This is a genomic window from Corynebacterium kutscheri (assembly GCF_000980835.1).
Lineage (GTDB): Bacteria > Actinomycetota > Actinomycetes > Mycobacteriales > Mycobacteriaceae > Corynebacterium > Corynebacterium kutscheri.
This window is the reverse complement of the sequence record NZ_CP011312.1, coordinates 1-922,746: the sequence shown is the minus strand read 5'-3', so window position 1 is coordinate 922,746 and position 922,746 is coordinate 1. Positions and strand designations below refer to the sequence as shown.

The window sequence follows — 922,746 nt, the reverse complement described above, 5'->3', positions numbered from 1 at the left end:
TTTGAGATGTTAATATCATGACATGGAACAGATTAACACAGTTTTCGCCGCACCAAGTAACACCACCAGTGGAATCAAAGTTCTCGACCGCGCCGTGCTCATTATGCTTACCATTGCAGATAGGCCGCGTTCACTCAGCGAACTATGCACAGCTACCGGTTTGCCTCGCGCTACTGCGCACCGATTAGCCACTGCATTAGAAACACACCATATTCTTTCCCGAACCCAAGATGGGAAATGGGCAATTGGTGCCGTACTTACTTCATTGGGCGCTTCCGGTTCCACTAAGCTTATCGACGCCGCGACCCCTATTATGACCGCGCTCATGGACGAGACCAAAGAATCTGTCCAGCTTTATCAACTAGCTGGTGCAACACGCGTCTGCATCGCCGCCCAGGAACCAGCAGCGGGTTTACAAAATACTGTCCCCATTGGTAGTCGACTCCCACTTTCAGCCGGGTCTGCCGCCAAAGTTTTTCTCGCTTATTCTGCGCCAACACTACGCGATAAAATACTTGCCGATAACGCTCATTTCACGCTCACAGATTTAGAACAGGTACGCAAACAAGGATATGCGGAGTCCATTGCCGAACGAGAAGCTGGCCTCGCTTCCTTATCCGCACCCGTTTTTGATTCTGAAGGGCTTTTTATCGCAGCACTTTCCATCTCCGGACCTGCCGAAAGACTAAAACCTACTCCGGCAACACTGTGGTCACAACAACTAACAAAAGCTGCCGCCGAACTCAGCAATAAACTCTAAACCCGATGTTTAACTACACAATCAGCCTTAACATAGCACCGGTTTAAAAACAGCTGTGCACTAATCGTCGAAAAGCAAACTGCGAGAACATTATTGTTTTTCCTCTCACTTCTTCACACACGTCTTTCGCACAGAGACACAAAGTAGTGCTAGTGCTAGCGTTGAAGCAGTGCGAACAAGTTTGACAATTTTTCGTCGAGATTTTCTACGTCTTTTACGAACAATACGAGTACGGGTCATCGTTATCGGAGTCATGCTCATCCCAGCACTATATTCCTGGGTAAACATTAGTGCTTTCTGGGATCCTTACTCTAATACGGAAAATATTCGTGTGGCAGTAGTCAATGAGGACACCGGAGCACGCTCTACTATTACCGGACCGCTTAATATCGGTGGTCAACTTGTTCAACAGCTTCACGATGACCACCAATTGGGCTGGCAATTTATGTCAGCCTCACAGGCTGAAGAGGCTGTACGCAGTGGCGATGTTTTTGCCAGTATCCGCATTCCAGAAGATTTTTCGCACGATTTCATCAGCATGTTCCAGGGCACCTATTCTCAGCCCACGTTAATTTATGAAGTCAATGAAAAACTCAATGCAGTTGCCCCCAAAATCACCGATCAAGGCGCATCTGGACTTGATAATGCAATCAGCACGGCTTTTAAAAAACAAATTGCTACCGCAGTAAGCACACAGTTAAAAAACTCCGGTGGCACACTGAGCAAAAAGTTTAGGGAATCTTCTACTCATTCTGCCGATGCTTTTAATAATGCAGCGAGCACAGTTGATTCTGCCAGCACCCAAATTACAGAACTTCAAAACAGTATTAGCGCACTACGACCAACTGTTGAGCAAGCGCACGCCACCCTTGATGCAGTAGAACGTACCCTCATAGACGCCGCCAATACGCTGACACAAGTACAAAAACTATCCGATGATGTTAATAACGAAATTCTTAACTTCAGCGGCGATATTACCCACGCCTATGTCGATGCGACGACCGCGCTAACCCAGGCAACAACAAACGCACAAACAACAGTAACAAACATTAATAGCCACATCGCTAACGCGACCAACCAAATCAATGCCTCCACACAAGGGTTACATGTTCTACTAGAAAACAGCGATAACACCCTAACTCAGCTTAATTCTGCGTTGAGTAATCCAGCTCTTCCCGCAGAAATCACCAGCCCGCTACGTCAAACATTAAGCGACCTTCAAGCACAAAACGCCGCCCAAAAAGCAGCTCTTAACGAACTTGAAACTGCTCGCAACACCACTAGTGACACCAGTTCCTCACTGCTCCAAGCAGCAGAAAACTTTGCCCAGATCGGACAGCAAGGAACAACTGCTACTCAAGAACTGCGCGACTTAGTACATGCTAACGTTCCCCGCTTAACTAGCGGATTACAACAAGTTAATGCTACCGCTGGCGCACTTTCTGCGTCTTTGTCAGCACAACAGGTATTAGTTTCTCAGGCAAAGCAACTACTTTCTGGGATGACCGAGCAATTCTCGCAAACAAATAATGTTTTAGAGAGTTTTAAAAATAATCTTTCTGGTATCCAACAAGGATTATTAACAGCACGTAGCGATATTCTTGCGCTATACCGCACTATCGAAGGCGATGAAGCACTCAATACCATTAGTAGCCTTAATACGATGGAAGTCTCTACTTTCCTTGCTACACCTACCCAGCTAGAAACACATGCCATTTTTCCTGTTAGTAACTACGGTTCCGGTATGGCCTCGCTTTTTAGCAATCTTTCACTCTGGATCGGTGCTTTTATGTTGTTGGTCATCTTCCGCACCGAAGTTGATCCTGCTGGGTTAAAAAATCTTACCATTTCTAGCGCCTATCTAGGCCGGTTTCTCTTATTAGCCGTATTTGCAATAGGTCAGGCAATTATTGTTTCTACCGGCAACCTCATCATTGGTATTGATAGTGTCAATCCTGTTGTCTATATCGCAACAACGATAATTATTAGCCTGTGTTACCTCAGTATTGTTTTTGGTTTGGTAAGCACTTTTGGTCATATTGGACGTGGACTAGCGGTAGTACTCGTATTTATCCAAATACCTGGTTCTTCCGGACTTTATCCAATAGAAATGACCCCACAATTTTTCCAGGTAATCTCCCCGTTACTGCCATTTACCTATGGCATTTCCGCTATGCGAGAAACCGTCGGCGGTTTTTATGGACACCATTACCTTCATAGCTTAAGCGTGCTGACGATTATGGCAATCATTGCTTTTCTTAGCTGCATTATTTTGCGACGACTGCTCTCCCACGTCAATATGTTAATCAATGAAGAACTAGCAGCTGGTGGTCTGATAGTTAATGAGCCAGTGCGCATCCTCGGCAGTAAATATAAAGTTACCGACTTAATTTACGTGTTAAAGGATCGAGAAGGTTTCCAAGAAAGTACTGCTAATAAATGGCGCTGGGCACGGAGAAATTATGGGCTTTTTATCCGATTAAGTATTGCTAGTGGATTAGCAACGGTAGTGATTCTTGGCGTGCTTTCTAGAATTTATCCTAATGAGAAAGTTATTTTCTTTGCCTTAGCTTGTCTGAGCACATTAATCGTCGTCACGATTATTTGTGGCTTGGAGTACATCAAACAATCCATAAACCGTGATCAACGCCTAAGCGAATTAAGCGCTGAGGAACTAGAACAGCAACTCAGTGAACACAGTAAGAACCCGCGCAAATATATCGTAGAACAAGCTCCGTTAAACACAGCTCACGTAGTAATTAAGGAAGAAGAGAACTCATGAAGAATATTTGGTTAATTTTTCGCAATGATCTCTTCGCCATCAAAAATAATGTCATGACCGCTGTTACCATCTTTGGTCTGATCATTATTCCGCTGATCTTTATTTCTTTTAATGTGCTTGCGAGCTGGAATCCTTTTGACAACACCGATCGACTCAAAATTGCGGTAGCTAGTAATGACGCCGGACACCACAGTGATGTGATTTCTATGCGGATCAATCTAGGCGATCAAGTACTTTCCCAATTAAGTCGCAATCACGATATTAATTGGATCATCACCAGTGAAAACCAAGCGATCGAAGGCACACGTTCTGGGGAATACTATGCGGCTATCGTATTGCCAAAAACTTTTAGCGACGACCTACTTACCTTCTATCTCGAGGGTACCCAGCCAAGCACTCTCGAACTGTACACAAATCAGAAAAAGAATGCGCTATCAACAACACTTACCTCACGTGGAGCAAATGCCGTTACCCAAACAATTGACGACAACTTCAATAAAGTAGTTACCAACATTGGTCTCGGCGTCATTTCTTCTCTTGATCGCTATTTCACTGACAATAATGCCAGTCAAGCATTGGAGACTATCCACACCAGAATTACCACCACACAACAACGAATCCTTGCTGGTTCCCAAACTGCCTATGCAGCTGCCGGACTTATTGACTCGACTATTCCGCTTATCGACGGCGCAGATTCCATTCTGCATACCGCAAGCACCCAAACTACTTCTAGCCCTGAAAATACTGAAACTAATGGTGGCCAGGGGGCTCAAGCTGTTACTTCCCTAGCCGATACGCTCAGTCAGACGACACAATCATTAACCACCGCACTTGATCGCACTAGTACTAGCTATCAAGCAATAAGTGACCAGCTCGATCCACTGCTTAATACTTCAACCGTACTAAGTACTAGTGGTAGCCAAACCTACCGAGAATTAGCTAATGGAGTAGATACTCAAATCCACAATTTTCAAGGATTAAAAGTAAACCTCAATAATCACATACGCACTATTTTGCCTACGACGACAGCACCCGGCTATGACCTTGTTATCGCACAACTGGATGCAGTAATTAATCAGAGCACTATGCTTCGAGATTCGCTACGCAATACCGCTCATGCTTTAGAAACTGGCCAGGAATCAGCAGATGAAAGCCGTCGAAACGCACGTCAAGCGATAGAATCAGCTATCGCGGCTGTACGCAATATAAGCCAGACTTATCAGAACACGCTCCAACCGCAACTTCTTGCCTTGGGAGAGAGCGTAGATACCTTAGCTCAAGATATTGCAATCGTGCGTAACGATATTCAAGGGGTTCGTAGTGCACTATCTAGCAACGATAATTCCCCACATACAATGCTTAACAGTGCAAGTACAGCAGTAAAACGACTAGCTTTTAACCTAGAACAACAGGCACAAAAATTCTCAGAGCTAGCTAACACCATAGAAGAAGCTAGCCAAAGCGGAGATTTAAGTAAGCTCAAAGACATTGCTAACCGCGACCCAGAAACACTTGCCGCACAAATTGCCTCGCCAGTAGCAGTAAACCGCCAACCGGTCTTTTCAGTGGTTAGTTTTGGTGCTGGTATGGCTCCGCTTTATACCGCATTAGCGCTATGGGTTGGTGCATTATTAACTGCTGTACTTATGCGTTCTAAAGCTCAATCACTATACCCAGATTTAAGCGGCACACAAACCTTCTTCGGTCGCTTATTAACTTTCCTATTAGTAGGTCTGGCCCAAGCAACACTTGTTGTATTAGGGCTGATCGTCTTTATCCAAATCGACGCGGTACACCCCCTACTTTTATTATTAGCTGGCTGGGTTACTTCAACAGTATTTATGACCATTATTTATTCACTAGTTATTACTTTTGGCAATGCTGGAAAAGCTATTGGGGTACTTCTACTAGTGATCCAAGTATCTGGTGCCGGTGGTGCTTATCCACTTCAACTACTACCAAGTTGGTTCCAAAATATCAGCCCCTGGTTACCAGCAACCCATGCAATCAATGCTTTCCGAAGTGCTATCGCAGGTATCTACCACGGCGATATATACAAACAACTCGCGATTTTATTACTCTTTATTATCCCTGCACTACTACTCGGGCTAATAATCCGTCGGCTAACCGAAGACAACATTAAAAAACTATCCACTGCCATGGAGTCTACAAAGGTGATGGCAGCGTAAAACTATGGATATAGAGAAAATATGAAAATGCACCCACCCCGTAGAGCCAACGAAAACACTACCGTAGCCTAAACATTATGGGCTAAAAGACAAACATCGCGCCCTCGTATGAGAGCGCGATGTTTATTTTTGTACCCCGTACGGGATTTGAACCCGTGTTACCGGCGTGAGAGGCCGACGTCCTAGGCCGCTAGACGAACGGGGCATAGCCGTTACTACACAATTGTGCACTGCGGACTCAGCTAATAGTAAGAGAAGCTGAGAAAATTAACAAATCCGCAGTATACAAACTTTTCTAGAGCCTGCCAGGCTAACAATCAAAGACAATGCGTATCAGTATTACAAAGAAGACCTACGTGTTGCCAACGGATTCTTTTAAGTACTAGGCAAATTTTATGCCACTATACTTCTATCTATATATCCATAAACTGCTGGCTCTCGCCCTCCGCAACGAGAGCCTAGCGAATACGCGTCGGGATCGTCGTTAAGCAGATTAAGCCCACTCAGCGGTTTCTGGATCAACCCCACACTTTACTGCTCGTGCATCAATAGAATCTTTAAGCCAGGTAGCTAACCCTTGCGCATAGTTATCATAGTGCGCACGGAAACGCGGATCTGCTACATAACCACGTGCAATAAGAACCTGCTTACTATGAGTCACAGGAAAATAGCTACTGAGCCATTCCCGATGACGTTCTACCAGTGCATCTGCGGTTTCCGAACCGGGTGCCACATCTGCTAGATATGCCGCCGAAAGATCTTGATCAAGCTTATCTTGCTGTTGTTGAGCGTCCTGCCAATCAGCAGCGCTTCGTTGCGAAATAGTGCGTTGACTAATTTCCCAATCTTGCGTATCACCCCAGTTTTTTTTCGGCTTCCTCTTGGTAGGCTGCGAAATTAGCCTCGCCGAGGATCTGAGCTATCTCTTCAACGCTGAGTTGAGACTGTTCACCTTGTGAATGTTCTTCTGACATAGACATAAAATTCTCCTCCGATAGGTTCTGCTCCTCGTACTCCCGGTGACCAGTAGGCTTTTCATAATCTCTTGTCACTGAGCGTTGAGCATCTGTTAAAAGCACATCAATTGCGTTAAGCATTTGTTGTACTTCAGCCTGTTTTTCTATGAGTAATGTGCGCTGTTTACGAAGATGCGTAATCCGCATCGAGTCCTGCGACAGCACATCTATAATTGCGCTGATCGACATGCCTGTTGCTTTGTAAATCATTACCAGCTGTAGCCGTTCGATATCCGCAGTCGAGTACAAACGATAGTCCGCAATACTTCGGTAACTAGGAACAACCAAACCGCGTTGCTCCCAATAATGAAGAGTTCGAACCGAAAGTCCTAATAGCTGCGCTACCTCACCTACGGTGCGTAATGTTTGATCGCAATTACTCATAGCCCTATCGTGCAACCTCACGTTGCGTTAGAGTCAAAACATCATCTTGTTTTAAAAATTATGCTTTACATTTTCTTATATTCTTCTGCATAAATTTCCTAAACTAAAACCTGTTCGGAATTCATTTCTCATATTTCCTAAAACCAAAAATCCTGCCTTGTTTCCATAACTATTTATCGAAAGATCATTTATGCATTTCCCTCATAAAACGGTATTCTCGCATATATCTCCCCTCATACGAGGGGATGATCCGTTAGTAGTTTTTCGGATACTCGTTGTCCCCATGCAAGTGGGGTTTATCAATGGTTGTTTTTTACGTATGTACTAAACAACCATTTTTATTATTTTTCGAAATTACCTGGCTAAGGTCGAGAAATCACAGAATCCGCGCAATCTTGTCCCTTAACCCATTTTTACTACGCATACAGATAAATAGAACATTTATTCCCATTTTCCCTTTCTGTGTCCAGGGTCTATGTCAAAATCTATCTATTCATACATTTATCCCCTAAATAAAAAGAAATCATAATGCCTGACACATTGCGCATAAATCTACAAGAACCACCGTCTAATCTTGACGCTCTTATCTGGGCAAAGTCCCAGAATAACGGTGAACAATCCCTACCTCTGTGGGCACATCTCGATGATGCTGCGTGCGTTGCAGATTTGCTCTGGGATAATTTTCTTTCTCACCACACCCGAAACATACTCGCAGATGATTGTGGCTCTATTGAGCGCGCACGTAAGCTGGCTATTTTTCTTGCCGGTGGACACGATATTGGAAAAGCCTCACCACACTTTACTATGCAGGTAGGCGAGTTAAAAAGGCGACTCGAGGATGCAGGAGCCATCTTCCATCATCTCGACAAAAGTTCACTACGGCCGCATTCATTAGTAAGTGCGCAAAGCTTACACTATTGGCTTAGCCAACAAGGAAAAACTAATGTCGCCTTACCTTTAGCTCTTATCGTCGGTGGCCATCATGGTGTTTATCCTGCGAGCATCATCAGTTCCGAAGCAAAAGGTTTAGGCAAAACTGAAGCTTCTCTGTGGCATGAAATACGCCAACGATTATGGAATCGTGCAGCTGCCACTGCTGGTATTAAACCAGAAGATTTTGATTTCCTTGCCCAGGGATCCTTCCGGGCAGAAAGTCAACTTATCCTCACTGGCTTTATCATTGTAAGCGATTGGATAGCATCAAATACTGATCTGTTTCCTTTGGAAGTAGAAACAAACACAGATAACCGTCTTCGTCGAGCACGTCATGCTATACAAAAACTACAATTACCTAAACCATGGCGACCTAATCCACCAGATAGTATCAATGAACTTTTTCGCACTCGTTTTGATTTTCCCGATACTGCGACACCACGCCCGGTTCAAGAATCTGCAGCTGAAATCGCTTCTTCTTTAGAATCACCAGGTCTTATGATTATTGAAGCACCAACTGGAGAAGGAAAAACTGAAGCAGCACTTGCTGCTGCCGAAATTTTTGCCGATCGTTTCCAACTAGGCGGACTTGCTTTTGCACTACCTACTTGTGCAACTAGTGATGCGATGTTCCCGCGCCTTCTATCCTGGCTGGATACAACCATTTCCCCTGATCAGCAAGCCAGCGCAATATTAAGCCATGGTAAAGCAGAATTCAATGAGGACTATAAAAATATCTTTCCAAGACGATACAATAACTTTTCCCCGCTTTACGACGAATCATCTGGATCCACATCATCTTCGGTAACGGCGCATTGGTGGTTACGCGGACGAAAAACTTCCGTTTTAGCTGACTTTACTATTGGAACAATCGACCAAATTCTCTTTGCTGCTTTAGCCTCAAAACATGTCATGCTTCGCTATTTAGGTTTAAGTGGAAAAGTAATAATTTTCGACGAAATTCACTCTTCCGACCACTATATGTCGGTGTATTTGAATCGCATTCTCGAATGGTTAGGGGCTATGAATTGTCCAGTAATCGCACTTTCTGCCACACTTGCACCCCGTAAACGTGCTCAACTCATTCAATCCTATCGCCGCGGGGTAATGAAACGAGCTGGTGAGCGGTATAACAAGAAGCTGGAACAACAAGATGAAAAAACTTCCCTTGCTGCGTGCGGCTACCCGCTTATAACCACAGTTACTACCAAAGGTATTACTTTTACAGCACCTGAACAATCATCGCGTTCTTCAACAACCAAAGTCGAATTTATCGGCGACGATACCGACGACGTGTGTAACATTATTAATAAGGTCTTCGCCCAAGGAAATGGTTGCATTGCCGTCGTGCGAAATACTATTAATCGTGCTCAAAAGACATTCCAGGCGTTAAAAGAAACTCTTGATGGCGTCGAAGTTATCCTCCTGCATTCTAAATTTATCGGCCCAGATAGACGTGCTACGGAAAAAATGTTGACCACTCGACTTGGCAAAAATGCCAGTCAACGCCCTCACAAGTTGGTTGTGGTTGCTACCCAAGTTATTGAGCAATCATTAGACGTCGATTTTGATCTCATGTTGAGCGATATAGCCCCTATCGATTTAATTATCCAGCGTATCGGCAGACTACACAGACACGAAAGCAACCAAACTTTCCGGCAACCAGCTCTTGCTAATCCGCTTCTTTTTATTACTGGTACCGATCTCAAAGCAGCAACCCCGAATCAGCTTCCACAGGTAACTCCAGCTCTCGATAAGGATTCTGCTCATGTTTATGGTGAGAGTTCGCTACTTCGATGCATCGCTACCCTTTTTCTTTATGCTCGAACAGACTCTTTACGTATTTGCTCACCAGACGATATAGCTGCCCTAGTCAGTACCGCGGATGAACCACATTTTTCTGCTCCACGAGGTTGGGAAGAAAAGTGGAATAAGGCAGAAAATGCCGAAAAAGAGAAAATTATCGGCAAAAAGAATCGTGCACGAGGTTTCCTTGTTCCCTCATTAACTGCCTCTAGTGATCTTCTTTCCTGGGCAAATCAAAGAGGCAATGCATCAGAAGAACCTCAACAAGGCTATGCACAAGTACGAGATAGTGAAGAAAACATCGAGGTCATTCTTGTTCAGCACATCAATGGCACCATAAGAACTCTTCCGTGGCTTAAGAATTACCCCAGTGAACAAGTAGATTTCGCTACCGGTATTGATAGTGAAGTAGCCCGCGCTACTGCACAGTGTTCGGTACAATTGCCTACTTTCCTCGCTAATAACTCTCATGCCGACAAAATCATTTCCGAATTAGAAAAAAATGGAATTGAATCATGGCAAAATTCACATTGGCTAAAGGGCCAATTACCACTAATACTCGATGAGAATTTATGCGCCACAGTATCTAATTTCACTTTCATTTATGACCCAGAGACCGGTTTACACTACAAACAACAGAAAAAAGATTAATTTAGTAGTTTTTCTAGAATTCTTTTGCTACAGTATTTACATAAACACAAATATCTCTTTTAAAGCACGCAAAAGGAAGGTTGTATCTTAATAGTGGAATCACACTTTAATCTCTTAGATGAAAAATGGATCAAAGTTATTGATATCAATGGTATTGAAGCTGAAATCAGTATCCACGAACTACTTAGCAATAGTTCGCATTATCAAGCCTTTGCCAATGAATTACCCACCATCAATTTCGCCATTCTTCGACTTCTCTTAGCTATTCTCGAGGCAGCACTTTTAGAAGAATATGAAGATGATGAATTAGTAGAAGAATGGAAAAATATTTGGGAAACCGGATCATTACCGATAGATATTATCGATGATTACCTCACCACATATCGTCATCGTTTCTACCTTATTGATGAAACTTATCCATTTTTACAAGTACCTACCCTAGCTACCGCAAAAAATGAATGGAAAAAGCTCGATCTTATTGTTATCGATTCCCCCGGAGAAGGATCTTTATTTACCCGACGTACTGCCAATGTACTTGATTTAGCAGAAGCTGCCCGCTGGCTTGTTCACGCCAATTCATTTGATTTTTCTGGCATCAAATCAGGTGCAGTTGGCGATGACCGGGTCAAAGGAGGAAAAGGGTATCCCCAGGGCATCGGTTGGTGTGGTTGGCTAGGTGGCACCACAATTATTGGGCGCAATCTTTTTGAAACTTTAATGCTGAATTTTGTTGCAGAAGGGGATTTTTCAAGTCTAGATAAACCCATCTGGGAAGAAGAACCTCTTACTGCTGCCGCACGGCCTTACGCACAACCACATGGACAAAAAGGTCTTTTTACCTGGCCGCAGCGTCGTATACGTCTAAAAATCGAAGAAAACAAAGCCACAGGCGTTCTTGTTTGCAATGGTGACCCCATTGATTACACCAATCAATTAGCTCATGAAAACATGACTGCATGGCGCTATTCTGAACCACAATCAAAAAAAGCAAAGAAGCCCGTATATATGCCACGTGCATTACAGTCGGAGAAAATGTTGTGGCAAGGGCTAAGCACACTGCTGCCCTCTGACAATGCTGAGTTAGTCGATAAAACCGGTATTCTTAAATTTAAACCAGCAAAAAATGTTGAATGGGTAGGAAGACTAATCGAACGCGGTGTACTCCCCTATGATTATCGTATCCAGCTTGACGTTGTCACTATCGAATACGGTACTCAAAACGCTTCGGTAGAAAAGGTTCTTCATGATTCCCTACGAATGAGCGCCGCTCTTGCTTCAATAGATCAGCAAGAATTACAAAGTTGGGTACAAGATGCAGTTTCTTATGCAGATAAAACAGCACTGGCTGTTACTAACCTGGCTGCTGACCTCATTATTGCTGAAGGCTATTCTGGTGACAAAATAGCAAAAAAGCGTAAGCAAACGTATGCAAAAATGCTTGCTGCTATCGACCCTCAGTTTAGAAACTGGCTATCACAACTTTCTATTGATTCTGATGGGGTAACCCTACTTCAAGAGTGGATAATGTACCTACGACGATTAGGCAACCAAACCGCACAGCAGCTTCTTCAAACAACTTCAAGTAAAGCATGGTCGGGGCGAAAACATAATGATCACATCGTTAATGTAGGCACTGCAGCAAGTCGTTTTTCGTTTTCTCTAGCTAAAATTCTTCCCACTACTAATCCACTACAATCTTCAAACAATCAGAAAGGAGATAGTCATGACATCATCAATAAGTAATAAAATTGCTTCACATGTTTACTCAAAAATCGGTCCGCTTCAAACTAATTACCTAGCCGACTATAGTTCAGCTAAGGCTGAGCTAGCAGAGTTGCGTCGATCAGCAAATAATCCTAAGGCATCTTTTAAAATATGGTCGCTTGTCTTCGATAACCTTGATGAAGAACTTATTGGCAAAGGTGATCGCTTTAACCGCGCAGAACGTGCATTGCTTACCACCTTTCAGCTCTATGCGATTCACCAACAGTCATCAAACAAACCCATGCACGTGACCGCAAAAACAACCGGAGCTGAACAATCTTTTCCTCAAGGATTAGGCACCGCCGTGCGCAGGATCGCTAATCCCAATGACTCAGACGATTGGGAACAAGCAATCTTACGCAGATTTTCTAGCGTTGTGAATGCAAGCACTTTTGAAGGGACAAAACATCACCTTCGAGGACTTATCCAAATATTTCGTGCTAAGGATATTCCACTTAACTACGGCTTGCTTGCAAAAGATCTTTACCGTCTGCAATTTCCAGAAGCAGTTCAATCTGTTCACCTCAGATGGGCGCGAGAGCTTTATCAACGCTCTCCTGAAACCTCTAAAACAGCAGAAGTCTCTGCTTAAAACACTTCATCTATAATTTTCCTATTGAAAGGATTTCCCATGTCACGTATGTTCATCGATATTCACATTCTTCAGACCATTCCACCATCAAACGTTAACCGTGATGATACTGGAGCTCCTAAAACTAGTATTTATGGCGGTGTACGCCGTGCTCGGGTCTCGAGCCAAGCATGGAAAAAAGCCACCCGCGAAAGTTTCAAGGAGTACCTTGATGCTACCGAACTAGGTGAACGCACGTTCTACGCTGTTGATCGTATCGCAAAATCCATCATCGAATCTCGACCAGATCTTGCTGACAAAGCAGTATCTCTTGCTGAAGAGATCTTTAAAGTAGCAAAAATTAAAATTAGTCCTGAGAAAAAGAAAAATAATGATGAGACAGCTTCTCCAAAGTCAGTCACCTCATATCTTCTTTTCCTGTCACGGATACAAATCAGTAACCTTGCGCAATTAGCAATTCAGGCTCATGATACTGGTGAATCATTCAATAGAAAGACCATCAATAAGATCATACAAAGTGATAATTCTATCGATATTGCTCTTTTTGGGCGAATGATCACCGACTCACCAGACCTTAATGTGGATGCTGCGTGCCAGGTATCTCATGCTTTTTCCGTACATCCTGCCGAAATTGAATTTGACTACTTTACCGCTAGCGATGACAACAAGGAAAATGACACTTCTGGTGCAGGCATGATCGGCACCGTCGAGTTTGTAGCCCCCACACATTATCGTTACGCCACTATCAATACTGAAGGTTTAATCTCAAACCTTGATTCGGTTGAAGCTGCTGCGCGAGCAACTGAAGCATTTTTACGCTCATTTATTCTCTCCATGCCTACTGGAAAAATGAATACTTTTGCAAACAGAACGCGCCCTGAACTTGTTCTGGTTCAAATTCGTCAAGATCAGCCAGTAAACCTGGCTGAAAGCTTCGAAAAAGCTATCACCACCACCACTGGACGCATGGCCAAAGCTACTATTGAATTGGCTTCTAGCGCCAAAAATGCAGATGAAACCTACGGCAGTGCAGCTAAAGAAAGCTTCTATCTGGCTACAAATAATGCCGACACCCCTGAAACACGTGCTGAACTCGATGCCATAGGAACACACGTTACTTTCGATGATCTTATTTCCTTGGTTGGAAAGGCTGTTCGCTCGCGTGCGGAGAATAACGCATGAGTGTCCTGCTTCTAAAACTCGCTGGACCATTACAGTCATGGGGTGATCACAGTCGGTTTATGCACCGAGATACACGCCGTGAACCCACCAAAAGCGGTGTAATAGGTTTGTTAGCTGCTGCTCAAGGACGATTGCGAACTGATACTATTACTGATTTAGCTGAACTAAGGTTTGGGGTTCGTACCGACCAAATTGGTACTGTTATCTCTGATTTCCAAACAGAAATCGATTGGCGCAATCGAGAGGCAGAACCGCTCACCCACCGTGATTATTTGGCGGATGCAATTTTTGTTGCTGCTGTCGAAGGATCAACTTCAGTTATTACAGAACTAGCTGAAGCCGTGAAATCCCCTAAATTTCCGCTTTTCCTAGGCAGACGGGCTTGTCCACCATCTGGCCAACTACTCATTGGAATAAAAGAAAACTCCCTTGTGGAGTGCCTGGAAAATGAAAAATGGCATGCTTCTTGCTGGTACAAAAAGAAGCAACCCAAAAAGGTACAACTGCGCCTTTCCTATGATGCGCACGGTGACGATCCAATATCGGAAATGGTCTCTGATGTACCTAAAAGTTTTGATCTAAAAAACCGTGAATATGGGGTAAGGGCTGTTACCCACCGTTTCACTTCTGACATAGATAATCCAAAAGGATGGGAAATGAAAGATCATAACCCCTTTACTCTTTTGGGAGATGCATAATGACTTTTCTATCTGCAATAGATCTCAACCCTTATCGCAGAAAAACTGCGTTATTTGCGAGTAATCCCAGAACACTGCATGCAGCGGTTATGAACTGCTTTTCGCCTGATTTACATGCTAAAGAAAAGCGAATACTTTGGCGTCTTGATCAAAGCACAGATCGTATTAGCTTGTTAGTTCTTAGCGAAAACCGACCATGCTTTGAACATATTCAAGAGCAAGCAGGTTGGAGCAATCAACCATCATCAAAAATTCGAGATTACAACCCACTGCTGGAAGGGCTGCAACCTGGGCAACAATATCGCTTCCGCCTAGCAGCAAATCCCACACGTATTGTTACCCAATCAGATGGTAAAAAAATCCGGGCTGCCCACGTAACCGTTAAACATCAAAAACAATGGTTAAGAGATAAAATCACTGCACATGGATTTTCCATCTATAACGGAAACACTACCGATGATGAAACCGAGATGCTCCTAGTTACTCGACGTGATCGTTTACGTTTTAACCGAGAAAAAGCTCGAGTAACACTCAATAGAGTTCAATTCGACGGAGTTCTCACCGTAGAATCACCAGAACTGCTGCGCAACGCCATGCTCAACGGCATCGGACGTGGCAAAGGATACGGTATGGGACTACTAACCCTGAGCGCGAGTTAAAAATGAAAAATAGTGGTTTTCGTCCCAGCACCCCGGCCGAGCTTACCCGTGTTAATGAACGAATTAGTTTTATCTATCTCGAACATTGCACAATTGGCCGCGATGCAAACGCACTCACAGCCACTGACGAACGAGGTGTTATTCATATACCTAGCGCCTCATTGTCAGTTCTATTACTTGCCCAGGAACACGAGTTACTCACCAAGCTATGACAGTTATCGCAGATAGCGGTGCCTCCGTAGTTTGGTGTGGTGAAAACGGAGTCCGTTATTATGCGCATGGTCGTCCAATTGGACGAAACACCACTTTGCTTGTAAAACAAGCGCAACTTGTTTCTCATACGCGTAGTCGTCTTGCCGTAGCACGTGCCATGTATAAAATGCGTTTCGACGATGAGGCTGTTGATAATCTCACTATGCAGCAACTCAGAGGCAAAGAAGGCGCACGAGTGCGAAATATTTACCGTCAATGGGCAGATAACACTGGTGTGCAATGGAATAAACGCACCTATAACCCAGAGGATTTCTTTGACAGCGACCTTATTAATCAAGCGCTATCTAGTGCTCATATATCACTTTACGGACTCGTACACTCCGTAATCGTAGCCTTAGGGCTCTCTCCCGGTTTAGGCTTTATCCATACTGGACACGATCGTAGCTTTGTCTATGACATTGCAGATTTATATAAAGCCGAAGTCTCTATCCCGATTGCTTTTGAGTCAGTCGCTGCTGTTGAAGCTGGAAAGGTTTCCCCAGGAGATCTACCCCAGTATGTCAGACGTCAATGCCGTGATGCATTCAAGACAAATAAAATACTGCCGCGCATTGTATCTGATCTCAAAGAACTACTGTTAGATGATTCAGAAACATCTTCTGATAGTTTCTCTATAAAAAACAAAGTCATTGAGCTATGGGATGAAAAACTAGAACGCGTCAGCGGAGGATATAACTGGGATGACTCTTCAGGAGATGATTACCCTTGATTACAATTGTTCTCACAGCATGTCCAGCTGGGCTCAGAGGTCAGCTTAACCGCTGGTTATTCGAAATTTCCGCAGGCGTTTTTGTTGGGCATGTCTCAACTAGAATTCGTGATCGCTTGTGGTCGATTATTGTTTCCGAACTTAAAAATGGTCGTGCAATCATGGCATTCTCTACCTCCAAAAATGAGACAGGGTTTGAAATTAAAGTACACCGCCATGATTGGGAAATCATTGACTCTGATGGCATACCCCTCGTATTAAGACCAACACGTTCTAACCCAGAAAGTCCTTTACGGAAGGGGTGGTCAAAAGCATCACAGCGTAGACGTAAAAGAAAGTGAAGATATAACCCATAATCGGAACAGATCTTTGCTGGTTATTAAGTGTTGTCCCCGCGCGAGCGGGGATGTTCCCCGAACCCCCTAGGTGTTTTCCTAGGGGGTGTTGTTGTCCCCGCGCGAGCGGGGATGTTCCAGCATCATCGAAAAACCATCACAAGAGAAAAAAGTTGTCCCCGCGCGAGCGGGGATGTTCCGAGCGCGCCCTTCAAGCCTGTCGATACTGACCGGTTGTCCCCGCGCGAGCGGGGATGTTCCTTTTTCTAGCTATTGCGTCACGATCATCAGCCACAGAGCCGCCACCAGCACTATCAACTTTTGGCGCGCCCTTAGAGGTCTTCTTTTCCGCCCATGCAACTAGTGCCTGCGCGGCGGCTTCTAGCTCCTCACTGTCAGCTGTTACTGGAAGCAGCTCTACAGGAACCCCGTGCTTGGCAGCCATACCAGAGCGCGCGGCTTCGATGGTTTTGCGCTGTTCGCTAGCCTCAAGCTCAGCGATACGCTCCAGCGCTTTATCAAGCTCGGTCTTGCTTTCCTCTTGCTGCTTTTTAAACTGCGCTGCAAGAGGCTCAATCTCTTTGAGCTTTGTGCGATAACCAGCGGCTTCGCGGCGTAGCTTTTCGACATACTCACGGTCAAACATCTCAGGCTGTGTATCCTGATTCTTTGCCTCGGTAGTTTTTGCTGCTACGTCGTTTGGGGTTGGTGTTTCATGTTGGCTAGTGGTTGTTTCTGTCTGATCCATTAGCTGTATCCTCCTGGGAAATTGTTTTGGGTAGCACAAAACCCCATTACCATCCCCTAGTAAAAGGGGGTGGTAATGGGGTTTTCTTATGTTGTGCTCGCACGCCGCCGGGGCTCAAACCCGGTAGGCCTATCAAAAATTAAGCGGCGCTCTGTTTCATTTGAGCAGCTATGTACTCCAGTGTTATCGCGACTGTGCCGTGCTTATATTCCGACGAAACAAAATCTATTGCATTTTGGGGGAGCTTCCCTGATAGAAAAGCCTCCGTTAAGAGGTCGGCTATGGCGTCTTCATACTCACAGTGAAGCAGCTCGTGTTCTGCATCATCTCTATCGACTTCGACGGGGATCATAGCATCAACACGCCTGTAAATCTCAAGATCGGTTAGCATTTCTCTTAGCCTTCTTCTTTATCGTTTTCGCAGGATGCGCGGTGTTAAACACCACTTTACCACCCGGTAGTATGTCGTAGGAAACTTCAATAAGTACGCCGTCTATTTCTCGCCACACAGCCCTTCTGGTGTCTTTCGCAAAATAGAAGCTAGGGTTTTCCAACGTATCACGGACGGCATCCACTATTTTTTGATCCGTCCATGCTTTAGGAAACTTTGACACGCCCTCACGCTGAGAATCCCACCTATGCCCATCGGCAAGGCTTTCATCATGCGGGCGACCGCTACCATCTCTAGCGGGGTGTTCACGCCACCCATGTAGCACATGCCCCGGCATTTTCCTCAAAGGGGGTAATTTCCTCCCCCTCAAACACCACAGACTTACCACCGTAACGGTATGTAGGGATGCGCGCGTATTTTAGCTTAGGCCAGTCGGTATCACCGCCATACTGTTCACGCATGGCCGTGATCGTATGCCGCCAATCTTTAAACTCTAGCGTTCCGCCGTGGCCTTGTCTGGTTTCCTCCCACAAATCAGCTAGATCACGATTAAGCCTAGGTAGCTGTGATTTGTTCTTTACCTCAATGGCCAAACACCTGCAATTATCATGATACCGCCCAGTGTCACCAAAAACAGTACTATCGCTATACACCTCACCACGCGCGGCAAGCATCAAACAAAATGCGCACGCGCCCGGTTCAGCAACACGAGCATACGCCGTACCGGCCTGCAACACACCCAACCCCACAGTATCGCGGGCTGGCTGTACTACAAGCCGATTCAGTACACCCTGCAGTTTCCGTTTCGCTTTCTCACGCTCTGCAAGAGAATCAAGGTCTTTCACCCACATCGCGCGACGAAACGCCTTCTGTGCCTGCACAAACCCAACCGGATCAGCAACCTCCGGGTACTCCAGGCCTTTCAACGTGTCATCAAGCGAGCGGGTTAAAAACAGATAGTTATCCCCGCGCGAGCGGGGATGTTCCGACCAGATGTATAGCAAAAGATCGTACCCCGGTCTGGGATATAGATGGTTATAATGATTTTTCCAAACTCATAGAGATGTTCACACGGATAGCAATCATAAAAGCCTCGCTCTTAGCGATGGCGCGCAAACCTGGGATGAGGTGCTATCAAACAACCTCACAGATCTGCATGTCACTACTGAAAGATCTAAAAAGTAAAAAACGTTTCAGGAGAAAGTGTGTACTGTTAGTAAGTTAGGGATGAGTAGCTATAAAATTACGCAGGTCACCAGCTATAACACGGCAATTATTAAACGCTTACTTAAATAAATCCCAACAGTATTATGTCGTATTATTATGCTAATTTTACTTAAAATATAATTAGTTGACTTACGAAACTAGCTTCATAATGTTACTATGTAATCCCCCCATGGGGGAGAAAGCCTCCATCATCTGAAAGGCACAGTTGTCCCCGCGCGAGCTGGGATGTTCCTGTATCTAATGTACTAGGTCTTCGTTGTCCCCGCGCGAGCGGGGATACTTTCATAAACGGCTCCACCTCAGCTAAAACTGCGGTGCTACTTCCTTAGCTTGAATACATCAGCTCAATCTTCACTTTATCAGCAAAAACCGCGTCTCCCCTTAAAAAGGAAGGCGCGGTTTTCATTTGTACCCCGTACGGGATTTGAACCCGTGTTACCGGCGTGAGAGGCCGACGTCCTAGGCCGCTAGACGAACGGGGCATAGAACTAAGATGAGTGGTTTCCCACTGCTGGCCTACCAGGACTCGAACCTAGAATGACGGTACCAGAAACCGTAGTGTTGCCAATTACACCATAGGCCAATGTTTACTTTGCACACCTTTAAGCAATGCGCTGTACAACGGAGAATACTATAACCATAACTACCTTGCACTAACAAATCCGCAGGTAAATTATCGCTCCCACGCGAGTCGCATATTACACCTCTAAAGCACTCTGTGTTACCGCGCTAAAAACGACCAAACTTCCCAAGCCGCATTGGGTTCAGTATTCCAAATGTGAGCTTGACCAAGGGCTTTAATATGTTGAGTTTCCGCTGCACAATTCTCAAATTCTTGACGCTCTACCCCAACCCCCACAAAAGTTGTTCGCGGTGGCGTATTAGTACAAGCATTACGTTCGGCATAACTAGCCAACATTTCAGCAACAGGGAAATAATAAGCCTCATGTCGCTGACCACCCTCATAGTGCACCACATCGTCGTCAGTTCCATGAATAAATAAACTAGGAATGCTTATCGACGAACAATTCTGATTCACCGGCGTGTAATATGCACCTGAAACCATTGCAATACCGGCAAAAAGTTCCGGTACATGGCAGCCAAGCAGCGCCGCCATACCACCACCATTAGACATGCCCGTAGCATAGATGCGCTCACGATCGACGGTATAATGGTGCGCAACTTCGTCGATAATTTGTCGAACAAAATTGATATCCTGCTCCTGGCTAGTAAGCGCATAAGGTGCACCTGCCCAAGCATGCCCAACACCTTCGGGATAAACAATAATTGCCTCTTCGCCAGCTATTTCATTAAGTCGGGAATAATCTCGGAAAACCTCTGGACTATTATTCCAACCACCAAATGCAAACAACACCGGAACAGCGATCCCTGAATCATAGTTAACGGGTACCGAAAGCAAATACCTACGCGACATGGCGTCAGCAGTAAGTGTTTCTATACTCATAGTTTGTCCAGCAACCACAGGCAATTCTGGCACATCTAATACAGTAACAGCATCCTCTACTGGCGCCTCGATAATTTCAGCCTCAGCTACATCACCCGCACCTTCAAGCAATACGGATACCGAGTTATCTTGAACATAATTTTCTTCTGATTCCTCCAAAATAGAATCAGCTACTTCTTGCGCCGAAACTACTGGAATAACGCTCAAGATAAGAACAATACTTAACACAGCAGCATTTAATGCATGAATAAAACAACGAAGCGGAAAAAATATGTTCACAACTATTAATAATATTCACTTTTATCGCAATAGTCACTAAATAATACATAAAAGTAAACGAGGAATCTTTTGCGTAGTTTTTAATCGCAAATTCCGCTTCATCTAAATGCCAAATAGAGAACATCCATGACTAAGAATCTGTTCATACATTTGTAATGGAACTTAACTCACAACCTAGATACAAAAGAAAGTGATTGTATAATCCGTAACGAGAGCCAATTCTTACTGGTTATCAAGTGTTGTCCCCGCGCGAGCGGGGATGTTCCCCTTGAGTTAAATTATGCTCATGAAGAACGCAAGGTTGTCCCCGCGCGAGCGGGGATGTTCCGGCGTCGGCGACATCTTGATCTGTGATGCGCCTGTTGTCCCCGCGCGAGCGGGGATGTTCCCCCTCCGACAGGATACCCACAGTCTCCCAGTCGGTTGTCCCCGCGCGAACGGGGATGTTCCTCATTAACACCAGCGTCGTAAACCCGTTGTTTGGTTGTCCCCGCGCGAGCGGGGATGTTCCCCAAGACTGTTTTTTACCCCACACCCTAAAACTGTTGTCCCCGCGCGAGCGGGGATGTTCCGGTATCGCTGATGCTTTTGAGGCTGTTGGTGTAGTTGTCCCCGCGCGAGCGGGGATGTTCCTATTGCCGTTTTCTTTAGCGGCGGCCACTAGGTGTTGTCCCCGCGCGAGCGGGGATGTTCCGACCAAGATGACCAACTCCCCGTCGTCAATCTCGTTGTCCCCTCGCGAGCAGGGATGTTCCCAGTGCAAAATATCTGCAAGGATGAGACGGTTATGCTCCAGGAACTTGGCCCACGATCGATTCTTACTCCTATGATTAAGGAAACCTGTTTCCAGAATCCTAAGAAAGGGGAAGACCTTTGAGTGCGCAACGAACAAAGAATCGTAGTACCGCTGCGCTGCGACGGAACATGAGCGTAAAGGAATTCGATGCTGGTTACTTTTACGCTGCAGAGCTGAAACGGTTTGCCCGGGAGATTGGCATTTCTGTAGGAAACCGTAGAAAGTTCGAGGTTGAAGATCTGATTAGATCGTTTCTTGAAACAGGTGTTGTTCCAACTAGTCAGCCGACCTTGCCAAGAAACAAAGGCGAAGAAAGAGACAGACTAGTTCTGGATGAACAGGTCCGAAACTATGTGGATGACAAGGAAACCAAGGAGTTTCTTCTCGATGCGGTGCGCAGTTCCTCACCAGGCATCAAAAAGAAGTCTGGTCAGTGGTACTGGCTCAACGACTGGAGGAGAAAACAGCAGGAACGTCACGCGGTCTTTACATACCAAGACGTGGTCGATCACTTGAGCCAACTCATGCATCAGGAAGGAAGGCTGCCGCAGGTTCCTTCTGCACGGATGAATAACTTCATTACGGATCTGAGAGCTGACCCGGTAAATAGGGAAATGACACGAGATGAGGTTCAGCAAGAGTGGCGATGGCTAAAGAAACAACCTGGCCCCAAGACGTACGCGGAATACAAGCGAAGGAAAAGGCAGCAGGACTAACGGATCAAAATACATGCAAAACCGCCATTCATTTCCAAAAGGTGAATGGCGGCTAAAATGACCCAATTAGCAAACTATATCTGGTATAAACCAGCTATACACATCGAACTAAGAAGCTAAAAGATTTCCGATTCAGGGCTTACTCAGTAGTGCTAAAAGGTGTTTTCTCCCGTGCAGAACGGAGGCGCTTTAGCGTGGATTCTTTACCTAAAAGCTCCATGGATTCAAACAGTGGTGGGGAAACTGCTTGGCCAGAAATTCCGACTCGTAAAGCGCCATAGGCAACGCGTGGTTTTAATCCGAGATCTTCAATGAGCGCTTTAGAAAGTGCAGCTTCAATGTTGGCCGTACTAAAATCATCTACTGCTTCAAGAGCAGCAATACCTACTTCTAAAGGCTCAATTGCGGTCTCTTTAAGATTCTTCTTCGCGGACTTTTCGTCGAAAAGCAGGTCTTCGTCTTCGGTAACTAGGAAGCTAAGTAGTCCCCAGGCCTCTGAAAGGGTCTTAATCCGTGTTTGTACTAACTCAGCGGCGAGGGCAAATTTCTCCGCTGGATAATCTTCTGGGAAATCGTAGTATTCGCTTAAGTATTCGCGCAGACGGGTAGTGAAATCGTCAAGGTCAAGCAGGCGAATATGATCAGCGTTGATCGCTTCTAGCTTCTTTTGATCAAAACGTGCAGGGTTGCCCAAAACGTTTTCAACCTGGAAGTTTTCAATCAGTTCGTCCATGGAGAAAATATCTTTCTCACTAGAAAGCGACCAACCCAATAGTGCTAAGTAGTTCAGCATCCCCTCAGGGATAATGCCATTATCACGGTGATTAAACAGGTTCGACTGTGGGTCACGCTTACTGAGCTTCTTATTACCTTCACCCATCACAAATGGCAGGTGACCAAACTCAGGCGTTTGTTTTGCCACCCCAATAGCGATCAATGCTTCATATAGCGCTAGCTGGCGTGGAGTGGAAGGCAAAAGATCTTCGCCACGCAGAACATGGGTAATGCCCATAAGCGCGTCATCAACTGGATTAACTAGGGTATAAAGTGGCGCACCATTAGAACGTGCCACGACATAATCTGGCTGGGTGGCATTTTTGAACTCGATTTCACCGCGAACTAAATCAGTCCACTTCCAATCTTTATCTGGCATACGCAACCGCCAGACTGGTTGACGACCTTCGGCTTCAAAAGCGGCGATCTGTTCTTGGCTAAGCTCACGATCAAAATTATCGTAGCCTAGTTTCGGATCACGTCCAGCAGCCTTATGTCGCTGCTCAACTTCTTCAGCAGTAGAATATGCAGGATAAACGAAACCGGCTGCTTTAAGTTTTTCTAAAACCTCTGCATATATATCCATCCGCTGTGACTGACGGTATGGTTCATGTGGGCCACCAACAACAACGCCTTCGTCCCAGTCCATGCCTAACCACGTCAAAGAATCAATAATGGCTTGGTAAGACTCCTCAGAGTCACGGGCAGCATCAGTGTCTTCAATACGGAAAACCAGTTTGCCACCAGTGTGTCGAGCGTGCGCCCAGTTAAATAAAGCAGTGCGCACCATACCCACGTGCGGGGTGCCGGTTGGTGAGGGACAAAAACGAACGCGTACTTCAGTCATAGCCACCATCCTAAACCACCTCGCGCCCACGCAATAACACGCCGAGTGCCTAAACCGCTATGCTGACTAAATATGTCTAGCTCACCTCCTGCTTCCGCACCCGATTTCCTGCTTTCTAGAGGGCACGGTTCTGTGCGAACCCAAGGAGCACAACAACACCTCGATAATATCGACGATGCAGTTGATTTATTGCGGGCAAAAAAAGTTGACATGGTTGTCGGTGCCTTAGCTTTTCGACGAGACCACAAGGCAGCATTAACTGTTCCGGTTTCAATTATTCGTGAAGATGGTCCATTAGAACCTCACGCTTATTACCGCCACGGATCAGGTGCTATTTTACGGGCGCAGCTGGCAAAACTTATTCCAGATATAGAAGAGCACCACATTCGGGTACAAGCTGCCATTGATACTATTTCCCGCAGCGAGCTTAAAAAAGTGGTACTTGCTCGTGCTATCGACATTGACTTTTCACCACCGGTTGATCCACGACTTGTTGCTGCGCGATTAATTGATCTTTCTTTTACCAAAGATGGCTTTATTGCCGATTTAAGTCCTGCTGGGGAAGATTTTCTTGGACACACTCTTGTCGGATCTTCTCCGGAGGTGCTGATTAAAAAACAAGGCTCAACGATTAGTGCTTATCCTTTAGCAGGTTCTGCTGCCCGCTCAATGATTCCACGTGAAGATAAATTGCGTGGCGAAGAGCTACGCCGCAGCAGCAAGGACCTTGTAGAGCATCAGTTTGTCGTAGAGCATCTTCGCCGATTGTTAATCCCACTATGTAGTACCTTAACTATCCCTGACTATCCTGAGCTCACCTGTACTAATGAAATGTGGCATCTAGCCACTCCCGTGGTCGGTACCCTTAAAGACCCTCATTACACGGCTCTAGAATTAGCAAGACTTATTCACCCTACCCCAGCTATTTGTGGTACTCCGACCGATGCTGCAGAGGAACTTATTGCACTCGCTGAAGGCGATCGACGCTTCTATGCTGGAGCCGTAGGCTGGTGCGATAACACCGGCGATGGCGAATATATGGTAGCTATTCGTTGTGCAGAGATCAATGCTGAAGGAACCCATGCTCGCGCCTGGGCAGGCGGTGGAATTGTTGCTGAATCTGATGCTCACGCTGAGGTGGCAGAAACATCTGCGAAATTACGTACGATCGCCAAAGCACTCGGATTAAAGATCTAAGTTTTATCCGACTAACTTAAGGTAGCTCATAACATTAGGCGTCGAAAAGCAAAAACTGCGTACCTTATGCCAAGCTACGCAGTTTTGTTTTTACTAATTCTTATCCGGCTTCAACTGGATTACCTAGTTTACCGATACCAGGAATCTCGATCTCAATATAATCCCCCGGAACCATTTCTGCGGTACCTGCCGGCGAACCGGTACAAATAACATCACCTGGCAGCAAGGTCATGGATTGAGTAATCATCTCAATGCATTCACCAACAGTTTTAATCATCTGATTAGAATTAGAATCCTGCTTGGTCTCAGTTACTCCATCGTGGGTTAAATGAGCCTTAATCGGCAGGTTACTCGTATCAATAGAATCAATATCAGTTTGAATCCACGGGCCAAGTGGCGCAAATGTATCAATACCTTTTGCTCTCGCCCACTGACCATCAGAAAACTGTAGATCGCGAGAAGAGACATCATTAATGATGGTGAATCCTAGTACTACAGATTTCCAGTCTGCAGCCTTAACATTTTTACATGGTCGGCCAATAACAACTGCTAATTCACCTTCAAATTCAACATTAGTAGCAAAAGGTGGGATTTTAATCGCAGCTTCTGGGCCAACAACTGCTGTTGGCGGCTTAAGAAATAATGTTGGTGGCAAATGTTCTGCACTCTTTTGAAATACCTCGGCTACATGGTCAGCGTAATTGCGACCAACGGCAACAATTTTCGACGGTAACATAGGAGCTAGCACACGAACCTCGCTGAGCTTATATTCTTTTCCAGTAAAAACTGGTTCTTCAAAGGGGGTACCAGCAATGGCTCGACATACTTCTTGGCCTTGTTTTCCCTCAACAACACAAAAACTTAAACCATCCGGGGTTGCAATTCGTCCAAAACGCATGACGGCAATACTACTATTTCCCTAGCTCTTATCAATTTTTTAGCACCATCCAAATATTAAATTATTTATTTCACCTGCTTAATCCATACTTCATGCAGTACGTTTAAATTCTTGTCAGCCCACAACAATAGCGTTTAAAAACTACCTCGTTTTTCTTTGATCTTAAGCAGTATGTACTCCCAACCAGGAAAACAACTCACTACGCATTTATTACATAAAAAACTGTTAATTTTATCGCATTAGAGCTATCACAATTTTCCCCAATAAGACCGTTAAAGATAGCCTATACTCATGATTTCTTCCGCAGAACGCGGCCATGCACCTGCCACCACCCGTCGACGTGGCACCTCAGGGCGTCGAAAAGCCCTCGGCCTTTTGGCACTTATGCTCAGTCTGACACTGTTATGTATCTGTTCAATGGTACTCGGTGCAAAAGCAACCAACCTAGCCACCATTAACCAAGCCTGGCCTTATGCTCTAGATATTCTTTTCGGACACACCAATGTCCCGCAGTTAATCACAAACGGAATGGAGAGCGACCTTGCTGATACCGCAGGGATTATCGCTAGTTTGCGCATTCCTCGAACAATTTTATCTATCCTTATCGGAATAGCCCTCGGACTAGCAGGTGCAGTTATCCAAGGACTTACCCGCAACCCACTTGCAGATCCAGGCATGTTAGGTGTTTCCAGTGGAGCAGCTCTTTTTGTTGCTGCTGGTATCTTTCTTTTTGGCCTTAATACAATAACTGCACACCTATGGTTAGCATTTTTAGGCGCTGGTCTCGCCTCACTATTAGTTTTTGGAATATCTTCCACTTCGGTTGGAAAAGGTGACACCCTTGGGCTAGTACTAGCTGGCGCAGCACTTTCAGCATCATTTTCTGCGATCACCTCCGGTATTGTTTATATCGACCCTAATGCACTTGATACGCTGCGTTTTTGGCAAGCTGGTTCGGTCACTGGTCGAGGTTTTGACATTATTATTCCTGCCTTAGTGCCTATTCTTATCGGCGCAATATTGGCGTTGCTTTCTGGCCCTACTTTAAATGTTTTAGGCCTTGGCGCAGAAACCGCCCAAGCTTTAGGAACTAATGTAGTACGAGCAAACTTTATGGGACTTATTACCATTACGCTTCTTGCTGGTGCAGCCACGGCCGCTGCCGGCCCGATTGGTTTTATTGGCCTGATGGTGCCGCATATTGCTCGTTCGATTACCGGTCCAGATTATCGGTGGATTCTTCCTTATTCTGCCTTAACCGGCGCAGTAACACTTCTTGCCGCAGATATTATCGGCCGTCTAGTTATGCGTCCTGGTGAGCTACAAGCCGGTATTGTTATTGCTCTTCTTGGTGCACCAGTATTTATTTGGCTTGTGCGCAATCGAAAGATGGTATCTCTATGAGCCAAATAAAAAACCTTTCACTAGGTTCAATCAGCTTTTTAGTACACCGGCGTACCAGCTTGTTTACTGCCTTCATCTTGATCGCATGCTTTGTCGTATGGCTTATTAGCTTACTGACTGGCGATTTTCCTATGTCGTTTAACCAAATAATTGCTGTTCTTAGCGGTGGCGGAACACCTTTGGAACGTACTGTCATTATTCAATGGCGTCTTGCCCGCGCACTGGTCGCAGTTACTATTGGCGCAGCCTTGGGCATTTCTGGCGCAATCACTCAGCGCATTGCTCGAAATGGTCTTGCCAGCCCCGATATTCTTGGCATTAGCCGTGGAGCTACCTGTGCTGCCGTAGCACTTATGGTCTTTAATGGTGGCGCAAGTAGTGCAATTACTACTTATGTCGGTATTCCACTTGCCGCAGTAATCGGTGGTTTGTTTACTGCTGCTGTTATTTGGCTACTATCAGTACGCAGCGGGCTGGATATGTTCCGCCTGGTATTAGTAGGAATTGGGGTTAATGCTGCCTTACAAGCAGTGATCACCTATATGTTGGCTGCTACTGATCTTAATACAGCAGCCGCTGCTAAAGTGTGGATGATTGGCACCATTAACGGGCGCACTTTTGAACACCTCTGGCCAACATTAATTGCCCTGATTATTGCACTTATTGTTCTTATTCGTATCAGCATCCACCTCCCTATTTTAGAGCTTGGCACCGATGCTTCTCTCGGTCTGGGCGTGCCACTAAAACGTGTTAATACATTGTTACTTATAATTTCGGTAGCTTTAGCTGCTATCACGGTCTCTGCAGTAGGACCAGTTGGTTTTGTTGCTTTTGTTGCCCCGCAAATTGCCGCCCGACTCGCTCAAGTCGGTGCACCACCTATTACTTTGTCTGCAGCAATGGGTGGCTTCTTGCTCATTAGTTCCGATCTACTAGCTCGCAGCCTATTTCCCTGGGAAGTGCCAGTAGGCATTGTCACTTCTGCTCTTGGCGGTCCATTCCTGATTTGGCTCCTGTTACGCCAATCCAAGATACACAGTCGATAAATGCTGGTCATAGCTTTACTTAATCACAATTAATTCCAGCAAGGCTTAACGACGTATACAACCACCACATCAAAGCCCTGTTATAACCAGCAAACATCTAATTGAATGAGTTAAAAATCAAACAAAAGTGTAATACATAAACCAAAAGAATTAGTTAGAAAAGAATAACCTAAGTTAAGATGTCCCCTATGCGTAAAAATATCCACCAGATTTTCACCCACACCACAACTCGCCGTGGTTTTCTCGGATTGGCTCTTGCCGGTGGTGCAGCAGCTCTTGCAGCATGTTCCAACTCTGGATCTTCTACCAACAGCTCTAGTACCAGTAGTTCCGCAGCAAAAAGCAGTACCACAGCAGCTAATGAGCAACGCATCGTAGTCCTCAACACTGGCCAATTGGACAATATGCTTACCCTGGGAATTTTACCAGTAGGTGCAGCCAAGGCTAAGGGTGGTCAGGTAATCAATGAGTATCTTCGCGATGCTTTTGGTAGTGATTTCGACCTTGATTCCATTACAGACTGTGGCGTACGTGCTAACCCAGAGCTAGAAACAATCGCTAGTTTAAACCCAACGCTTATCTGTGCCAATGATCGTACCGATGAGGCTATTCTTAACCAGCTTAAAACGATTGCACCTGTGGTTACCGGATCTGGTGGTGGTGAAAATTGGAAGAAAGATTTTGTTACCATTGCCGAAGCAGTAGGTAAAAAATCTGAAGCCGAAGCACTTATCGCTTCTTATGAAGACGAATGTAGCACTTTCGGCAATTCCCTTACCACAGTACCTACCGTGAGCTTCCTGCGCACCAAAGATGACGCATTCCAAGTCTATGGTGTTAATTCCATGGCCGGTACCGTTGCTGCCGATTGCAAGCTCAACCGTCCTAGTTCCCAACAGTTTACTGATACTGCCGGGGTGAATATTTCTGCAGAACAGCTCTCTGAAGCCGATGCCGATTGGTTGTTCTACGGAATACAAGATGGTGCTACCGACCCAACTACTACTTCTACCTGGAGCACGCTTAACGCGGTAAATAACAACCAGGCAGTTGAGGTTGATTACGAGTCCTGGTACACCAATGCCTCTTATTTATCGGCCACCATTATCCGTGACTCATTAAAGGAACACCTCGCTTAACCATGTTGGAATCAGCCCGTCTTCGCGCCACTAATATTTCTGTGGGCTATGACTCGACCGTGATTAATAAAGATGTCACTGTTGACATCCCTAATGGGAAAGTCACAACAATTATTGGCGCGAACGGCTGCGGAAAATCGACACTGCTGCGCGGCCTATCACGACTTTTACCGCTTCAAGCCGGCAGTGTCACCCTTGATGGTCAAGAATTATCCTCATATAAGCATAAAGAGCTTGCTCGCAAAATTTCCATGCTTCCGCAATCTCCTACCGCCCCACCGGGGCTAACTGTGGCAGATTTGGTCGCCCGTGGCAGGCATCCACATCAAACCTGGTTACAACAGTGGTCACCAAGCCATTCAGAAGCCGTCGATAAGGCTTTAGAGCTCACTGGTATTAGTGATTTTGCCGAGCGCAGTGCCGATTCTCTTTCTGGCGGTCAGCGTCAGCGAGTATGGATTTCCATGGTTCTTGCCCAAGATACCGACATTGTTTTCCTCGATGAACCCACTACATATCTCGACTTAGCGCACAGCATTGAAGTTCTTGACTTAGTGCGCACGCTTAACAAAACTCAGGGAAAAACCATTGTTATGGTACTCCATGATCTTAATTTAGCTGCACGCTATTCAGACGAATTAATTATTATGCAAAAAGGGCAGTTAGCTGCCCATGGTTCGCCAAAAGACATACTTAATGAAACTGCGCTTTTTGACGCTTTTGGCTTGCGTTCTAGGATTATCGAGGATCCCTGCGCTGGTGGGCCACTTATCGTTCCTGAAGCTTAACCATTTTTAAAGTGGCAGGTATACACCTGCCACTTTATTTTTATCCCCGCACTATTTTTTAAGCAAATCAACTACTCGGTCACCAATTGCTGTGGTGCTCACACAACCACTACGAGTACTTATTTCTTCTAACACCGCAGCTTCAATACGCTGTGCATGAGCGGTATCACCTAAATGATGCAATAGCATAGCTGCAGAAAGAATAGCCGCAGTAGGATCAGCGATCCCCTTACCCGCAATATCTGGCGCTGATCCATGTACCGGTTCAAACATCGAAGGATACGTGCCCGTGGCATCAATATTGCCCGAAGCAGCTAAACCAATACCACCAGTAATAGCACCAGCAAGGTCAGTTAGAATATCGCCAAAAAGGTTATCGGTAACTATAACGTCGTAACGCCCAGGATCAGTAACCAAATAAATGGTGGCCGCATCAATATGATTATATTCCACGGTAACCTCAGGATATTCTTGGCTTACTTCCTCAACAGTGCGATGCCATAAAGAACCAGCATTAACTAACACATTAGTTTTGTGCACCAGTGTGAGATGTTTACGTCGATGCTGTGCGCGTGTAAAAGCATCACGTACTACTCGTTCTACGCCATAGCGGGTATTTTGAGAAACCTCACTAGCGATTTCCTGAGCAGTACCTTTCCGCAAAACGCCACCATTGCCACAATAAAGACCTTCTGTCCCTTCTCGCACAACGACAAAGTCAATATCACCTGGGTTAGTAAGTGGTGATTGTGTAGACGGATAAAGTTTTGCTGGGCGCAAATTGATGTGATGGTCGAGAGCAAACCGCATTTTGAGCAGCAAACCACGTTCCAAAATTCCCGGTGGAACCTGATCCGGTGCTCCAATCGCACCTAATAAAATAGCGTCATGTTCTTTAAGTGAAGCTAAATCTGCCTCGGTAAGCAACTCACCGTTTTTTAGGTAGCGACGTGCTCCTAGATCATAATCAGTTATTTCAATATCGTCGCGAACACTGCACAGCACTTTCAATGCTTCGGCAGTTACCTCAGGCCCGATGCCATCACCACCAATCACAGCGAGTTTCATATTATGGAACCTTTCTTCTCGCTATATGAACTAAAGTGAGTGTAACACACCGAGAAATAAGTACCTAGGAAATTACTATGCTCAATAAACGAAAAACCTTGCTCAAGGACCAATACGCTCTCCCATGAGCAAGGCTTAACTTAAAACATCTAACCAAGATCAACTTGTATAGCAGTCGCCCCCAGACGCGCAGCAATCTTTTCGACCAGCTCACTGGAAACTTCTCGCTCCACACGCAAAATTAAAATCGCATGATCACCCTTAATTGCTTGGGTTAACGCAGCCGCCTCAATATTAATATTTGCATTACCGAGTTCAGAGCCGACCACTCCTAAGGCACCCGGCACATCAGTATATTCAAAAAATAGGTTACGCCCAGTGGCACGCAAATCAACACCACGGCCATTAATACGCACTACTTTTTCCACGCGTTCCAAGCCAGTTAAGGCACCAACCACAGATATTGTTTCACCTTCTGAACCAATAACTTTAACCTCGACGACCGAACGGTGAGTAACAGATTCACTTGTACTCGATACGGTCAATTCCACACCACGTTCTTCGGCAATACGCGGCGCATTAACAAATGTCACAGATTCTTCCACGAAACCCGAGAAAAGCCCACGCAATGCAGACAAGCCCAAAGACTCAATGTCTTCCGTCGATAGTTCACCACGGGCTTCTACTTCCAACGCAACCGGTGCCGCACCAAGTAATCGACCAGCAACTAAACCTAATTTACGTACCAAATCCAACCAACGAGCAACTTCCTCACCAACACGCCCACCAGAAACATTAACTGCATCAGCAACGAATTCACCAGCAAGTGCTTTTAATACCGAGGAAGCAACATCGGTACCGGCTCGATCCTGTGCTTCTAATGTCGATGCACCTAAATGTGGTGTTACTACTACTTCCGGCAAATTAAAAAGTGGTGAATCAGTACATGGCTCCGTCTCAAAAACATCAAATCCAGCACCACGAATCCGACCGGAAATAATTGCTTCTGCAAGAGCTTGCTCATCAACAAGTCCACCCCGAGCAGCATTGATAATAATTTGCCCCGGCTTTGCTTGAGCCAATAATTCAGCGTTAAACATGTGCGTCGTCTCTTTTGTCTTAGGCAGATGAATAGTTACAAAATCTGCCCGAGCCATAAGTTCCTCAAGTTCCACCAGCTCTACACCAAGTTGTCCTGCTCGCGCCGGATTCGCATAAGGATCAAAAGCAATAATCTCAGTTTCAAATGCAGCAAGACGCTGAGCAAAAAGCTGACCGATATGCCCAAAACCAACAATACCGATAGTTTTGCCAAAAATTTCTACCCCCAGGAAATGCGAACGCTTCCACTGCCGCTCACGCAAACTCGCATCAGCTGCGGGGATCTGACGTGCAGTAGCAAGTAGTAATGAAATAGCGTGCTCACAAGCAGAATGAATATTCGAGGTAGGGGCATTAACTACCATCACGCCACGCGCGGTAGCAGCAGCAATATCAACATTATCTAACCCCACACCGGCACGGCCGATGATTTTAAGTTTCGCCGCAGCAGCTAATACTTCTGCGTCAACTGTGGTTGCTGAACGTACCAATAAAGCATCAGCTTCTGGTACAGCACCAAGTAATTCCACACGATTAGATCCATCAACCCACTGCACTTCTACTGCATCACCAAGTGCGTCAACAGTAGACTGCGCGAGCTTATCAGCAATTAATACAACGGGACGATCATGTGGGCTCACGACGCAAAACTCCTGGGGTTAAGATTCCTCGCATCTTTGATATAACCACATCAAAAATACGGCTATACACCCTCATAACGGCATATAACTGCCAATAGTTTAAACCACTTCCCCACCTTTATCTACTACTCGACAGTTTTTCACCGCTTCTCGCCGCAATCAACTATCTTGAGTAAATATAAAGCACTGGATGAGGCAAAAACTGCGTTACATAATCCACAACAATGTGTGCTACTGACTGGTCACTCGGAAGTGCCACTGCGCGATGTATTGTTTGTATAGCAGCATCGGCAAAAGTCGTGGCATATATTTCCTGTGCTCGCACATGGTTGCTCTGTGCTGCTAAATCAGAGTACATCACAAAAGATAATCGCAGACTGGCTAAATCTAATCCGTCAATCTGCTGGGCAGGTAGCACTACTGCTTTCTGTGGTAATGCTCGCTCATCGACAAAATGATCCAACCAATTAATCGCTGCATTCAGTTCTATCGGATTACGCTTATCGACGATAACCCCAACATTTTCTTGATTTAATGCTTCTTGATAGTAGTTCAGTGTTTCTTCTACTAGCTGTTCAGCACCGATATAGGCAAAAACATATCCGCCAACGTGCGCCATTGTTTTAGCCCACTTCACTAACACTGCTGGATCGGCTGTATTATCAACAACTACTGTCGGCACTAATTGATTATCACTACGATGAGTGTAATCAGAAATTTTTGCTTCCAGTTCTCTCGTTATCTGATAAGGATCCTCATCACTAACACGCAGTGCAATCATAGTTCGTCCAGGAAAGACTAAACTACCGCCACCAAGAATCTGGGTAGGAATTTCCTCACCCAGACGAATTTGTTCTGCAAGCTGCGCATCAGTGCCAAAATGATCACCTAAAGCAATAAGCGGCTGATCATAAAGCCCCGCCACCATTTTCATATTATTTCTGCTTATCCTGGGATCGGGATAATCCATCACTCGCACGTCTGCACCATAACTTCGTGCTGTTGCAATTGCGGCAATACTTGATTGCCCATCAGCTATAACAATCGGTGCTATTCCGGCATCACGCTTTGATTGTGCAGGAAAAGCGGCTGCTTTATTTTTCTTATGCCCGTCATCGTAACTATTAGTTAGTATTTTTTCCTGCATATGCGGATCCCATCCAGGAAGCAATAATTCTGGGGTATCACTATCTAAATGGGCTACCTCCCGAACAACATTGCCAGCATGGGTAATATAATGCGGGTGAAATTGCACCGCGGTCATCTGCCCTAGTGCAGCAAAATTACCGGGATCATGTTGTACGACCATTCCACCCGTCGATGCAGCTATGTCCACCGAACCTACCGTAAGTATATAACGTGCACCTAAGCGCACAATTTCTTCCAGAATACTCATGCGCTTTCCTTCAATCAGGGTCAGCATTGGTGCATGAGATACAACCGCGATACTTGCTGCACGTAATTGATCCTGAACATTATCAGCAGCAATGACCACAGTATCTGAAGCATCAAAAAAGAGCTGCGAGGCAGCCACACCTGTGTTTTCATCACCACCAATTACGCGCGGAGTAGCTGCAAAAGATTGGGAAACATGTCGATTGAGATTATCCACCCGAGCTTCTAGATAAGGATCGCTACCAGTACGACTAATACCCGCCCGTGGATCCTTATCCGCTGGTGTACAAGCAACTATACATCCCATAATTGCTAGTACTGCTACCCAGTTCCTACGCACTTCGTAAAACCCCCTTACAACTATTCACGAAGCACTTTACTGGATAAACGCGTTAGGGCCTTCCTCACCACCGGCAAGATCATATTCATCAACGTCGTGGATAGCAGGTTTACCCATTGCTTCCTCAATCATCGTTACGAAACGCCGACGTCGATCACGGAAAAAATTATTTGCATCCGCATTAAGAATCAACTTTGGATCAAGCAGATGTCCTTCTAAGATCGCATCGAAATCTGTATCGTCAAGAAGCGACTTTGACTGCATCCGAATCAAATACCGCGCTGGTGAAGAATCTTCTACCATGACATGTGTACGCCGCGACATTGGGGTACGGTTAAGCACGCTTTGCGCAAGTACTGGATCAATATCATTCATTTCACACCACATGGCCGGGAAGATCTGCCTAAAATGCACACCTAGATACGTAAACGTAGCAGCATTAAAAGGTTGTGCGGTACGCCAATCTTTTGCACCACGACCCATAATGAGTGCATAAATACCCTTATATAATCCAGAATTATGCCCGGCAGATAATAAACGCGACTCCACAAAACGCGCCTGGTGAACCGATTTAGGAGTCAAAGCTGCCACATCTTGAGAATAGTCGCCCAGCTCATTAGCTGCGGCGGCACGAATCCAAGCACTTACTTGATCAACATCTGCACCCGAGCGCGCCTTAATTGAAGCTGCGCCATAAAGCTCACCAAATACGCCACACCAAAACCATTGATTGAGCCGATCCCAGGCACTACGCGTGGACAACACTCCATGTTCTTCACTCAAGCTAGCAACAATAACTGCAAGTGGAATCAACTGTGCGGTATAAGGGACTTGATCGGTGGTAATAATGCACCGCTCAGCCATAAAATGTGCCGCTGCCCGGAAAGCAGCACGCATCTTTTCTGCCGCAGGAATATACTCAGCCAAAGTTAAACGCAAAATAGCTTCCCGATGTCCACGTGCAGCGCCATTTTTTGCAGTGACATATAGGGCAACTGCGGTAAGAAAATCAGTCTGGCAGATACCATCTAACGCTGGGAATTTACGCAGTACCGACTCAGTTTTCGCCCAATCCTCTTTGAGTGAAAACTCTGGGTCTTGAATACCAAAAACAGCGGTAAGAAGCTCGAATACATCCATTTGCAATCCGCTGGAATTAGCTTGCGCAAAAATAGAACCGATGCCAGCTTGTGCAGTTTCTCGATCCAATCGAATCATAGGAACTCGATAGCGCACCAAAGGTTTCAAGATTTGATTGTGGAAACGCTTGGTTAATTCAAGAACTTCTGAGTCGGCATGAGCTGCAAAATCAAATAGAAGATCCGTTCCGCTATCTGAGAGCAATGCCGATAACGGTAAGAAACCTGCCGCCACAGCTTGTTCCATACTAGTTATTCCACCGGCAATTTCTGGCCCATAGTGAGACTTCACTTCACCATTTTGGTTCACAGAAATAACAGCTTCATCGGGCATAATATCCGATTCCACGGCTTTACGAATATCAATGAAATAACGACGCTGGACGCGTTTTTGCCTAAAATCTACACTCTGCACCATGCCATCACCACGTAGAGCTTGATACAAAGTAGTCAGCCGCTGTTGCCCATCAAGAAGCAAAAGACCTGGTGCTTCCCCGGTATCAGGAGCACCTTCTACCGGACGTGGTTTAAAGCGCATAGGTTCGTTTCTGGTATCAAGCGCCATAATTGATCCCATTGGGTATCCACGTAGCACGGTGACAATCAGCGAACGAATTTGATCAACATCCCAGCGAAAAGAACGTTGGAAATCTGGTAACTGCAAATCACCGCGATCAATACGGTGGAAAAGGTCAATGAGATCATAGCTTGGCGTAAGAAAACCCATAGACCTTATCCTAGTCTGGTTATACCCACTTAGCTAAGCCTAATGTGGAGAACATACTTCTTCGTGTTCGAGATGTCCTTTTTCTTCTAACTGAATAGTCGAATGCCCAATGCCTAATTTACGCAGTTCAGCCTGGGCAGTATCAAGCACTACCCCAGGTGTTACATTTTCATCAAGAATCAAATGGCAGGTGGCCAAGGTCTCGTTTCCATCAAGCGACCACACGTGCAAATCATGAACCGATTCCACCCCCACCACAGTTTTAAGAGCATGCTCAACTCGCCTCATATCCATATTGGCAGGTGCATGCTCCATAAGCACCATCGTTGTTTTTTTCAATAACTGGAAAGAACGCGGCAAAATCATTCCGGCAATAATCAAAGACCCAATGGTATCCACCCAGGTAATTCCGGTAAATTTCAATACAATTGCCGCGACAATCACTACGACTGACCCAAATAGATCCACTAGGACGTGCAGATAAGCGCCTTGTAGGTTGACACCTTCGTCTTTATGCCGATGTAACACCAAAGCGCCAAAAATGTTTGCGGTCAAGCCAATAATGCCGACAACAAGCATCATGGTGGAATTGACTTCTTCCTGACTGCGCAACCGCGAAATTGCCTCAATAACAATCCATACTGAAATAGCAGTCACCGTCACCGCATTAATCAAGGCGGCCATCACCTCAACGCGCCGGTAGCCAAAAGTCGCAATAGAATTTGCTTTTCGACAAGCAATCAACATTGCCACCAAAGCAACAATAAGACCGGTGGAGTCACTAAGCATATGCATTGCATCTGATAGCAATGCCAATGAACCACTTAATAAGCCACCAATAACCTCAGCTAAAAATACTGCCGTAGTAAAACCGATGACAGCAATAAGGGCTTTAAGACTACTCGGCACATGCGCATGATCATGTCCATGGCTGTGACCGTGACTGTGATCATCTCCGTGATGATGACCGTGTCCCTGGTGGTCATGGTTGTGCGCATGATGGTCATGAGTATGTCCCTGATGGTCATGAGCATGTTCATGTACCGCATGTGAGTGAAGATGCGCAGCATGTGCTGTAGTTTCACCGCGTGCTGGAATATATTGCGGAACACGTTGGTTTTGATAAAGCTTACGGCGGTGCGAATCTGGTGCATTGGTCATAGTTTAGGATCATAGCAAGATTTTCAATAATTTCACTTAATTGAAAACAAAAAATAGGTCACACTATGAAAAAACAATTCCTAAAGAAAAATGCCCCTACCGTTAAGCAGGGACATTAGTTCATTCTGTCTACTTCGCCACGTTATCAAATCAAGCAGAAAATAAAACCAACTTTTCCGATAACTAATCTCTAAGTAGCTAACCCCTAAGCGGTTTCAGAACGGGCATCAACTTTAACCCAGCTCATCATATCTCGCAGCGCAGCGCCAGTCTTTTCAATCTCATGATTAGCATATTGAGCACGCAGGGTTTCTAGTTCCTTATTGCCACCTTCTACGTTTGCTACCAAGCGCTTTACAAAAGTGCCATCTTGGATATCAGCTAGAATTTCCTTCATCCGCTTCTTGGTATCAGCATCAATAACCCGTGGGCCTGCCAGATATCCACCAAACTCCGCGGTGTCAGATACCGAGTAGTTCATATTGGCAATACCGCCTTCAAACATAAGGTCAACAATAAGCTTCATCTCATGTAAACACTCAAAATATGCCATTTCTGGCTCATAACCAGCCTCAACAAGAACCTCAAAACCAACTTTGATAAGTTCTTCCACGCCACCACACAGAACAGCTTGCTCACCAAAAAGATCAGTCTCAGCTTCAGCTTTAAACGTAGTAGGAATAACTCCCGCACGAGCGCCACCAATAGCAGCCGCATAGGACAAAGTTAACGCTTGTCCTTCGCCTTGGGGATCTTGATCAACAGCAATAAGCGTCGGCACGCCTTTGCCATCAACAAACTGACGACGAACCAAATGACCTGGTCCTTTAGGCGCAACCATACCTACCGTGATATTTTCCGCCGGTTTAATCAAACCGAAATGAATGTTTAATCCGTGGCCAAAAAGCAAAGTATTACCATCACGTAAGTTCGGCTCAATCTGCTCAGTGAAAATAGCTGCCTGAGAAGTATCCGGAGCCAAAATCATAATGACATCTGCCCACTCAGCCGCCTCAGCAACAGGCAAAACCTCAAACCCAGCCTCTTGAGCTTTCTCGGCAGACTTTGATCCTTCACGCAAACCGACGACTACCTCGACACCTGAATCACGCAAATTCTGTGCATGGGCATGCCCTTGCGAACCATAACCAATAACTGCAACCTTACGCTGTTGAATAAGCGATAGATCCGCGTCTGTATCATAAAAAACTTCGATTGCCATAAAAATACCTTTCTAAATTGGAATATCTTATATGTACCACACAATGAGATTAAAACCGGTATTAATCTCATTTAATGGGAAGTTTATCGGCTTTGCCGGGGAGCCATTGTTTTAGGTCCACGGTGTAGTGCGATCTGCCCAGAAGAAATCAATTCCCGAATACCAAAAGGCTCAAGAACATCCAGCAGCGCATTAAGCTTGTCTTTAGTACCTGTCGCCTCGATAACAACTGAATCTGGCGCTACATCAACAACTCGTGCCCGAAAAATATTGGCAGCATCAACAACCTGTGGTCGATCAGAAGCATCAGCATTAACTTTGACCAGCATGAGTGCTCGTGCAATTGTGGAATCTTCTTCCAAACGCACCACTTTCAACACCGGAATCAACTTATTCAGTTGTTTAGTAATCTGCTCCATATTGAGTTGGTCAGCATCGACAACAATTGTTATTCGATTAATACCCTTATTTTCCGTACGTCCGGATACAAATGACACCAAACTAAAACTACGACGGGTAAACATAGCAGCTATACGCGAGACAATACCGTCAACGTCTTGTACCAAAACACTCAAAATATGACGAGTGACAGTGCTATTCGTAGTCATTTTCTACTCTCCTGCCGCAGTATGGGAATTATGTTTTTGAGCCTGCTCCATGCTTTCGTCAATGACAGCATGAATACTTTGGGGTTCCTCGCCTGCTGATTGATCAGCTTCAAAGAAAGGACGTAAACCACGGGCATATTGAATCTCTGAATTAGATGCCCCTTGAGAAACCATCGGCCATACCTGTGCATCTTCACCAACAATAAAATCGATAACCACTGGACGATCATGAATTGATCGAGCTTTTTCAATTGCCGGAATAATTTCTTCCTCTTTGGTTACCCGGAGGGCCACACAACCTTGAGCCTCAGCAAGCTTCACAAAATCTGGCATATACTCATCTTGCTCACGCAACTTGGTATGCGAATAGTGGCGATCATAAAACAGCGTCTGCCATTGACGCACCATGCCTAGATTACCGTTATTAATCAAGGCGACTTTAATAGCAAAACCTTCTATTGCAGAGGTAGTTAGTTCTTGATTGGTCATTTGAAAACAACCATCACCATCAATCGCCCATACTTCCTTATCCGGCGCGCCAGCTTTTGCTCCCATAGCTGCTGGTATCGCATAACCCATGGTTCCTGCCCCGCCAGAGCTTAACCACGTGCGTGGCTGTTCAAAATCAAGGAATTGCGCTGACCACATCTGGTGCTGGCCCACACCAGTACAATAAATCGCATCCGTGCCCACAGTTTCGGCAATGGCGCGAATAACCTGCTGTGGCTCTAGTAACCCATCATCGCTGCGATCATAACCACGTGGAAATTTCTCTTTAAGTTCAAACAAATAATTACGCCACTGGGAAATATTTATGCCACTAGCTACCCGTTTTTTAAAGGTAGTCAATAGCGCTTCTAATACCTCGCGAGCATCGCCAACAATAGGGACATCTACTGCACGTAATTTACCGATCTCAGCAGGATCAATATCTGCATGAATCACCTTCGCCTCTGGAGCAAAAGTACTTAATACGCCAGTAACCCGGTCGTCGAAACGCGCACCAATGGTAATCAAAAGATCAGATTTTTGCATTGCTCCCACTGCAGCAACCGTGCCATGCATACCTGGCATCCCCATATGTAATGGATGAGAATCAGGGAAGGAACCCAATGCCATCAAAGTTGTAACAACTGGAATCCCAGTATGTTCGGCAAAAGCGAGTAGTTCCCGATGAGCTTCTGCCTTAATTACCCCACCGCCAATATATAAAACCGGCTTCTTTGACTCTGCAATTAATTTAACTGCTTGTTCAATAGGGCGATTATGCGGCACAGTAACCGGCTTATACCCAGGTAGATCAATAATTGGCGGCCACGAGAACTCCATCTCCGCTGCCTGAATATCTTTAGGAATATCTACCAAAACTGGACCGGGACGGCCAGTACTTGCCAGATGAAAGGCTTCTGCTATTGCTTGCGGAATCTCTTCCGGGGTAGTGACCATAAAATTATGTTTGGTCACTGGCATCGTAATACCGCGAATATCAGCTTCTTGGAAAGCATCCGTACCAATAAGGTGACGCCCAACCTGACCAGTAATAGCCACCATTGGTACTGAATCCAAGTATGCATCTGCAATCGGAGTAACAAGATTGGTTGCACCCGGTCCAGATGTTGCCAGACATACCCCTACCCTACCGGTAGCCTGAGCATATCCAGTTGCCGCATGACCTGCGCCTTGTTCATGGCGCACCAACACGTGACGTACCTTCTTTGAAGCATAGAGCGCATCATAAAGCGGCAAAACTGCGCCGCCTGGAAGACCAAACACTAGGTCAATTCCCAACTCTTCAAGCGATCTCACAATTGCATCAGCACCGGTCATACGTTGTGGTTTTGATGGTCGTATACGCTGTGCAATTGTGGCGGGACTGGGGTGAGTGGAAGCTGCCACGACTTCAAACTCCTTGGGTTAAGAAACGTGCATCAATAATTGTTCAAAACCGCGAATGGATGGGGGTCACCCGCATTCTCGTTTTCGAACGCTCCATAGTCATGTGGATAAGCCATGAAAAAACCCTCGCGAAGCACTTGTGATGCTTCCGAGGGCGCTTGACATTGACGACTTATAGGTTAAGCCGCGGCCGGCAAGCGCCGCGCGGTAATCACTACAAGTCGAATAATGTTCATAAGCAGTCATGCTACACCGTGCATTATGTTTTCTGCATCTCGACAGCTATTGCTGGTTACCCCCACCATAGATAACCGGGGAAAATATAGCAAAAATCACATTTTTATTTCCCTTTTACCCTTATCTCATTCTTAACACCCCATCAATAAACATGTACTCAGTACACTAGTGACACATGCCGTTGAATTACATTGCATCTGCATTATGGGCTTGGGTAGCCACCACCGGAATAACGCTTGCTTTACTCATAACTGCCGCATTTCTAGTTCCGCGTGCCGGCCGCCTAGTTATGCGAATTATTGAACGCAAGGTATTAGCCGAAGACACTGATGAGTCCAAAGCCTATCTTGCTATAGCTGGTGTGGCGATCTATGTCAGTCAGATCATTGCCTACTTTCTTATTTTCGCTTTCATCTTGCAGGCACTTGGCTTCTCTCTATCCTCTGCTGCACTGCCAGCAACTGCAGCTTCAGCAGCAATTGCGTTAGGTGCTCAGTCAATTGTTGCTGATTTCCTGGCTGGTTTTTTCATTCTTACTGAAAAACAATATGGTGTCGGTGACTGGGTGCGCTTCGAAGGTGGTAAAACCACTGCTGAAGGCACAGTTATCCAAATCACTATGCGTGCCACTCGAATCCGTACCCTTGCTGAAGAAACGGTTACCATTCCTAATTCCTCTGCCGGAGTATCTATTAATAATTCCAACTATTGGTCTTCAGCAGTCGTGGTTATGCCCATCCCACTACTAGGATCGCACTCTATTTATGATGCTATTGAGCGCTCCACACGAGCTGCTCAGCGCGCACTAACCAAAAAAGAAATCGCTTCTGAAATACTTGGTGAACTCAGTGTGCACGAATCAACCGCAATTACCGCCCCAAGCACAGTCGGTATGCCATGGACAGTAAATATTCGCTTTATTTGCCAAGTAAAACCTGGCAGTCAATGGCGAGTTGAACGTGCTATTCGCACCAGCATTATCGACGAATTCTGGCCACAGTACGGTTCCATCCCTACTGCTACTGGTCTTCCCGAACCAGGAAGCCAATTTCTTGACAGCGTCAACCATGACATGTCTCGCCGATTAACTTCTGATCCAGCCCACACACCATCGACTTGGCCGGATCATACTCAAGCTGATAAAACTGACGCTAATAAGCTCACCAGGTCTATCAAAAAGCACAATGACCAAGCACAGGCTAAATCAACTATTGTTGCTCAGGCAGCTACTGAAACCGAACCTCAAGTAGTCACTCTACCTAGCAGTGATGCTCAAGATCCGGCACGTAAGCACGAGGCACACAATGATCCTGCCGCTACGCAACCTCGATTTACTGCTAATCAAGAAAAAAACGACCAGGATCACACTAAGCCAGCAGTTTCAACTGAGCAATCAACCTGGCACAAAATGCTTACTCTTGGTGGACGAATGCGTGCATCGACAGCAGTGCTCTTACTTATTTTTGGTGTTCTCATTATTTTGCGTGGTTTAACCTTCGAGACAAACCATGCGGATACCAATGGGGTACTTGCACCTGCACCACAAAACCAAGTGGTTTCCCCAACTTCTGTGCCACCAACATCGCCAGTTATCGAAACTACGCAGGCACCGTCGACAAGCGAAATAATCCCAGAGGAATCTCTGGTGTCTACTCCTGTGTTAACCACAGAGCCTAATACTGCTGAGGAAAGTACAGACAGTAATGTCTCGATTGAAGAAACACCCATAGAATCGGCTGCTCCCACTACAGATCACAATACTGATGCTACGCAATCACCACAGGAACCAGATAACCCTCAAGTTCAAAATCCGACGCAATAGTAGCTAGGATGTACTGCCATGAGCGCTCACCCCACATCTGCACGCGAAGAAAAAGATTCAGTGGTTTTTTCCCCTGATCGAACTCACCTACTAGCTGCTGGTTTGATGACTATCATGATGATTCTTATTCTTGCCAGCTTGCCCTGGTATTTCATGGTGGTTACTGCGCTTCCGCTGATTTTTATTCTATGGGTTCTGCGCGCCAAAACAGTGCTTAACGACGAAGGCATTAGCGCCACATATCTTTTTAAAAGCGCCCAACAAGCCCACTGGAACGAGATCTCTGGGGTGGGTTTTCAAGGTGCTAAAGCTTTTGTTGAGCGTAACGACGGTACTAGCTTTTCTCTTCCCGGAGTAACTTTTAATTCTTTGCCTGCTTTAGAAGAAGCTTCAGCCGGGCGTATTCCCGATGCTTTATCTCAAGGGCTTGCTGCTGCTAACGATAAGGTTCGAATTGTGCGTCGCGATGGTCAAGAAATTTTGATCAGCAAACAAGAATATGAGGCACTACAGGCGAAGAAACAATCAGATACTGAATCTGCTTAAAGTTCGAGTTGACTTAGATTTTTTGTATCTTCACTGCTTTAATGAGTACTACGCCACAAGCGAATCGCCGATAACGACTCTCACCCGGAGTCAGATAACTTCTCTAACCAGCCCACTTATAACCAGCTCACTCGAAAGTAAACATGTTTCCGCTTCGATCTAAAGCAACAACCATCAGCCGCAATGCTTCAGGTGCCCGTGCACTATGGCGTGCTACTGGAACTCAAGAGCATGAGTTCGGTAAACCCATTGTGGCTATCGTTAATTCTTATACCCAGTTTGTTCCCGGCCATGTGCATTTAAAAAATGTGGGTGACATTGTTGCCCAAGCGGTACGCCATGCAGGCGGGGTACCCAAAGAATTCAATACCATTGCAGTTGACGATGGTATTGCAATGGGTCATTCTGGAATGCTTTATTCTCTACCTTCGCGGGAAATCATCGCCGATTCCGTTGAATATATGGTTAATGCGCATACTGCTGATGCCATGGTGTGCATTTCAAACTGCGATAAAATTACCCCAGGTATGCTCAATGCGGCTCTGCGACTAAACATTCCGGCTATATTTGTCTCCGGTGGACCAATGGAAGCCGGAAAAGTCGTTGCAGTCAACGGTATCGCTCATGCTGCTACTGATTTAGTTACTGCTATTACTGCTTCAGCTAACACTACAATTTCGGATAATGATCTCACTGCTATTGAGGCTTCAGCATGTCCTACCTGCGGCTCATGCTCAGGCATGTTCACCGCAAACTCAATGAATTGTCTTACCGAAGCACTTGGACTTTCGCTTCCTGGTAACGGAACCACCTTAGCTACGCATACGGCACGTAAACAGCTTTTTCAAGAAGCTGGAACAATGATTGTTGATATCTGCCAGCGCTATTACGGTGAGGAAGACGAATCTGTCCTACCACGTAATGTGGCTACAAAAGATGCTTTTATCAATGCCATGGCACTTGATATGGCCATGGGGGGCTCAACAAATACTATTTTGCATACTCTTGCCGCAGCACAAGAAGGCGAGATTGATTTTACGCTTTCCGATATTGATGAGTTGTCCCACCGAATTCCGTGTATCTCCAAGGTGGCCCCCAATGGTACTTACCATATTGAAGATGTCCATCGTGCCGGTGGCATCCCAGCGATTTTAGGAGAACTGCGTCGCGCTGGAATGCTGAATGAAGACGTACACACCCTTGCCTATGACACTGTCGATGGCTGGCTTAATGATTGGGATATTCGTGGCGGTAAAGCAATCGACCGAGCCATCGAGCTCTTTCATGCGGCTCCTGCAGGAATACGTACTACCGAAGCATTTTCACAGTCCACACGCTGGGATTCGCTCGATCTAGATCCAGAAAATGGTTGTATTCACGACACCGCACACGCCTATAGCGAAGATGGTGGATTAGTTATTCTCCGAGGCAATATCGCTCCAGATGGTGCGGTATTAAAAACTGCCGGTGTAGAAGAAGAACTGTGGGAATTCTCTGGTCCAGCTCGAGTAGTTGATAGCCAAGAGGCAGCAGTATCTACCATTTTGAACCGTGAAGTACAACCAGGTGAGGTTGTGGTTATTCGTTATGAAGGACCTTCCGGCGGTCCTGGTATGCAAGAAATGTTGCACCCAACCAGCTTTCTTAAAGGAGCAGGTTTAGGTAAAAAGTGTGCATTAATCACCGACGGTCGTTTCTCTGGTGGTACCTCAGGTTTATCTATTGGCCATATTTCTCCTGAGGCGGCTCATGGTGGGGTTATCGGTCTCATTAAAAATGGGGATCCGATTAGTATCTCTGTGAGTAATCGAACTTTGAATCTCGATGTATCGGATGAAGAAATCCAGCGTCGTCGTAAAGAAATGGAACAATCAGATAATCCCTGGACCCCGCAGCGTAACCGAAAAGTCTCTAAAGCATTGCGTGCCTATGCGGCAATGGCAACCTCTGCTGATAAAGGCGCTGTTCGCCAAGTAGATTAACCGTTCCTAGAAATAACCTAATCTCAGTGTGCGTTTGCCTGTATTTTCCCTGCGTTATTTTCCTAAAAACGCAGGGTTTTTACTTACTCTGTACAGTTAATAGCTTTTAGTGCTGCAGCCGCCAGTACAAGTAAACAAAAACCGGACACGTTTTTGTTGCGTGTCCGGTTTTCCCCAGAAATATTTATGTGCTGTAGTTGCGCTCTAGCGTTAGATACTTTTTAGAAAGGGTTAACTCCAGCGCCAAACCACCATAATGCCACTGCCGCAGCAATACCAAGGATGGAAAAAATCCAAGAACTTACCAGTGGTCGACGAGCCCAACTACGAGAAATATCGAATGAATAAATACCTGGACCGGTAAATTGCAGTGCGAGTGCAATACCGGTGACCACCAATGCCAACCATATTCCATCAGGAAGATTAAAATAGCTAGTCAACGTGGTTGTATCTAAGGTATGGAGGGCACTAAAAATAGTTACTACTGTGGCTACCGCTGCTGCCACGGGAGTAAGTAGGCCAAAGATAAGAAATACGCCCGCGGCTAGTTCTAATGCTGGTATCCCTACCGCAAGCACCTCAGCCATCGCATAGCCATCCATGCTTGCTTGAAAACCATTAAGTCCGCCGCTATTACCAAGTCCAAAGAAAATTCGTACCGAATCACTAATGAGATAGATTGCCATCACTACGCGTAAGAGTGCAAGGCCAAAATCGATAGTTCCACGTTTTGCTTGTACCACTAGCGCTTCCGATTCCATAGCTGGAACAGGTACCGGTTGCTCATAGCTATTAAGCGGGGTGGCTACTGTAGTAGCCGGCGCTAACGGCTGTGCTGGAGCAAAATCCTCATCGTTGTAATGCGAAATCGGCGCGTCTGAGGCAAGCCGCTGGTTACGATCAGGGTGTTCAAAAACTGTAGTCTCTTGTGCCACCGGGGAAAGTGTTGGTTCTGGGCGTTGAATCACCGTCGTTTGAGTGTCCTCAACAGCTGGTTCCTGCTTTTCGACGGAATGTGCTTCTGCTTGCTTCGAAAATTGGGCAGCTTTAAACTCGGTGGTTACCGCATCGCTAACATCAGTTACTGCCAATACGTCTTGTTCTGGATCAATCGCCTGCGGTGCCGCGCGCCCGGCGCGCTGGTAAAGGTTATGTTCCTTAGCGTCATATGTGGGAACATCGTCTAACTCGTCAAATTCAGTAGCACGATCTGGGGTATTCTTTTCGCTCATGCATCCAGGGTAAGCGACTTTTCAATTTCGCTAGGAACCTTTTCGGCGTGCCTTATGCAGAAATCGCGTCTAGGTCACACTGAACAGTTCTGCAATACCTCGCGTAGTATCTCGCGTTCTAATTCCGTGACCGCGAGAGTGTAACTGCTTTTCACAGTGACTACTCGCTGTGCAAATGTACATTGATACTCGGTTATTGGTAGCCATTGTTCAACAGTATGAGCGCTTTTTGCTTTATTAGCACTCTCGGTTGTTGCTTGGAGGTTTAATGGATCATTAGCAAAATTTCTTCGTTTATCCTCATCCCAGGCGTATGCTCCAAAATACCATGCTTGTGCCAAGGCGACGATGTGGTCAATGGGTACCAATGCTGAGGTGTCATTTCCACGCTGAAAATAGATAGTTTCGCCAGTATAAACATCGTCAAGTATTCCGCTTTGTACCACGCAATCTCGGGTTTCTGGTTTATAGGTCACCTCACGTAAATCTCGTTTGAGAATGTCATTGCGGGTATCGCACCCATTATGTCCATACTCTACTGTGACATCATCGCTCCAGCGCTGACCAAATTGAGCGCGTTCATATGTTGGTATAAGTGGCGAGTATTCAAAACTAGGTAGGTTTTCTAGCAGCTCTAATATTTCTAATGAATTATTTGGTTGAGTAGTTTTAGGCTGGGTTAACCGGCCGTAGCCTAGCTCAGTATTCGTGTATACCAGCGCAATAATGGCCACCAGTGCTACCAAAGAACTAAAAATAACGATTATTTTTTTCATATCTTCACTACCCTAACAATCAGGGTGGACATGATCTTTTGTAGAGTCAGTTCATACTCTACAATTGTTGATATGACAACTTCGTCCGAGTGGGTAGGTTCTGCCCGTTATGCCAGCGCCGGTGAGTTTATTCGCGATACCAACTACATTGACGATCGCATTGTAGCCAGCGCCGATAAACCTACCGTAGAACAAGATAATCGCACCTTATGGCCAGTCGAGCCACACCGTTATCGTCTTGTTGCCGCACGCGCATGTCCCTGGGCGCATCGCACAGTAATTACTCGTCGACTTAAAGGACTCGAAGGGGTTATTTCCTTAGCTTTAGCAGGACCTACTCATGATCAACGCTCATGGGCTTTTAATCTCGATCCTCACGGGGTAGACCCCGTACTTGGTATTGCACGCTTACAAGATGCTTATTTTGCCCGATCCCCACACTATCCACGTGGTATTACTGTTCCTGCCATTGTTGAGGAAAGCACTGGTGTGGTGGTGACCAATGATTATCCCAGTATTGTTGTCGATTTTAATGAGCAGTGGCACGCTTATGAACGAGACAATGCGCCCGATCTTTATCCTCAGCAGCTACGTGCAGAAATAGATCCACTTATTCGCACTATTTTCACTGAAGTCAATAATGGTGTGTATCGATGTGGGTTTGCAGGTACTCAAGACGCCTATGATGCAGCGTATGCTCGACTTTTTACTGCTTTAGATTGTTAGAGCAACGGCTTTCCACTCGTCGTTATCTCGTTGGTGATCACATCACCATTGCTGATATTTATCTCTACCCCACTTTGGTGCGTTTCGACGCTGTATACCACGGACATTTTAAATGTAATCGTAATAAGATCACCGAAATGCCAGCGTTATGGGGATATTTACGTGATTTGTATCAGACTCCTGGTTTTGGCGATACAACTGATTTCACGGAGATAAAACAGCACTACTACATTGTTCATAGCGATATTAACCCCACTCAAGTTGTTCCTCAAGGACCAGATCTTAAAGGACTTTTCACCCCGCACGGGAGAGAAAAACTAGGTGGTAACCCTTTCGCACCCGGTGTTAGTATGCCAGGACCAATTCCCACCGGTGAAGAGGTAAAAAACCCGATAATGCCCTAAAGGTATTACCGTAATTCTTTAGCTGCGTTTAAAACTGCACTAGTTAGTTGTTCCAGCGCTGGCGATTCTAAGCGCCAACGCTGCCAATATAAGGTTGTTTCTACAACTGAATCATCCAAGCGCACCACATCACCAGCATCAACTAAAGCCACAGCATCCTCTTCTGGTAGCAGCGCCCAGCCTAACCCTACTCGAGCAGCTTCAATAAAGGCCTCGGCACTAGGAATTTGTGAAATTCGACGTTGCCGCACCGGATGTGCTACCCGATTACGTAAATCCTCTGATTGCAAACTGTCGCGCGGGCCAAAACGTAACGCCGGCATATACTCCCAATCTATTTTTCCTGCAGTGGTGTATTGGGCGAGTAATTGAGGATGCGCTACGGAAAAATAACGCATTGTGCCTAACCGAATAGATTCGCAGCCACTTACGGGAGCTTCTTCCCTCGTTACCGCACCAAGCACATCCCCGCGGCGCAATAGCGTCAATGTTGCCGACTCATCTTCAATACGCAAATGCAAAGAAGCATTATCGATACGAGCTACCTCAGCTAATACCGGTTTAAACCAAGTAGCCAAAGAATCTGCGTTAATAGCTACTGCTAATGGGATTCGCGCAAGTCTGCCTTGAAGTTGTGCTTCTGTTTCTGCTTGCAAGAGCGCCATACGCCGAGCGGCTTGCACCATCACTTCACCTGCATCGGTTGTTGTTACTGGGTTGGCCCGACGAAGTAATACCCGACCGGCACTTTTTTCCAATGCTTTTACTCGCTGGCTTACCGCGGAGGCAGAAATTCCCAGCACTAGTGCAGCCGATTCGAAGCTTCCTTCGTCGACAATTGCTAACAACGTATGCAAATGAAGCGGGTTCATGAAGCTATTCTAAACTAAGCTGAAAAACTTTTATTTTACTTCATTAGTCAAGGAGCGTAAAAATACTCACATGAGTATTGCGCTATCGGGGTTCTTAGTTGGACTCTCCCTCATTGTTGCCATCGGACCACAAAATGCGCTCATTATTCGACAGGGCATTAAACGCGAAGGCATTATTGCGGTCATACTAGTTTGCTTGATCAGCGATATTATTTTGATCTTTGGCGGCACCCTCGGTGTGGGCGCGCTGGTCGAGCAAGCACCCATTGCGCTTACCATTCTTAAATGGTGCGGCGTAGCGTATCTAGCTTGGTTTGCATTCCATTGCTTTAAAGATGCGTTCAAAAAGGATGTCGAATCTATCACTATTGATAGCGTTTCCCCACAAAGCACTGCTTTTGACTCCAACCAAGCCACTAGTCTAGCACCGGTAACAACCACTACCCGCCCCGTTACCTATACTTCACCTCAAACACGCAGCTGGGTTAAACCAATGCTTGCCGCTCTCGCTTTTACGTGGCTCAACCCAGCTGCTTACATTGATGTATTAGTTATGCTTGGTGGAATTGCTAACCAACATGGCCCTGATGGCCGCTGGGTATTCGCTGCTGGTGCACTTGCTGCTAGTTTCCTATGGTTTCCTTCGCTAGGGTTTGGTGCAGTGTATTTCTCAAACGTGCTTAGCAAACCAAAATCTTGGCGAATTATTAATTTCTGTGTAGGCATCATCATGATTATTATGTGCCTTCGTCTGCTCATGCACTAAAGCATAAAACCTAAAAACCTGTGCCACTGCAGATAATTTTCACAGTAATACAGGTTTTTATTTTTAACGTGTTATTCCATAAAAAGATCCACCAAAGTCTTGGTGTACTGATCACGCTGTACAGAAAAAATATCTTTCGCTTCAAACCTATCGACGATTTTTCCACTACGCACCACGCAGATCTCATCGGCAAGCTCATGCACACAGGCTAAATCATGAGAAACAAAAATGAAGCTGGAACTACCTTTTAGCTCTTGAAGTAACTGCATTACACTTGCTTGTACCGTCACATCTAAGCTTGCAGTAGGCTCGTCGAAAAGCACAACTTTGGGCGTAGTACTTAAGGCACGCGCAATAGCAACCCGTTGTAACTGGCCTCCAGAAAGCTGACTAGGATAACGATCAAGAAGCTCAGGATCAAGCCGAACACGTTGCATCAACTCGATAAGTAACTGCTCACTGATATGCTGACGACGAATTGACAACGGCTCACTTAGACTACGGCGGATACTTAACCGAGGGTTTAATGAGCCCGCCGGGTGTTGGAACACCATTTGCACATCATCAAAACCAATTAGTGAACCACGATCTGGTCGTAACATTCCGGAAAGAATTTTTAATAAAGTAGATTTTCCAGATCCAGATTCACCCACAATACCTAAACAGGTACCCTCATTCATCTCGAAGCTCATTGAGAGCTGAAATTCACCACGATCAACAAAAAGATCATCTGCGCGCAACACCATCAGATATTATCCTTTCGAAGTGTTTTTACCGCACTAATAAGCTCACGAGTATAGGGATGCTGTGGGTTATCCAAACTCTTACGCCCACCGGCTTCAACAACCTCACCACCACGCATCACTGTTACATAATCAGCATATCTGCGCACCACTCGTAGATCATGGGTAATAAATAAAACCGCAGTTCCTTGCTGACGCATAATATCGATATGTTGCAGCACTTGTTTTTGGGTTACTGCATCTAATGCAGTAGTTGGTTCATCGGCAATTAGTACCTTAGGGTTGAGCATCATTGCCATTGCTAAACTTGCACGTTGAAGCTGTCCACCAGATAATTCACCAGGAAATCTCCTCATTAACTGCGGATCAAGGCTCACCTTTTCAAAAGCTTCTGCTACATCCATGGTGCTCTTATGGGCACGCAAAGTCTCAGAAATTTGTGCCCCCAAACGCAAATATGGAGTGAACGCGCTTGCTGGGTCTTGAGCCACATAGGCTACTTCTTTGCCAAGGTGATGCCGTAATTTTTTCGCAGAGAGGTTCAACCAATTTTGTCCATCAACAAGAATTTCCCCGGCGGTAGTGCTAATGCCATAAGGCAGCTGACCAATAATAGCTAATGCTGTCATTGTTTTACCACTGCCTGATTCACCAATAAGTGCCGACCAGCTACCAGCAGAAACTGCTAAATTTAAGTCTTTTACCAACACTTTATCTGCAGTAGCTACTGCTACATCCGTTAATGTCAGTACCGGATTATGATTCATCGACGACCTCCCGAAAAACGGTGGGTTAATTGATCGCCAGCAACCGAGGTTAATAACACCACTAACAAAATAGCTAATCCTGGATAAATCATTAACGATGGCGCTTCGACAAAGTATGTGCGTCCTTCGCTAAGCATCGCGCCCCATTCTGGCGATGGTTGAGGAACTCCTAACCCCAAAAAGCTCAGTGAAGCTACTAACAGCACAATCTTGCCCATATCCAAAGTAGCTAACGCAAGCACCGACCCAGCAATATGCACAAGTAAATGTTCGCGCACAATACGCGTGCTACTAGCACCAGAAATCCGCGCCGAAATCACATAATCTTTATGCTTTTCTTCCATCACAATCGAGCGCGCCAATCGCGCATAACCAACCCATTTAACTACCACAATGGCAAAAATCAGATTTAATACACCAGGTCCCATGATGCCAGTAATGACAATGGCAATTACATACTCCGGGAACGACAGAAAAGTATCAGTGACCCGCATTAAGGTCCAATCGCGTCCCTTCGAACCAATACCGGCATACATACCAATAGGAACCCCAACCATAGTGGAGAAAAGCAGTGCCACCATTGATAATCCGACCGTGGTGGGCGCACCAGTAAGCAGTCGGGATAAAACATCACGACCTAAATTATCAGTACCTAGCCAATTGCTTGTTGATGATCCCTGCAACGCATGAGAAAGATCAACTGTATAGGGATCCTGTGGCGCAAGAAATGGTCCCAAGCACAATAGCAATAACAAGACAAAAATAATCAATACTTTTTTCATGCTTGCCTCCGCAAACTAGGATCCACTAGTCGGCAAAGTAAATCACTAAGCTGCATAATCAGTACAATGGCGATACCTACTAACAAAATCACACCACGGATAACCGCATAGTCGCGATTAGTAATCGCATCCATAGTTAGCATGCCTACCCCAGGTAGAGAGAAGACAATTTCTACCACGATAGAACCAGAGAGCAGGCTGCCAAAACTTACTGCCAACATGGTAATCACAGGGATAAGTGAGCCACGAGTAATATGTTTTGCAATAATCAGTCGCTCACTTACTCCACGAGTACGCGCAGAACGAATAAAACCCATATCGGAAATTTCCACAAACCGATTACGAAAAATCTTAATAAAAGGTGGTGCAATTGCTACTACTAAGCAAATTACCGGCAGCCATAATCCTTTGCCGCCCTTCCATCCTGATGCAGGTAGAATTCCCCACTTCACAGCAAATAGGTTGATAAGAACTAGTGCTAACCAAAAGGTTGGCATTGCCGAACCAAGATAGCAGCCAGCCATAATAATTTTGTCAGGCAAGCGACGGCGAAATAATGCAGCTACAGTGCCAGAAAAAAGCACCACTAAGATAGTCACTGCCAGAGAAACTATCGAAAGTATAAATGTTGCCGGCAACGCTTGTGTAAGTTCGGTAATTACCGGTTTTGAAGTAATTGCCGAAGTACCTAAATCGCCTTGCAACAGTCCACCAAGATAGCGGGCATACTGGATCAAGATATTGTCATTAAAGCCAAGTTCTTCTCGAAGTGCAGCAATCTCTTCCTGAGTCACTGCCACTTCATCAATCCGCAAAAGCTTTAATACTGGATCACCAGGGGCAAGATAAACTATACCGAAACTAGCAATAGTGAGAATCCATAAATTAAAAAGGATTCCACCACAGCGTGTTGCAACGCTTGATAATTTAGGATTCAACGTCCAAATCCTTGGTCACCATTGCAAACTCAAGATCGTTACTAGGAGTTACCCAACCGCGCACAGTGTTTTTAAAACCGGCCGATTCGTTAATAAACAGCACATAAGAGCCTAATACGTTATCGCGGATATAGGCGGCAATATCTCGCATACGCTGAATACGTTGCTCAGGATCAATAGTGGCATTGAACTGCTCAATCATAGCGGTCAAAGCTGGATCATTGACTTTGCCGTAATTAAGGGCACCGTCTGGCAAGTAAGAAGAGTTCACAAAATAAGAACCATCACCGCGGGTAAGCGTGGACATCGAATACGTTGCGATGTCCCAATCACCAGCAGCTAAGTATTCATCAATATTTTCCGATAGAACGATCTCCATACTCATACCAAGATTTTTAGCTGCATCCTGGATTGTTTGGGCGATTTGTGGCAACTCTGGACGAGAATTATAAGTAGCAATCTTGAGATGAAGTGGCTGTCCTTTATACATGGCTACGCCATTATCAAAACTCACCCCTGCGGCTTCAAAGAAAGCACGCGCCTCAGATTCTCCATAAACAGGCTTTACAACATCTGGAGTTACTGGGAATCCTTCCGGCATAGGGCTGGTTCCAATCTCGCCATTGCCCTTCAAAATGGTATTAACCATAGATTCGCGATCAAGTAAAGCATCAATGCCTTTGCGGAACTCAAGTTTATTAAAAAGTTCCCCATTAGTACTACCAGCTAGGTTATACATTAAGTCATAGGTACGAGTTCCAGGGACGGTTTCGACCTCAATACCGGCAATGTTGCGCAATGAATCAATATTTTCCAGACTTAACCGATGCGCAATATCTACCTGACCGGACTGTAATGCTAATAGCCGGGAATTCACATCCTCATTCGCGCTCAGGGTGACTGAATCTAGTCGTGCAATGCCATCCCAGTAGTCCTCGAAACGCACTAATTCGGAATCACCAGTCGTTGAAAAACTCGTGAACTTAAACGCTCCGGTACCCACTGGGTAGCTTTCATTAGCATTAGGATCAACTATCACCGCATTGTAATGAGCAAATTGCGATGGTAACGAAGCATACTGAGTAGTTGTGGTGATCTCTAGTTTGTGCCCCTGGGCAGTCATTGACTCAATATTAAGAGTTTTAGCTAATGCTGGATTAGCGGCAATAGCAGACTCAATATTTGCTTTAACTACCTCGGCATCCAATGCGGTGCCATTATGAAAAGTTACATTTTCCCGGATTTGAAAAGTCCAATGTTGTGCATCTTCGCTTTCCCAGGAAGTAGCTAGCTTTGGTTCAATTTCTTTAGTATCTGGGTTAACAGCCACCAAAGTTTCTAAGGCACCCGAATTTAAGAAAAAAGGATAAGCTACCAAGTGTGGATCTTCGGTGTTCGCATGATAAACAAGCTCTAGATTAAGGTGTTTGCCATCACTATTTGAGCTGACGTCTTCGACACTGCAAGCGCTCAGCGCTACCGCAGCACTTATAACAACTGCGGTGATAGCCTTCATTGACTTCTTCATTTTTTCTCCCACTAGTTCAAAATGTGAACTGGGCAAAGAAAAATGCGCAGGCACTCCCCTTGCTCCAGTGCCGCGCATTTTGTCGAGCATCATTAGAAAGAACCACCACGTACACAAGCTGTCTTGCTGAAGATAGCACCGTCTAATCATCTACTTAATAGTGTTTCCACGCACCACTAAGCGATAAAAAGTCGATCCCCAAGACAAACTCTTATCCTAAGATCTCGATAGTGCTCCAGCAGTTCTCCTGGCTTTAAAGGTCAAACACATACCCACTGCCTTCCCAGCTTAATTAAAGCCAGTGGCTTATGATCACTTTCTTGTGCGTATGCTTCCTTTTAACAGTGGCGGGACCGCTTCGGATTTTCACCGAATTCTCTCTAGGCTGATCAATGCACCAGAGCACTCATGCGCTAGCATGCGATACTGATAACATATCGGTACCGTTACATGCCAACATTACAAAGGTACCTCAGTTTGTGTAAAAGTGGCCGTTTTCAACTATTTATTAACTGAAAACGGGTGGATAAGTACAAATCTTGTAGTTCTATATTCAGGGGTATTTTTTAACAAAAATCCGGTAAAAAATACCCCCAACAGCTTAAAACGCAATCCAAATTGCGTTTACAAGTACGTAAGGGCGTAATAAAAAGTGAGCTAATCCTCACCACTTAAAGGGGTAATATTGAGCTCTTATCAGGATTAAAACTTTTCCTTATTACTATCGGCTACCGGAACCTGTCCACGCTCAGGCTCGCCATGGACAGTAAACTCCACCACTTGGCCTTGCGCGTCGGTCATATGATATTCCGCAGAATGTATTTCTTCTCCACCGAGTTGCTCATCTTCCTCGACTAACGCCTCATCAGGTAAATCTTCTTCGGAGACAAAACTGGTTGTATCGGTTAACTCTTCAACCTGATATTCATCAGATTCAAACTCGTCTAAGCTAAAGTGCACTTCACCATCACTATCAAGACTTTGAGAAACTTCATTTAAAGCAGTATCGAAAAGTTCCTCATCTTCTAGATTGGATTCCTGCATAATTGCCCCCAATTCTTCAGCATTTTCTGCGGTGTAGTGACGATCTGGGCGCAGACGCAAACTTAGTAGTGCTCGAACTCGGGCTCGACGCTGTGCTTCTTCTTTGATCTGACTAAATCCACGTAACCAGGCAGCCATTAACACGATAATAAGCGCAATGCCGATATACCCTAACACTGGATATACATACTGCATGAGCACTTTAAACCCTGCAAAACTAATAGCAAAACCAGCCAGGCAACCAATGATGAAAATCTTCCGGTAGTTTTCTGGTTTACGTGCAGAAAGCCTACGACCGAGAGCATAAAACATGCCGATGGCGGTATTAAAGATCATCAGATAAATAATGATCGCCATAATGATGCCCAAGATCGGATGGATCTCATTAACTATTGCTAATAACGGCATATCCGCGTTGCCAACAATATTAATATTGACCAGCAAAGAGAAAGTGGCTACAGCCATAAGCAGCGCATACATAATCCCGCCAAGTAAGCCACCCAGGCCTGCTTCTTGGGGATTTAAATTGTCGCCGCCGATAACAAGAGACATTGATACGGCTAAAATGAGCGCTAAACCAGAGTAATTCAGTGCTGAAATCCACCAATTAGGCAATGGCGATTCCATCGCTTCTGCTACCTGGAATACCTCGCCAAAATTACCCGGTAGATGTAGCAGCGAATAAATTCCAACTACTAGCACCGCAATGATAATCAGTGGCGTAATTCCGCCGATAACTCGGCTAACCTTATCAACATCTAACATGCCACATGCCAGCACCAATATCAGCATTAATGCCGATCCCACCCAGGTAGGAAAACCCCATTGCTGCTCAAGATTGCTACCAGCACCGGCCAACATAACAAAACCAATAGAAAAAAGCGTGACCACAACTGAAAAATCGAGGAATTTGCTTACTACCGGGTGAGCTACCGAAGAAAATACTACATTGTGTTCACTAGCCTGGAAATAGCTTCCCAACTGCAAAAATACAGTTCCAGCTACTGCCATAATGCTACCAGCTAACAGCATGCCCCAAATTCCACTGCTGCCAAAAGATACAAAATATTGCATTACTTCTTGGCCAGAAGCAAAACCAGCCCCTACTAGTAGGCCAACAAAAGACAGGGATATTCCAATCGAACGTGCGATAGACATAAAAAGAAAACGATCCTTGAACTATTCTCTTTGATGTTCTTTTCTTTTTCGCCACAAGCGCAGACTCTCTGCGAGGGCGAGCCTATGGTGTTACAACCATGGGGCGCTTTAATGCACAGGTTCCGAAATATCTCATCTCGGTTACTACTGGCACAAGATGTGGGATAACCACATGAAAAGAGCAATCAATAATCAAGGATAGCGAAAAATTCGTCGCTATGCCTAAGTTACCTGTTCAACATATAGATAGCGAATCTACTACTATCAAGCTTGCTTCGGTGTATCTAACCGAAAAAGGTTAGTACCTATTAGGTTGCCAGTAGGTACTAACCTTTTATTGTTAGAGTAATTGCTTATCGACGATCCCAATCCATGGCATCGTTGTATAAGAATTAGGCTAATTTTTCAGCAATGAGCTTGTTAACCTGTGCGGGATCTGCCTTGCCCTTGGTTGCTTTCATTACTGCACCAACGATTGCGCCAGTAACCTTGGTATTTCCTGCCTTGTACTTTTCGACGATATCAGGATTTGCTGCCAAAGCTTCTTCAACAGCTGCCTCAATAGCGCCATCATCACGAACAACTTCCAGCCCACGTGCCGCAATAACTTCAGTAACACTACCTTCGCCAGCCAACACTCCATCAACTGCCTGACGAGCTAGTTTATTAGTAAGTTTGCCGGCCTTTACTAGTTCTGCCACCTCTGCTACTTGTAGCGGAGTAATTGGCAGGGTTTCAAGTTCTACTGAACGCTCATTAGCTTTTTGGGAAAGATACGATACCCACCAGCTACGCGCTTCAGCCGCAGATGCCCCAGCCTCAGTGGTCTGAATGATCAATTCTAGTGCGCCAGCATTAACCAAGTCACGCATTTCTTCATCTTTCAGACCCCACTCAGCTTGGATCCGAGCACGGCGTACCCAAGGCAATTCCGGCAAGGTAGCGCGAATTTCTTCCACCCATTCTCGAGGCGCGATTACTGGTGGCAAATCAGGATCATTGAAATAACGGTAATCCTCAGCAGTTTCTTTAGGGCGTCCTTTAGAAGTTGTGCCATCAGTTTCTTGATAGTGACGCGTCTCTTGAACAATCTCACCGCCATCTTCTAGCACCTGCGCTTGACGCTGCATTTCAAAGCGCACTGCTTGTTCCACAGATTTTAGAGAGTTAATGTTCTTAGTTTCGGTACGGGTACCAAATTCTTCTTGACCAATAGGACGCAGAGAAACATTGGCGTCGCAACGCATAGAACCTTGATCCATGCGAGCATCAGAAACGCCAAGAGCCTTCATAAGATCACGGAGCGCGGCCACATAGGCACGAGCGATTTCTGGTGCCCGATCACCAGCTCCAATAATCGGCTTAGTAACGATCTCAATTAATGGAATGCCGGCACGGTTGCAATCCACTAAGGAAGCAGTAGCACCATGAATTCGACCACCGGCACCACCTAAGTGAGTTAATTTTCCGGTGTCTTCTTCCATATGAGCTCGCTCAATCTCAACTCGCCAGGTGCTACCGTCGTCAAGCACAACATCGAGGTAGCCATCATAAGCAATTGGCTCATCATATTGGGAAATCTGATAGTTCTTTGGCTGATCAGGGTAAAAATAATTCTTCCGTGCAAAACGCGAAGACTCAGCAATAGAGCAATTAAGCGCTAACCCGATCTTGATAGCCCACTCCACACCTTTAGCGTTTACTACCGGCAGCGCACCTGGCAGACCCAAAGATACCGGATCAACATGAGAATTCGGCGCTGCCCCAAAGTGTGCAGAAGGTGCGGAAAACATCTTGGTCTCGGTAGCCAGTTCAACGTGAACCTCAAGTCCCATTACTGGATCAAATTTTTCGATAACCTCGTCGTAGTCCATCAAGTCATACATAGCAGCAGTCATGGGTAAAAATTATACATACCCAATGAGTAGGCAGAGATACTCAAACCGAAACTAGAAAAATAAAACGTCGTCGATAGTTACTTTTACTATCGACGACGTGAGGACTTGCTGGAAAATTTTAACCAAACAATGCCCGTGCAGTGCGGTAACGTCCCTCAGGTACAGTCTTCAAAGTGCCAATGGCCTCCTCAAGCGAGATCAACTCAATGTGTTCGCCTTTAAGCGCCACCATCTTGCCAAAATCACCGGTGTGGCAGGCACGTGCTGCATGCACACCATAGCGAGTAGCAAGCACCCGATCATAAGCGGTAGGAGTACCACCGCGCTGAATATGACCAAGTACTGAGGTACGAACATCATGTCCAAGACGCTTTTTAATCTCTTCGCCAATAACTTGGCCAATGCCATTAAAAGTCTGGTGTCCGAATTGGTCTACACCACCTTCTTGGAAGTTCATAGTGCTTTCCTTAGGCAGTGCGCCTTCAGCGACTACGATGATCCCGTATTTTTCCCCCATTTGGAACCGGCGTTCCATCTTCTTACAAATTTCTTCAATATCAAAAGGCTGCTCTGGGATCACAATGTAGTGTGCACCACCGGCCATACCCGCATGTAAAGCAATCCAACCAACATGGCGACCCATAACCTCAACGATCATAACGCGATTATGAGATTCAGCAGTGGTATGCAAACGATCAATCGCATCTGTTGCAACAGAAACTGCGGTATCAAAACCAAAGGTGTAGTCAGTGCCATTAACGTCATTATCAATGGTTTTTGGCACGCCTACAACCGGAATTCCATTATCAGAAAGCCACTTTGCGCCCTTAAGGGTACCCTCGCCTCCGATCGGGATTAACGCGTCAATACCAGCATCAGCAAGGTTGGCTTTAATCTGGTCGATACCATTTTTGAATTTATCCGGGTGCAGTCGACCCGTTCCTAAGATTGTGCCACCACGAAGCAAAATGCGGTCGATGTTCTCATCGTCGTAAAGCTGAATGCGCTTATCTTCCATAAGGCCTACCCAGCCGTCTTGGTATCCAACAACGGTTGAGCCATATTCGGAACTCGTACGAACGATGCCACGGATCACTGCGTTGAGGCCCGGGCAGTCACCACCTGAGGTCAATGTTGCAAGTCGCATGAAGCTCAGTTTAGCGCTTATGTTGTGATCATGCCCGTTCGGACTTATGTGACCTACACATCAACGATGGCTTAGCTAACAAAACCAATCAGCTACTGTGCAGTTCAATCCCCTAAGGAAGATGTTTCTGTAGCAAAAGATGTGATCTTTCTATCAACATCTTTGGTATTTGAATCATTGTGAATAACCCGTAATCCCACAATCAATGCCACTAAAGTAATAGCGGCAAAAATGAAACCGATTGCCAATGCAATGGAATAAATATTCATAAACCCTAAAGCAATAGTCACGAATGCAAAACCAATCGGCGCTGCGAATTCACCAATCATCATAAACACCGAGAACGCCCGCCCGCGTACTTTATCCGGTACCAACTCAGAGATCCAGACAGTTTGCAGGGGCGCCATAAGTCCACCGGCAATACCAGCGATAAAAGCACCACCAAAAATTGCCACATTAGACTGGAAATAAGAAAACAGCAGTAAACCAATACTGTCGCCAAGCATAATAAGTACCCAGAGCCGACGACGATTTTTCAACCCAATAATCGAAATTACCCCAGAAGCTGCGATCATACCGACCGAATACATCGAGAACACAAGCCCATAAGAACGCGGTGTATTTATCGCTTCATAATGTGCCGGAAGTAAAATAATCAGCAATGCTGGCACAACAATTTGCCCTACTGCTGATACCACTGCCAGCAGGCGAATTTCTGGTTCCTTAAGCACTTCCAACCAACCACGCAGTTCGATTTTCTCGGCAGCATATTCACTAGCTGGTAAGCGAACAAAAATAGTTAATACTGCAGCCAAAAAAGAGGATCCAGCAGTAAACCACAGCACCACGTGGGTAGGAAAATACCCTAATAAAATACCGCCAACGGCTGGTCCAATAAGAAATGAAATACCGGTAATTGCACCTAATAAACCAGAAATTCGCTCTAGGGAAAACACATTTTGACTTTGCGCTACGTCATTAACCAATGCATTACGCGCAGCCATACCGGGAATATCACCAATTGCACCCAGAATTCCTAACACAATAAACCATGCAACAGTAAGATCACCATATTGATCCACCATAATGAGTGCTACCACGCTAGCGGCACTAAAAAAGTCAAAGATAATGCTCATTGGTTTTCTACCAAAAGAATCAATGAGCTGCCCACCAACAAAAGCAAATAGTACGGATGGAACCGTAGTAAAGGTGGCAACGATACCTGCCGCCTTTGGATCACCAGTAACAGCTAACACCAACCATGGCCACACAACCGAAACCACAGCGTTGCCGAACATTGATGCCCCAGCGCTTGCAAGATACAAAATCGGATTACGCATACTCACCCTAAAAAATTATTTGTGTATTCATACCTTTTCTAGGGTTAAGAAAATCACTAGAATGGCACTACCTTCTTAGCAAAAAGACTGTCCAACGATGTTATAGGGAAAGTATGAGCAGTATTAATTTAAAGAAACCGCATGATGTCTCAACGGCAGCAACCACTACTGTCGGCCTCGTCGGAGGTTGGCTAATTGCCCGCGAAACCGGTATTCGACCACTCGGTGGTGTTGTCCTTGCAGCTGCCGGTGCCTGGTCTGCCCGCAGTTGGTATGCCAAAGGCAAAATGCCACTGACACTTGGTCTAACAAGCGCCTATGTTACCGTCTTTGGACTTTCTCATCCGTTAGCAAAAAAGATCGGAGCATGGCCATCGGTTTTTATGGTTACCGCAGGAGTAGCTAGTGCTGCACATCTTCTTAGCGACAGTAAATAATTCCTCTTTAACACAGTTGCACTAAACTTTTTGACGCTACCTAGTAGGTATTTTTCACATACGCAGATACCTATTAGGTGGCATTTTTTTATTTTCTTCCCCCACTTCCAGCAAAACAAGCTAGGCTAGGCTGTCATGACTAAACCATCACGCCCGCCACTAGAAGCTTATGAAGCAACCGTTATCGCACACACCTGGATAAATAAGGAACTAATCCGAATTAGCTTCTTGGCTCTGGCAATTACTAATAAGAAACTTGATTTTAGCGATCACTATGTCAAGCTCCTTTTTATTCCACCTGAGGCACAGTACAACTGGCCATTTGATTTAGCCGAAATAACTAGGACTCTCCCCCGCAAGTTACAACCAATTAAACGCACCTATACCTTATGCAATATTGATCAAAAAGCTGGTACTTTTGACATTATTTTTCTTGCCCATGGTGCCAATGGTTTTGCTGGTGTCTGGGCTCAAAAAGCCCAAATCGGCGATGTATTACCTTTTGTTGGTCCTGGTGGCGCCTGGGCACCTAGCCATCATAAACATTATGTTCTTGCTGGTGATGAATCTGCTATCCCCGCCATCATGGAAGCCACCCACCGCCTCAATGGTGCTAGTGCCGATGTGTTCTTAGAAGTTTCCTCAGCCACATCACATTTCGATCTTCCTCAAATACCTGGTATCGCTATTTACTGGGTAGACCGTAATGGTGCCACTCCTGGAACCATGCTTGTTCAGGCACTGCGCTTACTACCTGATACTAGCTTTAACTCCGATACTGGTTGGTTTATTCATGGCGTAGCCGAAATGGTAAAAGATGTTCGCCGACTTTTATTCGTCGATAGGCAAGTAGCAAAAAGTGATGTTTCAATTTCTGGCTACTGGCGTCTAGGGATGACCGAAGATGAATGGCAAAGCTCCAAGATAGTTTTCAATCGCGACAACGAAGCCGAAGAAGAAAAACTAAGACACTAACCAAAATATTTTTATCCCGTCACCTAGCTGCGCTAATCTGAGCTTCAAACAAACAATAATTATGCACAATTGTTGGGATATATAAGGGGTACGCATGAGTAGACGCACACGACGTCCACCGCAAAGACGCCCGCGTACAAGTACACCAGATGGTCGCCCCTATATTCCCCGTACCGTCACAACAACTAACACTTCGCAAAAATCACGGCCACAACAACCTTCTACCCTGCCGTTGCCGCAACGGCTTCGGCGCGCATGGAAAATCAGCGTCCCGTTCCGCATACTAGTTTCGGTACTAATAATTATTCTCCTGATCACGCTGAGTTTTATTTTCGTTATTTCACGAGAAACAGAATCGAGTAATGCCCTACCCGATACTGAACAATCTGGACTGATCACTGAGGGGATCAACATAGAAAATAGTCCAGCAGTAGAAATGTACATTCCGCGTCTTAACCTCCGCGCGCATTTTGAAACCGAATCATGCCGTGTCAAAGATGGCGCAATTGATCCCGATACCTTAACCAAGGCATGCACATATACTGCTGCAGATAAACCTTATGTACTTCCTGGCACTCATGCTGAAGATATCGTAGTTATCGCTGGTCATACTGGATCCGGAATTTCTGCGGTTTTTAATAAGTTATATAATGGCAGCGCCGATACACACACAGTGCATGTCAACGACCGGTTATATCTTCGCACCGAAAAATCTGGTCAACAGTGGCTCGTCTATGCTGCTACCGATTTGCATTCCCCTGATCGCGAAGGTCTTTCTAGCGACGACAGTGTCTGGGGCACCGATCCCACGCCAGGAAGGTTATTAACTATTAGCTGTATCCAGCCAGCAAACCCGCTAGCAGAAGCAGTGCGTAATACAGTGGTTGGCTGGCAATATCAGGGCGTCCTTAATAATAGTGCTGCACCAATAGTGTAGCGACACGCCGAATAGCCCCATATAGGGGTATGGTAACTTTATTTACCGTTTATAATATTTTCCCTGTTTAAATGGCGTTTTCTTATCCTAATTTAAGTATTCTCAAAAACTATCAAGTAAAACTTGAGACTTTTTAGCTATCAACCATTGCCTTTGGCCTAATTGTTACTATTATTACGAATGTTACGAATGTGACTGGTGGGAGATTTGTGAACTCACTGGCCCTTCTCATCGTCTTAGGAGAATTTTCATGAAGCGTCTTGGCATTGCCGTGACCACTATCGCATTAGCTACCGCACTTTCCCCTCTTGCTTTTGCTTCTGATTCAGAAACAGCACCCAAGGTTCCTAGCCTCAGTACCACCAACACCACCACAGTAGAAACCCCACCACCGCCAGTAACCACCACCAACACCGTGCCTTATGCACCGCCTACCCCACCAACTACTACTTCTCCTGCGATACCACCAGCTGGTAACACCACCACACCATCAATTCCGCCAGCTTGTGAGACCACACCTCCTGGTTCCAATTCCAATGAGTGCCGCACTAGCGAGACTCGTGGCATTCACGCTCGCACCGGCTCTAATACTTTTGCTCGGATTATTTTTAGCATCTTCTTAATCAGTGCCCTCACAGGAGCTGGAGTATTCTTGCGCCGCCGTAGCAATTAGTGCAGTCACAACAAGCTTTAATATGACGATTAAATAAATCCAAATAAATTAAGGTGCGTTCTTTTAAAAGAACGCACCTTAAAATGTTTCAACTTCAGGCTAGGAAATTAATCGAGATATAGCAGTTAACTTAAAATGTTTCTGTATCAATAACAAATCGGAACTTTACATCACCAGCAACTACTCGATCATATGCCGCATCAACCTCAGCCACACTGATTTTTTCTATAACCGCACCAATACCGTGCTCAGCACAAAAATTAAGCATTTCCTGGGTTTCTGGTAAACCACCAATATTTGACCCAGTAAGCACCTTGCCACCACGAATGAGTGAACCCATACGCAAAGATAACGCCTCTGGTGGCAAACCAACCACACTCATCACACCGCGAGGTTTCAACAGACTCACATAGCGGTCAAGTTCAATTGGCGCCGAAACTGTATTCAAAATGAAATCAAAACTACCACGATTCTTTTTAAAGAAATCCTCATCACTTGTTGCTAATACATGATCTGCACCAAGCTTTTTAGCCATTTCTTCCTTAGCTAATGAACGCGATAGCACAGTTACTTCTGCGCCTTTAGCTTTCGCAATTTGAACACCCATGTGGCCTAGACCGCCCAAGCCAAGCACTGCTACTTTATCGCCAGACGATATACCCCAACGTACAATCGGTGAGTACGTAGTAATACCAGCACAGAGCAGTGGCGCAGCTACATCAAAGTCAATTCCATCAGGAATGGTACAGACAAAATTCTCATTGACCACTACTTTTTCAGAATAACCACCCTGGGTAATGCTGCCATCAACATCGGTAGAATTATAGGTTCCCACTGAACCACGTAAACAGTTATTTTCAAATCCAGCTACACAGTATTCACATTCACCGCAGGAGTTAACTAAACAACCTACCCCGACACGATCGCCTACTTTAAATTTGGTAACCTTGTCACCTACTGCTGAAACAACACCAGCAATTTCGTGTCCAACAGTCAAAGGGAAATGCGCGTGACCCCATTCATTGCGAATAGTATGAATATCGGAATGACAAATGCCCGCAGCCTTAATATCAATAACTACATCATCTTCGCGAGGATCACGACGCTGAATAGTAGCAACCTGAAAAGGTTGATCAGGGCCGGTTTTTTGCAACGCTTTAACACTTATCGTCATATCCCCACCCTAGACCTTTTCATTCCACCATGCTTAATAAAAACCTATCTCATTTATAAGCGATAAGCGCGCCACGCAGCAAGAGCACCAATAGCAAGCACAATGCCAGCTAAAAGCATAGACTGCCCATAAGCTGCTCCTGCATCACCTGCGCCAATACGCCATTGAAGCACCGCGCCAATTGCTGCTGAACCAGTCACTGAACCTACCTGACGCGCTGTGTTATAAACACCTGATCCTACCCCCATGCTTAATGGCGGCAGGTCTCGCATCGTCGCCGTAGAATTAGGCGACCACACAAAACATGTCGATACGCCCAAAAGAAACATCACGACTGGGATAGTCCATAAATCAGCATGTACTGTCATCACAATAAAAAGTAAAAACATAACCACAGCTGATGTTCCAAAACCAATCGTGGCCAAAACATTAGGTGAATAATGATCAGCCATCCGACCCACAATTGGTGAAAGGATAATTCCAACCACTGCCTGTGGAACAATCATTAGTCCTGCAGACAAAGCACTAAGACCATGAATCTGTTGTAAAAATAGCATCAGCGGCAAAGGTGTGCCCGCAACCATAAACCCCATAGTGATAATGCCAATTGTGCCCATAGAGAAATTTTTCATGGTAAAAAGACTCAATGGCATCAGCGGATCATTGCCACGAAGTTCAGCCTGCGATTGTTGGCGCACAAATATGTACGACACAGCAATACCTAATCCAAGTAATGCCCAAATCCACCATGCCCAATTGGCTTCTTCACCTTGTTGTAAAGCAAAAACAATAGTGAATACCGCAATAATTGATAAGGCAATACTCAGCGGATCAATTTTTCGAGTTGTTTTTAAGAAATCTGGCACCAACCACCACACCGAAATAACTGAGACTACACCAATGGGCACATTAATGAAGAAAATCCATTCCCACCCCAAGGTTTGAGTAATAAATCCGCCTAATAAGGGACCAGCTAACGAAGCTAAACCACCAACGATTCCCCATACCCCTAAAGCAGCACCACGGCGTTGTCTGGCAAAAATACGGTTAATAACGCTCATCGTCTGTGGGGTTAATAGTGCTGCACCTACGCCTTGCACTACACGAGCAACAATCAAGACATAAATATTTGAAGCAAAGCCACAAGCTAATGAACTAATCGTAAAAATAACCATGCCTAAGATATAAATATTCTTTGGCCCATAACGATCCCCTAGCCTGCCAGTAACCAATAACGGAACTGCAAAGGTCAACAAATAGGCACTGGTAACCCAAATAATCTGGTTATAACTAGCAGAGAAACTTTCTTGCAGCATTGGCGTGGCCACTGCCACGATAGTTTGATCCAAAAGGATCATAAAAAAACCTATACATAAAGCAATAAGCGCCGGCCAAGCGTCTTTTTCTGGCATCGGTAACGCTGGTATTTCTTTTACACGTGCCATCCTTGGTTTTCCTTCCATCCCTTCTTCATGATTCACCATAAGCTGAATACTTATTGCTTCTGCTCTAGTATCGGTGTCTATGAGTGAGATTACCCTTATCCCCACCACGGAATCAGATCGTAGCTATATTGCCCGACTTAATTTTCTTACCGAAGTTTTTGGGGACGAGCACGCCGAGTTAACTGATCAAGAAATGAAACGATTCCATGAAGACTTCGAATATTATGTTCGCCAATGGGAACCAAATAATGGTGGTTTCATTGCTTGGGATGGTGATATTCCAGCCGGTGGAGTGTGGTTAGTCTGGGGAACCGATCAACAACACGGCTACGGCTATGTGGATAGCCGACTACCTGAGCTGGCTATCGCCGTTGAACCGCGCTATCGAAAAGGTAAAGGAGTCGGTACTGCCTTAATCCAAGAAGTACTAGAACTAGCCCAAAAACAGCAATGGGCGGGTGTTTCGCTTAGTGTAAGCGAAGACAACCCGCGTGCCCATGCATTATACCGACGGCTTGGTTTTAAAGATGTGCGATATGATGCACCCACCAAACACTATGTCTTAGAACAGCGCTTTCCAGCTTAAAACCTAGCTAAAGTACTCTTGGCCATCCAAAGACTTTGGAAGTTCTAGCTGAGTTTTAATATCAGAGGTAGGCTGCAAACCGAACTTTTCCAATCCTTTACGAACATGTTCAGCTGCATCAATATTTAACGCACTTGATGTCCACATTGCATAGGAAAGGTTAATAAAACGCCCTTCTTTAACTGCTGGCAAGTCCTTAGTGGCTGGATGAGATTTTAAGACCTCAACCTTATCGGCAAAAGACTGACCTGGGTAATCAACAAAAACAAAGGCGTCTGGTGATTCAGTAGCAAGTTTCTCCCAGCTTACTTCTACCCAGGTATCTTCGATATCGTCAGTAGCTAATTTGCCACCTGCTGCTTCGATAATAGCCTTAGGGCCGCCAAAGGCACCAGAGGTAAATATGGCTTCAGTTCCAGAGTCAAAAACAAAGATATTTGGTGCTTTTTCTGCCTGTGGTGCTTTTTCTAGCTCAGCCAAGCGTTCTTTCATATCGCTGACCACTGATTCAGCCACAGTTTTATCACCGTGGATAGTGCCCAAATTCACCAGATCCTCATAGACAGCTTCCCATGGATCAGTGGTACCGCGAGCAGTTGATCCTTCTTGACGGCATGATTCAGTGAGCAAATAACTAGCAATATCTTGTTCTGCCAAGATTGCTGGAGTGAGATCACGGCTTTCACTAAAACCATAATTCCAACCAGCAATCATAAGATCAGGTTGAGCAGCAATGATTGCTTCTTTACTTGGATACACATCAGAATCTGGATTGAGCGCATCGATAACATCTGCACCATATTTTGCAGCCAAAATATCGCGATCTTGCTCTACTGAGGAAACCCATTTGACATTATCGCGTGCACCAGCGGCCAAAGCGATAGAGATGATGTTGCCATCATTAACCCACCAGTTTCCACCGACTTTGTAGTTCACTTCAACACCACAGTTGGTAACACTAACTGTGTCTTCACTAGCAACAACGGATTCTTCGGTTTGGCTAGAGCAGCTAGCAACCAAAGCTCCTACTGCGAGTAAGCCAATAATCTCTTTTTTCATTATGAATCAGTCTTTCTCTTCGATAACAAGATGAGGATAAGAACCATGAACTTCCATAGCATGCACGCCAAAAGTAGCGGACACATTATTGGTAGTTAATACTTCTACGGGTGTACCAGAGGCATGAATAGTTCCTCCATGAACCAAAATAACCTGGTCAAAATGGCTATACGCTAGATCGAGATCATGGATAGTAGAAACAATTGTTTTACCAGAACTTCGCAATACGTCTAGTAACGATAATTGATGCTGCACATCAAGATGGTTGGTAGGTTCGTCAAGAAACATCACCGGAGTATCTTGAGCAAACGCTCTTGCAAGAATAACGCGTTTGCGCTGACCACCAGATAGATCAGAACACATCCGATCGCCCAAACCTGCCAAGCCGACTTTCACGAGTGCTTCATCAATAATCACACGTTCTTTTTCAGCCCCAAGCTGCCATGGTTTTAAAAATGGCAATCGACCTAGTCCTACTGCTTCAGCAACAGTCAAATCGGCAGGTGGTTGATCTTCCTGACCAACAAAACTAAATTGCCGTGCCCGCTGTTTAGGATGAAGGGTAGAAATTTCTATTCCATCGATACGCACACCCATTGGTGGTGTTAGCGCAATGGTGCGCAACATAGTTGATTTACCGGCACCATTAACTCCCACGATTGCGCACATTGTGGCCGTAGGAACGCTAAAACTGACTTTATTAAGAATGACTGTTTTGTCAATTAAACAATCAATACCAGTTATTTCTAAACTCATTGCTCACCGCCAAATGCATAGCGCTTGCGTCCCATAAGGATCAGGAATAACGGTGCACCAATAATTCCGGTAACCACACCCAATGGGATTTCTTGCGGCGGTGCGGCGATACGGGCAAGCATGTCTACCCACAATAAGAATATTGCGCCCATCAGTGCAGCAACCAGAACCAACCTACGGTGTAAAGAGCCAACAAGCATACGTGCTAAGTGTGGAATGACTAGACCCACAAAGCCAATGCCGCCGGCAACTGCAACCATCCCGCCAACTACAATAGCTTGTAGTGCGAAAAGCAACCGTCGCAACGCATCTACTCGCACGCCCAGACTCATAGCGGTATCTGGACCGGCTGCTAGTGCATCACATTGAGAACTGAGCAACATAAGCACAATCACGGCTGCAATAACCAAAATCAAACCAGGAATAAGATTATCCCAACCTGCACCGGCAACTGAACCTAACATCCAAAACATTACTGATTGTGCTGAACGTGCATCGGAAGAACGGAAAACTAGAAAGCTTGCCATCGCCGAAAAAGCAGAGCTAAGTACCACACCGGATAAAATAAGGCGAAGTGGACTCAATGATCCTTGCGCCAAGGTAATGAAATACACGGTCGCTGTGGCAGCTAACGCACCAACAAGTGCGCCGAAATTCAATGCATAGATACCAAAACCAGAGAACACACCCAACGCAATGACTGCAGTGGCACCAACCGAGGCGCCTGAAGAAACACCCAGTAAATAGGGATCAGCAAGTGGGTTGCGCACTAGAGTTTGCACAGTTACGCCAGCGATTGCCAGACCTGCCCCCACAATTAACGCAAGCAGCCCCCGAGGAACTCGGATTGCCCATACAACAGCATCGAGGCCTTTATCGCTAGGAGTTGGTCCACCCATAACGTGGGCGTACACTACACTCCACACATCAGATAACGAAAATTGCACTGAACCAATGGTCAATGAAACACAAAAACTTACTGCGGCAACAGCGATCAAAACCAATGAGATCAATGCTACCGGCGGCCGAAATTTTCTCACCGCAACCAAAAAGAATCCTTAATATAAAATCCGAGTACCTTAAACCGCGAAGGTTAACTCGTTAACAAAAGGCCAGCAGATATTCGGACTTGAAGATCATTCCTGGTTTCCTTCCTTCCCAGCTCTATGCCAGTGGCTATTAGAAAACCGGTCCCTTCTTACCGCTGCGCGTCAGTTTTGGCTTTTCACCAAATTCCCATACTGACCTTCTCAACAAAACATAAGCCTACCGGGTACCCAAAAATGACCGTTAAACGAGCATCCCAGCAATCACCCTATTTCGGGTAAACAAAATTACCCCATAGATACGAAAAATAGCAGCTCTCAAGCACTATCGCTGAATCTATGGGGTGATTTATATCTCCAACAAAGCTAGCTTCTGCCACTTTCAAAAGCGGCACCGACTCGGTAAAGTCGATCATCAGCAAAAGCTGGTGCCATAATTTGTAATCCTGTCGGCAAGCCGGTGTCTTTAGCTAAACCAGAAGGCACAGACATACCGCATAAACCAGCCAGATTGAGTGGCAAGGTACACAAGTCAAAGTTATACATTGCCAACGGGTCAGAAACCTTCTCCCCCAATTTAAAAGCAGTCGTGGGGGTAGTTGGTGAAATCAAAACATCAACTGACTCATATGCTTTGGCAAAATCCTGCGCAATCAAAGTACGAATGCGTTGTGCTTGCAAATAATACGCATCATAGTAACCCACGCTGAGTGCATAAGTTCCTAAAATAATGCGGCGCTTAACCTCCGGACCGAAACCAGCAGCGCGAGTAAGTGCCATCACTTCTTCTGCAGAATGCGTACCATCATCGCCAACGCGCAAGCCATAACGCATGCCATCAAAGCGTGCGAGATTACTAGATACTTCGCAAGGCAAAATCAAATAATACGCGGCTAACGCATCATCAAAATGTGGACAATCAACTTCAACGATCTCGGCACCTTGGGCAACCAATTGTGCTACTGCTGCATGGAATTGGTCGAGAACTCCTTGTTGATACCCCTCACGGTCGAACTGCTTAACGACACCAATCTTCACACCTTTAAGATCACCGTGCCCACCTTCACGTGCTGCAGCTACCACCGGTGCAACTGGACGATTGACACTCGTCGCATCATATTTATCAAAACCAGCTATAACCTCATGCAACAACGCTGTATCAAGTACAGTTCGCGCAGTAGGTCCACCTTGATCCAAAGAAGATGCACAGGCAACCAAACCATAACGAGATACGGTTCCATAAGTTGGCTTTACCCCAACCGTATTAGTCAATGCCGCGGGCTGACGAATAGATCCACCAGTATCAGTACCGATACCTAAGGGTGCTTGACCAGCGGCTAAAGCTGCTGAAGTGCCGCCACCGGATCCACCTGGAGTGCGATCAATATCCCATGGGTTACGTGTTGGTCCATAAGCCGAGTTCTCAGTTGATGAACCCATAGCAAACTCATCCATATTGGTTTTACCCAAAATAGGAATACCGGCTTCCCGGATACGTTTGGTTACGGTTGCATCATAAGGGGCAACATAGCCCTCAAGAATTTTAGAAGCACACGTAGTTGGCGCATCCGTAGTTACAAATACATCTTTAAGCGCAAGCGGAACACCAGCAAGCGCAGAAACTGGTTTTTCTCCAGCATCAAGTTGCTGATCTACCACATCAGCAGCAGCAAGTGCTTCCTGAGCGCCAACATGAAGGAACGAATGCAGCGTGCCATCTGTCTCGGCAATTCGATCAAGGTGAGCTTGTGTAACTTCACGCGAGCTTACCTCGCGACTATGGATTTTTTCTGCTAACTCAACAGCTGACAAAGAAGTAAGACCGGTCTCCGGCACTAAATAAGTACTCATTAATCTTGTTCCCCCAGAATTTGCGGCACAACGAAACGCTGGTCTTCGACCGCAGGTGCTTGATCAAGTGCCTGCTGCGGAGTAAGAATCTGCTCTACAACGTCAGCACGCATACTCGTGGTAATGGCATGTGGGTGGCTCATTGGCTCAACACCTTTAGTGTCAACGTTTTGCACTGCCGACACATTGCCAATAATTCCATCGATCTGCTCAGCGAAACGATCTAATTCATCATCGCTAAGTGCAAGACGAGCCAACTTGGCCAAGTGAGCGACTTCATCGCGCGAAATCTCAGGCACTTTAACTTCCTTCCAATGTTGCTTATTACCCGAAATAGCCTACTGCACTTTCTCAACAGAGACGAAGGGGCTGTCCATATAGCCTGGGAGTTTAGCAGCTTTTATTCATCACCTAATACCCCCATTACTCACATCAAACAGATCAAACAGTCAGGCAATACTAAAAAGCAGCGAATTACCTTTCCCTTAATAGGCAACACTAGGTAATCTCAGTAGGTATATCTCCCATTGTCACTATTGTCATAGAAACTTATTGCATTAGTTCACATTCCATAATCTTTTCTTTGAAGGAAGTTCCCGCTCATGGATCCTATTATTATTGATAAAGACACTGGTGAAGAACTTTGGACAAGTCAACAATGCGCCGCATATTGCAATCTCAGCCCAACTGCATGGAGTAATTACAAGACTGCACATCGTATTCCCTCACCAGTCGGAGTCATTCTTGGTCGAACCGCATTATGGCGTCCAGCCGACATTAGACGATGGAATAAAACGCGTATCGACGGTGCCCCCATAATTCGACGGCGTCGGCAACGCTCAAAATACAACGGCACATAGTGACACATAGTGATAACTGCCCCCGAAAAATCCCGATAAGACCTATCCAACTAAGTACTTAAAAAGTTTTAGCTCTCGCATATCATCTATGCTTCAGGAAGTTTTTACTGCTAACCTTTTTGATTCATCGTCTCTTCAAAAACCACTGAGCAATTTTGTTACCTCACCGGTCAATGCTTGCCAATACCTGCCTAAAATGCCATCTGCTTGTTATCGCAAGCCGAGAATAAAATTCATACCCAGAAGTACCACAACCACTACACCATTAATCTATTTATGAATAGATATTCACAATCTTTATGATCCTTCCGTATGATGGACACGTTCCACACTTCTTTCAATAGATCAGGAAAGGTAGAAACCATGACGTACCTGATCCGCGTGCTCCTTCCGAATCTTCCGGGCAGTCTCGGCAAACTTGCTGAGGCTATTGGTAAGGCCGGCGGCAATATTCATTCTGTTGATATTGTTCAGGATTTTCCCGATGGCACTGTCATGGATGATATGGTCATTGAGCTGCCGGCTGGCGCTATGCCAGACACGCTTATTACTGCCGCACACGGTGTTGATGGAGTCGAGGTTGATTCGATCCGCCCCTATTCTGGTCGTGTTGATCGTCGCGGACAAATTAAGATGCTAGCCTCTGTTGTCGGCACTAGCACTCAATCAGAAACCTTAGCCAATATGATTGATGCCCTGCCTCAGGTACTCACCTCTACCTGGGCAATTTTGTTACATACCGACTCTGAATTCACCCGAGTTGCCGCCTCACCTGCTGCTCCTAAAGACGATGGATCGGCGCCAACTGGGGTCACCGTAGATCGCGCCCGCCTCTTACAACCTGATTCAGAAACGTGGGTGCCTGATTCCTGGGGCGTACTTGATAGTTCGGTTGCTGCCGCTCCACTTGTAGGAACCGATCTTATTCTTGTTATCGGACGCGTAGGCGGACCAGATTATCTTGCCAGTGAAGTCGAACATATTGGACATCTCAGCGCTATTCTCGGACGGATTATTCGTACTGCATAGCATCACATAAGTGAGTATGTGCGTGGCTTATGTATAAGTCGCGCACACGCTGCATGCTTTTCGACGAATCAATTACTCTTCGCGCACGTGTCCGTCGATAAGCAATTGTTCAAATTCAGCTTCATTCAAAATAGTCAGGCCCAATTCCCGAGCTTTTGTTTCCTTGGAGCCAGCATTTTCGCCAACCACCACAAAATCTGTTTTCTTAGATACTGAACCACTAGCTTTACCGCCTCGAGTAACAATGGCTTCCTTAGCGGAATCACGGGTGAAATTAGCTAAAGAACCAGTAACTACAATAGTTAAACCAGCAAGCACCGGCGCTGGTGCCTGACTACTATCATCAGCCATAGTCACCCCTGCATTAGCCCACGCGTCTACAATCGCTTGATGCCAAGGCACTTCAAACCACTCTTTAAAACTCTGTGCGACAATCATGCCTACGCCTTCGGTTTCAGCAAGGTCTTCAACACTAGCTGCCATCGCCACATCTAAACTGCGATAGCGAGTAGCGATTGCACGCGCAGCGGTAGGACCAATATGGCGAATAGATAACGCAACAATTACCCGCCATAATTCCACATTTTTCGCTGTTTCTAGGCTCTTTAATAAATTCTGTCCCACCTTGCCTAATTTTCCATCGTCATTTCGATAAAAAGCAGTTTTTAATAGATCCTCACTAGTGAGATTAAATAGCCCAGACTCATCAATAAGTACCTGCGAGTGAATTAAGTCGCGAGCGGCTTTTTCACCAAGGCCGGCGATGTCAAATGCTCCTCGCCCGGCAATATATTCCAACCGAGTAGCAAGCTGTGCTGGGCAACTCTGGGTATTAGGGCACCGCCAATCTACATCGCCTTCTTTTTGTGGAGCCAGGGTATACCCGCAGGAGGGACATTGACTTGGGAATACAAACTCGCGCTCACTACCGTCACGGTCTTCGACAACAGGTCCAAGAACCTCTGGAATTACCTCTCCTGCTTTGCGGATAATCACGGTGTCGCCGATTAATACTCCTTTACGTTTCACCTCAGTTTGGTTATGTAAGGTAGCTTTTTCCACAGTCGATCCAGCCACAAATACCGGTTTCATCACTGCAAAAGGAGTTACTCTACCGGTGCGACCAACGTCTACCTGAATGTCTAGCAATGTAGTCATTACTTCTTCGGGTGGATACTTATAGGCAATTGCCCACCTAGGAGCACGTGAGGTAGCACCGAGTTCACGCTGTTCAGCTAATTCATCAACTTTGATAACTAGGCCATCAATCTCATGAGCAACATCATGACGGTGAGCATCCCAATACCGCACTTGCTCAATAACCTCGGTTACCGAAGAAACTTTTTTAGTATGCGGGCTTACTGGTAAACCCCAGGCAGAAAGAGCCTGATATGCCTCATATTGACTGCTAAAAGTTGTACCGTCGGTAGCACCAATGCCATGGCAGATCATAGTAAGCCGACGTTTTTTCACTGCTTCTTGATCTTTTTGCCTTAAAGAACCAGCAGCAGCGTTACGTGGATTAGCAAAAGGCTTAAATTTAGCCTTGGACTTGCTATTTTCATGCTCGCGCTGACGCTGCGCATTCAACTCAATAAAATCAGCCATGGTAATAAAAACTTCGCCGCGCACCTCTAATAGGCTCGGTACTGGGTATTGGGTACTATCAACCAACTGGTGTGGAATACCATTAATAACGCGTGCATTATCGGTGACGTCTTCGCCTATCCGACCATCACCACGAGTAGCCGCACGCTCTAAACGCCCATTTCGATACACCAAATCCAGCGACAAACCATCAATTTTCAGCTCGGTTAAATACCCATTTGTCGGTGTGCGAGCCAACCACTCGCCCAATTCTGCTTCATCAAAAACATTATCCAGACTAAGCATGCGTTCAAGGTGCGCCACTTTGGCGAACCCAGATTCTTCTGCTACTGGTGCGCCCACGGTTGCGGTAGGACTATCTGGGGTGGCAAGACCTGGATATTCTGCTTCAAGTTGTTGTAATTCTTGAAAAAGTTCATCAAAGGCTTGATCGGTAATCGTTGGGGTGGCGTTATAATAAGCGTCCCTGTGTGTACGAATCTGATTAGCCAGGTCATCCCAGGTGCGACGAATCTCAGTAGTAATGGTTTTAGCGTGGTTCACCCTGGCTATTCTAATCATGTCCGGTACGACAGTTATGGTTAGACTATGAGCAACACAGCATCGAGCTTTAATCCCATGAAAGTACTGAGTTTTGATTTAGAGACCACCGGCGTTGATCCACAACAATCTAAAATCGTTACCTCGGCACTTGTGCGTATCGACGACACGGGAGCACATCCTAGTGAGCTTTTAGCTGATCCAGGCATAGAAATTCCAGTAGAAGCCACCAAAGTACATGGTATTAGCACTGACTATGCCCGCCAATATGGTCGCCCTCATGATGAAGTCCTTGCCCAAACAATCACGGAAATTAATTCCGCCTGGGAAAAGGGCTACACACTGATTGTTTTTAATGCTGCTTATGATCTTTCAGTACTTCGTGCCCTTGATCCTAGTTTCGTTGTTTCTGGCCCAGTCTACGATCCTTATGTTATTGATCGGGGCTTCGATCGTTATCGTAAAGGCAAGCGCACATTAACCAGTTTATCTGAGCATTATGGAGTTAAATTAGAAAATGCTCATGAAGCTACTAGCGATGCTCTTGCCGCTGCGCGTATTGCCTGGATACAAGCCAAACGAACCTTTAAAAAAGAACTCAGTGAACTCGATATGACGGCACTTATGGAAAAACAAGCTGTGTTTTATTATGAAATGCAATCAAGTTTAAAAAGCTATCTTGCTGGCCGAGGCGAAGATACAAGCAGTATTAATATGGCCTGGCCAATGCAAGCCTAGGATTGTCAACCCAGCAAGGTAGCATATCAGTACCCCCCACCAAGTCTTTCCCGCAGCTAGTTTTTAAAGATCACCGACATCTTTTTCTAGGATCTCGGCAATCTTTTGAGCATGTGCTAACACTTGAGCTGCTTCAAGTAGATTAAACTGGTCCAGCTGCCAACGGGGATAAATAATATGGTGCAGCAAATTTGTCCGGGGAAAACCTAGTTCATCCCATAACTGTGCTAAAAAGACAGCGCTCTCACGTGGTTTCGTTAAACCTGCGATTTGGATGCCTAACTGTTTTTTCTGAGCTAATAACTGGGCAAGATTATCTTTATCCTTGACACTTAAATAATCATGTGGTGAAACAATGCTAACGTGCGCAGATATGGTTTTTAAGCTGGCAAGCGGACTGAACATATGACAAGTTGCGCTCATCGATAATGCTGCCACCGTATGGTGGAGGCGTTCTGTAGCATTTCTCATGGGATGAATATGGTCAAAGTCTGTTGTTGCTTTTATGCTACCCGTCATAATTGCATCCAGCTCTGGTTCTTGAATTATGACATGTGGTTGAGCACCAAAAATCCGGTGTAGATAAGTGAATTTTTCTTGTAAGTTACCAATAAAGATCTCATTAATATCATTGACTGCACCGGGATCACTAATTGCTCGGTGCCCATTAGCTAACTCAATTCGGGTTGCCAAACTCAGCGGCCCTAATACCGCAATACCTACGGCATGAAGAGTTCCCCAAGCTTCTTCCAACTGATCAAAGTCTCGTTGCTGATCATCCCACAACCGATGGGTCACAATGTGTGGGCGAGCACTTAGCCGCCATGACCTAGGACCGATTTCAATAGGAAGTTCGGGTAATAATCTCATAGTGGAGGCTTCTATCTGTCCGCGTATCCCGCGCTGAGGCAAAATAGGTATCACCGGTAAATCACCAGTTTCGCTAAGAACAACGTCCGCGGCGGCAATAAAATCATTACCGGGCATAAATCCTAAATGTGTTGCCTTAGGTTGAGGCGAAATTAGCCCATCAAGCACTTCTTTAGTACCAGCAGCACTCATGATCGGGTTCCACAAATAGTTCCAGAACCAGCAACAATATCGCCAGCTGGATCTGGAAGATAAATCACCGCAGCCTGTCCGCGAGCAACACCAGAAAGTGGTTGGTAAAGATTGATACTCATATAATCATTGCCCCGATCAACGGTAACTTGGCATTTCACTACACTACCGTGCGCACGAACCTGTACCTCAGCGTCAAAAGTTCCATCCATTTTCGGATGTAAATACTTCAGGCGATCTGCTTCAATATGGCTCACTGCCAAATCGGCACGTGATCCCACAGTTACAGTTCCACTCCGGGCATCAATATCAGTGACATAACGCGGCTGTCCGTCGGCAGCTGGTTGTTTAATATCAAGTCCTTTACGCTGACCAATCGTGTAATTCCATGCTCCATCATGTTCTCGGAGTTGCTTGCCTTCAGTATCGACGATCATTCCCGGCCGTAAGCCAATCCGTGCACCTAAAAATGCCTGGGTGTTGCCGTCAGGAATAAAGCAAATATCATAAGAATCTGGCTTTTTCGCTACCGCAAAGCCTTTTTCCGCAGCTTCTTGACGGATCTGTGGCTTTTTGGTGTCTCCCACTGGAAACATACAATGCGCAATTTCATGTGCACCGAGTACACCTAATACATACGATTGATCTTTGTCTGGATCAACTGCTCGTCGTAAGTAACCATCCCCACCGTCGATAGGCTGAGTCAATTGTGCATAGTGTCCAGTTACTACGGCATCGAAGCCTAAGGCAATACCGCGCTCTAATAATGCAGCAAATTTGATCTTTTCATTGCAGCGCAAACAAGGATTGGGGGTTTCCCCACGCGCATAGGAATCTACAAAATCGTCGATAACGTCTTCTTTAAAGCGCTCGGAAAAATCCCATACATAAAAAGGAATACCGAGTTTATCGCAGACTCGACGAGCATCAGCAGAATCTTCTAAAGAACAACATCCACGAGCAGATTCACGCACCGACTGTGGATTCCGGCTTAATGCAAGGTGGACACCTACTACTTCATGTCCTGCGTCAACAGCGCGCGCGGCGGCAATGGCGGAATCAACTCCACCACTCATAGCTGCTAATACCCGCATCATTATCCTCCTTGCTGGTTTAAGCCCCATATGTTTTCTTAAGTTCTGCTTCGCAGCTAGCAATAATTTCAGTAGTTCATTATTGATGAGTTACTAGGCGAAGAGTACTCATGCGACTCAACACCTTACAACGCAGATAAAGACCACGGCTATTTCATCAACAATCGACTGACTAAACTAGCAATAATTATGAGGTCAACAAAAAAGAAGAATAATGCTTTTGCTGGCATGTATCCCACTACTACCGGTGAAGTAGAGCTACGCCCCGATTCTTTTCAATCCGGCGCCTGGGAAATACTTGTCAATGGTGTTCCTTCTAGTCATATTGCTGTTGACCCACTTGATCTACACTATGAATATATGCGGTGGATTGCCGCTGCCATTAGATACTTTGTAGATTCGCACCTTGATCCCCAGCAATTACGCATTACTCATCTTGGTGGCGGGGCATGCAGTATTGCCCGCTATTTAGTAGCCACCTATCCACGATCACGAAATACTGTCGTAGAGCTCGACGGCGAACTGGCACGTCTGGTTCGACTATGGTTTGATCTTCCACGCTCCCCACAATTAAAAATCCGACAAGGCGATGCGCGTGATATAAGCAATAAATTCTTAGCTCATAGCCGCGATATTATTATTCGAGATGTTTTTGCCGGTTCAACAACTCCACTAAGCGTATCGACGGTTGAGTTTTTCCGTACTGCCGCAACAGCGCTTGCTCCCAACGGTTTATATATTGCCAACTGTGGTGACCGCTCTAATTTAGCTAACGCACGAGCAGAATTAGCTGGAATGTCTGAAGCATTTGCCCATATTGCCTGTATCGCTAGTCCTAGCATGTTAAAAGGTCGACACTCTGGAAACATTATCCTTTTAGGTTCTCAGCTCCCATTGCCTGAACAACCAGCACAATTGACTAAATTATTGCTCGCAGACCGAGTACCGGCACACTATAAAAATGAGCTATGGACAAGGAAATTCTTCACGGGAAGCAAGCCCTGGTTCGATCATAAAAACTAAGTATTTTCCATGAGAAATATTAATTTTTAGTAAGAAAAACTGCGTGGCGGATTCAAGAATTGTCTACAAAACACTTTTAATTTGATAAAGTCCATACTCATTACCATCAATTTTCGAAGGACCTTAAATATATGCGCACCCGTTTTCATGGTCTCACACTATGTGTCGCTCTAAGCGCCAGCATATCTCTTCTCACTTCCGGCACTGCGGTGCTTGCCGAAGAAAAAACTGAGCAACCCACTCAAGAACAAACTACCAAGCAGGAGAATACTGAAAAACAATTTACGGAAAAAAATCTAGAATCCGATGTCCTACCCAATAAGGATATCGACAACGGCATTTCAGCCTCAGAGCTTCTCAATGCATTACGTGCAACTGCGGAAGACCAAACTCCCGAAGATCTCACTCCCGTTGATGTTCCCGAAGAACTCAAGAACGTTTTCAAAGGCAAAGCTACAATCGAAAACAAGCAGTTGCCACCAGAATTCTCAGATGAAAATTGGCGTGAGCTAATCACAGAGTTCAATAAAAAGAATCCAGGTCGGGTTGAAGAAGTAACCGCTTATTCCCCATCAATGGAGCGTGAAATTCCACTAGTGCTCATTAAGGCTTCCAAGCCTCATCGTCCTACCATTTATCTTATGAATGGTGCTGGTGGCGGAGAGCAAGCAGTGAACTGGATTGAGCGTACCGACGCCATGGAATTCTATACTGAACGTGATGTGAACGTAGTAATTCCTATGCGCGGCGCATTCTCCTACTACACTGACTGGATTACCGAACCTCAAGGTAATGAGTACCTTAAAGGCAAGCAATACTGGGAAACCTTCCTGTCTAAGGAACTGCCTGAACCTATTGAAGATTATCTCAAAGCTAATGGCCAGCGCGGCATTATTGGCATGTCCATGTCTGCCACCTCTTCCATCTTGATTGCTGAGCACAACCCAGGTTTCTATAACGCCGTTGGTTCGTTCTCCGGCTGTGTGGCTACGGCAAGACCACTGCCACGCTTGTATGTTAACTCCGTACTCAAAGGTGATGGTGTTACCCCTGAGCAAATGTGGGGCACACCCGATAGTGAAGTCAGCAAATATAACGACGGCATTATTAATGCTGAAGGTTTGCGTGGCTCTGAGATTTATGTAGCTAATGCCTCTGGACTAATATCTCAGGAAGAAATGTTTAATAAGCTGTACCAAGAAGAGGGCGAAACTATTTCACAAACATTAATTACCTCTTCGGTGCTTGCTGTCGAAGGTGGAGTTATCGAGGCTGCTTCTAATGCCTGTACTCATCACTTCAAAACCAAGCTAGATAAACTAGGTATTCCAGCTGATTTCAATTTCCGACCAACTGGTATTCACACCTGGACTTATTGGGAACGCGATCTTCGTGCTTCCTGGCCAACCTTTGCCCGCGCATTCGGTTTAGAAAATGAACCACTCAGTGAAAAAGACCAAAAAATCGCGGAGTCTTCTTCCTAAAAAAGAACTGTCCTAGCAAAATCTTCTAGGACAGCTAAAAATGATTGCCTGGCTTTAAGAAGCTATCATCACAGTTTTTTAAAGCTAGGCCATCCCAGCTTGACGTGCTAGGCGAGTCACTTCACCAATATGCTGTAGCACCAAGTCGATGTCTTCGTCTGTGGTCGTGCGTCCTAAGGTAAAACGCACTGCACTGCGGGCGGTTTTTTCATCTATTCCCATGGCCAATAACGTTTCGCTGGCCGAATTTACTCCGTTATGGCATGCCGATCCTGTGGAAACTTCAATCCCACGCTGATCAAGCAGCATAATCAAGCTATCGCCTTCAGCACCGGGAAAAGCCACATGTAGATGACCAGCTAAATTATCATTCATTGGGGTAAACCGACGAACCTCGGAGATAGTACTTATTTCCCGCCACAATTTATCGCGCAATGTACTAAGACGCTTTCGTTCTGCGGATAATTCAGCACAAGCTTCTTCTAAAGCAATAGCAGTGGCATAAGCACCAGCAACGTCTACTGTGCCCGAGCGAATCCCACGTTCTTGTTTACCACCAAAGCTTACTGGCCCAGGTGCAGGCGAACGTTTCGCTAAAAGTATGCCTACTCCCCGAGGACCACCAAACTTGTGTGCACTAGCAGCAAGTGTCGTGGCACCAAGCGCTGAGAAGTTTACAGATTCATGACCAACAATCTGTACCGCATCAACATGAACTGGGATGGTAATGCCACTTTCTTTAGCTAAGTTTTCAGCAGCAGCTACCACTTTTTCTATGGGTTGAATCGCACCAGTTTCATTGTTTGCCCACATACAACACACAACATCGGCAGGTATCTCAAGCGCTGATAAATCGGTAACTACACCTTGGTTGTTAATACCTAAATAGGCTATTTCTGCCCCTTTTTGCTGAGCATGACTCACCGCTTCCGCTACCGAAGGATGCTCAATCTCGGTGGTCACAATACGACCACCTCGATAAAAACCCAACACGCCAATGTTATTGGCTTCTGTACCTGAGCTAGTGAAAATCACCTCAATGGGTTCACAGCCTAGCGCAGCAGCGATCTTTTCCCGCGCGGTATCAAGATAGCTGCGAGCTTTTCTCGCCGAGGCGTACTGGCCAGCTGGATTCACACACACTGCAGCTTCCAACCACGCCTGGCGAGCCACCTCACGTAAAGGTGTGGTGGCTGCGTGATCGAGATATACCAACTTAGCTGAGTTCATTCATTAATAGTGGCACAATTTCGTGTACATCGCCGACTACACCTAAATCAGCGATCTGGAAAAATGGAGCATCCTCGTCGCTGTTGATAACAATGATCTTTTTAGCGGTTTGCATACCCGAAGTGTGCTGAATAGCACCAGAGATACCCAAACCAATATAAATATCTGGGCTAACAGTAACGCCAGTTTGGCCAATTTGGAATTGTTGTGGGTACCAACCCAAATCAACAGCATCACGGGTTGCCCCAACTGCCCCACCTAGAGTGTCGGCAAGTGGTTCAGCAAGGTTCTGAAAACCTTCTTCTCCATCAAGACCACGTCCACCAGCAATAACCACCTTTGCTTGCGCAAGATCCGGCCGATCGCCAGCTTCTGCCGGGCTAAAGCTTAAAACTTGGACATCTTTTACCCCAGCAGATGGTAGATCAAAATTACTGAGTGCACCAGCACCAGGGGTTGGGTCAGCGGCAATAGCTCCAGGACGAAGCGTGTAAATAGGGCTGGTTCCACCTACGGCGGCAGAAATCTCAATACTGTCGCCAAAAATAGACATCTTTGCGCTGCGATCAGGATTAATGCCAACTACATCGCAAAGCACTCCAGAAGCCAAACGTGCGGCTAGTCTGCCGGCGATCTCATTACCAGTAGCTCCCGCAGCAATAATAATTGGCGCTGGGGTTTGAGCGGCAAGGGCGTGTAGCGCATCGGTTTCTGGTAGCACTAATCGCTGGTCAATATCAGCACAATGTGCACCAACGATGCTACTTGCACCTAGTTCACGCAGCTGTTCCAGATAGGGTGTAGCATCACCGACAACAACTGCGGTGACTTCACCAAAAACTTTGGCTGCCGTAATAAGTTCACCGGTAACTGGAGAAAGCGTACCTGCTAGGTGCTCAACTAAAACATAAGCATTCATAAGTATTCCCCTTATCCCAGTTCACTAAGGTATTCGGCAATTTTCTTAGCTGCGGTAGCAGCATCTGCTCGTACCACTTCACCGGCAACACGTGCTGGACGTTTAGTTGCTGCTACCACTGCAGTTGCTGCATGAGCCAAACCAACGTGCGCAGGATCAACGCCAATATCGGCAAGAGTAAGCTGTGTGACCTCTGCTTTTTTAGCTGCCATAATGCCTTTGAAATTAGCAAAACGCGGTTTATCGGCTTTATCCGTTATGCTCACAATAGCAGGCAAGGTAGCGCTAAGCTCATAATCGCCAGCAGCAGTTTCTCGTACACCGGTAATAGTTGTGCCATTCACCGCTACTGATTTTAGTGAAGTTAACGCTGGCTGTTGCCGATATTCGCTAATAATACCGGGCAGTGCGCCCATAGAACCATCCGAACTAGCCACACCACTAATAATCAACTGTACGTCTTCGATGGTATTAATTGCATGTACCAATGCCCACGCAGTACCTAGTACATCTGAGCCGGCTAATGCTGGATCGTTAAGGTGTACGGCTTGATCCGCGCCCATTGCTAAGGCCTTACGTAGCGCCTCATCAGCAGCAGCGCCACCGGCGGTCAAAGCCACCACGCGGTATTCCGGGTGTGCTTCTTTAATACGCAGTGCCTGTTCTACACCAAACTCATTAACCTCGTCGATAACTTCATCAACGCCTTCTCGGTCAAGGGTGAAATCGGCCTCAAGAGTGCGTGTAGACCAAGTGTCTGGTACATGTTTAACCAGAACCACAATTGCGGGCATAAAAGCACCTTTCCAAGTTTTTTCTAATTCCGTCTTGAGAGTCTAATGGAACTGCTACGGCAACGGAACAGCTGCTGTACGTGAATTACAAATCATAGCTACCGCCGAGTGAGCAATTCGAGCAATCACTACTGCCATTGCTCGGTTTCCAGAAAGCTTCAGCTTTTTGCGGAGTTGATCGGGATCAATATAGACTCCCCGAACCAAAATTTCTAGGCTACCACACCCATGGGCAGCTAAAGCCGATTTAAGTTTTTTCAATGAGACAGATTCAATGAACTCAAATCCACTCGTGCCAGCGGGTAATTGATCACCAGAAAGATAGGCAATGTGTTCATCAAGCATCCATAGGTTCTCTCGGTGGCCATAATGTCGCACCAACCCAGCACGCACAATTGCACCATCAGGATCCACAATATATTTTCCAGGCTTATCGACGATAATCTCATCCTCATAGCTATCGTCAATACGATACTGCCCGGATACTTTTATTACTACAGCTTCCCGACGTAACTTATCAGCCACCAGTTCTGGTGAATATAAGCAAGCTTCTTTTACTCCACCATCAACACTGACCAGACTCACGAGTCCATTCCAAAATCTAAAATCTAATCCCGGCGCGCATTTAATAGCCATAGGTGTCGTGCCCCAAGCGTCGATAAGCGTTGGTAATGGTGGTAATAGATCTTCGGGTGAGCTAATACGCCGACCATGGCTGCGGCGAGCAGGATCTGCAATAATAACCTCTGCACCTGATGCTGCCGGTACAGTAGCATCGGCGCAACTGTATAGGCCGGCGGGCACATTATTTCTAGCCATGAGTATTCGCGAAAAATCTAGATCGCTTCCGTGGTATTCAAGTCCAGCTGCGGTAGCTGCTGCACCTTCGGTACCAATAGAGCAGGTCACATCGTGTACGCGGTGGGTATACTGCGCTAGGCGCTGCATGCGTATCTGAGCGACTGCTAGTGCGGTAGCTTGTTGTGCTGATTCATGGCACATAAGCCACTGCTTAGGTAGTTTTGTTGCGGCTTTTTTACGTGCTTGAATAAGCTCCATAACTGCTCGGGCGTACTCACCAAAACGGCTTCGTAGCTGATCAAGATCTTTTAATTGGCTGTGTGAGCTTAATTCTAGTTGCTCGCTTATGGCCTGAATTTCATTTTTGTGTGCTAATAAAAAACGAACCTCGTGTGGGGTATAGCTCATATTAAAACCGCCTCACTGGAGTATGGGTGAAAAACTCTTGGTAGCGTGCATCCTCTACTGGGGTACCGATTATTGGGGTGAGGTCAAAAGTAGGTGTATCGGCAATAACCTCAGCAACACATGTGTAGTGAGAAAGTTGTAATAGTTGTGCCCACGTGGGTAAGACCAAGTTAAGCAGGCCAGCACGCCAACCGTCTAAAATAAGTGCTGGTGGAAACCAACCGGTGGATGAAACTTCTCGGTTATTTCCATCAGGTTCTTGGCCAGGTACTTGAATTGCTAGCAGGCTATAGACATCAAAGTGGTGATTTTCTTCTACCCCAGATACCCAACGGGCAAATGGGAATAAAAGATCAGAACGAATAATGAGATTATTTTCGGCTAGCATCTGTACCAATGATAAGGAATGATTTTCTAGTGCCACGCGCTGTTTATGGTATGCGGTAGCATCATCAATGAGTCGACCATCGGCATGGGCGGCGACCAAGGTACCGGTTTCTTCAAATAGCTCACGCACCGCGCCGCCAATTAATCCACGTGCATACTCATTGGTGGTGTGAAGCCGGTTCGCCCATTGCTCAACGTCTGCTTTACCCCAAATGTTATACACGCTACCGTCACTACAGTATTGTTCCTCAAAGTCACGTAGATCTACCCCACCGCCGGGAAATACCGTTGTGTTAGGAAAAGTAGGCATCGATGAAACACGTTCTTGAACGTATACCTCTAATCCATGTGCGGTATCGCGGATCATAAGTACTGTTACGGCGAGCTTGCGCCCGCCAAGGCCTTGAACTGGCTGCATTGCCGACATTGTTCCTATCCTATCGACTTTTATCTACAACGCAGACATGGTTCATGCTTATCGACGATGTTGGCCAGGGATCCTACTGCGGCGGGCAAAATATCGTCCGTCAATCTTATCCACGGCAATCTGCTGGTGGAAGGCTTTAGTAAGGTTTTCGCTTGTCATCACATCATCGATGAGCCCTTGAGCAACCACGGTTCCTTCATCTAAGAGCATGGCGTGCGTAAAACCTTCTGGGATTTCTTCCACATGATGGGTAATCATCACAATCGCTGGTGAATCCGCGTCAAGGGCTAGTTGATTGAGATAACTAACTAGATCCTCGCGTCCTCCAAGATCCATACCTGCGCTTGGTTCGTCGAGAAGCAAAAGTTCTGGGTTTGCCATTAATGCGCGAGCTACTAGCACCCGTTTGCGTTCCCCTTCGCTTAGTGTTCCCCAGTTGCGATCTGCGAGGTGGAGTGCACCAACTTGTTCTAGGATGTTGTTTGCTCGATCAAAATCAAGTTCCTCATATTCTTCACGCCAGCGCCCTAAAATGGCATATCCTGCTGAGATAACTAAGTCTTTTACTCGTTCAGTATCTTGAATGCGATTTCCTAAAGCTGCTGAAGACATGCCAATCATGGTGCGTAAATCGCGCATATCGGTTTTTCCTACCCGCTCACCCATAATCCAGGCTTTACCTTTCGACGGATATTCTTCTGCTGCCGCTATGCGGATCAAAGTGGTTTTTCCTGCCCCATTAGGACCAATAATGACCCAGCGTTCGTCAAGCTCTACTTTCCAATTGATCGGCCCTAAGATTTTATTACCGCTACGGATAAACTCCACTTGTTCAAAATCAATAAGTAGATCAGGATCGCGTTCTTCATCAACAAAGCGCGATACATAAGGCTTCGGGGTAGCAGAATTCGTGGCAGTCATGTCTCCAATAATGACCGATAGCTACGCTTTCGTGTGGAAGTGACACAGCGATTCCTTATGACAGTGCTCTTTATATATTTTTTATTGGGTAAACCAGGGGTGAAACACCACAAATATACTGATAACTATCGTCGATAAGCAGTTTTACTGACGGATTCCTCACTAATCCGGTGTATATCCGTTTGCTTGACTATCCTCATGTTCAGGTTCACATGTGTTATGCGCATAAAGAGATCACGACAGATGTAAGGAAGTACCCCTGTGACCGGACGCCTCGCTATCGAAGATATTCGTCCTACTATTTCCCACGGCTCTACCCCAAGTAAGGCTGTTGTTGGCGAATATATCCCTATTTCTGCACTGGTATGGCGCGAAGGCCACGATGCCATCGCTGCCACTTTAAATGTGACCGGCCCAAAGGGATCTCGTTTTGAAAAAACAGTGCGCACCACCATGGTTGTTGATGAATACGATGTTGATCGTGTCTACGGTGGTTTTGTTCCAGATATTCCAGGCGAATATCGTTTCCGTATCGACGCCTGGAGTGACCCCATGGCCACGTGGCGACACGCGGTAATTACTAAAATTGAAGCTGGCCAAAGCCCGGCAGAATTAAGCAATGATCTAGCACATGGCGCACAACTTTTTGACAAAGCGGCCAACAATGCCAAAGCCAAAACTACGCAAAAAACACTTGCAGAAGTTGCTCGTTCTTTGCGCAGCGATAAACCGCTAAGAACGAGAGTTGCACCCGCATTAAGTGTTGAGGTTTTAAGTATTTTAGCGCTCACTCCGGTGCGTGAGCTACTGACAAAAGGCCCGGAATTAAAAATAAAAACCGATCGTCGTACTGCTCTTTTTAGCTCTTGGTATGAACTTTTCCCGCGTTCAACTGGCGGCTGGGATGATAATGGAAACCCAGTACATGGCACTTTTTCTACCACAGCAGCAGCATTAGACAGAGTGGCTGCTATGGGCTTTGACACCGTATATTTCCCACCGATTCATCCCATTGGCGAAATCAATCGAAAAGGGCGCAATAACACGCTTACTCCAGAACCACATGATGTAGGCTCCCCGTGGGCAATAGGTTCTGCGGCAGGAGGCCATGATGCAGTTCATCCAGAACTAGGCACCATTAAAGACTTTAAAAAACTGCTTGCCAAGGCAAATTCTTTAGGGCTAGAAGTTGCTCTTGATCTAGCACTACAAGCAGCTCCCGATCATCCTTGGGCGCATACTCATAAAGAATTTTTCACCGTGCTAGCTGATGGCACTATTGCTTATGCAGAAAATCCCCCCAAAAAGTACCAGGATATTTATCCGCTTAATTTTGATAACAACCCTCAGGCAATCAAAAAAGAACTACTACGAATAGTTCAATTCTGGATTGATCTTGGGGTAACTACATTCCGCGTAGATAATCCGCATACCAAACCTACTAGTTTCTGGGCGTGGTTGATTGATACTATCCATCACCGTCATCCTGAGGTCATTTTCTTAGCTGAAGCATTCACCCGCCCGGCGCGTCTATATGGTTTAGGTAAAGCTGGTTTTAGTCAGTCTTATACTTATTTCACATGGAAAACCACTAAGCATGAGCTGCGTGAATTTGCCCAAGAGATTGCTGGTTTAGCAGATGTCTCACGACCAAATCTTTTTGTTAATACACCCGATATTTTGCACGAATCCCTTCAATATGGCGGGCGTGCCATGTTTGCAATCCGAGCTACATTAGCTGCTACTATGTCGCCGCTGTGGGGTGTTTATTCTGGTTTTGAGCTCTATGAGCATCAAGCCGTGAAACCAGGTAGTGAAGAGTATCTTAATTCAGAGAAATATGAACTCCGCCCACGTGATTTTGAAGCGGCAAAAGCAACTGGTGATTCTTTGGAAGATTACTGTGGTTTGCTTAATCGGATTCGGAAAGAAAATCCGGCTCTTCAGCAGTTACGCCAAATCACGTTCCATGACACAGCTAATGATAAAGTTTTGGCTTATTCTAAGGTGGATCCTGTTTCCGGTAATGCAGTCTTGGTGATTATTAATCTTGATAGTCACTGTATGCAAGAAACAACAGTGCATATGGATATGGCTGCTATTGGGCTTCATCAACATGATGTTTTTGAAGCCAAGGATTTAATAACTGGTCAAACTTTTACTTGGTCAGAGAATTTTTATGTTCGTCTCAATCCCACAGCAGATGTTGCGCATATTGTGTCTCTACCGCAGGTAGGAGTCAATCAGCGGATGAAGATTGCTCAGCGAAACCAGGTGGATTATGTGAATTAACCTTATATACTGGTTGTCAGTATCACATATAAAACCAAAACTTTTCGGCCACCATATTAGGTACCCTCGACAAGCGAGTATCCTGCTAGTGGATAGGAATATTCACTAGCGCACTATCTTTTTTAAGGATCGTATTCCTATGTCTTTTTCTTCTGATCTTCAACTCAATGACGACGATCGTCGCCGGCTTACTACCTGTTCACACCACGATCCACATGGACTATATGGTTGGCACGCTACCGAGCAGGCTGCGCTTATTCGTACCCGACAGCTTGGTGCGCAGAAGGTCGAAGTTATTATCGGTAATAGCCGCCATGAAATGTTTCCTATTGGCGATGGTATCTTTGAGCTGGCACTATCTGATACCACCCCGATTGATTACCGGCTTTACGTTACTTGGGATGATGGCACAACCACTGAAATTGCCGATCCTTATCACTTCTTGCCAACCATCGGAGAATTCGATCTTCATCTTATTGGTGAAGGCCGTCATGAAAGCCTATGGACGGTATTGGGTTCGCATATCCGCAGTTATGATACTGAACTAGGCACGGTTACCGGTACTTCTTTTGCGGTATGGGCACCCAATGCCGCCGGTGTTGCTGTTGTTGGTGATTTCAATGGTTGGAATCCAAACCAGCATCCTATGCGTTCGCTAGGGCAATCCGGTATCTGGGAATTATTTATCCCTGGTATCGGTGTGGGTGAGGTATATAAATTTGCTATCCATACCCCAGAAGGCCAGCGCATAGATAAAGCTGATCCGCTAGCTCGGCAGGCAGAGGTTCCTCCAGCAACGGGTTCTATTGTCACCGAGTCTCAATACACGTGGTCGGATCAAAAATGGCTTAGCCAACGCGAAGAAAAAGACTATAACCGTGAGCCAATAAGTATCTATGAGGTACACCTTGGTTCTTGGCGGCAGGGATTAAATTATGAACAGCTTGCTCAAGAATTAGTCGAGTATGTTTCGCAAATGGGTTATACTCACGTCGAGTTTATGCCAGTTGCAGAGCATCCTTTCGGTGGTTCTTGGGGTTATCAGGTTTCTGGTTATTATGCTCCCAGTGCACGCTTTGGCAGTCCGGACCAATTGCGTGCGCTTATTGATGCCTTCCATAATGCTGGTATTGGTGTCATTGTCGACTGGGTGCCAGCACACTTTCCTAAAGATGATTTCGCACTGGGTCGTTTCGATGGTCGAGCACTGTATGAACACCCTGACTGGCGTCGTGGTGAGCATAAGGATTGGGGCACTTATATCTTTGACTTTGGCCGCAATGAGGTACGTAACTTCCTTGTCGCCAATGCTTTATACTGGCTGGAAGAATTCCACATCGATGCTTTAAGAGTCGATGCTGTTGCTTCCATGTTGTACTTGGATTATTCACGTGAAGAAGGTGAATGGGAGCCTAATGTTTTCGGTGGTCGAGAAAACCTAGAGGCGGTGCAATTTATCCAAGAAATGAATGGCACTGTACACAAGCACTATAGGGGTGTGCTAACTATTGCTGAGGAATCTACTTCTTGGCCGGGAGTAACAACTCCTACTGAGCATGGTGGGTTAGGTTTCTCCATGAAATGGAATATGGGGTGGATGAACGATACCCTCGAATACTTCTCTCACGATCCGATCCACCGCAGCTATCACCACAATGAGATTACTTTCTCTATGGTGTATGCCTATTCCGAGAATTTTATTCTTCCGTTTAGCCACGATGAAGTAGTACACGGTAAAGGCTCGTTATGGACACGTATGCCTGGCGACGCATGGAATAAGGCCGCAGGTCTGCGCACTCTCTACGCTTATATATATGCTCACCCAGGTAAAAAATTGCTCTTCCAAGGCCAGGAATTTGGCCAGGTCATGGAATGGAGTGAAGCACGTTCACTTGATTGGGATGACACGGTAGGTTGGGAAGGTGAATATCACGATGACCTGCGACGACTAGTTATTGATCTTAATAACCTTTATAAACAGTCCCCTTCCCTTTTTACTCAAGACCATGATCCTGCTGGTTTCAGTTGGGTTAAATCTGATGATGCCGCTAATAATATTCTGGCGTTTACCCGCTATAGCGATGACGGGGAGAAAATGCTCTGTGTATTTAACCTCGGCGGCACCAGTCAACCGCACTATAAGCTGGGCGTGCCAGCCGGCGGCAATTGGGAATGTGTCTTAAACACCGATGCTGGAGTATACCAAGGCGCAAACAATACTCTAGAAACTCACGTTGCTGCCTGGGATACCCATTGGGATGGCTACAACCACTCCCTTACCGTGCATATTCCAGCAATGAGCGCACAATTCTACCGCTGGGTTGCCTAACAATAATGCATCTGTTGCATTAACTAAAGGGGTTAGTTCTATTACGGACTAACCCCTTGTGACATATCTTAACTACCAGTGTTTATAACACCATGGCGGCAATCCAACCGGCTGCAATCAATGGTAGATTGAAGTGGATAAAGGTTGGAATAACGGTGTCACGAATATGGTCATGCTGACCATCCACATTAAGCCCTGAGGTTGGCCCTAAAGTAGAATCCGATGCTGGTGATCCGGCATCACCTAGTGCACCGGCTGCACCGATAATTGCCACGGTAGCGGCAGGACTAAAGCCCATTGTCATACACAGTGGTACATAAATGGTTGCAATAATTGGCAGCGTCGAAAAGCTAGAACCGATTCCCATGGTGACGATCAAACCGATCAGCAGCATCACAAATGCACCCACTGCCTTATTATCACCAAACAAAGCCGCAGAGGTACTGACCAAAGATTCCACTTCGCCGGTGGCCACCATTACTGAGGCAAAACCCTGAGCGGTAATCATAATAAAACCAATCAGCGCCATCATTTTCATTCCAGCAGTAAACACATCATCAGCTTCGCGCCAATTTACTGCACCGGTAAGCATAAAAATTGCTAAACCAGTAAGCGCCCCAACAAGCAGGCTATCAGCATCAGTATCGGTGGCTTGCATAATTACCTGCACGGCAAAGGTTGCCACAATCGCTACTAGGGCAATAATAACCTTATAGCGCGAGACCTCTTCTTCTGGTGCCTGATTAACCTCAACGTAAGCATAATCGCGGGGTTTCCGATACGAAAAGAAAATAGCCACGAGTAAACCCACAACCATACCCAGTGCCGGTATCGCCATGACATGAATAACGTTGATATCAGAAATATCCATACCAGCAGCAGAAATATTTCCTAACAAAATGCTATTTAAGAAGATCGCGCCAAAGCCTACTGGCAAGAACATGTAAGTGGTAACCAAGCCAAAAGTAATCACACATGCAATCAGCCGGCGATCAATACGCAAGGAGTTCATCACTTCTAATAGCGGCGGAATAATAAGTGGAATAAAAGCAATGTGGATAGGGATAAGATTTTGGCTCATAACCGACATCGCCAAAATGCCTGCTACCATCAACCATTTTGCCGCAACAATTGTTTTGGGACCAGCTTGATGGCCTATTTTTTTACTAATCCAACGTGCTAATACAGTCGGTAACCCCGAACTTGCTACTGCCATAGCAAAAGCCCCTAATAGGGCGTAGCTAAGCGCAATTTTAGCTCCCCCGGAAAGCCCTTCTTGAAAGGCAACCATAGTGGCATCCAAGCCAAGACCAGCAAGTAAACCACCAACAAGGGCGCTAATAAATAGGGCAAGTACAACATGTACCCGCATAACCGCCAAAACGATCATGAGGATAACAGCAATAAGGACTGCATTCATAGCGAATACTATACGCAGACGTGCTTAATTTTACCTATTGGATATTAGTTATTGCGGTAGTTTGGGGGCAACTTCACATTTGCTGACCGCACTAACGCTTTCTTCAAGGTCTTATCAAATATTTCCCACTACGCTTATTGTTTTCACTGACCGCTTGTCACTTCATGAACACTCAAAATGTCAAAAATACTGTCTACACCACAACATAATATGCAAGGTATTTTTAATCGAGCTGAACCTCAGATGCTTTATTAATGCCCACCTTTTAAGCTAATCTCATATACATTTAAGCAAACGTAGCTGTGTTTTACCGGGTGCGATCGCGTTTTTCAAAGCCTAATCTGGCACGATATCCCTCTGGGTGACGTAACTGTGCTACCGCATCACCAATACATAATCTAAACCTAGGCTGCATAGGCGGCATCTGCATTATTGAAAACCAACGCACATCAGTAGATTCATCATCACCGACTATTGGTTTATCTTCACCAATGACACTGCATCGCACAGCAGTTTCCAAAAACTGACATTGATCGCCATTCGGATAGGTCACTGGTTCTATCGCACCCACGCCAAGCAATGCTTCTACGCTAACCTCAAGCCCAGTTTCTTCGGCAACTTCCCGCACGGCAGCACTATGAGGTTCTTCACCAGGATCAATAATTCCAGTCACTGGTGTCCACTCTCCAGTATCGGCACGTTTAACTAATAACACCTGAGGCACCTCAAAAACAGGTGCACCAGGGGGAACGTCTTTAATCACAATGGCGGTAACGCCAGCAAGGAATAAGGGATCATGGCCAATCTTTTTACGCAGTTCTACGATGAACTCTGGTGTGGCCATTAGTTTTTCTCTTCCCCACTGTCTTCGGTTATCGACTCCGGTGTTAATTTACGTGCGGCTTTCTCGGCAGCTGCTTGTTGTTTAATCATCTCCGCGAATTTTTCCGGATCGAAATCCGTAAAATACTCTGGTCCGGCGAATTGTTCCTGTGCCATGATCTTCTCCTTATACTTCAAGTCTTTTAACTATGCATAGCTATAAATTGCTTCACAGCATGCACGTCATTAGCAATATCAACGACTGTGCGTTCTGCTTGCATAATTGCAGCAAAACGCTCTGGTGTTTCTGGGGTATAACCAATAGCTTCAGTCATTGTCTCGGCAAATTTCACTGGCAATGCTGTCTCGAGAACAATAATTGGGGTTGTAATCTCTTGCACCCATTGACGTGCTACTTTCACGCCATCAGCAGTGTGTGGATCAATAAGAACACCCAAACGATGATGACAATCCGCAATAGTTTTTATGCGATCAGCATGCGTCGACTTACCGGATAGAAAACCATACTTAGCGGATACATCTGAAAACGCAGGATGCTTTGCCAAGGAGAATCCACCTTGAGGCACTTGAACAGCAAATAAATCTGCTACCTGTGCAGCATCGCGGTCAAGCAAATCAAAAATAAACCGCTCAAAATTGCTAGCTCTCGAAATATCCATTGATGGACTCGAGGTTTCAAAAGTATCTGCCGAGCTTCGTACCCGATATTCTCCGGTACGGAAAAATTCGTCTAAAACATCATTTTCATTTGTTGCCAGAATAAGCTTATCAATGGGTAATCCCATTTGCTTTGCGACGTGTCCAGCACAAATATTGCCAAAGTTTCCGGTGGGCACACTAAAAGACACTTTTTGCTCGACACTATCTGTTGCCCTAATCCAGCAAGCAATGTAATAAACAACCTGGGCTACTAGCCGCGCCCAGTTAATAGAATTAACCGCACCAATATGCTTTTCTGCTTTAAACTCTGCATCATTAGAAATCGCCTTGACTACATCTTGACAATCATCAAAAACCCCATCAAGCGCAATATTAAAAATATTTGGATCATCAAGCCCAAACATCTGTGCCTGTTGGAAAGCAGTCATGCGCCCCTTTGGGGTAAGCATAAAAACTTTAATTCCATTGCGTCCACGCATCGCATATTCAGCGGCCGATCCAGTATCACCACTGGTTGCTCCAAGAATATTTAATATTTTACCACGCCTAGCTAGTTCATATTCAAAAAATTCCCCTAGTAATTGCATCGCCATATCTTTAAAAGCGGCGGTAGGGCCTTGTGAAAGATGCCCAATAAAAATACCCTCTTCTAACTGGGTTATTGGAACAATATCTGGGCTAGAAAATTTCGGATAGGTATACGCACGCGCAGCAATTTCTTGAAGATCTGTCTGCGGGATGTCATCAATAAAAAGAGCCAAGACTTCCGCAGCAAGTGCTGCATAACCGTCGTTATTAAGGATCTCGCGCAAATAGTTAAGCTTTTCTACATCTAACTGTGGATATTCCACCGGTAGATAAAGACCGCCATCAGCAGCTAAACCACCAAGCAAAATATCACTAAAAGATTTCTGAGTTTGAAGACTATCGCGCGTAGAGATGTAATGCATGGCTACTACAATAACCTTTTTGAGGAAAGAAAAAAGAAGTTTTAGTCACACCGAAAATAAAAGGAGCGCCCGGTGACGGCGTCGAAAAGCACGATAAATCAACTAAGCAAGCGAGCAATAATTGTTTGGCTTAGCGCATGCGGTGTTTATATCGTTGCAGTTACTGGACGGACAAGCTTTGGAATAGCTGGTGTTTTTGCCATCGATCGCTTCCATATTGATGCATCCAGACTTGCCTTTTTCACTTCGGTACAGCTCGGTGTGTATGCGATAAGCCAAATCCCGGTAGGACTGCTTATTGATCGTTATGGCGCGCGCCGTATTTTACTTTTAGGTGCTTTGGTTATGACAAGTGGTCAATTTATTTTAGGAATTGCCACAACGTATCCCCTAGCTATTAGTGCACGAATACTTATTGGAGCCGGGGATGCCACCGCCTTTTTATCGGTACTGCGTCTACTACCAGTCTGGTTTCCGGCTCGGGTTAGCCCACTATTTGCTCAACTTACTGGTTGTTTAGGACAAATCGGGCAATTCCTTTCCGCTGTTCCCTTCTTATGGTTGCTTAATACTTATGGCTGGTCTATTAGTTTTATTTCTCTTGCTGCAGTAGGAGTACTAATAAGTTTTGCCGCAGTTATCTTTGTTTCCAATACTCGTGCCGAACCACGAGTACATTTTTTCCATCGCACCCGCGAATCTATAGACCAGCCTGGATCAGCAACTCCAACCCGCACCTATGCCATACTGTCGCACGTGATAAAAAGCCCCCTGGTATGGCGGGCACTTTTTATCCATTGGACAAATATGGCACCGCTGAATGTCTTTCTACTGCTCTGGGGCACACCCACAATGACTCTCGGCATGAATTTCACTGCGGCTCAGGTGGGAATCGTATTTACTTGCGTGACAATAAGCACCATCATCGCTGGTTTTGGTCATGGGTTTCTTTCCGCACGACTTAGTCACCGACGCGATATTTTCGCCAGCAGTACCGCCGGTATAAATATTACTTGCTTAACTTTATTATATGTGATTCCAACAACACCACCGCGCCCTGTAACAGTAATTATGCTCGTTATCTGCGCATCATTGCTTATTCCTAGTGCTAACTATGGTTTTGATAGCATTCGCGAAAAAATGCCGCTGCCAGTGCTAGCCACAGCAACCGGCTTTGCCAATATGGGTGGGTTTACTGCGGTCATGCTATCTGCACAAATAATGGGTGCGCTACTCGATAGTCGCGGCGGTTATTCCTGGCCTGATTTCCGCTATGCCTGGACTGGGCTTCTTTTGGTCTGGATTATCGGCATTATTGGTTTTTGTGTTGCTCACTGGAAAATAACTCACAGCACAACTAGCGAGGCCACCACGTAACCTTAACCTGGCCTCGCTTATTATGGGTTTACTTCTTATTCGCCGCGCTTAGAAATCAATGCATCAATAATCGAATTCAGCGCCACGTTTCCAATAGCTTGACCATCAATTATAGTCTCATTTTTCGATGGTGAATTAAAGTGGGCAGCTTGGCCGTGCGATTGGGTAATAGTAGCTACCAAATGGTTATCTTCTACTTTTAATACACTCACCGGTTGCGCCCCGGAGGATTCCAAAGCACGCACAAAAGTCTGCAATTCAGCAACAGTACATCCATCAAGATTCAACGAAACAGTAATAGGCATTTTATGCTCCTTAACTAACGTGTTTTTCCATCCACCCTAGAGCAACTTTTGTGTGATGTCATCGTCTACTTATTAACAAACCTCTTTATTGCTTTAGAATCTCATAGTTCCAAGATATGCCTATGTCCCGTATTGCAGACTTAACTTAAGTCAGACCAATACGAGACATTTGGTTCTAGTTATCTGCCGACATATTATGTCGGCACTAAAAAGTTTTTAATTCTTTTCTAACTCAGCAAAGACCCGATGATTAAAACCAAAAGCACGAGCAGCTTCAGCCAATAGAATCTCAATTTCTTCTTCAGAAAATTCTTCAGCAAGTCCATCAAGTTTCTCACGGTAGAGATCCTTATATGGTTTGAGTTTTCCAATCTCTGCAAAATCGTAGAAACTTACTGCCTCTGGATCTACTCCATAATGGCGTTGCATCATACGCCCAATCGCCTGACCGCCAGAAAGATCACCCAAGTAACGCACATAATGGTGTGCAATCAACCGAGGCGCATCTTTGTTATCCCGAATCTCTTCTAGCGCTGCAACATAGTTTTTAGTAGCTGGAAGCGCATGCACGGTATCATGCCACTGAGTCGATCCGTGCAAAACATTAAGATCATGCTCTAGCGCAGCGCTACGGTTTAATCGAGGATCAAGAAATTCGATACACCGTCCGCTTTCACGTACCGCTTCAACTGCTTCTTCCAATGCGCGATAAAAAAACCAGGATTGCTCTTGTAAAGCAATAAAAGCATCTTTATTTAGTTCCCCCTCCATAAGGTGGCTCATAAAATAAGAATGCTCAGCATCTTCATGAGCTTGCGCAGTGTAAAGCTTCAAGTCAGCAGCAATACTACGAACGGCGGTCGTCATCATAGGGCCTTTCAATTCTTAAGGCGCCACAGCGCCACATCATTTCTTTAGCCCCTCAAGAATAAATTAGGATAGCCTTGCTAAGAATCAATCAGATGGTTGATTTTTAGGTAAGCCTAAGTCGGTTTTCTATATCGTCATTAGCAACGATAATCAATACTTTTAGACTTCATGCTCACCTACTGGCTCACCCCAAAACACCTCATCAACTACTTTTCTAGCGTGTCGGGTGATCTTCAAATAATTTTCTAAAAATTCCTGATAATCATTAGGGTTCCACCCCGCTGCCCCCGCAACCGCTGCTAGTTGAGGACCAGGTAGAGGCAATTGATCAGCGCGTTTTCCACGCACTAAAACAATTGCGTTTCGCGCTTGAGTAGCAGTAAGCCATGCCTTGATTAAGATATCTACTTTTTCTGGAGCAATTAATTTTTTATCTTTAATTGCCTCTAATACCGTCAGCGTCGAAGTACTATGCAACTGCTTATGCTTGTGCGCATACATCAAGGTAAGAAGCTGAGCAGTCCACTCAATATCAGTTAAGGCTCCCCGGCCTAATTTAGTGTGCGTATTTCGATCCGCACCACGAGGTAGACGCTCATTATCTACTCGAGCTTTCATCCGTCGCACCTCTTGAATCATCTTCTCATCAGCGCCTGCTGTGGGATACCGAAACTGATCAATCATTTGACAAAACCGCACCCCCAAATCAGTATCCCCGGCAATCCAAGTAGCCCGTAAAAGAGCTTGAATCTCCCATACCTCCCCCCAACGCTTATAGTACTGATAATAGGAATCTAATGTTCGTACTACCGCCCCAGAACGACCCTCTGGACGCAAACCAAGATCAACTTCTAATGGTGGATCACCGCTTGGTTTAGCCAACCGAGTGCGCATGCGTTCGCAAATCTCACTCGCCCACCGTACTGCCGTTGTATCATCAACCCCATCCGCAGGCTCACAAACAAACATCACATCCGCATCAGAGCCAAACCCTAATTCAGCACCACCTAAACGCCCCATACCAATAACTGCGATGGTTGCCGGGGCTAGTTTCCCTTGCAATGAAAAACGAATCTCAGCGTGCAACGCTGCTTCTAATACGGCATCCCACACAATAGATAAACCGTGACAGATTTCTTTGACTTCCATAAGATTCAACAAATCTGCCGCTGCTAGACGGGCTAATTCCACTCGTCTTAAACTGCAGGCTACAGAAATAGCTTTTTCTGGGTGCTCATGCCGCGAAGCTGCCCGTACTAAAGATCGCGACACAGTTTCTGGATTTATCTCCAATAATTTTGGTCCGTGAGTACCATCGCCAAACTGTTTTACACAATCTGGAGCAGAAATAATCAACTCAGCAGCAAAAGGAGAATTGCCTAAAATCCGCATTAACCGCTGGCCGACAATACCTTCATCGCGCAACATTCTTAAAAACCACGTGCGATCATTAGCTGCATCAGATAATTTTCGATAATTTAATAATCCAGCATCCGGATCAGCAGTGTGAGCAAGCCATTCCATCAGCATCGGCAAAAGCATTGCTTGAATCTTTGCCTTCCTACCACTGCCTGCTGCTAATGCCCTAAGATGTTCAAAAGCACGATCTGGATATTGATATCCTAGTGCCCCAAGCTGTAATTTTGCTGCTACCGGGGTGAGTTTAATAGTGCCAGCATCCAACTGTGCCACTGAGTTAAGCAATGGTCGATAAAATAGCTTGTGGTGCAGGCTCAAAATAGTGCGTCGTACTGTGCGTAACTCTTTTTTTAACTTTTCGGTGCTGCTGACCCCATCACGCGGCAAAAAACCTGCACTTCTAGCTAGCCACCGCATATTATGCTCATCATCATAGGCTGGAAGCGTATGAGTTCGTTTCAACTTATGCAGTTGCAAACGGTGCTCTAGAAGACGCAAAAACTCATAATCAAAAATAAGCTCCGCACCATCTTCTCTGCCTACATAACCACCATCAATAAGTGCAGTTAAGGCATCGACTGTAGCCAGCGTGCGCAAAGATTCATCTGCCCGACCATGAACAAGTTGAAGAAGTTGCACTGCAAATTCAACATCGCGCAGCCCACCGTCGCCAAGCTTAAGTTCTCTATCGCGCATTGTGGCAGGAACGTTTTCAACAACTCGTCGGCGCATGATTTGGACATCACTGACAAAAGAATCGCGTTGACTAGCCTGCCAAACCAATGGGCTTAATGCATCAAGATAATCCTGACCTAGTGCTAATGATCCCGTCATCGGTCGGGCTTTCAATTGTGCTTGAAACTCCCAGGTTTGTGCCCACCGCTGGTAATACGCCAAATGAGATTCAAGAGTACGCACTAATGCACCACGTTTTCCTTCTGGGCGCAAAGCAGCATCCACTTCGAAATAACATCGCGACCCAATTCGGATAAATTCACTGGCCAACCGAGTTATTCTGGTTGTCACTGATCCAGCAACAAAAATAACATCGACATCAGAAATATAATTGAGCTCACGGGCACCACATTTGCCCATTGCTATCACGGCAAAAGTGCTATCAAGTGGTGTTTGTCCATAAATATTATGTACTGCTACTGCTAAAGCTGCGGTTAAAGCCGCATCAGCTAAATCGCTCAATGCGTGCACAACAGTACTAAAACGCAGCGTCTCACCACCTTCATGCCGTCCATTGTCAGCATAGGTACCAGCAAGATCTAATGCGGCAATTCGCAGCAACAAGGTGCGATATTCCAAGCGGAGAATTCTTTCTGCTTCAATTCCACCTATTTCAGCACAATAGGTACCAGCAGTGGTGCAATCTACTTGCGCTTGATCGACCGCATTAGCACCAAGCCCTACGGCAGTATCATCTAAAAAGTGCGCTGGTTGTGCTGCTACCGCAGAAAGCAAAGTCACAAACATCTCTTCCCGGGAAGGAATACCGTAGGTAAGAGCTCGCCATTGTTGTGGATTAGCAACTAAATGATCAGCAAGCGCTGCCGAACCACCCAAAAGCGCAAATAATCGAACCCGAAAAACAGCATTTTCTCGTAACTCTTTATCAAGTTCGATATGACTACCTTCAGTATCGTCAAGCATATGAGCAAGACGAACAATAGAGTTAAGTGCTAAATCAGCATCTGCTGTTCCTGCCAAGGCCCATAATAAGTCAAGACTTGCTAAGTTGTACCAGCCCAGCCACTCAAGATCTTCTTGAGCATTGCGTCGATGTAAATCCAACCCTGCCATCGTAGGCAGGCCGCCCCTATTGGTACGAGATGATTTCATAAAAACTCATCCTTACGCGATAAACGTAGCCAGCTTAGTTATAACGATGGGTGCTGGTTGGCTAATACTCAAGATTATTCTTTAATTCCCATGGCGTGATCTGGCTTTGGTAGTCATGCCATTCGCGCCATTTATTACGCAAAAAATACTCAAAGGCTTGCTCACCGAGCACTTCAGCTACAAATTCAGATTTTTCCATTTCCCGTAAGGCTTGATCCAAACTCGTGGGTAAATCCGTATACCCCATGGCTAGCCGCTCACGTCGCGAAAGGGCAGCAATATCATCTTCAGCTGGGCTCATTAATTCATAGCCCTCAGAAATCCCTTTCAAACCAGCAGCTAACAAAACTGCTAAAGCAAGATAAGGGTTACATGCAGAATCTGGTGAACGCACCTCAACCCGGCGCGACTCAGCTTTACCCATGCGATACGTTGGGACGCGTACTAAAGCAGAACGATTCGAAGCACCCCAGGTGGCAGCGGTAGGCGCTTCATTGCCAAATAAAAGCCGTTTATAAGAATTCGTCCATTGATTAGTGATTGCGGAAAATTCACGCGCATGACACAAAATTCCAGCAATAAACTGCTTAGCCGTCAGCGACAAGTTAAATTCACCATCGGGATCATGAAACGCATTAGTATCTCCTTCAAAAAGAGATATGTGTGTATGCATTGCAGACCCACTATAATCCACAAAAGGCTTGGGCATGAAGGTGGCTCCAATGCCATTGGCTAAGGCGACTTGTTTAGCCACATATCTAAAGGTCATAATCGAGTCAGCCATAGTCAAGGCATCAGCATGACGCAAATCAATTTCTTGTTGCCCAGGTGATGCCTCGTGATGGGAAAATTCAACCGGAATACCCATATCTTCTAATGCAATCATGGCTTGTCGACGAAATAACGGCGCTTGATTATAGCTAGCTTGGTCAAAATAGCCACCGTTATCGGTCGGAACCGGTGGAGTACCTTGTGTTTTTAGTGTTTCTACGAGGTAAAACTCAATTTCTGGGGCTACCATACATTGGAATCCCTCATCAGCTGCTAGTTGTATCTGGCGACGTAACACCTGCCGAGGATCAGAATAAGAAGGATTGCCATCTGGGTTTGAAATATCGCAAATCATGCGAGCTGATTTCAAGGGTGATTCTGGGGCTTCGAATGGAAGCAGCTGAAATGTGGAGGGATCAGGAAGAGCAATAGTGTCTGATTCAGAGATACGTGAATATCCTTCAATGGATGAACCATCAAAGCTAATCCCCTCTTCAAATGCAGATTCAAGTTCTGCTGGGGCAACTGAGACCGACTTAAGATAACCCAAGATATCGGTAAACCACAGGCGCACAAAACGCACATCTTGCTCTTCAACTGTACGCAGCACATATTCCATTTGCGATTCCATGTCCTCAACGATACTTTCCTACCTAGACATGGCGCATATTTATGCTTTTTCGATAGCTTTCTTTCACTACTAAACGCTAAAAGAGTCTAACGAAGATACCTGATACTACCTACTTATGCAGGTAGTATTCCAGAGCAGATAAATAATCTTCTTAGGGCAGGTCAAGGCTTTTTAGACAAACCAATTAGTCATCCGCTCAATTAAATATATCGATCTCCGTCATGGTTATCGATCACACATATAAAAGAGGTTATTTTTTCCCTTCCCTAGCTACTACTGCTTGCTTTTATACGTGCTATATTTCGTCGACAAGCATCATTGTTAGCAGCATGTGCTTTCCCTTTTCCTAAAAATAAGAGAAACAAACCTATGGATACAAATATGCAAAATCAAATCACTACAGCAGTCGAGCATGAAATAAAGTTAACGGTCACTAAGGATACGGTGATCCCAGATCTCACCGAAATTTCTTATTGCACGCAGCAATTAGAGCCAACTATTCATCATTTATCAGCGCATTATTATGACACAGCAGATCTTTCGTTGACGCGAGCAAAAATTACGCTTCGCAAACGAACTGGCGGCAAAGATGATGGATGGCATATCAAGCTACCGCATAAACTCAATCGGCTTGAATTACATCACCGCATTATTAATGGGGAAAAAGATATTCCTGCCACTTTATTAAAGCAGGTCGATCATATTACTAAAGGCGCAAAATTGTTAGCGATTGCACAGATAAATAATGAGCGCCATGAAACACTACTTGCCGATGCAAATGGAGATATTCTTGCTGAATTTTGCGATGACCATGTCACAGCATCTTGTTTTCTTCCTCATGGTAGCGATTCCACGTGGCGAGAGTGGGAACTAGAAACAACAAACACTGCCCTCAAACAAGATATTGCTGTACAACTTTTAGATTCAGCTACCAAAATACTAACGCAAACAGGAGCACAACCAGCGCAATCACCATCAAAGCTGCTTCGCGCCCTTGGTGATTCCTATCAATATGTAATTTCTCAACAAAATAATTAAACATATGACTTTAAGCTAATATGTTCGTATCTCTTTTAGCTTAAAGTCATATGTTTTTTATTAGTTTACTGCCCCAAAGACTAACAAATATAGCTATTACGCTACTATTACCATTGTTTTTCTGCTTCATCCTCAGCATCGGCAAACTCATTGCGTGCCTGGGCAATTTCTAACGCTTGGGCTGCTTCTTCTTCGGAATCATATGGTCCCATGCGATCGTCAAAACCAGAAACTTTTCCTTGTTCGACTTTTTTAGTTCGTGGATTAAAAAACCACTTATTATCTAGATCAGCCATCAATACTCCTTAACGTCATAGTGAAATCAAAAACCAAAGCAAGAGATTAAAAACAGTTTGTTCAGGTCATGCACTTCGTTTTAAACGCATTCTTATGCTGATACTTCTACTACTTTTAATATATGCATTACCTAGTGTAAAGATAATAAAAATACTTTGTCAGAAAAATACTTCTATAAATAATTCTGATGCAAGCAGCTAATTTTTCATTCTGCTCAGTTATTTTTAAATACTTTGTCAATGTTTCACTATTTTCCAGTTTTCATACCTTATGAAAAGTAGAACAACTGCCTATGGCGTTGCTACCATTAAGTGGTTTTTTAGCACTATTCTTCGCCAATTAAAGCACTAAGAAGGAACCCACCATGGCGTTGTGGCCACATATCGATACTGACATTTCTACCCGCGTACGTGCACTACATATCGACACTTATGACCACCCCACGGCAATAGCGACTGCGCCAGCAACCTGGTCATTGATCGGCGAACATACTGATTGTTTCGGTGGTACTGTTTTAATCTCGCTTGCCAATTTAGCTACCGCTGTTGCTATTACCCCGCGCCACGACGACACCATTCATGTCACCATGGAAACAATTGATCCTGTATCCAATGCACCTCAACAGGATAAATCTACCGTCACAATGGCTGTAGTAAATAACTATCACGAGAATACTCCCGAGGATTTTTCCCCTGCCTACCAGCTTGCTGGCCTGGTACACACTATGATGCAACGACAGATGCTCAGCAGAGAAACGCACGGATTTAATATCACTGTTGTTAGTGATATTCCACGTGGGGTTGGTTTGGGTTTTCAAACTGCATTATTTATCGCTGCTGCACTAGCCATGGGACATGCAATCGAAGAACGTGATTCTGCTCCAGTGCGCGCAAAACTTGCTGATGTGTGTTATCTTGCCGCACAACATTTCTTCACTTGCCCTGCTCTTCGCGCCAAATTCAGCGCTGCATTACGTGGCCAAAAAGGACAACTTAACGTTATTGATTATGCAGATGGTTCCATTACCCACGCATCACATATTATTAGTTCTGCAACCGACGCAGTAGCGCTTCTTGTTGCACCACCTAATTTCAACGAAGACTTCAGTGCACTACGTCGCCGCCAACGTTTTATCGACGATGCAACCAAAGCCTTTGGCGCTGAATCATTACGTTTACTTCCCGACGCTCAAACTCGGGTTGCCCAATGGTTAAAAGCTGTGCATGAAGTTCATGGCGAGGACAAAGTACCTAATCTTATTGAAGCAAGCCAATGGCTTAATTTTTTCACTGAAGAAGAAAAACTTGTTACTTTAACCACCCAAGCGGTTCGATCTCGCCGGCATAAAGAAATTTTTAACCTACTTATGTCTTCACAAGCTGGACTAGAAAACTCTTATGGTCTTGGTTCTACTGATCTCATGCTCTCGCAACTGTGCATGGCTCGTGGTGCACTCAGTGCGCGTAGTACTGCTGCTGGAATTACGGGTTCGGTTATTGCCCTCGTAGAACAATCACATGCCGATAATTTTGCCGCTGATCTTGCTGAAGACGGTTTTATCGTTGTCGAGTTATTACATGGTGAGCCAGCGATTTAAATAGTTTCCACCTAGTTTTATAGCTGTGTTATCAAAACATGGCTATAAACTATAAAAAGCGAATGAGTCGGCGTATAAGCCGGATTCTGTACGCACAGATTATGTGCGTGGCGGCCATCCATCTGGATCAACCATTGCTGGCGACCTCAAGCAGCTACCCGCAGGTTTGGGCGAGCAACCCAGTAACACCTGCGCAGACACACCCTAAGGTGCGTCCTTTTGACCTTGCTCCCAGTGGGGTTTACCTAGCCACATACATCACTGCACATGCTGGTGCGCTCTTACCGCACCCTTTCACCCTTACCTGTAATAAAACAGGCGGTTTACTTTCTGTTGCACTTGCCCTCGGATCACTCCGGGTTGCCGTTAACAACCACCGTGCTCATATGGAGTCCGGACTTTCCTCGACGTTGTGCCATACACATAAAAATGCAGGTACACACCGTCGCGACCGCCCAGCCGGCTCATTCGCGGTTTTTTATTCTACAGATGCGAAGTATCATTCACCAAGCGCACGCACGTCGGACCATCTGTATAAAACTCAGCTATGCTTATCGACGCCAAATCCAAATGCACCCGGTGAAACATTCCTGCCGGTGCATCAAGAGCTATCCGCAAAATAGATTTAATTGGTGTGACATGACTAACCACCAATACTGTTTTGCCAGTATATTCTGCACATAATGCGGTCAGTGTTTTTTTAACTCGCCGGTGTACTTGCTGTAAGGATTCTCCACCTGGAGTAGCCACCTGTGGATTACCGAGCCATTTTTTATGAAGTTCTGGATCAGCTTCATGCGCCTGACTAAAAGTCAACCCATCCCACGTGCCAAAGTCTAACTCTATTAGGTCATCAATTGTGCGAACGTCCATCCCAAGTGCCGTAGCCGCATACTGCGCAGTTTGTTGGCAGCGTTGTAACGGTGATGCAACAATGGCATCAATACCACCACGACAAGCAATAGCCTGAGCTGCTCTTTGTGCTTGTTGTTCACCAATTTCTGATAACGCTGGGTTGGAACGTCCCGAATATTGTCGTTGTGCTGACATTGGAGTTTGACCATGTCTTAACAAAATAAACCGGGTTGGCGCAACAGTTGCCCCATTCCAACTCGTTGGGCAGTTGGAAGGGGTTTTTTCTGTGGTTTCAGCATCAGAAGCCAACAGTTCAGTTTTCTTTATCGCTGGTGCTGATAAGGACACAAAACCAATCGCGTGCCCTTTTTCTAATGCGTCCATCGCCTTATTAGCCAGTTCGTCAGCACGCGCGTTATTTTTACGTGGAATCCAGTTATAACTAATGGAATCAAAATTGCGGACAATCTGCTGACATTGCATCGCAAGCTCTCGCATATCTGGATGTTTGATCTTCCAACGACCCGACATCTGCTCCACAACGAGCTTGGAATCCATACGCACGACGACCTCATGAGCCCCTAGCTCATAAGCAGCTTTTAATCCGTTGAGTAGCCCGTGATACTCGGCAACGTTGTTAGTAGCATTTCCTACTACATAGGCAAGTTCTTGAATGACTTGTTCATCGCGATACAGTACGGTTCCAGATCCAGCTACCCCAGGGTTTCCTCGTGATCCGCCATCTGCTTCAATAACAATCTTCATCAAGCGTTAGTCCTCACCAAATAGCTGCCACAATCTGGGCACTGCGGCAAAATATCTTTAGCGGTTTTATTAATCGCCATCACATCTGCAGGTGGCAGCACAATAAAGCAGCCACCACAGGAGCGACCATTAAAACTTGCTACTCCCACTTCATTTTCCTTGCGCTGTTCTTCGTATTCACGAACTACCTCGCTAGGCAATTCCAAACGCAAATCGTCAATACGTTGAGTACGCTTCACCGCTGTGTCCTCAACTGCCCTATTCTCGTAGGCATTACGAGCCTCATGAAGTTGCTCGCGCAACTGTCCTAATTGGGTTTTGTACTTATCTCGGTTTGTTCGCAACGCATAAATCTGGTTATGGGCTTCTTGAAGCTCACCAACAATATCGCTAATACGAACCTTCGCAGAATGTAAATCATGACGAATATCTTTACGACGTTCTGGGTCAGTATCGGCACCGAGTTGTTTAAGATTATCTTCTTTACGACGAATCAACTTCCGCTCATCTTCTTGGATACGCAGTATTTCCAACTCCATATCATCGACAGCTAATTGAGCACCATGATAAGCAGATTCTATGCTTTCTACCTCAACCTCTAGCTGCTCTACAGCAAGGGCTTCTTTGCTTAACTGCGGCTTTACATTCACTGACAAGGCACGCTCTAAGGTGGCTAGTTCTAATAGTGCCGGTTGTAATTCTGCGCGTAGCTTCATCGGTGTCGTCCTTATTTATCTCAACGGTAGAAATAGCGGTATAAAGCGCTAAGAGATTTTTTGACCTTACTAGCACTGCTCGTCCTAGATAAAATCCCTCAAGAAAGTATCTCAGTATAGCCTTAAGGTTAATAATCCTTTGTAACTGCTCTCTTATGCGCAGATAAAGTCCATGGATCGGTACGAATGTCTAATATTTCTACCTCAAGGTCAGGTAATTCACGGCACAGAATTTCTTGTGCTTGAGCAGTCCAAGGAAATTCTGATGCCCAGTGCGCGGTATCAATAATAAAGGGCCCACCAGCACGTAAATGCTCATCAACTGGATGATGACGCAAATCAGAGGTTACATACACATCTACTCCTAGAGTGCGTACGGTATCTAAGAAAGAATCCCCGCTGCCAGAGCTTACCGCTATTGTTTCTACCATTGACTCGGGATCACCAGCTGCGCGAATACCCCACTGTGTTTCTGGTAGGTTATCAGCGACCTGTTGGACAAAATCTTGAAAACGCATTGGCTGTGGTAATTGGCCAATACGACCTAGACCATAAGCTACTTCCAAATCTTGTGGAATACCAGTAGCAACCACATCAAAAGCTGGCTCTTCATAAGGGTGAGCCTGTTTAAGAGCCGCTATAATAGCATTTCGACGCTCTTGTGGTGCCACACACTGAATTCTTATCTCAGCAACACTTTCTTTTACTCCAACTTGCCCTAGTACAGGTTGCGCCGCTTCATCCGGAAGAAATTCGCCAGTACCAGGTATTTCAAACACGCATTCAGAGTAATTACCGATTTCTCCTGCACCTGCTGCAAAAAGTGCTGTTTTTACCACCTCAAGATAATCACGCGGAACCTGTACTCCCCATAAATCTATTTTCTTCTCTTTAGGGCTAATAGGACGGCCGGCGTTAATCCCTACCAGCTCAGCTAATTTATCGTTAACCCCTGGACGCGCTGAATCTGCATTAGTGTGTGCCGAAAATAGAGCCACCCCACCTTTAATCAGTGTATGAATAACTTTTCCTTTAGGGGTATCTGCCGCTACTGAGGTCACTCCACGCATTAATAATGGGTGATGAACAACAAGCATTTGTGCACCAGATGCCACCGCGGCATCAGCTACTTCCTGGGTGCAATCTAAGGCACAAACGACCTTGGTAACGTTATCGTCTGGATCACCGCACACTAAACCCACTGCATCCCAACTTTCAGCAAGATGCGGTGGATATGCTTGATCTAAAATCCGACGAATATCAGCCACTGTGGTCATTTCAGCTCCTCGGTTGTTTGTTTTAATACTTGTACCTGTGCTGGCTCCCGCACAGCAAGGCGCCAATAGTTTAAGTCTAAGCCGGGAAACGTATCACAACGACGTACTGCTATCCCCCGCGATAAAAGTTGTTGACGCATGTGTTCTGGATTGGCGAAAGGTGGTTTCACCAATATATATGGCGCTTGTGAATGAGCAGCTAGTGGCCATGCTAGGTCTTGAATCATCGCTTCTCGATGCGCAATCATTTGTCTACGCCACTGCTTGGTATGTGCCCAACCATAAGTAGCAATAGCTTGTGCTGCAACCATTTGCAAGGTACCCATTGGCCAGTGTGCACGGCCTTTTTGTAGCCGAGCAATAATCTCTTCATGGGCAATAAGGTAACCCACGCGTAAACCAGCAATAGCAAAAGTTTTAGTCAAACTACGAAGAACAATAAGATCTTTTGCCCCGGCAGCAATATGTGGAATGGTGGAATATTCCTCTCCAGCAGCATCCATAAAAGCTTCATCAACAACAATGATTCGCCCCGATTGGCGTAACCGATCAATGTCACGATGCACAATTCCGGTGGGATTGGTGGGATTTCCAATGACAATAAGATCCCATGGTTTTTCCGGAATCTGCGCCACTGTCATGGCAACTGGTAGATCAACGCTTAACCCGGCATCTATAAGTGCTAAAGCTGGCTCGGTAAAACCTGGTTGAATAACAGCACTTCTTTTTGGCGCTAATTTGCTTAACAGCGTAAAACCTTCGCTTGCCCCCGCAAGCAACATCACTTTACTTGGTTGTACACCATGTAACTCGGCTAGCTCGCTTTCTACCTTGGCGAGTTCTAACGGATCTGGATACGCTGCCAATCGATCCAAGTTATTATGCAAAGCCTCAATAAGCCACTGTGGTGGTTTGCTTGCAGCAACATTCACCGCGAAATCGAATTGTGCCCGGCGAGCATCCTCATCGCCATGGAAACGGATAACCATAAGCACCTAATGTAGTACACGTGAAAACCTTGCTTATTGACGTTGACGGTACTATCTGTAACTCTGCCCCTGGTATTACCGAATCAATTCGGTATGCATGTGACCAACTTGGCTACCTGCCGCCGAGCCCACAACAATTATCCACAGTAATTGGTCCGCCGCTTGACTTTAGTTTAAGCAACTGGGGTATTCCCGATGTACCAGCAACTATTGCTGCTTATCGTGCGCACTATGACCATATTGGCTGGCGTAACACTACGCTTTTCGACGGCTGGGAGCAGGCTATTCCGAAGTGGCGCAAGCATGCTTTAGTAGCTACTGCTACCAGTAAGGGTGAGACAATTACCACTACCATTATGAAACATATGGGGTTGGAATTTGATTTCGTCGGTGCTGCCAGTGATGATCGCACGCGCATTGAGAAAAAAGATGTTATTGCCTATACCCTTAATCAGTTAGGTGCTTCGCCTGCTTCTACACTTATGATTGGTGATCGGATCCATGATATCGAAGGCGCTCATGCCCATAATATCCCGTGTGTCCTGGTGAAATGGGGTTATGCGCTAGAAGAAGAATATTCACACGCTGATATCTTGTGCACCAATTTTTCTGAACTTGATTCTTATGTCACCGATTTCCTCAGGAGTTAATATGTTACATATCACTTTTGTGTGTACTGGAAATATCTGTCGCTCCCCTATGGGTGAAGTTATTTTACGTGAGCATATTCATCGTGCTGGGCTTGAGCATATGGTGCGCGTTAGTTCTTGCGGCACTGGTGGCTGGCATATTAGTGATCCTGCCGATCACCGTAGTGTTACAGCGTTACGCCAAGCTGGGTATGACGGCAGTGCGCACCGAGCAGCACAGTTATCTTCCGATCATCTTTCTGCAGATCTCATTGTGGCACTTGATCGTGGGCATCGTGAAGAATTATATGCTGCTGGGGCACATCCTGATTCGGTGCGCCTGCTGCTATCTTTTGTCCCGAATATACCCACTCTAGATACCATCCCAGCTGATCAATTAAGTGAAGATATACTCGCTGGTGATGTTCCCGACCCCTATTATGGTGATGAATCTGATTTTGCATTAGCACGTGATCTCATTGAAAGTGCCATGCCAGGTATGATGAGCTGGGTTCACACGCACCAAGGAGACCAGTAGATGAGCACATCCATGCGTAAGCAAAAAACCACTGGCTGGAAAACTTTTCTCCAACCTGGTTGGATACTTACGCTGTTAGCAGTACTCGCTTTTTCTTATACTGCGCTCACTATTTTATCTCCGTGGCAGTTAAATAAAGATGATCGGATCGTCGAAAGAAATGAGCATATTGCTAATGCTTATGCTTCTGATCCGAAAAATTTCTCAGAAGTTTTTGACTCCACCGGGGCAATTATTCATGATCAAGAATGGATGCGAGTTAGATTAACTGGTCATTTCATTGTCGATCAGGAAGTACTGCTGCGTCTACGTCCGGTTGAATCAGGTCCGGTGTATCAATCATTAACCCCATTCCAGCTTGATAACGGACCTATTATGTTGGTTAATCGTGGTTTTGAACCAACAACTGCAGGTACTGTGGCACACGTTCCTGCCCCAGTAATGGGTACCGTCACAATTACAGCTAATGCTCGCTATAACGAAGCGCTACCGTCTACTGCACCAATTAATCAAGATGGCTATACCCAGGTATATGGTATTAACACTGAACAAATCGGTGAGCTAACTAACCTTGAGCTTGGACATGATTATCTTCAATTGGTAGCAGATAGTGAAGGCGTATTGAATGCATTGCCTTTACCGAGCCAAGATCGAGGTAATCATCTTAGCTATGGTTTCCAATGGATCGCCTTTGGCATTATGGCTCCCTTGGGGTTGGGCTATTTTATCTGGGCAGAAATTCGCGAACGCCGCCGTGCAGAAGAGGAAGAAAAAGAAATATCGGCTGCTCTTCCAGTTGTAACTCAAACAGAGCCGGAGTCCATAGATCCGGAAGAAAAGGTATTACGTGATCGCTACGGTAACAGCCGACATATCACTCGATACCAGAATAAACGTCGTTAAATACGTCGATAACGACGTAATCCACGTAAACCCATTGCTACACCTGCAGCAATTATTTGGGTAGTGCGAGCTAATTTAACAGCCTGCGTAATTGTTTCTATAGTCGGAGCAGGTCCAGTACCTAATATCGGACGCATTTCTACACCATAGGCGTATCGCGTCTTACCACCTAGGCTTACGCCTAAATGCGCTGCTGCGGTGGCTTCCACCGGCCCTGCATTAGGGCTAGGATGCCGAGGAGCATCCTCACGCCACGCACGCACGGCATCTTGAATATGTTCATTAGCGGTTACGGTATGAATAAGTGCAGTTAATCGCGCCGGGAAGTAACCCAATAGATCATCCAAACGTGCTGCTGTCCAGCCAAATTCTTGATAGCGCTGGTTTTTATAACCCACCATGGCATCCAAAGTATTAACTACTCGGTGCAAGACCACCAAGGGAGCACCACCTATTCCTGCCCAAACTAACGGAGCAATAGCTGCATCTGACGTGTTTTCGGCCAATGATTCCACAGTTGCCCGAACAATACCGGCTTCATCAAGTAACTGGGGATCGCGTGAGCACAACCATGGCACAAGAGCACGGGCGGCATCAATATCATCCACCTCAAGAGCTTTATGCATGCGCTCACCGGTTTTTTCTAGGGTCGTCCCACCTACGGCTATATAAAGTGCAAGTGCTGTGCTGAACTCAGGAAAGCGTCGATAAGCCCATATGCTTAAGGCAGTAGGTGGGATAACACACACAGCAGTATAAAAAACACCGGCTACTTTATGGTCGCTATACGTGCGCTTTTCGACAGTTGCCGCAAATCTTCCAAAAAGGGCAACTGGATGCCATGGAGTGTGCGGATCACCTAAAATGCGATCAGCGGCCATGCCTATCATAATTGAATGTGGCATGGCCGCTGACCTTTCTGTGCGCCCTGACGGGCTCGAACCGCCGACCTGCTGGGTGTAAACCAGCTGCTCTCCCAGCTGAGCTAAAGGCGCAGTGTTACCGCTTGCAGCAACGAAGAAGAATATACAGACTAAAACTTAATTTAACAAAACCGCAGGTTATTTGGCTCCGCGAGAGACTAAACATGAACCTTGCCATTGACCTAAAAGCGCAGCCTTGGTTTGTACCATGCCAACAATCTGTGCTGACTCAGAAACAAGACCCGACTCTAACGCACCAGGCTTGCCAGCACCGGGGTGTAGTACCCAAATGCGACCACCATCATCAAGGTTGCGAGACACATCAACAAGCATGTCTACCAAATCGCCATCACCATCGCGCCACCACAGCAGCACAGCGGTGCAAATTTCAGTTGAATCTTCGTCGAAAAGCTCAGCGTCGATAATGTCTTCAACTGCTTCTGACAGGCTGGAGTCGCAATCTTCATCCCAGCCGATCTCTTGAACTGTATCGCCTTCACTCAAACCCAAAATACGAGCGAGATCTGGCACCGAGAAAGAATGTGTAGCGTTCATCGACTTGAAACAATACAGCCTTTGCGCTTATTTAGCCCGTTTTCGGGGCATTTTTCGACGAAATTTTCGTCTCATTCACACCCGAGGCACACCTTTTGGCTGGAACAAAGTACGATGTTGTAGTGAAATGTAGTTTTCTTCACCTCCATAGGTTTTATGCAGGTTAAGAAACTGCGCATCAACCCCAGAAACACACGTGGAGGTATTCAATGGCTGACCCGAATTTCGGGAAGCAAACCGAAGACACCAATTTCGCGCTAATCCGTGATGGCGTTGCATCTTATCTTAATGACGCTGATCCAGAGGAGACTCGCGAGTGGATGGAGTCTTTGGATGGCATGCTAGAGGAGTCCAGCCCCGAGCGCGCACGTTTTATCATGCTGCGCCTGCTAGAGCGTGCGTCGGCACGTCGTATCCCCTTGCCCCCAATGACCTCAACCGACTATGTCAACACGATTCCTACTACCATGGAGCCAGAGTTTCCAGGTGATGAGGAAATCGAAAAACGCTACCGCCGTTGGATGCGTTGGAACGCAGCGATCATGGTGCACCGTGCGCAGCGTCCCGGTATTGGTGTAGGTGGACACATTTCCACTTATGCTGGTGCTGCTCCACTCTATGAGGTGGGCTTTAACCACTTCTTCCGTGGTAAGAATCACCCTGGCGGAGGTGACCAAATCTTCTTCCAGGGCCATGCTTCCCCAGGTATTTATGCTCGCGCATTCATGGAGGGTCGTCTGACCGAAGATGACCTTGACGGCTTCCGCCAGGAAGTCTCACGCGAGCAAGGTGGTTTGCCTAGCTACCCACACCCACATGGGATGAAAGATTTCTGGGAATTCCCCACCGTATCTATGGGCTTAGGACCTATGGATGCTATTTATCAGGCGCGCTTTAACCGTTACTTGCATAATCGTGGCATTAAAGACACTTCTGAACAGCACGTATGGGCGTTCCTTGGCGATGGCGAAATGGATGAGCCTGAGTCTCGTGGCCTTATCCAAATGGCTGCTTTGAATAATCTGGATAACCTCACCTTCGTTATCAACTGTAACTTGCAGCGTCTGGATGGCCCAGTGCGCGGTAACACCAAGATCATTCAGGAACTTGAATCCTTCTTCCGTGGCGCTGGTTGGTCGGTTATTAAGGTCGTTTGGGGTCGTGAGTGGGATCAGCTCTTTGAAGCTGATAAAGAAGGCGCACTCGTTGATCTGATGAATACCACCGCTGATGGCGATTTCCAAACCTTCAAAGCTAATGACGGTGCACACGTACGCGAGTTCTTCTTCAACCGTGATCCACGTACCGCAAAGCTCGTCGAAGACTGGACCGATGAGGAAATCTGGAAGCTACCTCGTGGCGGACACGACTACCGCAAGATCTATGCCGCATATAAGCGTGCGGTAGAAACCAAGGATCGCCCAACGGTTATCCTCGCTCACACCATTAAGGGTTATGGTCTCGGCCAAAATTTCGAGGGCCGAAATGCAACCCACCAAATGAAGAAACTAACCCTTGAGGATCTCAAGCAGTTCCGTGATAAGCAGGGTATTCCAATTACCGATGAGGAATTGGAGAAGGATCCATATCAGCCTCCTTACTACCATCCAGGTAATGATTCACCAGAAATTCAGTACCTGCTGGAGCGTCGTAAAGAACTCGGTGGTTTCCTACCTGAACGTCGGGAAAACTACACCCCAATCCAGGTACCAGGACTCGATAAACTCAAGAGCTTGCGTAAGGGATCTGGTAAGCAGCAAGTAGCTACTACTATGGCTGTTGTCCGTGGTTTCAAGGAGCTCATGCGTGATAAGGAACTTGGCCGTCGTGTCGTTCCTATCATTCCGGATGAGGCTCGTACCTTCGGTATGGATTCTTGGTTCCCGACCATGAAGATTTACAATCCGCACGGACAGAACTATGTGCCGGTTGACCATGATCTCATGTTGAGCTACCGCGAGTCGCCTCAAGGTCAGATCCTGCATGAAGGCATTAACGAAGCTGGTTCGACTGCTGCCTTCATTGCTGCGGGTACCTCGTATGCTACCCACGGCGAAGTCATGATCCCGTTGTATATCTTCTATTCGATGTTCGGATTCCAGCGCACCGGTGATAGCTTCTGGGCTGCTGGTGACCAGATGACTCGTGGCTTTATCCTCGGTGCTACTGCAGGTCGCACCACACTAACTGGTGAAGGCCTCCAGCACATGGATGGTCACTCGCAAATTCTGGCATCAACTAACCCCGCTGTTGTTTCCTACGACCCAGCTTTCGCCTATGAAGTTGCGCATTTGCTTCATGAGGGCATTGATCGTATGTATGGTCCTGGTCGTGGTGAAAACGTCATGTACTACATCACCATCTACAACGAACCAGTGAGCCAACCAGCTGAGCCAGAGAACTTGGATGTTGAGGGTCTGCATAAGGGTATTTACCTTTACGAGCCAGCTTCTGCTGGCAAGACTCATCAGGTTTCCTTGCTTGCCTCCGGTATCGGCATGCAGCAGGCACTGCGGGCTAAAGAATTGCTTGCCGAATACGATATTGATGCCAATATCTTCTCGGTAACCAGCTGGGTTGAGCTTGCCCGTGAAGGTCAAGCAAAACTGAAAAAGCAATTACGCAACCCAGGTCAAGAGATTGAGGAAGCATTTGCTACCACTCAGCTCAAGAAGGCTGCTGGCCCATACATCGCCGTTTCCGACTTTGCTACTGATTTACAAGAACAAATCCGTCGCTTTGTCCCTGGCGATTACACCGCTCTAGGTGCCGACGGCTTCGGTTTCTCCGATACTCGTCCAGCAGCACGCCGTTTCTTTAATATCGATGCTGAGTCCGTCACTGTTGCTGCACTAAGTGCACTAGCACGCGAGGGTAAGATCGACCGTCAGGTAGCAGCTGACGCGGCTGTTAAGTACAACCTCACCGATCCAACCAAGGCATAAGCTTCTCTTAAGCCTTAACTCTAAAAAAGGAAGTGGCCTTCAAACGAAGAAGGCCACTTCCTTTTAGTATCTATGCTTAACCAAATCGATTAGGTTAATGCTTTAATCGCATCAATGACCAAGCGCCAGAACTTCTCTCGATCAAGATGCACTGCTACTTGGGTGTGGCAATCTTCACCTGCTGGTGCTCGGAAATCTGCCACCGTCATTCCTACCGTCAATTCGCCATGAAGCTCCACATCGAGAGGAACTTTCTGGGTGCTGACAATACTTGGATCAATAAGATAGGCAATAGTACATGGATCATGTACTGGTGGATCAATAAAACCTTGAGCATCTTTATACGCCTGACGGAAGGCGCCAAAAAGACCAACTACAAAATCACCAATATTGCTTCCCAAAGCGGCAATTTCCGCCTCAACATCTTTAGTAGCTAATGCCTGGTGGGTAAGGTCAAGACCAACCATCGTTAGCGGCCAAGGCTCATTGAATACGATATGAGCAGCTTCCGGATCAACTTTGATATTAAATTCTGCTACTGGCGACCAGTTACCTGTATGGTAACCACCACCCATCAGCACAACTTCCTTGACTCGTTCAACAATGCGTGGTTCTTTGCGCACAGCCATTGCGATATTAGTTAATGGACCAGTAGGAACCAACGTAATAGTTTGCGGCTCCGAAGACATGATGGTGTCAATAATATAGTCCACTGCATGGGTATCTTCTACCCCTACAGTAGGTTCTGGCAAAGTAAAGCCATGGATCTCCATTCCAGAATCACCATGAATAACTTCAGCTACCTCAACCTCACGAATCAGTGGACGAGTACAACCAGCATAAATTTTTGGAGCATGACCGGCGATAGTGCATACTACCTGTGCATTGTGCGTTACTTTTTCCAGGGTTTGATTCCCCCCGATTGTAGTAATGCCTAATAATTCAATAGTTGGATTTCCTAATGCCAGCAAAATAGCTACTGCATCATCATGACCAGGATCGCAATCAAGGATAATCTTTGTTGCCATAAAAAGTCCTTTCTGGATCAGTTTTTCTCTCTCAAGCATAAAGAAAACCGCCCCTCTCGGAAGCGGTTTCTTTACGTGATTTACTTGACGAAATTACTCAACAGTTACTGATTTTGCTAGGTTACGTGGCTGGTCTACGTCGTATCCCTTATTGCTAGCTACTGCACAAGCAAAAATCTGCAATGGAACCGTAGCTAAAAGTGGCTGCAATAAGCTTGGTGCTTGCGGAACCCGAATAACGTGATGGGCGAATTGTTCTACCGCCTTATCACCTTCTTCGGCAATCACAATAGTAATTGCCCCACGTGCACGCACCTCTTGAATATTAGAAACCACCTTGGCATGCAAAGAATCACGTCCATGTGGCGAAGGAACAATAATAAAAATTGGTTGCCCTTCTTCTACCAAAGCAATAGGGCCATGCTTTAGCTCACCAGCAGCAAAACCCTCGGCATGAAGATAAGCGATCTCTTTTAATTTTAGTGCCCCTTCTAGCGCAACTGGGAAACCGACATGTCGACCTAAGAAGAGCACCGACTTAGCATCCTTCATGTCTTTGCCCAGCTGCTTAATTTGCTCTTCATTATCCAAAATGGCTTGCACCTTATCTGGAATAGTTTGCAACTCTGCGACAACGGAACTAACTTCATCTGCAAACATATTTCCGCGCAATTGAGCCAGGTAAAGTCCCAATAAATAGCTAGCAGTAATCTGCGCTAAAAATGCCTTTGTGGATGCCACTGCGATTTCTGGGCCAGCATGGGTATAAAGGTTGGCGTCAGACTCTCGCGGAATAGAAGAACCACGAGTATTACAAATGGCAATAACTTTTGCGCCTTGTTCTCGTGCGTGACGTACTGCCATCAAAGTATCCATCGTCTCACCAGATTGAGACAAGGCCACTACCAAGGTGCGCTCATCAACAATCGGATCGCGGTAACGGAATTCATGAGCTAGTTCGACCTCGGTTGGAATACGACACCAATGCTCAATTGCATAGCGAGCAACATGTCCAGCATACGCAGCTGTACCACACGCAATCACAATAATCTTATCAATACTGCGTAAATGGGAAACGTCGATACGAATCTCATCTAGAGTAAGATGCCCAGTTTCATCAAAACGCCCTAATAGGGTATCGCGAATAGCTGCTGGCTGATCATGGATTTCTTTATCCATATACGAGGAATAACCATCTTTTTTAGCCGAAGCGACATCCCACTCAATAGTAAATTCTTTACCTTGCGCTGGTGTGCCATCAAAGCCAATAATTTCATAAGAATCAGCGGTAATAGTGACAATCTGGTGGTTATCCATTTCAACTGCCCGCTTGGTGTAATCAATAAGGCCAGATACATCTGATCCTAAGAAGTTCTCTTCTTCACCAAGACCAATAACCAATGGCGAATTTAATCGAGCCGCCACAATTCGATCCGGAACACTCGCTTGGATAGCTAATAAAGTAAATGCACCTTCAAGTCGGTTGCACACAATCCGCATTGCCTCGGTGAGATCCCCATTGGCCTCACCAGCAAAAGCATCTGCCAAAAGATGTACAGCTACTTCGGTATCCGTCTCAGAGACAAAGGTATGCCCTTGAACTAATAGTTCCTCTTTGAGAGCAACAAAGTTTTCAATAATACCGTTGTGTACAACAGCTAGGGTGCCATCGGCAACCACGTGTGGATGCGCATTGGCATCATTAGGCCCACCGTGGGTTGCCCATCGGGTATGACCAATTCCCAACACAGATTCTGGTAGCGGTGACTGCGCTAATTCTTCTTCCAGAGCAACGACTTTGCCGGCTTTCTTGCGAGATTCAACTGTTCCATTAGCAACAACAGCTACACCAGCAGAGTCATAGCCCCGGTATTCCAAACGACGCAAGCCTTCGAGCACAACGTCTAATGCGCCGTAATCCCGGTTTACACCAGCTTTGCCTACGTATCCTACGATTCCACACATAGCTGAGATCCTACCGTACAACGCAAGTGAGCGTCAGAAACACCTTAGATAGCTTAACGACGGGCATTAATGACCTGCCAGCACCTATGGAAACTAACGGGCGAGTCGAAAAGAAGCGAATCAATGTGGAAAAATAAAAGCCATCATGCGTCATACAAAAAAGTCTCTGCCCGCATTGATCGGCGGCGCCCTGCTAGTTTTGGTATCAGCATATTTCGGTATTGACTTCAACTCAGATACGCAGACCACCGCATCGAGTACCACTGCTTCTCCAGCAAAAACAACTACCGTTATATCTGCTAGTTCAATTAGGCCAATACCAAAGAATACCGCAACTAAAATAAGCGCGCGCCAAACGTCGATACGCACTAGTATCGACGAATGCTATGTCGATACCCTTCCTAAAGAGGCTGAGGAAGTTATTGATGATATTCTTTCTGGTGGCCCATTTGAATACCCAGAAAGCGACGGCAAACATTTTGGCAATTATGAAGGGCTACTACCTAAAGAAAAGTCCAGTTATTACCGCGAATACACCGTGGAAAGTCCTGGGATACGCCACCGCGGTGAGCGACGCATTGTAGTCGGCGGTGGAAGTCCTACCGATCCGGATACTTGGTATTACACCGATGACCATTTCGAGAGTTTTTGTAGCATCCCAGATGCCGAACATTAACTCGTACTGAGGTTCTTAATCAAAGAAACCAGCAAAACCTGAAAGATTACGCGCTACTAGTTCTAAACGAGACTCGGTCATCGACGCAATTTGGTCGATGATGACTCGCTCGCGCTGTGCATCGGTATTTGCTTGCTCCCACCACAACCTAAATACTGGATCCAGACTACCGGGTGCTCCCGCGCGTAAATAATCATGAACCCAAAAAATACGCTCACGTTGGCGATCTTGGCGTCGTAAATGACCACGATCATCCATTACATATAGCACTGCCAAGGTTTTAAGTAGGGTTACTTCTGCTAACACTGACGGTGGGATTACCACATCGCCAATTGTTCTACCGATAGCTACACCCGCCCACTTATTACGGGTTGCTTCTACTATTGCCCCAATATAGCGACCAACTAATTCACTAGTCATGGCTTTTAGTGCTACATAGCCGCGCAAGCTACCATCAAAATTACTTGCTGCGGCAACAACGGAAAGCTCACGAAGTTGGGCAGCTGCTTCAATAAGCGCATCTGGATTACCGCCATAAGCTACTGCCCCTTTTTCCGCAATGGCAGCTAGTTCGACAAGATCCCATAACACTCCTAATTTGATTCTGCCAGCGATAATGCCATCTTCAACGTCATGAACGGAATAGGCAATATCATCAGAAAAATCCATTACTTGTGCTTCCATGCTGGGACGCTGATCATTATGTCCAATGCGAATCCAATCTAAAATATGCGCGTCTTCGTCATAACAACCATATTTTTTATTACGGCTACCATCAGAATTCGTGCGTGTACATGGATATTTACAGGCAGCATCGAGTGCTGCACGAGTAAGGTTGAGCCCATAGCTTTGTTGTTCACAAAAAATTTTAGGTTCCAGGCGAGTCAAAATACGTAATGTTTGGGCATTTCCTTCAAAACCACCAAACCCTTCGCCAAGCTCTGCGAGAGCAGTCTCGCCATTATGTCCATAGGGTGGGTGCCCAATATCGTGTGTTAACCCAGCCATCTCGCATAAATCAGAATTAAGCCCTAATGCGCTACCAATTCCGCGTGAAATCTGCGCTACTTCTAGGGAGTGAGTCAACCGTGTACGCGGTGTATCACCATCGCGTGGACCAACAACTTGAGTTTTGTCCGCCAGTCGACGCAATGCCGCACTATGTAATACTCGAGCACGATCCCTGGCAAAAGGACTACGAGTATCGTCATGTTTAACAATCTGGCTACGTTTTTCAGCTTCAGATACACGACGTTGCATATCACGATCACAGTACTGATACATAAAAGAAAGGTATCTCAACTGCTTGAAGAAAGCACAAACCCACCTCTTAGCCTAATGCTCATCGACTAAGCTACCAATCGTGCTAGTTCTAGTAGCAACCATTACTTAACGGTAATAGCTAAAGTGGTTGCTATGACTAAAACACGATTCTTTTCTGCTGCTGCAGCTGCTGGCTTATTATCGCTAACAGCTACCCCGGTGCTTCTTCTTAGCCCTCCGGCAGCTGCAGAAGCCCCGCAGGCATATGCCCAGCAGGTTGTTGATACCGCCGACGTACTTTCTGTCGACGAGGAGACACAAATTAACCAAGCTCTTAACCTTTTAGAACAAGAAAAGAATCAAAAGGTTTATGTCTTATTTGTCGATTCTTTTGATAGTTACGGCCCCGAGGTATGGACCACGCGCACTCTTAATGCCATTGGAACTAACAATACTGCGGTATATGCCGTTGCCGTCAAAGATCGCGAGTGGGGTCTTAACGCCAGCGAGGATTTTAGTACCAAGACGCTCGATGCGATGGAGGCTGCCGCATTAAGTTCCCTTTCTAATCAAGATTGGGCAGGTTCTTCCTTAGGGCTTATCAATGCTGCCCGTAACAGTTCTCCTACTGATGACACAACTACTACCACAACAACGAGCACCAATAACGGCACTGGTGTGCTTCTTACCACTTTGGCTGCCGTTGGTGTTGGAGGTGGCGGTTATGTCGCATACTCACGTCGTAGAAATAAAAACAAATCTGCTTCTGCTACCTCCGATATTGACCAAGCACGCGCTATTGATCCTAAAAACACCGCTGCGCTAGCAACACTGTCTACCCCAGTGCTGCACCAACTTGCGGAAGAAGAATTGATTAGCACAGATGAATCTATTAAAGGTGCTCGCTCTGAGCTCAGCATCGCAATCGGTGAATTTGGTGGCGAGCGAACACGCACTTTTAGCCGCGCGCTTAGACATTCTGAGAGCACACTCCAACAAGCATTTGAATTACGGCGGCAATCAGAACAGGCACCAGAATTAGAAAAACGAAATCTTTATATCGAAATTATTTCTACCTGCGGCCAAGCTGATGACACACTAGAGGCTGAAGCACAAAACTTTGAACAGCTACGTAACTTATTAGTTGCCGCACCAGCTACCTTAGATCGTCTTACCCAGGAACGCGTCAAACTCAGTACTCGCCTTCCATCTGCTCAGAACACTCTTGAACAACTACGTAGCACCTATTCAGAAGACATGTTGCGTTCTATTAATGACAATGTGGCTATGGCTGAAGTAAGTCTTTCGGAACTCGATAAATCCATTGAGTATGGTCGTACTCTCATCCAACAGCCAGCCGGCGAACAAGGCGGTCTCGTTGATGCGATTCATAGTGCGGAGGCAGCGCAAGCACATGCGCATGAACTTTTAACGGCTATTGAAACGGCCCCTAACGATATTCTTGCTGCTCAAACGGGAATCCCTGACCTACGTATAGAGCTACAAGAAGAAATCAACGAAGCTCTTGAGCTACGCGCACAACTGCGTAAAAACGATTGGACTCAGCTTGATCAAATCGTAGCTACCGCCCGCCAGGAACTTGATAGTGCAGATACTCATACGATTAAAGACCCGCTAGGAGTATGGCGACGACTCACTGCTATTGATTCTGAGCTCGACGATATGCTGGAAGAGTTACGTAGTACTCACCGCGATAATCAGCGACGCATGCAGTTACTTTCTCAGCAAATTGCTACTGCAGAATCAACTGTTCAAGGTGCCGAGAGCTTCATCTCTACCCGTGGTCAGGTAATCGGCGCTAGTGCTCGCACTAAGCTTGCCGATGCCAAACGCTTGCTCAGCCAAGCGATCGCATTACGTGATAGTGATCCTATTCAAGCTATGTCGCTTGCTCGCCAGGCTTATAATGCTGCGGTTATGGCTCAGCGTGAGGCAGAAAAAGATGTCGATCGTTATAATCGTCAACAAACTCAGCGCCAAACAATGAATACTGGCAGCATCATTGCAGGCATGGTTATTAATGAAGCACTAAACTCACACCGTCGCGGTGGTTACGGTTACCGTGGTGGTTTTGGTGGCGGCGGGGGCGGCTTCCGTGGCGGTGGATTCGGCGGTGGTGGCGGAGGTTTCCGCGGTGGAAGCTTCTAAACACCCCCTATAAAAATAAGCGGTAGATCAATAAAATTTTGGTCTACCGCTTTATCTTTTACTCATTCAAAGTAATGAAGTCTTAATGCTTAGTCCGATATACCGGAACATCGATAAAGAAAGCACCGTAGGTTGCAAAAACAAGATCCTCAATCGGTATATTTATACCCTCTGTCACGATACTAACCCGCATTGTGGAACCCACCGGGGCTGTTGTGGTCGCTATATGCGTACCGGTAGCGTCGATAAGTTTGCGTTTTTTATGCCACGTACTTACTCGATTCATACTGTACTTTCTGCCACCGCAATCTAACTGTAACCGGTGCACGCTTAACCCTATATTACGCATGCTAAAAGTAGTCTTGCCTACCCCAGTTGCACGCAATTGATAACGCATCATTGAACCCTGAGAAGGTTCAATAGCTAAGCGCTTGTCGCCAATTTCTAAAACACGTTCCCGCATCACAGCGATCACCGTACCGTTGGCAGTAGAAAGCTGATCTTTTGTCCAGATAAGCTGACGATCCTTCATAACAAAATCACTTATTACAGCAGCATGAAAACAACGAGTGGAATAAGTAGTAAAAGGCTAATCGTCAAGATCAACGAAAAGCTATTGAGGTTTGATTCCAAAGTGTTTCGGCTGATCTGACTGAGAAAAACCTTCTGCTCATCACTAAGGGGTCCATCAGGTTCAAATTCAGTCACCGAATGCCGCACACCATTGTTTCCGCCAGAAAATTGACCGAGTTTGGTTTCTTCTTCATTAGCAAGGGTGTAAACCCAATCCTTACGAGCTTCATTAATTACTTTAACAGCCAGCCCATCCAAAGAAATATCAATAACCTTAGCGCGGGAAAAATTCTTCGCTACGGTTGCAGAGTACTTCTTACCATCAGGAAGAAGAGCATGCACCGCATTGGGGGTTGTTTCTAAAGACCAAGAGGTATCGCCAACACTTACCTGATGCGTTCCTTTAGCATCTATAGGAAAAGTTGCGATATGTGTTGCTGCATCGTCGAAAAGCTCAACGAGCCCCTCATGGCGCTTATCCCAACGCGTGTACTGCATGATCTGTTTTCTCCTTATAAATTAGCAGCCAGCTAGTCGGGCTGCGAGGTAAGACTGGAGTTCATCAAGGCTGACGCGCTCCTGTGCCATCGTGTCGCGCTCACGCACGGTCACTGCATTATCTTCGAGGGTTTCGAAATCTACGGTAACGCAAAAAGGCGTACCGATCTCATCTTGGCGACGATAACGACGACCAATCGCACCAGAAGTGTCATATTCCACATTCCAGAACTGACGCAAGGTACGAGTAAGTTCTTCAGCTTTTCCAGCCAAGGGTTCTTTCTTGCTCAATGGCAGTACGGCAACTTTCACCGGACTTAATCGGTAATCCAATTTTAATACAACGCGGGTATCTGTTCCGCCTTTGGCATTCGGAGCTTGATCCTCATGATAGGCATCAACAAGGAAGGCCATCATAGAACGGCCTAAACCAGCAGCCGGCTCGATAACATAAGGAATCCAGCGCTCGCCCGTTTCTTGATCAAAGTAGGACAGATCCTCGCCCGAACCCTCGGAATGAACGCGCAGATCATAATCGGTACGGTTAGCCACGCCCTCAAGCTCGCCCCACTTAGATCCCTGGAAACCAAAGGCGTACTCCACATCTACCGTACGCTTAGAGTAATGGCTAAGCTTTTCCTGTGGGTGCTCATATAAACGCAGGTTATCGGGGTTAATTCCTAAGTCAATGTACCACTGATGGCGGGCGTCAATCCAATATTGGTGCCATGTTTCATCTTCGCCAGGTTTAACAAAGAACTCCATCTCCATCTGCTCAAATTCACGAGTGCGGAAAATAAAGTTACCTGGGGTAATCTCATTACGGAAAGACTTACCAATATTGGCAATACCAAAGGGCGGTTTCATACGCGCAGAGGTCATAACATTCTTAAAATTAACAAAAATTCCCTGTGCGGTTTCAGGACGCAGATAGTGCAATCCTTCTTCATCATCAACTGGGCCTAGGAAGGTCTTCAATAAGCCAGAAAAAGCCTTAGGCTCTGTCCAGGCGCCAGGCTGACCGGTTTCTGGATCATTAATATCAGCCAACCCATTAACCGGTGGATGCCCATGCTTTTCTTCATAGGCCTCAAGCAAATGGTCTGCCCGATAACGCTTATGGGTATGCAAAGATTCCACCAGCGGATCGGTAAAAACTTCTACATGCCCTGAAGTAACCCACGTCTGACGAGGCAAAATTACCGAGGTATCCACACCGACAACATCTGCACGCGAGGTAACCATACTGCGCCACCATTGACGCTTAATATTTTCTTTTAACTCGACACCAAGAGGACCATAATCCCAGGCCGAGCGGGTACCACCATAAATTTCACCGCTAGGATAGACCAAACCACGGCGTTTACATAGGTTAACCACCGTTTCGATGACATTCTTGTTTGTCATAAGAGCGGAATCTTCTCCTTATTATTTTCTCGTGAACACCGCTGGCAGCGGTGCCATTTGTCCACGTATCAGCTTTTCGACGGCGATATAACGCCAAGCCACCGGGGCTGTGTTTTTACTATCTGTTTTACAGCCACTTCGATAACCTCAATACGCCAATATGAACACTTGTTTAAGTCTAGCCGATCCTTTGCACAGCGCCCTATCGATCGCACTAAAGCATGACATAGCCAACCCAACTGCATATCTAAAAAACAAACCCACTCATTTTCGCCAGAAGAGCTTTGACTACACCAAGATGGCATTATTGACATTCGTTAGGTATGCAAATTATTTTCAATAAGTCATCAAATATACCATATAAATACGTGATCTCCATCACTTTTCTGGGCAAGTTTTTTAATATCCTTTTCGAAAAAACTCTACCGTTTCACCCTAGGTGAACACACGCAAGACACATGTAACTGCAAGTCAATACGGATAATAAAGCTAGCAAATCTACTTGAAAGCGAATTAATTTTCATTTAAAATTAAGATGAAACACTTTCATAGTGAACATTGCCAGGTTTTTCATGTATCAAATTTGCTGGTAATTATGCTTACAGTCTGTTCATAAGATAGTCGGGCATCACATCCACTGTTTTTCCATTAGTGCCTCCACTATCACACTCAGGGACTCCAGGAAAGGAGGGTCAGTGGAAACTCATAATCATCAATCCGTCGTTGAGCCACTCAAATCCAAGGTTGAGATCCAAAAAACCGAGGATGGGGCAGTTACCTATGACCCCAATAGGAATTACAACGCCGTCGCCCACATTTTCCGAGCGATTGACTCCCCACTAAGGCTTAAAATTTTATCTCTTTTACAAGAACGCGATCATTTCGTTTATGAGCTTGTCAATACCCTAGGATCTAGCCAACCACTAATTAGTCAGCATTTACGGGTCCTAAAACAAGCCAAGCTCATCCACAATGAACGCACCGGCAGACAAATGGTTTATCGTCTTTCGGAACCACGCGCAATGGAAATTATTGAATTAGGGTTCAATATTGACCACAGTCGCAAAAGCGGCAGCCGATAACCCAACCCAAAGACAAACCAACCACCAAACACCCCACACTACAACATGTGAAAAGGACACCTACTCCGGAAGCGCAACTTCCACCAGCAACCGCTTTATACCAAACAAGCAACACACAAAATGTGCCCAGCAGAAACACACCTCAGGAAAGTTGCAAAGATCACAAATCCCCTCATTTGTGATTTTATTCTCTTTTTTAAAGAAAATTTGCTTTCTTTTCCATTTGTTCACTCTAAATGCCGTGGTACAAGATAAGCATATTCGCAGCTTAAGATATTTTGTCCGGAAAAAATAAGAATAAATATAAAAATAAAAAAGATTAATATAAAAGTTCCCCGCAAACGCACATTAATTTCAAATTAATCATTGCTTATTAGTAGCCATTTGAATGTGTAAACCAGTACGGTATTAGCTAAGCACACAACAAAACCATCAAAACAAAAGCCCGTTCAGTCATGAACAAACAGAAAACTGTTTGATCGTTTTTAGATTCTTTTACCTACCACGCCCTGGCCGGTAAAAGATATTGGTTTGTTATGAGCAATTACCACCACAATGAAGGACCCATTATGAATCGCACATTTGACTCCACAGTCCCCAAGCTTGGCGTGCGCAGTACTCGCCAGCGTACGGCCGTCGTCAATGTTCTTCGCGAATTAGATAACTTTGCTTCAGCCAAGACCATCCATGATGAGCTTACCCACCGTAACCTCAAGGTAGGGCTTACCACCGTTTATCGCACTTTACAGTCTTTAACTGATATTAAAGCAGTTGATGTCTTGCACATGTCTAATGGCGAGACCCTCTACCGACACTGTCTTAATGATGACCACCATCACCACCTAGTATGCACCTCGTGCTCTCGCACTATCGAAATTGATGGCGGTCCGGTAGAACGCTGGGCCCAAGAAGTAGCCTCGGCCAATGGTTTTGAACTCACCGGCCACGATGCAGAGATTTATGGTCTGTGCCCAATATGTAAGCGCAACTAAAAATCATCGAATAAAGCAGGCATGAAAAACATCATGCCTGCTTTTATCTATACTCAGATCTCCTACACTATGCTTTCTGCGCATCTTTACTACTAGGTAATAGCCACCCCAAATAAAGAACCTAAACCATAAGTCACAGCAGCAGCAGCTAAACCAATAACCAGCTGCCGCAGAGCACGTTTTAGTGGTGGTTTACCAGATAAAATACCAGTAATACTTCCAGTTATCATTAAAACTAAACCTACAATAATCAGCGCAATAATACTTGCCGTAATTACTGATAATCCAAAAAGAAAAGGAAAAATAGGTACAAAAGCACCCAAAGCAAAGCACAAAAAACTAGAAATTGCTGCTTGAATGGCACCATTTTCTTCTACTTCAGCTACAGAATCATCAAAATCCAAAGAACCAATAAAACTTTGATCATTAATCCCTTGATGAGCAGCTAGTTCAGCAAACATTTGTGCTGCATATGCACCAGCTTCCGACTCACTCATTCCACGAGCACGATAGACCAAAGCAAGTTCATTGGCATTAACATCTAAGGCCGGCACTTTTTCTTTTGTCTTCGGATGCGGTGTTGACGCATCTAAAAGCTCTTCTTGGCTTTTTACTGAAATATACTCCCCCGCTGCCATTGACAAAGCACCAGCAAGTAAACCAGAGATACCAGTTAGCACAATAATGTTAGTGCCTAGGCCAGAACCAATAACACCTAAAACTAACGCTAAATTTGAAACTAAACCATCATTAGCACCAAAAATCGCCGCCCGGAAATTTCCACTCATTTTCTCGCGTCCTTGAGCTGCTAATCCACGCACAATCTCTGCGTGAATAGCCTCATCAGCACGCATCTGTGCAGTTGCATCTGCATCAGTTTCATAAGGATTACGCTGTTCAGCGGTCTGCATCATGGCAAGCACAAACACATTACCAAAATGTCGAGCCATAAAACCTAATAGTCGGGTAGAAAACCCAGGGCTTCGCGGCATGCCCACATCATTGCCTAAGAGAGTACGCCAATATTCTTCATGACGTTGTTCTGCTTCAGCAAGCGATAATAAAATCTCTCGTTCTTCGCCTTCTTTACGTTTAGCTAACTCACGGTATACAGCAGCTTCTGCACGCTCATTAGCCAAATATTGTTGCCAACGCTTAATTTGTTTGTAGGTAGGCATAATTTATTTGGTACCTCCAAAACGGCGATCACGACGTGCATATTCTTCTACGGCGAGGAAGAGATCCTCCGGGGTGTAATCTGGGAATAATTTATTCTGATATACCATCTCGGCATAAGCTGATTGCCATAATAAAAAGTTACTTGTTCGCTTTTCACCCGATGGTCGTACAAAAAGATCAACATCTGGCATATCTGGTTCATCAAGAAAGTTTTGAAAATTTTTCTCGGTAATATCTTCTGGGTGCAAAGTACCAGCTTGCACCTGCCGAGCAATCTCACGAACGCCATCAATAATTTCTACTCGTCCGCCATAGTTAACACACATATACAAAGTCATTGCAGTGTTATTTTTAGTTAGCTCTTCAGCGCTTTCTAATTCTTTAATCACTGAACGCCATAGTCGCGGGCGACGCCCCATCCAACGCACACGAACGTTTTTAGAATGCAAATACTCTTTTTGACGCATAAGCACATCTCGATTAAAGCCCATAAGGAATCGTACTTCGCTAGCCGAACGCCGCCAGTTTTCGGTAGAAAAAGCATACGCGCTTAAGTGTGTAACCCCCATGGCAAGACAAGCATCAACCATATCCAGCAAAATAGCTTCACCACGTTTATGCCCTTCAGTACGCGGCAGCCCACGTTCTTGTGCCCAGCGACCATTACCGTCCATAACGAGCGCAATATGCTTTGGCACAAGCTCAGCCGGAATATTTGGCGGGGTCATTGGCTTGGTCTTATGAATCACAATTTTTATTATGCATTAAAAACCTTGTTCGAGGATATTCAGTGAAGCCAATCCTTTTTCTAAATGCCACTGCAAATGTGCCCGAACAAGCCTATGCCCAGTAGTAATTCTATATTTGTCCGCAATTGCTTCTGCTTGAGCAATAAATCCCTGCTGTAAAAACCACAATAAATGCAACACTTCTGGATCAACTTCTGTAGATCCTTGTGGTCGGCACTGCACACACACCGCCCCACCTGGCGCGGGATGAAAAGCATGATGCGGTCCAGCCACACCACACTGTGCACACGCAAATAAGCTCGGCGCCCACCCAGCAAGATCCATTGCTTGGAGAAGATAAGAATCTAAAATCAGCAAAGTATCTACTTTTCCAGGAAATTCTTTTAACTTCTCTAAAGTAAGATCATAGAGCTGTTCATGTTCCCCATAACTTGATAAACTCAACCGTTCTGCTGCTTCTAACACCGAAGAAGCAGCAGAAAAACGCGTGAAATCATCAATAAGCGGGGAAGCAAAAAAATCAAGGGTATCGGCGGCAGTTACTGTTTCCAGATTACGTCCTGGGTAGAAATGCACATCTAATTCAACGAACGGCTGCAGCCGAGAACCAAAACGCGACTTTGCCCGTCGCACGCCCTTTGCAACCGCGCGCACTAAGCCTTGGGTACGGGTAAGAAAAACAATAATGCGATCGGCCTCGCCAAAATCGTAAGAACGAATAACAAGAGCACGATCGCGATATGAATGTGCACGCACCTAAAACCCCAGGCGACCTAAGCTCTTAGGATCAGATTGCCAATTTTTCAACACCTTAATCCGAAGATCTAGATACACATTCTTTCCCAACAACTTAATGATTTCTGGACGAGCATTATAAATAATGCGCCCCAAACGACGTCCGTCCTTACCAATAAGAATAGATTTCTGTCCGTCGCGTTCTACATAAATCACTGCGTGAACATTCAATACATCCTCACGCTCTTCATCGGGAAGAATCTCATCAATTTCTACTGCTACTGAATGCGGTAATTCTTGCTTCAACCCAGATAATGCAGCTTCGCGAATCAACTCAGCAATACGAGTATTGATATCGTCATCAGTAAGATGATCATCAGGATAGAATTTTGGCCCCTCTGGAAGCAAAGAAGTAATTACCTCAAGTAACACCTCGCGCTGTTCTCCAGTAACCGCAGAAACCGGCACAACCTCTGCATCTTCGCCTAACAGCTCATGCAAAGCCATTAACTGCGCAGCAACCTGATCTCGGGAAACCTTATCAACTTTAGTGACAATGCCAAGTATCGGTGTTTTGGGAGCAACTTTACGTACATTTTCTAAAATCCACCGATCACCCGGGCCAATCTTCTCATCCGCAGGAATAGTCAGACCAATCAGATCCATATCAGAATATGTTTCTTTAACTACTTCATTAAGCCGTTCACCCAACAAAGTTCGTGGCCGGTGCAAACCAGGAGTATCCACCACAATAATCTGGGCATCATCTCGGTGCACAATGCCTCGAATTGGATGCCTAGTGGTTTCAGGCTGATTAGCAGTAATAGCGATTTTTTGCCCTACTAATGCATTCGTAAGAGTAGATTTACCAGTATTAGGCCGACCAACAAAAGAAATAAAGCCCGAACGAAAACCTGCCGGGGTATCAGTAAAACTAGACTGCTCAGCGTGTGTGTCTTGTGGCAAGTTACTAAAAGCAGCATCAAAAGAATCGGAATTAATCATCATCGTTTACTCTACTCTGCTTTCTTCTTTGAACATCATTACCGGAAAACAATAATGCTTATCGACGAATCATAGTATTACTGCCGGCTAACTACTTATCTCAGATCACACATACAATTTTATCTGCTCAAGCACTAGGCGATCTGCTTTACCTCAAATTCTGATGCTGGATGTGCAAAGGCTTCCTGCGTTTCCACTAGTAAAAGTTCTCGGCTATTAGAAACCACAGTGTTTTTAATAAGCGCAAAAATACTTGATGCGGTTTTAGCCAATGCATCTGCAGCATCAAATTCACGAATATAATGTCCATTAAATAATGCTGCAGTCACATCACCAGAACCATTGCGTTTAGCCGCTAAATATGGAGTCTGTACCAGCCATGCACCCTTATCATTGACTGCCATCATCTCAATGGTATGAGGGTCGCGATCATCGCGTAGCACCGATGTCACTAAGATGGTGTGTGGGCCAATCTTTTGTGCTGCTTCACAGGCTTTAAGCGTCGAGGAAATATCATTGCACTCTACGCCAGTTAAAAAGCCAAGCTCGAATTGGTTTGGAGTAATAATATCTGCCACTGGCACTACTTTTTCACGCAGCAATGGTGGAATATCTTCATGAACAAAACAACCTGATTTGGCATTACCCATCACCGGATCGCAGGAATAAACAGCATTCGGGTTTTCTGCTTTCACCCGAGCAACAGTCTCAATAATCACATCAGCGATATCTGCACCACCCTGATAACCAGATATAATCGCATCAACTTTTGCTAATGCGCCACGGTTTTCCAAACCATCAACAATGCTACGCACCTGAGTAGCTGGGATAAGCTGTCCGCCCCAATCACCATAACCTGTGTGATTAGAAAAATTCACTGTGTGTACTGGCCACACCTCATGGCCAATACGTTGCAGCGGAAAAACAGCAGCAGAATTACCGACGTGCCCATAAGAAACATGCGACTGGATAGAAAGAATATTCATAGTTTCCTATTGTGCGCATCTAATAAGGAAACTACAAACTTATATTTTTTTAGTATTACTGGGATTCTTCTGAATCAATAATGTCTATCAAAACGCTATTCACCCGTAACCGGCCACGACGATCCCTACCGCCTTCAGTATGCAACCGCAGCCCATGAGCTTCTATTGTTGAGCCAGGTAAAGGTACTCGTCCCATCTCAAATGCAAGGAAACCGCCCACAGTATCTACCTGGTCAGTTATTTCTTCGCTAAGATCGAGTTCAAAATCATAATTTTCTCTTAAAAACTCCGCTAGCTCTTCTAAACTCAATCGAGAGACTACTCGGACAAGAAAATCTTCACCACTAAGTACTTTAATTGGTGCGACTTCGCGTTCATCATATTCGTCAGCTATTTCACCAACGATTTCTTCGATAATATCCTCAATAGAAATAAGACCCGCAATTCCACCATATTCATCAACCAACATAGCAATATGATTACGATCGCTTTGCATTTCGTGTAGCAATGCATCCAAATTTTTACTATCTGGGACGAAGGTGGGCTTGCGCATAATCTCATCTACCAATACACTCCTACCACCATCAGTAGAGTAATAAGTCTGCTGCACGAGGTCTTTTAGATAGACAACACCCAAAATATCATCGACTGTTTCACCAATCACTGGCACCCGAGAATGCCCGGAACGTACCAGTAGACTTGTTGCTTGCCCAGCTGTTTTTCCAGATTCAATCCATACCATCTCCGGGCGTGGAACCATTACCGAACGCGCTGTAGTTGAAGCCAGATCAAATACCGATTGGATCATTCGACGCTCTTCGACTTCTACTACGCCATGCTCTTGGGCGATATCAACCATCTCGCGTAATTCCACTTCCGTAGAATAAGGTCCATCACGAAATCCAGCCCCCGGCGCGATAACATTGCCGAAGCGGATAAGCAGTTTGGTTATCGGGCCAAGTACTTTAGCGACAGCATTCAATATCATCGCAGAACCCAAAGAAACCGTATAAGGATTTTTTCGCCCCACTGTGCGTGAAAATACCCCGATGACCGCAAAAGACATTAATGCAACCGCCACAATGGCAGTGATAATAGCGGTAATCAAGGAGGTATCCATAAGCTCAGAAGCAAGGACTGCTCCGCAGGCTGCTGCCGTGGCATCAAGGAAAGTACGCCCTAATACCAATAGGTTGATATGTTCGGCGCGACGATCTAGTACTCGTAAAAGTGAACGAGCGGCACGAGTTTCTTCTTCTTTTACAATTTGTTCTACTCGTGCCCGAGACATGAGCGTAACGGCTGCCTCGATCGAACCGAGTAAACCAGAAAACAATAGGGCGAGAATAACAATTGCGCCCAAAAGAAAAGGATTAATCATTCCCATCCATCATGCGTTGGTCAAGCTCAGCACGCTGAGCAGCTGTAGGAAATGCACCTGGGCCATCAGGTTTAGGTTGATATTCTACGTTACGACGGGTGCAATCTGCATACCAATCCCGCAATAGTTCATTTTGCAGCGCGAACATCTCTTGCTCTTGCTCTGGCTCAATGTGGTCATAACCTAAAAGATGCAAACATCCGTGCGTCGTTAACAAAGCCAGCTCATGTCCCAGCCCATGGCCGGCTTTTTGAGCCTGCTTTTCGGCAAACTCAGGACACAGAATAATATCCCCAAGAATCGAAGGTGATAACGCAACAGCATCAGGACGGCCAACCATACCTGGTGTGAGTTCGTCCATAGGAAAACTCATAACATCGGTTGGTCCTTCCAAATCCATCCATCGCACATGTAAATCGCTCATCGTGGGGATATCCACAATAGAAAGGGTTACCTCAACATCAGGATGAATATCCATCTCGCCTAAAACGAAACGAGCAACATCGATAAGCGCTTCTTCATTGATGCTGGCAATGCCGGACTCATTGATAACCTCAATGCTCACTGATTCTTCTCCTCGTAGTGGTCATACGCTTCAACGATTCTGCCAACCAATTGATGTCGCACCACATCTTCGCTGCTTAGCTCGCTAAAATGAACCCCTTCGACGCCACGCAAAATGTGACGTACTAACCGTAACCCAGATTTTTGCCCACCAGGTAAATCCACCTGAGTAATATCGCCAGTTACCACCATTTTCGAACCAAAGCCCAATCGGGTCAAAAACATTTTCATCTGCGCAGCAGTCGTATTCTGGGCTTCATCAAGAATCACGAAGGCATCATTAAGCGTTCGGCCACGCATATAGGCCAAGGGGGCAACTTCTACGATTCCCGCTTCCATAAGTTTTGGAATAACCTCTGGATCAACCATATCGCGCAAGGCATCATGCAACGGGCGCAGATAAGGATCAATCTTGTCATTAAGAGTTCCTGGTAAAAATCCCAGTTTCTCACCAGCTTCAACCGCAGGACGGGTTAAAATAATGCGACTGACCTGCTTTAATTGTAATGCTTGTACTGCTTTAGCCATAGCTAAATAGGTTTTACCAGAACCAGCCGGGCCTAATCCAAAAGTAATGGTGTTTTCATCAATAGCATCCACGTACTCTTTTTGCCCATATGTTTTAGGCCGCACCGCTTTACCACGGCGTACTAGGATATCGCTAGCTAGTGCCTTTGCAACACTCATTGGCGCTTCCGCGGTAACCATTGTAATCGCGTGTTTTACACTATCAGCGCTAATCACATGGCCACGTCGGGCAAGAGATTGTAATTCTTTGAGTACTTTTACAGCTCTAGCAATCTCGTGATCTTTACCTGTCAAGGTCACTTGCGTGCCGCGAACAAAAATATCGCAGTCAAGCTGATTTTCTAAAACCTTAAGATTTTCATCATTAATGCCCAATACGGTCTGGGAGTGCATTGGATCCAGATCGACGGTTCTGCTCAGAGTGGTCAAGATGTCCTTATCTTTCGTTGTCACTAACATGCGAGTCTACCAACGCGAAGTCAAAACTCCGAGTGCGGAAAGCGCAACCATTCCGGCGCTTGCCGTACGTACTACCTCTTTACCAAGGTGTACCGCGTGTGCACCAACGGCACTAAAACGCGCTAATTCTTTATCACTGATCCCGCCTTCTGGACCAATAATCAAGACTATATCTTTGACTTGAAAGTCAAGCTCCTTAAGCGATACCCTGGCGTTTTCATGCAACACCACCGCTAAATCCGCCTGGGTAATCCTGTTTTCAACCTCTGCGGTGGTAGCTAATTCGGCAATGATTGGCACACGTACCCTACGTGATTGCTTTGCCGCTGAGATCGCCGCATTCTCCCACTTCATACGGCCTTTAATGGCTTTGTTGCCCACCCACTGTGCAATGCAGCGTTCAGCGGCCCACGGAATAATCTCATCCACACCAGCTTGGGTCATTAAATCTACGGCCAGTTCGCTTCGCTCAGACTTTGGCAGCGCCTGGATAATACTTACCCTGGGAGTAGGCACTGGCTCTTGATGTTGTTCGATAACCTGTGCCACCAGTTGATCCTTACCACTGGTAGAAAGTACCTGGCTACGCGCCCGCACGCCGTATCCGTCGATAAGTTCAATAAATTCACCAGGTTGGATACGTTTCACGCTCACCGCATGTTTTCCCTCGCTGCCGGACAACATAACGTTTTGTCCGGTCTCGGGAATATCAGAGGCAATGAAAACAGGAAGAGACATAATTTCGCTTTGGCTTATCGACGGAATTTATTACGGATTCGATGGAATAAATTGTTATCACTTCCATCTGCACGCTGCACCGTGGTGGTTTCATTGCTTGCACTGCGTAGCTGCTCAAAAAGTGACTTAGTTTTATCATCTAAGTTACGCGGAATCTGCACATCAACGTGCGCAATCATGTCACCATGACCATCTTTGCGCAGCAGCGGCATACCTTCTCCTGGGATGTGTATCTGATCACCTGGTTGTGTACCAGCTGGAACTGTCACCGAAATAGCTTCGCCGCCTAGACCATCAACACTAAACTCTCCGCCTAGTGCGGCATCATAAACCGGCACGGAAACACTAAAGGAAAGGTCATCATTTTCCCGAGTGAAAACAGAGTGTTCTTCGGTAATCACCTCAATATAAAGATCACCTGCTGGCCCACCGCCACGTCCGATCTCGCCTTGTCCAGCCATACGGATACGCATACCATCAGAAATTCCTGCCGGAACATTTACTACTAAACTGCGACGTTCTTGTACTCGAGCATCCCCGCCACAAGTAGAACAAGGATCTTCGATAATTTCACCGGTTCCCTGGCAATATGGACATGGGCTAGTAGTCATAATATTGCCTAAGAAGGAACGTTGCATTTGCTGTACCTCACCAGCACCACCACAGTGCGAACAGGTTACTGGCTTGGCCTGGGTTTTAGAACCAGTTCCGGAACAAGTTGAGCACAATACTGCAGTATCGAATTCAATATCTTTCTTAGCCCCTGAGTAAGCATCTTCTAAAGTAATCTGAATACGAAGAAGTGCATCATTGCCAGGTTGAACACGAGAACGCGCAGCACGACCAGTTCCGGAAGCACCAAAGAAAGTCTCAAAAATATCTCCGAAACCGCCACTAAATCCGCCAGGGAATCCCCCACCATAGCCTGCACCACCTGGTGCCATAGGGTCTCCGCCGGCATCAACAATACGACGTTTTTCTGGATCTAGGAGAACCTCCTGAGCAATAGAAATCTCACTAAATTTCTCTGCTGCTTCCTCAGTATCATTAACATCGGGATGGTATTTACGAGCAAGTTTACGATAAGCCTTCTTAATATCATTATCGCTTGCATCGCGTTCTACGCCAAGGATGCCGTAATAGTCTCGTGCCACGAGAAGATCACTAGCCTTTCTTCATAAAGTAAGTCTCATTATGGGTTTTAAGAATAATCAAAACACACAGTCTAGCGTTTTCAGTCAAGCGCTTCATCTTGGTTGACGTTATGTTCGCTCTTAGCTTCCAAGTACGCGACTGACATATTGTGCAACGGCAGCAACCTTAGAAATTGTTCCCGAATAATCCATATGAGTAGGCCCGACAACTCCTAGTCCACCTAAGGTCACTCCTGGTTGACCATAACCGGCGGCTACCACAGAAGCTGAATGAAGATCTTGTTCTTCGTTTTCTTCTCCAATAAGTACGCTAACATGATCTAAATCTTGCACATTAGCTAATAGTTTTAACATAACTACCTGCTGTTCTAAGGCTTCTAATACCTGTGGCAGCCCCTTAGGGAAGTCACGAGCAATACGAGTAAGATTAGATGCCCCCACAAGAATTAAACGATCATTTGGTTGTTCTACCAGTGTCTCTATAAGTACGGTTGCACATCGCAATACGTGAACCCGAATATCTGCATCTACTGCATGGCCTTCAACACTTCCGATATCGGCTAACTCAGCGATCGACACACTGGCGTCGGTAAGTGTCTTACCTACTAAAGAACGATTAAGAACATCGCGTAGTTTTAGTACCTGTTCTGGTTCACATAACTCAGTAAGTTCTACATTTCTTTGCTCCACCCGGCCGGAATCAGTAATAAGCACCAAAAGTAGCCGCACCGGTGAAAGTAAAACCACCTCACAGTATTTTACTGTAGTGACATTAAGATTGGGTAACTGTACAACCGCAGCTTGGCGAGTAAGTTGGGCTAAAAGTTGTACGCTTCGGCGTAGCACATCTTCTAAATCAACCCCACCTTCCAAAAAGCTAAGGATTGCACTGCGTTCAGCTTGGGAAAGGGGCTTGACCTCATCAAGTGAATCAACAAAAGTTCGGTAGGCTTTTTGGGTAGGAATACGTCCAGAACTAGCATGTTGCTGAGTGATATAACCATCCGATTCTAATACCACCATATCGTTTCGGATAGTCGCCGAACTGACATTGAGTTGATGACGCTCCAATAAGGCTTTTGATCCCACTGGCTCATGGGACGCAATATAATCTGCAACAATTGCACGCAATACTTTTTGCCGGCGTTGCTCTGCTTGTCCTGCCATCCTCTTTTCCTCCCTACGCGTCCAGATCCTCAGCGACAAGAATATCGGTAATAATACCGTCGGCAAGCAAGCGTCCCTGCTCGCTTAAAAACACCTGGTGATTATCACGGCACAATAATCCGCGTCCTATATAGTGCTCAATTATTTTCAAACCAGCAGGTTGAAATATATCTAAACGTAGCCCTTGTTTTAATCGCAGCCCCAGCATCACTTGTTCTTCGTGGCGTTCTAGCGAGCTTAGTTTTTCTGATTCTTTAATGGGCAATTGTTCTTTGGCTAGTTGTTGAGCATAAGTAACCGGATGTTTTACATTAAAAAAACGAGTATCGCCCATATGCGAATGTGCCCCAGGGCCGGCTCCCCACCAGTCACCGTCAAGCCAATACCCTAAATTATGACGGCATTCTCCGCCAGGTTTTGACCAATTAGATACTTCATACCATTCAAAACCAGCCTCGCGAAGCCACTGGTCAATAAGGTGATAACGATCAGCAAGTAGATCATCGCCAGATTCTTTTAACTCGCCAACACGTACTTTTCGTGCCATACGAGTACCTTGTTCGACGATAAGTGAATAAGCACTAACATGATCGACACCGGTTTCTATTACCCGATCAAGTGTCATACGCACATCATCATCTGTTTCCGTTGGCGTGCCATAAATCATATCTAGATTCACATGTGCAAAACCAACCGACAAAGCCTCTTGCGCCGCCGCGAAGGCTCGCCCTGGAGTATGGGCACGCTCTAATATTTGCAATACATGTGGCGCCGCAGACTGCATCCCTAAGGAAATACGGGTATAACCAGCCTCTAATAACTCAGAGAAAAACTCTGGGGAGGTAGACTCCGGGTTCGACTCGGTGGTGATCTCTGCGTGAGAAGCAATTCCCGTGGTGTTTCTAATTGCAGTTAAAATTCGAGACAATCCTTGACTACCAAGCATGCTCGGTGTTCCGCCACCAATAAAAATTGTTTCAGCTACCCGAGTATCGCCCTGTTCTTCCCGAAGTTGAGCAGCTAATTCTAATTCCTTTTCTAAAGCTACTAAATAACTTTCTGGGCTAGCAGCACTACCTAATTCTCCGGGAGTGTAGGTATTGAAATCACAATAACCACAACGCGAAGCACAAAACGGGACATGAACGTAGACACCAAATGTTTCCATATGAAGTCTTATTATAAGGACATCAATCCTTAAGTTACGATCATGGCTTGTTATAAAGCATGATCTTCTCAAATTTTAGGAAGCATCCGTAGCGTGCTGTTTACGTTTGGTAATAACTCGCGCCACAATCGCATCAATGCGAACACGCTCATTAAGAAAAGATGGAGGATTATTACCGCGCATAGTACGAGCAAATGCTGGATGTTCCCAAGCCACAGCTTCCAACCAAGCATATGCTGCCGAGGTTACTGCTTCAGAAACACGCGAGAAAAGTACTGGCAAAGATAAGGTACCAATTTCTCTGGCTGCCCGTTCGGTATCCGCAAGCACCCATTCCACAATATGGGAAAGATACTCCCCCATCAGTTCTGTGCGTGATTCAAGCGCCATAGTCAACTCACCAACCATAACTGGTGATTGTTGGATTGGAAACCGAGTGCGTAAATCTTCTGCTCGAATAACTACCGGGCGCGCTACCGTTTTGGTAGTAAGCATACCTATGGAAATAGTGCCAGAAGCAATACCAGAGGTTAGTGCTTGTCGCAGGCCAATAAGTTCAGTAATAACAATGCGGGCATCTCGACGAGCATCGTCAATAATTTCAGTAAACTCTGCTAAACAATCCTCAACAAGCTCGCCATCCCAATCGGCAATTGCCTCGGCCAAATTTTCAATGTAGGTCGCTACTTCATCGCCGATATTAAATACTTCTTGGGTAAGTTCCCGATGCCGAAGCGTTGCATCTGCTACCCGCATACGGTTCTACCCCCTTGAAGATTCATCCTGCATAGCCTGCCAATAACAAAGATAAGTTCGCTAAAACTTATCCGTTCTCACGAATGAAAACTCTAAAGGAGTAAACGAGACTTTTGCTGTTGGCGCGCCGTAAAACTATCGGTTCCACAAACATCTATCGTCGTACTCAATAATGCTGCCAGCTCAATAAGTCGTGTTAAAAATAGAAAAATCCTGCTAAAGAGTTTTTACTCAGCAGGATTTTCTATTTGCTAGCTAGTTCAATGATTTTTAGCGTCGGTAAAGCCGATCAATTTCTGCTGCGTAGCGACGAGCCACCACATTTCTTTTGACCTTCATCGTTGGGGTAAGCTCATCGGCTCCCTCAGTAAGATCTTTATCTAAAATGTAGAATTTTTTAATCGCCTCAGCATGTGAAACCATTGAGTTAGTTGCGTTAATTGCATCCTGGATTTCTGCTCGAAGTACTGGATCAGTAGCTAATTCTTTCACCCCACGTGATTCAGGGATATTGTGATTAAGCTTCCATCGTTTTAATGCATCCTCGTCCAAGGTAACCAACAAACCAACAAAAGGTTTACCATCGCCGACCACCATCGCCTGACTAATAAGTGGATGAGCACGCAAACTATCTTCTAATGGACCCGGGGACACATTTTTTCCACCAGCGGTAACAATAAGATCTTTCTTTCGACCCGTAATCACTAACTGGCCGCTATCAAGAATCTCACCTAAATCGCCGGTATTAAACCAGCCTTCTTCATCGAAGGCCGCTGCGGTAGCTTCTTCATTATTCCAATAACCATCAAAAACAATGCTGCCTTTAACAAGTATTTCTGAATCCTCATTAATCCGAATAGCCGTATCCCCTACCGGAACACCAACAGAACCAATGAGCTGATTCGTAAAATCAACCGTTGCCGCAGCCGTGGTTTCGGTAAGTCCATAACCTTCGTAAATAGGGGTACCAATACCTCTAAAGAAGTGCAATACATCATGACCGATAGCAGAACCACCAGAAATTGCGTAACGTACTTCGCCACCCATAGCCGCACGGATCTTTGAGTACACCAACTTGTCGAAAGTAGCATGACGCATCTTTAACAGTCGCGATGGACCCTGCGGGGTATCCATAGCGCGTGAATACTCATCAGCAACTTTTACTGCTTGATCGAAAAGTGCTGCCTTAACTGGTCCACCTTCAGCAGCATTAGCACGAGCACCATTTTTTACTTTTTCAAATACTCGCGGCACGCCCAAAATGAGATTTGGTCGTGCACGCTGGAATTCAACGCTAAGGGTAGAAAAATCTGACCAATGTGACTGTGCGGCACCAGAAAGTGCAATCGCCAATGACACTGCATGCGAAAGCACATGTGCCATAGGCAAAAATGTGAGCACTCGGTTGCCCGGCACCGCAATTCCACCAATTGGGTGAGTCAGCAAACCACGTACTTGGCTTAGCCAATTGCGATGTGTAAGCCGGCATCCTTTGGGCCGACCAGTAGTTCCAGAGGTATAAACCAAGGTGGCAAGATCATCGGCAACAACCGCGGCAATACGCTCATCGACTACCGAAGAATCCACCCCACGACCCTCAAATTTTAAAGTAGAAATCGCGGAAGAATTGATCTCCAAAATACGGCGTAATTTACTTGGCGAACTCTTTAGCTCTGCCTTACCGTCTTCGCCAAGAACCAGATGTGACATGAGGTCGGTATGATCACGAGTCTCAGTTATTGCAAAAACTGCCCCAGAGTCTTCAATGATCCATTCGATCTGTTTCAAAGAGCTAGAACCATAAATAGGAACTGATACCGCTCCTGCTGCCCAAATAGCAAAATCAAGTAGTGACCATTCGTATCGGGTCTCACTCAGTAACGCTACCCGGTCACCTTGTTGTACCCCAGCTGCAATAAAGCCCTTGGCTACTGCATATACCTCTTCAACAAATTCTGCACCAGTAACGTTAACCCATTCAAAGTTTTTTGGTCGGGTGTACATCACACCATATGGGCGTGCCTGCGCCACCGCTAGTAACTGGCTCAGACAGGTTTCGTTTTCTTTAATTTCAAAAGTCGCTCGACCGCTAATTTCTCGCACTTGAATATCCCCTTATATATTTTCTTGAGCTCTAGCATGTCATAAACTCCACATTTTTGGGCGAAGACACCGCTAAGGTGGCACAATGGCACGAGTGGGATACATAGATTCACTTCGCGAGCTTGCAGCCGCGCACAACGTGTCATGGTCATATACCGGTTTCGGTGGCACACAGATCGATGTTTCTGAAGATACGCTGGTCAAAACACTACGCGCCTTAGGAGTAGAGTTAGGCACCGCCGACATGCCTTCGGAAGAAGAAATCCGTCAAGCCATCGAAAAGCGTTACGCCGATGAGTTTAAACGACCGTTACCTCGCTGTATTGTTTCGGTACAGGGTCACGACTATATATTTCCAGTTCATGTTATCGATGGTGCACCCGCCGACATTGAGGTCACTCTCGAAGATGGGTCTGTTGTTGTCCCTGAACAAGTAGAAAATTGGACCGCACCACGTACATTCGACGGTGTGAGCTATGGTGAGGCCTCCTTCCGGTTACCAGCTGATCTCCCGCTTGGTTGGCATACTGTAACTTTGCGTTCCGAAGATCTCACCGCAAGTTGTTTCCTCATCGTTACCCCACAGCGCCTATCGACGACTGACCGACTGCTTAACAAGCCTGTTACTGGCGTTATGGCACAAATTTACTCGGTACGCTCCCAAAACTCATGGGGTATGGGCGATTTCAATGACCTCGGTCACCTTGCCGATACTGTGGCACGTACTGCTGGCGCAGATTTCTTATTAATTAATCCGATGCATGCAGCAGAACCATTCGCCCCCGTAGAGGATTCGCCGTATCTACCTACCACCCGTCGTTTTACTAATCCTATTTATATCCGTATCGAAGATATTCCAGAACTTTTAGCTCTTGATGAAGAAACTCAAGCCGATATCGAAGAGTTAGCTAACGAGTTCCGTGAACTTAATACTTCTGCGGATTATATTGAACGCAATCCTATTTACGAGGCGAAGCTTCAGGTACTACGAGAAATCTTTGCTTGTCAGCGTGAGCCAGCACGAGAACAAGACTTCCAAGACTATCTCGCTAATGAAGGTCAAGGTCTCTACGACTTTGCAACGTGGTGTGCTGAACAAGAAATTGAAGCACATCATCTTGCTGCCAGCCACTCTGTGTTGCCAGATAAAGCAGAGCTGGTTAACTTCTACATGTGGTTGCAATGGATTTGCGATCAACAGCTGGGAGCCGCTCAATCAGCCGCAATTGACGCAGGCATGCGCATCGGAATTATGGCTGACCTCGCAGTAGGTGTTCACCCAGGTGGTGCTGATGCCGCTACGCTTAAAAACGTGCTCGCACCACTTGCTTCAGTAGGTGCACCACCAGATAATTACAACCATCATGGTCAAGACTGGTCACAACCACCATGGCATCCTGAGTTACTTGCAGAACAAGGCTATATTCCATGGCGTGATCTGCTTCGCACTGTACTACGTCATTCTGGTGGTATTCGAGTAGACCACGTACTTGGTCTTTTCCGTTTATTCTGGATTCCACGCCTACAGCACCCATCAACGGGTACCTACGTCAATTTTGACCACGAGGCGTTGGTTGGAATTTTGGCGCTCGAAGCTGAGCGCGCCAATGCGGTCGTTATCGGTGAAGACCTAGGTACTTTCGAACCATGGGTTCAAGATTTCTTGGCTAGTCGTGGAATTATGGGTACGTCAATTGTCTGGTTTGAATCCTCACCACATGGTGGGCCTCGCCACCAACACGAATATCGTCCATTGGCATTAAGCTCGGTGAGTACTCATGATCTCCCACCAACTGCAGGTTATTTAGAGGGCGAACATATTGCTTTACGCGATCGCCTGGGTATCCTTACAACCGATGTAGAAACTGAAAACACCATTGATTTACAGTGGCAAGCAGAGATTCTTACCCGGGTAAAAGAAGAAGGTGGCTTCGAAGATAACGAGGTTGTCGATAATTTTTATGGTATTCCGCGAAACCAGCGTGGCGATACGGAAACACTCATTACAGCTTTGCACCGCTTCTTAGCCGGTACGCCAAGTGCTTTAACCTGTATGTCTTTAGTAGACATGGTTGGTGATAAGCGTGCCCAAAATCAACCCGGTACCACAAATGATCTCTATCCGAACTGGTGTGTACCACTTACTGATAGCACTGGTACGGCAATTACTATCGAACAATTAGCTGATAATCGCCTTTACCAAAAAGTAGCACAGGCCTCGCAACGGTAATTTCTACTGCAATTTTTACTGCGCCTGACTAGAAGAACTGGCGTCGATAAGCATAAGACTTATCGACGCCAGTTCTTATTTAAATTAAAGCAAAGAAATCAGCCACGCCACGAACACTAAAATCAATAGCAAATACAACGTTTGAGTCACTCTAGATTGTGGATAGCGACGCTTGTTTCTAGGCAGTTGCTGATCTTTTTTACGCAATTCCTCTGGGTTTGCCATCACCTATTCGCCTTCTCTTAAGTGGTGCTTACCCACCTTAGCGCCTATCTTGGAAAGATACACACTAATAGCATCAATGCTGCGCAGCCAACCGTAGGCTAAAAGCGCACACAATGGAATAACAAAAACAAGCATAATAGGTGCTTGCACCCATAAGGGGGAAGCGGTTAAAAACTGGCTAATCTCATCTAGAAATTCCGTCATTATTTATACGGCTCCGCTAAGGCCACGACGCTTTAATAAAGGTTCTACATCTTTTTCACGTCCGCGAAGATTTTCAAAAGCGGTTTTAAAATCATCTGCGCCACCTCGAGAGAGCACTAATTGTCTAAACCGCTCGCCTGCTCGTCGTACCGATACTTCATCGGCATAATCACCGGCTGCTTTGCTCGTGATAAACCAATCAAAACCATCTGCATCTAGTGCTTCGGCCCATAGATAGGAATAATATCCCGCAGAATAACCACCGGCAAAAATGTGATTGAAATAAGTCGAGCGGTACCTTGGCGCAATTCCGGGCACCGTTAAACCAGCATCTTCTAGAGCTTTGTGCTCAAAGCTTTCAATATCTGCTGGGGTAAGTAAATCTGCTTCTTCTACGCTCACAGTGTGCCAAGCCAGATCAATAATTGCCGCAGCTAAATATTCGCTGGTAGCAAAACCTTGTCCAAATTGGCGTGCCTTATTCATGGCAGAAACGAGCCGATCAGGAATAACCTCACCAGTAACTACGTGACGAGCGTAATTTTTTAATACCGTAGGTTCAAAAGCCCAGTTCTCATTGATCTGCGAGGGAAACTCAACATAATCGCGAGGCACATTAGTACCAGAGAAACTAGGATATCGGACCTGCGACAAGAGACCATGTAAACCATGCCCAAACTCATGGAATAAGGTACGTAATTGATCAATGCTCAATAGTGCATCACTACCATCAGCGGGTTTGGTAATCCCCATAACATTAACTACCACTGGTTTGGTAGCTAGTAGTTGTGATTGGCTAACAAACTCCGACATCCAAGCGCCACCGCGTTTTGATGGACGCGCATAGTAGTCAGTGATAAACAATCCTAAACCGCTACCATCTGCATCTTTTACTTCCCATACCTCAACATCATCGGCATAACCAGATAAATCTTTCCGCGCGCTAATGCTAATACCGTATAGCCTAGCCGCAGCAAAAAATACACCATCAACAAGTGCTTGACGCAGAGGAAAATATGCAGAAAGTTCATCCTCATCTAAATGAAAATCGCGAGCTCGAACCTGCGCTTCCCAATACGGCCAGTCGGCAGCACCAACAAGTGTTTCTTGATCACCTATCTGTTTACCACTCGTATCGGCAGCAAGTCGTGCAGCCTCACTGAGCAACTTATGTTCATTGCGTGCATTGGTAGCAGCCTGGGGACTAAGACTATAGAGTAAATCATGAACAGCCGCTACGCTTTCGGCAGTTTCTTCCTCAATAACATATTCAGCATGATTTTTATAACCAAGTAAGGCAGCTTTTTTCGCCCGTAGGCGAACAATTTCTAGCAGTACCTCAGGGTTGGACTTCATTCCTCGTGCTAAAGAAGCCTGATAGAGTTTCTCTCGCGATTGCTTGCTATGAAGGCTGGCTTGTTCATCTTGTACACTAGGTAACCCCAATGGCAAAACAAATCCACTTTGTCCATGTTGTTCTGCATCTTTAGCAGCAGAAGCAATTCGTTCTGCACTTAACCCAGCTAGTTCGTCTTTTGCTACAAAAATCACAGCCAGTTCACGAGTCTCAGCTAATAGGTTTCGGCCAAACTCATCGGCTAAAACTGATAAGCGAGCGTTAATTTCACTTAGTTGTTTCCGGTCATCATCGTTAAGCAATGCGCCATGGCGTGCAAATTGACGCATCCAGTGCTCATAAAGACGCTGCGACTCGCCATCATTTGGTATATCGACAGCCTTAAAGCGTGCTAATAATTCCTGATTAAGATAAATAGAATCCGAATGTTCGGAAAGCAGTGGCGCCACCCAGGCAGCAATCTCATTCATTTCTTCATTAGCATCAGTGCTATAAAGATTAAAAAACACTGCTGATACTCGAGCTAAATCTTGTCCCGATGCTTCCAACGCTTCAACTGTGTTACTCCAAGTAGGCGCAGCCTGACTGGTAGTAATCTGGATTATTTCTTCCTTATGACGCGCTAAAGCTTGTTCAAAGGCTGGCCGATAATGATCAATTGTGATTTCAGCAAAAGGTGGTAAATGATAAGGAAGTTCTGAGGAGTTAAGCAATGGGTTAGTCATGACTCTTCATAGTAGTTGCTAGAGTTTAACCATGTCTGAAAACTGGTCACAAGATTATGTCTTTAGTGCCACTGCTCGTTTTCAAGGTTCTGTCCGTGACAATGTCAGGCACTTCTCTGCTTTACCTTTTGCCACCTATCACGGCTTATATCCAGCTGAGCTTCTTAGCGATCCACACTCTGCTATTTCTAGTAGTAACACACTATGTCTGGATGTCACGACACCTATCAATACTCGTCCTGGTGCAGATTTACCAGTAATCGCTTTTATCCATGGCGGTGCTTATATTCAAGGTAATCGCGATGAACCCTGGTTTGATGCCACTGCGCTTGCTCAACAAGGCGTTATTGTGGTTTCTCTTTCTTATCGGCTCGGGATGGATGGTTTTGCTCGGTTTCCTCATGAAACTGCCCATCATTATCGTGGCATTGACGATTGTCAGTTAGGTTTAAGCTGGATCCAAAAACATATTGAAGAATTCGGTGGCGATCCCACAAATGTCACTCTTGCCGGACAATCTGCGGGAGCAGGAATTGTATTGTGGCTGTGCCGACGTGATCACTACCAGGGTATGTTCCGCAGAGCATGGGCAATGTCGCCTAGCTTTCCTCGCGTGCCTTTTGAAAAACGTAAATCCGCCTTAAGAACAATAGCAAGCACTGCAATTACTCCCAAGCAATTAAGCCGAATTGATAAAAAGAAACGAGAACGAATTAATTTCCGTTTTTGGCGATTATTTTTCTATGACTGTCCCTTTGGGCCAGCACCTTTTACTGCTCAAGAACTAGTAGATATTCCCATTATCGTCTCAGCAACAAGCCATGAGTTTTATCGTCATGATCATGCTGTGGCATTAGATAGGAATCGTTTAAGCAAACGATTCTTGCCTCGACTGGTCATCACAATGGCTGGTATTGCAAAGACCTACCAGCCACCGGAGCAACACTTTTTTGTTTCTTTTCTTAGCGATTCATTAATCCTGCGCTGGGTAACAGAAACTGTAGAACATGGACCAGAAAATCTATGGGCAATTCTGTATCAAGGAGATGATGAGCATCCGGCTGTGCATTGCTGTGATATTTCCTGGTTCTTTGGTAATCACGATACTTTGCTTACCCATCCACAGCGTCCTAGTGAAGTAGATATCAGTGCACCACAAGCCATGCGTGAAAATGTATTTACCACCGTGTTGGACTTCACCCGTGGTATTCAGCCATGGTGGCCTCGCTACCGGGAGAATAGATCTGTACTAAGCATTTCCACCCTAAGTGGTAACCGACATATTGTTACTGACCCGTGGCGACGAATACGAGAGGCCTTTTTGTGAGTAGCGATTTTATCTTGAGTGTACTCAATGGTTCATCACCATATACTCTGCATGGTTCAATTGATCTCGAATCCCTATTAGATCACGAGATCGTAGCTCTTTGTGGAGAACAAACCAACTCTTCTTACCGTATCGGCGATACACTGTGGAAAGTCTATGCCACCGCAATTCCTGGGCTTTCCCCAGAAGTTGAGCTAGGCCGGCATATTCATGCTTATACTGCTGAAGTTCTCGGTTGGATCAGTGATGACAGTCATACCCTTGCTGTTATTACTCGTTTTATCGATCACGCTGCCGATTGTTGGCGTATCGCGGATAACTTAACCAACAGTGAAATTACTCACCTGTGGCATGCAGTAGCAAGTGTGCATAAAGACCTTCATAATGCTTTCGGGGTAAAAGAGAAAGCTATCACTGCCATTGCAGCCAATTGGCGACAACGTTTCGACGACTTTACTACCCAACTACCTACATTAGAAAAATTCCGCGATAGTGCCCACCACGTTTATGACTACTGTGAGCGTAGCTTTAGCACCATTACTACCACCCGCATTCATGGTGACCTCCACCTTGGACAAATCCTAAAAAACGACACCGGCTTTTTCATCATTGACTTTGAAGGCGAACCTGGTGCTGCTAGTGCGCATCACTTCGATTCCCCACTACGTGATATTGCTGGGCTTATCCGTTCCTTTCACTACGCAGATATTAATGTGGCGATCCCTGACGTCGATAAGCCAGAACTACTTAACGCTTATCTTATTGATCGATTCCTTTATGAAGTCGTTTATGAACACAATCACCGCCCAGAATGGGTCACAAAAGCTATTAATAGCGGTCGTTTTATCCCAGCGCTCGCCGCAGCTTTTCCTGACCCAGTTGTTTAACCATCCATGGGCTAAATACAGATGGAGTAGCATCAACTGCTGCATACACAGCCTGTGGTGCTGCCCAAAAAAATGAGTCCACTTCAGTTGTTGCTGGATTAATCTCTTTGGTGTCTATTCGAGCAATAAATACCGGACACAGCTCATTTTCGACGATACCTCGTGAATCGGTAGCGTAATAACGAAAATCTGGCAACACCACATCAATATCGTGTAGTCGCGCGGGATCCACGCCAATTTCATGAGGAACTCTTCGTTTAAGCGCATCAATAGCGCGTTCCCCAGGTTGCAAATGCCCGCATGCAGAATTAGTCCACACACCCGGCCAAGTAAGTTTATGTAATGCGCGCCGGGTAATGAGCAGCTCGCCGTCTAAAGAGAGCACATAACAGGAGAAAGCAAGATGTAACGGGGTGTCACCAGTATGCACTAAATGCTTCGGTTGGGTGCCTACTGGATTCCCCTCATCATCAACAATAACGACGAGCTCTGTTGTCATGGCTACTAAGCCTAACTGGCGTAACTATCTTCCCAACAATCAGGCACCCACGATGACTTATTAAGACGACTTATTAAATAGAGCTCAGATTCCCTTGGAAGGTAACATTTCCAATGGTAAATTCTGCATTCCATAAATTGGAGTAATTAGTACTAAAAGCATAAGCCAAGTTTGTTGATGCATGAGGAGCTAGTGGTAGATCGAGCGAAACTGTGCCGGCTTCTACACCGGAAACCTCATTGCCATTAACCTTTAGTTTTGGAGTTCCTAAAGCTTCAACTGGTAGGGCAACGTCATTAAGATTATGGATAAGCACATAAACAACCGAGCCGCTTCCCTGTGAGTTATAAGCAGTAGTTTGTAGTTCGTATTCGACATTAAGGCCGGTATCAACTGTTCGTTCGCGTAACGAGGTAGCGATAATTGGTGCTACTTCTTGCGCTTCAAAACCAGCATTCGCGGAAGTAGTAGGTGCTACGGTAATAGATTCCAGTGCCTGATCATGAGCATCGGAACCGCCACAGGCAGAAAGCGCCAACGCTACAGTAACGAAAGCGCTACCTATGGTTATATAGCGCGTAGTGTTCATGGTTCTCCCATCAAATTCTATGATCAACCAAACTGCATCGCGTTCAGTGCGAATCCTAACTTCCTGATTCTACCCATAAGCTGAATATGTGTAAGAATTTGGACATTTCCAAACCACCATTCTCTTTATTGCAATAAGGAAGCTCACCACCTTATGAATGCTATTGCTCGCATCCTGCGCAGTGCGTCAACTTTATGGCCCTATTATCTTGGCATTATTGTTTCCGCCGTACTTATTTCAATCCTCTCGCTTATTACTCCTTTTGTACTGCGCTCAGCTACTGACACCATTGTTGCCACCATCAGCGAACAAACAGATATTGGCGATGCCACTACAAAAATTATTTGGCTTGCCATTATTTTGCTTATTGTTGGTTTAACCAACACCATAGCCTCCAATATTGGCGGTTATATCGGCGATGTCATGAGCACAAAAATGCGTCAGATCCTTTCTACTCGCTACTACGCACAGTTGCTTGGTATGCCACAACGGTATTTTGATAATCAGGTTACTGGCACAATTATTTCCAGGCTCGATCGTTCGATTAGCTCGATTACCCAAACACTGCAATCTATATCAAATAACTTTTTCCCAATGATTATCACCCTGGTTGCTTGTCTCGGGGTATCAGCCTGGTACTACTGGCCGTTAGCATTGGCTTTGATCATCATTATTCCGATCTATATGTGGCTGACTTCGTTAACTAGCAAGCGGTGGCAAAACATCGAGGGGAAGAAAAATGAGCACATCGATCTTGCCGGTGGTCGTTTTGCTGAGGTTATTAGTCAAGTCAAAGTGGTAAAAAGCTTTGTCAGTGAACTGCGTGAACTAGCAAGTTTCTCCCAGCATTACACTGCTACTATTCGCTTTACCCGCAAACAATCACGGTGGTGGCACCTGATGGATAGTGTGCGTACCGGCATCATGGATGTCATTTTCTTCCTTATTTATCTGATTCTTTTTTATCGCACGCTTTATGGTTATTTCAGCCTTGGTGATCTTGTATTACTCATCCAAATCGTCAATATGGTTCGCGTTCCAATGACCATGATGAGCTGGGTTGTTGATACTACTCAGCGAGCAATTGCTGGCTCAAAAGATTATTTCGAGGTTATGGAAAAAGAATTAGAAAACACGGTCAATCCTCAATTAGTTGCAGCCACTAAAGCAGCACGTCTACCGGATATTCATCTTGAAGAAATCAAAGCTTTAACGCCTATCGACGGCACGCCTATGCTTGATCTTGACCGAGTTTCCTTTTCTTATGATGCCGGCGAGGATGTGTTACATGAAGTTTCATTAAGCGCTCGTCGGGGTGAAAAAATCGCACTAGTAGGTGAATCTGGTGGTGGGAAATCTACAATCGTCAATCTAATTTTAGGGTTATATCGTCCCACCGCTGGCACGCTCACAGTTGCTGGCCATAACACCACCGAGGTTTCCGCAGAAGAACTTCGTGCTTCAGTCGGCGTTGTCTTCCAAGAGTCTTCCCTATTTTCCGGAACAATCCGAGAAAATATCGCCTACGCTCGACCTTCTGCTTCATTAAAAGAAGTTATTGCGGTAGCTAAAAAAGCTAATGCCCATGATTTTATTATGAGCTTTAGCGATGGTTATGACACTCTCATTGGGGAACGTGGTCTGCGTCTTTCTGGTGGACAAAAACAACGTATCGCGGTAGCGCGTGCCATGTTAAAGGATGCTCCAGTGCTCGTGTTGGACGAGGCAACTTCTGCATTGGATACCAAAGCAGAAATTGCAGTTCAAGCGGGCCTAGAAGAATTAATGAAAGGCCGTACTACTCTGATTATTGCGCACCGTTTATCTACCATTGCAAATGTCGATACCATTATTACTTTGCGTAATGGACATGTCGATGAGATCGGGTCGCCGGCTGAACTTGCTACCTCAGGCGGTATTTATTCTGAATTATTAGCACTGACTAAAGACACCAATGAAGCTAATAAACAGCGGCTCAAGAAATTCGGTTTTAGCGTATAAAATAGCGAAGCTTTCTTCTTCTCAAAGTTTTACTGATGTATCAGAGCGCATATCTCCGTTTTCATTAAAATTCGCTGAGGATCACAAGCCGGCATATTTTTGATATAGATCAATTTTCTAAGGCTTATCAGGAATAAAAATGCCAGAAATATTTTCCGTAAAAATCCAAGGTCACAGTGGATGATAATGCTATTTTAGCGATCACAGCACGCATTGCATCTGTCCTCATTTTGTCACCTTAGGCCTCATAGTAGAAGAAGTGATATCTAAAATGAGTGCACTTGTGCAGTAATGTACAAGGGATAAAAGCTCAAATAGAGGAGATCCTATGCAATCAACCAGGAAGAACCAGCTCGTTGCTTTTCTTTCTACAAGCTTCTTGCTGTTTTCTATGTTCTTCGGAGCGGGAAATCTAATTTTCCCACCTATGCTCGGCTCCGGTTCCGGAGAAAATTTCTCCCAGGCCATCATAGGTTTTTTGCTCACAGGTGTAGCTTTACCAGTGATTGCAATTATTGCAGTGGCTCTTACCGGTAGAGATATTCGTGATCTTGGCGCGCGCGGTGGTGTTATCTTTGCTACCGGTTTCGCCTGTGTTGTCTATCTTTCTATCGGTGCTTTCTATGCTTTACCGCGCACAGGCGCAGTAAGCTTTTCGACGGCCGTCTCTCCTATTTTTGGCGTTGATTCCACACTTGCTAGTGCTATTTTTAACGCAATCTTTTTTGGTGGCAGTGTTCTTTTATCCTTGAATCCATCAAGTCTTGTTGATCGCCTAGGTAAAATCCTTACCCCGGTGTTATTAATTCTGCTGCTTCTACTTATTGTTGTTTCTGTTATCAAATTGCCACATGTTTCCTCACCGGCAACAGATACTTACGCTGATTCACCATTAACCATGGGTCTGCTTGAAGGCTATATGACCATGGATTCTTTGGCTGCGCTAGCCTATGGCATTATCATTGTCTCTGCCTTTTTAAACCAAGGTATTCCACTGGGTCGGTCTATGGTGAAGCGAGTAGGTGCAACTGGTGCTCTTGCTGGTGGTTTACTCGGGGTTATCTACATTGGTTTAGGCCTTATCGGTCATTGGCTTCCAGGTAGCCAGGATTATTCTGATGGCGCAGCTCTTCTTACTGATGCCTCACGCATCACCCTAGGGGCAAGCGGTCAGGTTATCTTTGGCTTGATCGTACTATTGGCTTGTGTCACCACTGCTGTCGGTTTATTAGCTGCGACCAGTGAATTTTTCCACCGCCTGGTACCAGCAATCTCTTATCGCAACTGGCTTTTCGGATTTGGCATTTGCTCCTTCCTTATTGCTTCTGCTGGGCTCAATGCTGTTTTATCCATGGCTGCACCAGTTATCGGCGCAATTTACCCCATTGCTATCACCGTGATCGCAATCATTATCTTTGAAACTGCGGTAAAGACTATCCCAGTTTTATGGGGCTTTAGGCTCAGCGTATGGACAGCTACGATTATTTCCACTATTTCCGCTTTTGCTCCTGCGGTATTGGACTGGTTGCCGCTAGCTGCCGACGGTTTCGGTTGGCTTGTTCCAACGCTGGTTGCTTTTATCATTGGTTACACCATCGATGCATTCGCGAGAAGGAATATTTCTATTGCTGAATCGGTTGCGGTCTAAGTAACTAACAACCAATTCAAGGGGCACCACATGAAGGCTACGCCTTTATCCATTCTTGATTTCGCCACAATTTTTAATAATGAACGACCTGGAATGAGCTTTTCCAGGTCAGTTGAACTTGCCCAGCGGGCAGAGGAATTAGATTTTCACCGCATCTGGTATGCCGAGCACCACAACATGCCCAGTATTTCTTCTTCCGCTCCGGCACTTCTGATTGCTCACGTCGGTGCACATACTTCGCGTATTCGCCTAGGTGCCGGCGGAGTGATGTTGCCTAATCACTCTCCCTATACGGTAGCTGAACAATTCGGTACCTTGGCGGAAATGTATGGTGATCGTATTGATCTTGGTTTAGGTCGTGCACCCGGAACCGATCAAAATACGCTTGGTAAAGCGTTACGACGAGCTCCACACGCTGCTGACTCTTTCCCACAAGATGTTATCGAATTACAAAAGTATCTTGCCGATGAATCGATAATTCCTGGTGTACGCGCTATTCCTGGCGCAGGTACTCAAGTACCGCTTTATATTCTTGGCTCTTCTACCTTCGGTGCTACGCTAGCAGCACAACTAGGGCTACCTTATTCTTTCGCCTCACATTTTGCCCCAGCGCAGTTAGAAGAGGCAGTGACACTGTATCGCAAAAATTTCCAACCTTCGCAAACACTAGCCAAGCCTTACGTGATTGCCGCAGTCAATGTCACTGCTGCAGATACTAATGAAGCTGCCTTTGCTCAGCGCACCGAGAACCAACGTCGCTGGGTGCGTAACATGCTAGTGCGTCAAGGTCAACGTATTAGCGATACCCAATTAGATCATGTTATGCAGACCTATCAAGCTCGGCAAGTACTTGATATGATGCGCTACACTGCGGTAGGAACCGGTGAAAGAGTGTGGCAGTATCTCACAGATTTCAGCCACACCGCACAAGCGGATGAACTAATGATTTCACTTCGTGCTCCAAGCTGGCAGCAAACCATGCGTGGTTTAGAAATTCTCGCCCACGCTCGAGAGCAAGATTAATAAAAGGAACCACCATTATGCGCATTTATATTGCTTCTGTTTTTGTCGATGATCTCGACCATGCCCATGATTTCTACACCACTACCCTCGGTTTCACGGTTAAAGATGATATTCGAAATGGTGATTTCCGATGGCTTACTTTAACTAGCGGTAATGATATGGAGTTACTTTTAGAGCCTAAAGGACACCCTGCGGCTGCGCCTTTTACTGCTGCACTTAAAACTGATGGAATTCCGCTGACTCAATTTGCTTCCGATGATATTACTGCTGAATATGAGCAGCTCGTAGCCAAAGGCGTCGAATTCAGCATGCCACCTACCGATGTCGGTCCAGCAATTATTGCTATTTTCGATGATACCTGCGGTAATTTAATCCAAATTATCCAGCTGAAAAAATAGTTTGTTTATCTCATATTAACGGCTAACCGGGTTTTAAAACCCGGTTAGCCTTTAGTTTCATTACACCTTGGCACCAGAAATAAAATTTTCTATTGTTTTCTTTTAACCTGCTTCGCTTAATTATTATCCCCGATGCAGTGAACCAATTTTATTAATGCGCACTTCGGGAGCAAGCGCACTGATTTGATCAGCTAATTCAAAAGGACGCGGACTTATTCCCCGAGAAAACTCTATGGTGTAATCCTTCAGCCCAACAACATTTTCGGTAACAAGATGTTGTGGAATAAACGTCACAAAACTACTACCGTTATCAGAAAAAATAGCAATGGCTGCTAGCTCTGCGAGTGGAAAAGAAATACCCGAATGAGAAATACATACCTGATTGTTGATAACTGCTAACGAACGCCTGCCTTTTATCCACCCGATAATGAGACTCAGTACCGCTACCAAAATACCCACAATCGGGGCTACCATGGCTATGGTATATAGCTTATGCAATGTACCAGTACTTTCTATACGTGCATAAAGAAGCACCCCTAAAACTACCGTCGTAAGGGTTACAAAAATAATGCACGTTGCTGTGGCTTTGGAGCACAGGAGTGCAGAGGCGGACAACCGTACCTTAATGGACACAGGATGAGTGTAACTGAATTATTTTTACACCCATTACTTTTTCGACTTTCAAAACATTTCACTTGTCGCTAGCATGCTTTCATGCCACGTAAATCGCATTTGTGCGCAATTATGATGACAACCGCGTTGATAAGTTCGTGCAGCGCAGGTCATACTGCATCGCAGTCCAGTGAGTTCTCTGCTACTGATCCCGCTTCACTAGTTGTTGGAGTATCTACTGCACCAGCAAGTCTTGATTTTACGACAACCTCTGGAGCCGCTATCGGACAGGCTCTTTTAGGCAATATTTATGAAACATTAGTCACAACAAACCAAAACGGTGAGCTAGTTCCCGGGCTAGCTAAAAGCTGGCATATATCTGAGGATGGATTACGTTATACCTTCTTCCTCAATGAGGGAGTCCGTTTTAGCAATAACGATCCTTTTAATGCTGAGTCAGCAAAATTTTCTATTGACCGAGTAAAATCCGATGCCTGGACAAATGGCTTAAAAAAAGGCATGGATGTTGTCGCTGAGACCACAGTAATCGATGAGTACACCCTTGAAGTAACTCTCGCACAGCGCTCAAATGCCTGGTTATGGTCAATGACCTCTCCTATTGGGGCAATGATGAGTCCTGGCGGAGTAGCTAACTTAGCTACTACTCCTATTGGTACCGGGCCGTATGTGCTCAACACGTGGGCGCAGGGAGTAAGCCTTTCTCTAACCCGTAATGAGGATTACTGGTCTACTCCGGCAGCAACTCCACGGGCAGTACTACGTTATTTCAGTGATGCTATTTCGCTTGCTAATGCAGTACGTTCCGGCGATATTGATATCGCTTTCGCACTACAGTCACCAGAGTTAATTGATTCGTTAAGTTCTGTGAACGGGCTAGTTATTGATGTGGGAACCACTAATGGCGAAGTACTACTCAGCATGAACAATAAGCGCGCGCCTTTTAACGATCTTCGTGTTCGTCAGGCGGTAATGTACGGGGTTGATCGCCAAGCAATTATCGATACCACCTGGGAAGGTTATGGGGTAGATACCGGTGGTACCCCAGTGCCGCCCACTGATGCGTGGTATTCCGGTAAAAGCCAATACGATTTCAATCCTGAGCGCGCCCGTGAGCTTATGGTTGAAGCTGGTGCTATGGGCACCCCCATTACTATTTCTGTACCTAGTCTTCCCTACGCACAAAATGCTTCTGAAATTCTTTATTCGCAGCTAGAAGACATTGGCTTTAAAGTCACTATTGAATCCACAGAATTCCCAGCAGTCTGGATAGCAAAAGTACTGCGCGGACATGATTACGATATGTCGGTCATCGCCCATGTGGAAGCTCGCGATATTTCCCATCTTTTTGCTAACCCTGATTACTACTTAGGTTATGATTCCCCTACGTTCCGCGAAGCACTTGCTCAAGCAGATACGGCTCCAGAGGCACAATACGTAGAAAAAATGCGTGCGGCTATAGACATAGTTATGGATGAAGCAGCCGCAGACACTCTTTATAATCTTCCCAATATTGTAGTGCACCGCGATACCATCACCGAAGTACCGGTGAATGCCAATAGTGATGGTCTTCGACTTGCTCAAATCGAGAAAAAATTATGAAAAATCTGCTTCGATTCTTTAGCAAATATCTCATTACTTTGATTGTTGCTAGTCTGCTTATTTTCTTCCTTCTTCGGGTAGCTCCTGGTGATCCAGCAGCTATTGCATTAGGGGTAACTGCAACTGAAGAAAGTCTGGCGGCTCTTCGAGAGCAAATGGGGTTAAACCGACCACTTATCATTCAGTATTTTGATTGGATCTATGGTCTGCTCCGCGGCGACTTTGGTATTTCTTTAACCTCTCAAACCGAAATATCAGACTTGATTATTGATCGTATGCAGGTATCACTTATTTTGGTGCTCTGCTCGCTTGCTTTTGCGCTAACAATTGCTATTCCTTTTGGCCTATGGGCTGCCCGACGCGCCAACCATAGCGATGGTGTTGTGGTATCAATACTTAGCCAGCTTGGTATTGCGGTCCCTAGTTTCTTGGCGGCTATTTTATTGGTGATACTTTTTAGTATTCACCTAGGGTGGTTACCTCCTGGTGGCTGGGTAGTTCCCAAGGAAGATCCCGCTGGTTTTATACAACGACTAATTTTGCCAGTGGTTTCTTTAGGCATTGTTCAAGCTGCTATTTTGACTCGATACATCCGCTCAGCAGTACTTGATGTTATGAATGAAGATTTTATCCGTACTGCCCGTGCAAAAGGTCTTAGTCCAGCGCGTGCTTTGCGTGCGCATGGCTTGCGTAATGCTGCGCTACCAGTGATTACAATTTTAGGTATTCAACTTACTGGATTAATCATTGGTGCCGTAATTATTGAAAAAGTCTTTGTTTTGCCAGGTATTGGCACGATGTTGTTAACTGCTGTGACTAATCGTGATTTACCTACAGTACAAACAATTGTCATGTTGCTAGTCGTTTTTGCGGTCATCCTTAATGCGCTTATCGACGCTATCTACGTTGTCATTGATCCTCGAATTAGAAATAAGGAAAAGGCTCATGCGTAATCGTTCTCTATTTATTGGCGCAATCATCGTAAGTTTTATTACCGGGCTAGCGCTGCTCTCTTTATTATGGACTCCTTATGAACCTACTCATGCTGACGCAATTAATCGTTTAGCTGGTTCTTCGTTGCAGCATCTGCTTGGTACTGATCGCTATGGGCGTGATGTGCTAAGTCAAATTATGGTTGGTGCTCGAATAACCCTATTAGTTGGGGTAGTTGCGGTATCAGTTGCTGCATTAATTGGTGTTCCACTAGGAGTTATTGCCGGTATGAAGCGTGGTTTTATTAATACCGTGATTATGCGCTCTTCTGACATTGTGCTGGCTTTTCCTACCTTGCTGATGGCTATTATTTTTACCGCAGCGTTTGGTGCATCAACAGTTACCGCCATGATTGCTATTGGCATTGCCAGTGTGCCGGCCTTTGCCCGGGTTTCTCGTGCGGCCACTTTATCAATAATGGAGCGCGAGTTTATTACCGCTGCTCGGTTGGCTAAAAAAACTACTTTTTTTATTGCCACACGCCATGTGTTGCCTAATATTTTCAGCATAGTTATTGTGCAGGCATCTATTGCTTTTGCACTTGCTATTTTGGCTGAGGCTGGGTTGAGTTTTCTTGGTTTAGGAACTCCGCCGCCAGATCCTAGTTGGGGACGAATGCTACAAAGTGCCCAATCTTCTTTAGCTACTGCACCACAACTTGCGCTATGGCCGGGGCTATTTATTGCTCTTGCTGTACTAGGTTTTAATTTACTCGGTGATGGCCTCCGCGATCATTTCGACCCGAAGAATCGAAAGGCACGCAATGTTACTTAAAGTAGACAATCTCAGTGTGTATAACGTTGTCGATCAGATTTCTTTTGCTGTCGAAAAAGGACAAAGAGTTGGGTTAATCGGAGAATCCGGCTCTGGAAAAACCCTAACAGCACTATCAATTATGCGATTGGTGGAATCGCGTGGGCATATTCGCCTTGGGGATACTGCTCTTAGCGAACTCAGTGAAACCCAATTATGTTCAATTCGGGGTAAACGAGTCGCTATGGTTTTTCAAGAACCAATGACTGCGCTTAATCCGCTTATGAAGGTAGGTCGACAAGTACTTGAGGCAATTCAAATTCATGCTCGGGGTTCCAAGGCACAAGCATTAGCGTTGTTTAAAGCCGTTGAACTTGATGAGTCTTTATACTCGCGCTACCCACATGAGCTTTCTGGTGGCCAGCGTCAGCGCATTATTATTGCTATGGCTTTGGCACACAATCCAGAATTATTAATCTGTGATGAACCCACCACGGCCTTAGATGTGACCAGCCAAAAAGCTATTGTTGATCTTATTATTCGCCTGGTCGAAGAACGGGAAATGGGCTTATTGTTTATTACTCACGATCTTGGCCTAGTAGCGCGCACTTGTGAACGCATTATTGTCATGCGCAATGGAATAATCTGTGAGCAAGGTTCTACTGATCAAGTGCTAAAAAATCCCCACCACGAGTACACTCGTGCGCTTATTTCTGCCTCTATTCTGCCGTCAACTAAGCGTGACACATCAAGTAATAAAGTTGTTGTCGAGGTTAACAATGTCAGCAAGATTTATCGTAAAGCAACAGCGGTTCGTGATGTTTCATTAACGGTGTCCAAAGGACAACGCATGGGTATTATCGGTGGTTCTGGATCAGGTAAAACTACCCTGCTTAATATGATCGCCGGGCTTTCTACTCCAACCCAAGGTAGTATTCATACCCAGGGAAAAATCCAAATGGTTTTCCAAGATCCATACAGTTGTCTGGATCCTCGGATGCGGATTCGAGAAATTATTGCTGAGCCTCTCGATATTGTCAACGATGAACGTATCGATGAAGTACTTCGTGAGGTAGGTCTTGATCCACAGTTAAAAAACCGTTTTCCACATGAGTTTTCCGGTGGCCAGCGCCAGCGTATTGCATTGGCTCGTGCGCTTGCTCCTCGACCAGATATCTTACTTGCCGATGAACCTGTTTCAGCGCTAGATATTTCAGTACGTAAAACTGTTTTAGAGTTACTCGATAAATTAGTTACTGAACATGGGCTTAGTCTTATCTTTGTTTCTCATGATATTCATGTGGTGCGCTCAGTATGCACCCAGGTAACCGTTATGCACCACGGCGAAATAGTCGAGGAAGGCCACACCAGCGAGGTTTTACACAATCCTCAGCACGCTTATACTCGTCAGCTTATCGACGCTGTGCCCACGCTTTCCTGACCGTCTTTAGGAATCGTAAACGCACAACAAAACTGAACTACTTAATAAACGTTCCTCATCGTAGGAAAAAGTCTGTTCTAAGTAGTCCAGTTCTTGCATAAACTTATTCTAACGCTCTAACACATTATTTTGGTATGCGACTACTAGAGTTAGTGGTCGCAGACCTTTTTTCTTAACTCAGTGAAAAGCCCTGCACCATTATGGTAGATACCATTATGTTGATATTCATTGGTAACATGCAGGCGCATATCCTGATAAGCGCGTGCCGTACTCATTGAGTGGGTAAAAGGAACAAAAATATCATCCAGGTATACAACTGCTGCTGACACGGGGGCTGATTGGGTTAATACTGCAGTATCATAGGGCGATTGCTGCCAGGTATGTGCGGCAAGATCGTGCGCACTTTGAGCAAAAGGTGCTAGCGTGGGGTCTTCGTCGAAAAGCCAGGGGAAAATATGTTCACCGGTGAGATAGAACTTCTGTGCAGAATGAGGATCTGCGTTTTCTTCAAAACCTTCGATCTCTTCCCGGATGCGATGAGCTGACCAAGCGGTTGGCTGTGTAGTGGAAACGCCGCCATAAATAGATTCGTGAATCGCGGCATAAAGTGGACCATATTCAAAGCTTAGTGAGTTACCACACTGGTTTAAGAAGTCGCGTTTTAGCCGCTTCTCCCCTTTGACTAGGTGGAAGGGATCTTCAAGAAGATACGCTAAATTATGGAACCCATCGCCACGTCCTAATTCGATACCTAGGGTACGAAAACGTCGTGAGCTTAGTCGTTCTCCGGTAGCCAGGCGTTCATCACTATTATCGAGATGATCGGCAATTTCTCTGATTCGCGAAACTGCGAAACCATATTCAGCAAAAAACTGTTCTTGACGATCCGCTAAAGCGGAAAAAGTTGCTCGATACACCTCATCAATATCGCAATCAGTAGCTGGCAACCCGCCGGTGAGATAGGCGTGCTCAATTGATTCTGGATAGGAAGAAAGATAGCTAGTAATACAAAAGCCACCAAAACTTTGACCAAAAAGACTCCATTTTTGCACACCAAGAGCTTCGCGTAGTGCTTCGCAATCGTAGACAATATGTTCTTGGCGTAGCAGAGCTAAAATATCTGCTTCTAATAGAGATTCATCCGAAGAAGAATCAATACGAGTTGAGCGCCCGGTGCCACGCTGATCCAACAGTAGAACTCGGAATTCTTTTAATGCCTGCCCAATTACCCCAGAAATATTGGTTGGCCGTGGTGCTGGAAAACCAGGACCACCTTGTAGATACACCATGACCGGGTAGTCTTCTCCACCTGGTGGAATAATCTCGCGGGCAAAAAGTTCAAACATGCGCCCAGGATTTTTATGATCCCACGGTAAACTAGCTCGATGTTCTTTAATGGTGTGTCCAAGGTGTATGGATTGGCTTGTGTGTAGATCAGTTATGCTTGCATACATAATTTTTATTTTAATGAAGATGAAGAGTAAGTCTCTGGCTAGTTACACTCATAACTATGTATCCACGCACTGTTGCTGATTTTCGTACCAATATTGACCATATTTCCGCTCGTATTACCGATGCCGCTCAGCGTGCCCAGCGCGATCCTCATGCAGTGCGTTTAGTCGCAGTAAGCAAAACGCACCCCGTTGAACATGTACAACTCGGAGTTGATGCTGGGTTGAGGGTACTTGGTGAAAATAAACCACAGGAATTAGCTGTCAAAGCCCAAAATATTACCGGAGTATCCTGGTGTGCTATTGGTCATGTACAGCGTAATAAGGCACGAGAGATAGCTCACTTTGCCGATGAATTTCATGCTCTCGATTCGCTACGACTTGCTGAGACACTACATAAACGGCTTATCGACGCCGATCGAACTCTTACAGTTTTAGTGCAAGTCAACACATCTATGGAAGCGCAAAAAGGTGGTTTTCCTCCCGATGAAGTTGCTCAATTTCTCGACCAAATCGCTGCTTTTGACCGGCTACAAGTACGTGGCCTTATGACAATGGCAGCTTTAAGTCCAGAGGAAAAAATAGTACGTCACGCTTTTTCCTCTTTACGAGAGCTCCGCGATCAGCTCGCACCCAACATAGCTGATGGAATGAGCTTAGAAGAATTATCCATGGGAATGTCTGGCGATTTTGAGTGGGCTATTGCCGAGGGCTCAACCTGTGTGCGCATTGGCACAGCACTTTTTGGTACCCGCCCTATTCAGGGATAAACCTTATGCTTGCTGTCCTACACGGATTTTTTATTATCTTTACGGTAATTTTCGCCGGTTATCTGTTAAGTCTCACTGCCATTATTTCTTCAGAAGAGCAGCGGCTCATATTAAATAAAGTGGCTTTTTATCTAGCCACACCAGCATTGATCTTTACCGTTTTGGCCAAAGCCAAACCAGAAACACTAACCAGTCCCATCATTGGTATTTCTACGATAAGTGCACTACTAACTGCTAGTATCTTTGTGCTTTTTATGCGCAGTGACCGTGCCTCAACAACTATTGGTGCGGCCTCAGCAAGTTATGTAAATTCCAATAATATTGGTTTGCCAGTCGGAATTTATATGCTGGGTAATGCTGCTTATGTAGCACCACTTTTGCTTGTGCAGATGGTCTTTTTTACCCCTATTATCTTGGCTTTGATTGCTCCTAGAAAAAATTGGCACTCAATTATCCGCGCAGTATCTTCGCCTATTGTTATTGGTAGTGTGCTCGGAATGTGCGTTAGTCTACTGCGCATTGAGATACCAGGGTTGGTTATGGATCCGTTAGAACTTATTGGCGGGGCAAGCATTCCAATGATTCTATTAAGTTTCGGTGCCTCTTTGCGCGGGGCGAAACCATTAAGTAATAGCATTTACCGACGTCCCATGCTATTTGCCACTACCTTAAAAGTAGTCATTATGCCAATGGTTGCTTACTGCATCGGACGGTTATGCGGGCTTCCTGCCGATCAACTCTATGCCGTAACTATCCTGGCAGCACTTCCTACTGCCCAAAATATTTACAATTATGCAGCGACCTACCAACGTGGTGAAGCAGTAGCTCGTAACACGGTATTGCTCAGCACTTTTTGTTCTTTACCAGCAATGCTCATTATTGCTGCTTTGTTAAGCAGCTAGTAACGCAAAAACTAAAACTCCGCCCGATAATAAAACTAGGGCGGAGTTTTTCTGTTTAGGATTCGTCGGTAGATAGTGCGGCCACAAAGGCTTCTTGTGGCACTGAGACCGAGCCTAAGGTCTTCATTCGTTTCTTACCAGCTTTTTGCTTTTCCAAGAGCTTGCGTTTACGCGAAATATCGCCGCCGTAGCATTTCGCTAACACATCTTTACGCATAGCGCGGATATTTTCTCGGGCAATCACCTTGGTGCCAATCGCTGCTTGGATAGGAACCTCAAATTGCTGGCGTGGGATCAGTTCTTTGAGTTTCTTGGTCATTTTATTGCCATAGAAATTTGCTGAATCTCGGTGAACAATCGCGGAGAAAGCATCAACTGGTTCACCGTTGAGCAAAATATCTACTTTTACTAGGTTGGCTTCCTGCTCGCCTGCTTCCTCATAGTTTAACGAGGCATAACCTTTAGTACGCGACTTTAAAGCATCGAAAAAGTCGAAAATGATCTCACCGAGTGGCATAACATAGCGCAATTCAACACGATCCTCGGATAGATAATCCATCCCACCTAGTTGGCCGCGCTTGGATTGGCATAGCTCCATGGTGGTGCCAACAAAATCGCTCGGTACAATAATCGTGGTTTTTACCACTGGTTCATATACCTCACGCAGTTTTCCGCCCGGCCAATCGGAAGGATTATGCACCTGAGTTTGAGTACCGTCTTCAGCTACCACCTTGTAGCTTACCGAAGGCGCAGTACTAATGAGGTCAAGATCAAATTCGCGTTCCAACCGGTCGCGGGTAATCTCCATATGCAATAGCCCCAGAAAACCGCAGCGGAAACCAAAACCAAGTGCCACCGAGGTTTCTGGTTCAAAAGTCAGTGAAGCGTCGTTAAGCTGTAGTTTTTCTAGTGCATCACGTAGATCTGGAAAATCTGCCTGCGAAATTGGGAAGAGACCGGAATACACCATGGGATTAGGCTCTGCATACCCTTGCAAGGGTTCTTCAGCTCCATTGTGGGCCCAGGTAACTGTGTCACCGACTTTAGACTGGCGCACATCTTTCACACCGGTAATCAAATAACCAACTTCACCGGGGCCTAATCCATCACATTTTTTAGGTGTTGGCGAAACAATGCCGATTTCTAACAATTCGTGCACCGCACCAGTAGACATCATCTTAATGCGCTGACGCGGGATAAGCTTGCCGTCGATCATACGGATATAGGTGACCACGCCACGATAAGTATCGTAAACCGAGTCAAAAATCATTGCTCGCGCCGGTGCAGTATCTGGATAATCGGTTGTCGGAGCTGGAACCAACTCAGCAACCTTGTCGAGCAGTTCTGCTACGCCTTCACCAGTTTTACCTGAAACACGCAAGACATCTTCGGGTTCACAACCAATAATATTGGCGATCTCTAGTGAATATTTCTCTGGATCAGCTGCCGGCAAATCGATTTTGTTTAACACTGGAATGATTTCTAAATCATTTTCCATCGCCAAATAAAGGTTTGCCAGCGTTTGGGCTTCGATACCTTGAGCAGCATCAACCAACAAAATGGCACCTTCGCACGCCTCGAGTGCGCGCGAAACCTCATAGGTAAAATCCACATGGCCTGGGGTATCAATCATCTGCATGACAATCTCTTGACCGGCATATGGCCCTAAGCGAGGTACCCACGGCAAACGCACATTTTGTGCCTTAATAGTGATGCCGCGCTCACGTTCAATATCCATATTATCGAGGTATTGATCGCGCATATCGCGTGCATCCACAACATTACTAAGCTGTAAAATGCGATCCGCAAGCGTTGATTTTCCGTGGTCAATGTGGGCAATAATGCAGAAGTTTCTGATCATCGACGGATCGGTAAACGTCTTCTCCGCATAGTTCTTTGCCATTACACACCTTTCTTTACAGTGGCAATAACCCTACCTCATTCGACTACTATTTTTCATTTTGTAACGCTTTGACGTTTATCAGCGTATAGTCCTATGTCAGGGCAGAAATGCCAGTGGCTTACAACGCATTTTATAACCTTGGTGATTAACAATGAGTTCATTGTGGAACCGGCTCATTTCTTTGATGCCTCGCCGACCCCGCGAAATTCGAAACTCACTCGATGAGGGACTTGGTCGACTCAACGCTCGACTAGGGCTAAATACGGCAACACATAACCAGACCTCTCAGCGAGTCATGGCTACCTGTCATGTCACCAAAACGACCGATGTCGCGCGTAGTATTTTTTATGCTCCAGATATGGATGGCCAAGTAGATCCCGGTGAAATTGTGTGGTTTATTGCTCCCGTCGATAAGCACTCTGGTGAAGAACGTGCCATGGTAGTTATTGCCCGTACTGGCGACACCGTATATGGACTACTTATTTCAGCTAATGCTCATCATGACAAAGAAGAAACTTGGCTTGATATTGGAGCTGGCCCTTGGAACAAAAAGGGGCATAATGCCTGGGTCCGTTTAGATAAGGTCATTACGGTTCCAGAAACTTCACTACGTAGGGAAGGCTCAGTAATTCCTCAACAACGCTTTGATCGCATCGCTCGCCGACTACGCAAAGATTATGGTTGGGCTTAACCTCATTAATGCTTGTCGACGTCTGTCTACGGTGTGATTGCAACTAACTATTGGTTGTTCAACGTACAATCATGCTAGGCTGGGCAATCGTTGAAAACAACAACTGAATATCGTCTGTGTTTCGTAGCGGTCAAGACCTTGGGTCCGTTCCACAGAAACACATCGACAAGATGATATTCGCCGATCCGACAATCCTGCGGATCGGGACATATTATTTTTAAGAGGTAACTCACATGGCAAACATTAAATCCCAGAAGAAGCGCATTCTCACCAACGAGAAGGCTCGTCAGCGTAACCAGGCAGTTCGTTCTGCTGTTCGCACTGAGATCCGTAAATTCCATGCTGCTGTTGAAGCTGGCGACAAGGCTGCTGCCGAAGCACAGCTACGTATTGCATCTCGTAGCCTGGATAAGTCTGTTTCTAAGGGTGTTTTCCACCGCAACAACGCTGCGAACAAGAAGTCCAAGATGGCTTCTGCGTTGAACAAGATGGCCTAATAAGCTTGATAAAAGTCCTATCGTTTTTTACGATAGGACTTTTTATTATTTACCAATAGTTATCCGATTCCGGCTAAAGCTAATACAGCAGTAACTAATAACGCGCTACCGGCGATAAGGAAAAACACCCCGGCAACCCGATCAATCCAAATAGAAAAAGCCAAAAAACGACGTTGCATTGTTGTGGTTGAAAGAAGCGCAGCTAATAATCCAAAGCCAACAATAGAACTACTGACAATAATTGCGATAATAATCAGCGCCGTGGTTAGACTCGGATTAGCTGGCATCACTGGTGCGATAATCGCAGCAAAATACAGCACTATTTTTGGATTACTAAGATTAGTAAGTAATCCCTGCCGGTAACTTATCCGTGGGGTACCAAAAATTTCATTAATATCTTTATCTGGGCTTGCTGGTTGAGCACGCAGCATTGACCACGCTAACCAAAGCAGCCAAATAGCACCAAAGATTTGAAAAATACGAAAACCTGTCGGATGGCCCTGAATCAGTGCGGCTGCCCCAAAAACTGTCAAACTAACCCAAAAAGCTACCCCGGTTGAAATACCAGCTATTGCCGCAAAAGCATGTACCCGCGAACGAGTAGCCAGGCGAGTAATTAAGAAAATATCTGGCCCTGGGGTAATCATTCCCAATAGATTCAAGCCAATTAAAGTGGCGATAAACTCAAGCGTCATTGTCACCCATACGACGTGCTAACTCTTCATTACCAAACATCAGCGCAGTATCAATTGCACTCGGATGCCCAACATATGGATCGGCTCCGGCACTAAGAAGTGCTTCAACAATATCGGGTTCTTTTTTAAAAATTGCCCCGGCTAATGGTGACTGTCCTCGATCATTAAGCTTATTAACATCGCCACCTCGTTGGATCAATCCTTCTAATAACGCTAACTGTCCAGAATATGCAGCCAGCATAAGGAAAGTGTTACCATCCTGGTTCATCAAATCTACCGCGATACCATTATCGATATAGTCCAATAATGCCATCTCACCGCTACGGGCGTATTCAAAAAGTTTAGTAGCTAGTTCTTGAACGTCCTTATCAACGTCCTCATAAAAAGCTTCGTTAGGGCTTGTCATGCGAAATATTTTAGCGTGCCCACTCAGCAATCCTGCGCACTGCGTCTTCTAAGGCAAACTCTGGATCACCCCCCTGTCCTTTTACTGTCGCATCAAGATCAGCCATAAGAATGACTGCATTGCTTATGTTTTCTCCCGACCAACGCCGCGCTACTTTAGCTGTTTTTTCTACTACAAATGGTGCCATACCTAATTGTCCAGCAAGTTGTTGCGCATTAATTCGACCCGTTGTGGAATAAAGCCGGGCAATACCAGAAACTTTCATGCTTAATGCTGTTGCTAAGGCTACTGGAGACACTCCTAGTTGTAATGCTCTTCGCAAACTTGCTACTGCACGGCTGGTTTGACCAGAAACTGCTAAATCAGCGACATCAAATCCCGAAACTTCAGCAACACCTTGGTAGTAATTGCGTACTGCTGCTAAATCAACGTTTCCATTAGTATCTGAAACCAGTTGTGCTGCTGCTGAGGCTAGCTCACGAAGATCACTGCCTACCCCTTCTAACAGCGCAGCCACGACATCTGGAGTAGGTCTAATACCTAAATCACGAAACTCCTTTGTCACCCAGGTACTTAACTCATAGTTTTTTACCTTTGGAACCTCATGCACTTGTGCCACTTTACGTAATTTAGTGGCGTAGGATTTTGCTCGTCCGGCACCAGTGTGATGAATAATCAGGGTATTTCCCTCACCAGGATCCATAGCAGCATGAAGAATAAGCTCAGCAGCTTCTTTGCCAGCATCTTCCATTTTGTTAAAAACAATAATGCGATCTTCTGCAAAAAGGCTAGGTGATAGTAGCTCGATAAGATCTGGTTTAGTTACCTCCCCAGCTCGAATAAGCGTAACTTGATCACTACGTTGAGCAATAATGCCACGACGTACGCGTTCTGCTAAAAATTCTTCTTCACCTAAAATGAGATGCACCGATTCCACGGCTTAATAGTAGCTAAAAGCGTCCATCCGCTGCTTTTTGGGTTCCGTCGTTACGCAAATACACCTGCCCATCACGATAAGGAAACATAACAGGTATACCATCGCTACGAATTGTGGGGTGATTCTTTGCTCTTCCTTGAGCATCACGAACCACAATTAAATCGGCATCTTTAACTTTTTGTGCTTCCTCTTGGGTATCAACAACCACTGTTTTTATCTGTTCAGGATCAACATATCCTCTTGGTACACCACAACAGATAACGCCTATTATGACCACCAGGTAGCCAATTTTCTTTACATAAATTGCATACAGCACCCAACAAGCAATAAGCAATGCGATAGAAACCGGAACGTAAATAATAGCAAAGGGCAATTGTGAGCCAACTCTAGCTACTAAGCTCACCCACGATGCTAACGGAGCAATCACCCACAGGAAAATACTTGCTATTCCAGGAGAAAATAACGCCACAATGCATGCGGCTAAGCCCACCAAGGTAATTGGAGCAACTACTGGTGCGACTAAAACATTAGCGATAATAGAAACAAGTGAAATCTTGCCCACCATTACACTTACTAGTGGCATTGTTACTAGGTCTGCAGCTATAGCAACAGCAACCATCCGGGTAACTATATCTGGTAATTGATAGTGCGCTAATTTGCTATAGATAAACGGATATAAACACACAATTCCTGCGCTTGCTGCCGACGATAAGGCAAAACCAAAAGATACTGCCATTTCGCTATCCCACAACACAACTGCTATAACAGCAATACTCAACGCATGCATAGGCGGGGTTCGCGTATGACTTAGCATCGCTATGAGTCCCACTACGCCCATAACAAGTGCGCGTAATACGCTAGGTTCATAGCCAACTACAACAACAAATATTCCTAACGTACTTACTGCTCCGAGAGTACGGATAACTGGACCACAGCCTAAAAACATTAAAAAAGCAACTGTAGCTGAGGTAACAATAGCTACATTTCCACCAGAAACAGCAGATAGATGAGCTAAACCAGTATCTAGATAATATTGCTTTGCCTGCGCATTCTGCCCACTGGTATCTCCTAAGACCATCGCCGGAATAAGTTCTTGTGCTGCACTATTAGTCACACGTTCTATTGCCTGACTAAAACACTGATGTACGTGCTCGACCCAACGATGAATACCACCTGCTTGTCGTATAATTTCAACGTTGCGAGCAAAAACAAAGAAGTGGTTAATTCCGGCCGCATCTATTTCTTTTATCGTAGCCTCCACTAACACCGTGGACCCCACGCTAAGCTCTGGATTAGTTGGAGTCATAACCGGTAGTGCAGCCGGATAATCATCGATACGCATCATTGTAAGCCAGCCACCGGTAATTTCTTTTGGTCGCTGGCTTACCTCAGCATAAAAAGAATCAGGTAATATTGTGCGCTGTGCTCGATCCCGGCGCAGCGTACTGACAAAGGCACTACATATTCCCATACACAAAGTAGGTAGTAGCTGGCTGCGTTCAATCAACCATGCCAGTACCGGTGCTACGAGTAAAAAAGCCACTACAAAAATCCGAGTGTCAGTTAACACCACAATTAAACTAGCAAGCCATACTGTCATGGCAGCTGGGACTAATCGGAGTTCACTCACACCGTGATCTCCTGAGAAAGTGCCTCGAATTTCGCTGCACCAATGCCTTTGACCTCACGAAGCTGTTCAATATTACGAAAGCCACCGTGAGTCTGCCGATAAGAAATAATCGCTTCAGCGGTCTTGGATCCTACTCCAGAAAGTGTCATCAGCTCGGCGACACTAGCAGTATTCAGATTCACTAAGGTCGTAGCAGCTGTTAATGCGTTGGGATCATTAGCTTGCTCGATTGGCTCAGCGCTATTAGGCACTAGGATTTGTTGCCCATCAGTAAGCATTTGAGCATGATTAATTCCTAATACATTCGCACTTTCTTTGACTCCAGCACGCGCTAAGGCATCGGCAACGCGTGCTGTCGGAGTAAATGTGTATAACCCGGGTTTTTCTACTTCTCCAATCACCGATACCACCACAAAACTAGAAGCTGAGGTCGTAATAGGGGTTGTAATAACAGTCTCTGCTATTTCTTTGGCATAAGTAGGCGGATAACTCGGTGCAGGGGTGCTGCGCTGATTGGCTACCAAAACAATAATCACTACGCAGACTATGGCAATAACAACAACATGGTGGCGGTGAATTTTTAATCGCGGTGTAGGATAGGCGACTTTAAGTATGTCCTCATCTCCAGTAGGACGAATAACATCAGCTAGCCGATCAGAAATAGTTTTCATATTTCTACGCTAGATTGCCTTAACCAGGCTCATCGATACTCACGGTAAAAATGTGGATAACTCATTACTAAAATGAGTTCAAAACCGGTGAAATGTGACAATTGAGCCGACTAGAGGTAGAAAACAAGCTGCCGCATGGGTTATCCCCCTGCGGCAAAATAAAAAAATTATGGTCTTTTTACGCTTTACTTTCAGTATCTAATTCTTGGAATACTGCAGAAACTCCTACCGCGCCAGCACCAGAGTGAATAGCGAGAGTTTTTTCCATTTCAGTAATCATTAAACTTGATCCCGCAGCAAGATTTTCTCGCAATTGCTCTTCCAAAGTGCGTGCCGCTTCTAACGCTTGATTATGCTGAATAGCTACAAAAGCTGGTTTATCTCCGGCACGCTTAGAAATAACCTCAACTAGTTTTAAAAATGCTCTGGATTGAGTGCGCGTCTTTAACGCTAACTCGATCCGACCATCAACTAAGTGCATAATTGGCTTAGTAGCCAAGGTGGTTGACCACATTGCGGTTGTGGTAGAAATCCGGCCTGAACGACGCATCTCTTCTACCCGATGTAAATACAACCAGGTTTCAGAACGTTCTAAAGTGGCTTTAGCTAAAGCCACGCAATCAGCAAAACTCGCCCCGTCTTTAGCAATACTTGCAGCAGCCATTGCTGCAGCACCTATTGCCATTCCTACCGTTGAGGTATCAATTACCACAACTTTCTCGTCAAATACTGCTGAAGCAGCTACCGCCGCTGACCAAGTAGAGCTCAGCTCCTTAGAAAGATGTAAAGCAACTACTCCCTCATCGCCACCACGTTCAAGTTGACGCGCATATGCAGCAGCAAGTTCTAGCGCAGTTAAGCCCGAAGTAGATTGCTCGCCTTCAGTCTCTAAGATGTGCAGGTCAACAACGGTGATGTCAAGGTCACGGACAATGTCAGAAGGCAAACCTGCTGAAGAATCAGTAACGATGCGTACAGCCATTATCAGCTCTCTCGATCAATACTGGCTGTCTGATTCCAGCCTTCTAAGTACCACCGCACTTCATCGTCGATAAGAAAATCTGACTCTAAATAAGATTCAGTTTGTTTTCTCTCGCCAGGATAAGTAAGTGCCTGTAAAGAACGTGGGCGAGCAATCAGCTGCGCCCAGGCAGTATTTCCTAATCCAGAAAACACAGAATAATGATGTGTTTCTAAATTCAGTAGACGAGCAGTTAGCGCGCTAATTGTTCCACCATGGGAAACAAATAAAACAGTTGCATCATCCCAGTTGGCATAGTGTCGCATAAACTCGTCAACTACCTGGCTAGAACGTTGAGCAACATCTATCCGTGACTCTCCTCCTGGAGGAGCCCAAGTAGGGTTTTCCCGCCAAAAAGCTCGCGCCCCAGGATATGCCGTATCTACTTCCTCATGAGTTTTAGCTTGCCATTCGCCTAAGTGTGTTTCCCTAAGTCGTGAATCAAAAGAAATATCTAACCCCAATTTTTCCGCAATGATCATTGCAGTATCTTGGGCACGACGCAGGTCAGAAGAAACAATCTTAGTAATATTTTGGGTTGCAAGATAACGAGCCGCTGTTTTAGCTTGCTCTAGACCAAGATCAGATAACTGAGTATCAAGATGTCCTTGCATACGCCGGGTGGCATTGTACTCAGTCTGCCCATGACGTAACAGAATGAGACGGCGGGTCACCTTAAAACTCCTCTTCCTCTGGCTCTGGATCAGCTAATGGAATATCATCTAGACTTTCTACCTGGCGCACATCAATATCTTCTGCCCATTCACTAGGACGCACCATAGTCTCGATACCTTCGACTTCGATAAGCGGGCAATCACGATAAAGTCGATCTAAACCGTAGAAATCACGTTCGGTATTGCGCTGAATATGGACAATGAGCATGCCGTAGTCAAGCAACACCCAGCGGTTTTCACGGTTGCCTTCGCGTCGCTTAGGTTCCTCATTTTGCTCAGTAAGCTTATCTTCAATTTCCTCGACGATAGCGCGTACCTGACGCTCATTATCTGCCGATGCCAAAACAAAAATCTCAGAGATTGCCATCACATCAGAAACATCTAGGACAGCAATATTCGTAGCTTTTTTCTCACTAGCGGCCTGTGCTGCTATCTGCGCAAGGCGAATAGTGTCAGTGCTTGCACTCATATTTTTAATTCCTTCAGTAGCATTGCTCATCACAATGATGACATTAATTCTTTTCTAGTCGCCCATTCTCCCATAGTTTCTTATCTAGGAACTAACTGAGGATGGGAAACAAAAAACTCGACCCATACTAATCATGCGTCATAAAAAGCTTTTCGACGAAAATATATTCCACACAGAGTAAAAGACGTCTATTTTCACCAATACATAAAACAATAAGAGAGCTTTCACTATTTTTAGAAAGCTCTCTTATCAGGCAGTGCACAACTAGGCTAGCAACAACGTGTTCCTGGGTTCTTTTCCATTCGATCAGTGTGATCGCGCCAGAATTCGCGCTCAGTCATAGGCGGCTGAGTACAACCACTTTGACGATGATAAGCGAGATACTTTTGGTACTTATCAGCACCAAGTACTCCATCAACGTACCAGGTCACCTTATTGAAAAATCCTTTTAGGGTATCCACGTTTTTACACCACCTTTATTTCCAAATATTTCTCGAATTTATCACCGCAATAATTAATGTCCACTATGCCCAGCAGATCCAATAATTTCTTCAGGATGTTTCTTATAAAATTCTTTCCACTCTGCCTCTAAAGCACGCTCTGCACGAGTTCCGGTCATACCGGAAGGAGCATAAAGCTTCGATTCAATATACGGGTTCTCATGGGATTGTTTTTCGTGTCCTTGCCAGGCTCGAATAACCTCAACAAGAGCCATGGCTACCACAACCAAAGTCAAGACAACGAAAACAATCGACAAACTTCCCTGAACAAAAGTATTGCGTACCACTGCCTCAATTTCTGCTACCGAGCGAGCGGCACCAAAGGATTCAGCACCGGACTCTAGCGCTGTCTTATATGCATTGTGGTTAGCCCAGTAGCCCACCTTTGGATTACTGCTAAAGATCTTTTGCCACGAGCCAACAACAGTCACAACCAGGTCAAAGACCAGCGGAACAGCGATAATCCATAAATATTTAAACTTACGCTTATTTGCAGCAATGGCTAAACACACAGCCAAAGCAACTGCAGCCAATAACTGGTTGGCAATGCCAAATAATGGATAGAAGGTATTAATACCGCCAAGTGGATCGGTCACACCAAGAATAAGAATTCCGCCCCAACCAGCAACCATCACAGCAGTAGTAATCCAAGCACCCAGACGCCAATTATGATCACGGAAACGTGGGTAGAAATTGCCCAAGGTATCAGAAAGCATAAAACGTGCCACACGGGTACCAGCATCAACGGCAGTCAAAATAAATAATGCCTCAAACATAATGGCGAAGTGATACCAAAAGCTCATCAAATCAAATGCTGGCATCATATCGTGCATAATTCCGGCCATGCCTACTGCCAAAGTGGGCGCACCACCAGTACGTGAAACAATGCTGTGCTCACCAACATTGGTAGCGGTTTCGGTAAGTAATTCTGGAGTAACGTTTACTCCAGCTAAACCGAGTGAGTTAACAAAGGCAACCGCGCCTTCTACGGTTCCCCCGGTAGCGCCTGCACCGGAGTTCATCGCAAAGTAGATACCGCGATCAACAGTAATTGCTGCAACCAGTGCCATAATAGCGACGAAGGATTCCATCAGCATGCCACCATAACCGATAAAACGAGTTTGGCGTTCTTTTTCCACCATCTTTGGGGTCGTACCAGAAGCGATCAGCGCATGGAAACCAGAAAGGGCGCCGCAAGCAATGGTGACAAAGAGGAATGGGAAAAGCGAGCCAGACCAAACCGGACCGTCAGATCGCGAAGCAAATTCCGAAAAGGCAGGAACCGAGATTTCTGGGCGAACAACAACAATGCCAACTGCCAATAGAACAATAGTGCCTACCTTCATGAAGGTAGAAAGGTAATCACGTGGTGCTAGCAGCAACCACACTGGCAAAATAGCTGCCACAAAACCATAAATAATCACTGCCCAGGCAAGGGTTACCCGGTCAAGGGTAAGGTGTTCGATACCCCACGATGTTTCGGCAACCCAACCACCAGAGATAATCGCCAACATCAAAAGGATAAAACCGATAATTGATACTTCGCCCACTTTTCCAGGGCGTAGATAGCGCAAATATACGCCCATGAACAAGGCAATAGGAATAGTCATACCGACAGAGAAAACACCCCAAGGTGATTCGCCTAGCGCATTAACCACCACAAGCGCGAGAATCGCAGTAATGATAATCATGATTGCTAGGGTTGCCAGAATCGCAGCGTAGCCACCAATAGTGCCAAGTTCTTCTTTGGCCATCTGTCCTAATGACCTGCCACCTCGGCGCATAGAGAAGAAAAGTACCAAGTAATCTTGTACTGCACCGGCAAAAATAACACCGACAATAATCCAAATTGTGCCAGGCAAGAATCCCATCTGTGCAGCAAGCACTGGACCAACTAAAGGACCTGCACCAGCAATGGCTGCAAAGTGGTGCCCATAAAGCACCCGACGATCAGTTGCCGCATAGTCTTTACCATCAGCATCGTATTCCGCCGGGGTGGCACGGCGATCGTCTGGCTCAGCCAGTTTTGCTTCAATAAATCGCGAATAGAAACGATAGCCAATAAGGTACGAACATACGGCAGCAAATACAAACCAAATGCCGTTGACAGTTTCACCGCGCACAATAGCAATCATCCACCAGCTCACTGCACCCAATAGAGAAATAGCGACCCATAGCGCTATTTTTTTGGGTGTCCAATCGCGCTGTTCTTTATCCAAAACTTCTGGATCAACATATGCTTGCGGGCGACCATCTTCAATTGGCTCCGCAGCCTTTACAGATTCACTCATAGTTTGTCCTAGAGAAATTGATGTACGTGTAGCACTTAAATTACCTGGGACAAGAAAAAACATCTAGGAAATCAATAGAAAATATAATGCAATCTAGTAAATATTTTTACAGTTTTTATAAACTTTTCTCCCATTTTTACATAAATTTGACAGAAATTATTTAATAGTTTTCTTAAAAGAAACCAAATAAAACTACATTAACCCAACTTTTCCCACAAAAAACCAGCAGTAACTTCCCTCACTAAAGCTTTAACATGTGTTGTAAATTAATCACCCACTTTTCGCCAAAATATGCGCAATCCCCCCATTGCGTTACCCCTTAAAGTCAGATAAATAACACCCCATAGCTACCCAACAGATAAAAACAAAACATCTTTATAAACAAGGAATGATCCGGCTTTTCGGCATTAATCTCTGCTTATACACAGAAGGTATATACGCGCTCGGCTTAACCCTCAAAAAACTTAAGCGATGGTGTTTTACCGACTTCCGATAAAACACCATCGCTTAAAACGCGTTGAAAGGATCTAGTTACTTAGCTTCGGTAACCAGAGAATCCAATTTCTCAATTTCATCCCGAACTCGCTGAGCAATAGACCAATCGTTAATCAAATGATGAACTCGCTTACCCTGTAAGAACATAATAGGTTCCATCGATTCATAATCTTTAGGAACATCTATCTGGTCATAATGAATTCGAGCATCAAATTTTCCAGAACCAACTTCTGCTTTCATCTTTTTAACATCAATGCCGGTTTCTTTAGCGATATCTTCGAGTGCATCAACATCAAGCTCACCGCTAACTTCAACAATACGGTTATGGAATTCCCAATACTTTCCTTCAGTATCGGCGTATTCTAAACACCCAGCGATATACTGACCAATTTCATCGCTAACCATATATCGACAGGTATAACTAACTCGATCATCTTTACCAGCAATTTCAATTGCTCGATGAAGAGCATCAGCTAGGCGGTATCGGCCGGGATAAGAGAAATTGTTGTACACCACGAAATGGATGGGTGCTTCCTTTTTACCAACATAATGATCTACTTCAGCATTAAAGCCGCGCGGTAGTACTTCACCATCTGGTACTGAAAGTGGCGATACCTTGTCGCCAATCTTAAAGATAAGAGAAGCAAGTGCAAAAGCCAATAATGAAGCTAGTAGCACACCAGCACTTGCTTGAGCATTAAGGGTTTGATCATCAAGGGCGAGGTTTGCCACCAACAGCGAGATAGTAAAGCCCATACCTGAAAGAGCGGCGACACCGGCAATGCGAGGCATATCTAGACCTGGCAGACGGCTAGCAGGTAAGAACTGCAGCACTAAAACAGCGCCTAAAAACACCCCAACTAATTTGCCAATCACCAAACCAGCAATAACACCCCAAAAAAGTTTCGAACTAAAAGTACTACTTAAAGTCTCTGCGGAAATGGTGACACCCGCGTTTGCCAAAGCAAACAATGGAACTACGAAATAATTAACATAAGGTGGAAGCAGATAAGAAAGCCGTTGATTAATTGGTAGCGCATGGGAAAGAGCATCGCGAGCAACAGCTGCAACACTGGCTGCTGGCGCTTGCTTATATAAATCTAGTAACCGTTTCACATTGCCCACATAATATTCGTGTGGCATCGTCACTGGCATAATCAAAGCGAGTAGCACACCGGCTAAGGTTGCATGCACACCAGCAAAATACATGGCTGCCCAAGTAAAAACTGCTAATAGTAAATATGGGAATACCCGCCATACATGCATACGTGTTAACAACCAAGTTGCAGCTAATCCTAGGCCAACAAGGCTAAGTGCAACCAAGTTAAGTTGATCAGTATAAAAATAGCGATCACACCTAAAGCACCGATATCATCGATAACAGCAAAGGCTAAGAGAAAAGCACGTAACCGCGGCGCATTTCTTGGCCCGATTAGAGCAAGCATTCCTAGTGCAAAGGCGGTATCAGTAGAGATAACTGATCCCCAGGCAGAAGAGTAATCTTGCCCGGCAGTAATAAAAAGGAAAACCAAGGCAGGAACTACTAGCCCACCAATAGCTGCGGCCATTGGCAGCACGGCCTGGCTCGGATGACGGAGTTCACCGTGGTAAGATCACGGCGCACATCAAGGCCAACCATAAAAAAGAAAGCAGCCATGATGCCTTCGTCCACCCATTCATGCAAAGTCAGGTGGAAGTCAAGAGAACCAAGCGAAAAGCCAGCTTCAATGTGCCAAAAATGTGAATAGCTATCGCCAGTATTTACCCAAATGATAGCGAATATCGTGGCGAATATTAGGGCAAAAGCGGCGTAGGTTTCGTTGGTGAGAAAACGGCGTCTTCTTGCTCTTCGCACTAAGTACCGATCAAGAAGTTGGTCATTACGGTCAAATCGAATGGTGGTCACCGCAAAGAAGTATAGTTTAAACAACGGTTATATCAATTTAAATAATTCCATATAACGAATATGTAAAATATTTAGTTTGTCTTATCAACAATGAAAACGATGAAGAAAATAACAATGCAAAATCATTTATCAAAAGCAATAAAAATATAAAACCTACTATAAGCTCACAAAAGATACACTGACCTTATATATAAAGGCAGTAAAAATTAGAAGCGCGTTCTAAACAGTGAGCAATTATTCTCAATAATGAAGTGATAAAAATTGCTTATATGTTAAGTCTTTAAAATTAGCTTGCTTCGTACTACTTAAAATATTTTCATACCACGTTTATATCTCATCATAGAGCTGGCGTTTGGCTATATACTGCACCACTCCATCAGGAACGAGATACCATACCGGCATTCCTTGCCGAACTCGCTGCCTACAACTCGTAGAAGAAATTGCCATTGCTGGAATTTCAATAAGTTCCACTCGTTTTTGGTGTTGAACTGGTAAAAAATCTTCACTTAGCTCATAACCAGGGCGAGTCACACCAACGAAGGTAGCCAAAGAAAAAAGTTCTTCCCACTGGTGCCAACTCAAAATGGAACTTAAAGCATCTGCACCGGTGATAAAAAACAATTCATCATCTGGAAACTGCTGATGTAATTCCTGCAATGTATCGATGGTATAAGTAGCACCTGGACGATCAATATCTACTCGGGATACGCTAAAACGTGGATTCGACGCAGTAGCAATCACGGTCATAAGATAACGATCTTCTTTCGGAGTGACAAAACGATCCTCTTTTTGCCACGATTGACCGGTGGGAACGAAAATAACCTCATCAAGAGCAAAACGAGCCGCAACTTCACTTGCTGCCACCAAATGCCCATGATGAATCGGATCAAAAGTGCCACCCATAACCCCAATTCGACGACTCATGGGCGAACCTGCCCAGTACCATGCAAAATCCACTTTGTGGTAGTAAGTTCTGGCAACGACATAGGCCCGCGCGCATGTAACTTCTGGGTCGAGATACCTATCTCTGCTCCCATGCCGTATTGTTCCCCATCGGTAAAAGCAGTTGACGCGTTAATCATTACCGCTGCAGCATCCACCTCATCAGCAAACCGTTGTGCAGTAAGAATATTTCCAGTGGCAATGGCTTCAGTATGCCCCGTCGAATAACGACGAATATGTACCAAAGCCTCATCGATACCAGCAACAATTTTTACTGCAATATCAAGAGATAAATACTCTTCTTGCCAATCCGATTCTTCGGCAGGAATTACCTGCGGCCAGTCCAATTCCTGTGCATCACCATGAATACGCACCCCAGCATCATCCAGCGCACTCAGCACCTGGTGGCGTTGCTGCAGCGGAAGTGCAGCGTCGATAAGCAAAGTCTCAGTGGCGTTACATACACTTGGTCGACGCGTTTTACCATTAATCACCATGGCAATAGCTTGTTGGATATCACTAACATCGCGATCAATATAAAAATGGCAATTCCCAGTACCAGTTTCAATAGTAGGTACGGTCGCATGGGTAACAACAGTTTCAATCAACCCTGCCCCACCTCGCGGAATAACCACATCAACAAGCCCGCGAGCTGTAATAAGTTCGTGCACGCTCTCACGGGTATCACTAGCTAAAAGCTGCACAAACTCTACCGGAAGATCATGCTGGTAAAGCACTTTATGCAAAATTGCGACAAGTTGCTCATTACTATTACGCGCATTATGGGATCCACGTAAGACGGCAACATTGCCCGATTTTAGTGCCAGGCCAAAAGCATCAATAGTTACATTAGGACGCGCCTCATAAACCATTCCCATCACACCAAGAGGAACACGTACCTGCCGCATTTGGATCCCATTATGCATAATCGATCCTTGAGTAATCTCCCCGATCGGATCTTTTAACCCAGCAACTTGACGCAAACCCTGAGCCATGCCGGCAATACGAGCTTCATCAAGTGCTAACCGATCCAGCAAAGAATCATTGAAACCAGCTATGCGGCCGTTGCGAATATCAATCTGGTTGGCCTGAATAATTTCATCACTATCAGCTACTAATGCATCAGCAGCAGCATAAAGCAGCGCGTTCTTTTGTTCAGTAGAAAGACGTGCTACTAGCGGAGCTACTTCGCGTGCCGCCGCGAGTTGAGCAAGTACCTGTGACATAGTTCTCCCTGAATAACCGATATATTCGCTAACAAATAGGTAATACCAACAGTGTTAACCGCTAAGTATGATCTCAAAAACAACCGACGAAAAAAGAACAACACAATGAGCGCTTAATGCTTCTTGCGCAGTGTTTATTCGCTCAATCTATCCGATGCAACTTAAGTTTTCCCAGTCTAGCGCGAAGTCCAGATTCTAAAAAAGAAACAACTCAGTGAGAAAACAGTCAGTCACACTCACACAATTTCTATGCTCGAGAAGCAAAATTAGATAAATAGTCGGCATGTACTACGGCTCGCCGCTGCGATATAGGAAGCTCTTCAGACTTTTTACCCAACATGGTTGTTAAAGTTGCAGAATCAAAAGATACTTCACCACGTCCGATAACCTCACCCTTAGGTCCTCGGATCTCGACGATTTCACCGGCCTGAAAGTCACCATGCACCTCAGTAATTCCGACGGCTAATAATGAATTGCCTCCAGCAGTAACCGCAGCGACTGCGCCAGCGTCGATACGCAAGACACCAGCAACATCGGCAGTATAGAGCACCCAGAATTTCCATGCCGAAAGACGATCTTCTTTAGGCTCAAAAACTGTACCCACCTCAGCATTGCCCAATGCGGGTGCGATATTATCTGCTGAGGTAACAAGAACTGGCACGCCCCCGCGTGATGCCAGTCGTGCTGCACTTAACTTAGCAGCCATACCACCGGTTCCTACTGCGCCGCCATCACCTGCTTGGACACCGGTTAAATCATTATCATTAAGCACTTGGCTAATTAATACCGCATCTTTTTCTGCAGGGTTGCGATCATAAAGCCCATCGACATCACTTAATAAAACCAATCCATCGGCACAAACTAAATGTGCAACCAACGCAGATAATCGATCATTATCACCAAAATGCATACCGGTAGTTGCCACTGTGTCATTCTCATTAATCACCGGCACCACCCCTAGCTGTACAAGCCGATCAATAGTGCGCTGAGCATTGCGCGCACGATCACGACGACCTGCATCTAAAGCAGTCAACAAAACTTGACCAATGTTGAGATTATAGCGAGCAAAACTTTGACCCCACGCATGTGCAAGGTGCACCTGTCCTACGGAAGCAGCTGCTTGTTTGGTTGCTAAATCGCTCGGACGCTGGCTAAGCCCTAGTGGTCCCATACCAGCAGCAATAGAACCAGAACTCACTACGATAACTTCACTACCAGCAAAAATACGAGTTGCTATGGCACCGGCTAAGGCATCGATTTTTTGGGTATCCACCGCAAAATGTTCATCAGTTAAGGACGAAGAACCAATTTTTACCACCAAACGGCGAGCCTTTCGGATACGTTCTCTAGCGCTTGGCACTATTGGACTGGCAAAGATACCAGATTTATCTTCCCTATTAACCATACCCTTGCCTATTTCTGATGAACGTAAAACTTAACGGTATTTTAAAACCTCACACTGATTCAATCACATTAAACCCCAAGATGCGGTAAAAGATCATGGGGTTTAACGCAATCTAGTTAGCCTTGCCAGCGCTGTTCATTAGCAGTTTCTCGGGTAAGAATCGGATCATTGCCATAGTCATACTCATCCAATAAACCGCGACGCACTTGGCTTTCACGTTTACGTTCAGCAGAAGATTTGCGCGTCGTGTGATCCAAACGAATATCAGTGCCACGTCCAGTCAGCGTTGGATCCACACCAGCTGCAGTCATTGGCTCCCATTCAAAACTAATCTCACCGATGGTTACCGTACAGCCTGCTTTTGCCCCGGCTTTAAACAGAGCATCTTCTACGCCTAATCGATTAAGTCGGTCAGCTAAATAGCCAACGGCCTCATCATTTTCAAAATCAGTCTGAATAATCCAGCGTTGTGGCTTTTCACCCGTAACCAAGAAGTTACCTTCACCATCAGGGATAATATCAAAATCAATCCCCTTAGCTTTACGACGATCCTTGACTGCTTGTGGGCGCACCACGGTAACAGTTTCTGTTTTATTCTTCGGACGTGCTTTGCGTGCGGCCTGAACAACCTCTAATAATTTATATTGCAGCGGCTGCAATCCTTTACGTGCTACCGCAGAAATAATAAATACTGGCCAGCCAAACTGCTTTTCTAGGTCTTCACGAACAAACTCAGCAAGCTCTTCGGCCTCAGGGACATCTGCCTTATTCAGCACAATAATACGAGGACGCTCTGCTAGATCACCTAGCCCTACATCGCCATCAAGAACTGATTGATATGCTGCTAGCTCATTTTCCAAGGCTTCAATATCACTTATTGGATCGCGTCCAGGCTCAAATGTTGCGGTATCAACCACATGTACAAGTACCGCGGTGCGCTCAATATGACGCAAAAAATCTAGCCCTAAGCCCTTGCCTTCAGATGCACCAGGAATAAGACCTGGAACATCAGCGATCGTGAACGTCTCATGGCCAACCTCAACCACACCTAGGTTGGGTTGTAAAGTAGTGAAAGGATAATCGCCAATCTTAGGTTTTGCCGCCGAGAGCACCGAGATGAGAGACGATTTACCGGCACTAGGAAAACCAACCAGACCCACATCTGCCATAGACTTAAGCTCTAAAATAATATCGTGTTCCTCGCCAGGCTCTCCTTTCAGTGCAAAACCCGGTGCTTTGCGTGCTGCAGAGGCTAAGGCTGCATTACCAAGTCCGCCAACTCCACCTTGGGCAGCAACAAATCGCATACCAACATGGGTTAGATCGGCAAGTGTTTCCCCGGCTTCGTTAATAACAACTGTTCCTGCAGGTACTTCTAACACCAAATCCTCGCCACGCGCACCATTTCGATGGTCACCAGAGCCATTACTGCCGCGCTGTGCCTTAATATGTGGTCGATAATGCAGATCAAGCAATGTGTGTACTTGCGGTGATACTTCTAGAATAATATCGCCGCCGTGCCCACCATTACCACCATCTGGCCCGCCTAAGGGTTTGAATTTCTCGCGATGAATCGATGAGCAACCATTGCCGCCGTCACCGGCCGATAGATGCAAAACCACTCGGTCAATAAAACGTGACATGGTTGAACCTTTCTTCAGAAGATAAAAACACAAAACCCGCGAGGTACTTAAATAGTTTAAGTGCTCGCGGGTACATGATGCTGTTATACCAGCATGACAGTTATTTTACGCAGCTGGGACGATATTAACTGTACGACGGTTGCGCTTGATGGTGAACTCCACCTCGCCTGCCTTAAGAGCAAACAAGGTATCGTCGCCGCCACGGCCAACGTTCTCACCTGGGTGGAACTTGGTGCCACGCTGGCGAACTAGAATTTCACCAGCAGAAACCTGCTGGCCGCCAAAGCGCTTAACGCCTAGGCGTTTTGCCTCGGAATCACGACCGTTGCTGGAGCTAGATGCACCCTTCTTATGTGCCATGTCGGTTTCCCTCCCTTTATTTACTTAATGCCGGTGACCTTGACCACAGTCAGCTTCTGACGGTGACCCTGGCGCTTCTTATAGCCGGTCTTGTTCTTGTACTTCAGGATCTTGATCTTCGGGCCTTTAACGTGCTCGACGATCTCGACGTTGACAGCTACCTTAGCAAGGGCGTCAGCATCGGTGGTAACTTTTGCGCCATCGACGAGCAGGATCGGGGTGAGAGCCACGGACGAACCTGGCTCACCCTCGATCTTCTCGACCTTGACGAGGTCACCTTCAGCAACCTTGTACTGCTTTCCGCCGGTCTTGACGATCGCGTACATACGAGGGCTACCCCTTATCTCAACTCGGTTCAGCTAATCTGCTGAATTAAACGTGCAATGTTGTATTCGGTACCTCTAAAAAAGCGTTACCGCCAAGGCCAGCACCCAAATAAGCGCCATACCGAAGTGTGCATATGGGAAGTCCCACTGCAACGACTGTCCAAGACTACATCATTCATTCTGGACAAAGCAATTTTAACCCCGTCTCCGAACAACACGGCGCCGCCGTTTAGAAGCTCGTGAACCACTTACGTTCTCTTTTGTAACAGACGAACGGGAAGAATCATGAGAAACCTGGGTTTGCTTATTTATTTTTGCATGTTCAGCAACACGTACAGCTCGACGCCGTCTGCGTCGTGTTGCACTCACTTTCGGTGCATCAGCAATGGTATCAGATGTATCATTTTCTTCTTGCTCGCCACTATGCTGTGCGACATCTTCTATCGACGGTTTTGATTGAATCTCAAAATCAGCTTTTTCTGGACGGTGATCCGAAGCTGAATTTCCGCGTACCTTTCGCTTACGACGCGGCGAAGCCTCAAACTCCGCAATTGCTTCATCATAAGTCTGAGCAAAAGAAATATCATCCGGATCTTGTTGCTCAGCACGTTCTACTGCGCTATCAACAATATCGGTCATTGCAGCAATATCTGTTGAATCAGACATAGCTTCTTTGTTTCGATTCACTCGATGCGAGCGGCGACGTGATCGGGTTTTTGAACTATCCGAGCGCGACGGGGTATCTTCTGCTTCCTTTTCTGCTACGAAAGCAGAAGTCTCTTTCGGTTCTTCGGATTCTTCCAGAACCGAATTCTCTTGCAGCACCACAGATGCAGCAAGATCTTCTAGGCTACGCTCACGAGTTTTTCTAGCTATCGCTACTGGATGCTCAGTTGGTACTTGATGCCGTACTCCACGTTTACGTGCCTTTGCCTCTGGATCATGCTGTTCAATAGGGTCATCGTGAATAATGACTCCCCTACCCTCGCAATGCTCGCATTCAGTGGCGAATGTCTCCAATAAACCAGTGCCCAGCCGCTTACGGGTTATTTGCACCAAACCGAGACTGGTCACTTCAGATATTTGATGCCGGGTACGATCGCGTCCTAAGGCTTCCTTTAATCGACGCAGGACCAGATCTTGATTTTCTGGTAACACCATGTCAATAAAGTCAACAACAATCATGCCGCCAAGATCACGTAAACGCATTTGACGAACAATTTCTTCTGCCGCTTCCAAGTTATTCTTAGTAACGGTTTCTTCCAGATTGCCGCCGGCACCGGTGAATTTACCTGTGTTGACATCAATAACTGTCATGGCCTCAGTGCGATCAATCACCAAGGTGCCACCAGAGGGTAACCAAACTTTACGTGATAGTGCTTTTTGCAGTTGCTCATCAACTCGATATACCTCGAAAGCATCTTTACCCTTATGCTTTTCTCGGTCAAAGTGTTCTAGACGATCAACTAGGTCTGGAGCAACAGAACTAATATAAGCGTGCACGGTATTCCATGCTCGCTCGCCATCAACGATCAAAGAAGAAAAATCTTCATTAAAAAGATCGCGAATAACTTTCACCAGCATATTTGGTTCTTCATACAGTGTCTCTGGCTTAGCGCCTTTAGCTGCATTAGCTTCTACAGTACGCTGCTGAATTTGTTCCCAGAGGTTGTGTAGTCGATTCACATCAGCTGCGATAGCCTGCTCAGAGACTCCTTCCGCAGCAGTGCGAATAATAACGCCCCCATTACTAGGGACTACTCGTTTCAGGATGCCCTTCAGTCGGTGACGTTCTGGGGCAGGAAGTTTACGAGAAATTCCAGCCGAACGCCCACCAGGAACATAAACCAGGTACCGACCAGCCAGAGAGATTTGCGTCGTTAAACGTGCTCCTTTATGGCCAAGTGGATCTTTAGAAACCTGAACCAAAACTTGCTCGCCAGATTTTAAAGCTTGCTCAATTTTTCGGTTGCGTCCCCCTAAGCCATGGCTGTGCCAATTAACTTCACCAGCATAAAGTACCGCATTGCGACCACGTCCAATATCAATAAAGGCCGCTTCCATGCTTGGTAGCACATTTTGTACCCGTCCAAGATAGATATTGCCTACCATCGACGACTGCGAATCAGAGGTAACAAAGTGTTCAACAAGCATATCGTCTTCAAGTACGCCCACCTGAGTGACCACACCTGGGTGATCATAACGCTCCCGCTCGCGCACAACCATGGTACGAGTTACTGATTCCCGGCGCGCCAAAAACTCTGCTTCAGAAACAATATGACGTTTCTTTTGCTGTTCCTCGCGCATTTCTTGGCGGCGACGACGTTGTGCTTCTAAACGGGTAGATCCTCTAATTGCCCGTGGCTCAGAAATGAGTTCTTCTTCCTCATTATCTTCGCTAAAACTATCGCCATCATCCTCGCGGCTAGTTATGCCTCGCCCACGGCCGGTACCACGACGTCCGCGTCGCTTCTTTTTAATGTCAGCAACTTCTTTATCGTCTTCAGAGAAATCACTTATGATGTCATCATCAACTGCATCTTCGTCGAGAATAACTGGAGCTTTAAAAATAGAATCGTAGCTTGGGGCAACGATAAGTGGTGCACTTGTTGGTTCCGGCTGACTAGAAATACGTCCGGCAAGTTCGGTATCTACTTCTTCTTCAATCTCGTGGATCTCTTTTTCCACTAAAGTGCCAACAACTTCTCGATCTACTTTTCTTTCGATCTGATTGATCTCATTTTCGACATTTTTTTCTACCCGGTGGCGTAGTTTTTTGTCTACTTCTGCCACCTCTTGGGTATCGCCATTAGCAGTAGCAACCGCTTTAGCCGCTACTACTTTTTTCTTAGTCTTTTTAGGGCTAGTTTTAGCCGACTTTTCTACTTTTTTAACTGTATTTTGCTCAGGTTGGGCATCATTTAATTGCTGTTCAAGCTTATTCAGTGCTGCAAGTGCTTCATCTTTTCGCAGATTAGACTGAGGCACGCGAACAATGCCGATCTCGTCGAGAATGAGCATAAGTTCGCGTGAAGAAATGCCTAATTGCTTAGCAAAAATATGGACTCGGGTTTTTTCTCCAATATCTTCCCGAATCTTTGTGTAATCAACCGTAGCCACGGTATTAACTCCCTTTAATTTTGTTGTAAATCCCGGGCGCATAAAGCCGCCGCACGAGATTGATGCATATTTTTTGGTTCAGCGATCCCTATACAAAATAGGAAGCGAACACACATCACGTGCCATTGTGTCACAGATAGTTAACCGTGTCAGTATCGGCCACCCCTGATAGAGAACAATAGAAAACAATTACTCTAAGACTATTTTCTCAACTGTTTCTCTGAATAAAACTCCGGAGCTGTTTAGCGCAAGACATAAAATATGTGCTCTTATATCCTGTTCTGAAATATTTTTTAATAAAAAATTATCCGCTGGTAAAAACTTTTCTTCTAGCTAACTGTCCGATATGAAAATTTGTGTTTTTAAGCACGTGCCCGCCTTTTTGGTTATACCAAAAGGCGGGCACATAAAATTCATTCGTCAATAAAAAGTTATTTCACTCTAGGAAAGTGACAGTATCGCTACCCAATCACGGGCAATTTCTTCTGCAGATAGTCGATCATTAATGCTGCGCTTATTAAGCTCAAGTAAAACATCTAAGGTTAATGCCGCAGAAAGTTTGTTGATAATTTCCTGCGCATGCTGATCAAGATCATCGCTAGCGATAGGAACAACATGCGATGCTAAGAAAAGATGAGCCGGATCACTGAGCACCGTTAAGTTATTTTCACTTATCGATGGGTCGGCCGTATACAAAATAGCAATATTAACTTGTCCGTCTTGTAATGCTTTAACCGTCAATGGCCCACCGGAATCTTCAATGGGAGTAAAACCAACATCTACCCCATAAAAATTTTTCAACCCTTGGGGTCCATTAGGCCGCGATTCTGCTTCCGAATTAGCCCCAAGAACAAGTGGCACGGTCACATTTTTTAAATCTGTCGCGCTAGTTAAAGAGTACTCACGAGAAAATTGCTCACTGACCACATACGAATCTTGATCAGTAGCTGGTGATTGATCTAGCACCTGTACTCCTGCCGGTGCAGCGGCAACTAATTGCTCATATACTTCTTGGCTTTCACGCGCGCTCACGTCGTTATGCCAATATTGCAATAATGGACCGGTGTATTCCGGGAAGAGGTCTATCTCGCCTGATTCTACATCGCGGATATATACTTCACGCTGGCCGATACGAAAATCGCGTTTTACTTTATAGCCGGCATCTTCTAAAGCTTGTGCATAGGCCGCTGCAATAATTTCATTGGAATAATAGGCCTGTGAACCAATCACGATGGTATCACTATCAGCTAGCTCGCCTCCGCCAAAAGATTCTGGAGTACCGCAAGCAGAAAGGGCTAGTGCTGTACCAATCGCTATTATTGAGGCCATAAATTTTTTCATTATTTTCCTTACTTACCTAGCATGCCCAAAACGCTGCCCTGTGGCTAAAATTCTTGACAAATATTTTATGTTCTTCTAATTACCAGTAATTTAGCGTCGAGTACCCAAACCTGATCGCAATAGCGCTACACATTCAAAAAGAAGTTCCATTCCCAGTGCTAGAGCAATAACGATTAAAGAACCACCGATCATTTGGCCATAATCATTTGTTTTTAGTCCAGTAAAAATAAACCGTCCCAATCCAATATCAGCTACATAAGCTGCCAGAGTAGCTGTAGCAACCACCTGAATCACCGCAGAACGCAGAGCACCAAAAATAACCGGCCAACCAAGTGGGATCTCCACTTTGCTAATAACCTGCCACACGGTCATACCTTGAACCTGAGAGGCAAAAACAACATTTTTATCTACTGAAGCAATAGCCGAATAAGAACCAGCGAGAAGCGGTGGAATTGCTAAAACCACGAGGGAAACAAAAGGTGCAGTTAAACCAATTCCTACTAATAAACCAATAAGTGTAATCAAGCCCAAGGTAGGCAGTGCTCGCCCAAGATTACCAAGGGTGACAATAATAAACTCACCGCGCTGAAGATGCCCCACAGTAATACCTAAAGGCAGCGCAATGATCGCAGCAATAGCCACCACCGCAAAGCTTAAGCAAATATGTTCAATAAGCCGTTGCATAATTGGCGCATCAGAGAAAAACCACTGCATAGTACTTTCGTAAAGACTCATGCGTTCCTCCATGGCATAAAGACTTTAGCGATAAGCACAATGATGGCATCAAGGATCAGTGCCAAACCGACGCTGAGCACGGTTCCTAAAAAAACTTCACTAATGATTCCACGTTGAAAACCATCAGTAAAAAGTGAACCAATATTGCTAATACCAACTAGCGTACCGATGGTTACCAATCCAACAGTGGACACAGTCATAACGCGAATACCAGCCATAATAACTGGCATGGCCAATGGTAGTTCAACACTAAAAATACGCTGCCTAGCAGTCATCCCTTGACTTTGTGCTGCCCGAATCACCATAGAATCGACGCTGGCAAAACCATCGGCAACAAATCGAGTCAAAAGTGCCACCCCATAAATGCTCAACACAATAATCATGGTGGCAGGACTACGCAGGCCGGTACCAAAAACAGCCGGAACGATAATAAACATTGGCAGACTAGGAATGGCATAACACAGCCCAACAGCAATCAGCAACGCCGATCCACCTAATTTAAGCCGATGCCCAAGATAGCCTAAAGGCAAAGAAACTACTATGCTCAGCACCATTGCGCTGAGGGTAAACAAAATATGTGCCCCAACAACTGAACTAATCACTGAATAGCCCCCACGACACGACCGTTTTCGTCGTATACCACACTGTTTTCTATCCGCAGGCTCAACTGACGACGCATAAAAGTACGGACAAAATCATCAGCAGGATGAGACATAATTTCTTGTGGGCTACCATGCTGGGCAATCTCAGCCTTAGGTTTAAGCAATACGATATCGTCGGCAAGCAAAAATGCCTCATCGACATCATGGGTAACAAAAACAATGGTGACCCCTAAATCTTGATGCAGCCGCTTAACCTCCATCTGCAGCTGAGTGCGCTGAATCGGATCAACAGCGCCAAAAGGCTCATCCATAAGCAAAATCTCGGCACCACTTGCTAGTGCACGTGCAACACCTACTCGCTGCGCTTGACCGCCAGATAGCTGGCTGGGATAACGATAAGCACTAGACTCATCAAGACCCATTCGAGTAATCAAGGTAAGGGCTTTTTCTCGCGCTTTCGTCTTATTCTGCCCGGCTAAAATCGCTGGCAACGCCACATTATCGATGACGCGTTTATGCGGCAATAAACCCGGTGATTGTAAAACCGTGCCAATGCTTCGTCGAACATTAATCGGATTTTGGGTGGCAATGTCTTGTCCGTCGATAAGCACTTGTCCATGGGTAGGCCGAATCATGGCGTTGATCATATTTAAAAGAGTGGATTTACCTGATCCTGAAGATCCAAGCAATACCGTCAAACTGCCGGTAGGAATTGTATAAGAAAAATCCGTTACCGCTGATACCCCGCCAGCTGAGTCATAAGAATGACTCACGTTTTTCAATTCAATCATTAGAACAAAGCTTCCTTTCCCACCTATGACTTATCGACGCTTATCGCTATCTCACTGAGGGCACACAAAAACTATAGGTTTGGCTAGTACCTTTGTTTCAACCATCCAAAGTAAGCAGCCAATTCCCATCAACCTAGAATTTTTTAGAGATGATAATCACTTTCATAAGCTATGTGTGCGCTAAATAACTGACCATGTCGGTAGTGGCACAAAGAAAAAAGGCCGCCACATGTATTCATGCAGCGAACCTAATAGCTATTACAGGTGTGGGAACCAAATTTTAATTTCACGTTGAGCAGACTCTAAAGAATCTGAGCCATGAACAACGTTTTCATTCACCTGCAAAGCAAAATCGCCTCGAATAGTGCCCGGGGTTGCTTTTGCGACTGGATCAGTACCACCTGCTAATTGACGCCACGCTTCGATCGCACGTGGACCTTCAATAACACCAGCGATAAGCGGACCGGAGGTAATAAAATCAACAAGATCGCCAAAAAATGGTTTACCTGTATGTTCCGCATAATGTTTTTGTGCTGTATCAGTATCAGCAACTCGAAGATCAAGCGCAACCAGTTTTAGCCCTTTACGCTCAATACGGGCAATAATTTCACCAACATGCCCATTGCGCACGCCATCTGGCTTAATAAGAATAAAAGTGCGTTCCATAGCCGCTTACTTTAACACCCGTAACCAGAGTGCACATCCTAATGCACACCCTAAATACATCACTGTCCATAAAATACTGCGTCCACTAAAAGCCGAGACAAGTGCAAGAAAAACAAATACTACAACGCCGACTAAGTACACCCACCGCATAAATTCCGCTACTTTACCTATCCACTAGTTAACTGTTCAACAATATGCTGCTTCGCACCTACCTAGTTACAACCTTGCCCATAGTATTCATTGAATTTTCCCATAAAGTTTATGTTCATTAATACCTTCACTCCATAACTTTTCACTCACAATAAAAAAACCGCCGCATCCGATCTATCATCTCAATACGACGGTTAGTAGTTAATAAATATTAGCTGTGCTGAGTAGTCAGTAAACCACGGCGCATACGCTCTAAAAGATTCTTACGCAGGTACAACAGGTACCACCACACAGCAATAAACAGCAGAGAAACAACCACCATCGACGGGTGCACAAGTATTCCACCAATCAAGCCAACAACTTGTAACCCTAAATTGATCGCTAACGCCCACCTTCGACGCTGAAAGAAAGACATGATAAGCATTGCGGTAGCAACAACTGTGACATAAATCCAATTAAAGGTAGTCCAGTACTCACCGTGGTCGATCTTCGCAATAACAGTAAGCACAAGATAGAAGGTAATTGCCTCCATACCCATCGTGCCGGCCATTACCCCACGCAGCCCTTTCATTGGGTCAATACTTGGTTCATGTCCAGGTCCCAATGGACCATAGCCATTTTCGGCTGTGGAATTACTCACGCTGGTTCCTTTCCAAATAAGGTACGTGCTTCACCAGCGGTAACCACTGAACCGGTCACTACTACCCCAGCGCCGGATTGGATCTCAGACTCCTCGGCAAGCTCAACTGCCAATTCCACAGCACCGGGCAAATTACTAGCACTATGTACTCGTTCTTCACCAAAAATCTCACGTGCATAATCAGCTAGTTCTTCTGCGGCTAAGCAGCGAGGACTAGAGTTTTTAGTACAAACAATTTCGGACAAATGTGGTTCCAAAGCATTCAGCACACCGCGCACATCTTTATCGCCAAGCACTGCCACCACCCCAATAAGTCGAGTGAAGTCGAAGTCACGCTCAATTGCTTTACCTAAAGCAACTGCCCCATGTGGATTATGTGCTGCGTCGATAAAAACTGTTGGGGTAGCACGAACTCGCTCCAGACGTCCTGGTGAAGTAACGCTTTGAAAACCCTGTCGAACGGTTTCTATATCAAGCTGGCGGCCAGCCCCAGCGCCAAAGAATGCTTCTACAGCAGCCAATGCCACCGCTGCATTACGTGCTTGATGTTCACCTGATAATGGCAAGAAAATATCTGGGTACTCACCACCAAGCCCGCGCAAAGTAATCTGCTGTCCGCCTACCGCTATCGTAGAAGAAACTACTGCAAACTCACTACCAGCGCGTGCTACCGCAGCATCAGCATGAACAGCTTGTTCTAAAACAACATGTAATGCAGCCGGTTCTTGCTCACCTATTACCACCACGTTATCTGGCGGGCTAAGTAAATCATCTATATCCCACCGAGGTTTAATAATGCCAGCTTTTTCTGCAGCAATATCTTCGATGGTTTCACCTAGATAGTCTGTATGGTCAAAACCAATTGAGGTAACCACGCCAACATCGGCATTAATGACATTAGTGGCATCCCATTTTCCGCCCATACCCACCTCAACAACCGCCACATCTACTGGTGCGTCTGCGAAAGCGGCGTAAGCCATAGCGGTGAGCACCTCAAACTTACTCATAGGCACACTACTTTGGGCATCAACCATTTCCACATAGGGCTTTATTTCTTCCCAAATGCGTACATAATCGCGTGGATGTATGGGCAGACCATCAATAGCGATGCGTTCGGTAGCTAGTTGTAGATGAGGACTCGTAGTGCGCCCTGTACGTCGATGAAAAGCTCGCATTAGCGATTCAATCATGCGCACCGTCGAGGTTTTACCATTAGTACCGGCAACATGGATAGCTGGAAAACTGCGTTCTGGGTTACCCAATAGATCCATGAGTAATTCCATACGATCTAAACTGGGATCAATCTTGGTCTCCGGCCAGCGTTGGTCTAGCTCAGATTCTACCGCCTTGAATCGTTGCATATCGGCAGGAGTAATCTCCTGTGGTTCTGGCAGCTCATTTTTAGGCGTATCAATGCTAATACTGAGTCCGCCTGCTTCAATGCTTAATTCACCAAAGCCCGCCGGAGAACCAGAATGTGAGTCTGGGTGTTTTTCACTCACTGCCGCAGCTCCTCAAGACGAGCACTAATACGATCTGCTTCTTCTTGCGCGATCTGTTGACGCTTACGAATCTTGTCCACCACAGCCTCTGGTGCTTTAGCTAAGAAAGACTCATTGCCGAGCTTCTTACTTGTGGTCTCGAGTTCTTTTTGTGCAGCAGCAAGATCTTTTTCTAGACGCTTGATCTCAGCAGCTTTATCCACAGTGCCGGAAGTATCCAAAGAAACCTCAATAGTAGCGCGGCTAAGGCGTACTTCGATTGTGGCAGAAGCCTGGAAACCATCTTTTGGTTCGTCCACGCGGGCCAAAGATCTCACCAAAGCTTCTTGCTCCACCAAATCACAATCAACAAAATCAATTCTGGCGGGAACTCTTTGGCTAGGTTTGACACCTTGATCACTTCGGAAACGACGAATCTCGGTAACCAGTTTTTCCACATCTGCCATTCGTCGTGCAGCATTATCATCGCGTGGTTCGGTTCCAGCAACCGGCCATGTAGCAACATTAAGGGATTCTCCATCGCTTAAGGTCGTCCATAATACTTCGGTAATAAATGGCATGGCTGGGTGTAGTAAACGCAAGCTTTGGTCTAGGACATGCCCAAGCACAATACGGGTATTGCGAGCACTCTTCTCATCGGTTGAATCAGTAATCTCGCGAGGAATCTGTACCTTAGCGATCTCTAAGTACCAGTCGCAGAATTCATTCCAAACAAACTGATACAAAGTCTCATTGGCTTTAGCGAATTGATAGCGATCATAATAATCGTCAACTTGTGCGATTACTTCTGAAAGTCGATCGAGAATCCAACGATCGGCATCGCTAAGCTCATCACGCGGTGGCAAGCTATCAACATAAGCGCCATTAATTAATGCGAACTTGGTGGCATTGAAAATCTTGGTGGTGAAGTTACGAGAACTATGTACCGAATCTTGTCCCACTGGCAGGTCAACACCAGGGTTGGCACCGCGAGCTAGGGTAAAGCGCAATGCGTCGGCACCATATTCGCGTACCCAATCCATAGGATCAATACCGTTGCCCAATGATTTACTCATCTTGCGCCCATGCTCATCACGAACTAAACCGTGCAAGAAAAGATCGGTAAACGGCACCTGTGGGCGACCATCTTTACCAGCAGAAAGAACTCCAGTTTCATCTTGGGTAGAGGCATACGTGGCAAACATCATCATTCTTGCTACCCAGAAGAACAGAATGTCATAAGCGGTAACCAAAACTGACGTGGGATAGAACTTTTCTAATTCTGGAGTTTTATCCGGCCAGCCCATAGTAGAAAATGGCCATAGCGCCGAACTAAACCAGGTATCTAGAACATCAGGATCTTGGACGTACCCAGCTGGTGGCTCGTCATCTGGTCCACAGCACACAATTTCACCGGCTGGTCCATACCAAATTGGAATACGGTGTCCCCACCACAACTGGCGTGAAATACACCAGTCGTGCATATTATCTACCCACTCAAAATAACGGGGTTCGCTTGATGTTGGGTGAATAACAGTATCGCCTTCGCGTACTGCATCTCCTGCCATAGCCGCTAGCTTTTCGACGTTAATGAACCATTGCATTGATAGTCGTGGTTCGATAGGTTCGCCACTGCGCTCAGAGTGTCCGACGCTATGTACATAGGGACGAATTTCTTTTACTATGCGTCCTTGTTCGGCAAGAGCTTCTCGAATTTTTACTCGTGCTTCAAAACGATCAAGGCCATCAAAGCTGGTACCAGTATCAGCGATAACGCCTTTGGCATCCATGATTACTGGCATATCCAAGTTGTGGCGTAAGCCTAAGGCGTAGTCATTAGGATCATGAGCTGGAGTGATTTTAACAGCACCGGTACCAAACTCGGGATCAACATAATCATCGGCAACAACGATCATCTTACGCTCGGGTAAGAAAGGATGCGCTAATTCGACGCCAATAAGATCCTGGTAGCGTTCATCATCTGGATGCACGGCAACAGCAACATCGCCAAGCATGGTTTCAACTCGAGTGGTTGCGACAATGACATGTGGTTCGTCGTCGTTAAGCGAACCATAGCGAATAGAGACCAATTCACCTTCAACGTCTTTGTGAATAACCTCAATATCTGAAACAGCGGTTTCTAATACCGGTGACCAGTTAATCAAACCATGGGAACGATAAATCATTCCTTGATCAAACATCTGCTTAAAAATAGTGGTCACAGCACGATTAAGTCCCTCATCGAGGGTAAAGCGCTCGCGTGACCAATCTACGGAATCGCCAATAGCACGCATCTGGGCACCGATCGTGCCACCGTATTCTTGCTTCCACTGCCACACCTTGGCAATGAACTCCTCGCGGTCATAATCCCACCGAGTTTTGCCTTCAGTTTCTTTTAGTTTTGCTTCTACCTTGGATTGGGTAGCAATACCGGCATGATCCATACCTGGTAGCCACAGCACCTCAAAGCCTTGCATACGCTTACGGCGGGCAATGGAATCCATAAGAGTGTGGTCTAATGCATGACCCATATGGAGCTGTCCGGTCACATTCGGCGGTGGCAAGACAATAGAAAAAGCCGGCTTCGTCGACGAGGCATCGGCGGTGAAGTAGCCTTTTTTCACCCAATCCTCATAAAGAGCTTGTTCATGTTGGGCAGGATCCCAACTGGCGGGCAGACGATCAGCACGGTTTTCACTATTGTTTAGAGTCACACGAACTATTCTAACGTGCACCGCAAATTATCTTTATCTTCCCTATCACTCAATAACTATGTCACCGAAACCTGCTGGTAAAACAAAAATATCCCCACAAAAGTGAACTAAAGACACTCCTGTGGGGATAAAAACTAGTGCACAGTTTTTTCTAACGTTGTTTTTACTTCAATAGATCTGCGACTGCTTCGCGCTCTTCTTGAAGTTCCTTAACGTTTTCGTCGATACGCTTGCGCTGGAAGTCATTAATTTCTAGACCCTCAACAACTTCCCATGCACCATCGCGTGAAACCGTAGGAAGCCCAACAATAATTCCTTCTGGGATACCATAAGCACCGGTAGATGGAATAGCTGCAGATGCCCAACGCTGAGTTCCGTTAATCCAATCATGCATGTGGTCTACCGCCGAGGAAGCTGCCGAAGCCGCAGAAGACTTGCCGCGTACGTCAATAATCTCTGCGCCGCGCTTAGCAACCCGAGGAATGAACTCATTGACATACCAATCATGATCAAGCGAGTTAAAGATCTTCTCTCCACCAACGGTGACATAGCTAAGATCTGGGAACTGGGTAGCAGAGTGGTTGCCCCAAACAACAAGATTCTCAATCTCAGTTTTGTCTTTGCCCAACTTCTCAGAAAGCTGCGCAACTGCACGGTTGTGATCCAAACGCATCATGGCATTAAAACGCTCAGCTGGAATATCTTGAGCCGCATGCTGTGCAATAAGCGCATTAGTGTTAGCAGGATTACCGACCACAAGCACTCGTACATCATCGGCAGCGTGGTCGTTGATAGCCTTACCCTGTGGGCCAAAAATCTTGCCATTAGCAGCCAAAAGATCCGCACGCTCTTCACCAGCACCGCGTGGTTTAGCACCAACGAGGAAAGCAGCACTCACACCATCAAAAGCAGTATTGACGTCATCTGTGACCACAATATTTTTCAGCAATGGGAAAGCAGAATCATTAAGCTCCATGGCGACACCTTCTGCACCACCAATTGCTTGTGGAATTTCTAGCAAACGCAGTTCAATTGGCTGGTTTGCACCATAGACATCGCCATTAGCGATACGCCATAACAAGGAATATGAAATTTGACCAGCAGCGCCAGTAACGGCAATTTTCTTCACGGACATAAGGTTCCGGGCTCCTTCAAAATGCTAGGAATTACTGCGATTGATACGCGCCCATCCTTATTACTTTGAGCCGTATCAAATAACGCTTCTAGCGTAATGCAGATGACTGATTCATGTGCGGCTTGAGTAAAACATCTCATCAAGGGGAACCCGAAACAAAAATTTTTAATTGCAAATACTCAAATTCGAGCGTGCTCACTACCCCCAAAATAGGAGTTTTAGCAGCACATCTGTAGCACAAAAGCGGGTGGATTGGCTATCTTTTATATCAAGACAAGTACTACCGAACCGGTTTTTCTATTAACGCCTGGCGCTACTATATCGCACCGACGAATAAAATACCGAGCGTATAAATATTCCTCCGCCCCGCCGCTGATCTTATTAAGGAGACGAGACGTTCTATGTCACGCGCGCCGCTAACGACAATCACTGAAGAAACTTCTGATGTCTCTTCTGATGATGTTCTTAATATCGCACTCAGTGCGTTTGCTGCAGGTGGTTTCTCCGATACCAAGCTAGAACATATTGCTAAAGCTTCGGGCATGTCTAAACGCATGATCCACTATCATTTTGGCGATAAAAAAGGTCTCTACCACCGTTGTTTAGCGCTTGCAGTCAACCGCTTACGCCCAACTCTCGAAGAAATGACCTGTAATTCTGCGCATTCTGCAGTACCTGTAGAAGGTATTCGTAATCTTGTTGAAGCAGTAGTAACCATCTATGCAAATAATCCTGACGCGGTGCGCATCTTACTGATGGAAAATCTCCATAATTTTGGAAAAGTTGCCGATGGTAGCCCGCTTGACGATACCTCAGCTGTGATCTTGCAGTTAGACAAGCTGCTTATTCAAGGACAAGATGCCGGTGCTTTCCGTCCTGGAATTTCCGCACTCGATGTCTTTACCCTTATTGCTTCACTCTCGGTATACCGAGTTGCTGCACGATCGGTAAATATGAATCTTTATCGCACCGACATGATGGATGCGCGTAACACTCAAGGTCTGACTCGATTAACAGTCGATGCAGTGCTGGGATTTTTAACCTCTGGAATTAAATCTACTAAGGACACCAGCTACCTTAGTGAGTCAATTCCAACAGAAACACCACTACTGGATTACCGCGACTCTAGCTATGATGTCAGCGCTGATCCTTTTGACGCATAAAAGCACCTAATCATGGTGCCTCACAAAAGCACACTACTTTCGCTTCTTCTAGCCTATGTAGTGTGCTTTTGTTTTAAGCTAACTAAAAAACTTTTCTAAACTAAGCGGCCTCAGATTTTTCAATAAGTCGAGGGGCTTCATTACCTCGGGCAGCCTCAGCGGTAACAACTACTTCTTGAACATCGTCTCGATCTGGAATGTCATACATAATCGGCACCAAAATATCTTCCATAATGGCACGCAAACCACGTGCGCCGGTGCCTCGATCAAGAGCTAAATCTGCAATCACTGCTAGAGCTTCTTCCTCAAAGGTAAGCACCACACCATCCATATCAAAAAGTCGCTCATATTGACGTACCAAAGAATTGCGTGGTTCGGTCAATACTTTAATGAGAGATTCTCGATCCAGATTACCGACCGTCGCAACGATAGGAAGACGCCCAATAAACTCTGGGATAAGTCCAAATTTCACTAGGTCTTCCGGACGCACGTCCTTGAAAATATCAATATCGTCAGCATCTTGAGCAGACTTGAGATCAACGCCAAAGCCAATCCCCTTCTTGCCTCGGCGTTCCTGAATAACTTTTTCCAAACCTGCAAAAGCACCAGCGACAATAAATAAAATATTAGAAGTGTCTAACTGAATGAAATCCTGGTTCGGATGTTTTCGTCCTCCCTGAGGCGGAATGGATGCGACTGTTCCTTCTAGAATCTTCAATAAAGCCTGCTGTACGCCCTCACCAGAAACATCCCGAGTAATTGATGGATTATCCGACTTCCGTGAGATCTTATCTACCTCATCGACATAGATAATGCCACGTTGTGCCCGCTCTACATCAAAATCTGCAGCTTGGAGTAGTTTAAGCAAAATATTTTCTACGTCTTCGCCTACGTAGCCAGCTTCGGTCAAACTGGTGGCATCAGCAATGGCGAATGGAACGTCGAGAAGCCTAGCTAAAGTTTGTGCCAAATAAGTTTTACCCGAGCCGGTGGGACCAAGCATAAGGATATTAGACTTTTGCAGCTCAGTATCCTCATCTCGTTGCTTATGCTTAGCTTTATTTATTTCATCGGCGCGCACTCGCTTGTAATGGTTATATACTGCCACGGAAAGAATACGCTTAGCCTCATTTTGGCCGATAACATACCTATCTAAGAAGGCAGATATCTCACTGGGTTTTGGCAAATCAGCCCCGGTAGCATGTGCCTCCGCGCTAGCTTTTCCTAGCTCCTCTTCGATGATTTCATTACACAGTTCAATGCATTCATCGCAGATATAGACTCCGCCACCGGCGATAAGCTTCTTTACCTGCTTTTGACTTTTGCCACAAAATGAGCATTTAAGCAGGTCAGCGCTTTCTTGCATACGTGCCATAAGAGCTATGCTATCTCTTTCTTCTTTGCTTTAATCAAAAACTTAATACTAGCCGTGATTACGCCCTAGTGCCAGGTACCTATCATGGTCTTAGTTAACCACTGGTTTTAGCACAACAGACCGCACCTTTAAACCATGTCTTTTTGAGTCTAAGACACCTGATTGCTTAGAACACTCAAAAACACAATGTCTTTCTCATCATCCACAGTGAGCTTGAGTACTAAAACGGCTCACCCACACCAACATATTTATATAGTGATAAAGTCCCGTTGCCGTTATCGAACAACGAGACTTCTATCTATTATGTAACGAGTGCACTAGCTACCATGCAGTGCCTACACTTTTAACGATGCATCACCTATTAGCTAAGCAGCCAAAAACACTAGCCGTTAAAATTAGCCATTGAGTTTTCGGTAATCAAAAATCTGATCCACGATTCCATACTCTACGGCTTCCTGGGCAGTAAGAATTTTATCGCGATCAGTATCAATACGAATTTGCTCTGCTGTGCGACCAGTATGACGAGCCAAAGTCTCTTCCATCAGGGTACGCATACGCTCAATTTCTTTTGCTTGAATCTCAAGATCAGAAACTTGTCCCTGAGTTCCCTGGGTAGCCGGCTGGTGAATCAAAACACGCGAGTTCGGCAATAGTGCTCGCTTACCTGGTGCACCAGCTGCTAATAGCACAGCAGCTGCCGAAGCTGCCTGGCCAAGACATACGGTACGCACGTCGGGACGCACATATTGCATGGTGTCATAAATCGCCATCAAGGAGGTAAAAGAACCACCGGGAGAATTAATATACATGGTGATATCTCGGTCTGGGTCTAAACCTTCTAGCACCAACAGCTGCGCCATAATGTCATTCGCACTAGTGTCATCTACCTGTGTGCCTAAGAAAATAATACGTTCTTCAAATAACTTGGCATAAGGGTTAGTTTCTTTAGTGCCATAAGCTGACTGCTCAATAAAGCTTGGTAATACGTAGCGAGACGTAGGCATCTGCATTCCGTTAGTATTCATATTCTCTATATCTCCTACGTCTTAGTTAGATAGGGGTGTCTCTGCGGAAGAAATTACATGATCGACTAAACCATATTCCTTGGCCTGTTCAGCAGTAAACCAGCGGTCACGATCCGAGTCTTTAGTAATCTGCTCAAAAGTCTGCCCAGTATGCTCGGCAATAAGTTGCGCCATTTCGCGCTTGGTCTGTGCAAACTGCTCTGCCTGAATAGCAATATCAGCAGCGGTACCACCTACGCCAGCAGAAGGCTGATGCATCATAATGCGAGCGTGAGGCAAAGCAAAACGCTTACCTTTTGTGCCACCAGATAATAGGAATTGCCCCATTGATGCAGCAAGACCCATGCCGTAAGTAGCAATATCGCATGGCGAGTATTTCATGGTGTCATAAATAGCCATGCCCGCAGTCACCGAACCACCAGGCGAGTTAATGTACAAGGAAATATCCCGGGTAGGATCCTCCGCAGAAAGCAGAAGAATCTGAGCGCATAATTTATTAGCGATCTCATCATCAACTTGAGTTCCTAGAAAAATAATACGTTCACGTAGCAAACGCTCATACACGGAATCGCTCAGGTTCATTCCTGCGCTTGCCGCCGCCATCAGGGTCTTATCCGACATTGTGGTGCTCCTTATATATTGTTCTTTTCTTTCACGTGTCCTCGAACAAATAGTTCACGATCAATGCAACCCACAATACCGCCGTCAGCATCCCTTATGCGCTTCTGTTCGCTAAGAGCGTTAAAGTATCGCGAAACTCAGCCTAAAAATAAACAGACAAAAACTGCCTTATCAGTACAACTTCTTTTTATGCTTATCGACGCTTTTCCTACTACCACCTACCTACCCCCCACCACAATCGATAGTCGATTAAAAAACAACATGGCCTCAACTCAATAGTCAAGGCCATGTTAAAACATTAAGCGTATAAACTTATGTGCTTCCTGTTTAGAAAGACGCTAATTTTACTGCTCCGAGGTGGTTTCCTCTTCTTCCTCAATACCGAAGTACTCGTTAGGATCAACTACATTACCGTCTTCATCCTTAACATTTACTCGGACAATTGCAGCTGCCAATGCTTTTCCGCGACGAACATCGCCAAATAGGTTAGCAATCTGGCCGGATTGTTGTAGCTGCATAACAAACTGGTTTGGATCCATGCCATAGCTTTGCGCAGTGAACAAGATGTGATCAGTTAGCTCCTGTTGGGAAACCTCTGGTTCCTCCTGCTCAGCCAATACGTCTAAGAATAGCTGGGTACGAACAGCCTGCTCAGAAGATTTATGTACTTCTTCTTCAAATTCTTTACGGGTAGTTCCCTGTGCCTCAAGAGCAGCATTCAAAGCAGCATCATCGTGGGCAAGCTCGCCGAAAATCTGATGTAGTTGGTTATGAGCCTGCTCGCTAACAAATGCTTCTGGAATTGGGAATTCGCTCGCCTCTAGAGCTGCCTTGAGAACTTCATCACGAATTGCTGCTGCCTGCCTAGACTTAGCGTTCTCTTCAACCTGTTCCTTATAGGACTCACGCAGCTCTTCTACCGTATCGAACTCGGATGCAGTCTGTACGAACTCTTCATCAAGCTCAGGTAGCTTGCGCTCCTTGGTCTGCTGAACAGAAACCTTTACAGTTGCTTCTTTGCCTTCATGCTCACCATTTTTCAAGGTGGTGGTGAACTCAGCAGATTCTCCGGTCTTAAGGCCACGCAATGCAGTGTCTAGACCATCAATAAGATCGCCGGCACCTACTCGGTAAGATAGCCCCTCAGCCTTAGAATCTTCAATCTCTTCACCGTCGACCGAAGCAACAACATCAATAATTGCGAAATCATCAGTCTTAAGCTTGCGCTTGGTGTCTTTAAGCTCAGCAAAACGCTCACGCAGTTTATCAATCTCTGCGTCAACGGCTTCGTCGTCAGTCTTTAGCGCAGGAACTTCAATATTGAAGGTAGCGAAATCTGGCAATGTGATCTCTGGACGGATATCAACTTCAGCAGTAAAATCGAAGCCTTTATCAGCGTCTACTTCAGTGATCTCAATGGCAGGCTGTCCTAGCGGAATAACCTCTGCCTCACGTAGTGCTTCCTCATAGCGGGCGCCAAGGCCATCATTGACGACCTGCTCCATAACAACATTGCGACCAAAGCGAGCCTCGATCAGCTGGCGAGGTGCCTTACCACGGCGGAAACCTGGAATGTTTACCTGCTGCGCCAGGCCTGCGTACGCCTGGTCAATTTCAGTCTTTAGATCCTCTACGGGGACCTCGACGGTGAGCTTGACGCGGGTGTCGCTCAGCTTCTCGACGGAACTCTTCACGAGTGACTCTCCTGGTATCTAGGAATTAATAGATTGTGCGGGGTTCATCTTAATAGAAAAACACCCTCACCCAGCAAGCCGGATGAGGGTGTTTTTGTCGGGACGACAGGATTTGAACCTGCGACCCCCTGCTCCCAAAGCAGGTGCGCTACCAAACTGCGCCACGTCCCGTTATCAAAGTACTAGCCACCTCAATGCCAGGCGACTGGGTACGGATCAATACTTTAGCCATAAACTACGCAAAAATAAAAATCGACCTGTTTACACAGGTCAAAAGGGTCAATTTTGCAACAACCCCAACGCTAATAACTGTTCTAATTCTCACTTCGCGGTTAGCCAACACTTTTAAGCAACCCTAAGCCCGCCTAGGTTTAAACCGAATAAATGAAGTTAAAAAATTCCATTACTTCTCTTGGTCACTCATTAATGACGCAATCACTATAAACAATGCGTTGAAAAACCGCTGCCAATAGAAAATAACTATTCGAAAGATCAGCAACAGTAACCAGTGCCAACTCCGACACTTTTAAGATCAAATATGTGGAACCGTCCCTAAATAGCTTCCCTAAAGAGCTCAGGCATACATCATCTAGAAAAATAAAAAAAACACCACCCGGAAACCGCATAATTTTACAATGCAATAAAACCAAATGGTGTTGAAATGGAGGGAATGACGGGAATCGAACCCGCGTCTTCAGCTTGGAAGGCTGAGGTATTAGCCACTATACGACATTCCCATGTGCGTTAAAGCGCTGCCGACAACTGTAGCGCAACTTACCTAAAGCACCAAATTACCTTTTCATTAGCAATTAATAGTTTTTTTAACTAACTTATTTGCATTGCACATCTGATTTAAAAGGCACCACAACCTCTTAAAACAAACACCCCCGCCTACCCCCTCTATCATCATCGGAGATATACCCACATATTTTTTTAATTATCGAAAATAACTTTTTCACCCCAGGGCAATATCCCACGATATGCGGACATTTCAACTATCAATAACAATCCCAAAAAATACAGCAAATATGCTTTTATCCACGGGTTTTCGTTTTCATTCAGACGCAACACTTCTATTTTATTATCGCCTACCCCACAAAAAACCGATTGCCACATAAAGCCATATACAATATTGCTTATGAATCCAAAGATTATCGACTCGCTCTCGGGTCGTGAACTCTGGACTGCAGTAGATTGCGCAAAGTTCTCTGGCACGGCGCGAGGTACTTTCACAAGTTATGCAGGACGAGGTCGCGCACCCGCCCCCGTCGCGAAGCTCCACGGGCTAACCCTATGGGACTCCGAGGCCATTATCGAGTGGACACATGCTCGCAAACGAGCGAAGATCGCCTCTGCGGCGAAAAATACAATCGATGCTTCCTCCGATAACAAGGTGTCTCACCCTGTCGATTAGCATATTTTCTGGTGTTTCACTACGGAAACACTGTTTCATCACTAAGCCCATTGGCGCACAGAGCAAGATTTAATTAAGCGCAAACTACTATCTAATACGTTCCTGCACGAATATCGTGTGGGAACTTTTCTTTTTATTGCTTCGTTATACGGAATACGAATATAAGATCGACTACTAAGTGCTAGGTGAATTATCGTGTCCGCTCTTCTTCTCATTGGCATTGTTGTTCTGGGCTTAGTTTTTATTGCCTCCCGTGCCAATAAAACCGGTACCTCTCAACACGCTATTAATAATCATGAAGATGCAATTGCTGATGCTCGCCGGTGGATCGACCGGCTAGGCTCTCAAGTGCTTACTATTACTGGAACCGATACTGCTTCTAGCCAAGCTATTGCCGATGCATCAGAGCGGTTTAATGCAGCCAGTGCGCAAATTTCTACTGCAACCACAGTTCGCCAAGCAGAACTTGCCCGAGAATCTGCACTCGAAGGCCTGCACTATATTAACGCCGCACGTGAAATCATGGGGTTACCTGCCGGCCCAGAATTACCGCCGCTGGAAGGACAGCGTCAGGCAGGCAAGGTCACAGAAACCCGCACTATTTCTCAAGATGGAAATACGCTCACAGTATCACCAGTAGCTACTGAAGCTACGCCTAACTATTATCCTGGCGGTATAGTTGCTGGTCGCCCGGTTCCGGCTGGTTGGTATTCTCGCCCCTGGTGGGCTGAAGCCATGAGTACCGGGCTATGGACTGCCGGTAGTGTTTTACTGTTTAGTTCGCTGTTTTCTGGAATGTCTGGTGTCGGTTACTCCGCTAATGCATGGCAAGCAGGCTACGCCGAATGCCTTGCCGATGCGGGAGGTGCCGATGCACTCGGTGCTAGCGATATAACAGATGCCGGTGGTGATGCTAGTGACGGTGGTTTCTTTGATTTTGGTGGTGACGGCGGTGGCTTTTTTGGCGGCGACGGTGGGCTTTTCGACGGTGGTTTCGACTTCGATTTCTAAGCACTTCAGTTACTGCCAAAACATAAATAAGCACTAAATAGATTAAAAGCCTCACTAAAAAATAGTGAGGCTTTATTTTTAATAAGTATTAATTTTCCCGAGGCAATTCTGGGGCAATTCCAGTGCGCTCATAATCAGCTAGAATATCGATACGGCGCTGGTGGCGTTCCTCGTTACTCCATGGTTGCTCAATAAAAGCATCCACTATCGCCAGAGCTTCTTCAGCGGAATGCATTCTGCCACCTAAGCCAATAAGCTGCGCGTTATTATGTTCTCTAGCTAGTCTTGCTGTTTCTGGCGACCAGGCTAGAGCACACCGGGCACCGGTTACTTTATTGGCCGCAATCTGCTCACCATTACCGGATCCACCAAGCACAATTCCCAATGAACCAGGATCATTAACTACTCGGCTAGCAGCTTCAATACAAAATGCTGGATAATCATCGTTGGCATCATAAATATGCGCACCGCAATCAATTACCTCATGTCCGAGACTCTTCAGATGCTCCGCAATAATATTCTTCGTCTCAAACCCTGCATGGTCTGCTCCAAGATAGATTCGCATGTTTTAAAGTCTATCGGATCTGCCCCGTTTATTACCCCTTTTAAAGTTAATCAAACCGTGGTGATTCGGTTCGGGAACGCTTCAATTCAAAGAAATGGGGGTAATTGCCGAGGGTTACTGAAGCGTCAAAAAGCTTTCCAGCCGCTTCACCTCGCGGAATACGGGTTAGTACCGGACCGAAAAATGCGGTATCGCCTAATTTAAGTACCGGCGTACCTACCTCATCCCCAACGGCATCCATTGCCCCCTGATGATACTGACGAAGCTGCTCATCCCACTGGCTAGTATTAGCGATTGCAGCATATTCACCTAACCCAAGTTGTGCTAATGAGGTAGCAATGACTTCGTCATATCCGCCAAAACCTTTTTGAGCACCCTTACCCTCATTATGAACCATGGTACCCATCACCGTATAAAGCTCATCAAGTTTTTCTGGATGCTCACTTGCAATCGCTGCGAAAACTCGTGCTGGCCCCCAATTAGCTTCCATTCGCTGCATATAACCAGGATCAAGATTGCGTCCTTGATTAAGAACGCTCAAACTCATTGGGATCCATTCGACTTCAATATCACGAACCTGCTCTACCTCTTTGATCCACCGGGAAGTTACCCAACAAAATGGGCACGATACATCAAACCAAAAGGATACTTTTTCAGTCATGTTGTTCTAACCTGCTCTCAGTTCTCTAGGAATAAAACCGCTATTTATGCCTTTTATTCCCAAGTGTATGTCAGAACACTGATCCCCGCAGGTAGTCTTAAACTATCCCCAAACTCATACAATTACTTTAAGACAAGGAGCTGCTATGTCTTCTACCAATCTCACTCGTATCGAGGCCGAACAACGTTCCCAACTCATCTTTGTTGACCACTACGACATCAGCATTGATCTCACCGCTGGCGAAACTGAATTTCCTTCCCTGACTACCGTGCGGTTTAGCGCGCTCAGCGACGGTGATACCTTTATTGATCTCCAGGCCAATCACATTTATGAAGTCTTGCTTGACGAGGTCAATATAACCGAATCCGCCGTACCTATGACCGAAGACGGACGCTATGACGAAACCCGCGGTATCTTATTACAAGGACTCAGCGCCGGCGAACACCTGCTTCGAGTCAACGCTGTGTGTGCTTACTCGCGTACCGGTCAAGGACTACACCGCTTTGTCGATCCCGTAGACAACGAAGTTTATCTTTATACTCAATTCGAAACTGCCGATGCCAAGCGTGTTTTTGCCTGCTTCGACCAACCAGATCTTAAAGCTACCTACAGCCTTAATATCATCGCCCCAACTGGATGGAAAGTAATTACCAACGCACCGCAAACGGTTATTGATCTCCCCGACGGGCAACAATTTAGCTCTCATATCGACTACCCATTATCAACCTATCTGGTCGCTATTTGTGCAGGCCGCTACCACGAAGTTTCTGATATATGGCAAGGAAAGCTAACTCACTATCCAGAAACTCCAGCCGATGAGCCCACTGAGTTAGAGATTCCACTATCTATCTTTTGCCGGCAGTCACTAGCTGAATGCCTCGATTCGGAAACTATTTTTACCGAAACTAAGCAGGGATTTGATTACTATCATGCGCACTTTGGTGTGGCTTATCCCTTTGGCAAATATGATCAGCTTTTTGTTCCTGAATTTAATGCTGGTGCTATGGAAAATGCTGGTTGTGTAACTTTCCGCGATGAATATGTTTTTACTTCCAAAGTGACAAAATCACGCTATGAGCGCCGATGCGACACTATTTTGCATGAAATGGCGCATATGTGGTTCGGGGATCTAGTTACTATGCGTTGGTGGGATGATCTCTGGCTTAATGAATCTTTTGCTACCTGGGGCGCGGCAATGAGCCAAGCTGAGGCTACTGAATACCATAACGCATGGGTCACTTTTGCTAACGTCGAAAAGTCTTGGGCTTATCAGCAAGATCAACTTTCTTCTACTCACCCGATTTCCACAGATGCTTCTGATATTGAAACAGTAGAACAAAACTTTGACGGCATTACCTATTCCAAAGGTGCCTCAGTGTTAAAGCAATTACAAGCCTATGTTGGCCGAGAAGAATTTTTTGCTGGTGTGCGCCGCCACTTTGCCCAACATGCTTTTGGCAATGCTACTTTCGCAGATCTACTTAATGCACTAGAGCAAGCTTCTGGACGTGATCTTTCGCAGTGGGCACAGCAATGGATTAAAACCACTGGCCTTAATACGCTTTCACCAAGTTTTACCATAGAAAATGGCGTATACACTGACTTTAAGGTAATACAATCCGGAGCCACACCTGGTGCCGGTGAGTTACGCACTCACCGGGTTGCTGTCGGTCTTTACTCATTAGTTGATGGCAAGGTTATCCGTACCCACCGCGCAGAAGTTGATATTACTAATGCCGCTACAGCAGTAACTGAATTTATTGGTGTCCCTGCTGCGCAACTAGTTATTGTCAACGATGAAGATCTCACCTACTGTGCACTTGGTCTTGACGATAACTCCATGGCCTTCCTCTTAGAAAATATTGATAAGATCGACGATCCCATGGCACGCACCCTATGTTGGTCTGCTGCTTGGGAAATGACTCGTAACCAAAAGTTACGTGCTCGCGACTTCCTAACGCTTGTTGCTCGTGGTGCGGGTACCGAAGATCAAATTATGGTGCTAGAACGTCTGCTAAGTCAAGTAACCACGGCAGTCAATTTCTATGCAGATAGACATTGGCTAGCTACAAAAGGTGAAGAACTGCTTGCACAAACTCTATTAGAGGCAGCACTTCATAGTGAACCAGGTTCAGATACTCAGTTAGCTTTTGTGCAAGCTCTTGCTAAGGTTGCCCTTAATGAAGAAGCCGCCGAAGCTTTTAAACAAATCTTGGCCGATAAACAGGTATTCCCAGGTATTCATATCGATGCCGATCTTAAGTGGTGGGCATTAACGGCACTTATTGCTGATGCGCAGTTTGAAGATCCACTAGCACGCATTGCTGAATTGCTTGCTAGTGATAATACTTCTTCTGGCCAGATGGCAGCATTACGTGCTCAGGCAGCTATTAATGCTGCTGAGAATAAGCGCGAAATTTTCAATCAGATTATGCACCAGACAGATTCCCTCAGTAACTTGGAATTACGACACAAGTTGGAGGGTTTAGACTTCACCCATTCTGATGATCTACTCCAAGAATTCACTAGCGAATACTTTGAGTGTGCCGCTCAGCTCTGGTCAAATGTTTCTAGCGATGTAGCAACAACTACTCTTAGTGGGGCTTTCCCATATTGGGACGCTAGCCCACAGATAGTGGAATTAGCTGCTGCATTCCTTGAGCAAAAAGATTTACCTCATGGTCTACGCCGGATTATCGCTGAAGGCAAAGATCGCGCTGAGCGTGGTCTAAAAAATCGTGCCTTCGACGGCAGCTAAAACAACGCCACCTTAATTAAAAGCAGCGAGGTTTTCAATAGCCTCGCTGCTTTTAGCTTTTCCTAGAAACTAAGACCTGCGTTGTTAAACCCAATAAAAATCTGCTTTTCGACGAAGTTACTCACCGCATCTCTTATCAAGTCGGTAAAAACTTATTCACCGTAGAATCGACATACGTATTTTTAAACATATGGTACGTTTTATGACCACCTAGGAGAATATAGTTGAATTTCTATGAAGAAGTTGGCGGCGAAGAAACTTTCCGAAAACTAGTACATCTCTTTTACCAGCGTATGCGCACTGATGATCTTATTGGACCGATGTATCCTGCCCATGATTGGGAAGGCGCTGAAGATCGGTTACGCTGGTTTCTTGCTCAGTATTGGGGTGGGCCACACACTTTTAGTGAAAATCGTGGACACCCTCGATTGCGAATGCGTCATCACCTTTTTGCTATTGGTGAAAAGGAAGCACATCGCTGGCTAGAAATTATGGATGCTGCCATTGAAGAAATTGATGAGCAAACCTTAGCGCCGGCATATCGTATGGCTATGAAAGAGCATATGCGTAAAGTCGCGTTCATGCTCATCAACCAGCCGGAATCACCAGCGCAATAATATGTACTAGCTAAACAAAAGTGGTAAACCCGTGCTACGGTACACAGAGCCAAAAGGCGCATCGAGTCGAGTCCACCGGCCAAGTACTGATACCCGCAGGTGACGTGGAATATCAGCGGGGGCACTAAACCCAGGGATAAGTCCTAATGCGGTACAGGTAAAAATCATTCGCATAGGAATATGGGCTTCTTGCCCATGACCATCAACGGTAATTACTTCTTGTTCCAATAAAGAACTAGGCGGGCCAAGCGGGCCAGAAAATTGTCTAGCTAAGGCCTGACCTTGTTCGGCAAGTTTGCTCACAACTGCAGTAGGAATATCGTCGAGAAGCTGATATCCACTAATCGGAGGCAATGCCCCTGGCCAGGAAGCAGCGAAAGTCTCTGACATATCACTGGCTCGGAATACTGTTCCAGTACTGCTCATAGTTCCGGTAACTCGGCGAGCGGCAATAGTCTGAAAAGGGGTGGTCACGAAAATATCCAGGCTGCCATCGCCTAAATCGCTTGCGCGAACCAACGCATTCTCATCTAAAACTAAAGCACGCTGAATTAACGAGCGCAGTCCCGATTGCCCACTGGTTATTTCAAGCATCAGCGAGGTAGCTGTCCGAGCATAACTTTGCGCTCCATATCAGTAATAGGACGCGGGCTGTGCATAACGGTATCAATAACCACCTGTACTGCTTCTAGAACAGCACAGCAATTATCTTCAACGTCGAAAAGTTCTTGGCTAGTAGTCAATGAAGTATTACCCACTTTGGTCACAGTGGTAACAACTTTAACTGAGGTGGTGTTTGGCAAAATAGCCCGGTCGTAGCTGATATCGATTTTGCGCACGAACATCGCGGGCACTTCTAAAGCACGTTCTTTAAATTCTTCATCACCAAAAATTTGCCGCGCTTCCTGGGCGATTTCAATATAACGAGCATTAGAGAGGTGGCCAAAACGGTCAAAATCAGACCACCGTAGCGGAATATGGGTTGTGTGCACAAGAAAAGTATCTTCAGCCATGAAAACATAGTCTAGCTAGTTTTTAGTATCCGTACCATCTAACAGATCATCAAAGCTCAAGGTATTGAGGAAGCGTTGGGCACGCTGTGTTCTTGGATGATCGAAAAAAGTACGCGGATTGCCTTTTTCTACAATATTCCCGGCATCCATAAATACAACTGTATCGGCAATGGCACGAGCAAAATCCATCTCGTGAGTCACAATTACCATGGTCATGCCTTCTTTTGCTAGTTTCAGAACGACATCAAGTACTTCACGAACAATTTCTGGATCTAGCGAAGCAGTAATCTCATCAAGCAAGAGCACTTGCGGATTCATCATTAATGCTCGCACAATAGCAACGCGTTGTTTTTGTCCACCAGACAACTCACGCGGATAAGATTTTTCTTTTCCGGCTAACCCCACCCGTGCTAAAAGCATGTGGGCACGCTGAGTAACTTCTTTTTTATTCGCTTTTTGAACGACTTTGGGGGCTAACAAAAGGTTATCGAGCACTGTCAAATGATTAAAAAGTTCATAGTTTTGAAAAACCATGCCAATATCTTGGCGAAGCTGCGTCCACTTAGTGTTTTTAGTTAGCGGCTCACCTCGAAAAATAATCTGCCCAGCCTGGATTTCTTCCAACCCATTGATACAACGCAGTAACGTAGATTTTCCACAGCCCGAAGGACCAATAATTGCTACCACTTCCCCAGCCAATACTTCCAAACTAACACCATCAAGTACAGTATTGTCGCCATAGCGTTTAACAACCGACTGCAATTCAATAAGGCTCATATAGCCCATTTCCTTTCCAAAAAACGAGCAATCATCGAGATGGGGTAACACATGAAAAAATAGGCAAAGAAAACAAAACCATAAATCCACAATGCAGCATCTGGATAATCGAATCTATGAGCATCAATAATCTGTTGTGCCACTTTAAGTACTTCCACAACCCCAATAAGCACTACTAAAGCAGTAGTCATAATCATACGATTGGTGAGATTAATGATGCCAGGCAGTAGGCGTCGAAAAGCTTGCGGGATAATAATACGGACATACACTTGCAGCTGTTTTAGCCCTAGTGCCTGTGCGCTTAAATACTGGTGACGTGGAATCGAAGTAATCGCTGAACGCACCAAATCCCCCATCTCCGCGGTTCCCCACAAAACAAAAACAATAACCGCCGCTGCTTCGCGTAATAAATTGATTCCAACGTAAGTAAGCTCAAAATAAACCAAAAACAGCAGTACTAACTGAGGCATAATACGCACAAACTCTAGGTATAACCGACAAATGAATCGGATAGCAGAGCTTTTCGATACCATCAGCACGCCCATAAACATGCCCAACCCAATGGAAATTGCCATTGCGATCAAAGCGATGCGTACTGAAGTCCACATACCTAGCAATAAACGTGAGAAATTATTTCCCTCAAAAATAAGTTCAAGCCCCATGGGCAGCATGACGCAGCCACCTTTCTATGCAACCAGACAATAAACTCGTCGGCAATAAAATGATGAGGTAGAAAACTACTAATAAAAAGAGTGCCTCGCGGGTGTCATAAGTAGAACCGATCTGCGATTTAGCCACATAAATTAAATCAGCAAGTGCAACTACGGAAACCACCGAAGTTTCTTTAATTAAAAAGATCACATTGGCAGTAATTCCGGGGGCCGCAATAGCAAGCGCCTGTGGGAAAACCACTGTGCGTAAACTTTGTGTCTGTGTCATACCCAAACTCAGTGCAGATTGGTTTTGGATACCATCGACTGCTTCTAACCCAGCACGCAAAGATTCCGCCATATAGCCACCGCCTAAAAAGGTCAGCCCAATAATTGCACAGGCTTCACTGCTTAATACGATCCCTAACTTGGGGAGCCCAAAATAAAGAAAGAAAAGCTGAACAATCAATGGCGTATTACGAGAAAACTCAATATAGATATTTACCAATTGCCACAGAATAGGAATACGAAGCTGCTTTATTACTGCGCACACGCTACCGAATACAAAAGCCAAGACAATACCGATAAACGCAGTACGTACAGTTGTCAGCGCCGCTTGAGCATACAGCGGAATTGAATCGTAAATAACGGAAAAATCCATAATACGTTAGGTCCCTATTATTAAAACTGACCTCGTTGTGCTACTTATCAACGTTTGTGTGTTGAGCCCGTTTATAAAAAGACGCAGCAACATAAAATAAGGCCAGAAAAACAAATAGGACAAACTAAAGCTGGCCGCCTTCAACTACTAGTTCATCAGGGTTAATTTGATCTCCATAAACAGGTTGGAGTGTTTTAGTAAAGTTTTTATGGAAAAAGTTCTCTTCACCTAAAACAATAAGTTCGTCATTAAGCCAATTCAATAAACTAGTATTTCCTTTAGCAACTGCGCCGGCAATGGTATCGACATTTCCCAAGGAAGTAATTGTTGTACTAAAGCCGTTGTTATTTTCCACCCAGGCAAGTGCCTCAGTGTTATCAGTTACCCATGCATCACCACGTCCGTCGGCAAGCGCATTAGTAGCTTCGGTGTATTGATCGTATTTTTGTAATTTAAGTTCCGGATACGTCGATTCCAAATACGTTTCCGCAGTAGTGCCCTTGACCACGATAATATTTTTACCAACAAGATCAGCTTCGTCGTTTATTGGTTTACTATCTGGCGAGACTAAGCCCAAAGATACCTTCATATAAGGCTGCGCAAAATCTACTTTTTCTGCACGTTGCGATGTTACCGTGAAATTAGCCAAAATCAAATCGACTTTATTGGTGCTTAAAAACTCCACACGGGAAGCAGCCTCAACTGGAACATAGGAGATAGCCACGTTTAAGTCTTGTCCAATACGATTGCCGTATTCGATATCATAACCAGCGTATTCACCAGAAGAATTAACGTAGCCAAAAGGCGATTTATCCGAAAAAACGCCGATAGTAATAAAACCAGAGTCTTGGATTTCCGCTACGCTTCGATAATTTTGGGCTCTAGAATCGGTCGAATTTGTAGCAGTCGAAGAGGAATCTGTAGCAGCACATGCGGTTACTAAGGCAGCTGCGATGAAAGTAGCAATAAACGCTTTCATTTTCATGGTTGTGCTTTCATGGTTGTTGGTTTGAGGTGATAAAACACTCGCCTCATGGGCTAACCGAACAAAACTAGCTTCCACTCAATACTTGGATGCCTACCGCAGGCTGGTATCCAACTAGTTAGTATTTAAGCCAAAATAACAGCAATAACAGCTTGCCAAATTGATGGATTTTTACTAGCAATGTTGCGTATAAGCACTGTAACAAAAATATGCACTAGTTTGACCGTTTTTAATGAACAGATCTGTCTATTTATTGCTAACTACACTGTTTAAAAGTGTCCATTTATACTGCTGAAAAGAGTTTTTTAACCCCACCACCCCAAAGAAATAAGCATAAAAAATTTTATTCAATACTGCTTGAATTACTGTTTTTATACTCAATACAGCCTAGAATCACTATTTCACCAATATTTTCAGTATGCGCAACGCACAAGTAACTACAAAAACAAAACCCGCCGCGATCTGCGACGGGTTTTATACTCCACTTAACTAGAACTAACCCTAGTGCTTAACTAACTACTATCTGCATTAGCTAGTTAAATAGTGTTTAGTTACCGGGTAAGTTTACGGTGTGTCACACGGCTTGGTCGTGCTGCATCAGGGCCAAGGCGCTCTACTTTGTTCTTTTCATAATCTTCGAAGTTGCCTTCATACCAGAACCACTGACCTTCAGCAATATTTCCTTCCCACGCCAGAATGTGAGTACAGGTACGATCCAAGAACCAACGATCGTGAGAAATCACCACAGCACAACCAGGGAATTTCTGTAATGCATTTTCTAACGAGCCTAAAGTTTCCACATCAAGGTCATTGGTTGGCTCATCAAGAAGAATCAGGTTACCGCCCTGTTTAAGGGTCAAAGCGAGGTTGAGACGGTTACGCTCACCGCCAGACAATACCTTTGATGGCTTCTGCTGATCCGGGCCTTTAAAACCAAACGCTGATAGATAGGCACGCGATGGCATCTCATTTTGGCCAACATGGATAAAATCCAGACCGTCAGAAACAACTTCCCATACTGTCTTTTCTGGATCAATGTTTTCGCGGTTCTGATCCACGTAGCTCAGTTGCACAGTCTGGCCAACCTTGACCTCACCAGCATCTGGTTGTTCTAGGCCAACAATTGTCTTGAACAAGGTGGACTTACCTACACCGTTAGGACCAATCACACCAACAATACCGTTTCGTGGCAAGGTGAAAGACAAGTCTTTGATAAGCACTCGCCCATCAAAGCCCTTTTCTAGATTGGTTACCTCAACAACTTGATTGCCCAAACGCGGCGGGGTAGGAATTTGAATTTCTTCAAAATCAAGCTTCTTATACTGCTCAGCCTCAGCAGCCATTTCCTCATACCGCTGCAGACGAGCCTTATTCTTTGCCTGACGTGCTTTAGCACCAGAACGTACCCATTCAAGTTCTTCCTTGAGTCGCTTTTGTAATTTCTGATCCTTCTTACCGGCAACTTCTAAACGCTGCGCCTTTGTCTCTAAATAAGTAGAGTAATTGCCTTCATAAGGATAAAGCTTTCCACGATCAACTTCGCAGATCCAACCAGCAACGTGATCAAGGAAGTAACGATCGTGAGTCACAGCAAGTACAGCACCAGGATATTTAGCTAAATGCTGCTCAAGCCATAGCACTGACTCTGCGTCAAGATGGTTGGTAGGCTCGTCGAGAAGCAATAAATCTGGCTCGGATAATAAGAGTTTTGCTAATGCAACACGACGACGTTCACCACCAGAAAGATTAGTTACTGGTGCATCAGAAGGTGGGCAGCGCAATGCCTCCATAGCCTGTTCGATCTTGGAATCCAATTCCCATGCATCGGCAGCATCAATTTTTTCCTGGAGCTCAGTCATTTCTTCCATAAGCTCATCGGTATAATTTGTCGCCATTTCTTCTGCGATTTGCTCATAGCGCTGACGAATCTGGAAAATCTCACCCATACCCTCTTCGACATTCTCGCGCACAGTCTTCTCCTCATTCAAAGGAGGCTCCTGCAAAAGAATACCCACGGTAGCACCTGGATCGAGGAATGCTTCACCATTCGATGGCTGATCAAGCCCGGCCATAATCTTCAAAATAGAAGACTTACCAGCACCGTTGGGGCCAACGACACCGATTTTTGCGCCTGGATAAAAAGCCATAGTGACATTGTCCAAAATGACTTTATCGCCAATAGCTTTGCGCACGTTCTTCATCGTGTAGATGAATTCGCCCACGTCTCACGTCTCCTTAAAATACAGCTCACAAGTTCGATGAAAAGCGTACATGATATTCGAAACTACTGCTAAAACGGTATACACCAAATAAACACCCACGGTTTTCAATTGTGAACAGCCGCACTGGTTTACCCCAGAATCATCAGTACATAGCACTGCTACTACACGTAATACGCATGCACTTTAAGGCATAAGCAATAATATAAATATCTGCCAAGCGTAAATAATTAGTTCATCCTAGTTAACTGTTAGCAGTACTTTTACTCTGCTAACAGCACAAATAAGACATACCTAGTTACACATCACAGTGCTAAAACGGTGCTTCTGCGTCTATAGCGGATAGTGCACCAACACCTACTACCGAAGTTTTATCCGTATAGTCTTTATCCCACAGCGGCTCAGCAGTATCAGAAAAACTTAACCCATCGTGAGCGACTTCATGTGTGCTACTTCGCCGTGATGCTAGCTCATAGCGAGTCATCTCCAAACCAACATAGTGAGCCCGAAGCTTTATTTTACTCATCGTTTTAGTGGGATCGTTCTTATCCATCCAACTATCGGTAGAAAGATGTCCCACACAAATAACGGGACGGCCTTTAATAAGATTCTTTTTTACATTCACGGCAAGATCACCCCAACACTCAACGTCGATAAAAAGCTGATCTGCATCAATCCACTGGCCTTCTTTAGTAGGAACTCTCCTAGAACAAGCTAACCGGAAATCTGCTTTAATGCCGTTTTCACTTAACTTTTTTAGCATGGGATTTTCTACCAAATTGCCAATGATCGTAGTTGGGGTATGCATAAGGGTCTCCTTGTACTTGAGCTAATAATAAGTTTCCATAGTGATTTATTGCCTTCAGCTACGCGTACCACCGCATACAGCCACTACTTTAAAATCTGTCGATGCGGTGTGCGTCGAAAAGCAAAAAACTAACGTCACAGCTAGTTTGTTAACACCTATTACTTATTGAACCCAGATAGAAAACAATAGGGAAGAACTTTACTTAAAAAGCCAAAAATCTGTGGAATCACAGCTTCCTCACAGAAAGTTATCCACAGGTTTCGACTTTTCTTAGCTATCCCCTTGTATCAAAACCCTCTTCATGATAGACAGACGTAGCGGTTGTCTCGCCACTATTCATTAAAGCGAGCATGCGATTATATTCATCCCAATCATCTTCATCGCCCGATTCAACCCTGGACTCATACTCTGCTTCCTGTGCCCGATCTTCGCGCAGCCATTGAATAAAAAGCGTTCCAAACACCACCACCAAAGGGAAAGAACCCGATGCCCACGCAATACCACCACCAACATTTTGATCGTGCATAAGATCAGGGTGCCATGGCAAATCAAGCTGGGCATAAAAATCATAAGCCAGCACTTCCGAAAGCTGCATAAGATAGACGCCAAAATACAAATGCACCGGCATAGAAAAGACAAGCCAGGCTAGACGCTTAATAACTGTATTGTGATAAGGCTTGGGATCTGAACTAATCATTTCCCAATAATAAAGATAACCAGATAATAAGAAAACCCAATTGGTTAATAAGTGACCAGCATGCTCAGAAACCATTACGTCGTACCACGGAGTGATATAAAGAATGTAAAAAACAAAGAGATACTGAACCGTATTAAATGCTGGATGCATAATCAACTTCAAAGTCTTGGAATTAACCAACATCTCTAGCCACTCATACATTCCAGGATTGTCTTCGCTACCTTTTTGCAAGGTTTCTAAAGCCAACGTAATTGGTGCTCCCAATACCAAAAAAACTGGAATCACCATGGAAAGCATCATATGAGCAACCATATGCATCGAGAACATCGCCGGCATATACAATCCAATGCCGTTGCTCATCCCCACTGCCAAGCTCAGCGAGCCAAGCATAAACCACAATGTGCGCTGCCATGGCCACGACTTATTGCTCTTTTTTAACTGATGTAACCCCCACAGATACAACGCAGCGATAACAATACCGAAGGTAGAAAACATAATGTCAAAGCGCCACGTTGTCCACACATTCCAAAAAGTTGGCGCCTTAGAAAGGGAATATCCCATCTCCAAAGCCATCGGCGAAAGATCAATATAACGCGGTGGCGGCGGGGGCGTTCGCCCCATTGATACCGCTACCCCAATAGTCGCGGCCATAATTATTACTTCAACAATAGCTACGCGGATAAACATTATTGGCTTATCGACGAGCCTCGGTATGGTTTTCTGACGGTGAATAAATCCGATCATCCCCAAAGCAATTGTTAGCACTAGCTTTGCTAACACAACACGCCCATAAGTAGTGGTTAAAAGATCAACCGGCAATACCCTAATTGCTGCATTAATCGTGCCAGAAATAGCCATGACGATAATAGAAATCAAAGCAATCTTTGAATAGCGGCGCACTGCCAAAGTCATATCTGGGCCGAGTCTGCGTCCATGAGCAATAAGACCAAGTAAACCGCCAACCCACATAAATGCGAAAAATAGGTGGAATAACAAAGAATTAGTGCCATAATCATGATCGCCACCAGCAGCCGAGTGTCCTTCTAAACCAAGAGGTAAGACCATGGCAAAAGATCCTGCTAACCACAGCGGTTGCCAAAGATAGGTTCGTCGTAACGCACTGCCTAAAGCAAAAAATATGGCAATAATAGCTGCGACTAGCCAAGCCTGTGCTGTAGCAACCTGACTAATTGCTACTTCCAAAGCCGCAAAATTAAGCGCGCTGCTTAACGGCTGACCAGAAATATCTGACAAAGTTAACGGAATCATTGCCATAGCAATAAGCGCATAGCAGATGATGGCCATAGTTCCGGTACGCGTTGCTATTGCCCCGTCAACGCTTAATGTGCGCATTTTCAATGGCGAAATATAAAAAGCTGCCGTCATAAATGATCCCACAGCCAGTGATGCCATCATCCACGCTGCCGCACGCACAAACGGAAGACCTGCGGTAGTAAGCACACCTGGATCTGGGATACCAAGCGCAGCGAGAGATTCGCCAAGAAAAGAAAAACCTAAAATCGCTGCTATTACACCCGCAACAGATACGAATAGAACATACAGAGGCCATGTAGAACGCACTCGGTTAATGGTTTCAGGCATGCCCCTTAGCTTATCCTTTAGCTCCTTGTCTCCCGAATTAATTGTGGTGTTAGTCAATACGATTCCCACCTTTTATGATTCTTACGCTAATGTTTATATGCACGTTCTGAACGCACTAGCCTCCATAGCTCAGTGGATTAGAGCAGTGGGTTTCTACCCCATTGGTCGCGGGTTCGAATCCTGCTGGGGGCACTTTTTCTTTACCCTCTCCTACCAGAATAAACGCAGGTAGGAGAGGGTTTTCTTATTTTTTTCTTTTGTTGTCTGTTTCCATTTTTTTCCTGCGGTTTTCCGTCTTGTGTCGTGGAAATGTCGTGGAATTGTCATGGGATTTTCACCTCTTCATACAGCACTTTTACCACCTGCAAAAACTAAAAACGTGGCAACAACCGGAAACAAAAACAAATACACAGCAACACCCACCAACACTTGTCTAAACACCGCTACAGACGATAATTTAAATCAATAAGACATTGACAACAGCCTTTGCGGAACCACACCAGGCTGCTTCAAAGCCTGTCACCCCTCTAATCCTTTGACATAAGGCGAGAATAAATGTCTTGCGCTCTATATAAAGAGCACTCTCAAAAAAACGATACGGAAAAAACATGAATCATTCCCCTACAAAAAGAAAAACAAGCCAAGGCTTATTACATAGCCCATGGCTTGCTATACTCTTCACACTTCTTCTCATAGCAAGTCTTGTACCACTTGCTATCAACTTCTCTCATAGCGCAACAGCACAAGAAACAGCACTTTCCGAAACAACAGACAACCCCCTCGACACAGTAGAAGACACCACCGTTGCTGTAGACGACGCTACTGCTGGTGAGCTGCCATCTGATGACGCTGAAACCCAGCCTTCTGATCAGCTCCCCGTAGAGGAGGCAACAGCTACAGAAGATCCACAGGAAACACCCGATAACACAACTACAACAGACGAAGAACCATCACTTGTTGAACGGGTTGTAGAATTCTTCAAAGGTATTTTCGAACCAGCGGAAGAGAAAACCGCAGAAGAACAGAAAACCACAGTAGGAACATTTTCCCTCGAACAGAAAATCACAATCGATGGGAAATCTGTTAGCACTTATCCCATTCTTAAACCTATAACGGAAAGCTATAGCTTGATATGTGTAGGAAAGGCACCCACTGAAGTTACCCTAACTAACGATGACAATTATCAAAGCAATTCCTTCTCAGCAGGTACACAGTGCACCATCTATCCCCCTGGCGTTGCACCCAAGATCACAGGGTATACAGGAGCACACACTGTTACCGCAGATGGACACAGAACCGGCAATTCTGAAATTAACTTTACGATTGAGGCTGGTAAAGAAACCAAAATCACAATAAGATTCGACTACACAAGGCACGGACAACCACAGATGGATCCTGAAGGTGAATCCTCTTTCCTTGTCCACAAGCATGCCCAGGTTAGACTCGAAAATGGAAAAAATGTAAATAATCCCATCTTTCAAACAAAAAAGTTCAAGTTTACTTGGAAGTGCACTCCACCAAACGGTGGTAAAGAAATAAAAGGCTCCATCACCCTGATGGACACAAAAAACCAAAAGATTGAGTACATCCCTGAGGGTTCTTCTTGCACGGTTACCGAAGATCTCAACTCTGCGAAGATTCCAGGGTATACCCATAAAGTTCTTGTTAGCTTAAATAGTGCTGCACCTGAAGAATCACCCACCGGTACAACTACTTTTACAACCTCAAATGACGAACTGAGCACTGTTCTTCTGACAAACACTTATTCTCAAGACAAGAAACCTACGCCAACTTCATCGTCAATCGCGCCCCAGCCGGAAGCTAAAACTGCCGAATTCACTCTCGCTAAGATAGTGAAAAACGATGATGCCAAAGCCAAGCTAAAGGGACAACAGTTCACTTTCAAATGGGAATGCACCACCAACGGTGACCAGGAAAAGAGCATCAAAGAAGGCGAAGAAAAACTTATCGATGGCCAATCCAAAAAGATCACCGGGCTTCCGCTCAATTCTTCTTGTACGATCAAAGAAACCGATATCCCACAACTAGACGGCTATACCCACAGCTTGGAATGGTTGACTAACGAGGAGTCAAAGGGATCTGAGAATCCTTTTACGGTCACACCACGTGAAAAAGGGTCAGAAAATCCGCTCACTCTTACAGCCGTTAATACTTACACCAAGGATGAGCTTCCAAAACCTGAGATTAAGACAGGTAAATTCAGAGTCAAAAAACTCGCTTCAGGCCTTAAAGAAGACGGAAGCCGTGATTACGATAAGAAGTTCACTGAGCACGAATTTAAATTCACTTGGGAATGCACCCCACCAGAAGGCCAAGGAGAAAAACAAACCGGTGAAGCCAAAGTCAAGTCTGCCGGAGAATTTAGGAGTGATGAAATTCCGCTAGGATCCTCATGCACCGTTACTGAGGATGAGGCATTCTCCAAGATCGATGGATATACTCATAAACTCGTCGTTAATAACGAGAAAGTGACCCAAGAGGGGAACAAGTTTAGTTTTACTATTGATTCTCAGGTTATGTTTACTATCGATGTAAGCAATGACTACACCCCTGAAGGAAAACCTAAACCTAATACTGGTGGCTTCACTTTGAAAAAGCAGGTGGAAGGTCTTACCGATAAGAACAAGGAATTTGAGTTCACTTGGATCTGCAACGGTGACCTTGGAACACAAGCTGTTCGTGGCAAAGCTAAGCTCAAAGACGGTGCAACGTTTAAGGTTGAGAATCTACCGATTGATTCAACCTGTAGGCTTTCTGAAACTAACGCACCTATAGCTGGGTACAGCCATTCTTTGAGCTGGTCAACGAGTGACGGTAAAAAATCAACCGATCCCATTATTATGGTTGATCCTCGTGGTGCTAATAAGCCAGAGTTGGTTGTTACTGCGGTAAACAAATACACCCCTGTTGTTCCTCCAGTAACCCCGACAACTGAGACAACGACTAAGCCGGTTCCATCAACCACTTCAAAGCCAGTACCAACAACCACAGCTACTTCATCGTCGAAGACAACCACCCCAACACCAACCACCTCGTCTTCTGCTGCGCCAAAGCCTGGCACTGGCAGCTTCACCCTAGAGAAAAAAGTCGAAGGAACCCAAAGCCAAAAAGAATTTGATTTTGACTGGCGATGCACCGACGATGACAGTAAACTCACTGGCGGCACCACAAAGCTAAAAAATGGTGAGCGCTTTGTTGTTACCGATCTGCCACTGAACTCAACCTGTCGAGTTTTTGAAAGAGACCCCTCTATTGCAGGTTTTAAGCATTCATTAAAGTGGTTGACCAATGGTGAAGAAAAAGCATCCCAAAACGGCGTGGTACTTATCGACCCACGCAAAGCAGGTGAAAAAGAACTAGTTGTTACCGCTGTTAACACCTATACCAAGGATGATAAGCCAGCACCAACAACAACCTCGTCGTCGACAACTCGTCCAGTTCCGACAACCTCGGCAACGTCAAGCATGACACCAACAACGTCTGCTTCTAGCACCTCGTCAGCAACATCGACCTCATCGACTACTTCGTCGGTACAGCCAACCACGACGACTTCGTCTACTGAGCCGATTGTTCCAACCACAACCGGTAAGTTCCCGCCGATTATTCCAATCCCGATTCCTATTCCGGTTCCTCCGGCACCATTCCCACCAGCACCAGCACCAGCGCCTGCTCCTGCTCCTGCTCCTGCTCCTGCTCCGAATGGTGGAAACAATAGCCCTGCCCCAGGCGTGACCACCGCACCACACCACGGTGGCAACAACACTGCCCAGCCACAGCAGAACAACACCAAGAACACCACTAGTGCTGCTCCTGGCCAAGTAAATAAGGGCAAGGGTCTTGCTAACACTGGTGCTTCTGTTATCTGGTTAGTACTTGTAGCGGTTCTTCTTGCTGCAGTCGGTGGGGTTATTACTTACCGTGGTCGTGCGAATAAGAACAACTAGCCACATAAAACATGTGTGTTAGAGGTTAAAGAATAACCACGTAGGTGGCTTCCTTTATTCTTAATTTATGTTAAGAATAAAGGAAGCCACTTTTTTATATAGACATGTTTCCCATAGCAAAACGTGTCTATATGCGTTTTATGTTTATTTTGTTCGTGTTTTATTATCGTAATTTTTTGTGATACCTATTGGTGGTTTTTGCATTTTTATAAAACTAAGAATCTTAAAGTTTTTTAAAGTATTGTTTGTATACACGCTTAAGGAGAAATATACTCACCGAAAGCAGTGTAAAGATATCTAGTTTCCCTCAGGGACAATTAAGTATTGAAGCATTGATATCAACTTTTCTCTCAGAAAGTTAATTTTAGTAACCAAAAATCCCCTACGGTTACCCACTACCTTGATAAAAACATGCACGTGGTGGGTACGGAAAAAAGAATATGAATACATCAGTTATAAAACGCACCCTAGCCAAGGGTGTAACAAAGAATCCTTGGCTGGTAGTGCTTTTTTCCTTGCTTCTTATAGCAAGCTCTATTCCTCTTGTCACCCGCTATGCTCCTACTGCTTTAGGTCAAGCGGTGTGCACCGGCGGAAATTGGTCAAACGTTAAGTGGAAAAGCGATAGCCCAAATATTACAGATAGTAAGTATGTAGGCCCTAGTGGTTTCGCTGAAGTCGAATTCGAGTGGACAGCGAAAAAAGAAGCTAAAGCAGGCGATAAATTCGAGTTTGATCTCCCAGACCAACTTAAAGGTGTAGATACAGGCACTGTTTTTCTTCAAGACCACAAAGGGGAGATTGTTGCTACTGGTCAGTGGGATAATGAGAAAAAGAAATTCATTATTACCCTGACTGAATTCCAGGAACGTAACTTCGATGTTCATGGCAAAGCACATGTCGCTGTCACCTGGAACACCAGCAGCGCGTTTGATAGTAACCTCAATTTTTCAGGCTGCGGTAATGGGAGTCTTCCTGGCAAATTCGAAAAACGTGAGGGTGGAGAATTTCATGATGATTCTAAGATCGGCGAGTACCGCGGTTTTGATAATAAAAACAAGGTTCACACTATCCAATGGTCGGTAGGTATCGACCCTAAAAAACATAAAAACGAAGATAAAAGTGGACTAGTAACCGTTGAAGATACAGTTCCTGATGGCTGGAAGTTTGCCTGTGACGGTAAATACACTGATGGTTATGCACCTGTTTATGTTTCCTCCTTCATTAAAAATGGCCAAGGAACAATAGAATCAGTTCGCCACGCTATTTATTCTGCTCATGGTGCAGGTGGTGGCATGCGCTATGGCATTACAGGCGCAACTCAAAATGAGAATTATCAGCAAGGACATAATTATCAGTTAACCTGCAGCGAGAATAAAGTTTCTGCTACATTCCCTTACGGTCTGTCTGATCAAGCTGCTCCCGTTCTCACTTTAACGGCATACACAGATAAAAGGCCTATGCCAGGTAGCATTGTGACCAATAAAGCCATGATCGATAGCAAAGAAGTTCAAGGGCATGTTCGTTTCCCTAGCGCTGGTGGTTTAGGTTTTGGTGCTAAAGGTGGTTTCACTGTTGAGAAAAACGTTGTTGGAACCGAAGAGGATAAAAAGCAGGGTTATAAGTTCGATTACGAGTGTAAAAACCCTCAAGGCGAAGTTAAGAAAAATGGTTCTGTAACGGTTATGCATGATAGTTTTATGCATATCCAAGACTTGGATAAAGGCTGGAAATGTACTATCACAGAGAAGATTTCTGACGAGGTCAAAAAGGGTCGTAAGCTTACCGTATCCTGGATAGCTGTTAAACCAGGTGAAAAAATTGAAAGTGCTGGCTCTGCATCTCAGATCGAGTTTGAAGTTGATGAGAAATTTATTGAAGCTATCCATGTTGTTGTGACCAACAAGTTCGAAGAACCAACCGGAAGCTTTGCTCTGGGCAAGATAGCACTCGTTACTGATAATGCTAAAGCTGAAGAATTCCGTAACGCGGTCAAAGACAAAAAGTTTAAGCTTAACTACGTCTGTACCCCACCTAACGTCGACGGGCAACAGGCAGAAAAGAAACAAGGTACAGTCGAACTTTCACCTGGACAATTCAGTCCCCGGGTGTCTGGATTACCTATTGGTACCCAATGCACAGTAACTGAAGATAAAACCGACCTCAATGTTGAAGGCTACAGCTACGAAAAATTAGAATGGGAACAAAACAACGAAGCTGGTAATAGCAAAACTCCGGACAATAACGGTTATACGTTTACCATTACTAAGGCCGACTTCAATGGTCTTTTTGGCGCTTATAATACATATAAGCCCGTTGAACCAAACCCTGAGCCTGAAAAGGGTAAGTTTAAGGTCACCAAGACCACTACACTTATCCATGAAGACAACACAGCTAGCTTTGATGAAAAGCTGAGTGCGCATGAATTCAAGTTCACCTGGGAATGCACCCCACCAGAAGGCCAAGGAGATAAACAAACTGGTGACTTCATGGTCAAGCACAAGGGTGAATTTGAAAGTCAAGAGTTTCCAGTAGGAACCAGCTGTACTGTTACCGAGACGGAAGAATCGGCCAAGGTTAATGGATTTACCCATGAACTTCGCGTTGATGGAGAAAAAGTAAAACAAGAGGGGAACAGGTTTAGTTTCACTATTGGTTCTGAAACTCTGTTAACTATTCAGGCACGAAATGAATACACTCCAGTTAAAAAGCCTGGACCTGAGTTGGGTCAGTTTACACTGGTTAAAGAAGTGAAAGATGCTGATGCGCGAGCTCAACTAAAAGGTAAGAAGTTTACTTTCGAATGGGAGTGCATTACTGATGACGGTGAGCCTTCCAAGACGGGTCGAGTAGAACTCGGTAATGGTCAAGGTTCTCTTATTAGCGGTCTGCCACTGAATTCATCCTGCACGATCAAAGAAACCGGTGTTGAGAAACTAGATGGTTACACTCATACTTTGAAGTGGTTAATCAATGGTGAACCAAAGTCTGAGGATCCGATTAAGGTAACACCACGTAAGCAGTCTGATGATCCTTTGATTGTTACTGCGATAAACAAATACACCCCTGAAGAAAAACCTCAACCTGAAACTGGTGGCTTCACTTTGAAGAAGCAGGTTGAAGGTCTTACCGATAAGAACAAGGAATTTGAATTCAGCTGGGTTTGTCGTGGCGATCATGGAACAGAACCTGTTCGTGGTACCGCTAAGCTTAAAGACGGTGCAATGATTAAGGTTGAGAATCTACCGATTGATTCGACCTGTGAAGTTGCTGAAACTAACGCTTCTGTGGATGGCTATGAGCACGTATTACGGTGGTTAGCAAGTAACGGAAGAGAATCCATTGATGATACGATCCTGGTTGATCCTCGTAGTGTGAATAAGCCAGAATTGGTTGTTACTGCGGTAAATAAGTACACTCCTGTTGTTCCTCCGGTTCCACCAACTACGGAGACAACAACGACAACAGAGCCGGCACCGACTACTTCGTCGTCAACACCGACCACGGAACCGACACCAACAACAGAGACGACTACAACAACGCAGCCTGCTCCAACCACGTCGTCGTCAACCCCAACTACAGAACCTGCACCAACAACGCAGCCGACTACCGAACCGGTACCGACTACTTCGTCATCTACTCCAACGACGCAGCCTGCTCCAACCACCACGTCGACCACGAAACCAGTCCCGACTACGTCTTCATCAACACCGACTTCAACTAGCTCAACATCGACACCAATCACGACAACGTCGACTACAACTACCACTACGACGGAGCCTATTAACCCAACGACTACGCATCGGATTCCACCGATTGTTCCAATCCCGATTCCGATTCCTATCCCACCAGCACCACAACCACCAATGCCAGTACCTTCGGTAACTGCGACTACCCCACAGGTAGCACCACCAACAACTCAGTCGTTGGTGACACCGAAACCAGGTACAGATAAACCAGGCAAGGGTCTTGCTAATACTGGTGCTTCTGTTATCTGGTTAGCTTTTGTAGCGGTTCTTCTTGCTGCAGTCGGTGGGTTTATTACCTATCGTGGGCGTAACGCTAAAAATAGTTAACACATACCATGTGTTAGGTTATAGCTAGTGCATATAAAAATATCCCCTCTTTTCTCTAGGTGTTATAGCGGGTAAGAAAAGAGGGGTATTTTTATACTTTCAACAGTTCTTTAATCTCATCTATGTTGCCAGCATCGGTTAAACACTAGTCTTTGTGTGTTATCAATCGTCATTACGTTTACCTATTGTCCCCCTGGGTTGAGCTCTTAGTGATTGCATCAGGACCTCTGACTGCCAAATACCCCAGGGTGAAACATACAATCACACACTTTTAGCCCATAACAACAAAAACTCTTACGATCCCATGTAAAGGAACCGTAAGAGCAGCAAAAATAAAAAACCAGAGTCAGTGACCAAAACTATCACAAACTGGTACGAGTTTAATCAGATAGAGTCTGAGCTATCACTACCATACTTTGATTCATAAAGCTTATTCTGAGCCTCATCTGCTAAGGACTTAAAATAATCCGCTTTATCCTGATGACGACCACGTGCCTCATAAATAGCGTGATTCAAAGACATCGTAGTGTAATACTGGCACAGGGAACGCTGCTCCTCACCAAACTCAAAAACGCATGACTCAACACCACCACGCCAGTATTTTGAAAAATTGCGTTGAAGATGCTCTCCGTATTCCTCAGGAGAATAATATGCCTGCGCTGAAGCAATCGCAGCTGTGGAACCTGCCATCATGATGACGCTAGCGATAGCTAGGCTAATTTTACGAAGTTTCATAAGAGAAATCCCCTAGGTCGAAAAACAGGATAGGTACATGTTCCGGTAGGAACAATACGAAACAATACAATACTTTCCATGAAAACTAAATTTTCACTGAGAGAACCATAATAGGGGGTTAAAGATAAAATTCAACACAGTTATTGACATATGCAACCATTAAAATACCCTCTTGGTTACAGTTACATCCTATTGACCACCTGCTATTATAGGCAGTGACGCTGCGACGAGGTAACGTTCATGTCACAAAAACAATGTCCGGAAAGTAATCTGACTAATTATTTTCCAGGCTTTTCCTTTTCCCTTTACAGGTTCCTTGTCAACCCTGATCCCACTCCATAAAAAAACTCTTATGATCCCATATAAAGGAACCGTAAGAGTATGAATAATAAGCATCAAAAATGGTAGCCGAAACCACAAAAAAGAGGCACTAATTTAATTCTTTTTCCCAGGGTACTTGGTGTCAAAAAGTTTAACCGCCACTTCCTCCGCCAAGCCTTTAAAGTAGGCAGCTTTTTTAAGATCCTTCCGTTGGATATGAATCTTATAATTCATATCCAACGTGACGTAGCGCCCACAAAGATCACGCTGATTCTCACCGTACACAAGAACACATCGATCAAACTCCTCTTTCCATCGTGGGAAAAAATTCTCCAAAGGAATCGTTTCCCATGTCTGTGAATCCCATGCCCCTGAATTCCATTCCTCTGAATCCCATGTCTGCGAATCCCACACCTCACATGCTGGGGCAACTGCAGCCGTAGAACCTGTCATTACAATGGCGCTAGCGATAACTAGGCTAATTTTGCGAATCTTCAAAAGAAAACCGTCCTTAACCAAAAGTAGGAAAATAGAAAGTAAATGTCCAAATATGAACAATACGAAAGATTACAACATCTTAAATAAAAACTAAAATTTTCCTAAGAAAAATATAATAAATAACTAAAGATGAAATTTTAACTTTTATTAACTGAATAACCATCAAAAATAAAACCTCTTCCGCAGACTAAAAGCATTCCTTCTCCAAGGTATAAATGAACTGCTCCTTGTTAATTGGACTAAGAAAACAAATACTAACGAACAGGAAGTATCCCTGTGAGTAAACGAAGCTCATTAAGCAAAAAATCAGCGAAACCAGCTTGTTGAATTATTTGAACAAGGTATGGGTTATAAAGAAGCAGAACACCATATCGGGCTAGCCCTAATCCGGTACGAGTACTTGAATATCGGTTCAAACTTCATGGCAGACTATGTTTTGTGGAAAAACCAACTAAGCAGCGATATTCCTTCGATGTAAAGAAGGAAGTTGTTGATCGTTTCAACTCTGGCAAGTTCAAAAATGGAGCTTGCCCGTGAATTCGGTTTGTCATCACCCCAACTCGTTGCCGATTGGGCGCAGGTGTGGCCTAAAGGTAGTGATAAAGCGCTACGTCCAAAGCCGAAGGGATGCTGCGAAAGGCAGTAAGCCTGCGAAGCTGTTGACAGAGCAAGACAAACTTCGTCGTGAAGTAGCGAAACTGCGTGCGGAAAACACCTACTTAAAAAATGCGGAACTTAAATCTAAGGTTCGGCTTAAAAAGAAATATAACTCGTACAAAGGTACTATCAGCGGTACTATCAGCCACATTGCGAAAAATGCGTTGGATCGGAAAAATTAACCCTGATAAGCCAAACATGGTGTGGGTCAGTGATATTCAGTCCATGTCACATAAGGGTGACTGCTATGACAATGTGGCTATGGAGATTTTTCTTCGGGCATCTGAAAACCGAAATGTATCACAGCGAATACTTCGCCAGATTGCGGTCCAACCAAGTTCACGCCGAGAATTTTGTCAGTATGCTCATCGACGATAGCCTTCCATAAACCATGCTGAACGCGCATTGCCTTTGCCCTAGGGATAGCATTAGCCGGTATTTTTGCTATGCGCACCGCTAATCCAGATTCAACAGCTTCTTTTTCTGAAAGACCAATGCGTGCTAATTCCACAGCGGTAAACACTGCATAAGGAATGTTCCTACCAGTGGTTGACCTAAACTGTGTGTCTTCGTCATCGAATTGAGCTCGGATAACTCGGAAATCATGCCAGGAGGCATGAGTAAACATTGGTGTATCTGCACTATCCCCGGCTGCCCACACACCATCTGCACTGGTACGCTGATACTGATCAACGATAATCATCCCACGATCATCTACGTCGATTCCTGCCGCTTCGAGGCCAACTTGATCTGTATTGGGGACTCGCCCTGTGGCCACAAGGAGTGCAGCAGAATGTACCTGCGTTCCATCACTTAAATGTACTGATACTGAATCAGCAGCTTCGCCAACGTGTCCGGTAACTTTTTCAGCACGCACAGAATATAAAATTTGTACGCCGGAATCTTTCAGACCCGCGGCAACCTCAGCAGCTGCATCAGCATCTTCTCGCGGAAAAATATGCTCAGTGTCTGCAATCAGGGTAACTTTGCTGCCAAAATCCGCCATGATTTGGGCAAATTCGACACCAATATACCCGCCCCCAATAATGGTGAGGGTTTCTGGAATTCTTTCTAACCTTAAAATATCTTCAGAAGTCCAGGCACCGGAGTCTGCTAGTCCGTCGATTGGTGGAAGCAATGGGCGCGATCCCAGGTTTACTAGAATTCGATCAGCGGTAATGGTGCGACTATTCCCGTCTTCAGTAGCTACTTCCACGGTTTTATCAGCAATAAATTGTGCTTCACCCCGAATGAAATCAAGACCAGGTGCAGAAAACATTTTTTCATGTGCATCCACCATTGCGTCGACAATGCCTTCTTTATGTGCACGCAAGGCACTAAGGTTTATCGTTGCGTCTTGGGTACCGGATACCCCAAAAAGAGAGTCGGTTCGCGCGTCACGAATCCACCGCGCAGATGCAACTAAGGATTTTGTTGGAATACAAGCGACATTAATACAGGTTCCGCCAACGTACTGACGCTCCACCATAGCCAGATTCTAGCCCTTTTTAGCTTGAGCCATAGCTAGGGATTTACCGGCTTTACCGCCACCAACAACAAGCAAATCAAAATGTTCCATTATTACCTCTTTGTTTAATTAAGTCCCACAGAAAGACAAGCTGCTTATTTCTGCTACAGAAAACACGCATCTTAAAAAATCCTGGTATAAAAAATCTTCTGACAGCAATTAAAACTTGTTTTCTATGTCTTATACTTCTCAATTTGTTAAAAATTAAGGCAGCGGCATAAATAATCACATATGTGCAGCGGCATAAATAATCACATATGTGCAGCGGCATAAATAATCACATATGTTTAGCCGATATTTTTCGACTATTGCCTTATCAAACACAGTATTTATTTGGTATTTATCTGGTTGTACTGCGCTAGTAATTTTCAATGTGGCATTACATTTGTTTTAGCTATAAACAAATAGGTATCACTAGAGGATTTCTTCGAGCCATAACTGGTGCAGCCGATAATCTCCTACTTGCTCTGGATGGAAACTTAAACCCAATATTTTGTCCTGCTTTACTCCAACAATTCTGCCGTCTATCTTGGCAATAACATCTATCCCGGCACCAACACTGATTACCTCCGGTGCCCGAATAAAGGTAGGTCGCATGGTTACCCCTAACACCTCAAGATCGTGCTCAAAAGAATTGCGTTGATTACCAAAAGCGTTTCGACGCACCACCATATCCACCACCGCCAAATTTTTCTGCCCTGGTGCCGGATTATCCAGCTTAGTAGCAAGCAAAATTAACCCAGCACAGGTAGCAAATACCGGTAGTCCGTCGTTAATTAGTTTTTGTAGTGGATTAAAAAGTCCTAGTTGTTCAGCAAGTTTTGCCATCACACTAGATTCACCACCCGGAAGAACAAGCCCGTCTAGTCCAGCTAGATCAGCTGGGGTACGTACCCGGTGCGTTGATACCGATAGTCGATGGAATATATGTTCATGTTCTTCAATTCCACCTTGTAGGCCAAGAATGCCAATAAGCATTTACCAACCACGCTGAGCGAGTCGGTGTGGAACAGCAACATCAGCAACATTGATTCCCACCATGGCTTCGCCAAGGCCACGACTGATTTCAGCCAGGCTGCGTGGATCGTCGAAAAGCGTTGCTGCTTTAACAATTGCTGCGGCACGGGCAACTGGGTTACCAGATTTAAAAATTCCGGAACCAACAAAAACGCCTTCAGCTCCCATTTGTCGTACCAAGGCTGCGTCAGCAGGTGTTGCTACCCCGCCGGCAACAAAAAGTGGTACTGGTAATTTTTTGGTATGAGCTACTTCGGCAACTAAATCATAGGGGGCACCGATTTCTTTTGCTGCGACAAAAAGCTCTTCTTCTGCCATGCTGCTTAGCTTGTTTATTTCACCGCGGATAGTACGCAAATGGCGAACAGCTTCAGAAACATCACCGGTGCCAGCTTCGCCTTTGGAGCGAATCATAGCAGCGCCTTCGGTAATACGTCGCAAAGCTTCCCCTAAATTGGTAGCACCGCAAACAAAAGGCACCTCAAAATCCCATTTATTGATGTGGTGTGTGTAATCAGCAGGACTGAGCACCTCAGATTCATCGATAAAATCAACGCCTAGTTCGGCTAAAATCTGTGCCTCCACAAAGTGACCAATGCGAGCTTTTGCCATAACCGGGATAGATACGGCATTAACAATTCCTTCAATCAGATCGGGATCGCTCATACGTGCTACACCACCTTGAGCGCGAATATCAGCGGGTACTCGTTCCAAGGCCATCACAGCACTAGCACCTGCGTCTTCGGCAATTTTGGCTTGCTCAGGTGTCACCACATCCATAATGACACCATTTTTAAGCATTTCAGCTAGTCCACGTCGGACTTGAGTGGTTGCAGTAGCACCAGAAGAAACCGCACTGGTAGAAGAGGCATAAAAATCAGTAGAAAAAGTGTCTTGAGTCATGCCAACTATGCTGCCAAAGAAAAAGTGGTTCATAAAAGATCCAAACTATAGGCAATTGCACTAGTCCACTTTAAATTGTTTTGTGTCATACTCGCATCATGCGCCCTGATCTTGTTGCCGAACTTCCGATTGTTTATTTCCCAGAAAGTCCGCTACGTATTCCTGCACAAATTTGTGAACAAATACGCGGCTTAGTTACTCAAGGTTTGCTTAGCCCCGGCGATCATCTGCCTTCTTCACGGTCTCTAGCAGCACAATTAGGTGTTTCGCGAGGCAGTGTTGTCACTGCTTATGACCAACTTCTAGCCGAAGGATACATCATTACCGCGCATGGTTCGGGTAGTCAGATTAATCCGCAACTTTTAAGTGTTACCCCAGGTACTACACCTATCTCAACGATTCCTGAAAATCCCAAAAATACGCTCATTTCGCTTTCGCCGGGAATGCCAGACATCACAAAAATTGTTGATTCCTCGTGGCGTAGCGCTTGGCGGGAAGCTGCTACTGATCCCAGCACGTGTCCATTACTTGGCGATAATCAACTGCGCTACGAGATAGCAGAACATGTCCGTCACATGCGTGGGGTACTTATTGATCCCGCCCAAGTCATCATTACCGCCGGAGCTAGAGAGGGGCTTTCGCTCATCCTAACTTGCCTAGGTAGAAACACAATTGTGGGATTAGAATCACCTGGATATCCAGGGTTACGCGGAATACCTTATGCATTAGGACACAAAATTATTGATATCCCCACCACGAGGCAAGGGATTGACGTCGATAAGCTTGATCCACATATTGATGTTGCAGTACTGACCCCAAGCCACCAGTATCCACAAGGCGGTAGTCTTAGCGCACAAACTCGCACACAGTTAGCACAATGGGCAGCACGTACAAATACGTGGCTGGTAGAAGATGATTTCGACTCCGAGCTGCGTTATACCGGTCAACCGCTTCCCTCTTTAGCTACGATTGCTCCTGAACGCACTATTTTGCTTGGTACCTTTTCCACACTACTAAGCCCTGGATTATCGTGTGGTTTTATTATTGTTCCGCCGTTATTGCTGCAACAACTTTCTACCCACCGACAAACACTAGGCCAACCAGTATCAGCAATTACACAGCGTGCACTTTCCTATTATCTTCACCAAGGAGCATTACGACGGCGCACCCAACGGCTCCGCAGAATTTACCGCCGCCGCAGGGATATGGTGGTTTCACTTTTAGGATCATTAGAAAACACCACGTTATTACCTATTAGTGGCGGTTTGCATGCTGTGTTGCTGTGCAATAGTCAACACGTAATTAACTATTGTGCACAAGCAGGTTTTCAGCTCACTGCGCTGGAAGACTATTGGGGTGGTACTAATTTCAAAGAGCGCGTTGATGGAATTGTCTTTGGTTTTGGGCTTCACGACGATCTCACCTTAACGCGCGCACTGGAAGCTATCCGAGATGCGGTAACCGGCTAAGATGAGCACAGATAAAGATCCCCTAGCTAAGGAGCCTTAATATGTCATTACCTATCCCCCGCGCTGATTCTCGCGCGCTAATCACCGGTGCGAGTCAAGGTATTGGCATGGCAATGGCTAAAGATCTAGCAAAAATGGGCTATCACCTTATCTTGGTGGCGCGTCGGCAAGATATTCTTTCTGATTTAGCCCAACAATTGGAACAAGATTACAAAGTTACGGTCGAAGTTTTCCCTTGTGATTTAGCTGATGCTGAGCAACGTGGTGAACTTATCGAAGCCATTAACAAGCGAGAAATTAATATTTTGGTTAATTCTGCTGGTATTGCTAGCTTCGGACCTTTTATTAATCAGGACTGGACATATGAGTCCATGCAATTTGAACTTAATGCTCGTGCAGTTTTTGAATTAACTCATGCAGTACTTCCGGGAATGATCGAACGTAAAGAAGGCGCTATTTGTAATGTTGGTTCTGCCGCTGGCAATGTACCAATTCCTAATAATGCTACCTATGTGTTCACCAAAGCCGGAGTCAATTCCTTTACTGAAGCACTGCACTACGAACTGAAAAAAACTGGCGTAAGTTGTACTCTGCTCGCACCAGGCCCTGTGCGGGAAGCAGTTACACCTGCTGATAAGCAATCGGTAGTTGATAAGGCAGTACCTGATTTCTTATGGACTACCTACGAATCATGCTCCGCTGAAACCCTTGCTGCCATGGCAAGAAATCAGCGCCGCGTAGTTCCAGGGCCGTTATCTAAAGCTATGAACGTTATTTCAGCTGTTGCCCCAACCGCCGTACTTTCTCCGGTCATGGGTTGGTTTTATAAAAAGATGGGATAAAAATGACCGAGACAAACACTGAGAAAAACACAGCCAAAAATGATCGTTTGGTCTGGATTGATCTGGAGATGACCGGGCTTGATATTCATCGTCACCGCATCGTAGAAATAGCTGCCGTAGTTACCGATGCCGATCTTAATATTATTGGCGAAGGCCTTGACTTAGTTATTCATGTCAGCGAAGAAGAACTTGCTGAAATGGATAATTTTGTTACCGATATGCATACTTCTTCTGGGCTTATCGACGAAATACGTGCTAGCTCTCTAGCTCTTCAGGAAGCCGAAGATGCTGTTCTGGCACTTATTGAAAAACATTGTGATCCAGCGCATCCAGCACCGTTAGCGGGCAATTCAATTGCTACCGATCGGTCTTTTATCCGCGAATATATGCCTCGCCTAGATCAAGCATTGCACTACCGAATGGTAGATGTTAGCTCCTTAAAAGAGTTGGCTCGAAGGTGGCAGCCACAGGTTTATTATCATCAACCCGAAAAAGGTCTTGCTCACCGAGCATTGGCCGATATCATTGAAAGTATTCGTGAGCTTGCCTATTACCGTCAAGCTATGTTGATTGCCGAGCCAACAGCTGAGGATTGCGCTGCTGCTAAAGCTTGCGCCATCGCTTCTTACCAGCAGTTTTTGTAATTATTCTAAGTTAAGCTAATATGGTTTTCGCTGCTTAAGCAGTGATGGTGGCTGTAGTTCAGCTGGTAGAGCACTAGGTTGTGATCCTAGGTGTCGCGGGTTCGAGCCCCGTCAGCCACCCCTAGAATAGCCCCTGGTCTTAACTTTTAAGGCCAGGGGTTTTCCGTATTAAGAGCTAGTAGGCACAACATTTTACCCAGCAGTGTTGTACTTCCAGCTGAGCAAATCGAAAACACAAATATTGTGTGTAACAATATTGACCATGTCTAAAAAATCGGCAACCGCAACCACGGTTAATAATCACCGTGGCGAGAGCATCCGATTCATCCCGGTACAAAATTCCTTGTACCCATGGTTGGTCGTGTTGTTTGTCGTCACATTTATTCTTTCCAATATCAACGCGACAAAAGGCGTCCAACTCGGTCCACTCATTACTGACGGCGCTTTCTTCCTCTTCCCACTTGCTTATATTGTCGGCGATGTTCTTGCCGAGTGCTATGGTTTTAAATCTACTCGGCATGCCATTTATACAGGATTCTCCATGGCACTGCTCACTGTTATTACTTTTGGCATTGCTATTTGGCTTCCTGCCGCCGATTTCTATACTGGCCAAGAAGCCTTTGCCGCCACCTTGGGGCTAGTACCGCAAATTGTTGCTGCTTCTTTAGCTGGCTATTTAGTCGGTCAGCTGCTTAATGCTTGGATGCTTACTACCATGAAGCGTCGCAGTGGAGAGAAAAAACTATCACTTCGCCTTATTGCTTCGACGGTTGTTGGTGAATTTGGCGACACACTTATTTTCTGCGCTATTGCAGCTTCTGTTATTGGCATTAATTCCACAGCAGCATTTATTAACTATGTTGTGGTTGGTTTTTTATGGAAAACACTTATTGAGGTACTCCTGCTTCCAATTACTACCCAAGTTATTAAATGGGTAAAAAATCGCGAGGATTACCATGTACTGCCTAGTACTGGCGTAGAAACCATATAAGTGATACTGCTACAAAAAGTATTGCTTACACTCAAACTATAGAATTTTTAAACCATGATCGATGCCAAGTTTCACATCGCACTGCCTACCGCTTTTTACGAAGATGAGTCTCTAAATATCGAAGCAACTCTGGCACATGCAGATTTCTGCCTTTCACAGGGGGTGGAATCTGTACTGCTGTGTGGCTCTACCGGAGAACAACATTGCCTAGAGGTAGCAGAAAAAATCGCACTCATTGATGCCATCGATAAGCATCCTTTTGTCGAAAATACACAAATTATTTTTGGCATCGCTGACATTCGCCTTCATAATGCGCTGACTGTGGCTCAACGGATTGCTCAATCACCTCATATTGACGCAGTTTTACTTGGTTTTCCACCATATATTCGCCCCACTCAGGATGAAGCACTGCGCTATGCTTCAGCAATTCTTACAGCAGCCAATAAGCCAGCGATTATTTACAATAATCCAGTGCGCACCGGCTTTGATGCTAACGCTGAAACGCTAGCTAGACTCTGTTTACTTCCCGACGTAATTGGGATTAAAGATCCTGGTGGAGCACCTAAAATTGCTGAGCTCAACACCCGGTTAGCTCCTTTTAAACCACTTTATTTTGCCGGCGGGGAGATCGACTTACCTACTCGCATTGCCGATGGGTACAACGGTTTATCCTCAATTGTGGGCAATCTAGCCCCACACCAAACCAAAGCGTGGTTTGAGGCACTAAAAAAGGACTTGCCGGAAAAAGACGAGCTTAATAAAGAAATCCAGCCGCTTATTCACCGGATTTTTAGTGACTCCCCGCTTCCAGCAATTAAAGACCATATTACCCGGCATGAAGAAATCCCTATGGGAGTCTGCCGATCACCACTTGGCATGTACTAGGGCAATTTCACTGCCACTACTTTTGCTTATCGACGCCAAAACGGGCAGCTACTCTTTAAGCAGTAGCCGCCCGTTTTTAATCGTCGTAACGCAATAAGACGGTATTCAACCTAAAAACTAGTGTTTCCGGCTTTCCAGGTTTCCCAATCAATATTCCAATCGCCTAAACCATCCACACCAGATAAAACACCGCCAATGGTATTTTGTACCGTCACAATATCACCACGCTTGACTACATCCTGAAACCATTTAGCATTTTCAGTAGTGACATTAATACAGCCATGGGACACATTGGCAACCCCTTGCGAACCTACCGACCAGGGTGCGGCGTGAACATAAATCCCGGAATAAGACATTTGGGTCGCATATTTAACATCAGTACGGTACCCACCTGCATCCAATGCCAAGCCATAAGTAGTAGAATCCATGACTAAAGATTCATATTGATCACCAATAATATAAACGCCATTCGGCGTTGGGTTCTGATTTGAGCCCAAGGATACCGGCATAGTTTTGAGTAGGTCACCATTTTTGTACACACTCATCTGTTTAGTGGCATCATCAACAACAGCTTCTACCCGATCACCAATAGTAAAGTTCGTAGAATTGTTCTCTTTACCATAAACACCCTTGGTGATCTCTACACCAAAAATATTTGCTTCTACGCTAACAGTAGTGCCAGGTTGCCAATATTGTGCTGGACGCCAACGCACCTCATAAGGACTTACCCAATAAAATGCGCCCTCTACCTGCGGGCTGGTAGTAACCTTAATAGCATTCTGAATACGCTGGCGATCCTCAACCAGATAATCGAATTGGAAGCCAATTACTTGACCAATACCTACCGTAGAATCTGGCAATGGACTCAGAGCTACTGCATCAGTGGCAGTTGCAGCAATGGTCTGGAAAGTGGTGGTAGTCTTTTCACCATTTTTATCCAGAGCCTCGATAGTATAGGTGCGGTTATACCCAAGCGTTTCTGTAGTTGACCAGCTCATAGCATCGTCTGCCAATGCAGATTCGATAACCTTGCCTTCTTCATTTGTCATAGTGACCGAACTCAAGCCTTTATCTAAAGACTTCACCAAAACCAGTTGCGAAGGATTCACCTCTGTTGCACCATTTGTCACACTAACGACGGGAGCAAGAAGTGCCTCAGCAACCGAGCCGGTAGTTTCTGCTGATTGGTCTGTTTGATTTACGCGGTCAATCGTGCACGAAACCATTGCCAAAGAAAGAGAAACAATAATGACGCTCCCTCGCACCCATCGTAAAGCCACGAGCATAACCTTCCTCAACGCACTTTTCGCGTATATCGACCGATACAGAATGCATTCTCATTTAACGCACTCCAACATTCTAAAACTTTCTTAAAATAAGCGTCACCCTGCGCACCTCAGGAACACTATTTCGTAACTAAAAAGTTAGCTATCTGCCGCCCTTTTTCATGCATAAATGTAAAGCAAGCCGTTATAAATAAAACCAGATCAGGTTTCCCAGCAGTGCCCAAACTAGCCAGTAGCTCAACGTAGAAAGGGATTCAAGAAATCCCAAAACAATATTAAAATTTTCTTATAGCCACAAACGCTCCCCGCCTTTTACACACATCTTCACATAATCTCTAAAAAGAGATTACCAGGATTGCACTAGAAATCTTAGGTAAAATATTGAAAAATACTTATTAACCTGCTGATTTTACTTTATACAGACAGATACGTTATATTTTTCTTCGTTGCCAAGCGGATTCCTAAACTATTCGCATGAAAACACTGCGCCATTAGCTCAATTGGTAGAGCAACTGACTCTTAATCAGTGGGTTCGGGGTTCGAGTCCCTGATGGCGTACTTTTTAATCCTTGTTAACGAGTATTTCTCAGGTTAACAAGGGTTTTTGCATTTTCCTCTATTGCTGCCTATCGCCGTTTTTGCCGTCTTTTCCTATCTTTTGTCGTGGAAATGTCGTGGAAATGTCGTGGAAATGTCGTGGAAATGTCGTGGAATTTGAGCAACAAAACCCAGAATAAAACACAAAAATCCCCAACGCACAATCCCGTTAAGGCACCCCAAACCACAGTCGCGAAAGATTATTACCCTCAATCGCTAACTTCCTCAGATCAAGACTTGTATAGCCCAATTCAGTAACGATAAATTAAATATTCTAAAACGTCGGCACACAGAAACTGCAGGTCATAAATGAAATCACTCCGCTTTTTCTAACCCTGTTTATAATTTGGTCGGTAACTCAAATCTGCATCTAGGGCTTCTCAGAAATAGTTGTACCGGGCAGCCAACTAGAACCTATATTAGGCACTGAAAATATAGGCATCGGTCTCGAGGTTTTACCTATACGCTTTTCCCATTACCTTTTTCAATAATGTTCACGCATCGATTAGTTAATAAAGACAACACATGATTCACGTTAAGTTCGACACTCAAACACAAAAATAACTCCTAGAAAAACATCTAGGAGGTGTTATATAGGTTTACCTAACTTGAAAGATGCTGTTCTCACACCCATAGCAATATGAAGTAAATATATTTATTACTTATCATTTTTACCTACCTCTTATCGCAGCTGTTTCCTCAGCATCCATAGGATCGCTTTTGTAGTAAAAAGTTGTAGGAAAAACAAAAACAATTAATTTTTATAGGAATCAAATAATGACCAACACCTTTACCGCCCTCACCGAACGCGACGAGGGCTGGCGGGTCGTTCAGATCAAAGAAGACCCCGGAGTTCTCACCCAAACCCGCCGCCTCGACCAAATCCCAGATATGGTACGAGATGCACTAGAACTTTTCCCTAAACTCACAGACAACCCAGAAAATGCAATCATCAACATCGAACTAATCGACGACGACATACTAAACCTGCCAAACGCATCAGCGAAGAAGCTTTAGAAGCCAGCAGGCCAAACAAGCACAAGAAACACCACACTCATGCGCCAAGCAGTCCGTAAACTAGCCGCCCAAAACCTCCTCTATCGAGATATCGGCTTCCTACTCGGTGTTAGTTTTCAACACGCACAAGTACTAGCCACAACCTAGGAACCACCAAGGAACACCCACCCAGAAAAACTCAAAAAAGGCAGCTCCAAAACCCGTTCCACCGTGGTATCAATCAAAAAATGACATTACTGAGGCACCGCATGACGAGTCCAATGTAACTCCCCCCCCGATGAAAAAGCCACATCAAACAAAGATTCTACTCAAAGCCCATCATTAACCGATGCATCTAAATAGTCCCCGTATCTAAGTAGTCCCGCCGTTACTTCTATCCCAATACCTCTCGCTAGCACCTTGCCAGTCTGAGCCGCAACTTATTTGTTTTATAAAAAACTGATACAAGCCTAACCAATCATCATATGGTAGGGTGGAGCACCCGAAGTACCCTCCACTTCGGGTTAACCTCTACGGAAGGACTCAACAGATGAACAAGTACGTCAAAATCGTCGGTTGTATCGCCGCTATTTCTATCACCGCAACAGCGTGCACCGGTAGCAACCAAAGCAGCAGTAATACTCCTGCTAATAATGCCGCTGCAAACTCTTCCGCAGCGATGAGCAACACAGAGATCCGGATGACAGATGATGTTGACATTGACGACGACGCAAACCCAGGCCAGAAAAAAGCCCTGGAAAATACTCAGCGTTACCTCAACGGACCAGTAGGATTCTCCTATGAAGGGCTGCGCGATCAACTCCAATATGAGGGATTCCCTGAAGAGGACATTCGATACGCCCTTGATGAAGCAGATATCGATTGGGAAGATCAGGCAGTTAAGCAGGCTAGGGCTTATAAGGATGCCGATGCAGCATTATCTAATGATGACATTTACGACAAGCTAATTTCCGAGAAGTTCACTCCGGAAGATGCTCGCTTTGGTGTAGCCAGCCTAGGCTAAAACTCTAGCTAAGCACTTTTAAACTACACATCGCAGTGCTCACCGCTAAAATAAAACCCGTATCGGCGGTGAATACGCAAAAAGCCCCCTTTACCACCACGTTTGGTAGCACAAGGGGGCTGAATTTATCTCTCGTGCTTAACGACGACCAAAAGGCAAATGCTGCAAGAGACCAAAGTTCATCACGGCATGGAACAAAGCGGCTACTACTGCAGACACGCCAGCAATACCTAAAAGAATGCCCCAGATGTTCGAGGAGGAACCAGACCAAGCACCACCATTATCAGGGTTAATGGTGCCGTCGATATCACCACAGGTGTTCTTTACCTTAAGTTCAATATCAACATCGTCAACTGGAGTGCCTTTGGTGTAATTACCCATGAAGAGGACATCGACTCCATCGACTTCTTTATTATTGGTTCCTGGCTGAGGAGTGTACTGCAAGCTCCTACCCTTAAGGGTAAGTGTGTCACCGCTTAATTTTGCTTCTGAAACACTTCCTTGAGAGAAGAAGCCCTCCCCTTGCTTTTTATTAGCCTCGGTTCGATCAGCTTTTGTGTATTCAGCCATATTTTTACCAGGAACATAGTAGCCCACATAGCCACTACCTGCATCGATAGTACTTCCAGAAGTTTTTACCATAGGAGACTTAACCTCGCTATAGAGTGCTTCCTTATGCCCAGTGAAGACGATAGATGATTCTTTGGTTCTAATCTCAGAGCTTACGATCTTGCCGTCTTTAACGGTAATGGTGGTGTTGCTTGGATCTACGGTAAAGCTGTACTGGAAATCTTTACCTGTATTTTCACCCGTACCTTCTGTTACCGCACCAGAAGTTTCCCATTTACCATTAGCAATTCTTCCTTTAATGTAGTTACGCCAAGATTGTTTGATACCCCACTTCAAGGTACCGCTTTCTACCTGGAGGGAACATTCTTTAGCAGCAACTGGCTCAGAAACAGTATCAACCTCAGCAGCCATGGTCTGTGGAACTGATATTCCAGCAGCTCCTACTACTGCCACCATAGATACAGCGAGTCTTTTCAACATGAGAGAATCCTATCCTTCAAGAATTTCTGATAAGGCAAAGCAAACCTTACACCCACTGTCAATTTAGTGACCACTAACACCATAAGTATTACCCCACCTCAAAATAGAGAAGACCGCCCCATACGACCATCAACCGCCGGACAAAGGGTGTTTTCAATCAGAATAAAATTGAAGATAAATATGGTAAGGCTACCCCATTAATGTGGGTAGATTATAGAAAAAATTGCGCATACCATTCCAAGAAAATTACCGTGGCGGTAAGGGATAGCAATATTGGTGCAAAAAGTTTAGGAGGCAAAACTAGAAATTTCAACTTTTTCTCAACAAGCTTCCTCAGCTTTAAGAATCCAAGAAATACACGTGATTCCCTACACATTATCCGAGTTCATTTCCCCAAATGACGATATGGAGACAATATGTACCCCTCACACAAAAAAAATGGAATCATCACGAGGTTATTGAAAACCCCCTGGCTCACCATACTTTTCACCCTGGTGCTCATCGCAGCGCTTATCCCGTTAATAGCCAACCGGCCTATTGCAACAGCAGAGGAAAACGGTCCTGCTGCAATAACAGAACTTGCCCCAGAAGATACCGCCGATGAAGCCACTGCCTCTGATTCTGAAGATGTTCCACCGCCGAACAACGATACAAATCCAATTCCAGCAGAGGAAGAACAAACTGATACCGGAGAAACCGGTACTATAACTCTCACAGAAGTAGTAAAAATATCCCGACTGATCAAAAACTATGATTTCATGACAGTCGGTGGATCTTCACTAAATTTCTATTGCACTGAACCTAAGGACATGCCTAGTTATATAGGCGGCAGGCTAGAGGTAAGTATGTATACTAACCCAGGCAGCCTTACGCGTAGTGTCATCAGCGAACCAATGCCAGTTGGCACGAAATGCAAAATAGAGCTAGGTTCCAGTGTCCTGGAAGACCCCGGTTACAAATATTCCCATGCTTACGATCTAGACGGTAATCCTATAGCTGACACAGGATCCCAGACTGCATCAATTGAACTCACAATCGAACCGGGCAACCAAACTATTACCTCTACCTACAACTTTGTTGGTTCTGCTTTTACCCTGCGTAAAACCGTAGAGGGAACAAACACCAATGAGAAATTTAAGTTTCATTGGAAATGTGTTGAACCTCAGAACGAGATGACTATCCTAGAAGGCGAAGAGATACTTGGCGACCAGGAAGAAAAGCTCATTGACGGTCTACGTCTAGGCCACAGCTGTACTGTCTCCGAAACTCCTGTTGAGATCAACGGCTATAAACACTCTATGCACTGGCTCACCAACGGTGAAAAAAGCCCAGATAATCCCATTACTATAACCCCGCGTTCTGAAGACAGCACTAATCCTTTAGTTCTTGAAGCTGTAAACACATATACCAAAGACGGTTCCACCCCACCGGCACCCGAGAACACAGCAAACTTCATGTTGTTTAAACGCTCCATCGTCACAGACAAAAATGGTGGCGAAAACACTGAAGAAACTGCAAAGCTTCCTAACAAAGACTATAAGTTCGCTTGGGAATGCACCCTGCCACAAGGAGAGAAGAAAACCGGTAGCTTCGACGTGCAAGCAAATAATCGCTTCACCAGCGAAGCCTTCCCAATTGGCACCGAGTGTAAGGTTACTGAAGACCTTGCCAGCACCCACATTGATGGGTTTACCCATAACTTCGCGGCATTCTATGCCGGCAATGAAGACAACCTCCGCTTGGACGGAGTTCGTGGTGTGAAATTTACCTTGACAGAAAAAGGCCAATTCAACTTCATCGCACAAAACGAATACACCGCAAAACAACGAGACACCGCAGGTGTTATCACCTTACGTAAAACCGTCGAAGGCACTACCACTGATAAAAAGTTCAATCTGAGCTGGAAGTGTGAAGCTGACAACGGTAAAACCGTCACCGGTGAAACCACCCTTGGCCATTCCGATGAGTACACTATTGCAAAACTTCCATTGGATTCTTCGTGCACCATTAGTGAAGCTCCAGCGAAACTAGATGGCTTTACTCATTCCTTAAAATGGTTAACCAATGGTGAAGAAAGCCCAGATAACCCTATCGTCGTTACCCCTCGTGATGAAGATTCACCGAATCCTTTAGTAGTAACCGCATTAAACACCTACACCAAAGATGGTGCTCCTGTTCCGCCAAAGCCAACAACTGGTGGCTTTACCCTGGAAAAGAAGGTTCAAGGAATCAACACCACTAAGAAGTTCACTTTCACTTGGGTCTGCACTACTACCGATGGTAAGACGGTAAAGGATTCAAAGGTTCTTGCCCATGGTGAAAAAGTTCGTATTGAGGGTCTACCTACTGATTCTTCCTGCATTGTAAGTGAGTCTGGTACTCATATAGGTGGTTTAGATCATTCTGTGCAGTGGTTGGTCAATGGCGAAAAAACTTCTGATAAACAAGTCACCGTGACTCCTCGTGCAAAGGATGCTCAAACACCTGTGGTGGTTACTGCTATAAACACGTACCGCAATAATGATGGTGGTAGTTCATGGTCGCCAATTATTCCGATCCCGATTCCAATCCCTATTCCACCAGCACCTCAGCCAGGTCCAGCGCCTGCACCTCAACCGGCTCCTGCTCCAAACCCTGATGGCAACGTAACCCCACAACCACATAACAATAATAATGGTGGTAATGGCAACCATGGCGGTAACAATGCTGTGAAACCTCAGCCAAATAATAATGCTGGTTCGCAGCGCCCAGGCCAGGGTGCTTTGGCCAATACCGGTGCATCAGTATTGTGGCTAATTATTGTTTCAGTATTGCTTGCTGGTGTTGGTGGCCTTGTAATTTATCGTGGCTGTAAGAAGAGTTAATATTTTCTCTTACCCCACCCGCTAAATTACCAGTTGGTTGCCGAAGCCCTCTTTACCTACAAACAAGGTAAAGAGGGCTTTTCTCAAGCTAAAGCGTAAAAACCAGGCCATGATCGATAACGCTGAGGTTGAAGACTCTATTCGTTTTCCCAGCGCCGGCGGTCTAGGTCGTGGTAAAAAAGGCGGCTTCACCGTTGAGAAAAACGTTGTAGGCTCAGAAGAATATAAAGCCAAAAAATTCACCTTCCAATACACCTGTTCCCACCCAGACGACAAAAATCCAGAAAATAAAAAGAGGGAACGGTTACCATGCAACACGGTAACGTTGTACACGTCATGGGTCTTGATAAAGGCCTCAAGTGCACTATGACAGAACAAACACTTCAAACAAAACCGGGTGAGAAATTAACAACGTCGTGGGTTGTTTTCGATGCTGATGGCAATGTTCAGCGTATTGGTTCTGCTTCTATACTGGATTTCACTGTTAACGAACTGTTCAAAGAAGCCACCCATGTAGTTGTAACCAACAAATATGAGCGAGAAACCGGCGGTTTCAAAATTCAGAAAAACGCCTATGCAGATGATGACGACATGATTGGCAAGACGTTACTCGATAACGAGCCTGTCATTGATGAATGAGGTACCAGAAGATAACTTCCACGAAAAGATCCAAAACAAGAAGTTCATTTTCTCATATACTTGTACTCTTCCTGGAATAAACGGAAAAGAAGGCGAAAAACGAGAAGGTAAAATCGAACTTAAAAACGGCGAAACTAGCTCCGCTGTCACCGGTTTGCCTATTGGTACTCAATGTACCGTCACCGAAGAGACATCCAACCTCGATATCGACGGTTACAAGCACGACAAAGTGGACTGGTATGGAGAAAATGGCTCACGAAACGGTAATAGTTATACATTCACTATCACCGGCAAACCGGAAAAAATAGCTGTTTATACTGCCGTAAATATCTACACCCTTTTTTGTTCCTCCTGTGCCACCGGTAACCCCAACAACTTCTACAACTACCCCGTCGACAACTTCAACAACCCCAACCACATCGACAACAACTCCGATCGAACCAACGACCTCCGAGTCGACAACCACCTCAACAACGGCCCCGTCGACAACAAGTTCAGTGAAGCCAACTTCATCAACACCGGTACCACCAATCACTACGACGACTTCGTCAAAACCAACATCATCAAAGCCTTCGGAACCCACTTCAACTACAACGACACAAGGGATACCACCGGTTGTGCCAATCCCGATTCCGATCCCTATCCCACCGGCACCCCACCCAACGCCACAACCGCCAGCGCCGTCTATAACCACCCCACAGCCAGCATCATCGTCTGCCCCTCAGATACCAACTACACAGAAACCAAGTACTCCACAACGTGAACTGACTAGAACCGACGCTTCTGTGATTTGGTTGATCATTGCAGCAGCACTGCTTGCTGTACTCGGTGGAATAACCATCTACCGTGCGCGGTCTCAAAAGAGCTAGCTTTTAGCTTCTGAAGCATCCACACATAACATATAAAAAATATTTGGCTCCCGCTTTTATAAGGTGGGCGCCAAATATTTTTATAAATAGATAAACCTGCTTGATCCGATTTTAATAAAAATTCATCATAGAAATTTGCTATTATCCGTATTGTATGGAGCTATCGCAAAATCGGAAGCGACTACTAGTTTTACGTGCACCATATATTCTTCTTACCTAGCCAATATAAATCAGCTCAGGGCAGATCGGAAGACACCATACTAATGTGTCATTTCTAATCACGTACTTATGCGATCCGGCTAGTTTCAAAGAAACTCTCTGTTTATTGTCGCATAGTAAAAGAAAGCCCACCTCGCACCCATGCATCCCATTATTATCGACAAAAATACCGGCAAGGAGCTCTGGATTAGTCAGCAGTGCGCTGCTTATTGCGGAATAACAACAAACGCGTGGAGCAATTACAAATCTACCGGACGCATACCCGAACCAGTTGCGGTTATCCTAGGAAAGACACCCTTGTGGGATCCAGAGGAAGTAAAACTATGGCATTCTCAATGACCAGGTTCTTTCATTTCCAGAAAACCTTATAATCTAGCCGATTAATTTTTCTTAAGTACTAACACTAGATTTATTTTTCCTGTGACACTTTCATACAGTGTCACTATTTTTATACCTAAAATGCCAGCCCATTTTCAATAACATACCTAATAGAAAATATAAACATGGCACTAATTGACCCTAGTAAATCATTTTAACCAGGATAAATATTACTCACCTGTAAGCACATTCGCCAGAAGTTCACCCCCGAATACTTTCATACTTTAGGCAACACTTAGAAAGGTTAGGCTATACTCCACAGACATCTCTTTTTGTAATAGAATCCTCAGAAATGGAGCAAAGTTGAATACTCAACGCTTCCGTCATCTGCTTACCACCACGGTGGCATGCACGACGCTACTATCTGTAACCGCTACCCAAGCAATCGCTCAAGACGTGCCTGCTTCACACAACACTGCAGCATCGGTGGTAGAAGAAAAAGAAACAGAGCCTACGCAGCTAGGAGCCGAAGATACATCAGACGCTGATGCGCCAGTAGCTAAAGCACCGGAAGCTGAGAATTCTGACACCAAAGATACAAAGAGCGAAAACGATGCAGCAGCCAAGGCCACTGATGCTGTAGAGCCAGGCAAATCACCAGATTCTGCTACATCTAAGACCAACAAACCAAACCCTGAGTCAAAGGAAAACACCAACGAAAGCGCCCTTACCTGGGGAATTCGTACATCCTTTAATAACTACACCAAAGGGCCGACAGAAATGATCGGCTCTGCCACACAAAATGACGAAAAAAATAAATTCACCTTCAAACTAGACTCAACCACCTATGATAGTGCGACGGAAAAATTCGAAGCCAAATTCAACGGTGGCGTCCACTATAAGAAATACTGTGATAACGGTACTTCTGGAACCTGTAGCTTAGATCTTAAAATCGAAAATCCTCGTATCGTCATCAGTAAAGATGGTTCCTTCGTTTACGCTAAGGTGAGCTCCAAAAAGTACTCTGGCGGCGGAACATACACCAATGAAGGTACTGACGATGCCAAACCAATTGCTAAGCTATACACCGCGAGTGCAACTTTTGAAGAAGAAGGAAATAAGGTTACCTGGAAAGAAATTCCTACAACTTTAACTGCCGATGGCGATGAGATGTTCTCTCATTTCTACGGTGTTGGAGTAGGAATCGATCCCATTACTTTCACCTTCGACAAATCACACCTCACTGATTTCAAGCGTCCATCTACCGATAATGCAAAGTATGCGGTTGCTTCCCAACTCTTTGATAACGATGGACTATATGAACACCACCGAGAAGTTTTCAAGATCCAAGATCATCTCATCGTTGCTACCGCTGATCACCGGTGGAACCCCGTTGAGAAAGCAGGTTTTGCGTTGCTTGATCGAGATCTTAAAGAAACCCACTCTGCACACATCAAACTGAATGAGTATGGTGCAGTAACTTTCGACGAAAAAAATAGCGATCTCTATTTCCTACAGAAACAAGAACCAGGAAACGGAAAGAAAACACCTGCTAACGACGATCCACGTAAAATCTATAAAGTACACGTCGACCTAAAAACTGGTTTCAAAGACCCAGAACTCATTCATACCTTCGGTGACGGCGATGAAGTCAACGCTATAAGCTACAATCCCCATTCTGGCGACGTAGTAGCTATCTCCCAAAAACAAGTAGCTGTAGTTAATACTGGTAGCACAATTAAACCTATTGACCTACCTGAAAGTACAGAACTCATTAAAGGCACTGATTTCGATAGCGCATCAAATGTATACGGAGCCGCTCGTTACAGCAACAATAATGATGACCGCGAGCTACTACCAATGAAAGATGGCACTTTCATTTTTAATTCTGATGGAAAACTATCCAAGGAAAAAACTAAAGAGGAAAAAGACAAAGAGAAAAACGAAGACTATCCTGATCCGAAGAAGCACTACTATGGTGTAATGGTCTCTATCAATCCTAAAAACACCGAGGCACCTGCTAAATTACTTCCAGAATCAGCTTTTGAGGATTCGAACTTCTCCTCAACTACTGCTCGATCGAATGGCACTACTGTTCTTCGCTTTACCCAAAATACAAGCAAAGATTATTCTTATGCTCAATCATTTACCTATGCGGAACAAAAAATTACGCTTAAGAGCGAAGATATCGTCAAGGCTGATAAATCAGACGTGAAAACATGGGGTAATGCTCTAGTATCCGATAACGATAAGATCATGGCACTTGATGCCCACGACGGTATGCTCAAGACTGTTGACGCTAAGACATTCAAGACCACTGATAACGATGACAGCACTGTTATCCCTAATGGAAGTAAGACCAGCGCAAACCAGCATGGCCCTATTTTGCAACTAGATGAAGGAACTTTCTATGTTCCTTCCTACGATGCATCAGCCGGTGAATCTAAAGAGAAATACGTCCTGCGTAAAGTCTACGATCCAAAGTTCGTGCCAAAGGTTGAGGAAAAGTCTGATCGTCCTGAACCGGACGATAAAGATCGTCAAACCGAGAAGCCGGTACCACCAACTAGCCCCAAGAACCCAACACCACCTACCAGTTCTAAGACCCCAGCACCGTCTACCACTTCCAAGCAGCCGGTGCCACCAACTAGCTCCAAGAAGCCAGACAACAACCCGGATCCGAAGGTACCTGATATATCAAGTAAGCAAAACATCTGGACAATTGTCTTCGGCGTTCTTGGCACCCTCGGTGTTCTTGGCACAATCCTAGGCTTGGTACACACTTTTGCTGGTCCACATATTCAGAAGTTCCTAGAGCAGTTCCGCCGCTAATACAGCAAGCACTGATCTCCATAAGGTAATTTAGGCCAACTTACTTATGTGCTCTTCTTGACGTCCGCAGCGTCAAGAAGAGCACATTTTTATATAAAAACCGTCCTTTGTGCTTCAAAAAAGCTATGTGGCTATGCTTTTGCCCTACACTAGTGAGCATGCGTGCACTTGTCGTCGTCGATGTTCAAAATGATTTCTGCCCTGGTGGCAGCTTAGCTACCAAAAACGGGAGCATCGTCGCTCATCGGATTGCAGATTATATTGCCCAAAATAAACACCGTTACAACCAGGTCATTGCGACCAAAGATTGGCATATTGAGCCCGGCGATCATTTCTCAGATACACCAGATTTTATTGATTCTTGGCCAGTGCATTGTGTTGCGGATTCTCAAGGTGCCGAATTACACCCAGCACTAGCGACAACCGAGTTTGATGAGGTTTTTCTTAAAGGCCAATATTCAGCTGCTTATTCAGGTTTTGAAGGTGCCTCAGCTTCTGATGAGACACCGTTAAATACGTGGCTTGACCAGCGCAATGTATCCATTATTGATGTCGCTGGCATTGCAACTGACTATTGTGTGAAAGCAACAGTGCTTGATGGTTTAAAAGCTGGATTTGAGACCAAAATTTTTAGCGATCTAGTCTCTGCGGTCAATGAGGAAACGGGCGATAAAGCTATCCAAGAAATGCTTTCAGCCGGTTCCCAAATAGCTTAAAACTGCGTATCCAACTCCGATTCTATGAACTCATAATCATCACCGTCATGAACAGGAACTTCGGTGCCATCAGAAAGCACAAAAGTACGTAAGTGTTCATCGGGGTCAACCACCGCAATATCAAGACCAGAAACGCGCAGGCGGCGTAGACCTTCTTTAAGCATTCGCCGCCCAATCCTATTTGAGCTCGATACCATGGAAAAATCCAGCACAATCTGCTGTGCAGAGATATCGTAGTATTCAATTTCGTACAAAATGGTCTCTGCCGCATTGAAGTTAATCATGCCTTGTAGGTGCACAATAATTGCTTCGTCGATACGCTCAACGCTTCTAATAGGGCGAATACCGTAGCGTTCCTCAGTAGACATAAGGTGTAAACCCATCTCTTGGCTAAGCAGTTTAAACACCTCTACCCCGCGTACTGAATTACCTTCTGCATTTAATCTAGGCGAGAAAGTAGCAAAACCAAGCTGACCAGGCAGGGTACCAATTAAGCCACCACCTACACCTGATTTAGCTGGAATGCCAACTTCAGACATCCAGCGGCCAGCGCCATCGTACATTCCTGCCGAGCTCATCACTGCCAGGGTTTGCCGAGCAACATCAGAAGAAAAAATCTTCTCACCAGTAATCGGTTGCACCCCACCGTTTCCTAAGGTAGCGGCCATCACTGCGAGATCTCGCACTGTGACTTGGATTGAGCACTGTTTGGTATAAGTTAAAATTGCGTCCTCAGCAGAATCTTTAATAATTCCGTAGTTACGCAACATATACGCCAACGAAAGATTTCGATCAGCGTGTTCTAATTCGCTGGCACAGGCTTTTTCGTCGATAGTTAGCTCGCGTCCAGCAAGTCGAGACATAAAAGCACGGATACATTCAGTGCGATCATCGACTAAAGAATCAACCCCATTAATTAACTGGGTTACTGCAATCGCACCTGCATTAATCAGTGGGTTGACTGGTTTATGGTCGGTATTAAGAGATAGCTCATTAAATGCCTCGCCCGATGGTTCTAAGCCCACCACATCGTTTAGGGAATCCGGACCAAATTCATGTAGCGCAAGCGCATAAACAAATGGCTTAGAAATTGACTGCATGGTAAAAAGCGCGGTGTCATCCCCGGCTGAATAGATATGTCCGGTCGTTGTGCACAAAGCAGCACCCAATTGATCTGGGTTTACCTGTGCTAACTCAGGAATATAGTCAGCTACTGCACCACCATCACGGTGACGGACCTGATCAAGGATCTCATTAAGATAAAAAGGAATCGGGGTTTTCACTCTCTACACCTTATCGAACTCTTTAAGTGAGCTATTGTAGCTGCACTTTCAACGAGAAAACCCGCACTTTTTCAGTGCGGGGTGAAAATCAATTACAACTCTACAATCAAATTTCCTATCGCTGAGCTAAAAACTTCTGAATTTCTTTTAGCTCTTTGCTGCGTCGACGGCTACGGGCAAAACCAATCGCCACCACGCCTGCTACTACTAACCCAACTCCGGCAAGTACTTTTTGCACCTGCGGTTCGCGTAGTTTGCTAGTAATGCTGGCACGAGCATCCTCCATAATGACCTCTGGTTTGCTGCGCTCAACAATCTCATCCAAAGTACCAGCAAGTTGGCGACGAGTACGTTCAATATCACGCTGGATATCATCAATATTGCGAGCCACGAAATTCTCCCTTACGTTCATATACGTTTATGTATAAAAAGAATAAAGCCGATAGGTTTTCAGCAGTCACGTCTTAGCTTACCTGCTTCTACTTCGCTAAGGGGATTTTGCTTATTAATGAAATAACACTGCAACCTTTTTAATCTTCTATTACCAACTCAAACCCCACCATAAGATCACCCTCATTTTCACAATATGGATAAATATTTATAGCAGTATTAATACCAGCCTTAGCTGGGCACTACTATGATGAGTATGACCAAAACAGCCCGACTAAGTATTGGCGACCGTGCCCCCTTATTTTCTTTGCCCAATGATCACGGTGGTACCACCAGCCTTAGTGATTATGCAGGCAAGCGTGTTCTTGTTTATTTTTATCCCCGTGCGCATACCCCAGGGTGTACTAAAGAAGCCTGTGATTTCCGTGATTCTTTAGCCCAGTTCAATAACTTAGGCATAGAAGTACTAGGGGTTTCGCCAGATAGCATCGAAAAGCTAGTCTCTTTTAAAGAAAAAGAAGAGCTTAATTTCACCTTGCTTTCTAATGAAGCAAAAGATGTAATGGTTGCCTACGGTGCATTTGGGGAGAAGAAAAACTACGGCAAAATTGTTCAAGGCGTTATTCGCTCCACCTTTATTATTGAACCCGATGGCACTATTGGGCTTGCCCTCTACAATGTTCGTGCCACTGGGCACGTTGCCCGAGTTATCAAAGAACTCACCGCCTAAAATAAGTTTGATATCAAAATAGGTGAACTCACAGCAGCTACGTATGATAAGAAACTGATGCAGCCTCAGGAAACGACTATTTTAGATGGGGAAATCCTCCTTCCCCGCCGTCAGCCTGCGCAACAACGCTCCCGGGAACGCTATAGCCGAATTCTTGCGGCTGGGCGCAGTGTACTTGTCGAGGTGGGTTTCGAATCCTTTACTTTCGACGAAGTAGCCAAGCGAGCCGAGGTTCCTATCGGCACGCTGTATCAATTTTTTGCAAATAAATACGTGCTGATCTGTGAACTCGATCGGGAAGATTGGCGGGCAACTGGTGAAGAACTTGCTCGTTTTGCCCAGCAAGTGCCGGCCTTACAGTGGCCAGATATTCTCGACGAACTAATCGATCATCTGGCCGAAATGTGGCGAGCTGTCCCCTCCCGGCGCGCAGTATGGCATGCGGTGCAATCAACCCCGGCGACTCGTGCTACCGCAGCTGCTACCGAGGCACCAATTCTGGCTACATTGGCTTCGGTTTTAAAACCATTAGCACCGCGAGCAACAGATACCGAGCGCAATACTATCGCCGCGTTACTGCTGCATACTGCTATTTCACTGCTTAATTACGCTGTTCATGATCCAGAAGTATCAAATGAACGTTTTGAGGCGACGGTGAAAGAAATTAAGCATATGTTGGTTGCTTATCTTTTCTCTGTTGCTATGAGCTAAAAACAAGCTCGTCAATCACTTCTTAGCTATCTTTAGCACCTATAAAAAAATTGTCCTTCGCCTAACTTGTGCTTAGTTATTTGAAGGACAATCTTTTTGCTTGCTAACGCTTCTGATAATTAATAGCGTTTCGCTTGGCTACTTGCGTGCTTAATCAATAGTCGTATTTAGTCGACAATGGTAAATACTCCATCAACTAACCGAGCTTTATCACTAAGCAATACTTGGGCTTCTAGCTCTTTGCCACCATGACCTAGGTTACGATCCACTGGGCGTTGATAGAGCACAGTGTGTCCATGCATACCCGCAAGAATATGTCGAGTACCAGCGGATTCTCTACTTTGCGCCTGCTCACGCCATTGTTGTGCCTGCTGTTGACCATATTGTGCACGCACAGCTTCATAGAAAGCGGCAGGGTGCACAATTGCTACCAAGGCAGAGACATGTCCAAAGCCTAGCGAAGTAACCAAACCAGCCTTTGGTGCATGAGCACTAATATCAAGCGGCTTGCGCAACCAAACTAGATGCTCATGGCGTTTAAGTTCTGGGTCGACGCAATCAAGACTACGGTTAGCTGGAATCTGACCAGAGCGTAATACCTGGGTGAGTCCGATCATCTGGAATGCAGCAGCGCCACCTTTAGCATGCCCAGTCAGTGACTTCTGGGAAATCACATACATCGGATTACCGGTACGACGACCAATTGCGGTAGCCATGCGCTCATGTAAATCAGACTCATTCGGATCATTAGCGTTGGTAGAAGTATCGTGCTTACTAATAATCGCAATGTCATCTGCACTCACGCCTAGAGTAGCAAGTGCATGTATCAACCTAGAGTCGGTACCACCACGGGCAGCACCTAGCGCACCTAAGCCCGGTGCTGGGATAGAGGTGTGCGCACCATCAGCAAAGCTTTCTGCAAAACCAATAACGCCAAGTACTGGTAACCCAAGTTCTACCGCAAGTGAGCCACGAGCCAATAGCAAGGTACCGCCACCAGCTGATTCAACGAAGCCACCACGACGGCGATCATTTGCCCGACTAAAGTAGCGATCTTCAATACCTTTAGCACGCATTTCTGCGCTATCGGCAGTAGCAGCCATATCACCGAAGCCAGTGATGCCTTCTACCGAGAGATCATCAAAACCACCAGCAACAACAAAATCTGATTTGCCTAGACGAATTTTGTCTACGCCTTCTTCAACAGATACGGCAGCGGTTGCGCAAGCAGCCACTGGGTGAATCATTTGGCCATAGCCACCAACATAGCTTTGCATAACATGCGCTGCCATAACGTTAGGTAGTGCTTCTTGCAGAATATCGTTTTGGCGTGGTTCGGCAAGCAGGCCATCAATATATAATGACCGCATGGCTTCCATACCACCTAGGCCGGTTCCTTGGGTGGAACTTACCCGTGCTGGATGCAGATGTCTCATTAGTTCTGCCGGGCTAAAGCCAGAACTTAAGAAGGCCTCAATGGTGGCAACAATATTCCACAGGGCAACCCGGTCGAGGTTATCGATCATATCTGCTGGAATGCCATAGACTGCTGGATCAAATCCTTCTGGGATTTGGCCACCAACAAATCGGCTCATTGCCATACGCCGTGGCATTCGTACTGCTGAGCCTGCTTTGCGGGTCACAATCCATTCTCCATCGGATTCACGAATGGTTGTTAGTTCTGGTTCGGAATCCAAGAAAGTTTGTGCGGTAGCTTTATCAGCAACTGAAAACTCTAGGTCTCGATCCAAATAGATAGTGGTCAGCTCTGGGGCGAGGTTATCAACCATGGCGAAATCATCATGATACTGGCGCACGCCTACTCTAGCGAGTACTTCATCATGGAACCGATCATAAATATCGGCTTCCTCGACTGCATTATCCTGAGCATCGTACCAACCTGGGGTGGGGTCAGTATCCCAGTGGATAAGTCCCATTGACCACGCTAGTTCTGCTACTCCAGCCGCACTAAGATCACCGGTGAGTTCGGCGTCGAAACGCGTTCGGGTAGAACCATATGGGCTCAGCTCGCCGGTACCAACAATAACCACCATTTCGGAAAGATCTTGGCTGATCTGACCAGTAAAGTCTGGGGTGGTCTCGTGTATTGGGCGGTATGGCGTAGGCAAAGCCTTCACTTGTGTTTGTGAATCCTGATTATGCGTTACTGTTGCCGCCGCTTCTTTTTGTGCTTTGCGAGCAAGTTCAGCAAGATCTAACTCAATATCACCTAAACCACTGGTGTAATCGACGATTACAGGCTTCTTAGCCGCTTGTTGGCGAACCTCTGGGGTGATTTGCGCAACCAAGTTATCGGCCATTTCTTCGGTGGAATATGTGGTAACTCCAGCAGCTTCTACCGCAGCTACCAGTGGATCATTAGCTCCCATAAGTCCAGTACCACGTACCCAACCAATAAGTACATGAGCAAGCGAAGTGTAGGTGTTCCATGCGTTTTCTGCACTCCACCGAGTCACAATCGCATCCAAGGCAGCCTTGGATTCACCATAAGCACCATCACCGCCAAAACGACCTCGGTTAGGTGAACCAGGTAGTACCACATGCAACCGCTGACCAATATGGGTAGTTGTACCGATCATTGATAATCCAGCGATGAGTTTTTCCACGCTCCACAGCAAGAGTCGCATTTGCATCTCTGCTTGTGGGCCGGCGTCAGCAAGCGAACCAGTAACCCGTGGAGCAGCAAATGGGAACAACAATGTTGGCTTAAGTGCCGGCTTAATCAACTGCGATGCACCATTAACCGTGGCTGTTTGTTCCGAGCCAATCCAGGCTACAAGCTCATCAAGATCATGGAAAGAACTTAGGTTTGCCGGCACAACCCATAGTGCTGCTCCGCCACGAGCAGACTGAGCATAAATCTGCTTGTAATAGTTCAATCGATCGTGGCTCAGATTTGACGTGGTCAGTACCACGGTTGCTCCACCAGCAAGAAGCTTTTCGACGACTGCTGCTGCAATCGAACGCGGTGAGGCACCAGTAACTACTGCAATATCATGTGCATAAGCCAATTCTGAGGTATCACGAGCTTGCTCGGCATATTTATCCAAGCCGAAGAATTCTGCCTGACGGGCGACTTCTTCACCTGCACCGGTGACATCAATATCGGTTAATTCGCCAAAGGCAACTCGGGTGAGATCTTCACGTGCACTTGCCCAACGATCATCAAGTAATACTGCCTTAGCAGCATCAAAACTCGGGGCAACCTGGCGTGGCCATTCAGAGCCAAGCTCACGCGAAACCAATTCAATAATGGCCTTATCCTTAGCCTGCTCATCACTGCTGTCAAGATCTGAAGAAGCAGTAACAGCTAAACCAAGGTTTGCCAAAATGGTGCGCGCGGTTTGTGCTAGCACGCCGGTTTCACCAGTGACTTGTTCTGCGAACTCGCCTAGGGCCGCACTATCAACGGCACCACCAGTGCTACCAGCAGCACTTGGCAAGGACACACTGACCCCTTGTGCGCTGGCAACGGTTTGTACGGCAGCGTCGATAAGCTGATCAAGTTCGGCGCTATTAGTAGGGCTAGCTGGGGCTAGTGTTGCTAGCTCTCCACCACGTAAGGATGCACCTTCACGAGCACCCAAAACAACCGCAGCAACCACATAATCTGCCCAACCTGAGCCTAGTTGCCATGTGTTAGTAACACGCTCAGTAATATAGGTAGCGCGTTTGCCGGTAGGACCAGTAATACGTCTTAATGCATCGTTGATCGCATCACTAAGTACTGGGCCAAAAGCTGTATAGCCCTTTGCCATCTTAGATACGGTCTGCTTGAGGCTTGGCAGTTCTGCATCAGCTGCACCATCAATCGCACCAAGACCAAACTCCACCCCAAGATCAAGCAATAGCTGATTACGACGCGAAGATACGCCTTCGACTAATGCCTCAATGGAATCGGTAAGCCCCATTTGTTCTGGACGTACTTTTGTCCATAGTGCGATAAGCATTTCGGTGGCTTCAGCCGGACCAAAGCTAATGTCATCTGGGCGGGCAGTAGAAACTGCTACTGGTGCAGCGGGTACTTCAGTTGGTTGTACCGCAGTAACAGGATCATTTGTCTCAATGACTTCTTCTACCTCTGGTTGTTCGCGAATCAGTTCATCGGTTGCAAAAACAACGCTGCTATCGCGTTCAATATTAAGCACTTCAAGATTGTGACCACGATAGTGTGGCAGATTAAGCGTTTGCGCCATCATATTAGCCAAAGTTGGTGCCGAACCAACGCCAACTTCAACAAAACGATCCACACCCAAGTGATTAATCAGCAAGTCTTGGGTTTCAATCCAACGCACTGGTGAGGCAAACTGCCAAGCAAGAAGTTCCACTAATAAGGTACGTGCCATAGCGACTGGGTTGTGTATTGCCGAGTCAAAATCAGCAAGCAGACCCTTAACAATAGGGGCATCGACAACCTCCAGCATGGCTTGCATAAATTCTGGAGTTAATTCAAATGGTCGAGCCACCAAGTTCGGAATATAGCGACCAATAAGCACATCCAAATTAATCTCTGCCGGCAACAAAGAATCAAGATGCGCACGGAAATCAGCCACACCATTAAGAAGCTTTGTCGAGTGGAAGGGCACATCGATTCCTGGGATTTGAATAAATGCACGCTGACCTGGCGCCTTTGATTCTGCGTCGGCAGCTAATGCCTGTAGCCCACGCGCAGTACCAGCAACGGCATACTGCATACCCGCCAAGTTGTAATTAACAATCTCTAGGAATTCACCGCTAACCCGAGAAATTTCAGCGACATAATCAAATACTTCTGCCTCGCTGAGTCCCATCTTATGTGGACGCAATGCTGCCAAGCCGTAATTAGAATTACCCTGTTGATCACGTTCAACCAGACGATGCATAGTCAAACCGCGTTGATAAACAATCTCTACTACATTTTCTAAGCTGAGTACTTCAGCATAAGCCGCCAAGGCGTTGTACTCGCCCACCGAGTGTCCCGCAAAGAAAGCACACTGATTAAGAGCATGTGCTTCTCGCATTTCAGCAATTTGAGCAACACCTAAGGTTGCCATAGCAACTTGGGTGAACTGGGTAAGAAATAGCACACCTTGTGGGTGCGAGAACTTCTCCCCGGCAACAACAACCTCGCTCGGATTGTTTTTCACAATCTCTAATACCGAAAAACCTAATTTATTACGAGTGTGTTTGTCTGCTCGTTCCCACACCTTATGCGCAGCCTGCGAACGCGAACGCGCATCCATGCCCATGCCTTGCGACTGGATACCCTGACCTGGGAAAGCATAGAAAGTACTCGGTGCGGTCATAGTTGCGGTTGCTTGCAATACCAATTGCCCATCGACGGTAGCGTTAATCTCACGCACTTCCCCCCGACCTGGACGAGTATCTATTCCCGTACGGTTAACCGTGAATTCAATGGTGCTTCCGGGCAGAATCGGTGCCAGCATAGTTGCGGTGAATTCAGCAATAGTTGCTGGTGCAGTCTGTACACCTTCCTCGCTATAACCCCCGGCAGCAATGAGCTCAGCGAGTGCAGAAGTCCACATACCGTGTACGATCACACCCTGGTCTAGGCCAGCAAGTTTGGCGGCATTATCGCTCACGTGAATCGGGTTATGATCACCGGTTACAAGCGCGAAAGAGCGCATAGATTCCGGCGCAGAAAGTACCGCAAAGCTACGGAACGAGGTTGGCGCATCAACATGGCTAGGTAGTACAGAAGTATTGGTACGTGCCACCTGATCGCCACGGCGACCACGAATAGCCATACGTTCGCTTAGCGCAGCAATCCGGGTATCTCCGCGCATAATCTCCGCCCGGATAAGTACTAGACGACCGATCTCAGTATCGCTTACCTCTTCAACCCGAGCAACCACCTGCAACTCACCTGGGGTGATCTCTTGATACATCGTGATGTGGTGTTCAAGGTGTACCAGCGACAACATTCCTTCAACAACTAATGCTGCACCCTGTCCTGGGATGGTTGCCTTTTTCACGGCAGCAAAAATTGCTGGCCATGCTTTACCAACCAGCACATCTGGTGCGGTATCCGAGGCAGTAATCTCAGTAGGCAAAAATGCCTGAGTTACTGTGTTGTAATCGCTGATCTCTGTACTGGTTAGCTGAGTAGCCCAGGTTACTTCCTGGCCAGTATCGGTACCAAGAATGCCACCAGCGGCCACGCGAGTGAGCTCATTCATAGCGGTTTCTGCATCATGCTGGCTGACCACGCTTACCCCAGTGTTATCTGGAGGCACTTGCATGCGAATAGGAAGCTCGAAATTACCCAATGGGACACGAAGTTCTACCCGTTGATCATCAAGTGTCACCAGGCTAGCACCAGTTGGCTCGTGGTGTGCACCAGTTTCGCTACGTTGCCACTTATCCACCTCACCTAACCGAGCAATGAGCGAATTCTGATGGCGTCCAGCCCAATACGTTACCGGCGCAGCAATAGCCCGGTCGATAACATCGCGAGAATCCTTAAGTACTACAGTATTGAGTTCCTGTATTTTTTCTACAGCCGCCTGATTAAAGCGAGCCAAAAGCTCAGCAACCGGCTCATCAACACGGGTAATCCCAGCCACAGCTTCAATACCAGGAATAATTGCTACTTGGTCGGCGCTGTAACGCTCATCGTGTGATTGCCATAAAGAATCGGAACGCCACCAACGACGCACGTCTTTATCAATCACCGGCACAAAGTTCACTGGTTTACCAGCACTACGAGCAAGCTCAATAAACCAGGTTTGATCTGCTGGATGCACTAATTGTTCGGCCGGTAACGCAGCAACAAGCTTATCGACGATCCTCTGTGGATCCTCATCAACCGCACAGGTAAAGACGGGGATGAAGGTGCCATGGTCTTGATCAATAAGACGTGCCTCAGTGCGTTCTAAGAGCTGAACAAAGCGGTTATACCAACTAATGTCAGTCCACTGTCCCTTATATGGACCAGCAAGCTCTAGGTAACGACGCAACCACTGCTCGTAGCTCATCGATGCAAGATCACCAAAATAAGGCTTAGCAGTTTTAGCAATAGCCGCAATAATTTCTTCCCGGCGCGCCTGTACCAGCTCTTCATCACCGGCAACTTCATCGAGCAAACGACCAGCGCGAGCAAAAGAATTATCAATTTCATGAATGTCTGCGCCTAGCTGGGATCGTCCCGAAGCCATGCCATTATGAGCGCTACCGGCACCGACCCAATCAGAAGTACCAGTAGTCTCAACTAGTAGCTGCTTAACCTGTGGAGATGTCTTTGCTTCCTTGGTAGCCATAGCAGCCGTACCAATAAGAATGCCGTCAACAGGCATTGGTTGGCGACCGTATTTACTAGCCCAGTGGCCGCTGAGATATTCCGCTGCCCGCTCTGGTGTACCAATGCCACCACCAACGCACAATACTGTGTTTTCCTGTGCTCGAATCAGCTCATAGGAGGCCAAAAGCAGCTCGTCAAGATCCTCCCAAGAGTGGTGTCCACCAGCTTTACCACCTTCAACCTGAACAATAATCGGAATCTCAGGGACTTCCTTAGCGATGGCTAGCACATTGCGGATATGTTTAACCGCGCCGGGTTTAAAAGCGATCCATGGGAAGTTTTGTGCCCGTAAACTACGGACAAGTTCGATGGCTTCCTCACGCTCTGGGATACCAGCGGTAATCACAATACCGTCAATAGGTGCGCCGTTTTCTCGTGCTTTAGGAACTAAGCGCTTGCCTGAGATCTGCATATTCCATAGATATGGATCCAAGAACATGGAGTTAAATTCTGCGCTCACACCGGGGTTTAGCAGTTCGGTCAGTTTGGCTAAATTCGTTTCTAAAATTTCTGCAGTAACTTGGCCACCACCGGCAAGTTCTGCCCAGTGTCCAGCATTAGCTGCTGCTGCCACAATCTCGGGATCAACAGTGGTAGGAGTCATGCCAGCCAAAAGCATTGGAGAGCGACCAGTTAGTTCAGTGAACTTGGTCGAAATACGCACGCCATCGCCATTACGAATTAATTTTGGTGCATAGTCGGCATAAGAAATAGCTGGTTTAGGGCTATTACCGACGTCGAAAAGCTGTGCCTGACCAGAGGTAGTACTCACACTAAAAGTGGTTTTTCCTGTGCCCGCAAGTGCTTTTTCGGTTAAGGCAACGACCCCCACATCTGGGCCAACATCCAATAACCAGTGAGCTTTAGTAATGGCATCAGCAACCGTTGCTGGCCAATCAACGATAGAAACCATCACTTCTTGTGCAGCTTCTTGTGCTAGCTCAATATTCAAACCAGCTTTTTCCGCCCAAAGAATAACCTGGTTCACCCCTTCTTGCATAGCTGGGTGATGGAAACCAACCTGCACATCAAGAGCAGTAATAACTGGTGTAAATGCCGAACCGCCGCGTACTTTGTTTTCTACTTCTTTTTGAGATTTCTTTGCTGCTACTTTGAGCGCCTCAATAACTCGCTGGTTATCTTCTGGACAACCAACTAAAACAAAAGTGTCATAGGAGTTATGCAAACCAATGACCGGACGGATTGAAGCATCAATATCACTGCAGGTGTCATTGATAGCATTTTGTAATTGCTCGCGGGTAACCCCGGCAATGTTGATCATTGGACTAACATCGCCTTGTTGCACCAAACCAACAATGCGTGCTTGGCGAGTAATTGCAGCTCCAATAAGTTCTGCAATAGCTAGTACTTCTGCGGCACGGGTGAGATCACTCAGTGCATGTACTCCCAGTGTTCCTTGAGAATGTCCCACCGCAATAGTCGCACCCTCGATATCAAGGCCTTGCGACTCTAATAAATCCAGTGTTGCAAGCTGGGAAACCAAAATACCAGGCACGCTTACACTTGCCTGTGCGGTATCAAAACTCACCGACTCTTTCGCTGCCCAGCCAATTGGGTCAAAGCCAAACGGACGCGTACCAGCAATGTCATCAGCAACCGGGCCAAGCAGTTCAGCTGCTTGTGTAACCAACGAGGCAATAGTTTTGCCAGCCCCTTGAGAAATACTATTACGCAGGGTGCTCAGCCAGTTGAACCCTTGACCCGCAAATACAAAAGCATAGGGTTCTGTGGCCAGTTGGTGCACAAGAGCGTTACCACCACGATTGGCAACATGGATGCTGTGTTCAGTCACAGTTGATCTCCTGACGGTGAAATAAAGAAAACTTTTGCTCTACAAATATGCCATAAAAGATGAGGAAACTGTCATATTTTGGGTAGGGTCTTGTGAAAAATACAACAAACCAAAAAATAATGACTTCTGACACACCTTAATAAAAACTCATCTTTTTACCCATTAAGCAGGGATAACCTTTACCCCCACTGCACAATATTTTTCGATTTTTAATTATCCCCACTTACCCAGCCACCTGCTGGCAGAAATAAAAATAATAAATAAATTAGTAATTAATGCGGCATGGCTCAAGCACTATATTCACTATTTTCCCACCCACTAAAACCGTCAACAGATAAGCTCGACGAGATATTTCTTAAAGCTTTCATATCCCACAATGAGCCACTATAAAACTTGTCTATGACTCATCAACTACCAGGACTATGCGAACCTCACACACATACAGCTTTATTTACGAACAAGTAGCTCAAGGTGACACGGTGCTGGATAAAGTCTTTCCGGTGCTATCAACACACCATGCAACAAGCTCTGCAAGCAAAGAAAAAGACCATCTAACCTAAGTTAAACGGTCTTTTTTATGTTGGTGCGCCTGGAGAGACTTGAACTCTCACGTCCTAGGACACTGGAACCTAAATCCAGCGCGTCTGCCAATTCCGCCACAGGCGCTTGTTCACGAATTGGTAGTGTACACATATATTCGTAAATTAAAAAATCTTGCTTCAACTACCGCTAATCACCCCGGAATATAGGACAACGAGTACGCTATTTCTCTGTGAGTGCACAACATTCCAATTCCAACCAGACTACCAACCGCACGATACGAGTTCGTCTATGGCACATTATTTTTCTAGTCCTTATCGTCGCGGCTACTTTTAGCCTAGCCTGGTGGCAATGGACACGTTTCCAATCAGGAACCGGCACTTTCCAAAATCTCGGTTATGCACTCCAGTGGCCGTTCTTTGGCGCTTTTTTTATCTACGCCTATCGCAAATTATTAGCCTACGAAAATGAAAAACGCGCTTTAGCCGAAGAAAATGAAGAGTTAGAATCAACCACTTTCACTGCCTCTGATGTACAGCGAACTGATGCTATCGACGAATCTTTCTTACCTAATCGCCCACAGATAAGCATCGAAGATTACAATGCATTAAATACGCCTAAACGCGGTCAACATGATTAAACAAGTGCCTTACAACTAACGCACTAATATTTTCAAGGAGTTTTCCATGTCCGAGGCTAAACAGGTTCACCCAGAGCGGCAACGTCGGGTGCGCTCTGCCCTACAGCTTTTTAGTATTTCTGCCTGGGTAACCGGTGTTTTCCTGCTTGTCTTAGTTACTCGTATGGTCTGTGAGTATCTTTTACATCTCGATATCCCGGCTTGGGCACACTACATTGGCCAGGTGCATGGTCTTTTCTACGCTTTATTCCTTCTTGCCACGCTTAATCTAGGTACTAAGGCGCTCTGGCCACCACAACGATGGCTTATGACCGCTATTAGTGGCGTAGTACCATTTCTAAGCTTTTATGTAGAGCGCCAACGCCGTAAAGAAGTTACCGCCGAGTTCCAACTAGCTCAGCAATAATCGGCACTAATTGCTTCAACGCCTTCCCACGATGTGAGAGGGCGTTCTTTTCATCACGATCAAGTTGTGCTGAACTACGATGCGTTCCGGCGCGGTCTTCCTCATCTGGAACAAATAGTGGATCATAACCAAATCCATTATTGCCTTGTAGCGTGCGAAGTATCCGGCCAGTCCATTGACCGGTTACCACATATTCTTGACCATCTGGAGTTACTAGTGCGCATACAGAAATAAAAGCTGCTTGGCGACGCTCATCAGGAACATCGCCTAATTGAGCTAAGAGAAGTTGATTATTAGCCGCATCATCTCCATGCTTTCCTGACCAACGAGCCGATAGTACTCCTGGCATACCGTTGAGTTCAGTCACGCTCAGTCCGGAATCATCTGCAATAGTAATAAGCCCGCTATGTGCTGCCCCAGCGCGTGCTTTAATCAATGCATTATCTGCGAATGTGCGTCCGTCTTCGGTCGGCTCACGATAAGGTTCTACCGCCGAAAGCGGCAGTAGTTCTACGTCGTTAAGCTGTGCTTTGCTAAGAATATCTTGTAATTCACGTAATTTTTTGGCGTTATTTGACGCAACTAAAAGTTTCATGCTCCTACCAACCCAATGCAGCTTTTTGCGCAACGATAAGCTCCCGACAACCTTTTTCGGCGAAATCAAGCATGCGCGCTAGCTGCTCACGATCAAACGTATTGTGTTCACCGGTACCCTGAATCTCAACAAATTTGCCAGATTCAGTCATAATGACATTCATATCTACCTCAGCACGTGAGTCTTCTTCATAAGGAAGATCCAGACATACCTGACCATCAATAAGCCCAACTGAGACTGCGGCAATAGGCGGCAGCAAGGGATTACCTGGTACTACCCCGGCAGCATTCAAATGAGCAATAGCATCAGCAAGTGCAACATAAGCACCGGTAATTGAAGCGGTGCGCGTTCCACCATCGGCTTGTAATACATCGCAATCAATATTGATAGTGTTTTCACCAAGTTGTTTAAGATCAACTGCCGCGCGCAAACTGCGTCCGATAAGGCGAGAGATCTCATGAGTACGACCTTTTACTTTTCCGCGCATTGACTCTCGTGGCATACGCTCATGAGTGGCAGCTGGAAGCATCGAATATTCAGCAGTAAGCCATCCTTCACCAGAATCTTTTTTAAACCGTGGTACACCATAATTCACGCTAGCGGTACACATCACCCGTGTGTTGCCAAATTCCACCAGTACGCTACCAGCAGGGTTAGTGGTAAAACCACGAGTGATTTTTACAGTGCGCATTTGATCGACTGCGCGATGGTCTTTCCGGCTAAAAGTATCTGTCATAAGGACTAAGCTTAGAGCTCAAAACTCATATCCGCACGTCCAATAATAATCTCACCGGTAAATTCTTCCTGTGCAGCCGCTATAGTTGCATCAAGGTCTGCCCATGGTGGAATATGCACTAATACCAGCTTGTTTACTCCAGCTAGGCGCGCAATCTTACCGGCTTCACCCCCAGATAAATGCATATTCTCTGCTTTACCTTCACTGCTTGCACCCCACGTAGCTTCGCAGAAAAAAATATCGGCGTCTTTCGCGCAGTCAATAAGCTCTTCGGTATACGAACTATCTCCCGAATAAGCCACTATCTGCTTCGTATGATGATCTTCAACCCGCAACGCATAAGTCTCAATGGGATGAATAACTGGATACGGAGTGATAGTCACTCCATCAATCATTTGCGGAACATGCGCTATCCAAGGCTCAAAGGCGAAAGTATCACTCATATCGTCAATTTCGTCGATACGCTCTGCGCTCATCCGACCCAAATGGACCGGCGAGTCTTTCGGCCCTACGCAAAAGTTTCGTCCCTGCGCTGCCCGCGTGGGATGGAAACGCCGCCATACCAATAACGAAGGAAAATCAGAGCAATGATCTGGATGCAAATGAGAAAGAACAACATGTGCCTGAGAGGGCTCAGCTACTTTCTCTAATTTAGCTAATACACCAGAACCAATATCCATAAGCACCGGAAGCCCACCGATAGGCTCAAGGAGATACCCCGATGCGGGATTATTAGGCTCTGGCAGACTTCCAGAACATCCAAGGATCGTCACCTTCATAGAGGACTAGTCTTCCATGGGTCTTGGCTCAATGAAACATTTTTGACGCCCGCTAGGTGAGAATTACACTTGGCCAAACTTTTCGACATGCGTCACATATGGATATAAAAATCGCTTAGCCAACTGCGTAAATAGTTCTGGATCACCTGTTGACTCAAAAACATGTACCGGCTCGGGGTTATTTTCTGGGGTAGCTAAAAGATCAATAGCGCTTAAATACTTCACCACATCTTTGGTGGCTTCCTCAGATGAGGACACCAAAGTTACTTGGTCGCCAATGGCTAACTGAATAACTCCGGTAAGCAACGGATAATGTGTACAACCAAGCACCAATGTATCTACCCCCGCAGCTTGCAGGGGTGCAACGTAATCTTTTGCAATGCCAAGAATCTGACGTCCCGTAGTAATACCGCGCTCAACAAAATCCACAAATTGCGGGCACGGCTGAGCATAAGCGTGAATCTGTGGATTCACTGCGAAGAGGTCTTGGTAGGCTCCTGATTTCACAGTTCCTTCAGTACCGATTACCCCAATTTTTCCATTTCGCGTGGTCGCTATGGCTCTACGCACTGCGGGTTGAATAACTTCGACCACCGGAACGTTATACCGTTCTCTAGCATCACGTAAACATGCTGCCGAAGCGGTATTACAAGCAATAACAAGCATTTTGCTTCCTCGCTCAACGAGCTCATCAGCAATAGCCAAAGCATGTTCACGTACCTGCGCAATCGGCAAAGAACCATACGGGCTATGTGCAGTATCACCAATGTAAATCACTGACTCATGTGGTAACTGCTGCATAATGGTCCGAGCGACGGTAAGTCCACCTACTCCGGAATCAAAGATACCAATCGGGGCACTCGGTGTGCGCATACTTAAAGCAGCTATATCTTCTGTATCCAATCCTGGAAGATCACATATATTCTGTGTTGTATTCACACTCACCTGTGTCCCTTACTAACGATGCAACTGCTTATTCGCCCGCTTTGCTTGAAGTGCTGGTGGATCATCAGAGGTAATAAAAGCACCTGCACCTAAACCACCTAGGGCACCAAAAAGATGAGCTTGCCAACTAATCCCTGGATCACCTGGTAGTACACCCCAAACTAGCCCACCATAAATAAAAGCCAACACAACGCCCAAGCCAACCTGAGAATAACTGCGGTTAAAAATACCGCGCACGACTAAATAGGCCAACCAACCGTAAATTAAACCCGAAGCACCAATGTGATTAGTGCCTATCCCACCAAATAACCAGGTACCTAAGCCACCGACTACTGCAGTAATAAGGGTAACTTCCCAAAAAACTCGCTTACCGGATAAACCAATAAGAAAACAAAAAATTGCCCCTGGCACCGAATTAGCAATCAGATGGGAAAAATCACCATGGATCAGTGGAGAGGTAAAAATATGCCACAACGAAGAAATATCAAGTGGATGGATACCAAAATAATGCAGGGCATAATCGAAGATCACAACATTAATGATCTGCACTATCCAGATCACAAAAAGATAGCCAAAAGCAAAGGCAAAGCCAGTGCGAAAACGTTGGCTTTTGGTTGCCTGAGCCGGTTGTGGGGCAGGATGCGGGTAGGGCATACCAAAACTTTGTTGTGTATAACTCATAATGCTTTATGATCCTAGCAGCTCAATTTCACTAAAGGCGGTCAAACCTAAACCTGGTTCAGCCCCAATAACAGCCGCAATAATTCCACGTGCCACTACCTGCGCAGCAGCTGCCGATAAGGCTTGCATCGTTGGTATATCCACCCCCGTACCATCACCGGTAGATAAACAAAACAGCGTATCTCCATCTAGTGGCGAATGTGCAGGTCGAACAGCTATCGCAATTCCATCATGTCCCACCATGGCCAAGCGCTTCGCTTGCGATTTAGTTACCGGAGCATTGGTAACAATCACACCAATGGTGGTGTTTAGCTTTGTTGGTAGTGCTGTTAGGGACATGAACTTCGCCAGATCCACGCCATAGTGCGGGTCTGCCCATAACCGCCCAGTATCCGGATCAACCACATTTCCTACTGGATTCGCAATCACCACTGCCGCTATAACATACTGTCCCACCTGCATCGCATACTGGCCACAACCGCCGCGTAATACGCCCGCAGTAGCCGCACAACCAGCACCTATCGAGGTACTAGCATTAAATAGGCTTTTCGACGCTTCTTTTTCTTCCTGCTTGTGCCCGGCAATTAACGCCGCTTGGGTAGCGTTATAACCATCAACAGCACCTGGACGATGAGTGGGATCGCCAACTAAAAGATCAAAAATCACCGCGCCAGGAACAATTGGCACAATTGGACCTGGTTTGTCTTTACCTAATACCGGAAAACCGACACCTGCTTCTTCTAAAGCCTGCATCACTCCATCTGCTGCGGCAAGACCATAGGCAGAACCACCCGATAGCAATACCGCATGAACTCTTTCTACCGTGTTATACGGTGCTAATAAATCAGTTTCTCTAGTACCAGGTCCGCCACCACGCACATCCACAGCGGCAATCGCTGATTCTTTTGTAAGAACTACTGTGCACCCAGTGTCTCCTAAGCTAGTATGCCCAATCGTAATTCCGGGTACGGCACTTATCCCTTGACGAGCGTCGAAAAGCTCACTGGTCATAGCTCTAGTTCACCCATCATGGCGGTTAAAAGGGATTCTTGATTATATCCCAACCAATCCACAAGGTTATCTCGATCTTCACTAGCTGATTCAGCACCATGAATATCGCTTGCGGTTAAATACAGTCGAATGTCGTTGATTGCAGCTAGCCAAGCATGCGCATCGGGTTCTTCTAGCTCCACATCCACCGAGCCATCGGGGCCAAGAGCATTAATCATAACCTGCAAATTATTTAGTTTTGCCCGCGTGATGTCATTTTCATGTAGGGAACGCAAAAGCGAATTATCGCCTTCATATTCCTCATCACCATCACGCTCAAAATCCGGTAGCAGCCGAGCCAGACCAGCATCGGTAGGTCCATCTTTATGTCCACTGGGCATTCCAGTTAATTCTGCTAGCTCATCTTTTGGCGCAGACTGCGCGCGCGCAATAAGTGCATTTGCAATAGTTGCAGCAAGATTACCGAGTATTTCTCGTTCAATAGGCTCTAGCGTGCAGTGGTAACGTGCACCGCGCATGAAGGACTTTTTCTTTTTCCATGCGTGCATGGTTATTTTTCTTCTTTCTCTATCCCGCTTGCTGCATCGTTGCCCATAGGCCTGCTGTATGCAACTTCTTTACATCGCCTTCGACTTTGTCTTTTTCGCCCGTGCTAACTACGGCCTTACCTTCAGTATGTACTTGCATCATTAGCTCAATGGCACGTTTTTTGTCGTAGCCCAAAATAGTTTGAAAGACATACGAGACATAACTCATAAGATTGACGGGATCGTCCCATACGATGCACATCCAGGGCAAGTTCTCGCTCGTGGCTACCTCAATTTCGACCTTTTCATCAAGGTCGGGGGCAGGCATCGCGCACTGAACTTCCCAAGCATCAACAAGGAAGGGGTGATTCTTCATAACGTTTAGCCTAGCGAGAAACAGCTAAGTTTTCCCGTACCGTTGCTGAATTCATTATTCTTATTTGTTATGTGGAAGATTTTTTCTGCGCTGAAATTGGATCGCCTGCTCACCACCAGCCCGCAAGACCTTATCAATGTTCTGGCGGCCATTATCGTTGTAGTGTCAGGAGTTTTAGCGGGTATTGCAGTTAATAACAGCGACAACGGCTCTTCTGAAACAGAAAAACCAGCACCTATTTATCCGCACTATCCATTAGAAAATTTCGCCGAGTCTTCTAGCATCCAGGCTGCATTAAATGAAGGCCTTTTACTGATGTATGCAGAAGCTGGACATGTTTCTTCTTTCGACCCCACCCTTGAAGATGAAGCACAAAGACTAGCCACCACCATGGCTACTTCCGGTCGGTTTATTGACGCTGCGGCAAACGCAACTACCCTGCGCGCCCGATTAAGTAACGACCAAGCCAGCGCCACCACCTTTTTAACGCAGTGGCGTAATGATCCAAGTAGCTGGGAACAACTGGCAAAAAATTCTTACTCCCACTATGGGATTGGCGTAGCTAGTGCAGCTGGTAATACATATGCTGTTATCCGGTTGAGTTAACCGCTCGTCGACTCATTCACTATAAGGTAGATAAAATGAATACCACTCGTGCATTTGCCTCCACGGCATTATTGACCGACATGTATGAACTCACCATGTTGCAATCTGCACTTGCCGATGGCACTGCCAACCGCCAATGCAGCTTTGAAGTTTTTTCCCGTCGGCTACCTAATGAACGCCGTTATGGCATTGTTGCCGGTACTGGGCGAGTACTTGAAGCCGTCGAAAATTTTGTGTTTAGCGAAGAACAACTCGCCATTCTTGATTTCCTTAATGAAGATACCAAGAATTATCTGCGTTCTTATCGTTTCCGCGGCCATATTGACGGCTATCGGGAAGGTGAACTCTATTTCCCGCACTCTCCTATTCTGACTGTGCGGGGTACTTTCGCCGAATGCGTTATTTTAGAAACGCTTATTTTATCAATTATGAATGCCGACTCGGCTATTGCTTCTGCAGCAGCCCGCATGGTTACCGCAGCTGATGGTCGTCCCCTGATCGAAATGGGTTCGAGGCGCACACATGAAATGTCAGCTGTTACAGCAGCACGTGCTGCTTATCTGGCAGGTTTTAGTGGTACCTCAAATATGGAGGCCATGTTTCGTTATGGCATTCCAGGTTCTGGTACTGCGGCACATGCTTGGACACTACTGCATGTCAATGATGACGGTTCGGCGAATGAGGAAGCAGCTTTCCGTTCGCAGGTAACAACCTGGGGCGTGGATACTACATTATTGGTTGATACTTATGACATCGCCAATGGGGTAAAGACAGCAGTAGAGGTAGCCGGTACTCAATTAGGGGCAGTGCGTATTGATTCTGGTGATTTAGGACCAATGACTCGACAAGTACGCCAGCAACTCGACGAACTAGGTGCATACAATACTCGTATTGTGGTCAGTTCCGATCTCGATGAATATGCCATCGCTGGTTTACGAGGTGATCCAGTAGACGCATTTGGGGTAGGCACGTCAGTAGTTACCGGTTCTGGTGCCCCTACTGCTTCTATGGTGTACAAATTAGTTGAGGTTGATGGCCATCCAGTGGCTAAACGATCCCGGAATAAGGATTCCATTGGTGGTACCAAGCGAGCTATTCGTACCCACCGGGCTACTGGCACAGCGGTCGAAGAAATTATTTTCCCCTTTGCCGAAGAAGCACCACATAGTGGGACGCTAGAATCGCGTGCACTTACTGTTGAGCTCATGCGTGATGGCAAGATTGTTCCAAACCTACCTACCTTGCATGAATCTCGGGAGTATCTTGCTCAACAACTTGTTACCTTGCCTTGGGAGGGACTTGCTTTAGGCAAGGGGGAGCCAGCAATTAGTACCCGTTTTCTGAATTTTCAACGTTCTTTCTAACTTTTATATGTTGCCTTCTATGATGGATTGTCTATGTATAACAGTCGCACCATCGAAAAGTACTGTCTATGAGCACTGATGCCCCGCTTAGTCATAGCACCACTGAATTACTTGCTGCAGCGGTAAAATCTTTGGGCGGGGCAACCCGCACCAATCAGGTGAGGATGGCAAAAGCGGTAACTCACGCTATAGAAGCTAAACGCCACCTGGCGGTGCAAGCAGGTACTGGTACTGGTAAATCTTTGGCGTATCTAGTTCCAGCTATTCGTCATGCTCAGGCCAGCGATTCCACAGTGATTGTTTCTACGGCTACTCTTGCGCTCCAACGTCAGCTTATTGAACGTGATCTGCCACGCCTAGCACAAGCATTAACGCCTGTGGTTAGTCGCCCACCAACCTTTGCCATTATGAAAGGCCGCGCCAATTATCTCTGCTTAAATAAACTTGGGATAAGTACCCGGTGGGATAATGAGGAGCAATTGCCTATCGACGAAGAGACCATCTCTTCGCTCGGTGCACATATCAAACGGGTATATCAATGGGCTGAAAAAACTTCTACCGGTGATAGAGATGACCTGGTACCAGGTGTTCCTGATAATGCTTGGCGGCAGGTCAGTGTCAATGCACAAGAATGTATTGGCGCTAGTCGTTGTCCTCATGGTGAGGATTGCTTTGCCGAGCAGACGCGAAGAAAAGCACGCGAAGTAGACATTGTGGTAACAAATCATGCACTTTTGGCCATCGATGCCTTATCTGAGGTCAATGTACTTCCGGAACATGATGTTGTAGTCGTCGATGAAGCGCATGAATTAGATGGACGGATTACTGCGGTCTCCACCAATGAAATTGGCTTATTAACATTAAAAATGTCGGCCACTCGTGCGAAAAAGCTTCAAGCGTCGAAACGCGATGAACGCCTCGTTGAGATTGCACAGGAGTGGGAAGACTCCATGGAGGCAGTCGATGAAGGGCGTCTGACTCATTTACCAGAGCAATTGGCCACCCAGCTTATTGCGCTGCGCGATGCATTATGGAGTCTAAAAAACGAGGTGTCTAGTGCACCTGAGGGTGAAGAGGCTAATGATCCCGAGCGTTTCGCTGAGCGACGTAGTTTGAGCAATCATCTCAGTGATCAGCATGACTCTATTGTGCGGATCCTGGAAGTTTTTAAAGAAACTGATCCCACCAAACAAACTGATGTGGTGTGGTTATCAAAAAATGAACGACAAGGGCTGCATCTTAAAGTCGCACCCCTTTCTATTGCTGGACTATTGCATACTCACCTTTTCCAAGAAAATACGGTGATTTTGACCTCTGCGACGTTAAGTATCGGAGGCAATTTTACTGCCTTGGCCGCTAGTTGGGGGCTACACAAAGGAAGCTGGGAGAGCCTTGATGTGGGAATGCCTTTTGATCCTAAAAAATCTGGCATTCTTTATACTCCCACTCATATTCCGATTCCTGGTCGTGATGGTTTAGCTAAAGAAACCCTCACCGAAATGTATGAGCTCATTATGGCTTCCGGTGGACGTACCCTCGGCTTATTTTCTTCTCGACGCGCAGCTTTACAGGCCAAAGAAGAACTTGGTTCGCGATTGCCTTTCGACGTTTATTGTCAAGGCGATGATGCTATTGGCACGCTCATTGAGAACTTTTCCAAAAATGAAAACTCTTGTCTTTTTGGCACGCTCACCTTATGGCAAGGAGTTGATGTGCCCGGTTCTGCATGTTCATTGGTAATTATGGATAAAATTCCATTCCCTCGTCCCGATGATCCGTTACTCCAAGCGAGAAAAGAAGCTGCTGACGCTCAAGGACGTAATGGTTTCATGGAGGTGGCAGCGACTCATGCAGCATTACTCATGGCACAAGGTGCTGGGCGTTTACTGCGTCAAACCACCGATAAGGGGGTGGTCGCAGTCATGGATAAACGGCTCGTCGAAAAGCGCTATGGTACTTTTTTACTTAACTCGATGCCAGACTTTTGGCGCACCACTGATCCACGAGTAGTTACTGCTGCGCTCAAGCGGCTAGTTCAGGGATAAGCAATAGCACATACTGTTGCCGAATTGGGCGCGACCTCGGTAAAACCAGCATCCCGGACAACCACCGCATCAGTGCGCTGAACATAAGTATGGAAATCGGCGGTATCAAGCTCATACACATTAAGAAAGAAATCTTGCTGCACCCAAGCGTATACATCATTCCAACTCATTTGCGCCGCCAATAGCATTGAAGCATGGCCCACTTGAGCGGCGGTTTTTCCGGCAGTCATACCCAAGCCACGATCTACAATAAGTGCTGGACAACTAGTATCAATAGGTGCTATCGAGGCTAGAGCAAGATCAGTACCGCGAATTTGTAACTTTTTAAGCTCTGCTGGAATGCGGTGCACTGCGCTAGGAACAAATGCCCGTGCTTGTGCTTCATTATGCGTTGCGGTAACTCCTGATAACGGCTGTACATTATCCCAAGCAGAATTGCGTGCTCGCCTAGCTACCTTGCGAATCCGGTGGCGATACCACATGTCCAGTGCCTGCGCATATGCACTATCAGTACCAGCACGTGGATCTAGGCACACCGCAAGCACTGCTTTTGCCGTGGCGGCAAGTATATCAGTGCTTGCCGGTGGATCATTTTTAGGAACATGCATAGCAATCTGCATTGCTTGGATGGTTTCTGGAATGGCTTTATCTTCTGGGTCATTTTCCCATGAGCGCTGCGCACATGCTGTTACTAGGCGATCATAAGCACAACGTATTGCTGCTAGATCAGCTACATCCCGTGTATTGTTCGCTACCATGCTGCCTAGTTTTCCTATCCAATAAGTGGGGTGCGTGGATATAGTTCCCCGGCTTGCTCATCGGCAGTCTCAATTTCTTGGCGGGTAATACCTAACATGTGCAGCACTTCATCCAAGAAAGGTGAGTTAACCGAAGTATCAGCAACATCACGCAAGGCCGGCTTTGCATTAAAAGCAACCCCTAGTCCCGCTGCGGAAATCATATCAATATCGTTAGCACCATCTCCGACGGCGACAGTTTGATGCATCTGTAAACCAGAATCAGCGGCAAACTCTGCTAATAGCTCTGCTTTTGCTACCCTATCGACGATTTTTCCAATAACACGGCCAGTTAATTTTCCGTCAACAATTTCTAAAACATTGGCACGCACATAATCTAGTTCGAGTTCTTCGGCCAGTCCAGAAAGAACTTGAATGAAACCGCCAGAGACTACCGCTGTTTTAAAACCTAAGCGCTTTAAGGTGCGAATAGTTGTGCGTGCTCCTGGGGTGAGCTTAATTTCACGGGAAACCTTATCAATAACGCTTGCATCTAATCCAGCAAGTGCTCTAACCCGCTCGCGTAGCGATTCCTCAAAATCTAACTCGCCACGCATAGCCCGTTCGGTAACTAAGGCGACTTCTTCTTCCCGTCCGGCATAGGCGGCAAGCATTTCAATAACTTCACCAGTAATCAAGGTGGAATCGCAATCAAAACAAATAAGCCGTTTGGATCTGCGGAGTAAACCAGCACGTTCAATAGCGATATCTATCCCAAGTTCTTGGGTGAGACCAGCTAGGGCTTTACGCAATGGTACTGCTCCACCAGGAGTTGAATCAGCCACGGTTACTTTTAACTCCAGTCCAGTCACCGGATAATCAGCAATACCACGAATAGTGTCAATATTGGCACCATAATCGGCAAGGGTTTGTCCAATACGCGAAATATCTCTTGCGGTAATAGGATCACCTAAAAGAACAATTTCATGAGTTGAACGCGGGCGAGAAGATAAAGCGGTTTCTTGTTTTTCTACGCTCACGCTCATCCCATGTAAATTCATGGTTTCTTCGAGTCGTTCAACAAGCTCTGAGTAACGGACCGGATCAATTCCAACGAAGGCCGCTAGGGAGAGATATCCTCTAAATTGCGACTGTTCTACATCCAGTACTTGAACATCATTTATGGCTAAAACATGGAAAAAGACAGCGGTTACTCCAGGATGGTCGGTACCGGAGATGGTTACTACTGCCGGGAAAAGCCCTTTGGCTAAAGTTACACTAGGCTGTGAAGCTAAATTCGTGGTCACGTGCTCTATCTTTACATGAATTTTTAAATAAGTTGAAACCTTGTTAGTTCCTGCTCATAACAAATGTTGGTATAGCAAAAGCGACCGGGTTTATCGTTAATACTGCAAACCCGGTCGCTATTTTAATAGTCAGCAAGAAATAATCTTGTTATAAAAGATCCGCCTATTCTGGCTTTTTAGTCACTGGTTCAGTGTGGTGACCAACGTGTGCTTCTCGGCGCATGCGTTCCACCATGTGTGGGTGGTGCAATTCGAAAGCAGGACGTTCCGAACGAATCCGTGGAATAGCAGTGAAGTTGTGCCGTGGTGGTGGGCAGGAGGTAGCCCACTCTAAGGAGTTACCATAACCCCATGGGTCATCCACAGTAACGATTTCACCGTAACGCCAGGATTTAAATACATTCCAAATGAGTGGGATAACCGACATGCCTAGCAAGAAGGAGAAGACGGTAGAGATCTGGTTGTAAATGGTAAAACCATCGGTTTCTAGATAGTCAGCGTAACGACGTGGCATACCCATATTGCCTACCCAGTGCTGAACCAGGAAGGTACCGTGGAAACCGATGAAAGTAAGCCAGAAGTGAACTTTACCTAGGCGTTCATCCAACATACGACCGGTCATCTTAGGGAACCAGTAGTACAAGCCTGCACAGGAAGCAAATACCAAGGTACCGAAGAGGGTGTAGTGGAAGTGTGCGATCAAGAAATAAGACTCAGAGATGTGGAAATCCAATGGTGGGGAAGCCAACATAATGCCGGTCAGACCACCAAAGAGGAAGGTAACTAAGAAACCTACTGCCCATAGCATTGGGGTTTCCCAAGTGATGTGTCCACGCCACATAGTGCCCAACCAGTTAAAGAATTTCACACCGGTAGGAACCGAAATGAGGAAGGTCATAAAGGAGAAGAAAGGCAGCAAGATAGCGCCGGTAACGAACATATGGTGTGCCCACACTGCCATGGAAAGAGTACCGATGGACAAAGTAGCAAAAACCAGACCGATATAGCCGAACATTGGTTTGCGGCTAAAGACCGGCAAGATCTCAGATACGATGCCAAAAAATGGTAGCGCCAGAACATATACCTCGGGGTGCCCGAAGAACCAGAAGAGATGCTGCCACAAAACGGCACCGCCATTGCCTGGATCATAAATATGTCCACCGAGTTTACGGTCATAGAGCACGCCTAGCGCAGCTGCGGTAAGCAATGGGAAGATCATCAGCACAATAATTGATGCCACGAAGATGTTCCAGCAGAAAATTGGCATGCGGAACATGGTCATACCTGGTGCGCGCAGACACAGCAAGGTAGTAATCATATTAATTGCAGAAGCAATCGTACCCACGCCAGTTGCACCCACACCGACGATCCAGAAATCAGAGCCAATACCTGGCGAGTGGATGCTATCTGCCAGTGGCAGATACATTGTCCAGCCGAAATCGGCAGCGCCACCAGGAGTGAAGAAGCCGGCCAACATAGCAACAATACCGATCTGGGTAATCCAGAAACCAAATGCATTCAACCGTGGGAAGGCAACATCAGGAGCACCAATTTGCAAAGGCAGAATGTAGTTTGCAAAACCCCATACAATTGGGGTTCCGAATGCCAGCAACATCACGGTTCCATGCAAAGTAAACAACTGGTTGAATTGCTCGTTAGATAAGAATTGCAACCCAGGTGTAAAAAGCTCAGCACGGATAAGCAAAGCCATCAGGCCGCCAACAAAAAACCAGATGAATGACATCACGATGTACATGATGCCAAGTAGTTTATGGTCGGTCGTGGTCAGCATTTGCCATGCCAAAGAACCTTTACGGCCATGCCCAGCGGGTGCGGGCCTAGTAGGCGCGGAGTAATTCTCCTGCCTTGGCGCCACAGCGGTCATACGTTCCTCCTGACTATTGGGACATTATGCGCATGCATGAAAATCGGTTAGGAATATGCACACAGAAAAATATCCGAAAATTACACTGCTTTATCTTAAGTCAGTGTGAAAATTCATACCAGCTTCCTAAAAGACCGGCTTAGTAACAATCTATCCTGTTCAACGGGTATAAAATGACTATTTTTTCAACCATACTGCGTTAACACGCACGAATACCCTGTTTAATGATAAAAACCCCCAACTGGGAGTGATCTCTGCCATAGTTTTTTAGGCAACTTTTTAACGAAAACACCTTTTTTCTAGGGGTTCACTTCCCCCAACAGATATCAATCCAAAGGATGAACCAGATGTCATTTCAGGCTTCAAAACCCTTAATCGCCAATAATAATCGGCTCCCCGTAGACGCCATCTACAAAGGAGCCGATAATTACTAACTTTTCCTAGTCACATTAATAAATATGACTAATACCGATAAATAAACTAGAAATCCCAGTCACCATCAGTAGTATTCTCAGCCTTACCAATCACATACGAAGAACCTGATCCCGAGAAGAAGTCATGATTTTCATCAGCATTTGGTGACAAAGCAGAAAGAATTGCCGGCGAAACCCGACACTCATCCGCCGGGAAAAGCCCTTCATAACCAAGATTATTCAGTGCTTTATTAGCGTTATAACGAAGGAACCGCTTAACGTCTTCTGTCCAGCCTAAATCGTCGTAAAGATCCTCGGTGTACTGGATTTCATTCTCATAGAGATCATAAAGCAAATCAAAGGTATATTCCTTTAACTCTTCGCGACGCTCGGCAGTTTCAGCAAGCAAACCTTGCTGATACTTATAACCGATGTAATAACCATGTACCGCCTCATCACGAATGATTAGTCGGATAATATCAGCAGTATTTGTTAGCTTCGCATGGCTTGACCAGTACATTGGCAAATAAAAACCAGAGTAGAAAAGGAAAGACTCCAATAAAGTAGAAGCCACTTTGCGCTTTAATGGATCATCACCTTCATAGTAAGAAAGAACAATCTTTGCTTTACGCTGTAGATTCTCATTTTCTTCACTCCATCTAAAGGCCTCATTGATTTCTTTAGTAGAAGCAAGCGTCATAAAGATATTGGAGTAACTCTTTGCATGCACAGACTCCATGAACGCAATATTGGTATACACTGCTTCTTCATGCATGGTCTGCGCATCCGGAAGCATAGAGACCGCCCCCACAGTGCCCTGGATAGTATCAAGCAAAGTCAAACCAGTAAACACTCGCATAGTGGTCTGCTTTTCCAGGTCATTTAAAGTGCCCCAGCTCTTAATATCATTAGACACTGGCACTTTTTCTGGCAACCAGAAATTACCGGTCAAGCGATCCCAAACTTCTAGATCTTTTTCATCAGGAATGGTGTTCCAGTTAATTGCGCTGACTGGTTTTTCATGCGATTGCAGATACTCATCGTATGCGGACACAGGTTTTTACTCCTCAAAATTGGGGAAAGAAAAGATGGAAAATAAAAATGATTATGGGAGATCGTCTCAGTCCTAATATCGAATTAGTTTACCCAGTTTTTCCTCCTTACGCGAAGCCACTAAAAATATTCCAAATCGAGATACCGCCTTAAAAATAGACATTTATTCATCCAGAAAAATATGTCTGCAGCAACTTTTAACCAGGGTGTCACCCTCACATCTAAAAGCTTGCCCACAGTACATTTTGTTAAATGCATCACATAGGGATCATGCTGGGCAGATTAGGCTTGCACAACTAAAGCTAACCTAAAAAATTTCACTTTTTTAAAAAGAAACTAAGGAAAAAATATGTTTTACCATGAAGTTCTAATCAGTACCTATTAAAAACAATTAGATGATCATATTGCCTTATGTAAGGCAACCCCTAGAAAAAAGATTAGTTAAGCTGGGCTAACTTAAGCTGCGAACTAGTTTAAAGACTTCTAAGCTCGGTGTCATGAGCATCAATGAAAAGCTAGCTACAGCACTAAACAATCAGGTAACCGCAGAACTCGAAGCCGCAATGGTTTATCTTCAGCTCTCTTATATCCTCGACGATCTCTCCCTAGTAGGTATGAGCCGTTGGATGCAGAAGCAACATGAAGAAGAACTAGAGCACGCTGCCGCTTTCTCTCAGCACCTTCTCGACCGCGATTACACTCCACAGATCGGTGACATCGCTCCACCAAAGCTAGATGTTTCCTCCGCAATCGACGCTTTCGAGGCTTCTCTTGCTCACGAGCAAAAAGTCACTGGCCTTATCCGCGAGCTTGCTGACATCTCCGCTTCGGTTAAAGACTATGACTCCCGCCCACTTATCGATCGTTTCCTAGAGGAGCAGATCGAAGAAGAGTCTTCAGTAAAAGAAATTCTCGATCGTCTCCGCATGGCAGATACCGGATCCGGAATCTTACGTATCGACGCTGAACTCGGCGAGCGCTAAGTCTTCAAAGACTACCACCCCACACTTTTTTGGTGTGGGGTTTTCTAATACACAGGTGCTGTTTTTCTTAGGTCAAAAGCATCAAAAATAAGGCAAACAAGTGCGGATTACTAACAGTAATCCGCACTTTGCTAGTTCAACTCAATTACTTTTTATCCTTGTTTTTTACAGCATGCACGAAACGCAGCCCTCAACCTCGGTACCTTCGAGTGCCACCTGACGCAAACGGATATAGTACAAGGTTTTTACTCCCTTACGCCAAGCATAGATTTGGGCACGGTTGATATCACGAGTGGTCACAGTGTCCTTAAAGAACAAGGTGAGTGACAAGCCCTGATCGATATATTTAGTAGCTACTGCATAGGTATCAATAACTGCTTCATACCCAATTTCATAGGCATCCTTGAAATACTCCAAATTGGAGTTATCCATATGTGGTGCCGGGTAATACACACGGCCAATCTTGCCTTCTTTACGAATCTCGATACGAGAAGCAATCGGATGAATAGAAGAAGTAGAATTATTGATATACGAAATCGAACCAGTCGGTGGCACAGCCTGCAAGTAGCGGTTATAGAGACCGTACTTCATAACATCAGCCTTTAACTCAGCCCAATCTTGCGCACTAGGGGCATAGATCGTACTAGCAGCAAAAATATCCTTTACTTTCTGAGTTACCGGAGCAAACTCAGCCGGGTCAAAACGATCAAAGTATGCACCACTGGCATACTCGGAGGTTTCAAATCCAACAAAGGCAGTACCGCGTTCGCGAGCAAGCTTATTCGAAGCTCGCAAGCACTGATACAAAACGGCCGCGAAATACGCATTAGTAAAGTCCAAGCCTTCTTCAGAACCGTAATGAATACGTTCCCGGCCTAGATAACCATGCAGATTCATCTGGCCAAGGCCAATAGCATGAGCATCCTGATTGCCTTTAAGAATAGAAGGCACAGATTTAATCGATGTTTGCTCACTCACTGCGGTCAAACCACGGATAGCTGTTTCAATGGTTTGAGCAAAATCCTCAGAATCCATTGTCATGGCAATATTCAAGGAACCCAGGTTACAAGAAATATCTTCTCCAACCTCAGCATAGGTAAGGTCGTCGTTAAGCACACTTGGGGTGTTTACCTGCAAAATTTCCGAACATAGGTTACTCATATTAACCCGACCAGCGATAGGGTTAGCCTTATTAACCGTGTCTTCGAACATAATGTACGGGTAGCCCGATTCAAATTGAATCTCAGCTAGAGTCTGGAAAAACTCACGCGCATTGATCTTCTTTTTGCGAATGCGTGGATCTTCTAGCATTTCCTCATAATGCTCAGTCACCGAAATATCTGCAAAGCATTTACCATAGACCCGCTCAACGTCATACGGACTAAACAGATACATATCATCATTGCGCTTAGCCAGCTCAAAGGTGATATCCGGGATAACAACGCCCAAAGACAAGGTCTTAATGCGAATTTTTTCGTCCGCATTCTCACGCTTAGTATCCAAGAAGTTCAAAATATCTGGGTGGTGTGCATTCAAATACACCGCACCGGCACCCTGACGAGCTCCAAGCTGATTGGCATAAGAGAAGGAATCTTCTAATAGCTTCATCACGGGGATAACGCCAGAAGATTGATTCTCAATATGCTTGATTGGTGCCCCAGCTTCCCGCAAGTTAGACAAGAGCAATGCCACACCGCCACCGCGCTTGGATAATTGTAAAGCGGAGTTGATCGAACGACCGATGGACTCCATATTATCTTCGATGCGCAGCAGGAAGCAGGAAACAGGTTCCCCACGCTGTGCTTTACCAGAGTTTAAGAAAGTCGGGGTTGCTGGTTGAAAACGCCCAGTCATGATCTCAGTAACGAGATGTTGTGCCAATTGCTTATCGCCACCAGCAAGCGTTAACGCAACCATACACACACGATCTTCAAACCGCTCTAGATAGCGGCGTCCGTCGAAAGTTTTGAGCGTGTATGAGGTGTAGTACTTATACGCCCCCAAGAAGGTCTGGAATCGGAACTTATGCGCATAAGCCTGCTTAAACAATTCTTTGATAAAGGCGAAATCATACTGGCCTAGAATCTCTGGATCGTAGTAGCGATTTTCCACCAGATACTCAATTTTTTCCTCCAAGTCATGGAAGAAAACGGTGTTTTGGTTGACATGCTGCAAAAAGTATTGATTTGCAGCTTCTCGGTCTTTGTCAAACTGAATATTTCCCTGCTCATCATAAAGATTAAGCAAAGCATTCAGAGCATGATAGTCCAGCTGTTCTTCACGCGATGCTGGTTCTGCCACAGTTTTTCCCAAATTAGGAGTCACAATCAACCCTTATATGTATGCGGTATTTGATAAAAGAAAATGAAATTATTCTCTCGGCTAGGCATCTGCCAATACCGAAAAAGTTTTTACTGATATGTTTTATGCACTCGCTAGGTTATCTAGCCTCAGCCCAAGTTCTTGGGCATTTTCAATGATCCCAGCTCGCACAATAGCGACGTCTTCATCCGTACCCAATAGTTCATAACGGTAGACATAAGGCACTTTGCATTTGCTAGAAATTACCTCACCAGCTTTACCAAAGTCAGTTCCAAAATTAGAATTTCCGCCAGCAATCACAGCCCGAATCAAACCCCGATTATGCTCATTGTTTAAAAACTTAATAACTGGTGCAGGAACTGGGCGAGTATTTTGATGGCTTATCGACGCACCACCACCATATGTTGGACACACCAATACATAAGGCTCATCAACGACTAATGGATCATCGTTTTTTCTTAGTGGAATGCGTTTGCTCGGGAAACCCAGTTTCTCAACAAATCGCTTCGTATTCTCCGTAGCAGAAGAGAAATATACGACGAGCATGAACTGCTCACCTTCTTTCACATAGCGGTTGTTATCGATATTGGGCTGGTTTTAGGTCACAGACGGTTAAGGCATCTTCACTAGCCAAAGCTGTCTTAATTCTTTGAAAAAGAGGAGCACACACACCCAATAACGTTCGTCGGCGGCGCTGGCTTGTACCAGAGAATAAAACAAGGCTAAAAGCTACTAATCCCGCGCAAGTGCTCTATGAACTTGGATTAAAAAATCATACATAACGGCAGTGGAATAAAGAGGTGATATAACATAAGCCCTCCCAATAAACTGGTAGGGCTTATAAGAATTACACGTTACGCAACCTGTGCCGCAAGGCTATTAATACGTTCTGGACGGAAACCAGACCAGTGCTCACCATCTACCTCTACTACTGGCGCTTGTAGATACCCCAACGCCATAACATAATCACGTGCTTCATCGTCAATACTGATATCAACGGAAGTGTAATCAAGACCAGCCCGATCTAGTGCTTTCTTGGTTGCATTGCACTGTACGCAGGCTGGCTTTGTGTAAAGAGTGATCGACATGGTGGCTTCTTTTCCTATTTCCGGTGATCGTATGTTCAAAGGAATCCAATGACTGACCCCAACACTTTGATGGTGGTCTTCATCGGTGGCTACATTTTCGGTAAATGCTTCGCTGCATTTTCCCTGCGTAACGACTGAAATAAACACTATACTTTGTGCCAAATTTACGCAACCAGCACAACATATAGTAGTTACATCATTGAAACTCCAGCAGAAATGATACCCCTCCCCCAACATGTTGCGGCGGCAGGAAAATCTAAATTACCTCAGCGTAAGACAGCGTCTACATTTGCCCAGCATTGTCATATTTGCGTTATCAAATCGTTACCTTCGGCTCAGGAAAGGCTCACATACCCTTACCGGCCACCGATTGACATCACCAAGAACTAAAACACTCCCCCTAACAAAGAAACGCCAAAGTACTTATCAACTACCCACTAAAGCAATCCGCGTAGCACCTTCATAGTGATATGAGAGTGAAAACGCTCAATCTCTGGATCCTTTTGCAGTGTTTGCGACATCCACTGCTCATAAGCACCAATATCTTTTACCGCCACACGAAGCAGATAATCTGGCTGAGAAAACATGCGGCGAAACTCAATCACTTCCGGCATAGCCAAAATGCGTTCTTCAAAAGCAAGAGTTTCTTCACTCTTATTGCTATTCAAATTAACCAACACAATTGCCTCAAAGCCTTGATCAATTGCCCCTGGAGAGATTTCTGCCCGATAGCCTTGAATAACCCCTAGTTCTTCTAGGTTACGAACTCGGCGCAAACATGGTGCCGGAGTAAGACCAACCTCCTGCGCAAGATCTTGGTTGCTCATTCGCCCGTTTTTAGTAAGTTGCGCAATAATTGCTAAATCGACAGCATCCATTCCTTTATCATTGCCCAACTTTATTAAAAACTGTTATTTCCGGATAAAGTACGACAATTCTATAGCCATCCTTAACCGTTATAGACTGTCCCACCAGCCATAACGAACTAATGTAGAATTCACATCACCGTACATCGTGGGAAATATTCGCTATTATGTAGCGCCCACTATTTCAATTAATGTTTCATTTTTTGTTGTCGGAATCAGCTACGGCATGCTTATTGCTGCCAGACTACCTTCATGGATAACTTCTATCATGACCACTTTTGCTGGCAGTCTCGATTTTGTATGCATTGGGCTTATTCTGGCAGACACACCACTATCATCAATAACGTTCACTACCCTCATCATAAAAATTCTCGGCATGCCTTTTATTTCACTAGCTAAGATATATGCCATTTTTAGGCTTTACGACGAATCCTATGTGACTGCTACCGCCACACCAAAGAAAAAAATTAACATACCACCGGCATTATTACCGCAATCGGGTCTCACTTATGGCATAGAGTGGCTAATTAAAATACAAAAAGAGTGCAGTTAGCTAAATTTAGCTAACTGCACTCTCTTTAGTTAAGTATTCGTGGGAATTAACCCTGACGAGCCTTAAAACGTGGCTCTTTCTTATTGATCACGTAGACCTTACCGCGACGGCGCACAACCTGAGCGCCCGACTTGTTCTTCAGCGACCGAAGGGATTTACGAACCTTCATTGGGCGCTCCTTTCTTCATTGGGAAAGCCAGTTGAGCTTCACAGTTTAAATATTTACTAGCGGCTACCACAGGCAAAGCGACACCACGGCACCAGCTAGGACACGAAGATTTATCCTATTACATGTTAACTCAATAACCAAACCCACTGTCTTCTTTGCTCAATCACCATATGAACTCTAGACAACCTAAAATAGCCATTATGAACAGCAGCCCACAATTCATTAATGATCAACAGCAAAAAATTATCGATGCTATTTATGCCCAACCTACTATCGACCCAAAAGAAGAAATTAATCGGCGAGTAAATTTTTTAGCTGATTATTTGCGCCACACTAACACAAATGGCTTTGTGCTGGGCATTTCTGGCGGTCAGGATTCCACCCTTGGTGGCCGATTGGCGCAATTGGCCGTCGAAAAGCTACGTGTAGAAGGAAAAAAAGCCGAATTTTGGGCACTACGACTTCCCTATGGAGTGCAAGCTGATGAGGATGACGCTCAGCGTGCTTTGGATTTTATCCAGCCAGATCACCAACTAACAATCAATATCAAAGAAGCTACTGATGCCATCGAAGCTGCTACAGCTACAGCTTTAGGACAGAAAAATCTAGGCGATTTTAATAAGGGTAATATCAAAGCTCGTCAACGCATGATTGTGCACTATGCCCTTGCCGGCGAAAAAGGTCTATTAGTTATTGGCACCGATCATGCGGCAGAAAATATCACTGGCTTTTTCACAAAATTCGGCGATGGTGGAGCCGATATTCTACCGCTTTTTGGCCTAAGCAAACGTCAAGGTGCAGCTTTATTACAGCATCTTGGTGCGCCTAAGAGCACTTGGGAAAAAGTACCCACTGCTGATTTAGAAGAAGATCGGCCAGCGCTGCCAGACGAAGTAGCCTTGGGCGTAACTTACCAAGAAATCGATGATTATATTGAAGCCGCCGCTGCTATCAGTGGTACCAGCCGGCAGCGCTTAGAATCGCTCTATCAACGCAGTGAGCATAAACGTCACCTGCCAGTGACTCCATTTGATACCTGGTGGAAAAGCTAACCCTAGGATCTAAAACGCAAACCACCATCAGCATCAATTAATGCCGTATAACTAGGATCAGCGTATTCCCACTGTGCAATTAGTTCACTAAGGGATTCGCTGATTTCCTCTGGGTTAAGACCAAGTTCTTTATCCTTATTAATCTTGTTGGCTACCGCGCGTAAACCATGTTCGCTACTATCGACAATCCACGCCCAAGCAAGATCAGCAGTATTCACAAATTTGGTTGTGCGCTTATCCGGTTTTTTAGCATCGTCAAGAGTACTCAAAGCATGACGATATTCCTCAAAGGCTCGAATATCAGGCAGAACCAGCTCTGATTGGATCAAACGGATAAAAGCGGTGGTCATAACTAACGATTCTATCAAGGTATGCATATGATATTGAGCTTTATACCTTAAATACCGGATGCACTCAATGATTATTACTGTGACCAGGAAAGACTCAGATTTTCATCAGTATGACATACAACTGCTTGTTAACGGACATAGTCCAAAAACCAACCAGTGCGTAGTACGGTCTAAAACACACTAGCTAAGCACAAAGGCATAAATAAACAACGAAATTACTCGTTTAAAAAGCATAATAAGTTAGATAGCCCACCACAATAGTAAACACCGCCACAATAATAGCGTGAATACGCCAATTTAATTCCATGGCTGCAACAAACTCACGAAGAAACGCCGATGGTACATAATACAAAGCAGTAGGCGCACCATACACATCCCACGATAAACCAAGCTGGCGAACAATAGCCGCTGCACGCAGTGCATGATAATTACTAGTAGCAACAGCAACTTTTGTGTCAGACGGCAACACGTCAGCAAGCTTTGAGTCACTAAAAAGTAAGTTTTCCCTCGTGGTTGTGGACTTATCCTCAACCACTATACGAAACTCCCCAGGGGCTTTTTCGTGAACATAACGCCGCATTGCTTCTGCTTCTGGAATTGGCTCATCGACTCCTTGGCCACCGGAGCAAACAAAATATTGCGCCTGATTTTTACGTGCAATAGCTAATCCACGATCAAGGCGCGAAGCCAAAAGCGGGGTAACCCTTTCCTCACGGATCCCACTTCCTAAAACAACAACGCCCTGATAACCATTTGTCTTTGGCCATCGACTATGAATTAGAGCTTGAAGCAAATAAGCAGCGAGGTTAAAGCCAACATAAGCAACCAAAGAAATGTACCAAAAGGTAACCGGGATCAGATATCTGATAGCGGCATATTCATTGCCGTAATACACACCAATAAAGGCTAGGAAATACATAAATAAGGCGGCTATCCCTAAGAAAAACGGAAGACAGTGCGCTAAAGAAATGCCTTCCCGTTTTATTAAAAAGTAGCCATTAACAAACAAAGCTAAGGTTGCACCTAGCACAAACACGAGGACAGCCATCACGAGCCCGAAGCCTACGATAACTCCTATTGTCGTATTTATCTGATAGAAAAAATTACCTACAGCTAGCCACAGAAAAAATAACCCACCTAAGAGAATTATCCCTGAATGCTGTCGACGATAATCCCTCACGATTCTATAGATCGACCAAGAGAATAAAATAAGCCCCAGAATAAGATATAAAAAATCAAAAGTATTCCCGTTCACGGGCACTATTGTAACGTCTCGATTATTTAGTTCATCATTACCTAAATAAAACGTCTTTACCCGTTTATTAGGACGTATAAAGGTTATTTTTTAAATAGGAGCACTTCCAATAAGAAATACCGCTTCACATGGCTAATTTTATAATCAGATGAGTTCAGGTAGAGAAGCTTCGTCAGAAAAAATTCTGTTTCTATCCATCTGCCCCAGGCCAAGCATTTGGTGGCAAACTTATTCGATAAATATCTAAATAAAATAACCTAAATCTTATCGACGATTGTGAAATATCCACATACTATAAATATGAAAATACCCCCTACCTTTATGTTTGATAGAGGGTTAACCTGTGGAGCTAACGGGACTCGAACCCGTGACCCCCACACTGCCAGTGTGGTGCGCTACCAGCTGCGCCATAGCCCCGAATAATTACGATACTAAATTAATTTATCTGCGTATCGCACGTGAACAAATATAACTCTTCTCTATCCTTTGTTGCAAAGCACGTGGTCACAAACGATTAACGGATCAATTTTCTTATGGTGACTCTGTGTTAGCTACGTGCCCAACTATTTAGCACCAGCCTATCTAACCCAATAGATAAAAACAGACGCTAATAAGAATGATCGCAGATACACCAGAAAAATAAAGAAGAGTCCGCTTTTTACTCTCCCAGTATTAACAAGTGCAGAAAAAATTCACGACTTAAAAAGAGAACGCTAAATACTCCTATCCACGCAAACCAGGGGATTTCTGGATTAAATGGAAGCATTATTGCAGTGCCGCCAAAGCATCCAGCGCACAATAACCATGTTTTCGTTTCGAATTTTTATCCACACCACACCTTCGTTTCCCATAAGCACGAATTTGTAATAACCATAGTGTCCCACCACATCCTTACCAGAGGATTTACTGATTCACTTCTGGTTACTTCCTACTAAAACACTAACTCCTTTATTTTTCTTAAAAGTTTTTACCATGTTCGTTATCAACTGCTTACAACCTGCTCATCAATAGCTAAAAATCATCAAACAAGTTTTGAAATAACAAAAGACCACCACCAAAAATCTGGTGGCGGTCTGTTACGTGTCTATTAAATATCTACGCAAGTAAAGAATTATTGACTACGGATATTACGCACCGGTTGCCTGGGAAACCCAACCAGCAAGGTTAGAGGTTACCTCGGTGCCATCAATAAATACGCGTGGTGAAGAAACTCGTTCACCGATCTCAGTGAGGTAGTCGGAGTTTGCCGAAGCAACAGAAGGAAACTCCCGCATCTTATCGCCGCTAGCGATGGAGTCACGAATATCTTCTGAGGCACCCATCTGGATAGCAGCAGAGGCAAATTTCTCGTTATCCCACTGACCGTAGATCTCATTTTGCTCACCCATGAACAACTTACGGGTGTTCCAATATGCACTCGCATCGCCCGATTCTGCAACAGCCATGGCAGCGCCACCGGCCTTGGTAGAGTTACCTTCTTCATTGCCGCGATCAAGGAAGTTAAGTCCATAAATCTTTGCAATGATTTTGCCGTCTTCTAGTGCTTGCTTCATTTCTGCGCTAGTGGCTTCTTCTAGATCGGCACAGTGCGAACAAGAGTAATCTTCGAAGATTTCTACCACAGGAGTATCAGAAGTAGTAGAGCTAGCAGCAAGGACAACTGCATTATCTTGGGTGCTGATATTAAAAGAAACAGTTTCTTTTTCCCGATCAGCATACTTATTTTCCTGTGCCTGCCGGCCATTGACGACGATAAACGCCACCACAGCAGCGATAACAACAGTCAAAGCGACCATAGCCCATAAGAAACCATTAGATTTCTGGTTGGGATTGACAACCTTTTTGTTACTCATAAAAGTAAATTACCTCAATTAATATGGTGGAAATCAATAGCGACGAATATTTTAGCGGTTAAGCGTGAATTGCCCATTTTTTAAAGGGGCGATACGCAGTCCACATGCTTAAGAAAATATAGAGTACATCCCGAGCAATGGTTTTAGCATAATTCATTCCCACCTCAGCTTGATCAATATTTTCCACACCAAAACAGCCACAATCAATATTTAGGCCACGCGCCCAAGCCTGGGTGATACCGACAATGAATAAGGCAAGCACGATAGTAGATAAAATTCCAGAGAACCGAAGGAAAATACCTACCAATAATAAAATGCCACCAGCAATTTCTAATGGTGCAATGAGCTCAGCAATATAACCTGCCCATTTTTCGCTGAAAATATCATAGCCTTCTACCGACTGTTGGTTTGCAAGACGCTCCCCAAGCTTGGAAAAGCCGGCTTTCAACCAGATATAGGCCATATAGAATCGAGCAATAAAACTGATACCATCTAAAATTAGCGTTTTATCTAGTCTTAGCCCGCTACGCTGTGGCAATTCATTTATTCTAGTCACGTTGACAACCTTCATTCAGTACAGAGCGCATCAGAAAATATATTTCTGATGCGCTCTTACCCTATCGCCAAGTGATAAATCTATAAAATTTAATTGACTATCACTTTCTTAATAAATTCGCAGCTAGGAGTCTAAAACATCGCTCACCAGCGCTTGCGCGGCCTGCTGTACTTGTTCAAGGTGATCTTTACCACGGAAAGATTCTGCATAAATCTTATACTTATCTTCGGTACCGGATGGGCGTGCAGCAAACCATGCTGATTCAGTAGTCACTTTAAGCCCGCCAATCTTGGCACCATTGCCTGGTGCTTCGGTGAGCTTAGCGGTAATTGTCTCGCCAGCTAGCTCGGTAGCTGTAACTTGTTCTGGCGAAAGTGCTTTAAGAAGTGCCTTTTGTTCTCGGTTGGCCTCCGCATCGGTGCGTGCATATGCTGGTGCCCCATATTCAGCGGCTAGCTCAGCATAGCGTTGCGACGGAGTCTTTCCGGTAACAGCTGTAATCTCAGCAGCTAAAAGATCAAGAATAATACCGTCTTTATCGGTAGACCATACGCTACCGTCGTGACGCAAGAAGGAGGCACCGGCTGATTCTTCACCACCAAAACCAACTGAGCCGTCGATAAGCCCTGGTACGAACCATTTAAAGCCAACTGGTACTTCAATAAGTCGTCGGCCAAGGTTAGCTACTACGCGGTCAATCATTGAGGAGCTCACCAAGGTTTTTCCCACAACAGTATCTGCTGCCCAACCTGGTCGATGAGCAAAGAGGTATTCAATAGCTACTGCTAAATAATGATTAGGATTCATAAGCCCAGCATCTGGGGTAACAATGCCGTGGCGATCTGCATCTGCATCATTGCCAGTAGCGATGTCATATTTACTGCGGTTATGCACCAATGAGGCCATTGAATTTGCTGAAGAGCAATCCATGCGAATTTTGCCATCGGTATCAAGAGTCATAAACCGCCAAGTAGCGTCCACTAATGGGTTAACTACTTCCAAATTAAGCTTATGTGCCTCGGCAATGGCTGCCCAATAGTCTACTGAGGCCCCACCCATAGGATCAGCGCCAATAGATAACCCGGAGTTACGAATAGCCTCAATGTTGACGACATTAGGCAAATCAGCAACATAGGTGTCGAGGAAATTATACTTGTGTGCCCTAGGGTCAATAACACTAGCAACACTAGTGCGTTTCACTTCAGCTAGACCCCCACGTAAGAGATCGTTAGCTCGCTGAGCAATCCAATCCGTAGCATCCGTATCTGCTGGCCCACCATTAGGTGGATTGTATTTAAAACCACCATCGCGAGGTGGGTTATGCGATGGGGTAATAACAATACCGTCGGCACGCTTAGGATCAGTTCCAGTAACTCCACCAGGAAGTTGTGCATTATGAGATAAAATCGCATGGGAAATAGCTGGTGTAGGAGTATATCTACCACGGTCATCAACCAGAACGGTTATATCGTTGGCAAAAAGAACTTCCAGTGCCGAGATCATTGCTGGCTCGCTCAAAGCATGCGGATCACGGCCAATATAAATTGGACCACCAATATTATTAGCCCGTCGATAATCAACAATGGCCTGGGTAGTTGCCAAAATATGGTTCTCATTGAAGGCGGTATCCAAAGAGCTGCCCCGATGCCCAGAGGTACCAAAAGCAACTTGTTGATCGGGATCGCTTACATCAGGTTGACGCGTGTAGTAGGCAGTAACTAGCTCAGCAATATCAATAAGATCGCTAGGTTGTGCAAGTTGCCCTGCTCGGGGATGGCTCATGGATGGCTCCTTAGAAAGTTTTAGCTGCACATCTTTGTCCCATTGTGCTCTTTTCCTCCTAGCTTTGCAGTACTTGTCAGCTGAATCACCACATACACTAGGCTTACTATTCGTGGTTCCACTTTTTCTTATCGGCCTAGGCGCAGGTTGTGGTGCCCTAATACGCTACGCGATAGAACTGACAGTCACCGGTATATGGGTTCTATTTATTATCAATATCAGTGGCTCATTCCTGATGGGAATAGCACAGAAAAAATCTGTTCACCCTGCTTTAACCACCGGATTTTTAGGCGGTTTTACTAGTTACTCTACTTTTTTAGTTTATGCCAGCACCGATTTTTCTTACTGCATAATCACCATTATCAGCTGTGTCAGCGCTTGGTGGATAGGCCAACGATGCTCACGATAATATTAGTTTTTCTTGGCGGCATGGCTGGTGGCTTACTCAGACATGCCCTTAGCCATATCCTTGGTGGATATTGGGGCACTTTTATTGCTAATACTCTGGCCTGTTTTCTTATTGGTCTCGGGTTAACACCAGCTATGTCTATTGGTGTTGCCGGTGCTTTATCTACCTGGTCTACTTTAGCTAAAGAGCTTGGCATGCTTATCGACGCTCGTCGTTACGCTCTTTTTTCTGGTTACTTGCTACTAACGCTTACTGCGGGGTTACTAGCTTTACACACTGCCCACGTAGTTATTTCATAAGAAAAAGGAGACCGGATAACCCTGTCCCCTTTTTCTACTAGATTGTTTTAGCTCTTAATCTGCGATCGCATCTAACGGTGGTGTTTTGGCAGCACGTTGTGCAGGCGCTAGCGCAGCAATCACGCCTACTAATGCAGCTGCAATAAGCATCCAGATCAAGCTTGTCCATGGAATAATTATTTGGCTAATGCCCTGGCTGGACAGGACTTTAAGAAACGCGGTTCCTAAACCTAAACCAGCGATAATACCTACTAATGCGCCGTAGATAGCGATTTGCACACTTTCAATAGTGATCATGGTTCTAATCTGACGACGATGCATACCGACTGCACGCAACATACCAATTTCTTGTCGACGTTCAATCACATTTAACGCCAAAGTATTGATAATGCCGATCACCGCAATAATGATGCTTAACGCTAAAAGCGCATACAAGATGTACATCATTTGATTAATTGTTTCAACCTGCTGACCAGCATATTCTTCGGCCGTATTCAACTGGAGGATGAGATAATCTTTGATCGTGGCTTCTAAACGATCATGCATCTGCTGGGCATCCACACTGTGATCGGTGGTAACCAGAATCAGATTACTTTTAGCCGTATCGTAATAAGTAGTATCTACAAGAGTTCCAGCACTAATCTGGAATTGACCAAGTAATTGGCTATCACCATAGGTACCAATAAGTTCTACCAGTGCCAATTGTTCGCCTTGAGCCCCTAGAACCGGATAGCTCTGTCCAAGCTGCCAACCTTGCTTTTCTGCAACCTGCTTATTGGCAATAAAAACATTAGGGCGAGAAAGATCCAAGCTACCAGTTATCTCTGATGCATGAAGTACATCTCCAGCGTTGCCATCAATAATTGAACTAAATCCACCTGCACCCGGCACAGTCATAAGGTAATAACCATCGATACTAACCGGTACGGCAGAAATCACCGCAGCCTGTTCTACGCCTTCGGTATCTCTAATCGCCGTTATTGCTTCCTTTGGTACTGGGAACTGACCGTCACGAGGTGGGGTAACAATATAGTCTGCGGATATTTCGGTTTCTACCAGGTCACTAATTTCTGCACGCATCGACGCAGCAAGCAAACCAATCGCGGTTACTAGCATCACGCCCAAAGTCAACGCAAAGGCAGTAGCTGCGGTTCGACGCGGATTGCGTCGTGAATTTGTCGCTGCCAGTTGGCCAACGGTTTTAAAAGGCAAACCGATAACACGGCCAATTCCGCCAACAATCGGAATACTTAAGGCTGGGGAAGCAAAGAAAATACCAATGATCACCAAAAGTGCACCCATACCTACCGCACTTGCTCGCACCGACGTTGACCATTCTGCAATAACTGCTAACACAATGATGCCTGCGCCTAGGACAATACCTACTGTGCCAATAATGGTGCGTACCAATAACGACGATTCTGAAGATTGCTCGGTTGAGCGCATTGCTTCGACCGGATGCACAGAACCAGCCCGGTATGCCGGTGCCCAGGCGCTTATAAGGGTCACAATAGTGCCGAGAAGTAGTGGGATAAGTACGCTAACTGGGGTAAGCCCTAAACCAGCGTCGTTAAGCGGCATTCCGAAGTTGGCCATGACGGATTGGATGATTTGTACTAGGCCTATCCCAGCCAAAACGCCCAATAAGGAGCCAATAATACCGACAACAATTGCTTCCCACACTACTGAAGTAGTTAATTGCCGACTCGAAACACCCACCGCTCGTAAAAGTGCAAACTCACGAATCCGCTGCGCGACAATCATAGAGAAAGTGTTAGCGATAATAAATGTGCCGACCAGTAAAGCAATCAGGCCAAAAGCTATCAGGAAGTAATTAACAAAACTTAGTGCCGAAGAAACCTGATCGGAAAGTTCATCAGCCAAACTTTGTCCCGATTGAATCTGTAGGTCTGGATATTCTTGCTGCAGATAATTCACGAGTTCGTCATCGGTAACTCCCTCGGCAGCGCGTACAACCAAGCTACTAATTCGGTTCGGATCACCGAATTCTTCTAGATATGCCTGCTCAGTCATCCGAAAATTCAATGATGCCGCAGATGCTGCGCTCTGTTCTTTTATTTGAGGTGCATAGAAACCAGTAACCATAAGCTCATGCTGAGCATCACTAGTTACCGCCACAATGGTATCGCCAATGCTAATGCCATAGCGCTGGGCACCATCTTGACCTATCACAACCTCAGAACTAGCTGTTGGTGCAGTGCCTTGGGTGATCTCCAACCCACCGGTAACCGTTTTCTCACCATAAAAAATAGAAACAATAGAACTACCCGCACCAGTCTGAAACGGCTTACGTTCTGTATTAGCAGCAACAATGGTAGTTTGCTGATTAATATTAATTGTCGAGATTTTAGAATCGGAACGAAGCTTTTCGACGTTTTCTGGAGTGATTGCTTCCAAACCGTTTTCGCCCTGTGGGCTAATAACCGCAGAAACCCCATCAAAAGCCGTTGAAACTGCTGAATCAAAAACTTTATTCAGCGAAGCGGTAAACATGAAGGAACCAGAAACAAATGCGGTACCCAGCACTACTGCTAGAACAGTCAACAGTAGACGCACTTTATGCGCCATAATAGAACGCAGACTTAGCCGCAGCATAGGAGATTGTGCTTGTCTCACCTAGACCAGTCCCTCCACGGTTGTCATGGTGCTCAAAATTTCTTCGCGCGAAGGATTGCGCAACTCATGAACAATACGACCATCGGCAAGGAAGACAACCCGATCGGCATAAACTGCCGCAGCAGGATCATGGGTAACAATTAAAACTGTTTGTTTATCATGATCGACGGCGGTACGCAGAATACCTAATACTTCTTTGGATGAATTAGAATCCAGGTTTCCAGTGGGCTCATCGCCGAAGATAATTTCTGGACGAGCCACTAACGCACGAGCACACGCAACACGCTGCTGCTGACCGCCAGAGAGCTCTGCTGGCCGGTGTTTCAGCCGCTTGCTTAGTCCTAGGCGCTCAGTGACCTCATTAAACCACTCTTGGTCTACTTTCTTAGCCGCAATATCAAGCGGCAACGTGATATTTTCTGCAGCAGTAAGTGTAGGAACAAGATTAAAGGACTGGAAAATGAAACCAAGACGATCACGACGAAGGTTCGTCATTTCTCGTTCAGACAACCGAGCAAGGTTTGTATCGCCAATGAATGCTGCTCCAGCAGTAATTCGATCCAAACCTGCCATACAGTGCATCAGAGTTGATTTTCCAGATCCCGACGGTCCCATGATCGCAGTAAATTCCTGGGCAGCAAATTCAATATTGACATGATCAAGGGCGACAACCTGTGTTTCCCCACTACCGTATGTCTTTACAATTCCTTCGGCACGGGCAGCTATTGCCCTTGCTGGCTGCGTTGGCATAATTACAAATCCTTAAAGCTATGAAAAATAACGCTTCCAGCTTAGAGGAATAAGAAACGCGCTGCAGATAGATTTAATATCCAACTTATTTACACTATAAATGATGCGCATAAAATATACTTGCCTGCCCATGCACACCCACCACACACAAAAAGAAAGGAGAGGGAAACACATCCCACACACATTGTGCGGATGTTTCCCTCTCCCCTTCTTTTTGCTTTATCAAGTTTTAGGTTGGCGGTGACCTACTCTCCCACACCCTCCCAGGTGCAGTACCATCAGCGCAATCAGGCTTAGCTTCCGGGTTCGAAAAGGGACCGGGCGTTTCCCCAACGCTATAACCACCAACACGACTATAAACAACACAGTACACACCCCACAAACACACATGTGCTTGTTAACGTGCGTGTGCTGTGTCAGACACTGCACAGTGAACACAAACCCAACAACAACCACCACCATAAAGCAGCAGAACAACAATTATTCACGTTTCTTTGAACCCATTAACATGTTTCCCTATTTTGCCTTATTCATGTGTCAAAAAAAGGATTGTTTGTATCGGCATATTAGTACCAGTCACCTCCATGAGTTACCCCACTTCCAGACCTGGCCTATCAACCCCATCATCTCTAGGGAACCTCAAACGAAACCTCATCTCAAAACAGGCTTCCCGCTTAGATGCTTTCAGCGGTTATCCCTTCCGTACGTAGCCAACCAGCCATGCCACTGGCGTGACAACTGGCACACTAGAGGTACGTCCGTCCCGGTCCTCTCGTACTAGGGACAGCCTTCTTCAAGTTTCAACGCGCGCGGCGGATAGAGACCGAACTGTCTCACGACGTTCTAAACCCAGCTCGCGTGCCGCTTTAATGGGCGAACAGCCCAACCCTTGGGACCTACTCCAGCCCCAGGATGCGACGAGCCGACATCGAGGTGCCAAACCATCCCGTCGATATGGACTCTTGGGGAAGATCAGCCTGTTATCCCCGGGGTACCTTTTATCCGTTGAGCGACACCACTTCCACACGTAGGTGCCGGATCACTAGTCCCGACTTTCGTCCCTGCTCGAGCTGTCACTCTCACAGTCAAGCTCCCTTGTGCACTTACACTCACCACCTGATTACCAACCAAGCTGAGGAAACCTTTGGGCGCCTCCGTTACACTTTAGGAGGCAACCGCCCCAGTTAAACTACCCACCAGGCACTGTCCCCAACCCAGATCATGGGCCAAGGTTAAGGTGCTCAATCCGATCAGAGTGGTATTTCAACTTGCGACTCCACACACACTAGCGCATATGCATCAACATCTCCCACCTATCCTACACAAACCGAACCAAACACCAATACCAAGCTATAGTGAAGGTCCCGGGGTCTTTTCGTCCTGCCGCGCGAAACGAGCATCTTTACTCGTACTGCAATTTCACCGGGCCTGTGGTTGAGACAGCAGGGAAGTCGTTACGCCATTCGTGCAGGTCGGAACTTACCCGACAAGGAATTTCGCTACCTTAGGATGGTTATAGTTACCACCGCCGTTTACTGGGGCTTAAATTCTCCGCTTCGACACCACAAAAGCATCTAACAGGTCCTCTTAACCTTCCAGCACCGGGCAGGCGTCAGTCCGTATACATCAACTTCCACGTTTTCGCACGGACCTGTGTTTTTAATAAACAGTCGCTTCCCTCTATTCTCTGCGACCACCACCAGCTCAAACAGTTAGTCACCAGCAGTGGTCCCCCTTCTCCCGAAGTTACGGGGGCATTTTGCCGAGTTCCTTAACCACAGTTCACCCGAACGCCTTAGTATTCTCTACCTGACCACCTGTGTCGGTTATGGGTACGGGCCGTATATAAACATCGCTAGAGGCTTTTCTCGACAGCATAGGATCACCAACATCCCCAAAAAAGGGTACGCATCACGCCTCACCCACAAGTGGTACGGATTTACCTATACCACGGGCCACACGCTTACACCACAATCCAATAAGTGGCTCAGCTACCTTCCTGCGTCACCCCATCACTTAGCTACTACCAACGAAGATCCCACGCACACACCATGACACACACCCAAAAGGCACACACCATGACACATGGATGGTTAGTACCATTGATTCACCATGGTCGCTTACACACGGGTACCAGAATATCAACTGGTTATCCATCGACTACGCCTGTCGGCCTCGCCTTAGGCCCCGACTCACCCTGGGAAGATTAGCTTAACCCAGGAACCCTTAGTCATCCGGCGGAAAAGTTTTCCACTTCTCATTCGTTACTCATGCCTGCATTCTCACTCGCACACAGTCCACAATCGTTTCCACACACTGCTTCACACCATGCACGACGCTCCCCTACCCAAAACAACAACCAAAATTGTTGCCTTGCCGCGGCTTCGGCGGTGTACTTGAGCCCCACTACATTGTCGGCGCAGAACCACTCGACCAGTGAGCTATTACGCACTCTTTCAAGGATGGCTGCTTCTAAGCCAACCTCCTGGCTGTCTTCGCGATCCCACATCCTTTCCCACTTAGTACACCCTTAGGGGCCTTAACCGGCGATCTGGGCTGTTTCCCTCTCGACCAACGGAGCTTATCCCCCGCAGTCTCACTGCCATGCTCTCACTTCACCGGCATTCGGAGTTTGGCTGACATTGCTAAGATTGTAGTCCCGCTCAACCAACCAGTAGCTCTACCTCCGGCAAGAAACACACAACGCTGCACCTAAATGCATTTCGGGGAGAACCAGCTATCACGGAGTTTGATTGGCCTTTCACCCCTACCCACAGCTCATCCCCTCAGTTTTCAACCTAAGTGGGTTCGCGCCTCCACAACCTCTTACAGCTGCTTCACACTGGCCATGGGTAGATCACCCCGCTTCGGGTCCAGAACATGCCACTAACACACCCAATTAGGATTCGCTTTCGCTACGACTACCCCACACGGGTTAACCTCGCGACATGCCGCTGACTCGCAGGCTCATTCTTCAAAAGGCACGCCATCACCCACCCAAAAGACAGGCTCTGACGGATTGTAAGCACACGGTTTCAGGTACTCTTTCACTCCCCTCCCGGGGTACTTTTCACCATTCCCTCACGGTACTATCCGCTATCGGTTAATCCAAGTATTTAGGCTTACCGGGTGGTCCCGGCAGATTCACAGCAGATTCCACGAGCCCGCTGCTACTCGGGGACATACATCACCACACCATGCGTGTTTTCATGTACAGGACTCTCACCTTCTACGGTTAGGCATCCCAACCTAATTCCACTAACACACACACCATAGCCACTGTCCTGTCAGAAACAATGACACATACACCCCACAACACCGCACACGCAACCCCTGACAAGTATCACACGCATACGGTTTAGCCTCATCCGCGTTCGCTCGCCACTACTAACGGAATCATTATTATTTTCTCTTCCTACGGGTACTGAGATGTTTCACTTCCCCGCGTTACCTCCACAACAGCTATATATTCACCATTGGGCTACCACACATCACTGTAGTAAGGTTTCCCCATTCGGACATCCTCGGATCAACGCTTTATTGACAACTCCCCGAGGCTTAACGCAGCCTTACACGTCCTTCATCGGCTCAGATTACCAAGGCATCCACCGTGTGCCCTTCAAAACAAACAAACCAACACAAAAAACAAATAAAAAACACTAAGAACAAAGAAACAAAACACAAACACACATAAACAATGCATTCATGTTAAAAACAATAATTGCTAAAAATATTGCTAAAAAATTCGCGTCCACTATACAGTTCTCACACAACACAACCCCAACAAAAAAACAACCACACACTTTAAGTATCATTGTTGCTTTTTTGGTTGAAGCCACATATAGAACAAACCCACAAGGATTGCCCCAGACACCCAACAGCACACCAAACCACACATGAAACAACCTGTGTCATGCTCCAGCTACCCCATGATGACATCATGGATGTTTCACACACTAGTCTTTTGTTTCACCCCACCACACACAATGTGCGTGGGTGATGTGCTCCACCCGGATAAACAAAAACAAAACAAAAAATATAAGCTCCTTAGAAAGGAGGTGATCCAGCCGCACCTTCCGGTACGGCTACCTTGTTACGACTTCGTCCCAATCGCCAATCCCACCTTCGACCACTCCCTCCACAAACGTGGTTAGGCCATGGGCTTCGGGTGTTACCAACTTTCATGACGTGACGGGCGGTGTGTACAAGGCCCGGGAACGTATTCACCGCAGCGTTGCTGATCTGCGATTACTAGCGACTCCGACTTCATGGGCTCGAGTTGCAGACCCCAATCCGAACTGAGGCCGGCTTTCAGCGATTCGCTTACCCTCACAGGCTCGCAGCGCGTTGTACCGACCATTGTAGCATGTGTGAAGCCCTGGACATAAGGGGCATGATGATTTGACGTCATCCCCACCTTCCTCCGAGTTAACCCCGGCAGTCTCTCATGAGTCCCCACCAAAATGTGCTGGCAACATAAGACAAGGGTTGCGCTCGTTGCGGGACTTAACCCAACATCTCACGACACGAGCTGACGACAACCATGCACCACCTGTATACAGACCTAAAAAGGAAAAACTATCTCTAGCCCGATCCTGTACATGTCAAGCCCAGGTAAGGTTCTTCGCGTTGCATCGAATTAATCCACATGCTCCGCCGCTTGTGCGGGCCCCCGTCAATTCCTTTGAGTTTTAGCCTTGCGGCCGTACTCCCCAGGCGGGGCGCTTAATGCGTTAGCTACGGCACGAACCCCGTGGAAGAGGCTCACACCTAGCGCCCACCGTTTACGGCATGGACTACCAGGGTATCTAATCCTGTTCGCTCCCCATGCTTTCGCTCCTCAGCGTCAGTTACTGCCCAGAGACCTGCCTTCGCCATCGGTGTTCCTCCTGATATCTGCGCATTCCACCGCTACACCAGGAATTCCAGTCTCCCCTACAGCACTCAAGTTATGCCCGTATCGCCTGCACGCCCGAAGTTAAGCCCCGGAATTTCACAGACGACGCGACAAACCACCTACGAGCTCTTTACGCCCAGTAAATCCGGACAACGCTCGCACCCTACGTATTACCGCGGCTGCTGGCACGTAGTTAGCCGGTGCTTCTTATCTAGGTACCGTCACAAAAAAGCTTCGTCCCTAGCGAAAGAGGTTTACAACCCGAAGGCCTTCAATCCCTCACGCGGCGTCGCTGCATCAGGCTTGCGCCCATTGTGCAATATTCCCCACTGCTGCCTCCCGTAGGAGTCTGGGCCGTATCTCAGTCCCAATGTGGCCGTCCACCCTCTCAGGCCGGCTACCCGTCGACGCCTTGGTAGGCCATTACCCCACCAACAAGCTGATAGGCCGCGGGCTCATCCCTAACCGAAAAAACTTTCCACCACACACACTAAAATGTGGTCCTATCCGGTATTAGACCCAGTTTCCCAAGCTTATCCCGAAGTTAGGGGCAGATCACCCACGTGTTACTCACCCGTTCGCCACTCGAGTACTCTCTTGCAAGCAAGAAAGCCTTTCCGTTCGACTTGCATGTGTTAAGCACGCCGCCAGCGTTCGTCCTGAGCCAGGATCAAACTCTCCACAAAAAATAAGAAAAATTATTGGGAAAGCCCAACAACTGGCAAAAAATAAACAAAAACAATTTTTAGTATTTAACAAGCACCCACAACCATCCCCCAGCCCCTTACCCTCAACACAATAAAATCCTAAAAACTATATTGAAGAAAAAAGATAAGAAACAAGAAAACAAATCATGGTCACTTGCCGGTCACACCACAACACCATCAGTGACATCTGATCACCACAGTATCAGGCGTAAAAACAAAAACCATTATCCCCCACCACAATAAACACATATGTGAATACGTGATAAGAAAAAGAAAATATGTGTAAAACAAAAAACAATAACACACAACACAATGACCAAACACAAACACTTATTCAGCATTCATCATTAATCACTAGATTCTGTGTGTTACATGTTGTAACAAATGATTTGGCACACTATTGAGTTCTCAAACAACCCACACCCACCACACAACAAACAAATACTTGTTGCAATACAATGGGATGCTTTGGTGATCCTAGCAAATTTTTTTGCTGTTTTAAAGGATCAAGAGTTTTTATTTTCTTCGCCGCTTGGCTTGGTGTTTTGCACATGTTTGTTTGTGCTACCGGCCGCGGCGACTCACATAAAGTTACACACCACTTCACAACAACACAAATCCGCAGGTAAAAACGAAAAAAGTGCTACCAAAATATCTTTGATAACACTTATTCTCAATTTCTCACCAGTTAAAAGAGTCTCATTACTGAGAGATTCGTTCAATAGTTGCGCCTAAATTACGCAGATTCTCAACAAAGTTCGGATAGCCGCGATCAATATGATAGACATCGTGAACTTCACTGACCCCATCAGCACATAGAGCAGCAAGAACCAATCCTGCTCCAGCACGAATATCAGAACTCCACACTGGGGTAGAAGACAATTGCTCCACACCACGCAAAATCACATGGTGTCCATCCACAGTTGCATCTGCACCTAATCGCATCATTTCATCGACAAAACGGAAACGGGCCTCAAAAATATTTTCGGTGATAACAGTGGTTCCCTCAGCGATGGCAGCAATACCGATCGCCATAGGTTGAAGATCAGTAGGAAAACCGGGGAAAGGCAACGTTTGATAGTCCACAGCTTTAGGACGAGAATCCATGCGCACTCGGAAACCATTAGGATAAGTTTCTACTTCTGCCCCAGCCACCTTGAGTTTTTCTAATGTAAGGTGCAAATAACGTGGTGCAATACCACCAACGGTAATATCCCCTCGGGTCATAGCAGCAGCATATGCCCAGGTTCCGGCAACAATACGATCGCCAATAACTTCGTGCGAGGTGGGGTGAAGTGTCGAAACACCTTCGATGGTAATTGTTGAGCTACCTTCACCTTCAATCAATGCGCCCATTTGTTTCAGCATGACGCATAAATCAACAATTTCTGGTTCCCGAGCAGCATTTTCTAGCACTGTGGTGCCTTTAGCTAGGACAGCCGCGGTAACAATATTTTCGGTCGCTCCTACAGAAGGAAAATCTAATTCAATCTGGGCGCCAACAAGTTCTTTCGCCTCAGCGACAACAGCGCCATGAAGAATCTTGGTGGTAGCACCCAATTTTTCTAAACCGGATTGGTGCATATCTAGTGGACGAGAACCAATCGCATCACCACCCGGTAGCGCAACCACAGCACGCCCACAACGTGCGGTAAGCGGACCAAGTACACATACCGAAGCTCGGAATTGACGCACCGCATCAAAATCAGCATTACAAGAAACCTCGGCTGGCGTAGTGATATGCACGGTAGAACCGTCGATAAGCACCTCACAACCTAAACCAACAAGAACATCGCGCATAAGCGGGACATCCAAGATTTCCGGGCAATTAGTTAGTGTGGTCGTGCCCTCTGCCAACAAAGCAGCTGCCATAAGCTTAAGTACGGAATTTTTTGCACCTTTAACTTGGACAGCTCCTTCAAGCCGGGCGCCGCCAGTAACGAGAAATCGATCCTTCACTCCACCTACTTTATCGACAAAACTTGACTAACGTGGAGGACATGGCTGTTCACTTAACTAAGATTTATACTCGTACCGGCGACGACGGCACGACAAGTTTGTCGGATTTCTCCCGCGTAGCAAAAAATGATCCTCGGCTTATTGCTTATGCCGACTGCGATGAACTCAATGCTTCTCTTGGCGTCGCGCTTGCTTTTGGCGAATTCAACCAAGAAACCACCAGCTGCTTGCAACGCATCCAAAATGAGCTTTTCGACGCTGGAGCAGATCTGGCTACTCCTATTACCGAGAATCCCGCCTATCCTCCACTACGTATCGATGACTCCTACATCACTCGACTCGAATCCGACTGCGATAATTTTAATGCGAGCCTAACCAAGCTCAACTCTTTTATCTTGCCGGGCGGTACCCAAGGAGCAGCATTATTGCACAGTGCGCGCACAATCTGCCGTCGCGCTGAGCGTGCTGCATGGGCAGCCGTCGAAACGCATCCAGATACCACACATGTATTACCAGCAAAATATCTCAATCGGCTAAGCGACTTACTTTTTATTCTGTGCCGCGTAGCTAATAACAGTGACGATATTTTATGGGTGCCAGGCGGCGAGCGCTAATATTTCTCGTGCGCCTATTTACTACTTGTTCAGTACAATCCGATTAACTAGTAATTTAGGCGCGCGCCAACTTACTTGCGTGCTCAAATTCTTCCTTAACCTCATTCGTTGGCTCACTGCTCAATAACGTAACGATCACCATAACGACAGCATTTGCTACAAATCCAGGCACGATTTCATAAAGTGTGTCGCTTAAAGCTGAATTACCCCAAATGAAGCTAACAAATGCGCCGGTGAGCATACCAGCAAGTGCACCAGCTGCATTCAATCGCTTCCAATACAATGCGGCAAGAACTACCGGACCAAATGCAGAACCAAAACCGGCCCAAGCAAAAGCAACCAAACCAAGAATGGAATCACTAGGGTTAACAGCTAAAATACCCGCAACGACGGAAACTGCAAGCACCGCAATACGCGATAGATTAAGCATCTCTCGTTCACTCGGGGGTTGTTTCTTTAACCCACGGTAAATATCTTCTACCAATGAAGTAGAAGTAACTAGTAACTGCGAAGAAATCGTGGACATAATTGCCGCTAGCACCGCAGTGAGAATAAGGCCGGCAATAAGCGGGTGGAAAAGAATCCGTCCCATATCCAAAAAGATCGTCTCATAAGCAACCTGATCGACAATGGAATATTCTTCGTTCTGTCCAAAGAAAGCAGTACCAACAAGAGCAACAAAAAATGCTCCAGCAATACAAAAGCTCATCCAACTGACCCCAATAATGCCGCCTTGTTTTGCTTCTTGTGGGCTACGCAATGCCATAAACCTTACGACGATATGTGGTTGGCCAAAATAACCTAGACCCCAAGCAAGACTGCCCACAATCGCAAAAAAAGACACCCCATTAACCATAGAAAAATATGTCGGATTACCAATTCCATCAACATATGGTCCGTAATCATGCGCAGCCGCATAGCTAAAAATACTGGTGGGATCATCGAGGGCAAACAAAGCCATAATAGGCACGACCATCAAGGAGAAAAACATGATTGATCCTTGTACAGCGTCGGTATAACTTACCGCCAAAAACCCACCGATAAAGGTATATCCAACGGTAATCGCCGCAACGATAAGCATCCCGTCAAGATAATTGCCTCCAAAAGTAGACTCAAAATAGCGCCCGCCAGAGACCATTCCGGAAGAAACATAAAAAGTAAAAAAGACGATAATAATAACTGCGCTAACAATACGCAGGGAACGCGAAGAAGTATGGAAGCGATTCTCAAAAAAGCTAGGCAACGTCAGTGAATTATCAGCAACCTCGGTATAGGCACGCAATCGTGGTGCGATCCAGCGCCAGTTTGCCCAACAACCGATAATCAAACCGATCGCAATCCATAACTCGGAAAAACCAGTAACAAATAAGGCACCGGGAAGGCCCATAAGTAACCAACCGGACATATCCGAAGCACCTGCGCTCATCGCGGCAACAAAAGGATTAAGACCACGACCAGCGAGTACATAATCATCATATTCGTTCGTTTGCCGATAGCTCCAATAGCCGATAAGCAGCATTGCAGCCATATAAATAATGATGGCGATAATAAACCAGGTGTTCTCGCTCATATGTGTCCTTATACGTTGAGCTTTACTCTCTAAGTTCATATTTACAATGTCTTAGATGTCGTAAAAAATAATGTTAACTAAGAGTACTCAAATAAAACTGTGCTTGCATCATAAAAACCGCTCCCACGCCTGGAAGCGGTTCTTATTTTTAAGTTAATGTGTGGTGCACCTAAACCCGCAAGGTTTTTAGCTCATAGTATTATCGATGGAATTTACTACCAAAGAGTCTCCACGAACATAGCAGCACAACAGCTCTTTTAAGCCTTAAGGCAGAGCACCAATCCGGCGAGCTGCATTAACAGCCTCATAACGAGTATGCGCACCTAATTTACGCATAACAGAACGTAAGTAGCTTTTCACAGTTTCGGCGCCAATGCCCATTTCTTCAGCGGCCTCAACATTGGTATGTCCCAACGCCACACAAGAAAGAACATCTAGTTCACGAGCAGAAAGCTTAGTAGTTTGTTTTACTCGTACTGGGGCAACCATCTGGTCGCATAATTCTTCCAGTTCCGCACGTAGATCTTCTTGTTCAATACGATTGGCTAGCATCCGCAGCTTAGAGTGGGTAGACCGAATCTGCTCCCACTCGGCACCATTCATTAACCGGCCTTGTTTACTTGTTCCAGCGCGCAAGCCTTCACCTCGACGAGCCGCAGAATTAACAGCTAAGTCCTGTTCTAAAGAACGCGCTGTCATGGTGACTTCTTCAATCACCTTATCTCCTAGGCGCACCGGAGAGTGAACTCCGACATATAGGACACCACGTACTTCACGGTGCACAATAACCGGAACTGCCACAATAGAGTGCAATCCCTCGTCTTGAATGACCGAATCAAGTTCATGCGAAATTGCATGAGCTCGGGTGTAATCACTTACACCAACTGGGCGTCGGGTTGTTAGTACTCGACCACCAACGCCAGTACCAGCTTCGATAATAAGGTTTTGCAACGCTGGAGTACGCAACCCCAACCACTGAATAATCTGCAAGCGACCATCCACCAAAACCGAGGCATACATAGTAACAGGGATGCCAGTTGCAGTTTTGAGTGACGTAAGAGCTGAGCGGATAGCTTCCTCATCATCTTTGATGCGCTGCGCTTCCACCGAGTACCTCCTGAGGCGAAACATCAACAAATAAGAAACTTATTACCTAATAAGTAACATTGCTGTGTGAGTATAACGCGCTATCGGGGGTATTCCAAAGTGCAATTTTTCATACATGCAATTTCTTAGCGCCCGATTCTCGCTAAATTAGGGGGGATTTTGCCCATTTATCCGCTTTTTTCATCCCCCCTTCATTTATTAATAGTGCAGTTGCTACCCCACATGGGTGTCCCCAACTTAAACCAAAACCGCAGCTAGAAGCATTACATTAAACAATATTATGCATTTTTTGAGTTTTATTATCATTGATAATGTTCCAAAAATGAGGCCACCCCCACAGTTACCGAACAAGACAATTAAAACCGTTAAATAATCGGGAAAATTTGTGAAATAAATCGCTTTTGTAAACATACTTTTCTTTTAAACAATTCCGGCCAACCTTCGTGTTTGACCATTTAGTTATAATCATTAACCAAATACAGACAGAACCTTTCTTAAAGAAAAGACAAATCTGTCTAGCCATTTAATGTGCAACACGCTACAGTGGTCAACGCTATGCATTACCCTTTTTCTTAAAATATTCAAATAAATACTTAAGAAAATGATTAATTCATATGCGACAACTGCTTAAAATATGCTTTCCAGGGAGAAAATATGTCCAACGTTTATAACAATATCCTTGATACTGTCGGTGGCACCCCACTAGTGCGTATCAATCGCCTTAGCGAAGGTTTAGCAGCAACTGTTCTGGCCAAAATTGAATTCTTTAACCCTGCCAACTCCGTCAAAGATCGTATTGGCAAGGCAATTATTGAAGCAGCAGAAGCATCCGGGGAACTAATCCCAGGTGGTACCATCGTGGAAGCAACATCTGGTAACACCGGTATTGCCCTTGCACTTGCTGGTGCAGCCAAGGGATACAACGTAGTACTGACCATGCCAGAAACCATGTCAGTGGAACGTCGCGTTATCCTACGGGCATACGGTGCAGAAATTATACTCACTCCCGGTGCTGCAGGTATGCAAGGTGCCGTAGACAAAGCCAATGAGATTGTTCAAGAACGTGAAGGCGCTATCTTGGCTCGTCAATTTGCTAATGCCGCTAATCCTGAAATTCACCGTAAAACCACCGGTGAGGAAATATGGGCCGATACCGATGGCAATATCGACATTTTTGTTGCCGGTATTGGTACTGGTGGAACCATCACTGGTGCTGGCGACACCCTAAAGAAATATAACCCAGAGATCAAGATTTATGCTGTCGAACCAGCAGCCTCTCCGCTGCTAACTACGGGTAAAGCTGGTCCACACAAAATTCAAGGTCTCGGCGCTAACTTCATTCCAGAAGTACTCAACCAGAAAATCTACGAAGAAGTTCTCACGGTAACTAATGAGGACGCTATCGCAACCTCGCGCGAGCTTGGTACGAAAGAAGGTATTCTCGGTGGTATTTCCGCCGGTGCGAATATCAAAGCTGCTCTTGAACTCGCCGCACGCCCAGAAAACGCAGGAAAAACCATTGTTACGGTAATTCCAGATTTCGGTGAACGCTATATCTCTACCGTTCTATACGAAGACATCCGCGACTAATCTTTCTACTTTCTTGTTTCCTCCGTTATCTATTAAATAGATAACGGAGTTTTTTATTCATAACACCCGGTTTAAATCTCTCACATCATCATTTATTATTTTTTTATTCACCATCTGCCTCTACCCTATATAAGCATGCCTACTGATAGGCTCCATAAATATGAACTTCTTTTCAATGATCCGCGAAGACCTTGCTAATGCACGCGATCATGATCCTGCTGCACGTGGCGATATTGAAAACGCCATCGTCTATTCTGGTCTTCATGCCATTTGGGTACACCGTATATCTCACTGGCTCTGGCTACGTGGACATCGCGGCCTAGCTCGCGTATTAGCTCAACTAACCCGATTTTTTACTGGTATTGAGATCCACCCTGGTGCAACCATTGGGCGTCGCTTTTTTATTGACCATGGTATGGGGATTGTTATCGGAGAAACCGCGGAAATTGGCGACGGAGTCATGCTGTACCACGGAGTGACCTTAGGAGGACAAGTACTTACCCAGACCAAGCGGCACCCCACTTTAGAAGACGGTGTCACTATTGGTGCTGGAGCAAAAATTTTAGGACCAATCACCATCGGTGCCGGAAGCTCAGTAGGTGCAAATGCAGTAGTTACCAAAGATGTTCCTGCCGAGCACATTGCCGTAGGTATCCCAGCGCAGGTACGTCCGCGCAAAGCTGGCGAAAAAATTAAATTGGTCGATCCGGACTACTATATTTAGCTATATTTAGCGCACTTCTTTCTTACACCTTATGCCCCTAGGCAAGCTTATGTGTCCTACCATCGCTTGCCCAGAGGCATTTATTAATATGTCTTTTCACTTGTGCGCATGCAATACATTTAGCTTTTATTAGCACTCTCAAGCACGGATATCGTTATACTGTGGATCTTTTTCCATAAAAGCAGCCACTGCTGAACAGGTTGGCACAACTTTTAATCCAGCTACCCGAGTATTCTCAAGAGCCGCCTGAATAAGCGTTTTACTTAAACCACGGCCACGAAACTCTGGATGGATAACCGTATGGTAAAAAATACGAACCTCATCACCACGCATACGATAATCAGCAAACCCGGCAGTAACAGTGTCTAATCGAAGTAGAAAACGGTGTTTATCGGCATCATGAATAATTTCTGACATGGTTTTTTCCTCTCCCATGCGGCCATAGTACATCCTTGATACATACTCTGCTGAAATATTTTCTCCGCGCAGCTACGCCCAAAGTGTGTTTCGGTTTAATTCACCTTAATCAAATAAAAAACCGGCACCTACCCACGTAGGTGCCGGTTTCTAATATGGTGGCACGGACCAGGATCGAACTGGTGACCTTCCACTTTTCAGGCGGACGCTCTACCGACTGAGCTACCGCGCCACAGATCAAAAATGCCGAAACATTTCTAATCATGCGACCCTGACGGGACTTGAACCCGCGACCTCCGCCGTGACAGGGCGGCGCGCTAACCAACTGCGCCACAGGGCCTCATAAAGGCGTTTCAAAGTTTCCCTTGCAACGAGTGGATACTTTACAGAGCCTTTTAAATACTGGCAAATCAGCTGGTTACAACCGAAATTTCACAAAATAAAAAGACGTCATATTTCTCATTGGCAAAAATAAAAAAATAAGCGTTAAAGCACCTATCTGCTTCAACGCTTACTATCTGCGACCCTGACGGGACTTGAACCCGCGACCTCCGCCGTGACAGGGCGGCGCGCTAACCAACTGCGCCACAGGGCCGTATTTATTTATGACCTAACGCCAAAAAGGCGGCGTCAGCCAGTACTCCCAACGGGATTCGAACCCGTGTCGCCGCCGTGAAAGGGCGGTGTCCTAGGCCCCTAGACGATGGGAGCTTTGCAACTCAAGCGCTTGGCTCAAGCACTGGAAAGAACTATACGCGATTTCACAATAAATACAAAACCAATGCTTAATGTCTATTTTCTACATCCACCTACAGACACATCCAACCGTAAAATTCATTTTCTTAATCTTTCCCCAAAAACTATCCACTAATTTTTATTTGCCGCCGCGTAAGAAATAACTGTGGCACAAAGCCGACTGCTGCCCCTTAACTGTTTACTTTTGCCATAAACACAAAAAACTCCCCCACCATCTATGGCGGGGGAGCAATTGTGGGCCCTCCGGGGCTCGAACCCGGGACCTGCGGATTAAAAGTCCGTAGCTCTACCAACTGAGCTAAAGGCCCAACGGGCATAATATTAGACTAGCGTAGCCAAGATATACAAACCCCACCCCGTTCTTTTCTATTATCCCAGCTTAAAACCTATTTTTCACAGAGGGATCAGAGTAAAAGTTTCCCTGGCACTAGTTAAAAAAATAGAATCTTCTAGTTTTCGCAGCACACTCTTACACCTGTGATTTAGTGGTTCTTACCCCTGCCTACCCATCACCCAAGATTAAGCTCAGAATGAACCAATGATCAGCACCAAAAACTTCCTACATTATTTCGCTAGAAAAGTTTCCCCATAAATAGCGAACTAAAGTACGAACGAACCTTCTTGTTGCGCGTAAGCAAAACACTTCACACAAAAACGCACCATGAGTGTTAAGGCATCAGCTCTAATAATTATCCATATCAACCAGTACCCTGCTTACTTTTAATCAAAGCTCTTAATCAATAGCTATCCGCTTATAAAAGTAGGTTGAGTTGCCACTTTCTCAGCGACCCCACCTTAAAAGCTATTTTTTTAAACCACCTGTCATAAAACATCTGCTTTTGCAAAAATGTAACTAGTTAAAGCTTTATAAAGAAAACTCTCTAGCTCAGCGGCACTGTGCTAGAGAGTAAACCTTTTAATCACTGACGACGATTATTTCTTCATCGAACCGGTTTCTTGGAACCGCTGATGGAAGCTTAATGCCTCGCCCAAAAGGTGTGGTGTCTGCATGATCTTCTTTTCCTGCGCATAAGCCAATGCACGATCGTAGTAGTCCTGCAAAAGTGGACGGTAATCTGGGTGTGCAATAGCGATAATCTTTTCGGCACGCTGACGTGGTGCTAAACCACGTAAGTCAGCGTAACCATATTCTGTAATAACGACTTTAACGTCCTGCTCCGTATGATCCACGTGAGAAACCATAGGAACGATTGCAGAAATCAGACCACCTTTAGCATCAGACGGGGTGATAAATGAGGAGATGAAGGCATTACGGGTGAAGTCCGCAGAACCACCTACACCATTCATAATGCGAGAACCAGTGACATTAGTGGAGTTGACATTGCCGTAAATATCCGCCTCAATCAAACCATTTGTCGCAATCAATCCAAGTCGACGCACAACCTCCGGGTGGTTGGAAATCTGCTGTGGTCGCAAGATGATGGATTCACGGTACCGCGAAGCTTCTTTATTCATCCGCTCTGCATACTCAGGTGATAAGGAGAAAGATGTTGCAGATGCAACCGACATCTTGCCGGCATCGATAAGATCTACCATGCCATCTTGGATAACTTCGGTGTAGGCCTGAATATTCTCAAACTTGGAATCAAGCAAGCCGGCCATCACAGCATTAGGAACATTACCTACACCCGACTGCATAACATAACCGTCGTAGCTGAGCCGACCGGCGGAAACTTCGCCTTCTAGGAAATCAAGGAAGTGTGCAGCAATCTGACGTGATTGGTCATCGATTGGCTTAAATGGCGCATTACGATCCGGTGCATCGGTTTCGACAACAGCAACCACCTTAGCTAGATCAATATCGATATACGGAGTACCAACGCGCTGACCAGCCTCAACAATTGGGATAGGCTGACGATTTGGCAACCGATTAATGCGATAAATATCTGCCATGCCCTCAAGCTCAAGAGACTGCCAAGAATTCACCTCAATGATGATCTTCTCAGCATTGTCAAGGTATTCCACATTGTTACCAATGGATGAAGAAGGAATAAGGTGCCCCTCTTCAGTAATACGTACAGCCTCAACAATGGCGACATTCATTGGCCCAAAGAAACCCTGCTCAACATATATACCAGACTCAGAAAGGTGGTAGTCAGCATAGTCAATGGTTCCCTCATTAATCTTGGCGCGCAAGATTGGATCAGATTGATAAGGAGTACGGAAACTAATGGCGTCTGCTTCGGCAAGCACACCATCGCAATCTGGAGCGGTGGAAGCACCGGTAAATAGACCAATCCGGTACTGCTCACCACGGGCATGCATTTGCTTTGCTCGCTCGGCAATAGCAAGAGGCAACACCTTTGGATAACCTGCGCCGGTAAAACCAGAGATTCCGACATTATCGCCGTTGTTAACAAATTGTGCAGCCTCATCTGCGGACATTACCTTGCCACGCAATTGGGCATTCGCAATACGATCAGACATTCATTCTCCTCAGTGGATTTCCGCGCAGTTATAACAACCGCAGACAAAAATATCGGGTGGTATTACCTGCCATCTAAAATGAGACAACTGATAAATATTCACCATTAAGTTACGGAGACCACGTTAGCGCATGTTCCCCCAAAATGTGGCCAACTACGTTTCCGATATTGCATCTTTATCCAAAACATGCAATAGAGCAGCCCGATAAATAACTGTTATCCCATGTCATAGTCATAAATAAAATGATAAAAAGGCAAAAATGTAGTACACAAGACACCTCATTTTTCACCCGTTTAGGGGCGAAAATCTTTATTTTTACCGCGCTAAGCGACGCTCTACGCTACGGCTTGCCCCTCATCACTTTTGCAGGAACAATAAGTCAGGTGAGTTTAAGTATCGGTTCGCTAACCCTGCCTTCGCCTGTTGTTCTTGCCCCTATGGCTGGGGTAACAAATATGCCTTTTCGCTTACTATGCCGCGAACAAGAAATAGCTAAAACCGGTACGGTTTCTGGTCTATATGTCTGCGAAATGATTACTGCTCGTGCACTGCATGAAGGCAATGAGAAAACGCTACATATGACTGCCTTTGATGCATCAGAATCACCGCGATCGATGCAGCTTTATACCACTGATCCCAAGTACACCTACCTTGCGACAAAAAAGATCGTCGATGAAAATATGGCCGATCATATTGATATGAATTTCGGCTGTCCAGTGCCTAAGGTGACCCGAAAAGGTGGTGGTTCAGCTTTGCCTTATAAGCGCCGGCTTTTTGGCAATATTATTGCCGCTGCAGTCAAAGCCACCGAGGGCACAGATATTCCGGTAACGGTGAAATTCCGAGTAGGTATTGATGATGAACACCATACTCACCTTGATGCTGGGCGTATTGCGGTAGAAGAAGGCGCTGCTGCAGTAGCGCTTCATGCGCGTACCGCAGCTCAACGTTATTCTGGCGCAGCCGATTGGCAAGAAATCACCCGGTTAAAAGAGCATCTTGCTCATACTGGTATTCCTGTTTTAGGTAATGGTGATATTTTCAAAGCTACCGATGCTAAAAAGATGATGGAAGAAACTGGCTGCGATGGTGTGGTAGTTGGTCGTGGTTGTTTGGGACGTCCCTGGCTTTTTGCCGAACTTTCTGCTGCCCTACGTGGTCAACCGATTCCTGCTGCGCCTACGTTAGGCGAAGTCACCAAAATTATTTATCGCCATGCAGAATTGCTTGTCGCTCATGATGGCGAGCAAAAAGGCTGCCGTGATCTACGCAAACATATGGGTTGGTATCTGCGTGGTTTTCCCGTCGGCGGACAGCTTCGCGCAGGACTAGCACGATTAACTAGCCTTAATAATCTTGAAGAGTTACTTGCTCCCTGGGCAGATTCACCGGCTTTAGCCGATGATGCCGACGGCGCTCGCGGACGCAAAGGTTCACCGGCAAAAGTCGTCCTGCCTGAAGGCTGGCTTGATGATCCTGAGGATGATTCAGTACCAGAGGGCGCAGAAATCATGCACTCTGGAGGTTAAAATCTAGATAGGTTGCAGCTCTATTCCCAATGTTGCCCACCCACCAACAGGATGGATTTCCCGGGTACGCGGACCGGACAAAGTAATTTGGTATCGAAGAAGAAGCTCGCTAATAAAAATCGATAATTCCATTAAGGAAAGAGCTTTGCCGGGGCAGGCGTGAGGTCCTGCTCCCCACACAAGGTTCTGCGACGCATGGGCTACTTCATCAAAAGAACTACCTATTTCGGCATTAGCTGCTGTCCAGTGGATCAAAATTTTTTGCCCTACTGCAACATCTTTATCCCCTAGGGTGCACTTGGTGCGCGCAACTCGACGATTAGCAACGAAGGGGTCATCAATACGTAAAAATTCATTAATAATGGCCGCTTGTTCAGTGCTACTTATTCCACTACGCCAACGATGTTGTATCGCGGGGTTTTCCGCTAAGCCATGCATTAGAACACCAATGCAGACCGCCATGGAACTCAAATCACCGGCTGTCCAATTACGCAGGATAGAAACAATTTCTGGGAATTCTAATGCTCGACCAAGGCTACGATCAGCAAACAATTGTGCAGTAACAGTAGTTGGATCCACACTGGCTAGTGCGTCGATAATAATTTGATCAAAATCTTGGGCAACCTTACTGGTGCGTTGAGCATCACCGCTACGAGTTGCCGCACGATTATCTGCTACCCAATCGAGTAACCGCTGTTCAAATTCTTTTCCCCAGCCCAGCCACGCCAACATGGCTTTCACTGCGTAGGGCTCGCCTAGCACGCTAATAGCCTCACAGACCAGGGGCGCCGCTGCAACCACATCGTGAGCACTTTTTTGGAAAGCAACCTGCTTTCCCGCCATTGCTTCTTCACTTAAATAACGATCAATAAGCTGGCGAAACTGAGTATGTTCTTTACCATCGAGCCCATTGGGTAGCTGAAGGTGTTGCGAAACAACGCTAGAAAAAATTACTGGATTTTCCGCAACCTCCCGAGCCAGTTTGGCAGTAGTAACTACCAAGAAACCATCTACATCTTCTACTGGCTGGGCATAACGAGCAAACTCTTTGGGTTCACGAGCAAGGAAAGTCATATTTTCACACACTAGACTCGTTTTTATCTTTTCCCTAGTTTGTTTACCCTAAAAATATGCCATTAGCAGTAAAAATAAGACCCACCGTAGTTTTACAGTAGGTCTTATCTATACCGGTTCTATAGAGCAGGTTTACTCATAGTAACGACATAAGGACTAAATATTGCCTTGTCCGTCGTCAAGATGTGCTCGCACAAACCACTGGAACTTTTCCATTTCCTGAGCTTGAGCAATGTAGAGATCCTCAGTCATAGCATCGAGTTCGCCAGCTTCGCCTTGCGACTCACGGACCTTCTCTAAGACCTCGGTGTAAACGCGATCAAGCTCTTTCAAATGATCCTGAGCAGTACCACGGTTAGTTTGATACTGCAATGGTGTACGGTCAGCAACGTGTCCGGCCGGAGTGCCAATAGGAGAACCACCTAAAGTAGCGATACGCTCAGCTAATTCGTCTGCATAACCGCGCACCAAATCTACCTGTGGATCAATCATTTCGTGGACTGCAATGAAGTTATGACCAACAACATTCCAATGTGCATGCTTAAGAATCAGGTGTAAATCGTTGTAATCAGTAAGACGCTCTTGAAGACTATCGATCAGCTTCTTTGCGTCGTTTTCATTAAGGCCAGGGACTGTGTAACTCATATAACAAGACTACGTGAAAAATCCTCTTACTGCTTAATAGTAGTTCGACTAGCTGGTTTGATCCGCTGCAGTATATAAACAGTGTTGTTCGGTAACACTAAAACCTAATTGTTTATAAGCATTGATTGCCGGAGTATTGTCAGCTTCTACATACAAAATAATTTCTTGTGCCCCAGCTTTTAACAAATGTGCCAATCCCATACGCACCAATGGATCACCAAGTTTTTGCCCACGATACGCATCAGCTAGTCCTACCACGTACACTTCCCCCAGCTCCGCCTGAGCTAATTTGCCATGACGTTTAAGCCAGTGAAAACCAGCAATCCGTGGTTGCGTCGTGTCACGATTATCAATCAAAAAAAGCACATCATGTGGGTTAAACCAGTCAGTAGCTTGGGCACGACGCAGTCTATCTTTATCCCAGCCGCCTTGCTCAGGATGCCAAGAAAATGCTTCATTATTCACTTCTAACCAGCAGTCTTCAATATTTTCACACCGCATCTGTGCTGCAACAAGATCGCATACCTGGTAGCCCTTAGGCAAGGTAAACGTACTGGCATTGATAAGCGCTGGGTTTTTGATCGTCATAACGAGTAGTTCACGGGTAGCTATAAAATTAAGTGCATCGGCAAAACGTTGTGCTTCAAAAAGATTTCCGTGTGCCCACACCGACGGTGGCTTCATAAAAGAACGCACCAACTGGGTGCCTACTTTTCGACGTCGATACGCTGGGGTAACGGCCAGCTCCACAGTGGCGCCATCATCAGCGGCTAATCCAACAAGCTGGGGTCCATCAAGGGCAATAATATATCTGTGCCTGCGCTGTGCGTCATCAATGCCAAAAATAAATTGCTCAGAAAACGCAGCAGTACCGTCGTGGTCTTCCACAACCTCAAGAAGCTGATGTGCTTGTGTCGCAAGATCAGGGAAATCATATAAGTGCGTGCTGCGTATCTCCATGGCTATCAATGGTACAAAGAAGAGGTGAAAACTTCTTCGAGACGACTTATCGGCGTTGTGCTTACGCTAGCTACGATTATCGGAATTTTTTTTGTTACCGATACCGTTCTTGCTACGCGAAGTGAACAGCGCATGTCTCAACGTATTCTCGAATTCAACCACCTCACGGTCACACCAAGCGTTTACTATGCAGGCTTTCCTTTTGTATGGACTCTTGCCAAGGAAGAAATTTCTACGCTTACCGTCGGGGTCTCCGATATTTCGCTGCAAGGCTTTGGCTCAGTACGCTTTTCGACGGTAGCTACTAAGGTCACCGCCACAAAAGAACAAATTCTTGCCGGCGATTTTGATAACACCCATGCCCAACTTATTGCACATAATCTTGGCATTGATGCAGTTGGCTTGGGCCAGCAGCTTGGGGTCACCGATTTACTTATTTCCAACCCCTACGACATTTCACCGTCTTCCCCCAATGCCAGCGAAGTGCGTTTAGAAGCAACCCCGCAAGGTTTCACTCACCCAGTAGCGGTTTTCGCGACTCTACGTTTAGTTGGCCCCATGTTAAAAATTAGCCCCTATGAAGTAGTAGCTAATCCCAATCAAATCTCCGAAGAAAAAATTCTTGATGCTTTCCGCTGGGAATATGACACTCGCGCACTCCCCCTAGGCAAACAAGCTAGTTTTGTCTATCTTTCCGGCGGCACGATTTTTTTACAATCACAAGAACGCAATATCACACTAAAAAACTCTGATTTCGCCCCCACCAAACCTCAATATAACTAACCAAATAATGCGATGAATATAAAAGCATCAATAAGTCTCTGAGCTTATTTTCTCGTCGAAAAGCAACATTTTTATAACCTCAGATCAAAGAAACTAAAGAATTTTCGCGCAATGGACGTCGGTGAATCTGCTACCTTCTCAATGGGCGCGTGCACCTCAATCGCTTGTGGTATCGCTTCTAAGCGGACGTAAGTTACTTCACCGGCATATTCACCGTCGATTTGGAATTGACGTGCATCACTGCAATAAAGTTCCACTTCAACCGCATCATCGAAGGTAAAAACATAAGATGATAACCACTGCGAGAGGAATCTATTATGCCCGATGCCACTCATGTGCATTAATCCAGCAACTCGGCCCAAGGCAGAAAAAGTATTTAATCCAAATAAGCTCACCCCCGCATCAAAAGAGTTAAGCGGATTCGTGACCACCGGAAGCGGGCCAAAAAATGTCCACGGGTTGGTATTAGAAGCAAAACACAATGGAATATCTTTGTGCGCCACCATATCACCATGCTTATTGCTGGCTCGAACATCAATATGCGGTGGGTTTCGCCATAATTTGAAAGCTGCTCGCGCACTTACCCGCAAATAACGAAGCGGGGTGGCAGAAAAACCTTTTCGACGTACCCGCTCCATCGCAGCAATCGCATCTGCATCAAGTCCAATACCTGCATTGACTACAAACCACTTGTCGTTATAGGTTCCAGCACCAATAAAACGGGTTTGGTTGTGCTGCAACGCAATAACTAGCGTTTCCACAGCTAAATATGCGTCCATCGGAAAACCTAATGCGCGAGCAAAAACATTTGCCGAACCAGTAGGAATCACGGCCAACCGTGGTATTTGAGTAACTATCTCTGGGTGCGCCACCAAAGTCTGTTTATCTGGCAACAAACCATTAATTACCCCATTCACCGTGCCATCACCACCAACTGCAATAACAACGTCGTAATTTTTCCGGCTTAGCCCGGTTACTAACTGCTGCGCGTGCCCTGGGTAATGAGTAAACATTACTTTTAATTTAAAATCTGGAATTGTGCGCAACAGACGAACAATATAACCAAATAAGTGACCAGATTGGCTAGTAGATTGGGGATTAGCTATCAACAAGGCACGCATGATCCCCAAGCGTAGCGCAGACATGATTCTTGCGTTTCAATCTTTGCTCTCTGCTAGGACACAAAGAGCTTTCCGGTGCCCTAACTGCATTAGCTTATCGCGGTTTTATTTCATACCGTCTGCTAATAAATACGCAGTAACCAAAATGCGCTTACAGCGAACATAACACATAGCCTCGCTAGCAATTACCGACAGCATTGCTAGTCTGGACTACATGACGAATGAACGCGACGACTTAGCCGATACAACTGCTAAGCCAACTCCAGCTGCCGCCGGCCTTTCTGGCAGCGATGCCGTTAACCTAGCCGCCGAGCAATGGAAAGACAGTGCTCACCTCAATATTCCTGGCTTAGGCGATCTACCTATTCCTGATGACACCGCCAACCTACGTGAAGGGCCAAATCTCCATGATGGTCTACTAGCACTATTGCCACTAGTAGGCGTATGGCGTGGCACTGGTCAAGCTGATACTGCTGAAGGTGGTCAATATACCTTTGGCCAACAACTCGTCTTTGCCCACGATGGTGAAAATTACCTCACCTACGAATCCCGCATCTGGAAGCTCGATTCTGACGGCAACCAAATTGGCCTAGATCAACGTGAATCTGGTTTTTGGCGCATTAATCTCAAAGATGAAATTGAAGTAGTACTAAGTCATTCCACTGGTGTTGTGGAAGTGTTCTATGGTCAGCCGCTAAATGAGCGCGCATGGGAGTTAGAATCTGCCTCCACCATGGTTACTGCCACTGGACCAGGAACACTTGGCCCAGGAAAGCGTCTCTACGGCCTTATGCCAAATAACAATCTAGGTTGGGTCGATGAGCGAATGGTTGGCAAGGAACTAGTACCACGTATGTCCGCAGAGCTTTCTCGAGTCATCGGTTAAGCAACCCGGCCTCCAACTCGTCGGCTCGTTAAAACTGCCCTAAGCTTGCATTATCGCTGTGTTTAATAAGGTACGCACTGCGGTCTCATTATCTGGCTTGGGCAGTTTTTTATCATTAATCCGTTTTACTCGCACCGGGCCACGCACTGAAGACACCAACCACACACTATCGGCTTTATTGAGGCAATAATCCAGGTCAAGCTCTTTAAGCTTACAATTCCACCCGTGTTTTTCTGCATAAGAAAAAATGGCTGCTTGGCTGGTACCGGTCATAATATCGCCGTTTTTAGCAAGCGGGGTACGTATTTTTTTGCCTCGAACCGTAATCACACTTGCTGTTGTCGCTTCCAACACCCGATCACCATCAACATAAATAACATCGTCAAAACCATGTGCTATGGCATAGCGCTGTGCAGCCATATTAGCTGCATAACTTAAGGTCTTTGCACCAATAGCTAACCATGGTGCTGTTTGTTGTTCAGCTAATGAACTAGCAAGCGTTGTATCAATGCTATATCCACGTGGGCTGGTGATAACACTAAGACCATGTTCACGCTGTTGGTAAATCTTTGTATCAAGCGCAGAAACTGTCAGCCATGCACTAGGAATTCCTGTCGAAACGCGGCCACGAGTATATGCCCACGTGCATGTAGCATCTTCGTGGCTTAGGGCACTCCACTGTCTCACGGCTTCCTCAGTAGCACGCAACCATACGTGTTGTGATGGCTCAGGAAGATCAAGTAAACGTGCCGAATGCTGAAATCGTTGCATATGCTGATCTAGATTGATGGGCTGACCGTCGTGAAGCAAAATGGTCTCAAAAATGCCATCACCGCGAGTAACTGCAGCGTCATCAAAAAAGATCAATGGCAACTGTGGCATATGGTTGCGCAAAGAACCGCCAAAGGGTTCTATGGCGATGATAATAGGCGCGACTTTTGCTTTTTCCTGCGGGTTGGCCATGGTTATCTATTATGCCTTGCCCCAACAAATAATTGACGCGCTAGCATAAAGATTGTGACGATTTCTTCTTATCAATCTCCACTGTTACAACTTCCGCAAGCCGCTGAATACCAAGATGAGGTAGCTATTAATGCTTATCAGGGGGTGGCGTGGCACTATGGTTCACCACTGACTGAGCAAAGAGCTTTTCATACTACTGGTGGACTTATCGATCGTAGTAATCGACCGGTGATTAAAGTTTCTGGCCCGGATGCAGCTAGTTTTTTGCACAATTTATTAAGTCAAAAACTTGATGATGCTCCCCCAGGGTTAAGCGCGCAGGCACTCGACCTTGATAGTCAGGGTCGTATTGTGCATCTTATTGATCTCACCGTCACCGAAGAAGAATTCTTTATTGATGTTGCTCCTGGCTATGGCGAATCATTACAGAAATATCTCACCATGATGGTGTTTTGGTCAGATGTCAGCATTGATACTCCTGATCTGAGAATTCTCAGTGTAATTGGAGCAAAAGAACTAGTTATCCCTGAGGAGGTTGTTCTATCTAGGCAATTATCTCAGCGATTAGACCTTTTTATCCCCACCAACCAACTACTCATAGTGGCTAAAAAACTTATCCACCAAGGAATACAACCAGCAGGGTTAATGGCCTATACCGCCCAGCGAGTACAGCAATTAGCACCAGAGATTGAACTAGATTTAGACGATAAATCCATTCCCCATGAAATACCGGCACTGATTTCTCGTGAGGGGCGCCTTGGTGCAGTTCATTTACACAAGGGCTGTTATCGCGGACAAGAGACTGTGGCCAGGGTAGAAAATCTTGGTCGTTCACCGCGTGTATTAGTCATGGTGCATATCGACGGCTCTGCTCCTTCTACCCCGAAGGTGGGGGAAGAAATCACAACTATCCACAAACGACGAGTAGGTCGCTTAGGTACTGTGGTTCATGACCTCGATTATGGCCCCATTGGATTAGCATTAATCAAACGTAGTGCATTAGAACAACCATCATTACTGGTTGGCGGCGTTGATATTAGTATTGATAAAGATTCACTACCGGTTGAAGATCATGAACAATTAGGCAAAAAAGCGATTGAAAAGCTACGCGGAAAATAAATATTTTTTAGTATTTTCCGCTGTTGAACTGGGCGGTGCGACAAAATGATACATTTAACGCTATTCTAGCTAACAGGAAATATACTTTAGGAAGCAGATGGTCGTTCTTAATCCCGGGAACGTCCTAGCAATACTCCAAGGGGGTTACGCCATGGGTCGCGGTCGCGCGAAGGCAAAGCAGACCAAGGTCGCACGTCAGCTCAAGTACAACACACACAGTATGGATTTAGACTCGTTACAAAAGGAACTGGCCGGTAATTCCCCCCGTCATCAGGAATCTGATTATGAGGATCTACCAGTAGACGACCAATATGCCGAGTACGCTGATTGGGCAGAGGAAGACCTTGAGGAGGAAGAGCGCTATTAAGCTCATCTTTCTTAAAAGTAACGCATAACTAAAAGCAGGGAAACACCCACGATAACGGGTGTTTCCCTGCTTTTAGTTATGCTATCCAGTTACAAAAGTTTAATAGCCCGGATGTGTTCCACTAAGAACTACCCGCTGAGTATCGGTATCTTCAGCAGGACGAATAACACCAAGTTCCCAACACTGAATATGACGCGCAGTCAGCATTGCTAGTGCACGATCACGATCTTTGGGGGAAACCACGGCAACCATGCCGACACCCATGTTAAAGGTTTTTTCCATCTCTTCAGTTGGCACCTTGCCCACAGATTCAATTAGTCGGAAAATCTGGCTTGGTGTCCAGGTGTTGCGACTTAATTCAGCAACCAAACCATCTGGAATAACGCGCGCAAGATTACCAGCTAAGCCACCGCCAGTAACATGACAGAAGGTATGTACTTCGCATTCATCAGCAAGCGCTAAACAGTCAAGGGCATAAATTTTGGTGGGCTCGAGCATTTCCTCGCCCAGGCTACGTCCTAGCTCTTCTACATACCCAGTTAAATCCATACCGGCTTTGTCAAGTAGCACATGTCGAGCTAGCGAATATCCATTAGAGTGCAAACCAGACGAGCCCATTGCCAGCACAATATCTCCTGCGCGCACTCGATCGGGGCCAAGTAGCTCGTCAGCTTCAACTACACCAACTGCGGTAGCTGAGACGTCATAGTCTCCTGGTTCCATAACCCCAGGGTGCTCTGCGGTTTCACCACCGAGTAAGGCGCACCCAGCTTGTACACAGCCTTCGGCAATTCCTTCGACAATCTGTGCAACATGTTCTGGAACAACCTTGCCAATAGCAATATAATCTTGCAAAAAGAGCGGCTCCGCGCCACAAACCACAAGATCATCGACACACATTGCCACCAAATCAATGCCAATAGTGTTGTGCTTATCCATAGCCTGTGCAATAGCAAGCTTCGTACCCACACCATCAGAACCAGCCGCTAATAGTGGCTGTCGGTACTTTCCGAGGGCAAAAAGACCAGCAAAACCGCCCAGACCACCCCGTACCTCTGGTCGGGTAGCACGCTGAGCATGAGGGGCAAAAAGCTCTACTGCTTTATCGCCTGCCTCAATATCAACGCCAGCAGCGGCATAAGAAACTTGAGAATTATTATCTGTCATATTGTTTTAGGTCTCTTATCGTAAAAAGTAATTATGTTTATCTAACGTACTTACCAGTATTGCTGTGTAGGTACTGCGGTTTAATCATCAACACTGCCACAGCTACCGCGTTGCAAAGCAGAAACAAGTTCCGCATTAGGGTTTCCGCTTGGAAGTCCTAATGGATACTCTCCATCAAAGCAGGCGCAGCATAACTGTGTTCGCGGCTGTTTGGTAGCCTCAACCATCTCTTCAATAGAAACATAACCTAGGCTATCTGCACCTAATGCTGTGCATACGCTATTGACCATGTGTTTTTCATTATCACTGGTTACCGCATTAGCAATCAGTTCACCGGGACTAGCAAAATCAATGCCATAAAAGCATGGCCACTTCACTGGTGGGCTAGCAATACGTACGTGTACTTCTGCTGCTCCAGCTTCCCGCAACATTCTGATCAACGCACGTTGAGTATTTCCTCGTACGATGGAATCATCAACGACAATCAACCGTTTGCCTTGAATAACTTCTCGCAGTGGATTGAGTTTTAAACGAATACCCAGCTGGCGGAGAGTATCGGTAGGTTGAATAAAAGTACGCCCCACATAGGCATTTTTTACCAATCCGGTAGCAAAAGGAATCCCAGATTCTTGTGCATAACCCACTGCTGCTGGGATACCTGACTCAGGAACTGGGATAACCAAATCGGCATCAACCGGATGCTGGCGTGCTACTGCGCGCCCAATATCCTGACGTGATGCATTAACGCTTCTTCCTTTAATAACCGAGTCTGGCCGCGCTAGATACACATACTCAAATACACATGCTTTTCGACGTTTTTCCGCAAAGCGTTCCGAACGCACGCCAGATTCATCAATAGAAATCATCTCGCCGGGAGAAATCTCTCGAACAAAGCTCGCGCCAACTATATCAAGTGCACAGGTTTCAGAAGCAACAACCCAACCGTTATTAATTCGACCAAGAGATAACGGACGCACACCTTCTGGATCGCGAGCAGCGAAAAGCGTATGTCCGTCGGTAAAAGTCAAACAAAATGCGCCTTTGAGCTTAGGTAATAATGCGCGAGCTGATTCGATCAGCGTAGTCTCATCATTAATACCATCAACCAAAAGCGCGGTAGTTACATCAGAGTCAGAAGGCTGTTTTTCTTTATCAACCAACTTCTTCTTATGCGCTCGTTCTAACAGTTCAAGGTAATTAACCAGGTTGCCATTGTGTGCTAAGGCAACATCGGTGCCATTTGCGGCAACTCGAAACATTGGTTGCGAATTTTCCCACGTTACCCCGCCTGCTGTGGAATACCGGGTATGCCCAATACCGACATGTCCGGGTAAAGCATTAAGGGTAGTTTCATCAAAAACTTGAGAAACCAATCCGAGGTCTTTATAAACGGTAACTTGTTTTCCGTCGCCAACAGCAATACCTGCTGCTTCTTGACCACGGTGTTGTAATGCAAATAGTCCAAAATAGGTAAGTTTGGCTACATCCTCATCCGGTGCCCACACACCGAATACACCGCATTCTTCGCGGGGTGGATTCTCGCCGTGATCATCTAATGGGCTTGTTTTGAGCCGCTCAATATATGCCACGACAGTCATGCTAGCGCCCAGTGAGCTAATAGACAATCTCACTTAAAATAGTTCGACATATATCAAAGGATCTTTATCAAAGGTAATAGCGCAGCTACTTCTCCTGACCGGATACCAGATGCATTGATCTTAGGGTTGTTATCAAAATTCGCAGGTATCGTTCCAATAACTAATCCCAACCAAGTATCTGGATCGCATTCAACAACATGTGGTGGGGTACCACGGGTATGGGTAGTGCCTTCGATAAGTTGTACTGCGACAAAAGGTGGCACCCGCAATTCTACGGTTTTACCAGGGTGTAATTGCGCCAAATAACGTGCAGATAAACGCACTGCGGCAGCAATTTCTGCCCGAGCAGGTTGATGCTCACTGACCCCGCGAATCCATGGAGCAATACGGGTCAATGCGGTCATCAGTTCTTCAGCAGATATTTGCGCAGCCACGTATCTATCGTAGCGTGCCGCCTCGTTAAATTAAGTAGGTACTATAAGTAGTTGTTACTATAAAAATTATTTTTGCCCCGGACGGTGCCGTACTTCTGATAGGAACCCAACCATAGACAATCAACATTTTCGACTCTCCGACGCAGACCGAACCGCTGCTCTTAGTAACCTTGGCGAACATTTTGCTGCCGGACGAATAGAAGTAAGCGAGTTTGATGAGCGCTGTGCCCACATTGTCCAAGCACGTACTTTTGGCGACCTTGCGGAAATATTTGCCGACTTACCAGATACTAATCATAATCAACTTGCCCACACCGCATGCGATGAACTCAATGTACTTAATGAAAAAGAAATTAAAGAAATTACCCGCAAAGGAAAAATAATTTCTCGTATCGACAACATTGGTTTCGGGGTAACAATGGTTGCCGTTTTCACCGGTATCTTCCTCGATTTTTCCTATTGGTGGGTTGCCTTGGTTATTTTTGGCATTACCGCCATTACTTCACGCAGCCTCTTAGAATACGGGGATGAGGAAGAAGACTTTTATGACCAGCTCACTGAAGAAGCAGCGAAAAATCGCCAGCAGCGGTTAAACCATGTCCTAGAGAAAATGAAGGAAATCGAAAAAAATTCCTAGGGCAATTTTGAGTGAAAATATTACCGACTACACACCTCTTAGCTAAAAACTTCAAATACTAGAAGCAAAAAGCTAGGTTCTACTTGCTAATGCAAAAGGTAGCACCTCTACCCCAGCTTCTTGAGCAATTGCATGAGCAGCTACAGTGGCTGACCAACCAGTATCAATAATATCGCACAATAATAATACAGGTTCACCACCAATAGCGGCCTGGTTATAGCTACCGAAATCCCAATGATTTTCTAGCCCAAGCACCCGAAAAGCTGAATTTTGTGCCGGAACCTCATTGGCATGCGGCCGAACACGTAGCATTCCGCCATAACGCAAAGCACCAATTTCAGCAATTTCTTGAGCAAGATCCGAAAGTAACTGGTTGCGTTGCTTATTTACGGTTCCTAGCGCTATCACGCAACCAGGGCGTTGTTGCCACTGCCACTGCGAAAGTACTGCGACAATCTGGTTAAGCCATGGATCATCCCGCCACTGGTTTGTTGGCTGCCATGGTTGATCCAGTAATGCTCGCAATATGGAACCTCGCTGGATATCATTAAGCCGGCCTAACGCCATTCCTTGACCAACACCGGTGATTTTTCCTTTTTTCGCAACCCCACTCGGCCACATTTTACGCTGACTAATACGAACACCAGGCTTGCTCATATGCTTAGTAATCTGCTGGGCGGTGTCAGTATCAATATCGCTTGGTTGGTACTGCTGGGTACAATTATCACAACGCCCGCACCTATCAAGGGCGGTTTCATCATCAAGTTGTTGGCGTAAAAATAGCATTCGACACTGCGTGGTTTTTATATAGTCCAGCATTGCCTGCTGCTCTTTTTCCCGTTCGATAGCAATAGCACGGTAGCGATGTTCGTCGTAACGCAATTCCTGATGAGTAGAAATCCAGCCGCCACGTACCCGGCGCACCAAACCGTCAACATCGAGAACTTTAAGTACCTGTTCCAACATACTTCGGCTGAGATTAACCTCTGGTTCTAAACGTATAGTGCTTAACGGTTGATCTGCATGAGCAAGTACCCTAAGCAACTGCTCAACAACCGGTTTGGCTGGAAAACTCAGAGAAGAAAAATAGTTCCAAATTGCTTGATCTTCTGCACCCGGCAAGAGAATGACTTCAGCACGATGGGTACCTCGCCCGGCACGACCAATCTGCTGATAATAAGAAACCGGGCTACTTGGCGCACCAACGTTAATAACGAATCCCAAATCGGGTTTATCAAAACCCATGCCTAAGGCACTGGTTGCTACCAAGGCTTTTAGTTCATTGTATTGCAAAGCATGTTCCAGGCGCTCACGCTCCCCTGATTCCGTACGTCCGGTATAAGCAGCCACCTGATAGCCGGCCAATAGGAGTGCCTCGGCCATATCCTCAGCACCCGCTACGGTTAAACAGTAGATAATTCCAGAACCAGGTAGTTCGGCTAAATGGGTCGCCAGCCAGGCTGGTCGTTGAGTGGTATCGCTAAGGCAAACAACCGATAAGTACAGCGAAGTCCGGTCCAACCCGCCGCGTAATAAACCAGTATTCTCGCCCAGCTGCGCAAGTACGTCTTCTACGACGCGGTTATTAGCAGTTGCCGTAGTTGCTAATACCGGGGTGTGTGGCGCAAGTTTAGCTAATAGGTCTTTAATACGTCGGTAATCAGGACGAAAGTCATGCCCCCAATCGGAAATACAATGCGCTTCATCAACAACAATCATCCCGGCTAACCGTGCTAGATACGGCAATATTTGTTCCCGAAAATCTGGATTATTTAGCCGCTCTGGAGAGATCAGCAATACATCAACCGTGCCGTTCATAATCTGCGCAGTAGTCTCTTGCCAGTCTGTGATATTCGTGCTATTCAGCGTAACTGCAGTTATTCCAGCGCGGGTAGCAGCATCAATCTGGTTACGCATTAAAGCCAAAAGCGGGCTAATAATCACGGTAGTACCGTGGCCACGTGTCCGAAGTAATTTTGCCGCAATAAAGTACACCGCTGTTTTACCCCAGCCAGTGCGTTGAACAACAAGCATCCGTTGACGTTGATTAACTAAAGCATCAATAGCTTCCCATTGTTCTTGATGTAAAGATGTGCCTTCACCAGCGATTTTCTGCAACCACTGATTAGCTTCGGCGCGATAAACTGGCGAAGTATCTATTACTAGATCAGATGTTTTATTCATCGGTGAATGTCCTTCACTGTGCGCCATTGCCTTGGCGAAAACTGACTAAAGTTAGTCATGCACGCTTCATGCGTATGCCAAACACAACTGGTAGTACCTGCCTAAAGCTAGATTATGCAACAAGCATCCATACTGCGATGAAGTGGACACTTGCGGCGATAATCGTCGTGAGATGGAAAACCTCATGGTAGCCAAGCACCGTGGCTTTTCTACCTGGCCATCGGCACCCGTATAGTAACGCACCAAAAGAATAAACCACACCACCGGCAAAAAGTAACCATAGTATTGCTGGAGAGGCGGCTACTCGAAGCTGAGGTAACAGGGGAATAATTAGCCACCCCAGTGCCAAATAAACCACGACATCAAGCCAACGCGGGTGATTAATCCAACACATATTGAGCACCACAGCAAACCCAGCTCCAACCCAAGCTATAGCAAGCATCCACCATTGATCGGGTAAGGAAATAAGGCACAGCGGTGTGTAGGTTGCAGCAATAAATAGAGCGATCATTGAGTGATCGGCTCGCCGCCACCAATTAATTGTGCGCAGGCTTTTCCATTTACCACGGTGGTATGCCGTCGAAACACCGAATAGTCCAACTAAGGCTAAGGCGTAGATTAATACCCCTGTAGCTTGCAGCCAGGGTAATTTGAGATAAGAAAAAGTAGTCAGCGCAGTTCCGGCAATTACTGCTAGCCAGGTGGCTATATGGTGGAACCAGCCTCTAGTAAGTGGTCGATGTCCGCGGTCATATACCCAGGTTGATAGCTGGATTAATGATTTTCCGGGCGCTTTCGCTTCCGAAGCGTCCTGTGTCGGCGGTGACGATGTTAAAGCCACTAAAACCTCACTTTCTTTAAGGTTATAAGCCTTTTAACAGTCATTATCAAATGGTAGAAGCCTAACCTACGCATAAGTAAGTTACAAGCTTACCCCGGCATGTTTTTATACTTCCGCCTCTTTTATCCCCCTGTATTACTACCGTATTACCAACCTCCATCACCTATAGAAAAAGCTGGTGAGCTGCACTTATGCAACTAACCAGCCTTTATTAGCCAGGTAAAACTTATTCTACTACCGAATTAGCACCTACGGCATGACCAAATAATTCTGGCAAAGTATTTGTCCAGGCTTCGCGTAATTCAGCAATACCTACTGCAAACTCCATATCCTGAGCACGAACAACAAGAATCTTATCCGTATTGGTCGAACCAATCTTTACTACTGGAATACCTAGCTCGGTAGCACGTGCTTTCACCGCATCACCGTGTTGGGTAGCTATAACAACGCGGGAAGCCGACTCAGAAAATAATGCGGTAAAGGCATCTTCATAAACGGAAGAAACATCAAGCTCTATTCCCTTATCGGCATATATAGCTAGTTCTGCAATAGTTTGTGCCAGCCCACCTTCAGAAATATCATGTGCCGCACTAACTAGGCCTGGTTCAGCAAAAAATTCCACTAGTTTTTCTTCATTAGCTAGATCAACTTTAGGCGGTAACCCAGATAATCCTGCCCCCGAGATTTGCTGCCAAATCGAACCGCCGAACTCATCAAAAGTTTCACCTAGTAGATAGAGCTCTTCGCTACCGTCAACACTGCCAAGTGTGTTACCGATCGAATATGTTACATCGTCGATAACACCTAATACTCCTACTACTGGAGTAGGCAAAATAGCTTCCTCGCCAGTTTGGTTGTAAAAGGAAACATTGCCGCCAGAAACTGGGATTCCTAGCTCTTTACAACCGTCAGCAAGACCGTGTACGGCTTCTTTGAATTGCCACATCACAGCTGGATCTTCCGGAGAACCAAAATTGAGGCAGTTAGTTACTGCTACTGGGCGGGCACCAGTAACCGCAACATTGCGGTATGCCTCAGCAAGAGCTAAACGTGCTCCCATATTAGGATCAAGCTTCGTGTAACGACCGGAAGCATCAGCGGAAACAGCAACACCACGATTGGTGGTTTCGTCGATACGCAGCACACCAGCATCAGCGTTTTTTGCCTGAACGGTATTACCACGCACATAACGATCATATTGCTCGGTAATAAACTGTCTCGAACACAATGCAGGCGAGGACACCATATCAATAAGCGCTTGCTTTATTGCACTAGCACTGGTTGGTTTTTCCACGCCAGCAAAGTTCTGCACCTCATCTTGCCACTCTGGACGCGCATAAGGACGCTCATAGACTGGACCTTCATGAGCAATGGTATGTGCTGGGGCATCCACAACCAACTCACCACGATGACGGATAAGCAAGTGTTCACCATCTGTTACCTCACCGATTTCAGCGCAAGGAACATCCCAGTGCGCACAGATTTCTTTAAACCGTGCCACATCTTCTGGGCGAACCACCGCACACATGCGTTCTTGCGACTCTGAGGCCAAGATTTCTGCTGCAGTCATATTTTCGGCACGCAATGGCACCGCATCGAGGTTGATTTCCATACCACCATCGCCAGCAGCAGCCAGCTCGGAAGTTGCACAAGATAAACCTGCCCCACCGAGGTCTTGGATACCAACAACTACCCCGGCGCGATAAAGATCAAGGCAGCACTCGATAAGTACTTTTTCCGCAAAGGGGTCGCCAACCTGGACTGCCGGTAATTTACGCTCCGCACCTTCTTCAAAAGTGTCCGAGGCCAAAACTGAGACTCCACCAATGCCATCAAGTCCGGTACGTGAGCCAAAAAGAATCACTTTATTGCCCAAGCCAGAGGCAAAAGCAAGTTTAAGATCTTCTACTTTAAGCGTGCCCACACATAATGCATTAACCAATGGGTTTCCAGCATAAGACTCATCAAAGACAGTTTCACCACCGATATTAGGCAAACCCAAACAGTTGCCATAGTGCGAAATTCCATCAACTACGCCAGGTAGCACTCGTGAGGTATCGGCAGCATCAGCTGGACCAAAGCGCAGTTGATCCATCACAGCAATAGGACGTGCGCCCATGGCCATAATGTCACGAACAATGCCACCGACTCCGGTTGCAGCACCTTGGTGTGGCTCAACGTAGGAAGGATGATTATGCGACTCCACCCGGAAGGTCACCGCATTACCATCACCGATATCAACTACGCCGGCATTTTCGCCAATACCAGCAAGAATCTTTGATCCCATCTCCTCGGTAGTGGTTTCGCCAAAATAACGCAGGTGCACTTTAGAGGATTTATAAGAACAGTGTTCGCTCCACATAACCGAGTACATGGTTAGTTCGGCATCGGTAGGCCTACGTCCTAGAATTTCTCGAATTCGCGCATACTCGTCATCTTTGAGCCCAAGTTCGATATAAGGCTGTACCAGCTCTGGGCTATCGGCTGCCTGCTCGACAGTATCGTTGAAAGTCGTCATTAAAATGTGCTCCTTGAAAATTAGGCAGCGATAGTGCCAACAGCGGATAGGAACAATTGCAAACCATCAACAGATGGTCCGGTGAGCTTTTCGACGGCATGCTCAGGATGTGGCATTAAGCCAACTACGCGCCCGGTTTCATTGGTGATACCAGCAATTCCATTAACCGAACCGTTGAAATTATCGGTATAACGGAATACCACCCGTCCTTCTGCTTCCAGCATATCGACGGTAGCTTTATCTGCTTGGAAACGTCCCTCACCATGCTTGGCGGGGATATAGATGTGCTGACCTTTATCAAGAATATGTGTCCACGCAGTATCGGTGTTTTCTACCACCAGGTGGGTATCTACACAATGAAAATGCAACCCTTGGTTACGAGTTAGTGCGCCCGGAAGCAATTTAGCTTCCGTTAAAATCTGAAAACCATTACAAATGCCAAGTACTGGCATACCTTTACCGGCAGCATCAATAACTGAACGCATTACTGGTGCAAGCGCAGAAATGGCGCCGGTACGTAGATAGTCGCCGTAGGAAAAACCTCCGGGAACTACCACCGCGTCGACGCCGTGGAGTTGAGTATCTGCGTGCCACAAGCTCACAGCTTCTGCACCAGCAAGCCGCACCGCTCGTGCTGCATCAACATCGTCAAGAGTACCGGGAAAAGTAATTACCCCAATTTTTGCACTCATTCGCCCGCCTCGACGATAACTTCAAAGTCTTCAATCACAGTATTAGCCAGCAAAGTTTCCGCTACTTTTTCAATATCTTCTCGACTAACCGAGCTATCTACCTCAAGCTCAAAGCGCTTGCCTTGACGAACATCTGTAACACCGGTGACACCGATGCGACCCAATGCACGAACAACAGCCTGGCCTTGAGGATCAAGGATTTCCGCCTTCGGCATGACATTTACAACTACATGAACCACGGTTTCTTCTTCCCCAATTCTCCTTCCGCTTATCTGCATCAAGCCAACCTAAAGTAACGATTTCTCACCCAAAGAAAACAGTTGCTTTAAATAAGCCGAAAAAAGATAATCGGAGTTTAACGGTGACAATAATGACAATGCTGTCGGGCTACAGCATACCGGTTCTCCCCTAGAAAACATATCAATAGCAATATTTTTCAATTCCTAAAAGATTTCTAGAACACCGGCATAAAAAAATAGGGAAAACCGTTTTTAATTTTTCGGATCCAACCCTAAATTCCCGCAAAAAACCGACCAAAAGGGGTTAATTAAAAATTGTCAGGTTATCTCAAGGTTTGACCAAATTGCCAATCTATAATAATTTTGCAATATTGAATATATGCACTTCAAAGTACTTTTTCAAAGTTTCAATTCACCAAATTAATAGACAGCTTATTCCCAGCTTTGGTAAAAATGACACCCCAAACACTAACCCCCTCCTTGCATCTAGAAATACAACTGCTAACATCGTTTTTATCAGCAACGAGGGAAACTAACATTGCTGACAAACCATAGAGGTCTGACCGTTATGGTTTGAGCTGTAGGGGTTGAGGGGCCCACTAAAACTACAGCGAATGAATCTGTGAGTTTTTTCTAGATTCATCCTTTCTTTCTGAGGCAAGGAAAGCCGGTGGTTACTGATCCGCCGGCTTTTCTTTGATTCTCAGTTGGCCTAATAGCTGATTATCACGTGGCACCACCTAATTTTTAGGTGGTGCCCTTGATATTTATCCAGCTATGTCCCGCTAACGTATTTTTCCAGTTGCTTGATTAATCAACCATGCATATTCAAATGCAGTTTGCTTCCAACGGTCATATCGACCCGAGACTCCACCGTGTCCAGCAGACATCTCAGTACGCAATAAGAACTCTCCCCCGGTTGCCGTTGCCCGTAGCCGAGCAATCCACTTTGCCGGCTCCACATATAGAACACGGGTATCATTTAACGAGGTCACTGCCAAAATATTGGGATAATTCTGTGCTGTAATATTTTCATACGGCGCATAACTAGCCATGTATTCATAGATTTCACGCTCATGGAGTGGATCACCCCATTCATCCCACTCAGCAACAGTAAGCGGTAGTTCAGGCATCAACATGCTTGTCAGTGGATCTACAAAAGGCACTACCGCTTCAATAGCAGCAAAACGATCTCCAGCCATATTTGCCACTGCACCCATAAGCAAACCCCCTGCTGATCCTCCCTCAGCAACAAGGCGATCTGGACTGGTTATTCCTGTATTAATGAGATGATCAGCAACATCAATAAAGTCTGTAAAAGTATTAAGCTTGGTTCGCGTTTTGCCACTGTCGTACCAACTACGTCCCATTTCACCACCACCACGCACATGGGCAATGGCATAGATCATTCCCCGGTCAAGCAAAGACAAGCGGGCAATAGAAAAACTTGGATCAATTGAAGTTTCATAAGAACCGTATCCATAAAGCAAGGTGGGCGTGGGAGTACTAGCTAGCTCAATATCTGCACGATGCACCAACGATACTGGGATACGCGCGCCGTCACGAGCAGTTACCCACAATCGACTAGAGACATAATCTTCACGTCGATAGCCACCGAGTACTTCCTGTTCTTTAAGCAAAGTCCAAGTACCAGTTGCCACCCAATAATCATAAAGCTGAGCTGGAGTTGTAAAAGAGGTATAAGACATCCGTAATACCGGAGCATCCCATTCAGGATTCCCACCTACTCCGATAGAGTAAAGCTCTTCATCAAAACTAAGTTCTGTAAACTCGGTGAACCCCACCTCAGATAACGGCATAATCGCTACTCGGCTCAGGGCACCTCGACGATAGCCAACCACAATCTGATCCCGGTAGCAATCCACCCCACTAATACGTACGTCGTCTCTCAGTGGAATCAATGAGTTGAGCTTATCTAGATTGAACTCTTTTTCAACCTCAATCCACCCCACCTCGGAATTCGCACCGCCAACATTATGGGTAATAATCCACGTATCTTTATCAGCCACAATGGCATGATCGACATCATATTCCACCCCTGTGACCCGCGGTGCAAGACATCGAAACTTACCTTCCGGATTATCTTGTTCTAATACCCATACCTCGGAAGTAATCTTAGAAGCTACCTCAATAAAAAGATATTTTTCACTACGGCATCCACCAATGCCGACGTTAAAATGCTCATCATCTTCTTGAAAAACCAATACATCCTCAGAAGTCGAGGTACCGATCTTGTGCCGCCATACTGTATTAGCCCGCCAAGCATCGTCGACTCGTTGATAAAAGAGGTACTCCTCGCCTACCCAGGTTGCACCATAGAAGATATCTGTGAGGGTATCCTCTAATAACTCCCCAGTGCTAAGGTCTTTTACCTTCAGGTTAAAGCGCTCATCGCCTGTGGTATCAACCGAATAAGCCAAGTATCTACCCGAGGTAGTTACCGACATTGCACCTACTGAAAAAAACTCATGGCCTTGAGCGAGCGCGTCCATATCCATAATGATCTGCTCACCATCAATAGCAACGCCTGGCTCTATCTGTGGTGGAACCCAAGCATCATGGCCTTCTGCTACGGGGATTCGACAACTCAACCCATAGCTCATCCCTTCTTCAATGCGTCCGTAGTACCAAAAATCGCCTGACCGAGAAGGCACAGACATATCTGTTTGTTTGGTACGAGTTTTAATCTCTTGAAAAATATTATCTTTTAGTTCCGTAAGGTGAGCAGTTTCTTGCTCGGTATAAGCATTTTCTTCTTCTAGATAAGCAATCGTTGCTGGCGATTCCTTCTCACGTAGCCACTCATAATTATCCACAAAATCAATGCCGTGAACACTACGGGTAAAAGGATGAATCGGAGCTTGAGGTGGTTGTAATGTCATACTTGTGCATCGTACTCGTCACACAAAAAATGCGCCTTCTTATTAAGAAGGCGCACATATTAGTGCATACTACGCACAAACTAGTTATACGCAGCAGCCAATCCATTCACTGAACTTCTTACCGGTAAGACGCTCAAACGCCTCCACATAACGTTCCCGAGTAGCCTCAACGACTGATCCCGGTAGCGCTGGTGGAAGATCGCTAGAATTAATATCCCAACCAGATTTAGCACTGCTTAGCCAGTTACGCACGAACTGCTTATCAAAACTCGGCTGTATTTTGCCTGGTGTATAGCCTTCCGCTGGCCAATACCTGGAAGAATCTGGAGTAAGAACTTCGTCGGCAAGCACTAAATTTCCAGCAGAATCTAAGCCAAACTCAAATTTAGTGTCCGCTAAAATAATTCCCCGCTCTTCAGCAATCTTTGCCGCCTGAGAATAAATACTAATGCTGGCATCACGCAATTGCTGTGCCCGGGCCTCACCGAGCTTTTCGACGACTACTTCAAAGCTCACATTCTCATCATGATCACCTTGTTCAGCTTTAGTAGCCGGGGTAAAAATTGGCTCCGGCAATTTATCTGCTTCAACCAACCCCTCGGGAAGCTGCACACCACATACAGAACCAGTGGCTTGATATTCCTTAAGCCCTGAACCGGTGAGATAACCGCGTACAACGCATTCAAAAGGTAACATCTTTAGCTTCTTACATACTATTGCCCGACCAAGCACTTCCTCTGGGATACGCTCGTCGTCAAAGCCACCCGAGAGGTGGTTAGGAAAATCAATGTGATGAAAGAAATACATGCTCATAGCCGTTAATACTCGACCCTTATCAGGTATTTCTGGCTCCAACACATGATCGTAAGCAGAAATACGATCAGTAACCACCATCAGCAGGTTTTCCTCATCTACCTCGTAGATTTCACGAACCTTACCTGCTGAAACATGGTTGTACTGGGAAAGTTCAGGACGCATAAGGCAAAAGTCTAGACCTCTAGTCACGCGAGTAAAAAACCAGAGCTAATTATGTGCGCGAAAGGTCACGTCTTAACCGGAAAGAAATCCAGCTAACATTAAGACGTGACCTACTATCTTGTGCTGCTATCTCAGACCACAAGGCACAATAAACTTTTTAGCTAAAAGCTACTTAAGTGAACTATAAAATCTCGCCTGGAGAATAATTCGCAGCTTCTGGATGATTATTAATTACATCATTGACCCGTGCGAGCACACGTGATACCTGTGATTCAGCAGCGCCAATAAACGCATGGTGATCGGCCAAGGCTGCTTCAAGCTCAGCCAATGTCATTGGCAGACGCTCATCAGCAGCAAGACGCTGGATAAGATCTTGTTCGCCACCATTTTCTCGCATATTCAAGGCAACAGCCACGGCATTTTCTTTAATGACCTCATGGGCGGTTTCCCGGCCAACCCCAGCGCGCACTGCTGCCATTAAAATACGCGTGGTAGCAAGAAATGGCAGATAGCGCTCTAGCTCACGATCAATCATGGCAGGGAAAGCGCCAAACTCATCGAGTACGGTTAAAAATGTTTCAAACATTCCGTCAAGAGCAAAGAAAGCATCTGGAAGAGCTACTCGTCTAATAACTGAGCAAAAAACATCGCCTTCATTCCACTGTTGGCCAGCTAGGTCAGCGGTCATAGTGAGATAGCCACGCAGAATTACTTGTAGACCACCTACCCGCTCACAAGAACGCGCATTCATCTTATGCGGCATTGCAGAAGAACCAACCTGGCCTTCTTTAAAGCCTTCGGTAACGGTTTCATTTCCAGCCATAAGTCTCATGGTGTGTGCCAATGAGGATGGGCCGGAACCAAGTTGCACCAAGGCAGAAACAACATCGAAATCTAGTGAGCGTGGATAGACTTGACCTACTGAATCAAAAATTCGAGTAAAACCTAGATAGTCAGCAATTTGGGTTTCTAGCGAAACAAGTTTCGCTTCATCGCCGCCCATAAGGTCAAGCATGTCTTGGGCAGTACCCATCGGCCCTTTAATACCACGTAGCGGATAACGATCTAGCAGCTGTTCCGTACGCTCAATAGCAACCAACAGTTCCTCAGCAGCGCTGGCAAAACGCTTGCCTAAGGTGGTTGCTTGGGCAGCCACATTATGTGAGCGACCGGCCATCACCAAAGATTGGTATTCGTCAGCGCGTCGAGCAATACGTGCCAATACGGCAACTGATTTATCACGGATTAGTTCCAATGAGCGATAAATCTGTAGCTGCTCAACATTCTCGGTAAGATCCCGAGAGGTCATTCCTTTATGCACATGCTCATAGCCAGCTAGAGCATTGAACTCTTCAATACGTGCTTTAACATCGTGGCGAGTAACACGCTCACGTCGGGCAATAGATTCCACATCAACGGTGTCAATAACCTGCTCATAGGCGGAAATAGCCGCATCAGGAATATCTACTCCCAATTCCTTCTGGGCGCGCATAACCGCAATCCACAGTTGGCGTTCGAGAATTATTTTTGCCTCTGTGCTCCACAAGTTAGATAGTTCAGCAGAGGCATAACGATGAGACAGGACGTTTGCGATCTTTTTCTTTTCAGCCACGGGGCTCATTATCGCATATCACAATCTAAGCCAGCCACAGGGGTACGTAAACCAAGCTAAGCGTGACCGATGTTCACCGCACCATTAAACGCTAATGTCGCCGTTGACTGCTGCTAAGGCAATATCGCTTCGGTAATGGCTACCGGAAAGAGAAATACCTTTTAATAGCTGATATGCCTGATCACGAGCGTCGACAAGCGTTGTGCCAGTACCGATAGCATTTAAGACTCGTCCACCGGAAGAGATTAATTCGTCTTGCTCATTAAGCACAGTCCCCGCATGCATGACACCAGGTTGATTAGCCCCAGTAATTACTCCGCCCACACGTGGTTGCTCGGGATATCCCTCGGCAGCGAGCACCACAGTCAGTGCATAACCATCGCGCCAAGAAAGCGGTGGCAAGCTAGCTAGCTGCCCACTAGCCACCGCATAGAGCACTTCTCCTAGGGGGGTTTCTAGGAGCGCAAGCACAGCCTGCGTTTCTGGATCACCAAAACGGCAATTGAACTCCACTACGGCAGGGCCTTGTTTACCCCATGCAATACCAGCATAAAGCAGACCAGAATAGCTACAGCCACGCGCTACCATTTCTTTTGCTACCGGTACACACACTTCATCAACAATTCTTTGCACGCCATCTTTAGGCAACCAAGGCAGCGGTGTATAAGCACCCATACCACCAGTGTTTGCCCCTTCATCATTATCGTAGGCACGCTTATGATCTTGGGCCGGCAACAATGGCACAACTGTCTCACCATCGACAAGACAGAACAACGATACTTCTGGACCATCTAGGAAGCTTTCTAATAACACTGGGTTACCTGCAGCATGAACCACATCAATATGTGCCCGGGCTTGCGCACGACTATCGCTAACGACAACACCTTTACCACCTGCTAGACCATCATCTTTAACCACAAAATGAGGGCCAAAACGATCCAACGCAGCTTCAATTTCTGCATCGGTAGTACCAGGGGCAATATTTTCTGCTCGTGCAGTCTGCACACCAGCGGCAGCCATAACGTCTTTAGCAAAAGCTTTGGAGCCTTCGATACGAGCAGCATCTTTATTTGGGCCAAAGACAACAAAACCATGCTCTCGTAATACATCACCAACACCAGCTACCAAGGGGATTTCCGGGCCGATAACGATAAACTCAGCGTTAATTTTTTGTGCTAGCTCTAGGACAACCTGTGGGTTAGCAATATCTGTAACCTCACTATGCAGCGTCGAAAAGCTCTGCATACCAGGATTTCCCGGAGCAACGTGTACATCACTAATGAATGGATCGAGGGAAAGGGTAAGTGCTAACGCATGTTCGCGAGCACCAGAACCGATAACAAGAGTGCGCATGGTGGACTAGTTTAACAGCTACGATGATTATTATGAGTAGTGTTTTTAGCAAAATCATCGCTGGCGAGCTACCGGGCCGTTTTGTTTATCAAGACGATCAGGTCGTGGCATTTTTAACCATTGAGCCACTCGTCTACGGGCATGTTCTGGTAGTACCCGTTGCTGAGGTAGATCGGTGGACAGATCTCAGTGCTGATCAGTGGGCGCATCTTAATTCTGTTGCGCAACGCATTGGCCAAGCAATTATTAAAGCTTTCAACGCACCGCGTTGCGGCTATGTTATTGCTGGTTTCGATGTCGCGCATACTCATATTCACCTCTTTCCTACCTCAAAGATGTCTGATTATGATTTCTCTCGTGCTATGGCAATAGACGATACCGATCCTGAGCTTATGGATGATGCAGCTCAGCGCATTCGCACCGCTCTGGAAAAAATTAGCTAACGCCTAAAACAAACGTCTAGGTTTTATTATGAGCTGGGTGCACCTCTTGCCCACCCGCGGTACACTTGCACCCTCGCCACCACCAAATAGCGAGGTGCCAGTGCTTTTTCTGCATGGAATGCTCGGTTCACCGGGTAATTTCCAACCAGTTGCTGAAGAGCTACAACGACGAAACCGGTGGTATATCGCCCCAGCCTATGGCAATCGAGCAACTGCTTCTTTTGCTCAATGCCAAGCAGAAATTGCTGCTGCAGTAGCAGATATTGACTGTGTTGATATTGTTGCGCATTCTACCGGCGGGGTGCATGGCTTATGGTTAGCTCAGCACCGACCAGGATTAGTCCGGCATCTCATTGGTGTAGGGGCGTGTTTTTATGGGATACCCCGCTTAATCCGGTTTCCACGCCTAACTGCCATGATTCTCGGTCCAGCGATTACCGAGTTATCTCAACCACTATCAGCTACTATCCCAGAACAGACTCGGGTAACCTCACTGATTTCTCGTGCAGATACTATTGTCCCACCATCATCTTCTCTGCTGGGCGAAGTGCGCTATCTTAGCGAAAATATTCGTCACGAGCATCTCCCCCAGCAGGTTAAACCTATTATTGCAGCACTCTACGATAAGTAAACTCTTACCTTTTATATCGGCTGCTGGACGCGACACATAGTTCATAATTACTGCGCATTAAGTTCACTGCGTGTTTTAACAACATGCAGTGAACTTAATGCGTCTTTTTATTGTTTTTCTTCGATCAGTGGCAATCGCACCATAAAGGTCGTTCCTTCACCTTTAATACTGTCTACAGTAACCTCGCCGCCATGTGATTCCACAATTGATTTCACAATGGCCAACCCTAAGCCAGAACCACCGGTAGCTCGCGTTCTAGAGGTATCTGCCCGATAGAAACGCTCGAAAATATGCATTGAATCTTCAACATCCATACCCACGCCATTGTCGATCACTTCGATGATGGCGGTCTTATCATCATCACGAAGACGAATAGTTACTTCGGCATCATCACCGCCGTGTGTTAATGCATTCACGCTCAGGTTGGCTAGCACCTGATGCAATCTACTGACATCACCAATAACCATAGGAATGCCATCTGTTTCCGGGCGAACATTAATAGTTCTCTCTGGATAAGCAACTTTCAGCGAGCTAGCTACCGCAAGAGACAGCTCTAGTAAATCGACCGGTGCTTCATCATAACGAGCTCCTTCCGATCGAGTAAGCGCTAATAAGTCTTCTACCAATAAACTCATCCGAGTGGCTTCTTCGCCGATTTTGTTGATAACCATATTGGCATCGCTTGTTGCCCCTGAGCGATACAATTCTGCATATCCTTTAACACTGGTTAATGGAGTACGCAACTCGTGGGAGGCATCGCCGACAAAACGACGCATTTGTTCTTCTTTACCACGCAATTCTTCAACTGTATGTTGAAGTTTTTCTAACATCATGTTAAAAGATTTAGCCAATGAACCAACTTCGGTATTTTCTGGCAAACCAGGCACACGCGAATCTAATTCACCGCGTGCGATAGCTTGAGCGGTGCGTTCTACTCCACGCAAAGGTATAAGCGTTCTATTCAGTAACCAAAAAGCTACTAGACCGAGGGCAACAAGTACTGCAATACCAATAATCCACTGCAACACTGCCAAGCGATGCAAAATAGCAAATTCTTGGTTAATCTGCTTAGCAACTACCAAAAAGCTACTTGATTCTGAAATAGCGATCGCACGCCATTGTCCACGCTCAGTACTATTTTTTCCGGAGTCAACGGTTTGGGGTCCTCGATCGACATAAATAGAGTCAAAATCGGGATAAGAATCTAAGCTGCCATAGGTTTGAACCGTGCCACTAATATCTACTCGCACCACAAAATAATCATTAGGTGGTCGCGCAGCGGAGATATTACCGCCCAGGAAAAGATCATCTTTAGCTGCCCAACCATCTAGAGCGTGCTCAAGGTTATCGTCGATACGCCCAAAAATAACGCTCTCCATGGCTTCTTGCACAATCAAGGCACTAGAAAACAGCCCCATGCCGGTAATAGCAACAACCAAAAAAACCAAGGAGAACCGAAGTGGTACTCCTTTTTTAATCCGCGTTTTAGTGGAATTACCAGAGGTTTTATCTGCCACAGTAATCAGCCGCGTAGGGTACGAAGAACATAGCCAACACCACGAACAGTATGGATTAATGGCGGATCTAAAGTATCCACTTTGCGACGAAGATAAGAAATGTATGATTCAACGACATTTCCATCACCACCGAAATCGTAATGCCAAACGTTATCGAGAATTTTTGCTTTACTCAACACAACCTCGGAGTTCAGCATGAGATAACGCAGCAAATTAAACTCGGTAGGCGAAAGCTCAACGACCTTACCGGCTTTAGTAACCTCGTGGGTGTCATCGTTAAGCGTTAAATCAGCATAAACTAGTGTTGCGTCATCAGTAGTGGTGTCTTCAACGTGTCCGCCACGACGCAAAATCACCCGTAACCGAGTAATAACTTCTTCTAGAGAAAAAGGCTTAGTTACATAATCATCAGCGCCAATAGTTAGCCCATGAATGCGATTTTCTACCGCATCTTTAGCTGTAAGATAGAGCACCGGGCCATCAAAACCTAATGCACGTAACTTGGGCAATAACTCGAAACCATCCATGCCCGGCATCATCACATCGAGCACAAAAGCATCGGGGTTAAACTCACGCGCAATTTCTAGCGCCTCAGGACCAGAATGAGCAGTGGCTACCTCAAAGCCCTGAAACTTCATACTGACGGTAAGAAGTTCAACAATATTAGGCTCATCATCAACGACGAGGACTCGGGTTGCATTTTCCATGGTATCCATTGTGGCCTTTCACAAGCATTTTCGCTACAAACTAGATCCCATCATGGTTGTTTAAACTGACCATAAACTTATCTGCTACTGATAAAACGCTGTAAATATGCTCTAGTTTGCCTAGTAGCACACAATCTGAGAGATACACCATAACGGAAAAGTGCGAACAGCAATAAGCTTGTAACTATAACGTCCGTTCGGTATAGTTTCTTTCCATGAATCAACCAACCAAAGCCCAACGATGGAGTTTCCTCTTTGTCATTTCCCTTGGGCTGCTTATGATCGGTCTTGATAACTCGATCCTCTACACCGCTTTACCCACCCTACGCCACGAACTTCACACCACTGAATTAGAAGGCTTGTGGATTATCAATGCCTATCCACTAGTACTGGCCGGACTGCTTCTTGGCACCGGTACCTTAGGGGATAAAATCGGCCATCGTCGAATGTTTGAAATTGGCCTAGTACTTTTTGGCCTCGCCTCATTGGCTGCTGCATTCGCACCCAATGCAACCGCTCTTATTGCCGCTCGCGGTGCTCTCGGCGCAGGTGCGGCCACCATGATGCCAGCAACCTTGGCATTACTGCGCACTACTTTTAAAGATGTCCGAGAGCGTAATACTGCAATCGGTGTTTGGGGCTCCGTTGCCACTATTGGTGCCGCAGCCGGACCGGTCGTCGGCGGCTTCTTGCTGGAACATTATTATTGGGGTTCAGTCTTTATGATTAACGTCCCCATTGTTATCATCACCCTTATTGCAAGCTATTTCTTAGCCCCCAACAATCGTGCCAACCCGGAAAAACATTGGGATTTCATCTCTTCGCTCTACGCCATGTTCGCCATGATGGGTATGGTTATTGTTATTAAAGAATTAGTACACCAACCTATTAATAGCCTAGTGCTTGGCATAGCTACCGCAATAATGGCTATCGGCTCAATTCTTTTTATCCATCGCCAACACCGCCTTGATGAACCACTGCTTGCTTTTGATATTTTTAAAAACCGAATTTTTGTTGCCGGTGTTGTCGCAGCATGCCTAGGCATGTTCTGTTTAACTGGAGTAGAACTTATTACCACCCAGCGCTTCCAAGAATCAGCCGGCTTTAGCCCACTAGAAGCAGGTTTAATTACCGGTGCTATGGCTATCTCCGCGTTCCCTGCCTCTTTGCTAGGTGGTGCAAATCTGCATCGCTGGGGTTTTAGGCCACTTATTAGCGGTGGCTTCGCTGTTATCAGCCTAGGACTTCCTGCAGGTATATGGGCGCTAAGCAATAACCATGTCGAAATCTTTGTCATCGCTTTTATGGCAACCGGATTTGGTGCTGGCCTACTCATGAGTGTGGCATCTACAGCCATTATTGGCTCTGCACCAGCGCACCGAACTGGTATGGCTTCCGCAGTTGAAGAGGTATCTTTCGAATTTGGCACCCTTATTTCAGTTGCCCTTATGGGATCACTGATCAGCGGATTCTATGCTCTTTTCGCGCCGGCAGAAATATCTGATAGCTATACCACCGGTTTTACCCATCCGCTGCTTGCCGATGCCGCTCACCAAGCTTTTGATAATGCCTACTACACAACCATTGGCGTTGGCACCATAGTGGCTATTATCGGCACTATCGTCACTGCAATCTTATTAGCTGGGAATCCTAAAGAGACCAAATATGCGCACGAGTAAAAAACAACTACTTATTAAAACAGCCTTAGAGCTCGTCGAAAAGCATGGACTAGATGGGCTAACCTACGAAGCTTTGTCTCAAGCATCGGGATTAAGTAAATCTGGTCTCATCTACCATTTCCCTTCTCGGGATGCACTGCTTAAAGACATGAATCAATTTATGATTGAAGATTTTGAACAGCAGCTTATCGCAACCGCCGGTGGTACTGCTGATGAGGTCGATCTTCTAAACAGACTCAAGGCAACACTTATTGTGCTTTCTCGTAGCGCTACACGGGCAGAATTATTGCTTAGTTTAGAAATACATAATAATACTGAGCTTCATGATGCCTGGGATAACATCTTCTACCGCTGGGGTTGTCACCAAGACGGCATTGATAAAGAACCCATTTTCTATTTATGCAAGGTTATTGCTGATGGAATGTGGTTACACGACCATATCAGCACCGCTCCACTGACCCAACAACACCGAGAAAAACTCATTGCCACTGCACTTGCGCTCTTAGATTCGACCAATATCTAACGCCTAATCATCAAGACTGCGATCTCCCCTATGCATCAGTACAGGCCCACTTCATTGAACGAGGAACATATGGATAGGAAAAATATTCGCTATATCTACTAATATTTTTTCTTATGAAACGAACAGATCGGAAAGCTGTCGTATCCTGGGGCCTGTGGGATATGGGCTCAGCGGCTTTCAATGCAGTGATGGTCACCTTTATTTTCTCGGTGTACCTCAAAGAATCAGTCGGGAAAGATATTGCCCATGCTACCGGCTGGTTTAGCTTGGCACTTGCTATTTCCGGTATTTTGATCGCCGTTTTCGCCCCTGTTTCCGGCCAACGTTCCGATGCCCGTGGCACTCGCCGACACAGTGTACGTGTATGGACGCTAATTACCACCGTACTTATCGCAGCAATGTTTTTCGTACGTAACGACGACCCACGCTACTTTTGGCTAGGCATTACCGGTATTGCTTTAGCTTCTATCACCTTTGAACTAGCTGAGGTGAGCTACTTTGCCATGCTCAACCAGGTTTCTACCAAGGATAATGTAGGGCGTGTTTCTGGATTCGGTTGGGCGCTTGGATATTTCGGCGGCATTATTTTATTGCTGATCTGCTACCTCTTTTTTGTTTCCAACGACGGTGGGCTACTACATATCTCTACTGAGTCAGGTCTTAATATCCGCCTTGTCGCTATTGTTTCTGCGCTCTGGTTTCTAGGTTTAGCACTACCAACCATGTTTGTGATCCCAGAGATCACCCCAAATAACTATTTCACCAGTACTTCTCTTGTCGGATCTTATAAAGAACTCTTTGCCACCATAGCCACCCTGTGGCGAGAAGATCGCAACTCGTTACGGTTTCTTATTTCCTCTGCTATCTTCCGCGATGGTGTCGCAGGTATCTTCTCTTTTGGTGCAATCCTAGCGGTCTCAGTCTATGGGCTTAGTGCAGCCGAGGTACTACTGTTTGGTGTTGCTGCCAATATTATTAGCGCCCTTGGAGCACTGACTATCGGGGTTGCCGATGATAAGTTCGGCTCTAAACCAGTAATCCTCTTTTCTCTCTTCGCCATGATTGCTACCTCTATTGTGTTGCTTTTCGTTAACGGGCCTAGCATGTTTTGGATTTTTGGCCTTATCCTCTGCCTTTTCGTCGGACCAGCACAATCAGCATCTCGCACATTCTTGTCTCGAATTGCCGAAGATGATCGAGAAGGACAAATGTTTGGTCTTTATGCCACTACTGGACGCTCAGTTAGTTGGCTTTCCCCACTAGCCTTTTCCACCTTAACTTTCGCCGCGGGCAACGATCGCGCCGGAATTATCGGCATTGCACTTATCATCCTTTTAGGGGCGGTGCTCATGCTCTTCGTAAAGCAACCAGTTACAGTAAGAATGTGATCAACAAGCTGCGTAGCCGATTTAGTTCCTCCCCGCATACCGCCACTATCGATGTTGCAGCAGCACCACCACTAGCACCAGTAGCCCCTATTGCTTTCGATAATGAATCGCAAATTCTGGGGACACTAGATATTGGAGCTCGAATTGGCGAAATTCTTATTGTGGCTGGAACCACCAACTCCGATACTGCACACCAGGTTAAAGCAATTTTAGAAGCCTTTGGTCTCTACAACGTTCACGTTGATCTCACATATAATCGACTACGCCTTTTTACCCATGTCAGCGGTAATGCCCACCAACCGGTTGGCCTAGTACGGGTTATTACACCAGGTGAGCAAAACTTTCATCACCTCAGACTCGTCGATGAACTTATCCGTGATATTCACACCGGTCGGGCTACTCCAGCCAACGCAACCCAGCGTCTCGACGAAATTACTACCGCGCCACTCACCATGAGCCGACACGCTATCAATCTCAGCTGGGGCGGGCTAGGCGGCACTGTTGCCTTACTTATTGGCGGGGATATTTTTGTAGCTGCTATTTCTTTTATTACCAGCTTTATCATCTTAAGTTTTTCTTCCCGCATGGGGCATTCTGGGTTACCAATTTTTTTCCAAAATGTGCTCGGAGGTATCTTTGCCTCCCTCATTGCAGCCGTGGCATATCACACTGGATCATATGTCGGCCTAGCGCTGAAGCCTTCAATGGTTATTGCTACCTGCATTATTGCCATGTTAGCCGGTTTAACTTTGGTACAAGCTATCCAAAATGGTGTTACCGATGCTCCCATTACCGCTGCAGCACGCTTTTTTGATACCGCTATTATCACCGGCGGTGTAGTTGCCGGAGTTGGCATTGGCATTGCCTTATCTGGTGAGTTAGGCATTCCACTTCCACCAATGGAGACAGTAGCCTCACCAAATCTTTCATCATCAATGGTTCGAGTTCTTGGCTCCATTGGCGCCTCGATGACTTTTGCCCGCGCTTGTTATTCCGATTGGGCAGGTGTTTTTTTATCTGGCTGTACTGCATTTTTTGCCTCCGGGATGTATTACTTCATCCTTACCCCGCTAGGTTTTACCGGTGTTTTCGCCTCTGGCGTTATTGCTGCCATGATTGGTCTGATAGGTGGCTTACTTGCTCGCCGTTACCAGATTCCACCACTAATTCTTACTATTGCTGGTGTTACCCCATTACTGCCAGGCTTAAGTATTTATCGCGGCATGTATGGTTTACTCCACGAACAAATTTTGGCTGGTTTTTCGGCACTGATACTCGCTCTAGCTACCGCAACTGCACTAAGTTCCGGAGTAGTTCTTGGCGAATGGATCGCTCGACGTATCCGTCGTCCTCGCGGGTTAAGTAAATACTACCGCTTTACCAAAAAGCTCTGGCGCCAAGATCGACGCCGCCAATTTCAGAAAAATATCAGTTAGCACCCCCATTTTAAGCTAGAAAACAAATTTCTTTAAGGAAAATAAAAACGGCTTCTTAGCATACTTCACGCTACCGTTAGCACATTTCACCTATAAGGCAGAGCGAGCCATAACAGTTTAATTAATAAATAAAACTTGTTGAAACTTCATATATTAGATATGTTTTCTGAGAATTTCCTTAGATTTTTAAGCTTTTTCTTGGTATTGTTTCGCAACGTATTCGCTGATCGTTATACCTAGTGACCAAAAGAATACACTTCCCCCACGTTTGGATTGCATAAAATCTTTTTGCTTAGACACTTTTCGACGCTGAAAGATTGCTACTTTCCAACCAAAAGTCTTATTGCGTACAAAACTCATAAGGAGAATAAAATATGAAAGAGGTAACTTTTCCTCACCTGCTCAACGAGCAGGACGTAAGTTCCTTGCGGCAGCATCTGCTATAACACTAGCCCTCTCAACTTTAACTTTTAGTAACGCTCAGGCTTCCGCAGCCGAAGAAGACACAGGTTCTTTTGTTCTAAATAAAATTGTCAAAGGCCCAAACAAAGCAGGCCACGAAAATGAAGCATCCATTTTACGGTGGATATGTGTCATGGAGGGCAATCGCAACCTTCGATACGGATATATCACACTAACTCGAAATGAAGCCGTTACCACATCTGAAATTCCACTTGGATCCAAATGTACCCTCTTTGAACACACCACCGCGGAGGATGTGAAATGGAAGATTGACGGTGTTGATACCCCCAAAGGAGAGGTATTTAACGAGATCTCTTTCACAATCACTCAAGAAAAACCGCAAGTAAAAATCACAACTACCAATGTTTATAATGGCAATAAAACTACTGGCTTTACCCTAAAAAAGGTAGTTGACGGAAACATCGATCCTAAGCATACTTTCACCTTCAATTGGGAATGCAGCAACAATGGCTCTAATAAAAAAGGTGAAGTAGCCCTTACCAGCAATCAAGAAAAAACTATTGAGGGAATCACTCTTGGTTCTTCGTGCACAGTAACTGAAAAAGAAGAAACCGCCAAGATCAAAGGTTATGATCACGAGCTCACATGGATGATCCAAGAAGGTACGGATGCAAAACCTAGAAATCACACACCACATATGAGCTTCATAGCCGACGACGCCCCTCAAGACATACGTCTCACTGCCACCAATAAATACATCTCAAACGGAGAGTCAAAGCCGCAAGAACCTAAGACCTGTTCTAGTAGTTCTGGTAGCAGCTCTGGCATTCTCAAATTCTTCGGATTCTGCTAAATTTCTCCTTCATCATTCACATAAGTAGAAATCCTTATTGATTTACACACAATACACAGCTAAAAAGCCTTACTGGTTACCAACTAAAACCAGTAAGGCTTTTCTATTTCTTTTTCCGCTGTAGCTAAGAGGTATCAAAATCAATAAGGTTCGTCTACCGCTATAGCGCAACCCAGCTAGCAACAATTACCAATGCTCCAAGCATTACACCAATGTCACTAACATTATGCGAGCTATACCCATTTATATTATTATATGCGCATGTACGAAGATAATGATATAAATAATACTCTTTTCAATGAAGAGGTTGTTAGCGCCGCCAGTGAAGTCTTTAGCATGCTCGCTGATATCACCCGTATCAAAATTATCTTGGCATTAAGTACTCATGGTGAACTTGCAGTTGGTACTTTGGCTAAGGTGGTTAACCGGCGCCCACCATCTGTTTCGCAACACCTTGCCAAAATGCGCATGCTTAGAATAGTTCTCTCTCGCCAAGAAGGAACAACGGTTTACTACCGACTTGCCGATGAACATGCTTCAGCTCTCGTACGCGAAGCATTACATCAGGCAGAGCATACCCTCATTGAAACCAGTCAAATACCTGGTCATCACATAGGGGATCAATAAACCATGCTCAAGGTTCTAACAAACCGGGTCTATGCGCGTCTTTTTAGCGCCCAAATCTTAGCGCTAGTTGGAACAGGACTGCTCACAGTTGCTTTAGGTCTATTGGCCTACGACATTGCTGGCGCTCATGCATCACTGGTTCTAAGCACTGCATTATCAATCAAGATGGTAGCTTATGTATTCCTATCACCAGTGTTAACCACATTAGTTAGATCACTACCTCCGCGCACTATCATGATTAGCGCTGATATTATTCGCGCGGCAGTGGCAGCATCCTTGCTATGGATAGATCAAACATGGCAAATCTATGTCCTCATCTTTTTGCTCCAAGCATCCTCAGCTATATTCACCCCAACATTTCAAGCAACCATCCCCGAGGTTCTTGATGATGAAGAAGAATATACCAACGCTATATCACTATCTCGATTAGCTTATGATCTTGAAGCAGTCTTTAGCCCACTACTTGCCGCCGCACTATTAATGGTAACCGGCTACCACACATTATTCATTGGAACTCTGGCAGGATTCATCGCATCGGCTTCTTTAATCCTTAGTATTCATCTTCCTACACCATCCGAAGTGGATACACATGACACATTCATGCACCGACTGACCCAAGGTATGCGTGACTTCTGGTATGAACGCCCGTTACGTGCACTTATTGGCTTAAACCTTACAGTAGCCGCCTCAACTGCACTCGTCATGGTTAATACTGTGGTTATTGTCCGCTCTTACCTTGACCGAAGCCAAGCTGAGGTTGCCTTCCTATTAGGTTGTTATGGTCTAGGCTCAATGATCATAGCCTTCTTCGCTCCCCGAATTTTACAAAGAGTAAACGATAAATACTTTATGACCGTGGGTTCTTCAATCACCCCGGTATTACTCATCATTATCGGTAGTGTGACTCTTTCACATACCGGGACCATAAACTGGTCACTCATCTGTATATTATGGGGTCTGATAGGTGCCGCAAATGCCACCACTCTTGTTACTTCACCACGGCTGCTAAAACGACATTCTCTTGCGTCTAATCGCCCGTCACTCTACACTGCTCAATTCTCGCTATCACATGCCTGTTTTTTAATAACCTACCCATTAGCTGGTATTTTTGCGACAAGTATAGGACTCAGCGCAGCAACTTTCATTCTTGCTGCCTTAGCACTGAGCGGCGTAATCTGGGCAGTCAAGATCCAATACTTATAAAATCTGGGTTAATAGACAAAAAGTGTGTCCGGTTTTCTCATATATCCACTGGCCAAACACTATAAATCAGACTTGAATAACGTTCCACACGTTATTCAAACCCGTTTTTCTGTTCAATACACCGAAATGTCATCGACATATGCTAGGCAGCTGCTGATGTGATTTTCTAATGACACCAAACAGACCACGATGCCCCGCATGCGCAGGGCCAATGAAGAAAAACAGAAACAACAGCCACCGGCCGAACCCACCAGCCGATGTACACACCCCAACTGCGGCAGCAACACAACCCGGCGCCGAAACGACCGAGCCCACACCCGCGACGTTACCGCCTTCCATTCCTATGTCACCGGCACAGCCAACCTCAATGACATCGCCAACACCATGAACATCTCACGCCGAACACTCGACCGCCGATTCGCAAAACTTCTGGCTCATCGACGTCCCCAACACCCCAGAAGCCCACCGCATCTACGACCAAATCTTCATTTGGCGACACCTACACATCCGCAGGTTAGCTCCTCATCGCCACCAGCTTCGACCATGTCATTGCTTGACACTGGGCCAACCAGAAACCACCCACGCCTACACACAATTACTCAATAAAATCGCGCCACCGTTATGCGTTGTCCTCGACGGCGGACAAGGCGCCTACCAAGCCATCAAAACCTGCTGGCCAACAATACGAATCCAACGCTACCTGGCCCACGCCCAACGAGTAGTACACCGCTACACCACCACCCGACCACGCACCGATGCCTGACGCGCCATCTACCACCTAGCGTTGACGCTCACCCGCATACGCACCATCGACGAGGCTGCACAATGGACTATCCAACTCCATGAATTCGAGCAGGTCTACAAGACATTCCTAAACCAAAAAACAATACTTCCCCCGTAGCACCGCACACGCAATCGTACGTGGGAATGGATCCATCTACGTGTCCGCCAAGCCTACAATTGCCTGCTTCACCTCGTTCGAGACAACTGGTTGTTTCCCTACCTGCAACCACCATCGGATGCTCTTGAACCACGGCGATGGAAAATCAACAACCAACAGCTTGGAAGGTGGGAGCAACGCTCAGATCAAACGCATTGCGGATGCGCATCGAGGCAAAAGCGGCGAACGGCAACGAAGAATGCTTAAGAAGTGGCTGCACTCACAAACACAACTTACCTGACGACCCGTTAGAGATCGCCAGGCAGTGCAGTTTCGGGCAAGACCAACTCACCAAAGCTAACGATCTTGTCCTAGAAGACTACAACAAAGCCGACCTGAAAACAGGCCGCCCAGCCTTCTACGACAATGCTATCCCAACCGAGTACAACCACTCGATAGGAACTAGAAAAGGCCCCATGAAATAAATAAGATGCCTGGTCGGCGACACGCCGACCAGGCACACTTTTTGACCCTTAACCCTCTATTAACCCATTTTTTAGACACTTTCATAAAAAATAACCCCAGGCAAGTAGCCAAGATAGCTCACTAGCTGGGGTTTCTGAGCTGGAGATGGGACTTGAACCCACAACCTACGGTTTACAAGACCGTTGCGCTACCGATTGCGCCACTCCAGCACCACATTCGTTTAACGAGTGCCAAGCAATCGTACACCATTAAGGTAGCATATGCCAAGACAACCAAAGCGCCCAGATAAAAGACCTGATAGGTTAATTCCGAGATCCCCCAAAAACAAGGAGAATAACCACATTGTCGATCCTGGAAAGGTTACGATTACTCACTAATCACAGTGGACGTATCGCTACCATTGATGCGATCAAAGCTGCCCCACCACCATCACCATTAGCACCAGTTGATCTCACCGATCCAGCACAGGTGGCAGCAGTTATCGACGTCGCAGCACGCATCGGCGATCTCTTACTTAGCTCCGGTACTTCTAACCGAGATGCCAAGGCGCAGATTCATGCTGTAGCTTCTGCTTGGGGGTTACATTATTGCCACGTCGATATCACACTTAACACAATTACCGTGTTTACCAATATTGGCGGCGAAAAACGAACACCAGTCAGTGTCTTTCGCGTAGTCAGTTCCATGACTACAGATTTTTCTAAACTAAGCGAAGTAGATCGCTTGATCCGCTCCATCCAAGCCGGCGCTACCCCAGTGGATGTGGCAGATAAAATTCTGCGCGATCTTTATGCCACCCCTGCCTCTTATGGGTTTAAAACCTCTCTTATTGGCTGGGGCGGACTCGCTGGTAGCGTAGCTGTTCTTTTAGGCGGTAACTGGCTTAGTGCTTTAGTGTCTTTTCTGATTGCTGTCGTGATTATGGCAGGCTCTCGCTGGCTGGCCAAGCATTCGTTGCCAATGTTTTTCCAAAATATTTTTGGTGGATTTGTCGCAACTGTACCCGCTGCGGTGACCTACCAGATCGCTAATTCTTATGGCATGGATATCACCCCTAGCCATATCGTTGCGGCAGGCATTATTGTCATGCTTGCTGGATTAACCATGGTGCAATCACTCCAGGACGGCATCACCGGAGCCCCAGTAACAGCAAGTGCTAGATTCTTTGAAACTATGCTGCTTACCGGAGCTATTGTTGCTGGCGTGGGCGCAGGTATTCAAGCAAGTGAATTACTCGGTATTACCTTACCGCCATTAGCAACTGCGGCTTCATACAATTATGCTTCCGCTACTGTAAAAGTTTTTGCTGGCGGATGTGCATCGGCAAGTTTTGCCCTTGCCTCCTATGCAGAACGTAGTTCAATATGGTTATCTGGATTAACCGGACTTACTGGATCAGCAATCTACTATTACTTGCTTCTTCTTTTAGGCTTTTCGACGGTAACTACAATCGCAATCACTGCAACTGTTATTGGTCTTGCCGGCGGTTTACTTGCTCGACGATTCCTTATCCCACCGCTGATTACCGCGATTGCCGGTATTACTCCACAATTGCCCGGACTAAGCATTTACCGAGGCATGTATGCAGCCTTAAATGGGCAAATGTTACTCGGATTTACAAACCTAGCTTTAGCACTATCTATTTGTTCTGCTCTAGCAGCTGGGGTAGTTCTTGGTGAATGGATCGCACGTAGGTTACGTCGTCCGCCGCTGATTAATTTCTACGACGCTTTTAAACGCCAGCGCACCTTTGATTTTTCCCAAGAATCCAACCCTGATACTAAAAGCTTTACCGTGGTGCGGATACCGGCTAAGCGCAAACCCAAACAATAGAGTATTATTTAAAAACTGCACTGAATTTTTTAAAGCTCAGGAGGACTCTTGCCACCAAAGGTCACAGATACCCGCACTACTTCCGCCGATGCACTACATGCAGTTGAGGCCGAAACCGCTGCTGCAGCTCGCCAGATTGTTGCAGCATACTCTGAGAATTTCTTCGATGCTGTCACGCTTATGTGCATGCTTGGGGTCGAACCAGAAGGTCTGAGCTATCGCAAGGTTGCTGCCGAAGAAGAAGCAAAGAACGCACCTAAAAAGGCTGCCAAGAAAACAACCAAAAAAGCTACTAAGAAGACCACAAAAAAGGCGACCAAAAAAGCTACTAAGAAAACAACCAAGAAAGCTTAACGGCTATGTGCGGTGACAATGATTTTGTGGTTGTAGCTAATCGGCTACCAGTTGATATTTCTATTGCTGCCGATGGAACCCAAACTTTCTCGCCTAGTCCTGGCGGGCTAGTCACCGCACTATCACCGATTCTAGAGTCCCGCCAAGGGTGCTGGGTAGGCTGGCCAGGTAGCACTAATGAAGCTCCAGAACCTTTCTACACCGACTCCGGTATTCTCTTGCACCCAGTAGCTCTTACTGATACTGACTACGAGCGCTTCTACGAGGGTTTTTCTAACGCTACCCTCTGGCCGTTATATCACGATCTTATTGTGCCACCCATCTATGATAGTGATTGGTGGATTGCTTATCGTGAAGTGAATCTAAAATTTGCGCATGCTGTTTCTGAAGTAGCCGCCAAAGATGCTGTGGTCTGGGTGCAAGATTACCAACTCCAGCTACTGCCTGGTATTTTGCGTCAGATTCGCCCAGATCTCACTATTGGTTTCTTTCTTCATATTCCGTTCCCAAGCCCAGATCTTTTCCGCCAATTGCCGTGGCGTGAAGAGATTGTGCGTGGGCTCATGGGAGCAGATCTTATTGGTTTCCATCTAACCCATAGTGCTAATAATTTCTTAGAACTAACTCAACAAATTGTTGGTGGTCTGGGTACTCATACTGGGCAGCCGGAAGAACTTGAGGTTAGCGGTCACGCTTCGGTACGCGAAATTTCTGCCTGGGTACGCAGTAGTGATGGTCGCCAAGTTGGGGTAGCTGCCTTCCCAATTTCTATTGATGTTGCTGCCATTGATGAGTTACTTCCCTCACAAGAGCATAGTGCTCAGCTACGCGCGCAACTAGGAAACCCTACTCATCTTATTCTTGGGGTCGATCGCCTGGATTACACCAAGGGTATTCTTCAGCGCTTACTTGCTTTAGAAGAACTCTTTTCTACTCATGCCCTTGATCCTAAAACTACCGCGTTTGTTCAGATAGCAACTCCTTCTAGGGAACGTATCGAGCATTATCGAAAGACCCGCAGTCAGGTTGAAGAGGCCGTTGGTAGGATCAATGGAAAGTTTTCTAGCTTAGGACATACGGTGGTGCACTATCACCATACGTCGGTAGCTAAAAAACAATTAGTTCAGCTTTATGCAGCTGCGGATATCATGCTTGTTACCCCACTTAAAGACGGCATGAATTTGGTGGCCAAAGAATATGTAGCCTGTCATTCCGATGCTAGTGGTGCACTGGTTCTTTCTGAGTTTGCTGGCGCTGCCCATGAGCTTTCCGAAGCTTATTTATGCAATCCTTTTGATATCGAATCCATTAAGCGTCACATAGCTGCGGCAGCAAATAATACTTCGACCGAACGCATGTCTGCGTTGAGTACACAGGTTCGTACTCATGATGTCAATCTTTGGGCAAGTAGTTTCTTAGAGAACTTGCATGCCATACATAATCGGAAAGACTAAACCATGCGCCTGCCCCACTATGGTTATCTACTTCTCACCGTTATGTTAAGCGCGTGTGGTACACCTGAGCCGACTCATAATGTCTTTGAAGTTACTGCAGTTTATACCAACCCTGATGAGGTAAGCGCTATTAATCCTTCAGTTGCCGGGGCAGTATCAATGAGTTTCGGTAATAACACCGTAGCTGGGTTTACTGGTTGCGCGCCGTTTCAAGGTTTTGCTTCCCTTGATCAACAGCATGCTCGTTTTAGTCAGATGCAATTTGATCCTATTAGCGATGAATGCTCTGGACAGAATCTCAGTATTCATAACGCATTGGTCTCGTTGCTTGTCGACGGCGAATTCGAGGTTGATAGTCGAGAAAACGGTATCCTTATCCTTAGGTCTCATAGCGAAGGCCTTGAGCCAAGTTCTATCCACCTTATTAGCAAAGGCTAAATATGAACCTTTCTGCTCTCGCTACAGCCAAACGTTTACTTATTGTCTCCGACTTTGATGGGACCCTAGCTGGTTTTTCGCAAAATGCCTACGACGTTCCCACCAACAAGCGTTCACTAGCGGCGCTAGAAAAACTTAGCCAGTCACCTCATACCACGATCGCTATTCTTACTGGTCGCCACCTTGACGGGCTAGCACAAGTAGCACAATTTCCTGCCCACTATCTGCTCGTGGGATCTCATGGTGCTGAAGAAGCTAACGAGCTGGCTACGCTTACTACCGAGCAGCAACAAGGTTTAACTGCGATTGGTAACGCTTTTTCCCAATTGCTCATTGAAGGGGCATTCGTTGAAGAAAAACCCTATCACCGTGTGCTTCATGCAGTGCGTGCAAAAGATCAGCAATTAGCAGCCAATATGCTAGAAAAAGCACTAACTCTTGATCTTCCTGCCGGCATCACATTAAAACCTGGTCGAATGATCATCGAAGCGTCGGCAACCGATGCCACCAAGGGAACGTGGATTGAAAAGAAGAAAAAAGATTTTGATGCCATTGTTTTTCTTGGTGATGACACCACCGATGAAGACGGTTTTGCAGTACTTAACCGTGAGCTTGATTTAGGAGTTAAAGTTGGTGACGGTGAAACTCTTGCCGGCCACCGAGTAGCAGATCTTGACGGGGTAGCTGATTTCCTCGAAGAGCTAGCTACCCTACGCACCGCACAACATTAACTGTACAAATAAAAGCTGATCCCCTGGTTAAAACTATGTGTTTTTGCCCTCGGGGTCAGCTTTTTAGTTTTTAGGTGCAGTTACTGTAGCACCAGCGCTAAATTGAGTTTCTAACAACACACTTTGTGGCTCTTCACCACGAATAGTAGCTTGTAATAGCTCCCATGCTGCCTCACCTTTTGCTTTATTGGGTTGGATCACAGTGGTCAGACGCAATTCCTGGGCACGGTGTACGCCATCAAAACCAGTCACCGAAAGCTGCTCAGGAATAGAAATACCTTGTTGTCGGGCATACTCTAAAACACCAAAAGCCATGGTATCAGTGGTACATAGCACTGCCGTTAGATCTGGATAAGCTTCTAAAAGCTCCCGGGCAGCATCAACATTGTTGATCGGGTCATTAATATGACGCTCGATCACTGGAATATCACTACACCGAAGCCCAGCCTGCATAAAAACCTCAAGTGCTCCGCTTACCCGGGCTTGTTGAACATGATGACGTGCTTTTTCTAAGCGCTGTGGAGAAACTAAACCATTATTAACAGTAGGATCAAGACGAATACACAGTATGCCAATGCGCCGATGACCAGCGTCGACAAGCGCTTGGGCCACAGGAGCAATAGCATAACGATCATCAATACCGACAAAAGGAACATTGTCTACATCAACCGGTTGATCACAAATTACTACTGGCAACTTACGTGATAACGCTGCTTCCAAATAAGGATCCTGACGTGCTACGGAATACACGATAAACCCGTCCACAACGGCAGAATACACTCGTTGCCGCGCAGAAACTATATCCTCATGTGACGGACCAACTGGAATCAATGTTAATGAGGTATTACCGCCTATCGACGCAGTTGCTACCCCAGATAAAAAATCTACACTGGCAGCGTCTTCGAAAGCATAGGTTAAATGCTCGGTCAGTAATAATCCCATAGCGCCTACATGCCGAGTACGCAGGCTACGTGCTGCGGGATCAGGACCTAAATATCCAAGCTTCTCTGCGGTAGAAAAAATTTTCTCACGCAACGCAGGAGAAAGCTGTTCGGGGCGATTATAAGCGTTGGACACCGTAGTTCGAGAAACGCCTAATTTTTCGGCCACCATCGCCAAGGATGGCCGGCGTTGCAGCTTAGACATAGTACTTAAAAAAGTTACTCCTCTAATAAGCTAGCTACAATGACTTTCGTGGATAAGATTTCTATTGCTGATCGCACTGCATTGGTTATTCCTGCTAGCACTACATCTCATAGTGTCCTTATCTACTTGCATGGCTCAGCTCAATCACCAGCAGTAGCGCGTCGTTTTACTGATCATTCTTTTGAAACTCTGAGCAATCAAGGTGTGACAATCTGCTACCCAGCAGGTGTTCACCGTCATTGGAACGATGCCCGCATACAATTTAATGAAAAGACCCGCCAATTGGGTATCGATGATGTGAGTTTTCTTAGTGAACTTGCCCAACATTTCGAAGGTCAACGTGTCCTGGGCGTAGGCTTTTCTAATGGCGGACACATGCTTTTTCGCTTACTTCATGATGCACCCGGGTTACTTTCACAGGCAGCAATTATCGGTGCAACCCTACCTGCACCCGATAATTTTCTTTCCCATACACACAATTGGCAACCGACCCCTATTTTACTGATGCATGGCACCGCCGACCCAATATCGCCTTTTTATGGAGGTACCACAAAACTAGTTACCGGCCACGATCGCGGGAATGTACTAAGTTTTAGCGATACTGCCAACTATTTCGTCCAGCTTAACCAAGCTCCACCACCAGTTAGTGAAGAAACTGATAATGCTACTATCCAGCGTTATGGCGCCTGGGTAGAAACTTGGGCGTTAAAAAATGTTGGCCATTATGTTCCAACGCTCAATCCACCAGTATCAAAGCTACTTGGTCCTGCTCCAAAGGGTCTTGTTGCAGCCGATATACTAACGCGATTCTTTAATTGTTAGGTAATACTTCGGCGCTGGCGAGCAAACTCGCTAAGTACTACCCCTGCCGCTACGGAAGCATTCAGCGATTCGACCCAACCCGCCATCGGAATACTCATAATGCTATCGCAGGTTTCACGCACCAATCGTGAAATACCCTTGCCTTCCGAACCAACAACAATAACCACTGGATCGGTACCACCGTTATAGGTATCTAAGGTGTTATCTCCACCGGCATCTAAACCAACCACCTGGTAACCATTTTGTTGGAACTGCTTTAAGGTACGAGTAAGGTTAGTTGCCTTTGCCACTGGTAACCGTGCTGCAGTACCGGCTGAGGTTCGCCATGCGACTGCGGTCACTGAGGCACTGCGACGCTCTGGGATAACAACCCCGTGTCCGCCAAAAGCAGCCACACTACGAATAACTGCGCCTAGGTTACGTGGGTCAGTAATGTTATCCAGCACTACCACCATTCCAGGTTCGCCAGTATCTGCGATCCGTGATATTAGTTCGGGTACATCTGCGTACTGATATGGTGGGATCTGAAGGCCGATACCCTGGTGCATACCATTACCGGTCATGCGATCTAGTTCAGGACGGGGAACTTCAATAAGTGGAATACCGCGTGAGTGTGCAGTCTGCACTGCCTCCGAAAGGCGATCATCATTATGTGTTCCTTCGCAAATGTACATGGCGGTTGCTGGAACACGTGCGTGCAAGCATTCAATAACTGGGTTACGCCCTACTACCATTTCCGGCAGTTCTTTTTCATGGCGTCCTTGATCACGACGCTGTTTTTCTAGCTTACGCTTATGTGCTGCATGATAAACGCGGTCTTCTGCTTTAGGGGTAGGTCCTTTCCCGCGTAAACCACGCCGACGGGCACCACCAGATCCTTTAGTCGCGCCTTTTTTGCTCTTTTTCCTTATTGTTGGTCGTTGGGGATCGTTTCCTGCCATGAGTTTTTCCTTCTAAGAGTTCAATGCCCAACTTGGGCCATTAGGGGTATCGGTAACGGTAATGCCCGCAGTGAGCAAACGATCACGGACTTCGTCGGCAAGCGTCCAATTCTTCTGCTCACGAGCCTGCGTACGTCGATCCAACTCGGCAGAAACTAATACTTCTAGTGCCGCCATCGCCTGAGTATTATCACTATCTTCTTGCCACTTATATGGATCAATACCAAGCACGTGAGTCATTGCTCGTACCGATTCAGCATAACGACGTGCAGTATCTTTATCCTGTGCTGCCAATGCCGCATTCCCAGCACGAACACTGCCATGAATCTCTGCTAATGCCTTGGGCACAGAAAGATCATCATTCATTGCCGCATCAAAAGCAGCGCTGCGCTCACCTAAACCAAGTTCACCGGTTTCCGCCGTGGCCTTATTGATAAAAGCTTCTATGCGTCGATAAGCAGTCGCTGCATCTTGAAGTGCCGGTTCAGAATATTCCAACACACTGCGATAATGCGCCGAGCCCAGATAATAACGCAACTCCACCGGGCGCACCAGGTTAAGAATATGTGGAACGGAAAGAACATTGCCCAAAGACTTAGACATTTTCTCCCCACTCATAGTTACCCAGTGGTTATGCATCCAGTACTGCGCAAAACCATCACCGGCAGCATGCGACTGAGCAATTTCATTTTCATGGTGTGGGAACTGCAAATCCAATCCACCACAATGAATATCGAATTTCTTACCTAAATACCAGGTAGCCATGGCCGAGCATTCCAAGTGCCAACCCGGACGACCCTCACCCCACGGTGTGGGCCAACTAGGCTCGCCTGGTTTTGCTGCTTTCCATAATGCAAAATCTACCGGACTACGCTTAGCCGCACTATCAGCTTCGCCTTGTTCCATTTCTTCAATACGGTTACCACTTAGCTGCCCATAATCACTACCCGCAGCGTCATTCCAGGCAGTGACATCAAAATACACCGAACCATTCGCCGGATAAGCGTAACCGGCATCAATAAGCCGCTGCATATAGTCAACCATCTGGGTCATGTGACCGGTTGCACGTGGTTCTACCGAAGGAGCTAATACTCCTAGGCTTTCATATGCCTTAGTAAACTCTCGTTCATAAGTAGAAACCCATTCCCACCAGGGACGATTATGCTCTGCTGCCTTGGCTAGGATCTTATCGTCAATATCGGTTACATTACGCACAAAGGCAACATCGAAACCTTGAGCACTAAGCCAGCGACGCAAAATATCGAAAGCTACACCGCTACGCACATGCCCAATATGCGGCTGTGCTTGTGGAGTAGCCCCACACAAATAAATGCTTGCTGTACCCTCAACCAAAGGCGTGAAATCTCGCAGTGTGCGGGTTGCAGTATCGTAAATGCGTAAAGTCACGCATTTAGTGTAGCAGCCCATACCACGGCTGTTGCCACGGCTGCTCGCCCTTCACCGCGTCCGGTAAAGCCGAGGTGATCTGTTGTTGTCGCAGATACTGAAACTGGTGCACCGAGAATCTTCGACATTATCTGCTCGGCTTCTTTGCGTCGGGGATTTAGTTTAGGTGATTGCCCAACAAGTTGAACTGCCGCATTACCAATAATAAAACCGTGCTCAGTTAATAACTCACGGCATTCAGTAAGCAGCTGAGCACCAGATACTCCGGCATATTCTTTGCGACCAACCCCAACAAAGCTTCCCAGATCCCCTAAACCAGCAGCCGATAGTAATGCATCAACAACCGCGTGCGCTACTACATCCCCATCAGAATGACCTTCGCAACCAGAAACTTCCGGAAACTCTAAACAAGCAATCCAGCACGGTTTATTTTCTTCGATCTGGTGTGCATCAGTAGCAATACCTACCCGCGGGATAATCGGCTTAGACATCAGGTACCTCAAAAATTGTTGGTTCGGCTTTATCGGTAACAGCTTTAGCTAATGCATAATCAATCAACGTTGTGATTTTAAAAGCCATCGGATCACCGGGAACACAACTGACTATCTCGCCTGCCCATTCCACAAGGCTGGCATCATCAGTAGCGATAAAGTCAGGATTGTTAGCAAAATAAGCTTCATTAGCAGCTTTGAGTACGCTTAACTTAAATCCCTGGGGGGTTTGCACCGCCTTTAATGCACTACGCACAGGAGTTTCGACGACCTGGTTATCGACAACTTTTTTAATCGTATCGGCAACTGGTAGTACTGGAATAACCGCGTTTTTACCTTCCAAAACTCCACGGGCTACCCGCGCAATCATCCCAGGCGGGGTAAGTGCACGAGCTGCATCATGGATAAGTACTACTGCTTCTTTATCGGGCACACATTGTAAACCGCACCACACCGAATCAGCGCGTTCTTGTCCCCCATGGACAAGTCGAACCGGGATTTCTGCGTCGAAAAGCCCATAGTGGTGAAGTAATTTGTGCGCATAATCATGCATTTGTGGGCTGATAATCACAATGACTTCATCGACAACCTCAGAAGTAATCATTGCTTGTACACTGCGCACTACCAACGGGCGTCCACGCAGTGCCACATAAGCTTTTGGGATATCTGCACCCAGGCGCGAGCCAACCCCTGCGGCCGCGATCAAGGCGTAGACCCGCACTTTAATCCTCGTCGTCGAAGCTAAGATTATCGAGGTCTAGATCATCAAGATCCTCAACAATCTTGCTCTCACTTGGCTCATCGGCACCAAGACGAGCGATAGTTTCATCAACCTCAGCAAGGATCTTCGCTGACTTAGCCTCATCTTTATTCTTAGCCAGCGCTAATTCACCAACAAGGATTTGACGCGCTTTTGCAAGCATGCGTTTTTCACCCGCTGATAGCCCCTTGCCCTGATCTCGACGCCAAAGATCGCGAACAACCTCCGCTACTTTATTCACATCTCCAGAAGCCAACCGCTCTTGGTTAGCCTTAAAACGACGAGACCAGTTACCAGCCTCTTCCACGTCGGTTTCACGCAGGAAATTGAAAACCTTGTTCAGGCCTTCATCATCAACGACATCACGTACGCCAACCAGCTCTACGTTTTTCGATGGGACGCGAATTTCGAGGTCAGATTGGTTGATCTGGAGAACCAGAAACTCTAAGGTCTGCCCACCCATCTCGCGCTGCTCAATGCCGGTGACGATAGCTGCACCGTGATGTGGATAAACGACAGTATCGCCGACCTTAAACTCCATTAATGCTCCAATCACAAAGTTGCCAAACTCGTAGCATTCTAGCACGAAAAACCAACACAATCATTGCCGGGAACTAAGCAAGCAAATAAAACCCCTCACCTTTGGTACCCAACACCATCCTAAAGTTGCACCCCATTTGGCAAAAATATTCCCTTATAAATAGGAATGCGTCTATGCAAAGGGCTAAGGTGAAGGAAGAAAATTGCCTTTCTTAACAGATCTACTAAAAGATTCCAATCATCTTTAGTGCTGGTCTCACCCCATGGAGGACAAACCCGTGAAGCCTTTAAAGTCTACCGTGCGTCGTGGCGCATTGTTTTCTCTAACAGCAGTCTGTGCTTTAGCTCTGACTGCCTGCTCTGCTGGGCAGATCACTCAAACCTCAAGCCAGGTCGCTGCTGTAGATGGTGTTGAGGGAGAAACTGCAAACAACGCTATCGCAGTTCGTGATGTCACTATCCATCTAACTTCCGAAGGCGAAGCCGGACTAAAATTCACCGCTATTAACCAAGACCCACAGGCTACCGCCCACGTGTTGCGTTCAGTTACCGTTGGCGGTACTCGCGTATCCTTTGAAGGCGATACCACGATTGCACCAGATTGCTCCCTGGTCTCTGATATTCGTTCCGAGCTTGACCTACTCACCGAACCAGAAAACATCTGCATCACCCATGTTGCCAGCAGCTTTAATAATCCAGGCTTTGCCTATGGTGGCAACCAAGAAGTTGTCTTTACTTTCGACGATGGCGAGATCTCACTGAGCGCAACAGTTTCTGAACCAGTGCCAGTATCCGGACACAATGTTCGCGATACCGGCAGCGGTACTGGCGCACAACACTAATCATTAACTAATGGGCCTTCCCTATTTTTTAGGGAAGACCCATTAGTTATTTTTTGCTTAGTTAGCTTGGTAGCCAAGTTATTTTTACCTCAATCGCCTTAGCACAAATGCACCGCTGGCGATCACAATTAATGCCACACCATGAAGGATAATGTCGTTTATCCCCAACGAATGCTTAAATTCATCGGCTGAGATAATATCCATTTCGCGTGGTTTATCACTGCTAATCATTTCTTGCCCATAAGGTTGCAGAACTTGGCTTGTTTGAGCCGAATTATTTTGCTCAGTCTCACCTACCCGCACTGAGGTGGCATCACTATTTGACTGCGACTCAGACATAGTGCGGCTATTTGCCCCCGCTACCGGTTCCAAAGTTGTTGTAGAACCCACGGATGTTTCTACGGTAGGTTGCGGATGAACAACAACGTTTCCAACTGCATTGTTACCGGCAGGAGTACCCGGATTATCACCAGAAGGCGAATTGTTTACTAACCCTGGAGCAATCTCCGGTTGATAATAAGTGGTATATGAATTATCCGTTGTGTTACTTGCTGCAGTAAAATTTATTTTTCCAGTACCGCTAAGCCTACTATCAACAGGAGAAGAGACCTGCATGGTTGCAGTGCCATCGCGTCCATAATCATTAATCACACTGAGAATATTAAGTACTTTACTACCGGTTACCTGAACCAATTTCAAACGCATCGTATCGCGGTCAATCTCAACGATTTCAGCGTCCTTATCAAGTACTAACTGCGCGTAATTAGGATCAAAGTAAGAACCATCTAGAACAAAGTTAAGCTCTATTTCTTCTAAAGGCTCATTTGTCATTGGCATAACAATACGCCAGTTAATAGTTCGCATATCTTGCTGCGCAGCAATTTTAATATCACCATTAAACGACGCTTCTTGAGCTCGCACGGTGAGATTAAAAATTTGACCACCCATATTTAGCTGAATTTCATCAACATTATTAACGTTATGATGCCGAAGCGGAATAAATAAAGATAAGTTTCCACTTAAATAAGCATCAGAATCCTGAGCATAATCATTAAATTCAAGAGTTAATAACCCAGCAGTTGTAATGGTTCCAACGCCAATGGCTTGCAGATCCCCAGGAGGAATAACATCAAAAGTTATTAAACTCGTTGGTGAGAACTCTGGCGGTAACTGATAGGTCATATAATCGCCAGCACTAGGAGCACCATCGAGAGACCAAGGTAAAGTAATTGCAAAAATAGAGCCCGCCAACACTTCACTACCATCGGTGATCGGTACTGAATTTACTGCCAGGTGGGCTGCCCCAAAACCACCAAGACGTTGGTTACTCTCAGCCACTTCCGTCATATCAGTCTGAAAATCACCGTGCGAAACAGTAGCGGCCACCAAAGGAGTGTAGATCGTAGCAACACCAACGATCATTGCCGCCACAGCTACCCGAGCACTCCTCTTTGCTCTTTTCACCGCCCAGCCACTCCTTCGCATTTTCACCCAGATAAATAGGCACTTTTCCCAAGGGAAAATTAGGAAAAATACCTTATTAAAGCTTAAGAATACTAAAAATTTCCCTAAGCACAAACCCAGGTCATTAGCAGATAATAATCTATCTATGCTTCAGATCACAATTCGGTTTAATAGTTAGCATTCACTTGCTTACCCCTAACTAAGCATCATACCTGCATTTTATCCATGTTGTACTCTTGGACACATGGCCAAAAAACCTAAGAGTATGTACCTGTGTTCCGACTGCGGATACTCCTCGGCAAAATGGCTCGGACGCTGCCCTGACTGCGGCTCATGGGGAACACTAGAAGAATCTACTACTAGTACTATTTCACCGACTACTACGACACTTACCCCACATTCGCCAGCTCAGCCGATCACCACGATCAACGCAGCTGATGCAACGTATATACCAACCGGGATTAGCGAATTAGACCGAGTTCTTGGCAGTGGCATTGTCGCAGGATCAGTGGTACTACTTGCCGGCGAACCTGGGGTAGGAAAATCCACTCTCCTATTGGAGGTAGCAAGTCGCTGGGCACAACAGACTACCAATAATAAACAACGCATCGCCTTATATATCACTGCTGAAGAATCTGCCGGACAGGTACGCATGCGCGCCCAGCGCACCGGTGCACTACAAAACACTTTATATTTAGCAGCAGAAAGCAATCTGGATATTCTTTTTGGCCATGTTGAACAATTAAAACCTAGCTTGCTTATTGTTGATTCAGTACAAACCATACATGCCCCCGGCGTAGAAGGCGTTGCAGGTGGTGTCGCCCAATCGCGTGCAGTAACCGCAGCACTAACTTCACTAGCTAAAACAAGTAATATCCCAGTATTATTAGTTGGCCATGTAACCAAGGATGGCAATGTTGCCGGACCGCGAGTGCTTGAACACCTTGTGGATGTAGTGTTGCACTTTGAAGGCGACCGCCACTCTAGTTTGCGCATGTTACGCAGTATTAAAAACCGCTTCGGCGCTACTGATGAAGTAGGTTGTTTTGAACAGCGTTCCAACGGCATTAAAGAGGTTCCGGATCCATCTGGTCTTTTTCTTTCCCACCGTGACACCACCCCGGATGGAACTGCAGTCACTGTTGCTATGGACGGGGTTCGCCCACTGCTTGCCGAAGTACAAGCCTTAGTGGTGCCTACCGAAGCAAAAAATCCCCGACGCGCAGTTACTGGCCTGGATTCCACCCGAGTACCAATGGTGCTTGCAGTACTCAGTGCACGCGCCGGCAAACGCACCCATAATACTGAAGTTTATGTAGCAACCGTTGGTGGCATGAAAATAGGCGAACCGGCAACAGATCTCGCAGTAGCGCTCGCTACCGCTTCAGCAATGAGCAAAAAACCATTGCCGGCACAAACCGTCGTTGTTGGCGAAGTTGGACTAGCAGGTGAAATCCGACGCGTACCTAATTTAGCCCGTCGGCTACAAGAAGCGGCACGATTAGGTTACACCAGAGCAATTGTTCCGGTTAATAATGAAAACATTAACAATATTGAAATTATCCAGGTGCGTGATATTACTGAGGCACTCGCCCAATTACGTTAATAAAAACTAAGCCAGGTTGAAAGGAGTAGCAAGCGAAGCATTATCGCCAATAACCGTGTGTAGATAATAGCTACCAGAAGCTACTGTTTGGCGAGTACTACAACCACCTTCAGAACTACTGGTACGTGACCATACTGCTTCGTAATAGCGCTTTTCACCAGAACCAAGTGTTTGTGTGCCTTGAGCAACAGCTGGGTTACAGTCAATATCTGCCCAAATACGTTGATTAGTGCGCAAATCATATACTTCAAAGCGAGGGATCGCCTGAGTCATATCTATTTCGCAATCCGCGGCAGTAGGATTAGATACGGTCATATAAAAGCGCGGCATAATATCAGCAGAATAATTCGGCTGATCGGTAGTTGCTTCAATCTTTAGATCTTGTAAAGTGCATGTGCGCTTAGCATCGGCTGCTACTGCTTCCGTATTAGGTTCAACCGAAGTAATAGTAGATGTTGTCGAAGGCTCGGACGTAGCTTCGGTACTAGCAGTTGCAGTACTTGATGAGCTTGTCAAAGCACTAGAGGTTTCGGCAGTTGTTTCAGTCTCGGTGCTATTTCCACCCAAGGCAACAGCAAGCCAAATAAAAAGTGCTGCCACAAGCACTATGATAACGCCGGCAGCCGCACGACGGCGACGATAATACACCTCGGGTGGTAGCTGAACAGGTTGCTGAGAATAGTTTCGACGTTCCACGCCTTCATGCTAAAGGCATATCTACCATAATGATGTGCTTAGCTACGGTGTGTCTTGGACTTATGTCGATATTAGGAAAAGACTTCCAGCTCTTCTACAGCACCATCGGAAAGCCGATATCTAGCAGCAATCAATCTGGTGTCGCCTTTTTCTACTGCTTTTGCAATCACTGGTGAAGTATCAATAATTCGACGCACGGTTTCTTCAGCATGGTGACGCTCAAAATCTGCCATAGATGTTTTGCCATCACTTCGTGCTTCCAAAATAGATGGTGTGATCTGTTCAACCAAAGTGCGCTGATGTCCACCAGGTACCTCGCCACCTTCAATAACTGATAACGCTGCTTTAACTGCGCCGCAGGATTCATGTCCAAGGACCACCACAACCTCAACACCTAGGCCAACGATGGCAAATTCCAAGGAGGCTAGTACACCTGAGTCAATGACCTCACCAGCGGTGCGTACAACAAAGACATCGCCAAGACCGACATCGAAAAGGATCTCAACTGGAACACGAGAATCACCACAAGTAAAAACGGCCATTCGTGGTGATTGTCCGCCAGTAAGTTCTAATCGTCGAGCTTGATCTTGGTTGGGTCGGTGCGGTGTCCCGGCGACAAAGCGTGCATTTCCTTCTAATAGGGAAGCCCAAACAGCTTGTGGATCTCTCATAATCTCTATTCTGCCTTCTTTTTGGTTAGCTTGGAAAAGCTACTAAGGATTACACTAACCCAACGATGCTTCCCGAACTTCACTGCCGGCTACGTAGTTGGTACCACGTACATGCCCGCCCACTTGCCTGGCGAGATCCCGCGACCTCAGCGTGGGGTATTTTACTCAGTGAGATTATGAGCCAACAAACTCCAGTTGCCCGGGTTGAGCCTAAATGGTGCGAGTGGATGGATCGCTGGCCTACCCCAGCAGATCTTGCTCATGCTGATACCGCTGATTTACTTATTGCGTGGGATACACTAGGCTACCCACGCCGTGCGCTACGGCTACAAGAATGCGCACAGATGATCGTCGATAAGCATGGTGGTGTAGTGCCTTCTGATCTAGCAGAATTATTGGCACTACCTGGAATTGGTGATTACACTGCCCGAGCAGTAGCAGCGTTTTACTATGGCCAGCGAGTACCAGTAGTTGATACTAATGTGCGTCGAGTTTATAAACGACTTATTCAAGCAACTTATCTCCAAGGGACTCCCCGACGCAAAGAGTTAACTGAGGTAGAGTCAATTTTACCAATCGAGGGTGCACCAGAATTTAGTGCGGCATTAATGGAGCTTGGCGCACTAGTATGCACCCCTACCCCAGCTTGCCAGCTATGCCCAGTCAGTGACTTATGCGCATGGCAACTCAATGGATGCCCGCAGCCAGATGAATTAGAACTTGCCCAAGCAAAACAAAGGGTACAAAAATTTACCGGAACCGACCGACAAGTACGCGGTAAAATCATGGCTGTACTACGCAAAAATCGCCACGCTCGTCGTGCTGATATTGATCTTATCTGGCCAGATCAACAACAACTTTCGCGCTGCTTATTTAGCTTATTAGCAGACGGACTCTGCGAAAACGATGGTGATATTTTCTCTTTGCCTACTTCTTCCACTTCCCGCGATAAGTAAAACCACCCGGTAGCTTAACCCAAATTCCACCACGAGAATTAATTGTTACTGGACCAATCTTTGTACTGGCGGAGGCACCAGACTTAGAAAAATTTAGCCAAGTATTCTTGCCAATTTTCTTTCTTTTCCTAAAATTTAGCACTATAAAACTAATTTCTTTTGTAACGTCGGAGACAACTCACTAACTCATTTTCCGTTAGCCAGCCTTATGCTAATCCTGTCTGAAATACACCTCAACTTTAACAACCACAGACTCTCATAAAAATGGCTGCCACCCATATTTTTTAGGTGACAGCCATATTTGATTATTGATTACTCTAAACCATCGACATCGAGTGCTTCTGGTACGACAACTTCGGCTGCATCAATAACCGCCTGTTGTGCCTCAATAACCTCAGCATCTTCTTCTTCGGGGAAAGGTTTTGATCGTGGAGTAAACGTAAAGGAAGCCTGATCAGTATCCTTTGATTGACCATCCCAACCATCAACATCAACGGTAACAATCTCGCCAGCACCTAATTCACCAAAGAGAATCTTCTCAGACAAAACATCCTCAATTTCACGCTGAATGGTACGACGAAGTGGACGAGCACCCAGAACTGGATCGAAACCACGCTTGGCCAAAAGATTCTTAGCCTGCTCGGTGAGTTCAATATCCATATCTTTTTGTGCCATTGCCTGAGCCACACGGTTAATGAGCAGATCAACCATCTGCACAATCTGCGGCTGAGTTAACTGGTGGAAGACCACAATGTCATCAATACGGTTTAAAAACTCTGGTCTAAAGTGCTTCTTGAGCTCATCGTTGACCTTGTTCTTCATCCGCTCATACTGACCGGCCTCATCAGTTTCACCCACCGCACTAAAGCCCATTCCTACGGCTTTAGAAATATCTTGGGTACCTAAGTTTGAGGTGAAGATAAGCACGGTGTTCTTAAAGTCCACCACACGACCCTGACCATCAGTAAGTCGACCATCTTCTAACACCTGAAGCAAAGTGTTATAGATCTCTTTGTGTGCCTTTTCGATTTCATCAAAAAGCACTACCGAGAATGGCTTACGACGAACCTTCTCTGTGAGCTGGCCGCCTTCTTCATAACCGACATATCCTGGAGGAGCACCAAAAAGCCGCGACGCGGTAAACCGATCATGGAATTCACCCATGTCAATCTGAATAAGCGCATCATCCTCACCGAAGAGGAATTGTGCCAAAGCTTTAGAAAGCTCAGTTTTACCCACACCAGATGGGCCAGCAAAGATAAAGGAGCCAGATGGACGACGAGGGTCTTTCAGCCCGGCGCGAGTGCGTCGAATAGCCTTAGAGACACTCTTGACGGCTTCTTCTTGGCCAATGATCCGCTTATGCAGCTCTTCTTCCATGCGCAAAAGGCGTGAAGACTCTTCCTCGGTAAGCTTGAACACTGGAATGCCCGTCCAATTTCCCAAGACCTCAGCAATCTGCTCCTCGCCTACCTCAGCAATCTCTTCTAGATCACCAGAACGCCACTGCTTTTCCTTCTCCGCACGTTCCTCGCCTAATTTACGTTCCTTGTCACGCAGACCGGCAGCTTTCTCGAAGTCTTGAGCATCAATAGCAGCTTCCTTCTCGCGGCGAACCTTAGCGATGCGATCATCAATCTCACGAATTGAAGAAGGAGCAGTCATGCGCTTAATACGCATCCGTGCGCCCGCTTCGTCAATCAAGTCTACGGCCTTATCAGGTAGGAAACGATCATTGATATAGCGATCCGAAAGTTGGGCAGCAGCAGCCAAGGCACCATCGGTAATGGATACGCGATGGTGCGCTTCGTAGCGGTCACGTAAACCTTTAAGGATTTGAATAGTCAAATCTACCGAAGGCTCCGGCACTTGCACCGGCTGGAAACGACGCTCCAACGCAGCATCTTTTTCGATGTGCTTGCGATATTCGTCCAAAGTAGTAGCACCAATGGTCTGTAATTCGCCGCGCGCTAATTTCGGCTTTAACAAGCTTGCAGCATCAATAGCGCCTTCTGCAGCGCCAGCTCCTACTAAAGTGTGGATTTCGTCGATAAATAAAATAATATCGCCACGTTGGTTAATCTCCTTGAGCACCTTCTTTAGGCGTTCCTCAAAATCACCACGATAGCGTGAGCCAGCCACCAAAGAACCTAAGTCCAAAGAATAAAGCTGTTTATCTTTCAAAGTTTCTGGCACTTTGCCATTGACAATATCAAGCGCTAAACCTTCTACCACCGCAGTTTTACCAACACCAGGTTCACCAATAAGAACTGGGTTATTCTTAGTTCGGCGAGAAAGCACCTGCATAATGCGTTCGATTTCCTGCTCACGACCAACTACTGGATCGAGCTTGCCTTCTTTGGCCGCCTGGGTAAGGTTACGGCCAAACTGATCTAAAACTAAGGAATTAGAGCGCTCACCTACCCCGCCTCGGCCACCACGGGCAGCAGAGGTAGCACCAACCGAATCATTCTCGGTAATCTCTGGGTTATCCTGTCCCCCCTCATAACCAGAGAGCAATTGGATAACTTGTTGACGAACCCGCGGAAGATCAGCACCTAATTTCACTAATACCTGCGCGGCCACGCCCTCGCCTTCACGAATAAGACCCAGCAGCAAGAACTCGGTACCAATGTACTTATGCCCCATTTGCAGGCCTTCACGCAAGGAAAGCTCAAGAACCTTCTTTGCTCGTGGGGTAAAAGAAATATGCCCAACTGGTGGCTCGGCACCACGGCCAATAATCTCTTCCACTTCTTGGCGCACAGATTCCAAAGAGATGCCCATGGATTCCAAAGCCTTCGCCGCTACACCTTCACCCTCATGGATCAACCCCAAAAGAATATGTTCAGTGCCAATATAATTATGGTTCAGGGAACGTGCTTCTTCCTGCGCCAACACAATAACGCGACGAGCACGATCGGTAAACCGCTCGAACATGGTGTCTCCTAAAAATTCTTCACTAGTTTGCTAATGTCACCAACTCTAACGCCATTACCGGACAAAACGTTTCCCTTTTTTAACCACCACACCCAAATCTAGTAAATAACAGCAGTTCACAGATACTTTTTCTTGCTGTACGCCTGTAGCGAACAGGTGCTTTTCTAACCATCTGAACACCTATTTCGCTCCGCTGTGCTAAAAAGTAGCCTAATATTTTTTATAACTACCCATCATCAAGGAGTACTCATGTCAGTAAATGTGGCCAAACTGATTAATGATCGCGCGGCAAAGAAAAAGAAAGTGTACTTTATTGATGCTGGAAATGGTGGTAAATCTCAGATAGCCAAAGCACTCTTCTTATTAGAATGCCCCAACATTGAGGTGTACTCAGCTGGAACTACTCCCTCTGAATCTCTTAATCCGCTCGCAGTACAAGCACTTGCCGAAATAGGTGCTGATATGAGCGAAGGGCATCCCAAAGGGGTTGACCCACAACTGTTAGGTATTAGCAACCACATCGTCTTAATCGGCGCCGATGCTCTACTAGAGCTTAATGTCCCGGGCACGGTTGAACGCTGGATTACCGACGATCCTTTTCTCCGCGGTATCGAAGGCCTAGAAGCTATGCGACTTATTCGCGATGATATTCATACCCGAGTTAAAGAATTTGCCCATCGGCTAGCCAAATAAAAACAGCTCCCTTTTCCTAAGGGAGCTGTTTTTTCTATTAATTTTCTGGCTTCACCATTGGGAAAAGAACTGTTTCCCTAATACCTAAACCAGTCAATGCCATCAACAAACGATCAATACCCATACCAGAACCCGATGTTGGTGGCATGCCTTGCTCCATAGCAGCTAAGAACTCTTCGTCTAAGACCATTGCTTCATCATCGCCACCGGCAGCAAGACGTGCTTGATCTTCGAAACGAGCTCGTTGGATAACCGGATCCACCAACTCAGAATAGCCAGTAGCCAACTCAAAACCACGCACATAGAGATCCCACTTCTCGGTGACCCCTTCTTGACTACGATGATCCCGAGTCAGCGGAGAAGTCTCTACTGGGAAATTACGCACGAAAATTGGCCCGTGGAGCTGATCAGAACATAAATGCTCCCAAATCTCTTCCACAAACTTGCCGTGTCCCCAGCCCTTACCGGGTTCTAGGCCAATTACCTGTGCAAGAGCACCAAGCTCAGCAACCGTAGAATGAATAGTCACCTCAGGCTGTCCGGGGAATTTACGCGCCAAAGCCTCATTGAGCGAAGGATACATTTCTATCGATGGCCATTGACCGCCAAGGTCGTACTCACTGCCGTCGACAAGGGTAACGGTGGTAGAACCAAAAACATCTTGAGCGATGTATTGGATCATATCTTGATATAGCTGTGCACCCTCATCATAGGTTGCATACGCCTGATAGGTCTCCAGCATAGAAAATTCTGGGCTATGCGAAGAATCAACACCCTCATTACGGAAGTTACGATTTACCTCAAAAACACGCTCAATACCACCTACTACACAGCGCTTTAAGTAAAGCTCGGGCGCAATACGCAAATAGAGATCAATATCCAAAGCATTAGAGTGTGTTTGGAATGGACGCGCCGCAGCACCACCATGCAAGGTTTGCAGCATCGGAGTTTCTACTTCTAAGAAATCACGTGACTCTAAGAAGTTACGCAAACTACGCATCACTTTAATTCTCGTCATTGCGTTGGTGCGCGCCTGCTCACGCATAATCAAATCCGTATAACGGTGTCGAATACGGCTATCTTCACTCATATCCGCAAATGCCACTGGCAAAGGACGTAATGCTTTTGAAGCCATATGCCAGGTATTCGCCATAATGGATAACTCGCCGCGTTTCGACGAAATAACTCGTCCACGTACAGAGACAATATCGCCCAAATCGACAGACGACTTCCATGCAGCTAGCTTTTCTTCGCCAATCTCGGCAAGTGACAGCATTGCTTGAATATGTGTGCCATCGCCTTCCTGAAGCGCTGCGAAGCACAGCTTGCCGGTATTGCGAATAAAAAGCACTCGGCCGGCTATTGCAACCTCGACATCAGTCTCATCACCGGCTTGCAAATAGGTCACGCCTTCAACAGGTTGTTCTGGAAGGGTTTCTACAGCCTCAAATTTAGCGCGTAGATCGCTAATGCTGATCGTGCGATCAACAATGACCGGATAGGCATCAATGCCTTCGTCGATAAGCTTTGCGCGCTTTTCATGGCGGATTCTTAGCTGCTCAGGTAGTTCGTTTATCACAGTGCTTTAGGGTAGCAGGTTTTTCCCTCAAGACATTAGACTAAAAACCATGATTACCGTTTGCGGCGAAGGACTCGTCGATCTTGTACCTAATCAGGACTCACACCTTGTGCCCGCACTCGGTGGCGGCCCATTTAATGTGGCAATCGCAACATCACGCCTTGGTGCCCCCACCCAATTTCTCTCACGCATTTCCACCGATACCTTTGGCGAACAACTTATTGCCAAACTCATCAGTGAAGGTGTTGATATCAGCCATGTTCAACGCGGTGGCGAACCCACGACCTTAGCTGTTACCAGCCTTAACGACGATGGTTCGGCAAACTACACCTTCTATATCGAAGGTACTGCCGATCGCTATGTCAGCCCACCAACCGAATTGCACACCGACATCGCTTGCTTCGGCACCGTATCGCTTGCGCTTGATCCCGGTGCTACCCGATACGCGCAATTACTACATCGGTTATATCAACAAGGTACTTTTATCGCCCTTGATCCTAATATCCGTAGCTTCTACACCAACGATGCTCACCGGGACTTCCTTCTCTCATTACTGCCAAGTGTGAATTTACTCAAACTCAGCGAGGAAGAAAATGATTTCCTTAATAACCCCACCGCACCAATAAAAGTAATCACTCGCGGTGAACACGGTTTAGAAATCCATGTCCATGGCGAAATCATCACTATCCCAGCATTACCAACTACTGTTGCCGATACCATCGGTGCCGGCGATACCATCATGGGTGCGCTACTAGCTCAACTGCACCAACACGGCACCAACCTAACTAGCCAACAATGGCGTGAGGTAGGAACCTATGCTGCCCAAGCCGCAGCGATTACTGTTTCGCGCACTGGTGCACAACCTCCTACAGCGAAAGAAATCAACGCCACTTACTAGGCTAAACCCGCATTATCTATATACCGAGCACCATCAACTATGGCACCAACGATAAGCCGCTGGCCGACTACATCGAGGTATTCCACTTCAATGTTAGCTGCGGCTAATACCGAATGTGCTGCTGCTAGTACTGCTTGAGTGCCCTGATCAGCAACAAAGACACCGGCAGTCAAAGCGGCAGCAATTGCAATATCGCCTGGAGTAGACAAAGATAACGCCACCCCATCGGCATTGCGAACTACCGGCACAGAATGAATCTTTATTGGAATATGCAGATCACGAACAGTTTTTTGCAGGGCAAGCAGCAATTCCCAGTCTTTTTCTCCGACTACGAGATCGCTTGGCCCAATATGCAAAATCAATGCGATCAACCGAGCTAGCTCAGGTTCAATATCTTCATGCCATAATCCAGTATCAAGGCGAACGTGGCGCCCATGCGGCCACAATTGTTCATCGCTAATATTTACTTGCGCATCGACTCCGGTTAATTCAATGCCTTCATGGCTAGCAATAACCACCGATCCTGGGATTCTGCGTGCTGCATCAAGTAACCGAATATGTCCGGCATGTAAACCAGTACTCAACGCAACAAGCACCACAGGCTTGCCCTGTTTGCGAAACGCACGTGCAACTAAGGGGATCGTCGCAAAGTCAACGGAAGTGGACTGTTTAAGTTGAAAAGCCATTATTCTCCTTCATCTATCGCCCACCATTCCACATCATGAGCACGAGTTCGTTCAGCCATTCGACGAGCTAATTCTTTAAACGTGCGTTTCGATGGTCTATGCTCAATCTGCTCTACTGCCTCCTGCATGGTAGTAACGTCCATGAGCTCGTGGCTTAGTTGCGCACCAGCACGAATATCAAACACGAAATCATAATTATCTACTGCTTGCTCTAGTAAACTGGTCGCCTCAAAACTGATCGCGTTAAGAAAACTAGCATAAGCAACCCCGGCTACAAGCTGCGCAAGCGCCTCATTCTTCACCGGAATTGCCTGCGCATTAACCTCATTGATCAGTAACTCTGCCACCATTGCAGCCACCTCGTCGGTAGCAGTTACTGTGCGCTTCAGCGGAGTAATCGGCAAGGTAATAAAACCGATCGCTCCTTGTGCGACCAAGGGAGCAAAAAGCGCTAAATCCCGGTGGAAACCAGTATGCACAAAAATCTGGCCAGGACGAGCGAAAGCAGCACATACCGCAGCATCCTCATCAACAATGACCATTTCACACGCAGCAATCTCACGAGGATCACTGACCCGAATTACCGTATGACCAGCGGATTCTAATTTATCAGCGAACTCATTGTAGCCAAAGGTCGCGATGGTCATTCTCGGTGCATCAATCACGGCGCTTTAATAAATCAGCAACCGACAACCCCGCACTGTGTTCATCACGGCGACGACGACCATGCTCAGCAACAACAGGTGGTTTCGGCTCTTCTTCCTGAGTTATTCCACCTTGTAGCCAATCAATAGAACCAAAGCTGCCGGTATCAAAACGACGTGGTTCTGGTTCTGGCTCCGGTATATAAGTTGGCTCCGGCTCGACTGGTTCTGGCTCCGGTATATAGGTTGGCTCCGGTGTCTTTTCCTGCTCAATTTCAAAAATACGTTTAGCTTCTGCCTGTACCATGGTTGGTTCGCTGTAGAGTTGTCCGGTCAGCTGGGCAAGCTGCTCACGTACGTCGTTAAGCTGAACTCGTATTTCGGCTAAGGTGTCTTCTTTTATCCGTCGCTCAGCATCTGCTTCGATATGTGCACGCTCAACGCTTAGTTCTTGTCGTGCCTGCTCTAGTTGTACTGCATGAAGCTGGCGTTGTTGTTCTAGCTCAGCATGTGCTTTTTCCGCCTGCGTACGATACCTACTAACCAGGAAAAAACCGATCACTGCTGCCCACAGTGCTGCGATTAACGCCAGGCGCAAAAAACTAGCATTTGACGTTAACAACATAATGACACTTGCAATCAGTGCGAGAACAACCAATGCAGCCTGTGCTGCATCCCGCGACTTGAATTCCATGAAAACCAACCTACCTCAGTTCAATCTTAAGTCGCATCCGGAGGCGGTACGCTTAATGTTCTTTCCAACCAAAACCCAGCAGCAGACAGTGCTATGCCGCCAATAAGTGCTGTCACAACTCCAGGGGTGTCTGCCACGGCAGCTAATAAAGTAGCGGTTTTCGGCAATACATAAACTGCCATTCCCAAATAAATTCCGCCGAAAATTGCTCCAGTGTAAGCAGAAGCTTTACCCACAATTAAAAAATTCGCTGCTGCTATCGGATTCAATTGGGTTCGATCTAGGCCTAGATCAGTATTTTTAAACTTCCACACCAAAGCTAAACACAATACTGCTAAGGCAATCAGCAACAATCCAGGCGCAATAGGTACTGTTGCCATCGCACCATAGAATCCACTCACCACAATATATGATGCAGCTGCACAAAATCCGCCCAGCGCAATGAGTACAGCAGGTGAAGTGCGTTTCATTCCTAGGCCTCCTTTATCACATCGTTTAAAAGCTTTTCGACGCTTTCCTGCCCCAGTTTCGCTGTTGGGTCAGCCTCCAACCAGGGCGCCAACACGAAAGCACGCTGGTGTGCCCAAGGATGGGGCAATAACAAAACAGGATCATTGCTTGTGACCCCCTCGATCTGCACAATATCAACATCTAAAGTTCGTGGCCCCCACCGACGCTCACGAACTCGGTGAGCATTCTGTTCTAGCTTCTGACAGCGACGCAATAACGCATAGGGTCCTTCGGCAACCTCAACAATAAGTACTGCATTAAGAAAATCCGCTTGATCGGTGACCCCCCAAGGCGCAGTAAGATGTATCGACGAATGCGCAATTGTTTCTTTAGCAAACTCATCAAATACGGTGTATAGCAACTGCTTACTCTCTGCCATATTTGATCCAATAGAAAGCACCGCGCGCATTAGCGTACCGCCTGATAGGTAACCGACACATCAGAAAAAGTCAGTGGGATAGGCGCATGTGGCTTGTGCACGGTGACTGCGATGTCGTTGATAAGTGGAAAACGCGCTAAAGCTGCCTGAGCGATTTCATAAGCTAATTTTTCAATAAGGTCAAAAGGCTCACCAACAATCAGCTCATGTGCTAGCTCAGCGAGTTCGCCATAGTGTACCGTGGCGCTCAGATCGTCGCTACGCCCAGCCGCCTCGATATCAACACCTAGCCTGATATCAACGATAAATTCTTGCCCCTCACGTTTTTCGTGTTCGAAAACACCGTGATAACCAATAGCTCGCAAACCTTTAAGTTCAATCATGATTATTCCATTGAGCTACTACATCGACCGCAGAACGAGAACTTGCTACTTCGTGCACCCGCACACACCATGCACCTAAATGCGCCGCGATTGCAGTCACCGCCGCTGTAGCAGGATCAGCGCCAAACGGCTGCAAAAAACGCTTACGCGAAGCACCAACTAACACCGGAAAATCCCCGTTAATAAATTCCGGTAGCGCATGCAATAATGCCCAGTTATCAGCTGCAGTTTTAGCAAAACCCAGCCCTGGATCAATGATAATGTTTTCTGCCCGAACCCCAGCGGATTGTGCTTGGGTAGTCAATCGTTGCAAAGTTTGGTGTACATCGCGGACTACATCACCACCGTGATCAGCCGCACCGGCAGCATCGCCAAAACGCACTGTCTTCCAATGCATAAGGCATACTGGCAACCCACTATCTGCCATTACCTGATACATATTCGGATCGGCTAGTCCGCCGGAAACATCGTTGATAAAATCTACACCTGCTTCCACAGCGGCAGCAGCCACACTAGCGCGCATAGTATCCACAGAAGTTTTAATTCCTTCGCTGTGGAGTTCTTTAATCACTGGCACGACTCGTTCCAACTCCAACTCGGGCGCTACTCGGGTAGCACCTGGTCGAGTCGATTCCCCACCGATATCAATGATGTCGGCACCAGCTGCAACTAGATCGCGGGCGTGCTGGAGTGCAGCGTCGAAACGCAACCATTTACCGCCATCGGAAAAAGAATCTTCAGTGACATTGAGAATGCCCATAACGGCAGTGCGGCCAAAATTCATTAGCTACCTCGAATCAAAGACAAAGCCTCCGCACGCGACGCTGCATTACTTCTAAAGCCACCGCGAACGGCAGAAGTCGTGGTACTCGCGCCCGGCTTTCGAATGCCACGCATAGCCATGCATAAATGCTCACACTCGATCACCACGATCACTGATTGTGCGCCTAATTTAGCAACCAACGCATCGGCTACCTGTGAGGTAAGTCGCTCTTGAACCTGTGGCCGCTTGGCATAAAGATCAACCAATCGCGCCAATTTAGACAGGCCAGTAACTTGACCCGACTCGCCCGGAATGTAACCAATATGCGCCACACCAAAAAACGGTACCAAATGGTGCTCGCAGGTGGAATAGATTGGAATGTCTTTGACCAAAACTAACTCGCGGTGGTCTTCCGCAAAAGTTTTTTCCAACACCTCAGTCGGATCGGAATGCAAACCAGCAAAAATCTCCGCATACGCCCTCGCGACCCGGGCGGGAGTTTCTGCTAACCCCTCCCGATCCGGGTCTTCGCCTACAGCGAAAAGTAGTTCCCTAATTGCAGCCTCAGCACGCTGGTAATCAAAGGCCTTCGGCACGATGTTTTCCTTCGTCGTAATCAGAACGTTCGTGCTCTGGCAAACTAAAGCCGATCTCCTCTTTAGGGTAGGCCTTCTCGCCAGGGTGCTCGGTATAAGGATTCTTTGGTGGCCAACCAGGTGCGGTCCAACCAGCAGGAGCACCATAATCGCCTACTGGTGTTTGTTGCGGTGCTGGGGGTTGTTTTTCCGCAGCGCGCTTTGCACGTGCCTCACGCGAAGCATCAAGAAGGTTAAATGGTTTAGGTGGTTCTTCACCGCGTTCAATAGCCAACTCGGTTGGAGTTTTTACTGGTTCGCGGCCAATTTGACGTGGGAAGCGTAGATCTTCATTGGGGAAAACATCGCCGACTTCACGCGGTTCAATATCGGCAAACAATACCTCTAGGTCAGGTCGACGCAAGGTTTCTTTTTCCAAAAGCTTCTCAGCCAATTTATCTAAGTGATCGCGGTACTGAGAGAGGATCTCATAGGCTTCAGCATGTGCCTTATCCATGAGGTACTTCATTTCCTCATCAATTTGTGCCGCTGTGGCTGGCGAGTACTCCAAAGTTCCCTGGCTGCCTCGCCCAGAGAATGGATCACCTTGCTCATCACCATATTTCACGAGACCGAGTGTGGGGCTCATGCCGTATTCAGTCAGCATGGCCTTGGCGATCTTGGTAGCCATCTCAATATCTGCGCTAGCGCCAGTAGTTAGCTCACCGAAAACCAATTCCTCGGCAGCACGTCCACCCATAGCGAACACCAAACGTGCATAGAGCTCGTCTCGGTTGTACATGCCACGATCATCTTCTGGTGCGGTCATCGCATGTCCGCCAGTACGCCCACGAGCTAAGATAGTGACCTTATAAACTCGCTCAATATTCTTTAGCGCCCAGGCAGCCAGAGTGTGTCCACCCTCGTGATAAGCGGTAACCTTCTTTTCTTTTTCAGAGATCACCTTAGAGTTACGACGAGGTCCACCAACTACGCGATCAGTAGCTTCTTCAAGTGCATCAGCAGTAATTACATTGCCACCGATACGCGCGGTAAGCAATGCCGCCTCATTGAGCACATTAGCTAGATCAGCGCCCGACATCCCTGCTGTACGACGTGCCAACGCATTAAGATCTGCATCCTTAGCCAAGGGTTTTCCCTTAGCATGGACACTAAGAATCTGCTCGCGACCTTTCAGATCTGGATTAGTAACTGGAATCTGGCGGTCAAAACGTCCCGGGCGCAATAATGCTTGATCGAGAATATCCGGGCGGTTGGTTGCAGCAATAAGAATCACGCCTTCGCGATCCCCAAAACCATCCATTTCTACCAATAACTGGTTAAGGGTTTGCTCGCGTTCATCATGTCCGCCGCCCATACCAGAACCACGTTGACGACCTACCGCATCAATTTCATCGACAAAGATGATACATGGGCTATTTTCCCGAGCCTGCTTAAACAGATCTCGTACTCGAGATGCACCCACGCCAACAAACATCTCCACAAAGTCCGAGCCAGAAATAGAGTAAAACGGTACCCCAGCCTCACCGGCTACAGCACGGGCTAATAAGGTTTTACCAGTACCTGGCGGACCATAAAGTAGCACGCCGCGTGGGATTTTGGCACCAAGTTCTTCATAACGCTGTGGATCTTGTAAGAAATCTTTGATTTCATGTAGTTCATCAACGGCCTCATCAGCACCGGCAACATCGTCGAAAGTATTCGTTGGCATATCACTGGTCAACTGCTTTGCTTTCGAGCCACCAAAACCGAACATGCCAATGCCACCAGAGCTTTGCATACGCGCAAAAACCCACATAATCAAACCGAAGACAATCAGCATCGGCAAGATATAACTAACCATCGACAGCAAGAAACTATCCTGGTTAACATTGGTGGTGAACTTATCGACGTTGCTTTTTTCTACCTTGGTAAACACATCTTGGGTTGCCCGGGCAGGATACTTTGTCATGATCTCAGTGAGACCAGTTTTTTCTTCGACATCAATGCTATCGCGCAGTTTAAGACGCAGCCGCTGCTCGCGATCGTCGATTTCGACTTCTGAAACGTTGTTCTTGGTTAACTGCTCGATAGCAACCGAAGTATCAACTTCGCGATAACCGCGCGTATCGCTGGCAAACAACGAAAAAAGATACAGTGAAATAAGGATGACCGAAGCAAAACTTGCGATCTGAAGAATTCTATTTTTACTCATGATGTATAAACACTCGGATCTAAGGTGCCTACAAACGGCAGGTCACGGTAACGCTCGGCATAATCTAAGCCATAGCCAACAACAAATTCATTAGGGATATCGAAACCAACGTCGATAAGCTCAATGGTGGCAGTAACTGCCTCTGGTTTACGTAGCAAACTGACTACTTCCAGACTTTTTGGACCACGGCTTTCCAGATTGCGAATCAACCAACTCAGCGTTAAACCAGAATCAATAATGTCCTCAACAATAAGTACATCCCGATCCCGAATATCACGATCAAGGTCTTTAAGAATACGCACCACACCCGACGAAGACGAAGAATTACCATAAGAACTCACCGCCATAAACTCCGTCTGGCTAGGAATACTTAATGCACGCGCAAAATCGGTAAGGAAATACACCGCACCTTTAAGAACACAGACCAACATAAGGTCCTCATCAATGTCCCGGTACTTCTCACTCACCAAGTCAGCCAGCTCTTGAACACGCCGCGCAATGTCCTCCTCGCTGACTAACACAGACGCCACATCGTCACCATAACAATTCATCGCAGTCACAACCTTTCTCCTGGTGTCACAAAAAGTGTGCCATTTTTACGCACTACTTCCAACCTCCGCCCAATAGCAACACCACCTTGGCCATGCCAATGATGAACCAGATTCTCAATTGCTACCAATTTAGCCCTATCCACGGTCACAGAATATCCCTGCAAAAACCGTACAATAACCATCCGCAACTCAGCCGGAGACAACTGTTGAAGCTTTTCGACGCTCATATCCGACGCCTCTACAGCGAAAGCCGATTCCAACAACACACCATGCTCAGCCGCCTGCGCTAATGCTGGCACCACATCAAAACCTTTAATCTGATTCAGCAACGGAATCACTTCCCTACGCAAACGCACCCGCTGGAAACGCTTATCCACATTCATTGGATCAGACCAATACGCCAAACCCAACTCCTTGCACGCACCCACCGTATCAATACGACGTACCCCCAACAACGGACGAACCACCCGATTAGTTTCCGCCATACCAACACCACGCCCCCGCAACGAATTAAGCAAATACGTCTCTGCTTGATCATCCATCGTATGCGCCACCCACACCGGCAGCCCCCACGCCAACAACGCCTCATAACGCGCCTTACGAGCCTCAGCCTCAACATTACCCGGAGCAACATGAACCCGGGTGAGCTGGGCAGATACGCCTAAGCACCGCACCTGCTCTACAGCGAAACTTCCAACATCTGCAGATCCTTGCTGTAGGCCATGATCAACGACTACAGCGGTGATCTCTTTGTCCTCTGCTTTCGCTGCCGCCACCAAAGCTAGCGAATCGGCGCCACCAGAAAGTCCGACTACAGCAGGACCGTCGAAACGCCTGACTGCGCGCCGTACAGCGAGAAAATGAGGAGAATGCCTAGGCCAAAAAATCGTAGATGGTGGTTGCGAATTCATCTAGTGCCGCCCTTGCCGACAAAATATCCGAGTCATTACTAATTAATCCAATGGCATATACATGCTCGTTTTTTGCCTGCACAATGCCCGCCAGCGCTGATGTCTGCGTCAAAGTTCCGGTCTTCGCACGCACATAGCCACGCGAATCCACATCCAAGTAACGCTGTGCCAGAGTTCCATTACCCCCAGCAACTGGCAAAGTTGATAACAAAGGTCGCAACGTTGATTCTGTTGCAGCGCGATGCATAATTTCTGCCAGCAGCTGTGCGGTGACCACGTTATCCACGCTAAGGCCGGAGTAATCAACCACACTAGTTTCTCCTACAGCGAAACCCTGCGTGGCCAAAACGTTTACTGAATTAGCTGCAGACTCTCGTCCAATTGCCTCAGCCATGACATTGTCAGAATCCACCATCATCATGGTGATACGTTCGATCAGTGGTGGCGATAATGTACTAGCTACTGGTTCAGCATCAGCAGGGGCTACGCCTGGACCAACTTTCGTAGCGCCGATGAGCGCTGCTAATTCTTCCGCTACAGCGAAAGCCGGAGTATGCGAACGCGGTGCATCACCACTGGTTTCACCAATACGACCGCCATACAACATAATCGGCTCCATGGGGGCGATATAACCAGCATCAATATCCGCTTCATCCCACCCTACAGCGAAACTCGGATAATCCGCCCACGCCGAAGTGTCGACCAACACTTCATCAATACCCGGGGGAAGCTGTTGAGCTAATTCGCTAAGGCGCTCATGAGTAAGCCATACATCACCAGTAGCTTTAATGACAGCGGTATGCTTATCGACGAGATACACCGTAGTCTCAATTTGCTGCTGTGCATCAAGCTGATACAAGGCAGCTGCTGCGGTAAGGGCTTTTGTCGCACTCGCCGGGCGTAAGGGTGCAGTCGGAAGCTGGGAGAACACGGTTTCACCAGTTGTCGTGTCGATGACTACAGCGGAGAATGTACCTAGCCGTGTATCAGAGGAAAAAGCCGAAAGCGACGTCGATAAGCCTGTGTTATTTCCTGGTAATGGAATAAGGTTACGCATCGTGCGAACAGGGCGCGGAAGTTCCTGTGCTGGGTCGTGCTGTAGACGGTTGTCGAGCGCGACATATACCACTACAACAACAATGCCAAGCACCGCAACGATCGCTGCAATCCACTTCGTATTCTTCACCGACCCTAGAGTACTATTAGTTAAAACAATCCAAAAAGGAGAGGTACAAGATGGAAGTAACAATCGAGATCCCTAAAGGCTCACGCAACAAGTACGAAGTTGACCATGAGTCCGGAAAAATCTACCTCGACCGTTACCTATTCACCCCCATGGCCTACCCACTCGATTATGGGTTTATCGATCACACCCTTGGCGAAGACGGCGACCCACTGGATGCACTCGTCATTCTGCCAGAACCAGTTTTTCCTGGTGTGATCGTCAAGGCACGACCACTAGGTGTTTTTAAGATGACCGACGAAGCCGGTGGCGACGACAAACTACTCTGCGTTCTAGATGATCCTCGCTGGAGCAAATACAACGACATCGAAGACGTTGAACAACACCTTCTTAACGAAATCGAGCATTTCTTCGTCCATTACAAAGACCTTGAGCCAAATAAAGAAGTCACTGGCTCAGGCTGGGGAAACAAGACTGAAGCTGAAAAGATCTACAGCGAAGCTATCCAGCGCTACAGCAAGTAAAAAATAGGCACCAACAACATTAAAAGGTTGGTGCCTTATTTTTATGCCTACAATAAACAACATGAAAGAAGTAGCAGTTACTGCTGTACCACAAGAGGCACAGCTTATCGATGTACGCGAAGCCGACGAATTCGCCGCTGTCCATGCACAAGGCGCAAAAAATATTCCCATGAGCCTATTTACCACTCACATGGGTGAACTCGATACCAACAAGGAGATCTACCTTATTTGTAAGTCTGGTGCTCGCAGCGCACAAGTACAGGAGTATCTTGCTGCACGCAACATCGAAGCTATTAATGTTGCAGGTGGCACAGAAGCCTGGGTCGCAGAAGGTCTGCCTACCCAATAATTGGTTTCCCCACTTTTTGGATTACCATAACAACCATGACCCACCCAGAATTCCCAGCAGACCTGCTTGAGTCACCATCTTTTCAACTAGAGCGGCTACGCCGTCGCACCCGTGATGAGGTGGAAGAAACTCTACAGCACAAGGATGTTAGCCTGCGGGAATACTGGGTTCTTACCTGTTTAGCTAAAGCCGATGCTACGAGTCAATCTTCGCTGTGCGATATGCTCGCTATCGATGCATCAGACATGGTGCGCTTAATCGATTCGTTGGAGCAAAAAACCTGGGTAAAGCGCGAACGAGACCCCAAAGATCGGCGTCGCCAAATTGTTACAGCTACGAAAAAAGGCAGGCAGGCTCAAAAGGATCTTCGAGACCTTGTCGCCAGCGCTGAAGACAAGGCTCTCGACGAGTCCACCTCGAAGCAACTCAAACATTTACGTAAACTAGCAAAATCCATCATCGCTGCTGAAGAAGAGTGATCTGCCAGCTAGATCAATAGCTTTTTTGCTATTAATTTGTCTTCGTTTGCTGTACTGGCATTCCCATATATAGCGCCCCTCGGCGTCGATAGTAACAATGGCTTGGCCTGCTGTTACTTGTCCATGGTGCGCTGGGCACAGCATGACCATGTTCGATAGGTTGGTCATGCCACCTGAAGCTGCTGTTTTTATGTGATGCGCCTGGCAACCGTGCTTCGCAGGTATTTTACAACCAGGTGCAGCACAAAAAATATTGTGCCCGATCATAGCTTGGCGTTGTTTACTGTTAGCAAAGCGTTGTTGAATAACAGCAGCCTCCATTGGAAGCATAGTTAGGTCGTTGTAGACTACAGCGAAACCCACGCCAACAAGTTTTTTGTGCAATAGGTCAAGGGTTGCAATTGATCCGTCGGTAAGAGCGTATTCATCACGGGTGAGGCCCTCTTGCAGTTCACTTAGCTTGACTACAACGTGGACGCCGACTTTGTCGCTAATGTCGACCATTTTCAGCAGGGCTTGGGCGCGGCAGTGCTCGATTTTTAAGCCAGATTCGCGGTGGTAGAGCTTCGTCGTTAAGCTTTCTAGCTTATCGACGAAAGGCGCAAACACTTCCCCATCAAGCCACCCCATCACTTGGTATCCACCACGCGCATCAAGCTCCTTGCTCACCATAAGTTTGCTGCGCGGTTTCTTCGTGCTAGCCAGGTTGATGGCGCGCACGTGTGCTTTAGCGGCGGTCATCATGGTGGCAAAATCTTTGTCCTTGGCAATCTGGATCAACTCGTAGCGCAGTTTTTCTTTGCTGTAGGCAATATCCGCCGCGATTTTATTGGTCTGCTGATTAATAAACACCAGCTCTTCAGCGCTGATTGTTTGTTTCTGTGCTTCGGAAAGAGCTTCTCGACGTATATCCTTCTGTCCAGCATCAACAAGTTGTCCGAACAAGGCTTTCGCTGTAGAGCGGTACTGGGCAGCCTGTGTGGGTGCAATCCTAAACAGCGCACTGATTTGATCGACGCTCAGTTTGGCATCGTATAGCTCTTTCAGCAAGGCGACCCCGTGCTGTGCAAGCTGAGCGCGTTGTTCGATGTACATGTTTTTAGCATGACAATACCGATAAAGCAGCACAAGACTTGGGGCTAAAAACAATGAAATCTGTGGATAACTTCCCGTTATTGAAAAGAGTTATCCACAGATTTTGATTCTTTTTTAAAAAACCGCGAGATGGCAAAGGGTTTAGTCGCCAATTTGGTCGCGTCCGCGCATCACGAGCAGCGGATCGGGTTCACCAACAACAGCATGGTCTTTATCGGCATATTCAAATTTGCTCAAAATATAACGCATAGCATTAATTCGGGCCCGCTTTTTATCATTGGATTTAATTGTGATCCATGGCGATTCATCGGTATCGGTATAGCGGAACTGTTCTTCTTTGGCTCGGGTGTAATCATCCCAGCGGTCTAAGGAAGCTAGATCCATTGGCGAGAGTTTCCATTGGCGCACCGGGTCGACCTGGCGAATAGCAAACCGGGTGCGCTGCTCTTTTTGTGACACCGAAAACCAAAATTTCGTTAAGGAGATCCCAGAGCCAAGAATCATATTCTCCAGCATCGGTACCTCACGCAAAAACTCTGCGTGCTGCGACTCAGTACAAAAACCCATCACACGCTCTACACCAGAGCGGTTGTACCACGATCGGTCGAAAAAAACGATCTCGCCGGCGCTGGGGAAATGCTGGATATAGCGTTGAAAATACCATGAGGTTGATTCGCGTGGCGACGGCTTCTCCAAGGCCACGGTACGCGCCCCTCGAGGGTTAAGGTGCTCATTAAATCGCTTAATGGAGCCTCCCTTACCAGCGGCATCACGGCCCTCAAATAAAATGATATGGCGTTGACCAGTATCCTTAGTCCAGTTTTGCCACTTAAGTAACTCGATCTGCAAGGCACGCTTAATGTGATCGTATTCATCACGGGTCATTCTTTCGCTGTAGGGGTAGTTTTCCCGCCACGTGTCTATCGGCAAGCCATGAGAATCGAGCAGAACCGGATCATCCTCGTCGGAGTCATCGACGATATAGCCTTCGGTCTTAGCAAGATCGATGACCGGAAGATCGTTATCAGAGTCAGCCATAAACAAATACTACTAGAGATACAAAAACCCCGCCCAATGTGGACGGGGTTTTACGTTAAGTAAAAATTACTTAATGAAGCCGAGGAGCTTAGAAGCGCCCTTGGCGATCTCGATGAAAGGCTTCATGAAATCAAAAAGAGCCTGGAAGAATGGAACGGAATCAGCAATAAAAGAAGACATATATAACTCCTAGTTAATATGGTATGTGGTTGCAGAAAGCCTAATTAAGGCTATTACTTACTGGAAGCGAAAGAAGAAACTTCACCTAGGTAGCTAATTGCCTTAGGCAGGTTGAGGATGATCTTTGCCCAGCTCTCCCAGGTATCAACGAAGTTGTTCAAGTGGGTGATGATGTTAGAGATGTCCATTACTGAACTCCTTACTTATTATAAAAACAGGCCAACACGCCCACTCAGAACTGGGCGTTGCAAGAAACCATTCTTGCACAAAACGGCCATATGGCAAGTCGAAATTGAAATAAAAATATATACATCAAGCTGCATAAATTTTTTTAAACAAGTTTTTATAGGTGAAAATACTCTATTTAAAAATGCCCGCAACCAGCCGCTTTTAATAAAAGTATGACTCTCTTATGCTAATTAGTTCACTAAATAAGTAACGTTCTCATCCTCGCCAGCGATATGCCTGCGGCGAGGCTTACACAATTACGCCCTAACTTCATAAATAAAATAAACCCAAATGGGGGTAACTTAGGTAATTATTGTTTATTTTTTTCGACTAAGTCACACCAAAAAAATAACGCCCCCGAAGGAGCGTTATTAATCTGGCAGCTTAGAAGCCCATGCCGCCCATTTCATCAGCACCAGGCATTGCAGCAGGCGCTTGTGGCTCTGGCTTATCAGCAACGACTGCTTCCGTCGTCAAGAAGAGCGCAGCGATCGAGGCAGCGTTCTGGAGTGCAGAACGGGTCACCTTAACTGGGTCATTGATACCGGCAGCCATGAGATCGACATACTCACCAGTAGCAGCGTTAAGGCCTTCGCCAGCTGGTAACTGCGATACCTTATCGGCAACCACGCCTGGCTCTAGACCAGCGTTATAAGCGATTTGCTTCAATGGTGCCGACAATGCTTCGCGAACAATCTTGACACCGGTCGCTTCGTCGCCTTCAAGCTCAAGATCCTTATCCAGCACATGAGCTGCCTGGAGCAAAGCAACGCCACCACCGGCAACGATACCCTCTTCAACAGCAGCCTTTGCGTTGCGCACAGCGTCTTCAATGCGGTGCTTGCGCTCTTTAAGCTCAACCTCGGTTGCAGCGCCAACCTTAATTACTGCAACACCGCCGGCTAGCTTAGCTAAGCGCTCTTGTAGCTTCTCACGGTCATATTCAGAATCAGAGTTCTCAATCTCGGCACGAATCTGCTTCACGCGACCCTCGATCTGCTCAGCAGCACCAGCGCCTTCAACAATTGTGGTGTCATCCTTGGTAACAACCACCTTGCGGGCACGGCCTAGCAATGGCAGATCGGCGGTTTCTAGAGACAGGCCAACTTCTTCAGAAATAACCTGACCGCCGGTAAGAATAGCCATATCTTGTAGCTGTGCTTTACGACGATCACCAAAGCCTGGCGCCTTAACCGCAACCGACTTAAATGTGCCGCGAATCTTATTCACGACCAAGGTGGACAAGGCTTCGCCCTCAACGTCCTCAGCGATAATAAGCAGTGGCTTGCCCGACTGCATGACCTTCTCTAGCAGTGGCAACAGATCCTTAATATTGGAGATCTTGCCGGAAACCAAAAGAATATAAGGATCTTCGAGAACTGCCTCTAGACGCTCCATATCGGTAGCGAAGTAACCTGAGATATAGCCCTTATCAAAGCGCATACCTTCGGTCACCTCAAGCTCAACACCAAAAGTGTTGGATTCTTCAACCGTAATAACCGACTCTTTATTGAGCTTACCGCCACCAACAGCGTACATAGCCTTAGCAATCTGAGCGCCAATTGCTGGATCGGCAGCAGAAATACCAGCGGTAGCAGCAATCTGCTCCTCGGTTTCTACTTCCTTAGCGCCAGCAAGCAGGCTTTCAGTTACAGCTGCAACAGCCTTTTCGATGCCACGCTTAATACCCATTGGGTTAGAACCTGCGGCAACATTGCGCAGCCCCTCACGCACCAATGCCTGTGCGAGCACAGTAGCGGTGGTGGTGCCGTCACCAGCAACGTCATCAGTCTTCTTAGCGACTTCTTTAACTAGCTCGGCGCCAATCTTCTCATAAGGATCTTCCAGCTCGATTTCGCGAGCAATAGAAACACCATCATTAGTAATGGTAGGAGCGCCCCAGCTCTTTTCTAATACGACGTTTCTACCCTTAGGGCCTAGGGTAACCTTCACGGCGTCAGCAAGCTGGTTCAGACCCCGCTCAAGGCCGCGACGTGCTTCCTCATCAAAGGCAATGATCTTTGCCATGAGTTTTTACTCCTTATATAACGTGTCCCTTTGCTTGGCGCCCGCGACGGCACATTCTTTTTCAAGAATCCCACCACAAAGGTGCTTATTTTTTAGCACTCGGATTATTGAAGTGCTAAGTACCGTTTTTAGCAGCTGAACCTTACGAGCGCAAGAAAAATCGCTATCAGCCATCTAAGATCAACAAGCATGAACGATGTCAGTACTTTTTTACATAATCACCGCGATAAAATCTTTAACAATCTTAAAGAAATCGTCGCTTTTAACTCTGTTCATTCTGTCCCAGAGCTCAAAGAACAACATTCCGGTGCGTGTGCCTGGGTCGTCGAAAAGCTTCAACAGCGCAATCTAAAAGTCACTGAATACCCAGTCGAAGGCGGTGCTACTACTATCATCGCGCGCAAAGAGGCTGTCGGCGATGCACCAACCGTACTGTTGTATTCACACTATGATGTGGTCCCTGCAGGAGATCCTAGTGCATGGAGCGCTGATCCATTTACGCTTACTGAGCGCGACGGCCGGTGGTACGGTCGCGGTGCGGCCGATTGTAAGGGCAATTTGGTCATGCATCTTGCTGCTCTTGATGCGGTTGAACACGCTGGCGGCACAGATCTTGGGCTTATCGTACTCATTGAAGGCTCAGAGGAAATGGGTGGCGCAGAGCTATCTGAGTTGATTCATAATCAACCAGAATTGTTCCAATGCGATGCAATTTTAATCGCTGATAGTGGCAATGCAGCCGTGGGAACCCCTACGCTAACGACTACTTTACGTGGTGGGGCTCAGATTGATGTCACCGTCGATACGCTAAAATTCCCAGTTCATTCCGGATCTTTTGGTGGTGCTGCCCCTGATGCAGTTGCAGCCCTAATCCGTACTATTGATTCGCTTCGCGATGAACATGGTCGCACAGTTATCGATGGCGTGGATTCGACAACCACCTGGCCTGGTGCAGCTTATGATCCAGAAACCTTCCGGGTAGATGCCGGCATGTTAGATGGCACTGACATTATGGGAACAAAAGATGATAATCCGGCCGATATGGTGTGGGCACGACCAGCTATTTCTATTACTGGTTTTAGTTCTACCCCAGTAGCTGAGGCGGTTAATGCTGTTCCGGCGACTGCTAGTGCCCGACTTAATCTACGTGTACCACCAGGAATGGTTGCTAGTGACGTTGCCGACAAGGTAAAAGCACATCTAGAAGCCCATGTTCCTTGGGGAGCAAAAATCTCGGTAACGATCCATGATCTTAACAATCCTTTTGAGACGACAACCGACGGGGCAGCAACGAGTGTTCTGGTCGATTGCCTTCGACAGGCCTATAACAATAAGGAGCTTACCGTTATTGGCAGCGGTGGTTCTATTCCGCTATGTGCGGAACTACTAGAAGCCGTGCCGCACGCCGAGCTAGCACTTTTTGGGGTAGAGGAACCACAATCTACTATCCACTCCCCAGACGAGTCGGTTGATCCCAATGAAATTCGCGATATCGCTATTGCCGAAGCCAATTTCCTATTAACCTATCGATAACATCTGACCTCACCCTCATTAATGGGCGCTTCCTAGAAAAAACTCTTGTCAGCAGGCCGGGACAGCATTAGGGTCAAAATTAATGTGGAACCATTTATATATCCAATAAATGCAACACATGACTGGGAATGGTTTCTATATTGAGGCAGGTACACCATGACAACAGCATTACCCCATCCCGGAATACTGATCCGGCGCGAAATCCTTACCCCGCTTGGCATGGATTCCAGCCGTGCCGCAAAGTGGCTTCAACTCGACAAGACCGAACTCGACGAACTGCTCAATGGTGATTGTCCAATTAGCGCTCAAGTTGCTCGCCACCTTGAACGTGCTGGAATATCTAATGCTCAAGCTTGGCTGGCCGTACAAAATTGTTATAACGAAGCACACCCTTAACAATATTTTTTAGCCCAGCCTCATAAAAGCATAATCCCGTCTAAACACTGTAAGTGCTTAGGCGGGATTATTTTATATCTGCTAGTTACCGCAATGGGTATAGCGTAAAACCGTATTAAGATCTATCCGCCATGCCCCTAACGTACAAATGTCTTCACAAAAGCGAAACTCTGCCGGCAAATCTGAACGTTCATAGGCTGCAGCGGCCAATGTTGGTAGATCCTGTGCCGCTGCAAGGATATAGATAGCGTCAACATCAAGCAGCCGCGAGATTCGGCATACACCACACATAATTGCTTCTGCGCTGATCCCTGAATCACACAGGTCAGACACCGTAATTTCAACTATCTGGCTCATAGGACAATGATAAGCGACTATACATTAAAACTTGCTGATATTTTTCTCACAGCTTGCTAGGTATACAAAACTTTCTGCATTAGGGCATAAACCGGCGCACAAAATCTTGAATAACACCCGCAAAAAGGTGGAAGAGGACAACATATACCGCACCAATAGGAAGAATAAGTGGAATAAACTTCTTTAGTTTCTCAGCAAAATTGCCCATCGGTTTTGGCTGTGGATCCGCTTTCGGCTCATCTTTAGGTGCAGCAGCTGGCGGATCCTCTTCTGGAACCTCAACTTCTACATCCGGGCAATCTTTCAGCTTATCTCCTAGCGACTTTTTCAACTCTGCCTCATCACTAATCGGATTATCGGCAATGCATAGAGTTTGTAATAATCCCTTTTTAGCCCAATCAACCTTAGTGAACTCGCTAATCTTATTTTTTTCCAGGTTCACCGTTGTCAGGGCTCGATGCTCAGTAAAAGTAGCCACATCTTCTAATTGGTTACCCGAAAGATCCAAGTCACGCAGCCACAAAAAGCTCTTAAGACGAGAAACATCGGTCAATTTATTATGCGCAAGGTGTAGGTTCTCTACCTCAGTACTCTCGGCCAAGCCATTGAGATTAGTAAGTTGATTATTATCCAAGTAGAGATATTCCATCTCTTTGTGCTGCGATAGCGCAGACACATCCGTAATCTTATTAGTTGTAGCTCGGATGTTATTAAGCTGTGGTTTATTCTCCAACCCCTGCAAAGAAGTTAACCGGTTAGCAGAAACATCGATAGACTGCAGTTTCTTGGAATTAGCTAACGGAGTCAGATCAGTAATACGATGGCCGCGAATATTAAGCAACTCTAATCCGGTAGCATGTTCCATACCCTTTAGCGTGGTAATTTTATCTTTCGACGAACGATTAGCCCCAGTACAGTTCAAAGAACCTATGCTTTGTACATGTGAAATCGTAATAGTTTCACTTTCTTGCATATCTAGCTCATAACGAATGCACTTTGCCAAGGTGGGATCAACAATATCCGCTGGGTCAGATTGAGAATGATCCAGCTTCTTTTTCGGTTGACCATCATTTTTTACTTTGCCGGGATAAAAGCGCCAAAACTGTGGCTCGCCTGGCTCGACATGTGAATCTTTAACCTTCAGCACAGCAATAAATGGATCAGCTTTTTCACCACGGTAAAAACCAAATAGTGTATGTGAGCCCTCGGTATGCTTTCCATTAAAAGCACTCACAACAAGCAAACCATCACGCATTTCTAGCTTGATATCGTCATATTGAACAACCGATGTCTGCTTAAAATCTTGTGGCGTATCATCAGCCATGGTGCCGGTGTTTTTTGCCGTCGATAAGCAGATCACCTGTAGCCAAATCAAGAGTTGGATTTTCCATGGTGATATCTAAAATTCCGCCATGGTGTGTCCAGTGGGTTGCACCCTTAAACTCTATTTTTCCAGTTTTAGCAGCATCAATTTTCTGCTCGTTTTTCAGTGGCCAACCAATAGCATTATTAGAATTTTCCACCCGATAGGTACCGTCTTTTTGGGTCTCCTGATGCAGTCCAACATACTGTCGGAATGACTCACGGAAACTCCAATTCAAAGTACCCCCGGTTACCGTGATCGGATAATTAACATTGTGGTTTTCTTCCATAATGTCAACCGGCTGAGCATGTACGTTAGGTACATTTAGCCCACCAACAGAAATACTTAAGGCAATGGTCAGCGCAGCAATAGTGCGAAATTTAGGTGGTCTCATCAAATCCCCTTAAAACATCTTTTAAGTAAGGCAAACCTAGCCTAAAATAAAAAAATCACTACGGAAAGAGGGGTAATTTTTCCACCTTTTTCCGTAGCGCTCATGCTTTGATAAACATCACAGCGATACAATATGCAATTATTCTAATAAGCTTGCTTATTGGTTTTTCTATCCTATTATCGAAATTAAAACCACGCTTCGATGTTTAACTTAGTATTGTTGCCCCCCGGTTTTTTAATCACTTTATGATCTGTTGTTCGATCCGAATGGAGTAAGTAATTCTTTCCCGCAGCCGCCCTGGCGCTGGATCACAGCAACATTTGCGCAATAATCCACGCAGTTCGCTTTCAGCTTCAAGCATCTCTCGACAATGCGGACAATTATCTACGTGTTCATTTAATCGAGCACAATCTTCAGCAGTTAGTTCCTGATCCAAGAGCGCAAACATGTAGGCACGCAGTTCAACACATTCATCGTGTTCCGCGTAATTTTCAACGGCCATTAGCTGTTCACCTTTTCGTCCAAGCCGATCCCTTGTTGGCTAGCTACGTCCTTCAACGCCTCACGTAACTGTTTTCTTCCCCGGTGCAATCGACTCATCACGGTACCCAATGGAGTACCCATGATCTCAGCGATTTCTTTATAGGGAAGCCCTTCTACATCAGCGTAATAAACCACCATGCGGTAATCGTCGGAAAGATCATTCATAGCATCGGCTATACGCTGGTTCGGCATATTCTTCAGCGCTGCGACCTCAGCAGATTCCAAGCCCACTGAATCATGAGAAGCAACACCTAAAAGCTGATGATCGGTTACATCTTCCGCGCTCGATTGAATCGGCTGACGCTGTTTTTTGCGGTAGGAATTGATGTACGTATTCGTCATAATTCGATACAGCCAAGCTTTTAAATTCGTTCCTTCTTTGAAACTCGCAAAAGCTTGAAATGCTTTAATATAGGTTTCTTGTACCAGATCCTCAGCATCGGCAGGATTACGAGTCATCCGTAGCGCGCCGCCATAAATCTGATCAAGCAAAGGTAACGCTTCTTGTTCAAAGCGTTTCTCTAACTGCGAACCCGGTGCGGGTGGGGTTTTTGCGGCCACTTGATAGTTTCGCCTCCTTTATAGATACCCGCCTATTGTAATGGACTATGAGCAAGAAAAAATCTCACGCTGCAACCCCCGCCCTCAAAGTTCTTGAAGAAGCTGGAATTTCGCACTCTATCCACCTTTTCGACGGCGGCACAGATCACTTTGGCGATCATGCCGCAGCCGCAATCAATGTAGAGCCAGAACGCATTTTTAAAACCCTCATTGTGGATCTCAGCGCTGGAAAAGGACCGAAACGTCAACTAGCAGTAGCCATGCTTCCAGTAACACATAAATTATCGTTAAAGAAGGTCGCAGCCAGTTTTCATGCCACTAAAGCTACGATGGCCGAAGTACACGATGCTGAAAAATCCTCTGGCTATGTCCACGGTGGCATTTCTGCGCTAGGCCAAAAAACAGTACTGCCTACAGTTATTGACGAAACTGCCCAACTCTGGGACACAATTTTCTTTTCCGGTGGCAAACGTGGTCTTGATATCGAAGCGAGCGCTGATGCACTCATTGAAATTCTAGCTGCACACTACGCCGACATTCTGGCGGAATAAACCACACTAAAGTATTCGTCGAAAAGCACAACCGGTTGTCCTCTATTATGAATGACATGTCTTCTTCGGTATGGGAAGCCCCCACCACCAACCAGCCAGTAACTGCCACGATTACCGTACCTGGTTCCAAATCAATGACCAACCGTGCGCTTATTCTGGCCAGCATCGCAGATGGACGCTCAACAATTGTCGGAGCACTTGATTCACGTGACTCTATGCTGATGATCGATGCCCTACGTTGTCTTGGGGTCGACATTACTGTCGCTGAAGAAATCACCGTCACCCCGCGTCCTTTACGCGGTGGCACAATCGATTGTGGACTTGCTGGTACGGTTATGCGCTTTGTTCCTCCGGTAGCCGCCTTAGCCACTGGCAGTGTCTTTTTCGATGGTGATCCCCAGGCACGCACCCGACCGATGGATCAAATCCTCACCGGTTTGCGCACCCTAGGAGTGCGTGTCGACGGCACTGCACTACCTTTTACTCTCCATAGTGAAGGTAACCCGGTAGGTGGTGAGGTAACTATCGACGCTTCTGCTTCTTCACAATTCGTCTCTGGCCTGCTTCTTGCGGCTGCCCGCTATCAAAAAGGAATGCGCATTACCCATAGCGGAACTAGCTTGCCCAGCATGCCTCATATTGAGATGAGTATCGATATGCTTCGTCAAGCCGGTGTCACAGTAGATACTTCTATTCCTCATCAATGGGTAGTATCACCAGGAAAAATTACCGCTCGCACGTGGCATATTGAACCTGATCTTTCTAATGCCACCCCATTTTTAGCAGCTGCTGCGGTAACCAATGGAACCGTCCGGGTCAATAATTGGCCACAACAAACCACCCAACCAGGTGATGCGATCCGAGAAATTTTAACTCAGATGGGCTGCCAGGTTAAACGCCACAACAATGATCTAGTAGTAACTGGTCCACCGCCAAATATGCTGCGCGGAATTACTATCGATATGTCGGCAATTGGTGAGCTCACCCCCACAGTCGCTGCCCTAGCTACCCTAGCTACCACCGAAACTACCTTATCCGGCATTGCACATCTACGTGGTCATGAAACCGATCGGCTCGCAGCGCTCAGCGCCGAAATTAATAATCTAGGTGGCTTATGCACCGAGCTTAGCGACGGACTGCGTATCACTCCTCGCCCACTTCAGGGTGGACTCTGGCGTTCATATGCCGATCACCGTATGGCTACTGCTGGCACTATTATTGGACTGCGTGTGCCTGGGATACAGGTAGAAAATATTGCTACCACTGCTAAGACTCTGCCAGGTTTTGAAAAAATGTGGACACAAATGATCAAAGAAGGACATTAATTTTATGGCGCGCAGTTCGAATCATCGTTCCTGGGACGAATCAGATGTAAAAATCCGTCCCAGAAAAGGATCTCGACCACGCACCAAAGATCGCCCCAGCCATAATGATGCTGAATTTGGGATGGTTATTAGCAAAGATCGCGGACGATGGGGCGTTATTCTCGACCGAGATGCAGATAACCCACACGCTACAGCCATTGTATGTATGCGCGCCCGCGAAATGGGGCGCACCCCGGTTGAAGTTGGCGATCATGTAGGCATTGTTGGCGACACCAGTGGCCGACCGGGCAGCTTGGCACGAATAGTTAAACTCAACGAACGTAGCTCCGTGCTACGCCGTACCGCAGATGACACCGACCCTTATGAACGCATAGTAGTTGCCAATGCCGAACAACTGCTTATTGTCTGTGCAGTAGCCGATCCCCCTCCACGGGCAGGTTTCGTTGAGCGCGCTTTAGTGGCGGCTTTCGTCGGCAAGCTCACTCCGATTATTTGTCTGACCAAATCAGATCTAGCCGATCCATCTGAGTTTGCCGCCGAATTTTCTGCTCTCGATGTACAAATCGTTATCAGCGGCATTAATGATCCCATTGACCCCATACACGAACTAGTCGATCAACGTATTACTGCCACAATTGGTCATTCTGGGGTAGGAAAATCCACACTAGTTAATCGACTAGTACCTGATGCCTTCCGGGCAACTGGCGATGTTTCTGGAGTGGGCAAAGGCCGACACACCTCTACCCAAGCAGTAGCATTACGTCTGCCCAAGGGTGGATGGATTATTGACACCCCAGGTATTCGCTCTTTTGGGCTAGCCCATGTGGATGCAGATACAGTGGTACAAGCCTTTGAGGATCTCAAACAAGCCAGCAAAGATTGTCCACGCGGCTGCACACATCTTGGCCCGCCAGCAGATCCAGAATGTGCCCTTGATCGTTTTGAGCCTACCGAAGCTACTGGGCGACGAGTCAAAGCGGTGCGCGGCCTACTTAAAGCGCTACGAACCAATGTTGATTGGGCATAAAAGGCAGCACGGCTTGCTACATCAACTGCACCAATATATTAAGTTCGCTAGGGTCATACCAAGCCAGATAATTATCTAACGCATCGCCTACAGTAAGCTCTGCGCCTTCTTCGCCAAGATCGGCTTGATCAATAAGCGCAATAGCCGACTTCGTAGCTTCCTCCGAATCTGCTACATCCACATGAATTGAGGCGACATCGCTAAAGTTGACCTGTGCGGGTTCCAGAATAACCACGCTCTCACCTAATTCCGGAGCAAAGGTGACTTGATCATCTGGCACATCTGCGCTAAGTACTACGCGTCGATAAGGAAAATGCTCATCGCCTATAGCGAGTAAACGAATTGATGCTAAAACAGCATCCTCGAATGCTGAATACGCAATTTCGTCCTCGTCACCTTCAACATAATAATCACGCAGCGCTGGGGTTACTGCAAAAGCATAACCCGATCGAGCGCTGATCACTTGACGCTCATTGAGCTCATGGAGCATGTCAAAGGTGGCCGGGATATAAATCCGCATTCTTTTTAAAACTCCCCGTTAATGCCAAAAAGGCCGGCTATTTCTACTACTGCACGGTCGAATTGCTGGTAGTACACACCAACTAAGCCAGATTCGACAGCTGCCCGAACATTAAGGATGGAATCGTCAACCATCACACAATCATTCATGGGAATATCAAGGGCATCAGCAGCAGCTTGGAATGCCGCAACATCTGGTTTTTCCGCCCCAATTTCACCCGAAAGCAATACCGCATCGACAATTCCTTGTGTCTGTAGCACACGGATCGGTTCTGCTCCTGGGCCACCTGGATCATTAGAAAGCACCGCGGTCTTAATTCCGCCTGCTCTTGCCGAGGCAAAAAGATTGCGCCATCGACGCTGTTCATCATCCGTTCCATCAAGAACGCCTACATAATCCACAATCAAGCCACGCACGGCTAGTTAACACCTCACGAATTCTTATTTTTTGGCATACTTATAAGTGCCCGTTGTACGATGATTCTTTCATATTTTGCCTTATTTACGCTTGTCCAGAGCGCCTATAACGCAAAATTTGACCAAAACTATATATTTTCCACCGTGGTTACTTAACTATCCCCCGCTGTTAAAAAAAGAAAGTAACCACACTATTATGGCCATTAATCAGCCCACTGGTTTTGTCACTATACCTGGTTTTAGCATGCTCAAAAAGCTACCACCACAGACAAAGAAACCTTCTCAATCAACAGTAATAAATACCCGCCTTACCCAAGCAGATTATAAGCGAATAGAAACTCTCATTAGCATCGCACTCAATACTGCGTATGGGCTACGACCTATGTCTAGTCTGCATTTTCGTATTTATGATTTACGGGTGCGCGAACACCTAAGTCATATCAGGCAAACCTATCGCCATAATACAGCTCGAATATCTATCCAATCGCTACACTATCAGCGCCTCGGTCATCGAGTTATCGCTTTTGGTACCGTCGCCGAAACTACTGGTGTTAAAGCTTATAGCTGTGTTTTATATGCTCGCGAAACCTGTGATTGGTACATGAAAAATTTTCTTCTTCTTACTAATAACGAAACTGGCCGCAGATAAAACCTGCGACCAGTTCTTAGTAGTCAAATTTTAAGCCTCAATAACCGTGGCTTCTTGCACTGGCTGGAACTGCCTACGCAGTAAGAAAAGCTGACGAACGGTTTCTTCTTTGATTCCGTCCTTCATAGCGTTGAACATGTCGCCGCCTTCTTTTTGATACTCCACCAATGGGTCGCGCTGCGCCATAGCCCGCAAGCCAATACCTTCTTTGAGATAATCCATCTCATAAAGATGCTCGCGCCATTTAGTATCAATAATAGGCAAAATAACCATGCGCTCGATATTGCGCATCTGCTGTTCACCACCAATAGCAGCAACACTAGTTTCTAACTCTTCGTATTGTGCATGAGCATCAGCAAGCAATGCTTTACGCAGATCTTGCGCACTCAACTCACCTGCGGCACTGTATTCGGTACCGTCGATAAGCTCCTGGTAGCCAAAAGAAGGTCCGTAGAGAGACTCTAGTGCGTTCCACAAAGAATCTAGATCCCAATCCTCGACATAGCCATTGGCAGTAGCACCATCAACATAGGCTTCGATAGTCTCGTCAATCATCGACTGCACATTAGCTTGAATATCGGCGGCATCAAGAATTGCCCGGCGCTCGGAATAAATGACCTTACGCTGCTCATTCATAACCTCATCATATTTGAGCACATTTTTACGCATCTCAAAGTTCTGGGTTTCCACACCAGCTTGGGCATTCTTGATCGAGTTGGTCACCATCTTGGCCTCGATCGGAACGTCATCGGGCACGTTAAGCCGGTTCATCATATTTTCCATAGACTGACCAACGAAACGAACCATAAGATCATCACGCATAGACAAGTAGAAACGAGTAGACCCTGGATCACCTTGACGGCCAGATCGACCACGCAACTGGTTATCGATACGACGTGATTCATGACGCTCGGTACCAAGCACATAAAGACCGCCGGCCTCACGTACCTCATCGGCAAGAAGTTCGCTCTTGGCTTTTACCTTAGCTAACTCTTCATCCCAGGCAGCCTCATATTCTTCTGGGGTACCAACTGGATCCAAGCCACGCTCACGCAGGTTAATATCGGCAATGATATCGGGGTTGCCACCCAACACAATATCGGTACCACGACCAGCCATATTGGTAGCCACGGTTACCGCACTTGGTAAACCAGCCTTAGCCACGATCTGAGCTTCTTGCTCATGGAATTTAGCGTTAAGCACATTGTGTTTAATACCGCGACGTTGGAGCAGCTTAGAAAGATACTCAGAGCGCTCCACTGAGGTGGTACCCACCAAAACTGGCTGGCCTTTTTCTACTCGCTCAGCAATATCATCAACTACCGCGGCGAACTTAGCTTCCTGTGTTTTGTAGATCAGGTCGGTGAGATCTTCACGACGTGGATCTCGGTTGGTAGGAATCGGAATCACGTTGAGTTTATAGATCTGGTGTAGCTCAGCAGCCTCAGTCTCAGCGGTACCGGTCATACCAGCAAGTTTGGTGTACAAACGGAAGTAGTTCTGCAAAGTAATTGTGGCAAGTGTCTGATTCTCATTTTTAATCTCGACGTTTTCTTTTGCCTCAATTGCTTGGTGCATACCCTCGTTATACCGACGGCCTGCCAGCACACGACCAGTAAAATCATCAACAATAAGCACTTCTCCATTGCGCACAATGTAGTCCTTATCGCGGGTGAATAACTCTTTCGCCTTAATGGCATTATTAAGGTAGCTCACCAATTGAGAGTGTTCTGGGGCATAAAGATTATCAATGCCTAGCTGATCTTCAACATAGCTCACACCATCTTCTTTAATACCGATGGTGCGCTTGCGCTCATCAACTTCATAGTGCTCATCGCGGCGCATCCGAGGCGCTAGCTGAGCAAAAACGGAATACCACTGGCTAGATCCATCAACTGGTCCGGAAATAATCAGTGGCGTACGAGCTTCGTCGATAAGAATGGAGTCCACCTCATCGACAATGGCGTAGTGGTGTCCGCGCTGGACTAGATCATTAAGGGTGCGCACCATGTTATCGCGCAAATAATCAAAGCCAAGTTCATTGTTGGTGCCATAAGTAATATCGGCACCATACGCTTTACGACGCTCTTCAGGCTGCATATCCGAAAGAATCACACCAACTTCTAAGCCCAAGAAGCGGTGTACGCGCCCCATCCACTCAGCGTCACGTTTCGCCAAATAATCATTAACCGTAACTACGTGCACGCCCTTGCCCTCAAGCGCATTGAGATAAGCAGGCAATACACAGGTAAGAGTCTTACCTTCACCGGTACGCATCTCAGCGACGTTACCAAAGTGTAGTGCGGCACCACCCATAACCTGAACCAAGTAGTGCTTTTGACCAAGCACCCGCCAGGATGCTTCACGAGCCACGGCAAAAGCCTCTAAGACAAGGTCATCAACCGTTTCTCCCTCGTCGAGACGTTTTTTAAACTCTTCAGTCTTTGCCTTGAGCTCGTCATCGGTGAGATCTGAGTACTCCGGCTCAAGAGCAATGACGTCTTCTGCGATCTTCTTCAGTCGCTTGACTGCGCGCCCCTCACCCATACGGAGCATCTTGGAAAGTCCAAACACTTAAGGTCGTCCTCACAAAATCTATTAGCGGTATTTTTCCGGAAGTCTAGCAAGCTATTGTACGCACACACCTGGCAAAGTGAAGAACTCGACTTCGATTCCACCGAAGTCGAGTCCTTAAGAGTGACGAAGGTTGCGATTCTACTTCTTAGTAGAAACTTACCTTACTCTCAGAGGGGCGCAAGTGCGATCTCACTCCCCCAGAGTAATCAGACCATAATTAAACGCGTGCCGACGATAAACCACCGATGGCCGCTGAGTTTCAGAATCCATAAAGAGGTAAAAATCGTGTCCCACCAGTTCCATCTCACTCAGTGCTTCATCAACTGTCATAGGTGTGGCCGGGTGTTCCTTCTCACGCACCACCTGACCAGGTAGAACATCTTCTACCTTATCGGCATATGGATCCGTATCGTATTGGCTCTCTCGTTTTGCTTGCTCTGCTTCGTGAACCAATTCGGCAGCAACCTCACCAGTACCCAATGGTGCCCGGTGGCCGGACATAGAAATCGAACGACGCGCCTTTACCTTACGTAAAGAACGCTCCATACGAGATAAAGCAGTTTCTAGCGCCGCATAGAAGCTATCTTCTTTTGCTTCGGCACGAGCAATATGCCCTTTACCGGTGGCAGTGATCTGAATACGATCGCTTTCTTCTGCGCGGCGTGGGTTACGCTCATGCTGCAACTCAACATGGAAGAAGGTCAAAGTAGGATCTAGCCGGGCAATCTTTATCAACTTAGAATGAACACGCTCCGCGAAATGATCCGGAACTTCAACATTACGTCCTGTGATGGTCACCTTGACTTCTGGGCTCAAGGTCTCGTTGCTAGCAGCAGGCGTGGTCATATCGACATACCTTCCTGTTCAGCCGCCGGGAATGTACGAGTGGGATTACCCGTGTATCCCTTCATGGCGGGATCAACTTCCAGTTCAAGAATACCTCTGGTCATAACCTTTACGCCACAATGTGTTAACTTTTTCCTACTACCCCCATACCTTTAAGCATTGCTCCACCCTAATGCGCCACGTACTTGAACACCGGCACTAGCCAGCAGTTGAGCACTTGCCGCAAGGGTCGCACCAGTAGTAATAACATCGTCGACAAGCACTACCGACAAACCTGAAATTGCCCTAGTGGTAGCTGGGGTTCGCCACCCCCGCCCATCGCTAGGAACCCATGCCCGCTGGCGGAGCCAAGCAAGAAGTTGCCATTTTTGTTCCGGTGGTAGAAAAGCGGTGGGCACTACCGCATGTCTCATATTTTCTCGCCGCTGTGTCGCTGATAACCCCACTGAATCTTTTACTGACCGAGTGTGCTCCAGTGCTTTCCACGTTGGAAAGCCAGTATTACGACACACTAAATACACCGGATCACCACCTCGACGTGAGGCAGCAAGCCGTCTAGTCGGTGCCGGGATCAATACAATTTCTTCCTCAAGTTCACCAGCTGCGATAAGAAATTCCACAGCCGCGCGCACAATAGGGCCAAGGTAAGGAATCATATCTTTTCGCCCACGTTCTTTTAAAGCGATAATGACTTCTCGACGAACCCCACCTAATGCGCCCAAACTCCAGGTAGGAATATGCATATTTACTCGGGTAGAAATGCGCTGAGGTGCACTACATAATTTTTGATGACACGGTAAGCACAACCGATAACCGGCTACACCACACCCGGCACAATGATGAGGAAAAATAAGCTCCATATAGACATAGACGAAAAAATCTCGTCCATAGTGCCGTTGTTCTAGTGTGAGATAATTGGCACGCTACGTTCTCCTTCTAATCCCGGCACTTCTCGCCAAAAACTCGAACCGCTCCCAGAAACACTAAACTCCACTGTGGAACGGGCATCGGTGGCATAAATTGTGCTTGAATTTGCCCCTACTTGTACTACTGGAGCAGCAATATTGTTATTGGGCAGACTATAACCAGCCGAACCATCTTGTTCTACCCGCCAAATCGGAGTGTCAATATTGGTTGTGCCAATAATCAAGCCATCATTACTATCCCAATCTACGCTGAGCGCAGAATCTTCAATAGCAGGAAGAATTTCTTGAATATTTACTAATCGACGCTCACCGGCATTAGGTCGAGCAACAGTAGCTGTATATACCCGACCATCCATAATGAAGGCCACCCGCACACCAGAATGAGATAACCGGAAAACCGATATAGTCCCCCGGTTTTCCCCCAATGCACTGGTGTCTACTTCAGTTTGGGTAATCTCCCCAGTACCGCTAGAGCGCACTAACCGCAATACTGTTTCACCATCAAGTACTGTCCACAGCGAGGAACCAAAACTATCAAAACTTGGTCGGGTCAAGGTACGCGCACTCAATACTTCCGAATAATTGCCTTCAATCTCGCCAACGAGCATCGTCGAACGCTTATTTTCATCATTTCCACTCGTTTGTACAATTGCCGCAGCATCTAAAGCTGCACTAATATCGGCAGATTCAATCGCCCCGGAAACACCTAAAAATCCAGGTACTGGTTCTAAATTATCGCCGTACATGCGCATAAGCGAACCATCATTTAAAAAGTACAGCTGCCCAATCACCGAGGTAGATCCTTGCGGGTTGTACTCTGCAAAATCATCCACATCAAGTTCCATAGCGCCTGTTGCTGCTAAAGAAAAGACATCAGAATCAATAGCGAAAGTGTACGGTCCGGGAACATCGGCAAGTGCTAAAGTCCAGACCAATTGGGCAATTAATCGGGCACGCGCGGGTTCATCAAGTGACGCTAGCCCGGTAAGGTGGTACACGCCTTCTTCCACACCGGCAAAAGCAGCCGAACTTGGAATCTCATTAAGTACCCCCGCTGATAATGTTCGAGCCGGTCCAGAAAGAAGCAAGGTAATAAGAGACGAACCAAGATCAGCCGAACCAGAAGCAATCCAGCGTCGATCGGAAACCAAAGAGACTCCACCAGGTTCAAAAAAATAAAGATTTTTCACCTGATAAGTGCTGCGCAGTTTAGCTGTCTCTATTGCAATCGTGCTAGGCAAACTGCTAATACGCCACTGACCATCAATCTGCTCTAGATCAATCTCCTGACGGTATTGTTCATTACGTGGCTCATAAGCGCCACCGGCAGTAATAACACCTGTGATCGTACCGGTTACTTCATAGGTAACAATGCGTTCTGCCGAAGGGCTTTCCATCGTGGTTTCTTGATCGTAGCTGTAATTCACATCAACGCGATCAAGAACTAAAAGCTCTTCACTGGGTTTCCAAGAAATCGCTGTTGTATCGGTTAAATAGCTACGCGATAGCTGATACTGCTGCTCTGGTCGGGCAAAACTGGCATAAAACTCACGCACTAATAAATCAGGTGCTAAATTGACTGTTGGCCTATTAGCTTGGGTACTTGCAGGTGCGCCAAAGCTGCGCAATACCTCTGGTTCGGTACTGGCCGGCAAGGACGTGCATCCAGCAAGCAGTGCTGTCATAGAAAACAAGACAACAGCTCTTTTACCCATGTTCTATTCCCCTGCCTGCGTTTTCTTCTGATTCTTGGTTTAACACTGCTGGTATGTGTAATGCAATAGGTGGCTCACCTATATCACTACCAGGGGTTTTAGGAACAACCAATCTAAACATTGTACCTATCCCAGATGCACCCTCAGCATCGAGAATACCGCCATGCAAAAGCGCATCTTCCCGGGCAATAGCAAGACCTAATCCAGTGCCTCCAGAATGACGAACCCGAGAAGGATCAGCCCGCCAGAAACGGTTAAATACTAGTTCTTCTTGTCCTGGCTTAAGCCCGACCCCATGATCGAGAACAGCAATCGCCACAGCACTATCGCTTTCTTCGAGTTTGACTACTACCGGATTCGATTCCGAATGGTCAATCGCATTAGCTAAGAGATTGCGCAAAATACGTTCAATACGACGATTATCCGCTGAAACCATTACTGGTCGCTCTGGTAGCTCAAATTCCACTGGAACAGCTAACTCTTGGGCCAGATGATCGACTTGCTGCCAGGCAGAATTAATACAGCTACGAATATCAAATTCGGTGGCAGTAAGATCTGCAACGCCAGCGTCATGACGCGAAATTTCTAGTAGATCATTAAGCAAAGATTCAAAACGATCAAGCTCACGCACCATAAGCTCACTAGCGCGCCGTGCTCCTGGCGAAAGGTCATCAGCATCATCGGCAATAAGATCAGCTGCCATGCGTACCGTAGTCAGCGGGGTGCGCAGCTCATGGGAAACATCCGAAGTGAATTGACGCTGCAAATTACCATATTCTTCCAATTGGGTAATTTGCTTACTTAAAGATTCCGCCATGGAATTAAAGCTCATGGCCAGTCTGGCCATTTCATCTTCACCCTCAACAACCATGCGTTCACGCAGATGACCAGCAGCAAAGCGTTCCGAAATTCTACTTGCACTACGTACCGGGGTAATGACCTGTTGGGTGAGCAACCACGCGATACCAACCAATAACACCACCACAACAATGGCTGCTGCGGAAAACAAGCCCCGCAATAACGCCAAGGTAGTTTCTTCTTGGGTCATTGAAGCAACCAAATAAACCTGTAAATGAGGAATATTGGTTTCAGTTGGAGTACCAACAATAAGCGCTTTATATGCACTACCATCAGCACGATCAATGGTGGCGAACTGATAAGAAATCTGCTCTTGGCTGACAAAACTGCGCAGCCGTTCTGGAATCCGATACCCTTCAGGGGAACTGACCACAGTCCCATCAGGATTACTCACCACAATGATCGGCTCATAAGTGGTTTGTCGATCTAATGACTGAGAATTACGCGAGGTTAAAACTGCGCGAGCAGAATTTAATCTTGTTTGTAGGCTGGTCGAACTCGAGGTGGAGTTAATTTGTTCCTCCACCGACATGCGTGCTCGATCGATTTCGGCATCGGCAGCATCTATTTTTGAATTCACCAAATTCTGGGTAACAAAGCTGATCAAAATAACCGCTAAAATACCCATCACTACTGCCGAAGCCGCAAAAATAGATCCTAAAACGCGTAGCTGCAAAGAGGTGCGCCACCGATGGCTAATAACTATGCGTAGCCGACGAATTCGCTGCCTAAAAATAGGACTTACTCCTGCCCCGTCTTATACCCCACGCCACGTACCGTAAGCACGATCTGTGGATTTTCAGGATCTTTTTCAATTTTGGCTCGCAACCGCTGCACATGGACGTTGACCAATCGAGTGTCGGAAGCATTTCGATAGCCCCATACCTTGTGCAAGAGTGCTTCACGAGTAAACACTTGCCCTGGCTTACTAGATAGTTCCAGCAACAATTCAAATTCCAGCGGGGTCAGTTGTATTTCTTCATCCCCACGGCTAACGACGTGGGCTGGAACGTCGATAAATAAATCACCGACTTCAATACTATCGCCGGGTTCTTCTTCACTACGACGCAGACGAGCGCGAATACGCGCTACCAACTCTTTAGGTTTAAAAGGCTTGTTGACATAATCATCAGCGCCTGACTCCAAACCTAAAACCACATCAACTGTGTCAGTTTTAGCGGTGAGCATCACGATGGGAACTGTTGAATCGGCACGGATACTCCGGCAAATATCAATACCATTCATTCCGGGCAGCATTAAATCCAATAGCACCAAATCTGGCCGTTCCCGATGGAAGGTGTCTACCGCTAGTGCCCCATCTGTTACTGCGACAGTGTCAAAGCCCTCAGCCTGCAACACAATGGTAAGCATCTCAGAAATTGCTGGGTCATCATCGACCACGAGAATTTTCTGCGGCATAGATGTTTCGTCCTTTCTTGAGAACGATCGTAAAACTAAAAACCGTATCCTGGCATCAGTTTAGTCTTTTTCCCGCCCAATGAGCGATTTCACTTGCAACCTGAGCTACATCCTGGGTCGGCTGAATAATCCACCATGGACTTGCCCAGTCTAACTGTGCTAACCGCACATATGCAGCGAAGGTGCGTTCCTGTAAACCGGAATCAGACTCATAGTGATCTCTGACCCGGGTATCATCGGTAGCTTCTCGATATTGTGCTCGTTGCTGAGCTAACTGTGGAGCAGTGCCCAGCAATAACTGCAAATCGGGTCGAGGAAGTCCTAAAGTTTTGAACTCTAAATTCTCAACCCAAGCAAAAAGTTCATCGTTTTCTGCCCGAGCAGAAGAATAGGCAGCATTACTAGCGCTATAACGATCCAACAGCAATAATTTGTCTGTTTTCTCGCCTCCGGAACTATATGCTGCAATCTCTTCTTTAATTCCATGACGATCCAAAGCAAAAAGCGTAGCCATACCATAAATAGAATCCGTTAGATCCCCCATCTTTCCATACAGAGCAGCCTGACCAAGCTGAGCAGGGAGAGAATCCCGATAGCGTGGGAAAGCAATGGTATGTGCGTCGAAACGCTCTTTTAAAGCAGTTACCAACGTATTTTTGCCGGCACCGTCAATGCCTTCAATAGAAATAATCATCGTTTTTTAATACCGGTAGTGTTCTGGTTTAAATGGCCCAGCAACATCAACGCCAATATAAGCGGCTTGTTCCTTGGTCAGCTTGGTAATGGTACCGCCTAAGGCTTCCACATGGATACGGGCAACCTTTTCATCCAAAATTTTTGGTAGGCGATAAACCTGGTTAGTATAACTGCCATCATTATTAAATAGCTCGATCTGGGCAATAGTTTGATCAGCAAAAGAAGTAGACATAACAAAACTAGGATGACCGGTTGCATTACCTAAATTTAATAGTCGACCTTCCGAAAGAACCACAATAGATTTACCATTAGGCAAGGTGAATTCATCGACTTGTGGCTTAATATTGACCCTGGTGACATCATCACGGTAGTGCAAACTAGCCATATCAATTTCATTATCAAAGTGGCCAATATTGCCTAACACCGCATGATCTTTCATCGCCAGCATGTGTGCAAAAGAAATAATCCCTATATTTCCGGTAGCAGTAATAACAATATCTGCTTCAGCAATTGCTTCATCAACATGTACTACTGGAAAACCATCCATAAGCGCTTGTAACGCATTAATAGGATCAGCTTCGGTAACTTTTACCCGCGCGCCTTGACCGGCCATAGCCTCCGCACAGCCCTTACCCACATCACCATAGCCACAAATAAGGATGTTTTTTCCACCAATAAGCGTATCGGTAGCGCGGTTGATTCCATCGATAAGCGAATGACGTGTGCCATATTTATTGTCGAATTTAGATTTGGTTACCGCATCATTGACATTCATGGCGGGGAAAGGCAATCTTTCCTGCTGTTCATACTGGTATAACCGTTGTACACCGGTGGTAGTCTCTTCAGTAACGCCTTTTATTGATACAGCGATTTTAGTCCACTTATTTTTATCTTGTGGATTCTCACTTGTTATAACCTCGTCCAGCATGGCTAAAAAAGCCCGATATTCATCAGAATCATTAGCTTGAGCTACAGGCACCTTACCGGCTTCTTCAAATTCTTTACCCAGGATAACAGCCATAGTGGCATCACCACCATCATCAAGGATCATATTGGGCAGCTGATCACCCCAGCTAAAGATTTGATTAACGCACCACCAATAATCAACTAAAGACTCACCTTTCCATGCGAAAACTGGCACGCCTTGTGGATTTTCTGGGGTACCATCACGACCTACTACCACAGCTGCCGCAGCTTCATCTTGAGTGGAAAAAATATTGCAACTTGCCCAGCGTACCTGCGCACCCAAAATGGTAAGGGTTTCAATAAGCACCGCAGTTTGTACCGTCATGTGAATATTACCGGCAATGCGCGCACCACGTAACGGCTGTTTAGCTCGATACTCTTCGCGCAACTGCATAAGCCCAGGCATCTCATATTCAGCTAACCGAATCTGATGGCGACCCGCCTGTGCAAGGCTAAGGTCGGCAACTTTATAGTCCATAGCAACTGCGTCCATAATATTTGGCAGGTCTCCTCAGATTAGCTGCTCATATTTCGCGTATCCCCAGCACATGCCGAATAAGAAATATCAAGCAGCGACAAACACTAGTTGTGTTTACTCTACCTGGCTGATCCACAAAACATATCGAGAAATTTTCTCGACCACACTATCCCACCACGGTCTACTGGGAAACACTAACTTAACACCTCTAAATATGCATCAAGATCTTCCTCTATTTCCGCATTCTCTAATAATTCAGCAGCTTTCTCGCGTAATTCCTCATCACCTTCACCGATCAATTCACGGATAAAAGGATAATTCTCGACGATTTCACCACCACTAAATGGTGCACCTGCCCAAATAGCTACCACGGTTGCCGCCGCTAAACCATTGCGTTCTTCTTCCGTAGAAAGACGTCCTCCGCTTGTTGCTGCTACACATGCATCATGAATAGCCTCAATGATCTCACTATCCTCACGATCAAGCAGGTCATCAAGAAAATCGACATTAATATCTTCATTGAGAATACGATCATCCCACGCGCCCATAGCTTTTCCTTCCAGAATCTTTTAATTCTCGGCACCATCTCAATTGCTTTTATACCCACACTATTGTCGCAGCGTATCTTCACCACGCTTGTTTAGCGTTTACTCACCCATATCGAAAAATTTGGCCGTACACCAGCAGGGTAACTACATAAAATTATAAGTTTCTTTTTTTGCCTATGGGAAGAAGTAATTTCTGTATTTTTCGATAAAAATACTCACCCAAAATATACACATAGATCAAAATACCTACCCCAAGCAGGAGATTTATATATTCCACTCAGTACACCATGTGTGCTACGGTGATAACTGTTATCAAGTTGAGATTCATAGTGCTACCTGATGCATAAGGAGAAAAGGTGAATCCGCAGCAAAACAGCGACACTCGCACGACTCGGTTTGCATTTTTTGTTTTCTCCGGTGTCACCTTGGCTTGCATAGTTGGTGTTGGGGTATGGAAAATTAGTTGCCCAAGCACTCAAGCCACTGGCGAAGCTGGCGCCCAGGTAACTGCCCATGCCTCAGATATTCGCACACTTGCTTCTACTACAAACAGCACTATCACTAGAGATACGTCAGTAGAAAATACGGCGCTATCCCGGCAGGCAACAATTGCCCAAGATGATCCTTATCTTGCCCCTAATGCCTACGTACCACCACGTCAGGAACCCAAAAATACCGCCAAAAATACTGCTTCGCCGATAAACACTCCCAGCATCTTGCCAACACCGCAACCTTCACCACTAGCATCACCTGACCGAGGCCATGATACTACTGCACAGCCAATACGTACACCGCATCAGATGACGCAAGAAACCGACGAAAGCACTACCAATACAACTGAATCCTCACAAAAACCAAGCACACCGAGTTCTAGTAGCACTAGCACCGAAGAAACAGTGCCTAACCCTACTTCGATCATGCCAGAACCAGATAATCCGATTGTCGATATTCCCAAGCAAGGTGCCCCCCACACAGAAATAACCCCCACCCCACAGGCCAGCGAAACTACACACCCAACCGCTTTACCAGAGACCGCTTCACCTACTGTTTCTGCTAACGCGATAAACTAAAAAAAATAGTGCCAGGTAACTTACCTGGCACTATTTTTAGCTTCGTTGTACTTAAACCAAAGCTACTGGGTGAAGCTTTTCTAGACGCTCGCTACGTAATGATCCAATAAGAATAAAAATAGTAACCAATACGAGAGTCACAACTAATCCGAGAATAATATTGGTAGTCGCAGCTAGCACTATATAACCAAGCAAGGCTGCTAACGCAACCACCAATGCATAAGGTAATTGGGTAGCCACATGGGTAACGATCTCACAGCCAGCACCGGTAGAAGAAAGAATCGTTGTATCGGAAATCGGCGAACAGTGATCCCCCATCACCGCACCAGCAAGAACTGCCCCTAATGCTGGCAGGATTGCTTCAGTGGCTCCTACCGAAAGCAAAATATCACCAGCGATTGGAATAAGCAATCCAAAAGATCCCCACGAGGTTCCAGTAGAAAAAGCCATTAAGCCGGCAACAATAAACATCACTGGGATCAACCAATGTGGTGGCACGCCCCAAGATTGAGTCAATGAACCTAAATATTGTCCCGTTCCTAGTTCGCTGACCAAAGAACTAAGCATCCACGCTAAAACCAGGATATAAATTGCGCCCATCATAGATTTAGCGCCTCCTTTAACCCCACGGCATAACACCAAGACATCTAGTTCAGTGGAATAGCGTGCAATACGGAAAAAATAGCCCACAGAGGCAACTAGCCCGATCAGACCACCATAAAGCAACGAATCTGCCACCATTGTTTCAGCCAACATATCAATAGGATTTGTTGAACCGCTTGCCAGGTAACCAGTAACAAACATCGCCCCAAGAACGCCTACTACCAACAAAAGGAAAGGCACAATAAGCGAATTCAGTGCGCCCGGGCGATGCACTGGCAAATCCTCTGATAACTCGCCGGGGATGACCGCTCCGGGGGCATAGGTTTTACCTTCTGCTAGAGCACGGCGTTCTTCTTTGCGCATTGAACCGAATTCCCAGCTCAACCCGATAACTAAAAATACCGAGGTGACCGCAGCAATAGCGTAATAATTAGCTGCTGCTGACCACATAAACGCCACCACCCCATTGGCGGCAACTCCGCCCATCACGACAATAGGAGTCATCAAACCAATAATCGAAGCACCCCAAGAAGAAAAGGGGGCCAGAATTGATACTGGTGCCGAAGTGGAATCAATAATGTAGGCCAATTTTGCCCGAGAGACCTTATACCGATCTGTTACCGGCTTAGCTACTTGCCCCACTGCAAGAGCATTGAAATAGTCATCAATAAAAATCACTACTCCTAATGCAGCGGCAAAAAATTTTGCCCCGCGCCGGGTTTTTATTCGACGCACCGCCCAATCTGAGAAGGCTTCTGTGCCACCGGTCATAAAAACCAAGGAGGTAATAATGCCCAAAATAATTAAAAAGAGCAGAATAAAGATACTTGAGGTGTTAGGCTGACCCTCATCGAATAGCCAAAAAATACCAGCGAATGCACGCCAAACCTGTTGAATTGTTCCTACTGGGTGAAAATCATTAATCAGTAGCGCAGCTAGCAGCACACCAATTCCAAGACTTAATAAAACCCGTCGGGTGGCAATTGCTAGCACAATAGCAGCCACCGAGGGCACAATTGTCAGAATGGGAAGCTGTTCGATCATACAGGGTGCCTTTCACACTAAGCATCAGCAATATAAAAACTGACTCATATCGCTTGAAGGATTACACCATATTTTGTAATAATCTTCTTCCCCGATGATGCCAAAACTCCTAATGCAGCACACTACCTACTAGCGTTAGCATCTATTTTTCCTAACCTAAGAGATACTGGCCACAAAAACAGTTCCAGTGCCGCTAAGAACAACATCACCATGATCAGCTGAAACCCACACCGCTTGTGAAGGCCCACATTCATATTCACCAATAAGAATCTGCCCACTAGTACATAAAATTATGCTTGGCTTATCACTGTCTAAAGTCAATTCACCGTCGACATCAAAACAAGATAAGACAAATTCATCGATAGGAACTTCGTACTCATGTCCATTACGCTTTGCTAATGGATCAGCAAGAGTTTCAAATCGTAATACTTTAACCAGTTCAGGTACATCGACATATTTAGAAGTCAGACCGCCGCGCAACACATTATCCGAGTTAGCCATAATCTCTACTGCTAGCCCAGAAACATACGCATGCAAATTACCGGCATCTAGATAAATAGCCTCACCAGGCTGCAAAATAATATAATTCAGTAACAAAGCACCAAGAACACCGATATCACCTGGATAGCGATTATTAAGCACCACCAGATTGCGCAATACTGGCTCTACCCACGTGCCAATATTTTTCTCAATAGCTGTTTCTACACAGCTTATGATGGCGTCGATAAGCTGATGGCGTACCCCGGATGGGATAGTAATCCACGTGGTAAAAAGTGCTCGAAGCCCTTGAGCTGAATCGGCATCATCAAGCATGCCAACATAGCGATCCAATTCTGGGCAGGCGATCGCATGAAAAAGTTCTTTGGTACGCTCTAGTGGCCTAAAACCGGCCATTGCGTGAAATTCAGTCAGTGCTACTAATAATTCTGGTTTGTGATTATCATCGCGGTAATTGCGATTGCTCGCCGCTATATCAATGCCTAGCTCATTTTCTCGTGCAAAGCCTTCCTGTGCCTGCACTAGGGTGGGATGTGCTTGGAGGCTGAGTGGTTCACCAGCAGCCAAAATTTTTAACAAAAATGGCAACCGCTGACCAAACCGAGCAATAACATCCTCACCTAACTGCTCCTGAGGACATTCATTAATAAGCTCAAGCAAACTCTGTTGCGAGTCACCGATAGTTGAAGATCCAGCAGGATGCGCACCATACCAAAGTTCTGCCTCCGGCTTAGCACTTTCTTCTCGCCCCTGTAACTGCGCAATTAACGTACGCGAGCCCCAAGGGTAATTCTGCATCCGCGGCACAAGCGGCGTAATCACAAACACATGTCCTTCCAAAATCGTGTGCATACCTTATTCACAGCACGCACATCCCTTTATCTCCGGTAGCTAACTGCAACGCATATGCTACTAGCCCAACTAAAAGAAGGCGGTCGCAGCAAAAGCTCTGGTTAACAATTGCAGCGGCGAGCCCAAGGGAGTGGGATCTTTCGTTGACTGAGCAATAGCACCGACAAACCCTGGCTCCGGTGTACACCAAACAACGATGTTTAACGGTAGCAGGTTAGAGCCCTCATCAAAGAATGGGTCATAAAAAATATCAGTAGAATTACCTATAAATTTTTCCCGCGCTATGCCCAATTCAACAAAGCTTAGACTGGTACTGGTTCGCCCTTGTGTCGCCCAAAGATAAGTCACGGCTTCAGCTACGGCTAGACCAACGCGATTCTTGCCAGTATGAATAATCCGGCCATCAAGCTGCGCAAGTTGGCGTGCGGGATTAACCACCTCATCGCGTTCTGGCGAACAAATCTCAAGTTCTTGATCAATAAGCTCTGCCATATGCTCTAAATGCTGAGCCAAAATGAGTGGATCTTCGCTCAAACTATCAATCGAGGCCAAAATGACGCCCACAGTACGCATGGGCGATGGCCCTTCTACCTGTGGCAATGATGCACATACCAAAGCATCTTTAGCAGCATCTTCTTTCAATAACCCCGCAGCCGCACACAGCACTACCACACATCCTCTATTACCAGCAGTAATTACCGCTTTACTCAGCGTTTCATCATCACCTTTTTCGGTCACCACAATAACGACATCAAGAGCGCCTACATAGGTCGGCAAACTATCGCTGATTACCACCGGCATGGCAAGTGGTGTGCGCAATGCCACTGCTAACCGAGCAACTACCGCACTTAATCCATCACCAGCCACAATAACAATGCTGCGCGGAGAAAATCCCCGCAAGGAAGAAAACTCACCAGCTGCTACTTGCGAAGCAATTAACCTCAGCTGGGCACCTTCGTGAGCAAGATCATAAAAGCCCACGATTTCTTTGTCATAACCGGTAGCTACATCTACCCGACTGCCAGGATCTGAATCATATGTACTCATTACTGCCCTAGTTTAGGTTGATTTCCCGCTTAGGGTAAGAACGTTTCCGCAAGAATTATCCCGCGGGCACGTTTGTTCATTTTTTCTTCACTGCTGACAACAACATAAAGAAACGTCGAAAAGCATATTTTTATCCGCGAATGATTCCTAAAATCTCTGCTACCAATGCATCGACCTCAGCAGTTGTCGGTGCTTCAACATTAAGTCGAAGCAGTGGCTCGGTATTGGAAGCACGCACATTAAACCAGGCTGGGGTATCGCGTAACTGTACTGTCACCCCATCAAGCTCATCAACGCTTTCAATGCGCCCGGTGGATTCAAAAGCATCAATAACTGCCTGGGTGCGTTGTTTTTGCTCAGCAGCAGAATTCAGCCGGGAGTTAATTTCACCGGAAGCAGCATAACGATTATAAGCGGCCATCATTTCGCTTAATGGCTTGTCTTGGCTACCTAATGCCGCCAAGACGTGCATGGCAGCCAAAATACCAGAATCAGCATTAAAAAATTCGGTGAAGTAATAGTGTGCGGAATGCTCACCGCCAAAAACAGCTTTTTCTTCCGCCATCTTTGCCTTAATAAAGGAGTGTCCCACCCGAGTACGTACCGCAACGCCACCATTTTCGGCGATGATCTCTGGCACAGCTTTAGAAGTAATTAAATTATGAATAATGGTTGCACCTGGTTTTTGCGCTAAATAACGCTCAGCAACAATCGCACAAATGGCAGAAGGGCTTACCGGTTGACCTTGCTCATCGACTACGAAACAGCGATCAGCATCACCGTCGAAAGCGAGACCAATATCTGCACCAACCTGTGGGGTAAATTCTTGAAGATCAACCAAATTCTTCGGATCAAGCGGGTTCGCCTCATGATTAGGAAACGTACCATCAAGTTCAAAATACAATGGTTCAATTTCTAGCGGCAGACCAGCGAAAACCTCTGGCACAGTGTAACCACCCATGCCATTAGCAGCATCTACTGCAACACGAAGCGGACGAATACCACTCAGATCTACCAATTCGCGTAGGTACGCACCATAGGCAGTAAGCGAATCTCCTTGTTGGATTTGACCTGGAGCACCACTAAATGCAGGTACCCCAGCAACAAGCATATCGATGATTTCAGCCAAACCGGTTTCCTGGCCAACTGGACGAGCCCCAGAGCGACACAATTTAATGCCATTATATTCTGCTGGATTATGTGAGGCAGTAAACATAGCGCCTGGGCAGTTATAGCTACCGGAAGCAAAATAAAGCTGGTCAGTAGAGTTTAGTCCTAGATAAAGAACATTAAGCCCTTGAGAGATTACGCCCTGAGCGAAAGCTTGGGAAAGCTCTGGCGAGGAAGGACGCATATCATGACCGATAGCAATCTGCTCAGCACCTTCTTCACGCATGAGTCGGCCAAAGGCTGCACCAACATCATAAATAAACTCGGCGTCGATCTGTTTTCCTACTACGCCACGAACGTCATAGGCTTTAATTACACTGGTGACCGATTCCCGGGAGCGGCTCAACTTTCCTAGCCCTTCCTTCCGCCTTTATACCAAGGCACAATAAAAATTCTTAGACGCCTTATCTTAGACATCAGCTAACCCAACGTCGACTTACTGCAGACATACCTGGGTAACCTTAGGGTGTATTACACAGTTTTTCTGTACGTTGTACTAATTATTTTTTAAGAACTCTCGCTAGGTTCTGGAACCACGCTAAGGTGTCCACGTTTAACTTGTTTACGCTGATTGCGATGCACTGGATGTTGTGCGCCATAATCATTAGTTGAGTTCAAAATTGGTGGTGGCGTAGCTGGAAGTGGTTCACGCACCGAATCTGCTAGCGCCGTTAATTCCTCATCGTCTTCTTCAATATCTTCCACGCGTACCAATTCCCAGTTCACGGGTGCGGTAATACGGGCAGCGTGATGTTCACATAAATCCCAACTGTGCGGATCATCGTTATCGATAAGCGGGCCCACCATGGCAATAGAGCGCGCATAAGCGTAGGTAAGCGTTGCTACAGCAGGTTTGCCGCAGCCAGGCCTGGAGCACCGACGAAATTGATTCACGAGATATTACTCTAGCGCTTTCTACGATATGACCACACTTGCCCCACACGGCGTGCCTAACAAAAGTTCATCCATAGCACGCCTTAATCTAAAAGACATGCACACTAGAGCAAGACGCGATCGACATGGCAGAGGTACCCGCGGCCCGCTTATTCCTCATGCTGTACCGCGATTTCGCTCTCGAAAAGAGCTTTTCGACGCTGCCGTACTAGAAGCCTATTCTGATATTCACACTCGTTATAGTTCTCAATTGTCTTATCTCGATATTGCGGTAGACACCATACCGCGTATGAGATTACGCTCAGATATTATTGATCTTCCTGAGGAAATTGCTGCCGACGGTCCAGTTCCTTTAGGCAGATTAATTTCTGCCGGAGTAGATGCCCAAGGAAATCCCACAAGAAGCCGGTTAGTTATTTTCCGCATGCCCATTGAGCAGCGAGTAAACAACACCTATGAGCGCGTTGAACTCTTAAAAACAATATTGACTTATCTGGTAGCTAATTATCTTAATATTCGCCCCGAAGATATTGACCCTGAGTTTCAGTGGTAACCAAAGAATTAATACAGCAACGCCGCTAACAAGAAAGCCTCACAAGCTTTGTTAGCGGCGTTAAAAATTCCGTGATAACAGACAGAAATATCTTAACCAATGTCGCGTTTAAGTCGGCGACGTTCACGTTCAGAAAGCCCGCCCCAAATACCAAAACGCTCATCATGTTCTAAGGCATATTCAAGACACTCATCTCTTACCGAGCAGGCCTGACAAATCCTTTTCGCTTCTCTAGTGGAACCGCCCTTTTCGGGAAAGAAAGCCTCTGGGTCAGTTTGGGCACACAGAGCCTGTTCTTGCCACTCCTGCTCAACTGCTCCAAATAAATCATCCAGAGTGAGCTCTAAAGACGTCCGAGAACGAGGCGCGGCGTTACTCGCTACTTCTTCCACGCCACACTCCTCTCCTCATATATATCGCACATTTTCTAGCACCACTATGAAGCGGCCAGACATGCGGTGGCTTTGGTCATCAACATACCCCAGGGAACTTACCCCCAGGGCACATTGGTAAATTACATACTTGAGATTCAACACGCAAACACAAGATGCCGTCAACCTCAGCATTAATCCAGATCAATATTTTTAGCATTTCCCCAGCACATTAACTTCTCTAATCACAATTTTCACAACCGTTGCCCATAGGGGGTAAAATATGGGGGCACTATATATTGCGGTGCATAAAAAGTGCGAAACTAGATTAACGAGAGCCGCGTGTCGCTCCACTATCACAGTAAAATGCCAGACTCTTAGCTAAGAAAATCTTAGGTAAGAGTCATAAACACCACTTAAGCGTCGGAACTAAACCGGACGCCGTTATCTGGAATTTCAACACCAGGCCACACCCGCATGCCATCAAGCAGCTCACACCGAGCACCGATTATCGCGCCCTCGCCGATAACACAGCCGCGAATTCTCGCATTAGCTCCAATCTGAGCACCAGAGGCAATAATCGAATCTTCGATCACTGCACCTGGTTCAATGGTGACCCCATCAAAAACCACTGTGTCATCCAAACGACACCCAGCACCAACTTCGGTGCCACGTCCAATAACAGTACCGCCTAATAACAAAACACCGTCTTTCACTCCGGCGGAATCATCAACAAGTGACTCTCCGGTTCGGCCGCGCAACAAGGGCGATGGTGCAATGCCTCGTACCATATCCGAAGAACCGCGAATAAAGTCTGCTGGAGTGCCCATATCACGCCAATAGCTTTGATCTACATAGCCGAAAACCTTGCGGTCTTCTTCTAGCAAACGAGGGAAAGTATCACGTTCTACCGAAACAACACGCCCGGCCGGAATTTCGCCAATCAAGTGACGACGAAACACATAGCAACCGGCATTGATTTGATCGGTTGGTGGATCTTCGGTTTTCTCCAGAAACGCTGTAACCCAACCATTTTCATCGGTAGGCACACAACCAAAGGCACGTGCATCAGGTACTCGCACCAAATGCAAGGTCACATCGGCGTCTTTTTCTTTATGCGAATCCAATACTGCCGATAGATCAGTACCACCTAAAACGTCACCGTTAAAGACCATGACCGTCTCTGCGCGCAGTTTATCGTAAACATTACGGATACCGCCGCCGGTACCTAGTGGCTCAGTCTCTACAACGTACTCGATCTCCATACCGAAATCACTGCCATCACCAAAGTAGCTCTCAAATACCTCAGCCTTAAAAGAGGTACCTAATACCACGTGAGTAATTCCGGCTGCTTTAATTCGGGCAAGCAAATGGCTCAAAAAAGGCACGCCCGCCGTAGGTAGCATGGGCTTAGGAGTTGATACTGTCAGCGGGCGCAGGCGAGTTCCCTTTCCACCAACCAAAATAACGGCATCAACATCATCACGTGGGGTGATCTCATCTAAAGCAGCAAATGCATCCAGCATGTATGGTCTAACCTTTCTTTCGCTGAACACAGTTGCTCAGCACGGAAATTATGTCACACTGCTCACTAAGCCTAGTCAGCCCACGCCTGATCACTAGCAATAGGCACAGCTTTTTTAACGCATTCTTCTTGCTTTTCGACGCTTTTTACCAGCTCTAGCGGTTCCCGCGTTTCTGTGCAATTACCACTGCCACATAGGCGCGCACTTTTAATCCACACCACAATGCCCACCGCAATGGTGCCTGCCACCAATATGGATGACGATCAGCTTGAAAACGATAGGCCGAATCATGATGTGCCGGGAGCATTTTCTCTGGATTTTTTCCGGCAGCGTGTCCCACCGCATGGGTAATAACCGCCCTAGGGCAAAAAACATTAACCATCCCAGCGCGACCAAAACGATCACCTAAATCCACATCCTCCATATACATGAAATACCGCTGATCAAAACCACCAATTTCATCAAAAGCAGACCAATTAACCACTAAGCATGACCCAGAAAGCCAGCCGGCACTGCGTTCTTGATCCATAACCGCATTATCACGGTAAGACTTCGACCATGGATTGTTCTTCCATATCGCACCAAATAACGCATGCCCAATACCATTGATCACCGTGGGTACTGCTCGTGCAGAAGGATAAGCTGAACCATCACTTTGACGGATATAAGGACCGACATCACCAACCCGATACCCTTTTTCTTCCCAGCGCCTGGCGCACTGAATCATGGCATCAATCGAACCTGGTTCAAAGGTCACATCAGGATTAGCAAGAACAAAAAAATCAGCGTCGATACGCCCCTGTTCACGCGCCTGAGCTAAAGAAGCCACTGCATAATTAATAGCGCTGCCGTAACCAATATTGCCGCCAGTTGGCAAAAAATGCACATTGTCTTGGCTATGCGCATGCTGTTGCGGCACACCATCAGTAGAACCATTATCGGCTAGATAGATTTCTACACCACGCTGTGTTGCCGTAGCTAGCGATGAAATAAAAGCTGCCAAATGATCGCCAGGAGAGTAGGTCACCGTAATTACTGCAATGGGCTTATTCACGAGCACAAGTGTACTGGTACTTTTAACTGAGCTGATTACTCAACGCCTGTGTGTAGCGCGTTATCTCAGATACTTTTCTTCCGTGCACTTATCTGTTTCTGGCTGCCCGCAAATAAAAATGCAAAATTGCCCTAGGTGGAAAATATGCCTGTCGCCTTTCCTACTTAGCTGATTCTCGCCTAAAATCCTCTGTAATTAGGTAGTCGCCTTTTGCTTTAGACAATTGTTTAGGCATCAAAATATGTGGCTATGAATTTTTCATTGCTGGATCAGACAATATAACCAGTGTTTTATCTGCTGGTATGTGTAAGAGACCCAGCAGCCTGAGGATGTTTGGTTTTACAGTCGACTTTTAATTCCACATATCCGTAGGTACCCGATTCAGGAGCATAACTTATATCTATGACTGAGAAGTATCGCCCTACCCGTGCTATTCAAGCACCTCCGCCACCAGGTCCGGATACGGCTCAAGCCACCCCAAAAACCTTGCGTGTGCTGGTAGCTTTTCTTTCCACGCTAGTTCTCGTCGTTTCTGGAATGGGTTATTACACCGTTGGACGCATTGGAAACACTGTTGCCTCCGGCAATCTAGAGCTCGGTGGGGGTGGCGGAGTCAAAAACAACGCCCTTGATGGTGCTACCGATATTTTATTAGTCGGCTCCGATTCACGTACTGATGCCCAGGGAAATCCGCTCACTCAAGAAGAAACCGATATGCTGCACGCCGGTGATGAGGAAGCAGATAATACCGACACTATGATGGTGATTCGCGTTCCTAACGACGGTTCCTCAGCCACCGCTATTTCAATTCCGCGCGATACTTATATCCATGATCCAGAGATCGGGAATACAAAGATCAATGGTGTCTATTCGGCATACAAATATCAAGAACGTGCCGAACTAGTTGAACAAGGTTTAAGCAACCAACAAACGCTAGAAGAGCGCTCAAAAGATGCCGGGCGCAAAGCACTTATCCGTGCTATTAGTGATCTCACCGGCGTCACGGTAGATCATTACGCTGAGGTTGGCCTGTTGGGTTTTGTGTTATTAACCAATGCAGTTAATGGTGTTGAGGTCTGTCTCAACGATACCGTCTATGACGAATATTCTGGTGCCGACTTCCCAGCCGGAACACAAACGCTAGATGGGGCACAAGGACTAGCTTTTGTTCGCCAACGTCATGGACTACCCCGCGGCGACTTGGATCGTATTGTACGTCAGCAAGCATATATGGCTTCCTTGGTAAATAAAGTGCTTAGTTCTGGCACCCTGACCAATCCTGCTACGTTATCGCAACTCGGCGAAGCGGTAACTCGCTCTGTTGTTATCGACGAAGGATGGGACATTATGAGCTTTGCTACCCAGTTACAAAATCTTGCTGGGGGCAGGGTTTCCTTTAATACCATCCCGGTAACCTCAATTGACGGTGTTGGTGATTACGGTGAATCAATTGTCACCGTCGATGTGCAACAAGTACATGACTTCTTCGATCAGTTGTTGAATCAAAACCAGCCGGAAACCACGACGTCAGCAGCACCAGAGACCACCACTGTTTCATCTTCTGCCGAGATTCACGTGCTTAACGCCACCTACAGTAGCGGCCTGGCTTCGCAGATAGCTGCCGCATTAATAGAAAAAGGCTATACCATCACAGAAACAGCAAATGCCACCGAAGGGGTGTATTCTAGCTCGCAAGTTCTTGCTGCTGATGCAAGTAATCCCGATGCCATTGCTATTGCCGCCGAACTAGGTGGACTGCCTATTGTGGAAAATTCCACGCTTGATTCAAATACCGTCATTGTGGTGGCAGCCAGTGATTACACCGGACCACGCAGCGAAGAAACAGCACCGGATACATCAAATGTTGTTGGCTCTCCTGGATCAGATAATGGCGAAGCCATTGTTTCTCCAGAAATTAATGCTGGCGGCACGAGCCCACGCTGTGTTAACTAGCGGATAGTTAGCTAATCGTCGATAAGCAAAAAACTTGTCCTCGCATAACTAAGGTGGTCACCATTATGATGGTCGATCATGAATCTATTGAGTTCGCTGCTTCATGATGACCCTGCCCGTCCCCGGCTTACCGTATATAACGAAAGCACGGGCAGCAGGGTCGATTTTTCCGCCCAGACTTTGGATAATTGGACGGCCAAAGTGGCTCATTTTTTACGTGAAGAACTCGACCTCGACCAGGGATCGACTATAAGCATTGCACTACCGCCTAGTTGGCAAACAATTGTTATTGTCCTTGGTGCATTAGCTACCGATATTAAGGTAAACATCACTAATAATCCTGATGCGGTGCAACAGCCAAGCGACGTATTATTCTGCACGCCCACCAGTGCTCTTAACACCTCTTTTGATGGTGACCTTGTTGTTGTAACCGATGATCCACTTGGGCGAGGAGTAATAGAAACCGGTCAACAATTAGCCCCTGCAGCGATCGATTTTGCCCCCACCGTGCGCTTTTATGGCGACCAATACTACGATCCCACTCCCGAATTAGCCAAAGTAGTTACTGCTGGTACTCCAGATCGCGTACTGTGCACCGGCTGGCACAATTACCGTGGACTAGAAAAAGCGGTACTTGCCCCCCTTGCCGGATTAGGATCATCTGTTATTGTCCGTGGGCTTATCGACGATAAACGCCTAACAGCAATTGCTGAAATGGAAAAAGTAACCGCATTTATCGACGAAAATCCAACATAGCGATCATGCGATAACCCATATTACTCACAAGTAATAACTTATTTTGGGGGTAATGGGTATCACAAGTTTCCTAAAGCCAGAAGAAGCTCACTAAATTCATGGGAAGAACCCTACTGAAAGGTGCTCCCCTTATGGCTACCCGTTTTACGAAGAAAACCGGCATTATTCTTGCTGCTACGGCACTCACCGGTGTTATTGCACTTGCTGGTTGTTCCTCCGATTCCGGCTCTTCCTCAACAACAACTCAAGCGGATGGCCGCGGCCCCATTAGCTTTGCAATGGGTAAGAACGATACCGATAAAATCATTCCAATTATCGAAAAATGGAATGAGCTTCACCCAGATGAACAGGTAACACTCAAAGAGTTAGCCGGTGAAGCTGATGACCAACGCGATACCCTAGTTCAGTCTCTACAAGCCGGCAACGCCGACTACGATGTTATGGCACTCGATGTGGTCTGGACAGCCGATTTTGCGGCAAACCAATGGATTGCCCCATTAACTGGTGATCTTTCGGTTGATACCTCAAATCTCTTGCAAGCAACTGTTGATTCCGCCACCTATGCCGGAACCTTGTATGCATTGCCGCAAAACACCAATGGTCAGTTACTGTTCCGGAACACGGAAATTATTCCGGAGGCACCACAAAACTGGGCAGAACTAGCTACCAGCTGTGAGGCCGCAAAGACGTCCAATGTGGATTGTCTGACTCTCCAGCTCAAACAGTATGAAGGTTTAACGGTAAACACCACCGGCTTTATCGAAGGTTTTGGTGGACATGTTCTTGACGATAATGGCAAGGTAGTCGTCGATAGTGATCAAGCCAAAGAAGGCCTCCAAGCACTTGTCGACGGCTATTCCGATGGCACTATTTCTTCTGGTTCATTAAGCGCTACCGAAGAAGAAACCAATCTAGCATTTGTTGCTGGTGAGACCGCTTATGCAATCAACTGGCCATATATGTACACCAACGCAGAATCCGAAACCTCTGCAGTAGCTGGAAAGTTTGCCGTTGCCCCATTGGTTGGCAAAGATGGTGTCGGTGTTTCAACCCTCGGTGGCTACAACAATGGCATTAATATCAACTCACCATATAAGGCCACTGCACTGGATTTTATGAAGTTCATCATCAATGAAGAAAACCAAACCTGGTTTGCGGATAACTCCTTCCCACCAGTGTTAGCCTCCATTTACGATGACAACGAACTCATTGAAAAATACCCATATTTGCCTGCATTAAAGCAGTCCTTGGAAAATGCTGCTCCTCGCCCGGTAAGCCCGTTCTACCCAGCTATTTCTAAAGCTATCCAGGACAATGCATATGCCGCATTGCAAGGAACCAAGGATGTCAATACTGCCTCCGCTGATATGAAGGCAGCTATTGAGAATGCGTCACATTAACCACTTGCTTTCTTAACTTAAAAGCTCACGTTCTTACTATTTTTTGCCAGGACGTGAGCTTTAAAAATTATTAAAACCAGCAACCAATCAAGCCCCACCAGCTTTTATTTTCTAGTCATATAAAATCCACCCCATACTTTCACCACACGCATATGCTAAGGAGCCTTAACCTGTGAGCGCACCATCTGCTAGCTCCGCATCGCCTATCTCTCAAACCTCAAAGAAGAAAGCACCTAGCCGTAACGCCGCCTTATTAATCGCCCCCACCCTAGTAGTTTTAGCCATTGTTATTGGTTATCCCATCCTGAGGGCAATTTATCTTTCCTTCCAATCTGATCGCAGTCTGGATCCCACAACTGGTTTGTTTACCGAAGGCGGCTTCGCCGGGTTAACACACTACTTTTATTGGCTTACTCAGCGCTGCATGTCTGCCGACGGAACAATTCGTAGCTGCCCTGATGGAGTAATCGCCACCGATTTTTGGCCCGCAGTAGGCAATACACTGTTTTTCACCCTGGTTACCGTCTCATTAGAGATCGTTATCGGACTATCCATGGCGTTAGTGATGAATCGCGAGTTTCGCGGACGCGCCCTCATACGCGCTGCAGTACTTATCCCCTGGGCTATCCCTACTGCAGTAACCGCAAAACTATGGCAATTCATCTTTGCCGATCGCGGCATCATTAACTCTTTATTGGGTACTCCCATCCACTGGACAACCGATCCGTGGGCAGCGCGCACCGCCGTTATTATTGCCGACGTATGGAAAACCACACCTTTTATGGCATTGCTTATCTTGGCTGGTCTACAAATGATCCCCAAAGATGTCTATGAAGCAGCCCGAGTCGATGGCGCAAGTACCTGGCAACAATTCCGTCATATTACTTTGCCCCTGGTACGTCCAGCTCTTATGGTAGCTATTCTTTTCCGCACCCTAGATGCGCTACGTATGTACGATCTACCAGTTATTTTGATTTCTTCTTCTGCAAACTCCCCTACGGCAACAATTTCGCAGCTGGTAGTAGAAGATGTCCGCCAAAATAACTTCAATTCCGCCTCAGCATTATCAACGCTTATTTTTCTGCTTATCTTTACTGTTGCATTTATTATGATCCGTTTCCTTGGCGCAGATGTTTCTGGACAAGCAGAAAAACGTGCTCTAAAAAAAGAAAAGAAAAAACAACGCAAGAAAGAACAACACATGGCTAGTCCGGTAGGAACAACCGTCGATACGCACAAGGAGCTGTAGCGATGAAGAAAAAAATCTCTACTACCCTGGGAAACTATCTTGGCATTATCGTCATCTTATTCTGGGGGTTAGCTCCTTTTTATTGGATGGTAGTTACCGCATTGCGAGATCGCGCCTACACCTTTGATACCACCGCCTGGCCAACACATGTCACCTTAGATAATTTCCGGGATGCGCTCAGCACGGATAAAGGCAATGACTTCCTTGGCGCGATTGGCAACTCGCTTATTATTGGTGCTGCCACCACCGCAATTGCAGTACTCGTTGGGGTACTGACCGCCTATGCACTTGCCCGCCTAGATTTCCGCTACAAAGGTTTTGTTACCGGCATTGTTTTAGCCGCAAGTATGTTCCCCGGCATTGCTTTAGTAACACCACTATTTCAACTCTTTGGCGATCTAGGATGGATTGGTACCTACCGGGCACTGATTATCCCCAATATTTCTTTTGCTTTGCCGCTCACCATCTACACTTTGACCTCATTTTTCCGTCAACTTCCTTGGGAGCTTGAGGAAGCAGCACGTGTCGACGGAGCCACCAGCGGCCAAGCCTTCCGGCTTGTCTTACTACCGCTTGCCGCACCAGCGTTATTTACCACCGCCATTTTGGCGTTTATTACCACATGGAATGAATTTATGTTGGCTCGCCAACTTTCTACTACTGCTACAGAACCAGTTACGGTCGCTATTGCCCGTTTTAGCGGCCCCAGTGCTTTCGAATACCCTTACACCGCTATTATGGCTGCCGGTACCTTGGTTACTGTGCCCCTAATTATTATGGTGTTAATTTTCCAGCGTCGTATTGTCTCCGGATTAACTGCCGGTGGTGTGAAGTAAGATATGCGTTAATGAATACCGATAACCACAACCCGCACTACGATCGGATAGAAGGCGCTGAAAATAACAATTTCAACCCCAGTAATCATGATTTTGCCTGGGTACGTGCTCGCAAACAAGCGGTATTAGGTTTTCTCGTCTTCTTTACTGTTTTAGCGGTGATCCAGGCTGCAATTAATGTTATTCAACCCGAACCAGCACTGTGGCCAGCACTATTTGCCCTTGTTATGGTGGTAGCCACAGTTATGTTCTGGCGTCGGTTCTTGCCCTAGCATGCAGTAAGCATTGTTCCTCCGTCTAAGCTGTACAAAAGTGCTTAACGGATTTTGTTCAAGTGTAGAAAACGTCGAAAAGCAATGCGCACAGCTGAATGTGGGAGCGCAAAAAATTCTCTTATTAGCCCATAGATGCCAGCTTTGCGCAGTGGGAACAACCCCGAACCAATAACCTTTCCCGGAAATCCTAAATGCCATATCCACAGCCGGGTACGCCACACATGAAAACTATTGGTTACCACTAACCAATATGTTCCCGGGGGAGCCAATTGAGCGGTGTTTTCTAGGTTTTCATTCGTGCTTGTTGCCGCATTTTCAATAATAATTTGTTGTGCATCAATGCCAAGATCAATCAAAAATGCGCGCATAATCTCTGCCTCACCTTTGCCAGAAACAACAATGGTATCCATTGGGCTAGCCAAGCGCGCGGCAACCTCCAACCGCTGTGCTAATAACGATGACGGCCGCGTGGCGTGCACCTTGGCACCCAAAACCACAATATGCACGAATTATTATTCCCCTAATAAGCTTTGGCGTAATTTTTCATCTTTCGCCTCAACTTCTTGACGCATTTTTTCCTGATAGTCCACGCTGCGTTGCATAAGCTGTTCATCTGCTGTGCTAAGAATACGCACAGCTAACAAACCTGCATTTTTAGCGCCCCCAATTGATACCGTAGCCACCGGCACACCAGCAGGCATTTGCACAATAGAAAGCAAGGAATCCATACCATCAAGTTCTTTTAGCGCACGTGGAATACCAATTACTGGCAATGGCGTTGCCGCAGCTACCATACCAGGTAGATGAGCTGCGCCACCTGCGCAAGCAATAATCGCTTTTAAACCCCGAATGTGGGCATCTTGTGCATAACGCAGCATTTTCTCTGGTGTACGGTGTGCCGAGACCACCCCAACCTCAAAGGGAATGCCGAACTCAGCTAGTATTTCTGCAGCTGGTTGCACTGTTGGCCAGTCAGAATCGGAACCCATAATAATTCCTACAAGCGGTTGCATAGTGTCATCCTTTGTTAAATATTCACAGTACTGAAGCTTTTATTTTTCCCTTGCCGAATCCAGCCAGCATCCCTGTGCTAAAAAGCCGGCGGCTAACTGCGCGTTTCGACGCACCTGTACGAGATCAGTTCCGCTTAAGTTCACATGCCCAAGCTTGCGGCCAGCGCGATAAGTCTTGCCGTAAAGATGAATCTTTGCTTCTGGAAAACGCTGCCATACTTCTTGCATACGTTGTTGCATTGGTAGCTGCGGATCATCTTGCGCGCCTAAAACATTAACCATCACGGTAACTGGAGCTACCGGGGAGGTATCGCCTAGCGGATAATCCAATATTGCTCGGATATGCTGCTCGAATTGGCTAGTTACACAGCCATCTTGTGTCCAATGCCCAGTATTATGAGGTCGCATTGCTAACTCATTGACATATATTTCTGTTTCACCGGTATGAGTGGTTGTTTCAAACAGTTCCACTGCTAAAACACCAGTAACACCAAGCTCAGTAGCAATTTTTATTGCCAGCTCCTGTGCACGCTGCATTATCTGTGGTTCAAGCCCTGGTGCAGGAGCAATAGTCTCAGTACAAATGCCACCGGTTTGCACACTTTCAACTACTGGCCAGCTTTTCACTTTCCCGGAAGGGGTGCGTGCAACCAGCGTCGATAGTTCTCGAACCAGAGGAACCTTTTTTTCTGCCATTACCAAAGTACCTGCAGCAAGCAGTTTGGACACTAATTCTGTTAATTCTGTTTCACTGCGTGGAAACCACACCCCATGTCCGTCATAACCGCCCCGGCGTGCCTTAATGCACACTTCAGCATTCACCGAATGCCAGAAGCTACGGGCTTCGGACACACTAGAGATCTCAGCAAATTCTGGAACTGGCGCCCCTAATGCGGCCAGGTGCTGGCGCATAACTAGTTTATCTTGGGCATATATTAATGAAGACGGCGCTGGCTGAACGTTATAGCCTTCGGAAATAAGTTGTTCTAAATGCTCATTGGGAACATGCTCGTGGTCAAAGGTAATTACTGAACTTTTATCGGCGACACGACGTAGATCATCAAGATTAAGGTAGTCACCTATAACAACATCATGAGTAACCTGCGCGGCAGACGAATCTGGCGAGCTAGCCAAAATTCTTAGCGATAATCCTAGTTCAATAGCTTCAGTATGTAGCATCCGGGCAAGCTGACCGTCTCCGATGACGGTAACGATGGGCATACCTGGCGCATGTGCGGACAGAGGGGCAACTGTATCGGTGGCTAAAGTCACGAAACTCACTATACTTTGCGTACTAAAAAACGGGTATTGCACACAAGAAAAAGAAATAACGCTGCCAGAAAGCAAAAACTATCTTTTGGTTATAGCTGGCAACGTTAACTTCATACTATTTTCCGCTAATAAGAAACTACTGGCAATGATTCCACTAACATGGTGGCGACCCTTTTTGCCCTAGGGATATCCGTAATAGAAATTGTTTGGTTATAACCCGCTACCCCTAGTACTAGGGTTCGCCTTTTACGCTGTACCTTGCGGATGGCTTGGAGCGAAAACTCCTCGGTATAACCACGCATTCCGGGAGTGCGCAGGATCAAGCGTCGATCGGTAAGAATAAGCCGACGACGACGCAAGGAAGCAATAGGAATAATAAACCGCCAGATCACTACCGCTAACCATAAGGCAACGACTGCATTACGCGCATCAACGCTTACGGTTTCAGTTCCCATTCGATCTAAGAAACCAATGACCATCCAAAAAACTGCAGTATAAAAAATCAGTTGAATAACCGAGTAGCTTAACCCAGCTAAACTGGTGGTGACATCGACACGCACCTGCTCGTCGGGCGCAATAGTAATAGCCATACTCTTTCCTTTTACCCCTAGCTGTGCCCCAATAATTATTGCAAGCGCAAATGGGTAATATCACCCACGGTAAGCACATGGCGAGTACCGTCTTCTTCGACAACAACCAAGTGCCCATCATTAGTAATGGTTTCTGCTCTACCAAGTAATTCTTTATCACCCGGTAAAATAGCGCGCACATTTTGGCCAATGGTGACACTTGCGGCGCGGTATTCGTCCATGAGTGTTGCCTCGCCGCATTCCCACTGCGTCATACGTTTATATAGTGCACGCAACACGTTAATAGCTAATTCGGTTCGTTCATAAACAATGCCTTCTAGCTCTAAAGAAGAAGCATGCGCTACTGGAAGTTCATCACTACGCAAACTGGTATTAAGACCTAGACCAATCACAACTGCCGGGGAGCTACCTAAATCAACAGCTTCGGCAAGGATGCCACATAATTTACGGCCGCCGCTTTTTCCGCGTCCGTCGGCAAGTAAATCATTAGGCCATTTTAGACCCACTGAGCTATCTTCGTTTCCAGCTCGTGTGTCCGCATCTGCGTCGTGTCTAGGTAATTGGTTAATAACATCAACAAGTGCTAACCCGGTAATAAGTGCCATAGTTCCTAGCCGGCTTATCGCTGATGCTGGTGGACGAATCAAAAAGCTCAGTGTGAGCTGTGATCCAGCGGGAGCTTCAAACCGTCTTCCCATACGACCTCGTCCTGCTACTTGTTCTTCTGTGAGAAAAACAGTCCAAGCAGGTGTGCCATCATGAGCGGCTGCAACAAGATCGGTATTCGTTGATCCGGTAGACATACTGTGCTCTAAACGTGCAAATGGTCCATTATCAACAAGTTCTGCACGCAGACGGGCAACATCAAGAGGTTGGCGGTTATCCATTTGCTTGATTCTACAGTTTTAAAAAAGAATAAGGCTAAGCCAGATTAGCAATCACCGAAACTGCCCTAGGGCAATAATGAGCTAGAAATTCCACATCGGAAAGAAAATGCAAAAATATTTTTTACCCTAAAAAAAACTATGTGAGCAGGCATTTTCCACCTACCGATAGGTAATTTATTTATGTTCCCACTAGAAAAGGTGATAAAAGAGGACTAGTCTTTCAAAACATGACAATTTCCTCACCTTTGATCGATGTGGCTTCACTGCCTGCCGTTGACACCACCGCCGGCAAAATCGCCGACTTAAAGGCTAGGCGCGCGGAGGCTACCTACCCACTAGGGCCGGACGCATACAAAAAAGTTCATGATGCCAACCGACTCACCGCCCGGGAACGCCTAGATTATTTACTCGACGAAGGTTCGTTTATTGAAACCGACCAGCTTGCCCGACACCGCACCCATGCTTTTGGCATGTATGGAAAACGTCCCGCAACCGATGGAATTGTCACCGGCTGGGGCACTATCGACGGCCGCGAAGTCTGCATTTTCTCCCAGGATGGCACCGTATTTGGTGGAGCTTTAGGCGAAGTCTATGGCGAAAAAATGTGCAAAATTATGGAACTAGCTGTCACCACTGGGCGCCCACTTATCGGCCTTTATGAAGGTGCAGGCGCACGTATCCAAGATGGTGCTGTTTCCCTAGATCTTATTGCACAAACCTTCTATCACAACATCAATGCCTCTGGGGTAGTTCCTCAGATTTCGGTTATTATGGGCGCTTGCGCTGGTGGCAATGCTTACTCCCCCGCATTGACCGATTTTGTGGTGATGGTAGATAAAAAAGCAAAAATGTTTGTCACCGGCCCCGATGTTATTAAGACGGTCACTGGCGAGGAAATTTCCCAAGAAGAGCTCGGTGGCGCACATATGCATATGTCTACCGCCGGGAATACCCATTACACCGCTGCTAGCGATGAGGATGCGCTTGACTTCGTTGCCGATTTGGTCAGCTATTTACCTTCCAATAACCGCATTTGTGCGCCCATTAGCGAATTCGACCCCGAAGAAGGCTCCATCGAGAGCAATCTTAATGCCGACGATCTTAAACTCGACTCTATTATTCCGGACTCTCCTACCGTTCCCTATGATGTACGCGAAGTGATTGAATCGCTTACCGACGATGGAGAATTCCTAGAAATCCAAGCAGAGCGCAGCGAAAATATCGTTATCGCTTTTGGGCGTATCGAAGGGCAATCAGTAGGTTTCGTAGCTAACCAGCCCACCCAATTTGCCGGTTGCCTAGATATTGATGCCTCAGAAAAAGCCGCTCGGTTTATTCGCACCTGCGATGCTTTTAATATCCCTATTGTCATGCTTGTTGATGTCCCTGGTTTCCTACCGGGAGCAGGTCAAGAATACGGCGGGATCTTGCGTCGTGGAGCAAAATTGCTCTATGCCTATGGCGAGGCAACTGTTGCTAAAATTACGGTCACCATGCGCAAGGCTTATGGCGGAGCCTACTGCGTAATGGGTTCTAAAGGGTTGGGCGCCGATCTCAACCTAGCCTGGCCAACCGCCCAAATTGCCGTCATGGGTGCTGCGGGTGCAGTGGGTTTTCTTTATCGCAAAGAAATCATGTCTGCTCAAAAAAATGGCTTAAGCCCACAGGATATCGCTGAACTCGTTGCTTCTTTTGAACGCGAATACGAGGATCATATGCTTAACCCTTATCTCGCTGCCGAGCGCGGGCTTATCGATGCAGTTATTCTACCTAGTGAAACCCGTGGTTTTCTAGCTAGAAACCTACGCTTACTAGCAAATAAGCATGTCCATCGACCAGCACGCAAACACGGAAATATCCCCTTATAAGCCCTATTTTAGCTAGCACAGCGTGCTACCCACCCCAGAGCAAGGGGTGGGCATTTTTATTAAAAACACAATTGCACATATAAAAATGTTCCTTTTTACCCCTTTTTCCTACCCCTAAACCTAGATATTTTTTCTGCTACCACTAATTACTGGACAAACAGTTCCCAAAATTGCCGCATACCCCTTACACTTATGTCCCATGACCGCCGCAATGATCTCTGATACTGGTGCGCAAGCACCTGACCTAACAACCACCGCTGGCAAACTCGCAGACCTACGCGCACGTCTTGCTGAAACTCAGGCACCAATGGGACAGCCCTCCATTGATCGAGTTCATGAAACCGGCAAAAAAACTGCCCGCGAACGCATCGAATATCTCCTTGACGAAGGTTCTTTCGTCGAGGTAGATGCTCTAGCACGTCACCGCTCCAAGAACTTCGGCCTAGATGCTAAGCGCCCTTATACCGACGGTGTTGTTACCGGCTATGGCACCATCGATGGCCGCAAGGTTGCTGTGTTCTCGCAAGATGGTGCAATTTTTGGTGGTGCTCTCGGCGAGGTCTATGGCGAAAAAATCGTTAAAATCATGGATTTAGCAATTAAAACCGGTGTACCGCTTATTGGTATTAATGAAGGCGCCGGTGCGCGTATCCAAGAAGGCGTTGTCTCACTTGGCTTATACTCGCAGATCTTCTACCGCAATACTCTTGCTTCTGGTGTTATCCCACAGATTTCACTCATTATGGGTGCTTGCGCTGGTGGCCATGTATATTCGCCAGCACTTACCGACTTTATCGTCATGGTGGATAAAACCTCTAAGATGTTTATTACCGGCCCCGATGTTATTAAAACGGTCACTGGCGAAGAGGTCACCCAAGAAGAACTTGGGGGTGCACATACTCATATGTCCACCTCCGGTACCTCTCATTACACCGCTAGCGATGATGCCGATGCGCTGGACTGGGTTCGCGATCTAGTCAGCTATTTGCCTTCCAACAACCGAGCAGAAGCTCCCCGCGAAATAGCCGAGATTATGGTTGGTTCTGTCCAAGAGAACATCACCGATACCGATCTTGAACTTGACCGCCTTATCCCAGATTCTCCTAACCAGCCGTACGATATGAAAGAAGTCATCTCACGCATTATCGACGATGGCGATTTCTTTGAGATCCAAGAAGGCTACGCCGATAATATTCTCACCGGCTTCGCCCGCATAGAGGGACGCTCAGTAGGCATCGTAGCCAACCAACCCACCGAGTTCGCTGGTTGCTTGGATATTAAGGCATCAGAAAAAGCGGCTCGTTTTATCCGCACCTGCGATGCTTTCAATATTCCAATTATTGAATTTGTCGATGTCCCTGGATTCTTGCCAGGTACCAGCGAAGAATACGACGGCATTATTCGTCGTGGTGCAAAACTGCTCTATGCCTACTCAGAAGCAACTGTTGGCAAAATTACGGTGATTACCCGCAAGTCCTATGGTGGCGCTTATTGCGTAATGGGTTCTAAAGACATGGGTGCCGACTTAGTCTTTGCCTGGCCAACCGCACAAATTGCGGTCATGGGCGCTGCTGGCGCGGTAGGGTTTATCTACCGTAAAGAACTCAAAGCTGCCATGGCAGAGGGTAAAGATGTTGTTGCCATCGCAAAGCAATATGAACAGGAATACGAAGAAACCTTGGTTAACCCGTATATTGCTGCCGAACGCGGTTTTGTTGATGCAGTTATTCCGCCATCAGAAACGCGCGGACAAATTATTGAAGGCCTGCGACTGCTAGACCGCAAGGTAGTTAATGTACCGGCAAAGAAACACGGCAATATTCCGCTCTAAAACGAATCCGGGGTAGAATAAAAAACTATGTCTGACGAAAATACCACCGAGGAAAAGAAACCTTTTCTCCGTGTACTCAAAGGAAATCCCGATAGTACACAGGTAGCAGCTATTACAGCGTTGTTTGCTTCTATGGCGCACCACGGTACGTCAGCGGCTCATCCGCACCGTGAACGCAATTTGTGGGGCAATATAGAAGATCGACTACAACGATCTACCACCTACAATCCAGCTGCATTCCAAAACGTTTCTTTCTTCTAACACTTACTACCTAGTTAAAGCAGGAAAACTCCGGCTGAATAAGAAACCAGCTTATTTAGTCGGAGTTGTTTTTGTCCTAAACTAAGCAGCTATGCGCATCGTTCTTGCCTCTGCTTCCCCATCACGAAAACAGATTCTGCTTTCTGCCGGAATACAACCAATTCTTGCCCCCGCTGATATTGATGAGGCGGCCATTATCACTGAGTTAGCAGATACCGCGCCAGAAAAAGTAGTTAAAAAACTTGCGCAGGCCAAGGCCGAAGCAATAGCTAACGATTACCCCAATGACGTCATTATCGGTGGTGATTCAATGCTATTAATTGATGGTGTCCTGCAAGGAAAACCACATACCGTGGCCGAAACCATCACGCGGTGGCATAACCAACGTGGAAAAACTGGGCACCTTTTAACCGGACACTATATTTGCTATGGCACACACAGCTATAGCAAAACCTCAGCTACCGCGGTGCACTTTGGCCTAGCTAGTGATAACGACATCAAAGCCTATGCCCATAGCGGCGAACCACTGGGTTGTGCTGGTGCTTTTACCCTCGAAGCACTCGGCGGTTGGTTTATTGACCGCATCGAGGGAGATCCTTCTAGCGTGATCGGTTTATCCTTACCCGTAGTACGCCAAGCGCTCTATTCTTTTGGACTACAGATCAGCGATTTCTGGCCTAGGGCAAAAACAACAATTTCCTAAACAGCTATCCTGCGTAGAATATGCCTTATGACACAATTCAAGGACATGCTTGCCCCAGATCCGATTCAGCTACCTGCTGAGGAATTGCCGCCAACCATTACCCTCAGCGTTGCGTTAACACATCCATCCAGTCCATTAGTTTGGGCAACGATCGCTGAAGATGCTATCACCGCAGCAACCAGTGATAGTGAAAAAGTACAAGCATATGCCTTTGCCCGCACAGGTTATCATCGCAGTTTAGATCGGTTGCGGGCACATGGTTGGAAAGGCTGGGGGCCAGTCCCGTTTTCTCATACCCCAAACCAGGGTGTGCTACGCGCAATCGCTGCTCTAGGTAATGCCTCATTAATGATCAATGACCAACCGGAATATAACCGAATCCGGCAGATGCTCTCTGATGCTGATCCAACATGTGTAGAGAAACTACTTCATTAACGCATGCTTGCTTTTCGACGGTTTTAAAAAAAAAGGCGCCTGGTCGGGCGCCTTTTAAGTAGTAAGCAACTTATACGAATTTCTTTTCCACTCGCTCAATGGCTTCTTTTGCCACGAGTTCTTGAATACCCATATCTAGCTCAGAAGTAAAGCCCACGCAAGAACAGTTTATTTCCCCGAGAACATAAGTGTCCTCGCCGTTCTCACCGTCGGCAAGCATAAAATCAGCAGTCCAAATCAGTGGGATATTATCCCCGCCTAGTTTTTCAGCAATAACCGGGCGCGCATGAGCAAACATATCTACAAGTTCTGACCATGCTTCTGGCTGATCATAGGTGTACTGCGCACCGGAGAACAAAGTGGCAGAGAAATTATCGCCACCAGCGGCAGGTTTTTTATGCACCACAAACACTGGGTGTGGTCCAACAAGCAAAATACGAATTTCACCCTCAACAATACGCGGCATAAAACGCATATCTACTAGCATGCCGTTATCGCCGATAATGTACTGGTCGCAGAAATCCATGAACTCGCCCAACTCGCGAATTTCGGTGTGATTGTCCACTGCTTCCGTGCACTTGAGCTTGGTATCTAACGGCAAAGCAGTACCAGGGATAATACTGGCAGCATATTCTTTGTCAGCAAGTTGCACGCGCCAAATTCCCTCACCGGTAGAGCCACGGTTTTGCTTTAATACGCGCTCGCCATAAGACAAAGAGGTAGGGAAAGTGTTATGGAATAACTCAACATCGTAGTAGGCAGCAGTATCTGCTGGTACTAGCTGCGTATCATTAAGTTTAACGAGAGCATCTTTAGCACCATAGGCCATCATTTCAGCTGGTGTTGACATACCTACTAGCCCAGCTTCGGAAAGCTTGGTAAGCAGCTCAAAATAGCCTCGCTCGCCACCTGGAATATTGCCTGGGTTTACACGTGAAATATAGGCGTCGAAATGCGCAGAAACATAATCGAATAGGGCATCCGACCATTCTGGGCGATAGTACACAACTTCTGCATGCCAACCGGTGTCTTTGATGGCATTCACTATAGGCATAGTGTCCTTACGGTGGCCGTCAAAATACTTGTCGGAGCCACCTTCAACTTCGAAGACAACAATGCTCTTGTGCATAGGCAATAAACCTTTCGCTTGTAGGGACACTAGTGGGTTTCCAGTAGGCAACGCATGCGCTCCATGTCATACGCAGTGCAGATAACGCTGAGTAAAAAAGTGCAGCAGCTATGCCACTTTTCATAATAAGACAGAACGAAATGTAATGTGCGCTACACAAGTGACAACGTAATAAATGCCACATTTTGTTAAATATATCTACTTACATCCATTGTGCAGCTTTGCATATTACCTGCTTATCGACAAGAAAAGGATATATTCCATCAGTAGAGCTTTTATCAGTTTTTGAAAAAATCTATCAAAAACCCACGCGGTGAGCTGAAGTTCTTTACGATGAAAATGAGTGCATTGTCGATATTAATTCAGTCTTTACTCACCATGAAAATGGAAAATTTCCGATAATTGAACTTCGTTTTTCATTTTTTTGAATCACCGAATTATTTTCACACGCCCATCATCGTCCACCGCCCTCAACCAATTTATAAAAATAATTGCAAAAGAACTACCAGAAACAGTCTTCGCTCCCACCAATAGTGATTCGTACTACTAGAATCGTTTCGTTAATTGTTTCCATGATCATTAATAATGACCATAGAAACAGCTGCCGCTCACTATGTCATACAGAAAGGAAGCATCGTGCCTATTCCCTACGATCCGCATCCACAATTTCAGGATTATGCCCACCCGGAAAAGTTAGTTTCCGCACATTGGCTCAGTGCCCGCCTTGGCACACCTGGATTACGCGTTGTTGAATCTGATGAAGACTCCTTACTCTACGACATTGGACATATTCCCACTGCTGTTCGTATTGACTGGCGCAAAGATCTCAATAATCACACCATACGCGATTACATTACTGGTGAAGACTTTGCTGCACTTATGAGTTCCAAAGGCATTAACCGTGACGACACAGTAGTTATCTACGGCGATAAATCAAATTGGTGGGCAGCTTTTACTTTCTGGGTTTTCGAACTTTTTGGCCACAAAGACGTTCGTATTCTTAATGGCGGTCGCGATGCTTGGGTAGCCGAAGAACGCGACACCTCTTTTGACGTATTGGACTATCCCACCACGTACTATCCCATTATTGAACGCAATGACACCGAACTGCGTGCTTTTGTCGGCGATATTCTCAACAGCACCAATACCACACAACTTATCGACGTTCGAACCGAAGCTGAATACACAGGCAATGTAGAAAACAGCACCACGCTCCCCTTTTCTGGGGTAATACGCGGCGGACATATTCCTGGAGCAGTCAATATCCCATGGGAAAAAGCAGTACATGCAAATGCTACTTTCCGCACCCGCACGGAGCTTGATCAGGCCTTCACTGAGGTACTCGACAAGGAAGAATTAATCACTTATTGCCAAATTGGTGAGCGCGCCGCGCACACTTGGTTTACCTTAAAGTACCTGTTAGGCCATGAAAAAGTACGAAACTATGATGGCTCTTGGTCTGAGTGGGGAAATATGGTTCGCATGCCAATCGCTTTGGGCAAAGAGCCTGGCTCCCTTTAAACTGTTTTGAGATGCAAAGTGCTTCACCTAAAAAGACGGGAAGTTTTTGCCTTATGCGCCCATCAAAGTATGCAACAATGTGTCATGTATATGACACGACGCACAATTTTGCCTAGCGTGTTGTTTAGCTTATGTTTGGCGCATTATTGAGCAATGCTCAAAACGCACGATAGTTATTCGTGTGTAGCTTTACTACATTCAAGAACCAGGAGAGCTTCAAATGACTGTGGAAACCAGGAAGATTACGAAGGTCCTCATCGCTAACCGTGGCGAAATCGCCATTCGTGTGATTCGTGCCGCCCGGGACACCGGCATTACCAGTGTCGCCGTTTACGCCGAGCCAGATGCGGATGCACCTTTCGTTGCCATGGCCGATGAGGCGTTCGCCCTTGGCGGACAAAACTCCGCCGGATCTTACCTTGTCATTGATAAAATCCTCAATGCCGCAGCTAAATCTGGTGCAGATGCAATTCACCCTGGCTATGGTTTTCTCTCCGAGAATGCAGATTTTGCTCAAGCAGTTATCGACGCCGGATTAATCTGGATTGGCCCTTCGCCGCAGTCTATTCGCGACTTAGGCGATAAGGTCACTGCTCGCCATATTGCGCTACGTGCCGATGCGCCCATGGCGCCGGGCACTAAAGAACCAGTCAAAAATGCCGATGAGGTGATTGCTTTCGCCCAAGAGCACGGCCTGCCTATTGCTATTAAAGCTGCTTTCGGTGGCGGCGGCCGAGGCATGAAAGTTGCCTACACCATGGATGAGGTAGCAGAACTTTATGAATCTGCTACCCGTGAAGCAGTAGCCGCCTTTGGTCGTGGTGAGTGTTTCGTCGAGCGCTACTTGGATAAAGCCCGCCACGTTGAGTGTCAGGTTATTGCCGATCAACATGGCAATGTAGTGGTAGCTGGTACCCGTGATTGTTCTTTGCAGCGTCGCTTCCAAAAATTAGTGGAAGAAGCTCCAGCGCCGTTCCTTAGCGATGAACAGCGCACCAGTTTGCATGAATCAGCAAAGCGTATCTGCCGCGAGGCCGGTTATTATGGCGCCGGTACTGTTGAATATCTTGTTGGCTCCGATGGCTTAATCTCCTTCTTGGAAGTTAATACCCGTCTTCAAGTGGAACATCCAGTAACCGAAGTTACTACCGGCCTAGACTTGGTTCGTGAGCAGTTCCGTATTGCTGAGGGACAGCAGCTGCGCATTAAAGAAGATCCCACCCCATATGGTCACGCATTTGAATTCCGAATCAACGGCGAGGACGCTGGTTCGAACTTCATGCCAGCACCTGGCACGGTAACCAAATATATCGAACCGTCCGGGCCTGGTATCCGCATGGATGCAGGCATCGTAGAAGGTTCAGTAATCGGCGGCCAATTCGACTCTATGCTGGCTAAACTCATCGTATTTGGCGAAACCCGGGATGAGGCCTTGCAGCGTGCTAGGCGCGCGCTATCGGAATACACCATCGAAGGTATGCCAACTGTATTACCGTTCCATGAGCATATTGTCTCCCACCCTGCTTTTGTTGGTAACGGCGAAACATTCGATGTGTATACCAAATGGATCGAAGAAGAATGGGATAACCCGATCCCAGCCTATGTTGATCCTCATGACAACACCGCAGAAAAAACTGCACCTTCCCAAAAAGTCGTTGTTGAAATCGACGGACGACGTGTTGAAATTGCCCTACCCGGTGACCTCTCCTTTGGCAGCGGAGCCGGTGTAAGCAAAAAGAAGACCAAAAAGCGCCGGTCAGGTGGCACTAAATCCGCAGTATCTGGCGACGCGGTAACCGCACCGATGCAAGGCACCGTTATCAAAGTCAATGTGGAAGAAGCTGCCGAAGTTGCCGAAGGCGATGTAGTGGTTGTTCTTGAAGCTATGAAGATGGAAAACCCCGTCAAGGCCCATAAAGCCGGAATTGTAACCGGACTAGCTATCAGCGCTGGCGAGGGAGTTACCAAAGGGCAGATCCTATTGGAAATCAAAGATGCCTAAAACTTTAGCGCACTAAAACAAGCGCCGGGTGAGACATTTTACCCGGTGCTTTCATTTTGCCACTATCACTAGAGATAGCAGCCTAAAATTGAAGACTATGGAACCAACAGATATTAATGGCGGCCGTTTCTATGCACGTCCCCTACATAACGATGATCGTATCGACGATACCCCGGCTCTAGCCATGGCCACTTCAGCTTTCACGCCTTTAAGTGTTGCCGAAACACGTCAAAGCTGGCTCAATGACACTATGTACACCTGGGCGGTATGTGAGCAAACAAATATCGATATGATCGCACTCGCCGTACTACACCTTAATACCGATGGTGCTCATGTGCTCGATATTGTCCCGGTAGGCGATCCTTACCGGTTACTGCCTAATGATCCCGTCCTAGAGCGCAAAACTGTCCAGGATGCCATCACAGAAATCCGCGAACCAATCACGCGCTGGGCGACAGCCCACAACATTTCCCTAGTAAAATAAGACTAACAAACAACTGGGAATTAGCTGAAAATCACTTGTATTAATAGTTCATATGAAATTCTTAAAAATCCTCCTAGCTGTAGAAAAGTATAAATTTCTAACTGAATATCCTTAATTCATATCAAAAACGTTTGCAGATCAGCTTTCGCTTACCTACAATCGAGCCCAGCCCAGAAGTGACATATACATTCAATAAGTCACATCTGTGCTTATCCCCTATCCACCTATATAAGGAGAATATTATGAGTTCTTTATTTGGCTATTTCTATAACATCCTTCTGACCGTCAAGGACAGCATAGTTGATCTCTTCAGCGCTGTATTCTTGTCTTCCTAGTAGCTGGATGATCAATCGCTGCTACTGCGATAATAATTAAACGGTACGTTATACGCTTAGTGAAGCTATAACGTACCGTTTCTTTTCCCAGGCGAGTCAACCCGGCCTAGCTAAGATCATCAGGCTGCACTAACTGACGCGCAGCCTCAGTAATCAAACCAGATAACGAAGGATATACCGCAAAGGTCTGTGCTAAATCCGCAACTGTTAACCGGTTGGTTACCGCCACAGCAATAGGCAAAATCAACTCGCTTGCGGTTGGTGCGACAACTACCCCACCAATAATAATTCCAGAGTTCATACGGCAAAAAAGTTTTACAAAACCGTGGTGCAAGGAACGCATTTTTGCCCTAGGGTTGGTATCTAGTGGCAGCATGACCGTTCGTGCTCGTACCTCGCCAGATTCCACCTGCGCTTGGGTTACTCCTACCGCCGCGATTTCTGGGCGAGTAAATACTGCCGTTGCCACTGTTTTTAACCGTAATGGCGATACTCCTTCACCTAAAGCGTGATACATCGCAATACGTCCCTGCATGGCCGCCACCGATGCCAAGGGGAAAAGATCTGAGCAATCTCCGGCAGCATAAATACCGGAAACATTAGTTCGCGATACCCGATCTACTTTAATGTGTCCGGAAGCAGTCATTTCTACCCCCACTTTTTCTAGCCCTAGCTCAGCAGTATTAGGAATCGATCCCACGGTCATCAAGGCATGTGAACCAAAAATTTCTCGTCCATCAGCAGTTCGAACCACCACGCCTGTATCGGTACGCAGCACCTCATCAACACGAGCACGCTTTTCTAGTACCACACCTCGTTCGGCAAGAACCGTTTCTAGAGTATCGGCAGCATGAGCATCATCATGTGGCAAAATACGATCCCGACTAGCAACCATGGTGACTTTTACCCCTAACTCAGCAAAAGCCGACACAAATTCTGCACCAGTAACACCAGAACCAATCACAATAAGATGCTCTGGTAAAGCATCAATATTATAGATTTGCCGCCAGGTTAAAATCCGTTCCCCATCCGGTCGCGCATGAGGCAGAATCCGTGGGCTAGCGCCAGTGGCTATCAAAACCAGGTCGCACTCTACGGTTTCGACCTCACCGTCGTTACGCTCAACCTTGATATAGTGCACTGTTTGCTTAGGGTTATAATCATCAAAAGATCCGCGACCATCAATAATACGCACCCCAGCACGCTCGACTGAATCCCGGATATCTTCAGACTGTTCATGGGCAAGTCCTTGCACACGCTCATTGAGTGCGGCGATCATCAACGTAATTCCACCGGCTTTTTCTAGCCCCATAGCATCGGCGCGACGTAAATCAGTTTTAATATTCGCACCGGCAATAAAGCTTTTCGACGGCACACAATCATCAATAACCGCAGAACCACCTAAACCGTGGTCTTCGACCACAGTAATCTCGGCGCCGTATTTTGCCCCAGCTATTGCTGCTTCATAGCCAGCTGGGCCACCGCCGATGATAACAATCCGCTTCACATTCGTGGACAATGATCCTCCCGATAAGGTGGTCGAAAAAGTGAATGACAAGGCTATTTTCTTCTTTACTCAGCCCAAGGCCAAACTCCCATAGCGGGAACCATTGTAGTCACAAAAAATGTGATATTAAGCGCACATAATCTAATTGTTTACCCCATAACGGTGCTACCCAGCCCCCTGAAACTTATCCACAATAGCGGCAAATAGGCGCATACCCACCATAATGCTGCGTTCGTCGGCACGCATATTAGCTTGATGAAGATCTCCAGGTTCACCAGATCCATCCCAACAGCCAAGCCTGGCCATTGAACCAGGAACATGCTCTAAATACCAGGAAAAATCCTCGCCCCCAGAAGACTGCGGAGCCTGCACTACCGCATGCGGATCAATACTGGCACTTGCTTCAGCAAGAATCCCAGTTGCCACATCATCGTTGATAACTGGAGGCACACCTTTAGTGTAAATAACCTCATGTCGGCAACCGGTAGGAGCAATAATGTGCGCAATAAGCTCCTCTAAAAGCGGCTGAATAGTACGCCACACAGTAATGTCGCCAGTACGAATCGTGCCCGAAACCTGCCCATATTCTGGAATTGCATTGGCAGCATAACCAGCATTAATCGAACCAAAAACCATAACGGTAGCGGTTTGTGCACTCACCCGGCGCGATAATAACCCTGGTAGTTCCGTAACAATTTTTGCCAGTGCATAAACAACATCCTGAGTTAAATGCGGACGCGAACTATGCCCGCCTGAACCGTATACCTTGATGTCAATAACATCACTAGCAGAAGTAATTGCTCCTGTGCGCACCCCGATTTTTCCTACTTTTAGCTTTGGTTCGGCATGGAGCGCATAAATAGTAAAAACTCCCTGCAAGGCACCAAAACTAATTACCTCAGATGCACCGCCATCCATAACTTCTTCTGCCGGTTGGAAAATAACCCGCACCCCAATTTCTAGTGGCGCACTAGCTAGTGCACAGGCTAAAGCTAAAGCAATTGTTGTGTGAATATCATGTCCGCACGCATGCATGACTCCCGTATTAACACTGCTAAACGGCTCCTGCGAGTGCTCAGTGATAGGCAGAGCATCAATATCAGCACGAAAAGCAAGTTTTTCTTCCGTATCCGGGCCAATATCAACCATAAGACCAGTGGTGGGAAACAAAACCGGTTCCAACCCAAACTGCCCTAGGGTGGTAGCGATGAACTCGGTGGTAGAAAACTCCATATGCGATAGTTCTGGGTGCTGGTGAAGATGACGTCGCCACTGAATAATCTCATCGTTATGCTCGCTAATCCACCGATCAACATAAACAGTTATTAATGATAAGTGTGACCTCACCTGCTTTGTGTTCCCCACCGTAAGTTCCATCCCCTTTCCTTATTTCTCATGGTTCATACTATCTGTCGGGCGTAGACTTTAGAGAACCAAGCCTAACCCGTTAGGGCAATTATGAAAGTTCCACACTATCGCTATGTCGTATCCCCCAACGTCTAGTGCGATAACCGACAAAATAGAGGAAATAGATTGTGACTGCACGACTAACATTCGGCACTGCTGGATTGCGCGCACCAATTGGCCCTGCTGAACATCAAATGAATGTTCAGCAAGTCAGCCGTATTTCTTCTGCCGTGGCAACTTGGCTTGCCAAACAAGCCGCTCAGCATCCACATGAGCATCCCGCTTTTCCCGAAAATGAATTATCGGGTATTCACTCTAGTTTCCGGCATGAGGACTCTGCACCTCGAGTTGTCGTTGGCTACGACGCTCGTTATGGCTCACATGCTTTTGTTACTGCTGCAGCTGAAGTTTTTGCCGGAGCAGGTTTTGAAGTATTTCTTATGCCTACCCCTACCCCAACTCCCATGGTTCCCTGGCTTATTAAACAATGGGATTTATCAGGCGGAATACAAATTACTGCTTCTCATAACTCGGCGGCAGATAATGGCTATAAGGTGTATATGGCTAATGGCCGTCAATTATGCAGCGAAGGCGCACATGAAATAGAAAAACTATTAGAGTCCACACCAGCTGCAACCGATATTCCGCGCGTTTTTGTTCGACCAGCACCAGATATGTCGCGTCGCTATATTGATGATTGCGTCAACCTTATTGTTCCAGAACAAAGCGACTTGCTACGAGTTAATGCTGAACGATCCCAAATCAAAATTGCATTTTCAGCTATGCACGGTGTTGGCGGGCGCACCCTTAAGCATTCTCTGCAAGTAGCTGGTTTCGCCCAGGTATTCCCACTTGCAGAACAACTTCACCCGGATCCGTCCTTTCCGACGGTAAACTTTCCCAATCCGGAAGAACCTGAGGCTGTGCGTGCTTTACTAGAATTCGGCCAACACGTGTGCGCCGATATTCTTATTGCTCTTGATCCCGATGCAGATCGCTGTGCCGTGGGTATCCGCAAACATAATGGTGATTACGTTATGCTCCGCGGTGATGAAACCGGCCCGTTATTAGCAACGCATCTTGTTCCGGAATACACCGGGCAAGGCAAACGTCCGGTAGTTTCTACCACCTTTGTTTCTTCCCAACTGCTTGAATCAATCGCACTAGATAAAGGATGGGATTTTCGTACCACACTCACCGGCTTTAAAAACCTCATGAATGCCGCTGACCAGGTCGACTATGCCTGTGAAGAATCCGTGGGCATTGCTCCTGCCCCGCAGCTCGTCGATGATAAAGATGGCATTATCACTGCTTTATATATCTGTGCCTGGGCAGCCGAGCTTAAAGCACGCGGTTTAACTTTGGGTGATGAAATGGATTTGTTGTACCGCCGCTATGGAATTTTTGCTGGTAAACAGATCGCTTTTCGAACTGGACATCCCGAAGAACTCATTTCTGCCCTAGAGAAAAATATGCCCCACACCCTAGGCGGGATCACTATTACCCGCTGTCCTTTTAATGCTCCGCTAGCGGTTATTCATCTCAGGGGCACTAATGAGCAAGCACAACTGCGTATCCTTGCCCGCGCCTCTGGTACGGAATCCAAGGCAAAAGTGTATGTAGAAGTTTCTCAAACTGACACTATGGACACCGCTAGGGCAATTTTGCATACTGTTGTTGAGGAAATGACTAAACATCTAGCGCAGCTATAGCTCGTACCAACTAATACGTTTTAATACGTTTTATTAGTAAATGACCATCAACAGATTTATAAATCAGTATCACTATGAGCATTATTAGGCTCGCGTGGGCACAGTTGATTAATAAACTGTGCTTTTTGCGCTAGATCGCGTGCGTCGAAACGCGGAAGGTCATCAATATATCCAGCAAGTAGATGTCGACGATCAAAACTAGCAATATCAGTAGCTTCCCGTGGCCATACAATATCTACTTCAATATCGGCATGCACATCACCTTGAAAACGGTCAACCACAAGTTCTCCTGGGGCAGGCAATAGTACTACCGGCGGAACGTGCAAGGCACGGGCGAGTTTGTAGATGGTGGACATCGTAGGATCCGCGCTGGTTTTATCATTATTAGTGTTTCGCTCCAAATTAGAAATTTGGTTTCTACTCACTCCGCTTAATTCGCCTAGTCGAATCTGGGAGAGTCCGCGCATAGTACGCACTGCACGCAAGCGCACGGCAAAGGCGTGTCCATAACTAATCCACTGCGTCCAATTCTCAGGCATAATTTTAGAGTGACTAATGTAGTTAACAAATCCTGCCAACTATATTAGTCACTCATGCATAATTATGCATTTGTCTGCTGTGTTTTTTGTTACACGCTACTCACAGATCTTTTTTGCCCTAGGGCAATTTTAAAGTTGAATATTGCGCGGCCCATAAAGCCGATCACCAGCGTCGCCAAGCCCAGGGACAATATAGGCGTCCTCGTTCAACTCTGGATCAATGGTGGCAGTAAGTAGCTTGACCGGCAACCCCGAAGTTGCCAAAGCATCCACACCAGCTTGAGCAGACACCATACACACAGCGGTGATATCGGTAGCACCACGATCTGCAAGCAACCTAATTGCGTGCAACAAAGAACCACCAGTAGCCAACATAGGATCTACTACAAATACGGTACGTCCAGTGAGATCGTCAGGAAGGGCTTCCAAATACGGAACCGGCTCACGGGTTTCTTCATCCCGAGCAAGACCAATAAAACCAACTTGAGCATCCGGAATCATTGATAACGCTGGATCAATCATGCCTAAACCAGCACGAATAACCGGCACAATAATCGGTGGATCCAGCAGCCTCGTACCTTGAGCGTCTGCTACCGGAGTAGATAAAGCAAAATGCTCGGTAGCAAGATCGCGCGATGCCTCATAAATTAACATCGCTCCAAGATCAGCAAGTGCGGCGCGGAAACCAGAATTATCAGTTCGCTTATCGCGCATAATGCTTAGTCGAGAAGCTGCTAGCGGGTGATCAACTATTCGGATGTCCATATTGTCCCATCGTAGCGGTCAAAAAAAATTTTTTTACAGATGATGTCACTATTTAGCTAAAAAATCCGTCTTATATCATTATGAACATTGAACCAGAAAAAGTCCGCACCCTAGTGATGCAGCTACATGAATCCGCCCGCTACACAAGTACTACGCCCACAGATAGTTTGCTTACCGGTAGCGGGGCAACTCGCTTCCACACTGCCTTATACCGTGCTCTCGAATCAATGAATATGCGGGCGCGTAATCAAAGCGCCTATGCACTGCTTCTGGCAGATACGAGCCAGATTTTTGCCAATCGTATTGTTGCCACCGATGAAAACCTTGCTCAACGATTGGATAAGCAATGATCGATATACTTCACGGACTTGAATCCATCCAATCGCTTGTTCCTGGCACCTCTTTTCCTGCGCTGCCACATTATCCTGATATCAGCCTTATTCGTGATCTAGCAGCTCAATTTAATGTTGAAACACAGCTTTTCGACGTTAACCAAGCCCTACTTGCCGATGCTCACAGCGTCGAAAAGCTGCTACCGGAAGCAATCTCCGAATTACGCTTAGCCGGCGAAGAATTAGTTCAATTGGGCAGCGAATTACTCACCCACGCGATAAAAATTGCTCCAGCAATTTTGCACCCCGATCCATCAATTTCAGCACGCGCACAGATGGAATTAGCCACACTCCCACAGACTTTCGTTGAAACAGCGCTTATTAGAATTGATGTTGCTGAGCAACGATTAATGCCGGCTATTAGCCGCTTAGAAGAAATTGCCAGCACACGAGATCCGGATATCGAAACCCACATAGAACGACTTCTGCCCATACATGCAACTAGGAACACCCAACCTGATTATCTCCCGGATAACTCGACTTCCGCACCTGTCGATCATGATGATATTGCGCGCGGTAAAGCAGCTGTGGCAGCGGCAAAATCACAATTAGGTGCTCCATATAAATGGGGTGGTACCACCCCAGATGGCTTCGATTGTTCTGGTTTCACCCAGTGGGCATGGCGAAACGCCGGTGTGGAATTGCCACGATTAGCAGAACATCAAAATGTTGGTACCCAAATTAGTCGAGATCAATTAATTGAAGGAGATCTATTAGTTTGGGATGGACATGTTGCTATGTATGCCGGCAACGGGCAAATTATTGAAGCCGGCAATCCGGTCTCATTAAACCCCTTGCGCGAAAGTAATCTGGGAATGAACTTTTTTGGTTACTATCGCCCTCACTAAATGTTTAGCGGGGATGCTCTTTAAGCTAAAATGACCACCTATGGCTAATAAAGGTATCCTCCCCGTCAAACTGTCTCTCACCGATGGTGATTTTTACACTCTGTGGGCTCCCGAGTGGCGCGAGCATGGTGCCGAATGGCAAGCATTTCTCGGCAAAGACGAAGAACTCTATGTTTTCCGTTCCGAAGCGGAATTATTGCTTTTTCTTGAATCCAACCAGCCACATGATCTCACCAGCCACCCTAAATGGGGCAACTTCAACAGCAAAGATGACACCCGGGTACTTGCCCGCGAAGAACGCGATCACTACGACATTATCGGTGCCCCGGCACTACTAGCCGAAAAACCTAGCCACGAGACAGTTTCTGGAACCTCCCGTGCTTTCCGAATGGCACGCTCACTTGGCGACGTCTTAACCCTTACCGACGTACTCGTCTTTTTCTCCTCACACTCTTTACTCGGTAACGTTGAACGTGGAGTCGAACACTTCCACGGCGATACTGGCCTAGGCGACTGGACAGCTATCGGACGCGTTGTCCTAAACAATTGGGATAAGATTGTCGATGCCATCGACCAAGCCATAACCATCAAAGAGGTTGATGGCGATCTCGAAGAAGCTAATAACCGCATCGACGCCGCTATCGCTACTGCGACTGCTGCTAAAGAAGCCGAGGAAGCCCGCAAAAAAGAAGAAGCCGAACAAGTTGACCCTTATGACACCACTGTCTGGGCAGCAACCGGTATCGACCCCATCAAAATCCATATCGACGGCCGCACCGTTTACACCTTGCGCACTTATCTCAAAGCACAACCAGTATTCCTCGGCAAATACGGTGAAATCTTCACTTTCTCTTCCTCCAAAGCACTCACCCGCTGGCTCGTTGAACACGACGACCATGACCTTGCCGCAGTATCTACCTGGGAAGAGGTTATGCAACACGCCAATGCAGGCACCCTCGAAATCGCGGTACACAAAGACAACGAATACTCCTTCAATGGTATTTCTCGTAATATCGCCAAGAGCATCGAAGCAGTTGACACCGAGCAAATGAATCGCGCCTACGAACTGCTTGCCGACGCCGCCGACTGGGCAGCCGATGACTCACTCAACTCGTTCTTCCTCACCAATCCGCGCATGCAAGACTACATCTCCTATATGCTCGGCTCCACCGAGACCGCTGGTTATACTCCTACCCCGCCTTTTAGCGATCACGCAGAAGGTTGGAAGCAGCTAGAGGAAATGCTCATCAAGCGCTTCTCCCGCTTCTAGGGCAATTTGAATACTTTTATTGTGGTCTGGATCGCAAAATAAAACTCCCCAGCTAGTTTGCGCTTATTTTCTATCGCAAACAACTGGGGAGTATTTTTTATATTACTACTCACCAAACAGCACATAACGTGCTCGGTTAAAATCATTAAAACGATTCAAAATACTAATTTGAGCATTTTAAATAGAAATACAGTGTTCATTAACAATGGTTTGATCGCTATAAGATAGCGTCGAAAAGCCTCAAATTAGTAATTTGGCTACTTTTATAACTGGAGATCCTTCGGATCAATACCCATTTCTGCTAACAAGGCCGGATCAATGCCTCCAATATCGAGAGGCTCACTAGAATCATTATCGGCATTACTATCTGACGACGATTCCTCCGGAGCCGGCATAGTGTCTGTGAACTCACGATAAATCGGCACAATCTGTGTGGCAATAATCTCTTCCCGTAGTGGCAGAGGCAAAAACGCGGCGTCCATCGCTTGCATTGTCAGCCTAAAAATGTGGCCAAGATCAAACTCGAGAAACTGCTCAAATTGCCCTAGGAGGTGGGCGTCCATTTCCTGCGCCGTGACCTTGAATCCTAGCTCAGCAAGTAGCGCCAGTGGATGATCTGCCAGTGATTCGATACGACCTTCTGCAACCGCAGTAACCGGATTAGTAAGCACTGGAATACCACGATCGCGCACCCAACCAGCCGCACCGCCGACAAAAATGGTTCCTTCCTCGTCGATGTGGAAGTCGTCGAAAAGCTCACTATCGCCGATGATGCGCGCAGCAGCATAAGTTACCTGTTCAGTCAAGGCACCACGAAATTCATAGGGCACTAACGCGGTGCGTGCGGCGGCGGCTAGCTCTGGAGTATCGACCACTACCCCTAGGGCAAAACCGGTTTCATCGGCAGCCACGCGATAAATATCATCCACACTTGTGCACTGCACCAGCACGCCGATAGTAAACGGAGATGTGATCGCCAAGCGAATGGCCTGATCGAACTCGTCGATGGTTACACTATGCTCAGCGTAAACAACATTTTCTGTGCTCAAACGCTCAATGGCAGCGGCAATCGAGCCGGTAGAATGCAGATAAACCTTAGGCAGGCTGCTCATCAGTTCAGGGGTAAGTCTTTTATACTCGGCGCTGAAAACGGGGGTTTCGTTCATAGAAACAAGCATAACCAGTGTGCTCTTTTCTTTGCTTTTCGACGACTATCCCCTGCGACTCTTATTTTTTACCCGTCAGCTATATCAACTATATCCCAAAATTGCCCTAGGGGGTGCGCAAGTTATCGATAAGAGCACGCACCGTTGTCAGTGGATTGGCACTTACTTTAACTTCTTCACGTACTCGAATAATTGCTGGTCCTGGTGCTTCAAGAGTCGCAATCGCTAATGCTTCTTCTGTGGTCGCAGCCCAAGAAGCGCAATACATAACGATGCGCCACACAAAGTAAAAAATAACCATGATACCGATGATCGGACCAAAAGTAGCACCAGCAGGATTGCTGAGCGCATTAGTGAAAAAGAGCGCACCAATTTGTTTAAGAAACTCAAAAGCAACGGCACCAATCACTGCGGCCTTAGCTGCGGCCTTGATAGGTACTTTTCCACGCGGTAGGTATTTCATCAGCCAAAACATAAATACAAAGTTGGCAATCAAACCAACCACCAAAGTAATTGCATAAGTAAGTAGCGAAATACCCGGTATGGCATCAAGATGCAGCAGTTCTAGAATGCGCTGTGTTAACCCGGAAGAGCCGATAGCGGTCACACCAAAAGCAATGATAAAGGCGAGTAGCATGCCGATGAGTCCGATGAGATCACGTATTTTCGTCGCAAAGAAATTATCAGCAGCAATCGGGTAACGCCACATTTTCGATACTCCGAACCGCAGATTATTCATCCAATTTAGTCCAGACCATAACGCGGTAATACCACCGATGCCATACATCGAATTACGCTGCGAGATCGCGGTATCAAGAATCGTGTTCAAGGTGTCAGCAAGTGACTCCTCCACAGAGGTAACAATAGCTTCTTGAATCTGCGCCAATAAATCGGGTCGATATGCCAATAAAGTAGCGACCACGGCAAAGCCCAACATAAGAAGCGGAAACAACGAAAGCACCGAGAAATACGTAATACCTGCTGAAAACTGATTGCCGCCTTCTTGGGTATAGCGTTCGTTCATGCGCATCACGTGGTCAAAAGCCGACCACCTTTCGCGATACTTATCGATAAATCCCTGTTCATCTGCATAAACTCTTTCGATGCCGTATTCATCAGTTTTCGAAGAATCTGGGCGTGTCGATGGGGTTACCACGGTTATCATCCATTCTTTTCGCGGGCAGAGGTCACCCTTTTCACCCTAGGGCAATTTCAGCGATAAATATGGGTGGACAATCCGGCTAAGAAAAATTGTTAACAAGTTGTTGCTTCTCACCTATTTATCGACGACACCCGTTTCTAAGGCATCATGCTCAAATTGCTAATTTGAGGTATTTTTAACGTTCTTAGCGCTAGATCGAAACACAAAAAAGTCCCCAAAATAGCAATTTGGGGACTTATTTTTATTACTTTCCGACGTTCAAACGCCCTAGCCGGCTAGGACTAAATTGCCCTAGGGAGGAAACCTACTTGCTGATACACATCTGCCAAGGTCTTCGAGGCTACTTCCCTAGCACGCTGAGCTCCGTGTGCCAGTACTCTTTCTAGCTCCGCGGGGTCAGAAATGTACATATCGTATTGTGCTTTCAGTGGGGTGACAAATGCCTCTAGGGCATCAGCAGTATCGACTTTCAATGCACCGTAGCCTTGATTTTGGTAAGCGTCGACAAGCTCAGGAATACTCTTTCCAGTCAGTGCTGACTGGATAACTAACAGATTAGATACACCTGGTTTGGCCTGTTTATCGAAACGAATTTCGCCATCGTTGTCAGTGACTGCTGAGCGAATGCGTTTAGCGGAAATTTTTGGATCATCAAGCAAATTAATGAGACCTTTGGGGTTGCCGCTGGATTTGCTCATTTTGCTGGTGGGATCTTGTAGATCATAAATCTTAGCTGCACCTTGTGGGATAAAGCCTTCCGGAACAACGAAAGTTTTTTTATAACGGTGGTTAAACCGCTCAGCAAGAGTACGGGTAAGTTCGAGATGCTGACGCTGATCTTCACCCACTGGAACCAACTGCGGTCGGTAAAGCAAAATATCAGCCGCCATGAGCATCGGATAAGTAAAAAGCCCGGCAGAAGTACGATCTGCCCCACGTTTCGCAGACTTGTCCTTAAACTGAGTCATACGACTAGCTTCGCCAAAACCAGTCAAACAGGTAAGAACCCAGTTCAACTCGGCATGCTCAGGCACATGTGATTGCACAAAAAGAGTTGATTGTTCTGGATCAATCCCTAGGGCAAGAAGCTGTGCCGCACCGGCAATAGTGCGATAGCGCAATTCCTTAGGATCTTGATCAACGGTAATCGCATGAAGATCGGGGATAAAATAGTATGCGTCGTATTGATGTTGGAGGTCAATCCACTGTTTAAGCGCTCCAAGATAATTTCCTAAGTGATAGCTATCTGCAGTGGGTTGAATGCCGGATAAGACGCGTTGTTTTTTCGCCGGAACAGCAGTATTTTCTGCGGTCGCCGTAGTATTCGTGGAGTTAGTCATAATTTCTTTAGCCTAATATGCAACGCCCACCCGAGCCTAATATATTTTCTCCTACGCAGGTTAAAGCGTAACGGATACACACACATATGACTTTGCTATAGCAGTAAACTCAAACGCTCATGCGGTTAATAAACCACATGAGCGTTTAGGGTAGCTAACAATCGACGATTGCAGCCGCGGCACTATCTTTGCCGTTGTTGTAGGCACCGAACCGGTGCTTTTGTGCTCTATAAAAAATTATCGAAAAAGATAGGTCAGACTTGCAATAATGCTTGCTCCACCCATACCTAATAACAAGGCACCAAGAATTGCGTTGATGTCATTGTTGCCGAGCAAAAGCGTCGAAAGTCCAGCAAGTACGATACCTAAAATTAATAAAACAATGCCGGTCAAGCGCATGAATGCTCCTCTAGTGCAATATATTTTCCTAGCGAACCCAATCTACCATCTGATTAGCGATACATTACATTAAGCGGACTATGATCAGACCAGCGTAAGTCATAAGCACTTGCTTTATCCACCCAGGTTTTCTCGGCGCGCGCCAGCATTTTGGCAGTTGCAGCTTGGTAGTCGATGCGCCAGCCTGCGTTCGTATCAAAGGCCTGTCCGCGATATGTCCACCAGGTATAAGGTGCATCCTGTGGGTGCAGCCTACGGGCAACATCGAACCAGTGTGGATTGCGGGTTGCTTGTCGTGGTTGATCGAACGCCGGTACGTATTCCACTGTACCAGCCCACTGTCCATGCTGATCAATTTGGCTATGTTCGTCGGGGAAGGTACCAAATAGTGCATCCATAAAGGCGCGTTCATCGGGTAGAAAACCGCTCTTTTTGCGGTTGGTTTTAAAGTTTTTTAAGTCTTGTTCGCGGTGACAGATATTCCAATCTCCACCAACGACCATATACTCATTGTCTTGAGCTGCCTGGGCTAAGAAAGGCTCAAAAGAGTCAAGGAAATAATACTTCTCATCTTGTTTCGCGGTATTAGCTGACCCGGAAGGAAGATACAAGCTCGCGACAACAACCTCGGTGCCATTGTCATCAAAACTGCCCTGGATATATCGTCCGGAATCTTCAAAACCAGGAATACCAATGCGGATATCAGATAGTGGGCTGCGGCTTAGAATACCCACCCCGGCGCGGCCTTTTGCTGCTGCAGGGGCGCCAATGTAAAACCAACCGTCGTCAAGCACAGGCGCTAGGGCAATTTCGGTATCTTTTTCGCTGGCACGTACTTCCTGCAATAAGACGATGTCGGAGTCGCTGTGGCGTAGCCAGTGAATAAAACCGAGGTTAGTCTCGCTGCGTTGTTTTACTGCGGCGCGAATGCCATTGACGTTGACGGTGGTAATCTGCATGTGCTCTAGACTAGCTGCTTCGCGCGCAAACGTGCAGCCACTGCCCAAATACCTAAGGCACATAGTCCTAGCGCAGCACCGGCAAGGGCTGGGGCGGAATATCCATAGCCGGCAGCAATTACTGCACCACCTAAAGAAGCGCCCAAAGCATTAGCGATATTTAACGCGGAGTGGTTCAAGGCGGCAGCAAGAGTCTGTGCTTTACCTGCGACATCCATGAGCCTAATTTGTAAGGATGGAATCAGTACTGAACCGGAGGTACCAACCGTCGCAAAGCTAAGGATGCCGGTAATCGGATGTGACGATGCAAAGTAGAACACAATCAAGCTTAAAATAATCATGCCCATGGCAATGCCGATACCTTTTTCCAGGTTCCAATCGGCAAGCCGGCCACCTAGGTAATTGCCGGCCACCATGCCCAAACCATAGGCCATCAGCACAACCCACATGAGGTTTTCATTCAAACCGGCTTTTTCGGTCATCGTCCACGAGATGTAGGTATATACCGCGAACATGCCACCAAAACCGACCGAACCAATTGCCAAGGAGAGCCACACCTGGCTACGACGCAGCGCGCCTAGCTCGGTCAGTGGTGAAGTTGGTGCCATTTCAGACATATGCGGCATAAGGAACCACAACGCCAATAAAGTAATAAGTCCAATACATGCGACCAACCCATAAGCGGCTTGCCAGCCAAATACCTGACCAAGCAGCTGAGCAATAGGCACACCAACAACGGTAGCGATCGGTAGGCCCATACCAACGAATGCTAACGCGCGACCACGTTGACCACGAGGCGCCATCGAGGCGGTAGATAGGCTTGCCACGGAGAAAAACGCACCATGTGGAACACCAGCAATAAAGCGCGAGGCAATTAATACAGCATAGTTTTCTGCAAAAATACCTATCGCATTGCCTACCGTGAAGGCAAGCATCAAAATAATCAGCAATCGACGACGCGGGATATGTCCGGTCAGCGCAGCGATCAATGGTGCAGCAACGACTACACCCAATGCATAGGCGGTAATAATATGCCCGGCTTGATCCTCACTCACCCCAAAATCAGCAGCAATGAGATTGAGTAATCCCATCGACACAAACTCAGTAATTCCAATACCAAAACCGCCAGCAGCCAGCGCAATCATGACTAAGAGACGACGAGTATCAGAAATATCAGTTTGACGAGGAATCGGGCGACGATTGAGTGCAGGCATGCCGGAAAACATTAGTCTTTTTTATGCATTTTTCAAGTTGCCCATCAGTTTTTAACAGTAGTTGTATTTCTAACCAGTACCCATAATGGCGTTGAAATGGGCAAAGTTTCACGTTATGACGCTAAGCACACACATGCCTTAGATCTTAGGAAAACAATGTTTCTCATATGCTAGGGCTAAAAGTTATGTGTTATGCAATCTTTAAGCTTTAAAACAGATTTTTCTTATCTTTTGCTTTGCGACGAACCCCTTAACGATAAATCTTGAAAGAAAAGAAATAACAAGAACTAGTCGCCTCTAGCCACCCTCCCAAACAGGGGTAACTAACCTGTTTAGCATTTACACCAGAAAAACAATACGATCGTACTGCTAACTGCCTTTTGGGGGCGTTTTACCCATCACATCCCCTAGGGCAATTTGAGCGGTTTTTCAATCGTCGAAAAGCAAAGAATTCCTTTTAATCATCGGATTTATCAGCAAAAAACCATTGAGCACGGTATCCTGGGCAGTTGCATGTGATAGTTCGTTTAATACGTACCCGAGGAAACTTATGGCAAAGATCATCTACACCCGTACCGATGAAGCTCCACTACTAGCGACCTATTCGTTTCAACCGATTGTGGAAGCATTTGTCGCCACCGCTGGTATCGAAGTAGAAACTCGCGATATTTCTCTTGCTGGCCGTATTCTGAGCCAATTTCCGGACTATCTCACCGAGGATCAGCAGGTCAACGATGCTTTGCAGGAACTTGGCGAATTAGCGCAAACTCCAGCAGCTAATATCATCAAGCTACCTAATATTTCTGCCTCGGTCCCACAGCTTAAAGCTGCTATCGCTGAGCTACAATCCCACGGCTACGCCCTGCCCGATTACCCGGATAACCCACAAACTAACCAGGAAAAAGATATTCGCGCCCGTTACGATCTGGTCAAAGGATCAGCGGTTAACCCGGTTTTGCGCGAAGGAAACTCTGATCGACGCGCACCAATTGCGGTGAAAAACTTTGCTAAGAAGCACCCACATACTATGGGCGCGTGGTCGAAGGATTCTAAAACCGCAGTTGCAACTATGGATGCACATGACTTCCGGCATAATGAAAAATCCATTATCATGCCTGCCGACGACGTACTCAGCATCAAAATAGTTGCCACAGACTCCAGCGAAGAAATCATCCTCAAAGAAAAACTTCCGGTACTTGCTGGCGAAGTTATCGATGCAACTTTCATCTCCGCTGCCGCACTTGATAAGTTCCTGGCGCAGCAAGTCGCTCGCGCCAAGGAAGAAGGTGTGCTCTTTTCCGCTCACCTTAAAGCAACCATGATGAAGGTCTCTGATCCTATTATCTTTGGCCATGTTGTGCGCGCCTTTTTTGCTGACGTTTTTGCCACCTATGGAAAAGAACTTACTCAGGCTGGATTAACCGGAGAAAATGGTTTAGCAGCGATCTATTCTGGGCTAGAAAACCACCCCAAAGAAGCAGAAATCAAAGCTGCCTTTGACACAGCACTTACCAATGGCCCGGATCTTGCCATGGTTAATTCAGCCAAAGGCATTACCAATTTACATGTGCCTTCCGATGTCATTGTCGATGCTTCTATGCCGGCAATGATCCGCACTTCTGGACACATGTGGAATAAAGATGGCGCTGAACAAGACACCCTCGCCGTAATTCCTGATTCTTCCTACGCTGGGGTTTACCAAGCAGTTATCGACGATTGCAAAACTAACGGTGCTTTTGATCCCACCACCATGGGTACTGTGCCAAATGTGGGACTTATGGCGCAAAAAGCTGAGGAATACGGCTCCCATGACAAGACCTTCAAGATTGAAACCACCGGCACCGTGCAAATTGTTAATTCCGCTGGCGAAGTACTTATCGACCATGAAGTCGAAGCTGGCGATATTTGGCGTGCCTGCCAAACTAAGGATGCCCCCATCCAGGATTGGGTAAAACTAGCTGTTACCCGCTCTCGCCTATCGGGTATGCCCGCTATTTTCTGGCTCGATCCGCAACGTGCTCATGATCGAAACCTGATCTCACTCGTCGAAAAATATCTTGACGGTCACGACACAACAGACCTAGATATCACCATTGCTTCACCGGTTGAAGCCACCAAAATCACCATCGAGCGGCTCCGTCGAGGCGAGGACACCATCTCAGTAACCGGCAATGTGCTACGCGATTACAACACCGACCTCTTCCCCATCCTAGAACTGGGAACTAGCGCAAAAATGCTGTCCATCGTGCCACTCATGGCTGGCGGCGGACTCTTCGAAACAGGTGCAGGCGGATCCGCGCCAAAGCACGTCCAACAGCTTGAAACCGAAAATCACCTACGCTGGGACTCACTTGGCGAATTCCTCGCACTTGCCGAATCGCTACGCCACATCGCCAACACCGACGGCACCGGCGGCACCCCGAAAGCAGCTATCTTAGCCAATGCTCTCGACCAAGCCACCGAAAGGCTTCTCGACGAAGGCGAATCCCCATCGCGTACAGTAGGCGAGATTGACAACCGTGGCTCCCACTTCTTCCTAGCTAGCTACTGGGCAGACGAACTAGCCAACCAAACCGACGACGCCGAGCTAGCCAAACACTTCGCCCCCATAGCCCAAGCACTCGAAGAAAAAAGTACCGAAATTGCCCAAGCGCTTATCGACAACCAAGGCAACTCAGTTGACCTCGGCGGCTACTACCAGCCTAACGACGCAGCCACCACCGCGATTATGCGTCCGGTTGCAGCGTTCAACGAAATCATCACCTCCCTAGGGCAATTTGAGCAATAGTAAACAATAAAAAGCGGCATTCCGGTTTAGGGCAGGAATGCCGCTTTTGCTGCTTTCATAGTCGTCGAAAAGCATCTGGAAAGGCCCAAAATAGCAATTTGGAGGTTTTGCTAGAAATATTGGCTCTAATGAACTCTTATACCCACCAAGCGATACCAATGCTTTCGTTCTTAACTTTCCTATCACCCACGATGTAGCCCAGACTGGCCTCATCCCTGCCGGCGTTTCCCCTCAGCTCTTTTCTGGTTAGCAACGCCTAAACTACATATTCTCATCTCTGGAAAACCTCGGTAGCGGTTTTCTCTTCAAGGTTGCGCATGCATCCGTCATTATAGGTATGCTTATCGACGTATATCGCCTGTAATTACCAGCAATTCCATGCTTGGTACCTGACAGATATCGCATCCCTCGTGAATTTTTACAAGGACACGCTGGTGCCGCGTTTTTCCTAGTTAGCGGGCCTATTCCAATTATTGCTGCAGCTTCAGCTGGGTCTCTTTTTAGCTTCCCTAAACCTTGACTGATTCTAACCGGCAGCAACTAAAATATATTGGCAACGACCACTGGCATCATGGGCTAGAAACTAAAAGCTGCCGCTTCCTAAACCAAAGGAAGCAGCAGCTTTAAAAAAGGAAAACAAGACAAAAACGTTTTCCCCTAGGGCAATTTAGAACTTAAATGGCAGTTTAATCCCCATGGAAGCAGCCGCATCGATAACTGTCTTACCAAGGATTGCAACCAGACCAATAGCACTTACAATCGCGAGGGCGATATTCCAAAAACTACCAATCTTTGGCATAGTAATGCTGCCTTGATTAGCAGAGCTATTGCCATCCTTAGAACTATCTTGATCGCGGTGATCTGGATCTTTCTTACCATCAAGGCAAGTATCCTTCACCATAAACTCTGCATTTACTTCGTCAATTTCTGGCTTATAGTTTTTATTGTAAATGCCCATGAAGATAACATCGATACCCTCGATCGTCTGCTTCTTGGTTGTGCTGTCATACTGAGTTCCTGGCTTAGGAACATACATCATTTGCGAGCCAGTAAACTTCAAAGACTTGTGGCCATTGTCAAGATCCCACTTAGCCGAGCCTTCAGCAAAAGTATCTCGTCCGGTCTTCTTATTAGCTTCGATTTGATCATCTTTGGTGTAATCAGTCATCGCTTTACCCGGCACATAATAGCCAAGGTAGCTGCTACCAGCTTTTACTGCTGAGTCCTGAGTGGTGAAATAGGGGCTCGACATATTCGTGTACAGGGAACCATGATGTCCCTTAAACTCAAGTGTCGAATCCTTAGTAGCAATTTCGGACTTAATAACCTTGCCGTTTTTATCAAGTTCGATAAAAGATTTTTCTGGATCAACAGTAAATTGGAATTGGAAATCTTGTGCCGTCGCATCCTTGCCGTTGTTTTTCACATCGCCACTGGTAGTCCAATCGCCTTTTGCAATCGAGCCTTTAATGTATTGACGGAATGATTGCTTAATGCCCCACTTAAGGGTACCGCCAGTAATTTCCAAACCAGGACGTTGGCAAGTTGCGCTTTCGGCAACAACTTCTTGGGCAGATGCAAGCTGCGGAACAGTGAAAGTAGCGCCAACCATTGATAGTGCAACAACAAAACTCGGAATGATCCGATTCTTCATATGCTCAAACTCCAATTTTAAACGAAAAAGGACAGACAAAATAAAAGGTAAGCCATACCTTAATAACGTGTTGTGGACTTATCAATCATTTAGATAAACATATGAGCATATCTGCCCCCATTTCCCCCTTATTTTCAATAAGGGAACTAAATTGAAATTTATCTTTTCCTTTTAAACCACACCCCACTACCCCAAAACAACGAAAAGACCCAGCTCATTAGCTAGGTCCTTACAAAAAGTATCAAATCATCACTACATATCAGCTACTACTTACCACGATTGCCAGCATCTGAAATTGCCCTAAGGAAGGCAGTAGCTGTATCAATTTCTTGCCGACGTGCTGGGTGCACTGAACGCCTGCCTTCAGCGTCGATACGCACATCAATTGGCCAACCATAAACCTGGGACAAGGTCTCTCGGGTGTACACCTCATCCACACGACCCTGGGCGGTTACCGTACCATTAGCAAGACACACAATATGATCACAGTAGGCGGCTGCCGCATTAAGGTCATGCAACACCACCAACACAGCCACATTAGTCTCTTTCGCTATTCGACGCACTAACCCAAGCACTTGCTCCTGGTGTTTAATGTCCAAGGCTGCCGTCGGCTCGTCAAGAAATATCACCGGGGTATGCTGAGCCAACACTCTCGCTAGGGCAATTCTGGCTTTTTCGCCACCAGACAAGGTGACCACATCACGACCGGCAAGGTGCGCAGTATCGGTGGCTACTAGGGCAGCGTCGATAAGCTCTTCATCATATTGAGCTAAATCTGTCCCCTCCCACGGGCGGCGCCCCATTGCCACAACATCGCGCACCAAAAATTCAAAAGAAACGCTCACATCTTGCAGCATGACCGCCCGCAACCGCGCCATTGCCCGATTAGAAGTCGTAGCAGGATCGGCATCCATAATGCGCACCGCGCCATCAGTTCGATCCAAATCTCCCGATAACACCGCCAGCATCGTCGACTTACCTGCACCATTCGGCCCAATAAGACCAGTAACCTCGCCAGGCTTAGCTACAAAGGACACCTCACGCAGCAACTGCTTGCCGGCGATCTCAACAGAAACATTCTCGACGGTAATCAATGCAAACCCTTTCGCATCATTCGGCGAAGCAGGATGAAAAATGTCGGGCCACCAACCAACGCAGTAAAAATACCAATCGGCAAATCTGCAAAAGGAATCAGGGTGCGCGCTGCGATATCTGCAAAACCGATCAACACCGCCCCCGCTAGGGCAGAAGCAGGTATCAAAATCCTATTTTCAGGTCCCACAATCTGACGCAACAAATGCGGCACAATCAACCCAACAAAACCGATCAAACCAGCAAAACTCACCGCACCAGCGGTTAACACCGTCGAAGAAACAATGGCAACAACGCGTAGCTTTGCCACATCAATACCAGTGTGCCCAGCAGCCCTCTCCCCTAGGGCAAGAACATCCAATTTTCGCCCCAGGCGCAAGGCTATAACAACACCAAGCACCACGACCGGCAGCACTACCCACACATGCTTCCACTGCGAACCATTCAGCGAGCCCATCTGCCAAAAAATAATCTGCTCACGGTTCGACGTCGGAGCAAGGTAAAGCATGAATGAAATGATCGCCCCGCACACAGCATTAATCGCAATACCGGTCAAAATTAGATTCACAACCGCAACACGACCATTATGGCGTGCCAACTGATAAATAATCCCAGTAACCATAAGTGCGGTAATAAACGCAGCCACTGGCACAGTAAAAGTACCCAAAATGGCAATTTCAAAGACAATCACCAACGCAGCACCCACACCAGCACCAGAGGTCACACCAATTATCGACGGCTCCGCCAGCGGATTAGCAAATAACGCCTGCATCAACGTACCTGCTACCCCTAACGCAGCACCAACTAATAGGCCAAGAATAATGCGCGGTAAACGAATCTCCCATACAACCGACGAGGCCAATCCCGCAGAATCACTACCACCAAGCAAGATAGGCAAAATATCTTGCACTGGCACATAATACTGCCCTAGGGCAATACTGAGCAGCACAACAATGAGCAGCAGCGCAAACAAAGAGACAAAAAGCGTAATTTGGCACTGTTTCCGACGCTGAAATACCACGCTATTTGCATCAATTGTGCTGCTTATAGTGTTGTCCATCTGGCTGCTATTCATTACAACACCTGTACCTTGCAAACTAACTACCGCGCTATCATCCCAAACTGTCCTAGGAAGAGAGGCCAAATTGCCATTTTGATCATTTTCTAAATCCGGCTGATGGTCAACTGCGTTGCTCTTTTGGGAATTAACTCTGTGGGTCATAAATCGCTTGAGCTAGTCGGAGCAAAGTTTGTCCAGTCATCGGACCAAAAGCTAGTGACTGTCCGTCGGGGATGGTAACAATACGTGGTTTTTGTCCAGCGGTGGTCTGAACCACGCCTGGGCGTTCCAGTAGTCCTTCTAGTCCACCAGTCGATTTCAATCCGTCAGTCATCATAATGAAGATTTCTGGATTAATCCGCGCCAAAGATTCGGCATTAGCTGGTTCAGCGTAAGCAAGGTTATTTTCAGCAGCAAGATCAATACCGCCAACGCCTTCAATCAGATCTTTTGCACCAGTGCCCTCACCCATAATAAAGAAAATGCCACCAGTGCCACGTGTATATAGGAAGGCCATACGCATGGGGTCGTCGGGAACAATGTTTTTAATGGTTTCTCGCGCTAGGGCAATTTCTTCTTCGCTACGGTCAGCGAGTTTTTGACCTTCGTCGACAAGCCCGACAACCTGGGACAAGGTAATGATGTCTTTGGCTACCGAATCAATTGTGCGCTCGGGCTCCATAACAACAGTTGTTACCCCAGCAGCACGAATCTGATCAATAGCATCGCGCGGACCAATGGAATGATCCACGATAAAAAGCGTCGGTTCTAGGCTCAGCACAGCTTCTACATTGATATTGTGCCCACCCTCGGTCACCACAGGACGATCCGAAAGAATATTTTCGGTCGAAGACACACTGCGGCCAACAATATTGTCAGCTAAGCCCAACCCGGTCAAGGTTTTACTGTAGGTGCCATAAATATCTAGGGCAAGAATGCGCGAAACATCATTAACGACGACGTCATAACCGTCGGCATCGGTTAGCTCCACCGGAAGGGCAGGATTAACTTTCGACGACACCGGCTGAACATCATCAAAGGCACCCACATCGGTCACCCCTGAAATTGCCCTAGGGTCGGAGAGGTCTGCAGACTCTATTTCCTCACGCAACTGCGCCGTAGAATCATAGCTTCCCTGTACTCCACAAGCGCTTAATAGCGCAGTGCACAATACCCCGGCGCATAGTTGCGACAGTTTTTTCATGGTCTTATTCACTATTTCCTCATCCCTGCTTAGCTTGGATTGACCATAACGAGTCGACCCATGCTACCGCCGGCGACGACAAAAGCAACCAGTGCTAGTAGCAAATACGAGCTTGTTTCCATACCACCAGTGCTGCTGTTTGCAGCAGCAGTGCGGATCTTGAAGTTTTCGGCACCGTTTTTATAACCAGTGGTGGTTCCTTCTGCCTCAGAACTTCCTAGGGCAGTTCCAGAAGCACCGGCAGCAGATGAACCCGAGGTAGGTGCTGTTGCTCCTGCTGCACCAGTAGCGCAATTAGCCTGTCCGCCTAGGGTCGCGGTGAAAGAAATTGGGTCAATTTCTAGGCCAGGTTCATAAAAATTAGCAAACGCATTTGCTCCCACTGCACTTAAAAACACTTGGCCTTGCCCACTGACCTGAGTATCAGTGACATCCAAAGTATTAAAAGAAATTGTGGCTAATGCTACGCGACCATAATCTGTACGGTTGCCTTCAATATCCGAAGACTTCACATTAGCGATTAGCTCGCCCTGGTTGCCATTAAACTGCACCTCAGGATCAGCGATTGTTAAATCCAACACGCCATGGTGCCCAGTGAAATGCACCGATCCGCTGTGAACAAGGGTGCCCGATTTCTGTCCTACGGTTACCGCACCACTTGACCCGGGGAAGTGAAACTGCTGGTTTGAGTGCTCAATGCCATTAAGCGTCCACGAGCCTTGTGCAATCGAACCGGTGATATAAGACTGGAAGCTCTTTTTAATCCCCCAGGACATCGAAGTCTTTTCTACACCTTTTGCATCCCCTTGTGCGCATACTCCCGATTGTCCCGCTTGAGCAGCTGCCCCTGCCGTATTTCCGCTTGCCGACGCCACAGCTGCCGGAACCGACGGTGCCGTGCCAGCAGCATGAGCAGCCGATGGTCCATTTTGCGCCGGTGGGTTCGCACCTGCCGACTTAGCAGTAGTGTTACCGTTGCTAGCACCGCTTCTCGTAGAATTATTCGTAGCTGTATTAGCACCACCATTACCGGTAAATTCACCGATCTTCTTGACGAAAATCTGCGAATTTCCCATAAAAGTGGTTAGGGCATTCATGGTGTCGTTAGTCTCGGAAAGCAAACCAATAACTTCTTTATTGGTTCCGGTGAAATTTCCAGTAATCGGCTTAGTTGTTCCCCCACCACTATTAGAACCAGAAGAGCCATTTGAGGAACCGCAATTACTCTTTGTACCTACTACGCCACTCGTGCGATCCATCTCGGTGCCAACACCATAATTGCTCATAAAAAGCCGGTCGCCGTCGGCAGTTAAGCGTGTGGTGCCAGATAGATCTACCGAATCAGACTCCAAGTCTGGTGCATTATCTAGGGCAATTTCAACAATTGCGACATCATCGCCGACAAGATTAGGCAATTGCTTCGCATTCGCATGCATACCGTCCAACTGAGTGGCATCATAGTCAGCAAGCAGCTGGGCAGATTGCCCGTTAATACGCACTTTTAGATCCCACAAACTCATATCAAGCAATGGGCCTCGGCCTTCATAGTGCGCGTGGCCACTAAAACGGATTCTGCCACCGAAAGGAATTGTGCCACTAGTTGGGCTATCAATAATAGCTTTTTCTGTGCGAGGAAAAGTAAAAGCACCATCAGGTCCGGTGGCGTCACCAGTAAAACCGGCTCCGTCGCTCATCTCCCAGCCACCTTGAGCAATTCTGCCCATGATGTACGCGCGAAATGACTGTTTCACGCCCCAATTCAAACTGCCGCAAGTAGCTGCACTAGCCACCGCAGGCTCAGCAACCTGTAGGACAAAACCGGCAGGGAAACTAACGAGCGCGGCGGTAGCAAAGGTAGATATAACTTTTCGTAGCTGACTCATAAATTCCTCACAAACTCCTAGGGCAATTTGAGCTAAATGAAGCAACGCCCCCAAAATCGGCAACAAGCAAGGTAAAGCTTCACATACTTCATCAGATATGTATAGGCTACACTTACTTATTTGCCTAATTCACCTGTTCTAGCGCTTGGAGACAACCAAATGACTACCCCCATTCAGTACGCCCTTAATAATCTTTATCCCGACGTTGATCCAGCCACTCCCCAGCCATTAACCCGTAGCGAACGATTTTCTATCGCCCTTGCTAGCGCAGTACTCGCTTTCGGAGCAATTACTGCTGACCTTATTATTGGTGGCGTTGGAATTGTCCTACTGGTTTTTGCCACGGTCACTCCTAGCCGAAAAACCTCCCGTCGCATCCGCTATGAAGCACGTACCCGCTTCCCCAACCACGACTGGGCAGAAAATGACATCGCTCAAAATACCAATTTGAGAATCTTTTTCCCGATCTTTTGGATAACCGCTATTGCAATCTGTTTCGCCGCCTTCTGGTTTAGCCCCACCGAATTAACTACTTATATTGCTATCGCAGCTGCCCTGGCAGTAGCAATAATCGTATGGTTTATGCCAGGGTTAAATCCCCGCTGGTCCTCCCCGAGGGCAAAACGAAGCAAACGCACGATCAAAAAAATTAAGCGTGCACAGCACATGAAATCTGTAGCTCAGACAACTACCGACGAACAAACCATCGCTAAGCAAAGCACAACTTACACGCATGGTTCTACAGCTTCCTCAAATTGCCCTAAGAGCAATGACGACACCACTGAGATCCAGCTACACTAACAAAACACAAGAAGCGACACGGATCTAAACTAACGCGAAAGCTTACCACGCATCTTCAATACTCTCATCAAGGTTTCTTTACTACCCGACTATGAAGTGCTTTTTATGAGGGTGTGGCATTAGGGCAAATTTTGTATGTTTTTTCAACCGCATTAATGAAAAATAACCGCTACCCCAATAAAAACAGCTCCTATCTAGCCCTTTTGCTACACCCTAGTAAAATTGCCCTAGAACTGGGGTTTTATAAGTTTTCCACAGGGTCTGATGTCTGATGTCATTGGAGTTATCCACAGATTTCAGCATTTTCTTGCTCACTATTGCCAACAACATGATGGTGTATCCAAGATGAAAATATGAAAGAAACCCAGCACAGCACTGATCGTCTTGTTGATTTCCTCGACATGAAGCAGACTCTTATTGGACTTTTCTACGATGCGGTTAAATTTTGCGACGAAGTTATCGCTCACCGATGGCGCGCCGATGACCTCTGTGCCGGCCTGCAACTACGTCGCAATATTAGCGGTGATTAGACACGCGCGGCACGAGCACTTGCTATACCACCACCGTCGAAAAGCTCGGACAAAGCAGAGGTAATTAGACAAATTCGGCAACGGGTTCGCGAGCTCCAGCTTAGTATTGATAGCCATGCAATTATCTATGCCAAGGCAAAAAGTGCCGCGCGCAACAATGGATTATCACTGGAACAAACCTGGCTGCATATTCTGTGTGCACTCGATAAAACAATGACCTTCAGACAGCTCGAATCAGCAACAATTGAACAGGTCAAGCGCATTAATCAAGAATCAAATTATGTGCCACATTCGCGCGCTGATCTCTCTGCAGACAATGGCACGGGGATTACATATCTCAATTACCGTATGCGCACCGAAACTAATCAAGACATTATCGAGCACCTTAGCAACCTGCGCAATCGTACACTGCCAAATGAAACACCAAGCCAAGCCCTAGCCCGCGGCATTGAGCAAACGCTACGGCTAGGCATGAATGCGCATTCTCTTATCAAACTCGGCGTCACGGAAGCATTAACACATATCTATAAACCAGCAGCAAACACAAATAACCAAATAGATGCCACAAGCGAAAAGACAGTCCAGCAAACCACACAAACCGCCCACGAAATTGCCAATCACATCCTTGGACTTGCTCACCGTGACAGTAACGAATGCACCTGCAAAACAGCATGCACCTGTATAGACCCACAATGGATGTGGAATCGAATGCGCAGCCCTTACCTCGTCGTAACGCTTGGACAGCTGCTAAAAGCAAGCACAACTCCCCTAGGGCAATTTGGTAGTATCGCTGAGCTTGTCGACGACGTATGCAACAACGTCGGTGCATATGTGGTGTACGACGAATTTACCCGCCAACCGCTCGATGCCGGTAGCCTGGTTCGATTTTCACCAACCCTGCACCGGATGATTCGAGCCCGGGAGCAATCAGTATGCGCCCACCCCGATTGTGATACCCCAGCCGAATATTGTGAAGCCAACCATATTCGCCCTTGGATAGAGGGCGGTCCAACTGGGGTAAACAATATCGTTATGGTGTGTACCCATCATCATCGCCAGCTCACTAATGGCGAAGCCGAGGTACACCTTGAAGCAGACGGCACCATTATCTGGAGAAATTGGCGCACTGGATTTTATGCAAAACAGCAAAAAATAGGCCGCGTACAAGAAGTTTTTACCAAGCTTTTCGAGGAAACCAGCCCAGCTAACGCCATTGAAGATAATTCAAGCACCAAAAAATTGCCGAACATCGAAAACGGCTCATTAACAACCAACAAGCCATCAATGACAGCAAAATACAAAATTTCCGGCTACCTAAAAATAAGAAAACAGCCTAACTCAATTGGCGGGAATAACTGAGATAAGGCTGTTTTTAAGCTATTAAAGCGTCTCGCCTGGCGTCGATAAGTGGATGTCAAACAAGTATTTTGGCATGCCTAACTGCCGAGCGAATCCACAGATGCAGATAAAAACACCATCAGACCACCGATGGTAGTAGTAAAACAAACATCAAAAATGCGGGATCGCACAGCTAGAACACCAAGAACTTTCGAGTCGCATCCTACCCTTAGGGCAGAAAGCCATAACAACGCCACCCCTAGGACAAAAGTAGCGCGTCGCCAGTGTTCGGTAACAGCAAAAAGTCCAGAAATAACAACCCCAACCACAAATAGGGCAATTCCAATGATCTGAATTGCCCTAGGGATGGTGGAGAGCTTTTCATCCTTGTCGTGTGGATTATCCAGTGGCGAGCTAAGCATTTTTACGCTAGTTCTGCCTGTTGTTCCGCTCGTTCGACAACGTTTCGAACCAAAAATGCACGTGTTAATGGCCCAACTCCACCAGGATTTGGTGAAACAGCACCAGCGATTTCCCACACGTCGGGATGAACGTCGCCAAGCAATTTTCCATCTTTACGCGAAACCCCAACGTCAAGAATTGCGGCACCAGGTTTAACCATTTCTTTGGTAAGCATATGCGGCACGCCTGCAGCAGCAACAATAATGTCAGCCGCAAGTGTCTCAGCTTTAAGATCCTGCGTACCAGTATGACACAAAGTTACGGTGGCGTTTTCACTACGCCGAGTCAACATAAGTCCAATAGGACGTCCAACTGTAACGCCACGACCAATCACAACAACTTTTTTACCTGCTGTTTCAATACCAAATCGATGTAGAAGATGGATCGCACCATTCGGGGTGCACGGTAAAGGTGCCGCATCCCCTAGGACAAGTTTGCCCAAGTTCACTGGGTGTAAACCGTCAGCATCTTTTTCAGGATCGATTCGCTCCAAAATGGCATTTTCATCAAGATGCTTTGGCAGTGGTAACTGCACAATGTAGCCGGTGCATGCTGGATCAGCATTGAGCTCATCAATAACCGCATTCAGTTCTTCCTGAGTAGTATTCTCCGGCAAGTCCTTGCGGATAGAACGAACACCGATCTGTTCACAATCCCGATGTTTCATTTTCACATATGAATGGCTAGCAGGATCATCCCCTACTAGGACAGTTGCCAACCCCGGAACGATCCCTTTTTGCCCTAGGGAGGAGACGCGCTTTGCTAAATCCTCAAAAATCTCATCACGGTACAAGTTTCCATCAAGTTTAATAGCAGTCACTCCGCATATTATTCCATGGTTTTTCTTTCCTTGGAATCCCCTTACAATGCGTAGCATGACTTTTTTACCCGCTGATCAGCGTTCCCTTTTTTCTCCTACGGTTCCTCAGGACGCGATTATGCACGTAATTTTTCATCAACCAGTTATCCCCGGCAACACTGGATCTGCCATTCGCCTGTGTGCTGGCACCGGGGCCCACCTGCATTTAGTTGGACCGCTGGGCTTTAATTTCGAAGATAGACAAGTTAAACGTGCTGGTTTGGACTACCATGAATTAGCCAAGGTCAGTGTGCACGAGAACTTAACACAATGTTTAGCTGATATTCCTGGGCGCCTGTTTGCCTTTACGACGAAAGCCACTACCTACCACAGCAATATCGAATATCAGCCTGGCGACGCATTCCTTTTCGGCACCGAACCAACTGGTCTTGATGAGGACACACTGAAGCATCCACGTATTACCGAACTGGTACGAATCCCGATGCTTAAAGGACGTCGCTCCATGAATTTGGCGAATGCCGCGAGTGTGGCAACTTATGAGGCATGGCGTCAATTGGGCTACGCAGGCGCATAAACAAATCCTGCGCATCTCCTAGGGCAATATCGCGTGCAGTCATAGTAACTGGTCCCCTTGCTAACCCGACACGCACACTTTGCATACCAATCATGCGATGTAATGGTGGTGTGGTCACTGATAATTGCTGAATGTGACGTCGAAAAGCAATCGCATATTTGCGCCCGATTTTTCCTTTAGCCGTCACCATATGGAATTGCCCTAGGGCGGCAAACTGTTTATCGGCATCGATTGGCGAAACCCACCGGCCTTTTCGTGGCGTACGATACACCTGCAATTGCTCAAATTGCCCTAGGAGAAGTTGTACGAGTTTCAGTGCTTGCCCCTTCGAGCCCACCGGCAGTAAAGTCACGCCTTTTTCGCCCTGTCCATAGCCCACCACAGTCACGCGCACGCTCCACCAACCGGGGATTCGCCATAGGGCAGGTTGGGACATCTCTACGGCGTGTACTTTGGCGATGGTCACGCTATTGCGATGCAAGGTAGCTAGTCCGTAGGTAACGACAATCTGATCGGCAATTTTGCGTGCAGTAAACCGATACGACCCATCCAAAATGCGCCACATATTGATCGCAGTAGGAATAAGCGACGCTGTGGCGACCGTGACGCCAACAAATAACGTCGTCACGCCTAGGGCAATACTAAACAGCGCGGAAATGCTTAACAAGGTGGCAAGAAAAGAACGCCACACTTTTATTGGAGCAATGATTTCTTCACTTGTTTCGTCGTCGCCAAGCAGCTGATGCCGAATAGCATGCGCTTGTGCCGTTGTAACGTATTCGATAGCCACCGCAGAACCGAGCCCGCCACCGGCTATCTCAATACGCACAGCTGCTAGGCCAAAAAGACGCGCATGAATAGGCTGAACAACATTAACCGCTTGGATTTTATCGCGCGGAGCAATCTGCTGTGTTTTGTGCAACACGCCGCGGGTACTGGTCACACTCAAATTGGTAATTTCGAAAGTATTCGCCCGCCACCAAATTAGTGAAAATGCGAAAACCAGCGCTACAGCAACCACACTTACCCCTAGGGCAAAAACAATAATGCGCACAGTGGCCCAGGTAGATTCTGGATAAGCTCCGGCAGCAAAATCCCCAAATTGCCCTAGGAGGGTGAGAGTTTTTTCAGAAAAAGCCGTAAGCGCAAAAATGATCACCGCGGCTATTGCGCTCCAAGCTCGCAGCAGTGGCGATAATGGATGTACCCTCACAGTTCGACCATTTTCTCAGCGGCTTTATCGGTAATGTTTTTGCGTAGCTGATCGGCAAGTTCTGCAGGTAAACCGGGGATTCTTGCATTCGTCGACAAGCTAGCAGTGCTTACGGTCAATGTTTTTAAACCAGCATGGCGCAGTAGTGGGCCGTGGCTAATCCCAACGTGTTGGATCCGCCCATAGGGAATGACCAGACAGGTATTCCACAAGCGGCCTTTGCTAATAAGCAGCTCCTCTTCGGTTTCCTGCCAACGAATCGCGCGGACTTGGCGCGGGATCAGCCACAATAACCACAGCGCAATTCCGCCTAGGGCAATAACAGCGATATACAGCCAACCCCACGTTTGCTTATCGACGATGCCATACACGACACCAGCAAGTGCGGGCACAACAAACCAAGGCAAGGTGGCAAAGTAGCGTACCTGAATAAGGTTCTCAGAAACAGGGTTCACAGTTATACACTGTATTCCTCCTAGGGCAATTTGGAGCTTTACAAACTGCCCTAAAGAGAAGCCCTAAACCTTCAAAATGGTATTTTCGCATCTTTTTTGCAATCGAATGGTCGTTTATGTAGCCGACAAATCAGAGCACTGTGCTTCTTTAACCAACTCCCATCTGGGGGTAAATTTTTAATAATTCTCAAAATTGCCCTAGGGGGTTGGGTGAGATTCTTTTCTTATATGTACAGGACAAATTCCCCGCCATCATAATTATTCTGGCTGCAGTTTTAATAAATTAGTTACCTCACAATTATTGACAGAATTGCCCTATGACCATAGATTTGTTCCCATAGGGCGTGCAAACGATATCACGCACGTCGCAAAGCAAGAAACCTAAACCATAGAATCGCCACGATCCCCCCTCTGCACCCCTTATGAACGTGACGAGCTAAGGAGAGTCTATGTTTAGTATCACCTTAAAAGATGTCGCGGCACGCGCAGAAGTATCGGTTTCAACCGCTTCTAGAGCATTGGCGGGAAGCTCTTTAATTACCCCTGAGACCAGCAAAAAGGTCATTCAAGCAGCTCGGGAATTAGGTTATCGCCCCAATGTACAAGCCCGTGCATTACGCAACGCCAAATCCAATGCCATCGGACTCGTGGTTCCTAGTTTGGATAATCCTTTTTTCGCACATATTGCTGCGGCCATTGAAACAGCAGCAAACGCACAGGGGATAGCCACTATTATTAGCTCCTCTGCCGAAGATCCACAGCGGTTAATCGCTAGTTTGGAAACACTTGAGCAAAGACAAATGGATGGAATTATCGCAGTCCCGCTGCATGGTTGCGAAACGACGCTTCATCGCATCGCTAAAGAGCGCCCGCTTATTTTGGTCGACCGCGAACTAGATAATTTACCCGCTGTGGTCTCCGATCCACTTCCCGGAATTGCTGCGGCAGTTGCCCAATTACGTGAAAAAGGCCATCGCCATATTGGGTACCTTTCTGGACCACAAGAAACTTCCACTGGACGTGCCCGTCAAGAAGCTTTTATTCAACAAACTAGCAACCTTAAGGTAAGCGTTTATCAAGGCGGATTTGAATACCAAAACGGCTACGAAGGCATGCTCAACCTATTGACTAAAGGGGTAACTGCCATTATTGCCGGAGATTCCATGATGACATCCGGAGCATTGGCGGCATGTCATGAAGCAGGAGTAAAAGTCGGCGAGCAATTAGCTTTGGTTGGTTTTGACGACAATGTATTTCTGCGTATTCAGCCCACCCCGGTTTCTGTCATTGACCAAGATGTACAAACACTTGGCTCGCAAGCGGCACTGCGACTTATTAAGGCGATTAACACAAAAACCACCCCTATTGGCCTGCGTCATCCCACCCGTTATCTTGCCCGATCATCCACCGATTTTCCGCCCACAACCCCAACCAGCCAGGCAACCCAACCCGGGCAAGCCAACTAATTAACCACTTGTTATCAACGGTGAACTAACTACACGTTAAAAATAAGCCTTTCAAGCCTTTAAAAGAGATGTACTTATGAACACACCTACTGCTGAAACTGTCCTAGAGTTACGCAAGGTAGCCAAATCTTTTGGCCCAGTAGAAGTGATTAAAAATGTCACACTGCAGGTGCGAAAAGGCAAAGTCCTCGCCTTATTAGGAGAAAATGGGGCGGGAAAATCCACTCTCATTAAAATGATTGCGGGAATCTACGCCCCTGATAGCGGAGAAATTTTTATTGATGGCGCCGCGGTGACTATCCCCACTGCCAAAGCTTCGGAATCATTAGGGATAGCAACAATTCACCAAGAACTTAACTTGGTTCCCACTATGTCTGTTGCCGAGAACATTATGCTCGGGCGTATTCCACAGAAATGGGGACTTGTTCATCGCAAGCATCTTATTGCTCAAGCCCAGACAGCGCTAAAACTTATTGGCCTCGATATTGATCTGCACACAATGGTCGGCGAGCTTGGCATAGCAAAACAGCAGCTTATCGAAATCGCTAAAGCGCTATCGATGAATGCGCGCATTCTTATCCTCGATGAGCCAACTGCGGCACTCACTGCTAACGAGATCGAAGTACTGTTTACCCTCCTAGGGCAACTTAAAGAAAAAGGCGTAGCCATGATCTTTATTAGCCATCATCTAGAAGAGCTAGCACGTATTGCCGATACCATCGCAGTGCTTCGCGATGGGAGTCTTATCGCAGAAGTTGCCGCAGATACTCCTCAACCTGAACTAGTACGGCTGATGGTTGGGCACGATATTAATGATCAATACCCGCGCCAAGTAGGGCAACAGTATCAGCATGGATTGAATCCGGATACCGTTGCTTCCGCTAGTGCTTCTACTAGTGCTTCCGCTGCCCCAAGCGTCGATAAGCAAAATTCAGCCCCAGTTTTGTTAGAGGTAACAAATCTATCCGCCACTGGAAAATTCAAAAATATTAATTTCACACTTCATGCTGGCGAAGTAGTTGGCATGGCTGGGCTAGTAGGTGCTGGGCGCACTGAAGTAATACGCGCAATTTCTGGTGCCGACAAATATGATACCGGTTCAATCCAGGTTAATGGCATACCGCTTGCGCCAGGCAATATCGCAGCCGCGATTAAAGCAGGTATTGGGCATATCCCAGAAGATCGTAAAGCGCAGGCGCTGGTATTAGGCTCATCGGTGGGGGAAAATTTAGGTTACGCAACTTTGATGTCCACCTCTCGCGCAGGTTTAGCTGATTTGCGCGGACAAAACACTCGTGCCAGAGCTGTTGCTGAAAAACTGCGTATCCGAATGGCTCATCTCAACCAACCTATTTCCAGTCTTTCTGGCGGCAATCAACAAAAAGTTATTTTTGGCCGCTGGGTACTAGCCGGTTCCACAGTATTGCTTCTCGACGAACCAACCCGCGGAGTTGATGTCGGTGCCAAAGTCGAAATCTACAACATTATTAATGAGGTCACAGCAGCCGGCGGCGCAGTGCTTATGGTCTCTTCTGATCTCCCTGAAATTTTAGGAATGTCCGATCGCATCCTTGTTCTCTCTGGTGGAACCTTAGCTGGTGAGCTTCCCGCAGGGGCTAGCCAAGATGAAGTCATGAAATTAGCGGTTTCCCAAGTTTCCTCTTCAGTTACCCCCGATGATTTAACCGAAGCCACCACCATGACTACCGGTTTCAACCTTGGCACTACCGCCTCATCTGTGCCTACCGCACGCATTATGCACGCAGCTACCCCCGATTCCCCAGCAGAAGGGATGTACTCATGAATACTCACGCACCACAACACTCATCTGAACAATCGTCTCATCAAACATCTCACGCGCACTCCGCAAAATCCGCTTTTTCCCGCAGCACTACCAACAGCAGCAGTACTCACAGTGGGAAAAACCCTTATGCTTTTAAACACAGCACAGTTACTAATTGGATAATGAACAATGGCGCACTCGTTGGCCTTCTTGCCCTATGTATTGCGCTTTTTATTGCTACCCCACACTTTTTAACCGTCAATAACCTACTTAATATTGGTGTGCAGGCTGCGACCGTAGCCATTTTGGCATTCGGCATGACCTTTGTCATTATTACCGCCGGTATTGACCTCTCGGTCGGTTCAGTCGCTGCTCTTGGTGCGATGGTCGCAGCATCTTTTTATACCACTATTGGTCTACCAGGGTGGGTAACACTAATTATTGGCCTAGCAACGGGGTTATTAGCCGGTTGTATCTGTGGAATTGCCACCGCATATGGCAAGATCCCTTCATTTATCGCCACCTTGGCCATGATGTCTATTGCCCGCGGTGCCACCTTGGTTATCTCGCAGGGTTCACCGATTCCCACCGCACCGGCAGTAAATTGGATGGGTTCGACAACCGGTTCTTTACCCATTCCGATTGTCATGATGATCATTGCGGGACTGGTGTGTTGGTTTGTCCTTGAGCGCACTGTTTTAGGTCGCTCGATGTATGCGATTGGCGGCAATTTAGAGGCTGCGCGCTTATCGGGGTTACCGGTTCAACGTATCCAAATCACCGTTTTCGCACTTTCAGGTCTCTTTTCTGCCCTAGCAGGATTAGTTATGGCCGGGCGGTTATCTTCTGCGCAACCACAAGCCGGTGTGGGTTACGAGCTTGATGCCATCGCGGCTGTTGTTATTGGTGGGGCTTCTTTATCCGGTGGTCAGGGCAAAGCTACTGGCACATTAATCGGTGCCCTGTTATTGGCTGTAATTCGCAATGGTTTAAATCTGCTGAATGTGTCGTCATTTTGGCAACAAATTGTCATTGGTTTGGTCATTGCGCTTGCCGTGGGCTTCGATGTCATCCGCAATAAAACTGCGCATTAATTCGCTTTACGACGCCCCTGTCAACCTTAAAGAGGCGTCGTCGAAAAGTAATTTTCACCTCTTAGTTAAGGAGTATTGGTAATGTTTTCTCTTCGTCAATCAATCGCACTTGTTTCTGTGGTCGCGCTCTCGCTGGGCTTAGGGGCTTGTAACCGCGATACCGCCGGCAGCGATTCAGTCACTCTTGCCCTATCGACACAAACCAACCCATTTTTCGTTGAGCTTCGTAACGGTGCTCAGGCCAAAGCAGATGAACTAGGGTTAAAACTCGACATTCAAGATGCCTCCGACGATGCCGCCACCCAAACCAATCAACTAAAAAACGCTGAGACCGCCGGCGCGGGTGTAGTCATCGTCAACCCCACCGACTCCGATGCTATCGGTGCTGCCGTAAAATCCCTCAATGCAGCTCATATCCCGGTTATTGCCGTCGACCGTACCGCCAATGAGGGTGAGATTGCCTCTTTCATCGCTTCCGATAATGTCGCCGGCGGTAAACAGGCCGCCGATGCACTAGCCAAATCAATTGGCGAAGAAGGTGAAATCCTCGTTCTCCAAGGCATTGTTGGTTCCTCTGCCTCCCGCGATCGCGGCCGAGGATTCAAAGAAGGATTAAAAGCCTATCCTCGTATCACAATCGTTGGTGAACAAACCGCTAAATTCGACCGTTCAGAAGGACTCAATGTCACCACCAATCTGCTGCAAGCACACCCTAATATCAAGGCAATTTTTGCCGAAAATGATGAAATGGCGCTTGGTGCGATCGAAGCTCTCGGCTCTAGGGCAGGAACAGAGGTAAAAGTCTTCGGTTTCGACGGCACCACTGATGGTCTCGCAGCCATAGAAAAAGGCACTCTAGCTGGCACTATTGCGCAGCAGCCTGCAGAATTAGGGGCACAGGCTGTCGAACAAGCCGCCACAATTCTCAAGGGCGAAACCGCAGTCAAAGAAATCCCCGTCGACGTGGTGACAATCGACTCCACCAATCTCGCCGAATATAAATAACAGCTACCGATACTCTCCTGCCGCAATCAAGACATTATCCCAACACAATGTTCCTGATCGCGGCAGCTTTTCTAGGGACTCCACAATGTTAAAATCTGGTTTACTCAACCCAGCGCTCAATCGCGCCCTGGCGCGTCTTGGCCACACCGACACATTCGTCATCGCTGATTGCGGACTGCCTATTCCCCGCACTGTCGAAGTCATTGATCTTGCCCTAGTGTTTGGAATTCCTAGTTTCGAGGACACTTTCACTGCGATTATGGCTCAGACCGTTGTCGGAAACGCAACCATCGCCAAGCAAACCCCACCAGAAATTCGCGCTCTACTTACTCAACAACTGCCTACTATCACTCCTATTGAACTTAGCCACGAAAAACTAAAAGACCAGGTAGCACAGGCAGCGTTTGTTGTTCGCACCGGCTCAACTACCGCATATGCCAATGTTATTTTGCACAGCGGAGTTGCTTTTTAAGCTTTTCGACGCCTGCGACCGCACATTATGAACCATGCAGTACAGAATTAAACCGAAATGAATATTTTCGATTTTTTGTTCCCTATAGGGCAGTTTTGTTCCGCATGGAGTGCGTCGAAAAGCAAAATTATTCAAACGAAAATTCTAATTCTTTTTATTTAAAATATAGACCAAGCTGTACATAATAAATCGACTCAGCTACTGTTTCCTGCATAACAACGACACATAGCTTGTTTTCTACTTAACGAAAGCGAGCATGCAGAAAGGAACACACCCAATGAAGTTACGTCGATTAGCAGTATTAAGTGCTGCAACTATTCTCACCGCCACCTCTGTCATAGCGTGTTCCAGTGACTCCTCTGGTAGTAATGATGATTCCACCACAATCCGCATTGGCACCACCGATAGCACCCTAAAAGTTTGGGCTGCCTTGGAAGAAGTCGCCGAGAACAACGGACTTAACCTCGACCTGGTCAATTTCTCTGACTACTCAACCCCCAATGTGGCACTTGCACAGGGCGAAATTGATGTTAACCTTTTCCAACACCTGAAATTCCTATCCGAATACAACGCCAAAAATAATGGCACGCTTACCCCTGTTAGCTCTACCGCTATCTACCCCCTAGGACTGTATTGGAAAGACCACAACTCACTCGATGGCATCGAAGGCGAAGAAGTTGTGATCCCCAACGACACCACCAACCAAGGCCGCGCCATTAATGTGCTTGTTCAAGCCGGCCTAATTACACTCAAAGAAGGTGACCTAGGCACCGACCCCACTCCTGCCGATATCGACCAAGACGCTTCCAAAGTGAAGGTTGTCCCAGTAACTGCCGAGCAAACCACCGCCTCATATGGCGAAGGCAAGCCAGCTATCATTAACAACTCTTTCCTTAGCCGTGCCGGCATCGACCCTACCCTAGCCGTATACAAGGACAACCCAGACTCCGAGCTAGCTCAACCATATATCAACGTCTTTGTCACCCGTGCCGACAATGCCACAGATGAAAATATCCTCAAACTTGCTAAACTCTGGCACGATCCTAGTGTGGTTGCCGCCGATTCAGAGGACTCTGGTGGAACCTCCGTCGAGGTAGTCCGCCCAGCATCTGATCTCAAGAAGATTCTTGATCAGCTTGAGGCAGCCGTCAACTAACCCCCTAGGGCAATTTCATGTCTTTTATCTAAGCTTCTTGTCTAGTCGCTACCAGGACTAGACATAAGCAATACATAAAACTTGCCCTAGGGTCTATTACTGGCACATCGTAATAGCGCATAACAGCTTAGAACTGGCCTTTATCGCCATTCTTCGCAACTATTTGCCCTAAACACTCACGAAAACTAAAACACTCAAAATACTATTTTGAGGTTTTTAAAGACTGTTGTGGGTCATCGCGAATGTCTCGAAAACACAATTTTCATTGTATTCGCCAGCTACCGCGTCATATGCATCCTGCGATAAATACGTCCAGTAACCAACACATAAGATTCCCATAATTTGAAATTATTCACTATCGAAATCCTTCACTGGCTTACCGCCTAATTTCTACATCAAGTGCTTTCTAACAGGGCTTATCCCCATAGTCAGCTAAAAATGCGACAGACAGTAATTGTTCAAACTGCCCTAGGGCATAGATAGAAAAGATATCCCCGTGATCGGAACCCGAATTGAGTTCGAAAACCTCACTAAAGTTTTCGACTCTAATAAGAAAAAAGTCACAGCTCTAGACAGCGTCACACTTGAAGTTCAACCCGGCGAGATCCTGGGTGTCATCGGCTATTCCGGTGCTGGAAAATCCACACTTGTGCGCATGATTAACGGTCTAGACACCCCAACCAGTGGCCATCTGCGTCTCGACGGCACTGATATTGTTGGCATGAGTGAAGCTAAATTGCGCACCATTCGCCGCAATATTGGCATGATTTTCCAGCAATTTAATCTTTTTGCCTCGCGCACCGCCGCCGGCAATATCGAGTATCCGCTCCAGCTTGCTGGGATGGCCAAAAAAGAGCGCACTGAGCGAGTCGCTGAGCTTTTAGAATTCGTCGGCTTAGCCGATCGGGGACATAACTATCCAGAACAGCTTTCTGGTGGTCAGAAACAGCGAGTAGGTATTGCCCGCGCGTTGGCCACCAATCCGGCTCTTTTGCTTGCCGACGAAGCCACCTCAGCTCTTGACCCAGAGACCACCCATGAAGTGCTTAACCTACTACGCAAGGTAAATAAAGAATTTGGCATTACCATCGTCGTCATTACTCATGAAATGGAAGTAGTGCGTGCCATCGCCGATAAGGTAGCCGTCATGGAAAACGGCCAGGTAGTTGAATATGGTTCCACATACGAGGTTTTTTCCAACCCGCAGACTCGGGTCGCAAAACGCTTTGTTGCTACTGCCCTACGTAATACCCCCGACGCAATCGAAAGTGAAGACCTCCTAGCCCATGAAGGACGCCTATTTACCATTGATCTCGCCGAGAACTCTGGATTCTTCGCGGCATCCGCTAGAGCGCGCGAGCAAGGTGCGTCGATAAGCATCGTTCATGGCGGAGTAACTACTTTACAAAGACACAGCTTTGGCAAAGTTACTGTGCGCCTGACCGGATCAGAAGAAGCCATTAATAATTTCTATGCTCATCTAAACACCACGACGTGGATTCAGGAGATCGCCCGATGAATACTACTTATCTCGCAGCGGACTGGAATCGGCTTCAAGATACCTTCACCAAAGCCATCGGCGATACCCTTATCATGGTCAGTTCGACACTGATCATTGGCGGTTTTTGTGGTCTTATCGTCGGCATGCTGCTTTATACCACCCGACCAGGAAATATTTTACATAACCGCTTTGTCTATACCCTACTTAACTTCATTGTGAATCTGGTACGTCCGATTCCTTTTATTATTCTGCTCGCGGCTATTGGCCCGCTCACAACAGCTGTGGTAGGCACTCAAATCGGACGTAATGCTGCCATTTTCGGCATGAGCGTGGCCGCAACTTTCGGTGTTGCCCGCATCGTAGAACAAAACCTGGTTACTATCGATCCCGGGATTATCGAAGCCGCACGCTCTATGGGAGCAAGCCCATGGAAGATTATTACCTCCGTTATCATTCCAGAATCGCTTGGCCCACTGATTCTCGGGTTCACCTTCATTTTCATTGCGATTGTCGATATGTCTGCAATGGCCGGCTATATCGGTGGCGGCGGTCTTGGCGACTTCGCCATCGTCTACGGATACCGCGCCTATGATCCGCAAGTCACCTGGGTTGCTACCGCAGTGATCATTTTGATCGTGCAGTGTGCACAGCTGTTTGGCAACTGGGCATCGAAAAAGATCATGCGCCGCTAGGGCAATTTCAGGCTTTTTCTTGTGCTGCTGTTCACATTTGTTAGCAGGTATGTGCTAAAACAGCCCCCAAAACCCCAAAAATAGTATTTTCAGGTCAATCGAGAAGACCGAAAATGCTATTTTAGGGGTTTTCTTCTATCTCAACACAGATTATTACCCCAACCCTGTAATCGAGCGCGCCACCCATGCCTTACCAGGCTTCGGCGCTGTGCCACAGGATGCCAGCACATTATCTACCGCGATACGCTCAACCAAAACTTTCCACTGCCGACCATCAGTATGCGTCACGACGCTGTCTGCAACCGACAATTGCCCTAAGCTCAGCGCCTCACCGCGCTCAATTAATTGCTGTGCGACCGCAACTTCTGCTACTTGATCAGCTGGAGAATAGATACCACGACCACGCGCACCAGGAACATAAAACTGCCCTAGGTAGACAGTGCGATAAAGTTGCTTCGCTGCGTGCTCATTAAGCCGACCAAAAGCATAATTATGCGGCATCTGTACTAGCGCAGGAGCAAAGCGATGCCCTTTAGCATGTGAGCATTCCCAAATGTGGGCATGAGGGAACTCGTCGACAAGCGATTTTGCTATGGGAATTCCTTTAACTGCACAGCATATATCGCGTTTAGAGTGAGTACACACCAATAAGATGGGCTCGTCAAGCTTCGTAGCACCGCGCATATTATTTCGACCTGGACCGGTAAGATCTAGGGTGAGCAGGTCTTCGTAGCTGCGCACCGATAGTGTTTCTGCGATGCCAAGTTCACTAAAAATAAGATATGCGCGTTTGAGTTCACGCCGCATGCGTCCTATACGCCCAGGTTTGCGGATCAGATACAGCCCCGGTAATTTTTTCAATTCCGCAGTCAACTCTGGACTAAAAGTTCCACCGTCTAAGATGTCCTTACTCCATGGCCCGGGATGTTCAACAAGCACATAGGTGGTGCCGGTTTTTGCAGTACCGACAAGCGGTTCTATGCTGGAATCAGAACAAAAGGTGGTCATACGTTTTTATGCTAACCGCTACTAATCCTTCATACAGCACCAAGCTCACCCTGTCCGGCCAACTCCATGAAAACAATTCCGTGTTTAAAAGAAAAACAATCGTTTTCTGCTGGATCTGCTAGCTCAAAAATGCTAACGACGCTTGTGCACGCATTAACCACTAGAGGCTACTAGAAGCTACCAGCTTATTGCGATTTAACAACAATTTCACTGCCAGCTTTGTTATCTGCTCCAACAAAGTTACGGTTGTTCTTATGAATACTTTGAGTAACCCTTCTCGCCGCCTTGTTTGGCGTCTTACCGGTCTCATCGGTATTCCTACTTTGCTCCTCACCGCATGCGGCACCCATAGCAATCAGCCCAATATGGCCTCATTGAGCACACCAGCTACTACTATTTCTACTACCGCAACAGCAGCCTCGTCTGATACCAGCGAAGATAGTACTAGTAGCGAAAGCAAAGCAGGCATTTCTTCTCTCGGAAATATTTCCGCCGATGTACAGCAACAACAGCCCAGCGACGATGCCGAACTTGTAGTCACCGGAGTACGACTTGGCAATCATGGTTCCTTTGACCGCATCGTTTTCGATCTTAACGGAACCGGCACCCCAGGTTGGCGCACCGAGTACACCACCTCACCAACGCAACAAGGAAGTGGACTGCCCTTAGATTACACCGGAGTCAACGCCTTAAACGTTGACATCACTGGTACTCTATTACCTTTTGAACTTGGTCTTCCCGACCCACAGCTCGATACCATCAATGGCACCGGCAACCTTGTCACTGGCGTAACTTTTGGCGGCACTTTTGAGGGACGCTCACAGTTTGCTATCGGTATCAACAAACCCAATCTCGCCTATTCTGTACAAATACTTAGCAACCCCACTCGATTAGTCATCGACATTGTCAATTCCTAATTTTTAACCTGAGCTTTTCGACGACTCCCTTACCCTCTTGCAACTACAAACAAGAAGGGTAGAGAAATTCTTAAAGCCCAGGTTTTTCCTATCTAGTACGACTTGAAACTGCCTTAGTCAAGTTGTGCCCTGATCTCCTCGCAGAGATCACCGATGTCATACCAAACATCTGCGTCGAAACGCTCAGCAATTTCATGTTCTTCCGGAGAAAGCGCAAAATACTTTAAGGCAGTTGCCACCTGCGTATTTTCCTTCACCCCCATATCAATACGCATGACGCGCTGGTGACTACCACCTAGACGCGAAAGCTCAAAACCAGTATCTTTTTTCGAAGCCAGCGCCAAAACACTAAGATCCATAATGACTTGGAACGCAGAATCAAAATGAAAATCTGCTCCTGCTAAATGAGCATCCAACCCACCCGCAATATAATTACCAGCACGCTGATCAAGCCCCAGATCCACAAAAATCTTTTCCATAGCAAGCACCTCTACACCTGTGTGCTCAAGGTAACGAACCAACTCTGTGGACTCATCGGCAGCGCCAAAATATGTGCCCCAGTAGCGATCAATGATCATGTTCCCTACCCTAGGGCAATTTCATCGAAAAGATAACCCAAAAACACCCCAAAATAGCAAAAAGCACTTCTGCTCAAACTGCCCTAAAGGGAAAATGAACAAAAGTGCTATGCCAACCCTGGCACCTATAACGTTAGGGCCAGCTTATTCCCACTCGATTGTTCCTGGTGGCTTTGAGGTCACGTCAAGAACAACGCGGTTAACGTCTTTAACCTCATTGGTAATGCGGGTGGAGATCTTTTCTAGCACATCATAAGGAAGCCTGGTCCAGTCTGCGGTCATTGCATCTTCGCTAGATACCGGACGCAACACGATGGGATGCCCATAGGTACGGCCGTCTCCTTGCACGCCCACGGAGCGAACGTCGGCAAGCAAGACAACTGGGCACTGCCAAATATCGCCGTCTAGGCCAGCGTCGCTAAGCTCGGTGCGTGCGATAAGGTCAGCATGGCGCAGGGTCTCCAGGCGTTCCTCGGTGACTTCACCAATAATGCGAATGCCAAGGCCGGGGCCGGGAAATGGTTGACGGGCAACGATTTCCTCAGGTAGGCCAAGCTCACGGCCTACTGCCCGCACCTCGTCTTTAAACAGCAAGCGCAATGGTTCAACCAGCTGGAATTCAACATCGTCAGGCAGTCCGCCAACGTTATGGTGGCTCTTAATATTCGCAGTACCTGTCCCGCCGCCAGATTCCACTACATCAGGGTATAGGGTACCTTGCACCAGGAAATCAACTTTTTCACCAGCTAGCACGCCAGCAACTGCGCGTTCAAAAGAACGAATAAACTCCGCACCAATCGCTTTGCGCTTAGCTTCTGGATCAGTAACACCAGCTAATTTATTCAAAAATGCCGTACGTTCATCTGCCACTACCAGCTTTGCACCAGTCGAAGCCACGAAATCCTTTTCCACCTGCTCACGCTCGCCGGCACGCAATAGACCATGATCAACAAACACACAGGTCAAACGATCGCCAATTGCGCGTTGCACCAAAGCTGCGGCAACAGCAGAATCTACCCCACCAGATAGACCGCAAATCGCGCGTCCATCCTCGCCAATTTGCTGGCGCACGGCGTCGATAAGCTCCTCGGCGATATTAGCGGCCGTCCAATTCTGCTCCAGACCTGCAATCTCGGTTAAAAACCGTACTAGAACTTCCTGACCATGCGGGGAATGCAATACCTCAGGGTGATATTGCACACCAGCCATGCGCTTTTCGACGCACTCAAAAGCCGCCACCGGAGCACCAGCAGAACTTGCGGTGACCTCAAAACCAGCTGGTGCTTGTGAAACAGCATCACCGTGGCTCATCCACACCTTATGGGTCTGTTCAAAACCAGAATGCAACACACCAGAATGCACGTGCATATCAGTGCGCCCATATTCCCGGTTACCCGTGTTTGCAACGGTGCCACCTAGCACATGGGTCATAGTCTGGAAGCCGTAGCAAATACCAAAAACAGGTACGCCAAGTTCTAAAACTGCGGGATCTAAACTAGGAGCTCCTGGCTCATATACTGACGACGGTCCGCCAGAGAGCACAAGAGCAGCTGGATTTTTGGCCTTAATTTCTTCGGCACTAAGCGTATGCGGAACAACCTCGGAATAGATCTTCGCTTCACGCACACGTCGTGCAATAAGCTGCGCATACTGAGCGCCGAAGTCGACGACCAGCACCGGATTATGCTTGGTAGATGTCTGCTGAGTCACGTTCCATACCTTAGCTTATTAGCTAAACTAACTCACACTCTCTAGGGCAATTCGGGTCTCTAGACCCGAATTGCCCTAGGAGAAAATACCAAAAACAGTGCCATGCGTTACCTGCATGACACTGCCCTTATTATTTTTCTCATACCCCGTCATACACCGATAAGGCACACAATATGCTTTCGCATACGTTTAGTACCTCAACATCTTAAGGTGGGTGTATAACTTGGCTACTTACTTCAACAGCATTCGAAGCACACTAAGAAAGCTGAAAATAGTAAAAAGAACTTGTGCAGCCACGAAACTGCCCTAGGGGGTTAGTTGACAGTGATGTCTACTTTCTGGAACTGCTTCAATTCAGTAAAACCACACTTAGCCATTGCTCGCTTAAGTCCACCAACAATATTGGCTTCACCAAATGGGCTTGTTGAAGGTCCGTGCAAAATGGTTTCCAGGCTCGGCTGTTCGCCAGAAAAAGGCTCTGCTTTTGTAATCAAACCGCGCGGGAAACGTGGATGCGCCGCAGTAGACTCCCAATAGACTCCCTGGCCGGCAGCTTCTACAGCATTAGCTAGTGGTTCGCCAAGCACAACAGCATCAGCACCGCAGGCGATCGCCTTGACTACTTCGCCGGAAGTATTAATACTACCGTCAGCAATGATGTGTACATAGCGTCCACCGGTTTCATCCAAATAATCCCGGCGCGCGGCAGCTGCATCGGCAATGATAGTAGCCATGCCGGCGCCAATACCTAAGGCTAGGTTGTTAGTGGTATAGCCACTACCGACGATAACGCCAACCGCGCCAGCGCGCATCACATGTAAAGCAGTGGTGTAGTCGCTGACCCCACCGGCAATAACCGGCACTTCAAAGGAACGAATAAGTTCTTTAAGATTCATCGGCTCAGAATGTGCATCGACGTGTTCTGCCGAGATAATGGTGCCTTGAATAATAAGTAGTTCAACACCGGCTTTCACCAAAATCGGTGCTAGTTCGCGAGCATGCTGTGGGCTAACCCTAGCCGCAACAGTGGCACCAGAATCACGAACTTGCCCTATGCGTTGGGTCAGCAGGTCGGTATCAATAGGTGCCGAGTGTAGTTCCTGTAACTTTTTGGTGGTCAAACCCACGGTAAGTGGATCATACGCATCTGCAGTAAAGGTCTGAACAACTTCATTAATCGCTGCCTGAAGGTCCGCGTGCCTGCCCCATAGGCCTTCTGCGTTAATGACTGCTAGGCCACCTTGTTTATCCATTTCGATAATGAATTCTGGGCTAGCAAGTGCGTCTGTCGGGTGAGACAGAAACGGAAGCTGAAAGGTATAGGCGTCGATATGCCAGGTAGTATCCACATTTTTCGACGACCGGGTGCGACGCGCTGGTAAAACAGAAATGTCGCTCAGATGATAGGTGCGGCGAGCTTCTCGCCCTATGCCAATCTCGACATAATCGCGCACTTCGGCTCCTTAGTGTTTCGGGGAACAAACGCCACTCATCTTACCCGCAGGAACACACCCTAGGGCAAAAATGACCAAAGGTCGTGCCTACAAAAGTAGGACGCGACCTTGGTGTGGTAGGAGTACAACTCGTCGATAAGCGAATAATTAGTGGTAATTCGGTGCTTCGACGGTCTGCTGAATGTGGTGCGGATGTGATTCTTTCAGGCCAGCCGAGGTGATTTGGACAAAACGTGCTTTTTGCAGGTCAGTAATTGTTGCGGAACCGGTATAGCCCATCGCAGCACGTAACCCACCAACCAACTGGTGAGTAATTGCCTCAATCGAGCCACGGAAAGGCACGCGTCCTTCGATGCCTTCCGGAACCAGCTTATCCTCGTTTTTAACATCCGCTTGGAAATAACGATCCTTAGAATAAGAACGCTTCTCCCCGCTTAAACCGCGTCCCTGCATCGCCCCCATCGAACCCATGCCCCGGTAGCGCTTATACTGCTTTCCACCGACAACGATAGTATCGCCCGGTGCCTCAGCAGTACCAGCAAGCATGGATCCTAGCATCACCGAAGATGCACCAGCAGCTAGTGCCTTAGCAATATCACCTGAGAATTGCATACCACCGTCAGCAATAATCGGCACGCCTGCAGCATGTGCTGGTACTGAAGCTTCCATAATGGCGGTGATCTGTGGCGCGCCAACCCCGGCAACCACCCGGGTGGTACAAATAGAACCAGGGCCAATGCCTACCTTGATCGCATCGGCACCGGCTTCGATCATGGCTTTTGCTGCTGCTCGGGTGGCCAAGTTACCGCCGATAACGTCGATATGCTCGCCGAATTCTTTCTTTACCTTGGCAACCATCTCCAACACACCTCGAGAATGTGCATGTGCTGAATCCACCACAAGCACATCAACACCAGCATCAACAAGCGCATGAGCACGTGTCCACGATTCTTCACCAACGCCAATACCTGCGCCAACGAGAAGTCGCCCGGAAGCGTCTTTGGAGGCATAGGGATGCTGCTCGGTTTTAACGAAATCTTTTACGGTAATCAGCCCGGTAAGGATGCCCTCGTTGTTAACGATCGGTAGTTTTTCTACTTTATTGGCGCTGAGCAGATTCAGCGCCTGCTTTTTTGTTACCCCTTCATTGGCAACCACCAATGGCATTGGGGTCATAATTTCTGAGACTTTACGGCTATAGTCAGCCTCAAAACGCATATCTCGATTGGTGCAAATACCTAATAGACGACCGTCTTGATCAACGACGGGAAGACCAGAAATACGGAAACGCGCACACAAAGCATCTACTTCTGCGATCGTCATATCTGGGCGACAGGTAATGGGATCGGTAACCATACCAGATTCGGAACGTTTGACTGTTTCCACCTGGCTAGCTTGCTCTTCAATAGAAAGATTACGGTGCACAATACCCATGCCGCCCTCGCGTGCCATAGCAATTGCCATCCGCGACTCGGTCACAGTATCCATAGCAGCCGAAACCACTGGAATATTAAGACTAATGTTGCGAGTCAATTGGGTTTTGGTGGTCACATCAGAAGGGATCACATCCGAGGCATCCGGCAGCAAAAGCACGTCGTCAAAAGTAAGACCGACAAGCGCTACCTTGTTGGGATCGTCGCCACCAGTGGTCACTCGCGTAGAAGTCATTGAACATCCTCGGCTTTCAGGTTGAACTCAAGCCCCGGCCGCAGCGGGCTTATGACACTTCCGGCCAGGAAAGCATAAAAGATAATTACAAAACTTAAGGGCTTACGTAGGTTAGTGCAACTTTCCAGCAGTTTTTCTGTAATTTCCTCCTCAACATCCCATACCCAACCGGTAAGTGATACACACCATAGTTTTTGCTTTTCGACGCTTGCCCTAACGCTGCACCCGCCCTTAAAAACAATTCTTACCAAGGTGGACTAAAACTCATCTGGGGCTTGCTCGGATAGCTCTTTTCGCCCTAGGGTGAAAACGTGGACTTTTCTTCAATGCCTCGTGACCCTTTCGCTGATGATCCCAACGATCCAGCATTATTCCTCGATCCCGAGGAACCCATGCCCCCACTAAGCGAAGAAGACCGCGCCTATATTCTCCAAGACCTTGCCTTTGTCAAAGAATTCAAAGCACTTCTGGCCCCGCGTGGTATTCATGGCGTGACCTTCTTATGCAATGACTGTGAAGAACCGCACTATTACGACTGGGACATTATGGCAGAAAATATGATGGCCACCCTTGTTGGGGAACTCGGCCCCGTTCATGAGCCCAGCGCGCGACCAAATCCGAAGGCATATGTCACATGGGATTATTGCTGTGGGTATCTAGACGCCTCCCAATCCCCCTAGGGCAATTTCAGTATTTTTATGTGTCCTTGATCATAAGAAAAACGCTCAAATTAGTAATTTGAGCGTTTTTCTTATTAAATTTCACATGTTTTTTAACTCAACCAGGTCATTTCATTTTTGCCCTAGCGGCCGCCTAAATCTGGAATTTGAATAGGCAGCTGATCATTTGGCGATTCCGGTTCCGTGGCACTAGTACTAGTCGCAGTTTGTACTGGCGCAACCGCTGAATTGCTTGTCGAGGGCACTGGTGGTGCTACTGTCTGAGTCACAGTAACCACCACGTCGCTAGGAGCTACTGTATGCGTTACTGTTTCAGCGGGTTCAGTAACCGTAGTAGTTACTACTGATGGCCCGGTCTCCTGTACGGAACGCTGCTCAGAATCTTGTGCTTTATCGCCAGATTTTTCTATTGCAGGCATGGCTCGCTCATTGAGTTTTTCAACTGCTGCCTGGGCTCGCTCAATTGCGGCTTTAGCGCCTTCAACATCGCCGCTTTCATTGCGACTATTAGCTTCTTCTAGGGCAGAAGCAAGCTGTACGACGGCTTCTCGATCAGTACCAGTAAAAATCTGTTGTTTGAGTCCATAAAGCGCTGAATTTTCATCCGCGTTATAAATCATAGTTGCGCTACCGGTGATCATTAGGGTTGCAGCAGCTGCACCAACTAGACCGCTAGCGATTCGTCCACTCCAACCACGTCGGCGTTTATCTAAGGAGATAACGTTGGTGGCGGGAAAGCTGTCGTCATCAAGCCCAAGCTCGGTAAGGGTGGGTGCGGGGCTAGCAGCTGTGACCTCTTCGCGCAGGCCAAGCAATAGCCCAGCAAGTGGGTCGGTACCACCGGTGGGATCTTCGCCGCGGGCAAGCGCAGAAATGAGTACGTCATCAGCTTGAATATCGGTGAGATACTCCGAGCTGTCTTCGCCTTCACCATGCGGTAAATGATCGGCGTCGTAACGCTGCGCCATTACTGTTCTCTTTCCTGCTCAACAAGCTTGCGCAATTGGGAAAGCGCGCGATGCTGCGCCACCCGAACTGCCCCAGGGCTACTTCCAACAATTTCAGCAGTTTCTTCTGCTGAAAATCCAGCAAAAATCCTCAAAATAAGAATTTCGCGTGGTTTCTCATTAAGTGAATCGAGCAAAGTCCTAACTTTGTTACTTCCTTCACCGATGAGTGCGAATTCTTCGGGGGTGTCGCGGGTGATTTCAACATCTGGCACCTCGTCGGTCAGGTTCGTTTTATCCCGCGCAAAACTACGATGCGCATCGGTTACTTTATTCGATGCGATACCGTAAACAAAGGCCATAAACGGCCGACCTTGATCAACAAAATTAGTAATCGAGGTAGCTACCGCAAGACAGATTTCCTGCACAATATCTTCGGCAGTAGGGTGCTTACCTGTGCTTACTCGTGCTCGTACATAGCGCAGCACGGCAGGGTGGATAATTTCAATGATGCGCTGGAGTGCACGACGATCTCCCGCCGCAGCCGCAGGCACTAGACCTGCAAGCTCTTTTTCTTGCTCCGTCACACCAACTTACCTCTATCTCTTTCTGCCGCCAATAAAGACTTCTTTACTAGGCCACTGCTACCACTGCTCGTATTTTATAAACAACACAGCTTAAAAACACTCACTGCTGACTTAATGCTCACTTAATGCTGCAGCTTTAAGCCCTCAATTCTTTGCCGCACTCATGTTTATATTCCGCTCTGGCACGCGTTTTTAAAAGCGACAATCGACTGCTTAATATACTCTTCCGCTTTGTCACCAACCAATAATGCTTTAGCTAGTGAAAGTGGTTGGAAAAGAAAATGAGGGTCTGTACTACCTCAATGTACAAACCCTCATTTTGCCCTAGGGGGTTAACAACCTACTAATAAAACTCACCCTAGCTAATGCTCCTGAGCCAAAGAACACATTTAGTGCATATGACGTGGTGTTGGGGCGGCAGCTGGCTCAGCAGGTTTTTCTACCACAGATGCTTCTGTGGTTAAGACCATGCGGGCGACCGATGTTGCGTTAACCACAGCCGAGTGAGTGACCTTCACTGGGTCAATAATGCCTTGCTCAATCAGGTTGCCGTATTCCAAGCTAGCGGCGTTAAAACCGGATCCATTGTCTAGCTCAGCAACGCGTGCAACAACAACTGCACCATCAATACCAGCATTATCGGCAATCCAATAAGCAGGCTTAACCAGTGCCTTTGCTAGTGCTTTCACACCAACTTTAGCGTCGCCATCGAATTGCTCAGCAAAAGTGCCCAATTCCTCGGCAATTTGTACGAGCACTGACCCGCCACCGGCGATAATACCTTCCTGAGCGGCCGCGCGGGCAGCATTGATAGCGTCTTCGACGCGTAGTTTGCGCTCAGAAACCTCGGTTTCGGTAGCCGCGCCAACCTTGATAACTGCAACGCCACCAGAGAGTTTAGCCAAGCGTTCTTCGGCTTTTTCCTTATCCCAGCTGGAATCGGTAGTTTCAATTTCACGACGGATCTGCTGGCGACGGCTTTCTAGCTGCTCAGCAGTACCAGCTCCATCAACAATGATGGTTTCATCTTTGGTTACGGTAATCCGACGTGCAGAACCTAGTACTTCTAGACCAGCTTCATTGAGGTTAATCCCAACCTCGGGATCGATCACAGTAGCAGCAGTTACTACAGCAAGGTCGTCCATAAATGCTTTACGACGCTCACCAAAATATGGTGCTTTTACCGCTACGGCCTTGATGGTACGGCGAATAGAGTTAACCACCAGCGTTTGCAGTGGCTCACCATCAACATCTTCAGCAATAATCAGCAGTGATTTACCGGCCTCAACAACTTTTTCTAGCAGTGGGAGGAAATCCGGTAACGAAGAAATCTTGTTGCGTACCAAGAGTACGGCAGGATCTTCTAGAACTGCATGCTGGGTATCTGTATCGGTGATGAAATACGGTGACAGGTAGCCCTTGTCAAAGGAGACACCCTCGGTAACGTCTAGGTAGGACTCCATCGACTGAGATTCCTCGACTGTGACCACACCATCTTTGCCAACCTTTTCCATTGCAGCAGCAACCATCTCGCCAACAACCTCGTCGCGAGAAGAAACGGTGGCAACGTTAGCAATTTCTGCTGTCGAAGATACCTCTGCGGCACGTTGCTTAAGCTGCTCGACAACCTTTTCCGCTGCAGCAGCAATACCCCGGTTTAGCTCAATGGGGTTAGCACCGGCAGCGACATTGCGTAGACCTTCGGTAATGAGAGCTTGAGCTAGCAAGGTAGCGGTTGTGGTGCCATCACCGGCAATATCATTGGTTTTCACAGCGACGGACTTCACCAGCTGTGCGCCGAGATTCTCGAAGGGATCGGCAAGATCAATATCGCGGGCAATGGTTACGCCGTCGTTAGTAACTGTTGGTGAACCAAAGGCTTTTTCCAACACCACATTGCGACCACGTGGGCCAAGGGTAACCTTCACAGCGTCAGCGAGCGTGTCCACACCCTTAAGGATGCCTTCGCGGGCTTCCTGGTCGAATGCAATCAGCTTTGCCATAAAAAACGCCTCTTATTCTTTACTTTTCGATGATCGCAAGCACGTCGCGGGAGTTAAGCAGCAAGTACTCTTCACCGTTGTGCTTGATCTCGGTTCCGCCGTACTTAGAGAACATCACAACGTCGCCTACCTTGATATCCATAGGAACGCGGTCATCGCCATCGAAGCGGCCTGGGCCAGCTGCTACTACGGTGCCCTCTTGTGGCTTTTCCTTTGCGGAATCAGGAATAACCAGGCCAGAGGCGGTAGTTGCCTCAGCTTCGTTGATCTGGACGAGGACGCGGTCTTCCAAAGGCTTAATGTTGACGTTAGCCACGGTATTTTCCTTTCATAAAAGATTAACTACTTGTGCCAGTTGAATATCCAGCACAGCCGTCGTCGCGGGTGAACAACTGTGTGTTTGACAACCTACTAGCACTCTACCGAGCTAAGTGCTAACGCTCAACCTTGATTGCTAAAAGCAAACCTCACTACTAGTAAACGTCGAAAAGCACATTAAAGCGCATGCAAGAGTGGAACCTCCACTTCCAACGTGGTATCGGTTCCTACCCCATATCCCGACGGTTGCGCACCCTCATGAATTAATTGCGCCGCCACCGCTGCAATCATCACCCCATTATCGGTACATAATTTAAATCGAGGTACCAACAACTCAAAGCTTTTCGACGCACACCGCTTAGCCGCTAACTCACGCAGCCGCGAATTCGCCGCCACCCCACCACCTAAGAGCAACGTGTGCGCTCCAGTATCTTCCATAGCTCGAATCGCCTTCGCAGTAAGCACATCACACACGGCCTCTTGGAAGGACGCACAAATATCCTCAATATTAACTTGCTCACCACTGCGTTCCGCTTGCTCCACATACCGTGCAACCGCAGTTTTTAGCCCAGAAAAAGAGAAATCATGCCGGTGCGGGCCACGAATATCTTCAGGTTTACTCAACCCACGGGGAAATGAAATTGCCCTAGGGTTGCCCAAACAAGCCAACCGATCAATAACCGGCCCTCCGGGATAGCCCAAACCAAGCAACCGTGCCACCTTGTCATAAGCTTCTCCCGCGGCATCATCAAGGGTAGAACCCAACTCCCGCATTGGCTTTCCTACTGCGCTCACCTCTAATAACTGGGTATGCCCGCCTGAAACTAGTAGCGCAATACTATGACCTAATTGGTGGCCTTCTAGATTAGCCACCGCAACATGCCCACCTAAGTGGTTAACCCCATAAAACGGAACCCCCCAGGCTGCCGCATAAGCTTTTGCCGCCGACGCACCTACCAATAGGGCGCCTGCTAAACCAGGACCAACCGTTGCGGCCACGACATCGGGTTTTTCAATGCCAGCTTCTTTCAAAGCTTGGCGCATAACTGGCTGCATTGACTCTAAATGAGCTCGCGAGGCGATCTCAGGTACTACCCCACCAAAGCGTGCATGCTGATCCATTGAACTAGCCACCGCATCGGCAAGAATCTCCATGGAGCCATCTGCGCCGAGTTTAATCACCCCTACCCCAGTTTCATCGCAGGAGCTTTCCACGCCTAGAACAATCACGATTCTTCGCCTTTCGCTTGTTTCACGCCATGATCAGAGCGCACCATGATAAATGCATCGGCTCCCGAAGGCTGATAATAATTTTTCCGCACCCCGGTAACCTCAAAACCATATTTTCTATACAACGCAATCGCCGGCTCATTATCTGTACGCACTTCTAAAAACACCGGACCACCATACTTATCGACGATAAACATCAGGTTATCCATCAATGCGGTAGCAATGCCGCTACGCTGTGCACGTGGATCCACGCCAATAGTATGAATTTCAAATTCTGGGTCGTCGGCAGGGCCAAGCATCGCCAGCCCGGCATACCCTAGGGCAATTTCAGCATTTTCTGCTGGGATTTCTTCCCTATTTTTTATCTCTTCACCGGTTTTTTCCCCGGTATGCTTAGCAAACTCTGCGGTATCAGAATCTGCTTTTTGCCCTAGGGAGGCGATGAGATAAAAAGTATGCGCCTGCGCAAACTCCGCTAGAAAATCCTGTGCTGTCCACGGATTATCCCCTGGAAATAGGACGGCTTCTAATTCTGCTAGTCGCCATGCATCGGCGGTTATAGCCTGACGAATCTGCACTAGTGTTCTTTCCTCACAATGGCCGCACTCAACGGCTTTTTCGGAGACTCTTTCGCATCTGGGCGACGCAAATACAACGGTTCTAACGGCTGTGCGGTAGCGCTGAGATCAGCACAGGCGACCAAAAATTTAGGCAACGGTTTAAACTGAGAGTGCTTACGGCTGCGTAAATCGTCGCTAAGCCGACTATGTATCTGCTCTGGGATTGAAACCAGATCGACATCATGGATTGGTTGCACTTCTTCGGGCTTGATCACATCTGGACCACTGGTGCGCTGCCCGTTACGGTAGGTTGCATAATAAATTTCTTTGCGACGAGCATCACTTGCCACCAAAATGGCATTTTCAGTACTTTGCGCGGCCATCGCATCAAGGGAACAGACACCATGTACCGCTATCCCGAGTGCATCGCCAAACGCTGCCGCGGTTGCCATGCCTACGCGCAAACCAGTAAAAGGTCCAGGGCCTATGCCAACCACGATGGCAGAAATATCTGAGAATGCCAGGGCACTCTTTTCAAGCAATTCGATTGTTGTCGGCACCAAAAGAGCATTTTGGTCCCGACAGTTTTCGATAATTCGCTCACTAAGGGTTTCATTGTTCACCTCATTCACAAGGCCCACAATAAGGTCTGGGGTCGAGGAGTCAATTGCAAGAACAGCCACGTCGAACAAGCGTAGTCGGCGAAAAAGAAAACCCGAAAATACACAAACTCCTAGGGCAATTTTAAAATTGCCCTAGGAGGAAAAAGCTATGGTGCTAGCTGTTTAAGAACCACGTACCGGTGGCTGGATCTTTCACAAATGGTGTGAGCTGGTAAGCATCAATGACCCCGGTCTGTGCAGACTTGCACACATTGATATCGTCGATCGCAAAGCGATCAAACAAGATGCTTCCATCCTGATTTGCTACCAACAAGTAATTGTAGCCAGCTGGAACACCTGTCGACGGTAAATGCATCTCGGAAGCATCAATGCCTAACCGTGAGCTAATGCCTTGCTCTGTTTCCCCAGGACACACTGGGGCAGCGGCGGTATATTCAAGCCCATAGACATCTGCTAGGGCCACTGCTGTGATATTAAGTCCGTTGGCATCAATTCCGGACAGTTTTTGTTCAAGTTTGCCTTGTTGTTCGGCAAGTGCAGTGTTGTTTGCTGATGCTGCAACTACTGCAACAATAACAACAAGAAACAGTGCGATCGCTCCAAAGACGATTGGCTTAGATTTTGCTCCGAGTTCCATACTGAATTGTTCTCCTGGAAGTACTGGGTTCAACCCGACTAGGTTGTGAGTCTTAGCCCCTAAGCCTACAAGCACACCACCTACCAACAACAAGTACTAGGGCAATATGGCTTGCGATCTAGAGCACACTTTATGCGCCAAAACTGCCCAAAATAGTATTTTGGGCAGTTTTTCTTAAGCAAATTTTAGTTATAAATAACTCTCAAGACCGCTTGAGTACATCCCAGCTACACATGCACAACTAGGATTCATCTCACATTTAGAATTCCAAAATTGCCCTAGAGGAGGATGAGCAGCATGAGCTGGCAGAGCAGAATCTTTGCGATCATCGCCACCGGATAGACCGTGGCATAACCACGCGTGGCTAAATCAGTTCCAGTCTGACCATTGAGATAAGAAATAATTGCGGGGTTGGTTGTAGCACCTGCGGCAACACCCATCGCCTCATCCCACTTCATTTTAAACATGCCCATGCATACAACCGCGCAAATAATAGGTGAAATCACCGTAATAATAAAACCGGTAATCAAAATATTTATTGATGCTGGATCTACAAGTGCAGACTTAAAACCCGCACCGGCAGAAGTACCCACGCCGGCTAAAAAGATCGCTAAGCCAAAAGTACTCATGGTACGGCTGGCATGATATGGCAACTGCCAGTGCACCCTACCGGAACGGTTCAATGCACCGAGTACCAAGCCGGCAATAATTGGTCCTCCGCCAAAGCCTAAGGTTAATGTGCTGCCATTAGGTAACGGAATTGGGATGATACCAATAAGCAAACCCATCAATAATCCTAAGACAAAAGGAAAAAGATCAAGATCAGCAAGCGTTTTCTCGGAGTCGCCAAGATAGCGACGCACTTCGTTCATGCGGTTCGGGGCCGCAATAACGCGCACGCGATCAGAATAGGCCAGAACATCATCGGGTTCCGGAACGACATCGGAGTCGCCGCGTCGTAAGCGCGCGATAATGAAACCAGAGTTAATGGTGTCGAGCTCACTGATCTTGCGTCCGACAACATTTTTAGAACTGACCGTAAAGCGTCGATAGTCTAAATCGGTTCCTTCTATTCTCACCTGATGAGGTTTGCCTAAAAATGTGATTGCTTTTTCCAGCGCATCAGGGGTGCCGTTAATGACTAACACCATGCCTTCATGCAGACGATCGGTCGGTGCAGCAAGCGAATGATCATTATCTTCATGCACGATGCGAGTAGCAATAATCTCAGCCCCAGTTAATTCTGGCAGTTGCGCTATTGTTCCGCTAATTCCTGGACCAATGCGCACACCCTGCCACTGCAACGGCGCGGTAATAATGCCCTCGTCCTGGGCATCTTTAACGTGATCAACTTTAAATAGCTTAGCGCCAATTGCCGCAACCAAAATCGAGCCAAGCACAGCACCGGGATACGCCAATGAATAGCCCACTACTGGTTCACCAACTCGTGCGGGATCAATATCTTCTAGCACCGCGACAATAGCAGCCATACCTGGTGTCGAAGTTAAAGCGCCGGCGAACATACCCGAGCCAAGAGTTGCCGATAGTCCAAAGGCTTTACTTAGTGCCACAGCTAGCGCCATCATTGCGACTAGCAAAAGAAACATAAAAACGCTGAGCTTCCAGCCGCGCGTGCGAAATTCCGCAAAAAAGTCACTACCGGCGGTCAAACCTATCGCATACACGAACATCGCCAAACCCAACTGAAAAATCAGGCTAGGCAGCTTAATATCAGGATTAATCGTCGAAAGCCCAAGAGCAACAAAAAGTACCGCTGCCGCCCCCAGGGATAGACCAAAAATTTTTATCTTCCCCACAAGCAGACCGATCGCAAGGATCAGTACCAAAGTGAGTAAGGGTTGGGTTGCAAGATAGTCCAACATGCTTTTCCTTGTTTTACACATCCTGCTTTTCGACGTTTGCCACGAGCAGGTTCATAGCAGTGCCTTGCGCGCCACACAACCACACCACACAATGTTGTTTTATTTCCGATTATGCGTCTTATTGTGACAATTTTGGTAAGAAAAAACAATAGCTCTGATCAAAATCACTCATCGTGTGCTAAGGGGGAAAACTCACTTTTGCTCGACTAGCTGCCAACTAATAAATCGTGCTTCTGAGTCTGGGTCTGCTAACACCGCAGTTGTACGATCAAAAGAAACCACAATATATTGTTCCGCAATATTTTCCACCAGGCCACCACCCCACTCTGCAACCACAACCGCTTGATCAAGCTCAGTATCAAGATCTAAAGAATCCAGTGCTGCTAGCGCATCTGCACCAGATTGCACGTGATCATCTTCGCCTAATAAACGATAGGCATCAACATGAATCAGCGAAGGGCCGTCGACAAGCGAACGATGCACCCGGGCAATGGTAAAAGTCGGCGAAGTCACCCGACCTTTAACCTGCATACCGCGTGCAATACCCTGAGTAAAAGTGGTTTTTCCAGCCCCCAGTGGCCCATCTAAAATGACCACATCACCCGCACGAAGAACCCGACCAAATTGCTCGCCTAGTGCTTGAGTATCAACGGCATGCTCTAATCTAGCGCTGCCTGATTCTAAGAACTTATCCACGTGCATCTCCCTCATATACTCGCTGTGTTCGCCCTTTAGGCAAACAAATGGTCTCATAATTGATGGTGTTTAACCGAGCTGCCCATTCATCAGCACTCATACCCCCGGCACCAAAAATAATCGCTTCATCACCAGCTACAACCCCATGTTCATTTTGCCCTAGGGAAATAACGAACTGATCCATACAAATCCGCCCCACTTGCTGGTAGCGACGCCCGCCAATAGTCACCTCAATTGTCGACTGGGCTAAACGCGGTACCCCATCGGCATAGCCAGCCGGAATGATCGCAATAAAACCCGCTTCCGGGGCACGCCAACTGCGCCCATAACTAGTTGACTCCCCCGCTGCAATAGGTTTGACCACCCCTACCCGAGATACCCAACTCAACGCCGGACTCAACGCCGGACTCAAGGCCGGACGGAAAAGATCATTTCTGCCCGCAATAGGATCCAAACCATATAAACTCAAGCCCGGACGCACCATATCGTAATGAGTATCTGGTCTAGTCAACATCGCTGCCGAATTAGCCAAATGATTGTTGGAAAGTTCCAACCCACATTCTCTTCCTAGGGCAATTCCACGCTCAAAATTGTATTTTTGATAATCCGTGTAATCATCTGTTGGATCATCAGCAACTGCAAGATGACTAAACATACCAGTCACATGCACATGCGCTGCTGAGGCTAGAAGTTCAAAGGTCTTTATCCAATCACACTCATCCAACCCAGAGCGATGCAACCCGGTATCAATTTTTATCGCTGTGTGTACCGGATGAGGTTGGTTAACCAACGCCAAGGCATGTTCATAAGATACGACAGCTAATGCAATATCATTCAAAATAGCATTTTCGAGGTTTTCTTCCGGGCGCCAAATCCAACACAAAATCGGCTGGGTGATTCCGAGTTCACGTAACTGGCAGGCTTCACTAATCGTCGCAACGCCAAATTCATCTGCGCCGTGCTCGGCCATAACTGGCGCGACTTTTTCCACACCATGGTTATAGCCATCTGCTTTGACCACACACATGAGCTTTGCGGGTGCGACGAGCTGCTTAATCGCAGCCGTGTTGTGAGCAATCGCCGCCAAGTCAATTCGTGTTTCAAGCACATTCATGTCACATATTGTGCCACTTTCTTAGCGCAATCCTTCCCCTAGGGCAGTTTGAGATATTTTTGGCTCGACTTTGTCGCATTACCTAGCTGCCATTGCGCAGTTTCTACTATCCTTAATTAACGTGGCTGAAAAACTTTCGAAACACCTGTCCAAGCTATCTAAACGTGGCCCTCATCGTGTGTTGGTCGGCTCGCTGGATTATGCCGGTTTGCCAGGCAAAATTTATACCCCAAGTACTGGTAATGGCATCCCAGCCATTGCGTTTGGGCATGATTGGCTAAAAGACATTTCGAAATACCATGCCACTCTGCGCCACTTTGCTAGTTGGGGAATTGCTGTTGCCGCGCCTAATACTGAGCGCACATTAAGCCCAAACCATCGTGGTTTTGCCGCCGATTTGGAAAGCTGTCTACAAATTTTGGCTAGCGTCAAACTAGGTACCGGTCAAGTTGTGGTCTCCCCACAACGCCTAGGATTAGTGGGCCATGGTATGGGTGCATCGGCAGCTGTTTTAGCCGCAGCTTCTAGGCCAGGATTAAAAGGAGTAGCTGCGCTTTATCCTTCGCAATCCACTCCGCCAGCAACGACTGCAGCTACTGCTATCACCGCACCCGGTCTAGTACTTGGTATGGATGAAAATCCTATTTTCGACTATGGCAATCCCGCTGAAATCGCCGCGCAATGGGGCGGAATCTGCGCCTACCGGGAGATCGAAGGGGCAACCCATCATAGCCTTACTGAGGACACGCTTTTTAAAATGCTTACTGGTGCTGGGCGCACAAAAGCTAAACATCACGAACTTATTCGTGGGCTAGTTACTGGTTTCTTGCTTGCCACGCTTGGCGACGAAAAGAAATACTCTGCCTTTGCTCAACGCGATGCAGTAGCAAAGAAAGTTGTTTCTTTCTCTGGTTCCGAACTAGCAGAAAAAGCCACACAATTATCTACCCAAAAAATCCCAGGACTATCTAAATAAAACCTACTAGTTAATGCATACTGACCAAGATGGCCAGTATGCACTAACTAGCTACTCACACTTAATTAAATCTGCTTTAAAATTCCACGCACCCCACGCGGTCGTCGCCGTGTGTGCACCATAGTCGCAGCAACTGCTTCAGCAACGTCATTTTCACACCGCGTATAGTCCATAGTCGCTGCTAAGTCATTGTTTACAGCACTACGCTGCCTAGATTTTTTGGTTTTTTCAGTTTTTTCTGCGATTGATTCTTCGACTTCCTTCTTGGTCAATCGGGCTTGATCGAGTGCTCGCTCAAATGCGGCAACTCGCTGCTCGGTTTGTTTTCTAAAGCGCTCGATAAACTCTTCGTATTCCATTACCAGCCTCCAGCTTTATGTACACTCATTGGCGATTGCGCGGAATGTGCAGATGCTTTCTCATTCGGTGCTGGCTGAAGCTGCACTTCTGTTTGAGATAAATAGCCTGGCTTAATTTTTTCTGCCGGAGGTTCTTCTACTGCAACTTCCACCGGCGAAGTTGTGTGCTCGGTAGGCGAGGTTATTTCTACTTTTGTATCCGCTTGCCCAGATATATCAGCATTAACTTCAACACCTGTGCTTATAGCAGCATCAATATGAGCAGCTAACTCTGCTTGAATCTGTATCCACCACTGTTGTGCTTGTTCAACTAACCAAGCTATCCCTAAAGCTGCAATACCAACGCCTAATGCACCAAGTACTCCGCAAGCGTTCAGTGCGCATTGCGTATCCTTGTGTGACCCAGAAGTATTCTTTGATGAAGTTTTATTTTTTATCCCACAACGTGACTTATCCTGTGAGTTTTTTGTCTGACACTCTGATTTTCTCGTGCGTTCTGCTTTACTTTCTGCCCTGGTATCTGGTCGAGTTTTTGTTGTGCGATCATATTCTGGCCGACTTTTTTCCAACCGACTGCTGCGAAGACCTGAATGCGTACTGTTTCTACTCCTTGCACCATGAGTTGTTCCCTGGGACGCAACAGGGGTAGTGATACTACCAGCTGGCATCGGTTGAACTACCTGTGGAGCAGCAGGCTGTGCAGCACTTATGCCTGCTGAGGCACTTGCGCTAGGAGTTGGGTTGGTTGCTGTTCCCACTGAACTAGGGATACTTGGAATGCTTCCCCCACCTGAGCTGCCGCCGCTGCTAGCTGGGCTGCTACTTGGTTTTCTAGAAAATTCTTCACAGGCAGCTGGAACACTAGGTTCTGGGCACTCACAACGTTTTTCGGTGTTCTCACATAGTAGGGAAAAACATGATCCTAGGGCCTCATCACGATCTTTGCCTAACCCAGCTAAAATACTCATGAGCTCCTGAATAAGCTTCGCCCCGGCGGTTACTAGCTGAGAAAACTCCTCAGGAAACTTTTCTTTGTCTATGCTTTTTAGTAATTCAGCAATATCGCCAATAATCTCTACTAACTGTTTTGCTAAATTGATACTTGAGTCATCAATCATGATCTCAATTTCTTCGATTCCTTTAGTTGCCTTCGAAGTATCCTCTTCTGTTTCATCGCTACCACTAAGGAAATCTTTTGCATGGCCTAAAAGACCGGTTATCCACTCTGAGAGCAGTCCGCCAAATAACCCACCTAAAATTCCTTTGCCGGTGCTAGTAAAAATAGAAAACAACCAGTCAAGTGCGGATTTACCACGGGATTTACGTGCTGCATCACGAATCGCTTCCGAATCTAGTCCCTGTGTGGAACGCAGTAAATTATCAAGTTCTGCTAACCCGGAACCTGGGCCTAGATAATGCCCATCTGAAGCATCAACCAACATGCTTACTGCTTGACGCACATGTTCAAGAGCAAAAATAAGCGGCCGGTTAACCGCGCCCTTAGGCGGCGTTGAAACACCTGGTATTTTCATGAGATTTCTCCCAACTTACGAGCAAAATCACGATCTTGTTCCGATAGCTCTTCAACATTGCGTATTCCGGTACGCAGCGCCGCGATTAATTGTTCATAACGTCGAGTGGTGCGTTCGTGGTGACATCGATAGTAAATGTTTAGTTTCTGACCAAATTCTTGAAAATCGCGTCCGCACTGGCTAGGTGTTAATTCAGGGCTGCTGGATATATGAATCTGCAACTGCTTTTCTGCCTCGCTGAGCATTGCACGCAATTGTTCCTGCGCCTCTTTCACATTAAGCGAAATAAAACTCATCTTTTGCTCCTTTGTTGTTCCACAAAGACTGTGTCCGTCACAGAGCTAAGACGATTTTTTAGCCACGATTCTTACATCGAAGACTGAAAAAGTAGAAACCCCGTTAAAAAACCTCATTTCGAGGGTAGAAAGCAGTCTAAAACTCGCTTTTCGACGCTTATTTACCCCGCAAATACAAAAACCTGCCCGAAGGCAGGTTTTCAATGCACAAGAACAGTCGTCGATAAGCAAAAGTCGAAATTGCCCTAGACTTTAGCCACTACCGCTGCAAGATCAGCTGCTATCCGACGCGCAGTTTCTCCCTCACCGGCTTCAACCATTACCCGGAAAAGCTCTTCGGTACCCGATGCTCGCAAAAGCACCCGGCCCCGGTTTCCTAATTCGGTTTCTGCTTCTTCAATCGCAGCAACTACCGTTGGGTGTGTTTCAATGACCGTTTTATCTGACACTGGAACATTAATAAGCACCTGCGGCAGCACTGTCATTGCACTTGCTAAAGAACGCAAGGAAACCCCAGTTTCTGCCATGCGGCTCATAAGCGCTAACCCAGTCAGCGTGCCATCACCAGTAGTTCCATAATCAGGCAGCACAATGTGCCCAGATTGTTCCCCACCAAGGCTATACCCACCGGCGTTAAGGTCTTCTAGCACATACCGGTCACCGACTTTTGTGGTACGAAGCGTAATACCAGCTTCTTCCATAGCCAGACGCAAGCCCAAATTACTCATAACTGTTGCCACGAGGGTGGATTTACGTAATTCGCCATTATCTCGCATAGCAATCGCTAAAATTGCCATAATTTGATCGCCGTCGACGATAGCACCTTGAGAATCAACAGCTAGGCACCGATCCGCATCACCATCATGGGCAAGCCCAAGATCAGCACCATGTTCTAGTACTGCTTGGCGCACCTGCTCAATATGCGTCGAACCACAATTATCGTTGATGTTATATGCATTAGGTTTGTTATGAATAGCAATAACCTCTGCCCCAGCAGCAGCATAGGCTAGTGGTGCGACTTCACTAGCAGCACCATTAGCACAATCTACTACTACCTTAATCCCGCTTAAATCACGAGGCATAGCACGAGCAAGATGCTCTAAATAGTGCTGTTGGGCATCGGTTGCTTCCTCAATCACTCGACCAATACCATGCCCGGTAGGACCAGTTTCATCAAGCGATTCCATCGCCTTTTCAATCTCATCTTCAACCGAATCTGGTAATTTATGTCCGCCTTTAGAAAAAAACTTAATTCCGTTATCAGGCATCGGATTATGTGATGCAGAAATCACCACTCCCATGTCTGCGCCATAAAAATCGGTCAAATATGCCACTGCTGGAGTTGGTAGTACTCCCACGCGCAACACATCAACACCACGACTAGACATGCCAGCAGCTAATGCGGCAGCGAGCATCTCCCCAGATACCCGCGGATCGCGACCAACAACTGCTACCGGTCGTCTACTCGACGAACGATGATCAGCAGTAAGAACATGAGCAGCAGCGGCACCTAATTGCAGTGCTAGCGACGCAGTAAGTTTTCTATTGGCTAAGCCGCGAACGCCATCAGTGCCGAATAAACGAGACATTTCGGTGGATTTTCCTTTCCATTTTCCTAGCCTATGACTTTAGTGCACCACACCCCCCTTAGGGCAGTTTGGGCACAAGCACAGCTAGTGAGCTGTATTAAAACACCAGCGAAACTAAGAAAATTGTTCAGATCTTTTCCTGTCTTTTCCTGAAATTGCCCTAGGAATACAAAAGCCGCTTTTTGAAAATATCAAAAAGCGGCTTTCGTAAAGCGAAAAGATTAACGCTTGGAGTACTGCGGTGCACGACGTGCCTTGTGCAGACCAGCCTTCTTGCGCTCGACGGCACGAGCGTCACGAGTAAGGAAGCCAGCCTTCTTCAGGGCAGCGCGATCAGAGTTGTTGTAAACGTTGAGCGCACGTGCGATAGCAAGACGGAATGCGCCTGCCTGACCGGTTGGACCGCCACCACGTAGGTTAGCGTGGATGTCGAACTGACCATCACGATCGATAAGTACCAATGGTGCCTTAATAAGCTGCTGGTGCAACTTATTAGGGAAGTACTCTTCTAGTGGACGACCATTGCAGATGATCTTGCCTTCACCCTCAACCATACGAACACGTACGATAGCGCGCTTACGACGACCAACAGTCTGAATAGGACCTTCGTGGTAAACAGGAGCGACAGGCTCAACCTCAGCTTCAACAGCAATGCTGTCGCCGATGGTGTTGGTGAACTCTTCAGTAGCAGCAACAGCAGCTGCGATATCTGCAGCGTCAGCCTCGAAGTTCTCGGTTACGTTCTGATCGGTCACTGTGCCACCTGCTTGATCTCGTAGGTCTCAGGCTTCTGAGAAGCGTATGGGTGTTCGGAACCGGCAAATACGTGCAGCTTCTTTACTGACGCACGGCTTAGACGGTTATGTGGCATCATGCCACGAATAGATTCCTCGATAACACGCTCTGGGTGCAGCTCTAGAGAGCGACCAAGAGTCAGAGTCTTCAGGCCACCTGGGTAGCCAGAGTGACGGTAGCGGAACTCGCGCTCACGCTTGTTGGAGGAAACGTGGATTTTGTCAGCGTTGATCACGATAACATGGTCACCGCAGTCAACGTTAGGTGCGAACTGTGGCTTGCCCTTGCCGCGCAACAAATTAGCTGCGTGGGTTGCAAGACGGCCCAGAACCACGTCGGTGGCGTCGATGACGTACCACTTGCGGGTAATGTCACCGTCCTTTGGGTGGTAAGTAGACACTGTGACTCCTTAAATTAAGTCTGTCTTTAAAGCTGCCAGCCAATTTGTGTTATAAAAGCGATCCCATTCGGCGGCCGGTGGTGACCCGAAAGGTGCTGCTGCGTACCCAAAGCACGCTTTACACACATAGGTGCACAACTTTACTTGAGCATAAACGGCTAAAGCAACTTTGATCTTTTGCTTTCCGGCATCTTCATGCATCTAGACAAAGCTTCCTTAGGTAATAGTGAGTAATCACAACGGGTATTAAAATCGCCTGCGCATACTTTTTAGGGAGCATATGCACAGGCGATAGGCACCGGCGCGAGCTAGCGGTCTGGGGAAGATGGATAGTTGTAACGCGACCGGTGGTGGGAAATTTGTTATTCAGTTAGTGACGAAGCCCTAATAATGGGTTCGGTCATTATATGTGTTGTAGTTTTATTACTATTTTTAATATGTTCCTCCTCAAATAAGTATGAAGTACTAGTGTTATACATGCTGCCAACCAGTCGGTAGCGTTCATCGGTAATGCCCGTTACACGATGAGACCACTTTTCCACCGTGGTGCTAGGACAAGTGTGAGGTCAGTTTTCCACTTATCTATCGGTAGTTGGCGCATGAACAAATAGGTAAAGAAAATACTCGCTGTTTTTTAACTTGAGTTGGTCTTTTACTGTATTTAGCTCCACGAAGCAGCTGCCATACGGTTGACCTCACTCATATGATCATTTCCTTGACGCACGGTATTAGCGATGGTAGCCAGCACGGTATTTAGTTCTGCTGCCGCACGATCCCATTTCTGCTGCGCCTGCATATAAGCGGTAGCCGAGCTACCCTCCCAGGTAGTGACCATGGGTTGAATGTGTGATTTGAGGTTGTCGAGCAAAGCGTTAATGCGCCCAGAGGTAGATTGAATATCACCAGCGGCGGCTTCAATTTCGCCAAAACCATACTTAATCATGTCCATCGGTTCGGTTCCTTTCATAAGATTTGTGCCCTACAGGCATCAATAAAGTAAAAAATCGAGGTTTTCCCACTTAGAGGTTGAGCCCTTGTCCACCAACATTGGCAAAGGCTTGGGCATTGTCAGCTTCCACACTGTCGAAGTTGCGCGCATTGCTGCGAATGTTGTCGCTAATTGCCTGCAGTGCTTGCTGAAGCTCCGTTGCAGACTGATTCCATCGCTGCATTAAACTGTCAAAGCTCACCTGTGCTTGCCCAGCCCATGCTCCACGCACGGAATCAACCACACCGCGCAGACGAGTTAGCTCTGCTTGAACCTCGTTATTGGTGCCATCAACGCGTCCAGCAGTTGCGATCATGACATCAGATTCGGTACGAAACAGTGCCATCTTTCATTCCTCCTTTTGCTTAGCGACGATCATCTCACCATGAGCAAAGATCATCTTTTGGTTAGGTATATACGTTGCCCGCGATAGTTGCGTCGAAGACGAACGAGCGAGTCAAAGAAGTTAGACGGAAAAAAGGGTCGAATAGTGACATCAATGGGAAAACATTTTTCTCATTACCCCCGCATGAGGGAATTCGCAGCAGCTCGACATGCTGCACGCTGGGCAAATGTTGCTTCCGTTTTGGTATGACACCCCACCGAAAACAAGTCTTCTCCTTCCACCCAGCTTGCCCACAGCACAGCTGATCCGTCAGGAGTTATTTCCTTATATGTCACAATGCGTGCATCATGATCTAGTTCTAACGCATGCGTCACAATAAGCTGCGGGTCCTCAGATATTTGTTTTTCTATCTCTTGGTATACCGCCTCAGCAGGAGCTGCTTTAGTCGAGTCAATAGCCATTAAAATGCGTAGTTCAGGATCACGCCCATAAGCGGTGATAACTCGTGGGGTTTCTACTCGTCGAATCAGCTCATAGCCACTAGGCAACTCCACGCTTATGCCTTCAAAAGATAAGCGTTGGCTTTCTAAAATTGTCTCCGATTGTTCCTGCTTAATATTTGGTACATGAGTATCAAATGCCGTCGTAACACTTGGTGAGGCTACGGCACCGGAATGTGCTAATTGCTCATCGTGGCTTAATGATGAGCTAGTACTACCACGCGCAACTAATCCCGGTTTAGTAGTAGAAATTGTCCACCAGCTCAGTACACAAACACCAAGAACAACAATAAAAATCACCAGATAAAAAGGATGAAACCATTGGGTAAGCCTCATTTTTTCTTCTGGAAACTGAGGTATTTTTCTACTGACCTGCTTATTCAATCCGGAAAGGCTCTGGCCAGAGTGTGTGGATTTTTCTGGCTGACTCGCACAAATATGTACCCCTTTAGCCATAAACATCTGCGCCACCAGATCATACATATCTGCCGGTGCACTAATGCTTACGGTAGCTGACGGCCAGGTAGGAAGAAGCTGCTGAGCTTGTTCAATGACTGCGCTGAGCGCCCACCGGTCAATAATTCCCTGTGCCGGAAGATCATAACGATAAACGGTTTCGCTGCCCTCAAAAATAGTGGCTGCTTCCAAAATTATAATTTCTAGCTGTGGACTGTCATTATCACTGTACGTACCAGTCCAGCTGTTTTCTGGTGCGGAGCAACCTGGTACAGGTGGTTTTTCTGATTTTTCTTGGGGCACTGTTTTCATGACAGCTCCTGTTCCATAGCATCACTGCATGCAATCTGGCATAAACCATGGTTTATACCCCGATCAATAAAAACGCCGCGTCCGCATGGTTGGGCTCCTGGTCGAAGACCAAAAAGTGGCCCTTCATCTTTATCTGCGTCCAAAATAATAACGGTGGGAATTTGGTCTTTCACCGCTGCTAAGAATTTTTGATATAACGCGCGTTGTACCCCGCCCACTTTTCGTGCTAACACAAGGTGTAGTCCAATATCTCGTGAATGTGGAATCAGTTCCACAAGCTCATGGAAAAGGTGTTCCGGTACCAGATCAAGATCGTCGATAAGCACGAAAATATCTGGCCCGCTCCACCAGGAGCGGCTCTTTAATTGTGCCGGAGTGATATCTGCACCGGGTAGTCGTTTGCGCAGGGTAATTACAGTATCGTTAAGGACTTGTTCACTCTGAACGGTACTAGCTGCATAGGCGGCCAGCATTGTTTCTTCCACCGCCGCTAAATGGGCGCGGCGATGATCGATAAGTACTATACGAGCATTTTCTCGCCCATAGCGGGTAATTCCGGCAGCAATAGTGCGCAAGAACGTCGACTTACCACTGCCTTGATTACCTAAGCACAAGATATGTGAGCTAGATTGTGGCTGCCAAGCAATCCGGCCTAGATCTTTGCCCCCAATACCTAGGGCAATTCCAACACCAGCTGGTATCTGATGCAACATCAATTGAGCAGGCAACATCTTTAGCTTTGGCGCCTGCTTATCAGCACTATAAAGCTGACATACATGACCGATATCTTGCCCAGTGCTCATAGCTACCAGCATGTGTTCACCAGCGGTGGTTAGCCCTAACCCACCACGAGCTGGCAGAGCAGCTTGAGCTTTGCGATCAATAAGCGAATCCAGCGGTTCGCCTAGTTTTAACTCAATGCGCTGTGAGATCAAATCTCTAATCGCTGGACGCAAGGTTGTCCACCGAGGAGTACTTAAAACTAGGTGCACATTAGCTGATAATCCATCAACAGCAATGCGCTCAAGTTGTTCTAATGCAGCTTCATAATCATGTGCGACCACATGCCAGCCATCAATAATTAAAAAAGTGTGACATTGTTCCGGGCAATCAATAAGACCGCTCACTTCATCAATAATGCGCTGAACTTTTTCTGTTTCTGTCCTTCCGGCTACCGCTGCCACATGTGGTAGCCGTTCTAAGTGTTTTAGGCTAGTACCGGCAAGATCGAGTACATAAAATCGCACTTGTGTTGGGCTATGCCCAGCAGAAAGCGATACCACCGTTGAGCGTAGTGCCATTGTTTTTCCACTTCGCGGGCCGCCACTAATGGCTAAGTGCCCACCTTGGCCGGAGAAATCTACCACGAAAATATCCTGACGCTGGTGATAGGGACGATCAATAATTCCAATGCCAGCTTTTAAAAATCCAGTATCACCAGCAGAAAGTGCTATACCTGCTGGTTTTTTCGCATGCGTACCATACTCACAATTCGTATTACCTGCTACTTCATTAATCGGTAGTGACTCTGGCAATGGGGGCAGCCATATTGGATGTGCGTGCTGTCGATAACGGCGAGCTACCTCAGTGGTGGCTTCGGCAACTACTTCCACCAAAGTGCGCCCCTGCGGATCCGGAGTGCGCTCACATTCAGTATTCGCCTCCGCATCATCCCAGCCCTGCCACAACTGCACTCCCTGGGCAGAATAAGAACGTGCATGTTCTACCATTAATGGTCCAGAAACATAGGAAGCCCGAAACCGGATTAACTCCTGCGAACTGGTCTTTAAATAGCCCACTCCGGGTTGATTAGGCAGATGGTATGCATCAGGTACTCCTAAAACCTGGCGTGATTCCGCAGCAGAAAAAGTTTTTAAACCAATGCGATAACTTAGATGGGTTTCTAAGCCTCGCAATCGGCCTTCATCAAGACGCTGTGAAGCAAGTAATAAGTGAATATGTAATGAGCGTCCCAACCTTCCTACAGCAACAAATAAATCAGCAAAATCAGGATGTTGACCAAGTAATTCCGAAAACTCATCGACAACAATAAAAAGTGTCGGTAAGGCAGGTAAGTCTGAATTCTGTTTCCGCGCAGCAGTGTATTCACCAACATTGACAAAATTACCGGCTTGTCGCAGCAATTCTTGGCGACGGTTCATCTCCCCAGAGATCGCATCATGCATACGTTCTACCAGGATGGATTCATCGGCAAGATTAGTAATAACAGCCGAAATATGCGGCAAAGCATCCAAACCTAAAAAGGTAGCGCCACCTTTGAAATCAACCAGCACAAAATTAAGTTCTTCTGGGCTATGCGTTGCTGCCATAGCTAATACTAGAGTGCGTAGTAATTCAGATTTCCCACTGCCAGTTGCCCCAACACACAACCCATGAGGCCCCATACCACCATGAGCTGCTTCTTTTATATCTAGCGATAGCCCCATGCCACGCTGTTGTACACCAATAGGCACACTGAGCCGTCGTATGCCCCGAGGCTGCCACAAAGATTCAATGACCTGTGCGGTTATTTCCTGAATCCCTAGTAGTTTTCGCAGATCAGCTGATGATCCTGCGCTATGGGCTAGGCGTCGATAAGCACTTAATTGCCGAGCGAAACTTAATGCTTCCCCAGGAGTCAAACAATCTGGAACCCCTAAAACCTCAGCACCAGATTCGGTATGTGCACGCAATAACTCACCAGCGGAAAGAACCAACCCTTCTTCTTCAGCCCACCGCCCTAAAAGTGAATCTGCCCGATGATTGACATTGATAATGCACGTCCATGAGTCATCAAATAACTCTTGGTCACAATGAACAGAATCATCAATAACCAATATTCTATGCATCGCTTTTGTTACCCGTGGCCGGGTATGCGGTAGCCAATCTACCCACTCAAAACCGCACCCATGCGCTTGTATTTCCACTGCTTCTGGCCCATGATGATAAGCCAATTGGGCTATTATCGCTGCCGCTAAGTCCCGAGCTTTTTCACCATGAATACCAATCACTTTAAAAGCCGGCAATTGAAGCACTATCGGTATATCTGCCACAGTGGATACCGCGGCAACCGTATGATGCAAAATCACCATACACACCGGATCTAAATCTTCTGGTGAACCCGAATGAGGTACCTCTACCGGTGTGCACAAAGCAGCATCACCAGTTCCAAGCCGAATAGCTAAGGCGTCCTCATCCTCCCCGGCGCGTTCCCACATGCGCCGGCTTCCGATCAAAGACCACAAATCTTTAGGATCCGGATGATGCAAGCACTCATGTTCGCGTTGAATCGAACCATTTTTGAGTGCCTGATCTTTTAGTGCTGATAGATGGCGTAAATAAACGCGCCGGGTTTCATCAACATCTTCACCTGCTGCGGGAGAAAACATCATGAGCATGCTCATCACCATCATCAGTGGGAAAAGCATATACATGGGGTTAAGTACGCCACCAGCAAGCACAATTAATCCGACCATGGCTATGACCATCACAATCATGACAATCGGCATGAGCAATCGTAATAATGGCAGGGGATGTGTTTTAACCGCCGCTGGAATTGGATCGACATCAAGGGTTCCAGTTGGCAGTGGTGGATAAGGGTCGCGCTGGTTGAGTAAGAGTTCTGGTACTAAAAAATCTGTTGGTCGATTAGCACTAGCTAATTCCGTCTTGGTTCGATTAGCACTAGCTGTTTTAGCTCTAGTCTGTTGCCTATTGTTTGGTGGGAAACCAGGCTGTGTTAACTGTTGCAGTGTCTGTTCTTCTCGTTGCTGCCCTATTTCAGAGGGAGAAAGCACTGCCCCAGTTGTACCACTGCGATGCGGTACTGACGTGTTTGTTGTCTCTGCTGCGGTGGCAAAACTGGCACCAACCTCAGCCATGCTAGACGTACTCATAAGGTTTTTCCCTTTTCACCTAGGTAAAAAGGGCTCGTCACCTACTGTTTTCCAACCAGGTTTTTTATCTCACTGGCTGTTTTAAGTCTTATCGCATTTCCCACAACGACTAGACAGATTTTTTATTCTAAGCCACTATAGGGATATTCGGTATGCCCATTTTTCACCGATGTTCTAGCTATCACCGTGTGGTAGTTAACGCTTAGAGGTCAGAAAACAATTAGCAAACAATATTGTCACCGTGTGCCCTAAAAGTTGGTGCCGGTCGTTTTACTGTGGAGTTTTCTTGTGGCGCTTATCGACCATAACCTCAGAGTCCATGTTCGCGTTGACCTTGGCGACGATGTTTCCAGAATCCGTGAAGGAACTGATTTAAGCCTGCCGGCAACTAGTTCTATAAGTGAAATTCTTCCCGATATTCTAAAACTTATCGACGCTCCACATATCACTGTTTCTTGGCAAGCTCGCACGGCCAGCGGTACCATCATTGATCCTGCGCTTGCACTTATTGATGCCGGTCTTCACCACGGCAGCATTATTTTGTTATCACCTAAACGTCAGCAGCCATTAGAAACTGCCAGTGACACGGCAGAAGCCATCGAACAAGTAAGTTCCCGCCATAAAACAAAACCGCATACCTATTTTTCACAGCTTTTCGAAGAAACCTCAGTGTGTGCTGGAATTTTTGGTTTATCTATTCTGAGTTTTCAGTTTTCTCATACGCTGCCTTTGGTTATCTCGGGAAGTGTTTTAAGCACTTTATGTTTAGGGTTAGTGCTTGCTCGCGCTAGTTTTAGTTATGTACCACTTACCGCAGTTATAAGCAGTGTGTCGCTGGTACTGGCCATCTTTGGTTTTCCCGGCGCGCATACGCAGCGTCTAGAAAGCGCGTTACTTATTCTTGTCGTAGTTATAAGCATTATCGTTATTAGTGGGATCGGCCTTTGGCTAAAGCATTGCGTGCTCCAAGAAGGTGCTGCACTTATTACTTTTTGTCTGTGTATAGCTTTTGCTGCGATCAGCATCTGGTTATATCGACCAGGTATTTATGGCTCAGAACATGGCTGGCTCATTGGGGCTGCGGCTCTCGTCTTATCTCTTGCTACCACGGGCATGATTATCGCTCCCCGAATAGCTACTGCTCTTGTTGGGCTGCGTGTACCACAACTTCCTTCCGGTGCGATTGATCAACCAATTACTACCTGCGATAGTCAACAAGCTATAAAAGCACTAAACGCATCTCAGCTTTTCGACGGCATTATGGCTGGCCTAGGGTTAAGTTGTAGTGGCGCATTGCTACTTATTATGTTGTATCCCGATCATCAGTCAGGTTTCTTACAAGCACTATGTCTAGTTATCGGCGGTGCCCTCATTATTCATTCCCACCGTTATATAAGTCCTATTGCTTTATGGGCAACCTGGATTCCTGGCATTATTAGTATTGCAACGGCTGCGTGCTGTGTACAAGCACATTGGTTATCAATAGTCGCGGCTGTATTACCAATCCTCACGCTAGCTACTACACCCTTGTGGGCACGCTTTTTAGCTACTACTACCCCAACGACCCTGCAGTGGATTGAACGTGGTGAATCATTGATGATCGCTGCTTCTTTACCCTTAACACTGCATCTCATGGGTATTTTTGCATTAATCCGAGGTTTAGGGGCATGAGAATTTTTACTGTTTTTATTGCCCTAGCAATCAGTGTTGGATTAGGTATTGCTACCATTTCATTATCCCCGGTTGTTGCGCATGTCAATGCGCAACCGAATTGTCCTAATAGTCAGCCGGCCACGGCGGAAGCGCTGAACCAGCAGGCTCATATCAGCGATAACATCCGTAAGGCTCATTCTTTTGCCACTGGAAAAGGCATTAAAGTTGCAGTGATTGATACTGGAGTAGCTAACCATCCTCGTTTAGGTGGGGTAATTAATGGTGGTGATCTCTTAGGCCATGGCAATAGTTATGATGATTGCGATGGTCATGGCACTATTGTCGCCGGTATTATCGCGGCTAGACCCGGTGATGACGATATTATTGGAGTGGCTCCGGATGCTCAGATTATTAGTATTCGTCAATCTAGTTCTTTATTGCACCGGGCAGATAATCCACATGTTAGCGGTACCCTAGATACTTTAGGCGATGCCATTGTTCTTGCAGTAGAACAAGGTGCACAAGTAATTAACACTTCTGTGGTTGCGTGTATCCCACCTGGTACCCCCGATGTTGATACCACTAGTTTTGATGCGGCAATCCATCGTGCAGAAGAAGCAGGGGTAGTTATTGTTTCTTCGTTAGGCAATACCACCCCAGAATGCCCACAAAATAGCACTATTTATCCAGCACATCATCCACTGGTTTTAGGTGTTGGGGCAAATGTTGATCCTTATTATCAAACGGATTACACCTTAGTTACTCCGCATAAACATCTTTCGGCGCTCGGATCCTGTCCGGCTGGGCTCTCCCCGCGAGGCGATGGCATGGCGATGGGGTTATTACAAGGGCAAAATTTCACACCTTTTGAAGGCACAAGTTTCGCGGCTCCAGCAGTCAGTGGACTAGTTGCCCTCATTAAACAGCGGTATCCGCACTATTCACCGGCTCAGTTACGTGAGTATCTGTTTGCCGCAGTTGATCCTAGCACTGGTTTTATTGATATTCCCCATGCTCTTGGGCTTATCGACGCCTACCCTATACCAAAGCCAGACTATCAACCGCAGGCATTGGTCGTCGAAAAGCAAACACCGCGTGTTTTTATAAAACACACGGCACTATTTTTTGGGATTATTGCTGGGCTTATCTTTTTCTTTATTATTGCCGCAGAAAAATTCAGACGTTGAGAACGGCTTCTATCACCGGGTTCAGTGCTGGTATCGCACCAACTTTCCAGGAAATAAATAAAACCCCAATAACGGCAATCCAGGCACAAGCACAGGTGGCGGCAACAAGGCCATAGCGTACTTTTTTACTTTGTATGTGATACCAAGCAAAAAAGCGTTCATAAAAACGTACTCCCCAATTAAGCAGCCGTTTTGCCCAGTGCAGCTCTAGCGAGAGCACACCGATGCCAACAAAAACGGTAAGCCAACCAGGCCCAGGCAAAGGGATAGCAATAAGTCCAACGATAGTAATGATCCATCCCGCAGCCAGGGTGCAGGGGCGAATAAGAAAACCTAGCCGGTGTGTTTTCAATCCGTGGTGGTGGAGCCGGATATTGTCGACCTTCTCCGACACAGCATCACGCATTGATCCCATGTGGAACTCCTTTTGCTATCGACAATGCCTTTTCTTAAGTAATTGACACAGTGCGTTAAGCCTACCATCAAAACACGCTGTCAACCCATCTGTTTCGCTTAAAAATACCCCGCTATGACACACTACGCATCAGATTTTTTATCCAGTAGTAATCACATACTTAGCTGTGTTGGTATACGTTGGTCTAATAAATCGGGGTAAGTGCAGCTTGCCTACCTAATGGGGTTCCTTCTGGAAGTAAACGCAACACTGCCCAAGTAATCGGCTGCACATATTCGATACCAAGATGATCCAATACTTCTGGACTTTCCAGCCGGTGGCGCAATCCAGTTTCGCCAATAATATGTATTCCACTTCCGGTATCAACCGCCACCGCAGTTCCTGAACCAGCAAAATGAGTAGCCACTGCTTGTCCGGAAAGAGCAACTGCGCCGGTATCATAATCAATTGTGCCAACTTCACCATCATGATTAATACAGATGGTATGTGCACTAGGATCTAGCCATTGAATATCTGCTGGTGGGAAAAATTTTAACGCTGCAAGTACCTGCTCATCAAGAAAATCTTTTTGCCCTAGCTCAGTGGCGGTAATAATTTCTCGCCGTGCCCCAGCAGTACTAAGAATCCTGGCCTGTATTGCTCCTATTTCTTCTGCCTTATCGCCTAATAATGCAAAAGATCTTCCCTCAAAACTATAAATTGTTGGCACTGGATCTGGCAGTGTGATCGCTGGATGTTCTTTCGCTACCACGCGCACCTCTTTAGGTGCTCGCCATATCGGTGTGTGTGCAGTTATGGCTATATCGCGGCGGATAAGGTGCAGTAGTTCTTGGGTTATCGGTGCTCGTCCCTTAGAAGTAAGTATTTCTTCACCAGCAAAAATCATCTGGTTTTTAGCCAAGGGAACAAACTTTTTCTGTTGATCAGCCAGAATAATAATCTCATTTCGCTGTGGTTGCAGGCGGTTTTCTGGCTTCAAAGCCATATGGCATACCAACCATTGCATAGGATCTGGTTCTTGAGTGCTAAAAAGTGCCGGTGCATCACTAATTCCTACTGGAATTGCCTTAGGAAGTTGCGCTAGTAATTCATCACCTACCTTGGCTGGTTCACTTGCTTTACCCACAATTAACCGTGCTGAGGTGAGGTTTCCCACCGGATGAAAGTTATTATCTACTCGCACATAAAGCTGACCAGATTGTGCCTGAATAATGTGGGCATCACCGGGATTCGGTGCTGGAGCAAAAATAGCCATTGCACCGGCACCCACTGCAATAAGCACACTCATGGCGATCGCAAACATAACTGCTCGCAGGCGACGCTGTAAAGGATCGTGAATCATACGAATATCGCCAAAGACTAGGCCATGTTCAAGTCGGCGCACAAGAAATTTATGTCCCGACACCTGCGCTTTGGTAGTAGGTTTCAGACTCATTAACCAGGCCTTTCGCACCTGTTATCTCTGTTAGTTCGCCTGCTCAGTTCTACTTTTAAGGTCAAATTACATAATGACAAATAGTGGCAAATCAGGACATTGCACTAACGAAAAAGATCGCAGACATGCTAGCAAAGACCCCAGTGCCGTATTGGCAACCCGCTAGCAATAATTACAGACACCACAGCCTGTTTTAAAACTAACTGTGCTGTTGCATAAAACCACATTATTGCCATGCTCCCCAGCAGCAATAATACCGTTAGCCGTTCACGCTAAATATATAGCTAAATATATAAATGCGTGAACATGTTTTAGCCTAGTCATCTTCTTTTCTATTGCCACAAAAGGTGTTAAGTGCCACTAATATTCCCTTGCCAAATACCCCCTAGGGGTATACATTGAAGAGGTATTTTAAAAAAATTTAACCTTATAAAGAGGCCGCTATGCTTTCTAGCCCAACTACCACCCACATTGATCTCGGTGTTACCGGCATGACCTGCACCTCATGTTCATCAAGGGTGCAACGAAAGCTCAATAAATTAGACGGTGTTGAAGCAACGGTGAACTTCTCCACCGAAACCGCTTCGATAGATTACTCCCCCGAGCTTATCGATACCCAAAAGCTCATTACTACTATCGAAGGTGCTGGCTATGGCGCTTTTTCTTTAGCTAACACCGAAGAACCCACCGCACAAAACACCGCATCGCTTTCCGATAGCACCGATCCCATGGCCAAAATCGATAAGGCTAGAGAACATGAGGCTAAAGAATTAAAACAGCGCCTTATTCTTAGTGCTAGTCTTGCCACCCTAGTAATGCTGATCTCAATGATCCCAGCCTTACAATTTACCTATTGGCAGTGGGCTGTTTTTACCATGGCTAGCTTTGTGTTCTTTATTGGCGGCGCGCCTTTTCATAGGGCAACTCTGACTAATATTCGTCATGGTGCAATGACCATGGACACCCTGATCTCAGTAGGTACCACCGCAGCATATTTATGGAGTGTATGGGCCTTATTTTTAGGCAATGCTGGTATCCCCGGCATGGTCATGCACATGAATCTTTTTAATAATGGTCACGGACATATGGATGAAATTTATCTAGAATCCGTTGCTGTTGTTATTAGTTTCCTCTTACTTGGCCGCTGGTTTGAGATTCGCGCCAAAGGACGCTCCAGCGAAGCACTACGCGCACTATTATCGCTGGGAGCAAAAGATGCCGCCGTTATTCGAGATAATAAAGAACAACGTATCCCCATTACTGAGCTAACAATCGGGGATCATTTTGTGGTGCGTCCTGGCGAAAAAATCGCTGCTGATGGTGTGGTAGTTGATGGCCATTCCGCAGTTGATGAGTCCATGCTTACCGGTGAGCCGCTTCCCGTGGATAAAACCACAGGTGATCACGTCACCGGCGCAACAATCAATACCTCAGGCCGACTCATCGTCAAAGTCAGTCGGATTGGTGAAGATTCTGTTCTTGCCCATATGGTTGCACTCGTCACCCAAGCTCAAGCACAAAAGGCACCGGTACAAAAATTAGTTGATCGTATCGCTGCTGTTTTCGTACCCATCGTTATTGCAATCGCAGCACTAACTTTCGGGCTACATTTACTAAGCGGTAGCGACCTTACCTATACCTTTGCTGCAACTGTCGCCGTACTCATTATCGCCTGCCCCTGTGCACTAGGTTTAGCTACTCCCACCGCTTTATTAGTTGGCACCGGCAGAGGTGCCCAACTTGGTCTGCTTATTAAAGGTCCAGAAGTTTTAGAATCAACCCGCAAAGTCGACACCATTGTTATGGATAAAACCGGCACAATCACTAAAGGGGAGATGGCGGTACAAGAAATCCACACACTCACAATTCCTAAGACCCGTGCCCACCAGCTAGCAGCAGCTGTGGAACAAGGCAGTGAGCACCCAATCGCACGTGCTATCACCCTAGGACAAGATGAACTTACCCTCACAGATTTTCGTGCTATCCCTGGTGTGGGCGTATCAGGCAAGGTTGACGGGCATATTGTTAGTGTAACAAAACCCGATAACACGCTTATCGATGCACTACGCCCCTACGTTGACTCAGCACATCATACAGGTGCTACCGCGGTGATCTTAAGCATCGATAATCTGCCAGAAGCCGTCATTGTCCTCAGCGATCAAATCAAACCAACTACTACCCAAGCAATTGCTGAAATGAAGAAACTGGGGCTGACACCCATGCTGCTTACCGGTGATAGCATCGGCGCAGCGCGCGCGGTTGCTCAGGAGGTAGGCATTGATGAAGCTCATATCATCGCCGAGGTTATGCCAGAAGAAAAAGTCGCTGCCATTAGTGCGCTACAGGATAAAGGAAAAACAGTCGCTATGGTAGGCGACGGCATTAATGATGCTGCCGCATTGGCTCAAGCCGACCTTGGCCTAGCAATGGGTGCTGGCACTGACGTTGCTATCGAAGCCGCCGATATTACCCTCATGCGCAATGATCTTATTGCCGCTGTCGATGCTATCCGGCTATCGCGATCCACACTACGCACTATTCAAGCTAATCTGTTTTGGGCTTTTGCTTATAATGTGGCACTTATTCCCATTGCTGCTCTTGGGTTACTTAACCCAATGTTAGCTGGCATTGCCATGGCATTTTCTTCTGTTTTTGTTGTATCCAATTCATTGCGGTTACGTCGATTTAATCCCTCAAAATAGCACTTTCGCTGCTGTACTAAGGAGTGTTTTATGAGTACCAACCCCCCTAGGGCAATTTCAGTACCTTCATGTGGCTGTACCGATGAGTCTGCTACTCCAGAAACTACCCACCAGCATGGTTATATCGCCGACAAAAAACGTTATCAGGATCGGCTAAGCCGCATCGAAGGGCAGGTGCGTGGTATTCGTCGTATGGTTGACGAAGATAAATATTGCATTGATATTCTCACCCAAATTTCTGCGCTCAATTCGGCACTAAAATCCGTATCTTTAGCGCTTCTCGACGACCACATGCGCCATTGTTTGCGGGAGGCTGCAATTCACGGCGGCGAAGAAGCAGAAAAGAAATTCGAGGAAGTTTCTCAAGCAATAGCGCGCTTTTCTAAGTCTTAAAGCGCTCACCCGATGTCTTTTAACCCCACATTGCTCTCAACTAGGCTGTGGGGTTTAGTTCTGCGGGGTAACAGAAGGGGTGGTAATCAACGAGGCCGGTGCGGCAGGAGCCGCCGGGGCTGCGGTCTGGTTTTCATCTGCTTGCGGGAGCACAAAAGTTGGTGTGCTATTAGCAGTAGTAGGACGATGATAATAGGGCTGGTTAAGCTCGGCAGTAGTCGTCGCCAAGCCTAATTGACCATAGGTTGCAACCGGTGCCAATGGGTCTGGAGAGTTAGCGCGCATGGCGGTAAGTTGCGCATCGGTGAAGTGATCATTAACCGCTAGGATAGACACATTAGCGTGGCGATATACCGGGGTAAGGCCGGGGGCATTAAAAAGCCATTCGGTCAACGCCATATTTTGCTCTTGGAAATCCCAGAAATTTGGCGGCGAAATATAGAAGAAGTTAATACCTAGTGCATCAACTGCATCGTCTACATCATTGCGTTGCTGTGGATCACCACCATTGCCGATACCAATATAATGCGCCCACCAATAAGGCAGTTGAGTGTGGTTATCTGCTGGTAGTGCAGGCCAAGCGTAATGGCGTGACATAGCTGGGATGCCATTGTAGGCATACATCCAACCATAGCCGTCGGCAGGCTCACCAAATACGGTGCTTTGGCTACCATCAAAGACACCAGGTTGTTGGGCTAACCATTCAAAGGCTTTCAGGTCAATATCGCTAACCATACGGTCATCGTTCGGCGCGGTGATACTGTAATACGATCCTTGTTCGACGATCTTTAGCGGCACGGGATACAACAGATAGGCTAATCCCACAGCAATAATCACGCTGAGAGTGTTACTAACGGTGCGTACCGCTGGGCGGGTAATAAATCCAAGGCATACAATACGGATCACCACGGCAAGACCTACCCCGGCTGCCGCAAAAATCATCATGGTTACTGGCATAACCAATCGGTGTGCGGTGGCATAGTGGAGAGCACCAATAATATTAAGCCACTCACCCCACGGATCTGCGTAGGGCAATAATGAATTAGATGCAATCCACGCACTCAAGGCAGTAAAAGCCAGTGCCCATACGTTACGACGCCATACCAATAGCACCACAGCGCCAATAGCTGCAGCAAGCAATAAGGCATTCCAATTAAGCTCACCGAATTCTTCAAAGTGCCGGGTGCGCATACTGAATAGATTGCCCCAGCTTTCCCAGCGGCTGATGTCCTCGGTAGCGGTATAACTTTTAACGTCTTCGGTTTCTTCGGAACCGCTGAGCAACTGTGGAAGTAACATCGCGGCGGGCAGGATACCTGCGGCGGCAAGAATAGCAATATCACGCAAGCGGGAAAGAAGAGCCCAACCCCACCTAGTTTTAACTGTTGGTTCCTCGGCAGTATCGGTTGTCAAAATTGTTTGTGCATCAAGTTTTCTGCTTGGTACAAACACAAGGTAAAACAACCACCATAAGCCAAGTAACATAACAATTACCGTGACTGCTGATGGGTGCACCATCACTACGCCCATCAGCCCTAACCCCGCAGCAAAAGCACGCTGCGGCACGGCCGGCACTGACATATATAGTGCGGTAACAATTCCAGCCATCGACATTGCTGCCACATATGGCCAGGCTCCCACATAGTGCCCGATCCAATAAATCGTAGGAGCTGCAACAATAGCCGGGGCAGCAAATCCAGCGGCAATCTGAGCGGTTAGCCCACGATTTCCCACCATACGCCAAGCTAAAAGGCCAATACTGAGCGGCAAAGTGATCGCAGGAATAACTAACCCAGCAATATTAGTAGCTTCAATAGGGCTTAGATCAAGCAGATTAGCCATAATCGAAGCACCGGCGTGCCAACCAGAGGGATAATAAAGATCTAACTGGCTTTCGATATTGCGTAGCTCACCCATCCGCGTAGGATCAGCAATGCCACGCTCCATAATGAAGCGAATTTCGCTGGCATGCCAGTGCACGTCCCAGCCTTGAAAAATAGCGCCCAACCCATGTTCGTTACGCTGGTATAGCGCTACCGAGCGGGTTAAAAATAGGTAACTACCGGCAACAGCTCCAGCAAGGGGGAAAATCCACCGAAGGTCATACAGTGACCCCGGAGCTTTCAGCCATGCCCATCCTTGTGCTGGTCGACGTCGACGGCCAACTAAAAAAAATCCACCACGCCACAATAAGGCGAGTGCGCATATCCCCAGCGAAAATATAATAACGCTTCCGGGTGAGTAGCGAATACCTATCTGACCATAAAGCCAACCCGAGAAACCGAAAAGTGCAAAGGAAGTGGGAACACTAGCCGCACCTGCCCAGGGGATACGCAGACCAGATGCCAGGTTTAGGATAAAACCGGGCACTATAAAAATGGCCACGGCAAGCCAGATCACTTGCGCTGTATCCACAAAACGTCCTTCACACTGAATTCATTTTTATTCCCAAACCACCACAATGCAGGCAGTCTTGGCAGACAATACTAGAGATTCTAGCTTTATTCACTGAGTTTTCTTTGTAGCATAGCTTTACGTGTGTTGAGCACCGTATGTGCGCTACTTATTCACTTATTGGTGGCATACTTCGTTTTGCTCGAGTTTGTTGTGCTCGCGCAGCTAATAATTCTGCCGGTGGATAGTCCACACCGATAAGGCTCAGCCCCTGTGCTGGGGCAACCGGTACCTTGGAGGAACGTGATTGCTGAGTAAAAAGCTCATCAGCAAAATTGTCATCCCGCTTACCCTCGGCAAAAACTAAGCTGGCGCCTACCAAAGAGCGCACCATTGACCAGCAAAAAGCATCGGCAACTACATCGGCTTCAAAAGTAAGCGGCTCGCTCACACTTGATACATCGCGCCAAGTAAATTCTTCTAGTTTCCGAATTGTGGTGGCATTTTCTCGGTATTTACAAAAAGCAGCAAAATCGTGCAAGCCTACTACGCTTAGTGCAAAAGCCTGCAATCGTTCAGGGTCAACTCGTTTTGGCCAATGTGCGGTATCAATAACCCGAGTAGGCAGTGCGCCGCGTGGATGAAAAGTAATGCGATACAGATAGCGTCGTCGTAAAGCGGAAAAACGAGCGTCGAAACCTGCTGGAGCAAAACTGCACTCATGTACTCGTACATCAGGCGGTAGCAGGCGCGCTAATCGACGAACCAAATGAGCTGGATCGCCGGCAATGCTGCGAGTATCAAGAGCACTGCGCTCAATATCAAAATGTGCAACTTGCCCAGTGGCATGTACTCCAGCATCGGTACGTCCAGCTACTACCAGCTCAATGGGGTGTCGCAAAATTAATGACAGCGCATCTTCCAGCGTTTTTTGCACGGTGCGCAGCGTAGAGTTTCCCTGCTTTGCCCACCCATGAAAATTCGTACCATCATAGGCAAGATCAAGCCGAATTCGTACTTTTTGCATAACCTACTCCCCCACGGCTTTTACAGCAGCATCTTTTTCTGCCTGACGACGGTTACGAGCTAGCAACTTCTCGGCTCGTTTTTTCTCTGCCACTATCGGGTTTTTTATAAAATTAGCGCCGAGCATAAGTAACCAAAGATGTAAAGAATCCACCCACATCCGTTGATAAAGCCCAAAGGGTGCGTGGTATCCACCACGTAGATAGAAAAATAATCCCACTGCCGAAAAGACTAATATCGCTACACCGCAACCGCTTAGTTGTGGGCTTATCCGCCATCGCCAACCTCGAGTAGCTAAAATCCACGTTCCTAGGACGCTAAAGATAATCCCGGCCCATAAGCAAAAGGCATAACTGCTCAGCGCTATATCATGGCCCAATTGGGAAAAATCAACCGAAACTGTACCCACAAAAAGCGCTGCGATACCAGCTAATCCAAGAGAAAAAGCAATAAAAATACCGAAAACCCGCGCCCACATAATAGTTTTTTTCTCTGTCTGAACGTAACGCTGGGCAACGTGTCCGGTTGCATTAATACCATGTGCTGCAGCGGCTAAGGAGTTCGCCGATAAAATCAATGCACCAGCAAGGATAAGTAATCCGCCGGCAGCTACCCAGCCAAGTACGAAATAGGGATAGCCAGGGCTACATAAATACCGAGGATTAATATCACTGGTAATATTGCCGCATTCACGCACGCCAAGATCGCCAATAAAAAAATAGCGGGTTAAGAAAATCCCATCCCAGTTCAGCATTGCAATAAGCTGACCACCTAGGGCAATAAAGACTGCGCTAATCAGTGCATATCCTGCCAACTGGAGTCGTCTCATTGTTGTAATTCTAGGCAAGAATAAAGAAAAAGGACACCCGAGGGTGTCCTTGCTCTTAGGGCTAAAGAGATTATTTCTCTTCTGCTTCAGTCTCTTCGACTGCTACTTCTTCAGCCTTGGTTTCTTCCACAGCTTCTTCTGCGGCCTTTTCCTCAGCTTTCTTGGAAGCTGCTGCGCGGGTTGCGCGAGTAGCTTCAGCAGAAACAGTCTCTTCGAGAACAAGCGAGATCTGGCTCATAGGAGCGTTATCGCCCTTACGGTTCTCTAGCTTGATAATACGGGTGTAGCCACCAGCACGATTCTCAAACTTAGGGGCAAGCTCGTTGAACAAGTAGGTAACAACTTCCTTGTTTGGAACAAGCTTTAAAACGTTGCGACGATCGGCAACGGTGCCACTCTTAGCTTTGGTGATGAGCTTCTCTGCGTAAGGACGCAGCATCTTAGCCTTAGCATCGGTGGTCTTGATTGCGCCGTGCTCGAACAACTGAGCCGCAAGGTTCGACAGAATATGCTTCTGGTGGCTCGCGGAACCGCCGAGACGGGCGCCCTTCTTAGGGGTAGGCATTGTGTACTCCTCGTGTACGGATTAAGTGAGCGCGTGAACTGGCCGAAACCAGTTCTTCATTAGGCTTTTTACTCGGAATCTTCCGCAGAAGGATCACGATAATCACCGGTAGCGGCGTCGTAACCTTCGAGCTGGGTAGGATCGAAATCCTCAGGCGCATCCTTTAGGGTCAAGCCTAGGTTAGCAAGCTTGATCTTTACCTCGTTGATCGACTTCTGACCAAAGTTACGAATATCCAACAGATCGGATTCACTGCACTCGGCAAGTGCTCCAACAGTGTGGATTTCCTGACGCTTCAGGCAGTTATAAGAGCGAACGGAGAAGTTCAAATCTTCAATAGGCATACTATAGGCAGCAATGTACTCGGTTTCCTGTGGGGATGGACCGATTTCAATACCCTCGGCAGCGGTGTTGAGCTCGCGGGCGAGACCGAACAGCTCCACCAGGGTCTTGCCTGCTGATGCTAGTGCATCGCGAGGTGCCATGGAATTCTTGGTTTCAACATCGATAATCAGGCGATCGAAGTCGGTGCGCTGCTCAACACGAGTAGCTTCGACTTTATAGCTCACCTTCAAAACCGGAGAATAGATCTGGTCCACAGGAATGCGACCGATCTCGTTATTACCATTGAACATGGTTGCTGGAACATAACCGCGGCCACGTTCAACAACCATTTCGATTTCCAGACGACCCTGCTCATTGAGGGTAGCCAAGTGCAGATCTGGATTGTGAATCTCCACTCCTGCAGGTGGCTCAATGTCACCAGCGGTTACAATGCCAGCGCCCTCAGAGCGCAGGTACATTACTACTGGCTCATCAGAGTCAGAGGAAAGAACCAAGCTCTTAATGTTGAGAATGATGTCGGAAACATCTTCCTTAACACCATTGATCGTGGTGAACTCATGAAGCACACCATCAATCTTGATGCTGGTTACTGCTGCACCTGGAATAGATGACAACAGTGTGCGACGCAGCGAATTACCAAGGGTATAGCCAAAGCCTGGCTCCAAAGGTTCAATGGTGAACTTGGAACGGGCATCACCAACAATTTCCTCGGTCAAGGTAGGACGCTGAGAAATGAGCATGAAATTCTCCTTTTGACTCGCCCACTATTTGACGAATCACGATGTATTAAAAGGATGGGTGTGTGAAGAAGATTCCGTTCAGCACAGTGATCAACGCACCTGCTGAACAAAGAATTACTTCGAGTAAAGCTCGACGATGAGCTGCTCTTGCAGTGGAACGTCGATCTGAGCGCGCTCTGGCAACTGGTGCACGAGAATGCGCAAGGTTGCAGGAACAACCTGGATCCATGCTGGTACGACTGCGTCGACCAGGTTTTCCTGAGCCTCTTCGAACCACACCATCTTCTGCGATTTCTCGCGAACGTCGACGATGTCATAACGAGAGACACGGTAAGAAGGAACGTTAACCTTCTTGCCATTAACGGTGAAGTGACCGTGAGAAACAAGCTGACGAGCCTGACGACGGGTACGTGCTAGACCGGCACGGTAAACAACGTTATCGAGACGGGACTCTAGCAAGATAACCAGATTTTCACCGGTCTTACCTGGCAAGCGGTTAGCTTCGGCATAGTAACGACGGAACTGCTTCTCCAGTACGCCGTAGGTGTACTTTGCCTTCTGCTTCTCTTGTAGCTGCAAAAGATACTCGGACTCTTTAATGCGAGCACGGCCAGCTTGCCCTGGTGGGTAAGGACGACGCTGGAATGCCTTGTCTCCGCCGACAAGGTCGACGCGGAGACGACGGGACTTACGGGTTGCTGGGCCAGTATAACGAGCCATTGTAAGTTACCTGTTCCTTTCTTATACGCGACGACGCTTCGGTGGGCGGCAGCCGTTGAATGGCTGAGGGGTCACATCAGAAATTGAGGTGACCTCCAGGCCAGCAGCCTGGAGCGAACGAATTGCAGTCTCTCGACCCGAACCTGGGCCTTTGACGAATACGTCAACCTTCTTCATGCCGTGATCCATTGCCTTACGGGCAGCGTTTTCAGCAGCAAGCTGAGCAGCGAATGGAGTAGACTTACGAGAACCCTTGAAACCAACGTGGCCAGAGGATGCCCAAGAGATAACAGCACCGGATGGATCCGTGATGGAAACAATGGTGTTGTTGAAGGTGGACTTGATATATGCGTGACCTGCGGCCACATTCTTTTTTACAACGCGACGGCCGGTACGGCGTGCGCCACTACGTGCTTTAGGAGGCATGAATTACTTCTTCTTTCCGGCGATCGTCTTCTTAGGACCCTTACGCGTACGAGCGTTGGTCTTGGTACGCTGACCACGAACAGGAAGGCCACGACGGTGGCGGAGTCCCTGGTAGCAGCCGATTTCGATCTTGCGACGAATATCAGCCTGAACCTGGCGGCGAAGGTCACCCTCCACCTTCCAAGTAGCTTCGATAACGTCACGAAGAGCAGCAATCTGCTCGTCGGTCAAGTTATCGGTGCGCAGATCTGGAGAGATTCCGGTCTCTTCAAGCAGTTGTGCGGCGCGGGCTGGGCCGATGCCGTAAATATAAGTGAGTGCAACCTCCATGCGCTTATTGCGCGGGAGGTCAACTCCAGCTAGACGTGCCATAAGGCATAACCTTTCCGGTTGTTACGGTGGTTTTCTCCATGCTCGTCCTCAACAATTTCGTACTTCGCCCGGTCGGAGCCGGACTGTGGACAAAAGATCCTTAAGGCTTTGGCCACCGCAGCCAAAGGTAAAGCAGCGTTCATCATAAATAATGAACGCCTTGGAAGCACGGAGGCTTAATATTATTTGTAGCGGTAAACGATACGACCACGAGTGAGATCATACGGAGACAGCTCTACAACAACGCGATCCTCAGGAAGGATACGGATATAGTGCTGGCGCATCTTACCACTGATGTGAGCAAGTACTTTATGTCCATTGTCTAGCTCGACACGGAACATTGCATTAGGTAGTGGCTCGATAATCTTGCCCTCAACCTCAATTGCGCCTTCTTTTGCCATAGACTCCACATTCCTATCATCAGTATTAAAGTGTTGTGCCACTTCAATATTGTGATGTCGTATAATCACTGCTAACTACAGGTGTTTACCCTTTTGGCAGTACACCATCAAACAACAATACAGTTTTTTATCAGAAAAGCCAACTGAGTCGCACTGGGTGTTTATCACTTCCCAATGCTTAACGACGCTTGACTTAACACAAACTATAAATCAGGTGGTAACTAATTATTAGTTACCACCTGATTTATATTGTGGGCATTAAAATGCTGATTAATAAACGTAAACTACATCACCGATGTGCAACTGATTAAAGAAGGTCACCGCATCCTTGTGGTTAAGATGGATACAGCCGTGTGATGCCACCTGTGGACTTCCTTCATGGAAGGCTATGCCGTTATTGGTGAAATACACTGAGTACGGCATTGGCGCATTATTAAATTCTCGAGAAATTTCATCTTTAATCTTACGATTAACCCGGAAAGCACCCTTTGGGGTTTCATAACCTACCCGACCACTAGAAATAGGAACTGCACCATAACTAACCTGTCCATTTTCTTGTAGCCAAGAACGTTGGCCTGCGAGATCAATGCAGGCACGAGCATGTGCTGGGCATAAGCCAGTATCAAAAGCTGGTTGTGCTGGTTCTACTGGTTTAGGAGCAGGTACCACCACTGGAACACTACGTTGCTGGATGAGACCAGGAAACGCAAGATTAATGACATTATCGACATTGCGCTTTACTACAGCAGCAGCCTCAGCAGATAAGCCCGCATCAGCTTGAGCATGCAAAGACATGCGCAATTGCCAAGCACCGTCACGGGTAGAACGATCCACATTCGCTAGCTGCTGTTCAATCGAATTCTTTATATTACTTGAGCCAAGATCTTCTGCAGAAGCAACAGTGGCTTGCCCCCATAGCACTGCGGTAGCAGTTGCCACAGTTGCAACCATCGCGGATAAACGGCGACGAACAGCAGTTTTCGAAGAACGAACCGTATAAGACATGTCGTTACTATATCCCGACTGAGTGAAAACTAAAGAAACCATCGCCGAGTGCGATTGCACTAACACAATAAAACTTAATATTTTCCTGCATTTTTTATATATGGCGACATGTAGCCAAAAATGCATCACCGCTACCAAAACGGTGATGCACTTCCCATTTTTAACCCAGCTATTCAATGGTTATAGACCAAGTATTTTTTGAATCATACGCCACTGGGTGGCTACAGCGCTTAAGAAAATACCTAAAATTGGCACAGCTACCAGCAAAACTTTAAAAATATTTCCCCATACATTGTTCTTAGCGTTATTGCTGTTCTTTTCTTTTTCTAACCGCAGAGCTTCTTCAGCAGCTTTTCTTGCAATTTCTGCTGCTTCTTTAGCCTCGGCGAGTGCTTTGGCTTGATTTCTCGCTTTAGTTAATTCAGTTTCCAACTTGGACAACTGTTCACTTAATGCTTTGGCTTCTTGCGCGGCTTTCTCAGCTGCCTGACGTGCTTCTTCCGAAGATTTTTCAGCTGCTTTTAGTTTAGCATTGGCTTTTTCAGCGGCATCGGCAGCTTGTTGTGCAGCTTCTTTAGCTTCAGCAAGTGCTTGTTCTAATTCCGTCTTATCGTTTTCAGCATTTTCTAATTTCTTGGTTAGCCCAAGCACTTTCATAGTAGCTTCGGCAGCTTTTGCGGTAGCGGCTTTTGCTTCTGCAATGGCTTTCTCTAGCTCCGGGTCGGGAAGATCGGTAATACCCAAAGCTTTATTGCTCAAACAATCTGCACCCAACCAGGCCATATTGAATCGAGCAAAATTAAGCGTCATACCTTTTTCTTTGGTTCCTGATTCATAAACCATACCGATATTGCCATCTTCCATCGGAGTCATTACCGAATATTGGAACCGACCGGAATCAATTTGCTTAGCATATGGCCAGGTCTTACCATCGTCGCAGGAGGCCATTACCCAGCCATTTGAGCGTCCGTCATTACCACGTTGCCTTAGGTCAATGGGTGCCGAGTATAAAAGGACGCGTGCAGCGGCACTTCCTTCGGGAGCATTAGGGTAAGCACGAATCAGTCCCACATTAATTCCTTTGTTTCGGTTCTGAGGATATTGTGGTGGCGCAGTAATGATTCGTGCTGGATCTGACCAGTGTTCACCCTGATCGCTCGAGTATGCAACCCAACGGTCTTTATCGTTATCTTTAGAGTTCATCATAATACGACCATCAGATAACTCGACGAGCTTGTTCTCGTCACCGCCGAAATTGCCGTCGCCGCCAATACCTTCACCAACATTCCAAGTCACTCCGTGATCATCGGAATATATAGCCAGGTTAACAACACTATGACGACCCCGATAGTTTGTATTAACCGCGATAGGAACTAATAGCCGCCCAGCATGTTCACCATATTTCAGCTGAATTCCAGCACCAGAGGTAACAAAGCGACCTTTACCTAAGACCTCTTCACCGGGGCGAGCTTTCACCTGAATTTTTTCGGTTAAACCACTAATAACTCGCAGATTTGACCAGGTTAATCCATTATCATCCGACTCAATAACGACGGTATCTTGTACATCACGACGGGTGATTTCTGCATTTGGATCAGCAGAGTTTACTCCCTCGCGAGAATCAAAAAAGCGATAGTCATAACCGCGCACAAAGAAAGAAAATATCTTTCCGGTTTGACGATCAACTACTAATGATGGGTCAGTATAAGACAAACGGCGCGGATCCTTAGTGCCCTGGGCAATAAAGCCGCTGGGGATAAAGGTTTGTCCAGAATCCGTGGAACGATAAAGTTCAATATCTGTTTGCCATTCTTACTGGTTATGCTTCATATTTTCATATGGCGCATCACGACACCAGGTTTTGCTTTGTTCACCTGGCCCATAGCGATTATCAAACGCCACTAATAGTGTTCCATCTGCTGCGGTAGCAATAGCTGGGATACGGAAACAGCGCTGCGACTCAGGATCTGCATCACGAATAATCTTTGTTTCAAATACTTCCTCACTCGCAGGTGCTGGTAATTTCCACTCACCTGCGGCGCCGCGGGCACTAGTAGTAGGCGGCGCAGCATCGAAAAGCCCCTGTGTAGTGATCTGTTCAGCTACTGGATCAAAAGCATCTTGTGTCCTACCCGCTGGTACCACAATTGTCTGAGTACCTAAAGCAAGGATTGCGCTAAAAGCAATAATCGCTGTGCGAGTTGTTTGGCCGCATGATTTCACCACTAAAACTCCCTTCCTAAAACAAGTGAAACGCAATTTATAAGGCACGTATCACATCAGATGTCTGATCTCCCATGGGACTGAGTGTCTTAAAAATTTTTTCACACATGGGAAATTCGTCACATTAATTAAAAGAAGTGACTAGACATACAGACGGCATTATTAAGCAGAGTAGCAATGGCAATAAAAAGCGAGCTTAAATGTGACTCCTGTCATTTATTTAAAACTTTCACCTGTAATCACAAAAAGAGCCAAAATAATGGCAACTATTACCCCCATCGACGAAGAAAAAGTCACAAAAACAACAAAAGTGGTTGAGCAAACTGCTTGACTCAACCACTTTTAGATAGTGCTTTCTAGCTACTTCCGGAGGGTAAGAATTCTAGGACCGGTCTTTGTAGCTGCTACTGTATGCTCCCAATGCGCCGCCCAAGAGCTATCGGCACTGACTACTGTCCAATCATCATCAAGTACAAAAGAATCCACTGACCCCAAAGTAAGCATGGGTTCAATTGCAAGTACTGACCCTTCTTGAATAACTGGACCACGACCTGGCTTACCTTCATTGGCTAAATAAGGTTGTTCATGCATAGTCCGACCAATCCCATGGCCACCATAACCGTCGACAATGCCCAATTTCACCCCAAATTTCTTCTCAGCATTACGGGTAGCTTGTTCCAATGCATAAGAAACATCGGTGAGTTTATTGCCCGGCACCATTGCTTTCATTCCTTCCATCAGCACCCACTCGGTAGCCTGGTTAAGCGCCATGGCTTCAGCCGAAAGCTCCCCCACACCGAAACTCCAGGCAGAATCACCAACCCAGCCATCTAGAGTTGCCCCACAATCAATGGAAACCAGATCCCCTTCTTTTAAAATGGTTTCTGCATTAGGAATGCCATGCACAATAACCTCATTTACTGAGGAACAAATTGATCCCGGGAAACCCTGATAGCCCTTAAAAGTAGGGATCGCACCATTCGAGCGAATAACTTCTTCGGCGATTGCATCAAGCTCTAATGTACTTACCCCCACAGCCGCGGCTGCTTTAACCGCCTGCAAAGCTTTGCCAACAATTTCTCCGGCAGCTTGCATAGCATCGAGTTCACCAGGCGTTTTAGCCGGAATTACTTTACGTTTAGAACGAAAACCCATTACTTTACTTTCCTATCCATAAAATTTAGCTAAATTCTTTTTTCGCTAACGATGCTGTAGCAAACAAAAAACCGAGCACCAACGCCTGCTATGCAATAACTGCATAATCGTGCGTTAGCCCTCGGCTTTAACTACTCAAATATTATTTTCCTAGCGCAGACAATGTCGCAGCATTAATCTCATCTACGCTACCTTCTGCGGTAATAGAAATAATACGCTGACCATAATGATCGATCAGTGGCGCAGTCTCATTACGATAAACCTGCAACCGAGTACGAATGGTTTCTTCATTGTCATCTGCGCGCCCACGAGCAAGCATCCGCTCTACTACAACATCTTCGGATACCTGGTAGTTAATAACACCATCGAGTGCGGTACCAAACTCAGCAAGGAAGCCTTCTAATAGTTCAGCTTGTTCTACCGTGCGTGGGAAGCCGTCGAGAAGAAAACCGTTTTGTGCATCTGATTCCTCTAGACGTGCTTTCACCATACGCGCGGTAACGTCAGTGGGAACAAGATTACCAGCGTCAATGTACTGCTTGGCCTCGATGCCTAAGGGAGTGCCTTCGCCAATATTGGCACGGAAAAGATCACCCGTAGAAATGTGTGGGATACCCAACTTTTCACTGAGAATAGCTGCTTGGGTGCCCTTACCTGCACCTGGAGGGCCGAGAAGTACGAGTCGCATTATTTCAGAAGTCCTTCATAGTTGCTTTGCAATAGCTGGGATTCGATCTGCTTAACGGTAGTCAAAGCAACCGAAACCATAATCAAAATAGCGGTACCACCGAATGGTGTGGCACTTGCCGAACTTGAGCCTACTCCCAAATCCAGGGCAATGTTTGGCAAAACGGCAATAATACCCAAGTACAGTGCACCAACGAAAAGAAGTCGGTTCATCACATAGCCTAAATACTCTGCAGTAGGTTTACCTGGTCGAATACCAGGGATAAAACCGCCGTACTTCTTCATGTTATCGGCCTGATCATTGGGATCGTACTGCACCGAAACATAGAAGTAAGAGAAGAAGATAATCAAGGCAAAGTACAACACAATGTACTGCCATGAAGATGGAGTTTGTAGGTACTGGATAACCTTAGTTTGCCACCAGTTATCTGGAATCTCAGTGCGGCCAGAGTTAACAATTTGGGTAATAAGAACTGGCATATAAATCAAAGACGATGCGAAGATCACTGGGATCACGCCTGCCTGATTCACCTTTAATGGCAGATAGGTTGATGAGCCACCGTACTGACGACGACCAACCATGCGCTTAGCATATTGCACTGGAATACGACGCTGACCTTGCTCAACGAAAACCACGCCAACCACAAGAATAATGACAGCCAAAAGAACGACTGCGAACACAACACCGCCGGAAGCACCGAGGATATTAGCACCATCAGAAGGCAAGCGGGTAGCAATACCAGCAAAAATCAGCAAGGACATACCATTGCCAACACCGCGTTCAGTAATGAGCTCACCAAGCCACATCACCAACATGGCACCAGAGGTCATCACCATAACCAAGAGAACGAGATCCCAGATCGTGCGACCTGGATATAGTACGGCAACTCCCTGGCCTAGCAGCTGCTCCCGATCAGCCAACGCTACAATGCCTGAGGACTGCAAAAGAGCCAATCCTAAGGTGAGATAACGGGTGTACTGATCCATCTTTGCTTGGCCGGACTGACCTTCTTTTTTCAGCTCCTCAAAACGAGGAATAACCACCGTTAATAGCTGAACAATAATCGACGCAGTGATATAAGGCATCACACCGATTGCAAAAACCGACAGCTGCAGTAGTGCGCCACCAGAGAAAAGGTTGATCAGCGAATAAACGCTGCCCGAAGATTCAGTCAGCTCGCGGATACGTCCGGAGATGGAACCGTAGTTGACACCCGGCGAAGGAATCTGGGCACCAATGCGGTACAAAATAATCAGCGCTATGGAGATAAGAATCTTCCGGCGCAGATCAGCGTCCTTGAATGCCTGAAGAATGGCGGACAACGTGGCCTCCTGGCTTTACCCTTAGCAGCCTCACAATCAATTAATAATGACAATTAATAATGAAAGCGTCCCTAGGGAGTAAAAAACTTGTGGAAACACCCCAGTAAAGAAAACCGATAAGGACATACTTACTTGCATATTTTTAAACCCGAAAGCTCAAGCATTACGCCAGCGTATGCCACGTATCTAACGTTCTCTTCAACTGAGAAGATGGACATAGACCTAACCACTCTAGCACTCAGAGCACTCTTATTCCATATCAGTTTTTTCACAGGATTAGCCAAACGTGCGAACCGAGGCATAAATGTGGGTAAAAAAACCGGCTACAAAACCACTAATCCACCCCCAATACCGTTACCTAACACACAATTAACTAATTATTCGATCTAAGACACGTAGACTTACAAGGTCGGTTCCCAGTCAAACTGGGGCGCACTTCACTCGGATCGTTCGGCACGTACCTGCCGATGAAGCACAGTAAAGGAGCCTTTAATGGCACGCGTTGTTTTTGAAAAAGCCACCTGCGTTTATCCTGGCGCAGACAAGCCTTCCGTCGATTCTTTTGATATTGAGATCGCTGATGGTGAGTTCCTCGTTCTTGTCGGTCCTTCCGGTTGCGGTAAATCCACCACCTTGCGGATGCTCGCCGGCCTAGAAGATGTCACCTCCGGTCGCATTCTTATTGGTGATCGCGATGTCACCGATATGCCACCAAAAGATCGTGACATCGCTATGGTTTTCCAGAATTATGCTCTTTATCCGCATATGACTGTGCGTGAAAATATGGGCTTTGCGCTGAAAATCGACGGTCGCCCTAAAGAGGAAATCAATGCACGCGTGGAAGAGGCTGCCCGCACCTTGGATCTCACGGAATACCTTGATCGCAAACCAAAGGCTCTTTCTGGCGGTCAGCGCCAGCGTGTCGCCATGGGTCGGGCGATTGTGCGTAAGCCAGAGGTATTCTTAATGGACGAGCCATTGTCTAACTTGGATGCAAAGCTACGTGTGCAAACCCGTACTCAGATTGCTGCTCTCCAGCGCGAGCTGAATGTCACCACTATGTATGTTACCCACGATCAAACCGAAGCTTTGACCATGGGAGATCGCATCGCCGTACTAAAATTCGGTATTCTCCAGCAGATTGGCACCCCACGGGAGCTTTATGATCGCCCTGCCAACGAGTTCGTCGCTGGGTTCATTGGTTCCCCAGCAATGAACTTGGGTACTTTTACCATCGAAGGCACAAATGCTGTTCTTGGCCGCGCTCGAGTACCGCTTTCCCAGGCTACTTTGGCTGCGATTACCCCAGCAGACAACGGTAAGATTGTTATTGGTTTCCGTCCCGAAGCTCTCGAAGTAGTCAGTGAGACGGAAGAAAATACTATTCCGGTCAAGCTCAGCTTAGTAGAAGAGCTTGGATCTGATGCGTATATGTATGGCACCCTTGCCGGTGGCGGTAGCCTTGGCTCTGGTACCGATGCCAACCCAGATGATGAGTCCACTGACACCATTATTATCCGCACCGCACCTCGTAGCGCGCCACCAATTGGTTCGATCGTTCATGTTCGTATCCGCGAAGGTGCACAACATAACTTCTCTAAAGCGACCGGCAATCGTCTACCAGACTAAGGTTGGTTAATTAAGCACAGAGTTTGTCAAAGATAGACTCTGTGCTTCTTTTGCTTTTCGACGTATTTTTTCTCACGCACACCACAACAACATGCTTGTTTGAAAAGCACTAGAATAAAAATTTATGCAACCATCGATGCACATCACTAATGGGACTATTGCGCCTGCACTTCTTGGACTACCGTGGCACCTTCCACTTGTGGACTGGCCTGAAGAACTCCTTGCCGCGCTGCCGCGCGGTATTTCTCGCCATGAAGTGCGCTTCGTCAAAATCCCAGGCATGGTTATTGCAATAAAAGAAATCGGACAGCGTTCTGCCCATCACGAATATAGAATGCTACGTGATCTGCGTCGCCTTGGCGCTCCTGCGGTACAACCGCTAGCAGTTATCACCGGACGTAAAGATGAAAATGGGGAAGAGCTTACCGCAGCGTTAGTCACGGAGCACTTAGAGTTTTCACTCCCCTACCGTGCGGTATTTTCCCAAGCTATGCGCGCTGAAACAGCTGACCGGCTTATCGACTCACTCGCTGTGCTCTTAGTACGAATGCATCTGCTTAATTTCTTCTGGGGCGATGTCAGCTTGTCCAATACTCTTTTTCGTCGTGACGCTGATTCTTTCTCCGGTTATCTCGTTGATGCAGAAACTGGTGAATTACAACCACAACTTACTGATTCTCGTCGACTTTATGACCTAGAAATAGCGCGAGTGAATATCATCGGTGAGCTGATGGATCTGCAAAGTGGTGCTTTATTGCCCGAAGACATTGACACAATTGATATTGGCAATCGAATTATAAGTAAATACGAGTTGCTCTGGCATGAACTTACTGGTGAGCAAGCAATCAATGCTGATGAGTATTGGAAAGTAGAAAGTCGCGTCGAAAAGCTTAATAAGCTGGGTTTCGATGTCGGGGAGCTTAAAATTGACACTACCGATCAGGGACAAAAACTTATTATGCGTCCGCGAGTAGTAGATGCTGGGCACCATCACCGTGCACTCATGCGGCTTACTGGTATGGATGTTCAAGAGGGGCAGGCGCGTCGTATTCTTAATGCGATTGCTGCTTATCGAGCAATTAACGGCAAAGACAATATCGCTGAGGTACAAGTAGCCCATGAATGGCTTAATAAGGTTTTTGAGCCGATTATTTCTATGATTCCGACGGAATATGCCGCCAAGCTACAACCGGCACAGATGTTCCACGAGGTTATTGAGAACCAGTGGTATCTTTCCGAACAGGCTGGTTACGAGGTTCCCCTGCAAGAAGCCGCCGAGCACTATATCAACACAGTTCTACCTACCCGTCGTGACGAAGCCGTCTTTTTAGATCTTGATCCGCACGACGAACTTTCTCAAGCCTAGGTAAAGAAATAAAATACCAGGCCAGCTACCCCTAGAACGATGGGATAACACCACATCCAGATTCGAGAAACCAGGGTATCCTGCTGGATCAGTGGTGCCCGATAGTGCAAGAAAACCACACCGATACCAGGAGTCATAAACATCACTGCACCAAAGCCACCAGTGCTAAGCATCATTCGGTTTTCTTGATCCCATAGGTAATAGAAAATAAAGAAAAACCCGATAACTAATACCCCTAGTGGTGCAATACCTAGTCGGACACCGATGCTTAGCAGAATGAGCCAGAAAACAGCAGCTGCAAACACGCAGACAAGAATTACTATCCGGGCTAACTGCGGCAGTGGTTGAGTATATTGAATTGCGGTCAGCAAAATTATGCTCATTGCTAATGCCCACACTGGGTTCTGGCTAGCCAAACTGAAAAAAGAGCCCTCACTTACTAGGTCATAAGGAATCTCAGAAACCGCAGCAAGTACAACTGTCCAAAGAAAAAGTTGACGTAACGCACAACCACGTTTAATCAAATAAACAAAGTACCAAGTAAAAATGGGTACAGCCGCCCATGAGATGACTTCAAAAAGTAAACCCCAGGTTAAAAGCCCCAGCGATTGCTCTGCAAGATCTGCATCATCAAAAACAATAAATGCGCGTCCAATGATCTGGCTACCTGCCAACCAAGAAGCAATTATTAATAATTTACGCAGGCCAAAGCCATGACCAATACCAGGTGGGGTCTGAGTACTCACTTTTTACTCACTTATCTTATATAGAACGCACGAACGCGCCCTGGGCTCTATGAAGAGCCTATGGGCGCGTTAAAAAGCTTAACCCTTAACGGAACCGGCCATAGATTCCTGGTAGAAGCGTTGCATCACGATAAATAGGATCGCGATAGGAATAGAAATACATACTGCACCAGCTGCGAAACGAGCAAACCAGTCATAAATGTATTCTCGCTCTAGCATCTTCCACAGGCCTAAAGAAACCGTATAGTTTTCCTGGGTACGGGCAATAGCTTTTGCTAGTACAAAATCTAGCCATGGGGTAAGGAAGCCAATAATTGCTTGATAAACAATCATCGGACGGGCAATGGGGAGAATAATCATGTAGAAGATTTGCCACCGGGTACAACCGTCAAGCAAAGCAGCTTCATCTAAGGAAATTGGAATAGTATCCATGAAGCCCTTCATCATATAAAAGCCCATGCCAGAACCAGCCGAATAAACGATAATCAGCGCTAGGTTGGTAGTCCAGCCCTGGGTAAGCCCCATTGCTTTAAGAATGAAGTAAATAGCTACCACACTCATAATGCCTGGGAACATACCCAAAATCAGTGCAATATTCATATAGACTTTACGGAAGCTAAAGCGCATCCGCGAAAGCGAATAAGAAACCAACATCACGAAGGTAACACTGATCAAGCAAGTAAAAATAGCGATAATCAGGGTGTTAAGGAACATCTTCGGGAAGTTCAACACCTGGGTATCGGTAAAAAGTTTGGTGTAGTTATCTAGGCTATATTCCGTTGGGAAAAACGTATTGGTGTATGGAGCAGGGTTAGCGTTAAAACTTTCTGCAACGACCCATACGATAGGAATAATCCATAGAAACGCTAGAATGCCAAGGAAGGTATGCACCACAATATCAGTGATCCGACGCATACGACGTTGGTTTGTGGTCGTATATTTATCTTGATCGATAGTCATCACTGGAATCCTTCCTCGTTACGGTACGAGCCGCTTCGGCGGTACGTAATCAAAGCCACCACAGAGAGAACAATGAAGGTGAAAATACCGATGACTGCGCCCAGGTTGTAGTCGCCACGATCGACGGTTAGTTTATACAGCCAGGTAATCAAAAGATCTGTCTTACCAGCAGAAGCGCCCACTGGAGTTGGGTCTCCGCCAGAGAGCATATAAATCACGTTAAAGTTATTAACGTTAGCGGTGAAAGTTGTAATCAGGTACGGGGTGGTCACAAACAGCATGTATGGCAAGGTGACATTGCGATAAATCTGCCACCAGTTAGCGCCATCAAGGCGTGCTGCCTCATAGAGTTCACCTGGAATATTCTGCAAAATACCGGTGACCTGCATAATGGTGTATGGAATACCAACCCACAGGTTGATAAGAATCACGGTAACTCGTGCCCATGTGGCATCAGTGAAAAATGGTAGTGCAGAATCCGTCAAACCCCAGTCCTGCAAGAGCCGGTTAATAATACCTTCTGGTTGCAGCATTGAGCGCATAATCAGCAAAGTAACGAACTGTGGCACTGCCACTGATAGGGAGAAAATTGCCCGCCAGAATGATTTACCACGAGTGGTTTTGCGGTTAATGATCATCGCTAAGACCATGCCCGCAAAGTAGTTCAAGAAGGTAGCAAAAAATGCCCACACTAAAGTCCAGGTAAGAACCTGAAGGAATAGTCGGCCATTAACAGCGCCACCTTCATTGGAGAACACAGCGTAGAAGTTATCTAACCCAACCCAGTCGAACTTCTGAACGTGATTTGAATCGTAGCTGGTAAATGCCATGGAGATCATGAACACCAAGGGCAATACCGTAAAGATAAGGATGCCAGCTACTGGCAGACTCATCAGCAAAATTGGGGCATCATCATCAGTTAATGCATGAAGGTCTTCTTTTAGCGAGCGAGCACTACCTCGTTTTTGCTCAAATACCTGTGCTTTATAGCCACTGCGCAAGGCAATAGTTGCAAACCAAATAAAGACGAGGGTGAGGAAGACAGAAGCTACTCCACCAAGCAAAATAACTACTGATGGATCACTATTTTGGTAGGTCCAGAATCCATCAACTTTGACACGAGTCTGTTCACCGGTACCTAAGGATGGTAATTCCTTAAGCGCAGGAATTCCTTTAGTGAAAAAAGCGTATAAGGCAATAAGTTCTATGGCGAGAAAAGCGATACCCTTTGTGTACTGCTTACGGGTAATATTGCCTAGACCAAAAATAACTAATGAAAGCTTTGTTTTTATATCTCCCTGTGACCAAGCTTGAGAGATACGATAAGGGCTAGGCGCATCGCTACGTTTTGCGCCACGCTTCTTCTGCTTCTTTATAGGTTTTGTGGGCACGACCAGTGGCTCTTGCTGTTCAATTGCTGGAGCAGTCATGAGTCTTTCCTCCCTCCTTCATTCTTTTTCAACGACATATAACGAGCGACGCTCATGGGATACCCCACGATGCGCGCATAATAAGAGCAGTCATGATAATGAGCCCAGACCAACAATAGGTACCGAAAGTTCTGGGCTCATCACATAGTCATGAAGCTATTTAGAGTTGCTTTAAGCTGGTGCTCAATGCATCGATCTTCTCGGCAGCATTAGCCGCGGTGACTTCCTTGTTCACCAATGCCTTACCGAAGTTCTCAGTTGGATCCCAGAACTGAGACATAGCCTTAAAGGTTGGCTGCAAAATGGAAGCATCACTGACGGTTTCAAGCAAAGCTACCGATACTGGATCAGAAGAAATAGTGGAATCAGCAGCTAGTGTCTTGTCGGCTGGGATAACACCATTAAGTTCGAAGTGAGTGAGCTGAGAGTCACTCGAAGCAAGGAATGCAGCGAACTCGGAAGCAACCCGTGGGTTTGCCGTGTTTGGGTTATAGGCAACAGCCTTGGAACCGGAGAATGCCTTAAGTTGTAGTTCCTCGCCACCGAGTGTGTAGGTAGGTAGAGATGCAACACCATAGTTGTCCCCTAGTGCTTCCTGGACGTTCTTAGCGTCCCAAGCACCGGAGAATACAACATCAACGTTGCCATTAGCGAGGCCACCGATACCGGCACCATCGACGTCGTTAACGAAGTTCGGGTTTGAAACAACAGTGGTCAGGTATTCAGTAACTTCCGTTGCTCGGTCGCCGAGATTAATACCAGCATCCTTATCGAGGCCGTCCTCGCCAAAGAAGGTTGCACCTGCTGCAGCATAGAAAGCTGGAAGATACCAGGAGTTTGACATTGGGAAGGAGACGCGAGCTTTTTCTAACATGGTGTCAAAGCTCTTAACATCATCCTCGCTGAGCTTAGACTTGTTGTAGTACATGAACCAGGTGTTTGGCTCATAAGGAAGACCATAAACATCGCCATCTTGACCGGTTACCGAGGCAACCATAGTCTCAGAACCTTGTTCGTTCAGCTGTGCTTGGCCATCGTCAGAAAGCGCACCAATAGCGCCAGAATCAAGTAAGGCACCTAGCTGGTCATTAGCAAAAACATAGACGTCTGCAGCTGCGGAAGGATCCTGGTTTACCGTGGTACCGGCATCAGCAGCTGGAACAACAGAGTTCTTCCAGGTGATGTTGTAGTTAGGATTTTGTTTTTCAAATTCTCGCTGCATTGTCTGCAACCAAGAATTAGAATCGCTCTGCTCTTCTTGTGCAGTCCACACAGCCAAAGTCACGTTCTGGGTCTTCTCACCAGAAGAGGAATCAGAGCTAGCAGAAGAACTAGAAGAGTCGCTCGAGCAAGCACTCAATCCTAGTGCGGCGACGCCGAGAACAGCGATTAACTTCTTGGTATGGACCATGTCCATTTCACCACCTTGTATCTTTGGGCAAATAGGTTTGGCAAACAACCAGTACAATGCGCAGCTCGCGCGAGCCAAGTTTGGCTTCGGCATATCTTTTCTTTTAAAAGATGCCCCAGGGGAACACTGGTCATCACCACTGTGTTATAACTTTACCCACTGTGATGCAATAGCACACTATCGGTTTTATTGAGACAGATCACGAAAATGATTACCCTTAACCACAACCCCATAAAAAGGTGAAAAGAATCATATAATTCCAACATGATGACATAGATCTCCACCAGTGCCTCTTAGCTAAAGTTTTGCTAGATATAACTAAAAACTCGCACTTAATGCCCGGTTTTGTCCGATTTTACTTCTAGGGGAGTAAATACAGACGAGGTCAAATTAATACCGCAGCTAACCAATAATGTGGGAACCATGGAACAAGTCTTTTTCCGCTTTTCAACCACCCCCAAAGGTAGGGTAAAAACATGTTTGATCGGCGCTATGACTGCCCTCCGTGGCTTGAAAAAGCTGTTTTCTACGAGATTTATCCACAGTCTTTTTGCGATACCAATGATGACGGAATTGGTGATATTCCAGGAATTATTTCCAAATTGGATTATCTACATGACCTTGGCATTACTGCCTTATGGCTTAATCCCCTCTTCGACTCACCTTTTAAAGATGCTGGCTACGATGTTCGCGACTATCTCACCGTTGCTTCTCGTTATGGCACTAATGATGATTTAGAACAACTATTCCAAGCTGCCCACCAACGCGGGATAAAAGTACTTCTTGATCTTGTTCCTGGACATACCAGTGAAGAACATGTATGGTTCCAACGCAGTGCTGAATTAACCACTAATGAATTTAGCGATCGTTATATTTGGACCTCAAGCGCTTTTGAAGGCAGCCAAGACGAGCGCATGCCATTTATTAGTGGAGAATCTCCTCGCAATGCGGCTTATGTACTGAATTTCTTTAAATGCCAACCTGCACTGAACTTTGGTTTTGCTCATCCCACTAAACCATGGCACGACCACCCCACCGCCGCTGGGCCAACAGCTAATAAACATGCTATTGCCGAGGTAATGCGTTATTGGTTATCCCGTGGGGCAGATGGCTTCCGGGTGGATATGGCTGATTCCTTAGTAAAAAACGATCCTGAAAAAACAGAAACCATTAAAGTCTGGCAAGACATTTTTGCCCTCGTGCGTCCCGATTTTCCGGAAGCGGCTTTTGTATCCGAATGGGGTCGTCCATGGCAAGCTTTTGCGGCTGGCTTCGATATGGATTTCCAACTAGATTGGCGCTTCGGGGATTTCCATAATGGCTACAACCAGCTTGCCCGCGATACAGACACCACCTTGCTGCGCGAAAATGATATAAGCTTCTTTAACTCTGATTCTGCTACTTCTGCTCAAGGATTTATCGACGACTATTCCTGGTTATATAGCCAAACCTCCACTCAAGGCTATATCAGCCTCATTAGCTGCAACCACGACACTCCCAGACTCGCCCCACGGCTTAACCTTGCCGAACGCAGCTTATTTTTCTTCTTCCTGCTCACTATGCCCGGTGTGCCATTTATTTACTATGGCGATGAAATTGGCATGCGCTACCTTGAAGTACCAACAATTGAGGGCGGCTATGCTCGTACCGGAAGCCGCGGAAATATGTGGCCGACACCACCCAATGCACTCATGCCCGTCGATAAGCACTTTCAAGCAGAAGAAGAATTGCGCACACTAGTGCGTCAACTGATTGCACTGCGCAAAGATACTCAAGAACTAACTGATTATCATAATTTCCGTTTTGAAACTATCGACTCGCCAAAGGTATTGCGTTACTATCGCGGCGACTTACTAGTGGTGATTAATGTAGGACACACAGCTGTTGAGATACCTTCGGGAACAGTTCTTTTTGCCCTAGGTAAATATGATCACAACACACTTGACCAACTTAGCGCCTGCATTATTAAGGAGAATTCATGAGCCAAATCATTCACCCAGCGCATAACCAGAATGATTGGTGGCGCAAAGCTGTTATTTACCAAATTTATCCTAAGTCTTTTGCCAGTGATAAAGGAGCTTATGGCACATTAGCAGGGATTACTTCTCGGCTTGAGCATATAGCGAACTTGGGCGCGGATGCTGTATGGATTTCACCTTTTTATCGTTCCCCACAAAAAGACGGTGGTTATGATGTTTCCGACTACCGCGATATTGATCCGCTTTTTGGCACTCGCGCTGATGCCGAAAAACTCATTGAGCGTGCTCATGAACTCGGGCTCAAAGTACTTTTCGATCTAGTACCCAACCATACTTCGGATCAGCATGCGTGGTTTCAAGAGGCACTACACGCCCAGCCTGGATCAGCAGCACGTCAACGCTATTGGTTCGCTGATGGGCGAGGTACTCACGGCGAATTACCACCCACCGATTGGCTCTCAGTTTTTGGTGGTTCAGCCTGGACAAAAGTAAGTCAGCGCTTGGATGCTCCTGGCTCGGCCTGGGAAAATGATCCACAGTGGTATCTCAATCTCTTTGATTCCAGTCAGCCCGATCTTAACTGGTCAAATGAAGAAGTCCGTGCCGAATTCGACGATATTCTGCGTTTTTGGCTTCGTCGCGGTATCGATGGTTTCCGGGTCGATGTTGCCCACGGGTTAGATAAAGATCCACAACTACCTGATTGGCAGTACCACTGGGAAATGGTTGATGGTGGTTCTGATACACCAGCGGATGTTCCGCCACCACCAATGTGGAATCGTCCTGGTGTACACGAAATTTATCGACGCTGGAACAAAGTACTGCACGAATTTGGTACGGATAAAATCTTAGTTGCCGAAGCCTGGGTGGATCCATTGGCAGATTATTTACGTGCCGACGAAATGCACCAAGCCTTCAATTTCCAATTTTTAACCTGCCCGTGGCAGCCAGCAGATCTTCGCAGAGTCATTGCCCAAAGCTACGCCGATCTTGACTCGGTAGCAGCACCGGTAACCTGGGTATTATCCAATCACGATGTGGTACGCGCTAGTAGCCGCATGGGATTAAGCAACGTTGCGGATCGTCCCAATGGTATTCGTGCTAGCGATCCACAACCTGATTACTGCCTAGGGCAAAAACGCTCCTTATCTGCTCATGCACTTATTAGCGCTCTTCCCGGTGGTACCTACATTTACCAGGGCGAAGAACTAGGCCTGCCAGAACACACCACCTTGGACGACGAGCTACGCGAAGACCCTACTTTCATCCGTTCCCACGGCAAAATTCCTGGTCGGGATGGCTGTCGTATACCGCTTCCCTGGGTAGCGCACGCACCGGGTTTTGGCTTTAGCCCGCAGGGTGATACTTGGCTTCCACAGCCTCAGGATTGGGCACAGTTGGCCGTCGATACGCAAAAAGATGACCCCAAGAGCACCCTGAATTTCTTCCGTACCATGCTTGCTTTACGACGCTCACTCCGCTTAGGTGAGGGAGAGTTATTAGCTGCCGAAGGGTACCCGGATAATGTGTTGGCCTATATCAATCGCCGCAACGGACGCGCTGAGATACTCATTATTACCACCTTCGAGCAAGGGTTACCGATGCCAGCTGGCATGCACACTGTGCTAGCTACACAGCCAGTAACTGACACTATTCCAGCGCATACTACTTGCTGGCTACAAGCGGATTAGGCTAAAGCCCACCAAGTACCTGTGCAACCAAGATTTTTACAATCATTGCCACCGGGTAGATCAATGAGTAACCCAAGGCTATGCGCGGATCAAAATTGGTTCGCGCATTAGCAAAGGCCAGTACCGCAGGTTGCGTTTGCACACCGGCAAGGAAACCAGATAGTCGAGTTCCACCCATATTAAATAACCAGCGCATCGTAGCGTAAATGCTCACTGCCATGAGCGTAGTCAAAATGGCACCAAGTAATAAGATATGAATCCACTCGCCAGAGGCAAAAGCCTCACTAACTTGGCTGCCTGCCACGCTACCTGCTTGGGCGAGAAAGACAAGTAACCCAAATTCAGAGAGCACCATTGCTGCCGTATGCGAGATGGTAGTGATAACCGGACCGATACGACCAATTTTTCCTAAAATAAGGCCAACTATTAAGGTTCCAGCTGCTGCACCAAGCTGAATTGAAGAATCCCCTACTTTAAAACTTACCCCACCAATAAATAGTCCAACCGCCATACCTAGGCCAAGCACCACCGGGTTGATATCTGATAATCCGCTTGCCGAATCACCAAAAAACTTTGTTATCTCCGGCATTTTCTTTGTTGGGGCAACCACACGAACCCGATCGCCTTCTTGTAACACCAGATGTGGATCGGCAATCATATCAATGTCACCGCGGCGAACTCTAGAAATAGTCGCGTGGAAACGACCTGCCATATTTAATTGATCAATGCTTTGACCAGCAATCTTAGGATCAGAAACCGTAATACGTCGAAAATCAAGCGTGGAACGATCCTGAATCAATGATTCTTTTGAATCTCGCCCCAGCACTAAAGCAACCCGAGCAAGTTCTTTCCGTGGGCCAACAATAGTAAGCAGATCACCCTTATGCAGCACATCGTCTATATCGGGGTATTCCATGGGATCGTCGCCACGCTTGATCCGGGTAAAAGTAATTTTGCGCTGAGCAAAATGATAAATATCGCTCAGCTTAGGGCTATCGGTACGTTCAACAAAAATTGTTTGATTAGCCAACGGACTCGGTGCATCCTTATCGCGCTTGCTATATCCTAAGGCAAAATAACTTGCTGTAATCATGACAATAACGCCTAAAAGATACGCTACCGAATAGCCGATTGTCGCTAACCCCTCGTTTCCCGATGCTGCTCCAGCAGCTGCTAACGCCGGTGTGTTAGTCAACGCGCCAGCAAAAATGCCAGCAACAAGCGCAATATCCATGCCGAATATATGCACGCCAAGCACATAAGCAACTATTGCAATAACAATAAAAAGTAGAGTTGTTGCAGCAATAGGCCCAACAGCGGTACGAAGCCCATGGAAAAAACTAGGACCAGCGGTAATTCCGATAGTAAAAGCAAAAAGCGCTAATCCAAAATGACCAATCTCATGGTGGAGGGAAACATCAAACCCATGCCCAGCAGCAAGCGCAGAGACCGCAATAGAAAGGAAAAGTACTGCCGCTGCGCCAAGTCCAATTCCGTGGATACGGATTTTCCCTATCGCCATGCCTACCCCAATGAGGAGACAAATAAGAACAATCGGATGCAGCGCGAAAAACTCATATACCGCTAACAATGCCTTCTCCTGCCCTTTGCCAGGTGCTGTTGCCAGACAACAATTTTCATTGTAGGCACAGAAAACGCCCGTGGCAGCAAAAGTGAGAAAAATGCATCACCCTATTCTCCCTGAGCCACACAAAACTATATGTGATTACAGGTAAGAGCTTTATCGGACAAGCACCAGATAACAAAAGCTCACCACCTTATTACCGGTGGTGAGCTCTTAGTTTAAAAGAATGCTTTTAGGAAGCAGTTACGCTACCGCCAGCAGCCTCGATCTTCTCTACAGCAGACTTAGAGAACTTGTCAGCAGTGATGTTGATCTTTACTGCCAACTCGCCGTCGCCAAGTACCTTCACTGGCTGGTTCTTACGAACTAGACCAGCTGAGACAAGATCTGCCACAGTGACATCGCCGCCCTGCGGGAAGGCCTTTTCAAGATCAGCAACGTTAACGACCTGGAAGTAGATCTTGTTGTTGTTCTTGAAGCCCTTCAACTTAGGCAGACGCATGTGGATAGGCATCTGGCCACCCTCGAAAGCAGCCGAAACTTGCTTACGAGCCTTGGTGCCCTTGGTACCACGTCCAGCGGTCTTACCCTTGGAAGCTTCACCGCGGCCAACGCGGGTCTTAGCCTTGTGTGCACCCTTTGCTGGGCGCAAGTCGTGGAGCTTAATTGGTTCGCTCATTGTTTACTCCCCTGCCACTTCTTCGACAGTCACCATGTGACGTACGACATCAATCATGCCGCGCACAGCTGCATTGTCTTGGCGGACGACGGAGTGACCGATGCGCTTGAGTCCAAGAGCAGCCATGTTCTTGCGCTGCTTAGGGTTAGCACCGACCAATCCCTTGTATTGGGTAATCTTGAGGGCCATGTCTTAAGCCTCCTGTCCTGCGCGTGCACGCAGCATACGAGCTGGAGCAACTTCTTCCAGGGTCTTGCCACGACGAGCGGCGACCTCTTCTGGACGAACGAGCTGCTTCAAGCCGTCAACAGTTGCATGCACAACGTTGATAGCGTTGTCGGAGCCAAGAGACTTGGACAAGATGTCCTGCACGCCAGCGCATTCAAGCACTGGGCGAGCTGCACCACCGGCGATAACACCGGTACCAGGAGCAGCTGGCTTCATCATAACGATGCCGGCTGCTGCCTCACCCTGTACTGGGTGAGTGATGGTGCCGCCAACCATAGGAACGCGGAAGAAATTCTTACGAGCTTCTTCAGCACCCTTTTGGATAGCTGCTGGAACTTCCTTGGCCTTACCATAGCCAACGCCGACCATGCCCTGGCCGTCGCCAACGATCACGAGGGCGGTGAAGCTGAAGCGGCGACCACCTTTCACGACCTTGGAAACGCGGTTAATGGTCACAACACGCTCGATGTATTGGGAGCGCTCGTCTTGTTGTTGGTTACGGCGATCGTCGCGACGTCCGCCGCGGCGCTCGTTCTTGTTCTGGTTGTCGTCGGCGGAGCGTCCGCCGTCACGCCGTTCACGTCCGGGCATTACGCGATCCTTCCGTTGATGTTCTGGGTTGCGGTGATCATTAGAACTTCAGACCACCTTCACGAGCAGCATCGGCCAGTGCAGCCACACGGCCGTGGTACTTGTAACCGGCACGGTCGAATACAACAGTCTCGATGCCGGCAGCCTTAGCACGCTCAGCAATAAGCTGACCGACCTTAGCGCCTTTAGCCTTCTTGTCACCGTCTAGTGCGCGTACTTCAGCTTCGATGGTGGACGCAGCAGCCAAGGTGTGGCCAGCGATGTCATCAATAACTTGAACGTGCATGTGACGAGAAGAACGGTGCACTACAAGACGTGGTGCCTCTGGGGTACCGCGCAGGTGCTTGCGGATGCGTGCGTGACGACGTGCGCGAGCGACACGACGACGGGTAGAAATATCCTTGCCTACTGGCAGGCGCTTTGCGTTATTTTCGTTGCTCATGCTTTACTTACCCGTCTTTCCGACCTTGCGACGGATCTGCTCGCCTTCGTAGCGAATGCCCTTGCCCTTATAAGGATCGTCCTTACGCAGGCGACGAATGATGGCGGCGATCTGTCCGACCTTCTGCTTGTCGATACCGGAGACAGACAGTTTAGTGTTGCCGTCAACGGCGAAAGTGATGCCCTCTGGTGCCTCGATAAGCACTGGGTGCGAGTAGCCCAAGGAGAATTCAAGATCCTTACCCTTAAGAGCAACACGGTAACCAACACCGAAGATTTCCATCTTGATGGTGTAGCCTTCGGAAACACCCACAATCATGTTGTTGATCAAGGAACGAGACAAACCATGAAGGGAACGGCTCTTGCGGTGATCGTCAGGGCGGGTAACGAGAATCTCGTTGCCTTCCTGAGTTACAGCGATCGGTGCTGGAACCTCTAGGGACAGAGTGCCCTTAGAGCCCTTTACCTCAACTGCCTGGCCGTCGATTTTAACCTCAACGCCAGCAGGAACAGCGATAGGTGCCTTACCTACACGTGACATTTTATCGCTCCTCCCTTACCAGACGTAGGCGAGGACTTCTCCGCCTACGCCCTTCTCGGTAGCCTGACGATCCGTCAGCAAGCCATGGGAGGTGGAGATAATAGCCACGCCCAGGCCGCCGAGAACCTTTGGCAAATTGTTGGACTTTGCGTACACGCGTAGACCCGGCTTAGATACGCGGCGAACACCAGAAATGGAGCGCTCACGTGTAGGGCCGTACTTAAGCTCAAGGGTCAAGGTCTTGCCAACCTTGGCATCCTCAACAGTGTATTGAGCAATGTAGCCTTCAGACTTCAAGATCTCAGCGATGTTCACTTTGAGCTTGGAAGAAGGCATCGACACGGTGTCGTGGTACGCATGATTTGCGTTGCGCACGCGCGACAGCATGTCGGCAATAGGATCAGTCATGGTCATGGAAGTGACCTAATGCCTTTCTCGTTGCGGTTCCTACCACCTACAAACGCGTTACCGTGGCTTGTGGGGGCAACTTTACGCTTCACAGACTCAATAGTCTGGTTGCTCGCTACCTTTAGTCAATCAACACGGTCGCATAAGGCGGGGGCCTACAACAAAGTAGGTGTGAAAATGTACAGTGGTCTCAGTGCACCCGATTAAAGGCACACGAGTCCGTTTGGTCAGCGTACTCTACGTTGTGGTTCTTGCCAACTTTTTTTAAAAAATTTTTTCTAGTTTCAGCTTTTAAGCTTATCGACGCTACTCACATCCAAGCTGCTCGTAACAAAAACTTTAAAAAAGCTCCTTGGGATCTGTGCCAGTAGCTAGAGCTGCAGCAAGTAAGATCCGAGACTGCCCGGCACGTAAATAATCCGAACCAATCACTCCTTTTTGCGCCAGCGTAGCGCCACCACCTGCCCCACCGTAGGTTCCCTCGACAAGTCCTGCATCTACTCGGGTGGTCATAACAACTGGAATGTTTTTCTCTGCCACGGCCACAATTGCTTCCGCAATATCACCGCCAACGTTTCCAGCGCCCATTCCTTCAATAACAAGTGCTTCTGCACCAGTAGAAACAGCGGCTTCAATTAATTCTCGAGGAGCCCCAGGGTAAGCGGCAATAATATCTACTCGGTGCGATTCTAGTAGTTGAAAATCAAGTGCTTTAGGTCGGATAACTTCCGTCCCTGCGTTACTACGGAAACCATCTTTTTCCGAGGTATGAGACTTATATGCGCCTCGTGCTGGGATCACTGTGCCCCCGAAAGCAATAAAAGTGCCTTTTCCTTGGTTTTTGGTATCGGTTGCGGTAATTACTGCCAGCATGAGGTTATCAGGACCGTCAGTATCAGGATCGTCGAAAGGCAGCATGGAACCGGTAAAGACAACTGGTTTATCGCCTTTTAAGAAAGTATCGACCGCAATGGCTGATTCCTCCATCGAATCGGTGCCATGGGTAACGATCACACCGGTAACTTTTTCTTCTTCTACCGTCTTGAGCACTTCACGGATAATGTTATCGGTATCGTGAAGAGTCATTGCCGAGGAGTCTAACTGGCTAACCTGGCGTACTTCGATTGTGAGTTTATCGTGCGAGAACTTCTCATATACCGGCGCTACTAATTCTTCCCCACTCACAGTAGGAATTAATGCCCCATTGACATTGGTGCTAGCGATAGTCCCACCGGTCGATAACACAACCAAGTGTCCCGAGACCATTGAATAGTCTATTTCTTTGGTATCACTATTCTTAGTGCTATCAGCGCTGTTGGATTCGGTATTCGCGGTATTTTCTTGTGCGCAAGCACTCAACACGCCAACACTACCTGCGGTAGCTAATGCTCCAAGACCTAAAAAGCTACGACGAGAAAATAAGTGAGTCATATTTCTGACCTTCCTTCTTGTTTTTTATGCAGTCAATGTGTTGTGGTCGTTTTATTTCCCACTGATTTATGGGTGTTTTATCTAAAGATGTTCCTAGAGCGGTCAATAGGTGTTCTTTCAGCAAAGCCACCGAATGCCGGCATGATTACTCAACAAAACGTAAAAAGCATCGACAACAAAAGCCACAATTAACTCAAGATGCAAACGTTTCTATCGACTCGCCCGAAACGATTATCGTTTTAACAATTGTTAAGAATAACGCGCTAACCCACAAGTAATTATCCAGCATTTTGTTACTTAACACACAGTTTACTTGGTAGGTAGTCAAAACCACCTGCATTTATATGAAATTACTTACAAAGAAAACCAAATGTGATTTATATCAATTTGGCTTTTAAATATAATAAGGATGACGCGCGGCGCCTCGTACGACATTACTTTTACTTTGTTAGAAAGAAGGCGCTTTGTGACTACTACACAGCCTGCTCAAAAGGCCGGATTAAGAGTCAAAGTTCAAAAATTCGGTACTTTTCTTTCCTCGATGATTATGCCCAATATTGGCGCATTCATCGCCTGGGGTCTTATTACCGCATTGTTCATTCCCGACGGGTGGATCCCCAACGAAAAAATCGGATCCTTGGTAGGCTCGATGGTTTTATATATGCTGCCCGCGGTAGCCGGGAGCACACCGATCAACTCGTTACCAGCTTTACTGGCATAGAACCTGACCATCCTCTTTTCCCGGCGCTTTCCGAGGTATTTGCTAACGTCTAGAGGTAGAATTCCTATGAGTTAGCTCAAGGTGGGTAGATCACTTAATCTATCCACCTTCTTTTTATCTTCACCTAGCACAAGGTATATGCGCAGCTATTGTGAAATCTCCCCTGCCTCGGTTCATTACTTCCTACTACTGGTAGTTTGATTAAATTCGGCTCATAGACAAATTTTTCGCTTATTACGAAGATGACAATCAGCAATCAGTAGGAGCCGAATATCTGCATCACAGCAATAATGTCGTTTGTAGCTGCTCAACGACGATAACCATAAGCAAAAAGCACCTTTGATTGGTTGCGATTGTGCAAAAATTTACTGGCACAATTTTCCCAAAGAAAGGTGCTTTATTGTTTTTGATTAGCTACATGGCATCAGCTTCGGTAGCACTACTTTAGCTAAACCACCGAGAGAGGTCTCGCGGTACTTAGAATCCATATCTTTACCGGTTTGATACATCGTGGTAATAATCTGGTCTAGTGATACCGTCGGGGTTGATTCCCTTTGCAAGGCCATATTTGCGGCATTCACTGCTTCCACAGAAGCTACCGCATTGCGTTCAATGCATGGAACTTGCACCTGTCCACAGACCGGGTCGCAGGTAAGACCCAAGTTGTGTTCCATAGCAATCTCTGCTGCGCTAAAGACTTGCTGTGGTGTGCCACCCATTAATTGAGCAACACCGGCTGCAGCCATCGAGCATGCAACACCGACTTCACCCTGGCAGCCAACCTCAGCACCAGAGATAGAGGCATTCATCTTATATAGTGCGCCTACTACTTTGCAGGTAAGGAAATAATCGGTATATGTTTTTTCATCTACCGGTGATACCAATTTGTCCCAATAAGACAAGACAGCAGGCAATATTCCGCAGGCACCATTTGTTGGCGAGGTAACTACCCGACCGCCGGCAGCATTTTCCTCATTGACTGCCATCGCGAACATGTTAAGCCAGCTCATCATGCGCAGTGGTTCATTTTCACTCGTGCTTTCCAAGCGAGCTCGCAGTGCTTTTGCTCGACGTGGTACGCGTAATTCACCAGGAAGAATTCCCTCAGTACTTGATCCGCGTTCAATGCCATCACGCATTACTTGCCAAACCTTGGCTAAATGCACCCGTACTTCTTCTGCGGGGGCAGCTGCGATTTCATTGCGCCACTCTAGCTCTGGGATACTTAGACCTTCAATGTCACACATGGTGAGGAATTCGGCAGAACTATGGTATTCAAATGGCACTGGTGCAGCATCATCATCGGCTACTCCGAAGTGTTCTTCATCCACAATAAAACCGCCGCCAATAGAGAAATACGTCTTATGCAAGAGCACTTCATCTTCTGAAAAAGCGGTAATGGTCATTCCATTCTCATGCAACTGCAAGCAGGTGTTATGGAAAACAATGTCGCTACCATGTGGGAAGTTCACTAGCTTCTTCCCACCAGATAATGGCAGGCGTTGCAATGAGGCCACTTCTTCTAAGAAACCAGGCATGGCATCAATATCGACCGACTCCGGGTCAAAACCAGCTAGTCCCATAATGATGGCTTTATCGGTTGCGTGTCCAATTCCGGTTAGCGACAAAGAACCATAGACATCTGCTTGTACACGGACGGTAGCATCCAAAAGTCCTCGCGCTTCTAGCTCATCGGCAAAAGCCTTTCCTGCTTTCATCGGGCCGAGTGTGTGCGAGCTCGATGGGCCGATGCCGATCTTAAACATATCGAAACTACTAATAAACATTCTTGCTCCTAGGCAAAAAGTACGAAGTTATCGCGGGAAAACCTAAACGATCTAGATTACTTGGATGATGTTGTAGAAGATCGTGCCAAAAGCAACCAGTCCCATAAAGAAGATGAAGTAGTTCGAGGCACGTCCACGGTATTTCTGCAGCGCAGGAACCTTATGGATTGCATACATTGGCATCAAGAAAAGAAGGATGGCGATGGTAGGCCCACAGAGTGTTTCAATCATGCCGAGAATAGACGGGTTTAACCAACCAACTAGCCATGCGGTGACCAGCATAAAAGCAAGCGTGATAAGGGCAAGTTTACGATCCTGCTTAGCTTCTACAGAAGCGTTCGCGTCTTTCTTAACAATCAATCCTTGGAAGCCTTCTGCGGCGCCAAGATAGTGGCCTAAGAAAGACTTAGCCACGGCAATCATGGCAATAATTGGCGCAGCCCACTGGATAACTGGGTTATCAAAGTGGTTGGCCAGGTAAGACAAAATGGTGATGTTTTGTTCCTTGGCTGCTGCCAGATCCTGTGGTGAAAGGCTAAGTGCACAGGAGAAAACGAAGAACATAACCACACAGACCATAAGAATCTGCGCTACTTTAAGGATCTTGCCGGTTTTCTCATCTGCATAGATGCCATATTCTTCGCGCTTTTCGACGGCGAAAGAAGAGATAATTGGGGAATGGTTAAAAGAAAATACCATCACTGGCACTAACAGCAGCAGGGTAACCCAGAGGCTTTGACCAGTAGCTGCCCGGGCAGAGTCCATGGAGAAGGTTTCAAATAACGAGGTATTCCATTTAGGAATCAGATACAAAGATAGCAAGACCAGAATGCCGATAAATGGGAAGACCAGGACGCTCATGGCTTTAACAATCATGTCGCGGCCAAGGCTGACCACAAAGATTAAGCCCCCTACCAAAATCAGTGACATAAGCCAGCGTGGCCATGGTGTTACACCAAGTTGGTTCTCCAAGAATGAGTTAACGGTATTAGTAATGGTTACCGAGTACACCAGAAGAATTGGATACACGGAGAGGAAATAAAGGATGGTCATGAAAGCGCCGGCTTTGCGACCAAAGTGTTCCTCGACGGCATCGGTAAGATCTCCACCTTCCTTCGAGCAAGAGAGGACAAAACGGGTTAATCCTCTATGCGCCCAATATGTCATGGGGAAGGCCACGATCGACATAACGATCAACGGGATAATGCCGCCGATGCCTGCATTGATAGGGAGAAAAAGAACGCCGGCACCGATAGCGGTTCCGAAAAGGCTTAACGCCCAAACGGTATCACTTTTACGCCACTTCGGTGCCAAACCAGAGTGAGAAGAGTCAGTAGATGATGAGTCGGCCGAGCCTGGGTTTGCCGGCACGGAAATTGTCTGCGACATGGGTTCTCCAAAATTCTCGCGAAATTTCAACCAAAGAACTCAGGAGGCTCGTGTCGCCTTCATCTGCCTTATTGCCTCGCTGTTGTTATCCCATGAGATGGTGACACCCCAGTTAGACATGAAGACAAGATTCAGAACCGACGGCGATCTATGACGCCAGTTACCATTAACATCCTTTTGTCTTTGGCATTACATTTGGACAATAACCATGAAACTATGTCCGCGAAAAATATTATCAGGCTATTTTTATGTAATTAATATCTCCCCAATTTATCCTTGCCTTAATGAAATCAATTATTCACTAGGTATTGAATACGATATGCCCGATTTATGCAGTTCAAGAAAATAAGTCCCATTTAAGTCGCGGTATAAAATGCCATGTATTTTTTCTTTCGATAATTCGATAGACTGCCCAAAAGAATGGGATTTTCATCACCACAAAAGGTGTAGCTATTGGCAAAAACCACATTTTTTACTCATGTTCGGAAGATTTTATTGGATTCAATTCCCGTTTTACCCCTCGTCCCCCTTACCCCCTAATCGGACATTTTTATATCATTTATTGCCCAGTTATATATCTGGCACAGCTATAACCAAAAGGCACCCACTAACAATGTAGTGAGTGCCTCTCGGTTTAAGCTTAAAGCTATTTTACCTAGCTAAAAAGTCAAGAACTCTTAGTTCTCAGCCTTCTTGAATGGGAAGCCAAGTTCACGTAGTAGTGCGCGGCCTTCCTCATTGTTGGTAGCAGAGGTGACAACGGTGATATCCATACCACGTGGACGATCAACCTTATCTACGTCGATTTCGTAGAACATGGTCTGCTCGGTCAAGCCGAAGGTGTAGTTACCATGGCCGTCGAACTGCTGGTCGGAAAGACCACGGAAGTCACGAATACGAGGAAGCGCAACGGTGAGCAGACGGTCAAGGAATTCCCACATACGATCCCCACGTAGGGTAACGCGAGCACCAATTGGCATGCCTTCACGAAGCTTGAAGTTAGCGATCGACTTCTTTGCGCGGCGAAGCTCTGGCTTCTGGCCGGTAATAGCAGTCAAATCTTCCAGAGCGCCGTTGATGAGCTTGGAGTCACGAGCAGCGTCGCCAACACCCATGTTGACAACAACCTTGACAACACCAGGGATCTGCATAACGTTCTCGTAGGAGAATTCGTCGTTAAGCTTGGTGCGAATCTCTTCACGGTAGCGGGCCTTGAGACGTGGAGTGTAATTCTCGCTCATAATTAGATGTCCTTCCCGTTACGACGTGAGATACGAACCTTCTTGCCGTTCTCATCGAAGCGGTAGCCCACACGAGTTGGGTTTCCATCGGAGTCCAGAATCATCACGTTAGAAACGTGGATTGGAGCTTCCTGGGTAACAATGCCGCCAGATTCTGCGCCACGCTCAGGAGCAGAGTTAGCAACATGCTTCTTAATGCGGTTAACGCCTTCAACCAAAACTTTGTTGGTCTTTGGGAAAGCCTGAATGACCTTACCCTTTGCGCCCTTGTCTGGTCCGGAAATAACGAGGACCATATCTCCCTTATGGATCTTCATAAGTTAGATCACCTCCGGCGCAAGCGAAACGATCTTCATGAACTTCTTATCGCGAAGTTCGCGGGCAACTGGGCCGAAGATACGAGTACCACGCGGCTCATTGTCGTTCTTGATGATAACGGCAGCGTTCTCATCGAACTTGATGTAGGAACCATCTGGACGACGGGTTTCCTTCTTAGCGCGAACGATAACAGCCTTGATAACTTCGCCAGCCTTGACGTTGCCACCAGGGGTTGCTTCCTTGACAGTGGCAACAATAACGTCACCAATGCCAGCGAAACGTCGAGTGGAGCCACCAAGAACGCGGATGCACAGAATTTCACGTGCACCAGTGTTATCGGCAACCCGCAGACGCGACTCTTGCTGAATCACTATGGGTCTCCTGACCTGGATTGGAATGTGTGGCAGATTTCCGAACTGACACACGCGGTCTCTATAACATTTACTTGTACGCTTTCAACGAATTTTCATCGAGGGGTCTCGGTACCCAAGTTCGGAAACTAACTCGGTGTCACCGACCTATACAAGCAACCTCGCAATTTAACCATAAGATCGCATTCAAGGCAAGTCCTCATAGGCATTGCTTTTCGACGCTCACCATAGGTTTAACGACCGTTATAAAAACCGTCGAAAAGCAGCACCTGAAAAACTATCCTGCTTCAGCTTCTTGAGCTAATACCGATTTTTCCCCGCGTGGCCCCCAATAAAATAGTCCGGTGGCAACGGAAATAATCAACAAAATGCTCATAATGATAAGCAATGGGTAAAGACCAAATTTGAAAATCAATGGCACAGAAATAGCGGTAATTAAGCCACCACCAAAGAAAGGCTCAAAAATAAGTTGCTTATAGCCAAAGGCCTCAAAGGCTGGTGATTTCGATTCGGGATCAACAATGCGCATCAGCACCAAACCCGTTGCGGTAACACCCATCGACTGACCAAAATCGCCAATGCCACGCTCCAACCAGAAACTTGGAATGGTGCGTGGGGTCAACCAAAGCAGAACAACCACATTGAAAATAATTCCACCTAGGCAGAGCAATACAAAGGCTAGCCAGTTTTCCGCGATAGCGCTAATAGAGATAGTGGCCAAGGCGGCAACAATAAGTACATCGAGCCCTAGACCTTGGATACGCAACATCATATTGGAGTCAATAAGATTCTCATGCTTGGTAAGAACCAATAGCTGCTGAACAATAATGCCACCGATCATGGCCATGGGAAAGAGTGGAACGTAGCTTAAAAGTTCTACCTTATCTGCCCACAGTTGTTGTTCTAACCACTGCAAACTCTCCAAAATGCAAATACCAAAAAAGACCGCCAAGGCAACAAAAGCAAAATGCAGACTAAGAGGCTCAATCGAAGAAGGACGAGAAGTCATTTTCGCAGCCGCATATTGCTCATCCGCCCGGAATAGGCCTCGTTGCTCTTCCCTAGAACGCTGCGTTACTTCGGTAACCACCTCGGTACGACCAGTTCTAATAGCCCAGTTAATAATGGCCACACCGATCACAATGCCGCAGACCAAGCCAATAGTTGCTACACCCACGGCCAAGTCTGCACCTTCGGACCAGCCAATATCGTCAAAGACTGGAATCATACCGGCTGCGGTACCATGTCCACCTTCAAAACCAATCTCAATCAATGCCGCAGCTTCTGGGCGAATTCCTAACAGTGGCACCAGAATCAAAAGCGTTATGAGCAGACCTACTACATATTGTCCTGAAGCAAAGGCCACACCAATAGATAACTGTAGACCAGCAAGGTTAACCACTTCTTTCATCTTGGGCAGTTTTTGCCCTAGGAATAAAGTGGCGAAAACGACGGAGATTAATAAACCTGGCAAACTGCGCCAAATGCTGACGATGTCTTCGCCCCATAGCCCGCCGGCAGCAAGATACTCCCCCAGGCCGCCATCTATCGACGCACCAAGTCGCCCAAGCACCTGCGGCCCTAAAAGTAGTGCCGCAAAACCGGCTAAGATCGAGCTAGGCAAAAAGAGTTTTTGTGCCCATACCATGCGCATACGCATGACTTTTCCGACGAAAAGTATCACCCCGAGCAGAACAAAGGCGAAGCCAACCGTATTGGGAGTCATAGTTCATCTCCTTTCATTTTTTACCCGACCGCCTGCACTACCCTATGCCACTAGAATCACCGCTTTATTCCGGCGATTATTACTAGCGTTTTCCATTAATAAGTGCCAGGCGATACAAATATTAACGTTAGTAACCTACCTAACATCTTAAAAAGAGAAAACCCTCCAGTGACATTTTTTAAAAAAATATTCCCTATACGTTATAAAAAGCTCACTCTTTACTACCCCTCCTACCTAGAGCTTTAAACAAAAAACAGAAACAACGCACTACCAAGTCAAAATAAAAACACTGTCCCGTCGCAAACTCAGCGAGACAGTGTTTTCAGTATTTATTTTTGCCCTACCAAGGGCTTCCTACCGGGAGCTATTAATTAAACGTTTGCTTCCACCTTAGGATTAACAGTAAGCAACAAATCACCGGCAGTAATTGCACCTGGCAAAGCTAGCTCAGTAGCAGGAAGTACCGCACCGGTGCGCTTAGAATTAGAGATCACAATAGGTGTGGTGACCTCATAACCAGCAGCCTTAATGCCATCAATATTGAATTCGCATAGCACCTCACCAGCAACTACCTCATCGCCTTGTTGCTTAAGCGGGGTGAAGTGTTCACCTTTAAGATTCACCGTGTCGAAGCCAATATGCATCAGAATATCAACATTCTTTCCATCGACTCCTTGGGTACGCACCGCAAAGGCATGCCCAGATGGGAAAGCAACCACAACCTTGCCCGATACTGGCGAAACCAATTTTCCTTCCGTCGGCACAATGGCAAGACCAGCACCGAGCTTTCCTTGAGCAAACATGGGATCAGACACACTAGCTAAAACGTTCACTTCACCAGTTAGTGGTGCCACAATCTGCGTTGCATCCTCGGTAGCAACTTCGTTGCTTTCGGTAGCCGTTTGCGCTGCAGTTGCCGCAGCGGCTGCCGCAGCCTGCGCCTGTGGAGTATCGGTAGCATCGGGATCAATGGTGCCATTCTTAGCTACTAGACGACGGCCATAAATATAGGCAGCAGCAAAGGCGATAACAAAGGTCAGCACAGCACAAATCATGAAATTGCCCCAGTCCCCGGCGCGCATAGAAACGACACCGATAAAACCAGCAGCACCTAACGCAGTTGCCTTCACATTAAGCAGTGCAATAAAAGTGGAACCAATAGCAGCAGCCGAGATACCGATATAGAACGGCCAGCGCAGACGCAGGTTGACACCGAAAATAGCTGGCTCAGTGATACCGAAGACCGCAGATACACCCGATGCACCGGCAAGGCCTTTGAGTTTTTCATTGCGAGCTAAGAAGAATACTGCTAATGCCACCGCACCTTGGGCAATGTTAGCCATGGAGGCGGTTGAGAAGATAAAGGATCCGCCTTGTTCCCACAGCATGGTTTCAATCGGTGGGAAGGACTGGTGTAAACCGGTAATAACGATTGGCGAGTAGATCAAACCAAAGAGGAAGCCACCAACTGGACCGCCAAACTCATATAGGTTCGCCAATCCCAGGGCTAGGCTATCTCCTAACCAGCGCATTGCTGGTCCAACAGCGATAAAGGTAATAAAACCAATAATGAGCAAAGTAAGAACTGGGGTTACCAGGAAGTCAACGGTGCCTTTGAGGTGTTTGTGGAAGAAGTTTTCCGTCTTAGCTAATAGCCAAGAAACCACCAAAATAGGTAACACTGTGCCTTGGTAACCGGCTTGGGCAACATCAAGGCCAAAGACTGACCAGTAGGTCATTTCTCCATTAGCAATAGTTTCTGCTACTTGATAGCCATTAATGAGCGATGGCATTACCATAGCCATGGCCATGCCAGCACCAAGGAATTCATTGCCACCAAAACGTTTGGTAGCGGTAAAGCCTACGAGAACTGGTAAGAATGCAAATGGTGCGGAGGCGATGAGGTTAATCATCTCAGCTGCGCCAAGGATTCCCGGGAACTGCTCGGTCAGCGGCAGTTCACCAAAGATATCCGGGGTGGTGAGCACATTGTTGATGGCCATAAGTAAACCGCCACCAACAAGAATTGGAATGAGAGGAACAAAAATATCAGCCAGAATTTTTACTGCCCTGGTAAACCAGCTACCGCTATTAGCGGCAACTCCTTTTAGTTCTTCGGTGGTGACCGCAATATTTTTGGCAGTCATCCTATCTAGTTCTGCGAAGACAGTGTTGACATCACCTGGACCGACGATAATCTGATACATACCGCCAGTTTCAAAAGTACCTTTAAGATCGGGATCGTTATCCAGCGCAGCCTGGTCAACATCCTTACTATCTTTTAAAACCATCCTAAGACGGGTGGCGCAGTGCGCCGCGGCAACGATATTTTCTTCGCCACCAACTGCCTTAAGAACTCGGGCAGCCACTTCCTTGTGTTGCATGGAGACTTCTCCTCAATAAAGGGATCTGCGCGTGGTGATACGCAGGAGTAAACACCTTTATTGCAACATGGAAAAGCGAATAAAACAACATTAGTCACTGAATAAATAAAAAGTGTCCCACATCTCACCGGGGGCAGCGTTGACAATGCTTGCAGCAGCAATTTTTCCGCCATCAATCAGCACTTCTAAGGCATTGCCATCAAGGAATATTTCGAGGTTACCACTAGTAACCGGTATCCTACGCACATCAGCACCAAGGGCTAGTTCTATATACTGCTTTTCCCCTAATAGATAGGACAGTGAAAATACCTCCAAACCGGACATGTCACACAGTATTATTTTTTGATTATTTTTGCTCAAAAATTCTCGCAGGTAGTAGACATTCTTCCCCACCTGCACGGTGTGTGCATTATCACTATCGTTTCTTTGCGCCACTGCGGCTAGCACCTGGTCGGGAAGAATAAATTCCTGTATTAACCTGTGATTACGTAGGCGTATACGTCGCGGTACGGTAAGACTATGAACCCATCCTTCTTCCTTGATGGAAGGGTTTTCATCTTGTGCAGGCAAGCCCATCCAGCCCAGCAATAATGCAGTACGTACACACAATTGCCTCGAATCTAGGTATTTTTCCGCGATAATCTGCGGCGCATAAAATTGGTGCCCATAATCCAATTCGCTAAAACCACGTACTACTTCAAACGTCGTTCCACGCAGTTTTCCCACCACATAACCGCATTGATCCGAAGATTGGTAGTGGGTAACGCCTTCTTCATCGGTATAAGATTGCACCCCTTGCGGGCAAATAATCAGCACATCAAGGTCTTCGTCAGTGACCTCGTCGCGGAAAGTCATCAAATTCGGACATTCCCACATATAGCCACCCGGAAGCAGATCCGGTGATATCCCAGGTTGCGCTTGGGAAAGATCAAATTCTAATTCGCCAGCAAACTCCCATTGGGCTAAGTTTTCTCCGGTATATAACACCACCGCCGGAGTACCGTCGATACGCTGTGCACCGATAACCATCCTCCAACCGCCTGCTGGATCCCGAGTAATCATCGGGTCACGGTAATCGTTAGTGTAACCATGAGCAGGGCCGTCGATAAGCGGATTTTTTGCGTCACGACGATAAACTCCACCCATCGGGGAATCAATATCGCTTACAATAACTCGGTTCTGAGTAGCTCGGCGCTGCACATCCCCATTACTATCGGTGTATTTAAGATTGCCAGTATAGAAAAGATACACCTGACCATCATTATCGCGAACCGCTCCACCGGAGTAACAACCATTAAGATCATATTCCGCATCCGGGTAGAGCGCATCCGGGTGATGCTGCCAGTGATCAAAACTATCGCCGTGAAGTGTAGTGCTTACATGCCCCCAACCAGTGCGCTTTTTTCCAAATGGAAATGCCGGATCTTTTTGATAGTAGACATGCAAAGTAGAACCATGCATAAACATGCCATTGGGGTCATTAAGACGACCGGTAGGTGCGGTGATGTGAAAAGTTGGGCGATAGGTCATGCCGACTATAGTAGTAAGCCAGCTCGCAGATCATCACCTGAGGAGAGCACCTTCACACTTTTGGTTATGCCAAGCTAGCACCGGTTCACATCCTGGAAAAATTTTAAGAAGGAGTACGTATATCTGGGCGTGCTACTGGTGGTGCGCTTTTGCGCGGACGGATAGTAACCGATGGTACGGCAGGCCCTGGCAAGCGGGTAATACCGTGTGGATCGTGGGAAATATAACCATGCACCACACCGAAACGCTGCGAGTGTTCGCTCCACTGACGATGAGCCTGCTCAATTTCTGCATGATTGCGCGCAATATAATTCCAATACATGACAAATTCTTCCTGAAATGGCTGCCCACCAATTAAAATCAATCGTGCCTGCTCAGCCCCAGTATTGTGCAGCACTAATTCTTCTTCGCCAACACCGGTATAGCCGAGTTCATATTGTTTCACCGCACTTCCACACAGCTCGATTTCTCCGGTATCAACTAATACGCCGTGCTCAAAACTAGCATCTACTGCCATATGCAGTTTTTTACCCGGCGGAAGCACAATCTCTGCACCGACAATCGGAGTATCGGTAACAACCGGAGATGCTTCACCAGCAAGCCTGCCTAAGAAAACAGTTAGGCGCACACCATCTCGTTCGATTGGAGTTGGTCGATAGGTATCCAAACGACGCTCGCCGTTTCTGGTTGCTTCCGGCTGCACCAACCAGAATTGCACACCATGCAAAATATCCGTTGATTGAGTACTCACCTCAGAATGGCAAATGCCATGTCCAGCGGTCATCATAACAAGTTCGCCGGGTACTACAACTGCATGATTTCCACCAGAATCATGGTGGGTAATTTCACCGTCGAAAAGCCACGATACTGTTTGCAACCCAGTATGTGGATGCGGTGGCACATCCATGCGCTGATGATCCGGGCCGTAATGATCCACAAAACACCAAGCACCAATCGTGCCGCGTTGCTTTTGTGGCAGGGTACGCCACACGCTCATTGCACGCGGGCCACCCAAAGGCACTATGCGGGCAGTGATAATTTCAACGGGCACATTCTTAGTCATGTATCAAAGTATAGGTGCGATAGCTAATCCCACAGCTCTAATAGCGTGACTGTGAGCGGTTGGACAACAAACTCGCCTGCGGCAACATATTCCACCGGGTCAAGATCAACCTGCATATCGTGTAGGTAGCAGGCAAAATGGTTCTCCTCGAAAAACACTGTCCACGGCCAATCGCTAGCATTCATGGCTATCAACGCGTGTCGGCCAGCACCAAATGCGTCACGGATTCGATAGCTTATTGTCAGCCCACCATGTTCACCGATACGCTCAAGACTGGTGCGATCAGCAAGCTTTAGATAGTTGGTTTCGCGTAACCAAGCTAGTTTCTTTCTTAATGCAACCAGACCTTTGAAAAGCTCGTGGTTTACCGGGAACTGTTGTCCGCGATCATAATCAAAAGCATTTATCTGATCGGGCAAATTATAGGAGTTCTCGTGCCCATATTTGGTGCGCAAGAGCTCTTGTCCAGCATGGATAAAAATAGTTCCAGCGGCTAAAAATTGTATGGTGGTAGCCAATGCATGCCGGCGGGCTAATTCTTGTTCACTTACTCCAGCTAAAGTAGCGCTACCAGCAAGCTTGTCAAACATGGTGTAATTATCGTGGGCTTCGTTATACACAACTGATTGGCTGGCATCTCGGTACCGCCGCACGCTTTGAGCGCCCAATAGATTATCGTAAACCGCCCGGGCAGCTTGTTCCGGCCCATAACTAGCTGCCCAATCCCCAAAATTCTTAGCATCATGGTGGTTAAAATCAGGGTTTTTAGAAACAAAACCTGCCCCCTGAAGAACAAAATTATCGCCTTTGAGCACATCCCGGAAGCAATCATTAAACATGCCAATTCCAGGCATGAGTTCACCATGCTGCTGATCAGCTGGTTCTACTCCACTTCGGTGATTGCCCATGCGCCAGCCCTCCCCGATAATAATGATCGCCGGATCAATCTCATCTAATGCACTACGCACAGCATTCATGGTCTCAACATCGTGAATGCCCATCAGATCAAAACGGAAGCCATCAATAGCAAATTCGCGTGCCCAATACACCACTGAATCCACGATAAATTTGCGCATCATTAATTGCTCAGAAGCAGTTTCATTACCGCAGGCAGTGGCATCGTGATAGGTTCCGTCGTCACGCATACGGAAAAAATAACCTGGAACGGTTAGTTCCAATGGGTTACTGGCGGAATCATAAACGTGGTTGTACACCACATCCATAATCACCCTTAAGCCATGCTCGTGCAGGGTGTTAATCAGCTGTTTTAATTCCCGGATTCTTATGTGCGGATCTACTGGGTCGGTGGCATAAGAGCCTTCAACGACGTTATACAGCACCGGATCATATCCCCAGTTGTACTGCGCATTAAAACTAAGATCACCGGTTTCATCGACACTGCCAAAATCAAAAATCGGCAACAATTGGATATGCGTGACCCCTAAAGAAAGCACATAATCCAAGCCGCTTAGATTACCTGCTGTGGTACGAGTGCCCTGTTCAGCTAAGCCAAGAAACTTCCCTTTATTAGTTATCCCATTATTTTCAGCAATGGTGAGATCACGAATATGTCCTTCCCAAATAATGGCATCACACATAGCTAAGCCAGGAATTCGCTTCGCTGGTGCTTCCGGGGCAAGAACTACCGCACGCTGACTATGAGCAGTTGCCGCGCGCGCATAAGGATCAACCGTATGAGTAATCCGCCCACCATCATGAAGAATCTCATAAGTGTATTCCAACCCATTACAATCGCCTTCAATAATCAGCTGCCATACGCCGCGCCACTGATCCGGATCAATTTTGCTCAACGCTAAAGATCGCTTCATCGTATGGTCATGCAGCATAACGACCTCGGCAGTTGGCGCCCATAACCGGAAAGTAGTCCGTTGTAGCTGATACTGGGTACCAAGCTCACCATCAAAATAAAAAGCCTGGTTAAACTCTTCTGAGTGCAGATTCATTCTCGTCCTCCCCTAGGGCAATTTCCGGCCCGGAAAAATCATTTTCCATCTAGGGTAAAACACTAATTTTATGGCGTTTATGCCAACCTACCGGATAACGAGTGTGATCTTTTCTGTTTATCACCAGGCAGCCATAGGCTGGCCATAATTTTCTAGTTATCAGCACTACTTATTAGTACGAACAATTTTAAGATAGGTGCGCAGTTTTTTTATCGCCCAGTCATAGTGGCTTGAGGTTGCCGAAACACAATATGATCCCAAAGAGCTTGTGCCGGTCCAAGAAAAGTATTTCTTTGTAAAAAGCTCCTCATTGCTAAAACCCTGGATAAGCTCTATGACTTGTTTATGGCTTTGCACAAGCATTATTTCCATATCTGCTAAAGAACTACCGTGGTAGCGTAATCGGATTTCCTCATTAAGTGCTGGGGTCGTGCGCCAGTTATATGGGGTGGGCAAAAACGCTACTGGTTTATCCGGTGCATTCGGATAGTTAGCGGCGCACCATACCCGAAGCATGTGCTGCCAGTGGTAAAGATGTGCTAGTACATCACGCAGATTTTTATCTCGTCGCCAATGTGCTTCTGGGCGAGAAAAATTTTCTCCAAAAACGAGGTTGTGTTTCTCAGTTTCACTCATGGACTCAATGAGCTCAATAAGTAAGCGGTAATAAGTATCAGCAGCACTAAGGAGATCTCTTTTATTCTGCGGACGCGGCATAGTTTTATTATTACCGTCTTTTCCCATTTCTTAAGCCATAGTGGCCTTATTTTACTCCTTATTTTGCTACAGTCAGGCTGAGTAAAAATTTTGCTAACAAAAACCGCATCATTGCTAGGGTCGTGTTTCTTAGTCCACACCGCTTTAGCTAGTGTTTTTTGTTTCCCCGATTGGATAAAGCGTGCCTCCACTACTTCTCGCCCACAACCTTCGCCGCGAATTTGATAACGGTTCTTTTATAGCTGTCGACGATGTTTCTTTAGCAGTCCAGCCCGGCACCATACACGCCTTGCTGGGTTCTAATGGTGCTGGGAAAACCACTACTTTAAGAATGTGTAGCACACTACTGCGTCCAACTTCTGGCAGTGTACTAATCGACGGTATCGATGCCGTGGCGTATCCACGTACTGCGTGCAAGCGAATCGGGCTTGTGCTTGGGGGAAGCCTTGGTTTTTATCCTCGCGCGAGTGCACGTGATAACTTGCTCTTTTTTGCTGACCTTGCCGGGGTTTCTTCCGCTGAGCGTAAAACTCGCGTCGATAATGCCCTCGAGCGCGTTGGTCTTAGCCAGGATGCGCAGAAAAAGGCGGCGGAGTTTTCTACCGGTATGTTTCAGCGTTTGCACATTGCCCGGGCAATTCTTGGCCAGCCACCACTTTTGCTTCTCGACGAACCAACCAGCGGGCTTGATCCTGATGTTGCGCTACGTGTGCGTGATCTTATCCGTGAGCTAGCTAATGAAGGCGTGGGGGTGTTACTAACTAGTCACGCCATGGGTGAAGTAGAAGAACTCGCTGATGAAATTTCTTTACTTGGTGCCGGAAAAATTGCAGTAACCGGACAGGTTTCCGATATTGCAGCTTTCGCAGGTATTACTACGACCTCTACTTTTACTATGCCTGCCCAAGCAGCTAACCTTGCTGATCCGCTAGCCAAGGCGCTTACAGCGGCTGTCGGCGAAGAAGTCGTGGTTAAACAACGAGGATATGCTTCGCATTGGAATATCACTGTTTTTTGGCCGATGATCACCAACAATCATAACGAGGAACTATTACTGGCTGCGCTTGATTCTTTGCAGGCTGCCCAACCTGAAGCACTTGTTACTCGTCCGGCACTGTTAGAGGAAGCTTACTTAGCAGTAGCAGAACGGCTTGCGCGATGATTAGACAACTTCGACTCATGGCCTTCCACGTACGTCAGTTTGCGGCAGTAGCGTATTTTGCTCGTCTGATGGTTTTTACCACTATCGCAACCACTATTGTGCAGTGGCTGGCGGTAACTGCCTGGGGTGATAGTAGCCCGGAACAAGGATGGGTGCGCGGTGGAATTATCGGCATGTGGACGACTGCTACTTGTGCGGCGGGAATTATTGGCTTTGAACGATTCAAAGGCACCCTTGTTTACCTAATAGCTGCACCAATTGGTGCCCTGCGCGCACTTGTTGCACCAGTAGTTGCTGCATCGTCGTTTGGTCTATTAGCTTTTCCGGTGAGTTGGTTAACCTGGGTCATATGTTCGCACAGTGTGCCGGGTCTGCCTGCTGACACTACAGTGATAACCTTTGTGCTCGCTGTGCTCATGCTCTATTTAGGCTGCGTCGCATTAACTATCACCATTGCCGCACTCTTTGTGCTGACCCCCAATGCGATCAGTTATGAAGGGCTTCTTGTTGTCCCGATCTTTTTGCTCTCCGGGGTACTGTTTTTTGTTGATTCCCCACCGTCGTGGATTGCTGCTGTTTCCACATTTTTACCCCTTGCCACCCCGGTTTATTTATTAGCCGGTAAAGGTATCAGCATTGTCACGTTGCTTATATGGTGCGCAGTAACGTGCGGTTGGTTTGTGCTTGGTTGGATTACTGCCCGGCTTTGTTTACGGCGGGCACTTGTTACGAACACTTTAGAGGTGGTTTAAGCCATGCTTGCGTTTGGGTATCGTTTCTTATCTACAGTGAAGGTATCGTGGGCGTCCTCGATTGTGTTTGCCACTATCGGCACTACTATTACTGCACTCGTGTTATTACCGCTATTAGAGATTCTTTTTTCGGTACTCATGGGCAATGATCTTGGTAGTCCAGATCTTGTTCGCACCGGTTATGGTGCTGGCTTAGTTGCTTTATGTCTTTCTGTTCTTTCCGGGATAGTTGCCACTATCGCCCGGCAACGCACTATCGGGGTGTTCTTTGAAATACACACTTTCCGTCGCTTTGACCTCGCCTATTGGCTGGCAATTATTATCGCACCCACGGTTTTTTCACTCGTTACTGCTTTAGTGAGCTTGGGCGGAGTTTTTATTTTTGATCCCACCCATGACCTTAACCAATTAGGGCGCACAATCGTTTTACTCCCGGTTGCTCTGTGCTGTGGAATCCTACTTGGTATTGCAGCCAGTGGTATTGGAGTTAACCTTTCTGATCCTTATCTCGGTGCCACAATTGCGGGGGTATTTCTACCAGTACTTGCCGGTGTTATTGTTCCGGCAACTTTCTTTCCTACTTGGTTAGAGCTAGTAAGCCTGGTGGCACCAATGCGTGGCACCTTGAATTGGCTCAGTGGTACTGGTGGTATCCAAGGAATGCTTTTCGACGTCCTTATCGCTGCTATCTGGGCAGGTATTGGTATTGCCACCATACAGCGTGCCCTCATCCGCACTAGGGCAGGAATACGTTTTGATACGCTCTGAATTTTTCCTCAGCGCACAACAAGATTAAGCATCAAAATGCATTGACCGCTATATCAGTGTCTGCGAGAACGATCAGACTCGATTTTAGTCATCCATGCCTCTGCTGACCAAAGTCTCATGCTGTTTTTTTGATACGACAGGCTTGACTTCGGGCACAGGAAATCTTTCAGCAGACCACGAGTGGCCTGTGGTAGCGCAAAATCGCACTTTTACTCACCTACACTTAGGTTTTATTAGTTCGTTAATGTTTTAGGCTGCACGCTAACATATTTGAACTTATCAGCTCTAAAAATATACTTCAGTTTCGACTTCTGCCCAGGTAAAGGAGCATAATTTTAATGCTATGGCGAAATAGAGATTATCGACTTTTAATCTCTGGGCAGACAATTGGCGTCATTGGTACCCAAATAACAACTTTCGCATTGTTTCTTGTGGTTTTAAATATTACTGATTCTCCTACGCTCGCTAGTACATAATCAGGACTTTTTGTCTTAAGTATGGTTGTTTTTGGGCTTCCCATTGGTCGTATGGTGGATAGATATCCGCGGCTTTTCATCCTAAAAAGTTCCGCAATTATAGGGCTTGGTGGTGCCTTATTATGTGTATGGGCAGCAAGTGGAAATTTTCCAATCATAGCTTTTGCTGTCGCCACCATTTTATTAGGAGCTGCATCATCAGCGTTTAATACTGCTGAGCGCGCATTCCTGAAAGAAATAGTTGATCCAGATCTGCTAGCACAGGCAATGGCAGTAAATCAGGGACGCTATTCAATTGGTGTTATCGTTGGTCCACCACTTGCTGGTGTACTCATTTCACACTCAAACCAAGCACCTTTTTTAGTTGACGCAGCGTCTTTTTTATGGGTTTTAGCGTGTCTGTTGTTCATTCGACATCGACCAGTAAAAGCTACTAATAAGTCGTTAACCACACCACCATTACGACCAGCCTGGGATTGGCTGCGAAGCCAAAAACAACTATTTGCTATCGGCTGGTATAGCCCACTGATGAATTTTTCTTTTGCCGGAATAACTACGCTTTCATTACTAAGTTTGAAATATGCGTCGTTAAGCTCACTTTCATTGGGCTTCTACCAGGCAGCAATCGGGTTAGCAGGACTATGCGGAGCAATTATTGCAAGCAAACTTGTTGCTAAAGTACCTGCCGGAAATATGATTATTACTGCGATGATTTTATTTTCCAGCTCACTCGCTGTGACCTTAGGTAATAGCTGGTTTGTCATTGTTGGAATGGTGTTATCCGGGTTCTTTCTTCCTATTTTCAATGCACCATGTAGCGGATTTTTTATTAAATCCGTACCTCATGAATTTCAAGGAAGATGTACCGCGATACTTTCCACTTCGGCAATGATAATGATGCCTATAGGCAATGCCACCGCGGGAATACTTTTTGAAAGTTTCGGGCATATCCCTGCCGGAGTTTTCTTCATTGTAGTACTTGGTGTATCAAGCTTTTTCTTTACTCAATTAGGTGATGTTAAAGCAATACGGCTTAGCTAAAAAACTACTCAGAAAAAATTATTCCAACATAGAACTCATATTTATGCGTTCATATTCACAAAAACATGCTTGTTGCTCTCCACCAAGTTACACAACGCATCACAGTGATTTTCGTGCCTCATCATAAGCTAACAGCAAATAACTTTTGGTTTCTGAATCATTCCAACTGTGAATATCTATTATTTTGGCGGTCACTACGCGTTTCGCCACCTGCTGATAGGTCATAGCATGAATCGGACAATCATTATTGTGTGCGGTAACCAGCTTGCGGAACATACTGATTCGCTGGTCTAGTGTCGCGTTAAGATCTGGATGGGTAAGAAGCGCTAATTCGTCTAGTGCCCGTGAGCTGTTTCCACTGTGATCCCAATTAACAAGTACGAACTTATTGTCGTGCAATAAAATATTTCCTGGGTGCACATTGCCATGAGAGACTGTGGAACAATTACATATCTGAGCGCATTCTTGAGCAAATTGTGTTTGAGCTACCTGCGCTAAATCTGCTGATGGAAGCGATTTACGAGCATGCAAGGCCATAAAGACGCGGTGCTGGCTCAGCACTTGCCACCGGCGCGTTGGTTCCACATCTTCCAGTATGGGTCCATTGATGAACTCAAACTCAATGCGATCATCATCGCAGTGCAAGATCTGCGGATGGGGAAGATCAGAAGCTAACTGAGATGCCACAACCCTAGAAATAATCTGGTTGTTAGCAGGCACGTATGTTTGTTCCAACCATGCGGGATGGTCTTGGCCTAGCTTTATCACCCGTCGAGTGATCTTATTTGTGATCTCCTTAGTGGCCAAAGGCAACGCTAACCGTCGTCTAGCGCTAATAATAATCACCGTAGGAACCATGACACATAACAGCTGGATCGCCATACGTTGGATAATTTCCGACTCTGGTGGGTTACCCAGCACAATGAGCACATTGATTACCGAAGAAACCAAGCTAGACAGCATGCCGGTCACTGACAACCAGCGAGCCTTCCAATGGGCAGAAGGCAATGCTTGCATAACAAGTGTAGTAACTAGTGGTCGATAAATGCCCTTTGTTATGCCCATTACAACGGCACCCAGCACGATCACTGGCAGCATGCCACTGTTAATAAACATAAGCGACGCTAGCGTTCCTGCCACAAGAGCAATCAGTGTGGCATACACACCGTGTTTTTCGCTTAACTGACGAGCCCTAGTTCCCAAGCCGAGCGAAGACAACATATTTGTTATCACAAGTACCCCAGCTACAGTCCATAAACTATTGATGTGGGCAATGCTCACAGCCGCCACCACAATTTGGAGGCTGCGGTTAAGTAATTGGTTGACAGCTTCAAATTCTCCCCCAGCCAGGCAGATAGCCATAACAACTATCCCCCAAGTAAGTGTGGGTGAAATCCGCCAGTTGCCAGCTAAAGCAACTTTTTCTGAACTGCTGGTTGCTTCTAAAGGTTGATGCGCAGTGGTACGTAGTGTCGCAATAAGACAAGCAGCGACAGCGAGAAAAAGTGCCTGAATGCCAAACAATAACTTAGGCGATATCAAGTACAGACCTACCCCAACAAGAAATAAACCGCTTGTAAAAAGATAGAACCGGCGGTTTAGTTCATAAAGCTCAGTTTTGAACTGGTCTTTTGTAATATCCATCAACAATGCAATGTCAGATCCTGACATCAAAGCACCTGCGATACAGAGCAAAACAAGATAGCCGATAAATCCCCATAAGCCACTAACACATGTGGCAATAAACGCCAATGCGAAAATTCCCAACCCTATGGCATAGGGTATGCGCGGCTGCGTCTTATCGCTCCATAGTGATAAAGGAAAGTCGATAACCAAGGAAACTATTGCTTGGATGGCCATACCAGCAAGGTAAACAGATACTCCAACTCCCGGCTGCTGACTCCACCAAATTGGCAGGACTGGCATGGTAAGAGCGGTTGACTTCAAATAATAGGCAAGGCGGTAGCGGTGAAGATATGACGCTTTCATCAACAACAAAAGTCCTTCTCCATCACGCCTGAACTGCTACCATTGTTCCAGCTAGCTTCCACGTTGTAATGCATACACCGGGTCTCGGTACAGGTTTCAGCTGTGGGGAAAGCCCTACTGCAGAAGCAAGCGCACATGGATTAATCGTAGTCCAGGAGAAGAATAGTCGAAGGAAAACTAATAATTATCTGTTTCAGTAGAACTAGGTTGATTCTTCTGGGGCTACTCATTACTACCTGGAAAAACAGTAGCTACAACCAGTGAACCTTCCTATTGGCGCTAGCCTGTTTTAAACAGTAGTAAGGGCAAAAGTCCAGGTTTGTTTACGTACTAGTGGTAGTGCTGCGAGCACCATACTCAAAGCAGAACACATGAAGAGCAGCTGAGTTGCGGGAAATAAAAGAAGTAGCAAACTCGCCGCAAGCATGCCAAAAGGAGCCAAAACAGAACTCACCCCGGTTTGGATAGCAAATACTTTGCCGCGCTCTGAATCATCAAATTGATCCGCAATGTACTTTCCAAAAACTGGTGCTACCAATGAGCTGCAAAAATAGCCGGAGAATCTACTTGCTGTCGCCACAGATATTGACCCCATCATAGCTATTAGACCGGCAGCAATGTTACTACCTATTTCAACCCAGGCGTGAAACATTCCCGGTACTGGCAATCTAGGTAGCATCCGACTTATTACTGCACCTGCTAGTAGTGCCACCACCCCAGCAGATTGGAAAAAACCAATTTCTTGGCTCGTATAGTGTTCTACTAGCACAATAGGCAAACACACTTGGGTAATACCTGCGACAAAAGAGTTAATCATACTAGTACGTACCCACAGCGGTAGCCAGCATGACTTTTTAGCTACTGCCAACAGTGTTGCCCATTGGCGCAGTACGTTAAGCTGAGCGACGATTTTGTGCACTGAATTATCTAGTGTCTTATCGGTCTCCGAAGAACTTACGCTTGACGGTAGATAACGTGGGTCGTCGATAGTGCGCACGATAAGCGCTGTAAGTAAAAATGTTAGTGCGTCTAGCGCCAAACCCCAGGTACTCAACCGCATGGCAATAAGCATGCCGCCAAGTGCACCACCTAGGGCAAGAAAAACGCGGTTGTATAAGGCGTTGGTTGCTAAAGTGGTTTTTAGTTGTTCAAGCGGAACCAGTGTAGACCATAGTGATGATTGCGCGGGGCGGAAATAACCAGCACACAGGCCATTAATAAGACAACCACTAGCAACTAGGACCGTACCCAAAATTTCTGGAGCTAGTACCCCACCTAGAATCATCGCGTTGGCCAAAAACCGAAGTATGTCGCTGCGCACAATTGCTTGTACCCGGTTAGCACTATCGGCATGGATCCCACCTGAGGCAAAAGAAAAGAGCATGCCAACACTTAAAGCTGTTAAGGCCGCACTGGTGGCAAAAGCACCCAAGTTCTCTGCGATAGTAATGGTGAGTACTACTCCGGTAAGACCGTTGCCCAGGGCCGCAAAAATTGTTGCCCACCGAAGACGAATCAATGCCGGCGTGTGCTCGGTATCGAGGTTTTTAAGATCTCTACACAGCATTGATTGATACTCGCTTTGTTTTCACATTATTTTTTTAAACAATGCTCTATTGTCGCCTTGAATAGGCGCCCATAAGAGTGACACACTTTTTTCTTTTTAAGCAATGTGGTTTCAAGCTACTACATTTCTAACAGTAGGTTCTAGCTGTATTGCTGATGCCTACCAAACTAAAATCTTATCGGCTAGTGCTAACAAAAAGACCCCGCCAAAGCGGGGTCAGTTCTGTGTCAAAGGCTAGTAAAAACTAGTAATTAGCGTGCCTTCTCGATGATTTCAACGAGACGGAAGTGCTTGTCCTTGGACAGTGGACGAGTCTCCTCGATGCGAACGAGGTCACCGATGCCGGCGATTTCATTCTCATCGTGAGCCTTGACCTTGGAGTTGGTACGGATGGTCTTGCCGTACAGCGCGTGCGACTTGCGATCCTCAAGCTCGACGACGATGGTCTTCTGCATTTTGTCAGAAACCACATAGCCGGTGCGGACCTTGCGTGCGCCTTTTTCCTTTTTGTTCACGTTTGCCTCACTCATTTTTAAGCCTCAGCTCCCGGAACTACAGACAGACCCAACTCGCGCTCGCGAAGAACGGTGTAAATGCGGGCAATGTCTCGCTTGACCGTGCCGATGCGGCGGTTGTTGGTCAACTGACCGGTAGCGGCCTGGAAGCGCAGGTTGAATAGCTCTTCTTTAGCCTCGGACAGACGGGTGGTCAGCTCCTCGGCGGTTAGCTCGCGAAGCTCGTGTGCGGGGGTACCGTTAGCCATTAGAACTGGTCCTCCTTCTTAACAATACGAACCTTGCAAGGAAGCTTCTGGCCTGCACGGCGCAGAGCCTCAAGTGCCATTTCCTCGTTAGGGTAGCTCATCTCAAAGAGAATGCGACCTGGCTTAACGTTGGCAACCCACTTCTCCACTGGACCTTTACCGGAACCCATACGAACACCGAGTGGCTTCTGGGTCAATGGACGGTCTGGGAAGATGTTGATCCACACCTTGCCACCACGCTTAACGTGGCGGTTGATGGCGATACGTGCAGACTCGATCTGACGGTTGGTGATGTATGCCGGCTCAAGAGCCTGAATGGCATAGTCACCGAAATTAATGCGGTTACCGCCCTTGGACACGCCACGGCGAACCGGACGGTGCTGGCGACGGTACTTGACGCGCTTAGGGATAAGCATGTCTTAGCCCTCCTGCTTCTGCTGCTCAGCACGGTTACGGCGCTGACCACCACGACGAGGACGTGCGTTGCGGTCACCGCGGCCGCGGCGCTCTGCTGGTGCGTTGAGTTCGCTCTCGCGACAGCCACCAACAACGTCACCCTTGTAGATCCACACCTTAACGCCAATACGGCCGAAAGTGGTGTGAGCTTCATAGGTGCCGTAGTCGATCTCGGCGCGAAGGGTGTGCAATGGAACGCGACCCTCGTGGTAGCGCTCGGTACGAGACATCTCGGCACCGCCAAGACGACCGGAGCACACAACCTTGATGCCCTTGACCTGTGGCTGGCGCATTGCGCCCTGGATTGCCTTGCGCATTGCGCGGCGGAAAGCCACACGGTTGGTCAACTGCTCGGCGATGGACTGTGCCACCAACTGAGCGTTGGCATCAATGTTTTTGACCTCAAGGATGTTAAGGGCGACCTGCTTGCCGGTGAGCTTTTCGAGCTCCTTGCGCAAACGGTCAGCCTCAGCACCACGACGACCAATAACGATACCTGGACGAGCAGTGTGCAGATCGACACGAACGCGATCACGGGTGCGCTCGATAACGATGTCTGCAAGACCTGCGCGGTCAAGCGTCTTGGTCAAGAATGCGCGGATCTTGATGTCCTCAGCGAGGTACTCAGCGTAGTTCTTCTCGGCGAACCAATGGGACTTCCAGTCGGAAGTGATACCCAAACGGAGGCCGTGAGGATGGATTTTCTGGCCCACTACTTGGCCCCTTCCTGGCTCTCGACAACCACGGTGATGTGGCTGGTGCGCTTACGGATCTGGAATGCGCGACCCTGTGCACGAGGCTGGAAACGACGCATGGTTGGTCCTTCGTCGGCAAATGCCTCAGAGATAACCAAGCTGCGGCGATCCAGACCGAAGTTGTTTTCGGCGTTGGCTGCGGCAGAAGCCACAACCTTAGCAACTGGCTCGGAAGCACCCTGTGGGGCGTACTTCAAAATAGCCAATGCTTCCTCAACAGACTTGCCGCGAACCAGATCGATAACACGGCGTGCCTTCATAGGAGAGACGCGAATGAAACGCGCGGTTGCGCGTGCGGAAGTGATAGCTTCGCTCATCGCTTATCGACGTCCCTTCTTGTCCTGGATGTGACCCTTGAAGGTCTTGGTAGGTGCAAACTCACCTAACTTGTGGCCGACCATGGAGTCGTCCACAAACACTGGAACGTGCTTACGACCGTCGTGGACGGCGAAGGTGTGACCAATGAAGTCAGGAAGAATGGTGGAGCGGCGGGACCAGGTCTTGATGACCTGCTTGGTACCCTTGTCGTTCTGAGCATCAACCTTTGCGAGGAGGTGCTCATCGACGAACGGGCCTTTCTTCAGGCTACGTGGCATCTTTCGTTACCTCCTCTTAACGCTTCTTGCTGTTCTTCGTGCGGCGACGCTGCACGATCATGTTGTTGCTATAACGGTTCGGGTTGCGGGTGCGACCTTCCTTCTTGCCCCATGGGGACACTGGGTGACGACCACCCGAGGTCTTACCTTCACCACCACCATGTGGGTGATCCACAGGGTTCATAACGACACCACGCACGGTTGGGCGAACGCCCTTCCAGCGCATACGGCCGGCTTTACCCCAGCGGATGTTGATCTGGTCAGCGTTGCCAACCTCACCAACGGTTGCGCGGCAGCGAATGTCCACGCGGCGGATTTCGGAGGAAGGCATACGCAAAACGGCGTATTTGCCTGCCTTACCGAGAAGCTGAATGGAAGCGCCAGCGGAACGAGCCAGCTTTGCGCCTGCACCTGGCTTGAGTTCAACACAGTGGATGACGGTACCGGCTGGGATGTTACGCAGTGGTAGGTTGTTGCCAACCTTGATGTCTGCGTTAGCACCGGACTCGATCATCTGACCCTGCTGGAGACCCTTAGGTGCGATGATGTAGCGCTTCTCGCCATCAACATAGTGCAGCAATGCAATGTTAGCGGTACGGTTTGGGTCGTACTCGATGTGAGCAACCTTTGCCGGAATGCCATCTTTGTCATTGCGACGGAAGTCGATAAGACGGTACTGGCGCTTGTGTCCACCGCCCTTGTGGCGAACGGTGATGTGGCCGTGAACGTTACGGCCACCCTTCTTTGGAAGTGGGCGAACCAGAGATTTCTCTGGGGTCGAGCGAGTAATCTCCTCGAACATAGAAACGGAGCTCTGGCGGCGACCCGGGGTTGTCGGCTTGTACTTACGAATAGCCATAATTAATCCTTACCTCGACCCTTCTTATGCGTTTGCGCCGAAGATGTCGATAGCGTCGCTGCCCTCACGAAGTGTCACATAAGCGCGCTTGGTTGCTTTGCGACGACCGAAACCGGTGCGGGAGCGCTTGCGCTTACCGTCACGGTTTAGGGTGTTCACGGAAGCAACCTGCACACCGAAGATCTGCTCAACAGCAATCTTGATCTCGGTCTTGTTAGCAGATGGGTCAACGAAGAACACATAGGTGTTTTCTTCCATCAAGCCATAAGACTTCTCGGAAACGACCGGGGCGAGGATGATGTCGCGTGGGTTTGCGATCTTAGCCATTAGTTCTCCTCCTTTGCTGCACCAGTAGCGCGAGCGATGAAGGTGTGGAGAGCCTCGACGGAGAACACAACGTCGTCAGACTTTAAGACGTCGTAAGTGTTCAGCTGATCGGAGAACAGAATCTGTACACCGGGCAGGTTACGAGCGCTCTTCTGAGCGGTAATGTCCTCACGGCCGACGACGAACAAAACGTTACGACGATCGGTTAGGCGCTCAATGAACGCACGTGCGGACTTGGTAGAAGGAGTCTGACCAGCAACCAACTCAGATACAACGTGGATACGCTCATGGCGAGCACGATCCGAAAGTGCACCATAAAGAGCAGCCTTGATCATTTTCTTCGGGGTGCGCTGGGAGTAATCGCGTGGCTTAGGGCCGTGCGAGATACCACCACCGGTGAAGTGAGGAGCGCGGATCGAGCCCTGACGAGCGCGACCGGTACCCTTCTGGCGGAATGGCTTGCGGCCACCACCACGAACTTCGCCGCGAGTCTTAGTGGAATGAGTTCCCTGGCGCTTAGCAGCCAGTTGAGCGTTAACAACCTGGTGAAGCAGCGCAACAGAAACTTCGCGATCGAAGATCTCTGCTGGCAGTTCAACGGAGCCGTCAACCTTACCCTCAGCGGTGTGGACGTCCAACGTCAAATTGGTCATGCGTGTGCACCGCCCTTCACTGCGGTCTTAACGGTTACAATGCCACCACGGTTACCTGGGATAGCACCCTTGATAAGGATGAGGTTGGCATCGGCGTCAATCTTTTGAATCTTCAGATTCTGGGTGGTGACGCGGTCGGAACCCATGCGGCCTGCCATGCGCTTGCCCTTGAAGATGCGTCCTGGGGTAGCACAAGCACCGATACCACCAACGCGGCGGTGTGCGGCTTGGTTACCGTGGGATGCACCCTGGCCGGCAAAGCCGTGGCGCTTCATACCACCAGCGAAGCCCTTACCCTTGGAGGTGCCGGTGACGTCGACGAAGGTAATGCCTTCGAAAATCTCAGCAGTCACGTCCTGACCAACCTCGTATGCAGAAGTATCATCCATGCGGATTTCTGCAACGTGGCGGCGGGGGGTAACGCCAGCTTTTTGGAAGTGGCCGGTTGCAGGCTTATTAGCCTTGCGAGGGTCGATTTCGCCATAGGCGATCTGGATGGCGCTATAGCCATCAATTTCTGGGGTGCGAATCTGGGTGACTACACATGGACCAGCTTCAACGACGGTGACAGGCACAACGCGGTTGTCCTCGTCGAAGACCTGAGTCATGCCGAGCTTGGTGCCCAGAATGCCCTTGATCTCGTTTTCACTCATTATTTATTCTCCGTTGCCAAAGATTTCGTCGATCACTGAATATTCACGTCAACGCTGGCTGGAAGATCAATACGCATCAGCGCGTCAACCGTCTTCGGCGTCGGGTCGAGGATATCGATCAAGCGCTTGTGTGTACGCATCTCGAAGTGCTCGCGAGAATCCTTGTATTTATGTGGAGAACGAATAACGGCGTATACGTTCTTTTCAGTTGGCAGCGGCACCGGTCCTACAACACGTGCACCCGTACGGGTAACAGTCTCGACAATCTTCTTTGCAGAAGCGTCGATTGCCTCGTGGTCGTAGGCCTTCAGCCGAATGCGGATCTTTTGTCCCGCCACGGAAATCCTCTTCCTCGCTCTGTCTCACATCACTTATCCAAGAGATAAGGCTTGGTGAGAATCGAACTTAATATTCTCTATAACGTTGTCCGAACCGTATTGGTCACAGCGCACAACGCCAGTTCTTTACTTGACTTGGTTAATGAAGCGCTTGGGGCATATACACACAAATAACGCCTACGCACTAGCGCAACCAAGAAAAATGAGATTCTCTTAGCCAAGCCGAAAGGGATATACCGAAAGATATAACTGCTCTCACGTAATACTGCCGCTGTTTATTTGCCATGCCCTTATACCGCTTCGGCCCTCAAGGTTGAACGGCATTGTCGCCTTAGAACCTTTCGGATTCCTTCGCGTGTTCTTTATTTATTGATCTAAATAAGAACGCACAAGGTGTCATGGTTACCTAGCCAGCCTGCATTAATAACACAACCTGCCAAGGCAACCTATGTATTTAAACACACCGTTTACCCATACGCAACTGCAGCATGTGGAATTTTTTTCATCTTCTATTTTTTAAAACTTTTTTGTTTCACCCACATACAACTTCCTCACCCAAGGCTAGTTCACCAGCAATTTTATCTTTAACACCCCCATAAAGGGTGGATAGAACCACACTATTAACGCGTTAAGTGGCTCTTTTTTAACGTCACAACCGGGGTTATTGTTTTGTATTTCAAAAAACGTATAGCACAATTAACTTTTTATACAGGTTGTTAATTAGCTTACAGTTAACATTTCACGTAATTTCTACCCCAATAAATTCTTACCTATTATCTGGCGCACAAGGACTTTTGCTCATGTTCAAATACCTCGTGAAGAAGACAGGCTCATGGCTTCTTGTCATCTTCCTTGCGACTAACATCGCATATCTCCTCGCCGCGACGTTTCTTGATCCTCGATCCAACTACGTCGGTCGGCGCCCGCCACTTAGCGATGAACAAATCTCTAATATCCTCACCCCGCTTAACCTCAATCCAGAGGTTCCACTTTTAGAACGTTGGTGGAATTGGCTCACCGGCGTTCTTTTGCACTGGGATTGGGGTACATCGCCTATTGGCAACCCGGTTAGTGAGCAAATCTCATTCCGTATCTGGGTTTCTGCCGAACTACTTTTGCTCTCCACGTTGCTCTCAGTAACTATTGGCATCGCAGTCGGTGTTTATACGGCCTCACACCAATATAAAGCTGGTGACCGTATCTGGCAGGCGCTTTCCATTATCTCGATGAATACCCACGTTGTGGTGGCCTCGATTGTGGTTGTTGCTTTGGGCATTAAGATCAACGACCTCAGCGGTAAGCGCATCTTCTATGTCACTGGCGCATCGAATCCAGATGTGGAGGGTTTTATCCCTACCCTTATTGATATTGGTCAGCACCTTGCTTTGCCCACTATTGCATTAGTAGCAATTTCTTACTCTGGTTATCACATGACCCAGCGCACGTTATTGCTGGATAATCTTAATGCCGATTATGTGCGAACGGCTCGCGCTAAAGGTCTTACCCGGCAAGCTGCTATTCGACGTCATGCCCTACGCACCTCCATCATTCCGGTAGCTACATCCGTGGCTTTCTCTGTTCCCGGCATTTTTACCGGTGCGGTGATGACCGAAACCATCTTCGGTTGGAATGGCATGGGTAAATACTTTATTGAAACCATCTCAAAAAACGACGTCAATGGTGCAGTAGCCGTTGCAGCATTCGGTGCGCTCATGACCGGCATCTCAGCAATTCTTGCCGATATTGTTGTCGTCGCACTTGACCCACGAGTGAGGGTGAACTAATGAGCAACTCTAAAGAACGTAGCCTCAATGATCCTGCCTACAAGCAGCAATCACCAGGCCAAGCAGTACGCGATATCAATTCTGAAACCGAAGTTCTTGGTTCACCAATTGAAGTTCCACCTAGTACCGATAATCAGGTACGTGGCACTAGTCGGTTAAAACTCTATGTGCGTCGTTTCTTCCGTAATCCCATGGCCGTTGTCGGGCTCATTATTTTCAGCTGCCTGGTACTGCTTGCCCTCTTTGGTGGTCTAGTTTCGTCGTGGGAATACGATGATCCTGACTTTTTAAATCTTTCTACCGGCCCGTCCTCCGAGCACTGGTTTGGCACTACCGACTCCGGCAATGATCTTTTTGCCCAGGTTGTCCATGGTCTTGGTCGTTCACTCATGATCGCAGTAAGCGTGTCTTTGTGTGTTACTGCACTATCGGCACTGATTGGTTCTGGCGCTGCTCTTTTTGGCGGCTATGTGGAAAAGGCTGTGCTAACAGTTATTCACTTCTTATTGGCCATTCCAACCTTCTTGCTCATTGCATTGTTGGTCTCTGATGCCGGCGGCGACTGGCGCTTACTTATTGTGGTATTGATTGCCTTTGGCTGGATGTATCCGGCACGTGTGATTTGGTCGCTTACCTTATCCATCCGAGAAAACGATTATGTGCGTGCTGCTCGCTATATGGGTGTGTCTTCACCGCGTATTATCGTCCGCCATCTCATTCCCAACATTGGTTCGCTACTAATTATCCAATTTGCACTTGGTGTAGTTTCCACGGTTAGTTCTGAAACCGCATTATCCTTCCTCGGTCTTGGTGTGAAACTACCCGATGTTTCACTGGGTACTTTGCTTTCTGGTGGCACCAGCACAATTCATACTGCCCCATGGCAATTTTATTTCCCGGCCGGAATTTTGACCTTGCTCACGGTGTCCATGGCTTTTATTGCCGACGGTTTACGTGATGCTCTCGATCCCAACTCCAAGTCAGGAGGCCGAGCATGACTCAGGCGAATCCTATTCTTAGCGTCCGCGATCTTACTGTCACTTTCCCTTCCGAGGCAGGACCGGTCTCAGCGTACGCGGGGTTAATTTTGATCTTTATCCTGGCCGCACACTAGGCATTGTGGGTGAATCTGGTTCTGGTAAATCAGTAACCTCGTTGGCGATTATGGGGTTACTGCCCGACTATGCCAAGATCGCTGGTTCGGTATCCTATGACGGCAAGGAGCTGCTCGGTTTAGACGATAAGGCCATGAGCAAGATCCGGGGCAATGGCATTGGCATGATTTTCCAGGATCCGTTATCGGCACTGACCCCAGTGTTTGATATTGGTACCCAGCTCATCGAGGCTATTCAAGCACACCAAGATGTTTCTAAGGCGCAGGCAACACAACAAGCTATCGAATTACTCGACTTGGTTGGTATTCCTGATCCGCATAAACGTATTCGTGCCTTCCCACACCAATTTTCCGGTGGTATGCGTCAGCGGGTAGTTATTGCTATTGCGATTGCTAATAATCCGCGTGTGCTTATTGCCGATGAACCAACAACAGCTTTAGATGTCACCATCCAGGCACAGATTCTCGACGTGATTAAAGTCGCTCAAAAAGAAACTGGTGCAGCCACAATTATGATTACCCACGATATGGGTGTGGTGGCAGGTTCTGCCGATGATGTCATGGTTATGTATGCCGGTCGCCCTGTTGAACGTGGCGATGTGCATACTATCTTCGAGCAGCCAAAGATGCCTTATACGATTGGTTTGCTTGGTTCGACTCCGCGCGTTGATATTTCTTCTGATGAGCCGCTTACTCCCATTAACGGTGCCCCACCGATTTTGGTGAATCTACGTAATCGGTGCCAGTTTGCTAATCGCTGCCCAATTGTTGTTGATGCTTGCTTAGCTGATGAGCCCACCTTGGTATCTGTTGCTGCTGAACCTGGGCATGAGGCTGCGTGTGTGCGTCAAGCAGAGATTCACAATCGTATGATTGATAACCAGCGTATGTTCCCACTACCGGAGATGAGTGAAGCAAAATTCGCTGGTGTCCCTAGAGAAGATCGTGAGATTGTTCTCGAGGTCAAGAACCTGAAAAAAGAGTTCCCACTAATGAAGGGCTCGCTGATTAAGCGCCGGGTCGGAACGGTTCACGCAGTCAATAACCTTAGTTTCGATATTCGCGAAGGCGAATGTATGTCGATCGTGGGCGAATCTGGTTGTGGTAAAACCACCACTCTTCTAGAGATTATGGATCTTAAACCCGAAGACGGAGTAGTCATTCTTACTGGGCGCGATGCCGGAAGTATGAGTTCTAGCGAGCGTCGAAAAGCTCGCAGCGATATCCAAATGGTGTTCCAGGATCCCATGAGCTCGCTAAACCCACGACTTACCGTGCGTGAGGTTATTGCTGAGCCGCTGGAATCACTCGGCTATGACGGCGATATTGATGCTCGCGTTATTGAACTGATGGCTTTAGTTGGCCTAGATTCCTCGCAAATTGATCGTTTCCCTGGGCATTTCTCCGGTGGCCAGCGCCAGCGTATTGGCCTGGCTCGCGCACTAGCAACCAACCCAAAGATTATTGCTCTTGACGAACCAGTATCGGCGCTAGATGTTTCTATCCAAGCCGGTGTGATCAACCTGTTGGAAGAACTTAAACGCAAACTTGGTATTTCCTATCTCTTTGTTGCCCATGATCTTTCCGTTGTGCGTCACCTTTCAGATCAGGTAGCCGTGATGTATAAGGGCGAGTTCGTGGAATACGGCGATGTGGATGAGATTTTTGATAATCCGCAGCATGGCTATACCAAAGCATTGCTTTCGGCTATTCCGATTCCAGATCCAAAGGTGGAACGCAATCGGGTTCGGCTTAGCTGGGACGGCGATCAATAGTCGGCTAATAGAACGTGCCTGTTACAGGGCGCGATAACTTCATAATTCCTTTCCCTGTCTGCTTTACCCCCGAAGGAGAAGCACATGAAGAAGTACATACGTAATGTGACCATCGCAGCGGTCTCTATTGCGGCACTAACACTTGCTGCGTGTGGTTCAGACGGGAACTCCTCGAGTTCTACCGCTAATAATTCCAGCAGTTCTACTAGCGCCGGTGGCCTAGAAATTAATCTCGCTGGTTCCTATGCCATCACCGATCGGGATCAAATCCAAGATGGTGGCACCCTGACACTGCCTATCGCCGAAATTGCTCACCAGCAAAATGTATTCCATGGCGATATGTCCCTCTACACCCGCACCTTATGGTCTACCTATAACCCACAGGTTACGCTTTTCGACGGTGCCGGCAACTGGGAAGCCAACCCTGACTACATCTCAGAGGTTACCGATGAAGTTGTTGATGGCAAGACCGTAGTTACCTACACCGTTGTCGATGAAGCCACTTACAATGATGGCACGCCTATCGACTGGCGCGCATTTGAAAACACCTGGAAGTTTAACAACGGCTTTTCTACCAACGTAGTGCCTAACTCTTCTGATGGTTATGACCTCGTTGAGTCAGTTACCCGCGGCGATACCGATAAGCAAGCCGTGGTTACCTTCTCTCGCACCTATGCTTGGTGGCAGGGGCTTTTCAATAATCTGCTCCACCCAGCTGTTGATTCGGAAGAAAAATTCAACACCTTGTACCTCGATCAGGTGCAACCAGATCTTGGTGCTGGCCCATTCAAAATTGAAAAAGTTGATTTCAACACCGGCGAAGCCACCTTTGTCCGCAATGAAAAATGGTGGGGCGATGAGGCTAAGCTAGAAAAGATCACCTACCGTCAATTGGAATCCCAAGCTACCATTAACGCCTTCCAAGCTGGTGAAATTGATGCAGCAAGCGTAGCAACCAAGGATAATTTAGCTATTGCTCGTGGTATGGGTGACGCTATTGAACTCCGCGCAGCGATGACACCAAGTAACTACCTGCTCACGATTAACTCTGCTGCACCGCACCTTGGCGATATTAAAGTTCGTGAAGCAATTATGACTGCTATTGATCGCAGCCAACTTGCCGCTATCCGCTTTAATGGCCTAGATTACAGCGAGCCACTACCAGGTTCCTTCCTGCTCTATCCAAGCCAAGAAGGCTATGTCGATAACTTTGGATCCATTGTTTCCTTCGACGTAGATAAGGCAAAGAGCTTACTTTCCGAAGCAGGATACGCTGAGGGATCAGATGGTTTTGTGCAAAAAGACGGCCAAACTCTATCACTACGCTATGTGATTACTGGTGATTCCCAAATGGTGAAGTCTACCGCTACGGCTATGCAAAAGATGCTCAAAGACATTGGTATTGATATGCAGGTAGTCGAGCGTCCATCCGCTGACTTCTCACGAGTAGTTGCTGAAAAAGACTTTGATCTGTTTATGTCGGGCTTCCGTGCCAGCGATCCTTTCGGTGTGGCTGGTATCAACCAGATTTATGCATCGGATTCTTCATTGAATAACTCCGGTACTGGTACCCCAGAAATCGACGCTAAGCTTCTTAAGCTGCAAGATATTTCTGACCCAGATGAGCAAACCAAGGCAGCTATGGAGGTAGAGAAAGAAGCACTAGCTACCTACGGCATTATGCCTTACGCCAATGGTCCTGATATTACGGCGGTAAAGAAGGGTCTAGTTAACTATGGTGCCTTCTTCTTTGCCATTATGCCTAAAGAAGACATCGGCTGGATTAAGAATTAACTCTTAACCTCAAAGAATCCTTAGCTAGTTAGCTAAGGATTCTTTTTTAATTAACTGCCCTATTTTGTTGTTCCGTTTGCTAAGGGTAAAGGTATTCTACTCCAGCAACACCTTTTAGTAACGCTGGATCAACAGCAGTACCTTCTTTAAAAATCGAAAACTCACCGGTAGGTTCCAGAATCATTAACTGGATTTGACTTAACTGTGCAATACCAGCGCGCCGAATTGTTGCTTTAACGTCACCGCGAGAAAGATGGGACTTTTTCATCTGCTCATTAATGAACTCGCCATGAACCATAATCACTTGAGCACGCCCACTAATCGCATTACGAAGACCTTTGAGCTTACGTGCCGCGCCAAAAATAGCCTCTAGGGCAATAAGAGTAGTAAGCCCAATGATGCCGGCCATTAACGTAGGTGGATGACCAATTATTGCTCTACCAGCTACTGCGCCAAACATGACGATAACAACAGCATCAAAAGCAGTCATTTTGGCAAAAACTCGCGAACCAAATACCCGTACCAGCACTAAAAAGGCGATATAAATACCAGTAGCAGCAATAACAATAATTGGAATCCGCCAAGGTTCAATGAGTAGTTGCTCGCGTAGAAACGACTCAAATTCACTCATAGCAAAAAGTTTATCCCGCTATCTGTCCAATAACCTTGGATAACTCATATTTTCTAGTGGCACTATTAAAAGAAACTGGCTCCCCCACAACTATTTTTAGTTTTTCCACTTCATGATATATTTCATGCTCATACCCCCGGCGGTTACGGCGAAAAAGCTCAATGGTTTTGCCGTGATGATAAATGGTAGTCTCATCCTCGAGCAGAGAGAAACAACCTAGCACCGGTTCATCTGGGTTTAATCGCTCTATCTTTTCCACCACACCATAATTATGCGAAGTATTTTCTCCGCGAATCCGCAGCGGCATTCCGGTGGCTACCCGCTCTAAAGCTACATAGCGCCACATAACCGGCGCAGTGTTCGGCATAAGCACAACCGCTAGCTGAGCATCAAATAATATCCGCAATCTGGTATCGCTGATATGTACGATATGTGGATTTCTAACCGGCTCTACCAGTCGGGGTGGATACTGGGTGGCAATATTTTTTAAAATCTCGCTGGCATCTTCATCATCAATTCCCCAGTGCACACCGTGGTTTTCTAACAAACCAATAAGAGCAGCAAAGCTGAGATCGGGTTGCCCAAGCCACACATCTTCAAACAGGCGCACTGTGGCAGGTATTCGGGTGGGATCATGCACAAGAGCAAGTATATTTTTCTGCTGGGTAACACAAAAACCGTCCTGCTAAAAGCAGAACGGTTTTTAAAAATCAGGCAAGTAATTTAATTACTTGATGATCTTGGTTACGCGGCCAGCGCCAACGGTGCGGGAGCCTTCGCGGATAGCGAAGCGCAGACCCTCATCCATAGCAACAGGCTGGATCAAGGTGACGGACATATCAACGTTGTCACCAGGCATAACCATCTCGGTGCCCTCAGGAAGCTTCACAACACCGGTAACGTCAGTGGTGCGGAAGTAGAACTGTGGACGGTAGTTGTCGAAGAATGGGGTGTGGCGGCCGCCCTCGTCCTTGGAAAGAACGTAAACAGAGCCCTCGAACTCGGTGTGAGGTGTGTAAGCGCCTGGCTTAACAACAACCTGACCACGCTCAACGTCTTCGCGCTTGATACCACGAAGAAGCAGACCACAGTTATCGCCAGCTTCGGTGTAATCAAGAAGCTTACGGAACATTTCGATACCGGTAACGGTAGTAGTGGTGGACTTCTCCTTGATGCCGATGATCTCGACGTCCTCATTCACCTTCAAGGAACCGCGCTCAACACGACCGGTAACAACGGTGCCACGACCGGTGATGGTGAAGATATCCTCGATAGGCATGAGGAATGGCTTGTCGGTCTCACGCTCTGGATCTGGGATGGAGTCATCACAAGCCTGCATGAGGTCGATGATGGCCTGAGTCCACTTCTCGTCGCCCTCAAGAGCCTTCAAAGCAGAGATGTGGATGATTGGAGCCTCTTCATCGTACTCCTGCTCAGCAAGAAGCTCGCGAACTTCCATCTCAACGAGCTCGATGATTTCCTCATCGTCAACCATGTCGCACTTGTTAAGAGCAACGAGGATGTAAGGAACGCCAACCTGGCGAGCAAGAAGAACGTGCTCACGGGTCTGAGGCATTGGGCCGTCAGTAGCAGCAACAACAAGGATTGCGCCGTCCATCTGAGCAGCACCGGTAATCATGTTCTTGATGTAGTCAGCGTGACCTGGAGCGTCAACGTGTGCGTAGTGGCGCTTCTCGGTCTGGTACTCAACGTGGGAGATGTTAATGGTGATACCACGCTCTTTTTCTTCCGGTGCCTTGTCGATGGCATCGAAAGCGAAAGCCTCGTTGAGGTCTGGGTAAGCATCTGCCAACACCTTGGTGATAGCCGCGGTGGTGGTGGTCTTACCGTGGTCAACGTGACCGATGGTACCGATGTTTACGTGAGGCTTGGTACGCTCGAACTTAGCCTTTGCCACTGTGTGTCCTCCTGGACTTCGTGGTGATCGCGGGTGCAATCACAGGGTTTTCATACTGTGCCTGGTGATCACTAATTCGGTGATCAGGCGGCACAGCTTTTACAGATGTGCCAGTTACAGAATCCTAAGGCCAAACCGGTTGTTTTTCAAACCGTTTCAAGGAGACTTTTGGATCCTACAGGGTAACGGCCAACTCAAAACTTCTATTCTCCCACTTCTTGTCTTCTTGTGTAATCCAGAAGTGTCAAGGATGAAGTTTTCAGAAAGCCGCTACCCCGTTATGTTTCTTTCCTTGTCTAGCACAGGCAAGGAAAGAAACCTTTACGAAGGTTACTAACCGATGTTAGGCGGTACCGTTACGCTCGGCAATAATCTCGGATGCAATGCTGCTTGGAACCTCAGCGTAGGAATCAAACACCATCGAGAAGTTTGCACGTCCTGCGGTCGAGGAACGTAGGTCACCGATGTAACCGAACATTTCTGACAGCGGCACTTTAGCGCGAACGACCTTGGCACCAGAGCGGTCTTCCATAGCGTAGACCTGGCCACGGCGTGAGCTGATGTCACCGTTGACGGTACCCATGTACTCTTCAGGGGTAACAACCTCAACAGCCATCACTGGCTCCATAAGAACTGGCTTTGCCTTAGCAACAGCTTCTTTAAGAACCTGAGAACCAGCAAGCTTGAAGGCCATTTCAGAGGAGTCAACGTCGTGGTATGCGCCGTCTTCGAGTGTTGCCTGAATACCTACCAATGGGAAGCCAGCGAGGTAACCGTACTGCATTGCGTCCTGGATACCTGCGTCAACAGATGGGATGTATTCCTTAGGAACACGACCACCGGTAACCGCATTGATGAACTTGTAGGTTGCGGACTCGCCTTCTTCCAAGGTGTCTGCTTCTGGAGCATAAGGCTCGATGGAAACGATAACCTTAGCGAACTGGCCGGAACCACCGGTCTGCTTCTTGTGGGTGTATTCCACGCTAGAAACAGCCTTGCGGATGGTCTCACGGTAAGCAACCTGTGGGTTACCGATATTTGCCTCGACCTTGAATTCACGCTTCATGCGGTCAACAAGAACGTCGAGGTGGAGCTCGCCCATACCACCGATAACGGTCTGGCCGGTTTCGTCGTCAAGCTCAACGGTAAAGGTTGGATCCTCAGCAGCAAGCTTCTGGATAGCAGTACCTAGCTTCTCCTGGTCAGCCTTGGTCTTAGGCTCAATGGAGACCTTGATAACTGGATCTGGGAAGTCCATGGACTCAAGGATGATCTGGTTGTTGCGATCGCACAAGGTGTCACCAGTGGTGGTGTCCTTCAAACCAATCACAGCGTAGATGTTGCCGGCGAGAGCCTCAGAAACTGGGTTCTCCTTATTGGCGTGCATCTGGAAAAGCTTACCGATGCGCTCTTTCTTGCCCTTGGTGGAGTTCTGAACCTCGTCACCTGGAACAACGCGACCAGAGTAAACACGTACGAAGGTGAGTTGGCCGAAGAATGGGTGTGCAGCAATCTTGAATGCCAAAGCAGAGAAAGGAGAATCAACCGAAGGCATACGGGTGAGTTCTTCATCCTCATTGTTGACTGCGTGGCCATGAACCTCGCCGACATCCAATGGGTTAGGCAGGAAGTCAACAACTGCGTCGAGCAATGGCTGAACGCCCTTGTTGCGGTAAGCGGTACCACACAACACTGGGTAAATCTCGGAAGCAACGGTGAGCTTACGGATAGCAGCCTTGATTTCTTCAATGGTGAGTTCTTCGCCACCGAAGTACTTCTCCATGAGAGCTTCGTCAGACTCAGCAACAACCTCAAGGAGCTTCTCGCGGTACTCTTCGGCCTTTTCCTGCAAGTCAGCAGGGATCTCTTCGATAACTGGTTCCGCACCAGTTTCGACCTTGCCACGCCAGGTAATAGCGTTCATGTTGATCAAGTCAACAACGCCATCGAAGTCATCCTCAGCACCGATTGGTAGCTGCAAAACCAATGGCTTTGCACCCAAGCGGTCGATAATGGTCTGAACAGTGAAGTAGAAATCAGCGCCCAGCTTGTCCATCTTGTTCACGAAGCAAATACGTGGAACGTCATACTTTGCAGCCTGACGCCATACCTGCTCGGACTGAGGCTCAACGCCTTCTTTACCGTCGAAAACGGCAACTGCGCCGTCGAGAACACGCAAGGAACGCTCAACCTCAACGGTGAAGTCAACGTGACCTGGGGTGTCGATAATGTTGATCTGGTTGTTCTTCCAGAAACAGGTCACAGCAGCGGAGGTAATGGTAATACCGCGCTCTTTTTCCTGCTCCATCCAGTCAGTAGTAGACGCACCGTCGTGAGTCTCGCCAACTTTACGGTTAATACCGGTATAGAAGAGAATACGCTCAGTGGTCGTGGTCTTACCGGCATCGATGTGAGCCATGATGCCGATATTGCGAACCTTATTAAGGTCCTTAAGCACTTCTTGTGGTGCCACGTTTTTCCCTAACTCATGTATCTGGCCGAATCTATTTAAAAATCCGGCACGCAGATGAATAGTTCTCTGTTTATGCTGCGATAAATAAATTCATATCGTGCAGCGCGGTCATAGAAACAAATCAGCCTAAACTGAATGCTTATCCGCGATGTTGTATAGAAAATTTTTATTCGCAGCTACTGTATTGAGCTCCCCGTTCAGGCCTCCCTGTGGGCGTGACCAAAAGGTTGCGCTCAGTGCGCTCAGAGAAGCGTGTAGTGGGTAAGAAAGCGACCCATCAGCACATCAAAAGCACTGCTCTAACACGGCGAGCCGGTTAAGTATCTAGCACTGTGTTGGTGTACCGATAGGTTTTTATGCTTTCTCAGGTTGCTTTTACCAGCGGTAGTGTGCGAACGCACGGTTGGCTTCTGCCATCTTGTGAGTATCTTCACGACGCTTCACAGATGCACCGAGGCCATTTGCTGCATCAAGGATCTCATTAGCAAGACGCTCGATCATGGTGTTCTCACGACGCTGACGGGTGAAAGTAACCAACCAACGCAGAGCCAAAGTGTTGGCGCGCTCAGCGCGAACCTCTACTGGCACCTGGTAGGTAGCGCCACCCACGCGACGGGAGCGAACCTCAAGATCAGGCTTGATGTTGCCCAGAGCCTTCTCCAAGGTAAGAACTGGATCGGTGCCAGTCTTTTCCTTGCAGATTTCAAGAGCACCGTAAACGATGCGCTCAGCGGTGGACTTTTTACCGTCCTTGAGAACCTTGTTCACTAGCTGGGTAACAACCTGGGAGCCGTAAACAGGATCTTTAACGATAGGACGCTTTGGAGCTGCATTCTTACGCATTGATTACTTCTCCTTCTTTGCGCCGTAGCGGGAACGAGCCTGCTTACGATCCTTAACGCCCTGAGTATCAAGTGCGCCACGGATAATCTTGTAACGAACACCTGGCAAGTCCTTCACACGACCACCACGAACAAGCACCATGGAGTGCTCCTGGAGGTTGTGGCCCTCACCTGGAATGTAAGCAGAAACCTCGATACCGGAGGTCAGGCGCACACGGGCAACCTTACGCAGAGCGGAGTTAGGCTTCTTAGGAGTGGTGGTGTACACACGGGTGCACACGCCACGACGCTGCGGGGAGCCCTTTAGGGCTGCGGTCTTCACCTTTGCAGTCTTATCGTGGCGGCCCTTACGGACCAGCTGCTGAATAGTTGGCATAGCCGTCTTTCTCAATCGGTACTTTTCTTCAAAGCCGAAAACTTCGAAGAAGTTATCGCTTCATTATCGCCTAGTAAAACACCCAGCACCCCAAAAGACCCTAGACAAACAAAAATAGGGGCTCTTTCCGGGGCCGCTTCCGTGTTTCACGCATTTAGCCAACCCATTCTAACCAAAGAATGTGCAGCTCAAATACGGGCTCCCACCAAAAAATGTGGGACTAGATAAGCAGTTTAAACCAGCAGGCAGAATAAAGCAAGATTACGCTGGGTAAAAACTAATTAACTACATGCACAAAAACCTAAACAAAGTACCGATAAACACAGAACACCAATAAAACAAATACTAGCTTCACCCCCGACATGGAAATAAAGCCTTCCCGGAATACGGCTCTATGCATACCCTTGAAGTACCTGCCTTAGTACATGGTGCAACCGGCCGCGTAAAACTCTCAATTTCTACACCCCAGCCGAACGCCTGGCTAGACTACTAACCCAAAACCGTTGCAACGACCCCTAGAATCCACCCAATACAATAGAAACAGAAAAAGCCCGCCGTCATAAAAACGACGGCGGGCTTTTCGCTCAATTCATTAGGTTAAAAACCTAGAGTTTTTCTTAAGAACTCAAGTTCAAAAGAACACCCAGGCCAGCAAAAATCGGTGCCCAGTGAGCATAGAAGTTGAAAAACTCTGAAGCTGTAGAGGTGAAACCCTCCACGAAAATAGGTACAGGAATAGGGATCGGCATAAGCCACACTCCTTAAAAACGAGGGGATGAACTGGTCAAAATATACACAGTCCACTGAACGGTACCAGATTACCGTATCACTGCCTTGACTATCGCATGAATCTTAGCACTATGTCCCCATTACAAACAGGACTAAGTCAAACTAGCCAGGCGTCGAAAAGCAACCAGCGAAAACCTGTTGGATCACACTTCCCGCAGATAATCAAGGGTTTTGATTAGATTCTCACATTATGGCACAGGTTACTACCAATTAATAAAAATATGTTTATCCTTACCTTAAGTGTTTTGTACCACACGGAAGGTTCACTCCATGACACAAACATCCACCATCTCAAGCGTGCACCTAGGACTCAGCCAAGAATTACCCGTCATCGCACACAGCACTACCTCACGAGTTATCCTTAACAACGACATCCTGCGTGTTATCGAATTTACTTTTGACGCCGGCGAGCTACTTACCGAACATACTTCCCCCAAAGCCGTTGTTGTCCAACTCATCGAAGGCGAAATGAACTTTAACGTCAACGGTCAAACACACACATTCCTTCCCGGGGATGTTATCTATCTCGCTCCCGGCGAACCTCACGCGCTCACCGCCGTCACCGAATGCCGCATGAGCCTGGTTATGGTACACACCGACAAGCACTGCCTTGAGGCTAACAACGCCGATTCCGACAGCACCAACTAGCGCAATGACAACGCCAGCCTTAACCCGATCTGCACTTTTCAAGGAGTCTCCATGACCGACAAGAACTCACATGATTCTCACCTCCAGGGCCATTGGTTATTGGCATCGCTAGGAAAAACAGTGCTACGCCCCGGCGGATTAGGACTAAGCAAGCGCATGCTTGCCGCAGCCCATCCAACAAATACAGATGAGATCGTCGAATTTGGCCCTGGTGTTGGCAAAACTGCCACCTTACTTTTGGCAGCACAACCCGCCCGCTATACCGGCGTTGATCCCAATCCACAAGGACGTGCCGCTTTAGAAAAAGTACTTGATCAGTTCCCACAAGCAAGCGTTATTACCGCCGATGCTGCCACAACTGGCCTAGACGATAACAGTGTCTCCCTAGTAATCGGGGAAGCCATGCTTACGATGCTAAGCCCCCAGCAACGCCAAGCTGTTGTGGCCGAAGCGTTTCGCATACTTCGTCCTGGTGGTCGCTATGGGATCCACGAACTTGCCTTATCTCAACAAGCAAAAGATCCCGATGCAAAAAGTTCTCGTAGCGAAGTAGGAATTGATATTTCTAAACGCATTAAAGTCGGTGCTCGTCCGGAAAAACTCGATGCCTGGGCTCGTCTGCTTAGCAACGCCGGCTTCCAAGTGACCTGGACATCTACTGCCCCCATGCACCTACTCGAACCTTCCCGAGTGCTTGCCGACGAAGGCTTATTTGGCACCATCAAAATCCTTATTAACCTCATCCGACGCCCAGTCGCCCGGAAGCGAGTACTAGAAATGCGCGCTAATTTCCAAGAGCATAAGGATGAGCTTATTGCAGTTGCTTTAGTAGCTACCAAGCCAGCCGACTAACCCTTAGGGAAATTTCACACGCAAGGATCGCCGCAAATAAACAGACAAAGCAGTCTATAGATAACCTCACGTTTTACTTGTCATGAAAGTAAAACTTACACATTCTCGCCCCCTGTTTTTTATTTTTACCAAAACAGGGGGCATTTGCATGGGAATTATTAACCACTTCTTGAGCGTTGTACTACAACAGTGGGCACCGCATAGACATTTTTTCAAATAGAACCCTGCGTAAAATGCCTGGAAGATGCCCCCAAAAATAATTAAACGCATTGCTAATCGTAGAAAAAGTTGCTAAGTTTCTCTGAAAAGAATTTATTAGACAACTCTGTTCGCTATTAATGAACCAAACAGTTTAGGAGCACCATGACCACCACCTTAAACCCGCAAGAAACACAGGCACCACGGCGACGTTTACCCAACTGGATGACCAGTTTCGGCTGGCAAGTTTTTATCGGCTTAATCGTCGGTCTTGTCCTAGGGTTTGCAGCCCGTGGCGCAGCCGAAGGCAACTGGCTAAGCACCTCTCTTAGCGCCATAGGAAGTACCTACGTACAACTATTAAAGTTGCTTATTCCACCACTAGTTTTTGCCGCCGTTGTTACCTCGGTAGCTAATCTACGCAAGGTTACTAATGCCGCCCGGCTCGCTGTGTCAACCCTGGTATGGTTTGCAATCACTGCATTCTTTTCCGTACTTGTAGGCATCGGGGTGGCATTAATCCTACAACCAGGATCAAACACCTCTATTGATCCAGCTACCGCAGCTGATCCGAGCCGTACCGGAAGCTGGCTAGGGTTTATTCAATCCATCGTGCCAGCCAATATTCTAGGATTAAGCGCTGCCCAGTCTTCTACTGGAGCCATTGCACTGAATTTTAATGTGCTACAAATTTTAGTCCTCTCACTAGCAATCGGGATTGCCGCAGTGCGAAGCGGTAAAGCTGCCGAACCTTTTCTTGCTTTTACTGAATCCTTCCTCAAAATCATCCAAGAAGTGCTGTGGTGGATCATTCGACTTGCCCCCATTGGCACCGCCGCGCTTATCGGTAATGCAGTAGCCAGCTACGGTTGGGAAGCACTAGGAAGCCTAGGAAAATTCGTCTTTGCTATCTACGTTGGTCTTGCCCTAGTTATCGGCGTTATCTACCCAGTAGTACTACGTTTTGTTGGTATACCAGTTACTGAATTCTTCCGTCGCGTGTGGCCAGTAACTTCACTTGGTTTTGTTACCCGTAGCTCCATGGGGGTAATGCCGGTAACTCAACGCGTTGCAGAAGAAAATCTCGGCGTTCCTCGCGAGTACGCTTCCTTTGCGGTACCCCTAGGTGCTACCACCAAAATGGACGGTTGCGCAGCAGTTTATCCAGCCGTCGCCGCCATCTTTGTTGCCCAATTCTATGGCATTCCACTTGGCTTTACCGATTACCTACTTATCATCTTCGTCTCGGTCATTGGCTCTGCTGCTACCGCAGGAACAACGGGTGCTACCGTGATGCTTACGCTCACACTATCTACCCTAGGACTACCGCTAGCTGGCGTTGGCCTCTTACTAGCCATTGAACCAATCATCGACATGGGACGCACCGCAGTAAACGTGACTGGTCAAGCACTTATCCCAGCCGTTGTTGCCAAACGTGCCGGAATCCTCAACGAAGAAGTATGGCAGCGAGAACTTAAAGCAGCCGTATCCTAACCAATAGCTCAATAGCGAAAAGGTTAACTAGCAAATAGCGTTATGCCCTAAGGGTTCCCTAACCCCTAGGGCAATTTTTTACACCCCGAATACTTACAATGCAGCACTTATTAAGAACGCATTAAAAACACAATCACATACTTAAAATTTAAAAACAGCTCACATACGCACAAAAAAGGAATCGCATTTTATGGCTCTTGCACTTATTACTGGCTCCTATGGTGGTTTAGGCAACGCCTTAAGCATCGTGCATGCACGCACCGGTGGCGATCTTATTTTGGTTGGTCGCAGTCAAGACAAACTCGATGCCCAGGCTGCCACACTACGCCAGGCCTACCGCATCAAGGTGCATACCATTGCCGTTGATCTTTCCCAAGAGGATGCCGCTTACACTATTTTTGATATCTGCAGCCAAGAAAATCTGCTACCGGATTACCTCATTAATAATGCTGGCTTCGGCGGACAGGGTGATTTTGCTCGCGAGCGTAGCCTGGAAGCCGATATGTCGATGATTGCGGTCAATATCGAAACACCAACCCGACTATTAAAACTCTTCCTACCGGAAATGATTCAACGAGGTAGCGGCAAGGTACTCAATGTTTCTTCCATAGCAGCTCTTGCCCCAGGGCCTCTACAAGCAGTTTACTTTGCTACCAAAGCATATGTAACCAGCTGGTCAAACGCTCTAGCCAAAGAATTAGCGGGAACTGGAGTAAGCGTTTCCTGTTTTATGCCTGGTGCAATGGAAACTGGTTTTGCTCAAACAAGTGGACTTGACGATACTGACCTTTTTAAAAATGCGGTATCACCAGATAAAGCTGCCCAAGAAGCCTATAACGAGATGCTTAACGGGAAAATCAATATCTTTGCTGCGGTACGCACTTGGCAAAAACCACTACTGCCTCTCATATCAATACTCCCACGCAAGCGTGTGCTGGATTATATTTATCGACTCCAAAAACGCCACTAGGGCACTATGGACGCACACCTACACCTCGCGCCCCTAGGAATGGCTCAAAATAGCATTTTCATGACATACAGGTAGCACCTGCCATACTCAAGATCCCACTGTAGCGGTGGGATCTTAAATTTTTTCAGTTAGCTAGTTATTGTTACCCCACAACGTTTCTCGTCGTAACATCCACCCGCCATAGTGTCATTGCGAGAATTTTTAAAAACAACACAGTGCATTTATCTTCTGATTGATTTTATGAAATCAGTCACCACAAGAAAGCTCTCATTTTTGCCTGCGCTTTTAACTGTCTCTCCTGCGCAATACAATCCCGAACTAACTCACAGACACAATATATAGGGGTTGGATAAATGCGAATACGTTAGATATTGATATTTCTGTAATTACATTGCTGCAATTTCCGCGCTATGGTGTCCTACATGAGCCTGGAACCTATGACACCAATAAGTAAAAAATCTGCGCCTGTTCGCGCTGCGGTATCGTCGAAAAGCACTATCGACGAATACTTGCAGCGAGCCGACTGGCGAGTTAATGCCAATGCCAATCAGGATTATTCTGTCGGCGGCATGATTTTGAATGCGGCTGGAAAAGTAACCGCAAATTACTGGCTAGACGAAGTATTCAGCAAGGCTGCCGGGATTAGCCACCGCGAGGGTGATATTCACATTCACGACCTAGACATGCTCACCGGATATTGCGCTGGGTGGTCACTTCGCCGACTACTCGAAGAAGGTTTTGGCGGTGTTGCAAATACTGTGTCCTCTGCCCCACCTAAACACTTCGCCTCCGCGTGCGGTCAAGTAGTCAATTTCCTCGGCACCTTACAAAATGAATGGGCTGGCGCACAAGCTTTTAGCTCTTTTGATACCTACATGGCGCCTTTCGTTCGCCTAGATCAGCTCAGCTACGACGAGCTAAAACAGCACATGCAGGAATTTATTTTCAACCTCAACGTGCCTTCTCGATGGGGAACACAAACTCCTTTTACCAATCTCACCTTCGATTGGGTATGCCCAGATGATATTGCCGAGACCGTGCCTTTTATTAATGAGGAACCCTGCGATTTCAGTTATGGTGAGCTCCAGCATGAAATGGACATGATCAATCAGGCGTTCATTGAGGTTATGTCGCAAGGTGATGCCAATGGCCGCCCCTTTACCTTCCCAATTCCTACCTATAACATCACCAAAGATTTCGATTGGGACACCCCTAATGCCCAGGCATTATTTACTATGACCGCAAAATATGGGTTGCCTTATTTCCAAAACTTCATTAACTCAGATCTTGACCCCGGCATGATCCGCTCCATGTGCTGCCGACTACAACTTGATCTACGCGAATTATTAAAACGCGGAAATGGCCTATTCGGTTCGGCAGAATTAACTGGTTCTATTGGCGTAGTCACCCTTAACTGCGCCCGGCTTGGTCATCTCTATGCCGGTGACGAAGCTGGCCTATTAGCTAGAGTCGAAGAACTCGTTGCACTAGGCATCGATACGCTGGAACGACGACGCGCTTTTGTTCAGCGCATGCTCGACAAGGGACTCTACCCATACACCAAACGCTGGCTGCCAAGCCTGGATAACCATTTCTCTACCATTGGCGTTAACGGTTGTAATGAGATGATTCGTAACTTCACCCATGACCGCTATGACCTGACCGATCCACAAGGCCATGCCCAGGTTGCCCGACTACTTGATCGAATCAACGAACTTTTGGTACAAGCCCAAGAAGCTACTGGACACCTCTTTAACTTAGAGGCCACTCCTGCCGAGGGCGCTACCTACCGCTTTGCTCGAGAAGACATCGCCCGCTACCCCAATATCATTCATGCCGGTAGCACTGCTGAACCGTATTACACCAATTCCTCCCAACTTCCGGTATCACATACCCCAGATCCTTTCGAAGCCCTTACACTCCAAGAAGATCTGCAAACCAAATACACTGGCGGAACCGTACTTCACCTTTATATGGGAGCAGCAGTCAGTGATGGTCAAGCGTGCGCAAAACTTGTTCGACGCTCATTAGAGAAGTTCTCCCTTCCTTATGTCACCGTCACTCCTACCTTCTCCATTTGCCCAACACATGGCTATATTTCTGGTGAACATCCCCAGTGTCCACAGTGCAATACCGAAACCGAAATGTGGACCAGGGTCATGGGCTACTTCCGCCCTGTGCAGAGCTTTAATACAGGGAAAAAAGGTGAATTCCATGAACGCACCTACTTTGCAGAATCCCTTATCTAGTACCCGTCCAACCAACGAGCTACCCATTGCCGGAATCATACCTTTTTCGGCAACGGACTGGCCGGGAAAATTAACGGTAACCGCTTTTACCCAAGGGTGCCCATTACGCTGTGTTTATTGCCATAACCCCCAGTTGCAAGGTTTTGGCTCAGGTACGCATTCGATGGCTGAGTTTCTTACTCTCTTAAGTTCTCGACGTGGACTTATCGACGCCGCAGTTATCTCTGGCGGTGAACCTACCGCAGTTCCTGGTTTAGCAGATGCCATTGCTAGTATCCATGACCTTGGATTTCCAGTAGGGCTTCACACCTGTGGATATGCCCCGGCACGCATTGCGAAGCTAGTACGTGATCCCGCCACAACTCCAGACTGGGTTGGATTAGATATCAAAGCACTGCCGCGTCATATGCATGAAGTCACTGGCTGTTCGCCACGGGTAGCAACCTCGGTATGGGAATCACTACAGATTCTGCAAAAGGCAGAAGTTGAAATAACTTTGCGCACTACCCTCTGGAGCGACTCGGTCATTGAACGCAACCTTAATGAACTACGCTCATTAGTTAAAACGCATAGTATGGATACCTCTTCGGAATTAGTGATCCAATATGCGCGATCTAGTGATGGTAGCCCATGGCTACCAGAAGGATAGCCAATAAAAGTTTTTATTTGATCGCTTATGGTATTCCCGCATTGTTTGCTTATGCCCCGGCATGAGCGCACGATACGGGAATACTACGTACTGATACTAAATAAAAACTAGCCTGTTCCGCGTGCATTTAATACCAAGGATTTTATTTTCTTAACACTAATTAAAATTATGATCAACGTGATTAACGTATATCGATATTAGTTTTTCCTCATGTTGCACACATACAAGCTTGACCACGATATATCATATCCGCTTTTTATAATTATTATTGTGCGCAATAATAATCAATTAGTGTGACATGGTATTTTTCAGTCACATTTCACACCATAAAAAGCTTTTTACATCATAAGCTAAACATACATGCCCGACTCATACGAATAGTCTGGGAAATTCGTAAGCCAGCCGGGATCTTAAAAAATCACAACCGAAAGAACCGAAAGGCATACAATGTTGCCAACTATCCCGGCTCCCGATTACCCCACCCTCTTTTTCTTTGAACGTGGCGATTGGTGGGATTACCTCATGCTCATCATGGTCACAGCTGCACTTGCAACAACTGCCTGGTTGGCACAAAGAAGTAAGTGGGTAGTCCTCTTAGTTTTTGTAATTTCACCACTACTACTGACACTATTTTGGTGGCCTTATTCCACAGAAGGTACCGCATCTTCAGGATGGTTCGCCATTGTTAAACAATATTCAGCTTTGGCGGGATCTTTATGTTTAGTTGCTTTGCAATACACCAAAAAACTACGGCATAACTACTGGTATCTCACCATTCCACCGGTTATCCTCGCAGTTAATATTATGGAAGCAGTTGTGCGTGATTTCCAGGTTTATAGCATCCATGGCTTTGACCCCGAACAACATATGGTTATCTGGGGCGGACCATGGAATATAATAAACGGAATTGCCGGAATTCTTAATCTACTAGCAATTTCTGGTTGGGTTGGCATATTTGTCGCCAAAGGTAAATCTCGAGCAATTATCTGGGGTGATCTTACCTTTGGCTGGATTATTGCTTACGACGTGTGGAACCTCTCTTACTGCTACAACTGTCTTAGCGATCGCGCCTGGTATTCCGGGGTCGCGCTCTTGTTGTCCTGCACCATTCCGGTCTTCTTCAAATTTGGCCAAGGATCGTGGATTCAATTCCGAGCCTATACACTCACCCTGTGGTCTGCGGTTGTGCTCACATTCCCAGCTTTTACCGAAAGCTCAATTTTCGCTCATCGCTCAGCCCACAACCCAACGGCACTTCTTACCCTAGCTGTCTTATCGCTCGCCCTTAATATAGGAGTCTTTGGCTACCACATATACACAATTATTCGCCATCGTAGAAATCCTTTTACCCAGGAGATATACTCCGGCAGCAAAAACTACACAGCGCTTATTCGCCAGCATGCTAGCAATAAAGATCAAGATCGCATTGCTGCCCGGCTGGGTTCCACCCCAGAGGCTTTAGGATACCGAGAGCCTCTGGCAAATTCTATTGTGTACAATAATTAAAAATTAGTAGTGCAATAAACCCACACAAGCATTAAGTGCGTTGTGTACAATATTTATATTGTGCACAACGCACTTAAAAGAGCCTATTCTTTTGTAGTCTTACCCCAGCCTTTAAGGTAAGTACGCTCTTTCTTTTGTCTAATTTGTTCCTCCCACGAGAACTCAGGTTCTTGCCAATCCGTAAAATAATCCTCGTCAATTATCTCTGACCAAGGAGTCCCCGGACCAGTGGGTGGCCACTGAGGATCATCAGTTTTTGGTGGGCGAATTTCTGCCACTGCAGGACACTGACGTCCATATTGGAACCACTGGGTGTAGGTATCCTCAAACAACTCAGTGCCATCCCACCTACCAGCAGGAACTTTTGAACCAAAATAACGCCCACCTAAAACACCACGCATAAATTTTCCAATATGCTGCTGCTTTTTACGAAACTCCGCTACCCGCTTAATGTAAATATTTTGCATACGAGTCATACAACCGCCAACGAGTTCAATATTGACCCAATTAATTGCTTTCGGTAACGGCGTATTTGGCTCAAATCCAATTCGCCAATGGTTAATTAATCGAGTTCGCTCTCCTTTCAGCGGGATCATATAAAAACACCACGCCGCTGCGAAATGATCCATTGACGGATAGCGGAAAGCATATGATCCCGGCGCTGCTGGCGGATTTTTAGTATCAACCCACTGAACGAGGTATTTACCAGGAACAACATCAGCCCATTCCATTGACATGCCCTGGTAATCAAAGGCGGCAATATCACCAGGAACCATGGAATCTGGCTGTTGGAATTCTTCCTGCAACTCATAACTATTATAGAAAGGTAACCGCGCAAAAGTACGCTCAAGCCATTCTGAGGAAAAAGATCCAGCTTTATTAGCACCAATCTGTTTCAAAATCCGCCAGACAGCATAAGCCGGCGCATCAATATCGATCGCATAGGTAGAAGAATATCCATTGTCATAGTTAGCGTCGATAAGATCATCGCCGGGATATGTCCACGCTTGCTCTTCTGGAGTTGCTTTCCCACTAAGCTGACTAAATGCATACATTCCGCCAACTGTTGTTGCAGCTAACACCCCTATCCCCCATGCAGCATGCGCGCCAGTGATCGTACATTTTTTCTTCATACTTCGCTCAAACCACCTTAAGCTAGTTGTTCTTTAACAGAACACGCAAAATGTGTTCCCACGCTAGCCCACAGGCACATCCGTTAATTATCTATCACATACCCGCTAGTAATGTGCCCTATGTGCTAATAACCTCACTCTATCACTGAAATAATCTATGCTTGGTAAAATTTGGTTTGTTATATCCCACAATCGGAGGACTACGCAATGCATTCGCTCTTTCTCTGGGAGATAGGCACTCCTCTCGTTTACCTGACTTGGCTGATAGTTTTTATCGCTCAAGTAGCTATCTCGGAAATTAACCGTCGCTGGAATTGGACAATATTTTTCTTATGGACTTTCGGCGGCCTGGCACTTATGCCTTATGCCGCATTACATGGCACTCCCATGGTTGGCTGGTTTCCCTTTGGCAAATACGTCATTATGGTTGCCACAGCCACAATGACCGGTTTTCTACTGTGGTACGGCAAAAAGAACCCACTTAAAGCACACCGTTATGCCATATACTTCGGCATAGCACTATGGATCGGTCTAGCGGTAAACATTATGGAAGCTAATATCCGTGATGTCACAATTTTCTTTGAATCGCAACGTTACCTAGACTGCGCCGCAGATCCTACCTGCTTAAAAGCTATTAACGACACTCATGTCGGCATCGATATGATTAATGGCCTTCCAGAAACACGTGGAGTAAGCGCACCAGTGGGAAGTTCCGAATGGTATGCCGCAGTAGCAGCTAATTTCCATACTGCCGGCGTTGGCATCGACCCGGCCACCGGATTTCGCACTATCGGCGGATATTGGAATTTACTTACTGCAGCCGCAGGGGTGCTTAATATTATCACCATCACGGGCCTAGGAAAAATATTTATAACCTCTAATAAGCAACGGAAAGTACGTGGGCTTATTTGGGTCGATATGGTGTGGCCCTGGGTTATTGCCTATGACCTATGGAACCACGCATTTTTATACAACGCACTTGCCGACTACACCTGGTACTGCACCCTAGCACTATTACTAGCATGCACCATACCTGCTTTTACCTGGGCAAAAGGACAATGGATTTGGTTCCGTTGCTTTACCTTAATGTTCTGGATTGCGGCAAATAATCTTTTACCAGAGCTTTTGGTTCCGCCAAGTAATATCACCAATTTCTCTACAATGAATCCTACTGCAAATGCTGTCTGCGCCTGGGCTGCTTTCCTATTCAACGTAGGTTTATTTATCTACTGGTTGTACAAAATCTACACAACCAAACGAAATCCACTCCGCGATCCTTTGTACCCAGAGCTCAAAGAATTCCGTACTATTATGCGCGAACATGCCGACGATGCCGATAAGTATTTTGTTACCGACATGATTAAAGAAACTCCGGAAGAATTAGGTTTCGCACCTGATTCTCCTACCCCACCGGTAACTGGTTATGTAGGAAATATACCGTGGTGGCGCAGTGATAAACGTTATCCTAAACTTCGCACTCCACTAACTGCCGATCCTGGGCTCATAGCTAAGAAGATCTCCGCTGATCCTACCTGGGATGTCACATAGCACAGCTATATTTTCTTATTGTAGCCACCCACGTTGCTTCTTTGGGTGGCTACTTTTATGGCGATAAAAGCATAGAAAGCTGGGTTAACAACGTGTCTTTGTCGCTATAGCACTACCCACGCAATAAGGGTCTGACTTTTTAGGATTAAAAGTCAGACCCTTATCTAAAAGGCTTTAACCTAGCGCTAAGTTAACCAACTAGCGCATGTTTAAAGATCATAAGCCTCATCCAGTGGCACCGAGGCGCCAGTGAACTCGCCGTAACCGTCGTCACCGTAGATGGAATCACCATAGGTTGGAATCGAGTAAGCCGCATTACGTGCTGCCTCGGTTGGCTTTACAGCAATATTGCGGTAACGGGCAATACCGGTACCAGCTGGGATCAGCTTACCGATAATCACGTTTTCCTTTAGACCAATGAGCTTATCGGAGCGCTTGTTAATAGCGGCATCGGTAAGCACACGAGTGGTCTCCTGGAAGGACGCAGCCGATAGCCAAGACTCGGTAGCCAAAGAGGCCTTGGTGATACCCATGATCTCACTGCGCAGCTCAGCAGGCTGACCGCCAGCTGCAATAGCCTCAGAATTAGCTGCCTTAGCCTCCGAAAGATCAACCAAGGTACCAGGTAGGAACTCAGTAGAACCGGATTCAATGACCGTACCGCGACGCAACATCTGGCGAATAATAATCTCGATATGCTTATCGTGAATCGCCACACCCTGTGCACGGTAAACTGCCTGCACTTCGTCAACCAGGTGCTGTTCCACGCCACGACGACCCAAAACCTCAAGCACATCATGTGGATCAGCTGGACCACGCAGCAAACGATCACCGACATCAACGTGATCGCCTTCTTGCAGCGTGCGTTCGATCCATGCCCCTGGGTTGGATTCCATTGGCACGCGCACGGTTGCTAGGCCCTGACGCTTGGACAGTTTCTCGTACTCAACGATATCTGAACCGTCGTCTGGAGTAATCGATAGGGTCCAGAAGTTGCCTTCATCTTCCAAGTGAACCGTACCAGCTACCGAAGCAATAGGTGCCCGGTTCTTAGGAATACGAGCCTCGAAGAGTTCCTGAACACGTGGCAAACCGCCGGTAATGTCGCCACCGACACCACCCTGGTGGAAGGTACGCATTGTAAGCTGAGTACCTGGCTCACCAATCGACTGTGCAGCAACAATACCAACTGCCTCGCCAATATCAACCAATTGGCCAGATGCCATGGACTTGCCGTAGCACTTAGCGCACACGCCGGTAGCGGTTTGACAGGTTAATACCGAACGAACCTTGACTTCTTCAATACCCTGAGCAACTAGAACGTCGATAAGCTCATCGCTAAGGTTCGCACCTGCTGACACGATAACCTCATCGCCGGATTTCACATCCGTTGCTACCACACGACCAGATACCGAGGTCTCAATAAGTGAGTGTGCTCGGTAACCAGTGATGTTGCCTTCTGCGTCCTTAATAGCCTCAGCTACTGGAACGCGAATACCCTGGCGAGTGTTGCAGTCCTCTTCGCGGACAATAACATCCTGAGCCACGTCGACTAGACGACGAGTCAAGTAACCGGAGTCGGCGGTACGCAGCGCGGTATCGGCAAGACCCTTACGCGAACCGTGAGAGTTGTTGAAGTACTCAAGCACCGATAGGCCTTCACGGAAGGAGGTCTTAATCGGACGGGTGATGTAGTCACCCTTCGAGTTCACAACCATGCCCTTCATGCCAGCCAAGGTCCAAATCTGACGCATGTTACCGGCAGCACCGGACTTCACGATCATCGGAATTGGGTTGTCATCTGGGTAAAGTTCCTCGACGGCCTTACCAACGGTATCGGTTGCGTCCTTCCACAACTCAACAAGGCGATCATAACGCTCACGCTCAGTTAGCGCACCCTGCTCCCAGTACTTGCGTTCAATCTTGCGTGCCTCGGACTCATAAGAATCCAAGATCTCATCCTTGTTAGGAAGAACCAGCACGTCAGACATAGCAATGGTCACGCCAGATCGGGTTGCCCAGTAGAAACCGGCATCCTTCATCTTGTCCATGGTCTGGGCCACGGTAATCATTGGGTACTTAGCGGCGAGATCGTTAATCACGTCGCCAAGCATGATCTTGTCTGAGCCGCCGCCCTTACGCACCATGACCCCCTCAAGGTATGGGTAATTCCATGGCAAGAGGTCATTGAACATAACTCGACCCAAGGTGGTATCTGCCAACCAGGCCTGGCCTTGCTCCCAACCATCGGGGAACTGCTCAGCTTCAATATCTGCTGGCGGACGCAGGTGCGAAATACGCACCTTGATCTTAGCCTGTAGACCAAGTACGCCACGGTCATAAGCCATAATTGCCTCGGCGTAGGAAGAATAGACACCTTGTGCCACAGCGGTATCGGTTGCTGGTGTATACACACCCTGGCCGCCGTACTCTTCTACTGTCTTGTCCATCGTCAGATAGTACAAACCAGTAACCATGTCCAAACGTGGCATGGCCAAAGGCTTACCGGATGCTGGCGAGAGAATGTTGTTGGAGGCAAGCATAAGAACGCGTGCTTCTGCCTGTGCCTCGGCGGATAATGGCAAGTGAACCGCCATCTGGTCACCGTCGAAGTCGGCGTTAAAAGCTTCACAAGCTAGTGGGTGCAGCTGAATAGCCTTACCCTCAATGAGTTTCGGCTCGAATGCCTGGATGCCTAGGCGGTGTAGAGTCGGTGCACGGTTGAGCATCACTGGGTGTTCAGCAATAGCTTCTTCCAAAACATCCCACACCTCAGGGCGCTGACGTTCCACCATGCGCTTAGCAGACTTAATGTTTTGCGCGTACTCATTTTCCACCAGTCGCTTCATAACGAATGGCTTGAATAGCTCAAGTGCCATCAACTTAGGCAGACCGCACTCGTGCAGCTTCAACTGCGGACCAACGATAATAACCGAACGACCCGAGTAATCAACACGCTTACCCAGCAGGTTCTGGCGGAAACGACCCTGCTTACCCTTGAGCAAATCGCTCAAAGACTTCAGTGGGCGGTTGCCTGGACCGGTTACTGGACGTCCGCGACGACCATTATCAAAGAGTGCGTCGACAGATTCCTGCAACATGCGCTTTTCGTTATTCACGATGATCTCAGGTGCACCCAGATCAATCATGCGCTTCAAGCGATTATTGCGGTTAATCACACGACGGTACAGATCATTGAGATCTGAGGTGGCAAAACGGCCACCGTCAAGCTGCACCATTGGACGCAACTCAGGCGGAATAACCGGAATGCAATCAAGCACCATACCTGCAGGATCATTACCAGAACGCTGGAAAGCTGCAACAACTTTCAAACGCTTCAGGGCACGCATCTTCTTTTGTCCCTTGCCGCTGTTAATGATCTCGCGAAGCTCCTCAGCCTCGGCATCAAGATCAAAATTGCGGATCAGCGTCTGGATTGCCTCAGCGCCCATACCACCGGTGAAGTAATCCTCATAGCGATCGACGAGCTCTTCATAAATGCTTTCGTCGATAATCATCTGCTTTGGTGCCAGCTTTAAGAAGGTCTGCCAGATTTCTTCTAAGCGATCAATCTCACGCTCGGCGCGCTCACGGATGTGCTGCATTTCTTTTTCGGCAGCGCTTTGTACTTTGCGACGAGCATCTGCTTTTGCGCCCGCAGCCTCTAGCTCAGCGAGATCTTCTTCTAGCTTCTGAGCCCGAGATGCGATCTCAGACTCCATATCCGCCTCAACGTCTTTCTTCTCCAAAAGCATTTCTGCTTCCAAAGTAGTGCGGTCGTTATGGCGTGCCTCTTCATCAATGCTGGTGATGATGTTGGCGGCGAAGTAAATAATGCGCTCAAGATCCTTTGGCGCTAGGTCAAGCAAATAACCCAGGCGGGAAGGAACACCCTTGAAGTACCAGATGTGAGTTACTGGTGCAGCAAGCTCAATGTGTCCCATTCGCTCACGGCGCACCTTGGACTTGGTCACCTCAACGCCACAGCGCTCACAAATGATGCCCTTGTAGCGAACACGCTTGTACTTACCGCAAGCACACTCCCAGTCGCGGGTAGGACCAAAGATACGCTCGCAGAAAAGACCGTCCTTTTCTGGCTTTAACGTACGGTAGTTAATAGTCTCCGGCTTCTTGACCTCGCCTTTAGACCAACGACGGATGTCGTCGGCAGTTGCCAGGCCGATGCGGAGCTCGTCGAAGAAGTTGACGTCTAGCACGTAACTCCCTTTCCCCTCGATTATTCAAGGGATAGTTGTGAATCTTGTTTGACTAAAGTATCCGTTACCTGGTTTTATCTGCTTCGAGAAGAAAATAAAACCAGAAAACCTTGGCGTTAAGCGATGTCCGCGTCGGAACGCTCGTCACGAGACAGGTTGATTCCAAGGGAAACTCCTGCCTGGTCGTAATCGTCGTCATCGGAACCGGACAACTCCATTGGGGTGCCATCTGCAGAGAGAACTTCCACATTCAGACACAGTGACTGCAATTCTTTGAGCAGCACCTTGAAGGACTCTGGAATGCCTGGGTCAGGGATGTTTTCACCCTTGACAATGGCTTCATAGACCTTCACACGACCCACCACGTCATCGGACTTAATGGTTAGTAGCTCCTGCAAGGTGTAGGCGGCACCATATGCTTGCATTGCCCACACCTCCATTTCGCCGAAGCGCTGACCACCGAACTGAGCCTTACCACCAAGTGGCTGCTGAGTAATCATGGAGTATGGACCGGTGGAACGAGCGTGGATCTTCTCGTCAACCAAGTGGTGCAGCTTCAAGATGTACATGTAGCCGACCGAAACTGGGTATGGGAATGGCTCACCGGAACGACCGTCGAAAAGCTGTGCCTTACCGTCGGAGTCAACCATGACATCACCGTCACGGTTTGGACGAGTATTGCCCAGCAGGCCTTTCAGCTCATCATTAGAAGCACCGTCGAACACTGGGGTAGCTGTCAAAGTGCCTGCTGGAACCTCATAGAGATCCTCTGGCAGCATCTTCATCAGCTCAGCATTGGCTGGGTCTTCGGTATCAATCTTCCAACCAGCAGCAGCTAGCCAACCAAGGTGAACTTCAAGCACCTGGCCAATGTTCATACGACGGGGCACACCGTGGGTGTTCAAGATGATATCCACTGGGGTGCCATCTGGCATAAATGGCATATCTTCCTGCGGCAAGATCTTACCCACAACACCCTTGTTGCCGTGGCGGCCAGCGAGCTTATCGCCGTCCTGAATCTTGCGCTTTTGGGCGACATACACGCGGATCATCTCATTGACACCCGGTGCTAGATCGTCATCATCCTCGCGGGAGAAACGACGCACACCGATAACCTTGCCGGTTTCACCGTGTGGCACCTTCATAGAGGTATCGCGAACCTCACGTGCCTTCTCACCAAAGATGGCACGCAGCAAACGCTCTTCTGGGGTGAGCTCGGTTTCGCCCTTCGGAGTGACCTTACCAACAAGAATATCGCCGTCACGAACATCAGCACCGATGCGCACAATACCGCGCTCATCGAGATCGCGCAGTACGTCCTCGGAAACGTTAGGGATTTCCCGAGTGATTTCCTCGGCACCAAGCTTAGTGTCGCGGGCATCAATCTCGTGCTCCTCAATGTGAATCGAGGTCAGGATATCCTCTTCTACCAGGCGCTGATTCAAGATGATAGCGTCCTCGTAGTTATGGCCTTCCCATGGCATGAAGGCGACCAAAAGGTTGCGTCCCAATGCCATTTCACCATTGTGAGTACCAGGACCATCAGCAATAACCTGGCCAGCTTCAACGCGATCGCCAATGTCGACCAAAGGCTTCTGGTTGTAGTTGTTACCTTGGTTGGTGCGCTCAAATTTACGCAACAAGTAGGTATCGCGAATACCAGTGTCATCCATAATGGTGATGAAGTCAGCAGAAAGGTTTTCTACCACACCGGACTTCTTGCTAATCACCATATCGCCAGCGTCATACGCAGCACGCAGCTCCATACCGGTACCCACAAAAGGAGCCTCGGAACGTACCAGCGGCACAGCCTGGCGCTGCATGTTTGCGCCCATCAAGGCACGGTTAGCGTCGTCGTGCTCAAGGAACGGAATCATAGCGGTTGCCACAGAAACCATCTGACGTGGTGAAACGTCAAGATATTCCACAGCTTCTGGGCTAACAACCTGAATATCACCGTTCTTCACGCGAACAGTCACACGCTCAGCGGTAATACGGCCTTGACCATCAACTTCAACGTTGGCCTGACCAACCACGAAGCGATCTTCCTCATCTGCGGTGAGATAATCAATCTGGTCGGTGAGCACACCATTTTCTACCTTGCGGTATGGAGTCTCAATAAAGCCGAAATCATTAACTCGAGCATACGAAGCCAAAGAACCAATCAGGCCAATGTTTGGACCTTCGGGAGTCTCAATAGGACACATACGGCCATAGTGCGAGGCGTGCACGTCACGCACCTCAATGCCGGCGCGCTCACGCGACAGACCACCTGGGCCGAGTGCAGAAAGACGACGCTTATGAGTCAAACCAGACAGCGAATTGTTCTGATCCATAAACTGCGACAGCTGCGAAGTACCGAAGAATTCGCGAATGGCAGCAGAAACCGGACGAACGTTAATCAGCGAGGTAGGAGTAATTGACTCAGCGTCCTGGGTGGTCATACGTTCACGCACAACACGTTCCATACGCGAGAGGCCAACTCGAACCTGATTCTGAATGAGCTCGCCAACAGTACGCAGACGACGATTACCAAAGTGGTCAATATCGTCGGTCTCGACTGGAATGGTGACACCTTGTGGCGAAGTCATTGAATGCTCACCAGCATGCAAGCGCACCAAGTATTCGATGGTGGTAGCGATGTCTTCTTCAGTCAGAGTCATCAAACCATCATTATCGCCACCAAGACCCAGCTTGCGGTTAACCTTATACCGGCCGACCTTGGCTAGATCGTAGCGTTTCGCCCTAAAGAAGGAGTTGTCGAGAAGCGACTGTGCCAAATCACGGGTTGGCTGCTCACCTGGGCGCTGCTTGCGGTAGATCTCCAAAAGTGCTTCATCGGTATTGGCAACACCATCAGCTTCTAGTGTTGACATCATGATTTCGGAGAAACCAAAACGTTCAACAATTTGTTCGGTAGTCCAACCGAGAGCCTTCAGTAGCACAGTCACTGGCTGGCGGCGCTTACGGTCGATACGCACACCAACGGTGTCACGCTTATCGACGTCAAACTCCAGCCACGCACCGCGAGAAGGAATAACCTTCACCGAGTGCAAGGGGCGTTCAGTGGACTTATCAATCGACTGATCGAAGTACACACCAGGTGAACGCACCAGCTGAGAGACCACAACGCGCTCGGTACCATTCACGATGAAGGTACCTTTATCTGTCATCATCGGGAAATCGCCGATAAAGACAGTCTGCGACTTGATCTCTTGGGTTTCGTTGTTAATAAACTCAGCGGTCACATATAGTGGCGCAGAGTAGTTGATGTCCTTGTCTTTAGCTTCGTCGACAGTGTTTTTCATGTCTTCGAAACGTGGCGCGGATAGCGACAGGGACATATTTCCAGAGTAATCCTGAATTGGCGAGAGCTCTTCGAGGATATCCTCAAGTCCGCTTGTTACGCGAACACCCTCGCCCAACTCCTCTTGCTTGCGGGCGCGCCATTCGGGGCTGCCGATTAACCACGCAAAAGAGTTAAGCTGTACATCAAGAAGCCCCGGGACCTCGATAGGTTCCGTAATTTTCGCGAACGACTTACGTTCGGTAGCCCCAGGGATAGTGGCCTTGGTCTGGCGGGAGACTGCCAAGATGGGTCCTTCCAGCACCTCACGCGGATGGCAGCCCCGCAATATTGGCTGCCAAAACCGCTGGTAAATGAGCAATTCGGTCTGCTAAGAAATGCCTTACCTAGATAGCACGGAATGACCTTGTCAAGTCGATGATTTTCGATTTCGAACTCACCAAGCGATCAAGGTCAAAAAATACTACTAGATTTGCATTCCAGCGCAACGATACAGCCTATACCTTTAGGCCAGGTTTGTAAAGGCGCTTTAATTGTTCAGCCGAAAAAAATCAAATTCCAGCCAAAAATCCCTGCTTATTCGATTATCCTTCAGTTGCCAATCGACGACGACCTACCAAAAATGCTCCGGCCATGCCGATAATGCTCAGCACAATACCAAACCCAAGGACAATGTAATTAACCAAACGGAAGGTGTGTCCATCCGACACGCCAGAAGCCTGAACTAACAACGCCTGCGCATCTTCGGCAGCAAGAGAGCCCTGAAAAAGCAATGCTTGTTCAAGCTTTTTTCCCTGCTCATCGCCATAGTAATCATCAATATTTTCGTGCCAATCAACAATTAAGCCGGTTATTTGATCCACATATAACTCACGAGTACCCGAGTGATATAAATATGCTGTTTGTGCTTCACCGTCGACGTCCACCTCGATAGTATTGGCAACCGAGTTATAGTTGCGAGCAACATTGATTGGCTCGATTTCTTGCACAAAGCGATAAACTGTGCGACCGTCTCTTTGCTCAGCAGCACTAAATACTGCGGGAATACTCTGTCTAGCAGTGACATCGAAAATGTCATAAGAGGTTTGCTGCGTATCGACGGGAAACTTTAGCCACCCACCAGAAAGTTCGACCTCTTGGGTAGGACTAGCCAACTGATCTGCTACCACTGCTGCACTTGTTGACTCACCAGAAACCCGATCAAAGGAATATGACCACACCGAAGCCGTACTCAAACGCTCATTTTCCGACTGCATACTCGTGCGCATATCCGTATAGCCCACGCGAACCGTTGCCGTGTCATTATCACTCGGCGGCAAAATGGTCATATGCAGCTGACGAGTAAAAGGCACCTGAATAATCTGGCCATTATGGATAAGACGAGTCGTCGCACTATCGTCGATAAGCCTAAAAGTGGTTTTTTCTAAATCCAAGGGCATCCGCGCATCCGCATCAATCACGCGTGGCGCAGCAATCCCCCACGCCACTAAGGCTAAACCTAGCCCAAGAACGATAACCGAAAGAATGCGAGAAGTAGGCAGCATGATTTGCATGTTACCTGCGGGTTAAAAATGAGTCGAAATTTCCCTTGAAAACTGGTTGGATACCAAGAACAAAAATAAGCCCTTTGTTACTGCTAATCTGCTGCGATAACACGATACTAAAATCCTCTTTTTGCCCTAGGGAAAAAACAAGATTTTTTATAGTGTTTCCGGATGCACAATATCACCGGTATTAATGTTATGTACTTTTTTAACAGTAAGTACTAGCCCGAGAGCAGAAAAAAGCATCATAAAGCCGGCAACTGCCCAGGGAATAATCGCCTGCGGTTGAGTAATGAGGGCAAGATCGAGTAGATACCCCATTGCTAAGGAACTTATCATCACTGCAAAACCACCAAAAGAGTTCAGCACCCCAAAATATGTGCCGAGATTTTGCTCTTGAGCAATCACCCCAACGAGATCCCGTGAAACTGGAATTGCAATCATTTGTCCCACATGCAAAAGCGTTAGCATCAGTAGTGATGGAAGTAACGCAGCAAGCCCAGGCAGCGGAGTAAAAATCGCGCATACTCCTAACAAGAAAAAACCAATTCCTTGAATAATAGTGCCTGCCGAAGTAGCCATAGCAATATTAAGTTTCTGTGCCCATGTTGAAAGCGGCATTTGCACCACGATCGTCAAAATACTGACATAGGCAAAAAGCCAACCAAGTGCGCCCTGATGCCCGGTCACCCGATGCAATTCCACCGGTAGCCCTAAATACATCAGATTATAGGCCACCAGGTTTGCCGAGTAGGCCACCCCAAAAATAATAAATAATGGGTTGCGAATAACCTTATTCAGACCATCAAAAAGCGATTTTTCACGCACAGTCTCAATATTTTTAACCACAAAAGCATGGGTGATAAAAATGGCACCAAAAATGACCGCACCGATAAGCGCCACCGTCTTAAACCCAAAAGGTATCAGCAACGCACCAAGTACCGGACCTAACACCGACCCAATATTCAAAAATAGCGAGTCAAGGGCAAAAATATCCGCTCGGCTCATTCCACCACGTGATTGAGCACTGCTAGCAGCTAGGGCAGCTTCCACCGCAGGTGAAAAAAGAGCAGCACCAAAGCCGATAAGAATCACACCAACCATAAGAGTACTTACCGACGTCGATAAACCTGCCGCAGTAAACCCCGCAATACGAATAGCAATACCGGTAAGCAGAATCGGCTTCATACCAAAACGATCTGCTAAAGCTCCGCCCAAGAAAAACATGCCCTGCTGGCTAAAGGTTCGCACACCCAGCACTAGACCAATCATTGCGCCACCAAGCCGCAAATCCTCTGACATATACACAGCCAGAAAAGGAACCACAAGATAAAAACCAATATTAAAAAGCATTTGCGTGCTTAGCAGTAATTTAAGCTCTAGAGAAATTTTAGAAAACCGACGTGCCTGTGTTCGCAGCGAATAATCAGTGTGGTGCACGGCGGGGGTCTCCTTAATAAATGAACTAGCTCAAAATGGGCTTGGCTCATGGTGAATAAATGAGGTCGTGATTTTCCTAGGGCAAAAATCACTGTACTGAATATGCAGCCTCAACTGGTAACGAGAACACAGTGTTTGTCTTCACTGTCTTAGTGCACACAACAGTGAGTAAAGGAAAAATTTTATAGCCACCATACCGCCGCCATACGCTAGCGGCACATGAAAAACTCCCGTCCCACAATGCGGGAACGGGAGTTGAAATGCTTAGAATAAGCGGCAGTATTACTTAAGGGTAACCTTTGCGCCAGCCTCTTCGAGCTTAGCCTTAGCAGCCTCAGCATCGTCCTTGCTTGCACCCTCAAGGATAGCCTTAGGTGCGCCCTCAACGAGCTCCTTAGCTTCCTTCAGGCCTAGGCCGGAAACGATCTCGCGGACAACCTTAATTACGCCAATCTTCTTAGCGCCTGCATCCTCAAGAACAACGTCGAACTCGTCCTTCTCTTCCTCAGCAGCAGCGCCTGGAGCAGCAGCGCCAGCAGCAGCAACAGCAACTGGAGCAGCAGCGGTGACCTCGAAGACCTCTTCGAATTCTTTAACGAACTCGGAAAGCTCGATGAGGGTCATCTCCTTGAAAGCCTCAATGAGCTCGTCCTTGGTGAGCTTAGCCATAATGGTATTCCTTTCGGTTTTGACTCAAAGCCATCATATGTGTTCAGCTTTGCGCCATTTTTAAGTGTTGTGTAGTAAAACGTTGCTCTATGTTCTCTATGCGCCGGCAAAAACCAACAGCAAGAGCGACGTTTTAAGCGTCCTTCTTCTCCTGGAGCGCAGCAGCAAGGCGTGCGACCTGGGAAGCAGGAGCATTGAATAGGCCTGCGGCCTTTGCCAAGTTGCCCTTCATGGCGCCAGCCAGCTTTGCGAGAGTGGTCTCACGGTTATCTAGCTCAGCAATTGCATCGACCTGAGCTGCGCTCAGAGCGTTGCCATCCATGTAGCCACCCTTGATAACGAATGCCTTATTATCAGAAGCGAACTTCTTCAAAACCTTCGCAGCATCTACAGCTTCGCCCTGAATAAAGGCAACAGCGGTAGGACCAACAAGAAGATCATCAAGGCCTTCGACACCGGCATCTTTAGCTGCCAACTTCAAAAGGGTGTTCTTGGCGACGGAGTACTGGACGTCAGCACCGAGAGACTTACGCAGTTCGGTTGTCTGAGCAACACTAAGACCACGGTACTCAGTAAGTACAAATGCGTCAGTGTTCGCAAAACGCTGCTTTAGCTCAGCAAGCGAAGACTCGTTCTTCGGGTTTGCCATTACTTCGCCTCCTTCCTCAATTACGTATGTGCATTGATCCGCCGAGGTTTTTCGATTTTCTTCTGCATTCTTAACCCGAACACATTTTAAAAAACAAAAAACCTCGTGCAAGAGCACGAGGCACAACACTCCAAAAGGAGGTGAACTCAGTTACTCCTGCGTGGGCCGTTCCACCCGGCAAGCCGGTGCGGATACCTTCGAGCATTTCTGCTGACCGACGGTCTTCGGTGAAACTTGAGCATGGCTAAAAGCCATTTCAAACTTCGGTAGACAATCTACGCTAGAAATACAACTTTTACCAAATCCCCCTAGGGCAATTTGAGTAAAAAATTTCCAACCCACGAAAATAGCAAAAAGCACTTCTGCTATTTTTATCGATTGTCTAAGTGCGCTACCGGAAACGATCTGCTTTTCCAGCTCGTTTTGCGGTATGGAGAATTATTTTTCGCTTCGTAGTCTAGTAAGAATATTTTCTGCAGAAATTAAACACAGTGGAACCCCCACACCAGGTGTAGTAGTACCACCGGCATAATAAAGGTTGGCAATTTTTTTCGATCGATTGCTCCCCCGCAAAAACGCCGACTGCCGTAACGTATGTGCCGGCCCAATCGCACCACCACAAAAAGAGTAATAACGCTCTTGAAAATCCTGTGGCCCAATCGTCTTGTGCACCACAATACGATCGCGTAAATCAGGAATTTCAGCGCGCTGCGCAATAAAGTCAATAGCACGCTCGGCAATCGCAGCAACCTCTGCTGAAGCCTGCTCATGGTAGGCATCACCATGACCAATCGAAGGATCAGCAGCCACTGGAATGAGCACAAATAAGTTTTCCATCCCTGATGGGGCAACTGTGTTATCGGTATGCGAAGGCTTGCACACATACATCGACTGGGAGTCGCGTCGTAACGCAAATGTTTTATCAGGGAAAACCGCAGTAAAGTCCCTGTCCCAATCGCGAGAGAAAAACAAATTATGATGCTGTAATTGCCCTAAGGGATCTCGCACCCCAAGTAGCACCAACACAGCCCCCACTCCTGGATCCCGCTGAGCAAAATACCGCGGCGAATACGTGCGCAGCTGACTGGGGATAAGCTGACTCTCCACATGCTCAATATCGCACGCACCAACCACCATATCTGCCGCCAGGTTTACCTGCTGACCCTCATGGTTATAACGCACCCCTCTTGCCTGCTTACTCTTGACGATAATCTCAGTTACCTCAGCATTAAGCTCAATGCGCGCGCCATATTCACGTGCCAACTTCTCTAGGGCAGAAACAATAGAAGTAAAACCACCCTGCGGATAACGCACCCCTTGCGTTAAATCAGTGTGACTCATCAAATGATACAAACTCGGCGCACTACGTGGCTGGGTGGATAAGAAAACCGCCGGATATTGCAAAATCTGTTGCAAACGCAGATCTAAAAATTGCTTTTCGACGAACCTATCCAACGGTTCACACAACAAGTACATTAACCGCAATGCGCGGCGCAACACCACCATCCCCATAAATGGTGCAGGAGAAACAAAATTGGTGTACAAAAATCGCTGCAACGCAATCTCATATATTTCTTGCGCACTAGCCAAATAATTTTGTAATTGTGGGCCAGCACCGGGGCTTAATTCGTCGAAAAGCGCACATACTCGTTTTTGCCCTAGGGGGATGTCGATAAAATCTGCGCCTTCTGGAAAAACTCGATACCCAGGATCAAGTGAAATAAGATCAAGCTCTTTATTTGTGGTTGTGCCCATTAATTCAAAGAACCGATCAAAAGCTTCGGGCATAAGGTACCATGACGGCCCGGTCTCGAAGCAAAAACCATCCAGATAATATTCGCCCGCGCGACCGCCTAACCAATCACCTTTTTCTAGCACTGTTACGTCAAGGCCCTCTTTAGCAAGCAGCCCAGCAGTGGCTAAACCAGCAATTCCAGCGCCAATCACAACGGCTGATTTCGGTTTAGGCATTGGTTGTCCTTCTTTCTTTTCCCCACCCTCCTAGGGCAATTTTGGAAATTATGCGAGTTTTTTCCCATGCTGATAACCGCACTCGACCGGCATATAGTTTATCCACACTCGTTGCCGCAAGTTTGTCAGTTAACCCGTTAAAAAGTGCCATTGCGCTAGCTACTGCCATATAAACACTAGGTTTTAGTTCTTGTACTGCTATTTCTGCGCTAGCAATATCGCTGCGAATATCGGCAATAATCTCCTTTTTGGCATTTTCAGTTAATCGTTTTCCTAGCGAAAAAGATGAAAAATAATTGCGCCCTAAAGTATTTGTGTCCTCGGCAATATCACGCAAAAAGTTAATTTTTTGAAAAGCCGCCCCCAAATGTCGAGCGCCTTTTTCTAAATTTTTCTGCCTAGTAGGGGAAAGCTCGTTAAAATCTTGTGCATAAAAACAGCGTAAGCACAATAAACCGATCACTTCTGCCGAACCGTAAATATAGCGTGCTAAAGCTGCCTGATCGTATTCCTGCGGGCTAAGATCCATACGCATTGAATCGAAAAAGGCTAAAACATACTCTTTGGGAAACCCACACCGACGCGCAGTAATTGCATAGGCGTGAACGATCACATCACTATGAAACTGCCCTAGTGGGGCGGCAATCACGGTACAAGCGTATTGCTCCAGGAGCTTTTCGACGTCTACTGCACCACATTGCCCTAGGCCGTCAACGATTTCATCAGCGATACGCACCATCGCGTAAAGATTAGTGATGTCTTCTTTAATTCGTGGGGGTAATAACGCGGTAGCAAGACTAAAACTGGTTGAATAGCGCGCTATAACCTGTTTGGCTGCTGCAATTGCCATAGCATCATAGCGATCCAGGTTAGCGCATTGTTCGGCTTTTACCACCAGAGCAGCCCCCTTATTTATCTCGGTTGTGGTTCTAACGCTAGTCGTCGACAAGCAATAAAAAATAACTCCCCAACACGATGACATGTCGGGGAGCTCATTGCGAGGCACAATGAAAATTTTAAGCCTCGCTGTAGTTCTTCTGAATGCTGGTGTCTACTGGAACACCTGGGCCGAAGGTCGAAGCAAAAGTAACCTTCTTAATGTAAATGCCCTTGGAGGAAGAAGGCTTAATGCGGTTAACCTCATCCAATAGTGCACCGTAGTTTTCAGCAAGCTGTACTGCGCTAAACGAAGACTTACCGATAATGGCGTGTAGGTTAGCAGCCTTATCAACACGGAAAGAAATCTTACCGCCCTTAACATCAGCTACAGCCTTGGCAACATCAGTGGTCACGGTGCCGGTCTTAGGGTTAGGCATCAAACCACGAGGACCAAGAACACGAGCTACTCGGCCAACCTTAGCCATCTGATCTGGGGTGGCGATAGCAACATCGAAATCAGTCCAGCCACCGGTGATCTTCTCGATCAGCTCGTCGGTACCGACTTCCTCAGCACCAGCTTCCAAAGCCTCGGTTGCCTTTTCGCCAGCAGCAAAAACAACAACGCGAACAGACTTACCGGTGCCATGAGGCAAAGAAACAGTGCCGCGAACCAACTGGTCTGCCTTGCGTGGGTCAACGCCCAAGCGGATAGCAACATCAACGGTAGCATCAGTATTCTTCGAGGAGGTTTCCTTAACCAACTCAGCAGCCTCTAGGGGACGGTAGAGACGGTTCTTGTCAACCTTTTCAGCGGCGGCGAGATATGCCTTTGAACGCTTGCTCATAGTAAAATCCTTAAAATTTAGGAATCGTGGTGCGAGTCGAAGCTGACCCTGCCACGGTTAAATTGGGTAATAAAGCGTGCCGTAAAAGCGGTAGTAGCTATAGAAACTATGTCTTATGTTGGCCATGTAGACACCGGTTCAAGAAATATTTTGCGCCCTAATGCAGGCATATCAGCTACTACTGCCGATACAAGATGGCTTAGTTTTCGACCTCAATACCCATGGAACGGGCGGTGCCGGCAATAATGCGAGCAGCCATATCGATGTCGTTGGCGTTAAGGTCTTCCATCTTGGTTTGAGCAATTTCCTTGACCTGAGCCATGGTTACCTTGCCCACCTTCTGAGTGTGTGGAACACCCGAACCCTTCTGCAGGCCAGCGGCCTTAAGCAGAAGTTTCGCTGCGGGAGGAGTCTTAAGCTTGAAGGTGAAAGAACGATCTTCGTAGACAGTGATTTCAACAGGAACCACATTACCACGCTGAGACTCAGTTGCAGCGTTATACGCCTTGCAGAATTCCATGATGTTCACACCATGAGCACCGAGAGCAGGACCAACTGGTGGAGCTGGATTTGCCTGACCGGCTTCAATCTGCAACTTAATAAGGCCAGAGACCTTCTTCTTAGGAGCCATCTTTTACCTCCTTGGTACCGGGATAAGACTTAAGTGTGATGGTCCAAATTCTTAAGCCACCCGTCCGGATGCCCAGCAACAGCAGTACGCTTATTGCCCAAGCCACCGGGGATTACATAATTGTCGCGTAGAACACGCGATCGTTTAGTCTACAACAAAGCCCCGTGACGAGGAAATTCCACAATCACGGGGCAATAATGCTTGTCGACGGTTATCTAGCTACTCACGCCACTTTAAATATGTCGCTCAAACGCGCGAGAAAATTAGTTAACTTTTTCCACCTGGTCAAAATTAAGCTCAACTGGAGTTTCCCGGCCAAAGATAGAGACCAGAGCTTGCAGCTTGGAGTTCTCCACATCAATTTCTGCGATAGTTGCCGAAACCGAAGCCAAAGCACCGGTGAGGATGGTCACTGCCTCGCCAACCTCGAAATCTACCGACACCTTCGTAGTAGCGGCGTCCGTTGGCATAGCAATAACCTGCTCGCCTTCGGCAGTGGTAGCAGCAGCCGCACCAGCAGTTTCTTCCTGTGGCATCAAGAACTTAGCTACATCACGGTGTTTCACCGGAGTGGCGTTGCCTTCATTGCCTACGAAGCTGGTCACACCTGGGGTATCACGAACAACCGACCAAGCTCGGTCATTGATATCCATACGAACCAGCACATAGCCCGGAAGCAGCTTCCGCTTCACTAGCTTGCGCTTACCATCGCGGATTTCCATTGCCTGCTCAATCGGAACAACAACGTCGTAAATAGAATCCTCTACCTCAAGAGTCTGAGCACGCATATCAAGGTTCGTCTTTACCTTGTTCTCATAACCCGAGTAGCACTGAATGATGTACCACTGGCCAGGAAGTTTCTTCAGCTCACGAGTAAAAGCACGCAACCTGGACTTATATTCCGCATCTGGCTCAACGACCTCGGTTTCAATCGCTCCAGTAGCAATATCTACAGTCGCATCAACAACCTCAATCTCTGAAGCTGCCTGTTCCTCAGCAGCCTGAGCCACCTCATTGTCTAAAGCTTCTTCGATAACCTCATCAAAAGCTTCTGCGAAAGAACCGCCAATGTTCTCATCACTCATGATCTTTTAAAACTCCTGTTCATCTCAATGCTGCGCACCGTTTCACACTATGCTACCCGTCTTAGCGCATTCTCCCCCACACCCCTAGGGCAATTTCGTCGAAAAGCAAAAAAGCTTTCTCAAATTACTATTTTGGTATGGTTCTAGAACTTCTCAAATACGGATTATGCCAGCACAATAAGCAGACACAATGTTGAAGTGGCCAATAAATTATCCCGTCAGACATGCATCTGACGGGATAGAACTTTTGAAAAATATCCTAGCTAAGGAGTAAGAACTTTCTCAACTCCAAGGCCGGCAAGGAAATCAACACCTGCAACCAAAGCAGTAAGAATAATCAAGAAAGCGAACACAATGATCGTGTAATTCACCATCTGGGCAGCGGTTGGCCAAATGACCTTTCTAATTTCCGTAGCAACCTCAGGGAAAAACCGAAGCACTTTATTGCCAGTCTTCTCTTCACCGTCGCCAGCAGGAGCGACCTGTTTTGCCTCATAAGCTGCGGTCGAAGTGGTACTCACACCAGCAAGTTGGCGTTTGCCCGTTGGCCGAGCGGCAGATGCCTTTTCCGGCTGTTCCTCAGTCACAGCGTTCCTTTCACAGTACTGACAATACGTTTCTGAGAGTTATTAACAATCAAACAATCAGAACCTAGTTCTCTTTTTAAGAACTCATCGCTAACTCTACGAATATAGCAAAGCTTAACAATGCGCAAAACTTGAGTGCCCATTTTAGGATAAAATCCCACCATATTCGCCACCACCTATACATACTCTCGGACAAATAGGTAAGAAAATACTAAGAACAAAAGATAAAAATACCTAACGACGAAAAATACCGCCGACTGATTACCCCTTAATTAACGGTGGGTAATAAATAAAAACAGGCACGAAATTCATGGTGAATCTCATGCCTGTTTATTTGGCAGGGGCGACAGGACTCGAACCTGCAACCTACGGTTTTGGAGACCGTTGCGCTACCAATTGCGCCACGCCCCTATGCAGTTATCCGACAATTCTCATATCGGTTGTTGCCTTGAATCAAACCCAAAGCAACCGGCCAGCAATATCTTACAGATAAAGCGCCGCGTTTTCTTAACTCTACAGAAAAAAGAAAACCAGCGACGTGATAAGAAATTACTTCCGCGTAGCGATGGCGAGAATTGAACTCGCGACACAGCGATTATGAGTCGCTTGCTCTACCACTGAGCTACACCGCCATTGTTACCTTCTTAAGCATTATACCCAAGAAAAGAACAGAGCCCCCTGACAGAATCGAACTGTCGACCTTTTCCTTACCATGGAAACGCTCTGCCGACTGAGCTAAGGGGGCACATCCAAAGGATTATGAACAGAGTTTCTGTCTCACTCTCCGTTGTGGACTGCTAAAGATTAACCCACATTCAATAAACATTACAAATCAGCAGCACACGCTAGCTTTTGATTGGCTACCACCCACCCCAAACCCCTTAGGGCAAAAACAACTACACCAAACCAGTTATTTTTAAACCATTATTTTTGATTAGGAGTTTTCGGGTAACTACAACATGGCGTCCAAACATGGATGTGTTTTTAATAAAACTAAGCACCTCATCATTGAAACAACATGAGAACGGTCCTAACATGCAGAAAACCCCAGTCTTTCGACTGGGGTAACTGTGCCAGGTAGAGGATTCGAACCTCTGTAGGCAACGCCGACGGATTTACAGTCCGCTCCCTTTGGCCGCTCGGGCAACCTGGCAAGCACCGTTGGTGCGTTACACACTTTACACCGATTTACTAGTTAGATAACAAATCGGGCGCTTAACACACTTTTTTTAACCAACTCGTTGCACTGTAAACCGTGCTAAATTACGCAGCGCAACAGTAGTCTCATTATCCGGTAATTGCGCTAAATGAGATTCGGCTATCTCAAGATAGCGATAAACGTCGGCAAGCGCTTGTTCTCGCCCAGTTGATTGAGTAAGCAAATCAAGTGCACGTGTTACGCTGTCATCTTCGTGTATAGGGCCAGTTAAAAGTTCACGCAACTGTGCCCCAACGGGGGTATCTTCTCGAAGTGCATACAAAACTGGCAGGGTAAAAACACCCTCACGAAGGTCAGTACCCGGAACTTTTCCAGACTCAGTAGTATCGGAAAAAATGTCGATAATGTCATCGACAATTTGGAATACCATTCCAATGGCCGCACCAAAACCACGCAATGCTTCGATATGTTCTGACTTCGCACCTGAATGTAACGCACCTAGATAGCCTGCGGAGGCAATCAACACACCAGTTTTCTCTTCAATAACCTTCATATAGTGCGCCACAGGATCACCATCTTGAGCACCGATGGTTTCTCGCATCTGGCCAGTAACCAAAGTGCCAAAGGTTTCTGAGAAATGCGCAACAGTATCAGTTCCTAGAACCGCCATCAAACGAGATACGTGAGCAAGCAAAATATCGCCAGCAAGAATCGCCACCGAATTATCCCAACGCGAATTGGCACTTTCGACCCCTCGCCGCTTATCTGATTCATCCATCACATCATCGTGATACAAAGTGGCTAAATGAGTCATCTCTACAACAACGGCTGCTCTAATCACATTGAGATTAAGCGGATTAGACCCATAATTTGAAGCCAAGAGTGCCATCATCGGGCGAAAACGCTTACCCCCAGCTCGGGCCAGATGCAATACTTTTTCGACGATAAAATCCTCGCCTACAGCCAATTCAGCAAGCAATAGCTCCTCTACTCGCTGCATTCCCTCAGCGATAGCCAGATTAAGGGGTTCATCCCCTAGATCAACGTGGGTAGCAGGTTCTACACTATTTTTTCGATTTCCTGCGGCGCCGTTGCTCATGCTTTCAAGCTTTCTCTAGGTCAATGATCTTTCCCTTGATTTATACACATCACATGCACACATCGGCCGGCCGTGCAAAGCCAACTGATATCAAGAACAGATCGCAAAGTATTAGAACTAACCCTTATACCGTAGTCGAAGATATAGTGCTCACACACCATTGGGTGGCATAAGTAGGGTATGAACTGGAACAATAAACTGTTGTGCCAAGCAATAATTCTTCTTTAGTCCATCATGCAGATATCGTTATTATCGGCGGTGGACCAGCTGGTTCAGCTGCGGCTATTCATGCCGCGCGCCGTGGTTTTCACACTATTATCGTGGAACAATCGCCCTTTCCACGCGATAAAACCTGTGGCGATGGCTTAACCCCCCGTGCGATATACCAATTACAACTACTTAACATCGCTACGGAAATCACCAAACGATACAGCTCTCAAGGGCTGAAATTACATGGTTTTGGTGGATCCGTGACCGTACCATGGCCCAATAGTGTCTTCGGCCAGGTGGGCTCAGCTATGCCCCGCATAGAGTTTGACCAACTACTTCATGCCACTGCTAACGCATATGAGGAGACCAACACGATCTTTGGTACCGCCTTACGCGCCCATATGGGACACGATCATCGTATCAACAGCATTGAGCTTTCAGATGGCAAGCTCATTAAAACTCGCTTTGTTGTGGTCGCTGATGGGGTACGTTCTACTTTTGGCAAAACCCTAGGGCGAAAATGGCATAAAGAAGAAGTTTATGGAATTGCTGCCCGCAGTTACTGTGCTACTGCGTATAGCAATGAACCGTGGATTCATTCCCATCTTGAACTACGCGACAACAACGGTAATGTTCAGCCTGGCTACGGTTGGGTATTTCCACTGGGTAATGGACACGCCAATGTTGGTTGTGGGGCGCTATCGACTGATCGTCGTCCAGCAAAAATTAATACCAAAAAGCTACTGCATTTTTACGCAGATAAATTACACGAAGAATGGGAATTTTCCACTCCCGAAAAAGTCACCTCTGCACTACTGCCAATGGGTGGTGCGGTAAGCGGTGTCTCCGGTAAAAACTGGGTTCTCATTGGCGATGCCGCAGCCTGTGTAAATCCGCTGAATGGCGAAGGAATTGACTACGGATTAGAAACCGCCGCTAAAGCAATAGAGCTTTTCGACGACCACGTTGATCTCACTAATCTGTGGCCACTTGTCCTAAGAGAAAACTACGGAAATGCGTTTAGCCTGGCGCGCACCCTAGCGCGTGCGCTGACATATCCACAGTTGCTACCAGCACTCGGGCCGTTAGGTCTACGCGGTCGCCTAGGGCAAAAAGCAATGCCGATAGCAGCACGACTTATGGGCAACCTAATTAGCGACGAGGATCATGATTTCGTAGCTCGACTATGGCGTGGAGCAGGATCTGCCACACGACGGTTTAGCAATACTCCACTGTGGTCCTAGGGCAATTTTGCGCATTGCAGATCAATTCACAGTAGTAATTCAAAATAACTCTGAAAACACTCAAATTACTATTTTCGTCGATGCTATCGCTGCTAGCCTGTGCGCTGAAATTGCCCTAGGAGGGTTTGGTGGCAGAATGCAATGACACAATGCCTAAAGTGAGGTTTTGCCACCCACAATTTTGCCACCCATTTGCGTTAATAGCGCGTGCCAAGTCTTCCTGGTCTGGCCAAGCCCGGATTGAATCTGCAAGATATTCATATGCTTCTGGGTTGGAAGAAAAAATTTTCGCAACCCGAGGCAAAAACCGCATCAAGTATTCCTTATACACAAGGGAAAAACCAGGCACAATCGGAGTAGAAAATTCCGCGACTGTCAAAGTCCCACCAGGTTTAGTTACTCGTGCCATTTCGCGTAATCCAGCTTGGTAATCATGAATGTTGCGTAATCCATACGAAATGGTCACCGCGTCAAAGGTGTTATCGGGAAAGGGTAGATTCATCCCATCGCCGCACACTTTCGCCACATCACGATCGTGTCCGGCGGCAAGCATGCCTAAAGAAAAATCACAGGCCACACACCAGGCACCTGATTTGCTTAATTCAATGGTCGAGACGGCAGTTCCAGCAGCAAGATCAAGGACTTTTTGCCCTGGCTGAAGGTTAAGTCGTTCACGTGTGCGCCGACGCCATCTACGGTCTTGGCCGAAGCTGACAATGGTATTTGTAAGGTCGTATTTCTCCCCGACGCCATCGAACATAGATGCAACGTCGAAAGGTTTCTTTTCCAGATCTGCCTTAGCCACGATTTAACAGTGTACTGCATCCTTTCTTACCGGCTGAGTGCGCATCGTTGCTGACAGGATAGTTTCTCATAGGTTATGAATCTTGTACGCACCGATAATGTTCAAAAAGCTGTTCGCATACTGCCGGCCAGGTTTTTCCTAAAACAGTTTGACGAACACTATCGCTAGATAAACCTCGCAGCTTATCGACGGCTGCTACTAAATCTGTTTCAAAATGCTCAAGATCAAGCAATAAACCATTGTCGCTGTTAATCAAATCAATAGGGCCACCTGCTCGTGGGGCGATCGTCGAAACGCCAGAAGCATGTGCTTCTTGAATGGTCTGACAAAAAGTTTCGAATTCTCCTGGATGAACGAAAACATCAAAACTCGCATATATTCGAGAAAGCTCTTTACCAGTGCGTGCCCCAAGAAAAATCGCCGACGGCAACAGCGTGGCCAATTGTTTCCGCTCTGGACCATCACCAACGATAATCAGCTGCATATCGCGACGTTGTTCCAGTACCCGCAGGCGGTGTACCCCTTTTTCCGCAGCCAAACGCCCAACATAACCCACAATGGTTTTCTTACCGGTAGGATCCCAAGCCAAGCGTAATTTCTGATCACCGTTATCGGGGTGAAAGAGCATCGTATCCACTCCCCTTGCCCAACAATACAGGTTTTTAATTCCCCGGCGACGCAACTCAAGCATACTCGTACGACTTGGGGCTAAAGTACGCTGACAATTATTGTGAACCATCCGAGTCCACCACCAACTTGCAGTAGCACATTGGCTTAGGTGATAACGGTTCGCAAAACCAGCAATATCAGTTTGATACACCGCCACTGTTGGTATTTTCTTGCACCGAGCAATAAAAGACGCCACACCACCTAAAACAAAAGGGGATGCAAGATGAACAATATCTGGGCGAAAATTAGTTAAAGCTTTTGACAGTGTTCGAGTAGGTACCCCCACAGCAAAAGAATCAATCAATGGCGGGTAAATACTAGGAACGCGAATAATGGGAAACCCGGCGTAACTTTGGGGTGTATGAGCAGTTACCTCATCATTCTTACGATCGTCTCTAGTACGTTTATTTATTGCTTTTCCCGGCGCGATAATAATTACCTCGTGTCCGTGGTCAGCTGCATAGTCAAGAATGCGCGCTACGGAATTACTGACGCCATTTATCTCTGGCAAAAAGGATTCGGCAACAATGGCAATACGCATAAAGTGGTAGTTTCCCCAAATTTTTCATAAATATTCTTTAACCTTAAAAATAAGGTCGCTTGTCTTTGCCATCACTCGGTTGATCGACGTCTAAGGTACCAGGAGGTAATAACGCTTATGCCCCACCACAGTAATGCGGCAATAACTGTTACCACCAGCGCGCTACTCAGTGCAGGAACAACCGACAGTGTCCATGAGCGCCCTGCCACTTTTACTAAATCGGGATTAGTTTCAGCGTAGTCAACCCAAACCCGTTGGCCTTCGCCAAGCCCAGTTGGATATAGCAACCCGGTCTCCGGCGAGTGGTACATCCCCTGATTATCTTGATATTCCACAGTAGTGCGATTTGGGGAAACATTAGTAACCCGCGCTAGGGTGCGTTGGGGACTGGCCTCAATTTCACGATCATTTTTTAATGGACCAATTACCATCGCTGCACAGCCAACAATCGCGGTTATATAAAGTAAAAGAATTAATTGATATAACCGATGTCGGATACGCAGTGGATGGTAATTAGGAATGTGCGGAATCAAAAGCCAACACCAGCTGCAAGTGCGCGATGCATCGCAATACGAGTATTGCGGGTAGTTTTTGCCTCAATAATTTTAAAGCCAGGAACTTCAATGGCCGCATGAAGCTGTTCGAGCAATCCGTTTACGTCCTTAACACAGTGGTATTTCACCCCGTATGCTTTTGCGATATCTTTAATAGATACCCTGTGTTTAGCGCCAAAAGCTTGTTCAAAAGAGCTGCGATACTCTTTCTCACCGACTTCTAAAATTTCGAAAATACCGCCACCTGAATCATTAGCCACCACAATTGTCAGATTTTCTGGTTTAGGACTTTCGGGTCCGAAAAAAAGACCGCCAACATCATGCAAGAAAGTAACATCACCTAATAAAGCTATTGTGCGCGGCGCACGTGGCTCTTCCGGGTGCGCTGCTTGAGTGGCAATAGCTATCCCGATGGCTTGGGAAACACTACCGTCGATGCCTGCTGCACCACGTGGGGAAAAAGTATCCGTTCCATAAAACGGCAAACCAGTAAAACTAACATCACGAATAGGGTTAGATGCGCCAACGAAAAATGCATCACCAGTACCAAGGGTGTCGGTGATTGCTGCAGCAACATGTAATCCGGTGAAACCATGCTCTTTACCAACGACAACAGATCGTACGGCTTCTGCACCTTGATGGCTCAGCGCAGCGCAAATGTTCTTCCATTCTTTACTTGGTTTACCGGTGGTTTTCACCCTGCTGCCAACAGTTACTTCACGCCCCAACGGATTAGTAATCGTTTCCGTCCTGGTCAACACATAATAATCAATCTGTGGATCCGCCATTAACTGAAACACATGACGATGCAATGTAGGATGCCCTACCACAACAATTTGTTCTGGTTTCGGATAAACCATCGTGCCATTAATACGTACTTTTTCTTGAAGAAAAATCGCTGCACCTAAAGAATGTATCGGCCATAAAGGTGAGATAGTAGTAGGTTCGGCAATAGTAGGAACATCAGCAAGCTCTTCAACGTCCCATGCTTCGTCACCGGCAACTACAATCGTATTTTTACTAAGGTCTAGTTCAATTTCACCGTGATCATGATAATCGCTAAACGGCGGTATCACTTTTGCTGGCTTATCGACAATCTCCGGTAACCCTGCCACCAATGGATCAACGAAGTTTATATTGATATGCACCTGTGCAGAAGAAAAACGATCTGCAATGGCTTCGACATCTTCTAAGGTTTGAATATGTAGCGTCGGAATACCTAATAAACCATCATGATTAATAGTCTGGCTAGCCCCGGTACCGCGAAGGCGTGCTGGTCTGTCTGCAGAGATTATTGCCAGCGGCACATGTGCATACTCTGCTTCAATCATTGCTGGTAAACAATTTGCTACTGCCGTGCCAGAAGTTGTTATTACACCAACATGCCGCTGTGCTACTCGTGCCATGCCTAGGGCAAAAAAGGCTGCACTGCGTTCGTCGATACGCACATGCACTCGGATATCACTACGAGCAATCAGTGCTAAAGATAATGCTGAATTACGTGATCCGGGACAAATCACTACATCGGTAAGGTAATTCGAGAGTTCATCAGCAATACGAGCGGCAAGTTCAGGCGAAGAAGTCATGTTTTTATTCTAGCGATCAAGATATGCAAAACATTGCGTTAAACGATCAAACCACCAGTCCTTGTCTTTGCCATTGAGCCTAAATTCTGCCAAACGATCCGGACAAGGATCTAACATCTCAACAGCAATATGACCTGCTTCAATTGTGCGTTTCGGGGTAATATCCTCGACAAAGAACTGCTGTGTACCTAAACCTGCAGCTGCCGGTGGAACATCAAATTCCTCATCATCACTCATCCTTGGAAGCGCCGCTACCGCTGCAATACCGGCATTCATTCCTACCCCCATATCTAGGGCAGAACTGACGGTTATATCTAAACCACGGCTTCGCATAAATTCAGCAATTTCACCTACCCGGCGCGGGCCACCCATTGGGGCAGCCTTAATCACTGCAACATCAACCGCCTGTTTTTTTGCTACTTCATAAGGATCGCGTACACGCCTAATAGATTCATCTGCTGCCACACGTATAAATAAACCCGCCCGAATTAATTGTTGACGTAATTCGGCAAGTTCAATCACACTTGCGCACGGCTGCTCCAAATAATCCAATGGGCCTAACGCGTGTGCTGTTTTAACCGCTTCAGCAACAGTTAATGCGCCATTTGCATCTACTCGAATTTTGCTGAGGGGTAAAATTTCGCGCACTGCAGCTACTCGCGCAATATCGTCTTTCAAAGATTGTCCTGGTTCTGCGATTTTCACTTTGACGGTATCGCAACCAGGAAAGCGCGCCAAGATCTCTTCTACTTTATCTGGAGCAACAGCAGGAATAGTAGCATTGATCGGAATGCTACTACGGTGAAAAACTGGCGGCCCCTCATAGGCCATCTCTAAGGCACTTTCTAGCCATGATGCAGACTCGCAAGCATCGTACTCCTTAAAAGGAGCAAATTCACCCCAGCCGCAAGGGCCGTCGATAAGCACGGCTTCACGCTGAGTAACTCCCCGGAAGCGAAGGCGCATGGGAAGCGAAACAACTGTGCAACGATCCAAAATGTCAGCAACATTAAGCATGAGAACAGCGTACCTGCACCAAGTTTTTAACGGCACCTTCAGGTAGATTTTTAAATTATGAGCTCTTATTGCACCGATAATCCGTTTAATACCCAGCTTTGGCAACCAGTTCCAGGTTTTGATGAACTCACCGATATCACTTATCACCGCCACATTGGACAAGGACGCGAATACGGGATTGTACGAATCGCCTTTGACCGCCCCGAAGTGCGCAATGCATTTCGTCCTCATACCGTTGATGAACTTTACCAAGTACTTGATCATGCACGACGCAGCCCCGATATCGGCACCGTACTTATCACCGGCAATGGACCTAGCACGAAAGACGGTGGCTGGGCATTTTGCTCAGGTGGAGATCAACGAATTCGAGGGCGTTCAGGATACCGCTACGCCACCCAACATGAACATGACGATGCCAGTGCAGATGAATCTAGTGTAGATACTGCACGCGAAAAAGCAGAAGGCGGACGACTACATATTTTAGAAGTACAGCGTCTTATTCGAACCATGCCAAAGGTTGTTATCGCCGTAGTGAATGGCTGGGCAGCAGGCGGCGGGCATTCCTTGCACGTGGTGTGCGATATGACCATTGCTTCACGTCAAGAAGCACGTTTTAAACAGACCGACGCCGACGTTGGCTCCTTCGACGCCGGTTATGGATCTGCTTACCTAGCCAAAATGGTAGGGCAAAAATTCGCACGCGAAATCTTCTTTCTCGGCCGCACCTATGATGCCGAAACAATGCAGCGCATGGGAGCAGTTAACCTTGTCGCAGACCACGCACAATTAGAAGATGAAGCCATCAAAATGGCTAGAGAAATCAATACTAAATCGCCGACCGCCCAACGAATGTTAAAGTTTGCTTTCAATCTCACTGACGACGGACTCATGGGGCAGCAAGTATTCGCCGGCGAAGCTACTAGATTAGCGTATATGACCGATGAAGCCGTGGAAGGAAAAAATTCGTTCCTAGAAAAAAGAGCACCGGATTGGACGCCTTTCCCCTACTACTACTAGGGCAATTTGAGTGCTGTTAACTAACGTCTTTTGTACAAAGTAATACTGCTACTTTGTACAAACATCTACGATAGTTATTCAGCAGTTATTCAGCGCCCAAACTGGTTGGCTAATGCTTCTGTGGTTTTCCACTTAAACAAAAATTTGGATACTGATTCTTCAAATTAGAAACTAAAGTCTTTGTTTTTATGATGCTCTGCTAATCACTGTGTCCTAATGATTTTTTATCGTCATATTTATTCAATTTTCTGTTGTTAAGAAAGAACCCTCTAATGCTACTTGAGTCGTTTACGGTCAATCCGAAAAACCTCACTCCGTTTCTCGACGCCTTAGAGGAAGCCATAGTGGGCTCAAGAAGCCTTTTACCAGTTCCAGCACATGATCCCGGCCAGGCACAATTACTGAAAAACACCCAAGCTGTCGGGCAACCCATAGACGAAGAAATTGCCTTAGTAGTTTCTACTTCTGGATCAACAGGAACCCCTAAAGGAGCAATGCTTACCGCTGCCAATCTGATCAGTTCTGCTGATGCTACACACCAATTTCTCGGTGGTGCAGGTGATTGGTTGCTAGCAATGCCAGCTCATTACATTGCCGGTATTCAAGTTTTAGTTCGGTGCCTTGTCACTGGGGCATACCCCATGGTTGTTGATGTTTCCCAGGGCTTTAATATCGAGCATTTTGCGAATTCTACAAATTTATTACGCCAAGAAAGCAACCGAATATACACCTCGCTAACCCCCATGCAATTGCTTAAAGCAATGAACACTCTAGTTGGCATAGAGGCATTAAGACTTTATGATGCAATCCTCATCGGTGGAGCTCCGCTAAGAGCAGATGATCGACGTGCTGCTAAAGAACTAGGCATCAACTTGGTAACCACCTACGGTTCCTCAGAAACTGCTGGAGGGGTTATTTATGATGGGTTCTGCCTGCCTGGTGCGAAGGTACGGTTAGTTGGCGAACGCATTCATCTCGGTGGACCAATGATTGCAAAAGGTTACCGCAATATTGATTCATTAGCGTTCCACAACGACTGGTTTATCACCAATGACACCGGTTATTTCGACGAAGGAAAACTCATTGTGACCGGACGCTTGGATACAATTATCGATTCCGGTGGGCTAAAAATTCATCCTGAAGTAATTGAAAGAGCACTTACTGATCACCCCAAAGTAAGTGCAGCATGCGTCGTAGGTATTCCTGATGATCGTTTAGGCCAAGCAATCGCAGCAGCTTATGTTGGCTCACTATCGCCAGAAGAGATTATCGAAATACTTTCTGATCTTCCCCGATGGCAGCTACCCAGGCAACTCAAACGGGTGCAGTCACTTCCACTAACCGCATCCGGAAAAATTGATCGACAAGCAGTGTTAAATTTCCTCTCCGCTTAAGGTGATTTGAGCACTTTTATTGTTTTCAGAAATACTTTTTAACCAGTAAATAAGCTAACTATTATTCACTGCACTTGCAGTGAAGTGTAGATATGTACAGAGTCTTTCCTTAAGGCGCCGACGCTAACTTTCTGCCTCAAAGTAACTGTAAGGAATAATAGAGCACATGTCTGAAGAATCTTTACGCCCTACTTTCAAGCACTGGTTAGAAGGTACCCGCCCACACACCTGGGCTAATGCTTTCGCGCCAGTTATCGTCGGAAGTGGTACAGCCGCTATCCACGATGGATTTGTATGGTGGAAAGCCATTCTAGCTGCATTTGTTTCCTGGGCCTTGATCGTTGGAGTTAATTATGCCAACGATTATTCTGATGGGATTCGTGGCACAGACACAGATCGCTCAGGCCCACTTCGATTAACAGGTTCTGGAATAGCACAACCTACACAAGTAAAACGAGCTGCTTTTATTGCTTTCAGTGCTGCCGGTGTTGCCGGAATAGTACTAAGTATCAGCAGCAATTGGTGGCTTATTGCTGTCGGTCTACTGTGTGTTTTAGCTGCTTGGTTTTATACCGGAGGAAAAAATCCCTATGGATATCGTGGACTTGGGGAAGTCGCAGTTTTTATTTTCTTTGGGCTAGTAGCTGTCATGGGAACACAATTTACCCAACTGGGATCCATTACTCGAGAAGGATTACTTGCTGCAATTGCTATAGGATCAATGTCAGCTGGGGTGAATTTGGTAAATAACCTTCGCGACATTCCTACCGACACGGTTTCTGGAAAAATTACTTTAGCCGTGCGCCTTGGCGATAAACGAACTCGTATTCTCTTCCTTTTTTTAATTACAGTTCCTTTTATCGTTACAACGATACTGCTGCTTAATTCCCGGTGGAACGCATTAGGATATTTGTATATACCACTTGTTTTTCATGCAGCTCAACCAGTATGTCACGGCAAAAAAGGCAAAGCTCTTATTCCTGTATTAGGAAAAACCGGACGCGCTATGGTGGTTTGGGCAATTGCAAGCTCTATTGCCTTTTTCGTATTTCCTTAACCAAAAACTTAAAACAGTCACTGGTAGTACTACCGAGAAGCCAATTCTTTCTTTACCCACTCTTTATGCGCTTTTCTTTGCGTATCCCATGCTGCAAGAGCTTCGGTAGCTTGAAGACGCATTTGCTTAAAAACAAACATCGATAATGGCATGGCAACAATCAGCGCTAACGTAGCAGAAATAAGCAAAGGAACTGGTGCGCCAATAGCTAGCGCAGCTAATTGAATAACAGCAGTAAGAGCTACAAATAAACCCAACCGTGCAAAGCTATACAACGCGATATTTTTACGAGCGAGCGCACGTACATGTGGATCAAGCTCTGGTTCTTTTTCCGATCTCATAGCCAAAGAATTAGCTTCTACATGCTTTGATTCCACAGTAGTTTCCTCATGATGCGCACTAGTTTTTGTTTCATCGCTCACCAGACAACCATACCTCACGGCTTATGCCTAGCAGGTAGGCTAGTAATCTACACCATCATTTTTTTACAAGAAAGGTTCTCCTCATGGGTCGGCTCATCCTTTTGCTTTTGCTCATCGCAGCCGCTTACCTTATTTGGAAAGCATTTGGCCCTCAAACTTGGTCTTCTCGCAAACAATTGGAACCAGAAAAACCAATCATCAAAGGTCCCGATGACGATGAAGATTTCCTTTGGGAATTAGAAAAGAAACGCTTTAAAGAACAAAGGGCAAGAGAAGAAGCTGCCCGAGAAGAGCAAGAACGAATCAAGAAAACAAAAAAGAAATATCTTAGCCAAGAAAATCAAGAAGAAAATGAAGGTAACATAGACTCACCCTAGGTTTACTTAGGCTACCCTTGTATATATAGTTTAATGCATGCCTTCTGCCGTATTAGCCGATGCCCAAAATCATAAAGCATCACAACTATTTAAAATTTTAGGAGACCCCACTAGACTTCATTTGCTTTACCTCATCGCCAATGAAACGCGTTCAAGACTGTGTTGCGTAGATCTATCAGAATCATTAAATATCTCTGCCCCAACTGTGACACACCATATGAAAAAACTTGAAGCCGTTAATCTCGTTTTTCGACGCAAACACGGAAAATGGACATTTTATGAGGTAAACAGAACAGAATTCAACAAAATTAACAAACTTGTTAATACTTTGTAAAAACAAATGGCCGGGTGTGGAAAGATTTCCCACACCCGGCCATTTTTACGTTAGCTTTCGCTTTTAATTCAACCCAGCATACGAGTGCAAACCTGAAACCAAAGTATTAATCACAATAATGTTAAAAAGCATCGTAGCTAGGGCAAAAATATTAATCCACGCTGCTTTTATATTACGCCACCCAGCAGTCGCACGAGCATGCAAATAAGCTGCATACAAAATCCAAGTAATAAAAGAACCAGTCTCTTTAGGATCCCAATTCCAATACCGCCCCCATGCAGCTTCCGCCCAAATTGCTCCGAGCACAATACCGAGACCAAATATTGGCACCGCTAGGATAGCAGTTCGGTAAGCAACCATATCAAGGATCTTCGCTGAGGGAAGCGGTTTAATAAGTGACCCAAGAGAACCATGCTCTTGACCGACTGGTTGGTACATGCGCAAAAGATAAAGCACTGATGCAATACCAGAGATAATGCCAATAGAGGCACCAGTAGCAACTGTCGATACGTGAATCGAGAGCCAATTTGATTTGAGTGCTGGAACTAGCGGAGCAGAGTCAGCATATAATTTGGTACCTCCAACGAGAAGCAAAGCAAGAACAGGTGTAAGTACCCATGTCCACATAATTCTTAAGTCACGTCGTACAAGGTAGATCGCCGCCACAATCATAGTAAGTACGGTAATCACCAAAATGTACTCATAGAGATTTCCAAAAGGGAATCGTGAAGCAGACAATGCACGTAATATCACGGAAGCTAAATGAACAAGAACACCTAGCCACACCATAGTTTGTGTCATACCGGCAAATTTTTCTGCCGAGGCTTCTTTCTCCACAATCCGCTCTTGCGCATTCGACGTCTGCATAGTGGGACCCGCACTATCGGTGTGAACCAACACCTCTTGATTTATTTCCATCTGCTCGCGCTGCGTATCAATGAGTGTGCGCGCTTTCATGTAATAGATAATGGACAAAATCAAGGCAATAAAATAAATCACGAGTGCCGATGCAAATGCCCAATCAGAAAGTTGAGCAAGGTTGCTATTCACGTTCATGGACAAATATCCCTAGTTTCTATGCACAGACGCCAAAAGAATAAGATAAGACTACCCTAGAGTGAGCAGCAGCCCAAGAAAACTAATCACATAAAATTATTACTAGATCCTGGATTTATATCTTCATCCTCATCTATTTCTTCTAAATTTAACAAGCAGCGATGAAATTCTTTATATTCACTTCCCCACCCTGCACGATCAGTACGCGCCAAGCCAGCAGTTTCAATAAAAGTAATATCATCACTCACTGGACGTACACGCACCCAAATACGACGTCGTTTAATAGTTAATGATCCCACGAGCCCCACCAAAGTTATTAAGGTGAAAAACAACGTCAAATATTGTGAGGGATCGTGACTAATCTGGTAATTAGCAAATTCATATGCTCCATTAAAAGTAATGGTTGTACCATCGTCAAGCGTCACTGACTCTCCCAACATTAAATTGACGCGTTCAATACGCTGAAGTTGGCCAGAATGAATCAAAGTGGGATCCAAACTAAAAAGATTTTGCCCCACACCTGTGTCTAAACCGTTGTCTCCTCGATATATATCAATAGCGACTGCTGGGTTCGTCATAGCAGGGTATGACGAAGTTAATAATTCACCATTCGCCCCGTCCCACTGCGCTGTTGGTGCAAATAAACCTTGTATTGCTAATTGATGCTGTCGACGTTCATACAAATCTTCGTACATACCTGCAGGCGGATCAAAACGTAGTGCCCCTGAAGACAAAAAATAAGTCAGATCGCTAGGAATCCACTGCACACTTTGCGTTCTTGATTCACCATTAGGCCAGGTAACAGTAAAAGTAGGAGCGAAACCATGCCCTTGCAGATATACTCGATCCCCTGCTATCCGCAACGGACTATTCACTTTTAATGTGTAATCTTGCCAATTCGAAGAATTGGAGTAGATATTATTACCGACTGCATAAGAAATATCAGAGCTAAAGTTCGACGCCTGACCATTAGGTAAATATTCTGCTGAAAAGTTATGCACATCAAAACAGAAGGTCTCTAAACCAGTTCCGTCAAATGCTGCTCCGGCTTTAAATGAATCGTAATTAGCGGTCGCGGTATTACAAAATTCGTTATTAGTGTCTTCTTCATCGCTTGCAATAACGATAACTTGGCCTTCATAGAAATAAAGTCTTCCAATAGCTATAGAAATAAGCATCGCACACACGCCAAGGTGGAAAACTAAGTTACAAAATTCTCTTGCGTATCCGCGCTCAGCAGCAAAAGAACGCGCCCCTGCTCTATCTTCTTCTGGAGAATAAGCAGCTAAATGCCATTTTTTCAACAACCGCCGAGTATCATCTTCTACTTCTGCTAAAGGTTTCTCAACACTTCCTGAACCGTACAAGGGTAATCGCTGAAGATTTTTAGGTGCCCGCGCAGGCGGGGTTTTCATCGCTTTATAGTGATCCCACGATCGAGGAATAATACATCCAACCAGAGAAATAAACAGCAATACAAAAATAGAAGTAAACCAGGTAGAGCTAAAGACGTCGAAAAGTTGTAACTTATCGTAAACTTCTGCAAGTCGGCCATTGTTAACAATATATTCGTTAACGTTAGTTTCATTAAGTGAACGCTGAGGCAGCAATGCACCTGGAATCGCAGCTAAAGCAAGTAAGAATAGCAAGACCAATGCGGTACGCATGCTAGTAAGCCAATGCCATATTTTCTTGACGTAGATAAAGATAGTGTCCACGTGTTTCACCTTTATTCCTTTAACTGACGTCCTAATACGAATTGCATCTTTCTTAGCATGAAAAGATACAAATTAGATAAACGTTGCACCATACTGGACTGTCCACTGCCGGATCCAATTAATAAACTCACTCCATAATCCAGTAAGTAAGGCTATACCAACGCAAATAAGCAACATGCCACCAATAACTTGAATTATGCGAGAATGCCGATTGAGAAAACCAACCCCAACCATTGCTTTTGCAGAACCAAAGGCTACAAATAAAAATGGCAGCCCCAGTCCCATGCAATAGCTAATAATCAACAACACACCACGTAAGGCAGTGACACCTTCTGTACCCGCTGATATAGAGATAATTGCAGCAAGTGTTGGACCAAGACAAGGCGTCCAACCTAAAGCAAAAATACCGCCGAGCATTAATGCACCCAGCCAGGTTGAAATACGTTTAGGTTGAAAACGACGATCTTCTTGTAAAAAAGGAACTGCTCCCATGAAAATGAGTCCCATAAAAATCGTAATGATCCCACCTGCACGCATAAGAGACTCCGCGTTTAATGTCAGTGCGCTAATTGCCCCAAAAGCAGTTACTGTTGCAAGCAAAAAAACAATAGTAAAACCCAAGATAAATAGCGAAGCAGCACCAGCAGCACGCCACCGTCCCCGCGAAACTCGCGGACCATTCTCATCAAATTCTACCTGCGCACCTACTACACCCGCCAAATAAGAAATATAACCAGGAACCAATGGGATCACGCATGGGCTAGCAAAAGACACTAAACCAGCCAACGCTGCTGCAAATAACCCGACTAATAGCGGTCCTGTTTGCACTGCATCAGCAAAATAAGATCCTACTCCTGAAGCAAGAATCGCTGTCATAGGTCTTATAGATCTTTCACGACATTAAGAAGTTCATGTGCGGTAATTTCGCGGAGAAACACGGCTGCCGGTCGATGCTGTCGATCAAGAACAATTGTTGTAGGAACAACTGAAGCAGGTATTCCACCTAATAAGGCAGCTGTTTTAAATGGTGGATCATAAATGCTGGGGTAAGTAATACCATTATCGCTAAGAAAATCACGAGAAATATCTGGATTATAGTCGCGGATATTGATTCCCAAAACAGTCCCAGATCCAGCTAATTCGAAGTATTCTTGTACTTCTTGTAAATCATCTGACTCAGAGCGACATGGTGCACACCATTGCCCCCAAGCATTTAAAACTACTATTTGATCCGAATAATCCGATAAAGCAATCTGTTGACCAGGTTCAGTTAAAGAATCACCTGTAATTTCTTTAATCTGGGAACGTTGCTCTTCAGGATAAAAAATTTCTGTTGCACCATCAGGAGAATAAAATTGAAAAGTTCCACCGATAGCGACAGCATCAGTACCTGCTGTATTTTCAGAATTACACCCAATAAGTAAGACTGATGCTAAAACAATAGTCGAACCTAACTTAACAATATTCATAAACTAAATGTCCTGGGCTGGTTCGTTGTAGCGATAATCAATAAGCTCATCATCTTGAAAAACTAATGAAGTAACACTAGCGAGATTACAGCGGCGACTAGCTGGATTATGATACAGAGGCAAATTTTGTGCATCTCTTTGTATACACACAATAGGTAATTGATGGCTTACCAAAATAGCCTCATGTCCCTCAGCTTCCTGGCGTGCTTTCTCAACCGCTTTCATCATGCGATCGCGAATCTCGATATAGGGCTCACCCCAGCTAGGAATTCGTGGATCTTTTAATAATGGCCATCGAACAGGATTCCATAATTGTGAGCGCCATCCACGTACACGTAATCCTTCAAAACGATTACCCGCTTCTAAAAGATCTTGATCAATGGCAATATCCAGCCCGACGATTTCAGCAATAGGTGCCGCTGTTTCTTGAGCACGCTCAAGCGGTGACGACTTCAACACCGTAACATCATGACTGCGGAAAGACTCTGCTGTACGATGCGCCATGGAAACTCCACGAGCCGATAAATGACGATCAGGCAAGCGGCCATAAAGAATCTTGGATGGGTTAAACACCTCGCCGTGGCGCACAAGGTGAACGATCGTTGTAGTCATAAGATCCTTCTTTTAATTATGTTCTACGACACGTATTTATTACGCCGGACTGATTAATGCATACTGGTAAAGCTAACATACCCAGCAGTAACTTAATTTTTTGCGCGTGCAGCTTCTTTTGCTGCAATGCTTAATGCTTTTTCAATGCATTCAAAATCATTATCAGTCAAAGCAGAAGATACAAACCATGTTTCGAAAACACTTGGTGGCGCATACACGCCATGATCTAATAGCGCATGAAAAAATGGGATAAACCTAAATGTCTCGGCTTCTTTCATATCGGAGAAATTATGACCTTCTCCTTCTGCAAAACGAATAGACAACATCGTGGCTGCGCGCTGTATATGATGAACAACGCCTTCTTTAGCAAGTGCCTCTGTAATAAGGTTCGCTAACTGATCAGCATTTTTACGTACTGTGTCATATACAGATTCATCTGCCAACTCCAAAGATTTCAGCCCTGCTGCCATCGCCACTGGATTACCAGATAGTGTTCCTGCTTGATATACCGCACCAACAGGAGCTAAATGATTCATGATGTCAGCACGGCCGCCAAAAGCTGCTGCAGGAAGACCACCTGAAATTACTTTTCCGAAAGTCGTTAAATCTCCAGAGACATTATCTATGCCATACCAGCCTTTATATGAGGTTCTAAAACCAGTCATTACCTCATCAAGAATCAGCAATGCACCATTTTCATGGGCAACTTTCTTGAGCTCAGCATTAAAATTATTCAGCGGCGCTACGGTTCCCATATTGCCAGCTGCTGCTTCAGTAATAATGCAAGCAATTTCATCTGGATTTTGTGCAAAAGCCCGCTTAACTGCTTCAAGATCGTTGTAATCTACCACAATAGTATCTGCAGCTTGTGCCCCAGTTACTCCTGGACTTTCCGGTAAAGAAAAAGTTGCTACTCCCGATCCTGCAGATGCAAGAAGTGCATCAACATGCCCATGATAGCAACCAGCAAACTTGATAATTTTACTTCGACCAGTAAATCCACGCGCCAAACGGACTGCAGACATTGTTGCTTCAGTACCGGAATTCACCATTCGAACTTCTTCGACACTAGTGCGTTCAATTATTTTTTCGGCTAGCAATAATTCAGCTTCAGTAGGAGCACCAAAACTTAAACCATTCGCCATAGTTTTAGCCACTGCATCAAGAATCTCTGGATGTGCATTGCCCATAAGCATCGGACCCCATGAGCACACAAGATCAACATACTCATTACCATCAACATCAACTAATGTTGAACCATAAGCTTTTTTAATAAAGCGAGTTTGACCACCAACAGAACCAAAAGCACGGACAGGAGAATTTACGCCTCCGGGAATAAGTTTCTGTGCGCGGTTATAAAGCTCTCGTGAATGATCTACATTTGTCGAGCTAAGCTTTATATTATCCATAGCGCTCATTCTAGTTCAGTCCTTCTATAACAAAAGTTGGTACCCCATAGAAAAAGTAATGAAAACCGCTACATTTCTTCATTTCACTTTTATTTTGAGGTGTTATTACTACATAGCTTATACATCAAAATTAACTAATAAGTTTTTTCGCTATCGCACGTGCATGAGCAATAACCGCAGGAACTCCCACACCATAAGCCCATGCCCCGCATAAAGCTAAATCATCATATTGTTCTACTACGTCATTGATTGCATTTACAGTAGCTAAATGTTTCTCGTTATAAACCGGTAAACCACCAAACCAACGTTGCACATAGATCTCAGATAATCCCGCTGTTCTACCATCAAAACCGGTTATACGTTGTAAATCATCAAGTGCGTAATCAACAAGCGTATCCTCATCAACACGCATAGCAATATCATCTCGATAACGTCCGAAAGAAGCGCGAACTAAAGCTCCCCCACGCTTAGCTAAATGCGGCCATTTCTTTGAAGCAAAAGTAAAAGCTTTAGCATGCACAAACTCCTCATCAAGTGCTACCAGAACTCCGGAATTATCTGGTAGCCCCTCATCTGAGTCAAATTTCATCCCAACGACTACAGAACTTGCTAACGGAATTGTTTTTAAAGGTTCAACAATTTCTGGCACAAGAGTTTTAACCAACATTGCCGTTGTCGGTGCTGGAGTTGCGAAAAGGACCTTATCAAATAAGGAATCACCGGCACCCTTAATATGAAACTTCCCTTTTTCCTTTGTCACACCAGAAATAAATGCATCAACATGAATAATTGCTTCTGATTTTTCAGCTAACGCCTCATAAAGCAGATGATAACCGTCATTAAAAGTTTTAAATAGCGAAGGCTTATACCCTGCAACTTGGTTAGCAGCACGCATTTCAAGAATATTTTTTATCGCATGAGATAGCGTTATTTTCTCGCCTTGTTCCTTCATACGATCAAACTCCTGTGCCAACTGTGGAATAGTTGCTCTAATCCCTAAATCAGAAGATGCTGCAGAATACACGCCTCCTTGTAACGCTGAAACTACTCGATCAGAAACTTGCGCGCCATAGCGTTGTTCAATCAAGGCTCCAAGACTTTGATCTTGTTCATCCCAAACAATAGAGTCCTGATTCGCTTCATTATCGATACGATCACATGTTTGCTGATCAACAATCTCCGCAAAACCTTCCGACGTTGCCGGAATCCCCATCAAAGTTCCCTTTGGCAAAGAAAAAAGCTTGCCATTGGCGTAAATTAGGCTACTTAATCCAGAAGGTTCAACAAGTTCATTTTCAAGATCAAGTTCTTTTAAAAACTCTTGCACAGATCCAGTAGGATCGACGAAAGCCTCAGCCCCCATATCTGTCGGACCGGATGCAAAAGGCACTGTATATAGCTTTCCGCCGATTCGGTCAGCTGCTTCAAAGACCTCGATTTCAACATTCTTATCTAATTTTTTCAGCTCATAAGCTGCGGTTAGACCAGCTAATCCGGCTCCAATAATAGCGATACGCACGCGTAATGTCTTTCTTTTTCTAGACGGTTTTCAAAGGAAGATGATCATGAATGATATTTACAGCTTGTGTAATTGCATCAGGATCAGTTGTTGGAAGCACACCATGTCCAAGATTAAAAATGTGCCCTAATGCAATACCATCTGCAATTGCTTTATCTGCCTCCTGACAAATACGCGCAACTTCTTTACGTAAAACCTCTTCCCCTGCAAAGAGCATCGCGGGATCAAGATTACCTTGAAGAACCCGCGGCGATGTTATTGAAGTAATACGTCGAGCAGCCTCATCAAGGGGAACTCGCCAATCTACCCCCATAACTTCACTACCAACCTCACTCATTGCCCCTAATAGCTCACCGGTGCCAACACCAAAATGAATCCGTGGTATCACTTCTACTTCTGTCAAAATCTGCCGTGAATAGGGCAAAACAAATTCACGATAATCACGTTGAGTTAAGAAACCCGCCCAGGAATCAAACAGCTGTAAAGCATCAATACCTGCATCTATTTGTACTTTTAAAAAATGCACAATACTAGGAACTAGACGTTCCATAAGCAGATGCCACGCCTCAGGATCAGCATGCATCATTGCCTTTGTCTTCTCGTGGTTTCGACTTGGACCCCCCTCCACCAAATAACTAGCTAAAGTAAACGGCGCACCTGCAAAACCTATAAGCGCTTGAGCATCATTTAACTCATCAAGAATAATTTGAATTCCTGCTGAAACTTCCGGCACATCACCATCTAAAATCGGTAGTTTTTGCACATCATTTTTAGTGCGTAATGCTTGTGCCATAACGGGACCACGTCCTGGCACAATATCAACTTCAACACCTGCCGCTTTAAGCGGTACAACTATGTCCGAAAAAAGGATTGCTGCATCAACATCATGTCTACGCACCGGTTGTAAGGTAATCTCAGCTAGCAACTCCGGCATAAAGCAAGAATCAAGCATATCAATGCCTTGACGCACTTCACGATATTCAGGTAATGACCGTCCTGCTTGTCTCATAAACCATACTGGCCGGCGCGAAGGTGTTTTCCCTATTGCAGCATCGATAAGCGGGGATTTAAGGTTCAAGCGCTTCTTTGACATGTCCCTTATCTTGCCCTGAGGTAGCCCTAAATAAAAGGAAGTACACCCTTATAGAACTTTTTATCTAAAAATTAACCACTTATCGGTTAAATTTTGATTAATTATAGCTAGATTGCAGATTCGCGGCGCGACCAGAACGAAACTCAATAATAAGAGAAAAACCCAACATCAATATCGTAGCGAGCATGGGGTGCAGAATTCCTGATACGGCAGCAAGTATTGCAACAACATTATATGCCCATACCAATATAAGACTATTGCGGATCAGACGATTAAGACGATATGAAAATCTAAATATCTGAGCAATCGACATTACTTTAGAATCCAACATAACAATATCTGCTGCAGGGTGTTCCAACTCGCTTGTATCTTTTATCGAGCGAAGAGCACCTAGGAGAATACCAACATTAGCAACTCGGAAACACTCATTAACTGAAGAATCACCAACCATAGCGACTTTAGCCCCATGGCTACGCACAGAACGAACAGTTTGCGGTTTCTGCCTCGGCTGAATACCTGCTAAAACATGAGATACTCCCATAGAGTCACCATAACGTCGCGCCACCGGATAAGTATCTCGGCTAAGCATGACGGTCTCTAAACCTAATGCTTCCATGGCATCTACTGCAGTAGTTGCATCATCTTTAGGAGAATCGTGCAAGGTAATCACACCCCTATCCTTGCCCTTCCAAGTCACAACCAATGGTGTTCCACCAGATACGGCTGCCGCAGCCAAACGGCCTTCTAACGAGGATAAGTCTTTCGGACGCCACAAAACAGCTTCTACAGTTCGCATTTCTGCTTCACCAGTACTGTCTTTTAATGGTAATTCTACTAATGCATGAAAATTTCCATCATGATCAAGCGTAATTTGTGATGCTTCAATCCAACTTGGAATGGAATCATCATGCAAAGCATCACGTGATTCTCGTGCCGCGCGAATCAGTGCACGTGCAACGGGATGCTCGCTCTCTAAACTCAATGCTGCAGCAACACGAACTACAAGTTCTGGATTCTCACCACGTTCAGCAGTTACAGTCTCCACATTCATTTCACTATCGCTGAGGCTTCCCCACCTATTCATGATCACCGTATCAACAACATCTAGCTCATGAATTGTCTGTGAATTCCTAATTAGCACTCCCCGACGGGCCATCGCTTCAATACCTAAACGAGAAGGCAAGGAAGAACACAAAGCAACTGCCACAGGAGCCACACAACCTAAAGTAGCTAAACTAGTAGCAAATGCCTGGTTAAGATTGTTTGTTAGCAAAGCCCACATAGCAAAAGAACTTGCAGCAATAACAAAAGAAATAGGAACAAGCACCGATGCTGATTGAATCGCAATCATGTCAGCCTTATTCTGGTTTACCGATGCATTCATTACCCATCGGTAAATTGCAGCCAACCAAGTTCTATAACCAGTATGTTGCACACGAATCTTTAGTGGTTTATCACCATTAACGCATCCGGCGTACACACTGTCATTAACTTTTACCATCATTGGTTCCAAGCCAATTGCCCGCGCATCAATAATCGCCGATCCGCCAATGACATATCCATCCACCGGAATTGTCTGTCTCGGTTCAACAATAATATCGTCACCTGGCTTTAACTTCTGCAATGGAAGCAATTCTTTATTAATTTTTCCTGTTTTGCGGTTCTTCACTACTACAAGAACTTCTGAAGAATACGCTGTTTTGAATTGATGAATCCACTCGAAATAACTCGGTCGTGTTTTTCGAATAAAAATACGCCCAATCAACAAAAACACTGTCATTCCACAGGCAACATCGAAAAAAAGCGCCCCATCTTCTAATTTTGTGGGATCCAAGGAAGTCCACTGAGGATTAGCACGATGATGCAAATCGCCAACACTTGTAAAAAGAATCATTGCTGCTGACCACAACCATGCTCCCAATATTGCTACCGAACTTGCAGCATCAAGGGCAGATTTAGCCCGCCTAGCGCCACCAATCATTGCTCGATGAAAAGGCCATGCCCCATAAAAAACCACAGGCGCCGACAGAGCCAAAAGAACATACTGCCAATAGTTGAATTGGAAATCAGGAAAATACCCAATGAGCATAACGGGAATAGTCAAGATTATTGAAACAATGAGTCGTTTTTTCGTCAATAAAGCACGCGCTGTAAAAAGAACGTCGCTTGGTTCTTCCTGAGATTTTTTAGCATAAGTATTCTCTTTAAAAAATCCACTAGTACGCGCTGACTCTAATTTCTTTTCCTCTTCTTCAGCTTGTCTACGAAGCTGAGAAGACATCTGCGAAATATAATTACGCCGACGATAGCGTCGATGAGATTGTTGGTATCGTCTGTCTTCAACATCTGCCCATGCTATCCGACGTCGAAGCGAGGAATCCGTTAAGGTGGCGGTAATTCCAAAATTAGCAAAAGCATTAACTATAGCCATTGGGTCTACTGTGCGTAAGGCAGTTACCCAAGCTGTTGCACTTGCATAAACAATACGCACGTCAATGCCAGCAATTGCATTAATTTCTGCTTCTACCTCGGCAATTGAAGACGCACTTGGTAGATTTTCCAATTCAAAAGAAAAAGAAGTGCGCCCGGAATGTAGTGCACCAACGAAAGCTTCATCAGGATCAATCGCATGCATCGTTGATGTGTTAACGCCAGCCTTTTCGGCGGCAACCTTTGCAGCCCTGATTGATGATTCCAAATCAGTATCTAATGAATGTGAAGATTTCTGCGATGGAACATCAACCATAATAAAACCTCTACGTATTATTTGAGGTTAAAGCCATAACCAGCTATAACCAAAAGGTTATTAATATCTAAAGTATTAACAACCTTTTTTAGATTAGGGATCACTTTTGATCTCAACCAAAAACAAATTGAAACATCAAGTATGCGCTTTGCGACACAGAAACTGCAAGACCATTAATACTTCAACCAATAAAGCTGATTTCGAAAAACTATGCCTTTTTCTCTATTTCGTTGTAAACCCAAGCCAAAATTTCTTTAGTTGATAGCACGTAAACAATAACGCTGCTTACTACCGCAATAATCAACTGAAGTACACCATCAACAGCATAATAGGCAATATGCAAAGAATTAGTCGGTTCGACTACAAAAACAAGCAATCCACGGAAGATCATGTAATAGCTTAATATCAACATGAAAAGCCTAGGAGTTACTGCTTTCATACCACCGTGACGCATTCTTCGACCCAAGAAAAATGCAATTATTAATATAACGACAGAGAAAGCAAAAGCTAATCCAATAGATAGCCAAGCAGCCAGAGCAATAAGATTATCGCCTGCATCCTGGTATCCAGAATCTTTTAAATTAGATGCCAATGCAAACTTTATTTCATCCATTGTCCCAATGGACATAGCTATATTTAATATCTGGTGTACTAATTCTAAAATTAAAAACACCATCCACACTTGCCAAAGAAACATTAATTTCTCAGGCAGTTTTGTTGTACTTGTCTCCGTTTTCTTTTCTAACTGTTGCTCAACCATTGGTTTTATGCACCATCTTGCAATTTTCGAGCGGCTTGAACCGCAAAATACGTAAGAATTTGATTAGCACCTGCCCGTTTGATGGACAATAACGATTCCATCATCACCGCATCAAGATCTAACCAACCATGTGCTGCTGCTGCATACAGCGCCGAGTATTCACCAGAAACCTGGTACGCGGCAACAGGAACACTACTAATCCGAGAAACTTCTTTTACAACATCTAAATATGATAAAGCAGGTTTGACCATAACAAAGTCTGCTCCCTCTGCTATATCCAGAGTAACTTCTAATAATGACTCTCGAAGATTAGCCGGATTTTGTTGATAAGTTCGCCGGTCACCTTCTAGAGAGGAACCAACTGCATCACGAAAAGGACCGTAAAAAGCAGACGCGTACTTAGCGGAATAAGCCATAATCGCGGTATCGCGAAAACCTGCTGCGTCAAGAGCTTGTCTAATAGCGAGGATTTGACCGTCCATCATGCCAGAAGGACTTACAATATGAGCGCCAGCTTGAGCCTGAGAAACCGCCATCGCTTGATACAAAGCTAAGGTCTCATCATTATCAACATAACTGTTTCCATAAGCATCAGTATTAAGAACCCCACAATGGCCATGATCGGTAAATTCATCTAGACATGTGTCGGTCATGATCAAGACTTCATCACCAAAATTTTTACGTAACACACCGGCAGCTCTATTAAGGATTCCATCCTGAGCCCATGCTTGTGTTCCTCGTGCGTCTTTATTCTCAGTTAACGGAACGCCAAAAAGATCAACGCATTTGATCCCTACTGAAACTGCTTCATCAACTGCTTCTACTAAAGAATCCATGGTGTGCTGATAGACCCCCGGCATACTAGGTATCTCCTGAGGATTATCTAACCCATCGACAACAAACATAGGCAGAATGAGATCAGCCGGACGAAGAGACGTTTCAGCAACAAGTTCACGCATCACAGAGTTGGTTCGCAATCGCCGAGGACGTCGAAGAATATGCTCAGTTGTTATAGGTTTCTTCGTCATAATCAATCCTTCCGGCAACGACTTAACTTTCACTAACACAAACGCAAATAATCATTATATTTTTTACGACTACGATACTGCACTAAAAACAATAAAAGCTTCTAATCAATACGACCAGCTTGTACATACTTCGCCAACTCCTCAATAAGATGGGGCACCGTAGAGATTTCTGGAATAACATCTACCCGAATTCCCAATTCGCTTGCTGCATAAGCAGTTTTAGAACCTATGCATGCAATCACAGTACGTTTATGCGGTCTACCAACAAGTTTTACTAAATTTCGTACGGTTGATGCCGATGTGAAACAAATTGCATCAAAATCTCCCCCGGTGATCCTTTCCTGCACATCTTGAGAAGGCACAGGCGCTAAAGCAGTACTATATGCAATAACATCATCTACTTGCCACCCTAGCTTTTGCAGGCCAACTGGCAATTCTTGCGTTGCGATATCAGCTCGCGGAAGTAATACGGATTTTGTTGGATTCGCTCGTGCATCATGTTGTGGAAAAATTTCCACTAACCCTGTAGCATGCTGATTTGTTTTTGATGGCTGTATATCCGTGCGAATACCAATTTTCTCTAAAGCGTTTGCGGTTTTGATCCCCACACAAGCTATCTTGACCTGATCAAAAATAGTTGTTGATAATCCAAGACGTCGTAACGAAGCTTCAAGTGCATTTACCGCATTAATACTGGTTACCACAAGCCACTGATAATATCCCTCTGCTATTTGACGAACAGCCATATCTATTGGCTTCAAATCCTGTGGTGGAACAATAGAAATTGTTGGTACTTCTGCTGGAAACGCACCTAACAAACGCAGTTGCTTACTCATTGAAGCTGCTTGTTGTGCCGAACGCGGCACAAGTACTTTCCACCCGTTAAGAGGTCTAAAATCGCTTTTTTCCTGATCAATGGACTTAATAACCATAAAATGGCCTAGCTCAATATATCTTTTGCCCCAGAAGCAATTAGTTTACTAGCTAATTCTTCACTAAGTCGCAGATAATCATTACTACGCCCTCGAATAATTTCCTTTAATACGCGAGTGCCATCTAACGCCACTACAACAGCAGTGATAATAATATCTTTATTCTCAATGAACGCATAAGCTGCAACTGGAGCAGTACATCCAGCCTCTAGACGATTGAGAACAATACGCTCTGCTACTGCACAAATCATAGCTTGCTCATCCAGAATCGAATTAATAGCCTCAATCGCTGCCTGATCATCTACTCGACATTCAATAGCTAATGCCCCTTGTGCCGGCGCAGGTACCATTTGCTCTGGCGAAAAAACTTCTGTAGCCATATCACCACGTTCTACCCGCAATAGTCCTGCATACGCCAATACGACCGCATCAAGTTCACCATTTTTCACACGGTCCATTCTCGAATCAATATTTCCGCGCAAACCAAGAATTTCTAAATCAGGCCGCAATACTCGCAATTGCGAAATTCGCCGGGGAGCACCAGTACCTACTTTTGCGCCTAAAGGCAATTGATCAAGAGTCAGGGAATCTCGTGCGACAAGACAATCTCTAGCATCTACACGTCGTGGAACAATAAGACGAAACCTAGCATCAGGTTCGGTAGGAAGATCTTTAAAGGAATGGACTGCAATATCGCACTCACCGCGGAAAAGAGCATCACGCAATTTTTGTGTAAAAACCCCCACGCCAATGCGTTCTACTGGCGCCATATTCACATCGCCTACTGTAGTTACTATATGCAGGTCACTATCAAACCCATTACCAACAAGGGCATCACGAATATGACCAGCTTGAGTAGTTGCTAACAAGCTTCCGCGAGTACCAATTTTAAACATTACGTTCCTTATAGGGTTTCTTTAAGTTTTTCAGATGCACCTTGAATTACTTCCGCTTTCGGCAGTTCAGCAACATCAACTTTTACGCCTGCACCTAGTCCAAATAATTCTTGTAATGCAGACTCATAACTTACTACCCCTTCCTCTGCTGCTAGTTCTTTAACTCTCACCATAGGCTGGTGTAAAAGTTTATCGACGACACGACGCACTGTCTTCTGAACCTCGTTAAATTCACGATCGCTCATATCAGGAGTGCGCGAATGCAAGCGTTCTAATTCATTACTAACTAATTCTGCTGCATGCCGTCGTAAAGCAGATACTGCTGGAGCAACATCTTTTACCCTTTGGGCAGAGGTATACGCAGCAAGCTCTTCGGAAACAATCCGCTGTGCATCACCTACTGAACCGGTACCTTCATATTTTCGCGCGTGTAATTTCTCAATGTTTACTAACTGAACCCCAGAAAGCACAGATACATCATCATTAATGTCTCTGGGTAAAGATAAATCTACTGCCATAAGCGATTCTCCATAATCACTCATATCAGCCGCACTTATTGTGTAAGTATTTGCTCCAGTTGCACTGACTACAATGTCAACGTCACGAAGAACACTAAACCGATCCTCAAAATCAACAACTATTGCTGGAACACCAGCTTCAACAGAATGATCAGCTAAACGTTGGGCACGATCTTTCGTTCGGCTTGCAATGATAAGCGAATCAATACCTAGTTTTCCTAGGTGAGTAGCTGCAAGCGATGCCATCGCCCCAGCACCAAGTACAAGTGCGCTGCGACCACGCAACGGTAACTCGATCTCGTGAAGATCATACAAATCCAGGACTTCATCGAACGCGAAGGTCACCATAGAGCCACCAGCTTCATCAATAGCTGTCTCCGAATGAACGCGTTTACCTGCGTGTAGTGCAGCTTGAACCAAACCATGTAAAGCAGCACCAACAGTACCCGCTGCAGTCGCATGCTGATAAGCGGCACGCACCTGACCGATTATTTGCTGCTCTCCAACTACCATGGAGTCCATTCCGCTTGCTACCACCATCATGTGTTCAGCAGCAGCATCAGCATAACGAACATAGAGATAGCTGCGCAGAGAATCAATCTCTACCCCACTCATCTCATGCAAAATACTTACCACATCAGAAACGCCCGTATGGAAACTATTGGTAACCGCATAAACCTCAAGGCGATTACACGTAGAAACAATCATCGCCTCGCTTAGGGAAGGAGAACTCACCAACTCGGCAACTGTTCGAGTCCGGATATCATCGGCCATACTGAGCTGCTCTAAAAGCGCTACGGGTGCTGATCTATGAGACATCCCCACAACAAGCACGCTCACTGTGCAACCACCGCTTTCAATTCCCTGCTAAGCCCAAGATAGTTTAATGTTCTCTTAAGCACATTTCTGCCCTAAATTTTTCCATCAATAACCTAACAAGAATACATCCACCAAAAGATGGATAGCTAGGCGGTTAGGTCGATGTATTAACGCTAGTTATTTTAGAGGGTTGCTACAACAAAGCCTGTGCTAACTCGTTATTATCAACTTCCCAACATGCAAATTCTTCACCATCTACAACGATAACGGGAACCCTATCGCCAAATTCTGAACTCAGTGCAGGATCTAAGTCAACATCTCGGATAATAAAAATCGCATTGTACTGTTTAATAACAGGTCTTATTTGCTCAGCTATCCGCTTACATGAACCACATGTTTCCCGCACCATTAACTCCACAATGTGTTGCACATTCATTCTCCTTCACACAGTACGATGAATCAATTAGATTACTCGTTTATTGGAGAAAGACTGCTACTACCATCATGAATTCCCATGCAGACGAAAATTGGCAGCTTAGCCCAGAAGAATTCCTTGCTGAATGGAGTGCAACACGCGGAAATTTACGCCGTTTTTTCGAAAAACATGCTTTGCCTCCAGTCAATAATATGACTCAACGATCTGCCGGTGAAGCTGCAGCAGCACAAGCCATTGCAGATCTTTATGGACTGGAATTTTCCGACTTTACTACTGGTCTTGAAACTGTTAGCGGTTCTTTTCAAGCTGCAATAAACACCTCCACAACCACACCTGACCCACACATCACTCCAGATAATGGTGTAGCTGCTTTCTTCGATATTGATAACACCCTCATACAGGGGTCATCACTCATCGCATTCGCTTATGGACTTGCTAAAAGACGCTATTTTAAAATCTCAGAAATTATCCCTGTGGCATGGAAACAAATTAAATTTCGCGTCACAGGATCAGAAAACTTCAGTGACATCATGGAAGGTCGACAACAAGCACTAGCTTTTATCAAAGGGCGTTCCGTTAAAGAACTAACTCAATTATGTGAAGAAATCGTTGATACTAATATCAGCGAAAAACTATGGCCAGGAACTCAACAGCTAGCCGAAGAACATATTGCACGCGGACAACAGGTGTGGCTAGTTTCTGCCACACCTGTACAACTGGGGCAAGTACTTGCGCAGCGCTTAGGTTTCACCGGGGCAATTGGTACTGTACCTGAGCAAAAAGATGGCTATTTCACTGGCCGTCTTGTTGGCGATATTCTCCACGGACCAGGAAAGAGCTACGCCGTTGCTGCATTGTCGAGTCTAGAACGATTAGACCTAAGCAAGTGCACAGCGTATTCAGATTCTATTAATGACCTTCCTATGCTCAACATGGTTGGCACCGCTGTAGCTATCAATCCAGATAAACATCTACGTCGAGTAGCAAAGCAAAATAACTGGCCGATCCGTGATTTTCGAAGTTGGCGAAAAGCTATCAACAACTACGGAATCCCAACGCTTAGCGCAGCTATATTCTTCTCCATAATTAAAATGCTTCAGCGTATTAGATCACAACTATCGGACTAATGATTCCGTCGCCTCGCCCGCCGTCGATTACGACGATCAAGATCTCGTTGTCGTTTAGTATTACTACTTTGAACAAAGCCTTTAGTATCTTTGCTGCGCACTAATTCTTGAAAACTAAAAGTAATTAAGCCTACTAATGCTTCTGCCCGTGTAATACCAAGTATCTCCGCGCAGCGCTGAATACAGTTCATAAGCAATAGTGCATCGTCTTTATCAAAAACACCAACGATAGACATTAACCCATTGGCAAGACGCTCTGTATAAACTCCAGGTTCATTACGATCTACACTTCGATTACTGCTTCTATCAGCATCCTTCTTTAACGATTGCACTGGAGCACCAGTATCTTGACGTATAGTCCTTAGCAAATAACCAGCACAAGGTAATTTCTGTCCCTGAGTTTCTGGACGAAACCGCTTACATAATTGCGTGTCTTTACCTATAATTTCTTTTTCACTCAGATGCTCATGTCCTTGTGCTAAGGCAGCTATCCTCCCAATATCAAAAGCACCGCTTTCTTTGAGATATAAGAAAAACTCAGGAACAAGACGCAAAAATTGAATAGCTTTAATATTTTTTCGGATTTCAGCAGCACCGAGTGGCAAATATTTACTAAGCTTCCGTGCCTCTGCCATAAGGTCTACTACTTCTGTAGCGACAATGCTATCCCAATATGCAAGCTCTTCTCGATTTCGCTTCATATGATACTTCGCGTGGACTGTATCATGTGGGTTGCAGTGACTGTAATAAACTTCTTCCACATTTTGTGAGGATGTCATTAAATACTCCTTGTTTTGGCACTGTGCTCGCCGCGGAATTACGACGTTCAAAGAAGTTAGACGCTTTTTTAGGCCTCACAGTGACAACCTCTCGTGAAAATTTTTTCTATTACCCCTAAATAAGGGATAAAAAATACCCACCCTTTTCCATTAGCTAAAGAGTGGGCATAGATATTCGACTTACTTGCCGAGTTTACGACGCTGAACACGAGTGCGGCGAAGCAGCTTACGGTGCTTCTTCTTGGACATGCGCTTACGACGCTTTTTAATGACGGAACCCATAACGGCAATCCTCGCTTTTCGTTGGTGTACGTACTTGCCTGCCAGCGCTCTTAGGTCGGAAAACAATGCAGCCGACGTGCACATCGCCTGCAAGCAGAACCAAGCTAATAAAATAGCCGGTCACCGTAAGAGACAAAGTGCTGACACGAACGCTGAATATCATACCGTTTACCTGCACCTTGTTACAAAAGTAGGGAAACCATTGAACAAATTCGCGCCGGTAAAGGGCATAAAAACAACCAAAAACCACTTTGAATTCCGTCAATAGTTCCTCTCAACATTATGTATGTTTGCCTACATTTAATGTTGTTTCTATATGGCAGCGATAAAACAAAATCGATATCACTTTCACGTGATATCGATTCTGAAGAAAAAACCAATTAACAGTTTTCTAACCTGCTTGATAGTACGAAGAGGATAAATACTCATTAACGGTCTTTTCATGAACACGGAAGGAACGTCCAACGCGAACCGCTGGAAGATCACCAGAGTGAACTAAGCGATAAACTGTCATCTTAGAGACACGCATAATCTCCGCAACCTCTGCGACAGTTAAAAAAGTTCCTTTATCTTCATTTGCCATAATTTTAACCCTTCAGCAAGTGGCGCGCTGCAGGCTTCCCCTCCCGCAGAACGGTCACGCACGTGCTTCAAAAAGCTTAGCGTGAACCCTGTGACTAATGCGACTTAAAGAGAAAAATTTTAATGCTGTGACACAAATTCACCCCTGAGGCTACAGAAAAGCACTGCTCTTAATGTTTTTTCACTCGGCAGCACAGAAGGCGACATTTGTCACAGTTGTTAAGGAGATGCTTGATTTTTATTATTTACCTAACTCTGCTGAACGCTCTGCACAAGCATGTGTAGCTCGATAAACAGCACCACGCAGTCCTGACTCTTCAAACTCACGAATAGCAGCTACTGTAGCCCCAGCTGGCGAGGATACATTCGCACGCAATATCACTGGTTCTTCATCAGTTTCAGCCAACATTGTTGCTGCGCCATAAAGAGCCTGCACACTAAGTTCACGAGCTGCACTACGCGTTAAACCAAGATTTACACCTGCATCTATAAGCGCTTCCGAGAGGAAAAATAAATACGCTGGTGATGAACCAGACATAGCGGTGACTGCATCCATATCGGTTTCATCAACTATTCGCACTTTACCCACAGAACTAAGCAAATCAACAACTTCACTAAGCTGCTCTTTACTGACAAATTTTCCAGCCGACAGCGCACTCATTCCCTGTCCAACCAACATAGGTGTATTTGGCATTACTCTTACTACAGGCGCCCCCACAGCTAGAATTTCTTCTATCTTCGCTGTTGAAATACCCGCAGCCATAGAAACTAATATTGTCGAATCATTGTTATCAATCACACTCGCAATCTCTTCAACAACAGCAATACTCTGCTTCGGTTTTACACATAAAAAAACGAAGTCTGCATCATCTACAACTGCCGCATTATCTTGAGAGGTTTGTACCTGATAAGTCTCCTTTAAATAGTGCCCTCGTTCTGCATTGCGATTAGTAACTCGAATATCTTTGGGATTATGCCCATTCTTAATGAGCCCAACGATAAGCGACTCACCAATTTTTCCGCCACCAATTACTGCAATAGTTTTCATACGTCCACCCTGCCACGAATAGATCTATCATGCACATAAAAGAAGCCGAAGTAAGAGTTACTTCGGCTTCTTTTATGAATGTTGTCAAATAATAAACAATGGTCCGAAAGTCATCACTAAACCAACGATTCCGGCTAACACCATACTTAGTCCATCACGATTAGTGCGAAGCGCATGAACTAAACCAATCATTGCACCAGTAACGGCTAGAGCAAGCGCAGCCACGATAGGCCGATTCAGGGTTTGCCATAACTGCTGGAACCCCAAAAATACGGCAACTCCAAGAACAATACCGACTACTGCCATACCCAATACACTCCGATAAGAAATCTTTTCCTCATTCTCATCCTCAGCAACTACTGTGTCATCAATCAACTCAACAGCCGGGGCGACGGTCTTAGTCTCTTCAATTTCAGCCAGCTCAGCACTAACTGGGATAACCGTTGTTGCAGCTTCATCCGGATCTACTGCAGGGAAGGTGTCAGTGGTTAACCGAACTGGATCGTCTTCACTAACGACGCTCAACACAATTGTTTCGTCATCACTTGGTGCAACAGACTTCTCAAAAGCTGTCTCTTCTGCTACAGCTGGTTGATCTTCTCCAGAAGCATGTGTAACCCCATCCTCTTGAGTAACAAGCTCTGCTTCAGCAAGTGTTTTCTCTTCGCTCAGAGACTCTGAGGTGTGTCTTCCTTGTTTCGGGGTTGCATCAACTTTAGGTAAGTTGCCTGTGAGCTCGGCAATCGAGACGCCACCCTCCTCAATACTTCGACGACGTCGACGAGGAGTGGAGTCTTGCGTTTTTTTACCTGATCGGGCAAGAAGCTCTGCAACAGTTAGTTGTTTTTCACTCATTGCGCTTTCTTTTCCTCCACTAGTCGGGTGGGTAGTCCTTGTTCGATACGTCGAAAGATAACTCCTTCGCGTAACGCCCATGGACAAATCTCCAAGCGTTCGATATTTAAGGCACGCATCGCAGCCTCAGCTACAAGCGCTCCTGCAACAATTTGATGAGAGCGATCAGCACTCACACCTTCTAATTCTGCCCTGTCTGCGGCAGTCATGCGAGAAATAAAGGCGATTAATTGTCGCAAACCTGGGGCAGTAAGTTCGCGAACGACATGCAAACCAGCAGAAGAAGGTGCCGCACCGGTAAGTCGGGCAAGCGTTCTAAACGTCTTTGATGTGCCCACAGCAACACGTGCCGAACCATGAACACGAAGATCCTTCGCTGCATCAGCAAGTTCAGCATCAATATAATCTCGTAAAAGATTTATCTTCTTTCGTGCAGGTGGATCGGTATGAAACCAATTATGGGTAAGCCGTGCAGCGCCTAAATCTAATGATCTCGCCACATCAGGTTCCTCATCAATTCCGGTAGACATTTCCAAAGATCCACCACCAATATCGAGGTTTATTATTCGACCAGCCGACCAGCCATACCAACGACGCACAGACAAAAATGTTAATCGTGCCTCATCTGCCCCAGAAAGGATTTGCAGACGCACCCCGGTCTCTTTTTCAACATGGTTAAGTACTTCTTCTGCATTTACTGCAGAACGCACAGCAGAAGTAGCAAACGGCATGATTTCTTCACAGCCTAATTGTGTAGCTAATTGCTGAGCCTCATCAACCGATTTTGTTAGTTTCTCAATACCACGTCGATTAATCGCTCCATCTTTGTCAAGAAATTCAACAAGTTTCAACGTGGTTTTCCAATCACTCATCGGTGACGGTCTGCCGCCTTGTCTAGCATCAACCGCCACCAGATGAACCGTGTTGCTTCCCACGTCTAATACACCTAATCGCACTCTTTCAGGTTAGACGGTAGCGTGTCCAAGTGTGAATTACAGTCAGGATTTCGCTTCGCAATCAGTCTATTTAGGCTTCCCTCTTTCCTCTCCAGCAGCTAATTCCATCACAGCGGGAAAAGAACTTCCTCCTGATTTCCCAAGGCAATGGTTAGAATTTGTCGATGTCCAAGATCCCGAACATATTTTCAGCATCGACTTAACATGGCTTGAATCACACTATTCTTGTAAATTCGGTACTCCAGAATGTCAAGGCATCGATAGTGAGCTTGCTGAAGTTGGATGCTGTAATCATGGGGCTTTTCTTTCTGATGAAGAAGACCGCAATCAGCTATACAATGCAGTTGTAGAAATGCCAGCACGCTTCTGGCAATACCGTCCCCAAGAAATAACCAAATTTATCACCAGTGCACACACTGATATCGAACCATGGTTGGAATGGGATGAGCTTGATAACGAAGAAGGTATTGCCGAACCCGCACTAAAAACAAAACTTGTCGATGGTGCTTGTATCTTTGCTAATCGTCGTGGATGGGATACAGGTATTGGTTGCGCAATCCACCAATGGGCACTCGCAGAAAATAAAGATTTAACCATTGTCAAACCAGAAGTATGTTGGCAACTGCCTTTACGTCGGCTAGAAGCTTATGAGACACGCGCTGACGGCATCGAAATTCTTCGCACCACGATTACTGAGTATGACCGACGCGGCTGGGGTAATGGTGGCGAAGACTTCGATTGGTACTGTACAACTGCCCCAACATGCCACACTAATACTGAACCACTATGGAAAACATGTGCATCGGAACTCATTGCACTGATGGGAGAGCACAACTATAACTACGTCGTTAAAGTATGCACACAGCGTGCCGCAGCACGTACATTAATGCCAGAAGCCTTTACTAGCCACCCTGCTACACAATATGCACAAACACATGACTTTGATACCGATTAACTTTAGGCTTCGAATTTATAGCCCACTCCGCGCACAGTTAATAAATGATGTGGCTGTGAGGGCTCCTCTTCTATTTTGGAGCGCAAACGTTTAATATGCACGTCGAGAGTTTTTGTATCTCCCTCGTAATCAGCGCCCCAAATGCGATCAATCAATTGTCCACGGGTAAGAACACAGCCCATATTCCGCATCAGATATTCCAAAAGATCAAACTCTTTCAGCGGCATCGCAATTTCTTGTCCGTTTACTGTAACTAAATGACGTTCCAAATCCATATGAATACGTCCACCTATTAGAATCTGATCATCATAATTTTCCTCGACGGTAGCCTCACCACCACGACGAAGGACTGCTCTTACTCGGGCAATAAGCTCACGTGAAGAATATGGTTTGGTCACATAATCATCTGCACCAAGTTCTAAACCAATAACTTTATCGGTTTCAGAATCTCTAGCGGTTACCATAATGACAGGGACAGTGCTTAATTCACGTAGGCGTCGACAAACTTCTGTACCGGACATACCTGGCAGCATAAGATCAAGTAGCACAATATCAATGCTATTGTTTTCAAATTCCACCAATGCAGAGGGGCCATCAGCAGCATGACTAACCTGAAATCCTTCTTTTTTCAACAAAAAAATTAGTGGTTCGGCAAGGGATTCTTCGTCTTCAACTAACAAGATAGAAGTCATACGCCCATATGTCCTTGTTTTCGCTTTTCGATGTTCTGAATCAACAGGTACGCCACGCTTAAGTTTAATTCCGACAGTGCAGAAATAACACCATTATTTACTGCATGCCTCGATAAATCGGCAGCTTCATCGTAAACGTTGCCCCTTTCGATAACTCTGAGTGAAGAGTCACTTCGCCATCATGGTTAGCTGTAACATGCTTAACAATGGCTAGCCCTAACCCAGTTCCGCCAGTCGACCGGGAGCGGGCCTTATCTACTCGAAAAAAGCGTTCAAACACCCGTTCCTGATATTTTGGTGCAATACCAATGCCTTGATCTCTAACTTGAATATGCACAGTATCTTCAATTACTTCCGTAGCCACGATCACTGGCATTTTTGCTGGTGAATAATTAATCGCATTACTAATCAGATTGCTTACTGCAGTAACAAGTAAGAGTCGATCTCCCATTACCATCGCACCACTTTTATTTTTTCTCGTCAGCACAATCTCGGCTGCATCCGCAGCAACTTTATTCCGGTTAACTGCGTCAGAAACAATATCGTCGACAAGCACTGGCTGCATGTCTGGAAGAGCTTCTGCACCTTGGAGCTTAGATAAAGAAATCAGTTCGGTAATCATTTCACCAAGCCGCAATGCTTCTTTGTGAATAAGTGTGGCGAAATACTCCACATGCTCCCGGTCATCAGTACCCTCCAAAAGAGCTTCGGTAAGCAATGCCACCCCGCCTACGGGTGTTTTTAACTCATGCGAAACATTAGCAACAAAATCACGTCGCGCTGCTTCCATGCGAACATTTTCAGACTCATCGGTGGAATAAATAATCACAAAGCAATCGTCATTCAGGACAAGCGGTTGAATAATTGCGCGCACACTTGTAACCCGAAGTCGTTTTTTTATCGGGGTGAAATCACAAATACGGGTTTCTCGATCAGTAAAGCACTGTTTCACTAAGGGACGAATTTCTTGGTGCAACATCTGATTATGTACCACACCCATATCCTGTGCACGGTAATTGCACAGGTTGATATCTTCATTGTGATCAATAACCGTAATCCCAATGGGAGCTTCCTGCACTGATAGCTGTAATACCCGACTAACCGCATCAACGTTTTTGTACCGCGATGTGATTCTTCGTCTCATCCCCTGAAATGCCAGTAGGGCGAGACCCATAAGAGTCACGCCCAACAAAAATGCTACTAATGTTGTCACCAGCTACTACTGTAGCTGGCTTGAACAAATTTTACTTCCCACCCTGTGCTGCAACGGCAGCAGCTCCAGCTGCAGCGGCAGCTGGATCAAGATAAGTACCACCTGGGTTTACAACTTCACCGTCGGCAGTCAATTCATAAACTAGTGGAATACCGGTAGGAATATTAAGCTCTGCGATATCGTCATCAGAGATATTGTCCAAATGTTTGACTAGTGCGCGCAAAGAATTTCCATGTGCAGCAACAAGAACAGTCTCACCGTTTTTAACCCGAGGAAGAATTTCCTCCTCAAAGTAAGGAACGAATCGCACAACAACATCTTTAAGGCATTCGGTACGTGGGACGGTCTCAAGATTTGCGTAGCGAACATCATTTGCTTGCGAGTACTCGTTAGCATCATCTAGCTCTGGTGGTGGAGTGCCATAAGAGCGACGCCACTCCATAAACTGCTCGTCACCGTACTTCTCCTTGGTCTCTGCCTTATTAAGACCTTGCAATGCACCATAGTGGCGCTCATTAAGCCGCCAGTCGCGAACAACTGGAATCCAGTGACGATCTGCTGCATTAAGTGCAATATTTGCAGTACGGATGGCACGACGCAGCAAAGAGGTGTACACGACGTTTGGCAAAACGCCAGCTTCCTTCATTAGCTTGCCGCCATTTTTTGCTTCCTCTTCACCCTGGGCGGTGAGGTTAACATCAACCCAACCCGTGAATTGATTAGAAGCATTCCATTCAGACTGTCCGTGGCGCAGAAGAATCAGTTTTCCATTACTCATATTTCACAGTGTGCCACGGTTACCGATAGTAGTCATCCTATAACCAAAAATGTGGGATTCTTTACACTTCTGCCCGTTTCTTTTTGCTTATCGACGGCCACATCACGGTTCCATGCCACTTGCTTGCCGACCAGTACACTCAGATATTTCAGCCAATGTCGCAGAAGAATACACTTCAATTAATTTTGATGCCGATGCGGTCCAAGAAAAATTCGCTGCATGTTTTACCGCATTTTTACCCATCTTGATCCGAGTCTCATCATCATCGAGTAATTGCCCTAATGCATAAGCCCAATCATGTGGGTTATGCCCGTCAACAAGTACTCCGGTAACTCCATCAGAAACCGCAATTGGTAATCCACCCACACGGCCTGCAATTACTGGTGTGCCGCTAGCCTGGGCTTCCATAGCAACTAAACCAAACGATTCATTGTAGCTAGGCACAGCAACAATATCTGCTGCCTGATAAATACTAACCAACTCTTGTGGCGGACGCGGATCCAAAAACCGCACTCGATGCGCAATACCTAAAGACTTCACCATATCCTTGTAGTAATCCACGCTTGCTAGCGCTCCAGAAGCACCACCACAAATAAGAACACGTAAATTGCGTTGCGGATCATGCTCAACTAACTCACTGACTGCTTGCAACAAAATATGAGGCCCCTTAAATTGCTGCAATCGTCCAACAAAAGCAACGACTTTTGTATGCAACGGTATACCTAAATTACGCCGCGCCACTTCCGTATTACGATTCGTTCCTGGAGTAAACAATTGTGTGTCAGTCCCCGGCGCGATCACCGCTACCCGATTAAGATCCGCATCATAATGACGAACTAAATCCTTCGCTTCTTCACTGGTGTTAACAACCAATACATCGGCATTATCGACAAGTTGTTGTTCGCAAATACGTCGTGCCTCTGATTCGGGAGTATCGTTTTCGCCACGATGAATATTTTTTACCGTCGCTAAGGTGTGCGCAGTATGCACAAGCGGTTTTTCCCATAGATCACGCAACAACCAACCAACTTGTCCAGATAACCAATAGTGCGAATGAATAAGTTCATAAACAACACCTTGACACTTAGAAAATTGCACAATCCCACCTGCAAAAGCAGCTAACTGGGTAGGCAATTCTTCCTTATTGAGCCCTTCATAAGGACCCGCCACGATATTAATTACCCGTAAACCTGGCTCAACATCTACTATCTCACCTTGGCTAGCTCGAGTAGCGCGGGTGAAAATATCTACTTCAACGCCTTGTCGCGCGAGATTACGAGCAATGTTGAGTACATAAACATTCATGCCACCGGCATCACCTAAGCCAGGTTGAGTCAGCGGAGAAGTATGCATAGAAATCATGGCAATACGCATGACCAACATTCTATGCATGTATGCAAGAATCATCGTCGAAAAGCAAAAACATCTAGCTCAATTGCTATTTTTGCTAAGCTCACACACAGTACTTACTATTTCGTAACTTTTAAGGACATTTCAATTGTCAGCATATGAATCCAAAGCTTGGTTGCAATACTACGGCGAATGGACACCACACTCACTCGATTACTCATCAACAACACTGATTGATATTTACAACAATAATCTTGCTCTCAACGCAACTAAACCTGCTACTTATTTCTTTGGGCGCAGCCAAAATTACGGCGAGTTAGATAAACAGGTTCGCGCAGCCGCTGCTGGTTTACGTGCACTTGGTGTTCGCGCCGGCGATCGAGTTGCGCTTATTCTGCCTAACTGCCCACAACACATCGCCGCCTATTTTGCGATACTCAAACTCGGCGCTATCGTCGTCGAGCATAATCCGCTGTATACCGCACATGAACTTGAAGCACCTTTCCAAGATCATAAAGCACGAGTAGCTATCGTGTGGGATAAAGCTGCTACTACTTTAGAAAAATTACGCCACAGCACACCGCTAGAAACCATTGTTTCAGTCAACATGATTAATGCCATGCCACCACTGAAGCGATTCGCACTAGCTCTTCCAATAATGAAGAATCGGCACGAGCAAATCTCGATGCCGGCAGCAAACACTATTCCATGGGAAGTGCTTATTTCTGACGCAATGGGCGGTAACGGAAGCGACATTTTTGACCCGCAGATCACCACCGACTCCGTTGCGGTTATCCTGTACACCTCCGGGACAACTGGTACCCCTAAAGGAGCCCAACTAACCCACGGCAGCCTCTTTGCCAATTTGCTACAAGGCAAAGCATGGGTACCACATCTTGGTGATAAGCCAGAACGTTGTCTAGCAGCATTGCCATTTTTTCATGCCTATGGACTAACTATTGTGCTTAATTTAGCGGTATACATCGGCGGTGAAATTGTTTTATTACCGTCACCACAAATTCCATTGATTATGGAGATCATGAAAAAGCACACTCCCACATGGGTACCGGGTGTGCCAACGCTGTATCAAAAAATCGTGGAAGCAGCAAAAGAAAAAGGTATCTCAATCTCTGGGGTGCGCAATTCTTTTTCTGGAGCATCGACTCTGCCAAGCCACGTCGTTGAAGACTGGGAAGCCCTTACCGGTGGACTTCTTGTTGAAGGCTACGGTCTTACCGAAACTTCCCCAATCATTGTAGGCAATCCAATGAATACCAATCGACGCCCCAACTACGTAGGTATCCCTTTCCCAGATACTGAAGTGCGCATCGCTAATCCAGATAACCTCGATGAAACAATGCCCGATGGTAAAGAAGGCGAGCTACTTGTACGTGGCCCCCAGATATTTAAGGGATACCTCAACCAACCAGAAGCCACAGCAGCTAGTTTCCACAATGGTTGGTACCGCACTGGGGATGTCGGAATTATGGAAGAAGATGGCTTTATCCGCCTCGTCGCCCGTATTAAAGAAGTCATTATCACTGGTGGTTTCAATGTTTACCCAGCAGAAGTTGAAGAAACACTAAATGCCCACCCCGATATTACTAATTCAACGGTAGTGGGTTTACCTCGTGAAGACGGTTCCGAATATGTCGTTGCAGCAATCACATTGCGCGAAGGTGCTGCCCTAGATCCAGAAGGACTAAAAGAGTTCTGCCGTGAAAGGCTCACTCGCTATAAAGTACCGCGTACTTTCTATCATTTCGAAGAGCTACCATCTGATCAGCTCGGCAAGGTTCGCCGTCACGACGTCCGCGACATCGTGTTAAACAGAATCAACAATTAAAAAATGCCCGCATAGAAGTTCTATGCGGGCATTTTGCTACTGATTATCTTTAAAAGGATGCTGCTGGTACAACCTCAGTAATTCATAACCATCTGAACCTGAAATCGTCGGCACATCATGCACAGCGTTAGAACGAGTACCTGATAATTCCGAAACTGTGCCATGGGATAGCACATGCTCCGTTGGCGTTAATTCCCGAATCGCAATCCCTTGTACCAGCTCGGGATGATCTACTGCCGCCTCACCATAAGTGAGTGGATCATGTTGCCCATTGTCGCCGATAAGTATCCACTGAATATCTGGATACTCAATAAAAAGATTGCGTATTTGTACCTTCTTATGCTCTTGACCTGAACGGAAGAGTCCCGTTGGCGTTGGGCCCCAATCGGTAAGCAGTAGTGGGCCAGGTGGGAAATTATGCTTATCGATGAACCGAACTAAAGTGTCGTAGGTATTCCAAGCTCCCGTCGATAAGTAAAAAACAGGCGCTTCCGGGTATTTGCTCAATATCTCCTGGTAAAACTGGCTCATTCCATCTACCGGTTCACGACTGTTCGTGTCCTTCACCCAAGAATTCCAGGCGGCAAGCAAAGCCCGTGGTAGCCAAGTCACCATAATCGTGTCATCAATATCAGATATCACACCGATTTTAGTCTCTGGGGCGACAATAAGTACCTCTGTACTCACATCTTGAGCCCCTTCAGCACTAATATGTACCTGCTGCCAACCAGTTGCTAAACCATGATCGTGAATAATGACATCGAAATAGCCATTAGCATTACTCAATGTGTCAACTATTTGCTTGCCAACTTTTACTCTTACCGGCACCCCTTCTACTTGTGCAGTAAAAAATTGTCGCCAACCACGCTGAACATCCTCACTCAGGTTTTTCAGCGCACCATCACGGAAATCGATCAGAAGCGAATCATCTGGATCCTCCATAAGAATTCGCCCAATCACATGCACTCTGTCTTGCGAACCAAACCCGCGATAAGGAACAATACTGCGCTGCCACCCAGCTTTTTCTTTTTTAGCTACGTTATAGCGGTTATATGCATGTTCGATGCTGCGCACAATATCTGACAAGCCCATAGTTTTACAGCCTACTGGTTTTACTCTGAGCAACGCACAAGTGAAAAAGCAATTAAACTTAACTAGTTATCGATACTTACCCCTACCCATACAGGCTCAGGTTCTAATAACACCCCAAATCGTTGCTGAACTTTTGCGCGCACATCACGAGCTAATTCCACCAACTCGGCAGTACTGGCACCGCCTCGATTAGTTAAAGCCAATGTATGTTTCGACGACAATCGCACCAAGCCCTGCCCAGGGTAGCCTTTCGTCAAACCAGCTCGATCAATCAACCATGCTGCAGATAATTTCTTTTTTCCCCCAGCATCAAAACACGGCATAGTTTGTGCATCAGCCTCACTTAAAGAAGCCCGCACTTTTTGCGCAGTTTCAACGCTAACAATCGGATTAGTAAAAAATGAGCCCGCTGACCACGTATCATGGTCCGCTTCGTCATAAACCATCCCTTTTCCACGACGCAGTTCCATAACCGCATCACGCACTAATCTCGCATCCACCCGCAATGTATCACCCTCAGTATCAACCCCAAGTTTTCTTGCTAACTCACCAAAACGCAGCGGAGCTGAAAGTCCATCAGTAGTAAGCTGCAACTCAATTTCTAGTACTACTGCCCGATGCGTGAATTTAAGATTGGAATAACGATAAGCCAACTCCAATCCACTTGCTGGTACCCACGAAACCTCACCAGTTGTTCGATCATAAAGTTTTACTTGGGTCAAAACATCAGCAATTTCAACACCATAAGCACCCACATTTTGCACCGGTGTTGCCCCCGCTGAACCCGGGATACCAGATAAACACTCAATTCCACCTAGACCCGCATGAACGCTCGCTGCTACAACATCATCCCAACAAGCACCGGCTTCAGCACGAACAATGCCGGTATCTGGGTCGATAGTAATTTTTTTGGTGGCAACAATCACTGCACATATATCTAATGCGCCGTCTGCGACAACTAAATTCGAGCCGCCTCCGACAATGAGTTGTTTAATGCGGTTATCGTCGAAAAGCTTCACCACTTCGCATAAGGCTTCACTTGTTGTGCATTCCACAGCGCATATCGGGGTTCCACCGAGATGCAGAGTAGTTAATTCCGCAAAATTTGTTTCCCGAATTTCGCTTCCGGGAATGGATTCGAGTGCCATAAATGTGTCTCTCACTCTGTTAAGGGTAGTCTGTAGCTCATGACAACTCGTAGTGAGAACACCGTAACAATTAATCATTCTGCTGAAAAAGTTCACCAGGCGCTAACCAACGCCGACTATTGGACCTTCATTGCAACCACACTTTCTCCGGAACCAGGTGAGCTTCACGAGTTCACCGATGCTAATGGCGGCGCAGTTGCAACCTTGTTCGAGATCCTTCCGCTCGACATTCTTCCGGAAGCCGTTCGCGCCATGATTAGCCAGGCGCTCAAGGTTAAGCGCGTAGTTACCGTCGCTGGTTTAGAAGGAAATGACGCAGCAATCAGCTACACTGCCGATGTTAAAGGCACACCTGTTGATTTCAAAGGTCAGATTTCTCTTCACGGTGAAAACGAGCAAACCACTCTCAGTTATGCCAATGAAGTCAATGTGAATATTCCTTTCATGGGTCCAGCGATCGAACCTAAAGTTGCTGAAGCACTTGGCGAGCTTTTTGCCAACGAAGGTGCTCTGACCGAACAGTGGATTTCTGAAAACCTCTAATCTATGGCTGACCACGCGCATAATATGCGCACCAATTTCGCCAGTGGTCGTGGCGCACCCGTCGGTGTCATTACTCGTGGCACGACGGGTTTTCAGCGTTTACGCCGCGTCGACCGTTGGATGCACTTTAATGCGGATTTTTCGCGCCTATTACACCACAGTCTTAATCCCCTTGCCCTCGATGTAGGCTACGGAGCAAGCTTTACGACGACCGTCGAGTGGGCACGCTGGTTAAGAAAAACCCGATCTGATATTCGGATCATCGGATTAGAAATCGACCCGCAACGAATCTTGCCACCACGTGATGGAGTCAGTTTCGAACTCGGTGGTTTTGAACTTGCCGGCTATACCCCCGATATTGTGCGCGCTTTTAATGTGTTGCGGCAATACGATGTTTCACAAGTCGAATCCGCCTGGGAGATGGTGTTAAGTCGGCTGCGCCCGGAAGGGAAATTCGTTGAAGGAACTTGTGATGAGCTCGGGCGTCGGGCAACCTGGATAGTACTTGATCACACTGGTCCTCAAACTCTGACCCTCTCATGGGACCCATTTGACGTCGAAAAGCCTTCAGACATCGCTGAACGGCTACCCAAAATACTTATTCACCGCAATATACCTGGGGAAAAGATACACGAACTTTTGTCGCTTTTAGACAGCTACTGGCATCGTATGGCCGCTTTTTCCACCTTTGGTCCACGCATTCGCTGGCGAGAAACACACAACGCACTTGTTGCCGATGGTGTTCCACTTCATCCGATTAGGCGACCTATACGTGATAATCAGCTCACGATTTCCTGGGCAGAAATCGCACCATAACCGCATAACGGTGGAATCTACGCGGTTTTTAAGTCACACTATTACAATGACGAAAACCATTCTTAAACTTTTTATTGGCTTGCTCGCACTCGTACTCATTGCGGAGTTTTATGCACGGGTATATATTTCCCATCAGCTTTCCAAAGATGATATGCAAGCGGTCTCGGTTTCTTTTGGCGCACAACCACTTATCCCAGGGTTAGTCACCAAAAAGATCTCACATTTAAAAATTGATTCACCAGATACTGTGCATATCACCCATGATGATACTGGGAAAGTCCAAGAAATAACCGGTCAACCCGCAACAACAATAACAATCGACGGGCTTTCACTTACCGACCCGGACAACCCCACAGCAGAGCATATTACCGTCGCGTCTTTAATAACTAGTGATTATATTCTCGCGGATGTGCAAAAAACTCTCGCCGAAAACACATCTACGCAGCAGGCCGAGTCTATTGAGGAATTAGCCGCAAATGTCATCAACAATATTGTGCAAGTCACCGCAATTACTCCCACTGCACGAACTGGGTCTTTCGATGTAGAAATATCTTCTGGTGCCGCGGTACTCACCTTTAGACCAGAAGCTGTTGACGGAACGCTTCAGTTAACCGCAACAAACGCACACCTATTCGGTTTTGAATTACCGGACTCTGTTGTTGAAATGATCTCCAAAGCATTCCAACAAGGAACTAACGGTTATGTACAGAATTTACATATCGATACCGTTATAGTTACTGATACTGGCTTTGGTCTTACTGCCAGCGGCAACAATGTAAAGCTCTCCGAATTAGACTATTAACCCTTAGTGATAAGCGTCCCATAACCGGGGGTAAAACTTAATATTTCCAATGGTGGTAGCTCTTGAAAAAACTCTGGGGCGCTTTCTTTCCATCCCATGAGCACACCATCGAAAGCGCATTTATGAGCATAGTGCGCGAGCGTACGTGCCTGCATGGGATCAACAAGAAGCGTATCGACGGCAAGAATCAGTTTGGCTGGCTGTGTTACTGACTCGCGCAAAGCAATAAGCTCAGACATAACCGCATAAGAGTCGAAAAGACGCGTATCGTCAAGCACCACCACTATTTCGGTAGCACCGCATTGGACAGCTAACCGCGCCTCAGCTGCTTTTACTAGACTGTGGTGCCTTCCGGTAGGGTATCCGGCAACCGAAAGTACGCGACCGTCGCTAGTGATTGTGTCGAGAAGCGTTGGATCAACTAGTAAATCGCCACTGCTAGGAACTTTATCCCGTGGTTGGCCAAGAAAAGATCGGATCATCTACCAACCAAATTTCCCATTAAGGATGTTATTAATCTGTGGTCGCACATCAAACCAATACAAACCAATGATGACAATACCCGCCCAGCTTAAAAAGCGTATTTGCAGCATCAATGCGAATGCCGAAGCAAGCAACAACGCCGCCCACACATATTTTGGTTGCCTATCTGCTACTTCAAAGGCATCGGCACGAGTAGCAAGTACAAGAATCACACCAATAACGCCACTGATCGCCAGCACTGTATAAAAGCCTTTAATGAGCAAGGCCAAGACGTAACCTACAAAAGCAACCATAATTTCCTATCCAGGTATTTTTACGACAACAGCAATATTAAATAACCTACACAATAAATAACGACACCAGCCAAAGCACCAACTACTGTGCCGTTAATGCGGATATATTGCAGATCTTTGCCCACCATTAACTCAATTTTCTCGCTGGCTTCTTTGGCCTCCCAGCCGCGAATCTGATCCGAAATAATCGAAATAATATCGCCCATATGCCGATCCGCAACGTATCCGACCACGCGTTGAATATAGTTGTGTGCCGCATCGCGCCACATAGGATCGTCGATAAGCTTTTCACCTGCAGAACGAGCAAAATCAGCAATTTTAATTCGCACCAAACTCTGCGGATCTTCCATCGCTTCTGTGAGCGTACGCACACCCGCTTCCCACAGCGTGGCCCCTGCTTGAACAACAGAATCGCTAGCCATAATGTCATTTTTAATGCGTTCAACTTTGGCAATCATTTCCGGATCAGTTTGTAGATCCTCAGTAAGCTGATTCAAAAAACGACGCAATGCGATACGGGCATCGTGGTTTGGATCCGCTTGAATTTCCGCCACCCACTTGATTGCTTCCTTATGAACTTTCTCAGTAGCTATTTCATTGACAAATGATGGCGTCCAATTGGGCAACTTATCCCTAGTAATCTTGGCAAAGAAATCGCCCGAATCAATGACCTTGCCATAAGCCCACTCAATAAGATCATCAATCAATGGCTCGATGTGTCCATCAGCGATAAGCTTGCGTCCTGCTTTGCCAATAAGTGGTCCCCATTCAGGCTCCGCCAGCTTTTCGACGACCCCATGCTGGATCACTGCCTGAGCATCATCAGAATTAATGTTGTTGACCGCATAAAGCACAAAACTACCCATATATCCAGAAAGCTTGTTGGCGTTTTCACTTTCCCGAAGCCACTCCCCGGCTTGATGCGGTATATCAAACTCATTAATTTTGCCAAGAATCTGATCAGTAGTTAAAAAGTTTGAGCGAATAAATTGTGTGAGCTCGTCGCCAATTTTGTCTTTAGCATGCGGGATAATAGCCACATGCGGAATAAATCTTAAACCCAAGGGGTAACGAAAAAGAGCTGTCACAGCGAACCAGTCCGCCAGGCCACCAACCATCCCCGCCTCGGCACCGGCTTCTACCAAGCCCAACCAAAAACTTTCATAACCGCGTGCTTCAAAAACTTTACAGATAAAAAAGATCACGGCCGCACCGACCAAAAAAGCAAGCGCGATATTTTTATGTTTTCTTAAACTGGCGCGTTTTTGTGCTTCCGATTCGGCGCTCAGTGACGGCATCGTAGTCATGGATCCGATTATTCCTGCTTTATTGGTGGTTTCCCAATCTGTTCGCTAATAAAGAAAAGGCTCCCGAGGGAGCCTTTTCTTATCAGGAGGTGTCAAGCTAAATTAGTTCACGCGTCCAGTCTCTGCGCGGTACTGCCGGTAGTAACGACGCCCACGGTAAATGAGCGCAAAGCCACCGATAATCAAAATTGCTGCCGCAACAGCACCACCGATGGTGTATGCCAGGTAGTGTTCTTGAGTGCCAACGAGTCCGGAACCGAGACCAAATACGAACGTTCCTAATCCGGCTAGGGAGGTCAAAATCATTCCCATGCCTAACCAGGTGCTCATGCGTTGCAAAGAAGAATGCGGTGCATACAGGCTGACTGGATCGTACCCGTCGATGTACTCCATGCGACCGGAAAAAACTGGATAGCCTTTGTTATCAACGGTCGTTCCTGCCATGGACAGCCCTTTCTCTAGTAGTTGTACCGTTAAGGATAACCCCTGCATAAGTACTGCGCTAATAGTGTCAGCGCAGTACTACCTTATGAGGGTGATTAATGATCCTTGGCGCTAAATGCTGCGCGGGCGCGTTCCTTATTGATCGCGGCAACAGCGGTCAATGGAATACCTGCTGGGCAAACATCAGCACACTCGCCATATAAGGAGCAGTGTCCAAAGTTGGTTTCCAACTCGTCAACCATCTTACGGGCACGACGTCCACGTTCTTCCTTACCCAATGGCATAAGCGAAAGGTGAACTAGCTTCGCACCAGTAAATAGGTGGGCTGCACCGTTCGGGCAGGCAGCGACGCAAGCACCACAGCCGATACACGCTGCGTGATCAAGTGCAAGCTCAGCGGTTTGGTGGTTCATGTGCAAGGTATCCGCATCAGGCGCGGTACCAGCGTTCACCGAAACGTAGCCGCCTTCTTGCATCACGCGATCAAGTGCGGAACGGTCGACGACCATATCCTTAATCACTGGGTATGCAGCGGATCGGAAAGGTTCAATCTTCAAGGTCGCACCATCAGCAACGCTTTCTAGACGCTGGTGGCAAGAAGGCTTGTTCTTTTCCAAACCGTGTGGGCGGCCATTAACCATCAGACCACAGGTACCGCAAATACCTTCGCGGCAGTCTGAAGCGAAAGCGAATGGTTCTTTGCCCTCTTCGATCAGACCGGAGTTAACGTGATCCAGTAACTCCAGAATAGACATTTGTGCTACGGCGTCTTCGACCGTGACAGACTCAAAGTGACCTTCGTCGTTTGGCCCAGCCTGACGCCAGATTTCAAGATGGAGTTTCATTACTTGTAGTTCCTTGTCATCAGCGGGATCGATTCGAAGGTGAGCGGCTCTGCGTGGCGGATGAACTCGCCTTCAGCTTTGCCTGGCTCCCATGCGGAAACGAAGCACCAGTTTTCGTCGTCACGCTCTGCCTCGCCTTCTTCGGAGAGGTGATCGTCACGGAAGTGAGCACCACAGGACTCATCGCGGTCAAGTGCGTCCACGCACATCAGCTCGCCAAGGTCAATGTAGTCGGCTACGCGCATTGCGTATTCCAGAACTTGGTTCATCTCGTCGGTACGGCCAACCATGCGCATATTTGCCCAGAAGTCCTTGCGTAGAGCACGAATCTTCTCGATGCCGGACTTAAGGTCCTCAATATTGCGAGCCACACCACAAGAGAAGTACAGGATTTCACCGAGCTGGCGGTGATAGTACTCAGGTCCGTGTGGATTATCGCCCTTGATATTCATCAAACGATCAATACGTGCTTGGGCACGGGCAAGAGCAGCCTTAACCTCTGGAGCGTCGTCAGAAAGACGCTCTTCACCTAGGTGTCCGGCTAGGAAGTTTGGCACGCTAAATGGCAGGGTGAACCAACCATCAACCGATGCCGAAAGCAGGGAGTTTGCGCCCAGACGGTTTGCACCGTGGTAAGTCCAAGAGCACTCACCAGCAGCGAAAAGACCTGGGATAGAGGTCATTTCATTAAAGTCGGTCCACAGGCCACCCATAGTGAAGTGGCATGTTGGGGCGATACGCATTGGCACCGTATATGGGTTTTCGCCAATAGCCTCTTCATACATTTGGAAGAGGTTGGAGTAACGCTCACGAATGGTGCTCTGGCCAAGGCGCTCGATGGAGTCACGGAAGTCTAGGTAAGCAGCATTGTGCAGTGGCCCCACACCTAGGCCCTTATTGATCTGCTGAGAAATTGCACGCGAAGCCACGTCGCGAGGCACCAGGTTACCGAAGGCAGGGTACCGGCGCTCCAGGAAGTAATCACGCTCTTCTTCAGGGATAGTGTTCGGATCGCGGTCATCGCCAGCAACGATAGGTGACCACACACGTCCGTCGTTACGCAAAGACTCAGACATAAGAATGGTCTTTGCCTGCCATTCGGAGTTCACCGGCAAACCGGTTGGGTGGAACTGAATAAACGATGGCGACGCAAAGTAAGCACCATGCTCATAGGCGCGCATAATCGCGCCCGCATTGGAGTTCTTTGCCAGGGTTGACATGTGGAAAACGTTGCCATAACCGCCGGTAGCCAAGATAACAGCATGACCGGTGTGAGCAACCAATTCACCGCTGATCATGTTACGCATGATCAAGCCCTCGCAACGCTTCTGCCCATCCTTCTCAGTAATGATGAGGTCGTGCATATCGTTGTGGGTAAAAATCTCCACAGTGCCCAAGTGAATCTGACGCTGCAATGCGCTGGCGGTAGACAGCTGCAACTGCTGGCCGGTTTGACCACGAGTGTAATAGGTACGAGAAACCTGCACACCACCGAAGGAACGAGTAGCCAAGGCCCCACCGTATTCGCGAGCAAAAGGTGCACCGATAGCATTCATGTGGTCGATCACGCGAACGGACTCATACGCCAAGCGCCAGCAGTCCGATTCACGACCACGGTAGTCGCCACCTTTAATGGTGTCTTTGACGTGGCGATATGCGCCGTCGTTGTCAACCTTCTTACCACGAGCGGAGTTCACGCCACCCTGTGCGGCAATAGAGTGCGCACGACGAGGGGCGTCATGATAGGTAAATACCTTGACGTTGTAGCCGAGCTCGCCAAGAGCGGCTGCTGCGCCACCGCCGGAAAGACCGGTACCAACCACAAGAATGTGGAATTTACGACGGTTAAGCGGGGAGACCAATTCCATGTGGTTTTTTTGGTACTCCCACATTTCTTTTTTAGGAACGCCGTGCGGCTCGTGCGAGTCCAAAACCGTACCAGGACGAACGCCAGGAACGATGGATTCTGGGTGGTTGAACGCAGGGCGAGCGGTGTCAGAGTAAGTGCTCATAAAATTAACCTTCTTCGTCGCCTACTAGCCAACCCAGCCAAGGGCGATGGATAGTGGGATGGAAATGTTGCCAATCATAACGATGGCCGGAACGATATATGCGCACGCCAGCAAAACAGCTCGCCAACGCTTACCAGTAATACCGAGATCCGAGATTGCCAACCAAATACCGTGGCTTAGGTGCAAGAACAGCACCACCATGGCAATGATGTAGAAAATGGTTACTGGCCAACGGCTAAAGCTTGCCACCATGTTGGCGTAGATCTCACCGTGTTCAAAAACATCGGTAGCCGCAGGTGCCACACCCGCAGTGAGATCAAGGATGTGGAAGATAATAAACGCAAGCAAGATAATGCCGGTAACAAGCATCGTCGAGGTTGCGAAGGTGTTAAATCCGCCAGTCATATTGGTGCGGCGGAACTTTCCGCGCGACTTGTGCGAGCGAGCAGTCAAGGCAAATGCACCATAAATGTGCAGGATAATAGCTGCTAGCAGGGTGAGGCGGAAGATCCATAGGAATGTTTCATGGGGCAAGAGCGGGTACAAAAGATTACGCAGCCACTCGCCATAGATATCAATAGGATGAGTTCCATCCTCATAATGAGGCAAGAAAACTTTAAGATTTCCGACCATATGGAAAACCACAAAAGCAGCGAAAATAAGACCAGTAACGGCCATCCCTAGCTTTAGTGCCCACGTCGGCAACTTTGGCCGCTCACGTAGCGGCTTTTCAGTGATTTTTCCGTGCGCAATTGCGTCACGATCAATGTTATTTACAGTCATGGCACCTCCAGTGTCGTCTTTACTTTATTAGGTTTACTCAGTGTTAAACCACTTGACGACCCCTGTAGTGACTTACCTCATATGGATAAAAACCACCTACGACCTGCTGTTTAGGCAAGCCTTAACTGTTTCGGTTTCTCAATAGCTTTCCGATGCCGGGCGCTAGCTGCGCTTTTAATGAAGCGCAAAGTGACATTTTTACCAGTATCGAAATACCACACTTTCCAACATCAAAACTGGGCTACCCCCTTTTTGGACTCAACCAAAATACTGACGCACAGCTGATACCACCTGCCCCACTAGCCACAGCTGAAGCAGGCAACCAAAAAAGGAGCCCGAAGGCTCCCTTTTATTTACTGTAGTTACAGGTTGATCAGCACCTACAGGTTAATCATGTGTCCCATAATTCCCTCAGCAGCTTCTTTCATAGCTTCTGACAAGGTTGGGTGAGTATGCACATTGCGACCGATTTCTTCAGCAGTAAGATCAAAGCGCTGCGCCAAAGTAAGTTCTGGTAGCAACTCAGAAACGCTTGGACCAACCATGTGGGCACCAATAATCTCACCGAATTCACCATCGGCAATAATCTTTACGAAACCTACCGCCTCCGCAAGACCCTGCGCCTTACCGTTAGCAGAGAATGGGAAAGTAGCTACCTTGATCTCGCGATCAGCAAACTTTTCCTTAGCCTGCTCCTCGGTATAACCGAAAGAAGCAACCTGTGGATTACAGAAGGTTGCCCGCGGCATATTCATATAGTCGCCCAGTAGCTGGGTTTCGACACCGGCAATAACCTCGGCAGCGACAACACCTTGTGCCTCAGCAACATGGGCAAGCTGCAGCTTCGCAGTAACGTCACCGATAGCGAAAATATGTGGCACGTTGGTGCGCATTTCCTCGTCAATATCGATTGCGCCACGCTCGGTAAGCTTCACACCAGTATTTTCCAGGCCATAGCCGTCGACACGCGGTGCGAAACCAATGGAAACCATAACGCGATCAGCGGAAATAGTTTCAGACTTGCTGCCATCTTTGGATTCGACATCAACCTCCACACCAGTTCCATTATCGCGAATAGCGGTGGTCTTATGCCCAGTAAGAAGCTTGACCCCCAGCTTCTTATACTGTTTAGCAATTTCCTTGGAAACGTCCTTATCCTCATTAGGTAGCACGCGATCCATAAACTCTACGATGGTGATGTCTACGCCATAATTCGCCAACACATAGGCAAATTCCATACCAATAGCACCAGCACCAACAATCACCATAGACTTCGGGGCTTCAGATTTAAGAATCTGCTCTTCGAAGGAAACAATATTTCCACCGATCTCAACCCCTGGCAGAGAACGAACAACCGATCCGGTAGCAATAATGCAATTATCAAAAGTAATTGTCTTGCCGGCGTCACTGCCCTCAGTAATTTCGAGAGTGTGCGCATCCTTGAACGAACCTAGACCATCGATCTCGGTGATCTTGTTCTTCTTCATCAGGTAGTGAACGCCTTTAACAATACCTTCAGAGACCTTGCGCGAACGTGCATGTGCTGCCCCAAAATCGAAGGAGACATCGCCAGAAATTCCGAAAGTCTTCTTCTCATGGTTAAAGATATGCGCCACTTCAGCATTCTTAAGCAGTGCTTTCGACGGAATACAGCCCACGTTAAGGCAGACACCGCCCCAGTACTGCTTTTCGACGACAGCTACCTTCTTACCAAGCTGCGCCGCGCGGATTGCAGATACGTAGCCACCAGGGCCCGCACCAAGTACTACTACGTCATAATGTTCAGTCACGAACTCTAGAATACGGAAAATTCAACATATTTGTTACTGAATTCTTCCTTTCAGGGGGTAAAAGTTCCCCATCACAAGTAAAGAAAAAGCCCGCATCGCGGGCGCACATGCTCAAACAAGCATCAAACTGTGATCAATTTCGATCACTACCTGTTCATATTCAAACAGATTCTTTATTTAGAAAAGGTTAAGCAGCAAACCCAAATGCGAAGAGCCGGAAGAGCCAATATGGATAAGGCTGCCAAGAATAGTGTTAATAAAAACGAGGATCTGTTCCATAATAAAAGTCCTTATATATCCGGCCACGTATACGGCGTAGGTAAAAATGTATCTGACGGCCGGGCATAAACAAATCTTTGCTTATGTAATTTTCCAACCACCGACATTTATCTTATTCATTACTATTACGCTTGCAACACCGTTTACGCCCGCGTACCTTTAAAAAGTATCGTTAGCGGCGATATGACCTTTACATGTCCACGGATTTCTGATCCAAATAAGCGTCGCAAAGCTTAAAAGAAAGCTCAAAGAAGAGGAATCTCTGCATGAAACTTCGTACTGTAGCAGCAACTATTGCCGCCGTCTCACTCCTTATCAGCACTCCTGCCGGTGCCGCAGAACTAACACCGCAACAGCTGGCCAGCGCTGATAAGGCAACTGTGAAGCAATACACCAATGAGTCTGTGTCCCCAGCATGGCGCGACAAAATTGACAATGAGCGTGTTGTTGAGATGTGGGCAACCTCCCCCTCAATGAATAATCGCGAGATACCTTTGGTGGTCATCAAAGCTGCTCACGAAAATCGACCCACCATTTATCTACTCAACGGTGGCGACGGTGGCGAAGGACGCGCTAACTGGGTCATGCAAACCGACGTTATCGACTTCTACAAAGAAAAAGACGTTAACGTCATCATCCCTATGTCTGGAAAATTCTCTTACTACACCGACTGGGCATCCGAAAACGAGCACCTCGGCGGCCGCCAAATGTGGGAGACCTTCCTCACCAAAGAGCTTCCAGCAACCATCGAACCAATGCTCAAAGCAAATAACCAGCGCGCTATCACTGGTATGTCCATGTCTGCTACCACCAGTTTGCTCTATGCACAGCACAACCCAGGCTTTTACGACGCCGTCGGTTCCTTCTCTGGCTGCCCAGGAAGCTCAAGCCCACTAGGTGTTCTTTCCATCAAACTCACCCTTGATCGGGGTAAAGCCACCCCAGAGCAAATGTGGGGACCAATTGGCTCCGAAGCATGGATCTATAACGACGCACTGACCAACGCAGAAAAACTACGCGGCACCGCCGTTTATGTTTCCAACGCCACTGGCCTAGCCGGAACTTGGGATCTACCAGGACTTTCACCACGTCTGCAAAAGCTCGACCCAGCTACTGCTTCCGCAACTAGTGCAGCAACCATCATTGAGGGTGGCGCCATTGAAGCAGTCACCAATGCCTGCACCCACCAGCTTAAGACCAAGCTCGATAGCCTTGGTATCCCTGCCGATTTCAACTTGCGCAACACTGGCACCCACTCCTGGGGCTACTGGCAAGACGACCTACGCGGCTCCTGGGAAACCTTCGCCCGCGCCTGGGGAATCTAATCTAAAACTCAGCCACCAAATCTGACCACGCTTGTACGCATTCACGGTTTACTGTCTTTCATAGTCACTAACCCTTATGCGGTTTTGAATGCGATTGTGGAACAACAACAGTACGTCGCAAACAACCACTGCGACGTACTTTTTTCTTAACCACGATCACACGCAGACTTCTTAAAACAACTTCAATGCGGTTATCGTCTCTATGCTTACATTCATGGATCTTTTGCGTATCGACGACCCCGCCGCTTGCCAATGGGCTAAAAAATGGTCACAAAAAACCCAACAATTTTGCGACCCTACCCTTCAACAACGCTTCCTTGACCAACTCAACCGCGATGACCGCATTACATATGTCACCCGGCGCGGAAAATGGTTGTATAACTTCTGGTGCGATGCGAAAAACCCACGCGGTCTCTGGCGAAGAACAACCGATATGTGTACCTGGGAGGTGCTTATCGACGTCGATAAGCTTGCCAAGGAAGAAGGCGAGAACTGGGTGTGGAAGGGAGCACACGTTCGCTTTCCGGAAGCCGATCTCGCATTAGTGCGGTTATCCCGCGGTGGTAGTGATGCAGTGGTAATCCGTGAGTTTGATATTGAGGCACGGATTTTTACTGATGATTTTTATGTGCCGGAAGCAAAAAGCGAAATTAGTTGGATCGATGCTGACACGGTGCTAATCTCTACTGATTTTGGTCAAGGCAGTTTGACCAATTCAGGCTATCCGGCACGCAGTCATTTGTGGCGGCGCGGGCAAAAATTAGCTGACAGTGAAGAGTTTTTCTCTGGGCATGCCGACGATCTCATGATTAGCGCATGGGCGGATACTGACCCCGGTTTTCAGCGGTTATTCGCCCACCGACAAATCGACTTTTATTCGCAACGTACTTTCCTACACACCCCGCAGGGTTTACAAATCATCGAAGTAGCTCAAGATTGTTCTATCTCAGTTTTTCGTCACTGGCTATTTTTATTACCCCGCAGCGAATTTCTCGGTATCCCCGCCGGAGGTATTGGTGTATGCAATTTCGATGAGTTTTTAGCCGGAAACCGCACTGTGCATGTTCTTTTTACCCCCACACCCACAAGCAGCGTACAAACCCTAGATTTCACCAATAGCCGGGTCTTGGTAACCATTCTTGATAATGTCTCCAGCCACATCATTGCCTACGATCTAGAAACTTTTACCCCCTGCCCCATCGAACTACCTCCACTGGTTACTGCACGAGTAGTTGCCACCGATCGCTTCAGCGAAGAAGTCTTTATTGCAACAAGTTCCTTCACCCAACCCGAAACCCTATATCGCAACGGCGAAATCGTAGCTAGCGCACCACAACTCTTTCGCACCAATGGTCTCGAAACCCGCCAGTATTGGGCACGCTCTGCCGATGGCACCCGCATTCCTTATTTCATCACTGGGCGTTTCGACGGACCGCATAAAGCTCTCGTTTACGCATACGGAGGCTTCGAGATCTCACTAGTACCGCAATACAGTGGTTTGCTTGGGCCATGGCTTGAAGCTGGCAACTACTATGTGCAAGCAAATTTGCGTGGCGGTGGCGAATTCGGCCCCTCGTGGCATGAACAAGCAATAAAAAATAACCGCGTGGTCTGCTACGAAGACCACTATGCGGTCATTTGTGATCTCGTCGAGCGCGGTTTCAGTACTCCGGAGCAAATTGCCATACGCGGTGGTTCTAACGGTGGATTGCTAACGGCTGTAGCATTGACTCGTTATCCGGAAGCATTTGGCGCAGCAGTTATTCAGGTTCCGTTGACCGATATGATGCGGTACCACACCTTGTTAGCCGGCGCGTCATGGATGGCGGAGTATGGCGATCCCGAGGGTGCGGAAAAAGAAACGCTGCGTAGCTATTCACCACTGCATAATATTTCTGATCGACCATATCCACCTGCGCTCATTACTACATCAACTCGCGATGATCGTGTTCACCCGGCACATGCGCGACTCTTTGCACAAGCATTGCAAGAAGCAGGTAAGCGTGTTGATTATTACGAGAATACTGAAGGTGGACACGCAGGTGCGGCGAATAATGAACAAATAGCGTTCATGAATGCTCTCGTCTACGGCTGGCTTAACACAATGCTGGAGTAAAGTTGCTGTCTGTGAAAACGGCAGCGCGGATAGAAATACACATATTACAAAGGCTGGATCTGCAATGAGATATATGACTTTAGCCACCATCATTGCGGGGATCTCCGGCTTCGTTGTGATCATTGTTGCTGCCTGGGCGTTTGGCGATAACACCGCCAAAGCCGAAGAATTTACCGCCTACTGGGGTTTATTCTTTGCTGGCACCGGTGTATTAACCGGACTGATGCAAGAAACTACCCGCACCGTCGCAACGCCTAGTCAAGTAGAAAACCGGGCGCGGCCAATGGTCGTCGGAATATGGATCGCACTTGCCATTGCGGTGGTGATGGCAACAACAGGTTGGTGGTGGGCACCGCAAATTATTAGCGAGCATCGACTACCCGGCATATTCCTGCTTTCGTTAGGTCTAGGCAGTTACACAATTCAGGCGGTAGTAGGCGGTATCCTTTCCGGTAAGAAACTGTGGAGTCGCTACGCCTTGCTGATCACCCTTGACACTGGTTCACGCATGGTGCTTGCTATAATCGCCTGGCTGCTCGGATGGCAACTACTGGCGTTTATGGTGATTACCGTTATGGGCGCAGTAAGTTGGGTCATTATTTTGGCTACTCGACCAGGAATAGACGTTTATGCGGATATCGACACCCGCCGTTTTGTCCGCCGCGCACTGACATCTATGGCAGCTAGCGGGGCAACCGCAGTTCTTATCGTAGGCTTTCCGACAATCGTCAAATTCGTACACTCCGAACCAAGCACAGTACCAGCAGCAGCAATCATCTATGCGGTCACGCTCACCCGCGCACCGCTACTTGTTCCTTTACAACAATTCCAATCGACGCTCATTGTGCGCTTCGTTCACGGATCCCCGGTTCGCACGCCACTATTAATCGTGTGGGTATGCGGAATCCTCGGCTCGATAACCGCATACGCGTTGGGACCATGGCTCATGGTCACGATCTTAGGATCCGCCTACGCCATCCCAGCCTGGTTACTCGGTGCATTAACAATTGGTGCAACATGTACCGCATCCTTAATGATTACTAGTGCTGCAGCACTCGCCCGCGAGCAGCACGGGACGTATTTGCTGGGGTGGGTCGTCGCAACGCTTATTGCGGTTATTGTCTTAGCGACGAACCTTCCGCTTGAGATTGCTTCGTGTGCAGCACTGACCCTTGGCCCATTATCAGGGCTTGGGGTGCAATTATGTGGTGTGGGAGACCGAAAGCAGGAAAAATCCACCGTATAGTGAGCATCTATGAAGATGCTTGTTACTGGTGGTGCTGGTTTTATTGGGGCGAACTTTGTGCGTCGCACGCTTGAGACTCGACCGGAATATGAGATTACAGTCGTCGATAAGCTAACTTATGCGGGCAATCGAGCAAATCTGGCGGGCACGCGCACGCAGTTGGTCGAGGGTGATATTGCGGATGCGCAGTTAATGGATACTTTGGTCAGCGAGTCGGATTTGGTGGTGCATTTCGCTGCCGAATCGCATAACGATAACTCACTGGCTGATCCCTGGCCTTTTGTGCACACCAATATTGTGGGCACGTACACATTGCTAGAAGCTATCCGCAAACACAACGTTCGCTTCCATCACGTATCGACGGACGAAGTTTTCGGTGACCTCGAACTCGACGATCCCAACCGCTTCACCGAAAAAACCGCATACAACCCATCTTCTCCCTATTCAGCAACCAAAGCAGGAAGCGACCACCTAGTTCGCGCTTGGATCCGTAGCTTTGGGATTAATGCGACCATCTCAAATTGCTCCAATAATTACGGCCCTTATCAACACATCGAAAAATTCATTCCCCGCCAGATCACCAATATTTTGTCCGGGCTTACCCCAAAACTCTATGGCACCGGTGAGCAAGTCCGCGACTGGATTCACGTTGACGACCACAACGATGCCATCCACCTAATTCTTGATAAAGGCACCATTGGCGATACCTACATCATTGGCGCCGACAACGACCACGTCAACAACCTGCACGTGATCACCCTTATTTGCGAACTCATGGGAGCACCAGGTTTCGAACACGTCACCGACCGCCCCGGCCACGACATGCGCTACGCCATGGACTCCACCAAACTACGCACCGAACTCGGCTGGCAACCCCGCTTCACCGACACCGGCATGCGCGATGGCCTTATCGAAACCATCGCCTGGTACACCAACAACGAAGCCTGGTGGCGGCCATTCAAAGATGACGTCGAACGCAATTATGCGAAGAAGGGACACTAATGCGGTTTTCCACGCCTCTTGCGGCACATACAACACCCATCGACGGACTACGCATTATCGACCTGACTGTCCACGGGGATAACCGAGGTTGGTTTAAAGAAAACTGGCACGCAGAAAAACAAACCGCACTGCTTCCCGAAGATTTTCGTCCCGTCCAAAACAACATCAGTTTCAATGCTGCACCCGGTGTAACCCGCGGCTTGCATGCCGAACCGTGGGACAAGTACATCTCAGTGGCTTCCGGAAGGGTTTTTGGTGTCTGGTGTGACCTTCGTGAAGGTTCGCCTACCTTCGGTGCGGTCTACACCCACGAGATCACCCCGAGTGTGGCGGTATTCGTCCCGCGCGGTGTTGCCAATGGGTTCCAAGCACTCGAAGAAACCGCATACACGTATCTAGTAAACGATCATTGGCATCCACACGCGTCATATTCCTTTGTTAACCTCGCCGATCCCCAGCTTGGCATCAACTGGCCTATTCCACTCAGCGAGAGTGAACTCAGTGAGAAAGATCTCAAACACCCTTTGCTTATCGACGCAATCCCAGTGCCGCCGAAAAAAATCCTCATCACCGGAGGAGGCGGCCAGCTTGCCACCGCGCTTGCTGAGATTTTTCCCACAGCGGAAGTCTGCACCCGCGAGGAATTCGACATCACCGGCGATATTGCATCAGCACGTCGCTGGCGCGATTACGGCCTCATTATCAATGCAGCAGCATACACCGCTGTCGATGAAGCAGAACGCGGTGCGGTTACTGCCTGGAATATCAACGCCACTGCGGTTGCCAAGCTCGCTAAGATCGCCGAAAAATACCACATCACTTTGGTGCATGTTTCTAGTGAATACGTTTTCGACGGCACTCGCACCCACACCGAAGACGAGCCACCTAGCCCACTGAATGTATATGGGCAATCCAAAGCTGCTGGCGACATCGCAGCCGCAACCGCAACAAAGCATTACATTATCCGCACCAGTTGGGTTGTTGGTAATGGCCATAACTTCGTTAAAACAATGGCCTCGCTAGCTAACCGCGGGATTACTCCTACTGTGGTTGACGATCAAGTAGGAAGGCTTACCTTTGCGTGTGATCTCGCGAAGGCGATTAAGTGGGTCGTCGAAAAGCAGGTTCCGTACGGGACATATAACTTCTCTAATGCGGGCGACGTCGTCTCTTGGGCGGATATTGCGGATGCTGTTTTCCGCTTTTTTGGGAAAAACACCGTAATGCGGTCATCGACTGAGGAATACTTCACCGATGCGCACGCACCGCGGCCAAAGAATTCCACGTTGTCGCTAGATAAAATTACCGCATCGGGGTTTTCGCCACGCGACTGGCGTGAAGGGCTTAACGAGTATCTCAAGGAGCTGTAAGTGAAAGGCATTATTCTCGCCGGCGGTTCCGGCACGCGACTGTACCCGATCACCAAGGGCATCTCGAAGCAGCTCATGCCGATTTATGACAAACCCATGGTGTACTATCCGCTGACCACGCTTATTCAGGCCGGGATTCGCGAAATTCTCATTATCACCACACCCGAAGATCAACCAAGCTTCCAACGCTTGCTTGGCGACGGCCACGCCTGGGGAATAGAACTGTCTTATGCAGTTCAACCCTCCCCTGACGGACTCGCCCAGGCATTCATCATCGGCGAAGACTTCATTGGTAACGATGATGTAGCGCTTGTTCTCGGTGACAATATTTTCGACGGCCAAGCTCTCGGCCAAGCACTCAAAGCCTGCCAAAAACCGCATGGAGGTACAGTCTTTGCATATGAAGTGGCAGATCCCGAGCGCTACGGTGTGGTCGACTTCGATGCGGTTGGCAGAGCAATCTCAATTGAAGAAAAACCTACGCAACCCAAAAGCAACTATGCGGTTGTTGGGCTTTATTTTTATTCCAACGATGTGGTTTCTATCGCCAAGAGCATCATGCCTTCAGCGCGTGGTGAATTGGAAATCACTAGCGTGAATGAGGAATTCCTGCGTCGTGGCCAGTTAAATGTACAAAAGCTCGCTCGCGGTGATGTGTGGCTCGACACTGGCACTATCGATTCAATGAGCGAGGCTGCCGCCTATGTTGAGGTGTTGCAAAAACGCACTGGCATAATTATTGGATCGCCTGAACTTGCTGCCTGGCAGGAGGGTTTTATTTCTACTGCGCAATTGACTAGGCTCGCCGAGCCTCTGCGCAAGTCTGGCTACGGAGAGTACCTGTTACGTGCCTCGAAATAGACTCCCGTGAGTCCTTTCTACCCCTTCCTGTCCTAGAAACCGCTTCTACTCTTGTCAGTGAAGCGGTTTCTTATTAGGCTCAGACTAGAACACACTTGCTAAGGAGGTATGATGAGCAGCAGCGAAGCACCATATTTTAGTCATGTAGCTACCGACAATCAATATGCCGAGTACACCAAAGAACAAAACCGCCTTTTTCTCTCACTTATCGACGCCTTCACCCCCGACCCGGAAGCCGATAATGACTCACAATTATTACTTCTAACCACCGCTCTTGGCGTGACTAGAGCTGCAGCTCGCGATATTATGCGCGCCGCTACTATCAGCGAACGCTTCCCTCGTTTTATGGAGTTAGCACGAAGTGACCTCCATATTGATAAAGAGCGGATTATCGCTGTCGAAAAGGCTACTTGTGGAGTCGTCGATACGGAAATACTCGAAAGTATTGACGATCTACTTGTCGAGCTTTCTACCCCGCATCATCACCACGAGGTTCTGCGTCGGCCGCAGGCATTTTCTACTAGCATTAACCGCGCACTTATTGCGTTAGACCCAGATGCTGTGGCGACCCGCATTAAAAAAGAAGTAAAGGTTTCCTATGGTCGCGGCCCTTATACCTCCACCATTTCGGCCACTTTGCCATGCGACGAAGCCCAAGAACTACGCGAGATTATTGAGAAAACTCAGCGTGAACAAAACTGCACCGCCCCAGAAGCCGTAACCAAAATCTTTAGACAAGAAAACGCCACCAAGGTTACTCTTCACCTCTACCCCAATGAATACGATGGGCTCGATTTGCTCGGCGCTGGCGCGCTTACTCCCGAGCAAACCGAATACTGGTTAAGCAGGGTAAAAAATGTCAACCTTATGTACACCAATTTGGCCACCACTGAGCGTTTCTTTAACCTACCAGGGAAAGTATTTCTCAAAGCACGCGATGGTGTGTGCGTCTTTCCTGGTTGCGATGCAGATGCCATCAATACTCAAATGGATCATATAACCAATTACAACGGCACTAACACCGATCCCACCAATGGCGAAGTACTATGCCAACACCATCACAATATGAAAACAGATCGTCGCATCCGCATCTCTATTCTCAAAGACGGCGCTAAAAAGATTACCCTTAATGACACCACCGTCGTCACCATACCCGAAGGACCAGCCGGACGGTGGGGACATTCATTCTCCCGCAACCTTGCTCTTAGGACTGCCCGCCGCCGAGCAAGCTAAGCGCCACCCGATAATACATCACATACACGGCATCGACGATACGGTTATTAATACCCAAATTTGGATTATCCAGCTGCCAGGACATCTTCTTAAAAAACTCAGCTGCACTGACACTGCGTAACTTTTGCGTACGACGACGCATCTTGTAAATCGTGCGCGCATCCTTAAGTAACAGCTTGGTAGACTTCCATTTCAATCCCAGGCGTTTTTCTTTAGCCGCAATCAGCCACAACCCCAGCCCCACACCCAATAACTGTGGGGCTAAAACGGCAAGCACCGAACCAGGCCATGTGGAAAGAGCAAACACAATGCGGTTACGCTCAATGTATATCCACTTATAATCACCTTTGCCGTAATCATAATCATGTTGCACGAAGGCGTTATGGTAGAGACCAATACGCCCTCCTGCGAGCAAAATACGTGCCGAGAAATCCGTATCCTCGTGGTACATAAAATACGGTAACTCCATGCCACCGAGTTTTTCCCACCATTCGCGTTTGACCGCTAAACACGCACCAGATGCAATCGAAATATCAGTTATCTCTCCTGGAATTGGTTGCTGACCTAGCCCGTTACACCAACTTAAACCAGAAATATGCAGAGCATTACCGGCACTATTGATCGTTCCATCTTCCAACAGTAGATACGGCATCCATGCCGCATAATCGGTCTCCGCGGCCGCTCGCATTGAATCCAGAAGCGTAGGATCAACGATAAGGGTGTCAGGGTTGAGGAAAAAATACACATCCGCATCGAGATCTTTTGCCCCCTCGTTGCATCCAGCAGCGAATCCCCCATTATCGTGCCAAATAACCTTTATGCGGTCATCAGCAAAATCTTCGCTACTAATGCGCCATGGTTTTTTATTATCAACGATGCGTACCTTATCGTTTTCTGCTAATTGTGGGAGAAAACTATTTACTAAACGAGTAACTTCTTTTTCATGCCCATAAGAAACGATAACGATACCAATGCTCTTCACCGCGACGAGTTTACCGGTTTTATGGGCGAGTCGATAGGCGATTGGCGCAAGATATCATAGGCTAAAGATCATCATGGACACTTCTCAGGACTTTTCCGACACCTGGCTCATCATCCCGTGCTATAACGAAGGCGCGGTGATCCGCGAGGTCATCGAGAACGCCCGCAAGACTTTTCCGAACATCGTTGCGGTTAACGACGGCTCCTCAGACGATTCCGCTCGCCAAATTCATTTAGCAGGTGCCCACCTTGTTAACCACCCTGTCAATTTAGGCCAAGGGGCTGCATTACAGACTGGAATCGAGTATGCACGACAACAAGAAGGTGCACAATATTTTTGTACCTTCGATGCCGATGGTCAGCACCAGGTCAAAGATGTTGTCCGAATGATTACACGGCTGCGCAATGAGCCACTAGATATTATCGTCGGCACGCGTTTTGGGCGTCCACGCAGCAGCGACGATCAGGTACCACTGATTAAGCGCATCGTGTTAAAAACTGTGGTGATGCTTTCCCCAACAACACGTCGACTTGGTTTGTCAGATGCACACAACGGTCTGCGCGTATTCGATAAAAAAACCGCATGGGAGTTCAACATTAGGATGAGCGGCATGAGCCATGCCTCGGAGATCATTTCGCAGATTGCGGAAAAGAAATGGCGAGTTGCCGAAGAACCGGTCGACATTCTCTACACCGAATATTCTATGAGTAAAGGACAATCTCTTATTAATGGTGTCAATATCCTGGCCGATGGCCTGTTAGCGAGGAGATTATGATAGTGGAAAAGATTTTGATCCAAATTCTCCTTCTCTTGGCTACAGCGGGTCTAGTGCTGTATTTCGTCAGCAATCGTCGAAAAGCTAGGGCTAAGGCAGGCGTTAAGCTAGGTTTTCTCTTTTTTGTCATTATCTGCATTTGGGCAGTGCTGCGTCCAGATGATCTGACAGCGGTAGCAAATTTCGTTGGTGTTGATCGCGGCACCGATTTGTTGCTCTATGCCTTAGTGATCGCTTTTATGTTTGTCACAATCTCCGCATACATTCGATTTCGGGAACAAGAACTACGCTATGCACAGTTAGCCAGAGCGGTTGCACTGCAAAATGCGGTCCCACCAGAAGCAGACTGAAATCATCTGTCCTCGAAAACGGGTTTTCATTCCGTAACCCCGCACCAACGTGTTGTGACAGAACTCTCTCATGAGCACAATTTTTTTATTATTCCCAGTTTTATGCGGTGTTTAAAACCGCGAACTGGGATTTTGGCGTAATATGCTTGAGCGTCAGCAAAATATAAGAACAGGCTGTGCATATTTTTAAAATGCACAGCTATTTATTAGTTTTGTACCAGCTGTCTTTTTGATTGACTCTGTAAAAAATAATTGTCCTCAATTGATTAAAAATGAAGGCACCCCTTCCACCGGTGCGCTGAGCGTTTCGGTTCTCGACTTGCGTGTCTGCTACCTTTTAATCTCTTCATTGGTTTTCTGTAAAGGAGGAATCTGGTGTCTGCTGCACCAACTTCTCGCATCGTGGGTCTTGATATCGCTCGCGCACTGGCGATCATTGGCATGATCGTTGTTCATTTAGGTTCTCTGGTATGGAGTACAAAAATTACGCTCTTAGGCGTGCCCTCCGCCATGTTCGCTGTGATTGCCGGAATTACGATGATGATTATCGGCCGCAATTATTCCCTTACCACTTTATTGCGGTTATTTACCCGTGGAGCTTTAATCGCACTTATCGGTCTTGCACTACTTCCCTTCGCAGGTGATATCCATGTCGTTCTAGTGGTCATGGGTCTTGCAATGATTATTACCGCATGGGTGCCTGCTATTTCGCTTCCATGGAAATTACTCGCATTCGTCATTGTGACTGCATATTCCGTCTATACCTTTGTCTCAGCACCAGGGCCACAGATTTATCCACTAGCTGCTTGGTGTGCGTACTTTATTGCGGGCATGATTCTTTACGACGTATATATCAAGATCGCCAAGCCCGCACTAAGTTGGTTATTAACTGCTGTCAGCGCAATGTTTGCCATCATCGGTTTGTATTTGCGTACAATTCACGAGGTACCTGTATGGCTAAAGTTTAATGGACACACTGGCGCACTTGGCGAGATTCTCCTGTCAGTAGCTATTACTGCCGTCGTTTTGCATCTGTGTATCCTTTTGAGCAATTCGCAGGCAGGCATCCTAACCAAGCCATTTGCGGCTATGGGCACGATGTCACTAACAACTTATATTTTGCATATCTTGACTGCAGCTTATTGGCAAGAGCACATTGCGATTCAATCAAACTTAGCGACGTTTGGATTTATTATCGCATTCTTAGCTTTCGCGACCTTGTGGGCACGCTTTATTGGCCAAGGCCCAGTTGAAAAACTTGTTTCCACTCTTATCAAATTCATCGTTCCATCTGCTGCTAAGCCAGCGCATGCTTAAGCAAAGGAAAACACTATGTCTAAGAAAAAAGTAACATTCGTTTCAGCACTTTTCGCTACCGCATTAATGTTTTCTTCTGCAAATCCAGCGTTTGCACTCATTCGCGCTGAACAAGCACAGCCTAATGCAGAAAGCAACACAGTTGTTTCAATCAAAATCGGTGGCCGGGGCACGTTTGGAGACTGCACCGGCACGCTTATTGCACCGCAATGGGTTGTGACCGCGCGCCATTGTTTGGAAGCTACCAATAACGAAGGCTCACAGGTTCGTTTAGGGCAAGAAGATAATACTTCTATTCGTGATGTTGATTCCTGGGCGTTATCAGAAAGTGGTGATGTTGCGTTAATGCACCTTACCCAAGCTGTAACTGACGTCACCCCGGCAGAAGTAGGGACTGAACAGCCTAAGCCTGGCGATCAAGGAACTATCTACGGATGGAGTAGCGGTTCACGTATGGCACGAGCAAAAAAACTGCCTGTTGCTGATGTCACCGTCAATGAAGGCATTGGGCCTGCTGCACCTACCGAAGAAACAGTTTCAGATCAGCCATCTTCTGAAAACCAAGCTGTAGCCGGCGATGAGGCATTACCTGCTGAGGACATGGCATTCGCGGCTAGTAGTTTTATTAGCGTCACCTCAAACTCACGTGCAGCAGCCCAAGGTGGCGACTCAGGTGGCCCCTTCTTCTATAAAGGAAAAGTCACTGGGGTTTTCACCGCATCACCGAGTTTTATCGACGTTACCTTGCCAGATCGTTCTGCGCTTATTACCTCGCTGAAAGATTCTGCTGACTGGATCGAGCAAGTAATCAGTGGTAAAGATACCAACAGCATTATTACCCCAGCAACAGCTCCAGCACCACAAAAAACCACTCAAACTAGTGCTCCGCATGCCCGCTTATATCTTATCGGATCACTTGCAATACTTGTTCTCGCAGCCGTAGCAGCTCGGATTAAGCGACAGTAATTATAGAATTTTTCAACCAGCAAGATACTGATCTTGCTGGTTTTTCATAGTATCGACTGTGTATCTTCTTCCAAGGGCACACATAACAACAGATCCGAGAATGATACTTTCATGGATCCTCGACTATGCGTATCTTAATTTGTGCCCATAGAGAAATAACATCAATACACAAAGCTAAATCAGGTAAGCGTTTATTGAGAGATTAATTCTCATACCGCACTCACAGATGATCCAACCTACGGTAATTATTATCCTGAACGAGTTACTAACACTATATTCAAAAGCTATATTCCCCAACACTTAAGTTTAGCTACTTGAAAGATACGCTGCTATGATCAGCGTTCTTAACAATGATTCATCCAATGCTTTAGCGCATAGCCATGAAAAATTCTGTGTTTATCAAATAGTAAAACAATTTTAACCGCCAAAAGCGCCCCGCACTGTTGTGCGGGGCGCTTCGGTAAATAGTTAGCTAATGAGCAACTAACTTATTCTAGCTGTTCCGGCGACGACGTCTCATCTCAAAAGCACCGGCAATTCCAGCTATTCCAGCTAGTAAACCACCCATGATGAGGAAGATGTCCGTTCCGGTGCCACCTGTCAACGGTAGGTGTGGCGAGCGTGGAGGAACATTTGTCTCATTTTCGAAAGCCACCTCGAAATCATGCTTATAGCTAGTAGATGCGTTAAGGGTAAAGTACTCTGTCTTTTCTAGCAGCTTATAGCCTTGAGGAGCTTCGCTTTCTTTAAGCTTATACGCCTCATCGGATACTGGGAGACCACGAACCTTAAAGCTACCCGCGGCTGGATCAGTATCGTAGTACTTTGCACCATCTTCTGGTTTACAAGCATTCGCAGTATCTGCAACACAGTCAGCAATAATTACTTCCGATGATAATCCACCTTCGGTAATTGACCACTTACTACCAGCCAATGGTTTCTTCGTACCAGCATCTACCTTCTTCCAAGTCACGCTAGTCTTCTGGTTGCGTAGGCCAACTGTAAAGGCATACTTATACTGGGTAGCCTCATTGAGGCTGAACTTATAATCTCGCTGAAGTAAACCGTAACCTTCAGGTGCTTCAACTTCTTTCAAAGTATAGGATCCAGTGGCAGAAGACACTGGAAGTTTTTCCACCAAGAAATATCCGGGACGCTGATCGGCATCAAAATACTTCTGGTCAGGATCCGTAGGTGTACATGCACTTGGATCTGCACCGCCTACAACGCAGTCACTAATAATGACCTCGTCGGTTAGCTTATCGCCGCTGATGGACCACTTTGTACCAGCAAGTGGAGACTTAGTATCAGCATCAAGCTTGAACCATCTCAGTTCCGTTCGATTATTTTCAAAAGGAACTGTGAATGTGTGTATATATGGTTCTGGGGTACCCTCGTAGATGAGGAAGGTTTGGGGCCTGCTAATAGGTGCATATCCTTCAGGGGCTTTGGTTTCCGCTAAGCTGTAGCGTAGATTGGTAGCTGGCAATCCAATCACTACGAAACTACCTGGATTAGGATCGGCATCATAGTAGACGTCTTCGTCACCTTGTGGCTGAATAACGCATTTTTGATGCTCATCTGGTGCCGCAACACAGTCAGCAATAACTATCTTCCTATCACCAAGTGCACCACGTGAAATAGTCCACTCAGTACCAGCTAACGGACTGTTAGTAGCGGTATCAACTTTCTTCCACTTAACAATGCCACGCCTATCTTTTGCAGTGGTACATGCATCGTTATTTTCTGGCCCGTCGGTATCATCCTTCATCGTAACCAGGTTATATATACCTTGTTCCGGATCAGGTGATTCTTCATCATCAGAGCATTGACCTAATGCCTTAATATCAACATCAGTTAGTTCAATGTTGTACTTAATACTGATGATGTGTTCTTTTGATTCTCCTACATCTAATTGGTCACCACTTGTCACCAAGTAGCTCTTCCCATCTGCACCCAGTTGAACTTGCTTGCCATCAGCAAAGAAGCTTTCAAGCTCAAAACCTTGTGGTGTTTGCGGGAAATCGAAAACCTCAGGTGATTTGCCAGGAGCTTCACCAGTATTTGTCACCTTCACATGATAGGTGCGGAACAAAGCCCTCGTGCTACCACGAAGCTCAACTGGTTTATCGGTCGTACTCTTTTCCACAGCGAAAGCTGGAGCTTTATCTGGGAAAGTATTTGTAGCCTTAATCTGGACACTGGCATCGCTGTTGGCTTTGAATGACAGGTTAAAGGAACCGTCACCATTATCAGTGAGCTGCGCTCCACTTTCTGGATTGGAAATCTCATAAGCAACGGTAACACCAGCTGGTATATCTTTTTCACGGACAACACAGGTTGCCGAGGACTTCGTCTGCACGGAACGTGCTTTTTCTCCATTACCAATAGCTGGCAGCGTGGTGAAATCATCGCCACGACACTTGTATTCGAAGGTAAAGCGTGCATCTGCTGGTGCTTTAGAACCCTCAACTATCTTAGTAATATCAAAACGAACTGTCTTACCATCACCAATACCACCAGAACCCGGTACGTCAGCTTCACCAGGAACAACACGGTTGTCAGGTTCACCTCTATGGCGTGGGCCACCATCTACATAAGCAACATTGTGCAACTTATCGTAGTCGACATAATCAGGGGTCAAATTACCCAGAATACTAAGCCAAATGGTCTCATACCGGTCTACATAGTTTCCCTTTGCATTTTTGTTAAAGGTGACAATAATACCGCGATCACCATCTGACCGACACGAATAACGCGATTTATCAAGGAGATTAGAGTAGTCGACCTTGTCATATGGTGCAGGTGTGATATTAGCAACGCGTAAATTCTCACAGGTAAGAACATAGCCATCGCCACCTGGATCACGAACAACTAACTGTTCATCTTTATAGTCTTTGTCAAGAGCACTTGATAGACCCAAGCTCCATGAAACATAACCATGTCCAACGGAAACCGTTCCACTCTTCGCAGAAATCTGGAAAATACCAGCATTTGGCTCAGGAAGAAGTTCGCCCTTCAATGTCTCGGAATGTCCATCACACCCCACAAATTCAAGGTCATGCAAACCATTTTCTCCATGATAGTTCCAGGTCAACGACACATGAGCGGTTCCCGTCACATTCGAGTGCGTATCAACATAAGAACTGAGTTTAATCATCATTATGTCAACACCATTGACAGTTTTCCAGGTGACATCTGCAACTTCAGAACCATCTGAAGCATAGAGCTTAAAACCTGGGAGACTTTTTTCAATTTCCAACTGCTTTGGAATTTTCAAGCTGAAAGTGTCACCAGAAACGGCATCATCATTTACAGTCCACTTAAAGTTAAGCGTTGCCGGATGTCCACGTCGTGAGCGATAGATACCGCCTTCAACATAATTACCCGCGCCCCAAGAAAAATCGGAGAAGGATCCCGAGCATTTCTCATCGACAGCAAGAGCGCCTGCGAAGAAATCATCATCATCTTCGTCAAGCTCTACTAGCCTGCGAGCATTCTCGGTGGTAGTTGGTGCAGCCGAAGTCTGTGGCACGGTACCAACCATTGTGAAGCTAAGAAAAAGTACTGCGCATAGCGCAAAGGCACGCCGGAAGAATCGACGCCCCGCGCGAACCATCGCGTGCGCTTGCTCTACCAGAGGCGCACGGGAACAGGTTCGCGCATCTGGCACGCGATCTACCGGTGATAGGGAGGGCGTCATAAAGATTCCTTGAGATAAAACGTGTGAGTAACCAAGCAATAGTAACCTGTGAGCTCCCTTAGGAGCAAAACTAATATTAGCTCTTTTCCCAGTACAGCCATGCCGTATCAAAATCAGTAGATAGCCCGCAGGATAGTTATTTACTTAAAGTCATCTAGGGAGGCGTATTTACACCTGGAAAAACCTTAACAAATTCTTACCCGGTTCGCTTACCAGCTATCACCCAGAGTTACCCCAGCCTTTTTTATAGCCTATAACCTGGAATAACTCCCGTTTTCCCAGCAAATTGGCACCATCTATTTTGCTCAACACGAACGCGAAAAAGGGAAAATTACAAACACGAAATACACCGGAAAAAATCGGTGAAAACAGTCGTTATACTGCACATATCCCCACTCCATTCAAGTGATGGAGCGCACAATAATCTTCTTTTAAGGAAAGTGCCATAAGTGTACTATGTCACAAAAATAACGTCTTTAACTGCTCTTTACATACCTAAAATGTTGCCAATAACACAGTTAATTTGCCAAAGAATGCACCACATCCGCCCCAATAACACTATTTAAGGGAAGATTTTTGTAATAAAAAAATAGCGATCCCGATAAACGTCGAAACGCTTCTTTAAAACTATAGAACAACTGATATCTAGTAGAGATGGACTCATATACAAGAAAAAGTAGACATCTTTTCAATCATAGAAAACCTACTATTAACCAAAAATACGCCTACTTTTATAATTTTTTCATTCCCCATTCCCTCCCCGCATATTTCTGGTCATGCGAAAAGGGCACATAGCAATCAGCAATTCTTGAAGCTTTAAAATAATCTCTGAACGGCTTTTGCTCACGGTGTATACACGCTTGGGAATCCCAGATAAATGCCGCCAATTCATACCGCACTTCGAATTGACGCCTCAAACAATGCGGATCTTTCAATCCGAAAAACTACACAATTCAGAGATCGTAAACTCAGCAACACACCCATCCTTATAAAGTTGAATCCGAACCACATGATTCTCCGGATCTACCTGTCCATGATCTCCGAGTTGCTAAAGCAGGATCTCCAATAGTTCCACCAGCTATTCCCATCAACGCCCTAATAAGGGCCTAAATTCGGACTTACAAATTCTCAGCATCTTATATAGATATATAGGATAAATCCATTCTTCATCATTAGATGCTAAGGCAATATTCAGTTGCACAGATAGTCCTGCGCTAAAGTACTAACAACTCAGGCAATACACCATGACTTTGCTGCCGGAATCTTGTCGTCTGTAATTAAATTGAAAAATTCGGAATAGCCTTATATTTTCCATTATTAATGATGGTTTCTGCAACCATACTGTCTGCAACTGCTGCGTATACAGCACAACAGCAAAAGCCTCATCATCCGATAGTGCAACGTTATTCCGTCTTAGGAACTTGGTTATCAGTTATGGCAACCATCGCATGCTTTCTTTCCGTAATTTTCTCATCCAAAAAGCAATAGTGCTTGCAATAGCATCAGGATTTATCGGACTTATCCTGCTTGAGTTTGTGTATGCAATAACCCAAAACAACAAAAAGTAATTCCAGTAGAAGCGCTATGCCTATGCCAGATTAAGCGATATTTTTGTAGGTTACCGAGCTAGAAGCTTCTCCCTTTTTACCCGCAGCAGACGATACATCAAACACCAATAACAAACACTGGCGTTACAGCCACCATGAGGCATGCACGCAACTGAAAAACTCATGCGCAACCGTCACGGCTGCTGCAAGATGAACACCCACATACATCGCACCTACGACTAGCGACTCTACTGACATACAGCTGTCTGTCATCCCTAAAAACGCAGATTTAATACAGTGTTCCTGGTTAATACGGTGCCTCTGATTGCAATCAGAAATAGATAAAAGATTGCCAGTCCCAGGCAGCGTATTTCATACCCTCTTCCACCAGAATAAACCCAGGCCAAGAAAAATTTTCACTCTTTTATTTAATACTTTTATCGAATTACGAGTACTAGAATAATCGCGAACAAGCCAATTCCCACAATAAAAACACATACTTAACCGTATCCACTAGAACTTGTATACACCCCTCTACTGACGATAATTTAAATCAATAAGACATTGACAACAGCCTTTGCGGAACCACACCAGGCTGCTTCAAAGCCTGTCACCCCTCTAATCCTTTGACATAAGGCGAGAATAAATGTCTTGCGCTCTATATAAAGAGCACTCTCAAAAAAACGATACGGAAAAAACATGAATCATTCCCCTACAAAAAGAAAAACAAGCCAAGGCTTATTACATAGCCCATGGCTTGCTATACTCTTCACACTTCTTCTCATAGCAAGTCTTGTACCACTTGCTATCAACTTCTCTCATAGCGCAACAGCACAAGAAACAGCACTTTCCGAAACAACAGACAACCCCCTCGACACAGTAGAAGACACCACCGTTGCTGTAGACGACGCTACTGCTGGTGAGCTGCCATCTGATGACGCTGAAACCCAGCCTTCTGATCAGCTCCCCGTAGAGGAGGCAACAGCTACAGAAGATCCACAGGAAGCACCTGCTGGCACAACAGAAACAGATGAAGAACCATCGTTTGTTGAGAAAATTGCGGAATTCTTCAAAGGCGTTTTCAAACCAGCGGAACAGAAAACCGCAGAAGAACAGAAAACCACAACGGGAACATTTTCCCTTGAACAGAAAATCACAATCAATGGAAAACCTGCTAGCACCGAGCCTAATTTTAAATCCCTAGAAGGCCGCTACCATTCGATATGCACAAAAAACGGAGAAGCTACGAGAAGCGATAATTTTTCCCTAACTGGCGACGCCAACTATAAAAGCAATTCCTTCCCCGCAGATACACAGTGCACTATCTACCTCATCAATGAGGCCCCTAATGTCGAGGGATACACTCGTACATCCAATGTCACAGTAGAGGGCGGAAACGGGAGTTTTGGTGTAGAAGCTAACTTTACGATTAAAGCCGGCGAAGAAACCAACGTCACAGTAGAGTACGCTTATGCCAAAAATGGGCGGCCTACGCCGACCTCATCGTCACCGGCTCCTGAACCTGAAACTGGTCGAATCTCTTTAATTAAACAAGTCAAAGACAACACAGCTAAAGAAAAACTAAAAGACAAAGAATTTAGCTTCCAATGGCAATGCACCACTAACAATGCAATCGTCAAACAAGGCACAACAAAACTTGCCGATCAAGAAGCAATAGTCCTTGAAGGTCTCCCACTTAATTCTTCTTGTACGATCAAAGAAACCGATATCCCACAACTAGACGGCTATACCCACAGCTTGGAATGGTTGACTAACGAGGACTCAAAGGGATCTGAAAACCCTATTACAGTAACCCCACGCAAGAAGAATGCTAAGACGCCTTTAACTGTTACTGCAGTCAACACCTACACCCCTGTGGATGATAAACAAGAAACCGGTCAATTCACCTTAGAGAAAAAAGTCGAAGGCCTTGAAGAAAAAGACAAGGACAAGGAATTCGAGTTCACCTGGCAGTGCACCGACGACGCCAGTAAAGTTACTCGAGGCAACACGAAACTAAAGAACAATGGAAAACACACCGTTACTGGTTTGCCTTTGAACTCCACCTGCAAGGTTTCTGAAACCAACACCAATATCCCTGGTTATACGCATAGCATTAAGTGGAAGACTAACGGTGAAGACAAAGTTGCTCCTAACGGTGTGGTTTCAGTTGATCCACGCAAGGCAGATAAAAAACCACCTGTTGTAACAGCGGTTAACACTTACACCAAAGACGATAAGCCCGCACCGACAACCACCTCGTCTTCTACTGCTCCAAAACCTGAAGACAAACAAGGAAAATTCCGGGTATCCAAGTCCGCTGTCATCATCAAAAAAGATGGAACACACGGCTATGACGATAAGAAATTCGGCAATCGTGACTTCGCATTTACTTGGGAATGCACCCCACCAACCGGTAAAGGCAACAAGCAAACCGGTAGCTTCACTGTTAAAGCTACCGGCGCTTTCAGAAGTGAAAACCTCCCAGTAGGAACTACATGTACCGTTACCGAGGATGAAAACTCTGCTAGATTCGATGGATTCACCCATAAACTTGTTGTCGATGACAAGCAAGTAAAGCAAAAAAACAACACGTTTAGCTTCACCATCAACTCTGAGCAGGTTTTTACTATCGATGCACGCAATGAGTACACCCCTGGTGTTCCTCCGGTAACACCAACAACCTCAAAGCCGGCACCAACAACGACTACTTCGTCGACAACCTCGGCTAAGCCAACCACGACGACGTCTACTGAGCCGATTGTTCCAACAACAACATCTAAGTTCCCGCCGATTATTCCAATCCCGATTCCTATTCCGGTTCCTCCTGCACCATTCCCACCAGCACCAGCGCCTGCTCCTGCTCCTGCTCCGAATGGTGGAAACAATAGCCCTGCCCCAGGCGTGACCACCGCACCACACCACGGTGGCAACAACACTGCCCAGCCACAGCAGAACAACGCCAAGAACACCACTAGTGCTGCTCCTGGCCAAGTAAATAAGGGCAAGGGTCTTGCTAACACTGGTGCTTCTGTTATCTGGTTAGCTTTTGTAGCGGTTCTTCTTGCTGCAGTCGGTGGGTTTATTACTTACCGTAGTCGTGCGAATAAGAACAACTAGACCGTAAAAGCATGTGCGTAGTGAAAACTACTACGTACTACGCTCAACAAAAGACATCCTCTTTAGTTGAAGTAAAAACCAACTAAAGAGGATGTCTTTTATGTTTTTCAACAGTGCTTTGATCTTATTTAAACCACTATCACCAGTTGGGCAGTAATCTGTGTGCTACCAATAGTCATTACCCCCCCATGCTTCTAACTCGAGTGCTTAATAATCTCTCCTGCCACCACAGCCCTCAGAGTGAAACATACAATCACATGTTTTTAGCCCATAGCAACAAAAAACTCTTACGATCCTCAACCCAAGGAATCGTAAGAGTAAAAAAATCACAAACCAGAGTCAGTGGCCAAAACCACCACACACCGGCATTACTTTAATCAAACGGAGTTGAGGTGTAATACTCATACTTTGATTCATAAAGCTTGCGAAACGCCTCATCTGATAGCTTCTTAAAATACTCAGCTTTATCATGATTATGGCGACTTAAGTAAATATGATAATTCAAATCCACTACGGTGAAATACTCACACAAAGAACGCTGCTGCTCACCGTACTCACCAACGCATACTTGAACGTCCTCATTCCAGTATTTCGAAAAATTGCGTTGAGCTTACCGACCATACTCTTCAGGAGTGTGCGCTGCGTGTGCTGGAGCAATTGCAAACGTAGAACCCGCCATGATGACAGCACTAGCAATAGCAAGGCTGATTTTACAAATCTTCACAAGAAAATCCTTTTTTAGGATAAGTGAATGAATAACCGCTCCGGTAGGAACAATTTTCAATAATGCAATACCCCCACGGAAACTAAAATTTTTCCGAGAAGAATCTAATAGGGACTTAAAAGTGAACTCCAGCACAATTATCGACATACATGATCAGTAGGGATCACACCTCTAGCAAGGTTAAACTCCACAAACCTAAAAGCTCTTTGTTTTAGCTAAAACAAGGAAGGTTCACTTAATTTTTTAGTTAATTTTTCGTTTCATCCACTAAAAGTTGGCTATATTGGACTCAGTGACGGAGCAATCGGGGTCTCCCCTTCTAAATACACTGGTGAATGCGCATGAGACGACAGCTACGTTTCACACTAGCCTTATCCATTCTTTACGGTTTATCTACTGCTGCGAGCATCTCCACCGCGATGGTTAATTCCACAAATGGAAGATCTATAGAGTTTGTATCCAGCATAGTGCTACTTGTTGGTATCGCTCTCACAGCAGGTTTTGTAAGCCATTCAATACGCAAGAAGAAAAGTGCTCAGTATATAAATCTGATTTCAGTAGCAGGTTTTACAATATTGCGTGTAGCATCAGTGCTACTTTATTCTTTACCTTTAACGGAACTTATCTTTCCTAGTTGTGTTTTTGTCGGTTTTCTTTTACTACCGTTTCACCGAGACTGGCTTTCTGAAGAAAAATCGCTATAAGACTAAAAGACTGGAATCGTTGACACCATCCTGATTCGTCATACAGTTAAAGGCGAAGCCACTACGGATAAGGTGATTGCTACTACGCGTACCTATAGGGTTGCTCCGGTTAATGAGCTGGTGGCTACTGGCCATCGTGGTGCCCATAGAGTTCCATCTACGCGTCTTGATATCCGCATAGCGCTTAAAAAAGGGCAGATATCGAAGTACTGTGGGATACGATGGCACAGAAGATTGATGGAGCACGGCTTTTGGTTGAGCGTTTTCCGCGCTTTAGTGGTCTTGAGATCAGTATCATCACTTATGAGCCTCGTAGCGCTACACCTGCACCTAGTCCACCCACCAAGGCTGAAGAACCTGATGATGCACTTATTGAAAAATCAACGCTGGTGCCAAGCAGGTTGCAGCGAAAAACATACACCCCTCTAGAGGAAAAACTTCATCTAGGATACCTCTTATGGACACCGTCGAAACGCGTTTGAAACACACAAACTGAAACTGTCTCTTAACGCATGTTTTCATCTATCGACTAGCACGGTCATCGTAAATTCTGGGTTTAGCCCCGCAGCACATACTTTTGCAATGGCCCATGAACTGAACACGCGTACTACGGTCACGATTTCCCTATGTCTTTTTCAGAGCATCAAGCTGATCAGTGGACGGCACAAAACCTGCTCACCGTAAACATATGGTAGAGACTACAAATATCGAATGCGATAGGATGCCAGCACTAGTCGCAGCTAAACTAGGAGTCACTCCAGTGCTGCTTGAAACATGGATGCGGTTGTATAAAGCAGGTCGGATTCACAAATAGTATGCAGTATGTAGTAGCTATATAACCCGCACATAATGAAAGAAAACCTAGGTGAAAACGTGACTACCCCCGCATCCAAGCAATCACCGAAGAAGGCAAAATAGGCGACGAGACTACATTCAAACAACTTTTGAAAGTACCTGGCACGCTAACTGCCCTGGCTCAACATCAAACGGCAGCACTCATTATCAAGCTACCTCCACTTCATCAGTGGCCACTGGCAAAACCTCATTCAAGTAAGCCCCATGCAAAGCATGGATGCACACAATCTTCAAGAAGCTACAGACCTACTTTTTACCACTCTCATCAGTGAATCACTGAGCGGAAAAAATAGAGCAGATGTAAGGAAAATCAAAAGTTTCATTCGCAGAGAATATGAACAACACCCATTCCTTGAAAAGGCCACCATTTTCGATGCTGATGTTCACGTTGCCCACCGTGAATTAGATCTCAACCTTGTAGTAATCGACGCCAACAAAGTAATCGAGCTTAACCAAGCATTCAATTTCCAAGCAGCAACTCCAAGTAATACACGAGCACTCATTGATTCTTGGACGCTCAAGGTCGATAAATTACAACAAGAAGAAGGCCAACTCACCCAAGGAGAAAAAAGAATCCCTGTTCCACAAGACCTCACTATTGTCGCCGTGACAACACCGCCTAATTCCAACGAACAAAAAAGAACTTCAATCAATTCAAAGACTTTTGCCATGACCTCAACATCACAATGCTCAGTAAAGAGGAAATTCCACAACACGCCAAACAGTTAAACAAGCTACTCGCGTCATAAAAGAAACTCCCTTCCATGGTCATCTTGGCAGAAGACGTGAAAGGGAGTTACCAACAAGTGAACTCTTTCCAATTTGGAAACAGTTCACCCTGACAAGGAAGAAGTCTTGCCTCATGGCATTCGTGCGTGACCTCTGCGCAAGATCGAACCCCGATAAAACAGCAAACAAGTCACCGCCTTATGTTGGAAAATTGAACGAGCAAAAATAGCAGCCTGGATCTCTACTGTCACCACCGTAAATACAGCAAGAATAACCAACCCCGTGTGGTCGGTTCCAGATAGCAACGCAAAATCAAGATCGTGACCAAAGCATTACTAGACCAGGCCGAAAAACTAAAAATCATCACTAGAAACAAAATCAGATCAACAGGTATCCCCCACCAAGGAAAAGCAGAACTCCGCTACTTATCGATAAAACCAGCCATGTTTGGACATCCACCAAATGACACAGACAATGGGCAACCATCTGCACCCATGCGCACATATCAGGCTTAACAACCTACGAGCTACGACACGCAGCAGCATCACTTGCCATCGCAGCTGGAGCTGACGTGAAAACCGTTCAGCTGATGCTTGGACATACTAGTGCAGCAATGACGCTTGATGCCTACGCTCACCTATAGGAAATCCAACTGGACTTTGTACCCGACACGATAGGTGCTCATACTCAACAAGGTGACCGATCTTGTTGAGCTAGCATGAAACGCGGTCGAACTTCTGGCCCATTTGAGTTGATGTATATTTTTGGCTCTTGTTCCTCCGTCGATCCCTATGTAATTTTTTTACAAATCTGTTCGCTATTTGTTCGCTTTCTATTCGCTTTCTATTCGCTACGGGATACAACAACCTGTAACAACATGCAACATGCAGCAGATATGAAGCAAAAGGAAACCCCGGCTAGAAATCATATTCTAGCTGGGGTTTTAGTGGAGCCGCCTGCGGGAATCGAACCCGCGACCTTTTCATTACGAGTGAAGCGCTCTACCGACTGAGCTAAGGCGGCCGGGCACTGTTTATACCTATGGATAAACTGCTGCACAACGCTTAACTACGTTGCTAGCACCATGTGCACCGAGTCAGAAGTCTACAACACAACGGCAATCCAAAGAAAACCTAGTGTACCCGGTAGGCTTTGCGCAGTTTTCCTACCATTGCATCGAAAGCCGCTTCCGGGCGCACGCTTATAGCAATCTTCTCTCGACAATCCATCACCGCATCAATACATGCCACTATTCCTGGCGCGCCCACTTTAGCAGCGACCTCTTCACTAATGTGGCGTTTGTCCGGGTGCATGAGGTTCTCGCGCCCACTGGCAAGAATCAACGCGTCACGATACAGCCCGGCAAGATCGGTCAGCCCCATATCGAGCATGTCGCGGATAGCTCGAGTTTTACGCTTTTTTTGTACTTCCTCTAGATCTTTAATTGCTTTATTCGATCCTTGTAGCGCTTTGTGTACTCCTTTACCGCGCGCGCCCATACCGAGCGCTTGGCGCAACTGTTCAACCTCAGCTGCGTTTTCTTCGTCCAAATTTTCGGTAGCAGCCTTCGTCCGATTCTTTATGATGGCAGTCACTGCCTGAAATGCTGTATCGCGATGGAAGATCAGTTCAGCAAGGTTTAAAGTTTCATCGCGTAATTGTTGTGCACGCACGTCTTCAATTAATCGACGCGCACGACCAATATTATTGCTTGTCGACGTCGCCGCCAGCTGGGCTACTGATTCTGCAATGCCTTGTCTACCTAGTAGCTCAACTACTTCCTTAGTAGTTGGCTGTGGGATATACACATGTCGTGAGCGTGAGCGCAGAGTGGGGATAAAGTCACGAGGATCATCCGAAGGTGCGCAAAAAATAATCACCGTATGTGCTGGGGGTTCTTCAACTGTTTTTAACAGTGTATTCGCCGATTCGGTGGTTAGTCTATCTGCATTATCGAGAATAACAACCCGCCACCTGCCAACAGTGGGGGCTTTGGAAGCCGGAACCACAACGTCGTCACGCATGAGTTCAACACCAATAGATAAGGTCTTTGGCACAATGTGTAACACATCAGAATGGGCGTTACGACGCACAGCCACGCACTGCTCACACTGTCCGCAACCAAGGGTTGGGCTTATACACTGTAATGCGGCGGCAAAAGCAACCGCTGCTACCGAGCGCCCTGAACCTGGTGGACCAGTAAAAAGCCAGGCATGGGTCATCGCAGAACCTCGATCGCCTTGGCGTGCAGCAGCTGCGGCAGTACGCAACTGCTCGGCAACCACCTCACCAACTCCTAGTTGCGTGAAAATATCACTACTCACACGCCCAAGAGTATTAGATTAAGCATTAAAGTATAATTCATGACCAAATTCTGGCGTGGTATCAAGTGGATTTTTAGCACCTCCTGGCCGCTTTATGCAGCCACGGTGCTGGGGTCTAACTTAATCGGCGCATTCGCTATTATGGCTTTTTTGCGTTACCTAGTGCCGCTACCAGAAATGAGCACCTTTACCGATACCGGCTATCTACCTATGGTCGGCATTATCTATATGATCTGTGCGGTTATTATTGGTGCTCTAACTACCGCCTTGTTGTTTAGGCCAATTTTGTATTGGCAGCGCAATCCCGATAAACACGACCCCAATATGGTGCGTACCCTCGTGCTGCGCATCCCGTGGAATCAAGCGCTTTTAGCCGCAATAGTGTGGCTATTAGGCATTATTATTCTTGCTATTGTTGCTGCCCAAATCTCAGCTCGGCTTGCTGTTGCCATGAGTGTAGCGGCTTTGTTGGCCATGCTCGTCGTTGTACTCATTACCTATTTGGAAGCCGAACGATTAGTGCGCCGAATTGCCGCAGTTGCCTTGGCGCGCCGCTTTGAAGACTCCACTATGGGCTTACCCATTGCCCAACGACTTCGGCTTACCTGGATTCTTACCTCGGCGGTTCCAGTTGTCGGCATTTTACTCATGACGCTTGGCCACTATGCCGGCTTTTTCACTACCCAAGCCAGCGATATTATTCCGGGAATTATTGCCCTCGCAGCCAGCGCCATGATCACCGGATTTTTAGGCTCCACGCTAGTAACTATGAGCGTAGTTGACCCGATTATCGAGCTCCAGGGAGCAATTGATAAGGTTCGTCGCGGAAACACCGATACTCAAGTAGATATTTATGATGGTTCCGAAATCGGTGTTCTCCAGGCTGGATTCAATGAAATGATGCGCGGATTAAAAGAACGCCAACAAGTCCGCGATATTTTCGGCCAATATGTTGGCATCGAAGTAGCCCGACGCGCCCTAGAAGAACGCCCCACACTTGGCGGGGAAGACCGCGAGGTCGCAGTGGTTTTTATCGACGTTATCGGCTCTACTACTTTTACTGTTGAACACGACCCGGAAACAGTTGTGCAAGAACTCAACCACTTTTTTGAAAAAGTCGTCGAAGTGGTCCATCGTAACAAGGGCATTATTAATAAATTTCAAGGTGATGCTGCCCTAGCTGTCTTTGGCGCACCTATTGCGCTTTCCGACGCTACCGGACATGCACTTACTACTGCTAGACAATTACGCCAGGAATTACAAGACCTGCGCCTCCAAGCTGGAATCGGAGTCGCTTCCGGACATGTGGTGGCAGGGCATATCGGCGGGCATGATCGCTTCGAGTACACCGTGATCGGCGACGCGGTCAATACCGCTGCGCGTTTAACCGAGATCGCCAAAGACACTCCCGGAAGAGTTTTAACTAATGCGGCGACACTGCGCCAGGCCAATGAGGCAGAACAAGCACGCTGGACACTCATGAAATCCGTGGAATTGCGGGGACGTAATTTAATGACCCAACTAGCCCGCCCGATCCGGCCAACATTAGCGGATGGGTCATAAAATCGTCGAAAAGCTCTAGCCGGCTGGTTGTGTCATAGGCCTCAGAGAGCCTACTGTATAAAGCCTGACCATATTGAAATTTAACTTTCAGTAACCAACGCTTTTCAGTAGAAAGAAAATCCAGTGGCTACATCGTCCACGAATTCCACCCGATCGGCAATGCGCGAGCTGACTTTACGCGCCATTATTATCGGTGGACTCATCACTCTTGTGTTTACCGCAGCCAATGTGTACCTCGGGCTTAAAGTAGGTCTCACATTTGCTACTTCCATACCAGCAGCCGTTATCTCTATGGCTATTTTGCGCAGGTTTAGCGGGCACACAATTGTCGAAAACAATATTGTCCAAACCATTGCTTCCGCAGCCGGTACTCTCTCAGCAATTATTTTCGTATTGCCTGGCCTAGTCATGATTGGTTTCTGGACGGGCTTTCCCTATTGGACCACCATGTTCGTCTGTGCCATCGGCGGCATCCTCGGCGTGATGTATTCCATCCCGCTGCGACGCGCCCTAGTTACCGGCTCCGATCTACCCTACCCGGAAGGGGTTGCCGCTGCCGAAGTACTTAAAGTTGGCGACGACAACGCCACGGAAACCGACAAAGAAGAAAACCGCAAAGGCCTACACGTCATTATCGCGGGCGGTCTCGCTTCAGCAGGATTCTCACTCTTGGCGGCAATGAAGGTTGTTGCCGGAGAACTCGCTACCGTATTTCGCCTCGGTGCCGGTGGCACCATGGCAGCTTCTTCGCTCTCACTAGCACTAATCGGCGTTGGCCACCTAGTCGGTGTGGGCGTAGGCATTGCCATGATCGTCGGCGTTATTATCTCCTTCGGCATTTTGCTACCCTATTTCTCTTCCTCGCTTATCGGAAGCGATGAACTAGCACAGGTGGTCAGTTCCACCTTCACTGCCGAAGTACGCTTTGTCGGTGCCGGCACAATGGCAGTTGCAGCTATTTGGACCCTCGTTAAAATCATTGGCCCCATTATCACCGGCATTAATGATTCTTTACGCTCCTCTAGGCTGCGTCACGACGGTGAAGAAGTCGATATCACCGAACGCGACATTCCCTTCAACATTGTCGTGGGCACAATTTTGGCCGCCATGCTCCCGGTTGGCGCACTACTGTACCTATTTATCAATGTTTCTGCGATCGCACACCACACCTGGTTACTCGTAGGCTTAAGCATTGTCTTCGTTTTACTTATCGGATTAATTGTCGCTTCTGTCTGCGGCTATATGGCCGGCCTTATCGGTGCTTCCAACTCCCCCATCTCCGGTGTGGGCATTATTGTGGTGCTTACCGCCGCACTGTTGATCAAAGCCGTTACCGGAAACGAATCCGACACCAATGCCCCAGCACTGGTCGCCTACACACTATTTACCTCCGCTGTAGTCTTCGGCATTGCCACCATTTCTAACGACAACCTCCAAGACCTCAAAACCGGCCAACTAGTCGGCGCAACCCCCTGGAAGCAGCAGGTAGCACTGATTATCGGTGTTATCTTCGGCTCGGTGATTATCCCACCAGTACTCCAGCTTATGCTCACTGGCTTTGGTTTTGCCGGCATGGAAGGCGCAGGCGAGAATGCACTAGCTGCCCCACAAGCTGCGCTGCTTTCCTCTGTCGCCAATGGTATTTTTGGTAATTCCCTCGATTGGAATCGCATTGCCCTAGGCGCACTCATTGGTGTGGCAATCATTATTATCGACGAAATACTACGCAAAACCACTCGATTTAGCCTGCCGCCATTAGCAGTGGGCATGGGAATGTATCTGCCTATTTCGCTGACCCTCATGATCCCACTCGGTGCCTTTATTGGCCGAGCTTATGATACCTGGGCAGAAAAACAAACTCATCCCGAAGGAACCAAGCGGCTAGGTATTTTGCTAGCCACTGGTCTTATCGTTGGCGAGTCGCTGTTTGGTGTGGTTAACGCTGCAATTATCGGCGCTTCCGGAAAGGAATCACCACTAGCCCTCTTTGAGCTTGGTAGCCTCGCTAATATCCTCGGCATTATCCTCTTTGCCGGTACTGTCGCAGGACTTTACCGCTGGACACAGCGCAAAGCTGTACGCACAGCGTAGAGCTACGCGCACAGCGTAACAACGCTTATTTACCCCGCTACATAAACTATGTGGCGGGGTTTTGTGTATTTTTGGCTGATTGGCGGTAGAGCATCGAAAGTAGTAACTTCCCTAAATTAACTGCGGTGCATCCCATGAGATGCTTGGAACTACCTAAAAAAGTAAACTCATCGACACACGTCGATGAGTTTTTTATTGGAACGAATCAGAAGCTAGACATACAGCACTTCCAAGATGAATTTCAACCACATAGGTGAGTGCGAAACTGTGCCTCAAACCACATAACTCGGCTTTTACTAAGGCTTTTAATAGGGTGTAGCGGAAATCTCTGGCCGCTTCTCCTCCAGCTCCTTATTGGCTACATAGACCTCCTGGTAGGCCTTGTGGTCGGTGTAGAGTTCGTCGAAAAGCGGATGTCGCTTCCGGGTGATAATACGGTGCACTTGATAAGCAAACACCGCCACATTCGCCGCCAAAGCAATCGCAGAGACCACAAACAGTGCCACCGGATTATGCGAGGATTGCACGGAAAAATGCGAATCACTCACAAAAGCCGGCACCGCCATAGTAAACATCATCCACAAGGCAAGGGTGTTCGCACGGTGCTGTAACCATGCGCCACGCTTGATATAAAACGCCGGGATGGTGCAAGAAATAAGCAGCGCCGCACCCGCATAGAAGGAGTGATCCCCCACGCAGTTGTACACATAGGCAAAATTCCACAGGTCATAGGCGATAATCCAGAACCACAACATGTCTGGCCAGATCATATCTTTCGACGCATCACGAGAAATAATAATCCCAGTCCAGCCACAAATAGTAAGCAAATTAAGCAAACCAGCAATGCCATTCATCCAGTTCCAGGAACCAGAAATCATGTACACCCCATCGACCATGCCATCAGCATTCATGGCACCTACCTGGAAATCACGCACACAGGCTTCGAAAATATTAAGGGCTAGAATCGCTGCCGGGAAAGTTAACGCCCACTTCTTTGCGGCCAAACGCGGATGATAACGCAACGCCATAAAACCAAGTACGCCGGCAAGGGCAGAATATACTTTCACCCAGTGGAACCAGGTGCCGGTAGAACTGCCTGCGCCGGCTGTGTGCGGCCACACAAAAATTGTTAACGCTACCGGAAGCGCAATAAAAAGTAGCCAGCCGGCTTTCCGCCAGCGACGACCGATCTCGTTTAAAGCCATCAGCACTGCAATGACGATAACCCACATCACCCATTGCACAGCGGTAATTGATTCAAATAGAAACATCATATCCCCTTTTCGCAGGTGTATTCCCACGAACACTACTGAGGGAAATCACCTTGATATTGGTTACTCATTAGGAGTTACCCTTAGTGTAAAAATCAATATCACTGCTGGCTATAGACACTTTCGCCAAAGTGTCAGGATAGAGTTAATCCAGTGGATGCGAGAGAAAAAATTTCGGTAGCGCTCAAACAAGAACTAGCGCTAGTACCGTTGAAAAAAGTTACTGTAGCCGCGGTAGCGAAACGAGCCGGGATTACTCGCCAGACGTTCTACTATCACTTTGCGGATGTCGAAGATGCGGCAGTGTGGGTTTTTCAGCATGAAGTTGGCGCTCATATTCTCAGCCATGCCAGCTATCGACGCTGGGTACCCGGACTGATTCAGCTCATGAACTATATGAGCGATCATGCAGAACAAGTCGATGCGATACTGAACTCGCTTAGTGTTCAGCAAACTGAGCAGTTTTTCTTCCAACAATTGCGCATCATGATGTCCGCCATCGTTAGCGAGCTTGGCGGAGACAAGCTGCACGCAGCTGACCGACGTTTTATTATCGACCACTACACCCTGGCAGTGGTCGGTCATCTGTTGCATTGGCTTAACAACAATCGGCGTGAGCCCCCGGAAGCGCTAGTGAAAAACATTTCCTTTATTATGTGCGGGCATGGCATCGAATCCATCCATCGCTTCCGGGAGCGAGGTTAGCGTTTTGCTTTAACCACGCGCTTCGTGGTTTTCTTCACCGCTTTCTTGCTCGCCTTTTTCTTTGTGGCGGTCTTTTTCGGCTCGGCAGCTTCTTTGGCACGGCGCTCGGAAAGGAGTTCATTAGCCCGGGCATCGGTTAGCGAAGTAGGGTCATCGCCACGACGCAGCGAAGCATTGGTTACTCCATCGGTGACATAAGGGCCAAAGCGGCCGTCACGCACGCTCATTGGCTTGCCAGAAACATCGTTATCGCCTAGTTGTTTAATTGCTGATGGGGTCGCACCGCGTCCGCGCCGCTTTGGTTCAGCGTAGATACGTCGCGCTTCATCTAGGGTGATACTAAAAATCTGTTCCTCGCTGGCAAGTGAACGCGAATCACTGCCCTTCTTCAGATATGGCCCATATCGACCATTGTGGGCGGTAATCGGCTCATTATCACTTGGATCAATGCCAACCTCGCGCGGTAGGGACAAAAGTTGTAGTGCTTGTTCCAAGGTGACACTCGCTGGTTCCATCGTCGCAAAAAGCGATGCGGCAGCTGGTTTGAGTGTTTCCTCAATGATCTGATTAATGCGCTTTTCTTTCGCCGCGATTGCAGTCTTAGTTTCCCAATTCTTTGCTCGCTTACCTTCAGCGGCACGCTGTGCATCTTCTTCCGCACGCTCCTGAGCCACAATTACTTCGGCATCAGCAGCCACTCGCTCGCGTTCGTCGTCCTTGACTAGTTCAGTGACATAAGGGCCAAAACGGCCTTCTTTAGCCACGATCATGCGGTCATTGCTGGGGTTACGCCCTAATTCGCGTCCGGTTTGTGGAATCGCAAAGAGCTTTTCTGCCCCTGCTAAGGTTAGCTCATCCGGGGTGATGGTATCGGAAAGGTTAGCGCGCTGATATTCTGGCTCGCCGTCTTTAATACCAATTTGGCGCTCAATATACGGACCATAACGGCCTACCCGGACAACGATGGCGCGACCTTGTTCGTCGTCGAAAAGCTTCAGGGAATTTACTTCCCGGGCATCAATAAGCTCTAGGTTCTCCCCCACGAGAGCTTTAAGACCACCCTGGCGAGCAATGGATTCTGCGGTGGCGTCGGAGGCTTCTGCATCACCGAAATAGAATCCAGCCAGCCAATGTGAGCCATTTTCGTTACCGGCGGCAATATCGTCGAGTTCGTCTTCCATTGAAGAGGTGAAATCATAATCGACTAGCGCAGAGAAACTCTTCTCCATCAAACCAACGACGGCAAAAGCCACCCAACTAGGCACTAAGGCGTTACCGCGGGAGTACACATAGCCGCGATCCTGAATGGTCTTAATAATCGAGGCATACGTCGATGGGCGACCAATGCCTAAGTCTTCCATCATTTTCACTAACGACGCTTCGGTAAAACGTGCTGGCGGGTTTGTCGAGTGGCCATCGGCTTTTAGATCGCTAACACCTAGTCCATCGCCTACCGATAACCGTGGTAAATGTTTCTCGGCGTTATCTGCGAGATCACGGCCGTCGGCAAGCTGGCTGACCTCTACATAAGCTCGCAAGAAACCTTGGAACACAATGGTACGCCCAGTAGCAGAAAATTCCACGTGCTGACCGGTTTGGGCAGTACCAGCAATAGCGACCTTCATGCTAGTGCCTTTGGCATCGGCCATTTGTGAGGCAACCGTGCGCTGCCAAATAAGCTCATACAATTTGAACTCTTCGGCATCAAGCTGACCAGAAAGCTCCTTCGGGGTGGCAAAACGCTCACCAGCCGGGCGAATAGCCTCGTGTGCTTCCTGAGAGTTTTTTACCTTGCGATCATAACGCCGCGGAGAATCGGAAACGTATTCTTTTCCGTAGAGGCTCATCGCCTGCTCCCGCGCGGCACGTAATCCCTGCTCAGACAAGGTAGTTGAGTCGGTACGCATATAGGTAATGTGACCATTTTCATACAACCGCTGAGCAATACGCATGGTGCGCTCAGAGGTGTAATGCAATTTACGCCCAGCTTCCTGCTGCAAAGTGGAGGTCATAAAAGGCGCATAGGGACGACGGGTATATGGTTTTTCCTCCACCCTTGCCACCGACATAGCTACGCCATCAAGAGCAGCAACAAGTAGCTCAGCTTTTTGCTTATCGACGACAACCGCATCGCCAACCAATTGTGCCCGATCATCAAAATCGCGCCCCAGTGCTACTCGTTTGCCATCGATAGAAGTCAAACGACCACTAAAAGAGGTGGGGTTAGCCGCATCCTGCACCCCGGTATCAAAGGTAGCTTCCAAATCCCAATACTCGGCAGAGACAAAGGCCATTCGTTCGCGCTCACGCTCAACAATCACGCGCGTAGCCACTGACTGCACCCGGCCAGCCGATAGTCTCGGCATAACCTTCTTCCACAGCACCGGCGACACCTCATAGCCGTATAGGCGATCGAGAATGCGGCGAGTTTCCTGCGCATCAACCAAGTGTGCGTCTAGCTCGCGAGTATTTTCTGCCGCCGCTAAAATCGCTGGCTTTGTGATCTCATTGAACACCATGCGTCGAACTGGCACCTTGGGTTTAAGTACCTCAAGCAAATGCCAGGCAATAGCCTCACCCTCCCGGTCGGGGTCGGTAGCAAGGAGAAGCTCATCGCACTGCTTGAGCTTCTGTTTTAGCTCGGCAACCTTCTTTTTCTTATCTGGGCTAACCAAATAGAGGGGCTTAAAGTTGTCCTCAGTATTCACACCGAGTCGTGCCCATGGTTCCTTTTTATATTTCGCCGGAATATCGGCTGCGCCGCGCGGAAGATCACGAATGTGTCCCACCGACGCCTCAACAATATAGTCGTCTCCCAAATATGGTGCGATCTTTTTTGCTTTGGTCGCCGACTCCACGATCACTAGGCGTTTCATGCCACTGGTTTTCGACATAGACTGCTTCGTTTCCTCAATCCGCGTGCGTCTGAATAAGGCTTTATTTTGTTTTACTCGTTATTTAAGAATTTTTCTCAGTGCATCCGCTTCTTCAAGTAATGAAGCGCAACACGACATAACGCATTCAATACTTGTAACACACTAGCGCACACACGCACACACTGCTGCGCGCAACTCAAGCGTATTTTTATACTACGGGTACTCGTCGAAAAGCAGGAAAAACAACAAAACCGCCTAGTAAAACTAAGCGGTTTTATATCCTGACGGATGCTTAAAGAGCACGCACCTGCTGTGCCTGTGGGCCCTTAGCACCCTCGCCTACCTCAAACTCAACGAGCTGGTTCTCTTCCAGAGTACGGAAACCATTGCCACCGATCTCAGAATAATGCACGAAAACGTCTGCGGAGCCATCTTCAGGAGCGATGAAGCCAAAGCCCTTTTCCGCATTGAACCACTTCACAGTTCCCTTTGCCATAATTACTACCTATCCTTCTTTAAAAATGATGCGCTACCTTGTTGTGGCGCATGTTGGAGGTGCGGCCGATCATCTCCATCCAACGAAACCACAGGTACTTGCTCACTTTTTAACGGTGAAGAACCCGCAGATCACCTTCTTAAAAATGCTTCTTCGGCGACCAAGGTCTAGTGTGTCACGTTTAGCAACAAAAGAACAGAAAACCTTTGCCGATTATCCAAAAATGCAGGTCAGCGGAAAAGAAAAAGGACGTATCCATGAAGAGTTCTAACCCCAATACGGGGTATCCAACCGGAGCACAGCTTGGCACTGAACTTGCCGACGCCATCAAAAAGCGTTTCCCTACCTCCACCTGCACCCACCACCACAGCATTCCCCCACGTCCAGCCACATACGACCAGTGGCCAGACTGGGTCAACCCTGCACTACGAAATGCGCTTATCGACGCTGGCATTCACTACCCCTATGCGCACCAACCCTATGCGCACCAAAGTGCCTGCGCCAACGCCACCCGGAAAGGACTTAATGTGATAATAGCCACAGGAACTTCTTCCGGGAAGTCACTTGGCTACCAACTACCCATTTTGACCCGACTTGCCGAAAATCACACCGCATGCGCGCTCTATCTCACCCCCACCAAAGCGCTCGGCTCCGACCAGCTGCTCAGCGTCTCACGGCTTATCGCCGCCGCAGACGATAAAGACCTCAGCTCGATTGCGCCCGCGCCCTACGACGGCGACACTCCCCCGGAAGCGAGATCCGGAATTCGGGACCACTCACGTTTCATTTTCACTAACCCCGATATGATCCACACCGGCATCTTGCCGAACCACCAGCGTTGGGCAAAAGTACTACGCCACCTTGAATTCATCGTCATCGACGAATGCCACACCTATCGCGGCATATTCGGCGCACATATCGCACTTGTTTTACGACGTCTACTCCGCATCGCCGCCCACTACAACGCCCACCCCACTATCATTTTAGCCTCTGCAACCAGCCACAACCCCAGCGAACATGCCCGCCAACTTATCGGCGATGACGTTATCGCCATTACCGAAGACACCGCCCCACTAGGAGCCCGCACAGTACTCCTGTGGGAACCAGGCTTCTTAGAGCAACCAGTGCGCCGCGCAGCTAGCTCAGAAGCCGCTGGAATTATGGCCACGCTCATAGGCGAAGGAGCACGCACGCTTACCTTTGTCCGTTCGCGTCGACAAGCAGAAATCACGGCCTTACGGTGTGCAGAAGAACTCACCCTTTCCGGAAGAAAAGATTTAGCCCACCGCGTTGCTGCCTATCGTGCCGGCTATCTAGCCGAAGAGCGTCGCCAACTCGAACAAGCTCTTGACGACGGCACACTACTCGGCGTTGCCACCACCAATGCGCTAGAACTCGGCATCGACGTAGGCGGGCTCGATGCGGTCATTACCGCTGGATTTCCAGGAACAATTGCAAGCTTTTGGCAACAGGCCGGGCGTGCGGGAAGACGCGGGCAAGGCTCGCTAGTTGTCTTAGTTGCCCGCGATGAGCCCATGGATAACTACCTTATCCACCACCCGGAAGCGATTTTTGGTCGTCCGATCGAAAAGGTAGTAGTCAATCCGCATAATCCACATATTCTTTATGGACATATGTTGTGTGCATGCGTCGAAAAGCCCCTCAGTGACACAGAAGTGCAAACCTTGGCGGCTACGGAAGTTATGCAGCAACTAGCAAGCGAAAAACTAGTACGCAAGCGCAATGGGCATTGGTTTGCCAACCCACTTTTGACGGATCCGCATGCACAGGTGGCACTACGCGGCACCGGAAAGGAATTTAATATCGTCGACGCCAGCGATGGGCGCATGCTTGGTACCGTTGATGCAGCGCAGGCGTTTCAGCAAATCCATCCGGGAGCGGTGTATATCCACCAGGGGGAGAGTTTTCTTGTCGAAGAGCTTGACCTAGAGAATTTAATTGCGCTCGTGCAACCAGCACTGCCTGATTTTTCTACATATGCACGTTCAACCACAGATATCCACATCCTCAACCCTCCGGAAGCGGTTTTTAATCCCGCTTCCGGGGTCTGGGTAGCAAATGTTGATGTCGAGGTAACCAACCAGGTCACCGGATACGTGCGCACAGCTGCTGATGGAAGCATTCTCGACACAATTAGTCTTGATTTACCCGCCATGAACCTCACTACGCGAGCAGTAGCTTATACCATTGATCCACTGATTCTCGACCAATTAGGTATCGACGATACTCCCGGCGCGCTACATGCTGCCGAGCATGCGGCAATTGGTATTCTGCCTCTTGTTGCCACCTGTGATCGCTGGGATATTGGCGGGGTCTCTACTACTCGACACGAAGATACTGGGTTGCCCACGGTGTTTGTTTATGACGGTCATCCCGGTGGGGCGGGGTTTGCTGATTGTGGGTATAAGCGCTTCGCCACCTGGATTCAGATGACTTATGAGGTTGTTCGCGATTGTCCCTGCGCTTCCGGATGCCCCATGTGTGTGCAATCACCAAAGTGTGGAAATGGAAATAGCCCCCTAAGCAAACAGGGTGCGCTTGCATTATTGGGGGCATTGACTTCACTGCTAGCCCATAAAAGCTAGCAATAAAGTGCTAGAGCGGGCCAGCAGTGGCGGTGTACTGATGTCTACGCATTGAAACGGTCACGGTTATATCCATGTCTGTGGTGTAGCAATCACTGAGTTGTCCATGGTTTCGCTCGGCGATCTCAGCAGCAACCGCGCAGCCATTATTGCCGTAATAGTGTGTATAAGCAGCTGCAACCGCAGCAAGCTCGGCGGCAACAGCTACGCGGTGGCTATCAATGCTTGACTGGGCAAGTGCCACAATAACCACAAGCACGCTTGCCATGCAGATAGCTAAGCCGGCGGCAAGGATGGTCGTTGAGCCGGCATCATCTTTTACCTGTATGCCGCTAGTTATCATGAACACTCTCTATTGCAAACACAGCCTGTGCTTCCACATCGATAAAGAAAGTGGGAATCGTTGCGGTAGCGGTGGCACGTTCACCATCATTGTTAATGTGCACACGGCCTTTCGGGGGCACATAGTCCACACCGATGACATGCGCGCGTGCGGCGGCACCAGCAATATCAATAGCGCTAAGATAGTTGGCCACTACGGTTAAGCCAGCGAAGATGAGTGTTGCAAAGACAATCAAAGCACTGCTGGCAATAGCGGTTTCGATAGTGACCATACCGTCGTCGTTTCTCATATGCATTAGCCTGGTGTTTTGTTGAGTGCGTCGGTAACGATCCCTTCTAAAGCGTCGCGCACCCCTCCAGAAGAGACAACTAGGTACAAAGCACCGGCTAGGGCTGCTGCACCAAGTGCACCCATGGCGTATTCAATAGTTGTCATACCTTCATCACCAGCTAAGAGACGGCGAGTGTTATAAATCAAGGTATTCATGTGGTTACTCCTTTGTGTGAATTGTTAATGAAAAACGGTGGTGCCCAATGTGATAAGCACCGGGGCAAGTCCTAAGACAAAAAAGGCAGGAAGAAAACAGCAGGTCAGTGGCAGTGCGATAAGCACTCCGGCTTTTTCAGCACGTTCTACAGCGTGATCTTCTACTTGGGCACGCAGGGTATGTGCAATACGTTCAAAGCCACTGGCAAGTGCTGATCCAGAACGTAAAGAGTTACGTACTAATACCGCGATCTCTTCTAGTCCATCTACCTCGGCAAGTTCTTCCCAGGCACGTAGAGGGTGTACGCCCATGCTCAGCATGCGAGCAACGTGTGACCACTGCGACAGCGATGAGCTTTCTGCCACAATTGCAGTGGCATGAGTAATCGAAAGTCCAGCATGTACACAGGCAATAAAGAGGTCAAGATCACAAGCAAGTGCATTCGGGTCATAGTGCGGTGCCCGACGAGGCAAGGTTATCGGGCTAGCTCGTGCTGGCATGCCTAAGCGATATGAAATGTGAGAATCCCACAACCAAAGCGCTAATACCACCAATAATGTAGCGATCATGGCATAGCTCCGTTGATAATACGTTGCGACCATAAAAAACCAGCGCACATCAAACCCACCCCAATGATCAGCAATACTGACCCTAAACCGCTGGCTAGAAATACCAGCACATTAAGTCCCATAGCGCTTCCCATAAGAACGCCCACAAGCGGTAGAGCAGCCAAAATCAGTGCGCTAAGACGCGCGCCTTGTAATGCGGCTTTGGTTCGTGCATGGTGGCGAAGTTCGGCGTCGATACGCTTTTGAATCTGGGTGAGCAAACCCAGCTGGCTCATCCCATGCTGCTCCGCAATCAACCAACTACGCGCTAGTGGCTCAAGCTCAGGAAAATACCGTGCATAGGCATGCAATTCTTTGGCACCACTACTACCTGATCGGGCGCTTGTCGACGCCACTCGAACTGCTTTTGATAGCGTGGTATTTTTTAGCTCCGACGCGATATTTCCTAGCGCATGCGCCATATCATTTCCCGAATGCAACTCGCCAATAAGCAGACTTACCAGTTGAGCAATGGCATGTTGATGAGTCAGGCGCATTTTTGTTAGGCGTGTCTTATACACGCTATAGCCAATGGTTGCTGCCGCTAAACTAAACGCAACCAATACACCAATACTGTTGGTAATGCGTGGTAATGCAAGAGTAGTTGCACAATATAAAAGGATCACGCCACCAAAAATGAAGCCTAATCTGCAACGTGGTTGGGTAAGACCCAAGCGATGTGCCGGATGAAGATTAATAAGAAACGCCACGCTAAGTAGGATTAATGCCGTCATGAATCCACCTCAGCAGAATAAAGAATGTGTACCCTTATTGGGTTGCCACGCAGTTCTCCGATTTGGCTTAATCGCCGTCCGGAAGCGGTTTTCTTCATCACTAAAACCATTGGGGCAGCAGCGCATAATTGCGAATGCAGAGCATGGGTATCCAACCCACCCAAGGCTGCAAGAGCTTCTAAACGAGCAGGTACTTCTTCAATGGAATTCGCATGCACTGTTCCAGCACAACCATCATGACCAGTGTTGAGCGCTGCTAATAAATCCACAACTTCCACACCGCGAATTTCACCAACGACAATGCGGTCAGGACGCATTCGAAGTGATTGCTTCAGCAGATCAGCCATGGTGATCTCGCCTTTACCTTCAATATTATTACTGCGGGTAACCAAGGTAAGAAAATGCGGATGTTTCGGACGTAGTTCCGCAGTATCTTCAATACAAATAATGCGTTCGTGGTGGTCAACCTCTCGCAGCAATGCTCCCAAGAGCGTCGTTTTGCCACTTCCGGTACCACCAACCACAAGAAAATTACGCCGCCGTCGGATTAGTTTCTGTAGTTCTGCATACATTTCATCGTCGAAAGAACCACCCTGATAAAGCTGTTTGAGGCTGACAGATTTCTGGCGTAATACTCGCAGCGATAAGCACGTACCATTTTCCGAGGGAGGTGACAAAATCGCATGAATACGAATACTGGATCCATCATCACGGTAAAGCCGACCGTCAGCGAAGCTTTGAGCGTCGTCAAGCCTGCGCCCGGAAGCAACGAGTAATCGAGTAGCTAATCGACGCACATCCTGATCTTTTTCGAACCTTATGGAAGCTTTTTCCAATCCGTTCCCGCGATCAAACCAGGTTCCGTGCGTTCCATTAACGACGATATCCGTTACTCCCGGAAGCGCTAGCACCGACTCCAAAACACCAACACCTTGGGCGTCGTGGCGAATTTTTCGCAGTACTGACAACACATCTTGATCGCTAATCACACCGGCAACTTCTCTAATAAGCTGCACCGTTGCCCTATCAGTTACCTGTTCTCGACTTGAAATACGACGATGAACTTCCTCAGCGACCTCGTCGTACTTCACTGTTGCTGGATGCTTATGCTGCATTGTGAATCAGATCGCAAAGACTGCGAATTTCTTTAGAAGCAGCCGGCAAACCTGTATTTTCTACTGCCTTAACCAGACGCTTTTCATGCTTAATCACACCAAGAACCTCGTGGTCAATATAGTGCGCTACTTCTTGTTCACTTAGTCCTGCCCAACTACGGTTACGCACTAATACCACTGTTTCTACCCGTCGACTACGCAACACCTGGATAAGACGACTAGCAGCCGCAACAGGACGCAATTCAGCAGGAACAAGAACGATCGTAATATCACTAGCATCGGCTATTTCTTCTACATATTTCACCGGTGTATCAACAACAACGTTGCAATGCTCACGCAGGCAATTAATTGCTGCTAAAACTTGATCACAGCCCAGACCATGATCACCAGTGCGAGAAATTGTCAGCACGCGAGTTTGCTCGTGGTGAGGTAAAGCTTTTAGCAAATCTTCAGGGTTGATCCCGCCGCTAAGAAAATTAAGATCACCCCAGCGAACCCCTACGCGATCTTCAATTCCTAATAACAAATCAAGCCCACCGGAATAAGCATCAGCATCCAATAAAACTGCATTAGGAATCACTGTGCTTAACCAGGCCGCACACGTTGAACAGCCTGCCCCACCGGTAGCACTAACTACTACAATGACGCTGCCCTTGGTTCCCGTATGCTGTGGGTTTTCGCTTAGCGCTGCTAATAATTCTGGCGATTGAGCAGGAAGAATAAATGCCCCGTCGGCACGCATTGTTGCAACGAGTTTCCAGTCAATTTCTTCTGTTTCCGGATAGAGCAAAAAGATACGCGTGTTTATCGGTAAAGTCGCAGCGTGGGCTGCCGTTGTTGCATCAACTAGTAAGGCGGCAACTCGGTGCGCATGCCGAGTCATTTCACGTGGGTCGATCGAATCAATCACGTTATGCCCACTAGCAGCAATAATATGAGCTGCTTCCGGATGGATTATGGGATCGGTAATGGCCATGAAAATCGGGGCTTCTTTCATGGTTTTAGTGTGTTACGCATACCCAACTTTGCCTAGTAGCTAGACAAAATCTGTGGATAACTCGCAGTGAAATGTCCGATTGTTTTTGCCATTTCACAGATTTTATTCTCATGTGTCACATTAGCTACATAAGTCACAGTAGTTACATAATTTTATTCTTATAACGAAGGGGGTTTTCCACAATTTGTAGATATATCCACAAGCTTAAGTAGCGTCGAAACGCAAAAAACGGCGGCTCGCGTTACGGGGGGTGTAATAAAATCGCGAGCCGCCTTACCCGGCCACAGGGGGGGGGCGGGCCGGGGCCGGCCACACTGTATATCGGGGCCAAGCAAAATCATTATGACACACTTGCTTAGCACTCAACAAAGATTTTTTACATTTATTTCCCGCATTTTTGCCATCGACTACACTCATTTTCGATGTTTACTACCAAATCTGCACACCTACCCGCCCGGATCACACGCACGGCGGCGTTTTTCGATCTGGATAAAACCATCATTGCCACCAACTCTGCCTACGCTTACGGAAAAGAATTACTCAACTCCGGTTTAATCTCTCCAGCAACCGCACTAGAGATGTACCTCGCCAAAACCAGTTACATGTTTTCCGGACACTCCAGCGAGCAAATGGATGCCAGTCGCGACCAGCTCGCTGCCATGATTACCGGCTGGGATGTTCAGCAACTCACCACGCTCATCGAAAAAACTATGCACGATGTCGTCTGCCCCGCTATCTACGAAGAAGCACGCACACTCATCGGATCACATCTCGCTTCCGGGCACGACGTGGTTATTGTCTCAGCCTCCGCCCGCGAAATCGTCGAACCAATCGCCAAAGAACTCGGAGTAAAACAAGTAGTAGCCACAGATTTTGAAAAAAAAGACGGCAAATTTACCGGCACCATCCTGTTCTACTGCAAAGGCGCAGCAAAATCCGAAGCAATCCATGAATTAGCACAGCGCAACAACTACGATCTTGCACAATGCTTCGCATACTCCGACTCTATGACCGATCTACCGATGCTTCAAACCGTCGGAAAGCCCATAGCGGTCAACCCTGATCGCAGTTTACGCAAATACGCAACCGAAAACGGCTGGGAAATCAAAGTCTTCCGGAACCCAGTACCACTAATACCCATGCCTTCCGGAAAAGAAATCGGTATTTCCACCGGCGTTCTTGCCTTAGTTGCTGCGCTAACCCTCGGCGGCTCCTGGATTATTAAGCGCTACCGCTAGCCTGTCGCGCAATCGACTCCGCTTCTGCCACCCCGGAAAGAAACGCGCGCGCATGCAAAGCAAAAAACTCTTCCGGAAGGGTGAAATAGCTTTTCGACGCCGCCACGTATGCTTTTTCTTCACGCTTAAGCTGCGGTTCTGGCACCACTAGTCCGCGAGGATCAAATCCAGAGTTAATCGCGGCCAAACGCATTCCCACCCGAGCTACTGTGCCGCTGCGCGAACCAAACATCCTTCCGGAAAGGATTTCGGCATGCACAATCGCAGAAATAAATTTCTCACTACGCCGCGCCGCAATAATATCAGCAAGCTGGGTTAGCCGTGCTGTATCGCCTGTAGGACGCCCAGAGCCACCAGCAAGTACGTCAATGTGCGCAAAAACTTGCAGTGGAGCTCGCGCAAAAGTGCGAATTATTTCCGATATCGCTTCCGGGGCAAGAAGGCTATATGCACTAATCGACTCCTGTTCGCTCACACCGGCTTCCGGAAGGGAAACATTACTGCGCGCGCCTCTTAACGTCGCTTCTGAGCTAGTCAGCTCGACCTTGCGCAGGTTAACTGGACGACGGTGCACTGCGTTAATGGCTGCGCTGGCTTCGTCGAAAAGCGGGGTGAGGGCGTCGAAAAGCTCCATGGCAACCTATCTTACAAATTCACAACAATTTCAGCGGTTAAATAACCGATCCTATGCTTTTTCTGGCACGATAGAGGATACAAGTGAACTTTTCTTCTATGGAGGCACCCGTGAGCAAAAAAGATGGTCTGTTTACCGACAGCGCGGAAACATTCAGCGCAAAGGTGAACGCTATTCCGCTCAGCGACGTAGACACCACCAGCAGCAGCGATTCAATTGGCACACTCATTAGCAATGCCACTAGCCAAATGTCTTCGCTCGTGCGCGCAGAGGTCGAACTAGCCAAAACCGAGATCACCGCTGAGGTCAAGAAAGGCGCTATCGGCGGTGGACTATTTGGGGTTGCTGGCACCATCGCACTATACAGCTCCTTCTTCTTTTTCTTCTTCCTCGCCGAACTGCTCTCCACCTGGCTCGAACGCTGGGCAGCATTTCTCATTGTCTTCCTCGGCATGCTGGTACTCGCCGGACTCCTAGCACTATTCGGAGTAAAGAAAATCAAGAAACTTAGCCTGCCAACCAAAACCATGGCAAGCGTCGAAGAACTAAAAACACTCGTACCGGGACAAACCAACACTGCCCTCGAAAAACCCGGAATGTACACCTAAACTACACCGCCTCACTTTCAACAGTGGGGCATTTCTTATGAAGCACACACACAACCTCTCCCCCACAGTCGTCGCACTCGACGGACCTTTTACCCACCAAATGTTGCACACCCGCGGAGTACGACTGCACGCAGCAACCTCCGCTGCTACGCAAACCGATCTCATTATTCTGCTTCACGACGGCTACGGCGGCTGGTTCGACTACCGCCACTGCATTCACCGCCTCGCCCAACACGGCTTCCACGTCGCTGCCATTGATCTACGCGGCTACGGCATGAGCGACAAACCACCCACCGGCTACGAAATCCGCTACGCCACCGGCGATATTGCTGGCGCCATTCGCACACTCGGACATGAACGCGCCCACGTTTTCGGCGCCGGCGTCTCCGCCACCATTGCCTGGGTGCTCGCCACCAGCCACCCCGGTCACGTGCGCTCCATCGGCATTGTCGACGGTCTACACCCAGTAGAAATGCGCCGCGCACTAGCCTACCGCCCCTGGGAGCGAATCTCGCTTCCGGGAGCAGACCCCATCGAACGCGACCTGCGCGCTGCCACCACCACCGCATTCCAAGCAACAGAGCGTTTCGACGAAGAACTCCTGCTACGCCACAAAGCCTCCCAGATAACATCCGCTTCCGGGGCACGCGCAAAAACACTTAAGCTTTCCCTAGCACGCCCGCCAGTAAAATGGCTCAACCTTACTGTCGAAGTACCAGTACATATGCTTGTCGACGACTCGCCACGCAGTACCCGCATGCTTGCCCTCGCCCGGAAGCGAGCACGCAGTCAGCTCGTGGTAGAAAACGTTGACAGCATGCGCCCGCATCTTGAGTCTCCGGAAGCGTTTGCTGCTTCCGTAGCAGGTTTTATGGCCTAATTTAATGGTTTACGCACTCACCGGTGTCAACGATGGTATTCAATGCGGTGATATCGCCAATAGCAGCTCGGACTTCCTCAGCGGTAAGAACATAGCCAATGTCACTACTATCTACTGAGGCTCCGAATACAACACCGAGAACAGCGCCATCATTGTTGACCATTGGACCACCTGAATTCCCCTGACGGATAGTTCCACGAACTGTATAAGCTTCGCGCTCAACTCTTCCGGAAGCGTAAATATTAGGTCCAGAGATTGTAATGCGATCATTAATGCGTGCTGGAGCAGCTTCAAAAGGACCAGATTCTGGAAAGCCCATCACGATGGCATCATCGCCGGTTTCTGCCGGGCTGTCTGCCCAGTTAAGCGTCGGCAAGCCAAGACCATTGGCCTTTAGTACAGCAATATCAAGCTCGGCGTTATAGTAGACTACTTCAGCGTCGAAAAGCCCGGTGACTGTGTCTAAAGCAACGAGATTAGTGCCGGCAACAACATGCGCATTAGTAACTACATAATCGTCGGCAATAACAAAACCAGAGCCCATCAAACGACGATCACACCCCTGCGCCTCACCGAGGACATGAACTGCGCTCGGACGCAACTGTTCAACTAGCGCAGTATTAGCTACCTTGATCGCAGGTGCTTCAACCCGCACCGACGTGTTCCCGGAAAAGGGGCTCACTAGCGGAGGCAGCCCAGACTCGCTCAGCATCGCCGAAATTCTTGATGGCAGCGTATGAAGCATAGAAGGCGCGTAATTATCGGTAAAACTAAGTATCTTCGAATTACGAATCCCTACCGCTACCGGGGTCGATTGCAACGCCGTAGTAAGCGGGATCGCAACCAACCAAACCACAATCAGCGTCGCTAATGCCTGAAATACTGCCCCTACAGAAGAATCCACAAAAAGAAACGACTTTAATCGCATCCGTTCGCGTAACGACGCACCCAACACACCCCCGGTAAGGTTTCCTAGCCCAGCAAGCAAGATCACCACAGCCAGCGCCAATAAAAAACGCAGCGCGGTCGAATCAGTCCACGACATCACAAACGGCGCCGCCGCCGCGCCACAGATTAAACCAGCCAACACCCCAACTGCTGAAAGCACGGAAGCAAATGCACCCTGCCGCCACCCGGAAAGGATTGCCAAAATAAGCGCAATGCCGATAATCGTATCGACGACAGAACCAGCAGACACAGCTTAATGAGCCCTTTCTCTATCGTGGAATGCTCTTAGTGTTTTTCGTTATTGCGCGAATCACGCAAAACATCCATCAAATCGTAGCGTGTTCGGTGATCCCACGGTTCTTGCCATCCCGCTTGTTGAAAAAATGTGTCCAGCAGTCCACCGGTAAGCCCCCAGATAAGATAACCGTCGTAACGAAAAGCTGGCCCAGACCAATCATCGAAACCAACCAGAAGGCGATTAGTCGGGTCAAGCAAAGCATGCACATCAGCTAAAAAGACATCATCAGCTTCACCAGGATCAACCACCCCCACCACGCTAGGAGTATGCCAATAGGCCACAATAGGATGCACCGGGTCACGGTTAATTCGCACATTAACCTCATCAAGCTGCGCCAAGGGAGTGACTGTACGACGATCCAGGCCAGTCTCCTCCCAAGCTTCACGCAAAGCAGTATCCACTATATCGGTGTCTTCCGGGTCAACACGCCCTCCCGGAAAGGCTATCTGTCCAGAATGCGTGCGTAGCGACGGAGAACGATGAGTCAGCAAAACCCGAGCATCCCCCGGAAGCGATTGTGCATCACTGCTTCCGGAAAAAAGCATCAACACCGCCGACTCTCGCCCTGGCATTAGCCGGCGATTAATATGCTGAAGACGCTGATCATCAAAAAGACGTAACCATGGTGGTGTGCTCATACAATTGCTTCCAATACTGTGGTTTCTAGTTGGTCATAGGTGTCAAAAACACGTGGGATGAAGGTCACAACTTTCCCTTCCGGATCAACGATGATAGTGATGGGAACCACTGCAGGTAGTCCCAACATACCGGCAAAAGAGTTGTCATTATCTTGATAACTAGGCAGGTGCAGACCAAGATCGGTCAATAATGCGGCCGCCTGCGATGCTGAGGGATCCGCATGTACCCCCACCACATTAAGCTCTGGATGATGCTGTGCAAGTTCGTCGAAAAGCGGTAATTCAGCCCGGCAAGGCTGGCACCACCAGGCCCACAACGTAACAACAGAGTACTTCTTCCCGGAAGCGACTTTTTTTCCGCCAAGGCAATCCAAAGCGACTGCCGCTAGCGTCTCACCAGGGCAATCTGGACGATCAGCAATTTCTGTAGGCTGTGCCACGGTTTCATCAGTTGCTTTCGTAGGCAGAAGAAGCGCAGCAAATATTGCGAGAATAACGAGAAAGCCCAGCGTTGAAAAAAGAAGTGTTTTACGCATTTTTACCTGCTAGCGACAAAACGAAAGGGTCTTTAACCAAATCAGCCGCTTCCGGGGAGAGATCGCCAATGCCACGGCTTGGGCACAAATGTGAGATAAAACATGCCCCGCATGCTGGCTTCCGGGAGTGGCAGACGCGACGGCCGTGGAAAATGACTCGGTGGGAAAACATTGTCCATTGTGCTTTCTCGATTAGTTCGCTGATGTCGCGTTCAACTTTCACCGGATCCGTGTGTTCAGTAAGTTCAAATCGGCGCATAAGCCGGCCGAAATGGGTATCTACAGTCAGTCCCGGAAGACCAAAAGCATTGCCGCGAACTACGTGAGCAGTTTTGCGCCCTACCCCCGGAAGCGAAATCAGATCGTCAAGCGCTTCCGGAATCTCGCCACCAAAATCGCTCAACAGTTTCTGCCCCATCCCGATCAGGTGCTGTGCTTTCGCTTTATAAAATCCGGTTGGGCGAATTATTTCTTGCAGTTCTGCCTCATTTGCGCTGGCGTAGTCTGCAGCGGTTGGATAGCGCTGAAATAATGCCGGGGTTACTTGGTTAACGCGCACATCGGTGCATTGGGCAGAAAGAATCGTTGCAACGGTTAGCTCCAGCGGGTTGGTGAAATTGAGCTCGGCTCGCGCGGTGGGGTAGCCGCGGGCAAGCTCGCGATTAATTTTGCGTGCCCTACGTTTTCGTGCCAGCGGTGTCTCCTTGAAAGCCATGAGACTTAAGCATATTAGCTTGATCTGTTGACACGCCAACTATACTTCTTCTGTTATGAGCATTATTTCAGTTCTCGTTGTCCCGGTAGGCATTGCCGTTTTTCTTGGCTTCATGGACAAATTGGAGCAATATATTCTCGGGGACTAATTTCGGGGTCAACCTGATGCGTATTTCTGTACTCAGACCAAAATCCCTTCCATATGCAAACGATTGTAATTATATCCTTCAGAAATGCACTCAAGCACGCACAATAGCTTTTCGACGTAAAATACAAGGTTGACATATCCATAATCTATTTGCCCCCGATTCCCCCTTGAAATGATGCTTAAATAAAACCGGTGTTTTTGGGTGTCAATGTTAATTATTTCATAGTAAAGTGAGCTAAAAGACACTAAAGATGCATTTGGCTCACCCGTATGAGCCATCACCCCAGAAAGAGGAATACTCATCGTGGAAGCAGTGCACGACATCCTTTCCCGCGCCGGGATTTTTCAGGGCGTCGATCCCATCGCCGTCAATAATCTCATTCAAGACCTCGAAACGGTTCGGTTTCCACGCGGGGCTACCATCTTCGAGGAAGGCGAGCCTGGTGACCGTTTGTACATCATCACTTCTGGAAAAGTAAAGCTTGCCCGCCACTCCAACGATGGCCGAGAAAACCTACTAACCGTTATGGGCCCTTCAGATATGTTCGGCGAGCTATCTATCTTCGACCCAGGGCCACGTACCTCCTCAGCCGTCTGTGTAACTGAGGTTCACGCAGCTACTATGAACTCTGAAATGCTGCGTCATTGGATCAATACCCATCCGGAAATCTCAGAGCAGCTACTGCGTGTACTTGCTCGTCGCCTACGCCGCACCAATGCCTCACTGGCAGATCTCATCTTCACCGATGTTCCAGGCCGCGTAGCAAAGACACTACTGCAACTAGCTAACCGCTTTGGTTCTCAAGAAGGCGGGGCTTTGCGTGTTAATCACGATCTTACTCAAGAAGAAATTGCCCAGTTGGTCGGCGCTAGCCGGGAAACTGTAAATAAAGCGCTAGCAACCTTTGCGCATCGCGGATGGATTCGCCTCGAGGGTAAATCCGTACTTATTGTAGACACTGAGCACTTAGCAAAACGCGCTCGCTAGTTTATTAAATCCGCAGGCCGCCGGTATTTTACCGGTGGCCTTTTTCGTTCTTTAGCACATTTTTATTAAGAATAAAATAGAACATAACATTTTCGATAAAATCTGTGGAATTCTCATGTGAGAGATACCTCATTTCTCATAGTTTTCCACAGATTTCATAGCAGGTCTTGCAGAAAGACGAAAATCATTTTAACGTCAAGCTATGAATATTTTCGAACTTCTTACTTCTGTTTCCCGTCTGGGTATCGCACTTATCGTGGCTGTTCATACCAGCAAAAACTCCGCCGACGAGCTGTCAATGCGTTTTGGTAGTCCGCCGAAGGTTATTCGCGACTGGCAGAGATTAGGTAAATTTTTATTTAGTCCTACTACACCGAAGAAAACTGCCTCGGAAGCAGAACGGGAAGAATACCGTGCCGATTTGGAACGATTAATAAAAATCCGCGATATTGCACAACGTGATGAATTAAGCGTGGATAAGCTATGTACAATTTTCAAATACGTCAAACAACTGCGTACCGACGTCACCACAACCCGCACCCAACTGTTTCTAGAGCTAGTTACGCAAGCAAAACGTCTTAGCTGGACTGAACTTAATGCACAGGCTAAAGACCGCACACGTCAGCTCAATAAAAGCAGCTCTTTTCACCCAACGACGCGAGCAAATCTTTCTGCTGTCGATGGGGAAGGAAACCGATATCTGACCGCACGCTTCGTCGAAAAGCAATTTTCCGATATCGCTGAATACATAAATGTCCAAGTCAAAGCACAACAAACCCATCGAAGCGGGCGCACCGACAGCCACATCCGTGGAGATGTTATCCTCAAGATGCTGCGCGAGGGCATGACCCCGCTTCCGGAAGCGACTCCGAATAAATGCAATTGCACAAATATTTGCACCTGCTCAGACAACAACACCCTGCGTCAAAAAGGACTTGAGCCCTGCGCGATTATGTTCGCCAGTGAGCTCTTTAACGGTACTGAGCGCAAGGCTTTTAGCCTAACTGATGGGCGCACAATCTACGAGCGTATCGACGACAAACTCAGCAATCATGGCTGGGCAGTGGTCTACGACGATCTAACGCTACAACCCGAGGTCGCGGTACGAATCGAGCGACGCTGGTTCAATACCAAACACATCGCCATGGCATCCGCACACCAAATCCTGTGCGCCCACCCAGACTGCACCGAACAAGCGCGCTTCGGGCAAGGACATCATATTGTTGATTTTTCCCAAGGCGGGGCAACTACCATAGAGAATCTCGCCATGTTATGCCCGCGCCACCACCGTGAATGCACCACAAAACGCGCCCGTATCCAACGCAACAATCAAGGCGAATTGGAATGGGTATACTTCTCTTCCGGAAAAGCACGCGTCAACCACATGCCAGTTCGCCGACTTTCTGCCGGAGAATTAGTCAAACTCTACGCCGACAGTATCGCGCATCCAGTATATGCAGCCGCGTAAGTTACTGCTGTTGCGCTAAATAGCGCAATGCTACCCGAGTAGACTGTTCCGCAGCGCCACGAAGCACAGGATCGACATCGTCATATATTTCGTCGATAAGCTGTTTTAGCGGCATGTCCTGACCAAACTTTTGCTGTGCCGCACGAATCTGATCAAGACGTTGCTGACGCCGACGGATATACCACCGCGCGTAACTTGAAACGTCCTCGCCGTCGGGCCCATGCCCCGGAAGCAACTTTACGTTTTTGCCACGTTTCTCCAACAATTCAAGCGTATGCAAATAATCACCTAAATTACCGTCAGTTTCCGAGATCATAGTCGTATGCCGACCAGCAATCGTATCACCGGTAATAATCCCTTCCAGAGTGGATTCATGCGGACTACCCGACCACACAAAAAGACACACTGAATCTGCCGTATGCCCTGGAGTATGCACGACTTCAAGCTGCGGAGTGACCCCATCAACAGTGATGATCTGGCCGTCGAAAAGCGCTTCCGGGGTGGCAATACAGTAGGAAGGATCAAAAGCAGCAACAGGTGCACCAGTAAGCTGACGGAAGCGAGGTGCCCCGTCAGCATGATCATGGTGGCGATGAGTAAGAAGAATCAGGCCGACCTCGTGTGCTTTAGCATTCAGAACATTAAGATGCCCCTCATCGTCCGGGCCTGGATCAATCACGATACTATGTGAGTCCTCTGGGGCGCGCACCACCCACGAATTAGTCCCCTCCAATGACGCATACCCAGGATTCGGGCACAATACGACGCCAACAGAGGGGGTAACTGGACGCAGTAGGCTATAAGCAGGATGCTCCATAGCAGTTAGCTTAGCGAAGCTCGACGATAACCTCGACTTCTACTGGCGCATTGAGTGGAAGCTCGGCTACCCCCACAGCAGAACGTGCATGTTCCCCGGAAGCGCCGAATACTTCCGCCATAAGGTTAGATGCACCATTAATCACTGCCGGTTGGCCACCAAAGCCTTCCCCGGAAGCGACGAATCCAACAACTTTAAGCACCCGAGCAACATTATCGATCCCAACCAGCGCATCAATTGCAGCTAGCGCGTTTAACGCAGCCTGACGCGCATAATTTTGACCCGCTTCCGGGGAGACATCAACACCTAGCTTTCCGGTAGCAGGAAGCACGCCGTCAACAAACGGAAGCTGCCCAGATGTCCACACCTGGTTTCCAGTTTTGATTGCCGGAACGTATGCGGCCACGGGAGCGGCTACTGTAGGCAGCTCAATGCCTAGTTCGCGAAGTCTTTCCGATGGGCGCATTTACTGCACCTCACGCTTGAGATAAGCCACCACGTTTTCTGGGTTAGGGCCGGGGACGACGCTAACAAGTTCCCAGCCGTCTTCACCCCAGGAGTCGAGAATTTGTTTAGTGGCATGAGTGATTAAAGGCACAGTTGCATATTCCCATTTAGTCATGGAAATAAGGATACGTCACTGTCTAGAGAAGGTTGTAGATTTCTCCACCATTTTCTATGTAGTCTGCCCAACTTTTAATGTGTGGGTTGTTACGCAAAATGGCTCGACGCTGGCGTTCGGTAAGTCCTCCCCAGACACCGAATTCAACCTTGTTATCTAATGCATCGGCGCGGCATTGGTTGAGCACTGGACACTGGCGGCAAATCATTGCAGCACGACGTTGTGCCGCACCTTTAACAAAAAGTGCATCTGGATCACCATGGCGACAGTTTGCTTGACTAACCCAATCACCACATTCAACCGAAGACGCCAACGATACGTACGGGCTGTGCTGAGTCTCGTTAGCAATTGTTGTGGTCATGGATTTTCTCCTATGTTTCGCTAGTTGATAGAAGGTCGCGGCCGAATAAAGCTTTACGCATTTGTAAGTGTATTCACAAATGCCCCGTCTAGTCGAATGCATCACACTTTGTGGGGGTTTACCCCATTCCCCCTTCGTCGCAAAGCCAAGTAGGGTAAATGAGGTGACCGTCTGGAATTCTTTAACTAAGCTCGTTGCCGCTACTGCCGCTATTGGCGTAGCCGGTGCCATTGCAACCGCACCTGTGGCAGCTATTTCTGCCGTCGCCGTGGAACGAACCAACGACACTATGCAATCGAATTTGGAAGATCTCACCGTTGCCCAAACACCGGGAGTAACTACCATCACGGATAAAAACGACACGCCCATCGCATGGTTATACACACAGCGTCGTTACGAAATAACTAGTGAACAAATCTCCCAGACCATCAAAGATGCCATTGTCGCGATCGAGGATCGACGTTTCTATGAGCACAACGGCGTAGATATCCAAGGCAATTTACGCGCAATTGCCACCAACTTATTAGCCGGCGGGGTCGAACAGGGTGCCTCGACAATTGACCAGCAGTATGTAAAAAACTATCTCCTACTGGTGGCATCGGCAACCGAAGACGAACAGACTGCCGCCACCGAGACCTCGATCCCACGTAAGCTACGCGAAATGCGCATGGCCAGTGCTATCGACGCGCAACTTAGCAAAGACGAAATCCTTACCCGCTACCTCAATCTCATCCCCTTTGGCAATAACGCCTACGGTATCGAAGCAGCTGCACAAACTTATTTTGGTATCCCGGCAGCTGAACTCAATGTGCCACAATCAGCAATGCTGGCCGGTATTGTGCAGTCGTCGTCGTATCTAAACCCGTACACCAACCCGGAAGGGGTCACCGAGCGACGCAACACAGTGCTACAAGCAATGGTGGACGCCGGTGTTCTCGCCCCGGAAGCGGCAGCAAGTTTCTCACTAGAGCCTCTCGGTGTTCTCGAAACCCCAACTAACTTAGCCAACGGCTGTATCGCTTCCGGGGACAGTGGGTTTTTCTGCGACTATGTTCTGCGCTACCTCGACGAAAAAGGCCTAAGCACCGACCAGCTCACCCGTGGCAGCTACACGATTAAAACCACTTTGGATCCAGAAATTCAGGCCGTTGCGCATGAAGCCGCTTCCGGACAGGTAAACGGACAAACCAACGGTGTAGCCGAAGTCATGAATATTATCGCTCCTGGAAAGGACTCCCGAAACATTTTGGCGATGACTTCTTCGCGTAGCTACGGGCTTGATCTTGAAGCCGGCGAAACCGTCTTCCCACAAGCATCGTCGTTAGTTGGTAATGGTGCAGGCTCGATTTTCAAGATTTTCACCGCTGCTGTAGCCCTTGAACAGGGATATGGCCTGAACACCATGCTTAACGTGCCGGCGCGTTACGAGGCTGTGGGACTCGGTGAGGGCGGAGCCGCCAACTGTCCTGCAAACACCTATTGCGTGGAAAATTCGGGTTCCTACGCACCACAAATGACGCTACGTGACGCTCTCGCATACTCTCCCAACACTACTTTTGTGCAGCTTATTGAGCGAGTAGGCGTAGAGCCTGTGGTGGATCTTTCTGTGAAAATGGGACTACGTAGTTACGCACAGGAAGGAACTTTCGACGGCACCAGCTCCATTGCCAACTATGTCAAGGACCACAACTTAGGTTCCTATACTCTTGGCCCAACAGCGGTCAATGCTCTGGAATTATCCAATGTCGCAGCGACACTCGCTTCCGGGGGCGTGTGGTGTGAGCCAAATCCCGTCGATAAGGTCACTGATGCTTCCGGAAACGAGATTTATATCGAACGCCCGGCCTGCGAGCAAGCCCTCAGTGGCGAAATTGCTGATGCGCTAGTTAACGGCATGAGCGACGACTCGATCAAGGGAACCGCTACCGATGCGGCTCGCGCCTATGGTTGGAACTCACCATTAGCCGCCAAAACTGGCACCACCGAGTCTCACTATTCTTCTGCCTTTTTAGGCCTGAATGACAATTTTGCAGCCGCAACTTACATCTATAACGACGGCACCTCTAATTCACCACTGTGTACTGGCCCAGCTCGTCAATGCGGCTCCGGCACCATGTTTGGTGGCAATGAGCCTGCGCGAACCTGGTTCGCTGCTGCTTCTCGTCTCGGCGCAGCCCAAGGAGCGCTTCCGGGATATGATTTGAGTTTTGATCAGGGCGCAGGCGCTAGCTTGAGTTCTCGCTACGCTGGTCGACCAATTGCGGATGTGCGCAGAGAGCTTGAGGAACAGGGGTATTCAGTATTAACTCAATTAGCTCCCGGAAACGGAATTGCCCGCGACGATGTGGTGCGTGTCGAAGCCACGCTGCCACTTCGCCGGGGTTCGACGGTAACTGTTTATGTCTCTGATGGCACGACCACACGCCCCACACCACGAGAGGTTACTCGACCTGAGCCGCAAGCTAACGATATCCAAGACAATATCGAAAGCTTGCTTCAGCAGTTGCTCGGCGGGCGTTAGTTGCCCAGGGCTGCGCGCACGGCCGTCGATAGGCGTTTTCCGTCAACTCTTCCGGAAGCTTTTTCTTGGGCTAGCTTCATCACCTGGCCCATCGTGGCCTCGCCTGGTATGGCGGCGATCACCTCTGCAACCAGTGTGTTGAGGCTGTCGTCATCAAGCTGAGCGGGCTGGTAGGTCTCGAAGACGCTGGCTTCGAAAAGTTCTGCGTCGGCAAGCTCTTGGCGACCATTTGCAGCGTAGAGCTCAGCGGATTCACGACGCTTTTTGATCTCACGGGCAATGATTTTCAGTGTTGTGGCGTCATCGACATCATGTTTTGTACCATTGGTTTCTTCCTGCTGGATGGCTGCGAGCAGCATGCGCAAGGCGCCGGTACGTTGTTTATCGCGTGCTTTCATAGCAGCGGTCATATCTTCACGGATGGTTGCTTTTAAGGTCATAAAGTTGGAGTGTACTAGGGTTATGGAGGTGTCGATGTTCAAAACTGCCCTAGGGGTTACCGCCGCTACTACCGCCTACGCGGTCTATGAGACCACTCGCTTCCGGTTAAAGGAAGTCAGTGTGCCACTACTGGCAAAAGGTACACTACGCGCTAAAGAAAGCTTTAACATTTTGCATATTTCGGATCTGCATATGATCCCCAACCAGACCGCAAAGCAACAATGGGTCGCCGAACTGGATAAATTAAACCCAGATCTAGTGATTAACACCGGCGATAATCTTTCCGACGAAAAAGCCGTCCCTTATGTATTACAAGCGCTTAACCCGCTACTGCGCCGCCCTGGACTGTTTTGTTTTGGTACCAACGACTACTGGGCGCCGCGGATGGTCAACCCGCTGATCTACCTTACCGGAAAGAAACGTACGCCGTCACAGATTGATCTTCCCTGGCAGGGCATGCGAGCGGCTTTTATTGAACACGGCTGGCTTGATGCTAATCAAGCACGACATGAGTTCACTGCTGGCATTAAAATTGCAGCCGCCGGGGTGGACGATCCGCATCATGATCTCGACGATTACGACCAGATCGCAGGTCCTCCCAACCCGGAAGCGGATTTAGCTATTGCTTTGTCGCATTCTCCTGAACCGCGCGTGCTGCGTCGTTTTGCTGCCGACGGCTACGACATTTCCTTTTCCGGGCACACTCACGGCGGCCAAATCGCGCTTCCGGGAGAAAGAGCGATCGTGACCAACTGTGGAATTGATCCTAAACGCGCTTCCGGGTTGCATACCTTCGACGGCATGGCCATGCATGTTTCCAACGGCCTCGGCCAGTCCAAGTTCGCCCCGGTGCGTCTGTTTTGTCGGCCGTCTGCAACTCTGGTGCGTGTTACCGAGCGTCGCTAGCTTAACGCTGGCAAAACACTAGCTAGTTAGCTGCTTTTTTGCGCCAGCTTTCGCTGAGGAGTAAGTTCAATTTACGACCACGGGATATGGCGCAGCTTGGTAGCGCACCTCGTTCGGGACGAGGGGGTCGCAGGTTCAAATCCTGTTATCCCGACCATAAGCGAGTCTAGATTCTGCCTTTTAGCGCAGCGATCAGGCTCGCTTTTTACTTGCCTCAAAAGAGCTTTTCGACGCACAATCCTCGCGTCTATCTAACTCGCAGCACTACTCCCGCTGACACCGCACCTAATGCACCTAACACGCCAATCGCTAGCCAGAGCATGGCCATCGAGCCACCGTTGCCAAGTGTTGTTATCGCGGTAGTGGCATAATTCAAGGGTAATAGCCCTGCTAGTACCTGCCACAGCGTATCAACGCTCTGTGTTGCTGCACGCGTCCACACCCAACCAATAACGGCCACCTGTGCGATAGCCGCCACAACCACCCCCGGAAGCGACTTTTGTCCGAGAACGCGCACTGCCGCCTCAGTGCCAAGCGCCGTGACCACAGCGAGCAAAAGCCCTACCCCAGCGATTGCACTAGCTACGCCAACACCAACGCCGATACCAATCAGCGCCGCCAAAAAACCGGTCATAGCAGCAAGACACAAGCTAACAAGTATCACCACTCGCCCACGACGGCCAAGCACACCGAGCATTACTCCGGCAGCAATAAGGAAAGCATAAAGCGGGGCGAGAGTGCGTGTAACAGTCGCTTCCGGGGTACCAGCTTGCGCTCCCGGAAGCGCCCGTTGAATCCCAGCGATCTTCTCCTTATTGTTATGTGCCATCGTATTCAGCCGCTGCGCACCGGTATCTAGCTGGGTGACTCCGGCAATGGCCGCATCTACCCCGCCCGCGAGTTCATCTAGCCCGGAAGCGAGTTCTTGCGCGCCTTTGGTGGCGGTGTAGATGCCGTCGTGGTAGCCATAGCCAGCGACATCAAGCTGATTGGCTAATTCGCGGCTTCCGGTGCGTAGTCGTTCTAACTCGGTAATCGTGGCCGGGTCAAAGTGAAAATTTTCTACCTGTTGGCTAAAGCCATCAAGTTGTTCACGGAATTCGACGGTGTCTTTATCGGTAGCTCCGGCGATCTCGGCACGCACTTGATTAATGGCGGTCAGGATCTGTCCGCGCACGGCTTCTAACCCCACAAGCTGGCTCACCGCAGTGTCAATACCGTTGGCAATCTCGGTAGCACCATCGCCAAGTTGTCCGGTGCCGGCTTGTAATTGGATAAGTCCGTCGGCAAGCTGGCGAGCGCCGTCTCGTGCGCTCAGTGCGCCTGCTCCTAGTTCGTTTGCGCCGGATGTAAGTTGGTTGGTGCCGTCGACAAGCTGGCTGATACCGTCGACAAGAAAACCAGATTGAGTCGTTGCTTCACCAGTGGCACGACGTGCGTCGACAAGCTGGGCATCGTCGATTGCGGTGGGTGCGGCGGTGGCTTCCTGTGCGTTCCATGTTTCGGATAGGTCGTGGCCAGCAAAGTAGGCAGCACCAAAAAGCAATGGAGCGCTAAGCAAGGTAGCGGCGACGATGCGACGAGCATTCATAGTGCTTCACACTAACGCTCTTACGTTCCCTTTTGTCACAGGCGCACCGATGGTCATGCAGTTTTGCTTGCTGATAGAGTAAGACAGGTTCACTATTGCCCATCGAAAGTTTTTATCCAACCAACCTCTTTGTCTGTCTCTTTCCGGGGAGTGACGGGAGTGAAGAATTTTAATAGGTGTGAAGACTCTGTGACCTTACTCTATGTCATTGTGCTAGCTGTCCTTGCGCTGGCCAGCGCACCCTTGTTGGTCCGGATCTGTGATCGATTAGCAGGCTGGCTGCTAGCTGCTATTTTCCTTATCACTGCCGGAGTTCTCTTCCGGGATCTGCCCCCTGACGGTACCGCGCTAACCTACCGCGTTACCTGGATTCCCGATGTGCTGGGCGCCGGTGTCGACATTAATTTTGCCCTGCGTGCAGATGCTTTAAGTATTTTCTTCGCATTGCTCGCACTGTGCATTGGCGCAGTTGTGTTTGTTTATTCGGCAGCATATTTGCCTAAAAAACATGGCACCACCAGCTTTTATACCCTTATGACGGCGTTTATGGCCTCAATTTTGCTGTTGGTTTTTGCCGATGACGCCTTCGTGTTGTTTATCGCTTGGGAGCTGGTATCACTCGCGTCCTTTATGCTGATTGCTCGCTCGGGTGGCAAAGGTGGTGAGCAAGGCTCGCAGCGCACCTTGATCCTTACTTTTATTGGTGGGTTGTCTTTACTGGTGGCTTTAGCAGTTGCTTCTGCACACGCTGGGACAACCAGTATTTCTGGGATTTTGGCGGCTGATTTCTGGGCGCAGCAGCCCACATTAACTGCCACGCTTGCCGTGTTGATCGCGGTAGCTGCGTTTACCAAGTCTGCGCAGTTGCCATTTCATTTTTGGCTTCCGGAAGCGATGGCGGCTGCTACTCCTGTGTCAGCGTTCTTGCACGCGGCAGCTGTGGTCAAGGCGGGTATTTATGTTTTGCTGCGTTTTAGCGCGGTTTTTCATGATGTGCGTACGTGGAATCTACTGCTGATTGTTATCGGCATGTTCACTGCTGTGATGGCGGCTTTCTTTGCTATCCAAAAGACCGATTTAAAAAAGCTTACGGCGTATTCTACGGTCTCACATTTGGGCTGGATTGTGGCTACTATTGGCGTGGGTACTCCGGTGGCACTGGCTGCTGCTTTAACGCATACGCTTGCCCACGCCTTGTTTAAGTCCAGTTTGTTTATGCTTATTGGTGTTGTTGACCATCAAACTGGTACTCGTGAGGTGACTCGGTTAGGTAGTTCTTGGCGTCAACTACCGTTTACTTTTGCTTCTGTGGTGATTGCTGCTGCTTCTATGGCTGCCGTGCCGCCATTGTTTGGTTTTATCTCTAAAGAATCCCTGTTGGAAGCGTTCACTGAGGCACCGTTGTCTAGTGCTGGAGTGGTTTTATTGCTGCTTTCTGCTGGCATTGGCGCGCTTTTTACTTTTACTTATTCTGCTCGCATTGTCTTCGATGGTTTTATCGACGGTGAGCGTGATATGAGTGAAGTCAAGGAAGCAAAACTGCGCCTATGGTTGCCAGCTGCGCTTCCCGGTATGATGTCGGTGCCCATTGTGGCGTTTCTTTCGCTTTTCGACGATCCCATCAACGCAGCCGTTAGTACTATTTCCACTAATCCGCATTCCCACCTTGGCCTCTGGCATGGTCTCAGCGTGCCCTTTATGATCTCGGTGGCGGTATTGGTTCTTGGCACGCTAGGGGTGGTGGTGCGCCACCGGATTTGGGCTGCGCTTAGCGGTAAGAAGTTGGCGCCAATAAGTGGTAATACTGCGCTAAGAAACATCAATCAGGGGCTTTCGTCGATAGGCGCTTATCTAGGAAAGATGGCGGATTCGGTTGCCCCTACCAGGCATTTGGCCGCCATGTTCTTGCTGTTAATTATTTTTGGTTGCTTCTATCTTGTCCCTGGTCTTATTCATGGCGGTATTGACTCAGTAGCGTTAAGCCCACGGCTAGCAACCGATCGTTGGACAGACCTTGTGCCGCTGGCCATTATTACCATTGCGACTATTGGTGTGGTGCGCACTAGGCGTCGGCTCACGGCGGTGGTTTATATCGGCGCGGTTGGGGTAGGCGTGACCTTGCAGGTGCTTTTATTAGGTGCCCCAGATGTTGCTCTTACACAATTCATGGTGGAAGCCTTAGTCGTGGTCATTATGATGATGGTGGTTCGCCAGCAACCAAAGAATTTCCACCGGCCACGTCGTTCCCAACACGCCTTGGGCATTGCTCTTGGTGTAGGCGTGGGGGTATTTACTTTCCTTGCGGTGTGGGTTTTGCTCTCGCGTCACCAGCGCAGCGAGCTAGCTTTGTGGTATCTCCAGCAGGCTCCAGAGATTTCTGGTGGCGATAACGTCGTTAATACTATTTTGGTGGAGTTCCGTGGTTTCGATACCTTAGGTGAGCTCTCCGTATTAGGTATGGCAGCGATCGCAATTGCGGCAGTTATTACGTCCATGCCACGTTATCCTTTTGCCCCTGGTACCCATCCAGCACCTTTTGACCAGGCCACGCTTAATTCCATTCCGTTGCGCACGTTGCTGAAATTCCTCACCCCGATCCTTATTATGCTCTCGGTGATGATCTTCTGGCGCGGCCATAATTCCCCCGGTGGCGGTTTTATCGCTGCCCTGGTTGCTGCGGCAGCGATGATGCTGAGCTATTGTTCGCAACCACGCGACAAGCAGATTTTTCCGGTTCGCTTACCCATCTATCTCACCGGTGTGGGTATCTTAACTGCTGTGAGTGCCGGTTTACTTGGTTTGCTGCATGGTTCTTTTATGTACGCCATCCACGGACATTGGGCTGGTCAACACTGGACTACATCCATGATCTTCGATGTTGGTGTCTATTTGGCGGTGTTGGGCATGGTATCCATGGCGATTAATGCACTCGGCGGCTATCTACGTCCTGGTATGGATTACGCCGATCTCAACTATAACCGGCAGGATTCTCCACTTGCTTCACTGCCTAAGGTTGGCCATCTCGACGATTTCTCTAATCCCCGTGGTTCCTGTTCTGAGTACACAGACCAAAAATTACGTAACAAAGCCCGCAAGGCCAGTGCCATGCTTATCGACGACAGCAACCAACACATCACCGAGTCCGGAAAGGAGAAATAAATGATTCTTGCACTCATTATCGCAATTCTCGCTTCCGGGGGCGTGTACCTGGTTCTACAACGCGGGATGCTGCGCATTGTCATTGGTATGACCTTGATTAGTCATGCCACCAACCTGCTTATTCTCGCGATTGGTGTGCCCGCCTGGCGTGGCGAGCCGTTCCCTAGCCGGACCGCACTCAGCGACGCTGCTGATCCGATCCCTCAGGCCTTCGTACTGACTGCCATTGTGATCGCCATGGCAACCACAACGTATATGCTCACCCTGTCTGGTTTGGGCCGTTCCGATGACACCGAACCGGAAGAAGTTGCCGACGAAGATTCACCACTACAAACCCTGGGGCGTTCGACCACTAATGCCGAACTTGCCCAGGATGAGGCCTATACCGCTCGTCGTAACGCGTTAAAAAGCGAAACGGAGGCTAAGTAATGGATTATGTACTTCCCCTCTTTGTAGGTTTACCCCTTGCGACGGTAGCAATCGCCGCAATGGCTCCCTGGCGGTGGTTGCGAGATACGCTTGCACTGCTGACCCCGCTCGGCATTGTGATTGCGGGTTGTTTGCTGTTTGCTCAGGTCGCCCAGCATGGCACCATGGCGCATGCCATCGGACATTATGTTGGTGGCGTAGCGATTTCTTTTGCTGCTGATCCGTTTGCTGCGATCATGATTATCACCACCGCACTCGTAGCACTCTGCGCAAACTGGTTTGCCATTGTGGTGGGCGAAACCCGCTCTCGGTTTTATCCTTCACTTTCGCTTATGCTGCTCACCGGTGTTATGGGCGCGCTGCTTACTGCTGATCTCTTTAACTTCTTCGTCTTTATGGAGGTCATGCTGCTACCAAGTTATGCCCTCGTTGCAATGACCGGCACCTGGGCAAGATTAAGCGCTGGGCGTACCTTCGTGCTGGTCAATTTGGCCACCTCAACCCTGCTGCTGATCGGTGTCGCACTACTTTATGGTGTTGCTGGGGCAGTAAATATTGCTGCTCTTGCTGGAGCAGCGCGCGGTCATGGTTCCATCACCGTAGCAATGGGGGTCATTGTGGTAGCTCTGGTGATCAAAGCCGGTATTTTCCCGGTGCATACGTGGCTACCGCGTAGTTATCCGGCAACATCGGCCTCGGTCATGGGACTATTTTCTGCCCTGCATACCAAGGTTGCGGTATATATGCTGATGCGTATTTATGTCGTTATTTTCGATCTTGATTCCCGCTGGATGTGGCTGATTATCACCATCTGCGTGATCTCTATGATCGTGGGCGCTTTTGGTGGTTTGGGTGAGAAATCTATGCGCCAAATTCTTGCCTACCAAATGATTAATGGCATGCCCATGATTCTGGTGGTACTAGCTTTTACCCAGCGCAACCCTCAAGCTCTCATCGCTTCCGGAATCTTCTATGCACTACATCACATGATTACCCTTGGGTCACTCATTCTTACCTCTGGTGCAGTAGAAGAAACCTATGGCACCGACAAAATTAAGAAGCTATCCGGTATTGCTAGGCGCGATCCATTAGTGGCGGCAGTATTTGCTTCCGGGGCGTTTTCGGTAGTGGGCTTCCCGCCGTTTTCTGGCCTGTGGGGCAAAGTGTTTTTAATTCTTAGCATCGCTAGCGCAGATGCCTGGCAATCTTGGCTAGTAATCGCGGTGATTATCACTGCTAGCTTCGGTGCTTTCTTAGCCATGTTGCGGTTGTGGCGCAAGGTGTATTGGGGGGCTCCGATGCGTCACCTTCCGGAAACGCTTCGGGTTCCGTTTTCCCGGCTGGCTCCTGGTGCGGTGATGATCGTGATGTCTTTGTCTATGTTCATTTTCGCCGGACAGCTCTACCAGGCCACCAACCAAGCCGCTTCTGGTTTACTCGATGTCACTGGCTATCAGCAGGCGGTTCTTTATCAAGGCGAGCAACCTCCGGTAGCGGTTGTTACTGGTGATAATTTACAAGGAGGCCGCTAATGCATGCACTGATCTATATTGTGTGGCTTATTGGCCAGGTGATTATGGCCGCCTGGACGCTTTTTAAAGATACCGTTACCGGAAGCAAAAATATTGATCCTTGCGTTGTGCACTATCCACTGCGAATCCACAGTGATTTTCTTATCACTGCCTTCGCTGCTTCCATTACTGCAACACCGGGCACTTTGTCATTAACGCTGCATTCTCATAATGAACAGCGCTTCTTATATGTTCATGCGGTTGCTGGTGCCGATCCACAAGCGGTGGTTAAGGATTTAGCACATATGGAAGAGATGCTGAGCCCAAGGGTAAAAGATATTCCGCTTGATTGGTCTGCTGTGAGTGTCGAAAAGCCTGCTCCGGCACCGAAATGGGAGGATAACTGATGTTTGAGATTGTCACTCTTATTGGTATGGCAACTATGGCTGTTGGTATTCTGGCGACGATTATTTTAATGTTTCGCACTCCAGAGCAACTAACCCGCGCAGTTATTTCCGATATGGTGTTTTATTGCATGATCGGCTTTTATCTGCTGTGGGCGCTGCACAATGATACCCAAATCAACTATGAAATTGCATTGCTTGCCGCGCTTGTTGGTGGCGTATTGCCAACAATGAGTAATGCTCGCATTATTTCGAAGGGGCGCCGATAATGCTTTACGACGTTGCAGCGAGCCTGCTTATCATTGTGGCCAGCATGTTCACCCTAGCGACAATTATTGCGCTTTATCGCGCTCCCGATGCCTTGACCCGGGCAAACCTTATGGGTAATACCACCTCAGTAGCGCTACCGCTGATTCTTATCGCCAGCCTGATTAACGATATTGGTCAGGGTGATTTTTCGGTCGGGAATCTTATCCGGGTGGTGCTTACTATTGCCGGACTGCTCGTTATTTTGGCTATCGGAAGTTTTATTATGGGGCGCTCACTCTACGAAACCGAAGAATAAAAAAAATCCTGTTTGCTGAGGTGAGTAAACAGGATTTCTTCTTTTTTAATTAACTCTTTTTTAATTCCTCGATAGCCTGGTTGAGCACTGTCAGTGCTTTTTCGCTATCGGTTTCATGCAACAAAAACATGAGCTGTTTAAATGCTGCATGTAGTTTTTCATCAGCTGCTAGTCGAGCTTGCTCATTATCTGGGTGGTACCGATCCATAATTATTGACCAGTCGTTAGCATTTTCGGCAACCAGCTGTGCGCCGGCCTCGGTAATAGTGGCAAGCTTGCGGCCGGATTCAGTAGTGATCGTAATCAAACCCTCGTCTTCCAACATGGCCAGGGTGGGATAAATTGCGCCGGGGCTTGGGGTCCAATTATCTTGGGTTTTTTCCGCAATAGTGGTGATGATTTGGTATCCATGCATTGCTTCAGTGCTTAGCAGATACAAAATTACTGCCCGAAGATCGCCTTTCCCGGCGCGGCCACCGCGCCCTCGGCCTTTGCCTCTATGTCCGTGTCCACGTCCGTGATGTTCATGACCATGGAAGTGGGCATCTTCGCGGTCAAAGTGGCGGTGGTGGTGATGTGCGAAACGCATAATAGTCCTTTCCGTTAAGAAGTGTCGTTATCAGAGATACCGTTATATCGCTGATATATAAAGATATATCACTACATATCTTTATATCAATACCGACATAACAACTTTTAACACAAAAGAACATTTTTACCTGTTCAAAGGCACTATTTTTAATTATCGCTATCGTCGATAATCTATTCTTGATTCTGCGGTAATACGGAAATATGTCTCGGCACCACCGCTGCGTAAAAGTGGCTCGGCACGTTCGGTAATAAACAGTCCGTCGTCGATCATGCTGCGATCAAGGTGTACACCAATAACCTCGCCAAAGACCATCACTGATTCAGTCACCTTCCCGGAAGCGTCTTTAAGTTGTTCGATTTGGGTGAGTAGACATTCAAAAACTGCATGCGACTGCGCTACCTGGGGCACAGCAATAAGCCGAGAGGGCGCTTTTTCGATGCCCGCGAACTCAAATTCATCACCAGTAATCGGATCACTGGTAGCATCCATGGCCGCCAGTTGCGAAGTGGACACCATATTCCAACAAAACTGCCCCGTTGCTTCAATATTGCGTACTGAGTCTTTCCTACCAATGCTGGCAAAACCAATAATCGGTGGCTTACGGTTAAACACATTAAAAAACGAGTACGGTGCCAAATTTGCCTGTCCACTAGGTGACACCGAGGAGATCCAACCAATTGGCCGTGGCCCAATAATCGCATTAACCGGTGAGTACTGTAGCTCATGCTCACCAGTTGGTGCATAAAAATACTTATCCATCAGTTCTTGCCTACCGCCCTTAACACAGCCCATGCCTGCTTAATCATCTAAGCAGCGACCTCGTTTCCAATAACCCATAAACGACACATTACCGCGCGGAATACCAGCTTCTTTCACCAATAACCGACGCATTGTTGTTACTGCTGAGCACTCACCGGCAATCCAATAATAAGTATCTTCGGCAACTGCTTCTTCGGTTATTTCTTCACCGGCACTTGAATACACCGGTGTTTCCCATACTGGCGCTGCATCTGTTGTTAACAGCACTGGTGTTGCTGGAGCATGTACTAATTCGGCTACGGCTTGATTCAGCAGCTCGCCATGGTTTATCCCTGCTGGGCGTACCAGCCAATTCAGTGTGAGCGTATCAGGACAATCAAACTCTTGAATATCTGCCGCATCGGGCACCTCGGCAAAGGCGGTACCATAAAGCCCTGCTGGCCAATCAGCGATAATGCGGGCAATCGCAGGTACGGCTGTTTCATCGCCAAAGAGGAAAACCTGGCGGGCTCTTCCGGGAGCAAATTCAATGCCTGCGCCGGTGTCATCGTCACGATCAGGGGCAATGATAAGCAGTTGATCGCCTATTTTGGCGGTTTCTGCCCAACTACTTGCCGGGCCGGGGCTTCCTGGGTGGAGCACAAAATCAATGTCGATTTCATCTGCTTGTCGACGAAGATCACGGATGGAATAAGTACGCATAAATCCTCGGCTAGCGGGATCTAGGCTGCGCCAGGTGCTAAACCAATCCTCACCAACTAGCTGAGACAACCCGGCTGTACCGGGGATAATAAGTTTAATGCGCTGGTCACGCACCGGTACTGCTGGGCCAATCTCGCTGGCACCAGTAAAAGTGATCCGGCGAAAATGGGGAGAGATTTCTTGGGTGCGGGCAACAGTAACCAAAAAAGGTTGAAATGGCATGAATATTCCTTTGGGTGTATGACACACCAGGTCGTTTTATCTTCTCAACAGCATAGGCTTATCTACCTTCCTACCAACGAAAAAGCGCCCCTTAAAAGGGGCGCTGATAAAAGTTTTTTACTTCTTAGTTGCGAAAACGCGCTTGATTTCTTCACCTAGTTGTTCATCAACCTGAGACCAGTACCAATAAACGCGCTGTTCAACTTCTGGCGAAATACCAACCATGGCATTGGTTACGTTATCAATAAAACGCTGTTTCTCACCGTCGTCGAAAACCTCCCGGAAGAGAATTCCGGCCTGAATAAAATCGTCGTCTTGCTCATGACGAACATAGGCAGCACGTACAAGATCTGTGCCATGTGGATCTGGGTTCACATAGAGATCAACAGCTTGCCCGTAGCTCTTTCCAGAGCTGGTGGTCTCGCCATCATCGAGGAAACCTGCGCCTTTATCAAAGCGATTCGGGCTATAGGTAGGTGCCGTCGCAGGATTGAACTGATAAGCCATTGCCCCTTCATGCGAGTAAGTGTTGACCGGCACAATTGGCTGGTTGATTGGCAGCTGGCGATAGTTCGGTCCAATACGGTAGCGGTGCGCGTCGGCATAAGCAAAGGTACGTGCTTGCAGCATGCGATCTGGGGAAAGACCAATACCTGGCACCAAATTGGATGGATCCAGTGCGAGCTGTTCAATCTGAGTGAAGAAGTTCTGTGGATTACGGTTAAGAATAAAGTATCCGACGTCGATAAGCGGATAGTCTTTTTGCGACCAGGTCTTGGTTAGATCGAAGGGGTTCCAACGGTAGGTTTCTGCCTCTTCAAAAGGCATAATCTGAACCTTGACATCCCAAATAGGATAGTCGCCGTTTTCGATTGCGTTATAAAGATCTTCGCGCTGGTAGTCAGCGTTTTTTCCGGCCATTTCCTGCGCCTGGGCGTCGGTAAAGCAGTCCCAGCCCTGGCGGGTCTTGAAGTGGTATTTAATCCATACTGGAGTTCCTGCTTCATTGATCCACTGATACGTGTGTGAGCCAAAGCCATCCTGGTGGCGCGAGGTCTTCGGAGTACCCCGATCCCCCATCAGGTAGGTAACTTGGTGGGCGCTTTCTGGGGCGCGGGTCCAAAAATCCCACTGCATATCCGCATCGCGTAGCCCGTTACGACCTAAGCGCTTCTGGGAGTGAATAAAATCAGGGAATTTTATTCCATCCCGTAGGAAAAAAGTCGGGGTGTTATTGCCGACGATGTCATAGTTGCCATCCTCAGTCCAAAAACGAAGCGCAAAACCATGTACATCGCGCCAGGTATCTGGCGAACCCTGCTCACCGGCAACGGTAGAAAAACGCACACCCATTGGGGTAACAGTGCCTTTTTGGAAGAGTTTTGCCTTGGTGTATTGGGAAACATCCTCAGTAATGTGCAGTTCACCAAAAGCGCCATGGCCTTTAGCGTGTGGGTTGCGCTCTGGAACGCGCTCGCGGTTAAAATGCGCCAGTTTTTCAATGAGGTGAATGTCATTGAGTACATTCGCCCCCTGTGCGCCAGCGGTAATAGAGATATTTTCACTAGCGACCGGCTGCCCGCCGTGACGAGTCGTGGTTCCGGAAGTGTCTGAAAGTTGACCGTTGGCCAATACTGAATCAATTGAAGAATTCATTTGATCCTCCTAAAGGGGTTTCTTATCAAAGTGAGTCAATGAACAATCTATATTAAAAGTAAAAACCTTGCAAAATAAATTTATAATTTAGGAAAACCTAATTACGCACCCTAATGACCCTTTTTACTACTTTTCGACGACCCCATCGCCACACATTGTACGTACTATTCCCTCAACTATTACCCCAGTGGTAACATCAACAGCCATGAAAAACGCCGAGCGCCCAAGCGCCTATGTCACCGAACTAGCACTCAAAGCTGGTCGCGGAGATAAAGCTGCGCTCACCGAATTCATCCGGTTGACCCAAAAAGACGTGTGGCGACTCCTTGCTCACCTCGGCGGCTCCGGAATTGCCGATGACCTCACCCAGGAAACCTACTTACGAGTAATTAGCGCCTTACCACGTTTTGCCGCTCGCTCTTCGGCACATACCTGGCTGCTTTCTTTAGCCCGGCGAGTATGGGTAGATAATATCCGCCACGATCTTGCCCGACCCAAAAAATCCATTGCCCAGGTCGAATCCATTGACTCCCCTAGTGAATCCACGTGGAGTGACTGGGTGGATGTGCAGCTTATTATCGATGAGCTGCCAATAGAGCGTCGCGAAGCACTCATTTTGACCCAAGTTTTAGGCTATTCCTACGAAGAAGCCGCCACTATTGCTGGCGTGCGCATTGGTACCATTCGCTCCCGGGTAGCACGTGCTCGCGCAGATATTCTCGCAGCCAGCAAAAACAATGACGAGCGCGGTGCAACAAGCGCCTAATAAAAAATGCCGAACACCTTCTTTTCAGTGTTCGGCATTTATCTATATGTTCATCATAAGATGCAATTAAACAAATAACTCCGCAATCTGGATAGCATTAAGTGCTGCGCCTTTGCGCAAATTATCTCCGGAAACAACAAAAACCAAGCCACGGTTATCATCGATGGTCTGATCCTGTCGAATACGCCCAACCAAGGAATCATCTTTTCCTGCAGCAGCAAGCGGAGTAGGAACCTCAACTAGCTGTACCCCTGGTGCCTGCTCTAGTACCGACTGTGCCTGCGCAACACTAATAGGCTGATTAAACTCGGCGTGCACCACCATGGTATGACCGGTAAATACAGGAACCCGCACACACGTTCCAGCCACTTTTAGCTCCGGCAAGCCAAGAATCTTACGCGATTCATTGCGCAGCTTTTGTTCCTCATCGGTTTCCAGGCTGCCATCCTCAACTAAATTACCGGCCAGCGGCAACACATTATAGGCAATGGGAGCAATATATGGTCCCAATTCAGTTGGGTTCATCATTGCGCCATCGTGAACTAATTCAGCGGCTTGATCGCCAATTTCCGCAGCTTGTTTAAGTAGTGTTTCCACGCCGGCAAGACCGGAACCAGATACTGCTTGATAGCTAGAAACATGCAGTTTAACTACCCCTGCCGCCTCATGAAGCGCCTTGATCACCGGCATAATTGCCATGGTGGTGCAATTCGGGTTGGCAATAATCCCCTTGGGTAAATCATGGCGATCATCCGGGTTAACCTCAGAGACAATCAACGGCACCTCATCATCTTTGCGCCAGGCAGAAGAGTTATCAATAACTACCGCCCCGGCAGCCGCAAAAAGTGGCGCATACTCAGTAGAGGTACTACCGCCTGCAGAAAATAGCGCAATATCAATACCGCGTAAAGAATCTTCAGTTTGCAGCGCTAAGTCTTCTACCTCAATATTCTCGCCATTAAAGCTCAGCGTGGTTCCGGCAGAACGCGCAGAAGCAAAGAATCGAATCTGGGAGACCGGAAATTTTCGCGCTTCCAAAAGATCGCGCATAACCCGCCCAACCTGACCGGTTGCGCCGACAACTGCAACAGTAGTCATAGAATAAACGTCCTTTCGTCTCCACAAACAGGGTAAATTTTTCCTCATCCTACCCCGGAAGCGACTGACGCTAATACTTTTTATGAATAAAAAGTTGGGTTTTTATCGAAGATAAGTAGCACTAAAAAGTGATAGGATCCTGCGCTTTCACTCTTTCACCATAAATATGTTTAACCAAATGTGGTTAAACACATGTGCTCAAACATTAAAAATGTCGCCTCCTATATTTCCAGGAGGCGACATTTTCTTTTCAATAGCTTAGCTACTTACGCTACAACTTAAGAGCGCTTAAACCTACTAACTAGACCTGCAATAACAAGGACGAGGGCAAGCAACACAATTAAGTTGAGCTCTACACCCGTATTTGCCAGGTTACGCTGGGTTTTATTCTGCGTCGTAGTCGTATCTGCCTTTGGCGGCATACTTGGTGTACTAGTCATCGAACTACTTGGTGCACTACTTGGTGCTGGGGTTTCCACCGGCTGCGGTGGAGCAGGCGAGGCTGGTGGAATATTCGGTATTAATGGGATAAGTGGGATCAACGGAATCAAGATCGGCCACCATGGAATGCTGCGATGGTTGGTCACTGCTACCTTCACCACGGTTTCTTCACCAGTGGTTACCCGAATAGCATTATCCTGCGCCTGCACATCTTGGCCATTGATACTAAAGCTTGGCTGTGCCCAGCTCTCAAATAAACCATTATCAGGCTGAATCTCACGAATTATCACGGTTGTGCCCGCTGGAATCTCACCAAAATCAGCGAAAGTTTGTCCGTCGGAAAGGCTAAATTCCTTAGTGACGCTTTGTCCATTAACGTCCCAAGTCACAACAAAGTTGAACACCTTATTCACTGGTATCGACGATCCCACCAAAGATTGCGTATCGACGCGCTTGCTTACCTCCAAGCCCCCGGAAGGGACTCGCGGAGTTGTGGTCGCACTAGTGGTACTTGGGGTAGTACTTGGCTCAGTCGTCGACGTCGTTGGAGTCGGTTCAGTACTTGAGGTTGTTGAAGTTGGCTCTGTTGGCTCGGTACTCGAAGTCGTAGGTGGTACCGGCTCGGTAGTGTCCTGCGTCGTCGAGGTGGTCGAAGTCGTTTCTGTTGGCTCCGTTGTCGAGGTCTCGGTTGTGGTGGTTTCCGTTGGCTCGGTGCTCGAGGTCTCGGTTGGTTCCGTCGTTTCGGTAGTAGAACTTGTCTCAGTTGGTTCAGTAGTAGACGTTGTCTCAGTAGTCGTTGTCGTCGACTGGGTAGTAGAAGTTGGTGTCGTCGTTGGTGCTACTGGTGGATAAAGGTTCTGGAATGGCACCACGTTCTTTATCAAATCAGTTGATAGCACGACATTCGCGAAATCGCTCGACTCCAACAAACTAGATTCAACTGTGGTGAAAATATTTGGCTCTACATCATGGAATCGTGCCGATGCCTTATCTTCCCAGATTCGGCAATGTGTGCCTACTGGATAAGATTTAGGGCTTCGCTCACGAGAACCATCGCCAGCAACGCCGAGACCAAAACTACCTCTATCGTAGAGGTCAGCATTTCCAGATTTAGTCAGCTCGCTAAGAGCATTAATCTCAACTGGTTTGCCTACTTCTTTGCGGCATACATAATCGAAACTAAAGTAGTGTTGCTGTGCTCTTTTCAAAAGCTCTGGGTTAAGCCCGTTAACCTGTTTAGTCAAGTAGAACGGAACGACACCAGAAGCATCGCCGCCAGCAGAACTATAGCGGGCACTACGCTCAGCAGTAATGTTTTTACTATTAGTAACCTTAAAAACATTCTTTGCCGGAATAATATCTAGTTCCGCCTTACTAGCTGGTGTTTTACCTTCCACAAAGAAGCTGTAGTAGGTAAAAACCCACTTATAGTTTCCTACTCGAGTATCTTCTTTGCCTGAGGCATCTGGGTTCCAACCTTTAGCTGGTTTATTCATGCGAGCTTTAAGCTCGTTCAGACGGGCAACAACGGTATGGTCTTTGTCATTACCTTCTGCTACCCCGGTAAGTACGTGCGGATTATTACCAGTAAGCGAAGGGTAGAATTCCTTGGTTACTTCCTTACCGGTTGAATCATAGACCCGGACGCGTAGCTGGGTATGGTCTATATCTGTGTTGTTTTTAAAGTAATGGTCACCAGTAATGGTATCGGTGATCTCTAAGTGGCTAAGGTTCTCACTAGCTAATTGGTTACCGGGAATAGTAACTTCCCAGCGAACCCGATCAAAAGAATTCAACGAGCCTGGCGTAGCGTTTGCCTGTGCGCGCTCAATGATGCCGCTTTTAACCGCTACCTGAGGCATATTTTTGTTCGCACAGATCACGCAGGTTCCATTGCCTTTAGGAAGAGACAGGTCCATTTTTTCGGTTCCATTAACGCGAACCGATACAGTCTTGGTATTAGTAACTGTGCGAGCCTGCACCGAAACATTGAGTGAACCTAATCGCTGTTCTTTTTTCAGCAATTCGGTGTTATCCAAGAAAGTACACGAGAGTTTCTTTTCGTTATGTCGGGTGCACGTTGCCACATCCTCATTACCATCACGCAGTTTAAACTCAGGCAAACTAGCCGGATAGCCAATGATATCGTCGGGAAGTTCAACACTGAAAGTATCACCAGCAGCTAATTTTTTACCTTCTTTCAGCGCCCATTGGACACGAAAATTCACAGTGGTATTTACTGTGATCGTATCGTTCAGGGTGGTGCTATCGGCATCATTGGTAAGTACCGGATTGCTTAAGACAAACTTGTCGGCACCTTGTTCCTGAGCATTACCAATAAAGGGAACCAGAACTAGCAGCATAGCGATAGTTACAACAGCTGCTAATGCGGCTTTGAACCACCCATGAATATGAGGAATGGGAAAAGAACGCGCAGACTCTTCCATCCTTATTCTCCTCTCGATGAAGTTGTTACTTCAGAACTTTGATTCGTGCATACAGTGCAATTTTTCACAAAAAATTACTACTGCCTGAAAAAACACCAAACTTCTGCAGCCTAACATTTTGCACGCATGAGACCAATGAGTACCCCCTGAACTAGGTTTCCCCACTGACACATTCATAATTTTTTATTGACGCGTCACATACCTTACGTCCTCTGGCGCAAAACTACACATCCGCTGCCAAATAAAAATTCCACACACATAAAAATCTCCCACTGCGGGTTATACAACACGCAGCGGGAGACGTCGAAAAGCGAAAAAGTGTTAGCGCCCCGTTCCGGCATAAACAACAGCTTCTATTTCACCACCAAGATCGAATTTCTCATGAAGTGCGCGGGTGGCTGCCGGCAGATCTGACTCGCGGATAATCACTGAAATACGAATTTCCGAAGTAGAAATAAGCTCAATATTAATCCCTTGATCGCGCAACGCTTCACAAAACTCCGCAGTCACTCCTGGGTGCGACTTCATACCAGCGCCAACCAAAGAAACCTTGCCAATCTGATCGTCATAAACCACCGATTGCCAGTCATTCTTAGGCTGCAAGGCACGCAGGATCTCCACCGCACGCGGACCATCAGCACGCGGGCAAGTAAAGGTAATATCAGTGCGGTTATCTTCTAGCGAAGAAACATTTTGCAGCACCGTATCAATATTGATTTCCGCATCGGCAAGAGCGCGAAAAACCCCAGCGGCGGCACCGGGAGAATCTGGAATTCCCATGACCGTAATCTTGGCTTCAGAACTATCGGTTGCCACACCGGTTAAAATTGCTTCTTCCACGGGAATATCCTCCATTGAACCGGAAACTAACGTACCGGGATCATTGCTATACGACGAACGAACGCGCAGCGGCACGTCAAAGGCGCGGGCATACTCAACACTGCGCAAAACAAGAATCTTGGAACCACTTGCAGCCAATTCCAACATTTCTTCAAAAGAGAGTTTGTCTAATTTTTGTGCATTGGCCACGATACGTGGATCCGCAGTATATACACCGTCGACATCGGAATAAATCTCGCACACATCGGCATTCAGCGCAGCTGCTAGGGCTACCGCTGTGGTGTCTGAGCCACCTCGGCCTAAAGTTGTCACATCTTTCGATTCGCGGTTAACGCCTTGAAAACCGGCTACCAAACAAATCTTGCCCGCGTCTAAAGCTTCACGCACCCGACCAGGAGTAACCTCCACAATTCGAGCATTGCCGTGACGCTCGGTGGTAATCACGCCAGCTTGTGAACCAGTAAAAGACTGCGCTTGAGCCCCAAAAGACTCAATTGCCATGGCCACCAATGCATTCGAGATACGCTCACCAGCAGTAAGCAGCATATCCATTTCTCTCGCCGGTGGTACCGGGTTGACCTGAGCAGCCATATCAAGTAGCTCATCAGTGGTATCACCCATGGCAGAGCACACAACAACAACGTCATTGCCCTGTTTTTTTGTGGCCACAATCCGCTCGGCAACACGACGGATACGTTCTGGTGTTTCCAATGAGGAACCGCCGTATTTTTGTACGACAAGAGCCATAACTGGCACCGCCTTCCCTATTTTCACCTCAATCTCAGGCACAAACTTTCTCAGCGTTTTCTCATTCGCACACGTTCGTCCATCCCTACTGCTTTGACAGCCTACCGTTACCTGCCGGGCAATAGGTAATTATGTGACACTTTTGTCAGCAACTATGCTATCTGCAACATTTCTTGCTCGCCGATACCAGCCCCCACCCTATTTTAAGGCTACTGTCTGTAAATGATGTCTTCTAACGTACTCGCAGTTTTTTTCGCACTTGCCTCTGCGCTCACAATCGCGTGGGGCACTGTCGTGCGCCACCGAGTCGCTACCGAAGCTTCTGAACACGTCTTTTTTTCCGCTATTCGCCGACCACGCTGGTGGATTGGTATGTCCACCGCACTCATTGGCTATGGATTACAAGTTGTTGCCTTAGGGTTTGGCACTCTCCTTATTGTGCAACCCATTCTGGTGCTCTCCTTAATGTTTACCCTGCCTCTATCCGCACGTTACGACGGACGCAAACTCGCTTCTGATGAGATGACCTGGGCCAGCCTGCTTACCATCGCGGTGGCAATCCTGGTTATTTTAGGAAAACCGCTTCCGGGAAAACCACAACCAGAACTCTCCGAATGGCGCACGGCAGTAGTTATTGGAGCAGTCATTCTTATCGGCATGTGGCTGTGGGCAAAACGTACCGCTAATTTAAACCAGCGCGCACTACTGCTAGGCAGTGTTACCGGCGGAATCTATGGTTTTGTGGCGGTACTTTCTAAAGCCACTGTCGATGTATTTACTCACGCTGGCGGGTGGGGGTTACTCACTAGCTGGCAGCTCTATAGCCTTATTGCCCTGGCTAGTTTGGGCGCTTTTGTGCAGCAATACGCCTTTAATGCCGGCCGGTTAAAAAATTCTCTTCCAGCAATGACTATCGTCGAACCCATCGTTGCTTTCGCATTAGGCTATGCCATTTTAGGGGAAAAATTCCAGGTCTCCGGGTGGAATTGGACACTTATGGCACTAGCACTCATCGTTATGATCTTATCGACGATCGCCCTATCGAGTCGCCGCGTCGGCTAAACCACACCAGTACTCTCACGCACACTAAATAGCATAGGGAAAAACCGTAATCATATGAATGGAAAACCACGATCCGGCTAATCCATAACCAATCGCAATAGTTAACCATTTTCTTCTGCTTATTCGGTCGCCTAATTCAATAACCCACGGCAAGAAAAGAAGCACCGCCGGAAGCAGGAGCCGCGGCCGAGAGGTCATAATCCCATCGGAAAGCACCACATTAGCCACCACCGCAGCACTAAAAAGCCAATACGCCCAGGGTAAACGTCGAAAAGCAAAAAATACCATGGCTACTGCAACCACAATGACAATAACCGAAAAAATATATGCAATCTCTTGGGATCCTTGCAGTCGACGAGAAATCCACCGCACTGTGGCTACACCAAAATCAAAAGAAGAATGCCAACCCTTTTTCTGTAGGCCAAAATAACCACCAATATCACGGGTATAGCTTGATGCCCACCATAAATACCCCACCATCGGTAGCATGGAGAAAATAACCGCCACCCAGGCACGAAGGTTTTTTGTTGCATATATCGCCACCACCACTGCAAACGCTAATACCAAATCAATCGTGGTCAAACGGAACAAACCAGCTACAGAAATAAGTAGCGCAGCATATAGCCACCGCTGATAGATCACAGCAACAAGCGCCCATAATGCCAGCGCAAGAAAAGGCGCTTCCGTGTAGACCATCATGAACGTAATATTTAATGGCGCTCCGGCAAGCATTACAGCTGCCGCGAGCCGAGCCGGCAACTGTGCTCCCATAAGACCGGCAAGTGCCATTATGGCAACGAGCATAAAATATGAGGCAATACTGGCGATAAGAACACCAGCCCACATATATTCCATGCCGCTAATCGAATGGATTGTGCGCATTAACATAGGCAGCCCAGGGAAAAACGCCAACCGGGTATGGTGAATATCCGCTTCCGGAAGCCCCTCACCGGTTGCCGTGAGATAACCATATTTCGCTATATCGAGAAAATGGTGCCCATCCCAACGGATCAGCAGTTCAGCGATACTACTATCGCCACGCATAAATTGCATCCAGCCCAGCCGAAACACAACAGATACGGCAAGGATAAGCGCAGCCCCTACCCAATCGACGCGCATGAGCGGCTGTCGCTGCAAGCCTGGAAGCCGCAGCCATTGTGCCACTCTTCCGGAAGCGGGAAATGTAACCGAAGCCACTGCCCCGTCTGCTTCGAGTTGAATAAGCTCCGGCTTAGGATTCCTAGACTTAGCTGGTTGCCACTGAATATTATGCACCGATTTAATGTACAACATGCTCCTCTACGCTATGTAGAGGCTATGTAGAGCTAGCTGCACGTGTTCACAAGCTCCCTGTAACCACACAATGAATAAAACCCTGCTGTGATTCCACCAATCAACCCAGATACCTGTATGCTATGCCACATGCAGCGCGCGAATCTTCTCCTTCTTCGCCGCGGCGGGTCACAGGCCTAGAACATACACGGCCGGCATCCCGTCGCGGAGTTTGTGCTAGCCGGCTGTGATAGGGCTTATCACCTCACGTTATTACCAGTTACAGCGATTGGTACAACGATAAACCACAGCGCCCGTGTTCATCACAAGCTCAACCATGCGATAAACCCTAAAGCCTTTATTTTTAAGTTAGGTATCTTGACTCATGTCAGCACACAACACTTTCGCCACCTCAGCCGGAAAAATCCCAGTCAGCGGGCAAACCAATGAGCAACAGGTTTGGAATAAGCAGCAAAATTCCACTATGCCGATCCATCGCTACCAGCCGTTTCATATTGAGGTGGAAGAAATTTCGCTTCCGGATCGCACCTGGCCGAATAAGCGCATCGATAGGGCTCCACAGTGGTGTGCGGTTGATTTGCGTGATGGCAATCAGGCGTTGATTGATCCGATGAGTCCCGAGCGCAAGCGTCGCATGTTCAACTTGCTGGTAGCTATGGGATATAAGGAGATTGAGGTAGGTTTTCCTTCTGCTTCACAAACAGATTTCGATTTTGTTCGTGAAATTATTGAGCAGGATATGATTCCCGATGATGTCACCATTCAGGTATTGGTACAAGCCCGCGAACATTTGATTCGTCGTACTTTTGAGGCATGCCAGGGTGCAAAAAATGTCATTGTGCATTTTTATAATTCCACCTCAATTGTGCAGCGCGAAGTCGTGTTTAAAAAAGATAAAGAAGCAATTCAAAAACTTGCTACCGATGCTGCGCAACTGATTAAAAAAATCGCTCGTGATTATCCAGATACCAATTGGCGTTGGGAATATTCACCAGAGTCGTTTACCGGCACTGAGCTAGCTTATGCCAAGCAGGTGTGCGACGCCGTGGTTGAGGTTATGGATCCTAGCCCAGCAGATCCAATCATTATTAATCTTCCCTCCACCGTCGAGATGATTACTCCTAATGTGTACGCGGATTCTATTGAGTGGATGCACCGAAATCTCAATCGTCGTGATTCCATTATTTTGTCTTTGCACCCGCATAATGATCGTGGCACCGGCGTTGCCGCCGCTGAGCTGGGTTATCTTGCCGGCGCGGATCGTATCGAAGGCTGTTTATTTGGCAATGGTGAGCGCACCGGGAATGTTTGTTTGATTACTTTGGGTCTTAATTTGGCCACTCAAGGTGTGGATCCGCAAATTGATTTCTCTGATATTGATCAGATTAAACGCACCGTCGAATACTGCAATCAATTGCGGGTACCGGAGCGCCACCCTTATGGTGGTGACCTAGTCTTTACTGCTTTCTCTGGTTCGCATCAAGATGCTGTAAATAAGGGGCTTGATGCTATGGCCGCGCGTATTCGTTCGGGAGCCACTCATGCTGATATACCATGGGAGGAACTGCGCACAGAAACCTGGGAGGTACCATATCTACCCATCGATCCGAAAGATGTTGGTCGCAACTATGAGGCTGTGATCCGGGTTAATTCTCAATCCGGCAAGGGCGGGGTCGCTTATATTATGAAGACCGATCATAAAGTGTCGCTGCCTCGTCCAATGCAGGTGGAATTCTCTTCTGTGGTACAAAAAGTTACCGATGCCCACGGTGGCGAGGTTGATTCTGCACGCATGTGGGAGATTTTCGATCATACTTATCTTGATCTCACGACCCCTATCCAGCAGGTTTCAATGCGTATCGACGCCGCCCAAACCGAAAATGATCAAGCGCAGATTAATGCCAATCTGATTTACCGCAACGAACCAATCACCATTTCTGGACAAGGTAATGGTCCTATTGCTGCATATACCAATGCGCTGGAATCCTTGGATATTGATGTAGAAGTACAAGCCTTTAAACAGCATGCCCGCAGTTCTGGTGACGATGCTGAATCTATTGCCTATATTTTGGCCGATGTTAATGGCCGACAGGTTTGGGGGGTAGGTATCGCAGGTTCGATTACTTATGCTTCGCTGAAAGCGGTTACTTCTGCAGTGAATCGCGCACTGAACTAAATCTTTCTTTTAACCAGCGATATCTGCTTATCAACGGGGTGGTTATTAGGAATAAAAATGGTGGTGTGCTCGGCTCGTCACCAATTATTTCCGAAAATACCTGGCACTATTAGATAATATTGTATCGGAAATCATTTATTTTTGCGCATATTTACGTAAAAATACCGCGAGAAAACTCCACGTCTGTGCGACTACCACCGCCAAAGAAAGGGCACTATGAGCGCGTATGAAACCAAAGCCTGGGTTAAGCAGTATGCACCCTGGACTAATCCAGAAGCAGACCTCGACGATCACACCACCTTATGTGATATTTACGACGAGAACCTAGCTAAAAACCCGAACCGTCCAGCAACCTATTTTTTTGGTCGCACTCAAACCTATGCCGAGCTTGACCAGCAGGTACGCGCCGCTGCCGTAGGGCTTAAGGCCTTCGGTATTCGCCCTGGCGATAAGGTAGCTATTGTGCTGCCTAACTGTCCGCAGCACCTCGTCGCGTTCTATGCCATCTTGAAACTTGGTGCCACAGTTGTTGAACACAATCCGCTTTATACTGCTCACGAGCTGCGTGGATTATTTAGAGATCACGGTGCACGCGTGGCTATTGGTTGGGATAAGGCAACCGATACTTTAGAAAAGCTGCGTGGCGATACTCCCCTAGAAACCATTATCTCGGTGAACCTTATCGAGGCAATGCCACGCTCCAAGCAAATGTTGCTCTCGTTACCGCTGCCTTTTATTAAGGCTAAGCGTGATGCCCTTAGTGGCGAAGCCCCCAATACTATTGCCTGGTCTACCCTATTAAGCCATGCCATTGGTGGCAATAGTGCTTCCTTTGTGCCAGCAGAAATCGCCCAAAAAGATATTGCGCTTATTCTTTATACTTCCGGCACCACAGGTGTGCCTAAGGGAGCATTACTCTCACATGGGAACATGGTTTCCAACCTCATGATGGGTATGCAATGGTTTAGTGATTTAGGAGAAAAACCAGAGCGATTCCTTGCCGCACTGCCGCTATTCCATGTCTATGGCATGTTGTTAAACTGCGCATTAGGGGTCAAGGTTGGTGCAGAAATCATTCTGCTACCTGCACCACAGATCCCACTCATTATGGAAGTACTCAAAAAGCACACTCCTACCTTCCTACCGGGTGTGCCTACCTTATACGAGAAAATCATTGCCGAAGCGCATGCTAAAAATATTGAGCTTAAAGGTATTCGCTCCTCCTTTTCTGGCGCGGCAACTCTTCCAGTAGAAACTGTCCAAGCGTGGGAAGAGCTCACCGGCGGCACTTTAGTCGAAGGCTATGGCCTTACTGAAACTTCCCCGGTAGTTTGTGGTAATCCGATGGATGGTAACCGTCGTCCTGGTTATGTGGGTATTCCGTTTCCTTCTACCGAAGTTCGCATTGCTAATCCAGATAATCTCGATGAGACCATGCCCGATGGCCAAGAGGGCGAGATATTAGTGCGTGGCCCACAGGTTTTCCAAGGGTATCTGAATAAACCGGAAGCAACTGCCGAGGCTTTCCATAATGGTTGGCTGCGCACCGGTGATGCTGGTGTGATGGAAGAGGACGGCTTTGTTCGCCTGGTTGCCCGCATTAAGGAAATCATTATTACTGGTGGCTTTAATGTCTATCCTGCTGAGGTCGAAGAAGTACTGACTGCCCATCCGGATGTGCTTGATGTTGCGGTAGTTGGTCGCCCGCGTAACGACGGCTCGGAAGATGTAGTCGCCTGTGTTACTCTCCGCGATGGTGCAGCTCTTGATCCAGCTGGGTTAAAAGACTTCGCTCGCGAACGGCTCACCCGCTATAAAGTGCCTCGTACCTTCTATCACTTTGAAGATCTCGCTCGTGACCAGCTGGGCAAGATTCGTCGTCGTCAGGTGCAAGCTGATCTTCTGGAGCTATTAGCTTAGACAAAGCACTAACTAAAAGTCGCTTCCGGGTAGACTAGGTGCCCATGAGTCACTCACCGGAGTCTTCGGACGCTTCTAAACCAGAGCGAGCCGCCCAATGGGCGCAACAGCGTCGGAGAGAAATCGCACGTACGCCTTTTGTTGTGCTTACGGTCAAAGCCTCCGGTATTCATCCGGCAACCTCACGAATAGTTGCGCTTCATGCGGTCGTGCTCACTAAAGATGGTGAAGTTACCGAAGAGTTTTATAGTGTTATTAACTCCGGAAGCGATCCAGGGCCGCAGCATCTGCATGGATTCACTCGCGCCGAGGTTGCCGAGGGTAAGCGGTTTAGTCAGATACTTAAAGCACTTGGCAAACTTATCGACGGCCGCACACTCATCCTCAATAATCTGCCAATGACTTGGGGGTTTGTTGTCGCTGAGGCTCGGCGCGCTATGGCGCAAGCTGCTCGGGCTAATCGTAGCCGAAACCGGCAGCGAAGTCGTCGCCAACGTGTAGGCCATGTGCCCAAGCCACACAAAATCGTCGATACGCTTGCTAGTGCGTACCAACAAGGTTTGGTGTTAGAAGATAACCGGATCCGCACTATTGCCCAGACACTTCACCTTGATGTGGAACCAGCACACGCCACCATCAAACGCGCCCAGCTTAGTGCCCGAGAAGTTATCCGTGAAGAAACTGATATTGTGACTCGGATTTTTTTTGTTCTCGATGCTATGGGAAAAATGGCAAGCATCTCACCTAATAATTTAGGTAGCGATCGGTTTGGTTTGCAGCGCAGTCAGGTATATAACCAGGCAATAGCAACCGAACCCGCGTTTAAAAATCCTGGTGTCTATACACCCAAAACAGGCCTAGTTCAGGGAATGGAAGTAGTAATTGCCCCTGAGGTTACGGTTCATCCCGATGCTCTTATTAGAAAGATTGTTGCTGCGCAGCTAGTGTATGCCCCCAAAACCACCCGACGATCCTCAGTTGTGGTGTGTAATCAACGGGATGATTTACGGGGCAAAGCCATGCATGCTGTTCGCAAAGGTATTCCTTTGCTCAGTGATAAGGAATTTCTCCGTCTTGTTAAGAACACCGCACCCGGTACACCTGTTGAAGAAGCATAGCTAGTACAACAACGACTATGCTTTTGGCATGAAGTTTTTCCCTGAAGTGCGCACGCAGCTAGCCATTGGCGCGGCGCGGCTTGCTACCTTTGCTTCACAAAAAACAGGGCGTGGCTCTGGTGGAATGATCGGCGGTCTTATTGCCGAGAAAATCGACCCGGCCATTATGTCCTCGTTAGGTAAAAACCGCCCCGTAGCGATCGTCACGGGAACCAACGGTAAATCCACCACCACGCGCATGCTCGCGGCGGCACTGCGCTCGGCGCATACTGTAGCTACCAATGAGGGTGGCGATAATATGGATGCCGGTATCATTTCCGCTCTTATGGCTAATCAGTCTGCCTCACATGTGGTCTTAGAAGTCGATGAGCTGCATGTGCCACAGGTTGTTGAGCGGCTGCGTCCTAGCTGTCTGGTGTTACTCAATCTTTCCCGCGATCAGCTCGATCGGGTGGGCGAAATAAATAAGATCGAGCGTACCTTACGGGAATGCGTCGCCAAGCACCCAGAGATGACGGTTATCGCTAATGCCGATGATGTATTGGTCTCTTCAGTTGCCTATGCCGCCAAGAATGTAGTGTGGGTTTCTGCCGGTGCTGGGTGGCTCAATGATGCCACCAGCTGTCCGCGTACCGGAAGCAGTATTATCCATGAGGGAAATACGTGGCGTGCCGCTAAGCCTCTTGCCGACGGCTCTATTTTCCAGCGCCCTCAACCTAGCTGGACGATCTCACCGATGGGTATTGCCGGGCCAGACTCACAGATCGTTCCGCTCAAACTCCAACTACCAGGTAATGCTAACCGAGGTAATGCCACCCAAGCTGTTGCGGCAGCGGTGTCATGTTTTAGTATTTCGCTTGCCGACGCTATTAATGCGGTCGAAAGTGTCACCAATGTTGCTGGACGATACTCCACTCTGCAATTAGGCGAACGTGATGTACACCTTTTGTTAGCTAAAAACCCTGCTGGCTGGCAGGAAGCCTTATCCATGGTTGATCGCACTGCTGATGGGCTAGTCATTGCAGTCAATGGTCAGGTTGCCGATGGGGAGGATCTTTCCTGGTTGTGGGATGTCGAGTTTGAGGATTTGAGCAGCCTTAAAGTTAAATCCACTGGTGAGCGCGGTACTGATCTTGCTGTGCGGCTCACTTATGCCAGCGTGCAACATGAGCATATCCCCGATCCGCTCACCGCAATTAAAGCCTGCCCTATCGGGCGCATTGAAGTAGTTGCTAATTACACCGCATTCCGTGATTTAAAAAAGGCTCTGCTGCGCGCGGGTGCCACGCAAAAGGAGGCCTAATGCTGTCCATCGGTTTAATCCTGCCCGATATTTTGGGCACCTACGGCGATAGTGGCAACGCTTTGATCCTGCGTCAGCGTGCTCGCCTGCGCGGGATCAACGCCAAAGTTGTTTCGATATCTCTTGGCGAAGCAATCCCAGACTCGCTCGATATTTATTGCATTGGTGGTGGCGAAGATACTGCGCAACTTTTGGCCGTCGAAAAGCTAGCCGATACCCATGGCCTCAAGCGTGCTGCCGCCCAGCAGACCCCTATTTTGGCGATCTGTGCTGGCTTTCAAATTTTGGGTGAGTCTTTCCGCGCTGGTGGGCGTATCGCAGATGGACTTGGGCTTATCGACGCAACCACTGTCAGTTTAGAAACTCGTGCTATTGGCGAAGTGCGCTCTCAGCCAACCGGCGCGGGGGTTACCGCTGAGCTAAACCAGCCACTAACCGGTTTTGAGAATCACTTGGGTGCTACGTTGCTGGGCGCTGATGCGCAACCACTTGGCACGGTAACTTTTGGCCAAGGTAACTGTGATGCTGCGGCAGCGGCGGAGTTTCTTGATCATGATCGCCAGATTACTGCCGAGGGTGCGGTGCAAGGCTCTATTATTAGTACCTATATGCACGGTCCGGTATTAGCGCGTAACCCACAGCTTGCCGATCTACTTCTTAGCCAGGCAATGGGTATTTCGCTTTCTGAGCTTGAGCCTTTAGATCTACCTATTATTGAGCGACTGCGTCAGGAACGCCTAGCAAGTACCAAATAACCACTTACGTTAAATAAGTGCTGCGTTAAAACTGCTAGGCACCGAAAATTAAAGCCTAAGCCGACCGCTTAATGCGCGCGATAGCGTGAGTTCGTCAACAAATTCTAAATCACCACCAAGTGGCATACCGCTAGCTAACCGGGAAACCACTAGGTCGGGGAAATCTCGAAGCAGGCGCGCAATATACGCAGCAGTTGCCTCGCCCTCGGTATTGGGGTCAGTCGCAATAATGACCTCAGTAACCGTGGGCGTTTCATCATATAATGGCGCTTCCGGGGTGGAATCGGCTAATTCCCTATCCGGGAGAACTCCACCAATGCGCTGCAATAACTCAGTGATATGCAGCTCTTTAGGCCCTACATTAGCCAGCGGATCAAGTGCCCCGCCGAGCACATGATAGCGCCCGGAAAACTCGCCCGTGCGCTCAATAACCTGAATATCTTTGGGTTCTTCCACCACACAAATCAGCCCCCGATCGCGTTGCGAATCAGCACAAATTCGGCACACCTGCTCGCGCGAAATGTTGCAACAAATGCGACAAAATTGCACCCCATTGCGCACCGCCCCCAGCGCGTCTTGAAGCCTGGAAATATCGGCGGCTTCAACGCTGAGCAAATAAAAAGCGATCCGCTGAGCACTTTTTGGCCCTACTCCCGGAAGCCTAGAAAGCTCGTCGATAAGGTCTTGCAGCGGCCCTTCAAACATTTCTGCTATCCCCTGGTTGTAACAATAAGCAAACAACTAATCATAACAAATACGAAAAATCCGCGTCCTTGCCATAAAGACGCGGATTATGCTGCGGTTAACCGACTTAGAACAGCCCGCCCATAGAATCAAAACCCTGGGAAAGTGGCCCCATCTTCTCCTCGGCAAGACGGCCTAGCTTGTCATGAGCCTCACCAAAAGCACCAACAAGCAAATCTTGTAGGGTTTCTATATCCTCAGGGTTGACTACCTGTGGGTCGATGGTGACATTTTGCACCTGGCCATTGCCGAGCATCTCAATGGTAACAAGGCCATTTCCGGCACTACCAGTAATAGTGGAAGCAAGAATCTCCTGCTGAGCGGCCTGCAATTGTGCTTGCATTTGCTGAGCTTGGGCAAGAAGCTGCGACATATCTGGCTGAGTCATATAGGTACCTTTCACTTTTTATTGTTTACTCGCACAAGCATACCGATTAGATTCGCTTAGCGCCGAGTTCTGCCGCAAGCATGTCCATCGCCACAGTCATCGCGTCTCGATGATCCATCGTGCCCGGTTCTGCAGCAGCGGCGGCCATCATTTCTTCTTCCTCCTGCTGACTAGCTACCTGCGTAGCTACCACATCTGTCGGCTGAGGTGTTGCTGGCTGAGATGTTGTCTCTGGGATACCTTCATCGGCATCGTAACCATAGGGGTCAACCATGGGGGGTTCGTTGTCATCTTCTGGCTCCGGAGGCAGCGGAACTCCATCGGAAAATTGCGGGCGCGCAGCAAGTTCTGCCATATGCGCGCGTCCTCGTTCAGCGGCCTCTTGCCAGCGTGGGCGAGAAACTTCTGGCTCAGGTGATGCGAGCTCAGGCTCTGGGGCACTGTATTGTGGTGGTTTCGTACGCAAGGGCGTCGACTGTGCCACCGACTGACCGATAGGAGCAGGTTCGCCCCAAGGATCAGCAGCAGGTTTTTCTGCAACCGGTTCTGGTTCGGGTTCCGCTGCAACTGGTTCTACTGCTACTGCTGGCTTGGTATTAACAGCTGGTTCGTCTTTCGTTGTTGGCTGGGCTATTGCTTCTAATTCAGCGTCTAGCTCAGCTTCTGGCTGCCATACTTGTGGTGCTTCATCTACAGCAAAACCGTGGGCAGCCGGATCAGTATTGATCACAAACCGCAGGGCTAGTGTCAAACCAACCTCATCACCTAAAACCTGAGCTAATATCTTCCGGTTATTCTCTGCATTTAATCGCTCGACCAAGGCACCAGTGTTGTGCCCAATGATCAACTCTTCGTCTTTTATCCCGAGCACTGAAGCACCCGCTAGCAACGCCGCCATGACTGCACTTTGCTTTTCGACGATTTCTTTTACCGTCGTCCACTTCGCCTGTACATCCTGGATAGTCGGTTGGGCTACTTCTGGTTCAGAAACAACCTCTGGTGTCGGTTGTGGCTTGGTTACAGCCGGTTGTGGTTGTTGTTCTTTATTCGCTTGTTCTGGCTTAGCCTGCGACAATGCTGGCGGTGATTGAGGTTGCGCCTCTTGTTCTGTTGACTGTGCTGCTTGTGCCTCTTTTTCCGCACGCTCTCTAGCTAGACGTTGCGATTTCCGTTCATAGCGCACCACCGGTTTATCTGTGCTTGTGCTAGCGCTCTTTGATGCAGCAGCTGAGCTAGCAGATGTTACAGCGGGCATCGCCGCTGAGGTGTTTGTGTCCTGCGTAACAAAAGTCGCTTCCGGAAGCGGGGTGATAATCATCTTGGCGCATAAGATCTCTAGCAGCAGTCGCGGGCTTGTTGCGCCTCGTAAGGTGGCAATGTCTTCGCTGAGCAGTGTGCCAATACGCGGTAGTTCCCCGGAAGAAAAACTCTGTGCTTGTGCGCTTAGTATTTCGCCTCGATCGGTGGGTGCGTCGACCAGTCCTATTTCTAGTGCGTCTGGAACACTATGCAAAATCATAAGATCGCGGATGCGTTCTAGTAGGTCGCTGGCAAAGCGGCGTGGGTCTAAGCCCATCTCGATAACGTCATCGACTACCGCAAACAAAGCTGCCACATCTTTAGCCGCGATGGCCTCAATGGCTGCGTCGATAAGCGCATCATCGGTAGCCCCGAGTAACATGCGTGCTTGTTCATAACCCAACCCGCTTTCTCCTGCACCGGCTAGTAGCTGGTCAAGCAGAGATAAAGTATCACGCGGGGAGCCTCCCCCGGCGCGCACCACCATGGGATATACGTCTTCGGACACAGTTGCTTGCTCGCCGGCAACTGTGCGTTTTAATAGATCCGTCATGGCTTGGGGAGTCAGTAGCCTAAAGGGGTAGCTGTGTACTCGGGAGCGGATGGTGGGAAGAATCTTTTCCGGTTCTGTGGTGGCGAAAATAAAAATAAGGTGCGCGGGTGGCTCTTCGACCACTTTTAATAGTGCGTTGGCTCCCTCACGGGTGATCATATGGGCTTCGTCGATAATAAAAATACGATAGCGAGATTCTGCCGGCGCATACATTGCCCGGTCGCGTAGCTCATTCATATCATCTACGCCACGGTTACTAGCCGCATCAAGCTCAGTGACATCGATTGAGCCTGGACCATTGGGGGCAAGGGCGATACAGGAATGGCATACCCCGCATGGTGTCGAGGTTGGTCCTTCCGCACAGTTGAGTGAGCGCGCCATAATGCGTGCTGAGGAGGTTTTACCGCAGCCACGAGGTCCGGTAAACAGGTAGGCGTGATTGATCCGTCCGCTATCAAGGGCGTTGATCAGCGGAATAGTCACCTGTTCCTGGCCGACCAGCTCTGCAAAGGAACCGGGACGATACTTACGATATAAAGCCACGCGTCTAGATTACCTAGCCCAGTTGTTTAGGTCGATACTTCCTGCCAGCATCTCTTTTTGGAGCTCAGCAACCCCGTAGGTGGTTGCATAATCGTACTCATCCTGGGTCAGCATGAGCATGTGTAAGAGCACAGTTAATTGTTTTGGTTCATCAAATTGTGGTACTTGTTTGCCCCACATAAATGGAGCCACAAAAAGTCCATGCCGCACACTAACCTGCTCTGCTAGGCCGGCGCGTTCGATGATCCCAGCGACGAGTGCTCCTGGCATGGCGTGCTGACGAGGTTCTTCAGCAAAAATACTTGCCGCTGCATTTAATGCACCGACAATAATGGGTGCTTCGCATTTGGCAACGCTGATCAATTCACTGCGCACGTCTTTGCCCTGTGCCTCTAATCCGGTGTCAATATGATTGAACTCTACGGTGGCGGCAAATGTTTCTGCTCCTAAATTAAAGCTTGCTACCTTAAAGCCAGTACCACCAATGGGTTCGTGAATCACCATCGCAGCCGGAACGAGATTATCCAACCATAGGGCAGTTTCTTCAAAGCGCATGTTCTCTACGCTAGCAGTACCGGTACACTTGCATTGGGCAATATTTTTTTAAGGAGCGGTGCCACTATGGCTATCACAGTTAATATTTTTTACACCGGTACTGCTTATGCGGCACAGCAATTTGCTCGCGAGATGGTTGAAAGCGGCACTGTGGCTGCTATTCGCAATGCACCGGGTAATCTTCGTTATGAGTATTTTGTGCCTATCGACGACCCCCACACGGTATTACTCATTGATTCTTGGCAGGATCAACAAGCCATTGATGCTCACCATGCGTCCCCAATGATGCAGACAATTGCTCGCTTGCGCGATCACTATGATCTTCATATGCGTATTGAACGCTACATTTCCGATACTTCGGATACGTCCGGGGATGAGAAGTTTTTACGTCGATAAGCACAAATAAGGCGCCTGCCTTAATATCAGGGACGCCTTATTTTCTATTCTCTATTTAGCGAGTGTTTTTTCTAGTGCGGCAAGTAATACACAGGTTGCTACCCCATCCATAGCCACTTCGAGTTCTGCTACTGGTGGCAGCGAAGGAGCAAGGCGAATATTGCGATCGTTAGGATCATGGTGCAGCGGGAAGGAAGAACCAGCACCGGTAAGAGCAATGCCAGCATTTTTGGCTAGTTCAACGACTCGGGTTGCTGTGCCATCTACCACATCGAGGGAAATGAAATAGCCGCCAGTAGGTTTGGTCCAGGTAGCTACGCCATATTCACTCAGCCGGGTGTCGAGGATTTCAAGTACCCGGTGGAATTTCGGCGCTAGGGACTGTGCATGCTTGCGCATATGTTCCCGCACGCCATCGGCATTTCCAAAAAACTGTACGTGGGCAAGTTGGTTAATCTTATTCGGTCCGATCCCGCGCACATTCGCATGTAAGGCGTACCATTCCAGGTTAGCTTCGGAAGAGGCAAAGAAAGATACTCCTGAACCGGCGTGGGTAATCTTTGAGGTTGAGCTCATAACCCAGAACCGGTTGGGGTTTCCTGCTTGTTCGGCAAAGTCAATCACATTGTGTACTTCTGGAAAGTCATCACTTAGTGAATGTACTGCGTAGGCGTTATCCCAAATGACTCGGAAATCAGGGGCAGCACTAGGTAGTGCTGCTAATGCGCGACAGGTTTCTTCAGAGAAGGTCACTCCGGTGGGGTTAGCGTATATGGGCACTGTCCACATGCCTTTAACCTGTGGGTCTTTTAATAGTTCACCCACTACGTCGAGATCCACACCATCATGAGTGATCTCAACTGGGATCATGTCAAAACCAAAGTGCTCACTAATGGTGAAATGACGATCATAACCTGGCACCGGGCAGAGCCACTTTACTTTTTCCTCATCTTTCCACGGACGCGGGGAATCCTGAGTGCCAAAGGCGTAGGCGAAGGAAATGAGATCGAACATAATGTTCAAGCTAGATCCGTCGCCGGCAATAATCTGAGTACTTGGTAGTCCTAGTAGCTCTGCCCATAACGCGCGAATATCGGTAATTCCGAATAATCCGCCATAGTTACGGCAGTCGGTACCATCACTAGCACGGAAGTCTTCTCCCGGAAGGGACAGCAAAGAAGTAGAAAAATCGAGTTGTTCGCTCGATGGTTTACCCCGAGTGAGATCAAGCTTGAGTTGGCGAGACTGTAATTGCTTATATTTGGCCGAAGTTTCTTCATACAGCTCGGTGCGACGCTGAGCCTCAAAGTCATACAAAGACACGTTAGTCACCCTTAAAATTTTTTATGCGCTACTCTTGTACAACGGATACCTGCACTTTGCATTCTAGCCCTAATAAGAACATAAAAAACTGAATTAGATTATTTTTACTTCTAAGCCATGTTTTTATCTATTCCCACCTAACCATTGCCACATATCACCTTATCTGCTTAACACCATAAGTTTTCTTTAAGAAAATTTTTCCTATGAACGTTCTTCTTTCCCCCGTATTAAAACAAATATTTATTTATATCTTTACGACGGCTATCTTCTACCTGGCACCAGTACAAGCCAATAGTGATTCAATAGCGCAACCTATTTTAGCGGTAGGAATGATCATAGTCCTTGCGGTGGTCATCACTGATCAATTGCGCAAACAAGAAAAACAGTTTTTCAATCTCATTGCACTGATCTTTGTCGCCGCTCATGCCTGTGCTTTTTCCTGTTTTATTTTGGCCTACCAAGAGCCTGATCAATTTACCGGATTGCATACCCGCACCGACGCACTATATTTCACGCTTACCACCATGTCTACCGTAGGCTTTGGTGATATCCACCCCGTTGGTCAAGCCGCAAAGATCCTAGTTATGATCATGATTATCTTTGACCTTGTCTTTATCGCTTCCTTAGGCCATGCCCTAAGCGATAGCCTACGAAAAAACCGCACCAAATCCTTAAAACAGACACACCATGACCACTAAAGTTTTCTCAGTTTCCCTCCTTTATGGAGGACTTGCCGGCATTGTTAGCGCACTCAGCCTACTGCTTATGGTCGGTTTACAGCACCGCATTTGGAATCTAGGCAGCAGCGCTTTATTTGCTTTTATTGTTATTTGTGTCGGTGGTGTGCTTTTGGCGTGCCTGCACACCCAATATAAAAACAGTAACCTTGATAAGCTTATTGCAGAAAGTGCGGATCCCAATCCGCTGCATGCTCGCAAAATTGGTTTTATTGCATTATCCGCCATTGTTGCGGTTGCTTTCGGAGCTTCTATTGGGCCAGAAGCAGGTTTGGTAGCAATTGTTGCTGAACTATCAATTTTTGTTAGTACAAAAATTACTACAACGAAGCAGCAGGCTCAGGCTATCGGTGCTGCTGGTAATGCGGCCGTACTTTCTAGTATTTATGGTTCGCCGCCGGCATCTGCCGCATTTGACAATGACAGTCTCCCACCAACAAAATTTCCGGCTTTTATTGCCGGTATTAGTGGTTTTCTTACTTTTATGACCACCTTGCGCATCTTTGATGCGCATCCACATGCCCTTGAGCTTCCTATAGCACCGCGTGGAGAAATAGCGACCTGGTGGCAAGCAATTCCGGCTGCATTATGCGGCTGCGTTGTGGCCATTATTTTTCTTATTCTGCACCACTATGGCCATATGTATATAGCAAAAATTGCTTCCCCCTGGCTGCGTATTATTGGTGGCTCAGTAGTTTTAGCTGCTTTATTAGCGATAGTGCCGTTATTGCGCTTTTCTGGACACGCACAGATGCCAGAGTTGACCACGCTTATCGAACAATCTGCCTGGTGGAGTTTATTAGCACTTGCCGTCTTAAAAGTAATAGCTACTGCGCTGAGTTTAATATCTGGTTGGCAAGGCGGTGAATTCTTCCCGCTCGCTTTTGCCGGTGCCGCCGCAGGAGCTGTGAGCTTAGTATTTCTTCCTCAGGCAGACATCGGAACTGTATTAGTTGCTGGTATGGTTGCAGCGACCACAATAGCGTTGAAAAAGCCTTTCGTCATTGTCCTGATTATGATTTTTATGCTTCCAGGAACTGCCATAGGCCCACTCTTAGTTGCCGCGCTGATTGCTATCGGAATATTAAAAATTCTTCCCTCAGCCCTACTTGACTAGCCCTACGTGATGAAATGCTCGCATAAAAAATGCCCACATAAAAAATAATGTGGGCATTTTTAGTATCTTTTTAAGCTACTGATTCAGCTTCTGGTGTACTTTCAGTTTTCTTTTCGGCAGAGCGAACCTGAATACCAGCAACAATCAAGGCGATGCCCCAAACAATGCTAAAGAAGCCAAGCCAGTAAATAATGCTGACCATTGCGCTTCCTGGGTAAGACATAACAAAGCCACCAGCAATAATCCAGAGCACGCCAGCTAGAACCAGCCACCATTTAGCGCCGCCCTTCACTGAGGAGAAGGCACCGAAGATTTCAGTGAAGCCGCGCACGATCATCCAGAAGCCAAGAACCCAGGTCAAAATGGCCATGCCCAATACTGGCTGAGCAATAACAGCGATACCAGCAACAACGCCAATGATTCCAGAGAAGATATTCAGGAAACGTTCGCCACCCTGGGTGCTAGAGATCCGCATGAAGCTGCTTATGCCATCGACGATAGCGTAAATACCCCAAACAATTGCCAGTGTGACCAGTGTGATTCCTGGCCAAGCCATGATGAGCAGGCCAACGATAATCGCCAGCGCTCCGGAAAGAAAGAATGAACGAGCAAGATTCCCTTGCAGCATGGTTTTTCTCCTCTGTGGTGAAAATGGTGTAAATGGTTTCAAAGAGCGTAACAACTATAAATCCCCAGGTAAAGCCATACCGCATATAAATATGTTACGAAACTCACATAATCCCATGTAAACGAGCATAAAATATTTATCTTCCGGTAATAATTCTCTTCCTTGTTATAGGATTACGCACAGTTTTTTATTCCCACCTTCACCATAGCCAGGCCACAATCCAGCTTTCGCTTATCGACGCACCCCCATACGCCGTATAAATAACAAAAGGACTCCGCATACCCGCCAGAGCCCACTGACCCTTACTGCATTCCTGCCCTGGGGGAGTTCATGGGATAAACGCCATGCGAAGTCCACCGCCAAGCCTAACCCAAATCTTCATCGAGCTCAACTTTTTCATAACCCAAGGATAAAACCGCACCGCCAGGAAGTTTTTGTTATTGCTATACACACTGTGTATAGTGTTTCGGGTAGCACTTAGTGTGCTTGCTGGAGGATTCGACTAGCGGCCTATGTCACACGCCTGGAACGCGTGCGGGTTTCACGACCCTCGTGGGTTCAAATCCCACATCCTCCGCAATATACAAAATCCCGGTTCAGAAATGAGCTGGGATTTTCTTTTATATGTTGGTAATTTTCCATGATGTGATAAGGACATAAGTGGACACAAGCGTACTTAAATGGCCTCAGTTATGGCACGTTTATGGCACGGCTGTAATACCTCATACGAATAGGCACCCCTTATGCCAGCTAAAAAACGCCGCACCCGACATACCGGATTCGGGTCAATCAGAAAGCTACCTAGTGGCAGGTTCCAAGCACGCTATAAAGGAGCAAACGAAAAAAACTACACAGCACCAACTACTTTTGCCACCAAAGGAGAGGCAGAAGAGTTCCTATCTGAAATATCAAGAGCCATAGAGTTAAACATCTGGCTACCACCTGAGGTAATCGAGGCGCGCCGGGTACGTGATGCTACGACAGTAAGCGCCCATCCTCCGCATTTTGCAAAATACCAGTTCAGGAAGAAGCTGGGATTTTTGCTGGTGCCGCCGCCCTTGAGTTCAGAAAGTCGTTGCAACGCCTAGCCTTTGGTGGATGTTGCAACAATCATGGGCGTTGGCTCATTTCATTCGTTGTCTGACACCGATCATGAAGGGTTAATTGCTTTAGTTGACGGTGTACGTTTTGTAGCTGGCGAGGTGGGGTGCCATTGTAGACATGCCTTGAATTTCTGTGATACTCACATGTCATTAGCCTTGCCTACTATCCCAACTCTCCCAAAATACGTTGCTGACACAAGTAGCAGTAAAACAAACATCTACTTTTCTTAAAAACAAGAAAACTGCAACCCCAAAATAGGGTTAACTTTTATAAATTTAACCTAAACACTATTCAAAAATTTTTCTAACAACTAGCTTAATAATTGTCAGCATTTAATTTGATATCCGCGAGGAAGTTTTCCATGAAATCAAAAACAGCCTCTTTAATCGCCTTCACCACCGCAGCGTCCATATTTTTCACTCCAAACGCCTTAGCGCAAAATAGACCGCCCATCTATACCCAGTATGGAGAGTTTACAACTCAAGACACTATCCCCGAAAATGTTCTTTCTAAAGAAGAGAAAACTTCTCTTGAAGAAATTGATAAATACCTTGATTATCAAAATTCTTCATTCGATTATTCCAAAGCAAAAAATAATCCTTCAATTGACTCCCACACACTAAACGATTTTACTGTAGGACTCATCACCCAAGAATGGCTAATCTATGCCCAAGAAGAAGAGCTTGTACCCCTTGAAGAAAAAGCAGATACACTTACACCATTTATAACTGAGCTACGTGCTACCTGTTCAGGAAAAAATGGTTTTCAAAAACTTCCCCCGGCATTGCTTTTGAACAGTTGTTCTGCAACAGCCCTACAAAATGCATATACAGCAGGAGCCGGCGTAGCTACGCTAGCCGCTATCATCACATCCGCAACAGGAGTAGGTTCCATTGTAGCTGCGACGATAGCTGGACTGCTTACAATCTCCTCAGGTCTAGCAGGATTATGTAACTCATGGGGACGTGGTATTCGTATATTCCTTACCGGGGGATGCTGGTCTCAATAGGAGAAAATAATGAAAAAATGCCTCGGCATACTTTCTATCTGCACCACACTTGTTGGTATTTCTTTAAATATCATGCAGATTCTTGCTAGTGGCTATTCTCATCCCATCCTTTCAATGGGAATCCCTATTACCCTTATCGGATCCGGTGGTTGCCTGCTATATGCGCGATCAATACATAAAAAATAACTATCCCCCATAGTTCACCAGACAAAAGCTATGTCGGTATAGTCCGCACATCACCTATAACCATAGCGTAGCCACAGGGTATGAAGTGTCATACCCAACTTTTACCACAACCCAAATTTCGGCTGTCTGAAAAATTATCTAAGAGCCTGTCTTTCATTCTTCATTAAGACAGGCTCTTTCCCCCACTATCACTACTTGTTAACCCAAAGAAGTTCCCTATAGGAAAACAAAAATTCTTCCCTACGGCAGCGCTTTGAACAAAACTCCCCCTCTTTTCTATGAGGACACCACTTGCTTAAAAACTATTGAGCGCCAAATCTTATAACTCAGCAGTAAAGCAACGCCATACAAAACCTTCGGGAATTACCCTCGCATCCATCTATTCTTTATCGCCCCACCCCGACAAAAACGGGCATGATCCCACATTTTTCACTCTCGAATACACCTAGATCTCACAAATAACACCACGAAAGCCACATATTATTAATTTACGTCAGCACTTACCAGGGAATAAGCGAACTCTTTTTATAATATGAATTTTCCTGTGAACCACTTTTTTGCTGCACACTAACAAAAAACTAGCAAAAAACACCTATTTAACTGGGCTTATAAAATCTATAGCATTCTGGTGGGGAAATTCTGGGCAGTGCACAGGAAGCTTACAGTATGAACAGTCATAGTAAACGGGCACAACCAAAAAAATCCCGGAAGGATTCACCACATGACTACCGCATCATTTGCCATGATCGCCATCGATCTAGTCGCTATTTCTGTTCTTGTTCTTGCGCTCTACTACCCCAAGCATCGTCGCGCCGATCTCGTTGTTGCTTTCTTCGGTGTGAATATCGGTGTGCTTGCCGTGTCAACCGTTTTGGCTACCTCAACAGTTAGCTCTGGTCTTGGCCTAGGTCTTTTCGGTGTTCTCAGCATTATCCGCTTGCGTTCTTCGGAGATCTCCCAACGCGAGGTTGCCTACTACTTCTCTGCTCTGGCACTTGGCTTAATTGCCGGGCTAACGTCTACCCCAGCGGCTATGCCTCTTGCAATGATGGTTCTCATTATTGCTGTTATGGCTATCACCGATACCACCCTCACCAGCCGAAATTCCATTGAAACTCAACAGATCCAACTTGATCGTGCAATCACTGATCCAGAAGAACTACGCCAAGAGGCGGAAGTTCTTACCGGCGCGAAGGTGCACACTATCAGCGTCGTTAAGCTTGATCTTGTTAATGATCTCACCTTGGTTGATGTGGGATTGGTACGCGGTGAAGCAACAATGAAAAGAAAAGTCTCCGTTCAAACGATCACCGAAAATCCACACCGTGAGGCGCTGGCTCACTAAGTCGGACAAACGTCGATAAGCACAAGAAAGTACCATTATGAGCACCGCAATCATAACGGATGATCTCAAACCGATCAGCCTCGATGAACTTATCGCGCAAGCAGCGATGCTGACTCGCGTAGATCGTAAATATGTTCTGCGCCGCGATGATGTGCAACGGGTTATTAATGGGCTCAACCCCGCAACCCGCGTGCTGATTCTCAATGGGCAAGCACCACAGGCCTATCGCTCCACCTACTTTGATACCCCAGATTTGCGTAGTTTTTATCTGGCAGCACATCCGCGGCGACACAAGTTCAAAGTGCGCACCCGCACCTATGTTGATTCGGAAATCGCATTCCTAGAAGTCAAAGCCAAAGGTGCGCGTGGGGTCACCATCAAAGAGCGAATCCCTTATGATTTCGAAGCAGCAATGCACGATGTGCTTATCGACGACGTACGCCCCTGGCTAGAAGAGCGCCTTGTCGCAGCCGGACAGCCTACCGGTACTGGTGCTCACCTGCAACCAACAATGTGGGGTAGCTATAAACGCACTACCTTACTCATGGCCGATGGTGCCGGACGCGCTACTTTTGATACCGAACTTGATTGGGCAAATGCGCATAATCAATACCTCGCTCGACCAGACATGGTGATCTTTGAAACCAAATCGGGTTCTCGTCCTTCCGAACTCGACCGCCTATTGTGGGCAAATGGTCACCGACCAGCAAAAATATCCAAGTTTGGCACCGGGATGGCCGCTCTAGATTCCGCTTTGCCGCACAACCGATGGCATAAAGTGCTCAACCACCACTTCTATAACTAACCACCACACCGAGTAAAAAACTCCTGTGACTCACCACCTATATGTGCCAATACCTGAGCACATATCTTTATAAGAATTGAGAAAACCAATGAACCATCGCACACCACTTACTGCTATTATCCTGGCACTTGCGTTAGGTATCACCGCATGCTCCACCGACAACATCACCGGCACCGCCACAACGGGCACAACAAGTGCAACGAGCACAACGACTTACGACAACTATGACACCACCCAGCCACCCACTATTGCCCAAGCAATGGCAGATAATAGCGACTACACCACCTATAACGATGACGAATGGGATGCTGCTGATGCTCAAGAACTCAGCGACACTTCCGCAACTATTTCCGCTGCCGGAGTCTATCGGTTAACTGGTAACTACAACTCAGTGACCATTACTGCTGCCAATGCTGACGTGGTACTCATTATGGATAATGCCACTATTAATGGCGATATAACCGTCACCGAGGCTGCTAATGTGGCAATCTCTACCACCGGGACTAATACAGTTAATGGCACAATTGACTCCACTGCCGACCTCACCTTCAGTGGTAATGGATCACTAAATGTTACTGCCACTGATGATGGAATCAGCTCTTCTGATGATCTCGTTATTCTTTCTGGAACTATCACCGTCACCGCTGGCGACGACGGTATCCAAGCAAATGATGCCCTCGCAATCGAAGGCGGCACAATCACAGTTACCGCTGGTGGAGATGCACTAAAGTCAGACAAAGACGATGACCCCACCAAGGGCTATATCGCTATCACCGGCGGTGATCTCACACTGACCACCGACGGCGATGCTATTGCCGCTACCACAGATATTCTTATCAGCGGTGGAAATATCACTATCACCGCTGGTGGCGGTGCTGATAGCGGGAAAAATGACGACATTTCCCAAAAAGGTCTCAAAGCTGATAGCTACCTCATTAGCGAAGGCGGAACTATCACCATCAATAGTGCCGACGATGCGCTCCATACCGATGGTGCCATCCGACTGAGCTCTGGCAGTACTGTTACCGCTGCTACCGCCGATGATGGAATCCATGCCGAAGTTACATTACTGATCGACGGCGCTTCGGTTACTATCACCAAATCAACCGAGGGGCTAGAAGCTGGCCTGATTACTATTGCTGATGGCACTGTCGATGTCACCAGCAGTGATGATGGACTTAACGGCTCTGGTTCGGTTACCGCAGAAGCCGGTGTTACAGCAGTTGCCGATGCAACTACTACCTCCGCTACCGGAAGCGACATAGAGTCACCTGCTATCCCCGCTATGCCCCAACAAGGAGAAATGCCTGGTGGTAGAGCTATGGGCGGTGATGCATCTACCGGCGAACAAGTTGTAATCTCGGGCGGCACAGTCACCATTAATGCCGGTGGCGATGGCTTGGATTCAAATGGAGATCTGATTATCACGGGCGGCACCACCACAGTCTGGGGGCCAACAAATAATGGCAATGGCGCTATTGACTATAACGGTACTTTTACGATCACCGGTGGTGAGCTCATCGCGCTAGGCTCTAATGGCATGGCAGCTAACCCTAGCTCTAGCGATGGACAAGGCTGGATTTCTACTTCTGCCACTGGCGCTGCGGGTGATGAGGTCATCATTAGTGATGCTTCCGGTACTGAGATTACTCGCTTTACTGCATTAAAGAACTTTGGTCTAGTGCAGTATTCCGCTGCTGAGCTTCATAATGGCGAGTCATATACCATCAGTGTGAATGGAACAACCACCACTGTCACCGCTGGTGAAGCCACCATAACTCGGGGCGGTATGGGTATGGGACAGCCTCCGGTTCGCTTCTAAGCGCACAAAGCAACCGATAAGAGCAACGAATAAGAACTTCACGCACTAGATATTTTCTAGTGCGTGAAGTTATCTGTGCTTAGCGGTACTACCCTGACCAGATATAGGGGGTACGCGGAATATTCTCCAGCGTGAAATCTTCAAGTAGCTCATTCATCGTTGTGCCGTGCAGATTCAATGATTGAGCAATCTTTGCCCGCACGTCCGCCTCACCCATAGCAGCGCTGAGTTCACGAAAGGTCACTGCCCCATCGCGTTTAGCAAGACGGGCACCACGATTATTAATAACTAGTGGAACATGCACATACAGTGGCGTCGCTAAGCCTAATAGGTGGCCTAAATATGCTTGTCGCGGCGTTGAAGAAAGCAAGTCATCACCGCGTACTACCTGGTCAATCCCCTGGGCTGCATCATCGACCACAACTGCTAAATTATATGCCCAATCCGGGTTCTGGCCGCCCCGGCGAAGAATCATATCATCGACTTCCCCAGTTACTTCACCAGCAAGCAGATCGGTTATTGTCCACTGGTTAGCCTCCGCGCGCAGCCGTAGTGCCGGAATACGGTTATTTTCTGCCAAGTGTGCCCGTCGTTGTTTCCGAACCGCTTCGGAAAGGTTGCGACAGATTCCAGGATATTGCCCGGCAATCGCATGCGGTGCCCGAGCAGCCTCAGCGATGTCTTTGCGCGAACAATAGCATTCATACACCGGCAGTTTGGCTAATGCTTGTGTATAGCGGGCATCATTATCGTGCTGGTAGGTGATCTCACCATCCCAATCCAAACCGAGCGCGGCTAGATCCTCGATTTGCCGACGTGCCGATTCCATAGAACTACGCTGGGTATCAATGTCTTCTACCCGTAAATAAAATTCCCTTCCGGTAGAGCGCGCCGCCAGCCAGGCAATGAGTGCGGTGCGCAGGTTACCAAAATGTAGGTCACCGCTTGGCGACGGCGCATATCTCCCCGCCATACTCAGGCTCCTTTTATTTGCTCGCGTAGTAGCGTCCCATAAATTCTTTTTTGAATTCCGCATAGCTGCCGGCTTCCATGTGGAAGCGAATATCATCAACCAGCTTGATCATAAAAGTCACATTGTGCATGGTGCATAGTGTGCCAGCCAGGAATTCTTTTGCTTTAAACAAATGGTGGATATAGGCGCGGGTGTAGTTTTCACTGACATAACCGCCAAATTCTGCATCCACCGGAGTGAAATCGCGTTTAAAGCGAGCTGCAGTTAAGTTAAGTCGACCATCTAAAGTATACACTCCACCACGACGACCCAAACGAGTAGGTGCCACACAGTCAAAAGTATCCGCACCAGCTTCAATAGCGGTGAACAGGTCATCTGGCTCGCTGATTCCGAGAAGGTGGCGGCCTTTGTCTTTGGGCAGTTCATCGCATACCCAGCCAACAATGGTACCCAAGTTCTCTTTTTCTAGTGCACCACCAATGCCGAAACCACCAAAACCACGTCGTCCTTCGGCTTCTGCTTGATTGGATATCTCAACAAGTCCCCGCGCAGCTTGTCGACGCAGGTCTTCGTATTGTGCACCTTGGACAACACCCCATAGCGATTGCAGGGGCTTACCTACGCGCTGTTCGGTTAGCCGGTTGTGTTCGTCAATACACCGCTGTGCCCAGCGGTGGGTGCGTGCCACTGATTCTTCCTGATAGGTTCGGGTATCAATGAGCGTGGTGAGCTCATCAAAAGCAAACATAATATCGGCACCGAGTTGGTGCTGAATCTGCATACTGACTTCTGGAGTGAAACGATGCCGCGAGCCATCAATCACACTGCGAAAATCCACGCCATCTTCATCAACTTTAGCCAGACGATCTTTGTGTCGGGCGCGGATATCTTTTTCTTCCCACCCTTTCACATTCATGGCAAGCACTTTTTTAAAGCCCACTCCTAGGCTCATTACCTGGAACCCACCGGAGTCGGTGTAGGTTGGGCCATGCCAATTTTCAAAGGCAGCCACACCACCGGCTTCGTCAACAATATCTGGACCAGGCTGCAAATACAGGTGGTAGGCATTCGATAGCACTGCCTGGGCACCAGTTTCGCGAATCTGTTCCGGGGTAAGGGTTTTCACTGTGGCCTTTGTGCCCACTGGAATAAACGCTGGGGTGCGAATATCACCGTGCGGGGTGTGAATGGTGCCGGTGCGTCCGTGTTTTCCGGGTTCGTCGAAAAGCTCTGTGCCAAGTTCAAAGGTAATATCAGTCATGATTGGGTTATCTTACCGAGGATTCTGTTTTTCTAGTCGTTCTTTTTCTAGCGCGGCGCCTTCTACATCAAGATGTGGCAACAACTTATCTAACCAGCGTGGCATCCACCAGGTAGCATTGCCCAAAATAAACATCGCTGCCGGCATAAATGCCATGCGGATAAAGAAAGCATCGAAAAGCACACCCGCACCCAAAGCAAAGCCAAAAATCTTAATAAAAGGAATCGGCTGGCCAATAAAAGCAACGAATACGGCAATCATAATTAAAGCCGCAGCCGTAACTACTCGCGCACCGCTGGCAAAACCGTGAATAACGGATTCTTCTACTGCTGTGTACTTTGAACCTTTGGCTGCTTGCCCACCGGAATGGGTATAGTGCTCACGCATGGCAGAGACTAAAAATACCTGGTAGTCCATGGCCAGGCCGAAACACACACCGATCAAGAAAATTGGCATAAAGGCAATAATTGGCCCTGGGGTAGGAACCAAGCCCCATAGGCCTTCCTGCCAAAACAAGACGGTCACGCCAAAAGCCGCTCCAATTGAGAGTAAGAAGCCCACTCCAGCCACCAGTGGTACTAGTACTGATCGGAAAATAATCATGAGCAAAACAATGGCTAGTCCCACCACGATCAGCAGATAAAGACCCATCACTGAGGATAAACGGTTGGTAATATCCTGCTGAATCGGCACCAAACCAGTGATACCGGTATTAATACCAGTTGCCGATTCCACTTCCACCTGTTGCTCACGCAAGCTAAGAATAAGCTGATTGGTCGATGTCGCTTCCGGGGCAGAAGTTGGGGTAAGCAACATCTGCACGGCTAGCTGATCATCACTAATCGCAACCAGCTGAAGATGCTTCATATCCTGGTTCGTCGAATATTTCTGAATCACATACATATAGGAAGCAAACACCGCAGCCTGTTTTCTTTCCTGCTCAGTAGGGTTTTCTTGAGTTAATTGTGCACTAATCAACGGCTGCAGAATCTCCGCGTCCGGGTTCACATCATGTGCATCAACAACTACTAACATCGGTGCGTTAACCCCAGCACCAAACCCCTTAGTCATCAAATCGGCTGCTTTGCGTTGGGTTGTGCTGTAGTCCGATTGGGTGTCTGTCGGCAAGCTCAAATGCAACCCTAAACTTGGTACTGTCAAAGCCCCCAGCGCGAAAATCACCACTGCAATAACTAGTCCCGGCATGCGATGAACCAACGTTACCCACCGCTTACCCATAGTTACGGTTTCTGCTTTTCGACGCCGCGTCAAAACTTTTAACTCGCCTGAGAAAATACGCCGACCCAATAGCCCTAGTACCGCTGGCACCAAAGTCAGCGCAATCAATACGACAATAAACACAGTAAAGGCTGCCGCAATACCCATATAGGTAAGGAAGGTAATGTTTGCAACTGCTAGTGCCACTAGGGCAACAATAACGGTAATACCAGCGAAAACCACTGCTGATCCGGCGGTACCTACCGCCATACCGGCTGCTTCTTGCGGGTTCAACCGCTTAAGCTCACGTCGATAGCGGAAAATAATAAAGAGCGAGTAGTCAATACCCACAGCTAATCCCAGCATGATTGCTAGCACTGGGGTGACCGTATTCATATCAAACCAGCGGGTAGCAAGTACCGTAGCTAAAGAACCAATAGCTACACCCACAATTGCGGTGAGCACCGGCATACCGGCAGCAACCAATGAGCCAAAAGTGAAAATCAAAATAATGGCGGCAACTGCCACACCAATAATCTCTGAGGTTTCCTCAATAATGATAGGGTCACCAAAGCCAGTGCCATTAGCTTCTACTGTTAGCCCAGCGTCTCTGCCTACTTGGAGTGCTTCATTAACTAATCGACGATCCTCATCTGTGACATCAGCAGTAAGCGGGTAATCAAAATCAAAGGTGGTATAGGCAATGGTTTTGTCTGCCGAAACCAAGGAGAGATTCTCTGCATCTAAGCGAGCATTTTCTTCTGGCAATCCCATAGAGGTGAACTGGTCAATAATCATCGCTTGCAGTTCAGGGTTCAGTGTTATCGGATTTCCCCACCGAGTCGTATTAGTAATGTGATCGCCTAGGCTCTCATTAATACGATCGACGACACTTTGAATTGCCGCCGTATTTTCCGGGTTAGCTAAACTTTGCCCTTCCGGTGCCTGGAACACAATGTTAACGCCAGTACCTTGTAACGGATTCGCTGCCTCAGGGAAGTTTTTTTCATAAATCTCAAAGGCCTGTTGGGAGGGAGTACCGCTCATCGTAAAGGTATCTACAAAACCACGTTGCAATAGTGTTGATAACCCACCGAAAATGGCCAGTAATAGCACCCAGGCCACAATGACCACCCATTTTGCCCGGAAAGACCATTTTCCTAACCGGTACAAAAACTTGGCCATTGATATACTCCTCAAGTCCGCTAACGAAACAACAGTGATTCAGCGTACCGACAAAACCTGTGAAACTTTAAAATCTCCGTTTTATTTATTTTGTTTATTGATCGGCACCACGACCACCAGGAACACATAATCGCTATCACACCAGCAAGAATCACCAATAAAAATATTTTTATCTCCGACAGCGCTAAGCATATGTAATCTCATCGCCTCGAACCGTTGGCACCCGCAAGCTCTGATGACACCATAAATAAACAACTCGTTAAAAAGGACTAATACCAAGACGAAGCCCTGATAACGCTCAATTCTTACCTGATGACTGATCCTAATTAACCAGCAAGTCGACACACGAGGACAACTCACGTACCAGCTTACCTACACAGCGGTAATACAAAATCCATAATGCACCATTAATATTCTAAGAAATTCTAGGTATCCCTGTACGTAGAAGAACGTCTCCCTAATTCAACCTTCCCAAATGGAGGATTCTTATGCATCTCACTCAGCGTGAACAAGATAAGCTCATGATTGTCGTCGCAGCTGATTTGGCACGACGTCGTAAAGAACGCGGTCTCAAACTCAACCATCCAGAGGCAGTCGCATTAATTACTGCTGAACTCATGGAGGGTGCTCGCGATGGCAAATCTGTTGCTCAACTCATGGCTGAAGGCATCACCATTTTAACGCGCGATGATGTTATGGAAGGCGTACCAGAGATGATCGCCGATGTTCAGGTAGAAGCAACTTTCCCAGATGGCACCAAACTAGTCACCGTTCACAAGCCAATTCGCTAACAATATTGCCGTCTTAAGGAGACCCACTATGATCCCTGGTGAATACTTCATTTCTGAGACCACCCCAATCATTATGAATGCCGGCCGCGAAGCCATCACAATTGAGGTAACCAATAAAGGCGATCGACCAGTCCAGGTTGGTTCCCACTTCCACTTTGCAGAGGCTAATTCCGAACTGGAATTTGATCGTCAAGCAGCTATGGGTAAGCGTCTCGATATTCCAGCTGGTACTGCGGTACGACTCGAACCGGGCGATTCTCGCACAGTCAATCTCATTGACTTTGCCGGCACCCGCGAAATCTACGGCTTCAACAATAAAGTCAACGGAAAAATTGACTAGCCGTCTAGACAGCTACCACAACTACAACAGTGCACATTAAAGCCTAGAGGAGCACAGCATCATGTCTTTTGAAATGAGTCGTCGCCAATACGCAGAACTACACGGACCAACCACCGGCGACGGAATCCGCCTAGCCGATACCGACCTCATTGCAGTCGTTGAAAAGGATCTGACCCACTATGGCGATGAGGTTTCTTTCGGCGGCGGAAAAGTTATTCGCGATGGCATGGGACAAAACTCCCGTGTCGACGCAGACCAAGTTCCCGACCTGGTTATCACCAACACCACTATTATTGACTACACCGGCATTTATTCCGCTGATATCGCTGTTAAAGACGGCCGTATTATGAAGATCGGCAAAGCCGGTAACCCCGATATTATGGACAATATCGATATCATTATTGGTGTTGGCACCGAGGTTATCGGCGGCGAAGGCAAGATTGTCACTGCCGGCGCTATTGATACCCATATCCACTTCATCTCCCCTGAGCAGGTCGAGGCAGCTCTAGATAATGGAACCACCACTCTTATTGGTGGTGGCACTGGCCCAGTTGATTCTACTAATGCAACAACCGTAACCGCTGGTGCAAGCAATATCGCTAAGATGATCGAAGCTTCTCGCGATTTTGCCGTCAACGTAGGTTTCCTTGGTAAAGGACACGCCTCCAACCCAGAGCGTTTACGCGAACAAATTCGCGCTGGCGCTATCGGACTTAAGATTCACGAAGACTGGGGTGCTACCGCAAATACCATCGACAACGCGCTTACCGTTGCCGATGAAATGGACGTTCAAGTTGCTATTCACACTGACACCTTGAATGAGGGCGGCTTTGCCGGTAACACCATTGCTGCCTTCAAAGACCGGGTAATCCACACCTTCCACACCGAAGGCGCTGGTGGCGGACATGCCCCAGATATTCTTAAAGTAGCTGGTCTACCTAATGTTTTGCCAGCATCAACCAACCCGACCCTGCCATTTACCGTTAATACGATGGATGAGCATCTTGACATGATCATGGTGTGCCACCACCTCAATGCTGATCTTCCAGAAGATATCGCATTCGCTGATTCACGTATTCGCAAAGAAACAATCGCTGCCGAAGATGTTCTACACGATATGGGTGTCTTGGCTATTACTTCCTCCGACTCTCAGGCTATGGGTCGTGTGGGCGAGGTTGTGCTGCGCACCTGGCAGGTTGCTCACCGGATGAAGCAACAACGGGGCTCACTAGCAGGCGATACTACCAACAACGATAACGAGCGCATCAAGCGCTATATTGCTAAGTACACCATTAACCCAGCTATTGCTTCTGGTGTGGCCGATACGATTGGCTCTGTTGAAGAAGGTAAGCTCGCCGATCTTGTTATTTGGGATCCGGCATACTTCGGTGTAAAGCCAAATATCGTGATTAAGTCTGGCATTATTGCTCGCTCGATTATGGGTGATGCTAATGCTTCTATCCCAACGCCACAGCCTCGTACCATGCGTTATTCCTTTGGCGCTCGTGGTGCTGCTGCTGGTCGTACCTCGGTAACCTTCCTACCGACGGCTGCTTTCGAGGCTGACATACCAGAACAACTTGGTATTGATCGCAAATTTGTCGAAGCAAAGAACATGCGCACAATCTCCAAGGCAGATCTCAAGCACAACAATGCCACCCCAAACATTGAAGTGGATCCAGAAACGTATACGCTCACTGTTGACGGTGAACCTATCACTTCTGAGCCAGCTACCGAGCTTCCAATGGCTCAGCGCTACTTCTTGTTCTAGTGGCTGTATAACGTCACCGGTTTTCCTATCTTGAGTAGCACACCGGAATAAAACAAAGCAGAGCCGATGTACACACTGGCTCCGTCTTAGTGCTGCTTCTTAGTACTGCTTCTAAAAATTAGCGAAAGATTACACGTGATTATTACCGAAATACAAGGAAATATTAATGACCTCCCGCAAGCTGAACGGGACGCATTAGTTATAGACACCATTATCTTTGATAATGAGACCCGGCTTAAGCGTATTCAACGAGTAACCAGTAAAAACGGTGCAGAATATGCTTTGCGCCTAAGTAATGATCTTCGGGAAATAAAAGATGGCGATATCTTTATCAAAGACAATGACACCGTACTAGTAGCCGAAATTGCTGCCACTGATGTTCTCGTAATTACGCCAAAGGATATCCGAGAAGCTTTAGCAGTTGCGCACACACTCGGAAACCGCCATCTACAAGCCCAGTTCTTCGACCAAGACAGTGTCTTTGATAAAGCTGCCATGGTGGTACGTTTCGACCACACTGTAGAGCATTATCTCGAACATGCTGGTGTGGAGTACACCCGAGGCAATCATGTTATGCCAGAAGCATTCCGTCATGCAGAACACAGCCACTAGTATCCGAGCAGAGCTCATCATTTGGCATCTCACTGATTCAGCTCTGCCAACCGGTAGTTTTGCTCATTCGGCAGGACTGGAAACTTTTATCCAGGCCAATGATGTCCATGATCCGGATTCTTACCAGCATTGGCTGCATAGCTATTTACGGCAAGCAAGTTTTACTGAAGCATTAACGGTCCGTTTTGCGGTAGAACTGGTTCAGTCCGATAAAGACTTTGCGACGAAACTACGTCACCTTAACGAACTAGATCAATTAGTTCATGCCTGCCAAACAGCCAAACAAGTGCGCACTTCCATGAACTCTATGGGAAAGCGCATGGCAAAAATAGCTTTAACTATTGCTCCGGATCAACCCATCGTCGAAAAGTATTATCAGGCAATCCTGGCCGAAGAAATGCATGGTAACCCCGCTATTGCTGTAGGCCTTCTTCTAGGTTCAGAAGGTGTATCACCCCGGCAAGCTGTTACTGCTTATCTGATGCAGATGGCTAATTCCATGACCCAGAATGCTATCCGTGCTATCCCGCTCGGCCAAGATGCTGGGCAGCGGGTGTTGGTAAGTGCCTATGAGGTTATTATCCAGGCAGCGCAGCTGACAATGACGCATACGGTAGCGGATCTAGGTGCGGTCGCCCCACGTCTAGAGGTGGCGCAAATGCAGCATGAAACCTTGCGTAGCCGTATGTTCATGTCCTAACAATCAACCACATGAGGAAAAGAGAAAAATGAGTGTTATTAAAATTGGTGTCGGCGGACCAGTTGGTTCCGGCAAGACCGCATTAATCGAGCGCATTACCCGTGCACTCGACGGCGAAATCTCCATGGCGGCAATCACCAACGATATTTACACCACTGAGGATGCAAAGATCCTTGCTAAAGAAGGTCTCTTGCCCGAAGATCGCATTATTGGTGTCGAAACCGGTGGTTGTCCGCACACCGCCATTCGGGAAGATACCTCAATGAATGATGCTGCCTTTGATGAACTAGTCAAGCGCCATCCTGACCTTGAGTTGGTATTTGTGGAATCAGGCGGCGATAATCTCTCAGCAACTTTTAGTCCAGAGCTAGTAGATTTTTCCATCTACATTATCGATGTTGCCCAAGGCGAGAAGATCCCGCGCAAGGCTGGTCAGGGCATGATTAAGTCTGATCTCTTTGTCATTAATAAAACAGATCTTGCCCCTCATGTGGGCGCAGATCTACGCGTTATGGAAGAAGACTCTAAGGTTTTCCGGGGTAATAAACCTTTTGTACTGACAAATCTTAAAACCGATGAGGGGCTAGATAAGGTTATCAACTGGATCCGTCACGACGTTTTAATGGTTGATCTGGCGGACTAAATGTGGGATCTCGATAAAGGCACTTTTGAGCATAATCCTCCGCATGAGGAAATGGGTGTGCTCGAATTAGGAATTGGTATGAGCGGCAATAAATCAGTCGCTACAACCCAATACCATACCCGAGCGTTGAAAATTCTTCGCCCGCATTACCTCGATGATTCTGGACAGGTGTATTACACCATCGTTAATCCCGGTGGCGGGTATGTTGGCGGCGATGCATATCGCATCCAGCTTGCTGTTGAATCTGGAGCATCAATGCTATTGACAGATCAATCAGCCACTAAGGTGTATCGAACTCCAGGGGACTTTGTTGTCCAAAATGTTGATATTCATGTTGCTGCGGATGCGGTTTTAGAATATATCCCGGATCAACTCATCCTGTACCGTGATGCAGATTTCCGTCAGCATATTACGGCACAGGTACACCCACAGGGCTCTCTCTTTATTTCCGACATCATTACTCCAGGCTGGTCTCCGGAAGGGGAAAATTTCTTATATCACCAAGCCCATATTCGTTCTGTAATCCACAGAGACAAAGAACTTGTGCTGGTAGATAACCTACGGATTAATCCATTGGAGATAGAATTTTCCCAAGATTCTAGTGTATTTATGGGCGGGAAAACTCATATTGCCACCGCAATTTGTTTTGACCCTAACATTAATTCTGAGATTATTGACACCGTTCGAGGTTATCTAACTGAATATTTAACCAAGAACTCAAGTGTCATTGCAGCAATTTCGGAATGCGATAAACCAGGATTTCTCTTCCGGGCACTCGGGAATCGTACTGAAGAATTACTAGAGATGATCCTTGCTATTGCCCAGATAGTACGAGCTACCCGCGGTCAAGGTGCTATTCATTTGCGTCAATATTAACGGTGCATATCAGGTGCGGTGAACAATAAACATATCCACAATATGCTGCATGCTATCGGCATGTATCACAAAAAATATCCGGCCTTCTTCAAACAAACTCACCTATTAAAAGACCCCCTTTGATCATGTAAATCAAAGGGGGTTAGCTGCGGTGGCGGCGGGATTTGAACCCGCGGTTGGGGGTTACCCAACATTCGCTTTCGAGGCGAACACCTTCGGCCGCTCGGACACGCCACCGCAAAACAGCCTAGCAATACGGTGACGCAGCACCAAATTTACTGATCGTCGTCCTTCTTAAAAGAACCAATAACTTTGTTTGCTGCATCCTTGATGGACTCGCCAGCCTTATCTACAGCCTCTTTAACATCGGAAACAACCTGATCTTTTTTGCCCTCATTTTCGAGTTTCTCATTATCAGTTGCCTCACCGATAGCTTCTTTAGCTTTGCCGGCTACATCTTCAAATTTGTTGGAAAGATTACTCATTAGTATCACCTGCCATTTTCTCTTTAGCCTGCTTAATAAGACTCTCGGCCTTATCCTGGACATCATCGGCGCGCTCAACCAAGCCAGACAAGGTCTCGTTATCCGCGACTTTCTCTTTCACCTGGTCAATTACAGCCGAAGCCTTCTCATTGAGGTCGCTAACTTTGTTAACCACCTCGGAAAGTGCATTCTTATTCAGTTCCATACGCATTTCCTTGAAGAAAATTTATTTTTGTTTACATCTTCCATACTACGTAGCAGTTGCGCTTTTTCTTAGCTCTATCCGAAAAAAATTTACCTTATGAACTATTTTCCCAGTTCATAAGCATGTTCACAATTGCGTAACGACGTAAAAAAGTCGCTTAGTAACCGACTGCACTCGTCTTCTAATACCCCGGCGCGCACCTGTGGACGATGCAGTAGGCTTTGGTCTCGTACCACGTCGAAAAGTGAACCGCAGGCCCCGGTTTTGGGCTCATAAGCACCAAAAATAATGCTGCCCATGCGTGCTCCTACTGCGGCACCAGCACACATAGTGCACGGTTCTAGGGTAACCACTAGTTCGCAATCGCTAAGCCGCCAGCTATCCCCTAAGCGTGGTGCTGCTTGCCGGATCGCCATTATTTCAGCGTGTCCTAAAGGATCTTGATCGGCTTCTCGACGATTGACCCCACGGCCAATAATTTCTCCGGAAGGGCTAAAAATTACTGCCCCCACTGGGATATCACCTGGTGGGGTAAAGTGTGCTTGCTCCAACGCGATACGCATACGTTGTTCAGCGCGATATTCACCGAGAGCTTGGGGCAAGTGCTTGCTCAAGCTCATCTTCTACTCCTAGTTCCTCGGCAAGACGCTGTACTTGTTCAGATGCCCACCAATCGGTTTCATCGCAAATAAGCGCCATAATCTGCCCACTCAAACCAATATCTGCGAGGATATCGAAATCGCCTTCTGCCCACGGGTCTTCCCCTGCTTCGGGGATCTCTACATCTAGTTCTTCGAGAATGCTGGCGGCAAAATCATCTTCGGAGGCGGCAGAGGCGTCGGAAAGCAAATACTTCACCTTGGTAGGTGTCGGGCGCACAACAACAAAATAATCATCTTCTACACATAAAAGAGCAAAGGAGGCACCTTCAGCGCGTAGATTACGAACGGCGCGCACAGATGTCTGAAGATCCGAATAATCATCATCAAAGGTGTGCACCTGCCAGGTGGAGTCGGTGCGCGTGATGGTCACAGCAAAGTTGTGCTTCATAGTGCTAACCGTAGTCGGGATATGCGACACTGAAAAGGTGACTACGCTTCCATTTACACGCCCCGTATGCATTATTGGACTCGGACTCATTGGCGGTTCGCTACTTCGCTCACTGGTGAGCAAACAGGTACCAGCGTATGGCTTTAACCGCTCACCTTCAGGAACACGCGCCGGTGTCAAAGAAGGTTTCGATATTAGCTCCGATCTTGAAGCCACCTTAAAGCGCGCTGAAAGTGATAACGCCCTCATTGTTTTAGCTACCCCCATGCCGGCTATTAATACCCTTTTGGGGGCACTAGCAACGTATGCCCCGCACTGTGGTTTCACTGATGTGGTGAGCGTAAAAAGTGAGGTATATGCAATGGTGCGTGCACATGGATTAGTAGATAAATATGTTGGTGGGCACCCCATGGCTGGGACTGCACAAAGCGGTTGGGGTGCTAGTATCGATGGACTTTTCCAATCAGCAGCCTGGGTAGTTACCTTCGATCATGCTGTTGACCATACTCCGAGTACTCAGTGGTTAGAGTTATGGCGTGATGTCGCTGCGATGGCATCAACTGTTGGTGCTGAAGTTATTCCCTGCCGAGTCGCCCAACACGATGCCGCGGTAGCACGAATCTCGCACCTACCGCATGTACTCGCAGAAACCTTAGCAATTGTCGGTGATAATGGCGGCGCACTTTCGTTATCCTTAGCCGCAGGTAGTTTTCGTGATGGCACCCGGGTTGCTGGTACTGCGCCTTCCCTCGTGCGAGCCATGTGTGAAACCAATGCACCAGCACTTCTTAACGCTGTAGACGAAGCCATTAGTATTTTGGAAGATACCCGTGCTCATTTGACCGGGTCGAAACCAAATATCGAAGAACTCGTTGATTCTGGTTATCGCTCTCGTATCCGCTTCGAGGCACGTTCAGGAATGCACTCTAGTGAATCGGTAAGCCCACTAAAGATCTCAAGTCGGCCGGTCTTTCGCGTCCATCCCGGTGCACCTGGGTGGGTAAACCAGCTTATTCAGGCAGAAAATCTTGGTGCTCGGATTGAGGTTTTTTAGCTACAAAAAATGCTTTCCTAACCAAAGCCAGGAAAATACCTGCTTTGGTTAGAGCATGATAAAGCGCGTTAGTTAAGAGCCTATAAGGCCTATTGGTGCAACCACTTTTAGTGTTTTCACCCCGGAATTAATCTGTGCTACTGCAATTTCAACATCAAATAACTTGGATAAGGTTTTTTCAGTAAGCAGTGTTTTTGTTTCCCCAAATCGGATACTGTGGTCTTTGCCAATCAGTATCGTCTTGTCAGAAATGCGTAGTGCGTGCGAGGGATAATGTGTATTCATCACCACCATTAAACCGCTATCGGCAAGGTGTCGTAGTAACTCTAAAACTATTAGTTGATTACGAAAATCAAGTCCTGTTTCCGGCTCATCGAGTACTAGTACCTGTGGGTTTGTAACTAGTGCTCGGGCAATGAGAACCATTTGGAACTGTCCCCCAGACATTTGCCCACAGGGTAGGTTTGCTAAGCCGGTTGCCCCGACGCGTTCTAAAGCTTGCCAGGCAAGGTTGCGTTCCTGTTTGCCCGGTTGGGCAAAGGTACCAAGTTTTGGTGCGAGACCAAGTTCTACCATTTCTATGCCGCTCAACGATAAGGGCGCGGCGGATTTTGCTTGCGGTACATAAGAAATTGCGCACCCAATTTCGCGTATGGAGAGATTTTTCAAGGCAATCCCATGAAGAAACGTCTCTCCTTTAGTCCATTGGTGTAACCCAATCATTGCTTTTAACAGGGTGGTTTTTCCAGCACCATTGGGTCCAAGGATGGCTAATAGTTCACCTGATAAAAGCTGAAAATTGACATTGTTAAGAATTGACCTAGCAGTACCGGGATAACAAAACTCACCTGCTTTTACTGCAAGGCTCATCGCCATCGACCTCCACTGCTGCGTAGTAGCGAAATGAAAAATGGTGCTCCCACAAGGGCGGTTAATACTGAAATAGGGATCTCAGAAGCGGAGACTGTTCGTGCCAAAGTATCAATGATCACCATAAAACAACTCCCCAATAGCATTGAGGTAGGGATGACCACCTTGGAGTTGTTGCCAACGAGCATGCGCGCACAATGTGGTACCAAAAGTCCGATCCAGCCCACCTGCCCACACATAGAGACCACAGACGCGGTGATAAGGGTTGCCGCTCCAATGATAAGCGGCCGTAATATTTTTACATTGACTCCGGTTGCTCGAATTTCATCTTCAGATAAAGAAAGAATGTTGAGCCGCCACCGCAATAAATAAATCACTATTAAACCAATTACTACTCCTGGTATGCCTAATGCGATTGCACTAAATTGCACACCAGCTAAGGATCCCATGAGCCAATAGGTGATTTCGGGAAGTTTGCTGGTTGGATCAGCAACCAATTTTAAAATTGAAATGATTGCATTTGCCACTGCTGACATAACTACACCAGCAAGAATCAACATAACTATCGACGTTTGACCTTGTGTTTTAGCAATTATCATGGCCACATATACCGTAATGAGCCCGCAGATAAGTGCCAAAAGTTGCACGCCGATTATATTCCAATCGAGCATAAGCCCAATCACAGCCCCAACGCAGGTTCCCGCTGCTACCCCCAGGGTATCGGGGGTAGCTAGTGGATTTGAAAACAATGATTGGAAAGCTGATCCGGCAACTGCTAGTCCGCAACCAACAAAGAGTGCCAACACGATTCTTGGTAATCGAGTTGTCATAACAATGGATCTATTTGTTGGATCGCTCACCGCATTATGAAAAATCTCGTTGCGCAGTACCTCAATAACTGTTGTCGGTGCGATTGGGTATCGTCCTAGTACTAGTGCTAGACAAGATACCCCGATAACCACAGCAATAAGGGTAAGCACAAACCAGCCTCGCAGTTTATCACCACGAGTTAACTGAACCATCATGAATTTTCTCTTCAGCTCACTTATGCGTCTGGATCAAGAATCCGCGTAATCTCAGCGTCGCTAAGCTCCCAACCATAGTTAAGCTTGTAGTGATCTTTGGTTAGTTTTGCTAAATCTAGATCGCTAAATTGTTCTGGATATAGTTTTTCTCCCAACCAAGCTGCTACCAGTGGAGCATCTGGCGAGGGGGTAAACCAGTTCCACATCCCAAGTTCGGTAGTAAAGACTTGCTTGTCTTTGACTGCTCGCAGATTACTGAGATCCATTCCCTCAATCTGGTTACCCAGGATTTCTGCTGCCGTCATGCTAGACATGCCTCTACCAGTAACCAAGATAACGTCTGGATCCCAAGCAGTAATCTGTTCAAGATTCGCCTGAACCGCTGATTGATCCGTACCAGCACTAACATTGTGGAAATTCATTCGATCAGCCCACGACTCGGTGAACCAACCAGCCCTGCCACCAGCAACACGTAATGTTCCTTGACCAGCCCCCATGACAACAAGAACTTTCTTTTGCGCAGCGGGATCAACTTTATTTACTCGTGTTGTCACATCGTCGATAATTTTGCTCCCGGCAGCTACCTTATCTTTGGTTTTCCCTGGGGTTCCATAGACCTCTTCTAGCAATTCAAACCATTCGACATAGGTTTCAGTAGGTGCCCCAACAGTTTTAAACCCAACCCTGGTTAGCCCACCGGAATCAATAATCGTTGAGTTCTTTTCATTGAATGCATTATTAAAAACAACATCTGGGTGTAATGCTGCTAATGATTCCGCACTGGGGACACCTTTATCATCAAAAGACGTATCAACTTTCAACGCCTCAGGTACTTTTTGCATCACAATGGTTTGATCCATCTGGTTAATCAGGTGTGCACTTGCCCCAACCAATCCAGGTGCTTGTCCATCATGAAAAGCTAAAAAGGTAGACATTAATGGAATCTGTTCAAAAACTACCCGATTAATTTCACCGGGCACCATTGTTTCATGCCCATTATGATCGCTAACCAGGTGTGGTTCGTGGGTGGTTGCGTTTGCTTGAGTAGTAGCAGATTGTTCGCTAGCTTGATCCGATTGCGAACTACACCCAACAATCAGCGACGTAGCCATAAAAATAGCTACCGAACTTTTAATGAAAGGCCTTGATTTTCGCATTTCTTTTCCTTCTTGAATATTTTTTATCTGCACCAAGACATAGTTGACGACACAATGAAACTCTTAACCAGATTTTAAGTAGTCTTTAACCGCTGTCGTGCTGGTGCTATACCGCCGTGTATGGCATATTCGGCTTATGCCGATAATTTGACTCGTCGGCCATGCCAGGTGCCATGTGCAATAAATAAGTCCAAACCGTTAGCTTCCGGTTCCGGTTCTGGCGTTGAGGAAAACCCTAAAAGGTCATTAACGCCATATTCCAAAAGAAATGGCGCACACGATGCCGAAGGGCCGACTACAACAGTGAATGCATCTTTACTGAGTTCTAATAACCGAGGCATGGTTTTGTTAACGAATGCCGAACCGGTAATAAATACGTAGTCGCATTCTGGAAGCAGGTATTCACTTGCTGAATCGGGGTAATCACCAGGACGTAGATTACGTTCAAAAATCTTTATCTCACCAGCACCAGCTAGTGCCCGATAGGCGAAAGGAAAGTGTCCTACGATTCCCACTGTCTTCCCGGCAACTAATTCAGCATAGGGATTGAATAGTTCTCCAAAGGATGTGGATTCCATTAGCTCAAATCCATTTTCTACTACCCGGTGCCGTGCACCCCACCAAGCATTAATCGCTGCCATACCAAAGGCAGCTTCAGTAAAATTCCATGATTTAGCTAGTTGTGCTACGTCTTTAAGCGGCCGACCCACCATCTCCTCTGCCGTCAATGTTGCTGGACGTGAATCTGAAGGCAATAAGAAAGCGCGACCTACACTTGACTCTGAACTGACTACTTCTGCAACCGGTTCCGCCGTCTTGGTTGATACCACCTGAACCTTTGGATCAATATCAGCAATCAGTCGATCATAAATTTCCCACATATATTTCCTCCACTGCTTAACTAATTCAGCTTTTCAAAAACTGCATCACTCAAGTATCAAAAAAGATTTTTGGCTAACCACAGCAAGATCATTAATATGCAAAACACATGAACTTATTAGGTTAATCTAACCTAGATTAGTCGTCATGAAGGACTAGGGTCAATCTTTTGATTGGCATCTAACCATCTAAGGCATCATTGATACACCCCATATTGATGGGCTGTGATACTAAAAGTAAAAAGTTGGATCCGATAAAGAATCCAGCTTTATATACACATGGGGTCAAAATAGCTTCTCACATCACGCTTTTTGCCCTTGCATAATGGCTACACATGAGCACTATATTTTATTTTTCAGGGAAAATAATCTCAGAACACCTGCCCCACCAAGCATACAAGCCATGGCTAGCATAATAAGAGGCACTAGTGACACACCGGTACGAGCAAGTTCCCTACTCTGGGGATCTTTCTTCTGAGCCATAGTTTGCTCGGTGGGTGCTACCTTTTGTTCTGACACCTGGGTAGATGGTTTGTGCTCTGGCTGCGCAACTGGTGCTGGTGTTGCTTTTTCTGCCCCTAGTGCAGAAGAACCAGACGAGGCACTACCCAAAAGAGGTAGCAAAATCGGAAGTGGAATGGGTACAAATGGCGGGAAGTTCGATTCTTCTTCCGAATCAGGAGACGTTGCTGGTCGTCGGAAAGCAACGCGAACCTCAGCTGGTGGTTTCTTTGGATCCAGGGAAGCACCGGTGCTAAACCACCATGCCTTCATTGATTCAGGAATGATATCCACAAACTCCTGTGGCCAGGATTTATTAGCATATTCTGGCCTACCGGTCACCGATACGGTCTCCCCTTGATTTTCGCCCATAAAGGTTCCAGCGGCAAAGTTGGCCACAGTAACCCGCTTATATTCGCTCTGGTTATTCTGAGGGTCGACGGTAGATACATCCATTGTTACACTGCCAGAACCATCTTTATGCATTGTAAGCAGCGGATTGCCCATCAAGAAGCGAATCGACGGTACCAATCCCGCATAGGGGCGCAGGGAAAACCCTCCCGACCAACCAATTTGAGTTGTTCCATTTTCTAGATTTAACCAACCGGTTCCCTCACTAAAGGTAAAGGTATGGTTGATTTCATCTACCTTTACTGTATTGCCTAGACCGACTTGTTCCCACCCTTGGGCATACTCAGAAACACCCCAGGTAAAAGTGGCCTCGCTCAAAGCTATAGCGGTCTCACTTGGCTTTTCGACGCTTAACGCATCTGGCCCTTGCCAAGGGCTACCGTTATTAATTGGTGGCGTATGTGAATCGGTGTCATCCTGACCGGGTGCTGGCTGCCGAATAGTTGCTGGCGCAGCGGTACCGCTAAGGGTTAAGGCAGAAAGTCGATTAGTATATGGATGGCTCGCATACAACGTGGTACCCGTAGCATTCAGCGTAATTCCCCAGGTATCTGCAGCAGCGGTACCAGTACCCTTAGTAATATTTTCTGTATTGAAATCTACTTCTTGGGTTACCGTCCAGGTAGCAGGATCAATAAGTTGTACTTTATTGTCAAAGCCTGCTGATGCATAAAGCTCATGGGTGGCCGGGTTGACCAAAAGTTGACGAACGGTATCGCCAAGCAGAATCGGCTCCCCGATATGCTTTCCGGTTGAGGTATTAATGCTGATTAGTTTTGTCCCAGTCCATTTATCGGCGCTACGTGGAGTAACTGCCACATATAGGGTGTACAAGGTGGGATCAAAAGCCAGCATCGAAGTTTGGCCTGTTACTTCTTCGTCATTGTACTTAAAGCTTGATACTGGGATTGCTACATCGCTTTTCCAGGTTTTAGTTTGAGTATCAAAGGCGGTAATGATCGACTTATTACCCTCGGCAATCCACAAAAATTTGCTCTCCGAGTCGTACACCGCATCTTTAAGGCGAGGATATTTCTCATGAGAAATCTTAACCGGCTCACTGACAGTTTCTGATTCCGGGTCGACCTCAATGATCTCTTTGCTCCACACGTACACATTGCCGGTATCTGAGTTCAAAGCAATACCTGCTGCCCATTTAGGCATGCCAGTTATTGTTTTGAGCACGGTATTCGTCGAAAGTTGAATAACGCTTAATGCTTCCGTGCGATAGTGCAGGATATATAACCGATCACGGGCTTCGTCAATAGCAATATGCTCTGGCTGCGCATGATCTAGTGGAACCGATTTCTCATTAACGGTATTGGTTGTCACATCAAACCAGTTAAACGCACCAGTTTTATCTGTTGCATTATCTTCGAGCACAATAATTCGATCACGGGCAGCGTCATAAACAATATTGCGCGAGGTAACACCAATATTTGAATATATAGTGTCGTACCTAAGCGAGCGAGTATCTGCAGCCTGTACTGGACTACAGAGCATGAATACCAACATTAATGTGGCAGCAGCTGCAAGAGCCTTAACCATAGAAAGTGTTATCAAATGAACACGTAGCTTCATCATTATCCTTGTGAAAAGCTTGCGCTTATCCAGCAGCTCAACACAATTCCACCAATGAATAAGGCAAGGCAATACTAACTTTGCCCTGTGAGAGTACACCGCAGCTACATGAAAGAACAAAAAAATACCCAGCTCAAAACCACGCTACCCACATTAAAATCCCAGAAATACATATTTCTCTAGGTCAATGAAGATATGGGAGCATTTATCCACATAAAAGCATCCCCCGACACCTACCCTAATAAGGAAACGCTTCTACCAGCGAGACGCGCATGCTTTTAGTTACTTGCCTTTCGGCAAGGTTTAGCTTCTATTAACGCATACAACAACTCATAGTCGAGCTGCTACCGCTTTGCCCCCAACTTCTTGTAACCCATTATGCTCATCGTCCGATTTAAAATTCAAAACTTGAATAAGCAAGTTCATGGCAGTTTCTCGAATATCGCGCCCTTCAGAAATAGCAGCAACCGCAGCACCGTCAACAATACCAATAACTACCTGTGCCGGAATGTCTACCCCAATATGCTCAATAACCTTTTCCAAGGCAGCATCAAGCTCAATCCGTCCGGCTCGATAAGCCTTCTTCACCACATTAGAGGTACCCACAGCAATAAGCTGCCGATAGTGGTTATCCAACGGAATATCTTTAGGCAAACAAGCACGAATCAGGATTTCCGCAGCCTCTCGCTCATTTTCCGGAGGCTCTTTTTCAACGATGCCATTCCAAGTGTGCCGAACACGTTGAACCCACGACTGTATGTTTAACCGAGCAGCCTCTTCTAATAATTCATCGAGACCAGAAAAGTAGTATGTCGTAGCTGAAAGAGAAACCCCTGCCCGGGAAGCAACACTGCGATGTGTGACAGAACCCGGCCCTGACTCACGCAGGAGCAGAGCCGTAGCCTCAATGATTTTTTGCCGTTTCCGTCTTCCCCGAGTTTGATAGGCATCATCAAACATGCTTTCACCTCACCATCGGGTATTGGAAAACTTACCCCGATGTAGTGTAGCACATGCGCGGTTTATGCTTCTGTTTTCCTTTGCAACAAACTTATTTTCTCAGCCAAATCTTCACTGCCCTCGAACTCCACCGGAGTGGGTGCAAAAATCATAGCTATCATCGCCAACAGGGCAATTCCTACTAAATACCATGCAGGTGCAAGAGCATTTCCTGTTGCACCAATAAGCCACGTAGCCACAAAAGGCGCAGTTCCACCCAATAATGCATTGGCCATATTAAATGACAACGCAAAACCGGAATATCGCACCTCGGTTGGGAAAGATTCAGAAAGAAACGTCGGTAAGGTTGAATCATTCATCGTCAAAATAAGAACAAGCAACATTTCTACACCGACTACCGTCCAGAAACTACTCGTTTCCAAACAAGCAAAAAGTGGCACTGTCAGCACAATAAACAAACCACATGCGACGAAAAGCATGATTTTACGACCATACTTATCTGATAGATGTCCCATTATGAATATGAAGAAGACATACCCAAGCAAGACAATCGACGACGCTAAATTAGATTTCCCACTATCAAATCCCGCTGTTTCGGTCAGATAGGTGGGCATGTATGCCAGTAATACATAAAATGCAACCGCATTCAAAGAGGCCACACCAAAGGCGATTATTACTGTCCGCCAGTGATTCTTATATAAAACTCGAAATGGATTTTTTGTTTTCCGAGTTACTTTTTGGCTAGCTTTCTGAGTCATCGCCACATATGCTGGCGAATCTTCCAAATGAATCCGAATATAGCGTCCCACCAAACCTAATGGTCCGGCAACAAGAAATGGTAGCCGCCAACCCGAAGATTCTAAGCTGTCTGGAGTAAAAAATGAATATAACCCAGTAGCAGTAATTGATCCCAGCAAAAGTCCAGTTGCAGTCGAAGCAGGAACTAATGAGGTATAAATACCCCGATGTTTCGCGCTACAGTACTCTGCCAGAAAAACCGATGCACCAGCATATTCGCCAGAAGCCGAGAATCCTTGTATTGTTCGCAAAGTCAATAATAGAATTGGCGCCAGATACCCAATTGTGGCAAATGATGGGATACAACCGATCAAAAAGGTAGCGGTTGACATAAGTAAAATTGACCACGACAATGCCCACCGCCGGCCTCGTCGATCTCCCAGATAACCCCATACCACAGCCCCTATTGGACGCAGGATAAAGGAGAATGCAAAAACCGCAAAGGTTTGTAGCAATGCCAAAGCGGGATCATCGGTCGGGAAAAATACGGCTGCAATAATCGTGGCAAGGTAGCTATAGGAAGCGTAGTCAAACCATTCAACAAAATTACCCAAAAAGCTACCAGCAGCAGCCTTTTTCAAGGCAGAATGATCGATGTCACTGTAATTACTTTTTACACTTATTTCTGAAGGTCGTTCCACAGCACTTACCAGCGTTCCTATCTGCGGGGCTGCTGGTACTGTCCCACTGGATAACACCAGCAGCTTTCCTAATCAACCAGTTATATTTTTCTAACTCACGTTGCTTGAGTCTATGTGAGACGGGTAATCCTCGCTCTGCTTTCGGGTGGAAATAAGAGCAATCACTGGCCCTAAGCCACCGATGATAATGAGCACTCCACCAATGAAACCGAATAAGGAAATTGGTTCATTCCAAAGGAATAGCCCAAGCAGCAAGGCAACCACGCATTCCCAATAAGCAACAGTAGAAAGTTCCACTGCCAAAAGATTCTTACCAGCAACAACAAGGGAACCGATCGCAATAAAGCCACAAACGACGAACAGTACTGCTGCCCATGCCCAGTTCACCGGCTGCATCACAGTAAACGGATTAGTATCATCAATGAATCTCATTCGGAATACCATGACCACTATTGCACCGACTGCACCAAAAATGAAGTTATAAAAACCTCGAACTTCGGAGTCCATATCACTTCGATAGCGATAGAAGAACAACGCCAGTCCATAGAAGATACCAGAGCCAAGGCCAAAAAGATCACCCAAAGCTTTATTTGGCATTTGCGGGTTAGGGGCTAAATCAAGACCGATACGAATGCCCTCGTCCCAACGAATAATGCCAATTGTAAGCAGCATGCCCAAGAACACTAATAAGAGGAAGAAGGTGTTGCGTAAGCTAATCTTCTCTTTAAGGAAAATCCACGCCAATAGTGCAGAAAATATTGGTCCAGTGTAAATAAGGAAGACTGCGTTTGCGATTGAAGTCATCAGTGTCGAAGAAACATACAGTGCTAGTGAAATACCAATGGATAATCCACCGGCGACCACCGCAAAAGACACTCTAGAGTTTCGCAGCTTATCAAGTTTTTTAAGTCCAATAATGACGGCCAACATGCCAAGACATCCGACCATCATGCGTCCAGCAGCCAAGAAATCACCGATGATATAGCTGGAGCCGGTATTAGGATTAATCGGGGTCGATGGCCGGGCAAGTGTACCTACCAAGCCCATTCCAGTTGCGGAAATGAACATGGCGATAAAACCGATTTTTTTTATCCATAGGACTGGCTTTTTCGGTACAGGTGTTACCGAGGTGCTAGTACTAGCCATTGAGAGTCACGCTCACTATTTTTTAAGAGATATAGCTAAAAAACGGAGGGAGAGCTTCATAATGAAGCTACTCCCTCCTAGGCGAAGATTACCTAGACGAGAGTAACGTCGTTAGGAATCTGGTTCGGGAAGTAGTCTTCACATCCACCCTCGCGGTACACATCAGCAGTAGCGCAGTGCAAGCCACCACCGAAGGCGTATGCGAAATCACGCATCTCGACTGGGATAACATTGAAGCCCAACTTATCAAGTTGCTCAGCTTGATAGACTTCCGAAGCTTCCACAACCACTGTCTTATGGTCAATGACCAGGCAGTTCATGGACAACCAGACTGAGGAGTAGCACAGTGCTGGTGGCTCATCGTGTGCTGGCTTTGCAGCATCAACGATCTGCCAATCATTTGCTTCGAAGATCTTGCGTTGCTCGTCTGGGAGTCGGCGATGTGGATTATTAATAATCAAGCCAGGGCGCAGCGGAACAAACGTTGCATCAATGTGGATTGGATATGGATCTCCTGGGAAGTTCACAGCGTGAACGCGGTGCTCTGGGTAGTAACGCTTGAACCATTCCATGGCTTTACGGTTGGTTGTTAGACCATGCTGAATGAAGAGGTCTTTGCCCAAACGCATCACATCGGCAGCATCCCACATAGGTTCAACTTCCGTCGTAACGAAGTCAAGGTTAGCGGTACGCTCAAGACGTTCTTCCAAAGAGATCTTCTCGTCATAATAATTGTGCTTATAGGAAGCATCTGTTAGACGAGGTCGAGGTGCCTGAGTCCACTTGAAATCTGGATCCTGCTCGAAATATTCATTCATAAGCGGCCAATAAGCAAGATATTCAAAATAACGGCAGCGGAATGAATTGGCAGACGAAAGGATTTCGTTACCCATGGTCAGCAAAATATCACGTGGCGGCATTTGCGTCATACCGGACTTCACTCGGAAATCTGGGGTCTGCATATGCTGATTCCACTGAATAGGAGTTGGCCGATCCACCTTGATACCGAGTCCTTCAAGAACCTTCGCATAATTATCAAGCTGCTCGTTAGCTTTCTCTACCATGTGGGTAGGTCGAGGTCCCCACATGCCCCGCATTTCAGAATCGACAGGCACCTTTTCAGAGGTGGCAGGTTCTTCATCGGGGATTACTGAGAAGTCCGCTTTACCAACGATCACGTGTTTCAGCGGATCGAAATCATTCCATGAATTGACAATCTTTGTCATGGTTCTACCTCTTTCCTGTGTTCTGGTGTCTCCCTCGACACCATGACTGTGACGCTATTGCGTCTTGTTTTCTGCACCTTGTCGCGCAAGGTGAAGTCTTAAAAAGTTTTATGTTGCGATTTATGATGCGCGTGGCAAGGAATTAACGCTGAGAGCGGGACTCATATAAGATCCGCTTGGCGTAATAATTGTTCCTGCTTCGCCTTTCAGGATCTTCTCGGCATCTTCTAACCGGCCGATAGCTGCCACGCCACCAGTAAGTTCAACAAACGTACATGCGGCTTCTACTTTGGGCCCCATTGATCCAGCTGCAAAGCCTTTAGAACGCAATTGGGCAGGAGTTGCCTGACGAATCTCTGTTTGATCTGGGGTTCCATAATTATCAAAAACTGCTGGAACGTCGGTGAGAATCATAAAGAAATCTGCGTCCAGGCTCTCTGCTAAAACAGCACCCGAGCGATCTTTATCAATAACAGCTTCAATACCAACCAGGCGTCCATTTTCATCGCGAGCCACTGGGATACCGCCACCACCAGAGCAAATAACGATGATACCGTTTTCCACCAGTGTCCTAATGACCTTTATTTCAACAATGCGTTGCGGCATTGGTGAGGCAACAACTCGTCGGTAATATTGGCCGTCTTCCTTCATGACCCAACCGCGCTCCTGGCTTAGCTGGCGTGCTTCTTCTTCTGAATACACTGCACCAACAAACTTGGTTGGATTATCAAAGGCTGGATCACTTGCAAGAACCAAAGTCTGGTTCACAATGGAGGCAACCGAACGATGCGGCAGGCGATTCTCCAACGCTTCCAGCATCCAGTAACCGATCATGCCCTGTGTCATTGCACCAATAGAATCGAAAGGATAAGGCACTGTTAAGGTTTCATCGTTTGCCGATTGAAGCGCCAGTATGCCAACTTGAGGCCCATTACCGTGGGTAAGCACAAGATCATGTTCCTCAGCGATCTGACCCAGCGCATCGACGGCCGCAACTACATTGTCAATTTGAGGTTGGGCATCAGCTTTTTGCCCTCGTTGAAGTAACGCATTACCCCCAAGTGCAACCACTATCCGCACGTCATTCCCCCAATCCTTCTCCCAAAGTTGCCACCATAACTGCTTTGATTGTGTGCATCCGGTTTTCTGCTTGATCGAAAACTACTGATGCTTCTGATTCGAAAACTTCATTGGTGACTTCCAGGCCATCCATGCCCGTTTTTTGATAAATATCTTCGCCAACAGTGGTGTTACGATCATGGAATGCTGGTAGACAATGAAGGAACTTGCAATTCGGGTTCGCGGTAGCCGCCATAAGATCCTTATTGACCTGGTACTTCTTTAATAAAGCGATCCGCTCATCCCACACATTTTTCGGCTCTCCCATAGAGACCCACACATCGGCATACAGGAAATCACAACCCTCAACGCCCGCATAAGGGTCATCGGTGATGGTTACTTTGGCACCAGTCGTTTCAGCGAGTCGGTGTGCCTCATCAATAATTGCTTGCTCTGGGAAAAGTTCTTTTGGCCCCACAATGCGAACGTCCATGCCCAGCATTGCCCCAGAAATCAAAAGTGAATTTGCAACATTATTCCGAGCATCACCAACATAGGCAAAAGTAATGTCTTTATAATCTTTGCCGCTGGCTTCATGCATGGTTAATTGATCAGCAAGCATTTGGGTTGGATGCCACTCATCGGTAAGACCATTCCATACCGGCACTCCTGATAGTTCTGCAAGCGTTTCGACGTGATCTTGTTTTTTACCCCGAAATTCGATGCCATCATAGAATCGTCCAAGAACACGAGCCGTATCTGCAACGGATTCTTTATGTCCCATTTGTGATCCGGAAGGATCCAGGTAGGTAACGTGAGCTCCTTGATCAAAGGCGGCAACTTCAAAGGAGCATCGCGTCCGGGTAGAAGTTTTTTCAAAAATCAGGGCAATATTTTTCCCCTCAAGATATTTCTTTTCGGTTTTATTCTTTTTGGCGTCTTTCAGCTTCTTAGAAAGTTCTAGAAGATAAAGCCATTCTTCCGGAGTGAAATCTAGTTCTTTGAGAAAATGCCTTCCCGTTAGCTTTGCCACGGTATATCCTTTCTGTCAATTATCCTTATGCGTTAAATGTCATCTCTTAAAGTTGGGCAGCTCATGCACCGTGGACCACCACGACCACGGCCAAGTTCAGCACCAGGTACTGCAATTACTCGAATTCCCTGCGCTTCGAGATACTCATTGGCTACTGGGTTACGGTCGTAAGAAACAACGACGTTAGGTTCAACCGTGAAAACATTGCATGCGTCATTCCACTGGCCTCTTTCGGCAGCGAAATCATTCTCAGGCGTAGTCAAAATATTGATTGATTTCTTACCCAATGCCTTTGCTAAAACCTTATGCATATCTTCACCAGCATTAGTTTTTGCTGCAATACTTCCATGGCTACCGCGAGTAAGTGTGATCGTAGGAAGCATGCCCAAATGTTTGTACTTTAAGAAAGTATCCTCATTAACCATGGTCATCACGGTATCGAGGTGCATCTGAGCACGTTCTTCCTTCATCAAAATGCCAGTGACCGAAGTTATCTCTTCACAACCGGTCAAAAGTGCTTGTCCTAGCCTCTCAAAACCAGCCGCTGTTGTTCGCTCTGATATACCAACCAAAACCGCACCGTTGCCAATAACTGCAACATCGCCACCTTCAATGGTTGCTGGACCATCTTCTAACCCATGTGACCAGAGAGAGAAATTCGCATCGGCAAATCTTGGATGCCACTGATAAATAGCCTGAACATTAATAGTTTCACGCTGGCGTGCAGGTTTTTGCATAGAATTAACCGATACGCCGTTATATATCCAGCATGAAGTATCCCTGGTGAAGAGATGATTAGGTAAGCAACGCAAAACCATAAAATCATCAGCACTTCGATCAATATATGCAGAAGATAAACAGCCCACTTTTTCAACAAGTTCAGCTTTTGTCATGCCTGCAATAAATAATTCTGCTAGATCTTTGGCGTTTAATGAATCTGCGTATTCACGCATTAATTCAATACCAGTAACGCCATACCACCGCTGTTCAAAGGTTTCTGCACTTACCCACTCGCGGGCTTCCTGCACCTCTAAAGTCTCAGCTAATAACTGATCAAGATATAAAACTTCTACATCTTCTTTTCTTAATGCCTGAGCAAAAGCATCATGTTCAATTTGCCCTTGTTCTGTCCATAAAATGTCATCGAAAAGAAGTTCATCTTTGTTGGTTGGTGTCAGACGATCCATTTCTCGCCCTGGGCGATGAAGAATCACCTGTCGCAGTTTTCCAACTTCCGAAGATACTCGATATTCCACAGCTCACCTCATCTTTGATGTAAAAACTCAAATAGGCACTCACCGTATGTTTTAACTGGTGTCTGAGAATAGGATATACCTAATCGGTACATGTGTACTAGAAAATTGGTACTATTGTACTGTTTTTTAAATCACCTTTAAGAACTGTTGTTTTTAGGTGTAATTCTTACTAACATTATTGTGCTTAATGATAATTCACCAAGCCTGTAAGCAGCATTATTAAGGACGCCCTTAGCCATAAATCTATATTGCTGCACCATAAAAATTCACTTAGGAAATATTAGGTGTGGGAAATAAAATTTGAAGTCAATTTACCTAGACCAGCACTGATCCTGCTTCACATCCCCACAGCAAGAGCATAGCTAGCGTCACATACGCAAAAAGTCCTCTAGTTAATATTTATATTGCACGCAATATAAATACGAATAAGTACTCCGCATCGTTAATGCGTTAACCACAATGAAAAGATAGCCAGGAATCCACCCACTGCTACCCCCAAAGCAGCACAATCAGAGAAAACACTTTGGCTTCAAATGCTCTTATGCTCATTGCATCTTGTAACCACTATGTCCATTGGCCTTCATTCTTTTTATCTGTCCAAATAGTTTCCCGACAACCGGAATGAAAACCAACAAAATCACAAGTGCTATTACAAGTTCCAAAAAAATTCTGTTTAGATGATAAACGCCACCCAAATACCACAAGAAAAAGGAAATCTAACCCCGCCACAACACCTATAAAAACAGAAAATTTGTTGAAAACGCCTCTCTGGTAAGTAGCTTTACTCGCAACTAATAGAAGGGTTATGAAAACCGCTAATCCCAAGAAAACGAGGAACATAATTAGTCGAAACACCCTTCCGCTACAACTTTGGTCCACACATGCTTTTTCCTCTTCTTTTCTGACTATGCCTTGAAATTAGACGAAGAAGTACAATAGTTTCCCTACTTAGGGGAGCCTATTTTTAGATGATGCTCAGGCACAATATAGCGCTTCCAGAAAATATACGTCTCAGCTTAAATAAGCTAAATAACAATCAACTGTTTATCCATCAGATTCCACGGGCATTCATGCCAATACGGCGAACGAAAAATAAATAAAAGGCAAGAAACACAACTCTGCAGTAGTCGCGCTCATACGTAGGCAAATCAACATCGCCTTCACTATGACTACAAATAATGAACACAACCTGAGCAACAACAGGCCACTCAAGGCCAGCACGATTACATAGCTGCGTACAAAACAGGCACAACCAATAAAAGAACGTTAGCGTGCCCCCTCGCCACCAACTCCAATAAGTTGACAACCTATATAAGAACACCCCCGCTACGTATAAGAGACCTCAGTAAACATATACTGCGATCCGGTTTTTAATCATGTTCTCAAAAATGATTCGCTCCAGCCTTCTGATGCGTAGTTAGAATATTTTTCCCTACCAGCGATGTCTCAACCTATATTCGGCTACTGTTCGCAATTTATTCAAATATAAAGAATGAGGACATTCAGGTTTAAAGGAAAAGATAGGTGACAATCGAGTTAACGCCTCCGCTAAGGGGTTTATCACCAATACTCAAACATGAGCATCCCTGAAAACCACTCCATACGCACTTTATACAAGATAGTGCTCAACGAATCACATAAAACTTAAATACAACCGCTTAAAAACCAGTGACAGCCTACGCGCACAAAAAAGATGCAGGAAATAAATTATTCTGTAGATTCCTTCTTATCTTTTCTTTCCACAAATACGTAATCAATCCATGAAGGAAGATAAAGAACAATAGTTACAACAAGGCCAACCCACCAGAATCTGATTTCCCCAGTCGTCTTTGTTATCAAAATTGTAAAAGCAAATAATGTTACTAAAAATCCAGCTACACTACTTATTACTTTACGCATAATCTAAATTAAACACCCGACCTACTATACCCCTAACTCGAATTCTTAGTCATCCCATCAAGGTCTCCTGCCACCACAGCCCTCAGAGGGAAACATATAGTTACATACTTTTTATCCCATAGCAACAAAAAACTCTTACGATCCCAAGTACAAGGAATCGTAAGAGTAATAAAGCACAAACCAGCATCAGTAGCTAAAACCACTACACACTGGCACTATATTTAATCAAACGGAATTGAGTTATCGTCACCGTACTTTGATACATAAAGCTTATACGAAGCCTCATCTGCCAACTTCTTAAAATACTCAGCTCTAGCTGGATTAAAACCCTCTTGTAAGTGAATCAAATAATTCAAATCCACCGCAGTGTAATACTCACACAGGGAGCGTTGCTCCTCACCGTACTCACCAACGCACTCTTGAACGCCCTCATTCCAGTATTTCGAGAAATTCAGTTGAACCTCCCGACCGAATTCTTGGGGAGTGCGTGCTGCGTGTGCTGGAGCAATTGCAAATGTAGAGCCCGCCATTATGACAGCACTAGCTATAGCAAGGCTGATTTTTACGAATCTTCACAAGAAAATCCCCTTTTAAACCAAAAAACAGGATAAATGAATTAATAACCGCTCCAGTAGGAATCAAACCCCCAGCAAGACCACAAACCCACAAAATCTAAAGCTCCCTTTTTCCTCAGTTAAGACAAGCAGCGTTCACTTAGGTTTTTTCGTTAGCCTTTTTCGCTTCACCTAAACCCCTATCACCACATCATGATGGCAATCTGTTCGGTATTTGTTCGGGTCGAGAACCAACAAGATGCAACAACCTGCAACAACACAAGCACATACTTCACTGGCCAAAACAACATGAAATCCCTGGTAAAAATGGCTTCTACCAGGGGTTTTAATGGTGCGCCCGGAGGGATTCGAACCCCCAACCTTCTGATCCGTAGTCAAAAGGTTTACCCGCCCTACCAGCAGAAATGCTACCCATATTCGGTTTCTGTTCGGTATTAGATTCCGAACATCCCCAAAGATAACTTCTTATATTTGCCAACGATGGAGAAAAGTGCAAAAAATACTCTTCTCAACACATATACGACCACAACGCCATATCAACAAAAACCTCATATAAGTTTTCCGTTCTTCTCCTTAACCAATAACAAAACTACAAATATCCCTTGTAACACCAATAAGCACAACATATACTCAACCTAAATCGTTCATAAAGTCCCATATCATAAAGAGAAAATAGTGATCAGTTATCGGAAATTTTCTAAACTAATCGTTTCCTCTACCCTTGGATTCATCATCGCATGCAGTACAACCTTCCCAGCATCCGCGCAAAACTACACTGAAAGCAATACCACACAAAGCTCTCATGACAATGCATTGCTCGGCTCAGACGGACTAATCCGGAAAACTAGAAAAGTTGAAGATGCCGATATACAAGGACGAAAACTTGATCTGCAACCAGGGGACATAGTTAAAATCAGTGCAGACGGGCAACAAGCAGATATCATCAATTCAAAAGGAGAAGTCGTCGGTAGCTTCACTAGCCCAGGACTATATGACCATGACGGCAATAAGCTAGATACTCGTTTCGTTTATGACGATGAAATACTATCCCTTATAGAAGATGGTGCCTTATTTGTTGATGCGTGTGGAAAGTCTACACTTGGCAAATGGACTTATCGTGTCGGCGCGGCAGGTGTTTGTGGAGCTTTTGGTGCAGGAACCAGTGGGCTTGGAGGAGCTACGTGCGGCTTGGGATTCGCAGCATTAGAAGACCAAATCAACTTTGACAAGGTTTGCTAAAAAAGGGAAAACTTTCACATGTCCAAACTAACCTCACCAAAAAACATCATCAAAGGTTTTTCCTCAGTCTTATTAGGTGTATGGCTATACTGCCTTGTTGTAGCACCCATTTTTACCGAAGGAAGCTACTTAAACATCGTTTCGAACAAAGCTAGCACTATCGGGCTTGGATGGACCATCATTACCGTGTTTATCGCCGCAGTTTGGCTTTCTGCTATCTCTATCAAGAAAGATAAATAGCTTGTATTGCCACAATAGATAAACACAAAACTAAATCTAATTTACTCAGTGGCACATTAATAGGTTTGGTCATATTTTGACCAAATGGAATTTTTCCATTATCAGGCATGGTCCAAAGCCCTTCTATCCGTAATTAATACCTAATTAGGGTATCTCACCTGCTACTGGAATACATGAAAATTATAGTCAAATCTGTTCGGTATTTGTTCGGTTTGAGAACCAACAAGATGCAACGACCTGCAACAACACAAGCACATATTTCACTAACCAAAACAACACAAAACCCCAGCCCACACATATTGTGAGCTGGGGTTTTAATGGTGCGCCCGGAGGGATTCGAACCCCCAACCTTCTGATCCGTAGTCAAAAGGTTTACCCGCCCTACCAGCAGAAATAATACCTACGTTCGGTTTCTATTCGGTACTGAAAAAATGACCTCACCACAAAACAAGTCAATCACAGAACTAAATATCTAACCCAAAAATAAAAATATGAACAAAACCCTTGTGCAGCAAATCAACCAAAATTAAAGTAAGCCTTATGCCCTCAAAATTGATAAAAAGTATGGCCTCAGCAACAATATTAATCCCTCTTTGCTTGGGTTCCACTGTTGCTCAAGCTCAAGAACTACCAGAAAGCAACCATCCTACCACCAATTCTCATCGCGATATTTCCTCCCAACATGCATTCGTTTTTGAAGGGCCAGACGGAACACGCACATTTGATACAGAGCGATCCTTCATCGTCCCACGTCTACTCGACGGGGATAAGCTCAGTATCGATGGCAATGTAATCAACGTGCATAACATCGACGGACAGCTTGTTGCCAGCATCAAGGCTGATCTTCCTGAAGACTTTATCCTCCAAGAGGTTCCTAGAGGAATTATTGCTACAAATCCAAATGAAAATTTGTTTCGCGCACGCTGCATTGATAATAAATGGGTTTCGCTCGGTTTAAATATCACTGGCGACCTCCTTGTCTGTGCTCCCTTCGGGGCTGCAACCGGCGGAATAGGTGGTTTTGGTTGTAGTGCAGCTATAGGTGCCGGGGTTACCGCAATCAGTTGCTAAAACAAAGGCACACAAAACTACAATGAAGTTGACAGCTTTAATTAAAACACCCTATGGGATTGTTATGCCCATGGTGGCATATGCTGCAACCGTAGCCGCCTCTATAACCGCCGGTGCAGCAATAATGTCTATAAAATTTAGCTATCCGGAATGGATCTGGATACCGTTCTTTCTCGTTTCATGGGTTGCTGCTACTATATCGACACGTTTTTCTGCTACACCATCTTCCGAAGGAGCATGGGTAATTCAGAATAAAAAAGCCTTCACCCTTGCAGGTATAGGCGCTTTAATACTGACAGTTATTTTTGCCGCTGCACTAATCTTTAATTAAAATTTAGGCGACTATCGGACGCTGGCTAGGCTAAGAGGAAAAACTCGGTAACCTAAAATATAAAAATACCCCCCTTTAGCTGGTATAAACACCAGCTAAAGGGGGGTATTTTTATATTTTCAATAGTGCTTTGATCGCATCTAAATCAATATCATCTGGCCTAGGTGGTTTTGCACCACCATCTACCCAACGTATTAGCTGCTCTAAATGCGTTACTGTTGTTACCAAAGCCATATGCAGACCGTGATTGTCAGCTTCCGCATTGCGGCGTTTCGCGCGCTCATCATCAAGATCACTTTGTAGCTTGTCAAGGCGCGCTTCTAGGGCATCCATACGGCTTCCTTTTCTGTTCGGTTTTTGTTCGGGTCGAGAAATAACAAGATGCAACAACCTGCAACAACACAAGCACATACTTCACTGGCCAAAACAACATGAAACCCCTGGCAAAAATGGCTTCTACCAGGGGTTTTAATGGTGCGCCCGGAGGGATTCGAACCCCCAACCTTCTGATCCGTAGTCAGATGCTCTATCCGTTGAGCTACGGGCGCATTGTGGCACTGTGCGGTGCAACGAAGTGAAATGTTACCTCATACGGCGTATTTCACCAAATTAATTCTTACAACCGTCGCAAAGCATAAAAAGACTGAACCACAAAATTTTACCTTGTACTAACTACGAGGAGTTAAAACACCAAACCAAAAACGGGAACGGTCAAGAAGTAGGTGACAAGCGTAACCAGAATAATACCGACCAAATTCAGCCATAATCCACCTTTGACCATGTCCCCAATTTTTACATATCCCGAGCCAAAAGCAATCGCATTCGGCGGGGTGGCAACTGGCAACATAAAAGCACAGGTAGCAGAAAGCGCAACTGGGATAGTCAACAACAAAATGTTCTGGTCGCCATGAGTAGTCAGACCAATACCGATGGCAACGCCGGCCATAATCGGCAAGAAGGTAGCAGCTGTAGCCGTATTTGAAGTAAATTCAGTCAACAGGAGCACCAAACCAGTAATTACTGCAACAAGGACAAAAGTAGGTAGTGCATCAAGATTTTTTGCTAACTCGCCAATCCACAGCGATAACCCTGAGGTAGAAAACATTTTTGATAGCGCTAATCCACCACCGAAAAGCAGCAATACATCCCAGGGAAGTTCATTAGCAGTTTTCCAATCCATAAGGCGCACGCCGGTTTTAGTATCGGCAGGAATCATAAATAAAAGTAGTGCAGCAACAATGCCAATTAATGCATCATCAACTTTGATTGACCAGCCCGCCCACTGCACAATTAGTGGAACAAAAACCCAGCTTAATGCGGCCAGGATGAAGATCACTGCCGTAGCTGCCTCGCCAAAGCCCATACGTCCCATCTTGTCGAGTTCCCCGCGAATCATTTCCCGCCCACCAGGAATATCATCGACTTCAGGTTTAAATATAGTTACCAAAATCGCCCAGGCAATCGTCATAAACACCACGGCCAGCGGCACACCAACTAGCATCCACTGCCCGAAACCAATATTGATGTCATGGTTATCCTTCATATAGGCAACCAATAAAGCATTTGGCGGGGTACCAATAATAGTTCCCAAAGAGCCTATCGACGCTGCATAAGCGATCGCCAGCATCAGCCCAGTAGCGAATTTCTTCTGGTTACGCATTCCACCTACTGATTCCGCAGTCAGTTGCAACACAGAAACACCAATCGGAAGCATCACTACGGCGGTTGCGGTATTCGATACCCACATCGATAAAAAGCCTGTTGCCAGCATAAATCCTGCGATAAGTTGCTTAGGTTTTGTACCAACCATAAGCACAACAGCTAATGCTAATCGACGGTGTAAGTTCCAGCGTTGCATACCTAAAGCCAGGATAAACCCACCCATAAACAAGAAAATCGTCGAGGATGCATAAGGTGCGGCAATATTGCTAAAAGAAATCACCTGAAAAAGAGGGAATGCAGCTAATGGCACTAATGCCGTGGACGCCAAGGGGATTGCCTCAGTCATCCACCACGCTCCCATAAGCACAGCAATAGCTGCAGTAATCCGCAAGGATGCATGGTTTGTTTCCAACTCTGGGTCGGCACTAAGAACCGTATCTACTGCCGAAGCAGGAAAAATAAAATAAATCAGTACCGCCAGGGCAATACCGACAATCAGGCCGGTTATTTGACGACGAGATTCCGACTGATCCCGCACCTCAGCGTCTTCAGCAAGAGAATGGGACGAAGATTCATGGGTAATAGGAGTACTCATGGTGTCCTTTCTGAATTTATCTAAACGTTAAGAGCGGGGCACATTTCACACAGCTACAACAAAATCCGAGTGGGTTTTTAGAAAAATATTTGAACGGCAGGTTTCCACCGGCCTTATCACTTAACTAAAAGTCAACCAGAATAATGATGTGCATTACCCTACCGATTAGCTAGCCAATAACCTACCCATTTTGGGGGTCAATACTCCGCACCATAAAGAAAAAAGTGAGAAATATGCAGTTCATTGGCTTTTTTAATAACTAAAGAAGGAACAATAAATTAACCTCTTTAAGGGGTAATGTTTTTAACATTGGGGACCAACCCATCCATATCACCCCACCCCCGTACCCCACCTCTCAATGAACCTGTCATCATGTTTGACATCACACCAATTAAATATGTTATGGATGTTATAGGTGCCCGCAGCTAGGACTTTTACCCTTTATTGCCATTTTAGGGACAAAAATACCGTCACAATATCATTCGATTCTTTTTGACATGTCACCTAAAATGCAGCCATGTCTTCAAGGAACTCTGCGAACAAACCCTCAGCGCTTTCCACGATATCTCCAATAATGTGGGCGCTGGTAACAGTTATTGTCTTACTCGCTCTCGCCGTTGGTTATTTGCTCGGTGAACGTGGTACCGATCAAACTGCTTCCGGAACAAATACGGCCACCAGTGCTAATAATGCAGTAGCCTCGCCTACTGCTGAAGCTGACACCGTTGCCGCAATGAACGAAGATGATATTGCCACGCTTGCTGCCAAGGCCACCCCTGGTACACAATTTAGTGATGGAACCGGAAATGCTCAGGTCTTTGGTCCATCCGGCGAGATCACTTCCCAAGATGATGTGCTTAAAGTACACCGTCGCAGCATGAGCGACCCCTTTGGCATTGGCGCACTTGATGCTCCCGTGGTGATCTCAGAATTTTCTGACTTCGAGTGCCCATTCTGCTCCCGCCACCAAAACCAGACCCACCCCACCATTATGGCTAAGTACGTTAACACTGGCCTAGTACGCGTGGAATGGAACGATCTACCAGTCAACGGACCCAATGCAGTTGAGGCAGCAAAAGCTGGACGCGCAGCTGCCGCACAAGGTAAATTCCACGAATACAAAGCAGCCCTCTACAAAGCGTCGCAAAGCGTTAATGGGCATCCGCACTTTACTATCGACGATTTTGTGGGCTTCGCACAGCAAGCTGGCGTACCTGATATTGAGCGTTTCCGCACCGAAGCAACCAATGGAACCTACGACCAAGCCGTTATGCAGGCCAGCCAATACGCCACCGGAATTGGTTTAACCGGAACCCCAAGCTTTTTTGTTGGCGACCAATTCGTTTCTGGTGCACAGCCACTAGAAGTATTTGAAGAAATTATCCAGCAGCAATTAGCCAAGGTTGCCAATGGTGAAATCGAGGTGCCAGCTGCGAATGCATAACACTCCGCACTGGTTAGCAATCCTATTTATCGTTTTAGTAGTGCTCACTGCGGCATTACTTGGTTACGCCCTAGGAGGATAAATGCTTTCTGTCGGCCTTATTGGCGCCTTCGCAGCAGGTGTGCTCACCCTGATTAGCCCCTGCTCCGCTCTCTTGGTGCCTGCGTTTTTCGCCTATGCGTTCTCATCAATTAAAGAACTTACCGCCAAAACATTTGTCTTTTTCCTTGGACTCTGTTCGACACTGGTACCCATTGGCACCGGCCTAGCCACCTGGCTAGCTAGTAACCGTGACCAGGCGATTCTTATTGGCGGCTGGTTGATTATCATCTTAGGTATTATCAGCTTCTTCGGCGGCGGATTCCGTATTCCATTCCTGGCGAACCTCTCTTCACGAGTACGCGGCCAGGGCGTTATCCCCGTCTTTTTCCTCGGCGCAGTCTATGGGTTCGCAGGTTTCTGCGCCGGACCACTACTAGGCGCAGTACTAACAACTGCCGCAGTCTCTGGCTCCACCGCATATGGCGCACTCATTATGACTGCCTACGCTGCCGGTATGGCACTGCCACTATTTTTGTTAGCACTACTATGGGATCGTTTCGAGCTCGGCCAAAAATCCTGGCTGCGCGGTAAAGAAATTCAGCTCGGCCCACTGCGTACCAATACCTTATCTATGGCAGCCGGCGTCATCTTTGTCCTCATTGGTTGGCTTTTCATCACCAGCTATGGTTCCGCCTCTTTACCAACCCTGCTCAACACTGATACCCAATTCTCTATCCAGTCTTGGGCACAGAGTAGACTCGGTGCTGTCTCAGATAGGTGGGTGCTTTTTACTGCTTCCCTCTTTGCGACGATCCTTGTCGGCATTAAAGCGTCTCGGACAAAAGTTCCACAAGCTTAACCCATCCGACATAGCTAAACCCCAGTCCACATGCACTGTGAACTGGGGTTTTAACTATTTTTTCGAAGAACAAGTTATGCCTTGAATCTTGCCACTAAAAAGTGGTTGACGCTAAAACACTTGTCTCTATCAAAAATTATTTCTTGATAAAAACCACACAATAGGGTTTCTCATATCGCAGGTATAAATCTCGTCGAAAAGCTTGCTGCAAGCCCTAGATCAACCATACAGAGCATCCACATTCAATGTGTTAAAAACTACTTAATAAAATAATAAAACCACACTATTATAACCTTAGTGTTTGATTAAAACAGAGGTCACCACATTCCAACTAGACCTCATTAAAACCTTATCCCAAGCGGTAGCACTGGTAGCTGTATTACTCCAAGTACGAGGAAAAATAATGAAACGCCTAATCCTAAAAACATAAGTAGTACACCAGTTAAAAAATACAATGCAGATTAAATGCATAGTAAAAGTGCACGACCAGGATCGTCGGCATCGGTAATACGTAACGGGTGGTGTGCTAGCGGATTATTGCCACGCGTATTGGTCTACGCAATAAACAATAATTTTCTTTAACTCCCTTCCAGTTAAGGCTTGCTTTTCAAAGTTTTTAGCAAGCCTTTCCTAGATATAGGAACTCTTACTTATGAAAACTCAACGACTACTACCTCTCTGCGCGATCATTGCCATCGGATACGCATTCACTCACCTAACTCTTTTCGGCATACTTGAAGGGAAAGCAGATACCTTACTATTTTTCCGCAACTTATCGGGAAAAATTCTAGGATCAAATATTCTCTGGGCAAGCTGTGCTTTTTGGGCAGGAAAATCAAACCTTTGGGGTGAAAAAACAAAACTACGACGCCCACTACATGCAGCTTTAGCCGGAGCAGGCATCTTATTTTTCATGCTGATAATCCACTACATCGCATGTGTAATTTTAGGAGTTTATGGCCTAAATATTTTTTCAAACGATTTCCTCTGGTTTATCGTTGCTCTTATTTTCGGACCAATCTTTGGCCTATTAGGGTTCTTTTCTCAAAAAATACCCAAAATCGAGCTCATTATTCCGCTTCTTTTTATCGCCGAACCATTCCTACGTGGATACCTTCCAGTCCGAACCGACCTACCATGGCCTACGTATCTAGCCGATCTCATCGCTAGTGTGCTATTGATCATTATTGGTCTTGTGCTTGCAATCGTATTTTTACGAAAAAATAAACGCCAAGCTTAGCTGTAGGCTCGGTAAACTAGAGCTAATCCTCAAGGCTCACCCTATCTGCACGTCACCATTGTAAAAATAAACTAATCCGGTATCTACTAGGACAAAGTGCACTACTTATGAGAAGGGTTTTACCTCCACCCCCGATGAAATCGAAACACATACTAAAATCGGGCTTATCATGCGCGTAATTAAAGAATAGTTATGCTTTTTCGGCGTAGTGGTATTTATGCTTGTCTTTCCACTAGTACCGGCTTTTATCGGAATATTTCTACTCCACGTGGCTGACGGATTACATTCCATAACGTTGCCAGTAGCAATCATATGGTGCATATGGATGTGGCTAGTAGCTTTTCTCCTAGACTTACTACTCAAATTCTTTTTTGGTTGGATACTTATTGGGTTAAGATTTCCAGCCAAAAATCTTGAACACTACAAAAAGATAGTAGAATATGCCACAGCTACCGCAATATTTTTTATTGTTGCATTATCTTATACCGCCGTAGCAACAGGAGCAGTACATGCATTACTTGCTGCAGCTGTTTATATTGCATCAGCACATGTTTTATCGCAAATATTTGATCACCATCAAATAATTTCTAGGTAACGCCTACGCCTAGAACTCATAAAAAGGACGCTTTTTCTCAATAAACCAAACTTGGAAAAACGCTTTTTACCCTTATTTTCCTTAAAAATACCTCGTTTATTAGCGGCTACAAATCAGACTACATCTTCGGTACCACCCGAAGAGATTCAAAATCCCAACCTTATAATCCCTAGTCAAGATATTTCCTTGCCCTACTAGCAATAACTCAACCTATGTTCGGCCCTTGTTCGAGACCAAAACCAACCACAGAACTAAATACCTAGCCCCAAAAACACCACCGTATTAACTGATTGCAATCACAACCACAAGATACAAAAGATTTACCTAAAATACTCACGGCGTATCAAAGCAAACAAACTTCCCACTATTTAGCCCATATTTATGCATACGCCACTACCTGTTATGCCTCAATTACATGTCTGAATCATCGACCTTGGCAACTCTTTGTTTTTTGACTATAAAAATATTCATTAAAGAATAGAAATAAGGCATCATCCCAACCCAATTATCAAATATTAAGATGATGAAAAAACCCAAAACTAAAAAAATAATCTCGGTTGCTAATTCCGCTTTCAAGGCTCCAGTCATTTTTTCACTGGCACACTTGAAATGCTGGATATACATTGCCAATATAAGGTCAATCGTCGACATCGTTACAAGGATAAGTGCTGCTTCCCGAGTCCAAAAAAGCACACTAAGAAATGCTAATACCAACAGAAATGCTGAGAGCATAGCCAAAATCTTTACCTGCACCAGTTCCCCCTAACTCTTAATATAATTAAGACACCAAAATCTCTTGCCGCCGGTGCGAAACATGAAATCGCACACTAACTAGCCTCATAACAACAAAAAACTCTTACGATCCCAAGCGAAGGAATCATAAGAGCATAAATAACACAGATCAAAGACCGTAGCCAAAACTAAAAAACCGGCATTAACTTAAGCGTTAAAGAGTCTCACTCTCCACACCATACTTTGATTCATAAAGCTTCTTTGCAACCTTGTCCACCAAAGACTTAAAGTACTCAGCTTTAGCCTGATGACGGCTATCATCCACATAGATCTGATAGTTCAAAGACACCGTTGTGTAGTACTGGCAGAGGGAACGCTGTTCCTCACCGTACTCACCAACACACCATTGAACACCCCCATCCCAGTATTGCGAAAAATTACGTTGAATATTCTCTGCTAAATTCTCAGGAGTGAAAGCCTGTACTGGAGCAATTGCAACCGCAGAACCTGCCATCATAAGAGCACTAACAATAGCAAGACTGATTTTACGAATCTTCATAAGAAAATCCCCTTTTAAAACCGAGAAATAGGAAAACAAATAAATGAATAACTGCTCTAGTAGGAACAATGTGAAACACTACAGCGCTTTCCGCAAAACTAAAATTTTTCTAAGAAAAATCTAATAGAAGATTAAAAGTAAAATCCAGCACAGTTATCTACCTGTGTGAGAACCAGGAACAAAACCTCTACTGAGGTTAAAACTTCACAAAACCTAAAAGCTGCCCTTTTTAGCTAAAAAGCAACACAAAAAGCGTTCACTAAATTTTTTTAATTAACCTTTCGTTTTATCTAGACCTGTCTCACCACAACATGATGACAGTTTGTTCGGTTTCTGTTCGGTATTTGTTCGGTTTGAGAACCGACAACCTGCAACAACACAAGCACATACTTCACTGGCCAAAACAACACGAAACCCCCGGTAAAAATGGCTTCTACCAGGGGTTTTAATGGTGCGCCCGGAGGGATTCGAACCCCCAACCTTCTGATCCGTAGTCAGATGCTCTATCCGTTGAGCTACGGGCGCAAATTTCACCAGGCCCGGTGAAATAGCTTCCACCTAAGTGGAAGGAGCGGAGACGAGAGGATTTGAACCTCCGGACCTGCGCAAACAAGTCAACTCCTTAGCAGGGAGCCCCATTCGGCCGCTCTGGCACGTCTCCAGCGCTGGAAACCAGCGCTACATAGATTACCTTGCTAACCAGTTAAGGGCAAATACCCAGTAAAAGCACCTACCCCATATACTTTTTCAATCAAGCTAAATTGGGATAAACCTATAGCCTGACCACACTTTTTACCAGCACCACCCCTGGCATAACCAAGACTAAAAAACGAGAGATTCTCTTCATAGCAGCAATAACAATTACTTATTCCTCTTACTTAGTAGTAAGCAAACGTCTAGACTAGGTGCATGATCCGCAATGACCTGGACTCTTTGCCTAGTTACGTCCCTGGCAAGCGCAATGAGAACTTACTTAAACTTTCTTCAAATGAAAGCTCATTTGATCCTTTGCCTAGCGTACTGGCGGCAATAGATAAAGCGTCGAAAAGCATAAACCGTTACCCAGATATGGCAGCAACTGAACTGCGCACCGCACTTGCTGACCATCTCCAACTCGACTTTGAGCAGGTAGCGGTGGGCTGTGGATCTTCTGCTTTATGCCAGCAAGCAGTACAGATTACTGCCGGAGTAGGCGATGAGGTTATTTTCCCGTGGCGCAGTTTCGAGGCTTACCCAATCTTCGTACAAATCACTGGTGCTACTGCGGTTCCTATTCCACTAACCGGGGATAACAAAAATGATCTCAAGGCAATGGCCGCGGCAATCACTAAACGTACGCGGCTTATTTTTGTCTGTAACCCAAATAATCCCACGGGAACCATTGTGTCCAAGCAAGATTTTCTGGATTTCATGGCAGCCGTACCTAAAAATGTGTTAGTTGTTCTCGACGAGGCCTATATCGAATACGTACGTGATCTAGATACACCATTAGCTCCCGAACTAGTATCCCACTATGACAATCTCATCGGGCTACGCACATTCTCCAAAGCCTACGGGCTAGCTGGTCTACGCGTAGGCTACGCCTTTGGCAATCCACGTATTATTGAAGCACTAAATAAAGTCGCGGTACCCTTTTCCGTAAATGCGCTCGCTCAAGCAGCTGCCCTAGCTTCCCTATCTGCGCCCGCTCGCCAAGAGTTTCTCAGCCGCACCGAGCAAACAGTTACCGCCCGAGAACTCGTTGCTCATGTAGTAGGAGCAGCTCACAGCCAAGCCAATTTCGTCTGGATACCAGGTACTGATGCATTCGAGCGCGCAGAACTTTTATCCCACAAAGGCATTCTTACGAGAGCTTTTAACGACGGGTTACGGATAACTGTTACCACCAATAAAGAAGCTAACATGCTTATCGACGCTTGGAATGCCGACATAATCAATGATTTCTACACCCAAGCACGTGCAACCAATCCACAACTTCCCATAGAAACCCCACAAACCTGGTCTTTTGGCAGCGATCACAACCATGCCGATGAGCTTGCTGCTCTTGTAGCAGCCGGCAAGAAAACTGCTACCGCCTCTGCTTTATGGGATTATGAACACGAAAATGAACCACTTCCTGAACTTGATGAGCTCAGCATTATTACCGACGGTCGCTCCCGTCCGGTAGCACTCATTCGCACCACCAATATTGTGATTCGACGCTTCTGCGATATTGACGAACATTTTGCACGTGCCGAAGGCGAGGGCGATCTCAGCCTAGAATACTGGCGAAAGACTCATGAAAATTTCTGGCGCCGCCATATGACCGATCCACGCGGGTTCCAAATAGATATGCCAGTTCTCTGCGAAGAATTCGAAGTAGTTTTTAGCCTAAACAATGTTGCTAAAAATTCTTAATCGACAGCAATGCGGTAATTATGAATAAACAAACCCCAGGAGTGTAACTGTCCTGGGGTTTGCTCATAGGAAGATAAACCTAGTCAAAAAGGGTTACATATGTGTGCGTGCGTACATGTGCGTGTGACTTCCAAAATAAAAACTGAATAAACCAGCGCAACATATGACATACCTCTATAAAAAGTGGCTTTCTTATCCTTACTCATATTGAAGGGCAAGAAAGCCACAAAAGCGTTTTAAGGCTTAGCTCACATGTTTGTGCAGGTTAGTTGTTCTTATTCAACCGACCACGATAGGTAATAAACCCACCGACTGCAGCAAGAAGAACCGCTACAAGTACTAACCAGATGACAGAAGCACCAGTATTAGCTAACCCTTTACCCTTATTCGTTTGGCTAGGGGCAGCAGCAGTGGTGTTCTTGCCACTGTTTTGCTGTGGCTGGGCAGTATTGTTGCCACCGTGGTGTGGTGCGGTGGTCACGCCTGGGGCAGGGCTATTGTTTCCACCATTCGGAGCAGGCACCGGTGCTGGTGCCGGTGCTGGTGCCGGTGCTGGTGCTGGTGGGAATGGTGCCGGAGGAACCGGAATAGGAATCGGGATTGGAATAATCGGCGGGAACTTAGATGTTGTGGTTGGAACAATCGGCTCAGTAGATGAGGTCGTTGTGGTTGGCTTTGATGACGAGGTGCTAGAAGCAGACGTTGTAGGCTTTACCGACGAAGACGTAGACGTTGTTGGTGTCACACTTGACGTTGCCGAGGTTGTTGGTGCTGGACGTGTTGTCGACGAAGACGTAGTAGTTGTTGTTGGCGCAGCAGAAGACGAAGTAGTCGTTGGTGCCGGCTTATCATCCTTGGTGTAGGTATTAACAGCCTTGACTACAAGTGGTTTTTCGCTTTCCTTATCACGTGGGCTAATAACAACTGCACCGTTTTCGGCTGCTTTTTCCTCATCATTAGTAAACCATTGAAGAGAATGGGTAAAGCCCTCAATATTTGAGTTCTTCTCTTTTACACGGCACTGGGAATCTAATGGAAGATCAGGAACTGTAAAAGTTTCCCCGTCTTTAAGCAAAGTACTACCACCAGCAACTAACTTGTTATCACTGCTATAGCACTGCCAGCTGAAATCAAACTTCTCTTCGGTCTTTGTGCCTTTAACTTCCTTCTTTAAAATGAACTCACCAATCGCAGACTTAGCAGTATATTCATTTTGAGCAATGAAATTAAACTTCTCATTTTGCTTCAAAGTGAATTGCACCTGAGATTCACCGATAAGTTTCAGGTTCTCAGGGTTACCGAGATAGTGAGCAGCAAACTGATGCGCAAAACCAGGAACCTGTGCACTGTTTTTATCCTCAGTCACAGTACACTCAGTGTTGAGCGGGAAATTCTCACTATTGAAACGACCATTAGCTTCCAGATCGAAGGTTCCATTGTGCTTTTTCTTATCTGGTGTGGTGCATTCCCACGTGAAGGTGAATTTCTTGTTTTCTTGCTTTAGTTTCTCAACGAGTTTTTGGGTTGCCAGATAGTCTTGGTTACCTTTGTCATCTTTAACTAAAACTGGTTTAAAGACCATAAAACTTGGCTGTGCAACCTTGCTATAAAAGTTCGTTGCGGTAAGAGTAAGTTCTTTTGCATCTTTTTTACGCGGAGTGACCGTGAAATCAGAACCATCTGGGCTTTTCTCGCCATTGGTTGACCAGGTTAATTCATGACTATAACCTTCAATAGTCGGATCCTTTTCGGACACCGTGCAGGAAGATTCCAGAGGTAGGTTTTCTACTACGACTTTCTTACCGGCTTGCAGCTTTTTAACGCCTTCGGTGACTTCCCCATTGTTGTCGACGCATTTCCAGGTGAACTCAAATTCTTTTTGGGTATCAACACCTTCAACCTTCTTTTCTAAGGTGAACTGACCTAGTTCTTCTTCAGGAGCGAGAGTGTACTCATTTTGAGCAATGAACTTAAATTCATCCTCGGATTTAAGAGTGAACTCTACCGTGTATAGGCCAGTCTGTTTGATGTTGCTGGTGTTACCCAAAGCATATACAACCAGGTCATTATGGAACCCCTTAATATATGCTGATTCAACATCCTCGGTGACAGTACACTTTGAACCCACAGGAATATCATTAGTTGTTCGCTGGGTATTATTTGGAATTTCAAGAGTACCGGTGTGCTTTGTGTTATCTGGATCAATGCATTCCCAATTGAAATTAAATTCTTTATCCGCCGATATCAGCACGTTCGGGGAATTTCCAGCCTCATCTTTTTTGATAACGGCGCGTTTGTACACCGTGAAACTTGCCAGGCCTTCAGATTCCGCGGGCACTGGGAGGTTTTCGTCATGTTGTGCAGGCGCAGGCTCAACCAAGTCCTGCCCAACAACAGGAATGTCTTCCCCAGCGTTTTCTTCTATGCCTAGAGCACCTTTCACAGCAGTGATAACCTGCTCAAGCAAAGAAGACTCTTCTACCGGAGTCTCTTCCACCTGGTGAGATACTACTTGTGCATCCTGTGGTGTTTGCCCACCTAGGTTATCAACACCATCACTACCGGTAGCATCAACGGTAGAAACCTGTGCATCAACAACAGGGGCGGCTTCTTGCGCAGTCGCAGTCAACAACACACGAGTCGAAAACGGAACAAGAGCAGCAACAAGAAAAACAACCGATAGCACAACAAGCCACGGGTTTTTCAACACACCTCTACCTACTCGAAATTCTCTATGAGAATGATTCATATTGTTTTTTCCATCTCTTTTTATCTTCCTAAAGAACAAAAAGACACCACACCCCTCATTCTTTTAGAAAACAAGCATGCAAAAAACAAACATGAGGCAGATAAAAGTGAGGGGAAAAACAAAAAACCTAGTTCATTAAGGAAAGAACTAAGCTTTTTGTGTCGATATCTTGCCACCACAATATTACTAAGAACAGGCTTACACAAAATTTAAATAACTATAAAACAAACAAAAAAACAAAAACCCTTACCCACACAAACAGAAAAACCCCTCTTTTTGTTTTTCTTTGAGAGTGTGCTTCTTCAAGAAAACAAAAAGAGGGGGTTGAGCTATTTATCTGTGATCAATCGTGTTTGAGCAACACGATTGATCTAAGAAGTATTAGCTTCTTCTCCTACCACGTGTGTAGAAGACGATAAGACCACCAATCATGGCTAGAAGTAGTGCTAACAGTGCTATCAGGTTCACTGAGGCACCGGTATTAGCAAGACCACTTCTACCTGTACCTGGTTGAGTCTTACCTGATGGTGCAGGTGTAGATGATTGTGTCACAGGTGTTGATGGTACAGGTGGTGTCACCTGGGTTGTTACCGGTGGAACAGGTTGTGGTGCCGGTGGGATTGGTATCGGGATAGGGATTGGAATGATCGGTGGAACCTGATGCGTCGTAGTTGGCACAATAGGCTCCGACGACGTGGTAGTCGTAGTCGTTGGTGTTGACGACGATGTGGTTGGCACCGGTTGCGTAGTCGAGGTGGTAGGAACAGGTTCCGTGGTCGTTGTTGTAGACGACGTAGTCGGAGCTGGCTCTGTAGTTGTCGTTGTCGCAGTCGTAGGCGTTGGCTCTGTGGTAGGAATCATCGTAGACGACGAGGTGGTCGGTGTCGGCTCAGTAGTTGTCGTTGTCTCCGTTGTTGGAGCAGGTTCCGTTGTTGTAGTCGTCTCTGTTGTCGGTGGTACCGGTTCTGTAGTTGTTTCCGTTGTTGGTGGAACCGGAGGCACAACAGGGGTGTACTCATTTATCGCAGTAACGATCAAAGGTTCTGCGGCATCCTTTGAACGTGGAATCACCTCGATCGGATCCTCAGACTTTGGCTCACCATTGATTAACCACTTCAGACTATGGGTATAGCCTTCTATCTGCTGAATATCGGTTTCTTTGATCGTGCAATAAGAGTCTAGGGGAAGGTCATCGATGACAGTTCCCTTACCGTTGCCAAGTTTTACTCGACCTTCTTTAGCTATTTTGTTGTCTGGAGTGGTGCACTTCCAATCGAAGGTAAACTCCTTGCCCTTTAAGGCTTTTCGAGCATCCTGATCTTTAACTTCTTTGAATAGCGTAAATTGCCCACGCTCAGACTCAAACTTGTTGGTAACAACAACATGGATGGCTTCCTGGAATTTATCATCGACGGTAAACTCAATCTCTGAGCCGGAACGAATACTTTTAACACCTGTTTTATGGCCAAACGCCACCCAGGATACAGTGAGCTTTCTACCCTTTTTTTGAGCCTCGGATACGTTTTCCTTGACAGTGCATATCCAACCTTTTTCAAGGTTGTCGATATGTCTGAACTCCTCATCTTTGATGCTAGTTGATCCCTTTTGTTGAGTTTTCCCTTGAGGGTCTTTGCATTCGTAATCGAATTTATAATCCTGCTTTTTATCCTCTTCGGTTCCTAGAACGATTTTCTCAACGGTGAAACCACCTTTACGCCCAAATCCTAAACCACCTGCGGTAGGGAAACGAACATGTCCCTGGACTTCTTTGCTATCGATCGTAGCTTTGTTCGTTACGATACTGCCTGGCTGAGGCTTCTGCTCTGTATAAGCTGTCAAGGTAAGCACAGGAGCAGCAGCTTCAGATAAACCATAGGGGAATGTAACAGAAACCTGGTTCTCACTACATCTCAGCTCGTAGAGATAGGTATTTTGTTGGTTAAAGCCATCATCTTGGGTTACATCTGTGAAACCATATCGAGTTCCTCCGCCAACTTGACCATTAGCAGCATAGATGGCATGGCGATAAGATTCTATCTTCCCCTGAGCGTTCTTTACGAAAGAAGAGACATATACCGGAGCATAACCATCGGCATATTTGCCGCTGCAAGCAAACTTCCAGTTTTTTGGAGCGGTATCAGTAACTACAACTCTGCGGCCAGTAGCTTCGTTTTGATGTTTTTTAGGGTCGATACCTACCGACCACTGGATAGTATGAACCTTATTTTTTTCATCGTAACCACGGTATTCACCAATCTTGGAATCATCGTGAAATTCTCCGCCTTCGCGTTTTTCGAACTTTCCAGATAGACGTCCACTACCGCAGCCAGTAAAATCTAACTGACCATTAAAGGAACTACTTGTGTTCCATGCTACAGCAAGGAAAACTTTACCTTGAACGTCGAAATGGCGCTCTTGAAAACCAGTTAAGGTAACAATAAATTTATTACCAACCCATTCACCAGTGGCAACAATTTCGCCGTTATAATTTTTAAGAGCAATTGAGCCAGTATTAATGGCCTTTAATTGTGGGGGAAGGTCAAATTCGAATTTGTCTCCGGCTTTAGCGTCTGGTTCGGCCTTCCAATCGAATTCAACTTCAGCGAAACCACTAGGACCTACATAAGTGTTACCTTGAACGTTAGGGCTATCATCTTTCCACTTGATGTTTTCCCATCGCCCACCTGTACATTCTGATTTTGCCGGTGCTTCCTGCGCTGCGGCATGTGGTGTGTAGTGGGTGGCAAGAGGAATAGAGCTTGCTACAAGAAGCAACACAAAAAGCACCACCAACCAAGGATTCTTTACAACACCCTTAGACATAGTGCGCTTTATAACTGATATATTCATATTCTTTTTTCCGTACCCACTACCTAGATGAGTCATCAAGGGGGTGAGTAACCGTAGGGGATTTGGATTACTAAAACTAACTTTCTGAGAAAAATTAATACCGATGCTTCAAATATTTGATTTTCCTTATGAGAGATTTCAATAATTTTCCACATCGCTCCCGGTGAGCATACTTTCCATTGGCCATGTATGCAATTTCAACATTAAAAAATCTTAAGATTTTTATTTTAAAAAAATATGGGTTCCCCCAATATCCCCCATCACATCAAACGAAAATACAACCCAACGTAGAGCACAACTAAAAATGAAATAAATTGAACTAACCTAGCTGAACAATCATGGTGCTTTATCATGCCCGCGTATTTAAGCCATGAACTCAAACACTAACCAATAAGAGGAATCTCTAGTAGAAGACAAAAATAGCTCATCAATTAACCAATGTTTCTTTTCATCTCAGCAAACATAGAGACCAGCTTTGACAACCGACTGCGCCTTGTACGGAAACCCAAACAACAAACTAACTCAAGGTCAAATTCATTAACCGTCCCCACTGGTAAATCAACACAGACATTTACTCCATGGTTATAGCAATCTCCAATTGGTTATTAGCCCAAAAAGCATGCATGTAATGTCATGGTTGCATCCTGTTGTCAAACTAGCGCATTCTAAAAGTCGTGGAAACACTAGGTACATCTACGAACCCCAGTAACAACTCGGCCATCTGTTTAACAGCGCCAACAAGGCAACACCCGGCGCGCCTCTAACAACACAGGCAGCTACATCTAATTTCAGTTCTCGGATACTTGCAATAGGAACCGCTCAGCTTCTTGCTTCGTAGCAAACAAGTTCGGGTGCTGGGGCTGTAAGCTACTTCTCATGCGCTCCTCTATAGCGCGCTTAAAAACAATCGCTAGGCAATTTTACGGATTAAGCCGAAACCTGTTCAGTGAGTGTGTCGTTTCTTAACTGGCACAGTCAGTGTTTCTTCCAAGCAGCTATGGCAGGCCTCGTTTTCAAAGATCGGCAAAAAATATCTTAACCTTCCTTCGAAATGGCCACGGCATACTCTTTTTCGAATTTCGAATCTGATTCCGCGGCCATCTCACGCATAACACCGTGCCATAAACATGCCATACCAAAAGAGTTGTACCCCGTACACCCCCACAAGTCTTTACGCCCACTACAACAACTCCAATCACTCGAAGGTGTTGCAACGACCCCTAGAATCCGCCCACCACCACAAACAAAAGAAAACCCCAGCCCACACATGTAGGCTGAGGTTTTCGTATTTTGGCGGAAGTGGAGGGATTTGAACCCCCGGTGAGTCTCCCCACGCTGGTTTTCAAGACCAGTGCATTCGGCCGCTCTGCCACACTTCCATCACCCATTTTTGTGGGCGCGTAGAAGAGTGTAGCCGAAACCCTAGCAATTCTTTTAATCTAGGGGGTATGAAGGCAATTATCATCACTGAAAATAAAAAACTCACCCTTGGCGAAGTTAATACTCCGGTACTGCGTGAGGGGGAAGTTTTGGTTAAAGTTTCTGCGGCAAGTGTCAACCGTGCCGATCTGCTCCAAACTGCTGGGCACTACCCCCCGCCTGCCGGTGAATCTGAGATTCTAGGTCTGGATTGCGCTGGTGTGATTGAGGACCCTGGAACTACCAACCGATCCAAGGGGGAAAAGGTTGCGTGTTTGCTCGCCGGAGGCGGCTACGCTGAGTATGTTGCGGTTCCGGAAGGACAGCTCATGCCGCTTCCGGAAGGCTATAGTTTCGCTGAAGCTGCCGCTATTGTCGAGGTTGCTGCAACTGTATGGTCAAACTTAGGTATGCTCACTGGTCTTGCTCCGGAGCATACTGTGCTTATCCATGGTGGTGCGGGCGGCATTGGCACTTTTGCCATCCAGCTTGCTAAACATATTGGTGCTACGGTGGCTGTCACTGCTGGTAGCACAGAGAAATTGGCTCGGTGTCAAGAGCTTGGCGCAGATATTCTGATCAATTACCGGGAGGAAGATTTCTCTGAGATTCTTAAGGGTAAATGCGATCGTATCTTGGACATTATGGGGGCGAAATATCTTCCTGGGAATGTCAAAGCTCTAGCAGAGCATGGTCATCAGGTCACCATCGGTTTACAAGGCGGGGTAAAAGGTGAGCTCAATCTAGGTTTGTTGCTTTCTAAGCGCGCTAGTATTTCTGCTACCGCGCTGCGTTCGCGTGATAAGCAGGGCAAGGCAGAAGTTGTTGCTTCCACCATTAAAAACATTTGGCCTTTGCTTGCCGACGGCACTATTACGCATCAAATCCACAGCACTATGCCATTAGCAGAGGCGCAAAAAGCGCACGATATGTTGGCTTCCGGGGAGGTCACTGGGAAAATTGTTCTTACTCTCTAACCAGTAACCGGCCACCAGCTGCGGGTGCACTAGGTTTTGTACTAGACTCACCCGCTTTGTTCTATGCCAGGCTGGCCATGGTGCGTACAAGCTGGTCGATATCGTTGGTGGTGTTATACACATGCAGGCCAATGGTCAGCGCACCTTGGGTGTCATCAATGCCCATAGCTTCTAAAAGCGCGTCTCGACGGGTCATACTTGCCACCAGCCCATGTGATAGTAGCCGGTTGAAGATAGTTTCATCGGGCACGCCTTCGATAATAAAACTCACTCTAGGCAGTCGATCCACATGTGCTCCGGAAGCAAGCTCACCGCTAATACCGAGCAAATGGATCTTTGGCAGCACGCTGAGTGAATCCACCAGATAGTTTCCTAGGCGTTCTAGATACTGTCCAGAAGCAGCCAGGCTGGCTTTGAGGCGTTTTTTGCGGGTTCCGAGTGCGTCCTCATCAAGATCAGCTAAATGATCAATTGCTGCCGATACCCCACCGGCAAGTCCTGGGGCAACATCCATGCGTAGTGTTTCAACGTACATGCGCGGAAACATGGAGACATCTCTAAAGGCGACGGCAGCAATGTGTGGCCCCCCAAAGGCTGCACAATCTACGGTGATGATGTCTGCACCGAGAGTATTGAAAGTAATATCGCGCATACCGGCGCAGGCGGTGGCGTCGACAAGCACCCAAGCACGTGATTGTGAGTGGGTAATATCAGCGATCTCCGCAATATTATTGACGGTACCCACTTGAGGGTGGGCGCTACTGATGGTTACCAACCGGGTACCCCCGGTGACTAAATCGCGATATTGCCATGCCGGAATTTCACCGGTTCCGAGATCATTTTCGGCGTAACGATGCACGGGCACATCAAGTGTGTGTGTGGCTGTTCGGGTGGAAATTAACTCGCCGCCGTGGCGTAGTAAAGGCGCGAGCGCAATGCTTAGTCGGTGATAAATGGTTTCTAGACTCGGTCCTAGGAAAACTGCTTTTTCCACTGTGCCAGTTAGATCGGCAATCGCCCGGCGCGCGGTGGCCACCATAGTTTCACTACCTAGGGTGAGCTGGTTTTTTGCATGGGTTCCAGTGGATTGACTGTTATCCATAAGGGGCGCATTACGAAACGCGCGTGCGGTTGCAGCTGATACTGACTCGGGTATTTGCGGGGAAGAATCCGCATTGAGGTACACCCAACCATCACTAAGCGAGGTGTATAAACCGCGCACCCGAGCAACGTCGAAAGACATCCATGAACTCCTGTACCAAGCAACCTTTTCGTTTATTAAGTATGCCTGTCAGATTCAATACTTGCACCCGAGCAGCTAGGCTAGCTAAATGTGCACGAACAAGCCCACTCAAATGAACCTCAGGACATCGCAATGATTACGGAAAAGATAGACCGTATCACTTTTGTGGATCAGCAAGACCCACAGCCGTCTCAGTCTAAAACTTTTTCAGCCGCCTGGAATGATCTTGTGCGTGGGTTCACTCAACATGAGCTCTGGCTCCAACTTGGTTGGCAGGATATTAAACAAAGGTATCGTCGCTCTGTGCTTGGTCCTTTGTGGATCACTATTGCTACTGGTGTGATGGCTGTTGCGCTCGGTTTGTTGTACTCTGTGCTTTTCAAAATTGATGTGGCCACTTTCTTACCGCACGTTACTGTTGGTTTGATCATGTGGAATTTTATTTCCGGGTGTATTAAAGAAGGTTCCGAAGTATTCATTGATAATGAGGGGCTTATTAAGCAACTTCCTTCTGCCCTATCGGTGCATGTTTATCGCTTGGTATGGAAGCAAACGCTTTTCTTGGCACATAACCTGGTGATCTGGGTTATCCTGATGATTATTTTTCCACGTCCATTGGATTGGGATATGTTGCTTGCTGTCCCGGCGATGGCGCTTTTGGTTATTAATGGCGTATGGGTATCAATGTTTTTTGGCATTGTGGCTACTCGATACCGTGATGTTGCCCCCCTTTTGGAGGCGGGAACTCAGCTACTTTTCTATGTCACCCCCATTGTGTGGATGACTTCTACGTTGTATGAACAAGGCGGCGAGATTTCTCAGCGCGCTAAGCTAGCACAGCTTAATCCGCTGTACCACTATCTTGAGATTATTCGTGCTCCAATGATCGGTGCCGAGCTACCGGCCTACCATTGGTGGGTAGTATTGGCGTGCACAATTGTAGGTGTATGCGTGGCTTTATTGGCTATGCGTCAGTGGCGCTTCCGCGTGAGCTATTGGGTATAAGGAGAATCCATGGTTTCTATTGATACGTACAACGCGTGCGTGGATTTCCCCATCTTTGATGCAAAATCTCGCTCTATGAAAAAAGCTTTCCTTGGTGCTGCCGGGGGTGCAATCGGACGCAACCAGAACAACACTGTTGTTGTTGAGGCACTACGCGATATTAATCTCCACTTACGCGAGGGTGATCGAGTAGGGTTAGTTGGACACAATGGTGCTGGTAAGTCCACCTTATTGCGCCTGCTTTCGGGTATTTATGAGCCCACTCGCGGCTCGGCACATGTGCGCGGTCGGGTTGCCCCGGTGTTTGATCTCGGGGTGGGTATGGATCCAGAAATTTCTGGTTACGAGAACATCATTATTCGTGGGCTTTTCCTTGGCCAAACACGCAAGCAGATGAAGCAGAAAATGGATGAGATCGCAGAGTTTTCGGAGCTTGGCGAGTACTTATCTATGCCACTGCGTACTTACTCCACGGGTATGCGAATTCGGTTAGCTTTGGGTGTGGTTACTTCTATCGAACCCGAGATTTTGCTTCTCGACGAAGGTATCGGCGCAGTCGATGCCGCCTTTATGAATAAAGCGCGCAAGCGCCTAGAGGAGTTGGTTGCTCGCTCAGGTATTTTGGTTTTTGCGTCCCATTCCAATGACTTTTTAGCGCAACTATGCGATACCGCTTTGTGGATTGATCACGGTCAGATTAAACAAGCCGGTGCTATCCCTGAGGTTGTTGAAGCCTATGAAGGCAAGGGTGCCGGCGATCATGTGCGCAGGTTAATTCAACGTATGAATGGCGATAATATAAAAGACGCCAATCACGCAGATGATGCACAAGATATGTAACAATAATCTTCATGCCTATTGCTGCCACTGATACGATTGCTGCCGTCATTGTGACTCATCACCGCGTGGAGTTACTGCGTACCTCGCTTGAGGTGGTTGCTAGGCAAACTCACCCAGTCAAACACATTATTGTGGTTGATAATGGTGCTGATCCTGCCGTCGAAAAGCTCTTGGAAGATATTGCTGGCCACCGCGGAGTATATCTATCTAGCAAGCATAATTTAGGTGGTGCGGGTGGCTTTGCGCTCGGTTTTTTGACGGCTTTGCGGTTGGGCGCTGATGCCGTGTGGTGTGCCGATGATGATGGGCATCCAGAAAATGAGCATGTGTTGGCCACTTTGGTTGCTACTGCAAGCAAGTACCAGCTCGAAGAGGTCTCACCGGTGGTGTGCAATGTAGCGCAGCCAGATCGGTTGGCTTTTCCGTTACGTCGTGGCACTAGCTGGCGGCGTTATCGCTCCGAGCTTGGCGACGAGGATTTCCTGCCCGGTATTGCCTCACTGTTTAATGGTGCGTTGATTTCTGCTTATGCAATGCAGCGTATTGGGGTACCAGATTTCCGACTTTTTATCCGAGGTGATGAGGTGGAATATCACCGTCGTCTCGTACGTAGTGGGCTAGCTTTTGGTACCTCTTTGCAGGCGGCGTATCTTCACCCCGATGGTTCCGATGAGTTTAAACCTATTTTGGGTGGTCGGATGCATACTCAATATCCTGATAATGAGGCTAAACGGTTTTTCACCTATCGAAACCGTGGTTATTTAATGAATCAACCAGGAATGCGCCGGCTACTCCTCCAAGAGTATGCCCGGTTTGGTTGGTTCTTCCTTATCCAGCGCAAAGATATCGCTGGTTTTAAAAAGTGGCTATCTTTACATCGGTTAGGCCGTAGCGAAAAATTCGACCGTCCCTAGGACAGTTTCCTCAAGCGCAAAGCACACTAGCTGGGCACGTCGAACGTGCCTGCTAGCCCTGCTATACAAGCTTGTTGTGTGTCTTATTTAAAAATGAAAACGCGCTGCACCACAAAGTTGGTAATGGTGGCCACACCCTGGGCGATCACAAAAGCCACCACATCTTTAGGTGTGCCAATCAGTCCCAGCGCATGCAAGGGGGAATCGGTTACCCAATAAAGGAAATTCTGCACCGCGAAAGTAGATAGGTACAGCAAGCCTACCGCGATCGCCGAGCTAGTAGAGGTCTGCGTATTAAACGTCCACTTGGAGTTAAGTACGTAGGCTGTTGCGGTACCAGCTACCCAGCCAAAACCCTTGGCTACCTGCCGATGCAAACCCAATGATTGCAGAATCAAGGTGAGGCCAAGATCCACAATGGCAGAGATAATGCCCACCCCAATAAATCGGCTTAACTGGGTTTTCAGGCTTGCGCGTTCTTCGATCACGTCTGGCTATCTTAGCCGGGCAAGCAATCCACGGTAAATATCGAGTCGTTCCAGGATCGACTTTCCGGCACTGAGTTTTTCCAAAGCGCTTATCGACGCCGCTGCGCACTCACAAATTTTTTCATAGGACAAGTGTGTATGTCCTAGCTGAACAATAATGCTTTCGGCAATTTCAGCAGTCAGTGATTCATCGCTGAAACAACTCTGGGCGAGCAGATAGGCAAAGAAACAGTCTCGGGCAAACACATCTTTTTCTAGCGGTAACTGCGCTCTAGCAATTCTAGAATCGGCATATTTAGCTATGTCCATGGCCTGAAATAAAGAAACAAAATCATATAATCCACTGCGGCGAATCAGTGCGCGTACCTCTGCCCGACAGGTAGAAAGCACCTCGTCGATAAGCTGGGTGCCGGTCAGGGTTTGATTAATTGCGGAAAGATCAAAGGTGCCACTGGGCGCGCCACACCCACCAATACACAACATATCGGGGGTGTCTTGATCGCGAATAATAATGTCAATGACCTCAATATCAATGGTCCATAATCCGCAGCAATAGGCAATGGTTGCTTTCGAGTCGTTCAATACGGTGTGGATACAGGTTTCTAGGTCGTAATTATCTCCCTGGTAGCTAAATGAACATGGTGGCTGCTCATGAGCTAACCCGAAGCAAATATTAATTGCCCAGGAAAGCTCGCTCAGTGATAACCCATCGTTAATGCCCAAGTGGCGAATTATTTCCTCATCACCTACCTGCATATTCAGGCTTAAAATCACAGTATGCGGGGTGCGCGTGGGATCACGTCGAAAAGCGGAAAGCTCAATGAGATCAGCGAGCATGGTTCATCCTTGCAAGCGAGATAAAAGGAGTCGGCGTGCTCATGAAACCCAGAGTAGACAAAATTCACCTCATAGGTAGCCAGTGAACGACTAGCATGGAGGTATGTTTGGACTGTTTAAGAAGAAAGAAGAGCCGGGTCATATTGCCGCCGAGCTAACCAATACGCCCATGAATCAGCTCATGACCCGCATGCTTGCCGAGGAATTGCCGCTGCTCGATTCTTCTTCCCGAGTGCGCGTTTATGAGATCCTCGACACTTACGACGGGCCGCAGATTACTTCCCAAGAAGAGTTACCAGAAGAAATCCGGCAACTACTTGATCTTTAGAGGCACGTCAAGGGCACATCTTTATAATTTGTTTCGTTTATCTCAGCCCAGATAAAGCTCCCGCACAATGCGGTCTGGATTACAGACGACGAGACGAACTGCATCCATAAAATGTTTGTTCGCGCCCGATTCTTCGATAATTCTTAGAACAAAACAAAGAAATCTCACATTTTTCTTTCCTGTCTCTGTGAGCAAACAGCGGTATGGTGGGTTGCGAACAATTATCATCCCAAATCGTAATTGAAGAAGGTGGGCATAAGGCTCATGGAACTAAATACCACAGCTCGCACCCTCACCGGTTGGGGGCGTACTGCTCCAACCACCGCGCAGGTACTAGCTACCAGCGACCCAGAGGAGATCATTAAGGCCGTTAAGCTCGTCGCTGATATTAATGCAGATAAACCAGATTACCTCAAGCGTGGTGTGATCGCCCGCGGTATGGGTCGCTCTTATGGCGATGTCACCCAAAATGCTGGTGGTTTGGTTATCGATATGCAACCGCTAAACAAAATCCACTCCATCGACCCAGAGACTGCACTTGTCGATGTTGATGGTGGCGTTACCCTCGACCAGCTCATGAAGGCCGCATTGCCTTATGGTCTGTGGGTGCCAGTGCTGCCAGGTACTCGCCAGGTCACCATTGGTGGCGCAATCGGACCTGATATTCACGGCAAAAACCACCACTCGGCTGGTTCTTTCGGCGACCATGTCACCTCTATGGAACTCCTTGTTGCTGATGGCCGCGTATTACATCTAGAGCCGGAAGGTTCCGCAGATGACCCAGACGGCACACTATTCTGGGCAACTGTTGGTGGTATGGGTCTGACCGGCATTATTCTGCGCGCCACCATTAAGATGACCAAGACCGAAACGGCCTACTTCATTGCCGATGGTGATCTCACCGCTAACCTCGACGAGACGGTGGAATTCCACTCTGATGGTTCCGAGTCTAATTTCACCTATTCTTCGGCGTGGTTTGATGCAATTAGCCCAGAACCAAAACTTGGTCGTGCTGCTATTTCGCGTGGTTCACTAGCTACCCTTGCTCAGCTTGAGGAGCTTTCTCCTAAGTTGGCAAAGGATCCACTGAAGTTCAATGCGCCACAACTTATAACCGTGCCCGATATTTTCCCATCGTTTACGATGAACAAGTATTCGATGATCGCTATCGGTGAGTTGTGGTGGCTAAAGTCTGGCACCTACAAGAACAAGATCCAAAACCTCACCCAGTTCTACCAGCCACTTGATCTTATTGGTGAGTGGAACCGTGGCTATGGTTCCCGTGGTTTCTTGCAGTATCAGTTCGTTGTGCCACGTGAGGCTGTCGAACCATTCAAGGAGATCGTGCGCGATATTCAGCGTTCTGGTCACTACTCAGCATTGAATGTGTTCAAGCTCTTCGGTGAGGGTAACCGAGCCCCGTTGAGTTACCCAATGCCAGGCTGGAATGTATGCGTAGACTTCCCAATTAAGCCAGGTTTGGGTGAGTTCCTCGATGATTTGGATCGTCGGGTTATGGAATTCGGCGGTCGCTTGTACTTAGCTAAAGAATCACGTACTTCGGCAGAGAACTTCCACAAGATGTATCCGGGTATGCAGGGTTGGCTTAAGACCCGCCACGACATTGATCCTACGGGCGTCTTTAATTCTGATATGGCTCGCCGCCTGGAGCTCAGCTAACCTCGCGTTAGCTCAATAAGAAAGGAAATCTATGCTTAATGCAGTAGGTAAAGCACAAAATATTCTTCTTCTAGGTGGCACCTCAGAAATCGGTCTCGCCATTGTTAAGGAATTTTTAGCTAAAGGTCCCGCACACGTCACGCTTGCTGCTCGTGCTGGTTCACCGCGCATCGACGCCGCCCAAGAAGAAATCACCGCTGCCGGTGCTTCCTCCGTTGAGGTGCTTGATTTTGATGCCACCGACTTCGACAGCCACCCCGGTGTTATCGATACTGCTTTTGCCCTAGGTGATGTCGATGTTGCCATCGTCGCCTTTGGTACCCTTGGGGATCAAGAGCAGCTCTGGCAGGATCAAAAGGTCGCCGTAGAAAGCGTGGAAACCAACTTCACCGCGCCAGTCTCTGTCGGAGTATTGCTGGGCGAAAAATTCAAACTGCAAGGGCACGGCACCATTGTGGCATTAAGCTCTGTTGCCGGCCAGAGAGTGCGTCGCTCCAACTTTGTCTATGGCGCCGCCAAAGCAGGTATGGATGGTTTCTACGTTAACCTCGGTGAAGCATTGCGCGATTCAGGGGTCAATGTGCTCGTTGTTCGTCCAGGTCAAGTACGCACTAAGATGAGTGCTGATGCTGGCCAGGCACCGCTAACCGTGAATAAAGAAGACGTGGCTACCGCTGTTGTGGAGGCTACTTTGGCTAAGAAATCTAGCCTTTTTGTGCACCCACTTTTCCAATATGTCGCCTTCGGTTTCAAGCTGATCCCACAGTCTATTTTCCGAAAACTGCCATTCTAAGAAAACGCACCCACTAAGCCGGTTGATTGCTTGAGCATCAGCCGGCTTCATGCGTGTTGGAAGCGGCACCTGACATTATCGTTAAAGTTTCTTCGGATAAGTTGCGCACACTAAGAAATGATCCGGGAATTACTCCCCTTATGTGTCAGACTAATAACCATGACTTCCGTGGATCAAGATAATCGACCTAGGCTTATCGACGAGGTATTCCAGCCCGATCGGCTATCCAAAAAAGCCACTTTAATAAGCATTATCGCTGCCGGTATTATCGGCGCACTCTTTACCCAAATATCGTGGTTCCTATTGCGCACGGTAACCCTGCCGGCTTTTGGTGGCTCACTAGTAACCCGCGCACTTACTACCGCTACCACCTTTACCCTGCTTGCGGTTACTGGTGGATTATTGATCTGGTGGGCAATTGACCAGCGTAATAAGGTAACTGCTAGCCGCTGGCGTACCTGGTTAACCTACCTGGTTGCCTATGTAGCTCCTGCGGGTTTGGTAGTAAGTACCTTAGGTATTCCGTTATCGTCGACACGATTATATCTTGATGGAATTAGCGTTGATCAGGGGTTCCGCACGCAATTTTTAACCCGGATGACCGATACCTGGCTACCTTCAGATATGAACTATCTGGATCTGCCTTCTTATTATCCCAGCCTGTGGTTCTGGCTTGGCGGACGCTACGCTAATCTTCTTGGTTTTACCGGTTGGGAGGCATTCCAACCATGGGCACTTATTTCACTCGCTGCATGCTGCAGCATTCTGGTGCCAGTATGGCAACGCTTAAGTGGATCCCTCGTTGTTGCCACTGCCATTGCCCTGGTAAGTACATGTCTAATGATCGTATCCAGCGCTGAAGAGCCCTATGCTGGCATTATTGCGCTAGGAATTCCTGCAGCTATTATTGTGTGCCGTCATGCTATTCATGGTGATCGCTTCGCTATTGCGGGGCTAACCATATACCTTGGGGTTTCTGCTTCTACCTACACTCTTTTTACCGCTGTTATCGCGCTGAGCCTTGTCGCCCTCACAGGTATTTTTAGTGTCTGTGTACTTAAAAATTGGCGACCACTACTACGTATGTTTATCGTCGCTGTTGGCTCAATAGCAATCGCACTTATTGTGTGGGGACCGTATTTTTGGGCGGTTATCACTGGTCATCACATTTCTGGCGCCACGGCAAGTCACTATCTTCCTACCGAAGGCACCCTAATTCCAGCACCAATGTTCTCGGCAAGTGTCGTCGGTGTTTTGTGTATGGTCGGTCTGATTTATCTCATCGCTCGTTCTATGGATCCCGATATTCGCCTGATGGGTTTATCTTTGGTGTTGTTCTATCTATGGATTGTTGCCTCCATGGCAGCTACCCTGGCAGGTTTCACTTTGTTAGGTTTCCGTCTCGATACCGCAGTGGCTTTACTGCTAGCAACCGCAGGTGTTTTAGCTTTTGCCGATATTCGCCTATCCACAATCCACCGTTTTTATCCGGTGCAATTTAGCGAGCGCACCTCTCGTATTATCACCATCACCATGAGTGTGGTGCTTCTACTAGGCGGGCTGCAATATGCACAAAATATTCCTTATCGCCTGGCACATTCTATTGATTTAGCTCATACCGATACCGATGGTTTTGGCCAACGAGCCGATCGCTATCCAGCTGATTCTGCACAATATTACAGCGAGATCAATGAGCATCTCCTAGCCAAGGGCTTTATTCCTGGCCAAACCGTGGTACTCAGCGACGAGTTAAATTTCATGTCTTTCTACCCATATCGCGGTTTCCAGGCTTTTACCAGCCATTATGCTAATCCTTTAGGTGAGTTCGATCAGCGTAATGCACTTATTGAAAAGTGGGCAAAAGACAGCTGGGATGTCCTTGATACACCCGCCGCCTTCTCAGAAGCACTAGCACAAGCACCTTGGACTGCCCCAGAAGTGTTTATCTTCCGGGGTTCCACCGATGCCGAGTCTCAAGCTACTGGTTGGAACTATGACCTGGCAGAAGATATCTATCCCAATAATCCTAATGTTCGCTTCCGAGGGGTGAAATTCAATCCAGCGGTATTTGCTCAAGGTTGGAATACCACTACTATTGGACCCTTCGTGGTGGTGACTCGTGCCTAATCCCGTAGAATCTCCTTTTGTGTCTACATCTGTCTCCGATAAAAAGCCGTGGTTTGTCCGCGCAGCACTAATAAGTGGCTTGTTGGGAATGCTGCTATTCCTGCTGCTACCTTTTTTTCCGGTCAATCAGGTGCAATCTACTATCAATTGGCCACAAAATGGGTCTGTTAACAGTGTTAACGCGCCCTTAAAAAGCTATTCACCACAGTCTTTAACAGCAACGGTACCGATTAGCTCGTTAGCTCAGCTACGCGATAATCAGCATTTGGTCGTCGGTACGCTACCTCAAGACAGCGAAGATGCCACCAGCCGTGGGTTATTTGTATTAAGCCGTGATGGTGGGTTAAGCGTTGTGGTACGCGATAATGTGCTTTTGGAACTGAGCGAAGACGATGTAGCAAGCCTGCCAGCTGATGCTGATCTAGAAATCACGTCTACTCTGAATGAAACCACCGCTATGGTGGATTCGTTCACAGGCAGCATTGATAAAGATGTGCGCCCCATGGTCACTGGCGTGTATACCGAACTCAATGACTCAACAGCGCTTGCTGCTGGCGGGCTTCATGTTTCGATAGAGATTAATTCTCGTTTTACTTCTTCGCCTACAGTGTTCAAATATCTTGCAATGTATTTAGGCGGTGTGCTGACCCTCTGTGCATTGTATTGCATTTACCGAATTGACCGTCTTGATGGCAAAGGCAATATTCGGTTAATGGCACCGGGTCGCTTCCGGATTAGCCTGCTTGATGGCATTGTGCTCGCAATTATTGCCTTCTGGTATTTCCTGGGTGCTAATACTTCCGATGACGGTTTTATTTTAACCATGGCACGTGCCAGCGCAGATTCTGATTATATGGCCAACTATTACCGCTGGCTGGGCGTACCAGAATCACCTTTCGGTGCCCCCTATTATGATTTGCTAGCGCTTTTTGCCAAGGTTTCTACCGCTTCAATCTGGATGCGAGTACCTATGTTGCTGGCTACCATTGGCACCTGGTTTATTCTCTCCCGTGAGGTACTGCCACGTCTGGGAGAGAAAATCGCTGGTCGTCGAGTAGCGCAGTGGACAACTGCTTTTATGTTCCTGGCTTTTTGGATGGCTTATAACAATGGCTTGCGTCCAGAGCCGATTATTGCTTTTGGTTCGCTGCTTGCTTGGGCATCTTTTGAACGAGCTATTGCCACCGATCGTTTGCTACCGGCTGCGGTAGGAACAATGATCGCCGCTTTCACCTTGGCATGTGGGCCAACTGGTCTTATGGCCGTAGCAGGGTTACTTGCTTGTCTTGGCTCGATTATTCGTATTGCGTATCGACGCATTCCGCTTCTGGGTTCAGTCAGTAGCTGGGTTGCTTGGGCAGCACTACTTTTGCCTTTCTTTGCGGCAGGTACTTCGGTTCTTATTGCAGTCTTTGGTGATCAAACCTTAATGACTGTTTTAGAATCCACCTCCGTACGCAGTGCAAAAGGTCCCGCACTAGCTTGGTATGAGGAATTTGCTCGCTATGAAACGCTGATGAAACAAACCGTCGATGGCTCTTTTGCTCGTCGTTTTGCCTTCATGTTCATGGTGGTCTCACTTATTATCGTGCTCGCTTCCATGCTGCAAAATAAAAAAGTACCTGGTTCAGATAAAGGTCCAGCACTGCGTTTAGTGTTGATGACCTTAGGCACCTTCTTCTTCTTTATGTTCACCCCCACCAAGTGGACACACCATTTTGGTGTCTTCGCTGGTATCGGTGCTGCCGTAGCAGGTCTAGCCGCAGTGGCCTTATCGATAGTAGCACTGCGTTCGGCACGCACCCGCGTGCTTATGATCGGCGGCATGGTCTTTGTTATGGCCTTTGTTCTTGCCGGACCTAATGGCTGGTGGTACACCTCTAGCTACGGTATTCCTTGGTTCGATAAAACTATTCAGCTGAAAGGCATCGAAGCATCGACTGTAGTACTAATTATTTCACTGCTAATCCTCGGTTGTGGTGTGATTCTCTCCTTTAAACGTGATGTAGAACTTGCCCGCGCCGAACGCGAAGGTACTAAAGTCACCCAGCACACCGGTGCCAATAAGTGGGTGGGGTTAGCCTCAGCACCTATTGCTATTGCCGCAGTACTCGTGGTGCTGTTTAATATGGCTTCTTTTGCTAAGGCCTTTGCCTCCCAATACCCAAATTATTCGGTGGGATTGGGCAATGTGCGAGCCTTAACCGGAGATACCTGTGCATTAGCTAATGATGTATTGGTAGAAACCAATTCCAACGATTCCTTCCTCACTCCGCTTCACTCTTCACTCGGTGAATCCTTAGAGGTAGATGAACATCGCGGATTTGACCCAAATAACATTCCGTATTCCATTACCAGCGATATTCCTAATACTGCCAGCTCTAGCTCCCAGCTTGCCGACGCAGTAGGCACCGATTCCGATGCCGCTGATTCCAATTCCGGCGGTGTGCGTAGCGACGCCGGCATTAATGGCTCAGTAAACCGCCTGCCTTTCGGCTTGGATTATCGCAAGGTACCAGTTATTGGTTCTTATACTGCCGGGGCACAAAACTATGCTGAGATCACGACCGACTGGTACCAGCTTCCTCAGCAATACACGACTGACACCCCGCTATTAGTTGTCTCTGCGGCAGGACGTATCGAACGCTATGACATCAATGGCGTGCATCAATCGGGACAGTCTTTGGTTTTGGAGTATGGTCGTCGTAATGCGAATGGATCGGTCACTATGCTAGGTGAGACCTTAATGGACGATATTAGTTCCTCACCAGAATGGCGTAACCTACGACTACCACTAGATTCCTTGCCTGATGAGGCGAATGTAGTGCGTATCCATGCTATCGACTCCAGCTTAGATCCAGAGCAGTGGATTGTTTTTACCCCGCCACGTGTGCCGACTCTCGATAGCTTGAATAATGTGGTCGGCTCTGAGGTTCCTGTGTTATTGGACTGGTCCGTACCACTGCAGTTCCCGTGCCAGCGTCCCTTTGGCCACTATGCAGGTGTCGATGAAATTCCTGAGTACCGCATCACTCCGGATGCCGGTGGCAAATCTACTGGTACCCCATTCCAGGATTATGCTGGCGGCGGCGTCATGGGTACTGCTGAGGCCGTGAATTACTCCTATGAGTTGCCTAGTTATCTAAAAAATGATTGGCTACGCGACTGGGGTTCCATTGAGGTATTTAATCCACGTCCAAACTCTTTAGGGCAAGATCCAGAACTAGCCGACATTGATACCGAGGTTATTACTCGCTCTGGACTCTGGTATCCAGGGAAAATGAATATCACCACGGAATAAGACGCATAAAATAAAAGCGCCCGTATGGCTGAAATGCTTCAGCCATACGGGCGCTATAGCTATTTGTACTGTTTCTAGTAGTACTTCACGGCGAAACTTTACGAGCGCATTCAGTCTGCTTCTCCGCTACGTACAGTAAGTACCCAGCTTGACTAGCCATGATGGTAGAACAACCTGCTTAACCACCAAAGGACTCATCATGCAGCAAAGAATCATCATTGCGCTCGGAATTATTATCAGCGCCTGTGCACTAAGTGCTGCTAGCTTAACCAAGACTGAACCAAGTGGAATCACAATTGGTCAGGTCATCGAAACAGCGATTAATACGAACCCGGAACAATCTCAAGGGGTAAGCGAGTTAGTGGCTTCGTTGTAACCAAAAGCGGTCGATCTGCTTTCGCCGCTTGACTGCATTTAAACCAGATCCAGAAAAACAGCGAGTAGCCAAAAATACCGGCAATAATAAAATTGGCATAGGGAATAACATCTTGTTGCAGATTCCAGGTGAAATGCAGACTAAAGGAAACAAATAAACAACCAGCGCTTAATACAATCCGGGCAAGCTGAGAAGGCAATTGTCCTAGCAGGGCATAACCAATACCGAAGCCGGCTATCGCAGATAGCAACACGTGTAAACCAGGTCCTACTAATATTCGCAGCATCCACAGAGTAACTGCGCCATCTAAATCAGAATTAGGGTCTGTAATTGCACCGACAACGCCATAGGAAAAGTTCTCAACTACTTCAAAACCGGCCCCGACCATTGCGCCTACTACAAAACCATGCCAGGGGCGATCAAGCTTTTTAAAACTCAATAGAATCAATACCACGCCAATAGCTTTAGTAATCTCTTCCGGGTAAGCGCCGGCAAAAGAAGCAGTGACTGCTTCCCAATTCAAAATACTCACAACCGTTAGCACCGGTTCTGCAAAGATCGTTACCACTATCAAACTGACGCAGCCGCCCCAGCCCAAAGCTGCCATAAGCCAACCCCAACCGGCTTTCGGCCACACCGGGGTAATTCTAAACAGAAAAATAAAGAAACAGGCGTACGCTGCCATAAACCATATTCCGATGAAGGAACCTATTGGGGAAAAGAAGAAATTAAGGCCAAAGACAAGCAACATGGCCAGAGGCACACCTATTGCCAGCATGAAGTACAAAAAAATTTTTACTATCGAGTACTTTTTCATGCGCTTAGTTCCTCTTTATCTTTCAAGCTATCGAGTATGCCATCGGGTATATCCTCAATTGCTGGCTGTTGTGGCTGTGTTAAAGCTGGTGGGTCAACACCAAGGGTATGAAAAACCAATGCTGCCACATCGTATGCATACTCCCCGGAAACGAAGAAATAGTAAGTATAGGAAGCATTATCAAGTTCTTGAGGTTGGGTAATAGCCACCAGATCTTTGCTATCAGATTCTCGTGAATGAGCACCTCTACTATAAAAATAAACGTCATCTACTTGGTAAACATCAAATTCAGCAACCCCAGTGATTTGGTTGTGGCCACGCAATGCGCGCGCTAAGGTGCGCTGCGGGTCAGTTCCACTTTCAATAATTCCTATATGCACCGAGGTTCCAGAACAATCGTATTCATCAAGAAAACCCAACGCGATCTGTTTATCACAAAGCACTGGTAGATCATTTTCGTCATGAATAGGAACTACTATGCTCTTATCTTGAGAAATAAAAGCTACTTCCTGAATATTTGTTTGCCGTGGTGGCAAGGTAGTTGCCGGCACCATGGGCAAAGCTAATAAAGCCAGTGCAATAAGAATAAACACTGCTGCATAAAAATTTTTTACAGCAGGTTTGGCTCGATATTTTTTTAAATTCACCATAATTTTATACGTTTCTTTCTTTGCGACGATTCTTATTTTAGCTTTACTTTTCTCTGCACAATCGCATTCTTTCCACCACACTAGCTGAGATAAACCGAAAGAAAACTTTTATTTTTTGCGGGTAAATCACCACGTGAAACCATAAGAAGTAGAAAATAAAGTACGCCCAAACAATAAATCCCACGACAATGCACTCAGCACCATACGTTACTGACCAGAAGTGAGCTATAACCATTATCTAACAACCAAAAGCTACACCTTATCCACACCATCTATTATTTAGCTCTCGGCTAACCCGCTAAGGTTGTTATATGACTATTGCGCTTACCGATCTTTATCGTTTTGTTAATGGCCCATGGCTGGACTCCCATGTTATTCCCGCCGATCGTGGCATTGACGGCACTTTCCATACTCTGCGTGATGACGCCGAAGAGCATGTGCACACTCTTGTCCAAGACAATCCTGATTCTTTAGCTGGCAAACTCTATGCCTCATTTATGGATATCGACGGTATTGAGCAAGCCGGAACCAGTGTTTTAGATACAGATTTTGCGCTTATCGACGCTGCTAGCACTCTGGAAGAGTTTTACACCGGACTTGGTCAACTTAATCGCACCGGCATCAGTGGATTCTTAGGGTTCTGGGTAGCTAAAGATGCTGGTGATACGCCTAATGCAGTAGCTTATGTCACCCAAGATGGCTTGGGGCTTCCTGACGAGGCCTACTACCGAGACGAGTCAAAAGCAGAACTACTTGCTGCTTATCAGGCACATATTGCCCGTATGCTTGAATTTCTTTCCCCTCAACAACTAGGGATTAGCCCATCAGAAGCGGCAGAAAAAATCGTCGCTGTGGAAAAAGCTATCGCCCAACACCACGTCGATGTGGTAGAAGCCCGCGATGCTAAAAAGAGCTACAACCCTACCCAGTTTGCTGATCTACCAGCTGCTACTGCTACTTTCCTACGTGCGGCTCAGGTACCTGAATCGCTTATTATTGTGCGCAACCCTACTTTCGTTGCCGGCATTGAGGAAGTCTTTGCCAACACCTCACTTGCAGATCTGCAACTATGGGCTAAGTGGCTGGTGCTTAATGAACGCGCAGGCATGCTCAGTCCAGAGATTTCCTTAGCAAACTTTGAGTTCTACGGAACTGCCCTATCGGGTGCCACAGAGCAACGGGATCGTTGGAAGCGCGCACTTGGTGTGGCGGAAAGCTTTGTTGGTGATGAAATCGGCCAGCTCTACGTAGCCAAATATTTCTCCCCGGAAGCAAAAACTGACATGCTTTCGCTAGTGGATTACTTACTTGCTGCGTATAACGAACGCGTACGCCAGCTGCCGTGGATGACCGATACCACTAAAGAAAAGGCATTAGAAAAACTAGCTCTATTTAGTTCCAAGATCGGTTACCCGGATAAATGGCGTTCCTATGAGGGGCTTGATTTTTCCGCTACTGGCGATCAACTCATTGCTAATGCCCGCCGAGGTAATGAGTTCATTCACGATTATGAGCTTGCAAAAATTGGCAAACCTGCCGATAGCAGCGAGTGGTTCGCTACCCCACAAACCGTCAATGCCTTCTATAACCCGGTTAATAACGACATCACTTTCCCGGCAGCCATCCTGCGCCCACCTTTCTATGAGCACGGTATTGATGCGGCAGAGAACTTTGGTGCCATTGGTGCTGTTATTGGTCACGAAATTGGCCACGGCCTTGATGACCAAGGTTCGCAGTACGACGGCAATGGCAACCTACAGTCATGGTGGTCGGAGCAAGATCAGCACACCTTTGAAGAGCTAACTGGCAAATTGGTTAACCAATTTGAGGGTCTTATTCCTACCGCACTTGCTGATACCGACATCGAAACTACCGGGGTTAATGGCCGCTTTACCTTAGGCGAAAATATTGGTGACCTCGGTGGACTAGGGATTGCAGTGGTGGCTTATCGCAACTATCTTGCCGATCGTGGTTTAACCTTCGAGACCTCTCCGGTACTGCCGTTTAGCGTCGATAATGCCGATCCTGAGCTGGAAAAGCATGAGTACAATGGCTTGCAGCGTCTCTTCTTAAGCTGGGCGCGAGTCTGGCGGACTAAGGCGCGTCCAGAGTTAGCTGCGCAGTATTTAGCGATTGATCCGCACTCTCCAGCCGAGTTTAGGTGCAATGTTATTGCCGGCAATATTGCTGAACTCTACGAAGCCTTCGATATAGCAGAGGGTTCACCACTCTGGATCGACGAGGATAAGCGCGTCACCATTTGGTAATGAGTAGATAATAAACTACTCGAACACAAAGCATAAGGGCACCTGCGGGTGTCCTTATGCATATGATTTCACGCTAAGCAGAGGTCGTCGTTACGCATAGTGCCGCTTAGGTACCATGGAAGCTATGACAAATAGTAAAGAACATGAGTTAGAACAGCGCATGCGTGCTGAGTTTCAAGTCGGCGGTATTGACCGTGAATTGCCCCGTGACCAGCAATTAGAGCAATTAGCCTCCTATATTTATGCCCACTACACGCAGCCGGAAAAAAATCCACCGTGGTCTGATCAGCCCAGCGATATTGTTGCTATTGATACCTATGATGCGATGCTGCCAGATCGTATTACCCATGCGGCCATGATTATGTTGGGGGCGGCTGTTGATCACGCTATGCCAGGAGTGGCTTTTCCCGGTCAGATCACGGTCGAAGATCATCCCACTCTTGCCGCACAGATCTTTCATCCCTCCCAAACCAATGGCAACTGGGCGATTTCTTTACATCCAGGCGGATGGTGGAAAGGCTCCGGCGTAGCGCTAGAAAATGCCTGGCGACCAGAAGTAGCAGCAGTTGCCGAGCTATCAGGTACCACAATTCTTGACCTTGATTATCCACTGGTTCCGCAAGCCAACCTTGCCGAGGTTATTGAATCGGTTAACCAAGCAGCTAACTGGGTACGTGAACAAAACCCGAGCCAGCTTTTTTCCTGGGGTTATTCTTCTGGAGCAGCATTAGCGGTACTTTCTGCTTCGCTTTTCGACGCTCTAGCACTCACGTTTCCTCATCTTGATCTGTCAATGCTCCCGGAAGCGATTCGCGGCGAGGTAGCTTTTGACACCACTGCGCCACTTCCTGCCCGACTCGTGCAATATGCCAGCAATGATCAAATTGCTAGCCGCTATCCGTGGGTGGAAAGCACAGCACATAGTGATGCTCAGATTGTGGAATATATCTCTGAGCACCGCCTTTCTACTCCTGAACAGGCACGGAAACGAGTCAAAGATGTGGCTGAATTCTTTAACCAACTTGCAGATTAAAACTTATATTGTGTGAAACTACTGCTGTGGTGACCTAATAACCTGCTGCACGCGGTTTCCTAAATAGGCAATATTTTCTTTATCCCAATAACCTCGTGCTTTTTCTGCGACTGCGCAGCTACCATCAGCACGCACTACTCGCCACCAAGGACACAGATGCCCATGAGTGCGCATAATGCGGCCAACCTGACGTGGACTGCAGCCGGCTTGCTGGGCGATATAGCCATAAGAAACTGCAGTACCATGTGGTACCTCATCAACGAGTGCTAGAACTCTTTCGGTGAGATCATCTAGTTCTAGCGTTAGCTCTACATCCACTGGCAGGTTACCGTTTTTCTGCTTAGCTGCTCGTTGAGTGGTCATAGGTTATGACCACTGGCTGAGATCAATACCTTCTAGTGGATCAGATTCACTGATTTCTTCTAGTACCGGTTCATCTACTTCACACAAGGTAACTGTGGCACCGGTCGAGTCAGCGATAACCGACAAACGACCAAACTCCGAATCCCATGGTTGACGGATTATTTCGCCACCTAGCTCCACAGCACGTGCACACGCAGTTTCAATATCAGCTACGCCGAGATAGGACTGCCAAAAACTAGGTACCTGTGGTGGAAAATTGCCTTCGGCATCAAAGATTCCAGCGAAGGCGGCTCCGTCGATAAGCGCGGTGGTGTATACCTCACCGAGTTCAGCGGTTGACCATTGGAAAAGTTCGGCATAAAACTCGGTAACCTGCTCATAGTTAATAGTGGCACTTAATTCATGCCACACTGGGGTGCCAGGCTCACCAGCAGCGATAAAAGAATCTTCACCGGCGGGTTGGATAAGACCAAAAAGCGCACCGGCATTATCTACCGCTACTGCCATATGGCCGAGCTCAACGCTCATAGGTTCGCTAAGCACGCGCCCGCCAAGCTCGGTGATTTTTGTGCAGTCGGCATTAATATCGCCGCTAAGAAAATAGGTAACCCAGGTATCGGGTTGATTGTCTGCTTCCGGGCGGGCAACAAACCCTGCCACTGGTAGGCCTTGAACCCGTGCGATGCGGTATTCGCTGGCTTTTTCTTCGATCTCCCAGCCTAAAAGTTCAGCGTAGAAATGGCTCGATTTACGAATATCAGTGCTGGTCAGATCGATCCAATAAGGCATGCCAGTATCGGCTTGGAAAGCGGGCATTTACATGTTCCTCCATACTTCTGGATCAAAATCATCATCAGCGGTTGCTTCATCGAAGTAGTCATCCTCGCTATCATCAGCAGCAATTACCCGCGCACAACTCTTACCAATACAAACTAAATCACCTGGATAGAGTGTTTTTCCTCGACGCATATCCACATTTCCGTTTACGCTTACCTCGCCAGCGGCGATAACTTCTTTCGCCGCTCCACCGGTTTCTACCAGGTTGGCGAGTTTAATAAACTGGCCGAGTTTGATTTTTTCATCGCGGATAGCGACTTCTACTTCCTGCATGATCATTTATCATAGTCGCATCGCTTATATAACTCGTCGATAAGCGTTACGACGAATCCCGCATGGTAATAAGAACCCTAGTACACGATTGGAAAAATTCGCGTTATTTTTAGAGTTCGGCTCTATTGACTAATGCAGTGAGACGATTCTCTCCCACTTTCACTCACCCAAATTGACCGGGTACGGCTAGGAAAAACCGAAGGAAAAGGGTCTTCGGCATCGAGCTCTAGCTTTGCAGCAACATCCCTTATCGGGTCTTCTTCTTGATCTTCTTCAGCTTCTGGTACTTCAACAATGGTCGTGAAAATGAAAAGGGCATAATTTTCTTTCTCCACATCCGTCAATTTGTCTCCAAATCCAACAATTTCATCAGTAAGGAGAGTAAAAAGCGGCTCTGGACTGCCTTCCATATAAGCCTGTTCTGATGCTAAAAGAACGTTGTACGACTCTCTAACACGTTCTACTGCTTCCTGATACTTGCGCTTCGCTGCTGGTAGTGAGTCGTGCGCGCTGAGAAATTTGGTGATAAAACACCAGATGTCGGTGTTTGGATTTGAGCTTTTACTTAGCATAGAATTCGATGTCATTTTGAAGTCCAGTTAGTGTTATATGCACTGTTTTGCTTGTATTGTCTTGTTGTTTTGCAGTATTTTTCAGCGTGATTGTCACCGGATCTGAAAACGAAGTTATTCGCTTCTTTTTGGCTTTTCTAGATCGCCTTTATGGTTTTTAGATAATGAGTCCTTTCTCCGTTTGAGACACATAGGCAATTCTATGCTGGAACGGTAGCCATGGTTATCAGCGGCAGCTTCTGTAGTGCGGCCTTCGGATTCTTCGAAGAGAATCTTGATGACTTCACCTTCAGCAAATCCTGCGCTTTGACCTAGTGCCAATTCGGTAACTTCTCATTAATTAGCAAATAGGTCATAGGCATTTCGGTAGCAGCTGCAGTTACCGTAGTGGCTATAGAAGTAGCAATAAAGCCTAAGGTTATTACTGTTAATTTTTCGAAGAGATAAACTCATTTTTCCTCAATTCCGATAGGTTGGTTTCCCTGTCCTACCCGCGAAATAATCATCAGCATCACCAGAGATAAACTTAGCAGTTGTAATGCTAAATAAACGCCACCCATTACCCAAGTTCACTCTATACTCAGACAACTATGAGCTTTAATGCATGGACGTATTCTTCTCTTCAAGATCAGCGAGAAGAAAAATGGCATCTGCCCTTCGCACCAGAAATTAGCGAAGTAACTGCACGCACTGCCGAATTGGTTTATGACTACAACCACCTTCGCCCTAGTGCTACAAAAGAAAAGCAGGCGTTACTAAGTAAAATCCTGGCACCAGGTTCTGGTTCCTGCATCATTAAACAGCCAATGACCATTGAGTATGGTGTAAATACTTATATCGGTGAGGGTGTTTTTATCAATTATGGGGTCACTATTTTAGATACCGCCGCGGTACATATCAGCAATCGCGCTATGATCGGCCCAAATTGTCAGTTTATTACGGTCACCCACCCCGTTGATGATACTGAAATGCGCGATGGTGGTTGGGAAATAGCACATCCTATTCATATTGGTGTCGGCGTGTGGCTAGGTGCTGGAGTTACGGTTCTACCTGGGGTAAGCATTGGTGATTATGCGGTGATCGGTGCCGGATCTGTGGTTACTAAAGATATCCCAGCTCATACTATTGCGGTAGGTAATCCAGCACGCGTGGTGCGTAGCCCTCAAGAAGATCGCTTTGAGCGCAGCCAACTTCCACCCGAAGTACCGGTTCACGCACTAAGCCAGGCTATGAGCAACGATCCTGCCCACTAGCCTAGATTTTTCTCTATGCTTCTTGGATCTGCTAGCTAAGTGGATGAATTTTTCCTATGATGCGTTGCAGATCGTTCATATCTTTTTCATCAAAACCAATCAACTGGGTGGTTTCTTCATGCATGCGGGCAGCTCGGTTCTCTAATTTTTTCGCTTTATTGGTGAGGTAGAAAAAGATTTTCCGGAAATCACTTCTGTCATGCTTTCGGGTAACAAATTCTTCTTTTTCCATGCGTTTGAGCACTGGTGATAGCGTGCCCGAGTCAAGATCTAACGCTTGGGAAAGCTCACTAATATTTTGACCATCATGTTCCCATAGGCAGATAAGCACTAGATACTGCAAGTAGGTAATGCCCCACTGGTCAAGGTATGCCCGGTACATGCGTTGAAGAAGACGCGACCCTTTGTACAAATTAAAGGATATATGCTGGTTCAATGGCTGATTCTCAGGCATGGAGCTAGTATAAGCCAGCATGACCATCATCACCACGATCTTTACCGTCTTAGCATCATTGCTACATATTTTTATTTTCTATCTCGAATCTTTTGCTTGGACAACACGCGCTCGTAGCGTTTTTGGAACCACCGAAGAATCTGCTGCACAAACCAAAGAAATGGCGTTTAACCAAGGGTTTTATAATCTTTTTCTAGCACTTATTGCCCTAGCGGGGGTAGTATTTTCCCACCCTGCCCTTATTGTTGCCGGTCTGGGCAGTATGCTTGGCGCCGCACTAGTACTTTTTATTACGTCTCCGGATAAACGTTCTGCGGCCAGCAAACAGGGTATTTTCCCCTTGCTCGGTCTTATTTTCTTACTCATTGGTTAATGAGCCCAATAAAAACTCCTGGCCAGCTGTTACTATCTACGTGCAAGGAACTGGCCAGGAGTTTAGGAGTTTTTAGTCAAGAATCTGATCGCGCACAATCGACATCGGGATAGATCCTAGAGCAAGTGCTCGGGAGTGGAATCCTTTTAAGGTTTGTCCCTGTTCGAGTGCGTCGTCACGCAATTGTTGCCAAAGACGCTGACCTAACGCATAACTTGGTGCCTGCCCTGGCCAACCAAGATAACGATCAAGTTCAAAGATCAGGTTAGCTTCATCCATGGCTGAATTTTCCCGAAGGAAGTGCCGGGCATAGGATGCATCCCAAATTCCTTGACCATCAGGGATTTTCTTACCCAAGTGCACTCCGATATCAAGTACCACTCGGGCAGCTCTTAACCGCTGTGCATCCAACATTCCCATGCGGGTACCGGGATCATCATGATAGCCAAGTTCTGCCATAAGCTGTTCAGCATACAGTGCCCAGCCTTCACCGTGGCCGGAGTTCCAGCATGCTAATCGACGCCACATATTAAGCCCGTCACGCTCAGCAATGGCTTGACCGCATTGCAAGTGGTGCCCTGGGACAGACTCGTGGTAGACCGTGGTGAGTTCTTGCCAAGTATGGAAAGTGGTTTGGCCTTCGGGTACCGACCACCACATACGTCCTGGACGGGCGAAATCATCTGAAGGTGGGGTGTAGAAAATTCCGCCGGTTCCAGCCGGATCAATCATGGCTTCACAGGTGAGCATAGGCTCTGGAATATCAAAATGTGTGCCATTAAGATCACTAATTGCCTGATTAGCGGTATCTTGCATCCAACGCTTGAGTGCGTCAGTACCTTCGATAAGGTAGCGCGGCTCCTCGTTAAGTTTTTTCATTGCCGTGCGAACTGAGGTTTCCGGTCCATAAAGCTGGCTGGCAATGGTTTCTTGCTCTGCAATGATGCTTGCTAACCGGTCTAGACCCCACGCATAGGCTTCGTCTAGGTCAACTACATCACCAACAAAAAGGTGGGAGAAACGCTCGTAGCGATCGCGACCGACGGCATCTTCTGGTGTAGCCACTGGTAAAAGATGTTCACCGAGCCATTCGGCCATATCAAAAAAGGCTTTTTTCGCTGCTAACAAAGCGGTATTGTCAGCAGCAACCCCAAGATCGTCAAGCATGGAGTTGTTTTCAGTCAGCGCCATGCACTGATCAATCACTGCATCAATTTGTCTGGATGCTGCGACTTTGCCATGGCTAGCCGATTCGGCAAGCGATTCCCGGTAACCAGCTAATGCTTTTTCTACCTGAGCTAATCGGGATTCAATGGCTGCCAGGTTGTTTTTATCCATGAGCAAAAAGGTGTCACGGATTTCTTGTACTGGCGAGGCAATGTTATTCAGTTGGCGCAGGTTTTCTCCGGCGTGATGCAGGCTGAGATCCAAGCATAGGCGGTCACGGAGTACTTCTGCGGTGACCAGATCTACTTCATCGAAGTCTTCATCATCATCGGATTCGTCGGTGCCATCATCAAAGGCATCGACATCAGCGAGCATTTCACGGGTGCGGTCAGCAACTCGTTCCCAGTATTCGGGGCTAAAATCTTGTAATTCGTGGTCATAGCCAGCAATTCCCCAGGCAGTTGCTTGAGTCGGTGATATGGCTGCAAGATCCATAACGAAAGACTCGCACGAAGCATCGAGAAGTGAAGGCGTTCTGTCAGTCATGATTGGCAAGTGTACTTTCTTTTTGTTATTAGTCTAGTTTCCCCGGTAGCACGTCTCTAACTTTTGCTTGACAATATAATTGCAACAAGACCTTGCTTTTCGACGTTCCATTGTCCATATTTTCACAAATGGACTGTTACGTTACCTAGAAGCAGGAATAATGCTTAAATTGGTCTATCTATAGAAAACCGGGAAAACTTAAGTTGGGTGGGCTATATTAGTAAATATGTCCCAACTCAGCGGTCAGCTAGCGTTCCGTCGTCCGTCTTCACCTGCTGCTGTGTGTCTACATCTTATCCGTCACCATCAGCCGGTTTCTCGGGCTTTTTTAATGGAGCATTCCCACAAATCTCAACCAACTATCACCCGCGCAATTACCGCATTACTTACTGCTGAACTTATCCAGGAACGCCCAGATCTTGCCACTACGCAAGGACCAGGCAGACCAACCATACCGGTCGAATTTTCCCAAACTCCCTGGGTTCAAATCGGTGTAGCCATTGGTACAAAATCTACTTATATTGGTGCGTACACCACCCGCGGTCAAGTAATACGCGAGCACATGATGGATCTTACCGTCGCTAAGATCTCTCCCACAGAGTTTATTAACCATCTGGTCACTGCAATTAACTCTATTGTCACTATTATCGGGCGGCCACTTTCTTCACTGGGTGTGTCCACATCCGGTGAGGTTACTCCGGAAGGGATTGTTACAGCAGACAATCTAGGTTGGGATCAATTTAATCTTGCAGCACGTATCCGCCAGCATATTAATGTTCCCATCACAGTCTCTAGCGTGGTCAGTGCAATTGCTGGCGCTGAACAGCAGCTACAAACACCAAGTCGATCCCATCGGGTTTTGATTTTCTACGTCGATGATTCTGTTGGCGCGGCAGTTACTGGTCGTTATGGGGTAGAAACAGTCATCTTCGATCAACTCGATACCCTAGGTGATACCGCAGTGAAACTTGCCAATGAAGTAAACCCCAATATCATTGTTTTCGCTGGTTCTGCCTTTGCTTCCTCGACAGATGCGCAAGCTATTAGCCAAGCTCTCAAACGGACTCAACACCGCAATATCGAGTTACGGGTTATTCCGACCCACAAGGATAATGCTCGTGCAGCCGCTCGCGCAGTGGGTATGGATCGTCTTATCTACGATCCGCTAAGCATGGCAAAACGCATGTCTGTGCTTACCGACCCACTAGAGTAAACCAACATATTACTTAAGCGACCCCAGAACTTAATGGTTAAGGGTCGCTTAAGTATTTATTTCTATCAGCGTTATTCGAAGCGTACCTGTGCTAGATCAACACGCTGAGCTTGCTTATGATATAGCTCAGCAGTAGCAACATATTTGGCTGCATGCGGAATAAAGGCTTGCGATTGAGCATCGGATAACTCTCGACGAACTTTAGCCGGTACGCCAGCAGCTAAAGACTTTTCTGGGATTTCTTGGTGCTCAAGTACAACTGCACCAGCAGCAATAAGCGAACCACGACCAATGACACTATGCGATAACAAGGTAGATTTCATACCCACCAGCACTCCGTCGCCAACTGTAGCGCCATGAACAAGTGCCATATGGCCTACTGTGACATCATCACCGAGAATACAAGGTGCATCCTCATCGACGTGCATAACCGAATTATCCTGGATATTAGTGCGCTGGCCAATACGGATTGGAGCAATATCGCCCCGGAGCACACAGCCATAAAACACCGAAGAATGAGCACCGATTACTACATCGCCAATAATTGTTGCATTAGGTGCAATGAAGGCGGTGGCGTGAATTTTTGGGGTATGTCCGTTAATGGAAATAATAGTGGGTGTGCTCATCTCAAGCTGTCCTTTCGTTTCTCCACATTATACTCACACCACCTGGCCTATTATCAGCAAAAATTAGTAATGATTAATAATTTGGCGATCAGCTTGTCGACCCGGATGTGCTGGGTTTTCATCGGGATAACCCAGTGCAACCACAAAAGCCACGGCGCGATTTTCTGGCGCGCCAATTGCATTACGCACAGCCTCTGCGTCATATCCGGTAGTCGGTGAGGTAGCCAGGCCTTCACTCGCAGCGGCGATTAAGGAAAAACTACCCAATATCATGGCATCTTTGATAGCGGTTTCCCGCAAACTAGCCGCATCGAGAGTGGCAAAGAATTGTCCCACCCATGTAGCACGCTCAGCAGGAAGAATAGTTTCTAAATCATCTGGAACATCCGTGCGTGCTAGGAAAACAAGCACCACCGGTGCATTTTTGTGTTGTTGTTGGCCAGAAGCTGCAAAAATAGCATCTTTAATATTTTGGTCACGTACTGCAACAACATCGGCACGCTGAGCATTAAATGCAGATGGTGCTGCACAGGTGAGATCCAAGACGCGCTGGAGAACATCATCAGAGATATCTTGATCCTTATATTTGCGCGTAGCGCGACGGTTTTCTATAACCTGAGCCGCAGTCAAAGACATATCGTTTCACTTTCTTGAAGAAAAATTTTTTAACGTTAGCACTTTTCTTAGCACTAACAGTTGATATGTCATCAGATTCTATCAGTAATTATTGCAGGCTACCTGCAATAACTTTTTAAGACTATTCTGGAAAACATGGATGACCAGCCAACGCCTAACCCCACCACAAGAAAAACCAACTCGAGTGCCAAAAACGTCGAAAAGCAGATAACGTCTACCCCGCTGCCTTATCTTGCTCGAATTCCAACCAGCGGAATTTTTGAAGATGATTGGCGGGCACGTCCTACTCGCAGCCATCCTTACCCAGTTATTTTGATTCATGGAACTGGGGTCACTAAATCTGATTGGAAGGATCTGGGCGCTGATCTGCGTCAGGCTGGCTACGCAGTATGGGCACCAGATTTTGGGAATCGCTCCACCCAACCAGTAGCCGAATCCGCTGCTCAGATAGCTGCTTATATTGATGCAGTATTACAAGTCACCGGGGCGGAAAAAGTTATTCTTGTTGGACACTCCCAAGGCGGGGTGCTTGCTCGATTCTGGATGCATCACCTAGGTGGGGCACAAAAAACTCACCACCTAGTCTGTCTTGCGGTACCCAACCACGGGACTACCCCTGGCGGGATCATTAGTTCACTAACACGCACTGCCCAAGGCGGACGGTTTATTGACAATATTATCGACACGTGGTTTGGCCCTTCTGGTTTTGAGTTGCTTGATAATAGTCCGTTAATTGAAGAGCTCAATACCCACGCCGAAACCCTCAATAATGTCTATTACAGCTGTATTGCTACTAAATCTGACGTAGTAATTTCTCCCCCTGAATCCTGCTTTTTAGCAGGTGAGAATGTTCATAATATCTTTATTCAAGACCGTCACCACTTTGCTGTAGTGATGCACGAAGATATGCCCAAAGATGCCCGAGTGCGAGCACTTATTCTGGAAGAGATTAATCAATACAATGACAAAGCAACTACTATCGAAACTACCTAGCAATCCAAATGAGTAGACGTCGATAAGCATAAAACGACAGTCTACAACGATAATTCTTCTTTAAGTTGACTAAAAGCAGCTGTTATTGAGCTACGCCAGACAATATCTGCCCTAGTATCAGCGCGCCCTGGACCACCGTTAATAACGGCTACTTTCTTGCCTTGCTTTTGGGCGTCGATAATAATGCGCATACCGCTCATCACTGCCAAAGATGAGCCGATCACCAGTACTGATGAAGATTGTTTTAAAAGCTGTGCCACCTTGCGTTTAGTAGTACTAGGTACCGGTTCCCCAAAATAAACTACATCGGGTTTAAGCATCAATGATCCACAATGTGTGCACCCAATGAGGTTGAATCTGGCTACGGTTTCCTCGGAAAGGTACACATCGCCATCGGGATTAACCATCGCAGGATCAAACTTGATGGATTCAAGATAACCAGGGTTATGTTTGATGGCACGCTGTTCATAGTCAGTGCGAGTTTCTTTTTGCCCACAATCCAAACACACTATCAACGACATATCCCCATGGATCGCCACCACATTTTTCGATCCAGCACGGGTATGCAAACCATCGACATTCTGGGTAATAATCGCATGGATCATCCCGGCGCGTTCCAGTTCGGCTAAAAAGAGATGTCCATTATTAGGTTGCGCCTGAGCCATTTGCCGCCAACCAACAAAAGCTCGCGCCCAATAACGGTGTAATGCCTGTTTATCATGACGAAATTCCTGATAGGTCATGGGGCGATGTCTGGTTAAAGAACCATTTGGGCCTCGATAATCAGGGATCCCAGAATCAGTAGAAATTCCTGCTCCAGTAAGCACAAGCACCGACTTTTCCCGCAATTGTGCTGCTATTTCTTTTACCGCGATTTCTTGTTTCGTGGGAATAGTGGTTTCTTCAACTACTCTACTGATAGAGCGCAACGCGCTGGCATGAGCATGTTTTATAGCGGCACTTGCACCTACTAGAGATGCATTGCTTGCTACGGAATTCTCTATAAAGCTGTTAGACATAGTGTTTTTCGATGCACCAGTAGTTTCTTTCATTAGCTTTTATTCCTCCGCTATTGTTTTTAGTGTTTTGTCTGTCCACACCACTATCTGCTTATACCCACCACAACTAGTACAACCAGTGTTTACGCTGACTGCTTATACTAGGTATTTCTTATAGTTCGTTTTATCTCTAGTAGCTTTTATCTAAAAACCAACTAGTTAGCTGCCCATACAATTCAAGTAAAGATCACACGTGTATATTCCTGATGCTGTTTTGCCCTATACCCGCCGTATTTCTTGGTGTGCGTTTCTAGCGACACTGATTATCGCTAGCTATTGGTTCATCATTAATAATGGCTCTTTGGGGTGGTATTACCACATCGATGCCGATGTTTATTACGAAGGTGGCAAGGCATTTCTTTTGGGCAAACCACTGTATACCCAGCGTTTTTCGGTCAATGGTTTTAGTTTGCCTTTTACCTATCCCCCACTGGCAGCCATGCTTTTTGCCCCTATGGCCATAACTAATACGGTTGTCTCTGCTATGGCTCTTACCGCGGTATCTATTATTTTGCTCTGGTGGGTAGCTGTACAAATGTTGCGTGCTACCGGCACAGATAGTCCGAAACTACTGGCCTTGTGGCTTATGCCCATTCTTTTGCTTTTTGAACCAGTTCGGCAAACACTATCGTTTGGGCAAATCAATATTATGCTTATGGCATTAGTAATTGCCGATACAATTGCACCGCGCCCATCCTGGGCACGTCCATTCCAGGGAGCACTTATTGGCCTGGCAGCGGCAATTAAGCTCACCCCAGCAGTATTTGTGTTGTTTTTTCTTTTCCGTTGTCAGTGGAAAGCTTGTGCGGCAACTATTGTTTCTTTCTTGTTCTATACCACTATCGCAGCAGTTATTCGCTGGGAAGATTCTTATTTATATTGGACAAGCACTATTTCTGATCCCAACCGCATTGGTGGGTTAATCTATTCCGGTAACCAGTCATTACGTGGCATGTTGGTACGTCTTATCGGAGCTGATACGGCACAGTCTGTGTGGCTTCCTTTAGCAGCGTTAATTGGCTTGATTATTGCGCTGGCAATGTGGCGTATGCGCACCCACGCCCCGGAGCTTGTTGTACTGAACTCTTTGGTGGCATTACTATGTTCGCCGGTGAGTTGGTCGCATCACTGGGTATGGCTGGTACCGCTTACTATTGTGGCTGCTTCTTATTGCTGGTGGTGGGCAGCAATTGTTGGCTTTATCAGTTTAGCCAGCACGCATTGGTTACTCTCACCTGCACGAAATGCAGCGACCGCATGGCACTCTTGGCAACACATTGTGGGCAATTCCTATGTGTTGCTTAGTTTCCTCGTGCTAGCGGTCGCTATTGTATGGCCACCAGTTAGATCACATACCCGCTTATCGACGTCCCAAGTACACCGAATCTAATTCACCATGGCGGGAACATTTCGCCAACCAACCATCCGGGCGCACCTGAACGACCATCCGACGGCCACATAACTGGCAAAACCGTGGTGCTTCCAAACCAGCTTGTGCCGATGGCGATAGTTTCACCACAACATCATCGGTTACTTCTTGTCCGGTATTGGGATGAAAAAGCGGCTGTTGTCCGGAAAGGACTGCGCTTAACAACTCCTGTTCAATCACTTTTATACGCTCACATTTAAGGCTTTAATGGGCAGGCGCAATTTACCTAACATATCGAGATCATCTTCCATAGGGCGACCCAAAGTAGTTAAGTAGTTGCCCACAATCACTGCATTAATTCCACCAAGCAGGCCTTGCTCAGTACCGAGATCACCTAAAGTAAGTTCGCGGCCACCAGCAAAGCGCAAAATAGTGTGTGGTAGTGCAAGCCGGAAGGCACCGACTACACGCAGGGCATCCTCTGTTGCCATCACTTCTTTATCCGCAAATGGGGTGCCAGGGCGCGGATCAAGGAAGTTCATCGGTACTTCCTGCGGGTCAAGTTCAGCCAGTTCAGCAGCAAATTCGGCTCGTTGTTCTAGGCTTTCTCCCATACCAAGGATGCCACCGGAGCATACTTCGATTCCAGCTTCAGCAATCATGCGCAGAGTTTCTCGTCGTGATTCCCATGTGTGCGTGCTTACTACATGAGGAAAAAAGCTTCGTGCTGTTTCCAAATTATGGTTGTAACGGTGAATTCCTACTGCTTTAAGTCGATCTACTTGTTCTTGGGTTAAAATGCCTATCGACGCAGCAACTTCGATATCCACCTCGGCTTTAATTGCCTGAGCTGCTTGCTCAACCTGAGACATCAACCGCTCATCTGGTCCTTTCACCGCGGCCACAATACAGAACTCGGTTGCCCCAGATTTTTGAGTTTGTTTAGCTGCTTCCACCAAACCAGCAATATCAAGCCACGCGCTGCGTACTGGTGATTCAAAAAGTCCCGATTGAGAACAAAAATGGCAATCTTCTGGGCAACCACCAGTTTTTAACGAGATAATGCCTTCTACCTCGATTTCTTCGCCACACCAAGCAAGGCGTACCTGATGGGCAAGCTCAAGAAGTTCAGGAATTTTTTTGTCTTCTAGTTGTAAAACCGCCAAAATTTCGTCTTTATTCAGTCCTTTTCCTTGTTCAAGAACTTTTTTTCGGGCTAGTTCAAGAATATTGCTCATGGGTGCTCCTTAGAAAGCATAATTAAACGCTGTTCAATGCTTACCCTTAGACCTTAATATAAGTGTTGAACAGCGTTTAATTTCCTACCCCTTATGTGTTTAACATTGAAAACCATCAGCTTCACTCAAGAAAGCTAAAAGTCTTAAGTACTCCCCACGTGGCCGCAAATAAACACGATCAGATGCCAAGCTCACCTTTCATCACCCACACAGTAAGTGTGTCTCATTTATAAAACCAATATTTTAAATAAAGTAAATAAAATTCATATTTTCTTTTTAGTAATATTCAAGGTTTTTCACAGATATTCCGGAGTGAATTTTTAACAATTGATCACGATTGCCAGATTGGACGCAAGACTTAATAACTGCTTTTCATGGCAGTTATTTGGTAATATTTTTTAACCCAGTTGTTTAAAAAATAACTGGAAAATTTAAAAAAGAAGCCACACCACGGGTACATGGATTGATCGAAAAATAACTAAGAATTATCCATTTTTCTCACAAAATTTTTACTTAAAACTGTATCTGAACAGTACTTTTCTATTGATAGCAATTAGCTGGGTAACAAAACGTCACCCAGCACATCCCACCAATATTTCATTATCAAAAGTAGGTTCATAAGACACATATATCAGACCAATTGAGCAATTTTATTCACTGAATATAAAGAATATTATTGTCACTCAATGATGAATAAAATATGCCCCTCTTGCAAACAAATCCAAACAGTCTACTACCAATTAGGCAAGGCTCAACACACTACCCCCAATTGCGTTCCAAAAAATCAATAATATTCAATAACTTCTAGCTGTGATCTAATCCATAGCGATAGTTATAAGCACCATAAATCATATATTTTTAGTATTAATAAAATTAACTACCTCATTAATATGAGAAATTTATCTATGGAAAAGCTATTACTGTCATAGATAACAATCATGTTAAATCCTGTATTCAAGGCCCAAATCAAAGATTTTTACCCGAGGTAGCACATATCATAATCTGGCCATGCTCCTATATGGTGAACGGACTTCACGCATGCATCAGGTATTTAGACCAGATATTTTTAAGAAAAACTGTTTTACCGTTAGTTAGTCACCATAATTTTGCGCTTACTTACTTGATGCCTTCGTGAAGAGTCGTTCAAATCCCCTCACCTTAAGGAACGATCCTCAGTGTTTGCTCAGTTCTCTCATCGCATAGCTGTCATAACTGCTACTAGCGCTTTATTAGCTGCGTCAACATTTGCGTATCCGCTACACACTACTGCTGAACCAATAGCAGAAGACGCAATCGCGCACGAATACGACTATTTAGAAATACCAGAAGATCCATTCGACGAAACCGGAGAACATCTCTCTCCAGATTTAGATATAGATGACCCTGACCTAGACGAAGACACAACAACCCCCACGGAAAAAAACGAGTCCACGGAAAAAAGTGCCGACCCTGCTACCGAATTAGAACTCTCAGATCTCCCTCAAGCATCTGGTCCATTACAATGCACACCGGGTAATTTTTATTCTCTTGCTTCTCATAGCGCTCAAGCCGGCAAGGTCTACCATATTGAAGACACAGGTAAAGGTTTTACCCCTAGCACAGAGCCTCTTGTTGATTTTTCAACCTTATTACCGCCAAACAATCCTGACGGAAGACTATCGAAAAACGTCCCTACAAGACAGCCACTTAATGGCCTAGCAATTGGTGATGATGGTAAAAAAGCTTATGCCGTTCATCTAGAACTACCGCATAAGGTGACCAAGATTTTTGAATCAACAGGCATTTACCAATGGGATGCCACCACAAATAAAGTTACAGTAGGAACCTACTTCAATTCTACACCTATTATCCGTAGTCGCTTTTTTATCGCCGGTGGTACAAACCCAGCTAATGATGATAAGTACTACTTCGGTGGCTATAAAGCAGTACTTGATAAAGGAAAGTATGAAATTCGCTTTCACCTTTTTATGTATGATCCAGCCACCCAACAAGTTGGCCACCTAGGTTATGTTGTCGCATATAAAACATTTTTTTATAACGAACTCCATAATGGTGATCTTGCCTTTGACCAAGATGGCAATATGTACATTCTGTACCACAACCCCACCTACAACGTGGTACGTGTAATACCAGTAACCGCAGAAAGTTTGACAGAAGCAGAAGCACATGGTGCAGTCTATGCTGATGAGGAAAAACCACTTTCTACCGCAAATGAAAACTATGAAATTGCTTCCCAAAATGTCCGTGACCTCGATAAATTCCAGCGTATCGGGGGAACTTATAATGGTTTAGCATTTGCTGCTGATGGCAATATGTATGCGGAAACAACAAATTTCGGTTCCGGTACCGTTACTATCCAAAAATTGGACTCCAATAGCGGTAGTACTCTTTATTCTGGCACTGGTAACCGCACATGGACTATGGGGTTAGACCTAGCTTCCTGTATCCGTATCCCCACCGTCGAGCTAAAGAAGAACATTATCTCGCGCGATAAACCAACTGATCAATTCAAGCTCGACATTTTCCGTGAAGATCTTGGCACCACCAAAGATAAAGAGCTCACGAGTGCCACTACCACGGGTTCATCAACAGGTATCCAAAAAGAATATGCTGGCCCAATTCCAGCTATCGTGGGCAAACGCTACCGAATCCAAGAAAGTGGTACTGCTAATGAGGGTGCTATCTCAGCGAATTTGGATCATTATCGTTCCTCTGTAACCTGTACCAATGAAGAAACAAAAGAAAAGATAGAACTTACCGAAGTTCCAGATAATACCCGAGCGTGGACATTCGAAGTACCTGACAGTGCCAAACATGACCACCCACTTATCTCTTGTACGTACACCAACGAAGCTAGCGGCGACATCAAGTGGAAGAAAATTTCTGAAAAAGATGCTGATAAAAGCAAAGATAAAGCATCAGGTCTAGCTGGTAGTACCTGGGAATTACGTAAACAAGGTGACCCTAAAGTTTTGGCAACCATTGAAGACTTCGTTTGCACCACCCCAACTAGTGCTGACTGCCTTAAGAAAATCAAGGAACAAAATCGCCTCAGCGAACTTGATTATGCCGATACTAATCCTGCCGCTGGTGAGTTCCTAGTTCCTCGTCTGCCCTATGGTTCTTATACCCTGACTGAAACAAAGGCGCCTGAAGGCTATCTGCTTCGGAAAGATCCCATTGAATTTACTATCGACGATTCCTCCGAGCGTCCCTACCCTGTTAACGACGGTGTTATTACCAATAAGCCTTCGCAAGCAGAGATCTCATGGGAAAAGGTTGATGAAAACTCTAAGCCGCTGGATGGTTCTTCATGGAAGCTCATTCCAATCATTAACGGTAAGCGCGATGAAACAAAAGCAATTACGGTGAAAGACAATGACGAGAAGGATGCAAATAAAGAAGCTGGTCACTTCACCTTAAAGGATATTCCGCTAGGTAAATATGTTCTAATCGAAACAAAGGCGCCAACCGGATACCGCTTAAGCAAGCCGGTTGAAAAAGAAGTCGAGGTATCTGAGTCCAAGAATAAAGTTGACCTCGGAAAAATCGAAAATATCCCAGCACGTATCGAATGGGAAAAAGTTGATTCTAAAACTTCTCAGCCCTTGGCTGGTTCAGTATGGACACTGACCTACCCAAATAACAAAGAAGTCACTATCGAGGATTGCACCACCGCACCGTGTAAGGGGCCTGACCTTGATCCAACAGCAGGTAAGTTCTCTATTGTTGATCCTGGTAACGGACGCTATACCTTAAAAGAAAAGACTGCCCCAGCTGGTTATAGTCTTCGGAAAGAGACTATCTCGCTAGAACTTAAAGAAGACGGTTATACCATTTCTGGAATAGGTGATGAGGTATCCAGGAAGTGGCAAGTTGATAGCAAAGAACGTGTTATCAGCTTGAATATCGGTAAGATCACCAATGATAAATCCACTGCGCACCTAAACTGGCGCAAGCTTGCCGCTGCTACTCCAGAGCAAAAAGCTGAGATATTACTAGGTGGTTCCGAGTGGACGCTAGTCCCAGTCAAGGATGGTAAAGCAGATGAAAAGAATGCAATTACTATCGTCGATAAGACCAACACTAATGAAGGTGTCCGGGACGAAAATGCTACCGCCGGTGAGTTCTTGGTTAAGGATATTGAGGTAGGTACTTATCTGCTACGCGAGACAAAAGCTCCAGCAGGCTATCAGATCAGTGAAGAGCTACGAAATGGTGTAGAAGTCACTATTACTTCAGATCAAACTGGCACCACCATCAAGCTCAAAGATCAATACAATAAGCCCATTACTGGCAACGTCATATGGCAAAAGATTGATCCAGAAAAGAATGCTCTGACTGGTTCGGTGTGGACAATTGTCAAGGTAACCGAAGATCATAAACCAATTGCTGGTCAGGAAGCTATACGCATTGAAGACTGCACCGAACAAGCTTGTACTGGATACGATAAAGACGCTGTTGGCGGTAAATTCCGGGTTGAAAACCTTGAATTTGGTACCTACAAGTTACAAGAAGTGCAGGCTCCTGCAGGGTATAAGCTTGAAAAGAAGGAACACTACTTCACCATCTCCGAACAAGGTGTCGTTGATGCTGGTTCCTTTGTTAACCACATCGGTAGAGGCATTAATCTACCGTTAACCGGTGGCCGTGGCTCCTATATATTTATCTTATTCGCACTAGGTATAAGTGCTATCTCACTAATTAGTGCAGGTACATTCCTTAAGCGCCGTCGCGGATAACGGATAACAAATAATGGGTATCCAAGGTAAATCCTTGGATACCCATTATTATTTTTCCCTTGTAATGCCTCCTAAAAACATTATGTTTTTAATTTTCAAGCGGTAAACCCATATAACGAGATCTATTAGCAAAACACTAACTTGTATGAACTAAAGAAAATCTGAATACTGCAGCCAATATTGTCTGCAGTATCTTTTATCTTCTTTAAATATGAGATGTTCTGCTTAAGGCTTTTTCTACTCTGATAACAGAATATGTATTTAAAAACTTGTGTTCTACACAGGTCACAATCATAAAAATAAACGGTTAATACACATTCAATTCTTATGCCAGCGGAAAAATATTAGCATCACAGATACCGCACCTTATAAGAAACTAAATCAAAACCCGTATCTCACAATAAACCGACCCACTTAGCGTTCCGCGCATACAACTAGCCCTTATCCCATCTCTAAGGACACACAATGGTGAGTTTTACGTATTTGCAACTACTTCTACCGGCTACTTCATAGATAAGCGCTAACTCCATTAGAAATAGACCACGTGGCCTGCTTTGCTAGTTAATCTAATCCTGTCTATCTGCCTCAACGATAAACAAAAACTGCCCTAGAGAATTTTCTTCTCTAGGGCAGTCTCATTTTAAAATTTAGAGATTATCTCTTCTATTACGACGAACAAGCCATGCGCCTAGTGCAATAAGAGCACCAGCAAGAATCAGAATAGAGATCACGCTAGCACCAGTACGAGCAAGCTGCTGAGTCTTTGACTTATCTGGAACCGAAGTAGTCGGTTGTGGATCTGGTTGCGGTACCGTCGAAGCTGGTGGGCTTGGTGGAACTACTCGAGTAGTAGTAACAGTGGTAGGAGGATCAGGAATATCTGGATCATTTGGGCGATCCTTGGTGATGATTTCTACTCCACAATCCCAACCACTTGGGCCACCAGTTGGTACGGTAACCAGCATGTCTTGTGAAGACCAGAAGCCTCTGTGCTTCTGTGCTGGGCCTACCTCATGTACCAAGTACAGTCCCTGGGTAAGTCCGCTAAAAGTAGCCCGACCCTCACGGTTAGTAGTGGCCTTTTGGGTGGTGTTTTCTAGCTGCTTCTTTGCTTCTTCAAGAGTAATCGAGGAAGCACGATCCCAACCTTCTTTGGTGGTTAAATCAATGCCGCTTACTCGAGTTACTTCAAAGACAGAGCCGGAGATAATTCCCTCAGGAAGCTTATCCAAGGAAATACCTGAGTAAATACCGTGTGGTTTTTTAATGACGGTAATTGATCCTTCGTTTTCACATTGGATATCTTCGATCTTAAGATCAGCGATGTCACCTGTAATGGTTCGCGCTAATGCTGTCGGTGCCTGGGTTGAAACACCCAGGGTCAGGGCGAGGGCAACTGCGCACCCCACGCTCACTTTCTTTGCCAGTTTCATCCAATGTGACCTTTCTTTTCACGGCGGAGTTTTAGTGCCCACAACATCAGTGTGACGAGTATAAGGAGTAATCCAATAATTGAGGCGATGACGATCTTCATCCACCACTGAATAACCACACCGTTTCCAGTGAAAGCCTCTTTGCTTTCTACTGGATCCATAGGACGACGCTCTGCCGTAATAAGTATACGATGTGTATTAATTCCATAGGGTGTGCATGTGATAAGTGTAATTAAGTCTTTATCTGCCACTGGGGCAATACGTTCGACTTCATGCGGAAGAATTATCTCCCTATTGATTACCTCATATTTAAAATCCTCACCAATAGTGCGAAGATATACCGCATCGCCAATCTTAATTTTGTCTAGGTTGTCGAATAACGTTGCTTCCGGCAAACCGGTATGTGCAGTGATAACGGGACGAAGACCAACACCACCAACAGGTAAAGCGGTACCAAAAAGATGACCTGCGCCTTTTAGCAAAGTAGTATCCGATGTTCCGTGATATACCGGCAAATTCACAGATAAACTTGGAATACTTATCTGAGCCATTGCTGGGTACTGGTTAAGAACGCCTAAATATTCTTCAAACTCTGGTGAGCTAGCTGGATCCACACCTGACCATGGATCCGAAGGAGTTACGGACTGGATAGCACGGTCATTATATGCTCGTGCTTCTTCCATAGCTTGCTGCGCGATAACATAATCCGATTCATTGGGCGCAGGGAAGTTTTGTGCTATCTTCGCCTGTTCCCAATTGTTCAACTGCGTTGCAACCAATGGGAAAGCCATAACACACACGCCAGCAAGCGCGCATATGCACATCAAGATTAAAGCTAAAACTGGGCTTTTCTTGACCGGCGCAACATCAGTTACAGTCATGCATCCTCATCCTTGTTTTCCGTTTCCCGCTTCTTGGCTATGAATCCAGCACGCCAAAAAAGGAAACCGACAATTAGAATACCAACTAAAAAGATAAGAATCGAATAAGGAAATTTTGCTTTAGCCCCTTCATGAGCAATATCAATGCCAATTTGCAATATTAAGGCGCTGTTTTAGCAACAATAGTGAAGCAAAAGTTCCATAATCAAGGACACTCAAGTAACTGGAATCACAGCATTACAACAACACAAATATATAAATAAACCTATATATTCTATCTTTAATGTGCAGGTAGCTATAGGTATTCATAATTAAATCGTCGGTGCATTATTCTACTTTTAAACAGCTACCACTAAACAGTCGTGGCATTTCCCTGCTCTGAGCATCCCTAGCGGGTAAGTAATTTTTATAAAATAGATCACTATTTTTCAAGCAGTACCACGCACCACGTATATACCGGGCGTGGCACTGCTTCATTGCTCATTATCTTTCCGAGCTTGACTACATATTTTCACAGCATGTTCGGATCAACATAGTTTTCTATGCAGTCTCATACTGAATCTGTAGTTACTAGTCACGTGCGCGGCGAACAACTACAACACCTGCACCGATAGCGATAATCATTAAAATGCCACCAGCAAGTAGCATCAAGGTAACGCCTCGGCCACCGGTTAATGGGATTTCTGGAACATCCCGCTTAACGTTTGAAATTGTTGCACCATACTCGTTTTCTGGAGTCTTACCAATTTCAACTGCTACTGCATGTGCAGCATTCTCGCCTTGTGGAGTAACAAAACCAGCAGGTGCAGCGGTTTCTACCAGAACATAGCAGCGGAAACCTTTAGATTTAGGATCATTTTGATCATCAGAAACAAATAGTCCCTGGAATTCAGCCGTACCCTGGTCATTGGTGGTTACTTCTAAATCTTCACCAGTTTTACCAGCTTTTTTAACAACATCTTTAGGATCGTACTCTTTACTGCACTCACCCGAGCTATTAGGATATGGATTCTTCGCTGCATAGACTTTGAACTTCGCTCCCGCCAAGCCCGTTTTCTTATCAGCAGCATCAATCTTCTTAATTACCAAGTTACCCCAGAAGGTTTTTACCTCTGGCGTTACGTTTGGTGGAATATCATCCTCGTTTGGTGGATCAGTTGGTGGGATAGTTGGAGGCGTGATAGGAGGCTCTGGCGGAACATCGTCATCTGGCTTTGGTTGAGTGTCAGTATAAATATATGCACGGTTCTGGATCCGACCATATTCACGCTTTTCTGCATCCAACTTTTCAAGCTCACCAGAAAAGACAGCCACAACTTTCTTCCCTGCACTCTTAGCCAACTTTTCCAAACCCTGGCGAGTAAAGGAAACCGTCACCATATGATCCTTAACAGTAACGGTATAATCCCCTTCTTCCAGAGGTTTACCATCAAGAGTAACGGAAGAAACTTTAAGTGAATCTTTCTTAAAGCGCGGATCCATCGGATCTACCAAATAAAAATGCTTAAACGTTCTACCCTCGGCAATACGAGGTACCTCTGCCGTAACTGGGAAATGGACCTCAGAACCAATACCAAAACCATGATTCTGCTGTTGTTCGACTGTCTTATTTAGCCGCGTCTTAGCATTCTTTGGGAAGACGTGGACATCATAAATCCACTTGGTTGTTTTATCCGAATCTTCTTGCCCGTCCGAAGCGTAAGGATAAGGAAGGGTCACAATAAATGGAGCAGCCTTATCAATAACATTTGCCGGCGCATTGGTTTCGCAAATAAGATAGCCATCTAGATCAAGATCATCAACTTTTGCCTTACCTTCTTGATCGGTAACAACCTTCTTCCCTTGAGAATCCATAGACGGGAATGTTTCTTTAAGTTTTTTCAACCCATCAGGAGTACAAGCATCCTGAGGCACAGACTTATTAAACTCGCCTAACTTATCCCAATCTTTATTATCCTTTTTAAGATCAAGACCAAGTTTGTAGTAGGTGAATTCAACACCGGAAATGCCTTCTTTCGGATCACCCTGATACTCACCAGTTTCTGGATTACCCGGCTTAACCTGATCACCTTGTTGGTGCTCGTGTTTATGAATCGTAATTGATCCCTTACGCTTGGAATCAATATTTCCGAAACCATTATTGCTCGCAGCAGGTGCAACAATACTATCGGCAACAGGAACTGGCTCTTGTGCGGTTGCAGGGATAGCGGCAACACTAGTTAAAAGAGCTGCTACACCCACACTGCATACAACACGGCGTCCGATCGACGTCTTGATGTACATGGATCGTAATCCTTTCTTTACTGACATGAGGGATTTCCTAAAGTTCAGCACGAAAGGGGAAATGTGCTGGTTATAAGTATGAACTACTCACACTTTAGGAGGGGGTAAGAATTGATAAGCACGTCCTACCGCCTGCTTTGGCAGCTACTTGCTTTATCAATCTGTTAAGAAGATTGGCCAAAACAGTCTTTGCTATTTTTGGTGACAATAATAAATAAATTTTTATTATTGATTGTGTCCAACTAAAATAACGCCGATAAAAGCCTAAAAATCGTCCCTACCTTGAGAAAATGTTAGTATTACCTATATTTACAGTAACCGTTAACGTTTTCATACATTCAATTACTTTTGATAATGAAATAACATGTCGGTCACTGCAAGGGAATTTAATCAGTAGTAAAGAACCGTCAAATTCCATAGATAGGTAACACTCTTCATTTACTATTCATAATAGGTTTTTGATAATTGATTAGGTTTTCGGGGTTTATTCAATCTTCCACAAAGTGTTTTCACCACCACCTTTAAATCATATAGCTATGCTAACCTTTTTTCAGGCAAAAAACTTAAAAATCGCTAAGAATATAAAGATCCTGGCAATATTATCCAATTTGTTACAATCCGCTACTTAAGGCGTCGCAAAGCAAGGTACAAAATCCAACTCATTAAACCCATGGCTACTGCCAGGCCACTAACACTAAGGAAATAGCGTACTTCCTGTTCTGCACTATAAAATTGCGAAAAAACTCCTGCTAAAGAAGCCCCAACAGCTAGGGTAAGAAAAAACAGTGCGGAAAATCGAGTCTTGAATGCCGCTGGCGCATGTGCCACCGTTGCCGACATCCCAATCGGGCCAATAAATAATTCGCCAGCTGAACCTATCGCAATAACAAGAACCAAAATGTAATACGGAGTGGAATTTGCCTGACCACCAGCAAAAGGAATAAAGAGCAACCATCCCAAACCAGCAATCACAACCCCTAATGGCATCATGGTCAGCGTAGGCACGGTAACGCCTTTTCGCGCTAAATACGTGAGCACACATGCAAACGGAACGCCTAAGACAATAACGAAAATCGGGTTAAGCGCCGATGTCCATGCTGCTGGAATTTCAAATCCATTAATCACCCGCTGAACACGCTGCTGCGAATACACAGCTAATACGCCATAAAGCTGATGCGCAACCGTCCAAAAACCACAAGAAGCAAAAAAGAGCGGAATATAAGCAACCATTGTACGTCGCTCAGAGATGCTGGTCGCCTTAGAACGATACATCGTCAGATAAAGACCGACTGCCACACATAAAGTGCCGGCAAAAAAGAGCGTCGCCAAGCCAGCAAAAGAGACAACTTCTTGCCACAGCAAATAAATAAGTAGAGTAAAACTAAAAAGGAGTACTGCCAACCAGCATAAAGCAACCCGGTAAGAAACCTGATTGGTTGGCTGAGTAATTCCAACCACAGCATCATCCGATAAACCCTCGTACATGCGTGGATGCATAACAAGATACAGTGTTAGACCAATCAGCATTAACACAGCCGCCGCGCCAAAACCGACATGGTAGTTATAACGAAACGCCAGCCAACCAGTTAATAGTGGGCCAGCTATTGCGGCTACTTGAATACCACTATAGAAAAGATGGAAACCAGCATCACGAGCAACAGCCTTATCCTGATATGCCCACCCCAATACGGTAATAGCAGCAGTTTTTACTGCTCCAGAACCAAGTGCAATGAGTAATAACGCAATTGCCAGGCCACCGATCGAAGGAATAAGGCTCATTGTTAAATGCCCAATAGTGACCATTAACGCTCCACCTAGCAGCGTTTTCTCTGGACCAAGTAAACGATCACCAATCCAGCCACCAATAAAAGTGCATAAGTACACCATTGCGCCATAGGCACCAATTAATGCCGTTGCATTCTGTTCACTAAAACCTAAACCAAAACCACCAGCTGGTGGCGTAGCGTCATCAGTTAAAGTAGCGCTAGCCGCATAAAGATAGAACACCATAATTGCTTGGAGTCCATAGAAACTAAAGCGCTCCCAAGCCTCAATGCTTACCACCGACCACGTAGCCCGTGGATATTGCCAGGGTGTTCGTGCCGACGTTGCTGTAGTCGATCTATCTGCAGTTATTGTTTCTTCCACTACATCCACTGTCGTAGCAGCTGCTGATTCAGTAGCTGTAGCAGCTGTTATATTTTTTGTTTCTTTTTTCATATTTAGGCTGGTACCCCCATTTTTGAACACTGTTCAATTAATTATGGCATTAACAGTATGCACTATCGCAAAGCGTGGTATGACATATTGAGCAAGATTTTTGAACAGTGTTTATTTTTACCCCCCTAAGAGATACCCCATGCTTAATTACATTGCTTATGACCAAGCCCATATCTGGCACCCGTATTCCCCCAGTCCAGCAGCAATTGATCCCCTACTCGTCACCGCAAATGAGGGTGCGTATCTAACGATCGTCGATAAGCAAGGCGGCTCACATCAAGTTATTGATGCCATGAGTTCCTGGTGGTCGGCGGCATTTGGCCATCGCCACCCGCAATTAGTGGCTGCGGCGCATAACCAAATAGATACACTTAGCCATGTCATGTTTGGTGGACTTACCCATCCCCCAGCTGTTCATGCCGCCCAGCGCCTACTCGAACTCAGCCCGGCAGGTTTAGCCAAAGTGTTTTTCGCCGACTCGGGTTCGGTGGCTGTCGAGGTTGCTCTAAAAATGTGTCTACATTACCAGCGTGGTATCGGACATCCAGAACGCACTACCTTCTTAACTTGGCGCAAAGGGTATCACGGCGACACTTTTGCCACTATGAGCTTGTGCGATCCAGATACCGGAATGCATTCACTATGGACACAGCAACTAACCCCCACGATCTTCGCACCTGCTCCCCCAGCACATGGCGCCAGTGAAGAAGCAATTGATTGCTACCTAGCTGAAGTAGCAGAACTTATTACCGATAAAGTAGCTGGAATTATTGTCGAACCAATCGTCCAAGGTGCCGGTGGCATGCGGTTTCACGATGCTGCTGTACTGCGCGGCATGCATCAACTATGCAAAAACCAGGGTCTGGTTTTCATTGCCGACGAAATCGCCACCGGTTTTTATCGCACGGGAAAAACATTCGCTTGCGAACATGCTGGAATTACACCAGATATTCTCTGTGTTGGTAAAGCCTTAACCGGTGGCATGCTCAGTTTTGCCGCCACCTTATGCACCAATGAGATCGCCCACGGGATTAACGCCCCAGCAAGTGGTGGAGCACTCATGCACGGCCCTACTTTTATGGCTAATCCACTAGCCGCTTCAATCGCAGCAGCCACCCTAGAACTTGTTGCCACAGGTGATTGGGCGGACAAAGTAGCTGCTATTGCCGCCCAACTAAAACAAGAGCTTGCTCCTTTAAAGGATTTAGACCAGGTTAACGAGGTACGTGTGTTGGGAGCAATTGGTGTAGTTGAGCTAAAAAATACCGTTGATATGGCAACAGCCTACCAAGTAGCACTAAGCCACAAAGTATGGCTGCGCCCCTTTGGCAAATTGCTCTATACCATGCCGCCTTTTATCTGCACTCCAGAAGAAATACATCACATTTGTACTGCTATAACAACTATTGTTCAGGAGCATTAAAATGATTATTACTATCACTGGTACTAATACCAATGTCGGAAAAACTATTGCTTGTGCTGCTCTTGCCACACTTTTAGCTGATACTCACGAAGTCTGTGTGGTCAAACCGGTACAAACAGGTACTACTGTGGGGATGGGGGATGTAGCAACCGTCGAAAAGCTTAGTGGGGTAAAAACCCATGAGTTCTATAGTTTCCCCGAACCTTTATCCCCGCATCTTGCTGCCCGGCGCGCACATGTGCATCCAGCAAAGTTGGAAGTAATTGTTGATCAGATTCGTGCCTTGGATGCCTCGGATAAAATTGTGCTTGTTGAAGGCGCCGGTGGGTTATTGGTGCGGTTAGCTGAGGATTTCACTATTGCTGATGTGGCTCGCGAACTGGATTCACCAGTGATTATGGTGACTTCATTGGGATTAGGATCGCTTAATGCTGCTGAGCTGAGTGTGGAGGCTGCCACTCGGCGTGGGCTGAATGTGGTGGGACTTATCGGCGGGTTAGTTCCGGTACCGCTTATAGATACTGCCACCATTCTGAATATTAAGGAGTTGCCACAGCTGACCGGAATTCCTTATTTGGGTGGAATTAATCAGCTTGACGACGACCCAACCCCGGAAAAATTTGCTCAGGCCATAGATATTGATGCGGCAACACTTCGGCGCGTACTCATGCTGGACTAACTCTACACCTATTAACCTGTGCTTTAACCTGCGCCAATGGTTAGCGATCAAGCTGAAAATATACGTGTGCATGTAGTGCACATCCAGAGTTAAAGCTATGCCTGCAACCAGGACAAGAGCTACGTGCAGAATAAGTGTAGTAATCCATCACGGTATGACAGATCCCGCAGAGCACGGCTGTTTCAGATAGTGGCATGCGCCCAAAAGAGTGATCACTTACTTGGTCATGGCATTGGTAGCATGCCCACCAGGTAGTGCATGTGGCGCATTTATTAGCCACAACATCATTCTCACTATGATAATGTGCGCAACGCCCATAACTATCAACCGCTATCCCATGGATAACCTGCATTTTTTCGCTCTTGTCTGATTGCACGTCTGGTTACTCAACTAAAGGTATCAAACATGAAAGGTATCAGACGGTAAGCAAAACCTTTGTTGCTTCACGTTGATCCATCATCCGATAACCCTCTGCCGCTTGCTCTAGTGGCAATACCTGATCAAAAACCTTGCCCGGTTCGATCTTGCCCTGGTAGATAAGTTCAATCATCTGCGGTAAGAACTTACGTACTGCCGCTGGGCCACCCATAAGGTGCACCTGGGAGAAGAACAATCCACCCATATCCAAAGTGGCATCGTGGGAAACTCCCACATACCCAATATGTCCACCAGGTCGACACGAACCAATTGCCTGCTCAATAGCTTGTTTACTACCCACAGCTTCAATAACGCAGTGTGCCCCTAAGCCACCAGTTAATTCCTTAAGCTGGGCAACACCTTCTTCCCCACGGGCTTCGATAATATCGGTGGCACCAAATTCACGGGCAAGACGTTGACGATCTGCATGGCGACTAAAAACAATAATACGTTCGGCACCCATTTCTTTTGCCGCGATCACCGCAGAAAGACCTACCGCACCATCGCCAACTACTGCGGCAATCCGACCTGGACCCACTTGAGCTTCATCAGCTGCAAACCAACCGGTACCTCATACATCTGATGCTGCCAAAAGGTGCGGGATCAACTCAGCAGAAGGTGCAGCTGGAGTAGCAACCAAAGTGCCGTCGGCTAGTGGAATACGAACTTTCTCACTTTGGGCACCACCGACAAAACCGCCCTTAATACATCTAGATGGGTACCCGGACCGGCAAATTTCGCACTCACCGCACGATAAACAGAAGGAACCCACGACAAAATCGCCGACCTTAATAGTTTTTACTTCACTGCCAATAGCCTCGACAACACCGACGTATTCGTGTCCCATATGCTGATTATGTACTGCATCATGGCCGCGATATGGCCACAAATCCGATCCACAGATACACGTAGCAGCAATTTTTACAATGGCATCAGTTGGTTCAACGATGGTTGGCTCTGGCACATCTTGCACCACGACCTCACCGGCGGCAACCATAACAACTCCCCGCATATTCTTCTCTTTCCTATAGGTGGTTTGGTTGGTTAGCCTTTAAGTGTAGTACCAATAACAGATACATGCCGTTCGTTATTGTGAATACATTTTCAATAATGCTTGGTTCTTAGTATCTATGCGCACACAAGAGCTTTTCGACGCTTTAACTACCCACGGCTCAGAAGTCTAAATGGATATCTTTTCATGCCTATGCTCAATGCTTTTATGCACAGTTCTTATCCTTGATCATTCTCGTATTATTTTTTTAAGCCCAGTAGCTCAGAATCGTACAAATAACTACTAAATAATCTTAGATAAAATAAGGGCCAACTCTGCAGACATCTCATCTGGTCATATCTGTAGGCAGTGTTTAACTGTAAAAATTGGTATCCGGTGTCAAAAATCCAAAATTGGACTTTCGAAACAAAAAATCTGCACTTGAAAGCAAACTTCTTTAATCTCGAATCGAGGACGATATGATCCGAAACACCGAGCCAAGGTCATGGCATGGTACGTGGTATTTACCTGAAAGCGATCAAAAGCATTGGGGAGTACTGAATTACGAGCCTGAGGGAGTTTTTCAGCTCACCATCATGTCAGAAGGCTTCGGAAACCCCTGGGAAGAGATCGACCATCCTTCAACAAAAACTGTAATTCTTAGACAACGCGATATATCAACTCCCTATCCTGCGGTCTACGGAGAAGCTGACGGACGCTTTATTACATTATTTGACGTCTATACCGGGGGAAGTACTCAAAAATACGCAAGCCAAGCGGCATATTCTGAAGCAACCTACTATCCACAAACAATGATCATCGGCGCACACATCCCTAGCATGCAGTCCGAAGTTTTAAGAAGCCTCAGCATATCGTTTGATTTCCTGCATATCTGGCTTGAAGATAGTGGCTGGCTAAAAGTCGGAACAACGTGGGATGAGAGTGGGTCAAGAATCATTGAGCATTTCTGCAAAGTTGAAACTGAAATTTACGATCGCCCAATGCGCTGCTTAACAGTTGACGACGAAACTGCAATCACAATCGATTACTACGGAACGCTTCCTGACTTGAAGTGGTCAGCCTTTGAATACGAGTCTCGAAGCAGAATATCAGCATCAATAAAGCTCACCAATATTAAGAATTCTTGTTCATTAAAAAGCTTCCAACCTAAGATATTTGCTCTTGAGACCCTACTTTCTATCTGCCTCGATCGGCCATGCAAACCATTCGCGTTTAAATGCGAACTATGGAACCAGAATCGTCTAAGTTCAGTTGAAATATTAATACCCCGTCGAGGTTCCATTCCTTCAAAAGAACCAAGTGGTCAATATTTGGAAAAGCTTTCAGGGTGCGAAAAAAATCGCGATTTCAACTACTACTTCGAAAAATGGTTCCCATTCTACGAACAACATTATCCAGCACTATCTTTACTCAATGGCTTTCTTGCCAACGACGACTCGCATTTCCTAGAAACCTCTGTCATGCTAGCTCAGACACTAGTCGAGACATTCCATAAATCCATGTTCGGAAAGAAGTACAAGGATCTCCTTCCAGAATCAATCGAAGCAGCTGAACGCTTACGCCCGGGCAGATCTCCTCAGGATAAGAAAAAGGTGACAACCTTCAAGCGCGCCATCGACCTCTCTCATCGCTTACCTGCAGAAGTTCGTGATTTGCTTATTCCTGACGAAGGGAAATGGGCTGGAAGTCTAGTAGATGCACGTAATGATATCGCCCATGATGGAAACTTACGCAAAGTCGAGATATTTCAGGCTCATGCTGCAGCAAAAATAGCAATTGCTGTAGTAACTATTCACGTTTTGATACAACTTGGTACCGAAACAGAGTCTCTACTTAAATTATTAAATGATAGGAACAGTCTCTCAAAGGCAAAAGAACTGGCTAGCGACTACCTGGTCTAGAGCAATCGATAGCTTGGAAATTTGTATTGCCCCCCACTTGGAACAAACTACCTAATTTGCCAAGCTGATACTCACTCCACCTTTTGCCAAACCAAATCGGAGACTCGCATCTGCAGATCCCCGACGTCCACCCCGCGACCCCCACGAAAACAAAAAACCGGAGATTATAACCTCTTTCGAGTCTGTAACCTCCGGCTCTTACGATCTGTGAACCGCTCTTGGTGCCCAGGGGGGGACTTGAACCCCCACGTCCTTGCGAACACTGGCACCTGAAGCCAGCGCGTCTGCCAATTCCGCCACCTGGGCAAAAGTCACACAAAGTAAAAAATGTGTGCGACCTGATAAAAATACCAATAAACCTGCAGTTCAAGCAAATGTCCAGTTCATAGGATAAAATCGTGCACCTCAGTTGGCCATGCGTCTACACATGAGCTTTATCGGGGATCTATACTATTTCCCTAACGTGTGTATTCGCAGTATTTTTCCAAGCATCAAGGAGGCATTCCATGTCACTCATGGGTCGTATTGCCAAGCTCGATAGCGCCATGCAGCGCGGGCTAGACAATAGCTTCGCCTTCGTTTTTGGCGGCCGAGTAGTGCCAGCAGAACTTGAAGAGCTGCTTAAACAAGAAGCACAAGATAATCTGGTGCGCACTTACGAGGACACAGTGGAGGCACCCAATGTTTTCCATATCTATGTCAGCGAAAAAGATGCTGCCCACCTTGTTGCTGAACATCCCAGCTTGCCCCAGGATTTTGCCGACCAGCTCACCCGCTATCATCGAAACCAAGGCTGGATTACTCCCGGTGTCGTTACCGTTACTATTGAACCGGATTCCTCACTACGTACTGGCCAGCTACAAGCTAAGTCCAGTACCGATCCTCAGCCAACCCAGGTCAGCGGTTATATAAAAGTAAATCATCTCCAGGTCAATAACGCTCAACCTCAGGCAGAAAATGACTCACCTGCTACGCCGGTAGTAGCACCGGCTCCGCCTAGTGCACCGATAGAAGACCCCGCGCCACCAACTATGGTGCAGCACATACCGCAGGCAACGTCGAAAAGCACAGTGAGTTTGCTCTTGCAGGATGGATCTTCACGTACTTATCTTGTCCATGAAGGCTCTAATATTATTGGCCGGTCCAATGAGGTTGATTTCCGACTACCCGATACCGGTGTATCGCGTCAGCATGCGGAGATCACCTGGAATGGTCAGGATGCTATTTTGGTAGATCTGCAATCTACTAATGGCACCGTGGTCAATGACACGCCCATTGATAATTGGCTTCTTGCCGACGGAGATGTCATCACCGTTGGTCACTCGCACATCGAAGTGCGCATCGTTTTTTCCAGCTAGGAGGTACACCCCATGGATTCTGTAATCCTGCTCGGGCTACGCATCGCACTACTGATTGCTCTATGGCTTTTCATTCTTTTCGCCCTGAATACTCTGCGCAAAGATGCGGCAACTAGTAGCGGCAAGGGCAAGCTTGTACCGATCCTTGAACCACGATTGCCTGCGCGGACTAGCTCGCAAGGCAATCAGCAGGTACTACATATTATTGAAGGCCCACTACAAGGATCACACCTGTCTATTTCTGGCCTATCGGAAGTGACCATTGGACGTACCGCCGACTGTACTTTTACCGTCGGTGATGACTACGCTTCCGCCCGCCATGCGCGTCTATTCCAGCGTGGTAATGAATGGTTTATTGAGGATCTCGATTCCCGCAATGGCACCTATGTCGATGGATATCGCATTGATCAGCCAGAAAAAATATCTGCCAACCAGGACATTAAAATTGGTCGCACAATCCTAAGGCTGGGTGCATAAATGCTCATATTAAATTACGCAGCGCTCTCCGATCGTGGTCTGGTGCGCGGCAATAATGAGGATTCTGCTTACGCCGGGCCACATTTACTTGCGCTTGCCGACGGAATGGGCGGGCATGCTGCTGGTGAAGTGGCCTCCCAACTGATGATTAACCAGCTCATGCCACTGGATGCTGATCCTGGCGATAACGACATGCTTGCTGTGTTAGGCTCCGTTGCCGACGATGCTAACCGTGCTATCGCAGCAGCTATTACCCAATCCCCAGAAAACGATGGCATGGGCACCACCCTGACCGCCATTATGTTTAATGGTGCACAATTTGGTTTGTGCCATGTTGGTGATTCGCGTGGCTATCTGCTCCGTGAAGGAACGCTCACCCAAATCACTATTGACGACACCTATGTGCAATCACTTGTCGATAAAGGTGAGCTTTCTCCCGAAGATGTCTCCACGCATCCTCGACGCTCGCTGATTCTTAAGGCCTACACTGGTCATGATGTTGAACCTACCCTCACGCTTTTCGACGCTCGCCTCGGAGATCGCATTCTTTTGTGCTCAGATGGTCTTTCTGATCCAGTCACTGCGAGCACTATCGAAAAAGCCCTCGGCGAAGGAACCCCAGAGCACGCTGCTCAACGCCTGGTTGAACTAGCACTCCGCTCTGGTGGACCAGACAATGTAACCGTTGTTGTCGCCGATGTAGTAGAAAGTGACACTTACCCTAGCCCACTGCCTACGACCAGCTATGTTGTTGGCGCACTACGCAGTGATACTCCCGAAGATCCCCGCCCAGATACTTCCGCTGGACGAGCCGCAATTGCGCTTTCTGCAGAACCAATCGCTGCCCCTACAGCATCTGCTTCCGCCAAGAATGCCGACTATCCCAGCTACGCAGAACCTACCAGCATCCCTGCCCCACCCAACCCAATAGTCTCGGGAAAAAAATCCCGGCGCGGCTGGCTTATTGCAATTATTAGTGTGCTGGTGATTCTTGCGCTAATTCTTGGTGGCATCTTTTGGCTGCGCAAACAAGTTAATAACACCTATTTCATTTCCACCGACAACGACACTGAGTTAGTTATCAACCAAGGCACCAAGGAAGGTTTGCTTGGGCAAGCAAAGGTGTATCAGGTGGCGTGCCTCAATGAAACGGGCATGCTCACTATGATCGACGTAGATTCCACCAACACGTGCCACCGTTTTACTCTTCAAGACATCACTGCTTCGGCGCGAACACAGGTTGCTTCGCTTCCGGAAGGCACATATGACGAAGTACTCCAGCAGATGCAACGGTTAGCAATGCAGCTGTTGCCTTTGTGTGTGGTGCGGGAATCGTCGACAAGCGATCCGGATGATCTAGCAACCCCTGGGGAAAATTGTCGGGAGGCACATTAAATGCCAAGAAAACGCGAACTTGGGCTACTACTAGCTGCCACGGTCATTATTTCTCTTTCGCTGATTAATCTATATATTGCACAAGATCAAGAAATCACCACTGAAGTAGCATGGGTGATTGGCGGCTTTATTGGGGTATTTGGCATTGCTCACTTAGCTATTTGTTGGCTTGCTCCCCATGCCGATCAAATTATGCTCCCAGTTGCGGCACTACTGAATGGCCTCGGATTAGTTATGATCTACCGGCTTGATTTAGCATCCGGGAATAATCTTGCTAGCCGACAGGTGATGTGGTCACTCGTAGCGGTCACGCTTATGATTCTCGTGCTTTTCTTCCTGCGCGATTACGCTAAACTAACCCACTATTCTTATATTCTTGGCCTTTTAGGACTTATCCTGCTGGCGCTGCCGCTGGTCTGGCCAAGCAGAATGAATGCTGATGCAAATATTTGGATTTCCATTGGCCCATTTTCGGTACAGCCAGGTGAGTTCTCTAAAATTTTGTTGCTGTTGTTCTTTGCTCAGCTATTGGTAAATAAACGCACTCTGTTTAGTACTGCTGGTTACCGGATTCTTGGTGTAGAGTTTCCGCGTTTGCGCGATCTAGGCCCAATTCTTGGTGTGTGGGGCATTGCTATTCTCATTATGGCCGGGGAAAATGATTTCGGCCCAGCCTTGTTATTGTTCTCTACGGTACTTGGCATGCTCTACTTAGCTACCGGAAGAACATCATGGCTCATCATTGGTTCGATTCTGGTAGCGATTGGCGGCACTGCGATATATCAGATCTCCGATAAAATCCAAGCCCGTGTCACCAATTTTATGGATCCAATCGCACATTATGACACCACGGGTTATCAGCTGAGTCAGAGTCTTTTCGCAATGAGTTCTGGTGGACTAAGTGGTACCGGTCTTGGTGCTGGGCATCCAGAGCTGATTCCGGTTGTCCACTCCGACTTTATTCTTGCCGCTATTGGTGAAGAGCTCGGTTTGATCGGGTTAAGCGCAGTGCTCATTCTTTTTGCCATCTTTATCACTCGCGGCATGCGCACCGCGTTATTGGCTAAGGATTCTTATGGCAAGCTGGTGGCTTCTGGCTTATCGCTGACCCTAGCTATCCAGCTATTTGTGGTGACTGCTGGTATTACTGCGCTTATTCCCATGACCGGTTTAACTACACCGTTTATGTCTCAGGGTGGATCATCGTTAATGGCGAACTACATTCTCTTGGGCATTATTTTGCGCATCTCTCATTCCACTAAAAATTCCAGCACGATGGAGGCATAATGAACCGTTCAATCCGATTCACTGCTGTCTTTGCGTTACTGTTAGTAACTGCGTTGCTGGTTAATATCACTGTTATCCATGCTTTCCGCGAAGACGAATACGCAAATAATGCGCTTAACCGCCGTCATATTATTGAACTGCGCACTACTCCGCGTGGTCATATTGCCGCTGGCGGGGAAATCCTTGCCGAGAGTTATCAGGACGAAAATGGTTTTTACCAGCGTCGATACGTTGCAAATCCCATTGCTTATGCGCCGGTCGAAGGTTATTTATCCAATATTTATGGCACCGCTGGAATCGAAGCCAGCTATAACGATGTACTTAATGGGCAAAAAACAACTAACTGGTGGAAGCAAATACTTAACGACGCTCCCACAGCCCAAAATATTGAGCTCACACTAAACCCAGCTGTCCAAAACACTGCGTATAGCCAACTAGCAAATGCCGGCTATGAGGGTGCGGTTGTTGCTCTGCGTGCTTCTACTGGAGAGGTACTGGCCATGGCAAGTACACCTAGTTTCGATCCTAATGCCATCAGCGATGATAACACCGCTGCTGATGCATGGGCACAACTAAATAGCAATCCAGGAAACCCACTGCTTAACCACGCTACCCAAGAAACTTTGCCCCCTGGCTCCACCTTTAAGGTCATTACTACCGCAGCAGGTCTTGCTGCCGGTTACACTCCGGAAAGAACTTTAACTGGTGCAGCTGAAACTACCCTGCCAGGTACTACCACCACATTAGAAAACTATGGTGGTCAAAGTTGCGCGGGTTCCCAGACCGTTACTTTGCTCACGGCTTTCCAGTACTCCTGTAATACCGCTTTCGTCGAAATGGGTATTGATACTGGTGGGCAACTTTTACGTGAAACTGCCACTGCCTTTGGCATTGGTGATACCTATGATCTAGGTTTGCCTATGGTTGCAGGTACTCTTGGTGAGCTTGCCGACGATGCCGCTATTGGCCAGTCCGCTATTGGTCAGCGTGACGTGAGCATGAGTGTGCTGCACAATGCTGTGGTTGCCGCCACCATTGCCAATAAAGGCAAGCGAATGGAACCACATATCGTGTCAAAGATCATCGGCAGCGATTTATCGGTTCTGAAAGAAACTACCCCCACCGAGCTCAACCAAGCCGTAACCCCTGAGGTAGCAGCCACAATTACCGATCTGATGTACGCTTCCGAGCGTCATACCCTTGGCTATAATGGCCAAAATATTGCCTCTAAAACCGGCACCGCCGAACACGGCGAAGATTCCCGAAACTCTAATCCACACGCGTGGTATATCGCTTTCTCTGGTGATATTGCCGTGGCCGTTGTCGTTAAAAACGGTGGCGACGCTGGCCAAGCAGCCACCGGTGGCTCAGTTGCCGCCCCTATCGGACGCGCCGTTATCGCAGCAGCTCAAGGATAAATAATGAATCAAGAGCATATCCAACAACTCCTCGGTCCCGATTACACCTTGCAGTGGGTAATCGGTAATGGCGGCATGTCTACCGTATGGCTTGCCGACGATAATCGCGCCGGACGGGAAGTAGCTATTAAAGTTCTTCGCCCCGAGTTTTCTGATAATCAAGAGTTTCTCTCTCGGTTTAGAAATGAGGCACTAGCCTCAGAAAAAATTATCTCCGATAATGTGGTGCGCACCTATGATTACTTGGAAAGCACCGATGATCGCGGTCGCACCATGTGCTTTATTGTTATGGAGTACGTCCGGGGCGAATCCTTAGCCGATATGCTTGAACGTAAGCAGACGCTACCGGAAGAACTCGCTCTTGATTTACTAGAGCAAGCCGCCCACGGGTTATCAATTATTCACCGCATGGGCATGGTGCACCGCGATATTAAGCCCGGTAATCTACTAGTTACCCAAAATGGCCAGGTAAAAATTACTGACTTTGGTATTGCCAAAGCTGCTGCAGCAACTCCGTTAACTCGCACCGGCATGGTAGTAGGTACCGCTCAATATGTTTCCCCAGAACAAGCTCAAGGCCATGACGTTACCGCTGCTAGTGATATTTATTCCTTAGGCGTAGTCGGCTATGAGATCCTTGCTGGACACCGTCCTTTTACCGGTGATAGCTCGGTCTCGGTGGCTATTGCCCATATCAACCAGGCACCACCGCCTTTGCCAACAAGTATTTCTGCACCAGCACGAGAACTTATTGGCATTACTTTACGTAAAGATCCCAGCCACCGCTATGCCAATGGTAATGAATTTGCGCTGGCTATTTCAGCTACTCGGTTAGGTAAGCGCCCACCGCAGCCTACTGCAGTACCAGTCACCGCCATTGCACCTCAGCCTTCGCCAACTGCTTCAACTCATGCACTTGGTCAGGTAGCACAGCCTCCGGAAAAACAATCCCGTAGCTTCGGTGTGGGCATTGGTGTTGCTATTCTTATCGCATTACTTCTTGGTGCCGGAATGTGGGTATATGTAAAGCTCTCTGAGGAAAGCAAGGTAACCACCCCATCGGTGAGTATCACACCTCCTACACCAGAAACAGTTACTGTTACTGCGCAACGGCCGACCCCAACCACAACTGTTCAACCGGAAACACCTACTATTTTTCCGGAAACGACTTCGGAGCAAGAGACTCCCACTACCAGTTTTAGTCCGGCGCCTCCGGAAACTAGTGTGGAAGATCATCCCTCCACGGCCGCCACAGTGGAACTTACTGAAGATCCGCTAGCAACGGCCATCGACAATCTTATTTCGCAGATCAATTCCCCGGGAGCACAGCAGTGACGGAAACAATTGCTAACCGCTATGTACTTGGCGAGATCATCGGTACTGGCGGCATGAGCGTTGTCTTCTCAGCGCAAGACACACTTCTCGGCCGTGAAGTAGCCGTTAAAATGCTGCGCGCCGAACTATCTCGCGACATCAACTCGCGCGAACGCTTTAGAAAAGAAGCCCTTAACTCTGGCCGGCTTAATCACCCCGCTATTGTTGCCGTCTATGACACTGGCGAAGTCGATCGCGGTGGCGTCGAAACGCCTTATATTGTGATGGAGCGCGTTATTGGACGCACCTTACGCGACATTGTGCGTAATGACGGCGCATTAAGCCCTAATCAAGCTGCTGCCATGCTTATTCCAGTGTGCCAAGCATTAGCAATAAGCCATCAAGCAGGAATTATTCACCGCGATATTAAGCCAGCCAATATCATGATTACCAACACTGGTGCAGTAAAAATCATGGATTTCGGTATTGCGCGAGCGCTTGACGACGCAACCTCAGCGATGACCCAAACCTCTGCGGTTATTGGTACTGCGCAATATCTCTCTCCCGAACAAGCACGTGGTAAGACTGCTGATGCTCGCAGTGATATTTATGCTTTAGGCTGTGTTTTATATGAAATGCTTACTGGTAAGCCTCCTTTCCAGGGTGAATCACCACTATCGGTTGCCTACCAGCATGTTCAAGATGATCCTGCCCATCCCAGTGAATCTATTCCTGGGTTAACTCCAACTGCAGCGCTTAATGTGGATGCTGTTGTGCTCACCGCCATGGCGAAGCACCCTGGTGATCGCTACCAGAGTGCAGAAGAAATGGCCGCAGATTTAGAACGCCTGGAACGTAATGCGGTTACTGAGGCAGCTCGCCACCATGTGGTACTTCCTAGCGAGCAGGCTGCTAGTACTACGCACATAAACCAGGCTATCGCACCGGCTACTGAAGTAATAGCCCCGTCAACAACCATGTACGAAGCTAATGGTGCACTCAGCAATGATAGTGAGCCGCAAAAATCGAATCGAGCGCTAAAAACTATTGCAGCTTTATTGGCCGTCGTGGTCTTAGTTATTGCTGGTTTCTTCTCCTATGATTTCTTCTCAGAAAATGGGTTTTCTCGTTCAGTAGTAACACTTCCTAATCTTGTTGGTGAAACTCAAAGTGATGCTGTCACAGAACTAGAACACTTAGGCCTTCAGGTAACGGTCAATAATGAACCCAACCCAAATATTGAACGTGGCGAGGTAGTCCGTAGTAACCCTGCATCTGGTTCGCGAGTGCAAAAAGGATCGACGGTAACTATTACTGTCTCTTCCGGAAGGGAAGTCACTGAGGTGCCCGATCTTACGGGCAAAACCATTGCCGAAGCTGCCGATGTACTAAAAAATGCTGGTCTTGAACTTGAATCACAAGTACGAGAAAGTAGTTCTGATGTCATCGAGGAAGGAAAAATTGTCGAGCAAACTCCTTCTGGTGGCTCTCAGGTCTCGCGCGGATCAAAGGTAGTGATCACTGTCTCTACCGGTGAGGCAACCCAACGGGTACCAGTGATTAGCGGTATGCAGTGGTCGCAGGCACAGGGTAATTTAACTGCACTGCATTTTGAGCCGATCGTCGAATATGTTGATTCTTCTGAACCAGAAGGAACAGTTGTTTCCGTCGAAAGCGAGGGGGCACAGAAAAAGGAAGGTTCCACTGTCAGGGTACAGGTCTCAAATGCCATGCTTATTACCATGCCCAATATCACCCGACTTGATCCCACCGCTGCTCAAGCCGCCTTGGAGAGTCTGGGATGGCACGGTCATCTAGTAACCGGCGAAACCGTCAAAACTGCCGCGCTGGTTGATCGTGGTCTTATCGGTGCACAAGATCCCGCTTCTGGGGCAAAGGTACGCAAAGACGCAACCATAACGATTCGTGTGTACGAGTTCGACCTAACCGTTATCGGACAATAGAATGAAAACCTACCACTTTTAAGTCCATTACAAGGATGAATACATAATGCCTAAAGCAAAAATCACGTCTACGCCTTCTGTGCCAAGTTCAAGTTCTTTGGCCAACCGTACCCCGGTAAAAATTAATTCTTCGGGTACCCCATTGTGGTACAAGATCATCATGTTCGGCCTCATGCTTGCTGGTTTGGTCTGGTTAGTGGTTAATTACCTGGCCGGCGAACATATTAAGCTCATGATCGAACTCGGCCCATTGAACTATCTAGTTGGCTTTGGCCTCTTTATTGTCGGTCTGCTTATGACCATGGGTTGGCGTTAACTTCCCCATTCTTTTTAAAAGCCTGCACTCTTTTATTGGGTGCAGGCTTTTTTGCGTTGCGACGAAACCACCACCGCCATAAAAACCATGCAATCAGGAGCTTTTATGCACCTTTCCTAAAGGTCTACGGTGCGTCATTTCATGCATTGCTCTTTGATTAACTAAAAACTAGTTCCCTACCTTGCACCATTGTCGGGTGATTTTTGTTATTTTTCGTTCACTACTTTACCCCCGTCTATCGCTTTTCTACCCCTCGGGGAAAGTGTTTTCCACAGGCTGTGGAAAACACCTGGGGAAAGCTGAGAAGAAAGTTATAAACAGGTTTATCCACACCTGTGGAAAACTCGTGTCCCCTCATTCCACACCTGCGCAAATGTTCGATTTTTAGCCGTTTTCCTGGACTCTTGCATGCTGTTTCACCCCGGATATTTTAGGTACCTATCGAACAACATCTATGTAATTATCCACAATGTGGAAAACCCTGTGGAAAACTTTTTCTAAGTATTTTTGTGGGGAAAATACGGTGAACATAAGCACTATCACATGATAAAACCATGCTCATCCACCCCTAAAACACACGTGTAATTACATGAATGTATGTGAGAAATTATCCCCCTGCTAAAAACCAGCCAAATTATTAGTTATTGTTCAGCAGGAGGTTTTCCACACTATCTGTACCCGCTTAACTTATTAGCCAACCTCGGGCAAAAATTGCTAGCAATACACAACAAGTAACACCAAATAGCCACAACCATTGTTGGCGTGGTGAATTTCTTACTCGCCAGTTTCCAACAATGGGAAGCATCGCAAAGCCGGTAAAAAGACCACCTAAATGTCCCCACAGACTTACTTCAGGAGTAATAACGCTAAATATAACATTGGCCGCTACCAGCACAATCGGCGCTCGTAGATCACCACCGGTAACTTTCACCATGCCAATGAGCACAGCCATCAGCGCATATAAAGCACCACTAGCACCAGCAGTAGGGGTGGTGTAGTCGAACCACACTACAGCAGCCGCTGCTCCGATGCCACCAATAATAAATACTGCAGCGTAAATATACGAACCTAAAAATCTTTCGATCTCGGCACCGATAATAATTAACATAAATAAGTTCACTGCTAAGTGACTAATACTGACGTGAATAAACATTGACCCCAACACATGCATCATTGCGGTCAGTCCGCTGGTAGCTGCAGGACCAAAAAGAATCAGTGCCGAACCAACAGAAGAATCACTTAAACTAGCAGAAATCGAGCGAGATTCTAGGGCGGTAATTGCCCACAGCCCGATCATAATAAAACCGAAAATACAGGTTGTAGGGGCTGTACGGATTAAGTGACGCCAATATCCTGCTGTCATGAGGGTGTCCTTTAACTGAAAAAAGCGAAAGCCCGCAAAAGAAGCTAGATGCTACTTTCTGCGGGCTGAACTAACTCTATGAGAAAAGTTTATTCAACGATCTCGATAGATTCGATAACAACCGGATCAATAGGACGATCGGTGCGATCGGTTGGGGTAGAAGCAATCTTGGCTACAACTTCCTGGGAGTCTGCATCGGTAACCTCACCAAAAATGGTGTGGTGATTATTGAGATGTGGAGTAGGAGCAACAGTAATAAAGAACTGCGAACCATTAGTACCTGGGCCGGCATTAGCCATAGCCAACAAGAATGGGCGATCGAAGTGCAGCTCTGGGTGGAACTCGTCAGCGAAGGTATAGCCTGGGCCGCCACGGCCGGTGCCAGTTGGGTCACCGCCTTGGATCATAAATCCATTGATAACACGGTGGAAAACAGCACCGTCGTAGAAAGGACCAGTGGAGTTACCGGCAGCGTTGTTGGTGCTATAGCTGGCGGTACCATCGGCAAGGGTAACAAAGTTTTCTACCGTCTTAGGGGCATGGTTACCAAAAAGCTCGATGCGAATATCACCATGGTTGGTGTGCATGATTGCAGTTGCAGTCTTAAAACTCATGGGTTCCATTCTAGGCACAGAGAACAAAACCTCGCTAGGCTGAGAACTCATGAACATTAATACTGTACGCGGAGCCATTATTCTCGCCCGAAAAGCCTATGAGGTTTATTCACGTCGCCGGGATAAGAAGATCCGGGAAAATCTCGCAAGTATGCCTGTGCTGGAATTGCCTATCGACGAACCTCGCGAAAAGAAAATCCCAGCTATTGGATCCACAATTGGCCTTATTGCCGCTCTTGGCGCAGGTAGTGCGGCTGCATATTATTTCTTAACGCGTGAAGAACCTGCCGGAAAAACACCCCCACGAGTAGAAGACTATGTAGGTTAACGCGCTAGTTCATGGCTTAGTGCTGCTAATTCACCGCCACCGGCCATATGCTGGGTGAGTTCTTCTAAGCTCACCTGGCTACGATCGGCATCAAGTATTTGTCGACCTAAATTTAAAATGGTGAAGTGATCACCAACCAAATAGGCATGATGTGGGTTGTGGGTAATAAACACCACGCCAATGCCGCGATCACGCGCAGCGGCAACAAAGCGCAGAACCATACCGGATTGTTTCACACCTAACGCAGCGGTGGGTTCGTCGAGAATAATCACGCGAGCGCCAAAGTAAATTGCCCTAGCAATAGCAACAACTTGGCGCTGGCCACCAGAAAGACTAGCTACTTCCACATCAATATCGGGTAGTTCAACTCCCATATCACGAAGTTGTTCAGTGGCAATAGCTTTCATTTCTCGATCGCGTAACGTCCCGAAACGAGTGGTTAATTCTTGCCCTAGGAAGAAATTGCGCCACACACTCATCTGTCCGACAACAGCTAGATCTTGGTATACCGTTGCGATACCAGCATCGAGCGCTTCTCGTGGGTTATTAAATTGCGTGGGGATATCGTCGATAAGCAATCTGCCATCGGTATGTGGATGCAAGCCAGCAAGAACTTTAATGAGGGTGGATTTTCCAGCACCGTTATCGCCTAGGACACACGTGACTTCCCCAGCGCGCACATCAAGGTTAATTCCGCGTAATGCTTGGAAGCTGCCATAGGATTTACTGAGGTTATCTAGAGTAATAATGGCCATTTAGCGTCCCTTGGTGAAGTTGGCGAATGAGGTGTTGGTAAGCACGGCGAAAAGTAGCATGGCTCCTAGGAAGAATTTAAACCAATCGGGATTCCATCCGGCATAAACAATTCCCTGGTTAGTCATACCGAAAATTAATGCACCGATTGCTGTGCCGATAGCGGTACCACGGCCACCGGTTAATGCACAGCCGCCAATGACTGCGGCAATGATATATAAGAACTCGTTTCCCACGCCTTGCCCGGCTTGGATTGAATCAAAAGCAAAAAGCGTATGCATGCCGACGAACCATGCTGCGAAGCCAACAAACATAAATAGGATAATTTTTACTCGTCGCACTGGTACTCCGACAGCACGAGCGGCTGCTTGGTCACCACCAACTGCAAAAATCCAGTTGCCAAAGCGAGTTCTAAATAGCAGCCAAGAAGCAAGTGCTACAAAAAGTAGCCACCACACTACCGTCACTCGAATACTTATCCCGCCAACATTGATACTGCCGGCAAAAAAGGCTCGAGCAGAATCGAAACCTTGCATGTCTGCAATAGAAGGGGTCGCTACCTGGCCGGTAATAAATTTGGTAATAGCAAGGTTAAGTCCTTGCAACATTAAAAAGGCAACCAAAGTGATAAGGAAGCTAGCAATACCAGTTCGGGTAACCATGAACCCATTCAGAGCACCAATACCTAGGGCAATTCCTAAAGAAAGTAATGCACCTACCCAGGAGTTTAGGTGCAGATTATAGTTAAGTATTGTTGCTGCTAGTGCGGCAGTAGTTACTGCCACACCAGAGGAAAGATCGAACTCATCACCGATCATCAGCATGCCTACCGCTAAGGCCACGATACCCATAGTTGAGCTAGCATAAAGCACAGTTGCAAAGGCATCAAAAGAGCGGAAAGAGGGCGCAACCACCATAAAAAGGGCAAAAATTGCTACTGCACCAAGCAGGCTAGCTAGCTCTGGTCTACGGATAAACTTAGCCCAGGTGCTTCTAGGGGCAAATCTATCGTCACTCATCGCAATCCTTCCTTAGCTGCCTGTTCAATAAGCTGCACATTGGTGCTATCAATAAAACTCGGACCGGTATATACCGGACGTGAACCACCAACGGTTGAGCCATTGCGATGAGCTAGCCATAACGCATCAACGGCCATATAACCTTGCAAATATGGTTGCTGATCTACCGCCCAGGCTACTGCCCCAGTATTAATAGCATCGACAAGTTCAGCATTAGTATCGAAGGTGGCTATTTTCACCTGACGATTATTGCCTAAACTACTCACTGCTTCACTAGCGCGTAATGCTACTGGAGCAACCAAACTCATAATCCAATCAATGCTTGGATCCTGAACCAATTTCGCTTGAATCGTAGCCTGCGCTGAGGCAAGATCTTGTCCATTAACATAGAGCAATTCGACATCAGCATGCGCGCCTTCTGCCACACCAGCACAGCGCGCTTCCTGTGAGGAGTTGCCTTGTTCATGAATAACGCATAGTACGTGCCGAGCTCCATCTTCTTGCAGTCTCTTACCGGCTAGGCTGCCAGCATATTTTTCTTCTTGGCCAAAAAAGGCGGAAATATTGTAATCCCGATAGGAATCCATACCAGCGTTGAGTGCTACCACCGGAATATCTGCTAGGGCAGCTTTTTTAGCCACTGGTCCAATAGCTTGGGCATTGGGCAAAGTAAGTGCAATGCCATCTACTTTTGCATCGATGGCAGACTGTACCAAGTTAGCCTGATTAGGTGCTTGGGGGTCACTAGAATAACGCAGTTCAATATTGTTTTTTTGGGCAGCATCCTCAGCGCCTGTGCGCACCAAATCCCAAAAAGTATCTCCCGGAGCACCGTGGGTAATAAAAGAAACCGTCAACCGTGGAGTATCAACACCACCAGTGCGTTCACCATGAGAAGCAGTAGTACGAGGTGCTCCTCCGGTTTCAGAGCAAGACACCAAACCTAAACATAGTAGGACGGCTGTGGCAGCTTTAACGACTGACAAGGGTTTGTTCACCCAGAAAGTGTGTCCTACACATAACCGTAGAGTCAAACCCTTTTAGCTGCACATTTAACGATTCAGTAGTGTTAAGCAGGGTGTTAAGTGATAAAAGAAATATTATAAAATCTGTCGCACTTCTGCTTTAACTCTCAACTAGCAATACAAAAGCGTTTCGACGATTATCGCCACTGAATTGGAGGCAAAGTTTCGTCATCGTATTCGTAATATATCGCTGCCGGCATTTCTTCTTCGGTGATCTCTTGATAAACAACACTCAGTAGGGCACCACGATAGGTAACGCCTACATGAAGATCGGATTCAAGAGCCGGAATGCGATCATGTTCATCAATGCCACAGACAGATTTAATATTGCCGCTCACAATATCAGCTTCCTCACCCATGGCAGTCACTGAGGTAAATGATGGCGCAGGTACAGCACTATGTGTTTTATCCTCTGGCCCACTGACCATGAGAAAATCATCGTCGTTAAACGAGAAGGCACCAAGAAAAATCATGTTATAAGTAGTGCACTGATAATGGTCAATATATTCTGAATCTTCAGTTTCGTTCACCATCAATGCATCTGGTTCTACTCGAGCACCGTTATTGACCGTAACTGACCAAGCAAAAAAGCGATCAGTTAGGTTTTCAGTGACAATAATGGCTTTTTTGCCGAATCTTAACTTAGCTCCTGGCGTTGTGGGCTGTATTTGCCGACCATTAATAGTTATTGGTTCTGGCTGCGCAATAGTGGTGGTACTTTCTGCCATGTTCATATCACTACTCGTGGTACTCCCATTACGCTTAACCAATTCAGGTACTTGATCAGATCTTGAATGTGGGTGGTAACGGTTAGGTTCTGCTTGCCCGCAGGCAGCAAGACTAGTACTTAAGCCCACAGTAAGTACAAGCGCAATGGTTTTGGTATACACGGATTGTAGTGAAAACATCATGATTCATTCTGTAGTCGTCGGAACACAATGTTTAGTGTGCTAATAGGCCAAAAACTAAGTTTCGCCGCAGACTAAAAATTGGGTACACAGCCATAGGATTAAAAAATTAGTAAGCAGTCTTTGACATAGCTTTTTCCTCCTCTCTGCGACGATCTGGTACCACCAGACGTGCCACTCGGCTACAACTACGAGCCATAAAGGTTTCCATCGGGCCGCGACCAACCGCAATTTGCCAACCGGTAGCAAAAATCAAGACGAAAACTACCTGGATGACGAACCACATCATAGGCGCGGAGTAATTTTGTTCTGAGAATGCTGTGAGACACAACAAATGCAAGGTATACAGGGTCATAGTCATAGAGCCAGCAGCAATCAATGGGAAGATCCAACCGCTTAAAATACGTGCAATGACTAGGAAGGAACCTATTGCAATTAATGCAAGACCAGCGGTAGAAATAATTGCCAATGGAACATTGGTGTGGGGGCCATTAATGAGTAACCACCACCAGGTATCAGTAGGCAAATGCCCTGATGGACCATAGGTAAGGACATCAGAAATGTCAGAGACCTCATAGTTATCGGTGTAGTAATACAATTGCCTGAATCCACCAGCAAAATCAATCAAGAAGGTCGAGGTAGCGAAACCAACAAGCGCAAGCCCTACCCCACCAACAATAAGACGAGCGCTAGTAAGCAACCAACGTAAGTTAAGTCTGCCTACTGCCATGCCCAGGCAAATATAGGCCATCCAGGTTCCTGCTGGATAAGTTCCACCAAGGAAAAGAGTAAGTAAGGTATCGGTAGGGTAAGAGATAAGGGAAGAAAAATTCGGATTAAACATGGTAGAATACTGCCCCCACCTATTAATAAAAAACACTAATATCGGACCACAAACAGCAATAAGCAAAGATAGAGTTAGCAGCCAGCGGATACGTAGTTTCAAAAGTGGTACTGCAATCAAAAACATTAAACCGTAATAAGGCAAAATGTTAAATACCGGTACTGCTAATTGATTAATCCCCAACCCAATCACAAAAATTAACAGTGCTCGAACAATTAATGATGCCCGAGCTCGGCGCAAACGTTGTCCTTGATAAGGATTATTAGCCCCACTAAGCAACGCAATGGTTACTCCAGCAAGCACCGCAAATAATCCAGCGGAATGACCAGCAAAAGCTTGCCAAATCAACGTTGGTTTATTGGTGTACTGGTTATAAGCCGGCAAAATATGCACAGCAATCATACCGAAAAGAGCAAAGCCACGTGCCGCATCCAACCCGGTAATCCGCTGCGGATTCATTTTTGAACCAAAAGCAAGTTCTTTTGTCCACTTAGGCTGAGGTGCTTCCGGTTCTATCACCTGGGGCACTTCAATTTTGGGTACAAAATGTGTTTCACCGTCCCAGATAGGCCGAACTGTTGAAGGTCCGGGGGTAGGACGGTTCCCTAAATCAGCAGGACTAGTCTTATTACCTAGTTGTTCTGAATTGGTCATAACAAAAATCCTTAGCTTTTCGGATGAACGAGTTGCATATCGTGCTGCTCAACGTCAGTCGGTTTTACTTTTTCCACATGCGAGACGGGATTACCTGACCAAATGGTGTCTTGTGGTATCGAGTCCTGGCGTAAAACTAGAGAGCCTGGACGAATAATGCTGCGTTGACCTAAAGAAGAACCTGGCAGCATAAAACTATTTGGCCCCAATGTTGAGCCTTGCCCTAAGGTAACGGTTTCTAAAGACATCACTCGATCATGGAAAAGGTGGGTTTGTAGTACAGTGCCCCGGTTGACCGTAGCGTTATCTTCAATACTGATCAGGTCAAACTCTGGCAGCCACCAGGTTTCGCACCATACGCTGCGACCAATGCGAGTTCCCATTAACCGCGCCCACCAGTTATAAAGCGGCGACCCTAATGACATTCGAACTAACGACGGTACGGCTAATAGCTCAGCAGTGTTGTCAACAAGTTCACCACGCCACACAAAAGTGGAAAATAGTGTGCGCTGACCAGCGGTAAAACGACCAACAATTAACCATTTAAGAATTATTGGGATCACACTAGCGATAATTCCACTGACCAAAACGATGGGGAATGCCCACATGATGACACCAATTAGACCGTGTCTGCCCATACCATAATGCATATATACATTTGTGCCCACCCAAACAATGAAAAGATCAAGATAGGCAGCAGTAATTACTGGAATTAAGCGGAAAAGCTCGACAATAAGACGTGCTACTTTAAGATGCTCCGGCGGGTTAAAAGATGCCCAGCATCAGCTTCAACATGTTGACGTGGAATGCTACGCGGAGTTCGACCCATCCATGAAGTACCTCGACCTGTTTTACCAGGTACTGAAGATAATACTGCTATCAAAGCATCTGAGGGCAGATCAAGATCGGGACCAACAATGCCAGAGTTGCCAACAAAGCAGCCGTCGCCAAGCACCGTAGTACCAATATGAACCCAGCCGCGGCGATGCCTGGAGGCGGCACACATCGAGTGATCAGCTAAGAAACAGCGGTTTCCTACCCAGGTGAGATGCGGAATAGTTTCTACTGTCGAAATTTCAGTATCTTTACCCACACGTGCGCCCAATAAACGCAAGAATGCTGGAGTAATAAGACCGGCATACATAAAGTAGGTCGAAGTCAATGTCTTTTGCAGCAAACTATGAGTCAACCACAATGCCCAACCAGTTGTTGAGTGTTCCGGAAAATAACCCGGCTTAATCAACACTGCACATGCTCGCACGGTAAGCACAACCAACACCAACCAGGTCACAATGGTTATGACAGCAAATATTGGTGTCCACAAGGTAAGAACTGGAAAAACTTCTTCATAACGCTGACGCATAATCACATTCGGCAACACGACCATAATTGCTGGGATAACCGCGATCATAGGTAGAAGCGTCATCCACATAAGCCCCAAGCCATAAAGCAGCCGATGGTTAAACCAAGACAACATGGTTACCGCGCCCATTTCCACAGCTTCTTCTGGAGTTTCCAATGGCCATTCCTGGCCGGCTTCCCCACGATCAACTATTGGCGAACCACTATAAAGTCGACCTGCTGGAATATTCTTATCAACACATGAACCAGGCAGCACCTCAGCATCATCGCCAATAGTGATTCCAGGGGTAATAAAGGTACGTGTTCCTACCCGTACTCGATCACCAATAATGGTTCGCCCAACGTAGAAGGTATCGCCTTCAATCCAATGTCCGTTAATATCTACTTCATGCTCTAAAGAAACATCATCGCCAATAGTAGCTAGGCCACTAACCGGTGGAAATGCGGTTAGTTCTGCATTTTTGCCTACTTTGCAACCAAACAACCTAAATAGTATCGGCATAAATGGTGTACCCAGCAAAGGATCTAATCGCATATAGATAAAAATGCGTTCAGCTGCCCAAATGCGTAAATGTGTCCAGCCACCTCGAAGATACTCCCCCGGCTTAATCCGCATAGTTAATATACGAGTAGCGATGACTGTTTGAGCAATTTTTCCTGGGGTAGAAAATAGCACAAACCAGCCGATAAGCCATGGGATAACTGATATTCGGGGTACCCAACCAGCGTGAAAAATAACCCGCAACACCCACACAACCAAGATGGCACCAACAATATAGCGAGCAGCGTTAATGACATAAATTCCGCATACTACTAAGAACTGAACAATTCCCGACCACCAGGGTATTTTCTGTGGTTGTGGATTTTGCTCATTATCTTCACTTAAAGTCGAGAGATAAGCAGCCATCTCAGCCAAGGTGGGGTTGTCATACAAAGCACCAATATCTAAAGCCGGGTGTGTAGAACGTAATTCCACTGCCAATTTAGCAATAGCTACTGAGGAACCACCAAGATCAAAAAAATTAGCATCCGGACTAATCGGCACTGGTCCTAATTGATCCATCCACTGACCAGCAAGAATTTTCAGATCATCCGGTAGAGCTGCCAGAGCAGCAGCAGAATCCTCTGAAGTAGGCAGTGGCCAAGGCAGTGCTTTACGGTCTACTTTGCCTGAAGTTTTCTTTGGTAGCTCATCAATAATGCACAGCGTTGGTGCAATACCACCTGGTAGAACCGTACTAAGATGCGCGCGAGCAGCCGTAAGATCAACACTTCCCTGTGGGCCAGTCCCATCAGCGACGATATAACCAACAATGACATCGGAACCAGCATTTGTTTTTTGTTTTGCTGCTGCAGCAACACTAACACCTGGGATCGTGCTTAATGCTCGGTCAATTTCACCCAGCTCCATACGACGACCACCGAATTTAATTTGATCATCGGCACGACCAGCAAAAATAAGGCCTTCTTTTTCAGCGATCACCAAATCACCAGTACGATAAGCACGCTGCCAATTCATTGATGGCAAGGGAGCATAAACTTCTGCATCTTTAACCGGGTCAAGATATCTACCTAACCCAACCCCACCGACGATCAACTCACCGCTTTCACCCCAGCGCACTGGTTCATTCGTGCTCGGATCAACTACAACAAGTTGCCAACCAGGAGTAGCACGACCAATACGTACTGGCTCATCTTTTTCTAAAGGCTTCATGAGCTGCCCGGAAGCAATTACTGTTGATTCCGTTGGACCATAGGTGTTCCATAATTCGCGACCTGGTGCATACAAACGATTAGAAAGTTCACTAGGCAGTGCCTCACCGCCGAAAATAAGTAAACGAACAGCAGAAAGAGATTCTGTGGGCCAAAAAGATGCCAAAGTAGGAACGGTGGAAACGGCGGTAATCTCATTATCGGTAATCCATTTACCCAACACATCAGCAGAACGAACAATATCGCGAGGTGCTGCAATAAGTGCTGCCCCATAACGCCAGGCCAGCCACATTTCTTCGCAGGAAGCATCAAAAGCAACCGATAATCCAGCCATAACTTTATCCCCTGGGCCAAGGGGTGCATCAACGAGATACATTCGTGCTTCGGCATCAACAAGCGCAGCTGCTGACCGGTGAGTAATAGCTACACCTTTGGGTTTGCCAGTAGAACCCGAGGTAAAAATAATCCACGCATCATCTTCGGTGGTAGGAAGCTGTATTGCAACTGGATCTGTACGCCTATCGTCAATAATGTCTAATTGCAGATCTTTTCCATATACTGCACATACCTGAGCTTCTTCCCAAACTGTCTTAGCACGTTCATCAATGTCGTCCCAGTCGACGGGAACATAGGCTGCACCAGAACAAATAGTGGCAAGAATCGCTATATATAAATCGGTTGTTCCAGAAGGGACTCGAATACCAATCCGATCACCTAAACCGATACCAAGTTCGGCAAGTCGTGAAATTTCTTCGTCAATACGCTGAGCTAACTCACGGTAGTTAAGGGTCTCATTCATACCCACTAATGCTGGAGCATCTGGATACAACGCTACTGTGGTGTGAAAAATATCAACTAGCGTGCGAGGAGTAGGTATCTCTTCGACACCGTAAATTGCTAGTTCGTGGTGATCCTCCGATGAAGGAGATGTTAAAAAAGCCATTAACTTTGTCCCTTAATCCTACTAACCAACTGTTTCTCGATCTCTATTCATGGCGTTGAGTAGTAATGAATGTTTGTAGTTCTAAGGCAAAAGAAAAATACATATTTATATTTGCATATTTTTATATTACAAAATCACAACAATAAATCACCTTAAAATGGGTTATATTATAAAACAATAATAATTATTTAAAATAAAACTAAGAGAGACAACACACTTTAAAACACCTTAGTGCTACATATCTAATTTTCCACCCCTTATGAATTACCCCCTCATTTTCCATAAAAGTGACTTGAGTAGCATAAATACAATCAATGCGGCATAATAATTAAACTGTAATATTAGTAACAATTAATTGTTGCCAAAGCAACAAATTAGGGTATTTATATGCATGAGCTGGAGAATAAAAATATAATCAAAAGAAAAGCGTCGAAAGGTTTGTATGACTAAACGGTTTTATTGGCTAATACTTAGCACTGTGCTCATCAGCACACTTATTGTCATTGCGAGCATCATTTTCGTCTTTGCAAAAGATTCTGATCTAGAAACCACACATTATGAGGGTCCCCCACAAAGCCTTTCTTTTAGCAACGGTACGAATGAGGGAAAATACCGCCTTTACACTGCGGGAATCGATCTTAATAAACCCTATGGGGTACTTATTCGCCTACATGGTGATGGCGGTGATACTGAAGCGAATCTCAATGCATTAGCAGCTGTTGCACGCAAACATAATATGGTGCTGCTTACCCCTTTTACTCCAGATAGGGAAACACTGACCTGGTGGAAACAGCTACCAACTAATCGCCTATGGTTACAAAATCTTCTTGAGCAACGCATTTATACCCTGCCCCATGTTGACACCAGTAATATGTGGTGGTCAGGATATTCTGGTGGCGCAGAAATGCTTTCTTATAGCATCTTGCCTAACTCCCCAGAACTTGTTACTGGTGGCGCAGTATTACTTGGCGGCGGCGGTGCACCAGGCGAGGTAAACAAACAAGTCAGTCAGCACACAAAAGAAACACTCCCCCTATGGTGGGTAACCGGAAAACTAAATAATGGCGCAGTACCTGCTTCCGGTAATCCACAAGAGTCTTTCGATGCACTTTCTGCAGCACATAACGGTTCCAATTTCTATCGAAACCAAGGTTTTAGAAATATCACTACTGAGTTTCCAGACGGTATTGATCATTATTCTCTCAACCAAGCTGAAATTGTTAATCGCGCAATTACCCAGGCCAAAGCACAAAAAAATAATAAATAATACTAACTAAAACTAACCGAAAAACCACTGAGTTAAATTAGCGAAAATCTCGCAGACTATTATTTAAATAAGTTTATTATTCCTTACCCCATCGAGCCCCTAAAGATATAACCCCACACTGCTGTCACAAACAGACCAAGCCAACTTCTACCGCATATATCTTTTTGGATTTGATTAGTGTCAATGCATGCTCACCTGGCGATACTACGCCACGGTTACAGCAAATTTTGTATACCCAAAACCTATCAGCTCGATCAGAGTATATCTAGCTTGGCATCTCAATATGTTTACCCTTGGCTTATCACCACTACTAACAAAGTGCTTTTAGAGCAACATCTTTAAGTAGTAATACGTAATTAAGCTATCCCAACAAAACCCATGGCGATCACTCTTATGTGACATTTACTTAAGTTTAATAAGTGTTCCATATACCGCGATCTGCAATAACAGAGCATAATGTTCATTGCCTCAAGAAAAATAAGGGGCCAAAGATTTCCAAAGAAAAATGTCGGTTTCTCTTTTTACGCTTAAGAGAAACCGACATTTTAATCTCTTATGTAATAAAGAACTGTTTTCTAGGGTTCCCCTTCCCTATACAGAAAACAGATTTGCGTACAAAATTATCTGCTTACCTCTAACCAAACCCTCCTTCTAGTCTTTTATTAGTCATTTTATTAACGCTCGACTGTGAAATTTTCCACTGCCATGCATTAACGATGGCGATTATAAACATAAATGTTTCGCTAAGCAATACTTTTAAATAACCTTTTTAACAGGCATTTTAAGAATCTGCATCGAGATGAAAATACTAAAAGCAGTTCTGATGCCCATTACAGCCAGTGCTTTCTTCCTAATCTAAATTAAAATTTAATGCAGCTTACCGTATATATGAGATTGGTGAAATCTACTTAAAACAATGCAAACAAGCACAATTCAATATTTTTGTGGCTCAGATAAGCTTCACCTTTAATCAATACCCGAAAGCCGCTGGTTAAGCTAGCAAAACTATCGTCGATAAGCCGAAATATCTTTACAGCATTTTTCATTAGTAAAAATACTGAAAATTATTTTCTTAGTCAGTAGCTACTTCCATACTTAAGAAGCACATCCATGGTTGTGTTGCTTTAAAATTCCCGCATCCAAACACAATTACTCAAAAACAAACATGTTGTAAAAGAGGTTTAATCTATCAGCGTCAATCATGCACTGGTCAAGATTTGTTCGGATCACGATTTCCACTGCTACCACGCCCATTTCAGGCATAAAAAAGCAATGGGAGTCACTATCTAGAAATTACATCCCACCCAAAAAATAAAAGCGCTATCACAAAACACATCATCTTAATGTCTAATCTGAAAAAGAACCCCACATGCGGTTTTGTCGACTATTATCCAAACACCAATATTGCTAGCAACAATACCCATACAGAAATGTGAGCTGTCCTTGTATGAAGGCGGACAACGACAAGAAGAACGAAAAAGAGCTGACGCAGGATGGGTGCGTGCTACCCAGCAGTAGGATTTCAACCGCAGCATCGACCCAAGCTAAATGTGCGGAAAGGTTCAAATCGAAAACCAGTAATCCAACTACGGTATGTAACAAAATTAAACCATAACAAATTTGACCAGTAAGTTTCACGGGGTACTACTCCACTTTCATCAAAATGGTACCCTCGAATTACTAGTCAACTATCTTTTTCCAGAGCTTCTTGGGTTGTATCCGTAGACCGATACCCCTTAATAACGTTCCAAATCACAAGAATAATGATCACTGGAATTAACAATAACAAAGCACCAGTTCCCAAAATGAAAACCAATTCAATGATGCTGAAATTCATTCAACTCCCCTCCCTATTACTTCCACTACGGCCACACTAACATTTCCATATTGAAAACGACTCTCCTCCCACAAAATCGTCACAATTTCTTTATCACAAAGCGTGAAGTATCACCTGAAGGCATATGCCAAGCCGAAGTCCCATTTTATGAACCAAAAAATTCACACTGTCATCGGTTTTTTAGAAAGTGATCCTCCAGGTGGGCGTGAAAACCACAAAATTTCTTCCACGCTTACTCCAGCTCCATAACCATAGCTATATAGTGAGTAGATAATAGGGCGACCAGGAGTAATCACATGAAAAATGTAGGAATCCAACCACGCCACACACGTATTAAAACCTCACTGGGTGAATTAACCGTGGTGGCTGAAAATGACTATCTCACCGGAATCTATTTCCCTGGCCATTCGCATCTTCCAGAGGAATCAGCCTTCGGTATTTACACAGATAATGCTACTGACCAGCTTTTTACCCGCACAGCAATAGAATTAACTGATTACCTCGCTGGTACTCGGCATACTTTTAGCGTGCCAACACATGCTCAAGGCGATGACTTTTCCACACGAGTCTGGAAAATGTTAGCAGAAATCCCCTATGGTCACACCACTACTTATGGTGCACTGGCAAAACGTCTGGGAAATCCTCATCTTGCTCAACGCGTTGGCCAAGTGGTTGGTCGGAACCCAATTAGTATTATTATTCCCTGCCATCGGGTAATTGGTGCGAATGGTTCCTTGACTGGTTATGCCGGTGGGCTTGATCGTAAGCGGTTCCTATTAGAACTAGAAGAGCCTACCGAGCTAGCAGAAACTAGATTATTCTGATTTCCTGGCAAAACACCAAGCACTACAAGGAGCCTATGAGTACCCTTTTTGGATCTGACATGTTTGCGCAGGTAAATCAGCCACAGCTGCCCGAGGGGGCGTACTATGTGCCAGGCTGGCTTAACCTTGAACAGTAACGATGGTTGGTAGCGCGGTTTTATCAGTGGGCATCAGGTCCAGTTCCACTACGAGCAGCTTGCATAAACGGTCATGAAATGAGTGTACGTACCGTATGTTTGGGTTGGCATTGGCACCCTTATGAATACACGCGTATAGCAGTCGATGTTAATGGTCATCAGGTGTTGGAATTTCCTGAGTGGATGGTCCGTCTTGGTCGCAAAGCGCTGGTAACAGCAACTGGTGATCCACATGCCGGAGATAATTACACCCCAGATACAGCGCTAATAAATTACTATAGTGACACCGCACGTATGGGTATGCACCAGGATAAGGATGAAAAATCTACCGCTCCAATTGTCTCTTTATCCATTGGGAATACGTGTAAATTCCGTTTCGGAAATACGATGACTCGCACCAAGCCGTACCACGATATTGATCTTGCTTCAGGTGATCTTTTTGTTTTTGGTGGTGCTTCTAGACTGGCTTACCACGGTGTTCCTAAGATATACCCAAACACAGCCCCATTAGACTGCGGACTAAAAACCGGACGCATTAATATCACTATGCGGGTAACTGGTTTAAGCGAAACTACCTAAGCTTTTCGACGATTTCCCCAATCCAAGGACACATTATGGCTTTTTCCAAACCTTACGTCGATACGCATAATCCTGATCTTGTCATCGGTGCAGATGGCTGTGCTCGACCTCTATGGGCAAGTACTGATCCAATTTTGCAAAACTATTACGATACTGAATGGGGCATGCCAATCCGTGACGAGCGTGGAGTTTATGAGCGGCTAAGTTTGGAAGCCTTTCAGGCTGGGCTTTCTTGGTCAACAATACTGCATAAACGCGAAGCGTTTCGAAAAGCTTTTGCTGATTTTGATCCTGAACAGGTTGCTGGCTATGAAGAGAAAGACGTCGAAAAGCTGATGGGAAATGCTGGAATTATCCGGAATCGAGCAAAAATTATTGCCACAATTACTAATGCTCAAGCAACACTTCGGCTACGCGATCAAGGTGGTTTAGCTGAGTTCGTATGGTCTTTTCAGCCTGCTACCACTCCTGCACCGCGCACTATGGCTGAGGTTCCTACACAATCGCCTGAATCAGTGGCGTTAGCAAAAGCTTTACGTAACCAAGGTTTTTCTTTTGTCGGACCAACAACAATGCATGCCCTCATGGAAGCAATTGGAATTATTGATACGCATCTTATCGGTTCACACCGACGTGGTTCTTCGGGTGTGTGGCCAGCTTAAACATCCCAAGCATAACCAAAAACGGCGAACACCACGATAGTGTTCGCCGTTTTTGTAGTTATCCACTAAATCAGATGCATACTACATCTAAAGCTGTGGAGCATAGGAGAATCGAACTCCTGACCTTCTGCTTGCAAAGCAGATGCTCTACCAATTGAGCTAATGCCCCTTTGTTCCTATGGTGGGCCTAGCAAGAATCGAACTTGCGACCTCATCGTTATCAGCGATGCGCTCTAACCGACTGAGCTATAGGCCCTGGGAACGAGATAGAACTTTACACACTATTTTTAAAACTAACAAATCCCAAGGTCACGTATATTTTCTTACATTGAAACTAGCTTGGAAAAATAGCGTTGAAAAGCAAAAAATATCCGCAACCAATAGTTAGTTGCGGATACTTAAAATAGTTATACGGCTTAGTCGATTTCTTCCCGCACCGTAACGCGAATACCACCAAAAAGCTCTACCACCGCGTTATAGATAACAGCGACCAGTGGCGCTAATACAGTAAGAAAAATCGCCATAATGGCGCCAAGCAAGCTGGCAATAGAAAGCACGAGTCCAAAAGTAACCACCTGATTACCGCCTACTCCACCAATAATGGCATTCACCTGGGCCCATACCCCAAAAGTATCAAGGCCAACATAAACCAATGCGGCACACAATACCCAGGCAGCTAAACCAACTAAAGATAAAGCCAATGTGGTACGGAAAGCAGACAGCGGTGAAATTCGCTGAATTATAAGCTCACGAGTAGCCACTAGTTCTCCTCCGTAGTATCAGCAACAATGGATTCTTGAAGTGTTGGCTGCTTATCCGCCATACCAACTGTGTTACCGCTAGCTAATGCTTCAGCAACCTCTTCGCCTTCGCCCTCAACATTGCGATCGATGGCGAGAACTTCAACTCCATCTTCAAGGTTAACCAGGCGTACACCCATAGTTTGCCTACTTGATGGGCGAATCTGGTTGACTTCAGTGCGGATAACACCACCAGCTGAGGTAATAGCAAAGATCTGGTCATCTTCGTTTACCGCCAATGCGCCAATGAGCTTGCCCCGTTTAGCGTTGTACTTGAAGGTTACAACACCCATACCGCCTCGGCCTTGCGTATTGTATTCACTCATGGCGGTGCGCTTGCCATAGCCACCTGAAGTAGCCACCAGCAAATATTCACCATCGCGAACCACGCACATGGCTAAGAGCTGATCGTCATCGCGGAAGCGCATACCTTTCACACCGGCTGTGCTTCGACCCATTGGACGCAGCTGATCATCGTTAGCGCTAAAACGAATGGATTGTCCTTCTTCAGAGACCAACAACAGATCATCTTCGTTAGAGCACAACGCAGCACCAATAAGTTTGTCGCCCTCATTAAGGTTAATAGCGATTAACCCACCAGAGCGGTTGGACTCATAATCAGATAGACGTGACTTCTTTACCCGACCTTGTGCTGTTGCTAACACCAGGTATGGAGCATCAGTGTAGCTTTGGATCTGAATGACCTGTGCGATGCGCTCTTCTGGTTGGAATTCCAACAAGTTAGCCACATGCTGTCCACGTGCGGTGCGTGAAGTCTCTGGTAATTCATAAGCCTTAAGGCGATAAACCCGGCCAAAGTTAGTAAAGAAGAGAATCCAATCGTGAGTTGAGCAGACAAAGAAGTGACGCACAATATCGTCCTGCTTAAGCTCAGCACCGCGAACTCCCTTGCCACCGCGTTTTTGTGCCTTATAAGCATCAACCTTAGTGCGCTTGGCATAACCGGTAGAGGTAATAGTAACTACTACGTTTTCGCGAGCAATAAGGTCTTCTTCAGTAACATCACCGGTTGCGGCAATAATCTGGGTGCGACGCTCATCACCGTATTTGTTTACGATCTCTTTGAGTTCATCGCGAACAATAATGCGCTGGCGCTCAGGTGAGGCCAAAATATCTTTCAGATCAGCGATCTCTAACTCGATTTCCGCGAGTTCGTCAACAATCTTTTGACGTTCCAAAGCTGCTAGACGACGCAATTGCATAGCCAAAATGGCGTCTGCTTGAACATCATCAATATCAAGTAGATCTTTGAGTCCTTCGCGGGCAATATCTACGGTTGCTGAACGACGAATCAATGCAATAACTTCGTCGATCATATCCAGCGCTTTAACCAAACCACGCAAGATATGGGCACGCTTTTCGGCCTCATCTAGTCGGTATTGGGTGCGGCGAACAATAACCTCAATTTGATGTTCTACGTAATAACGCAGCATCTGATCAAGCCGTAAGGTGCGTGGTACGCCATCGACGATAGATAACATATTGGCACCAAAACTGGTTTGCAGCTGAGAATGCTTATACAGGTTATTCAGCACCACGCGTGGCACCGCGTCACGTTTTAAGGTGACTACAATACGCATACCAACACGGTCAGAGGATTCATCTTCAATCTTAGAAATGCCAGCGAGTTTACCGTCGCGAACCTGCTCAGCAATATTGGAGATCATATTGTCCGGGTTAACCTGGTATGGCAACTCGGTGATCACAATGGTTTGACGGTTACCTTCTTCTTCAATAGAGGTCACACCGCGCATCCGGATAGAGCCACGACCAGTGGTATAAGCGTCCTTGATTCCCTGAGTGCCAACAATAAGACCGGCAGTAGGAAAATCTGGGCCTTTGACATATTCCATGCAGGCTTCAAGTGCTTCGGCATCTTCTGCATCTGGATTTTCTAACAACCAGAAAATAGCGTCGGCAAGCTCATTAAGATTATGTGGCGGAATATTGGTGGCCATACCAACGGCGATACCATTAGAGCCATTCATCAATAAATTAGGCACGCGAGCCGGTAAAATATCCGGTTCTTGAGTCTTGCCGTCGTAGTTTGGCGAGAAATTGACGGTGTTTTCGCGAATATCGCGCACCATTTCCATAGCCAATGGGGTTAAGCGACACTCGGTGTAACGCATAGCAGCCGGGCCGTCGTTACCTCGAGAACCAAAGTTACCTTGCCCATCGACAAAGGGATAACGCATATTCCAGTCCTGGGCAAGACGTACCAAAGTGTCATAAATAGCACCATCGCCATGCGGGTGGAATTGACCCATGGTATCGGCAACCGGACGAGATGCCTTTACATATCCACGATCGGGTCGATAACCCGAATCGTACATTGCGTATAAAATGCGGCGGTGCACTGGCTTAAGGCCGTCTCTGACCTCAGGCAGCGCACGACCAACGATAACCGACATCGCATAATCGATGTAGCTGGTCTGCATCTCTTCGTTGAGGTCAATCGGAAGCACCCGATCATAGCCATCACCGGACAAGAGATCGTCGCTCATGTCTCACCTTTATCTCTCGTTTTTGATCGCACTTAGAAAGAATTAAAAAACTTGCTTCGTGCTTTGAAACCGCGAACCAGTGTACGCCTATTACAGATATATTTCGCCTTCATGCGCCCGTTAAACCAGATACCCCCCTCGTTTTGATACCATATTGATACCACTAGTTGATATTGTTAGCTCCATGTCCATGACACTTCGCTTAACTAGCCAACAAGATCGCGCACTAACACTACTCGCTCAGGCTCAGGGGTCGAGTAAACAAGAAGCCGCAGTACGTGCCATTGTTGCAACCGCTGCTCGCACGCTTGCCGACGCAGAAATTACTGCCCTTGCCAGCGAACTTATCGAAGATTATGCCCACACTCTTCATACCGTGAAAAAGCACCAACGCTAATGAGAACAACACTGCGCGGTTTCACCCCAGAACAAGCACTTCATATTGCCACTACTTTTTGCCACTATTTTCCAGCCCAGCTGGAACACCTTGCGTTTCTTTCTGCCATTGCAGCAGTATCTACCTCATCTTTTTCCGGATTAAGTGCTTACCGTAGCCCAACAACTCAAGCACAAGCTGTGTATAAAGCCACAGTGAAATTACAACCATTGAGTGCACATAATGAAGAATTTGGCGCTATTTTGCGTGATCTTTGTCTGCGATTAAACGAAGAAAGTTAACAAACGGGTTTTCTTAGGATTAAGAGTCACGATCATCTGCACCATAAAAAAATTCATTTTCTTTGGATAATTCTTGATAATTTTCCCAGGATTCCTGTAACGTATGTTGCTGTTGTGATTACAGAGGTTTTTTATAATTCTGTGGCGGAAGAATCACAGCCTAGCGATCTTTATTCTTAACCGCACCCCAACCAGGTGCCATTAAGAAAGAAGATCGCTCTTCTTTTATCCCACTTCTTCTAGCTACAAACACCCATTATTGCCCTAAGATTTTACTTTTTTAAGTTTTATAATCCCAAACCCCGTACAATAATCTTGCATTTATCGCCGATAAAAAGGACCTTTTATGTCAAGCCTAACCACCCTATTAGAACAACCACGTGAAGCTGTTGTTACTGATCTTGCAGCATTAGCTGAACACACTATCGACCAACAATCCGGTATTAGCGGTGCCGCACTAAAAACTGCAGTCAACGGGGCAAAGAAAGTTAATTCCGACATCATTGTTAAAGCCTGCAATCGTATGCTGCCAGAATTCGTCGAAAAACTTGATCCACAATGGCAACAATTTACTGCTAGCGGTGAAGAAGACTTCGGTATTTTTCTCTCCCGCAATGCTGAAGCAGTAGTCAGCGATATTCTTGATGTGCTTGATCGTAATGTAGAAAAAGTTAATGTTTCTGCCCTGAAAAAAGTTTATGGCAGTATGCGCGGCAAAGCCGAAAAACTCATCACTCCACATATCCCAGCTATTGGCGCAGTACTACAAAAACACATGTAATACTAGGAAACTAAAAATCCGCCCTAACACATAACAGGGCGGATTTTTTAAGTAAAGACCTTTTATACGTCCAAGAAACGAACGTCTTTAGCTTTACGAGTAATAAAACTACGACGTGCCGCAACGTCATCACCCATAAGAATGCTAAAAAGCTCATCAGCACGTTGAGCATCGTTCATATCAACTCGGCGTAGCACACGAATTGAAGGATCCAAAGTGGTCTCCCACAGCTCGCTAGCGTTCATCTCACCAAGACCCTTATAACGCTGAATACCATCGTCTTTGTTAATCTTGCGTCCCTCAGCCAAACCCTGCGCCAACTGCTCATCACGTTCAGCATCCGAATAAGCAAAGCCAGGCTCAACATTTTTGCCCTGCCACTTCAACTTATATAGCGGCGGCTGTGCCAAATAGACATGGCCTTGTTCAATCAACTGCGGCATAAATCTAAACAGCAAAGTGAGCAACAAAGTTGCAATGTGCTGGCCGTCAACATCAGCATCGGCCATAAGCACAATCTTGTGATAGCGCAATTTGTTAATGTCGAACTCATCGTGAATGCCCGTGCCTAGCGCGGTAATAATTGCCTGTACTTCGGCATTTTTTAGCACCTTATCCAGGCGGGCTTTTTCCACATTGAGGATCTTTCCGCGCAAAGGCAAAATTGCCTGGTACATCGAATCACGCCCACCTTTTGCAGAACCACCTGCGGAGTCGCCCTCGACGATATAGAGCTCGGATTTTACCGGATCTTTCGAACGGCAATCCGCTAATTTACCAGGTAGACCGCCTAAATCAGTCGCTGATTTACGACGGACCAAATCGCGCGCTTTACGTGCTGCTTGACGAGCATGAGCGGAAGAAACAGCTTTATTAATAATGGTCTTAGCTTCAGCTGGATTAGCATCAAGCCAATCTGAAACGTGCTCGTTGACCATACGCTGCACAAAGCCCTTGACCTCAGTGTTACCCAATTTGGTCTTGGTCTGACCTTCAAATTGCGGATCGCCAACACGTACGGAAACTACTGCTGCAAGGCCTTCGCGACAATCGTCGCCAGTTAAATTAGATTCTTTTTCTTTGAGTAATTTGTGCTCACGAGCGTAGCGATTCATCAAAGAAGTTAATGCAGCACGGAAACCTTCTTCATGGGTACCACCCTCGAAGGTATTAATCGTATTAGCAAAGGTATGCACGCTCTGGGAATAACCAGAATTCCATTGCATAGCGATTTCTACCTCATGATCCTGTCCTTTTGCTTCAAAGGCAATAATGGAAGGATGAATGGTAGTCTTAGAACGATTCAAATGCGCCACATAATCTTCTAAGCCATTGGGATAAAAGAAAGTCTTTTTCTTTTCTTTCTTCTTACCCGAATTCTTAGTAGCCGTCGCAGCTACTGCATCAGCGTCAGTATCTAGCTGATCAAGGGAAACTCCCTCGGCAAGATCAATATCCTCCGCTAAGGCATCTAGCTCTATTTCTTCCTCGCTAGCGCGCTTATCAGTCAAAGTAATGGTGAGCCCTTTATTAAGGAATGCCATTTCTTGCAAACGCTTAGCTACCGTGTCGAAATTGAACGTTGTTGTTTCAAAGATCTCTGGGTCAGGCCAAAAACGCTGTTTGGTTCCACTACCACGCGCTGGCTTAAGTTGCTGTAATTCAGCAGGAACAGCATGATCGAAGGTTTGTAACCAAAGATGGCCATCACGTTTAATTTCTGTTTCGACTCGTGTTGATAAGGCATTCACTACCGAAATACCCACACCGTGCAGACCACCAGAAACTGCATAAGAATCGGAGTCGAATTTACCGCCGGCGTGCAACTGGGTCATAACGACTTGCACCGTAGGCGCGCCAGAAGGGTGCATCTCTACCGGGATACCACGACCATTATCAATAACCTCAACGCCACCATCTTCAAGTAGGGTGACATCGACTTTATCGGCATAGCCTGCCATCGCTTCATCGACAGAGTTATCTACAACCTCCCATATCAGGTGGTGTAGACCTCGTTCACCGGTTGAACCGATGTACATACCTGGGCGCTTACGGACAGCCTCTAGACCCTCAAGGATCGTAATAGATTCGGCGCCGTAGTTGTGTTCAGCGTTAGCCACGTGAACTAGCACTCCTTGCTTCAAAACAGAACATAGACTGTTCCATCATACACTGCCTAGCCCCCTACTAGAACCCGCCTTCGCGCCTTAAAATGCCATTTTCGTGCGTTTTCTCGCTAACGACAGACATTTTTATATTTTTAGCCAAATTTCTAGCAGTATCTCAGTGTATTTTTAACACAGATATAGCACTGTTTTAATTAGCTTAACCATAAGTATCGCGTGGTCCACGACCTTTGACATGCAAGGGACCAAAACGCCAACTGGGGGTTTTCGGTCCAAAGATTTTCAATTCGGTAATCACACCAGGACCAACTTTTTTAGCAATAGTCTGCAAAATCTGGCGTTGCATTAACCGAAGGTTTGTTGCCCAAGCAGTAGATTCGCAGCTAATAAAAAGAGTAGTTTCTTTGACCATAACCACTTCAGTATGCTCAGCGACTGCCAAACCTACTAGTTCTTCCCAGTGCGAAGATACCATGCCCACAGCAATATTTTTTTGCCACCCACGCGCAGCAATTTCCTGGTTTAAAATTTCGCCGATTCCTTCTAAACGATCTCGTTGAGGAAGCGCTCTACCATCAGCACCAGTAGGACGACCACGTTGATAAGTTTTATTTGCTTCGGTTTTTACTTTACGACGACTAACTGAATGGTTAATGTCTGGTACTTTTCCCAAACGTTTTTTTGCTTCATGACGAACCCGTTGAAAAGCCTCTGCGATAGGATCAACTGGATCTGGCGAAGCACCAGAAGTCGATACAGATGTCATAGCTTTTCTTTCTTAGTTTTTGTGTCATCCAGTAATGAAATTCGTCCTTGATCAGTATCTTTTACCTTAACAGTATGTGTTATAAGCTGGGTGCCACTAGTTAAATTAACTGGTAAATCTCCAGCAACAGCAGCGGTAATTAATACTTGTTCGGCAGAAGCAGCTAATGCTACTAGTTTTTCTCGTCGTTGAGCATCTAATTCCGAAAACACATCATCAAGAATCAAAATTGGGTCGGTACCATCGCTGCGAACTAATTCAAATTCTGCCAAACGCAAACTTAATGCCAGTGACCAGGTTTCGCCATGGCTAGCAAAACCTTTTGCTGGATAATTACCCAATAATAAATCAAGATCATCGCGATGAGGCCCAACCAAAGAACCACCGCGTTCAATTTCGCGTTGTCTTTTTGCACCTAATTCAGAAAGCATCATCGCTTCTATAACTTCAATATCTATCAAAGTATTAGCGTTATTTAGCGCATCAATTGTTGAAATATAGCGAATAGCTGCTGGCCTAGATTCTGGAGCAATCCCAGCATAAGCACTATGAACCAACGGATTGAGCTCGGCAACAAGTTCTTGACGCGCATGAATAACTTGTGCACCAAGTGCCGATAACTGTTGATCCCACACGTCGAGAGTAAGCAAAGCTGATTCATCAGTGCCATAACCGCGTCTTAATGCCACACCAGCATTTTTTAATAGCGAATTGCGTTGGCGTAAAACCTTATCATAATCAGCTTTTACTCCAGCTAAGCGGGGTTTTCTGGTAGCAATAATATGATCTAAAAACCGCCTACGCCCCTCAGGTTCACCACGAACTAACGCAAGATCTTCTGGCGAAAACAGCACAGTTTTTACTACCCCGAGTAATTCTCTGCTGCTTTTTAGTCGAGTGCGATTAATCTGTGCTTGGTTGGTACCTTTAGCCTTAATTAATAAATGCGCACTAAGTTCACGGCCTTGATTAATTGCAGTAGCAGAAATCCGTGCAGAATCACATCCTTGGCGTACCAACGGACTATCCTGTGAGACTCGGTGTGACCCTAAATGGGCAATATATCCGATCGCTTCGACAATATTGGTCTTGCCAAAACCATTACGGCCTATAAAAACCGTTACCCCAGGATTGAGTTCTATCTCAAGCTCAGGCCATGATCGAAAGTCTGTTAAGGATAAAGATCGAAGATACACGAGGATTTGAGCTATTTAACCTGGTAGCCGAACTGGCATGAGAAGATAAGTGAAATCGGTGTCTGGAGTAGGGAAAGCGCCAGTTTCATCTGCTTCAGGCATATCTTCTGGTTCCGGAATCATAATTGCTGGACGACTAGAGTCAGTAAACCCAAACACAACCCGGTTGGTTCGAATAACGCCTAATCCTTCTCGCAAAAACTGCGGATTAAAAGCAATAAAAAGATCTTCACTACCGGTATATGAGCACGCTACTCGTTCCTCAGCATGACCTGCCTCAGCACCACCAGCAGAAAGAATTACCTCACCAGCACTAAACTGCAACCGAATTTGTGCATTACGATCAGCAACCAAAGCAACACGCTTAATCGCATCTTGTAAAGCAGAAATTTCTACACTTGCCATTGCTTGATGGCTCTTGGGCAATAGCGGAGCTACATTAGGATATTCCGCATCAAGCATACGAGTAGTGGTTTGCCGGTTATCGGTGTGAATACCAAAAAGTCCCTCAGAACCAATGTTTTCTCCAGTACCTAAAGCCAACTCAATTGGTTCGGTGATGCTGGTATCCATGGTGCGAGCATTTTCTTGCAAATTCTTTGCGGGAATAAGTACCTTTGCGGTGGCATCTGGGCTAGCTGGTACCCATTGGAACCGTCGTAAAGCTAGTCGAAAACGATCGGTAGCAGTTAAAGTAACTTCTTCACCATTGATTTCCATGTGCATTCCAGTAAGCACTGGCAAAGTGTCATCTTTACCCGCAGCTACTGCAACCTGAGAAACAGCTTCACTAAAAAGTCTAGGATCCATTGCGCCCGTTACCTGCGGTAACGCTGGCAATGGTGGATAATCCTCAATAGGAATCATTGGCAACTCAAAACGAGAAGTACCACAAACTAATTGCACGGTAGCGCCATTAACGGATAGTTCAACCGGTTTATTAGGCAGCGTAGAAACAATATCGGCAATAAGTTTACCGGCAACTGCGATTTTTCCAGGTTCAACTACCTCGGCAGCAACGCGTACTTTGGTCGAGACTTCATAATCATAACCAGCAAGTTCAAGACCGTCGTCATCCGCGGTGATAAGCATTGCGCGCAAAACTGGCTGAGCAGGTTTAGCAGACAAGCTGCGAGCTACCCAGGCCACCGCACTTTCAAAGTCGCTTTTAACGACGCGAAATGACACGTTTGAGTCCATGTGCTTTCTTTGGCTCCTCGACTAGACAAAGTTTAAGACCAACACCACTTATGAACTTTATGTTGTAAGTGCAGTAAGCAAGTGCGGAGTGAAACTTTATGAAATTACAAAACCTAACGTACCTGTTGTTGGCGGTTGAGGAAACTTGTAAGCAGTTTTTGTAATTACAAAATCGCTGAATTTTTCTTTTTGCGCATAAGCAAAAATGAATCCAGTTTTCCCAGATCCTTATTTCTACTAAGAATTCTTTTTAAAGAAATAGTTGGTAACTACAGTAAGTCCTGTGAAATCGGGGAAAAGAGCTAATTTCTCGCGCTCAGTGCCAATTTTTTGCTGTGAAAATCTATGGGAAAAATCTGGGGATAAAATACGGTAATTGGGGAAAAAGTTTTCTCCCCATTGTTATTCACATTCTTTCCCTAGTTTTAGACGAGTTTTCCACAGCTTCTTTTCTTGCATTTATGCAGGTCGTACTGGATAGTTTTCTCTTCTTTTTTGAAATGGATTGTGTTGAGAATCATTAAATTACAAAGGTGTAATTACATGGTTGTGGATAACTCTGGGGATTGTGGGGAAAACTTTTTCCGCATGCTATTTTTTCTCACTTTGAGCTGGCAAAATAGCTAAGTAATAACATGTGATTTCTTATTGCCATAGTTCGTAACCGGTTAATTGCCTAGTTAATACCCATCCCAGGCTATGCAGTAGCGATACCGTAAATAATTGATTCAAAATCAGTGCCCCACTTTTCTAGTCTTGTCATTTTTAAAAACTAAAGAAAATTAAAAACACAAAAAAGTGGTGTTCTGATTAGAAATTAATCAGAACACCACTTAGCTAAAGGATGTTTTTAACCAGGAGTATGATTTTTAATAAGCTGCGTAATTTGTTGAATCTCGTCGTAAGTATCTTGTTTTTTATTCAATTCATCACGGATTCGTTTAATAGCATGAGAAACTGTGCTGTGGTCTTTACCGCCAAAAGTTTTACCAATACGCGGTAGTGATAGATCAGTTAATTCACGGCATAAATACATAGCAATATGGCGGGTGTGTACTACTGGCTGGGCTTTTGATTTGCCCAATAGATCTTTTTTGGTGATATTGAAGTATTTTGCTGTGACTTCCATAATCACATCAGAATTGACTTCAATTTCAGTTTGATCCGGCATCATATCTCGTAATGCCTGTTCAGCAACTTCCATTGTGATTGCTGATTGAGATAGTGAAGCAAAAGCTGATACTCGAATAAAAGCTCCTTCAAGCTCACGAATCGAGGTATTAAAACGGGTAGCGATAAGCTCAAGGACCCCATTTTCGGCGTGAAGATTTTCTGCTTCGGCTTTATTACGCAAAATTGCAATACGAGTTTCCAAATCAGGTGGGTAAACATCGGCAATAAGCCCAGATTGGAACCGAGTACGCAGTCGATCTTCTAGGGTGGTTAATTGTTTTGGTGGCCGGTCAGAACTGAGAACAATCTGCTTGCCATTTTGTTGTAAGGCATTAAAAGTATGGAAAAACTCTTCCTGAGTACCCTCTTTACCTTGTAAGAATTGAATATCATCGACCATAAGAATGTCGAGATCACGATAACGCCGTTTAAAAGATTCCTGGCGATCATCACGCACCGAATTAATATAATCATTAGTAAATTCTTCACTGGAAACGTATTTAATACGTAAATTCGGCGACAATACCTGTGCGTAATTACCAATGGCATGTAAAAGATGGGTTTTCCCCAAACCAGAATCACCCCAAATAAAAAGCGGGTTATATGCTTTAGCAGGGCTTTCAGCTACTGCACGAGCAGCTGCATAAGAAAGTTGGTTGGTTGTTGAAACCACATAAGTATCGAAGGTATAACGTGAATTTAAATTAGGTAGCTGTTGCGATTGCGTAGGAACCACCGGTGTTGTGACAGGAGTTTGCTCCAAATTGGAATTAACACTGGTTCGCTGCCAATTTTGAGGTGTCTCCTGGGGATAAATATTAGCCGACTGATTCGGGGTTTGAACTGGTAAAATAGGCTTTTCGACGACCGGTTCAACTACTTCTGGTGGCAGCATATGCTCAGCTGGTGCAGTAGCAGTTTCTGTTTGTATAACCGGCGTGGGAGTACTAACTGGTTCTGGTGCTTCTGTTCTGGTTAACGCCTCATTAACCAAAATAGCTAATAAATAAGGTCTACCTAATCTTTGAGTCAGTACTTGTACTAGGGCGTTGTTAAGTTGTTTTTCTACTACTTCTTTAGCCATCGCTGAGGGAACCGCCACGATGGCAATGCCGTCGGTAAGCGAAATTAACCGAGCTAATCCCAGAAAAGCACGCTGTTGGTGGCTTAGGGAAGAAATACCACTGTTAGCAGATTGCGATAATACGACAAGGTCATCGACTATTTTTGTCCAGGTGTCATCGAGCGACATCGGGGAATCCGACAC

At 46.8% G+C, this 922,746-nt stretch carries 805 protein-coding genes, 32 tRNA genes, 3 rRNA genes, 2 other RNA genes, 15 pseudogenes, 1 CRISPR repeat array and 2 riboswitches; of the genes and pseudogenes, 316 read left to right on the top strand and 541 right to left on the bottom strand.

What is annotated here, in order from left to right:
* The first annotated feature begins 22 nt into the window (after positions 1 to 22).
* From UL82_RS04245 to UL82_RS04235, 3 genes are all read left to right on the top strand, one after another.
* Complete coding sequence (locus UL82_RS04245; protein WP_046439185.1) at positions 23 to 760, top strand: IclR family transcriptional regulator; 738 nt, start codon at positions 23 to 25, stop codon at positions 758 to 760.
* A 169-nt stretch (positions 761 to 929) separates the two neighbouring features.
* Positions 930 to 3,542, top strand: a complete 2,613-nt coding sequence (locus UL82_RS04240) for a YhgE/Pip domain-containing protein (protein ID WP_046439183.1) — start codon at positions 930 to 932, stop codon at positions 3,540 to 3,542.
* Entirely contained in the window at positions 3,539 to 5,731 is a 2,193-nt protein-coding gene (locus UL82_RS04235) for a YhgE/Pip domain-containing protein (RefSeq protein ID WP_046439181.1), read from the top strand. The genes UL82_RS04240 and UL82_RS04235 overlap by 4 nt, the downstream gene beginning before the upstream one ends.
* 132 nt (positions 5,732 to 5,863) lie before the next feature.
* Here UL82_RS04235 and UL82_RS04230 read toward each other — a convergent pair.
* From UL82_RS04230 to UL82_RS04220, 3 genes are all read right to left on the bottom strand, one after another.
* Positions 5,864 to 5,936 (bottom strand) — tRNA-Glu (locus UL82_RS04230).
* Positions 5,937 to 6,224: 288 nt separating this feature from the next.
* Entirely contained in the window at positions 6,225 to 6,554 is a 330-nt protein-coding gene (locus UL82_RS10830) for a TipAS antibiotic-recognition domain-containing protein (protein ID WP_232009550.1), read from the bottom strand.
* 31 nt (positions 6,555 to 6,585) lie between these two features.
* A complete protein-coding gene (locus UL82_RS04220) occupies positions 6,586 to 7,131 on the bottom strand; it encodes a MerR family transcriptional regulator (protein WP_052735869.1) in 546 nt (181 codons plus the stop codon).
* Between the two features lie 528 nt (positions 7,132 to 7,659).
* Between UL82_RS04220 and UL82_RS04215 the strand changes: the two genes are divergently transcribed.
* From UL82_RS04215 to cas2e, 9 genes are all read left to right on the top strand, one after another.
* Positions 7,660 to 10,521, top strand: a complete 2,862-nt coding sequence (locus tag UL82_RS04215) for a CRISPR-associated helicase/endonuclease Cas3 (protein ID WP_046439180.1) — start codon at positions 7,660 to 7,662, stop codon at positions 10,519 to 10,521.
* Positions 10,522 to 10,614: 93 nt separating this feature from the next.
* Entirely contained in the window at positions 10,615 to 12,264 is a 1,650-nt protein-coding gene (gene casA, locus UL82_RS04210) for a type I-E CRISPR-associated protein Cse1/CasA (RefSeq protein WP_052735868.1), read from the top strand.
* On the top strand, positions 12,245 to 12,877 hold the full coding sequence (gene casB, locus UL82_RS04205; protein ID WP_046439179.1) for a type I-E CRISPR-associated protein Cse2/CasB: 633 nt from the start codon (positions 12,245 to 12,247) through the stop codon (positions 12,875 to 12,877). Before casA ends, casB begins: the two co-directional genes overlap by 20 nt.
* A gap of 39 nt (positions 12,878 to 12,916) precedes the next feature.
* Positions 12,917 to 14,059 carry a type I-E CRISPR-associated protein Cas7/Cse4/CasC gene (gene cas7e / locus UL82_RS04200; protein ID WP_046439178.1) on the top strand — a complete coding sequence of 381 codons (1,143 nt, stop codon included), beginning with the start codon at positions 12,917 to 12,919 and terminating at the stop codon, positions 14,057 to 14,059.
* Positions 14,056 to 14,757, top strand: a complete 702-nt coding sequence (gene cas5e, locus UL82_RS04195; RefSeq protein ID WP_046439176.1) for a type I-E CRISPR-associated protein Cas5/CasD — start codon at positions 14,056 to 14,058, stop codon at positions 14,755 to 14,757. Before cas7e ends, cas5e begins: the two co-directional genes overlap by 4 nt.
* Positions 14,757 to 15,416, top strand: a complete 660-nt coding sequence (cas6e, locus tag UL82_RS04190; RefSeq protein ID WP_046439174.1) for a type I-E CRISPR-associated protein Cas6/Cse3/CasE — start codon at positions 14,757 to 14,759, stop codon at positions 15,414 to 15,416. The genes cas5e and cas6e overlap by 1 nt, the downstream gene beginning before the upstream one ends.
* A 2-nt stretch (positions 15,417 to 15,418) precedes the next feature.
* Positions 15,419 to 15,628: a hypothetical protein gene (locus UL82_RS11575; protein ID WP_330217323.1), complete on the top strand. Its 210-nt coding sequence runs from the start codon at positions 15,419 to 15,421 to the stop codon at positions 15,626 to 15,628.
* A complete protein-coding gene (cas1e, locus tag UL82_RS04185; protein ID WP_330217322.1) occupies positions 15,625 to 16,398 on the top strand; it encodes a type I-E CRISPR-associated endonuclease Cas1e in 774 nt (257 codons plus the stop codon). Before UL82_RS11575 ends, cas1e begins: the two co-directional genes overlap by 4 nt.
* Positions 16,395 to 16,739, top strand: coding sequence for a type I-E CRISPR-associated endoribonuclease Cas2e (gene cas2e, locus UL82_RS04180; protein WP_046439172.1), 345 nt, complete (start codon positions 16,395 to 16,397; stop codon positions 16,737 to 16,739). The genes cas1e and cas2e overlap by 4 nt, the downstream gene beginning before the upstream one ends.
* 205 nt (positions 16,740 to 16,944) lie before the next feature.
* Here cas2e and UL82_RS11630 read toward each other — a convergent pair whose 3' ends face one another.
* From UL82_RS11630 to UL82_RS04145, 7 genes are all read right to left on the bottom strand, one after another.
* On the bottom strand, positions 16,945 to 17,481 hold the full coding sequence (locus UL82_RS11630; RefSeq protein ID WP_407921685.1) for a hypothetical protein: 537 nt from the start codon (positions 17,479 to 17,481) through the stop codon (positions 16,945 to 16,947).
* Between the two features lie 139 nt (positions 17,482 to 17,620).
* Positions 17,621 to 17,872 carry a hypothetical protein gene (locus UL82_RS04170; RefSeq protein WP_046439169.1) on the bottom strand — a complete coding sequence of 84 codons (252 nt, stop codon included), beginning with the start codon at positions 17,870 to 17,872 and terminating at the stop codon, positions 17,621 to 17,623.
* Positions 17,856 to 18,209: an EndoU domain-containing protein gene (locus tag UL82_RS11625; RefSeq protein WP_046439167.1), complete on the bottom strand. Its 354-nt coding sequence runs from the start codon at positions 18,207 to 18,209 to the stop codon at positions 17,856 to 17,858. The genes UL82_RS04170 and UL82_RS11625 overlap by 17 nt, the downstream gene beginning before the upstream one ends.
* The gene (locus UL82_RS10575; protein ID WP_126363835.1) at positions 18,178 to 18,876 is read right to left on the bottom strand and encodes a VG15 protein; all 699 of its coding nucleotides are present in this window, start codon (positions 18,874 to 18,876) and stop codon (positions 18,178 to 18,180) included. The genes UL82_RS11625 and UL82_RS10575 overlap by 32 nt, the downstream gene beginning before the upstream one ends.
* A 632-nt stretch (positions 18,877 to 19,508) precedes the next feature.
* A tRNA-Glu gene (locus tag UL82_RS04155) sits at positions 19,509 to 19,581 on the bottom strand.
* 29 nt (positions 19,582 to 19,610) lie between these two features.
* A tRNA-Gln gene (locus tag UL82_RS04150) sits at positions 19,611 to 19,682 on the bottom strand.
* A 138-nt stretch (positions 19,683 to 19,820) separates the two neighbouring features.
* The gene (locus UL82_RS04145; RefSeq protein ID WP_052735865.1) at positions 19,821 to 20,843 is read right to left on the bottom strand and encodes an alpha/beta hydrolase family esterase; all 1,023 of its coding nucleotides are present in this window, start codon (positions 20,841 to 20,843) and stop codon (positions 19,821 to 19,823) included.
* Between the two features lie 238 nt (positions 20,844 to 21,081).
* A CRISPR array of direct repeats spans positions 21,082 to 21,598; the repeat unit is 28 nt; unit sequence GTTGTCCCCGCGCGAGCGGGGATGTTCC.
* 169 nt (positions 21,599 to 21,767) lie between these two features.
* Here UL82_RS04145 and UL82_RS04140 point away from each other — a divergent pair.
* On the top strand, positions 21,768 to 22,355 hold the full coding sequence (locus tag UL82_RS04140) for an SAP domain-containing protein (protein ID WP_046439165.1): 588 nt from the start codon (positions 21,768 to 21,770) through the stop codon (positions 22,353 to 22,355).
* 139 nt (positions 22,356 to 22,494) lie between these two features.
* On the opposite strand, the gene gltX is transcribed toward UL82_RS04140, so the two are convergent.
* Positions 22,495 to 23,985 (bottom strand): glutamate--tRNA ligase, encoded by a 1,491-nt coding sequence (gene gltX, locus UL82_RS04135; protein ID WP_046439164.1) that lies wholly within the window; start codon positions 23,983 to 23,985, stop codon positions 22,495 to 22,497.
* Between the two features lie 63 nt (positions 23,986 to 24,048).
* Between gltX and UL82_RS04130 the strand changes: the two genes are divergently transcribed.
* Positions 24,049 to 25,173: an isochorismate synthase gene (locus UL82_RS04130; RefSeq protein ID WP_046439162.1), complete on the top strand. Its 1,125-nt coding sequence runs from the start codon at positions 24,049 to 24,051 to the stop codon at positions 25,171 to 25,173.
* Positions 25,174 to 25,273: 100 nt separating this feature from the next.
* Here the strand turns inward: UL82_RS04130 and UL82_RS04125 are convergent, their stop codons facing one another.
* A complete protein-coding gene (locus UL82_RS04125; protein ID WP_046439160.1) occupies positions 25,274 to 26,071 on the bottom strand; it encodes a fumarylacetoacetate hydrolase family protein in 798 nt (265 codons plus the stop codon).
* 291 nt (positions 26,072 to 26,362) lie between these two features.
* Between UL82_RS04125 and UL82_RS04120 the strand changes: the two genes are divergently transcribed.
* The 4 genes from UL82_RS04120 to UL82_RS04105 all read left to right on the top strand — a co-directional run bounded on the left by UL82_RS04120 (position 26,363) and on the right by UL82_RS04105 (position 30,448).
* Positions 26,363 to 27,475, top strand: coding sequence for a FecCD family ABC transporter permease (locus tag UL82_RS04120; RefSeq protein ID WP_046439158.1), 1,113 nt, complete (start codon positions 26,363 to 26,365; stop codon positions 27,473 to 27,475).
* The gene (locus UL82_RS04115) at positions 27,472 to 28,521 is read left to right on the top strand and encodes a FecCD family ABC transporter permease (protein ID WP_232009511.1); all 1,050 of its coding nucleotides are present in this window, start codon (positions 27,472 to 27,474) and stop codon (positions 28,519 to 28,521) included. The genes UL82_RS04120 and UL82_RS04115 overlap by 4 nt, the downstream gene beginning before the upstream one ends.
* Before the next feature lie 188 nt (positions 28,522 to 28,709).
* The gene (locus UL82_RS04110) at positions 28,710 to 29,660 is read left to right on the top strand and encodes an iron-siderophore ABC transporter substrate-binding protein (protein WP_046441177.1); all 951 of its coding nucleotides are present in this window, start codon (positions 28,710 to 28,712) and stop codon (positions 29,658 to 29,660) included.
* Between the two features lie 2 nt (positions 29,661 to 29,662).
* A complete protein-coding gene (locus UL82_RS04105; protein ID WP_046439156.1) occupies positions 29,663 to 30,448 on the top strand; it encodes an ABC transporter ATP-binding protein in 786 nt (261 codons plus the stop codon).
* A 51-nt stretch (positions 30,449 to 30,499) separates the two neighbouring features.
* On the opposite strand, the gene UL82_RS04100 is transcribed toward UL82_RS04105, so the two are convergent.
* The 8 genes from UL82_RS04100 to UL82_RS04065 all read right to left on the bottom strand — a co-directional run bounded on the left by UL82_RS04100 (position 30,500) and on the right by UL82_RS04065 (position 41,746).
* A complete protein-coding gene (locus tag UL82_RS04100) occupies positions 30,500 to 31,516 on the bottom strand; it encodes a 3-isopropylmalate dehydrogenase (RefSeq protein WP_046439155.1) in 1,017 nt (338 codons plus the stop codon).
* A 149-nt stretch (positions 31,517 to 31,665) separates the two neighbouring features.
* Positions 31,666 to 33,258, bottom strand: a complete 1,593-nt coding sequence (serA, locus tag UL82_RS04095) for a phosphoglycerate dehydrogenase (RefSeq protein ID WP_046439153.1) — start codon at positions 33,256 to 33,258, stop codon at positions 31,666 to 31,668.
* Positions 33,259 to 33,421: 163 nt separating this feature from the next.
* Positions 33,422 to 34,993, bottom strand: a complete 1,572-nt coding sequence (locus UL82_RS04090; protein ID WP_126316852.1) for a hypothetical protein — start codon at positions 34,991 to 34,993, stop codon at positions 33,422 to 33,424.
* A 36-nt stretch (positions 34,994 to 35,029) separates the two neighbouring features.
* Positions 35,030 to 36,859 carry a GmrSD restriction endonuclease domain-containing protein gene (locus UL82_RS04085; RefSeq protein WP_046439151.1) on the bottom strand — a complete coding sequence of 610 codons (1,830 nt, stop codon included), beginning with the start codon at positions 36,857 to 36,859 and terminating at the stop codon, positions 35,030 to 35,032.
* Between the two features lie 39 nt (positions 36,860 to 36,898).
* Positions 36,899 to 38,020, bottom strand: coding sequence for a cation diffusion facilitator family transporter (locus tag UL82_RS04080; protein WP_083966409.1), 1,122 nt, complete (start codon positions 38,018 to 38,020; stop codon positions 36,899 to 36,901).
* 205 nt (positions 38,021 to 38,225) lie between these two features.
* Entirely contained in the window at positions 38,226 to 39,242 is a 1,017-nt protein-coding gene (gene ilvC / locus UL82_RS04075; RefSeq protein ID WP_046439149.1) for a ketol-acid reductoisomerase, read from the bottom strand.
* A gap of 83 nt (positions 39,243 to 39,325) precedes the next feature.
* Positions 39,326 to 39,850, bottom strand: coding sequence for an acetolactate synthase small subunit (gene ilvN / locus UL82_RS04070; protein ID WP_046439147.1), 525 nt, complete (start codon positions 39,848 to 39,850; stop codon positions 39,326 to 39,328).
* Between the two features lie 3 nt (positions 39,851 to 39,853).
* Positions 39,854 to 41,746, bottom strand: a complete 1,893-nt coding sequence (locus UL82_RS04065) for an acetolactate synthase large subunit (protein ID WP_046439144.1) — start codon at positions 41,744 to 41,746, stop codon at positions 39,854 to 39,856.
* 412 nt (positions 41,747 to 42,158) lie between these two features.
* Between UL82_RS04065 and UL82_RS04060 the strand changes: the two genes are divergently transcribed.
* The 3 genes from UL82_RS04060 to ilvD all read left to right on the top strand — a co-directional run bounded on the left by UL82_RS04060 (position 42,159) and on the right by ilvD (position 46,333).
* The gene (locus UL82_RS04060; protein WP_046439142.1) at positions 42,159 to 43,805 is read left to right on the top strand and encodes a mechanosensitive ion channel family protein; all 1,647 of its coding nucleotides are present in this window, start codon (positions 42,159 to 42,161) and stop codon (positions 43,803 to 43,805) included.
* An 18-nt stretch (positions 43,806 to 43,823) separates the two neighbouring features.
* Positions 43,824 to 44,351, top strand: coding sequence for a PH domain-containing protein (locus UL82_RS04055; protein WP_046439141.1), 528 nt, complete (start codon positions 43,824 to 43,826; stop codon positions 44,349 to 44,351).
* 143 nt (positions 44,352 to 44,494) lie between these two features.
* On the top strand, positions 44,495 to 46,333 hold the full coding sequence (gene ilvD / locus UL82_RS04050) for a dihydroxy-acid dehydratase (protein ID WP_046439139.1): 1,839 nt from the start codon (positions 44,495 to 44,497) through the stop codon (positions 46,331 to 46,333).
* Positions 46,334 to 46,554: 221 nt separating this feature from the next.
* Here ilvD and UL82_RS04045 read toward each other — a convergent pair whose 3' ends face one another.
* Together UL82_RS04045 and UL82_RS04040 are read right to left on the bottom strand one after the other, a co-directional pair.
* Positions 46,555 to 47,565, bottom strand: coding sequence for a DoxX family protein (locus UL82_RS04045; RefSeq protein WP_046439138.1), 1,011 nt, complete (start codon positions 47,563 to 47,565; stop codon positions 46,555 to 46,557).
* Between the two features lie 74 nt (positions 47,566 to 47,639).
* Positions 47,640 to 48,341: an HNH endonuclease family protein gene (locus tag UL82_RS04040; RefSeq protein ID WP_052735863.1), complete on the bottom strand. Its 702-nt coding sequence runs from the start codon at positions 48,339 to 48,341 to the stop codon at positions 47,640 to 47,642.
* A gap of 30 nt (positions 48,342 to 48,371) precedes the next feature.
* Between UL82_RS04040 and UL82_RS04035 the strand changes: the two are divergent.
* A pseudogene (locus UL82_RS04035) lies at positions 48,372 to 49,471 on the top strand (glutathione S-transferase family protein).
* A gap of 5 nt (positions 49,472 to 49,476) precedes the next feature.
* Here UL82_RS04035 and UL82_RS04030 read toward each other — a convergent pair.
* Entirely contained in the window at positions 49,477 to 50,343 is an 867-nt protein-coding gene (locus tag UL82_RS04030) for a LysR family transcriptional regulator ArgP (RefSeq protein ID WP_046439137.1), read from the bottom strand.
* Between the two features lie 70 nt (positions 50,344 to 50,413).
* Here UL82_RS04030 and lysE point away from each other — a divergent pair, with 70 nt between their 5' ends.
* Positions 50,414 to 51,109 carry an L-lysine exporter gene (gene lysE / locus UL82_RS04025; protein ID WP_046439136.1) on the top strand — a complete coding sequence of 232 codons (696 nt, stop codon included), beginning with the start codon at positions 50,414 to 50,416 and terminating at the stop codon, positions 51,107 to 51,109.
* Positions 51,110 to 51,180: 71 nt separating this feature from the next.
* Here lysE and UL82_RS04020 read toward each other — a convergent pair whose 3' ends face one another.
* The 9 genes from UL82_RS04020 to UL82_RS03980 all read right to left on the bottom strand — a co-directional run bounded on the left by UL82_RS04020 (position 51,181) and on the right by UL82_RS03980 (position 62,454).
* The gene (locus UL82_RS04020) at positions 51,181 to 51,855 is read right to left on the bottom strand and encodes an ABC transporter ATP-binding protein (protein ID WP_046439134.1); all 675 of its coding nucleotides are present in this window, start codon (positions 51,853 to 51,855) and stop codon (positions 51,181 to 51,183) included.
* The gene (locus tag UL82_RS04015; protein WP_046439132.1) at positions 51,855 to 52,619 is read right to left on the bottom strand and encodes an ATP-binding cassette domain-containing protein; all 765 of its coding nucleotides are present in this window, start codon (positions 52,617 to 52,619) and stop codon (positions 51,855 to 51,857) included. The genes UL82_RS04020 and UL82_RS04015 overlap by 1 nt, the downstream gene beginning before the upstream one ends.
* The gene (gene nikC / locus UL82_RS04010) at positions 52,616 to 53,401 is read right to left on the bottom strand and encodes a nickel transporter permease (protein ID WP_046439130.1); all 786 of its coding nucleotides are present in this window, start codon (positions 53,399 to 53,401) and stop codon (positions 52,616 to 52,618) included. The genes UL82_RS04015 and nikC overlap by 4 nt, the downstream gene beginning before the upstream one ends.
* Positions 53,398 to 54,339 carry an ABC transporter permease gene (locus tag UL82_RS04005; RefSeq protein WP_052735862.1) on the bottom strand — a complete coding sequence of 314 codons (942 nt, stop codon included), beginning with the start codon at positions 54,337 to 54,339 and terminating at the stop codon, positions 53,398 to 53,400. Before UL82_RS04005 ends, nikC begins: the two co-directional genes overlap by 4 nt.
* Positions 54,329 to 55,867, bottom strand: a complete 1,539-nt coding sequence (locus UL82_RS04000) for an ABC transporter substrate-binding protein (RefSeq protein WP_158407824.1) — start codon at positions 55,865 to 55,867, stop codon at positions 54,329 to 54,331. Before UL82_RS04000 ends, UL82_RS04005 begins: the two co-directional genes overlap by 11 nt.
* A gap of 220 nt (positions 55,868 to 56,087) precedes the next feature.
* Positions 56,088 to 56,284, bottom strand: a riboswitch (cobalamin riboswitch).
* A gap of 285 nt (positions 56,285 to 56,569) precedes the next feature.
* Positions 56,570 to 58,069 (bottom strand): YkvI family membrane protein, encoded by a 1,500-nt coding sequence (locus tag UL82_RS03995; RefSeq protein WP_197719650.1) that lies wholly within the window; start codon positions 58,067 to 58,069, stop codon positions 56,570 to 56,572.
* Positions 58,070 to 58,461: 392 nt separating this feature from the next.
* Positions 58,462 to 59,967: an Asp-tRNA(Asn)/Glu-tRNA(Gln) amidotransferase subunit GatB gene (gatB, locus tag UL82_RS03990; protein ID WP_046439128.1), complete on the bottom strand. Its 1,506-nt coding sequence runs from the start codon at positions 59,965 to 59,967 to the stop codon at positions 58,462 to 58,464.
* A gap of 118 nt (positions 59,968 to 60,085) precedes the next feature.
* Positions 60,086 to 61,114, bottom strand: a complete 1,029-nt coding sequence (locus tag UL82_RS03985; RefSeq protein WP_046439127.1) for a 6-phosphofructokinase — start codon at positions 61,112 to 61,114, stop codon at positions 60,086 to 60,088.
* 104 nt (positions 61,115 to 61,218) lie between these two features.
* Positions 61,219 to 62,454 (bottom strand): MFS transporter, encoded by a 1,236-nt coding sequence (locus UL82_RS03980; protein ID WP_046439125.1) that lies wholly within the window; start codon positions 62,452 to 62,454, stop codon positions 61,219 to 61,221.
* A gap of 113 nt (positions 62,455 to 62,567) precedes the next feature.
* Between UL82_RS03980 and UL82_RS03975 the strand changes: the two genes are divergently transcribed.
* The 4 genes from UL82_RS03975 to UL82_RS03960 all read left to right on the top strand — a co-directional run bounded on the left by UL82_RS03975 (position 62,568) and on the right by UL82_RS03960 (position 65,476).
* Positions 62,568 to 62,891 (top strand): hypothetical protein, encoded by a 324-nt coding sequence (locus tag UL82_RS03975; protein ID WP_046439123.1) that lies wholly within the window; start codon positions 62,568 to 62,570, stop codon positions 62,889 to 62,891.
* A 135-nt stretch (positions 62,892 to 63,026) separates the two neighbouring features.
* A complete protein-coding gene (locus UL82_RS03970) occupies positions 63,027 to 63,866 on the top strand; it encodes a siderophore-interacting protein (RefSeq protein WP_046439122.1) in 840 nt (279 codons plus the stop codon).
* A 94-nt stretch (positions 63,867 to 63,960) separates the two neighbouring features.
* Entirely contained in the window at positions 63,961 to 64,803 is an 843-nt protein-coding gene (locus UL82_RS03965) for a sortase family protein (protein WP_232009510.1), read from the top strand.
* 250 nt (positions 64,804 to 65,053) lie between these two features.
* Entirely contained in the window at positions 65,054 to 65,476 is a 423-nt protein-coding gene (locus tag UL82_RS03960; RefSeq protein WP_046439119.1) for a hypothetical protein, read from the top strand.
* 130 nt (positions 65,477 to 65,606) lie between these two features.
* Here UL82_RS03960 and UL82_RS03955 read toward each other — a convergent pair whose 3' ends face one another.
* Positions 65,607 to 66,650, bottom strand: coding sequence for an NAD(P)-dependent alcohol dehydrogenase (locus tag UL82_RS03955; RefSeq protein WP_046439118.1), 1,044 nt, complete (start codon positions 66,648 to 66,650; stop codon positions 65,607 to 65,609).
* A 53-nt stretch (positions 66,651 to 66,703) separates the two neighbouring features.
* Positions 66,704 to 68,095 (bottom strand): DHA2 family efflux MFS transporter permease subunit, encoded by a 1,392-nt coding sequence (locus tag UL82_RS03950; RefSeq protein ID WP_052735860.1) that lies wholly within the window; start codon positions 68,093 to 68,095, stop codon positions 66,704 to 66,706.
* Between the two features lie 73 nt (positions 68,096 to 68,168).
* Here UL82_RS03950 and UL82_RS03945 point away from each other — a divergent pair, with 73 nt between their 5' ends.
* Positions 68,169 to 68,681: a GNAT family N-acetyltransferase gene (locus UL82_RS03945; RefSeq protein ID WP_172595886.1), complete on the top strand. Its 513-nt coding sequence runs from the start codon at positions 68,169 to 68,171 to the stop codon at positions 68,679 to 68,681.
* Between the two features lie 3 nt (positions 68,682 to 68,684).
* Here the strand turns inward: UL82_RS03945 and UL82_RS03940 are convergent, their stop codons facing one another.
* The 5 genes from UL82_RS03940 to gatC all read right to left on the bottom strand — a co-directional run bounded on the left by UL82_RS03940 (position 68,685) and on the right by gatC (position 73,692).
* Positions 68,685 to 69,740, bottom strand: coding sequence for an ABC transporter substrate-binding protein (locus UL82_RS03940; RefSeq protein ID WP_046439113.1), 1,056 nt, complete (start codon positions 69,738 to 69,740; stop codon positions 68,685 to 68,687).
* A 6-nt stretch (positions 69,741 to 69,746) separates the two neighbouring features.
* A complete protein-coding gene (locus UL82_RS03935) occupies positions 69,747 to 70,496 on the bottom strand; it encodes an ABC transporter ATP-binding protein (protein WP_046439112.1) in 750 nt (249 codons plus the stop codon).
* Entirely contained in the window at positions 70,493 to 71,536 is a 1,044-nt protein-coding gene (locus UL82_RS03930; protein WP_126363829.1) for a FecCD family ABC transporter permease, read from the bottom strand. The genes UL82_RS03935 and UL82_RS03930 overlap by 4 nt, the downstream gene beginning before the upstream one ends.
* A gap of 57 nt (positions 71,537 to 71,593) precedes the next feature.
* A riboswitch (cobalamin riboswitch) is annotated at positions 71,594 to 71,785 on the bottom strand.
* A 123-nt stretch (positions 71,786 to 71,908) separates the two neighbouring features.
* Entirely contained in the window at positions 71,909 to 73,393 is a 1,485-nt protein-coding gene (gene gatA / locus UL82_RS03925; protein WP_046439109.1) for an Asp-tRNA(Asn)/Glu-tRNA(Gln) amidotransferase subunit GatA, read from the bottom strand.
* Complete coding sequence (gene gatC, locus UL82_RS03920) at positions 73,393 to 73,692, bottom strand: Asp-tRNA(Asn)/Glu-tRNA(Gln) amidotransferase subunit GatC (RefSeq protein ID WP_046439107.1); 300 nt, start codon at positions 73,690 to 73,692, stop codon at positions 73,393 to 73,395. Before gatC ends, gatA begins: the two co-directional genes overlap by 1 nt.
* A gap of 303 nt (positions 73,693 to 73,995) precedes the next feature.
* On the opposite strand from gatC, the gene UL82_RS03915 reads away from it, so the two are divergent.
* Positions 73,996 to 74,253: a hypothetical protein gene (locus tag UL82_RS03915; RefSeq protein ID WP_046439106.1), complete on the top strand. Its 258-nt coding sequence runs from the start codon at positions 73,996 to 73,998 to the stop codon at positions 74,251 to 74,253.
* Positions 74,254 to 74,616: 363 nt separating this feature from the next.
* Positions 74,617 to 75,282: an ACT domain-containing protein gene (locus UL82_RS03910; protein WP_046439105.1), complete on the top strand. Its 666-nt coding sequence runs from the start codon at positions 74,617 to 74,619 to the stop codon at positions 75,280 to 75,282.
* Between the two features lie 72 nt (positions 75,283 to 75,354).
* On the opposite strand, the gene ligA is transcribed toward UL82_RS03910, so the two are convergent.
* Complete coding sequence (gene ligA / locus UL82_RS03905) at positions 75,355 to 77,451, bottom strand: NAD-dependent DNA ligase LigA (protein ID WP_046439104.1); 2,097 nt, start codon at positions 77,449 to 77,451, stop codon at positions 75,355 to 75,357.
* 27 nt (positions 77,452 to 77,478) lie between these two features.
* Between ligA and UL82_RS03900 the strand changes: the two genes are divergently transcribed.
* The gene (locus UL82_RS03900) at positions 77,479 to 78,168 is read left to right on the top strand and encodes a 3'-5' exonuclease (RefSeq protein WP_046439103.1); all 690 of its coding nucleotides are present in this window, start codon (positions 77,479 to 77,481) and stop codon (positions 78,166 to 78,168) included.
* Between the two features lie 63 nt (positions 78,169 to 78,231).
* Here UL82_RS03900 and UL82_RS03895 read toward each other — a convergent pair whose 3' ends face one another.
* Both UL82_RS03895 and mnmA read right to left on the bottom strand, forming a co-directional pair.
* Entirely contained in the window at positions 78,232 to 79,230 is a 999-nt protein-coding gene (locus tag UL82_RS03895; protein ID WP_046439102.1) for a uroporphyrinogen decarboxylase/cobalamine-independent methonine synthase family protein, read from the bottom strand.
* Entirely contained in the window at positions 79,227 to 80,324 is a 1,098-nt protein-coding gene (mnmA, locus tag UL82_RS03890) for a tRNA 2-thiouridine(34) synthase MnmA (protein ID WP_046441161.1), read from the bottom strand. Before mnmA ends, UL82_RS03895 begins: the two co-directional genes overlap by 4 nt.
* Before the next feature lie 189 nt (positions 80,325 to 80,513).
* Here mnmA and UL82_RS03885 point away from each other — a divergent pair, with 189 nt between their 5' ends.
* Both UL82_RS03885 and UL82_RS03880 read left to right on the top strand, forming a co-directional pair.
* Complete coding sequence (locus tag UL82_RS03885; protein WP_046439101.1) at positions 80,514 to 81,347, top strand: spermidine synthase; 834 nt, start codon at positions 80,514 to 80,516, stop codon at positions 81,345 to 81,347.
* Between the two features lie 131 nt (positions 81,348 to 81,478).
* On the top strand, positions 81,479 to 82,831 hold the full coding sequence (locus tag UL82_RS03880; protein WP_052735859.1) for an alpha/beta hydrolase: 1,353 nt from the start codon (positions 81,479 to 81,481) through the stop codon (positions 82,829 to 82,831).
* Positions 82,832 to 82,915: 84 nt separating this feature from the next.
* Here the strand turns inward: UL82_RS03880 and UL82_RS03875 are convergent, their stop codons facing one another.
* From UL82_RS03875 to UL82_RS03850, 6 genes are read right to left on the bottom strand one after another with little or no spacing between them, the layout of a single operon-like run.
* A complete protein-coding gene (locus UL82_RS03875) occupies positions 82,916 to 84,061 on the bottom strand; it encodes a cysteine desulfurase family protein (RefSeq protein ID WP_046439100.1) in 1,146 nt (381 codons plus the stop codon).
* Positions 84,048 to 84,980 (bottom strand): electron transfer flavoprotein subunit alpha/FixB family protein, encoded by a 933-nt coding sequence (locus UL82_RS03870; protein ID WP_046439099.1) that lies wholly within the window; start codon positions 84,978 to 84,980, stop codon positions 84,048 to 84,050. Before UL82_RS03870 ends, UL82_RS03875 begins: the two co-directional genes overlap by 14 nt.
* 11 nt (positions 84,981 to 84,991) lie before the next feature.
* Positions 84,992 to 85,774: an electron transfer flavoprotein subunit beta/FixA family protein gene (locus UL82_RS03865; protein ID WP_046439098.1), complete on the bottom strand. Its 783-nt coding sequence runs from the start codon at positions 85,772 to 85,774 to the stop codon at positions 84,992 to 84,994.
* A 54-nt stretch (positions 85,775 to 85,828) separates the two neighbouring features.
* Positions 85,829 to 86,983 carry a THUMP-like domain-containing protein gene (locus UL82_RS03860; protein ID WP_046439097.1) on the bottom strand — a complete coding sequence of 385 codons (1,155 nt, stop codon included), beginning with the start codon at positions 86,981 to 86,983 and terminating at the stop codon, positions 85,829 to 85,831.
* Position 86,984: 1 nt separating this feature from the next.
* Positions 86,985 to 87,797, bottom strand: a complete 813-nt coding sequence (locus tag UL82_RS03855) for an NUDIX hydrolase (protein ID WP_046439096.1) — start codon at positions 87,795 to 87,797, stop codon at positions 86,985 to 86,987.
* 48 nt (positions 87,798 to 87,845) lie between these two features.
* Positions 87,846 to 88,718 (bottom strand): ABC transporter ATP-binding protein, encoded by an 873-nt coding sequence (locus UL82_RS03850; protein WP_046439095.1) that lies wholly within the window; start codon positions 88,716 to 88,718, stop codon positions 87,846 to 87,848.
* A gap of 261 nt (positions 88,719 to 88,979) precedes the next feature.
* On the opposite strand from UL82_RS03850, the gene UL82_RS03845 reads away from it, so the two are divergent.
* Positions 88,980 to 91,010 carry an alpha-1,4-glucan--maltose-1-phosphate maltosyltransferase gene (locus UL82_RS03845; RefSeq protein WP_046439094.1) on the top strand — a complete coding sequence of 677 codons (2,031 nt, stop codon included), beginning with the start codon at positions 88,980 to 88,982 and terminating at the stop codon, positions 91,008 to 91,010.
* Between the two features lie 139 nt (positions 91,011 to 91,149).
* Positions 91,150 to 93,339: a 1,4-alpha-glucan branching protein GlgB gene (gene glgB / locus UL82_RS03840; RefSeq protein WP_046439093.1), complete on the top strand. Its 2,190-nt coding sequence runs from the start codon at positions 91,150 to 91,152 to the stop codon at positions 93,337 to 93,339.
* A gap of 82 nt (positions 93,340 to 93,421) precedes the next feature.
* On the opposite strand, the gene UL82_RS03835 is transcribed toward glgB, so the two are convergent.
* From UL82_RS03835 to thrC, 4 genes are all read right to left on the bottom strand, one after another.
* Positions 93,422 to 94,759, bottom strand: a complete 1,338-nt coding sequence (locus tag UL82_RS03835) for a Na+/H+ antiporter family protein (protein WP_046439092.1) — start codon at positions 94,757 to 94,759, stop codon at positions 93,422 to 93,424.
* Positions 94,760 to 95,066: 307 nt separating this feature from the next.
* Entirely contained in the window at positions 95,067 to 95,603 is a 537-nt protein-coding gene (locus UL82_RS03830; RefSeq protein ID WP_046439091.1) for an NUDIX hydrolase, read from the bottom strand.
* Complete coding sequence (locus UL82_RS11230) at positions 95,603 to 95,758, bottom strand: hypothetical protein (protein WP_169746259.1); 156 nt, start codon at positions 95,756 to 95,758, stop codon at positions 95,603 to 95,605. The genes UL82_RS03830 and UL82_RS11230 overlap by 1 nt, the downstream gene beginning before the upstream one ends.
* A 26-nt stretch (positions 95,759 to 95,784) precedes the next feature.
* Entirely contained in the window at positions 95,785 to 97,212 is a 1,428-nt protein-coding gene (thrC, locus tag UL82_RS03825; RefSeq protein ID WP_046439090.1) for a threonine synthase, read from the bottom strand.
* Between the two features lie 72 nt (positions 97,213 to 97,284).
* Between thrC and UL82_RS03820 the strand changes: the two genes are divergently transcribed.
* Positions 97,285 to 98,589, top strand: coding sequence for an MFS transporter (locus tag UL82_RS03820; protein WP_046439089.1), 1,305 nt, complete (start codon positions 97,285 to 97,287; stop codon positions 98,587 to 98,589).
* A gap of 35 nt (positions 98,590 to 98,624) precedes the next feature.
* Here the strand turns inward: UL82_RS03820 and UL82_RS03815 are convergent, their stop codons facing one another.
* The 4 genes from UL82_RS03815 to glnA all read right to left on the bottom strand — a co-directional run bounded on the left by UL82_RS03815 (position 98,625) and on the right by glnA (position 104,433).
* Positions 98,625 to 98,894, bottom strand: coding sequence for a hypothetical protein (locus UL82_RS03815; protein WP_046439088.1), 270 nt, complete (start codon positions 98,892 to 98,894; stop codon positions 98,625 to 98,627).
* A gap of 216 nt (positions 98,895 to 99,110) precedes the next feature.
* Positions 99,111 to 99,761, bottom strand: a complete 651-nt coding sequence (locus UL82_RS03810) for a biliverdin-producing heme oxygenase (RefSeq protein ID WP_046441157.1) — start codon at positions 99,759 to 99,761, stop codon at positions 99,111 to 99,113.
* Between the two features lie 162 nt (positions 99,762 to 99,923).
* On the bottom strand, positions 99,924 to 103,031 hold the full coding sequence (locus tag UL82_RS03805; RefSeq protein ID WP_046439087.1) for a bifunctional [glutamine synthetase] adenylyltransferase/[glutamine synthetase]-adenylyl-L-tyrosine phosphorylase: 3,108 nt from the start codon (positions 103,029 to 103,031) through the stop codon (positions 99,924 to 99,926).
* Between the two features lie 61 nt (positions 103,032 to 103,092).
* Positions 103,093 to 104,433: a type I glutamate--ammonia ligase gene (glnA, locus tag UL82_RS03800; protein WP_046439086.1), complete on the bottom strand. Its 1,341-nt coding sequence runs from the start codon at positions 104,431 to 104,433 to the stop codon at positions 103,093 to 103,095.
* 381 nt (positions 104,434 to 104,814) lie between these two features.
* On the opposite strand from glnA, the gene UL82_RS03795 reads away from it, so the two are divergent.
* A complete protein-coding gene (locus tag UL82_RS03795; protein WP_158407823.1) occupies positions 104,815 to 105,471 on the top strand; it encodes a CYTH domain-containing protein in 657 nt (218 codons plus the stop codon).
* A gap of 107 nt (positions 105,472 to 105,578) precedes the next feature.
* Here the strand turns inward: UL82_RS03795 and UL82_RS03790 are convergent, their stop codons facing one another.
* Positions 105,579 to 105,767, bottom strand: a complete 189-nt coding sequence (locus tag UL82_RS03790) for a hypothetical protein (RefSeq protein ID WP_046439085.1) — start codon at positions 105,765 to 105,767, stop codon at positions 105,579 to 105,581.
* 365 nt (positions 105,768 to 106,132) lie between these two features.
* Here UL82_RS03790 and UL82_RS03785 point away from each other — a divergent pair, with 365 nt between their 5' ends.
* A complete protein-coding gene (locus UL82_RS03785) occupies positions 106,133 to 107,365 on the top strand; it encodes a galactokinase family protein (RefSeq protein ID WP_046439084.1) in 1,233 nt (410 codons plus the stop codon).
* 59 nt (positions 107,366 to 107,424) lie between these two features.
* Here UL82_RS03785 and rnpB read toward each other — a convergent pair.
* The 5 genes from rnpB to cobC form a co-directional block, all read right to left on the bottom strand.
* Positions 107,425 to 107,832: RNase P RNA component class A (rnpB, locus tag UL82_RS10725), an RNA gene on the bottom strand.
* A gap of 16 nt (positions 107,833 to 107,848) precedes the next feature.
* Positions 107,849 to 108,985, bottom strand: a complete 1,137-nt coding sequence (locus UL82_RS03780; protein ID WP_046439083.1) for a bifunctional RNase H/acid phosphatase — start codon at positions 108,983 to 108,985, stop codon at positions 107,849 to 107,851.
* Positions 108,985 to 109,701: a zinc ribbon domain-containing protein gene (locus tag UL82_RS03775; RefSeq protein ID WP_046439082.1), complete on the bottom strand. Its 717-nt coding sequence runs from the start codon at positions 109,699 to 109,701 to the stop codon at positions 108,985 to 108,987. Before UL82_RS03775 ends, UL82_RS03780 begins: the two co-directional genes overlap by 1 nt.
* A 128-nt stretch (positions 109,702 to 109,829) precedes the next feature.
* Positions 109,830 to 110,978 (bottom strand): Nif3-like dinuclear metal center hexameric protein, encoded by a 1,149-nt coding sequence (locus UL82_RS03770; RefSeq protein WP_046439081.1) that lies wholly within the window; start codon positions 110,976 to 110,978, stop codon positions 109,830 to 109,832.
* The gene (gene cobC, locus UL82_RS03765; protein ID WP_046439080.1) at positions 110,975 to 111,967 is read right to left on the bottom strand and encodes an Rv2231c family pyridoxal phosphate-dependent protein CobC; all 993 of its coding nucleotides are present in this window, start codon (positions 111,965 to 111,967) and stop codon (positions 110,975 to 110,977) included. Before cobC ends, UL82_RS03770 begins: the two co-directional genes overlap by 4 nt.
* Positions 111,968 to 111,987: 20 nt before the next feature.
* Between cobC and UL82_RS03760 the strand changes: the two genes are divergently transcribed.
* From UL82_RS03760 to UL82_RS03750, 3 genes are read left to right on the top strand one after another with little or no spacing between them, the layout of a single operon-like run.
* A complete protein-coding gene (locus UL82_RS03760; protein WP_046439079.1) occupies positions 111,988 to 112,617 on the top strand; it encodes an HAD hydrolase-like protein in 630 nt (209 codons plus the stop codon).
* 1 nt (position 112,618) lies between these two features.
* The gene (locus tag UL82_RS03755) at positions 112,619 to 113,134 is read left to right on the top strand and encodes a low molecular weight protein-tyrosine-phosphatase (RefSeq protein WP_046439078.1); all 516 of its coding nucleotides are present in this window, start codon (positions 112,619 to 112,621) and stop codon (positions 113,132 to 113,134) included.
* On the top strand, positions 113,135 to 114,037 hold the full coding sequence (locus tag UL82_RS03750) for an SURF1 family cytochrome oxidase biogenesis protein (protein WP_046439077.1): 903 nt from the start codon (positions 113,135 to 113,137) through the stop codon (positions 114,035 to 114,037). It begins immediately after the preceding gene.
* Here UL82_RS03750 and cbiB read toward each other — a convergent pair.
* The 3 genes from cbiB to UL82_RS03735 all read right to left on the bottom strand — a co-directional run bounded on the left by cbiB (position 114,034) and on the right by UL82_RS03735 (position 115,515).
* On the bottom strand, positions 114,034 to 114,942 hold the full coding sequence (gene cbiB / locus UL82_RS03745) for an adenosylcobinamide-phosphate synthase CbiB (RefSeq protein WP_046439076.1): 909 nt from the start codon (positions 114,940 to 114,942) through the stop codon (positions 114,034 to 114,036). The genes UL82_RS03750 and cbiB overlap by 4 nt on opposite strands.
* 17 nt (positions 114,943 to 114,959) lie before the next feature.
* Positions 114,960 to 115,032 (bottom strand) — tRNA-Val (locus tag UL82_RS03740).
* A 66-nt stretch (positions 115,033 to 115,098) separates the two neighbouring features.
* Positions 115,099 to 115,515, bottom strand: coding sequence for a DUF3052 domain-containing protein (locus tag UL82_RS03735; RefSeq protein WP_046439075.1), 417 nt, complete (start codon positions 115,513 to 115,515; stop codon positions 115,099 to 115,101).
* Positions 115,516 to 115,724: 209 nt separating this feature from the next.
* Here UL82_RS03735 and aceE point away from each other — a divergent pair, with 209 nt between their 5' ends.
* Positions 115,725 to 118,460, top strand: a complete 2,736-nt coding sequence (aceE, locus tag UL82_RS03730; protein WP_046439074.1) for a pyruvate dehydrogenase (acetyl-transferring), homodimeric type — start codon at positions 115,725 to 115,727, stop codon at positions 118,458 to 118,460.
* 89 nt (positions 118,461 to 118,549) lie between these two features.
* Here the strand turns inward: aceE and uriH are convergent, their stop codons facing one another.
* Both uriH and glmS read right to left on the bottom strand, forming a co-directional pair.
* On the bottom strand, positions 118,550 to 119,488 hold the full coding sequence (uriH, locus tag UL82_RS03725) for a uridine-preferring nucleoside hydrolase UriH (protein WP_046439073.1): 939 nt from the start codon (positions 119,486 to 119,488) through the stop codon (positions 118,550 to 118,552).
* Positions 119,489 to 119,581: 93 nt separating this feature from the next.
* Entirely contained in the window at positions 119,582 to 121,453 is a 1,872-nt protein-coding gene (glmS, locus tag UL82_RS03720; protein WP_046439072.1) for a glutamine--fructose-6-phosphate transaminase (isomerizing), read from the bottom strand.
* Positions 121,454 to 121,598: 145 nt separating this feature from the next.
* Here glmS and UL82_RS03715 point away from each other — a divergent pair, with 145 nt between their 5' ends.
* Complete coding sequence (locus tag UL82_RS03715; protein ID WP_046439071.1) at positions 121,599 to 122,129, top strand: ribonuclease domain-containing protein; 531 nt, start codon at positions 121,599 to 121,601, stop codon at positions 122,127 to 122,129.
* Between the two features lie 15 nt (positions 122,130 to 122,144).
* On the opposite strand, the gene UL82_RS03710 is transcribed toward UL82_RS03715, so the two are convergent.
* On the bottom strand, positions 122,145 to 123,413 hold the full coding sequence (locus UL82_RS03710) for a deoxyguanosinetriphosphate triphosphohydrolase (protein ID WP_046439070.1): 1,269 nt from the start codon (positions 123,411 to 123,413) through the stop codon (positions 122,145 to 122,147).
* A 132-nt stretch (positions 123,414 to 123,545) separates the two neighbouring features.
* On the opposite strand from UL82_RS03710, the gene UL82_RS03705 reads away from it, so the two are divergent.
* Positions 123,546 to 125,561: a TPM domain-containing protein gene (locus UL82_RS03705; RefSeq protein WP_046439069.1), complete on the top strand. Its 2,016-nt coding sequence runs from the start codon at positions 123,546 to 123,548 to the stop codon at positions 125,559 to 125,561.
* A gap of 82 nt (positions 125,562 to 125,643) precedes the next feature.
* Here the strand turns inward: UL82_RS03705 and UL82_RS10570 are convergent, their stop codons facing one another.
* Genes UL82_RS10570 through UL82_RS03690 form a run of 3 tightly spaced genes read right to left on the bottom strand, consistent with a single transcriptional unit; the run spans position 125,644 to position 128,039 of the window.
* On the bottom strand, positions 125,644 to 126,093 hold the full coding sequence (locus UL82_RS10570; protein ID WP_052735857.1) for a hypothetical protein: 450 nt from the start codon (positions 126,091 to 126,093) through the stop codon (positions 125,644 to 125,646).
* A gap of 14 nt (positions 126,094 to 126,107) precedes the next feature.
* On the bottom strand, positions 126,108 to 126,632 hold the full coding sequence (locus tag UL82_RS03695) for a hypothetical protein (protein WP_046439068.1): 525 nt from the start codon (positions 126,630 to 126,632) through the stop codon (positions 126,108 to 126,110).
* 21 nt (positions 126,633 to 126,653) lie between these two features.
* Positions 126,654 to 128,039, bottom strand: a complete 1,386-nt coding sequence (locus UL82_RS03690; RefSeq protein ID WP_046439067.1) for a glycine--tRNA ligase — start codon at positions 128,037 to 128,039, stop codon at positions 126,654 to 126,656.
* 749 nt (positions 128,040 to 128,788) lie between these two features.
* Between UL82_RS03690 and UL82_RS03685 the strand changes: the two genes are divergently transcribed.
* Both UL82_RS03685 and UL82_RS03680 read left to right on the top strand, forming a co-directional pair.
* The gene (locus UL82_RS03685) at positions 128,789 to 129,121 is read left to right on the top strand and encodes an ArsR/SmtB family transcription factor (RefSeq protein WP_046441151.1); all 333 of its coding nucleotides are present in this window, start codon (positions 128,789 to 128,791) and stop codon (positions 129,119 to 129,121) included.
* Between the two features lie 569 nt (positions 129,122 to 129,690).
* Positions 129,691 to 130,113 carry a Fur family transcriptional regulator gene (locus tag UL82_RS03680; protein ID WP_046439066.1) on the top strand — a complete coding sequence of 141 codons (423 nt, stop codon included), beginning with the start codon at positions 129,691 to 129,693 and terminating at the stop codon, positions 130,111 to 130,113.
* Positions 130,114 to 130,205: 92 nt separating this feature from the next.
* Here the strand turns inward: UL82_RS03680 and UL82_RS03675 are convergent, their stop codons facing one another.
* From UL82_RS03675 to UL82_RS03610, 14 genes are all read right to left on the bottom strand, one after another.
* The gene (locus tag UL82_RS03675; RefSeq protein ID WP_046439065.1) at positions 130,206 to 131,291 is read right to left on the bottom strand and encodes a VIT1/CCC1 transporter family protein; all 1,086 of its coding nucleotides are present in this window, start codon (positions 131,289 to 131,291) and stop codon (positions 130,206 to 130,208) included.
* A gap of 3 nt (positions 131,292 to 131,294) precedes the next feature.
* Positions 131,295 to 132,020, bottom strand: coding sequence for an isoprenyl transferase (locus UL82_RS03670; RefSeq protein WP_046439064.1), 726 nt, complete (start codon positions 132,018 to 132,020; stop codon positions 131,295 to 131,297).
* 36 nt (positions 132,021 to 132,056) lie between these two features.
* The gene (recO, locus tag UL82_RS03665) at positions 132,057 to 132,797 is read right to left on the bottom strand and encodes a DNA repair protein RecO (protein WP_046439063.1); all 741 of its coding nucleotides are present in this window, start codon (positions 132,795 to 132,797) and stop codon (positions 132,057 to 132,059) included.
* Positions 132,798 to 133,784 carry a GTPase Era gene (gene era / locus UL82_RS03660; protein WP_407921684.1) on the bottom strand — a complete coding sequence of 329 codons (987 nt, stop codon included), beginning with the start codon at positions 133,782 to 133,784 and terminating at the stop codon, positions 132,798 to 132,800.
* Positions 133,785 to 133,915: 131 nt separating this feature from the next.
* On the bottom strand, positions 133,916 to 134,767 hold the full coding sequence (gene pdxY / locus UL82_RS03655; RefSeq protein ID WP_046439062.1) for a pyridoxal kinase PdxY: 852 nt from the start codon (positions 134,765 to 134,767) through the stop codon (positions 133,916 to 133,918).
* 55 nt (positions 134,768 to 134,822) lie between these two features.
* Positions 134,823 to 136,145, bottom strand: coding sequence for a hemolysin family protein (locus tag UL82_RS03650; protein WP_046441147.1), 1,323 nt, complete (start codon positions 136,143 to 136,145; stop codon positions 134,823 to 134,825).
* Positions 136,141 to 136,713, bottom strand: a complete 573-nt coding sequence (gene ybeY, locus UL82_RS03645) for an rRNA maturation RNase YbeY (RefSeq protein WP_046439061.1) — start codon at positions 136,711 to 136,713, stop codon at positions 136,141 to 136,143. Before ybeY ends, UL82_RS03650 begins: the two co-directional genes overlap by 5 nt.
* Positions 136,710 to 137,633, bottom strand: a complete 924-nt coding sequence (locus UL82_RS03640) for a PhoH family protein (RefSeq protein WP_395922901.1) — start codon at positions 137,631 to 137,633, stop codon at positions 136,710 to 136,712. Before UL82_RS03640 ends, ybeY begins: the two co-directional genes overlap by 4 nt.
* 72 nt (positions 137,634 to 137,705) lie before the next feature.
* Entirely contained in the window at positions 137,706 to 138,437 is a 732-nt protein-coding gene (locus UL82_RS03635) for a 16S rRNA (uracil(1498)-N(3))-methyltransferase (RefSeq protein ID WP_046439059.1), read from the bottom strand.
* Between the two features lie 14 nt (positions 138,438 to 138,451).
* Positions 138,452 to 139,591: a molecular chaperone DnaJ gene (gene dnaJ / locus UL82_RS03630; RefSeq protein WP_046439058.1), complete on the bottom strand. Its 1,140-nt coding sequence runs from the start codon at positions 139,589 to 139,591 to the stop codon at positions 138,452 to 138,454.
* A 120-nt stretch (positions 139,592 to 139,711) separates the two neighbouring features.
* Positions 139,712 to 140,758 (bottom strand): heat-inducible transcriptional repressor HrcA, encoded by a 1,047-nt coding sequence (hrcA, locus tag UL82_RS03625; protein WP_046439057.1) that lies wholly within the window; start codon positions 140,756 to 140,758, stop codon positions 139,712 to 139,714.
* Positions 140,759 to 140,771: 13 nt separating this feature from the next.
* The gene (hemW, locus tag UL82_RS03620) at positions 140,772 to 141,926 is read right to left on the bottom strand and encodes a radical SAM family heme chaperone HemW (RefSeq protein ID WP_046439056.1); all 1,155 of its coding nucleotides are present in this window, start codon (positions 141,924 to 141,926) and stop codon (positions 140,772 to 140,774) included.
* 75 nt (positions 141,927 to 142,001) lie between these two features.
* Positions 142,002 to 142,682 carry a hypothetical protein gene (locus UL82_RS03615; RefSeq protein ID WP_046439055.1) on the bottom strand — a complete coding sequence of 227 codons (681 nt, stop codon included), beginning with the start codon at positions 142,680 to 142,682 and terminating at the stop codon, positions 142,002 to 142,004.
* Positions 142,683 to 142,952: 270 nt separating this feature from the next.
* Positions 142,953 to 144,785 (bottom strand): AMP-dependent synthetase/ligase, encoded by a 1,833-nt coding sequence (locus UL82_RS03610; protein ID WP_046439054.1) that lies wholly within the window; start codon positions 144,783 to 144,785, stop codon positions 142,953 to 142,955.
* A 94-nt stretch (positions 144,786 to 144,879) separates the two neighbouring features.
* Between UL82_RS03610 and malQ the strand changes: the two genes are divergently transcribed.
* Complete coding sequence (gene malQ, locus UL82_RS03605; RefSeq protein ID WP_083966502.1) at positions 144,880 to 147,015, top strand: 4-alpha-glucanotransferase; 2,136 nt, start codon at positions 144,880 to 144,882, stop codon at positions 147,013 to 147,015.
* 84 nt (positions 147,016 to 147,099) lie between these two features.
* On the opposite strand, the gene UL82_RS11225 is transcribed toward malQ, so the two are convergent.
* From UL82_RS11225 to UL82_RS03590, 3 genes are read right to left on the bottom strand one after another with little or no spacing between them, the layout of a single operon-like run.
* A complete protein-coding gene (locus UL82_RS11225) occupies positions 147,100 to 147,240 on the bottom strand; it encodes a hypothetical protein (RefSeq protein ID WP_046441146.1) in 141 nt (46 codons plus the stop codon).
* A 3-nt stretch (positions 147,241 to 147,243) separates the two neighbouring features.
* Positions 147,244 to 147,444, bottom strand: a complete 201-nt coding sequence (locus UL82_RS03595) for a hypothetical protein (protein ID WP_046439052.1) — start codon at positions 147,442 to 147,444, stop codon at positions 147,244 to 147,246.
* A gap of 3 nt (positions 147,445 to 147,447) precedes the next feature.
* A complete protein-coding gene (locus tag UL82_RS03590; RefSeq protein ID WP_046439051.1) occupies positions 147,448 to 149,526 on the bottom strand; it encodes a M3 family metallopeptidase in 2,079 nt (692 codons plus the stop codon).
* A gap of 31 nt (positions 149,527 to 149,557) precedes the next feature.
* Here UL82_RS03590 and UL82_RS03585 point away from each other — a divergent pair, with 31 nt between their 5' ends.
* Complete coding sequence (locus UL82_RS03585) at positions 149,558 to 150,853, top strand: carboxylesterase family protein (protein ID WP_052735856.1); 1,296 nt, start codon at positions 149,558 to 149,560, stop codon at positions 150,851 to 150,853.
* Positions 150,850 to 151,740, top strand: coding sequence for a phosphotransferase (locus tag UL82_RS03580; RefSeq protein WP_046439050.1), 891 nt, complete (start codon positions 150,850 to 150,852; stop codon positions 151,738 to 151,740). Before UL82_RS03585 ends, UL82_RS03580 begins: the two co-directional genes overlap by 4 nt.
* Here the strand turns inward: UL82_RS03580 and idi are convergent.
* The gene (gene idi, locus UL82_RS03575) at positions 151,697 to 152,239 is read right to left on the bottom strand and encodes an isopentenyl-diphosphate Delta-isomerase (protein ID WP_046439049.1); all 543 of its coding nucleotides are present in this window, start codon (positions 152,237 to 152,239) and stop codon (positions 151,697 to 151,699) included. The two genes, UL82_RS03580 and idi, sit on opposite strands and share 44 nt — an antisense overlap.
* Before the next feature lie 73 nt (positions 152,240 to 152,312).
* Positions 152,313 to 152,828 carry a hypothetical protein gene (locus UL82_RS03570; RefSeq protein WP_046439048.1) on the bottom strand — a complete coding sequence of 172 codons (516 nt, stop codon included), beginning with the start codon at positions 152,826 to 152,828 and terminating at the stop codon, positions 152,313 to 152,315.
* A gap of 153 nt (positions 152,829 to 152,981) precedes the next feature.
* Between UL82_RS03570 and UL82_RS03565 the strand changes: the two genes are divergently transcribed.
* The 4 genes from UL82_RS03565 (at position 152,982) to UL82_RS03550 (ending at position 157,898) form a co-directional block, all read left to right on the top strand.
* Positions 152,982 to 154,829 carry an ABC transporter ATP-binding protein gene (locus UL82_RS03565; protein ID WP_046439047.1) on the top strand — a complete coding sequence of 616 codons (1,848 nt, stop codon included), beginning with the start codon at positions 152,982 to 152,984 and terminating at the stop codon, positions 154,827 to 154,829.
* 328 nt (positions 154,830 to 155,157) lie between these two features.
* Positions 155,158 to 156,477: a branched-chain amino acid transport system II carrier protein gene (gene brnQ / locus UL82_RS03560; protein WP_046439046.1), complete on the top strand. Its 1,320-nt coding sequence runs from the start codon at positions 155,158 to 155,160 to the stop codon at positions 156,475 to 156,477.
* Between the two features lie 30 nt (positions 156,478 to 156,507).
* Positions 156,508 to 157,500: an LLM class flavin-dependent oxidoreductase gene (locus tag UL82_RS03555; RefSeq protein WP_046439045.1), complete on the top strand. Its 993-nt coding sequence runs from the start codon at positions 156,508 to 156,510 to the stop codon at positions 157,498 to 157,500.
* 17 nt (positions 157,501 to 157,517) lie between these two features.
* The gene (locus UL82_RS03550; protein WP_046439044.1) at positions 157,518 to 157,898 is read left to right on the top strand and encodes a VOC family protein; all 381 of its coding nucleotides are present in this window, start codon (positions 157,518 to 157,520) and stop codon (positions 157,896 to 157,898) included.
* Between the two features lie 123 nt (positions 157,899 to 158,021).
* On the opposite strand, the gene UL82_RS03545 is transcribed toward UL82_RS03550, so the two are convergent.
* On the bottom strand, positions 158,022 to 158,531 hold the full coding sequence (locus tag UL82_RS03545) for a hypothetical protein (RefSeq protein WP_046439043.1): 510 nt from the start codon (positions 158,529 to 158,531) through the stop codon (positions 158,022 to 158,024).
* A gap of 81 nt (positions 158,532 to 158,612) precedes the next feature.
* Here UL82_RS03545 and UL82_RS03540 point away from each other — a divergent pair, with 81 nt between their 5' ends.
* From UL82_RS03540 to UL82_RS03525, 4 genes are read left to right on the top strand one after another with little or no spacing between them, the layout of a single operon-like run.
* Positions 158,613 to 160,130, top strand: coding sequence for an ABC transporter substrate-binding protein (locus tag UL82_RS03540; RefSeq protein WP_046439042.1), 1,518 nt, complete (start codon positions 158,613 to 158,615; stop codon positions 160,128 to 160,130).
* Positions 160,124 to 161,083 (top strand): ABC transporter permease, encoded by a 960-nt coding sequence (locus tag UL82_RS03535; protein WP_407921688.1) that lies wholly within the window; start codon positions 160,124 to 160,126, stop codon positions 161,081 to 161,083. Before UL82_RS03540 ends, UL82_RS03535 begins: the two co-directional genes overlap by 7 nt.
* Positions 161,076 to 161,897, top strand: a complete 822-nt coding sequence (locus UL82_RS03530) for an ABC transporter permease (RefSeq protein ID WP_046439040.1) — start codon at positions 161,076 to 161,078, stop codon at positions 161,895 to 161,897. The genes UL82_RS03535 and UL82_RS03530 overlap by 8 nt, the downstream gene beginning before the upstream one ends.
* Positions 161,887 to 163,317, top strand: a complete 1,431-nt coding sequence (locus UL82_RS03525; RefSeq protein ID WP_046439039.1) for an ATP-binding cassette domain-containing protein — start codon at positions 161,887 to 161,889, stop codon at positions 163,315 to 163,317. Before UL82_RS03530 ends, UL82_RS03525 begins: the two co-directional genes overlap by 11 nt.
* A 149-nt stretch (positions 163,318 to 163,466) precedes the next feature.
* On the opposite strand, the gene UL82_RS03520 is transcribed toward UL82_RS03525, so the two are convergent.
* Positions 163,467 to 164,771, bottom strand: coding sequence for an alpha/beta fold hydrolase (locus UL82_RS03520; RefSeq protein WP_046439038.1), 1,305 nt, complete (start codon positions 164,769 to 164,771; stop codon positions 163,467 to 163,469).
* A 56-nt stretch (positions 164,772 to 164,827) separates the two neighbouring features.
* Between UL82_RS03520 and UL82_RS03515 the strand changes: the two genes are divergently transcribed.
* Together UL82_RS03515 and UL82_RS03510 are read left to right on the top strand one after the other, a co-directional pair.
* Positions 164,828 to 165,538, top strand: coding sequence for a YggS family pyridoxal phosphate-dependent enzyme (locus tag UL82_RS03515; RefSeq protein ID WP_046439037.1), 711 nt, complete (start codon positions 164,828 to 164,830; stop codon positions 165,536 to 165,538).
* Between the two features lie 5 nt (positions 165,539 to 165,543).
* On the top strand, positions 165,544 to 166,440 hold the full coding sequence (locus UL82_RS03510; RefSeq protein WP_046439036.1) for an AEC family transporter: 897 nt from the start codon (positions 165,544 to 165,546) through the stop codon (positions 166,438 to 166,440).
* Between the two features lie 55 nt (positions 166,441 to 166,495).
* On the opposite strand, the gene lepA is transcribed toward UL82_RS03510, so the two are convergent.
* Positions 166,496 to 168,343, bottom strand: coding sequence for a translation elongation factor 4 (gene lepA / locus UL82_RS03505; protein ID WP_046439035.1), 1,848 nt, complete (start codon positions 168,341 to 168,343; stop codon positions 166,496 to 166,498).
* A 151-nt stretch (positions 168,344 to 168,494) separates the two neighbouring features.
* On the opposite strand from lepA, the gene UL82_RS03500 reads away from it, so the two are divergent.
* A complete protein-coding gene (locus UL82_RS03500; RefSeq protein WP_083966404.1) occupies positions 168,495 to 169,034 on the top strand; it encodes a type II toxin-antitoxin system PemK/MazF family toxin in 540 nt (179 codons plus the stop codon).
* 233 nt (positions 169,035 to 169,267) lie between these two features.
* Positions 169,268 to 169,531: a 30S ribosomal protein S20 gene (gene rpsT / locus UL82_RS03495; RefSeq protein WP_046439033.1), complete on the top strand. Its 264-nt coding sequence runs from the start codon at positions 169,268 to 169,270 to the stop codon at positions 169,529 to 169,531.
* Between the two features lie 59 nt (positions 169,532 to 169,590).
* Here rpsT and UL82_RS03490 read toward each other — a convergent pair whose 3' ends face one another.
* The 27 genes and pseudogenes from UL82_RS03490 to UL82_RS03360 all read right to left on the bottom strand — a co-directional run bounded on the left by UL82_RS03490 (position 169,591) and on the right by UL82_RS03360 (position 200,503).
* Positions 169,591 to 170,226 carry a LysE family translocator gene (locus tag UL82_RS03490; protein ID WP_046439032.1) on the bottom strand — a complete coding sequence of 212 codons (636 nt, stop codon included), beginning with the start codon at positions 170,224 to 170,226 and terminating at the stop codon, positions 169,591 to 169,593.
* Positions 170,216 to 170,632, bottom strand: coding sequence for an ankyrin repeat domain-containing protein (locus tag UL82_RS03485; protein ID WP_046439031.1), 417 nt, complete (start codon positions 170,630 to 170,632; stop codon positions 170,216 to 170,218). Before UL82_RS03485 ends, UL82_RS03490 begins: the two co-directional genes overlap by 11 nt.
* 10 nt (positions 170,633 to 170,642) lie before the next feature.
* The gene (gene holA / locus UL82_RS03480) at positions 170,643 to 171,569 is read right to left on the bottom strand and encodes a DNA polymerase III subunit delta (protein ID WP_046439030.1); all 927 of its coding nucleotides are present in this window, start codon (positions 171,567 to 171,569) and stop codon (positions 170,643 to 170,645) included.
* Between the two features lie 13 nt (positions 171,570 to 171,582).
* A complete protein-coding gene (locus tag UL82_RS03475; RefSeq protein WP_046439029.1) occupies positions 171,583 to 173,199 on the bottom strand; it encodes a ComEC/Rec2 family competence protein in 1,617 nt (538 codons plus the stop codon).
* The gene (locus UL82_RS03470; protein ID WP_046439028.1) at positions 173,196 to 173,870 is read right to left on the bottom strand and encodes a ComEA family DNA-binding protein; all 675 of its coding nucleotides are present in this window, start codon (positions 173,868 to 173,870) and stop codon (positions 173,196 to 173,198) included. The genes UL82_RS03475 and UL82_RS03470 overlap by 4 nt, the downstream gene beginning before the upstream one ends.
* 178 nt (positions 173,871 to 174,048) lie before the next feature.
* Entirely contained in the window at positions 174,049 to 174,852 is an 804-nt protein-coding gene (locus UL82_RS03465; protein WP_046439027.1) for a DegV family protein, read from the bottom strand.
* Between the two features lie 2 nt (positions 174,853 to 174,854).
* Positions 174,855 to 175,565 (bottom strand): histidine phosphatase family protein, encoded by a 711-nt coding sequence (locus UL82_RS03460; protein WP_046439026.1) that lies wholly within the window; start codon positions 175,563 to 175,565, stop codon positions 174,855 to 174,857.
* Between the two features lies 1 nt (position 175,566).
* A complete protein-coding gene (gene rsfS, locus UL82_RS03455; RefSeq protein ID WP_046441144.1) occupies positions 175,567 to 176,034 on the bottom strand; it encodes a ribosome silencing factor in 468 nt (155 codons plus the stop codon).
* A 269-nt stretch (positions 176,035 to 176,303) separates the two neighbouring features.
* On the bottom strand, positions 176,304 to 176,495 hold the full coding sequence (locus UL82_RS03450) for a YbdD/YjiX family protein (protein ID WP_046439025.1): 192 nt from the start codon (positions 176,493 to 176,495) through the stop codon (positions 176,304 to 176,306).
* Between the two features lie 53 nt (positions 176,496 to 176,548).
* A complete protein-coding gene (locus UL82_RS03445) occupies positions 176,549 to 178,825 on the bottom strand; it encodes a carbon starvation CstA family protein (RefSeq protein ID WP_046439024.1) in 2,277 nt (758 codons plus the stop codon).
* Between the two features lie 531 nt (positions 178,826 to 179,356).
* A pseudogene (gene nhaA, locus UL82_RS03440) lies at positions 179,357 to 181,175 on the bottom strand (Na+/H+ antiporter NhaA).
* A 378-nt stretch (positions 181,176 to 181,553) separates the two neighbouring features.
* Positions 181,554 to 182,150 (bottom strand): nicotinate-nucleotide adenylyltransferase, encoded by a 597-nt coding sequence (gene nadD, locus UL82_RS03435; RefSeq protein WP_046439023.1) that lies wholly within the window; start codon positions 182,148 to 182,150, stop codon positions 181,554 to 181,556.
* A complete protein-coding gene (locus UL82_RS03430; protein ID WP_046439022.1) occupies positions 182,147 to 183,394 on the bottom strand; it encodes a glutamate-5-semialdehyde dehydrogenase in 1,248 nt (415 codons plus the stop codon). Before UL82_RS03430 ends, nadD begins: the two co-directional genes overlap by 4 nt.
* A gap of 247 nt (positions 183,395 to 183,641) precedes the next feature.
* On the bottom strand, positions 183,642 to 184,799 hold the full coding sequence (proB, locus tag UL82_RS03425; RefSeq protein WP_046439021.1) for a glutamate 5-kinase: 1,158 nt from the start codon (positions 184,797 to 184,799) through the stop codon (positions 183,642 to 183,644).
* Positions 184,800 to 184,915: 116 nt separating this feature from the next.
* Positions 184,916 to 186,442, bottom strand: coding sequence for a GTPase ObgE (gene obgE, locus UL82_RS03420; RefSeq protein ID WP_046439020.1), 1,527 nt, complete (start codon positions 186,440 to 186,442; stop codon positions 184,916 to 184,918).
* Between the two features lie 105 nt (positions 186,443 to 186,547).
* Positions 186,548 to 186,802, bottom strand: coding sequence for a 50S ribosomal protein L27 (gene rpmA, locus UL82_RS03415; RefSeq protein WP_046439019.1), 255 nt, complete (start codon positions 186,800 to 186,802; stop codon positions 186,548 to 186,550).
* A gap of 20 nt (positions 186,803 to 186,822) precedes the next feature.
* On the bottom strand, positions 186,823 to 187,128 hold the full coding sequence (gene rplU, locus UL82_RS03410; protein WP_046439018.1) for a 50S ribosomal protein L21: 306 nt from the start codon (positions 187,126 to 187,128) through the stop codon (positions 186,823 to 186,825).
* Between the two features lie 195 nt (positions 187,129 to 187,323).
* Positions 187,324 to 190,290 (bottom strand): Rne/Rng family ribonuclease, encoded by a 2,967-nt coding sequence (locus UL82_RS03405; protein WP_083966403.1) that lies wholly within the window; start codon positions 190,288 to 190,290, stop codon positions 187,324 to 187,326.
* Positions 190,291 to 190,689: 399 nt separating this feature from the next.
* Positions 190,690 to 191,589, bottom strand: coding sequence for a glycine betaine ABC transporter substrate-binding protein (locus UL82_RS03400; protein WP_046439016.1), 900 nt, complete (start codon positions 191,587 to 191,589; stop codon positions 190,690 to 190,692).
* Positions 191,590 to 191,679: 90 nt separating this feature from the next.
* Complete coding sequence (locus UL82_RS03395) at positions 191,680 to 192,324, bottom strand: ABC transporter permease (RefSeq protein ID WP_046439015.1); 645 nt, start codon at positions 192,322 to 192,324, stop codon at positions 191,680 to 191,682.
* Complete coding sequence (locus UL82_RS03390; protein WP_046439014.1) at positions 192,321 to 192,926, bottom strand: ABC transporter permease; 606 nt, start codon at positions 192,924 to 192,926, stop codon at positions 192,321 to 192,323. The genes UL82_RS03395 and UL82_RS03390 overlap by 4 nt, the downstream gene beginning before the upstream one ends.
* Positions 192,923 to 193,717 carry an ATP-binding cassette domain-containing protein gene (locus UL82_RS03385; RefSeq protein WP_046439013.1) on the bottom strand — a complete coding sequence of 265 codons (795 nt, stop codon included), beginning with the start codon at positions 193,715 to 193,717 and terminating at the stop codon, positions 192,923 to 192,925. Before UL82_RS03385 ends, UL82_RS03390 begins: the two co-directional genes overlap by 4 nt.
* 258 nt (positions 193,718 to 193,975) lie before the next feature.
* The gene (gene ndk, locus UL82_RS03380; RefSeq protein WP_046439012.1) at positions 193,976 to 194,383 is read right to left on the bottom strand and encodes a nucleoside-diphosphate kinase; all 408 of its coding nucleotides are present in this window, start codon (positions 194,381 to 194,383) and stop codon (positions 193,976 to 193,978) included.
* 361 nt (positions 194,384 to 194,744) lie between these two features.
* Positions 194,745 to 195,104: a DUF4233 domain-containing protein gene (locus UL82_RS03375; protein ID WP_083966498.1), complete on the bottom strand. Its 360-nt coding sequence runs from the start codon at positions 195,102 to 195,104 to the stop codon at positions 194,745 to 194,747.
* 65 nt (positions 195,105 to 195,169) lie between these two features.
* The gene (folC, locus tag UL82_RS03370) at positions 195,170 to 196,615 is read right to left on the bottom strand and encodes a bifunctional tetrahydrofolate synthase/dihydrofolate synthase (RefSeq protein ID WP_407921687.1); all 1,446 of its coding nucleotides are present in this window, start codon (positions 196,613 to 196,615) and stop codon (positions 195,170 to 195,172) included.
* A 56-nt stretch (positions 196,616 to 196,671) separates the two neighbouring features.
* Positions 196,672 to 199,377, bottom strand: coding sequence for a valine--tRNA ligase (locus UL82_RS03365; RefSeq protein WP_046441143.1), 2,706 nt, complete (start codon positions 199,375 to 199,377; stop codon positions 196,672 to 196,674).
* Positions 199,378 to 199,531: 154 nt separating this feature from the next.
* Complete coding sequence (locus tag UL82_RS03360) at positions 199,532 to 200,503, bottom strand: malate dehydrogenase (protein ID WP_046439009.1); 972 nt, start codon at positions 200,501 to 200,503, stop codon at positions 199,532 to 199,534.
* A 401-nt stretch (positions 200,504 to 200,904) separates the two neighbouring features.
* On the opposite strand from UL82_RS03360, the gene UL82_RS03355 reads away from it, so the two are divergent.
* The gene (locus tag UL82_RS03355; RefSeq protein ID WP_046439008.1) at positions 200,905 to 201,666 is read left to right on the top strand and encodes a TetR/AcrR family transcriptional regulator; all 762 of its coding nucleotides are present in this window, start codon (positions 200,905 to 200,907) and stop codon (positions 201,664 to 201,666) included.
* Positions 201,667 to 201,766: 100 nt separating this feature from the next.
* Here UL82_RS03355 and clpX read toward each other — a convergent pair whose 3' ends face one another.
* From clpX to UL82_RS03315, 6 genes are all read right to left on the bottom strand, one after another.
* Positions 201,767 to 203,041, bottom strand: a complete 1,275-nt coding sequence (gene clpX / locus UL82_RS03350) for an ATP-dependent Clp protease ATP-binding subunit ClpX (protein ID WP_046439007.1) — start codon at positions 203,039 to 203,041, stop codon at positions 201,767 to 201,769.
* 395 nt (positions 203,042 to 203,436) lie between these two features.
* Positions 203,437 to 204,066 (bottom strand): ATP-dependent Clp protease proteolytic subunit, encoded by a 630-nt coding sequence (locus UL82_RS03345; RefSeq protein ID WP_046439006.1) that lies wholly within the window; start codon positions 204,064 to 204,066, stop codon positions 203,437 to 203,439.
* 21 nt (positions 204,067 to 204,087) lie between these two features.
* Entirely contained in the window at positions 204,088 to 204,687 is a 600-nt protein-coding gene (locus tag UL82_RS03340; RefSeq protein WP_046439005.1) for an ATP-dependent Clp protease proteolytic subunit, read from the bottom strand.
* A 344-nt stretch (positions 204,688 to 205,031) separates the two neighbouring features.
* The gene (gene tig / locus UL82_RS03335) at positions 205,032 to 206,381 is read right to left on the bottom strand and encodes a trigger factor (RefSeq protein ID WP_046439004.1); all 1,350 of its coding nucleotides are present in this window, start codon (positions 206,379 to 206,381) and stop codon (positions 205,032 to 205,034) included.
* 97 nt (positions 206,382 to 206,478) lie between these two features.
* Positions 206,479 to 206,552: transfer RNA gene (locus UL82_RS03330), tRNA-Pro, on the bottom strand.
* Positions 206,553 to 207,043: 491 nt separating this feature from the next.
* Positions 207,044 to 207,118 (bottom strand) — tRNA-Gly (locus UL82_RS03315).
* A gap of 401 nt (positions 207,119 to 207,519) precedes the next feature.
* Between UL82_RS03315 and UL82_RS10820 the strand changes: the two genes are divergently transcribed.
* Both UL82_RS10820 and UL82_RS03305 read left to right on the top strand, forming a co-directional pair.
* The gene (locus UL82_RS10820) at positions 207,520 to 207,795 is read left to right on the top strand and encodes a hypothetical protein (protein WP_083966401.1); all 276 of its coding nucleotides are present in this window, start codon (positions 207,520 to 207,522) and stop codon (positions 207,793 to 207,795) included.
* A 195-nt stretch (positions 207,796 to 207,990) separates the two neighbouring features.
* On the top strand, positions 207,991 to 208,806 hold the full coding sequence (locus tag UL82_RS03305; protein WP_046439000.1) for a hypothetical protein: 816 nt from the start codon (positions 207,991 to 207,993) through the stop codon (positions 208,804 to 208,806).
* An 88-nt stretch (positions 208,807 to 208,894) separates the two neighbouring features.
* Here UL82_RS03305 and UL82_RS03300 read toward each other — a convergent pair whose 3' ends face one another.
* Together UL82_RS03300 and UL82_RS03295 are read right to left on the bottom strand one after the other, a co-directional pair.
* A complete protein-coding gene (locus tag UL82_RS03300; protein WP_046438999.1) occupies positions 208,895 to 209,371 on the bottom strand; it encodes a ribose-5-phosphate isomerase in 477 nt (158 codons plus the stop codon).
* 46 nt (positions 209,372 to 209,417) lie between these two features.
* Positions 209,418 to 210,032, bottom strand: coding sequence for a mycothiol-dependent nitroreductase Rv2466c family protein (locus UL82_RS03295; RefSeq protein WP_046438998.1), 615 nt, complete (start codon positions 210,030 to 210,032; stop codon positions 209,418 to 209,420).
* Between the two features lie 145 nt (positions 210,033 to 210,177).
* Here UL82_RS03295 and pepN point away from each other — a divergent pair, with 145 nt between their 5' ends.
* Positions 210,178 to 212,790, top strand: a complete 2,613-nt coding sequence (gene pepN, locus UL82_RS03290; RefSeq protein ID WP_046438997.1) for an aminopeptidase N — start codon at positions 210,178 to 210,180, stop codon at positions 212,788 to 212,790.
* A 224-nt stretch (positions 212,791 to 213,014) separates the two neighbouring features.
* Positions 213,015 to 213,407 (top strand): globin domain-containing protein, encoded by a 393-nt coding sequence (locus UL82_RS03285; protein ID WP_046438996.1) that lies wholly within the window; start codon positions 213,015 to 213,017, stop codon positions 213,405 to 213,407.
* A gap of 6 nt (positions 213,408 to 213,413) precedes the next feature.
* On the opposite strand, the gene UL82_RS03280 is transcribed toward UL82_RS03285, so the two are convergent.
* The 9 genes from UL82_RS03280 to UL82_RS03240 form a co-directional block, all read right to left on the bottom strand.
* The gene (locus UL82_RS03280; protein WP_046438995.1) at positions 213,414 to 214,001 is read right to left on the bottom strand and encodes a hypothetical protein; all 588 of its coding nucleotides are present in this window, start codon (positions 213,999 to 214,001) and stop codon (positions 213,414 to 213,416) included.
* A complete protein-coding gene (locus tag UL82_RS03275; protein WP_046438994.1) occupies positions 214,001 to 214,420 on the bottom strand; it encodes an acyl-CoA thioesterase in 420 nt (139 codons plus the stop codon). Before UL82_RS03275 ends, UL82_RS03280 begins: the two co-directional genes overlap by 1 nt.
* 15 nt (positions 214,421 to 214,435) lie before the next feature.
* Positions 214,436 to 215,197 (bottom strand): amino acid ABC transporter ATP-binding protein, encoded by a 762-nt coding sequence (locus tag UL82_RS03270; RefSeq protein WP_046438993.1) that lies wholly within the window; start codon positions 215,195 to 215,197, stop codon positions 214,436 to 214,438.
* On the bottom strand, positions 215,194 to 215,868 hold the full coding sequence (locus tag UL82_RS03265) for an amino acid ABC transporter permease (RefSeq protein WP_046438992.1): 675 nt from the start codon (positions 215,866 to 215,868) through the stop codon (positions 215,194 to 215,196). Before UL82_RS03265 ends, UL82_RS03270 begins: the two co-directional genes overlap by 4 nt.
* Positions 215,849 to 216,508: an amino acid ABC transporter permease gene (locus UL82_RS03260; protein ID WP_046438991.1), complete on the bottom strand. Its 660-nt coding sequence runs from the start codon at positions 216,506 to 216,508 to the stop codon at positions 215,849 to 215,851. The genes UL82_RS03265 and UL82_RS03260 overlap by 20 nt, the downstream gene beginning before the upstream one ends.
* Positions 216,509 to 216,632: 124 nt before the next feature.
* Complete coding sequence (locus tag UL82_RS03255; protein WP_046441141.1) at positions 216,633 to 217,493, bottom strand: transporter substrate-binding domain-containing protein; 861 nt, start codon at positions 217,491 to 217,493, stop codon at positions 216,633 to 216,635.
* A gap of 551 nt (positions 217,494 to 218,044) precedes the next feature.
* The gene (gene ettA, locus UL82_RS03250) at positions 218,045 to 219,715 is read right to left on the bottom strand and encodes an energy-dependent translational throttle protein EttA (RefSeq protein ID WP_046438990.1); all 1,671 of its coding nucleotides are present in this window, start codon (positions 219,713 to 219,715) and stop codon (positions 218,045 to 218,047) included.
* 310 nt (positions 219,716 to 220,025) lie between these two features.
* On the bottom strand, positions 220,026 to 220,520 hold the full coding sequence (locus UL82_RS03245; RefSeq protein ID WP_052735855.1) for a single-stranded DNA-binding protein: 495 nt from the start codon (positions 220,518 to 220,520) through the stop codon (positions 220,026 to 220,028).
* Between the two features lie 274 nt (positions 220,521 to 220,794).
* On the bottom strand, positions 220,795 to 222,819 hold the full coding sequence (locus UL82_RS03240; RefSeq protein ID WP_046438989.1) for a cytochrome c oxidase assembly protein: 2,025 nt from the start codon (positions 222,817 to 222,819) through the stop codon (positions 220,795 to 220,797).
* Between the two features lie 118 nt (positions 222,820 to 222,937).
* On the opposite strand from UL82_RS03240, the gene UL82_RS03235 reads away from it, so the two are divergent.
* The 3 genes from UL82_RS03235 (at position 222,938) to UL82_RS11145 (ending at position 230,860) form a co-directional block, all read left to right on the top strand.
* Positions 222,938 to 223,011 (top strand) — tRNA-Arg (locus UL82_RS03235).
* A 416-nt stretch (positions 223,012 to 223,427) separates the two neighbouring features.
* The gene (locus UL82_RS11150) at positions 223,428 to 226,784 is read left to right on the top strand and encodes a DUF5979 domain-containing protein (RefSeq protein ID WP_046438988.1); all 3,357 of its coding nucleotides are present in this window, start codon (positions 223,428 to 223,430) and stop codon (positions 226,782 to 226,784) included.
* 440 nt (positions 226,785 to 227,224) lie between these two features.
* Positions 227,225 to 230,860, top strand: a complete 3,636-nt coding sequence (locus tag UL82_RS11145; RefSeq protein ID WP_046438987.1) for a DUF5979 domain-containing protein — start codon at positions 227,225 to 227,227, stop codon at positions 230,858 to 230,860.
* 384 nt (positions 230,861 to 231,244) lie between these two features.
* Here the strand turns inward: UL82_RS11145 and UL82_RS03220 are convergent, their stop codons facing one another.
* Together UL82_RS03220 and UL82_RS03215 are read right to left on the bottom strand one after the other, a co-directional pair.
* A complete protein-coding gene (locus UL82_RS03220; protein ID WP_046438986.1) occupies positions 231,245 to 231,595 on the bottom strand; it encodes a hypothetical protein in 351 nt (116 codons plus the stop codon).
* 435 nt (positions 231,596 to 232,030) lie between these two features.
* Positions 232,031 to 232,414 carry a hypothetical protein gene (locus tag UL82_RS03215; RefSeq protein ID WP_046438985.1) on the bottom strand — a complete coding sequence of 128 codons (384 nt, stop codon included), beginning with the start codon at positions 232,412 to 232,414 and terminating at the stop codon, positions 232,031 to 232,033.
* Between the two features lie 343 nt (positions 232,415 to 232,757).
* On the opposite strand from UL82_RS03215, the pseudogene UL82_RS11325 reads away from it, so the two are divergent.
* A pseudogene (locus UL82_RS11325) lies at positions 232,758 to 233,375 on the top strand (helix-turn-helix domain-containing protein); the annotation flags it as partial.
* 48 nt (positions 233,376 to 233,423) lie between these two features.
* On the opposite strand, the pseudogene UL82_RS03200 reads toward UL82_RS11325, so the two are convergent.
* From UL82_RS03200 to pdxS, 3 genes and pseudogenes are all read right to left on the bottom strand, one after another.
* Positions 233,424 to 234,560: pseudogene (locus tag UL82_RS03200) on the bottom strand (dihydrolipoyl dehydrogenase family protein); the annotation flags it as partial.
* 453 nt (positions 234,561 to 235,013) lie between these two features.
* Complete coding sequence (pdxT, locus tag UL82_RS03195) at positions 235,014 to 235,577, bottom strand: pyridoxal 5'-phosphate synthase glutaminase subunit PdxT (protein WP_046438984.1); 564 nt, start codon at positions 235,575 to 235,577, stop codon at positions 235,014 to 235,016.
* Complete coding sequence (pdxS, locus tag UL82_RS03190; protein ID WP_083966496.1) at positions 235,578 to 236,519, bottom strand: pyridoxal 5'-phosphate synthase lyase subunit PdxS; 942 nt, start codon at positions 236,517 to 236,519, stop codon at positions 235,578 to 235,580. It lies immediately after the preceding gene.
* A gap of 98 nt (positions 236,520 to 236,617) precedes the next feature.
* Here pdxS and pdxR point away from each other — a divergent pair, with 98 nt between their 5' ends.
* From pdxR to UL82_RS03160, 6 genes are all read left to right on the top strand, one after another.
* On the top strand, positions 236,618 to 237,988 hold the full coding sequence (pdxR, locus tag UL82_RS03185) for a MocR-like pyridoxine biosynthesis transcription factor PdxR (protein WP_046438983.1): 1,371 nt from the start codon (positions 236,618 to 236,620) through the stop codon (positions 237,986 to 237,988).
* A gap of 41 nt (positions 237,989 to 238,029) precedes the next feature.
* On the top strand, positions 238,030 to 238,830 hold the full coding sequence (gene cmrA, locus UL82_RS03180; protein WP_046438982.1) for a mycolate reductase: 801 nt from the start codon (positions 238,030 to 238,032) through the stop codon (positions 238,828 to 238,830).
* 2 nt (positions 238,831 to 238,832) lie between these two features.
* Positions 238,833 to 239,474 carry an oligoribonuclease gene (gene orn / locus UL82_RS03175; RefSeq protein ID WP_046438981.1) on the top strand — a complete coding sequence of 214 codons (642 nt, stop codon included), beginning with the start codon at positions 238,833 to 238,835 and terminating at the stop codon, positions 239,472 to 239,474.
* Between the two features lie 47 nt (positions 239,475 to 239,521).
* A tRNA-His gene (locus tag UL82_RS03170) sits at positions 239,522 to 239,594 on the top strand.
* A 142-nt stretch (positions 239,595 to 239,736) separates the two neighbouring features.
* A complete protein-coding gene (locus tag UL82_RS03165) occupies positions 239,737 to 240,465 on the top strand; it encodes a queuosine precursor transporter (protein WP_046438980.1) in 729 nt (242 codons plus the stop codon).
* A 54-nt stretch (positions 240,466 to 240,519) separates the two neighbouring features.
* Positions 240,520 to 241,350: a dihydrodipicolinate synthase family protein gene (locus tag UL82_RS03160; RefSeq protein ID WP_046438979.1), complete on the top strand. Its 831-nt coding sequence runs from the start codon at positions 240,520 to 240,522 to the stop codon at positions 241,348 to 241,350.
* A 110-nt stretch (positions 241,351 to 241,460) separates the two neighbouring features.
* Here UL82_RS03160 and UL82_RS03155 read toward each other — a convergent pair whose 3' ends face one another.
* Entirely contained in the window at positions 241,461 to 242,636 is a 1,176-nt protein-coding gene (locus UL82_RS03155; RefSeq protein ID WP_046438978.1) for a L,D-transpeptidase, read from the bottom strand.
* A 485-nt stretch (positions 242,637 to 243,121) separates the two neighbouring features.
* Here UL82_RS03155 and UL82_RS03150 point away from each other — a divergent pair.
* The 3 genes from UL82_RS03150 (at position 243,122) to UL82_RS03140 (ending at position 245,253) form a co-directional block, all read left to right on the top strand.
* A tRNA-Lys gene (locus UL82_RS03150) sits at positions 243,122 to 243,194 on the top strand.
* Positions 243,195 to 244,010: 816 nt separating this feature from the next.
* Positions 244,011 to 244,250 (top strand): hypothetical protein, encoded by a 240-nt coding sequence (locus UL82_RS11320; RefSeq protein WP_232009508.1) that lies wholly within the window; start codon positions 244,011 to 244,013, stop codon positions 244,248 to 244,250.
* Between the two features lie 529 nt (positions 244,251 to 244,779).
* Complete coding sequence (locus UL82_RS03140) at positions 244,780 to 245,253, top strand: Ltp family lipoprotein (protein ID WP_052735853.1); 474 nt, start codon at positions 244,780 to 244,782, stop codon at positions 245,251 to 245,253.
* 138 nt (positions 245,254 to 245,391) lie between these two features.
* Here the strand turns inward: UL82_RS03140 and UL82_RS03135 are convergent, their stop codons facing one another.
* Positions 245,392 to 246,303, bottom strand: coding sequence for an HtaA domain-containing protein (locus tag UL82_RS03135; RefSeq protein ID WP_046438977.1), 912 nt, complete (start codon positions 246,301 to 246,303; stop codon positions 245,392 to 245,394).
* 416 nt (positions 246,304 to 246,719) lie between these two features.
* On the opposite strand from UL82_RS03135, the gene UL82_RS03130 reads away from it, so the two are divergent.
* From UL82_RS03130 to UL82_RS03095, 6 genes and pseudogenes are all read left to right on the top strand, one after another.
* Positions 246,720 to 249,167 carry a DUF5979 domain-containing protein gene (locus tag UL82_RS03130; RefSeq protein WP_046438976.1) on the top strand — a complete coding sequence of 816 codons (2,448 nt, stop codon included), beginning with the start codon at positions 246,720 to 246,722 and terminating at the stop codon, positions 249,165 to 249,167.
* Positions 249,168 to 249,473: 306 nt separating this feature from the next.
* Positions 249,474 to 249,806: pseudogene (locus tag UL82_RS03120) on the top strand (hypothetical protein); the annotation flags it as partial.
* A complete protein-coding gene (locus tag UL82_RS11140) occupies positions 249,799 to 250,569 on the top strand; it encodes a DUF5979 domain-containing protein (RefSeq protein ID WP_158407822.1) in 771 nt (256 codons plus the stop codon). The pseudogene UL82_RS03120 and the gene UL82_RS11140, both read left to right, overlap by 8 nt.
* Positions 250,570 to 251,035: 466 nt before the next feature.
* Positions 251,036 to 251,233 carry a hypothetical protein gene (locus tag UL82_RS03105; RefSeq protein WP_046438971.1) on the top strand — a complete coding sequence of 66 codons (198 nt, stop codon included), beginning with the start codon at positions 251,036 to 251,038 and terminating at the stop codon, positions 251,231 to 251,233.
* Positions 251,234 to 251,575: 342 nt separating this feature from the next.
* Positions 251,576 to 254,044, top strand: a complete 2,469-nt coding sequence (locus UL82_RS03100) for an HtaA domain-containing protein (protein WP_052735851.1) — start codon at positions 251,576 to 251,578, stop codon at positions 254,042 to 254,044.
* Positions 254,045 to 254,202: 158 nt separating this feature from the next.
* Complete coding sequence (locus tag UL82_RS03095; RefSeq protein WP_046438970.1) at positions 254,203 to 254,760, top strand: nicotinamidase; 558 nt, start codon at positions 254,203 to 254,205, stop codon at positions 254,758 to 254,760.
* On the opposite strand, the gene UL82_RS03090 is transcribed toward UL82_RS03095, so the two are convergent.
* Together UL82_RS03090 and UL82_RS03085 are read right to left on the bottom strand one after the other, a co-directional pair.
* Positions 254,757 to 256,043: a glutaminase gene (locus UL82_RS03090; RefSeq protein WP_046438969.1), complete on the bottom strand. Its 1,287-nt coding sequence runs from the start codon at positions 256,041 to 256,043 to the stop codon at positions 254,757 to 254,759. The genes UL82_RS03095 and UL82_RS03090 overlap by 4 nt on opposite strands.
* A gap of 115 nt (positions 256,044 to 256,158) precedes the next feature.
* Positions 256,159 to 256,434, bottom strand: coding sequence for a DUF3618 domain-containing protein (locus UL82_RS03085; protein ID WP_046438968.1), 276 nt, complete (start codon positions 256,432 to 256,434; stop codon positions 256,159 to 256,161).
* 255 nt (positions 256,435 to 256,689) lie between these two features.
* Here UL82_RS03085 and bcp point away from each other — a divergent pair, with 255 nt between their 5' ends.
* The gene (gene bcp / locus UL82_RS03080; protein WP_046441132.1) at positions 256,690 to 257,163 is read left to right on the top strand and encodes a thioredoxin-dependent thiol peroxidase; all 474 of its coding nucleotides are present in this window, start codon (positions 256,690 to 256,692) and stop codon (positions 257,161 to 257,163) included.
* 57 nt (positions 257,164 to 257,220) lie between these two features.
* The gene (locus UL82_RS03075; protein WP_046438967.1) at positions 257,221 to 257,874 is read left to right on the top strand and encodes a TetR/AcrR family transcriptional regulator; all 654 of its coding nucleotides are present in this window, start codon (positions 257,221 to 257,223) and stop codon (positions 257,872 to 257,874) included.
* A gap of 167 nt (positions 257,875 to 258,041) precedes the next feature.
* On the opposite strand, the gene UL82_RS03070 is transcribed toward UL82_RS03075, so the two are convergent.
* Together UL82_RS03070 and UL82_RS03065 are read right to left on the bottom strand one after the other, a co-directional pair.
* Positions 258,042 to 267,008 carry a type I polyketide synthase gene (locus UL82_RS03070; RefSeq protein WP_046438966.1) on the bottom strand — a complete coding sequence of 2,989 codons (8,967 nt, stop codon included), beginning with the start codon at positions 267,006 to 267,008 and terminating at the stop codon, positions 258,042 to 258,044.
* Between the two features lie 581 nt (positions 267,009 to 267,589).
* Positions 267,590 to 267,674 (bottom strand) — tRNA-Leu (locus tag UL82_RS03065).
* A gap of 106 nt (positions 267,675 to 267,780) precedes the next feature.
* On the opposite strand from UL82_RS03065, the gene UL82_RS03060 reads away from it, so the two are divergent.
* Complete coding sequence (locus tag UL82_RS03060; protein WP_046438965.1) at positions 267,781 to 268,188, top strand: hypothetical protein; 408 nt, start codon at positions 267,781 to 267,783, stop codon at positions 268,186 to 268,188.
* A 46-nt stretch (positions 268,189 to 268,234) separates the two neighbouring features.
* Positions 268,235 to 268,594: a DUF3817 domain-containing protein gene (locus UL82_RS03055; RefSeq protein WP_046438964.1), complete on the top strand. Its 360-nt coding sequence runs from the start codon at positions 268,235 to 268,237 to the stop codon at positions 268,592 to 268,594.
* Here the strand turns inward: UL82_RS03055 and rdgB are convergent.
* The 8 genes from rdgB to clpS form a co-directional block, all read right to left on the bottom strand.
* On the bottom strand, positions 268,563 to 269,189 hold the full coding sequence (rdgB, locus tag UL82_RS03050; protein WP_046438963.1) for an RdgB/HAM1 family non-canonical purine NTP pyrophosphatase: 627 nt from the start codon (positions 269,187 to 269,189) through the stop codon (positions 268,563 to 268,565). The genes UL82_RS03055 and rdgB overlap by 32 nt on opposite strands.
* Before the next feature lie 4 nt (positions 269,190 to 269,193).
* On the bottom strand, positions 269,194 to 269,925 hold the full coding sequence (rph, locus tag UL82_RS03045; protein ID WP_046438962.1) for a ribonuclease PH: 732 nt from the start codon (positions 269,923 to 269,925) through the stop codon (positions 269,194 to 269,196).
* 11 nt (positions 269,926 to 269,936) lie between these two features.
* Positions 269,937 to 270,704, bottom strand: coding sequence for an MBL fold metallo-hydrolase (locus UL82_RS03040; protein ID WP_046438961.1), 768 nt, complete (start codon positions 270,702 to 270,704; stop codon positions 269,937 to 269,939).
* 63 nt (positions 270,705 to 270,767) lie between these two features.
* Positions 270,768 to 271,577: a glutamate racemase gene (murI, locus tag UL82_RS03035; protein WP_083966495.1), complete on the bottom strand. Its 810-nt coding sequence runs from the start codon at positions 271,575 to 271,577 to the stop codon at positions 270,768 to 270,770.
* Positions 271,578 to 271,661: 84 nt separating this feature from the next.
* The gene (locus tag UL82_RS03030) at positions 271,662 to 272,303 is read right to left on the bottom strand and encodes a rhomboid family intramembrane serine protease (RefSeq protein WP_046441128.1); all 642 of its coding nucleotides are present in this window, start codon (positions 272,301 to 272,303) and stop codon (positions 271,662 to 271,664) included.
* A gap of 33 nt (positions 272,304 to 272,336) precedes the next feature.
* Positions 272,337 to 273,341, bottom strand: a complete 1,005-nt coding sequence (locus UL82_RS03025) for a P1 family peptidase (RefSeq protein ID WP_046438960.1) — start codon at positions 273,339 to 273,341, stop codon at positions 272,337 to 272,339.
* Entirely contained in the window at positions 273,338 to 273,889 is a 552-nt protein-coding gene (locus tag UL82_RS03020; RefSeq protein ID WP_046438959.1) for a DUF2017 domain-containing protein, read from the bottom strand. The genes UL82_RS03025 and UL82_RS03020 overlap by 4 nt, the downstream gene beginning before the upstream one ends.
* A 19-nt stretch (positions 273,890 to 273,908) precedes the next feature.
* The gene (clpS, locus tag UL82_RS03015) at positions 273,909 to 274,244 is read right to left on the bottom strand and encodes an ATP-dependent Clp protease adapter ClpS (RefSeq protein ID WP_395923192.1); all 336 of its coding nucleotides are present in this window, start codon (positions 274,242 to 274,244) and stop codon (positions 273,909 to 273,911) included.
* Between the two features lie 69 nt (positions 274,245 to 274,313).
* Between clpS and UL82_RS03010 the strand changes: the two genes are divergently transcribed.
* From UL82_RS03010 to UL82_RS03000, 3 genes are all read left to right on the top strand, one after another.
* The gene (locus UL82_RS03010; protein ID WP_126363820.1) at positions 274,314 to 274,850 is read left to right on the top strand and encodes a CAP domain-containing protein; all 537 of its coding nucleotides are present in this window, start codon (positions 274,314 to 274,316) and stop codon (positions 274,848 to 274,850) included.
* A gap of 35 nt (positions 274,851 to 274,885) precedes the next feature.
* The gene (locus UL82_RS03005; RefSeq protein ID WP_046438957.1) at positions 274,886 to 276,214 is read left to right on the top strand and encodes a nicotinate phosphoribosyltransferase; all 1,329 of its coding nucleotides are present in this window, start codon (positions 274,886 to 274,888) and stop codon (positions 276,212 to 276,214) included.
* 68 nt (positions 276,215 to 276,282) lie between these two features.
* The gene (locus tag UL82_RS03000; protein WP_046438956.1) at positions 276,283 to 278,259 is read left to right on the top strand and encodes an ATP-dependent DNA helicase; all 1,977 of its coding nucleotides are present in this window, start codon (positions 276,283 to 276,285) and stop codon (positions 278,257 to 278,259) included.
* On the opposite strand, the gene UL82_RS02995 is transcribed toward UL82_RS03000, so the two are convergent.
* The 4 genes from UL82_RS02995 to nrdF all read right to left on the bottom strand — a co-directional run bounded on the left by UL82_RS02995 (position 278,250) and on the right by nrdF (position 283,655).
* Positions 278,250 to 279,017: an aminoacyl-tRNA hydrolase gene (locus tag UL82_RS02995; RefSeq protein ID WP_046438955.1), complete on the bottom strand. Its 768-nt coding sequence runs from the start codon at positions 279,015 to 279,017 to the stop codon at positions 278,250 to 278,252. The two genes, UL82_RS03000 and UL82_RS02995, sit on opposite strands and share 10 nt — an antisense overlap.
* A 14-nt stretch (positions 279,018 to 279,031) precedes the next feature.
* On the bottom strand, positions 279,032 to 280,303 hold the full coding sequence (serB, locus tag UL82_RS02990) for a phosphoserine phosphatase SerB (protein WP_083966397.1): 1,272 nt from the start codon (positions 280,301 to 280,303) through the stop codon (positions 279,032 to 279,034).
* Between the two features lie 163 nt (positions 280,304 to 280,466).
* Positions 280,467 to 282,188 carry an aa3-type cytochrome oxidase subunit I gene (ctaD, locus tag UL82_RS02985; protein ID WP_046438953.1) on the bottom strand — a complete coding sequence of 574 codons (1,722 nt, stop codon included), beginning with the start codon at positions 282,186 to 282,188 and terminating at the stop codon, positions 280,467 to 280,469.
* A 480-nt stretch (positions 282,189 to 282,668) separates the two neighbouring features.
* Positions 282,669 to 283,655 (bottom strand): class 1b ribonucleoside-diphosphate reductase subunit beta, encoded by a 987-nt coding sequence (gene nrdF, locus UL82_RS02980; protein ID WP_046438952.1) that lies wholly within the window; start codon positions 283,653 to 283,655, stop codon positions 282,669 to 282,671.
* Between the two features lie 496 nt (positions 283,656 to 284,151).
* Between nrdF and UL82_RS02975 the strand changes: the two genes are divergently transcribed.
* A complete protein-coding gene (locus UL82_RS02975; RefSeq protein WP_046438951.1) occupies positions 284,152 to 284,637 on the top strand; it encodes a ferritin in 486 nt (161 codons plus the stop codon).
* A gap of 165 nt (positions 284,638 to 284,802) precedes the next feature.
* On the opposite strand, the gene nrdE is transcribed toward UL82_RS02975, so the two are convergent.
* The 4 genes from nrdE to UL82_RS02955 form a co-directional block, all read right to left on the bottom strand.
* Positions 284,803 to 286,962 (bottom strand): class 1b ribonucleoside-diphosphate reductase subunit alpha, encoded by a 2,160-nt coding sequence (nrdE, locus tag UL82_RS02970; protein WP_046438950.1) that lies wholly within the window; start codon positions 286,960 to 286,962, stop codon positions 284,803 to 284,805.
* Between the two features lie 99 nt (positions 286,963 to 287,061).
* Positions 287,062 to 287,505, bottom strand: a complete 444-nt coding sequence (gene nrdI / locus UL82_RS02965; protein WP_046438949.1) for a class Ib ribonucleoside-diphosphate reductase assembly flavoprotein NrdI — start codon at positions 287,503 to 287,505, stop codon at positions 287,062 to 287,064.
* A gap of 308 nt (positions 287,506 to 287,813) precedes the next feature.
* Entirely contained in the window at positions 287,814 to 288,047 is a 234-nt protein-coding gene (gene nrdH, locus UL82_RS02960) for a glutaredoxin-like protein NrdH (RefSeq protein ID WP_046441125.1), read from the bottom strand.
* Positions 288,048 to 288,484: 437 nt separating this feature from the next.
* Positions 288,485 to 288,925 carry an Lrp/AsnC family transcriptional regulator gene (locus UL82_RS02955; protein ID WP_046438948.1) on the bottom strand — a complete coding sequence of 147 codons (441 nt, stop codon included), beginning with the start codon at positions 288,923 to 288,925 and terminating at the stop codon, positions 288,485 to 288,487.
* A gap of 136 nt (positions 288,926 to 289,061) precedes the next feature.
* Here UL82_RS02955 and UL82_RS02950 point away from each other — a divergent pair, with 136 nt between their 5' ends.
* Positions 289,062 to 289,466 (top strand): AzlC family ABC transporter permease, encoded by a 405-nt coding sequence (locus tag UL82_RS02950; protein WP_126316783.1) that lies wholly within the window; start codon positions 289,062 to 289,064, stop codon positions 289,464 to 289,466.
* Positions 289,467 to 289,512: 46 nt separating this feature from the next.
* Here the strand turns inward: UL82_RS02950 and ykgO are convergent, their stop codons facing one another.
* Positions 289,513 to 289,635, bottom strand: a complete 123-nt coding sequence (gene ykgO / locus UL82_RS02945; RefSeq protein ID WP_046438946.1) for a type B 50S ribosomal protein L36 — start codon at positions 289,633 to 289,635, stop codon at positions 289,513 to 289,515.
* A gap of 200 nt (positions 289,636 to 289,835) precedes the next feature.
* Here ykgO and nadE point away from each other — a divergent pair, with 200 nt between their 5' ends.
* A complete protein-coding gene (gene nadE / locus UL82_RS02940; protein ID WP_046438945.1) occupies positions 289,836 to 290,687 on the top strand; it encodes an ammonia-dependent NAD(+) synthetase in 852 nt (283 codons plus the stop codon).
* Positions 290,688 to 290,689: 2 nt separating this feature from the next.
* On the opposite strand, the gene UL82_RS02935 is transcribed toward nadE, so the two are convergent.
* From UL82_RS02935 to pgm, 6 genes are all read right to left on the bottom strand, one after another.
* Entirely contained in the window at positions 290,690 to 291,037 is a 348-nt protein-coding gene (locus tag UL82_RS02935; protein ID WP_126316782.1) for a hypothetical protein, read from the bottom strand.
* 223 nt (positions 291,038 to 291,260) lie between these two features.
* Positions 291,261 to 292,085 (bottom strand): YdcF family protein, encoded by an 825-nt coding sequence (locus tag UL82_RS02930; protein WP_232009547.1) that lies wholly within the window; start codon positions 292,083 to 292,085, stop codon positions 291,261 to 291,263.
* A 551-nt stretch (positions 292,086 to 292,636) separates the two neighbouring features.
* Positions 292,637 to 292,709, bottom strand: a tRNA-Ala gene (locus UL82_RS02925).
* A gap of 710 nt (positions 292,710 to 293,419) precedes the next feature.
* Positions 293,420 to 294,145, bottom strand: coding sequence for a thioredoxin domain-containing protein (locus tag UL82_RS02920; RefSeq protein ID WP_046438943.1), 726 nt, complete (start codon positions 294,143 to 294,145; stop codon positions 293,420 to 293,422).
* Between the two features lie 58 nt (positions 294,146 to 294,203).
* The gene (locus UL82_RS02915) at positions 294,204 to 294,716 is read right to left on the bottom strand and encodes a DoxX family protein (protein WP_046438942.1); all 513 of its coding nucleotides are present in this window, start codon (positions 294,714 to 294,716) and stop codon (positions 294,204 to 294,206) included.
* Between the two features lie 108 nt (positions 294,717 to 294,824).
* Positions 294,825 to 296,483 carry a phosphoglucomutase (alpha-D-glucose-1,6-bisphosphate-dependent) gene (pgm, locus tag UL82_RS02910; protein ID WP_046438941.1) on the bottom strand — a complete coding sequence of 553 codons (1,659 nt, stop codon included), beginning with the start codon at positions 296,481 to 296,483 and terminating at the stop codon, positions 294,825 to 294,827.
* Between pgm and UL82_RS11620 the strand changes: the two genes are divergently transcribed.
* Together UL82_RS11620 and UL82_RS02905 are read left to right on the top strand one after the other, a co-directional pair.
* On the top strand, positions 296,482 to 296,892 hold the full coding sequence (locus UL82_RS11620; protein ID WP_083966395.1) for a CrcB family protein: 411 nt from the start codon (positions 296,482 to 296,484) through the stop codon (positions 296,890 to 296,892). The genes pgm and UL82_RS11620 overlap by 2 nt on opposite strands.
* Entirely contained in the window at positions 296,880 to 297,191 is a 312-nt protein-coding gene (locus UL82_RS02905) for a fluoride efflux transporter FluC (RefSeq protein WP_046438940.1), read from the top strand. Before UL82_RS11620 ends, UL82_RS02905 begins: the two co-directional genes overlap by 13 nt.
* 54 nt (positions 297,192 to 297,245) lie before the next feature.
* On the opposite strand, the gene UL82_RS02900 is transcribed toward UL82_RS02905, so the two are convergent.
* From UL82_RS02900 to murA, 6 genes are all read right to left on the bottom strand, one after another.
* Entirely contained in the window at positions 297,246 to 299,807 is a 2,562-nt protein-coding gene (locus UL82_RS02900; RefSeq protein ID WP_046441121.1) for an ABC transporter permease, read from the bottom strand.
* A gap of 21 nt (positions 299,808 to 299,828) precedes the next feature.
* Entirely contained in the window at positions 299,829 to 300,578 is a 750-nt protein-coding gene (locus UL82_RS02895; RefSeq protein WP_046438939.1) for an ABC transporter ATP-binding protein, read from the bottom strand.
* Between the two features lie 232 nt (positions 300,579 to 300,810).
* Positions 300,811 to 300,927: ribosomal RNA gene (rrf, locus tag UL82_RS02890) — 5S ribosomal RNA — on the bottom strand.
* A gap of 198 nt (positions 300,928 to 301,125) precedes the next feature.
* A 23S ribosomal RNA gene (locus tag UL82_RS02885) occupies positions 301,126 to 304,210 on the bottom strand.
* Between the two features lie 419 nt (positions 304,211 to 304,629).
* Positions 304,630 to 306,161, bottom strand: a 16S ribosomal RNA gene (locus UL82_RS02880).
* Together the 16S, 23S and 5S rRNA genes form the textbook arrangement of a ribosomal RNA operon.
* Positions 306,162 to 306,884: 723 nt before the next feature.
* Positions 306,885 to 308,141, bottom strand: coding sequence for a UDP-N-acetylglucosamine 1-carboxyvinyltransferase (gene murA, locus UL82_RS02875; protein WP_046438938.1), 1,257 nt, complete (start codon positions 308,139 to 308,141; stop codon positions 306,885 to 306,887).
* A gap of 41 nt (positions 308,142 to 308,182) precedes the next feature.
* On the opposite strand from murA, the gene UL82_RS02870 reads away from it, so the two are divergent.
* The gene (locus UL82_RS02870; RefSeq protein ID WP_046438937.1) at positions 308,183 to 308,755 is read left to right on the top strand and encodes a cob(I)yrinic acid a,c-diamide adenosyltransferase; all 573 of its coding nucleotides are present in this window, start codon (positions 308,183 to 308,185) and stop codon (positions 308,753 to 308,755) included.
* A gap of 55 nt (positions 308,756 to 308,810) precedes the next feature.
* Here the strand turns inward: UL82_RS02870 and putP are convergent, their stop codons facing one another.
* Both putP and ramA read right to left on the bottom strand, forming a co-directional pair.
* Positions 308,811 to 310,325, bottom strand: a complete 1,515-nt coding sequence (gene putP / locus UL82_RS02865; protein ID WP_046438936.1) for a sodium/proline symporter PutP — start codon at positions 310,323 to 310,325, stop codon at positions 308,811 to 308,813.
* Positions 310,326 to 310,589: 264 nt separating this feature from the next.
* A complete protein-coding gene (gene ramA, locus UL82_RS02860; protein WP_046438935.1) occupies positions 310,590 to 311,432 on the bottom strand; it encodes an acetate metabolism transcriptional regulator RamA in 843 nt (280 codons plus the stop codon).
* 654 nt (positions 311,433 to 312,086) lie between these two features.
* Here ramA and cysK point away from each other — a divergent pair.
* A complete protein-coding gene (gene cysK / locus UL82_RS02855) occupies positions 312,087 to 313,022 on the top strand; it encodes a cysteine synthase A (protein ID WP_046438934.1) in 936 nt (311 codons plus the stop codon).
* 160 nt (positions 313,023 to 313,182) lie between these two features.
* A complete protein-coding gene (epsC, locus tag UL82_RS02850; RefSeq protein WP_046438933.1) occupies positions 313,183 to 313,746 on the top strand; it encodes a serine O-acetyltransferase EpsC in 564 nt (187 codons plus the stop codon).
* Between the two features lie 138 nt (positions 313,747 to 313,884).
* On the opposite strand, the gene UL82_RS02845 is transcribed toward epsC, so the two are convergent.
* The 7 genes from UL82_RS02845 to UL82_RS02815 form a co-directional block, all read right to left on the bottom strand.
* Positions 313,885 to 314,163 carry a GNAT family N-acetyltransferase gene (locus UL82_RS02845; protein WP_083966494.1) on the bottom strand — a complete coding sequence of 93 codons (279 nt, stop codon included), beginning with the start codon at positions 314,161 to 314,163 and terminating at the stop codon, positions 313,885 to 313,887.
* Between the two features lie 156 nt (positions 314,164 to 314,319).
* Positions 314,320 to 314,395 (bottom strand) — tRNA-Phe (locus tag UL82_RS02840).
* Positions 314,396 to 314,429: 34 nt separating this feature from the next.
* A tRNA-Asp gene (locus tag UL82_RS02835) sits at positions 314,430 to 314,503 on the bottom strand.
* Between the two features lie 181 nt (positions 314,504 to 314,684).
* Positions 314,685 to 314,758: transfer RNA gene (locus tag UL82_RS02830), tRNA-Asp, on the bottom strand.
* Positions 314,759 to 314,801: 43 nt separating this feature from the next.
* Positions 314,802 to 314,874 (bottom strand) — tRNA-Glu (locus tag UL82_RS02825).
* 280 nt (positions 314,875 to 315,154) lie between these two features.
* Positions 315,155 to 315,227 (bottom strand) — tRNA-Lys (locus UL82_RS02820).
* A gap of 625 nt (positions 315,228 to 315,852) precedes the next feature.
* Positions 315,853 to 317,367, bottom strand: coding sequence for an acetyl-CoA hydrolase/transferase family protein (locus UL82_RS02815; RefSeq protein WP_046438931.1), 1,515 nt, complete (start codon positions 317,365 to 317,367; stop codon positions 315,853 to 315,855).
* A gap of 383 nt (positions 317,368 to 317,750) precedes the next feature.
* Between UL82_RS02815 and dusB the strand changes: the two genes are divergently transcribed.
* Positions 317,751 to 318,896 (top strand): tRNA dihydrouridine synthase DusB, encoded by a 1,146-nt coding sequence (gene dusB / locus UL82_RS02810; protein ID WP_046438930.1) that lies wholly within the window; start codon positions 317,751 to 317,753, stop codon positions 318,894 to 318,896.
* A gap of 3 nt (positions 318,897 to 318,899) precedes the next feature.
* Here the strand turns inward: dusB and UL82_RS02805 are convergent, their stop codons facing one another.
* From UL82_RS02805 to mshD, 3 genes are all read right to left on the bottom strand, one after another.
* Entirely contained in the window at positions 318,900 to 319,970 is a 1,071-nt protein-coding gene (locus UL82_RS02805; protein ID WP_046438929.1) for a cytochrome P450, read from the bottom strand.
* A gap of 156 nt (positions 319,971 to 320,126) precedes the next feature.
* On the bottom strand, positions 320,127 to 320,615 hold the full coding sequence (dps, locus tag UL82_RS02800) for a DNA starvation/stationary phase protection protein Dps (protein ID WP_046438928.1): 489 nt from the start codon (positions 320,613 to 320,615) through the stop codon (positions 320,127 to 320,129).
* 48 nt (positions 320,616 to 320,663) lie between these two features.
* Entirely contained in the window at positions 320,664 to 321,575 is a 912-nt protein-coding gene (gene mshD / locus UL82_RS02795; RefSeq protein ID WP_046438927.1) for a mycothiol synthase, read from the bottom strand.
* 24 nt (positions 321,576 to 321,599) lie between these two features.
* Between mshD and UL82_RS02790 the strand changes: the two genes are divergently transcribed.
* Entirely contained in the window at positions 321,600 to 322,358 is a 759-nt protein-coding gene (locus tag UL82_RS02790) for an LmeA family phospholipid-binding protein (protein WP_046441120.1), read from the top strand.
* A gap of 71 nt (positions 322,359 to 322,429) precedes the next feature.
* On the opposite strand, the gene UL82_RS02785 is transcribed toward UL82_RS02790, so the two are convergent.
* The gene (locus UL82_RS02785; RefSeq protein ID WP_046441118.1) at positions 322,430 to 323,479 is read right to left on the bottom strand and encodes a diacylglycerol/lipid kinase family protein; all 1,050 of its coding nucleotides are present in this window, start codon (positions 323,477 to 323,479) and stop codon (positions 322,430 to 322,432) included.
* A 214-nt stretch (positions 323,480 to 323,693) separates the two neighbouring features.
* Between UL82_RS02785 and UL82_RS02780 the strand changes: the two genes are divergently transcribed.
* A complete protein-coding gene (locus tag UL82_RS02780; RefSeq protein WP_046438926.1) occupies positions 323,694 to 324,365 on the top strand; it encodes an FABP family protein in 672 nt (223 codons plus the stop codon).
* A 39-nt stretch (positions 324,366 to 324,404) separates the two neighbouring features.
* Here UL82_RS02780 and UL82_RS02775 read toward each other — a convergent pair whose 3' ends face one another.
* Positions 324,405 to 325,328, bottom strand: a complete 924-nt coding sequence (locus UL82_RS02775; protein ID WP_046438925.1) for an aminodeoxychorismate lyase — start codon at positions 325,326 to 325,328, stop codon at positions 324,405 to 324,407.
* A 54-nt stretch (positions 325,329 to 325,382) separates the two neighbouring features.
* Here UL82_RS02775 and ygfZ point away from each other — a divergent pair, with 54 nt between their 5' ends.
* Both ygfZ and UL82_RS02765 read left to right on the top strand, forming a co-directional pair.
* Positions 325,383 to 326,447, top strand: coding sequence for a CAF17-like 4Fe-4S cluster assembly/insertion protein YgfZ (gene ygfZ / locus UL82_RS02770; RefSeq protein WP_232009507.1), 1,065 nt, complete (start codon positions 325,383 to 325,385; stop codon positions 326,445 to 326,447).
* A 151-nt stretch (positions 326,448 to 326,598) separates the two neighbouring features.
* The gene (locus UL82_RS02765; protein ID WP_046441116.1) at positions 326,599 to 326,814 is read left to right on the top strand and encodes a DUF3073 domain-containing protein; all 216 of its coding nucleotides are present in this window, start codon (positions 326,599 to 326,601) and stop codon (positions 326,812 to 326,814) included.
* Between the two features lie 99 nt (positions 326,815 to 326,913).
* On the opposite strand, the gene purM is transcribed toward UL82_RS02765, so the two are convergent.
* The 3 genes from purM to UL82_RS02750 form a co-directional block, all read right to left on the bottom strand.
* Positions 326,914 to 327,981: a phosphoribosylformylglycinamidine cyclo-ligase gene (gene purM, locus UL82_RS02760; protein ID WP_046438923.1), complete on the bottom strand. Its 1,068-nt coding sequence runs from the start codon at positions 327,979 to 327,981 to the stop codon at positions 326,914 to 326,916.
* A gap of 80 nt (positions 327,982 to 328,061) precedes the next feature.
* Positions 328,062 to 329,579: an amidophosphoribosyltransferase gene (gene purF / locus UL82_RS02755; RefSeq protein WP_046438922.1), complete on the bottom strand. Its 1,518-nt coding sequence runs from the start codon at positions 329,577 to 329,579 to the stop codon at positions 328,062 to 328,064.
* 53 nt (positions 329,580 to 329,632) lie between these two features.
* Positions 329,633 to 329,983, bottom strand: coding sequence for a sterol carrier family protein (locus UL82_RS02750; protein ID WP_046441114.1), 351 nt, complete (start codon positions 329,981 to 329,983; stop codon positions 329,633 to 329,635).
* A 73-nt stretch (positions 329,984 to 330,056) separates the two neighbouring features.
* Here UL82_RS02750 and UL82_RS11615 point away from each other — a divergent pair.
* Together UL82_RS11615 and UL82_RS11315 are read left to right on the top strand one after the other, a co-directional pair.
* Positions 330,057 to 330,287, top strand: a pseudogene (locus UL82_RS11615) (DUF1707 SHOCT-like domain-containing protein); the annotation flags it as partial.
* 144 nt (positions 330,288 to 330,431) lie between these two features.
* Positions 330,432 to 330,650 (top strand): hypothetical protein, encoded by a 219-nt coding sequence (locus UL82_RS11315; RefSeq protein ID WP_046438921.1) that lies wholly within the window; start codon positions 330,432 to 330,434, stop codon positions 330,648 to 330,650.
* Between the two features lie 72 nt (positions 330,651 to 330,722).
* On the opposite strand, the gene UL82_RS02740 is transcribed toward UL82_RS11315, so the two are convergent.
* From UL82_RS02740 to purD, 9 genes are all read right to left on the bottom strand, one after another.
* Positions 330,723 to 332,834 (bottom strand): RecQ family ATP-dependent DNA helicase, encoded by a 2,112-nt coding sequence (locus tag UL82_RS02740; protein WP_046438920.1) that lies wholly within the window; start codon positions 332,832 to 332,834, stop codon positions 330,723 to 330,725.
* A 112-nt stretch (positions 332,835 to 332,946) separates the two neighbouring features.
* Positions 332,947 to 333,675 carry a PAQR family membrane homeostasis protein TrhA gene (trhA, locus tag UL82_RS02735; protein ID WP_046438919.1) on the bottom strand — a complete coding sequence of 243 codons (729 nt, stop codon included), beginning with the start codon at positions 333,673 to 333,675 and terminating at the stop codon, positions 332,947 to 332,949.
* A 226-nt stretch (positions 333,676 to 333,901) separates the two neighbouring features.
* Positions 333,902 to 336,193: a phosphoribosylformylglycinamidine synthase subunit PurL gene (gene purL / locus UL82_RS02730; RefSeq protein ID WP_046438918.1), complete on the bottom strand. Its 2,292-nt coding sequence runs from the start codon at positions 336,191 to 336,193 to the stop codon at positions 333,902 to 333,904.
* Positions 336,194 to 336,213: 20 nt separating this feature from the next.
* Positions 336,214 to 336,885: a phosphoribosylformylglycinamidine synthase subunit PurQ gene (gene purQ / locus UL82_RS02725; protein WP_046438917.1), complete on the bottom strand. Its 672-nt coding sequence runs from the start codon at positions 336,883 to 336,885 to the stop codon at positions 336,214 to 336,216.
* A complete protein-coding gene (purS, locus tag UL82_RS02720; RefSeq protein WP_126317099.1) occupies positions 336,882 to 337,124 on the bottom strand; it encodes a phosphoribosylformylglycinamidine synthase subunit PurS in 243 nt (80 codons plus the stop codon). The genes purQ and purS overlap by 4 nt, the downstream gene beginning before the upstream one ends.
* A gap of 785 nt (positions 337,125 to 337,909) precedes the next feature.
* Positions 337,910 to 340,027 (bottom strand): S9 family peptidase, encoded by a 2,118-nt coding sequence (locus tag UL82_RS02715; protein ID WP_046438916.1) that lies wholly within the window; start codon positions 340,025 to 340,027, stop codon positions 337,910 to 337,912.
* A gap of 84 nt (positions 340,028 to 340,111) precedes the next feature.
* Entirely contained in the window at positions 340,112 to 341,005 is an 894-nt protein-coding gene (locus UL82_RS02710) for a phosphoribosylaminoimidazolesuccinocarboxamide synthase (protein ID WP_046438915.1), read from the bottom strand.
* Positions 341,006 to 341,186: 181 nt separating this feature from the next.
* Entirely contained in the window at positions 341,187 to 342,626 is a 1,440-nt protein-coding gene (gene purB / locus UL82_RS02705) for an adenylosuccinate lyase (RefSeq protein WP_046438914.1), read from the bottom strand.
* A gap of 75 nt (positions 342,627 to 342,701) precedes the next feature.
* A complete protein-coding gene (gene purD / locus UL82_RS02700; RefSeq protein WP_046438913.1) occupies positions 342,702 to 343,970 on the bottom strand; it encodes a phosphoribosylamine--glycine ligase in 1,269 nt (422 codons plus the stop codon).
* Between the two features lie 32 nt (positions 343,971 to 344,002).
* Here purD and UL82_RS02695 point away from each other — a divergent pair, with 32 nt between their 5' ends.
* Positions 344,003 to 344,413: an HIT family protein gene (locus UL82_RS02695; RefSeq protein ID WP_046441109.1), complete on the top strand. Its 411-nt coding sequence runs from the start codon at positions 344,003 to 344,005 to the stop codon at positions 344,411 to 344,413.
* Between the two features lie 94 nt (positions 344,414 to 344,507).
* On the top strand, positions 344,508 to 345,044 hold the full coding sequence (locus tag UL82_RS02690; protein WP_126363951.1) for an alpha/beta fold hydrolase: 537 nt from the start codon (positions 344,508 to 344,510) through the stop codon (positions 345,042 to 345,044).
* Positions 345,045 to 345,151: 107 nt separating this feature from the next.
* Here UL82_RS02690 and UL82_RS02685 read toward each other — a convergent pair whose 3' ends face one another.
* Positions 345,152 to 346,561 carry a sensor histidine kinase gene (locus tag UL82_RS02685; protein WP_126316279.1) on the bottom strand — a complete coding sequence of 470 codons (1,410 nt, stop codon included), beginning with the start codon at positions 346,559 to 346,561 and terminating at the stop codon, positions 345,152 to 345,154.
* Positions 346,562 to 346,566: 5 nt separating this feature from the next.
* Positions 346,567 to 347,277 carry a response regulator transcription factor gene (locus UL82_RS02680; protein ID WP_046438911.1) on the bottom strand — a complete coding sequence of 237 codons (711 nt, stop codon included), beginning with the start codon at positions 347,275 to 347,277 and terminating at the stop codon, positions 346,567 to 346,569.
* Positions 347,278 to 347,483: 206 nt separating this feature from the next.
* Between UL82_RS02680 and UL82_RS02675 the strand changes: the two genes are divergently transcribed.
* From UL82_RS02675 to UL82_RS02640, 8 genes and pseudogenes are all read left to right on the top strand, one after another.
* Positions 347,484 to 348,947, top strand: coding sequence for an MFS transporter (locus tag UL82_RS02675; RefSeq protein ID WP_046438910.1), 1,464 nt, complete (start codon positions 347,484 to 347,486; stop codon positions 348,945 to 348,947).
* A complete protein-coding gene (locus tag UL82_RS02670; protein WP_046438909.1) occupies positions 348,934 to 349,470 on the top strand; it encodes a TetR/AcrR family transcriptional regulator in 537 nt (178 codons plus the stop codon). The genes UL82_RS02675 and UL82_RS02670 overlap by 14 nt, the downstream gene beginning before the upstream one ends.
* A 113-nt stretch (positions 349,471 to 349,583) precedes the next feature.
* Positions 349,584 to 350,858, top strand: coding sequence for an MFS transporter (locus UL82_RS02665; RefSeq protein ID WP_046438908.1), 1,275 nt, complete (start codon positions 349,584 to 349,586; stop codon positions 350,856 to 350,858).
* Positions 350,855 to 352,294, top strand: a complete 1,440-nt coding sequence (thrE, locus tag UL82_RS02660; RefSeq protein WP_046438907.1) for a threonine/serine exporter ThrE — start codon at positions 350,855 to 350,857, stop codon at positions 352,292 to 352,294. Before UL82_RS02665 ends, thrE (UL82_RS02660) begins: the two co-directional genes overlap by 4 nt.
* Positions 352,295 to 352,637: 343 nt before the next feature.
* On the top strand, positions 352,638 to 353,570 hold the full coding sequence (locus UL82_RS02655) for a DUF5979 domain-containing protein (RefSeq protein ID WP_046438906.1): 933 nt from the start codon (positions 352,638 to 352,640) through the stop codon (positions 353,568 to 353,570).
* 261 nt (positions 353,571 to 353,831) lie between these two features.
* A complete protein-coding gene (locus UL82_RS02650) occupies positions 353,832 to 354,197 on the top strand; it encodes an ArsR/SmtB family transcription factor (RefSeq protein WP_046441105.1) in 366 nt (121 codons plus the stop codon).
* A 3-nt stretch (positions 354,198 to 354,200) separates the two neighbouring features.
* Entirely contained in the window at positions 354,201 to 355,400 is a 1,200-nt protein-coding gene (locus UL82_RS02645) for an MFS transporter (RefSeq protein ID WP_046438905.1), read from the top strand.
* A gap of 169 nt (positions 355,401 to 355,569) precedes the next feature.
* Positions 355,570 to 356,765, top strand: a pseudogene (locus UL82_RS02640) (IS1249 family transposase).
* A 137-nt stretch (positions 356,766 to 356,902) separates the two neighbouring features.
* Here the strand turns inward: UL82_RS02640 and UL82_RS02635 are convergent.
* Positions 356,903 to 356,975: transfer RNA gene (locus UL82_RS02635), tRNA-Thr, on the bottom strand.
* A gap of 133 nt (positions 356,976 to 357,108) precedes the next feature.
* On the opposite strand from UL82_RS02635, the gene thrE (UL82_RS02630) reads away from it, so the two are divergent.
* From thrE (UL82_RS02630) to otsB, 5 genes are read left to right on the top strand one after another with little or no spacing between them, the layout of a single operon-like run.
* Positions 357,109 to 358,599 (top strand): threonine/serine exporter ThrE, encoded by a 1,491-nt coding sequence (thrE, locus tag UL82_RS02630; RefSeq protein WP_046438904.1) that lies wholly within the window; start codon positions 357,109 to 357,111, stop codon positions 358,597 to 358,599.
* A 48-nt stretch (positions 358,600 to 358,647) separates the two neighbouring features.
* The gene (locus tag UL82_RS02625; RefSeq protein ID WP_046438903.1) at positions 358,648 to 358,953 is read left to right on the top strand and encodes a hypothetical protein; all 306 of its coding nucleotides are present in this window, start codon (positions 358,648 to 358,650) and stop codon (positions 358,951 to 358,953) included.
* A gap of 5 nt (positions 358,954 to 358,958) precedes the next feature.
* Positions 358,959 to 360,407 (top strand): alpha,alpha-trehalose-phosphate synthase (UDP-forming), encoded by a 1,449-nt coding sequence (locus UL82_RS02620; RefSeq protein ID WP_046438902.1) that lies wholly within the window; start codon positions 358,959 to 358,961, stop codon positions 360,405 to 360,407.
* Between the two features lie 3 nt (positions 360,408 to 360,410).
* Complete coding sequence (locus UL82_RS02615; RefSeq protein ID WP_046438901.1) at positions 360,411 to 360,845, top strand: hypothetical protein; 435 nt, start codon at positions 360,411 to 360,413, stop codon at positions 360,843 to 360,845.
* 2 nt (positions 360,846 to 360,847) lie between these two features.
* Entirely contained in the window at positions 360,848 to 361,576 is a 729-nt protein-coding gene (gene otsB / locus UL82_RS02610) for a trehalose-phosphatase (protein ID WP_046438900.1), read from the top strand.
* A gap of 63 nt (positions 361,577 to 361,639) precedes the next feature.
* On the opposite strand, the gene UL82_RS02605 is transcribed toward otsB, so the two are convergent.
* Complete coding sequence (locus tag UL82_RS02605; RefSeq protein WP_046438899.1) at positions 361,640 to 362,722, bottom strand: LacI family DNA-binding transcriptional regulator; 1,083 nt, start codon at positions 362,720 to 362,722, stop codon at positions 361,640 to 361,642.
* Positions 362,723 to 362,761: 39 nt separating this feature from the next.
* On the opposite strand from UL82_RS02605, the gene UL82_RS02600 reads away from it, so the two are divergent.
* The gene (locus UL82_RS02600; RefSeq protein WP_046438897.1) at positions 362,762 to 363,544 is read left to right on the top strand and encodes an alpha/beta hydrolase family esterase; all 783 of its coding nucleotides are present in this window, start codon (positions 362,762 to 362,764) and stop codon (positions 363,542 to 363,544) included.
* Here UL82_RS02600 and rlmB read toward each other — a convergent pair.
* From rlmB to UL82_RS02575, 5 genes are read right to left on the bottom strand one after another with little or no spacing between them, the layout of a single operon-like run.
* A complete protein-coding gene (rlmB, locus tag UL82_RS02595; protein WP_046438896.1) occupies positions 363,541 to 364,485 on the bottom strand; it encodes a 23S rRNA (guanosine(2251)-2'-O)-methyltransferase RlmB in 945 nt (314 codons plus the stop codon). The genes UL82_RS02600 and rlmB overlap by 4 nt on opposite strands.
* A 12-nt stretch (positions 364,486 to 364,497) precedes the next feature.
* Entirely contained in the window at positions 364,498 to 365,892 is a 1,395-nt protein-coding gene (gene cysS / locus UL82_RS02590) for a cysteine--tRNA ligase (RefSeq protein WP_046438895.1), read from the bottom strand.
* Positions 365,889 to 366,383, bottom strand: coding sequence for a 2-C-methyl-D-erythritol 2,4-cyclodiphosphate synthase (ispF, locus tag UL82_RS02585; protein WP_046438893.1), 495 nt, complete (start codon positions 366,381 to 366,383; stop codon positions 365,889 to 365,891). Before ispF ends, cysS begins: the two co-directional genes overlap by 4 nt.
* Positions 366,376 to 367,110: a 2-C-methyl-D-erythritol 4-phosphate cytidylyltransferase gene (gene ispD / locus UL82_RS02580; protein WP_083966393.1), complete on the bottom strand. Its 735-nt coding sequence runs from the start codon at positions 367,108 to 367,110 to the stop codon at positions 366,376 to 366,378. The genes ispF and ispD overlap by 8 nt, the downstream gene beginning before the upstream one ends.
* Entirely contained in the window at positions 367,106 to 367,684 is a 579-nt protein-coding gene (locus UL82_RS02575; protein ID WP_046438890.1) for a CarD family transcriptional regulator, read from the bottom strand. The genes ispD and UL82_RS02575 overlap by 5 nt, the downstream gene beginning before the upstream one ends.
* Before the next feature lie 262 nt (positions 367,685 to 367,946).
* On the opposite strand from UL82_RS02575, the gene UL82_RS02570 reads away from it, so the two are divergent.
* The gene (locus UL82_RS02570; protein WP_046438889.1) at positions 367,947 to 368,525 is read left to right on the top strand and encodes a hypothetical protein; all 579 of its coding nucleotides are present in this window, start codon (positions 367,947 to 367,949) and stop codon (positions 368,523 to 368,525) included.
* Positions 368,526 to 368,609: 84 nt separating this feature from the next.
* Here the strand turns inward: UL82_RS02570 and UL82_RS02565 are convergent, their stop codons facing one another.
* A complete protein-coding gene (locus UL82_RS02565; RefSeq protein WP_126363948.1) occupies positions 368,610 to 369,989 on the bottom strand; it encodes an Ig-like domain-containing protein in 1,380 nt (459 codons plus the stop codon).
* A gap of 244 nt (positions 369,990 to 370,233) precedes the next feature.
* On the opposite strand from UL82_RS02565, the gene radA reads away from it, so the two are divergent.
* The gene (radA, locus tag UL82_RS02560) at positions 370,234 to 371,595 is read left to right on the top strand and encodes a DNA repair protein RadA (RefSeq protein ID WP_046438886.1); all 1,362 of its coding nucleotides are present in this window, start codon (positions 370,234 to 370,236) and stop codon (positions 371,593 to 371,595) included.
* A gap of 6 nt (positions 371,596 to 371,601) precedes the next feature.
* Here the strand turns inward: radA and UL82_RS02555 are convergent, their stop codons facing one another.
* Both UL82_RS02555 and UL82_RS02550 read right to left on the bottom strand, forming a co-directional pair.
* A complete protein-coding gene (locus UL82_RS02555; RefSeq protein ID WP_046438885.1) occupies positions 371,602 to 372,291 on the bottom strand; it encodes a hypothetical protein in 690 nt (229 codons plus the stop codon).
* A 71-nt stretch (positions 372,292 to 372,362) separates the two neighbouring features.
* Complete coding sequence (locus UL82_RS02550) at positions 372,363 to 372,962, bottom strand: carbonic anhydrase (protein WP_046438884.1); 600 nt, start codon at positions 372,960 to 372,962, stop codon at positions 372,363 to 372,365.
* A gap of 65 nt (positions 372,963 to 373,027) precedes the next feature.
* Between UL82_RS02550 and UL82_RS02545 the strand changes: the two genes are divergently transcribed.
* On the top strand, positions 373,028 to 373,918 hold the full coding sequence (locus tag UL82_RS02545) for an HhH-GPD family protein (protein ID WP_046438882.1): 891 nt from the start codon (positions 373,028 to 373,030) through the stop codon (positions 373,916 to 373,918).
* Here UL82_RS02545 and UL82_RS10785 read toward each other — a convergent pair.
* Positions 373,890 to 374,063, bottom strand: coding sequence for a DUF4236 domain-containing protein (locus tag UL82_RS10785; protein WP_083966392.1), 174 nt, complete (start codon positions 374,061 to 374,063; stop codon positions 373,890 to 373,892). The two genes, UL82_RS02545 and UL82_RS10785, sit on opposite strands and share 29 nt — an antisense overlap.
* 167 nt (positions 374,064 to 374,230) lie before the next feature.
* A complete protein-coding gene (locus UL82_RS02540; RefSeq protein ID WP_046438881.1) occupies positions 374,231 to 376,858 on the bottom strand; it encodes an ATP-dependent Clp protease ATP-binding subunit in 2,628 nt (875 codons plus the stop codon).
* 249 nt (positions 376,859 to 377,107) lie between these two features.
* On the opposite strand from UL82_RS02540, the gene UL82_RS02535 reads away from it, so the two are divergent.
* On the top strand, positions 377,108 to 377,551 hold the full coding sequence (locus UL82_RS02535; protein ID WP_046438880.1) for an arsenate-mycothiol transferase ArsC: 444 nt from the start codon (positions 377,108 to 377,110) through the stop codon (positions 377,549 to 377,551).
* A 37-nt stretch (positions 377,552 to 377,588) separates the two neighbouring features.
* On the opposite strand, the gene lysS is transcribed toward UL82_RS02535, so the two are convergent.
* Positions 377,589 to 379,130 carry a lysine--tRNA ligase gene (gene lysS, locus UL82_RS02530; RefSeq protein ID WP_046438878.1) on the bottom strand — a complete coding sequence of 514 codons (1,542 nt, stop codon included), beginning with the start codon at positions 379,128 to 379,130 and terminating at the stop codon, positions 377,589 to 377,591.
* Positions 379,131 to 379,179: 49 nt separating this feature from the next.
* Between lysS and UL82_RS02525 the strand changes: the two genes are divergently transcribed.
* Complete coding sequence (locus tag UL82_RS02525) at positions 379,180 to 380,028, top strand: carbohydrate kinase family protein (protein ID WP_046438877.1); 849 nt, start codon at positions 379,180 to 379,182, stop codon at positions 380,026 to 380,028.
* On the opposite strand, the gene UL82_RS02520 is transcribed toward UL82_RS02525, so the two are convergent.
* From UL82_RS02520 to UL82_RS02465, 12 genes are read right to left on the bottom strand one after another with little or no spacing between them, the layout of a single operon-like run.
* Positions 380,025 to 380,714, bottom strand: a complete 690-nt coding sequence (locus UL82_RS02520) for a pantoate--beta-alanine ligase (RefSeq protein ID WP_046438876.1) — start codon at positions 380,712 to 380,714, stop codon at positions 380,025 to 380,027. The genes UL82_RS02525 and UL82_RS02520 overlap by 4 nt on opposite strands.
* Entirely contained in the window at positions 380,714 to 381,361 is a 648-nt protein-coding gene (locus UL82_RS02515; RefSeq protein WP_126316289.1) for a 6PGD fold domain-containing protein, read from the bottom strand. The genes UL82_RS02520 and UL82_RS02515 overlap by 1 nt, the downstream gene beginning before the upstream one ends.
* Before the next feature lie 10 nt (positions 381,362 to 381,371).
* Positions 381,372 to 382,052: a DUF6779 domain-containing protein gene (locus tag UL82_RS02510; protein WP_046438873.1), complete on the bottom strand. Its 681-nt coding sequence runs from the start codon at positions 382,050 to 382,052 to the stop codon at positions 381,372 to 381,374.
* A gap of 26 nt (positions 382,053 to 382,078) precedes the next feature.
* Positions 382,079 to 382,522, bottom strand: coding sequence for a DUF3180 domain-containing protein (locus UL82_RS02505; RefSeq protein WP_046438871.1), 444 nt, complete (start codon positions 382,520 to 382,522; stop codon positions 382,079 to 382,081).
* A 2-nt stretch (positions 382,523 to 382,524) separates the two neighbouring features.
* On the bottom strand, positions 382,525 to 382,971 hold the full coding sequence (folK, locus tag UL82_RS02500; RefSeq protein ID WP_046438870.1) for a 2-amino-4-hydroxy-6-hydroxymethyldihydropteridine diphosphokinase: 447 nt from the start codon (positions 382,969 to 382,971) through the stop codon (positions 382,525 to 382,527).
* On the bottom strand, positions 382,971 to 383,324 hold the full coding sequence (gene folB / locus UL82_RS02495; protein ID WP_046438868.1) for a dihydroneopterin aldolase: 354 nt from the start codon (positions 383,322 to 383,324) through the stop codon (positions 382,971 to 382,973). Before folB ends, folK begins: the two co-directional genes overlap by 1 nt.
* Complete coding sequence (gene folP, locus UL82_RS02490; RefSeq protein WP_046438867.1) at positions 383,317 to 384,108, bottom strand: dihydropteroate synthase; 792 nt, start codon at positions 384,106 to 384,108, stop codon at positions 383,317 to 383,319. The genes folB and folP overlap by 8 nt, the downstream gene beginning before the upstream one ends.
* Complete coding sequence (gene folE, locus UL82_RS02485) at positions 384,108 to 384,683, bottom strand: GTP cyclohydrolase I FolE (protein WP_169746254.1); 576 nt, start codon at positions 384,681 to 384,683, stop codon at positions 384,108 to 384,110. Before folE ends, folP begins: the two co-directional genes overlap by 1 nt.
* Positions 384,667 to 386,877 carry an ATP-dependent zinc metalloprotease FtsH gene (gene ftsH, locus UL82_RS02480; RefSeq protein ID WP_046438865.1) on the bottom strand — a complete coding sequence of 737 codons (2,211 nt, stop codon included), beginning with the start codon at positions 386,875 to 386,877 and terminating at the stop codon, positions 384,667 to 384,669. The genes folE and ftsH overlap by 17 nt, the downstream gene beginning before the upstream one ends.
* Positions 386,874 to 387,428, bottom strand: a complete 555-nt coding sequence (gene hpt / locus UL82_RS02475; protein ID WP_046441100.1) for a hypoxanthine phosphoribosyltransferase — start codon at positions 387,426 to 387,428, stop codon at positions 386,874 to 386,876. The genes ftsH and hpt overlap by 4 nt, the downstream gene beginning before the upstream one ends.
* A gap of 5 nt (positions 387,429 to 387,433) precedes the next feature.
* On the bottom strand, positions 387,434 to 388,339 hold the full coding sequence (tilS, locus tag UL82_RS02470; RefSeq protein WP_046438864.1) for a tRNA lysidine(34) synthetase TilS: 906 nt from the start codon (positions 388,337 to 388,339) through the stop codon (positions 387,434 to 387,436).
* On the bottom strand, positions 388,302 to 389,525 hold the full coding sequence (locus tag UL82_RS02465; RefSeq protein WP_046438862.1) for a D-alanyl-D-alanine carboxypeptidase/D-alanyl-D-alanine-endopeptidase: 1,224 nt from the start codon (positions 389,523 to 389,525) through the stop codon (positions 388,302 to 388,304). Before UL82_RS02465 ends, tilS begins: the two co-directional genes overlap by 38 nt.
* Positions 389,526 to 389,575: 50 nt before the next feature.
* On the opposite strand from UL82_RS02465, the gene UL82_RS02460 reads away from it, so the two are divergent.
* The 3 genes from UL82_RS02460 (at position 389,576) to UL82_RS02450 (ending at position 390,874) form a co-directional block, all read left to right on the top strand.
* Complete coding sequence (locus UL82_RS02460) at positions 389,576 to 390,046, top strand: inorganic diphosphatase (RefSeq protein ID WP_046438861.1); 471 nt, start codon at positions 389,576 to 389,578, stop codon at positions 390,044 to 390,046.
* 61 nt (positions 390,047 to 390,107) lie between these two features.
* On the top strand, positions 390,108 to 390,395 hold the full coding sequence (locus UL82_RS02455) for a rhodanese-like domain-containing protein (RefSeq protein WP_046438859.1): 288 nt from the start codon (positions 390,108 to 390,110) through the stop codon (positions 390,393 to 390,395).
* Positions 390,396 to 390,430: 35 nt separating this feature from the next.
* Complete coding sequence (locus tag UL82_RS02450; protein WP_046438858.1) at positions 390,431 to 390,874, top strand: MarR family winged helix-turn-helix transcriptional regulator; 444 nt, start codon at positions 390,431 to 390,433, stop codon at positions 390,872 to 390,874.
* Here the strand turns inward: UL82_RS02450 and UL82_RS02445 are convergent.
* The 4 genes from UL82_RS02445 to groL (UL82_RS02430) all read right to left on the bottom strand — a co-directional run bounded on the left by UL82_RS02445 (position 390,839) and on the right by groL (UL82_RS02430) (position 395,443).
* A complete protein-coding gene (locus UL82_RS02445) occupies positions 390,839 to 391,969 on the bottom strand; it encodes an HNH endonuclease signature motif containing protein (protein ID WP_046438856.1) in 1,131 nt (376 codons plus the stop codon). The two genes, UL82_RS02450 and UL82_RS02445, sit on opposite strands and share 36 nt — an antisense overlap.
* A 141-nt stretch (positions 391,970 to 392,110) precedes the next feature.
* Positions 392,111 to 393,007, bottom strand: coding sequence for a polyphosphate kinase 2 (ppk2, locus tag UL82_RS02440; protein WP_046438855.1), 897 nt, complete (start codon positions 393,005 to 393,007; stop codon positions 392,111 to 392,113).
* A gap of 233 nt (positions 393,008 to 393,240) precedes the next feature.
* A complete protein-coding gene (locus UL82_RS11510; RefSeq protein ID WP_269078402.1) occupies positions 393,241 to 393,375 on the bottom strand; it encodes a hypothetical protein in 135 nt (44 codons plus the stop codon).
* A 424-nt stretch (positions 393,376 to 393,799) separates the two neighbouring features.
* Positions 393,800 to 395,443: a chaperonin GroEL gene (gene groL, locus UL82_RS02430; RefSeq protein ID WP_046438852.1), complete on the bottom strand. Its 1,644-nt coding sequence runs from the start codon at positions 395,441 to 395,443 to the stop codon at positions 393,800 to 393,802.
* A 189-nt stretch (positions 395,444 to 395,632) separates the two neighbouring features.
* On the opposite strand from groL (UL82_RS02430), the gene UL82_RS02425 reads away from it, so the two are divergent.
* Positions 395,633 to 396,976 carry a dipeptidase gene (locus UL82_RS02425; protein ID WP_046438850.1) on the top strand — a complete coding sequence of 448 codons (1,344 nt, stop codon included), beginning with the start codon at positions 395,633 to 395,635 and terminating at the stop codon, positions 396,974 to 396,976.
* Positions 396,977 to 397,132: 156 nt separating this feature from the next.
* On the top strand, positions 397,133 to 397,372 hold the full coding sequence (locus UL82_RS02420) for a HigA family addiction module antitoxin (RefSeq protein WP_046438849.1): 240 nt from the start codon (positions 397,133 to 397,135) through the stop codon (positions 397,370 to 397,372).
* Between the two features lie 81 nt (positions 397,373 to 397,453).
* On the opposite strand, the gene UL82_RS02415 is transcribed toward UL82_RS02420, so the two are convergent.
* The 5 genes from UL82_RS02415 to UL82_RS02395 form a co-directional block, all read right to left on the bottom strand.
* Positions 397,454 to 397,729: a hypothetical protein gene (locus UL82_RS02415; RefSeq protein ID WP_046438848.1), complete on the bottom strand. Its 276-nt coding sequence runs from the start codon at positions 397,727 to 397,729 to the stop codon at positions 397,454 to 397,456.
* Positions 397,730 to 397,808: 79 nt separating this feature from the next.
* Positions 397,809 to 399,053: a leucine-rich repeat domain-containing protein gene (locus tag UL82_RS02410; protein WP_046438847.1), complete on the bottom strand. Its 1,245-nt coding sequence runs from the start codon at positions 399,051 to 399,053 to the stop codon at positions 397,809 to 397,811.
* Entirely contained in the window at positions 399,046 to 399,486 is a 441-nt protein-coding gene (locus UL82_RS02405) for an HtaA domain-containing protein (protein ID WP_046438845.1), read from the bottom strand. The genes UL82_RS02410 and UL82_RS02405 overlap by 8 nt, the downstream gene beginning before the upstream one ends.
* A gap of 238 nt (positions 399,487 to 399,724) precedes the next feature.
* A complete protein-coding gene (gene rsrA / locus UL82_RS02400; RefSeq protein WP_046438844.1) occupies positions 399,725 to 399,988 on the bottom strand; it encodes a mycothiol system anti-sigma-R factor in 264 nt (87 codons plus the stop codon).
* Positions 399,988 to 400,590: a sigma-70 family RNA polymerase sigma factor gene (locus UL82_RS02395; RefSeq protein ID WP_046438842.1), complete on the bottom strand. Its 603-nt coding sequence runs from the start codon at positions 400,588 to 400,590 to the stop codon at positions 399,988 to 399,990. The genes rsrA and UL82_RS02395 overlap by 1 nt, the downstream gene beginning before the upstream one ends.
* Positions 400,591 to 400,637: 47 nt before the next feature.
* Between UL82_RS02395 and ybaK the strand changes: the two genes are divergently transcribed.
* Genes ybaK through rsgA form a run of 3 tightly spaced genes read left to right on the top strand, consistent with a single transcriptional unit; the run spans position 400,638 to position 403,493 of the window.
* The gene (ybaK, locus tag UL82_RS02390) at positions 400,638 to 401,141 is read left to right on the top strand and encodes a Cys-tRNA(Pro) deacylase (protein WP_046438841.1); all 504 of its coding nucleotides are present in this window, start codon (positions 400,638 to 400,640) and stop codon (positions 401,139 to 401,141) included.
* A gap of 47 nt (positions 401,142 to 401,188) precedes the next feature.
* The gene (aroA, locus tag UL82_RS02385) at positions 401,189 to 402,466 is read left to right on the top strand and encodes a 3-phosphoshikimate 1-carboxyvinyltransferase (RefSeq protein ID WP_083966390.1); all 1,278 of its coding nucleotides are present in this window, start codon (positions 401,189 to 401,191) and stop codon (positions 402,464 to 402,466) included.
* A 4-nt stretch (positions 402,467 to 402,470) separates the two neighbouring features.
* Entirely contained in the window at positions 402,471 to 403,493 is a 1,023-nt protein-coding gene (gene rsgA / locus UL82_RS02380) for a ribosome small subunit-dependent GTPase A (RefSeq protein ID WP_046438840.1), read from the top strand.
* A gap of 16 nt (positions 403,494 to 403,509) precedes the next feature.
* Here rsgA and UL82_RS02375 read toward each other — a convergent pair whose 3' ends face one another.
* On the bottom strand, positions 403,510 to 404,013 hold the full coding sequence (locus UL82_RS02375) for a DUF6912 family protein (protein ID WP_046438838.1): 504 nt from the start codon (positions 404,011 to 404,013) through the stop codon (positions 403,510 to 403,512).
* Between the two features lie 5 nt (positions 404,014 to 404,018).
* Positions 404,019 to 404,429, bottom strand: coding sequence for an HAD-IA family hydrolase (locus tag UL82_RS02370; protein ID WP_046438837.1), 411 nt, complete (start codon positions 404,427 to 404,429; stop codon positions 404,019 to 404,021).
* Positions 404,430 to 404,625: 196 nt separating this feature from the next.
* Between UL82_RS02370 and UL82_RS02365 the strand changes: the two genes are divergently transcribed.
* Positions 404,626 to 405,078: a hypothetical protein gene (locus tag UL82_RS02365; protein ID WP_046438835.1), complete on the top strand. Its 453-nt coding sequence runs from the start codon at positions 404,626 to 404,628 to the stop codon at positions 405,076 to 405,078.
* Positions 405,079 to 405,108: 30 nt separating this feature from the next.
* Here the strand turns inward: UL82_RS02365 and secA are convergent, their stop codons facing one another.
* From secA to UL82_RS02320, 9 genes are all read right to left on the bottom strand, one after another.
* Entirely contained in the window at positions 405,109 to 407,652 is a 2,544-nt protein-coding gene (gene secA / locus UL82_RS02360) for a preprotein translocase subunit SecA (RefSeq protein ID WP_046438834.1), read from the bottom strand.
* A 192-nt stretch (positions 407,653 to 407,844) separates the two neighbouring features.
* Complete coding sequence (gene hpf / locus UL82_RS02355; protein WP_046438832.1) at positions 407,845 to 408,501, bottom strand: ribosome hibernation-promoting factor, HPF/YfiA family; 657 nt, start codon at positions 408,499 to 408,501, stop codon at positions 407,845 to 407,847.
* A gap of 152 nt (positions 408,502 to 408,653) precedes the next feature.
* On the bottom strand, positions 408,654 to 409,361 hold the full coding sequence (locus UL82_RS02350; protein ID WP_046438831.1) for a ComF family protein: 708 nt from the start codon (positions 409,359 to 409,361) through the stop codon (positions 408,654 to 408,656).
* Between the two features lie 41 nt (positions 409,362 to 409,402).
* Positions 409,403 to 411,142: an LpqB family beta-propeller domain-containing protein gene (locus UL82_RS02345; RefSeq protein WP_046438830.1), complete on the bottom strand. Its 1,740-nt coding sequence runs from the start codon at positions 411,140 to 411,142 to the stop codon at positions 409,403 to 409,405.
* Complete coding sequence (gene mtrB, locus UL82_RS02340) at positions 411,135 to 412,700, bottom strand: MtrAB system histidine kinase MtrB (RefSeq protein WP_232009568.1); 1,566 nt, start codon at positions 412,698 to 412,700, stop codon at positions 411,135 to 411,137. The genes UL82_RS02345 and mtrB overlap by 8 nt, the downstream gene beginning before the upstream one ends.
* A gap of 41 nt (positions 412,701 to 412,741) precedes the next feature.
* Complete coding sequence (mtrA, locus tag UL82_RS02335; RefSeq protein WP_046438828.1) at positions 412,742 to 413,419, bottom strand: MtrAB system response regulator MtrA; 678 nt, start codon at positions 413,417 to 413,419, stop codon at positions 412,742 to 412,744.
* A 55-nt stretch (positions 413,420 to 413,474) separates the two neighbouring features.
* Complete coding sequence (locus tag UL82_RS02330) at positions 413,475 to 414,113, bottom strand: dTMP kinase (RefSeq protein WP_046438826.1); 639 nt, start codon at positions 414,111 to 414,113, stop codon at positions 413,475 to 413,477.
* Positions 414,114 to 414,119: 6 nt separating this feature from the next.
* The gene (ahcY, locus tag UL82_RS02325; RefSeq protein WP_046438825.1) at positions 414,120 to 415,574 is read right to left on the bottom strand and encodes an adenosylhomocysteinase; all 1,455 of its coding nucleotides are present in this window, start codon (positions 415,572 to 415,574) and stop codon (positions 414,120 to 414,122) included.
* Positions 415,575 to 415,753: 179 nt separating this feature from the next.
* A complete protein-coding gene (locus tag UL82_RS02320; RefSeq protein WP_046438824.1) occupies positions 415,754 to 416,107 on the bottom strand; it encodes a DUF4259 domain-containing protein in 354 nt (117 codons plus the stop codon).
* Positions 416,108 to 416,463: 356 nt separating this feature from the next.
* On the opposite strand from UL82_RS02320, the gene UL82_RS02315 reads away from it, so the two are divergent.
* The gene (locus UL82_RS02315; RefSeq protein ID WP_046438822.1) at positions 416,464 to 417,177 is read left to right on the top strand and encodes a hypothetical protein; all 714 of its coding nucleotides are present in this window, start codon (positions 416,464 to 416,466) and stop codon (positions 417,175 to 417,177) included.
* Between the two features lie 51 nt (positions 417,178 to 417,228).
* Here the strand turns inward: UL82_RS02315 and UL82_RS02310 are convergent, their stop codons facing one another.
* From UL82_RS02310 to UL82_RS02290, 5 genes are all read right to left on the bottom strand, one after another.
* Positions 417,229 to 418,824 carry a Na+/H+ antiporter NhaC family protein gene (locus UL82_RS02310; protein ID WP_046438821.1) on the bottom strand — a complete coding sequence of 532 codons (1,596 nt, stop codon included), beginning with the start codon at positions 418,822 to 418,824 and terminating at the stop codon, positions 417,229 to 417,231.
* A gap of 156 nt (positions 418,825 to 418,980) precedes the next feature.
* Positions 418,981 to 420,141, bottom strand: a complete 1,161-nt coding sequence (gene manA, locus UL82_RS02305; protein ID WP_269078410.1) for a mannose-6-phosphate isomerase, class I — start codon at positions 420,139 to 420,141, stop codon at positions 418,981 to 418,983.
* Between the two features lie 102 nt (positions 420,142 to 420,243).
* On the bottom strand, positions 420,244 to 421,221 hold the full coding sequence (locus tag UL82_RS02300; protein ID WP_046438818.1) for a hypothetical protein: 978 nt from the start codon (positions 421,219 to 421,221) through the stop codon (positions 420,244 to 420,246).
* Positions 421,222 to 421,351: 130 nt separating this feature from the next.
* A complete protein-coding gene (locus UL82_RS02295) occupies positions 421,352 to 422,737 on the bottom strand; it encodes a phosphomannomutase/phosphoglucomutase (RefSeq protein WP_046438816.1) in 1,386 nt (461 codons plus the stop codon).
* Positions 422,738 to 422,898: 161 nt separating this feature from the next.
* The gene (locus UL82_RS02290) at positions 422,899 to 423,285 is read right to left on the bottom strand and encodes a DUF3499 domain-containing protein (RefSeq protein WP_046438815.1); all 387 of its coding nucleotides are present in this window, start codon (positions 423,283 to 423,285) and stop codon (positions 422,899 to 422,901) included.
* 97 nt (positions 423,286 to 423,382) lie between these two features.
* Between UL82_RS02290 and UL82_RS02285 the strand changes: the two genes are divergently transcribed.
* The gene (locus tag UL82_RS02285) at positions 423,383 to 423,838 is read left to right on the top strand and encodes a metallopeptidase family protein (protein WP_046438814.1); all 456 of its coding nucleotides are present in this window, start codon (positions 423,383 to 423,385) and stop codon (positions 423,836 to 423,838) included.
* A gap of 92 nt (positions 423,839 to 423,930) precedes the next feature.
* On the opposite strand, the gene UL82_RS02280 is transcribed toward UL82_RS02285, so the two are convergent.
* The 3 genes from UL82_RS02280 to UL82_RS02270 all read right to left on the bottom strand — a co-directional run bounded on the left by UL82_RS02280 (position 423,931) and on the right by UL82_RS02270 (position 426,789).
* Positions 423,931 to 424,173 carry a WhiB family transcriptional regulator gene (locus UL82_RS02280; RefSeq protein WP_172595906.1) on the bottom strand — a complete coding sequence of 81 codons (243 nt, stop codon included), beginning with the start codon at positions 424,171 to 424,173 and terminating at the stop codon, positions 423,931 to 423,933.
* 452 nt (positions 424,174 to 424,625) lie between these two features.
* Complete coding sequence (gene manB / locus UL82_RS02275) at positions 424,626 to 425,735, bottom strand: mannose-1-phosphate guanylyltransferase (RefSeq protein WP_046438811.1); 1,110 nt, start codon at positions 425,733 to 425,735, stop codon at positions 424,626 to 424,628.
* A gap of 154 nt (positions 425,736 to 425,889) precedes the next feature.
* Positions 425,890 to 426,789, bottom strand: coding sequence for a glycosyltransferase family 2 protein (locus UL82_RS02270; RefSeq protein ID WP_052735975.1), 900 nt, complete (start codon positions 426,787 to 426,789; stop codon positions 425,890 to 425,892).
* A 402-nt stretch (positions 426,790 to 427,191) separates the two neighbouring features.
* Between UL82_RS02270 and UL82_RS02265 the strand changes: the two genes are divergently transcribed.
* From UL82_RS02265 to UL82_RS02240, 6 genes are all read left to right on the top strand, one after another.
* A complete protein-coding gene (locus UL82_RS02265; RefSeq protein ID WP_046438808.1) occupies positions 427,192 to 428,742 on the top strand; it encodes an LCP family protein in 1,551 nt (516 codons plus the stop codon).
* Between the two features lie 78 nt (positions 428,743 to 428,820).
* A complete protein-coding gene (locus tag UL82_RS02260; protein WP_046438807.1) occupies positions 428,821 to 429,498 on the top strand; it encodes a TIGR03089 family protein in 678 nt (225 codons plus the stop codon).
* 131 nt (positions 429,499 to 429,629) lie between these two features.
* Positions 429,630 to 430,898 carry an ABC transporter substrate-binding protein gene (locus UL82_RS02255; RefSeq protein ID WP_046438805.1) on the top strand — a complete coding sequence of 423 codons (1,269 nt, stop codon included), beginning with the start codon at positions 429,630 to 429,632 and terminating at the stop codon, positions 430,896 to 430,898.
* 205 nt (positions 430,899 to 431,103) lie between these two features.
* Complete coding sequence (locus UL82_RS02250; protein WP_046441096.1) at positions 431,104 to 432,147, top strand: carbohydrate ABC transporter permease; 1,044 nt, start codon at positions 431,104 to 431,106, stop codon at positions 432,145 to 432,147.
* Positions 432,148 to 432,149: 2 nt separating this feature from the next.
* Positions 432,150 to 432,983 (top strand): carbohydrate ABC transporter permease, encoded by an 834-nt coding sequence (locus UL82_RS02245; protein WP_046438804.1) that lies wholly within the window; start codon positions 432,150 to 432,152, stop codon positions 432,981 to 432,983.
* A gap of 11 nt (positions 432,984 to 432,994) precedes the next feature.
* The gene (locus tag UL82_RS02240; RefSeq protein ID WP_052735847.1) at positions 432,995 to 433,255 is read left to right on the top strand and encodes a hypothetical protein; all 261 of its coding nucleotides are present in this window, start codon (positions 432,995 to 432,997) and stop codon (positions 433,253 to 433,255) included.
* Between the two features lie 44 nt (positions 433,256 to 433,299).
* Here the strand turns inward: UL82_RS02240 and UL82_RS02235 are convergent, their stop codons facing one another.
* From UL82_RS02235 to UL82_RS02215, 5 genes are all read right to left on the bottom strand, one after another.
* Complete coding sequence (locus UL82_RS02235) at positions 433,300 to 433,764, bottom strand: YdcF family protein (protein WP_052735846.1); 465 nt, start codon at positions 433,762 to 433,764, stop codon at positions 433,300 to 433,302.
* Between the two features lie 6 nt (positions 433,765 to 433,770).
* Entirely contained in the window at positions 433,771 to 434,271 is a 501-nt protein-coding gene (gene purE / locus UL82_RS02230) for a 5-(carboxyamino)imidazole ribonucleotide mutase (RefSeq protein ID WP_046438802.1), read from the bottom strand.
* A 39-nt stretch (positions 434,272 to 434,310) separates the two neighbouring features.
* Positions 434,311 to 435,543, bottom strand: a complete 1,233-nt coding sequence (locus UL82_RS02225; protein ID WP_083966389.1) for a 5-(carboxyamino)imidazole ribonucleotide synthase — start codon at positions 435,541 to 435,543, stop codon at positions 434,311 to 434,313.
* A 125-nt stretch (positions 435,544 to 435,668) separates the two neighbouring features.
* Positions 435,669 to 436,133, bottom strand: a complete 465-nt coding sequence (locus UL82_RS02220; RefSeq protein WP_046438801.1) for a hypothetical protein — start codon at positions 436,131 to 436,133, stop codon at positions 435,669 to 435,671.
* Between the two features lie 35 nt (positions 436,134 to 436,168).
* Positions 436,169 to 437,020 carry a biotin--[acetyl-CoA-carboxylase] ligase gene (locus UL82_RS02215; protein WP_046438800.1) on the bottom strand — a complete coding sequence of 284 codons (852 nt, stop codon included), beginning with the start codon at positions 437,018 to 437,020 and terminating at the stop codon, positions 436,169 to 436,171.
* A gap of 227 nt (positions 437,021 to 437,247) precedes the next feature.
* Here UL82_RS02215 and UL82_RS02210 point away from each other — a divergent pair, with 227 nt between their 5' ends.
* The 5 genes from UL82_RS02210 to UL82_RS02190 all read left to right on the top strand — a co-directional run bounded on the left by UL82_RS02210 (position 437,248) and on the right by UL82_RS02190 (position 442,118).
* Positions 437,248 to 438,888 carry an acyl-CoA carboxylase subunit beta gene (locus tag UL82_RS02210; protein ID WP_046438798.1) on the top strand — a complete coding sequence of 547 codons (1,641 nt, stop codon included), beginning with the start codon at positions 437,248 to 437,250 and terminating at the stop codon, positions 438,886 to 438,888.
* A 199-nt stretch (positions 438,889 to 439,087) separates the two neighbouring features.
* Positions 439,088 to 440,719 (top strand): acyl-CoA carboxylase subunit beta, encoded by a 1,632-nt coding sequence (locus UL82_RS02205; RefSeq protein WP_046438797.1) that lies wholly within the window; start codon positions 439,088 to 439,090, stop codon positions 440,717 to 440,719.
* Between the two features lie 27 nt (positions 440,720 to 440,746).
* Positions 440,747 to 440,980 carry an acyl-CoA carboxylase subunit epsilon gene (locus UL82_RS02200; protein WP_046438795.1) on the top strand — a complete coding sequence of 78 codons (234 nt, stop codon included), beginning with the start codon at positions 440,747 to 440,749 and terminating at the stop codon, positions 440,978 to 440,980.
* A gap of 91 nt (positions 440,981 to 441,071) precedes the next feature.
* Positions 441,072 to 441,683, top strand: coding sequence for a Maf family protein (locus UL82_RS02195; RefSeq protein ID WP_046438794.1), 612 nt, complete (start codon positions 441,072 to 441,074; stop codon positions 441,681 to 441,683).
* Between the two features lie 27 nt (positions 441,684 to 441,710).
* Positions 441,711 to 442,118 carry a DUF3151 domain-containing protein gene (locus tag UL82_RS02190; RefSeq protein WP_046438793.1) on the top strand — a complete coding sequence of 136 codons (408 nt, stop codon included), beginning with the start codon at positions 441,711 to 441,713 and terminating at the stop codon, positions 442,116 to 442,118.
* A gap of 70 nt (positions 442,119 to 442,188) precedes the next feature.
* Here UL82_RS02190 and UL82_RS02185 read toward each other — a convergent pair whose 3' ends face one another.
* Positions 442,189 to 443,247 (bottom strand): Cj0069 family protein, encoded by a 1,059-nt coding sequence (locus tag UL82_RS02185; protein ID WP_046438791.1) that lies wholly within the window; start codon positions 443,245 to 443,247, stop codon positions 442,189 to 442,191.
* Between the two features lie 636 nt (positions 443,248 to 443,883).
* On the opposite strand from UL82_RS02185, the gene UL82_RS02180 reads away from it, so the two are divergent.
* From UL82_RS02180 to UL82_RS02170, 3 genes are all read left to right on the top strand, one after another.
* Positions 443,884 to 444,768 (top strand): sulfurtransferase, encoded by an 885-nt coding sequence (locus UL82_RS02180; protein WP_046438790.1) that lies wholly within the window; start codon positions 443,884 to 443,886, stop codon positions 444,766 to 444,768.
* A 220-nt stretch (positions 444,769 to 444,988) separates the two neighbouring features.
* Positions 444,989 to 446,770, top strand: a complete 1,782-nt coding sequence (locus UL82_RS02175) for an acetyl/propionyl/methylcrotonyl-CoA carboxylase subunit alpha (RefSeq protein ID WP_046438788.1) — start codon at positions 444,989 to 444,991, stop codon at positions 446,768 to 446,770.
* A gap of 97 nt (positions 446,771 to 446,867) precedes the next feature.
* Complete coding sequence (locus tag UL82_RS02170; RefSeq protein ID WP_046438787.1) at positions 446,868 to 447,254, top strand: hypothetical protein; 387 nt, start codon at positions 446,868 to 446,870, stop codon at positions 447,252 to 447,254.
* A gap of 441 nt (positions 447,255 to 447,695) precedes the next feature.
* Here the strand turns inward: UL82_RS02170 and UL82_RS02165 are convergent, their stop codons facing one another.
* Together UL82_RS02165 and UL82_RS02160 are read right to left on the bottom strand one after the other, a co-directional pair.
* On the bottom strand, positions 447,696 to 449,096 hold the full coding sequence (locus UL82_RS02165; RefSeq protein ID WP_046438785.1) for an NAD(P)H-quinone dehydrogenase: 1,401 nt from the start codon (positions 449,094 to 449,096) through the stop codon (positions 447,696 to 447,698).
* Positions 449,097 to 449,261: 165 nt separating this feature from the next.
* A complete protein-coding gene (locus tag UL82_RS02160) occupies positions 449,262 to 450,443 on the bottom strand; it encodes an amidohydrolase (protein WP_232009506.1) in 1,182 nt (393 codons plus the stop codon).
* 254 nt (positions 450,444 to 450,697) lie between these two features.
* Here UL82_RS02160 and UL82_RS02155 point away from each other — a divergent pair, with 254 nt between their 5' ends.
* Entirely contained in the window at positions 450,698 to 452,215 is a 1,518-nt protein-coding gene (locus tag UL82_RS02155) for a phosphohexomutase domain-containing protein (protein ID WP_083966492.1), read from the top strand.
* Between the two features lie 56 nt (positions 452,216 to 452,271).
* Here UL82_RS02155 and UL82_RS02150 read toward each other — a convergent pair whose 3' ends face one another.
* Together UL82_RS02150 and upp are read right to left on the bottom strand one after the other, a co-directional pair.
* Complete coding sequence (locus UL82_RS02150; protein WP_083966388.1) at positions 452,272 to 452,754, bottom strand: helix-turn-helix domain-containing protein; 483 nt, start codon at positions 452,752 to 452,754, stop codon at positions 452,272 to 452,274.
* Positions 452,755 to 452,883: 129 nt separating this feature from the next.
* Positions 452,884 to 453,519, bottom strand: coding sequence for a uracil phosphoribosyltransferase (gene upp / locus UL82_RS02145; protein WP_046438782.1), 636 nt, complete (start codon positions 453,517 to 453,519; stop codon positions 452,884 to 452,886).
* 80 nt (positions 453,520 to 453,599) lie between these two features.
* Here upp and UL82_RS02140 point away from each other — a divergent pair, with 80 nt between their 5' ends.
* From UL82_RS02140 to UL82_RS02130, 3 genes are read left to right on the top strand one after another with little or no spacing between them, the layout of a single operon-like run.
* Positions 453,600 to 453,869, top strand: a complete 270-nt coding sequence (locus UL82_RS02140) for a hypothetical protein (RefSeq protein WP_046438780.1) — start codon at positions 453,600 to 453,602, stop codon at positions 453,867 to 453,869.
* Positions 453,866 to 454,759: a C40 family peptidase gene (locus UL82_RS02135; protein ID WP_052735845.1), complete on the top strand. Its 894-nt coding sequence runs from the start codon at positions 453,866 to 453,868 to the stop codon at positions 454,757 to 454,759. The genes UL82_RS02140 and UL82_RS02135 overlap by 4 nt, the downstream gene beginning before the upstream one ends.
* 40 nt (positions 454,760 to 454,799) lie before the next feature.
* On the top strand, positions 454,800 to 456,029 hold the full coding sequence (locus tag UL82_RS02130; RefSeq protein WP_046438779.1) for a hypothetical protein: 1,230 nt from the start codon (positions 454,800 to 454,802) through the stop codon (positions 456,027 to 456,029).
* A 263-nt stretch (positions 456,030 to 456,292) separates the two neighbouring features.
* Here the strand turns inward: UL82_RS02130 and UL82_RS02125 are convergent, their stop codons facing one another.
* The 6 genes from UL82_RS02125 to UL82_RS02105 form a co-directional block, all read right to left on the bottom strand.
* Positions 456,293 to 457,195, bottom strand: coding sequence for an amidohydrolase family protein (locus tag UL82_RS02125; protein ID WP_126316316.1), 903 nt, complete (start codon positions 457,193 to 457,195; stop codon positions 456,293 to 456,295).
* Between the two features lie 106 nt (positions 457,196 to 457,301).
* Positions 457,302 to 458,360, bottom strand: coding sequence for an inner membrane protein YhjD (yhjD, locus tag UL82_RS02120; RefSeq protein WP_046438776.1), 1,059 nt, complete (start codon positions 458,358 to 458,360; stop codon positions 457,302 to 457,304).
* A 278-nt stretch (positions 458,361 to 458,638) separates the two neighbouring features.
* Entirely contained in the window at positions 458,639 to 459,697 is a 1,059-nt protein-coding gene (gene trpS / locus UL82_RS02115; protein WP_046438775.1) for a tryptophan--tRNA ligase, read from the bottom strand.
* A 237-nt stretch (positions 459,698 to 459,934) separates the two neighbouring features.
* A complete protein-coding gene (locus UL82_RS11220; RefSeq protein WP_169746256.1) occupies positions 459,935 to 460,096 on the bottom strand; it encodes a hypothetical protein in 162 nt (53 codons plus the stop codon).
* Positions 460,097 to 460,149: 53 nt separating this feature from the next.
* Positions 460,150 to 461,055 (bottom strand): exodeoxyribonuclease III, encoded by a 906-nt coding sequence (locus UL82_RS02110; RefSeq protein WP_046438773.1) that lies wholly within the window; start codon positions 461,053 to 461,055, stop codon positions 460,150 to 460,152.
* A 5-nt stretch (positions 461,056 to 461,060) separates the two neighbouring features.
* Positions 461,061 to 462,269, bottom strand: a complete 1,209-nt coding sequence (locus tag UL82_RS02105; protein ID WP_046441085.1) for an MFS transporter — start codon at positions 462,267 to 462,269, stop codon at positions 461,061 to 461,063.
* Positions 462,270 to 462,819: 550 nt separating this feature from the next.
* On the opposite strand from UL82_RS02105, the gene UL82_RS02100 reads away from it, so the two are divergent.
* Entirely contained in the window at positions 462,820 to 465,057 is a 2,238-nt protein-coding gene (locus UL82_RS02100) for an NADP-dependent isocitrate dehydrogenase (RefSeq protein WP_046438772.1), read from the top strand.
* Between the two features lie 667 nt (positions 465,058 to 465,724).
* Here UL82_RS02100 and UL82_RS02095 read toward each other — a convergent pair.
* The 5 genes from UL82_RS02095 to UL82_RS02075 form a co-directional block, all read right to left on the bottom strand.
* Positions 465,725 to 466,711, bottom strand: a complete 987-nt coding sequence (locus UL82_RS02095) for an HtaA domain-containing protein (RefSeq protein ID WP_046438771.1) — start codon at positions 466,709 to 466,711, stop codon at positions 465,725 to 465,727.
* A gap of 266 nt (positions 466,712 to 466,977) precedes the next feature.
* Positions 466,978 to 467,805 carry a heme ABC transporter ATP-binding protein gene (locus tag UL82_RS02090; RefSeq protein WP_046438769.1) on the bottom strand — a complete coding sequence of 276 codons (828 nt, stop codon included), beginning with the start codon at positions 467,803 to 467,805 and terminating at the stop codon, positions 466,978 to 466,980.
* Entirely contained in the window at positions 467,802 to 468,878 is a 1,077-nt protein-coding gene (locus UL82_RS02085; protein WP_232009505.1) for a FecCD family ABC transporter permease, read from the bottom strand. The genes UL82_RS02090 and UL82_RS02085 overlap by 4 nt, the downstream gene beginning before the upstream one ends.
* Before the next feature lie 130 nt (positions 468,879 to 469,008).
* A complete protein-coding gene (locus tag UL82_RS02080) occupies positions 469,009 to 470,067 on the bottom strand; it encodes a heme/hemin ABC transporter substrate-binding protein (protein ID WP_046438768.1) in 1,059 nt (352 codons plus the stop codon).
* A 29-nt stretch (positions 470,068 to 470,096) separates the two neighbouring features.
* Positions 470,097 to 471,950 (bottom strand): HtaA domain-containing protein, encoded by a 1,854-nt coding sequence (locus UL82_RS02075; protein WP_046438767.1) that lies wholly within the window; start codon positions 471,948 to 471,950, stop codon positions 470,097 to 470,099.
* A 159-nt stretch (positions 471,951 to 472,109) separates the two neighbouring features.
* Here UL82_RS02075 and UL82_RS02070 point away from each other — a divergent pair, with 159 nt between their 5' ends.
* From UL82_RS02070 to UL82_RS02065, 3 genes are all read left to right on the top strand, one after another.
* Positions 472,110 to 472,751 (top strand): hypothetical protein, encoded by a 642-nt coding sequence (locus UL82_RS02070; RefSeq protein ID WP_052735844.1) that lies wholly within the window; start codon positions 472,110 to 472,112, stop codon positions 472,749 to 472,751.
* 353 nt (positions 472,752 to 473,104) lie between these two features.
* Positions 473,105 to 473,281, top strand: a complete 177-nt coding sequence (locus UL82_RS11135) for a hypothetical protein (RefSeq protein ID WP_158407819.1) — start codon at positions 473,105 to 473,107, stop codon at positions 473,279 to 473,281.
* A gap of 213 nt (positions 473,282 to 473,494) precedes the next feature.
* Positions 473,495 to 474,640 carry an HNH endonuclease signature motif containing protein gene (locus tag UL82_RS02065; protein ID WP_046438765.1) on the top strand — a complete coding sequence of 382 codons (1,146 nt, stop codon included), beginning with the start codon at positions 473,495 to 473,497 and terminating at the stop codon, positions 474,638 to 474,640.
* 77 nt (positions 474,641 to 474,717) lie between these two features.
* Here UL82_RS02065 and UL82_RS02060 read toward each other — a convergent pair whose 3' ends face one another.
* On the bottom strand, positions 474,718 to 475,041 hold the full coding sequence (locus UL82_RS02060; RefSeq protein WP_046438764.1) for a DUF3017 domain-containing protein: 324 nt from the start codon (positions 475,039 to 475,041) through the stop codon (positions 474,718 to 474,720).
* 2 nt (positions 475,042 to 475,043) lie between these two features.
* Entirely contained in the window at positions 475,044 to 475,901 is an 858-nt protein-coding gene (locus UL82_RS02055; protein WP_046438762.1) for a bifunctional methylenetetrahydrofolate dehydrogenase/methenyltetrahydrofolate cyclohydrolase, read from the bottom strand.
* Between the two features lie 55 nt (positions 475,902 to 475,956).
* Here UL82_RS02055 and UL82_RS10780 point away from each other — a divergent pair, with 55 nt between their 5' ends.
* Complete coding sequence (locus UL82_RS10780) at positions 475,957 to 476,475, top strand: tRNA (cytidine(34)-2'-O)-methyltransferase (RefSeq protein WP_395922577.1); 519 nt, start codon at positions 475,957 to 475,959, stop codon at positions 476,473 to 476,475.
* Here the strand turns inward: UL82_RS10780 and UL82_RS02050 are convergent.
* A complete protein-coding gene (locus UL82_RS02050; RefSeq protein ID WP_052735843.1) occupies positions 476,387 to 477,634 on the bottom strand; it encodes a PH domain-containing protein in 1,248 nt (415 codons plus the stop codon). The genes UL82_RS10780 and UL82_RS02050 overlap by 89 nt on opposite strands.
* A gap of 50 nt (positions 477,635 to 477,684) precedes the next feature.
* Positions 477,685 to 478,143: a PH domain-containing protein gene (locus UL82_RS02045; protein ID WP_046438761.1), complete on the bottom strand. Its 459-nt coding sequence runs from the start codon at positions 478,141 to 478,143 to the stop codon at positions 477,685 to 477,687.
* A 449-nt stretch (positions 478,144 to 478,592) separates the two neighbouring features.
* On the opposite strand from UL82_RS02045, the gene UL82_RS02040 reads away from it, so the two are divergent.
* The 8 genes and pseudogenes from UL82_RS02040 (at position 478,593) to UL82_RS02005 (ending at position 487,312) form a co-directional block, all read left to right on the top strand.
* The gene (locus tag UL82_RS02040) at positions 478,593 to 479,609 is read left to right on the top strand and encodes a LacI family DNA-binding transcriptional regulator (RefSeq protein ID WP_046438760.1); all 1,017 of its coding nucleotides are present in this window, start codon (positions 478,593 to 478,595) and stop codon (positions 479,607 to 479,609) included.
* A 76-nt stretch (positions 479,610 to 479,685) separates the two neighbouring features.
* Positions 479,686 to 481,299 (top strand): annotated as a pseudogene (locus tag UL82_RS02035) (sugar ABC transporter ATP-binding protein); the annotation flags it as partial.
* A 275-nt stretch (positions 481,300 to 481,574) separates the two neighbouring features.
* A complete protein-coding gene (locus tag UL82_RS02030) occupies positions 481,575 to 482,486 on the top strand; it encodes an ABC transporter permease (protein WP_046441077.1) in 912 nt (303 codons plus the stop codon).
* An 81-nt stretch (positions 482,487 to 482,567) separates the two neighbouring features.
* A complete protein-coding gene (locus UL82_RS02025; RefSeq protein ID WP_046438759.1) occupies positions 482,568 to 483,491 on the top strand; it encodes a D-ribose ABC transporter substrate-binding protein in 924 nt (307 codons plus the stop codon).
* Positions 483,492 to 483,576: 85 nt separating this feature from the next.
* On the top strand, positions 483,577 to 483,963 hold the full coding sequence (gene rbsD, locus UL82_RS02020) for a D-ribose pyranase (protein WP_046438757.1): 387 nt from the start codon (positions 483,577 to 483,579) through the stop codon (positions 483,961 to 483,963).
* Between the two features lie 277 nt (positions 483,964 to 484,240).
* Entirely contained in the window at positions 484,241 to 485,119 is an 879-nt protein-coding gene (locus UL82_RS02015; protein ID WP_046438756.1) for a MetQ/NlpA family ABC transporter substrate-binding protein, read from the top strand.
* A gap of 496 nt (positions 485,120 to 485,615) precedes the next feature.
* A complete protein-coding gene (locus UL82_RS02010; RefSeq protein ID WP_046438754.1) occupies positions 485,616 to 486,638 on the top strand; it encodes a methionine ABC transporter ATP-binding protein in 1,023 nt (340 codons plus the stop codon).
* Entirely contained in the window at positions 486,635 to 487,312 is a 678-nt protein-coding gene (locus UL82_RS02005; protein ID WP_046438753.1) for a methionine ABC transporter permease, read from the top strand. Before UL82_RS02010 ends, UL82_RS02005 begins: the two co-directional genes overlap by 4 nt.
* Before the next feature lie 153 nt (positions 487,313 to 487,465).
* Here UL82_RS02005 and UL82_RS02000 read toward each other — a convergent pair whose 3' ends face one another.
* Positions 487,466 to 488,320, bottom strand: a complete 855-nt coding sequence (locus UL82_RS02000) for a sucrase ferredoxin (RefSeq protein ID WP_046438752.1) — start codon at positions 488,318 to 488,320, stop codon at positions 487,466 to 487,468.
* Positions 488,321 to 488,574: 254 nt separating this feature from the next.
* Between UL82_RS02000 and UL82_RS01995 the strand changes: the two genes are divergently transcribed.
* Complete coding sequence (locus UL82_RS01995) at positions 488,575 to 489,237, top strand: AMIN-like domain-containing (lipo)protein (RefSeq protein ID WP_046438750.1); 663 nt, start codon at positions 488,575 to 488,577, stop codon at positions 489,235 to 489,237.
* A 113-nt stretch (positions 489,238 to 489,350) separates the two neighbouring features.
* Here UL82_RS01995 and UL82_RS01990 read toward each other — a convergent pair whose 3' ends face one another.
* The 4 genes from UL82_RS01990 to guaB all read right to left on the bottom strand — a co-directional run bounded on the left by UL82_RS01990 (position 489,351) and on the right by guaB (position 494,647).
* Positions 489,351 to 489,815: an imm68 putative immunity domain-containing protein gene (locus UL82_RS01990; RefSeq protein ID WP_046438749.1), complete on the bottom strand. Its 465-nt coding sequence runs from the start codon at positions 489,813 to 489,815 to the stop codon at positions 489,351 to 489,353.
* 144 nt (positions 489,816 to 489,959) lie between these two features.
* On the bottom strand, positions 489,960 to 491,525 hold the full coding sequence (guaA, locus tag UL82_RS01985; protein ID WP_046438747.1) for a glutamine-hydrolyzing GMP synthase: 1,566 nt from the start codon (positions 491,523 to 491,525) through the stop codon (positions 489,960 to 489,962).
* A 314-nt stretch (positions 491,526 to 491,839) separates the two neighbouring features.
* Positions 491,840 to 492,979: a GuaB3 family IMP dehydrogenase-related protein gene (locus UL82_RS01980; RefSeq protein WP_046438746.1), complete on the bottom strand. Its 1,140-nt coding sequence runs from the start codon at positions 492,977 to 492,979 to the stop codon at positions 491,840 to 491,842.
* A 147-nt stretch (positions 492,980 to 493,126) separates the two neighbouring features.
* Entirely contained in the window at positions 493,127 to 494,647 is a 1,521-nt protein-coding gene (gene guaB, locus UL82_RS01975; protein WP_046438744.1) for an IMP dehydrogenase, read from the bottom strand.
* 326 nt (positions 494,648 to 494,973) lie between these two features.
* Between guaB and UL82_RS01965 the strand changes: the two genes are divergently transcribed.
* Entirely contained in the window at positions 494,974 to 495,327 is a 354-nt protein-coding gene (locus UL82_RS01965; RefSeq protein ID WP_046441075.1) for a DUF5319 domain-containing protein, read from the top strand.
* Positions 495,328 to 495,449: 122 nt separating this feature from the next.
* Here the strand turns inward: UL82_RS01965 and UL82_RS10560 are convergent, their stop codons facing one another.
* The 11 genes from UL82_RS10560 to alr form a co-directional block, all read right to left on the bottom strand.
* Positions 495,450 to 496,295 carry a hypothetical protein gene (locus UL82_RS10560; RefSeq protein ID WP_052735842.1) on the bottom strand — a complete coding sequence of 282 codons (846 nt, stop codon included), beginning with the start codon at positions 496,293 to 496,295 and terminating at the stop codon, positions 495,450 to 495,452.
* A complete protein-coding gene (locus tag UL82_RS01955; RefSeq protein WP_046438741.1) occupies positions 496,295 to 496,861 on the bottom strand; it encodes a sigma-70 family RNA polymerase sigma factor in 567 nt (188 codons plus the stop codon). Before UL82_RS01955 ends, UL82_RS10560 begins: the two co-directional genes overlap by 1 nt.
* A 389-nt stretch (positions 496,862 to 497,250) precedes the next feature.
* Positions 497,251 to 498,864, bottom strand: a complete 1,614-nt coding sequence (groL, locus tag UL82_RS01950) for a chaperonin GroEL (RefSeq protein WP_046438740.1) — start codon at positions 498,862 to 498,864, stop codon at positions 497,251 to 497,253.
* Positions 498,865 to 498,883: 19 nt separating this feature from the next.
* The gene (gene groES / locus UL82_RS01945; RefSeq protein ID WP_046438739.1) at positions 498,884 to 499,180 is read right to left on the bottom strand and encodes a co-chaperone GroES; all 297 of its coding nucleotides are present in this window, start codon (positions 499,178 to 499,180) and stop codon (positions 498,884 to 498,886) included.
* Positions 499,181 to 499,359: 179 nt separating this feature from the next.
* Positions 499,360 to 500,412 carry a tRNA (adenosine(37)-N6)-threonylcarbamoyltransferase complex transferase subunit TsaD gene (gene tsaD, locus UL82_RS01940; protein ID WP_046438737.1) on the bottom strand — a complete coding sequence of 351 codons (1,053 nt, stop codon included), beginning with the start codon at positions 500,410 to 500,412 and terminating at the stop codon, positions 499,360 to 499,362.
* Positions 500,409 to 500,990, bottom strand: coding sequence for a GNAT family N-acetyltransferase (locus UL82_RS01935; protein WP_046438736.1), 582 nt, complete (start codon positions 500,988 to 500,990; stop codon positions 500,409 to 500,411). Before UL82_RS01935 ends, tsaD begins: the two co-directional genes overlap by 4 nt.
* Positions 500,990 to 501,655, bottom strand: coding sequence for a tRNA (adenosine(37)-N6)-threonylcarbamoyltransferase complex dimerization subunit type 1 TsaB (tsaB, locus tag UL82_RS01930; RefSeq protein WP_046438735.1), 666 nt, complete (start codon positions 501,653 to 501,655; stop codon positions 500,990 to 500,992). The genes UL82_RS01935 and tsaB overlap by 1 nt, the downstream gene beginning before the upstream one ends.
* Before the next feature lie 94 nt (positions 501,656 to 501,749).
* Positions 501,750 to 502,232 carry a hypothetical protein gene (locus UL82_RS01925; protein WP_052735841.1) on the bottom strand — a complete coding sequence of 161 codons (483 nt, stop codon included), beginning with the start codon at positions 502,230 to 502,232 and terminating at the stop codon, positions 501,750 to 501,752.
* Positions 502,233 to 502,510: 278 nt separating this feature from the next.
* Positions 502,511 to 504,115, bottom strand: coding sequence for an aspartate:alanine exchanger family transporter (locus tag UL82_RS01920; protein WP_046438733.1), 1,605 nt, complete (start codon positions 504,113 to 504,115; stop codon positions 502,511 to 502,513).
* 192 nt (positions 504,116 to 504,307) lie between these two features.
* Complete coding sequence (gene tsaE / locus UL82_RS01915; RefSeq protein ID WP_232009504.1) at positions 504,308 to 504,811, bottom strand: tRNA (adenosine(37)-N6)-threonylcarbamoyltransferase complex ATPase subunit type 1 TsaE; 504 nt, start codon at positions 504,809 to 504,811, stop codon at positions 504,308 to 504,310.
* Positions 504,804 to 505,925, bottom strand: a complete 1,122-nt coding sequence (alr, locus tag UL82_RS01910) for an alanine racemase (RefSeq protein WP_046438731.1) — start codon at positions 505,923 to 505,925, stop codon at positions 504,804 to 504,806. The genes tsaE and alr overlap by 8 nt, the downstream gene beginning before the upstream one ends.
* Before the next feature lie 121 nt (positions 505,926 to 506,046).
* Between alr and UL82_RS01905 the strand changes: the two genes are divergently transcribed.
* Entirely contained in the window at positions 506,047 to 506,901 is an 855-nt protein-coding gene (locus UL82_RS01905) for a poly(ethylene terephthalate) hydrolase family protein (protein ID WP_046438729.1), read from the top strand.
* Positions 506,902 to 506,966: 65 nt separating this feature from the next.
* Here UL82_RS01905 and UL82_RS01900 read toward each other — a convergent pair whose 3' ends face one another.
* From UL82_RS01900 to eccCa, 11 genes are all read right to left on the bottom strand, one after another.
* Positions 506,967 to 507,260 (bottom strand): hypothetical protein, encoded by a 294-nt coding sequence (locus tag UL82_RS01900; protein ID WP_046438728.1) that lies wholly within the window; start codon positions 507,258 to 507,260, stop codon positions 506,967 to 506,969.
* Positions 507,260 to 508,792, bottom strand: a complete 1,533-nt coding sequence (locus UL82_RS01895) for a hypothetical protein (protein ID WP_046438726.1) — start codon at positions 508,790 to 508,792, stop codon at positions 507,260 to 507,262. The genes UL82_RS01900 and UL82_RS01895 overlap by 1 nt, the downstream gene beginning before the upstream one ends.
* Positions 508,789 to 509,088 (bottom strand): hypothetical protein, encoded by a 300-nt coding sequence (locus UL82_RS01890; protein ID WP_046438725.1) that lies wholly within the window; start codon positions 509,086 to 509,088, stop codon positions 508,789 to 508,791. The genes UL82_RS01895 and UL82_RS01890 overlap by 4 nt, the downstream gene beginning before the upstream one ends.
* A 245-nt stretch (positions 509,089 to 509,333) precedes the next feature.
* The gene (glmM, locus tag UL82_RS01885) at positions 509,334 to 510,677 is read right to left on the bottom strand and encodes a phosphoglucosamine mutase (protein ID WP_046438724.1); all 1,344 of its coding nucleotides are present in this window, start codon (positions 510,675 to 510,677) and stop codon (positions 509,334 to 509,336) included.
* A gap of 221 nt (positions 510,678 to 510,898) precedes the next feature.
* On the bottom strand, positions 510,899 to 511,432 hold the full coding sequence (gene rpsI / locus UL82_RS01880) for a 30S ribosomal protein S9 (protein WP_046438722.1): 534 nt from the start codon (positions 511,430 to 511,432) through the stop codon (positions 510,899 to 510,901).
* Positions 511,429 to 511,872, bottom strand: coding sequence for a 50S ribosomal protein L13 (rplM, locus tag UL82_RS01875; RefSeq protein ID WP_046438721.1), 444 nt, complete (start codon positions 511,870 to 511,872; stop codon positions 511,429 to 511,431). The genes rpsI and rplM overlap by 4 nt, the downstream gene beginning before the upstream one ends.
* A 9-nt stretch (positions 511,873 to 511,881) precedes the next feature.
* On the bottom strand, positions 511,882 to 512,073 hold the full coding sequence (locus UL82_RS01870) for a hypothetical protein (protein WP_046438720.1): 192 nt from the start codon (positions 512,071 to 512,073) through the stop codon (positions 511,882 to 511,884).
* A gap of 460 nt (positions 512,074 to 512,533) precedes the next feature.
* On the bottom strand, positions 512,534 to 512,821 hold the full coding sequence (locus UL82_RS01865) for a WXG100 family type VII secretion target (protein ID WP_046438718.1): 288 nt from the start codon (positions 512,819 to 512,821) through the stop codon (positions 512,534 to 512,536).
* A 70-nt stretch (positions 512,822 to 512,891) separates the two neighbouring features.
* Positions 512,892 to 513,206: a WXG100 family type VII secretion target gene (locus tag UL82_RS01860; protein ID WP_046438717.1), complete on the bottom strand. Its 315-nt coding sequence runs from the start codon at positions 513,204 to 513,206 to the stop codon at positions 512,892 to 512,894.
* 173 nt (positions 513,207 to 513,379) lie between these two features.
* Complete coding sequence (locus tag UL82_RS01855) at positions 513,380 to 514,474, bottom strand: type VII secretion-associated protein (RefSeq protein ID WP_046438716.1); 1,095 nt, start codon at positions 514,472 to 514,474, stop codon at positions 513,380 to 513,382.
* Positions 514,471 to 518,370 (bottom strand): type VII secretion protein EccCa, encoded by a 3,900-nt coding sequence (eccCa, locus tag UL82_RS01850; RefSeq protein WP_232009503.1) that lies wholly within the window; start codon positions 518,368 to 518,370, stop codon positions 514,471 to 514,473. Before eccCa ends, UL82_RS01855 begins: the two co-directional genes overlap by 4 nt.
* Positions 518,371 to 518,658: 288 nt before the next feature.
* On the opposite strand from eccCa, the gene eccD reads away from it, so the two are divergent.
* Both eccD and mycP read left to right on the top strand, forming a co-directional pair.
* Complete coding sequence (gene eccD, locus UL82_RS01845; RefSeq protein WP_046438715.1) at positions 518,659 to 520,041, top strand: type VII secretion integral membrane protein EccD; 1,383 nt, start codon at positions 518,659 to 518,661, stop codon at positions 520,039 to 520,041.
* Positions 520,038 to 521,210, top strand: coding sequence for a type VII secretion-associated serine protease mycosin (mycP, locus tag UL82_RS01840; RefSeq protein WP_052735840.1), 1,173 nt, complete (start codon positions 520,038 to 520,040; stop codon positions 521,208 to 521,210). Before eccD ends, mycP begins: the two co-directional genes overlap by 4 nt.
* On the opposite strand, the gene UL82_RS01835 is transcribed toward mycP, so the two are convergent.
* Positions 521,200 to 521,625 carry a TIGR02611 family protein gene (locus UL82_RS01835; RefSeq protein ID WP_046438714.1) on the bottom strand — a complete coding sequence of 142 codons (426 nt, stop codon included), beginning with the start codon at positions 521,623 to 521,625 and terminating at the stop codon, positions 521,200 to 521,202. The genes mycP and UL82_RS01835 overlap by 11 nt on opposite strands.
* 184 nt (positions 521,626 to 521,809) lie before the next feature.
* A complete protein-coding gene (gene eccB, locus UL82_RS01830) occupies positions 521,810 to 523,060 on the bottom strand; it encodes a type VII secretion protein EccB (RefSeq protein WP_046438712.1) in 1,251 nt (416 codons plus the stop codon).
* Positions 523,061 to 523,503: 443 nt separating this feature from the next.
* On the opposite strand from eccB, the gene UL82_RS01825 reads away from it, so the two are divergent.
* Together UL82_RS01825 and UL82_RS01820 are read left to right on the top strand one after the other, a co-directional pair.
* Positions 523,504 to 525,762: a heavy metal translocating P-type ATPase gene (locus tag UL82_RS01825; RefSeq protein ID WP_046438711.1), complete on the top strand. Its 2,259-nt coding sequence runs from the start codon at positions 523,504 to 523,506 to the stop codon at positions 525,760 to 525,762.
* A gap of 30 nt (positions 525,763 to 525,792) precedes the next feature.
* Entirely contained in the window at positions 525,793 to 526,155 is a 363-nt protein-coding gene (locus tag UL82_RS01820; protein ID WP_046438710.1) for a metal-sensitive transcriptional regulator, read from the top strand.
* Positions 526,156 to 526,209: 54 nt separating this feature from the next.
* Here the strand turns inward: UL82_RS01820 and UL82_RS01815 are convergent, their stop codons facing one another.
* From UL82_RS01815 to secY, 14 genes and pseudogenes are all read right to left on the bottom strand, one after another.
* Positions 526,210 to 528,570 (bottom strand): DUF6541 family protein, encoded by a 2,361-nt coding sequence (locus tag UL82_RS01815; protein ID WP_052735839.1) that lies wholly within the window; start codon positions 528,568 to 528,570, stop codon positions 526,210 to 526,212.
* Between the two features lie 148 nt (positions 528,571 to 528,718).
* A complete protein-coding gene (gene truA / locus UL82_RS01810; RefSeq protein WP_046438708.1) occupies positions 528,719 to 529,576 on the bottom strand; it encodes a tRNA pseudouridine(38-40) synthase TruA in 858 nt (285 codons plus the stop codon).
* 3 nt (positions 529,577 to 529,579) lie between these two features.
* Positions 529,580 to 530,404, bottom strand: coding sequence for an MFS transporter (locus tag UL82_RS01805; protein ID WP_046438707.1), 825 nt, complete (start codon positions 530,402 to 530,404; stop codon positions 529,580 to 529,582).
* Between the two features lie 70 nt (positions 530,405 to 530,474).
* Positions 530,475 to 530,969 (bottom strand): 50S ribosomal protein L17, encoded by a 495-nt coding sequence (gene rplQ, locus UL82_RS01800; protein ID WP_046438706.1) that lies wholly within the window; start codon positions 530,967 to 530,969, stop codon positions 530,475 to 530,477.
* Positions 530,970 to 531,037: 68 nt separating this feature from the next.
* Positions 531,038 to 532,054, bottom strand: a complete 1,017-nt coding sequence (locus UL82_RS01795; RefSeq protein WP_046438704.1) for a DNA-directed RNA polymerase subunit alpha — start codon at positions 532,052 to 532,054, stop codon at positions 531,038 to 531,040.
* 114 nt (positions 532,055 to 532,168) lie between these two features.
* A complete protein-coding gene (gene rpsD, locus UL82_RS01790; protein WP_046438703.1) occupies positions 532,169 to 532,774 on the bottom strand; it encodes a 30S ribosomal protein S4 in 606 nt (201 codons plus the stop codon).
* A gap of 21 nt (positions 532,775 to 532,795) precedes the next feature.
* A complete protein-coding gene (rpsK, locus tag UL82_RS01785; RefSeq protein WP_046438702.1) occupies positions 532,796 to 533,200 on the bottom strand; it encodes a 30S ribosomal protein S11 in 405 nt (134 codons plus the stop codon).
* Between the two features lie 3 nt (positions 533,201 to 533,203).
* Positions 533,204 to 533,572, bottom strand: coding sequence for a 30S ribosomal protein S13 (gene rpsM, locus UL82_RS01780; protein ID WP_046438701.1), 369 nt, complete (start codon positions 533,570 to 533,572; stop codon positions 533,204 to 533,206).
* A 182-nt stretch (positions 533,573 to 533,754) separates the two neighbouring features.
* Positions 533,755 to 533,973, bottom strand: a complete 219-nt coding sequence (gene infA, locus UL82_RS01775) for a translation initiation factor IF-1 (protein ID WP_025251938.1) — start codon at positions 533,971 to 533,973, stop codon at positions 533,755 to 533,757.
* A 270-nt stretch (positions 533,974 to 534,243) separates the two neighbouring features.
* The gene (locus UL82_RS01770) at positions 534,244 to 534,978 is read right to left on the bottom strand and encodes a L,D-transpeptidase (RefSeq protein WP_046438699.1); all 735 of its coding nucleotides are present in this window, start codon (positions 534,976 to 534,978) and stop codon (positions 534,244 to 534,246) included.
* Positions 534,979 to 535,158: 180 nt separating this feature from the next.
* A pseudogene (locus UL82_RS01765) lies at positions 535,159 to 537,201 on the bottom strand (sialidase family protein).
* A gap of 360 nt (positions 537,202 to 537,561) precedes the next feature.
* A complete protein-coding gene (gene map / locus UL82_RS01760) occupies positions 537,562 to 538,356 on the bottom strand; it encodes a type I methionyl aminopeptidase (protein WP_046438698.1) in 795 nt (264 codons plus the stop codon).
* A gap of 142 nt (positions 538,357 to 538,498) precedes the next feature.
* A complete protein-coding gene (locus UL82_RS01755) occupies positions 538,499 to 539,044 on the bottom strand; it encodes an adenylate kinase (protein WP_046438697.1) in 546 nt (181 codons plus the stop codon).
* Complete coding sequence (secY, locus tag UL82_RS01750) at positions 539,044 to 540,366, bottom strand: preprotein translocase subunit SecY (RefSeq protein ID WP_046438695.1); 1,323 nt, start codon at positions 540,364 to 540,366, stop codon at positions 539,044 to 539,046. The genes UL82_RS01755 and secY overlap by 1 nt, the downstream gene beginning before the upstream one ends.
* 492 nt (positions 540,367 to 540,858) lie before the next feature.
* On the opposite strand from secY, the gene UL82_RS01745 reads away from it, so the two are divergent.
* Together UL82_RS01745 and UL82_RS01740 are read left to right on the top strand one after the other, a co-directional pair.
* Entirely contained in the window at positions 540,859 to 541,995 is a 1,137-nt protein-coding gene (locus UL82_RS01745; protein ID WP_046438694.1) for an ABC transporter ATP-binding protein, read from the top strand.
* Positions 541,996 to 542,119: 124 nt separating this feature from the next.
* Positions 542,120 to 543,361 (top strand): DUF4032 domain-containing protein, encoded by a 1,242-nt coding sequence (locus UL82_RS01740; RefSeq protein ID WP_046438693.1) that lies wholly within the window; start codon positions 542,120 to 542,122, stop codon positions 543,359 to 543,361.
* Here UL82_RS01740 and UL82_RS01735 read toward each other — a convergent pair.
* The 4 genes from UL82_RS01735 to UL82_RS01720 form a co-directional block, all read right to left on the bottom strand.
* On the bottom strand, positions 543,358 to 544,107 hold the full coding sequence (locus tag UL82_RS01735; RefSeq protein ID WP_052735838.1) for a TraX family protein: 750 nt from the start codon (positions 544,105 to 544,107) through the stop codon (positions 543,358 to 543,360). The genes UL82_RS01740 and UL82_RS01735 overlap by 4 nt on opposite strands.
* A gap of 78 nt (positions 544,108 to 544,185) precedes the next feature.
* Entirely contained in the window at positions 544,186 to 545,067 is an 882-nt protein-coding gene (locus UL82_RS01730) for a sugar ABC transporter permease (RefSeq protein WP_046438691.1), read from the bottom strand.
* Positions 545,067 to 546,497, bottom strand: coding sequence for a carbohydrate ABC transporter permease (locus tag UL82_RS01725; RefSeq protein ID WP_046438690.1), 1,431 nt, complete (start codon positions 546,495 to 546,497; stop codon positions 545,067 to 545,069). Before UL82_RS01725 ends, UL82_RS01730 begins: the two co-directional genes overlap by 1 nt.
* A 160-nt stretch (positions 546,498 to 546,657) precedes the next feature.
* A complete protein-coding gene (locus UL82_RS01720; protein ID WP_046441062.1) occupies positions 546,658 to 547,908 on the bottom strand; it encodes an extracellular solute-binding protein in 1,251 nt (416 codons plus the stop codon).
* Positions 547,909 to 548,384: 476 nt separating this feature from the next.
* Between UL82_RS01720 and UL82_RS01715 the strand changes: the two genes are divergently transcribed.
* Complete coding sequence (locus UL82_RS01715) at positions 548,385 to 549,890, top strand: alpha-amylase family glycosyl hydrolase (RefSeq protein WP_046438688.1); 1,506 nt, start codon at positions 548,385 to 548,387, stop codon at positions 549,888 to 549,890.
* Positions 549,887 to 551,578: a glycoside hydrolase family 13 protein gene (locus UL82_RS01710; protein WP_046438686.1), complete on the top strand. Its 1,692-nt coding sequence runs from the start codon at positions 549,887 to 549,889 to the stop codon at positions 551,576 to 551,578. The genes UL82_RS01715 and UL82_RS01710 overlap by 4 nt, the downstream gene beginning before the upstream one ends.
* A 1-nt stretch (position 551,579) precedes the next feature.
* Here the strand turns inward: UL82_RS01710 and UL82_RS01705 are convergent, their stop codons facing one another.
* The 8 genes from UL82_RS01705 to UL82_RS01670 all read right to left on the bottom strand — a co-directional run bounded on the left by UL82_RS01705 (position 551,580) and on the right by UL82_RS01670 (position 557,482).
* Positions 551,580 to 553,169: an aspartate:alanine exchanger family transporter gene (locus tag UL82_RS01705; protein ID WP_046438685.1), complete on the bottom strand. Its 1,590-nt coding sequence runs from the start codon at positions 553,167 to 553,169 to the stop codon at positions 551,580 to 551,582.
* A 226-nt stretch (positions 553,170 to 553,395) separates the two neighbouring features.
* Positions 553,396 to 553,842, bottom strand: a complete 447-nt coding sequence (gene rplO / locus UL82_RS01700) for a 50S ribosomal protein L15 (RefSeq protein WP_046438683.1) — start codon at positions 553,840 to 553,842, stop codon at positions 553,396 to 553,398.
* Between the two features lie 3 nt (positions 553,843 to 553,845).
* Positions 553,846 to 554,031: a 50S ribosomal protein L30 gene (rpmD, locus tag UL82_RS01695; protein WP_046438681.1), complete on the bottom strand. Its 186-nt coding sequence runs from the start codon at positions 554,029 to 554,031 to the stop codon at positions 553,846 to 553,848.
* Positions 554,032 to 554,034: 3 nt separating this feature from the next.
* Complete coding sequence (rpsE, locus tag UL82_RS01690) at positions 554,035 to 554,661, bottom strand: 30S ribosomal protein S5 (RefSeq protein WP_046438680.1); 627 nt, start codon at positions 554,659 to 554,661, stop codon at positions 554,035 to 554,037.
* 40 nt (positions 554,662 to 554,701) lie between these two features.
* A complete protein-coding gene (rplR, locus tag UL82_RS01685) occupies positions 554,702 to 555,103 on the bottom strand; it encodes a 50S ribosomal protein L18 (RefSeq protein ID WP_046438678.1) in 402 nt (133 codons plus the stop codon).
* Between the two features lie 3 nt (positions 555,104 to 555,106).
* A complete protein-coding gene (rplF, locus tag UL82_RS01680) occupies positions 555,107 to 555,643 on the bottom strand; it encodes a 50S ribosomal protein L6 (protein ID WP_046438677.1) in 537 nt (178 codons plus the stop codon).
* A 15-nt stretch (positions 555,644 to 555,658) separates the two neighbouring features.
* Entirely contained in the window at positions 555,659 to 556,057 is a 399-nt protein-coding gene (gene rpsH, locus UL82_RS01675; protein WP_046438676.1) for a 30S ribosomal protein S8, read from the bottom strand.
* Positions 556,058 to 556,390: 333 nt separating this feature from the next.
* The gene (locus UL82_RS01670) at positions 556,391 to 557,482 is read right to left on the bottom strand and encodes an asparaginase (protein ID WP_046438674.1); all 1,092 of its coding nucleotides are present in this window, start codon (positions 557,480 to 557,482) and stop codon (positions 556,391 to 556,393) included.
* 466 nt (positions 557,483 to 557,948) lie between these two features.
* Between UL82_RS01670 and UL82_RS11570 the strand changes: the two genes are divergently transcribed.
* Positions 557,949 to 558,203, top strand: a complete 255-nt coding sequence (locus tag UL82_RS11570; protein WP_197719645.1) for a hypothetical protein — start codon at positions 557,949 to 557,951, stop codon at positions 558,201 to 558,203.
* 410 nt (positions 558,204 to 558,613) lie between these two features.
* On the opposite strand, the gene UL82_RS01660 is transcribed toward UL82_RS11570, so the two are convergent.
* From UL82_RS01660 to UL82_RS01610, 11 genes are all read right to left on the bottom strand, one after another.
* Positions 558,614 to 559,990 (bottom strand): L-serine ammonia-lyase, encoded by a 1,377-nt coding sequence (locus UL82_RS01660; protein ID WP_046438671.1) that lies wholly within the window; start codon positions 559,988 to 559,990, stop codon positions 558,614 to 558,616.
* A gap of 51 nt (positions 559,991 to 560,041) precedes the next feature.
* A complete protein-coding gene (locus UL82_RS01655) occupies positions 560,042 to 561,379 on the bottom strand; it encodes a serine/threonine transporter (RefSeq protein WP_046438670.1) in 1,338 nt (445 codons plus the stop codon).
* 677 nt (positions 561,380 to 562,056) lie between these two features.
* Entirely contained in the window at positions 562,057 to 562,620 is a 564-nt protein-coding gene (gene rplE, locus UL82_RS01650) for a 50S ribosomal protein L5 (protein ID WP_046438669.1), read from the bottom strand.
* 2 nt (positions 562,621 to 562,622) lie between these two features.
* Entirely contained in the window at positions 562,623 to 562,937 is a 315-nt protein-coding gene (rplX, locus tag UL82_RS01645) for a 50S ribosomal protein L24 (protein ID WP_046438668.1), read from the bottom strand.
* A gap of 3 nt (positions 562,938 to 562,940) precedes the next feature.
* Positions 562,941 to 563,309 (bottom strand): 50S ribosomal protein L14, encoded by a 369-nt coding sequence (rplN, locus tag UL82_RS01640; RefSeq protein ID WP_046438666.1) that lies wholly within the window; start codon positions 563,307 to 563,309, stop codon positions 562,941 to 562,943.
* A 277-nt stretch (positions 563,310 to 563,586) separates the two neighbouring features.
* Positions 563,587 to 565,035: a sodium/glutamate symporter gene (locus tag UL82_RS01635; protein ID WP_046438664.1), complete on the bottom strand. Its 1,449-nt coding sequence runs from the start codon at positions 565,033 to 565,035 to the stop codon at positions 563,587 to 563,589.
* A 371-nt stretch (positions 565,036 to 565,406) separates the two neighbouring features.
* Complete coding sequence (locus UL82_RS01630) at positions 565,407 to 567,419, bottom strand: sucrose-specific PTS transporter subunit IIBC (RefSeq protein ID WP_046438663.1); 2,013 nt, start codon at positions 567,417 to 567,419, stop codon at positions 565,407 to 565,409.
* Positions 567,420 to 567,509: 90 nt separating this feature from the next.
* A complete protein-coding gene (locus UL82_RS01625; protein ID WP_046438661.1) occupies positions 567,510 to 568,949 on the bottom strand; it encodes a glycoside hydrolase family 32 protein in 1,440 nt (479 codons plus the stop codon).
* Positions 568,950 to 569,052: 103 nt separating this feature from the next.
* Positions 569,053 to 570,012 carry a pirin family protein gene (locus tag UL82_RS01620; RefSeq protein ID WP_046438660.1) on the bottom strand — a complete coding sequence of 320 codons (960 nt, stop codon included), beginning with the start codon at positions 570,010 to 570,012 and terminating at the stop codon, positions 569,053 to 569,055.
* Positions 570,013 to 570,035: 23 nt separating this feature from the next.
* Positions 570,036 to 571,976 (bottom strand): type I pullulanase, encoded by a 1,941-nt coding sequence (pulA, locus tag UL82_RS01615; protein ID WP_052735837.1) that lies wholly within the window; start codon positions 571,974 to 571,976, stop codon positions 570,036 to 570,038.
* A 165-nt stretch (positions 571,977 to 572,141) separates the two neighbouring features.
* Positions 572,142 to 572,693 carry a ClbS/DfsB family four-helix bundle protein gene (locus UL82_RS01610; RefSeq protein ID WP_046441058.1) on the bottom strand — a complete coding sequence of 184 codons (552 nt, stop codon included), beginning with the start codon at positions 572,691 to 572,693 and terminating at the stop codon, positions 572,142 to 572,144.
* Between the two features lie 181 nt (positions 572,694 to 572,874).
* Between UL82_RS01610 and UL82_RS01605 the strand changes: the two genes are divergently transcribed.
* The 4 genes and pseudogenes from UL82_RS01605 to UL82_RS01590 all read left to right on the top strand — a co-directional run.
* A complete protein-coding gene (locus UL82_RS01605) occupies positions 572,875 to 573,855 on the top strand; it encodes an ABC transporter ATP-binding protein (protein WP_046438658.1) in 981 nt (326 codons plus the stop codon).
* The gene (locus UL82_RS01600; RefSeq protein WP_046438657.1) at positions 573,852 to 574,607 is read left to right on the top strand and encodes an ABC transporter permease; all 756 of its coding nucleotides are present in this window, start codon (positions 573,852 to 573,854) and stop codon (positions 574,605 to 574,607) included. The genes UL82_RS01605 and UL82_RS01600 overlap by 4 nt, the downstream gene beginning before the upstream one ends.
* Before the next feature lie 3 nt (positions 574,608 to 574,610).
* Positions 574,611 to 575,375, top strand: coding sequence for a hypothetical protein (locus UL82_RS01595; protein ID WP_046438655.1), 765 nt, complete (start codon positions 574,611 to 574,613; stop codon positions 575,373 to 575,375).
* A 491-nt stretch (positions 575,376 to 575,866) separates the two neighbouring features.
* Positions 575,867 to 576,892, top strand: a pseudogene (locus UL82_RS01590) (MFS transporter); the annotation flags it as partial.
* Between the two features lie 99 nt (positions 576,893 to 576,991).
* Here the strand turns inward: UL82_RS01590 and UL82_RS01585 are convergent.
* From UL82_RS01585 to rpsJ, 13 genes are all read right to left on the bottom strand, one after another.
* Positions 576,992 to 578,881 carry an MFS transporter gene (locus tag UL82_RS01585; RefSeq protein ID WP_046438652.1) on the bottom strand — a complete coding sequence of 630 codons (1,890 nt, stop codon included), beginning with the start codon at positions 578,879 to 578,881 and terminating at the stop codon, positions 576,992 to 576,994.
* Between the two features lie 289 nt (positions 578,882 to 579,170).
* Positions 579,171 to 580,448, bottom strand: a complete 1,278-nt coding sequence (locus tag UL82_RS01580) for an MFS transporter (protein ID WP_046438651.1) — start codon at positions 580,446 to 580,448, stop codon at positions 579,171 to 579,173.
* Positions 580,449 to 580,699: 251 nt separating this feature from the next.
* The gene (rpsQ, locus tag UL82_RS01575) at positions 580,700 to 580,978 is read right to left on the bottom strand and encodes a 30S ribosomal protein S17 (protein WP_046438650.1); all 279 of its coding nucleotides are present in this window, start codon (positions 580,976 to 580,978) and stop codon (positions 580,700 to 580,702) included.
* 2 nt (positions 580,979 to 580,980) lie between these two features.
* Complete coding sequence (rpmC, locus tag UL82_RS01570) at positions 580,981 to 581,211, bottom strand: 50S ribosomal protein L29 (RefSeq protein WP_046438648.1); 231 nt, start codon at positions 581,209 to 581,211, stop codon at positions 580,981 to 580,983.
* Positions 581,211 to 581,627 carry a 50S ribosomal protein L16 gene (rplP, locus tag UL82_RS01565; RefSeq protein ID WP_046438647.1) on the bottom strand — a complete coding sequence of 139 codons (417 nt, stop codon included), beginning with the start codon at positions 581,625 to 581,627 and terminating at the stop codon, positions 581,211 to 581,213. The genes rpmC and rplP overlap by 1 nt, the downstream gene beginning before the upstream one ends.
* A 3-nt stretch (positions 581,628 to 581,630) precedes the next feature.
* The gene (rpsC, locus tag UL82_RS01560) at positions 581,631 to 582,380 is read right to left on the bottom strand and encodes a 30S ribosomal protein S3 (protein WP_046438646.1); all 750 of its coding nucleotides are present in this window, start codon (positions 582,378 to 582,380) and stop codon (positions 581,631 to 581,633) included.
* Entirely contained in the window at positions 582,380 to 582,739 is a 360-nt protein-coding gene (gene rplV, locus UL82_RS01555; RefSeq protein WP_046438644.1) for a 50S ribosomal protein L22, read from the bottom strand. Before rplV ends, rpsC begins: the two co-directional genes overlap by 1 nt.
* A gap of 3 nt (positions 582,740 to 582,742) precedes the next feature.
* Positions 582,743 to 583,018 carry a 30S ribosomal protein S19 gene (gene rpsS, locus UL82_RS01550; RefSeq protein ID WP_046438643.1) on the bottom strand — a complete coding sequence of 92 codons (276 nt, stop codon included), beginning with the start codon at positions 583,016 to 583,018 and terminating at the stop codon, positions 582,743 to 582,745.
* A gap of 16 nt (positions 583,019 to 583,034) precedes the next feature.
* Entirely contained in the window at positions 583,035 to 583,877 is an 843-nt protein-coding gene (gene rplB / locus UL82_RS01545) for a 50S ribosomal protein L2 (RefSeq protein WP_046438642.1), read from the bottom strand.
* Between the two features lie 24 nt (positions 583,878 to 583,901).
* Positions 583,902 to 584,204: a 50S ribosomal protein L23 gene (gene rplW, locus UL82_RS01540; RefSeq protein ID WP_046438641.1), complete on the bottom strand. Its 303-nt coding sequence runs from the start codon at positions 584,202 to 584,204 to the stop codon at positions 583,902 to 583,904.
* Entirely contained in the window at positions 584,204 to 584,857 is a 654-nt protein-coding gene (gene rplD / locus UL82_RS01535; RefSeq protein ID WP_046438639.1) for a 50S ribosomal protein L4, read from the bottom strand. Before rplD ends, rplW begins: the two co-directional genes overlap by 1 nt.
* Positions 584,854 to 585,510 (bottom strand): 50S ribosomal protein L3, encoded by a 657-nt coding sequence (gene rplC / locus UL82_RS01530; RefSeq protein WP_046438637.1) that lies wholly within the window; start codon positions 585,508 to 585,510, stop codon positions 584,854 to 584,856. The genes rplD and rplC overlap by 4 nt, the downstream gene beginning before the upstream one ends.
* Before the next feature lie 32 nt (positions 585,511 to 585,542).
* Positions 585,543 to 585,848, bottom strand: coding sequence for a 30S ribosomal protein S10 (gene rpsJ / locus UL82_RS01525; RefSeq protein ID WP_003848085.1), 306 nt, complete (start codon positions 585,846 to 585,848; stop codon positions 585,543 to 585,545).
* An 800-nt stretch (positions 585,849 to 586,648) separates the two neighbouring features.
* Here rpsJ and UL82_RS01520 point away from each other — a divergent pair.
* From UL82_RS01520 to UL82_RS01505, 4 genes and pseudogenes are all read left to right on the top strand, one after another.
* Positions 586,649 to 587,632: an ABC transporter permease gene (locus tag UL82_RS01520; RefSeq protein WP_046438635.1), complete on the top strand. Its 984-nt coding sequence runs from the start codon at positions 586,649 to 586,651 to the stop codon at positions 587,630 to 587,632.
* The gene (locus tag UL82_RS01515; RefSeq protein ID WP_083966381.1) at positions 587,632 to 588,630 is read left to right on the top strand and encodes an ABC transporter permease; all 999 of its coding nucleotides are present in this window, start codon (positions 587,632 to 587,634) and stop codon (positions 588,628 to 588,630) included. Before UL82_RS01520 ends, UL82_RS01515 begins: the two co-directional genes overlap by 1 nt.
* A pseudogene (locus UL82_RS01510) lies at positions 588,627 to 590,521 on the top strand (dipeptide ABC transporter ATP-binding protein). Before UL82_RS01515 ends, UL82_RS01510 begins: the two are co-directional and overlap by 4 nt.
* Positions 590,522 to 590,605: 84 nt before the next feature.
* On the top strand, positions 590,606 to 592,315 hold the full coding sequence (locus UL82_RS01505) for an ABC transporter family substrate-binding protein (protein ID WP_046438633.1): 1,710 nt from the start codon (positions 590,606 to 590,608) through the stop codon (positions 592,313 to 592,315).
* A gap of 79 nt (positions 592,316 to 592,394) precedes the next feature.
* On the opposite strand, the gene UL82_RS01500 is transcribed toward UL82_RS01505, so the two are convergent.
* From UL82_RS01500 to rpsL, 6 genes are all read right to left on the bottom strand, one after another.
* Positions 592,395 to 592,946: a DUF421 domain-containing protein gene (locus tag UL82_RS01500; protein WP_046438631.1), complete on the bottom strand. Its 552-nt coding sequence runs from the start codon at positions 592,944 to 592,946 to the stop codon at positions 592,395 to 592,397.
* Between the two features lie 10 nt (positions 592,947 to 592,956).
* Entirely contained in the window at positions 592,957 to 593,586 is a 630-nt protein-coding gene (locus tag UL82_RS01495) for a hypothetical protein (protein WP_046438629.1), read from the bottom strand.
* Positions 593,587 to 593,673: 87 nt separating this feature from the next.
* Entirely contained in the window at positions 593,674 to 594,864 is a 1,191-nt protein-coding gene (gene tuf / locus UL82_RS01490) for an elongation factor Tu (RefSeq protein WP_046438628.1), read from the bottom strand.
* Between the two features lie 343 nt (positions 594,865 to 595,207).
* Positions 595,208 to 597,337, bottom strand: coding sequence for an elongation factor G (gene fusA, locus UL82_RS01485; RefSeq protein ID WP_269471347.1), 2,130 nt, complete (start codon positions 597,335 to 597,337; stop codon positions 595,208 to 595,210).
* A 375-nt stretch (positions 597,338 to 597,712) separates the two neighbouring features.
* The gene (gene rpsG, locus UL82_RS01480; RefSeq protein ID WP_046438626.1) at positions 597,713 to 598,180 is read right to left on the bottom strand and encodes a 30S ribosomal protein S7; all 468 of its coding nucleotides are present in this window, start codon (positions 598,178 to 598,180) and stop codon (positions 597,713 to 597,715) included.
* A gap of 3 nt (positions 598,181 to 598,183) precedes the next feature.
* Positions 598,184 to 598,555, bottom strand: coding sequence for a 30S ribosomal protein S12 (gene rpsL, locus UL82_RS01475; protein ID WP_025251882.1), 372 nt, complete (start codon positions 598,553 to 598,555; stop codon positions 598,184 to 598,186).
* 1,059 nt (positions 598,556 to 599,614) lie between these two features.
* On the opposite strand from rpsL, the gene UL82_RS10770 reads away from it, so the two are divergent.
* From UL82_RS10770 to UL82_RS01440, 7 genes are all read left to right on the top strand, one after another.
* A complete protein-coding gene (locus tag UL82_RS10770) occupies positions 599,615 to 599,992 on the top strand; it encodes a cupin domain-containing protein (RefSeq protein ID WP_083966379.1) in 378 nt (125 codons plus the stop codon).
* Between the two features lie 51 nt (positions 599,993 to 600,043).
* On the top strand, positions 600,044 to 600,844 hold the full coding sequence (locus UL82_RS01465; RefSeq protein ID WP_046438624.1) for a class I SAM-dependent methyltransferase: 801 nt from the start codon (positions 600,044 to 600,046) through the stop codon (positions 600,842 to 600,844).
* Between the two features lie 363 nt (positions 600,845 to 601,207).
* Positions 601,208 to 602,536: a dicarboxylate/amino acid:cation symporter gene (locus tag UL82_RS01460; protein ID WP_046438623.1), complete on the top strand. Its 1,329-nt coding sequence runs from the start codon at positions 601,208 to 601,210 to the stop codon at positions 602,534 to 602,536.
* A 190-nt stretch (positions 602,537 to 602,726) separates the two neighbouring features.
* Entirely contained in the window at positions 602,727 to 603,506 is a 780-nt protein-coding gene (locus UL82_RS01455; RefSeq protein ID WP_046438622.1) for an SDR family NAD(P)-dependent oxidoreductase, read from the top strand.
* Positions 603,507 to 603,943: 437 nt separating this feature from the next.
* Positions 603,944 to 605,755, top strand: a complete 1,812-nt coding sequence (locus tag UL82_RS01450) for a ribonucleoside triphosphate reductase (protein ID WP_046441053.1) — start codon at positions 603,944 to 603,946, stop codon at positions 605,753 to 605,755.
* A complete protein-coding gene (locus UL82_RS01445; protein WP_046438621.1) occupies positions 605,721 to 606,404 on the top strand; it encodes an anaerobic ribonucleoside-triphosphate reductase activating protein in 684 nt (227 codons plus the stop codon). The genes UL82_RS01450 and UL82_RS01445 overlap by 35 nt, the downstream gene beginning before the upstream one ends.
* Positions 606,405 to 606,851: 447 nt before the next feature.
* Complete coding sequence (locus tag UL82_RS01440) at positions 606,852 to 607,910, top strand: DUF5692 family protein (RefSeq protein ID WP_232009501.1); 1,059 nt, start codon at positions 606,852 to 606,854, stop codon at positions 607,908 to 607,910.
* A gap of 83 nt (positions 607,911 to 607,993) precedes the next feature.
* Here UL82_RS01440 and UL82_RS01435 read toward each other — a convergent pair whose 3' ends face one another.
* Entirely contained in the window at positions 607,994 to 609,043 is a 1,050-nt protein-coding gene (locus tag UL82_RS01435; RefSeq protein WP_126316364.1) for a hypothetical protein, read from the bottom strand.
* Between the two features lie 207 nt (positions 609,044 to 609,250).
* Between UL82_RS01435 and UL82_RS01430 the strand changes: the two genes are divergently transcribed.
* Positions 609,251 to 610,591, top strand: coding sequence for a DUF5692 family protein (locus tag UL82_RS01430; protein ID WP_046438620.1), 1,341 nt, complete (start codon positions 609,251 to 609,253; stop codon positions 610,589 to 610,591).
* A gap of 209 nt (positions 610,592 to 610,800) precedes the next feature.
* Here the strand turns inward: UL82_RS01430 and UL82_RS01425 are convergent, their stop codons facing one another.
* The 17 genes from UL82_RS01425 to UL82_RS01345 all read right to left on the bottom strand — a co-directional run bounded on the left by UL82_RS01425 (position 610,801) and on the right by UL82_RS01345 (position 630,673).
* The gene (locus UL82_RS01425) at positions 610,801 to 614,808 is read right to left on the bottom strand and encodes a DNA-directed RNA polymerase subunit beta' (RefSeq protein ID WP_046438618.1); all 4,008 of its coding nucleotides are present in this window, start codon (positions 614,806 to 614,808) and stop codon (positions 610,801 to 610,803) included.
* 116 nt (positions 614,809 to 614,924) lie between these two features.
* Entirely contained in the window at positions 614,925 to 618,419 is a 3,495-nt protein-coding gene (gene rpoB, locus UL82_RS01420) for a DNA-directed RNA polymerase subunit beta (protein WP_083966490.1), read from the bottom strand.
* 280 nt (positions 618,420 to 618,699) lie between these two features.
* Positions 618,700 to 619,659, bottom strand: coding sequence for a DUF3068 domain-containing protein (locus UL82_RS01415; RefSeq protein WP_046441046.1), 960 nt, complete (start codon positions 619,657 to 619,659; stop codon positions 618,700 to 618,702).
* Positions 619,660 to 619,815: 156 nt separating this feature from the next.
* Complete coding sequence (locus tag UL82_RS01410) at positions 619,816 to 621,099, bottom strand: MFS transporter (protein WP_052735836.1); 1,284 nt, start codon at positions 621,097 to 621,099, stop codon at positions 619,816 to 619,818.
* A 282-nt stretch (positions 621,100 to 621,381) separates the two neighbouring features.
* Positions 621,382 to 621,768, bottom strand: a complete 387-nt coding sequence (gene rplL / locus UL82_RS01405) for a 50S ribosomal protein L7/L12 (protein WP_046438617.1) — start codon at positions 621,766 to 621,768, stop codon at positions 621,382 to 621,384.
* Between the two features lie 133 nt (positions 621,769 to 621,901).
* Positions 621,902 to 622,417 (bottom strand): 50S ribosomal protein L10, encoded by a 516-nt coding sequence (gene rplJ, locus UL82_RS01400; RefSeq protein ID WP_046438615.1) that lies wholly within the window; start codon positions 622,415 to 622,417, stop codon positions 621,902 to 621,904.
* A 438-nt stretch (positions 622,418 to 622,855) separates the two neighbouring features.
* Complete coding sequence (gene crtI, locus UL82_RS01395; protein ID WP_046438613.1) at positions 622,856 to 624,388, bottom strand: phytoene desaturase family protein; 1,533 nt, start codon at positions 624,386 to 624,388, stop codon at positions 622,856 to 622,858.
* Complete coding sequence (locus UL82_RS01390; protein WP_052735835.1) at positions 624,381 to 625,283, bottom strand: phytoene/squalene synthase family protein; 903 nt, start codon at positions 625,281 to 625,283, stop codon at positions 624,381 to 624,383. The genes crtI and UL82_RS01390 overlap by 8 nt, the downstream gene beginning before the upstream one ends.
* A gap of 121 nt (positions 625,284 to 625,404) precedes the next feature.
* Positions 625,405 to 626,112 carry a 50S ribosomal protein L1 gene (gene rplA / locus UL82_RS01385; RefSeq protein ID WP_046438612.1) on the bottom strand — a complete coding sequence of 236 codons (708 nt, stop codon included), beginning with the start codon at positions 626,110 to 626,112 and terminating at the stop codon, positions 625,405 to 625,407.
* 199 nt (positions 626,113 to 626,311) lie between these two features.
* Positions 626,312 to 626,743, bottom strand: coding sequence for a 50S ribosomal protein L11 (rplK, locus tag UL82_RS01380; protein ID WP_046438611.1), 432 nt, complete (start codon positions 626,741 to 626,743; stop codon positions 626,312 to 626,314).
* Between the two features lie 263 nt (positions 626,744 to 627,006).
* Positions 627,007 to 627,828, bottom strand: a complete 822-nt coding sequence (gene nusG / locus UL82_RS01375; RefSeq protein ID WP_046438609.1) for a transcription termination/antitermination protein NusG — start codon at positions 627,826 to 627,828, stop codon at positions 627,007 to 627,009.
* Between the two features lie 263 nt (positions 627,829 to 628,091).
* Positions 628,092 to 628,415 (bottom strand): preprotein translocase subunit SecE, encoded by a 324-nt coding sequence (secE, locus tag UL82_RS01370; RefSeq protein WP_046438608.1) that lies wholly within the window; start codon positions 628,413 to 628,415, stop codon positions 628,092 to 628,094.
* A gap of 335 nt (positions 628,416 to 628,750) precedes the next feature.
* Positions 628,751 to 628,826: transfer RNA gene (locus UL82_RS01365), tRNA-Trp, on the bottom strand.
* Between the two features lie 149 nt (positions 628,827 to 628,975).
* Positions 628,976 to 629,047, bottom strand: a tRNA-Met gene (locus UL82_RS01360).
* A gap of 40 nt (positions 629,048 to 629,087) precedes the next feature.
* A tRNA-Thr gene (locus UL82_RS01355) sits at positions 629,088 to 629,160 on the bottom strand.
* Positions 629,161 to 629,486: 326 nt separating this feature from the next.
* Positions 629,487 to 629,568 (bottom strand) — tRNA-Tyr (locus UL82_RS01350).
* A gap of 76 nt (positions 629,569 to 629,644) precedes the next feature.
* Entirely contained in the window at positions 629,645 to 630,673 is a 1,029-nt protein-coding gene (locus UL82_RS01345) for a polyprenyl synthetase family protein (RefSeq protein ID WP_046438607.1), read from the bottom strand.
* A 203-nt stretch (positions 630,674 to 630,876) separates the two neighbouring features.
* Between UL82_RS01345 and UL82_RS01340 the strand changes: the two genes are divergently transcribed.
* Positions 630,877 to 632,127, top strand: coding sequence for a geranylgeranyl reductase family protein (locus tag UL82_RS01340; protein WP_046438606.1), 1,251 nt, complete (start codon positions 630,877 to 630,879; stop codon positions 632,125 to 632,127).
* Positions 632,128 to 632,242: 115 nt separating this feature from the next.
* Here the strand turns inward: UL82_RS01340 and UL82_RS01335 are convergent, their stop codons facing one another.
* From UL82_RS01335 to UL82_RS01315, 5 genes are all read right to left on the bottom strand, one after another.
* A complete protein-coding gene (locus UL82_RS01335) occupies positions 632,243 to 632,932 on the bottom strand; it encodes a demethylmenaquinone methyltransferase (protein WP_046438604.1) in 690 nt (229 codons plus the stop codon).
* Between the two features lie 73 nt (positions 632,933 to 633,005).
* Positions 633,006 to 634,142, bottom strand: a complete 1,137-nt coding sequence (locus UL82_RS01330) for a glycosyltransferase family 4 protein (RefSeq protein ID WP_052735834.1) — start codon at positions 634,140 to 634,142, stop codon at positions 633,006 to 633,008.
* A 71-nt stretch (positions 634,143 to 634,213) separates the two neighbouring features.
* Complete coding sequence (locus UL82_RS01325; RefSeq protein WP_126363994.1) at positions 634,214 to 634,672, bottom strand: DUF3592 domain-containing protein; 459 nt, start codon at positions 634,670 to 634,672, stop codon at positions 634,214 to 634,216.
* A complete protein-coding gene (gene menD, locus UL82_RS01320; RefSeq protein WP_046438602.1) occupies positions 634,672 to 636,282 on the bottom strand; it encodes a 2-succinyl-5-enolpyruvyl-6-hydroxy-3-cyclohexene-1-carboxylic-acid synthase in 1,611 nt (536 codons plus the stop codon). Before menD ends, UL82_RS01325 begins: the two co-directional genes overlap by 1 nt.
* 9 nt (positions 636,283 to 636,291) lie before the next feature.
* Positions 636,292 to 637,299, bottom strand: coding sequence for an o-succinylbenzoate synthase (locus tag UL82_RS01315; protein WP_046438601.1), 1,008 nt, complete (start codon positions 637,297 to 637,299; stop codon positions 636,292 to 636,294).
* A 57-nt stretch (positions 637,300 to 637,356) separates the two neighbouring features.
* On the opposite strand from UL82_RS01315, the gene UL82_RS01310 reads away from it, so the two are divergent.
* The 3 genes from UL82_RS01310 (at position 637,357) to UL82_RS01300 (ending at position 640,767) form a co-directional block, all read left to right on the top strand.
* Entirely contained in the window at positions 637,357 to 638,316 is a 960-nt protein-coding gene (locus tag UL82_RS01310) for a 1,4-dihydroxy-2-naphthoyl-CoA synthase (protein WP_046438599.1), read from the top strand.
* Positions 638,317 to 638,588: 272 nt separating this feature from the next.
* The gene (menE, locus tag UL82_RS01305) at positions 638,589 to 639,710 is read left to right on the top strand and encodes an o-succinylbenzoate--CoA ligase (RefSeq protein ID WP_046438597.1); all 1,122 of its coding nucleotides are present in this window, start codon (positions 638,589 to 638,591) and stop codon (positions 639,708 to 639,710) included.
* Positions 639,711 to 639,876: 166 nt separating this feature from the next.
* Entirely contained in the window at positions 639,877 to 640,767 is an 891-nt protein-coding gene (locus UL82_RS01300) for a 1,4-dihydroxy-2-naphthoate polyprenyltransferase (protein WP_046438595.1), read from the top strand.
* Between the two features lie 29 nt (positions 640,768 to 640,796).
* On the opposite strand, the gene UL82_RS01295 is transcribed toward UL82_RS01300, so the two are convergent.
* Positions 640,797 to 641,108: a DUF4229 domain-containing protein gene (locus UL82_RS01295; protein WP_046441037.1), complete on the bottom strand. Its 312-nt coding sequence runs from the start codon at positions 641,106 to 641,108 to the stop codon at positions 640,797 to 640,799.
* A gap of 164 nt (positions 641,109 to 641,272) precedes the next feature.
* Here UL82_RS01295 and UL82_RS01290 point away from each other — a divergent pair, with 164 nt between their 5' ends.
* Together UL82_RS01290 and UL82_RS10765 are read left to right on the top strand one after the other, a co-directional pair.
* Positions 641,273 to 641,566, top strand: a complete 294-nt coding sequence (locus UL82_RS01290; protein ID WP_046438593.1) for a hypothetical protein — start codon at positions 641,273 to 641,275, stop codon at positions 641,564 to 641,566.
* 37 nt (positions 641,567 to 641,603) lie between these two features.
* On the top strand, positions 641,604 to 641,900 hold the full coding sequence (locus tag UL82_RS10765) for an ArsR/SmtB family transcription factor (RefSeq protein WP_083966378.1): 297 nt from the start codon (positions 641,604 to 641,606) through the stop codon (positions 641,898 to 641,900).
* A 63-nt stretch (positions 641,901 to 641,963) separates the two neighbouring features.
* Here UL82_RS10765 and ccsB read toward each other — a convergent pair whose 3' ends face one another.
* The 15 genes from ccsB to UL82_RS01215 form a co-directional block, all read right to left on the bottom strand.
* Positions 641,964 to 642,956: a c-type cytochrome biogenesis protein CcsB gene (gene ccsB, locus UL82_RS01285; protein WP_046438592.1), complete on the bottom strand. Its 993-nt coding sequence runs from the start codon at positions 642,954 to 642,956 to the stop codon at positions 641,964 to 641,966.
* 86 nt (positions 642,957 to 643,042) lie between these two features.
* A complete protein-coding gene (locus tag UL82_RS01280) occupies positions 643,043 to 644,623 on the bottom strand; it encodes a cytochrome c biogenesis protein ResB (protein WP_046441036.1) in 1,581 nt (526 codons plus the stop codon).
* A gap of 123 nt (positions 644,624 to 644,746) precedes the next feature.
* Positions 644,747 to 645,550, bottom strand: coding sequence for a cytochrome c biogenesis CcdA family protein (locus tag UL82_RS01275; protein WP_046438591.1), 804 nt, complete (start codon positions 645,548 to 645,550; stop codon positions 644,747 to 644,749).
* Between the two features lie 5 nt (positions 645,551 to 645,555).
* Positions 645,556 to 646,143 carry a TlpA disulfide reductase family protein gene (locus UL82_RS01270; protein WP_046438588.1) on the bottom strand — a complete coding sequence of 196 codons (588 nt, stop codon included), beginning with the start codon at positions 646,141 to 646,143 and terminating at the stop codon, positions 645,556 to 645,558.
* Between the two features lie 3 nt (positions 646,144 to 646,146).
* Positions 646,147 to 646,755 carry a histidine phosphatase family protein gene (locus UL82_RS01265; RefSeq protein WP_046438586.1) on the bottom strand — a complete coding sequence of 203 codons (609 nt, stop codon included), beginning with the start codon at positions 646,753 to 646,755 and terminating at the stop codon, positions 646,147 to 646,149.
* Between the two features lie 92 nt (positions 646,756 to 646,847).
* On the bottom strand, positions 646,848 to 648,173 hold the full coding sequence (hemL, locus tag UL82_RS01260) for a glutamate-1-semialdehyde 2,1-aminomutase (protein WP_046438585.1): 1,326 nt from the start codon (positions 648,171 to 648,173) through the stop codon (positions 646,848 to 646,850).
* Positions 648,174 to 648,294: 121 nt separating this feature from the next.
* Positions 648,295 to 649,683, bottom strand: coding sequence for a protoporphyrinogen oxidase (locus UL82_RS01255; RefSeq protein ID WP_046438583.1), 1,389 nt, complete (start codon positions 649,681 to 649,683; stop codon positions 648,295 to 648,297).
* Positions 649,684 to 649,702: 19 nt separating this feature from the next.
* Positions 649,703 to 650,776 carry a uroporphyrinogen decarboxylase gene (gene hemE, locus UL82_RS01250; protein ID WP_046438581.1) on the bottom strand — a complete coding sequence of 358 codons (1,074 nt, stop codon included), beginning with the start codon at positions 650,774 to 650,776 and terminating at the stop codon, positions 649,703 to 649,705.
* Between the two features lie 97 nt (positions 650,777 to 650,873).
* Complete coding sequence (locus UL82_RS01245; protein ID WP_046438579.1) at positions 650,874 to 653,522, bottom strand: heavy metal translocating P-type ATPase; 2,649 nt, start codon at positions 653,520 to 653,522, stop codon at positions 650,874 to 650,876.
* Positions 653,523 to 653,730: 208 nt separating this feature from the next.
* Positions 653,731 to 654,282, bottom strand: a complete 552-nt coding sequence (locus UL82_RS01240; RefSeq protein ID WP_046438578.1) for a hypothetical protein — start codon at positions 654,280 to 654,282, stop codon at positions 653,731 to 653,733.
* A gap of 5 nt (positions 654,283 to 654,287) precedes the next feature.
* Positions 654,288 to 655,310 carry a porphobilinogen synthase gene (hemB, locus tag UL82_RS01235; RefSeq protein WP_046438577.1) on the bottom strand — a complete coding sequence of 341 codons (1,023 nt, stop codon included), beginning with the start codon at positions 655,308 to 655,310 and terminating at the stop codon, positions 654,288 to 654,290.
* A gap of 101 nt (positions 655,311 to 655,411) precedes the next feature.
* Positions 655,412 to 656,242 (bottom strand): uroporphyrinogen-III synthase, encoded by an 831-nt coding sequence (locus tag UL82_RS01230; protein ID WP_052735833.1) that lies wholly within the window; start codon positions 656,240 to 656,242, stop codon positions 655,412 to 655,414.
* An 8-nt stretch (positions 656,243 to 656,250) separates the two neighbouring features.
* Positions 656,251 to 657,138 carry a hydroxymethylbilane synthase gene (hemC, locus tag UL82_RS01225; RefSeq protein WP_046438575.1) on the bottom strand — a complete coding sequence of 296 codons (888 nt, stop codon included), beginning with the start codon at positions 657,136 to 657,138 and terminating at the stop codon, positions 656,251 to 656,253.
* A gap of 8 nt (positions 657,139 to 657,146) precedes the next feature.
* On the bottom strand, positions 657,147 to 658,496 hold the full coding sequence (locus UL82_RS01220; protein WP_046438574.1) for a glutamyl-tRNA reductase: 1,350 nt from the start codon (positions 658,494 to 658,496) through the stop codon (positions 657,147 to 657,149).
* 172 nt (positions 658,497 to 658,668) lie between these two features.
* Entirely contained in the window at positions 658,669 to 658,911 is a 243-nt protein-coding gene (locus UL82_RS01215; RefSeq protein ID WP_046438571.1) for a glutaredoxin family protein, read from the bottom strand.
* Positions 658,912 to 658,976: 65 nt separating this feature from the next.
* On the opposite strand from UL82_RS01215, the gene UL82_RS01210 reads away from it, so the two are divergent.
* Positions 658,977 to 660,038: an HAD family hydrolase gene (locus UL82_RS01210; protein WP_395922710.1), complete on the top strand. Its 1,062-nt coding sequence runs from the start codon at positions 658,977 to 658,979 to the stop codon at positions 660,036 to 660,038.
* Here UL82_RS01210 and UL82_RS01205 read toward each other — a convergent pair.
* The 6 genes from UL82_RS01205 to UL82_RS01180 form a co-directional block, all read right to left on the bottom strand.
* Positions 660,035 to 660,739, bottom strand: a complete 705-nt coding sequence (locus UL82_RS01205) for a hypothetical protein (protein ID WP_126316372.1) — start codon at positions 660,737 to 660,739, stop codon at positions 660,035 to 660,037. The two genes, UL82_RS01210 and UL82_RS01205, sit on opposite strands and share 4 nt — an antisense overlap.
* Positions 660,740 to 660,997: 258 nt before the next feature.
* A complete protein-coding gene (locus UL82_RS10760; RefSeq protein ID WP_003402602.1) occupies positions 660,998 to 661,099 on the bottom strand; it encodes a 30S ribosomal protein bS22 in 102 nt (33 codons plus the stop codon).
* A gap of 391 nt (positions 661,100 to 661,490) precedes the next feature.
* Entirely contained in the window at positions 661,491 to 661,682 is a 192-nt protein-coding gene (locus UL82_RS01195; protein ID WP_046438564.1) for a helix-turn-helix domain-containing protein, read from the bottom strand.
* 240 nt (positions 661,683 to 661,922) lie between these two features.
* Positions 661,923 to 662,729 (bottom strand): pyrroline-5-carboxylate reductase, encoded by an 807-nt coding sequence (gene proC / locus UL82_RS01190; protein WP_046438563.1) that lies wholly within the window; start codon positions 662,727 to 662,729, stop codon positions 661,923 to 661,925.
* 84 nt (positions 662,730 to 662,813) lie between these two features.
* Positions 662,814 to 663,584, bottom strand: a complete 771-nt coding sequence (locus UL82_RS01185; RefSeq protein WP_046438562.1) for a hypothetical protein — start codon at positions 663,582 to 663,584, stop codon at positions 662,814 to 662,816.
* Positions 663,581 to 664,540 (bottom strand): Ppx/GppA phosphatase family protein, encoded by a 960-nt coding sequence (locus UL82_RS01180; RefSeq protein WP_083966376.1) that lies wholly within the window; start codon positions 664,538 to 664,540, stop codon positions 663,581 to 663,583. Before UL82_RS01180 ends, UL82_RS01185 begins: the two co-directional genes overlap by 4 nt.
* A gap of 31 nt (positions 664,541 to 664,571) precedes the next feature.
* Between UL82_RS01180 and UL82_RS01175 the strand changes: the two genes are divergently transcribed.
* Positions 664,572 to 665,495 (top strand): hypothetical protein, encoded by a 924-nt coding sequence (locus UL82_RS01175; RefSeq protein ID WP_046438558.1) that lies wholly within the window; start codon positions 664,572 to 664,574, stop codon positions 665,493 to 665,495.
* A gap of 2 nt (positions 665,496 to 665,497) precedes the next feature.
* Here the strand turns inward: UL82_RS01175 and UL82_RS01170 are convergent, their stop codons facing one another.
* From UL82_RS01170 to mshA, 4 genes are all read right to left on the bottom strand, one after another.
* A complete protein-coding gene (locus UL82_RS01170) occupies positions 665,498 to 666,187 on the bottom strand; it encodes a response regulator transcription factor (protein WP_046438557.1) in 690 nt (229 codons plus the stop codon).
* 97 nt (positions 666,188 to 666,284) lie between these two features.
* Positions 666,285 to 667,400: a sensor histidine kinase gene (locus tag UL82_RS01165; protein WP_126363938.1), complete on the bottom strand. Its 1,116-nt coding sequence runs from the start codon at positions 667,398 to 667,400 to the stop codon at positions 666,285 to 666,287.
* A gap of 31 nt (positions 667,401 to 667,431) precedes the next feature.
* Positions 667,432 to 668,178 carry a phosphoglyceromutase gene (locus UL82_RS01160; protein ID WP_046438554.1) on the bottom strand — a complete coding sequence of 249 codons (747 nt, stop codon included), beginning with the start codon at positions 668,176 to 668,178 and terminating at the stop codon, positions 667,432 to 667,434.
* 102 nt (positions 668,179 to 668,280) lie between these two features.
* Positions 668,281 to 669,552 (bottom strand): D-inositol-3-phosphate glycosyltransferase, encoded by a 1,272-nt coding sequence (mshA, locus tag UL82_RS01155; protein ID WP_407921683.1) that lies wholly within the window; start codon positions 669,550 to 669,552, stop codon positions 668,281 to 668,283.
* A 124-nt stretch (positions 669,553 to 669,676) separates the two neighbouring features.
* On the opposite strand from mshA, the gene UL82_RS01150 reads away from it, so the two are divergent.
* Positions 669,677 to 671,374 carry a long-chain-fatty-acid--CoA ligase gene (locus tag UL82_RS01150; RefSeq protein ID WP_046438552.1) on the top strand — a complete coding sequence of 566 codons (1,698 nt, stop codon included), beginning with the start codon at positions 669,677 to 669,679 and terminating at the stop codon, positions 671,372 to 671,374.
* A 36-nt stretch (positions 671,375 to 671,410) separates the two neighbouring features.
* Here UL82_RS01150 and UL82_RS01145 read toward each other — a convergent pair whose 3' ends face one another.
* Together UL82_RS01145 and UL82_RS01140 are read right to left on the bottom strand one after the other, a co-directional pair.
* Positions 671,411 to 672,466 carry an App1 family protein gene (locus UL82_RS01145; protein ID WP_046438550.1) on the bottom strand — a complete coding sequence of 352 codons (1,056 nt, stop codon included), beginning with the start codon at positions 672,464 to 672,466 and terminating at the stop codon, positions 671,411 to 671,413.
* Positions 672,467 to 672,528: 62 nt separating this feature from the next.
* The gene (locus UL82_RS01140) at positions 672,529 to 673,614 is read right to left on the bottom strand and encodes a UDP-N-acetylmuramate dehydrogenase (RefSeq protein ID WP_083966375.1); all 1,086 of its coding nucleotides are present in this window, start codon (positions 673,612 to 673,614) and stop codon (positions 672,529 to 672,531) included.
* Positions 673,615 to 673,653: 39 nt separating this feature from the next.
* Between UL82_RS01140 and UL82_RS01135 the strand changes: the two genes are divergently transcribed.
* The 3 genes from UL82_RS01135 to UL82_RS01125 are packed head-to-tail and all read left to right on the top strand — an operon-like array spanning position 673,654 to position 675,775.
* A complete protein-coding gene (locus tag UL82_RS01135; protein WP_046438546.1) occupies positions 673,654 to 674,157 on the top strand; it encodes a DUF2505 domain-containing protein in 504 nt (167 codons plus the stop codon).
* 3 nt (positions 674,158 to 674,160) lie between these two features.
* On the top strand, positions 674,161 to 674,973 hold the full coding sequence (locus UL82_RS01130; protein WP_046438544.1) for a methylase: 813 nt from the start codon (positions 674,161 to 674,163) through the stop codon (positions 674,971 to 674,973).
* 46 nt (positions 674,974 to 675,019) lie between these two features.
* The gene (locus UL82_RS01125) at positions 675,020 to 675,775 is read left to right on the top strand and encodes an LmeA family phospholipid-binding protein (protein WP_046438543.1); all 756 of its coding nucleotides are present in this window, start codon (positions 675,020 to 675,022) and stop codon (positions 675,773 to 675,775) included.
* Here UL82_RS01125 and UL82_RS01120 read toward each other — a convergent pair.
* The 8 genes from UL82_RS01120 to lpdA form a co-directional block, all read right to left on the bottom strand.
* Positions 675,772 to 676,257 (bottom strand): beta/alpha barrel domain-containing protein, encoded by a 486-nt coding sequence (locus UL82_RS01120; protein WP_052735832.1) that lies wholly within the window; start codon positions 676,255 to 676,257, stop codon positions 675,772 to 675,774. The two genes, UL82_RS01125 and UL82_RS01120, sit on opposite strands and share 4 nt — an antisense overlap.
* Positions 676,258 to 676,551 (bottom strand): DUF2516 family protein, encoded by a 294-nt coding sequence (locus tag UL82_RS01115; RefSeq protein ID WP_046438541.1) that lies wholly within the window; start codon positions 676,549 to 676,551, stop codon positions 676,258 to 676,260.
* 20 nt (positions 676,552 to 676,571) lie between these two features.
* Positions 676,572 to 677,858, bottom strand: a complete 1,287-nt coding sequence (locus UL82_RS01110) for a DUF445 domain-containing protein (protein ID WP_046438539.1) — start codon at positions 677,856 to 677,858, stop codon at positions 676,572 to 676,574.
* Positions 677,859 to 677,960: 102 nt separating this feature from the next.
* A complete protein-coding gene (locus tag UL82_RS01105; protein ID WP_126316381.1) occupies positions 677,961 to 678,302 on the bottom strand; it encodes a hypothetical protein in 342 nt (113 codons plus the stop codon).
* Positions 678,303 to 678,397: 95 nt separating this feature from the next.
* Positions 678,398 to 679,147 carry a succinate dehydrogenase/fumarate reductase iron-sulfur subunit gene (locus UL82_RS01100; RefSeq protein WP_046438537.1) on the bottom strand — a complete coding sequence of 250 codons (750 nt, stop codon included), beginning with the start codon at positions 679,145 to 679,147 and terminating at the stop codon, positions 678,398 to 678,400.
* On the bottom strand, positions 679,147 to 681,159 hold the full coding sequence (locus UL82_RS01095; protein ID WP_046438535.1) for a fumarate reductase/succinate dehydrogenase flavoprotein subunit: 2,013 nt from the start codon (positions 681,157 to 681,159) through the stop codon (positions 679,147 to 679,149). The genes UL82_RS01100 and UL82_RS01095 overlap by 1 nt, the downstream gene beginning before the upstream one ends.
* A 24-nt stretch (positions 681,160 to 681,183) precedes the next feature.
* Positions 681,184 to 681,942, bottom strand: coding sequence for a succinate dehydrogenase cytochrome b subunit (locus tag UL82_RS01090; protein ID WP_046438534.1), 759 nt, complete (start codon positions 681,940 to 681,942; stop codon positions 681,184 to 681,186).
* Between the two features lie 380 nt (positions 681,943 to 682,322).
* Positions 682,323 to 683,732, bottom strand: a complete 1,410-nt coding sequence (lpdA, locus tag UL82_RS01085) for a dihydrolipoyl dehydrogenase (protein WP_046438533.1) — start codon at positions 683,730 to 683,732, stop codon at positions 682,323 to 682,325.
* 545 nt (positions 683,733 to 684,277) lie between these two features.
* On the opposite strand from lpdA, the gene UL82_RS01075 reads away from it, so the two are divergent.
* From UL82_RS01075 to UL82_RS01045, 7 genes are all read left to right on the top strand, one after another.
* Complete coding sequence (locus tag UL82_RS01075) at positions 684,278 to 685,336, top strand: alpha/beta hydrolase (RefSeq protein WP_046438529.1); 1,059 nt, start codon at positions 684,278 to 684,280, stop codon at positions 685,334 to 685,336.
* Between the two features lie 202 nt (positions 685,337 to 685,538).
* Positions 685,539 to 687,452, top strand: coding sequence for a prolyl oligopeptidase family serine peptidase (locus UL82_RS01070; protein ID WP_046438527.1), 1,914 nt, complete (start codon positions 685,539 to 685,541; stop codon positions 687,450 to 687,452).
* A gap of 64 nt (positions 687,453 to 687,516) precedes the next feature.
* The gene (locus UL82_RS01065; RefSeq protein WP_046438526.1) at positions 687,517 to 688,698 is read left to right on the top strand and encodes a polysaccharide biosynthesis protein; all 1,182 of its coding nucleotides are present in this window, start codon (positions 687,517 to 687,519) and stop codon (positions 688,696 to 688,698) included.
* Between the two features lie 15 nt (positions 688,699 to 688,713).
* On the top strand, positions 688,714 to 689,700 hold the full coding sequence (gene rfbB, locus UL82_RS01060; protein WP_046441030.1) for a dTDP-glucose 4,6-dehydratase: 987 nt from the start codon (positions 688,714 to 688,716) through the stop codon (positions 689,698 to 689,700).
* Positions 689,700 to 691,070: a sugar nucleotide-binding protein gene (locus tag UL82_RS01055; RefSeq protein WP_046438525.1), complete on the top strand. Its 1,371-nt coding sequence runs from the start codon at positions 689,700 to 689,702 to the stop codon at positions 691,068 to 691,070. The genes rfbB and UL82_RS01055 overlap by 1 nt, the downstream gene beginning before the upstream one ends.
* Positions 691,071 to 691,931 carry a glucose-1-phosphate thymidylyltransferase RfbA gene (gene rfbA / locus UL82_RS01050; protein WP_046438523.1) on the top strand — a complete coding sequence of 287 codons (861 nt, stop codon included), beginning with the start codon at positions 691,071 to 691,073 and terminating at the stop codon, positions 691,929 to 691,931.
* Positions 691,932 to 692,039: 108 nt separating this feature from the next.
* Entirely contained in the window at positions 692,040 to 693,164 is a 1,125-nt protein-coding gene (locus tag UL82_RS01045; protein ID WP_144406181.1) for an HNH endonuclease signature motif containing protein, read from the top strand.
* Here the strand turns inward: UL82_RS01045 and UL82_RS01040 are convergent.
* Complete coding sequence (locus UL82_RS01040) at positions 693,136 to 694,146, bottom strand: glycosyltransferase family 2 protein (protein WP_046438519.1); 1,011 nt, start codon at positions 694,144 to 694,146, stop codon at positions 693,136 to 693,138. The two genes, UL82_RS01045 and UL82_RS01040, sit on opposite strands and share 29 nt — an antisense overlap.
* Before the next feature lie 73 nt (positions 694,147 to 694,219).
* Between UL82_RS01040 and UL82_RS01035 the strand changes: the two genes are divergently transcribed.
* From UL82_RS01035 to UL82_RS01020, 4 genes are all read left to right on the top strand, one after another.
* On the top strand, positions 694,220 to 694,921 hold the full coding sequence (locus UL82_RS01035; protein ID WP_046438517.1) for a glycosyltransferase family 2 protein: 702 nt from the start codon (positions 694,220 to 694,222) through the stop codon (positions 694,919 to 694,921).
* Positions 694,918 to 695,271, top strand: coding sequence for a DUF2304 domain-containing protein (locus UL82_RS01030; RefSeq protein ID WP_083966372.1), 354 nt, complete (start codon positions 694,918 to 694,920; stop codon positions 695,269 to 695,271). Before UL82_RS01035 ends, UL82_RS01030 begins: the two co-directional genes overlap by 4 nt.
* A 441-nt stretch (positions 695,272 to 695,712) precedes the next feature.
* Entirely contained in the window at positions 695,713 to 696,588 is an 876-nt protein-coding gene (locus UL82_RS01025; RefSeq protein ID WP_083966487.1) for a DUF418 domain-containing protein, read from the top strand.
* A 15-nt stretch (positions 696,589 to 696,603) separates the two neighbouring features.
* On the top strand, positions 696,604 to 697,554 hold the full coding sequence (locus UL82_RS01020; RefSeq protein WP_046438513.1) for a S1 family peptidase: 951 nt from the start codon (positions 696,604 to 696,606) through the stop codon (positions 697,552 to 697,554).
* Positions 697,555 to 698,047: 493 nt separating this feature from the next.
* On the opposite strand, the gene UL82_RS01015 is transcribed toward UL82_RS01020, so the two are convergent.
* Positions 698,048 to 701,257 carry a SpaA isopeptide-forming pilin-related protein gene (locus UL82_RS01015; protein ID WP_046438511.1) on the bottom strand — a complete coding sequence of 1,070 codons (3,210 nt, stop codon included), beginning with the start codon at positions 701,255 to 701,257 and terminating at the stop codon, positions 698,048 to 698,050.
* A gap of 2,246 nt (positions 701,258 to 703,503) precedes the next feature.
* On the opposite strand from UL82_RS01015, the gene UL82_RS01010 reads away from it, so the two are divergent.
* Entirely contained in the window at positions 703,504 to 705,924 is a 2,421-nt protein-coding gene (locus UL82_RS01010; protein ID WP_046438510.1) for a DUF5979 domain-containing protein, read from the top strand.
* 610 nt (positions 705,925 to 706,534) lie between these two features.
* Here UL82_RS01010 and UL82_RS01005 read toward each other — a convergent pair.
* Positions 706,535 to 706,795, bottom strand: coding sequence for a hypothetical protein (locus tag UL82_RS01005; RefSeq protein ID WP_046438508.1), 261 nt, complete (start codon positions 706,793 to 706,795; stop codon positions 706,535 to 706,537).
* A gap of 778 nt (positions 706,796 to 707,573) precedes the next feature.
* Between UL82_RS01005 and UL82_RS01000 the strand changes: the two genes are divergently transcribed.
* From UL82_RS01000 to UL82_RS11305, 3 genes are all read left to right on the top strand, one after another.
* A complete protein-coding gene (locus UL82_RS01000; protein ID WP_046438507.1) occupies positions 707,574 to 707,834 on the top strand; it encodes a hypothetical protein in 261 nt (86 codons plus the stop codon).
* A 577-nt stretch (positions 707,835 to 708,411) separates the two neighbouring features.
* Positions 708,412 to 708,936 carry a hypothetical protein gene (locus UL82_RS00995; RefSeq protein ID WP_046438505.1) on the top strand — a complete coding sequence of 175 codons (525 nt, stop codon included), beginning with the start codon at positions 708,412 to 708,414 and terminating at the stop codon, positions 708,934 to 708,936.
* 484 nt (positions 708,937 to 709,420) lie between these two features.
* Positions 709,421 to 709,579, top strand: coding sequence for a tyrosine-type recombinase/integrase (locus tag UL82_RS11305; RefSeq protein ID WP_330217327.1), 159 nt, complete (start codon positions 709,421 to 709,423; stop codon positions 709,577 to 709,579).
* 304 nt (positions 709,580 to 709,883) lie between these two features.
* On the opposite strand, the gene UL82_RS00990 is transcribed toward UL82_RS11305, so the two are convergent.
* Together UL82_RS00990 and UL82_RS00985 are read right to left on the bottom strand one after the other, a co-directional pair.
* A tRNA-Thr gene (locus UL82_RS00990) sits at positions 709,884 to 709,959 on the bottom strand.
* Positions 709,960 to 710,069: 110 nt separating this feature from the next.
* Positions 710,070 to 711,260, bottom strand: coding sequence for a DNA polymerase III subunit delta' (locus UL82_RS00985; protein ID WP_083966371.1), 1,191 nt, complete (start codon positions 711,258 to 711,260; stop codon positions 710,070 to 710,072).
* A 39-nt stretch (positions 711,261 to 711,299) separates the two neighbouring features.
* Here UL82_RS00985 and UL82_RS00980 point away from each other — a divergent pair, with 39 nt between their 5' ends.
* Both UL82_RS00980 and UL82_RS00975 read left to right on the top strand, forming a co-directional pair.
* Complete coding sequence (locus tag UL82_RS00980) at positions 711,300 to 712,823, top strand: adenylate/guanylate cyclase domain-containing protein (RefSeq protein WP_046438503.1); 1,524 nt, start codon at positions 711,300 to 711,302, stop codon at positions 712,821 to 712,823.
* A gap of 159 nt (positions 712,824 to 712,982) precedes the next feature.
* Positions 712,983 to 714,914 (top strand): OPT family oligopeptide transporter, encoded by a 1,932-nt coding sequence (locus UL82_RS00975; protein ID WP_046441025.1) that lies wholly within the window; start codon positions 712,983 to 712,985, stop codon positions 714,912 to 714,914.
* A gap of 305 nt (positions 714,915 to 715,219) precedes the next feature.
* Here the strand turns inward: UL82_RS00975 and UL82_RS00970 are convergent, their stop codons facing one another.
* Positions 715,220 to 716,188, bottom strand: coding sequence for a DUF5692 family protein (locus tag UL82_RS00970; protein ID WP_197719644.1), 969 nt, complete (start codon positions 716,186 to 716,188; stop codon positions 715,220 to 715,222).
* 150 nt (positions 716,189 to 716,338) lie between these two features.
* Here UL82_RS00970 and UL82_RS00965 point away from each other — a divergent pair, with 150 nt between their 5' ends.
* Positions 716,339 to 716,890 (top strand): TetR/AcrR family transcriptional regulator, encoded by a 552-nt coding sequence (locus tag UL82_RS00965; protein ID WP_046438498.1) that lies wholly within the window; start codon positions 716,339 to 716,341, stop codon positions 716,888 to 716,890.
* Here the strand turns inward: UL82_RS00965 and topA are convergent.
* Together topA and UL82_RS00955 are read right to left on the bottom strand one after the other, a co-directional pair.
* The gene (gene topA / locus UL82_RS00960; protein ID WP_046438496.1) at positions 716,887 to 719,784 is read right to left on the bottom strand and encodes a type I DNA topoisomerase; all 2,898 of its coding nucleotides are present in this window, start codon (positions 719,782 to 719,784) and stop codon (positions 716,887 to 716,889) included. The genes UL82_RS00965 and topA overlap by 4 nt on opposite strands.
* Before the next feature lie 274 nt (positions 719,785 to 720,058).
* Positions 720,059 to 720,262 (bottom strand): cold-shock protein, encoded by a 204-nt coding sequence (locus tag UL82_RS00955; RefSeq protein ID WP_046438495.1) that lies wholly within the window; start codon positions 720,260 to 720,262, stop codon positions 720,059 to 720,061.
* Positions 720,263 to 720,287: 25 nt separating this feature from the next.
* On the opposite strand from UL82_RS00955, the gene UL82_RS00950 reads away from it, so the two are divergent.
* Positions 720,288 to 720,533 (top strand): hypothetical protein, encoded by a 246-nt coding sequence (locus tag UL82_RS00950; RefSeq protein WP_126363935.1) that lies wholly within the window; start codon positions 720,288 to 720,290, stop codon positions 720,531 to 720,533.
* Positions 720,520 to 722,868 carry a DEAD/DEAH box helicase gene (locus tag UL82_RS00945; protein ID WP_046438491.1) on the top strand — a complete coding sequence of 783 codons (2,349 nt, stop codon included), beginning with the start codon at positions 720,520 to 720,522 and terminating at the stop codon, positions 722,866 to 722,868. The genes UL82_RS00950 and UL82_RS00945 overlap by 14 nt, the downstream gene beginning before the upstream one ends.
* Positions 722,869 to 722,878: 10 nt before the next feature.
* Here UL82_RS00945 and UL82_RS00940 read toward each other — a convergent pair whose 3' ends face one another.
* From UL82_RS00940 to ssd, 7 genes are read right to left on the bottom strand one after another with little or no spacing between them, the layout of a single operon-like run.
* The gene (locus UL82_RS00940; protein WP_046438489.1) at positions 722,879 to 723,211 is read right to left on the bottom strand and encodes an Rv3654c family TadE-like protein; all 333 of its coding nucleotides are present in this window, start codon (positions 723,209 to 723,211) and stop codon (positions 722,879 to 722,881) included.
* Positions 723,201 to 723,500, bottom strand: coding sequence for a hypothetical protein (locus UL82_RS00935; RefSeq protein ID WP_046441023.1), 300 nt, complete (start codon positions 723,498 to 723,500; stop codon positions 723,201 to 723,203). The genes UL82_RS00940 and UL82_RS00935 overlap by 11 nt, the downstream gene beginning before the upstream one ends.
* A gap of 5 nt (positions 723,501 to 723,505) precedes the next feature.
* Positions 723,506 to 723,697 (bottom strand): DUF4244 domain-containing protein, encoded by a 192-nt coding sequence (locus UL82_RS00930; RefSeq protein ID WP_046438487.1) that lies wholly within the window; start codon positions 723,695 to 723,697, stop codon positions 723,506 to 723,508.
* A gap of 24 nt (positions 723,698 to 723,721) precedes the next feature.
* Positions 723,722 to 724,267, bottom strand: coding sequence for a type II secretion system F family protein (locus UL82_RS00925; RefSeq protein WP_052735831.1), 546 nt, complete (start codon positions 724,265 to 724,267; stop codon positions 723,722 to 723,724).
* Positions 724,264 to 725,040, bottom strand: coding sequence for a type II secretion system F family protein (locus UL82_RS00920; RefSeq protein ID WP_052735830.1), 777 nt, complete (start codon positions 725,038 to 725,040; stop codon positions 724,264 to 724,266). Before UL82_RS00920 ends, UL82_RS00925 begins: the two co-directional genes overlap by 4 nt.
* Positions 725,037 to 726,155: a TadA family conjugal transfer-associated ATPase gene (locus tag UL82_RS00915; RefSeq protein ID WP_046438483.1), complete on the bottom strand. Its 1,119-nt coding sequence runs from the start codon at positions 726,153 to 726,155 to the stop codon at positions 725,037 to 725,039. The genes UL82_RS00920 and UL82_RS00915 overlap by 4 nt, the downstream gene beginning before the upstream one ends.
* On the bottom strand, positions 726,145 to 727,152 hold the full coding sequence (gene ssd / locus UL82_RS00910) for a septum site-determining protein Ssd (protein WP_046438482.1): 1,008 nt from the start codon (positions 727,150 to 727,152) through the stop codon (positions 726,145 to 726,147). The genes UL82_RS00915 and ssd overlap by 11 nt, the downstream gene beginning before the upstream one ends.
* 422 nt (positions 727,153 to 727,574) lie before the next feature.
* Here ssd and UL82_RS00905 point away from each other — a divergent pair, with 422 nt between their 5' ends.
* Positions 727,575 to 728,390, top strand: a complete 816-nt coding sequence (locus tag UL82_RS00905) for an HAD family hydrolase (protein WP_046438480.1) — start codon at positions 727,575 to 727,577, stop codon at positions 728,388 to 728,390.
* Here UL82_RS00905 and UL82_RS00900 read toward each other — a convergent pair.
* A complete protein-coding gene (locus UL82_RS00900) occupies positions 728,374 to 729,024 on the bottom strand; it encodes a hypothetical protein (protein WP_046438478.1) in 651 nt (216 codons plus the stop codon). The two genes, UL82_RS00905 and UL82_RS00900, sit on opposite strands and share 17 nt — an antisense overlap.
* A gap of 110 nt (positions 729,025 to 729,134) precedes the next feature.
* Between UL82_RS00900 and UL82_RS00895 the strand changes: the two genes are divergently transcribed.
* Both UL82_RS00895 and UL82_RS00890 read left to right on the top strand, forming a co-directional pair.
* Positions 729,135 to 729,632, top strand: coding sequence for a phage holin family protein (locus UL82_RS00895; protein WP_046438477.1), 498 nt, complete (start codon positions 729,135 to 729,137; stop codon positions 729,630 to 729,632).
* A 37-nt stretch (positions 729,633 to 729,669) separates the two neighbouring features.
* Positions 729,670 to 730,512: an alpha/beta fold hydrolase gene (locus UL82_RS00890; RefSeq protein ID WP_046438475.1), complete on the top strand. Its 843-nt coding sequence runs from the start codon at positions 729,670 to 729,672 to the stop codon at positions 730,510 to 730,512.
* A gap of 1 nt (position 730,513) precedes the next feature.
* On the opposite strand, the gene UL82_RS00885 is transcribed toward UL82_RS00890, so the two are convergent.
* The 4 genes from UL82_RS00885 to nth are packed head-to-tail and all read right to left on the bottom strand — an operon-like array spanning position 730,514 to position 733,647.
* Complete coding sequence (locus UL82_RS00885; protein WP_046438473.1) at positions 730,514 to 731,710, bottom strand: MarP family serine protease; 1,197 nt, start codon at positions 731,708 to 731,710, stop codon at positions 730,514 to 730,516.
* 35 nt (positions 731,711 to 731,745) lie between these two features.
* Entirely contained in the window at positions 731,746 to 732,396 is a 651-nt protein-coding gene (locus UL82_RS00880; RefSeq protein ID WP_052735828.1) for an NUDIX hydrolase, read from the bottom strand.
* Positions 732,393 to 732,932 carry a TlpA family protein disulfide reductase gene (locus UL82_RS00875; RefSeq protein ID WP_046438470.1) on the bottom strand — a complete coding sequence of 180 codons (540 nt, stop codon included), beginning with the start codon at positions 732,930 to 732,932 and terminating at the stop codon, positions 732,393 to 732,395. Before UL82_RS00875 ends, UL82_RS00880 begins: the two co-directional genes overlap by 4 nt.
* Positions 732,925 to 733,647 (bottom strand): endonuclease III, encoded by a 723-nt coding sequence (gene nth, locus UL82_RS00870; protein WP_046438468.1) that lies wholly within the window; start codon positions 733,645 to 733,647, stop codon positions 732,925 to 732,927. Before nth ends, UL82_RS00875 begins: the two co-directional genes overlap by 8 nt.
* A gap of 451 nt (positions 733,648 to 734,098) precedes the next feature.
* Between nth and glxR the strand changes: the two genes are divergently transcribed.
* Positions 734,099 to 734,782, top strand: a complete 684-nt coding sequence (glxR, locus tag UL82_RS00860; protein WP_046438465.1) for a CRP-like cAMP-activated global transcriptional regulator GlxR — start codon at positions 734,099 to 734,101, stop codon at positions 734,780 to 734,782.
* 202 nt (positions 734,783 to 734,984) lie between these two features.
* Entirely contained in the window at positions 734,985 to 736,250 is a 1,266-nt protein-coding gene (locus tag UL82_RS00855; protein ID WP_046438464.1) for an HNH endonuclease signature motif containing protein, read from the top strand.
* A 1-nt stretch (position 736,251) separates the two neighbouring features.
* Here the strand turns inward: UL82_RS00855 and UL82_RS00850 are convergent, their stop codons facing one another.
* From UL82_RS00850 to UL82_RS00840, 4 genes are read right to left on the bottom strand one after another with little or no spacing between them, the layout of a single operon-like run.
* Positions 736,252 to 737,067 carry an MBL fold metallo-hydrolase gene (locus UL82_RS00850; RefSeq protein WP_046438463.1) on the bottom strand — a complete coding sequence of 272 codons (816 nt, stop codon included), beginning with the start codon at positions 737,065 to 737,067 and terminating at the stop codon, positions 736,252 to 736,254.
* 10 nt (positions 737,068 to 737,077) lie between these two features.
* Positions 737,078 to 737,533, bottom strand: a complete 456-nt coding sequence (locus UL82_RS00845; protein WP_046438461.1) for a RidA family protein — start codon at positions 737,531 to 737,533, stop codon at positions 737,078 to 737,080.
* Complete coding sequence (locus UL82_RS10990; RefSeq protein ID WP_126316398.1) at positions 737,534 to 737,689, bottom strand: DUF4177 domain-containing protein; 156 nt, start codon at positions 737,687 to 737,689, stop codon at positions 737,534 to 737,536.
* Between the two features lie 22 nt (positions 737,690 to 737,711).
* On the bottom strand, positions 737,712 to 738,050 hold the full coding sequence (locus UL82_RS00840) for a WhiB family transcriptional regulator (RefSeq protein ID WP_046438459.1): 339 nt from the start codon (positions 738,048 to 738,050) through the stop codon (positions 737,712 to 737,714).
* Between the two features lie 163 nt (positions 738,051 to 738,213).
* On the opposite strand from UL82_RS00840, the gene UL82_RS00835 reads away from it, so the two are divergent.
* Positions 738,214 to 740,571, top strand: coding sequence for a transglycosylase domain-containing protein (locus UL82_RS00835; RefSeq protein ID WP_046438457.1), 2,358 nt, complete (start codon positions 738,214 to 738,216; stop codon positions 740,569 to 740,571).
* Here UL82_RS00835 and UL82_RS00830 read toward each other — a convergent pair.
* Positions 740,568 to 741,011, bottom strand: coding sequence for a GatB/YqeY domain-containing protein (locus UL82_RS00830; protein WP_046438455.1), 444 nt, complete (start codon positions 741,009 to 741,011; stop codon positions 740,568 to 740,570). The two genes, UL82_RS00835 and UL82_RS00830, sit on opposite strands and share 4 nt — an antisense overlap.
* A 22-nt stretch (positions 741,012 to 741,033) precedes the next feature.
* On the opposite strand from UL82_RS00830, the gene UL82_RS00825 reads away from it, so the two are divergent.
* On the top strand, positions 741,034 to 741,918 hold the full coding sequence (locus UL82_RS00825; RefSeq protein ID WP_046438453.1) for a metallophosphoesterase: 885 nt from the start codon (positions 741,034 to 741,036) through the stop codon (positions 741,916 to 741,918).
* 80 nt (positions 741,919 to 741,998) lie between these two features.
* Positions 741,999 to 742,075, top strand: a tRNA-Pro gene (locus UL82_RS00820).
* Between the two features lie 90 nt (positions 742,076 to 742,165).
* Here the strand turns inward: UL82_RS00820 and UL82_RS00815 are convergent.
* The gene (locus UL82_RS00815; RefSeq protein WP_046438451.1) at positions 742,166 to 743,509 is read right to left on the bottom strand and encodes a hypothetical protein; all 1,344 of its coding nucleotides are present in this window, start codon (positions 743,507 to 743,509) and stop codon (positions 742,166 to 742,168) included.
* A gap of 189 nt (positions 743,510 to 743,698) precedes the next feature.
* Between UL82_RS00815 and UL82_RS00810 the strand changes: the two genes are divergently transcribed.
* From UL82_RS00810 to UL82_RS00785, 6 genes are read left to right on the top strand one after another with little or no spacing between them, the layout of a single operon-like run.
* Positions 743,699 to 746,668, top strand: coding sequence for a DUF4040 family protein (locus UL82_RS00810; protein ID WP_046438450.1), 2,970 nt, complete (start codon positions 743,699 to 743,701; stop codon positions 746,666 to 746,668).
* Positions 746,669 to 747,097: a cation:proton antiporter subunit C gene (locus UL82_RS00805; protein ID WP_046438449.1), complete on the top strand. Its 429-nt coding sequence runs from the start codon at positions 746,669 to 746,671 to the stop codon at positions 747,095 to 747,097.
* Entirely contained in the window at positions 747,097 to 748,629 is a 1,533-nt protein-coding gene (locus UL82_RS00800; RefSeq protein WP_046438447.1) for a monovalent cation/H+ antiporter subunit D family protein, read from the top strand. Before UL82_RS00805 ends, UL82_RS00800 begins: the two co-directional genes overlap by 1 nt.
* The gene (locus tag UL82_RS00795) at positions 748,629 to 749,015 is read left to right on the top strand and encodes a monovalent cation/H+ antiporter subunit E (RefSeq protein ID WP_046438445.1); all 387 of its coding nucleotides are present in this window, start codon (positions 748,629 to 748,631) and stop codon (positions 749,013 to 749,015) included. The genes UL82_RS00800 and UL82_RS00795 overlap by 1 nt, the downstream gene beginning before the upstream one ends.
* A complete protein-coding gene (locus UL82_RS00790; RefSeq protein WP_046438443.1) occupies positions 749,015 to 749,281 on the top strand; it encodes a cation:proton antiporter in 267 nt (88 codons plus the stop codon). The genes UL82_RS00795 and UL82_RS00790 overlap by 1 nt, the downstream gene beginning before the upstream one ends.
* The gene (locus UL82_RS00785; protein WP_046438442.1) at positions 749,281 to 749,577 is read left to right on the top strand and encodes a Na+/H+ antiporter subunit G; all 297 of its coding nucleotides are present in this window, start codon (positions 749,281 to 749,283) and stop codon (positions 749,575 to 749,577) included. Before UL82_RS00790 ends, UL82_RS00785 begins: the two co-directional genes overlap by 1 nt.
* 49 nt (positions 749,578 to 749,626) lie before the next feature.
* Here UL82_RS00785 and UL82_RS00780 read toward each other — a convergent pair whose 3' ends face one another.
* The 4 genes from UL82_RS00780 to UL82_RS00765 all read right to left on the bottom strand — a co-directional run bounded on the left by UL82_RS00780 (position 749,627) and on the right by UL82_RS00765 (position 753,508).
* On the bottom strand, positions 749,627 to 750,166 hold the full coding sequence (locus UL82_RS00780) for a PadR family transcriptional regulator (RefSeq protein ID WP_083966369.1): 540 nt from the start codon (positions 750,164 to 750,166) through the stop codon (positions 749,627 to 749,629).
* Positions 750,167 to 750,325: 159 nt separating this feature from the next.
* A complete protein-coding gene (locus UL82_RS00775; RefSeq protein ID WP_046438440.1) occupies positions 750,326 to 750,928 on the bottom strand; it encodes a flavin reductase family protein in 603 nt (200 codons plus the stop codon).
* A gap of 39 nt (positions 750,929 to 750,967) precedes the next feature.
* Positions 750,968 to 751,852, bottom strand: a complete 885-nt coding sequence (locus UL82_RS00770; protein WP_046438438.1) for a siderophore-interacting protein — start codon at positions 751,850 to 751,852, stop codon at positions 750,968 to 750,970.
* Between the two features lie 117 nt (positions 751,853 to 751,969).
* The gene (locus UL82_RS00765; RefSeq protein ID WP_046438436.1) at positions 751,970 to 753,508 is read right to left on the bottom strand and encodes a catalase; all 1,539 of its coding nucleotides are present in this window, start codon (positions 753,506 to 753,508) and stop codon (positions 751,970 to 751,972) included.
* A 205-nt stretch (positions 753,509 to 753,713) separates the two neighbouring features.
* Between UL82_RS00765 and UL82_RS00760 the strand changes: the two genes are divergently transcribed.
* The gene (locus UL82_RS00760) at positions 753,714 to 754,274 is read left to right on the top strand and encodes an RNA polymerase sigma factor (protein WP_046438434.1); all 561 of its coding nucleotides are present in this window, start codon (positions 753,714 to 753,716) and stop codon (positions 754,272 to 754,274) included.
* 66 nt (positions 754,275 to 754,340) lie between these two features.
* Here the strand turns inward: UL82_RS00760 and UL82_RS00755 are convergent, their stop codons facing one another.
* The 3 genes from UL82_RS00755 to UL82_RS00745 all read right to left on the bottom strand — a co-directional run bounded on the left by UL82_RS00755 (position 754,341) and on the right by UL82_RS00745 (position 759,847).
* The gene (locus tag UL82_RS00755) at positions 754,341 to 755,372 is read right to left on the bottom strand and encodes an aspartate-semialdehyde dehydrogenase (protein ID WP_046438433.1); all 1,032 of its coding nucleotides are present in this window, start codon (positions 755,370 to 755,372) and stop codon (positions 754,341 to 754,343) included.
* A gap of 278 nt (positions 755,373 to 755,650) precedes the next feature.
* A complete protein-coding gene (locus tag UL82_RS00750) occupies positions 755,651 to 758,260 on the bottom strand; it encodes a DUF5979 domain-containing protein (protein ID WP_046438432.1) in 2,610 nt (869 codons plus the stop codon).
* A 321-nt stretch (positions 758,261 to 758,581) separates the two neighbouring features.
* Positions 758,582 to 759,847 (bottom strand): aspartate kinase, encoded by a 1,266-nt coding sequence (locus tag UL82_RS00745; protein ID WP_046438430.1) that lies wholly within the window; start codon positions 759,845 to 759,847, stop codon positions 758,582 to 758,584.
* Between the two features lie 225 nt (positions 759,848 to 760,072).
* On the opposite strand from UL82_RS00745, the gene UL82_RS00740 reads away from it, so the two are divergent.
* Positions 760,073 to 760,909: a DMT family transporter gene (locus tag UL82_RS00740; RefSeq protein WP_046441018.1), complete on the top strand. Its 837-nt coding sequence runs from the start codon at positions 760,073 to 760,075 to the stop codon at positions 760,907 to 760,909.
* A 24-nt stretch (positions 760,910 to 760,933) separates the two neighbouring features.
* On the opposite strand, the gene UL82_RS00735 is transcribed toward UL82_RS00740, so the two are convergent.
* Positions 760,934 to 762,202, bottom strand: coding sequence for a hypothetical protein (locus UL82_RS00735; protein ID WP_232009499.1), 1,269 nt, complete (start codon positions 762,200 to 762,202; stop codon positions 760,934 to 760,936).
* 430 nt (positions 762,203 to 762,632) lie between these two features.
* On the opposite strand from UL82_RS00735, the pseudogene leuA reads away from it, so the two are divergent.
* The 5 genes and pseudogenes from leuA to UL82_RS00710 form a co-directional block, all read left to right on the top strand.
* Positions 762,633 to 764,378: pseudogene (gene leuA, locus UL82_RS00730) on the top strand (2-isopropylmalate synthase); the annotation flags it as partial.
* 216 nt (positions 764,379 to 764,594) lie between these two features.
* The gene (locus UL82_RS00725) at positions 764,595 to 766,298 is read left to right on the top strand and encodes a long-chain-fatty-acid--CoA ligase (protein WP_046438426.1); all 1,704 of its coding nucleotides are present in this window, start codon (positions 764,595 to 764,597) and stop codon (positions 766,296 to 766,298) included.
* A gap of 44 nt (positions 766,299 to 766,342) precedes the next feature.
* Entirely contained in the window at positions 766,343 to 767,416 is a 1,074-nt protein-coding gene (locus UL82_RS00720; RefSeq protein WP_046438424.1) for a DNA polymerase III subunit epsilon, read from the top strand.
* A gap of 28 nt (positions 767,417 to 767,444) precedes the next feature.
* Entirely contained in the window at positions 767,445 to 768,719 is a 1,275-nt protein-coding gene (locus UL82_RS00715) for a Mur ligase family protein (protein ID WP_046438422.1), read from the top strand.
* Positions 768,719 to 769,474, top strand: coding sequence for a type 1 glutamine amidotransferase (locus UL82_RS00710; RefSeq protein ID WP_046438420.1), 756 nt, complete (start codon positions 768,719 to 768,721; stop codon positions 769,472 to 769,474). The genes UL82_RS00715 and UL82_RS00710 overlap by 1 nt, the downstream gene beginning before the upstream one ends.
* Before the next feature lie 48 nt (positions 769,475 to 769,522).
* On the opposite strand, the gene UL82_RS00705 is transcribed toward UL82_RS00710, so the two are convergent.
* The 4 genes from UL82_RS00705 to UL82_RS00690 all read right to left on the bottom strand — a co-directional run bounded on the left by UL82_RS00705 (position 769,523) and on the right by UL82_RS00690 (position 773,556).
* A complete protein-coding gene (locus UL82_RS00705; protein ID WP_046438418.1) occupies positions 769,523 to 770,179 on the bottom strand; it encodes a recombination mediator RecR in 657 nt (218 codons plus the stop codon).
* 106 nt (positions 770,180 to 770,285) lie between these two features.
* Positions 770,286 to 770,606, bottom strand: coding sequence for a YbaB/EbfC family nucleoid-associated protein (locus UL82_RS00700; RefSeq protein WP_046438416.1), 321 nt, complete (start codon positions 770,604 to 770,606; stop codon positions 770,286 to 770,288).
* A 46-nt stretch (positions 770,607 to 770,652) separates the two neighbouring features.
* Positions 770,653 to 773,001 carry a DNA polymerase III subunit gamma and tau gene (locus UL82_RS00695; protein ID WP_046438414.1) on the bottom strand — a complete coding sequence of 783 codons (2,349 nt, stop codon included), beginning with the start codon at positions 772,999 to 773,001 and terminating at the stop codon, positions 770,653 to 770,655.
* Between the two features lie 9 nt (positions 773,002 to 773,010).
* Positions 773,011 to 773,556 carry a suppressor of fused domain protein gene (locus UL82_RS00690; RefSeq protein ID WP_046438412.1) on the bottom strand — a complete coding sequence of 182 codons (546 nt, stop codon included), beginning with the start codon at positions 773,554 to 773,556 and terminating at the stop codon, positions 773,011 to 773,013.
* Positions 773,557 to 773,622: 66 nt separating this feature from the next.
* Here UL82_RS00690 and UL82_RS00685 point away from each other — a divergent pair, with 66 nt between their 5' ends.
* A complete protein-coding gene (locus tag UL82_RS00685; protein WP_046438411.1) occupies positions 773,623 to 773,952 on the top strand; it encodes a putative quinol monooxygenase in 330 nt (109 codons plus the stop codon).
* Between the two features lie 51 nt (positions 773,953 to 774,003).
* Here the strand turns inward: UL82_RS00685 and UL82_RS00680 are convergent, their stop codons facing one another.
* The gene (locus UL82_RS00680) at positions 774,004 to 775,275 is read right to left on the bottom strand and encodes an aminotransferase class I/II-fold pyridoxal phosphate-dependent enzyme (RefSeq protein WP_046438410.1); all 1,272 of its coding nucleotides are present in this window, start codon (positions 775,273 to 775,275) and stop codon (positions 774,004 to 774,006) included.
* Between the two features lie 203 nt (positions 775,276 to 775,478).
* On the opposite strand from UL82_RS00680, the gene UL82_RS10555 reads away from it, so the two are divergent.
* The gene (locus UL82_RS10555) at positions 775,479 to 775,973 is read left to right on the top strand and encodes a potassium channel family protein (RefSeq protein ID WP_052735827.1); all 495 of its coding nucleotides are present in this window, start codon (positions 775,479 to 775,481) and stop codon (positions 775,971 to 775,973) included.
* Positions 775,963 to 777,129, top strand: a complete 1,167-nt coding sequence (locus UL82_RS00670; RefSeq protein ID WP_046438409.1) for a chloride channel protein — start codon at positions 775,963 to 775,965, stop codon at positions 777,127 to 777,129. The genes UL82_RS10555 and UL82_RS00670 overlap by 11 nt, the downstream gene beginning before the upstream one ends.
* Positions 777,130 to 777,199: 70 nt before the next feature.
* Here UL82_RS00670 and UL82_RS00665 read toward each other — a convergent pair whose 3' ends face one another.
* Positions 777,200 to 777,757: an HdeD family acid-resistance protein gene (locus tag UL82_RS00665; protein ID WP_046438407.1), complete on the bottom strand. Its 558-nt coding sequence runs from the start codon at positions 777,755 to 777,757 to the stop codon at positions 777,200 to 777,202.
* A 263-nt stretch (positions 777,758 to 778,020) separates the two neighbouring features.
* An RNA gene (ffs, locus tag UL82_RS10745) (signal recognition particle sRNA small type) lies at positions 778,021 to 778,115 on the bottom strand.
* Between the two features lie 133 nt (positions 778,116 to 778,248).
* On the opposite strand from ffs, the gene UL82_RS00660 reads away from it, so the two are divergent.
* Positions 778,249 to 778,334: transfer RNA gene (locus UL82_RS00660), tRNA-Ser, on the top strand.
* A 270-nt stretch (positions 778,335 to 778,604) separates the two neighbouring features.
* Here UL82_RS00660 and UL82_RS00655 read toward each other — a convergent pair.
* Entirely contained in the window at positions 778,605 to 778,838 is a 234-nt protein-coding gene (locus UL82_RS00655) for a hypothetical protein (RefSeq protein ID WP_046438405.1), read from the bottom strand.
* A gap of 384 nt (positions 778,839 to 779,222) precedes the next feature.
* On the opposite strand from UL82_RS00655, the gene UL82_RS00650 reads away from it, so the two are divergent.
* The 5 genes from UL82_RS00650 to UL82_RS00635 all read left to right on the top strand — a co-directional run bounded on the left by UL82_RS00650 (position 779,223) and on the right by UL82_RS00635 (position 784,028).
* A complete protein-coding gene (locus UL82_RS00650) occupies positions 779,223 to 779,870 on the top strand; it encodes a hypothetical protein (RefSeq protein WP_046438403.1) in 648 nt (215 codons plus the stop codon).
* Positions 779,871 to 779,879: 9 nt separating this feature from the next.
* Positions 779,880 to 780,056 carry a hypothetical protein gene (locus UL82_RS11130; protein WP_158407817.1) on the top strand — a complete coding sequence of 59 codons (177 nt, stop codon included), beginning with the start codon at positions 779,880 to 779,882 and terminating at the stop codon, positions 780,054 to 780,056.
* Positions 780,057 to 780,777: 721 nt separating this feature from the next.
* Positions 780,778 to 781,401 (top strand): DUF4956 domain-containing protein, encoded by a 624-nt coding sequence (locus UL82_RS00645; protein ID WP_083966368.1) that lies wholly within the window; start codon positions 780,778 to 780,780, stop codon positions 781,399 to 781,401.
* Positions 781,402 to 781,438: 37 nt separating this feature from the next.
* Positions 781,439 to 782,206 carry a polyphosphate polymerase domain-containing protein gene (locus UL82_RS00640; RefSeq protein ID WP_046438402.1) on the top strand — a complete coding sequence of 256 codons (768 nt, stop codon included), beginning with the start codon at positions 781,439 to 781,441 and terminating at the stop codon, positions 782,204 to 782,206.
* 88 nt (positions 782,207 to 782,294) lie between these two features.
* Entirely contained in the window at positions 782,295 to 784,028 is a 1,734-nt protein-coding gene (locus UL82_RS00635) for a carbohydrate-binding domain-containing protein (protein ID WP_046438400.1), read from the top strand.
* Between the two features lie 88 nt (positions 784,029 to 784,116).
* Here UL82_RS00635 and gluQRS read toward each other — a convergent pair whose 3' ends face one another.
* From gluQRS to UL82_RS00620, 3 genes are read right to left on the bottom strand one after another with little or no spacing between them, the layout of a single operon-like run.
* Positions 784,117 to 785,001, bottom strand: a complete 885-nt coding sequence (gene gluQRS / locus UL82_RS00630; protein WP_046438399.1) for a tRNA glutamyl-Q(34) synthetase GluQRS — start codon at positions 784,999 to 785,001, stop codon at positions 784,117 to 784,119.
* Between the two features lie 13 nt (positions 785,002 to 785,014).
* Positions 785,015 to 786,262, bottom strand: coding sequence for a tRNA guanosine(34) transglycosylase Tgt (gene tgt / locus UL82_RS00625; RefSeq protein WP_046438397.1), 1,248 nt, complete (start codon positions 786,260 to 786,262; stop codon positions 785,015 to 785,017).
* A 12-nt stretch (positions 786,263 to 786,274) separates the two neighbouring features.
* Positions 786,275 to 788,665: an MMPL family transporter gene (locus UL82_RS00620; RefSeq protein ID WP_046438395.1), complete on the bottom strand. Its 2,391-nt coding sequence runs from the start codon at positions 788,663 to 788,665 to the stop codon at positions 786,275 to 786,277.
* Between the two features lie 488 nt (positions 788,666 to 789,153).
* Here UL82_RS00620 and UL82_RS00615 point away from each other — a divergent pair, with 488 nt between their 5' ends.
* The 7 genes from UL82_RS00615 to UL82_RS00585 all read left to right on the top strand — a co-directional run bounded on the left by UL82_RS00615 (position 789,154) and on the right by UL82_RS00585 (position 794,398).
* A complete protein-coding gene (locus tag UL82_RS00615) occupies positions 789,154 to 789,456 on the top strand; it encodes an urease subunit gamma (protein WP_046438393.1) in 303 nt (100 codons plus the stop codon).
* Between the two features lie 28 nt (positions 789,457 to 789,484).
* Positions 789,485 to 789,796 (top strand): urease subunit beta, encoded by a 312-nt coding sequence (locus UL82_RS00610; RefSeq protein WP_046438392.1) that lies wholly within the window; start codon positions 789,485 to 789,487, stop codon positions 789,794 to 789,796.
* Positions 789,797 to 789,857: 61 nt separating this feature from the next.
* Positions 789,858 to 791,567, top strand: a complete 1,710-nt coding sequence (gene ureC, locus UL82_RS00605; RefSeq protein WP_046438389.1) for an urease subunit alpha — start codon at positions 789,858 to 789,860, stop codon at positions 791,565 to 791,567.
* Between the two features lie 135 nt (positions 791,568 to 791,702).
* Positions 791,703 to 792,179 carry an urease accessory protein UreE gene (locus UL82_RS00600; protein WP_046438387.1) on the top strand — a complete coding sequence of 159 codons (477 nt, stop codon included), beginning with the start codon at positions 791,703 to 791,705 and terminating at the stop codon, positions 792,177 to 792,179.
* Entirely contained in the window at positions 792,160 to 792,879 is a 720-nt protein-coding gene (locus UL82_RS00595; protein ID WP_046438386.1) for an urease accessory protein UreF, read from the top strand. Before UL82_RS00600 ends, UL82_RS00595 begins: the two co-directional genes overlap by 20 nt.
* A gap of 28 nt (positions 792,880 to 792,907) precedes the next feature.
* Positions 792,908 to 793,522: an urease accessory protein UreG gene (gene ureG, locus UL82_RS00590; RefSeq protein ID WP_046438385.1), complete on the top strand. Its 615-nt coding sequence runs from the start codon at positions 792,908 to 792,910 to the stop codon at positions 793,520 to 793,522.
* A complete protein-coding gene (locus UL82_RS00585) occupies positions 793,523 to 794,398 on the top strand; it encodes an urease accessory protein UreD (RefSeq protein WP_046438383.1) in 876 nt (291 codons plus the stop codon).
* Between the two features lie 149 nt (positions 794,399 to 794,547).
* On the opposite strand, the gene UL82_RS00580 is transcribed toward UL82_RS00585, so the two are convergent.
* The 5 genes from UL82_RS00580 to UL82_RS00560 form a co-directional block, all read right to left on the bottom strand.
* Positions 794,548 to 794,635 (bottom strand) — tRNA-Ser (locus UL82_RS00580).
* A gap of 38 nt (positions 794,636 to 794,673) precedes the next feature.
* Positions 794,674 to 794,883 (bottom strand): CsbD family protein, encoded by a 210-nt coding sequence (locus UL82_RS00575; protein WP_046438381.1) that lies wholly within the window; start codon positions 794,881 to 794,883, stop codon positions 794,674 to 794,676.
* Complete coding sequence (locus tag UL82_RS00570) at positions 794,876 to 795,088, bottom strand: hypothetical protein (protein ID WP_046438380.1); 213 nt, start codon at positions 795,086 to 795,088, stop codon at positions 794,876 to 794,878. Before UL82_RS00570 ends, UL82_RS00575 begins: the two co-directional genes overlap by 8 nt.
* Before the next feature lie 101 nt (positions 795,089 to 795,189).
* The gene (locus tag UL82_RS00565; protein ID WP_046438378.1) at positions 795,190 to 795,708 is read right to left on the bottom strand and encodes a nucleoside deaminase; all 519 of its coding nucleotides are present in this window, start codon (positions 795,706 to 795,708) and stop codon (positions 795,190 to 795,192) included.
* Entirely contained in the window at positions 795,671 to 796,138 is a 468-nt protein-coding gene (locus UL82_RS00560) for a tRNA adenosine deaminase-associated protein (RefSeq protein WP_046441010.1), read from the bottom strand. Before UL82_RS00560 ends, UL82_RS00565 begins: the two co-directional genes overlap by 38 nt.
* A 37-nt stretch (positions 796,139 to 796,175) precedes the next feature.
* Here UL82_RS00560 and UL82_RS00555 point away from each other — a divergent pair, with 37 nt between their 5' ends.
* Complete coding sequence (locus UL82_RS00555) at positions 796,176 to 797,192, top strand: prephenate dehydrogenase (protein WP_046438376.1); 1,017 nt, start codon at positions 796,176 to 796,178, stop codon at positions 797,190 to 797,192.
* 72 nt (positions 797,193 to 797,264) lie between these two features.
* On the opposite strand, the gene UL82_RS00550 is transcribed toward UL82_RS00555, so the two are convergent.
* The 13 genes from UL82_RS00550 to UL82_RS00480 all read right to left on the bottom strand — a co-directional run bounded on the left by UL82_RS00550 (position 797,265) and on the right by UL82_RS00480 (position 814,163).
* Positions 797,265 to 798,062, bottom strand: coding sequence for an ABC transporter ATP-binding protein (locus UL82_RS00550; RefSeq protein ID WP_046438374.1), 798 nt, complete (start codon positions 798,060 to 798,062; stop codon positions 797,265 to 797,267).
* On the bottom strand, positions 798,059 to 799,087 hold the full coding sequence (locus UL82_RS00545; protein WP_046438372.1) for a FecCD family ABC transporter permease: 1,029 nt from the start codon (positions 799,085 to 799,087) through the stop codon (positions 798,059 to 798,061). Before UL82_RS00545 ends, UL82_RS00550 begins: the two co-directional genes overlap by 4 nt.
* A gap of 20 nt (positions 799,088 to 799,107) precedes the next feature.
* Positions 799,108 to 800,199: an ABC transporter substrate-binding protein gene (locus UL82_RS00540; RefSeq protein WP_236685499.1), complete on the bottom strand. Its 1,092-nt coding sequence runs from the start codon at positions 800,197 to 800,199 to the stop codon at positions 799,108 to 799,110.
* A 179-nt stretch (positions 800,200 to 800,378) separates the two neighbouring features.
* Positions 800,379 to 801,125, bottom strand: a complete 747-nt coding sequence (locus tag UL82_RS00535) for a Rossmann-like domain-containing protein (RefSeq protein WP_046438370.1) — start codon at positions 801,123 to 801,125, stop codon at positions 800,379 to 800,381.
* Between the two features lie 339 nt (positions 801,126 to 801,464).
* Positions 801,465 to 803,618 (bottom strand): YncE family protein, encoded by a 2,154-nt coding sequence (locus UL82_RS00530; protein ID WP_126363931.1) that lies wholly within the window; start codon positions 803,616 to 803,618, stop codon positions 801,465 to 801,467.
* A 327-nt stretch (positions 803,619 to 803,945) separates the two neighbouring features.
* Positions 803,946 to 804,575, bottom strand: a complete 630-nt coding sequence (locus UL82_RS00525) for a TetR/AcrR family transcriptional regulator (protein WP_046438367.1) — start codon at positions 804,573 to 804,575, stop codon at positions 803,946 to 803,948.
* Positions 804,576 to 804,637: 62 nt separating this feature from the next.
* Positions 804,638 to 806,014, bottom strand: a complete 1,377-nt coding sequence (locus UL82_RS00520; RefSeq protein ID WP_232009498.1) for an MFS transporter — start codon at positions 806,012 to 806,014, stop codon at positions 804,638 to 804,640.
* Positions 806,015 to 806,104: 90 nt separating this feature from the next.
* Entirely contained in the window at positions 806,105 to 807,160 is a 1,056-nt protein-coding gene (locus tag UL82_RS00515; RefSeq protein ID WP_046438365.1) for a DMT family transporter, read from the bottom strand.
* A 92-nt stretch (positions 807,161 to 807,252) separates the two neighbouring features.
* Positions 807,253 to 808,386: a serine/threonine protein kinase gene (locus UL82_RS00510; protein WP_046438363.1), complete on the bottom strand. Its 1,134-nt coding sequence runs from the start codon at positions 808,384 to 808,386 to the stop codon at positions 807,253 to 807,255.
* A gap of 120 nt (positions 808,387 to 808,506) precedes the next feature.
* Positions 808,507 to 809,466, bottom strand: a complete 960-nt coding sequence (gene arcC, locus UL82_RS00505) for a carbamate kinase (RefSeq protein ID WP_046438362.1) — start codon at positions 809,464 to 809,466, stop codon at positions 808,507 to 808,509.
* A gap of 1 nt (position 809,467) precedes the next feature.
* Positions 809,468 to 810,478 carry an ornithine carbamoyltransferase gene (gene argF, locus UL82_RS00500; protein WP_046438360.1) on the bottom strand — a complete coding sequence of 337 codons (1,011 nt, stop codon included), beginning with the start codon at positions 810,476 to 810,478 and terminating at the stop codon, positions 809,468 to 809,470.
* Positions 810,479 to 810,510: 32 nt separating this feature from the next.
* Positions 810,511 to 811,734: an arginine deiminase gene (locus UL82_RS00495; RefSeq protein WP_046438358.1), complete on the bottom strand. Its 1,224-nt coding sequence runs from the start codon at positions 811,732 to 811,734 to the stop codon at positions 810,511 to 810,513.
* Positions 811,735 to 813,854: 2,120 nt separating this feature from the next.
* Positions 813,855 to 814,163, bottom strand: a complete 309-nt coding sequence (locus UL82_RS00480) for a hypothetical protein (RefSeq protein WP_046438353.1) — start codon at positions 814,161 to 814,163, stop codon at positions 813,855 to 813,857.
* Positions 814,164 to 814,883: 720 nt separating this feature from the next.
* On the opposite strand from UL82_RS00480, the gene UL82_RS00475 reads away from it, so the two are divergent.
* The 4 genes from UL82_RS00475 to UL82_RS00460 all read left to right on the top strand — a co-directional run bounded on the left by UL82_RS00475 (position 814,884) and on the right by UL82_RS00460 (position 817,089).
* Positions 814,884 to 815,447, top strand: a complete 564-nt coding sequence (locus tag UL82_RS00475; RefSeq protein WP_046438352.1) for a hypothetical protein — start codon at positions 814,884 to 814,886, stop codon at positions 815,445 to 815,447.
* An 18-nt stretch (positions 815,448 to 815,465) separates the two neighbouring features.
* Complete coding sequence (locus tag UL82_RS00470) at positions 815,466 to 815,687, top strand: hypothetical protein (RefSeq protein ID WP_046438350.1); 222 nt, start codon at positions 815,466 to 815,468, stop codon at positions 815,685 to 815,687.
* A gap of 540 nt (positions 815,688 to 816,227) precedes the next feature.
* Positions 816,228 to 816,758 carry a hypothetical protein gene (locus UL82_RS00465; RefSeq protein WP_126363928.1) on the top strand — a complete coding sequence of 177 codons (531 nt, stop codon included), beginning with the start codon at positions 816,228 to 816,230 and terminating at the stop codon, positions 816,756 to 816,758.
* A gap of 22 nt (positions 816,759 to 816,780) precedes the next feature.
* A complete protein-coding gene (locus tag UL82_RS00460; RefSeq protein ID WP_046438347.1) occupies positions 816,781 to 817,089 on the top strand; it encodes a hypothetical protein in 309 nt (102 codons plus the stop codon).
* Between the two features lie 111 nt (positions 817,090 to 817,200).
* Here UL82_RS00460 and UL82_RS00455 read toward each other — a convergent pair whose 3' ends face one another.
* The 3 genes from UL82_RS00455 to UL82_RS00445 all read right to left on the bottom strand — a co-directional run bounded on the left by UL82_RS00455 (position 817,201) and on the right by UL82_RS00445 (position 819,346).
* Positions 817,201 to 817,422: a hypothetical protein gene (locus UL82_RS00455; protein ID WP_126363925.1), complete on the bottom strand. Its 222-nt coding sequence runs from the start codon at positions 817,420 to 817,422 to the stop codon at positions 817,201 to 817,203.
* 139 nt (positions 817,423 to 817,561) lie between these two features.
* Positions 817,562 to 817,637 (bottom strand) — tRNA-Arg (locus UL82_RS00450).
* Positions 817,638 to 817,771: 134 nt separating this feature from the next.
* Positions 817,772 to 819,346 carry an SLC13 family permease gene (locus UL82_RS00445; protein WP_046438346.1) on the bottom strand — a complete coding sequence of 525 codons (1,575 nt, stop codon included), beginning with the start codon at positions 819,344 to 819,346 and terminating at the stop codon, positions 817,772 to 817,774.
* A 574-nt stretch (positions 819,347 to 819,920) separates the two neighbouring features.
* Here UL82_RS00445 and UL82_RS00440 point away from each other — a divergent pair.
* The 4 genes from UL82_RS00440 (at position 819,921) to UL82_RS00425 (ending at position 823,526) form a co-directional block, all read left to right on the top strand.
* Positions 819,921 to 820,790 carry a DsbA family protein gene (locus UL82_RS00440; protein ID WP_046438345.1) on the top strand — a complete coding sequence of 290 codons (870 nt, stop codon included), beginning with the start codon at positions 819,921 to 819,923 and terminating at the stop codon, positions 820,788 to 820,790.
* An 82-nt stretch (positions 820,791 to 820,872) separates the two neighbouring features.
* Positions 820,873 to 821,691, top strand: a complete 819-nt coding sequence (locus tag UL82_RS00435; protein ID WP_046438342.1) for a cytochrome c biogenesis CcdA family protein — start codon at positions 820,873 to 820,875, stop codon at positions 821,689 to 821,691.
* A 652-nt stretch (positions 821,692 to 822,343) separates the two neighbouring features.
* On the top strand, positions 822,344 to 822,931 hold the full coding sequence (locus UL82_RS00430; protein ID WP_046438341.1) for a hypothetical protein: 588 nt from the start codon (positions 822,344 to 822,346) through the stop codon (positions 822,929 to 822,931).
* A gap of 268 nt (positions 822,932 to 823,199) precedes the next feature.
* Complete coding sequence (locus UL82_RS00425; RefSeq protein WP_126363922.1) at positions 823,200 to 823,526, top strand: hypothetical protein; 327 nt, start codon at positions 823,200 to 823,202, stop codon at positions 823,524 to 823,526.
* Positions 823,527 to 823,937: 411 nt separating this feature from the next.
* Here the strand turns inward: UL82_RS00425 and UL82_RS00420 are convergent, their stop codons facing one another.
* The 4 genes from UL82_RS00420 to UL82_RS00405 form a co-directional block, all read right to left on the bottom strand.
* Positions 823,938 to 824,279, bottom strand: coding sequence for a hypothetical protein (locus tag UL82_RS00420; protein ID WP_046438338.1), 342 nt, complete (start codon positions 824,277 to 824,279; stop codon positions 823,938 to 823,940).
* A gap of 193 nt (positions 824,280 to 824,472) precedes the next feature.
* Positions 824,473 to 824,817, bottom strand: coding sequence for a hypothetical protein (locus tag UL82_RS00415; RefSeq protein ID WP_046438336.1), 345 nt, complete (start codon positions 824,815 to 824,817; stop codon positions 824,473 to 824,475).
* A gap of 449 nt (positions 824,818 to 825,266) precedes the next feature.
* Positions 825,267 to 825,342 (bottom strand) — tRNA-Arg (locus UL82_RS00410).
* A gap of 47 nt (positions 825,343 to 825,389) precedes the next feature.
* Positions 825,390 to 825,478, bottom strand: a tRNA-Ser gene (locus UL82_RS00405).
* Positions 825,479 to 825,726: 248 nt separating this feature from the next.
* Here UL82_RS00405 and hisC point away from each other — a divergent pair.
* Both hisC and UL82_RS11300 read left to right on the top strand, forming a co-directional pair.
* A pseudogene (gene hisC / locus UL82_RS00400) lies at positions 825,727 to 826,743 on the top strand (histidinol-phosphate transaminase); the annotation flags it as partial.
* The gene (locus UL82_RS11300) at positions 826,720 to 827,214 is read left to right on the top strand and encodes an ASCH domain-containing protein (protein WP_232009565.1); all 495 of its coding nucleotides are present in this window, start codon (positions 826,720 to 826,722) and stop codon (positions 827,212 to 827,214) included. The pseudogene hisC and the gene UL82_RS11300, both read left to right, overlap by 24 nt.
* Before the next feature lie 265 nt (positions 827,215 to 827,479).
* Here the strand turns inward: UL82_RS11300 and UL82_RS10985 are convergent, their stop codons facing one another.
* The gene (locus UL82_RS10985; RefSeq protein ID WP_126363919.1) at positions 827,480 to 829,963 is read right to left on the bottom strand and encodes a DUF5979 domain-containing protein; all 2,484 of its coding nucleotides are present in this window, start codon (positions 829,961 to 829,963) and stop codon (positions 827,480 to 827,482) included.
* On the opposite strand from UL82_RS10985, the gene UL82_RS11125 reads away from it, so the two are divergent.
* A complete protein-coding gene (locus UL82_RS11125; RefSeq protein ID WP_148668914.1) occupies positions 829,955 to 830,176 on the top strand; it encodes a hypothetical protein in 222 nt (73 codons plus the stop codon). The genes UL82_RS10985 and UL82_RS11125 overlap by 9 nt on opposite strands.
* 168 nt (positions 830,177 to 830,344) lie before the next feature.
* Here UL82_RS11125 and UL82_RS00390 read toward each other — a convergent pair whose 3' ends face one another.
* Together UL82_RS00390 and UL82_RS00385 are read right to left on the bottom strand one after the other, a co-directional pair.
* Positions 830,345 to 832,786, bottom strand: coding sequence for a DUF5979 domain-containing protein (locus UL82_RS00390; RefSeq protein ID WP_232009497.1), 2,442 nt, complete (start codon positions 832,784 to 832,786; stop codon positions 830,345 to 830,347).
* Positions 832,787 to 834,104: 1,318 nt separating this feature from the next.
* Positions 834,105 to 834,192 (bottom strand) — tRNA-Ser (locus UL82_RS00385).
* 69 nt (positions 834,193 to 834,261) lie between these two features.
* Here UL82_RS00385 and UL82_RS00380 point away from each other — a divergent pair.
* Positions 834,262 to 835,209, top strand: coding sequence for an NAD(P)H-quinone oxidoreductase (locus UL82_RS00380; protein WP_046438329.1), 948 nt, complete (start codon positions 834,262 to 834,264; stop codon positions 835,207 to 835,209).
* A gap of 61 nt (positions 835,210 to 835,270) precedes the next feature.
* On the opposite strand, the gene UL82_RS00375 is transcribed toward UL82_RS00380, so the two are convergent.
* Positions 835,271 to 836,452, bottom strand: a complete 1,182-nt coding sequence (locus UL82_RS00375) for an aminotransferase class V-fold PLP-dependent enzyme (protein ID WP_046438328.1) — start codon at positions 836,450 to 836,452, stop codon at positions 835,271 to 835,273.
* Between the two features lie 132 nt (positions 836,453 to 836,584).
* On the opposite strand from UL82_RS00375, the gene wzm reads away from it, so the two are divergent.
* Genes wzm through glfT1 form a run of 3 tightly spaced genes read left to right on the top strand, consistent with a single transcriptional unit; the run spans position 836,585 to position 839,211 of the window.
* The gene (gene wzm / locus UL82_RS00370; RefSeq protein WP_046438325.1) at positions 836,585 to 837,457 is read left to right on the top strand and encodes a galactan export ABC transporter permease subunit Wzm/RfbD; all 873 of its coding nucleotides are present in this window, start codon (positions 836,585 to 836,587) and stop codon (positions 837,455 to 837,457) included.
* A gap of 9 nt (positions 837,458 to 837,466) precedes the next feature.
* Positions 837,467 to 838,297: a galactan export ABC transporter ATP-binding subunit Wzt/RfbE gene (gene wzt / locus UL82_RS00365; protein WP_046438324.1), complete on the top strand. Its 831-nt coding sequence runs from the start codon at positions 837,467 to 837,469 to the stop codon at positions 838,295 to 838,297.
* 11 nt (positions 838,298 to 838,308) lie between these two features.
* Positions 838,309 to 839,211 carry a galactofuranosyltransferase GlfT1 gene (glfT1, locus tag UL82_RS00360; protein WP_046438323.1) on the top strand — a complete coding sequence of 301 codons (903 nt, stop codon included), beginning with the start codon at positions 838,309 to 838,311 and terminating at the stop codon, positions 839,209 to 839,211.
* Between the two features lie 83 nt (positions 839,212 to 839,294).
* Here glfT1 and UL82_RS00355 read toward each other — a convergent pair whose 3' ends face one another.
* Both UL82_RS00355 and UL82_RS00350 read right to left on the bottom strand, forming a co-directional pair.
* Positions 839,295 to 839,699, bottom strand: a complete 405-nt coding sequence (locus UL82_RS00355) for a GtrA family protein (protein WP_232009496.1) — start codon at positions 839,697 to 839,699, stop codon at positions 839,295 to 839,297.
* A gap of 6 nt (positions 839,700 to 839,705) precedes the next feature.
* Positions 839,706 to 840,536: a hypothetical protein gene (locus UL82_RS00350; protein ID WP_046438322.1), complete on the bottom strand. Its 831-nt coding sequence runs from the start codon at positions 840,534 to 840,536 to the stop codon at positions 839,706 to 839,708.
* A gap of 103 nt (positions 840,537 to 840,639) precedes the next feature.
* Here UL82_RS00350 and UL82_RS00345 point away from each other — a divergent pair, with 103 nt between their 5' ends.
* From UL82_RS00345 to UL82_RS11120, 6 genes are all read left to right on the top strand, one after another.
* A complete protein-coding gene (locus UL82_RS00345; protein ID WP_046438321.1) occupies positions 840,640 to 840,864 on the top strand; it encodes a hypothetical protein in 225 nt (74 codons plus the stop codon).
* A 264-nt stretch (positions 840,865 to 841,128) separates the two neighbouring features.
* Positions 841,129 to 842,544, top strand: a complete 1,416-nt coding sequence (locus UL82_RS00340; RefSeq protein ID WP_046438320.1) for an FAD-binding oxidoreductase — start codon at positions 841,129 to 841,131, stop codon at positions 842,542 to 842,544.
* A 31-nt stretch (positions 842,545 to 842,575) separates the two neighbouring features.
* Positions 842,576 to 843,337: a decaprenylphospho-beta-D-erythro-pentofuranosid-2-ulose 2-reductase gene (locus tag UL82_RS00335; protein WP_046438318.1), complete on the top strand. Its 762-nt coding sequence runs from the start codon at positions 842,576 to 842,578 to the stop codon at positions 843,335 to 843,337.
* A 159-nt stretch (positions 843,338 to 843,496) separates the two neighbouring features.
* Positions 843,497 to 845,464, top strand: a complete 1,968-nt coding sequence (locus UL82_RS00330; RefSeq protein WP_046438316.1) for a galactan 5-O-arabinofuranosyltransferase — start codon at positions 843,497 to 843,499, stop codon at positions 845,462 to 845,464.
* 88 nt (positions 845,465 to 845,552) lie between these two features.
* Positions 845,553 to 848,765: an arabinosyltransferase domain-containing protein gene (locus UL82_RS00325; protein ID WP_083966364.1), complete on the top strand. Its 3,213-nt coding sequence runs from the start codon at positions 845,553 to 845,555 to the stop codon at positions 848,763 to 848,765.
* A gap of 199 nt (positions 848,766 to 848,964) precedes the next feature.
* Positions 848,965 to 849,141 carry a hypothetical protein gene (locus UL82_RS11120; RefSeq protein ID WP_158407816.1) on the top strand — a complete coding sequence of 59 codons (177 nt, stop codon included), beginning with the start codon at positions 848,965 to 848,967 and terminating at the stop codon, positions 849,139 to 849,141.
* Here UL82_RS11120 and UL82_RS00320 read toward each other — a convergent pair.
* Together UL82_RS00320 and UL82_RS00315 are read right to left on the bottom strand one after the other, a co-directional pair.
* Positions 849,086 to 849,958: a PrsW family intramembrane metalloprotease gene (locus UL82_RS00320; protein WP_046438312.1), complete on the bottom strand. Its 873-nt coding sequence runs from the start codon at positions 849,956 to 849,958 to the stop codon at positions 849,086 to 849,088. The two genes, UL82_RS11120 and UL82_RS00320, sit on opposite strands and share 56 nt — an antisense overlap.
* Positions 849,955 to 850,608: a hypothetical protein gene (locus UL82_RS00315; protein WP_046438310.1), complete on the bottom strand. Its 654-nt coding sequence runs from the start codon at positions 850,606 to 850,608 to the stop codon at positions 849,955 to 849,957. The genes UL82_RS00320 and UL82_RS00315 overlap by 4 nt, the downstream gene beginning before the upstream one ends.
* 311 nt (positions 850,609 to 850,919) lie before the next feature.
* Between UL82_RS00315 and UL82_RS00310 the strand changes: the two genes are divergently transcribed.
* Both UL82_RS00310 and UL82_RS00305 read left to right on the top strand, forming a co-directional pair.
* Positions 850,920 to 852,875 carry a M13 family metallopeptidase gene (locus tag UL82_RS00310; protein WP_046438309.1) on the top strand — a complete coding sequence of 652 codons (1,956 nt, stop codon included), beginning with the start codon at positions 850,920 to 850,922 and terminating at the stop codon, positions 852,873 to 852,875.
* 124 nt (positions 852,876 to 852,999) lie between these two features.
* On the top strand, positions 853,000 to 853,908 hold the full coding sequence (locus tag UL82_RS00305; protein ID WP_046441000.1) for an alpha/beta hydrolase: 909 nt from the start codon (positions 853,000 to 853,002) through the stop codon (positions 853,906 to 853,908).
* A gap of 18 nt (positions 853,909 to 853,926) precedes the next feature.
* Here the strand turns inward: UL82_RS00305 and UL82_RS00300 are convergent, their stop codons facing one another.
* The 4 genes from UL82_RS00300 to UL82_RS00285 all read right to left on the bottom strand — a co-directional run bounded on the left by UL82_RS00300 (position 853,927) and on the right by UL82_RS00285 (position 855,968).
* A complete protein-coding gene (locus tag UL82_RS00300; protein WP_083966363.1) occupies positions 853,927 to 854,271 on the bottom strand; it encodes an MGMT family protein in 345 nt (114 codons plus the stop codon).
* A gap of 3 nt (positions 854,272 to 854,274) precedes the next feature.
* Positions 854,275 to 855,087, bottom strand: a complete 813-nt coding sequence (locus tag UL82_RS00295; protein ID WP_046438307.1) for a VOC family protein — start codon at positions 855,085 to 855,087, stop codon at positions 854,275 to 854,277.
* Positions 855,088 to 855,381 (bottom strand): RNA-binding S4 domain-containing protein, encoded by a 294-nt coding sequence (locus UL82_RS00290; RefSeq protein ID WP_046440996.1) that lies wholly within the window; start codon positions 855,379 to 855,381, stop codon positions 855,088 to 855,090. It lies immediately after the preceding gene.
* Positions 855,382 to 855,503: 122 nt separating this feature from the next.
* Positions 855,504 to 855,968, bottom strand: coding sequence for a hypothetical protein (locus tag UL82_RS00285; protein WP_232009495.1), 465 nt, complete (start codon positions 855,966 to 855,968; stop codon positions 855,504 to 855,506).
* A 575-nt stretch (positions 855,969 to 856,543) separates the two neighbouring features.
* Between UL82_RS00285 and UL82_RS00280 the strand changes: the two genes are divergently transcribed.
* On the top strand, positions 856,544 to 857,206 hold the full coding sequence (locus tag UL82_RS00280) for a sugar O-acetyltransferase (protein ID WP_046438306.1): 663 nt from the start codon (positions 856,544 to 856,546) through the stop codon (positions 857,204 to 857,206).
* Positions 857,207 to 857,237: 31 nt separating this feature from the next.
* Here the strand turns inward: UL82_RS00280 and UL82_RS00275 are convergent, their stop codons facing one another.
* Positions 857,238 to 857,660 carry a MarR family winged helix-turn-helix transcriptional regulator gene (locus tag UL82_RS00275; RefSeq protein WP_046440992.1) on the bottom strand — a complete coding sequence of 141 codons (423 nt, stop codon included), beginning with the start codon at positions 857,658 to 857,660 and terminating at the stop codon, positions 857,238 to 857,240.
* Positions 857,661 to 857,679: 19 nt separating this feature from the next.
* Between UL82_RS00275 and UL82_RS00270 the strand changes: the two genes are divergently transcribed.
* A complete protein-coding gene (locus tag UL82_RS00270) occupies positions 857,680 to 858,033 on the top strand; it encodes a DUF1304 domain-containing protein (protein ID WP_046438304.1) in 354 nt (117 codons plus the stop codon).
* Between the two features lie 72 nt (positions 858,034 to 858,105).
* On the opposite strand, the gene UL82_RS00265 is transcribed toward UL82_RS00270, so the two are convergent.
* Positions 858,106 to 859,746, bottom strand: coding sequence for a DUF885 domain-containing protein (locus tag UL82_RS00265; RefSeq protein ID WP_046438302.1), 1,641 nt, complete (start codon positions 859,744 to 859,746; stop codon positions 858,106 to 858,108).
* A 226-nt stretch (positions 859,747 to 859,972) separates the two neighbouring features.
* On the opposite strand from UL82_RS00265, the gene UL82_RS00260 reads away from it, so the two are divergent.
* Positions 859,973 to 860,959 (top strand): ROK family protein, encoded by a 987-nt coding sequence (locus UL82_RS00260; RefSeq protein ID WP_046438301.1) that lies wholly within the window; start codon positions 859,973 to 859,975, stop codon positions 860,957 to 860,959.
* Positions 860,960 to 861,030: 71 nt separating this feature from the next.
* Here the strand turns inward: UL82_RS00260 and UL82_RS00255 are convergent, their stop codons facing one another.
* On the bottom strand, positions 861,031 to 861,585 hold the full coding sequence (locus UL82_RS00255) for a gamma carbonic anhydrase family protein (RefSeq protein ID WP_046438299.1): 555 nt from the start codon (positions 861,583 to 861,585) through the stop codon (positions 861,031 to 861,033).
* Positions 861,586 to 861,648: 63 nt separating this feature from the next.
* Positions 861,649 to 862,221, bottom strand: a complete 573-nt coding sequence (locus tag UL82_RS00250; protein ID WP_046438297.1) for a nitroreductase family protein — start codon at positions 862,219 to 862,221, stop codon at positions 861,649 to 861,651.
* A gap of 135 nt (positions 862,222 to 862,356) precedes the next feature.
* On the opposite strand from UL82_RS00250, the gene UL82_RS00245 reads away from it, so the two are divergent.
* The gene (locus UL82_RS00245; protein WP_083966362.1) at positions 862,357 to 863,214 is read left to right on the top strand and encodes a lipase family alpha/beta hydrolase; all 858 of its coding nucleotides are present in this window, start codon (positions 862,357 to 862,359) and stop codon (positions 863,212 to 863,214) included.
* A 41-nt stretch (positions 863,215 to 863,255) separates the two neighbouring features.
* Here UL82_RS00245 and UL82_RS00240 read toward each other — a convergent pair whose 3' ends face one another.
* On the bottom strand, positions 863,256 to 864,266 hold the full coding sequence (locus UL82_RS00240; RefSeq protein ID WP_232009494.1) for a Sir2 family NAD-dependent protein deacetylase: 1,011 nt from the start codon (positions 864,264 to 864,266) through the stop codon (positions 863,256 to 863,258).
* 199 nt (positions 864,267 to 864,465) lie between these two features.
* On the opposite strand from UL82_RS00240, the gene UL82_RS00235 reads away from it, so the two are divergent.
* Positions 864,466 to 865,662, top strand: a complete 1,197-nt coding sequence (locus tag UL82_RS00235; RefSeq protein WP_052735826.1) for a glycosyltransferase 87 family protein — start codon at positions 864,466 to 864,468, stop codon at positions 865,660 to 865,662.
* Here UL82_RS00235 and bsaP read toward each other — a convergent pair.
* Positions 865,633 to 865,887, bottom strand: coding sequence for a biotin synthase auxiliary protein BsaP (gene bsaP / locus UL82_RS10735; protein WP_083966361.1), 255 nt, complete (start codon positions 865,885 to 865,887; stop codon positions 865,633 to 865,635). The two genes, UL82_RS00235 and bsaP, sit on opposite strands and share 30 nt — an antisense overlap.
* Positions 865,884 to 866,879 (bottom strand): biotin synthase BioB, encoded by a 996-nt coding sequence (bioB, locus tag UL82_RS00225; protein ID WP_046438295.1) that lies wholly within the window; start codon positions 866,877 to 866,879, stop codon positions 865,884 to 865,886. Before bioB ends, bsaP begins: the two co-directional genes overlap by 4 nt.
* Positions 866,880 to 868,054: 1,175 nt before the next feature.
* On the opposite strand from bioB, the gene UL82_RS00220 reads away from it, so the two are divergent.
* Positions 868,055 to 871,621, top strand: a complete 3,567-nt coding sequence (locus tag UL82_RS00220; RefSeq protein ID WP_046438294.1) for a SpaA isopeptide-forming pilin-related protein — start codon at positions 868,055 to 868,057, stop codon at positions 871,619 to 871,621.
* Positions 871,622 to 872,268: 647 nt separating this feature from the next.
* Here UL82_RS00220 and UL82_RS00215 read toward each other — a convergent pair.
* The 4 genes from UL82_RS00215 to UL82_RS00200 all read right to left on the bottom strand — a co-directional run bounded on the left by UL82_RS00215 (position 872,269) and on the right by UL82_RS00200 (position 878,438).
* Positions 872,269 to 873,054 carry a pilin N-terminal domain-containing protein gene (locus UL82_RS00215; protein WP_046438293.1) on the bottom strand — a complete coding sequence of 262 codons (786 nt, stop codon included), beginning with the start codon at positions 873,052 to 873,054 and terminating at the stop codon, positions 872,269 to 872,271.
* Positions 873,051 to 873,935, bottom strand: a complete 885-nt coding sequence (locus UL82_RS00210) for a class C sortase (RefSeq protein WP_046438292.1) — start codon at positions 873,933 to 873,935, stop codon at positions 873,051 to 873,053. The genes UL82_RS00215 and UL82_RS00210 overlap by 4 nt, the downstream gene beginning before the upstream one ends.
* A 570-nt stretch (positions 873,936 to 874,505) precedes the next feature.
* Positions 874,506 to 876,245, bottom strand: a complete 1,740-nt coding sequence (locus UL82_RS00205; RefSeq protein ID WP_232009493.1) for a SpaH/EbpB family LPXTG-anchored major pilin — start codon at positions 876,243 to 876,245, stop codon at positions 874,506 to 874,508.
* Between the two features lie 594 nt (positions 876,246 to 876,839).
* Positions 876,840 to 878,438, bottom strand: coding sequence for a peptide MFS transporter (locus UL82_RS00200; RefSeq protein ID WP_083966360.1), 1,599 nt, complete (start codon positions 878,436 to 878,438; stop codon positions 876,840 to 876,842).
* A gap of 139 nt (positions 878,439 to 878,577) precedes the next feature.
* Between UL82_RS00200 and UL82_RS00195 the strand changes: the two genes are divergently transcribed.
* The gene (locus UL82_RS00195) at positions 878,578 to 879,861 is read left to right on the top strand and encodes an adenosylmethionine--8-amino-7-oxononanoate transaminase (RefSeq protein WP_046438289.1); all 1,284 of its coding nucleotides are present in this window, start codon (positions 878,578 to 878,580) and stop codon (positions 879,859 to 879,861) included.
* Position 879,862: 1 nt separating this feature from the next.
* Positions 879,863 to 880,540 carry a dethiobiotin synthase gene (bioD, locus tag UL82_RS00190; protein WP_046438287.1) on the top strand — a complete coding sequence of 226 codons (678 nt, stop codon included), beginning with the start codon at positions 879,863 to 879,865 and terminating at the stop codon, positions 880,538 to 880,540.
* 40 nt (positions 880,541 to 880,580) lie between these two features.
* Here bioD and UL82_RS10730 read toward each other — a convergent pair whose 3' ends face one another.
* Positions 880,581 to 880,892 (bottom strand): CHY zinc finger protein, encoded by a 312-nt coding sequence (locus UL82_RS10730; RefSeq protein WP_083966359.1) that lies wholly within the window; start codon positions 880,890 to 880,892, stop codon positions 880,581 to 880,583.
* 63 nt (positions 880,893 to 880,955) lie between these two features.
* Positions 880,956 to 881,969 (bottom strand): annotated as a pseudogene (locus UL82_RS00185) (zinc-dependent alcohol dehydrogenase family protein).
* Positions 881,970 to 882,427: 458 nt separating this feature from the next.
* Here UL82_RS00185 and UL82_RS00180 point away from each other — a divergent pair.
* Complete coding sequence (locus UL82_RS00180; protein ID WP_046438285.1) at positions 882,428 to 883,870, top strand: ApeA N-terminal domain 1-containing protein; 1,443 nt, start codon at positions 882,428 to 882,430, stop codon at positions 883,868 to 883,870.
* A 219-nt stretch (positions 883,871 to 884,089) separates the two neighbouring features.
* Here UL82_RS00180 and UL82_RS00175 read toward each other — a convergent pair.
* Positions 884,090 to 884,176 (bottom strand) — tRNA-Leu (locus UL82_RS00175).
* Positions 884,177 to 884,376: 200 nt separating this feature from the next.
* Between UL82_RS00175 and UL82_RS00170 the strand changes: the two genes are divergently transcribed.
* From UL82_RS00170 to crgA, 8 genes are read left to right on the top strand one after another with little or no spacing between them, the layout of a single operon-like run.
* Complete coding sequence (locus UL82_RS00170; protein WP_046438283.1) at positions 884,377 to 885,228, top strand: DUF3662 and FHA domain-containing protein; 852 nt, start codon at positions 884,377 to 884,379, stop codon at positions 885,226 to 885,228.
* Between the two features lie 12 nt (positions 885,229 to 885,240).
* Positions 885,241 to 885,705 carry an FHA domain-containing protein FhaB/FipA gene (locus UL82_RS00165; RefSeq protein ID WP_046438281.1) on the top strand — a complete coding sequence of 155 codons (465 nt, stop codon included), beginning with the start codon at positions 885,241 to 885,243 and terminating at the stop codon, positions 885,703 to 885,705.
* Entirely contained in the window at positions 885,706 to 887,100 is a 1,395-nt protein-coding gene (locus UL82_RS00160; protein WP_046438279.1) for a PP2C family protein-serine/threonine phosphatase, read from the top strand.
* Positions 887,101 to 888,387, top strand: coding sequence for an FtsW/RodA/SpoVE family cell cycle protein (locus UL82_RS00155; RefSeq protein ID WP_046438277.1), 1,287 nt, complete (start codon positions 887,101 to 887,103; stop codon positions 888,385 to 888,387).
* Positions 888,387 to 889,805 (top strand): penicillin-binding transpeptidase domain-containing protein, encoded by a 1,419-nt coding sequence (locus tag UL82_RS00150; protein WP_046438276.1) that lies wholly within the window; start codon positions 888,387 to 888,389, stop codon positions 889,803 to 889,805. Before UL82_RS00155 ends, UL82_RS00150 begins: the two co-directional genes overlap by 1 nt.
* A 3-nt stretch (positions 889,806 to 889,808) precedes the next feature.
* Entirely contained in the window at positions 889,809 to 891,140 is a 1,332-nt protein-coding gene (locus UL82_RS00145) for a serine/threonine-protein kinase (protein ID WP_052735825.1), read from the top strand.
* A complete protein-coding gene (gene pknB / locus UL82_RS00140; protein WP_046438275.1) occupies positions 891,137 to 893,083 on the top strand; it encodes a Stk1 family PASTA domain-containing Ser/Thr kinase in 1,947 nt (648 codons plus the stop codon). The genes UL82_RS00145 and pknB overlap by 4 nt, the downstream gene beginning before the upstream one ends.
* A 46-nt stretch (positions 893,084 to 893,129) precedes the next feature.
* The gene (gene crgA / locus UL82_RS00135; RefSeq protein ID WP_046438274.1) at positions 893,130 to 893,399 is read left to right on the top strand and encodes a cell division protein CrgA; all 270 of its coding nucleotides are present in this window, start codon (positions 893,130 to 893,132) and stop codon (positions 893,397 to 893,399) included.
* A gap of 682 nt (positions 893,400 to 894,081) precedes the next feature.
* On the opposite strand, the gene UL82_RS00130 is transcribed toward crgA, so the two are convergent.
* Both UL82_RS00130 and UL82_RS00125 read right to left on the bottom strand, forming a co-directional pair.
* Positions 894,082 to 894,762: a rhomboid family intramembrane serine protease gene (locus UL82_RS00130; RefSeq protein WP_046438273.1), complete on the bottom strand. Its 681-nt coding sequence runs from the start codon at positions 894,760 to 894,762 to the stop codon at positions 894,082 to 894,084.
* A gap of 89 nt (positions 894,763 to 894,851) precedes the next feature.
* Positions 894,852 to 895,385, bottom strand: a complete 534-nt coding sequence (locus tag UL82_RS00125; protein ID WP_395922697.1) for a peptidylprolyl isomerase — start codon at positions 895,383 to 895,385, stop codon at positions 894,852 to 894,854.
* A 40-nt stretch (positions 895,386 to 895,425) separates the two neighbouring features.
* On the opposite strand from UL82_RS00125, the gene UL82_RS00120 reads away from it, so the two are divergent.
* On the top strand, positions 895,426 to 895,704 hold the full coding sequence (locus tag UL82_RS00120; protein WP_046438269.1) for a hypothetical protein: 279 nt from the start codon (positions 895,426 to 895,428) through the stop codon (positions 895,702 to 895,704).
* Here the strand turns inward: UL82_RS00120 and UL82_RS00115 are convergent.
* From UL82_RS00115 to UL82_RS00090, 6 genes and pseudogenes are all read right to left on the bottom strand, one after another.
* Positions 895,701 to 896,459, bottom strand: coding sequence for an ATP-binding cassette domain-containing protein (locus tag UL82_RS00115; protein WP_046438267.1), 759 nt, complete (start codon positions 896,457 to 896,459; stop codon positions 895,701 to 895,703). The genes UL82_RS00120 and UL82_RS00115 overlap by 4 nt on opposite strands.
* Complete coding sequence (locus UL82_RS00110; RefSeq protein WP_046438264.1) at positions 896,460 to 897,476, bottom strand: ABC transporter permease; 1,017 nt, start codon at positions 897,474 to 897,476, stop codon at positions 896,460 to 896,462. It lies immediately after the preceding gene.
* A complete protein-coding gene (locus UL82_RS00105; RefSeq protein WP_046440982.1) occupies positions 897,473 to 898,462 on the bottom strand; it encodes a substrate-binding domain-containing protein in 990 nt (329 codons plus the stop codon). Before UL82_RS00105 ends, UL82_RS00110 begins: the two co-directional genes overlap by 4 nt.
* A 176-nt stretch (positions 898,463 to 898,638) precedes the next feature.
* A complete protein-coding gene (locus UL82_RS00100) occupies positions 898,639 to 899,412 on the bottom strand; it encodes a hypothetical protein (protein ID WP_126363916.1) in 774 nt (257 codons plus the stop codon).
* A 106-nt stretch (positions 899,413 to 899,518) separates the two neighbouring features.
* Positions 899,519 to 900,907, bottom strand: coding sequence for a DUF418 domain-containing protein (locus tag UL82_RS00095; protein ID WP_046438260.1), 1,389 nt, complete (start codon positions 900,905 to 900,907; stop codon positions 899,519 to 899,521).
* 11 nt (positions 900,908 to 900,918) lie between these two features.
* A pseudogene (locus tag UL82_RS00090) lies at positions 900,919 to 904,925 on the bottom strand (Pls/PosA family non-ribosomal peptide synthetase).
* Between the two features lie 442 nt (positions 904,926 to 905,367).
* Here UL82_RS00090 and UL82_RS00085 point away from each other — a divergent pair.
* A complete protein-coding gene (locus tag UL82_RS00085; protein ID WP_052735824.1) occupies positions 905,368 to 906,192 on the top strand; it encodes a hypothetical protein in 825 nt (274 codons plus the stop codon).
* 1,684 nt (positions 906,193 to 907,876) lie between these two features.
* Here the strand turns inward: UL82_RS00085 and UL82_RS11115 are convergent.
* Positions 907,877 to 908,029, bottom strand: coding sequence for a hypothetical protein (locus UL82_RS11115; RefSeq protein WP_158407815.1), 153 nt, complete (start codon positions 908,027 to 908,029; stop codon positions 907,877 to 907,879).
* A 296-nt stretch (positions 908,030 to 908,325) separates the two neighbouring features.
* On the opposite strand from UL82_RS11115, the gene UL82_RS00080 reads away from it, so the two are divergent.
* From UL82_RS00080 to UL82_RS00070, 3 genes are all read left to right on the top strand, one after another.
* On the top strand, positions 908,326 to 908,853 hold the full coding sequence (locus tag UL82_RS00080) for a methylated-DNA--[protein]-cysteine S-methyltransferase (protein WP_046438258.1): 528 nt from the start codon (positions 908,326 to 908,328) through the stop codon (positions 908,851 to 908,853).
* A 143-nt stretch (positions 908,854 to 908,996) separates the two neighbouring features.
* Complete coding sequence (locus UL82_RS00075) at positions 908,997 to 909,569, top strand: alpha-ketoglutarate-dependent dioxygenase AlkB family protein (RefSeq protein WP_232009492.1); 573 nt, start codon at positions 908,997 to 908,999, stop codon at positions 909,567 to 909,569.
* A 35-nt stretch (positions 909,570 to 909,604) separates the two neighbouring features.
* The gene (locus tag UL82_RS00070; RefSeq protein ID WP_046438257.1) at positions 909,605 to 910,231 is read left to right on the top strand and encodes a DNA-3-methyladenine glycosylase I; all 627 of its coding nucleotides are present in this window, start codon (positions 909,605 to 909,607) and stop codon (positions 910,229 to 910,231) included.
* Between the two features lie 96 nt (positions 910,232 to 910,327).
* On the opposite strand, the gene UL82_RS00065 is transcribed toward UL82_RS00070, so the two are convergent.
* From UL82_RS00065 to gyrA, 4 genes are all read right to left on the bottom strand, one after another.
* Positions 910,328 to 910,400 (bottom strand) — tRNA-Ala (locus UL82_RS00065).
* A 10-nt stretch (positions 910,401 to 910,410) separates the two neighbouring features.
* Positions 910,411 to 910,487: transfer RNA gene (locus tag UL82_RS00060), tRNA-Ile, on the bottom strand.
* Between the two features lie 160 nt (positions 910,488 to 910,647).
* Positions 910,648 to 910,992 carry a DUF3566 domain-containing protein gene (locus tag UL82_RS00055; RefSeq protein ID WP_046438255.1) on the bottom strand — a complete coding sequence of 115 codons (345 nt, stop codon included), beginning with the start codon at positions 910,990 to 910,992 and terminating at the stop codon, positions 910,648 to 910,650.
* Positions 910,992 to 913,559: a DNA gyrase subunit A gene (gyrA, locus tag UL82_RS00050; RefSeq protein WP_046438254.1), complete on the bottom strand. Its 2,568-nt coding sequence runs from the start codon at positions 913,557 to 913,559 to the stop codon at positions 910,992 to 910,994. Before gyrA ends, UL82_RS00055 begins: the two co-directional genes overlap by 1 nt.
* Before the next feature lie 184 nt (positions 913,560 to 913,743).
* On the opposite strand from gyrA, the gene UL82_RS00045 reads away from it, so the two are divergent.
* The 3 genes from UL82_RS00045 (at position 913,744) to UL82_RS00035 (ending at position 915,018) form a co-directional block, all read left to right on the top strand.
* Positions 913,744 to 913,956, top strand: coding sequence for a hypothetical protein (locus tag UL82_RS00045; RefSeq protein ID WP_046438253.1), 213 nt, complete (start codon positions 913,744 to 913,746; stop codon positions 913,954 to 913,956).
* The gene (locus UL82_RS00040) at positions 913,956 to 914,237 is read left to right on the top strand and encodes a hypothetical protein (protein WP_052735823.1); all 282 of its coding nucleotides are present in this window, start codon (positions 913,956 to 913,958) and stop codon (positions 914,235 to 914,237) included. The genes UL82_RS00045 and UL82_RS00040 overlap by 1 nt, the downstream gene beginning before the upstream one ends.
* A 346-nt stretch (positions 914,238 to 914,583) precedes the next feature.
* On the top strand, positions 914,584 to 915,018 hold the full coding sequence (locus UL82_RS00035) for a DUF6918 family protein (RefSeq protein WP_046438252.1): 435 nt from the start codon (positions 914,584 to 914,586) through the stop codon (positions 915,016 to 915,018).
* Between the two features lie 62 nt (positions 915,019 to 915,080).
* Here UL82_RS00035 and gyrB read toward each other — a convergent pair whose 3' ends face one another.
* From gyrB to dnaA, 5 genes are all read right to left on the bottom strand, one after another.
* Positions 915,081 to 917,138: a DNA topoisomerase (ATP-hydrolyzing) subunit B gene (gyrB, locus tag UL82_RS00030; protein WP_046438250.1), complete on the bottom strand. Its 2,058-nt coding sequence runs from the start codon at positions 917,136 to 917,138 to the stop codon at positions 915,081 to 915,083.
* Positions 917,139 to 917,343: 205 nt separating this feature from the next.
* Positions 917,344 to 917,910, bottom strand: coding sequence for a DciA family protein (locus tag UL82_RS00025; RefSeq protein WP_046438248.1), 567 nt, complete (start codon positions 917,908 to 917,910; stop codon positions 917,344 to 917,346).
* Complete coding sequence (recF, locus tag UL82_RS00020) at positions 917,907 to 919,106, bottom strand: DNA replication/repair protein RecF (RefSeq protein WP_046438246.1); 1,200 nt, start codon at positions 919,104 to 919,106, stop codon at positions 917,907 to 917,909. The genes UL82_RS00025 and recF overlap by 4 nt, the downstream gene beginning before the upstream one ends.
* A 15-nt stretch (positions 919,107 to 919,121) precedes the next feature.
* A complete protein-coding gene (dnaN, locus tag UL82_RS00015; RefSeq protein WP_046438244.1) occupies positions 919,122 to 920,306 on the bottom strand; it encodes a DNA polymerase III subunit beta in 1,185 nt (394 codons plus the stop codon).
* An 850-nt stretch (positions 920,307 to 921,156) separates the two neighbouring features.
* On the bottom strand, positions 921,157 to 922,746 hold the full coding sequence (dnaA, locus tag UL82_RS00005) for a chromosomal replication initiator protein DnaA (protein WP_046438239.1): 1,590 nt from the start codon (positions 922,744 to 922,746) through the stop codon (positions 921,157 to 921,159).

Coding starts and splice junctions, on each gene's coding strand:
- rplD (WP_046438639.1), bottom strand. CDS start 584,857: ATGACCAATTTGACGTTGGACGTCCACACCGCTGAGGGTAAGGTTGAC.
- UL82_RS04060 (WP_046439142.1), top strand. CDS start 42,159: ATGCCGTTGAATTACATTGCATCTGCATTATGGGCTTGGGTAGCCACC.
- ureC (WP_046438389.1), top strand. CDS start 789,858: ATGTCTTTTGAAATGAGTCGTCGCCAATACGCAGAACTACACGGACCA.
- UL82_RS00535 (WP_046438370.1), bottom strand. CDS start 801,125: ATGTGGGAAATTTATGATCGACTGATTGCTGATATTGATCCAAAGGTT.
- UL82_RS03770 (WP_046439081.1), bottom strand. CDS start 110,978: ATGACCACAGTGGCTGATATTCGTCGGATTTTAGATCAAGCATATCCA.
- idi (WP_046439049.1), bottom strand. CDS start 152,239: ATGACAACAGAGCTCGTCGTTATTGTTGATGATGAGGGGAATCCAGTA.
- UL82_RS02205 (WP_046438797.1), top strand. CDS start 439,088: ATGACCGCCGCAATGATCTCTGATACTGGTGCGCAAGCACCTGACCTA.
- UL82_RS01505 (WP_046438633.1), top strand. CDS start 590,606: ATGAAGAAGTACATACGTAATGTGACCATCGCAGCGGTCTCTATTGCG.
- UL82_RS02995 (WP_046438955.1), bottom strand. CDS start 279,017: ATGGTAGCGAACAATACACGGGATGTAGCTGATCTAGCAGCAATACGT.
- UL82_RS02065 (WP_046438765.1), top strand. CDS start 473,495: ATGACCTTCAGACAGCTCGAATCAGCAACAATTGAACAGGTCAAGCGC.
- UL82_RS00470 (WP_046438350.1), top strand. CDS start 815,466: ATGTCCAAACTAACCTCACCAAAAAACATCATCAAAGGTTTTTCCTCA.
- UL82_RS02255 (WP_046438805.1), top strand. CDS start 429,630: ATGGCTACCCGTTTTACGAAGAAAACCGGCATTATTCTTGCTGCTACG.
- UL82_RS01745 (WP_046438694.1), top strand. CDS start 540,859: ATGGCACGCGTTGTTTTTGAAAAAGCCACCTGCGTTTATCCTGGCGCA.
- UL82_RS01275 (WP_046438591.1), bottom strand. CDS start 645,550: ATGACAGCGATTCTTGCTTCAGGAGTAGGATCTTATTTTGCTGATGCA.
- UL82_RS03750 (WP_046439077.1), top strand. CDS start 113,135: ATGAGCACATCCATGCGTAAGCAAAAAACCACTGGCTGGAAAACTTTT.
- UL82_RS00805 (WP_046438449.1), top strand. CDS start 746,669: ATGATTCTTGCACTCATTATCGCAATTCTCGCTTCCGGGGGCGTGTAC.
- UL82_RS03300 (WP_046438999.1), bottom strand. CDS start 209,371: ATGCGAATCTATCTTGGAGCAGACCATGCAGGGTTTGAGACGAAGAAT.
- mshA (WP_407921683.1), bottom strand. CDS start 669,552: ATGCGTATTGCCATGATTTCTATGCATACTTCTCCGCTGACTCAACCT.
- UL82_RS02445 (WP_046438856.1), bottom strand. CDS start 391,969: ATGTACATCGAACAACGCGCTCAGCTTGCACAGCACGGGGTCGCCTTG.
- UL82_RS01310 (WP_046438599.1), top strand. CDS start 637,357: ATGAGCTCTTATTGCACCGATAATCCGTTTAATACCCAGCTTTGGCAA.
- UL82_RS00345 (WP_046438321.1), top strand. CDS start 840,640: ATGTTTGGACTGTTTAAGAAGAAAGAAGAGCCGGGTCATATTGCCGCC.
- UL82_RS02265 (WP_046438808.1), top strand. CDS start 427,192: ATGACTGAGAAGTATCGCCCTACCCGTGCTATTCAAGCACCTCCGCCA.
- pdxT (WP_046438984.1), bottom strand. CDS start 235,577: ATGCTTATTGGCATTCTTGGCCTACAAGGTGGAATTGAAGAACATGAA.
- UL82_RS01610 (WP_046441058.1), bottom strand. CDS start 572,693: ATGCCGCGTCCGCAGAATAAAAGAGATCTCCTTAGTGCTGCTGATACT.
- UL82_RS03705 (WP_046439069.1), top strand. CDS start 123,546: ATGACTAAAACACGATTCTTTTCTGCTGCTGCAGCTGCTGGCTTATTA.
- UL82_RS01655 (WP_046438670.1), bottom strand. CDS start 561,379: ATGTCGCAGACAATTTCCGTGCCGGCAAACCCAGGCTCGGCCGACTCA.
- UL82_RS03515 (WP_046439037.1), top strand. CDS start 164,828: ATGTATCCACGCACTGTTGCTGATTTTCGTACCAATATTGACCATATT.
- UL82_RS00070 (WP_046438257.1), top strand. CDS start 909,605: ATGGCTTTTTCCAAACCTTACGTCGATACGCATAATCCTGATCTTGTC.
- lysE (WP_046439136.1), top strand. CDS start 50,414: ATGAGTATTGCGCTATCGGGGTTCTTAGTTGGACTCTCCCTCATTGTT.
- UL82_RS01435 (WP_126316364.1), bottom strand. CDS start 609,043: ATGAAGAAAAAATGTACGATCACTGGCGCGCATGCTGCATGGGGGATA.
- UL82_RS03570 (WP_046439048.1), bottom strand. CDS start 152,828: ATGAACACTACGCGCTATATAACCATAGGTAGCGCTTTCGTTACTGTA.
- UL82_RS00975 (WP_046441025.1), top strand. CDS start 712,983: ATGCGCGAGCTGACTTTACGCGCCATTATTATCGGTGGACTCATCACT.
- UL82_RS03010 (WP_126363820.1), top strand. CDS start 274,314: ATGTGGAAGATTTTTTCTGCGCTGAAATTGGATCGCCTGCTCACCACC.
- UL82_RS00785 (WP_046438442.1), top strand. CDS start 749,281: ATGCTTTACGACGTTGCAGCGAGCCTGCTTATCATTGTGGCCAGCATG.
- rplJ (WP_046438615.1), bottom strand. CDS start 622,417: ATGGCAAACCCGAAGAACGAGTCTTCGCTTGCTGAGCTAAAGCAGCGT.
- UL82_RS03555 (WP_046439045.1), top strand. CDS start 156,508: ATGAAGGCTACGCCTTTATCCATTCTTGATTTCGCCACAATTTTTAAT.
- UL82_RS00085 (WP_052735824.1), top strand. CDS start 905,368: ATGACTAAACGGTTTTATTGGCTAATACTTAGCACTGTGCTCATCAGC.
- otsB (WP_046438900.1), top strand. CDS start 360,848: ATGAACCTTTCTGCTCTCGCTACAGCCAAACGTTTACTTATTGTCTCC.
- UL82_RS00125 (WP_395922697.1), bottom strand. CDS start 895,385: ATGGAACCCATGAGTTTTAAGACTGCAACTGCAATCATGCACACCAAC.
- UL82_RS00595 (WP_046438386.1), top strand. CDS start 792,160: ATGCAGAACACAGCCACTAGTATCCGAGCAGAGCTCATCATTTGGCAT.
- UL82_RS00565 (WP_046438378.1), bottom strand. CDS start 795,708: ATGAGCTTGAGCAAGCACTTGCCCCAAGCTCTCGGTGAATATCGCGCT.
- UL82_RS02405 (WP_046438845.1), bottom strand. CDS start 399,486: ATGAGACCACCTAAATTTCGCACTATTGCTGCGCTGACCATTGCCTTA.
- UL82_RS00515 (WP_046438365.1), bottom strand. CDS start 807,160: ATGGCTAGTACTAGCACCTCGGTAACACCTGTACCGAAAAAGCCAGTC.
- ilvD (WP_046439139.1), top strand. CDS start 44,495: ATGTTTCCGCTTCGATCTAAAGCAACAACCATCAGCCGCAATGCTTCA.
- UL82_RS01825 (WP_046438711.1), top strand. CDS start 523,504: ATGCTTTCTAGCCCAACTACCACCCACATTGATCTCGGTGTTACCGGC.
- UL82_RS01630 (WP_046438663.1), bottom strand. CDS start 567,419: ATGCAACACAAGGAAGTGGCTGCCCGAGTTCTTAAGGCAGTTGGTGGC.
- UL82_RS01635 (WP_046438664.1), bottom strand. CDS start 565,035: ATGACTCCCAATACGGTTGGCTTCGCCTTTGTTCTGCTCGGGGTGATA.
- glnA (WP_046439086.1), bottom strand. CDS start 104,433: ATGGAATCGCAAATGGAATATGTGCTGCGTACAGTTGAAGAGCAAGAT.
- UL82_RS00845 (WP_046438461.1), bottom strand. CDS start 737,533: ATGCGCCCATCGGAAAGACTTCGCGAACTAGGCATTGAGCTGCCTACA.
- rpsK (WP_046438702.1), bottom strand. CDS start 533,200: ATGCCTCCTAAAGCACGTAGTGGCGCACGCCGTACCGGCCGTCGCGTT.
- UL82_RS00510 (WP_046438363.1), bottom strand. CDS start 808,386: ATGACAAAGATTGTCAATTCATGGAATGATTTCGATCCGCTGAAACAC.
- putP (WP_046438936.1), bottom strand. CDS start 310,325: ATGAGCGAGAACACCTGGTTTATTATCGCCATCATTATTTATATGGCT.
- UL82_RS00180 (WP_046438285.1), top strand. CDS start 882,428: ATGATCCGAAACACCGAGCCAAGGTCATGGCATGGTACGTGGTATTTA.
- UL82_RS03975 (WP_046439123.1), top strand. CDS start 62,568: ATGAGCAGTATTAATTTAAAGAAACCGCATGATGTCTCAACGGCAGCA.
- UL82_RS02015 (WP_046438756.1), top strand. CDS start 484,241: ATGAAGTTACGTCGATTAGCAGTATTAAGTGCTGCAACTATTCTCACC.
- UL82_RS02510 (WP_046438873.1), bottom strand. CDS start 382,052: ATGGAATTCAAGTCGCGGGATGCAGCACAGGCTGCATTGGTTGTTCTC.
- cysK (WP_046438934.1), top strand. CDS start 312,087: ATGTCCAACGTTTATAACAATATCCTTGATACTGTCGGTGGCACCCCA.
- rpsS (WP_046438643.1), bottom strand. CDS start 583,018: ATGCCACGTAGCCTGAAGAAAGGCCCGTTCGTCGATGAGCACCTCCTC.
- UL82_RS04130 (WP_046439162.1), top strand. CDS start 24,049: ATGTCTAGCTCACCTCCTGCTTCCGCACCCGATTTCCTGCTTTCTAGA.
- UL82_RS01835 (WP_046438714.1), bottom strand. CDS start 521,625: ATGGGATCAATGCGTGATGCTGTGTCGGAGAAGGTCGACAATATCCGG.
- UL82_RS03850 (WP_046439095.1), bottom strand. CDS start 88,718: ATGACTGCCACGAATTCTGCTACCCCGAAGCCTTATGTATCGCGCTTT.
- UL82_RS02220 (WP_046438801.1), bottom strand. CDS start 436,133: ATGGCTATTACTATTGCGCCCGACGAGCAGGTGCGTGTCGATGTCACC.
- UL82_RS00770 (WP_046438438.1), bottom strand. CDS start 751,852: ATGCCATTTCAACCTTTTTTGGTTACTGTTGCCCGCACCCAAGAAATC.
- UL82_RS01465 (WP_046438624.1), top strand. CDS start 600,044: ATGACCGACAAGAACTCACATGATTCTCACCTCCAGGGCCATTGGTTA.
- UL82_RS04245 (WP_046439185.1), top strand. CDS start 23: ATGGAACAGATTAACACAGTTTTCGCCGCACCAAGTAACACCACCAGT.
- rsgA (WP_046438840.1), top strand. CDS start 402,471: ATGGCGCGCAGTTCGAATCATCGTTCCTGGGACGAATCAGATGTAAAA.
- UL82_RS03075 (WP_046438967.1), top strand. CDS start 257,221: ATGCAGCCTCAGGAAACGACTATTTTAGATGGGGAAATCCTCCTTCCC.
- UL82_RS03240 (WP_046438989.1), bottom strand. CDS start 222,819: ATGCCTGAAACCATTAACCGAGTGCGTTCTACATGGCCTCTGTATGTT.
- rpsM (WP_046438701.1), bottom strand. CDS start 533,572: ATGGCACGTCTAGCTGGAGTTGACCTCCCGCGCAATAAGCGCATGGAG.
- UL82_RS03995 (WP_197719650.1), bottom strand. CDS start 58,069: ATGTCTATCGCACGTTCGATTGGAATATCCCTGTCTTTTGTTGGCCTA.
- UL82_RS00255 (WP_046438299.1), bottom strand. CDS start 861,585: ATGAGCACACCCACTATTATTTCCATTAACGGACATACCCCAAAAATT.
- UL82_RS01995 (WP_046438750.1), top strand. CDS start 488,575: ATGAATACTTTGAGTAACCCTTCTCGCCGCCTTGTTTGGCGTCTTACC.
- UL82_RS03675 (WP_046439065.1), bottom strand. CDS start 131,291: ATGCCTACCTACAAACAAATTAAGCGTTGGCAACAATATTTGGCTAAT.
- UL82_RS00530 (WP_126363931.1), bottom strand. CDS start 803,618: ATGATGAAGCTACGTGTTCATTTGATAACACTTTCTATGGTTAAGGCT.
- ilvC (WP_046439149.1), bottom strand. CDS start 39,242: ATGGCAATCGAAGTTTTTTATGATACAGACGCGGATCTATCGCTTATT.
- UL82_RS00280 (WP_046438306.1), top strand. CDS start 856,544: ATGAGCTTTAATGCATGGACGTATTCTTCTCTTCAAGATCAGCGAGAA.
- UL82_RS04000 (WP_158407824.1), bottom strand. CDS start 55,867: ATGAAGAAGTCAATGAAGGCTATCACCGCAGTTGTTATAAGTGCTGCG.
- UL82_RS03165 (WP_046438980.1), top strand. CDS start 239,737: ATGTCTAAAAAATCGGCAACCGCAACCACGGTTAATAATCACCGTGGC.
- UL82_RS02140 (WP_046438780.1), top strand. CDS start 453,600: ATGAACATTGAACCAGAAAAAGTCCGCACCCTAGTGATGCAGCTACAT.
- UL82_RS02600 (WP_046438897.1), top strand. CDS start 362,762: ATGACTTTCGTGGATAAGATTTCTATTGCTGATCGCACTGCATTGGTT.
- UL82_RS00750 (WP_046438432.1), bottom strand. CDS start 758,260: ATGGAAGAGTCTGCGCGTTCTTTTCCCATTCCTCATATTCATGGGTGG.
- cas1e (WP_330217322.1), top strand. CDS start 15,625: ATGACAGTTATCGCAGATAGCGGTGCCTCCGTAGTTTGGTGTGGTGAA.
- UL82_RS03670 (WP_046439064.1), bottom strand. CDS start 132,020: ATGACCCCGCCAAATATTCCGGCTGAGCTTGTGCCAAAGCATATTGCG.
- UL82_RS02955 (WP_046438948.1), bottom strand. CDS start 288,925: ATGGATGCTGTCGATTTAGCAATTATTGCGCAACTTACTAAAAACGGG.
- UL82_RS02345 (WP_046438830.1), bottom strand. CDS start 411,142: ATGGGTAAAAGAGCTGTTGTCTTGTTTTCTATGACAGCACTGCTTGCT.
- UL82_RS03000 (WP_046438956.1), top strand. CDS start 276,283: ATGAGCACTGATGCCCCGCTTAGTCATAGCACCACTGAATTACTTGCT.
- bioD (WP_046438287.1), top strand. CDS start 879,863: ATGATTATTACTATCACTGGTACTAATACCAATGTCGGAAAAACTATT.
- hemB (WP_046438577.1), bottom strand. CDS start 655,310: ATGACGAAGAAACCTATAACAACTGAGCATATTCTTCGACGTCCTCGG.
- UL82_RS03355 (WP_046439008.1), top strand. CDS start 200,905: ATGTCACGCGCGCCGCTAACGACAATCACTGAAGAAACTTCTGATGTC.
- UL82_RS01100 (WP_046438537.1), bottom strand. CDS start 679,147: ATGAAACTCCATCTTGAAATCTGGCGTCAGGCTGGGCCAAACGACGAA.
- UL82_RS02410 (WP_046438847.1), bottom strand. CDS start 399,053: ATGGCTGATGATACGCCACAAGATTTTAAGCAGACATCGGTTGTTCAA.
- UL82_RS00430 (WP_046438341.1), top strand. CDS start 822,344: ATGAAAACTCAACGACTACTACCTCTCTGCGCGATCATTGCCATCGGA.
- UL82_RS03020 (WP_046438959.1), bottom strand. CDS start 273,889: ATGCACGCATGGAAAAAGAAAAAGTCCTTCATGCGCGGTGCACGTTAC.
- nadD (WP_046439023.1), bottom strand. CDS start 182,150: ATGAGTCGTCGAATTGGGGTTATGGGTGGCACTTTTGATCCGATTCAT.
- rplU (WP_046439018.1), bottom strand. CDS start 187,128: ATGTACGCGATCGTCAAGACCGGCGGAAAGCAGTACAAGGTTGCTGAA.
- UL82_RS01430 (WP_046438620.1), top strand. CDS start 609,251: ATGCATTCGCTCTTTCTCTGGGAGATAGGCACTCCTCTCGTTTACCTG.
- rplC (WP_046438637.1), bottom strand. CDS start 585,510: ATGAGTGAAAACGAGATCAAGGGCATTCTGGGCACCAAGCTCGGCATG.
- UL82_RS03540 (WP_046439042.1), top strand. CDS start 158,613: ATGCCACGTAAATCGCATTTGTGCGCAATTATGATGACAACCGCGTTG.
- UL82_RS02285 (WP_046438814.1), top strand. CDS start 423,383: ATGCACACTAGAGCAAGACGCGATCGACATGGCAGAGGTACCCGCGGC.
- infA (WP_025251938.1), bottom strand. CDS start 533,973: ATGGCAAAAGAAGGCGCAATTGAGGTTGAGGGCAAGATTATCGAGCCA.
- UL82_RS00155 (WP_046438277.1), top strand. CDS start 887,101: ATGCCAAGAAAACGCGAACTTGGGCTACTACTAGCTGCCACGGTCATT.
- rplA (WP_046438612.1), bottom strand. CDS start 626,112: ATGAGCAAGCGTTCAAAGGCATATCTCGCCGCCGCTGAAAAGGTTGAC.
- clpS (WP_395923192.1), bottom strand. CDS start 274,244: ATGAAGAATCACCCCTTCCTTGTTGATGCTTGGGAAGTTCAGTGCGCG.
- cbiB (WP_046439076.1), bottom strand. CDS start 114,942: ATGCCACATTCAATTATGATAGGCATGGCCGCTGATCGCATTTTAGGT.
- UL82_RS04055 (WP_046439141.1), top strand. CDS start 43,824: ATGAGCGCTCACCCCACATCTGCACGCGAAGAAAAAGATTCAGTGGTT.
- UL82_RS01620 (WP_046438660.1), bottom strand. CDS start 570,012: ATGACTAAGAATGTGCCCGTTGAAATTATCACTGCCCGCATAGTGCCT.
- mtrA (WP_046438828.1), bottom strand. CDS start 413,419: ATGCCGCAGAAAATTCTCGTGGTCGATGATGACCCAGCAATTTCTGAG.
- UL82_RS01330 (WP_052735834.1), bottom strand. CDS start 634,142: ATGCGTATTGCCATTGTTGCCGAATCCTTTTTGCCAGAGATAAATGGC.
- UL82_RS01445 (WP_046438621.1), top strand. CDS start 605,721: ATGAACGCACCTACTTTGCAGAATCCCTTATCTAGTACCCGTCCAACC.
- lepA (WP_046439035.1), bottom strand. CDS start 168,343: ATGGCAAAGAACTATGCGGAGAAGACGTTTACCGATCCGTCGATGATC.
- glgB (WP_046439093.1), top strand. CDS start 91,150: ATGTCTTTTTCTTCTGATCTTCAACTCAATGACGACGATCGTCGCCGG.
- UL82_RS00715 (WP_046438422.1), top strand. CDS start 767,445: ATGAAGTTTTTCCCTGAAGTGCGCACGCAGCTAGCCATTGGCGCGGCG.
- UL82_RS03595 (WP_046439052.1), bottom strand. CDS start 147,444: ATGACGGAATTTCTAGATGAGATTAGCCAGTTTTTAACCGCTTCCCCC.
- UL82_RS03940 (WP_046439113.1), bottom strand. CDS start 69,740: ATGAAAAAAGAGATTATTGGCTTACTCGCAGTAGGAGCTTTGGTTGCT.
- UL82_RS03280 (WP_046438995.1), bottom strand. CDS start 214,001: ATGCTTGAAATAACCAGTGGGCAATCGGGACTGCGCTCGTTAATTCAG.
- UL82_RS02535 (WP_046438880.1), top strand. CDS start 377,108: ATGTCAGTAAATGTGGCCAAACTGATTAATGATCGCGCGGCAAAGAAA.
- UL82_RS03260 (WP_046438991.1), bottom strand. CDS start 216,508: ATGGATTTTTCCGTTATTTACGATTCAATTCCGCTGTATGCTCAAGCG.
- UL82_RS01755 (WP_046438697.1), bottom strand. CDS start 539,044: ATGCGACTCGTACTTCTCGGCCCTCCAGGTGCAGGTAAGGGCACCCAA.
- murI (WP_083966495.1), bottom strand. CDS start 271,577: ATGCGCACACCGAGTGCCCCGATTGGTATCTTTGATTCCGGAGTAGGT.
- UL82_RS02040 (WP_046438760.1), top strand. CDS start 478,593: ATGTTTAGTATCACCTTAAAAGATGTCGCGGCACGCGCAGAAGTATCG.
- UL82_RS02520 (WP_046438876.1), bottom strand. CDS start 380,714: ATGGCTTTTCAACTTAAACAGTCCACTTCCGTTGACTTTGCGACGATC.
- UL82_RS00980 (WP_046438503.1), top strand. CDS start 711,300: ATGACCAAATTCTGGCGTGGTATCAAGTGGATTTTTAGCACCTCCTGG.
- UL82_RS04040 (WP_052735863.1), bottom strand. CDS start 48,341: ATGAAAAAAATAATCGTTATTTTTAGTTCTTTGGTAGCACTGGTGGCC.
- bioB (WP_046438295.1), bottom strand. CDS start 866,879: ATGAGCAATATTCTTGAACTAGCCCGAAAAAAAGTTCTTGAACAAGGA.
- rplX (WP_046438668.1), bottom strand. CDS start 562,937: ATGAAGATCCATAAGGGAGATATGGTCCTCGTTATTTCCGGACCAGAC.
- UL82_RS03270 (WP_046438993.1), bottom strand. CDS start 215,197: ATGAGCCTTATTGAATTGCAGTCGGTTGTTAAACGCTATGGCGACAAT.
- pulA (WP_052735837.1), bottom strand. CDS start 571,976: ATGAATCTGCACTCAGAAGAGTTTAACCAGGCTTTTTATTTTGATGGT.
- UL82_RS01740 (WP_046438693.1), top strand. CDS start 542,120: ATGCAACCATCGATGCACATCACTAATGGGACTATTGCGCCTGCACTT.
- guaB (WP_046438744.1), bottom strand. CDS start 494,647: ATGACTTCTACGCGAGTGACCACTGGTGGCGACGATCCCAACAAGGTA.
- rpsG (WP_046438626.1), bottom strand. CDS start 598,180: ATGCGTAAGAATGCAGCTCCAAAGCGTCCTATCGTTAAAGATCCTGTT.
- UL82_RS00930 (WP_046438487.1), bottom strand. CDS start 723,697: ATGAATACCTTGATTTATAACACTCGCCGTCTCTTAGCTGGTGATGAA.
- UL82_RS03715 (WP_046439071.1), top strand. CDS start 121,599: ATGCGTCATACAAAAAAGTCTCTGCCCGCATTGATCGGCGGCGCCCTG.
- UL82_RS11125 (WP_148668914.1), top strand. CDS start 829,955: ATGATTCATATTGTTTTTTCCATCTCTTTTTATCTTCCTAAAGAACAA.
- UL82_RS01715 (WP_046438688.1), top strand. CDS start 548,385: ATGTTTGATCGGCGCTATGACTGCCCTCCGTGGCTTGAAAAAGCTGTT.
- UL82_RS04170 (WP_046439169.1), bottom strand. CDS start 17,872: ATGCTAACCGATCTTGAGATTTACAGGCGTGTTGATGCTATGATCCCC.
- era (WP_407921684.1), bottom strand. CDS start 133,784: ATGATGATTAATTCCGATTCTTTTGATGCTGCTTTTAGTAACTTGCCA.
- rfbB (WP_046441030.1), top strand. CDS start 688,714: ATGCTTGTTACTGGTGGTGCTGGTTTTATTGGGGCGAACTTTGTGCGT.
- UL82_RS03900 (WP_046439103.1), top strand. CDS start 77,479: ATGAGCAACACAGCATCGAGCTTTAATCCCATGAAAGTACTGAGTTTT.
- UL82_RS02900 (WP_046441121.1), bottom strand. CDS start 299,807: ATGCTGCGGCTAAGTCTGCGTTCTATTATGGCGCATAAAGTGCGTCTA.
- ykgO (WP_046438946.1), bottom strand. CDS start 289,635: ATGAAGGTTCGTAAATCCCTTCGGTCGCTGAAGAACAAGTCGGGCGCT.
- UL82_RS00245 (WP_083966362.1), top strand. CDS start 862,357: ATGGATGACCAGCCAACGCCTAACCCCACCACAAGAAAAACCAACTCG.
- UL82_RS01730 (WP_046438691.1), bottom strand. CDS start 545,067: ATGACTATCGATCAAGATAAATATACGACCACAAACCAACGTCGTATG.
- UL82_RS00460 (WP_046438347.1), top strand. CDS start 816,781: ATGAAGTTGACAGCTTTAATTAAAACACCCTATGGGATTGTTATGCCC.
- UL82_RS03860 (WP_046439097.1), bottom strand. CDS start 86,983: ATGAGCTATACCCCACACGAGGTTCGTTTTTTATTAGCACACAAAAAT.
- UL82_RS02975 (WP_046438951.1), top strand. CDS start 284,152: ATGAGCATCAATGAAAAGCTAGCTACAGCACTAAACAATCAGGTAACC.
- hpf (WP_046438832.1), bottom strand. CDS start 408,501: ATGACCACGCCTGCTGCTAGCAACGAGACCTTGAGCCCAGAAGTCAAG.
- UL82_RS02455 (WP_046438859.1), top strand. CDS start 390,108: ATGAAAGAAGTAGCAGTTACTGCTGTACCACAAGAGGCACAGCTTATC.
- UL82_RS00880 (WP_052735828.1), bottom strand. CDS start 732,396: ATGAGCACACCACCATGGTTACGTCTTTTTGATGATCAGCGTCTTCAG.
- UL82_RS01515 (WP_083966381.1), top strand. CDS start 587,632: ATGAGCAACTCTAAAGAACGTAGCCTCAATGATCCTGCCTACAAGCAG.
- UL82_RS03395 (WP_046439015.1), bottom strand. CDS start 192,324: ATGAGTCTTTACGAAAGTACTATGCAGTGGTTTTTCTCTGATGCGCCA.
- UL82_RS01270 (WP_046438588.1), bottom strand. CDS start 646,143: ATGAATATTGTTAAGTTAGGTTCGACTATTGTTTTAGCATCAGTCTTA.
- UL82_RS00735 (WP_232009499.1), bottom strand. CDS start 762,202: ATGTTGTACATTAAATCGGTGCATAATATTCAGTGGCAACCAGCTAAG.
- UL82_RS02000 (WP_046438752.1), bottom strand. CDS start 488,320: ATGACCACCTTTTGTTCTGATTCCAGCATAGAACCGCTTGTCGGTACT.
- UL82_RS03690 (WP_046439067.1), bottom strand. CDS start 128,039: ATGACAAACAAGAATGTCATCGAAACGGTGGTTAACCTATGTAAACGC.
- nusG (WP_046438609.1), bottom strand. CDS start 627,828: ATGAGTGATGAGAACATTGGCGGTTCTTTCGCAGAAGCTTTTGATGAG.
- nth (WP_046438468.1), bottom strand. CDS start 733,647: ATGGCTTTCAAGGAGACACCGCTGGCACGAAAACGTAGGGCACGCAAA.
- proC (WP_046438563.1), bottom strand. CDS start 662,729: ATGAAAACTATTGCAGTAATTGGTGGCGGAAAAATTGGTGAGTCGCTT.
- UL82_RS02605 (WP_046438899.1), bottom strand. CDS start 362,722: ATGTCTAAGCTGCAACGCCGGCCATCCTTGGCGATGGTGGCCGAAAAA.
- rplL (WP_046438617.1), bottom strand. CDS start 621,768: ATGGCTAAGCTCACCAAGGACGAGCTCATTGAGGCTTTCAAGGAGATG.
- UL82_RS01195 (WP_046438564.1), bottom strand. CDS start 661,682: ATGGCAAATGAAGATAAAGGAACTTTTTTAACTGTCGCAGAGGTTGCG.
- UL82_RS00760 (WP_046438434.1), top strand. CDS start 753,714: ATGAAAAACGCCGAGCGCCCAAGCGCCTATGTCACCGAACTAGCACTC.
- UL82_RS00890 (WP_046438475.1), top strand. CDS start 729,670: ATGAAGCACACACACAACCTCTCCCCCACAGTCGTCGCACTCGACGGA.
- UL82_RS00290 (WP_046440996.1), bottom strand. CDS start 855,381: ATGCAGGAAGTAGAAGTCGCTATCCGCGATGAAAAAATCAAACTCGGC.
- UL82_RS03695 (WP_046439068.1), bottom strand. CDS start 126,632: ATGCAGTACACGCGTTGGGATAAGCGCCATGAGGGGCTCGTTGAGCTT.
- UL82_RS03130 (WP_046438976.1), top strand. CDS start 246,720: ATGTACCCCTCACACAAAAAAAATGGAATCATCACGAGGTTATTGAAA.
- UL82_RS00265 (WP_046438302.1), bottom strand. CDS start 859,746: ATGACTGACAGAACGCCTTCACTTCTCGATGCTTCGTGCGAGTCTTTC.
- UL82_RS01295 (WP_046441037.1), bottom strand. CDS start 641,108: ATGAGATCGGAAAAAGAACCAGAGCTTGATCCACATGTACGTGCGCTC.
- UL82_RS01870 (WP_046438720.1), bottom strand. CDS start 512,073: ATGCATGAAGATGCCGGAAAGCAAAAGATCAAAGTTGCTTTAGCCGTT.
- mshD (WP_046438927.1), bottom strand. CDS start 321,575: ATGGAGATACGCAGCACGCACTTATATGATTTCCCTGATCTTGCGACA.
- UL82_RS02905 (WP_046438940.1), top strand. CDS start 296,880: ATGCTCACGATAATATTAGTTTTTCTTGGCGGCATGGCTGGTGGCTTA.
- proB (WP_046439021.1), bottom strand. CDS start 184,799: ATGGTTAATAGGGAAGATAAATCTGGTATCTTTGCCAGTCCAATAGTG.
- UL82_RS00250 (WP_046438297.1), bottom strand. CDS start 862,221: ATGTCTTTGACTGCGGCTCAGGTTATAGAAAACCGTCGCGCTACGCGC.
- UL82_RS00935 (WP_046441023.1), bottom strand. CDS start 723,500: ATGAGAAACGACGACGGTATGGTCACTATCGAAACCGCTATTGCCAGC.
- UL82_RS00315 (WP_046438310.1), bottom strand. CDS start 850,608: ATGGTGAATTTAAAAAAATATCGAGCCAAACCTGCTGTAAAAAATTTT.
- UL82_RS03220 (WP_046438986.1), bottom strand. CDS start 231,595: ATGAAACTTCGTAAAATTAGCCTAGCTATCGCTAGCGTCATCATGATG.
- UL82_RS02695 (WP_046441109.1), top strand. CDS start 344,003: ATGAGTAGTGTTTTTAGCAAAATCATCGCTGGCGAGCTACCGGGCCGT.
- UL82_RS11150 (WP_046438988.1), top strand. CDS start 223,428: ATGAATCATTCCCCTACAAAAAGAAAAACAAGCCAAGGCTTATTACAT.
- UL82_RS00665 (WP_046438407.1), bottom strand. CDS start 777,757: ATGCTGCAAGGGAATCTTGCTCGTTCATTCTTTCTTTCCGGAGCGCTG.
- UL82_RS03465 (WP_046439027.1), bottom strand. CDS start 174,852: ATGGCTGTACGCATCGTTACTGATTCTTCAGCAGGTTTGCCTTCTGAC.
- UL82_RS02815 (WP_046438931.1), bottom strand. CDS start 317,367: ATGTCTGATCGTATTGCGAATGCCCAATTGCGTGGCAAGGTAATGTCC.
- UL82_RS03710 (WP_046439070.1), bottom strand. CDS start 123,413: ATGTATCAGTACTGTGATCGTGATATGCAACGTCGTGTATCTGAAGCT.
- ybaK (WP_046438841.1), top strand. CDS start 400,638: ATGAGCAAGAAAAAATCTCACGCTGCAACCCCCGCCCTCAAAGTTCTT.
- pepN (WP_046438997.1), top strand. CDS start 210,178: ATGTCTTCTACCAATCTCACTCGTATCGAGGCCGAACAACGTTCCCAA.
- UL82_RS03955 (WP_046439118.1), bottom strand. CDS start 66,650: ATGACGATAAGTGTTAAAGCGTTGCAAAAAACCGGCCCTGATCAACCT.
- menD (WP_046438602.1), bottom strand. CDS start 636,282: ATGACTTCTTCGCCTGAACTTGCCGCTCGTATTGCTGATGAACTCTCG.
- eccCa (WP_232009503.1), bottom strand. CDS start 518,370: ATGAGTACGTCTAGCATGGCTGAGGTTGGTGCCAGTTTTGCCACCGCA.
- UL82_RS02460 (WP_046438861.1), top strand. CDS start 389,576: ATGGAAGTAACAATCGAGATCCCTAAAGGCTCACGCAACAAGTACGAA.
- epsC (WP_046438933.1), top strand. CDS start 313,183: ATGAACTTCTTTTCAATGATCCGCGAAGACCTTGCTAATGCACGCGAT.
- ispF (WP_046438893.1), bottom strand. CDS start 366,383: ATGTCTAAGCCGATTATCCCGCGGGTAGGTATTGCTACTGATGCACAC.
- UL82_RS01035 (WP_046438517.1), top strand. CDS start 694,220: ATGGACACTTCTCAGGACTTTTCCGACACCTGGCTCATCATCCCGTGC.
- rpmC (WP_046438648.1), bottom strand. CDS start 581,211: ATGGCTAACGGTACCCCCGCACACGAGCTTCGCGAGCTAACCGCCGAG.
- UL82_RS04140 (WP_046439165.1), top strand. CDS start 21,768: ATGAGCGTAAAGGAATTCGATGCTGGTTACTTTTACGCTGCAGAGCTG.
- UL82_RS01500 (WP_046438631.1), bottom strand. CDS start 592,946: ATGAGTGAATTTGAGTCGTTTCTACGCGAGCAACTACTCATTGAACCT.
- UL82_RS00955 (WP_046438495.1), bottom strand. CDS start 720,262: ATGGCAAAGGGAACTGTGAAGTGGTTCAATGCGGAAAAGGGCTTTGGC.
- UL82_RS02150 (WP_083966388.1), bottom strand. CDS start 452,754: ATGCCTGAGAATTGGACGCAGTGGATTAGTTATGGACACGCCTTTGCC.
- UL82_RS01120 (WP_052735832.1), bottom strand. CDS start 676,257: ATGATCCGATCTTTTCTTGGCCAACCACGGGATAAAGTTCCTAGCAGT.
- rpmA (WP_046439019.1), bottom strand. CDS start 186,802: ATGGCACATAAGAAGGGTGCATCTAGCTCCAGCAACGGTCGTGATTCC.
- UL82_RS02190 (WP_046438793.1), top strand. CDS start 441,711: ATGACACAATTCAAGGACATGCTTGCCCCAGATCCGATTCAGCTACCT.
- UL82_RS01920 (WP_046438733.1), bottom strand. CDS start 504,115: ATGTTGGACTATCTTGCAACCCAACCCTTACTCACTTTGGTACTGATC.
- UL82_RS00035 (WP_046438252.1), top strand. CDS start 914,584: ATGTCAAGCCTAACCACCCTATTAGAACAACCACGTGAAGCTGTTGTT.
- UL82_RS03870 (WP_046439099.1), bottom strand. CDS start 84,980: ATGAATGCTTATGTTTTAGTTGAGCACCTAGCAGGTACGCTTTCTCCA.
- UL82_RS03985 (WP_046439127.1), bottom strand. CDS start 61,114: ATGCGACTTGCAACATTGACCTCAGGTGGTGACTGCCCGGGCCTCAAC.
- UL82_RS01890 (WP_046438725.1), bottom strand. CDS start 509,088: ATGAGTTTTATTTCGCTTAATGTGAAAGAGGCGCAGGAACAATTGCGT.
- UL82_RS01025 (WP_083966487.1), top strand. CDS start 695,713: ATGATCGTTGTTCATTTAGGTTCTCTGGTATGGAGTACAAAAATTACG.
- UL82_RS00045 (WP_046438253.1), top strand. CDS start 913,744: ATGTCCATGACACTTCGCTTAACTAGCCAACAAGATCGCGCACTAACA.
- cas6e (WP_046439174.1), top strand. CDS start 14,757: ATGACTTTTCTATCTGCAATAGATCTCAACCCTTATCGCAGAAAAACT.
- UL82_RS00800 (WP_046438447.1), top strand. CDS start 747,097: ATGGATTATGTACTTCCCCTCTTTGTAGGTTTACCCCTTGCGACGGTA.
- UL82_RS02785 (WP_046441118.1), bottom strand. CDS start 323,479: ATGCGTGCCTTGTTGATAGCTAATCCCCAATCTACTAGCCAATCTGGT.
- cas5e (WP_046439176.1), top strand. CDS start 14,056: ATGAGTGTCCTGCTTCTAAAACTCGCTGGACCATTACAGTCATGGGGT.
- rsfS (WP_046441144.1), bottom strand. CDS start 176,034: ATGAGTGCAAGCACTGACACTATTCGCCTTGCGCAGATAGCAGCACAG.
- UL82_RS01130 (WP_046438544.1), top strand. CDS start 674,161: ATGGCTGACCACGCGCATAATATGCGCACCAATTTCGCCAGTGGTCGT.
- UL82_RS03785 (WP_046439084.1), top strand. CDS start 106,133: ATGGCGTTGTGGCCACATATCGATACTGACATTTCTACCCGCGTACGT.
- UL82_RS00855 (WP_046438464.1), top strand. CDS start 734,985: ATGAATATTTTCGAACTTCTTACTTCTGTTTCCCGTCTGGGTATCGCA.
- UL82_RS00415 (WP_046438336.1), bottom strand. CDS start 824,817: ATGAAGATTCGTAAAATCAGTCTTGCTATTGTTAGTGCTCTTATGATG.
- groL (WP_046438852.1), bottom strand. CDS start 395,443: ATGGCAAAGATCATTGCCTTTGATGAGGAAGCACGTCGCGGCCTTGAG.
- UL82_RS00170 (WP_046438283.1), top strand. CDS start 884,377: ATGTCACTCATGGGTCGTATTGCCAAGCTCGATAGCGCCATGCAGCGC.
- UL82_RS02540 (WP_046438881.1), bottom strand. CDS start 376,858: ATGTTCGAGCGGTTTACCGATCGTGCTCGTCGCGTTATTGTGTTGGCG.
- UL82_RS00150 (WP_046438276.1), top strand. CDS start 888,387: ATGAACCGTTCAATCCGATTCACTGCTGTCTTTGCGTTACTGTTAGTA.
- UL82_RS02330 (WP_046438826.1), bottom strand. CDS start 414,113: ATGATTATTTCTATTGAAGGCATTGACGGTGCCGGCAAAAATACGTTG.
- tilS (WP_046438864.1), bottom strand. CDS start 388,339: ATGAATTCGCAACCACCATCTACGATTTTTTGGCCTAGGCATTCTCCT.
- UL82_RS01020 (WP_046438513.1), top strand. CDS start 696,604: ATGTCTAAGAAAAAAGTAACATTCGTTTCAGCACTTTTCGCTACCGCA.
- brnQ (WP_046439046.1), top strand. CDS start 155,158: ATGCAATCAACCAGGAAGAACCAGCTCGTTGCTTTTCTTTCTACAAGC.
- UL82_RS04220 (WP_052735869.1), bottom strand. CDS start 7,131: ATGAGTAATTGCGATCAAACATTACGCACCGTAGGTGAGGTAGCGCAG.
- UL82_RS00925 (WP_052735831.1), bottom strand. CDS start 724,267: ATGATCGCTACATTATTGGTGGTATTAGCGCTTTGGTTGTGGGATTCT.
- clpX (WP_046439007.1), bottom strand. CDS start 203,041: ATGGCACGTATGCAAGAAAGCGCTGACCTGCTTAAATGCTCATTTTGT.
- UL82_RS00830 (WP_046438455.1), bottom strand. CDS start 741,011: ATGACCTTAAAAGCAACCATCCGTGAAGATATGACCGCTGCTATGAAA.
- UL82_RS02075 (WP_046438767.1), bottom strand. CDS start 471,950: ATGAGTCAGCTACGAAAAGTTATATCTACCTTTGCTACCGCCGCGCTC.
- UL82_RS00440 (WP_046438345.1), top strand. CDS start 819,921: ATGTGGGCGCTGGTAACAGTTATTGTCTTACTCGCTCTCGCCGTTGGT.
- UL82_RS00755 (WP_046438433.1), bottom strand. CDS start 755,372: ATGACTACTGTTGCAGTTGTCGGCGCAACCGGTCAGGTTGGGCGGGTT.
- purD (WP_046438913.1), bottom strand. CDS start 343,970: ATGCGCACTCTTGTTATCGGTTCTGGTGCTCGCGAACATGCGTTAGCA.
- UL82_RS00120 (WP_046438269.1), top strand. CDS start 895,426: ATGAACATTAATACTGTACGCGGAGCCATTATTCTCGCCCGAAAAGCC.
- hemW (WP_046439056.1), bottom strand. CDS start 141,926: ATGGAAACATTTGGTGTCTACGTTCATGTCCCGTTTTGTGCTTCGCGT.
- UL82_RS00350 (WP_046438322.1), bottom strand. CDS start 840,536: ATGCTCGCTGATCTCATTGAGCTTTCCGCTTTTCGACGTGATCCCACG.
- ahcY (WP_046438825.1), bottom strand. CDS start 415,574: ATGGACGCAGTTGCTATGGACTATAAAGTTGCCGACCTTAGCCTTGCA.
- rlmB (WP_046438896.1), bottom strand. CDS start 364,485: ATGGCAGGAAACGATCCCCAACGACCAACAATAAGGAAAAAGAGCAAA.
- UL82_RS02915 (WP_046438942.1), bottom strand. CDS start 294,716: ATGAAGGTTGTCAACGTGACTAGAATAAATGAATTGCCACAGCGTAGC.
- UL82_RS03680 (WP_046439066.1), top strand. CDS start 129,691: ATGAATCGCACATTTGACTCCACAGTCCCCAAGCTTGGCGTGCGCAGT.
- rph (WP_046438962.1), bottom strand. CDS start 269,925: ATGACAGATACTTTTAGCCGGAAAGACCATCGCGCAGTCGATCAAATG.
- gatB (WP_046439128.1), bottom strand. CDS start 59,967: ATGACTGCTGCTATGTATGACTTGATGGACTACGACGAGGTTATCGAA.
- rpsT (WP_046439033.1), top strand. CDS start 169,268: ATGGCAAACATTAAATCCCAGAAGAAGCGCATTCTCACCAACGAGAAG.
- UL82_RS03295 (WP_046438998.1), bottom strand. CDS start 210,032: ATGACTGAAAAAGTATCCTTTTGGTTTGATGTATCGTGCCCATTTTGT.
- UL82_RS00445 (WP_046438346.1), bottom strand. CDS start 819,346: ATGAGTACTCCTATTACCCATGAATCTTCGTCCCATTCTCTTGCTGAA.
- UL82_RS02245 (WP_046438804.1), top strand. CDS start 432,150: ATGAAGAAAAAAATCTCTACTACCCTGGGAAACTATCTTGGCATTATC.
- UL82_RS11130 (WP_158407817.1), top strand. CDS start 779,880: ATGAAAAAATGCCTCGGCATACTTTCTATCTGCACCACACTTGTTGGT.
- aroA (WP_083966390.1), top strand. CDS start 401,189: ATGAATGACATGTCTTCTTCGGTATGGGAAGCCCCCACCACCAACCAG.
- wzt (WP_046438324.1), top strand. CDS start 837,467: ATGGTTTCTATTGATACGTACAACGCGTGCGTGGATTTCCCCATCTTT.
- UL82_RS00915 (WP_046438483.1), bottom strand. CDS start 726,155: ATGCAGCATAAGCATCCAGCAACAGTGAAGTACGACGAGGTCGCTGAG.
- UL82_RS03965 (WP_232009510.1), top strand. CDS start 63,961: ATGAGTAGACGCACACGACGTCCACCGCAAAGACGCCCGCGTACAAGT.
- UL82_RS02210 (WP_046438798.1), top strand. CDS start 437,248: ATGACAATTTCCTCACCTTTGATCGATGTGGCTTCACTGCCTGCCGTT.
- pgm (WP_046438941.1), bottom strand. CDS start 296,483: ATGAGCCATCCCCGAGCAGGGCAACTTGCACAACCTAGCGATCTTATT.
- UL82_RS01450 (WP_046441053.1), top strand. CDS start 603,944: ATGACACCAATAAGTAAAAAATCTGCGCCTGTTCGCGCTGCGGTATCG.
- rpsL (WP_025251882.1), bottom strand. CDS start 598,555: ATGCCAACTATTCAGCAGCTGGTCCGTAAGGGCCGCCACGATAAGACT.
- UL82_RS11225 (WP_046441146.1), bottom strand. CDS start 147,240: ATGGCAAACCCAGAGGAATTGCGTAAAAAAGATCAGCAACTGCCTAGA.
- UL82_RS10765 (WP_083966378.1), top strand. CDS start 641,604: ATGCCTTCTGCCGTATTAGCCGATGCCCAAAATCATAAAGCATCACAA.
- glmM (WP_046438724.1), bottom strand. CDS start 510,677: ATGTCTCGTTTATTCGGCACTGATGGCGTTCGCGGCTTAGCCAATAGA.
- thrC (WP_046439090.1), bottom strand. CDS start 97,212: ATGCATTACATCTCTACGCGCGATAGTCTTCAAACTCAGAAATCTTTT.
- UL82_RS03155 (WP_046438978.1), bottom strand. CDS start 242,636: ATGCTCGTGGCTTTACGATGGGTGCGAGGGAGCGTCATTATTGTTTCT.
- UL82_RS03550 (WP_046439044.1), top strand. CDS start 157,518: ATGCGCATTTATATTGCTTCTGTTTTTGTCGATGATCTCGACCATGCC.
- UL82_RS01900 (WP_046438728.1), bottom strand. CDS start 507,260: ATGGAATACGAAGAGTTTATCGAGCGCTTTAGAAAACAAACCGAGCAG.
- rplQ (WP_046438706.1), bottom strand. CDS start 530,969: ATGCCTACCCCTAAGAAGGGCGCCCGTCTCGGCGGTTCCGCGAGCCAC.
- UL82_RS02670 (WP_046438909.1), top strand. CDS start 348,934: ATGCGCACGAGTAAAAAACAACTACTTATTAAAACAGCCTTAGAGCTC.
- glmS (WP_046439072.1), bottom strand. CDS start 121,453: ATGTGTGGAATCGTAGGATACGTAGGCAAAGCTGGTGTAAACCGGGAT.
- UL82_RS00305 (WP_046441000.1), top strand. CDS start 853,000: ATGACAAATAGTAAAGAACATGAGTTAGAACAGCGCATGCGTGCTGAG.
- UL82_RS03830 (WP_046439091.1), bottom strand. CDS start 95,603: ATGGCCACACCAGAGTTCATCGTAGAACTGCGTAAAAAGATTGGCCAT.
- UL82_RS02125 (WP_126316316.1), bottom strand. CDS start 457,195: ATGAACGAAACCCCCGTTTTCAGCGCCGAGTATAAAAGACTTACCCCT.
- purM (WP_046438923.1), bottom strand. CDS start 327,981: ATGACAGATAATAATTCTCAAGTTTCTTATGCCGCTGCTGGCGTTGAT.
- rplK (WP_046438611.1), bottom strand. CDS start 626,743: ATGGCTCCTAAGAAGAAGGTCTCTGGCCTTATTAAGTTGCAGATTGAA.
- UL82_RS03055 (WP_046438964.1), top strand. CDS start 268,235: ATGTCCGAGGCTAAACAGGTTCACCCAGAGCGGCAACGTCGGGTGCGC.
- UL82_RS02085 (WP_232009505.1), bottom strand. CDS start 468,878: ATGAATAGCAGCCAGATGGACAACACTATAAGCAGCACAATTGATGCA.
- UL82_RS00465 (WP_126363928.1), top strand. CDS start 816,228: ATGCCCTCAAAATTGATAAAAAGTATGGCCTCAGCAACAATATTAATC.
- UL82_RS01215 (WP_046438571.1), bottom strand. CDS start 658,911: ATGAATGTGCAACACATTGTGGAGTTAATGGTGCGGGAAACATGTGGT.
- UL82_RS02550 (WP_046438884.1), bottom strand. CDS start 372,962: ATGAGAGATCCACAAGCTGTTTGGGCTTCCCTATTAGAAGGAAATGCA.
- UL82_RS00575 (WP_046438381.1), bottom strand. CDS start 794,883: ATGAGTAATCTTTCCAACAAATTTGAAGATGTAGCCGGCAAAGCTAAA.
- UL82_RS03160 (WP_046438979.1), top strand. CDS start 240,520: ATGATCGATGCCAAGTTTCACATCGCACTGCCTACCGCTTTTTACGAA.
- UL82_RS03635 (WP_046439059.1), bottom strand. CDS start 138,437: ATGTCTCTTCCTGTTTTCATTGCCTCTGATATTCCCGAGACCGGACAA.
- UL82_RS00380 (WP_046438329.1), top strand. CDS start 834,262: ATGAAGGCAATTATCATCACTGAAAATAAAAAACTCACCCTTGGCGAA.
- UL82_RS03775 (WP_046439082.1), bottom strand. CDS start 109,701: ATGAAGCTACGCGCAGAATTACAACCGGCACTATTAGAACTAGCCACC.
- UL82_RS01140 (WP_083966375.1), bottom strand. CDS start 673,614: ATGGCACTCGAATCCATTCCCGGAAGCGAAATTCGGGAAACAAATTTT.
- UL82_RS04080 (WP_083966409.1), bottom strand. CDS start 38,020: ATGACCAATGCACCAGATTCGCACCGCCGTAAGCTTTATCAAAACCAA.
- rplE (WP_046438669.1), bottom strand. CDS start 562,620: ATGAGCGAGAATTACACTCCACGTCTCAAGGCCCGCTACCGTGAAGAG.
- UL82_RS03265 (WP_046438992.1), bottom strand. CDS start 215,868: ATGCTGCCCATGGGGCTTGAACTTATTTTTGAGGGAAATAATTTCTCA.
- UL82_RS01660 (WP_046438671.1), bottom strand. CDS start 559,990: ATGTTTATTAGTAGTTTCGATATGTTTAAGATCGGCATCGGCCCATCG.
- rplP (WP_046438647.1), bottom strand. CDS start 581,627: ATGCTTATCCCTAAGCGCGTCAAGTACCGTCGCCAGCACCGTCCGGTT.
- UL82_RS00330 (WP_046438316.1), top strand. CDS start 843,497: ATGACTTCCGTGGATCAAGATAATCGACCTAGGCTTATCGACGAGGTA.
- UL82_RS01095 (WP_046438535.1), bottom strand. CDS start 681,159: ATGAGCACTTACTCTGACACCGCTCGCCCTGCGTTCAACCACCCAGAA.
- UL82_RS03340 (WP_046439005.1), bottom strand. CDS start 204,687: ATGTCGGATAAGACCCTGATGGCGGCGGCAAGCGCAGGAATGAACCTG.
- folK (WP_046438870.1), bottom strand. CDS start 382,971: ATGCGCGCGGTGCTTTCTATTGGATCAAATATGGCAGAGAGTAAGCAG.
- UL82_RS03970 (WP_046439122.1), top strand. CDS start 63,027: ATGACTAAACCATCACGCCCGCCACTAGAAGCTTATGAAGCAACCGTT.
- UL82_RS02420 (WP_046438849.1), top strand. CDS start 397,133: ATGACAACAGCATTACCCCATCCCGGAATACTGATCCGGCGCGAAATC.
- UL82_RS03835 (WP_046439092.1), bottom strand. CDS start 94,759: ATGAATGCAGTCCTTATTGCTGTTATCCTCATGATCGTTTTGGCGGTT.
- UL82_RS03780 (WP_046439083.1), bottom strand. CDS start 108,985: ATGAAGATTGTTATTGAAGCAGATGGCGGATCACGAGGAAACCCTGGG.
- tgt (WP_046438397.1), bottom strand. CDS start 786,262: ATGACTGATATTACCTTTGAACTTGGCACAGAGCTTTTCGACGAACCC.
- folB (WP_046438868.1), bottom strand. CDS start 383,324: ATGATTGAACTTAAAGGTTTGCGAGCTATTGGTTATCACGGTGTTTTC.
- UL82_RS10730 (WP_083966359.1), bottom strand. CDS start 880,892: ATGCAGGTTATCCATGGGATAGCGGTTGATAGTTATGGGCGTTGCGCA.
- UL82_RS01860 (WP_046438717.1), bottom strand. CDS start 513,206: ATGGCACTGTTTCGTACCGAATCTGATGTCATGATCGCAACTGCTGGA.
- dps (WP_046438928.1), bottom strand. CDS start 320,615: ATGAGTTACACAGTCCCTGGCCTTAATGAAAACGACGCAAAGAAGCTG.
- nadE (WP_046438945.1), top strand. CDS start 289,836: ATGAACAGCAGCCCACAATTCATTAATGATCAACAGCAAAAAATTATC.
- UL82_RS03470 (WP_046439028.1), bottom strand. CDS start 173,870: ATGAAAACTATTTCTGATCGGCTAGCTGATGTTATTCGTCCTACTGGA.
- UL82_RS01595 (WP_046438655.1), top strand. CDS start 574,611: ATGCTTGCGTTTGGGTATCGTTTCTTATCTACAGTGAAGGTATCGTGG.
- UL82_RS02570 (WP_046438889.1), top strand. CDS start 367,947: ATGGAGGACAAACCCGTGAAGCCTTTAAAGTCTACCGTGCGTCGTGGC.
- UL82_RS03935 (WP_046439112.1), bottom strand. CDS start 70,496: ATGAGTTTAGAAATAACTGGTATTGATTGTTTAATTGACAAAACAGTC.
- UL82_RS02675 (WP_046438910.1), top strand. CDS start 347,484: ATGAATCAACCAACCAAAGCCCAACGATGGAGTTTCCTCTTTGTCATT.
- UL82_RS11300 (WP_232009565.1), top strand. CDS start 826,720: ATGCTTATCGACGCTTGGAATGCCGACATAATCAATGATTTCTACACC.
- ilvN (WP_046439147.1), bottom strand. CDS start 39,850: ATGACTACGAATAGCACTGTCACTCGTCATATTTTGAGTGTTTTGGTA.
- UL82_RS03910 (WP_046439105.1), top strand. CDS start 74,617: ATGACGTACCTGATCCGCGTGCTCCTTCCGAATCTTCCGGGCAGTCTC.
- UL82_RS01990 (WP_046438749.1), bottom strand. CDS start 489,815: ATGATCATTGATCGCTACTGGGGCACATATTTTGGCGCTGCCGATGAG.
- cmrA (WP_046438982.1), top strand. CDS start 238,030: ATGTCATTACCTATCCCCCGCGCTGATTCTCGCGCGCTAATCACCGGT.
- UL82_RS04015 (WP_046439132.1), bottom strand. CDS start 52,619: ATGAATCATAATCCGGTACTGACATTAACGGATGTAGCAGTAGCTACT.
- hemC (WP_046438575.1), bottom strand. CDS start 657,138: ATGTTTAAAATTGGTACTCGCGGAAGCTTGTTAGCAACTACTCAAGCT.
- UL82_RS03855 (WP_046439096.1), bottom strand. CDS start 87,797: ATGTCGGCAATGCAGCCAGTTCAAGGCCTTGGCGGGCGCAAGCTCGCC.
- upp (WP_046438782.1), bottom strand. CDS start 453,519: ATGGACATCCGAATAGTTGATCACCCGCTAGCAGCTTCTCGACTAAGC.
- UL82_RS03040 (WP_046438961.1), bottom strand. CDS start 270,704: ATGAAGGTGACGATCCTTGGATGTTCTGGAAGTCTGCCAGAGCCTAAT.
- UL82_RS03790 (WP_046439085.1), bottom strand. CDS start 105,767: ATGGCTGATCTAGATAATAAGTGGTTTTTTAATCCACGAACTAAAAAA.
- UL82_RS01440 (WP_232009501.1), top strand. CDS start 606,852: ATGTTGCCAACTATCCCGGCTCCCGATTACCCCACCCTCTTTTTCTTT.
- folP (WP_046438867.1), bottom strand. CDS start 384,108: ATGAATTTTGGCCGCACTGCCGTTATGGGCATTCTCAATGTCACTGAA.
- UL82_RS04235 (WP_046439181.1), top strand. CDS start 3,539: ATGAAGAATATTTGGTTAATTTTTCGCAATGATCTCTTCGCCATCAAA.
- UL82_RS00850 (WP_046438463.1), bottom strand. CDS start 737,067: ATGGAGCATCCTGCTTATAGCCTACTGCGTCCAGTTACCCCCTCTGTT.
- UL82_RS02765 (WP_046441116.1), top strand. CDS start 326,599: ATGGGTCGCGGTCGCGCGAAGGCAAAGCAGACCAAGGTCGCACGTCAG.
- UL82_RS03640 (WP_395922901.1), bottom strand. CDS start 137,633: ATGCACTCCCAGACCGTATTGGGCATTAATGATGAAAATCTTAAGGTT.
- ctaD (WP_046438953.1), bottom strand. CDS start 282,188: ATGACCGCTGTGGCGCCAAGGCAGGAGAATTACTCCGCGCCTACTAGG.
- UL82_RS03585 (WP_052735856.1), top strand. CDS start 149,558: ATGTCTGAAAACTGGTCACAAGATTATGTCTTTAGTGCCACTGCTCGT.
- UL82_RS00100 (WP_126363916.1), bottom strand. CDS start 899,412: ATGATGTTTTCACTACAATCCGTGTATACCAAAACCATTGCGCTTGTA.
- UL82_RS04085 (WP_046439151.1), bottom strand. CDS start 36,859: ATGGGTTTTCTTACGCCAAGCTATGATCTCATTGACCTTTTCCACCGT.
- UL82_RS00145 (WP_052735825.1), top strand. CDS start 889,809: ATGAATCAAGAGCATATCCAACAACTCCTCGGTCCCGATTACACCTTG.
- UL82_RS10990 (WP_126316398.1), bottom strand. CDS start 737,689: ATGACTAAATGGGAATATGCAACTGTGCCTTTAATCACTCATGCCACT.
- UL82_RS11315 (WP_046438921.1), top strand. CDS start 330,432: ATGGTTGCCGTTTTCACCGGTATCTTCCTCGATTTTTCCTATTGGTGG.
- UL82_RS00195 (WP_046438289.1), top strand. CDS start 878,578: ATGCTTAATTACATTGCTTATGACCAAGCCCATATCTGGCACCCGTAT.
- UL82_RS01065 (WP_046438526.1), top strand. CDS start 687,517: ATGAGATATATGACTTTAGCCACCATCATTGCGGGGATCTCCGGCTTC.
- aceE (WP_046439074.1), top strand. CDS start 115,725: ATGGCTGACCCGAATTTCGGGAAGCAAACCGAAGACACCAATTTCGCG.
- UL82_RS02215 (WP_046438800.1), bottom strand. CDS start 437,020: ATGGATAACCGCCAACCTCTTGATGTTGCCCGTCTGCGTGCAGAACTT.
- UL82_RS00270 (WP_046438304.1), top strand. CDS start 857,680: ATGACCATCATCACCACGATCTTTACCGTCTTAGCATCATTGCTACAT.
- UL82_RS01865 (WP_046438718.1), bottom strand. CDS start 512,821: ATGGACATGATTAAGTATGGTTTTGGCGAAATTGAAGCCGCCGCTGGT.
- UL82_RS11135 (WP_158407819.1), top strand. CDS start 473,105: ATGAAAGAAACCCAGCACAGCACTGATCGTCTTGTTGATTTCCTCGAC.
- purQ (WP_046438917.1), bottom strand. CDS start 336,885: ATGAGTGCAAAAATTGGGGTAATTACTTTTCCCGGTACTCTTGACGAT.
- UL82_RS00210 (WP_046438292.1), bottom strand. CDS start 873,935: ATGACTGTAACTGATGTTGCGCCGGTCAAGAAAAGCCCAGTTTTAGCT.
- UL82_RS04105 (WP_046439156.1), top strand. CDS start 29,663: ATGTTGGAATCAGCCCGTCTTCGCGCCACTAATATTTCTGTGGGCTAT.
- UL82_RS00705 (WP_046438418.1), bottom strand. CDS start 770,179: ATGTTTGAAGGGCCGCTGCAAGACCTTATCGACGAGCTTTCTAGGCTT.
- UL82_RS00920 (WP_052735830.1), bottom strand. CDS start 725,040: ATGACGGCATTAATCCTACTTAGCGTGGCGTTTCTTATTAATCTTCAT.
- UL82_RS00215 (WP_046438293.1), bottom strand. CDS start 873,054: ATGAAACTGGCAAAGAAAGTGAGCGTGGGGTGCGCAGTTGCCCTCGCC.
- UL82_RS10780 (WP_395922577.1), top strand. CDS start 475,957: ATGACTTTTTTACCCGCTGATCAGCGTTCCCTTTTTTCTCCTACGGTT.
- UL82_RS10985 (WP_126363919.1), bottom strand. CDS start 829,963: ATGAATCATTCTCATAGAGAATTTCGAGTAGGTAGAGGTGTGTTGAAA.
- UL82_RS00560 (WP_046441010.1), bottom strand. CDS start 796,138: ATGAAGCACAACTTTGCTGTGACCATCACGCGCACCGACTCCACCTGG.
- UL82_RS03135 (WP_046438977.1), bottom strand. CDS start 246,303: ATGTTGAAAAGACTCGCTGTATCTATGGTGGCAGTAGTAGGAGCTGCT.
- UL82_RS00795 (WP_046438445.1), top strand. CDS start 748,629: ATGCATGCACTGATCTATATTGTGTGGCTTATTGGCCAGGTGATTATG.
- UL82_RS02110 (WP_046438773.1), bottom strand. CDS start 461,055: ATGCAGATTACCACCGTCAACGTCAATGGCATTCGCGCCGCAGTAAAA.
- UL82_RS03005 (WP_046438957.1), top strand. CDS start 274,886: ATGAATACCACTCGTGCATTTGCCTCCACGGCATTATTGACCGACATG.
- UL82_RS01205 (WP_126316372.1), bottom strand. CDS start 660,739: ATGAAGCGAAATCGAGAAGAGCTTGCATATTGGGATAGCATTGTCGCT.
- UL82_RS02665 (WP_046438908.1), top strand. CDS start 349,584: ATGAAACGAACAGATCGGAAAGCTGTCGTATCCTGGGGCCTGTGGGAT.
- UL82_RS02320 (WP_046438824.1), bottom strand. CDS start 416,107: ATGGGCGCGTGGGATGATCGTATTCTCAATGAAGATATTAATGTCGAT.
- UL82_RS00740 (WP_046441018.1), top strand. CDS start 760,073: ATGTCTTCTAACGTACTCGCAGTTTTTTTCGCACTTGCCTCTGCGCTC.
- UL82_RS02525 (WP_046438877.1), top strand. CDS start 379,180: ATGATTACCGTTTGCGGCGAAGGACTCGTCGATCTTGTACCTAATCAG.
- rplW (WP_046438641.1), bottom strand. CDS start 584,204: ATGGCTAAGATCGCAAACCCACGCGACATCATCCTCGCCCCGGTCGTT.
- UL82_RS00745 (WP_046438430.1), bottom strand. CDS start 759,847: ATGGCTCTTGTCGTACAAAAATACGGCGGTTCCTCATTGGAAACACCA.
- UL82_RS01855 (WP_046438716.1), bottom strand. CDS start 514,474: ATGAAAACAGTGCCCCAAGAAAAATCAGAAAAACCACCTGTACCAGGT.
- UL82_RS00945 (WP_046438491.1), top strand. CDS start 720,520: ATGAAGAGTTCTAACCCCAATACGGGGTATCCAACCGGAGCACAGCTT.
- rdgB (WP_046438963.1), bottom strand. CDS start 269,189: ATGAAACTTTTAGTTGCGTCAAATAACGCCAAAAAATTACGTGAATTA.
- UL82_RS03880 (WP_052735859.1), top strand. CDS start 81,479: ATGCGCACCCGTTTTCATGGTCTCACACTATGTGTCGCTCTAAGCGCC.
- UL82_RS02750 (WP_046441114.1), bottom strand. CDS start 329,983: ATGACCGCATTGACCCGTATTGCTCCATGGATTCGCGGGGTCAGTGAG.
- UL82_RS01075 (WP_046438529.1), top strand. CDS start 684,278: ATGAAACTTCGTACTGTAGCAGCAACTATTGCCGCCGTCTCACTCCTT.
- UL82_RS00130 (WP_046438273.1), bottom strand. CDS start 894,762: ATGACAGCAGGATATTGGCGTCACTTAATCCGTACAGCCCCTACAACC.
- ccsB (WP_046438592.1), bottom strand. CDS start 642,956: ATGAACGTGAATAGCAACCTTGCTCAACTTTCTGATTGGGCATTTGCA.
- UL82_RS00435 (WP_046438342.1), top strand. CDS start 820,873: ATGCTTTCTGTCGGCCTTATTGGCGCCTTCGCAGCAGGTGTGCTCACC.
- UL82_RS00095 (WP_046438260.1), bottom strand. CDS start 900,907: ATGACCAATTCAGAACAACTAGGTAATAAGACTAGTCCTGCTGATTTA.
- UL82_RS00540 (WP_236685499.1), bottom strand. CDS start 800,199: ATGGCTACGTCGCTGATTGTTGGGTGTAGTTCGCAATCGGATCAAGCT.
- UL82_RS02775 (WP_046438925.1), bottom strand. CDS start 325,328: ATGGCCAACCCGCAGGAAAAAGCAAAAGTCGCGCCTATTATCATCGCC.
- UL82_RS02155 (WP_083966492.1), top strand. CDS start 450,698: ATGAATGTTCAGCAAGTCAGCCGTATTTCTTCTGCCGTGGCAACTTGG.
- UL82_RS00275 (WP_046440992.1), bottom strand. CDS start 857,660: ATGCCTGAGAATCAGCCATTGAACCAGCATATATCCTTTAATTTGTAC.
- UL82_RS00815 (WP_046438451.1), bottom strand. CDS start 743,509: ATGAATGCTCGTCGCATCGTCGCCGCTACCTTGCTTAGCGCTCCATTG.
- UL82_RS03960 (WP_046439119.1), top strand. CDS start 65,054: ATGAAGCGTCTTGGCATTGCCGTGACCACTATCGCATTAGCTACCGCA.
- UL82_RS01055 (WP_046438525.1), top strand. CDS start 689,700: ATGCGGTTTTCCACGCCTCTTGCGGCACATACAACACCCATCGACGGA.
- UL82_RS00080 (WP_046438258.1), top strand. CDS start 908,326: ATGAAAAATGTAGGAATCCAACCACGCCACACACGTATTAAAACCTCA.
- mnmA (WP_046441161.1), bottom strand. CDS start 80,324: ATGCGGGTATTAGCAGCTATGAGTGGTGGAGTTGATTCCGCCATTGCC.
- UL82_RS00610 (WP_046438392.1), top strand. CDS start 789,485: ATGATCCCTGGTGAATACTTCATTTCTGAGACCACCCCAATCATTATG.
- UL82_RS00300 (WP_083966363.1), bottom strand. CDS start 854,271: ATGACCACTCAACGAGCAGCTAAGCAGAAAAACGGTAACCTGCCAGTG.
- UL82_RS10560 (WP_052735842.1), bottom strand. CDS start 496,295: ATGGCGCAGCGTTACGACGCCGATCATTTACCGCATGGTGAAGGCGAA.
- UL82_RS03815 (WP_046439088.1), bottom strand. CDS start 98,894: ATGCCTATTACTGTTTCGTTGAATCTTGATGGATGTACTGTTGCTGAA.
- UL82_RS01015 (WP_046438511.1), bottom strand. CDS start 701,257: ATGACGCCCTCCCTATCACCGGTAGATCGCGTGCCAGATGCGCGAACC.
- UL82_RS02895 (WP_046438939.1), bottom strand. CDS start 300,578: ATGCCAACGCAGCCAGCAAGGGCAATAGCTGCCCGTGCCGAAGGAATT.
- UL82_RS02650 (WP_046441105.1), top strand. CDS start 353,832: ATGTACGAAGATAATGATATAAATAATACTCTTTTCAATGAAGAGGTT.
- UL82_RS04115 (WP_232009511.1), top strand. CDS start 27,472: ATGAGCCAAATAAAAAACCTTTCACTAGGTTCAATCAGCTTTTTAGTA.
- topA (WP_046438496.1), bottom strand. CDS start 719,784: ATGTCGAAAACCAGTGGCATGAAACGCCTAGTGATCGTGGAGTCGGCG.
- UL82_RS04125 (WP_046439160.1), bottom strand. CDS start 26,071: ATGCGTTTTGGACGAATTGCAACCCCGGATGGTTTAAGTTTTTGTGTT.
- UL82_RS02575 (WP_046438890.1), bottom strand. CDS start 367,684: ATGGAGTTTAAGGTCGGCGATACTGTCGTTTATCCACATCACGGTGCA.
- UL82_RS01720 (WP_046441062.1), bottom strand. CDS start 547,908: ATGGTCCATACCAAGAAGTTAATCGCTGTTCTCGGCGTCGCCGCACTA.
- crtI (WP_046438613.1), bottom strand. CDS start 624,388: ATGCCTAAACCGAAATCAGCCGTTGTGATTGGCGCTGGAATTGCTGGT.
- UL82_RS01185 (WP_046438562.1), bottom strand. CDS start 663,584: ATGAGTGAAAAACAACTAACTGTTGCAGAGCTTCTTGCCCGATCAGGT.
- UL82_RS00040 (WP_052735823.1), top strand. CDS start 913,956: ATGAGAACAACACTGCGCGGTTTCACCCCAGAACAAGCACTTCATATT.
- rplR (WP_046438678.1), bottom strand. CDS start 555,103: ATGAGCAACGAAAATAACGCAAAGCGCCTGCCAGTAGGCAAGGATATT.
- UL82_RS00285 (WP_232009495.1), bottom strand. CDS start 855,968: ATGACATCGAATTCTATGCTAAGTAAAAGCTCAAATCCAAACACCGAC.
- rpmD (WP_046438681.1), bottom strand. CDS start 554,031: ATGGCCCTCAAGATTACCCAATACAAGGGATTGGTCGGTGCTAACCCT.
- UL82_RS01455 (WP_046438622.1), top strand. CDS start 602,727: ATGGCTCTTGCACTTATTACTGGCTCCTATGGTGGTTTAGGCAACGCC.
- purF (WP_046438922.1), bottom strand. CDS start 329,579: ATGACTGTCGTGGCATATATTGAGCGGCTCAAAACAAGCCCATTAGAT.
- UL82_RS02170 (WP_046438787.1), top strand. CDS start 446,868: ATGGAACCAACAGATATTAATGGCGGCCGTTTCTATGCACGTCCCCTA.
- UL82_RS02135 (WP_052735845.1), top strand. CDS start 453,866: ATGATCGATATACTTCACGGACTTGAATCCATCCAATCGCTTGTTCCT.
- UL82_RS00025 (WP_046438248.1), bottom strand. CDS start 917,910: ATGACATCTGTATCGACTTCTGGTGCTTCGCCAGATCCAGTTGATCCT.
- UL82_RS03875 (WP_046439100.1), bottom strand. CDS start 84,061: ATGAACTCAGCTAAGTTGGTATATCTCGATCACGCAGCCACCACACCT.
- UL82_RS02350 (WP_046438831.1), bottom strand. CDS start 409,361: ATGGAGCTTATTTTTCCTCATCATTGTGCCGGGTGTGGTGTAGCCGGT.
- UL82_RS02935 (WP_126316782.1), bottom strand. CDS start 291,037: ATGACCACCGCTTTTATCCGTTTGATCCAATCAGAGCTGGTTCTGCCT.
- UL82_RS01115 (WP_046438541.1), bottom strand. CDS start 676,551: ATGGTTGCTTTTGTAGGTTACGTCTTGGCCTTGCTCATTAAAGGCTTT.
- UL82_RS02240 (WP_052735847.1), top strand. CDS start 432,995: ATGAATACCGATAACCACAACCCGCACTACGATCGGATAGAAGGCGCT.
- UL82_RS02425 (WP_046438850.1), top strand. CDS start 395,633: ATGAACGATGTCAGTACTTTTTTACATAATCACCGCGATAAAATCTTT.
- cas7e (WP_046439178.1), top strand. CDS start 12,917: ATGTCACGTATGTTCATCGATATTCACATTCTTCAGACCATTCCACCA.
- obgE (WP_046439020.1), bottom strand. CDS start 186,442: ATGTCACGTTTTATTGACCGAGTGGTTTTGCATCTATCGGCCGGTGAC.
- UL82_RS00995 (WP_046438505.1), top strand. CDS start 708,412: ATGCAAAGCATGGATGCACACAATCTTCAAGAAGCTACAGACCTACTT.
- UL82_RS00545 (WP_046438372.1), bottom strand. CDS start 799,087: ATGATGGTTCAGTTAACTCGTGGTGATAAACTGCGAGGCTGGTTTGTG.
- UL82_RS01230 (WP_052735833.1), bottom strand. CDS start 656,242: ATGGTTATTAAGTCCATTGATCAGGAAAAAAGCGATTTTAGACCTCTT.
- ssd (WP_046438482.1), bottom strand. CDS start 727,152: ATGAAAGAAGCCCCGATTTTCATGGCCATTACCGATCCCATAATCCAT.
- UL82_RS03735 (WP_046439075.1), bottom strand. CDS start 115,515: ATGAACGCTACACATTCTTTCTCGGTGCCAGATCTCGCTCGTATTTTG.
- glfT1 (WP_046438323.1), top strand. CDS start 838,309: ATGCCTATTGCTGCCACTGATACGATTGCTGCCGTCATTGTGACTCAT.
- menE (WP_046438597.1), top strand. CDS start 638,589: ATGCTACTTGAGTCGTTTACGGTCAATCCGAAAAACCTCACTCCGTTT.
- rpsH (WP_046438676.1), bottom strand. CDS start 556,057: ATGACCATGACTGATCCTATTGCCGACATGCTGTCGCGCGTGCGCAAC.
- UL82_RS02130 (WP_046438779.1), top strand. CDS start 454,800: ATGGCTAATAAAGGTATCCTCCCCGTCAAACTGTCTCTCACCGATGGT.
- UL82_RS01070 (WP_046438527.1), top strand. CDS start 685,539: ATGCTTACATTCATGGATCTTTTGCGTATCGACGACCCCGCCGCTTGC.
- UL82_RS02310 (WP_046438821.1), bottom strand. CDS start 418,824: ATGATCGAACAGCTTCCCATTCTGACAATTGTGCCCTCGGTGGCTGCT.
- UL82_RS03375 (WP_083966498.1), bottom strand. CDS start 195,104: ATGAAAGGGCTGCGTGGGGTAATGGCCGGCACGATGGGTATGGAGGCA.
- UL82_RS01045 (WP_144406181.1), top strand. CDS start 692,040: ATGATGAGCAGCAGCGAAGCACCATATTTTAGTCATGTAGCTACCGAC.
- UL82_RS00670 (WP_046438409.1), top strand. CDS start 775,963: ATGACCACTAAAGTTTTCTCAGTTTCCCTCCTTTATGGAGGACTTGCC.
- pdxY (WP_046439062.1), bottom strand. CDS start 134,767: ATGAATATTCTTTCTATCCAGTCGCATGTTTCTTATGGGCACGTCGGT.
- UL82_RS02070 (WP_052735844.1), top strand. CDS start 472,110: ATGACTACCCCCATTCAGTACGCCCTTAATAATCTTTATCCCGACGTT.
- UL82_RS00310 (WP_046438309.1), top strand. CDS start 850,920: ATGACTATTGCGCTTACCGATCTTTATCGTTTTGTTAATGGCCCATGG.
- UL82_RS00775 (WP_046438440.1), bottom strand. CDS start 750,928: ATGGATAAGTATTTTTATGCACCAACTGGTGAGCATGAGCTACAGTAC.
- UL82_RS01520 (WP_046438635.1), top strand. CDS start 586,649: ATGTTCAAATACCTCGTGAAGAAGACAGGCTCATGGCTTCTTGTCATC.
- UL82_RS10555 (WP_052735827.1), top strand. CDS start 775,479: ATGAACGTTCTTCTTTCCCCCGTATTAAAACAAATATTTATTTATATC.
- UL82_RS01770 (WP_046438699.1), bottom strand. CDS start 534,978: ATGTCTTATACGGTTCGTTCTTCGAAAACTGCTGTTCGTCGCCGTTTA.
- UL82_RS01345 (WP_046438607.1), bottom strand. CDS start 630,673: ATGAGCAACGGCGCCGCAGGAAATCGAAAAAATAGTGTAGAACCTGCT.
- UL82_RS11575 (WP_330217323.1), top strand. CDS start 15,419: ATGAAAAATAGTGGTTTTCGTCCCAGCACCCCGGCCGAGCTTACCCGT.
- rplF (WP_046438677.1), bottom strand. CDS start 555,643: ATGTCACGTGTAGGTAAGGCACCTATCGCTGTTCCTGCTGGCGTTGAG.
- UL82_RS00635 (WP_046438400.1), top strand. CDS start 782,295: ATGAACCATCGCACACCACTTACTGCTATTATCCTGGCACTTGCGTTA.
- hemE (WP_046438581.1), bottom strand. CDS start 650,776: ATGTCAAAGAAGCGCTTGAACCTTAAATCCCCGCTTATCGATGCTGCA.
- rplB (WP_046438642.1), bottom strand. CDS start 583,877: ATGGCTATTCGTAAGTACAAGCCGACAACCCCGGGTCGCCGCCAGAGC.
- UL82_RS03915 (WP_046439106.1), top strand. CDS start 73,996: ATGGATCCTATTATTATTGATAAAGACACTGGTGAAGAACTTTGGACA.
- UL82_RS03805 (WP_046439087.1), bottom strand. CDS start 103,031: ATGAAATCATCTCGTACCAATAGGGGCGGCCTGCCTACGATGGCAGGG.
- UL82_RS03025 (WP_046438960.1), bottom strand. CDS start 273,341: ATGACCAGTGAGCTTTTCGACGCTCGTCAAGGGATAAGTGCCGTACCC.
- UL82_RS11630 (WP_407921685.1), bottom strand. CDS start 17,481: ATGGATCAGACAGAAACAACCACTAGCCAACATGAAACACCAACCCCA.
- UL82_RS04120 (WP_046439158.1), top strand. CDS start 26,363: ATGATTTCTTCCGCAGAACGCGGCCATGCACCTGCCACCACCCGTCGA.
- hrcA (WP_046439057.1), bottom strand. CDS start 140,758: ATGGCAGGACAAGCAGAGCAACGCCGGCAAAAAGTATTGCGTGCAATT.
- UL82_RS02680 (WP_046438911.1), bottom strand. CDS start 347,277: ATGGATACCATGGAAAATGCAACCCGAGTCCTCGTCGTTGATGATGAG.
- UL82_RS00340 (WP_046438320.1), top strand. CDS start 841,129: ATGGAACTAAATACCACAGCTCGCACCCTCACCGGTTGGGGGCGTACT.
- UL82_RS11120 (WP_158407816.1), top strand. CDS start 848,965: ATGCAGCAAAGAATCATCATTGCGCTCGGAATTATTATCAGCGCCTGT.
- UL82_RS00525 (WP_046438367.1), bottom strand. CDS start 804,575: ATGTTTGATGATGCCTATCAAACTCGGGGAAGACGGAAACGGCAAAAA.
- UL82_RS01625 (WP_046438661.1), bottom strand. CDS start 568,949: ATGACCTATCGCCCAACTTTTCACATCACCGCACCTACCGGTCGTCTT.
- hpt (WP_046441100.1), bottom strand. CDS start 387,428: ATGAATTGTTATGGTGACGATGTGGCGTCTGTGTTAGTCAGCGAGGAG.
- manB (WP_046438811.1), bottom strand. CDS start 425,735: ATGCTGGATGCATTTGCTGCTTTAGATGAGATCACCCCACGTGATGAT.
- UL82_RS01300 (WP_046438595.1), top strand. CDS start 639,877: ATGTCTGAAGAATCTTTACGCCCTACTTTCAAGCACTGGTTAGAAGGT.
- UL82_RS02300 (WP_046438818.1), bottom strand. CDS start 421,221: ATGAGTACATATGATTCAGATCCTGGCAGTCGGGTAGATGTAGCTACC.
- UL82_RS00650 (WP_046438403.1), top strand. CDS start 779,223: ATGAAATCAAAAACAGCCTCTTTAATCGCCTTCACCACCGCAGCGTCC.
- UL82_RS01290 (WP_046438593.1), top strand. CDS start 641,273: ATGGGTCGGCTCATCCTTTTGCTTTTGCTCATCGCAGCCGCTTACCTT.
- UL82_RS00585 (WP_046438383.1), top strand. CDS start 793,523: ATGTGGGATCTCGATAAAGGCACTTTTGAGCATAATCCTCCGCATGAG.
- purL (WP_046438918.1), bottom strand. CDS start 336,193: ATGACGACTTTCAACGATACTGTCGAGCAGGCAGCCGATAGCCCAGAG.
- UL82_RS02375 (WP_046438838.1), bottom strand. CDS start 404,013: ATGCGGATTTATATCCCGGCCACCTTTGACATGCTCCATGAGCTCAAT.
- UL82_RS11220 (WP_169746256.1), bottom strand. CDS start 460,096: ATGCGCTTGACCGGCATTGTTTTATTAATTTTAGGTATCGTACTTGCT.
- UL82_RS00825 (WP_046438453.1), top strand. CDS start 741,034: ATGGAGGTGTCGATGTTCAAAACTGCCCTAGGGGTTACCGCCGCTACT.
- casB (WP_046439179.1), top strand. CDS start 12,245: ATGACATCATCAATAAGTAATAAAATTGCTTCACATGTTTACTCAAAA.
- pdxS (WP_083966496.1), bottom strand. CDS start 236,519: ATGACTCAAGACACTTTTTCTACTGATTTTTATGCCTCTTCTACCAGT.
- UL82_RS01585 (WP_046438652.1), bottom strand. CDS start 578,881: ATGAAAGCGTCATATCTTCACCGCTACCGCCTTGCCTATTATTTGAAG.
- UL82_RS02920 (WP_046438943.1), bottom strand. CDS start 294,145: ATGAGTAACAAAAAGGTTGTCAATCCCAACCAGAAATCTAATGGTTTC.
- UL82_RS01090 (WP_046438534.1), bottom strand. CDS start 681,942: ATGACTGTAAATAACATTGATCGTGACGCAATTGCGCACGGAAAAATC.
- UL82_RS03795 (WP_158407823.1), top strand. CDS start 104,815: ATGCAAAATCAAATCACTACAGCAGTCGAGCATGAAATAAAGTTAACG.
- cobC (WP_046439080.1), bottom strand. CDS start 111,967: ATGGTTATCCGTTTCCATGGCGATGAGGATGCTCGCCGGGCACAATTC.
- UL82_RS11145 (WP_046438987.1), top strand. CDS start 227,225: ATGAATACATCAGTTATAAAACGCACCCTAGCCAAGGGTGTAACAAAG.
- UL82_RS11140 (WP_158407822.1), top strand. CDS start 249,799: ATGAATGAGGTACCAGAAGATAACTTCCACGAAAAGATCCAAAACAAG.
- UL82_RS11230 (WP_169746259.1), bottom strand. CDS start 95,758: ATGGCACAGGAACAATTCGCCGGACCAGAGTATTTTACGGATTTCGAT.
- UL82_RS00550 (WP_046438374.1), bottom strand. CDS start 798,062: ATGAGCCTTGCAGTAAAAGCAGGTGAGTTTTGTTATCCCGGTACTGCT.
- UL82_RS02365 (WP_046438835.1), top strand. CDS start 404,626: ATGGCCATTAATCAGCCCACTGGTTTTGTCACTATACCTGGTTTTAGC.
- crgA (WP_046438274.1), top strand. CDS start 893,130: ATGCCTAAAGCAAAAATCACGTCTACGCCTTCTGTGCCAAGTTCAAGT.
- UL82_RS00710 (WP_046438420.1), top strand. CDS start 768,719: ATGCTGTCCATCGGTTTAATCCTGCCCGATATTTTGGGCACCTACGGC.
- UL82_RS01805 (WP_046438707.1), bottom strand. CDS start 530,404: ATGAGACGACTCCAGTTGGCAGGATATGCACTGATTAGCGCAGTCTTT.
- UL82_RS03360 (WP_046439009.1), bottom strand. CDS start 200,503: ATGTCCGTGAAGAAAATTGCCGTTACTGGCGCTGCTGGTCAAATTTCA.
- UL82_RS01795 (WP_046438704.1), bottom strand. CDS start 532,054: ATGCTCATTTCTCAGCGTCCTACCTTGACCGAGGAAATTGTTGGTGAT.
- UL82_RS00115 (WP_046438267.1), bottom strand. CDS start 896,459: ATGGCCATTATTACTCTAGATAACCTCAGTAAATCCTATGGCAGCTTC.
- UL82_RS00110 (WP_046438264.1), bottom strand. CDS start 897,476: ATGAGTGACGATAGATTTGCCCCTAGAAGCACCTGGGCTAAGTTTATC.
- UL82_RS03755 (WP_046439078.1), top strand. CDS start 112,619: ATGTTACATATCACTTTTGTGTGTACTGGAAATATCTGTCGCTCCCCT.
- truA (WP_046438708.1), bottom strand. CDS start 529,576: ATGCAAAAAGTACGAATTCGGCTTGATCTTGCCTATGATGGTACGAAT.
- UL82_RS02620 (WP_046438902.1), top strand. CDS start 358,959: ATGTGCGGTGACAATGATTTTGTGGTTGTAGCTAATCGGCTACCAGTT.
- ftsH (WP_046438865.1), bottom strand. CDS start 386,877: ATGAGTAAAAATAGAATTCTTCAGATCGCAAGTTTTGCTTCGGTCATC.
- UL82_RS02710 (WP_046438915.1), bottom strand. CDS start 341,005: ATGCGTCCTGAACTTTCCCAGTACAACCATGTTTCAGCAGGTAAGGTT.
- UL82_RS01000 (WP_046438507.1), top strand. CDS start 707,574: ATGGCACAGAAGATTGATGGAGCACGGCTTTTGGTTGAGCGTTTTCCG.
- UL82_RS03400 (WP_046439016.1), bottom strand. CDS start 191,589: ATGAAAAAATTTATGGCCTCAATAATAGCGATTGGTACAGCACTAGCC.
- eccB (WP_046438712.1), bottom strand. CDS start 523,060: ATGAGTCTGAAACCTACTACCAAAGCGCAGGTGTCGGGACATAAATTT.
- UL82_RS11320 (WP_232009508.1), top strand. CDS start 244,011: ATGACCAACACCTTTACCGCCCTCACCGAACGCGACGAGGGCTGGCGG.
- UL82_RS01670 (WP_046438674.1), bottom strand. CDS start 557,482: ATGACTCACTTATTTTCTCGTCGTAGCTTTTTAGGTCTTGGAGCATTA.
- UL82_RS01710 (WP_046438686.1), top strand. CDS start 549,887: ATGAGCCAAATCATTCACCCAGCGCATAACCAGAATGATTGGTGGCGC.
- UL82_RS01010 (WP_046438510.1), top strand. CDS start 703,504: ATGAATCATTCCCCTACAAAAAGAAAAACAAGCCAAGGCTTATTACAT.
- UL82_RS10770 (WP_083966379.1), top strand. CDS start 599,615: ATGACACAAACATCCACCATCTCAAGCGTGCACCTAGGACTCAGCCAA.
- UL82_RS01170 (WP_046438557.1), bottom strand. CDS start 666,187: ATGACTTCTATCTTGTTAGTTGAAGACGAAGAATCCCTTGCCGAACCA.
- UL82_RS01145 (WP_046438550.1), bottom strand. CDS start 672,466: ATGGGCTTGTCAGATATTGTGCGCAGCATCGAACATGCATATAACCGC.
- dnaN (WP_046438244.1), bottom strand. CDS start 920,306: ATGGACTCAAACGTGTCATTTCGCGTCGTTAAAAGCGACTTTGAAAGT.
- UL82_RS00940 (WP_046438489.1), bottom strand. CDS start 723,211: ATGATAACTAGCGGCATACAGGTAAAAGATGATGCCGGCTCAACGACC.
- UL82_RS03810 (WP_046441157.1), bottom strand. CDS start 99,761: ATGACGACCGCCGTTCGTAGTATTGCTGCTGACTTGAAGCTTTACACT.
- UL82_RS00295 (WP_046438307.1), bottom strand. CDS start 855,087: ATGCCCGCTTTCCAAGCCGATACTGGCATGCCTTATTGGATCGATCTG.
- UL82_RS01265 (WP_046438586.1), bottom strand. CDS start 646,755: ATGACTACAACGATCGTTCACCTTGTGCGCCACGGCGAGGTGTTTAAC.
- UL82_RS01725 (WP_046438690.1), bottom strand. CDS start 546,497: ATGACTGCTCCAGCAATTGAACAGCAAGAGCCACTGGTCGTGCCCACA.
- wzm (WP_046438325.1), top strand. CDS start 836,585: ATGATTACGGAAAAGATAGACCGTATCACTTTTGTGGATCAGCAAGAC.
- UL82_RS03405 (WP_083966403.1), bottom strand. CDS start 190,290: ATGCGCCCGGGATTTACAACAAAATTAAAGGGAGTTAATACCGTGGCT.
- UL82_RS03530 (WP_046439040.1), top strand. CDS start 161,076: ATGCGTAATCGTTCTCTATTTATTGGCGCAATCATCGTAAGTTTTATT.
- UL82_RS04020 (WP_046439134.1), bottom strand. CDS start 51,855: ATGGTGTTGCGCGCAGATGATCTTTTTGTTGATCGTGGTGAATTTCAG.
- ureG (WP_046438385.1), top strand. CDS start 792,908: ATGAGTGTTATTAAAATTGGTGTCGGCGGACCAGTTGGTTCCGGCAAG.
- UL82_RS01105 (WP_126316381.1), bottom strand. CDS start 678,302: ATGGCAGGAACGACCGTTGATAACAAAGGCTATCCAGTTTTTTCCGGT.
- groL (WP_046438740.1), bottom strand. CDS start 498,864: ATGGCAAAGCTGATTGCATTCGACCAGGAAGCCCGCGAAGGCATCCTT.
- UL82_RS03520 (WP_046439038.1), bottom strand. CDS start 164,771: ATGTATGCAAGCATAACTGATCTACACACAAGCCAATCCATACACCTT.
- UL82_RS02740 (WP_046438920.1), bottom strand. CDS start 332,834: ATGAATAAAACATCTGATCTAGTAATAGATACTTCGCCAGTTTATCGC.
- UL82_RS01110 (WP_046438539.1), bottom strand. CDS start 677,858: ATGACTACGATGCCGTCACTGAGCGCCGAATCGGAAGCACAAAAACGC.
- UL82_RS02260 (WP_046438807.1), top strand. CDS start 428,821: ATGAATCTATTGAGTTCGCTGCTTCATGATGACCCTGCCCGTCCCCGG.
- UL82_RS01600 (WP_046438657.1), top strand. CDS start 573,852: ATGATTAGACAACTTCGACTCATGGCCTTCCACGTACGTCAGTTTGCG.
- UL82_RS00780 (WP_083966369.1), bottom strand. CDS start 750,166: ATGCGTTTCGCACATCACCACCACCGCCACTTTGACCGCGAAGATGCC.
- UL82_RS01895 (WP_046438726.1), bottom strand. CDS start 508,792: ATGAAAATACCAGGTGTTTCAACGCCGCCTAAGGGCGCGGTTAACCGG.
- UL82_RS03500 (WP_083966404.1), top strand. CDS start 168,495: ATGAGTTCATTGTGGAACCGGCTCATTTCTTTGATGCCTCGCCGACCC.
- UL82_RS00615 (WP_046438393.1), top strand. CDS start 789,154: ATGCATCTCACTCAGCGTGAACAAGATAAGCTCATGATTGTCGTCGCA.
- UL82_RS04030 (WP_046439137.1), bottom strand. CDS start 50,343: ATGAACCCGCTTCATTTGCATACGTTGTTAGCAATTGTCGACGAAGGA.
- mycP (WP_052735840.1), top strand. CDS start 520,038: ATGAGAATTTTTACTGTTTTTATTGCCCTAGCAATCAGTGTTGGATTA.
- pdxR (WP_046438983.1), top strand. CDS start 236,618: ATGCGCCCTGATCTTGTTGCCGAACTTCCGATTGTTTATTTCCCAGAA.
- UL82_RS02545 (WP_046438882.1), top strand. CDS start 373,028: ATGCTTCCCGAACTTCACTGCCGGCTACGTAGTTGGTACCACGTACAT.
- UL82_RS03485 (WP_046439031.1), bottom strand. CDS start 170,632: ATGACAAGCCCTAACGAAGCTTTTTATGAGGACGTTGATAAGGACGTT.
- UL82_RS03245 (WP_052735855.1), bottom strand. CDS start 220,520: ATGCATACCCCAACTACGATCATTGGCAATTTGGTAGAAAATCCCATG.
- purB (WP_046438914.1), bottom strand. CDS start 342,626: ATGAGCCCCGTGGCTGAAAAGAAAAAGATCGCAAACGTCCTGTCTCAT.
- UL82_RS03565 (WP_046439047.1), top strand. CDS start 152,982: ATGAATGCTATTGCTCGCATCCTGCGCAGTGCGTCAACTTTATGGCCC.
- UL82_RS02515 (WP_126316289.1), bottom strand. CDS start 381,361: ATGACCATCGCGACCTTTGGCTACAATGAGTTCGCTGATAAATTAGAA.
- UL82_RS02195 (WP_046438794.1), top strand. CDS start 441,072: ATGCGCATCGTTCTTGCCTCTGCTTCCCCATCACGAAAACAGATTCTG.
- UL82_RS02095 (WP_046438771.1), bottom strand. CDS start 466,711: ATGAAGAATCGGATCATTCCGAGTTTTGTTGTTGCACTATCAATGGTT.
- UL82_RS00685 (WP_046438411.1), top strand. CDS start 773,623: ATGGCTATCACAGTTAATATTTTTTACACCGGTACTGCTTATGCGGCA.
- UL82_RS01030 (WP_083966372.1), top strand. CDS start 694,918: ATGATAGTGGAAAAGATTTTGATCCAAATTCTCCTTCTCTTGGCTACA.
- UL82_RS02845 (WP_083966494.1), bottom strand. CDS start 314,163: ATGTCAGAAATTATTCATGATGCCGATAAACACCGTTTTCTACTTCGA.
- UL82_RS01135 (WP_046438546.1), top strand. CDS start 673,654: ATGACAACTCGTAGTGAGAACACCGTAACAATTAATCATTCTGCTGAA.
- UL82_RS02175 (WP_046438788.1), top strand. CDS start 444,989: ATGACTGTGGAAACCAGGAAGATTACGAAGGTCCTCATCGCTAACCGT.
- UL82_RS01925 (WP_052735841.1), bottom strand. CDS start 502,232: ATGGAACTCGGAGCAAAATCTAAGCCAATCGTCTTTGGAGCGATCGCA.
- UL82_RS03140 (WP_052735853.1), top strand. CDS start 244,780: ATGAACAAGTACGTCAAAATCGTCGGTTGTATCGCCGCTATTTCTATC.
- UL82_RS00645 (WP_083966368.1), top strand. CDS start 780,778: ATGACTACCGCATCATTTGCCATGATCGCCATCGATCTAGTCGCTATT.
- UL82_RS00375 (WP_046438328.1), bottom strand. CDS start 836,452: ATGTCTTTCGACGTTGCTCGGGTGCGCGGTTTATACACCTCGCTTAGT.
- UL82_RS03950 (WP_052735860.1), bottom strand. CDS start 68,095: ATGGCACGTGTAAAAGAAATACCAGCGTTACCGATGCCAGAAAAAGAC.
- UL82_RS03095 (WP_046438970.1), top strand. CDS start 254,203: ATGCGTGCACTTGTCGTCGTCGATGTTCAAAATGATTTCTGCCCTGGT.
- UL82_RS00620 (WP_046438395.1), bottom strand. CDS start 788,665: ATGGCCAAGTTTTTGTACCGGTTAGGAAAATGGTCTTTCCGGGCAAAA.
- UL82_RS11115 (WP_158407815.1), bottom strand. CDS start 908,029: ATGAATTTCAGCATCATTGAATTGGTTTTCATTTTGGGAACTGGTGCT.
- UL82_RS03255 (WP_046441141.1), bottom strand. CDS start 217,493: ATGAAAATGAAAGCGTTTATTGCTACTTTCATCGCAGCTGCCTTAGTA.
- UL82_RS03275 (WP_046438994.1), bottom strand. CDS start 214,420: ATGGCTGAAGATACTTTTCTTGTGCACACAACCCATATTCCGCTACGG.
- UL82_RS00950 (WP_126363935.1), top strand. CDS start 720,288: ATGATGCGCTACCTTGTTGTGGCGCATGTTGGAGGTGCGGCCGATCAT.
- UL82_RS01160 (WP_046438554.1), bottom strand. CDS start 668,178: ATGAGTAATGGAAAACTGATTCTTCTGCGCCACGGACAGTCTGAATGG.
- UL82_RS02100 (WP_046438772.1), top strand. CDS start 462,820: ATGGCAAAGATCATCTACACCCGTACCGATGAAGCTCCACTACTAGCG.
- UL82_RS03525 (WP_046439039.1), top strand. CDS start 161,887: ATGTTACTTAAAGTAGACAATCTCAGTGTGTATAACGTTGTCGATCAG.
- UL82_RS00905 (WP_046438480.1), top strand. CDS start 727,575: ATGTTTACTACCAAATCTGCACACCTACCCGCCCGGATCACACGCACG.
- UL82_RS00480 (WP_046438353.1), bottom strand. CDS start 814,163: ATGGCGGGCTCTACATTTGCAATTGCTCCAGCACACGCAGCACGCACT.
- UL82_RS00700 (WP_046438416.1), bottom strand. CDS start 770,606: ATGACTCAGCCAGATATGTCGCAGCTTCTTGCCCAAGCTCAGCAAATG.
- UL82_RS03430 (WP_046439022.1), bottom strand. CDS start 183,394: ATGTCACAGGTACTTGCTCAACTCGCGGCGGCACGCGAAGTAGCTCCG.
- UL82_RS11625 (WP_046439167.1), bottom strand. CDS start 18,209: ATGCCGGGGCATGTGCTACATGGGTGGCGTGAACACCCCGCTAGAGAT.
- rbsD (WP_046438757.1), top strand. CDS start 483,577: ATGTTAAAATCTGGTTTACTCAACCCAGCGCTCAATCGCGCCCTGGCG.
- UL82_RS03895 (WP_046439102.1), bottom strand. CDS start 79,230: ATGAGTGCTGCTGGTACTAAAGAAGTGCTTGATGGGCTAATTTCGCCT.
- UL82_RS02780 (WP_046438926.1), top strand. CDS start 323,694: ATGACGAATGAACGCGACGACTTAGCCGATACAACTGCTAAGCCAACT.
- UL82_RS00765 (WP_046438436.1), bottom strand. CDS start 753,508: ATGAATTCTTCAATTGATTCAGTATTGGCCAACGGTCAACTTTCAGAC.
- UL82_RS00720 (WP_046438424.1), top strand. CDS start 766,343: ATGAGTCACTCACCGGAGTCTTCGGACGCTTCTAAACCAGAGCGAGCC.
- rpsE (WP_046438680.1), bottom strand. CDS start 554,661: ATGCCCGGACGTGAACGGCGTGACGGCGGACGCTCCGCCGACGACAAC.
- rpsD (WP_046438703.1), bottom strand. CDS start 532,774: ATGGCTCGTTATACTGGCCCAGCAACCCGTAAGTCCCGTCGTCTCCGC.
- UL82_RS01005 (WP_046438508.1), bottom strand. CDS start 706,795: ATGTCGATAATTGTGCTGGAGTTCACTTTTAAGTCCCTATTAGATTCT.
- UL82_RS02080 (WP_046438768.1), bottom strand. CDS start 470,067: ATGAAAAAACTGTCGCAACTATGCGCCGGGGTATTGTGCACTGCGCTA.
- UL82_RS02105 (WP_046441085.1), bottom strand. CDS start 462,269: ATGCCTGCACTCAATCGTCGCCCGATTCCTCGTCAAACTGATATTTCT.
- nikC (WP_046439130.1), bottom strand. CDS start 53,401: ATGAAAAAAGTATTGATTATTTTTGTCTTGTTATTGCTATTGTGCTTG.
- UL82_RS03385 (WP_046439013.1), bottom strand. CDS start 193,717: ATGATTGAATTGAAAAACGTGAGTCATTCTTATGACTCAGCTGGCGGG.
- UL82_RS01460 (WP_046438623.1), top strand. CDS start 601,208: ATGACCACCACCTTAAACCCGCAAGAAACACAGGCACCACGGCGACGT.
- UL82_RS00260 (WP_046438301.1), top strand. CDS start 859,973: ATGTCCCAACTCAGCGGTCAGCTAGCGTTCCGTCGTCCGTCTTCACCT.
- UL82_RS02645 (WP_046438905.1), top strand. CDS start 354,201: ATGCTCAAGGTTCTAACAAACCGGGTCTATGCGCGTCTTTTTAGCGCC.
- UL82_RS10820 (WP_083966401.1), top strand. CDS start 207,520: ATGAATCCAAAGATTATCGACTCGCTCTCGGGTCGTGAACTCTGGACT.
- UL82_RS03510 (WP_046439036.1), top strand. CDS start 165,544: ATGCTTGCTGTCCTACACGGATTTTTTATTATCTTTACGGTAATTTTC.
- UL82_RS11510 (WP_269078402.1), bottom strand. CDS start 393,375: ATGGACATCTCTAACATCATCACCCACTTGAACAACTTCGTTGATACC.
- gatA (WP_046439109.1), bottom strand. CDS start 73,393: ATGAGTACTTATTTAGTGCCGGAGACCGGTCTTACTTCTTTGTCAGCT.
- UL82_RS00690 (WP_046438412.1), bottom strand. CDS start 773,556: ATGCGCTTTGAAGAAACTGCCCTATGGTTGGATAATCTCGTTCCGGCT.
- UL82_RS00165 (WP_046438281.1), top strand. CDS start 885,241: ATGGATTCTGTAATCCTGCTCGGGCTACGCATCGCACTACTGATTGCT.
- UL82_RS03980 (WP_046439125.1), bottom strand. CDS start 62,454: ATGCGTAATCCGATTTTGTATCTTGCAAGCGCTGGGGCATCAATGTTC.
- gluQRS (WP_046438399.1), bottom strand. CDS start 785,001: ATGGCGGGGAGATATGCGCCGTCGCCAAGCGGTGACCTACATTTTGGT.
- UL82_RS02870 (WP_046438937.1), top strand. CDS start 308,183: ATGGCTGTTCACTTAACTAAGATTTATACTCGTACCGGCGACGACGGC.
- UL82_RS00240 (WP_232009494.1), bottom strand. CDS start 864,266: ATGAAAGAAACTACTGGTGCATCGAAAAACACTATGTCTAACAGCTTT.
- gltX (WP_046439164.1), bottom strand. CDS start 23,985: ATGGTGGCTATGACTGAAGTACGCGTTCGTTTTTGTCCCTCACCAACC.
- rplV (WP_046438644.1), bottom strand. CDS start 582,739: ATGAGCGAAGCTATCACTTCCGCACGCGCAACCGCGCGTTTCATTCGC.
- UL82_RS03445 (WP_046439024.1), bottom strand. CDS start 178,825: ATGAGTGAATCTGTAAAGGCTGCGGAGCCAATTGAAGATGGTCGCCCG.
- UL82_RS00970 (WP_197719644.1), bottom strand. CDS start 716,188: ATGATGTTTCTATTTGAATCAATTACCGCTGTGCAATGGGTGATGTGG.
- UL82_RS03885 (WP_046439101.1), top strand. CDS start 80,514: ATGAGGTCAACAAAAAAGAAGAATAATGCTTTTGCTGGCATGTATCCC.
- UL82_RS00840 (WP_046438459.1), bottom strand. CDS start 738,050: ATGACCACAACAATTGCTAACGAGACTCAGCACAGCCCGTACGTATCG.
- UL82_RS00320 (WP_046438312.1), bottom strand. CDS start 849,958: ATGAAAAAGTACTCGATAGTAAAAATTTTTTTGTACTTCATGCTGGCA.
- UL82_RS00790 (WP_046438443.1), top strand. CDS start 749,015: ATGTTTGAGATTGTCACTCTTATTGGTATGGCAACTATGGCTGTTGGT.
- ppk2 (WP_046438855.1), bottom strand. CDS start 393,007: ATGGCTGACTCTGATAACGATCTTCCGGTCATCGATCTTGCTAAGACC.
- map (WP_046438698.1), bottom strand. CDS start 538,356: ATGGGTTTTCGTTCTAAACGTAAAGTAATTCCGGCTAAAACGCCTGGT.
- UL82_RS00570 (WP_046438380.1), bottom strand. CDS start 795,088: ATGGAACTGAATAAGAATGCACTTTCCGAGGTGGTTAACAAAGTTAGC.
- UL82_RS01415 (WP_046441046.1), bottom strand. CDS start 619,659: ATGCTGCCTACTTCTCGCATTCTTTCGGTTATCGTTCTTGGGCTAGGT.
- radA (WP_046438886.1), top strand. CDS start 370,234: ATGGCCAAAAAACCTAAGAGTATGTACCTGTGTTCCGACTGCGGATAC.
- uriH (WP_046439073.1), bottom strand. CDS start 119,488: ATGGCAACAAAGATTATCCTTGATTGCGATCCTGGTCATGATGATGCA.
- orn (WP_046438981.1), top strand. CDS start 238,833: ATGACCGAGACAAACACTGAGAAAAACACAGCCAAAAATGATCGTTTG.
- UL82_RS03030 (WP_046441128.1), bottom strand. CDS start 272,303: ATGCCCTACCCGCATCCTGCCCCACAACCGGCTCAGGCAACCAAAAGC.
- UL82_RS00325 (WP_083966364.1), top strand. CDS start 845,553: ATGCTGCTATTCCTGCTGCTACCTTTTTTTCCGGTCAATCAGGTGCAA.
- UL82_RS02615 (WP_046438901.1), top strand. CDS start 360,411: ATGCGCCTGCCCCACTATGGTTATCTACTTCTCACCGTTATGTTAAGC.
- nrdI (WP_046438949.1), bottom strand. CDS start 287,505: ATGCTCGTCGTATATTTCTCTTCTGCTACGGAGAATACGAAGCGATTT.
- UL82_RS11620 (WP_083966395.1), top strand. CDS start 296,482: ATGGATGGCTCCTTAGAAAGTTTTAGCTGCACATCTTTGTCCCATTGT.
- UL82_RS04100 (WP_046439155.1), bottom strand. CDS start 31,516: ATGAAACTCGCTGTGATTGGTGGTGATGGCATCGGGCCTGAGGTAACT.
- UL82_RS01280 (WP_046441036.1), bottom strand. CDS start 644,623: ATGCGTACCGCATTGGTCTTGCTATTCTTACTTGCTTTAGCTGCGATT.
- UL82_RS03345 (WP_046439006.1), bottom strand. CDS start 204,066: ATGAATACTAACGGAATGCAGATGCCTACGTCTCGCTACGTATTACCA.
- UL82_RS00200 (WP_083966360.1), bottom strand. CDS start 878,438: ATGAAAAAAGAAACAAAAAATATAACAGCTGCTACAGCTACTGAATCA.
- UL82_RS10570 (WP_052735857.1), bottom strand. CDS start 126,093: ATGAAGGATCGTCAGCTTATCTGGACAAAAGATCAGCTTTCTACTGCC.
- UL82_RS01240 (WP_046438578.1), bottom strand. CDS start 654,282: ATGGTTGAGCAACAGTTAGAAAAGAAAACGGAGACAAGTACAACAAAA.
- UL82_RS02805 (WP_046438929.1), bottom strand. CDS start 319,970: ATGACTTTCCTTGCTCGTGAACCCAAAGAGTTTGCTCGTTATGCCCAG.
- UL82_RS02005 (WP_046438753.1), top strand. CDS start 486,635: ATGAATACTACTTATCTCGCAGCGGACTGGAATCGGCTTCAAGATACC.
- UL82_RS00640 (WP_046438402.1), top strand. CDS start 781,439: ATGAGCACCGCAATCATAACGGATGATCTCAAACCGATCAGCCTCGAT.
- UL82_RS00335 (WP_046438318.1), top strand. CDS start 842,576: ATGCTTAATGCAGTAGGTAAAGCACAAAATATTCTTCTTCTAGGTGGC.
- UL82_RS04215 (WP_046439180.1), top strand. CDS start 7,660: ATGCCTGACACATTGCGCATAAATCTACAAGAACCACCGTCTAATCTT.
- UL82_RS04045 (WP_046439138.1), bottom strand. CDS start 47,565: ATGAGCGAAAAGAATACCCCAGATCGTGCTACTGAATTTGACGAGTTA.
- hemL (WP_046438585.1), bottom strand. CDS start 648,173: ATGAGCGCTATGGATAATATAAAGCTTAGCTCGACAAATGTAGATCAT.
- trpS (WP_046438775.1), bottom strand. CDS start 459,697: ATGACTAACTCCACGAATACTACGGCGACCGCAGAAAATACTGCTGTT.
- UL82_RS03615 (WP_046439055.1), bottom strand. CDS start 142,682: ATGCGGGTAGCAGATGCAACGCTTCGGCATCGGGAACTTACCCAAGAA.
- UL82_RS04110 (WP_046441177.1), top strand. CDS start 28,710: ATGCGTAAAAATATCCACCAGATTTTCACCCACACCACAACTCGCCGT.
- UL82_RS02030 (WP_046441077.1), top strand. CDS start 481,575: ATGAACAATGGCGCACTCGTTGGCCTTCTTGCCCTATGTATTGCGCTT.
- UL82_RS03105 (WP_046438971.1), top strand. CDS start 251,036: ATGCATCCCATTATTATCGACAAAAATACCGGCAAGGAGCTCTGGATT.
- ligA (WP_046439104.1), bottom strand. CDS start 77,451: ATGATTAGAATAGCCAGGGTGAACCACGCTAAAACCATTACTACTGAG.
- UL82_RS01125 (WP_046438543.1), top strand. CDS start 675,020: ATGACGAAAACCATTCTTAAACTTTTTATTGGCTTGCTCGCACTCGTA.
- UL82_RS03490 (WP_046439032.1), bottom strand. CDS start 170,226: ATGACGCTTGAGTTTATCGCCACTTTAATTGGCTTGAATCTATTGGGA.
- UL82_RS02930 (WP_232009547.1), bottom strand. CDS start 292,085: ATGGCTGTCCTCGTGTTTGTGCTAGGTGCAACCTTAGCTTTGTTTGTT.
- rplO (WP_046438683.1), bottom strand. CDS start 553,842: ATGAGCGAACCAATTAAGCTCCACGACTTGCGCCCAGCAAAGGGTGCA.
- rpsQ (WP_046438650.1), bottom strand. CDS start 580,978: ATGAGTGAGGCAAACGTGAACAAAAAGGAAAAAGGCGCACGCAAGGTC.
- nrdH (WP_046441125.1), bottom strand. CDS start 288,047: ATGTCGATCACTCTTTACACAAAGCCAGCCTGCGTACAGTGCAATGCA.
- UL82_RS01820 (WP_046438710.1), top strand. CDS start 525,793: ATGAGTACCAACCCCCCTAGGGCAATTTCAGTACCTTCATGTGGCTGT.
- gyrA (WP_046438254.1), bottom strand. CDS start 913,559: ATGAGCGACGATCTCTTGTCCGGTGATGGCTATGATCGGGTGCTTCCG.
- bcp (WP_046441132.1), top strand. CDS start 256,690: ATGACCAAAACAGCCCGACTAAGTATTGGCGACCGTGCCCCCTTATTT.
- yhjD (WP_046438776.1), bottom strand. CDS start 458,360: ATGATAACCGTGGTAACCCCATCGACACGCCCAGATTCTTCGAAAACT.
- UL82_RS02200 (WP_046438795.1), top strand. CDS start 440,747: ATGTCTGACGAAAATACCACCGAGGAAAAGAAACCTTTTCTCCGTGTA.
- UL82_RS02025 (WP_046438759.1), top strand. CDS start 482,568: ATGTTTTCTCTTCGTCAATCAATCGCACTTGTTTCTGTGGTCGCGCTC.
- UL82_RS00455 (WP_126363925.1), bottom strand. CDS start 817,422: ATGGATGCCCTAGAAGCGCGCCTTGACAAGCTACAAAGTGATCTTGAT.
- UL82_RS01315 (WP_046438601.1), bottom strand. CDS start 637,299: ATGCTTAATGTTGCTGACATTTTGGATCGTTGCACAGTTGTTTCGCTT.
- UL82_RS00725 (WP_046438426.1), top strand. CDS start 764,595: ATGAGCGCGTATGAAACCAAAGCCTGGGTTAAGCAGTATGCACCCTGG.
- UL82_RS01965 (WP_046441075.1), top strand. CDS start 494,974: ATGCCTCGTGACCCTTTCGCTGATGATCCCAACGATCCAGCATTATTC.
- UL82_RS03590 (WP_046439051.1), bottom strand. CDS start 149,526: ATGACTAACCCATTGCTTAACTCCTCAGAACTTCCTTATCATTTACCA.
- purE (WP_046438802.1), bottom strand. CDS start 434,271: ATGCAACCGCTTGTAGGAATTATTATGGGTTCCGATTCTGACTGGCCA.
- UL82_RS00160 (WP_046438279.1), top strand. CDS start 885,706: ATGCTCATATTAAATTACGCAGCGCTCTCCGATCGTGGTCTGGTGCGC.
- UL82_RS02450 (WP_046438858.1), top strand. CDS start 390,431: ATGACCCACCCAGAATTCCCAGCAGACCTGCTTGAGTCACCATCTTTT.
- ndk (WP_046439012.1), bottom strand. CDS start 194,383: ATGGAACGCACTTTTATTCTTATTAAGCCAGATGGCGTGCGCAATGGG.
- UL82_RS02715 (WP_046438916.1), bottom strand. CDS start 340,027: ATGACATTACAACCACCTCAAGCTCCGATTCATCCTTTTACCCGTAGT.
- UL82_RS00205 (WP_232009493.1), bottom strand. CDS start 876,245: ATGTCAGTAAAGAAAGGATTACGATCCATGTACATCAAGACGTCGATC.
- UL82_RS00390 (WP_232009497.1), bottom strand. CDS start 832,786: ATGTCTAAGGGTGTTGTAAAGAATCCTTGGTTGGTGGTGCTTTTTGTG.
- UL82_RS00875 (WP_046438470.1), bottom strand. CDS start 732,932: ATGCGTAAAACACTTCTTTTTTCAACGCTGGGCTTTCTCGTTATTCTC.
- UL82_RS02060 (WP_046438764.1), bottom strand. CDS start 475,041: ATGCTTAGCTCGCCACTGGATAATCCACACGACAAGGATGAAAAGCTC.
- UL82_RS03865 (WP_046439098.1), bottom strand. CDS start 85,774: ATGCCCGCAATTGTGGTTCTGGTTAAACATGTACCAGACACTTGGTCT.
- UL82_RS10760 (WP_003402602.1), bottom strand. CDS start 661,099: ATGGGTTCCGTCATTAAAAAGCGTCGTAAGCGCATGTCCAAGAAGAAG.
- UL82_RS02185 (WP_046438791.1), bottom strand. CDS start 443,247: ATGCACAAGAGCATTGTTGTCTTCGAAGTTGAAGGTGGCTCCGACAAG.
- UL82_RS00900 (WP_046438478.1), bottom strand. CDS start 729,024: ATGGAGCTTTTCGACGCCCTCACCCCGCTTTTCGACGAAGCCAGCGCA.
- alr (WP_046438731.1), bottom strand. CDS start 505,925: ATGAATGTGCTTGAAACACGAATTGACTTGGCGGCGATTGCTCACAAC.
- UL82_RS01580 (WP_046438651.1), bottom strand. CDS start 580,448: ATGCTGTGTAGAGATCTTAAAAACCTCGATACCGAGCACACGCCGGCA.
- UL82_RS02505 (WP_046438871.1), bottom strand. CDS start 382,522: ATGAAACGCACTTCACCTGCTGTACTCATTGCGCTGGGCGGATTTTGT.
- rsrA (WP_046438844.1), bottom strand. CDS start 399,988: ATGGCCGTTGAAAATTACGCGGAACACGATGAATGTGTTGAACTGCGT.
- UL82_RS01245 (WP_046438579.1), bottom strand. CDS start 653,522: ATGGTTGATGTTCCATCGCAGAAATCTTCACATTCATTAGATACTGAT.
- UL82_RS02415 (WP_046438848.1), bottom strand. CDS start 397,729: ATGAGCCAGATAGTTGAAATTACGGTGTCTGACCTGTGTGATTCAGGG.